This window comes from Achromobacter sp. GW823-FHT04E03 (assembly GCF_058796095.1).
On record NZ_JBXAIJ010000001.1, the window covers coordinates 1622665 to 2382875 of the forward strand.

Sequence of the window (760211 nt, forward strand, 5' to 3'; positions counted from 1 at the left end):
CGACCCGTTGCTGAAGGCGCGCTTGCAGGCCTACCGGCTGGCGGCAGAGCGACGACTGCGCGGCACTTCCTGATCCAGGCCAGACGCCAGGCGGCTCCGGGCCGCCTGCGCCGCCTCGCGCAACGACGCCATCAATGCATCCACCAGCGGATTGCCCGGCCGGTGCTCTGGAAACACCACGCTGACCCGGAACGGAAACGAGCGCGCCAAGGGGCGGATATGCAGGCCCCGGCCGGCAAAATCCAGCGCAGTCAGCGGGTTCACGATGGCCAGGCCCAGGCCCTGGCGCACGAAGGTACACACAGACACGGCAGTCGTCGTCTCGACGATGGACCGCCGCAGCACGCCGGCTTCGGCAAAGGCTTCGTCGATCTGGATACGATAGGGATCGCTGGAGGACAGGCTGACGAACGCATGGCCTTCGAAATCGGCCAGCTCGATGCGCTGCCTGCCCAGGAGTTCGTGGGCGTCGGGCAGCACGCAGACTTCGTCCACTTCCAGCAGCAGCTCCACGCGCGTGCCGGCCGGCGCCGCGTCGTGCTCGGTCAGGCCCAGGTCGTAACGCTGGGCGCTCAGCCATTCCTCCAGGAAGGGCGATTCCTGGGTTTCCAGCGCCAGGCTCACCCCGGGATGGCGCTCATGGAAACGCCGGAACGCGTCCGGCAGGATCGAATGGGAAAAGACCGGCAGCGCGATCACCGACAGTTGCCCGCCCTTGTAGGCCCGCAGGCGGGCCGCGGCCGAAGCGACCCGTTCCAGGCCGGCGTAGGACTGGCGGACCTCGTCGAACAGCGCCAGGCCCGGCATGGTGGGCCGCAGCCGCCCTGCCACCCGGTCGAACAGCGTGAAGCCTATGCCCTGCTCCATGCGCGCCAGCTCGCGGCTGACGGTCGGCTGGGAAGAGCCCAGCAGCTCGGCCGCCTTGGTCACGCTGCCGGCGATCATGACCGCACGGAAGACTTCGATTTGCCGGTGCGTCAGCATCGCCTACCCATATCAAAAATGAATCGATCAAGGAATTTTAAGCATTTTACTGGATGACCGAAGCCGGGCATCATGCCGCCTTGTTTTCACTTCCACCAACAAGGTTTCGCCCGCCATGGCCTTCGATCCGCGCCAACTCACCCAACTCGCCGCCGAGCACGGCACGCCGCTCTGGGTGTACGACGCCGCCGTCATCCGTGAACGCATTGCGCAACTGCGCCGCTTCGACACCATCCGCTATGCGCAGAAGGCCTGCTCCAACCTGCACATCCTGCGCCTGATGCGCGCCGAAGGCGCCGTGGTGGACGCCGTCTCGCTGGGCGAGATCGAGCGCAGCCTGGCTGCCGGCTTCCAGCCCCAGGGCGAGCCGGAAGGCATCGTCTTCACCGCGGACCTGATCGACCACGCCACGCTGGCCGCGGTGCTCAAGCACGGCATCACCGTCAACGCCGGTTCCCTGGACATGCTGGCCCGCGTGGGCCAGGCCTCGCCCGGCCATCGCGTCTGGCTGCGCATCAACCCGGGTTTCGGCCACGGCCACAGCAACAAGACCAATACCGGCGGCCCGCAAAGCAAGCACGGCATCTGGATCGGCGATGTGGCCGAAGCCATGGCCATCGTGCGCCGCCACGGCCTGAAGCTGGTCGGCATCCACATGCATATCGGCTCGGGCGTGGACTACACCCACCTGTCCAGCGTGTGCGACGCCATGGTCGACGTGGTCGCCTCGCTGGACCATGACATCGAAGCCATTTCGGCGGGCGGCGGCCTGTCCATCCCGTACCGCGAAGGCGATGCCCGTATCGACTGCGACCACTACTTCGAGCAATGGGACGCGGCGCGCCGCCGCATCGCCGAACGCCTGGGCCACGAGATCCGCCTGGAGATCGAGCCGGGCCGCTTCCTGGTCGCCGAGGCCGGCGCGCTGGTGTCGGAAGTGCATTCGATCAACCGCCGCCCGGAGCGCGACTTCGCGCTGGTCGATGCCGGCTTCAACGACCTGATGCGCCCGGCCATGTACGGCAGCTATCACCGCATTTCGGTGCATGCGCCCGATGGCGGCAAGCCGCAGGGCGCGGCGGAGACCCGCATCGCCGTGGCCGGCCCGCTGTGCGAATCGGGCGACGTGTTCACCCAGGACGCCGGCGGCGTCGTGTCGGATCAGTTGCTGCCGCAGCCGCGCATCGGCGACTTCCTGGTGTTCCACGACGCGGGCGCCTACGGCTCGTCCATGTCCTCGAACTACAACAGCCGCCCGCTGGCGCCCGAAGTGCTGCTGGACAACGGCGCGGCGCGGCTGATCCGCCGGCGCCAGACGATAGGCGAACTGCTGGCGCTGGAAGACGCCTGAGCGCCATCAGGTCGGGAACGCCTCGCGCAAGGCGAAGGTTGCCTGCTTGAACACGCCCAGGTCGGTGCCCACCGCCACGAAGTGCATGCCCATGTCCAGGTAGCGCCGCGCATCCGCATGCACCGGCGCAAGAATGCCCACGGCCTTGCCTTGGGCGGACACCCGCTGGTACAGATGGCGGATGGCCTCCTGGACTTCGGGATGGCCGGGATTGCCGATATGTCCCAGCGCCGCGGCCAGGTCGGACGGCCCGATGAACACGCCGTCCACGCCTTCCACCGAAGCGATCTCGTCCACCGCGGCGATGCCCGGGCGGCTTTCTATCTGCAGCAGCACGCAGATGTTGTCGTTGATGGTGTGCAGGTAGTCCGGCACCGTGCCATAGCGGTTGCTGCGCTGGGCGCCCGCCACGCCGCGCATGCCCTGCGGCGGGTAGCGCGTGGCGGCCACGGCCCGGCGCGCGTCCTCTTCGGATTCGATGAACGGAATCAGCAGGTTGTAGAAGCCGATATCCAGCAGCCGCTTGATCTCCACCGGATCGTTCCACGACGGCCGCCCGACAGCGGCGCTGGCGCTGCCCTGCAAGGCCTGCAGCTGCTGCAGGAACATCGGCACCTCGTTGGGCGAGTGCTCGCCGTCCAGCAACAGCCAGTCGAAATCGGCCAGGCCCACGAGCTCGGCCGTGATGTGGCTGGACATGCACATCCAGAATCCGATGAGCCGTTCGCGCGCCAGGATGCGTTGGCGGAAACGGTTGGGTAGGGGTGAGTTCATTGCACTTTTCACTTCATCAAGAAAAACAGGTCAGGCCGGGCCAGCAAGCCCGGCCGCGCATTCAATCCACGCATTCAATCCATTTTCGCGCCCGAGGCCTTGGCGGCCTTGCCCCATTTCGTGATCTCGTTATCCACGAACGCCGAGAACGATTTCGGGTCGTCGGCCACCACCACGAACCCCACGCTCTCCAGCTTCTGCCGGATCTCGGGCGAGGATAGCGCCTTCACCGTCGCCTGGTTCAGGCGCTGGATCACGGCGGGCGGCGTCTTCGCTGGCGCCGACAAGCCAAACCAGGACTCGGCCGAAAAACCCGGATAGCCTGATTCCGCCACCGTCGGCGTATCGGGATAGGCGGGATTGCGCTTGGCGCTGGCCACGGCCAGTGCGCGCAGCTTGCCCGACGTGACCTGCGGCAGCAAGGCGTCCTGGTTCAGGAACAATACCGAGACACGGCCTCCGATGGTGTCGGTGATGGCGGCGGCGCCGCCCTTGTAAGGCACGTGCACCAGGTCGATCTTGGCGTCCTGTTTCAGCATCTCCATGGCCAGGTGGCCAGAGGAGCCGCTGCCCGAGCTCGCATGCGTGTACTTGCCCGGATTCTCCCGCGCCAGCTTGATGAAGTCCGCGAAAGTCTTGCCCGGGAAATCATTGTTGGCCACCAGCACATTGGGGCCGGTGGCCAGCAGCGAGATATGCGCGAAGTCGCTGTTGCGGTATGGCATGTTCTGGTAGATCGCGTAGCTGATGGCGTTGGACCCCACGCCGGACAGCAGCAGGGTATAGCCGTCGGGCTCGGCCTTGGCCACCATGTCGGAGCCGATATTGCCATTGGCGCCGCCCTTGTTCTCCACCACCACGGTCTGGCCCAGTTCCTTGGACAGTTCGGCCGCCAGCAGGCGCCCCACCGAATCGGTGCTGCCGCCCGCGGGGAACGGCACCACCAGCTTGAGTTGCTTGGCGGGCCAGGCCGCGCCCTGCGCCATCAGCATGCCGGGCAGCATGGCCAGTGTCCCCGCCGCCGCCAGGATGGCCAGGCGCGCGCGCGCCGCCGGTTTCTTCTGTTGCATGGTTGTCTCCTCTATGGTTTTTTTAGTATGTGCGCCCGGTGTCCGGGTCAGTGGATTTCAGGCTCGCCCGCGGCCGGAGCGCGCGTTTCGGTCTGAAGAAAATCAAAATCGCAGCCCGTGTCGGCCTGGCCGATATGCTTGAGGTACAGCACGCCATAGCCGCGCTCGAAACGCGGCGGCGGCGCCTGCCAGGCGGCGCGGCGCGCGGCAAGCTCCTCGTCGGACACCAGCAGTTCCAGGCGCCGCGCCGGCACGTCCAGCGTGATGCGGTCGCCGTCCTGCACCAGCGCCAACGGGCCGCCCACATAGGCCTCGGGCGCCACGTGCAGCACACAGGCGCCATAGCTGGTGCCGCTCATGCGCGCATCCGAAATGCGCACCATGTCGCGCACGCCCTGCTTCAGGAGCTTCTGCGGAATCGGCAACTGCCCCCATTCGGGCATGCCGGGCGCGCCCTGCGGCCCCGCGTTCTGCAGCACGATGACGCTGTCGGCATCCACGTCCAGGTCGGGGTCGTCGATGCGCGCCGCCATGTCGTTGTAGTCCTTGAAGACCACCGCGCGGCCCGTGTGCACCTGCAGATGCGCCTCCATCGCGGGCGGCTTGATCACCGCGCCGTCGGGCGCCAGGTTGCCGCGCAGCACCGCCAGCCCGTCGCGCTCGATCAGCGCCTGCGCGCGCGGCCGGATCACGTCTTCATTGAAGATCCGCGCGCCCGCGATGTTCTCGCCCAGCGTGCGGCCATCCACGGTGCGCTGCGTCGTGTCCAGCAGGTCGCCCAGTTGCACCAGCATGGCGCGCAGGCCGCCGGCGTAATAGAAGTCTTCCATCAGGTACTTGCCGGCCGGCCGCAGATTGGCCAGCACCGGCGTGGTGCGCGCCAGATGGTCGAAGCGGTCCAGGTCCAGCCCGAAGCCGCTGCGCCGCGCCATGGCGATCAGGTGCACCACGGAATTGGTTGAGCCGGACAGCGCCAGCACCGTGCGCACGGCATTGTCGAACGACGCGGCGGTCAGCAGGTCCGACGGCTTCAGGTCTTCCCACACCATTTCCACGATGCGCTTGCCGGTCAGGCTGGCCATCTGCGCGTGGCGCGAATCCGGCGCGGGGATCGACGAAGCGCCCGACAGGCACAGGCCCAGCGCCTCGACCGCGCCCGTCATGGTGGACGCGGTGCCCATCGTCATGCAGTGGCCGGGCGAACGGGCGATACCGTCCTCCACGCCCTGCCAGTCTTCCTCGGTAATGTTGCCGGCGCGCAGCTCGGCCCAGTATTTCCAGGTGTCCGAGCCCGAGCCCAGCGTGTTGCCGTTCCAGTTGCCGCGCAGCATGGGGCCGGCCGGCATGAAGATGGTGGGCAAGTCCATGGACACCGCGCCCATCAGCAGCGCGGGCGTGGTCTTGTCGCAGCCGCCCATCAGCACACAGCCGTCCGCGGGATAGGAGCGCAGAAGCTCTTCGGTCTCCATCGCCAGCAGGTTGCGGTAGAGCATGGTGGTCGGCTTCTGGAAGGGTTCCGACAGGCTCATGGCGGGCATTTCCACCGGGAAGCCGCCCGCCTGCCAGATGCCGCGCTTGACCTCTTCGACGCGCTGCTTGAAGTGGCTGTGGCAGGGGTTGATGTCGCTCCAGGTGTTGATGATGGCGATCACCGGCTTGCCGGCGTAGTCCGAGCGGTGATAGCCCATCTGCGCGGTGCGCGAACGGTGGCCGAACGAGCGCAGGTCGCGCACGCCATACCAGCGGTGGCTGCGCAGTTCTTCGGGTTTCTTGCGCTTGTCTGAATTGCTCATGTCTCTGTTCCTGTGCTCTTGGGCAAGGGTTTATAGGGAAAACGGAATCACGCCGGGTCCAGCAGATAAGGCGTGCCGGCGCGCTCGCAGATGGCGCGCAGGCGTTCGGCCAGCGCGGCGGAAATGGGTATGCCGGCGCGCAGCCGGCGCGCGCGCTCGGCGGCTTCGGGCTCGCCCGCCACCAGCACCGGCTCGTCCGGGTTGGCGGGCGGCGTATCGTGCATGGCGTCGATCATGTCGTCCATGTCGGACTCGAACGAGCCCGCCGCGCGGAAGGCGTCGGGGTTCAAGGCCAGGAAGAAATGGCCCACATCGTCGGGTTCGCCCGGCCGGCGGGTCGGGGCGCGGCGCGCGGCGAAGGCGCTGCCGCTGAGCGTGCCGCCCAGGATCTGCGCCATCATCGCCAGGCCGTAGCCCTTGTGGCTGCTCATGGCGGCAGTGCCGCCCAGCGGGGTCAGGCCGCCCTCGGGATGCGTGAAGATGAATTGCATGGCGGCCGCCGCATCGGTAACCGCGCCGCCCTGCCCGTCCACCGCCCAGCCTGGCGGCAAGGGCTGATCCAGGAAGTCGTAGACCTTGACCTTGTTGGCGGCGACGGTGGTGGTCGCCATGTCCAGCACAAAGGGTTCGTTGTAGGCGGCCGGCGCGCCGAAGGCGATGGGATTGGTGCCCAGCATGGGCATGGCGCCGCGCGTGGGCACCATGATGACGCCGTTGGCGCTGCTGGTCACCAGCCCGACCACGCCGCGCTCGACCGCGATGCGCGCATAGACGCCGGCCGCGCCGAAGTGATGCGAATTACAGACCGACACGGCGCCCACGCCGTGCTCCAAAGCCTTGTCCACCGCCAGGTTCATGGCCTGCGCCGCCACCGGATAGCCCAGGCCGCCCATGCCGTCGATCAGCGCGCTGGCGCCGCCGTCGCGCAGGATCCGCGGCCTGGCGTCCAGCCGCAGGGCGCCAGCGCGCAGCTTGTCCTCGTATGCCGGCAGCATGGAGATGCCGTGCGAGTCGATGCCCAGCAGGTCGGTGCGCGCCATCAGGCCCGCGGTGATGTGCGCCAGGTCCTGCGCCATGCCCCAGGCCATCAGCACCTGCAGGATCTGCTCGCGGACCTGCTCCACCGGCACTTCCGCCGCGATATTCCCTTGCACTCTGGTCTCCTGTAGTTTTGGTTTGATCGCAGCGGGCGGACGGAAGGGATCAATCGCGCTCGCGGTCCACCAGCCGGTGACGGGCCTGGCCCAGATGGAACTGCATGGCCACGCGGGCGCGCTCGCTGTCCTGTTCGCGGATGGCGTCCAGGATCGCGGCATGCTCGTCCACCACGCGCTGCGCACGCTGGCGCGAACCGGTGCGGGTCAGGTTCAAGGTCAGCCGCATGAAGCCGCTGATGGATTCGTGGATGCTTTCCAGCACGCCCAGATAGAAGTCGTTGCCGCTGGCTTCGGCGATGCTGGCATGGAAGGCCAGGTCGGCCTCGGCCGACACCTGGCCGCGCGCCAGGCTGTCGGCGAAGGCCGCATGCGCATCGGCGATCTTCCTGAGCTGCTCGTCGGTGCGGCGCAGCGCCGCCAGGCGCGCGGCGTCGCCCTCCAGCGCCACCCGGACCTCCTGGGCCCGCAGGTAGGCGCTGACGTTCTGCACGTCGTTGAAGGTCTTCAGGCGCGGTGCGGGCGCATGGCTGACAAAGGTGCCTAGCCCCTGGTGCGCGGTGATCAGGCCGTCGGCGCGCAGCCGCAGCAGCGCTTCGCGCACCACCGGACGCGAGACGCCGAAGCGTTCGGATATTTCGTTCTCGGAAGGCAGCTTGTCGCCCACGTTCAACCCGCCAGAGACGATCTGCTCGAAGATCTGGCCGTACAGCTGATCCGCCAGCCGCACCCGGTGCCCGCGTTCGAGCACCAGCGCGCCCGCGGCATCGTGTTCGGCGGGCGCCTGCGGCGCTGGCGCGGGTGTTGCTTTGGGTCGGGCCACGAAACCTCCTCGATGCTATGGCGCTGTCCGCGATGGCGGGACAGCGCTCATCGTACCGTCAATGCGCGGCGCCAGTGCGCTCACGCAGCAGCCGCCTCCCGGTCCCAGGCCGCCAGGGCGCGCGCCACCGGCGCCACCCGCTCGCGCTCGGCGGCGGAGATGCCGGTCAGCAGGGGCAGCATCGGCCCCATGTCCGCCACGCCCGACAGCGTCACGGCATCGTGCAGCACGCGGATGGGACTGATGCTGTCGCGGCAGTCTTCCAGGCCCAGGTACTGCTGGCGCACAGCCTCGGCTTCGTCATAGCGGCCGTCGCGCAGCAGATGCAACAGGCGCATCGAACCGCGCGGCGCCACGCAGACCGAGCCGGAGGTGAAGCTCTTCAGGCCGAAATCGCGGTAGTGCACGATGGCCGGACGTTCGCCGATGCCGCTGACGATCCAGCGCGCGTCCACCGCCTGCAGCAGCGATGACAGGTAGGCGTCCTGCGACGGATCATCGCGCACGACGGCGTACTTGAAGGCCACGATGCGACCCTCTTCGATCAGGCGCGCGGCGCTTTCCGGCGCCAGGTAGCCGGACGACTTGATGTAGATCACCGCGGGCTTGCCCAGCGCGTCCGTGAAGCGGCGCACGCCTTCGGCCAGGCCCGCGTCCGTGTAGGGAAAGGACATGGGCAGCAACATGGCCGTGGGAAACGCACGCGTACGCAGGATCGCCGCCTGGTCCATCATCTTGCCGTAGTCGGGCCCCACGGAAGGCAGGATCCACGTGTCCGCGCCCGCCAGTCCGGCCAGCATGTCGACGATGCGCGCGTACTCGCCCACGCCCACGTTGTAGAAGTTAGCGTTGCCGCCATACATCACGTTGCGCACGCCGCCCGCTTCCAGATGGCCGAGCAAGGCCTTGTTGGCCGCCTCGTTCAGGGAAAGATCGTCGTGGCGCGCCAGCGGCGGCACGGCGATGACCGAACGCTGCAAATCCTGCGCGGTGACCGGGGAGGTTTTCATGGACGGGGCTCCTGGCTGATCCTGCTATCGGGTGTGGGGGTTCGAAAAAGTATACTTGGTTGACAAGCACAAGCTCAATACATATATTTGTTTTACAAGTAGTCCGGCAGCAAAACGCAGGGCGCCGCGGGGTGCCATGCGGCGTCAAAGCCTCGGGCCATGCCAGGGGCGGAATACCCCCAGAAACGATGCGCGGCCACGCGCACACCGAGGAGACGAATTCCATGCATGCAGCCCCTGCGCGAGGCCGGTCCGCCTTGGCCGTTCTTTGCAGCGCCGCCCTGGCGGCGGCCGCCTTCCTGTCGCCGGCCGCGCCGGCGCGGGCAGACTACCCGGAACGGGACGTCAAGATCATCGTGCCCTTCCCGGCCGGCGGCACCACCGACATCGCGGCCCGCATCGTCGCCGCCGAACTCGGCAAGACCTGGAACAAGGCCGTGGTGGTGGACAACAAGGCAGGCGCAGGCGGCAACGTCGGCACGGCCGAAGCCGCCCGGGCCGCGCCGGACGGCTACACGCTGCTGATGGGCACCGTCAGCACCCATGCGATCAACCAGTCGGTCTATGCCAAGCTGCCTTACGACCCGGTCAAGGACTTCGTGCCGGTGACGCTGGTGATCCCCGTACCCAACATCCTGGAACTCAACCCCGCGTTTGCCGACAAGCACGGCATCCGCACGGTGGCCGACCTGATCAAGTACCTGAAGGCCAATCCGGGCAGCGTCAACATGGCGTCCACCGGCAACGGCACCTCCACGCATCTGTCGGGAGAGCTCTTCCAGAACATGACGGGTACGCGCATGACCCACGTGCCGTACAAGGGCAGCAGCCCCGCGCTGACCGATGTGATGGCCGGTTCCGCCGATCTGATTTTCGACAACCTGCCGTCCTCCATGGGGTTCCTCAAGAGCGGCAAGCTGCGCCCGCTGGCCGTCACCAGCGCCCAGCGTTCACCCGCCTTGCCCGACGTCCCCACCATGGCCGAGGCCGGCGTGCAGGGCTATGACGCGTCCAGCTGGTTCGGCCTGCTGGCGCCCGCCGGCACGCCGCAGGCGGTGGTCGACAAGATCCAGCGCGACGTGGCCGCGGCCCTCAAGCAGGAATCCGTGCGCACGCAGTTGCAGGCGCAAGGCGCCACGCCCTCCGGCAACACGCCGGCCCAGTTCAAACAGTTCATGGCGCAGGAATCCGCCAAATGGGCGGAGGTCGTGAAGAAATCCGGCGCCAAGGTCGACTGACCCCAAGCCGATCCGGGTCCGTCCGCAACGCGTGGGCGGCGGGCTCTTCATCAGCACGCGAACCAGGAGACACCATGAACAAACTGATGAGCGCCGCGGCCGTCGCAGCCGCCGTCGCCGCAGGCGCCGTGCTGCCCGGGATGCCCGCGGCGCAGGCCGCCGGCTATCCCGACAAACCCGTGACGATGATCGTGCCTTTCGTGCCGGGCGGTTCTTCCGACATTACCGCGCGCTCGGTCACGCCGGGGCTGACGAAAATCCTGGGGCAGACCTTCGTGGTCGAAAACAAGCCCGGCGCCAACAGCGCCATCGGCGCGCAGGCGCTGGCCCGCTCCACGCCTGACGGGTACACCATGATGGTCGGCTCCATCGGCACCTTCGCCATCAACGAGGCGCTCTACAAGAACCTGTCGTACAACCCCAGCAAGGACTTCGAATACCTGACGCAGGCGGTGCGCAATCCCAACGTGCTGGTGGCAGCGCCGACGTTTCCGGCCAGCACCGTCGCCGAGCTGGTCGAATACGCGAAGAAGAATCCGGGCAAGGTGTCCTATGCCTCGTCGGGCACGGGTTCGTCGGACCACCTGTCCGCCGTGCTGTTCCGCCAGCGCACCCAGAGCACGGGCGTGGACGTCCCCTACCGCGGCGGCGGCGCGGCCATCGCCGACCTGATCGGCGGGCAGGTCAACGTGTCATTCCAGAACCTGGGCGCGGTCCAGACCCACATCAAGGCCGGCAAGCTCAAGGCGCTGGCCATCACGGGCGACGCCCGCGCCGCCGACCTGCCGGACGTGCCCACGCTGGCCGAGGCCGGCATCAAGGACATGGTGGTGTACTCCTGGCAAGGCTTTGCCGTGCCCAAGGGCACGCCCGCGCCCATCGTCCAGCAACTGTCCAAGGCCTTGCAGACCGCGCTGCGCGATCCCCAGACCGAGAAGACCCTGCAAGGCCTGGGCTTCGAGGTCGTGGCCAACACGCCGCAGCAGTTCACGGCATTCCAGCAGGCCGAGGTCAAGCGCTGGAAGGACGTCATCCAGAAAGCCAACATCCAGCTCGAGTAAGGTCGCGATCTGGACCCGGGATGCCCCTGGCGGGCATCCTGTCAGCCTGCATCAAGGCCGGATCAAGTAGCATCAACGTTTTGCCACCCACCTGTACGACAACATGACCACCAAGCATCGCATCATCCAGGTCGGCTCGCTGGCCGGTTCCCCCTACGCCAACAAGACGCTCGCGGACCGCTACGACGTCGTCGAACTATGGAAGTACCCGGACCGCAAGGCGGCGCTGGCCGAGCATGGCAAGGGCGTCACCGCCGTCGTCACGTCCGCCACCTACGGCGCCAACGCCGAACTCATTAACGCCCTGCCCGACCTGAAGGCCATCTGCAGCTGGGGCGTGGGCTACGAGACCATCGACGTCCAGGCCGCCAAGCAGCGCGGCGTGCAGGTCAGCAATACCCCCGACGTGCTGACCGACTGCGTCGCCGATCTGGCCTGGGGCCTCCTGATCGCGGGCGCGCGCCACATGGGCCAGGGCGAACGCTTCGTGCGCGCGGGCCAGTGGGGCCAGGTGCATGGCGGCATCCCGCTGGGCCAGCGCGTCAGCGGCAAGAAGCTGGGCATCGTCGGCCTGGGCCGCATCGGCGAGGCCATCGCCCGCCGCGGCATGGGCTTCGACACGGACGTGCGCTACCACAACCGCCGCAAGCGCGATGACGTGGAATACGGCTACGAAGCCTCGCTCACCGACCTGGCCAAGTGGGCCGACTTCCTCGTCGTGGCCACCGTCGGCGGTCCCAGCACGCGCCATCTGGTCAACCGCGAAGTGCTGGAAGCGCTGGGCCCCACGGGCATCATCGTCAACATCGCGCGCGGCCCCGTCATCGACGAGACCGCGCTGGTCGCCGCGCTGGAAGCCGGCAAGCTGGGCTGCGCCGCGCTCGACGTGTTCGAGCACGAGCCCAAGGTGCCCGAAGCGTTGCTCAAGACCGATCGCGCAGTGCTGCTGCCGCACATCGGCAGCGCCACGCTGGAAACCCGCGTGGCCATGGAGAACCTGATGCTGGAAAACCTGCAGGCGTTCTTCGAGACCGGCCGCGTGATCACTCCTGCGGAGTAAGGCCCGCCCTGCGCCGCAGCCGCGGCGCGCCAAATGAAAAAGCCTCTCGGCGCCCATACCGAGAGGCTTTCGACTTTCCGGCCCCCGCGGGAATCGGAAGTCGTTTGCGCAAAGGAACTACCGGGCGCTCAGGCCCTCAGTGCTTACTTCGCTGGAGCCGCTGCGCCGGAATGATCCGTCTTCGCGGCCCCGCCCGATTTGGCCGCCGCCGGTTTGGCGGAGGTCTTGTCGGACTTGTGATGCTTGTGCTGCGCCTGGGTCTTGGTTTCACCCGTCTTGGACGTGGCATCGGCGCCCGCCGCAAACGCCGAAGGCGCGGCAGCCAGACCGAGGCACAAGGCCGAGGTGGATAGGAACGCAGCAATACGGGAGTGAGTCGTCATTTCATGAACTCCTGAATGTAAAAGGACCGAAGTCCTTTTTTCGACACGGGGCGGCAACATCGCCGCTTTACCCGTTCCCGTTTGAACCGGCCCCATCCAGAAGGTTCAGCGCGGAACCAGAAAATTTCGGTCGCTAACGCTTCGAAATATGGCGCGGACGGTTCAGCTCTCGAACGCCAGCAGCGCCACGGTGGCGAACAGCATCAGTGCGAAGCAGGCTCTCAGCTTGCGTTCAGGCAGACGGTACGCAAGCTTCACGCCCACCGGCACGAACAGCAGGCTGCCTATCGCCAGCGGCGCGCCGACCAGCCAATCGGCCTGCCCCGCCCAGGAGTAGGTGATCAACGCGATGAAAGATCCCGGAATCACCATGCTCAGCGCCAGCGCCTGCGCCGTGGTCTGCGGCAACCTGAACACGGACGTGATGATGGGCACGGCCAGCACCGCGCCGCCCACGCCGAAGAAGCCACCCAGCGTGCCGCACAAAATGCCCAGCACGCTGGCGCGGCGCGGCGTGAAGACCGGCGCATCGCCCTTGGCCGCCGGCTTGCGCGCCGCAACGGGACGCGAGGCGCGCCAGGTCTGCCACACATAGAACAGCGCAATGAAGAACAGGAACACGGCGAAGCTGCGGCGCAGGATGCCGGAATCTATGCCCAGCGCCAGTTGCGCGCCGACCCAGGTGAACACCACGGCCCCGGCCGCTCCCGCCAACGCCACGCGCTTGTCGATGCGGGTCTGCTGGTTGTACTTGCGCACCGCCATCATGATGGTGGGCAGGACCATGATGAGCGCCGTGCCCTGCGCCAACTGCTGCGACATGCCCATCAACAGCACCAGCGCGGGAATCGCGATCAGGCCGCCCCCGATGCCCAGCACGCCGCCCATGAAACCGATCAGGCCGCCCGCAGCCAGGCACGCGGCGATAACTAACAGACTCACTTCTTGCTCCAGCAGGCCCGGCCAGTGCAGGCCGGGCAATCAGAATGTCGATATGAAACCGCCGCAGGCCGCCGCTCTCGGCGTCAGCGCAGCTTGTCCAGCGCGGCGTCCAGCCGGTCCACCGCCCAGATCTCCAGTCCTTCGATGGGCTGGCGCGGCGCGTTGGCCTTGGGGATCAGCGCAATCGAAAAGCCCAGCTTGGCCGCTTCGCGCAAGCGTTCCTGTCCGCGCGGCGCGGGCCGGATCTCGCCCGCCAGGCCGACCTCGCCGAAAGCGATCAGGCCGCGCGGCAGCGGCTTGTCGCGCAGCGAGGACATGATGGCCAGCAGCACCGGCAGGTCGGCCGCAGGTTCCGTGATGCGCACGCCGCCCACCGCGTTGACGAACACGTCCTGGTCAAAGGTGGACACGCCGGCGTGCCGGTGCAGCACCGCCAGCAGCATCGCCAGGCGGTTGCCCTCCAGGCCGACCGTGAGCCGGCGCGGGTTGGGCGCGTGCGAACTATCCACCAGCGCCTGGATCTCCACCAGCAGCGGGCGCGTGCCTTCCTGCGTGGCCATCACGCAGGATCCCGCGACCTGCTGTTCATGCTGCGACAGGAACAGCGCGGAAGGGTTGGCCACGCCGCGCAGCCCGCGGTCCGTCATGGCGAAGACACCCAGTTCATTGACCGCGCCGAAGCGGTTCTTGAAGGCGCGCACCAGGCGGAACGAGGAATGCGTGTCGCCCTCGAAATACAGCACGGTGTCCACGATGTGCTCCAGCACCCGCGGCCCGGCCAGCGCGCCGTCCTTGGTGACGTGGCCGATCATGACGATGGCGATGCCCGTCTGCTTGGCCAGGCGCGTGAGCTGCGCCGCGCATTCGCGCACCTGCGACACCGACCCCGGCGCCGCGGTCAGTTCGCCGCTGTACAGGGTCTGGATCGAGTCGATCACCGCCACAGTGGGCTTCTGCTCCGACACCGCCGCCTGGATCGACTCCAGCCGGATCTCGGCCAGCAGGTTGACGTTGCCCGTCTGCAGGCCCAGGCGGCGCGCACGCAGCGCCACCTGTTCGGCGGATTCCTCGCCCGTCACGTACAACACGTTGGTGACTTCGGACAGCGAGGCCAGCGCCTGCAGCAGCAAGGTGGACTTGCCTATGCCCGGGTCGCCGCCGATCAGCACCACGGCGCCGGCCACCAGGCCGCCGCCCAGCACACGGTCGAATTCTTCCAGCCCGGTAGGCTGGCGCGGCGTTTCGCGGGCCTCGATTTCAGACAGGCTGCGCACGGGGCTGGCGGCCGCCAGCGGCGCATAACGGTGGGAGGCGGCGGCCGGCGCCGACGATTCCACGGTTTCTTCCAGCGTGTTCCAGGCGTTGCAATGTGGGCATTTGCCCTGCCACTTGGGGGTGGTGCCGCCGCAATCGGAGCACACATATACGGTTCGGGATTTGGCCATGCGCGAAAGTGTACCGGCAAGCCAGGGCGGCATGCGCGCGCACACGCGCGCTTTCGTCCTCGCACGCCCCTTGATGGGGCGGTATCTGTCATTCTGCTTTCAAAAACAGGGACGTGCTGAAGTTACATGATGCAAACTCAAGAAATTCTCTGGCGGATTTCTCCAAATCGCGCATAATCATCAGGTGCAGCGCATTGACGAACCGCCCGGCCCAGGGCGGCATACCTGCAGCCAGACGCCCTCGGGGCGCGGCGGCGGGAATCGCGGCGCAATCACCCGCGGCTTTCCAGGAAGCCGCCTAAACCGGAACAGGACCCGAGCTACGACGAGACCGCCGGACCACCGGCGCGGCGTGCGCAGAGGTCAGACGCGGATGCGCCTTGCCACCAGGCGCATGTGCGAGGAGTACGCGCATGAGCATTACCTACCGCCCCCCTTTCGACGAAGACGATGAACGGGATCTGCGCGCCTTGTATCGCAGGCACGGTCCCGGCGCCAATCCCGAATTGGACGCGGCAGTGCGCCGCCGTTGGCATCCCGGCCATAGCTGGCACCCCGCCTGGGGCGCTGCCGCTTGCGCGGCCATGGTCTTCGGCCTGTTCGCCTGGACCGAGATGCGCGAAGCCCAGGACTTTCCCGAGCAGAACACGCCTGTCATCACCCCCCACGAAATAGGGACAAGCTCGGAACGCGCGCCCGCGCTGCTGTCCACGCCTGCGCAAGCGCCCGCCGAACAGTCCGCGCCCGTCACCGAACGCGTGGCCGCGCCGCCGCAAGAAACGGCGCCGCAAGCCGCTCCTGCCCAGGAAGCCGCCCCCGTCGCTCAGGAAACCTCGCCCGCGGAACAACCAGCCGCCGAGCCCGCCACGCCGGAAACGCCCGCCCTCAGCGATCAAGACATCGAAGCCCGCGTGACCCACATCCGGGCGCTGGTGCGCGAGGAACAGCAGGAAGAGGCAGTACAGGCGCTGCGCGAATTGCAGCAGGCCGCCCCCGACCTGACCCTGCCCGACGACCTGCAGGAACTTGCCCAGCAGAACCCCGCCTGATCACCGCCACCCATCGGCGCCGCGCCCGGCGCGGACCGATGCGCGCGCGCGTCCGATTTCGCTGCGGCGCGGCCCGGCTTCTTGCTAACATAGCCGCCATGAGTCCGAGCTTCCACCACCGCAATCTCCCCCATCTGCTGCTCTACGCGCGTGAAACGCTGATGGCGCACTTCCGCCCCATCCTGCACGCCGCGGGCGTCACCGAACAACAATGGCGGGTGCTGCGCACGCTGAGCGAAGTGGGCTCCATGGAACCCAACCAGATCGCCCGCACCTGCCAGATTCTCAGCCCCAGCCTCACGCGCATGCTGGCGGGCATGCAGGAACAGGGCCTGATCAAGCGCACGCGCTCCAGCGCCGATCAGCGGCGCCAGGAAATTTCGCTGACGCCCAAGAGCAACAAGCTGATCGACCGCATGCGTCCGCAAGTGGACGCGAAGTACCAGGAAATCGAGGCCCGGATCGGCAAGGAATTGCTGGACCGCCTGTATCGCGACGTCGACGCCATGGTCGAGCTGATCAAGCGCGAGCCCGCCGACGCGCGCGCCTCCGAAGAAGAATGATCAGGCCGGCACCGGGAAGATCGCGTTGATCTGCCCCGTGCCGGAACTGGCGAAGTAATCCGTCACGATCTCCACCGGCTGGTCGTAGCCGTCCCAGCCCAACAGGCCCAGCAGCATCGCGGTATCGTGCATGCCGCCCTCGCCCACGCACAGGTCCGCGTATTCGGGCAGCATGGCGCAGAAGGCCTTCCAGTCGCCCTGGCGCCACAACTCCACCACCCGCAAGTCCACCTGCCGGAAGAACTCGCGGCTGATCTGGTGCATGGCGGCCTCGGGGCTGCCGTTGTCGTTGAAGCGATGCGACAGCGAACCGCTGGCCAGCACCGCCACGCGGCTGTCGCTGGCCTCGATGGCCTGGCGCAACGCCGCGCCGAAGCGGCGGCTTTCGTCCAGCGAGTGCCAGGCGCACCAGGCGGCTACCGACACCACGTTGAAGCGCCCGTCGCCATTCATGTAGCGCATCGGCACCAGTGTGCCGTACTCCAGTTCCAGGCTGTCGATTTCATGCGAACGCGTGCCCACGCCCGCGGCGTTGGCGCATTCAGCGATGCGGCGCCCCAGTTGCGGATTGCCGCGGTAGGCGTAATCCATGTCCTTGATGAAATGCGGCAGCTCGTTGCTGGTGTAGCGGCCCTTGAAGCCGCTGTTGCAGTTCACGTGATAGCCGCCGTTGACCAGCCAGTGCACGTCCAGCACCACGATGCTGTCCACATCCAGGTCGCGGCAACGCTGGCCGATGATGCGATGTCCCTGGATCGCCGCCTCCCTGCAACCCTGGTGCTTGCCAGGCAGTTCCGAAAGATACATGGACGGCACATGCGTTACCTTGGCCGCCAGCGCGAGCTTGCCCATGATGCTAGTCTCCTCATTCTTGTGGTCGGGGCCGGATTCAGACGCCCCATCTGGGGATGTGGTGGCTGCCCATGGACACGCACACGTTCTTGATCTCGGCAAAGACCTCGTAACTGTATTCGCCGCCTTCGCGTCCCGTGCCCGATTCCTTGGTGCCGCCGAAGGGCTGGCGCAGGTCGCGCACATTCTGGCTGTTGATGAATACCATGCCCGCCTCGATGCCGCGGGCCAGTCGGTGCGCCCGCCCAATGTCGCGGGTCCAGATGTAGGACGCGAGACCGTACTTCACGTCATTGGCCAGCGCCAGGCCCTCGGCCTCGTCCTTGAACGGCAGCAGGCAGGCGACCGGTCCGAAGATCTCTTCCTGCGCGCAACGCATGCGGTTGTCGACATCCGCCAGCACCGTCGGGCTGACAAAATTGCCGCCCGCCAGATGGGCCGGCAAGCCTGCGGGCCGGTCCGCGCCGCCCGCGAGTATGCGCGCGCCTTCCTGCTCGGCCAGGCGGATGTAGCCCGTGACCTTTTCCCAGTGCTGGCGCGTGATCATCGCGCCCACGTGGGTATTGTCATCGGTGGGGTCGCCCACGGCCAGGCGCTGCGCGCGTTCGGCAAACCTGCGCACGAAATCGTCGTAGATGGATTGCTGGATGAAGATGCGCGAACCCGCGGTGCAGCGTTCGCCGTTGAGCGAAAAGATGGTGAAGAGCGCCGCGTCCAGCGCGCGCTCCACGTCCGCGTCGTCGAAGATCAGCACGGGCGACTTGCCGCCCAGTTCCATCGAATACTTCTTGACGCCGCCAGCGCTGGCCAGGATCTTCTTGCCGGTCACGGTGCCGCCGGTGAACGAGATTGCGCGCACGCCGGGATGCCGCACCAGCGCATCGCCAGCGGTGGCGCCGTAGCCCTGCACCACGTTCAGCACGCCGGCCGGAATGCCGGCCTCCAGCGCCAGCATCCCGAGCTGGTCCGCCGTCAGCGGCGAAAGCTCGGACATCTTCAGCACCGCCGTATTGCCCAGCGCCAGGCAAGGCGCCGTCTTCCAGGTGGCGGTCATGAACGGCACGTTCCAGGGCGACACCAGCGCGCACACGCCCACGGGCTGGTACAGCGTGTAGTTCAGCATCTGGTCGTCCACCGGATAGGTGTGGCCGTTCATGCGCGTGCAGACCTCGGCGAAGAAATTGAAATTCTCCGAGGCGCGCGGGATCAGCTGCTTGCGGGTCTGCGAGATCGGCAGCCCGGTGTCGCGGGTTTCCAGTTCGGCCAGCTGCGGCACGTTCTGGTCTATCAGTTCGCCCAGCCTGCGCATCAGGCGGGCGCGTTCCTTGGCAGGCGTGTTGGCCCATTTGGGGAAGGCCTCGGCGGCTGCCGCGACGGCCGCGTCGATCTCGGCCTGCCCGCCCGCGGCCACCTCGGCGATGGGTTCGCCCGTGGCCGGGTTGCTGGTGATGAAGCGGTCGCGGCTGTCGACCTGCTTGCCGTTGATCCAGTGCTTGATGCTCACGCGCGGCTCCTCGTCCTGTCCGCGCCGGACCGTCCGGCGCAAATTTAATTAACCAGTTAACATTATGCTTGCCGGAACGCGCTGTCAACGTCGGGAAACCCCCAGGCGGAACAGGCCCTGGCAACCCTATGGCCGATTGTTGCCATCGCAGTTTTTCATTAAACTAGTTAACATGATAATTACATCATGCGGAGCAAGGCCATGCCCCATATCTGGATCGAATACTCCGGCAATCTGGCCCTGGATACGCAGGCGCTGATGCGGACCGTGCAGGACGCCGCCGTGGGCGACGGCAGCCTGTTCCCGCTGGCCGGCGCGCGCACCCGCGCGCTGCGCGTGGATGACTGCCTGATCGTCGACGGCCATCCCGACAACGCCTTCGTCCACGTGGTGCTGCGCATCGGCCACGGCCGCAATGCCGAACAGAAAGCCGCCCTGGGCGAGCGGGTGTTCCAGGCGCTGACCGCCGCGCTCGCGCCGCAGATGGCGGCGCGCCCGCTCGGCATCTCGATGCAGATCGAGGAAGCCGACCCGGTGCTGAACTACAAGCTCAACAACTACCGCGAACACCTGGCCGCGCGCGCAGCCGCGGCCGCGGCGCCGTGGCCGCGGACCGTGGTGGGCGCGGCGCTGAACACGCGCCAGGCGCTGGCCGCGCTGGGCGAGGCCGTGGACGCGCCCCCCTACAAGGCCGCGCCCAAGGCGCCCGTGCTCTACATCAAGCCGGCCAATACCTATGCCCGCAATGGCGACGTGATCGCCCTGCCCGCCGGCGTGGACGAGGTCGAAGTGGGCGCCTGCCTGGGCGTGGTGTTCGCCCGCCGTGCGACCCGCGTGAGCGAAGCCGAGGCGCTGGACTATGTGGCGGGGTACCGCGTGGTGGCGGACCTGTCCGTGCCGCACGCCAGCTACTTCCGCCCCGCGCTCAAGCAGAAATGCCGCGACGGCTTCTGCCCCATCGGCCAGGATCTCGCCCCCGTGGCCGCGGTCGGCGACGTGGATGCCCTGGACATCGAAGTGCGCATCGACGGCCAGGTGGCGCAGCGCGCCAGCACCGCCGACCTGATCCGTCCCGTAGCGCGGCTGATCGCCGACGTGACCCAGTTCATGACGCTGGAAGCGGGCGACATCCTGCTGGCCGGCACGCCTCACGGCGCGCCGCGCGCGCGCGCCGGACAGCGCTACGAGATCAGCATTTCCCGGGTTGGCACGCTGGGCAATGCGCTGGCCGCCGCCCGATAGCCCAGGAGCCCGCCATGAAACATGCCCGTATTTCCCTGGACGGCGTCATCCATGCCGCCACCGAAGCCGGCCCCGGCCAGGTCCGCCTGGCCGACGGACGCGTGTATGCCGAAGACGCGGTGCAATGGCTGCCGCCCTTCGAGCCGCGCACCACCTTCACGCTGGCCATCAACTATGCCGACCACGCCAAGGAACTGGCGTTCAAGGCCCCGGACGAGCCGCTGGGCTTCCTCAAGGCCGCCAACACCTTCGTCGGGCACCGCGCCCAGACCTTGCGCCCCGCCGACGTCGCCTTCATGCACTACGAATGCGAACTGGCGGTGGTGATAGGCAAGACCGCCAGCAAGGTCAGCCGCGCCCAGGCCTATGACTGCGTGGCCGGCTACACCGTGGCCAACGACTACGCGCTGCGCGACTACCTGGAAAACTGGTACCGCCCCAATCTGCGCGTGAAAAGCCGCGACACCTGCACACCGCTAGGCCCCTGGCTGGTGGACCGCGACGACGTGCCCGACCCCATGAACCTCAACCTGCGCACCACCGTCAACGGCGTGGAGACGCAGCGCGGCAATACCCGCGACATGGTGTTCGACGTGCCCGCGCTGATCGAGTACTTCAGCAGCTTCATGACGCTCTCGCCCGGCGACCTGATCCTGACCGGCACGCCCGACGGCATCGTCAACGTGCAGCCCGGCGACGAAGTCGTGACCGAGATCGAAGGCGTGGGACGGCTGGTCAACACGCTCGTCCCCTTCCCCAATTGATTCCACTCCAACTCCATGACACCTGGAACTCCGATGCTAGATAAAGATACCGTGCGCGCCATCGCCGCGCGCCTGCACGAAGCCGAACGCAACCGCCAGCAGATCCGCCAGATTTCGCTCGAGTACCCCGACATCACCATTGCCGACGCCTATGCCATCCAGCGCGCCTGGATGGACATCAAGCTGGCCGAAGGCCGCATCAAGCGCGGCCACAAGATCGGCCTGACCTCGCGCGCCATGCAACAGGCCTCGCAGATCGACGAACCCGACTTCGGCATGCTGCTGGACGACATGTTCTTCAATGACGGCGCGGACATACCCGCGGGCCGCTTCATCCTGCCGCGGCTGGAAGTCGAACTCGCCTTCGTGCTGGGCAAGCGCCTGCAAGGCCCCGACGTCACGCTGTTCCAGGTCTATGACGCGGTCGACTACGTGGTCCCGGCGCTGGAGATCATCGACGCGCGCTCGCACAGCATCGACCCCGACAGCAAGCGCCCGCGCAAGGTGTTCGACACCATCGCCGACAACGCCGCCAACGCCGGCGTGGTGATGGGCGGACGGCCGGTGAAGATCGGCGAGCTGGACCTGCGCTGGGTCGGCGCCATCCTGTCGCGCAACGCCGTGATCGAGGAAACCGGCGTGGCCGCGGGCGTCTTGAACCATCCCGCCAATGGCGTAGTATGGCTGGCGAACAAGCTGGCCGCCCACGACGTGGCGCTGGAAGCGGGAGAGATCATCCTGTCGGGCTCCTTTACCCGGCCGGTGCTGGCCCGCCCTGGCGATACCTTCAACGTCGATTACGGCGTGCTGGGTTCCGTCAACTGCCATTTCATCTGACCACGCCACCATCCATGGACATATTGACCAACACCTTCAAGCAGGCCCTGCGCAGCGGCAAGCCCCAGATCGGCCTGTGGGCGGGCCTGGCCAGCGCCTACTCCACCGAAATCATCGCCGGCGCGGGCTTCGACTGGCTGCTGATCGACGGCGAGCACGCGCCCAACACCTTGCAGACCACGCTGCAACAGCTGCAATCCATGGCCGCCTATCCGGTCGCTCCGGTGGTGCGGCCGGCCTGGAACGACGCGGTGCAGATCAAGCAGATCCTGGACACCGGCGCGCAGACGCTGCTGGTGCCCATGGTGCAATCCGCGGAAGAAGCCGCGGCCGCCGTGGCCGCGGTGCGCTATCCGCCGCAAGGCGTGCGCGGCGTGGGCAGCGCGCTGGCCCGTTCGTCGCGCTGGAACCGCATCCCCGACTACCTGCGCCGCGCCAATGACGAAATGTGCGTGCTGGTGCAGATCGAAACGCCGCGCGGCGTGGACGCGCTGGAGGAGATCCTCGCGGTGGACGGCGTGGACGGCGCCTTCATCGGCCCGGCCGACCTCTCGGCCAGCATGGGCTACCTGGGCCAGCCGGAGCATCCGGAAGTGGTCAAGGCGATCGACGACGCCATCCTGCGCATCGTGCGCAACGGCAAGGCCGCCGGCATCCTGCATAGCGGCGTGGACCGCGCCAAGCACTATCTGTCGCTGGGCGCGACCTTCGTCGCCGTGGGCGTGGACGCAACCCTGCTGGCGCGCGCGGCCGAACAGCTGGCGGGCCAATTCAAGAACGCGGCCGCCCCCGTGGCGGCCAAGGGTCCCTACTGACCCGCAGGCCGGGGCGCACCGTCCCGGCCCGCCAGGAACTCGCGCACGGCGGTATTGAACAATAGCGGGCGCTCCAGGTGCGCGGCATGCCCGCAGTCCGGCAGCACGCACAGGCTGCCGTGGGTCAAGGCGGCGCGCAAGGCCAGCGCCGAGGGCAGCGGATGGCTGCGTTCAAGTTCGCCCGATATGACCAGCACCGGCGCGCGCACCGCCGCCAGCGCCTGCGTGTAGTCCACGCCCGCAACTGCCGCGATCATCGAGGCCGCGCCGGCCGCGCTCATGGTCATGCCGTCTTCCAGGCAGCCCGCGTAGGCCGGCGCCTGCTCCCCCTGCCGGAACCAGGCGCCCAGCACGCGCCTGGCGGTGGCCCGCGGGCCGTCCGCGCGCAGGCGCGCCAAGGTCTGGTCCATGGGCTCAAAGCGCGCGGCGCCATCTACCCTCAAGCCCGCGCCGTACAGCACGGCACGGCCGACGCGCCCCGGAACCGCGCACAGCAGCTGCTGCGCAACGAAGCCGCTGAACGAATGCCCCAATACGTCGAAGCTGGCGATGCCCAGTTCATCCGCCAGCGCGACGAGCGCGTCCGCGTAGGCCGGCAAACCCTGCAAGGGAGCCGCTTGCGCGCCGCGCCCGAAGCCCGGCCAATCCACGGCGATCACGTCATGCTCATCGGCCAGCGCGCCCAACAGGCCGCTCCAGATCTCGGACGATGAACAGAAACCATGCAGCAGGAACAGCGGGCGGCCTGAACCGCGGCGCGTGTACTTCATGTCCCGCTCCTCAGTTGTCCAGCACCACGCCGGATTCGCGCACCACCGCCTGCCATTGCGGCGCTTCGCTGCGCCAGGCCGAGGCGAACGACGCGGGCGTGTCCTGTCCCGGTACGAAGCCGCCCGCCAGGAACGCCTGGCGCACCTCCGGCAAGGCCAGCACCTCGTGCAGGACGTCGGCAAAGCGCGCCACGCGCTCGGGCGGCGTGCCCTTGGGCGCGGCAAAGCCCCACCAGTTGCCCTGCACCACGTCCGGCATGCCAGCCTCGGCCGCGGTAGGCACGTCGGGCAGGCCGGCAAAGCGCTCGGGAGCCGCCACCGCCAAGGCCCGCACCTTGCCCTGCGGCATGTAGGCCGCGGCGATGCTGTAGCCGCCGATGTACATCTGGATCTCGTTGGCCAGCAAGGCCTGCACCCCCGGCGAGGAACCGCGGTAGGCGATGTGCGTCATGCCCGCACCCATGGCATGCGACAGGCGGTAGCCGGAAAGATGCGGCGTAGTGCCCATGCCCGGCGATCCGTAGTTCAGCTTGCCGGCCTGCGCGCGCGCATACTGCGCGAACTGCGCGTAGTCCTGCGCCGGCACTTGCGCGCTGACGTAGACGAAGGCCGGCACGTCCGCCAGCTTGCCCACCGGCTCCAGGTCGGCCAGCGGATCGAAGCCCAGCTTGCGGTACAGGAACTGGTTGATGACGAAGTTGTTGGTCGCGCCCAGCACCAGCGTGTAGCCGTCGGGCTTGGCGCGCGCCACCTCCAGCGCGCCGATGTTGCCGCCGGCGCCCGTCTTGTAATCGACGACGAGAGGCTGGCCCAGACGCTTTTCCAGCAGGGGCTGGATCTGGCGCATGGCCACGTCGCCCGCCGCGCCCGGCGCGTACGGCAGGACGACGCGGATGGGATGATCGGGATACTGCGCCCGGGCGGCCAGCGGCGATGCCGCCAGGCCCCAGGCAAGCAAAACGGATACGGCGCAAGTCCGGTACGTCATGGTGTTCTCCCTGGCCGGCGGGCCGTGCCCGCGCGCGCCGGCCCGGCGGCCGGCAGGTTTTCCTCGCGGATGCTACAGGTCGATGCGCATCAGGTCATGGGCCAGCCGCAGCGGGCCCGAATAGTTCTTGCGGATGTCGGCCACGATCTCGTCCATCAAGTGCGGTCCCATCAGTTCCACCGGCAGATGCTTGGCCGCGGCGCGCTTGATCACCGGACTGGTCGAATCGAAATGGCCGAAGTGCGTCGCCACCAGGCTCTTGACGCCGGCGCGGCTGGCGATGATGCCAAGGTCCGTGGGGCTGGTGTGCGCATAGGTGCCCACGCCGGTCTTGGCGCGGTGCGCGATGAATGATTCGGGAAAGGTGCATTCATGGATCAACAGGTCTGCGTCCTGCGCCAGGCGCACCATGGCTTCACAGGGCGCGGTGTCGCCGCTGAACGCGATGACCTTGCCTTCGGCCTCCACCCGCACGCCGAAGCATTCGCAGACGTCGCGCGGAATGTGCTCCACCCAATCGACCGAAATGCGCACCCTGCCGTCGTCGAACACCGGCCCGGGGCTGACTTCCCGCACCTCGGGCCGCATGGCTTCCAGATTGGCCTGGCGTACCGGATAGGCGCTGCGCGCCTGGTAGTCGGTGTGGTAGGCGCCGTTCTCGAACAGGTGGTCGACGAAATGGCGGGTGCCCTTCGGCCCCAGCACCAGCGGCGCGCCGGTCTTGTTCAACATCCAGCTGGAGATGACGAAGTAGGGATAGTCGCAGATGTGGTCGTGGTGCAGGTGCGTCAGGAACACGAAGCCGACCTTGGCCGGATCGACGTTGGCGCGCACCATCTGGCGCGTGGCGCCCTCGCCGCAGTCAAACAGGTAGTGGGTATCGTCATCCAGGGTCAGCAGGATGGCGGACTGGCCCCGGTCGGGATCGGGCAGCGCGGCTCCGGTTCCCAGCATCGTGATCTTCATGTTTTCCCCTTTTGCACAGGTCGGTTGAACTGCGATCCAGTATAGGGATGGGGTGCATACAATCTAATCAATTATTAGAATGCTGTGATAACCAACAGGAATTGCAAAAAATGCCTGCCACGTCCCGCATTCCCGAACTGCACCACATTGGCGGACGCCTGCGCATGCGCCACCTGGACCTGCTGCGCGCCCTCTATGCCCTGGGCAGCGTGCACAAGGCCGCGGCCGAGCTCGGCATGACGCAGCCCGCGGCCAGCAAGCAGCTGCTGGAACTGGAAGACATGTTCGGCGTGCCGCTGTTCCAGCGCACGCGCCGCGGCATCGTGCCCACGGGCTTCGGCCATGCGCTGGCGCGCAAGGCGGATGTGCTCTGGTCCGACCTGTCCGGCGCGCGCAACGAGATCGCCGCGCTGGCCGCCGGCGCCAGCGGCCGCATCCGCGTCGGCGTGCAGCAGGTGGCCCTGCCCGTGCTGGTGCCGCGCGCCCTGCAGCGCCTGCGCGCCGACCATGCCGGCGTCACCGTCATGCTGCAGGAAGGCGCGCACGACGCGCTGCTGGCCGGCCTGGCGCGCGGCGAACTCGATTGCGTACTGGGCCGCCTGATGCTGGACGCGACACAGCCCGTGTTCCGTACCGAGGTCCTGTACGAAGAGCCCATCTGCGTGGTGGCGCGCGTCGGCCATCCGCTGGCCAAGTCCACCCGCATCACCGCCGCTGCGCTGGCGCGGCAGGACTGGATCCTGCCGCCGCCCCAGGCGCCACTGCGCCAGCGCATCGACTCCTACTTCGCCGAACAGGGACTGACGCTGCGCGCGCCCATGGCCGAATCGGTATCGCTGCTGGCCAACGAGGTGCTGTTGCGCAGCAGCGACCTGCTTTCGGCCATGCCGCGCGCGGTGGCGCAGCACTATGCCGCGCTGGGCGTGCTGGCCATCCTGAGATTCCGCCCCGACTGGAACCTGCCGCCGGTAGGCGTGGTGCAGCGCGCGCAGGTTGAAGCGGCGCCGGCGCTGCAGCGCTTTCTGGACGCGCTGCGGGTGGAAGCTGGCGCGCTGGGCGCGTAGCGCCGCAGCCGCCTCCCGGTCTCAAGCGTATTGCGCGAGACCGTAACCGAAAGACCAGTTCTCTTTCGCCACCTCCACCAGGTTCACGAACACGTCCTCGGGCCTCAGGCCGGGATCTTCGCCCAGGCGCTGCGCGATCCGCTGGAACAGCGCCTTCTTCTGTTCCAGGCTGCGCGTGTTGTTCGCCGTGATCTGGATGTAGACGAGGTCGTCGCTGCGCGCCACGTCCATGTAGGTCGGGCTATAGCGGATGTTCGACGCCTCATGCTCGGTCATGGTCATGAATTGGTCGTCTTCGGGAACATTGAACGTTTCGCGCATGGCCAGATAGATATTGTCGAAGATGGCCTGGCGATAGGCTTGCGGCTTGCCAGCGCGCAATGAGACATGGACTAGCGGCATGGTGGTTCTCCGTTGTTGTGCCATTTCATGTTAGCCATTCTGATAAGCTATGGCTCTATATTTCAATGATAAGCATCTGAAATGACTGAACGCCCACTGGATATCGCCGCGGTCAGGGCCTTTGTCCGCATTGCCGAACTGGGCAGCTTCACGCGCGCCGCCGAAGTCCTGCAGACGACGCAGGCCGCCATCAGCCTGAAACTCAAGCGGCTCGAGGACCGGCTCGGTTTCCGCCTGATCGAACGCACGCCGCGGTATGTGGAGCTTTCGGCCAGGGGCGCCGCCTTTCTTGGACAGGCGCGCGAACTGCTGGCGGCGCATGACCGTGCGCTGTCCGCGGCTGCCGAGGACAGGCAGCGCCTTGCCGTCGGTATCAGCGAACACGTGGCGGGACCGGAACTGCCGGCGCTGATCGCGCGCATGAACGCGGCGGATCCCCAGTTGCTGATCGAAATCCGGATTGCCTCATCCGGCGATTTGCTCCAGAGCTACGACCGGCGCGAACTCGATACGGTGATCGTGCGCCTGCATGCGGGACGCGACGACGGCCAGGTCCTGACCAAGGAAAAATTCGGTTGGTACGCGGCGCCCGACTGGCAGCACCGGGCAGGCGAACCGCTGCCCCTGGCCACCATGGCGCAACCTTGCGGCGTGCGCGCCATCGCCGAACAACTGCTCGACGAATCGGGCATACCGTGGACGGAAGTTTTTGTGGGCGGCGGCGTAATGGCGGTCGCGTCCGCCGTGATGGCGGGACTCGGCGTTGCGGCGCTGTCTCCGCGCATGCTGCCCTTCGGCGCGGTCGACGCGGGCCCGAGGATGGGACTGCCTGCCCTGCCGCAACTGCCGGTCTTACTGCACACCAGGGTCAGGGATGGCCGCGCGCGCGATGCGCTGACGGCCCTGGGCGCGGCGTTCCGCAGCGCAGTGAAAGGCTGAAAACAAGCCTGAAAACGTCAGGAACGGCCGCCCAGGCTGCCGCCGCCATCCACGCCCAGCACCTGGCCGGTGATGAAGCCGGCGTCGTCCGACAGCAGGAATGCAATCGCGGCCGCCACTTCGGCGGGCGTGCCCAAACGCTTCATGGGCACGGAGGCCAGCGCGCGCTTTTCGGCGTCGCTGCCGGCAGGCCGCGTGGCGCGGAACATCTCGGTTTCGATCGGGCCGGGGGCCACCGCGTTGGCGGTGACGCCGTATTCGGCCAGTTCCAGCGCCCAGGTGCGCGTGCAGCCGACCAACGCGCTCTTGGCGGCCGAATAGGCGGTGCGCTCCAGGCCGCCGTGGATGGCGCGGCTGACCACGTTGACGATGCGCCCTGCGCGGCGCACCTTCATGGATTCGATGAAGGCCTGGGTGACTTGCACCGCCACCCGCACGTTCAGGTCGAGCACGTTGTACAGCGTGGCCAGATCGATCTCGCCCAGCGGCTGGGGCGAGACGATGCCGACGTTGTTGACCACGGCGTCGACCGGGAATTTCTCGCGGATCTCGCGCAGCACCTCTTCGGTGCGGCCGGCGTCCGCCAGGTCACAGGCATAGAGGTAGCCCGGGAAGTCCACGTCGGTGGTGTTGCGCGCGATGCCCACCACATGACAGCCCATGTCGGACAGCCGCTGAGTAAGCGCCCAGCCTATGCCTTTGGTGGCGCCCGTGACGAGCACGCATTTGTCCTTCATGGGTTGAAACCTCGCTTCTGTTTTCTTGGTAAAAAACGGGCGCTTGGGCGCCCGGTCTTCCAAGTAGACACCATCCGGCGCCACCTGTCTTGTAAATTGCGTAGCAATTCTTGCCTGCCGGACAGCCTGCCCGGCCGCAAGGGACCGGCCCTTTTCAGACGTCCCGGGTGACCGGAACGCGCGGCGCCAGGGCGCACAGCAGCTCGTAGCCGATGGTCCCGGCGGCCAGGGCCACCTCGTCCACGGAGGGGCCTTCCTCGCCCCAGAGCGACACGGGGGAGCCGACGCCGGCGGCGGGGACGGGCCCCAGATCGACGATCAGCATGTCCATGGAAACACGGCCCACCAATTGGGTGCGGATGCCGGCCACCACCACCGGCGTGCCGGTGGTGGCGTGACGCGGATAGCCGTCGGCATAGCCGCAGGCCACGATGCCGATGCGCATGGAGCGGTCGGCGCGGAAGATGGCGCCATAGCCCACCGAATCGCCGGCTTTCAAATCCTGCACGGCAATGATTTCCGATCGCAGCGACATGGCCGGTTTCAGACCGAAGGAAGATGCTTCGGCGTCCGCGAACGGCGACGCGCCGTACAGGCAGATGCCCGGGCGCACCCAGTGCGCCTGGGTTTCCGAGGCAACCGCGATCTCCGCGAAGCGCAGCGTGGCAGCCGAATTGCAGACGCTGATGGCGCCCGGCATCTTATGCGTCACCGAATTGAATACCGCCAGTTGCTCGTTCACGCCCTGGGGGCCGTCGGCGCAGGCGAAATGGGTCATCTTGCCCACCGAGCCCAGCACGCCCTGCTGTTGCAGCAGCATGGCGCGCTCATGCGCCGCGGCGTAGGCGGCGGGGCTGAAGCCCAGGCGGTTCATGCCGCTGTTCAGTTTGAGCATGATGTCGACGCGGCGCGAGAAGCGCGCGCGGGCCAGCATGTCCAGTTGCTCGCGGTTGTGCACCGTGGTGCTCAGGTGGTAGCGGTCGACGATGTCCAGGTCGGAGGGTTCGAAAAAGCCTTCCAGCAGCAGGATGGGGCCGCCCCAGCCCGCCTCGCGGCAGCGCACCGCTTCGTCCAGGTCCAGCATCGCCAGGCCTTGGGCCTTGGAGAAGCCGGCCACGGCCTGCTCGATGCCGTGTCCATAGGCATTGGCCTTGATCACTGCCCAGATCGAGGGCGGCAGGCCGGAAGCCGCGGCGGCCGTCTGGTCCAGGTGGCGGCGCACGGCCGCAAGATTGTGCGCAAGCGCGGAAACGGAGACGGTGGCGGATATGGGACGCGGCATGGTGTGGGATCCTGTGGCGCTTAAGTCTAACTGATCCGCGTCCCGCACGGCATGGCGCCGTGCCGCCGGAATGCGACTACTCTAAAATGGATCGGTCCAGGCCCCCAGGGCCAGATCCGCAATTCCAAATATGCCCATCGATCACTACGAGAACTTTCCCGTCGCCTCGCTGCTGCTGCCGCGCAGGCTGCGCGGCGCCGTGACCGATATCTACCGTTTCGCCCGCGCAGCGGACGATATCGCCGACGAAGGCAGCGCCACCGACGCGGAACGGCTGAGCCAGCTGGCCGCGTTCCGCGCCGAGCTGCACCGCATCGGCGCCGAACCAGGCGCCACGCCCGAACCCGGCTCGCCCGAACTGGCCGGCATCTTCGTGCCGCTCGCGGCCACCATCGCGCGCCACCAGTTGCCCATCACGCCGTTCTACGACCTTTTGTCCGCCTTCGAACAGGACATCAGCGTCAAGCGCTACGAAGACTACGCCACGCTGGCGGACTACTGCACCCGCTCCGCCAACCCTGTGGGCAGGCTGATGCTGCACCTGTTCGAAGCCACCAATCCGCATAACGTGACCGAGGCCGACGCCATCTGCACCGGCCTGCAGCTGGTGAATTTCTGGCAGGATGTACGGGTGGACTGGCACAAGCAGCGCGTCTACCTGCCGCAGGAAGACCTGCGCCGCCACGGCGTGACGGACGAGGACCTGGCCGCCTGCCGGTTGACACCCGCCTGGCGCGACCTGATGGCCTTCGAAGTCGAACGCGCCCGCGCACTGCTACACTTCGGCGCTCCGCTGGCGCGCCGCCTGCCGGGCCGCATGGGCCTGGAGCTGCGTCTGGTGGTGCAAGGCGGGCTGCGCGTGCTGGAGCGTATCGAGGCGGGCGGCTACGATGTATTCATGAATCGCCCCGAATTGGGCGCCAAAGATTGGGCCATCATGTTGTGGCGCGCAATTACCTGATATGACCCCTGACGAATATTGCCAGGAGAAAGCCGCCAAGAGCGGTTCCAGCTTCTACTACTCGTTCCTCTTCCTGCCGCCCGAGCGGCGGCGCGCCATCACGGCGCTGTATGCGTATTGCCGCGAAGTGGACGACGTGGTCGACGAATGCACCGACCCGTCGCTGGCCCGCGTCAAGCTGGCCTGGTGGCGCACGCAGGTCGACCAGATGTACAACGGCAATCCGGACCACCCGGTGACGCGCGCGCTGCAGCCGCACCTGCAAAGCTGTTCGATCACGCGCGAACGCCTGCTGGCCGTCATCGACGGCATGGAAATGGACCTGGACCAGACCCGTTACCTGGACTGGCCGGGCCTGCGCAAATACTGCTGGCACGCCGCCGGCGTGGTGGGCGAACTGTCGGCCGGCGTCTTCGGCTACTCCGACCCCAAGACCCTGGTCTACGCGGAAAAGCTGGGCCTGGCGTTCCAGATGACCAACATCATCCGCGACGTGGGCGACGACGCCCGGCGCGGCCGCATCTACCTGCCGGTCAACGACATGCAGCAATTCGAGGTCAAGGCCTCGGACATCCTGAACGGCGAGTACTCCGACCGCTTCAGCGCGCTGATGAAGTTCCAGGCCGAGCGCGCCCGCGGACTGTACCGCGAGGCCATGAGCAACCTGCCCGAGGCGGACCGCCGCGCGCAGCGCCCGGGCCTGATGATGGCGGCCATCTACCACGCGCTACTCGACGAGATCGAGCGCGACAACTGGCAGGTGCTGCATCAGCGCATCTCGCTCACCCCTTTGCGCAAGCTGTGGCTCGCCTGGAAGACCTGGGTGGGCGGCGGACGCGGACTGGTCCGCCGGTTGGCGCGGTGAAGGCCGCGGTCATCGGCGCTGGCTGGGCTGGCCTGGCAGCCAGCGTCGCCCTGCGCGAAGCCGGCGCCAAAGTCACCGTCTTCGAAGCCGGCCATACGCCGGGCGGCCGCGCCCGGCGCGTCTTCCACACCGATTTCGACGCGCCGCTGGACAACGGCCAGCACCTGCTGTCGGGCGCCTACAAGCACACGCTGGCGCTAATGCGCCGCGTCGGCCGCAACCCGGACGCCTTGCTGATGCGCCGGCCGCTGCAGCTGGCCAGCCTGGACGGCCGCTTCCGCCTGGCCGCGCCGCGGCTGCCGGCCCCATTGCACATGGCGGCGGCGATCCTGCGCGCGCGCGGCCTGGCCTGGAAGGACCGCCTGGCGACGCTGCGCCTGATGCGCGGCCTGAAGACCATGGCCTGGACGCCGCCGCGCGAATGGACCGTCCTGCACCTGCTGCACTACCACGCGCAATCGGATGCACTGATCCGCCAGGTCTGGGAACCGCTATGCCTGGCCGCGCTGAACACGCCAACCGCCACGGCCAGCGCCGCGCTGTTCGCGCGCGTGCTGCGCGACAGCCTGACCGGCAGCCGCGAAAACAGCGACATGCTGCTGCCCTGCACCGACCTGTCCGCGCTCTGGCCCGACGCCGCCGCGCGCCAGGTGACCATGCGCTACGGCAGCACCGTGCGCCAGCTCCGCCCGTCCGCTGAAGGCATCGACATCAACCAGGAACGGTTCGACGCGGCCGTGCTGGCGGTGCCGCCCGCCTTTGCCGCGCGGCTGCTCGACGCCCCGCTGCGGGAAGCGGGCGCCACCGGGCTGCTGGATGCGCTCAAGGCATTCGAGTACATGCCCATCGCCACGCTGAACCTGCGGCTGCAGGATCCCTGGCGCCTGCCCGAACCCATGATGATGCTGCGCGAGGAATCCGCCCGCGACCACTACGGCCAATGGCTGTTCGACCGCGCGCAGCTGGCCGGCGACACCAAGGCCGGCGAACTGGCCGTGGTGACCAGCGCGGCCACCGGCATCGCGGAACGCAACCGCCGGCAGGTCATCGAAGCGCTGATCGACCAGGTGGCCGAACAGGCGGCGCGCCATCCCGCGCGCCTGCCGGCCATGCCGGAAGTGACGGCCGCGGAACTGTTCATCGAGAAACGCGCCACCTTCGCGGCGGTGCCGGGCCTGACCCGGCCATTGAATTCCACGCCCTGGCCCACGCTGGCGCTGGCCGGCGACTGGACCGACACGGGCTACCCTGGCGTGCTCGAAGGCGCGGTGCGCAGCGGCCTGCAGGCCGCCCGCGTGCTGAATCCGGCAGCAGCCTGAACGCCGCCCGCAGGCCTTAGCGCAGCAGGCTGGCAGTGGCCAGCCCGGCCGCCGTCAGCAGCAGCGACCCGATCAGGCTGAACCCGGCATAGCCCAGCGCGCTGGCGTAGGCGCCGCGCTCCAGCATCGCCACCGTCTCGGCCGAAAAGGTCGAGAACGTGGTCAAGCCTCCCATGAAACCCGTGATCGCGCCCAACCGCACCCAGGCCGGCCATTCGGGATGCCCGGCCACCAGCGCCAGGACCAATCCGACCAGGTACCCGCCGGCCAGGTTCACCGCGAAGGTGCCCCAGGGCCAGGACTCCACGTTGAGCCACATGCTGACCAGCCAGCGGGTCCAGGCGCCGAACATGGCGCCCAGGCCCACGGCCAGGAAATTCAGGGGAATCAGGGTTTGGTATGCGGACATCGGATTTCAGGACGCCTTGTGCTGTTTGAGGCGGAAGGAAAAGACCAGCAGCAGTATGCCGAAAAACACGGCGTAGGCGCCGATGACCCAGACCAGCGCCAGCGCGCCCGCGCCCGGCTGCATGATCAGCATGCCGCCGAACAGGATGGACACCAGGCCCGAGAGGCCGAGCAACCACTCGTTGCGGATGTCCTTGCGGAAACGGATGGCGGCGACAACCTGGAATATGCCGGACACCAGCGCCCAGATCGCAATGATGTAGAGCAGGACGAGCGCGGTCAGGCCTGGATAGAGGAAGGTGACGATGCCGGCCGCGATCCCCAGCAGGCCCACGATGATGAGCGCCCACAAAGGTTTGCCGTTGTCGCGGATGCGCACGCCGGCGACCAGGGCCAGCACGCCGTCCACCAGCGCGAAAGCGCCCCACACCAGCACCAGCGCGGACAAGGTGATGGCAGGCATGAGCAAGGCCATGAGCCCGAACAGGATGGCGACGACGCCGCGCAACGCCACCCAACCCCAATGACGACCGATCTGATCCACGACTTGCTGTTCAAGCATGACGACCTCCGGTGTTTGTAACGGGTGGCCTATCTTATCGCCGCTGGCAGGCAGGCGCCACGACGCGCCCTTTTCTGCCGACGCTTGCCCCGAAACCAATTGAAATTTCCTTGGGCGGACCACGGAGGCATTTATAAGAGTCATTCTCATTAAATGTTAGAATCCGCGGGCTTTCACCCTATACCCCATGGACAGTCAACCCACTCCCCGCCGCCGGGCCTATTGGCTCAAGACGCTGCACCAATGGCATTGGATCAGCTCGGCGCTGTGCCTGCTGGGCATGCTGTTGTTCGCGGTGACGGGCCTGACCCTGAACAATGCCTCGCATATCGAGTCCCGGGCGGTCGTGACCAGCCGCGAGGCCCGCATGCCGGACGCCGTGCTGCAGCAACTGTCCCCCGCGCCAGCCCAAAAAAAGGCGCCGCTGCCCGCGCCCGTCGCGCAATGGCTGGACCAGACGCTGGATGCCTCCGCCGCCGGCAAACCGGCCGAGTGGTCGGCCGACGAGGTCTACCTGTCGCTGCCGCGCGCCGGCGGCGACGCCTGGCTGTCCATCGACCTGGCCAGCGGCGACGTGGAATACGAACGCACCGACCGCGGCTGGATCTCGTACCTGAACGACCTGCACAAGGGGCGCAACACCGGCCTGGCCTGGAGCTGGTTCCTGGACATCTTCGCCGTCGCCTGTCTGGTCTTTTCGCTGACCGGACTGGTGCTGCTCAAGATGCACGCTGGCAACCGCAGCGCGACCTGGCCCATGGTCGGTCTGGGCGTGGTGATCCCGGTGGTGCTGGCCCTGCTTTTCATACATTGATTCCAACGATCCGCCCCTGGAGATTTCCATGCGCAAGCTGTTGCTGTCGGCCCTGCTGGCCGGCCTGATCGCCCGAACGGCCCAAGCGGCCGACATCGGCCTGTCCATCGAGATCCCGCGCCTGGACGTGGCGGAGTACCACCGCCCCTACGTCGCGATCTGGATCGAAAACCCGGATCAGAGCGTCGCGAGCGACCTGGCCGTCTGGTACGACGTGGCCAAGAAGAACAACGAAGGCACGGAATGGCTCAAGGACATGCGCCAATGGTGGCGCCGCAGCGGCCGCAACCAGCAGTTCCCGGTGGACGGCGTCAGCGGCGCGACCAAGCCCGTGGGCAAGCATGCGCTGAGCTTTGACGCGGCCAGCAAGCCGCTGTCGGGCCTGAAGCCCGGCCAGTACGCCGTGGTGGTCGAAGCCGCACGCGAAGTCGGCGGCCGCGAGCTGCTGCGCATTCCCTTCCAATGGCCGCCGCAAAAAGCCGAGCAATTGACCGCGCGCGGCGAACACGAACTGGGCGCCATCGCGCTCGACCTGAAACCTTGAGATCCCCTAGGAGCGCAACGATGAAATCCGCCGCCAAACTGGCCGCCGCCCTGGCGCTGTGCCTGCCCTTCGCCTCCCAGGCGCATGACGTCTGGATGGTGCCGTCCTCGACGGTGCTGTCGGGCACCGACAGCTGGGTCACCGTCGACGCCGCCGTCGGCAACGACAAGTTCTATTTCAACCACGCCCCGCTGCGCCTGGACGGCCTGGCCGTGACGGCCCCGGACGGCAGCGCCGCCGAAGCCGAGAACATCAACAAGGGCAAGCTGCGCAGCACCTTCGACCTGCAACTGAAGCAGGCCGGCACCTACCGCGTGGCCGTGGTCAACGACGGCGTGTTCGCGCGCTGGAAGGAAGACGGCAAGAACAAGCGCTACTTCGGCAAGCCCGAAGGCCTGGCGCAGGCCGTTCCGGCCAAGGCCGATGAACTGGAAGTCTCGCAAAGCCTGGGCCGCGTCGAAACCTTCGTGACCGCCGGCAAGCCTTCGGCCGTCAAGCCGGTCGGCCGCGGCCTGGAACTGGCGCCCGTGACCCACCCGAACGACCTGTTCACCGACGAGCCCGCCACCTTCCAGATGCTGCTGGACGGCAAGCCCGCCGCCGAACTGGAAGTCAACGTGGTGCCCGGCGGCAGCCGCTATCGCGACAAGGTCGGCGAAATCCAGCTGAAGACGGACAAGGACGGCAAGTTCTCCGTGAAGTGGCCGCAGCCCGGCCTGTACTGGATCGAGGCCGGCATGGAAGACGCCAAGGTCAGCGTGCCGCAAGCCAAGAAGCGCCGCCTGTCCTACGCGGGCACGGTCGAAGTGCTGCAGCCCTAAGCCGCCGCAGGCGCATGGCCAACTCTCCTTCCTACGCCCAGCGCGGCGCGCCGGCCGCGGCCGTGCGCGTCGCCTATGGCGCCATGCCGGCAATGCCGGCGGCGCCCGCGGCGTTGGCCGGCGCCACCATGGGCACCACCTGGTCGGCGCGCATGGCGCTGCCGGCCGGACGCACGGAAGCCGCGGCGCGCCATGCCATCCAGGCGGCACTGGACGAAGTGGTCGCCCAGATGAGCACCTGGGAAGCGGATTCCGACATCACGCGCTACAACCAGGCCGCGGCCGGCTGGCAGGAATTGCCCGCGGAATTCTTCCATGTGCTGAGCCATGCGCTGGCGCTGGCCGGGGACACTGGCGGCGCGTATGACCCCACGGTAGGACCGCTGGTGAACGCCTGGGGATTCGGACCGCACCAGCGCGCCTTCGAGCCGCCCGCGCCTGCCGCCATCGAGGCGGCGCGCGCGCGCTGCGGCTGGCGCCGCGTGCGGCTCGACACCGAACGCCACGCCGCGCTGCAGCCGGGCGGCGCCTATCTGGATCTTTCCTCCATCGCCAAGGGTTACGGCGTGGACCGCGCCGCGATGGCGCTCGATGCCCTGGGCATCACCCAATACCTGGTCGAAGTGGGCGGCGAATTGCGCGCGCGCGGCAAACGGCCCGACGGCCAGCCCTGGCGCGTCGCGATCGAAGTGCCGGACGCGAGCGACGACCATGCGCTGGCCCTGCCGCTATCCGACCGCAGCATCGCCACCTCGGGCGATTACCGCCGCCACGCGGGCAACGGCGACGAGCGCTACGCCCACACCATCGATCCGCGCACCGGACTGCCGGTGCGCAACAATCTGGCCTCGGTCACCGTGCTGCATTCCGGATGCATGCAGGCCGACGCGCTCGCCACCGCCCTGACCGTGCTGGGCGAAGACGAGGGCCTGGCCTATGCGCGCCGCCACGATCTGGCGGCCTTGTTCATCCTGCGCGAGCGCGACGCCTGGCGCGTCGTCGCCACGCCCGCATTCCAGGCGCTTGCCGCCATAGCCTGACGACATGCCAGCAACCCGGTTGATCGCGGCAGCATGCGTGGTGGGCGCCTGGCTGCTTCTGTGCGTCTGGGCCCGCCGCCGCGCCAAGCGCCATCAGGCGCAGCAGGAGCAGGCCTTGCAGGCCCTGCAGGCGCCCGTCCCTGAAGACACCTTGCTGGTCGCCTATGCCACGCAGACCGGCTATGCCGAATCGCTGGCGGCGCAGACCGCCGAATCCCTGCGCGCGGGCGGCCTCGCCGTGCGCGTGGCCTCGCTGGAACAGTTGGATGCCAAGCGTCTTGCGGCGTATCGCCGCATGCTGTTCGTGGTCAGCACCTATGGCGAAGGCGATCCGCCCGATGCCGCCGCGGCCTTCGCCGAACAGATGCAGCAGACGGCCCCGGCGCTGGCCGGCGCGCATTACGCGGTGCTGGCGCTGGGCGACAGCGAATACGCCCAGTTCTGCGGCTTCGGCCATCGCCTGGACGACTGGCTGCACGCGCAGGGCGCGACGCCGCTGTTCGACCTGGTGGAAGTCGACAACGGCGACCCCGCCGCCCTGCGCCATTGGCAACACCACCTGGGCCTGCTGGCCGGACGCAGCGACCTGCCCGACTGGCAGGCGCCGGTGTACGAATCCTGGCGCCTGGCCGCGCGCGAGCAGCTCAATCCACATAGCCAGGGCGGCCCCTGCTACCTGCTGACGCTGACGCCGCCAGCCGATGGCGTGCGCGGCTGGCAGGCCGGCGACATCGCCGAGATCGGCCCGCGGCGCGAAGCCGGCGGCCCCTTGCTCGCGCATCGCGAATACTCGATCGCATCGCTGCCGGAAGACGGTTCGATCCAGTTGCTGGTGCGCCAGATGCGCGGCGCCGATGGCGCGCTGGGCCTGGGCAGCGGCTGGCTCACCCACATCGCCCAGCCCGGCGACGCGATCGACCTGCGCGTGCGCGTCAACCGCAATTTCCACGCCCCTGCCGACGACCGTCCGCTGCTGCTGGTGGGCAACGGCACCGGCCTGGCCGGCCTGCGCGCGCTGATCAAGGCGCGCCGCGCCGCGGGCCGCCGTCGCAACTGGCTGGTGTTCGGCGAACGCAATGCGGCGCATGACTGGTTCTGCCAGGAAGAGATCGACGCCTGGCGCGCCGACGGCACGCTGGAGCGCGTGGACGCGGTGTTCTCGCGCGACCAGGCCGACCGCCGCTACGTGCAGCACCATCTGCGCGATGAGGCCCAGGCCGTGCGCGCCTGGGCCGATGCCGGCGCCGCGATCTACGTCTGCGGCAGCCTGCAAGGCATGGCCGGCGGCGTGGACGCCGCCCTGCAGGACATACTGGGCGCCGCGCGCCTGCAGGCCATGCAGCGCGACGGCCGCTACCGCCGCGACGTGTACTGAGCTGCGTTTACTGCAGCTTGATATCGGCCTTCTCGATCACTGTCTTCCAGCGGTCGCGCTCGGCGCGGATCTGCTGGCCGAACTCGGCCGGAGTATTGCCCAGCGGGAACGCGCCCGTCTCTTCCATCTTGGCCGCGGTCGCCGGATCGCGCACGGCGCGGGCGAAGGCGTCGGCCAGCTTGTCGCGCACGTCGTCAGGCATGCCGGCAGGTCCCACCACGCCGTACCAGGCCGTCACGTCGTAATCCTTGTAACCCTGCTCCGCGAACGTCGGCACGTCCGGCAGACGCGGGTTGCGCTGGGCGCCGGTGATGGCCAGGGCGCGCAGGTGATTGCTCTTCAGATAGGGCAGCGACGACGGGAAATTGTCGAAGATCACCGGCACCACGCCGCCCACCGTATCGGTCAGCGCGGGCGCCGAACCGCGATAGGAAATGCTGTTCATCTTGCCGCCGATGATCTGCAGGAACCAGATCATGCCCAGGTCGTTCACGCCGCCCGCGCCGGCATTGGCATAGCCGTCCTTGTTGGGATTGGCGCGCACGTGCTCGACGAACTCGGCCAGCGTCTTGGCTGGAAACTGCGGATTCACGCTGAGGATGTTGGGGCTGGTGACCAGGTTGCTGACGGGCGTGAAATCCTTCACCGGATCGTACGCCAGCTTGGGGAACAGGTGCGGCGCGGTGCCGTGCGTGCTGACGGTGGCCAGGCCCACGGTGTAGCCGTCCGGCTTGGCCCGTGCAGTGGCGGTCATGCCTATGGTGCCGGACGCGCCCGTGCGGTTCTCCACGACGATCTGCTGGCCCAGGATCTCGCCCGCCTTGGCGGCCGCAAGCCGGCCCACGATATCGGTCGGGCCGCCCGCAGGGAACGGCACGATCAGCGTGATGGGATGGTCGGGAAAAGCCGCGTGGGCGGCGGGCAGCATGGCGGCCAGCGCCAGGGCTACGCAAGTCTTGCGCATCATGGGTATGTCTCCTGTACGGATGGTTGGAATTCTTATGTGGCCGCGCCGGCGGCGGCTTGCGCCATTGCTTCACGGCGCAGGATCTTGCCGGGGCGGGCCATCCCGGGGCGGGCCATGCCGGCTTCGGCCGGGAAGACCTGCTGGCCGTTGACCAGCACGTGCTCCACGCCCGCGGAAGCCAGCGTCGGCGCCTCCCAGGTGGCGCGGTCCTCGACCGTGTCGGCGTCGAACACGACGATGTCGGCCCAGGCGCCCTCGCTCAGCTGGCCGCGCCCGGCCAGGCCGAACACGCGGGCCGGCAGGGAAGTCATCTTGGCGACCGCGGTCTCCAGCGTCATCAGCTCGGCCTCGCGCACGTAGCGGCCCAGCACGCGCGTAAAGCTGCCCCACAGCCGGGGATGCGGATGGGCGTCGTTGGGCAGGCCGTCCGAGCCCACCATGCAGCATTCGTGCTGGAAGATGCGCTGGACCTCGGCCTCGTCCATGGCGAAGTAGATCGCGCCCGCGGGACACAGCCGCTGCGCCGCGGTGGTCTTGTCGCAGCCCCAGCGCGCCGCAATGTCGCTGAGAAACTGGCCGCCGCATTCGGGATGGGGCGTGGACCAGGTGATGCGTATGTCCTCGATGGTCTCGGCGCGCTCTGGAATCAGGATGGTGGAGCTGCCGGGGTACGGGTAGATGTCCAGCGCCACCTCGACGCCCTCGCCACGCGCGCGGTCGATGTTGGCCAGCGTGGCGCGGCTCTTGCCCCAGTTCTGCGGCATCATGCATTTGTGGTGCGACAGCACGGTGGCGCAACCCGTGTTACGACCAACCGAGAGCACCTCGTCGACGGCCGCCTCGACCTCGTCGCCTTCGTTGCGGATATGGCTGGTATGCATGGCGCCGCGCGCCGCCGCCACCCGCGCAAGCCCCTCCAGTTCAGCGGGACGCGCCGCGCCGCCAGGCTGGTAGGCCAGGCCCGTGCTGAAGCCCACCGCGCCCGCGGCCAGGGCTTCGTCCAGCATGCGCTGCATGCTGTCCTGTTCTTCGGCCGTAGGCTGGGCCGCCGGGTCGCGCATGGCGGCCAGTCGCAGGTTGGCGTGCCCCACCAGGGCCGCCACATTGATCATGGGCTGCTGCGCGCGCAACTCGCCGAAATAGGCCTGCATGTCGGCGAACAGCGGCGTCTCCCCCAGCAGGGCCAGCGCCGCGGCCGTATTGCCCGGCAAGGGCGCCGGGGCGCCGCTCACGCCGCAATTGCCCACCACCACCGAGGTGATGCCCTGGGTGGTCTTCCATTCCAGGCCGGGCCGCTCCACGAACATCAGGTCGTCGTGGCCATGCACATCGATGAAGCCGGGGGCCACGATCTTGCCGCGCGCGTCCACCCGGCGCGTGGCAGTCCTGCCCGACAGGTCGCCGATGGCGGCGATGCGCTCGCCCGCCACGCCCACGTCGGCGCGCCGACGTGGGCCGCCCAGGCCGTCGATGACCCAGCCGCCTTCAATGATCAGATCCAGAGGTTCCTGCCGCATGGTGCTCCCGCCTTGAGGGTGTCGCCGGCGGATACGCCAGGCCAGCGGACGCCGAAAGGGTCTAGTATCGTCGGCCGGATCAATCTGGGAAAATTGTTTTTATTGATCCATCTATCGCTATTTGAAATGAATCGTCTGCCAAAGCACGTCACCCTGAAGCACCTGACCGCCTTCGTCGCGGTGGCCCAGGAATCCAGCTTCACGCACGCGGCCAAGCGCCTCTTCCAGACGCAGTCGTCGGTGACCAGCCTGGTGCGGCAGCTGGAAGACGCGCTCGCCACGCAACTGTTCGCGCGCACCAGCCGGCGCGTGCTGCTGACGGCGGCCGGCGAGGAATTCCTGCCGCGCGTCATGCGGCTGCTGGCGGATTTCGATGGGGTGATAGACGACGTGCAGCGCTATGGCGCGCTGGAGCGCGGTCGGGTCGGGGTGGCGGCAGCGCCCTCTGCCATCACGCAGATCATCGCGCCCGCCGCCGCGGCGTTTTCCGCCCGCTACCCGGCGGTGCGCCTGTATCTCAGCGATGACAACTCCGGCCGCATCCAGCGCAAGGTCGCCGCGCGCGAGGTCGACTTCGGCCTGACCAGCCGCTGGGCCGACGCGCCCGGCCTGCAGTTCGACGCCCTGCTGGAAGATCGTTTCGGCGTGTTGTACCGGGAAGACGACGCCAGCCTGCGCCCCGCGCGCGACGGCACGATGCGCTGGTCGGACCTGGCCGGCCGCAAACTGGTGGGGGTGGTGGACGAGACCGGCATCATGGCGCTGTTGCGCGCCCGCGCCGACCTGCCGATAGAAGCCGGCGCGCCATTCTACGAAGCGTCCAGCACCACCTCGCAGGCGGCGCTGGTCCAGGCCGGCCTGGGCGTGGCGCTACTGCCTGCGCTGGCCGCGCAGCGGGTAATGGAGCCGGGACTGGCCTACGCATTGCTGGCGCGGCCCACTGTCGTGCGCACGGTCTGCATCATCCGGCACAAGGAATACCCCTTGAGCCCCGCCGCGCAGGCGCTGATTCGCGCCATCCACGACTACCTGCGCAGCGCGCCGCTGCCGGCCGGCTGCAAGCGCATGCCGGCCAAGGGTTTGAAAGCCTGAAAGACAGGCTCGGCGCGATCAGGCTCCGCGCAGCTTCTCATCCAGCGCCGCCAGCCCCGCCGCGAACACGTTGCGGCCCACGGCGTTGGCCACGTCGCTCAGCTCCGCGCCCTCGACGCGGAAATCCGCCCACCACTCCACCAGCGTGTGGCCGCCCTCGGTGACGGCATGCAGGGACACGCCGGCGATGTAGTCGCGCATGGGCAGGTCGGTCTCGATGATGGAGTAGCGCAGCGCCGTGCCCGGATCGTCCAGCATCAGCAACTGCTCGCGGACGAAACCGGAAGGCTTGAGCGACAGGTGCCGCACGCTGCCTACGGCGTCATGGCGGCCGCCCTCTTCCAGGCGGCTTTCGGCGATGCCGGGATGCCAGGCGGCCAGGCCGTTGAAGTCGCGGAAACTGGCCCAGACTTTCTGAAGCGGCGCGTGGATGATGGCGCTGACGTGTACGGTATGCGGCATGCGGACTCCTGCGGGCGCGCGGCCCAGGGATGGAGAAAACGTCGGAAGCGACGGAATCAGAACGTCAGGCTCTTGAACTCGCGCGTTGCCGCGGTCAGTGCCTGTTCAGTGGGCAGCCGCTCCATCGAGCTGGCGCCATAGAAGCCATGGCAATGCTTGCACGCGCGCAGCACGTAGGCCGCGTCTTCGGGCGTGGCGATGGGACCGCCGTGGCACAGCACGATGATATCCGGGCGCACCGCCAACGCGGCCGCGGCGATGCGGTCGATGGCCGCCACGCAACCGTCCAGCGTCTGCGCGGTCTCGGCGCCGATCGAGCCGCCGGTCGTCAGGCCCATATGGGCCACGATGATGTCGGCGCCGGCCTTCGTCATGGCGACGGCGTCGTCCTCATTGAACACGTAGGGCGTGGTCAGCATGCCCTTCTTGTGGGCCAGGCGGATCATGTCCACTTCCAGCGCGTAGCCCATGCCGGTCTCTTCCAGGTTGGCGCGGAAGGTGCCGTCGATGAGGCCCACGGTGGGAAAGTTCTGCACGCCGGCAAAGCCCTGGCGCTTGAGGTCGTCCAGGAACACGTCGAAATCGCAGAACGGATCGGTGCCATTGACGCCGGCCAGCACCGGCGTCTTCTTTACCACCGGCAGGACTTCGCGCCCCATGTCCACCACGATCTCGTTGGCGTTGCCATAAGCCAGAAGCCCCGCCAGCGACCCGCGCCCCGCCATGCGGTAGCGGCCCGAGTTATAGATCACGATCAGGTCGATGCCGCCCGCTTCCTCGCACTTGGCCGACAAGCCGGTGCCCGCGCCGCCGCCGACGATGGGCGTGCGCGAGCGCACCATGGCGCGATACTTGTCCAGGAGTTCGTTGCGGTCAAAGCGCGGCATGGCGGCGGTCCTCAGTGTGTAGCGATTTCAAGAAATTGGTCGACCGCGGTCTGGGCGAAGAGCGGGTCGTTGATATGGCACGGCACGCGCACCAGGCGGCGGTCGGCGGTCTGCACCAGATTCGCCTCCAGCGCCGCGTACAGCGCGGCGTCGGCTTCCGGATCCCAGAACGCCTGTCCCGGCGCGTCCAGCGCAGAGACGCCGCCCTCCGGGATCAGGAAGCGCACCGGACCCTGGCATTGATTCAGCCTGGCGGCGATCCACTCGCCCTGGCGGGTGTTTTCTTCCACGGTGGTGCGCATCAGCGTCACCTGCGGATTGTGCGGATAGAACTTGCGGCCGCGGTAGCGTTCCGGAACGGTGTCCATGGCGCCGAAATTCACCATGTCCAGCGCGCCGCAGGAGCCCACGTAAGGCAGTCCGGTGCGGGCCACTGCGCCGAAGCGGTCCTCGGTGCAGGCCAGCACGCCGCCAAACAGGAAGTCGCAGACTTCGGTGGTGGTCAGGTCCAGCACGCCGCCCAGCAGATGGCTGTCCAGCAGCTTTTCCATCGACTGCCCGCCCGTGCCGGTGGCATGGAACACCAGGCAGTCGTAGCGGGACTCCAGCAGCGGCGTCACCTGCTGCACGCAGGCGGTGGTGACGCCGAACATGGTGATGCCCACGGCGGGCCGGCCGTCATCGGCCGTGGCGCTCGCCGCCTGTTTGAAGGCGCCGCCGATCGCGCCGGCGGCATTGGCCAGCACCCGGCGGGAAATGCGGTTCAGGCCCGCGACGTCGGTCACGGAATACATCATGGCGATGTCCGAGGGCCCGACATAGGGCGCGACATTGCCCGAGGCCATCGTCGACACCATCAGCTTGGGCGTGCCGATCGGCAGCGCGCGCATGGCGGGCGTGATCAGCGCGGTGCCGCCCGAGCCGCCCAGGCCCAGCAGCGCGCCTATCCCGGCGTTGCCGGCCGCGTAGCGTTCGAACGCCAGCGCCATGGCCGCGATGGCCGTGCCACGGTCGCCGGTGAAGACCGCGCCGGCGCCGCCCGGATGGCTGGCGGCCACCTCGCTGGCCTGCACCTGTGCCGCGCTGGCGGCGCCGGAAGTGGACACGTCCACCGACACCGGATCCAGTCCGTCCCGGCGCAGCAGGTCCATCACGTACTCAGCCTCTTGGCCCTTGGTGTCATAGGTGGCGGCCACGTAGACCCGCCGATTCGTATGCGTCATGACTCCTCCGCGGGCGGCTACACTCGGTGCGCGCCTCGATATGTGAGGCCGCGAGGCCTGTAGAATCTAGAAATGAGACGAAAGAATCATACTGAGACACCTGTCTCACGTCAAACTCCCGCCCCCTCCGCGGCCGGCACGGCGCGCCTGATCGCGCCGGCCAGTCCGCAAGCCGCCGCCAGCGGCGAACCGCCGCACGGGCCGCGCGCGCGCATGCGCAAGATCCTGCTGGATGCGGCGCAGCGGCTGATGGCCCAGGGCATCACGCCGTCGGTGGCCGAACTGGCCGAACACGCGCAGGTATCGCGCGCCACCGCCTATCGCTACTTTCCCAGCCAGAGCGCGCTGATCGCAGCCGTGGTGGACGAGAGCCTCGGGCCCATCCTGGCCTGGGACTCTGCCGCGCCCGACGCCGCCGACCGCATCGACGAACTGCTGCGCTTCGCCTACCCCCGGCTGGCAGCGCACGAAGCGCCGCTGCGCGCCGCCATCATGGTGTCGCTGCAGCAGCACGCCGAAGCCAGCGCCGGACGCGCCGCAACCGAACCGCGGCTGGTGCGCGGCCATCGCGTCGACATCCTCAGGCGCGCCATCGCGCCGCTGGCGCCCGAGCTGACCCCGGCCCAGCTGGACCGCGTGGCCCAGGCCTTGTCGCTGGTCTATGGGACGGAGGTGTTCCTGGTGTTGAAGGACATCTGGAAACTGGAGCTGGCCGAACTCACGGACGTAGCGCGCTGGACCGCCCGCGCCATCATCGCGCAGGCGCGCGCAGAGGCGAAGGCCGCCAAAGCCTGAACGGCTTCAATCGCGCCGGTTCATCCCGGAGGAGATGGCCCGCGCCGTGCGGCACAGCGGCTCCAGGCACTGCTCCACCATCTGCTCGGCCGTGCGTACGCCCTGGATCCACACGATGTTGACGCAGCCGTAGAGCCGCCCCGGCGCGGCCAGGATAGGCAGGGCGATGGCCTCCAGCCTGTCGTTCTGGTCCTTGCGGGTCTTGTCGTAGTCGCCGCCAAAGCGCTGCTCGCGCAGGCCGTAGCCTTGGCGGCGTGTCTGCTCCAGCATTTTCTCCACGGCGGCGCAATCGTGGGCCAGCGCGTCGCCCTCGCGGCGGCTGCGGCGCAGCGCGGCCAGGATCGAATCGCGCTCTTTGTCGGCGCAGAACGCCAGATACGCGCGCCCCACTGCGGAGCGCAGCATGTTGATCTGGAAGCCGATGTTGTCGCGGCGGATGGTGAAGTACGACTGGCTGCGGTTGGTTTCGCGCACGATCATGGCGGTGCCGCGGCGCACCGTCAGGTCCGACGGCCACAGCACCTGCGCCTGCAGCCGGTCCAGCTCCGGCGCCGCGCACTGGCCCAGCAGATCCAGCACGCGCGCGCGCCGGCTGGGCTCGTTGAGCGAGCTGGCGGGGCAAAAATAGTCGTCCGCGATCCTCCGCCAGATCAGTCCGCGCAGTTGCAGCGTCGCCAGGATGCGCAGCAGCGTGGCCTTGGCGTAGCCGGTGCGCACATGCAGCTCCTGCAGGCTTGCGCCCTGCGTGGCGCGCACCTCGTCCAGCACGATCAGGCCGCGCTCCAGCGCGTCTATGGTCTTTACCTTCGGCGTCCAACGGCTCATTGCGCCCCCTCTTTCAGCACAACCGGAAATTTCACTCAGTGAAACTCTAGCAAAACCTGCTTGAGCCGCCCACCCCCCGCGAAATATCGTGGCGTCTAACGCAAGCCGCGGTGGCTGGCGGAACGGGAAGAGAGGCGGGAATGAGCGGACAGGCTGTACGCAATGTGCTCTGGATCATGTGCGACCAACTGCGCTGGGACTACCTGTCCTGCTATGGGCACCCGCGCCTGCGCACCCCCAATATCGATCGTCTGGCCGCCGAAGGCATGCGTTTCGACAATGCCTTCGTGCAGGGCCCGGTCTGCGGGCCGTCGCGCATGTCCTATTACACCGGCCGCTATGTCACCAGCCACGGTGCGGTGTGGAACTTCGTCCCCATGCCTGTCAGCGAAATGACGCTGGGCGACTACCTGCGCCCCCTGGGCGTGCGCGTGGCGGTGGCGGGCAAGACCCACGTGGAGGCCGACAGGTCCGGCATGCGGCGCCTGGGCATAGATCCGGCAAGCGCCAGCGGCCTGCTGGCCGCGCAAGGCGGCTTCGAGCCCTACGACCGCGACGACGGCATCTGGCCGCCGGGCTTCAGCGACGAATCGCACCACTACACGCAATACCTGCGCAAGCAAGGCTACGACGGCGCCAATCCCTGGCACGACCACGCCAACTCGGCGCTGGGCGCCAACGGCGAGATCCTGTCCGGCTGGAACATGCGCTATGCCGGCCTGCCGGCGCGCGTCGCGCAAGCCGACTCCGAAACGCCCTACATGACGCGGCGCGCGATCGAATTCATGGAGCAAAGCGGCGAGCAACCCTGGGTGCTGCATCTGTCCTACATCAAGCCGCACTGGCCCTATGTCGCACCCGCGCCATACCACGCCATGTACTCGGCCGACGACATGCAACCCGCCAAACGCGCGGCGCGCGAACTCGAAAACGCGCATCCCGTGCTGCAGGGCTTTCGCCAGGCCGAGGTCAGCAGGAACTTTTCCTGCGACCAGGTGCGCGAGACCGTGATACCCACCTACATGGGCCTCATCAAGCAGGTCGACGACCAATTGGGCGTGCTATTCGACTACCTGCGGCGCAGCGGCCGCGACCAGGACACCATGGTCATCTTCTGCAGCGACCATGGCGACTACCTGGGCGACCACTACCTGGGCGAGAAGGAATTGTTTCACGATTGCGTGGCCAAGGTGCCGCTGATCGTGCGCCTGCCCGGCGACGGCGCGCGCCGCGGCGTGGTGGAATCGCGGCTGGTGGAAGCGATCGACCTGGTGCCCACCATCCTGGACGCGCTGGGCGCCGAGATCCCCGACCACATCCTCGAAGGCCGTTCCCTGCTGCCGCTGCTGCGCGGCGAGGAACCCTCCGACTGGCGCCGCGCCGTGTTCTCGGAAAACAACTACGCGTTCCGCGACTTCGTACGCGAACCGCTGGGCCGTCCCGCCGACGGCTGCCACACCATCATGGTGCGCGACCACGATTGGAAGTACGTCCATTTCGAAGGCCTGCGTCCGCAGCTGTTCGATTTGCGCGCCGACCCGGACGAGTACGACGACCTGGGCGCGGATCCCGCGCACGCGTCCGTGCGGGAACGCTACCAGGCCATGCTGTTCGACTGGCTGCGCAACCGCAGGATCCACCCCACCGTCAGCCACGCCGCCATGACGGGATGGACACGCAAGGAGGACTCGGTCGGCATCCATATCGGCAGGTGGTAGCGCAGCGCGCCCGGACCAGGGCGCCTGAAAAAATAAACTCAGGAGACAGCATGAAATCGCAATTACTTGCGCTGGCAGCCTGTATGGCCGCCAGCACGGCGTCGCACGTCCAGGCGCAGGAGGAGTGGCCCACGCGCGCCATCCGCATCGTGGTCGCCTTCCCCGCGGGATCGCCGGGCGACACCGCCGCGCGCATCGTGGCCGACGCCGTGGGGCAGTCGCTCAAGCAGCCGGTCATCGTCGAGAACCGCCCCGGCGCGGGCGGCAACATCGGCGCCGAAGCGGTGGTCCGTGCGCCTGCCGACGGCTACACCTTCCTCGAAGCGCCCGACACCGTCGTCACCATCAACCCCGCCATCTACCGCAAGCTGAATTTCAAGGCCGACGACCTGACGCCGGTGGTCGCGCTGGCGAACTTCAACCAGATGCTGGTGTGCTCGGCCGCCTCGGGCCTGCGCACGCTGGCGCAGCTGGACGCGCAAGCCAAGAAGACGCCCGGCGCCCTCAGCTATGCCTCCGGCGGCCAGGGCGTGCCTGGCCATCTGGCGATGGAGCTCTATCTGTCGGGCGCCGGCCTGGACATCCTGCACGTCCCCTACAAGGGGCCGTCGCCCGCCACGCAGGACGTGCTGGCCGGCCAGGTGCCCTGCGGTTATCTGGCCTCGCCGGTGGTCGCGCCCTACGTTGCGGCCGGCAAGCTCTACGGGCTGGCGGTGTCGGGCAGCGCGCGCTCGGTCCAGGCGCCGGACGTGCCGACCATGCAGCAGGCCGGCGTGGCCGGCTACGACGCCACCTTCCGCGAAATGCTGTTCGCGCCCAAAGGCACGCCGGCCGCCATCGTGCAACGCATGAATGCGGAGGTGGCGCGCGCCCTGGCGCTTCCGGAGGTGAAGCAGAAGCTGCAAGGCAACGACCTCGATCCGCAGCCCGAATCGCCCGACGCCACTGCGCTGCGCTTGCGCGAGGACGCCGCCAAATGGACCGGCGTCATCCGCAAGATCAATCTCAAGGTGGACTGAGACGCCCGCCCCTTTCCCCCGTCCGCGCCCTTTCCGCCGCGCGGGCAGCAGTACCCGACACAGGAGGCACCATGAACACCGCAACACCGACCACCGTCTTCGGCTCGCTCAAGGATTACCGCAAGGGCTCGATCGAGATCACGCAAGGCTCGCCGCGCCATTACGTCTTTTCCAACATTTTCGAGGTGGCCGCGAACTCGGCGCCCTACGAAAAGGTCGTCGTCGGCAAGAACCTGGAATACGTCATCGAAACGCTGCGCGCCGAAGGCGTATCGCCTTGGTACGCCTGCAGCCACGACGAGTTCGCGATCCTGATGGACGGCCAGGCCCAGGTCGAATTCCTGGCGCTGGACCAGCCGCCCCCCGCCGCTGACGGCACGGTGCTGGCGGGGACGGCCCCCGCCGGCAAGCCCATGGGCCGCGTGCTGCTGGGCCGCGGACACCAATGCCTATTGCCCGCCGGCTGCGCCTACCGCTTCACCGCACCGTATCCGGGCGTGCTGCTGATCCAGACCCGCGCCGGCGAATTGTCCGTCGAAAAGTGGGCGGACATCTGCCTGCAGTAAGCCGCCCCCCTTTTTCCTTTTCTGGAGTACCGATATGGCCATGCTGGACACCCCCGCTCCCGCCTCTTCCTTCGCCGCCGGCAAAGTCGCGGCTGGGCCCGCCGACGCCGTCACCGGCTACAAGCGCTTCGATCTCGGCGCGTTCACCTTCACCCGTGACGAATACTTCGTCAAGGTGCACTGGCCTTCCAAGGGCCAGACGCGCACCCACGCCATCGCGGCCGACGCTTTCCTGCGTGCGCTGATGCGCGACGTGGCCTGGGGCTTCTTCTACGGCTGGGTCAACTTCGACCACGTGTTCGGCACGCGCAACCACTACGGCAAGGTGGACGTCTACGCCGGCTCGTTCAACGGCGTCATGAAGGCCGCGGGCGTGGACTACACGGAAACCTTCGACACGCCGCTCATCATGGCCACCTTCAAGGCCATGCTGCACGACTGGACCAACGAAGGCTTCGATCCGTTCGCCGCGCCCGAGGAAACCGGCTCCGCCTTCGGCCGCAAGCACGGCGACAACATCGCCGCCATCGAGCGTTCGCGCATCGCCACGCGCCGCATGCCCGGCCTGCCGGAAGACTCGCCGCTGCGCGACGACCTGCCGGTCAACCGCGCCTTCGCCGACGTGACCCAGGATGAGCCGCAGATCCACGCCGAACCGGGCTACGAAGGCGCGCTGCACGCGTTCAGCCTGTTCAAGTACCTGTCGCGCTCGGACGTGACCTGGAACCCCTCTGTCACCTCCGTCTGCGGCGCCAGCCTGTTCTGCCCCACCACCGAGGAGTTCATCCTGCCGGTGTTCCATGGCAATGACCGCGTCGAATGGTTCCTGCAACTGTCCGACGAAATCGTCTGGGACATCGGCGACAAGGACACCGGCGCGCCGCGCGCCCGCGTCACCATGCGCGCAGGAGACATCTGCGCCATGCCCGCCGACATCCGCCATCAGGGTTATTCGACCAAGCGCTCGATGCTGTTGGTCTGGGAGAACGCCACCCCCGATCTGCCCCAGCGCTACGAAAGCGGCGAACTCGCGCCCTACCCCGTCGAGTTCTGAATCCGCCTCCTTCCACCCATCACGTATCCAGAGCCATGCAGAACAAACTCTTTATCGACGGCCGTTTCGTGGACGCAGCCGCCGGCGGCACGATAGACGTGCTCAACCCGCACGACGGAACCCTCATCACTGCCATCGCCGCGGCCGAAGCCGAAGACGTGGACCGCGCGGTCGCGGCCGCGCAACGCGCCTTTCCCGCCTGGTCGCGCATGGCGGCGGCCGAACGCGGGCGCCTGCTGCTCAAGCTGGCCGACCTGATCGAAGCCAACGCGGAAGAACTGGCGCAGCTGGAAACGCTGGACACCGGCCATCCGATACGCGACACGCGCGGCCTGGACGTGCCGCGCACCGCAGGCTGCTTCCGTTACTTCGGCGGCATGGCCGACAAACTGCAAGGCAGCGTCATTCCGGTGGAAGCGGGCTTCCTCAACTACGTGCAGCGCGCGCCCATCGGCGTGGTCGGCCAGATCGTGCCGTGGAACTTCCCGCTGATGTTCACCAGCTGGAAGCTGGGGCCGGCGCTGGCGGCCGGCAACACGGTGGTGCTAAAGCCTTCCGAACTCACCCCCCTGTCGACCCTGCGTATCGCCGAACTGATGGCCCAGGCGGGCTTTCCCGAAGGCGTGGTCAACATGGTCCCCGGCTACGGCCACACCGCAGGCCAACGCCTGGCCGAGCATCCCGGCGTGGGCAAGATCGCCTTCACGGGGTCGACTGCCACCGGCCGCCGCATCGTGCAGGCGTCCCAGGGCAACCTCAAGCGGGTACAGCTGGAACTTGGCGGCAAGGGCGCCAATATCGTGTTCGACGACGCCAACCTCGACGCCGCCATCAACGGCGCGGCCTGGGCCATCTTCCACAACCAGGGCCAGGCCTGCATCGCAGGTTCGCGCCTGATGCTGCACGACAAGATCGCCGATGCCTTTCTGGAGCGCTTCACGGCGCTGGCGAACTCCATCCGCCTGGGCGACCCGCGTTCGCCCGATACCGAAATGGGTCCGCTGACCTCGGCGCAGCATCGCGACAAGGTCCTGTCCTACGTGGGCATTGCCGCCGAACAGGGCGCGCGCCTGCTGGCCGGCGGCCAGGCGCCCGGCGGCGAACTGGCCCGCGGCTACTACGTCGCGCCCACCATCGTCGAAGCCCGGCCCCAGGACCGCGTCGCGCAGGAAGAAGTCTTCGGCCCTTTCGTCACCGTGCTGCGCTTTGGCAGCGACGAGGAAGCGCTGGCCATCGCCAACGCCACCGATTACGGCCTGGGCAGCGGCCTGTGGACGCGCGACCTGGCCCGCGCCCACAAAATGGCAGGCGCCATCCACGCCGGCATGTGCTGGATCAACTGCTACAAGCGGGTCAATCCCGGCAGTCCGTTCGGCGGCGTGGGCCAGTCCGGCTACGGACGCGAAATGGGCTTCGAGGCCATGCATGACTACACTGAGGCAAGGTCCGTGTGGGTCAATGTGGACGCCGCCGTGCCGCCGCATTTCAAGCGCTGAGGAGCCGCCATGAACCCTGCCATGCCGAACGCCGAAACCGCCCTGACCGACACGGTCGCCGCCGCCTTCGCCCAGACGCCGGATCCCAGGCTGCGTCAGCTGATGCAGTCCCTGGTGCGGCATCTGCACGCCTTCGTTGCCGACGTCGAGCCCACCGAGGCCGAATGGATGGCCGCGATCCGGTTCCTGACCGAGACCGGCCAGATCTGTGACGGCGCGGTGCGGCAGGAATTCATCCTGCTGTCCGACACGCTGGGCGTGTCGATGCTGGTGGACGCCATCAACCACCGCAAGCCGGGCCAGGCCACCGAGAGCACGGTGTTCGGCCCCTTCTACATGGCCGGCATGCCCGAGCGCGCGGCGGGCGAGGACATGGCGCAGACGCCAGGCGAGCCCGCGCTGGTGCATGGTCATGTGCGCGACACCGAAGGCCGGCCGCTGGCCGGCGCCGTGCTCGACGTGTGGCAGACGGCCGCCAACGGCATGTATTCGGGCCAGGACCTGGACCAGCCGCAGGGCAATCTGCGCGGCCGCTACCGCAGCGGCGAAGACGGCAGTTTCGCGATCCGCACCATCCTGCCGGTGTCCTATCCGATCCCGGGCGACGGTCCCGTCGGCCGCATGATGGCGGCGACCGGCCGGCACATCTTCCGGCCGGCGCATCTGCACTTCATGATCGATGCGCCTGGGCACCAGCGGCTGGTAACCCATCTGTTCAACGCCGGCGATCCGTATCTCGCGTCGGACGCGGTGTTCGGCGTGAAGCCCTCGCTGGTGCTGCAATACCGCCCGCAAGCTGCGGATTCCGCGCTGGGCAAGCGCTACGGCTTCGGGTCGGACTTCCACGAGGGGCGCTATGACTTCGTGCTGCCCCGCGCTTGAGCACGCCGCCGGGGCGGCGCTGTGCCGGGTCGAAGACATTCCGGATGGCGGCTCGCTGACGGCGGAGATGGGCGCGCAGCAGGTGGTCCTGCTGCGGCGGGGCCAGACGGTCTGGGGCTACGTCAACCGCTGCCCCCACTTCTCGGTGACGCTCAACGCGGCCGACGGCGCGGTCCTGACCTACGAAGCCCAGGTATTGATGTGCGCGCATCATTCGGCCCTGTTCCGCTTCGAGGACGGGCTGTGCATCGAAGGCCCCTGCCAGGGCGCGGCGCTCGATCCGCAACCGCTGCGCGTGGACGCGGGACGCGTCTACGCGGCCGATTCGAATCTGAAAATCGATTGAAAGGTTGACGCCGCCGACAACAGTTATTACACACACAGACGCATTGCACTTGCCCTCAGAATCTCTCCATAAGAGGTGGTTTATGAACAAGCGTATTGTTGTCGTAGGCGGCGGCGTAGGCGGCACCATGCTCGCCAATCAGCTCGCCGGAAAGCTGTACCCCGAAATCAGCCGCGGTGAAGTCTCCATCACGCTGCTGTCGGACACGCCGGATCACTACTACAAACCGGCGTTCATGTACGTGGCCTTCAACCTCTTCTTCCAAGAGGAACTGAAACGGCCGGAACGTTCCCTGCTTCGCCCCGAGATCGAATTCCGCGTCGACAAGGTCACGCGGTTCCACTTCGACCGCCAAGAGGTCGCCACGCAGGGCGGCAAGCGCTACGGCTATGACTATCTGGTCATCGCCACCGGCTGCGTACCCTCGCCCGAACGCATCGAAGGCCTGAAGGAGGCCGGAGACCACTTCTACCAATACGCGCCCGCCAGGCAGTTGGCGGACCGCCTGTCGCGCATCGAGCGCGGGCGGGTATTCATCAGCGTCACCTTCCCCAAGACGCCCAACGTCCCGCACCAGTGCGGCATCGCGCCGATCGAAACCACGCTGATGCTGGACGACTACCTGCGGCGGCGCGGCGTGCGCGACAAGGTGGAGATCATCTACACCTACCCCACCACCTCGCAGCTGCTTCGCAATTGCCTGTTCCTGCAGCGGCCAACCTGCGAAGTGCTACCCGCCATCTTCGAGCAGAAGGGCATACAGTTTCAACGCGGCTTCACCTTGTCGCGGGTCGATCCCGACCGGCGCATCGCCTACTCGGAGGAAGGCGGCGAACAGCCCTTCGACATCCTCATGGCCACGCCGCCGATACGCGCGGTGGATGTCGTGCTGGAGTCCGGCGTGTCGCAAGCCGAAAACAACGAAGGCTGGCTGCCGACCGACCATGAGACGCTGCAGGTCTACGGGCTGCAGAATGTCTACGTCATCGGCGACACCGTCGACCTGCCGGTCAGCAAGGCGGGCGGCTCCTGCCATAACCAGGCGCCGGTCATCGCCAACAACATCGCCGGCGAGATCCGGCTGGGCCAACCGTGCAGCGCCTATGACGGCCGGGTGCAGGCGGTGGCCCAGATGGGGCTGAACGCCGGCATGCCGCTCTGGTACGACTACACCCATGACGTGCTGCCCACGCCGCCCACCAAACTCGGCGGCCTGCTGCGCCACGGGTTCAACCGCGGCCTGTACTGGGCCGTCGCAAGGGGAATGCTATGAACGCGCCGCACGAAGCAAGCGCCACGCAGGCCGCCGACGCGGCCGCTCCGTTCCTGGGCGGCGGGCCGGGCGCACGCGCGCTGGCCGACAGGCTGGGCCTGCTGGCCGAAGCGGGACGGCTGGACAACATCGCCGACCTGCTGTCGCTGGCGTCCGATCTGGTGGATCTGCTGGATCAGTCCATGGTGGAAAAGCTGGCGCTGCTGTCGGAACAGGCCAGCAGCGCCGCCTGGACCGCCGCCAATACGCTGCGCGATGCCCACACGCGCACATTGCAGGAAGCGCGCCCTCCGAGCCTGACCGGCCTCATCGGCCTGATGCGCGATGAGGACACCCGCCGCGGCATGGCCGTGGTGCTGCGGGCGCTGCAGACGCTGGGCAGGCAGATGGCGGCGCAACGCAAGGACTACGCCGACGCAAGCTGAAGACGCATGTAAAAAACCCCCGGAAACTGGACGTCAGTCCAGCTTCCGGGGGGTGTTTTCATGCGCGGCCGGGATCTCGCCGCGCCGGACCCGTTTACTGCAAGGTCCGCGTAAAGACGAACTGCCCGTCCTGCCAGTCCACCGGCACCACGTCGCGCGGGCCGAAGCGGCCTTCCAGGATCAGGCGCGCCACCGGGTTTTCGATCTGCTGCTGGATCGCGCGCTTCAAGGGGCGCGCGCCGAACACCGGATCGAAGCCGGAGCGGGCCAGTTCCGCCAACGCGGGTTCGCTCACTTCGAGGCGCATCTCCTGCTTTTCCAGGCGCTCGCCCAGGCGGCGCAGCTGGATGCGGGCGATCGACTCGATGTGCTGCGCTTCCAGGCCATGGAACACGACCACTTCGTCGATACGGTTCAGGAATTCGGGGCGCAGGGTCTGCTTGAGCTCGTCCCACACCACTTCCTTGACCACTTCGTAAGGCTTGCCGGCCAGGCTCTGGATATGGTGCGAACCCAGGTTGGACGTCATCACGATCACCGTGTTGCGGAAGTCCACCGTGCGGCCCTGGCCGTCGGTCAGGCGGCCGTCGTCCAGCACCTGCAGCAACACGTTGAAGACGTCCGGATGGGCCTTTTCGACTTCATCCAGCAGCACCACGCTGTACGGCTTGCGGCGCACGGCTTCGGTCAGGTAGCCGCCTTCTTCGTAGCCCACGTATCCCGGCGGCGCGCCGATCAGGCGGGCCACCGAGTGCTTCTCCATGAATTCGCTCATGTCGATGCGGATCATGTGCTCTTCGGAATCGAACAGGAACTCGGCCAGCGCACGCGTCAGCTCGGTCTTGCCCACGCCCGTGGGGCCCAGGAACAGGAAGGAGCCGTAGGGGCGCGACGGGTCCGCCAGGCCGGCGCGCGAACGCCGGATGGCGTCGGACACCAGGCGCACAGCCTCGTCCTGGCCCACCACGCGCTTATGCAGGTATTCCTCCATGTGCAGCAGCTTCTCGCGTTCGCCCTGCATCATCTTGGACACCGGAATGCCGGTGGCGCGCGACACGACCTCGGCGATTTCCTCGGCGCCGACACGGGTGCGCAACAGGCGCGGACGCCCTTCGCCGCCCTCGGCTTCCTCGGCCGCTTCCGCGGCGCCCACTTCGGCCGCCTTCAGGCGCGCTTCCAGGTCCGGCAGCTTGCCGTACTGCAGCTCGGCCAGCTTGTCGAACTGGCCCTTGCGCTGCAGTTCCGCCATTTCGGCGCGCACGCTGTCGATTTCTTCCTTGATGGCCTGCGTGCCCTGCACCGCCGCTTTCTCGGCCTTCCAGATTTCCTCGAAGTCGTTGTACTCGCGTTGCAGCTTTTCGAGTTCGTCCTCGATCACGCCCAGGCGGCGCTTGGAAGCGTCGTCGGATTCCTTCTTGACGGCTTCGCGCTCGATCTTGAGCTGGATGATGCGGCGGTCCAGCTTGTCCATCACTTCCGGCTTGGAATCGATTTCCATGCGGATGCGCGCGCCGGCCTCGTCGATCAGGTCGATGGCCTTGTCAGGCAGGAAGCGGTCGGTGATGTAGCGGTGCGAGAGCTCGGCCGCGGCCACGATGGCCGGGTCGGTGATCTCGACGCCGTGGTGGATTTCATAGCGCTCCTGCAGACCGCGCAGGATGGCGATGGTGGATTCCACGTCGGGCTCGTCGACCAGCACCTTCTGGAAGCGACGCTCCAGCGCCGCGTCCTTCTCGATGTACTTGCGGTATTCGTCCAGCGTGGTCGCGCCGATGCAGTGCAGCTCGCCGCGCGCCAGCGCGGGCTTGAGCATGTTGCCCGCGTCCATCGCGCCTTCGGCCTTGCCCGCGCCCACCATGGTGTGGAGTTCGTCGATGAAGACGATGTTGCTGCCGTCGTCCAGCGACAGCTCTTTCAGCACGGCCTTCAGGCGTTCTTCGAATTCGCCGCGGAACTTCGCGCCGGCCAGCAGCGCGGCCAGATCCAGCGACAGCACACGCTTGCCGCGCAGCGTTTCGGGAACTTCGTCATTGACGATGCGCTGCGCCAGGCCTTCGACGATGGCGGTCTTGCCCACGCCGGGTTCGCCGATCAGCACGGGGTTGTTCTTGGTGCGGCGCTGCAGGATCTGGATGGTGCGGCGGATTTCGTCGTCGCGGCCGATCACCGGGTCGAGCTTGCCTTGGCGGGCGCGCTCGGTCAGGTCCATGGTGTACTTGGACAGGGCTTCGCGGTTGGATTCGCCTTCCGCGCCGGAGACGTTCTCGCCGCCGCGCACGGCGTCGATCGCGGCCTCCAGGGCCTTTTTCTGCAGGCCCGCGTCGCGCAGGATGCGGCCGGCGTCGCCCTTGTCGTCCGCCAGCGCCAGCAGGAACAGTTCGCTGGCAATATAGGTGTCGCCACGGCGCGCGGCTTCCTTGTCGGTGCGGGTCAGCACCGCCTGCAGGTCGCGGCCGACCTGGACGTTGTCGTCGCCCTGCACCTGCGGCAGGGACTTCAGGGCGCTGTCGATGGCCGACTGCACCCGGTTGACGGCCACGCCGGCGCGCGCCAGCAGGCTGCCCGCGCCGCTGTCGGACTCCGACAGCAAGGCGGAGAGCACGTGGATGGGCTCGATGTAGGGATGGTCGTTGCGGGCGGCCAGACTCTGAGCGTCGGCCAGGGCTTGCTGGAACTTGGTAGTCAGTTTGTCGAATCGCATAATGGTCGTTTGGCTTGTTGGGGAGCCTGACCGATACGTGCCGGCTGGCTCGATATCCTGAATATGCGGCCAGATGCGAGAATTTCAACACCCTGCCCGCGCCATGGTTTTTTCGACGTGCAGCAACAACCTGACCTATGAGCATATACGTTTTTGTCTACGGCACCCTACGCGCGGGCGAAATCAATGACCTGGCTCAAGCCGCCGCCCGGCGCGGCCTGCCGGCGGCCCGCCATGTCGGTCCGGCCAGCGTGCCGGGCCGCCTGGTGGACTTCGGCGACTGGCCCGGCCTGATCCCGGTGGACGACGGCCGGCGCGTGCGCGGCGACGTTTTCCAGGTGGAGCCCGCCCTGGTGGCGCTGATGGACGAGATCGAGGAGTACGAATCCGGCAAGCCCTGCTGCTTCGTGCGGCGCGAGGTCGTGGCGCGCCTGGAACCGCCCGCGCAAGCCCCGGAACTGCGCTGCCAGTACTACCCGATAGACCCAGCCCTGCGCGGCGCGGCGGTCGATATAGCCGCCGACGACTGGGTCGCTTACCGCCTTGCGCGCCCCCTATCGGACGCCCCGTAAGACGCCCGTAGTAACAACGGACTACAATACAGCTTGTCTTAAGCTTTATACCCATGCCGGCATCCGTCCGCGCAATGGGCACTATAGAGGTCATCGTATGCAAAAACGGGTCCCCGTTGCCCCTGATGCCGCCCATTGCTCCACATGCATGCTGGGGCATGTATGCGTGCCCGTGGGCATGGCAGCCGCGGAAGTGGAAAAGCTGGACGAACTGGTCAGGGAACGCGTGCGCCTTGAAAAAGGCAAGCCGCTCTATTCGCTGAATCACCCGCTGGACGCGGTCTACAGCGTGCGCTTCGGCAGCCTCAAGACGCAGCTGGAAGACGCGACCGGCCAGATCCAGGTCACCGGCTTTCATCTGCCCGGCGAAATCGTCGGCATGGACGGCATGCTGGACGGCAAGCACGTCTCGACCGCCGTGGCGCTGGAAGATTCCGAGGTCTGCGTCATCCGCCTGGCCGACATCGACCGGGTCGCGGCCCACCTGCCCTCGCTGCAGCAGCAATTCCGCCGCCTGATGAGCCGCGAAATCAACCGCTCGCACCAGATGCTGGCATCGCTGGGCTCCATGCGCTCCGAGCAGCGCCTGGCCGCGTTCCTGCTGAACTTGTCGCAGCGCTACGCTTCGCTGGGCTATTCCTCCACCGAATTCGTGCTGCGCATGAGCCGCGAGGAAATCGGCAACTACCTCGGCCTGACCCTGGAAACGGTCAGCCGGCTGTTCTCGCGCTTTGCGCGCGACGGCCTCATCAAGATCAACCAGCGCGAGGTCCGCATCCTGGACCTGCCCGCGCTCAAGCAGTTGCTGGGCCAAGAGAGCTGCTGAATTTCCGCCGCGCCATGCGCCGCGCACCCATCCTCCCCTTGCTTGTAGCGCGGCCGGACCGCATGCGCGGCCTGGCCGCGCTGTTCGCCCTGGCGGCGCTCGCGCCGCTGGCCGCGCGCGCGCAGACTCCCCTGCCCGACCCTTACGACTACAGCGAAACCGCGCCCGCGCCCAAGCGCACGGCGCCCTTGCGCTGGCAGTCCGTGGAACTGGGCAAGCCCGGCCACCGCTACAAGATGCCGGTCTACGCCAACCGCGACCTGGCCAAGGACGACCTGCGCAACATCAAGCAGGTCGTGGTCGTGATCCACGGCGTCAAGCGCGACGCCGACCGCTATTACGAATCTGTCGCCGCGCTGCTGGCGCACAACCCCGAGCGGGCCCGCGACACCCTGATCCTGGCGCCGCGCTTCTCGGGCTCCATCGATTCGGGTTTCGGCGGCATGGCGGCCTGGCGCAAGGCCAGCTGGGAAGACGGGGAAGACAGCGTGCAGGCCGCGGGACGCCCCGCGCCCGTCAGCTCGTTCCAGGTGCTGGACGACCTGCTGCGCAGCCTGGACGACCGCAAGCGCCTGGCCTCGCTGGCCGGCATCGTGCTGGCCGGCCACTCGGCCGGCGGGCAGTTGGTACAACGCTACGCGGTGCTGAACAACATCGACGGCCCGCTGCGGCGCGACGGGCTGGCGCTGCGCTACGTCGTCGCCAATCCTTCGTCCTACCTGTACCTGAGCAACGAGCGCCCCCGCGCCGACGGCAAGGGCTATGCGCCCTACGAGCGCGGCATCTGCCCCACCTACAACCAGTACAAGTACGGCCCGGACAAGCTGCCCGCGTACTCGCGCGAGACCGACGAATCCAAGCTCTTCGTGCGCTACGCCGCGCGCGACGTCACCTATCTGCTGGGCGGCGCCGACAACAATCCCGAAGACCGCCTGCTGGACAAGACCTGCGGCGCGGAAGCCCAGGGCGCGACCCGGCTGGCCCGCGGCACAGGCTACGCACAATACGAACACGTGCTGGCCGCCCGCGGCGCCAAACCCGTGACGCTGCACCGGCGCGCCTTCGAAGTGGCCGGCATCGGCCACAACAGCAAAGGCATGTTCGGCTCGGTCTGCGGCACGCAGGCGCTGCTGGGCGACGAGGCCCAGGCGGCGGACGGCGCCGCGCCTTGCGAAGTCATCAAGCCACGCGGCAAGTGAGCCGGCGCGGCCAGGCCTGACAAAAAGCTGAACAAGAAGCGATATTGATACGCGTGCATTTCCGCGCGCGCAGGCGCAACATAACGCAATGCATGTTCCATTCGCGGCCCACCCGCGATCGCGTGTCCGGCGTCCCCCGACAAACGCACCCGAAGGATGGATATGACACAAGCGTATCTCGACATCCCCGACGCGAAGCGCCGCATCAAGGCGATCTTCATCGGCTCCATGGGCAATCTGGTGGAATGGTATGACTTCTACGCCTATACCGCTTTCGCCCTGTACTTCGCCCCCGCTTTCTTTCCCTCGCACGACCCCGTCGTCCAGCAATTGAACGCGGCCACGCTGTTCGCGGCCGGCTTCATCGTGCGCCCGCTCGGCGGCTGGCTGTTCGGCCATCTGGCCGACCGCCATGGGCGGCGCCTGTCGCTGATGGTGTCGGTGGGGATGATGTGCGTGGGCTCGCTGATCATCGCGGTCACGCCCACCTATGCCACCATCGGCCTGGCCGCGCCCGCGCTGCTGGCCCTGGCGCGCGTGATCGAGGGGCTGAGCCTGGGCGGCGAGTATGGCGCCAGCGCCACCTACCTGACCGAGATCGCGGACCCCGAGCATCGCGGCTTCTATTCCAGCTTCCAGTACGTCACGCTGATCGGCGGCCAGCTCTGCGCCATCCTGGTGCTGCTGCTGTTGCAGAACGTGTTCCTGACCCACGAGCAGTTGGTGGAATGGGGCTGGCGCATCCCCTTCGTGATCGGCGCCATGCTGGCCATCATCACGGCCCTGATGCGGCGCGACATGCCCGAGACGGATTCCTACAAGGAGGCGCAGAAAGCACCCAAGCCGCAGACCAGTTCGCTGCGCGGCCTGCTGAAATATCCGCGCGAGGTCGCGATCGTGGTGGGCCTGACCGCGGGCGGCACCGCGGCGTTCTATACCTTCACCACCTACATGCAGACCTTCGTGCGGCAGACCTCGGGCTTCTCCGACATCGTCACGACCTACATCATCGCCGGGTCGCTGATCTTCGCGCTGATCCTGCAGCCGGTGTATGGCGCGCTGTCCGACAAGATCGGGCGCAAGCCGCTGCTGGTGTTCTTCGGCGTGGCAGGCGCGGCGCTCACGGTGCCCATCCTGATGACGCTGTCGCATACGCATTCGCCCTTGATGGCCTTCCTGCTGATCTGCGGCGCCTGGGTGTTCACGGCCGGCTACACCTCCATCAACGCGGTGGTGAAGGCGGAACTCTTCCCCACCAACATCCGCGCCACCGGCGTGGCCGTGCCCTACGCCGTGACGGTGTCGATCTTCGGCGGCACGGCGCCGGCCATTGCCCTGTTCTTCAAACAGCAGGGACACGAGGAGTGGTTCTACTACTACCTCGCCGGCATCATCTTCCTGTCGCTGCTGGTGTACGCCACCATGCGCGACACCAAGCACCGGTCGGCCATGCACCAGCACGCCTGATTCCTTTCGCGCCAACTTTGTTGCTTGACAGTCCCGCGGCTTCGGCTTAATACTTAACCCTATGGTTAAGTTTAAAGACGACACACTGGACAGCATCTTTTCGGCCCTGGCAGACGGCACGCGGCGCCGGGTGCTGGCCGACCTGGAACAAGGCGCGGCCTCGGTCAGCGAGCTGGCCCGGCCGCACGCCATGTCCCTGCCCGCTTTCATGAAGCATCTGCGCGTGCTGGAAGACGCCGGCCTGATCGCCCGCGCCAAAGACGGCCGCGTCGTGAACTGCACGCTATCGCCCGAACCCATGCGGGCGGCATCCGACTGGCTGGCCCGCTACGAGAAGTTCTGGAACGGGCAGCTGGATTCGCTGGCGCGCTACCTGTACCACGAGGAAGAGGTCCACCCATGGAAAAACGAAGCACCCGAGGCGAAACAGCCCCCATCGAACTCCGCCTCAAACGCCGCTTCGACGCCCCCGTCGAACGCGTCTGGCGCGCCTGGACGGACCCGCAAGCGCTGATGCGCTGGTTCGGTCCCGCCGAAACCCGCAAGGTGCTGCGAGCGGAAACGGACGTGCGCGTGGGCGGCGCCTATCAGGTGGGATTCGCCACCGAGGACGGGCTGGAGCACCACGCCAGCGGCCACTACCGCGAAGTCGAACCGCAGCGCCGCCTGGTGTTTACCTGGGCCTGGCGCGATACGCCCGCGGAAGTCTCGCTGATCACCCTGGAATTCAGCCCTGCCGGCGGCGGCACCGAGCTTGCCTTCCTGCAAACCCCGTTCGTCGACCAGGCCACCCGCGACAGCCACCAGCATGGCTGGCTGGGCGCGCTGGAACGGCTGGCGGCCCATCTGGCGAAGCCGGCCTGAATCCCCGCCGTTCGCCCTACCCGGGCCTGCCGGCCCGTTCCAAGGAGACACACGATGCAGACCGATCACCCCGTCGTATCCCGAGCGCAATGGGACATCGCGCGCGAGGCGCTGCTGCGCCGCGAAAAAGAACTGACTCGTGCCCAGGACGCGCTGGCCCGCGAGCGCATGGCCCTGCCCTGGGTCAAAGTGGACAAGCCCTATCGCTTCCAGGGCGCGGCCGGCTCCGTGGACCTGGCCGCGCTGTTCCAGGGCAGGAGCCAGCTCATCGTCTACCACTTCATGTTCGGCCCGGACTGGGAGGAAGGCTGCGTGGGCTGCTCGTTCCTGGCCGACCACATGGACAGCGCGCTCATGCACCTGCGCCAGCATGACGTGACGGTGGTCGCCGTGTCGCGAGCCCCCTACGCCAAGCTGGAGGCCTTCAAGCGCCGCATGGGCTGGCAGTTCCCCTGGTACTCGTCCGAAGGCTGCGACTTCAATTTCGACCTGCCGGCCTCCGTGCCCAAGGCCGACGGCAGCATGGAGGAAAACTCCGGCGCCAGCGCGTTCTTCCGCGACCCGGACGGCGAGATCTTTCATACCTATTCAAGCTTCTCGCGCGGCGTGGAAAGGCTGGCCGGGGCCTACAACTACCTGGAATTGGCGCCCCTGGGCCGCAACGAGAACGGCCCGCACTTCAACCTGGGCGACTGGGTACGCCATCATGACCGCTACGACGACGCGCGGCCGCACGCCTGCCACGCCTGCGGCTAGGCGCAAGCCCGGCGATGCAGTCCGCGTGGCCTCCGACTCCGCCGTCCTGTGGCTGGCCTGCACCGCAGCCATGGCCGCGGGGCTGTGGGCAGACACGCTGCGCACGCCGGCGGCGCTGCTGGCCAGCCTGTGCGGGGCGTCCGGCGGGCTGCTGGACCAAGCCTGGCGCCATGCGGCCCTGATGCCCGCCAGCAGCGCAGCCATGCTGATTGCCGCGCTATTGCCGCTGCCGGGCGCGCCGCGCATGGCAGCGCGGCTGGCCTGCGCGCTGGCGATGGGGCTGGGCATGCTGGCAGGGGCTCAATGGGGCATGGCGGCGGCGCTGGCCGCGAGCGTCGCGCCATTCGGCGGAATGGCGGCCGGCATGGCGCTGGGAATGGGCGTCGCCATGGCCGCCGCGGCGCTGATTGCAGGCGCTAGCGCCGCGCCCCGGTAAGCGGGCGCGGTGGCGCAACGGGCGCGGCCTCGATCGGCGCGGCCAGGGGCGCCTGGATTTCCAGGGCGGACTCGGCCTGCGCCACGCAGGGCAGGATCCAGCCTTCTTCCTTCTCGTCGCGCGACAGCCCCGGCCACTCGATGCGGTACGAGATCTCGCCTTCCAGCAGCAGGCACATGCAGGCGCGGCATGTGCCGTTACGGCACGAGCTGGGCAGCTTGATGCCGGCCGCCTGCGCCGCCAGCAGCACGGAGGTATCGGCCGGCGCGTCAAAGCGCAGGCCGGCGGGCTGCACCAGAACGGGAAATGCGGACATGTCTGGACAGATTCCGGACCGGGCTTCAGCCCGCGTTGTCCTGCCAGTCCAGCTGCCAGGCGCCGGACAGCACGTTCTGCATCCACAGCACGCAGGTCAGCGTCTTGGCGTCGGTGACCTCGCCCTTGGCGCAAGCCTCGATCAGCTCGGCGGGATCCGCGCTGATCACATCCAGGAATTCGTCCTGGTCCAATTGGCGAGGCCCGGCGCGCAGGCCGCGGGCGAAGTAGATATGGATGATCTCGGTGGAATACGCGATGGCCAGGTGCAGCGCTCCCGCATGCGCCCACTGATCCGCGGTATAGCCGGTTTCCTCCAGCAGCTCGCGCTTGCCGCAGGCCAGCGGATCCTCGCCCGGATCCAGCTTGCCGGCCGGGAACTCGGTCATCACGCGTCCGATGGGATAACGGAACTGACGCTCCAGCAGGACCCGGCCATCGTCCAGCAGCGGGATCACCACCACCGCGCCCGGATGCACCACGTACTCGCGCGTGGCCGTGTTGCCGTTGGGCAGGCTGACCGTGTCGCGGCGGATCTTCAGGAAGGCGCCGTTGTATGGCGCCTCGCTGGCGACGAGTTTTTCTTCGAGATGGGAATCGGGCTTGCGGGTCATGGCGGGTCGGATACCTCAAGGGACGCGCGGATGATGGCCAGTCCGCGCGGGCAGCACGAGCTTACCATCGCCGCCCGCCTTCCCCGATGACGCCTACTCCGCGACGCGGATGACGAGCTTGCCGAAGTGCCGGCCCGACGCCAGGTGCTCGAACGCCTCGCGCGCTTCGGCAAACGAGTAGACGCGGTCGATGACCGGCGCGATGCGCGCCACGTCGACGAAACGCGCCACGTCCTCGAGCATCTTGCGGCTGCCGACGAAGATGCCTTCCAGCCGCTTGACGCCCGCGATCAACGCCAAGGGCGCGACCGGCACGGCCGCGAAGCCGCTGACGCCGCCGATGACCGCAATGGTGCCTCCCATGCGCGCGGCCGCGACGGAACGTTCGAGCGTGCCTTCGCCGCCGACTTCCACCACCACGTGGGCGCCCTCGCCGCCGGTCAGGCGCAGCACTTCGTCCTGCCATTGCGGCGTTTCACGGTAGTTGATCGTAAGGTCCGCGCCCAGCTCGCGCGCGCGGGCCAGCTTGTCCGCGCTGGACGAGGTGATGATGGCGCGCATGCCGGCTGCCTTGGCCAGTTGCAGGCCCCAGATGGAAACCCCGCCCGTGCCCAGGAACAAAGCCGTCTGGCCCGCCTTGGCGCGTCCGGCGACGAACAGCGCGTTCCATGCGGTGACGGCGGCGCAAGGCAGGGTCGAGGCCTGCTCGTCGCTCAAGGATGCCGGCGTTGCGACCAGGGCGTGCTCGGCAAATACGCTCTCGGTGGACAGCAGGCCGTCGGTGGCGGCGCCCGGCGCCAGCGCCACCGTGGCAGGCGTGGGCTCGCCATCGATCCAGTCCGGCATGAATGCGCCCATGACGCGGTCGCCGACCTTGAACCGGCTCACGCCCGCACCCACCTCGATCACCTCGCCCGCGGCGTCGGAGGCGGGTATGACCGGATCGCCCGAACCCTTCAGATACTCGCCGCGCGCCACCATCAGGTCGCGGTAGTTCAGCGACACGGCCTTGATGCGCACGCGCAGCTCCAACGGCCCCAGGCTGCGAGGCTGGCGCGTGACGCGCTCCAGCGAAGCGATGTCCTTGCCGCTGGTGACGGTGTATGCCTGCATGTTGTTTCTCCTATCGATTCAAAAAAGGCCCCCACGCTGCGCCTTCGGCTTGCTGCCCCCAAAGGGGGCTTTTTTTTTGCCTTGGGGCGGCCCGGCGGCAAAAAAGACCGCCGCCCGCCATTGGCGGCTATCCGTGACGGTCAAGTACCGATAAGATATATGGGAACCAATTTCCCTAGTGGCGAATGTTTTTCATTTCATCGAATCCTGCTAGGAACCAATAAATGCAGGGAGTCCATGATGGCTACAGCGATCACCTATGACCGGCTGAGCGGCATCGAAGTCTTCGTTCAGGCCGTGGAAGCAGGCAGCTTCGCGCTCGCGGCGCAACGCCTGAACCTCACGCGCTCCGCGGTGGGCAAGTCCATCGCGCGGCTGGAGGCGCGGCTGGGCGCCAGGCTGTTCCACCGCACCACCCGCCAGCAAAGCCTGACCGACGACGGCCAGGCCTATTACGACCGTTGCGTGCGCGCGCTGGCCGAACTGCAGACCGCCGAGGCCGAGCTGGACAGCGGCCGGCGCGAGCCCCAGGGTCGCTTGCGCGTCAGCGCGCCGTTGGTGTTCGGCCGCCATTGCGTCGCGCCCGTGCTGCGCGAACTGGCACAGCAGCATCCGCAACTGCAGGTGGAGGTTTCATTCAACGACCGGGTGGTCGATCTGATCGAGGAAGGCTACGACCTGGGCATCCGCGTGGGCGAGCTGCCCGACAGCGCCAGCCTGGCCGCGCGGCGGCTGGGCATGCAGACCATGGGCATCGGGGCTTCTCCCGCATACATCCAGGCACATGGCCGCCCGGTCACCGTGGATGAGATGCAGCGGCATGCCGCCATCGTCTACACGCGCAACGGCGTGGACAAGGCCTGGGCGCTGCATGGGCCCGACGGCCAGGTACTGCAGCTGCGCCCGCGTCCGTGCCTGCGCCTGGACGACCTGCAAGCCATCGCGGACGCCGCCATCGCCGGCGCGGGGCTCGCCTGGCTGCCCTGCTGGATGCTGACGCACTATGTGCGCACCGGCGAGCTGGACGTGCTGATGCACGGCGATCGCCTGGCCGCGCAAGAGGTGCACGCCGTCTGGCCGCAAGCGCGCTACCTGCCGTCCAAGACGCGCGCCGCCATCGACGCGCTGGCGGCCCGCGTACCCTCGATGCTGGCCGCCTGAGCGGCTCAGCCGAACTTGCGGCGGGCGTCCAGCGCCAGGCCGGCGCCGATGCTGCCGAACAGGTCGCCTTCGACGCTGCGCGCGCCCGGCACCAGGGCTGACACCGATTCGCGCAAACGCGGCACGCGGCTGGAACCGCCGGTGAAGAACACCGTATCCACGTCCGCGGTCGATACGCCGGCGTCGCGCAGCAACGCGCCCACCGTGGTCTCGACCTTTTCGATCAGGCGGCCCACGCAGGCGTCAAACGAGGGGCGCGTCACGTCCACGCCCAGCTCCGGCGCGATGCGCGACAGGTCGATGCGCGCGGCGGGCGTCTCCGACAGTGCGATCTTGGCCTCTTCGACCTGCACCGCCACCCAGTGGCCGGCGCGCTGCTTGACCAGGTTCAGCAGCAGGTCGATCTTCTCGCGGTCGCCGGCCTCGGCGCGGATGTAGGCGAAGTGCTCGGCGGCCTTGCGGGTATAGGCCTGGTTGATGGTGTGCCAGCAGGCCAGGTTGCCGTATTGCGTGGACGGCACGTCCTTGCCGCTGCGCAGCTGGCTGCCCAGCCCCAGCATGGGCATCACGTGCGCCAGGCTTAGCTGCTTGTCGAAGTCCACGCCGCCGATGTGCACGCCGCCGTAGGCCAGGATGTCTTCGCGGCGGTCGGCCTTGGTGGCGCGGCCGGGTCCCAGGCGGATCAGCGAAAAATCGGAAGTACCGCCGCCGATGTCGATAACCAGCACCAGCTCTTCGCGGTCGATCTGCGATTCATAGTCGAATGCGGCGGCCAGCGGCTCGAACTGGAACTCGATATCGGTGAAGCCGACGCTGCGTGCGATCTCGCCCAGCGTGTCCTGGGCGGTCTGGTCGGCGGCCGGATTGTCATCCACGAAGAACACCGGCCGGCCCAGCACGGCGCGCGTGAAGCCGCGCCCCGCCGCCGTTTCAGCGCGGCGCTTGAGTTCCGCGATGAAGCGCGTCAGCAGGACGCGGAATGGAATCGAACGGCCCTGCACTTCCGTCGAACCGTCGATCAGCGAGCTGCCCAGCAGGCTCTTCATCGAGCGCATCAGGCGCCCGTCGTAGCCCGCGAGATAGTCGGAGATGGCGGCGCGGCCATAGCTGACTTCGGCGTCTTCGTCATGGAAGAAAATGGCCGAGGGCAAGGTGGTCTTGCCGTCTTCCAGGGCGAGGAGCGCGCGCTGATCGGGGCGGCTCCAGCCCACGGTGGAATTGGACGTGCCGAAGTCGACGCCGCATGCGGTGGAAATCATGGGGAATTCTGGGGCTGAAAGCAAAACGGCGCATAAGTGTAGCCGCAACCGCCAGAATCGCCATATCAGCCCGCGCGCGCCAGCGCCCTGGCCGTGAACGCCAGCGTCGCGGCCGCCACCAGCAGGCCGCTGGCAAAGCCCCCCGCGTAGCCGACCTGGGCCGCCAGCCCGGTCATGAGGGACGAGGTCAGGATCTCGCCCTGGTCGCGCGCGCTCTGCACCGCCGTCATGTCGGTGCCGGCCTGCTCGCCGCGGCTGGCAAAGCGCATGGCCAGCGTCATCAGGGCCACGGACGCGGCGCCCGCGCCGAACGCGCCCAGCGCCTGCGCGCCCAGGGCGCTGCCCGCCTGCGACGGCATCCAGCCCTGGGCCTGCGCCAGCCAGGCCAGTGCGGCCGCGCCCGAGGCAGCCAGGCCCAGCGCCAGCACCGCGCGCGCACCCAGCCGGCCGATCAGCCATGCACCACCGCCGCAACCCAGCAGCACCGTCACCACGCCTCCCGCCATGCCGACGCGCCCCACGGCCTCGACCGCCCAGCCCGCATCCACCAGGAACAGCTTGGACAAGCCATAGCCCGCCACCGCCGTCATGGCCGACAGGAAGGCGGCCGCGGCCAGGGCCCAGGCGCCGGGGCGGCGCACGAAGGCGCCCAGCGTGGCGCGGCGCCTGGCCGCGGGCATGGCCAGTTCGGTTTCACGCCAGGCGGCCGCCAGCAGCAGGCTGAACGCCACCACGGCCGCCAGGGTCAGCAACGCGCCGGTCTGTCCGATATGGCCGGCCAGTACCAGGCAACCCGGTCCGCCGAAGAAGAAGCCCACCATGGTGCCGCCCACCTGCACGGCATTGGCGCGCGCCAGATCCTGCCCCTGGAAGCGCTCCGCCGTCAGGCCGTCGGTGGCGATATCCTGCGTCGCACTGGCCAACGAAGCCAGCGCCATCAAAGCGACCACCCACGCCGCCCCCGCGGCATCGATGCCGAGCAAGGACAGCGCCAGCAGGCAGGCCAGCACCACGGCCTGCATCGGCAGGATCCAGCTGCGCCGCCGGCCCATGGCGCGGGTCCAGCGGTTGTCGACCACGGGCGCCCACAGGAACTTCAGCACCCAAGGCAGGCCGACCAGCGGCAGCCAGGCCAGCGCGTGCAGGTCCGCGCCGTCGCGGCGCAGCAGCGTGGGCAAAGCCTCCATGGCCACGCCCAGCGGTATGCCTTGGGAAAAATACAAGGCGCCTATCATCACGAACATGCGTGCGTCTGCAATACGGTTCACTTCAGATTTCCTTCAACAAGGGGCTGCGGGATTGCGGCGCATCCGCGCGACGGTGTTCGCTGCCCTGCCCCGGCGTCACGAACAGGATCTTGCCGGGACAGGCCACGTGCAGCCTGTGCCACACGCCGCGCGGCACGATGGCGCTGCGCCGGGTATCCAGCAGCATGTCGGTCTGGACGCCGTCCTCCGCCATCAGCGTGACCACCACGCGCCCTTCCAGCACGCAGAGCATTTCATCGCCGGCCGGGTGGCGCTCCCACACATCGCCATGCACGTCGGCGTCGCTGGCCACGGCCTTGATGCCGACCAACCATTCGTCCTGCGGCGCGAGGCGGCGCAGACGGCCCACGTCGCGCATGGCGCCGTCGCGCCCCAGCGCCACGAAGTGGTCCAGCCAGTCGAACACCGGCCCGGTATCGGGTGCACTCATCGATCTCTCCTTCTGGTTGCCGGCGGACGCGCGCGGTGGGCGTCCGCCGCGGGTCATCAGTATTCGGCGCGCAGGGTCAGCATGACGTTGCGGGGCTCGCCGTAGCGGTTGTTCCAGGCCGTGCCCGACAGGCTCTGGTAATAGCCGCGGTCGAACAGGTTGTTGACGTTGAGCGCCGCGGTCACGTGCTTGTCCACGCGATAGGCCATGCGCAGGTCCACCAGCGCATAGCCGCCCTGGCGCAGCGTGACGGGACCGGACACCGTGGAATAGCCCGACTGCACCTGCAGCCCGCCGCCCACGCTCAGCCGCCGCTCCATGCCGGGCAAGGCATAGTTGGTCCACAGGCGGAAGATGTGCTTGGGCGTGAAGCGCGCGAACGGCTGTCCGCCGGATTCCGAATCCGTCAGGTACTTGCTGGTGTTGAAGGTGTAGCCCGCGGCCACCGTCCAGTAGGGCGTGATGCTGCCGGAGGCTTCAGCCTCGATCCCACGGCTGCGCACTTCCCCACCCGAGATGTAGTAGCAGTTGCGGCCCACGCATGGCCATGCCGGGTCCTCCTGCGCGCGGTTCTTCTGCTGTATCTGGAACACGGCCAGCGACAGGTTCAAGGCGCCGTCCGCCAGTTCGCCTTTGACGCCGGCCTCGTAGTTGGTGCCGGTAATGGGATCCAGCGGCTGGCCGTCGCGCGTCAGCTCGCCCTGCGGCTGGAAGACCTGTGCATAGCTGCCATACAGCGACCATTGGCGGTCGAGGTCGACGATCAGCCCGCCATAGGGCGTGAACTCCGGATCGATGCGCTGGCGCGCGCGGGGCGCGCTCTGGTTCCACCAGCTCATGCGTCCGCCCAGCACCAGCGTCACCGGATCGGCCAGCGAAAAGCGGCCCATGCCGTAGACGCCCTGCTGCTTGAGCCGGGTCTCCCCGGGCGAGGTGTACGGCCCCACGCCAGGCTCGGGCACGCTGTGCGGATCCCAGTCGAAGACATTGACCGGCACGTTCGGATAGGGCGTCAGGTCCGCGCTGTACTGCTCGGACGTGGTGCGTTGGGCATTGCCGCCCAGCAGCAGTTCATGGCGCCGGCCGAACAGTTGCACCGGGCCGCCGACATAGGCGTCCACGCTGGCCTGGGTGTTGTCGAACTTGTAGGCCGCGCCCATCAAGGAGGAACCCAACCCGGTCTGGCGGTCTATCGCGCCATAGGCGCCGGCGTACTTCAGGTTGCTGTCCGCGGTCAGGTAATTGGCGCTGATCTTGGCGCTCCAGCCTTGGCCGAAGCGATGCTCCAGGTCCGCGAACACACGCGTCGTATCCCAGTTGAAGCGGTCCCAGGCCACGTCCAGGTAGGTCGAGCGCTTCAGGCCGATATCGCCGCCGTCCTTGTAGCGCGGCACGCCGGCCATGTTGGTGGTGGAGCGGATGCGTTGGGTCTGCAGGCCGGCGGACAGCACCGTGTCCGGCCCCAGGTCCACCTCGCCTATCGCGTAGAGCAGCGCCGATTGCTGATCCGCGACGTCATAGAAATAACCACGGTCTTCCACGGCGCCGACGATGCGGCCGCGCACGCTGCCGCTGTCGTTCAAGGGGCCGCCCAGGTCGGCCTCCGCACGGTAGCGATCCCAGCTGCCGGCGCTGAGGGAGCCGTTGAACGAGAACTCGCGTTGCGGCCGCTTGCGCACCAGGTTCACCGTGGCGGCGGGATTGCCCGCGCCATGCATCAGGCCGTTGGCGCCGCGCAGGATCTCCACGCGTTCGTACACCGCCATGTCCTGCGGCGATGCCGCCATGTTGCCCATCAGCACGGGCACGCCGTCCTGCTCGAACGAATCTACTTTGAAGCCGCGCGCGTAGTACGCGGTGGTCAGCAGCTGATAGGGCTGCACCGTGATGCCGGTGGCGTGCTGCATCACCTCATCCAGGCTTTGCAGGTTCTGCTCGCGCATCCGCTCCTGCCCGATCACCGTCACCGACTGCGGAATCTCGCGCAGCGTCAGCGGCAGTTTGCCGAGGGTCGCCATGTCCTGCGCCACGCCCTCGCCGCTGACCGTCACCGCCGGCAGCGACGCGGCCTCCTGCGCCAGCGCCGGCCCCGCCGCCACCGCCAGCCACAGCGGCCAATGCCGCGCCCGCGCCGCGTTCCTGCGCGGCGCCCCCGTATTCACCTGTTTTCGCACTGCCTGTCCTCTTAGAATTTTATTGAGAATAATTCTCAAGTAATTCTAGGAACGACAGCGGCCGCGCGTTGGCGATTGCGGAAGTCTTGCTGGCGATTGCGGAAGTTTCGACGCCTTAGCGGCCCGGCGCGACACTGCTGGGCAGCACGCCGTAGCGGCGCAGGAACGCCTTGGTGAAGTGCGAATCGGTATAGCCGCAGGCGTAGGCCGCCTCGGACACGGTATAGGCGCCTTCGGCCAGCAGCGCCTGGGCCTGCTCCATGCGCCGCTCGCGCACGTAGGCGTAGACGCTCTGGCCGAACAGCTTGCGAAAGCCGGTGGTGAGCTTGTTGACGTTCACGCCCACGCGTCGCGCCAGTTCGGGCAGCGAGGGCGGGTCCTGCAGGTTCGCCGCAACCAGGTCGCGCGCGTGATGCAGGCGTTCCACGTCGGCGCGCGTCAGGCCGCGCACGGGAGCGCCCTGCTCCGCCGGCTGCAGCGCGCCCAAGGCAAGCGCGGTCAGTTCCAGCGCCTTGGCCGAGAGGTACATGCGCCTGAGCGCGCCCTGCACCGGGCAGGCCAGCATCTGGTGGCCCAAGGCCTCCAGCTTGCGGTCCGCCCGCATATTGGCCTCGGCGTATGCGCCAACGGCCCGCGGCGCGCGCAGCAGGCCCGCCAATTGGGCCGGATCCATGGCAAAGGCATCGCGCAGATGGTCCAGTCCCGTGCGCAGGGACACGAAGCGCAAGGACTGATGGGCGCCAAACTCGTGCTCCATGCCCATGGCGTCCTGGCACACGCTCAGGTGCAGCGCGGGCCCGCTCACGCGGGTGGACGCGGCGCCGCGCACGCTATAGCGCAGGTCCCCGTCCAGCACGAGCACCAGCTTCAGGCCCGGCTCCAGGCGCTCCTGCACGCGCTCGTCGCGGCCAAAGCGCAGCGTGCCGCCCGCCAGCGAAATAGCGGGCGTGGCGGCCGATACGGTCCAATCAGGTTCGGGATGGGCGGCGGTCAAGATGGCGGCTCCGTCGCGGCGGGCAGCGCTGTTGATGGGATTGAATATTATTACCGTTTGACCAGAACGGAAAGCCGCCCGTTGGGCGGCGGCGCGCGCCTTATTGCTGGCGACGCTGCTCCAGCTCTTTCAGGCACTGCGCCACGCCGGCCTGCATCTGCGCGTTCGACACGGCGGCGCGGTCCGACACTTCGCGGCAGCGCACGTACTGGGCCTGGCTTTCCGGCGTGTCGCGGATGACCGCGGGCGCGGAGCCGGCTTCGGGCGTGACCGTCATGCGCAACGTGGAAGGCGGCGACAGGCTGCCGTCCTTGGAGCGCACGCTGGGGTACTGGTATTCCTGCGTGACGGGCGCCGCATTCTGCGCCTGTACGGCGCCGGCCGCGCACAAGGCGGCAAGCAGGAAGGCGGAAATGTGGAGTTTCTTCATGACGACCTCTCTTCAATGGACTGACGTCCAGGGCGCGCTCCGGGGCCCCTGGACATGCCGCACTATGGTATCCCCGGCCGCTGGCGCGCGGCGTGCCAAGACGCTACACAATCCGCCACAGTTGTTTCCCGGGGTTTCTCTGGCGGGCCGCCCTACGCGGGCCGCGCCCTACTTCTTCGGCGCGGACTGGCGCAGCGGCGCCAGCAAGGAAGACAAGCCGTTGTGGTCCAGCTCGTGCATCAGGGCCAGCAGACGCCCCAATTCACCCGGCGGAAAGCCCTTGCGCGCGAACCAGGCCAGGTAGGGCCCGGGCAAATCCGCGATCAGGCGTCCCTGGTACTTGCCGAAGGGCATGGTGCGCGTGACCAGCAAGGACAGCAGTTCAGGATCCATGGCGGTCACCGGGCAGCCGCGGCGGCGAAGACGATGTCCGCCGCAGGCACGGCGGCGATCTTCACGCCAAAACTGGAGATCGATGACAAGGTCGCGTTGTGATGCGCGCGGATCTGCGCGCCCGGCGCATGCGGCTTGTCCTGGGTGGTGTGGGCGTCGGCAGCCAGCGTGACGGGATATCCAAGCGCGGCCGCGCGGCGCACGGTCGTGTCCACACAGAACTCGCTGGCGTAGCCGCACACGACCAGTTGCGTGGCGCCGGCTTGCGCCAGCGCATCGGCCAGACCGGTGCGCAAAAAGGAATCGGGCGTGGTCTTGCGCACGCGGACGTCGCCGTCCTCCGGTTGCAGCCGCGAGTCCAACTGCCAGCCCGGCTGGCCGTGATCCATGGCGCTGCCGGGGCTCTCGTGCTGCACGTAGATGACGGGCGCGCCAGCCGCGCGCGCACGCCCGGCCAGCGCATTGATACGGGCCAGCACCGCCTCGGCATCGGCTGGCGCGGGATTCGTCTCGAACAGCGCGCGCTGCACGTCTATCACGATCAAAGCGGAGGTCATGGTTTTCTCAAATTGGTTGGGCTTCAGTCCTGCGCGGCAGCGACCCGCGCGTACATCCAGAAGTCGCGAGGTTCGCCGCGCACCAGGCGGTAGCGGCGCATCAGTCCTTCGCACTGAAATCCGCAGCGTTCCAGCACGCCGGCCGACGCCACGTTGGTATCCAGCACGGTAGCCTGGATGCGTGCGAAGCCCAGCTCGCGCAAGGCCCACTCGGTCACGGACACACAGGCGCGCGTGGCGATGCCACGCCGCCAGTACGGCGGCGCGACGTCATAGGCGATCTCCGCGCGCCGCGCGGACGCAGCGATCTCGTTCAAGCCTATGGTGCCCGCCAAGACGCCGTCCAGCGTGACGATGGCCAGGCGCAGGCTGTGCGATACCGCTGGCTGACCATAACCGCGGATCAGGCGCACCAGCGTATCCGGTCCGTCCAACTGCCAGCTGGTATGGCGCGTGACCGCCTCGTCGCGCAGATATGCGTGCCAATCGGCCGCGTCTGCTTCCCGCAATGGGCGCAGACGCAAGCCTTCCAGCCCCAGTACGGGCAGGTCCTGCGGATAGTCAGTGAGGTGCGGAATCATCCTGGGGCGCGGTCGGCTGCGGCGGCGGCGCCGCGACATGGCGCAGCTTATCAGGGTTGCGCACGATGTAGATGGCGGCGATCCTGCCGTCGCGCACCTCCAGCGTGGTGGACCGGGGCAAACCGTCCAGTTCGGTCGCCAGCACCCCCGGCATGCCGTTCAATTGCGTCACCACGGCGTCCAGGAACTGGCCGCTGGGCTTTTTCGCCAGACCGGCAAAAAAACGCGCGATCTTGTCGCTGCCCAGAATGGGCCTGAACACGGCCAGCTTTTTGCCGCCGCCGTCCGCATGCAGCACGGCGTCATGCGCCAACAGGCTGCGCAGGGCATCCACATCGCCCGCGCGCGATGCCTGCCAGAAGGCATCGGCGATGCGCGCGCCTTCCTGCTCCGTCACTGCGAACCGCGGACGCGCGTCGCGCACGCGGCTGCGCGCCCGCGCGGCCAACTGGCGGCAGGCTGCCTCGTTGCGGCCCAGCGTCGCCGCGATCTCCGCGAACGGCATGTCGAACACGTCGTGCAGCAGGAAAGCGGCCCGTTCCAATGCGGACAGGCGCTCCAGCGCCAGCATCAGCGCCACCGACAGATCGTGCGCAATCTCCCCCGCACCCGCCGCCTCATAGCTGCCCGCGTCGGGCAAGGGTTCGGGCAGCCATGGCCCCACGTACTCCTCGCGCCGCGCGCGCGCCGATTTCAACTGGTCCAGGCACAGCCGCGTGACCGTCCGCGACAGGAAGGCGCGCGGCGTCTCGACCCGGCCGCGGTCCGCGTCGCGCCAGCGCAGCCACGCGTCCTGCACGATGTCCTCGGCCTCCGCCCATGACCCCAACATGCGGTAGGCCAGGCCCTGCAAATGCCTGCGATGGGGCTCGAAGTCGGCAACGGCATCGGGAATGGCGGACGCGCTCATACGGCCTGGCCTCAGTGCTTGGGATGCTGCGAGCGGAACCCGACTGCGATGCGGTTCCAGCTATTGATCATGTTGATGGCGACGGTCAGGTTGACCTGCTCTTCCTCGTTGAAATGCCTTGCCATTTCGGCGTAGTCCGCGTCCGGCGCGCGAGTATCGGCAAGTCTGGTCAACGACTCCGTCCACGCCAGCGCGGCGCGCTCACGCTCGCTGTACAGCGAAGATTCGCGCCAGGCATCCAGCAGGTACAGGCGCATTTCGGTTTCGCCCTGTTTACGGGCATCGGTGGAATGCATGTGCAGGCAGTAGGCGCAACCATTGATCTGCGAAGCGCGCATTTTCACCAGTTCGAGCAGGCTGTGTTCCAGGCCGCAGCTTTCGACGAAGTCGTTCAGGGCGATCATGGCTTTCATGGCCTTGGGCGAGGCGGTGTAGGCGTTCAGGCGGGCGGTGCTCATGGCGGGTCTCCGGCAAGGTAGGCATGCGCCGCAGGATGCGGCGCCATTACCCGTAGGACGAGACAGCCTGCCACGACGTGACATCGCCCGTCGGAAAATTTGTAAATCCGGCTAGAAAGCCAGCCGCCCGCGCAGCTCCCCGAACGGCACCATCACATGTTCGCGATAGGCTGGACGGGCCTGCAGGCGCTCGTACCAGGCCTGCAGATGGGGCATGGACGGATGCGGGATGTCCAGTTCGAAGTAGCGGTAGAGCGTGGTGCCCGCCGGAATGTCGGCCAGGCCCAGGGTTTCGCCGCCCAGATACGGACGGTCCGCCAGCGCGCGGTCCAGTTGCCGCAGGCAGGCATGCGTGGCGGCGATGGAGCGCTCGATGGCCGCCGTGTCGCGCTGCGCCTCGGGGGTGCGGTAATAGCCCCAGAACACGCCCATCAGAAAGGCTGGCTGCAAGGCGGTCTGGGCCCAGTCCATCCAGCCGTCGGCGCCGGCCCGCTGCGCGGGGTCGTCCGCCCAGAAGCGGCCGGCGCCGTCGCGCGCGGCCAGATAGCGCAGGATGGCATGGGACTCCCAGACCGTCGTCGCGCCATCGCGCAGCAGCGGCACCTTGCCGTGCGGATTCATGGCGCGGAACTCGGCCGTGTCCAGCAGCCCGTGCTCGCCGCCAGCCAGCACATGTTCGTATTCCAGGCCCAGCTCTCCCGCCAGCCACAGCACCTTCTGCACATTGAATGAACTGCGGCGTCCCCAAATGGTCAGCATGGCGATGGTCCTCAGGCAGCTTGCACGATGCGCGGCTCGCAACGCACCGGGAAGTTGACCGAATTGGCGATGAAGCAGAAATGATGCGCGCGCTCGTGCAGTTCGGCCGCCAGCGCAGCGTCGTCGCCAGCGCGGATGGTCACTTCGGGGCGCAAGGTGACGGCGCTGAAGAAGCCGCCACGCTCGCGGTCCTCGACCATGACGCCTTCGGCCTCGTCGCGGTAGGCCTCCACCGTCACCCCTTCGACCGCGCAGAAGTGCAGATACCAGAGCTTGTGGCACGCGGACAGCGACGCCACCAGCATGTCTTCGGGATTCCAGCGCGCGGGATCGCCGCGAAAAGCCGGGTCGGACGAACCCGGCACGTCGGGCTTGCCCGCCGCACGGATCACGTGGTCGCGGGAATAGGCCGCGTAGCTGGACGTGCCGGAGCCGGTGTTGCCGGTCCAGTCGACGGTGACGTTGTAACGGTGTTCGCCTTTCATCGGAATCGTCCTGTTCAAGAGGGAAGGCCCGGGCCGGTGCGCCTGGAAAATAAGGTAGCGTAGCGCATGCACGGCCGCTGCCGGCCCCCGCGCTTTACATCCCGTTTCAGCACCGCCCCGTTACTGTCCGTATCGTGACCGGTTTGCCAAACAGGAGCTCGCCATGATGAAAACCACCCTGACCTGCGCCCTGACGCTAGCCCTGCTCGCCGGCTGCGCGCCCTCCCGGCCCGGCGCCGGCGGTTCCGCCCCCGTCGACAGCCACACCGCCCGCGATTCGCTGGACTGGGCCGGCAGCTACGAAGGCACCCTGCCCTGCGCCGACTGCCCGGGCATCCGAACCCGCCTGACCTTGGAACAGGATGGCCGCTACGAAAGACAGACCCAGTACCTGGACCGCCAGCCGCAGCCCGAGGTGGTAACCGGCACATTCAGCTGGGAGTCCGACGGCAGCACCATCCGCCTGGACGCGTCCGGCGACAGCCAGCGCTACTTCGTGGGCGAAAACCAGGTGACCATGCTGTACCGCGACGGCACCCGACCTACAGGTCCGCTGGCCCCGCACTACGTACTGCGCCGCGCACAATAAGGCATCGCGCAACGCGCGCGCTTGCGGCTATGCTTGCCGCATCGTGCGCGCCAGCGCGCGCCCCTACGCCCAAGGAAACCATGAAGACCGACCACGAGCTGCTTTCCGCCTTCGCCCCCACCGGCGCGTTGCGCGCGTCCATCAACCTGGGCAATCCCATCCTCGCCCACGCCGATCCCGTCACCGGCCAGGCCGGCGGCGTCTCGGTCGACCTGGCAACTGAACTGGCGCGGCGCCTGGACGTGCAGCTGGAACTGGTGGTCTTCAAGTCGGCCGGCGAATCCGTCAATGCCGTGGCCGCAGAAGAGGCCGACGTGGGCTTCTTCGCCATCGATCCGCTGCGCGGCGCGCAGATCGCATTCACCGCGCCCTACGTGGTCATCGAAGGCGCGTACCTGGTGCGCCAGGACTCGCCCATCGCCAGCATGGACGAAGTGGACCGCAAGGGCCAGCGCGTGGTGGTCGGCAAGGGCAGCGCCTACGACCTGTATCTGACGCGCGAACTCAAGCAGGCGGAGATCTTCCGCGCACCGACCTCGCCCGCCGTCGTCGACACCTTCATGCAGGAAAACATGGAAGTCGCCGCAGGCGTGAAGCAGCAGCTTGAAGCCGATGCGCAGCGCCTGGGCGGCCTGCGCCTGCTGGACGGTCACTTCATGCTGATCCGCCAGGCCATGGGCGTACCCAAGAGCCGCGGCGACAAGGCCTGCGCCTACCTGGCCGCCTTCGTCGAGGCCATGAAGAAATCGGGCTTCGTCGCCGAAGCCCTGGCCCGCCACAAGATCCAGGGCGCCGCGGTGGCGCCACTGGAGGCCTGAACCCGTTGCTCGCGCCTCGCAAGAACAAGGCCCCGCTCGAGCGGGGCCTTGTTTTATGCGCCATCGTCGCATCCTCAGTGGCTGATCATCCAGGGCCTTGCGCCCGCGAACGACTTCGCCCCATCGGGCGTGGTGCGCGTCTTGCCCGCCGTCTTGCCGCCGGAGCAGCATCCGCAATTCATGCCGTGGCCGGAACGCGAACTGCGCGGCTCGTGGGCGCTGCGTTCATTGACCGCGCGCGCCCGGTTCACCGCGGACGATAGCGCCGAGATCGCCGGCGCTCCGCCCAGGATGCGGCCGCACATCGCGCCGCATTGCGGGCAGGCCGCGGGATCGCGCCACTGGGCCAGGGGCACCAGCGCCGCGAACTCGCCGCAATCGCCGCAGGCATAGTCATACATGGGCATGGGATGGCTCCTAGCGGTCGCGCGACAGCGGCATGTCCACGCCGCCCTGGATGTGCTTGACGGGGCCGGACGCCGACGGTTGGATGTCGAAGTCGAAAATCTCCGTCGGCAGCCACAGCGTGGCGCAGGAGTTAGGGATGTCCACCACCCCGCTGATATGCCCCTGCACCGGCGCGCAGCCCAGCAACGAATACGCCTGGGCGCCCGAATAGCCGAACTTCTTCAGGTACTCGATGGCGTTCAGGCAGGCCTGCCGGTACGCGACGTTCACGTCCAGGTAGTGCTGCTTGCCGGATTCGTCCACCGAAATGCCTTCGAAGATCAGGAAGTCCTTGTAGGCCGGCGTGATCGGGCTGGGCTTGAAGATCGGATTCTTGATCGCGTACTTGTCCATGCCGCCCTTGATCAGCGACACGCGCATGTGCACCCAGCCCGCCATTTCAATGGCGCCGCAGAACGTGATCTCGCCGTCGCCCTGCGAAAAATGCAGGTCGCCCACCGACAGGCCGCCGCCCTTCACATAGACCGGAAAGAACACGCGCGCGCCGCGCGAAAGGTCCTTGATGTCGCAGTTGCCGCCGTGCTCGCGCGGCGGCACCGTGCGCGCGCCTTCGCCCGCCGCCTTGTCGCGCTCCGCTCCCTGCATGGCGCCCATGTGCGCCGTCTTCGGCGCGGGCGGATTGGCCAGCGGCGGCACGCGGTTGGGATTGGTGTCGATCAGCGCCTGCTCGCGCCGGTTCCAGGTATCCAGAAGCTTCTTGTCCGGCAGGCAGCCGATCAGCCCGGGATGGATCAACCCGGCGAAGTTCACGCCCGGGATATGGCGGGACGACGTGAACATGCCATGGAAATCCCAGATGGATTTCTGCGCGTGCGGAAAATGCTCGGTCAGGAAGCCGCCGCCGTTATTGCGGCTGAAGAAGCCGTTGAACCCCCACAGGCTGTCCGGCTTGGCGCCGATGTCCAGCAGGTCCACCACCAGCAGGTCGCCAGGCTCGGCCCCTTCCACGCCCACCGGCCCCGAGAGAAAGTGCACCGTGGACAGGTCCACGTCGCGGACGTCGTCGGCGCTGTCGTCGTTCTTGATTGCGCCGCCGGTCCAGTCATAGGTTTCCAGCACGAAGTCATCCCCGGGCTTGACCCACACGGCCATCGGAATGTCCGGATGCCAGCGATTGTGGATCTGTGCGTTCTCGTAGGGGGATTGGGCCAGGTCGACCTTGATGAGGGTATCGGTCATTCTCTTTCATCTCCAACGTAACTTGTTGATAAAACAGAAATTTCTATCTCCGACTGTCTCGCGAGCGCGCCAGGCGGCGTTGCAAGTCGTTGATATGTAAAGAACAGTAGGCGAGTTTCAGGCAACCGTAAACTGGGTTTTCGACCAGTAACCAGGGGATAAATTGGAGTAGAACTTAAGAGGCATGGGATGCGTCATGCGCCCGCCGCATCCCCACCTGCCATCACCTGATCCTGGGGCCATCGCACAACACTCTTTCCATATATTCAATACAAAAAACTACACACGCAGGAAACATACCTCCGCCAGACTAATGGATCCGAAATTCAGTTCCTTTTCAAAGGGCAGTGAGCGTATCTATTGGATGCCATGTCGACCGCCCCCTCCGTCTCGTGCAGCACTGCGCGAAATTGTGCGATTTATATTTCCGGCGGCATCGGCGACGGAGTGCTCAGCATGGTTTTTGCCCGGGCATTGGCCGAACAAGCCGGAGGGACGGTCTCATTGCTCATGACTCAAAATGAGTCCGCGCAAGAACTGTTCCGCGCTCAGCCCTATGTAGGGGAAGTCATCTCGCTGCGATCGGAAAACCGGCTGCAAGGCTGGGAACGAATCACACGGGTGAAGCAGGTCCTGGCGGATCGCGCCTACGACAGCCTGTTTCTCTTTACCTTCCGTACTCACATTGCGCTGGCGGCCCGCTTGGCAGGAATTCCACGGCGCATCGGTTTCGTACGCATGCATCATCCGCATCTCGCGGCACTGCTCACGCATCGTCTCTGGGTACGCCGCAAAGGAACCCCGCACCCCGACATCTATACATGGCTGCCGTTGCTGTATGCCAAGGCTGGCTATCAGTATGAGCCACGTTATCCGTCGCTATTCTGTACGGATTCGGCGAGCAGCAAGGCCATCCAGTTCTGCCAAGCGCAATCGCGGACGGTTGGCTTCGGCTTGAATGGATCGATACCCTGCAAACGCTATAGCGGCAGAGCATTTGCGGAGGTCGCGCGCATCTTGCATGCGCAAGATAGCGGACTGCGTTTTGCATTGGTGGGCGGCAGCGATGTCCAGGAGATCGCCCAAGAAATTCGCAGCTTGCTGCCCGAGTCCATTGTTTTGTTGGACGCAACGCAACAGGCCACGGACATATGCGATAGCCAGGCGCTGATCGCGCGCTGTTCGGTATTTGTTTCCAACGACAGCATGGGCATGCACATTGCGGCGGCCCACGGAATACCGACCATAGGTCTGTTCGGCGCCACTCCTGCGTTGCGGTATGTGCCCTGGCTGCATCCGATTGAAGCCGCCGTAAAGGGCGACATGGCCAGCATTGCGCCGCAGACAGTGGCCGAGGCGATCTGGAAGCATCTGGCGGCAGCGGGTTCGGACGGATCTGCCCATCCGGCGCACTGATGCTCGTGGCAGTTATGATGCTGCCCATTCAGTCGCATTCCCAAGGTATCCCCGCATGGCCGCTCTTGACCGACGCTCCCTCGCCGTCCTGCTCCTCTGCGCCGCCAGCGCCCCCGCCGTCGCGCAAGACTGCGTTGCGCAGGTCCAGGCAGAGCAGGCGCGCATCGACCGCGCGCAGGACGTGCAGCGCACGCGCGAAGCATCCAACGATCTGCAATTGAATCGCGAACTGTGCCAGGGCCGGCTGGACCTGCTGGATGCGCGCTACGCCCTGGTCGACGACTTCGAGGCCTGCCGCCGCAAGGGGGTCGAGTTTCCGGCGAAGATGGCGCGCGCGCTGAGCGACGCGTCCGAGGAACTGGCCGACAAAAAGGCCGCATGGATCAGAACCTGCGGCCTGCAGATGAAGGATTGAGCGGCCCGCCAGCCAGCGGGCGCGCGGCTCAGGCGGCCTGCTTCTCAGCGCTGTGCGGGAAGAAGATGGCCCGGCTTGGATCGAAGCCGTAGCGGTGCTCGAACTCGGTCGCATCCGCGGCCAGCGCCAGCACCGAATCCAGGATGAAATCGGCCTTCTCGTCTGGCAGCAGCACGCTGAAGTTCAGCCGGATGAAGCCCGGCTTTTCCATCTCGCGGCCGTCCAGGATGGCCTGGCGCATCTGCTGCGATTCTTCAGCGTCGATATCCAGCAGGCGATGCACGTAGGGTCCCGCGCAGGCGCAACCGCCGCGCGCCTGGATGCCGAAGCGGTCGCTCAGCATGCGCGTCACCAGTTGCTGGTGCACGAAGCCGCCGCGTCCATTGCGCACCCGGAACGAGAAAATCGGCAGGCGCGCCGCCGTCAGCGAACCCAGCAGCTCCAGCTGCGCGATGCCTTGCCATCTGGCCAGCGCACGCTCCACGAAGTGTTGATTGCGCTGGCGCATGAAGTCGGCGCCCAGGGCTTCCTTCACCAGCAGCACCAGCGCGGCGCGGATATCGCCCACCACATTGGGCGTGCCCGCTTCCTCGCGCGCTTCCAGGCTGCCGCTGTAGTCGTGGCCCGCGGGCGAAACGAAGCGCACCGTACCGCCGCCGGGCCAGGTGGGCTTGGTGTCCAGCACCGCGTCGCGGCGCACGATCAGCACCCCAGACGCGCCCGGACCGCCGATGAATTTGTGCGGCGAAAAAACAATCGCGTCGATCGCCGCGTCGGCGGCGGGCGTCATCCGGATCGGCAGATAGGGCGCGCCGCCTGCGTAGTCCCACAGCATCTTGGCGCCCGCGGCCTTGACGCGCCGGGTCACTGCCGCCACGTCCGCCACGATGCCCGTCACGTTCGAAGCCGCCGACAGCGCGCAGACGACCAGCGCGCCCTTCCCGGCTTGCAGCGCCGCGTCCAGCTGGGCCAGCTCGGGGCCGCCTTCCGGGCTTTCCGCCAGCTCGACGACTTCAGCGCCGCATTCGCGCCACGGCAGGATGTTGGAATGGTGTTCGTAGGGGCCGATGATGATGCGCACCTTGCGGCCCGCGGCGATGGCCTCGCGCACGCCGAACAGATGCACCAGCCGGTTGATCCCCGCCGTCGCGCCAGACCCCGCAAAAATCACGGCATGCTCATCGCTCGCGCCGCAGCACCGCGCAATCGCCGCGCGCGCCTCGCGGCGCAGGCGGGTAATGAAACCGCCGCAGTATGACGCCTCGGTATGTGAGTTGGCGTAGTACGGCAGCACCTGCTCAAGAATGAAACGCTCGACCTGCATCAGCGCCCGGCCGGACGCAACGTAGTCGGCGTACACCAGCGGCTTGATGCCATAGGGCCCCTCGACCACCGCATCCTTGCCGATCAGCCCCTCGGCCAGCGCCGCGGCCACGTCGTCCGTCTTCAGGCTTTCCTGGAATTGCTGCAACGGAGTGATCTTGGCGGGGGTCGTTTTGGTAGGCGTATTCATGTCGGGGATGTTCCTGGGCACACCGAAATATCATACGATGGAAAGAAATTTGAAACCTCACCTAAATTTTGCCAAAAACCTAATAAATTGGGTCATTTGATCTTTTAAATGGAAAAAATAGATAAATTTGATCTGAATATCATCTCCTGCCTGCAAAAGGACGGCGCGCTGTCGCAACGCGAGCTGGCCGATCGCGTCGGCCTGTCGCAAAACGCCTGCTGGCGCAGGCTGCAGCGCTTGAACGCCTGCGGCATCATTCGCGGCACCCGGGCCGAGGTCAATCTGGTCGAACTGGGACTGGACCTGACGGTCTTCGTGATGATCCGCACCAGCCATCACGCCAAGGCCTGGGCTGACGGCTTTCGCCAACATGTGGAACGCCTGCCCGAAGTCACGGAGTTCTATCGCATCGGCGGGGACTGGGATTACCTGATCAAGGTGGTCTGCCGCGGCATGGCCGGGTACGACCGCTTCTACCAGAAGCTGATCACGGATTTCGAGCTTTCCACGGTGACCGGGTTCTTCAGCATGGAGGCCATCATCGAGAACCGGCCTCCGGATCTGGGGGGATTGGAGGGATAAGGCAGGCGGGGTACGACCCATGCGGACATGACAGAACCGTGACGCCGGGACGATCGGATTTGTAATTCCAATGACTGCGGATTGTCGGGCGACGGCCTGCACACTGGCCCTGCCAATCCGCCAGAAGACATGGTTTCCGTGGCTTCCGGTCGGTATGACGCATATCGATCTTCCCCGCTCACGGAGTCCCCATGAAAAAGCTATACGCCGCGGCGGCCGCCACGGCACTGTCTGGCGCCGCCTATGCGCAGCCCTCTTCCGTCACGCTCTATGGCCTTATCGACACCGGCATCGGCTACGCCAACGTCGACGGCGCCTACACCGATCCCGCCACCGGCAGCCGCACCCGCGTCGACAGCAGCCGCATCGGATCCACCACCGGCACCACCGCGGGTTCGCGCTGGGGCCTGCGCGGCAAGGAAGACCTGGGCGACGGCCTGTATGCGCTCTTCCAGCTGGAGTCCGGCTACGACAGCCGCAACGGCAACTCGCTGCAAGGCGGCCGCCTGTTCGGCCGCGAAGCCACCGTAGGCCTGGGCAGCGCCGACTGGGGCGAAGTCCGCCTGGGCCGGCAATACAACGTCGCCGCGCGCTACTTCACCGGCATGTTCGGCTCGTCGTTCGGCGGCGGCTTCAATCAGTTGAACACCGGCGCGGGCCTGGGCTTCAGCTCGGCCTACTTCGTGCGCTACGACAACCTGGTCGTCTATGAAACCCCGTCGATGGGCGGCTTCAAGGGCGCCGTCGGCTACGCCTTCAATGCCGACGACCGCCGCCTCGCCCAGACCGGCTTCGCCACCGCCGACAACACCCGCGCCATCACCGCCGGCCTGCGCTACGACAGCGGCCCCATCATGGGCTTTGCCACCTACGACCAGCTCAATGCCTCGAACAAGCTGAGCCCAAGCCAGACCGACGCCACGCCGCGCTCCTACATCGTCGGCGGCTCCTACGACTTCGAGGTCGTCAAGCTGGCCCTGGCCTATAACCGCACGACCGACGGCTGGTTCGCCGGCAAAGGCTTCCCCAATGGCGGCAGCATCGGCGGCTTCACCGGCACGCCGTCCTACGCCTTCGTCAAGGGCTTCCGCTCCAACGCCTACATGCTGGCGCTGGCCGCCCCGGTCGGCAAATCCGGCGGCGCGTTCGCATCGTGGCAGCGCGCCGACGCCAACAACAAGCTGCTCACGGGCGGCGATGCCACCAGCAACACCTACAGCCTGGGCTACAACTACAACCTGTCCAAGCGGACCGACCTGTACGCAGTGGCGTCCTACACCACCAACTGGGCGTTCCTGGACAACGTCAAGGCGACCGAAGTGAACATGGGCATCCGCCACCGGTTCTAGCGCACGCTTTCACAAGACGCTGTATGCAGGGAGTCCCTTGATCGCGCCCTCCTCCGCGAAGGGAAGGCCAGATGATCGCCGCGCGCCTTTCCGGCGCGCGTTTTTTTGACACCGCGCAGTTGCCGGCCGCGCATGAAGGCTTGTGCCGATCACAAAGGACCCGCCGCCAGCATATAGCTGCCGCCCCGTATCGTATGCAGCAGCTTGGGCCCCGGGCCTGCGTCCACTTTCTTGCGCAGCCTGCGCATGGCGACCGCAACCGCATGCGACTTGAAATTGCGCTTGTCGTGGATATGCAGCTTCATTTTCCAGACCTGCTCGGCCAGCTCCCATCCCAAGCACACGACCCCGGGCCGCTGCATCAGAAAGGCCAGCAAGCCGAATTCCTTGGGCGTGAGCGGCAGGAACTGCCGGTCGCGGTAGGCGCGGCAACGCAACAAGTCCAGCTCCAGGTCGGCAAGCTGCAACCTGGGGCTGGACTGGGGGGGATTGATCACGGAGGATTCGGCCACGCCGGGCGCTCCTGCCCCGCGGACGGCTATCGCCGCGACGCGTTCTGGCGTTGCACTTCAGCCTGGTACTCCGGCCCCGAACGCAGGCGGAAGTATTCGGTGAATGCCGCCTTGTACTCCCGGCTATAGATGTCCGGCGTCTCTTCGCCGCGCCAGAACCGGTCCACCCCCGCGCGCTTCCAGAGCGCCAGGTCGGCCAGCACTTCGGCGCGCGTCAACGAGGGGCCATAAGGATTGGCCAAACCAGCGGGCGGCGGCGCGGACTGCGCCAGCGCCGCGCCGGTAGCGGCGGCCGACAGTGCCAGGATGAATGCGGCTTTGCGGATGATCTGCATGCTTGTTTCCTATGTATCGTGGAGGGGACTGCACGATCAAATTCTAGGAAAGCGATGCGGACAGAAAGCGGATAGCGGGATTACGTTTTTGACATGGCGGGCCGCTTTGCGCTTTGCGATGCCCCTACCAAGCCACGCCCTGCTGCGCCAGTCCAAGGCGCCGCGGCCTCAAGAACACATAACAATGCTGAAACCCGTCCGCCACGACGTGGCGCGCGCCCGTCATTCCCACTATTCCGGGCTCGAATGTCTTGAAGACCTGAAATCCCTTCGCCTGCTCGACCTTGAATTTCAGCCGATCGGGCTTGTCGTTATAGCCAAGCACCAGCATCCCGTCGTCGGCCAGCACGTGATGGCATTCAAACATCAACTGATTGAATGCGTCTTCCGTATCCAGGCCGAAGCCGATCAGTCCGTTGGCGAACACCACGTCAAAGCCATGCGGCGGATAGTACGAAGACAGTTCAGTCGCCGAACCCACCACGTGCCTGTTGGGTGGGCCGTAGGCGGCGTTGCGCGGATTCAGGTCGATCGAATAGAAGTCCAGATCCAGCAGCCGGTCGTAATGCCAGTTGTGCTTGTCCAGGCCAATGAAAAGGCACCTGGCCGCCGGCGCCGCCGCGCCGCGGCGGAAATGTTCATTGACGTAGTCGAAGACCTCTTGCTCCATGAACGTCCGGCTGGGCACCCGCAGCCGGAAATCGGCGCCTGACATTCTCAAAAGAGCTGGAGAAACCCGGAAAACAGCGCGCTTCAGGACGTAAGTTATTTTTTTAGCGAACCTCATGATCCCCCAAATCTCAAAAACCCGAAAAGCGCCAGGCCCGCTAGCGGCATCCTGCCGGCCAGTCGTCGCGCTTTCAGATTTTATTTTTGGGAGAGGTTCTCTAACCGGAGTTTTTATGAACTGGTGTTTGCTTTTTCTTGATTTGAAACAGCGGGATGGAACGGTGCGCTACCACATCAATCTCGCCATCCATGCTTACGTTTTTGCGATGGATGACGTAGCGACGCTGCCCCGCCTTGCCATGCCGCAAGGCGCTAGCATTGATCGCAAGTCCCGCCGCCCGTACGTTCAAGAATGGCTTTGCCGGTGGGGTCGGGCAGCCACCACCCTTGCACGCGCAGCGATCGATTGACGATTTCCACCGATTCCAGGCTGGGGTGCCTGGTTTTCAAGTAAGGAAGGTCTTCCGCGTAGTTGTCGTGTATGGACGCAACTTCCAGAAAACGGCTGGCGTCCAACCGTCCCAAATACGCGATCTGCCCTGGAATGACCTCGAATTCAATCGCCTGCGCGAAGCCCTCCGATACCTTGATCCGACGGCCGTAATCCAGCGCCCAACGGGTAATCTGATACTTCCCTGGCGCAAGCTGCAATGCGAAGGTGCTTCCCACCCCTTTAGGCACTTTGGGCGGATTGTTGACGATGGCGGGCTTTCCGCCGCCCCCTCCGCTCTCAAGCATGATGCGCTTGCCGTCGGAGGATTGCAGATAGAAATAGGCGCCATATGGTACGAACACCGCGCGTTCGAATACCGTCCCGACGACGACGCCTTTTGCCGGATCCAGCGCGGCGACCGAGTATCGCGCCGAACTCTGCCCGGCCGTCGTACATCCAACCAACATGGCCAAGGTCAGGATCGCTGCACCCACGCCGCAGTATCTGCTGCGCACGAAAAAAAACTTCTGCATGGATAGGCCCTCCAGCCTGTGCCCGGTGCGCCAGCGACTGTGATCGCCGGCGCACCGGGAAGTTGAACCGTCGAGCGTTACTTATTTCGCGGCGACTTGATCTGGAAAACGGAAGATCTCCGTGTAGACCGGCTCGCTCCAATAGCTCAGCCTCGCGCCCAGCTCACCATGCGCGCCCTTGTAGTCTTCAATCAAGCTTGCAAAGGTAAGGAAGGTCTTGTCGGAGTCGCCATAAAAGCGGTTAAAGGATCGTGCCATGAGCGGCTTGCCATGCTCGTCTTTCAGCGCGTATTCAATGACGGTCATGGGCTTGTAGCTATCCGTCGCGGAGGCAGCGGCGTATCCCGTGGTCAATCGCAAGAGCAGTTGCATATGCCCTTCGGTGGGCACCAGGTCCTCGGACACACTCGCCGCCAGGTCGTCACTGCCCGAGGGACGCGTCACCTTCGTGACCTTTACTTCCCGGCCGTCCTTGGCTAGCAAGTCGCCAATCTGGCGTGCGAACGCCTGGTTGATGCTCTGATCGGAAATGTTCTCGCCGACCAGTTTGGAAAACTCCTCGGAGCGCCGTTCGGTGCGCGCCCTGAAATCCAGTTTGTGTGCCGCGTGTGCCGAAAGGCCGACCAAGAGACCTACCGGGCCGAGAATGCCGAGCAAACCGGCCGCTTGGGATCCGCCTAGATCCATGACCACGAAGTTGTCATCGTGATAGAAAATTTCCACCGATTTACCGGACTGGATGAAGGCTTGATTGGCCTGTTTATCCAATTGGTACTTGGGCGGCGGCTGCTTGACTGCGCAACCGCTCAGGAAAATAAGAACGATACAAAGCAACTTCTTCATATATCAACTCGTAAAAGGCGGCCAAAGTCCTGGCGCAGGCCCCCCCGCAACCATGCGCCAGGGCAGAAAACCCGTCGCCCGGTGCCTTACGGAGGAGCTTCGCCATGTCGCGATTTGCGTTTCACATTGAAACTATTTGTTTGGCTATTTTGCCTTAAACAACAATAAATCACAATAAACTTCATTTTGTAAATTCGCAACAAAGGACTATTGTTGAACGGAATTGACGAAAAATTCGCAGACGATGGCGCAGGAAGCGCAAAAATCACGACTACGGGGCCGTTGAAAGGGAAACACTGACTATCCATCCGCCTAAGCAAGAAATCGTCAGCAGGCGCCTGTGCGCAAAGACTTGTGAAACGCAAACATCCCAGGCTTTGGGGGCAAGCCCGGCAGCCGGCCCAAAGAGCCGAGTGAACGTTCAATGTGGGAGATGCAACCGGCGTCTTGATTCGTCCGCATCTCAATGCCGATCGGGGCCAGACCGGCTTTCCTCTGCCAGCTACTAACGGCGAAGAATGGCCTTCCTCAATGTTCCATTCTTTGAAGTCGGGCAGACTCCGGGTCTTGGCTATTCCCCTTAACTTCCATTGGCAGCGCAAGCCTTCGTGGGGGTGAGTTCAACGACTCGACCAACCTTGCCTGTGCCAGTTGCGCCCAGATCTTCGACGACCACTTTGCGATCCCGCACATATATCTCGTAGTCGGCGCCGGCTCTCGGGGTGAAATAGCCTGCATCACGCGTTTCGCGCATATAAATGGAGACTGCCGGCGAATGATACGTACCGCCGACCTGGCCATATATGGTTAAGGGGATGCCGGCCTTTATGATGAATTCATCGAAGACAGCGTCGCCATGCTTTGAAGTGGGAGGCATGCCAATACTGCGACTACCCTGGTAATGGCCCCGCTGAATGGTCTCCAACCCTTGCCCATGCCCAAACAGGCCAGGACTGGTGTAGCAGGTACGATCAAAGTCCAGACGAATTCGATCGGCGGTGTAGACAAAAACACGGACACGTGAAGCTTGGGTCACGTCGTAGCTCTTGAGAATATTAGGATTGGTTGCTGAGCAACCTGAGAGTCCGCCAGATAGCACTAACACGGGAACCAATATTCGAAACACCAAATTCGACACTTCAAAAACCTCGGCACAAGATAAATTTCGACATATGCATCAAGCGGAGACCACCGTTTCAGCTGAGGAAAATGTAGTCTCACGCCTTACCAGGTGGCCTGGCATGGCACTATTGCCGACCGATCACGATACGAGCGGGGAGTCTGCGCGCTCTTCCGTTGACGTCAACGCCAGCGTCCGATAGCTGACAGACATCGACGTCACGGAAACCAAAGTGAAAGCAAAGGTCGATATGGCCGTATACAGATAAAACGAGATGCCCGGCGCCCGCGGCACCTGCAGCAGAAAGATCCGAACAGCCTCCAACAGCAGCAACAGCGGCACGGGCAACATGGCCACCGCGAACAGGCGTAACCGGTTGCCCTTCACCAGCCCCGCAATCCGCGACATGTCCATCCTGCCGGTCAAGGCTGCGTGCGGCAACGCCAGAAAGAAATACCCCAGGAAAAAGCATGGCGACAATATCAACAACAGCACCAACACCATGCCAAGCCAATGCGGGCCGGCTGATCCCTCGGAAAACAGCATCACGATGTAGCCCAGAAGCGCAACCGCGAACGCTAACGCGGCACTCACCAACAGTACGATGAAATACATGCGTTCGGGCTTGCCTGCCACAAGACGAGGCGCAGGAGTTTCGCCCAGAAGGATGCACCGATGCCAAGCCACCGCCGCCAGGACTGGCGCGGCGGTACTCACCACCCAGCCGGCAAGCTCCAGCAGCTTGCTTTGCTCGACATATGCCATGTGGTTCAGGTGCATGCCCAAAACCACACCCCCCAGCAGAATCAGGATCAATAGCGGCGATGCTCCGATCAATGGCCCGCCGTGGTCGCCCAGATAGTCCAGCGTCTGGCGGATGATCCGCAGTATTGGGAGTTTTTTCCGCATTTATTGCTCCATGAAGTGCGTTGGCCGTCACTGCTTCGCATGGGTTGCGTCGTGGCAGACCAGGCCTGTCCAGGGTCTTTGCATCCCAATCGGCCAAGAACCTGGCTATGGTTCTTCTAGTTGATAACGGCCGAGCATGGAGTTTCTTAATTTTCGTTTTGATAAAGGTGTCAGACTGACACCTTATTTTGGGGAGGTCTCAGAGGCTAGCACCGTTTTTATTATGGATATATCCCCTTCTCCTCCAGCTCTGAGAAAATGTACATTACCCCCTCTTCAATGCATTCCACATCCTTTCTCAAAATGACCCCCACCGCAGAAACATTCAACACCACCGTATAGATATTTCCGCTCCGCCCCCCGTCGACTTTCAGCAAAAAGAACCCTTTATTTTTTTTTGATATCAACATCAAGATTTGAAAAGGATCTTCCAAAGAAATAGCTTCGACACTAGAAAATCCAAATCGTTCCGCATATTTTCCAGCCAGGATAAAAGTGGACATTAATCCAATCCTCTCAATGCTCTTGCAATATTTTTGACATCAATCAGCTCACCAGTAGCCACTTTGTCCACCACATTCCATATGACTTGTTTTGCCGGACCACCAACGCCGTTTCTAACAATCAATTGCTCAACAATCTCTACTGCCGTCCTCTTGTTTCCATTATCGAACAAGTGCCCACCAGCAATATCTCTTATTATTGACCCAGCCTTGCTATAGAAGCCATCATAGTTGGCAGCATTGGCCAAAACCACGCAAAAAAGTGTCAGACTACATTTTCAGCTTTGGAAAATGTAGTCTGACACCTTTTCTTATCACGCTCACCTGTGCTTCGGCGTGCTCAAAACGCGTTCACCCTATCGCCCGGATTACGCCTAATCTCTTGACGGGCAAGACGGTATCTTTTTTGGACACCTTTTTTTGAGCACCCGTACCAGCAACGTCTCCAGCAGCACCTATCGCATTTGAACCAACTAGTTAAGTCAGAATAACTCTATAATTTTTTTCGCTAACCATGCCTCACTTTTATCTATAGATATGTAGCATCCTTCGAATGAGCCGCTTGTCAAAACAAGCCTATGCCCTGCATATTCAATAGCAACTAGAATTGAGTAAGGACCTTGCTCACGCATTATTTCCTCTGCGTTTAGTTTTTTCAAAACAACACCAACAAATTCCTCAAATCTTTCTTCTTCATACTCATTAAAATAGACAAAATGACCAAGCTCGGAACTAGACTCAGAAAAACAATTCATGCGCACACCCCCAACCCATTATTCGCGTTTTTTCTAGATGACTGGGATTTTTCGATAATTTTGCGCCACAAATAAAAAAGGTGTCAGACTATATTTTTTGTTTGAAAAATGCAGTCTGACACCTTTTTTATTTGCTGTATTAATTTACGAAGAAGCCTTCCGCGAATAGACTTTTGAGCTCAGTTCGTCGCTGTGCGAACAGCGGAAAATCACGAACAATTTCTTGAATTTCTTCTGTGACTCTCACCAAATATCCGTCACCGATCTTTTCGATTAGGAAACCGGCCCTGGCGATTCGATCGGCATCGACTTTCTCAGCGAATTCATTGCCATAGAACATTGCCCAGCCGGCATTAGGTATATTCGGGTTCAGTGCCGCATTGAACGAGCCAATCTGGAAACTATCGTTCACTTGATGCGGAGCAAGCTCAGGCTCGGTGAAGTAATGCAGCATGCCCAACTGAGGCGGAAAGATTTCGCACCAGACTTTGAAGAGCTGATACCAGTCAACCTTTTCGCTAAAGGCTGAGGTCAGGTACGGACCACCGGGCACAATCTGATTTCGGATATTTCTCTTCGTATGCTGTACGTATCCAGAACTTTTAACTGCTCTCTTCCTTTTCCAAACAAAATCAAGGAAGAATTCTGAGTAACCTCCATTGGAGCGCATTTCCGCCTTTTCCGCCCAAAGCGTTCCCGCTTGAGGCTTACCCTCAAAAGGCGTTGTTGTCCTTCCCCAGGATTTCGAAACAAATTCTGGCGAAAGAACTCCATTATTCAAACTTAATGACTCGAAAAACCGACTACCGACATCCCACCCAATAGTCTCGGCCCTTGTCTTTATTGACACCTGAACATATGGCTTTTTCATATTAGAACTTCGTTAATTCACCAGTTGCAGGATTATATCTATAAACATCACCACCAGTCTCTCGTATCTGGGTTGCAAGTTTATTGGCCACACTCTTAGTAGCAGGGCTCACAACCAGATTCAGTAAGAAAAGGTGTCAGACTGAGCTAACCCGGGTTTTCCGGACACCCGAAGAAGTAGACAATACTTGAAGGAGGTGTCCCATGGATAAATCCAAACCCGAAGGCAAGCCGCTTGAAGCCAAACGCCAGTATCACAGTCGAGAGTTCAAGATCGAGGCGGTCAGACAACTGGAGGAAGGCAAGGTCAGCGGCACGCAACTATCGCTGATGCTGGGCGTGAAGCGGTCGATTATTTACCGATGGAAGAAAGAGCTGGCGACACACTGCCCAGACGTCTCATTTCCCGGTAAAGGCAAGGCTCGCACCGACGAGCAGACCGAGATTCAGCGCCTCAAGCGTCAGTTGGCCGAGGTCACCGAAGAGCGCGATATCCTAAAAAAAGCGGCAGCGTACTTTGCGCGGGAACTGCCGTGAGGTACGCCTTTGTGCAGGCTCATCAGCAGCAGTTCCGGGTCGCTCGGTTATGCCGGGCCTTGCACGTCAGCCGCAGCGGATATTACGACTGGCAACGTCGTGAACCCTCGGCAAGGCAGCAAGAGGACGTCAAGCTGCTCGCGGCCATCGAGCAGACCCATCAGACCTGCCGGCAAGCGTATGGCACGGAAAAGACCTGGCGCGCGCTTAACGCCAACGGCGTGGCGTGCGGCAAGCATCGCGTCGCAAGACTGCGACGCCAGGCCGGCATCGAGGCGCTGCGCAAGCAGCGCTTTCGTCGGCTGGAGAAGCATTCGCTGCTGGGGCCGGCCCCGAACCGCCTGCAACGTCAGTTCACCGTGCAATGTCCCAATAAAGTCTGGGTGGGCGACATAACGGTTGTACCAACACGGACAGGCTGGCTATATCTGGCCGTACTGCTGGATCTCTACTCTCGGTCGGTGATCGGCTGGAGCATGGCCGAGAAGGCCGACCGCAGGTTGTTGGTCCATGCACTTCAAATGGCCCTAGCCCGGCGCCGTCCCGATCCTGGACTGTTGCACCACAGCGATCGCGGTGCGCAGTACAGTTCGGCAGAGTACCGAGGCATGCTTAAGGACCACGGCATCATCATCAGCATGAGCGCCAAGGGGGATCCCTACGATAATGCCGTGGCAGAGAGCTTCTTCAGCAACTTAAAGAACGAATTAACGCATCATAAGGTCTTCCACAGCAGGGAGCATGCGCGGCTGGCGATCTTTAACTACATCGAGGTCTTCTATAACCGCCAGCGAATCCACCAGGGGCTAGGTTATCGAACCCCTGCCCAGGTCGAGGCCTCCGTGCCTTAACCAAAATGTCCGAGAAATCCGGGTCAGCTCAGTCTGACACCTTATTTCTCTCGGATTACGCCTAATCTCTTGACGAGTAAGACGGTATCTTTTTCGTGACACCTTTTTCGTAGCCCGACTTCTTTTTTTTCTGAGCAACGTTTCATTTCGTTCCCTTAACCTGAAGTTCCCTTCTAAGCACGTCCAACATGTCGGACCAGTTTTTAAAAAGCCACTCATCCCCTTCGAGAGAAGCATTTGCCGTCGGCATATATCTGACAAAAGAAGAGACAGACACAGGATAACCAAAATCTGCGTACAACTCCTCAACGACCCCCAAGGGATCTCGATATGAATTCCTATTTCTAAATACCCAAAGAAAAATCAAGAAAATCCATACCTTTTCCTCCCGCTCGGTATCTCTCGGGAATTCTGAAGCAAGATTACTAACGTGCTGCATCACCTCATTTACGTCATCACCGGCCAAGCAGGCCAACTCATAATGTTCAGCAGAAGAATCTACAGTAAGATTTTTAACAGCATACTGAACGGCGCCACGAGGACTCAAGAAACCGCGCTCCAACCCATATTTTATATCGCCCCATTGCATCCAGGGCGCTTCTTCAAGACAAAAATTACTATCCAACTTAATATCCACAACTCGCCCCATTATTTTGGCAGCCTCAATAAAAAAAGGTGTCAGACTACATTTTCAGCTTTGGAAAATGTAGTCTGACACCATATCCCCGCCTGGGGAAACCTCAGAGTCTGACACCTTATTTTCCGGCGACCAGGTTGATGTCGCGTCCCGCGACCAGCGTAAGGTTGCCGCCCGCCGCGATGGTCGAGCCGACGCATGAGCGGCGGCGATTTGGGCGGTAGGGAATTACAGCGGCAGAAATAAATAGTCCCGGCTGTGCCGGGGCTATTTATATACATCTAGAAGACTTCGTGTCTGAGTCGTTTAAAGCAATCACTCTTCTTGATAGCTTCCTCTATATCAGAGGATCGATCAGTAGCATTTATGTACAGCAAAACCGGGTAATCCGGAAAACCCTGTTCAACTGGCTCCTCATCAAACGGATCAAGATTCATCTTCAGAACAAAATTTTCCGAATCATTACTACCGAACATGTAGTAATCACCGCCATGATAGGTGCTATTTCTTTCCTCAAAAGAAATCCCAAAAACTTCTTCAATACGACTTCTTGCCAGCAGAAGGCTTATATCTTTGGCACCATATAGATCATATGCATTGTTCATTTCGGAAGAACCACACTTGGAGAACGACTTGCAGCTGTTGCAACAGAGTCATAAATCATAAAGTTAACTTCACGGCCCGCCTGAGTACTCAGCTTACTTGCTAAATCCTTTAGCCCAAGAGCATGCAAGTCTCTAGCACTTAGAGGACCTGTACGAGAACCACCGCTACGCAAGCCTATTCCTAACGACTGAGCACGCTGTAATAGTTCAGGGCTCGCCAAGGCGATATCGAAATCACTCACCCTCCCAACATCAAACGGTTGCCCAGTCTTGAAGCTCTGCCCCGTTACAGCGCTTCCTTGAAGAATGGGCTCTACGTTTCCATAGCCAGCTTTCGCTAAACCATCCCGCGCATCAGCACTAAAGCGTGCAAATTCTTCCGCACCTGAGAAGCCCTTAGGAACAGCAGCCCCTTTTGCACCAACAACAATTTCGGCCACGCCAGGCTTAATTAAGCCACGAATTGCGGATCCCACCCCGCTCAGCGCCCCGCCTCCACTGTCGATCGCCAGCCCTTCAGCAACGCCGGCAGCGATGGTGTAATGCCACGAACCGTCCCGAGGATCGGGCGTGGCTTGAATCATAGGGGAATCAGCCGGCACAGCAAACGGTACGCCGCGCTGATCGAAGAACACGACATTGCCGCTCGCAGTTGCTAGTTGGATTGCAGCACGGCACAGGGAATATTCACCATTTGCGCAAGCGCTTGCTAACTCTTTGTCGCGTTGTGCTGACATGCCGCTCAGTTCTCGCGCCCGATTGCAGCTGTCTGGATTTTCCGAACTGCAAGAAGCGATCGCTGCGTCGAATTGGCGTTGTTCGGACGCCCTGAACCCCTCAGTTTTTTGTCCAAGATAGTTGTTCTCGGTCTCGATCTGGGCGGCTAAAGTTGCAACCGCACTGTCTCCACCCAAGGCTGCTGCAAGGCCCCCGACGAGGCTGGCGACCAAGTTAACTCGTGCTTCCTTTTGCTCAGCCGTCAACTCCTTAGCCCCGGGGCCAGAGAGACCCTGGATAATGTTGTTGAGTACGACACTCGCAGCAGCCCCAGCCGCGGCAGCACCACAACTGCTTCCTTGACCAACGGCCCCAGCGCACCCCACCAACCCTTGTAATGCCGTCCGGGCCGTCTCGCTGTCCAACGCATCCGCAATCTGCTTCACTTTGCCTGCGCCCAATGCTTGCAGATAGTTCGCCGCAACAGACTGCACCACCTCGCCAGCAGCCCCAGTCACATTGCCACTCACGGCACCCATGATCGCGGTCAGCCAACGACGGCTCTCACCGCCAGGCAGCCACTCCTTGGCGTCCGCATAGGCTTGCTCAAGCTGTTTCCGGCGCGGACCTTCGGGCTCGTTATCCAGCGCATCTTTCAGCGCCTTCGCCTCCTTCGCCCGATTCGTCAAAAACTGCCCCACCTGCTGCTGGGCTTCCGACGCAATCTCAAACCCCGCCTCGATCTTCTCCTTGTCAAAAATCGGCTTCAGCGCATTCAAGGTATCCGAGGTATCCCGGTTCAACGCCGCGATCGTTTCCGCCGCCGTCATCCCGCTCAGATCCTGCTGCGCAGCCTCATCGCGAATCACGACCGTGCCGCCGCTGATGGCGCTTTGCGTGGTCGAGTTGCCGCTGCCCTTGGCGGCCACGACGATGGGCGTGCCCATGCCGAAGCCGCTGCTGCCGGTGGTGATGGACGTGGCATGGTCCTTGCTGGCGCCGCCTGCCACCTGGCCGTCCTTGGTGGTCCCCAATCCGGAATCCGCGCCCTTGGACGCGCCGAAGCCGAAGCCCCCGCCTATCGAGACCTGGCCGCCGCTGTACTTGGCGCTGTTCTTGATGCTCTCCGTGATCAGCGTGCCGGTGTCGAGCTTGTTCAGCCCCTCCGCCACGGCCTGGTCGCTGCTGGCGATAACGCTGCCGATCAGGGTGGTGTTGTTCTTGACGTCGATCTGGAAGCCGCCGTCGCCCGCCCGCAAGCCCGTCTGCTCCATGACGGACTTGAAGTTGCTGTTCATCTTGCCGGTGCTGGCGTTGGCCGAGAAACTACTGGCCCCGGCGCAGAACGGCGGGATGCACAAGCTCAGCCCAAAGCCGGCGCTCTTGTTCTTGGAGTCATATTTGCTGCTGTCCTGCAGGCTTTCCAGCAGCAGGTTGCCGCCGACGGACGCGATGATGCGATCAGCCTCCCCTGTCGCGCCCTTGAGCGTGGTGTCCCCGCCCGACTGGATCGCCAGCACGTTGCCTGCCGTGACATGGCTGTTGGTCCAGCTTTCGTCCTTGCCGTTGGCCGAACCCCGGCCAACCGAGGCACCCAGTTCCAACGTGAAGCCGTTGCGCTCGCCGCCAGTCGAGAAGCCGATGCCGATGCTGCCGCTGCTGCTCTTGCTTTCGGTCTTCTGCTCGAAGGCGTTGCGCGCGGCCTGCAGCACTACGTCGCCTTCGGCCTTGAGCACCACGTTGTTGCCTGCCGACACGTTCGAGCCCGTAACTGTGATGTCGGAGTCCTTGCCCGCGCCTTGCGCAACGATGGTCAAGTCCTTGCCCGCAGTGACGGTCGAGCCATAGGCGTTGGACGAGCTGCGATCAGTGGTGCTGGTGCTCTTGCTTGTACCCAGGCTGAGCTTGATGCTGATACCGCCCACCTGGTCGATCTTGTTGCTAGAACCAGGCTCGACCAACTCCGCCGCTTGGGCGGCCAGGGCGGACTTGCGGACGGCGTCGTAGGCGTTGACGCCCGCGATGCCGGTGGTTACCCCGGCGAGCCCCTTCATGACGGTGTTGTCCGTCTTGCCTGCCGCGTCGGCCATGCGCGCGCCGGTCTGCACGGCACTGACCAAGGGGTTGCTGGCGGTGAGCGTCAACCCGGTCTGCTTGATCTCATGGAACTCCTTCTCGCGCGCGGTATCGAGCGCCGCGGCGATGTTGACCTCCTTGCCGATCAGCGTCATGTCGCCCTGGCGCGCCAGGAGGTTGCTGCCCGTGATGTTCAGCGCTTCACCGGCCTTGATCAGCACATCGCCTTCGACGCTGCCCACCGTGCTGGCGGTGTTGAAGACTTTCTTGCCGTCGATCCAGTCGGTCTGCTTGCTGCTGCCGTAGCTGATGCCTCCCATCGCGCCGAAGCCGGACTTCTTGACCATCTTGTAGTTGTAGCTGTCCTCGGCGTTCTGGCCCGGCAGGATGTTCACGTCGCGTTCAGCGGACATGACCAGGTCCTTCTGCGCGCCGACATTCGACCCCACCACATTCAAATCCCGCCCCGCCATCAACACCGCCGTATCGCCGGTAAAGGTCGATCCCTTGGCCTGTTCCCAGTCGCTGGAGGTGATGGTGTGCGTGGTCTTGGACGACAGGAAACTCTTGGTCTTGTAGCGGACCTCGTCGTAGGCCGAGCCGGTTTCCACGCCAGCGACCAGGTTGATATCGCGTCCGGCGCCCACCGCCAGCTGCTTGCCGGCGGTGACTTCGGCCGCACGTGCGTTGACGTCCTGTCCCGCGACCAGCGTAAGGTTGCCGCCCGCCGCGATGGTCGAGCCGACTTCGGAGCTGGTGCTCAGGTCGTGGCGGTTGTTCTTGTTCAAGACCAGCGTTTCGCCATGGCTCTCTGTAAGCGTCTCCAGCGCGATATCGCGCCCGGCCTGCAGGCGTGCGTCGTCCTTGACCGAGACTTGCGCCGCGGTCAGCGTGATGTCGCGGCCGGCCTGCATATTGAGATTGCCGGCGTCGACGCGGGCCACGCCGCTGACGTGCGTGCCCCAGGTGCTGCCGAAGTTCTCGGACGCCGCAGTGGACGTCAGGGCGATGTCGTTCCCCGCCTTCAGGGCGACGTTGTCGCCCTTGATCAGGGACACCAGGTTGGTCAGGTCCTCGCGTGCGGCGAGGTCGACGGTGGAGCCCTGGATCAGCCCGCCGCCCTGGTTGACGATGTTGCCGGCGGTCATGACGGTGGCTTCGCGCGCGCCGATGGTGCCGCTGTTGACGATGTCGCCTTCGGCCTCCAGCTTGACGTTGCGGCCGGCCATGAGAGTGCCGTCGCCCTTCAGGTCGCCTTCGCGCACCAGCAGGTAGACCTGCGGGACCAGCACGGTCTCGGTGGTGCCGTCGGGCAGCGTGACGGTCTGTTCGACCAGCCAGACCAGGTCGGTGGTGAGCTGGCGCTGTTGCGCCTCGGTCAGCGCGACGCCGAGCTGGATGCCGTTGTCGCGGGCGAATTGCGCGCCGGCGGCGAGCAGGGCCTTGTACTGGCTGTCGTTGTCGCTGTACTTGTCGAGGAAGCGCTGACCGGTGGTGGCCAGGATCTGGTCGGACACGAGCTTCTGTTCATAGAAGCCGTCGCCCAGGCGCTTGGGCTGGCCCGAGGGCGTCAGGAACTTGGCGCCTGCGGGTACCAGGGAATCCCAGCTGCCCAGACGCGCGCCGGACAGGTTCTGGCCGTCGGCCGCGGCGGTGGCGCCGCTGGCGGAAAGCGAGCCGCCCGTGCCGAGCGTGGCGCCGGCGGGTCCGGAGGCGCCTTGCGCGTCCAGGCGCTGGCCGTCCAGGCCGCCGCTGGCGCCGACGGTGGCGCCGGCTTGGCCCGCATTCGAAACTGAACCCGCGCCGACGCCGGCGTTGACGGGGCCGGAGCCGCCTTGGCCGTCCATACGCTGGCCTTCAAGGCCGCTGCTGGCGCCAACGGACGCGCCGCCTTGGCCCGGGGTCGAGATCGAACCGGTGCCCACGCCGGCATTTACCGTACCGGCCGTGCCGGGCTGGTCGTTGCGTTGGCCTGCCAGGCCGCCGCCCGAGCCGGCGCCGTTGCCGATGGTGGTGCCGGGCAGCGCGCCCGGCTGGCTCAGCAGGTCCAGCAGGTAGTCACTGGAGACGGTCGGCCGCTGGCCGACGAAACGCGGATCGGTGGCGACGACGTAGGGCGCATCCGGCCTGCCGTTGACGGTGTAGAGCTGGCTGTCCGGAATGCCGGCGGGATTGGAGACGGTGCGCACCACCGTGCCGCCGGGCAGGCCGACGCTGGCGACCAGTACCGGCCCGGGCGCGGTGCCGCCATTGCTGGCGCCGGGCTTGGAGCCGTTGAGCTGGACGGCGACGTTGCCGCCGGACGTGCCGACCGGCAGTTCGATGGGCTGGCCGGCCAGGGTTGCGTTGTAAGCGCTGGAATACTCCTTGCGGTCGCGCGAACGCGCCTGGGTTTCCGTCATGGTCCCGGTCCGCGTGATAGTACGCACGCCGCCCGCGCCGATGTTGTTGATGGCAGGCCCCGCCACCGTGAGCGCGCCGCCCGCGGCGATCTGGCTCTTGTCGTTGGTGACGTCGCCGGTGAGCGTCATGGACCCGCCCGACAGGATCTTGCCGGGATCGGAGGACAGGGTGCGGGTCTCGGTGACGGTCTCCTGCACCCGGTAGTACACGAACGTGCCGACCAGGCGATTATTGAAGTCGGCGTTGAATTCCCGGATGCGCGCATCCAGCACCATGTGCGGCGCCTTGTACGCAGCATAGGCTTCTTCGTAGGCCTGGCGACGCGCTTTCTCGGCGTCGCAGGTGGCGCGGTTGTAGCAGGCCCGCTCAGGCTCCGTCCAGACCGGCATGGGGCCGGACGGCGGCGTCACGCCAAAGACGGACCAGATGCGCTCCTGGGCGCCGTACCGGAATTTTTCCGGAACGTCCGAGCAGGTCGCACCCGCATCGCCGCCGGGACCGTCACACACCATGGTGACCGGCGTATAGGTAGGAGTGATGGGCGAAGTCGTGCCGCCCTTGCCTTTCAGACTAGGCGCGTAATCAAACGGCGGCCCATAACGCGACGCCGGATACTTGGTCGACGGCAGCAGGAACATGCGTTCCGGATCATCGTCCAGCCACGCCGGATCCTTGCTGCACATAGGCGTCACTTCGTCGCACAGCCAATTGGTCTCGGCGTCGTACATGTCGGTGGTGCCGGCCGGGGTGAAGTACACCTTGGACGTGCTGGACACCTGCACTGTTTCGTTGGTGTAGCGGTCGTTCTGGTTGCGGATGGACGCGGCCGAGATGTTGGCATTGCCGGCCGCTTCAATGGTCGCGGAGGCGTTCAGGAGCGAGCCGGCCTGGCCGATGGCACGGCCGGCGGCATCCAGCGCGCCGCCGATGCGCAGGTCGGCGCCCGCGTAGATCAGCGCGTGGTCGCGGTTGATGAGCGATCCCACGCCCAGGTCCATGTTCCCGCGCGACGCAATGACGGCGCCGCCGCCTGCGCCCGCGCCGTTGACCAGCGTGCCAGCCTGGATCGACACGGCATCGCCGTAGATGCGGCCGGTGTTGTCGACGCGGCCCGCGGTGATGCGAGTCGAACCGCCGTCGATGAGGCCGGCGTTGGTCAGGCCCTGCGTCACCGTGATGCGGTTCTGGCCGGCGGCCAGCAATTGGCCGGAGGCCTGGTTGTTCAGCGAATCCGCCGTGATGCTCAGGTCGCGGCCGGCGCTGATCTTGGCGCGGTTGTCCATCGCGCCGCCGACCGACAGATTGAGATCGCGGCCGCTGGAGATGTCGCCCTCCTGGTTCAGCGGACCGGCATAGGCGAACGACAGGTCACCCGCGGATTGCAGCACCCCCAGCCCTTGCAGCGCCTGCGCGATGACGGTCAGGCTCTTGCCCGCCTGCAGCGTGCCTTGGGTGTTCCTAAGCGTGTCCGCGACGATGCGCGCGTTGCCTTGGGAAGCGACGGCGCCGCCTGTGTTGTCCAGTTCCTTGGTGGTAAGGGTCAGGTCCTCGATTGCCTCGATGGAACCGCCCTGGTTGTTGACGCGGTCGGCCACGATGGAGACGACCTTGCCCAGCACGCCCTTGGGCGGCGTGCCGGCCGCGGTCACCGTGCCGCTGTTGTCCAGGCTGTCGGCCTTCAGGGTCAGCACGTTGTCGGCCTGGATCAGGCCGCCGCGGTTGTCCACCGCGCCCGTGGCGGTGATGGTCAGGTCACGAGCGGCCAGCGTGCCGTCGCGGTTGACGACGCCTGCAGCTTCGATGCTCGCATCGCCTGCGGCTGCGATCACCCCGCCGGTGTTGTTCAGGCCGCCGCCCAGCTTGATCGCGGCATCGCCCGTCGACGTCAGTTTGCCGCCCTGGTTGTAGAGATTGGCGGCGCTGATGTCCAGGGCGCCGCCCTGCACGACCGCGTTGCGGCTGTCGACGTCGCCCGCCGTGGCCAGCGTGACCTTGCCGATGGCAGACAGTTTGCCGCCCGCCAGGTTCAGGCTGCCCGCCGACAGACTCAGATCGCGGCCGGCGAGGCTGGTGCCGCCATGAACGATGGAACCCCCGGTCAATCTGATGCTGCCCGGTTGGCTGAGCGCGCCGTCGGCGCCCACGCCCGCCACGAAGCGGCCGGCATTGGAAAGTTGTCCCAAGGCGGTGGCGATGAGATCGCCGCCGGCCAGCACTGAGCCGGTGTTGTCCAGCGTGGATCCCGCCCACAGCTTGGCATTCGTACCCGCGGACGCGATGCCCGCGTTGAGCAGCGCGCCGCCCGCGCTCAGGTCCAGCGCCGCGCCGGACTGCAAGCGGCCGTCCGCCGTGATGGTGAGTTTGCCGCCGGCGCTGGCGACCAGGTTGCCAGCCTGCGTGGCGGCGATGCCGCCCAGTGTTGCGTCCGTGCCGGCCCGCAAGGTCATGCCTTGTTCCGCCGCAGCCGAGCCGAGCGCGGTCAACGCGCCGTTCGCCTGCGCGGTCAGCGAGCCCCCAGCCTGCAAGCGCGACGCCGCGCCTAATGCGATATCGCCGCGCTGCGCGGTGAGCGACAGGTCGCCTTGCAAGGCGGCGACCGTGCCGTCGACCGTGATCTTGTCGCCCGCTGTCAAGGCCTGCGAGCCACCGGCCAGCATGCGCCCGGCCGCCTGCAGCGCGCCTTGCGCGGTGGCGTTCAACGTACGGCCGGCCTGCGTCAGCCCGGCCGCACCGACGGTCACGTCGCGGCCCGTCAGCGTCAGATTGGCATCGGTGGCGGCAGTGCCGTCCACTCGCGCGTCGCGAGCGGCAGCCAGCAGCATGTCGCCCACCGAACTCAGGGCGCCCGTTGCGTACAGGTCACGATCCGCGCGGGCAGTCAGCGTGCCAGCGGCTTGCAGTTGGCCGTTCTGTTTGACGACGAGATCGCGTCCCGCCGTGATCGAGGCATTGCCCGCCGCGCGTTCGCCCAGGGCGGCAGCAAGGCCGCCCAACAGGACGTCTCCAGTTGCGGCGAGCGTCAGGCCGCCGCCCGCGGCAATGACGCCGTCTGACTCCAGGTTGCCGCCCGCGCGCGCGCTCAGGCCGTCGAAGGCCTGCATCCTGCCGCCCGCGCCGACGAGCAGGTTCGCGCCTGCGTCAGCGGTCAGGCCGCCTTCCAGCGCGGTGGCGATGCCGTCGATGCGGATGTCGCGCTGCGCGCCCAGGACGATGGGGGAACCGGCGGTCGCCGTGCCCGTGATGAAGAGGTCGCGGCCCGCCTGCGCCTGCAAGACGCCGCCCGCGGCGCCCGCGCCCGTGGCGGTGCCCGCCGTGCCTGCGATGCGCAAGTCCTGGCCCGCGCCCAGCAGCAGCTTGCTGCTGCCCTGGGCCAGGCCGGCCTGGCCGATGCTCAGGTTCCCGGCCGCGTCCGCGCGCAGCGTGCCGTTGGCGACGGTCTTGCCGTTCAGCTCGGCGTCCGCGCCTGCCTTCAGCGTGATGTCCTGCGCGCCCGAAATCGTGCCGTTTGCCAGCAGCTTGCCGCCGGCCTGTGCTTGCAGCAGTCCGCCTGCTTGCAGCGCGCTTGCGGCGCCCAGCGTCATGGCGCCGCCGCTGTCCACCTTGAGCGCGCCCGCATCGGCCAGGACCGTGCCGTCCACCGCCAGATCCTTGTCGATCCGCAGCGTCGCCGCTTGCCCGGCCACCAGCGTGCCCGCCAAGGCGGCGCTGTCGGCCTGCACATCGACCGAGCCATCGGCCTGCAGGCGCGCGTTCGCGCCGGTGGCCAGCGCGCCGCCGGCCTGTAGCGCCAGATTGCCGGCCGCCAGGTTCTGGCCGTCGAGGCTGATGTTGCCAACCGACTCCAGGATCAGATCGGCCAGCGAGGAAATCGTACCTGCCGCCGTCAGCGAACCGCCCGCCCGCGCTTGCAGCGCGCCGCCGGACAGCGCCCGGCTGCCGGCCGTCAAGACCAGGTCTTCACCCGCTTTCAGATTCAGGGCGCCGTTGGCGGATGCCGCCGTGCCGGACATATCCAGTCGCCCCCCGGCGTCCAGGCTTGCCCCCTTGTCGCCACGCACGACGCCGGCCATCTCCAGATTGCCCGCAGCCGCGATCCGCGCCTGGTCCGCGGCGTCCAGTTGCGCCGCCGCGCCGATGCGCAGATTGCCCCCTGCGCCGAGATCCAGCGCGCCGTCGGCGCCCAGCTTGCCGTCCACGCGCGCATCGCGCACCGCCTGGAGTTCCGCGTCCGCGGTGGACACCAGAACGCCGCCCAGCGCCAGGTCGCGCCCGGCGTCAGCCTGCACGCCCTTGCCTTGCAGCTGGCTACCCGCGCCCAGCAGCAGGTCATTGCCGCTCTTGAGCTGCAGCGCCCCGCCATAGGCGAGCGCATTGCCGTCCACGCGCAGGTCGCGCGACGCGTCCAGCGACATGCCGCCTTCGGCCAGCGCCGTGCCGGCGAGGTTCAGATCCTGCCCGGCCGCAAGCGTCATCGATGCGTCGGATTGCAGGTGCGAGCCGCCCGCCGCCGTCAGCGTCTGGCCCGCCTTCAGGTCCAGGCCGCGTGCCGCGTAGACCTGTCCCGCCACTGCCGCGTTGCGCGCGGCCTGTAGCGTCAGGGCGTCCAGCGAACTGAGCGCGCCCGCCACGCGGAGATCGCCCAGCGTCGTGACGTTGACCGCGCCCTTGGCCGCGACCCGCGCCAGCTCGCCCATCGACAGGTCGCCGCCGGCGTTCAAGCTCAGGCCGCCGGCGCTGGCGGCAAGCGTCCCGTCCACGGACAGCTTGCCCGCGGCATCGATGTTCATGTCGCCGTTGCCGCGCCAGACGCCGGCCAGCGTCATGTCCTGGCCGGCCTGGGCGCGCGACGCGCCTTCGGCGTCCCATTGCGCCGTCTTGCCCATGGCAAGGTCACGCACTGCAATCAGCGACGTGTTGCCGGTGGCTGCAGCCTTGCTATCGATGCGCGCATCGCGTCCCGCGTTCAAGAGGATGTCGCCACGCGCGGCCATCACGCCGCCCGCCAGCAGATCGCCCATGGCGCGCGCCTCCACGCCCACGCCCTGCGTGCGGCTGGCGTCGCCCAAGCGGAGGTCCTTGCCCGCGTTCATGGCCAGTTGGCCGCCGTAGGCCAGCGCCGCGCCGTCCACCTTTACGTCGCGCCCGGCATCCAGCGTCAGGCCCTTGTTGGTCTCCGCCTCTCCGGCCAGCACCAGATCCTGGCCGGCGCGCAAGGCCATGGCGCCTTCCGATTGCAGGCGCGCATCCGCGCCGGCCTGCAACTGACCTATCGCCTCCAGCAGCAGCGGGCCGCCAGCCAGCAGCTTGCCCGTCACCGACGCATCGGTTCCCGCTTGCGCCGTCAAGCCGGCCAGCGAAGACACCGTGCCCACCACGTTCAGCGCGCCCTTCGCGACCATGGACAAGGGACCGCCGGATTGGGCGCTGCCGCCCACCGTCATGTCGCCGTCCGAGGCCAGGGTCAATGCGCCCGAGGCTGCGCCGGCCGTGCCGCTGACGTCCAGCGCGCCTCCCGCGCGCAACTCCGTGCCCTGGTTGCTGAGCAGGCTGCCCGACAACGCCACGTCGCCGCCGGCTTGCAGGCTTGCAGCGCCCGTCGTTTGCAGTTCGCCCGTAATCTTCGCCGACTCCTGCGCGCGCAGCGTCAGGTCGCCGTCGGCGCCGAGCTTGGCGCCGAACACCGCGTCGCGGCCCGCCGTGAGGGCGGCCGATCCCGCGGCCACCATTTCGCCGGCCGTGACGAGATCGCGCGCCGCCTGGGCCGTGACGCCCTTGCCCTGCGTCTTGCTGGCAGCGCCCAGCAGCAGATCGCTGCCGGCAGTCATGGACAATTCGCCGCCGTAGGCCAGCGCGCTGCCGTCCACGCGCAACTCGCGTGTTGCGTCGATTGCGATGCCGCCATCGCTCAGGGCAGCGCCCGCGAGACTGGCGTCCTGGCCCGCGCTCAGCGTCATGTTCTTGGACGATTGCAGTTGCGCGGCCTGTCCCGTGCGCAGGTCCTTGCCTGCCCGCAGCGACAAGGCGTCGCCGGACAGCAGCTTGCCGTCCACCGTAGCGCCGTCCACCGATACGAAAGTCAACGCGCCCTGGCCGGCCAGTTCGCCCGCGACCGACAACGCGCCGCCGCTCTCACCACGCAGCGCGCCGCCTGCCAGCGCCTTGCCTGCGCTGCCCACCGTCAGATCGCCACCGGCGAGCAGCTCGATTGCGCCCGATGCCGCGGAAGTCGTACCGTCCAAGCGCAGCGCACCGGCGGCCTCGATGCGGTTGCCCAGGTTGCTGCGCACAGCACCCGCCAGCATCGCATCCTGCCCCGCCTTGAGTTGCGCCTTGCCTTCCGCGTCCAGTTGCGCGGCTTGGGCGATGGCCAGATTACGCCCGCCATCCAGCTTCAGGTCGCCTGCGGCCACGGTCTTGCCGCCGAGGCTGGCATCGCGGCCCGCGACCAATGCGATATCGCCGCGCGAAGCCATGGTTCCATCTGCCAGCAGATCGCCGCTGGCGCGCGCGCCTACGCCTTCGCCCTGCGTGCGGCTGGCATCGCCCAAGCGCAGATCATTGCCTGCGTCCATCGACAGTTGGCCGCCGTAGGCCAATGCCGCACCACCCACGCGCAGATCGCGCGCGGCGTCCAACGTCAGACTCTTGTTGGCTTCCGCCTCGCCTGCCAGGACCAGATCCTGGCCCGCGCGCAACTGCATGGCGTCTTCCGATTGCAAGCGCGCATCCGCGCCTGCGGCCAACCGGCCCAGCGTTTCCAGCAGCAGCGGACCGCCGGCCAGCAGCTTGCCATTGACCGTCGCGTCGCCGGCGGCCTGAGCCGTCAAGCCGGACAGCGAGGACACCGTGCCCGCCACGTTCAGCGCGCCCTTCGCGACCATGGACAAGGGACCGCCGGATTGGGCGCTGCCGCCCACCGTCATGTCGCCGTCGGAGGCCAGGGTCAATGCGCCCTGCGCTGCACCCGCCGTGCCGCTGACGCCCAGCGCGCCCCCAGCACGCAGTTCCGTGCCCTGGTTGCTGAGCACGCCGCCCGACAACGTCATGTCGCCGCCGGCTTGCAGGCTGGCCACGCCGGTCGCTTCCAGCTGGCCCGTGACTTGCGCCGTGTCTTGCGCACGCAGTGTTATGCCGCCGTCGGCGCTGAGCCTGGAACCGATGACCGCGTCCCGGCCCGCGGTGAGCGTCACGGAGCCCGGCGCCACCATCTCGCCGCCAGCGCCCAAGTCGCGCCCAGCCAGAACGCTGATGCCTTTGCCCTGGGTCTTACTGATATCGCCCAGCCACAGATCGCGACCGGCACTCATCGACAGGCCGCCGCCGTAGGCCAGCGCGCTGCCGTCCACGCGCAGCTCCCGTGTTGCGTTGATCGCGATGCCGCCATCGCTCAAGGCAGCGCCCGCAAGGCTGGCGTCCTGGCCCGCGCTCAGCGTCATGTTCTTGGACGATTGCAGTTGCGCCGCCTGGCTCGTGCGCAGGTCCGTGCCCGCGCGCAGCGACACGGCGTCGCCGGATAGCAGCTTGCCGTTCACCGTAGCGCCGCCCACCGATACGAAAGTCAACGCGCCCTGGCCGGCCAGTTCGCCGTCCACGCGCAACGCGCCGCCGCTTGCGCCGCTGAGCGCGCCGCCCGCGTATGCCTTGCCCTGCGCGCCCACGGACAGATCGCCGCCCGCGAGCAAATCGATGGCGCCCGCGACCGAGGAGGTTTCTCCGTCCAGCCGCAGCTTGCCAGCGGCGTCGATGCGTATGCCCTGATTGGTGCGCACAGCGCCAGCCAGCATGGCGTCCTGCCCAGCCTGGATTTGCGCCGAGCGTTCCGCCTCCAGCTGCGCGCCTTGCGCAATGGCCAGGTTGCGTCCTCCCGCCAGCGTCACATCGTTGGTGGCGACCGTCTTGCCGCCGAGCTGCGCATCGCGCCCCGCGGTCAACGCGATATCGCCGCGCGCGGCCATCGCGCCGTCCGACTGCAGGTCACCGCCCGCGCGCGCCGACACGCCCTCGCCCTGCGTGCGGCTGGCATTGGTCAAACGCAGATCCTGGCCCGCATCCATCGACAAGACGCCGCCATAAGCCAGCGCCGCGCCGTCCACGCGCAGGTCGCGGCCCGCGCCCAGTGTCAGGCCAGCATTGGTTTCCGCCACGCCGGCCAGAAGCATGCTCTGGCCAGCACGCAGCTGCATGGCGCCGTCCGATTGCAGACGCGAGTCCGCGCCCGCCGCCATCTGGCCTATCGCTTCCAGCAGCAGCGGACCGCCGGCCAGCAGCTTGCCGTCGATCGCGGCATCGCGCGCGGCCTGGGCCGTCAATCCGGACAGCGAGGAGACCGTACCCGCCACGTTCAGCGCGCCCTGCGTGCTCAACCTGACCGGGCCGCCTGCCTGCGCGCTGCCGCTGACCGACAGGTCGCCGCCGGAAGCCAGCGTCAGTTCACCCGCTGCCGCGCCCACCGCGCCGCTGATGGCGAGCGGGCCCGCCGCGCGCATGTCCACGCCCTGATTGCCGCTCAGGCTACCCGCAAGCGAAATGCCTGCTCCGGACTGCAGCCGCGCGCGGCCCAGCGCTTCCACCTGTCCGGTGACGGCCGTGGCGCCTTGCGCGCTCAGGTCCAGATCGCCGCGCGCCAACACCCGGGCGTCCACCGCGGCTTCGCGTCCGGCCTTCAGTTCAGCTGCCGTCTCCGACACCAGTTCGCCATCTGCTCGCAGATCGCGCGCCGCATCGATTCCCACACGCTTGCCCTGCGCCTTGCTGGCCGCGCCCATGCGCAGATCGCCGCCGCTCTTCAGATCCAGCGCACCTCCATAAGCCAGCGCGCTGCCGTCCAGGCGCAGGTCGCGCGTGGATTCGACCAGCATCGCGCCATCGGTCAGGGCCGCGCCGGCCAGCGTGACGCCTGAACCCGCGCGTATGGTCATGCCTCCTGCCGACTGCAGCTGCGCGCCGGCCTCCGACACCGCGTCCGCGCCCGCCTGCGCCTGCAACACGCCGGACGCATAAACCTGGCGCGACAACAGCATGTCGCGTCCCGCCTGCAGCGTGACGCCTTCCTTCGCGGAAACCACGCCACCCGCCGTGGAAACGCCGCCGCTCGGCTCGCCCGGCGCGGCCGGGTCGGGAGTCTTGCCGGGCTCGCCGCCGGTGGCCGATCCAGATCCAGTTCCCGATCCGGCGCCGGAGCCCGAACCATTGTCGGTTCCCGCCCCCCCGCCGGTCCCGCCACCCGTGTTCCCGCCTTGCCCCGGCTGCGGCGCGACCGCCTGGCCCGCTACCTTCAGATTGCGTCCGGCTTGCGCACGCAAGTCCTGATCCGAAGTCAGCAAGCCTCCCGACAAGGAGAGATCCTTGCCCGCCGCCACGCGCAAGACGCCTTGCGTGCGCAGGCTGCCCTGCGCGCCGACAGCCACATCGCCGCCAGCATCGAGCGTCAAGGCGCCACCGGCGCCGACCGCGCCCTGCACGGAAACGTCGCGCGTAGCCGCAAGCGCGGCAGTCCCGCCGGCCTGTGCCGCGCCTTGGACAGACAGATCGCCGCCGCTGTCCACGCGCAGATTGCCGGCCGCCTGCGCGGTGCCGCGCGGCGCAATGCGGACGTCGCCCGCCGCCGTGACCTGCAGGTCGCCGGTCAGCGCCACCAGGTTGCCGCCGATGTTCACGCCCACGCCGGCCTCGGTGCCGATCAGGCGCACGCTATTGGCATACATGCCGCCCAGCGCCGCGGTATCCAGCGCCACCTCCGGCGCCGCGCCTTCGCCCGCCTGGGCGGACACTGCTCCCGTGGCATAGTCGACGCGCGCCGCGCCTGCGGTCACGTTGAGCTTGTCGGCCCACACGTCCGCGTTGATCTCCAGCGTGCGCGCCAGCAGGTCCACCTGGCTGAGGTTGGAGCCGTTCAAGCCGGCGCCTTCGACGCGGATCTTGCCCGAAGCAATATCGAAGCCGATGCTGCCGTCCGGTCCGACCTGGGGCTTGCCCGTGGTCAAGGTGGCGCGGTCCGCATTCAGAAAGCCGCAGCCGTTGCAGGTAATGCCCGCCGGGTTGGCGACGATCACATTGGCGCGGTTGCCGGCCACTTCCAAGGTGCCCAGCAGTTGCGACGGGTTGGGCGCGGTGACCTGGTTGAGAATGGTGCTGGCGCGCTGATTGCCCAGCATGGGGTTGCCGCCGACCTGCCCCGCCAGTTGGGTCTGGCTGGCGCCGCCGCTGTTGTTGAGCACCGCGCCGGACGGGCCGACGTTGAACTGCGTGTAGCGGTTGTTGGACACGCCGCCCGCCGACGGCGGCGCGATGTTGATGACCGGCACGCCGTTGCTGACGCCGACGGAGGGCTTCGCTCCCGCCACGCTCTTGTCCACCGAAATCGGCAAGGTCTGCGCCAATACTGGCGACCAGACCTGGGTGAAGACGACGGACCAGACTATCAGGGAGCGAAGCTTGGACATCATGCGTATCCGGTTGGACTAAGGATGGACTGCGGTTTCGCGGCGCAAGGCCGCCGGATCAGAACTCGAACATCAGCACCGCCGCGAACATGGTCGAAGCGGTTTTCAGGGACTCGGGCTTTTTCAGCGGCCAGCCGGCAGACAGGTCATAGCTGGCATTGACATAGGGCATGGCGAGCCGTCCACGCAGCCCGGCCACGGCGCCGACCAGCGTGCGGCCGGATAGCGACGCCGCCGACGGACCGCCCACCCGGCCCACGTCCAGGCCCGTGTACAACTGGTGGCCGGGCACGCGCAGCAGCTTGTCCAGGCCCAGCGACAAGTCGTTGCGCAAGGTCCAGCCGTCCTCGGCGGCCAGCGTCATCTGCCCGTCGAAACCCCGCACCGCATAGCGGTTGCCGATGGTGAAGTAGTCGGACGGCACGATGGGCGTCTTGGCGTGCTGGATCTGCCAATTCAGCTGGTAGGCCCAGGGCTGCTCCGCCAGTTCGAACGGCAGATACAGGCCCGCATTGGCCGAAAGTATGGTGCTGCGGCCGTTCCAATCCGGATCGCCATAGACGTAGCCCGGCTGGTCGGACAGCCCGGTCAGCGTGCCGCGCACGCCCCCGCCGACGTCCAGCGCGGCGCGGCCCAGATAGTGGCGATGCCCCAGGTTGAACTCGTAGCCGGTGACGTCGCGCCGCTGCACCTCGATGTCCACGTCGTTGAGCGTGCTGGTGGTGCGCTTGCGCAGCAGCGTCAGCGATGCCGTGCCCTTGTAGGTGGCGCTGCGATACGGCACCACCGAGACGCCTGCCTGCACCTGCTTGGTCGTGCCGCCGTAGATGATGGGTTCATCGAAGCCGGCCACGGTCTGGCGGTAGGTGGATTTGCTGGCGCCGGCAAAGAAGGTCCAGTAGCCGAAGGGAATGCTGTAGTTCAGCGAGGCGGCGCGCGTGTTCGACTCGGCGTCACGCCAGCGCGCATTGCTGTTCCACGACACCGACAGCTGGTCGTACAGGAACAGGGGCGAATCCAGGGTCAGGCCGGCGTTGACCTGGTACTTGCCGATGGCGTCCATGCCGGCGTTGTCGCCGCCGATGTATCCATGCCAGCGCTTGCCGGTGCCGGGACGGATGAGGATGTCGGAATCGCCCAGCTCCGGCCCGGGCGCGACGTCGATGGACGCATCGGCCTGGCTGCCCAGCCTGCGAATGTTTTCCAGCGCCTGGTCCAGGTCGCGCTGGTTCACTTCGCCGCCCGGCCCCGTGGGCAAGGCCGTGCGCCACCAGCCGATGGCGCCCTCGCCCTTGACGGCGGATATGCGGCCCGGCAGGTAGCGCAGCGTCAGCGTGCCCGCGGCCAGGGATTGTTCCGGCACGACCACCCGCGCCGTGACGAGTCCGCGATCGATCAGCAGGCCGATCAGATGTTCCTGCAAGGCCCGCAACCCCAGGCCGCCCACGCAATGGCCAACGACGGCATCGGCTGCGCGCGCCAGCGATTCAGCGGGCTGCGCTCCGTCCCAGACGACTTCCTTCAGGGCGAAGCAAGGCGTTTCGACCGGCAGGACCAGGCCGCCGGCGGTGGGCGCGGCGGGCGACAGCACGTCCGGCCGTTCGGCCGCTCGGGCGCGCTGCGCTCCAAGTTCCTGTTCTTGGCGACGTTCGATTTCGGTGGCGCGCACCGCTGCTTCGGGCAGCTGCTGCGCACCGGATCCAGCCGGGAAAAAGCCAGCCGCCAACATGCCCGCGGCCATGCGCAGGCGCCAATAGTGATTCATGCCGGTATGGCGCCTGCGGACGTGCGCGGCGCTCCTTGTTATCGCTTTATGAAACTAAATGTGTTTCGAGTTTGCCTTAAAACACAATTAATAACAATAAATATCTGAATGTAGAAGCTCATAAATTAACGGAATTGGTGGAATTTAGAGCATAAAGAAGCGCAAATTCATGCGTGAATGCCATAGTTCCGTAGCCCGGAACTATCACGATCGCAGTAGAAGCGATTTGATGTGAAACAAATCGCAAGCAGTTCGAAGTTCGCGAGCCGGCAGCTTTTTTTTACGCGGACACGCGTCGCGGGCAAATAGGAGAAGTTCGAGATCTGGCGGCAAAACCTAGGACCGGCCGCTTGCACACGGGTTATCCCCGATACGGGCATATCAACAAATCGTCAATAATTCGCCAACGTTTTATCGCCGATCCGTCCCCTTCCCCTCCCAGCCCATGCCTGTATCCGTCCGGGACGCCATTGTTTCCTCCTCCCATCTGGCCTCTTCAGCCCCCGAGCTTTCCGAAGTCGAATTCGGCCTGATCATCGCCTCGCACGCGTTCAACCGCTGGATGGTGCGCTGCATGGCCTGTGCGGGACTGCCAGAGCTGACCTCGCTGGACATCCTGGTGCTCAACCACGTGTTCCACCGCGGCCGGGGCAAGAAGCTGGCGGACATCTGCTTCACGCTCAACGTCGAGGACACCCATCTGGTGAACTACTCGTTGAAGAAACTCGAGCGCCTGGGCGTGGTGCAAAGCGCCAAGACGGGCAAGGAAGTGATCTACACGGCGACCGACGCCGGCGCGGCCGCCATCCAGCGCTACGCCGAAGTGCGCGAGCAATGCCTCGTCAAACCCTTCATCGACTCCCCCGCGGCGGACGACGCCAGCCATCAACTGGCCAACACTCTGCGCGCCCTCTCGGGCCTGTACGACCAGGCCGCCCGCGCCGCCACCTCCCTGTGAGAATCCAAGTTGTCTAGCACCACCGCATCTACTTCCGCCCCGCTGCTGTCCGTGCGCGGCGTGTCGGTCGACTTCAATACCGAAAACGGCGTGTTCCGCGCCGTCGACAACCTGGATTTCGAGGTGCGCCCCGGCAGGACGCTGGCCATCGTCGGCGAATCGGGCTCGGGCAAGTCGGTCACGTCCATGGCCATCATGCGCCTGACGGACTACACCAACGGCCGCATCGCCACGGGACAGATCCTGTTCCGCGACAGCGCCGACCGCGAGATCGACCTGACCGCGGCTTCCGACGAAGACATGCGCGCCATCCGCGGCAACGACATCGCGATGATCTTCCAGGAGCCGATGACTTCGCTGAACCCGGTGTTCACCGTCGGCGACCAGATCGTCGAGGCCATCATGCTGCACCAGCAGCTGTCGCGCTCGGCCGCGCGCCAGGCGGCGCGCAAACTGCTGGAGAAGGTGCGCCTGCCGGACGCCGAACAGATGCTGGACCGCTACCCGCACCAGCTGTCGGGCGGCATGCGCCAGCGCGTGATGATCGCGATGGCGCTGTCGTGCCAGCCGCGCCTGCTGATCGCCGACGAGCCGACCACGGCCCTGGACGTCACCATCCAGGCGCAGATCCTGAACACCGTCCGCGAACTGCAGCGCGACCTGGGCACCGCAGTGATCTTCATCACCCATGACATGGGCGTGGTCGCGGAAATGGCCGACGACGTGGTGGTGATGCTGCGCGGCAAGAAGGTCGAGCAAGGCACCGTGGACGAGATCTTCAACGCGCCCAAGCATCCCTACACCCGCGCGCTGCTGGCGGCGGTGCCGCGCCTGGGCAGCCTGACGGGCCGCGACCTGCCGCTGCGCACGCCGCAGACCGTGCTGGAAGGCGACACGCTGCGCGAAGTGGGCGAGACGCGCGAGCAGGACACCGCGCGCTACGACGAGCCCGTGCTGCGCGTGGAAAAACTGACCACCCGCTTCGACGTGGGCCACAACTTCTTCGGCCGGGTCACGCACCGCGTGCACGCCGTCGAGGAAGTGAGCTTCGACGTCTACCCTGGCGAAACGCTGGCGCTGGTGGGCGAGTCCGGCAGCGGCAAGTCCACCATCGGCAAGACCTTGCAGCAGCTGGTGGCGCCGACCTCGGGCGCCGTGCGCTACAACGGCCAGGACATTTTCTCGATGGACAGCGCCGGCCGCCAACGCCTGCGCCAGGAGATCCAGTACATCTTCCAGGATCCCTACGCCTCGCTGGATCCGCGCAAGACGGTGGCGTTCAGCATCGCGGAACCGATCCGCACGCACGGCCTGTTGACCAGCGAAGACGCCATTGCCCGCCGCATCGGCGAACTACTGGAGCAGGTCGGCCTGAAGCCCGAACACGCCAAGCGCTACCCGCATGAATTCTCGGGCGGGCAGCGCCAGCGCGTTTGCATTGCGCGCGCACTGGCCAGCAATCCCAAACTGATCATCGCGGACGAATCCGTGTCGGCGCTGGACGTGTCGATCCAGGCGCAGATCCTGAACCTGCTGATGGACCTGCAAAAGGACCGCGGCCTGTCCTATCTGTTCATCACGCACGACATGGCGGTGGTGGAGAAAGTCAGCCACCGCGTCGCGGTCCTGTACCTGGGCCAGATCGTCGAACTCGGCACCCGCCGCCAGATTTTCGAATCGCCGCAACACGCGTACACGAAGAAGCTGCTGGCCGCCGTGCCGGTGGCCGAGCCCGGCCGCCACATCGACACCTCGCTGATCGAAGGCGAGATTCCCAGCCCGGTGCGGCGCGTCGGCGACGAACCCGCCATCATTCCCCTGGTTGAATTCGCGCCCGGCCACCAGGTGGCCCGCGCGGCTTGAGCCGCATATCCTTTTTCACGTCGGCCCGTCCGGCTTCCCGTTCCTGGAGTTGAACATGCTCTCCCTACGCAAAACCTACACCGCCACCGCCCTGGCTCTGGCGCTGGGCGGCGCGCTGCCCGCAGTCTTCACGACCGCTCACGCCGCCGGCACGCTCAATGTCGCCATCAACCAGGACCCGGGCAGCTGGGACCCGATCGACACCTTCGTGACCTTCTGGGGTTCGGTGGGCAGCAACCTGTATGACGGCCTGACCATGCGCGGCGCCGACCTGAAGCTGCAGCCGGGGCTGGCCACCAGCTGGGAATACCTGGACGACAACAAGCGCCTGCGCTTCAAGCTGCGCGAAGGCGTCAAGTTCCACAACGGCGAACCCTTCAACGCCGAAGCCGTGAAGTTCACCTTCGAGCGCCTCTTGGGCGCGGAAGGCGCCAAGGGTCCGCAGAAGTCCAACTACGACTCGATCGGCGAGATCAAGGTGGTGGACGAATACACCGTGGACTTCATCCTGAAGCAGCCCGATCCGGTCCTGCTGACCAAGCTGGCCGGCTATGGCGCCATGATCGTGCCGCCCAAGTACATCAAGGAAAAGGGCGAAGAGAACTTCAACACCAATCCGGTCGGCACCGGTCCGTTCAAGTTCGAAAGCTACCAGCCCAAGGTCAACGTGACGCTGGCGCGCAATGACGACTACTGGGGCGGCAAGCCCAAGCTGGACAAGGTGGTCTACCGCTTCATCGGCGAGCCGGGCACGCAAGTCGCCGAGCTGCAGGCTGGCCGCATCGACGTCGCCACCCTGATCCCGCTGGGCCTGATCGAAACCGTGAAAAAGTCCGGCAACGCCGATGTCATCTCCACCGGCGGCCCGGTCGCTTTCGCGCTGCGCTACAACACCAAGAGCGGCATCACGCAGAACCGCGACGTGCGCCGCGCGCTGATCATGGCCGTGGACCGCGACGCCATCGTCAAGCAGCTGCTGCTGGGCCAGGCCAAGACCATCGCCAGCTTCCAGGGTCCGCAGTCCTTCGGCTACAACCCCGAGCAGAAGCCCCTGCCCTTCAACCCCGCCGAAGCCAAGAAGCTGCTGGCCGCCGCCGGCGTGAAGCCGGGCGCCACCGTGCAGATCGACGTGCGCGGCAGCGATTCGAACTTCCGCGAAGTGGCCCAGGCCGTGTCGGGCTATCTGCAAGGCGTGGGCGTGCGCGCCACGATCAAGCCGTATGAAACCGGCGTGCTGCTCAACGACATCATCCCCGGCGGCAAGACCGGCGAAATGTGGCAGAACCAGTGGGGCGGCTGGACCTACGACTACGACAACACGGCCTACCTGATGTACCACACGGGCCAGAAGTGGAACCCGTACGACAACGACGCCAAGCTCAACGGCATGCTGGAAGCGCAGCGCACGGTCTATGACGTGAAGAAGCGCGAAGCCATGCTGCAGGAGATCGCCGGCTACGTGGCCGATCAGGCGCTGGAAATGCCGCTGTACAGCCTGAACACGATCGTCGGGGTGAACAAGCGCGTGAAGGATCTGGAGGTTCCGGGCGACATCCGCTTCCGGTTCCTCAACGCCTCTGTGGAGTAGAGTAGGTCCCCCCCGAAGCGCTACGCGCTTCCCCCCCAAGGGGGGCATGCCTACGGACCGGCAGAGCCGGCTCCGTGGCATCCCGCTGGGGGAGGACCGGTTGCTATTGGCGTGATGACGCTATGAACAACCGGCACTTTTTTGGAATGCTTTTGGCGCTGCCTTGAGGCATTAACCTTACCGACCCGTTCCGGCGCAAGCCGGGGCGGCGACTTATGACCGGATTTCTCATCAAACGCGTGTTGCAGGCCGTCTTCGTGATCGTGGCCGTGACGCTGCTCGTCTCCTATGCCGTGCGCCTGACCGGCGACCCTGCGCTGATGCTCAGCCAGGGCTCGGGCAGCGTCACCGAGCAGGACCTGGCCAATATCCGCCAGGCGCTGGGGCTGAACCGTCCCTTCTACGAGCAGTACCTGTCCTATATGCAGGGGCTGCTGCATGGCGATTTCGGCCGCAGCTTCATGGGCGGCACGTCGGTCGCCAAGCTGATCGGCGATGCGTTGCCCGCCACGCTGATGCTGGCGTTCACCTCGCTGCTGGCGTCGATCCTGATCTCGCTGCCGCTGGGCATCCAGGCCGCGATCAAGCGCGGCAAGACCACGGACCAGGCGATTCGCATCCTGTCGCTGGTGGGGCTGTCCTTTCCCAATTTCTGGCTGGCGCTGATGCTGGTGCTGCTGCTGTCGATCACCTTCCCGCTATTGCCGCCGTCCGGCTGGAGCGGGCCGGCCAGCCTGGTGCTGCCGTCGCTGACGATGGCCATCATCCTCAGCGCCACCAACATCCGCCTGGTGCGCACCACCATGCTGGAAACGCTATCGGCGCAATACATCATGGTGGCGCGCAGCAAGGGCCTGAAGGAACGCGTGGTGCTGTACAAGCACGCGCTGCGCAACTGCGCGATTCCGCTCATCACCTACCTGGGCCTGCAGTTCGGCGGCCTGATCGGCGGCATCGTGGTCATTGAAATGGTCTTCAACTGGCCCGGCCTGGGCACGCTGGCGTTCGACGCCATCTCCGGCCGCGACTACCCGGTGTTGCAGGGCACGGTCACCGTGCTGGCCTCCGTCATCGTCCTGGTCAACCTGATCGTCGACATCGCCTATGGCATCGTCGACCCCCGCATCCGCACGCGCTGAGCCTTATGCAGACTACTACCCCCACCGCCGCCGCTGCCAAGGCGGCCAAGCCCCGCAGCCGCTACCGCTCGCTGGAATTCGTGCTGGGCGCGCTGCTGACCGGCACCATGATCGTGCTGGTGCTGACCTCCGGCTGGCTGTTTCCCGACGGCGGCGAAGCCATGGACCTGGCCGCCCGCCTGATGGCTCCCTTTACCTCTGCGGCCCACCCCTTCGGCACCGACCCGCTGGGCCGCGACGTGCTGGCCCGCGTCATCGTCGGCGGCAAGATCTCGCTGACGGTGGGCTTCGTCTCGGTCGTCGGCGGCGCGCTGCTGGGCATCGTCATGGGCCTGATCGCCGGCTACTACCGCGGCTTCTGGGACATGATCGTCATGCGCTTTGCCGACGTGCAGCTGGCGCTGCCGTTCATCCTGGTGGCCATCACCTTCATCGCCATCCTGGGCGGCGGGCTGTTCAACGTCATCTTCTTCATGATCGTGTCGCAGTGGGTGCAATACGCGCGCCTGGTGCGCGCCCAGGTCCTGGCCCTGCGCGAGCGTGAGTTCGTGCTGGCCGCCCGCGCCTTCGGCGTGCGCGACCTGGCCATGATCCGCCACCACATCGTGCCCAATCTGCTCGGTCCGCTGGTCATCCTGATGACGCTGAACGTCGCCAACAACATCCTGCTGGAAAGCAGCCTGACCTTCCTGGGCCTGGGCGTGGACCCCATGATCCCGAGCTGGGGCGGTATGCTTGCCGACGGCCGCACGTATATGCAGACGGCTTGGTGGGTCAGCGTCTTCCCGGGCCTGGCCATCATGCTGACGGTGCTGGGCCTGAACCTGCTGGGCGACTGGCTGCGCGACCGCCTGGATCCGACCGGCAAGGTCTGAAGCCGCCCCGGTCCGCCTGAAAGGAATATCGAGTATGTCTTTGCTGGAAAAAACATTCGACCGCACGCTGGACGCCTGGACCCACGCCTACATGGCGCCGGCCTGGCGCGGCGCGGTCGTGGAAGGCTGGCTGTTCGAAGGCGTGGAAGCGCGCCGCGCGGCCCAGGAACGCCTGGCGCAAGCCGGCGTCACGGCGCGCTTTCGCAGCGCCTACAAGCCGCTGCTGCACTACTTCCTGGAAGAGGTCGAGCGCGAAGGGCTGGCGTCCGTCGTGGTGCGCTATCCGCTGCACAAACATGCGCAGGCCAAGCGCTTCACGCTGGAAGCCTATCCGCTCATCGCGCTGCTGCAAGGCGTGGACGTCGCCATGCAGCCCGGCGCCGATGACCTGCACTATGACGTCAGCCTGCGCTACGCCGATGGCCGAGAGCTCGATACCCGCGTCTATGCGCCCAACCAGGTCGGGTACGCCCAGGACGGCACGCCCGAACTGTCGCCCACCGGCTGGCTGCGCGTGCGCGACGCCGAAGGCGCGCTTCAGACCGATGCCGCCCAGGCCACCGAATACCAGCAGGCGTTCCGCGCCATCTTGGACACGGTGCGCAACCATGCCTGGGGCGCGCACGAGCCCTATTTCGAACGCCTGGAAATCCGCGTGGACCTGCCAGGCATCGACTTCGCCCTGCCGGTGGACGAGGAAATCGTCAGCACCTTCGAGGCGCTGCACGAAGACATCTATTTTTCGCTGCTGGAACATTTCCAGAAACACTCGGGCCGCCCGTCCGGCGACCGCGGCCTGCAACCCGGCCAGATCATTCCCGACATCCGCCGCCACGACGGCGCGGCGCGCGTGCAGATCTCGCTGGAGCATTTCGGCGCCCTGGCGCCCGTTGCGCCCGCGCCGCTGGCTGCACCGCTGGCCCAGGCCCGCGAACCGCTGTCGGCAGGCCAGATCGCCAGCTGCATGGCGGCGTTCGGCGGAGACTCCTTTCAGGCCGTATCGCGCCAGGGCCGTCCGGTGCTGGGCACCTACCTGCGCGGCCCCGGCCCCGCGGTCTTCATTTCGGGCGCGCAGCACGCCAACGAAACCTCTGGCGTGGTCGGCGCCCTGCGCGCGGCGCAGACGCTGGCCGAGCGCGGCGACGCGCACTTCGCTCTGATCGCCGCCGAAAATCCCGATGGCTACGCGCTGTTCAACCGCCTGCGCGCGCACCATCCGCGCCACATGCTGCACGCCTCGCGCTACAGCGCGCTGGGCGACGACATCGCCTACCGCGAGCGCGCCCCGTTCTTCGAACGCGAAGGCCGCCACCAGGCGCATGCGATCAGCGGCGCGCAGCTGCACATCAACCTGCACGGCTATCCCGCCCATGAATGGACCCGGCCGCTATCCGGCTACCTGCCGCGCCATTTCGAGCTGTGGACCATCCCCAAGGGCTTCTTCCTGGTGCTGCGCCATCATCCGGGCTGGGGCGACCGCGCCCGCCGCCTGATCGAAGGCGTTACCGCCCGGCTGGCCCGCAATGTTCCCGGCCTGGTCGAGTTCAATGCGCGGCAACTTGAACTATTCCAGGCGCACGCGCTCGAAACCGGATTCGACGTGCTGAACGGCATCCCGGTGCAGATCAGCGAAAGCGACCGCGAGGACCTGCCCATGGCGTTGATTTCCGAGTTTCCGGATGAAACCGTCTACGGCGACCGCTTCGTTTTCGCGCATACTGTGCAGATGGAAACCGTCCTGGCGGCGACCGAGCTCTACCGCGCAGGGCTCTAGCGGCAAAAAGACCGGCGTAGCCAAGGACCGCGCCGGCACCCGACCTGTAAAACCATTAGAAAAATGAATATCCGAGAACGCAACCACGGCGATGACCTGGCCCTGGTGGACATCTGGCTCCGTTCGGTACGCGCCACCCACACGTTCCTGACGGAAAAGGAAATCCAGGCCATGTACCCGCAGGTGCTCAATACCGACCTGCCTTCGGTGCGGGTCTGGGTCTGTGAGGACGATGCCGGCGAAGTCGCTGGCTTCATGGGCCTGAACGGCAACAAGGTCCAGATGCTGTTCGTGGATGCCAACAAGCGCGGCAAGGGAGCTGGCCGGCGCCTGCTGAACTTCGCGCGCTCGCTGCACGGCACCCTGGTGGTGGACGTCAACGAACAAAATCCCCAGGCCCACGGCTTCTACAAGCACTACGGGTTCGAGGACGTGGGCCGCTCGGAGCACGACGACGCGGGTCGCCCTCGTCCCATCATCCACATGAAGCTGGCGGGCTGACGCCTGCCCGCCCCGCCAGGCGCCTAGCCTTTGGATTGCTCCGGATGCCTGGCCCGCCAGGCTTTCAGCGCTTCCCGGTAATCGTCCATGGCTTCGTTGTAGGTGTCATAGACACAGGGGATGCAGCCGCTGTTGCAACACTCTTCGGGTTCGGGCGCGACGGGCGGAACGGGTTGCGGGTCGTCGTCGGGGATCTGCTTGGTGCTCATACCCGAATCTTAGCGCCGATGCCCTGCGCCAGCCGCCGCGTCCGCCTCTGGCAGCGGCCATTCGGCGCGGCGGATTTCGTAGCGACGCTTGCCAGCGCCGCCCGCTCCCGCGCCGCCGATCTGGCGCATGCCGCATTTTTCCAGCACCCGGCAGGACGCGGCATTCTCTTCCAGCGCCACGGCCGACAGCGCCTCGACCGGCAAGCGCCCGAATCCCAACGACAGCAGCGCCTGGGCGATTTCGGTGGCATATCCCATGCCCCAGCTCGCGGGGAGGAAGGCATAGGCGACCTCGACCTCGTCGCAGCCCCGCGACTGGGTGCGCTTCAAGCCCGCGCGGCCCGCCAGCGCGCCGCTGGCGCGGTCGGCCAGCACATACATGCCGTAGCCCAGCTCGGCCCAATGCTCGACGTTCTGCAACAGATAGCGGCGGCTGGCCGAGTCCGTCCGGGTGCCGCCCATGGTGGCCATGAGGCGCTCGTCCGCATGCATCGCGGCAATGAAGGAAAAATCAGTTTCGTCCATGCGCCGGGCTTGCAGCCGGGCGGTCTGGAAAGTGTCGGGGAGCAGTGCGGCGGACATGGCGGGCGGAAGGAATGGCGTGACGGAAATGATACCGGCGGACGGCCCGCCGGCCCATCGTCCAACGGACGAATCCCCCGGGCCGAGGCCGGCCCCGGGGCGTGGTTTTCAGTTGCGGCGCAGGCCCAGGAAACTCCAGCGCACGTCGGCGCGGTCCAGCATGTCTTCGCGCGAACTGAGATGGTGCGAGGACAGGCCGTAAGCGGCCGCCAGCGTGATCGTTTCCTGCGCGGACACGTCGAACATGCGGCGGCCTGGCGGCACCGGACCGTGCCGCAGCGACATCAGGATCTGGCCCTGCGGCGCCAAGAGCGCAGCCAGCGCCTGCATGCCCTGGCGGCGTTCGTCGGCGTCCAGGTGCATCCACACGGCCGTCAGCATGATCACGTCGAACGCCCGGCCCTGACCACGCAGCACGGTCAATTCGGGCAAGGCGTCGTCGACCCATTCCAGGTTGGGCAGCGCGTGGCGGCGTTGGCCCTCCTGGCGCAGCTCGGGCGTGGGCTCGGCCGCCACCACCGAGTGCCCCATCCGCGCCAGCGCGGCCGCGTCGCGCCCCGACCCCGCGCCTATGTCGGCGATGCGCGACGGCGCTGCGGGGATCAGGTGGGCCACGTCGCGGTGCACGTCCGCGAACGCGATGCTCTCGTACTGGTCCGCCAGGGCCGCGGCGTTTTCACCGTAGCCCTGCGTGCCGGAAGCCCCTGTCATTGCTGGGCTGCCGGCCGAGCCTGGATCGCCGCGGGCGGCCAGGTGGCCTTGATGGCGTCGTAGATGCGCTTGCCCACGCGGCCGTCTTCCGGCAGCTTGCGCTTGACCTGTTCTTCGCGCACGGCATCGCGGGTCTTGCTGCCCGGAATGCCGTCGGCCACGCCTACGTCATAGCCCAGGCCGTAGAGCATCTCCTGGAGCTCCTTGATCTGCGCGCGCGACAGGCCGGGGTCGTCCGTGGGCCAGGCCGCGACGAGATCCGGACCGCCTTGCAGGCGATTGAGCAGCATCGACACCGCCAAGCCATAGCGGCGCGACTGGTTGTAATGCAGGATGGCGTCGAAATTCACGGTCGCCAGGAACACCGGGCCAGCGGAACCCGTGGGCGCGAACAGATAGGCCTGCTCCTCGTTGCCCGACGCCAACTTCAAGGCCGAGCCGTTGCCCTGCTTCACGCCGGCCTGGGCCCACTGGGCTATCGTGCGGCGGTCCTGCGAGCCCACGTATTCGGCTTCGGGCGAGGCCGGAATGGCAGAGGCCAGCTCGGCCGGCACACGCACTTCGATCACGGCGGGCAGGCTGTGCGTCCACTTGGCGCGGCGCTTGCGCAGGTGATTGGCGGTCGACGCCAACGCGTCGGGCAGCGAGTTGTAGAGATCGATCTTGCCGTTGCCGTCGCCATCGGCGGCCAGTTCATAGAACGAGGTCGGGATGAACTGCGTCATGCCGAAGGCGCCGCTCCAGGAACCGACGAAGCTGTCCGCCGGCACCACGCCGTCGCGCAGCAGGCGCACCGAGGCGTAGGCGTTCTTTTCCCACAGCGACTTGTTCTCGGTGCAGGCGCGCGTCAGCCAGGCGTCCAGCACATTGGTCCTGCCGACCTGGCGGCCGTAGTTGGTCTCGATGCCGAAGATCGCGACCAGCGTGGCCGGATCCACCTGGTATTGCTGGCTGATGGCCGACAGTTGCGGACCATACTTGGCGAGCACCCCCAGGCCGTCGCGCACGCGCTCTTCGTCCACGGTCTTGGCGATGTAGTCCCACCAGGCCTCGCGCCCCTCGGGCTGGCCCTTGGCCGATGCGACCGTGGTGGGCAGCAGCTTGGCGTTGGCGGTGTATTTGTCCCAATCGGCCACGGTCAGGCCGTTGGCCGTGGCGCCCTTGCGCAGCTTGGCGATGCAGGCCTTGGTGTCGAGTTCGGTCGGGATGATGACCGTGGGCGCGGGGGTGGCGGTGGCGGCGGGCGCCGCGGTGGCAGCCGGCGCAGCCGTTGCGGCAGGCGCAGCGGTCGCCGCCGGGACGGCAGCGGCCGGAGCCGCCGCGGGCGCAGGCAAGGTCGCGGGCGCGGGCAAGCTTGCCGGCGCGGGCGCAGCCGACCTGGGAGGCAACACCTGGCCGGCCCGGTCATCGGCCGGAGCCGCCGGCGCGGTGGCGGCTGGCGCGGGAGCGTCGTCGAAGCTGCGTTTGGGCGTCAGGGCCGGCAGGGTCTGCACCGGCACCGACGGCTGGGCGCGCGATCCAGTGGCTGAAGCAGGCCCCTGCGCCTGAGCGGCGCCGGCTGCGGCGGCGGCAAAAGCCGCGGCCAGCAGCACACGGGAGAAGGTGTCGATTCGAAGGCGTACGGAACGCTGACGCATGGCAATCCTGAAAAATCGAAGTCAGCCGGGATCGTACCGCGACCGGCCGTCAAAATCGAACGGCCTCCTGGGCAGGCCCGCCCGCATTGCCGCCCAAACGCCTTGCAGGCTGGAAGCGACTTCGCGGCGCCCTAGACGACTCTCAGCCGAGGCTGCCCGGAGCCATCCGAAGCGCAGCCCCACCGGGGCGAGCATCGGAATGGCGCAGGGTGGCCTCGGCGGCTAAAGGACTCTGACATCCGCAAGCTCGAATCCCTGCCACCCGCACTTCGGTTTTGGGAAGCACGGTTCTTGAGCCGCCGGCGTCCGGACTGCGGGATTCCGATGCTCGCCCCGGTGGGGCTGCGCTTCGGATCCCTCCGCCCGGTCACCGGCTCACGGCATCTACCCATGAAGGGGATCCGAAAACAGTGCATTAGGCAGCCTGCCGCGCTTGCGCCGCCGCGCTCGCGGGCGGCGCGCGCAGCACGCGCCGGCACAGCAGCATGGCGATCAGGCTGAACAGGGCAAAGCCCACGGTCTGCCCCGCCAACACGCCTTCCGGGCCGCCGTAATGCGCGCCCAGCCAGACGAAGGGCAAGGTGCCCACGGTAGCGCGCAGCCAGCCGATGGCGGTGGAGTACGTGGCATAGCCCAGGTTGTTGAACACCGCGACGGCGACGAAGTACAGGCTGTTGAGCGCCCAGGCGAAACTGCCGTAGCGGCAGAAAAAAACGATCAGGTCGCGCCCAGGTCCGGTCACCTGGAACAGATCCGGCATCCAGGGCGCCAGCAAGGCCAGCAGGACCGCTACGCCGAAGCCATACGTCAAGGACCAGCGCGCGGTCACGCGCGCCGTCTCCTGTACGCGGTCCCATTGCCCTGCGCCCAGGTTCTGCCCCAGGATGGGTCCGATGGCGCCGGGCAGTACGAAGAACAGCGCGTAGGCCAGTTGCAGCACCCGGTCCACCACGGTGGCGCCCGCCATCACGCTGGAGCCGAAGCCGGCGTATGTGGACAGGGTGAAGATGACTGCCGCGGGCGTGGCCAGCGTGGTCAGCGCGGCAGGCAAGGCGATCCGCCCAATTGCGGCCAGGTGCGCGCGCAGCGCGGCGCCGGCGGGCCAAGTCACCAGGCGATGCTTGCCGAACACCAGCCAGGCGCCCAGCGCCACCGTGACCAGGCGGCCCATGCCGCCGGCCCAGGCCACGCCCTCCATGCCGCCGTCCAGCACGAAGATGACCAGCGGGTCCAGCGCCGCGACCGCCGCCGTCCCCGCCAGCAGCACCCACATGGACTGGCGGCCATGGCCGGCGGCGCGCAACAGGTTGGACAGCATCATGCCCACGCCCATCACGACCGCGAACGGGGTCGTGATGAGCACGTAGGACAGCAGATGCGCGCGCACGTCCTCCGCCAGGTCGATGGCTGCCGTGTAGGGGCCGATCACGGCCAGGAACAACGCGCCGGACACGAGCGCGGCGGCAACCATCAGCACCAGCGAGGCGCCCGCCAGCGCGCGGGCGCGCGGCGCATCGCCCGCCCCCAGCGCGCGCGACACCAGGGCCGTGCCGCCCACGCTCACGCCGATGCAGACCGAGATGATGGTGAACTGCGTCATCGATCCGAAGCCCACCGCGCCCAGCACCGCCTCGTCCTTGAGCGTGCCCAGGTACAGCAGCGACAGGAACTCCACCGCGAACACGGCCAGCATGCTGGCCCAGCCGGTCAGGACCATTTCCAGCACATGCGGGCCCATCGGCCCGGAGACGAAGCGGGCGCGCGGGTCGGATGCGGCGGTGGACAGGTTTTCAGAGGTCATGAGGCTCGTGGATGGAGCGCGGTCAGACCGCGCGGTGAATTGCCAGGCCCGCGTTCAGCGGCCCGCGGGCGCGAACCAATACTGGTACACGCTGCCCTCATTCGAATACCAGGGCAACAGGCCGATGGTGTCGGATTCCCGCCCCACCGTCACCAGCAGGCCTCCCGCCTCGGGCCGCAGCAGCGCCACGTGGCGCCGCACACCCATGGACTCGTACTGGCGCCAGTCGTGCCGCACGCTGATCCACAGCCGGCCCTGCGTGCAACCGCCAAGGCGCCGGATGCCATCCGGCCTGGAAGGCTGGGCCGCGCCAGGCAGGGCGGCAGGATCCTGCTCGCCGTTCAACTGCGGCAGGCGGCCCAAGGCGCGCGCGCCCTGCCCGTCCAGCGCCAATATCTCCCATCCGTCCGCGGCGGCCGTGAAAGCCACAGTGGCCTCGGGTCCGGAACGCCATTCCGGCAACGGGTTGTCGGACATGCCCGGAAGGTCCAGGGGATACTGCAGGAACTTGCGCAGGTCCATCGATACGCCGGCCTCGCGGTCGCCAGACACGAACTCGCCTTGCGCCCGATAGACGCCGGCCAGATCCGGGCATTGGGCCGGATCCGATGGCAGCGCCGCAAGCGTCCCGTCCCGGAACGGAGGCCAGGCAACCGACACCCCGTCGACCCGGGATGCGCCGCAGCCGCTCAAGGCCAGCGCAGCCAGCGCAGCCGCTGCAAGCCTGCTCACTCTCCACGCGCCGCACACCGCTGCCTTCATGCCTGCCCTCTGCTCTTGCCGGCCGCCGCGCTGGCCCAGGCCGCGCGTCCGACTATCGGTCTGGCGCGAACTATATCCGAATCCCGGCCGGCCGAATCCCGCACCGCGTTGCCAAGCGCGCGCCGGGAGAGAATAATCGGCTACTCCCCTCCGACCCGCGCCATGACACCGTTCCGAGGTAAGCTCCGCATCCGGCATCTGGAAATCGTGCTGACCGTCGCCGAATTGGGCAACCTGTCCAAGGCCGCCACGCAATTGCACAGCACACAGTCGGGGCTGTCGCGCGCCATCGCCGAGATCGAAGAGCTGGTCGGCGCGCGGCTGTTCGAACGCACCGCCCGCGGCACCACCTGCACGCCGCTGGGCGAAACCATGTGCCGCCATGCCCGCCTGCTGCTCACCGACTTCCGCAAGGCCGAGATCGATCTCGCCGCGGTCTCGCGCGGCGACGAGGGCAGCCTGACGGTAGGCTGTTTTTCGATGTTCGCGGGCTGGCCGGTGGCCGAGGCCGCGCGCGCCTACCGCCAGGCTTATCCGCGCATCACGCTCACCATCGAAATCGGCACGCATGAACGGCTGATCGAAGACCTGGACGCCGGCGCGCTGGACGTGCTGATCAGCCGCTTCTCGTCCACCGTCAATCCGCAGGTCTACCGCTCCACCACGCTGCTGGAAGATCCGGTAGTGCTGGCCTGCGCCACGCATCATCCGCTGGCCGGCCAGCCCGGCGCCACGCTGGCCGACTACGTGGCCTATCCCTGGATCACCGCCCTGCCCGGCAGCCGCATCCGCGGCGAACTGGAAATGTCGCTGCGCCAGGCGGGGCTGGCGATTCCGGATATGATCGGCGCCCTGTCGCTGGAATTCGGCCGCGAAATGCTGCTGGACGGCCTGTATCTGTGGATGCTGCCCGGCAGCGTGGCCGCTATCCGGCAGGCGCGCGGCGAGCTGGTGGTCCTGGCCGACCGGCCGGTCCTGCGCAAGTCGCCGCTGGCGGCCATCTGGCGCCGCGACCGCCCCAGCACGCGGCAGGCGCGCGCCTTCGCCGCCCAGCTCCAGCTCGCCATCCAGGCCGACGCCGTCGCATTGACCGCCTGAGCCTGCCGGCGCGTTGCGCGTTATTCTGGACAGGCAACACTTTTTGATCGGAGCACCCATGTACGACTGGCTCAACGCACTGCCCAAGGCGGAATTGCACCTGCACCTGGAAGGTTCGCTCGAACCCGAGCTGCTGTTCCGGCTGGCGCAGCGCAACGGCGTGGCGCTGCCGTGGCCGGACATCGAGTCCCTGCGCGCGGCCTACGACTACGGCAATCTCCAGGAATTCCTGGACCTCTATTACCGCGGCGCGGACGTGCTGCGCACCGAGCAGGATTTCTACGACCTGACCTGGGCCTATCTGCTCAAGTGCCGCGAGCAGAACGTCGTTCATACCGAACCGTTCTTCGACCCGCAGACCCATACCGATCGCGGCGTGCCGTTCGACGTAGTGCTGACCGGCATCAACCAGGCCCTCGAAGACGGCCGCAAGCGGCTGGGCGTAAGCAGCGGACTGATCCTGAGCTTTCTGCGCCATCTGCCCGAAGAGCAGGCCATGCGCACGCTGGAAGCCGCCCTGCCCCACCGCGACGCGTTCATCGCCGTCGGCCTGGACAGCAGCGAAATGGGCTTTCCGCCGCGTCTGTTCCAGCGCGTGTTCGACCGCGCCCGCGCCGAGGGACTGCCGGGCGTTGCGCACGCCGGCGAGGAAGGCCCGCCGGAATACATCTGGGAAGCGCTGGACCTGCTGAAGGTGCTGCGCATCGACCACGGCGTGCGCGCCGCCGAAGACCCGAAATTGATTGCGCGCCTGATCGACGAGCAGATCCCGCTGACGGTCTGTCCGCTGTCCAACACCCGGCTGCGCGTGTTCCAGCACATGCGCGGCCACAACATCCTGTCGCTGCTGGACGCGGGCGTGAAGGTCACCGTCAACTCCGACGATCCCGCGTATTTCGGCGGCTACGTCAACGAGAACTTCCACGCGCTGTACGAGCATCTGGGCATGTCGCGGGCGCAGGCCCAGGCCCTGGCGGACAACAGCCTGGACGCGCGCATCCTCAAGTAGCCGGCGCTCCGGCCCCAGCCATGCGGATTGCGCATGGCAATGTTCAAAACCTGCATGCCTGGCGCGGCCCATTCCTCCCTACCATAGTCCGACCGCCGCGGCGCCTGCCGCGGCCGGGCTACAGACCAGAAACAAGGGGCAGGATATGAGTCAGTTCGTGGAAGCGTCGCTGCAGGCAGGCACGCTGACCGGCGTGCAGGAGAGCGGCGTGTGCCGCTACAGCGCCATTCCCTACGCGCAGGCGCCCGTTGGCCGCCTGCGCTTCGCACCGCCGCAGCCCGCAGCATGGCGCGGCAAGCTTGACGCCACCCGGCCGGGACCGGTCGCGCCGCAACAGCCCTCGCGCCTGCGCGGCGCCATGGGCGACTTCGACGCCGAACAATCCGAGGACTGCCTGCACCTGACCGTATGGACGCCCGCCGCCGACGGCAGGCGGCGGCCGGTGGTCGTGTGGCTGCATGGCGGCGCCTGGCAAAGCGGCGGCGGCGCGCTGGACTGGTATGACGGCGCGAACCTCGCGCAGCGCGGCGACATGGTGGTGGTCGCGGTCAACTACCGGCTGGCCGCGCTGGGCTGGCTGTACGTGCCTGGCCAGACGGCCAACGCAGGCCTGCTGGACCAGGAAGCCGCCATCGATTGGGTGCTGGACAACATCCAGGACCTGGGCGGCGATCCCGAGCAAGTCACCGTCATGGGCCAGTCGGCGGGCGCATCCTCGATCTGCGCCATGCTGGCGCGCCAGCCGCGCTTCTCCCGCGCCATCCTGCAAAGCGCGGCGCTGGGCCGGGGGTTTCGCAGCGCAAAGCAGGCCGATGCGCTGGGACAGGCCTTCCTCGCGGCCGCGGGCGCCGATTCCCTGGATGCCGCGCGCGAACTGCCCGTGGCGGCATTGCTGGCGGCGCAGCAGGCGCCCGCCGTCGCCGAAACGCTGCGCGCCGAAGGCAGCAGCCGCAGCCAGTTCGCGCCGGTGCTCGACGGCGCAATACTGCCGCACGATATCGCCCCCGCGCTCAAGCGGGCCTCGTCCCGCGCGGACGTGCTGGTCTGCTACACGCGCGACGAAATGGCCGCCTTTCCCGGCAATGGCCGCACTGCCGCCGACCAGGACCTGGGCGACGCGGTATTCGGTGCGCCCTCGCGCCAGTGGGCCGCCGACGCCGCGGCCCAAGGCCGCCAAGCCTGGCTGGCGCGCTTCGACGTGGCGCCCACGGCGGCCTTCGGCGCCTGCCATTGCATCGAGCTGCCCTTCGTCTTCGACACATTGGCGGCATTCGCCGGCGCGCCCATGCTTGCCGGCCTGCCGGCGGAACAGGCGCGGCAGCTTGCTCACGCCACGCAGCAGGCGTGGATCGCGTTCATCCGCGGCGACGCGCCAGGCTGGCCGCCGGCCCCCCACATGCAGATCCTGGCCTGAACCGGGACGGCATGTGCGGGGCCGCGGGCGGACGCTGCCCGCGCATCAAACACACCAAAACAAGGGGAATTCCATGTTCAAGCAAACCGCGCTCGCGCTGGCGCTGCTGGCGCCGCTGGCGGCTGCCGCCGCCTATCCCGACAAACCCGTCAAGATCATCGTCTCCAACCCGCCCGGCGGTCCCGTGGACGTCATGCTGCGCGTGCTGGCCAGCAAACTGGGCGCTGCCTGGGGCCAGCCCGTGGTGGTGGAGAACAAGCCGGGCGCGTCCGGCATCATCAGCACCGGCGCATTGGTCAAGTCCGCGCCCGACGGCTACACCTTGGGCATGGTCGTGGCCTCGTCCGTCACCATCGTGCCCTTCGCGGTGGACAGCCTGCCATTCGATACGCAGAAGGACCTCAAGCCGATCTCGCTGGTGGCGCGCACGCCCTTCATCTTCATCGTGCCCAAGGACAGTCCGCTCAAAAGCTGGGAAGACTTCGTGCGCGAAAGCAAGACGCGCAACCTCAGCGTGGGTTCGTTCTCCATCGGCACGGCGTTCCACCTGGTCTGGGAACAGACGGCGCGGCGCGCCGGCATCAAGGCCTTGTACGTGCCCTCGTCTTCGTCGGGCAAGACGCAGAACGACCTGATCGGCGGCCAGCTCGACGTGGGCCTGGACGCGCCTTCGAGTTCCAAGGGCCTGATCGACAGCGGCCGCCTGCGCGCGCTGGCGATCACCAGCCCGGAGCGCTTCGGCGGCCTGCCCGACACGCCCACGCTGAAGGAATCCGGATTGAAGGACTACGCGCCGCAGCCCTGGATCGGACTGATGGCGCCCGCCGGCATTCCGGACGACCGCGTGGCGCTGATCCAGAAATCAGTGGCGGACATACTGAAGGAACCCGCGATGCGCGCGCAGATGGAAACCCTGGGCATGATTCCCATCGGCAGCACGCCAGAGGAACTGGCCGCGACCATCGAAGCCGACCGCGCCGACATGGGACCGCTGATCAAGGAGCTGGGCATCAAGCTGCAATAGCGGCGCTTGCAGCGGCGCGGGTTTGAAGACGCGCCCTTCAGGCCGCGCCCAGCGTGCGCAGGAACATCGCCGACAAGGGGCCGGACAGCGCTTGCGCGTCCCGCCGGCCCTGAGCGATGGAAGCGTCCACCGCGCCATGCATGCCGTGGTACAGGACGATGGCGGCCAGCGCCGCGTCGTCCAGCTTCCAGCAGCCGGCGCGCGCGCCGGCCTCGAGTATGGCTTCCAGCTGTTCCAGCACGGCGCTCTTTTCGGCCACGCCGCGGTCGGGATGCTGGGCGTCGTGGAACACCACATCATGCAGTTCGTAGCCGTCGAAGTAAGCCTCGACGCCGGCGCGAGTCCAGGCGCGCAGCCGCGCCACGCCGTCCTCCGGCGCACAGGCCTGCACTTCGCGGTCGATATGGTCCAGGAACCCTTGCGAGAACTTGGCCCGCAGCGCCGCCAGCATGTCGTTCTTGGACGTGAAGTAGTGATAGAAGGTGCCCTTGGCCACGCCGGCGCGTTCCACGATCTCGTTGATGGTCGTGGCCTCGACGCCCTTCTGGATGAAGAGCGCTTGCGCGGCCGCCATCAATTCGTCCAGCCGCACGGCGGCCGGCTTGGTGCGGGGCTTGGGAGCGGCGTCCGGGCCAGGCAGGGAAAGCGGGTCGTCGGGAGCAGCGGGCATATCGTCCAGGGGTCAGGTCAGCAGCAAGGCGCCAGTGTAGAGGAGGCACTGGGCCGGAATCAAAAGCTGAGAATCGTTCTTCTTTTCATTGACCGACGGTCGGTCGATGCATAGAATACCCCTTCCCCCACTCTGCGTCCCGCCATGCATCCCGCACGCCGCCGCGCCCTGGTCCTTGCCGTCAACCTGGGCAGCTTCATCACCATCCTGGACATCAGCATCGTCAACGTGGCGCTGCCCACCATGCAGGCGGCCCTGCGCATCGACATGGCGGGGCTGCAATGGGTGGTGGACGCCTACGCCCTGTTCCTGTCGGCCTTCATGCTGTCGGCGGGACCTCTGGGCGACCGCTATGGCCGCAAGCGTTCCTGGCTGGCGGGCGTGCTGCTGTTCACGGCGGGCTCCGCGCTTTGCGGGCTGGCGGACAACCTTACAGCGCTGCTGATCGGCCGCGCCGTGCAGGGCGTGGCCGGCGCCCTGCTGGTTCCAGGCGCGCTGTCGCTCCTGACCCAGGCTTTTCCCGATCCCAAGGAACGCGCCCAGGCCATCGGCATCTGGGCCTCGTGCAACGCAATTTCGCTCATCGTGGGGCCCATGCTGGGCGGCGTGCTGGTCGCCCACTTCAACTGGCAGAGCATCTTCCTCATCAACCTGCCGGTGGGCGCGCTGGCCATCGCGCTGGGCGCCTGGAGCATCACGGAAAGCGCCCATCCCGAACACGCAGCCTTCGATCCCGCGGGCCAGGCGCTTAGCGTGCTGTGGCTGGGCGCGCTGACCTATGGGCTGATCGCCGCCGGCGAACACGGCTGGGCTGCACCGCAAGCCACGGTCGCGCTCGCCATCGCCGCCGCCGGGCTGCTCGCCTTCCTGTGGGTCGAGCACCGCGCCGCGCGGCCCATCCTGCCGCTGGGGCTGTTCCGCGACGCAGGCTTCGCCATCACCAACTTCGCCTCCTTCGTGCTGGGCTTTTCCGCCTACAGCAGCCTGTTCTTCTTTTCGCTCTATCTGCAACACGTTCAGGGGTTGTCGCCGCTGGCCACTGGCTGGCAGTTGGCGCCGCAGTTCGCCGCGGCCGGGCTGGTGTCGCTGGTGTTCGGCCGGCTCAACCTGCGCTTTGGCCTGCCGCGCCTGATGATCGCGGGCTTCGCCTTCATCGGCCTGGCCATGCTGGGCATGACGCGCTTCGAAGCGCACACGCCTTACCTCGTGTCCGGCTCCCTGCTGGTCCTGTTGGGCCTGGGCACCGGCCTGGCCGTGCCATCGACCAGCATGGCCGTGATGGCCACGGTGCCGCGCGAGCGTTCCGGCATGGCCTCCGCCACCATGAACGCGCTGCGCCAGACCGGCATGACGATAGGCATCGCGCTCCTGGGCGCGCTGATGAGCGGACGCGCCATCGAAGCGCTGACGGCCTCGCTCGCGCAACGGGGCGCGCCCGACGCGCGGGCGCTGGCGCGGGCCGCCATCACCTTGCATGAACTGCCGGCGCAACCCGCCAATGCGGCCGAACTGGCCGCCGCCGCGCTGGCCGGCGGCTTCCATGCCGCCATGCTTTTCGCGGGCGCCGCATCGTTGCTGGCGGCACTGTTGCTGCTGTTCCTCGCGCGCGGCGCAAAGAACGTCCTGCACGCCGCATGACTCGCGGATTCCGGCGCGCGGAATTCCATCGGCCGGAATCAAAACAGCCTGTTTTTAAGCGTTGGTAACAAACGCTCGCGCCGTCTTGCGCTTCGGTAAGATCCTCGTCCAATAACAGGTTAACAACCACGAGGAGAGCAAAGCATGCCTTACCGCAAACCCCTGTTCCGCCTGGCCCCGCTGGCGCTCGCCGCCCACCTGCTGATGGCGGGTCCGGCCGCCGCGCAAAGCGCGCCCGGCACGCAAGGCCCGCTGGTCCCCGCGCCCAATCCGGCATTGGCCGCGCAGATCGATCAACGCGCCAAGGCCATCGAAGACAAGCTCATCGCCTGGCGCCGAGATATCCACGAACACCCCGAACTGGGCAACCAGGAAAACCGCACCGCCAAGCTGGTCGCCGATCACCTGCGCGCGCTTGGCATGGAAGTGAAAACCGGCGTTGCCGGCACTGGCGTGGTCGCCGTGCTCAAGGGCGGCAAGCCCGGGCCGGTGGTGGCGCTGCGCGCCGACATGGACGCGCTGCCCGTCAAGGAGCAAGTGGACCTGCCCTTCGCGTCCAAGGCCAAGGGCACCTACCTGGGCAAGGAAGTGGACGTGATGCATGCCTGCGGCCACGACACCCACACCGCCATCCTGATGGCCACGGCCGAAGTCCTGGCCGGCATGAAGGACCAGCTCCCCGGCAGCGTGAAGTTCATCTTCCAGCCCGCCGAGGAAAGCCCCGCCGACTTCGAGCCCGACGGCAAGAAGATCTGGGGCGCCAAGATGATGGTGCAGGAAGGCGTGCTGGAGAATCCCAAGGTGGACGCCATCTTCGGCCTGCACGTGTCCAGCGCCTATCCGGCGGGCAAGCTCAGCTGGCGCAGCGGCCCAGCCATGGCCGCCGCCGACCAGTTCTGGATCGACGTCACCGGCAAGCAGACGCACGGCGCGCGGCCCTGGTCCGGCATCGACCCCATCGTGGTCAGCTCGCAGATCATCCTGGGCCTGCAGACCATCCCCAGCCGCCAGATCAACAGCATGCTGGAGCCGGCGGTCATCACCGTGGGCGCCATCCACGGCGGCAACCGCATGAACATCGTGCCGGACAACGTGGCCATGACCGGCACCATCCGCACGTATGACGAAGGCATGAAGAAGGACATCCACCAACGCATCGCGCGCACCGCGGACATGATCGCGCAGAGCGCGGGCGCCAAGGCGGACGTGCGCGTGGTGGAGCTGTACAACGCCACCGTCAACAATCCCGCGCTGACCGAGCAGATGGGCCCGACGCTGCGGCGGGTGGCGGGCGAAGGCAACTACGGCCTGCAGCCCAAGTCCACCGCGTCGGAGGACTTCTCGTTCTATCAAGAGAAGGTGCCGGGCATGTTCTTCTACCTGGGCGTGACGCCCAAGGGCACCGACGTCGAGAAGGCTGCGCCGAACCATTCGCCGCGCTTCTACGTCGATGAGTCCGGCCTCATCAACGGCGTGCGCGCGCTGTCGAACCTGACCGTGGACTACATGGCGCAGGCGCAGAAAGGCAGCTGATCCGCGCGCCCCGCGCGCGTTTGAAAAATGCCCGCCGCGCGATGCGGCGGGCATAAGCAAACGGCTACAAATTCTTTGTCAGGCCCGGCCCGGCTTTCTACAGTACGCCCCTTTGCCGCCCCCGCGGCAGTCACGTAGAAGCCACGCCATGCCGATCTCCCGTCGAACCTTCATGCTTGCCGGCGCACTGGCGCTGCCGCTGGCGCGGCCGCGCATCGCGCGCGCATCCGCCTGGCCCGAGCGTCCGATCCGGCTCATCGTCACCTTCCCGCCCGGCGGCGCGAGCGACATCGCCGCGCGCCTCATCGCGCCCACGCTGGCCGAACGGCTGGGCCAGCCCATCGTCATCGAAAACAAGCCCGGCGCGGGCTCGACCATAGGCGCGATCCTGGTCGCGCAGGCGCCCAACGACGGCTACACGCTGCTGATGTCGAACTCGGCGCCGCTGTCCATTTCTCCCGCCCTGATGCCCCAAGGCGGATACGACGCGCTCGCCAGCTTCGACCATATCGCGTACCTGGGCGCGGTGCCCACCGTGTTCGTCGTCCATCCTTCCGTGCCGGTATCCAGCTTTGCGGAGCTGACCGCCTGGATCCGCGCGCAGGACCAGCCGGTGCAGTACGGCAGCGGCGGACTGGCGTCGGTGGGCCAGATCGTGGGCGAGCTGTATGCCCGGCAAACCGGCGCGCGCCTGCAGCACATTCCGTACAAGGGATCTGGCGCCATGCGCAACGATCTGCTGGGCGGCCAGATTCGCTTCGCGGTGGACGCGTTGCCGCAGAACCTGCCCTTCCTGCGATCCGGCCAACTGCGCCTGTTGGCGGTCACCACAAGCAAGCCGGTGCCGCAGGCGCCCGACATCCCCGCAGTGGGCGAGCTGGGGTATCCGGGCCTGATCGCCGAGAACTTCGTCGGCCTGTCCGGTCCCGCCGGCTTGCCGGCCGCGGTCTCGCAGCGCTTGAACGACGCCATTGCGCAGACGCTGGCCAGCGCGGACATCCGCGCCAGGCTGGAGGGACAGGGCTTCGTGCTGGCGCAAAAATCCCCCGCCGAGTTCACCGACTTCGTCCGCCGCCAGGCCGCAGCCTGGGGACCGGTGGTGCGCGCCACGGGAGCCAGCCTGTGAGCGCCCGCCGCATGCTTGTGCTGTTCGGCCATCCGGGCCGCGGCGGCTTCAACGAAGCGGCCGTGCGTGGCGCGGAACGCGCCGCGCAGGCGGGCCAGCCCTTGCAGCTGGAATGGATCGCCGACCACGACGCCGCCGCGCGCGCCGAACGCCTCGCACAGCTTTGCGCCACCGCTCCCGACCTGGTCATCGTGCATGGCGGCCAGGGCGATGCGCCCGTGGCCGAGGTGGCGCCACGCTATCCGCGCACGCAGTTCGCCATCACGCAGGGGCACCACACCGCCGCCAACGTCGCGTCATACGAGATCCTGCAAGAGCACTCGGCATTTCTTGCCGGGGTGTTGGCGGGCCTGCGCGCGGCCAACGGGCGGGCCGCCCATCTGTCCGGCGAAAAAGTGCGACCCGGCCTGAAGGGCCGCGCCGCCTATGCCGATGGCGTGCGGCGCGTCACGGGCCAGGATCCGCTGACCGCCTTCTGCGGCAACCAGCACGATCCGGCGCTGGGCGCGGCCTGGGCCCGCGCGCTGTCCGCACGCGACGCCCGCGTACTGTTTGCCATGATGGACGGCGGCCGCGATGGCGTGACGCGCGTGTGCCGCGAAACGGGCGTGTGGCAGATCGGCAATGTGCTGGACTGGGTGGCGCGCGACCCGCAGGTCTATCTGGCATCGGCGCTGGCCGATTCGGGACTGTGCGTGCAGCGCGCCGCCGCCGACCATGCCGCGGGCGCGCTGGCGGTGAGCCGCGTGACCCGTTACGGCCTGGAGGAAGCCGCGTCGCTGCGGCTGGTGCTGGGCACGAAAGTCGGCGCGGAAGAACGCCGTATTTTGGATGAGTGGGCGGGCCGGCTCGCAGCGGGAACCCTGGACATTGCATCCGACTACGCGGGGCCGGAATTCACGCTGCCGCCCCCTGCCCGCGCCGGCTACGCGGTCGCTTCGAACGCCTGGTGATAGGAAACGTCCCCATGCGCCGCACCCGTGTAGGCCTGCGCCATGAAGTACTCCGGCGGCACGCCGGGATACGTCAGCGCGGGCGTCTGCGCAAAACCGAATCGCGTGTAGTACGCCGGATCGCCCATCACCACGCAGCCCGCCGCACCCAATGCCTTCAAGCGCGCCAGACCGTCCCGGATCAAGGCCGCGCCTATGCCCCGGCCTTGCAGTTCCGGCAGCACCGCGACCGGCCCCAGGCCGTACCAGTCCGCCGAACCGTCGCTGATCGTCACCGGAGAAAACGCGACATGGCCCGCGACACGCCCGTCCACCCGCGCCACCAGCGACAGCGTCAGCGCGCCGGCCTCGCGCAGCGCGTTGGTGATGTGGCCCTCGGTCTGCTGGCTGTGGGGATTGTCTTTGAAGGCGGCCTGCGTCAGCGTGAAGATCGCCTCGCGGTCGTCCGGTGTTTCGGGAAGGATGTGCATGCCTCGACTCCTGTAGGCTCAAGCGCAAAGTGTAGCCGGGCATAGTCGCCATTCCGCATTGACGCCTGCCGGCACGGTGGCTACAGTGGCCGGCAGCCCGGCGCCGCGTCATCGCATCGGCGCCCAGCCCCTTTCCGAACCGCCCGCGGCGCGCCGCGGCCCTACTCTGGACCCCTATGAACAGCTACCGTGTCGGCATCGCCGGCTTCGGCGCCATCGGCCAGGCCGTGGCGCAATCCCTGGATGCCGGCGTGCCCGGCCTGACGCTCACCGCCGTCGCGGTGCGCGATCCCAAGGCTCCGCCGGCCTTTGCCTGGACTCAGGCCGCGCCCGCCTACACCACCATCGATGCGCTGCACGAACACTGTGACGTGGTCGTGGAATGCGCCCCCGCCGCGGTGTTCCGCGACATCGCCGAACCCGTGCTGCGCGCCGGCAAGAAGATGGTGGTGCTGAGCTCGGGCGCGCTGCTGCGCCATGACGACCTGATCGAACTGGCCCGCCAGCACCACGGCCAGATCCTGGTGCCCTCGGGCGCCATCCTGGGCCTGGACGCCATCACGGCTGCCGCCGAGGGCGTCATCCATTCCGTCACCATGATCACGCGCAAGCCGGTGCGCGGCCTGCTGGGCGCGCCCTACCTGACGGACAACAACATCGATATCGCGGACATCACCGAGCCACGCCTGATCTTCCGCGGCTCGCCACGGGAAGCGGCGGTGGGCTTTCCGGCCAACCTGAACGTGGCGGTCAGCGTGTCGCTGGCCGGCATCGGCCCGGACAAGACCACGCTGGAAATCTGGGCCGATCCCTCGCTGGAACGCAATCTGCACCGCGTCGAGGTCGTGTCCGACTCGGCCTCGTTTTCGATGGAAATCCAGAACATTCCCTCGGCCAATCCCAAGACCGGCCGCATCACCGCGCAAAGCGTGGTCGCCGCGCTGCGCAAGCTGACCGGTCCGCTGCGCGTGGGTACCTGAATCGCGGCGGGCGCCGCGCTAGGCCGCCGCCCGCCGCGGCCCGTCCACCGGGCGCAAGCGCTCTACCGGAGCGCCCGCCCGCGCCATCGGTCCCGCCCGCCAGTTCCCGGCGCCATCCAGGTCCAGTCTGTGCGTATGGAACACGTCCAACGTGCTGCGATGTCCCACGCTGACCAGCATGCATGACGGCAGCGCCTCGCGCAGCAGACTGTACAGCGCATGCTCCAACCCTTCGTCGGTAGCGGACGTGGCCTCGTCCAGGAACACGATGGCGGGCCGGTTGTAGAGCACGCGCGCGAACGCCACGCGCTGCTGTTCGCCGATGGAAAGCATGCGCGACCAATCCGCGACTTCATCCAGGCGCCCGGCCAGATGTCCAAGGTTGACCAGCCGCAGCGCGTCGGCCAGGCGCGCATCGTCCTCGGGCTGCGCCAATCCCGGATACGCGACCGCGCCGCGCAAGTCGCCCAGGGGCAGATAGGGCCGCTGCGACAGGAACAAGGCAGAGGCGCCCTGCGGCCGGCGCACCGCACCCTGCGCATAGGGCCACAGGCCCGCCAGCGCGCGCAGCAAGGTGGTCTTGCCGCTGCCCGACGATCCCTTGATCAGCAGGGCCTGGCCCGGCCGCAAGTTCAGGTTCAGGTCGCGCAACAGCACCGTGCCGTCGGGGCGCGACACTTGCACGGATTCGATATCCAGGCCGTCCGGCAGGCTCTCCGTCCGCACCGAAGGCAACACGCGCGCAGCTTCGTTGGCGTCCAGAAAGCCGTTCAACCGGTCCAGCGTCGCGCGGTACTGCGCGAAGGTGTCGTAGGAGGTGCGGAAGAACGACAAGGAATCCTGCACCTGCCCGAAGGCCTGCGAAGTCTGGATCACGTCGCCCAGCTTGATCGCGCCGCTGAAAAAGCGCGGCGCCTGCAGGATGAATGGGAACACCACGGCCACCTGGCTCACCGACAGGTTGAAGCCGTCGAACTTCAGCCCCCGGTACACGCGCGCCCACAAGTTGGCGATGTAGGCCGAGAAACGCGTCCACAAGGTGGCACGCTCCACGTTCTCGCCCTGATAGAACGCCACGTTCTCGGCGTTCTCTCGCAGGCGCACCAGCGCGTAGCGGAAGTTCGCCGTCAGGCGTTCGGACAGGAAATTCAGCTTGATCAGCGGACGCCCGATCTTGAACGCGAACAGCGTCGCCACGATCACATACAGGTACACCATGAACACCATGGCGCGCGGGATCTCCACGCCCGCCACCGTCAAGGCGCCGGACAGGCCCCACAGGATGGACGTGAACGCCACCAGCGAGACGACCGCGCTCAGCGCGCCGATCGCCAGCGTGCGCGACCCCGTCACGAACATGGCGATGTCCTGTTCGATGCGCTGATCGGGGTTGTCGACCGGAGAGTCGACGAAATGGCCGCGGTAGTAGGCGCCCGCGCCCAGCCAGTCGCGGGTCAGCCTGTCGTTGAGCCACACGCGCCAGCGGATGTCGAAAGCCTGCCCGGCATAACTGTCGGCCAGGGTGCGCATCACGTGCACACAGGCCAGCACCGAGAAGATGCCCAAAAAGCGCCAGAAGGCGCTCTGATCCAATGCCTGCAACGCGCTGTAGAAGCCGTTGTACCAAAACGAAAACAGCACCGTCATGCGCACGGCGAACATCGCCAGGAACAACAGCAGCGCCAGCGTCAACAAGGGCCGCCAGCTGCGCCTGGGATCGAGATACGGACGCGCCAACCGCCAGAACTTGCGTCCCCAGTCCGTGTAGCGCGCAAGCAAGCCCCCGACCAGCACCAGCGCGACGGCCGAAATGCCGAACGCGCGCGCCAACCAGAGCCCGCTTTCCGCCAGTTGCTGCTGCCAGTTCAGGTCCATGAGTCGATTGCCCTCCGATACGCGTTTCTGGTTAGACGAGACGCACGCATCGAGTTCCGGCGCAGGAGCCGTTTTAAGCCTGGCTTAAGCGTTCCGGCGGGGCGATCGAAAGCCGTCTGACAGCAAGACGGGCCACGGCGGCTATCATGAGCGCCTGAGCAGCAATACCGGCAGGTAAGGAACCATGGACAAGATCCGGCTAGACAAGTGGCTATGGGCCGCGCGCTTCTACAAGACGCGCAGCCTGGCCGTGCAGGAAATCGGCAAGGGCCGGGTGTTGGTGAACGACCAGCCCGCCAAGCCCGCGCGCGAAGTCGCGCCAGGCGATCTGGTCACAGTGCGCAAGGAGGACCCGGCGCTGCATGTACGGGTGATGGCCGTCAGCGGCGTGCGCGGCCCCGCCCCCGTCGCGCGCCAGCTCTACGAGGAAACGCCCGAAAGCGTGTCGGCGCGTGAGCGCGCAGCGGAAATGCGCCGCCTGGCGCCCGAGCCCGCGCTGGGCATAGAAGCCGGACGCCCGACCAAGCGCGACCGGCGGCTGATAGACCAGATGCGGGGCAAGTAAGTCCCCGGGCGCCGCCGGAACGCGTACGCATGTCCCGGCCGCCTTCCACGGCGCTCAAGCAGCCTCGTCCGCCAACACCGCCACTGTCTGCACGCTGGTGTACTCCAGCAGCCCTTCCAGCCCATTCTCCACGCCCAGGCCGGACTGCTTGCGCCCGCCGAACGGCACGTCCGGCGACATGGCGTGGATATGGTTGATCCATACCGTGCCGGTTTCCAGGCGCCGCGCGATGGACCGCGCCAGCGCCAGGTCCTTGGACCATACCGACCCGCCCAGTCCATAGTCTGTGTCATTGGCGCGTTGGACGACCTCGTCGATGTCCCGGTATTTCAGCAAGGGCAGCACCGGTCCGAACGCCTCTTCCACCACGCTGCGCGCATCGTCCGGCGGATTGTCCAGGATGGCGACCGGCACGAAATAACCCTTGCCTTGCGGAATGTCGCCACCGGCCAGAAAGCGCACGCCGTTGCGATGCGCATCCGCGATGAGATCCTTGACCCGCTCGTACTGCGGGCGGTTCTGGATCGGCCCCAGGCCAGTGCCCGGCTGCGCGCCATCTCCCATGACCACGCCCCGGGCGTGTTCCACCAACGCCGCGGCGAACTCGTCATAGATGGATTCATGCACATACAGCCGTTTGGTGGCAAGGCAAAACTGCGAGGAATTTCGGAACGCTCCCCAGAACAGCTTGGCGGCCGTCTCGCGCACGTCCACGTCCGGCAGCACGATGGCGGCATCGTTGCCGCCCAGTTCCAGCGTGATGCGTTTGAGCCTGCCGGATGCGCTCTGCATGACGCGCCTGCCCGTCGCGGTCGAGCCGGTAAAGGCGATCTTGTCGATGCCCGGATGCTCGGTCAGCCAGGGCCCCAGCCGGTCTCCGCCGCACACCACGTTCAGCACGCCTGGCGGCAGCAGGTCGCGAAACAGTTCGCCCATCTTGAGCGAAGTCAGCGGCGTGAATGGCGACGGCTTCAACACGACGGTGTTGCCCGCCAGCAAGGCCGGGGCGATCTTCCAGATGGCCAGCGTCATCGGAAAATTCCAAGGCGCGATCGCAGCCACCACGCCGATAGGCACATGGCGAGTCTCGAACACGCGGCCGGCGCCGTCGTCCAGCCGCGTGGCGGGCAGATCGCGCGCCGCGGTCGCGCGCAGCCAGGCGACGCAACGGCCGACCTCGGCGCGCGCGTCGGCGTGAGGCTTGCCCTGCTCGCGCGTGAGCAGGCGCATGAAGCCTTCGGTGTATTCCTCCAGTCTGTCAGCCATGGCAAGAAGCGCTGCCTGGCGCCGTTCCAAGGGCGTCTCGCTCCATTGCGCAAATGCGCGCGTCGCGGCCGCGACTGCTTCGTTCAACTGCGCCAGCGACGCGTCCGGCACGGTGGCAATGCGTTCCTCCGTGGCGGGATTGAGCACATCGAAGGTTTGCACCGACGTTTCCGCGCGGCCATCCACCGTCATGGTGTAACCGGAATCCAGATTCAGCTGCATGGTCCTATGCCTGTTTCGCGTTGGGTTGTTCGGGACAAAGGACCTGGCGCCCCACCACGCGGCCAGCCGCCAGATCGAGTAGCGCTGCCTGGGCGTCCTGCAGGCAGCGGCAGGAAATCGGAATGGCGCGCGGCCCGCGTTCCCGCACCAAGGCCATGAGTTCCTGCAGTTCGGCCAGCGTGCCGATGTAGGATCCTTCGATGCTGATGGCGCGCATGGGCACCAAGGCCGGCGACAGCGGCAATTCCCCGCCGAACAGCCCGATCAAAATCAATTGCCCGCCCTTGGCCAGCAGATCCATGCCCTGCTTCACCGTGCCCGCCGCGCCCACGCAATCGATCACCGCCCAGATCTCGCCAGCGGCGCGTCGAACCTCGTCCAGCGCGTTTGCGGCATGCGCGTCCACGGCAAGGCTGGCGCCGGCGGCCAGCGCGGCGCCCCGGCGCGCGCCATCGGGTTCCAGCACGATCACCTGCGGACACCCCAAGGCGCGCAGCAAGCTCACGCACATGAGGCCCAGGCCGCCTGCGCCGACCACTACGACCGTTTCCGCCTGCAGCACCTCCGGCGCAATCTTGCGGATGGCGCTGTAGGACGTCAGGCCCGAGCATGCGTAGGGCGCGGCCTGCTCTGGTCGCAGGTCGCCGATATCGATCAGGTAGCGGGCGTCCGGCACCAGGATATGGTCGCTATAGCCGCCCGGCCGAAAGATCCCCAGGAAGCGCGGTGAGGCGCACAGGTTTTCGCGACCGCGCCGGCAGACCTTGCAGTCGCCGCAACCGATCCATGGATACACCAGAAAGCGCTGTCCCGCGACAACCCCATTTGCGTCTGGCCCGGCGGCGACCACCACGCCCGCTGTCTCATGGCCCAGAGTCAACGGCAGCGTGACGCCGCGCTGCTCCACGCGCAGGCGCTTGTCGCCGCCCAGATCGTAGTAGCCCTCCCACGTATGCACGTCGGTATGGCATACGCCCGCGGCAAGCACCCGCAGCAACACCTGCGCGCCCTGCGGTTCGGGCGCCGGGCGCTCGATGGGAACCAGCGGCTGACCAAATTCGGTTACGTCATAGCTGATCATCGCATCGCCTGCTTGATCAATGGGCAGCCGCCGCGGTCTTCAGGCCGGAATGCGACGTCGCCCGGGATGACCGCCACCTGTTTGTACAGATCCCACTCGCCGCGGGATTCCTCCGGCTTCTTCACTTCGAACAGATACATGTCGCGCACCACCCGCCCGTCCGCGCGCAGCCGTCCGTTGCGCGTCATGAAATCGTTGATGGGCGTCTCCCGCATCTTGGCCATCACGGCGTCGGCGTCCTTGGTGCCGGCCGCCTTGACCGCGTTCAAATAATGCAGCACCGCGCCGTAGGTACCGGCCTGGGTCATGGTCGGCTTGCGCCCGACCTTGTCCTGGAAGCGTTGCGACCAGGCCCGCGTGGCGTCGTTCTGGTCCCAATAGAACGCCTCGGTCAACAGCAGCCCCTGGCCCAGGGGCAGTCCGATGGACTTCACGTCCGAGAGGAACGCCAGCAGCGCCACCAGCTTCTGCTGGCCGCCCGGCCGGCCGATACCGAAGTCCGCCGCCTGCTTGATCGCGCTGATCACGTCGTTGCCGCCCAGCGCCAGGCCGATGATGCCCGCTTTGGAAGTCTGCGCCTGCAGCAGATAGGAACTGAAGTCCGGCGTATTCAGGGGCGAACGCACAGCCCCCAGCACCTTGCCGCCGTTCTTCTCGATGACCGCGGAGGCGTCGGCCTGCAGCGCGTAGCCGAACGAGTAATCCGCGGTCATGAAATACCATTCCTTGCCGCCCTGTGCGGACACCGCCGCGCCCGTACCGTTGGCCAGCGCGTAGGTATCGTAGGTCCAATGGACGGTGTAGGGCGAACACGCCTTGGCGGTCAATTCCGAGGTCGACGCGCTCGTCACCATGACGATCTTTTTCTTTTCGCGGCCGAGTTCGCTGATGGCCAGCGCCAGCGCCGACGTGGGCAAGTCGGTGACCATGTCCACGCCATCCTGGTCGAACCAGCGCCGCGTCGCCGCGCTGGCGACGTCGACCTTGTTCTGGCCATCGGTGTACACCAGCTCGACCGGCTGGCCCAACACGCTGCCGCCGAAATCCTGCACCGCCATGCGCGCGGCCTCTACCAGGCCCTTGCCGCCGATGTCGGAATACGCCGAGCTCATGTCCGCCATTACGCCGATCTTCACTGGGCCGCCGGCTGGCTGCGCTTGTGCGCCTGCCGCAACGATAGCGGCGCCCGCCAACGCGTACACCGTTTTCACGATTGCCATCGATATGTCTCCGTTATGAGTAAACGCCATTTGCGCAGCAACTGGCCTATTGCCCCGGCCCGAGTCCTTTTGTATCGTAGGCACGCATTTTTCAGCTTCGTCCAAAGCGACGATTTTCGTGTTGCTTGCGGGTTTCCCCCGAGCCGGCGCGCAGTCGTTCCTCACCCAACAGGCAGATCATGCGCCCTCTGTTTTCGCCCGGACATGCGCTGGCCAGCGGCAAGCTCGGCATCCCCGCTGCCCACGCCGACCACATCCCGCGTGAATCGCTGTGTGCACTGGCCTGTGCGCCCGGCAGTCCCAAGAGCGTCCTCGCGCGCGGCCCCGCCGGCTATGGCAAGACCACGCTGCTAGCCCAGTGCCTGGCCCGCTTGAGCGCGCAATCCGTGCGCGGTGCGTGGCTGACGCTGGACCGCGGCGATAACGATCTGCCGCGCTTTCTGCGATGCCTGACCGCCGCGCTGGAACCCTTGGCCGCACCGCCCGGGGCGCTGGCGAACATGGAGGCCGACGACGCGCTGGCGCTCGCCCTCATCGAAGCCATCGCTACGCAAACCGCCCCCTTTGCGCTGGTGCTGGACGAGTTCGAGTCCATCGTCGCGCCAGGCGTGCTGGACTTCGTGCAGAACCTGATCAACCGCCTGCCGCCACAGGGCCGGCTGCTGATCGGGTCGCGTCACGCCACCGGCCTGGAACTGGGACGCTTGCGGGCCGACGGCCGGCTGCTGGAAATCGACGCCGCCCAGCTTTGCTTTTCGCTGGACGAGACCACCCTGTTCTTCGCCCGGCGCAACCCTGCGATCACGCGCGCCGAAATCGGCCAGCTTCATCACAAGACCGAAGGCTGGATCGCCGCGCTCTGGCTGGCCTGCGCCTCGCTGGCGCGACAGGACTCCGCCTCGGCGTTCATCGAACGCTTTTCGGGCAGCGACCAGTCCGTCTCCGACTATCTGGCCCAGGATGTGCTCGCCGGACAGACGCCCGAGTTGCGGCGCTTTCTGTTGCGCACCAGCATCCTGAAGCAACTGAACGCGGCGCTATGCCAGGCTTTGCTGCCGGACCTGGACTGCGGCAGCATCCTGCGCGAACTCGAAGACGGGCAGATCCTGCTGTCGCGCTCCTCCGCGGATGCGGCTCAATACCGTTACCACGGCCTGTTCGCGAGCTATCTGCAATCCAGACTGCGGCAGCAGGATCCAGCGGACATTCCCGCGCTGCATCTGGCGGCCTCCCGCTGGTACGCCGAGCAGGGCCGTCCCGTTCCTGCCATCGATCATGCCATCGAAGGCGGCGACTTCGATCAGGCCCTCGCCTTGCTGGCGACACACGCGGAAGCGCTGCTGGCCGAGGGGCGCATGCGGCTGCTCTCCCGCTGGTTCACGCAATTGCCCGCGGCCGTCCTGGCCCGCCGCCCGGCGCTGCAGGCGGTGCAGGTGTGGGCAACCTGTTTTACGCGGGGCGCCAGCGAGGCTTCGCTGCAAATGGACGAGCTGAGGCTGGCTTGCAGCCCCGATCCCGACGTCCGCGCGCATGTGCAGGCCCTGCGGCCCTTGCTGCTCTCCATGACCGATCGCCACGAAGAGGCCTACGCGCTCGGCATGCCCGGCATCGCCGCCGCGGCAAACGCATCCACCTTCGCCGCGACTGCCTTGGCCAACGCCATGGCCAACGTCGCAGCCGTGCTTGGCCGCTACCAGGAAGCGCAACAACTGCTGGATGCCGCCCGCCGCGCGCAGAGCCTGGCCGCCAGCGCCTTCAATCAGATGTACTCCGAAGCGGTGGAGGGCATCATCGACTTGCAGGAGGGCCGCATGCGTCAGGCTGGCGCGCATTTCCGCATGGCGGTCCACTCCACCCGCAAAGGCGCGTACGGCCAGGCCAACGGCAACGCCTGGGCCGGCGTGCTGTACGCGGCCGGGGTCTACGAAGCCGGCGATCTGGAGCAGGCTGCCCGGCTGTTGCGCGTCTACGTGCCGCTGGGGCGGGACACGGGACACCCGGACCATCTGATACTCGGTTATGTGATGCTGGCGCGCATCGCCTTTCTGTCGGGCGACATCGTGCAGACCTTTTATCTGCTGGGCGAACTGGAGTACCTCGGCCATCAACGCCGCCTGCCCCGGATTGCCGGCAGCGCCCGCGTGGAGCGCGCGCGCGTGCTGCTGCTGCAAGGACACCCGCAGGCCGCGCACGACGAGCTCAGGCGCGCGGAAGACGACGATCTGTGGGCTCGCATCGAAACGCTGCGCCTGCCTTCCAACGACTTGCTGTACCCGCGGCTGGGGATGCTGCGCGTGCAGTCCTACACGGGCAAGCCCGGGGATGCGTTGCGCCAGCTGGATGCGGACATTGCGCGCGCCGTATCGGCCCGCCGCGTCCGGCGCGCCTACAAGTTGGGGATATTCCGCGCCGTCGCCCTGGCGCGCGCGGGCGATGAAGCGCAAGCCCACCAGCAGCTGACAACCTTGCTGGACACGGCGCAGCGCGAGGGACTATGCCGCGTGCTGGCTGACGAAGGCAGCGCCTTCCTCTCGCTATTGCCGCGCTTTTTCTCCTCGCCAGTCGGGTGCGCATGGTTGAATGGCTGCGCGTCAGCCCAGGCCTGGTTCAACCGTTTCCAACGCCATGCCGGGATGCCCGTGGACTCCAGCCCGGCCGCGCCAGCCGCCGAGCGCGCGCCGGCCGACGCCTTGACGGCCAAGGAACTGAACGTGCTGCGCCTGGTCGCGGACGGCCATTCCAACAACGCCATCGCCCAGCGCCTGTTCGTATCCGAAAGCACCGTGCGCACCCATCTGCGCAACCTGAACGTAAAACTGTGCGCCGACAGCCGCACCCGCGCCGTGGCCCTGGCGCGCGAAGCCGGTCTGCTGTAAGGCCGGGACTGGCTGGCCTGCCGGCGATTAAGATAGGGACTTTTGCGCGTGTCCATCATGAAAAGCAGTTCTACAGGCGGCCTGGTCTATTCCACAGACGGCGGCCGCATGTGCCCCGAATGCCGCAAGCCGCTGGCGCAGTGCCTGTGCAAACAGGCACAGACGATTCCCGCCGGCGATGGCGTGGCCCGCGTGTCGCGCGAAACCAAGGGGCGCGGCGGCAAGAGCGTCACCGTGATCAAGGGCCTGGCGCTGGACGGCGCGGCGCTGAATGCGCTGGGCAAACAGCTGCGCAACGCCTGCGGCTCCGGCGGAACGGTAAAGGACGGCGTGATCGAAATCCAGGGCGACCACTGCGAGCGCGTCATGGAATCCCTGCAAAAACAAGGCATCCGCGCCAAGCGCGCGGGCGGCTGACACCGACGGAGCACCAGCAATGACCGAACCCCAAACCAGCGCCGTCGCCAGTTGGCACGCCCATGTCTATTTCGACGCCGCCAGCCGCGACGCCGCCCACGCCCTGCGCGAACGGATCGCCGCGCGCTTTGCCGGCCAGATGGAACTGGGGCGCTTCCATGAGCGCCCCGTCGGCCCGCATCCCCAGTGGAGCTACCAGATTGCCTTCACGCCCGAGCGCTTCGCGGAGATCGCCACCTGGCTGACGCTGCACCACGGGGCGCTGGATGTCTTCATGCATCCCAACACAGGCGACTCCCTGCGCGACCACCGCGACTGCGCGGTGTGGATCGGACGCAGCTACACGCTGAACCTGCAGGCGCTGGGCGCCTGAGCAGCTACAGCGCGCGGCCCACGATCAGCGAATCCAGCGCCATCATGGGATCGCTGCTCTTGCCTTCGTACGGCAGGCGGCTGAGCACGTAGCGCATCGCGTTGATACGCGCGCGCTTCTTGCAGTCGGACTTGACCACCACCCAGGGCGCATCGGCCGTGTCGGTGTGCGCGAACATCGCCTCCTTGGCCCGGGTGTAGTCGTCCCATTTGTCCAGCGAGGCCAGGTCCACCGGGCTGAGCTTCCACTGCTTGAGCGGATGCACCTTGCGCTGCAGGAAACGGCGGCGCTGCTCTTCCTGGCTGACCGAGAACCAGAACTTGATCAGGTGAATGCCGCTGCTGACCAGATGGCGCTCGAAATCCGGCACCTGGCGCAGGAAGTCCAGGTATTCGTTCTGGGTGCAGAAGCCCATTACGCGCTCCACGCCGGCGCGGTTGTACCAGGAGCGGTCGAACATGACGATCTCGCCCGCGGTGGGCAGATGCTGCACGTAGCGCTGGAAGTACCACTGGCCCTTTTCCGTATCGGAGGGCTTCTCCAATGCGACCACGCGCGCGCCGCGCGGGTTCAGGTGTTCCATCATGCGCTTGATGGTGCCGCCCTTGCCGGCGGCGTCGCGGCCTTCGAACAGGATCACGACGCGCTGGCCGGTGGCCTTGACCCAGGCCTGCAGCTTCAGCAGTTCGACCTGCAGGTTGTACTTCTGCTTTTCGTAGTTACGGCGCAGCATGCGGTGGCGATAGGGATAGATGCCTTCGCGCCAGTCCGCGGCCAGTTCATCGTCAGGATTGCGGCGCGTGCGCGGCGCTGCCGAATTGGCTTCCAGCAGCGCGCGATGCACGGCCTGCGCGTCGTCCGGCGACAGTTCCTCGATGACCGAGCGCAGCGCCTCGCGCGCCTGGGCCGGTGCGCTGACGTTGTAGCGACGGGCGATATCGGCCAGCACGGCCACCGTCTCCTGACGCGCAGCGTCCTGGCGCGCGACGACGCGCTTGCGCACATCGAGAGCCGGCTCGGCGGCGGCCGCGGCCGACACGGCGTCGCCAGCCGCGGGCGTCCTGGCCGCGCGCGGCTTGCGGCTGGTGGTCACTGGCGTGACGACGGTCTTGACTACCGTCTTGACGGCCGGCTTGGTGACCGCCCTGGTGGCAGCGCCTGCGGTCCGCTTGGCCGCGCGCTTGCGCGGCGTCTCGGCTACGGCTTGTTCGGTGGCTGGCGTCGTCTTGTCTGTCATCGATCCTGTCCTCGCTACGCTGATCGTCCTGTCCGCGCCTGTCAGGCTTGCGCCTGGGGCCGCTGTCGGGAAAAGCGCAAACGCTACTCCGAGCCCTGCCCTGCGGATTTGACTTCGATCAAACGTTGTAACATTTTTGCAGAGCGCAAGGCCGCTACACTGGCCTCCCGTCACCCGCCCCTGCGCCATGTGGTCATTCATCAAACGGCTATTAGCCGGCCCGACGCCGCCCGAAGATCCCCTGCGCGAAACCCTGAGCTTCGATGAAGCCGGCTTCACGCGCAGCAGCGAACTGGCGCGCGCGCTGGGCCAGCGGGAATTCTGGCCCTGGAGCGAGATCCATGAATTCGGCTTCCGCTATACGCAGGCCGTCTTTCCCGACCCCTGGTCGGGCGACTACATGGAAGGCCTGTGGTTCCTGCGCGTGCCCAGCGACGGCGGCGGGCTGATGGCCATGGAGTTCGACGAGGCCACGCTGGACGCCGAACGGCTGCCTCCCGCCCTGCAACGGAACATGCCCGGGCTGGACATGGGCGCGCTGCGCGCGGGGCTGGCCGCCGCCGCGCGCGGGCCACGCAACTTCGAGGACAGTGGGGAATGGGTGGCGTGGCGGCGCGCAGCCGCTACACCCGGTCCAGGCCCTGCTTGAGATCGGCCAGGATGTCCTCGGACGTCTCCAGGCCCACCGACAGCCGCAGCAAGCCCTCCGACAGCCCGTAGCGTTCGCGATCCTCGGCCGAGTAGCTGGCATGCGTCATGGACGCGGGATGCTGGATCAGGGTTTCGGGATCGCCCAGGCTGACCGCGATGCGCGCGAGCTTCAGGCTGTTGAGCAGCGCGCGCCCCGCCGCCAGTCCGCCCTTGAGTTCGAACGCGACCAGGCCGCCGCCGGCCGATTGCTGGCGACGCGCGATCTCCGCGCCCGCCGTATCCGCCAGGCCGGGATAGAACACGTCGGCCACCGCGGAATGCTCGCGCAACAGCCTGGCCACCTTCAAGGCGGATTCGCTGTGGCGCGCCACGCGCAGCTCCAGCGTCTTGATGCCGCGCAGCACCAGGAAGGCGGTGAACGGCGACAAGGTGGCGCCCGTGAAGTAGCGCAGCCCTTGCAGCCGGATGGCGTCGATGTGTTCCTTGCGCCCCAGCACGGCGCCGGCCAGCAGGTCGCCGTGGCCGCCCAGGTACTTGGTGGCCGAATGCAGCACAATGTCGGCGCCATGCTCCAGCGGACGCTGCAGCACCGGCGTCGCGAAGGTGTTGTCGACGATGGTCAGCAGCCCCTTGCCGCGGGCAATGGCGGACACCGCCGCGATATCCACCAGGCGCAGGTTGGGATTGGCCGGCGTCTCGAAATAGACCGCGCGTGTCTTGGGACCGATGGCCGCGGCTACGGTCTCGGGTCGGGTGAAGTCGGCGAATACCGCGCGCACGCCAAAGCGCGCCAGTCCCTGCGTGAACAGGGTGAAGGCGGTGCCGTACACGATCTGGTCCACGACGATTTCATCGCCGCTTTGCAATAGCGAGAACAGGGTCGCCGAAATCGCCGCCATGCCGGACGCGGTCACCACGCCGGCTTCGGCGCCTTCCAGCGAAGCCAGGCGCTCTTCCAGCAGCGCCTGCGTCGGATTGCGGGTGCGGCCGTAGACGTAGCCCTGCTTTTCGCCCAGGCGGATCTGGTCGAAGGATTCGATGCTGTCCTGGGTGTATGTGGAAGTCAGGTAGAGGGGCGGAGACAAGGCGCCCTGCTCGTCCAGCGGGTCATAGCCCAGGTGGATCGCGCGCGTGGCAAAACCGTGTTGCGGGGACTCGGACATTTCAGCGTTCCTGTATGTTCGGGTAAGGCCGGGGCGCACAGCCCCGGCGCGGAATCAGCGTTTGTGGTCGGCGCGGCGCGACAGCCATTCACCGGTGAATTGCACGATGGAGACCAGCGCGATCAGGATCACGATCACCTCGAACATCACGCGCGTCTCGTAGCGTTCGTAGCCATAGCGGATCGCCAGATCGCCCAGGCCGCCGGCGCCTACGGCGCCTGCCATGGCCGAGGCGTTGATCATTGCGATGACGCTGACGGTCATGCCGCCGATGATGCCCGGCAAGGCTTCCGGCAATAGCACGTGGCGCACGATGTGCCAGCGACGGCACCCCATGGCCCTGGCGGCCTCCACCAACCCGTGGTCCACGTCGTTCAGGCTGACCTGGGCGATGCGCGCGAAGAACGGCACCAGATTGGCCGACAGCGGCACGATGGCGGCCCACGTGCCCAGCGTGGTACCCACCAGGAAGCGCGTGAACGGCAGCATCGCCACCAGCAGGATGATGAAGGGGATGGCGCGGAAGGTATTGACCGTCACCGACAGGACCTTGTTGAAGCGCGGCCTGGGATAGAGATTGCCCGGCGCGGTGACGGTCAGCACCACAGCCAGCGTCAGGCCCAAAACGATGGCGATGACGGCAGAGACGCTCACCATCGCCAGGGTCTGCAGGAATGCCTGCAGGTATTTATCAAGCATCGGCAGCGACATAACCCAGCACCTTGATCTGATCGGCCACCAGCGCGGCGCGCGCGGCCTCTTCCTGTAATGCGTCCGCAGGCACGGACACCAGCAGGCTGCCCTGCGCATGGCCGCGCAAACGGTCCAGTCCGCCATGCAGCAACGTCGCACCGGCGCCGAGCGCGGCCAACGCCTGCAGGGACACGCCATCCGGACGCCCCTGCCCCGTAAAGCGCAGCCGCAGCACCGCTATGCCCGCGCGGCCCTGCAGGTCGGGCACCAGCCTGCCGGCAAGATCGGCGGGCAAGTCGTGCTGCAAGGGCCGCAGCAAGGCCCGCGTGGCATCGGCCTGGGGATTGCCGAACACGCGCCAGACCTCGCCTTCCTCGACCTTGCGGCCACCGTCCAGCACCAGCACCCTGTGGCAGACCTCGCGGATCACCGCCATGTCGTGCGTGATCAGCACCACCGTCAGGCCCAGCTTGCGGTTGATGTCCAGCAACAAGGCCAGGATCGACTGCGTGGTTTCCGGGTCCAGCGCCGACGTGGCTTCGTCGCACAGCAGGATCTCCGGTTCATGCACCAGCGCGCGGGCGATGCCCACCCGCTGCTTCTGGCCGCCGGACAGCTTGGCCGGATAGACATCGGCCTTGTCGCGCAGCCCCACCAGTTCCAGCAGTTCCTCCACCCGAGCCCGCGCCGCGGCGGGCCTGACGCCCGCCACGCGCAAAGGCAGGGCCACGTTCTCGGCCACGGTCTTGGCCGACAGCAGGTTGAAGTGCTGGAAGATCATGCCGATGCGGCGGCGCAGCCCCACCAGCGCGTTCTCGTCCAGGCCGCCCACATCCACGCCGTCCACCCGCACCCGGCCGGCGCTGGGCCGCTCCAGCATGTTGATGGAACGCAGCAGCGTGGACTTGCCTGCGCCGCTGCGTCCGATGATGCCGAAGACCTCGCCGCGGGCGATGGAAAACGACACGTCGGACAGCGCGGCCACCGGCCCCTGCGCGCCCTCGTAGCGCTTCTGCAGCCCTTCGAACACGACGTGCGCATCAACGGCCTGCGGTCGCGGTGCGGCGTCGGCCAGCTCGGCCATGGAGAATTCGTGTTGCATCATTGCCCGATTCCGATCTCAGAAAACCGGAATCACCGAGCCTTCGTACTTGCTCAGGATGAACTGGCGCACTTCCTCGGAGTGATAGGCCTTGACCAGTTCAGGCACCCAGGGCGCGTTCTTGTCCTGTTCGCGAACCGCGATGATGTTCACGTAGGGGTTGTTTTCCTTCTTCTCCACCGCGATGCCGTCGCGCGTGGCGATCAGCCCGGCCTGATAGGCGAAGCTGTTGACGATGGCCGCGGTGTCCACGTCCGGCAGCGAGCGCGCCAGCACCACGGAGGCGCTTTCCACGAAATTGAGCTTCTTGGGGTTGGAGGTCACGTCCGCCAAGGTCGCCGTGCCGGTGGCCGGATCGAAACCGTCCTTCAACGTGATCAGGCCCTGGTCGCGCAGGATGACCAGCGCGCGCGTCTGGTTGCTGGGGTCGTTGGGAATGCCGACGCGGGCGCCTTCGGGCAGCTCATTGAGCGACTTGTACTTCCTGGAGTAGAACGCGATGGGCGAGATCAGCGTGTTGGCCACGGATACGAGCTTGTAGCCGCGCTGCTTGATCTGGTCGTTCAGGAAGGGGATGTGCTGGAAGGCGTTGGCGTTCAGGTCGCCATTGTTGAGCGCCTCGTTCGGACTGGCGGTGCCTGTGATCACCACGGGCTCCACGGCCAGGCCGTTCTTCTTGGCGACCTGGGCCACCACCTCCCAGATCTGCTCGTCGACGCCACCGCGCACGCCCACCTTCAGGGGTTTGGGATCGGCCGAGAAAGCCGGGCCATGGAACATTGCCGCCGAAGCCAGCACCGCGCCCAGCAGGCGCTTGAAGAAACGGGAAGTCATGTTGGAATCGCCTCTCAGGCTATGCGGTTATGAGAGAAACGATTCTAGGGAGGGGGACGGACCCCGCGAACGAATAGTTCGTTGAGTCCTTATTACAGGGGCGTTTGGTTATGGCGGCTGGGCATATGGTCCCGGCACATGCGCCGCCGCGCAGATCAGAAGGGTTTGACGACCACCAGCGTCACGATGGCCGCGGAAGCGATGACGGTGAAAGGCGCGTACAGATCCACCAGCGGCGGACGCTTGGCGCTGCCATTGGCCATGCGCCGCAATGCCGCGCTCTGGATGCCGAGCAGCGCCGACAGCGCCAGCGCGAAGCCAACCTTGACCCAGATCCAGGTCATCGCGAACCAGCCGAAAGTCATGGCCAGGTGCAGGCCGACCAGCCAGGTCAGCACCATGGCCGGCGTGGTCACGTAGAGCGTCCAACGGCGCAAGGCGCCCAGCGTCTTGCGTTCTTTGGGCGCTTCTTCGCTGTCCTGCGGCTGCGAGGACAGCAGGAACAAGGACACGAACAGCGATCCGCCCAGCCAGGCGACCACGGCCGCCACGTGGAGCATTTTCAGGAGTTGATAGGTCATGATGCCCGCGATTATCGCCGGATGCGGACCGCGCCGCGAGTCGGCGCGGCGCATCCGTTTGCGCTACGGCAAGCGGTGCCCCGCAAGGCTGCCTTACTTGGCCGCCTCGGGGCTGGCCGGGGCGGCCGCGCCGGATGCAGGGGCCGACGCCGGAGCGGGAGCGGTCGAAGCGGGCGCGGCGGATGTCGGCGCGGCGCTTGCCGGCGCGGCGCTTGCCGGAGCGGCGGACGCGGGCCCACCAGGTGCAGGCGCTTTTGGAGATTCGCTACCGCCGTTGGCCGCGGCCGGATTCAGGGTATCGGCTGGCTTGTCCGGAGATTCCGCGGGCTCGGCCGGCGCGGCCTTGGGCTGCGCCTTGGCACGGCTCGCGGGCGGATGAGGCGCGGCGGCCGCCTGCGCGTCCGGCAGGAAACGCTGCAGCAACTGGAAGAAACCTTCGTAGAACTTGGGTCGCGCAACCGTCTGGCTGCCCGTCTTCACCAGCGAATCGTCGCTGGAGCCGAACGGCATGGACACCTGCCCCAGCACGCTCACCCCCACACTGGCCGAGCTGTTGGTTCGCTTGATCGAATAGCGGTCCTGCACCGCGTTGGCGAACACCGTGGCGCGCTCGTTCGCGCTGCCGTCGGAGGCGCATTCGATGTTGAAGGCGATCTGCGTATGCTGGCCGTTCTCGTCCTGGAAATTCTTGTGCCCCGTGACCCGCGAACCCTCGAACTTGTCGATGTTGTAGCCCTGGCTCAGCAAGGCGCGGCGGCCCGCGTCGCAGGCGGCGACGTTACTTGCTTCGACGGTGCGCGAGTAGGTGTTGTTCTGGGTGAAGTCTTCTTTTTCGAACTCTGGCTTGGGGGATGAGCATCCCGCCAGGACGCCCACCAGGGCAACGGACAGGGCCAGCGACGAACTGCGGGAAAAACGGGGCATGAATTGGAGGAACAGTAATGCGTCAAGCGTCCGTTATAGCGCATCCCCGGCACCATTTCTTTTACGAGGAATGTGCAGTTCAACGGAGAGGTAACAGAGTTCAAAAAAGGGCCGCATCGCGACCCGGGCAGCCGCGTTCAGGGCGACACGCGCGCCGGCGCAAGCGGCGGCGCCTCCTGCGCCTCCAGGTTCAGGCTGCGCCGGTAGTGCTTGCAGCCAGCGGCGAGCAGGCCGATGCACAACACCGCGGCCACGCCAATCAGGACCGAGATGGATTGCCCGACTGCCGCCGGGTTCTTGAACAACCGATCAGTCAGCATGGCCACGGCGGTGGTGCCCAGGCCCAGCCCGATCAGGTTCGAGATCAGCAGGAATAGCGCCGACACCTGGGCGCGCAGCTGATTGGGGGGCAGGATCTGCATCGCAGCCGTCGAGGTCGGCATGGGGAACGAGGCGAAGAACATGGCCGGCAGCAGCAAGCCCACCGACCACCACAGGGAATCGACCTGGGTGAAGATCACCGCCGGCAAGGCCATGCCGGCCGCGCCGATCACGCCGGCGCGCAGCGGCGCATCGCTGTAGCCGCGCTTGGCCAGCCAGTCCATCAGCCAGCCGCCGCAGAACACCCCGGCGGTGTTGGCGACGAGCACCACCACGCCCAGCATGTAGCCGGCTTCGGAAGGCGACATGCCGAACTTGCGCATGTAGAACGCCGGCGTCCAGCCCAGCAGCGCGAACAGCACCATCGCATAGAACGAGAAGCCCAGGTAGTGGCAGAAAAAGGTGCTGCGGTGGCGGCCCAGGAAGCGGAAAGTATCTTTCATGGCGGGCTTCTGCACCTGCCCCGAGGCATTGCGCCGCAAGCCCAGCCGCTGCGGATCTCGCACCGTCAGCAGGATCAGCAGCGCGATCAGCAGGCCTGGCAATCCCACAATGAAGAAGGTCACCTGCCAGGGCCGCATCGCGCCTATCCAGGGCAAGGCAACGGTATCCACGCTCTTGAGCAGGTTGATGACGTAGCCGCCGATCAGGAATGCCATGCCGCCGCCGATGAACGAGCCGATCGAATATATCCCGACTGCGCGCCCCAGTTTTTCACGCGGAAACATGTCGCTGAGCATGGAGTACGTGGCAGGCGACAGCGCCGCCTCGCCCACGCCCACGCCGATCCGCGCAAGAAACATCTGCGCGAAATTGCGCGACAGGCCACAGGCCGCCGTGGCCAGGCTCCAGAATGCGACGCCGATCGCGATGATCTTGGGCCGCGAATAGCGATCCGCCAGCAAGGCGATCGGTATGCCCATGAAGGCGTAGAACAAGGAAAACGCCAGGCCGTGCAGCAAGCTGAATTGCGTGTCGGACAGCTGCAGGTCATGCTTGATGGGCTCGATCATCAGCGCCAGGATCTGCCTGTCGACGAAGGAAAATATGTACGCTAGCATGCATATCACCACGACATACCACTCGTAGGCGTAGCTAGGTTTTGATCCGTGCCGCGGGCTGCCGTCAGTCATGGTTTGTTTCCCTTGTATGGTGGTGAGATCTGCCCATGCCCAAGGACCGGGTCGCGTCTCACTTGCTTGCAGGCCCATCTTTTGTAGGTCTTTGCGCAGCCAGCCTCTATACGCCTGACGCAATGACTGTTCCCGCTGCGCAGGAAAGCATGTTCAACGACACCAATCCGCTGGACCGCCATTGCTTGCTGGACTCGGGCAACATCGCCGAGATCAAGGACCAGGTCAGCCAGCACCTCTGGTCGCACCGCATGTGCGTCCCCCCGGGAAAACCCCTGCAATCCCGCCTGTACGGCGTCTTCTTCGGCAATGCGGCCTTGTTCGATCTGCACTATGGCGCGGAAGTCGAGATCGACGCCGGCGATATCGCCAGCTACTACCTGATCCGAATCACGCTGCAAGGCTCCGGGCTGATCACGCTGGGCAAGCGCAGCGCGTCGATGAGCGCGGGCAGCCTGACCATTTCCTCGCCGTCCGAGCGCAGCGTGATCCGCATCGGCCGCGACTGCCGCAACCTGATCCTGCGCATCGAGCGCGAGGCGCTGGAGCGCCAGCTGCAGCGGCTGCTTGAACGCCCTATCAAGCAGGCGCTGGTGTTCGACCTGCAAATGGATGCCGACGCTTCCGGACCGGTGGCGGTGCGCGAAACGCTGGACTATCTGTGCCGGCTGTACCGCCATCCCGCCATTGAAGGCGTCACGCAAACGCTGGCCGCCGGCTTTTCAGACTACCTGCTGACGCTGCTGCTGACCCAGCTGCCGCACAACTACTCCGAGGCTTTGCAGGCAGACCGCCGCCAGCCGTTGCCGCTGCACGTGCGGCGCGCGCGCGATTACATAGAAAGCCATCTGGACCAGCCGCTATCGCTGATGGACCTGGCGGCCTACTGCGGCGTCTCCGTGCGCACGCTGCAAAACGGCTTTTCGCAGTTCCTGAAGCAGAGTCCCAGCGACTACGTGCGCAACCAGCGGCTGGCCCAGGTGCACGCGGCGCTTGCGCAAGCCGGCGAAGGCGATAGCGTCACCGACATCCTGCTGCGGCACGGCATTTCCAGCTTCGGGCATTTCGCCACCCACTACCGCAAGCGCTACGGCTGCCTGCCGTCGGACACCCTGCGCCAAAGCAGGCATTAGGCGTCGCACGGCAGCGCCGGATTCGCTTGCCGGATCGGAACGCCGCTTGCGCGTTCGGCGCAGCCACGCCTGCACGCCGCCGCTAGGATCAAGGCTCCATCTGACGGAGCTTGACCATGAGAATCAGCGTCATAGGCGGCGGCCACGGCTGCTACGCGGCAGCGGCCGAGCTGTTTGAGAAAGGCCATCACGTGCATTGGTGGCGCAGGGACTGGTCGGCCTTCCAGGGCTTGCGGGATGCGGGCGCGCTGACGGTCACCGACTATCGCGGCAGCCGCCAGGTTCCGCTGGGCGACGGACCGCGGCAGTTGCAGCTGGTGCGCGACCTGGCCACAGCCGTGGAGCATGCGGAGCTGCTGGTCATTCCCCTGCCTTCCACCACCCACGAAGCGCTGGCGCGGGAATTGGCGCCGCTGCTGCGCGACGGCCAGGTCGTGTTCCTGCCGCCTGGCACCTTCGGCTGCTACGTCTTCGCCCGCGCCATGAAAGACGCGGGAAACGTCGCGGATACGGCCTTCGCCGAAACCGGCACCCTGCCCTATCTGGCCCGCAAGCATGGCGAAAAGGTCGTGATCAGCGGCTACGCCACCCGTCTGCCCACCGGCGTCTTTCCGCGGCGGCTGTCGAAGCAGGCGCTGGCCGTGGTCCAGCGCGCCTACCCCAGCATCGAACCGATAGAGGACGGACTTTCGGGCGCACTGATGAACGCCGGCCCCATCATCCATCCGCCGCTCATCATGATGAATGCAGGGCCGCTGGAACACTTCGACAAATGGGACATCCACAACGAAGGCACCCAGGCCTCCATACGGCGCGTGACCGACGCGCTGGACGCGGAGCGCATCGCCATCCGTGTGGCCCTGGGCTATGCCGCGCCCCACTTCCCGTTGGCCGACCACTATGCCGCCGAAGGCGATGAATGGATGTACGGCCGCGGCGCCCATGGCAAGCTCACCGACAGCGGCGACTGGCGCGAGGACATAGACCTGCACACGCACCGCTACATGCTCGAAGACACGCGGCTCGGCCTGTCATTCCTGGTGTCCGCCGGCCGCTGGGCGGGCGTGCCGACGCCGGTCGCGCAAGGCCTGCTGAGCCTGGCCAGCGCGGTCACCGGCCGCGACCTCTACGCGGAAGGACGCACATTCGAACGCCTGGGCCTGGACCGCCTGTCGCACGCGGACATGCGCCAGCTTCTGGCCGAAGGCTGCTGACACGGAGATACAAGCCATGAATGAAAAAATGTGCGTAGTCGGCGCCGGCCGCATGGGCGTGGGCATCACGCTGTCATACATCCATGCGGGACTGGACGTCACGCTGATAGACATCAAATCGCGCACGTCCGCCGAGCAGGCCGGGTACTTCGCCCGTGTGCGGGACGATCTGCGCCGCGAGCTCGGCATCCTGTGCAGGCTGGGCTTGCTCGACGCCGCGCAGGCGGAGGTTGCGCTGGCGCGCGTGCGCCTATGCACGCGCGAGGATGCGGAGGCAGACCTGCGGCAGGCGCGCGTGGTGTTCGAAGCCGTGCCTGAACGCCTGGACGCCAAGCGCGATGCCTTTGTATGGCTGGGAGCGGCCTGCGCGCCGGACAGCATCATCGCGTCCACCACGTCCACCTTTCTGGTCACCGAGCTGGCGGAACTGGTGCAAAACCGGCAGCGCTTCCTGAACGCGCACTGGCTCAACCCCGCCTACCTGATACCGCTGGTGGAAGTGAGCCGCGGCCCGCAGACCAGCGAGGCCGCGACGCAAGGGCTGCTGGCAGCGCTGCGCCTGGCGGGCAAGAAGCCCGTGCAGTGCGCCCCCGCCGCGGGCTACATCGTGCCCCGCATCCAGGCCCTGGCCATGAACGAAGCGGCCCGCATGGTGGAGGAAGGCGTGGCCAGCGCCGAAGACATCGACACGGCCGTGCGCCTGGGCTTCGGCCTGCGTTTTTCGGTTCTGGGGCTGCTGGAGTTCATCGACTGGGGCGGCGGCGACATCCTCTACTACGCCTCGCGCTACCTCGCCGATGCCATCGATCCGCGCTTCGCCTCGCCTGCGGTCATCGCCCGCAATATGGAACAAGGGCGCAACGGGCTGCGCGACGGCCAGGGCTTCTATGACTACGCCGGCATGGACGTGAATGCCTACAAGATGGAGCGGCTGGCGCAATTGTGCAAGCGCCTGGAAGTGATGGACCTGCTGCCCCGCTACGGCGCGGCGAGGCAGCCGCCCGCGCGATAGCGGGCCTATTGCTCCAGTTCGCCCAGGATCCGGTACGCCAGCCGGACCCTGGCCTCGTTGGGATAATTCCGGTTGGCCAGTATCACGATGCCCAGCTTCTTCGACGGCACGAACGCCACATAGCCGCCGAAGCCATTGGTCGAACCCGTCTTGTTGATCCACACGGTCTCCTGCGGCGGCAGCGGCGGGTTCAACGCCGCCACGGGCTGGCTCTGGCTGTTGTAGTTGCCGGCATTGGCCGTCAACAGCGCGTCCAGCGTTGCCGGATAGCGCAATTGCTCCCAGGCCAGGTCCTGGGTCATGTCGCCCAGCTGGTAATAACCGACGTGCGTCTGCGCGATTGCGCCGCGCAGTCCGGCATCCGCAAGGTTCAAGCCCATGTTCGCGTCGACGAAACGGATCAGGTCGCGTGCGCTGGTCTTCACGCCGTAGGCTTCGTCGGCCAGCACGCCCGGATTCACGCGCACGGGCGCATTCTGCTTGTTGTAGCCCTGCGCGTAGTCCGCCATCCTGGCGGCGGGCACGTCGATGTAGGTGCTGGTCAGGCCCAGCTTGGGAAACAGGTCCCGCTCCATGGCCGCCTTGAACGGCCGGTTCAGGCTCTTGGCCGCCACCATGCCCAGCATGCCGATACTGGGGTTGGCGTAGGTGCGATACGTGCCAGCGGCATGCTCGGGCTTCCAGGCCTTGAGATAGGCCATCAGCTGCGCCTGGTTCTTGATCGCGTCGGGCACCTGCAAGGGGAAGCCGCCGGTCGTGTGCGTCCCCAGGTTGATCAGGCTCAGCTTGGCGAAGTCGCTGCCGGCGAGCTCCGGCAGGTACTTGGCCGGACTGTCGCTCAAGGCCAGGCGGCCGCGCACCTGTGCATAGGCTGCCAGGGTTGCCGTGTAGGTCTTGCTGATGGAGCCGATCTCGTACAGCGTATCGCTGCCGGCAGGCCTGCCGGTCTGCCTGGACGCCACGCCATAGTTGTAGAAATGCTGTGTCCCGTTGCGGGTCACGGCGATCGACATGCCCGCAATGCCGTGTTCGCGCATGACGGCCTGGACCGCCTCGTCGACCTTGCGGTCCGTCTCTGCCTGGCCGGCCTGCGCCAGCGCGCAGCCTGCGGCCATCAGCGCAAACAATCCCGTGCGCAGCATGCTGTTCAAGCGCATTCTCGTCATTCCCTGTCGTGTCGGATCCGTGGCGCCGCGACGGCGGCGCGCATGCATCGTAGCGCGATGCGACGCCTTATTGGTACTAACCCTTGGTCTCATCCCAGGGGAATTTGGCTATTCTCGCCTCGTCGATCCAAAACCCCGCAGAAGAGACCTGCCCCCGCGGCAGGCGCCGACGGAGCAACCGCCCCGGAAACTCTCAGGCAAACAGGACTGCGCGGTCTAGACAATCTGGAGAGAGGCGCCAAGCGCGCCCACCGAAGGGGAACCCGCCGCCGTCTGCGCCGCGGGTGAAGCTCTCAGGTACAGAGACAGATGGGGTGCTGCGGCCGGGTGGCCGCGGCCACTCAATCTGGAGCCATCATGCCCCGCATCGCCATCATTGGCGCCGGTATCACCGGCGTCACGTCCGCCTATGCCTTGAGCAAACTGGGATATCACGTCACTGTCTATGACCGCCAGCGCTATCCGGCCATGGAGACCTCCTACGCCAACGGCGGCCAGTTGTCGGCCAGCAACGCCGAGGTCTGGAACAGCACCGCCACCATCATGAAAGGCCTGCGCTGGCTCGGCCGCCACAACGCCCCGCTGCTGCTCAATCCCCGCTTCAGCTGGCACAAGTACTCCTGGCTGGCGCAGTTCATCGGACAGATCCGCAACTACCGCCGCAACACGATCGAGACCACCCGGCTGGCCATCGCCGCGCGCCAGCATCTGTACGCCATGGCGGAAGAAGAAGGCATAGATTTCGACCTGGAGCGCCGCGGCATCCTGCACATCTACCACGACGCCGCCAGCTTCGAGACCGCGCGCCGCGCCAATGCCCTGCTGCAGGAAGGCGGGCTGGAGCGCTACGCGGTGTCGCCCGAGGAAGCGCGCAGCATCGAGCCCACGCTGCAAACCGCCTGCCATGGCGGCTTCTACACGCCTTCGGACGCCACCGGCGACATCCACAAGTTCACCAGCGGCCTGGCCCGCGCCTGCGCACGCCGCGGCGTGCGCTTCGCGCAGGACGCGGACATCCGCAACATCAGCCTGGACGGCGCGCCCTACGTGCTCGACGTCGTACGCGAAGGCGGCACGCGCCGCGAACAGCACGAGGCCGACGCCATCGTCGTCTGCGCCGGCGCCGTCAGCCGGCAGTTCGCCAGGCAGCTGGGCGACACGCTCAACATCTACCCGGTCAAGGGCTACTCCATCAGCGTGCATCTGGACGACGCCGCCAGCCAGGCGGCCGCGCCGCGCGTCAGCCTGCTGGACGAAGCCGCCAAGATCGTCACCAGCCGCCTGGGCGACCGCTTCCGCGTGGCCGGCACGGCGGAGTTCAATGGCTTCAACATGGACATCCGCGCGGAGCGCGTGCAGCCCCTGGTGGACTGGACCCGCAAGCACTTCCCCGGCATCCGCACCTCTCGCGTGGTGCCGTGGTGCGGGCTGCGCCCCATGACTCCAAGCATGATGCCCCGCGTGGGCCCAGGCAGGCGGCCCGGCGTGTTTTACAACACGGGGCATGGGCACCTGGGCTGGACCTTGTCGGCAGCGACGGCGCAGATGCTGGCGGCGAGCGTGAGGGAGGGGGTGGGCGAGGCATGAGTCGAGGGCCGCGCGACGCATCGCGCGGCCCGCAAAAAAAACCAGTCGGTTGGTATCTGTCGCCCTCGCCTCATACCAAAGGCCAATGGATTTCCGGCCAAAACCCGCCTACTGTTTCGCAACATGAAAATCCAGAAAACATCTGGATTGAAAACAAGCCGCCACAACCAGTACAGCCTTCCGCCTACGGCCGTGAAAATCTTGCGCAGATAATTATTCCACTTGGGGGAGTGCAATGAAACCAACCACGGCGAAGGCCAAAGCCACCCTCGCGGCACTTGTTCTTACTTTTCTTTCCAGCTGCTCCATAAACATAGTATCCAACTACGACGAAGCATTGGATAAAGGAGCAATGGATCTCGTCTCTATGACCGCAAGTATTTTCGGAAAACTGCGGCAGTGCGCAATCAAGGGGAAAGGGGTCTGCGCAGATCCGAGTACGACATACGCCCCTGAAAATTACTCCGAGATAAGAAACAAGCTTGATGTCATGATCGTACGGTCTACCGCCGACGCACGAAACAAGGGAACAACCACCCAATTATATCGGGCCGGCCAAGCACTCTTACTCGACCCTCCTTTGCCGCTCGAAGACTCCGCAACAGCAGAGGCTCAAGGCGAAAGGGAATTCACGCAGCCCTTTTCACCGCTCAATTCGCTTGAAGGCAGAAACTCCCGCAACACTCCCCTAGACCTTCAAACCATACAACTGGCCCAACAATTAATAAATATTCATTTCCGAGCAATAATGACTACACAGAGCGCGAGAAAGGCAGGTGAGAAAGCCGAATTAAAATAACAGGGAGACAATAAATGAACTGGACAAAAGTACTTGAGGATATGCTGACCGCCGCCGAAAAATCTGCTGGCGGCGCCTGGGCAAAGCTGGAGAGCTACGCTGAACAGGAGTTTCAGACGCTAGTTGGCGTTGCCTCCAAGATTCAAAAGCGCCAGGCCGAAAAAACCATAACGGAGGTAAACGCCCATTTCTTAATGGATCAATACCGGCTGGCCGCAAAAGCAGTTCTTTTTGCCATTGTGGATCTCTCGAATATCGTCATCCAAAACTCATGGAACGCGGCAATGGCTGTATTGAGGAAGGCCATTTCCAGTGCCATTGGCTGGCCATTGCTCGCCTGAGGCCGACGCGTCAAGCGAATGGTACGGCTGGGGATTACATTCGGAAAGCTCCGGTACCGCGACCGAATTCCACGTTTCTCTTGAGAGACCCCCAATGGAAACCGTTACTGGCGAACCAAAAACAGCCCTCGACGAGTCCGTCAATGCAGGCCGGAAGCCGGCCAGGCGTAAAACGCGCTACCAGATGGTGCAGACGATCGTAGTGATCATGTTTGGCGCTGCTATTCCAGCCTTGCTGCTGGGACTCGCAGCGGTTGGACTGACCGATCTTCAGAGAACGCTCAATCCAACCGCAGGTGAATTTGTCACAACATTTGAGGCAACACAAAATGCGGTATCCCGGGCTTCGGATCCCAATTCGTATGTTCTGGCAGCATTTGTGTTCTCAGAGCATTCAAATAAGACCGTAATCACTACAAAAACCCGACTCAAAATCGGAGTGATGCAAATTGGATTTGCCGTAATGAGCGTTGGCGTCATGTTTCTTCTGCTTGGCATCAAAGACGGCGGTTTCGATGCCGCCTTGGCGGCAACCGATTTGAAATTCGATTTCAAGACAGGCTCAACAGGACTAGCCACATTCGTCATCGGTGCCTTGATGGCAGCAGCCGGCGGGTTGCTCAAAAATGATTACTCCACCGTTGGCGTGCCGTCTTTTTCAGCGGAGAGCGGAGCCTATTCGACCGTGGATTTCCGCTCAATCCTGAATGACTGCAAAGTGCTACCGGAAGATCAGATAGCCACGTGTTTTGTGAAGAGCCTCGAATAATCACTGGACGCCTGCAATGAAAATCCCTCCTCTATTTCTTGCGCTGAATTTGCTCATACCTTCTTGGGCCAATGCGGAGCTTGTGTGCCCGCCAGACGACACCCCCGCCATCAACAATGCATGCCGCGACGGTTCGATCCCGAGGTCGAAAAGGCCGAGCCCTGACGTAGAAGGGCAGCCGAGTAAAAAGAAGCCTATCTCAACCAATCCAGGTTTACCAACGAGCCCCGGCACGATTGGCGGCAGCGGCGGCTCCGGCACCAGCAGTCACCAACGACCGGATATTCCGACCACGAAAATGCAACCATCGGGAAAGGTCAAGTAATACTCCGCATGGAAAATTCGACACCATCGTATGGCACTGATTTAAAAGTCCGCGGAGCCCCATTGGGCGAATTACCATGCCGCCGCATCGTCCCGTTTCACGCCGGCGCGACCTCCTTCTGTTTTTGATCGTTCGCCGAGCCATCCGCAAAAACTCCCGCTCCCGACGCCCCCAACTGTCCGCACATAGCGTTACCCTTACACACTTCCCCATCCTTCACCACCAGCAAGATCCGCTCCGGATCCACCAGCAACGACAGATCCTTCAGCGGATCCCCATCGACCATGACCACGTCCGCCAGATAGCCAGGACGCAGCATGCCCAATTCGTGCGGACGTTGCATGATCTCGCCGCCCAACCGGGTGGCGGACACGAGCGCTTCGGTCGGGGTCATGCCGATGTAGTCCACGAAGTACTGGAGGTCGCGGGCGTTGGTGCCGTGGGGCATCCAGGCAAAACCGTAGTCGCCGCCGGGCAGGATGCGGATGCCGCGCTTGTGCATCTTGCGCAGCGACTCCGAGGCGATTTCCAACTCGCGCTTGTAGCCCATCTGTTCGGCGATGGCGGGCGTGATGCCGTACTCGGACGCGTTGAAGGCGGTGCGGATCAGCCAGCCTATGCCGGGCGCAACGAAATGGCGGTCCTTGTTGGCTTCCAGCATGTCGAGCGCCTCTTCGTCGGCGAAGCTGGCGTGGTAGATCATCTCGATGCCATGGCGCACGCATTGCTTGACTGACTCGCTGGAGCGCGCGTGCGCCGCGACCCGCTTGCCATAGCGCTTGGCCTCGTTCGCCAGCATGGCGATCTCGTCTTCGGCGAAGGGCGACATCTCGGCCGGCAGGCCGGCGATGTACTCGCCCGACAGGTTGATCTTCAGGTGGTCGACGCCGTACTTGATGAAGGTGCGCGCCGAGCGCCGGATCTCTTCGGGGCCACAGCACACGCTGCCGAAGCTCAGTTCGTCGAACGGCATGTGCGGCAGCGAGTTGTCGCCCAGCGCGCCTATGGTGGTGATCTCCTGGCTGCCCGCCAGGTAGCGCGGCCCCGGGCATTCGCCGGCATTGATGGCATTGCGCAGCACCACGTCCAGGCGCGGCTTGGCCGCGGCCGCGCCGATGGCCGAGGTCCAGCCCATTTCCAGATAGCGTTTGGCCACGTGCACGCACCAGAGTATGTGCTCTTCCGGCGGCATGAACTGGATCGCGGCCAGCGTGGGCTGGTCGTTCCAGGAAAAATGCGTATGCGCTTCCGTCATGCCCGGCATCAGGAAGCGGCCGCGCCCATCGATGATGCGCGCGCCCTCCCGGCTCACCTGCTCGGGCGTGCGCGCGACCTGCGAAATGCGCGCGCCGTCGATCAGCACCTCGCCTTGAAAAGGCAGCTTGCCGCTGCCATCGAAGATGACGACGTTGGTAATGGCAATTCTGGACATGACAGGTCTCCTCCGGCCCGCGTTTGGGGCCGATTTCTTATGTTGAAACGCCAGGAAAACGTGGCTTAGCGCAGCGCCGCGTGGAACTCCCGCAGGGCCTCGGTGCAGGCCTGGGGCTTTTCGTAGGTGGTCCAGTGGCCGCATCCGTCCAGCACGATGCGGCGGCTGCCTGGCATGCGCGCGGCCAGGGCCTCGACATTGCCGGGCGGCGCCACGCCGTCCTGATCGCCGGTGACCAGCAGGGCCGGCGCGCCGATAGTCTCGACGGCGGCCGGCTGCGCATCCGCCAGCGCCTCGCAGCTCTGCGCATAGCCTTGCGGCGGTTGGCGCATCACGCTCTCGCGCACGAGCGCCAGCACGGCGGGTTGATCCTGCTTGGTCTGGGCGCTGGTCGCGCCTTTGACGATGGCGTCGGCGATCTCCTGCATGGCCGCGTCGCCGCCGCGCGCCAGCTCCGCACGCGCGCGGATGCCGGGCCGGCCCGCGTCGGGCGGAGCGGCCAGCGGGCCGAACAGGGCCAGCGACTTGACCCTGCCCGGATGCGCCACGGCAAGATGCTGGGCCACGACGGTTCCGAGCGAATGGGCGGCGACATGCGCCACATCGATATCCAATGCGTCCAGCAGTCCGACCAACGCGTCCACGTAGGTAGCGATGGACAGGCGCTTTTCGCCCAGCGGCGAACGAGCGCTGCCCGGTAGATCAGGACGGATCACGCGGAAACCGTCGAAGGCGCCCATGACGGGCGTCCAGGTATTCGAGGAACCGCCCAGGCCGTGTATGCACAACAGTGCCGGCCCCTCGCCGTCGATTTCCACGGCCATGCCGTTGACGTGTTGCGTGCTCATGCTGCCGCCTCCCTTTATCTGAACAGTCGCTGTTTGCATCGGCACCGCGCCGGCAATTTTTCAGGACTGTATCGGCGCAGGCGGTGGCGCGCTTATCGCTGCGTGCGCGGACTTATCGCAGAGTCAGATTTTGTGCCTAGTGAATACACCTAGCGCGGACAAACGCGTAAACGCCCATAAAATTCCCTGAGCGCCGCACCCGCCCGCACGCAGGCCCAGGCTTGCGCGACGAGGCGATAAGAAAAACGGGAGACAGACATGCAGGAGACCTACGCCTTGCACGAAGGCGCGTTCGGCCGCGCCGTTGTGCTGGAACTGCGCGACGACCTGATCGCGCACGCGCATGCGGAAGTGCAGCTGGCCCTGTGGCTGGGCGGCGCGCGCGTGCTGGGGCATGTCGGCCAGACTCCGGTCCCCTACAGCGAACACCTGGCGCTAGGCACCAATACGTACGAATCGCACGACGCCAGGCTGCTCGAACGGTCGGGCCCGGCCATCTTCCTGGTGCTCTACATCGCCAAGCCCTGGCTGGACGAACGGCGGGCCGCCACGGGGCGGCCATTCCACTTCGCCGCGCCGGGCGTGCCCATCGACGCGGCGGTGCGCCAGGGCTGTTGGCGCTTGCTGGACAAGATCGTGGCGCCGCAGGACCACCCCGGCGCGGACCTGGATGCCGAAGTCGAGGCCTTGCTGCAAGCGGCAATCGAATCGTCGATCGAACCGGAGCGCCCACGCAACCAGATGCCCGCGACGCCGGCGCTGGACCGCCGGCTGCGCGCGGCGATCGCCTACATGCGCGAGCACGCCCATGAACCCATCACGGCCGAAGAAGTCGCCAGCCGCGTGGGCCTGTCGCGCGGCCATTTCTTCGCGCTGTTCCGCGATCAGCTCAACACCACGCCGCAAGTTTTCTGGAGCGCCGTGCGCGTCGAAGAAGCCGTGCGCCTGCTGGTACACCAGGAGCAGCCCCTGACCTCCGTAGCGCTGGACCTGGGCTTCTCCACGCCCGGCAATTTCTCCCGCTTCTTCCGCGAGCACATGGGCGTTTCGCCGTCGCGTTTCAGGCGCGCGGCGACGGGCGCCGCGCAGCATCTGCTGACCGGGGTTTCCTGAGCCGCTGGCCGGCCGGACACTGCCCTGCCCGCGCCTAGGCGGTTGCGGCAGGCGCGCGCAGCCGCAAATCCACGGCGTCCTGGCCCGGACGATCGCGGTTGAAATGCGCCCCGCGGCTTTCACCCCGCGCACTCGCCGCCCGCACGATGAGATCAGCCGCCAGAGCCAGGTTGCGCAGCTCCAGCAGTTCCAGGCTCAAGCCCTCGCGCAACAGCCGCGCTTCCGTCTGTGCTCGCAGCGGACCAATGAAGGCCGCCGCACGCGCCAGCGATGCATCGCTGCGCAGCACGCCCACGTCCCGGCTCATCAGTTGTCGCAGGTCGCGCCGCAGCCGCGCCAGATCGGGCGACGCCGGCACGGCGATTGCGTCGGGTGCCGGAGTTCTGCGGGAAACATCGGCCCGCTTCTGCCCGAGTATGTCTTGCGCCGCAGCCCGCCCCGTCACCACGCATTCCAGCAACGAATTGCTGGCCAGGCGGTTGGCGCCATGCAGCCCGGTGCAGGCGGCCTCGCCCACCGCGTACAGGCCGGGCAGGTTGCTGCGCCCGGCCATGTCGGCGGCGATGCCGCCGCAGGTGTAATGCGCGGCGGGCGCAACCGGGATGGAAGCCGTCGTGATGTCGATGCCCAGCGCCAGGCAGCGCGCCTGGATGGTGGGAAAGTGTTCCCGCAGGAATTGCGGCGATTGGTGGCTGATGTCCAGCTGCACGCATTCCAACCCATGGCGTTCCATTTCGCCCTGGATCGCGCGGGCCACGATGTCGCGCGGCGCCAGTTCGGCGCGCGCATCGTGCGCCGGCATGAAGCGCGCGCCGTTGGGCAGGCGTAGCACACCGCCCTCGCCGCGCACGGCCTCGGAGATGAGGAATCCGCCCGCCTGCGCGTGGTGCAGGCCGGTAGGATGGAATTGCGTGAACTCCATGTTGGCGATCTGGCAGCCCGCGCGCGAGGCCATGGCGATGCCGTCGCCGGTCGCGGCCGGCGGCGCGGTCGTCGTCTGGTATGCCTGCCCCGCGCCGCCCGTGGCCAGCACGACATGGCCGGCCGTTGCGTCGAAGATCCGCCCGCTGCGCAGGTCCAGCAGGCGCACGCCGCGGCAGCGCGCCGCGGCCGTACCCGCGGCGCCGTCCAGAATCAGGTCCACGGCGCAATGCGCCTGCAGCAGCGTGATGCCGGATTGCCGCCGCACTCGGTCCTCCAGCGCCGCGACGATGGCGCTGCCGGTCGCGTCCGCCGCGTGCGCGATGCGGCGCAGGCCGTGCCCGCCTTCGCGCGTCAGATGCAAGCCGCCTTGCTCCAGCGTGAACGCGACGCCCTGCTCCTGCAGCCAGACGATCGCGCCGCAGGCCCGGGAGATGATGTGCCGCGTGGCCGGCAAGTCGCACAGGCCTGCGCCCGCGACCAGGGTGTCGCTGACATGCGCCTCGATGCTGTCGTCCGCGCCCAGCGGCGCGGCGATGCCGCCCTGGGCGCGGTTGCTGGCGCTGTCGCGCAACTCGCCCTTCGACACGAGGGCGACCCGCCTGCGCGGGGCCAGCTCCAGCGCCGCAGCCATGCCGGCCAGGCCACTGCCGATGATGATGACGTCGAATTCCATGAGCGGACCTCCGGTAGTCCTTAGGCCGGCCCGACGCTGGCGTACAGCGCTGTGTCGCGTGCGAAGTCGCCGCTGGCCTGCACGCGGCGCTTGCGTTGTTCCGCGAAGTCCAGCATGCGGTCGATCGGCGCCTTGGCGCGCAGGCCCAGCGCGGGGTCCAGCGTGATCTCGTTGCGGCCGTGCTCCAGTGTCTCGGCAAGGTTGCCCAAGGCGTTCATCGCCATCCAGGGGCAATGCGCGCAGCTCTTGCAGCTGGCGCTGTTGCCCGCGGTGGGCGCGGCCAGGAAGGTCTTGCCGGGCGCCTGCGCGCGCATCTTGTGCAGGATGCCCTGGTCGGTCGCGACGATCAGCAGCCCGGCGTCGAACTTGCGCGCGGCCTCGATCAGCTGGGTGGTCGAGCCCACCACGTCCGCCTGCGCCAGCACCGCCGCGGGAGATTCCGGATGCGCCAGCACCTTGGCCTGGGGATGCTCGGCGCGCAGCAGCTCCAGTTCGGTGCCCTTGAACTCGTCATGCACCAGGCAGGACCCCTGCCACAGCAGCATGTCGGCGCCGGTCTGGCGTTGCACGTAGTCGCCCAGATGGCGGTCCGGCGCCCAAAGGATTTTCTCGCCGCGCGCATGCAGGTCGGCGATCACGTCGAGCGCGATCGACGAGGTGACGACCCAGTCCGCGCGCGCCTTCACCTCCGCGCTGGTATTGGCGTAGACCACCACCGTCCGGTCCGGATGGGCATCGCACCAGGCGGCGAAATCGGCGGCCGGACAGCCCAGGTCCAACGAGCAGGTGGCGTCCAGGTCCGGCATCAGGATGCGCTTGTCCGGGCTCAAGATCTTGGCGGTCTCGCCCATGAAGCGCACGCCGGCCACCACCAGCATGCGGGCCTCGTGGTCGCGGCCGAAGCGAGCCATTTCCAGCGAGTCGCCGACGCAGCCGCCGGTCTGTTCGGCCAGCTCCTGCAACTCCGCATCGACGTAATAGTGGGCGACCAGCACGGCGCGTTCACGCGCCAGCAGTTCGCGTATGCGCGCCACGCAGGCGGCGCGTTCATTGGCTGGCAAGGGTTCGGGCACGCGGGCCCAGGCCTGGCCGACGGCGCTGGGGCAGCTAGTCGTGGCAGGCAGATCGAATTCGACGTACCGGCGGTTGGGGGTGTCCATGGACGCGTCTCCTCGCGAAATATTATGCTCATATTGAGCATTTAATGGTCAAAAAAAGAGCACGGTTTATGCTAGTGTTGAGCATAAACCGTGTCAACGTCTCTTTTGTTACGCCGCCGCGCGCCTGCGCCGCGGCCCGTTAGGCCTCAGATGAAGATCGAGCCGCGCAGGTACAACGCCGCCTGGCCGCTGATGATCACCCGGCCGTTATCCAGCACCTCGCATTGCAACTGGCCCTTGCGCGCCCCGCCCTGCTGCGCGCTCAGGCTGCGCTTGCCCAGGCGCTGGGCCCAGTACGGCGCCAGCGAGGTGTGCGCCGATCCGGTCACCGGATCCTCGTTCACGCCCACCCGCGGCCCGAACCAGCGCGTCACGAAATCGAATTGCGCCGACGGCGCCGTCACCGCCACGCCGCGCGTCTCGAAAGCCGCCAGCGCGGCGAAGTCCGGCTTCAAGGCATCGATCCGCGTTTCATCGTCGATCACAACGAGATAGTCGTCCGTCTTGTAGAACGCCTGCGCGCCCGGCAGGCCCAGCGCCTGCAGCAGACCCGGCGGGATCTCCTGCGCTTCGGGCCGCTTGGCCGGAAAATCCATCGCCAGCCGGTCGCTTGCACGGCGCACCTGCAGTTCGCCGCTGCGCGTGGCAAAGCGCAGCACGTCTTCCGTTGCGCCCAGCTGTTCGAACAGCACCCAGGCCGACGCCAGCGTGGCATGGCCGCACAGGTCCACCTCCACCGCGGGCGTGAACCAGCGCAGCTCGTAGACATCGCCCTTGCGCACGAAGTAGGCGGTTTCGGACAGGTTGTTTTCTTCCGCGATGCGTTGCAGCGTTTCGTCCGGCAGCCATGCCTGCAGCGGCACGACCGCCGCCGGATTGCCGCCAAAGGGCGCGGCGGTGAAAGCGTCTACCTGATAGATGTCGAGTTGCGGCATGGCGGATCCTGGTTGATGGCTGAGGTTACGCGTCGGAACGCAAGCCGGCATTTTCCTATGAAAACGCCGGCTCCGGCCGTGGCGGCCCGCCCGCTACACCGTCCGCACGAACAGGCCGCGCAGCTTGCTCCAGAAATCCCCGCCCAGCACGAAGAAGCTGGCGATCAGCATGATGTCTCCGACCAGCTGGGCCTGCCACAGATTGGGCCGCAGGCCCGGCCACATTTCGTCGATGTAGGGTTCCAGCACCGAGGTCAGGATGGGCAGGAAGAACATGACCAGGCCGATGGCATGGCGCACGGGGCCGACCTTCTGCACGGGCGCCAGCTTCTTGGCATGGCCGAACACGATGGACTTCAGCCGCTGAAAGCCTTCCTTGCCCATGACGGCGATGCAGCTCAGCAGCAGCACCTTGTTGGCGATGAAGATGGTGCCGGTCAGCGCGGCGATGCGCGGGCCTGGCACGTCCAGGTAGCCCGCCACCGGGATGAGGAACCACAGGGCGAAGGCGATGATGAACAAACCTATCCCGCATTTGAAGCGCCAGCCCGCTGCGGGCGCGGGTTGGACCGGTTCGTCTGGCAATGGCATGGCTGCCTCCTGGTCAAGCGTTTGAGGGGACTGCGGTTGAGGGATTCGCTCCAGGCTTCGGGCTGCCCGACGCCCGCGATTCGAGCAGGCGCAGCATCAGGCAGGCGTAGAGCGTGACGCCGATGAACAAGCCCATGCGCACCGCGAACGCGGTATAGACGTCCTTGCCGGCGGCGCTGTCCTGCACCGACTGGCCCAGCAGGATGATGAGCGTCACCAGCGTGTTCAGCCAGAAGCTGGGCGGATGGCGGGTCGGACTCAGCGGGTAGAGCTTGCGCGCGGCGATGAGGCCGAACAGCAGCATCCAGAGAAAGAACATCCAGAGGTTCACGAACAGGCTGAGGGCGCACCAGAAAGCCACTGCCAGCGCGCCGCCCAGCAGGGTCGAGCCCAGCAGTTCGCGGGCCGCGCCCTGCGCGGCGGTGACGCAGCTCTGCCGCCCCAGGCTGACCGATTTCAGGATGATGGGCATGTAGCCCAGCGGGTCGGTCAGCGCCAGCAGGAACGCCGGCATCACAACGAGCGAGGCGCGCAAGGCCAGGCGGCTGGCCTGGTCGGGCGGCAGCACGGGCGCCGCCGGCGGCGCGGGCGCGGCCGCAGGCTCGGGAAACAGCAGGTGGCAGCCGCCCAACACCAGGACCGCGACCAGCAACCCTTTGCCCAGCGCCTCGATCACCAGGGAAGCCAAGGCGAAGTCGACGGTGCCGGCGGCGGAGATCATGGTCAGCCCGATGATGAGGAAGGTCGACAACAGTCCATTGCCGCCGCGCAGCCCGTGGCGGAAAGCGAAAAAAAGGCAAAGCGCGATGAGCAGCACGCCGCTAAAGGGGTAGTAGCGCAGCAAGGGACTCAGCAGCAATCCGATCGCGGTGGTAAGAAGCGCCATCAGCATCAGGCCCAGCCCGCTCTTGAACGAGAGGGGCCGGTTCATCGACGCCAGCAACATGACGCCCAGCACCGGCGCGACCATGGCGATGGGCAGGTCCAGGCCATAGCTGATGGCCGTGCAGAAAGCCGCGCCCGCGCCCACACGCAGCGCGCGGCGTCCGCGAGGATCGGGATCAGTACGCATAGGAAAGCCAGCTCATCAGCCGCATGTACGCGCGGCCCAGCAGGTTGAGCGGATTGCCGGAACTGGGAAACGCCATGACCTCGGCCTGGCCGCCCACGCGCACGCCGCTCAAGGCCGGCAGGTCGTCGCGATCGAATTCCACGATCACGGGAAAGCGCTGCGCGGGCCGCAGCCAGTCGCGGCTGTTCTGCACCGTGGGCAAGGCGCCGGGCGGCGTGCCCGGTCCCACATTGACGCCATACCCAACGCTGCGCACGCGGCCCTTGAAGATTTGCCCGGGCAGCGCGTCCAGGATGATGGACACCGGCGTGCCGGGCTCTACGTGGCCCAGGTTGTTCTCGGTCATTTCAGCGCTGATCCAGACGTCGTGGATCGCGATCAGCGTCATGACGGGGTTGCCGGCGGCCGCGAACTGCCCGGTGTCGGTGCGCAGGTCGGTGATCAGGCCCGCCGAACGCGCCCGCACCTGCGTGTTGGCCAGGTCCAGCTCGGCCTTTTCCAGGGCAGCGGCGGCGCTGCGCAGCTTGGCGTTGTCTTCCTCGCTGCCGCCTTCCTGTTCGCGCGCGCGCTGCACCTCGGCGCGCGCGGCCGCGACCTGGCTGATGGCCTGCGTCAGATTCGCCCGCGCGATTTCCAGCCGCCGCAGCGATACGGTGCCCTGGTCCTCGCGGTACAGCCGTTCGAGCCGCGTGCTGTCCTGGCGGGCCTTCAGCTCATTGGCCTGCGCCGCGCGCAAGGAAGCCTGTGCCGAATCGATGCCCGCCGTGCCGGCGCCGATCTGCCGGCGCGTGGACTCCAGGTCGGCGCGGGCGCGATCCACGGCGATGCGGTAGTGCTCCGGGTCGACGTCGAACAGCGTCGCGCCGGCCTCGACATCCTGGTTGTTGCGCACGTACACCCGCGTCACGCGCCCCGATACCTCGGAAGCCACCGGCACGACAAAGGCCTGCACCCGCGCCTGCTGCGTGTAAGGCGTATAGCGGTCGGCCAGCAGATACCAGGCCAGGCTCAGCACGATGAACAGAACCGTCCATCGGACGCCCTTTTTCGCGGGATCGGGCGCGGGGGCTGCGGCGGGCTGGGACGGCGAGTCACTCATCGGGTCGCACCTTTTGCGCGGACAGGGCAGTTGGGGAAGCAGGCGCCGGCTCGGATAGCAGATCGCCCCAATCGGTGCGCTGCCGCATCTGTTCGCGGGTCGCCGGGTCGAGCACCGGTTCCGCGCTATACCAGCCGCCACCCATCGCCTTGTACAGGGCGATGAGGTCGCTTACGGCGCCGCCCCGGTTCACGACGTAGGCGTCCTGCTGGACGGCCAGCGCCTGCTGCGCGTCCAGCACCCGCTGGAAATCGGTATAGCCTTCGCGGTAGAGCGCGTTGGCCAGCGTGAGCGAACGCCCCGCGGCCTGCGCCGACTGTTGCAGGATGCCATCGCGCTCCAGCGCCTTGATCAGGCCGCTGGCCGCGTCGTCGGCTTCGCGCGCCGCCTGCCGGACGTCGTCCTGGTAGGCCACGATCAGTTGCTGCAGCCGGGCGTCCTGCACCCGCACATTGTTCTGCAGGCGGCCGTGGTCGAATACGTTCCAGCTGAGGACCGGGCCGGCCAGCAGCGCCGCGCCGCCCGCCGTGCCCGCCAGCGAGGTGGCGGACCAGGCGATGCTGCCCAGCAGGGTCAGCGAAGGATAGAGGTCCGCCGCGGCCACCCCCACCTGCGCCGACTGCGCGGCGATACGCAGTTCGGCTGCGCGGATGTCGGGACGGCGCAGCAGCAGGTTGGCGGGCACGTCCTGCAGCACGGCGCGGTCGATCAGCGGCACCTCCGCCGTCTTGTTGTCCAGTTCCGGCATGGGTCCGGGCGGCCGGCCGACCAGGACCGCCAGGGCGTTGCGGGTCCGCATGATCTGGCTTTCGAATTCGGGAATGGTGCCCAGCGTGCTCAGGTACTGCGTGCGGGCCTGCTGCAGGTCCAGTTCGTCGGTCTCGCCGCTGCGGAACAGCTTTTGCGTGATCTCGTAGCTGCGCTTCTGGATGGCGGCATTGTCGCGGGCGATCCGCAGCCGCGCCTCGGCGGTGCGCAGCGCGTAGTAGCTTTCGGCCACCTGGGCGTGCAGCAGCACCAGCACGTCGTCGCGATTGGCCTGGGCCTCGAAGTACAGGGCGTCGGCCGACTCGATGGCGCGGCTGAACCGGCCCCAGAAGTCCAGCTCCCAGCCTATGTCGAAGCCGGCGCTGTATTGCCAGAAGCTGCTGGGGCGCGGATTGCCTTCGGCCGAGCGCGAGGACCGGTGCTGATACAGGGCATTGGCCCCGATCACTTGGGATTGCGGGTAGCGTCCGCTTTGGGCGATGCCCAGCTGCGCGCGCGCTTCCATGATGCGCAGGCCGGCGATGCGCAGGCCCGCGTTGTTGGCATCGGCCTGGGCGATCAGGGCTTCCAGGACGGGGTCGCCGAAAATCTGCCACCACTGCCGGGCGTCCGGCTGCTGTTGCTGGAGGCTGGCCTGCTGCAGCGCGGGAGTGCTCCAGTCCGCGACCCAGCTGGTGCGCTGGGGCTCGAAGTCCGGCCCCACACGCATGCAGCCGCCCAGGCAGAGCATGCCGATCAGCAACAGCCGATTCAAACAGATCAGCGGCGACATCGGTTATCGGGTCCGTGTAGAGCCTGACCGCCATGGTCCACGACGCAGCTCCGACCTTGCCGGAGCGCTGTGCGCGAATTGATTCTATTGGCCTTTTCCGCTTCTCGCCAGAGGATAGTATCGATGCAAGCACTAAATAAAACGAACTGCTCCTACCTGCCTGTGTACAAGGGGCAACGATCGGCGCTAAAGTGAAAAATTCCAACGTTCCGACCGTTTCCCCGCAGCATATTCTGGAGTGCCATCATGAACGCTCAGAAGAAGGCAGCAGCAGAGGACAAGCAGCCGGCGCAAGCCAAGCTTTCGGGAAAGCAATACGCCGAGGAACTGGCCCGGCTGCACGTGGAGCTGGTCAAGCTCCAGGAATGGGTCAGCCAGACGGGCGCCAAGGTCTGCATCATTTTCGAAGGACGCGACGGCGCCGGCAAAGGCGGAACGATCAAGGCGATCACGGAGCGGGTCAGCCCGCGCGTCTTCCGCGTGATCGCCCTGCCCGCCCCTTCGGACCGCGAGAAAACCCAGATGTACATGCAGCGCTACCTGCCTTACCTCCCGGCGGCGGGCGAGGTCGTGATCTTCGACCGCAGTTGGTACAACCGGGCCGGCGTCGAACGGGTAATGGGGTTCTGCTCCAAGGACGACGTCAAGATCTTCCTGAAAGGCGTGCCGCTGGTCGAACGGGCCATCGTGGGCTCGGGCATCATCCTGCTCAAGTATTGGCTGGAGGTCAGCGAAGAAGAACAGACCCGCCGGCTCCAGGCCCGCATCAACGACGAGCGCAAGATCTGGAAGCTGACCAAAATGGACCTGGATTCGTACAGCCGCTGGTACGACTACTCGCGCGCCCGCGACGACATGTTCGCGGCCACCGATACCGGCGTGGCGCCCTGGTATGTTGCGCAATCCGACGACAAGAAAAAGGTGCGCCTGAACATCATCAGCCACCTGCTCGCCCGCATCCCGTACAAGCGCATGCCGCGGGCCAAGGTGAAGCTGCCCAAGCGGCAGAAAGCCGGCGGCTACCGCGACCCGGGACATCCCTTGCGCATGGTCCCCGCCAAATTCTGAGCGGTGCGCCTCTGACGCCCGCAGGCTTCCAAGGAGAACGCTCATGGCCGCCCTGCTGATCAACCATGTGGAAGAAAGCACCTCCGACGAGGACATCCGCGGTTTTCTCATGAAATACGGCTTTCCATCCTGCGACCGCATCCAGCGGGTGCCTAGCGAGGGCGAACGGCCCGCGGTCCTGGTGACGTTCGATGGCGCCGGGCCCGAGGAGCTGCGCGCGCTGGCGCCCCGCATACACCAGGTGTTCTGGAAGAACCATACGATCGCCGTGCTGGTGATGCGCGAGCCCATCGAATAAAGGTCCGCATCGGCCCGGCCAATCGTGACCAGATGTGCCGTTTAAGGGTTTCCCCCAGGATTTCGGTTGTCGATTTCCGGTCAACTCGTACGTCGTGTCAGTACGCACAACTTTCCTGAAAGGCGGACTTACCATGACTACCGGAACCGTAACCCTGCATCGCGTCATGCGCGCGCCGGCCGAACGCATCTATCGGGCCTTCCTGGAACCCGACGCGATCGCGCGCTGGCTCCCCCCTTACGGCTACACCTGCCAGGTCCATCAACTGGATGCAAAGGTCGGCGGCATGCACAAGATGTCGTTCCGCAACTTCGGCACGGGCCACAGCCATGACTTCGGCGGCGAGTACCTGGAATTGTCGCCGGGCCAGAAGATCCGGTACTCGGACCAGTTCGACGATCCGAACCTGCCCGGCCGCATGCAGACTACCGTTACGCTGCGGCAGGTCGCCTGCGGCACGGAGGTAAGCATCGTGCAGGAAGGCATTCCGGCGGCGATACCGCCGGAGATGTGCTACCTGGGCTGGCAGGAGTCGCTGGCGCAGCTGATGCGGCTGGTCGAACCGGAGATTCCCGATTGAGGAGTGGGCCTGGCCGCCCTCACGTCTTTCTGGCGATGAACTGCACCACGCATGCCGGACCCGTGTGGAATATGCCTTCGACCACGTCGCGTTCGATTTCCTGCGAAAGCAGCACCTGGCAATTCGGGAAGTCCTGCTCCAGGTCCTCGCGCGCCATGAGCATGTCCGCATCTGGAGGCCCGCCCGTGCCGCGACCCAACTGCGCTTTCCGGTATGCCTCCAGCAGGATGATGCCGCCTGGCCGCAGGGAGCGTTCCGCCAGGCGGTGCAGCCTCCTGCGCACGTGGCTGGGCATGTGGGCGAAGATCGACACCACCGCGCCGAAGGATGCCGGCGGCGGCTCGTACCCGGCGAAGTCCGCCGTTTCGGTGCGGATCGATACGCCCTTCGCCCCCGCCAGCCTGCGCGCCTTGGCGAGTCCAACGGCGGAACCGTCCACGCCAAGCACGTCCAGGCCCAGCGAGGCCAGGAAGACGGCGTTGCGCCCCTCTCCCTCGGCCAGGCTGAGCACCGGCCCGGACAGCAGGCCGGCGTTTTCCGCCAGGAAAGCGTTCGGCTCGGTTCCATACACGTATTCGTCGACGGCGTAGCGTTCATCCCACATATGCTTGAACTCCCAGGTTGTTGGTCACGGCTCAGAGCAAGGGAACACTCCCGTCCGTCTCGTGCCGGAATGCAGATAGTCTTTCACTTCAAGTCGACTTGAGGTCAAGCGAAAGGAGCCCACGCATGGCAGAAAAATCCACGGCGAAATCCGTGAAGGCCACCAAGAAAGCAGATTCGCAACCCGTCCTGCTGTCCGGCGGCAATCCGCAGATCGCCAAGGGCGCGGGCGACGCGCCGGTGCAGGCCTATATCGCGGCCATGCCTGGCTGGAAGAGCGATCTCGGACGCCGCCTGGACGCCTTGATCGAGCGCGCAGCGCCCGGCGTGCAGAAGGCGGTCAAGTGGAATTCGCCGCTGTATGGCATGGACGGCCAGGCCTGGTTCCTGAGCATCCATTGCTTTACCAAGTACGTGAAGGTGGCGTTCTTTCGCGGCGCGCAGCTGCGGCCCGTGCCGCCGGGACCGTCCAAGAGCCAGGACACGCGCTATCTGGATATCCGTGAGGACGATGAGCTGGACGAAGCGCAGTTCATGGACTGGGTGCAGCAGGCCAGCGCGCTGCCCGGCGAGCGGATGTAGGCGCGGCCCCAGGCATTCAGCCCCCTTGGGCCGCGACGCTAGCGCCGCGCCCGGCGCGTTTTCCCGGAGACGGCCTGCGGCGCGGCCGCGCCCGACAGCAGGTCCTGCACCAGCTCGATGACCCGCTCGGCGGTCGGGGACAGGGTACGGCGCGCGCGGTGGATGACGCTGTAGGTCAGCGGGCCGGCGGCGGGATAGGACAGCGGCAAGGGCTCCAGCACGCCCTGCGCCAGCTCGGCCGCGATGGCCTCGCGCGTGCAGAACAGCACCACGTCGCTGCCCAGCGCCACCTCGCGCAACGTGGCGACGCTATCGCATTCGAAGGCGATGGGCAGGTCTTCCGGCCGTGCCACCTGATACAGCCGGGCCAGGTACTCGCGCGCCCGCAGCGGCAGGTCGGTGGCGGCCAGCCGGTACTGCGCCAGCGCGGCGCGCAGGCGCGGCTTGCCCAGGCCCTGCAGCGGATGGCCGGCGCGCGTGAACAGGCCGCCATGCTGCGGAGGCAAGGGCCGCACCGAAAAGTCGTCGGGCGGCGGCAGGCTGTGCGTCACGGCCACCGCGAAATCCAGCTTGTCCTGCAGCAGCTTGTCCAGCAGGCGCTGCCAGCTTTCGATCTCGACGTGCACGCTCAGGCCCGGATGCTCGCGCGCGATGCGCACCAGCAGCGGCGACAGGAATCCGGCCGCCGGAAACGCCCCCACGCCCAGGTTCACCCGGCCGGTGTCGTGGCCGCGGATCAACTCGGCTTCGCGCCGCAGGTCGCGGGTTTCTGCCAGGATGCGCTGCGCGCGCTCCAGCACCATGCGCCCGGCCTGCGTGGGCGTGACGCCCGTGGACGCCCGGTCCACCAGCACCAGGCCCAGTGAGTCCTCCAGCGACTGGATGCTGCGCGTCAGCGCGGACTGCGTCAGATGCAGCCGCTGCGCCGCGCGGGAGTAGTGCTTTTCCTCGACGAGCACGGCGTAGTGCTGGAGCGACCGTATTGTGAGGCTCATGTATTTTTCTCATCAATATTGCGCCAAATATGCATTTGATTGAGCACAAAGGCAAGACTACAAAAGACTTGCAGCGACGGAAGATTGCAGCGCCGGCGCCCTGTGGTGAACCTCATTCCAGAGCAATGCCAGACATTGCCTACCCCCAGGAGGAGACAAGATGAACCGCAAGTCGTTCTTGAAGCTGTTGGGTAGCGGCGGGGCTGCCATGCTGGGCGCCCTGGCCTGTCTTTCGGCGGCCGCCGCCCCCGTCACCCAGGCGCCGCCCTGGCCTGGCGGCGGCAAGCCCATCCGCCTGGTAGTGCCGTTTCCGGCCGGTTCCGGGTCCGACGCGCTGGCGCGCATGCTGGCGATGAAGGTCACCCAACGCACCGGGGCGCCGGTGATCGTCGACAACAAGCCCGGCGCGGGCACGATGATAGGCGCGCAGGAAGTGGCCCGCGCCAACCCCGATGGCTACACCCTGCTCTACACCATCGTCGTCACGCACACGCAGAATCCGCATCTGTACAAGAAGCTGCCCTACGACCCTGTCAAGGACTTCACTCCGGTCATCCAGGTGGTGCGCTCGGCCACCGTGCTGGTCGCCAACAAGGACGCGCCCTTTTCGACCACGGCGCAGATGATCGACTACGCGCGGGCCAATCCTGGCAAGCTGAACTTCGCTTCCTACAGCCCGGGGTCCACCTCGCATCTGAACGGCGAAATACTCAAGCAGCAGACCGGCATCGACATCGTGCACGTCCCCTACAAGGGCACGGCCGACGCCAGCCGCGCGCTGCTGGCGGGCGAGGTCCAGGTCTACTTCGACGGCACGGCCACCGCCGTGGAAAACGCGCGCGCCGGCAAGGTCAAGCTGCTGGGCCCGGCCACCGACCGCCGCCTGAGCGTGCTGCCGGACCTGCCCACCCTGAAGGAGCAAGGCATACCCGGGCTGGACATCGTCGGCTGGCAAGGCATCTTCGGCCCCGGCGACATGCCGCCCGCGCTGGCCGAGCGCGTGGCCCAGGTGTTCCGCGAGGCGCTGGACTCGCCCGACGTAACCCAGAGCATCGTGTCCCAGGGCAATGAAGTCAGCGGCGCGGGTCCCAAGGAGTTCGCGCAGATCGTCCAGCAGGACAGCGAACGCTGGGGCGCGGTGATCAAGCGCATCGGCCTGGTCCTCCAGTAACCGCGGCACGTATCGAAAGGAGAGCGCAATGCATGATCTGGTCATACGCGGCGGCACCATCGTCGATGGATCGGGACGGCCCCGCTACCAGGCGGACCTGGCGATCGAGGACGGACGCGTGGTCCAGGCCGAAGGCCGGGCCGGCGCGGCGCGCCGCGAGATCCGCGCCGACGGCTGCCTGGTGGCCCCGGGCTGGGTGGACATCCACACCCACTACGACGGCCAGGCCACCTGGGACCCGTATCTCAGCCCTTCCACCTGGCACGGCGTCACCACGGCCATCATGGGCAACTGCGGCGTGGGCTTCGCCCCCGTCAAACCCGAACGGCGCGAATGGCTGATCAAGGTCATGGAGGGCGTCGAGGACATACCCGGCTCGGTGCTTTCCGAAGGCATCCAGTGGGATTGGGAGACCTTTCCCGAATACCTGGACGCGCTGGACCGCCGCCCCAAGGCCCTGGACGTGGGCGCACAGATCCCGCACAGCGCGGTGCGCGCCTACGTGATGGGCGAACGCGCCATCCACCACGACGAGGCCTCGCCCAGCGACCTGATCGCCATGCGCGAAGTGGTGCGCGAAGCGCTGACCGCCGGCGCGGTGGGCTTCTCCACCTCGCGCACCTTCCTGCACAAGTACGACGAACGCAAGTATCCGCCCGGCACCTTCGCCACCGGCGAGGAGATCACCGCCCTGGGCTCGGTCATGGGCGAAGTCGGGCATGGCGTGTTCCAGATGACCGCCAACCATCCCGCCATGGAAGGCGAAATGCCGTGGCTGGAGCAGCTGGCGCGCCACAACCGCCTGCCCGTGCTGTTCAACCTGCAGCAGACCGACGCCGCGCCCGACGTCTGGAAGCAGATCGCCGGCAGCCTGGACCGCGCGCACCGCGCAGGCGTGCCGCTGCTGGCAGGCATCAGCGGACGTCCGCTGGGCATCCTGTTTTCGTGGCAGAGCACGCTGCACCCGTTCATCGCGCATCCCAGCTATCAGGCGCTGCATGCCCTGCCGCTGGCGGAAAAGCTGGCCCGCCTGCGCGACCCCGCCACGCGCAGCCGCATCATGAACGAACAGCGCGGCCTTCTGGACCGCCGCGCTGAAACGCTGTTCAGCAGCTTCCACAAGATCTTCCGCCTGGGCAGCGATCCCGACTACGAACCGCTGCCCGGGGAAAGCGTGGCCGCAATGGCGCAACGCAGCGGCCGCGCGCCGCTGGAGATCGTCTATGACCTGATGCTGGAAAACGAGGGCCAGGCGATCCTCTACTACCCGTCCTTCAACTATTCGTACGAGAACCTGGACCACCTGCACCAGCTGATGCAGCAGCCCTACACGGTCAACAGCCTGTCCGACGGCGGCGCGCATTGCGGCTACATCTGCGACGTGAGCATGCCCACCTTCATGCTCAGCCACTGGACCCGCGACCGCCGCCGCGGCCCGCTGCTGGAACTGGAGCATGTGGTCAAGCGCCAGACGCGCGACACCGCCAGCGTGTACGGGCTGCTGGATCGCGGCCTGCTGCAGCCCGGCTACAAGGCCGACGTCAACATCATCGATCCCGATGCGGTGCGCGTGCACTGCCCGGAGATGGTGTTCGACCTGCCGGGCGGCGGCCGCCGTTTGATCCAGCGCGCCGACGGCTACGTGGCCACGCTGGTCAATGGCCTGCCGATCTTCGAAGGCGGCGCGGCCACCGGCGAACTGCCGGGCAAGCTGCTGCGCGGAGCGCGCAGCCAGCAGGCTTGAAAGACGCGAAGCCGGCCCGCGCCGCGCGCCAGTCTCAGGCGCGCGGTCGGTCCGGCGTGTACTGCCCCAACAGCCCGGCGACCCAATCGATGAACACGCGCAGCTTGGCGCTCACGTGCCGGTTGGGCGGAAACGCCACGTACATCGGCATGGAATCCAGGCGCCAGTCCTGGAACAGCGGCACCAGCTCGCCGCTGTCGACGTGGGCGCGTGACATGTAGTCCGGCAACCACAGCACGCCCAGCCCGGCCAGGCCGGCCGCCAGATAGGCGTTGCCGTCGTCGACCGCCAGCACATAGCGCCCGTGCACCTTGAGGCTTTCGCCGCCGCGGCGCATGGCGTAGGGCAAAGCCTTGCCGTTGCGCGCCCACAGAAAGCCCACGATACGGTGATGCGTGTCCTCCAGCTCGCGCGGATGCGCGGGCGTGCCTGCGCGCTTCAGGTACTCCGGCGCCGCGTACACGCCAAGCAGCAAGTCGCCCACGCGCCGTGCCATCAGCGACTGGTCGGTGAGTTCGCCGCCGCGCACCACGCAGTCGACGTTCTCGCCGATCAGATCGACGATCCGGTCGCTCACGCCCATGTCCAGCTGGATGTCGGGATATTGCGCATGGAACGCCGGCAAGGCCGGCACCAGGATCATGCGCGCCAGCGGGCTGGGCACGTCCACGCGCAAACGCCCCCGCGGCACCGCCGACGCCCCGGACAGGCTGGTCTCGGCATCGTCCATGTCGGCCAGCAGCCTCAGCACGCGCTCATAGTAGGCGGCGCCGTCGGCGGTCACGTTGACCTTGCGGGTGGTGCGGTTCAGCAGCTTGACGCGCAAGCGCGCCTCCAACTGCTGCACCAGTTGCGTCACGCTGGTCTTGCTCATGTGCAAGGTCTCGGCCGCCTTGGTGAAGCTGCCGGTTTCCACCACGCGGACGAAGGCCTGCATCGCGTCGAAACGGTCCATCTCTGCTCCCGCTCTTCCTGATTATTTGGATTCTACAAACAGTGATGGACGGACTTGCCCGTTTATCGCGGCAACGGGGGCACCTAAAGTGCCTACATCGTCAATCCCGGGCCGGATGCGGCCCATAGATGGAGATAGCCATGACCCAACGCGACGTTGTTTTTCCCCCGGGGCGTCACGCCTTGTATGAGCGCGACCGCTATTCACCCGCAATTCGTTCCAATGGATTCCTGTTCGTCTCGGGACAGGTGGGCAGCCGCGAGGACGGCACGCCCGAGCCCGACCTGCAGGAGCATGTGCGGCTTGCGTTCCGCAATCTGCAAGCCATCCTGGCGGCGGCCGGCAGCAGCTTCGATGACGTGGTCGACGTGACGGTGTTCATGGTCGACCCGGCATCCCGGTTCGAGACGATCTGGCAGGTGGTGCCGGAATTCTGGGGCGTGGCGCCGTACCCGGCCCTGACCGCGGTGGGCGTGACCTGGCTCAATGGTTTCGACTTCGAGATCAAGGTGATCGCGAAACTGCCGCAGACGGCCCAGGACTGATCCGGGCCGTCGCGCTCACACCACGCCGACCCGGATCACACCAGCGATGGTCTGCGCCGCCTGTTGCAAGGCGGGCACCATGTCCCCTTCCAGCCGGTTCCCTGCCACTTCCGGGGCGGCCACCGAAATCCCCACCGACAACAGGCGCGAGCCGGCCTGCGGCACGGGCACGGCCACCGACACCTGGTTGCTGTCCGGGTAGTCGAACCGGGTCCACTCCCCCGGCCCCAGGCGCAAGCCGCCGGCCAACGCGCTCGCCGGCGGCAGCACGCTGCCCACGCGCAGGTTCATCACCACCAGGCGGCGGCGCTCGGCCGGCGCCATGGCGCGGCCGATGATGATCACGCCTTCGGGGTTGGCCTCGCCCAGGTTGGACGTGCCTGAATAGGCGTCGGCCAGGTTCTGCAGGATCTCCTGCACGGCGTCCGTCACTCCCAGGCTCTCCATGGCCGCGAACCCCAGCTCGAAAACCAGCGGCGTAAGCCGCCAGCGGCTGTCTTCGCGCGCCGCGTAGCCCTCTTCTTCCAGCGTCTGCAGAAACCGCAGCACGGTCGCGTGCGGCAGGTCGACCGCGCGCGCAAGTTCGGCCAGCGTGGGTCGGCCGTTGCCGCGGAAGGCCCGCATGATGGATAGACACCGCTGAATCGATCTATTATTCTTCAATCGTTCACCTAATAAACATATTGATCACTAGGTGAACAATACACATAAACGATGCTCCCGGCAAGACCGGCGAGCCCGGGAAGGAGACATAGCTATGAAACGCATCGCACTCGCCTTGGCGGCGGGTCTCGTGTTCTGTACGGGATCCGCCGCAGCGCAAGCAAGCTGGCCCGCGCAGCCGGTCAAATGGATCGTGCCCTACCCGCCGGGCGGATCGACCGACATGCTGGCCCGCTTGGTCAGCCACAAGCTCGGCGAACGGTTGGGCCAGCCAGTCATCGTCGAGAACAAGGCGGGGGCCGGCGGCAACATAGGCACCGATTTCGCGGTCAAGCAGCCGGCCGACGGCTACACCATCGTGATGGGCAATATCGGCCCCATTTCCATCAACCCCGCCCTCTACCCGGACCTGCCCTACAAGCCGCAGCGGGACCTGGCGCCCGTCACGATGCTGATGAGCGTGCCCAACCTGCTGGTGGTCAATCCCGCGTTGCCGGTGCGTTCGGTGCAGGAACTGATCGCCTACGCGAAGAAATCGAAAGCGCCGCTGGACTACGCCACCCCCGGCGCGGGCACCTCGCTGCACCTGGCGGGCGAATTGTTCGCCGCGTCGGCGGGCGTGCGCCTGACCCACGTGCCCTACCGCGGCAGCGCGCCGGGCCTGAACGACACCGTGGCGGGCCACGTGCCGATGATGTTCGACAACATGCCCTCGGCGCTGCAACTGGTGAAGGCCGGCAAGCTGCGCGCACTGGCGATCACCAGCACGGCGCGCTCGCCGCAGCTGCCCGACGTGCCGACGATGGCCGAGGCAGGCCTGCCGGGCTACGAGATCGCCGGATGGTTCGGCGTGCTGGCGCCTGCCGCCACGCCCAAGCCCATCATCGAACGCCTGAACAAGGAACTGCTGGCCGTGCTGGCCATGCCCGACGTGCGCGAACAGATAGGCGCCATGGGCGGCATCATTTCGGCCGAAGGGCCGGCGGACTTCGGCCGCTACATCGCGGCGGAAACCGACAAGTGGGGCGCGCTGGTGAGCAAGGCGCAGATCAAGCTTCAATAGGCAAGGAGACAAGCATGACCACGTATCGCCATCTGGAAACCCAACCGATAGCCGGCGCGCTGGGCGCCGAGATCCGCGGCATCGACCTGTCGCGGCCGCTATCGGACGATCAGTTCGACGAAGTGCGCAACGCACTGCACGAGCACCTGGTGGTGTTCTTCCGCGACCAGCAGTTGACGCCGCAGCAGCACATCGATTTCAGCTCGCGCTTCGGCGAGCTGCTGGAAGTGCCCTTCGTGCGGGCGCTGGAAGGACACCCGACCATCCTGCCCGTGATGAAAGGCCGCGCGGAAACCACCCGGCGCCTGTTCGGCGGCCTGTGGCACACGGACATGAGCTATGCCGAAGAGCCGCCGCTGGGCTCGGCGCTATACGGCCGCGTCATTCCGCCCTACGGCGGCGACACCATGTGGGCGAACATGTACCGCGCCTACGACGCGCTGTCGGACCGGCTGAAGCAGATACTGGACGGGCTGGGCGCTGTGCACAGCGCGGTGCGCTCCTATGGCGCGGGTGGCGCGGTGGTGAACAACGGCGACCCGGCCCACAAGATGGACGTGCGCACCGACGACCGCGCCGCCAGCGAAGTGGTCCACCCCGTGGTGCGCGTGCACCCGGCCACCGGCAAAAAGGCGCTGTATGTGAACAGCACCTATACATTGCGCTTTGACGGCATGACCCAGGAAGAAAGCGAACCCCTGCTGCAGTTCCTGTACCGCCACGCGGCGCGGCCGGAGTTCACCTGCCGCTTCCGCTGGGCGCCGGGCTCGCTGGCGCTTTGGGACAACCGCTGCACCCAGCACCTGGCCATGAACGACTATGACGGCTTCGACCGCGAGATGCACCGCACCACGATCTCGGGCGACCGGCCGATCGCGGTCGCGCGCTGAACGGTCGGGCCGGTCAGGCGGGATGACTCAACGCGGCGGCTTCAGCGGCAAGAGCCGCCGGTAGCCCGCCGGCAGCGGCTGTGCGGCGTGCTCCGTGACGGTGCGCGCCAGCCGCTGCGCCAACTCCGGCGGAAACGGCTTGGCGCGCCGCGTTTCCAGATCCACATGCAGCGACAGCTGCTCCATGGTGGCCGCGACGTAACCGTCGCGGGTCTGCATCAGCTCCATCAGGCACAGCAGGCGCTTGTCGTCCGCTTCCAGCAGCCGGATGCGCAACGCGAGCGGATCGCCCGCCAGCACTTCACGCAGATAAGCCACGTGCACGTTCATCGTGTAGATGCCGCAGCGCGTGGCCTCGGTGTAGTCCAGCCCCACCCCGACCTCGCGCAGCAACTGGAAGCCGACGCGGTCGAAGATGCCCACGTAATGGGCGGCATTCATGTGGCCGTACTCGTCGATCCAGGCGGGATCCACGCTCAGGGTCGTGGACGGAAGGGCTGATGTCATGGTTTCCTCGGCGGCGGGGTTGTAATCAGCCCATGACCTTAGCCGACGTCCGCTGGCGGATCAACGTCTGCGTCGTCGCGGCGGAAGGTCCGCCGAAGGTGGTCCGTCCTGTGCGCCGCGCGCCAGCCGGCCATCGCCCATCGAACTACTTCTTTGCGCCAGCCGGCGCCGGCCAGACGGCCGATGCATCGCTGCGCCGCCGGAACAATCGTCCATACGTGCACGGTCACCTTGCCGATAGGCGAACGGCGTCATATCCCGCACCCTGGCGGACAGGCGTAAATAGACAAGTTCGCGTCTTGATTCTCAAGGCGACGCTGACAACGCGCGGGGGCGCGCGCTCGAGGTCGGGGAACCAAGATGAATATCCTGTTGGCGTTCGCGCCGTTCATCGTGTTTGTCATCATTGAAAGAACCGTCGGTGTGCTGGAAGGGCTTGCTGCCGGCACCTTCGTATCCGCCGGGCTGGTGCTTCGCGACTGGCTCAGCCCCGAACGGCGCATCAAGATCCTGGAAACCGGCACGCTGCTGCTGTTCACAGGACTGACCCTGTATGCCCCGATGGCGGACGGGGATTCCTGGACGATCGCCCAGGCGCGCCTGCGGGTCGACGCCGGAATACTGGTCCTGGTGTTGCTGACCCTGGCGCTGCGCCGGCCGTTCACACTGGAATATGCGCGGGAAAAAGAGCCGGAATACGTCTGGAAGAACCGCCGCTATGCCCGCATGAACTATGCCGTGGCCACGGCCTGGGCGCTGGCGTTTGCGAGCATGGTGGCGGCCGACGCGCTGCTGCTGTACAAGCCCCAATTGCCGCAGGCGGTCGCCATCGCAGTGACGGTGGCGGCGCTGGCCGGCGCAATGAAATTCACCGCTTGGTATCCGGACAGGGTGTCGGCGACCACGCTAAGGTAGCGCGCCCGAACCCGCGGATGTCGCGGCGCGCGATACCCGGTCGCACCGCATTGCGCTAAAGCCGCTACTGGAAGTGGTAGCGCTCGCGATAGCCCACCGGCGACATGCCGCAGTACTTGTTGAAAATATCCCGGAAGGCCTTGGTGTCGTTGTAGCCGACTTCGTACATGACTTCGGCCACGCTCTTGCGCGAGGTCTCCAGGCGCTTCTTGGCCGCTTCCACCCGCACCCGCTGCACGTACTCGACGATGCTGTTGCCGGTTGCCTGGCGAAAGCGGCGCTCCAGCGTGCGGCGTCCCATGGCGTGGCGGTCCGCCAGTTCCTCGACGGTGATTTTTTCCGTGTAGCGGCCTTCGATGTAATCCTGCACCGCGCGCACGACCTCGTCGGCGTGGGCCTTCTGCCCCACGAACACCGCGAATGGCAACTGGCTCTGGCGGCTCCAGTCCAGCTGGAAGTACTTGGCGCACCAGATGGCAGTGTCGCGGTCGGTGTATTTTTCGATCAGATGCAGCACCAGGTGCGCGGCTGAGAACGCGCCGCCGCTGGTGTAGATACCGTTGTCCGCCATGACGACGCGGTCGCTGACCCATTGCACGTTGGGAAACATGCTGGCGTAGAGGTTCTGCGCCACCCAGTGGACCACCGCCTGCTGGCCGTCCAGGACGCCGCCCGCCGCCAGCAACGCGGCGCCCATGCACAGGCTGGCGACTTCGCCGCCATCGCGGTGATGGCGTGACAGCCATTCGATCAGTTCGCGGTTGGACAACACCGCGTCGGACACCGAGCCCAGCAGCGGCGGCGCGATGCAGATGTCGATGTCGTGGGCATCGGCCAGGACCATGTCGGCCTGCACCGTGATGCGGCCTTGGTCCAGGCGGACTTCGCGGTTCACGGCCAGGGTGCGCACCGTGAACCGGGGTTCGCGCCCGTGCGCAGCCAGGTATTCGTTGGCGACCAGGAAGCCATGCCTGGCGGTTTCCAGCGAGGCGATGTTCGCCCCCAGGGGCAGTAGGAAGGCGACGTTTTTCATCCTGCAAAGCATACGCCTGCCAGCTGTCGCAATCCACCCTCAAGATTGTCGCAATCGCCTATCTGAGATCGCCGCCGATCCCGATACAGTGACACTTACCGGAATGAGATCCGGGCAGCGCCAGGGGCGGCTTGCGGGGCGTCCTGGCGCGGAACAGAACAACGTGGATCAAGGAGTTACTGATGGAAAAGTATGTAGACGGCTTCCTGCTGCCCGTGCCCAAGGCCAACCTCGAAACCTACCGGAAGATGGCGCAGCAGGCGCAGACAGTGTGGCTGGAGCACGGCGCCCTCGACTACCGGGAATGCGTGGCCGAAGAGATCGACAAGGAAGGTTTCGCCGCATTCAGCGCCGCTGCCGGCGCGCGCGAGGACGAGACGGTGGTGTTCGCCTGGATCACCTACGCCAACAAGGCGGAGCGCGACCGGATCAACGCCAAGGTCATGTCGGACCCGCGCCTGGCCGAGAACTGCTGCGAAGGCGTGTTCGATTTCAAGCGCATGTGCTGGGGCGGCTTCGCCACACTGGTAGGCAACTGAGGCGGCAGGATCTTTCCCGCCCGTTCAAACGCAACAATCTGGAGATACCTCATGGCTAACCCTGCAAGCAAACCCATACCCGAAGGCATGCATACGCTCACCCCGCACATCGTGTGCGAAGGCGCGGCGCAGGCCATCGACTTCTACAAGAAAGCCTTCAACGCCGAGGAGCTGGCCCGGCTGCCCGGCCCCAACGGCAAGATCATGCATGCCGCCATACGCATCGGCGATTCCGTCATGATGCTGATGGACGACTTCCCCGAATGGGGCAGCCTGGGCCCGAAGGCGCTCAAAGGTACGCCCGTCACCCTGCACCTGTACGTGGCCGACGTGGACGCGGCGATGAAACAGGCGGTGGCGGCCGGCGCCCAGGTGACCATGCCCGTGGCGGACATGTTCTGGGGCGACCGCTACGGCCAGGTGGTGGACCCTTGCGGACACCGCTGGTCCATCGCCACGCACAAGTTCGACCTGACGCCGCAAGAAGTGCAGGAGAACATGGCGAAGATGGGGCCGATGGAAGGCTGCGGCGACGCGTCCAAGAAACAGAGTTAAGCGGCCGGCTGCGGATACGGCCCCAGGAAATCCAGCTTGCCGATCTTCACGCCCGCGTGGCGCAGGATGGCGTAGGCCGTCGTGACATGGAAGTAGAAGTTCGGCAGCGCGAACGTCAGCAGGTAGTCGTCGCCGCGGAATTCCTGCTTGAAGTCGCCGAACGCCAGCGAAACCTTGCGGCCTTCGGCGCCATCCAGCCGGTCCGCCGGCACGTCCTGCAGATACGCGAGCGTGGCGGCGATGCGCTGCTGCAATTGCTCGAACGTGGTTTCCTCATCCGGAAACTTGGGCGCTTCCACCCGCGACAGGCGCTGCACCGCGAACTTGGACGCGTCGCTGGCGCGCTGGATCTGGCCGCTCAACGGATACATGTCCGGCGCCAGCCGGGCATTGATCAGTTCGGCCGGATCCATGCCGGCGGCGGCCGCGTGGTCGGCGGCCTTTTGCAGTAGCGCGGCCAGCACCTTCAGGCCGCGGACGAAGGCAGGCACGCTGGCCTGATACATGGATAGTGACATGTCGGAGCTCCCTACAGGGACGAGGCGGTTGGCGCGGAATACGCCGGGAACACGCTGATCTTACTGCCGAGGCGGTTACGGAACCGCCACCTGCTGCGCGGGCTGCCCCAGGCCTATTCCGCCTGCCCGCGCGCCACGCGACGGTGCGTCTGGAAGAAGCGCCAGATCAGCGCCGAGGCATCCGGCCCGCTGCGCGCGTGATAGCGCACCGAGGCGTCGCCGCCGCTCCAGGCGTGCTCCACGAGCGTGATTTCGCATAGCCGCAGCAGCGTGCGGCTGCCGCGCAGCATGTCGACGCGGCGGTAGGACTTATCCGTGCCCAACCCCAGCACGCGCTCGACCGGTACGCTTTCGGGCGGCAGATCGTTCACGGCGCGAAACTGTTCGAACAACTGCCGCGCGTTGCGCGGCGCCACCGTAGGATCCAGCTGCCCCTGCAGAATCATGGCGGGCATGCCCAGGCGGAACACCGCCGGGTCCGCGACCTTTTCCAGCAAGGGCAATAACGGCTTGAGCGCGCCGCGCCGCATGGTGCCTATGCCCCCGGTGGCGCTGTGGGCGTCCCCCGCGACCGGCCCGGAATGCATGGCCACGGCGGCAATCAGGCGCGGATGCCGCAATGCCACCAGCGCGGCCATGCCGGCCCCGGCCGAAAGCCCCGCGATGTAGACGCGTTCGGGGTCCAGCGCATGCCTGGCGCACTCCGCGCGGATCAGGGCGGCAATCAGGTCGGCTTCCGCCCCGCCGTGCGCGTCGTCGGGCTGGAACCAGCGCCAGCAACGCTGCACCTGACGGGTCATGGATTGCTGCGGATACAGCACCATGAAGCCGCCCGCGTCGGCCCATTGATTCATGCGCGAACCGCGGGCGAACGACAGCGCCGTCTGCCTGCAGCCGTGCAGCATCACCACCAGCGGCATGCCGGCGCGCGGCGCCGCGGCGGGCGTGTAGCGCGCAAAGGTGAGACGGCGGCCCTGGGCGTCGGAGAATTGCCGGGAGGCTTCCCAGCGGCCCGTCCCCAGCGAAGGCGCGGCGGCGCTGCGGGAAGCGGAGGCCGCAGCGGGCTTGGCGGCCCGGCGCTTGGGCGCGCTGCGCTTCTTGGCGGCCTTGGGCGTGGCCATGCGCATGGCGGCGCGCTGCAGCTTGCCGATTTTCTTCGCGGCCTTGAAAAACAAGTTGGTGAAACTGCGCGCCATTGCTGGGCCTCGGCCAGTAAACCTGCGTTTGCTTGCGCGCTGAATGTATCACAGAGTAACTTCCAGGCAGCGCTTTCGGGACGCCGACGCGCAGGTCGATTTGCAGTAGATCAAACGGATACCGCCTCGACCGCGGCCAACCGGCACGCCGCCTTGAGCCGCCGCCCCAAAGCGCCTAAGGTGTAGGCTAAACCAACCTAGACGCATTCATGTTTCCCAACGACAGACCCCAGACCCTGGGCGAGGAAATCGCCAACGCCATCAGCCACGGCGTCGGCGCCGCCGGCGCCGTGGCCTCTGCCCCCATCCTGATCCTGGCCGCCGTGCGCCAGGGCGATGCCGCCTTCATCGCGGGCGCCGCGGTCTTCGCCGCGACGATGTGCCTGCTGTACCTGGCGTCCACCATCTATCACGCGCTGCCCAGAAGCCGCGCCAAGCAGCTTTTCAACGTGCTGGACCATTCCGCCATCTATCTGCTGATCGCGGGCACCTACACGCCCTTCGCCCTGGGCGCCCTGCGCGGCCCCTGGGGCTGGACCCTGTTCGGCCTGGTCTGGGGCATGGCCCTGCTGGGAGTCGGGCTGAAAGCCAGCAAGCGGCTCAACCGCCCGGCCATCTCCACGGGCCTGTATCTGGCGATGGGCTGGCTGGTGATCATCGCAGTCAATCCGCTGATCGAGCGCGTGCCCACGGGCGGCCTGTGGTGGCTGGTGGCGGGGGGACTGGCCTACACCGGCGGCGTGGCCTTCTTCGTGCTCGACAACCGTTGGCGCTACAGCCATTTCATCTGGCATCTGTTCGTGCTCGCCGGCACCGTGTGCCACTTCTTCGCCGTGCTCTGGTACGCGGCCTGAGGGCCGCCGCGCGGCCGCTCAGCCGCGGCCCGATTCCCCCGGCTGCGGCATGGCGAGCAGGCCGCGCTTCATCAATGACTTCATCCCCGGCACGAGCAGCCCGCCGCCGAACAGCAGGTCGCGCCACAACCCCGGCCCTGAAGCCTGGAAGCACGGTGTCAGCGCCCGGCTGAGGCTCTGGTACAGGCGCGAAGGCAATAAGCGGCTGCGGGCGTAGCGCGCGGGTCCCGCGGCGGCGCCATGCTGCCCCAGGGCCCGCGCCAGCGCCATCGCATCCAGCACCGCCAGCGTCGTTCCCAATCCCAGCTGAGGACTCATCGCGTGGCCCGCATCGCCCACGGCGCAATACGGGCCCGCCGCCAATCCGCGCGGCCAGGTGTGCCGGTAGGTGGCCACCGCCAGGTCGTCGTGCCGCGAAATCTGATCGACCACGGGCGCGGCCTCCGGCCACAGGGACAGCATGCGGTCCTTCCAGGCGCCGATGGGCGCGGCGCGCCAGGCCGGCAAGGCGTCGTGCCGGATGCTCCAGAACAGCGACAGCCGCACGCCCTGCGGGCCGATCTCGGTGGGCAGCAAGCCCATCATTTCGCGGGTGCCGCGAAAGCGCTGCAACAGCTGCGTCGCGCCGTGCCATCCGGGCGTCCAGAACTGGCCCCACAACGCGCCCCAGGCGTAGGCGCGCGAACTTGCCGCCAATCCGACCTGCTCGCGCAGCGCGGACGCGGCGCCGTCGGCCACCACGAACACATCGAAACTGGACTCGGCCCGGGCTGCGCCCGCGCCATGCGTCACGTGCGCCCTGCCCTCGCGGGTCGCAAGCGTCTCGACCGGACAGCCGAACGAGAACTCGGCGCCCGCGCGCCGCGCGGCCTCGAACAGCACCCCGCCCAGCGCCGCCCGCGTCACGGCCCGCGCGCCGTCGCCCACGTAATCGATGTCCACGACCCGCCAGCCGCGATGCGACAGGCCCAGCAGGCGATCGATCGGCGCGCCTACGTTCAGCGCCGCGACGTCGACGCCCAGCGATTTGAGCGCGCGCACGCCGGGCGGCTGCAGCAGCAGCCCCGCGCCCAGGGTGGTGAACCCCTGGTGCTTTTCAAAGACGCGCACCTGATGGCCAGCTTGCGCCAGCGCCAGCGCGGCGGCCAGTCCGGCGCTGCCCGCGCCGGCGATGCCGATGGATAGCGGCGTATGTGTAATGGTCATGGAATGGCGTGGCCCGGCGGCCCGAAGGGGCCGCCACGGGAGCCGGCATAGTACCAACTGCCCTCAGCCCTCGCGCAGATACTCCGTGGGCGGACGGCCCAGCACCCGCCGGAACATCGTCGAAAACGACGCCGGGCTCTGGTAGCCGAAATCCAGCGCAATGGCGGTTACCGACTCGCCCGAGGCCAGGCGGGCCAGGGCCAGCACCACGCAGGCGCGCTGCCGCCATTCCGAAAACGCCATGCCCGTCTGCTGTCGGAAATGGCGGCTGAAGGTGCGCGGACTCATGTGCAGGCGCTCGGCCCAGGCCTGCGGCGCCGCGCGCGCGTCAGGCGCGGCGATGAAGGCCTTGCACAAGGGCGCCAGGCGCCTGTCGCGCGGCAGCGGGATATGCAGCGGCAGCACCGGCGCGCGCTCGACCTCGTGCAGCAGCAGCGCTGCAAGCGCGCCGTCACGCCCCGCCAGATCGTAGGCGGGTGGCATGTCGACCGCGTCCAGCAGCAGCTGCCGCAGCAGCGGCGACACCTCGATCACTTCGCAGGCCTCGCGGTCCGCGCGCGCCGCTCCCGGCTCGATGTAGGCGCTGCGCGTGCTGACGTCCAGCATGCGGACCTGGTGCGTCACGCCCGCCGGGATCCATACCGCGCGCTGCGGCGGCACCACCCAATTGCCGTCGCGCGTGACCACGTGCATGACGCCGGTGGCGCCATACAGCAGTTGCGCGCGGCGGTGGGCGTGGGCCGGCAGCAGCCGGCCAGGCGGATAGTCGTTGCCGATGGCGACGACGGCGCGGTTCAGATGGTCGTAGCGGTCGATGTGGGTATTGCGCATAGCCTGGGGCGCATAGCCTGGGGCGCATAGCCTGGGAATCATGGCCCGTTCAAGCGCCTTCACGGCAGGTCGATTGGCCGAAACTCGAACATTATTGTCTCATCCTCGAAAGCGGGCCAAGGCCGGCCGCCGTATCGTGGCGTTTTCCCCTGGAAGGACGCAGCAATGCTTTATCTGGTTCTGGCCCTGTTCGGCTGCTTGAGCGGCGTGACGACCGTGCTGTTCGGCTTTGGCGGCGGCTTTGTCGTGGTGCCGGTGCTGTACGCGGTGTTGACGGCCGCGCACGGCGCGCACGACGCCATCGGCCTGGCGGCCATGCACATCGCGGTGGCCACTTCCACCTGCGTCATGATCGTGAATTCGGTGGCGGCCACGCGCAAGCACCAGCGCGCCGGCAACATCCTGCGGGCCTATGTCTGGCCCCTGGCCGGCTTCATCGCCGCAGGCGCGGCGCTGGGCGCGCTCGCCGCCACGCGCGCCAGCGGCGACTTCGTGCGCTACGCCTTCATCGCCTACCTGGGCGTGACCATCCTGGATTGCCTGCTGCGCCAGGGTTTCATGGCGCAGCAGGACGCGTCTCCCCAGCCCCTGGACCGTGGCGTCCTGGTCGGCGGCGGCGTGATCATCGGTGCGGTGGCGGCCTTCCTGGGCGTGGGCGGCAGCGTCATGACGGTGCCGTTGCTGCGCCGTCGCGGCCTGCCCATGGCCAAGGCGGCGGCAATGGCCAACCCGCTGACGCTGCCGGTGGCGGTGGTGGGAACGCTGGCCTACATGGCTGCGGCCGGCGGCCTGGCCGAACCGCTGGCGCCCTGGATCGTGGGCTATGTGGACCTGCTGGCCTTCGCCGCGCTGGCGCTGGGCTCGCTGGTCGGCATCCGGTTGGCCGCGCCGCTGATCCCGTGCATCCCCGACCGCCTGCACGCCCGCGTCTACGTGCTGCTGCTGGCGCTGGTAATGCTGAGCATGCTGATCGTGTAGACCCGTCCCGCATAAATTTAAGGAAACATCGCGGCCAGCAGCGACTACGAAACCGCGCAAAACGTTTCCGCCGCGCCCCGGGGGACTCCCTCCCGGGGCGCGCGCCGATCCCGTGGCCTGCCGAAACAGGAAAACACATCGCGAAACTTGCCCCCGCACCGCCCCGGTCGTCATCATGGCCCGACATTCAACCGGAACAAGGAGGTTTCATGCAGCGTTCCACTTATGCATTCCTGTCCGCCGCCGTGCTGGCGACGGCGCTGTCCGGTGCTCCCGCCCTTGCGCAGCAAGCCAGCCAGGCGCAAGGCCAGGCCCAGGCTCAACCGCGCATGGCGCCCCCACCCGCGATCCAGCCGACCGACCAGCAATTGCAGCGTTTCGCTTCGGCTTCGCAGAAGATTTCCGGCGTCGTCGACGAATACCGTCCCAAGGTCGACGCCGCCAAGACAGATGCCGCCAAGCAGAAGGTCGTCGAGGAAGCCGACGCCAAGATGGTGAAGCTGGTGCAGGCCGACGGCCTGAGCGTCGAGGAATTCAACGGCATCGGCCAGGCCATCCAGCAGGACCCCCAGCTCAAGCAACGTTTGATGAGCATGGGCAAGGGCGCCCCCGCCGCGAAGTAGGGTAAGGCTCTCCGAGAGCTAGTGTTGGCGCCATCCGTCCTCAGGAACGGATGGCGTTTTTTTTCTTTGCGACGGCCGGAGCCGTTCTGCTTTGCTTCACCCTGCCGGAAGCCGCCTTCAGCAAGCGCTGGAAAGTCGGGCATTGCGCATGGTTGGCGGCAGGACATACCGCCGCATGGCGCAGGCCCTGACTCATCGCCCGCAGGCGCTTGATGGTCGCATCTATGCTGTCGGCCTTGTCCAGCAACAACTGCCTGTCCACCCGCAACGCGCCGTCGGGCGCAAGCATGGCCTGGATCTCGTCCAGCGACAGGCCGCCGGCCTGCCCCAGCGCAATCAGCGCCAGTTGATCCAGCACGCCGGGCGCAAAGCGCCGGCGCTCGCCGGCGGCGCTGACCGCTGCGATCAAGCCCCTGTTTTCATAGAAGCGCAGCGTGGAGGCCGGCAGGCCCGTGCGCCGGGCGACTTCCGAGATATCCATGGCGTCCTCCTTGACTTGAAGTTGACTTCAACTTCTATCATGCCTGCAAACGATGCGGTCATCAACGGAAGGAACAGGACATGGAATCGATGGAATTGGCGGCGAAAGTGGTTTTGATCGGGATCGGCGCGACGGTCGTGATGGACCTGTGGGGCATGCTCCAGAAAGCGCTGGGCATGCCCACGATGGGCTACGCGCTGGTCGGCCGGTGGGCCGGCCACCTGTGCCGGGGCAAGCTCGCCCACGCCAATATCGGCCGGGCCGAGCCCATCGCGGGCGAATCGGCGCTGGGGTGGACGATCCACTACGCCGTGGGCGTAGCCTTCGCCGCGCTGCTCGTCGGCGTCCAGGGCGCGGCATGGTTGCGTGATCCCACATGGCTGCCCGCGCTGGCCGTGGGCGTGGCAACCGTCGTCATGCCGTTTTTCGTCATGCAGCCCGCCATGGGCGCGGGGATTGCAGCGTCCCGCACGCCCACGCCCTGGAGGAACCGCCTGCGCAGCCTGGCGACGCATGCGGTGTTCGGCTGCGGCCTCTATCTGTCGGCGGCGGCGCTCAGGCTGCTGTGGAACTGAGCGCGAATCGCCCAGGCTCCTGGCGGCGCAACTATGATGACGCCAGTTCGGGATACCCGAGCGAAAGGAACCAGGAGGCGTTGTGACCTTGACGGCAAACGAGACAAACCAGCTGACGATCCGCCGCGCACGCATGGAAGATGCCCCCGCAGTATTGCGGGTCTTCGACGAAGTGATCGCCTGGTTCGTGGACATGGGCAATGAGGGGCAATGGGGCAGCGAGCCCTGGTCGGCCTTGCCCAAGCGCATCGCCAACGTGACCGAAGCCTGCGCGCTGCCCGGGGCGTGGGTCGCCGAGGAAACGGGCGGGGGCATCCATGGCGCGCTGGTGCTGGGCGCATCCATGCCCTATGTGCCTGCGGCGACCGCACCAGAAATCTACGTAAGGTTGCTGGTGGCCTCGCGCGACGACCGGGCGCGCGGCCTGGGCCGGCGCCTGTTGGCATTTGCCGATGAGCAGGCGCGCGCCGCCGGCGTGGAACGCATGCGGGTGGACTGCTACGGCGGCGGCAGCGGCGCTCTGGTGCGCTTCTACGAATCCTGCGGCTACGAACGGATTTCGACCTTCGACGTGAATGGCTGGCCCGGCCAATTGCTAGGCCGCACGCTGGCCCGGCCCGACGCCGGCAAATAGCGGGTCCGGCAAGCCTGAGCCACCCGCCCTGCGCAACCGGTTATCCTGTTCCGGATTCCCTCACCGACACGTAGAAGGAGCGCAGTATCTTGACCCCGGATCTCACTCTCTATGACCTGGCGGGCGCCGACGCCTCGCTGCGCTTCAGCCCGCATTGCTGGAAGACCCACATGGCCCTGGCCCACAAGGGCCTGACCGCGGCGACCGTGCCCTGGCGCTTCACCGAAAAGGAAGCCATAGACTTTTCCGGCCAGAAGCTGGTGCCGGTGCTGGTGCACGGCGACCATGTCGTCAGCGATTCCTGGCAGATCGCGTGCTACCTGGAAGACACCTTCCCCGAGCGGCCCTCGTTGTTCGGCGGCGCCAGCGGCCGTGCGCTGAGCCTTTTCGTGAATTCATGGTCGGACACAACCCTGGTGCCGACGCTGGCGCGGCTGCTGCTGCCCAGCATCCACGGCCTGATCCATGAAAAGGACCGGGACTATTTCCGCGCCACGCGGGAGAAGCGCTTCGGCCGGCTGGAAGACCTGCCGGCGGGCTATGAAGACCAGATCGCCGCGCTGCGCGCGGCGCTGCTGCCCTTGCGGCAGATGCTGGGCAAGCAGCCCTATCTGGCGGGCGCGCAGCCGGCCTATGCCGACTACGCGGTGTTTGGCATGTTCATGTGGGCGCGCTGCACCAGCACGCTGGAACTGCTGGCCCAGGACGATCCGGTCCACGCCTGGCGCGAGCGCCTGCTCGATGCCCATGACGGCCTGGCCCGCCGCGCGCCGGCGGCCCAAGCCTGAGCCACCGTCCCCCTGTCCGTCTGCGCTAGGTCTTCAGCCGGTAGCCGGTCTTGAAGATCCAGCGCACGCCGATCAGGCAGGCCAGCAGGAACACCAGCGTCATGCCCACGCTGACGCCGACGCTGACGTCCGCCACGCCATAGAAGGCCCAGCGAAAGCCGCTGACCAGATACACCACCGGATTGAACAGCGTGGCGGTCTGCCAGAACGGCGGCAGCATCTTGATGGAATAGAAGGTGCCGCCCAGGAAGGTCAGCGGCGTGATGATCATCAGCGGGATGATCTGCAGCTTTTCGAAGCCATCCGCCCAGATGCCGATGATGAAGCCGAACAGGCTGAAGGTCACGGCCGTCAGCACCAGGAAACCCAGCATCCAGAACGGATGCGCGACCTCGAACGACACGAACAGGCGCGCCGTGGCCAGCATGATGAGCCCCAGGATGATGGACTTGCTGGCGGCAGCGCCCACATAGCCCATGACGATCTCCACGTAGGAGATGGGCGCCGAGTGGATTTCGTAGATGGTGCCCGAGAAGCGCGGCATGTAGATGCCGAAGGACGCGTTGGCGATGCTTTGCGTCAGCAGCGACAGCATGATCATGCCGGGCACGATGAAGGCGCCGTAGCTCACGCCGTCGATCTCGACCATGTGCGAACCGATGGCGGAACCGAACACCACGAAATACAGCGAGGTGGAGATCACGGGCGACAGCACGCTCTGCATCAGCGTGCGCCACGCGCGGGCCATTTCAAACAGGTAGATAGCGCGGATGGCGTAGAAGTTCATGATTGACCGTGCACCAGGCTGACAAAGATATCCTCGAGCGAGCTTTCCGACGAATTCAGGTCGGTGAATTCGATCTCCAGGCGCGAGAGCTCATGCAGCAGCCGGGAGATTTCCCCGCCGCCCTGGTTGTCGTAGGTGTAGACCAGCTTGTGGCCGTTGTCGGACAGGTCCAGCTGGAAGGCGTCCAGCGCCGTGGGGATGCCCGGCAGCGGCGCCTTCAGCGTCAGCGCCAGCTGGCGCTTGCCCAGCTTGGCCATCAGCGCGTGCTTCTCTTCGACCAGGATGATCTCGCCCTTGCGGATCACGCCGATGCGGTCGGCCATTTCCTGGGCTTCCTCGATGTAGTGCGTGGTGAGGATGATGGTGACGCCGCTTTCGCGCAGGCGCCGCACCATTTCCCACATGCCGCGCCGCAACTCGACGTCCACGCCGGCGGTGGGCTCGTCCAGGAACAGGATCGCGGGTTCGTGCGACAGCGCCTTGGCGATCATGACGCGGCGCTTCATGCCGCCCGACAGCGCCATGATGCGGCTGTCCTTCTTGTCCCACAGGGACAGGTCGCGCAGCACCTTTTCGATGTAGGCGTGGTCGGTCGGCTTGCCGAACAGGCCGCGGCTGAAGTTGACGGTGTTCCAGACGCTTTCGAACGCGTCGGTGGAAATTTCCTGGGGCACCAGGCCGATCTTGGCGCGGGCCGCGCGGAACTCCGTGAGTATGTCGTGGCCGTCTGCCAGCACGCGGCCGGCGGTGGGATTGACGATGCCGCAGATGATGCTGATCAGCGTGGTCTTGCCCGCGCCGTTGGGCCCGAGCAGGGCGAAGATCTCGCCGCGCCGGATATCCAGGTTCACGCTCTTGAGCGCCTGGAATCCGGATGCGTACCGTTTGGATAGATCCTGAACTGAAATGACCGGCTGCACACGCGCCCCCGACTGGATGGATAGCCAGGGATTTTAACCGTCACGCGTGACAGGCTTGTTCGCCGTGACGGAACAGTGTGTTTGGCAGGCTGATCAATCCCTGCTCAGCGTGCCCAGCGCAGGACCAGCGGATCAAGGCGGCTCGCGGTCTCCAGCAGGCCCTGCCGGACCTCCGCGCGCATGGCCGGCCAAGGGTGGCGCGGCGCATCGCACGCGATCACGCCGCCGGCCTTCATCAAGGCCTTGGCCGTGAGGATGCCGCCCTGCCGGTTCTCGTAATTGATCAGGGGCAACCAGCGCTCGTACAGGCGGTAGGCCTCGTCGCGCCTGCCTGCGCGATGGGCCTCGATGATGGGCCGCAGGCCATCGGCGAAGCCGCCGCCGGTCATGGAGCCGGTGGCGCCGGCATCCAGGTCGGGCAGCAGGGTGATGGCTTCCTCGCCGTCCCAGGGCCCTTCCACGGCCTCGCCGCCTAGCGCGATCAGGTCGCGCAGCTTGCTGGCCGCGCCCGCGGTTTCGATCTTGAAGTAGGCGACGTGCTCGATCTCGCGCGCCATCCGCGCCAGCGCTGCCGCCGACAACGGCGTGCCTGCGACCGGCGCATCCTGGATCATGATGGGGATATCCACCGCGTCCGACACGCGCTGGAAGAATCCCGCCACCTGTTCCTCGGACACCCGGATCGTCGCGCCGTGGTAAGGCGGCATGATCATCAGCATGGCGGCGCCCTGCTCCTGCGCGCGCCGGCTGCGCGCGGCGCAGACCTGGGTGCTGAAGTGCGTGGTGGTCACGATCACCGGCACGCGGCCGGCGACGTGCTCCAGGATGGTCCGCGTCAGGATTTCGCGCTCGTCGTCCGACAGCACGAACTGCTCGGAGAAATTGGCCAGGATGCAAAGGCCGTCCACGCCCGAGTCGATCATGAAATCCACCGCGCGCTTCTGGCTGGGCAGATCCAGCTCGCCGGATTCGGTGAAGGTGGTGGGCACGACCGGGAATATGCCGCGATAACGCGGGTTCTGGTAGGTAGCCATGTTCATTCGATGATGTTGAAGTCTTTGAGGTATTCCGTCTTCAACGTCAGGCCCAGGCCGGGCTTGTCGTCGTCCAGGTCGATGAAACCTTCCTTGGCCACCGGCTCGCCGTCGAAGATGTAATAGAACAGCTCGTTGCCGACTTCCACGTCGAACATGGGGAAGTACTCGCTCATGGGCGAGGCCAGCGTGCTCATGGTCAGGTGGTAATTGTGCATCTGGCCGGCATGCGGCACCACCGGCACGCTGTAGGCCTCGCACAGCGCGTTGATCTTGTGCGCCGCCGTGATGCCGCCCACGCGATTGGTGTCGTACTGCACCACCGACACCGCCTTGCGGTCCAGCAACTGTTTGAAGCCATAGAGCGAGAATTCGTGTTCGCCGCCGGAGATCGGGATCGAGGTCAGCTGGTTCAGTTCCGCATAGCCGTCGATGTCGTCGGCGATGACGGGCTCTTCCAGCCAGCGCGGCTCGAACTTTTCCAGCTTGGGCAGGATGCGCTTGGCGTACTCCAGGTTCCAGCCCATATAGCACTCCAGCATCAGGTCGGTGTCGTAGCCGATCACCTCGCGCACCGCCTCCACCGACTTCAGGTTCTCCGACACGCCCTTCTGCAGGTGCGCCGGACCGTAGCCGAAGCGCATCTTGAAGGCGGTGAAGCCCTGGTCCAGATAGGTCTGGGCCTCTTCCTGCATGGCCTTCAGGTCGGTGCGGTAGAGCTTGGAGTAGTAGACCGGGATCTTTTCCTTGGTTCGGCCGCCCAGCAGCTTGAAGACGGGCTTGTTCACCGACTTGCCCAGGATGTCCCAGATGGCCAGGTCCACCGCCGAAATCGCGGCCATGGTCACGCCCTTGCGGCCCCAGGCGTGGGTGGAGCGGTACATGCGCTGCCACAGGTATTCGTAATCCCAGGGATCCTGCCCGATCACCAGCGGGGCCAGGTACTGGTCGATGATGGCCTTGGCCACGCGCGGCGCCAGCGCCACGTTGCCCAGGCCCACGATGCCGTCGTCCGTCTCCACCTCGACCACGGTCCAGCCGTGGAAGCGGAAGGTGCTCATGGTTTCCTGCTTGGAATACAGCAGGTCCATGGCGTTGGAGCAGAAATTGCCCTGCGGCGGCACGGTCTTGCCGGTCCACTCGTAGACGCGGGCGCGGACGGATTTGATCTTCATGAGGATTTCCTGCTTGGAATAAGGGTATGGAATGAAAGCGGCGGATCAGCCCGCCCGCGTGCGCGATGCGCGGTGCGACAGGCCCATGCGGCAGGCGATGAGAAAGGCCTGCCAGGTGGCGTCCAGATTGGCGCGGCCCTGGCCGGCGATGTCGTAGGCGGTACCGTGGGCCGGCGTGGTGATGGGAATGGGCAGGCCGCCCTGCACCGTCACTCCACGCGAAAAGCCCAGCAGTTTGATCGCGATCTGGCCCTGGTCGTGGTACATGGTGACGATGGCCTGGAACTCGCCGGCCTGGGCCTTCAGGAAGATAGTGTCGGCGGGGAACGGGCCCTGCACCGGCAGCCCCTCATCGTTCAGTTGCCGCACGGCGGGCGCGATGATGTCCACCTCTTCGCGGCCGCAGGTGCCGCCGTCGCCGCCATGCGGATTGAAGGCCGCCACCGCCACGCGCGGCTCGGCAATGCCGTTGGCCTGCAACGAACGGTAGATCAGCCGGGTAGCGTCCTTGATGCCGTCGATGCTGAGCGCCGCCGCCGCGTCCTTCAACGGAATATGCGAGGACACGCGCGAAGTCCACAGGTCGCCCAGGGTATTGAACTCGCAGAAGTAGCCGGTCACGCCCAGGTACTGCGCAAAGTGGTGCAGTTCGTCGTCGTGCCCCAGGCCGCCCAGCTTCATGGCGTACTTGTTCAGGGGCGCGAAACAGATGGCGTCGACGTGGCCGTCGCGCGCGGCATCCATGCAGGCGTTGAGCACCCGCAGCACCGACGCGCCGCCCGCGGCCTCGGCCTGGCCGACATGCACCTGGCCGGGGTCGATGGTATCCATCCCCAGCCAGGCGGGCGCGCCGGTGTCCGGCCGGCCGCGCACCGCCTCGATGCTGTCCACGGGCTGGGTGGCGACCTGCACGCCTGCCACCCGCTGGCCTTCGCGCCACAGCCACTCGTCGCCCACCAGCACGATGTTCGCCTGTTGCATGGCTTCGGGTCTGGCCAGCAGGCGGGCGATCAGTTCGGCGCCGATGCCTGCGGGGTCGCCCAGGGTCAGGGCGATGACGGGTTTCTGCTGCTTGCTCATGTCTGGGTCATTCCACGGAAATGTTGTTCTTCTTGATGACGCCGGCGTAGCGCTGGTTTTCGCTCTTGTGGAACTGCGCGAACTGCTCCTGGCTCATCGGGTTGATGTCGGCGCCGATCGCCTGCAGGCGGGCCTGCGTGTCGGGCAGGGCCAGGATGCCGTTGACGGCGTCATGGATGCGCTTCTGGTTGGCAGCGGGCGTGGCGCTGGGCATGTAGATGCCGTACCAGGCGCTCATTTCCACGCCTGGGACGCCGGCCTCGGCCATCGTCGGCACGTCGGGCAACTGGGCGTTGCGCTTGGCGCTCAGCACGGCCAGCGCGCGCACCTTGCCGCTCTTGATGTGGGGGATCACGGAAGACGCGGTCTCGAACGCGATCTGCACTTGCCCGCCCATCAGGTCCACCAGCGCCGGGCCGCTGCCGCGGTACGGGATGTGGATCATCTGCACTCCGGTAGCGTCCTTGAACAGCTCGGCGGCGATGTGCTGGGTGCTGCCCGAGCCGCTGCTGGCAAAGTTGTAGGTGCCAGGCTTGCTCTTGAGCAGAGCGATCAGTTCCTGCACCGACTTGGCCGGCACGTCGTTGTTGACCACCAGGATGTTGGGAACGGCGCCCACGAACACCACCGGCGTCAGGTCGCGGTCGTTGTCATAGCCCAGCTTCAGCAGGTGCGGCGCGATGGCATGGGCGGTAGAGACCCCCATCACCATGGTGTGGCCGTCCGTGGACTTGGCCGCCAGGTCGGCCGCCAGCGTATTGGACGCGCCCGGCTTGTTCTCGACCACCACGGTCTGCTTGAGCAAGGGCCCCAGCTTGTCGGCCACGGCGCGCGCCATGGCGTCGGTGCCGCCGCCCGGCGCGGATCCCACCAGCAGGCGCAGGGGCTTGTTGGGCCAGTCGGCGGTCTGCGCCTGGACGGGCGCCAGGGCCGACAGGCACAGGGCGCCGGCCGCCATCGCGGCCAATAGCCTAGTCTTCATGGTTGTCTCCTTGGTTGGTTTTTTGCCCGTTGAAGAGGCAATCTTTTGTGAGTCCATCTTAGAAAGAAGCGCTGTTTCCGTAAAATGAAACTTTTGCACTAATCGTTCACCTGAGGCGATCAATCATGGAACGCGCGATCCACGTCCCTTCCCTGCTGGCCCGGCTGCGCATGCGGCAGATCGTCCTGTTGCTGGCGATCGAGGAACGCGGCACGCTGCGCGCCGCCGCCAGCCAGCTCAACATGACCCAGTCCGCGGCCAGCAAGATGCTGCACGAGCTGGAACTGGCCATCGGCCAGCCTCTATACGGACGGGTCGGCCGCGGGCTGGCGCTGACCGCGGCGGGCGAATGCGTGATGGGGTACTTCCGGGGCATGCGCGGCACGGTCTCGTCGCTGGCGCGCGAACTGGAGGAGCTGCGCCTGGGCAGCGCGGGCAAGCTGTTCATCGGCAGCATCATGGCCGCATCGCCCGGCCATCTGACCGACGCCCTGCTGCGCCTGAAACAGACCTATCCGCTGCTGGCGGTAGAAATCTCCACCGGCACCAGCGACCTGCTGATCGGCCGCATGAACGAAGGCAAGCTGGACGTGGTGATCGGCCGCATGCTGACCCTGTCGGACAGCCAGTACGTCTTTCGCCCGATCGGCGACGAGGCGCTGTCGGTGATCGCGTCGGTGGACCATCCGCTGGCCGGCCGCAAGCGCGTGAGCTTTGACGCCATGCTGGACTATCCCTGGGTGCTGCAGCCGCATGGCAGTCCGATGCGCGACGTCATCGAACAGGAGTTCCGTTCGCACAACGCCTCCACGCCCAGGGGCCTGATCGAATCAGCGTCCATCCTGACCACGACGAACCTGGCGATGAAATCGACGATGCTGGGCGTGATTCCGGAATCGGTGGCCAGCCGTTACGCGGCGCATGGCCTGCTGGCGATACTGCCCTACCAGATCCGGCAAAGCCTGACGGCCTTCGGCAGCATCGTGCCGCGCGACCGTCCGCTGAGCGCCGCCGCGCGGCATTTCGTGGGCTTGCTGCATGGCGACGCAACAGCTTGAGAGCGCGCAATGCAAAGGGGGAAAACTCTCGCGGCGCAGGGGAAAACAGCATGCCGCGCAGTACAATCGCGTGTTGCGCATCGCGCGTTTTTTACACTGAGGTCCACACGTGAGCGCACTGCCCGCCTGTCCCAAATGCCAGTCCGAATACACCTATGAAGACGGCGCCCTCTACGTCTGCCCGGAATGCGCGCATGAATGGCCGGCGCAGGCCGCGGAATCTGCCGATGAAGCCGCGCGCGTCTACCGCGACTCGGCCGGCAATGTGCTGCAGGACGGCGACACCGTCACTGTCATCAAGGACCTGAAACTCAAGGGTTCCGGCGGCGTGGTCAAGATGGGCACCAAGGTCAAGGGCATCCGCCTGGTCGATAGCGACCACGACATCGATTGCAAGATCGACGGCTTCGGGGCGATGAGCCTGAAGTCGGAGTTCGTGAAGAAGGTATAGGCCGCCGCTTGCGACGGCCCCGGGCCGCGGCCACGCCGCGCCCCGGCTACAGGTCCTCGGGTTCCTCGGCCTTGGGCATCAGGTAAGCGGTCAGCGTGCTGGACAACCCCGCCATCACCCACAGCACGAAGAAAGACACGGTGTAGAAGCCGGTGCGTCCGGTAGGCACATGCCCGAAGATCGCCACATCCAGGGGGTCGATCAGGGCGAAGATCAGCGCGCTCCCCGCCGCGGCCGCCATGAAGGACGGCCACAGGATCCACATCAATGATCGCAAGCCCATCTGTGTTCTCCCCGATTACGGATTGGCGCTGGACGCCGCCTGCTCGATGACCAGGCCGCGCTTGACCACGCCCTCCTGGATCGGCTGATTGCTGAAGTTGGTGAAAGCGAAATAGATCGTGACGAAGCAGCCTATCATGGCCACGAACGGGCCGGCCATCAGGATCCAGGGCCAGGGCTCGCGGTACCAGGGCTTGGCGGTCTTGGCGGGTTGGGCGGCGGTCATGGGCTTGTCCTTTTCAGTATTCAATCGGGTACGTAGAAGCTGGCGGGCTCGTCGGTCTCGACCGGACGGCTCTCGCCGTCCTGGCCGCGCGCGCGCAGCGTGATGGCATGGGCGCCCGGCTCGGCGCCAGCCGGCGCGCGGATCACCATGGGCACCAGCTTGTTGGCAGCCGCCTCGACGTCGACCGTGTCCGAGCCCTGCTGTCCCATCATCACCTTCAGGCCGGGCATGCCCTCGACCGAGAGCTGCAGGCGCATCGGCTGGTCGGAAGTATTGATGATCTGCAGGCGGTACACGTTTTCGATCATGCCGCCGGCCACTTCGCGCCCCAGCGCGCCGCGGTCGCGGATCACGTCCACCCGCAAGGGGTTGCGCATGGCCAGCGACGCCACGAAAGCGATGGCCAGCGCCAGGATCAGCGTGCCGTAGATCAGCACGCGCGGACGCAGCAGATGGGAGCGGGCGCTCTTGGCGGACAGCCCGTCCAACATGGCGCGTTCCGAGGTATAGCGGATCAGGCCGGGCTCGTACTGCATCTTGTCCATGACCTGTTCGCAGGCGTCGATACAGGCGCCGCAGCCTATGCACATGTATTGCAGGCCGTCGCGTATGTCGATGCCGGTCGGACAGACCTGCACGCACAGGCTGCAATCGACGCAGTCGCCCAGCCCGGCGGCCTTGTGGTCCACCTTGCGCGAGCGGCCGCCGCGCGGATCGCCGCGGCGCTTGTCGTAGGTGACCACGAAGGTGTCGGGGTCCACCATCACGCTCTGGAAGCGCGCGTACGGGCACATGTACTTGCACACGGATTCGCGCATGAAGCCGGCGTTGCCCCAGGTGGCGAAGCCGTAGAACAGCATCCAGAACCACTGCCAGGGGCCGAGTTGCAGCGCGAACAGCTCATGGCCCAGTTCGCGGATGGGTGCGAAATAGCCGATGAAGGTGGAGCCCGTCCACCAGGCCAGCGCGATCCACAGGAAATGCTTGGTGAGTTTCAGGCGCACCTTGCGCCAGGTCCAGGGCGATTCGTCCAGGCGGATGCGCGCGACGCGGTCGCCTTCGACCTTGCGCTCGATCCACATGAAGATCTCGGTGTACACGGTCTGCGGACAGGCGTAGCCGCAGAACAGCCGCCCCGCTACCGCCGTGAACAGGAACAGCGCCAGCGCCGAAATCACCAGCAGCACCGCCAGGTAGACCACGTCCTGCGGCCACAGCACCAGGCCGAAGAGATAGAACTTGCGCGCGCCCAGGTCGAACAGCACGGCCTGGCGGCCGTTCCATTGCAGCCATGGCAGGCCGTAGAAAATCAGCTGGGTCAGAAAGACGAACGCGATGCGCCAGCGCGCGAAGATGCCGCTGACGGACCGCGGGTAGATCTTGCTGCGCACGCCCGCCAGCGTCTGCTCCAGGGTTTCCGTCCCCGGACGCGGCGGCCTCACATGCGGCCGCCAGGGCGGCGGGTCGCCGTCAGGCGTAGTGCCGACCCTTGCGGCTGACCCATCTTCCATTTCCTGCTCCCTGCTGTATGTCCAGTGATATGGGGGCCACGCCAGGCGCGGCCCCCAAAAACGCGCTGTAAAGCCTTTACTTCGTTGCCGTGCCCGGCGCGGCGCTGGCCGTCGCTTCGGGCTTGTTCGACAAGCCCCAGACCCAGGCCGTCAGGATCTTGATCTGCTCCGGCGTCAGGATGTCGCCATGCGCCGGCATGCGATTGTCGCGCCCATCCAGGATGGTCTTGACGATGGTCGCTTCAGAGCTGCCGTAGAGCCAGACGTCGTCCGTCAGGTTGGGCGCGCCCAGCGCCTGGTTGCCCTTGCCGTCGACGCCGTGACAGGCCACGCAGTAATTGGCGAACTCGCGCTTGCCGCGGAACACGCGGACCGGATCCGCGGTCAGGCCCGACAGCGAGCGCACGTACTGGGCGATATCGGCAGCCGTCTTGGCGTCGATCGCGGCCTTCCAGGGCGGCATCACGCCCACGCGGCCCTGCGTGATGGTCTGCATGATGGCTTCAGGCGAGCCGCCGTGCAGCCAGTCGCCGTCGGCCAGGTTGGGAAAGCTGGGGCCGCCCTTGGCGTCCGAGCCATGGCATTGCGCGCAGGTGTTCAGGAACAGGCGCTGGCCGATTTCGCGAGCGCCTGGATCCTGGGCGATCTGCGGAATGTCCATGGTCTCGAAGCGCGCGTAGATCGGACGCACGGCTTCGGCCATCTTGGCCTGCTGCCTGGCCACTTCCTCGGTGCTGCTGTAGCCCAGCTGGCCCTTGTACTCACCCAGGCCCGGCATGAAGAACAGATAGCCCAGCGCGAAGGCGCAGGCCAGCAGGTACATCCAGGTCCACCAGCCCGGCACCGGGTTGTTCAGCTCGGTCAGGTCGCCGTCCCAGACGTGGCCCGTGTCCTCGACCTTGCCGTTGGCCGGCTTGGTGCTGAGCCAGCGGCGCTGCGTGTACAGCAGCCACACGCACCAGACCACGCCGCCCACGGCGACGATCGAGATGAAATACCCCCAGAAGCCGCTAACGAAATCGCTCATGACCGATTCGCTCCATCTTGTTGTCCCTGCCCGAACTCATCGGGCAGTGCGAACGGCAGCATGGCCGATTCGCGGTTGGCGCTCTGGCGGCCGCGCGAGCAGGCCCACCAGACGATGCCGAAGAAAGTTGCCATCGAAATGGCGGTGACGACAGCGCTCAGATAGCCCAGCATGGTCAGCCTCCCGCGGCCGCGGGCGCGGCGGCTTGGGTGGCGGGTTGCGCCGCAGGTTGTGCGGCGGCCTTCTTGGCCTCTTCCGCCTTCTTGGCCTGCTCGGCCTGCTTCGCCTTGCGCACGCCCACGCCCAGCCCTTGCAGGTAGGCGACCAGCGCGTCTTCCTCGGTCTTGCCTTCGATGGCCTTGGGCGCCTCGGCGATCTCCTCGTCCGTGTAGGGCACGCCCAGCTTGCGCAGGGCGCGCATGCGGTCGCTCACGTTCTCGCCGGTGATGACGGTCTTTTCCAGCCAGGGATAGGCGGGCATGTTGGACTCCGGCACCACCTTGCGCGGGTCGCGCAGGTGGATGCGGTGCCAATCGTCGGAATAGCGTTCGCCCACGCGCGCCAGGTCGGGACCGGTGCGCTTGGAGCCCCACAGGAAGGGATGGTCAAAGACCGATTCCGAGGCCAGCGAGTACGAACCGTAGCGCTGCACTTCGGCCGCCAGCACCCGCACCTGCTGCGAATGGCAGCCGACGCAGCCTTCGCGGATGTAGACGTCGCGGCCCATCAGGCGCAGCGGGCTGTAGGGTTCCACGCCCGCGATGGGCTGGGTCGTGCTGTGCTGGAAGAACAGCGGCACGATCTGGACCAGGCCCGCGAAGGACACCACCAGGATGCTGGCGATGATCATCCAGCCGATGTTCTTCTCGAGCGTCTGGTGCGAAAAGAAACCAGATTTATTGTTGGCCATGATGTCCTCGTCAAACAGTGGCCGGCACGGCGGTCGCGGGAACCGGCTGGCGTGCGGCATGGGGATCGTCTTGCGGAATGGCGGGGTTGACCGGCTGCGCGCCGCGCACCGTCATCCACACGTTCCAGGCCATGACGAACACACCCGACAGGAACAAGGTGCCGCCCAGCAAACGGATCAGGTAGTACGGGACGCGCGTCTTCAGCTCTTCCACGAAGCTGTAGACCAGCGTGCCGTCGCTGGCGGTGTCGCGCCACATCAGGCCCTGCTGCACGCCGGCGATCCACATGGCGGCGATGTACAGCACCACGCCGATGGTCGCGATCCAGAAATGCAGTTCGATGGCCTTGACGCTGTACATCTTCTCGCGGCCGTACAGGCGCGGGATCAGGTAGTAGAGCGAACCGAAGGAGATCATGGCGACCCAGCCCAGCGCGCCGGAGTGCACGTGGCCGATGGTCCAGTCCGTGTAGTGCGACAGCGCGTTGACCGTGCGGATCGACATCATCGAGCCTTCGAAGGTCGACATGCCGTAGAACGACAGCGCCGTCACCATGAACTTCAGGATCGGATCGGTGCGCAGCTTGTACCAGGCGCCCTGCAGGGTCATGATGCCGTTGATCATGCCGCCCCAGGACGGCGCCAGCAGGATCAGCGAGAAGGTCATGCCCAGCGACTGGGTCCAGTCGGGCAGCGAGGTGTACAGCAGGTGGTGCGGGCCCGCCCACATGTAGGTGAAGGCCAGCGCCCAGAAGTGGACGATGGACAGGCGGTAGGAATAGATGGGACGGCCGGCCTGCTTGGGCACGAAGTAATACATCATGCCCAGGAAGCTGGTGGTCAGGAAGAAGCCCACGGCGTTATGGCCGTACCACCACTGCACCATGGCGTCCTGCACGCCCGAGTAGGCGGAATAGGACTTCCACATCGACACCGGCATTTCAATGTTGTTGAAGATGTGCAGGATGGCGATGGTCAGGATGTACGAGCCGAAGAACCAGTTGGCCACGTAGATGTGCTTGGAACGGCGCTTGATGATGGTGCCGAAGAACACGATGGCGTAGGCCACCCAGACCAGGGTGATCAGGATGTCGATGGGCCATTCGAGTTCGGCGTATTCCTTGCTGCTGGTGAAGCCCATGGGCAAGGTGATGGCGGCGGCGACGATGACGATCTGCCAGCCCCAGAACGTGAAGGCGGCCAACGGGCCGCAGAACAGGCGCGCCTGACAGGTGCGCTGGACCACGTAGTACGACGTCGTAAACAACGCGCTGCCGCCGAAGGCGAAGATCACCGCGTTGGTGTGCAGCGGGCGCAGGCGGCCGTAGCTCAGCCATGCGGTGTCAAAGTTCAGCTGCGGCCAGATAAGCTGCGCAGCGAGAAAAACGCCCACAGCCATGCCGACGATGCCCCACACTACCGTCATGAGCGCGAATTGCCTCACGATCTTGTAGTTGAAGGTATCGGCCTTGCTTGCGATTGCGGCGCAATCGTTCATCGCCCTTCCCCTAAAGTTACAGATAGCTCCAGGCTGCAATGATGGGACTAGTCAAACAAGGCAGCGTTGATCTGGATCAAGCATCTGGTTACACGGCGGGGAACGCGGCGCCGGCGCAACGGGTCCAGGCGCGAAATCAAGCGCGCCGCTCAGCCGCGGCTGGCGGGGCCGCTGTCGTCATCGAGCAGGATGGCGCGGCCGGCGTCATCGGTGTCGTCATACTGGCCGTTGAACACGGCCCACCACAGCGACACCCCGATGGCCAGCACGAACAGCAGGGACAGGGGCAGGAGCAGATAGAGGATGGTCATTGCGCCGCTTCCAGCGCGGCGGCGGGCGCGGGCGCGCCAGCCCAGTCGCGGCGGCACAGGCGCCACGAGTTGTAGGCGACCGCCAGCGAGGACACCAGCATGGTGATCGCGGCCAGCCATGGCGTGACCCAGCCGACCAACGCCAGCGGGGTCATCAGCAGGTGCCAGACCACCGATCCGTTCAGGTTCTGGCGAGCGCGGCGGCGCGCCTCGCCCAGCAGTTCGTCCAGCGCCGCATCGGACATGTTGGGATGGGCCGCCAGCGCCGAATGGGCGGAGGCCATGGCGGTGGGCACCGCCATCGACATGGCGCAGGGACAGCTCATCACCAGGAGCGCCACCATCACCGGGATACTGTGCGCCGGATCGATGTAGGCCCAGGCGGCCGCGGCGGCCAGCGCCAGCGCGACCTGGACCATGACGAAGCGCGAGGCCAGCCGGTCGGCGCGCGCGCCCAGTTCCAGGCGCTGCGCCTCCACGCGCTCGTGGCGCAAGCCGCCTGCCGCGCCGCCGAAGGACTGGCGGGCGCACAGCTCCAGGTAGCGCGCGGTCAACAGGAAGGCCACGAACATCGTGACCGAATCGAAGTAGACCTCGCCGCGCCCCGTGTAGGTGGCGTGGACGCTGGGAATGAAGGCGGCGACGATGCCCAGGGCCACCGGCACGTCCATGCCGGCGCGGCCATGGCGCAGGTTGTCGCCGGCGTGGCGCCAGATCGGCCAGGCCGAATACACCACGACCGGCACGGTCAGCGCAAAGCTGGCCCAGTTCATCAGCACGATGGCCCAGTCCAGCGTTTCCAGCGCATCGGCGGGCATGCTTTCATGCCGCAGGTAGCCGGGCCAGGCGAACATCATCACCTGCATCATCGCCAGCCACGCCAGCGACAGGCGCACGAGCGCATGGCGGCGCTGCTGGCGGTCGGCGTCGGACAGGCCGGCCGGGACGGCGAAGATCGATTTTGCTCGCATGCGCCGATGTTACTCAGCGCGTTACAAAGCCGCCTTGATCTGGATCAAGGCGGATCTGGCGGGTTTGCCCCGGCAACGCCGACCGGGCGCGATCCGGCTCAGGGACGCTGGCGGCGCAGCACGTCCACTACCGCCCGCATCAGGCTGGCGAGTTCGCCGTCGGCGATCGTCAACGCCGGCGTCAGGTAGACCACATTGCCGAACGGCCGCACCCACACGCCGGCTTCGACCAGGCGCCGCTTCAGGCCCTCGCGGTCGGCGATGCCGTCCAGTTCCACCACGCCGATCGCGCCCAGCACGCGCACGTCGCGCACCCAGGGCAGCTCGCGGCACGGTTCCAGGCCGGCCGTCAGGCTCGCGGAGATCGCTTGCGCCTGGGCCAGCCGCGGTTCGGTCTCAAAGAGATCCAGCGAGGCGTTGGCTGCGGCGCAGGCCAGCGCATTGCCCATGAAGGTGGGGCCGTGCATCAGCGCGTGCGAAGGATCGTCGGACCAGAACGCCTCGAATACCCGGCTGCTGGCCACCGTGGCGGCCAGCGGCAGGGTGCCTCCGGTCAGCGCCTTGGACAAGGTCACGATGTCCGGCCGGATGCCGGCCTGCTCGAAGGCGAACATGGTGCCAGTGCGGCCAAAGCCGGTGAAGATCTCGTCGAAGATCAGCAGCAGGCCGTGCCGGTCGGCCAAACGGCGCAGACGGCGCAGTACTTCCGGGTCGTGCAGCAGCATGCCGCCCGCGCCCTGAACCAGCGGCTCGACCAGGATGCCGGCCAGCCGCGATCCATGGGATTCCAGGTGGGCCTCCAGCGCAACCAGCTCCGCTTCGCCGCGCGGCAGGTCGACGATGTCGTGTTCGGCCAGCATGCCGCGGTACAGGCTGTGCATGCCCTCGTCCGGATCGCACACCGCCATGGTGCCGAAGGTGTCGCCGTGATAGCCGCCGCGGAACGCCAGGAAACGGCTGCGGCCGCGTTCGCCCTGGTTGAGCCAGAACTGCAACGCCATCTTCATGGCGACTTCCACCGCCACCGAGCCGGAATCGGTATAGAAGACGCGGTCCAGTCCCGGCCCCAGCATGCCGGCCAGGCGGCGGGCCAGGGTCAATGCGGGTTCATGGGTCAGTCCGCCGAACATGACGTGCGGCATGGCGTCCAGCTGCGCGCGCACCGCCTGGGCGATGTGCGGGTGGTTGTAGCCGTGGCAGGCCGTCCACCAGGACGCGACGCCGTCGATCAGGCTGCGGCCGTCGGCCAGCTCAAGCCGGCTGCCATGGCTGCGCACCACGGGCAGCGGCGGCGTGGCCGTCTTCATTTGGGCATAGGGTAGCCAGATATGGGGCTGGCCCTGGGCCAACCAGTCGGGCGTGTGCATGATTCACCTCTCGATACCGGCGGCGCGAGCCGGGTCCGCCCGGCGCATCCGGCCGGAACGGGGGCAGCGTCCGCCTCCACTACAATGGCCCGCATTCTACGGCCTGGCGCGGCCTCCCCCTGCCCGGCCGCTGCCGGAAATATAGATGTCCAAGCTGGATCCGCTTTTCTCCTCCGAGCTGGCGCGCGCGGAAGCGCGCCGCGTGCGCCGCCGCCTGCGCACGGCCTCCGCCGCCGCCCCGGGACGCCTCGTCCTCGAGGGCGAGCCGGTCCTGAACTTCTCCAGCAATGATTACCTCGGCCTGTCGCGGCATCCGCTGCTGGTCGAGCGGTCGCGCGAATGGGCAGCCCGCCACGGCGCGGGCGCCCAGGCGTCGCGCCTGGTGACCGGCAACCTGGACTTGCACGAACAGGTGGAAGCCAAGCTGGCCCGGCTGAAAGGCACCGAAGCCGCGCTGCTGCTGGCCTCGGGCTGGCAAGCCAACGCCGCCGTGCTGCCCGCCCTGCTGCGCGCGGCCGCCAGCCAGGGCGAGGTCGAGCTGTATGCCGACAAGCTCAACCACGCCAGCCTGCACCATGGCTGCCAGGCGGCGGGCGTGAAGCAGATCCGCTTCCGGCACAACGACCTGGACCATCTGGAAAGCCTGCTGGCCGCCAGGGCGGACAGCGCGGCCGGCCAGCCTGTATCGCGATTCATCGTCACCGAAAGCGTGTTCAGCATGGACGGCGACCGGACCGACGTGGAACGGCTGGCAACCCTGGCCGACCGCTACCGCGCCTTCGTCTACCTGGACGAAGCGCACGCCACCGGCGTGCTGGGCCCCCGCGGCATGGGGCTGGCAGGGCTGGCGCCCGGCCGCATCGACCTGGCCATGGGCACGTTCAGCAAGGCGCTGGGCGGATTCGGCGCCTACGTCGCCGGTTCGCGCGCGCTGTGCGACTACCTGGTCAACGCCTGCTCGGGCTTCATCTACACGACGGCGCTGCCGCCCGCGGTGCTGGGCGCCATGGACGCGGCGCTGGACCTGGTGCCCACGCTGGACGCCGAACGCGCCCGCCTGGCGGCCGCGGGCGACAACCTGCGCGCCGCGCTGCGCGGCATGGGGCTGGACACGGGGGCATCCTCCACCCAGATCGTGCCGGCCATCGTGGGTGACGAAGCCCGCGCCCTGGCGCTGGCCTCGGGACTGGAACAGCGCGGCTTGCTGGCCGTGGCGATCCGCCCGCCCACCGTCCCCGCCGGCACCAGCCGCCTGCGCGTCACGCTGAGCGCCGCGCACCGCGACGTGGACGTGGCGCGGCTGATCGACGGTTTCGCCGCCGCGCTGGCGTGATGGCCGCCGTTCCCATGCAAGCCGGCATGCCCCGCCCCACCCTGCTGTTCGTACACGGCTGGGCCTTCGACGCCTCCGTCTGGACGCCGCTGCGCGCCGAACTCGCAGACTGGCCGCAAGCCGTCTTCGACGCGGGCTACTTCGGGCTGGCGCAGGGGCCTGCCATGGCCGGCCCGGTGATCGCCATCGGCCATTCGCTGGGCGTGTTGCGCCTGTTGCGCGAACTGCCGCAAGACTGCCTCGGCCTGGTGTCGATCAACGGCTTCGCCCGCTTTTCCGCCGGCCCCGGCTTCGAGGCCGGCGTGGCGCCACGCGTGCTGGATCGCATGTCCAGGCGCCTGTCCTCCGACCCCGCGGCGGTGCTGGGCGACTTCCGCCAGCGCTGCGGCGACGCCACCGATTTCAGCGAGCCGCAGCTGGCGCCGCTGGCGCGCGACCTGCAAGCCCTGCGCGACGAGGACCGGCGCGAGGCCCTGGCGGCGCTGCCCGTGCCGCTGTTGGTCCTGGCTGGCGCCGACGATCCCATCGTGCCCCCGGCCATGACGCAGGCAGTTTTTGCCGGCAAGGCCGACACGGAGATCCATGAGCGGGCTGGCGGCGGCCACCTGCTGCCGGTGTCGGATGCGCCCTGGTGCGCGGAGCGGATCCGCGCCTTCGTTGCCGGACTGGCGCACGCCGCATGACGCAAGCCCCCCGCAACGCTGGCATCGGCGCGCGCTTTGGCGCCGCCGCCCCGGCCTATGAAAACCACGCGTCCGTCCAGCGGCTGGCAGCCGAGCGGCTGGCCGGCGATATCGCGCTGCTGCCCCTGCCATCCCGCCCGCGCATCCTGGAGATCGGCTGCGGCACCGGCCTGCTGACCCAGGCGCTGGCGCGCCGCATCGGTCCCGCCGACTGGACCGTCACCGACATCGCTGCCGGCATGCTCGCGGCCGCGCAGCGCGGCCCCGCATTGCCAGGCCAGGCCCGCTATCAATTGCTGGACGGCGAGCACCCCGCGGGGCTCGAAGGCGGCTACGACCTGATCTGCTCCAGCCTGGCGGTGCAATGGTTTTCCGACCTGAATGCCGGGCTGGGCCGGCTGGCCGCGCTGCTCGCCCCGGGCGGCTGCCTGGCCGTGGCGACGCTGGCGGACGGCACATTCCAGGAATGGCAGGCCGCCCATGCTGCGGCAGGGCTTGCCGCCGCCACGCCGCGTTACCCGGCCGCCGCCTCCATCCATCCGGACAGGGGCAATCTGGCGGGTGGCGTGCGCAGCGAACGGCTGATACAAAATCATCCTGACGGGCTGCATTTCCTGCGCGCCCTGAAAGGCATAGGCGCCACCACGCCCGCTCCAGGACGCGCGCCGCTGGGCGCGGCGCAACTGCGGCGGGTGCTGGCGGCGTTTGACGAACAAGGAGCCGGGGTGACCTATCACCTGGCCTACGGTATGTGGAAAAAATCGAACCAATCCCCCGCCGGCGTTTTCGTGACCGGCACTGATACCGGCATCGGCAAGACCCTGGTGTCCGCGATCCTGGCGCGCGCCTGGAACGCCGACTACTGGAAGCCCGTGCAGACGGGCGTGGCGGAAGAACCCGGCGACACCGAGACCGTGGCGCAACTGGCCGGGCTGCCGCCCGAACGCCTGCACCTGCCCGCCTACGTGCTGCAGGCGCCGCTGTCGCCCTGGGCCGCGGCCACGCTGGAAGACACCATCGTCGACGCCACCAGCATCGTCCCGCCGGCCACGCAGGCGCCGCTGATCGTGGAAGGCGCGGGCGGCCTCTACGTGCCGATCGACGACACCCACATGATGATCGACCTGATCGCCAGGCTGGATATGCCGGTGGTGCTGGCCGCCCGCAGCGGACTGGGCACCATCAACCACACCCTGCTCAGCCTGGAGGCCCTCAAGCGCCGCGGCATTCCGGTTCTGGGCGTGATCATGAGCGGACCGCTTTCGGCGGGCAACAAGGAAGCCATCGAGCGCTTTGGCGACGTCCGCGTGCTGGCCGAGATTCCGCCCTTGGCCAAGGTCGACGCGCAAACCGTCCAGGCCCTGGCCAGCGCCATTCCTCCGCTGGCGGAATGCCTGCAGGCGCTGGGCGGTGCGCCCGCGGTCGCCAGTTGAGATCCTGGCGCGGCCGCGGATGGCGTGATTTCCGGGGCCGTAGCCGTTACGCATTCGTACAAAATAAATTCCGCTGACGGCCACCCGTCCCCCACGCGGACAGGTTCCGCCGCAGCACTTCGCGTGGCTGAGGATGGCGGCAAAAGTCTCATGCAAAGCATGAACTTCCCCCGCGTAAGCACGCCTCTCCTACATCTTTCAGCCACATCCGGATTCTCAAGCCGGCGCTGCCGCGGCGACAGCGGCCGCATGCTCGTGCGTTGTTGACTACTAACGCAACACAACGATAATTTTCGCCACATTGGCAGTTCGATTCGCAGGTAGCTGGACGTGCAGGATTTCGTTCCTGGGTTTCCTTATTTGCAGGAGAACTGGCATGGTCACCAGAAGGCTGAACATTCCTGTTTTGGCCCCCAATCCCAACCGTAATTTCTTCGACGGCACCCGCCCCGGCCATGCCGTGCTGCGCCCGGCCGATCTGCTGGCCTTGCGGCTGGAGCTGCGCAACCTGACGGTCACGCCGGGCCAACCTCCTCGCCTGAAAAAGGCTGGCGACGGGGCCGCCACGCTCATCGTTCACTTCCCGCCGCAGTCGATCAGCGAAGAGACGTTCTTCGAACGTCCGCCTCCCGGCACCGCCAACCAGCCGCCGCCCCGTCCTACGCCGGGCAAGCCGGAACCAGGCGGCGTGGAAGATCCCACCGGTCCGCCGGTGCGCGCGCGCATCGCCGGCGAATCGCGGCTGGCCTTTGACGTTCCCGACGGCTTCGACGTGCCCTACACGCTGGAAGGCGTGCTGGCCGCGATCGAGTCGCTGCCGTTGACCGTGGCCGCCAATGCGCGCCCGCCCGGGCCCAGCGCGCCGCGCCTGAACCTGCGCGATCTGTTCGACACCCGCATCGACAAGCTCTCGCCGGTGCAACGCGCGGCGCTATCGAGCTTCGCGCTGCGCAGCGCACGCATCGCCACGCAGCAGAATGCGCCCGGTGCGCTGTTGCTGCGGCAGGCCGGCGGCGCGCCAGGCCTGCGCGCATTGCGCCTGGGCGGCGGCGCGCCGGTCCGTGAGGTTCAGCGCACCAGCGCCCTGATCGAAATCCTCAGGCGCGGCCCCAAGCCCGCGCTGCCCGCCGCGCAGCAGACGGCGATAGAACTGCCGTGGCGGCTGATCCTCAGCCCGCATGCGGACGAACGCTGGCGCCACGCCAAGGCGCCAGCGACTTCCGCCGCCACGCAGCACACCGAGCTCTGGCATACCCAGCTGCTGGCCGCGCAGCCGCAGAACAGCGCAACGGCGCCGCAGGCGGACGATCCCAAGCCGACCCTGCGCGCCATCTGGGCGCTGGGCGGCGAAGGCACGACCAAGCCCATGCAGGCAGCGTTTCCCGTGCCGGCGACGACCTATCTGCCGCAACCGAACACCTCGCCCTTCCGCATGCCGATGGACGATTTCGACCGGTTCCAGATCGCGCACCTGTCGTCGAATTTTTCCGTCGCCAACTACACGCCGCAGCCGGTGGACGCCAAGCTGCTGATGCTGTCCGCGCTGGGCGCCTGGCTGGACTCGCGCGGCAACTGGGACGCGCCCGGGCTGTCGCTGGAAGAATGGACGCATCGCGGCGCCATGGGCCGCGACCACTACGTCCGCGTGGTCTACAAGGGCCTGCTGTTCCCCTTCGGCCACCGCGCTTCGCTGGTGAAGGTCAGCGAACGCAAGTTCCATACGGCCAGGGCGGGTAACCCGGCCTACCTGCGCCAACGCCTGTTCATCATCGTGCGCCAGCGCGAACGCGTGTATGCCGATCCGCAACTGCAGGCGCGGGACGACTCGGGGAACATGATCTTCCTGCATCGGCAGATGCCATTCTCCAGCGTGCGCATCCTGACCACCGTCACGCCAAGTTTGGATGCCCCTACCTCCCAGGCCAGCAACATCGATGGCCTGGGACAATTGCTGTTCTGGCCGTGCATAGGCGGAACCCCCTTCCGCTTCGCCTGTTCGGCCACCGACATCGATGGCCGCATCGTGCAGTTCGACCTGCCCATGATCTTCATGGACGGCGGCCATGCCTGCCCGCGCAAGCTCAGCGGCCAATGGCTGACGCCGGACTACGTGAACGCGGAGATTTTCGCGAAGCAGACGCGCAAGGCCTGGCGCGATGCCGAATCCGGCCGCCGCACCGCGCAGTTCAAGCAGCAGCGCGTCACGTTCGCCTCCCCGCTCAAGCCCGGCGATACCGCCGCGCAAGCGGAGACGATCGAGTTCGACGGTTTGGTCGATCCGGGCAATACCCAGCTGCGCGCCTACAGCGACTCCTTGAACGGCCCGCTGTTCTATCCCGGCATCAAGCGCGCCGAGATACGCATCGCCGCGCTGGCTGAACTGACCGGCAGCGACAGCAACAGCGTGCTGAGCTGGAACGACCATTACCTGCGGTTCGGATTCGATTCCGGCAACGTCGGCCAGGTCTTCGGCAACATAGACGCCGAGCCCGGCTATCGCGGCGACGCGGTGCTGAACTTCTCCGCGCAGGGCGACCGCGCGGGCGGCTTCGTCCAGCCGAATCTGCGCCCCACGGCGCTGTCGCGCATGGCGGGTCCGGTCAGCGGCAAGGTCTCGGACTTCGTCGCCGGCAAGATGAGCGGCCCGGATATCTTCCCCAAGGTCATGTCCTCGGACCTGCCCTTTCCGCTGCTGTTCGGCTGCATACCGCTGGGCGACGTGATTGAAGCGGTGTCCAACGCCGCCGGCACGCCGGAGCGGGTGCCGCGCTTCGTATCGGAAGCCTGCTCCCAGCTGGAAAGCCTGGTCAACGAAATGGGCCGGCTCTACGCCCTGGTGGCGGACCTGGCGCAGCAACCAGGCCGCATCGCCGAGGCCGCGTTGCAGGTGTTGAAAGACACCTTGCAGGATCTGCTCGGCCAGGCGCAGGCCTACGCGCAGAACCTGGTGCAGGACGCAAAGGCCCGCGTCAACGATCTGATCGCCGCGCTGGACGCCGTGCGCGCGCAGGTCGCGCTGCTGGCCGGACTGTCCTTCGACGCCGCGCCCGCGCTGCCGGGATTGCCCGCCGTGCTCACCGCCGCGCGCGATGCCGCGCGGGCGTTGAGCACCGCGGCGGACGCGCAGGTGAACGGCGCGCACTTGCCTGATGGCCTGCGGCAATCGCTGCGCCAGGCCGCCAACACCGCCCAGACGCTCCTGGACAGCGTCGGCGTCGTGCCGGCGCTGCTGGTGCAGGGCAAGGCGCTGTACGACGCGCTCGACGCGGTTGTGGGCCACCCCGACCAGCTGGACGACCTGTTCGCCGACGCCGCGACGCTCAGGCCGCGTCTGCAGGCCATCACGGCCGCGGTCGATCCGCTGTCCGGCACCATAGGCGGCGCACGCCTGCTGGAAGGCGCGCCGCGCCAGATCGCGCAGACAGCGCTGCAGGCGGTCAAGCTGGCGGTCGATGCGGTGCTGGCCAGCGCGGAGCTGCTGGAACTGCTGACCGGCGATGAGCTCACCCTCCGCTTCGACTGGAATCCGGTGATCAAGAGCTGGTCGATCAAGCCTGGCGACCCGCCGCTGTTCCGCGTCAACGATACGCATGGCTTTCGCGTGGCGGTGGAAGCGCGTGTGCGCAAGAACGGGCAGAGCGCGCCCAAGATGTCGGTGGTCTGCTCGCTGAAGGACTTCGACCTGGTCCTGATCGCGCCTGCCAGCTTCATGGAGCTGAACTTCGAGAAGATCGAGTTCCGCATCGACACGGCCGCGAAGATGGACGTGGACGTGCTGCTGACAGACATCAAGTTCGTGGGCCCGCTATCCTTCGTCGAAACGCTGCGCGACCTGATCCCGCTGGACGGATTCTCCGATCCGCCTTATCTGGATATCTCGGCCAAGGGCGTGGACGCCGGCTTCGACCTGGCGCTGCCGGCCGTCGCCATCGGCGTCTTCAATCTGTCCAACCTCAGTCTGGGCGCGGGCTTCACCGTGCCCTTCATCGGCCAGCCCCTGTCCGTGCGCTTCAATTTCTGCACGCGCGAACAGCCTTTCAACCTGTCGGTATGCATGTTCGGCGGCGGCGGGTTTTTCGGCATCACCCTGGATCCCAGCGGCATCCAGCTGATGGAAGCGGCCTTCGAGTTCGGCGCCAGCGTGTCGGTGAATCTGGGGGTGGCCTCCGGCGGCGTGCACGTCATGGCCGGCATCTACTTCCGCATGGAAAAGAACGCCTGCTCGCTGGCCGGCTACTTCCGCATGGGCGGCTGCGTCAGCGTGCTCGGCATCGTCAGCATTTCCATAGAGATCTACCTGGAACTGCGCTACGAGTTCGAAAGCGGCAAATGCGCGGGGCGCGCCACCATCACCGTCGAGATCGAAGTCTTCATGTTCTCGATGAGCGTGTCGCTGTCATGCGAACGCAAGTTCGCCGGGTCCAATGGCGACCCCGGCTTCCGCGACCTGATGGGGCCGCATCCCGACCTGCCGCTGGCGCAGGAACTGGCGCAGATCGACGACAGCAGCGAGTACGCCTGGCGCGAATACGCCGAAGCCTTTGCCTGAGGAACGTCCATGGCCAAGCAAACGATAGTCTGGACCGCGATCCCCAACGGCCGCGTGCCCGCCGGCCCCGACGCCGGCCGGCTGCGCATCTCCATCGTGGCCTCGCCGCGCCTGACGCCGCAGGCCGTCAACGAGCAGCAGTTGCACGCGTTCGCCGACTGGGTCAACTGGCCGCGCACGCTGGAGCGCGTGCGCTTTGCGCTGAACACCGGCGCGGCGGAGATCGAACTGGAGCCGCAGGCGCAGGCCGACGCGGCGCTCTGGGAACGGCTGCTGCCCAAGACCACGCCGGTCGCCGGCTTCGTGTTCCGCGACATGAGCAAGGTCAACCTGTTCTCGTATTCGGTGTCGGGTGTGCTGGGCCTGGCGCGCAAGCACTACGGCAGGCTGGCGGTGCAGGCCACCGGCACGCCGCCCACCCTGCTGCCCTGGCGCGACGCGCATCCGGGCCTAAAGGACATGCTGGGCGACTGCGGCACGCGCACGACCTTCATCTCGCTGGGCGACCGGCGCGTCGAAATGCCGCTGCCTGGCTTCGACCGCTTCTTCGACGACGGCGGCGACGGCGCCGAGCGCGTGCTGCGCTCGCAGGTCTACGGCCCGCACAGCGTCTACGAAGGCCACGCCGCCGCGCCGGGCGTGAACGCCGAAGGCAATCCCCAGCCCGGGGTGAGCTTTCCGCTGCGCGCCCTACCCACCCGCTGGAACGACGGCGGGCTCGCCGGCCCCGACCAGAACCTGATGAAGCTATGGAACTCACAGGCCGAGTACACCCTGTTCCAGGCCAACCGCTTCTATCGCCGCGATCCGCCCACGGCGCAACAACGCAGCATCCGGCGGCCGGACGGCGAGAACGTACCCGCGCCGCCCGTCCAGCCGGAAATGGATTTCCACGCCATCGTGGCGTCCTACGGCGATTACCCGGCGCTGCTGCGCCAGCTCGGACTGGTCATTGATTGCCTGGTCCCGGCGGGCTCGGCCTTGGAGCAGCAGTTGGCGGCGGCGCCCGCCGCGCAGGGCTATTTCTTCCTGACCCTGCGGTGGGAGGACGGACACGACGCCGGCGATGACGCCTGCCCTGCCACCGCTTGGACGGGCGACGCGGAACGCTTCACCACGCGTCCGCGAAACCCCGCCGACCATGAGCGCGGCATGCTGAAGCTGCGCCGCGCCGACGACAGCTGGAACCTGTACGAACCCCGCACGCCGTTCGACGTCTACCAGGTCGACGCCGACGGCGCGGCGCTCAAGACCGTGGACTTCGTGCTCAGCGCACAAAATCTGATCGCCAGGAGCCTGGCGCTGGGCGCCGACGGCGCGGTGACCTACACCACCGGCGACAAACAGGGCGTGGCCGCGCTGCGCTCGGGCGGCCTGGGCGTGGCGCGGCGCGGCCGCGCCTGGGAAGTGGCGCAGAACGCGGCGGCCGCGGCCCTGAAGAATGCCGCCCTGTCGGGCGCGCCGGGCAGCATCGTGCTCTATGCCGAGGATCTGCTGCGCGGCTATCGCGTGGATGCGCAAGCGCAGGCTCCAGGCGATTCCCCGAAATGGCGCTCGTTGTGCCAGCGCGCCGGCACCTACCGCTGCACGGACGGCGGCGCGCCGCTGCAATTTCCTGATGACGAGGGCTATGTGAAAGGCGCCTCCACCAGCGGCGGTGAGAATCCGGACGACCAATACCTGCATGAATCCCTGTTCCGCTGGACTGGCTGGAGCCTGGTGGCGCCGCGTCCGGGACGCACCCTGCGCGACCGCGTGGATCCGGACAGCGGCGTGCAGGGCGAAACGCCGGAAGACGTGCAGGACACGGCCACGGAAAAAGGCAACGGCCTGGCGGTCAGCTTCGCGGCGGCCAAGGGCAGCCTGCCGCGCCTGCGCTTCGGCATGCCCTACCGCTTCCGCGCGCGCCTGGTGGACCTGGCCGGCAACAGCCTGGCGCATGACGATCCATCGCTTGAGCGCGACGACAACGCCACCCAGCCGGTCGTCTACTGGCGCTTCGAACCGGTGGATCCGCCCGCGCTGGTGCAGCGCGCCCGCCTGAGCGAAGGCGAGTCGCTGGAACGCATGGTGATCCGCAGCAATACCGGCATGGACCCGGCGGCCTACCTCGACAGCCCCGATTTCAAGGCTGCACGCCAGGAGGACGCATCCAAGGACTACGCGTATACCGCCATCAATGAACGCCACGTGGTGCCGCCCAAGGCCTCGCAGCTGCAATGCGAAACACATGGCCTGTTCGACGGCATGATGGGCAACCCCGCCAACATCAAGCAGGCCTATGAAATCGCAGCCCGCGACGCGGGCACGCTCTACGACCAGGGGCCAGGCACGGACATAGAACTCGTGACGCCGCAGGCGTTGGACCAGGTCGCCACCACCGCACAGGTGCCGCCGAAAGAGCCCTCGCCCGAGCACCCCACCGGCGAGCGCCTGGCCGCCGGGCAATATGTCATCCACCGCGAAGCCCAGGTGCTCACGCCCTATTTGCCGGACCCCGCTGCGGGCGGCATCGCGCTGCGCGCCCAGCCCGGCCATGCCTTGCCTGGCGTCACGGGACCGAAGGTGCTGGGACCCAGCGCGGTGATCGCGCTAACGCCCGCGCAAGAACTTGTGCTGCTGGTGGCGCATGCGTCCAAATGGCCGGACACGCTGGGCTTGCGCATCGTGCTGGAAGAGCGCCGCGCCACCCTGGCCGACCCGCCCTGCTCGGAGGATTTCCTCGACGACGGACTCCCAAGCTGGGACGAGGCCAAGCGGGTCCTGACCTTCTACCTGCCCAAAGGGCGCATTGCCCGCTTGCGCTATTCCAGTTTTGTGAATCCCGGCCTGGCCAACACCTTCGGCATCCCCGCCTGGGCGAGCAACGAAGGCGAGCGCGCGACGCTGCGCCTGTCGTCCGTGCTGGGCGGCTGCTGGATGGTCACGCCGTACCGCTCGCTGGTGCTGGTCCATGCGACCCAGCAGCCGATCTGCGAGCCCCTGCTGCTGATGGCCGAGGAACCGCAGCGCGGACCTGGCGATGCCCATGCAAACCTGTATGCCCGCGTGCGGTTGCACGGCCCCACCACCGGCAAGGTCGAGATCGAGGCCGACTGGCACGAATGGGTGGATGACCTGCAGAAGCCGCGTCCGGAACGCCAGGCCGGCCATGGCGTGCTGGCGGAGGTTCCCTTGTCCGAGAACTACGCAAACCTCTTCACCCTGAGCAATGCGGTGAAGGAACAACTGAACGCGGACGGCAAGCTGCGCGCGCGCGGCGACCGCCATGAATTCGGCGACACCCGCTTTCGCCTCATCCGCTACCGCCTGCGCGCGGCCACGCGGTTCCGCGAATACCTGCCGCCCTCGCTGTACGCGCAGACGGACAAGGTCACGCGGCTGGGGCCCGTTGCCGACGGCCCGCTGGTGGAAACAGGCGCGAACGATGACCCGGGCGCTCCGGTGCTCAGGCGCGACGGCACGGCGCAGAACACCATCGTGCGCGCCAGCGCGCCGCCGGACGCCCCCGTCCTGACCTACGTCGTGCCGACCTTCCGCTGGGAGGAAACGGCGAGCAACGGCAAGCTGGACGTGACGCGACTCGGCAACGGCCTGCGGGTCTGGCTGGAGCGGCCCTGGTTCTCCTCCGGCGACGGCGAGCTGCTGGGCGTGGTGATCGCGGGCGACGGCCAGAACTTCACCGACATCACCAACCCGCTGACGCCGTTGGTGACGCAATGGGGCATGGATCCGCTCTGGGAGACGCCCCCGCCCAAGCACAAGGCGCGCGTGTCGGACTTCTCGGCGCGCGTCACCGACGAGCAGGTCTATCTGCAGGAAATCCCGGCCCAGCTGGTCCACGTGGTCGGACACCGCGTGCGCTGGAGCGAGGAACGCGCGCGCTGGTATTGCGACATCGAGCTCGATCCCGGCCGGACCTACATGCCCTTCGTGCGCCTGGCGCTGGCGCGCTATCAGCCCAACGCCATCGGTTCGGCCAAGCTGTCGCGGGTGGTGCAGGCCGAGTTCTCCCAGGTGCTGCCGCGCCGCCGCGCGGTGTTCGAGGTCAAACGCGGCCGGCTGGCGTTCAGCCTGCGCGGCGTGGTGCCCAAGCATGGACCCATGAAGTTCCCGCTGGACTCCGAGTACCTGAACATCTCCTTCATCCCTGGCATAGGCCAGACCGCCGAAAGCGGCCGCAACCGCGTAGAGCTGGTGCTGCAGACGCGCGACCCGGCGCTGGACAGCGACCTGGCCTGGAGCGACGCCGCCGTGCTGGCGTCGGGCCTGCTGGACCCGTCCGGGCCGGCGCCCCAGCCGCCCGGCCCGATACCTGGCCCCATACTCATAGACCGCATGCGCGAACTGCCCATCCTGGAAACCGCCACGCCCGCGACGCTGGCCGATCTATCGCGCCTGGGCAACGTGGCGGTCGGCCCGGTGGTGCGTTTTCCGCCGGTGCTGGAGGGGCCTCTGCTGGGCGAACTGCTGGACCCGGTCATCTGGTCCGCCAGCGTCACGCTGCCCGACCGCGGCGGCAAGCCCGCGCGCATCGCGGTGCGCGAGTATGAACGCTATTACACCGACAACGCCGTGCCCGAACGGCGCGCCGGCGCCATCCAGCAGCGTCGCGTGGTGGAGGAAAGGCTGGTGTATTCGGCGTTCTTCGGGCTCTAAAAAAAAAGGGTGCCCGAAGGCACCCGAATCCACCCTACAACAGCAACTACAACTGCATAACTCTCCTGCGATGCTTACGCGGCCTTCTGTTCCTTGCCGTGTTCGAACTGCGCTTCCTCCGTCGAACCGGTCAGCGCGGTGGTCGAGGACTGGCCGCCTTCGATGGTCTGCGTCACGGCGTCGAAGTAGCCGGTGCCGACCTCGCGCTGGTGCTTCACGGCGGTGAAGCCCATTTCAGCGGCGGCGAACTCCTTCTGCTGCAGTTCGACGAAGGCGCTCATCTGGCGGCGGGCGTAGCCGTGGGCCAGTTCGAACATGCCGTAGTTCAGCGCGTGGAAGCCGGCCAGCGTGATGAACTGGAACTTGTAGCCCATGGCGCCCAGCTCGCGCTGGAACTTGGCGATGGTGCCGTCGTCCAGGTTCTTCTTCCAGTTGAACGAGGGCGAGCAGTTGTAGGCCAGCAGCTTGCCCGGGAACTGGCGATGGATGGCCTCGGCGAACTTGCGGGCGTATTCCAGGTTGGGCGTGGACGTTTCGCACCAGATCAGGTCGGCGTACGGCGCATAGGCCAGGCCGCGCGAGATGGCCTGGTCGATGCCGGCCTTGGTGCGGAAGAAGCCTTCGACGGTGCGCTCGCCGGTGATGAAGGGACGGTCGTTCTCGTCGACGTCGCTGGTCACCAGGTCGGCCGCGTCAGCGTCGGTGCGGGCCAGCAGCACGGTGGGCGTGCCCATCGTGTCGGCCGCCAGGCGCGCCGACACCAGCTTGGCGACGGCCTCGCGGGTCGGGACCAGCACCTTGCCGCCCATGTGGCCGCACTTCTTGACCGAAGCCAGCTGGTCTTCGAAGTGCACGCCCGAAGCACCGGCCTCGATCATCGCCTTCATCAGTTCGAACGCATTCAGCACGCCGCCGAAGCCGGCTTCGGCGTCCGCCACGATCGGGGCGAAGAAATCGATGTAGCCTTCGTCGCCCGGATTCTTGCCTTCCATCCACTGGATCTGGTCGCAGCGGGTCAGCGAATTGTTGATGCGGCGGACCACTTGCGGCACCGAATTGGCGGGGTACAGCGACTGGTCGGGATACATCTCGCCGGCCAGGTTGGCGTCGCCGGCAACTTGCCAGCCGGACAGGTAGATCGCCTTCAAGCCGGCCTTGACCTGCTGCATGGCCTGGTTGCCGGTCAGGGCGCCCAGCGAATTCACGAAAGGCTCGCTATGCAGCAATTCCCACAGACGGGTGGCGCCGCGGCGCGCCAGCGTGTGTTCCACGCCGATGGAGCCGCGCAGGCGGATGACGTCCTCGGCGCTGTAGTCGCGCTTGATGCCTTGCCAACGGGCGTTTTCAGCCCAGTCCTTCTGCAGATTGCGGATTTCGGTTTCGCGGTTGCTCATGTTGATGCTCCTGGTCAGTGATGGGAAGACTTCAAAAGATTCGCGTCCTGCGTTGCGTGAATCGTTGAACAAAGTCTATGCCTCTGCTGCGGAGCAATGTGGACTGATGTCTTATAGAAGACGAAAAATATTATTCTTATAAATCAATAAATTACAAACTTGATTTCGTATTGCGGAACGCAATTATCATCTGTGAAATGGGCTCCCGCTGCTGCGCAGCAGTGGCTTTCACATGACGAAGGTTGCATTTCACAATGTGGAAAATCGGCCTTTTTTTCGACCGCCTACAATGCGTTCATTCTTCAAGTTTCCGATGACTCCGCTATGACGCTGTCCCACGGCCCGCTGGGCCAGAGCGTGGCCTACGCCTCGCAATACGACCCCTCCCTGCTCTTCCCCATCGCGCGTTCGCACAATCGCGCGGCGCTGAACCTGGAAGCCGGCAAGCTGCCCTTTACCGGCGTGGACCTGTGGAATGCCTATGAGCTGTCCTGGCTGGATGCCAAGGGCAAGCCGCGCGTGGCCATGGCCACCTTCTCGGTGCCGGCCGACAGCCCCAACATCATCGAGTCCAAGTCCTTCAAGCTCTATCTGAACTCGTTCAACCAGACCCGCCTGGTCAATTCGGCCGCCCTGCGCGGTCGCCTGGAGCGCGACCTGAGCGCCGCCGCCGGCGCGCCGGTGGGGCTGGATTTCTTCCTGCCGCAGCGCTTCTCCGAATTGCAGATGGGCGAAATGGATGGCGTCTATATAGACAAGCTGGATATCGAAATCGATACCTACGAGCCCGCCCCCGAAGTGCTGCGCACCCGCGCGGGCGACGTGGTCGAGGAAACGCTGGCGTCGCGCCTGTTGAAATCGAACTGCCCCGTCACGGGCCAGCCCGACTGGGCCAGCGTGCAGATCCGCTACCGTGGCGCGCCCATAGACCGCGAGTCGCTGCTGCGCTACGTGATCTCGTTCCGCCAGCATGCGGAATTCCACGAGCATTGCGTGGAACGCATCTTCAGCGACATCATGCAGGCCTGCCGGCCGGAGCAACTGACGGTCTACGCGCGCTATACGCGCCGCGGCGGGCTGGACATCAACCCCTGGCGCAGCAATTTCGAAGCCGGGCCGCCGGCGGACGTGCGTACCGTCCGCCAGTAGGCGCCGGAAACCGCGTTACTTCACAAAAGGCTCAGGCCGCGGCGTATCGTCCGCCGACGGCGGCAACACCGGGTACTGGATCGCCGGCTGATCGCCCGTCAGGGTCTTCAGGAACGCCACTATCTGCGCGTTCTCATCGGGCGTGAAGGTCCGGCCCAGCTGCAACCGGCCCATCACGTCCACGGCCTGCGTCAAGGTAGCTGCCTCGCCATCATGGAAGTACGGATAGGTCAGCGCCACGTTGCGCAGCGTCGGCACCTTGAAGTTGAAGCGGTCGGCGTCCTTGCCCGTCACCGCCGCGCGGCCCTCGGCCTTGTTCTCGGTGACGTAAGGCGTGACCAGGCCCATCTTCTGGAACGAATTGCCGCCCACCGCCACGCCGTTGTGGCAGGCCACGCAGCCGCTGTTCTTGAATAGTTCGTAGCCGGCCAGCTCGCGCACCGTCAGCGCCTTCTGGTCGCCGCGCAGCCACTGGTCGAAGCGCGAATTGGGCGTCACCAGCGTTTCCTCGAACGCGGCCAGGGCGCCGGTGACCTCGTCGATGGTGATGTCGTCTTTGCCGAAGACCTGCTTGAATTCCGCCCGGTAGCCGGGAATGGAATTCAGCACCTGCACCGCTAGTTCGTGAGTGGACGCCATCTCCATGGGATTGGCGATAGGGCCGCCCGCCTGCTCGCGCAAGTCCTTGGCCCGGCCGTCCCAGAACTGGGCGATGTTCAGGCTGGAGTTGAGCACCGTCGGCGAATTGATCGAGCCCTGCTGCCACTTGTGCCCGATCGAGGCCTTGAGATTGTCCGAACCGCCCATGCCCAGGTTGTGGCAGGAATTACAGGAAATCGCGCCGGACCGGGACAGGCGCGGATCGAAGAAGAGCTTTTTGCCCAGTTCGACCTTGGCCGGCTCCTTGATGACCGCCGGCTCCACCGGCTGTATCGGTTCCTGCGAAGCCGCCTGGGCCAGACCCATCCAACTGCCCAAGGCGACCCCGGCCGCCAGCAACGCGCTTGCCCTTCTCATTTCGCTTCTCCTGTGAATAACCTTTATCCCATAAAGGTCATTACATCAGAGGGAAACGGGTCGAACCTTGCGCCGGGTCAAACCGCCGGGCCCGTGCAGGGCCCGCCATGATCAGGAACGCACAGCCGCCGAAGCCGCAGCGGCGGGTTCCGCACGCCGCGCCTGCACCGCGATCCATTGCGCCAGGAAGGCGGCGGCAGCGAATGCGACGCCCGCGCCCACCCAGGGACCCTGCCGCAGCCCGGCGTCCAGCAGCAGGCCGAAGGCCAGCGGCCCCAGGGCCGAGCCCACGTCCATGCCGGAGTACACCAGTCCGTAGACCGAGCCGGTGGAACCCTTGGGCGTGACGCGGCGGATCAGCATGTCGCGCGACGGCGCCGCGACGCCGGAGCAGAAGCCCGCCAGGGCCACCACCGGTGCGGCCATCACGGCCGGCACCAAACCCAGCGCCAGCACCACCAGCGTCAGGCCCGCCAGGATCAGGGCCACCATCACGGTGCGTTCGGTACGCGGATTGGCCGACACCAGGAAGCCGCCCGCGGCCATGCCGACGGCCGAAGCCACCATGTAGCCGGACAGCGCCGAACTGGCCGCGACCTTGGACAGGTCGTACAGCTGGCCCAGCAAGGGGATGGTGTAGTTCTGCACCGAGGACAGCGCAATGGAGGTGCAGGCGAAGAACAGGAACGCGCCCCACAGCGCCGGCTTGGACAAGAGCGTGGTCAGCGTCGTCAGCACGCTTTCCTGCGGCTTTGCCGCGGGCTTGGGAGCGGCCTTGCCGGCTTCCACGTCCGCGTGGCCTTCCAGCGGCGACGGGCCGCCGATCAGATCGCGACCCAGAATCGTCAACAACAGCACCAAGGCCACCAGCCCGGCGGCGCTATAGGCCGCTACGCGCCAGTCTGCGAGCAAGGTGATGCTGGTCATGAAAACCGGGGTAAGCGCCCAGCCCAGATTACCCGTCAGCCCGTGCGTGGAGAAGGCATGTCCCAGGCGCGGCGCGGAAATGCGATGGTTGATGATGGAATAGTCGGCCGGGTGGAAAACCGAATTGCCGATGCCGCCCACCACAGCCGCCGCCACCAGCATGGCGTAGCCGTTGGCCGATCCGATCAGCACGCCGGACAACACGAAGCACGCCAGCCCGAACCACAGCACCGGCCGCGCGCCGATGCGGTCCACCACGAAGCCCGAGGACGCCTGGCCGATGCCGGAAACCACATAGAACGTGGACACCAGCAGCCCAAGGCGGGCAAAGTCCAGGCCGAACTCGTTGCCCAGCGAGACATAGAGCGAGGGCAGGACCAGTTGGAAGAAGTGGGAGGAAGCGTGGGCGACCCCGATCAGCAGAATGATCTTCCAGTCGCGCCGGCGGGCGGCGGCGTCCAGGGCCAGGGTATTCGCAGCGGTGTTCATTGCAGGCGGCCGCGGTCAGCGGCAGGTGGCGCGGCGCCGATGCGGCGGTGCGCGGGTTGTCTCCGGCAACGTCCGGATGTTCCGGGCGTTGGACTCTAGGCGCCGTCCCGGACACGCCGGCGGATCGCTCTTGGTATGTAACGGCGGCCGCCTTGCGCGAGCCGTGCCGCCGCTCTGTCAAACAAAAATACGGACTCTGGACTACATGGCCTTTTCGCGGATGGCGGGCCACGCGCGCTGCAGGTAATACAGCATCGACCACACCGTCAGCACCGCCGCCACGATGATCAGCACATCGCCCAGCAGGCGCGAGCTGACGCCGTAGATCGGCTGGTTGTACAGCAGGCACGGAATCGCCACCATTTGCGCGGCCGTCTTGAACTTGCCCAGCCGGTGCACCGCCACGCTGGCGCTGGCGCCGATCTTGGCCATCCATTCGCGCAGCGCGGAAATCGTGATTTCACGGCCGATGATGATCAGGGAAATAAAGGCGTCGACGCGGCTGAGGTCCAGCAGGACGATCAGGGCCGCGCAGACCATCAGCTTGTCGGCGACCGGATCCAGGAAGGCCCCGAACGCCGAGGTCTGGTTCCAGCGGCGGGCCAGCCAGCCATCGAACCAGTCGGTCAGCGCCGCAATAATGAAAGCCCAGGCGGCGAAAGTGTCGCGCACAGGGACCGACATCCAGCTTTCGGGCAGGTAGAACAGCCCGACCACCAGCGGAATCATGGCGATGCGCAGCCATGTCAGGATAATGGGTACATTAATTGGCATAGTGTCCGTATGCTAACAGTAAGACGCCCCCCCGAAGCGCCGGAGGCGCTTCCCCCCCAGGGGGGCGCCGCTGCGGACCGGCGGAGCCGGATCCGCGCAGCCTGGCTGGCGCTACGCCGGTTGCTGCGTCTGTAACCGAGCAGAGGGTGAGTAACCGCCGGCATTTATGCATGGCGGCTACCGCAGGGCTTCATAGATGCGAATCGCCAGGTCTTGGGAGATGCCGTCGACCGAGGCCAGGTCTTCGATGCTGGCCGAAGCCACGCCCGAGAAGCCGCCGAAACGGGCCAGCAGGCGCTGGCGGCGGCGGGCGCCGATGCCTTCGATTTCTTCCAGGCGAGAAACGTTGCGGGCCTTGGCGCGGCGGGCGCGCATGCCGGTGATGGCGAAGCGGTGCGCCTCGTCGCGCACTTGGGCGATCAGCATCAGCGCGGCGGATTCGCCGCCCAGCGCCACCGGCGGGCGGGCGTCGGCGAACACCAGGGTCTCCAGGCCGACCTTGCGCCCTTCCCCCTTGGCCACGCCTACCAACGTCTGGATATCCAGGCCCAGTTCCACGAACACCTGGCGGGCGACTTCCACCTGGCCCTTGCCGCCGTCGATCAGCACCAGGCCGGGCATGGGCGCCTCGCCGTCCGCCACCTTGGCGAAGCGGCGGCTCAGTACCTGGCGCATCGCGGCGTAATCGTCGCCCGGCGTGATGCCGGCGATGTTGTAGCGGCGGTACAGCGACGGCTGCATGTCGTGGTGTTCGAACACCACGCAGGACGCCTGGGTTGCTTCGCCCGCCGTGTGGCTGATGTCGAAGCATTCGATGCGCAACGCGTCGAGCGCGGCTTCGTCCGTGTCCAGGTCCAGCGCCTCGGCCAGCGCCAGTGTCCGGGCGGCGCGGGCGCCGGACTCGGTCAAGGCGCGGGCCAAGGCCATTTCGGCGTTCTTGGCCGCCTGCTCCAGCCAGGCGCGGCGCGCGCCTTGCGGACGCGTCAGCACCCGCGACGGGCGTCCGCCCGCCTGTTCCACCAACAGGCCGATCAGGTCAGGATCCGGCAAGGCGTGCGAACAGACCAGCACCGGCGGCATGGCATTGTCGGTGTAGTGCTGGGCCACGAAGGCTTCCAGCACCTGCGGCGCGGCCTCGCCTTCGGCATGCGTGGGAAAGAACGGCTTGTCGCCCAGATGGCGGCCGCCCCGCACCATGGCCAGATTGACGCAGACCTTGCCGCCCGCGATCGCCACCGCAATGATGTCGGTGTCCTCGCCGCTGACGTTTTCCATGGTCTGCTGGTGCAATACGCGCGCCAGCGACCCCATCTGGTCGCGCAGCGCCGCCGCTTCCTCGAAGCGCAGTTCGCTGGCCGCCTGCTGCATCCGGCTTTCGATTTCGCCCATCACCTCCTTGGCTTCCCCGTTGAGGAAGCGCACGGCGCGCTGCACGTCGCGTTCGTAGTCGGCGGCTTCGATCGCGCCGACGCAGGGCGCCGAGCAGCGCCCGATCTGATGCAGCAGACAGGGTCGCGAACGGTTGGCGAAGACCGAGTCCTCACAGGTCCGCAGGCGGAATACCTTCTGCAGGATCTGGATGGTCTCGCGCACGGCCCAGGCATTGGGGAACGGCCCGAAGTACTGCCCGCGCTTGTTGGTGGCGCCGCGGTAATAGGCAATGCGCGGCCATTCGTGGCCGGTGATCAGCAGGTAGGGATAAGACTTGTCGTCGCGGAACAGGATGTTGTAGCGCGGCTTCAGGGTCTTGATGAGGTTGTTTTCGAGGATCAGCGCTTCCGCTTCGGAGCGCGTCACCGTCACCTCCAGCCGCGCCACCTTCGCCACCATCTGGGCGATGCGGGGGCTGGCCAGGTTCTTCTGGAAATACGACGAGACGCGCTTCTTCAGGTCGCGCGCCTTGCCGACATACATGACCTCTCCGGCCGCATCCAGATGCCGGTACACGCCCGGCAGATGCGGCAGGTCAGCCAGGAACGATTTGAGATTGAAGTCGTCGGGCATTCTGATAACGGCTTTCAGCCTGCAAGGTATCCCAGTCCGGCGCGTCAAAGCGCGGCATCAGGCGGCGGATGCGCGCCACGGACTCGGGCGCGTGCTCGAACTTCAGGCGTTCGAGCAATTCGTCCGCCAGGTCCGGCCGGTTGCACACCAGCACCATATCGCAGCCGGCGCCCAGCGCCGCGTTGGCGCGGTCCAGGATGTCGCCCGCGACCGAGGCCCCTTCCATGGTCAGGTCGTCCGAGAACACCACTCCATCGTAGCCCAGGCGGGTGCGCAGGATGTCCTGCACCCAGCGCTTGGAGAAGCCGGCCGGGTGCTTGTCGACCTTGGGATAGATCACGTGCGCAGGCATCATCGACGGCAGCACTGCATCGCCCAGCCAGGCGTACGGCGCGGCATCGTCCTGCAGGATCTTGTCCAGCGGACGCGGGTCCACCGGGATCTCGTGGTGCGAATCCGCCTCCACGAAACCATGGCCGGGGAAATGCTTGCCGCAGGCCGACATGCCCGCCAGCTGCAAGCCCTGGATCAGCGCGCGCGACAGCATCGTGACCACGCGCGGGTCCTGGTGGAAGGCGCGGGTGCCGATCACCTTGCTGACGCCGTAGTCCAGGTCCAGCACCGGCGTGAAGCTCATGTCCACGCCGCAGGCGCGCAGCTCGGCGGCCAGCACGTAGCCGGCTTCGGTCGCAAGGCGCATGGCCTGCAGCGGATCGCGGTCCCACAACGCGCCCAGGTCGCGCATGGCGGGAAGCGCCGTGAAGCCGTCGTCGCGGAAGCGCTGCACACGGCCGCCTTCGTGGTCCACCAGGATCAAGAGCGGCTCCTTGCGGGCCTTGTGGATCTGGCGCGTCAGCTCGGTCAGTTGCTTGCGGCTTTCGAAGTTGCGCGCAAACAGGATCACGCCGCCCACCAGCGGATGGCGCAGGCGCTTCTTCTCCGCCTTCGTCAGCGAGTGTCCCGCCACATCGACCATCACGGGGCCGGGCGGCAGGACCGCCCTGGATTTCTTCTTGGCCATGTCAGGCTGTCCTTCTGTCTAAGTCTGGCAAGCCGGCGGCAGACACGAGTCCGCCGATCAGGGCTTGCGTTCGACCACCACGTAAGCGGCGGCCATGTCGGATTCGTCGGTAATGGAAACGTGGGCCGCACCAAAGCGCTGCTCGTACCATTGCAGCAGTTCGGGCGCGATCACCAGCACGGGACGCCCGCCGGGCGCATTCAGCGTCTGCACGCGCCGCCATGTCATGGGCATGCGCATGCCCAGGCCTATGGCCTTGGAAAACGCCTCCTTGGCCGCGAAGCGCGTAGCCAGGAAACGCAGGCCGCGCACCGGGTCGCGGGCGCGGCGCGCGTGGAACTTCTGCAGTTCTTCGACGCCCAGGATCTTTTCGGCAAAACGGTCGCCGTGGCGCGCCAGCGCGCGCTCGATGCGGTCGATGCGCAGCAGGTCCATGCCGATGCCGGCAATGGCGCCTGCGGGCGCAGCGGGGCGGGAAGCGTCAGACATGGGAATCAGCGCGCGGCCGCAGGAAAAAACGGGATACCGGGCTCGCGGTCACAGCCCGCGCAGCGCTTGCAGGCGGGCCTGCACCATCAGCGCCTTCATGTCACGCACCGCTTTTTCCCAGCCGTCGAACACCGCCTGCGCCACGATGGCGTGGCCGATGTTGAGTTCGGAAATGCCTTCCAGCGCGGCCACCGGCTTGACGTTGCCGTAATGCAGGCCGTGGCCTGCGTTCACGCGCAAGCCGTGGCGCAGCCCTTCGGTCACGGCCAGGCGCAAGCGCTGCAGTTCGGCCTCGGCGGCCTCGCCTTCAGCTTCGGCGTAGGCGCCGGTGTGCAATTCGATCACCGGCGCGCCGGCCTTGGCCGCGGCCGCGATCTGCACGGGATCCGGATCGATGAAGAGCGACACGCGGATGCCGGCCTCGGCCAGCAGGCCCACCGCATCCGACACCGGCCCCATGGCGCCCGCGACTTCAAGGCCGCCTTCGGTCGTCAGTTCGGTGCGCTTTTCGGGCACCAGGCAAACGTCGCTGGGCTTGACCGCGCAGGCGATCTCCAGCATTTCCGCCGTCACCGCGCATTCCAGGTTCATGCGCGTACGCAATTGCGGACGCATGGCGTAGACGTCCTTGTCCTGGATATGGCGCCGGTCTTCACGCAGATGCAGCGTGATCAGATCGGCGCCGGCGTCCTCCGCGCGCAGCGCGGCGAGCACCGGGTCCGGATAGGTCGTGTGGCGCTGTTGCCGCAGCGTGGCAACGTGATCGATGTTTACACCAAGTTCTATCATTGCACTTTCGTTGTTTCTTCCCAGCCGCCGCCCAGGGCCTTGTACAGCTCCACGCGGTTGATCAGCGCGGCCAGGCCAGTCTGGACCAGGGCGAGCTGGGCATTGAAAAAGTCCACCTGCGCGGTCTGCACCTGCAGGTAGCTGTCGATACCATTGGTATAACGCAGATTCGACAGTTCCAGCGTGCGGCCGGACGCGTCCTGCAGGGCGCGCTGGGCATCCAGTTGCGCCCCGTAGGTGGCTTCGCCGGCCAGCGCGTCCGACACTTCGCGGAACGCCTGCTGGATGGACTGTTCGTACTGCGCCACGGCGATATTGTCGCGCGCCTTGGCCAGGTTCAGCCCTTCGCGGATGCTGCCGCCGGCAAACAGCGGCGTGGTGATCGACGGCGAGAAGCTCCAATAGCCCTGGCCGCCCTTGAACAGGTCGCCCAACGAGGGGCTGGCCACCCCTAGCAGGCCGGTCAGCGAGATGGTCGGGAAGAACGCCGCGCGCGCCGCGCCGATATTGGCGTTGGCGGACAGCAGCTGGTTTTCCGCGGCCATGATGTCCGGACGGCGCTCGAGCAGATCGGACGGCAGGCCGGCTGGCACCGTCGCCAGAAGCTGGTCGCGGCCGAACACGGCCGGCGCCGGCAGGTCCGGCGGCAAGGGCGTGCCGACCAGCAGCACCAGCGCGTTCATGGCCTGGGCCTGGGCGCGGGCCAGTTGAGCCAGATCGGACGAGGCCGTATCCAGCAGCGACTTGGCCTGGTTCAGGTCCAGCTCCGAAGCCACGCCGCCGTCGAAACGCCGCTTGACCAGGTCATAGGATTCCTGGCGCGACGCCAGGGTGCGCTGCGTCAGGTCCAGCTGGACCTCGGCGGCGCGCAGGTTGAAGTACGACTGCGCGACCGCGCCGACCAGCGTGATCTGCGCACTCTTCTGCGCCTGCTCGGTCGACAGGTACTGCTGATACGCCGCCTCGGAGAGGTTGCGCAGGCGGCCGAACAGGTCGATCTCGAAGGTGGTCAGGCCGATGCCTGCCTGGTACGAGCTGCTGATCGAACCCGCGCCGGGCTGCCGCATGTTCTGGGGCAGATGCTGACGCTGGCCCTGGATGCCGGCGCCGATGCTGGGCCATTGCGCGCCGCGCTGGATGCCGTATTGGGCGCGAGCCTCTTCCACGCGCTCCACCGCCACGCGCAGGTCGCGGTTGTTGACCAGCGCCAGCTCGATCAGGCTTTGCAGGCGCGGATCGCGGAAGAACTCGCGCCAGCCCAGATTGGCCGCCGGCGTGCCGTCCTGCGGCATGACCGCGGTGGACGGCTGGGTGCCCAGCGAGGTGGGCTTGGCGTAGCCGCCATACTGCACCTTGGGCTGATCGGGCCACGTACCGGAAACCGGCGCATCGGGGCGCTTGTAATCGGGCGCCAGCGAGCAGCCGGCCAACGCCACCGCCACGAAAGCGGACAAGGCGGTCTGTTTGAACTTCAGGGCTTTCATTCCTTGCCCTCCTGGCCACCGTTGGGTTGTGCGGGGTGTTGCGCGGGCGCGTCCGGCGCAGCCTGTCCGGCTGCGGCCTTCTTGGCCGCCTGCTCTTCTTCGAAGGCGCGCAGTTCAGCGCCCAACAGGCGCGGACGGGTCTTGAACAGGCCCAGCACCACCACGAAGAAGGTCGGCACGAAAATCACCGCGAACGGCGTGGCGGCCAACATGCCGCCCAGCACGCCCAGACCCACGGCGCGCTGGCTGGCGGCGCCTGCGCCAGTCGCCATGGCCAGGGGCACCACGCCCAGGATGAAGGCCAGCGACGTCATCAAGATGGGACGGAACCGCAGCCTCGCGGCTTCCACCGCGGATTCATACAGCCCCATGCCGCGAGCGTACTGGTCCTTGGCGAATTCCACGATAAGAATGGCGTTCTTGGCCGCCAAGCCGATCACGGTCACCATGCCCACCTGGAAGTACACGTCGTTGGACATGCCCAGCGCGCTGATCAACGCCACCGCGCCCAGCATGCCCAGCGGCACCACCAGCATCACCGAAATCGGGATGGCCCAGCTTTCATACAGGGCGGCCAGCACCAGGAACACCACCAGCAGCGACAGGCCCATCAGGATCGGAGCCTGGTTGCCGGCCTGGCGTTCCTGGTAGGAAAGGCCGTTCCACTCGTAGCCGAAGCCCTGCGGCAACTGGCCCACCAGACGCTCCATCTCGGCCATCGCCTCGCCCGTGGTGTAACCAGGGGCGGCGTCGCCGCCGATACGCATGGACTCGTAGCTGTTGTAGCGCACCACCTGCACCGGACCCTGCTTCCACTCGGCCTTGACGAAGGTGGACAGCGGCACCATGCCGCCCTGGCTGTTGCGGGCGTTCAGCTGCAGCACGTCATTGAGCTGCATGCGGTACGGCGCGTCGGCCTGCACCCAGATGTTCTGCATCCGGCCCAGGTTGGGGAACTTGCTCAGGTAGGCGGAACCGACCGCGGTGGAAATCAGCGAGGCAGCCTCGTTGAAGTCCACGCCCAGCGCAGCCGCTTTCTCGCGGTCGATGGTCAGGCTGAGCTGCGCGCCCGGCCCCAGGCCGGTGATGCGCACCTGCGACAGCACGGGGCTCTTCATGACCAGGCCCATGAGTTCGCCGGTGGCCGCGGCCAGGGCGGCGGAACCCGCCGCGCCGCGATCCTGCAGGCGGAAGTCGAAGCCGGTCGCGTTGCCCAGGGACGAAATGGCGGGTGGCACCAAGGTGAACACCTGCGCGTCATGGATGCCCATCAGCTGCTTTTCGAAGGCATGGAAGGCAATGGCGCCCGCCGAGTCCTGGCGCGACTTGCGCTCGCTGAAGTCCTTCAGCGTGACGAAGGCGATAGCGGCGTTCAGGCCGTTGCCGTTGAAGCTGTAGCCCTGCACGGCGATGATGTTCTCGACCGCGGGCACGTCCGAGAAGTACTTCTCGACCTGCTCGATGACCTCGACCGTGCGGTTGGCGGTAGCGCCGGTGGGCAGCTCGATGTTGCTGACCACGTAGCCCTGGTCTTCCTCGGGCAGGAAGGACGAAGGCAGGCGCAGGTACAGCCAGCCCAGCAGCACGACCAGCAGCAGGAACGCCAGCATCATGCGGCCGCCCTTGTGCAGGATGCGCGACACCCAGTTCTGGTAGTTGTGGGTGGTGGCGTCGAACTTGCGGTTGAACCAGCCGAAGAAGCCCTTCTTGTCCTCGTGGTGGCCCTTGGGCACCGGCTTGAGGATGGTGGCGCACAGCGCCGGGGTGAAGGTCAGGGCCAGCAGTGCCGAGAAGAAGATCGACACGGCCATCGCGATCGAGAACTGGCGGTAGATCACACCCACCGAACCGCTCATGAAGGCCAGCGGCAGGAACACCGTCACCAGCACCAGCGTAATGCCGATGATGGCGCCGCTGATCTGCGGCATCGCTTTCTTGGTGGCTTCCTTGGGTGGCAAGCCCTCTGTGGACATGATCCGCTCGACGTTTTCCACCACCACGATGGCGTCGTCCACCAGAATCCCGATGGCCAGCACCATGGCGAACATGGTCAGCACGTTGATGGAGAACCCGAGCGCCAGCATCACCGCGAACGCCCCCAGCATGGCCACCGGCACCACCAGGGCCGGGATCAGGGTGTAGCGGACGTTCTGCAGGAACAGGTACATCACCAGGAACACCAGCACCATGGCTTCCGCCAGGGTGTGGACCACCTGCTCGATGGACACCTTGACGTAGGGCGCCGTGTCGTACGGAATGGAGTACGTGATGTTGCCCGGGAAGTACTTGGACAGCTCTTCCATCTGCTGGCGCACGCCCTGGGCGGTGGCCAGCGCGTTGGCGTTGGGCGACAGCACGATGGCGAATGCGGCCGTCGGCTTGCCGTTCAGGCGGGCGCCGAACTGGTAGTTGTCCGCGCCGACTTCGATGCGGGCGACGTCGCGCAGCAGCACCTTGGAGCCGTCGGTGTTGGCGCGCAGGACGATCTTGCCGAAGCCCTCCACCGTGCTCAGCTGGCCGTTGGCCGTGACCGTGGCGGTGATGCGCTGCGAATCCGGGTTGGGCGGCGCGCCGATGCTGCCGCCGGAAATCACCACGTTCTGCTGGGCGATGGCCTGGTTGACCTGCGACATGCTCAGGTTGAACCCGACCAGCTTGGCGGGATCGACCCACACGCGCATGGCGCGCGGCGCCGCGAACAGCTGGAACTGGCCCACGCCGGGCACGCGGGAAACGGGGTTCTTGATGTTGCGGGTGATGTAGTCGGCCAGCGCCGTCTGGTCCAGCGAACCGTCGGTGGACGACACCGCCGCCACCATCAGGAAGCCGGTACTGGTCTGCTCATATTGCAGGCCCTGCTGCTGCACGGCGGTGGGCAACTGCGCGACCACGTTGGACACGCGGTTCTGCACGTCCACCTGCGCCAAGTCTGGATTGGTGCCCGGAGCGAAGGTCGCGGTGATGGTCGAGGTGCCGTAGGAATCGCTGACCGACTCGTAGTAGATCAGGCCCTTGGCGCCGTTGAGCTGGTCTTCGATGATACTGGTGACCTGCTCGGCCACTTCGTTGGCCGACGCGCCGGGGTACGTGGCCGTGATCGTGATCGCGGGCGGCGCTACGTCCGGGTACTGCGAAATCGGCATGTTCGGGATCGCCAGCACCCCGGCCAGCAGGATGAACAGGGCGACTACCCAGGCGAAAATCGGTCTATCAATAAAAAATTGCGGCATGTGGGCTGACTCTGAAAGCGATGCTCACCAAAGAGGAACGCGGCGCTTGCGCCGCGTGCCGCTTAAGATTTCTGGCCTGCGGCCTTGTCCTGCTGCGCAGGTTCGGCCGGCTTGGCGCCAGGCTGCGGGGCGGATTCCGCTGGCTTGGCACCCGGTTGCGCGGGCGCCTGGCCGCCCGGGGCGGGCGTGCCGTTCTTCCATTCGCTGGCCTGAACCGGAGCGCCCGGGCGAACCTTCTGGAATCCTTCCACCACGACCACGTCGCCGGCCTTCAGGCCGCTGGTGACGATCCAGTTGCTCTTGAGGGCGCCGCCGGTGGTGACCGGAATCTGCTCGATCTTGTTGTCCTTGACCAGCATCAGGCTTTGCAGGCCGTCCGCGGTACGCTGCAGCGCTTGCTGCGGCACCATCAGGGCCTTGTCGTCCACGCCCTGCTCGAGGCGCACGCGCACGTACATGCCGGGCAGCAGGATGCCATCGGGGTTGGGGACTTCGGCGCGCAGGTTCACCTGGCCCGTGGTCGGATCCACGGTGATGCCGGTGAACAGCAGCTTGCCCGGCTGGCCGTATTCGGAGCCGTCTTCCAGCACGATGGTGGCGCGCGCCGTATCCTTGCCGACCTGTTGCAGTTGGCCGCTGGCGAAGGCGCGGCGCAAGGATGCGAGTTCCGCGGTGGACTGGGTGAAGTCGACGTAGATCGGATCCAGCTGCTGCACCGTGGCCATCTGCGTGGCCGAAGTGGCCTCGACCAGCGCGCCTTCGGTGACCAGCGGCTTGCCGATGCGGCCGGTAATGGGCGAGGTGACGTCGGTGTAGCCGAGGTTGATGGCGGCATTGTCCTGCGCCGCCTTGGCGGCGGCGACGGAGGCGTCGGCCTGGCGGTACGAAGCCACGGCGTTGTCGTATTCCTGCTTGCTGACGGCGTTGGCCTTGACCAGCGGGGCGTAACGGTCGGCCAGCAGCTTGGCGCTGAACAGGTTGGCCTGCGCCTGCTTGAGCTGCGCCGTCGCCTGATCGTAGGCAGCCTTGTAGGGCGCCGGATCGATCTTGAAGAGCAGTTGGTTTTCCTTGACGTCGCCGCCTTGCTCGAAGGCGATCTTCTGGACGATGCCGGTGACCCGCGAACGGATCTGCGCATCCCGGACGGCGTCGACGCGGCCGGGCAATTCGGACACGATGGGCGCGCGCTGCGGCTGGATCGTAATGACGCTGACCTGGGGCATGCCTGGATTCATGTGCGGCTTTTCGCCGCAACCAGCCAATATCAGTGCGAGGACCCCGCCGGAAAAAGCCAGCCCTGAAACACGTTTAGGCGAAAACCGCATTGAAACCCCCGCGTAGCGTAATTAACCGTAATCGCGTCATGTAATCGCAGTATTTAAGCGCGGCATTGGCCACGTTAAATAAGAAGCATGCGTCATCAAGGCACGTAATCAGCCCAGTAATGTAACTCAGTTATTGGGGAAATCACTGATTTTTAGTGCTTCAAATGCCACGCGCGCGGGGATTTCATACAACAGATCAGCTCTCGGAAAGCTCCCGCAACTTGCCCAGGAACACATAGCCCATGCCGTGCACGGTATGCAGCGGCAGCCTGGCGCCGGCCAGCAGGACCTTGCCGCGCAGGCGGCAGATCGCCACATTCAGTGTGCGCATGGTGGTGCGTTTGCGCACCGCCATGAATTCATCGCGCCGCAATTCCCTGGCGGGATTGCCCGCCAGGCAAAGCAGGCAGGTACGCTCCAGGGCTGTCAGGCCGATGCGGGCTCCATGGGGCGTAAGCAGTGTCCAGCCCTGGTAGACCAGGGACCACCAGCCGTCCATGGCGTAAGAAGTGTCGGCCGCGCGGGCGGGCGCGACCTGTGCAAGGCGAGCGGGGGCATTCACGACGGATCTCCACCAGGAAGGCCCGCGCCGCACGGGGTGGCGGCCGGTTCCCGGAACAAGGTTGCAATTGGCCCCGAAAGCCTACCGCTGGAACCCGTGGGCGTTGAAATTGCAAGGCATCTATAAGACCAATCCGGCAGGAAATCCGTCCGGACTTTGTCCAGATGTGCCGCACTCGCCCCCCCTGCCCGCCAGCTCAGGTGCGCTTGCCGTTGCGATGGATATCGTGAGTGACGAAACAACTGTCCTGGGTCGGACGGGCCAGGATCCCGGGCTTGGCGAGCGTCGCGCGGATGTCGGCCAGGCCCGACTCCCAGTGCTCGCGCATGGCCTCGGTGCCGAATTCGTAGTCCTTGGAAAAGCGCTCGCGGTGCTTGGACTCGTAGATGAGGTTGATGATGTTGGTGGCCGGCGTATGGGACAGCTTGCGGATCTCGGCGAACTCCGCCGCGTTGCGCTCGGCCGCCGGCAGCTTCGCCAGCAGGCGTTGCAGGCCGTGGCGCAGCTTGAGCACGCGCCGCAGCTGGTCCGTGACCAGGCGGGTGCGGCTGGAGTACTGGATATCCTTCTGGCGCTCGGCCACTTCCTCCAGGTTGCTCGGCAGGCCGCCGCGCGCGGGCCACAGATCGACCTGGAACGCCAGCGTGTCCCGCATGCTGTCGGTGGTCAGCACTTGTGCCAGCGGCGTGTTGGACACGACGCCGCCGTCCCAATAGTGTTCGCCGTCGATCTCGACGGAAGGGAAGCCTGGCGGCAAGGCGCCCGAGGCCATGATGTGCTCGGGCCGCAGCGTGTCCTTCAGGCTGTCGAAGTAGGCGAAGTTGCCGGTCCGCACGTTGACCACGCCAAAGCTGGCGCGCACGGCCCCGCTATTGAGCAGGTCGAAGTCCACGAACTCCCGCAAGGTCGCAGCCAGCGGCGTGGTGTCGTAGAAGCTGGTGGACGCCGCGCCCCTGCCATGCACCAGGTAGGGCGGCGGAAAACGCGGTTTGAAGAAGCCTGGCTGGCCCGAGAACAAGGCCTGGAAGGCTGACACATGCCCGTTCATGACCGGCGAACCAAAGCCGAACGGCAAGCCTTCGAACATGGGGCCGAGCGTCTCGCCCCAGGGTACCGAAGCGAAACCCGCCGGCCGGCAGATGGCTTCCCAGAAGCCGCGCAGGCGCTCCACGCGCTCGTCCTCGGGCGACCCCGCGATGATGGCCGCGTTGATCGACCCGATGGAAATGCCGGAAATCCAGTTGGGCCGGATACCCGCTTCGTGCAACCCCTGGTACACCCCGGCCTGGTAGGCCCCCAGCGCCCCGCCGCCTTGCAGCACCAGGGCGACGACTTCATAGGGCGGCGTATCGCCGGTGTCTTGCTTCGGAGCCTTGCGGCGAGTACTCATGCGGCTTCCTCTAGGCAGGGCCGGCGGACCGCCCTACTTGCTTTTGTCCGGCAACTGCGGCGCAGCCACGCCCGCGCGGAACGGATACTTGGAGAAGATCTGCGCTACCACCTTGTCCGTGTTCTCGGGCGAGGCGCTGGCATCGGGCTGGACCTCGCCCACCGCCACGCCTTCCCACACCAGCTGTCTGCGGCGCGCGTCGACGAGGTCGATGTTCAAGGTGCCCTCAGTATATTGGTAGACGTCATCGCCCCAGCCGTAGCCGGGCCAGCCGCCATAGAAGCCGGCGCGATAGCCGTAGTACGGACCCATGGGCGGCGCGGCCGGAGTGACCTGCACCTTCTGCTGCAGCTTGGCGCTGAAGTTGACCAGCAGGTCGGGATTTGCTGCGCTATAGGTATAGCCGCGCATTTCCATCTGGCCGCGCGTGGCGTTCTTCAGGCGCTCGGTCAGCAAGGTGCTGTAGCCGGCCTTGTCGGTGCCCAACGGCGTCATGTACCCGAAGGTTCGGTACTGCGCGAAATTTGCCTGATGATCGTAGTCGCTCTTGACGTCAGGGCCAGTGGCGCAGGCCGCCAACAACGCCGTCATGGAACCCGCAGCCAGCAATTTGAACGCTTTCATGTCGTTTTCTCCGTGAGCCCGATGCCTGAACATAGTGCCGCGAAGCCTGCAAAATTTCAACAGAATCTCATTCGCATCGCGTCCGCTGTGAACCACGGGCACAGCCCCCGTCCATTACACTTTCAGCTATCCCATACCCTGACCACGGCACGACAAAGATGTTGGAACTCGACGGCTCGATTTGGTTTCGCTCCGGCGCCCAGACCTGGGGCGGAAAAAACCGCATAGACCTGCTGGCGCAGATCGACGCCACGGGATCCATCACGGCCGCCGCGCGCGCCGTGGGCATGAGCTACAAGGGCGCATGGGACGCCATCGACGCCATGAACAATCTGGCGGGCGAGCCTTTGGTGATCAGGGCCGCCGGCGGCAAGGGCGGCGGCGGCACGCGCCTGACGGACCGCGCGCGCGGCCTGATCGGCACCTTCCGCGCCCTGGAAGCCGAACACCGCAAGTTCATGGAAAACCTGACCCGCGCTGGCGTGAACGCCAGTGGCGACATCGATCTCATGAGGCGTTTCATGCTCAAGACCAGCGCACGCAACAAACTGCTAGGCACCGTCATCCAGATCCGCGCCGGCGCCGTCAATGACGAAATCGTGCTGCGCATCGCGGGGGGCCTGACCATCACGGCCACCATCACCCGTGAAAGCACGCAGGAATTGGGGCTGGCGACCGGCAAGGAAGCCATCGCGCTGATCAAGGCGTCGTCCGTCATCGTGGGCGCGCCCGGCCCCGGCCTGCGCCTGTCGGCGCGCAATCAGCTGCCGGGCAAGATCACGGCATTGCGCCCGGGCGCCGTCAATAGCGAGATCCTGATCGGACTGGACGGCGGCATGACGCTGGCGGCCATCGTCACCAATGAAAGCGCGCAGGACCTGGGATTGGACGTAGGCGCCGACGCGGTGGCGATCTTCAAGGCCTCCAGCGTGATTCTGGGCGTGCTGGACTGAGCCGATCAGACGCCCACGTCTTCGTCGTGGCGTCGCACCCTGCCCTCGCGCACTTCGAACACCTCGTCGGCCAGCGCATCCACATCCGCCGGGTCGTGCGTGATCAGCAGCATCGGCACGTCCAGCTGGCGCTGCAAGGCATTCAGTTCCAGCCGCATCTTGCCGCGCAATTGCGAGTCCAGCGCTGAAAAGGGCTCGTCCAGCAGCAGGATGTCGGGCCGCAGCATGAGGGCTCGCGCCAACGCCACCCGCTGCTTCTGGCCGCCGGATATCTCGCTGGGATAGCTGCCCACGATGGAGCCCAGCTCGAACGCGTCCACCCAGCGCTGCGCCTCGGGCCCCACCTCGCGCCGGGGCGGGTTGCGCCAGCCGCGGCGCAGCCCGAAAGCGATGTTCTGCGCCACTGTCAGGTGGGGAAACAGGGCGTAGTCCTGGAACAGGTAGGCCACCCGGCGCGATTGCGCCGGCAGGTTGACGCCGGCGTCCGTGTCGAACAGCACGCGGCCGTTGATCTCGATGCGGCCCGCGTCAGGGCGCAGCAGGCCCGCCACCGCACGCAGGGTCAGGCTCTTGCCCGCGCCCGAGGGGCCGAACAGCGCTATACGCTTGGCTGACGAATCGAATGCGACGTCCAGCGCGAAGCGCCGGTCGCCGGACACCATCTGCTTGCGCACCTGGATGCTGACGCTCATAGCGCGCTCCCGTTGCGCCGGCCGCTGCTGACGGGCACCAGCTTGCCGGCCAGCAGCAGGACCACCACGCAGGTCACCGAGGTGACCAGCACCAGCATGTTGGCCGTGGCGTCGTCGCCCGCCTGCACCGCCTCGTAGATGGCGACCGACAGAGTCTGTGTCCGTCCCGGCAGGTTGCCGGCGATCATCAGCGTGGCGCCGAATTCGCCCAGCGCCCGCGCGAAGGCCAGCAGCACCCCGGCGGCGATGCCGCGCGCGGCCAGCGGCAAGGTGACGCGGAAGAAGACCCCCGCTTCGCACACGCCCAACACGCGCGCCGCGCTTTCCAGTTGGCTATCAACGTTCTCGAAGGCGGCCCGGGCGGATTTGAACACCAGCGGAAAAGCCACCACCGAAGCCGCGATCACCGCGCCCTGCCAGGTGAAGACCAGTTCGATGCCCCAGCCCGCCAGCGTCTCGCCGATGATGCCGCGGCGCCCCAGCAGCACCAGCAGGTAGTAGCCGAGCACCGTGGGCGGCAACACCAGCGGCAAGGTCAACAGCGCGTCCAGCAGGTCGCGCCCCGGCCAGCGCCAGCGCGACAGGCCATAGGCCGCGGCGGTGCCCGCCACGGTCGCCAACAGCGTTGCCCAGCCCGCCACTTTCAGGGAAAGCAGCAGGGGCACCCAAACCGGATCACTCATCAATGCCTACGATTCAACGGATATCAGGGCTTCTGGAAGCCGTAGCGCGACAGTATCGCCTGACCTGCGGGAGACAGCACATAGGCAACGAAGCTTTCGGCTTCCTTGGCAGCGGCTTCACGGGTGGTGACGGCGATGGGATAAGTGACCGGCGTCTGCGAAGGCACGCGAACCGCGACCTTGACCTTGTCCGCCATGATGGCCGCGTCGGTCGCGAACACGAAGCCCGCATCGACCTCGCCGCGCGCCACGTAGTCCAGGCTCTGGCGCACGTTCTGGGCCAGCACGCTCTTGGCCTGCACCGCGCTCCAGAGGCCGGCCGTCTCCAGCGCGCCCTGCGTGTAGCGGCCCACCGGCACCGATGCCGGGTTGCCATAGGCGATGCGCTTGATGTCGTCGCGGGTCAGGTCCTTGAGCGCGGTGATGTTGGCCTTGCTGTCCGTCGGGACGATCAGCACTACCTGATTGGCGGCAAAGTCCACGCGGGAGGCTGGCTTGACGGCCTTTTCCTCGACCGCCTTGTCCATGGCCTTCTGGTCCGCCGAGGCGAACACATCGGCCGGCGCGCCCTTGACGATCTGCTGCAGCAGCACGTCGGACGCGCCGAAGTTCAGGATGACCTTGGTGCCGGCATGCTCTTTTTCGTAGCCTTGCGCGACTTCCTTGAAGGCGTTGGTCAGGCTGGCGGCGGCCGACACCACCAGGTCGCCGGCAGTGGCGTTGGCGCTCCATGCGGCGGCCAGCGCCAAGGACAGCGCCACGATCGGACGTTTGCGGAACATGTTCTTCTCCCGGGGAAATCGCTAAGTCGGTAACGAAATATATATAGGTATATAACGCTCGTCAATTTGGCTACCCAGGGAGCATTGAGCAATATCAAGGAGTGGCGGGCGCGGGCTTCAGCCGCGCGCCACCGTGGTCGCGTGCACCGCCTCGGGCGCCAGCCGCGCCTGCAGGTGCTCCAGCGCCAGCTCGGGCCGCGCCGCGCCGCACATGAAGATGTCCAGCGCCGCGAACGCATGCTCGGGCCAGGTGTGGATGCTGATGTGGGATTCGCTCAGCAGGACCACGCCGGTCACGCCCGCGCCCACGCCGAAATGATGGAAATGCGCGCTCAGCACGTGCGCGCCCGCCGCCTGCGCCGCGGCGATCAGGTCGCGTTCCAGCGCTTGCGCGTCGGTCAGGCGATCCGCCGGCACGCCGCGGAAATCCGCCAGCACGTGGCGGCCGGGTGTGGCATGCGGGGTCACTTGTGGGACCCGCCCGAGGACCAGCCCGATCCGCCCGAAGAACTGCTGCCCCAGCTGCTGCCGGAGCCGCCGCTGGACATGCGCGCACCGGGGGTGTTGAAGCCGGTGGCGAAAATCACCACCACGATGGCGTAGACGGTGTAAAAGAGCTTGCCCATCCTGTTATTCGTCCTTGCCAGATAATTTGTCCGCCACCGCCGCCGGAATCCACAGGAACGCCGCGCCGATCAGGATCGGAACGATGCCGCCACTGAAAATGGTGTCGATATTCAGGAAGGCCAGCACGATCATGGCCGTCCAGGCGAACTTGCGATAGCCCCCGGGCTTGCCGCTGAGCGACATGGCCTTCTGCTTGGCAAGTTCAGGATCGCCGAACCATTCAGCCAACTGCGCCGGCGCCACCGGCCCCGAGGCGGACCAGCCCAATTCGGACTCGCTCAGTTCGCGGGTCAGCTTGAGGTTGCCGGCCTTGTAATCCGTGATCTTGGTGCTGTCGCCGACCTTGACGCGCCAGTTGAAGGCGCCCAGGGCCAGTTCCACGCGCGAGGTGTAGTCGTACAGCTTCTGATAAAGCTTGGAGCGCCAGCGCACGCTGCTGGCGTTGTTGTGGCTGGGCCAGGTGTCGCATACCTGCGCCCGCTCCCAGCCCTCGTCGGTTTCCACCAGCCAGATGAAACCCTTTGCGGGATTGAACAGCAGGTATTCGATCCAGTCGGACGGTTCCTCGGGATCCGGATCGGCGCACTTCATCAGGCCGATGAGCGTATAGGACGCGCCATCGATCTTGGCCACCGCGCCCAGCGACAAGGTGGTCTTGATGGCTTTGACCTTACGGGCCTTTTCGATGACTTCGGCCGTGGGCCCCGAGCAGTCGACCGCGGCGGCGCACGAGGGGCAGACCACTTGCGTGGCCATGGCGGCCACGAAGCTTATCGGGCCGCCGCAGTTGGGGCAGTCCAGCGCCTTGATCTGGCCGCGGAAACGGCCGGCGGTCTCCTCGACCTGCTCGTTGGTCCGCAGCGATGCCGCCTGCATGGCGGACAGGTCGAATGCCTTGCCGATATACAGCTCGGGCTCGGGCCCGTCGGAAAAGTCCAGCGTCAGGAACGCGTCCAGGCAGCGGTAGTCGGCCACCTTGGCCAACCAACCTTCGCCCGGCACGAAGGGCAACTCGCCTTGCGTGCCGCCCGCCTGGCAGGCGCGCACGTCGGCGGCCGTGAAGCGCTGGCCGTCCAGCTTCAGTTCATCGCCGGGCGCGATGTCGTCGAACGCCGGCATGCCCTGCGTAGACTTGACCTTGCGCCGCCGGGTCACGGCGTACTGGCCCGACGCGTCCGACAGCCAGCCGTCGGAACCGTCCTCGAACCACAGGTACCACTCGTTCCAGAAGCCGTCGTCGTAGCGCAGCTGGACGCGGCCGATCAGGTCGAAGCGCTTGCCTTCATAAGTGCCGGCCGCGCCCAGGCACAAGGGCGAGTAGTCCTCCAGGACCTCGGCCGCCTCGCCGATGCGCTTGACCGACTCGGCGTCCTTCAGCAAGGTGCTGCGGCAGGCGCCGCAGACCGCCATGACCGATGCCGCGGACGTGAACTTGACTGGGGCGCCGCACTGCGGACACAGAACCTGCTGCATGGAGCCTTAGCTGGTGAGTTTCTTCAGCACTTCGGCCTTGGCCGAATCGTAGTCCGCGGCCGTGATCAGGCCCTTGTCCAGCAGATCCTTGAGCTGCTGCAGCCGTTGCGCCGGATCCGCGCCCGCGGCGGCGGGCGCCTGCTGGGCGGGCTGCGGCGCGGCCTGCGGCTGCCCCTGGGCGCCTGCCAAGCCCGCGGCCATGGTCTGGCCCAGCGCCGCGCCGGCCGCCAGGCCCGCGCCGATGCCGGCGATGCCGCCTTCGTTCTGCGCGGCCATCGGTATGGCCGTGGCGGTCTGGTACTGGGTGAACTTGCCCAGGTCGCCGGCCATGCCCATGGAGATCCGCGTGTCCAGCGCCTTCTGCAGCTCTTCCGGCAGCGACACGTTCTCGACCGTGAAGTTGTCCAGCTTGACGCCGTAGCGGTCGAACACCGGCGCCAGCTGTTCAGCGATGCTTTGCGACATCAGCCCCTGGTTGCCGGCCATGTCCAGGAACGGCACCTTGGAGCCGCCCAGCGCCGTCGTCATCGCCGCGACCACCATGTTGCGCAGTTGCGCTTCCAGGTCGTCGACGGTGTATTCGTCGCGCGTGCCGCTGATCTCGCGGTAGAACTTGGCGGGATCGGAGATCTGATAGGAATACACGCCGAAAGCGCGCAGCCGCACCATGCCGAATTCGCTGTCGCGCAGCGTCACCGGCTGCGCCGTGCCCCAGCGCCGGCCCAGTTGCAGGCGCGTGCTGAAGAAGATCACATCCGACTTGAAGGGAGACTCGAACAGCTTGTCCCAGTTCTTCAGGTAGGTCAGGATCGGCAGCGTCTGCGTGGTCAGCTTGTACATGCCGGGGCCGAACACGTCGGCCACCTTGCCTTCGTTGACGAACACCGCCATCTGCGATTCGCGCACGGTCAGGCTGGCGCCGTACTGGATTTCGAAATCCTGCATGGGATGACGCCAGGCGAGCACGCCGTCGCGGTCCTCGTTCCATTGCAGGATGTCGATGAACTGCTTGCGGATGAATGAACCGAGACTCATGAGTCGTTCTCCTGTCAGATCGAGTGCGGCGCGCGGCCGCGTCAGGTCAGGCTGGCGGCGTTGACGATGCCCGCGGCGATGGAAATCGAGCCGATCAGCCCGCCCATGGCGATGTTGTTTTCTTCGATGGCCTCGTTCATGCCGCGCACGGTCTGGGACACGCCCACGTACACGACCAGCTGCACCAGCATGGCCACCAGGCCCCACAGCAGGAACATGGCATAGCTGGCATGGATCGCGATGCTGGAGCACAAGGTGAAGCTGAAGCCGACCAGCGCGCCGCCATACGACAGCGCGGCGGCGATATTGCCTTCGCGGATCAGCTCGAATTCCTTGTAGCGCGTGACGGCCGTGTAGACCAAGGTGAAGACACCCAGCATGGCAAGCGCAGATGCCATGTAGATAAGATAGGTCACCACCGGATGCATTGCTTCTCCCATTGCCGCCCTCCTAATTGCGCGCAGTATATACGGCGCGTTCGATATACTGCGAACGCATTTTTCGTGTCGGACACCTCATGCGCGACCGCGTTCTCATCCTTTCGGTATTGATCGTCGCCTCCTGCGGTTTGGGCTATGAGCTCATCAGCAGCGCGCTGGCCAGCTATTTGCTGGGGGATTCGATACTGCAGTTCTCTTCCGTCATCGGCTGCTATCTCTTCGCCATGGGCATAGGTTCGTGGTTGTCAAAATATGTAAGAGACGAAGACGTTTTGAATCGCTTCATCGACGTGGAGCTGCTGGTCGCCCTGTTGGGCGGCGTCTCCGCCGCGGTGCTGTTCCTGGTCTTCGCCTGGCTTTCCGCGCCCTTCCGCGCCGCCCTGTATGTCGGCGTCTTCGTCATCGGCCTGATGGTCGGGATGGAGATTCCGCTGGTGATGCGAGTGTTCAATCAGCGCAAGGCCGAGTTCCGCGAAATCGTCAGCCGCGTGCTGACCTTCGACTACCTGGGCGCGCTGGCCGTGTCGCTGGTGTTTCCCCTGCTGCTCGCGCCCAAGCTCGGATTGCTGCGCACCAGTTTCCTGTTCGGCATCATGAACGCCAGCGTGGCGCTGTGGACCACCTGGCTGTTCCGCGCGGAACTGCGCAGGCCCGGCGAAAAAGCCATCCGTGCTGGGGTGGTGATCGGGTTCCTGGGGATGGGCTTCATCTATTCCGGCAGCATGACGGCCTGGGCCGAGAAAGGCCTGTACGGCGACGACGTGGTGCACGCGGAAACCACGCAGTACCAGCGCCTGGTGGTCACGCGCTGGCACGACGACCTGCGCCTGTACATCAACGGCAACCTGCAGTTCTCGTCGCGCGACGAGCACCGCTATCACGAAGCGCTGGTGCACCCCGGCCTGCAAGCCCTGCCCTGGGCGCGCAATGTGCTGGTGCTGGGCGGCGGCGACGGCCTGGCGGTGCGCGAAATCCTCAAGTACAAGAATATCGAACATGTGACGCTGGTGGATCTGGATCCGGCCATGACCGGCCTGTTCTCCCGCTCCGAACCGCTGGTCAAGCTGAACCAGGGGTCGCTGAAGGATCCCCGGGTCACGGTGATCAATGACGACGCCGGCCGCTGGCTGGAAACCCACGCCGAGGTCTATGACTACATCGTGGTGGATTTTCCGGACCCGTCCAACTTCGGCCTGGGCCGCCTCTACTCGGTCCCGGTCTATCACCTGATGGCGCGCCACCTGGCCGAGAACGGCTATATGGTGGTGCAGTCCACCTCGCCCTACTTCGCGCCGCGCTCATTCTGGAGCGTGGACGCCACCTTGAAGGAAGCCGGCCTGAACACCTGGCCGTACCATACCTACGTGCCGTCCTTTGGCGACTGGGGCTTCATTCTGGCCAGCAAGCGCCGCGACTACGAGCCGCCCACCACGATTACCGTGCCCACGCGCTACCTGGACCCGGTCACGACGCGCGAACTGTTCCACTTCCCTGCCGACATGCCCGCGCTGGCGATGCCTCCGAACCGTCTGAACGAGCAATCGCTCGTGCGCTACTTCGACGAGGACTGGCGCAAGGTCATCCGCTGATGCGGCGGCGCAGCTTCCTCTTGGGCGCGGCCACGGCCGCCGTCGCCGGCACCGCCGGGTACTACCGTTCGCGCATCGTCGAGACCACGCCGGAAATCCATTACCCGGGCATGCAGGCAGGCCATGCCTTGCGCGACGCAGCGGCCTGGCCGCAGCCCTCCGCCAGCCGCCAGCGCGACGTCGTGATCCTGGGCTCGGGCGTGGCAGGCCTGTCCTGCGCCTGGAAGCTGGCGCGCGAAGGGCACACGGATTTCCTGGTGGTGCAGGGCCCCGAACTCGAAGGCAACGCGGCCGCCGGCCAGCGCGACGGCCTGGACTACCCCTTGGGCGCGCACTACCTGCCGCTGCCCTCGTTGGCCTCCACGCACATACGCGAAATGCTGGCCGATTTCGGCATCATCGAGCGCGGCGCAAGTACCCCCCGCCCCTACTACGACGAGACCGCGCTGGTGCACTCGCCCCAGGAGCGCCTGCTGCGCGGCGGCCATTGGGAAGAGAACCTGCTGCCCATGAGCGGGCTGCCGGAAGCGGACCTGGCGCAGCACCGCAAATTTCTTGCGCTGATCGATCGTCTGCACACGCAGACCGGCAACGACGGCCGCAAGGTCTTCAGCATTCCGCTCACGCTGTCGTCGCAGGACCCGGCCTGGCGCGCGCTGGACGCGATTACGTTCAAGCAATGGCTGGACCGCGAGGGCTATACCTCGCCCGCGCTGCACTGGTACCTGAACTATTGCTGCCGCGACGACTACGGCGCACAGTACGACGCGATTTCGGCCTGGGCGGGCCTGCACTACTTCGCCAGCCGCGACGGCCATGCCGAAAATGCCGGCGAAGGCGCGGTGCTGACCTGGCCTGGAGGCCTGTCGACGTTGATGCAGCGCATGCGCGACGCCATCACGAACAAGCTCGGCCATGCCGACTGGCTGGCCGCCGGCACGGCGGTCCGGGTACAGGAGACGCCTGCTGGCGCGCTGGTCACCTGCCTCGCCTCGTCTTCCAGCGCCTACACGGTGCAGGCGCGCCGCGCCGTGTGCGCGATGCCCTTGTTCGTGGCCCAGCGCATCCTGCCCGACATCCGCTCCTATGGCTACGATCCAGCGGTGCACGCGCCGCCGCACGCGCCCTGGATGGTGTCGAACTTCGTCATGGAAGGCTACCCGGCCGAAGCCCCGGGCGAACCGCTGTCCTGGGACAACGTCGTCTACCAGGGCAAGGCGCTGGGCTATGTCGTCTCCACGCACCAGCTGCTGCGCGTGGCCCGCACGCCGCGCTGCGTCTTCACGGCGTATCACGCGCTCAGCGGGCGGACGCCCCAGGCCGCGCGCGAGTGGCTGACCCGCGCCAGTCCGGAAGAACTGCGGGCCGAGGCCGCGTCCGACCTGGTCGCGGCCTACGGCAAGGAGTTCTGGCGCCATGCGCGCCAGCTGGAAATCACGGTGCGCGGCCACGCCATGGCCTCGCCGCTATGCGGCTACCTGTCCAATCGGGGATTGGCCGCGCTGCGCGACGTGGACGGTCCGGTGCTGTTCGCGCACTCAGACCTTTCAGGCTATTCCGTCTTCGAGGAGGCCTCGTGGTGGGGCGTGGCCGCGGCAGGACGCATCATGGGCCAGAAGCCGCCGCAGGCCTGAAGTTCGCGCGCCGCATTTTCTCCGGCCGCCTGCAATACAATTCCGCGAGCTTGCCGGGCATCACGGCACCTCCTGACCGGACTCAGATAAAAAGACATGGGAAAGCACGTCGTTGTCCTAGGCGCGGGTATCGTGGGCGTCTGCTGCGCCCTGGAACTGCAGCGCCGCGGCCTGTCCGTCACGCTGGTGGACCGGCAGGAGCCGGGCCTGGAAACCTCGCTGGGCAACGCCGGCGTGATCGCGCGCAGTTCGCTGATGCCGTTCAACCACCCCGGCTTGTGGCCGCAGTTGCCGCGGCTGCTGAAGAACGACACCGTGCAGTTCCGCTACAAGCTGAGCTATCTGGCGCGGAACCTGGGCTGGGCCGCCCGCTTCCTGCTCAACGCCCGGCCGGCGGTGTTCAGGCAGACCGTGGAGGCGCTGGATGGCCTGATCCGGCTTTCGGCGCCCGAGCATCTGCGGCTGCTGAACGAATCGGGCGCGGCGCACCGGCTGCGCGATACGGGTTGGGTTTTCCTGTACCGCTCGGAACAGGGCTGGAACAGCGGCGAACTGTCGCGCAAGACCTTTGCCCAGTACCAGGTGCCGACCCAGGTCTTGCAGCCCGCGGAACTCGCGGAGATCGAACCCGCGCTTGCGCCCATCTTCCACCGCGCCCTGTGGATTCAGGGCTCCTACTCTGTCGATGACCCGCACGAAGTGGTCGCGGCCTATGCCGCCCTGTTCCGGCGCTCGGGCGGCGCGTTCCAACGCCTGACCGCCAGCGCCATCCGCCGCGAGGGCCAGGGCTGGATCGTGCAAGGCGCGCAGGGGTCCGGGTCAGTAGCGGCGGATCGATTGGTGGTGGCGATGGGTCCCTGGTCGAAGGGCCTTTTGAAAACGGCGGGCATAGACCTGCCCATGGCGTTCGAGCGCGGCTACCACATGCATTACAGCGGCGCAGACGGCGCCAGCCTGACACGCCCGGTCTACGACACCGGCGGCGGCTACGTGCTGTCGCCCATGGCACGCGGGCTGCGCCTGACCACGGGAGTGGAACTGGACGCCTGCGAAGCGCCCGCCCGGCCGCTGCAGCTGGACCTGGCGGAGGCGCGGGCCCGCGAGGCGTTTCCGCTGGACCGGCGGCTGGACGCCGAGGCGTGGCTGGGGCGGCGTCCGACGCTGCCCGACAGCCGGCCGATGATAGGCGAAGCGCCGCGCCATCCCGGCCTGTGGCTGGCGCTGGGCCACCAGCACATCGGCTTCAGCACCGCGCCCGGCACGGCCAGGATACTGGGAGAACTGATGTGTGATGGCGGCGCTGCCTCGCGCCACGAGGCCTTCCGGCCCGGTCGGTTCATCTAGGGCGGCAGGAAGCCGCCGGCTGTGGTTCACACAACCGGCGCCTGGCGCTTACCCCAGCAACAGGGCGTCGTCCGAGATCTTCTCGCCGCGCACGCGCTCGAACATGGCCAGCAGATCCGGCACGTCCATGCCGCGGCGCTCGTCGCCCGACACATCCAGCACCACCTGCCCTTGATGCAGCATGACGGTGCGGTCGCCCACGTCCAGCGCCTGGCGCATGCTGTGGGTCACCATCATCGTGGTGAGCTGGCTTTCGGCCACGATGCGCGCGGTCAGCTGCAGCACGAAGTCCGCCGTGCGCGGGTCCAGCGCCGCGGTGTGCTCGTCCAGCAGCAGGATGCGCGAGGGCTGCAAGGCCGCCATCAACAGGCTGACCGCCTGGCGCTGACCGCCAGACAGCAGGCCGATGCGGTCGGTCAGGCGGTTTTCCAGGCCCAGGCCCAGCGTGGCCAGGCGCTCGCGAAAGCCCTCCTTCATGGAGGCCTTGACCGCGCGGCTGTAGCCGCGGCGCGCGCCGCGCATCTGCGCCAGCGCCATGTTCTCTTCGATGGTCAGGTCTTCGCAGGTGCCGGCCATGGGGTCCTGGAACACGCGGGCCACACGGCCCGCCCGCGCCCACACCGGCTGGCGTGTGACGTCGACGCCATTGATGTCGATGCGGCCGGAGTCGACCGGCAGGTCGCCCGACACTGCATTCAGGAAGGTGGACTTGCCGGCGCCATTGGAGCCGATGACGGTCACGAACTGGCCCGAGGGGATCTCCAGCGACAGGCCGCGCAAGGCGCGGGTTTCGATGGGCGTACCCGCGTTGAACGTGATCTTGAGGTCTTTTGCGGACAACATATTTCAGTACTCCATTGTGCAATCGCAGCACACAGGCCACATCAATTCCATACAGCCCGATCGGGGCCGCCGCGGAGCCGGCTTTGCCGGTCCGCGCGCGGCGCCCCCTTGAGGGGGAAGCGCCGCAGGCGCTTCGGGGGTGGGCCTCATCCTTTCTTGCCGACCAGGCGGCGCTTTAGCATGGGAATGACCAGGGCAAACGTGACCAGCACCGCAGTGACGAGGTTCAGGTCTTGCGCCTTCAGGCCGATGAAATCGCTGTTCAGCGCCAGGGCGATGAAGAAGCGGTAGACAATGGCGCCGATGATGACGGCCAGCGTGGCCAGCACCAGCTTGCGCGACGGCAGGATGCTTTCGCCCACGATCACCGCGGCCAGGCCGATCACGATGGTGCCGATGCCCATCGAAATGTCCGAACCGCCCTGGGTCTGCGCGAACAGCGCGCCCGCCAGCGCGACCAGCGCGTTGGACAGCGCCATTCCGCCCAGAATCATGCGGCCGGTGTTGACGCCCTGGGCGCGGGCCATGCGGCCGTTGGAACCGGTGGCGCGCACCGCCAGGCCGGTCTGCGTGGCGAAGAACCAGTCCAGCGCCAGTTTGGCCAGGATCACGATCACGATCAGGATCAACGGGCGGGCGACGTAGTCCGACAACCACTCAGGCTGCAGGATGGTGAATACGGTGGGTTCGGTGATCAGCGGGACATTGGGCTTGCCCATGATGCGCAGGTTGACCGAGTACAACGCGATCATCATCAGGATGCTGGCCAGCAGATCCATGATCTTGAGCTTGACGTTCAACCAGCCGGTGACCAGCCCGGCTGCGGCGCCAGCGATGGTGGCGATGACGGTGGCCATGAACGGGTCGGTGCCCGAGGCGATCAGCGTGGCACAGACCGCGCCGCCCAACGGGAAGCTGCCGTCAACGGTCAGGTCCGGGAAGCGCAACAGGCGGAACGAGATATACACGCCCAGAGCCACCAGGCTGAAGATCAGGCCGATCTCCAACGCACCTAACAACGAGAACAATGACATGGGTCAAATCCAATCAGTAAGAAGCGGGCATATTAAAAACTTGCACGAAGGCAAGAAACGAGCATATTAAAGAGTTGCCGCGTCGGATATCTTGCGTTTCGGGGTCAGTTTTACCCCAGCTTTCGCAAGAAACGTTTCCCTGCGAGGGATTTTCTCCGGTTTCCTGCCAAAGCCTTCCCGTGCCGGACGGCCGGGCCGCCAGCATGAGTCTGCAGGACCATTCAGGGAGCAAAAACGCCGGGCGGGCACAACGCCGTAAGGCGGGCCGCCGGCCATTCAAGACCAGCACATTGCGCCGGGCCGCGAGCATCTTGTGAATGCTGCCGCCCTGAAGACCATGGGGTAAGGCAAGACACCAGAACATAAAACAAGCCCCGCTCACGCCGGGTAGGCATGGCGGGGCGGGTACGGCTGATTATTACTTCACAACCACCGCGGCCGACTTGATGATCGCATCGGACAGGGTCACGCCCTGCTTGGCGGCAGCGCCCGGGTTCACGTAGAGCTCGAGCTTGGAGATGGTTTCCGAGGGAATGGCGCCGGGCTTCTCGCCCTTCAGGATGCGCACCACCACCTTGCCCGTCTGCACGCCCAGGTCGCGGTAGTTGATGCCCAGGGCGGCGATGCCGCCGCGCTTGACGCTGTCGGTGTCGGAAGCGATCAGGGGGATCTTGGCGTCGTTGCCGACCTTGACCAGCGACTCATAGGCCGACACGACGTTGTTGTCGGTGTTGGTGTAGATGACGTCGACCTTGCCGATCAGGCTGCGGGCGGCGGAAGCCACGTCCACCGAGCGCGGCGCTGCCGCTTCGACCAGGCTCATGCCAGACTTCGGCAGGATTTCCTGCAGCTTCTTCACGACCACGACCGAGTTGGCCTCGCCCGGGTTGTAGACGATGCCCACGCGCTTGGCGTTAGGGACGATTTTCTTGATCAGTTCGACCTGCTTGTCCAGGGCCAGCAGATCCGACACGCCGGTCACGTTCGTGCCCGAGGCGTCCATGCTGGCGACCAGTTGGGCAGCGACCGGATCGGTCACGGCGGAATACACCACCGGCACGTCCTTGGTAGCGGCGACGACGGCCTGTGCCGACGGCGTGGCGATCGCGACGATGGCGTCGGGCTTGTCGCCGACGAACTTGCGCGCGATCTGGGCGGCGGTGCCGTTGTTGCCCTGGGCGCTCTGGTATTGCCACTTCAGGTTCTTGCCCGGCTCGTAGCCGGCCTGCTTGAGGGCATCCTGCACCCCGTCACGCACGGCGTCCAGCGCCGGATGCTCGACGATGGCGGTGACCGCCACGGATTTCTGCTGCGCGGACACAGGCGCGGCGATAGCCATCGCCAGCGCCATGGCGCCAACCGTCAGAAAATGTTTTTTTCCGATCAGCATAGATAAGCTCCTTGAACCCTTGTTTTTGCTCATTATTACGGCGCCGCTGGCGGCTCCCCGCCGGCCGGACTAGCCATAAAGCCGTATAGTCTAACTTGCCGCCCACCCAAAGCGTTTCGGGGGAATCCCTGAAATGGTGCATGCCGCAACAGCATGCCCCGCAGCGGGGCGCAGCGGCGTCAATATACTGAAAAGCCCGGAATCGCAGCGGCCGGATCCGCAGAAACCGGACTTCTTTCGCGCCGCCAACCGCAGCATCCAGAGGCCTCACCATGATCAAACGCGCATTGGGCCGTTCCGGCCTGCAGATTCCTCCCCTCACCTTCGGCGGCAACGTCTTCGGCTGGACCGTGGACGAAGCCGGCACGTACTCGCTGCTGGACGCGCTGGTGGACGCCGGCCTGAACTTCATCGACACGGCGGACGTGTATTCGCGCTGGGTTCCGGGCAATCAGGGCGGCGAATCCGAGACCCTGATCGGCAAATGGCTGAAGCGCTCCGGCAAGCGCGACCGCGTGCTGATCGCCACCAAGGTCGGCATGGAAATGGGACCCGACGCCAAGGGCCTGGCGCCCGCCTACATCCGCCGTTCGCTGGAAGCCTCTCTGGCCCGGCTGCAGACGGACCACATCGACCTCTACCAGTCGCACCAGGACGACCCCGACACGCCGCTGACCGACACCCTGGCCGAATACGCCAAGCACATCGAGTCCGGCAAGGTGCGCGCCATCGGCGCCTCCAACTACACCGCGGTGCGGCTGTCCGAAGCGCTGATCGCGAGCGAACGGCACAGCCTGCCGCGCTACGAGAGCATCCAACCGGAATACAACCTGTACCGCCGCGAACCCTTCGAGTCCGGGTTGCAAAGCCTGGTGAAGACGCAGCAGATGGGCACGATCAACTATTACGCCCTGGCCAGCGGATTCCTCAGCGGCAAGTACCGCAGCCCCTCGGACGCGGGCAAGAGCCCGCGCGGACGCAAGATCGTCGACACCTATCTCAACGACCGCGGCTACCGGATCCTGAAAGCGCTGGACGAAGTGTCCGAGGACGCCAACTGCACGCCCGCCCAGGCCGCGCTGGCCTGGCAGATCGCGCAACCCGGCATCACCTCGCCCATCGTCAGCGCGACCTCGCTCGAGCAACTGGACGAACTGGTCAAGGCGGCCAGCCTGGCGCTGACGCATGATCAGTTGGCCAAGCTGAGCCAGGCGAGTGAATGGCGGTGAGGGAGGGCGCGCGCCACGTGGCGCACGCCTGACTCGCGGCCATCAATCCAGCTTCACCCCCGAGTCCTTCACCACCTTGGCCCAACGCCCAACCTCGCTATCGACGAACTTGCCGAACTCGGCGCCGGTCAGGGTGGGCACGGCCGAGCCGTTGCCGGCCCAGGTTTCCTTGATCTTCGGCGCATTCAGGGCCTTGGTGATCTCGGCGCTCATCCGATCCACCGCTTCCTTGGGCGTGCCAGCGGGCGCCCAGATCGCGTACCAGGTCGACACCACGTAGTTCGGTACGCCGGCCTCGGCGGCGGTGGGCACGTCGGGCAGCGATTGCGAGCGTTCGGTGGCAGCCACGGCCAGGGGCTTGATCGTGCCGGAGCGTATATGGCCGGCGGACGAACCCAGGCCGTCGAACGCCAGGTCCACCTGTCCGCCGATCAGGGCCGACAGCATGGGCCCGGCGCCCTGGTAGGGCACGTCCACCAGTTTGATGCCGGTCTGCATGGCGAACAGCTCGCCGGCCAGGTGATGCGTGCTGCCCTTGCCGGCAGTGCCGAAGTTGATTTCTCCGGGACGCTTCTTGGCGTAGTCGATCAATTCCTGCACCGTCTTCACCGGCAGCTTGGACGGATTGATGACGATGACCTGCGGCGGCTGGGCGACCAGCGCGACCGGCACGAAGTCCTTCTGGATGTCGTAGTTCAGGTTCTTGTACAGCGAGGGGGCCAGCGCATGGTGCGCGCCGCCCATGAAGAAGGTGTAGCCGTCAGGCCTGGCCTTGGCCGCGACGCCCGCGCCCACGGTTCCGCCCGCCCCGCCCTTGTTGTCGATGACCACGGGCTGGCCCAGCTGCGTGGTCAGTTGCTGGGCCAGCGGACGGGCAAAGGTGTCCGTGCCGCCGCCTGCGGGGAACGGGACGATCAGCGTGATCGGGCGTTCGGGCCATTGTGCGGCGGCGACGCCGCCAAAGCCCAGGGCGGCCACGGCGAATACGGCCGCGGCGGTGGTGCGATATTTCATATTGTCTCCTCTTGCTGCAGCATGGGGACGGCGCGGTTATGTGCGTCTCGTCTCTTGAAGTTTTTGTATGGAATGGGCTGCTGGGACTTGCGGTTTTTTTGGGGGCGAGCGCTCCTGAAAGATGGCCTGCGCATCACACGCTGGGCCTGAAGAAAACCCGCTCCCCAGATCGGGGAGCGGTCGGCGCGTACGTCAGAGCGCCTTGTAGGTTTCGCGCAGCACGTTCTTCTGCACCTTGCCCATGGTGTTGCGCGGCAGTTCGCCGATGATGTGCACGCGCTTGGGTACCTTGAAATTGGCGATGCGCGATTTCAGCTCGGCCTGCATCGCATCCGCGTCCAGCGCCGCGCCTTCCTTGGGCACCACCACGGCCACCACGGCCTCGCCGAAGTCGGCGTGCGGCACGCCGATGACCGCCGATTCGGCCACCCCGGGCATGTCGTCGATCAGCGTTTCGATTTCCTTGGGGTACACGTTGAAGCCGCCGGAAATGATCAGGTCCTTGCTGCGGCCCACGATGGACAGGTAGTCGGCGGGCACGTCGCGTCCCGCGGACTCGCCGCCCCAGCGGCCCACGTCGCCCGTCTTGAACCAGCCGTCGGCGGTGAATTCCTCGGCGGTCTTTTCCGGCATGCGCCAGTAGCCCGAGAACACGTTCGGCCCGCGCACCTGCACGTTGCCGATCTCGCCCGGCGCCAGCGCGATGCCGGCATCGTCGACCACGCGCACCTGCACTTGCGGCAGAGCGCGGCCCACGGTACCCGCCAGGCGTTCGCCCAGCTTGGCGTCATAGGGATTGGAGGTAAGCATGACCGTCTCGCTCATGCCATAGCGTTCCAGGATGGCGTGGCCGCTGCGTTTCTGGAAGTCCGAGAAGGTCTCTGCCAGCAAGGGCGCCGAGCCCGAGATGAAGAGGCGCATGTTGGCGCAGACGCTGCGGTCAAAGCGCGGGTCGGCCAGCAGACGCACGTAGTACGTTGGCACGCCCATCATCACGGTGCTCTGCGGCAGGTAGTGCAAGGCCTGGTCGACGTCGAGCTTGGGCAGCCAGATCATCCTGGCCCCTGCCAACAAGGCGCCATGCGAGGCCACGAACAGGCCGTGCACATGGAAGATCGGCAGCATGTGCAGCAGCACGTCGTCCGGGCGCCAACCCCAATAGTCCTGCAGCACGCGGGCGTTGGCGGCGAGGTTGCCGTGCGACAGCATCGCGCCCTTGCTGCGCCCGGTGGTGCCGGAGGTGTACAGGATGGCAGCCAGATCGTCGGGCTTGCGCGCGACGGTCTTGAAAGTCTGCGGCAGGCCGCCCGCGGCATCCAGCAGCGTGCCGCTGCGGTCTTCATCCAGCGTGTACACGTGCGCGGTGCCCGCCTTGTCTGCCGCGCGCTGCACCCAGTCCAGGTTCTTACTGGCGCAGACCACCACGGCCGGCTCGGCATTACCCAGGAAGTACTCGATTTCCGATTCGCGGTAGGCGGTATTCAGCGGAAGGTAGACCAGGCCGGCACGCAAGGTGGCCAGGTACAGCAGCAGCGCTTCAGGCGACTTTTCGACCTGCACCGCCACGCGCGAACCGGCCGGCAGATCCAGCGAGGTCAGCAGATTGGCCAGGCACGCGGTGGCGCGATCGATGTCGTCCCAGGTGTATTGCAAGTCGGGCGTTTCCAGCGCGACTTTGCTGCGGTCTTTGGGAAAGCCGCCTTGCAGGACAGCATATAGATTAGCGTTGGTCACCTTGTCTAGTCTCCGGAAAAGGAAGGGTCCACGCCGGCCAGGAAGGCGCGCACGCCCTCCTTGTGGTCCCGGCTGTCGGCGTACGAGAAATAATCCTGGTATTCGTCTTCGGTCAAGGCGCCGCCGGCGGCGAGCCTGCGCGACAGGCGCTTGTTGATGCGGGCGGCCAGCGGCGCGCCAGCCGCGATGCGCTCGGCGCTGCGTTTGGCCGCGTCAACCACCTGGTCGTCCGGAACGACGCGCGTCAGCAGGCCCAGCTCGCGGGCCTCGGCCGCGCCGAACACGCGGCCTTCGAGCAGGATGGCCAGGGTGGCGGCGCGTCCGACCAAGGCCAGCAGGCCGCTCATTTCGTCCGGCGCCATGGGAAATCCCAGGCGGTTGATCGGCACGCCGAAACGCGCGGATTCGCCCGCGATCCGCAGATCGCACTGGCTGGCGATCTCAAGCCCCCCGCCCACGCATACGCCTTCGATCTGCGCGACGACCGGATGCGGACACCGGGCGACCGCCTGCAAGGCAGGCGCCAGCACCTCGCGGTGGTAGCGCTGCACGCCGGCCATGTCGCCGCGCTGCGCGGGGAACTCGCGAATGTCGGCGCCGGCGGCGAAGTTGCCGCCCTCGCCGCGCACGATCACGCAGCGCACGGTATCGTCCTGCGCAATGCGCGTGAATACGTCCCGCAGTTCATGCCACATGCCCACGGTGATCGCGTTCAGGCGCCCCGGGTGCGATAGCGTCACCCGCGCCAGATCGCCCTCGCGTTCCAGCAGCACGCGGCCGGCCACGTTGTCCGTCATGTCTCCTGCCCTCTTTCTTATGTAGTTGCGCCGCGGGCGCGACGCCTATGCCACCCGCCCCACGCCGCGGCTGACCTGGGGCTTGCCCTCGCCCAGCCGGGCCAGGTTGTCGTCCAGCTCGTCGAGGTCGTAGAGGTAGTTCACCATCAAGCCGCAGGACTGCTTGAGTCCCTTGGGCGAGGTATCCGCGGCCCAATTGAGCCGTTCGATGCGCGCGCCATTGCCCAGGTGGAAACGCGCCACCGCGTCCACCGGCATGCCGTTCTTCATGGACTGCAGATAATTGGCTGTCAGGCGGAAACCCGCGCGCTTGACCACGTCGGCGGCCTTGCCCTGGGCCGCCTTGGCCAGGCGCGCAACCCAGCGCCGCCCGTCGGGCACGCCCTCGCGCTTGCGCGCCTTGGCGCGCACCTTGTCCTCGCGCACGATGGCCTCCACCGCCTCGGCGTCCAGCTTGCCCAGCCAGTCGGCGAAGCCCGGGATGGGCGACAGCGTGGCGAAGGACTTCAGCTTGGGCAGTTCATGCAGCAGCTGCTCCACCACGCGCTTGAGCAGGAAGTTGCCGAAGCTGATGCCCTTCAGGCCGGGTTGCGTGTTGGAGATGGAATAGAAGATGGCCCAGCGCGCCTTGTCCAGGTCCTGCGGCGGCAGCGTGCTGTCCAAAAGCACCTGCACGTTGTCGGCCATCTGGCTGGCGAAGGCGACTTCCACGAAGATGAGCGGCACGCCCGGCATCTGCGGATGGAAATAGGCGTAGCAGCGACGGTCCGGCGAAACGCGGCGGCGCAGGTCGTCCCAGGAGGTGATCTCGTGCACGGCTTCGTAAAGGATCAACTTTTCCAGTAGCGACGCAGGCGAATCCCAGGTCAGCGGCCGCAGTTCCAGCAGGCCCACGTCGAACCAGGCGGACAGCAGACCCTCGAGGTCCTTGTCCAGCATCTGAATGCCCGCCACCTGCTTGCGCCAGCGCAGCATGTCCGCGCGCAGCTCCACCAGGAAGCGCAGGCCCTGGGGCTGCGCATTGAAGCGCTTGAAGAGGCGCGCGCCCTCGCCGCCTTCGCCAGCGTAGCTGCCGCGCGCCTGCGCCAGCGCGGTCAGCATCAGCCGGCGGTCCTTGCCGTCCGCGGCGCTGTACTGTTCGCACCAGCGGCGGGCCAGCTTGTTGGCGGCCACGTCGGTCAGGCGCGCTTCGAACAAACGCCGGACTTCGGATTCACTGGGCAGCCGGCCGCGTTCCCACAGCTTGCCCAGGCGGGACATCAGGCCCGCGCTTTCGGCGGCGGCCGCTTCATCGATGGCATCGGCCTCGGGCTCAGGCGTGCGTGCGCCGCGCGCGGGTGCGAGATTGGCGGGTGCGGACATGGGCGGGCTCCTCGATGACGATGGGATCGGACGGCGCCGCATCGGCGGCGTCCGCATGGCTCAATGCGCGCAGCGCTTCCAGCTGGCGCATCAGGTGGTTGTGCGCGAGCGCCTGCGCGGCCTCGCTGTCGTGCGCCTTGAGCGCTTCGAATATGGCCAGGTGCTCGGCGCAGGACTGCTGGATGCGGCCGGGCTGGGACAGGCTGCGGTGGCGCGACAGGCTCAGCACCTTGCGCAGATTGCCCACCATGTCCGACAGCCATTGGTTGCCGGCCAGGGCCTGCACCGCTTCGTGGATCAGGTAGTTGGTCTTGTAGTAGGCATCGATGCGGCCAGCCTGGGCATGGCCCGCCAGCGCCGCGTGCAGGGGTTCCAGCTCGGCCAGTTGGGCATCGCTGGCCTTGCGCGCGGCCTCGAAGGCGCAGCGCCCTTCCAGCATGGCCATCAGCGGGAAGATGTCTTCCAGGTCTTGCGCCGAGAGTTCATTGACGAAGCAGCCGCGGCGCGGCTCCAGCCGCACCAGCCCTTCGGTGGCCAGCACCTTGAGCGCCTCGCGCAAGGGGGTGCGGGAGATGCCCAGCTCGCCCGCCAGGCGCAGTTCGTCTATCCATTCGCCGTTGCGCAGGGAACGCGCGTGGATCATGCCGCGCAGGCGATCCGCGACTTCCAGGTAGAGGGCTTGCCGGACGATGGGAAGGGTCATGGGTCAGCGGCCTGGACTGCACCGTAATTCATAATTATGAATAAGGCCATGATAGTGCTGGATGCGGGAAAAAGAAAACCCCTTGCTCCTCGGTAGCTACCCTAGGAATAAAAAGGGCCTCCGGCATCCGGAGGCCCGTCGATTCATCCCGAAAAATGGGGGCAAAATCAGAAGTGCAGCACCCCATCGACCGCGTGGCGGGTCAGGGAGCGGGCCCAGCGGCGCGCCGGCAGGCCGTATTTGGCCTCCACCACCTCGGCGCGGGCCAACAGCTCGGCGGGGGTGACTTCCAGGCGCGGGCCGGAGAACGCCAGCACGATCTGGTTGCCCGCCTCGACCTCGGGCAGCAGCACGATGCGGTCGTCGAAGGCCTTGGACAGATTGTCGATGTTCTTGCCGAAGCTCTCGTGGCGGCCGAACAGGTTCACGGCCAGCACGCCGACCTCGCCCAGCACGCGGCGGCAGTCGCGATAGAACTTGACGCTGTCGCGCACCGGTCCCTCGGCCATGGCGTCGTACAAGTCCACCATCAGCACCGGGCAACGCCCCGCGTTGAGCGGATCGGCCACCCAGGCGCCGGCGTCGGCGTGTTCGACTTCGAGGCGGTTCGCGCCCGGCAGGCGGAAGAACATATGGCAGGCCGCCGTCACCCGCGGATTCCACTCCACCGCCAGCAAGGGGCTGCGCGTGTGCTTCACGCAGTAGCGCGCCAGCGAGCCGGCGCCCAGGCCCAGCATGCCGATGGCTTCGTCCTTGGGCGGCTCCAGGAACAGCAGCCAGGCCATCATCTGGGCGGTGTACTCGAGCACCAGCTCCGACGGGTTCTTGATGCGCATGGCGCCCTGGACCCAGACGGTGTTGAAGTGCAGATAGCGGACGCCGTCCACCTCGGACAGGGTCGGCTGGTCCAGCTCGGAAGGAAAGTTCGATTTATGCATGGCGGCGATTGTAGGTCGGACGCCGCCTCTGCGTCAGGCGGCCAGCCGGCCGTCCCCGCTCTCCCAGATGCGTTCCAGCAGTTCCGCGCGGGACGTTTCGGCTTGCAGGCCGGCCGCCAGCCGCAGCACCCGCTTCAGGTAAAGGTGCGCATCGCACTCCCAGGTGACGCCCAACGCGCCGTGGACCTGGATGGCGTTCTGCGCCGCGCGCCGGCCCGCCTCCACCGCAAGCAATGGCGCGAACAGGCTGTCGCGTTCCGCCGAAGCCGCGTCCGCGTCATGCGCCGCAACCGCTGCCACGCCCGCCAGCCTGGCGTCGTCCAGGGCCATCCAGTCTTCCGCCAGCCGATGCTTGATCGCCTGATTGGCGCCGATGGCGCGGTCGAATTGCCGGCGTTCGCGTGCATGGGCCGCCGCCATGTCCAGCGCGGCCGAGGCAGCGCCCAGCAGCTCAGCCGAACGCAACAGGCGCAGGCGCGTCCGCAGGCGCTCCCAGGTTCCCGCCTCGACCTCCAGATCGACGCTGTCCAGCAATTGCGGGCGGGTCACGCGCGCCACCGGCATGGTGGGATCGAGCCGCGCCTCGCCGGATACGGGCGCCAGCGCCTCCAGGCGCAGGGCGGTGGCGCTCAAGCGCCGCACGGCCAGTGCACGCACGCCCTCGCCCGCGCCTTCGATGAAGACCGATCCGTCGGGACGCACGGCAGCGTCAGCAAAGTAGGTGTCGCCCGCCATCACGGCGGCAGCCCATCCCGCGGCCGGCCCCGCCGCGCACAGGGTCGGCAGTATCGCCATGTTGGCCGCCAGCGGCAGGCTCAACAGGTGCCGCCCGGCGGCTTCGGCCACGATCCAGGCTTCGCGCATGCCCAGCCCCAGTCCGTCCTGCGCGGCCGGCGCCAGCAACGCCGGCCAGCCCTGGGCGGCGATCTCGCGCCATTGCGCCAGGCGCGCTTCATAGGGTTTGCCGGCCGCGGCGCGTGCCGTGGCGGGCGGATGGCGGTCGGCCAGAAAGCGCCGGGCCGCGTCGTCCAGCATGCGCTGGTCTTCGGTCGGATGCAGATCCATGAGGTTCAAGCCTTGGGCAGGCCGAGCATCTGCTCGGCGATGATATTGCGCTGGATTTCGGAGGTGCCGGCCAATATGGTTTCGGCGCGCGACCACAGATAGGCATGCGTCAGTTCGGCGGCATGCGCGTCGCTCGCGTCGTCCGCCAGGCAGGCATCCTCGCCCAGCAGTTGCAGCGACAGTTCCAGCAGCCGCTGATGCGCTTCGCTCCAATGGATCTTGGTGGAAGACCCCTCGGGCCCCGGCGGATCGCCGCGCATCGCGCCGGCCAGCGCGCGCTGCGACTTCAACGCCAGCACATGGCTGTCGGCCGCGAGCCGCGCCCACTGATGGCGCACCGCGGCCGAGGACGCCGGCACGTGGCCGTAGGCATCGGCGCGCAACGCCAGCTCACGCACCTGGCGCAGCTCCTGCGCGAAGCGCACCAGCCGCGGGATGAAGTAGGTGCCGCGCTCGAAGCTGGCGGCGGCCATGGCGATCTTCCAGCCCTGGTTCGGCGCGCCCAGCAGGCAGTCTTCGGGCACGAACACATCCTCGAAGAACACCTCGCAGAATTCGGCCTCGCCCGTGATCTGCCGGATGGGTTCGACCCGCACGCCGGGGCTGCGCATGTCGACCAGCAGGAAGCTCAGCCCCTTGTGCTTGGGCGCCTGCGCATCGGTGCGCGCAAGCACGAAGCACCATTGCGCGCGGTCGGCGAACGAGGTCCAGATCTTGTGGCCGTTCAAGCGATAGCCGCCCGCCGCTGCCTCCGCCCGCGTGCGCACCGACGCCAGGTCGGAGCCGGCGCCAGGCTCCGAATAGCCCTGGCACCAGACCTCGCGGTTCGACAGGATTCCGGGCAAAAAGCGGCGCTTCTGCGCCTCGGTGCCGAAATGCAGCAGCGTCGGCGCCAGGATGCCGTGTCCGATCAGGTTCACGCCCAGCGGCGCGCCGCAGCGCGCGTGCTCTTCGTGGAACACCGCCTGCCGCGACAGCGGCAGGGCGCGGCCCCCATGCTCCTTGGGCCAGCCCAAACCGGACCAGCCGTTGGCGCACAGGGTGTCTTCCCATGCCCGCCGGAAATCAAGGTTGCGCGGCTCGGCCCCGCCCGGCCAATCCTTGACGAAACCGGCGTAGGCCGATGCCAGCCAGCCGCGCAAGTCCAGGCGGAACGCCTCGTCTTCCCGCGCGGCGCTTTCCAACTGCGTCATGCCATTACTCCAGGCGGATGTTCGAATCGCGCGCGACCTTGGCCCACGTGGTCACGTCCTGGCGGATGAAAGCGGCGAAGGTCTTGGGATCGCTGCCGATGATGTCCAGGCCCAGGCCCGTGAATTGCGCCTTGACGTCGGGCTGCTGCAGGATCTGCGCGAGATTGCTGTAGATCTTGTCCACCACCGGCTGCGGCGTACGCGCCGGCGCCACCAGGCCCAGCCAGGGCATGGCGGAATAGCCCGGCAGGCCCGAGGCCGCGACGGTCGGCAGGTCCGGCACCGAGGCCGAGGGCTGGGCGGTAGTCACCGCCAGCACGCGCAGCTTGCCGTCCTTCACGAAGGGGCCGGACGAGGCCCAGGCGTCGAACATGACCTGCAGGCGGCCCGCCACCAGATCGTTGAGCGCTGGCGCGCTGCCCTTGTACGGGATGTGCGTCATCTGCACGCCCGCCATGCTGTTGAAGAGTTCAGCTTCCAGATGGGTCGAGCTGCCGGTGCCGACCGAACCGTAGCTGACCTTGCCCGGATTCGCCTTCAGGTAGGCGATCAGCTCGCCCACGTTCTTGGCCGGCACCGAGGGATGCACTTCCAGCACGTGCACCACCGAGGCCACCTGGCTGATGGGCGCGAAGTCCTTGATCGGGTCGTAGTTCACCTTGGCGTAGATGCTGGGCGCGATGCCCAGCGACGAAGCCGCCATCAGCAAGGTATAGCCGTCGGGTTCGGCGCGCGACACGTAGTCGGACGCGATCATGGTGCCGCCGCCCGGCTTGTTTTCCACGATTACCGGCTGGCCCAGCTTGCCGCTGAGCTTTTCCGCCAGCAGGCGGCTCATGATGTCGGTCGCGCCTCCTGGCGAGAACGGCACCACGATGCGTATCGGACGGTTGGGATAGCTGTCCTGGGCCATGGCCGGACCCGTGACGCCGATGCAAGCCAGCGCGACGCCAACCAATAGTTTCTTCATCATGCTTGTCTCCTCCTGGGATGGATTGCGCGCTAGGCGCTACGGGTTGCGGGCAGGATCAGCGCGTCCAGTACCGCAACGCCCTGTCCAGCCTCTTTGATCAGCAATGGATTGACTTCGATTTCCGCCACATGCGCGGGCGCGGCAAGCAAGGCATTGCCCACGGCCACGATGCTGCGGCACGCGGCCGCCACGTCGGCCTGGGGCTTGCCGCGATAACCGTCAAGCAGCGCGTAGGCCTTGAGCTCCTGCAGCATTTGCAGCGCAATGTCCTCGTCCACCGGCAGCAGGCGATGGCTGGTGTCCTGGTACAGCTCGGTCAACACGCCGCCCAGCCCCACGGTCAGCACCGGACCGAAGACGGGATCGCGCGTGGCGCCGACGATGATCTCGGCCACGCCGCGCTCCATCTTCTGCACCATCACGCCGTCGATCCGCGCCCCTGGCTGCGCCGCGGCCGCCGCCCGCGTCACCTCGCCGTACGCGCGGCGCACGGCGTCGTCGTCGGCCAGGTTCAGCGCCACGCCACCCGCCTCGGTCTTGTGGGCGATGTCGGCGCTCAGTATCTTCAGGGCAACCGGATATCCGGCCTCCCGCGCCTGCGCGACGGCTTCATCCGCGTTCGCGGCCACCTTGGTCCGCGCTTGCGGCAGGCCGAAAGCAGCCACGTACCCGCGCGCATCCGCTTCATTGCAGGGCACAGCCGGCACCGCTGGCGCGTCCAGTTGCGGCGCCGCCGCGATGCGCTTGGCGCCGCGCGCCTCGCACCACAGCAGGTAAGGCGCCAGGGCCGCGACCGCGAGACCCAAGTCCTCGAACACGGCCACCTCGGCGTCGCGCAAGGCCGCGCGGCTCTGGGCCACGCCGGTATCGATGGCGACGAACAGGCGCTTGTGCCGGCGCGACACGTCCGTCAGCGCGTCGGCCATGCGGTCCAGCATGTAGCCGGGCGCATACACGACGACCGCGTCGATCGCATCGGTGGTGGCCAGCGCTTCCAGCACGGTATGCACAAAGGCGGGATCGTTGACCACGTTGCCGGTCACGTCCACCGGATTGCCGACCATGCCGTAGTCGGGAATCCCGCCGCGCAGTACCGCCTGCAGGTCCGGCGGCAGATCGGGCAACTCCAGTCCTGCGCCGATGAACTTGTCCGCCAGGATGGCGCCCAGCGCGCCCGACATGGTCAGCACCGCGACGCGCTTGCCCGCCGAGCGGTGACGCAGCGTGGCCAGGCTGGCCAGATGCGCCATCTGCGCGAAATCGGTGGCCTCGATCACATTCAATTGGCGGAAGGCCGCCCCGTACACGCGCCGGTCCCCGGCCAGCGCCGAGGTATGCGACTGCACCGCCTGCGCGCCCTTGTCCGTGGTGCCGGCCTTCAGCGCGATCAGCAGCTTGCCCTGGCGCTCCAGTTCGCGGCAGGCGCGCTTGAAGCGCTCGCCATCGCGCAACTGTTCTATGTAGCCCAGGACGATTTCCGTCTGCGGGTCGGCCGCCAGGTACTCCAGGTATTGCGAGAAATCCAGGCAGGCTTCGTTGCCGGTGTTGATGAAATGCGAGAACGGCAGGTCCAGCCGGCGCGCGATCGCGTACACCGCCGCGCACACGTTGCCGCTTTGCGTCAGCAGGCTGACCTTGCCCGGCCCCGTCTGCGCCGGCGCGGTCTTGAAGACCGAGGCGAACGCCGTGTAGGCCTGCGTGTTCAGGTTGGCGAAGCCCATGCAATTCGGGCCCGCCACGGCCATGCCGCTTTCGGCCACAAAGGCCTCCAGCTCGTCCTGCAGGCGCGCGCCCTCGCCGCCCGCTTCGGCGAAGCCCGCGGCGTAGACGATGGCGGCGCGCACGCCCTTTGCGTGGCAGCGGCGCAGCATGGGCGTGACGTCCGCGGCCGCGATGGCCAGCACCGCCAGGTCCACCGCCTCGGGCACGGACTCGATGTCCGGCCAGCAGCGGCGGCCGAAGACTTCCTGGTACTTCGGATTCACGGGATAGATGCCGCCCGCATAGCCGAAGCGCGTCAGCAGATCCAGCGGCATGCCGCCGATGCGCCCTGCGTCGGCGCTGGCGCCGATCATCGCGATGGAGCGCGGGTTGAGCAAGGGGTCCAGAGTCATGCTGCCTCGCCCGTTTTGCCGCCGGGCCGCCCCAAGGCAAAAGGCGCCCCCTCGGGGGGCAGCGCGCTTGCGTCGCGTGGGGGCATTTGCTTGTTGCGCTGGATGGCTTGCGCCAGGCCGCGTGCACGGACGGCCTGGAACTCCTCGCTCAGATGCGACAGCTGGTGCGTATCGAAATGCGCCGACAGAGCGGTGCGGAAACCCTGTGCGTCCGCGGTGCGGTTCAGCGAACGCTTGATGAGGCGCAGGCCGAAAGGCGGCGCCTGCGCGATGCGCTGCGCCAGCGCCAGGGTCGCAGCGTCCAGCTCGGCCTCGGGCACCACGCGGTTCACCATGCCGATGCGCAGCGCTTCCTGCGCGTCCACCTTTTCGCCGGTGTAGAGCATTTCCTTGGCCTTGCGCAGCCCCATGACCCAGGGATGGATCAGCACCTCGGTGGCGGCGGCCGCCAGCGTGTGGCCGACGGGATCCGAAAAATAGGCGGTGTCGGAGCACACCACCAGATCGCACATATTGGCGATCATGAAACCGCCCGCCACGCAGGCGCCCTGCACCTGCGCCACCGTCGGTTTGGGAAAGTCCCAGATGCGCATGCAATAGCCGTAGTAGCGGCGCGACTCGTAATCCCAGCGCTCCTCCACCGTGAAGTCGGCGCGTTTGGCCTGGGCTTCCTTCAGGTCATGGCCCGCGGAAAAGTGCGCGCCGCGCCCGGCCAACACCGCGACCCGCACCGAGTCGTCCTGTTCTGCGCGCGTCAACGCGTCATCCAGTTCGTCCAGCATCTGCTGGCTTTGGGCATTGCGCGCGGATTCGCGCGCGAGGCTGATGCGGCATACCGAGTCGTGCCGCTCGACGGCCAGGGTGGCGTATTCCATGGTCTCCTCGTCCTTGTTCTGCCGCGCCTTGAGAGGCGGCGCGGTCGACTGGATTGAATTAACGCACCTGGAATCCTAAAATACAAAATATTCAATCAATATTTCCCACATTATGAACAACAGTGGATCCACTGGCGGTACCCAGAGCATGCGGCGCGCCCTCGGCCTGCTACGCGTACTGGCGCAGCACCAGGAAGACGGCATAGACCTGCAAGGCGTCATGGCCGAGGCCGGACTGGAACGCTCCACCGCGCACCGGCTGCTCAGTTGCCTGCTGGAAGAGCAATTCGCCGAGCGCGACGCCACAACCCGGCGCTACCGCCTGGGCGTGGATTCCATGCAACTGGGATTCGCGGCGCTGCGGCGCACGCCGCTCCTGGACGCGCTGCGTCCGTTTGCGCAGAAGCTCGCGCGCCTGTCGGGCGACACGGTGTTCCTGGTGATACGCCAGGGCGACTACGCCCTGTGCCTGCTGCGCGAGGCTGGCTCGTTCCCCGTCAAGGTATTCACCATCGACCAGGGGGAGCGGCGTCTTCTGGGCGTGGGCGCGGGCGGCCTGGCGCTGATGGCCACCCTGCCCGACGAGGAAATCGCCGCGCTGTACGCGCGGCACTCCGCCACTTACGCGCAGATCGGCGCATCCAGCGCTGCCCTGATGAAATCGGTCAGGCAGGCGCGCGCAGCGGGCTATTCGGAAATCGTAGACACCATCACGCCCGGCGTGTCGGGCGTGGGCGTGGCGTTCCGGGTGTCGGAACTGACCTGGGTGGCATTCAGCTTCGGCGCGATCAGCAGCCGGCTGGACGCGCCGCGGCGGGCGCAGATGGGCGCGCTGCTGCGCGCCGAGTGCCAGGCGTGGGCCCAGGACTACCTGGAAAAATAAAGCCCCCTCGCGCAGCGAGGGGGCAGTCTTGCGGCCGGGCGCCCAGAGGCGCCCCTAGGCGCTTCAGATCCGCTCGAAGATGGCGGCAATGCCCTGGCCGCCGCCGATGCACATGGTCACCAGCGCGTAGCGCCCGCCCACGCGCTGCAGTTCGTGCAGCGCCTTGACGGTGATGATCGCGCCGGTGGCGCCGATGGGGTGGCCCAGGCCGATGCCGCTGCCGTTGGGGTTCACCTTGGCCGGATCCAGCTTCAGTTCGCGCGACACCGCGCAGGCTTGCGCCGCGAACGCTTCGTTGGCTTCGATCACGTCCAGCTGATCCACCGTCAGGCCGGCGCGCTTGAGCGCGGCCTGCGTGGCCGGCACCGGACCGATGCCCATGATGTTGGGGTCCACGCCCGCGTGGGCATAGGCCACCAGGCGCGCCAGCGGCTTGACGCCGCGCTTGGCCGCGACCGAGGCGTTCATCAGCACCACCGCGCCCGCGCCATCGTTCAGGCCCGAGGCGTTGCCCGCCGTCACCGTGCCGTTTTCCTTCTGGAACACCGGCTTCAGGCCCGCAAGGTTTTCGGCCGTGACGTCGCGGCGCACATGCTCATCGGTGTCGAACACCACTTCGCCCTTGCGCGACTTCATGACCACCGGCACGATCTGGTCGCGGAAGTAGCCCGCGTCGATGGCAGCCGCGGCGCGGCGATGCGATTCCGCGGCCACGGCGTCCTGGTCCTGGCGGCTGATGCCGAACTTGGCCGCCACGTTCTCGGCGGTCACGCCCATGTGCATGCGGCCGAACGGATCCGACAGCGCGCCGGTCATCATGTCCAGCATCACGCTATCGCCCATGCGCGCGCCCCAGCGCTGCGCCGGCGCGATGTACGGCGCGCGGCTCATGCTTTCGGCGCCCGCGCCGATGGCGATTTCGGCATCGCCCAGCATGATGGTCTGCGCAGCCGACACGATGGCCTGCAAGCCCGAACCGCAAAGGCGGTTGACGTTGAAGGCGGGGGTTTCCTTGGCGATGCCGGCGTTCATGGCCGCCACGCGCGACAGGTACATGTCGCGGGGTTCAGTGTTGATGACGTGGCCCACGGCGACGTGCCCGACCTCATCGCCCTTGACGGCGGCGCGTTCCAGCGCGGCCTTGATGACGGTTGCGCCCAGGTCGCACGGCGGCACGTCTTTCAGCGCGCCCCCGAAATCGCCGATGGCGGTGCGGACGGCGGACGCGACGATGACTTCATTCATGGTGTTTCCTCCTTGTAATGCGTTCCATCATACCGCCGCCGTCTTGTGCCCGGGGCTGGCGCGGCGTGAATGCCCGATACCGAAGGGATAGCACCAATACCCCTATCGATACGAACTTCATATCATCCATGCCCAATGCCATCTGGAGCGCCCGCATGGATTTCCGTCATCTGCAGCAGTTCCTGGTCCTGGCCGAAACGCTGAATTTCCACCGCGCTGCCGAAAAACTGCACATGTCGCAGCCGCCCCTGTCCGTCTCGATACGCAAGCTCGAAGAGATGGTGGGAGTGCCGCTGTTCCTGCGCGGACGCCAGGGGGTGAAACTCACCGAAGCCGGCCTGGCCGCGCTGGACGAGGCGCGCCGCGCCCTGTTCCATGCCGAACAGTTCCGGCAGGCGGCGCGCGCCGGCGCCGCGGGCGAAGGCGGCACCGTGCGCATCGGTTTCGTGGGCTCGGCCACGCACGGCGTGCTGCCGCGCATCCTGCCGCAGTTCCGGCAACGCTATCCCGGCGTCACCGTGGTGCTGCGCGAAGCCACCTCCATACGCATCATGCAGGAACTCGAGGAAGACACGCTGGAGATCGGCATCGTGCGCGTGCCGGTGGCGATGGGATCGAACGTGCGGCTCGCGCCGCTGACGACCGAGAACTTCGCGCTGGCCGTGCCCAAGACGCATCCGCTGGCGCGGCGCGGCCGCATCCGCCTGGCGGACCTGGCCGACGAGGCCTTCATCATGTACACCGCCACCGAGGCTGCCGGCCTGCGCATGGCCGCCATCAACGCCTGCCAGCTGCGCGGCTTCACGCCCCGCATCACGCAGGAGGCGGTGCAGGTGCAGACGCTGCTCAGCCTGGTGGAAAGCGGCCTGGGCGTGGCCCTGGTACCGGCCGGCGGCCGGCGCCTGCCCGGCACCAACGTCGTCTACAAGACGCTGGCCGATTTTCCCGCGGATGCAACGATCGGCATTTCGCTGGCATGGAACCCTGCGACCGAACGCAGCGCCACGCGCAACCTGCGCGAAATGGCCAGCCAGGCGTTCCGGGACAAGAACGCGAAATAAGCGCGCCGCTTGCGGCAACACGGCCGCCAGGCTTAGGATGGAGCATGGGTTTTATCCTCACCAGCGATCCGGGAGCGCATCGTGAAGACAGTTGCTGAGATACTCAGGGAAAAAGCCAATCATTCCGTCGTGACGGTTTCACCCGACGCGTCGGTTTTCGAAGCCGTCAGAATCATGGCGGAACGCAGCATCGGCGCCGTGGTGGTGGTCCAGGGCGACGCGGTGCTGGGCATGCTGACCGAGCGCGACTACGCCCGCAAGATCGTGCTGCAGGACCGCTCCTCGCGTACCACGAAGGTGCGCGACATCATGACCGATTCCGTCTACTACGTCAGCCGCGCGGACACGCGCGAACACTGTATGGCGATGATGACGGAACGCCACTTCCGTCATCTGCCTGTCATCGAGGACGGCAAGCTGGTCGGCCTGCTTTCCATCGGCGACCTGGTCAAGGACGTCATGAGCGAACAGAAGTTCATCATCCACGAACTCGAACGCTACATCACCGGCGAACGCGGCTGACGCCGCGCGGTCCATGCGACGGACTCGCGGCTAGCCCGCCGCGAGCGCCTTGAATGCCGGCACGATCAAACCCATGCCGGCCGCCAGCAACAGCACGAACACCATGCGCTTGACGGTCTTCATCGAGCCCGCCGTGCTGTAGCGGCGAGCCACCCAGGTGACGCCGATCACAACCGGCAACGCCAGCAGACTCAACCAGAACGACGAGGCCATGAAGGCCCCCTGCCCGGTCACGAGCGCCAGGCGCACGACCGCGTTAAGCGAAAACAGAATCAGCAGGCTGTTGCGGATGGCGGCCAGCGGCAGGGGCTGGCGGTACAGGTGATAGACCATGGGCGGACCCGCGCTGGAAAACAATCCGCCCAGCACGCCGGAAATCGCGCCGAAGAACACGAACGAACCGCGCGAGGACACATGCGCCAGCGGCTGCGCACGCGCGATCAACAGCACCGCGCAGCCCAGGATGGTGCAGCCCAAAAGCAGTTGCAGCAGCACGCCCATGGAGCCGCTGATCCAGGCCAGCGCCGCCACGCCCGCCCCCACGCCGACCAGGCTGCTGGCCATCGCGGGCCGCATCAACGACCAGTTCACCTGCGGCTTGGCGCGCGCCAGCGTCACGGCCGCGTTCACCAGCGACAGCACGCTGACCACGTTGGCCACTTCGGACACGGAAGCCAGCTGGAACACGCCCGACAGGCCCAACAACACCAGCCCGAAGGCGAAGCCCGTCATGGTCTGCGCATAGGTGGCGAGCGCCACGCAGGCGAGGAACAGCAAATATTGGGAAATGCTCATGCTAATGGGAGAGCCTGACCTGCCTCGGCTCTGCCCGGAGCGGCGCGTTGCGCGGCGCGGGAGCGGATCGACGGGGAACAGCGTTAGGGGTTTGGGATCGGGTTTTTTCCGCCGGCGATCATAGCACCGGGATGCGCCGACTCACACTTTGTCACAACTGGATGCGCTCGTGCACCATGACCGGCGCGCCCTGCCGCTATCCTTGCCGCCCTGTAAATCCCTTGCGCCTTGCTCCCGCCGCGCCATCCGCCGCGCCGTCTGGATACGGCGCGCACGGCTGCGAGAATGACGCCCAAACAGACCACGATCAACACGGTGACGCTGACCTGCTCGACCTGCGGCAGCGCCCAATTCACCAAGCTGGACACCAACGAATACCGCTGCAGCCATTGCCACGCGGTCACGCTGGTCGAAGACAACGTCGCCCAACGGCTGGAGAAGATCCTGCGCGGGATGCAGCAGCCGGCTCCCAAGCCGCAGCTCGGTCCGCGCGCCATCGCGGCGGTGGCAGTCGCCGTCGCCGCCGTAATCGCCGTGCCTTTGGTCGCCTCCATGATCGGGTCCAAACCGACCGTCACGCGGCAGCCGCCTGCGCCGCCTCCCATCGACGCCTCGCTGGTCAAGCTGACGGACGTGCAGGAGATCCGGGTCCGCGACCGCACGCAGCTGGTCATGATCATGCGCAACGAGACGGGCAAGAAGATCGACGTGCCGCGCGTCACGGCTTCGTTCTTCCAGGGCGACCTGTCGCTGCCGTCGAACTCCGGCTCGGCGCCGGCGCGTTCGCTGCAGCCGGGCGAGTACACACCTGTCATCATCTCCACGCCCAGCCAGGCCTACAGCCGCTATACGCTGCAGGTCTCGCAGCCGACGCTGGCGCGGGACAGGAACAACGACGTGGCCGCCAGCAAGGTGCAGCTAGTGCGCAACGACGGCGCCTACCGCCTGGTCGGCCTCTTGAAGAACAACGGCGCCAACGAAGCCAACAGCAGCCAGATCACGGTGATGCTGTACGGCGAGGACGGCAAGCTGATCGGCACCGGCAACGGCTACGGCGCCGCCAGCCCGCTGGCGCCGAACGCGCTGACCTCCTTTGACGTGCGCTGCGAGATGCTGACCGAGGGCCGGGTCGCCACCTACGACTACATGGTGCAAAGCGAGACCCACACCGCAGCGTCTGCCGCGTCCAAGGCGGAAACGCCCGCCAGCCGCATCGTGCGCGTCAGCCCGGCCGACCCGCGAATCATCGAGCACGTGCGCCTGACGACCGCGGAACTGCTGGATCCGGACTTCGCGCTGTTCGACGCCAGCGCGCTCAAGCTGTCCGCGCCGCGCCGCCTGCTCGACGAGATCGAGCGCCCGGTCCTGTACGCCGAACTGGTCAACACCAGCGACCAGTACGTCGTCCTGTCGCCGAAAGCCAACATTACGGTGTTCGACGGTTCCAACCGGCTGGACCTGCGCCAGAGCTGGAGCCTGCCGGCGCGCCTGTACCCCGGCGAGCGGGTGCCGGTGGCGTTGACCGGCCGCGTCGACCGCTATACCGAGGTCAAGACCGACTGGCTGCCCGCCAAGCGCGCCGCCCTGCCCGGCCCGCGCCCCAAGCTGGCGGTCACGGTCGAGAACACCGAGGCCCAGGTCGGCACCGGCACCCTGAACTTCACCCACCGCTTCCGCTACAAGTACGTGACCGTGCACGGCCGCGTGCGCAATGACAGCCAGGCCGAGGTCGAGAACGTCAAGGTCTGGATCAGCCTTTACGACGCCCAGGACAAGCTGACCGGCGCGGTTTTCCAGGAATTGCGGCTGCCCAAGCTCAAGCCGGAGGAAAGCGCGCCGTTCCAGGTCGACGTCAAGCAATACGGCGGCAACTTCGCCCGGGTGGGCGTGGTGTACGACGCCGGACCGCGCTAGGGTGCCGTCCTGCGTCGCCCTTAAGCAACAGCTATGGGCTCAAGTCTTATATAAGATATAAGACATTTGCTTGCGTCCCCCTGTTCCCTCTACAATTCGGCGAACAACCCTTCTTCCAACCCGACTTTGAGCAGGCCTCACATGCTGGATAATTACCGCCAACACGTTGCCGAACGCGCGGCTCTGGGGATCCCCCCGCTGCCCCTTACGGCCAAACAAACCGCTGAACTGATCGAACTGCTCAAGAACCCGCCCGCTGGCGAGGAGCAGAACCTGGTCGACCTGCTGACCCACCGCGTGCCCGCCGGCGTGGACGACGCCGCCAAGGTCAAGGCTTCGTACCTGGCTGCCGTGGCGCTGGGCAAGGAAGCTTGTGCGCTGATCAGCCGCGCCAAGGCGACTGAACTGCTCGGCACCATGCTGGGCGGCTACAACATTGGCCCGCTGGTCGACCTGCTGGACGACGCTGAAATCGGCACCATCGCCGCCGATGCGCTGAAGAAGACCCTGCTGATGTTCGACGCCTTCCACGACGTGAAGGAAAAGGCGGACAAGGGCAACGCCAACGCCAAGTCCGTGATGCAAAGCTGGGCCGACGCCGAATGGTTCACCAGCCGTCCGGAACTGCCGCAGAGCCTGACCATCACCGTCTTCAAGGTGCCTGGCGAAACCAACACCGACGACCTGTCGCCGGCTCCCGACGCCACCACCCGCCCCGACATCCCGATGCACGCCCTGGCGATGCTGAAGAACAAGCGCGACGGCGCCGCGTTCGAACCGGAAGAAGACGGCAAGCGCGGTCCGGTCAAGTTCATCGAATCCCTGAAGGAAAAGGGCCACCTGGTCGCCTACGTCGGCGACGTGGTGGGTACGGGGTCGTCGCGCAAGTCGGCCACCAACTCGGTGCTGTGGTTCACCGGCGAAGACATCCCCTTCGTGCCGAACAAGCGTTTCGGCGGCGTGTGCCTGGGCAACAAGATCGCCCCGATCTTCTACAACACCATGGAAGACGCCGGCGCCCTGCCGATCGAACTCGACGTTTCCAAGATGGAAATGGGCGACGTGGTCGAACTGCGCCCCTATGAAGGCCGCGCCCTGAAGAACGGCGAAGTCATCGCCGAATTCGAAGTGAAGTCCGACGTGCTGTTCGACGAAGTGCGCGCCGGCGGCCGCATTCCGCTGATCATCGGCCGCGGCCTGACCGCCAAGGCGCGCGAAGCGCTGGGCCTGCCGGCCTCGACGCTGTTCCGCCTGCCCAAGGACCCCGCCGACACCGGCCGCGGTTACACGCTGGCCCAGAAGATGGTCGGCCGCGCCTGCGGCCTGGCCGAAGGCAAGGGCATCCGCCCGGGCACCTACTGCGAACCGAAGATGACCTCGGTCGGCAGCCAGGACACCACCGGCCCCATGACCCGCGACGAACTGAAGGATCTGGCCTGCCTGGGCTTCTCGGCCGACCTGGTGATGCAGTCGTTCTGCCACACCGCCGCCTATCCGAAGCCCGTGGACGTCAAGACGCACCACACGCTGCCGGAATTCATCAGCACCCGCGGCGGCGTCTCGCTGCGCCCAGGCGACGGCGTGATCCACTCGTGGCTCAACCGCATGCTGTTGCCCGACACCGTCGGCACCGGCGGCGACTCGCACACCCGCTTCCCCATCGGCATCTCGTTCCCGGCCGGCTCGGGCCTGGTCGCCTTTGCCGCCGCCACCGGCGTGATGCCGCTGGACATGCCGGAATCGGTGCTGGTCCGCTTCAAGGGCAAGCTGCAGCCCGGCGTGACCCTGCGCGACCTGGTCAACGCGATTCCGCTGTACGCCATCAAGCAAGGCCTGCTGACGGTTGCCAAGCAAGGCAAGAAGAACATCTTCTCCGGCCGCATCCTGGAAATCGAAGGCCTGCCCGACCTGAAGGTCGAACAAGCCTTTGAACTGTCGGACGCTTCCGCCGAACGTTCGGCCGCCGGCTGCTCGGTGCGCCTGAACAAGGAACCGATCATCGAGTACATCAACAGCAACATCGTGATGCTGAAGTGGATGATCGCCAACGGTTACGAAGACGAGCGCACGCTGGGCCGCCGCATCAAGGCCATGGAAGCCTGGCTGGCCGACCCCAAGCTGCTGGAGCCGGACGCCGACGCCGAGTACGCCGCCGTGATCGAGATCGACCTGGCCGACGTGCACGAGCCCATCGTGGCCTGCCCGAACGACCCTGACGACGTGAAGACGCTGTCGGAAGTCGCTGGCGCCAAGATCGACGAAGTGTTCATCGGCAGCTGCATGACCAACATCGGCCACTTCCGCGCAGCCTCCAAGCTGCTGGAAGGCAAGCGCGACATCCCGGTCAAGCTGTGGGTCGCCCCCCCGACCAAGATGGACGCCACCCAGCTGACCGAGGAAGGCCACTACGGCGTGTTCGGCACCGCCGGCGCCCGCACGGAAATGCCGGGCTGCTCGCTGTGCATGGGCAACCAGGCACAGGTGCGCGAAGGCGCGACCGTCATGTCGACCAGCACCCGCAACTTCCCGAACCGCCTGGGCAAGAACACCAACGTGTACCTGGGTTCGGCCGAACTGGCCGCCATCTGCTCGAAGCTGGGCCGCATCCCGACCAAGGACGAGTACATGGCCGACATGGGCGTCATCAACAAGAGCGGCGACCAGATCTACCAGTACCTGAACTTCGACAAGATCGCGGACTACAAGGACGTGGCTGACGTCATCGAAGTCTAAGCATCGGGCAGCGCAGCCTGGCTGCATCGCCTGCAGGACGGCCCCGGAGCAATCCGGGGCCGTTTTTCTTTGCCTGGCGCATGCGGCACAGGTCGGAGAATTTCAGGGACGGAACTTTTTCCGCGATACGTTTTCATACAATCGCGGTAACTTGTGACATCCGCCCCCAACCCTGCCCCGATCTCCGGAGGAAGACCGCCAATGACCCGGCTTTTGCTGCCGCCGCTGCTATTGCTGGCGCTTGCCGGCTGCGCCACCGCGCCGCCCTCGAATCCCGAGAACATCTGCGCCATCTTTCGCGAAAAGCCGGACTGGCACGATGCCGCCCTGAAGGTGCAGAAGAAATGGGGTGCGCCCGTGCCGGTGCCCATGGCCATGATGTACCAGGAGTCCTCCTTCAAGCATGACGCCGTGCCGCCGCGCTATTACTTCCTGGGCTTCATCCCCTGGGGACGCGTCAGTTCCGCCTACGGTTACGCCCAGGTCAAGGACGAGACCTGGGACGACTACAAGAAAGATGCCGGCGGCTGGGGCTCCAGCCGCGACGACTTCGCCGACGCGCTGGATTTCATGGGCTGGTACATGAACAAGACCCAGCGCATCAACGGCGTGTCCAAGTCCGACGCCTATGGCCAATACCTGAACTACCACGAAGGCTGGACCGGCTACCGCAACCGCAGCTACGACCGCAAGGCCTGGCTCAAGACCGTGTCGCAGAAAGTGCAGGCACGGGCCCAGAAGTTCGCCGCGCAGTACAAGAGCTGCGAGAGCGACCTCACGCGCGGCGGCTGGTTCTGGTGAACGCCGCCGCCTGAACTCAGAAGTCCATGCTCGCGCTGAGCGAGAAGGTGCGCGGTCCACCCAGCACCAGATAGCCGTTACCCGGATAACCGCCCACCGACGACCAGTAGTTGCGGTTGGCGATGTTGTCCACGCGGGCGCGCAGGGTCACGACGTGGCCGTCCACGTCCATCATGTAGCGCAGGCCCGCATCGAAGCGGGTCCAGCCCGGCACCTTGAGCGTGTTGGCGTCGTCCGCGTAGGACGAACCGGTATAGACCACGCGGCCATCCACCGCCAGGCCCGGCACGCCGGGGATGTCCCATTCCACGCCCATGTTCGCCTGGAAGCGCGGCACGCCGATCACGCGGTTGCCGTCGATGGACGGGTTACCGGTGGAGCGCTGCGTGGCGTCCAGCCAAGTCAGGCCGCCCAACAGGCGCACGCTCTTGACGGGCTCGCCGTACATGGTGAGCTCGACGCCCTGATGGCGGTCCTTGCCGGACGTGGTCAGTTCGTTGCTGGCGTTGTACATGGCGCGCGGCTTGTCGGTCGAGAACAGCGCGAGTCCCGCGCCCAGTCCGTCGCCTTCATACTTCGCGCCGATTTCCTTCTGCTTGGAGACGAAGGGCGGCAGGCTCTGGCCGGCGTTGGGCACCGGCTTGCCGCCGGCATTGGCCGGGGCGGTCGGTCCCGCGACCAGCGCCTCGATGTAGTTCGCGTACAGCGAAACGCTGGGCGCGACCTTGACGACCAGACCCGCGGCGGGCGAATTATGGCTGGCGTCGTAGGCGCCGTTTTCCTTGCCGGTGTTGTACGCGTAGTCGCGTTGCGACAAGCGCTGATGGCGGATGCCCGCCGTGAGCAGCACCTTGTCGTCCAGGAACGACAGCGTGTCGCCGATGGCGTAGCTGCTCAGGCGGGTGCGGCCTTGCAGCGCCGGATCGTCCAGGTCGTTGCCACGCAGCGCGGTGGCGCTGAATGGCGGCTTGTCATAGGAAATCGGGTTGTAGATATTGGTGGGATACGTGTTCTGCCAGTCCATCACATAGGCATTTTTCTTCTTCAGGTCGAAGAAGGATGCCGACACGACGAACTCGTGGCCTACCGGCCCCGTGCGCAGTTTGCCGCGCAGGCCCAGTTCGCCCGTGTTCACGCTGTCTTCGCGGGTATTGTCGAAGCGGTAGAAGGTGCCCGCCCCCGTGCTGCCGTTGGTCAGCGTGACGTTGCCCAGCGAATTCGCTTCATCGCTGCGGCGCATGCCAAAGGCCACGTAGGCGGTCAGCTTGTCGCTGAAATCATGTTCGCCGCGCACGGTGCCGAAGACGTCCCGCTCGTTCGAATACGACCAGGGCTGCGCATAGTTGGAGCTGGCGTCGGGCGCGTCGGGCACCTTGGTGACGCCGGCGCCCAGCGTCACGTTGGGACGCGCGCGCTTGAGCTTGTTCTCCTGCCAGCCGATGTCGGCAGACAAACGGGTGTCGGCCGAACGCCAATCCAGGCCCAGCGATACCAGGCTGGTACGGGAATGTTCATCGTCGATACCTGTATCGCCGCTGCGCTGTGCGGCGTTGAGCCGGATGCCGGTGCTGTCGCCCGGGCCAAAGCGGCGAGCAATGTCGGTGGACAACTGGAACTGCCCGCCGCTGGACACGCCGGTGGTAACACGGGTCAGAGGTTCGTTCGGCGCGCGCTTGGGCACCAGGTTGATCACCCCGCCGATGCCGCCGCCGCCGGGCGCTGCGCCCGTCAGGAAGGTGGACGCGCCGCGCAGGACCTCCACGCGTTCGAACAATTCGGTGGCGATGTATTGGCGCGGCAGCAGGCTGTAGAGGCCGTTGTAGGCCACGTCGTCCGAACCCAGGATGAAGCCGCGGATGAAGTACGACTCCTGGAAGTTGCCGAAGCCGCGCGCCACGCGCACGCCCGGGTCGTTCTGCAGCACGTCGCCCACGCTGCGGGCCTGCCGGTCCTGGATCAGTTCATTGGTGTAGCTGGTGATGCTGAATGGCGTGTCCATCAGGTCCTGCGTACCCAGCAAACCGACGCGGCCGCCCCGGGCGACCTGCCCGCCGGCAAAGGGTTCGGCCAGGCCGCCGGCCGAGGCATCGGCGCTGGCTTCGACCTTGATGGCGTCCATGGAAACGACGGAGCCGGCCTGATCGGACGCGGATTGGGCGTGGACAACGGGGAGATAGCACGGCAGCGCGGCGGCCATGCAGGCAAGAGTTCGGATTTTCATGTCGGGAAGTTCGCAGGCAGAGATCAAAATCCCGATGGGGTCACGCGCGCACTAAGAATTACGGATGCGTCTGGAATGTGCCGGAAGGCCAGGGCCTTGCCGGGCCGGCTGCACCAAAGGGGACTGGAATTGCTGAGCGCCCCATTCTACGGCAAACGGAATCATTCTCATTTATGTTACTTTTTGTTTGAGAATGTTCGTTGCCCGGGCGCCACAGCTGCCGCTTGTGGCGCCCTGCTCTTTCCGGCGGGTCTATCGGCCGCCCGCGCGAGGATCGTAGTCCGCCGCCGCCATGGGTTCCAGCGGGTACAGCGGCCGCGCGCGTCTGCGGAATTCGAACAGCGACCAGTCGGAGCTGGTCACGCCGGGGCTGTCACATTCGACCAGCGCCTGGGAGATCGGCACGAACACCGGGCGGCAGTACATGCGCGACTTCACCAGCACGTAACGGGCGCGGGACGGATCCAGTCCAAGACTCTGGAACACGCCCAGATCCCAGGGTTCGTGGGTCTGCTCGGTCAGCACCAGCTGCGCGGCGCCTATGTCCAGCACCGCGCTGCGGCCCATGCAGGCCAGTTGCCCGGTATAGGTCGGCCCGGTGATCAGGTACTCGCCATTGCTCAGCGCGCGCACGGTGCCGCGCAGCGTGACGGGCTGCGCCTCCCGGCCGATTTCGCCGATGGCGCGCTTGTTGCCTACCGGCAGCTCGACCGTGGCGCCGACGCCGGCGCGGGTCAATTCGGCTACCGCCTCGGGATCGCAGTACAGCCCCGCCTGTATGCCTTCCAGGCCCGCATCCAGCGCGGCCATCAGCACGTCCAGGGTGTCGCAAGTGCCGCCGCTCATGCAATTGTCGCCATGGTCCAGCAGCAGCACCGGCTTGCTTGCGCCTTCGGCCAGGACCTTGGCGCGCGCCAGCGACTCGGCCAGCGGCTCGCTGTCATAGAAGAATCCGTCGCGCTGCTCCCAGATCAGGGAGGCGATCTCGCCCGCCACGCGCTCCGCCTCGGCGCGGTCGCCGTCGGCCACCACGACCACGCTGACGCAGGGATGCGGGATGTCGGCCAGGCCGAAGCCCGCCAGCACCGACACGCCCAGCGCCCCCGCGGCCTCTGCCATGCGCGCCGCTACGACGGCGGCGCGCATGGCGCCTTCGGCCGTGTTGCTGCGCAGGGAATGCGACACCAGCGGCAACCGGCGCCACGCCATGACCGGCTTGCATCGGCCGTCGATGCCCGCAAACAGCAGCCTGCCGGCGTGTTCGCCGGTTTCGTACATGTCGATGTGGGGATAGGTCTTGAAGCTGACGATGACGTCGGCGTTGTCCATCATCTTCTGCGTGACGTTGCCGTGCAGATCCAGCGCCACGGCAACCGGCACGCCAGGCGCGGCGGCGCGCAGCCGTTCAAGCAGGTCGCCCTCGCCGTCATCGGTGGTCTCCACCGCCATGGCGCCATGCAGGTCCAGCAGGATGACGTCGCAGCCCGGTGCTGCGGCCACGATGCGGTCGCATAGCTCGGCATAGGCCTGGCCATCGACGCGGCCGCTGGGATAGGCGGTGGCCGACACGGGGGTGACCAGTTCGGCGCCGCGCGCTTCGGCCAGGTCGATGAACGCCGACATCGCGGTGCGCTTGCCCTTGTTCTCTTCATAGGCCGCCGCATCGTAGGCGGGGCCGCCGTTGCCGAAGGCGGACAGCGGCGTGGGAACCGGCGAGAAGGTGTTGGTCTCGTGGTTCAACCTCGCGATCAGCGCCTTCATTGCGCGCCCCCATCGGAAAACTGGATGCGCCCGCAGCAGCGCAGCATGGCGTGCAGCAGCACATTGCAGCCCGCCTCCAGGTGCTCGGGCTGCGCGTCCTCGATCTCGTTGTGGCTGATGCCGTCCTTGCACGGCACGAAGATCATGGCGGTGGGCGCCACCCGCGCCATGTAGACGGCGTCATGGCCCGCGCCGCTGATCACGTCCAGCGAATCCAGGCCCAGCGTGGCCGCGCCGTCGCGGATCGCCTGCACCAGGCGCGGCTCGAAGGGCTGCGGCGGGAAGTACACGACCTCCTTGCTGTCGACCTGGAAGCGGCCCGGCTCGGCCAGTTCCTCGCAGACGCGCGCAAACGCCGCGGCCATGCTGTCCAACGTGGCGTCGTCGGCGGCGCGCAGGTCTACGGTAAGCGCCACGCGGCCGGGAATCACGTTGCGCGAGTTCGGGAAGCTGTCGATGCAGCCAACCGTGCCGCGGCCATGCGGCGCATGCTCCAGCGCGATCCGGTTGACCTCAAGCACCAGCCTGGACGCGGCCAGCAAGGCGTCGCGGCGCAGTTCCATGGGCGTGGGCCCCGCATGCGCCTCCTGGCCGGTGATGGCGACGTCGTACCAGCGCTGCCCCAGGGCGCCCTGCACCGAACCGATGGTGATGCCGCGGTCCTCCAGGATGGGGCCTTGCTCGATGTGTGCCTCGAAGTAGGCGCCGACATCCCCGGGCCGCGCGGGTTCCGGACCGGCGTAGCCGATGGTGCGCAGCGCTTCATCCACGCTGACGCCGTCGCGGTCGCGCGCAGCCAGCGCGTGCTCCAGCGTGAAAGCGCCGGCGTACACGCCGGAACCCATCATCACGGGTACGAAGCGCGAGCCTTCCTCGTTGGTCCACACCACCACTTCCAGCGGCGCCTCGGTGGCAATGCCGCGTTCGTGCAGCGTGCGCAGGACCTCGATGCCTGCAAGCACCCCATAGTTGCCGTCGAATTTTCCGCCGGTGGGCTGGGTGTCGATATGGCTGCCGGTCATCACGGCGGGCAAGTCATCGCGCAGGCCGGGGCGACGCATGAAGATGTTGCCGATGGCGTCCACGCGCACACTGCAGCCCAGCTCGCGGGCCCAGGCGCAGACCAGGTCGCGACCCTGCCGGTCCAGGTCGCTCAGCGCCAGCCGGCACACGCCGCCCTTGTCGGTGGCGCCGATGCGGGCCAATTCCATCAGCGAATTCCAGAGGCGGCTGCCATCGATGCGGATGCCGCTGACGGCCTCCAATGTGTTCATTTCCATGGTGTTTCCCTTGCTTCGGTTGCGCGGCGCAGGCGGTCCCTAGACGCCCACGCCCAGGTATCGGTCCTTCACGTTTTCGTCCGCCATGAAGGCCGCGTTGCTGCCTTGGTAGACGATGGATCCCTGCTCGATGATGAAATGACGGTCGGCCAGCTGCGTGCAGACTTCCAGGTTCTGCTCCACCAGCAGGATGGTGACGCCGGCCTGCTTGATGGACTTGATCTGCGCCACGATCTCCTCGACGATCACCGGCGCCAGGCCTTCGACCGGCTCGTCCAGCATCAGCACGCGCGGATGGTTCATGAGCGCGCGCCCGATGGCCAGCATCTGCTGTTCGCCGCCGGACAACTGGCCGCCGCCGTTCCTGCGCCGCTCCTTCAGGCGGGGAAAGATGCGGTAGACGTCTTCCAGCTGCCAGGGCGAATCGCGGCGCATGCCCAGCTTGAGGTTTTCCTCGACCGTCAGCAGCTTGAAGATGCCGCGGTGCTCGGGCACCAGGCAGATCCCCATGGACGCGATCTTGTGCGCCGGCAGCCCGGCGATGTCGCGTCCGCCGTAGCGCACCGCGCCGCCCTTGGGCGCGATCACGCCGGCGATGGTCTTGAGCGTGGTCGACTTGCCCGCGCCGTTGCGCCCGAGCAGCGTGATCACCTCGCCCTGCGGCAGCTCGAGCGACACGCCTTGCAGAATATGGCTCTTGCCGTAATAGCTGTGTACGGCGTCGACATGCAGCATCATGCCCGGCCTCCCGTGATCATGTTGCCCAGGTACGCGGCGCGCACCCGCTCGTCGCTGCGGATCGCGGCAGGCGTGCCTTCGACCAGCACGCGGCCCTGCTGCATCACCGTGATCGTGTCGGAGATATCCATCACGATGTTCATGTTGTGCTCGATCAGCACCACCGTGTGATCGTCGCGCAGGCTGCGGATCAAGCGCTTCATCTCATCCAGGTCGTCCACCCCCATGCCCGAGGTGGGCTCGTCCAGGAAAATCGCGCGCGGCCGGGCGGCCAGCGCCATGCCCACTTCCAGGCGCCGCTGCTGGCCGTGCGACAGCGCGCCCGCCGCCACCTTGGCCAGCCGCGACAGGCCCAGCCGTTCCAGCGCCGCGTCGACGATCTCGCGCTGCGCCCGCGGGCCGGTGGGCGGATGCCAGCAGTCGAAGGCGCCGGCGCGATGCGCGCCCTGCGCCGCCAGCCGCAGGTTCTCCTGCACCGACAGGTTGGCGAACAGGCTGGTGACCTGGAAAGAGCGCGCGATGCCGCGCTGCACCCGTTGATAATCGGCCTCCTGCGTCACGTCATGGCCGTCGAACACGATGCTGCCCTCGCTGGTGCGCAAGGTGCCCGTCAGCGTATGGAACAGTGTGGTCTTGCCCGCGCCGTTCGGGCCGATGACGGAGTGCACCGTGCGCGGCTGCACTTGCAGATCGACCCCATGCAGGGCCACGAACTTGCCGAAGCGCTTGACGATGCCCCTGGCCTGCAGCAGCGGCGCGGAATGTTGCGGATTCATGCGCGTCCCTCCTTGGCGGCCGGCTCGCCGCCGGCAGGCTTGCGCCGCAGCGCCAGCCAGATGCGTTCTCCCAGCCCCCACAGCCCCTTCTGCATGAACAGGCTGACCGCGATCAGCAGGAAGCCCAGCAGCATCAGCCAGCGCGGCCACAAGGTGGAAAGCCAGTCCGCGAACAGCACGTAGAAAGCTGCCCCCAGCACTGAAGCGAACAGGTTGCCGGTGCCGCCGATGACCGTCATGACCAGGATCATCTCGCTGCTGTGGTATTCAATGCTGGACAGCGGCGCGATGCCGGTCATCATCGCCAGGAAGGCGCCCGCCAGCGCGGTGACGGCGCCCGAGATGGCGAAAGCCGCCAACTTGAAGAGGCGCACGTTGTAGCCCACCGCCATGGCGCGCGCCTCGTTGTCGCGGATCGCCAGCAGCGTGCGGCCGAACACCGAGTTGGTCACGCGCAGCAGCAGCCAGAATATCGCCAGGAAGCACACCGCCACGAAGGCGTAGAACTGCCAGGGCGTGGCCAGCGGCATGAGCTGCAGGCCCGCCACCGACAGCGCCGGACGCGGCACGTCCAGCAGGCCATTGTCGCCGCCGGTCAGGTCAGGCAGGCTGTACGCCAGGAAGTAGAACATTTGCGCGAAGGCCAGCGTCAGCATCACGAAGTAGGTGCCGCGCTGGCGGATGGCGAACCAGCCCACCAGCGTCGCGCCCAGCGCGCCCACCGCCATCGCCGCCAGCAACGCCAGCGGCATCGGCAGGCCGGTACGCGTCAACAGGATGCCGACGGCATAGCTGCCCAGGCCGAAGAAGATGCCCTGGCCGAACGACAACAGCCCGGTGAAACCCAGCAGCAGATTGCAGCCCAGCACCGCCAGCGCGTAGATCAGCACTTCCGTGGCCAGCGAGCCCGACTGCATGCACAGCGGCAACAGCAGCACCACGGCCAGCGCCAGCAGCAATTGGGCATGAGATTTCAAGCGCGTCATCATCCTCTCCCCATCAGGCCGTGGGGACGCAGCAGCAGCACCGCCGCCATCGCCACATAGATCATCAGCCGCGCGCCTTCCGGCCAGAGCGTGCTCATCACGCTCTGCACCACGCCGATCAGGAGGCCGCCGACCAGCGCGCCGAAGAAGCTGCCCATGCCGCCCACCACCACGATGACGAAGGCGATGCCCAGGGCCTCGATGCCCATGAAGGGTTCGACGCCGCGTATGGGCGCGGCCAACACCCCGGCCAGGGCGGCGGTCGCCGCGCCCAGCGCGAAGACCAGGCTGAACATGCGGAACACATTGATGCCCAGCATGGACACCATTTCGGTCGATTCGCTGCCCGCGCGCACCGCGCTGCCCAGCCGCGTGCCTTCCAGCACATACCAGAGCAGCAACGAGAAGACAGCGGTGAAGCCGATCACGAACAGACGGTACTTGGGATAGATGAAGCTGCCCCACATGACCACGCCCTGCAGGGCCGAGGGTGCGGCGACGTTGTCGCCTATCGGCCCCCAGATCACGATGACCAGTTCCTGCAGGACCAGCGCCAGGCCGACGGTGATCAGGATGTGGAATTCATGCGCCTGCGCGTAGACGTGGCGCAGCAGCACTTTCTCCACGACCCAGGCGCCGGCGCCCACCAGCAGCGGCACGATGGCCAGCGCGAGCCAGAAATTCAGGCCCCATTGGATGGCCTGGAAACAGAAGTAGGCGCCCAGCAGATAGAACGCCCCGTGGGCGAAGTTCACGAAGCGCAACAGACCGAAGACGATGGACAGGCCGACTGCCAGAAGGAAGTACAGCATGCCTACCCCGATCCCATTGATGATCTGGAGGAGATAGACGTTCATGGGTATGCCCGATGGAGGTAACGGAAGGCCGCGGGGCGCGCGGCGGCCGCGGACGCGGCGCGCCCACGGCCGCCCGCCTCAGGGGCGGGCTACAGCTTGCAGCCGGTTTCCGCGGGCGGCAGGAAGGAACGGCCGCTATGCACGATCTCGGCGTAATCGTCCTTGTCCTTCATGTCCTTCTTGGCGCGGCCCTTGAGCAGGTAGTAGTTCTTCAGGACCTGGTGGTCTTCCTTGCGGATTTCCTCCTTGCCCGTCAGGCCCTCGTAGGCCATGCCCTCCATGACGGCGATCACCTTGGCCGGGTCGGCGCTGCCGGCCCGGGCGATGGCGTCCAGCATGATGCGGGTGCAGATGTAGGAGCCCGCCAGGCTGTAATTGGGATTGGCGCGCGTCTTGTCGCGGGACAGCTGTACCAGTTCCTTGTTGAGCGGCGAGTCGATGCCGTGCCAGTACTGCGCCCCGAAGTACACGCCTTCGCACAGGTCCGCGCCCAGGCCTTCGAACTGTTCCAGGCCCGAAGCCCAGGCCACCAGGATGGTGCAGTTCTGCTTCATGCCGAAGCTGACGGCCTGGCGCAGCGTGTCGGAGGACTGCGAGCCGAAGTTCAGGATCAGCAGCACGTCCGGCTTGGCGGCCATGGCGTTGGTGAGGTAGCCGCTGAATTCCTTCTCGGTCAGCGAGTGATAGCTGTTGCCCACATGCTCGATGCCCTTTTCCTTGAAGATCGCCTTGGCCGCGCTGAGCAGGCCGTCGCCGAACACGTATTGCGGCGTGATGGTGTACCAGCGCTTGGCGTTGGGCAGCTTTTCGAGCAAGGGACGCACGGTCTGCTCGATGGCGCCAAAGGTGGGCACGGACCAGCGGAAGGTGGCCCGGTTGCAGTCCTTGCCGGTGATTTCGTCCGCGCCCGCGGTGGTGATGAAGACGCCGCCGGCGCGCTCGACTTCCTTGCCCATGGCCAGCGCTTCGGACGACAGGATGCCGCCGGCGAAGAACTTGACGCCCTTCTGTTGCGAGACTTCCTGGACCTTGCGCACCGCCGTGGCCGGCTTGCCCTCGGTATCCAGCACGGTATAGGCCAGCGGCCGGTCCAGCGCGCGGCCATACTGCTCCAGCGCCAGTTTCATGCCCAGGTCGGCGTATTTGCCGTTGGCGGCAAAGGCGCCCGACATGGGCACCGGACACCCGAACTGGATGGCGTCGGCTTGCGCCAGCGCGGACCGGGCGGTCCAGAGTGATCCGGGCACGGCGCCAAGCGCGGCCAATTTCAGCAGGTTGCGGCGATTCAAGATGGTTCTCCCTGGCTGCCGCTGGCGGTGCCGCGGCATATTGACGATGTCGAGCGCGCACCATGCGCGTCCCCATTCCGACTCTGTCTGCTCCAAGCTCCCGTGCCAGGGCTGCCGCCGCGTGGGCGTATTCGCAAGTCCCGGCGCTCATGCCTATACTGCGACTACCATCCTATTTATCATGATAAATAGGATTATTATCATGATCAGTTTGGCGAGCCGGCTCTGTCAATAGCGGGCGCATCAGGTATAACCCGGGGTCCGCGCAGAACCCGCCCGGGGCATGCCCCGCGCACACCACGCAGCAACGGAGGAACGCAATGGCGTTCAACAGTCACGACCTACAAGCCGCGGGCGCGTCGAGTCCGCCCAAGCGCAGCGACCTGGTCGCCGAAGAGATCAAGCGGCTGATCACGGCCAAGAACCTGTTGCCGGGCGACAAGCTGCCGCGCGAAAGCGAGCTGCAAAGCATGTTCTCGGTCAGCAAAAGCACCATGCGCGAAGCGCTCAAGTCGCTGGAGGTGCAGGGGCTGGTCAAGGTCAGCACCGGACCGGGCGGCGGCGGCACCGTGGTCGAGGTGCCGCTGGACCGCACCTTCCAGCTGATGCAGAACTACCTGTTCTTCAAGGAAGTGCGGATCGAGGACATCTACCAGGTGCGCAAGCTGCTGGAGCCCGAGCTCGCGGCCAGCGCGGTGCCGTTCCTGACGGACGCGCATTTCGCTGCGCTGGAGGAGAACATCGCCTGCTGCGATCCGTCGGCCGAGCACGTCGATGACCCGCTGGCGCAGCGCCAGGAAGAAATCAATTTCCACGACATCTTCGCGGCGGCCTGCCCCAACCCGTTCCTGCGCTTCAGCTGCGAGATGACCAACGAAATGATCCGGCAGCTGACCGTGTTCGACAACGAGATGCCGCTATCCGAGCAGCAGCGTTTCGGCAGCGCCAATACGGGCTTTCACCGCAAGATCCTGGCTGCGGCGCGCGAGCGCGACGTGGAGAAGGTGCGCGACTTGATGAGCGAACACATGCAGGACGCGATGCGTTCGGTCAAGCGCATGCACGGCAAGCTCGAAGGCCGGTTGATCCTGGATTCAGAGATGTCGCGGCGCAATGTCACGCGCAAGGCGCGCCGCGGCGGCAAGAAGGCCTGACGGCGCCGGCGGCCAGGCGGCGTGGGCCAGGCGGCCGTTGCCGCCTCAGTCCAGCTTGATGTGATTGGCTTCGATCACCGCCCCCCAGCGCTGGCGGTCTTCCTGCACGTAGGCATCGATTTCTGCCTGGCTGCGGGGCGCCTGGATCACCAGGCCCAGGGGTTCAAAACGGCCGCGGAATGCCGGATCCTTCAGCACCTTGTCCAGCGCCGCCTGCAAGCGCTGCGCTTCGGCCTGCGGCACGGCGCGCGGCACGGCCAGACCGAACCAGGTGGCGGCGCGGAATCCCGGAAAGCCGCTTTCCGCCACGGTCGGCACCTCCGGCAGCACGGCCAGCCGCTCGCTGGTCGTGACGGCCAGCGCCTTGATCTTGCGTTCCCGCACCAGCGGCAGCGAGGTGCTGATCACGTCCACCATGAGCTGCGTGTCATTGCCCATCAGCGAGGTCAGGGCCGGCGCGCTGCCGTTATACGGGATATGCGCCACGTCCATGCCCGTGCGCGATTTCAGCAGTTCGGTCGCCAACTGCAGCGGATTGCCTATGCCCACGGAGGCGTAGTTCAGTTTGCCGGGCCGGGCCTTGGCATAAGTGACGAACTCGGCCAGCGTGCCCGCTGGGACCTCGTTGTTCGCCACGACCACCAGCGGCAGCTCGGCAGCGATGCCGAACACGCGGAAGTCGCGCGCGGCGTCATAGGCGATGCGTTGATAAAGCATGGGATTGAGCACCATGCTGGCGTTGCTGGCGAGGAAAACCGTGTATCCGTCCGGCGCCGACCTGGCCACCTGGGTCGCCGCGACCATGGTATTGGCGCCGGGTTTGTTCTCCACCACCACGGGTTGCCCAAGGTCGCGCGACATGCCTTCGGCCAGCACCCGCGACAACTGGTCCGCGGAGCCGCCCGGCGTATAGGGCACGACCAGTTTGACCGGTTTGTCCGGAAATGCCGCCAGCGCGGCGGCCGGAGCCGCGAGCGCGACGATCGCCGCGGTCGCGATGCGACGCAGCCTGAGGTTCAGCCTGATTGCCATGCCTGTCTCCCTTGTGGGTTTTGTTGTTGCGGCGATGCGCCGCCCTGCTATACCTGGCGCTGCCTGCCCGCCCAGAATTCGGCGCGCAGCCGGCGCTTGGCGATCTTCCCGTTGTCGTCGCGCGGCAGTTCCGCGCGCAGTTGCAGTTCACGCGGCACCTTGTAGCGCGCGATCCGTTCACCCAGCCATAGCCTCAGCGCCTCGGGGTCGGGCGCGGCGCCCGCCGAGGGCTGCACCAGCGCCATCAGCCGCTCGCCGTATTCGTCGTCGGGCACCCCGAACACCGCGCAATCCGCCACGCCCGGATACTGCATCAGCTGGTGCTCGACCTCGGCGGGATAGATGTTCACGCCGCCCGAGATCACCAGGTCCGATTCGCGGTCGCACACATAGAGATAGCCGTCCGCGTCCAGATAGCCCAGGTCGCCCAGACCGATGAGTCCGTCCTTCTCCACGTCGGCTCGGGCCTGCGGGTTGTTGCGATAGGTGAAGTCCGCGTAGGCCGGCTGGCGCACGTGGATCCGCCCGACCTGGCCCGCCGCGCAGGGCGATCCGTCTTCGCCATAGATCCTGACCTGCGCGCCGCCGATAGGCCGGCCGGCGCTACCGGGACGGGCGAGCGCTTCGTGCGAATCGATGACGGTGACCATGCCCGCCTCGCTCGACGCATAGGTTTCATGGATGACCGGTCCCAGCCATTCGATCATGGCGCGCTTGATTTCCGGCGCGCAGGGCGCGCCGGTCGAAGCCACGAAGCGCAGCGACGACAGGTCGTGCGCGGCGCGGGTGGCGGCGTCCAGCTTCAAGAGGCGCACGTACATGATGGGCACCAGATACACCGTATCGATGCGGTGGGCCTCGATCAGGCGCAGGACTTCCACGGGATCGAACCTGTCCGTCAGCACGAAGGTCTCGCAGACCCGCAGGGCGACCTGCGCGAATACGCTGGGCGCACTGTGGTAGATCGGCGCGGGCAGCAGCGCGCGCGATCCCGAGCGCAGGCCGTAGGCCGCCTCCACCACCGCTTCGACCTGTTGCAGGTGGCGCCCCAGGTGTTCCAGCGGGAACGGCGCGCGCACCACGCCCTTGGGCCGACCGGTGGTGCCCGAGGTATAGGCCATATGACCGCGCGGCGCCACGCGCGGGCCGTCGTAGGGCTGTTGGCGGTCGCGCCAGGCGTCGTAGTCGGCATGCCCTGATTGCGCCGCGCCGGGACCGGCCAGCAGCACCGGCAGGCCGGCGGGCAGCGCATCGCGCAGCGGAAGCCACAGGTCGTCGTGCGCGACCAGCAGGCGGGCGCCGCTGTCTTCGATGAGGAATGCCACTTCCGCCGCGGTGAAATGCCAATTGATCGGGCAGTAGTAGCAGCCCAGCCGCTTGCAGGCCTGGATGATCTCCAGATAAGGCAGGCCGTTGCGCAATAGCACGGCGATCACGTCGCCTTCTCGCACGCCCATTGCCGCCAGCCCGGCGGCAACCTGTTCGCCGCGTGCGGCCAGCGCCGCGCCCGACAGGCGGTCGCCGCCCGCGTGGATGGTGCTGCCTGTCATGCGCCCCCCGTGCTGCGCTGCGCCTTGTCCTGCGCGGTGCGCGCTTCGATGGCCTGGCGCGCGGCGGCCCAGTCCGCGTCGCTCCATTCCGCGTACTGCTTGAAGTAAGCGCCGTTGGCCAGATAGTCGCCGCCGTCCAGCGCAATGGTCTGGCCGTTGATCCAGTCATAGCCCGGACTCAGCAGGAAGGCCGCCAGCTCGCCGATGTCATGTCCGGTGCCCAGGCGCCGCATCGGATTCTGCTGCGTCTGCGCGTCCGCGCCCGAGTCCTTGGGCCGCAGCCGCGCGCTGGCCCCTTCGGTCGGAATCACGCCCGGCGCGATGGCGTTCAGCCGGATGCCGTGGCGGCCCCATTCGATGGCCAGCGACTTGGTCATGGCGTCTATGCCGGCCTTGGACATGGCCGAGGGCACCACGAACGGCGAACCGGTCCAGACCCAGGTCACCACGATGGACAGCACCGCCCCGCCCGTGCCTTGCGCGATCCAGCGCTTGCCCACGGCCTGGGTCGTGTAGAAGGTGCCGCGGAACACGGTGTCGGCAATGGCGTTGAAGCCGCGCGGCGACAGTTTTTCAGTGGGGCTGATGAAATTGCCCGCGGCGTTGTTGATGAGGCCCGTCAGCGGACCGTGCCCGGTCCAGATGGCGTCGACGGCGGCGTCCACGGCCTCGGCATCCCGGATATCCACCGCCTGAACGTGGACCTCGGCGCCGTAACGTGCGCGCAGCCCGGCGGCGGCTTCTTCCAGCACGGCGGCGCGGCGTCCCCACAGGTGCAGCGCAGCGCCCAACGACGCCAGGCGCTCGGCCATGGCGTAGCCCAGGCCGGTGCCGCCCCCGGTGACGAGGATGCGCTCGCCGCGAAATAGATCGGCGCGGAACATGGTTTGCGGGGACATCCCGCCGGATGGGTTATGGGGCATGGTCTGGTCTCCTTTGCGATGGTGGCCAGAATATCAACCGCCGCCACGCCGCGACAATCCCGCAGCTTGCGTAAACTATGTTTCCTCACAGTCAACAATAGGACTGCGCATGCCCGCCCTGCCCGCGCTGGACCTCAACCTGATACAGCTGTTCGTCACCATCGTCGACGCCGGCACCTTGAGCGAGGCGGCGGTGCGCCACGGCGTGACCCGTTCGCACGTAAGCCGCAATCTGCAGAAGCTGGAACGCGCCTTCGGCGCCCAGCTCATCCGCCGCAGCACCCGGCGGCTGGAACTGACGCAACAAGGCTCTGTGCTGTACGAGCACGGCGCGCGCATGGCGCACGAAGTCGAATCCGCCCGCCATGCGTTGCAGAAGCTCGGATCCGAGCCCGCGGGCCACGTCCGGCTGAGCATCCCCACCGGATTGGGGGAACTGGACCAATTGCGTCCGCTGCTGGTGAGCTTCGCCCTGCGCCATCCGTCGCTGACCTTGCGCGTGCTGTTCTCAAACCGGGTGAGCGACCTGATTTCGTCGGAAATCGACGTGGCATTGCGGGTCATGACGACCCCGCCGCAGGATTACGTGGCGCGCGCGCTGGGCGACGTCAAATGGGTACTGTGCGCGGCGCCCTCCTATCTGCAGCAGTTCGGCCCGCCGGCTCATCCGCGCGATCTCGGCCGCCTGCACTTCCTGGGCCCGCCCGACCCCAGGCCCCAGGTCACGCTGCGGCTGCGCCGCAAGGACCAGCTGCATGAGGCCAAGCTCGCGCCGCGGCTGCAATCAGAGTACTTCCCGTTCCTGGCGCAAGCCGCGCGCGCCGGCGCGGGCGTCGCGCTGCTGCCGGCCTACGTGGTGCATGAGGACCTTGCCGCGGGCCGGCTGACGCCGGTGCTGCCCGCATACCAAGCCCTGGGGCCAGGCGACAAGTTGTTCATCCTGACCACGCCCAACCCTTATCCGTCGACCGCCCAGCGCGCGGTCGTCGATTTCCTGCGCAGCGAGCTGACCGTGCTGCTGCGCGAATTCCTTGCGTAGACCCGCCTTCCCTCGCAGGGCCGCAACATCCGCGTAGGACTTTCTTGATAAAAGAGGCTTGCGACCCGCGCACGCCTCGGCCAGAGTATCGGTTTGGGCCAACGGCCGCCCGCCCCTGATCGCAGTAGGGGAACTTTGGCGGTTCGCTCAAGTCTTATATAAGATATAAGACATACGGCCGCGCAGGCGCCAGTCTCACATAGAATGACAAATGCGCAAAAACGCCAGAAAATGCCGGCTTCAACCGGGCAAAACCACGGAGTCCATCATGCCGCACAACACCCTAGACACCCTCAAGAATTTCAAGATCGGCAATAAATCCTGTCAGTACTATTCGCTGCCGGCGCTGGGCAAGTCCCTCGGCATCGACGTGCAGCGGCTCCCGGTTTCGATCCGCATCGTGCTGGAATCCGTGCTGCGCAACTGCGACGGCAAGAAGGTCACCGAAGAGCACGTCAAGCAGTTGGCGAACTGGCAGGCCAATGCCAAGCGCGAAGACGAAATTCCTTTCGTGGTGGCCCGCGTGGTGCTGCAGGACTTCACCGGCGTGCCGCTGCTCGCCGACATCGCCGCCATGCGTTCCGTGGCCGACAAGATGGGCAAGAGCCCCAAGAGCATCGAGCCGCTGGTGCCGGTGGACCTGGTGGTGGACCACTCGGTCATGATCGACTACTTCGGCACCAAGAATGCGCTGGACCTGAACATGAAGCTGGAATTCAAGCGCAACCAAGAGCGCTACCAGTTCATGAAGTGGGGCATGCAGGCGTTCGACACCTTCGGCGTCGTGCCTCCGGGCTTCGGCATCGTCCACCAGGTCAACCTGGAATACCTGGCGCGCGGCGTGCACCTGGACAAGAAGAACAACGTCTACTACCCGGATTCCCTGGTGGGCACCGACAGCCACACCACCATGATCAACGGCATCGGCGTGGTGGGCTGGGGCGTGGGCGGCATCGAAGCCGAGGCCGGCATGCTGGGCCAGCCCGTGTACTTCCTGACCCCCGACGTGGTCGGCGTGGAACTCAAGGGCAAGCTGCGCGGCGGCGTCACCGCCACCGACCTGGTGCTGACCATCACCGAAATGCTGCGCCGCGAGAAGGTGGTGGGCAAGTTCGTCGAATTCTGCGGCGAAGGCACCGCCAGCCTGTCGGTGGCCGAACGCGCCACCATCGGCAACATGGCGCCGGAGTACGGCGCCACCATGGGCTTCTTCCCGGTCGACGAGCGCACCATCGACTACTTCCGCGGCACCGGCCGCACCGAAGACGAAATCGCCGCCTTCGAGGCCTATTTCAAGGCCCAGAAGATGTTCGGCGTGCCCAAGGCAAAGGACATCAATTTCACCAAGCTGCTGACGCTGGACCTGTCCACCGTCGCGCCGTCGCTGGCGGGCCCGAAGCGTCCGCAGGACCGCATCGAGATCGGCAACGTCAAGAACACCTTCATCGACCTGTACTCCAAGCCGGTAGCTGAAAACGGCTTCAATCAGCCCGCCGAAAAGCTGGGCCAGACCTTCACCACCAGCGCTGGCACCCAGGTCAAGAACGGCGACGTCCTGATCGCCGCCATCACGTCCTGCACCAACACCTCCAACCCCAGCGTGCTGCTGGCGGCCGGCCTGCTGGCCAAGAAGGCCGTGGAAGCCGGCATGACGGTGCCCAAGCACATCAAGACCTCGCTGGCCCCCGGATCGCGCGTGGTCACCGAATACCTGACCAAGACGGGCCTCCTGCCCTACCTGGAAAAGCTGGGCTTCGACGTGGCCGCCTACGGCTGCACGACCTGCATCGGCAACGCCGGCGACCTGACCCCGGACCTGAACGAAGCCATCACCGGCAACGACCTGATCTGCTCGGCCGTGCTCTCGGGCAACCGCAACTTCGAGGCCCGCATCCACCCGAACATCAAGGCCAACTTCCTGGCCTCGCCCCCGCTGGTCGTGGCCTACGCCCTGGCCGGCACCGTCACGCGCGACCTGATGACCGAGCCCGTGGGCCGCGGCAAGAACGGCGACGTGTGGCTGGGCGATATCTGGCCGACCACCGAGGAAATCGAATCGCTGCTGAAGTACGCCCTGGATCCCAAGGCCTTCGAGGCCAACTACGGCCAGGTCAAGAGCAATCCCGGCCAACTCTGGGAGAACATCAAGGGCGTGACCGGCGACACGTACAACTGGCCTGATTCCACCTACATCGCCGAGCCGCCCTTCTTTGACGGCTTCGGCATGACGCCGGGCGCGATGCCGACGGTCAAGAACGCCCGTGCGCTGGGCGTGTTCGGCGACTCGGTCACCACCGACCACATCTCGCCGGCCGGCTCCATCAAGGAGACCTCGCCCGCGGGCAAGTGGCTGAAGGAAAACGGCGTCATGAAGGCCGACTTCAACAGCTACGGCTCACGCCGCGGCAACCACGAAATCATGATGCGCGGCACCTTCGCCAACGTGCGCATCAAGAACCTCATGATTCCGGCGCTGCCGGACGGCAGCCGCTTCGAGGGCGGCGACACCCTGTTCCAGCCCACCGGCGAACAGATGTCCATCTATGACGCAGCCATGAAGTACGTCGGCGCGGGCACCCCCACCGTGGTGTTCGGCGGCGAAGAGTACGGCACCGGCTCGTCGCGCGACTGGGCGGCCAAGGGCACCCAGCTGCTGGGCGTGAAGGCCGTGATCACCCGCAGCTTCGAACGCATCCACCGCAGCAACCTGGTCGGCATGGGCGTGCTGCCCCTGCAGTTCAAGGGCGCGGACAGCGTGCAGTCGCTGGGCATCACCGGCGAGGAAACCTACGACATTTCCGGCCTGGAAAACGGCATCAAGCCGATGCAGGACGTGACGCTGACGATCACCCGCAAGGACGGATCGAAGCAGGACGTCACGGTGCTGCTGCGCATCGACACCCCGATCGAGGTGGACTACTACCAGCACGGCGGCATCCTGCCCTTCGTGCTGCGCCAGCTGCTGGCTGCCTGATCTCCTGACAGGCAAGGCAATGGCCCGGGAACCGCGAGGTTCCCGGGCCATTTTCATTGCGGCCTGCGCGGCGCCGCGGCCGCGCTTGGGATCAGTCCGCGAACTCGTAGGCATCCATCGCCAGCGCGCCGTAGGAGATTTCGTCGGTCAGGCGCCGGAAACCGGCTCCGCCCGCACCCAGCGCCACATACAAGGGCATCAGGTGGTCGTCGTGCGGATGGGCCTGCGCCGCGCCCGGCGCCTGGGCCTCCCAATCCAAGAGCGCCGGCAGGTCATGGCCGCCCAGCTTGTCCGCGTACCACTGCTGGAAAGCCGGCACGTAAGGCAGCGCGGGCGCGTCTTGCGGCATGCGCACGTGGCGCAGGTTATGCGTCAGCGAACCGGAGCCGATGACCAGGATGTCTTCGTCCCGCAGCCGGGCCAGCGCGCGGCCCAGTTCCAGTTGGCCAGCCGCGTCGCGCCCCATGTCCAGGGACAGTTGCACCACCGGCACGTCCGCTTCCGGATAGAGGTAGCGCAGTGGCACCCAGGCGCCATGGTCCAGCGGCCGTCGGGGGTCCAGGTCTGCAGCGATACCCGAGTCGGCCAGCAGGGCCTGCACCCGCGCCGCCAACTCCGGCGAACCGGGGGCTGTGTACTGCAATTCATAGAGTTCCGGCGGAAAGCCGCCGAAATCGTGCCAGGCCACCTGGCGGTCGCGGGTGGACAGCGCCAGGCCCTCGCCCATCCAGTGCGGCGAGACCACCAGGATGCCCTTGGGCTTGCGGCCCTGCTCGGCGCTCCAGGCGGCGAGCGCCGGGCCGGTCAGTCCGGGTTCCACGGCGAGCATGGGGGATCCATGGGATACGAAAAGCGTAGGCCAACGCATGGCGGTGCCTCCTGATATTGAATAGATGGCTAGATTTTCCGCCGATTCTTCTCAGCAATAAACCCCTTGACTCGGCATTATCTGTTGCTTATTTAGCATCAATCACTCCGTGGCGCCGTTGTTGCGCCCCGCCGCCGGAGGTGCGCGCCGCCGTCCGCGCCGGGCGTTAAACTACACAGTTGCACACTTACTGGACGCTCCCCGAAGTTATGGCCCGATCCCGCAGCCAATCCGCTCCCCGCCTCACCCGTGACGCCGCCAAACTGGTCGCGCTTGCCCAGGCGCTCAACCGCTCGGGCAGCCGCCTCGAAGACGTGTTCTGGGAGAACCAGCTTGGCGTAGCGATTCCGAAGCTGCTGAAGGCGGGGCAGGATGCCCCCCTGGAAGCGGCCCTGGACCACCTCGCCCAGAGCGACGTGGGCGCATACGAGATCCTGATCGAACAGGCCGAAACCCTGTCCGAATCGATGAAGATCGAGAAAAATGGCGTCCACTACGACATTTTGCTGGTCGTGGCCCCCATCGTCGCCTGGACCCGCTACGCCATTCCGACCGGCCCGATCGCCGCCGGCGCGCAACAGGCCCTGATGGCGCAATTGCATGGGCATGTCCTGTCCAGCAAGGCCCGCAGCTCGCTGATGCCGATGCTGGTCAGCGTGGACCAGATGCCGCGCACCTTCTCCGAAACCTGGCAATGGCTGCAGCGCCTGGGCACCCAGGCGCTGGGCGCAGAAACCGCCAAGCCCGCCTTGAACACCGAGACCGAAACGGCCAACATGCTGGCCGATACGCGCTACATCGTGGCGGCCGTCGCGGTGCCCGAAGGCGAGCCGATCTTCCGCTGGCAGGAACAGCTGGGCGAAGCCGACGCCAGCCGCGATGCCTGCCAGGAACAATGGGCGGCGCAGGCCCAGCCGACCCTCGCCAATCTGCTGCCGGGCTGCGGTTTCGAAGCCCTGCTGCCCGACGCCTACTATGTCAGCAACCGTGAAGCCGACCGGCGCGTGCGCCCGCTGTCGCTGCGTGCAGCGGTCAGCTGGCTCGAGGGCGCGGTCAGCCTGGAAGCCTCCCAGTTGCGCGCGGTGGTGGCCGGCTGCGGCGAAAGCCGCATCGACGAGTACCGCATCGGCTTCACCGCGCGCAGCAGCAACGACGTGTACTACGGCTGCGTCTGGCCGCTGTATGGGCGCGAGGAAGACCTGCCGGCTGACGAAGGCCAGCCCGACGTGGTGGACGAGATCGCCGCGCTGCTCAAGGAATACGGCGTCACTGAAGTGCGCCGCATCCCCGGCGTGCTGCCTCCCGAGTACTGTGAAGACTGCGGCGCGCCCTACTTCCCGAATCCGCTGGGCGAACTGGTGCACGCCGAACTGCCCGAGGACGCGGAAGCCTCGCCGGCCAAGTTCCACTAGGCGGCAATGCAAGCGGACATCTTCTGCCTGGTCGTCGACAACTATGGCGACATCGGCGTCTGCTGGCGGCTGGCGCGCCGGTTGGCGCACGGCCGCGGCTGGGATGTGCGCCTGTGGGTCGACGACCTGGCCAGCTTCGCCCGCATCCAGCCCGGGATCGCCACGGATAGCCCGCGCCAGCAACTGGCGGGCATCGACATCGTGCACTGGACCGAATCCCCGGATCCGGGGCTCGCCGCGCGCGATGTGGTGATCGAGGCATTCGCCTGCGATCCCCCCGAGGCATTCCTGGAGAGCATGCGGCGTGAGCATCCGGCCTGGGTCAACCTGGAATACCTGAGCGCCGAGTCCTGGGTGGAAAGCTGCCACGGCCTGCCCTCGCAGCGGCCGGACGGGCTGGTCAAGCACTTTTTCTTTCCCGGCTTCACCAGCGCCACCGGCGGACTGCTGCGCGAGCCGGGCCTGTCGGCGGAGCGCGACGCCCTGCAGACATCGCCGCAAGACCAGGAAGCCTTCCTGCGGTCGCTGGGCGTGCCACAGGACCTGCTGTTGCGCCGCCGCGACGGCGCGCGCACCGTGTCCCTGTTTTGCTATCCGACGGCGCCGGTAACGGCGCTGGCCGAGGCTCTGGCGGCGGATCCGCGGCCCACCCTGCTGCTTGCCCCCGAAGGCGTGGCCCCCGGGCTGGAAGCTGCCTGCGCGGTGCCGGGCGCGCCGGCGGTGGCCCGGCTGCCCTTCGTGGCGCAGCCGGATTTCGACCGTCTGCTGTGGTGCTGCGACCTGAATTTCGTGCGGGGCGAGGATTCCTTCGTCCGCGCCGCCTGGGCCGCGCGCCCGCTCGTCTGGCAGATCTATCCCCAGGACGAAAACGTGCATCTGGAGAAACTGGAAGCGTGGCTGGCGCGCTATCCGGCCCCGGAAACCGCCCAGACGCTGATCCGGGCCTGGAACGAGCCGGAAACGGGCGCAACCGCTGCGGCGCTGTCTGCCGCCCTGGCGCCAGCCGCCTGGGGGGACTGGGCCGCCGCCGCGCGGGCCTGGGACGCAAGCCAGGCGGCGCTACCGGATCTTGCCGAAAATCTGGCTGATTTTTGCGCAGACTTGGCCAAGAAACGTTAGAATAGAGAGTTTTCCGAGCGCCCTGTATTTGTCGGGCCTCAACTATGACGCCTCCCGGGGTGTGCACGAAGCCGCTAGAAGCTATAGCTGCGGCGGCTTTTTGCAAGCACGGCGAGTGCACCCATCACCCCCGGAGTTTTATCGATGAAAACCGCTCAGGAATTGCGAGTCGGCAACGTGGTCATGGTCGGCAAGGATCCCCTCGTGGTCCAGAAAGCCGAATACAACAAGTCGGGCCGTAACGCCGCTGTTGTGAAGCTGAAGTTCAAGAACCTGTTGACCGCCTCGGCCAGCGAATCGGTCTACAAGGCCGACGAAAAGTTCGAAGTCGTCCAGCTCGACCGCAAGGAGTGCACCTACTCCTACTTCGGCGACCCGATGTACGTCTTCATGGACGAAGAGTACAACCAGTACGAAATCGAAGCCGAAAGCATGGGCGACGCCCTGAACTACCTGGAAGAAGCGATGCCCGTGGAAGTGGTCTTCTACGACGGCCGCGCCATTTCGGTTGAACTGCCCACGACGCTCGTGCGCGAAATCACCTACACCGAACCCGCCGTGCGTGGCGATACCTCGGGCAAGGTGACCAAGCCCGCCAAGATCAACACCGGCTACGAACTGAACGTGCCGCTGTTCTGCGCCATCGGCGACAAGATCGAAATCGACACCCGCACGAACGAATACCGCAGCCGCGTCAACAACTGATCCGGCAAGCAGGCAAGAAAAAGCCAGACCTTCGGGTCTGGCTTTTTTATTGCCGTCTGCCTGACCAATCTTGCGGCCCTTGCTTGAAGGCATATAGCCGGACCACATGGGACTTGCCCCCAGTCCCAAATTGGGACTAACATTGCGCTATGCGACTCATAGCCTTAAGCACCCTCCGCCAGTTCTGGGAAAGGTACCCAGCGGCAGAACAACCCCTCAAGGCGTGGGTGGACGAGGCCAGCAAGGCGCAATGGAAGCAGCCTGCGGATATCAAGGCTCAGTATCGCCACGCCAGCATCCTGAAGAATCGGCGTGTGGTGTTCAACATCAAAGGCAATGATTTCCGCCTGATTGTGGCAATCGCATTCAACTTGAGCATCGTCTACGTGAAGTTCATCGGCACTCACGCGGAGTACGACAAGATTGACGCCGAAACCGTGGAAATGGAATGAACATGGAAATCCGCCCCGTACATACCGAGGCCGATTACAAGTCGGCGCTCAAGGAAATCTCCCGGTTGATGGAGTCTGATCCTGAACTGGGCACACCTGACGGTGACCGCCTGGACGTGCTGGCCACCTTGGTGCAAGCGTATGAAATGAAGCACTATCCGGTCGATCTGCCAGACCCTGTCGAGGCCATTAAATTCCGGATGGAGCAAGGCGGCCTGACCCCTAAGGATCTGGAGCCTATGATCGGCAAGCGCAACCGTGTATACGAAGTGCTGAACCGCAAGCGCGGTTTGACATTGCCAATGATCTGGCGTTTGCACACCGAGCTCGGCATTCCCGCAGAAAGCCTTATTCGGCCACCGGCTCACGCCTAATAACTGAAACGCGCTCATTCATCGACGACTTCCTGACGAAGCGGAATGCTTGCGCTGACCGCGGCAACACTCTGCCTAAGCTGGAGAACTGCGACTGTGGAAATTCGCCGTGCAAAGCTGGTGCCCGAGTTGCTTGTCGCAGATATCGCGGCAAGTCTGCAATTCTGGGTTGGTCTCTGTGGATTCTCGATCATGTACAGCCGCGAGGAAGACGGCTTCGTATATTTGGACCTCGACGGAGCACAAGTCATGCTCGTCGAACGGCGCGGCGACAACGGTTGGATCACAGGTCCGTTGAGCGTGCCGCTGGGCAGGGGAATCAATTTCGAAATCGATGTGCCCTCTGTGGAGCCCTTTCTTGCCGCGCTTGCTAACGCCAAATGGCCCCTGTTCCGGAATCCGGTAGAGCAGTGGTATCGGGGCAATGACGTTGAAATCGGCGTGCGCGAGTTCCTGGTTCAGGACCCTGATGGTTATCTGCTGCGCTTCTCGGCCAAGATCGGTGAACGCAGGCATACCACCTGACATTCCGTACGCCCGTTCCCCTGTCCGAATCGGCTAGGGGCGGCGCAGCGGGTCACTGCAGGCGCTCGTCGTCCAGGAAATCCGGCACCGCCATGACGTCGATGCCGTCCTCGGCCAGCGATTCGCGTTCTTCGGGCGTTGCCGTGCCGCGGATGGGACGGTCGTCGGCATCGCCTTCGTGGATGCGGCGCGCCTCTTCGGCGAAGCGCGGCCCGACGTTTTCGGTGTTGCGCAGCAAGGCGCGCACCTGGCGCATGACGACTGCCTGCAATGCGGCCATTTTTTCCGCGTCGGACGCGTTGGCCGGCAACGCCGGCGGCTGGGCGGCTGGCGCGTGCAGGTGGGCGACGTTCAGGCGCGGCGCGGACAGCCGCTTGGTGATGCTGGCCGAACCGCAAACCGGGCACGTGACCAGGCCACGCGCCTGCTGCGCGTCATAGTCTTCGTGCGAACCGAACCAGCCCTCGAAAATGTGGCTGTGTTCGCACTGGAGGTCGAAAACTTTAAGTGCCATGGCGTCTATATGGGGTGCAACTCCCAGAATACAAGAAAGCGCCCCAGGGCAGGCGCTTAGCCCCTGCGTGCGCAATGCCTATTCACGGCCGGCCAAGACAAAGCGGGCCCGCAGGCCCGCTACTCAGCCTGCCCTGCGGGTTACTTGCCGCGGTTCTGGGCCGCCGGGTTCCCCACTTGCGCCTGCTGCGCCTGCAAGGCGTCGATCTGGCGTTGCAGATCGCGCAATTGCTGGCGCACGTCCTTCTGCTGGTCAGCCAGCGCCGTGGCTTCCTGGCGCGACTGCTCCTGGCGGGCCGCGACCTGCTCTTCCTGCTGCAGGCGCACCGCGCGGTCGGCCTGCAGGGTGCTCAGTTCGGCGCTGCGGCTGGCCAGCAGCTTCTCGGCGTGCGCGTATTCAGCCTGCATCTTGATGCGCTTGATGTCCACCTCGGCCAGCTCGGCGGATTGGGCGACGAAGGCGCGGTAGGTGGCTTCGGCCTGCTTGTCCGACTTGCTCTTCACCACGCGCCAGAAATCCTTCTGCTGGAACAAGGCAACGTAATAGGTCAGGTCGTCCGGCTTGAACAGCAGGCTGGCGCCGTAGGTGCCGTTATAGGCAGTACGCAGCTCCGACACCTGGCGGCTTTGGATCAGGCCTTGCAGCTCCGACAGCGTGGATGCCGGACGCGCGGCGGGCGGCGGCGCGGGGGGAGTCACGGGCGTGGAGGCCGCCTGCGTGTCCTCGACCTGTTTAACCGTGGCCCGGGGCGCTTCGGATTGTGCGCTGGCGCAAGCGGCCAGGCCGGACAGGGCCGTGCCCAACAGCGCCATGCGGGCGGCGCCACGGATAAATTGGACGTTCATGCCTTCCCCAAAAAAATCGTTGCGGAACTATAGCAATTTATTTCGGCCGGGACAGACCCGCTTACATGCGCCGGCTCCGCAACTGTCGCCCACTACGGGGCATTACCTATTGCGTGTTCACATCGTCGTCTCGGCGAGACCATCGGCGGGTTCTCCCTGGCCCGTCCCGAGTTGCAGCTTGCGCATTTTTTCCCACAACACCTTGCGGCTGATGCCCAAGGTGTGGGCGGTATCCTGACGGCGCCAGCCGTTGGCGTCCAGCGCCGCCAGCACGCGCTCGCGTTCTGCGCGCTCGGCATCGGTGAAGGCGGCGGGCTCGACCCTCGCGGCGGCCGAGGCTGGAGCAGAGTGCAGCGGCTCGGCCAATTGGTCGAAGATGCGTTCGATGCGCGGCGGGTCCCAGGCCTGGAGCTGCCGCCGCACGATCGCGACGCGCTCGGCCACGTTGGACAGTTCACGCACATTGCCCTCGTAGCGCGTGCGCGAGACGCGCTCCAGCAACCACTGCGGCGGTTCGTCCTCCACGCCCAGGCGTTGCAGCAAGGCGCGGAAGATCGCCGCCTTCTCCTGCGGGCCGCGCTGCTCCAGGTTGGGTATGCGCAGTTCGATCACCGCCAGCCGGTAATACAGGTCCGCGCGGAACTCGTCCTGCCCCACCAGCACGCGCAAATCCTTGTTGGTCGCGGCGACCAGGCGGAAGTCCACCGGCACTTCCACGGTCGAGCCCAGTCGCGTCACCGTGTTCTGCTCCAGGACGCGCAAAAGCTTGACCTGCTGGTACAGCGGCAGGTCGCCGATTTCGTCCAGGAACAGCGTGCCGCCGCTGGCCTGCTCGAAATACCCCTTGTGCGCGCCGATCGCGCCGGTGAACGCGCCCTTGGCATGGCCGAAGAAATGCGCCTCGAACAGGCCCTCCGGAATGGCGCCGCAGTTGACCGCCACGAAGGGGCCGTCGAACCAGGCGGCCTGCTCATGCAGCAGGCGCGCAATGCGTTCCTTGCCCACGCCGGTTTCACCATGGATCAGCACGTTGCTGCGGCAGTCTGCATACATGTCCACTTCCGCCAGCAGGTCCCGCATGGTCGCGGAGACGGCAATCAGCGGCTGTTCGCGCCGGGGCGCGGCGCGATTGAGTTGATTCAGCGTGCCCAGCAGCTCATACAACAGCTTGCGCAGGTCCGCGGTGGTGAAGGTCAGCGGCAGCGTGTAGGAGTATTCCGGCGGGTAGTAGCGCGGGTCGCGACCGCGCGCTTCCGCGGCGACCCAGATGACCGGCAGGCCTTGGGCCGCCAGCCAGTCGTAGCCGCTGAAGCGCTTGTCGCCCATCACCGACACCGACACCAGGGCCACCGCAGGCCGCGCCAGGTCGCGGGGCGGCGGAAACGCGGTGCCGGCATCCGCCCGCAGCAGCGACACGTCCATGCCCGCCAGGCAACGCTCGGCGCGGCTGGCAATGTCGGAGGTGCCTTCCCAGACGTACACGTCGAATTCTTCGCGCGCGAAATTCTGGCTCATCGCTTGGACCATGCGGGGATGGAAAGGACAGGGGTCAGAGGCTTCATCATCAATACACCAGGCGGGGTTTGCCGCAATCCACGGAAATCAGCGCTACGTCGGTCTGGCCCACGCTCAGGCCCAGCACATTAAGCAGTTGCTGCAACGCCACGGACAACGAACTCAGCAAGGGATCCAGCAGCACCATGACGACCGACAGCACGCCGCCCACCTGCCCGCTGCCGTTCAAGGCCAGCGCGCCGACGGCGTTGACGCGGCACTGCCGGATCGCGTCCGGCACCAGCGCCAGCGCGCAGGTCACGTCGCTGAGGGGGGCCAACAAGAGCGAGTTCAGGATGCCGCCAACCAGTTGCAGCGTGCCGCCCAACACCCCCGTCAAGCCACCCGTGGTCAGACGCGCCCCGAGCTGGTCCATCGCCGTCTTGGACCACTGCATGTCGTTGACGACCTTGGAGATGGTCTTGCCGGCGTTGTTCTTGTCTCCGCCCACCAACTGCGTCGCCAGCTCTGTGCGTTGCGTTTCGGTCAGCGGGGTGCCGGTGTTGAACAAATCCCCCAGGATGCCCCCGATCAGCGCGTCCGTCAGGTTGGAGGCCAGCTTGGACAGGTCCACGTTGGTGGCATTGACGGTGGCGGTGGCGTTGGGCGATGGCGGCGCAGTGAGCGTCACCGACACGGGCGCCGAGGAACTGAACACCGGCAGCGTGAACCGGGCGGTAAGCGGCAATATGCCCAGTACGTTCAAGACCTGATGCCGTCCTATGGCGCCGAATGCGCTGGGCTCGCAGCGGTTCGTGAGCGACTGGAAATTCGCGGCGCTCGGGTCGGTGGCTGACGCCATGCCGGGGAAGCGGCCCAGACAGACGCTGGCCGCAGCCGACGTCACATCGATCATCGCCTGGTTCTCGGCCAGCGGCGCTTCGCACAGCTTGCGCAGCGTACCTGTGGATTGCGCCACGTCGATGATGATGGGCAGATCCACCTTGGTATTCAGGGTGTTGGCCAGCAAGGGCCCGACCAGCGGGATGTTGCCGGTGTTGACGCGCAGATACACGCGTATGCCGGCGCTGATGGCTTGCGCGCCGACACCGCCCACGCCCACGGCAGGCGGCTCGACGATGCGCACCCGGGCGTCCAGGCCCAGCAGCGGCACGCTCAGCCCCAGATTGATCAGGTTGCTGCCGTTGGCGATGGCCAGTCCGGTTTCCAGGATGTTCAGCGCGTTGACCTGGGCCTGCAAGGCAGCGGTGGGGTCGCCGCCCACCACGTTCAGATTCAGCACGCCGCCATCGCCGAACAGCTTCACAGGCAGGTTTAGCGGCATCAAGTCCAACACCGTGTTGATGGCTTCGCTCAACAATCCGACATCGGCGTTGGCGGTTCTCTGCTTGTCGATGACGCTCAGCGTGGCGCGCAAGAGCTGACCCAGGGTCAGGTTGCTCAGCGCCGTCAATTGCTCGGGCGTGCCCACGCCCGCAGCCACCGACAGCGGCAGGCCCAGCGCCTCCAGCAGGCCGGCCGGCGTAATGCCGACATTGGCCAGGCCGGCGGCGTCCAGCACGTCCAGTTGCGTGGGCGACGCCCCCACCGTGGCCAGCAGCTGCGACAGCAGGCCGCCGCGTTCCAGGCGCAATAGCCGCGACCCCACTGTGAAGGTCGCCACGGGTTGGGTGTTGGTCGCCACCGCCGCCACCGACGCCGTGACGCCGCCCACGCCAGGGATAAGATTGGCCAGTTGCTTGCGCGCGGCTACCCGCACTGCGTTATAGGCCTGCCCGCCCGCCGCGTCGAAGACGTGCATGCCGGAGGGATCGGACCGCGTCGGATCCCACACCTTGCATTCCACCGTGAAATCGGCGGCCGTGAACGCATCCAGGATGTTCGGCACATTGGCCAGGGCGGAAGCGCGGCCAGCGGCGGCGGCCCGGGCGCAATCCGCGCTGGAGCCCAGGCTCAGCACCTGGACGGCCGACAGCGCCGCCAGGTCCGCCGCCTTCTGCATTTCGCGCTTCATGTAGAAGCCGTAGCCAAGCTGCAGCACGCCGAGCAACACCACCCCCACCAGCACCGCGAAGACGACGGCGACGGTCATGCTGCCGCGTTGCCGCGACGGCGAGGAAGGATGTGGACGGCCGGCTGACATGCTCTTGCGACTCCATACCCGCATGCGGCGGGGAATACCAACGCCCGGAACCTATTGGACGTTGGGAATTTCCACATTCCGGTCGAACCACACGGGAATGGGATGCTTGAAGCTCTCCAGATAGCGGTTCCAGGCGGCGGTAGACACCGGCCCCAGCACGGGCAAGGCATTGCCAGCGCGCCGCCCGTCGGCCTGCGCCGCCAGCAGCCCGCGCGTCACGTCGCCAAAGCCTTCTTGCGCCGCAGGCGCGGCGGCGGGCGCCTGCGGCAGCGGAGTCTGCACCTGCTGCACCACGGCCCGCTCCGGCATGGCGGACACAGGTTCCGGCGCCGATACGGCGGCAGGCGCCTGAGCGGACGGCGCGCTGCCCGCGGCGCCCGACATGCTGCCCGTCAACGGCGCATTGGATTGCGCCAGGACGGCCGCGGGCGCCTGCGCCGCAAGCGCGCAGGCCACGATGAACAAGGCGTGCTGGGTCGAATGGGACATGGCAGTCTTCCTCAAAACGGGGTTAGCGCACGATGGGTCCGTTACCCAAGCCGTCCATCAAGGGGCTCATCAACGGCATGACGGCCTGTTCGCCGCTGGACACCCGGGTGGCAGGCGCATAGGAAGCGCCCGCCGCCGGGGCCAGCTGGCCGCGGATCTCGGCGGCCAGGCGCAGCACCTGTCCGCGCGCCTCTTCATTCAGTTGCGCCCGCTCCATCAGGCGCTGCGCCTTGAGCGGATCGCCCTCGACCAGCAGCAACACCGCGAGGTTCGCCAGCACCTTGCCGCTTTCCGGCGTCAGTTCGGCCGCCTGCCCCAGCGGCACGCGCGCGCCCGCCGGATCGCCCGCGCGCAGGCGCGCATAGCCCAGGTCGCCCAGGATGCGCGCGTCCATGGGAGCCAGCTTGGCCGCCCGCGAAAAATAATCGGCCGCCTGGTCGAACTGCCCGCGCGAACCGGCGATCAGACCCAGGCCGTGCCAGCCCTCGGCCGCCTGGTCGGTGGCGGTAAGCGCGCGATAGGCCTGTTCGCTCAGCGCCGCCTGCCCGGTCTGGCGCAGCGCCTCGGCGCGCAGCACGGCCACGCGCGCGTCGTTGCCGTACTTCTGCTGATAGCCGTCGATGTACGCGAGCGACGCGAAATAGCGTTCCTGGCGTTGCGCCTCGACGATCATGGACAGCATCATCTCGGGTTCCTTGGGCCGGCTCTTGCTCTGGGCCTCGTCCTCCTTCTGCCGCAACAGCGCCTGCTCCTGCTGCTGTTGCTGGATCAGTTGCCAGGCGGATTCCGCGTTGTTGGTCTTGCATCCGCTCAACCCCGCGCCCGCCGCCAACACCGTGACGACAAGCACGCAGCGCCATGCGCGCGAGCTGCTTTCCGTTGCGCCGTTCATTACATCCCCCCCATGCGCGACAAACCGCGCAACACCGCGATGAACCCAGCCCCGCCCGTCACGATCAACAGCGCGGGCAATAGCGTCACGATCATGACCCCGGTCATCTTGACCGTGGTCTTGCCCACCTTCTCCTTCAGTTCCAGGCGCCGCTTGTCGCGCAGGCGTTCGCCGAAGCGGTTCAAGGGCTCCTGCACCGCGCCGCCGTGCTGGTCCACCTGCGCGATCAGGCGGCAGATGGCGGACAGGTCGTCGTTGTCGAAGCCCGTGGCCATCCTGGCCAGCGATTGTTCGCGCGTGCGGCCACGCACATAGAGCTCGGACGCCAGCCGCAATTCGAATGACAGCACCGGCAGCACCTGGCCGAACTCCTTGACCAGCACCTGCAGGCTCTGGTCGATCGACAGGCCCACGCCCTGCAACAGGCGCAGCAGGTCAATCAGCAAGGGCAACTCATCGGCCGCTTGCCTGCGACGGCGCGCCAGGCGCCGCTGCACGATCCATTTGGGCAGCATGTAGCCGACAGCGAAAGCCACGAAGGCCACGACAAAAGCGCCCAGCGGCATATCCGGAAGATGCTTGTGCCAGTCCAGCATGACCGCCGCCACGGGCAGCAGAATCGCCAGACCAAGCCGGATCAGGACAAAGCGCGAACGCGCGGTGCCGGGGTTGGCATAGCCGGCCATGTCCACCAGCTTGCGGTCCTCGGCGGCCAGCAGCGCATCGGCCAGCCGGCCTTCGCTCAGGCGCTTGCCGAATGTGTCGGCCGCCCGCGCGGCCGCCGCCAGCCTGCCCTGCCCGCCTTCGCTGCGCGCGGCCGCCGACGCCCTCGCGCCGTCGCGCGCGGCCAGCGCCTGATCCACCACCTGGCGACTGCGGCCTTGGCTGCGCAGGCGCCGCGCCATGCCCAGGCCCAGCACCACCAGGCCAGCCGCCACCAGCATCAGCGCCATCGCCAGCACGGTGGAAGCGTTCCAGGATTGCAGGATTTGCATGGCGCCCCTCCGGTCAAATGGCCTTGGCCATGCGATAGAGCCAATAGCAGCCGCCGATCTGCAGGCAAACCGCGGTCAGCAGCATCCTGAAGCCTTGCGGGTCCTGCCACAGGCCCATGAACAAGTTGTTGTTGGCGACGATGATGAAGCCCGCAATGCCCACCGGCAGCAAGGCCAGAATCCAGGCTGACAAGCGGACCTCGGCCGAACTGGCGGTCAGTTCATTTCGCGCCTGCGCCACGTCGCGCATGAAGGCCGCCATGCGTTCCAGCACCTGGTCGCTGCGGCCGCCGAAGCGCAGGGCCAGCGACACCACCGCCGCCACCATGTACAGCTCCTTCAGCCCATACAGGCGCGACACGTGCGCCAGGGCCGCGTCGAGCTCCTTGGAGCGGCTAAGGCCGGCCGCCGTCTCCACCACTTCGCGCAAAGGTTCGTCGGCAGCGGCGGCGGCCGTCTGGAACGCGGCGCCCATGCTGTTGCCGATGGTGAGCAGGCGCACGATGTTGTCCAGGAACGCGGGCAGCTGCGAGATCATGCGCCGCTGGCGCTTGTCGGCCTTCAGCCACAGCAGGAAGTAGGCGAACACCGCCAGCAGTAGCAGGGTCACCGCGCCGGAAAGCGCCCCCAGGAATGTCCATGCCAGCGCCGCGCCGACCACGACGGGAAGCGCGATGCGCACATACAAGCCGGCGCTTTGCCGCAGGCCGGCCAGGCGCAGCAAGCGGTCCCAACCGGAAAACCCGCTGCGGAACTCACGTGTGTTCTCAGCGAAAGGCGCGTCGGCGGCGGCCTCGTCGCGGCCCCGCTGCAGCTGGCTCTCCAGAAAGGCGGAACTGGCCGCCCGGCGGGCGCGGCGGTCGGCATGGCGCCACAGCAGCACCGCTCCTATGGCCAGCACCACGGCCAGGCTCGCAAGCGCCAGGGCTTCCTGCATCAGCGCCTCCTGCTCCAGAATCCGCCACCCCCGCCATCGCGGTCGTCCGGCGGGTTGTCGCTGGCGCGCGCCTCGTTGCGCAGCTTGGCCAGCTTGGGCGTGTGAGGATGAATGCCCAGCCAGTTCCAGCGATCTTTCTCCTCGCCATCCTGCGTTGCGTAGGATTCGTGGCGATAGAGTTCCTGGGTGGAGATCACGTTGTCGCCCATGCCCGTGATCTCGGTCACCGACAGCACGCGGCGCTTGCCGTTGGACAGGCGGCCGATCTGCACGATGAAGTCCAGCGCGCTGGCGATCTGCCTGCGCAGGCTGTCCTCGCTGCCCTGGAATCCGGCGAAGCCGGCCAGCATCTCGATCCGGTACAGGCATTCGCGCGGAGAGTTCGCATGGATGGTCGCCATGGATCCCTCGTGTCCGGTGTTCATGGCCTGCAGCATGTCCATGACCTCGGCGCCGCGCACTTCGCCCACCACCACGCGGTCCGGCCGCATGCGCAGGCTGTTGCGGATCAGCTCGCGGATGCTGACGGCGCCGCTGCCGTCAAAGCCGCCCTGACGCGACTCCAGCCGCACCACGTGGGGATGGTTGAGCGACAGTTCGGCGGTGTCCTCCACCGTCACCACGCGTTCCGTTTCCGGAATGAAGAACGCCAGCGCGTTCAGCAGCGAAGTCTTGCCCGAACTGGTGCCGCCGGACACCAGGATGTTGCAGCGGTTCTTCACGGCCTCGTTCAGCAGCCGGTAGATCTCTTCATCGAAGCTGCCCAAGGTCAGCAGGTCCGCCGGCTTGAGCGGGTCCTGGCGGAACTTGCGGATCGACACCATGGGGCCGTCGACCGCCAATGGTTCGATCACCACGTTCAGGCGGCCGCCGTCGGGCAGGCGCGCGTCCACCATGGGGCTGGATTCGTCGAGCCGCCGGCCGATCGGCGCCAGGATGCGGCGCACGATGCGCAGCACATGCTGATTGTCGGTGAAGCGCAGCGTCTCGCGGGCCAGCACGCCGCGGCGCGAGACGAAGACATTGTCATAGCCGTTGATCAGGATGTCCTCCACGGCCGGGTCCGCCAGCAGATCCTCCAGGGGGCCCAGGCCGGCCAGTTCCTTGGTCAGCGCTTCGGCAATGGCGCGCATTTCCCCTTCATTGATCGGCACCCGGCGCAGGCGTACGAAGCTCGCGACCTCGATGTCCACGAATTCCTGGATCGCCGACCTGGCCCAGCGGCCGAACTCCGCACCCAGCTCCTCGATGCGGGACAGCAGGTGCTCGTACGCCGCCGTCTTCACTTCCTGGTAGCGGTCCGACGCCGAAAAGCCTTTGTCGCCATCGCCGCCGAACTCTATCGTCGCTGTCATGATCATGTCGGATCCCGTAGCCGTCCGTCTGTCTGTCCGTCAACCGACCACCATGCGGCGGTGCACGCCGGGCAGCCAGGTGGCCAGCCAGCCTGCCCGCCCGCCAGGCGAGTTCTCTTCGGCGCACAGGCGTTCCGCCAGCGCCTGCACCGCGCGCACGTAGACATCGCGTTCGGCCTCTTCGTGCAGCAGATGGCCCCGGTTCGTGCACACCATCAAGGGCAGTGTGCGGTCCGGCAGCGTGCCCACCAGTTCCAGCTGGAAGCGTTCGGCGATCTGCTGCGCCGTCATGCCGTAGCGTTCGTCATAGCGGTTGACGATCAGGCCCAGGCTGCGCCGGTCCACGTGCTGCTGCTCCAGCTCCTGCAGTACGCCGGCCAGCGACACCAGCGCGCCGACGCTCTGGTCGGTCACGATCCAGTTCAGCTGCGAGGCGCGCGCCAACCCCGACACGAATTCGGGATTGCTGAAACCGCCCGCATCGGCCACCACGACCGAGAAGTGCTGGCGCATGCGCTCGAACACCAGCAGCGAATCCGACTGCGACACGTCACGCATCTGGCCCAGGTCTCGCGGCAGCGACAGCACGCTCAAGCCATTGGCCGTATGCGCCATGGCCGATCCCAGCAGCGTCGAGTCGAGGCGGCGCAGGTTGCGGGCCGCCTCGGCGAAATCGAAGTCACCGCCGATATTCAGATAGAGCTGGCAATCGCCCACGGGCCAGCCCAGGTCCATCAGCGCCACGCGGCTGGACAAGGGCAGCGGTTCGCCGGAAGGCTTGGCCGCCTTGGCTCCCAAGGCAGCGGCGCGCTGGCCGTGCGCAAGCTTCAGGCGGTCCTGCACCATGCCCGCCAGATGCACGGCCAGGGTGCTGGCGCCCACGCCCGGACGCGCGCCCAGCAGCACGACGCTGCGGCGCGTGCCGTCCATGCGGCCATCGGACGGCCGGTCGAGCAGGCGCAGCACCACTTCCTTGATTTCCTGCGGCGCAACCGAGGGATCGACAAAATCGCTGACGCCTGCCCGCAAGGCGGCGATCGCCCCTTCCGGCTGGCTCAGGAAGCCCACCGCCACGCGCGGCAACGTCGGCGCAATGCGGGCCAGCAAGCGCGCCAGTTCGGCGGACTTGAACAGTTTGCCGGGCTCGTCGTCGCTCAGGGTGAAGTCCAGGAACACCACCTGCGGCGCGATCTCCGTCAGGCGCCGCGCCAGTTCCTCTATGCGCGGCGATTCCTGGGTCAGCATCCCCAGGTCGCCCAAAGCCTGTCCCAACTGCGCCGCAACCGCGTTGCCCTGGGAGCAGAACAGGAACCGCGTGCCGTTTTGCAGGCCCACCCATTCGCTGGCATGTGTCTTCATATTGCTCACCGTGAAAAGCCCGGCATCTGCTGGCCGCCCACCGGGCCGGTCAGGTAATAGCCCCAAGCGTTGAATGCCGTGTCCGTCTGTTCCTGCTTGGCTCCCGGCAGCGGCAGGGCCACGCCGCGCGCGATGGGGCGCACCAGGCGCGGCGTCACGACGATGACCAGCTCGGTGTCCTCCTGGGAGTAATCAACGCTGCGAAAGAACGCGCCGATGATGGGCAGGTCGCCCAGCATGGGCACCTTGTTGACCATGGCCTTGGTCTGGCGCGATACCAGGCCGCTGATCACGAAGCTTTCGCCATCGCCCAGTTCCACCGTGGTATCAGCGCGGCGCGTACGCAACGCGGGAATGATGGTGCTGGTGTCCGCGCTGGTATTGATGGCGATGCCGTTGGTGTAGTCGAGTTCGCTGGCCTCGGGCGCGACTTTCAGCGAGATGCGGTCGCGCGAGAGCACGGTCGGCGTGACGGTCAGGCCGATGCCGAAGGGCTTGAAGGTCACATTGACCGTGCCCAGGCCGCCGGCCTGCGGAATCGGCAGCTCGCCGCCGGCCAGGAAACTGGCGCTCTGCCCGGTCAGGGCCACCAGGGTCGGCTCGGCCAGGACGCGCGCCATGCCATTGGTCTGCAGCAGGCGCAGCCGCGCCGCAAAGTTGTTGGAGTCGTAGAACAGCGAGAAACCCGAAGCCAGCGCGCCGCCCAGACTGGCGGGCATCGTGGAGCTGCCGCCGCTCCAGGGGCCGTTGCTGGCCGTGAAGCTGATGCCGGCCGCCTTCATCACCGAGCGCGACACTTCCACGACCTTCACTTCCACCTGCACCACGCCGCCGGCGCCTGCGGTGGACATGTCCACCACATTCTTTTCCCCGCCCACGGCGGATGCTGCCATGGTGGCTGACGCGATCTGCCCCAGCTGCGATTCGGCGTGGCCCGACACCACGGCATGGCCGTCGGCGATGTCCACGTTGGCGCCGCCGCCCAGGCCGCGGCTCGCCAACGCGCCCTGCACGCTGCCGCCGACGCGGACGTTCCATATCTGCGGCGCCGCGTTGTTGCCGGTCCAGACCTGCAATTGCGTGGTGCCGGGCTTCTTGCCATAGAGCAGTACTGAGCCCGCGCGCTTGCCGGAAGCGGGCAATACCTTCACGTCCGCCACATCCGGGTCGCCGATGGCGATGCGCGTGGGTGCGCCGCCATCCAGCATGAGGGTCTGCTGTCCCTTCACCGCCATCGAGATGTCGCGGGCCGGCGCATTCGCGCCTGCCGCGGGCGCTGCGGTCTGTGCCAGGCCTAGGGCGCCATGCATCATCGCTGCCGCGCCCGACAGCAGGCAAATCATGGTGGTGCGCTGATGTTTCTTCATAGTGCTGGACCCGATGATGGAATAAGTCCGGCTGCGGCCAGCGCCTGGTCCGCCCGCAGCCCCGTTCAATAGCGCACGCGCTCGGATTTCTCTCCTCGGATGATTTCCACAGTCCTGCCGCCGCCGGAACCCTGGGGCCGGCCGGCGGCGCGGGCGGCGGGCGCCAGCGCCGCGGCCGTCGTGCCGTCCAGTTGCACCAGGCTCTCGCCGGCATAGGCGCGGTTCGGTCCCGTCAGCAGCGATTCGCGCTGCGCAGGGGTCAAGTCGGCCCGCACCGGCAGCACCGTGCCGCGCTGGGCGAACAACTGCGCGTCGGGCATGCTGTCATCGCCCACCGGGCGCAAAGCCAACTGCAGGCGCCCGGCGCGGCTGGCCAGCATCAGCTCGTTGACGCGATCGACCGGCACGGCCAGCACCGCGGTGCGCGCCGGCTGGCCGGGACCGCCCTGTTGCAGCGCCGACTTTTCGTCCGGCCCTTCCACCGTCGCCTTGCCATATGCCAGCACGCGCACCTGCGACTGCAGCAGGCGGGCCTGGCCGACGGCCACTTCGGCGCTTTTCTCGATCATGAAGAACACGTCCACCATGTCGCCGGGAACGATGCGATTGCCGCCGCCGATCACTTCGTCCACCGCGATGGCGACGGCGCGTTCGCCCGGTTTGAGCTGGCGCGCCAGGCCCTGCGTCAACAGGCTGGGCACTATCGGATCGCCTGCGGCGATGTCGACCTTCGTCACCGCGCCCTCCAGCGGCGCGACGTCGGCAAACCCGCCGGACAGTGCAACCTGCCACTGCGCCACCGTCAGCATTCTTGCGCTGTCGATGCGCGAACCGGCCGGAATCGGCTCTCGCGCCACCACCACCGGATGGAGTTTGAGCGGTTCCGCCGGCGTCGCCGCGACAGGCGCAGGCGCCACGCTGGCCGGGGGACTCGCGGGCGCCGAGGCCAGCCGCCAGGCCACGAAGGCCAGCACCAGGCCCGCCACCAGCAACATGCCCGCGATGATCTTGCTCAGACTGCTCATGGTGTCCCCTGCGATATCTGCACGACGGCCTGCGAATGCAATCTGTTGGGTATCCAGTTCCGGTTCGTGCCCGGCAACGCCGTGATCAGCCCTCGCACGGTCTCCAATAGCGGCCAGGACTGCGTGTTGTAGGTCATGGCGACGGTAGCGCAATCGGCTGGCCTGCCGCCCGCCCCAGTCCATGCACACGGCGCGCGCGTGGTGCTGCACAGCACCGCCGAGCCGGCGGAAAAGGTGCCCATCGCCGCCAGGCAGGCCGCCGCAGGCACATCGGCCTGACCAGTGAAGCGGGCGTAGACCGCGGCGCGCGCGCCGTCGGCCGCGGCGGCGGCCAACTGCTGCTGCATCCAGAACAGCGCGCCGAATCCGACCACGCCGCAGATGAAGAGCAGCAGCAAGGTGAGCGTCAGCGAAAACTCCAACGCCGCGATGCCGCGCTGGCGCTTGCGTGAAGTCTGGCCGGCAGGGAGTTGCACGCAGGCTCGCATCTCAGCCTCCCCCGCCCAGGGCATTGCCCAGATGCACCGTGGCGCGCGCACTCAGCACGCTGGAGGCCGGCATCAACGCCGCCTGCAGCAGCGGCACCGAGGGGATGAGCGGATGGGCGCCATAGGCGTAGGACACGGTGACTTCGATCTGGTCCTGCGCCAACGGCATGCCGCTGCAGGCGCCGCCGGCCGCGCTGCTGAGCGCGCCCGCGCTGCCGCAGACCGCCACCTGGACCGGCGCGGCGGACATCGTGCTGATCCACTCCGCCTGGTACAGCGCGGAATCGCGGCCGGCGTCGGCTCGCGCCGTCAGCGACGCGGAACCCGCCTGCCACTGCAAGACCTTGCGCGCGCCATCCTGCGCGGCCAAGGTCACGGAATGCTGCGCGGCGACCACCAGGGAATACGTCAGGATCCCGTAAAACACCAGGAAGAACACCACGAATACCAAGGCGAACTCCACGGAATAAGAACCGCGATGCCGGCGGCGAGGCCCAGATACGCGGCATAGGGGATCTGCCGCGCCCGGTTGCTCAGCGCCCAGACCCGGGACACCGCCAGATACAGCAGGCCATGCAGGCCGGCCAGCACGCTGGCCAGCGCCAGCGTCACCATCAGCGGCGCGAAGCCCAGCAGCAGTCCGAGCACGGCGATGGCCTTGATATCCCCTGCTCCCATGAGACGCCTGCGCCACAAGGGCAGGAATGGCGCCGCGACCAAAAAGCCGGCCAGCGCCATCCACCATCCCGACCATCGCGGCGGATAGGCCCAGCCAGGCGCCAGCAAGGCCGCCAGCAGCCATAGCAATTGGCCCGCAAGTCCCGCGATGATCAGCCGGTTGGGGACGCGGCGATAGCGCAGATCGGCGTGGATCAGCGCCAGAATCCAGCATGTGAACAACAGCCACCACAGCACTACCCCTGGATACAAGGCTAAGACCTTCTGAAAAAACGAATGCGACAACGGGCGCGCCGGATCGGCGCGGACTCCTTCAATCAAGTGATGCGATGTTGCGGGCACGCGCCGCGGCGGCTATGGATACGCTGCCGCCGCGGCGCGGATCGGCTTGCGGCTCACTCCGCGGGAGGCGTGGTCCGGGCAGTGTCGAGCTTGGTCCCGAGGTCCGAGAACATCGATTGCAAAGCGCCGGTAAACGCCCCCACCGCGACAATGAGGGCTACCGCCACCATGCCCGCGATCAGCCCGTACTCCAGGGCAGTGATGCCCTCTTCGTCATTCCAGAACTGCGAGAGTGTTGCTTTCATGTCGAGCTCCATGGGTCTCGATTGATGACCGGGGCCGTTCTTCAACATTCTTCAAGAAGCAGAGCCAGCCCCCTAAAGCCTGGAACCGCCCACGCGCCGCCCTTGTTTGCACGGCGCGCGTCCAGGGTCCAGCTAACCCGGCCCTGGCGTGGCTCCGGGCAATCTGTCCGGAGCCGCGCCAGGTGCCGATTCAATGATCGAGTCGATGCGCTGCGCCGTGCGCGCGCGAAAGCGTTCGGAAGCGCGCTGCAAATGCCAACGCATGAGGAACAAGGTGACGATCGAGAGCGCGAAAGCGATGTATGGCAGCTTGGCGCCGCCGATATGCAGGCCGACGGCGTCATTCTGGGTCGTGCAGATGACGGCGCCGGCGGCCGCGCCGGTGTAGTGCATGCCGCAAACCGCGATGGCCATCAAAACGGCCGCGCCGATGCGCTGGCGTTCATTCTGGGTATTGAAGGCAAGCCACAAGGCCGCGGTAGCCGCGATGACGGCGATCAGCACCGACAAAACCACCAGCGGCAGGTTCCAGAGCAATACCGCCGGCATGCGCGCCGCGCTCATGCCGACATAATGCATGGAGGCCACGCCAAACCCTGCGGCACAGCCACCGACCAGGCATCGGATAAAGCTGAAACGTTCGCGGCCGACATACCAGAACGCCCAGCCGGAAAATCCTGCGGCAACCACGAAACTGAGTATCGTCAGGCCGACCTGGTAACCCACTTCAAACGGCAGGTTCTGCGCCAGCATGCCGATGAAATGCATGCTCCAGATACCCACGCCGCCCATCGCCACCGCGCCGATGACGATATAGCCGATGCGGATTTCGCCGTCCTGGGTTTCTGCCCGAATACCGGCTGCGGCCAGCAGGGCCACATACGAACCCAAGGCGGCGATCAGGAACGAAAGCGCCACCAGACCGCCATTGAATGAAAGCGGAACGATATCGCCCGGGCTCATGAATGCCCCGCTTGTGGCGAGCCATGACGGCAATACGCGGCCGTCAGGCAGTTGCAGCAATTCTTGCGGTAATCCCCAGCCATCTTGACCTCCGGGCGGGCCACACATTTTGCGTATTTTTGATACGTATCTTTAGTTTATATATTGCCAAATCATACACATCAGGGTTTTCACTGAATTTCGCTATATTGCGACATAAGATGTGTAACGAACGCTCCTAAGTTTTCGAAAACATTATTAAATCCGGCTGAACGGCGGTTATCTTGACCCGAAAATAGTTTCCGCAGCGGAAGAATATTCCGAAATAATGTCGACGCGATGAGCCGAGGGAGGCGGAATTTGAAATTAATTGTCATTCTGCCGGGATTGCTGGCACCATATGCGCACCGGCAAATGCAACTTTTTCCTAACACTGTTGCAGCCCTTTTCCATCCGATACTCGATCGGGATCAGCTATCCGTTCAGAAGCGCCAGCGGAAATGAGAGACGAAAAAGGCAAGAGATGCATGTTTCCGGCGAGTCCGATTTGCCTCGCCCTCTTGTGCATATTGGCGGCCAGCTCTCAGGCCAGGGCGGAAGGCCCGCTACGCGGCAACCCGGTGGACGCCATGCCGCGGCTGGAGCGTCCGCCCTCGGCAACGCAACCCCCGCCCTACGTCCAGACCGCAACGCCGGAACAACTGGCCTTGCAGGCCCGGCTGGCTCAACGCATCGTGCCGCGCAATTTCGACGTCAGCGGCGTGCGCGCCATTCCATTCGAGGAAGTGTCCGGATTGCTCAGCCCTCTGGCTGGCAAGGAAATCAGCCTGGGCGAGCTGGTCCAGGAAGTCGACAAGATCACGCAGCTCTACCGCGACAAGGGCTTTCCGCTTTCCTTCGCACTGCTGCAGAACCAGACCTTCGCCAACGGGCTGGTGGTAGTGACAGTGGTCGAGGGCTACATCGCCAACGTGCGGATCGAAGGCGACATCGGCAATGCGCAGGACCGGCTTGAAGCGCTGGCCGCGCCGATGCAGGAAGAAAGGCCGCTCAAGCAGGCCACGCTGGAACGTCAGTTGAACCTGATGCGCACCGTGCCCGGCGTCAAGTTCACGCCCAGCCTGGATTTGCCGCGCCGCGCGGACGGCGCGACCGAACTGGTGCTGGCGGCCAGCCGCCAGCCCGTCAGCCTGACCGGCGGCATCGCAGACCTGGGCACCGGCATGCAGCCCATCGTGAACCTGGCGACCAACAGCCTGACGCCCCTGGGCGAGCAAGTGAAGCTGACAGCCTCGGTGCCCTTCAATACCGATGACGTGAAGTACGTGTCGGGTGAAATCCGCGTGCCGATTGGTGCGGACGGCCTGGCGATCAAGATCGACGGCTACCACTACGACGCCCGGCCCCAGGACGACGCGATCGAAATGCTGGGCTTCGAACGCCGCGTGAAGAACGACCGCATCGGGGTTGGCGTGAGCTATCCATTCCTGTTGAACAACACCCGATCGCTGACGGGAACGCTGGGCGTATACGCGGCCAATTCGAAGGACCGGTACGAGGCACACAGCACCGACCGGTGGCTGCAGCAGGATGCGCAGGTGCGTGCGGCGACCGCCGAAATGCGCTACATCCAGGTGTCCGAGACCAAGGCCACCGACGTCACGTTGAGCGTGGCCAAGGGGTTCGACGCGGCGGGGGCAAAGAAGGACATCGCGACCAACTACGGTTATTCCGCCACCCCGCTGCTGGACCTGGACTTCACCCGCTACAACCTCAACGCCAGGCAGACCTTCGTGCTGCCCGCCCAGATCGGCCTGGTTTTCTCGGGTGCGGCGCAGTACTCCAGCAATATCCTGCCGTCGTCCGAACAGATCTCGTACGGTAGCTGGCGTTACGCCATGGGCTATCCGCAGGGCGACCAAAGCGGTGACAAGGGCGTCGGCGTATCGGCGGAAATCAATCGCCGCTTCGGCGTGGGCTGGGAATACCTTTCCAGCGTGCAGCCCTACGCCCTGGTCGACTACGCACGCACTTGGTACAACAACAAGGACCTGCAGACTTTGAACCAGCGGCACCTGTCTTCCGTGGCTCTCGGCTTGCGCTTTACCGACGACAAATACTATCTGTTCGATTTCAACGTGGCCAAGCCGGTGGGATCGGCCACCGTGAACGACAACCGCGACGTGCGCTTCAACGCCAACTATTCGCTGTTTTACGACGCGTTCTAGCCGTCCTGAACAGCGCGCCCGACAAGCCGATGAACGCCCGCCATGACGGGCGTTTTTTCTTGGGCGACGCCACCGGCGTTACGTAACGCCCGCCGTAACGTTACGTCGGATGGGCGGCTTTCCGTAACATTCGCAGGCTCCTGGCGATCGCAAAAGTGAGGATTTTCCAGATTTAAGGAAAACCCTTAATCACCGCCATATCCCATTGATAATGAAGCGATTTATTTCCTCAGAATTTACCGAAGCAGGCGTCTTGAAGCGGGCCTGAAAAATCTTGGCATGGTTTGTGCATGAGGAAGCGTATCGGGTTGTTTCGACGCCTGACTCTTCCAACCAAAGGAGCTCGCCATGCATACCCATTCCGACACGCGCCGCCTGCAACGCGTCCTGACCGCCACCGTCCTTGCCACCGCGCTGGTAAGCGCCCTGGCCGCCTGCGGCGGTGGCGGCGGCGGAAAGAAAACCGCGGGCCTGCCCGGGACGGACATTCCGACCAATCCTGGCGGTGGCGGCCTGGATCCCGGCGGCGGTCTGAACCCCGGCGGCGGTACCAACCCTGGCGGCGGCACCGACCCGGGCGGTGGTACCAATCCCGGTGGCGGGACCAACCCCGGCGGCGGGACCAACCCCGGCGGCACTGACCCCGGAGGCGGCACCGATCCTGGCGGCGGCACCAACCCGCCGCGCGTGAGCGGCCTGCTGGAAACCACGTTGGGCAATACCGGCGCGGCGCTCGACAACACCCTGCCCCTCAATCTGGACACGACCTTGAGCGGCGTGGGCAAGGCGCTGGATCCCACGATCAAGCCGGTCGCCGACACCGTCGTCGGCCTGACCCAGCAGATCGGCGCGACTACCGGTCTGGGGCAGCCGGCCGACGGCATCGTCCGGCAGGTAGGCGGCCTGGTCAGCGACCTGGGAACCAACGTCAAAGGCTCAGGACTGCCCGGAGGCCTGGGTGCCGGCGTGGGCGGCCTCGTGGACGGCCTGGGCAAGACCGTGGCCAGCACAGGCGGCCTGCTGAACGCGAATCCCAACAATCCGAATCCCCTGACGACCGTGCTGGGCAACGCCACCGGCGCGGTAGGCGCCTTGACCGGAGCGCTGTCGGGCCAGGGGGGCCTGTTGCAGCCCATCACCCAGGTGGTGGGCGGAGTGACCGGCGGGGTGCTTGGCGGCCCCACCACCCCGCTGCTCGAGCCCGCGCTGGGCAATGTCGGCAAGACGGTCGACAACGTGCTGCCGCTGGGCCTGCAGCCCGTGCTGGCCGGGGTGGGCGGCGCGCTCGATCCCACCGCCAGTCCGCTGGCCGGCAAGGTCACGGGCCTGACGCAGCAAGTGGGCGATGCAACCAAACTGGGCGCGCCAGTGGCCGGCCTGCTGACCAGTCTGGGTGGCACGGTCACGAATCTGGGCGGCGCGTTGCCGGGCGGCACGCCGGGCTTGAACGGCGTGCTGCAAGGACTTGGCGGCGCTGTCGCCAGCGCGGGCGGTTTGCTGCATGCCACGCCGGGCAACGCCAATCCGCTGGGTTCGACGCTGGCCAACGCCACGGGCGCGGTCGCCTCGCTCACCGGCGGTCTGGGCCTGGGCGGAGTAACGGGCGGCTTGACCGGCGGCGCCAACGGCACGGGTGGCCTGCTGGCGCCCGTGACGGGTCTGCTGGGTGGCGTAACCGGAGCCGTGGGCGGCGCGACTGGCGGCGCCAATGGTGGTCTGCTGGCTCCGGTGACAGGCCTGCTCGGCGGCGTGACCGGCGCCGTCGGCGGTACGGCCGGCGGTGCGGCGGGAGGCGCTGCTGGCGGCGGATTACTGGGTGGACTGGTCGGCGGATTGACCGGAGCCGGCGGCGCCGCGGCGGGCGCAGGCGCGGGCGCCGCGGCCGGCACGAACGGCGGCGGCCTGCTGGGCGGATTGGTGGGCGGCGTGAACGTGGCGGCCGGCGCGGGCGCCGGTGCGGGCGCGGGCGCCTCCGCCGGCGCGCCTCCCGCCACGGGAGGATCGGGCGGCACGAGCGGCGGCGCGGCCAACGGCGGACTGCTCGGTGGTTTGCTGGGCGGGGTGACGGGCAGCCTGACGGGCGGCACGGCGGCGGGCGGATCTTCCGGCGGGACCGCCAACGGCGGCCTGCTGGGCGGACTGCTCGGTGGCCTGGCCGGCAAGAAGTAATCCATCGCAACCGCCAGGAACCCACATCATGCTGCAACAACAGACCTACTTTCACCACGAGCATGTGACCGGCATGGCTGAATCAGCAGTAAGCAACCGGCGGTCCGGCATGCTGGACGAAATCGTCCTGCTGCTGGGCCGGCAGTTCGCCGCCTACAACGCGGCATGCCAGTCGGCCCTGGCGGAGAAGCTGGGCATTCCCCTGGCGGATCTGAAGGCGCTGGAGCTGGTCATGGAGTTCGATGCGCTTCCAACCGGCCATCTGGCTCAGTTGATGGGCATCAGCTCCGGCGGCGCGACCGCCTTGATCAACCGGCTGGAGGCGGCCGGTTATGTCCAGCGCGGCCGCCACCCGCTGGACCGCCGGATGATCGTGATCCGGCCGGTCGAGGAATCGTGCCAGGCGCTGGCGCAGGAACGGCAGTGGATCGCCGAGGCCATCGCCACGACGGCGCGCGGGTATGACACCGCGGAACTGGAGGCAGTGCATGCGTTCCTGACGCGTTGCGGCCGCAACCTGAAGCGCGACACCCTGGCCTGGCTGGAGACAGGCAGCGCGCATCAGGCCGGGTAGCAAGACGGCGGGGGCCTCCGCCCCCGCTGCTTCGAACGCCCGATCAGGCCGCTTCGCGCGGCCCGAAGTGCAGGCGCGGCACCGCGGCCAGCAACCTGCGCGTCATGTCCTGGCGCGGTTCGTGCAGAACCGCATCGGCCTGTCCCAATTCGATGATGCGCCCGCCGTCCATGACGGCGATGCGGTCCGCCAGATATTCGACCACGCCGAAGTTGTGCGTGATGAACAGGTAGGCGATGCCCAACTCTGCCTGCAGCTCGCGCAGCAGGTCCAGGATCTGGGCCTGCACGGAAACGTCCAGCGCCGATGTGGGCTCATCGCAGATCAACACTTTGGGCTCGACCGCCAGCGCCCGCGCAATGGCGATCCGTTGACGCTGGCCGCCCGAGAATTCATGCGGATAGCGCGCCAGGGTATTGGACGGCAGGCCCACACGCTCTATCAGCCTCGCGGCGTGCGTGCGGCGCGATTCCTTGTCCATGCCGCTGCGCAGGGACGCCAGCCCCTCATCCAGGATGTCGCCCACCCGCATGCGCGGGTCGAGCGAGGCATAGGGATCCTGGAACACGATCTGGATGTCCTGCCTCAGGCGCTGCAGCGTGCGCCGGTCCGCGGACAGCACGTCCTGCCCTTGCAGCATGGCCCGGCCTGAAACGCGCGCGCCGTCGATCAGGCGCAGCAGCGCCTTGCCCGTGGTGGTCTTGCCGCAGCCGGACTCGCCCAGCAAGGCCAGCGTCTCGCCCGCCTTCAGGGTGAAGGTCACGCCATCCACGGCCTTGACCCAGCTTGCGATGCGCCGCAGCGGCCCCTTGCGCACGGGGTAATGGACCTTCAGGTCCTGCACGTCCAGCACCACTGCCGCTTCGCCCGCCTGGGCGCTGGCGGCCAGCCGGGCCTCGTCGCGCGCCATGGCCTCGCGGCCGCTTGCCGTGAGCGGCGTGCCGCGCTTTTCAAACGTGGGGATCGCTTCGAACAACTGCCGCGCATAGGGATGTTTGGGTGCGCGGAAGAATTCCTCGGCGTCGGCGCTTTCAACGATCTCGCCGCCGCGCATCAGCGCCACATGATGGGCGACGTTCTTCACCACCGCGAGGTCGTGGGTGATCAGCAGCACCGCCATGCCCATTTCCCGCTGGATGTCGGCCAGCAGGTCCAGCACCTGCGCCTGCACCGTCACGTCCAGCGCGGTGGTGGGCTCGTCGGCGATGAGCAGCACAGGCTCGGCCGCCAGCGCGATGGCGATCATGACGCGCTGCTTCTGGCCGCCCGAGAACTGGAAGGGATAGTCGTCGATGCGCCGCTCGGGCTCCGGGATGCCTACCCGCCGCAGCCAGTCCACGGCTCGGGCGCGCGCCGCCGCGCCACGCAAGGGAGTATGGGCGATCAGCGTTTCGATGATCTGGTCGCCCACCCGCATGACCGGGTTCAGGCTGGTGGACGGCTCCTGGAAGATGATGCCGATGCGCCCGCCGCGCACGCCGCGCATGGCGCTTTCCGGCAGGCGGTTGAGGTCTTCTCCGTCCAGGTCGATCTGTCCGCCCACGATGCGGCCGGCGTCGGGCAGCAGGCGCAGGAGCGCCAGCGCCGTCATGCTCTTGCCGCACCCCGATTCGCCGACCAGCGCAAAGGTCTGGCGCCTGGAGATCGCCAGCTGCAGGCGCTTGACCGCATGCGTCATGCCGCTTTCGCCGGCGATATCGACGTCCAGGCCGTGCACTTCAAGCAAGGGAGCCTGGCTCATGGCGCATCTCCCGGACGGGACTGGCGCGTATCGGTCGCCAGGGCCGTACGCGGTGCGCGGCCGAACAGGCCGAACCGCGCCATGCGGCCAGGCTTGTAGCGGCGCGTACGCGGATCGAAGGCATCGCGCACCGCGTCGGCGAACAGGTTGGCGGCCAGCACCAGCGCCAGCATGAACAGGAATGCGGTCAAGAGGTTCCACCAGATCATCGGGTCTCGGGACATTTCCAGACGGGCGCCATCGATCATGGAGCCGAAGGAGTTCATGCTGGGATCCACGCCTATGCCCAGATAGGACAGCACCGCCTCGTACAGGACCAGGCCGGAAAATTCCAGCACCACGGTAATCAGGACCAGATGCGCCACATTGGGCAGCAGATGGCGGGTCATGATGCGCCAGTGCGAGACACCGAAGGCCCGCGCCGCCTGCACGTATTCCAGCTCGCGCAGCTTGAGGGTTTCGGCGCGCAGCAGGCGGCACAGCCCGGCCCAGCCCGTGAAACCCAGGATCATGCAGAGCAGGAACAGCCGCAGGTCGGCGCGCGCGGCCGAGGTGTCGAACAGGTCGGCGTGATTGTCGATGTACACCTGCATCATCAACGCGCAGGCGGCCACGAGCAGCACGCCTGGAATCGAGGTGATGGTGGTGTAGAGATACTGGATGCCGTCGTCGACCTTGCCCTTGAAATAACCGGCGGCGATGCCGAAGACGATGGCCGGCGGCAGCATGGCTATGGTGGTGAGGCTGCCGATGACCAGCGCGGTGCGGATGCTCTTGAGCGCCTGCCACAACACGTCGTTGCCGATGCGGTCGGTGCCCAGCGCGTGATAGCCGCTGGACAGGCCGGCCAGGGCGCCTGCCGTCAGGCACAGCAGCGTGAAGGTGACGGCCATGGCGCGCCAGGGCACGTCCGAAGCCGCCTCGTCGGCGGGCCTTGCGGCGCGCCGCCTGGCCAAGCCCGCATACATCAGCCCGATCACGACGGCGGACACCGCAAGCCCTGCGGCCAGGCCCAGCCCTAGCCGCTTGGCGACATCGCCCAGGTGGTCGCGATCGGCGTCCTCCAGATGCACGCCCGCCCCTCGCAGCCGGGGAAAGTCGCGCACCGGCTTGTCGTTGACGAGCATGGTTTCCTTGGTGAACTGCCGTATCGCCAAGGGCTCGGAATAGGTCTTTTCCGGCGTCGTCAGCACCGAGCCGGTGAGCAGCCCGTCCAGCGCCGAGCGCACCGCGGGCGCATAGGCCGGCGGTGCGTCGGCGGCCGCGCCGGGGGCCGGCGGCAGCAGCGGCCGGTAATGCACCGAGTCCAGCAGACCCACCACCACGAACGCGGCCAGAATCACCGCCGAGCACATGGCGGGCGTGTCGCGCGCCACGCGCGCCCAGGTCGCGCGCAGGTTCGGGCTGCGCCGCACGTGCCAGACATAGGCAAGCGCGCCCAGCACCATGAGCCACAGCGCGATATCGGTCCAGAGGAAGACGAACTTGGGCATGGCGGCTACTCGAATCGGACGCGGGGGTCGGCCAGCGTGTAGGAAATGTCGGCCAGGATCAGCCCCACGATATAGAGGGCGGCGCCCAGGAACACCATGGCGCGCACGATGGAGAAGTCCTGCGCGTTGATGGCGTCGATGGTGTAGCTGCCCAGGCCGGGAATGCCGAAGAAGGACTCCGCGATCAGGCTGCCCATGAAGAGCAGCGGCAGCGCGGCCACCGTGCTGGTCAGGATGGGCAGCATGGCGTTGCGCAGCACGTGCCGGAACAGCACGATGCGTTCAGCCAGGCCCTTGGAGCGCGCGGTGCGCACATAGTCCTTGCCGATCTCCTCCAGGAACAGGGTGCGGTAGAAGCGCGCCTCCGGACCCAGCCGCGACACGATCGCGACCAGCACCGGCAACGCCAGGAACTTGACCACGTCCAGCCCGCCCGAAAAGCCCGAGAACGGCACCAGCCGCAGCAGCTTCGCAAAGACCCATTGGCCGGCGATGATGTAGAACAGGCTGGAGATGGACAGCAGCAGCACGCAGACCACCACGCCCCAGAAATCGAGCCGCGTGGCGCGGAAATACACCAGCGTCAGGGAAAAGACGATGCTGACGAAGAGCCCCAGGAAAAACGTAGGCACCGCCAGCGCCAGGCTAGGCCCCATGCGCGTCTTGATCTCGCGGCCGATGTCGCGTCCACCGTCCGACGCGCCGAAGTCCATGACCAGCAGAGGCACCGAACGCTGGTAGAACACCGTGTCGGTCAGCTGCGCCGCGCCTTGCGCCTTGGCGTTGAAGAACAGCGGTTTGTCGTAGCCGCGCTCGACCTTCCATTTCTCCACGGCTTCCTGGTTGGCGCGCTGCCCGCCGATGGCCAGCCGCGCCATGTCGTCGGGCGTATTCACGGCGAAGAACAGGATGAAGGTGAAAAGATTCACGCCGATCAGGATCAGCACGCCGTACAGCAACCGGCGGATCACGTAGCCGATCATGATTGATGCTCCTTGCCCAGGGCCGGCGCGAATGCCGTCTGCCGTTCACGCCGCTTCAGCGCCACATACGACGGCCATATCGCCAGCGCCAGCAACAGCGCGAACAGGCCTATGGGCCACCACCTCGGATAGTTCCACTCGTCGATCTTCTGCTGCCGCAGGACCGGGTCTATCTTCATGTACTGCAGCGTATTGCGCACCATCTGGGTCGGCTTGGCGTTGCCAACCCATTGCTGGTAGGCGCCGCCCGACATCGGAAAATAGCCGAACATCCAGGGCGCGTCGCGCTGCACGATGGCGGTCATCTTGGCGATGAGCTGTTCCTTTTCAGGGCCATCGTCCAGGAACTTCATCTGCTCGAAGAGGCGGTCGTATTCGGGGCTGGCGTAGTTGGCCGCGTTCTCGCCGCCGCCCTTGGCCTTGGCGTTGGGACCGTACAGCAGGAACAGGAAGTTCTCGGCGTCGGGATAGTCGGCGTTCCAGCCCCACAGGAAGATCTGCGCGGACCCGCGCATCATCTTGTCCTGGAACCGGTTGTAGTCGGTGGCGCGCACGTCCAGCTGCACGCCGATCTTGGCCATCTGGCGCCGCATCCAGTCGAACTGCGGATTGGAGCCGCCGCCCTGCATCGAGTCGTAATAGAGCACCAGCGGCGCACCGGTCTTGGCGTTGCGGCCGTCTGGGTAGCCGGCTTCGGCCAGCAGGCGGCGGGCCACGTCCACGGACTTGCGCACGGGCTTGCCGTCGACCAGGTTGTAGACCACGGGGTTCACGCCCTCGGGCGGTTCGCGGTAGCCGAGCACGCCCGGCGGCACCGGGCCGTAGGCCACTGAAGCCTGGCTGTTTTCGAACACCGCGACGTACTCTTCCCAGTCGAAGGCGATGCTGATGGCCTGGCGCAGCTTGCGGTTCCGTTCTTCCTGCTCCGGCGTGTCGCCCTTGCCCACCACCGGGTCCAGCCAGTTGAAGCCCATGTACCAGTTGGCGGTCTCGACGGTCGTGGGCAGCTTGATGCCGTGTTCGTTGTACAGGCGCGCCTTGTCCTGGCTGTCGCCCGCCGCGACCAGCATGGCCACGCCGTACTCGCCGCGCTCGATCTGCGGCACGTCGTAATAGCCCTGCAGGAACTTGCCGGTCAGCGGGATGGCTTCCTTTTCGACGCTGAATTCCGCGCGGTCGATGAAGGGCGTGGGCTTGCCGCAGTCGGCCAGCAGCCCCGCGGCCGCGTCGCCGGGCTCGCCTTCGCAGGGATAGGGTTCGCCGTGGAAGTTGGGGTTGCGGCCCAGCACGTGGCGGCGGTTCTGCAGCGACTCCACCAGCATGTAGGGGCCGGTGCCGACTGGCCAGGTATTGAACGACAGGTCGTGCGCCGCCATGCCGGGCTGGCTGTAGAAGCGGTCCGCTTCCCAGGGGATGGGCGCGGTGAAGGTCATGGCCAGCCAGTACTTGAACTGCGGATACTTGCCGTTCACGCGGATGCGCAGCGTGTGCGGATCCAGCGCCTGCACGCCCGTAAAGCCGTCGGCCTCGCGCAGGTCCAGCCAGGGCGCACCGGCACCGCCCGGCATGTCTTGCCGCAGCGCCTGGTCGCGCTGGCGCAGCCGGTCCGCATACTCCTTCAGGCCCGTCACGTGCTCGGTCATGAGGCTGGAGATCGGCGACACCACGCGCGGGCTGACCAGGCGCCGGAACGCGTAGACGTAATCGTCGGCCGTCAGTTCGCGCGTGCCGGTGCGCGGGAAATCGGGAATGTAGAACTTGTCGTCCAGTTCGCCCGGCGCAAGCGGAAAGTAGTCGTAGCTGCCATCGGTCTTGCGGGCGAATGCCGGGTGCGGCGCGTAGCGCGCCCCCGGCCGGATCTTGATGTCGTAGATGCTTTGCGCGATCTGCTCGCCGGGCGCGTCGGCGGGCAACGTATTGCCCTGCGCATCCAGGTAGACGGGCGGGTCGATCGACGCCGCCGCGCGCGGCACCAGTTCGTAGGGCCGCTTCAGGTAGTGGTAGCCGTACAGCGTCTCATAGATGTTGTACGTATAAGGGGTCTCGTCGCCGGAATAAGAGCTGGCCGGATCCAGGTACTTCGGAGATCGCTTGACGAAGGCGGAAAACAGCGTGTTCTGGCTTTCGGCGCCGGACGGATAGGGGCTGTTGATGGGGCTTTCTTGCGAGCAGCCCGCCAACGCCAGCGACAGCAGCATGGCCGCCGCCCAGAGCCGCTTCAATGCACGCATGGAAACCTTCCCTTCGAATCGTTGCGACAGAGGATAGCAAACACGGGCCGGGGACCATACCCAGGCATCCCCCAGGGCTGGCGGCGCTCGGGCGCGGCGTTCCGGGCCGGCCCGCGCGGGTTCAGCCGCACTGGCGCTGCCGCCAGCAGTCGTAGCGCCACTTCCAGGGTTGCATGGCGCCGGGCTGCGCCCACAGGCCGCGCCCGGCCGCCTTGGCCTGGCGTTGCAGGTCCGGCATGGCCTTGTCGCGCAGGTAGTCGCCCTGGCGCGCCGTATAGGCCCAGGCGTAGCCGGCCTCCACCTGCAGGCGGTTGGCCGAACGGCCGTCATCCAGGATCAGGGCGCAGACTTCCCGGCCGTACTGGTCCTTCTCGTAGCATTGCGCGCTTAGCGTCTTGCCCGCGACCAGGCCGGCCAGGTTCTTGCGCGCGGCCTCGGCATAGGGTTGCCCGGGCTGGTCGGACCCGTGGCCCTCTTCGGGCGCATCGATACTGTCCATGCGGATGCGGTGCTGACCGTCGGACGCGCGCAGCGTCACGGTGTCGCCGTCGGCCACGTTGACGATCATGCCGGTAAGCGTATAGCTGCCCTGCGGAATGCCGCCAGCCAGCGTCGCGCCGGGCCGGCCCTGGGCTGAAGGCGCCTGCCGTTCAGCCCGGTCCTGCCCCTCTCTTCCCGAAGGCTGCAGCCAGTTGACGATGGCGCCTGCCGCCGCAAGGATCACGGCGACGATCAGGGCGGTCAGCTTGCTGCCGCCGCGTAAAGGGGATTTGCCACGCACCAGCCAGGCTCCAGGAAGGAAAACGCAGGCAGTTTGCCATAAAGGCGAGGCGTGAAGTCGCCCGCTACAGCCACCCCGACTTGCGGAAGCGCCAATACAGGACCGAACAGATCGACACGATGACGCCCAGCGTGATCGGATAGCCCCAGGGCGATTTCAGTTCGGGCATGAATTCAAAGTTCATGCCGTAGATGCCGGCAATGGCCGTGGGCACCGCCAGGATGGCGGCCCAGGACGCCAGCTTGCGGGTGGTGTCGTTCTGCGCGGCCTGACCTATCATCAGGCTGGCTTCAAAGGCGAAGGCCAGGGATTCGCGCAGCGAGTTGAAAAGTTCATCCACGCGCAGCACGCGGTCGGCGACCTCGCCGAAATACGGACGGGCATGCTCGTCCACCGCGGACATCTCGACCCGCGCCAGGCGTCGGCAGATTTCGGCCAGCGGCGACACCACGGTATGGATGCGCAGCAGGTCGCGGCGCTGCCGGTACAGCCTGCGGATGTCCGAGTCCTTGGCGCCTCGGATCAGCAGCTTCTGTTCGGCGCCTTCGACCACGGATTCGATCTTGCCGGCGGCCGCGACATAGCGATCCACCAGCCAGTCCAGCAGTTCGGAAGCCACATAATCGCTGCCGCGCTTGAGCAGGTCGGGCGAGGCTTCCAGCCGTTCGCGCAAGGGGCTATGGCCGGCGGTGGCGCCGCGCCGCACCGTGACCAAAAAGCCATCGCCGATCAGGAACTGGGTCTCGCCGAAGATGGGGCGCTCGGCCTCGACCTCGACCGTGATGGCGACGATGAGGATCATGTTGCCGTAGTCGATGATCTTCGGCCGCCGGTGGGATTCCAGCATTTCTTCCTGGTTCTTGTCGCAGGCGCCGAGTTCGCTGGCGACCTTCGCCAGCACTTCCGGGCGCGGATTGCGCAGGCCGATCCACAGCATGCCGTGGTCCTGGCTGACGTACTGGGCGACTTCGTCGATGGGAACCTCGCGTTCCCGCCGTCCGTTCACATAGGCGATCGATGCGACGACCTCTCGTTTCGAGTCGTCGGCGGTATGTTCTTCAGTAGACATAAACACCCTTTTGCAATGCGATCCCTGCCGGACAGCTTATGCGTATCGGCCGATGATAGCCCAGCCTACGAGAACAGGTTCCGCACCCGCTTGGCCACGTCCACGCTGGGCGCTTGAGGCTCTTTCGGCGCGGCGCGCCCGGCCGGCAGGTCCGGCAGCTTGGGCAGGTGGTCGAACAGCGGCAGCATCGCATTGGTGATGTAGCGCGTGCGCGATCCGTAGACGTGCCGGTCGCCCATGCCGGTCTGCTGGTGCACGTAGAAGCGCTGCGGCACGATGAGCTGCAGGCGTTCCTTGGCGCGTGTCATCGCCACATACAGCAGGCGGCGCTCTTCCTCGATTTCCTCGGCCGTGCCGGTGCTCATGTCCGACGGGATGCAGCCGTCCACCACGTTCAGGACATAGACCGCCTTCCATTCCTGTCCCTTGGCGGAATGGATGGTGGACAGGATCATGTAGTCCTCGTCGCGATGCGGCGCGCCGGACTCGTCGCTGGTGGCGTCCGGCGGATCCAGCGTCAGTTCGGTCAGGAAGCGTTCGCGCGAGCCGTAGCCCGCGGCGATGCGCACCAGCTGGTCCAGGTCGGCGCGGCGCACGCGCGCATCGTCATACAGGCGTTCCAGCTGCGCGCCATACCAGCGCAGGGCCAGGTCCACGTCGGCGGGCCATTTCAGCGCGGGGTCGCACAAGGCCGCATACGTATCGGCGAAAGCGCCCCACTCTTCCTGCGCCGCCGCGCCCGGCTTGAATTCGCGCAGCGCGCGCAGCGGTTCGGCGGAGGCGGACATGGCGTCCATCAGCTTGCCCGCCGTGGCCGGGCCGATGCCGGGCAGCAACTGCGCCACGCGAAAGCCCGCCATGCGGCCGCGCGGATTCTCCGCCCAGCGCAATAGCGACAACAGGTCCTTCACGTGCGCGGCCTCCAGGAAGCGCAGCCCGCCGAACTTCACGAAGGGAATGTTGCGGCGGGTCAGTTCAAGTTCCAGCGCGGCGCTGTGGCTGGCGGTGCGGAACAGCGCCGCCTGCGACTTGAGCGTGGCCCCGCCTTCGCGCTGCGCCAGCACCTGGTCGGCCACCCAGCGCGCCTGGCCGGCTTCGTCGCTGACCGTCACCAGTTCGGGCAGCTGGGACGACTGGCGATCGGTCCACAGGTCCTTGGCGTAACGTTCCGTGGCCAGGCCGATCACGGCATTGGACGCGTTCAGGATGGGCTGGGTGGAACGGTAGTTGCGGTCCAGCGTGATGACCCTGGCCGGGTTGGGAAACTGGTTCGGAAAGTCCAGGATGTTGCGCACCGTGGCCGCGCGGAACGAATAGATGGATTGAGCATCGTCGCCCACCACCGTCAGGCCGCGGCCGTCGGGCTTCATCGCCAGCAGGATGGCGGATTGCAAGCGGTTGGTGTCCTGGTATTCGTCCACCAGTACGTGGTCGAAGCGCGCGCCCACGTCGGCCGCGATGCCGGGGTCGCCCATCATCTCGGCCCAGTACAGCAGCAGGTCGTCGTAGTCCAGCACCTGCTGGTCCTGCTTGGCCGCGACGTAGGCGCGGAACAGGTTCTTGAGTTCCTCTTCCCATTGGGCGCACCAGGGGAAGGAGGTCTTCAGCACGTCGGCCACCGGGGTCTGGCTGTTGACCACGCGCGAATAGATGGCGAGGCAGGTGCCCTTGAGCGGAAAGCGCGACTTGGTGGACGACAGGCCCAGTTCGTGGCGCACCATGCCCATCAGGTCCTCGGCATCGCCGCGGTCGTGGATGGTGAAGGCCTCGGACAGGCCGATGCGTTGCGCGCAATCGCGCAGCAGGCGCGCGCCGATGGCGTGGAAGGTGCCGGCCCAGGGCAGCGACGGCGCCTGCTGCGTGGCGCGCAGCCTCATCACCCGCTGCAGCACCGAGCCCACGCGCCGCTCCATTTCCAGCGCCGCGCGGCGCGAGAAGGTCAACAGCAGCATGCGCTGGGGATCGGCGCCGTTCAGGATCAGGTGCGCGACCCGGTGGGCCAGCGTATTGGTCTTGCCCGAGCCTGCCCCGGCGATCACCAGCAGGGGGCCGTCGTCTCCCGGCGCGCCGGCCACGCCGAATTCGGCGGCCTCGCGTTGGGCGGGGTTGAGATCGGCCAGGGGATCAGGGCGTTCGGCGGACGGGTTGGACGTATCGGTTTGGTCGGACATGGGGCGGGGCCGCAGCAAGGCAGCCGCTGAAAACGGCGAGCCCGGACATTGCCGGGCTTCGGATGAACACTGTATATTTATACAGAATTTTTTCAATAAAGTCTGATTCGCCTGTGGCCATGCGCCTCTTGACCGGCACCGCCTCCTGGACCGATCCCACCCTGCTGGCCTGCGGCCGCTTCTACCCGCCGGAGGTCCGCAGCGCCGAAGCGCGGCTGCGCTTCTATGCCTCGCGCTTTCCCATGGCCGAGGTCGATTCCAGCTATTACGCCATGCCCACGGCCGAAAACGCCTACTTGTGGGCGCAGCGCACGCCGGACGATTTCGTCTTCAACATCAAGGCCTTCCGGCTGTTCACCGGCCATCAGACGCCGCTATCCGCGCTGCCCGCGGACATCCGGCGCGAACTGCCCGATTGGCCGGAACCCGTCATTTACCACGACCGCATGCCCGCCGACCTGCGCGATGAACTCTGGCGCCGCTACCAGCTTGCGCTGGAACCCTTGCGCATGACGGGCAAGCTGGGCGCGGTGCATTTCCAGTTTCCGCCCTGGATCCGGCGCGACGCGCGCGGCCGGGCGCGGGTGGCCGACTGCGCGCGTCGCATGGAAGAACACCTGGTGTCGGTGGAATTCCGCCACCGCAGCTGGTTCGAGTCGCCCTCCGCCACCACGGACACCCTGGCCTTCGAACGCGATCTCGGCGTGGTCCATACGGTGGTCGATAGCCCCCAAGGCTTCGACAACACCGTGCCCGCGGTCTGGGAGTGCACCCATCCGGAGCTGACGCTGCTGCGCCTGCACGGACGCAATACGGCCGCCTGGAACGTGTCCGGCGCCGCGTCCTCGGGCCGCTTCCAATACGAATACTCGGAACAGGAGCTGGCCGAACTGGCCGAGCGCTTCGCGCGGCTGGCGGCGCAAAGCGCCCAGGCGCACGCGGTGTTCAACACCAACTTCGAAGACCAGGGCATGCGCAACGCCGCGGCCTTCGCGGCGGCGCTAGCGCCCGCCTGACGCCGCCAGCGCGACGGACGCGCGCGCCACTTCGTTCAGGCTGTCCAGCAGCACCTCGAATTTGCGCGCAATGTCGTGCTCCGGCACGCAGGCATAGCCCAGCAGCAGGCCCGGCCGGCGGCCCTCGTCGTTGACGTAGTAGCGCGACAGCGCGCGCGTAAGCACGCCCTTGCTGCGCGCCACATCCACCACGCGCAGATCGTCCATGTCCTCGGGCAGCGTCAGCACCAGATGCAGCCCCGCCATGCTGGCGTCGCGATGCAGCCAATCCGGCCCCAGCCTGCGTTCAATCAGATTGACCAGCATGGCGCGGCGGCGTCCGTATAGCATGCGCATGCGGCGGATGTGGGCGGCGTAGTGGCCTTCCGAGATGAACGTGGCCAGGGCCGCGTGCGTCATCAGGTGGCCCTCGCGGTAGAGCTCGGCGTGCGCTGCCTGGAACGCGGCGGTCAGGGTCTTGGGCAGCACCAGGTAGCCCACGCGCAGGCCCGGATACAAGGTCTTGCTGAAGGTTCCCATGTAGATCACGGGCGCGTCGGGTTCCAAGCCCAACAGCGAAGCGATGGGCCGGCCGGAGAAGCGGAATTCGCTGTCGTAGTCGTCTTCGATGATCCAGCTGCCGCTTTGCCGCGCCACCGCCAGCAACTGGCGCCGGCGCGTCAGCGACATGACCGGCCCCAGCGGATACTGGTGCGAGGGCGTGACGAAGATGAAGCGCGGCGGCGTGCCCACGGTCTCCGGCAGGCGCATGCCCTCCTCGTCCACCGGCAGGTGTACGGTGTGCAGGCCGTTGGCCTGCAGCACGGTGCGCGCGCCCCAGTAGCCAGGATCCTCGACCCAGGCGGTCTCGCCGGCTTCGCCCAGGATGCGGGTGGTCAGGTCGATGGCCTGGTGCGAACCTTCGGTGATGATGATCTGCTCGGGATCGCAATCGATCGAGCGCGTCAGCGCCAGGTGCTGCGCCAGCGCCTCGCGCAGGGCCGGCAGCCCGCCGCCGTAGGCGTAGGTCAGCAGGTCGGGCGAGGGATTGCGCCACAGGGCGCTGAAAATGCGGCCGAACTTCTTGTGCGGGAATTCGGTCAGGTCGGGCACGCCGGGCATGAAGGCGCCCCATTGGTAGGGCGAGGCCGAGACGCCGTCGACGATGGCGGCGCCGCGCGGCGACAGCGCCGGGCGCGGCTGCGCGGGCGGCGGCTGGCGCTTGCGCCGGCCGCTGGCCAGGTAGGAATCCGGCACCGAGGCGTTGACGAAGGTGCCGTTGCCCTGGCGACTGCGGGTGTAGCCTTCAGCCAGCAGTTGACTATAGACGTGGACCACGGTGTTGCGGGCGATGCCGAGCTCTGCCGCCAGGTCCCGCGAGGCGGGCAGGCGCGAGTCCGCGGCAATGGCTCCATCCAGGATGGCTTCGCGGATGCCGCGGTACAGCCGCTTGTTCATGGGCTCGCTGGAGCCGTCCGCCAGCCGCAGCTGCAGCAAGTCACCGACTATGGACCGCAATTGGTTCTACCCGATTTATAAAAGTGGTTCCCACAAATGGGGCCATCGTAGCATTAAATAAGGTTTTCCCGCCCCATCATGCTCGCAGAGGCTGAGATGAAGAATCAGGACCTGAATACCCGCCGTTCCCTGGCCACGCCCCGCGGCGTCGGCGTCATGTGCGACTTCTACGCGGTGCGCGCCGAAAACGCCACCCTGTGGGACGCCAATGGCAAGGAATATATCGATTTCGCAGGCGGCATCGCCGTCCTGAACACGGGCCACCTGCACCCGAAGATCAAGGCCGCGGTCTCCGCGCAGCTGGACAACTTCACGCACACGGCCTACCAGATCGTGCCGTACGAAGGCTATGTCTCGCTGGCCGAGCGCATCAACCGCCTCGCCCCCATCGACGGCCTGAAGAAGAGCGCCTTCTTCACCACCGGCGTCGAAGCCGTCGAAAACGCCATCAAGATCGCGCGCTCGGCCACCGGCCGCTCGGGCGTCATCGCCTTCTCGGGTTCGTTCCACGGCCGCACCATGCTGGGCATGGCGCTGACCGGCAAGGTCGCCCCGTACAAGCTGTCGTTCGGTCCGATGCCGGGCGACATCTATCACGTGCCCTTCCCCAACGCCACCCAGTCCATCACCGTGGCGGACTCGCTCAAGGGGCTGGACCTGCTGTTCAAGTGCGACATCGATCCCAAGCGCGTCGCGGCCATCATTCTGGAACCTGTCCAGGGCGAAGGCGGCTTCAACATCACCCCGCCGGAACTGATGACGGCGCTGCGCAAGATCTGCGACGAACACGGCATCCTGCTGATCGCCGACGAAGTCCAGACCGGCTTCGGCCGCACCGGCAAGCTGTTCGCCATGGAACACCACTCGGTCCAGGCCGACCTGATCACCATGGCCAAGAGCCTGGGCGGCGGCTTCCCGATCTCGGGCGTGGTCGGCCGCGCCGACGTCATGGACGCGCCTGCGGCCGGCGGCCTGGGCGGCACCTACGCCGGCAACCCGCTGGCGGTCGCCGCGGCGCATGCCGTGCTGGACGTGATCGCCGAGGAAAAGCTGTGCGAACGCGCCGTCACCCTGGGCGACAAGCTGCGCGCGCACCTGGAAGGCCTGCGCGCCAAGGTGCCGGGCATCGCCGACGTGCGCGGCCTGGGCTCCATGGTCGCCCTGGAACTGAACGATCCCGCCACCGGCAAGCCGGACGCGGAAGCGGTCAAGCGTGTGCAAGCCCGCGCCATCGAAAAGGGCCTGATTTTGCTAAGCTGCGGTGTGTACGGCAACGTCCTGCGCTTCCTGTACCCCTTGACCATCCCCGACGCCCAGTTCGATCGCGCGCTGGCCATCCTGTCCGAGGCGCTCGCCGCCTGACGCACAGGACCTGAACTACCGGTATTCCGGCGGGCAGGCACAAGTTTTGCGGGCGTAGCGGATCTGCCGCCACGCCCGCAAGCGTTTCCTGGCCCACCGCTTCCCTTCAAGGAGACTCCAACAATGACCGCACTGACCCATCCCCTGGCGCGCCCCGATCTGCTGCGCGACGCCTGCTACATCGACGGCAAGTGGGTAGCCGCCGGCAATGGCCCGTCCATCCCCGTGGACAATCCCTCCACCGGCAAGACCATCGTGTCCGTGCCCAAGCTGGGCCGCAAGGAAGCCGAACAAGCCATCGCCAGCGCCGAGGCCGCCCTGCCCGCCTGGAGCGCCAAGACCGGCAAGGAACGCGCCGCGATCCTGCTGAAGTGGGCCCAGCTCATGATGCAGAACCAGCAGGACCTGGCCGCCATCATGACGTCCGAACAGGGCAAGCCCGTGACCGAAGCCGCCGGCGAAATCGCCTATGCCGCCTCGTTCCTGGAGTGGTTCGGCGAAGAAGCCAAGCGCATCGACGGCGACATCCTGCAAAGCCCCAAGGCCGGCCAGCGCCTGATGGCGCTCAAGCAGCCCATCGGCGTCACCGCCGCCATCACGCCGTGGAACTTCCCGGCCGCCATGATCACCCGCAAGGTCGGCCCGGCCCTGGCCGCCGGCTGCACCATGGTGGTCAAGCCCGCGCAACAGACCCCGCTGACCGCGCTGGCGCTGGCCGTGCTGGCTGAAGAAGCCGGCGTGCCCGCTGGCGTGTTCCATGTCATCACCGGCAGCTCGCGCGAAATCGGCGCGGCCCTGTGCGAAAGCGACGTGGTGCGCAAGCTGAGCTTCACCGGCTCCACCGAAGTCGGCCGCACGCTGATGGAGCAGTGCGCGCCCACCATCAAGAAGCTGTCGCTGGAGCTGGGCGGCAACGCGCCCTTCATCGTGTTCGACGACGCCGACCTGGACCGCGCGGTCGACGGCATCCTGGCTTCCAAGTACCGCAATGCCGGCCAGACCTGCGTCTGCGCCAACCGCATCTACGTGCAGGCCGGCGTGTACGAAGAAATCGCCAAGCGCCTGGTCGCCAAGGTCGAAGCCATGAAGGTCGGCGACGGCTTCGCCGACGGCGTGACCCAGGGTCCGCTGATCGACAGCAGCGCCGTGGAAAAGGTACAGGAGCACATCGCCGACGCGACCGCGCACGGCGCCAAGGTCATCGCTGGCGGCAAGCCCCACGCGCTGGGCGGCACCTTCTTCGAACCGACCGTGGTGCGCGACGTGACCCAGTCGATGCGCTTCGCGACCGAGGAAACCTTCGGCCCGGTGGCCCCGCTGTTCCGCTTCGAAACCGAAGCGGAAGTCATCGGCATGGCCAACGACACCATCTTCGGCCTGGCCGCCTACTTCTTCACCCGCGACTACGCCCGCATCTGGCGCGTGTCCGAAGCGCTGGAGTACGGCATCGTCGGCATCAACACCGGCATCATCTCCAATGAAGTCGGCCCGTTCGGCGGCGTCAAGCAATCCGGCCTGGGCCGCGAAGGCTCGAAGTACGGCATCGAAGAGTACCTGGAGATCAAGTACCTCTGCGTGGACCTGGGCGCCTGACGGCCCCTTGCGCGCCGCGGCCCCCGCCGGCTTCTGCCGGCGGGGGCCGCGCGCATTTGACGCGCGGGTTTCCGGGAGTCCGATATGTGGCATCCCGCCCCGCGTCCGGCATGGTAGATTTGCGCGTTCCCTGACCGAACGAGTCCGTATGAGCAGAACCTTCACCCGCGAGGACACTCGCCGGCTTGCCGCCATCCTGGCCGAAACCGCGCAGACGGAAGTCATGCCGCGCTTTCGCAATCTGCCGGAAGGCGCTGTGCGCGGCAAAAGCTCCGCCCGCGACCTCGTGACCGACGCGGACGAAGCCGCCGAACGCCTGATCGCCGCGCGCCTGGCCAAGCTGCATCCGGGCGCCGTGCTGATCGGCGAAGAGGCCTCGGCCCGCAATCCCGCGCTGCTGAACATGCTGGTCGACGCCGACCTGGCCTTCCTGATCGACCCCATCGACGGCACCCGCAACTACGTCGCGGGCCTGCCTCTCTTCGGCATGATGATCGCCGCCTGCCATCGCGGCGACGTGATCGCGGGCGTCATCTACGACCCGGTCAGCCGCGACAGCGCGCTCGCCGTGCGCGGCGAAGGCGCCTGGATGGAATATGAAAACGGCAAGCAGGCCCAGCTCGCGGTGGCCAGCCCCGCGCCGCCCGAAGACATGGACGGCCTGATCTCGACCGGCGCCCTGCCCGAGCCGATGCGTACCACCGTCAACAGCAACCTGTCGCGCCTGGGCAGCACCGCCTCGCTGCGTTGCGCCGCGCATGAGTACCGCATGCTGGCCGCCGGGCACTGCCACATCGCGTTCTACAACCAATTGACGGCCTGGGACCACGCAGCCGGCTGGCTGCTGCACCGCGAAGCCGGCGGCTACGCGGCCCACTTCGACGGTTCGCCCTACAAGCCCACGCATCGCACCGGCGGCCTGCTATATGCGCCGGACGCCGGCAGCTGGCACGCGGCCCGCAAGGCGCTAATGGGGGACATGGCGGACGCCCCCGAGACTTGACAAACGCTGCTCTAAAAAGGTCGAAAACTCGGGGTTATCCCTAGGAGTTATCCCCAGTTCCTGTGGACAACCCTATGGAAAGGTCTGTAACAGCCGAAAAAAACCTTTGCAGGGCAAGTACTTGCTTAGACCGGTCAAAAACCGGCCGGCCCCGGGGTGTGTTACAGAGCGTCCAGCGCCACGGCGCAAGGCAGTTCCACTTTCAGCGTCAGCATGCTGTCGGCGCGGGTGCGCCCCAGGTTGATGGCAGCTACCGGCATGCCGTTGCGCGACGCGGCGCTGACGAAGCGGTAGCCGGAATACACCATCAACGATGACCCCACCACCAGCACCGCGTCGGCGTTCATGAGGCCGGCGTTGGCGCGGTCCACGCGTTCGCGCGGCACGGTTTCACCAAAAAAGACCACGTCCGGCTTGACGATGCCGCGGCAGCGCGGACAGGGCGGCACCTGAAATTGCGCAAAGTCCTCGCCTTCCAGGTCGGCGTCGCCGTCAGGCGCATCCGTGGCATCCAGCAGCGTCCATTCCGGGTTGCCGTCCTGCAACGCCTCTTGCCAGGCCTGGCGGCCGCCGCGCCAGTCGCAGGCCATGCAACGCACCTCGTCCAGCCGGCCGTGCAGGTCGACGACGTCGCGGCTGCCGGCGGCCTCGTGCAGGCCGTCGACGTTCTGCGTCACCAGCACCGAGACGCGGCCGCGCGATTCCAGCCGCGCCAGCGCCCGGTGCGAGGCATTGGGCTGCACATGGCCGAAACGGCGCCAGCCCACCATGCTGCGCGCCCAATAGCGCGCCCGCGCCAGTTCGCCGCCCATGAAGGTCTGCAGCGTCATGGGCGGCTTGCGCTTCCATTCGCCTTCGGTGTCGCGGTAGTCGGGGATGCCGGAATCGGTGCTGACGCCCGCCCCCGTCAGCACAAACAGCCGCGGGTGGCGGTCGACAAAGCCGCGCAGCGCGGCCAGATCAGAGACTCGTGTGTCCATCCAGGCTCCTCAGGGCCGGCCGTTACGCGGGCGCGCATCGGCGCCCGCGCTAAAAGGCGGCCGCTGCGCGAAAGGCTGCGGCCTCAAGCTGCTCAGCCGCCCAGGCCGCAGTCGGGCATGTCGCTGACCAGGCTGGCCTGGGTCACGTTGCTGCCCGGCGGCACGCTGCGGGTCAGCCAGACGTTGCCGCCGATGGTCGAACCCTTGCCGATGGTGACGCGGCCGAGAATCGTCGCGCCAGCGTAGATCACCACGTCGTCCTCGATCAAGGGGTGACGCGCCAGGCCTTTCTTGAGTTCGCCGTTTTCACCCGGCGGGAAGCGCTTGGCGCCCAGCGTGACCATCTGATAGAGGCGCACGCGGTCGCCGATGATGGCGGTCTCGCCGATCACGACGCCGGTGCCGTGGTCGATGAAGAAGCTGCGGCCAATGGTCGCGCCCGGGTGGATGTCTATGCCCGTATCCGCATGCGCGATTTCCGCCACGATGCGCGCCAGCATCGGCGCGCCCAGGCGGTACAGCACATTGGCCAGACGGTGGTGGATCATCGCCGCCACGCCCGGATAGCACAGCAGGACCTCGTCCACATTGTGCGCGGCCGGGTCGCCCTGATAGGCGGCGGTCACGTCCAGGTCCAGCGCGGCGCGCACGCGCGGCAGCTCCGCGCCGAACTGGCGCACGATCTCGATGGCGCGCTGGCGCGCATCCGCGGGCTCGGTCTGTTCGGGCCGGCCCACGTACTGCAATTCAAGACAGACCTGGTGCAGCAGCGCGTCCAGCGCCGCGCCGATGGTATGGCCGACGTAGAAGTCCTCGACCTCTTCGCGCAGGTCGATGGGACCCAGGCGCATCGGGAACAGCGCGCCACAGAGATCCTTGACGATCTGGCGCAGGCTTTCCTGCGACGGGAATTCGCGCAGGCCGGCGTCTTCGCGCAGGCGGCCGCGGGGACCGCGCCAGGCCACGCGCGCTTCGCGCAGGCCGGACACGATGCTGTCCAGGTTCCAGTGGGCCGGCGCGCTGTAGGTCGGCCCGCTCATGACTGCAGCTCCTGCAGGAGGCCGGTAGAGGGATTGAATTCAAACATGGGTGCGCCTCGTTGACGGTGCACGGCCGCGGCGGCCAGGCCGCCGGGCAATGCTGCTTCGCAATATTTCCGTCAACTGTAACCGCTCGCGCCGGTTTCGAGGAATCCATCCGATACGGCGCAGGGGTTATGTCCCTGTGCCGAGGTCGTAGCCCTGAGGGTTGCCCTGCTGCCAGCGCCAGCCGTCCGCGCACATCGCATCCACGTCATGCGTGCTATGCCAGCCGAACAAGGAAGCCGCCAGCGTGGGATCGGTCCACATCTTTTCGACGTCGCCGGGACGCCTGGCCTGCGCCTGCACGGGAATGCGGCAGCCGTTGACCCGTTCGAACGCATGCACCAGCTCCAGCACGCTGGTGCCCTGCCCGGTACCCAGGTTGACCGCCACGAATCCGGGGTGGCGCTCCGAATAGGCCAGCGCCTGCACATGCCCCTGCGCCAGGTCCATCACGTGCAGATAGTCGCGCACGCCGGTGCCGTCGGCCGTCTCGTAGTCGTCGCCGAACACCCGCAGGAAAGGCTGGCGACCTACCGCCACCTGGGTGATGTACGGGAACAGGTTGTTCGGAATGTCGCGCGGACTTTCCCCGATCTGGCCGCTCGGATGCGCGCCGATGGGATTGAAGTAGCGCAACGTCACCGCGCTGAACGCGGGATCGGCCGTGCAGACATCGCGCAGCGCTTCCTCCACCATCAGCTTGGTGCGGCCGTAGGGGTTGGTTGGCGCCAGCGGATGCGCCTCGGTCAGCGGCAGGTAGCGGGGCTCGCCGTAGACTGTGGCCGAAGAACTGAACACCATGCGCGTCACGCCCGCCTCGCGCATGGCGCGCAGTAGCGTCACCGAGCCGCCGACGTTGTTGTCGTAGTACTTGAGCGGATCGGCAACCGACTCGCCCACCGCTTTGCTGCCGGCCAGATGCAGCACCGCCTGCACCGGCGCGCCGCGCGCTGCCGTCTCGGCCAGCACCGATTCGACCAGTCCAGGGCTGCGGATGTCCCCTTCCACCAGAGGAATCTCCACGCCGCAGAGGCGCTCGACGCGGCGCACGGCCTCGCGGCTGCCGTTGCTGAAGTTATCCAGCACCAGCGGCCGCTGGCCCGCCGCCAACATCGCGACCAGCGTGTGCGTGCCGATGTAGCCGGCGCCGCCCGTCACCAACACATGCAGATCCGGCATGGTCTCCCTCACAGATGCGCCGCCACGCCCGGCACCCAGGCATGGCGCGGCCGCGGCGCCTGCGCATGGCTGCGGTAGCGGTCGATCCAGTACGAGGTGGACGCGTCGTGGCCCCAGTCCACCACGCCGGCCGACACCGGCACCGCCAGCTCGCGCTCGATGCCGGTGGCCAGGCGCTTGCCCAGTTCCACGCCCCACTGGTCGAAGGGATTGATGCCCCAGACCACGCTCTGCACGAACACCTTGTGCTCGTACAACGCCAGCAGCGCGCCCAGGCCGCGAGGATCCAGCTGGCGCAACACGATCAGGGTCGAAGGGCGCCCGCCCGGATGGACCATGTGCTGCGCCAGGCTCAGCGCACGCTCCTGGTCGTCGATGTGCGCCACGTCCATCAGCGCCTGCTCCAGGCATTTGCCGCGCAGCAACGCCTGGCGCTGCGCCAGGCAGTTGGCCAGCAGCATGCGGTGCGCATCGGGACTATCCGCATGGCCTTGCAGACTGGCGATGAAGTCCACCGGCGCGCCCTCTTCGCTTTGATGCAGCCACTGGAAGAAGGTGTGCTGGCCATCGGTGCCCGGCATGCCCCAGATAATGGGAGCCGTCGGCACGCCGACCGCCGCGCCGTCGCCCGCGACCCGTTTGCCCAGCGATTCCATTTCCAGCTGCTGCAGATAGGTGACCAGGTGCAGCAGCCGCGCGCTGTAGGCCGCGATGTTCAGCGAGTTGTGGCCCAGCACGCTGCAGTTGACCAGGCCCGCCAGCGCCAGCTGGATCGGCGCATTCGAGGCGAACGGCGCTTGCTGGAAATGCTGGTCCATGGCCTCGGCGCCCGCCCGCATGCCGATCAGCACGTCGGCGCCGACCGTCAGCGCGATCGACAGGCCGGCGACCGACCAGACCGAATAGCGCCCGCCCACCCAGTCGCACATCTTGAAGATCTGGCTGGACGGCACGCCCAGCGCGCGCGCCGCCGACACGTTGGCGGTGACCGCGGCCAGATGTTCCGACACGTCGGCCACGCCGCCCTGCTTAAGCCAGGCGATGGCCGCGCGCGCGTTGTGCAGCGTCTCGGCGGTGGTAAAGGACTTGGAAGACACCACCACCAGGCAGCGGCGCGGGTCCAGCCCGGCCACCGCATCATGGAACGCGTGTCCGTCGATGTTGGACACGAAGCGGATCTGACGGCGCTGCTGCGCCCCGCCAAACGCCTGGACCGCCAGGCGCGGTCCCCAATCGCTGCCGCCGATGCCGATATGCAGCACCGTGTTGAAATCGGCCGTCTGGTCCACCCGCCGCACGAAGTCCGTCATGCGCGAATGCTCGCAGACGGAGTCAGCGTCCTGGCCGTCAGGCTGTTCCCGCGTGCGCCCGGCGCGCAGCGCCGTATGCCATGCCGGTTTGCCTTCGGTCCAGTTGACCGGCTCGCCCGCGAACAATGCCTGGCGCGCATCCGCCACGCCGCGCGCCTGCAGCAGCGACATGGCCGCCGCTTCCAGCGCCGGCGACTGCCGTTGCATGCTCAGGTCCACGCAAAGACCCGCCGCCTCGATGACCTTCAGCGCCGCGCCGTCCAATTCCGCGCCGTGCGCGGCCTGCGCGAACGCCTGCCACTCCGGGCTGTCCGCCAGGCCCGAATTCGCCCTTAGCGCCTCAATCGCATACTTGGCCTTTCCCATCGCGTGATGCTCCTTAAAACGGTAAACGAACATGAGGGGCAATGCGTCGGAACGCGTTGCGGAAATCCTCCTCGATACGGGCCAATGCGGCCACGGTGTCCCCTTCAAAACGCAATACCACCGTCGGCGTGGTGTTGGACGGACGCGCCAGGCCGAAGCCGTCGGCGTAATCCACCCTGATGCCGTCCAGGTCGTTGATGGACTGCGCGCCGGGAAACTGTCCCTGCGCACGCAGCGCTTCCACCAGGTCGAACTGCTCGCCTTCGGCGGTTTCCAGCTTGATTTCGGGCGTAGCGCAGGACTGCGGCAGGCTTTCCAGCAGGGCCGAGGGATCCGGCGCGCCGGACAGGATCTCCAGCAGCCGGGCGGCGGCGTAGATGCCGTCGTCAAAGCCGTACCAGCGCTCCTTGAAAAAGATGTGGCCGCTCATCTCGCCGGCCAGCAGCGCGCCGGTCTCGCGCATCTTGGCCTTGATCAGCGAGTGCCCCGTCTTCCACATGGTGGCCTTGCCGCCCGCCTCGGTGATGGCGCGCGCCACGTGGCGGCTGCACTTGACGTCATAGAGGATCTCGGCGCCCGGATTGCGCGACAGCACGTCGCGCGCGAACAGGATCAGCTGGCGATCGGGCCAGATGATCTGCCCCGTCTTGGTCACCACGCCGAGCCGGTCGCCGTCGCCGTCGAACGCCAGGCCGACCTCGCAGTCGGAATAGCGCAGGCAATAGATCAGGTCCTGCAGGTTCTGCGGATCGGCTGGATCCGGGTGATGGCCCGGGAACGAGCCGTCGACCTCGCAGAACAACTCGACCACTTCGCAGCCCAGGGCGCGGAACAGCGCCGGCGCCGCGGCGCCCGCCACGCCGTTGCCGCAATCGATGGCGATCTTCATCGGACGCGCCATGCGGATATCGCCCATCAGGCGCGCCGTGTAGCACGGCATGATCTGCATCTGCGTGCGTCCGCCCGAGGCGCTGGCCGACTCGATTGGCAGGCGCATCGCATCGCGCAGCGCGGTGATGCCTTCGCCATACAGCGAGGCGCCGTCCAGCACGATCTTGAAGCCGTTGTGCGCGGGCGGGTTGTGGCTACCCGTGACCGCGATGCCAGCGCCCGTGTCCATCAGGCGCGTCGCGAAGTACACCATCGGCGTGGTCGCCATGCCGATGTCGATGACGTGCATGCCCGCCGAGCGCAGGCCCGCCTGCAAGGCGGCCGCCAGCTCGACGCTGCTCAGCCTGCCGTCCCTCCCCACCACGATGGACCGCGCTCCCTGTTCGCGGGCCTGGGTTCCCGCCGCCATCCCCAGGCTGTGCGCGAACCTCGCATCGATTTCTTCCGGCACCGTGCCGCGTATGTCATAAGCCTTGAAAACCGCATCCAGAATTTGCGGCGTGTCCCAGCCAAAAGTTCCGTGCATGCCAGTTTCTCCGGGTGGCGTTATTTAGGGCCGTTCTGTTTGAAATCGCCGTAATACGCCGCACGGGAGTAGCGGTAACTGCCGTACTTGGACCGGAAGCCGAAGCGTTCCGGCAGGAGCTTGAGGCCGTTGAAGAGCACGCCGTCCACCGGCGCGCCCGCCTGGATCAGGCGCTTGGCCGTCTCGCGGATCTCGCCCACGGTGTTCATGCCCGAACGCACCACCACCATCACCGCCGCCGCATGCGTGCCGACCACGGCCGCGTCCGGAGACGACAGCACGGGCGCCGTGTCCAGGATCACCATGTCGTACTGCGAGGCCAGTTCGCGCAGGGTTTCGCCGAACACCGGCGAGGCCAGCAACTCGGACGGGTCGAAGGTGACCGCGCCGGTGGCGATGAAGTCCACGCCCTCGGACACGCTGTGCTTGCGGACCTGGGTCAGCGGTATCGTGCCCGACAGCACTTCGAACAGGCCGTCTTCCTTGGGCACGCCAAAGTAGCGGTTGAGCTGGCCCTTGCGGAAGTCAGCGTCGATCAGCAGCACGCGCTTGCCCACGCCGCCCTGGATGAAGGCGAAGTTGGCCGACAGGAAGGACTTCCCCACGCCTGCCACGGGCCCGGTGAACATGACCATGTTGTTGGCCGACTGGCGCAGCGACGCCTGCAGCACGTTGCGGAACGACCTCAGGCTTTCGATGGGCGGCGCGTTGCCCTGGCTCTGCGCCAGCAGCGCAGGCACGCTGGCGTTCTTGCGCCGGCTGCGCCGCCACAGCTTGTCCTGCATGTCGCTATAGGGAATGGCGGCCAACACCGGCAGGCCGGTATGGCGTTCGACGTCGTCGGGTTCCGACAGTCCGCCGAACAGCGCATTGCGCACGAACGCGCACAGCATGCCGAAGATCAGGCCGAAGGCGGTCGCCACGCCGATGATGATGGCGGCCTTGGGACGCACCGGCTTGTCCGGCTGCACCGCCGAGTCCAGGATGCGCACGTTGCCCACCTTGCCGGCGCGGATCAGGCGCAGCTGCTGGGCGTTGTTGAGCAATGCCGTGTAGAGCTCGGTGTTGACGCGCACGTCGCGCACCAGGCGCACCACGTCCTGCTCCAGGTCAGGCAACTGGCGGATGTTGTTGCCGATGCGGTTGACGTCCCCGGTCAGCCCGGCGATCTGGCGGTCCAGCGCCACGATGCTGGGGTGGGTTGGCGCGAAGCGGGTGATCATCTCCTGGCGCTTGGAGCGCAGTTCCATCACCTTGGTCTGCGCATCCACCGATTGCGCAAGGATCAGCTTGGCTTCTTCGCTCAGGTCGATGGTGCCGCGCTTGTTGCGCAGGGAGTTGTACTTGGTCTCGGCCGCGTCCAGCTCGCCCTTGAGCACCGGCAGCTGCTGTTCAAGGAATACCAGCGACTTCTCGGCCTGCGCCGACTTGCGGTTCACGTTCTGCTGCACGTACTCCTGGCCGATCTGGTTGAGCACGGCAGTCGTCAGCGCGGGATCATTGCCTTCCAGCGTGACGCCGATCACCCCCGACGTGCGGCCGCGCTCGAAGATCCCCAGACGCGCCTGCACATCCTCGATGGCTGCAAGGCGCGAGCTGCGCGACACCGTGAACTCGGTTCCGGGGCGTCCCGTCAGCGCGTCGATATGCACGTCCATCGCGCCGCCGCCAGGCAGCCGGAAATGCTCGGGCTTGCCCACGGTGCCGTTGAAGGTCGCGCCCGTGAACTTGTCGCTCAGCGTGTAGCGCCCTTCGCCCAGCGTGGTCACGCGAAAGGGCTTGCCCAGCCATTCGTTGGGCACGTCCAGCTGCGAGATCGCGATGGCTTCGCCGCCCCATGCATAACCGCCGCGCGGCAGGCTCGACGGATACGGCAGGCTTTCGTAGCGCTGCGCCAGCCATTCGCCGATCACGGGGAAATAGCGCGGCTTGGCCTGGATGTACAGCAGGAACTTGTCGACTGCGGGTCCAACCACCATGCGCGAACGCAGCACTTCCATTTCGCCCGAGGTCTCCGCCTTGGTATCGAACATGGAGGACACATCGCCGAGCAGGCTGCGGCTCTGCCCCTGCGGCATTTCCTCTTCCACCTGCACGATGATGTCGGCCGAGTACACCTTGGGCGTGATCATCACATAGGTAAGCGCCCCCAGTAATGCAAGCAGAGTGATCGCGATGATCATCCACCGGTTGGAGAAGATGGCGTCCACATGGGACGACAACGGAGTTTCCTGCTGGCGAGCCGGCACGGACGGCTCGAACGATTCGATGGGCAACGACATGCAGCTCTCCAAGAGAAGACGCCGCCGCGGTCGCGGCGTCCCCAGGCGTGGTTTAAGGCGGACTAATCTATGGCTTTCACGGTCTGTACGGTCTGGGCGCTCGGGAACAGATTGCTGATGAAGCGGTTCCACCGCACCAGGGCCGCCGTATCCACGAACACCACGTCTTTGGGTTGCAACTCGAACTTCTCCGCCACCGCAAGAGTCTGCGGCGATCCGGCGTTCAGGTGGAACACCAGCGGCGTCGCTTGCTCAGTGCTGCGCACAACGAATATTTGAGACGGATTCGAGGTCAGCTGGTTCGGTCCTCCGGCCAAGCCCAGCGCCTCGGTCAACGACATGCGTCCGTCACGCATCACTGCCGCGGTGGGCAAGGTCACCTCGCCCATCACGAACACCTTGCTGTCATCGCGCGGCGTGACCCTGACGATGTCGCCGGACTTCAGCAGCACCTGGTTCAGGTCTTGGCCACGCTCGATCAGCGCAGGCACGTTCACGCGAGTACGGCGTCCGTCACGGATCACGTAGACTGCGCTGCGATCGCCCGTGGGCAGAATGCCTCCGGCCCTGTTGATCGCTTCCAACAGGGTCATCGGGATATCGTTGATCGCGATTGCGCCCGGCGTCTTCACTTCGCCATCGACGTAAACACGCTTGCTGCGATATCCCAGAACGCGTACGGTGATCTGCGGATCCTGGATGTACTTGCTCGAACTATTCACTATGAGATTGCGCGCCTGAAGTTCCGTCAACCCGGCCACTTTCAGCAATCCCGCATAGGGAAATTGGATATATCCAGTGGATGAAACCGTATAGCCCGGAATGCCCGAGGCGGTGTCTCCAATGGCTAGTTCCGTTACCCCAGTCCCGATGGCGTAGGTTTGCGTCGGAAGGACGAGTTCAGGGTGATCCCACACTACGATCGAGAGGATGTCTCCGGGCCCGATCAGGTACGGCCCGGACTTGCCGTAGAGCTTGTCGACGCCTTCGTTGTCGAGCAATGCCTGGCGCGCGCGCTGGTCTTCAAGCACCAGCGACGGCGTGATTTCCTTGATTACAGCCTTGGAGTTCGGATCCAGCGGATCCGCAAGTTGATTGGCGTCAAAGGTCATACCGGGAGACAAGGCGCAAGCGCCCAGCGAGGACACGAGCGCGATAGCTGCTATGCCTCGGCTCAACGTTCCGAAAAATGTCGTCATGGCAAATCCACTTGTGAATGACTTCGTTGCTTGGAGTGAGCCCGATGCGTAACGGGTTGCGACATTCCACTCTCTTTTCCTAGCCCCGCACATTCGACGGATGTCCTAAGCCTTCTCCTACATCGTTTGGAGGTTTCGGGTGCCTTGCGCACTCAATAAGATTTTGTCGGTAGCCACAAGCTTTGCGGCGGTGCACTGTCTTTGCCTTTCGCACGGCGGCTCCCCACGAACAGGAGTGCGCGATGGACCCGTCCCAAACGGACACGTCGTCTAGATTCAGCGGAGCAAGCTATCTCTATCGCTTGCTCGATGCCGCGATCGTGATCGCCTGCGGCCTGACTGCCACCGGCTTGAAATTCTCGGACGATGCCTTGGCGGATCCTCCGCAGATCCATCTGTTCCTTGTGTATCTGTGCGGCCTGGGCGTGGTCGCCATATTCCCGGCCTTCCGCCTCTATGTATCCTGGCGCGGCCGCCTGCTGACCGACCTGGTCGTGCGCAGCCTGGCGGCCTGGGCGCTGGTGTTCGCGTTGGGCATCTGCATCAGTTTTCTCATGCACCAGACCGCGGCGATATCGCGCATATGGGCGGCTACGTGGTTCGGCATGTCGGCGCTGACGCTGGCCGGCTTACGCATTGCGGTCTACGCGATCCTGGGCGCGGCGCGCGACCGCGGGCTGGACCGCAAGCGCGTACTGCTGGTGGGCTTTGGCGCGCTGGGCCATGACCTGTGGCGCCGCGTCGAGCAATACCGCGGCGCGGGCTACGAAGTGGCGGGCATCTATGCCGAGCCCCATGAGAACCTGCCGCCGCAAGTCCGCCGCCTGCATGACCTGGACGAGCTGCATGGCTTCGTGCATGAGCACAACGTCCGCGAGATCTGGATCGTGCTGCCGATGGAAGCGGGCCAGGAACTGCGCGAAGTCCTCTATCACCTGCGCAACGACCTGGTGGATATCCGCTGGATTCCCGATGTCATGTCGATCCAGCTGCTGGGGCACCGCATCGGCGAATTCCTGGGTCTGCCGGCCATACAGCTCAACAGCCTGCCGGCCGCCGGCGTGCGAGGCTGGGCCAAGGAACTCTTCGACCGCGGCTTCGCCTTCTGCGCGCTGGTCGGGCTGTCGCCCGTGATGCTGACGGTGGCGATCCTGGTGAAGGCGACTTCGCGCGGCCCGGTGTTCTTCACCCAGCCTCGGCTGGGCGTGGACGGCAAGGTCTTCCATGTCTACAAGTTCCGCACCATGACAGTGCATCAGGAGCATGGCGTGGTCACCCAGGCCACGCGCAACGATGCCCGCGTCACGCGCATCGGCGGCTTCCTCAGGCGTACCAGCCTGGACGAACTGCCGCAGTTCCTGAATGTGCTGATGGGCGACATGTCGGTGGTGGGTCCGCGTCCGCACGCGCTGGAACACAACGAAATGTACAAGGACCTGGTGCAGCGCTACATGATGCGCCACCGCGTCAAGCCGGGCATCACGGGCTGGGCGCAGGTCAACGGCCTGCGCGGGCAGACGGACACGCTGCGCAAGATGAGCGACCGGGTCGAGTACGACATCTACTACATCCAGCACTGGACGTTCAGGATGGACCTGCAGATCATCGCCCGCACGGCGTTGTCGGGATGGACGGGCCGCAATGTCTACTAAACCCTTGGGATGGCCCGAGCAACGCAAGGCCGCGGCCCGCGACGGCTTGCTGGCGCAGGCGGAGTTCCGCCAGGCGGTAGAGATGTTGCCGCTGGTTTCCATCGACCTGCTGCTGCGCGATGCCGCGGGCCGCTACCTGACTGGCCTGCGGGCCAATCCCCCGGCCCAGGGCGCCTGGTTCGTGCCGGGCGGACGGATCCGCAAGAACGAGACCCTGCACGCCGCGCTGCGCCGCATCGCCCGCGACGAACTGGGCATCCCGGTCAGCGAGCTGGCCTGGACCCCGCGCGGCGTGTACGAACACTTCTATGGCACCAATTTTGCGGGTGAAGCCGGACGCTCCACCCACTACGTCGTCCTCGCCTATGAGGCCGAGCTTTCTTTGGACATTTCCAGCCTGCCCCAGGCCCAGCACCGCAGCTACCGCTGGCTGCCCGCGAAGGCCCTCGCCGCCGATCCCGGCGTGCACCCCTACACCCAGGCCTACTTCAAGGAGTGAGCGCCATGACCAATCCCCCTCCCCCGTACCGGGCAGTCATACTCTGCGGCGGTTCAGGCTCGCGCCTGTGGCCGCTGTCGCGCGAGCTGCTGCCCAAGCAGTTCATCCGTTTGACCGATGACCGCAGCCTGCTGCAGAACACCCTGCTGCGGCTGGGTTCGGCGGATGCGCAGGCCCGGCCCACCCTGGTCTGCAACGACGCGCACCGCTATATCGCGGCGGAGCAGGCGCTGGAGCTGGGCATCAAGGACGTGGAAGTGATCCTGGAGCCTTTCGCGCGCAACACGGCGCCGGCAATCGCCGCGGCCACCCTGCGCGCCATGCGCGACGGCGAGGACCCGGTCATGCTGATCATGCCGTCGGACCACGTGCTGGAAGACGGCGAGGTACTGCGCGCCGCCTTCGCCGAAGCCTACAAGGCCGCCTTGCAAGGCGCCCTGGTGACCTTCGGCATCACGCCCACCGCGCCGCTCAGCGGCTACGGCTACATCCAGGCGGACGAGCCCGGCGTCATGGCCCCCGCCCGCCGCGTGCGCCGCTTCGTTGAAAAGCCCTCGCCCGAGGTGGCGCAGCGCTTCATCGACGATGGCGGCTATTACTGGAACAGCGGCATGTTCGCCTTCCAGGCCTCGGTATTCCTGTCGGAAATGGCGCGCCTGGCGCCCAAGATGCTGGAACAGGTGCAGGCGGCGGTGGCCATCGGACATGGCGAGAATTCGCTTTTCCACCTGGACGGCCCGTCCTTCGAGGCCTGCCCCAGCGATTCCATGGACTACGCCATCATGGAGCGCACCGACAGCGCCGTGGTCATCCCGCTAGCCGCCTCGTGGAGCGATGTGGGCGCCTGGGACGCGGTCTGGGGTATCGCCCAGAAGACGGTGGAAGGCAACTCCACCACCGGCGACGTCATGGTGGAGGATTCGCGCAACTGCCTGATCCACTCCACCAGCCGGCTGGTGGCCTCGGTGGGCCTGGACGACATCGTCGTGATCGAAACCGCTGACGCCGTGCTGGTGGCGCACAAATCGCGCTCGCAGGACGTCAAGCGGCTGGTCGAGATCTTCAAGACGCAGCACCGCTCGGAACTGAACCATCACCGCGAAGTGCAGCGGCCCTGGGGATCCTACGACTCGGTCGGCCAGGGTCCGCGCTACCAGGTCAAGCGCATCACGGTGAAGCCCGGCGCGCGCCTCTCCTCGCAGATGCACCATCACCGGGCCGAGCATTGGATCGTGGTTTCCGGCACGGCGCGCATCTACAACGGCGACAAGCAATACCTGCTGACCGAGAACCAGTCGACCTACATCCCGCTGGGCGAGATCCACAGCCTGGAGAACCCGGGAAAGATCCCGCTGGAAATCATCGAGGTGCAATCGGGCGCCTACCTGGGTGAAGACGACATCGTCAGATTCCAGGACATGTATGGCCGGGTTTGAAAAAGAGGTGCCCCCGCCCTTCTTCAGACCGGGCATGGCCCGGATCTGCCTGCCGCTTGCCGGGCTGTTCTTCGCCGTACTGGTAACGATAGGCAACCTGCCGGGCCTGGCCGCCGAGATGTCGGACGCCTTTGGGGACAAGCGTCTGCATCTTGCGGCTTACGCCTTCCTGACCACGTTGATCTATTTCTCGGTCAACCGGCGCCCGGCGCTGACGGCCTTGGTGGCGATTGCCATGCTGGGTGCGCTGGATGAAGCAATCCAGTCCCTTTTTCCCTATCGACAGGCTGAATTATTAGACCTTTTGGCCGATATCTCAGCGGCTGGTGCAACAGTAATCTCATTGCACATTGGTACCGCAGCCTTCGGCTCCTTTCGTGCAGTCACTAAGTCTTAAGGATACAACCATGCCAAAACGGGCACTGATTACCGGCGTTACTGGCCAAGACGGGGCCTATCTGGCGGAGTTTCTGCTGGCCAAGGGCTATGAGGTCCACGGCATCAAGCGGCGTGCTTCGCTGTTCAATACCGCCCGGATCGACCATCTGTACCAGGATCCGCATGACCAGCCCCGCAATTTCGTGCTGCATCACGGCGACATGACCGACTCTTGCAGCCTGATCCGCATCGTGCAGTCGGTGCAGCCCGACGAGATCTACAACCTGGCCGCCCAAAGCCATGTCGGCGTCTCGTTCGAGGAACCCGAATACACGGCCAACGCCGACGGCCTGGGCACCCTGCGTCTCCTGGAAGCCATCCGCATCCTGAAACTGGAGAACAAGGCCCGCTTCTACCAGGCCTCCACCTCCGAGCTGTATGGCCTGGTGCAAGAGACGCCGCAAAAGGAAACCACGCCGTTCTATCCGCGCAGCCCGTATGCGGCGGCCAAGCTGTACGCCTACTGGATCAGCGTGAATTACCGCGAAGCCTATGGCATGTATGCCTGCAACGGCATCCTGTTCAACCACGAATCGCCCAAGCGCGGCGAGACCTTCGTCACGCGCAAGATCACCCGCGGCCTGGCCCGCATCGTGCTCGGCCTGCAGGAATGCCTGTACCTGGGCAACCTGTCCGCCCTGCGCGACTGGGGCCACGCCCGCGACTACGTCGAAATGCAATGGCTGATGCTGCAGCAGGACACGCCCGAGGACTACGTCATCGCGACCGGCATGCAATACAGCGTGCGCGAGTTCATCAATACCGCCGCGCGCGAGCTGGGCATCCTGCTGGCGTGGGAGGGCGAAGGACTGGAAGAGACCGCCACCGTGCTGTTCTCGCCGGTCCATGACGTCAAGCCCGGCCAGGTCATCGTCCGGGTGGATCCGCGCTACTTCCGCCCGACGGAAGTGGAGACCCTGCTGGGCGATCCGACCAAGGCGCGCGAAAAGCTGGGGTGGTCGCCCCGCACCTCCTTCGCGCAACTGGTCAAGGAAATGGTCGAGAGCGATCTGCGCGACGCCCGGCGCGATGCGCTGGTCGAGCAGAACGGCTACGAAATCTACGCCTACAAGGAGTAGCACGACATGACGAACCTGGAGCAACGCGTCTTCGTCGCCGGCCACCGCGGCATGGTGGGCGCCGCGATCACCCGCGAGCTGCAACGCCGCGGGTACCGCAACGTGCTGACCCGCGGCCGGGAAGAGCTGGATCTGGAAAACCAGAATCAGGTCAACCGCTTCTTCTCGACCACGCCGGTCGACGTGGTGTACCTGGCCGCGGCCAAGGTGGGCGGGATCCTCGCCAACCAGACGCATCCGGTGGAGTTCCTGTACAAGAACCTGATGATCCAGTGCAACGTGATCCGCGCCGCGTATGCGGCCGGCGTGCGCAAGCTGCTGTTTCTGGGTTCGTCATGCATCTATCCGCGCGAAGCTCCTCAGCCGATCCGCGAGGACGCCTTGCTGACGGGGCCGCTGGAGGCGACCAACGAGCCCTACGCCATCGCCAAGATCGCGGGCCTGAAGCTGTGCGAGGCCTATCAGCGCGAATTCGGCGCGCGCTTCATCTGCGCCATGCCGACCAATCTGTATGGCCAGCATGACAACTACGACCTGCAAAGCAGCCACGTGCTGCCCGCGCTGATCCGCAAATTCCACGAAGGGCGGGAATCTGGCCAGGAAAGCGTGAGCATCTGGGGCACCGGCGCGCCGCTGCGGGAGTTCCTGTACGTGGACGACCTGGCGCAGGCCTGCGTCATGCTGATGGAGCATCCGCAGGCGGAAGGCATCTACAACATCGGCGCCGGGCAGGACATCTCGATCGCCGACCTGGCCAGGCTGGTGGCCCGCGTGGTCGGCTACGAGGGCAACATCGTCTACGACAGCAGCAAGCCCGACGGCACGCCGCGCAAGCTGATGGACTCGGCCCGCATGCAGGCGCTGGGCTGGAAACCGGAGATCTCACTGACGCATGGCATCACGCTGGCCTACGGGCACTTCCTGCGTGAACGCACCCAGCATGCGCTGCCCGTGGCCTGACGGCCTCGCCAGAACCCCTATGCCCACAGGCCCCAGCCATGTTCGGATTCCTGAGGAAACACATCGCCGGCAATGCCTCCTTCTGGGGGCTGGTGGAGTATGGCATCGGCCCCGTCGCGGCGCTGGTGGCCTTGCCCATCCTGTTCCGGCAGCTGGGAACGGTGGGCTTCGGCCAGTACTCGATGATCATCGCCCTGGCCGGCTTCGGCAATGCCGCCAACCTGGGCGCGGCGGTGACGGCGACCAAGCTGGTTTCCGAGCGCATGCACGAACCGGGCGGCGCCTATCGCGCAGCCGGCGTAAGCATGTCGCTGATCGGCTGCGCGCTGGGGGTCGTGACCCTGGCCGCAGTGCTGCTGTGGGGAGTGGTGGGCCTGGGCTGGCCGGCGGCCACCTTCGGCGGCGTGGCGGTGACGATGCTTGCCATGCCCGCGCTGGCCATCTACCTGACGCAGCAATATGACCAACTGTTTTCCGGATGCCTGAAAGGGCGTGAAGACTTCCGCGCCACGGCGCTGTGCGAGGTCTTCAGCCGCACCGGCACGATGGGGCTGGCTTGCGCCACGGCCTGGCTGACGGCCTCCCCCACCTGGACCGGCCTGGCGCAGGCGCTGGGACTCCTGATCGCGGGCAGCGTGAAGATGCGCGTATTCGCGCGCACCTATGGACGCGTCCTGGTGCGCCCGGTGCGCGACCGCGCCGCCATGATGGACGCCTTCCGTTTCTCCCGCTGGTCCTGGCTGAACAGCCTGAGCGCCCTGGCCTTCGGTTCGGTGGACAGGGTGCTGGTCGGCAGTCTCATGGGCCCGGCAGCGCTGGCCATCTACACGGTCGGCGTGCAGGTCGGCCAGATCATCCATACCGCGTCGGTCGCGATCTTCCAGAAGGCCATGCCGCGCGTCACCCGCCTGTCGGTTTCGCCGCCCTATCCGGGCGCCGTCGAACGCGAGATCCGCCGCATGATGCTGTGGAACCTGGCTCTGTCGGCCAGCGCCACGCTGGCGGTGCTGGCGGTCAGTCATCCGCTTCTGAACCTGCTGCTGGGGGACAACGTCGCCAGCGGCCATCTGGGCACCTTCCAGTTGCTGATCGTGGCCTCCGGGCTGCTGTCCTTGAACGCCGCTGCGCACTTTTCCCTGCTGGGCCTGGGCAATTCACGCGCCGTCGCCATCCTGAACGGCCTGGGCGGCCTGGCGATGCTGTGCGTCATGGCGGGACTGGTACACGCGGCGGGGGAACACGCCGCGGCATGGGGCCGCATGGCCTACGCGGCGATCACGCTGGCCGGCGTGGCCCTCGCCATCCGTCAATCCCGCCCAGAATTTCCGGGCGCCTTGCCTGCGGCCACCCGTTAACTCATATGCTGAGGTCCTACATGCGCAAGCGTCATAACGAGTATTCACGTCAGCTCATCGACTTCGTCCGCGAGTTGCGGCCGCCGGCGCCGATTGCCGGCAGCCTGTTGCCGAAAGTGACCATCGTTACCCCCTCGTTCAACCAGGCCCGCTTCCTGGAGCGCACCATCCTGTCCGTGCTGAACCAGGGCTATCCGCGGCTGGAGTACATCATCATCGACGGCGGCTCCACCGACGGCAGCGTGGACATCATCCGCAAGTATGAGCGCTACCTGACGTACTGGGAGAGCACGCCCGACCGCGGCCAGTCGCATGCCATCAACAAGGGCTTCGAACGCGCCACCGGCGACTATGTGGGCTGGCAAAACTCCGACGACCTGTACTTCCCCGGCGCCTTGCGCAAGCTGGGCGCGGCCGCCTCCAAGGGACGCGCGCCCATCGTCAGCGGCAACCTGTTCGTGGCGGACGCCGACAACAAGATCTTCCGCAAGATCCATTACACGCCGGTCAACCGCGGCACGCTGACGGTGGTGAAGGCGTCCATCCCGAACCAGTCCGCGATCTTCCGCCGCGACCTGCTGCAGAAGTACGGGCTCCTGCAGGAGAGCATGCGCTACTGCATGGACCTGGAGCTGTGGAGCCGGCTGCTGCGCGAAGGCAAGAACCTGATCGTCCCGGACGCAATGGGCGTGTACACCGCCCATGACGAAACCAAGACGGCGCTGATGCAGGACGTGCTGCTCGAAGAGCGCGAGCAGATCGTCTCGCGCATCCGCCGCACGGAGCCGGGCCTGGGAAAGCTGTTCGAACTGTCGTGCCGGGCGTCCAAGGTGGCCGCCCACGCACGGCAGGGCGACCTGTCCTATCTGTTCGAAAAGCTGACCACCAGGATTTTCGGACGAGACGACTGGGCTTCGCACTAGCGCCTGTCCATACCGGGAAGAGCCACAATGACCACGCACCGCCGCTTATCGACCCTGCATCTGCTGGGCATGTTCGCCTTCACGGCGCTGGCCCTGAACGACGATCACTTCGTCCTGGGCGTCGGCAGCTTCAAGCTGTCGCCCTTCGATTTCCTGTTCGTCGCCATGCTGGTGGTCAAGATGCTGCGGCTCGCGGATCCCGCGGCCTATGCGCTGCCCCGCGGCATGCTGGGCATGCTGCTGGGTATCCAGTGCGTGTCGGTGATCTATCTGCTTCTGGTGTCGCTGCATCATCCCGGCATCGAGACCGGCGATGTCGCGCGGGACCTGCGCATCGTGTTCTATTTTCTGTGCACGCCCTTTCTTTGCTACAAGGACATCGACAGCCCGGCCGCCTACGCGGTGCTGCAGAAATACATCGTGGCGGCCTGCCTGGCCGTGGCCACGCTGATGTTGGCCGAACAGCTGCAAGGCTTCAGCGTGGCGAATCCGCTGCGCAACGTGCGGCTGGGCGTATGGGCCATTCCGTTCGGCGTGGTGTCTCTGCTGTACTTCCGGCGCACGCTCAACGTTTCCGGACCCAAGGCTTACGCGCTGACGGTCTATATGCTGCTGGCCCTGGTGTTCTCGCTGAACCGCAGCCAATACCTGCAGCTGGCGATCTCGGTCTTCATCGCCGTGCTGTTGGGCGCGGGTCCCGAGATCCGGCGCCGCGCCGTGCTGGTCTTTGCGCCGGCGGCAGTCGCCGGGGTGCTGGTCTTCGCCGCGATCGGCTACCTGGACGTGCTCACCAATCGCATCTTCAGCGTCGAGCGCCTGGACGAGGACTCCAGCTACGGCGCGCGCGTCCAGGAAATGCAGGGGCAAATGGACTTCTTCGCGGAGAGTCCGGTGTTCGGCAAGGGCGCGGGCTTTCGCAGCTGGGTCATGGGCGAGAACGGCTTCGAGCTGAGCACCTTCGCCCACAACTCCTGGGCCTTCTACCTGATGAAATTCGGGGTGGTCGGCACCATCATGATCATGCTTCCGCCCGTGCTCATTCTGCTGCTCACGCTGTTGCGACGATATGCGCATCCGGGCCTGGAGCTGCACCGGCGATACCTGCTTGCCACCGCGCCGATCTATATCTTCATCGACTCGCTTTCCGGCGGCCTGGCCTATGCGCCCAAGACCGCCTTCACCGGGTTCCTGCTGTGCTATTGCCTGTCGCTCATGCGCAATGCCCAGATCATGCCCGTGCCAGAACAAAGAACGACATCCGCCCCCAGCCACCGCCCGGACGTTGCGCGCCGGACGCCAACTAGAGTGATCCCACATGCCTGATGTCTTGTTTGTCGCGCCAGACCTGCACGGCGGCGTAGGAAGATGTGTCGCCTTCATCGTGGATGCCTTGCCGGAACAAGGGGTGGATTCCGCCTTGTTCCTGCTGCGTTCGCGCATCCGCGAGTATCCCGTATCCAATCCGAAGGTGACCCGGGCGCTCCCTGTCAACGAATCCCCGACCGCGCTGCGGCTGATGCTGCCCGTGGCCTTTTTCAAGCTGCTCATGCAGATCCGGCGCGACCAGCCCGCCATCGTCTGCTCGCACGGCCTCTTGTGCAACATGCTGGTCGTGGCGGCCAAGAAGCTGCTGCGCGGCAAGTTCGCCACCGTCGCCTTCGAACACAGCAGCCCGGCCATCCACTACGGAGCCTCGCGCATGCGGCGCCTGAAATGCTGGCTGGTCAGCCAGACCTACCGGCGCCACGATGCGGTGGTGGGCGTGTCGCGCGGCGTCAAGGAAGACCTGGTCAGCATGTTTCCGCCGCTGCGCGGCAAGGTCCACACCATCTACAACGGCGTGCCGCTGGAAAATGTGCGCGCACAGGGCGGCCGCGGCGGCGACGACCCCGCGCAGCCCGCCCCCTACCATGTGGTGGCCGTGGGCCGGCTCGAAGCAGTGAAGGATTACGCGACGCTGATCGACGCGGCCGCATTGCTGGATGACCCCGGCATCCGCTTCACCATCCTGGGCGAAGGATCCGAGCATGCCGCCCTGCAAAAACGCATCGATGAGCGCGGCTCGCGCAGCCCGGTCACCCTGGCGGGCCATATCGACAACCCGTTCCCGGTGATTGCGGGCGCCGGCGCATTCGCCCTGACCTCCCTGCGCGAGAGCTTCGGCAATGTGCTGGTGGAAGCGCTGTGCCTGGGCGTGCCGGTCATTTCCACCGACTGTCCCCATGGCCCGGCTGAAATCCTGGATTCCGGCCGCTACGGCCTGCTGGTTCCGGTGGGCGACGCCGCAGCCCTGGCCGAGGCGGTGCGCCGCCTGGCCTATGACGCGGAGATGCGTGAACGGTTTGCCGAGCAAGGCCCGGAACGCGCCGACGCCTTTTCGCTGGAACGGCACTGCCGCAACGTCATCGCCCTCTTCCGCCCGCTGATGCAGCGCGGCACGCCCTGAACAGGACAGCATCATGCAGAAGATACCGGTATCGGTCGTCGTCATGACGAAGAACGAGGAACGCAACATCAACAAGTGCCTGAAGGCGCTGGTCGAATTCGACGAAGTATTCGTGGTGGACTCCAACAGCACCGACGCGACCTGCGCGATGGCGACGGCGCTGGGCGCCAAGGTCTCGAACTTCCAGTGGAACGGCAAGTATCCCAAGAAGAAGCAGTGGTGCCTGGAACAGCTGCCGTTTTCGCACCCCGTGGTGCTGTACGTGGACGCGGACGAAGAGATGACGCCCGGCCTGGCCGCGGAAATACGCGAAGCCCTGCCGCGCTTCGCGGCGGGCGCGGGCGGCGCCTTCGTGCCGTTCGATTACGTCTTCTGCGGCAAGAAGCTGGAACACGGCCACCGCGTGTACAAGCTGGCCCTGTTGGCGCGCGACCGCTCGCGCTTCCTGGACTACGACGATCTCGACGTGGCGCATATGTGGGAGGTCGAAGGCCATTACCAGCCGCAGGTCGAAGGCGAAACCTTCGCCCTGCGCCAGCGCATGGTGCACAACGACCATGATTCGCTGTTCCACTACTTCGACAAGCACAACCGCTATTCCGATTGGGAAGCGAACCTGCGCACCAAGGGCCTGATGAACGATCCGCGCGAGGCCAACGTGGGCGCGCGCGCCCTGCTCAAGCGCATCTTCCAGGCCATGCCGTTCAAGGCGCCCATCTCGTTCCTGCATTCCTACGTGTTCCGCCTGGGCTTCCTGGACGGCAAGGCGGGCTACGACTACGCGGTGGCGCGCGCCATGTACTACTGGCAGATCCGCATCAAGACCGAAGAGATCCAGAAGGCGCGGCAGGCCAGCGCCGCCGCGGCGCGTGACGACGCCGTGGCGGGAGCCGCCAAATGAGCGCCCTGCAACAGCTCGACCGTTTTGCGCTGGCGCCCGGCCAGCGCGGCCGCTCCGCCCTGACGGTGCAGCTCTGGTGGACGGTGCAGGCGACGCTGTTCCGCTGGTCGCCGCAAGTTGCCTATGGCTTTCGCCGCTGGCTGCTGCGGTGCTTTGGCGCACGGGTCGGCCGCAAGGTGCTGATCCGGCCCACCGCCACCGTGACCTATCCATGGAAGGTCGAAATCGGCGACTACGCCTGGATTGGGGACGACGCGGTCATCTACAGCCTGGGTCCCATCCACATCGGCGCCCACGCCGTGGTGTCGCAGCGCAGCTACCTCTGCGCTGCAGACCACGATGCGGCGCAACCCGACTTTCCCTTGCGCGAACGCGCCGTGCGCATCGAGGACGGCGCGTGGGTGGCGACCGACGTGTTCATCGGCCCCGGCGTGACCGTCGGGCGTGAAGCCGTGATCGGCGCACGCAGCTCGGTGTTCCGCAACATGCCGCCCGCCATGGTGTGCCACGGCAACCCATGCCGTCCGATCCGCCCGCGCCAGGCTGGCCCGGCATGAAGATCCTCATCTACGGCATCAACTACGCGCCCGAACTCACCGGCATCGGCAAATACAGCGCCGAACTGGCCGAATGGCTGGCCGCGCGCGGCCACGAAGTCAGCGTGGTGACGGCCCCGCCCTACTATCCGCAGTGGCAGGTGCACGAAGGCTATCGCGCCAGCCGTTACCGCAAGGAAACCCTGCGCGGCGTCACCGTACGCCGCGCGCCGCTCTGGGTTCCCGGACGGCCGGGCGGCCTCAAGCGCCTGATCCACCTGGCCAGCTTCGCCCTGTCCAGCCTGCCCTCGCTGTTGCGCGCGGCCGCCGGGCGGCCGGACATCATCCTGGTGGTGGAGCCCGCGCTCTTCTGCGCGCCCGCCGCCTGGCTGGCGGCGCGGCTTTGCGGCGCCCGCGCCTGGCTGCACATCCAGGACTATGAAGTGGACGCCGCGTTCGAGCTGGGGCTGCTCAAGGGCGCCGGCCTGCGCGCCATGGTGCTCAGGGCCGAACGCTGGCTGATGCGCCGCTTCGACCGCGTGTCGACCATATCCAGCCGCATGCTGGACCTGGCGCGGGCCAAGGGCGTGGACCCGGGCCGCGCGGTGCTGCTGCCCAACTGGATCGATGTCGATGCGATTGCGCCGCGCGCCGGCGGCGGCAACTACCGCGCCGAACTGGGCATTCCGCACGACGCGATCGTTGCGCTTTATTCAGGCAACATGGGCGGCAAGCAGGGCCTGCAGACCCTGGCCGACGTGGCCCGCAGGCTCAGCCGCGAGACGCGCCTGTGGTTCGTCTTCTGCGGCCAGGGTCCTGAACGCGCGCCGCTGCAGCAGCAATGCGAGGGCCTGGCCCGCGTCGTCTTCCTGGACCTGCAGCCTGCCGAACGCCTGGGCGAATTGCTCAATACCGCCGACATCCATCTGCTGCCCCAACGCGCCGGCGCCGCCGACCTGGTGATGCCGTCCAAGCTGACTGGCATGCTGGCCAGCGGCCGGCCCGTGGTGTGCGGTGCCTCGCCCGGCACCGAGCTGGCCGGCGTGGTCGCGCGCTGCGGCCTGCTGACGCCGCCGGAAGACGGAGCGGCCATGGCCGAGGCGGTGCGCAAGCTCAGCTACAACGCGCAGATCCGCGAAACCCTGGGCGCCGCGGCGCGCCAGTATGCGCAGACGCATCTGCATGTGGACAGCGTACTGGCTGCCGCGGAACAGGAATTCGAAGCGCTGATAGCGGCCAAGGGCAAACATGCGGCCCGCGGCGCGGGCGTTTGAACGTCCGTACGGCGCCGCACAAGCCTGCCGCATCTGCTGCGCGCAGGCCGTCAACGTTGCGATGAGTTCAATTTTCTCTTGGCGGTTGGCGACGGGTTACGCGCACTCGAGACCGATGCTCTTGCATCAAGTCTCTCGCGCTTGACCCATCCTACGCGTCTGGGTCGTGCTTGGCGGGCGCTGCGCCGTTGCCGCTTCTGACCAGTCCCATCTGCACCGCGATGTAGGCTGCCTCGGCCTGGTTACGCGCGTTCAGCTTCCAGTACAGCGTGCGCGCGTGGCTCTTCACGGTGGCCACCGAGATGCCGACCTGCTGGCCGATCTCCCGCATGGTCTTGCCCTGCACCAGCAATTGCAGGATCTCTTCCTGCCGTTGGGTCAGCTCCCTCAGCTCCTGGGTTGGCGGATGCGAGGCGCCCTGAGGTCGGGCCGCGGGCTGCGGATAGCATTCGCCGCCCGCCATGACGAGGCTGACCGCCGCCGCCAGCGCATCGGGGCTGGAGGCCTTGGGCATGTAGCCCGCGACGCCTGCCCGCGCACACGCCGCCATGACGCCCGGGTCCAGCACCGAATAAAGCACCAGCACCAGCCGCGGCATGAAGAACGCCATCGATTGGGACAGGAGTCCGACGTCCTGCTCGGCCAGACCGCTGCAACCCATCACCAGCAACTCCACTGGGCGGTTGATCGAACTGGACATGGTGAGCAATTGGGCTGGCGAGATGGCCAGAATGTCGTCGGTGTTCCGCGCACGCTCCAGCACATGCTGGATCGCGACACGGAGCAGAGCGTAGTCTTCGATCAGTACGGTTGTCATCCCGGGGGGAACCTTGTGACGCATGGCCCATACACGGTTCCCATGACGCTGGCGCATCATTGCTGCAACGGCAGGCTGCTGGCGTCACCGACCTCACGGGAATCTCGTCCGCGGCACGGAATCGCGATGGCGAGGCGGAGTTGTTCGCCTTCTCGATCCAGTCTTGCGGACACAACCCATGCTATCAGCGGCTACGTTCGCTGAATCTCGTTCAGGAGGATGATTGGTGGAGGAATGCAGCAGCACTGCGACCGCGGATACTGCTGTGTATGAATTAGCCATGATGGCTATGCGCGCTCCCGGCAGCAACGGAACGCCTTTGTTCCAGGCTGCCGGGCAGGCCGCGCAAACCAATCCCGGCTACCCGAGCTTGCGCCCATAAAGCTGCCCGGCATCCACATCCCTGCCGTTCGGTTCATGCCATTCCAAGGTCGCGCCACGCTGCAGCGCCGCGTATACGGCTTCGCCCTTGTTCTTCACATGCAAGCGCTGGTAAAGCGTGCACGCATGCGTTTTGGCCGTGGCCACCGAAATGTTCAACATCCTGCTGACCGTCTTGATCGGATAGCCGCGCGCCAGCAACACCAGCACTTCGTATTGCCGCGGCGTGATCTGCAGCAGCTGCGCGCCGGCGCTGACGGGCATGGAACCCTTGCTGGCAGCGGCATCGTCGGCATCCCTGGCCGGCAAGGCGCAGACCGTTTGCGCGGGAGCCTGCAATGCCTGTTCGCTGGGGAAGCATTGCCCTCCCGCCATGACCAGGCGGATGGCCGCTTCAAGGATTTCCACCGATGCCGTCTTCATGAGGCAACCGTAGACGCTTGCCCCGGGCAACCCTTGTACCGGCATGGGCAGGGGCATGACGTCCGTCAGCAGCAGGATCCGCTTGGGCGTGAGCACGCGCTGGATTTCATGCAGCGCGCTCCACGCTTCGTCGGTATCCACCGGCAATCCATAGATCAACAGGTCGGCGCCCGCGTGCACGCCGTCCGCCTTGGAGATGTCAGCCAAACCCATCCCCTCGATTTCCCACACATCATCCAACTTGCTCAGAATCTGCCACAACCCCAACCGCAGGAGCGGATGGGCTTCAATCAGGACCATCTTGGCCATGGTGTCCTCCCGGTTTTTCGACGGGCCTAGAAGGGATCTTCGCTGTGCTGAAGACTATTTTTTTTCCAACCCTGCGATGCGAGTCCGCAATATTCCGGAATATCTAATGAAGCTGAACCGGAGCATTTGGGCTGGGAGACTTTGGTAGCCAACATAACGGATGGCATGGACCCATCTTATGGTTCGAAATTGTCAAAATCAAGACGTTTCGGCTCGATATAATCCGACAAAAACAGAAATCATTCGTTAGCCTTAATCATCATCGTAAATCTGGACGAGACGCGCATCTCATCCATTCCGGCGCTAGGGTTTTCACCAGGAATTCCCCATGAGGAGCTTGCGCTTTCCCTATGGAAGATGCAGGTCGGGCGCGGGTCGCAGGCTAAGGCAGGCCGCTGTTACAGGCGTAAAAAAGCCGCGCCGCGGCATCCGCCGGGCGCGGCCTGGAAGTTCCGGAATCAGGACAATAACTGTCTATATGTTTCCGCGGACACATCAAGCCCGTGCGTCTTTCTCGTAATCGAAATATAGGTAACATTTTTATTTTTGCGTTTCCGGCACGATTTACTCCATATAGGCGAAGTCAAATACCGTATGCCCGCCCTGATGATGCCAATGGTGCATCGAAGCATGACGTTTTCTCAGGAAGCTCGCGTAGTGGATTTCGCCGTCCGTTTCCACATAGGTGGACGGCGTTAGTTCCTCTATCCGGTTCAACGACACGCCCTTGCCGTAGTGGCAGAAGCCCTGGTACTGGGCGCAGCGGATCACCTCTCCGCCAGGCGACACAACGATTCCGGCGTTGCGGGCCCGCATCGGGTTGCGCACGATGGGGTTGCAGGCATGCGGCGTCCACTCGGTCGAGCGCGGCGAATCCGAAAAGAAAGCGAATAATTCGTCGCAATGGCTTTGACCGTCGGTCCGATCGATATTGGTTAATAACCACCAATATTCGCCGTGTTTGAAAATAATGGTATCGACGGCGGATATATTAGTCATCAAATTTACATCAAGCTCCCATTTGAGCGGAAAATCGGTGCATTTCCAGAGCTCTATACTGCGATTGCCGCAGGTCTCCGGCACCATGTAGGTGACGCCTTCGTGCTCGAATATATATGGGAATGACAGATGGTAGGGCAGGTTCAGGGCCGTGCCCAGCAGGCGGAAAGCCCCGTCGGAGTAGGTCGCAACCGAGATCGTGCCCTTGCGGGAGGTAAAATCGTAATCCTCGAAAAATATATACGGCTTTTTATCCTGGGTATATACAAACGGATCCGCGAAGAATCTGCCCTTGGGCGGCTGCAATACCATGGCCTCGGATACCACCGCCTGCTGCCGGGCAGAAGGAAACATGCCTATCCGCCAGCGCACATTGCGTTTCATGACGCGCCGCACAATCAAATCCGACATTAACCAGGCCTGACGCGCAATATATGCGGCGCTATCCCACTCCACCGGATCCTCGCGCCGCAAGCCGCTCATGATCTGCATGCCCGGCGGCGCAACGCCTTGCTTGACGCGGGCCAGCGCCTGCAGCGCGTCGTACACCATGAAATTGCCCAGGCTGAACGCGCGCGCCTGATTCTTCAACCAGAACACTTCGGTGTTGAAACTGCGCTGGTCCAGCAATTCGTCCTGGTCCTCCCGCGGCCCCACGCGCCAGAGCTTCACCGTGGTGTGATCTTCACGCTGATAGACCTCCCAGAAGCCGGCATAGCGGCTGGTCGCCACCGCAATATCCGAATAACTCAGTTGCCATACGCCCAGCCGCGCCCAGCCCGCCATTTGTTCGCGGGTGGCCGGCGATGCGCCCAGCGTGATGACCAGGTCCAGGCCCAGCGCCGCAACCTGGCTTTGCACCTCGGCCGCGGGCATGCCAGGCGTCAACGACAGGACGGCAGCCGTATCCGATGACACGCTTTCCCGCATGTCGCGGCACGCAAGCGCCTGCCGCTGCTTTGCCGGCAGCAGCCGCGCTTCCAGGCGCGACAAGGCGCCAAACAACGCGCGCGCACCCAACCGGGGCGCTTTCTCGCCGCCCTCCTCACTCATCACCAGCAAAGCAGCGACTTCAAAATCCTGGCTATGCGTGAGCCAATCCACCATCTCATGCATCCAGCCGGGTTGCTCGTACCCGTCGACCAGCAGTCCCACTCTGTAGGTTTTCATTTCTCCTGCTCCTGTGCCAGGGCTTGTCGGCCTTCCGTCCGTTACGGCGAACGGACTAGGGCCTGTCATTGCGTATTCAGGGGCGCGACAGATTCAACTCCTCGCGCTGATACTGCGGGGTTTTGCGCCTCCCTTCCAGACCACATTCATCCTAGGTCGGCAGTCCGAGGACGAAAGGCTCAAGGTCATGCGCAAACACTAGGAAATCGTTACTCCCTCCGCATGAGTTTCGTCATCCCTCTGGTGGAGATTGGCGAGAATCCGGCCGGTCCTGAACGCGGGACTTGCGGCCCGCTAGTGGTAAACCCTATTGGGGATAGCCGAGGCTCGCGTCTCAGCCATCTCTCACGCATAATTGTTTTTAAACGAACGTTTGAATTCAACCTTATGCAAGAAATCAGACCGTCCCTCACCCGTGAATCCATCCTGGACACCGCCGAGGCCTTGTTTGCCCAACAAGGACACGATGGCACCTCGATGCGCCAGATCACCGCGGCCGCCGGCGTCAATCTGGCGTCGGTGAACTATCACTTCGGCTCCAAGGAGTCACTCGTGCAGGCGGTGCTCAAACGTCGCCTTGAAGTGCTGAACCGCGAGCGCTTGCGACTTTTGGATGAGCTGGAGGCGCAAGCCGAAGGCAGGCCCCTGAAGCCGTCGCAGATCGTGGACGCCTTTTTCGGCACGCTGCTGCGCCTGGCGGCCGATCCCGCGCAGGCCGGCAGCACCTTCCTGCCGCTGCTCGAACGCACCATGACGGATCCCTCCGACTTCATCCGCGCGCTGTTCGCGGAGGAGTACGCGGATGTGCTGGAGCGCTACCGCAACGCGCTGTTCGCAGCCCTGCCCGACGTGCCCCGCGCGGAAATCATGTGGCGCTTCCAGTTCATGCTGGGCGCCACCTCGTACGCCATCATCGGCACCGACCTGTTGCGCTCGGTCACGGGCTGGACCATCGACGACGCCGAACAACCGGATAACCCCAACCTGCTGCTGCCGCGCCTGATGAGCTTTCTGCTCGGCGGCCTGCGCTCGCCCCTGCCGCACGTGCCCTGAACGCCAAGCGCCCGCAGACGGAACAGAACCTCCACGGAGACAAGAAAATGAACGCAGTCATCTACGCTCTGGTCATCGTCGCGCTCCTGGCGGCGGTCTTGCTGGGCGTACGTCCGATCCGCCGCGCCCTTTTGTCGGCGCCGATCTTCAACCTGTACCGCAAGGTGCTGCCGCAGATGTCGGACACCGAGCGCGATGCGCTGGAGGCCGGTACGGTGTGGTGGGAAGGCGAACTGTTCCGCGGCCGGCCCGACTGGAGCCGCCTGCTGGCCTATCCCCGCCCGCGCCTGAACGATGACGAGCAGCGTTTCCTCGACGTCCAGGCCGAAGAGGCCTGCCGCATGGTCAACGACTGGCATGTCACGCAGGAAAGCCACGACCTGCCGGCCGAGGTCTGGAGCTACCTGAAGACCCAGGGCTTCCTGGGCATGATCATTCCCAAGGAATACGGCGGCCTGGGGTTCTCGGCCTATGCCCATTCCGAAATCGTGACCAAGCTGTCCACGCGCTCGTCGGCGCTGGCGGTTTCAGTCATGGTGCCCAACTCGCTCGGCCCCGCCGAACTGCTGCTGCACTACGGCACCGACGACCAGAAGAACCACTACCTGCCGCGCCTAGCGCGCGGCGAGGAAGTGCCCGCCTTCGCGTTGACCAGCCCCTGGGCCGGCTCCGACGCCGCCGCCATCCCCGACAGCGGCATCGTCTGCAAGGGCGAATGGCAGGGCCGCGAAGTGATAGGCATGAGGGTCACCTGGGACAAGCGCTACATCACGCTGGCGCCTGTGTGCACCCTGTTGGGCCTGGCGTTCCGCCTGTACGATCCCGACGGCCTGCTGGGCGGCGCGAAAGACCTCGGCATCACTTGCGCGCTGGTGCCGCACGACCATCCGGGCGTGGACACCGGCCGCCGCCATTTCCCGCTGAACGCCATGTTCATGAACGGCCCCACGCGCGGCGCGGACGTCTTCATGCCGCTGGATTTCATCATCGGCGGTCCTGCCATGGCCGGCCAGGGCTGGCGCATGCTGATGGAATGCCTGGCGGCGGGACGCTCGATCTCGCTGCCCTCCTCCAACACCGGCATGTCCAAGCTGACGACCCGGGCGGTGGGCGGCTATGCGCGCGTGCGCAGCCAGTTCCGCACGCCCGTCGGCAAGTTCGAAGGCGTGGAGGAAGCGCTGGCGCGCATCGGCGGCAACACCTACATGATGGACGCCGCGCGCAGCATGACGGCAGGCGCGGTGGACCTGGGCGAAAAGCCATCGGTGGTGTCCGCCATCGTCAAGTACCACGTGACCGAACGCGCGCGCCAGGTCGTCAACGACGGCATGGACGTCATCGGCGGCAAGGGCATCTGCCTGGGCCCGTCCAACTTCCTGGGCCGCGCCTACCAGCAGATTCCGATCGGCATCACGGTGGAAGGGGCCAACATCCTCACGCGCAGCCTGATCATCTTCGGCCAGGGCGCGATCCGCTGCCATCCCTACGTGCTGGCTGAAATGCAGGCCGCGCAATCGTCCGACCGCAAGCAGGGCCTGGACGATTTCGACCGCGCCTTCTGGGGCCACGTGGGCTTCGTCGCGAAGAACAAGCTGCGCGCGCTGGGCACGGCGCTCACGGGCGCGCGCTGGGTCGGCGTCAACGCCGATGTCGCTCCCGAGATGAAGCGCTACTACCAGCTGCTCAGCCGCTACAGTGCCGCCTTCGCGCTGCTGGCGGACACCTCGATGCTGGTACTGGGCGGCAGCCTCAAGCGCCGCGAGCGCCTGTCGGCGCGCCTGGGCGATGTGCTGTCGCAGATGTACCTGATCAGCGCCACGCTCAAGCGCTTCGAAGACGAAGGCCGCCAGGCGGCCGACGCGCCGCTGGCGCACTGGTCCATCCAGGACGCGCTGTACAAGCTGCAGGAAGCCGTCGAAGGCGTGCTGGACAACTACCCCAACCGTTTCGTGGCCTGGAGCCTGCGCCGCCTGGTCTTCCCCTGGGGCCGCACGCAAGCCCTGCCCTCGGACCAGTTGGGCCAGGACGTGGCGCGATTGCTGATCAATCCCAGCGCGACGCGCGACCGCCTGACCGCCGGCTGCCACCTGCCCGCGACCGAGGCCGATCCGGTGGGCGCGATCGAGCTGGCGCTGGCCGCCACACTGGATGCCGAGCCCATCGAAGCCAAGATCCGCGAACTCGAAAAGCGCGGCGCGCTTGACGGCAATCCACAGGCCAACGTGCGCGATATCGCCGATGCCGCCTTCGCCATCGGCGGCATCACCGCCGAAGAATATGCAGTGGTGAAACGCCGCAACCGCTTGCGCGACACGGTGGTGAAAGTGGATGATTTCCCCTTTGATTTGCGCGCCGCGGACCAGGGCAGCCCCGCCGCCGAACGCAGGGCCGCCTGAACAGGAGGAATCGGATGGCATTCAAACCGGTTTACGTCGTCGACGGCGCCCGCACGCCTTTCCTGAAGGCGCGCACCGGCCCGGGCCCCTTCTCCGCCGGCGATCTCGCCGTGCAGGCGGGACGCGCCCTGCTGCTGCGCCAGCCCTATGCGCCCACCGACCTGGACGAGGTCATCGTGGGTTGCGCCGCGCCTTCGCCCGACGAAGTGAACATCGGCCGCGTGATCGCGCTGCGCCTGGGCTGCGGCAACAAGGTGCCAGGCTGGACCGTCATGCGTAATTGCGCCTCGGGCATGCAAGCGCTGGATTCGGCGGTGGCCAACATCCAGTCCGGCCGTTCGGAGCTGGTGCTGGCCGGCGGCACGGATGCGCTGTCGCGCGCGCCGGTGCTGTATTCGGACGAGATGGTACGTTGGCTGGCCAGCTGGTATGCCGCGCGCGGCGCGGGTGCCAAGCTCGCGGCGCTGGGCCGTTTCCGTCTGCGCAATCTTGCGCCCGTCATCGGTCTGCTCAAGGGTCTGACCGACCCGGTGGTCGGCCTGTCCATGGGGCAGACTGCCGAGAACGTCGCGACCCGCTTCGGCATCGACCGCGCCGCGATGGACGCCTACGCGGCGCAGAGCCATGCGCGCGCGCTGGCGGCCCGCGCGGCCGGCGCCCTTGGCGAGATCTCGCCGCTGATCGACACGCAGGGCAAGCTGTATCCCGATGACGACGGCGTGCGCGACGACTCCACTCCCGAGAAGCTCGCCAAGCTCAAACCCGTCTTCGACAAGCCCTGGGGCAACATCACCGCGGGCAACAGCTCGCAAGTCACCGACGGCGCCGCCATGCTGGTCCTCGCTTCAGAGGAAGCGGTGCGCAAATGGAACCTGCGGCCGCTGGGCCGCATCCTCGACAGCCAATGGGCCGGCCTCGATCCCGCGCAGATGGGCCTGGGGCCGGTGCATGCGGCCACGCCCATCCTGCAGCGCCACGGGCTGGGCCTCAATGACCTGGACTTGTGGGAAATCAACGAGGCCTTCGCCGCCCAGGTGTTAGGCTGCCTGGCGGCCTGGCGCGACGATGCCTATTGCCAGGAACACTTCGGCACGCCGGCCTGGGGCGACCTCGACCCGGCCCGGCTCAACGTCGATGGCGGCGCGATCGCCATCGGGCATCCCGTGGGCGCTTCCGGCGCCCGCATCGTGCTGCACCTGCTGGCGGCCCTCAAGCGCCGCGGCGCCAGGCGCGGCATGGCGGCCATCTGCATCGGCGGCGGCCAAGGCGGCGCGATGCTGGTCGAAACCCTGGACGAGGACCGCTCATGACGACTATCGACACGCTTGCGCACTGGCGCCTGGAGCGCGATGCCGACGGCCTGGCGTGGCTGACCTTCGACCGCGCCGGCAGCGCGGTCAATGCCTTGTCCGCCGACACCATGAACGAACTTGCGGTGGTGCTGGACGCGCTGGACGCGGCCCCGCCCGCGGGCCTGGTGATCCGGTCTGGCAAATCCACGGGCTTTGTCGTGGGCGCTGACGTCAATGAATTCGCCAGCCTGGACACGCCCGAGCAGGCACGCGCGCTGGTGGCGCGCGGATGGGACCTGTTCAACCGACTGGCCGCGGTGCGCTATCCCACGCTGGCCCTGATCCAGGGCCACTGCCTGGGCGGCGGCCTCGAACTCGCGCTGGCCTGCCGCTACCGCCTGGTGGCGGACCAGCCGGGCACGTCGCTCGCCTTGCCCGAAGTCATGCTCGGCATCTTTCCCGGCTGGGGCGGCATGCTGCGCCTGCCGCGGCTGATCGGCGCACCGGCCGCGCTGGACATGATGCTGACCGGCCGAGGCGCCGACGCGCGCCGCGCTGCGGCGCTGGGCCTGGCGGACGCGCGCGTGCCGCCCCGCCTGCTGCTGGCCGCCGCGCGCCAGACCGTGCTGTCGCGCAAGGCGCCACGCCGCGCGCGTGGCTTCGGCGCCTGGGCCAACCGCTGGCCGCTCAAGGCCATCGTCGCCAACCGCGCCCGCAAGCAGATCGCGGCCAAGGATCCCCTGGGCCACTATCCGGCCGCGCCCGCCATCGTCGAGATCTGGGAAAAGCACGGCGGCAACGCCTTGCAGGCGCCTGCGCTGATCGAGCGCATCATTTCCTCCGACACCGCCCGCAACCTGCTGCGGGTGTTCCGCCTGCAGGAACGGCTGAAGGCCAACGGCAAGCAGGCCGGCATTGCCCCCGCGCGCCACGTGCACGTGGTCGGCGCCGGCGTGATGGGCGGCGACATCGCGGCCTGGTGCGCGCTCAAGGGCATGACGGTCACCTTGCAGGACCAGGACGTGGCGCGCATCGCGCCCGCCATCAAGCGCGCCGCCCAGCTGTTCTCGCGCCGCCTGAAGGATCCGCGACTCGCGCGCGCGGCGTTCGACCGCCTGGTGCCGGATCCCGCAGGCGGCGGCGTGCCGCTGGCCGACATCGTCATCGAAGCCATCAGCGAACAGCCCGAAGCCAAGCGCGTGCTCTACCGCGCCCTGGAGCCGCGCATGAAGGCCGATGCGCTGCTCGCCACCAACACCTCCAGCCTGTCGCTGGAGACCTTGCGCGCGGATCTGGCGCAGCCCCAACGGCTGGTTGGCATCCACTTCTTCAATCCCGTGGCCAAGATGCCGCTGGTGGAGGTCGTGCACGCCGACGGCGACTCGGACGAGGCGCAAGCCCGCGCCTGCGCCTTCGTCGGTCAGATCGACAAGCTGGCGCTGCCGGTCAAGAGCGCGCCGGGCTTCCTGGTCAACGCCGTGCTGGCGCCCTACATGCTGCAGGCCATGCGCAGCGTGGACGAGGGCCTGGCGCCCGAAGCCGTGGACGCGGCCATGGTCGCATTCGGCATGCCGATGGGGCCGCTGGAGCTGGCCGATACCGTGGGGTTGGATATTGCCCGTGCGGCGGGCGCGGAACTTGCTGGCGGCGCCGAGCCGCCGCGCTGCCTGGCCGAGCGCCTGGCGCGCGGCGACCTGGGCAAGAAAAGCGGCCGCGGCTTCTACGCCTGGCGCGACGGCAAACCGGTCAAGGGCGCCAGCCAGTCCGGCGCGCCCGCCGGATTGGCGCAGCGCCTGATACAACCGCTGATCGACGCCACGCGCCAGCGCGTGGATGCGGGCATCGTCGCCGACGCCGACCTGGCCGACGCGGGCGTGATTTTCGGAACGGGGTTCGCGCCATTCACGGGCGGTCCCTTGCATTACCAAAGCAGCAACGCGGTGCGGAGTATAAGACCGGCTGAGGCCGATTAGGACCTGTACAACCTAAACCGGAACGACAAGACCGGCAGTGCCATAGAGACATCATCCATCACGAGGAGGCAGTACCATGAGCAGACGTTCATTGTCCCTGAGCACCTTGTCGGCCCTCGTGGTCGGCCTGGGCGCATCCACGGCAACGCACTCGGCCGGCTTTCAGCTCCTGGAGCAGAACGCCAGCGGCCTGGGCAACGCCTATGCAGGCTCTGCGGCGAATCCGGAGAACGCCAGCATCATCTATTACAACCCGGCCGGCATGACCTACCTGCCCGGCTTCAATGTGTCCGGCGGCGTCAACCTGATCAAGCCGTCATTCAAGTTTTCAGACAACGGCGACAGCCGCAACCCCAGCATTCCCGGCCTGCCGGGCACCGGCCTGGGCGGATCGCGCCCGACCGGCGGCAACGGCGGCGACGCGGGCAACCTCGGCGTGGTGCCCAATATGTACGCCTCCTGGCAGTTGAACGAGCAATGGTTCATCGGCCTGGGCGTGGGCGCCCCGTTCGGGCTCATGACCGAGTACGACGACGGCTGGGTGGGCCAGTACCACTCCAACAAGTTCGAGATCAAGACGATCAACGTCAACCCCTCGATCGCCTACAAGGTCAACGAAAAGTTCTCCATGGGTTTTGGCGTGAACTGGCAGCACATCGACGCCAATTACAAGAAGAAGACCGTGCTGCCGGTTCCCGGCATGCCGCTGGGCACGACCGGCGACGCCGACCTGAATCTCAAGGGCGATGCCTGGGGCTGGAACGTGGGCTTCATGCTGCAACCCACCGAAGACACCCGCATCGGCCTGTCCTACCGCTCGAAGATCAAGCACACCGCGAAGGGCGACACCGACATCACCAGCATCTATCCGCGCGGCAACTCGGTGTCGTTCGACGCCAAGGCCACCGTGTCCCTGCCCGACACCCTGATCCTGAGCGCGGCGCACCAGCTGAACGAACGCTGGGAACTGCTGGGCGACGTCTCGTGGACCGGCTGGAGCAGCATTCCCAATCTGAAGATCCGCAACTCGGGGCCGGGTGCGCGCGACGACGACCTGCCGCTGAACTTCCGCGACAGCTGGCGCGTCGCGCTGGGCGCCAACTACAAGTTCGCGCCCAACTGGAAGTGGAAGGTCGGCGTCGCCTTCGACCAATCGCCCGTGTACAAGGAAGCCGACCGTCCGACCTCGCTGCCGGACAACGACCGCTACTGGCTTTCGACCGGTATTCAGTGGCAGGCCACCAAGGACACCACGCTGGACGTGGGCTATACCTATCTCTACCTGCGCAAGACGGACATCGACACCACGTCCGGCAACCAGCTGACCAAGGGCCGCGTGGCGGGCACCTATGACAGCAATGCCCACATCCTGGGCATACAGCTGTCGTCCCGCTTCTAACCCGCCCCGGATGGCGGTCCGGCCCGGTCCGGCCCGCCATTCGTTTTTTTCAGGAGACTGCCTTGAGCAAGTTCGTCGTCAAACACGTCGCCGTCCTGGGGGCCGGCGTCATGGGTGCGCAGATCGCCGCCCATCTGGCCAATGCCGGCGTGCCCGTCACGCTGTTCGACCTGGCCGCCCCCGAAGGCGACCGCAACGGCACGGTCAAGAAAGCGATCGCCGGCTTGAAGAAGCTGGAGCCCGCGCCCCTGGCCGGCGCGGCGCGCCTGGCGTACATCACGCCCGCCAACTACGACGACGACCTCGAACGCCTGCGCGGCTGCGACCTGGTCATCGAGGCCATCGCCGAGCGCATGGACTGGAAGACCGCGCTGTACGAGCGCATCGCGCCGCACGTGGCCCCGGGCGCCATCATCGCCTCCAATACATCGGGCCTGTCGATCGACGCGCTGGCCAACGCCCTGCCCGCGGGCCTGCGCGACCGCTTCTGCGGCATCCACTTCTTCAATCCGCCCCGCTACATGCGGCTGGTGGAAATCATCGCCACTTCGCACACCCAGCCCGCCGTGCTGGATCAGCTCGAAACCTGGCTGACCTCGACCCTGGGCAAGGGCGTGATCCGCGCGCTGGACACACCCAACTTCGTTGCCAACCGCATCGGCGTGTTCTCGATCCTGGCAGCCATGCACCACACGGCCCGCCTGGGCCTGGCGTTCGATGAGGTCGACGCCCTGACCGGCCCGAAGATCGGCCGCCCCAAGAGCGCCACCTACCGCACGGCCGACGTGGTCGGCCTGGACACGCTGGCCCACGTGGTCGGCACCATGGAAAAGAATCTGCCGGACGACCCCTGGCACCGCTATTTCAAGCTGCCCGAGTGGCTCTCCGCGCTGATCGCCAAGGGCGCATTGGGGCAAAAGACCGGCGCCGGCGTCTACCGCAAGCAGGGCCGCGAAATCCAGGTGCTGGACCTGAAGGCGCAGGACTATGTGCCCAGCGCCGGCAAGTTGGCCGACGAAGTCGCCGCCCTGCTCAAGGAACGCGACCCGGGCAAGCGCTTCGCCGCGCTGCGCGCGAGCAGCCATCCCCAGGCCCAGTTCCTCTGGAGCCTGTTCCGCGACATCTTCCACTACAGCGCCGTGCAGCTCGAACACGTGGCCGACAATGCGCGCGACCTGGACCTGGCCATGCGCTGGGGCTTCGGCTGGGCCCAAGGTCCGTTCGAAACCTGGCAGGCCGCCGGCTGGCAGGCCATCGCCGCCGCGGTGGCCGAGGACATCGCCGCCGGCCAGGCCATGAGCGACGCGCCGCTGCCGGCCTGGGCGCTGGAACCCGGCCGCAACGGCGTGCATGCGCCCGAAGGCTCCTACTCCGCGCGTACCGGCCAGCTGAGCCCGCGCTCGACGCTGCCGGTGTACCGCCGCCAGTTGTTCCCCGAGCGTGTGTACGGCGAAGGCGCCAGCGAGCGCGGCGTCACGATCTGGGAAAACGAAGGCGTGCGCCTGTGGAACCTGCCGCAGGTCGACGCCGGCGTGGCCATCCTCTCGGTCACCTCCAAGAACCACACCCTGGGCGCGGAAGTGCTCGACGGCATCCTGCAGGCGGTGGCGCGCGCCGAACGCGAATACGACGGGCTGGTCATCTGGCATGACGCGCCCTTCGCCGTGGGCGCCAACCTGCAGCAGGTCTCCGAGGCCTGCGCCGCCGGGCTATGGGACATGCTGGAGGCCACGGTTGAAAAGTTCCAGCGCGCCTCGCAGTCGTTCAAGTACGCGCAGATTCCCACCGTGGCGGCCGTGCAGGGCATGGCGTTGGGCGGCGGCTGCGAATTCCTGATGCACGCCTCGCACCGGGTGCTGGCGCTGGAAAGCTATATCGGGCTGGTCGAGGCCGGCGTCGGGCTGATTCCGGCCGGCGGCGGCAGCAAGGAATTCGCCGGCCGCGCCGCGGCGCTGGCCGCCAAGACAGCCACGCCGGGCGAGGTCTTCCCCTATCTGCAACCGGTATTCCAGACCATCGCCACGGCGCAGGTCGCCAAGAGCGCGCTGGAAGCCATCGCCACGGGCTTCGCCCGCGAGCATGACATCGTCGTGTTCCATCCGGACGAGCTGCTGTACGTCGCCATCGGCCAGGCCCGCGCCGCGGCCGAGGCCGGCTACACGCCGCCGCCCCGCTTGCGCGACATTCCGGTCGCGGGCCGCAATGGCATCGCCAACTTTGAAATGGTGCTGGTCAACATGCGCGAAGGCGGCATGATCAGCGCACACGACTACCGCGTGGCGCGCAGCGCCGCCGTGGCCCTGTGCGGCGGCGAGGTCGACACCGGCGCCAAGGTGGACGAGGAATGGCTGCTGGCCGTGGAGCGCAAGGAATTCGTGGCGCTGCTGCGCACGCCTGAAACCCAGGCCCGCATCCGCCACACTCTCGACACCGGCAAGCCCCTGAGGAACTGACATGAGCAAGCAGATTCAAGACGCCTACATCGTCGCCGCCACGCGCCTGCCGGTGGGCAAGCGCAACGGCGCCTACATCGCCACCCGTCCCGACGACATGCTGGCCGCCGCGCTCAATGGCGCGCTGGCGCAGGTCCCGGGCCTGGATGCCGCGCGCATCGATGACGTCATTGCCGGCTGCGCCATGCCGGAAGCCGAACAAGGCATGAACGTGGCCCGCATCGGCCTGTTGCTCGCCGGCCTGCCGCAAAGCGTGGCCGGCGTCACCGTGAACCGCTTCTGCGCATCAGGCCTGCAGGCGGTGGCCGATGCCGCGGCGCGCATCCGCACCGGCGAGGCCGACATCATGATCGGCGCAGGCACCGAATCCATGAGCGCCATGCCGCAGATCATGGGCAACAAGGTGTCGATGAACCCCGCCATCTTCGAACACCAGGAAAACATCGGCATGGCCTTCGGCATGGGCCTGACCGGCGAGAAGGTCGCCGAACGCTGGAAGGTCTCGCGCGAGGACCAGGACGCCTTCGCCCTGGCCTCGCACCAGAAAGCCTGCGCGGCCATCGCCGCCGGCCACTTCCGCGCCGAGATCACGCCTTATGAAACGGTGTCGCGCCAGCCCGGCGACGCCAGCGGCACGGTGCGCGTCGCGCGCCGCCTGGTCGAGACGGACGAAGGTCCCCGCCCGGACAGCAGCGCCGAGGCGCTGGCCCGCTTGAAGCCGGTGTTCGCCGCGCGCGGCAGCGTCACCGCCGGCAACAGCTCGCAGATGTCCGACGGCGCCGCCGCCGTGATCCTGGTGTCCGACCGCATCCTGCGCGAATTCAATCTGAGCCCGCTGGCGCGCTTTGCCGGCTTCGCCGTGGCCGGCGTACCGCCCGAAGTCATGGGCATCGGCCCGGTCGCCGCGATCCCCAAGGTGCTGCAACGCGCCGACATCGGCCAGGACGCGCTGGACTGGATCGAACTGAACGAGGCCTTCGCCGCCCAATCGCTGGCGGTGATCCGCGAGCTGAAGCTGGATCCGGCCAAGGTGAATCCGCTGGGCGGGGCAATCGCGCTAGGCCACCCGTTGGGCGCCACGGGCGCGATCCGCACGGCCACCCTGACCCACGGCCTGCGCCGCACCGGCGGCAAGTACGGCCTGGTGACCATGTGCATCGGCACCGGCATGGGCGCGGCCGGCCTGTTCGAGGCGATGTAGGCGGAGCGGCGCGGAACATGAAGCCCTATTGGTTCAAGAACCTGTCGCCGACCTGGCGGGCGCGCCTGATGCGGGTGGGCTTCAACCTGCATCCCGCGTTCCGCGCCACCGGCGGCAAAGTGGTGCATGTATCCGCGGATTTCCATCACATCCGCATCAAGCTGCCGCTGCTGCGGCGTACCCGCAATATCGTCGGCTCGATGTACGGCGGTTCGCTGTTCGCGGTGACCGACGGCGCCCACCCCACGATGCTGATGTCCGCGCTGGGCGCGGACCACATCGTGTGGGACAAGGCGGCCACCATACGCTTCCGCAAGCCGGCGTACGCCACGCTGTATGTGGACTTCCGGCTCCCGCCCGACGAAATCGCGGAAATCCGCGCAATCCTCGCGCGCGACCATGAAACCACCCGGACCTATACGGTGGAACTCAAGGACCGAGACGGCGTGGTCTACGCCGTCGTGGAACGCACGATCTATATCGCAGACAAGAAGTTCTACAAGCAGAAGAACACTGGAGGAGAATCATGCGTCGCATCCCCGGAGGGCGAATCGCCGCCCTGAGCCTCATGCTTGCCGCCTGCCTGGCCGGCGCCCCCGCACAGGCCGCCGACGTCGAAGTCGCCGGCCTGCGCGTTCCGGACAGCCTGTCGGAAGGCGGCCGCGCGCTGGTGCTGAACGGCGCCGGCGTACGCACCAAGTTCGTCGTCAAGGTCTACGTGGCGGCGCTGTACGCCACCGCGAAAAGCGGCGATGCGGCTGCGCTGGTCAACAGCGACGAGCCGCGCCGCATGCGCCTCTTGCTACTGCGCGACGTCGACAGCAAAAGCCTGGACGAAGCCCTGCAGGACGGATTGCGCGACAATACATCAGCGCAAGAGCTGGCCGAGCTGAAGGCGCCGGCCGCCCGCCTGTCCGCCCTGATGGCGGAAATCGGCGCGGTGCGCGAAGGCGACGTGGTCGACCTGGATTTCGACGCCCGCGGCGTCGCGGTCACCGATAACGGCAAGCCGCAAGGCCGCATCGACAGCCCCGCGTTCGCGCGCGCCCTGCTGAGGGTCTGGCTGGGCGACAAACCCGCGCAAGCCTCCCTGAAAAAAGCCCTGCTGGGCGGCTAGGGCCCAAAGGCTCTCTTGCTGTACAGGCCACACACGGAAATCCGGCATATGGAACGAATCTGGCAGAAAAGCTACCCCGCGGGCGTGCCTGCGGACATCGAAATGGACGGCGTGACGACGCTGGTGTCGGTCGTGCGCGAAAGTTGCCGGCGCTACGCCGACAAGACCTCGTACATCAGCATGGGCAAGTCCCTCAGCTACGCCGAGCTCGACCGGCTGACGCGCGACTTCGCGGCCTGGCTGCACGCCAACGGCCTGGGCCGCGGCGACCGCGTCGCGCTCATGATGCCCAACCTGCTGCAATACCCCGTATGCCTGTTCGGCGCCTTGCGCGCCGGCTGCGTGGTGGTCAACTGCAACCCGCTCTATACCCCGCATGAGCTGCAGCACCAATTGGCCGATTCGGGCGCCCGCGTCATCGTGGTCGCCGACAACTTTGCCGCTACCGTGCAGAAGGCCCTGGACGGCACCGCGATAGAACGCGTGGTGGTGACGTCCATCGGCGAGCTGCTGGGACCGCTCAAGGGACGCCTGGTGGACTTCGTGGTCCGCCGCGTCAAGCGCATGGTGCCCGCGTGGTCGCTGCCCGGCGCCATCCGGCTGGGCGATGCGCTGCGCGCCGGCGCCGCCGCGCCCTTCACGGAAGTGGAACTGGACCAGCGCGACCTGGCCTGCCTGCAATACACCGGCGGCACCACCGGCGTGGCCAAGGCGGCCATGCTCACCCACGGCAATCTGGTGGCCAATCTGAGCCAGGCCTATGCCTGGGTCCGGCCGCTGGTGACCGAAGGCGAGGAGTGCATCGTGACCGCCTTGCCGCTGTATCACATCTTCGCGCTGACCGCGAACTGCCTGACCTTCATGAAGATGGGCGCCAGCAATTTGCTCATCATCAACCCGCGCGACATTCCCGGGCTGGTCAAGGAAATGCGCAAGGTGCCGTTCTCGGCCTTCACGGGCGTGAACACGCTGTTCAACGCCCTGCTCAACAACCCGGATTTCGCGCGCCTGGATTTCTCGCGGCTGCGCCTGACGATGGGCGGCGGCATGGCGGTGCAGCGCTCGGTGGCCGACCGCTGGCGCGCCGTCACCGGCCGCTCACTGGCGCAGGCCTATGGCCTGACCGAGACCTCGCCCGCGGTCACGATCAATCCGCTGGACGTGCAGGAGTTCACCGGTTCCATCGGCCTGCCCGTGCCATCCACCGACATTTCCATCCGCGACGATGCGGGCCAAGAACTGGGCGTGGGCGAGACCGGCGAAATCTGCGTGCGCGGTCCCCAGGTCACACAGGGCTACTGGCAACGGCCCGACGAAACCGCGCTGGTCCTGTATGCCGACGGGTTCCTGCGTACCGGCGACGTGGGTTACGTGGACGAAAAGGGCTATGTGTTCCTGGTGGACCGCAAGAAGGACATGATCCTGGTGTCCGGCTTCAACGTCTATCCCAACGAGGTCGAGGACGTGGCCGCGCTGCATCCCGGCGTGCGCGAAGTGGCGGCGGTGGGCGTGCCCGACGAGCGCTCAGGCGAAGCCGTGAAGCTGTATGTGATCCGCAAGGATCCGGCGTTGGACGCCGAGACCCTGATCGCGCATTGCCGCAAGCAGCTGACGGGCTACAAGGTGCCCCGCTACATCGAGTTCCGCGATGACCTGCCCCGCACCAACGTCGGCAAGATCCTGCGCCGCGAACTGAAACCGGCGGCGCAGGAAGCCGTACAGGCGCAAGTCCGGCAGCCGGGTTAGGCCTGGACAGCCACCGGCTCGCGCCGAACGCGGGCCGGCGGCTGGGGCCAGCCCGGCCTACCACTGCCCGAAAAACACTCCGGCCCGCTTGTGGGCGTTGGTCGCCTTTTCCACGGCCTCGTCGCTGATGGTGGTACGGCGCTTGCCGCGCAGCATCCATTCCAGCAGCCGCTGGCGCAGCTCCAGGCGCGTTTGCGCATGCGCGCTGCTCGCGCCCAGGTCCTGGAACTCGTCCGGATCGGCATGCAGGTCGAAAAGTTGTTCACGCTCGTCCAGCCAGTACACGTAGCGCCAGCGGTCCGTGCGCACCGACCAGGCGCGGGCGTTCTGCGGCGTCTTGCCGCACAACAGGCGGGCCTGGCGGAAGCTGTAGTCCAGCTCCGAATACACGCAATCGCGCCAAGGAGTCGCGCCATCGCGGCCGTGCAGCAGGGTCTGCAATTCGCGGCCTTCCAGCCGATGGCCGGGTCCAGGCTTGCCCAGCGCGCGCAGCACCGTGGGCACCAGGTCCACGCTTTCCACCATGTCGTCCAACGCGCGGCCGCGCGTGGCGTCGGCCGCAGCCGAGGGGTCCATGACAATGAAGGGCACGCGCTGCACGGTGTCGTAGAACAACTCCTTTTCGCCCAGCCAATGGTCGCCGAGAAAATCGCCATGATCCGCGGTGAACACGATGAGCGTGTTCTTCATCAGGCCCGCGCCTTCCATGTAGTCGAACAGCCGGCCCAGATGGTCGTCCAGCTGCCGGATCAGGCCCTGGTAGGCGGGACGCACCACGCGCACGCATTCGTCGGTCGAAAAGCTGACGCTCTCTTCCTGCTGCCGGTAGGCCGCGACCACCGGATGCGCGTTCTCCAGTTCTTCATGGTTGCGCCGCACTGGCAGGCATTGGTCCGGGGTGTAGCGCTTGTGGTAGGGATCCGGCGCCATGTAGGGCCAATGCGGTTTCACGTAGCTCAGGTGCAGCACCCAGGGCTGGCTGCCGCGCCGTTTCATGAAGTCCAGCGCCTGGTCCGTCATGTAGGCGGTCTCGGAATGCGGCTCGGCCACGCGCGCCGGCAGGTGCGCATTGCGCATGTTCCACCCGCTGACCACCTGCCCCGCGGCGTCGACCGCGGCGATCACGTAATCGGTCCAGGGGTCCGCGCTGTCGTAGCCGTGGCGCCGCAGAAAGGCGGGATAGCCGCTTTCGTCGCCCGGCGTGTGGTGGCCGTCGTAGCGGTCCAGTTCGGTGAAACCGCCGCGGCCAAGCAGCGCGCCCAGCTCCGAGGAACCATCGATCGACAGCCGCTCCATGCCGGCCTTGTCGGGGATGATGTGAGTCTTGCCGGCCAGAGCCAGTTCGCGGCCCTGCCCCGCCAGGTATTCGCCCAGCGTGATCTCGTTGACCGACAACGGCACGCGGTTCCAGGTGGCGCCGTGGCGCGAGGGATAGCGGCCGGTGTAGTAGCTCATGCGCGAAGGCCCGCACACGCCCGAGTTCACGAAGGCGCGGTCAAAGCGCACCCCGCGCGCGGCCAGCGCATCCAGGCTGGGCGTCTGCAGATAAGGATGGCCATAACAGCTCAGGTGGTCGGCCCGCAGCTGGTCGGCCATGATGAACAGCACGTTCTGCACATCGCTCATCGTCGTCCTCCTATTGCGTGGCCGTGAAGCCGGATGCACGCACCACGGGCTCCCACTGCTCGCGGTACGCAGTCAAGGCGTCGGCTGTGCCGCGCGCATCCAGCGATACCGGCTCCAGGTAGGCTGCGCGCACGGCCTCCTGCATGGCGGGCTCGCGCAACACCGCCGCGATGTCCGCGCCCAGCCTGTCGGCCTTGGCCTGCGGCATCGCTGCCGGTGCGAAGAAGGCGTTCCAGCCGTTTGCCGCAAGGTTCACCCCGCTTTCCTTGAAGGTGGGCACGTCCTTGAGTTCGGCATCGCGCGCCTCGCCGGACACGGCGAGGATGCGGATCTTGCCGGCGCGGTGCTGCGGCAGCAAGGTGTCCAGCGTGTCTATGCCCTGCGGCAGGATGCCGCCTATCAATTCGGAAATCAGCGGCGCCGATCCGCGGTATCCGACCACTTCCGGCTCCTGGCCCAGTTCGCGTCCCAGCATCAGCGCAAAGAAGTGCGGCAGGCTGCCGGTGGCCGGCACGCCGACGGCGAACTGCTTGGGGTTCGCCTTCAGCCACTGCCGCAGGCCAGCCAGGTCCTGGATCGGTGAATTCGCCGCCACCGCCATCGCAAATTTGTAGCTGCTGACCAGCGACACGGGCTTGAAGTCGCGCTGCGCGTCGTAGCCCGGTTGGGCATAGACCAGCGGCGCCACCACCATCACGGCCGGGTTCGCGAGCATCAGCACGTTCTGGCCGGCCGGCGCCGTGTGTAGCGCCTGCGCCGCGATGCGGCCGCCCGCCCCTGTCTTGTTCTCGACCACCACGGGCACGCCTACCCGATCCTTGAGCCGGTCCGCGACCAGCCGCGCAATGCGGTCCGAACTGCCGCCTGGCGGATAACCCACCACCACCGTCAACGTCCCGTCCAGCGGGGCCTGCTGCGCGCCGGCCAACGGTGCGGCCCCCGCAAGTATTGCCGCCGCGGCAGCGCCCGATATCCATTTACGCATGGTCAACTCCTGGAGACAGCGGCCCGCTGTCGATTATGGTTGTCACTGCCTGGCCGATACTCAAATAGGAAAATTGACTTTAGCAACGCCCGTATTTGTTGATCTAATCCAGGACTTCCCATAACGATATGCAGCGCGAACTGCAACACCACCAGGAGGAGACGCCATGCCGACCGATTCCGCGTCCGGGCAGCGCCAGCTTTCGGACATGCTGATGTACCGGCTATACCAGGCATGGTCGCAATCGAATCCCGTATTCCTGCGCCTGTGCGAAGGACGCTTCGGCATCACGCGGCGCGAATGGCGGGTGCTGGCCTGTGCCGTCGAGGGCGGCATCATGAGTTCGGCTGAACTGGCGGCCGCTGCAAAACTGGATCTGGCGCGCACCTCGCGCACCCTGGGCGCGCTATGCGAAAAAGGCTGGCTGCGCCGCCTGCACGACAGCGCCGACCGCCGCGTGGTGCGTGTGGAAGCCACGGCCGAAGGCAGCACCCTGTACGACGCCTTGCTGCCCGAAGTCTCGCACCTGAACGACCTGCTGGTGCAGGACCTGAGCGCCGACGAGGTCGCCTTGCTGCGCGACCTCCTGGGCCGCATCGAACAGCGCGGCCGCCGCATGGCCGAGGGCAATATCGTCTCGGAAAAAGCCAGCCGGCGCGACGGCGGCACCCGCCGGCCGCGCCACGCCTGAGCCGTTCTGTCGCGCCTCGCCAACAGGCGAGCGGCTCCCGCGCGCCTTTCCCTGACCTCGCCAAGCCACTGATAGGACGGCGTTTTTCGTCGTCCACCTTACCGCCCGGCAAGCTTTGCACGGCTTTTTTACATCTGCGGACCGCGGATTTTCTGACATCCTTGATCTATTAAATTAATAATAGTTATCGTTGTCATTTACATCCAAAATCGGCCGAACTCAGGCCGAAGGGGAAATCCGTTGAAACGCCACCCTGATCCCGCCGCCCGGCGCGCGCGGCCGCTGGTCCTGTTGCCTGCTGCCGCCGCGCTTGCCGCCTGCATGGGCGCCGCAGCGCAGGCCCAGCCCGCCGCATCCGGCGAACCCGCCACCATCCTGCCCGCCGTGCAGGTCACCGGCACCGGCGAAACCGCGACCAGTCCGGTAGAAGGCTACGTCGCCACGCGCAGCGCCACCGCGACCAAGACCGACACGCCCTTGTCCGAAACGCCCCAGGCCATCACCGTGATCCCGCGTGAACAGATCGTGGACCAGGGCGCGCAGAACATCCAGGACACCATGAACTACGCGGCCGGCGTGCGCCCCAACGCGTATGGCGTGGACAACCGCGCCGACTACGTGCGCGTCCGCGGCGTGGAGCCGGTGCAGTACCTGGACGGCCTGCGCCAGTACTTCAGTTTCAACAACCCGCGCACCGAGGTCTATGCGATGGAGCGCGTGGAAGTGCTGCGCGGGCCCGCCTCCATGCTGTACGGACAGGGCAGCACGGGCGGCATCGTCAACCTGGTCAGCAAGCGCCCGCAGGAGGAAACGCAGCGCGAGATCGGCGTCGTGCTGGGCAATCACAACCGCCGCGAAATCCAGGCCGACCTCACGGGCTCGGCCAGCGAGGACGGCCAGTGGCTATACCGCGTGATCGCCGTGGGACGCGACAGCGATACCCAGGTCCAGTACGCGCCGGACGACCGCCTGATGCTGGCGCCGTCCCTGACCTGGCGCCCCAGCGCAGCCACCTCGCTGACATTGCAGGCCACCTGGCAGAAGGATCGCGCCGGCACCACGCAATCCTTCCTGCCGTGGAGCGGCTCGGTGCAGGAAAATCCCAACGGCCGCATCCCGACCCGTCGCTTCGCCAGCGAACCGGGCTTCGACGCCTACGACACGGAGCAGTTCAGCGTCGGCTGGCTGTTCGAGCATCAGTTCAACGACACCTGGAAGGTGCGCCAGAACTTCCGCAATACGGTCAGCAGCGTCGACTACAAGACGCTCTATCCCAACGTCTACGGCGCGCGCCGCGGCGATTCCTACATCGATCCGGAACAGACCACCGTCGACCGCATTTTCTATGTCAACAAGCCGCGCATGCGCACGTTGCTGGCGGACCAGAACGTGGAAGGCAAGCTGAACTGGGGCCGCACGGAGCACACGGTGATCTTCGGCATGGATTATTCGCGCTACCGCGAGACCAGCCAGACGGCCAGCGGCGCGGGCTCGCCGCTGAACCTGTACCACCCCGTGTACGGCAACGTGCCCGAGTACGAACTGTCGGACAACCCCAAGATCAATCAGCAGCAGATCGGCTTCTACGCGCAGGACCAGATCAAATTCGACAAGAACTGGATCTTCCTGGCCGGCATCCGCCGCGACCGCGCCGACAGCACCACCGAAGGCCAGGACCGGGAAACCGACATGGCCACCACCAAGCGTTTCGGCCTCATGTATGCCGCTGACAACGGCTGGTCGCCCTACCTCAGCTACAGCGAATCGTTCACGCCCATCGCCGGCGCCGACTTCTACAACCAGCGCTGGAAGCCCATGCGCGGCAAACAGGTGGAGGCTGGCATCAAGTACATGCCGAAGGACGCCGACATCGAATTCACCGCGGCCGCCTATGACCTGCGCGAGAAGAATCGCCAGACCAACGACCCGGACAATCCCAACAACCAGATCCAGGCCGGCAAGACCCGTACCCGCGGCGTGGAGCTGGAACTGCGCGGCCGCGTCACCAAGGAACTGGACGTGATCGCCAACTATATCTACACCGACCTGGACCCGCAGCTTGAGGCCCAGCCCAAGCACATCGCCTCCATGTGGGGCAAGTACCGCTTCGCGCTGGCCGGCCAGCCCGGGTTCGCGGTGGGCGCGGGCGTGCGCTACCTGTCGGCGTTCCGCGACGGTGGCGCCCCGGAAACCCCGGCGGTCACGCTGTTCGACGCCATGCTCAGCTACGACAATGGCCCCTGGCGCTATGCGCTGAACGTGAACAACATCGCGGACCGCACTTATGAGGTGGTCTGCCTGGATCGCGGCGACTGCTTCTACGGCGCGCGCCGCACCGTCATGCTGAGCGGCGCCTACCGCTTCTAAAATCGGAACTGCCTCCGGGCCTGGGAACCTGTACGTACATGCTGTACGTACAGGTGTACACTACGGTTTTTCATCCCTGTTCAACCGTCTGACAGACGCGCGCTCGAACGTCTGCAACCCAGAAAAACCGTCCTGGAGACTCCGATAGTGTCGACCGAAACTTCCCGCTCGCCCTTTTTTGGCACGATGCAGAAAATCCCCGGTGGATTGATGCTGGTGCCGCTGATCCTGGGTTCCCTGATCGGCACCTTCGCTCCCGACGCCCTGGCGATCGGCGGGTTCACCACGGCACTGTTCAAGAACAGCGCCCTGCCCCTGATCGCGCTGCTGATCTTCGCCACCGGCACCCAGGTCAATGCGCGCACCGGCGGCCCCATCCTGGCCACCGCCGGCACCATCCTGCTGATGAAGACGCTGGTGCCCGCCACCCTCATCATCATCCTGGGCAGCTACGTCGGCCTGGACGGCGTGCTGGGCGTCTCCATCCTGGCGCTGCTGGCCGCCTTCGACAACAGCAACGGCGGCTTGTGGCTGGCCTATACCGGCCAGTACGGAGATGCCCGCGACCGCGGCGCCTATGTGGCCAGCGCGGTCAACGACGGCCCCTTCTTCAGCCTGCTGTTCCTGGGCGCCTCGGGCCTGGCCGACATCCCCATGATCGCCCTGGTGGCGGCGCTGGTGCCGTTCCTGCTGGGCGTGGTGGTCGGCAACCTGGACCCCAAGTGGCGCGACGTGCTCAAGCCCGTGCCCAACATCGTCATCCCGTTCTTCGCCTTCGCGCTGGGCACCGGCATCAACCTGGGCGCCGTGGTTTCCGGCGGCGTCAGCGGCCTGATCCTGGGCCTGATCATCAGCCCCATCACCGGCGGCCTGGTCTACCTGGGCTATCGCTACATCCTGCGCCGCGGCGGCAAGAGCGGCCTGGGCTTCGCAGCCGGCACCACCGCCGGCAACGCCATCGCGACCCCGGCCGTGGTGGCGGCCGCAGACCCCAACTTCCAGCAGTACGTGTCGACCGCCACCGCGCAGGTCGCCGCCTGCGTGCTGATCAGTTCGATCCTGGCGCCGATGCTGGCCTCGTACTTCCTCAAGCGCGCCGGCGAACTCAAATCCGAGGACGCCGACCCCACGGTCGCGCCCGCCCTGCGTGAAGCGCGCGGAGAGGCGCTTTGAATCCCGCCATCGCCATCGTCGCCGATGACCTGACCGGGTCCGGCGACACGGCGGTGCAGTTCGTGCGCGCCGGCTGGAACACCCATCTGTCCATCGGCGGCGCCGACGAGGCGCTGTCCGGTCCTGGCGCCGCCGGCGTGGAAGTGCTGGCGGTCACGACCAACAGCCGCCCCCTGTCGACCGCCGACGCGGCCGAAGTCGTCGGGCACAACGTGCGCCGCCTGCGCGCGGCCGGCGTCACACGCCTGTACAAGAAGGTGGATTCCACCTTGCGTGGCGCCTTCAAGGCCGAGATCGATGCGGCGCGCAAGGCCTGGGGCCCGGACACCATTGCGGTGATCTGCCCGGCTTTCCCGGCCACCGGCCGCACCGTCGAACAAGGCGTGCTCTACGTCAATGGCAAGCCGGTCACCGAGACCTCGGCGGCCACCGATCCGGTCACCCCCGTGACCGAAAGCCATATCCCCACCCTGCTGGGCTGCGCCCATGTAGCGGCGCAGGCAGGCGACACGCCGCAAACGCTGGCGGCGCGCATCCGCGCGGCCGGCAACACCGTGGTGGTTGACGCCGCCACCGAAGCCGACCTGGAACGCCTGGCGCGCGCCATCGGCTTGCTGGGTGTGCACGCCCTGCCCGTGGGCGCGGGCGGCCTTGCCGTACCGCTGGCCCGCGTTTGGGCCGGCGCCGACCAGACCGCGCCGGTCGTGGTGGTGGTGACCTCGCAGCACAGCGCGGCACGCGCGCAAGCCGCGGCTCTGCAAGCCTCGGGCGCCGACACCTGGACGCCCTCGCTGGCCCAATTGGCCGACGACGCAGCATGGCAGGCCTGGAGCCAGCCGCTGCTGCAGGCGCATGCCCAGTCGCCCGCGCAAGCCGGCACGGTGCTGCTGCTGGCGCCCGAAGGCCAGTTGGACGGCCTGGATTCCGAGACCGTCGCCGAACGCCTGGGCGGCCTGGCCGCGCAATTGATCGCCAGCGCGAACGCGGCCGGCGTGGTCGCCACCGGCGGCGACGGCGCACGCAGCGTGCTGGTGGCGCTGGGCGCCCGCGGCATCGCGCTGGTGGATGAAGTGATGGGCGGCGTGCCTTTGGGCACGCTGACCGGAGGCACGGCCGCCGGCCTGCCCGTGGTGACCAAGGCCGGCGGCTTTGGCACCGAAGATGTACTGGTTCGCGCGGTGCGCGCGATCCGCGACAGGAGATTCAAGCGATGACACAACCCCAACCGGGCAAACTGCCCCTGCTGGCCGTAACCCTGGGCGACGTGGCGGGCATCGGGCCGGAAATCACGGCCAAGATGCTGATGGGCCATGACGAACTGCGCCAGAAGGCCCGCCTGCTCGTGGTCGGCGACGTTGACGTGATGGCCAACGCCGTACGCGGCCTGGGCGGCGACCCCGCCATCGTGCGCAAGCTGGACCGCGCGGCCGACTGCGCCAACACGCCCGGCACGATCGAAGTGCTGCAGGCCGGCCCGTCGCTGGCCCATGTAAAGCTGGGCGAGATCAGCGCGGACGCGGGCGACGGCTCGGTGCGCTTTGTCACCACGGCCTGCGCCCTGGCGCGCGCCGGCGAGGTCGACGGCATCGTCACCGCCCCGCTGAACAAGGCCGCCATGCACGCCGCCGGCCACAAGTGGCCCGGCCACACCGAACTGCTGGCGCACGAGTTCGGCGTCAAGACCTTCTCGCTGGTGCTGTCGGCCGGCGACCTCTACATTTTCCACGCCACCACTCACGTGTCGCTGCGCCAGGCCATCGAAGACCTGACCCCTGCGCGCATGCGCGCAGTGCTGCGCCTGGCCGGCTCGTTCGCCAAGGCGCTGGGCCGCGGCGACCAGCCGGTGGCAGTCTCGGGCCTGAATCCGCATGCCGGCGAAAACGGCATCTTCGGCACCGAAGACGCCGACATCCTGGCGCCCGCGGTGGCCGAAGCCAATGCCGCCGGCATCCTGGCCGCAGGCCCGATTCCGGCCGATGCGCTGTTCCCGCAAGCCGTGCGCGGCAAGTGGAAGTTCGTGATCGCCTGTTACCACGACCAGGGCCACGCGCCCTTCAAGGCGGTCTACGGCGACGACGGCGTCAACATCACGGTGGGCCTGCCCGTCGTGCGCGTGTCCGTCGACCACGGCACCGCCTTCGACATTGCCGGCCGCGGCATCGCCCGCGAGGACAGCCTGATCCTGGCCGCCGAGCGCGCCGCGCATCTGGCCCCAGGCTGGACGCATGTGTGGGAAACTGCGCGGGCACAAACCGGAGGTTGATTCCCATGGCGCCCGCCACGCACGACGCATTGCCCGTACTTGATCGCTCCGGCGATATCCCGCTGCACGCCCAGGTGGCGACCCTGCTGCGCGGATACATCCGCACGAACAAGCTCGCGGCCGGCGCCGTGCTGCCCAGCGAGGCGGCGCTGTGCGAACGCTTCGGCGTGGCGCGCAGCGTGGTGCGCCAGGCGCTGGCGGCCCTGGCCACCGAAGGCCTGATCCAGCGCGAAACCGGGCGTCCCGCCAGCGTGGCCGCGCCCCAGGAACACCGCCGGCTGGTACAGCGCTCCACCGGCCTGTACGAGCAGTTCGCGCAGTCCGGCGTGGCCCTGCAGACCCGCGTGCTCGCGTTCGCGCGCGCCGAGCCGCCCGCCGACGTAGCCGCCTTCTTCGGCACCACGCAATTGCTGATGCTGGAGCGTCTGCGCCATGTGGCCGACGCGCCGCTGGCCTACGTGCGCACCTGGCTGCCCGCCGACGCGGTACCGGGCCTGCGCGCCGAAGATCTCGCCGACGCGTCCCTGCATGGCGTGCTGACGCGCCGCTTCGGCCTGCGTCCAGGCGCCGGGCGCAATCAGATCCGGGCGGTTGCCGCCGACCACACGCTGGCCGCACTGCTGGGCACGCAAGCCGGCACGCCGTTGCTGATGCTGCAAGGCCAGGGCATGGACCAGCATGGCCGCCCCCTGGAATGGTTCACCACCTGGCACCGCGCCGAACAACTGGTGTTCGACGTGGACGTCAGCATGGGTCATGAAAGCGTGCAGCCCCGGCTGCAGACGCCCGACACGCCCGCGGAGCCCTCGCCCGAGGGCCACGATCCGCTGGCGCGCGCCCAGGCCCTGGTGGCCGAGCTTTCCGCCGAACTGGCCAGGCTGCGCGCGCAGCCCTGAGGCGCGCATCCCGCGCCGGCCGCTCTTGCTGCGGCCAAGACCCGGCCGCGCCGCAGTCCCCTGCGGCCTGCGGACGCTGCGACCCCTAGCCCAGCAGGTTGTCCCTTACGTGCAGCAGATGCCGCCGCACGGCCTCCATGGCCCGTTCGGCGTCCCGGTCATGCAGCGCATCGACGATCTCGCGATGCTCGACCTGATAGGCCTGGCGCCGCTCGGACGTCAGGCTCCTGCGCTTCAAGGCGCCCCAGGTCGCCTGCGAGCGCGCCGCCGTCATCAAGGCGAACACTTTTTCGATGAAGAGATTGTGCGTGGCCGTGGCCATCAATTCGTGCAATTTGGCGTCCCAGATCTCGAACGCTTCGAAGCTGTCGGCGGCCTCGGCCCGCGCGCAGGCGTCCTGCATGGCGGCGAAATCGGCCGGGCTGCCGTGCTGCACCACCAAGGCCGCAATCGCCGGTTCCAGCACCAAGCGCGCCGCCATCAGTTCGGCCGGGCTGGTGGACAGCACTTCGGTGCGCAGCAGCCCTTCGGCCTGCGCCAGGACCGAGGGCGGATTGGCGTAGGTGCCGCTACCCACGCGCTGCGAAATCAAGCCTTCGACCTTCAAGTCGGCCAGGGTGCGGCGCACCGTTGAACGGCTGATGCCGAATTGTTCGCTCAGGGCGCGTTCCGTGGGCAGGCGATGGCCGGCGGGCCAGGCGCCGGATTGCAGATTTTCAATGATGACCGCGCGCAAGGCGGAAGCTTTGTCCATGGACCGTCCCAGAATGGCTAGCGGCCAGATGATACCAAAACAGACCAATACTCGCCTAAAAAACTATTAATCCTGTTAGGAAAATTGGTTTATTTGGTATATCCTTCTCCGCAATTGGGCCTGACTATTCACTCAATTGGTACTTTTTGGTATTAAGCACGGGCGGCCGGACCGCCCAGGGAGCAAGCATGAAGATTGCAGTATTCCGGATCAACGGTGAACGCCGCATCGGCGTGGTTTCCGACGACGGCGGCAGCGTGACCGCCCTGGACTTCCCGCGCGAACTCGCAGCGGCCGGCGCGCTGACCGCCGTGGAGTGGCTGGCCGAAGGCCGCGCCCTGCCGGGCAAGATCGGCTCGTCCTACGGTTGGGACCAGGTGGAACATGAAGCGCCGCTGCCGGCGCAGCGGCGCAACCTGTTCTGCGTAGGCCGCAACTACCACGCCCACGCCAAGGAACTGCGCGACTCGGTCTTCAAGGACAACGACGCCAATCCCGAATCCTGGCCCATCGTGTTCACCAAGGTGCCGCAGACCGTGGTCGGCCCCTGGGCCGACGTGCAACTGCCCGTGGGCGTGTCCGACAAGATCGACTACGAAGCCGAACTGGCGGTGGTCATCGGCAAGGGCGGTCGCAACATTTCCCGCGCCGAGGCCATGAGCCACGTGATCGGCTACACGGTGGTCAACGACGTCACCGCGCGCGACGTGCAGATGCGCCACCAGCAATGGGATCTGGGCAAGTCCTTCGACACCTTCTGCCCCATGGGCCCCTGGCTGGTGACGGCCGATGAGCTGGACGGCCAGAAGACCCGCGTGCGCTGCTGGGTCAACGGCGAACTGCGCCAGGACGGCAATACCGAGGACCTGATCTTCGACATCCCCACGCTGATCGAAACCTGCTCGCGCGGCATCACGCTGTATCCGGGCGACGTCATCGCCACCGGCACGCCGGCCGGCGTGGGCCAGGGCCTGAACCCGCCTCGGTTCCTCAAGCACGGCGACGTGGTGCGCGTGGAAATCGACGGCATCGGACATATCGAAAACCGCTTCGTCTGAGTACAAGCCCCGGAATGAACAAGGGGCGGCTCGGCAGCAGGAAGCACAAGGAGTGAGACATGAATCTGCGTTGCTACCGGGCGGCCGCGGCCGCCTTGCTATGGCTGGGAGCCGCGAATGCGCTGGCTGCCGGCTACCCTGAACGCCCCGTGACCATGGTGGTGCCCTTCCCGCCCGGCGGCGTCGCCGACACGATCGCGCGGCCGCTGGCCCAGGCCATGGGCGACAAGCTGGGCCAGGCCGTGGTCATCGAAAACAAGGGCGGCGCGGGCGGAGCCATCGGCATCGGCCAGGCCGGGCGCGCCAAGCCCGACGGCTATACGCTGCTGATGAGCCTGTCGTCGATTTCCATCCTGCCCGCAGCCGACCGCCTGCTGGAACGCAAGCCGGCCTATCAGCTGGACCAGTTCGTGCCGATTGCGCGCATCACCGCCGATCCCACCGTGCTGGTGGTGCGCGCGGACGCGCCGTACAAGACGCTGCAGGAATTCGTCGACGCGGCGAAGAAGCAGTCCGGCAAGTTCAGCTACGGCTCTTCCGGCATCTACGGCACCATGCACGTGCCGATGGAAATGCTGCAGAGCGCGGCCGGCATCAAGATGATGCATGTGCCCTTCACCGGCGCCGGCCCCGCAGTGCAGGCGCTGGTAGGCGGCCAGGTCGATGCCCTGGCCACCGGGCCGTCCAGCGTCATGCAGCTGATCCAGGCGGGGCGCGTCAAGGCGCTGGCGCATTGGGGCGACGGCAAGCTCGACAGCCTGCCGGACGTACCGTCCTTCAAATCGCAGGGCTACGACATCAGCTTCGTGCAGTGGTCAGGCGTATTCGCCCTGGCCGGCACGCCGCCGGCCGTCATCGACAAGCTGCGCCAAGCCGTCAAGGACGTCGCCAGCAATCCCGAAGTCCAGGCGCGCATCGCCGGCACTGGGAGCCCCGTGCAGTACCTGGACGCGCCCGCGTTCGACGCATACTGGAAGCAGGACACGACCTCGCTGGAGACAGCGGTCAACCGGATCGGCAAGGTCGAATAGCGTAACGGGACGCCCGAGGCGTCCCTACGCTTCATGAACGCAGGCTGGCGGGCGCGAGCTGCCGCGCCAGCGCCTTGCGGTCGACCTTGCCCACCGCGTTCTCGGGCAGGCGCTCGATCCACAACACCTCGCGCGGCACGTAGATGCGGCCCAGGCGCGCCAGCACCTCGGCCTGTATGCCGGGCGCATCCGGCGCGGCCTCGCCCGCGCGCTGCACGAAGATCACGGGCACTTCGCCCAGGTCCTCGTCGGGCGCGCCCACCACGCAGCAGGCGGCCACGCCCGGCAGACCCGTCACTACCCCCTCGATCAGCGCCGGCGATATGTTCTCGCCGCCGCGGATGATCACGTCCTTGATGCGGCCGGTGATGCTCAGGTAGCCCTGCTCGTCGAAACGCCCCAAGTCTCCAGTGCGCAACAGCTGCGACGCGCCCGCGTCGGCGCTGTCCACGCCCACATAGCCCAGCATCAGGCTGTCGCCCGCGATGCAGATCTCGCCTTCGCCGCCCGGCGCGGCCTCGCTGCCATCCGGCAGGCGCAAGGTCACGCTCTGGCCGGCCAGCACCGTGCCCACCGACCCCACGCGGCGCGCGGCGGGCGGGTTCATGGTCGAGGTGCAGGTGGCCTCCGAGAGGCCGTAGGACACCACCAGCGGGCAGCCCAGGAAGGCTTCGATGCGCCGGTGCAGCGCTTCGGTGATGGGCGCCGAACCGCAGCGCGCGAAGCGCAACGCGGCCAGGCTTGCGGGGTCGAACTCCAGTTCCAGCATGCGCGCATACATGGTGGGCACGCCGGTGATGAGGGTGGGCCGGAACGCGCGCAGCAAGCCCGGCATGTCTTCGGCCCGGAAGCGCCCCGCCAGCGCCACGCTGGCGCCCGCCAGCAACGGCGCGAAGATCTGGTTGTTGAGCGCGTTGGTGTGATGCAGCGGCATCACGTGCAGGAGCCGGTCTGCCGGCGTCAAGCCGGTGTGCGCCAGCACCCCGCGCGCGTTGTTCGCCAGCCCGCGGTGGCTCAACAGCACGCCCTTGGGATTGCCGGTGCTGCCGGAAGTGAAAAGCAGCAGGCCCGCGTCGCCGGGCTCGGCCTCGCCGCTGCCCGTCCAATCCAGCGGGCCTTGCGCCACGGCGGCGGCGTCCAGCAGGTGTTGCGGCGCCAGGCCGCTGGCCCGGGCCGTGGCCGCGTTGGCCGCGTCGTGCAGCATCCAGCCCAGACCCACCGCCGCCACGCGCCTGGCGGTCTCGGCGTCCGACAGGCGCGGCTCCAGGGGACACGGGCAGGCGCCCGCCGCCATCACGCCCAGGATCGCCAGCACCTGCGCCTGCGACCGCTCCATCGCGATCGCCACCTGGCTGCCGCGCGCCACGCCGGCGGCGCGCAAGCCGCCCGCGATGCGCCCGACCTCGCGCTGCAAGCCCGCATACGTCAAGGCGCCGTCCGCGGTCACGATGGCTGGCCGCCCGGCCCATTGCGGCTGGCTCCACAGGCGCGCGAACGCGGCCACCAGCGTGGCATCGGCGATCGTCATGGCAGTCTCCTAGCGCAGCGCGACGGCCGCGTCGCGTTCGAACTGCCCGTCGGGATCCAGCTCGCGCAAGGCGCGCGCCTCGGCTGCGCTGGGCAGCGCGGACGGCTCGGCGCCCGTCGCATCGAATTCGAACCCCGTGCGCTCGCGCACTTCAGACAGGCTGGATTCCGGGTGCCAGGACTGCAAGGCCAGCCGGCCGTCGCGCTTGACAAACACGGCGATCGGCGTGACCACGCCGTGGAAGCCGCCCCAGGAAGTCATGAAGTCCAGCTTCGGCACGAAGGTGCGCCGCGAGTGCTCGGTGCGCCAGGTGCAGGCGCGCCTGGCCGTGGGCAGCATCACCGCGCCGCCACCGCCGCCCGGCAGGCGCACCTTGGGCTCATGCCAGTCGCCGATGCAGGAGTTGTTGGCGCAGCCCGCGCCGTCGATCTGCGCCGCGCCCAGAAAGGTCAGATCCATACGGCCGCGCGTGCACAGGTCGTAGAAGTCTTCGTTGGAGAAGATCGACGCGGTGTGCTCGGCCAGTACCGGGTCGGAACTGGAGATCGGCACATGCGAGGGCCGCGGGTTCACGCCGCCGGCCACGTTGATGTAGACGAAGTCCCAATCGTAGGCGCGCTTGGCCAGCAGGCAGGCCAGCATGGGCATGGTGGAATTCACGCCGCTGAAGGTGATCTCGTCCGGCCGGATGAAACGCGCCAGATTGGTGACGATGTAGGAAAAACCCGACCATTGCTCAGCCATGCTGCACCTCCCGCGCTTCGGGCGCCGCAGCCATGTGCGCCTGCAGATCGCTGTGTTTGTCCATGTATGCCTCCACTGCCGGATAGTCGATGGCGTAGTCAGGCCAGCAGGATCCCGGCCATGCGCCCTGCGGCGCCACGGCATAGGCCTGCACCATGAAGAACGGCACCAGCGTGGATTCCGGATTGGCCTCGAACACCGCGCTGCCGACCACCTTCTCGGCCACCACCAGCACGCTGCCCGCGGCGCGCGACATGATGCGATCCCAATGCGCCGTGCCATGCACCCGCACATTGCCCAGCGCGTCCACCTCGGACGCATGGATCACGGCGAAGTCCGGCCGGATCGCCGGCACCACCCAGGTCTTCTGACCGCTGCCGTAGGGATCGTCCAGGCATTTCCAGCCATTGAGTTCGGGCAGGCCGCTGCCATGCAGGCCGCCGCAAGGCTGGAACGGCACGCCGAAGGCCGCCGCACGCAGGCCGGCCGTTAGGCTGGCGCACGCGTGTTCCTCAAGTTCGATTTCGCGCCGCTCCACCGCCTTGCGGTACCAGGGCGCCAGGCCAAAGTTCCCTTCCATGGCGACGATGCCGGCGCGCACGCGGCGCAGCGCGCCCGCGCGGCACAGGATGTCCACGTCGTAGCCTGGCGACTGCTTGACCAGTTCCAGGTCGCGCCGGCCCTGCCGGATCAGTTCGCGCACGAAGGCGAACGGTCCGCGGTGCAGGAAGCTGCCGCCCAAGGCGATCGACGCGCCGTTGGGCACCAACGCCGCCAGCTCCGCCAGCGTGCACTGCTTGTTCTTCTGATTGAAACCCGATGCCATGATGTCTCCTTCCCTGCGTGTTCTTCTTAGGTCAACGCGCCTGCAGATAAGCCGCCACCCGCTCCTTCAATCCCGGCAGGGCGGCTGAGCGCACCAGGCGGGCGAGATCGGTATCCGGCGTTTCAGAGGACAGCGCCGCATACAGCTGGACACGGCTGGCGCAGCTCAGCGCTGACGCCGCGTCCAGCGCCTCGCGTTCGACGGCATGCCAATCCTGAGCGTCGGAAAGTCGGCTGGCGAAGCCGTCGCGCAAGGCTTCTTCCGCGCTGAACGTGGCCGCCTGCTCCAGCACCGCGCGCGCCCGCTCGGCGCCGACCAGGGCCGCGTAACGGCGCGTGCCCAGCACCAGGCCGAACTTCAGCCCAGGCATGCGGAACGTGGCGTCGGGCGCGCTGACGCGCCACTTGCAAGCGCCGAACAAGTCCACGCCCGCGCCGAAGTTGCGGCCATGCGCCAACCCCAGCGTCAGGCACGGCGAAGCCGCCAGCCGCTGCAGCAGCATCTCGATGCGCACGAAGCGCAGCAGCAGGTCGCCTTCGCTCTGTTCCTGCCAACCTCCGAAGTCGAAGCCCGCGCTGAAATTCCTGCCCTCGCCCTTCAAGACGATGAGCTGGGCGCCGCCTGCCTCGGCCTCGTCCAATGCGGCGATCAGCGCCTCCACCAGCGGCGCCGAGAGCGCATTCATCTTGTCGGGCCGCGCCAGCGTCAACACATGCGCCGCGCCCTGTTTGTCGATGCGCAGGACCTCGCTCATGCCGCCGTCTCCTTTCTGGCGGCGCGCAGCGCGCCCAGCACTTCATCATTGTGTTCGCCCAAGGCCGGCGGCCGGCGGCGCAAGGCCGTGGTCTGGCCGTCAAAGCGCACCGGCAGGCCGAAGGTGCGCGTGCGCACGCCGTTGGGCAGGTCCACGGGCTGCACCCAACCCATGTGCTCGACCTGCGGATCCGCCAGCACCTCGGAATAGGTGTTGATGGGCGCACAAGGCACGCCCGCCGCACGGAAACGCGCCAGCCAGGTCTGCGCGTCCTCGGCTTCGAAGATCGCCTCGAGGATCTCGCGCAACGCCGTCTGGTTGCGCGCACGGGCGCTGGTGTCCGTAAAGCGCGGATCGGCCAGCAGGTCCTCGCGGCCTACCGTTGCGCAGACGCCCTTCCACAAGGCCTGGTTGCCCGCCGCCATGCCGAAGTAGCCGCCCTTGCAGCGGAATGCCTGATACGGCGCGTTGCGCGGATGGGCCGACCCCAGCTTGACCGGATCCTTGCCGCTGCCGAAGAACTCCGAGGTCTGCAAGGCCGCGATGCCCAAGGTGGCGCCCAGCATGGGCACGTCGATATGCGTGCCCTGCCCGCTGGCCTGGGCCGCGCGCAAGGCAGACGCGATGGCGAAGGCGCCGTACAGGCCGGCCGAAAAGTCCGCCACGGGCACGCCGCACTTCACGGGTTCGCCGCCCGCTTCGCCGGTCACGCTCATGATGCCGCTCATGGCCTGGATGGTCAGGTCGAAGCCGCCTTCCTGCGAACGGGGCCCCGACTGGCCGTAGGCCGAGATCGAGCAATAGACCAGTTTGGGATTGGCCTCGCGCAGCTGCGCATAGCCCAGGCCCAGGCGGTCCATCACGCCCGGCCGGTTGTTCTCGATCAGCACGTCGGCGGCCAGCGCCAGATCGCGCGCCAAGGCCAGGTCGCCGGGATCCTTCAGGTTCAAGGTCACCGAACGCTTGTTGCGATTGAGGGACGCGAAGTTTTCGCTGTAGCCGTCGGAAATGGGCGGCCAGCTGCGCAGCGTGTCGCCGCCTTCGGGGTTTTCGATCTTGATCACGTCGGCGCCCATGTCCGCCAACAACATGCCGCAAAAAGGCCCCGCCGCGACATTGCAAATCTCCAGCACCGTGATGCCGGCCAGCGCCGAACTGGGTGTCATGTCTGACCTCTCGTTATGAAAATTCAATATTTGGGACAAAGAAAACATTATAAGAGCTGACCTTCAAGACTGGCATCATCCAGCCCATCTCTGGCGCATGCTTGTGTATTTTGGCGTCAATCCTAGTGCATTCCCTAGGTGATGTGCTTAATTGTTGACCAGCATAGCACCGTGTGGAATTCTAAGTAAATCATTTATTGATACTTGAATCCTATATTTTAGGATTTTAAAAAAAGGGCCGAGACGCTGCATAGGACGGCCCGCACCGACACCAAGGAGACTTCCATGAAAAAAATGTGGCGCATTGCCCTGACGGGCATGGTGCTGGCTTTGGCAGGCGGCGCGGCCGCGGCCGACAACTGGCCGACGAAACCCGTGCGCATGGTGGTCCCTTTCCCGCCCGGCGGCGCGACGGACGCGGCCGCGCGCATCTATGCGCAGCACCTGGGCGACTACCTGGGACAGAGCGTGGTGGTGGAAAACAAGGCGGGCGCGGGCGGAGAGATCGGCGCCGAGTACGTGGCCAAATCGCCCGCCGACGGCTACACCCTGCTGATGGGCGCCGTGGGCAGCCACGCAATCCATGCCGCCATGCCCGACAAGCCCGGCTACGACTTCGGCACCGCCTTCGTCGGCGTGTCGATGGCCACCAGCATGCCCATGGCCGTGGCGGTGAACAGCAGCAAGATTTCCGCGAAGAACGTGCAGGAGCTGATCGCCCTGGCCAAGAGCAAGCCCGGCACCATCACCTTTGGTTCGGCCGGCCCCGGCACGTCACAGCACATGGCAGGCGAACTCTTCCAGGTCGTCACCGGCACCCGGCTCATGCACGTGCCGTATCGCGGCAGCGGCCCCGCCATCACCGACCTGCTGGGCGGGCAGATCGACATGGTGATCGAAACGCTGCCGGCGCTGCTGCCCCAGGTCGCGACCGGCAAGATCCGCCTGCTGGGCGTCACCACCGCCACGCGCGCCACGGCGCTGCCGGACCTGCCCACGCTCGCCGAGCAGGGCGTAAAGGACTACTCGGTCGCGACCACCTACGCGCTGCTTGCTCCCGCGGGCACGCCGCCCGCCGTAGTGGAGAAGCTCTCGGCCGGCATGCAGAAGGCGGCGGCCATGGCTTCCGTGCAGCAGGCCGCACAGAAGCTGGGCGCCGACGCCGTGGCCACCACGCCCGCCGATACCAGCCGCGTGCTCAAGCAGGAAGTCGCCCGCTGGGCCGACGTGGTCCGCTTGTCGGCGGCCAAATGACGGCGCCCGACACGACACCGCAAGCGGCGGACCTGGCCATCGTCGGCGGCGGCTCGGTGGCCGTCAGCTTCCTCTATCAATTCCTGCTCTCGCTGGAACCTGCCGCTGGACGAGCGCTGACGATCGCGCTGTTCGAGCCGCAGGCCGAACCGGGCGCGGGCGAGGCCTACCAGGAGGATCTGCCCAGCAACCTGCTCAACATCCCCGCCGGCAACATGTCGGCGCGGGCCGATCACAGGATGGATTTCGTGGACTGGCTGCGCGCCCAGGATCCCGCCTGGCTGCGCGCGCAGGGCGCGGACTCGATAGCGCCGGCGGACTTCCTGCCGCGCCCGCTGTTCGGCGCCTACATGCGCGCAGTCTACGGACGGGCTTGCGGGCTAGCCCGCGCGCTGGGCATCACGCTCACGCACGTGCGCGGCCGGGTCCGCCGCGTGGCGCCGCTGCCTGGCGGAGGCGTGGGGGTCGAAGCGGAACCGGGTTCGCCCTTCCTGGCGCGTTACGCCGTGCTGTGCAACGGCAACCTGCCTTCGCAGGCGTTTCCGGAATTACGCGATGCGCCCGGCTACTTCAACAGCCCCTACCCGGTCCAGGCGCTGACCCGCGGCATCGCCGCCGACGCGCCGGTCTGCATCATCGGCACCAGCCTGAGCGCCGTGGACGCCATCGCCGCCTTGCAACAGACGGCCCATCGCGGCCCCATCCTGTGCGTATCGCGCAATGGCCGCCTGCCTTCCGTGCGCAGCCCCAACAACCGCGCGCCAGACACGCTGCAACAACTGAGCCCGAAGGGCGTTCCGCGCCTGGCCGCCAGGCATGGAGGCGCACTGTCGCTGGACATCATCGTCACCGCGCTCCAGGAAGAAGTCCTGGCGCTGGGCGGCAGCCTGGAAACCGCGGACGTGTTCGGCATGGAGGGCGAGGCCCACGTCGCACTGGACGAGGAGATACGTCGGTCCGGCCAGGCCCCGCGCCCGTGGCAGGCGGTGGCGGCCGCCACCAATGCCGCCGTCGACCTGATCTGGCATCTCCTGCCGCAAGCCGAGCGCAGCCGCTTCCAGTCGCAATGGCGTTCGCTGTGGATGGCGCGGCGCGCCACCTTTCCGATGCGCAACGCATTGAAGCTGCAAGCCTTGTTCCAGAACGGCCAGCTGCAGGTCTGTGGCGGTTATCTGGACAGCCGCCACGATAGCGTCAGCGGCCTGTTCCACACGCGCTTGCGCGACGCGACGGGCGCCGTCTGCACTCATGCCAGCCGCTATCTGATCAATGCCACCAGCTTCTCGGTGGACACGCCGCGCACGCAGGACCCGCTGGTGTCCGCGCTATTGCGCGAGGGCCATGCGCAGCCCGATCCCCATGGCGGCCTGGCGCTGGACTATGCCACGGGATGCCTCAAGAACGCCGCAGGCGGGATCGAGCCGGATATCTCGGTGCTGGGTAGCCTCGCGGGCGGCACGTACTTCTGGACTACGTCCATGGATGTCAATGCGCGGCTGGCCCGCGATCAGGCGCAGCGCATCAGCGCGGCGCTGGCGCGGCCCGCTACTGGTCCAGATAGCCCCGGCGATAGCCCATCCCCTGCGAGATGGACTGGGCACAGGCAGCCACGTCCGGCGCCAGCTGCTTCATCCTAGCGGCGCTCAGGCGGTCCAGCGGACCGGAGATGCCGATGGCGGCCACGGGCTGGTCCAGGCTGTTGAACAAGGTCACGGCCAGCCCGCCCACGCCTTCGCGCCATTCGCCGCGATTGACCGCATAGCCGGTGCGGGCGATCTTGCGCAGTTCGTCCTTCAAGAGCGGCATGGACACGATGGTCGACGGCGTATGACGCACGAGCTTGTCGGCGTAGCGCTCGACATAGCCTTCCGGCTGGTAGGCCAACAACGCCTTGCCCGTGGCGACGGCATAGGCGGGCGCGCGTCCGCCCACCATCGAATAGGCGCGTATCGGCTGGGGGCTGTCGATCTTGTCGACGTAGACCACGTCGAAACCGTCGAGCACGGAAAGGTGCACGGTTTCGCCGGTCTGGTCGGCCAGCGTACGCATGTAGGGCGCGGCCAGCTTGCGCACGTCCAGTTGGGCAAGCTGACGCGCCGCCAGCTCGAACAGCCGGACCGCGCCGCGATAGCCGCCGCCGTCATCGTCCTTGGTCACATAGCCCGCATGTATCAGCGTCTGCAAGGTGCGGTGCGTGTTGCTGCGAGTCAGTCCGACCCGGGCGGCCAGCGCATCGATGGTGCGCGGCGGATTGTCCACGTCGGTCACCGCCTCCAGCACCATCAGACCTTTGAGCAGCGTCTTGTCCATTTTTTGTTTTCCTAATATTTAGGACAAGAAAATAGCATGGGACGCCGCGCGCGAACAGACCCTAGCGTGCGCCCCCGGCAATGGCGGCCCGCACGGCTTCCGAGCGGTCCCACAGGTTCGGCAAGCTGGCCGACGAATACCCCGACACGAAAGGCTTGGTCTGCCCGGTCGCGGGGTCATACACATGGCGCGACACGGCGCCGATGTTGCCGCCGTAGAGATGCACGCTGATCGATACGCGGTCCGCGTGGGCATTGGAGACCCGGTGGATGTCGCCTTCGGCGGGCGACAGGCGTTCTATGTCGCCCGGCTGCAAAGTGGTCGCGGCGCCCGCGGGCGCGACGCTGCCGTCCTTGCCGCGGACATAGCGTTGATTGACCTCGGCCCCGCGCAGCATGCCCACATAGCCCCAGACCTCGTGATCATGCACCGGCGTGAACTGGCCCGGCCCCCACACGAAACTCACCAGCGAAAAGCGCTCCAGGGGATCGCAGTGCAGCAGATACTGCTGGTAGTACTGCGGATGGGGCGCGGTACAGGCCTCGGGCAGCCAATCGTCATGGCGCACCAGGTCGGCGAATGCGGCCTGCAACTCCGGCGTCTGCGCCAGGCCTGTGGGCGTGGCCAGCCGGGTCGCCGCGGCGATGAAGCGGCGCAGCCTGTCCAGGCCGCCTTGAGATTCGGGCATTGCGTCTCTCCATGAATTCTGGAAATCCCAGATTGAAAAAATAGTATCCACGATTCAGGACAGACGCGCATGCTTGCCCCTGCCGCTACCCAGGTAATCGCGCTTGGCTCTTCTTGACAGGCCACGGGCCGCGCGAGCAGCGTATCGGACTGGCGGCAAGATTGAAAATGAAAAGCACGCATCTCGATATTCCTCCAGCGCCGCCACGGCGCGCGTGCAGGCAGCGAGGGCTTCGGCGTCACCACTTGCAGCCCCGATCCGTAACGGTATCCGCCAACAGAAGCGGCAAGGCCAGCAAGCCCATGTCCGCATGGGCGTTCTTGCATGGCGGCCGCGCGCTCTTGGCGATGCCGCGCGCGATCTCGGATTGTTCGACCGGCGCTTTGGGTCCGAGTCGCACGACGGGCTCGCCACGTGCGCGCGGCATGCCCGCCGCTTGCGCATCTTCGGGGCGCCAACCGAAATCGCGCGAAAGATCCGCAGCGCCCGACGGTGGCACGGGTGTCCTGTCCAGCCTCGGCGCGGATGGCGCGGGTGTCCTGCGCGCGCCGGATCGTTGCCCTGCAGCCACGGCCGGCGACGGCGTGTCGACGCGGGCAGGCTGAGCAGGCGCCGATCCGGACGCAGGCTCGTCCTTCGCCGGCTGTTCCTGTGGCAGGGGCGGCGACCGGGCGGGCAACAGATCCACGTAGAACGGCAATTCCGGCGCGCGCGCTGCGGGCTCTATCCGGTCGCGCCACCACAGCCCCGCCACCATCGCATGCAGCGCGCACGACGCCAGCACGGCCCACCACGCCGCCCTGCTCGCGCGCGGTCGCGCATCCACGATTCCAGCCGCGGCCAGAGACATCGGCAACACTCGGACAGTACGCCCAAAACCCCGGGCAACGCGGCGATGATAGCCTCGCGCGGCGTGAAGATTTGTGAAGATGTTGAGGGCTGATGTGGCGCACAATCATCCGCTCAAGTCAGGCGAGGGGAAACCCCAAATCCCACCACCCGCACCCCGGGATACAGTGGCGGGATAGGTTTGGCCGTGGAGATTATCATTCCGTTTTCCTGGAGACTTCCCGACGTATTCGTGCGCTCGCCAGACGGTGTCTTGCACCGCGTGGTGCGCCACGCCACGACCGCGGAAACCATCGCCCAACTCGAGAGCATGCCCAGCAACTATCACCTGGACTGCGAGTGCATGCTCGACAACGGTGAAGCCCTGCATTGGATCGGCGACAACCAGTATCGCCAATTGAACGGCGGCGCCATTTTCACCGCCGAAATCGCTACCACCACGCCTCGCGGCGATTCCCGCAAGAGCGCTGCCGCCAAGAGCAGCCTGCGCGACGCCCGCAGAAAATCCGCCCCGCGCAAAACACCCGCGCAGGGGCAGAGTCATTTACCATTAGCTGTCGTCAATCTAAAAACCGGCAACGACTGGAGCCTGATACGCGCCTGGCGTGAGCATCTCAAAATCAGCACCGCTGATATGGCTGCACGACTGGGGGTGGACCACTCCATCTATATCGAACTGGAACGGCCGCGCCCGCGGCCCAGGCAGGTTATCCTGGACCGCGTATCCGAAGCCCTGGGCGTCACTCCCGACCAGCTCGACGATTCATTGTTTGGAGGGCACCTTCATTAGCGCCTGATGCGGGAACATCAAGCTTCCCGCCCTGGCATACTGAAGTGCCTGAACGACTTTGGCGCCGTATATCCAATGGCCCGCGCATGGAGGTATCGCATATGCTCGGCACCGCAAGACGATTGACCGACGTCCTCGCCACCGCGCCGGACGGCACGCTCTACCGCATTGAACGATTCGTCTCAGACCCCGACGCGTATTCCGCGCTGGGCACCTCGCGCTTCGATCCGAAGACGCATTGCGTATGCCGCACCAGCACGGGCGAAAAAGTCGCGTGGCTGGGCGGACAGACCTACCAGCTGCTCAAGAGCGGCACATCCTTGACGGCGGTGGACCGACGACGCCATTAGGCGCATGAGACCGGCGCCGCGCCTCACCGGGCGGCGCTTTCTCCACCCCAATTCCCCAGAACCGCGGCCCGACGCGCAATACTGCGCGCATCGGGCTGCAGGCTCTGCGCTTGAGCCAGATCAAGGAATTTCGGGCGCGCCCGGCAGTACGCTGGACATATATCCGGAAAGATCGGCGCCGCCATCGCGGCGCCCTCCGTCAACAGGCATTTCGCATGGCCAAGAAGTTTCCCTTGCACCCGAAGCACCCCGAACGCATATGCTGGGGCTGCGACCGCTATTGCGCCACCGACTCGATGGCCTGCGGCAACGGGTCCGGCCGCACCATGCATCCCGCAGAGACCCTGGGAGACGATTGGTACACGGTTGGAGACTGGGGATTCGACGACGAAGATGACAAGGCCCGAGACCAGGTCCGGGCCGCGGAACCAGCCTCCACGCACTGAAGCGCAATCCGCGCCGCAAAACAAAAAGGCCTTCGATCGAAGATCAAAGGCCTTTCCGTTTTCTTTCCATTTCATCCAAGCAAGAAGCTTGGCGCGCCCGGCAGGATTCGAACCTACGACCCCCTGGTTCGTAGCCAGGTACTCTATCCAGCTGAGCTACGGGCGCTCCGAAAGAGGCGTGTTTATACCATGAAAAATTAAGGGTGCGCAAATCGGACAGGCCGAAGCCTGTGTCCGCGCCGCGTCCGAATCACGTGCCCGCGATTCGTGGCCCGCCTCGGCCGCGCGATTCCTTCCACAAAACGCGCACAAAGGGAATAGTTCAGAAAGCCCGGTTCACTCGTCCGCGTTGCGAAATTTCACGCTTGGAAAAATAATTGGTTTCCTGTGCATGTAGGACAAAAAATGCGCCCACGAGCGGAGAAGCAGCTTTTGCACAGGACCTCTCGCCGACGCCTGCAGTCGGGGCTCTCCTGCCCCCCATCTGTCAGAAGGAACTTGCATGGACACCAAGAATTCCTCGGGCGCGTTCGTTCTGGGCCTCGCTGCCGCGATCCTGGCCACAGGCTGTTCCACCGCTCCAAAAACAACGGAGTCCGGCTTCCTGTCGGATTACTCGCTTCTGCACCAGATGCCCGCCCCCGACGGCGGAACCCGCCTGGTCTACCTGAATCCTGATTTCAACGCGTCTCGCTATACCGCGGTGTGGCTTGATCCGATCGAGTACTACCCGGAGCCTCAGCCATCCGCGGACGTTTCCATGGAAACCCTCACGGAGATACGCGTGGCGGTCAACGAGACGCTGCGGCGCAAGGTCGGCGAACAGGTGAGGCTGGTCGATCGCGCCGGGCCCGGCGTCGCCCGTATCCGCATCGCCATCACCGCGGTGGGAACCTCGGAGCAGGCGCTGCGAGCCTATCAATACATTCCCGTCGCGTTGGTAATGACCGAGGCCCGCGCCGCCATGGAAGGAGGCATGGCGCGCAACGCCAGCGTCGCCATCGAGTCGCGGGTCACGGACAGCATGTCGGATGAATTGCTGTATGCATCCGTGCGGGGTGGCACGGGCGAAAAGGTCGCCAACGCCACCCAGGGCGCGGGCGGCGTCCGCCTGTCCAAACTGCAGCCGCTGATCGATGAATGGACCTCGGGCGCAGCCCGGGAAATCGGCAAGTACGTACGACAACGCTAGAGCAAGGCATCTCGCGGCACAGCTTGGTCTGTGCCGCGGCACTTCGTGATTTTCAACCCATGAGTCCGTTGGAGTGATCCTATGAAGCTAACGCGCCGCACATTGAATGCAGGTGGTCTTGCTCTGCTCGCAACCAGCGCCCTGGGCGCCGCCGCCCGGGCCGCCGATGGCCTGATCGCGGATCTGCCCGAAGGCGACGAGCAGTTCGGACTGGCGACCGATGTCTACATCTACGCCTATCCCCTGGTGACCATGGAGATGACCAGAAGAGTCATCACCAACGTTGCGGAGCCCAAGGGCACGCGAGCGCCGATGGGGAATCTCATCAAGCTGCGCCAGTATCCCGACGCCAAGTTCCGCGACGTGACCGCGCCGAACGCCGACACGCTGTACACCACTTCCTTCTTTGACGTCGGCGACGAACCCTGGGTCGTCAGCCTGCCCGACATGAATGGACGCTATGCCCTGTTTCCGATGCTGGACGGTTGGACGACGGTGTTCGATGTGCCTGGCAAGCGCACCACGGGCACGGGTGCGCAAACCTTCGTGGTCAGCGGCCCCGGATGGGAGGGCTCGATTCCGCAAGGCATGGTCCAGTACAAATCTCCCACCAGCATCGTGTGGCTGCTGGGCCGCATCTACTGCACCGGCACGCCGGAAGACTATGCGCAAGTGCACAAGCTGCAGGACGAAGTGAAGCTCTGTCCCTTGAGCGCATGGGGCAAGGACTGGACTCCGCCCGCGGGCAAGGTCGACCCTGCGATAGACATGAAGACCTCGGTGCGCGAACAGGTCAACAACATGGACGCGGTCGAGTACTTCAGCTTGTTTGCGCAGCTGCTCAAGCGCAATCCGCCCAGCGCCGCCGACGCGCCCATCGTCGCGAAGATGGCTTCGATAGGCATCGTGCCAGGACAGGACTTCGACAAGAGCAAGCTCGACCCCGACATTGCGAAGCGCGTTCCGCAGGTGGGCTTCGGACGCATCATGACGCACTTCAAGTCCAGCGGCGGCGACATCCAGGACGTGGATGGCTGGGGCTTCACGACCAAGACGGGCATATACGGCACCAACTACCTCCAACGGGCGCTGGTCACCGCGATCGGCCTGGGCGCCAACCGCCCCCAGGACGCCGTTTATCCCACGTCCCTGAAGTCAGACACCGGCGCCATCAAGCGCACCTACAACGGCTCGGAGAAGTACGTGCTGACCTTCAAGAAGGGGCTTACGCCGCCAGTGTCGGGCTTCTGGTCGCTGACGATGTATGACGCGCGCTACTTTTTCGTCGACAACCCGCTGAACCGCTACTCGATCAGCGCGCGCCAGCCCCTGAAGGCCAAGCCCGACGGCTCGATCGACCTGTTCATACAACATGAATCGCCCGGACCGGACATGGAGTCGAACTGGCTGCCTGCGCCCAAGGGGCCATTCATCCTGATGATGCGTCTTTACTGGCCCAATGAAAGCAACCCGTCGATCATCGACGGCTCCTGGACCATCCCTCCCGTAAGACGGGTCACCTGATACCTGGGTTACGCCGCACCGGCCCCTGGCCGGTTTTGCGCTCACCGCAGGCGTGATGGATGCGATTCATCACGCCTGCCGTTTGGGGAGGGTTTGCAATGAAAAAGAAAATCATGGGCTGCCTGATCTGCGGGCTGCTGCAAGCCGGGACTGCGCTGGGCGCCGAAGCGGAGCCCGCTTCCGCAGCGGGTACCGTGCCTTCGAACGAATGGCAATTCTCGGTCACGCCCTACTTCTGGGCTGCCGGCCTCTCCGGCAAGGTATCCCATTCGCGCTCGCCCGTCATCGACATCCACTCGGACTTCGACGAGCTGTTCGACAACCTCGACTTCGGCGCGATGCTCATCGGCGAGGCGCGCAAAGGACGCTACAGCGTATTCGGCGACCTGATCTACACCAAGATCGGCACACAGGGAGATACGCCGCGCGGCATCCTGGCCTCCAGTGCGGACGTAAAGGCATCCACGTTCGCGGGACTGCTCGGCGTCGGTTATTCCTTGCTGGAAAATTCACCGCATCAGCTGGACGTCGTCGCAGGCCTGCGCGTCTGGTCGGTCGACACCGACATCACGCTCAAGGGCTCGCACCTGAACGGCAGAACGCGCAGCGACGGCGCCACCTGGGTCGACGGCCTGGTGGGCGTGCGCGGAAACTACATGCTGAGCTCGAAGTACTACATCACCGGCTGGGGCCTGATCGGCGCGGGCGGCGCAGAAGCGGATTGGGATGTCGGCCTGGGTCTCGGCTACAACTTCAGCAAGAATGTCTCGGCGGCGATAGGCTATCGCGCAGTGGGCGTGGACTACAGCAGCGGCGGCTTCAAGTTCGACGCCGTGCTGCAAGGGCCGATGGCGGGCCTGACGATCCGCTTCTAGATGGCGGCGCAAAACAAAAAGGCCTTCGATACGAGATCAAAGGCCTTTCCATTTTCTTTGCTGTATTGGCCAAGTGAACTTGGCGCGCCCGGCAGGATTCGAACCTACGACCCCCTGGTTCGTAGCCAGGTACTCTATCCAGCTGAGCTACGGGCGCTCCGGCAAAGAGGCAAAATTATATCAGAAAATCTTGCCGTTTTTACTGCGTTTTCTACTGCACTTACTTCAAACTTGGCGCGCCCGGCAGGATTCGAACCTACGACCCCCTGGTTCGTAGCCAGGTACTCTATCCAGCTGAGCTACGGGCGCATTCGCGTTTAAAAGCAAGCCTTGAATAATAGCGTTATTTCGTGAAGCGCGCAAGTTGGGCACCGATTTATCCGACCACGGCGCCCACGACGAACCGCAGTCAGGCGGCGTCCGCCCTTGCATCCATTCTTGCCAGCAACGCCCTCGCCTGCTCCACCACGTCGCCGTCATTGGGCCTGAATTCCAAGCGCAGCGCCTGCGGCAATTGCGTGAAGTGCGCATGGCAACTGCGCGCATAGGCCGGATCGTAGTGCCGGTCTATGAGTTCCTGCGCCAGCTCGGCGCGCGCGCCGCTGTCGACCAAGGCCAGCCAGCCGTTCACGCGCTCGCGGCTGTGCAGGCCGATCATGCGCTGAAGCTGCGCCTTGAACGTTGCAGGGTCGTCGAACAGATGGGCGTAGTCCTGCTGCAGAAAGGCCGCGCGATCCTCGCGGCTGGAACGGACCTCGATGCAGGGGCTCGCATGCACCGCCTTCAATAGCGCGGCGGGCAGCGCGACCGCGCCGATCTTGCGGCTCTCCGCTTCGACGAACACCGGCCGCGACGCATCGAACGCCCGCAAGCTCTGAGCAAGCCGCGTGTCGAAACCCTTTTGCGAGGGCTGCGCAACACCGGCCCAGGCGCCCAGCAGCGACCCGCGATGCGCGGCCAGGCGCTCCAGGTCCAGCGTCTGCGCGCCGGCCTCTCCCAATGCATTCAACAAGCGCGTCTTGCCGCTGCCAGTGGGCCCGGCCAGCACGATGTAGCGCAAGCCCGCGGGCAGGCTTTCCAGCGCGTCCAGCGTGGCCTGCCGATAGGTCTTGTAGCCGCCGTCCAGCTGCCGCGCGCGCCACCCTATCATGTTGAACATCGTCGTCATGGAGCCGGAACGCGTGCCCCCGCGCCAGCAATAGATCAACGGCCGCCAACCCTGGCGCCGGTCGGCGAAGGTCGTGTCCAGATGCGCGGCGATATTGCGCGCCACCAGCGCCGCGCCGACGCGCGAGGCCTCGAAGGGCGAGACCTGCTTGTACAGCGTACCCACCACCACGCGCTCTTCATTGCTCAGCACCGGCGCGTTGATCGCACCGGGAATATGGTCATCGGCGAATTCGAGCGGCGTGCGTACATCGATGACTTCATCGAAATCGTTCAGCCGGTCTAGCGTGGCAAGCAGGTGTTTCAAGGAATCTGCGCCTGGAAGGGAATCAGCGATTTTCTCATGCGGCGCAGACCCGCCGCGAGCCCATGAAAAAACCCGCAATCACTTGCGCGATTGCGGGCTTTTTATCTCCGGTGCTGACCGAAGCCAGATCGGAGAGAATCTGGCGGAGATGGTGGGATTCGAACCCACGATGCAGTTTTTAGCCACATACTCCCTTAGCAGGGGAGCCCCTTCAGCCTCTCGGGCACATCTCCGAAGAGAACGAGATTCTAGCACGACTTTTTTCACTCTTGCCCGCTATCGGGCACTCATTGCAAAAAAAATCGTGCCGGAGTCTTGAATCAGGCCTTTTCGGCAGGCGCCTGGTCCAGGCCGAAGGCCTTGTGCAGCGCGCGCACGCCCAATTCCATGTACTTGTCGTCGATGATCACCGAGGTCTTGATCTCGCTGGTGCTGATCATCTGGATGTTGATGCCTTCTTGCGAGAGCGTCTGGAACATCAGGCTGGCCACGCCCACGTGCGAGCGCATGCCGATGCCGACGATGGAGACCTTGGCGACCTTCTCGTCGGTGGACAGTTCACGCGCGCCCACGGCGGGGATGACTTCGCGCTTGAGCAGATCAACGGCGCGGGCGAATTCGTTGCGGTTGACCGTGAACGAGAAGTCGGTCGTGCCAGCCACGGACTGGTTCTGCACGATCATGTCGACGTCGATGTTGGCGGCGGCGACCGGGCCCAGGATGGAGAAGGCGATGCCGGGCTTGTCCGGAACGGCCAGCAAGGTGATTTTGGCTTCGTCGCGGCTGAAGGCGATGCCGGAGACAACGGCGGCTTCCATTTTTTCGTCTTCCTCAAAAGTAATCAGCGTGCCCGAGACCATTTCTTCTGCGAGCGGGATAAGCGGGTCGGTCAGCGAGGACAGGACCCGGACCGGCACACGGTATTTGCCGGCGAATTCAACCGAACGGATTTGCAGGACCTTGGAGCCCAGCGATGCCATTTCCAGCATTTCCTCGAAGGAAACGACGGCCATGCGGCGCGCTTCGGGCACCACGCGCGGATCGGTCGTGTAGACGCCGTCCACGTCGGTGTAGATCAGGCATTCGTCGGCCTTGATGGCGGCCGCCACGGCCACGGCCGAGGTGTCGGAACCGCCGCGGCCCAGCGTGGTGATGTGGCCTTCCGGGTCAACGCCCTGGAAGCCCGTAACGATGACCACGCGGCCGGCGTCCAGATCGGCGCGGATGCGCTCGTCGTCGATCGACGAGATGCGCGCCTTGGTGAACGACGAATCGGTGCGCACAGGCACTTGCCAACCGGCATAGCTGCGCGCCGGCACGCCTTCGGCCTGCAGCGCGATGGCCAGCAGGCCGCTGCTGGCCTGTTCGCCGGTGGCGGCGATCATGTCGAGCTCGCGGCTGTCGGGCTGCGGCGTAATCTCGCGCGCCAAGCCGAGCAGGCGATTGGTCTCGCCCGCCATCGCCGACGGAACAACGACAACCTGGTGGCCGGCAGCGTGCCACTTCGCGACGCGACGCGCCACGTTCTTGATGCGCTCGACCGAGCCCATCGAAGTACCGCCATATTTGTGAACGATCAGGGACATCTCGTACTCTGGCTGGGAACCCGCCGCAAAAGGTTGACGGGCAAAGCCGTATATTCTAGCGCGGCGGTAAAAATTTGCGCAGCTTGTGCAAAATTCTGTCCACAGCGCGATTATTTGGGGACATTGGCGCCGCTGATCCGCTTATTCCCGGGGTTCGACCCAGACCCTGCCCCGGTGGCAGCGGATGACGTGGCCAGCCTGTTCCACCCGCAACTGGCGGTCATGGCCCAGGCTGTGCAACCCGCGCAGCTGACGCAGCAGATCGCGCATCCTGGCGTCGGTCGGCATGCGGGCGCCATTGCGTTCCAGCCAATGGCGCAGCACGTGCGCCTGCCGCGCCTCGGACAGCCCGCGCCACGCCTGCAGCGAAAAGCTGGCGCCGTCCTCAGAAGGATCGAGCGCGGCGAAATCCTCCCGCGCCACCTCATCCAGAATCTCGGCCGCCTCGCCCATGTGGCGCGCGTGGCGCGCGACGATGGCGCGCCACCCGGGCCAGCGGGCATCGAGCGCCGGCGCCAGCAGTTCGCGCAGGGCAGCCCGGGTGTAGTGCGGATCGGTATTGGTGGGGTCCTGCACCGGACTCCAGCCGCTGGCTTGCGCCACCTCGTCCGCCGCATGCAGGATCGCTTCGCGGCCGATTTCCAGCCAGGGGCGCAGGTAGACCAGCCCATCGCGCCGGGACAGCGGCGCCATGGCTGCCATGCCGACCAGCCCGGTGCCGCGCAGCAGACGCAGCAGGACGGTTTCGGCCTGGTCGTTGCGATGATGGGCCAACAGGATATGCGTCACGCCCTGCTCTCGCGCCAATTGCGCCAGTGCGGCGTAGCGGGCGTCGCGCGCGGCCGCCTCGATGCCCTTGCCCGCGGCCTGCGCCACCTCCACGCGCGCCACCGACAGCGGCAGCGCGAGCATGTCCGCCAGCGTGCGCGCATGCTGCGTCCATGCGTCGGCGGCGTCCTGCAAGCCGTGGTGCACATGGAACAACGCCAGATCCATGCCGAGTTCTCGTGCCACGGGAGCCGCGTGCACGGCCAGCATGGCCGAATCGGCGCCGCCGCTCAACGCCACGGCGATGCGCGCCGGACGCTCGGGCAAGGCCAGCAAGGCGCGGCGCAAGGCCGCGGCAAGCTCGGCCGACACGGGAAGGGAATGAACTACGCCCGCCGAGGCCCGATGCGGAGGATCGGACGCTGGGCGGGCGTTCATGGCGGGATGGCGCGTGGCGCTAGGCCGCGGCGCCGGCGGGGATGCCGGCGCGCTGCCTGCTTCAGGCGCGCACTTCCTGGTAGGCGCCGTAGGACAGCAGGCGCTGGACGCGCTGCTCCACGAGCTGCTCGGGCGTCATGCCCTGGAGCTGGCGCAGGGCATCGCCCAGCGCGCGGCGCAACAGGCGGGCCATGACGCGCGGGTCGCGATGGGCGCCGCCCACCGGTTCGTTGACCACGCGGTCCACCAGGCCCAGGTCCTTCAGGCGCGGCGCGATGATGGCCAGGGCCTCGGCGGCTTCGGGCGCCTTGTCGGCGCTGCGCCACAGGATCGAGGCGCAGCCTTCCGGAGAAATCACGGCGTAGGTCGCGTACTGCAGCATCAGCACGGCATTGCCCACGGCGATGGCCAGGGCGCCGCCCGAGCCGCCTTCGCCGATGATGGTGCAGATCACGGGGACCTTGAGCTCGGCCATGGCATAGAGGTTGTGGCCGATGGCTTCGGACTGGCCGCGCTCTTCGGCGCCGATGCCGGGATAGGCGCCCGGGGTGTCCACGAACGTGAACACGGGGATGCCGAATTTCTCGGCCAGGCGCATTAGCCGCAGGGCCTTGCGATAGCCTTCCGGACGCGGCATGCCGAAATTGCGCGCGGCGCGTTCCTTGGTGTCGCGTCCCTTCTGGTGGCCGATGACCATGCAGGGCGTGCCGTTGAAGCGCGCCAGGCCGCCCACGATGGACTGGTCGTCGGCGTACATGCGGTCGCCGTGCAGCTCATGGAAGTCGGTGAACATTTCGCGCACGTAGTCCAGCGTGTAGGGACGCTGGGGATGGCGGGCGACCAGGGCCGTCTGCCAGGGCGTGAGCTTGGCGTAGATTTCCTTGGCCAAGGTCTGGCTCTTCTGCTGCAGACGTCCGATCTCGTCGGAGATGTCTACGGCCGAATCGGCCTGCACGTAGCGCAGCTGCTCGATCTTGTTTTCAAGCTCGGCGAGCGGTTGTTCGAATTCCAGAAATGTATTGCGCATGTAGTGTGGTTCCGTAGATGGGCTGCCTGGCTTGCGTCAGTATTGGACCGGAGTCGGATCCAGACTGCGCCACAGATACCAGGTCGCCACGGTACGCCAGGGTTGCCACGCCAACGAGACTTCGCGAGCCTCGAAGCGAGAGACAGGCTCGCCGCTGAAATAGTGTAGCGAGATTGCCTTGAGCAACCCGGGATCATCCAGCGGCAGGACATCAGGCCGCTGCAGATTGAAAATCAAAAACATCTCCGCCGTCCAGCGGCCTATGCCGCGGATGGCGGTCAATTCGGAAATGACGGCTTCGTCGTCCATTGCCGCCCATTTCTCGGGATGGACCCGGCGTTCGCCGAAATGCACGGCCAGGTCCAGCACGTACTCGGCCTTGCGCTGCGACAGCCCCGCCGCGCGCAGGCCCTCCAGGCCGACGCGCAGCACGGCGACGGGCGTCGGGCGCTTGCCCACGGCCTCGATGAACTGGGTCCAGACGGTGTCGGCCGCCTTGCTGGACACCTGCTGCCCGATGATCGCCCGCGCCAGCGTCACGAAAGGCGTGCCGCGCGAAGTCAGCCAGACTTCGGGATGCTGGGGAATGATCTTTTTCAGGATGCGGTCGCGCCGCATCAGGTGGGCTACGGCGGCTTCCCAGTACTCGGGCTTGGGAATCTCGAGGTCGACGGTGGACATGGCGGGCGGGTCCTGCGGGTTCAAGCGCGACGCCATTGCGTCACGCCGCCCGGCTTGTCGTCGAGTTCGATACCGGCTTCGCGCAGTTCCGCACGGATGCGGTCGGCTTCGGCGAAGTTGCGGGCGGCCTTGGCGGCCGCGCGCGCGTCGATCAGGGACTGGATGGCCTCGGCGTCCAGCGCACGGCGCTCGCCCTGCTCCATGGCGGCCGCCGAATAGCGCGTGGGCGACTGGAAATAGGCCGCGGGATCCTGCTGCAGCAGGCCCAGCAGGGACGCCAGCGCCTTCAACTGGCCGGCGCTGCGCGCGCTCTTGTTGCGGTTGGCGTCGGAGGCCAGTTCGAACAAGGCTGCGACCGCGCCCGAGCTGTTGAAGTCGTCGTCCATGGCCGCCTTGAAGGCCTGGGCCTGCGGCTCGTTCCAGTCGATGCCCTGCGTATCGGCGGGCACATTCTGAAGCGCCTGGTACAGGCGGTCGAGCGCGTTCTGCGCGTCGATCAGGTTGTCCGGCGTGTAGTTCTGCGAGCTGCGGTAATGGTTGCGCACGATGAAGAAACGCACCATCTCCGCTTCGCGCGGGTTGACGCGGTAGACGGCCTGATCGGCCGCCGGTTCTTCCTGGGCGATGGTCTGGCGGATGGTGCGGAAATTGCCCAGGGACTTGGACATCTTGTCCGAGTCGACCATGAGCGGGCCGCAGTGCATCCAGATGTTGGCCAGCGCGCCACCGAAAGCGCCCTCGGTCTGGGCGATCTCGTTTTCATGGTGCGGAAATTTCAGGTCCGGACCGCCGCCGTGAATGTCCAGCGGCAGGCCCAGCAGCGACTTGCTCATGGCCGAGCACTCGATGTGCCAGCCCGGACGGCCCAGGCCATACGGCGATTCCCACTTGGTGTCGGCAGGCTCGTCGGCCTTGGCGGACTTCCACAGCACGAAATCCAGCGGATCGCGCTTGGCCGAACCCACGGCCACGCGCTCGCCGGCGCGCAGGTCATCCAGCGTCTTGCCGGACAGCTTGCCGTAGCCGGGAAAGCCGCGCACGGCGTAGTTCACGTCGCCGTCGTCGGCCTGGTAGGCCAGGCCGTTCTGCTCGAGCTTGCCGATGATGTCCAGCATCTCGCCGACGTACTCGGTCGCGCGCGGTTCGCGGTCCGGCGTCTGGACGCCCAGCGCACGCTCGTCGGCGTGCATGGCGTCGATGTAGAAGTCGGTGACTTCGCCGATGCGGCGGCCGGTCTCGACGGCGCGGCGGATGATCTTGTCGTCGATGTCCGTGATATTGCGCACATAGTCGACCGCCAGTCCGCTGGCGCGCAGCCAGCGCTGCACGACGTCGAACGACACCAGCATGCGGGCGTGGCCCAGATGGCAGAAGTCATAGACGGTCATGCCACACACGTACATGCGCACCTGACCAGCCTGGGCCGGCTTGAACGGTTCTTTGGTACGCGACAACGTGTTGTAGATTTGCAGCATGGCGCTTATAGGCTTTATCTAAGTTTTCCGTGGCGGTTGCGGAAAGTTGCTGCCGAAGGAAAATACCTTCGGCGCGTGCCGCCGGGTCGGATTCCAATCCCGCCGATTTCGGTCCTGCGATTTCGGTCCCGCGGTTTCGATCCCGATCTCTGCCTCGGGCCATAATCCCACTGGCGCCGACCGCCCCGAACCCGCATTCCGAGCCCGCATTCCATCAACGATATCCCGGGGCTTCGTCCCCGATGTCGAGCCAAAACTCAACCGGGGCTAAAATGGCGGTCGTCAAGTATAGCAAGCGGCCCGGTCGCGCGCGTAAGCGTCGGCCTGCCAAGACTTTTAACGGATGCCCAAGTGACTATCAAGCCGCGCTTTCGCGTCGCCCTGCTCGCCCTGGCCCTTGCGGGCGCGCCGGTTGGAGCCTCTCTGGCCCAGTCGATGGCCGGCGGCGGGGGAACCAACCCCAACGCCAGCCGCACCACCCTGGACCCCATCCCGCCCGAGGGTGGCTGGGACAGTCTGGCCAAGCTGCTGGAAGCCGCCAAGCCCAGCGTCGACACCCGCCTGACGCCCTCGGCCTCGCAGATCACGACTTACATCGAGCGCCTGCTGAACCACGGCGACAACGAAGAAGCGCTTGCCATGATCGAAAAGCGCCAGGAACAGATCAAGGACCAGCGCGGCACCGACGTGCAACTGATGTTCCAGCACGCCCGCGCGCTGGCGGCCCTGAACCGCACCAACGAAGCCATCGACGTCTACACCGAGATGACCAACCGCTTTCCGGAGCTGCCGGAACCTTGGAACAACCTGGGGGCTCTATATGCAGGGCGCGGCGAACTCGACCGCGCACAGGACGCCCTGTCGATGGCCCTGCGCGCCGATCCCAACTATGCCGCCGCCCGCGCCAATATGGGCGATCTGCAGCTTCTGCAGGCCTTGAACACCTACAAGAAGGCCGCCCGCGATGGCGTGCCCGGCATGCAGGAAAAGGTCCGCGAAGTCGAAACCATGCTGAAGGATAAACACGGCAAATGATGTCCCGCTACTCCCCCCTACACCTGCTGCGCCTGACGGCGTGCTCGTTCGCGCTGGCTGCATTCGCCCCAGCGCTCGTCAGCGCCGCCCCCGCGGCCAATTCCTCCACCTCCACCTCTGAAGGCACAAAAGCCATGAGCACCAACCCCCGCGTCAAGCTCCAAACGAACCAAGGCGACATGGTCATCACCCTGGATGCCGCCAAGGCGCCCAAGACCGTCGAAAACTTCCTGACCTACGTCAAGGAAGGTTTCTACAACGGCACGGTGTTCCATCGCGTGATCGATGGCTTCATGATCCAGGGCGGCGGCTTTGAGCCCGGCATGAAGCAGAAGCAGACCCATGCCCCCATCGAAAACGAGGCCAACAACGGCCTGAAGAACGACAAGTACACCCTGGCCATGGCCCGCACCAGCGATCCGCACTCGGCCACGGCGCAGTTCTTCATCAACGTGTCCAACAACGACTTCCTGAACTTCACCGCGCCCACGCCCAACGGCTGGGGCTATGCCGTGTTCGGCACCGTGACCGAAGGCACGGACGTGGTCGACAAGATCAAGGGCGTGAAGACCGGCAACAAGGGCTTCCACCAGAACGTCCCGAACGAAGACGTGATCATCGAGAAGGCCGAAGTTCTTGAATAAGATCGCGCTGTCCGGCCCCATCTGGCTGGCATCCGACCTGCATCTGGGACCGGCCACGCCGGCCACCTCGGAGGCCTTTCTGGCCTTCCTGGAGGCCGCGCGGGAGGAAGCCGGCGCCCTGCTGCTGCCGGGCGACATCTTCGACGCCTGGATCGGCGACGACGTGATCCGCGCCGCGCCGCCGTGGCTCGCCACGGCGCTGACGGCGCTGCGCGACACCGCCAGCCGGATTCCGGTCTGGCTGGGCCGCGGCAACCGCGACTTCCTCATCGGGGAAGAACTGGCCCAGGCCCTGGGCGCCAAGCTGCTGCCCGAACCGGCGCTGCTGGAAACGGATTACGGGCAAATCCTGCTGACCCATGGCGACGAGTTCTGTACGGACGATGCCGCCTACCAGCAGTTCCGCAAGATGGTCCGCGATCCGCGCTGGCAGGCCGAATTCCTGGCCAGGACGATCCCCGAACGCCTGGCGATGGCGCAGCAGGCCCGCGGCGAAAGCCAGGCCGCCAACCAGATGAAGTCCATGGAGATCATGGACGTCAACGCCGCCGCCATTGAATCCGTCTTCCGCGAGACGGGCGTACGCGTGCTGGTGCATGGCCATACCCATCGCCCCGCCCGCCACGTGCTGGAAGTGGACGGCAAGAAGCGCGAGCGCTGGGTCCTGCCCGACTGGGACTGCGACCACGTGTCGCCCGCCCGCGGCGGCTGGCTGGTCATCGACCAGGACGGCCTGCAGTTCTACGACCTGGAAACGGAAGCGTAGCCCTCGGGCGCACCGTGACGGAAAACAGCAAGGGCCGCGCAAGCGGCCCTTGTCATTGCTGCTGCCGGCGAACCGCCGGCCACGCCATCAGCGCGTGAAGATCCAGGCCGCGACGACGCCGCCGAAGATGATCCGGTACCAGGCGAATACGCGGTAGGTATGGTTGGCGACAAAGCGCAGCACCGCGCGCACCACCACCATCGCGCTCAGGAACGCGGCGATGAAGCCCACCGCGATGCCCGACAGGTCGTGCTGGGTGAGCACGCCGAAGTTCTTGTACATGTCGTACACGGCCGCCCCCAGCATCGTGGGCATGGCCAGGAAGAACGAGAACTCGGTGGCCGTCTTGCGCTGGATGCCGGCGATCATGCCACCGATGATGGTGGCGCCCGAGCGCGAGGTGCCCGGGATCATGGCCAGGCATTGCGCCACGCCCACGCCGAGGGCCTGCTTCCAGGAGATCTGCTCCAGCGTGCGGGCCGTGGCGCGCTCATCCGAGGCGGTATCGTCGGCCGCGCCCGGCATGTCGCCCGGCGTATGGTGCGTCTTGCGCTCCACGTACAGCATGATCAGGCCGCCCAGCACCAGGGTCACGACCACCACGGCCGGGTGATAGAAGATGCTCTTGATGGACTTGATGAAGATGGCGCCGACGACGGCGGCCGGCAGGAAGGCGATGATCAGGTTGCGGGTGAAAGCGACCTCGGTGGGCACCCCGGTCAGCGTGCCGCGGATCAGCGTCAGCAGGCGCGCGCGGAACACCCACATCACCGCCAGGATGGAGCCCAGCTGGATCACCACCTCGAATACCTTGCCCTGGCTGGATTCGAAATTGATCCAGTCGCCCACCAGGATAAGGTGGCCGGTGCTGGACACGGGAATGAATTCCGTCAGGCCCTCGATGATGCCCAGGACGAAAGCTTTGATCAGATATAGGGTGTTTTCGGTCACGATGGCAGGTCGGTCCAGTTAGTCGTTGGCTAGGGATTCGTCGTCCGCAAGCATTTCCTGCGGCCGCTTCTCGACGCGCACCAGCGCGATGCGGCGGCCGTCCATTTCCAGGACTTCAAAGCGGAAATGCTCATGGTGGATCTCGTACTCGCAGACGTCGCCCGGCTTGGGCAGGTGCCCGAAGCGCGACAGCAGGTACCCCGCCAGGGTTGAAAAATCCTGGGCATCATCGACCAGGCCCTCGGTTTCCAGCACCTGCTCGACATGGTGCAGATCAGCCGCGCCGTCGATTTTCCAGGTGTTCTCGCCGTCGGCGACGATGTCGGGAAGCTCATCTTCGTCGGGGAATTCGCCGGCGATCGCCTCGAACACGTCGATCGGCGTCACCAGGCCCTCGATGGCGCCGAACTCGTCGGCCACCAGCACCAGCTGGCCGCGCGAACGCTTGAGCGTGTCCATCAGGCGCAGGATGCCGATGGACTCGTGCACGATGATGGGGTCGCGCAGACGGTTGCGGCGCACCCTGCCCTCGGTGATCAGGTCGGCCACCAGATCCTTGGCGCGGCCGATGCCCAGCACCTCGTCCAGGGAACCCCGGCAAACGGGGAAAAAGCTGTGCGGCGCCTCGGTCAGCTGGCGGCGGATGGTTTCCGGGTCGTCGTCGATGTTGATCCACGACACGTCCGTGCGCGGCGTCATGATCGAACGGATCGACCGCTCGGCCAGGGTCAACACGCCGCTGACCATATTGCGCTCCTCGACCCCGAAAGCCGGGATGGCCGGGCCGTTCGCGCTGGGCAGGTCGGGTTCGTCGGCAGGCGGACGCTTGCCCAGCATGCGCAGCACTGCGGAAGCGGTACGTTCGCGCATCGGCCGGCGCGCATCCAGCTTGAGCAGGTTGCGGCGCGCCACCTGGTTGAGCGCCTCGATGGCGACCGAGAAGCCGATAGCCGCGTACAGGTAGCCCTTGGGCACCTTGAAGCCGAAGGCTTCAGCCAGCAGCGAAAAGCCGATCATGAGCAGGAAGCCCAGGCACAGCACCACCACCGTGGGGTGGGCGTTGACGAAGCGCGTCAGCGGCTTGGACGCCAGCAGCATGATGCCGATGGCGATGATCACGGCAATCATCATGATGGCCAGGTGGTCCACCATGCCGACCGCCGTGATGACCGAGTCCAGCGAGAACACCGCGTCCAGCACCACGATCTGCGTGACGATCACCCAGAAGCTCGCGTACACGCGCGGCCCCGATGAGCCGCCGTGCTGGGAGCCCTCCAGGCGCTCATGCAGTTCCATCGTGCCCTTGAACAGCAGGAACAGGCCGCCGATCATCAGGATCAGGTCGCGGCCCGAGAACGACAGCGGGCCGATGGAAAACAGGGGGGTGGTCAGCGTGACCAGCCATGACATGACCGACAAGAGGCCTAGACGCATGATGAGCGCCAGGCTCAGGCCCATGATGCGCGCGCGGTCGCGTTGCGCAGGGGGCAGCTTGTCCGCCAGGATGGCGATGAAAATCAGGTTATCGATCCCCAGGACGATCTCAAGGACGACCAGGGTAAGCAAGCCGACCCACGCAGTAGGGTCCAGCAGCCACTCCATCAGGAGCTCCAGAAGTTACACGACCGGTAATCGTACATGGAAAATCCGTGACACGCCGGTGACGAACCCCGTCCTTATGCCTGAGGCGCACGCGGTTTAGGCCTGTAGAACCAGGACATCCGGGGTCTGGCGCCATTGCCGGAGCGGACAAAAAAAAACCGGCTTGCAGCCGGCTTTCAGGTCCAGGACAGCCAATCAGTCGCTGAGCTTGAGCGTGCCCTTCATCATGGCCCAGTGGCCCGGGAACGAGCAGAAGTAGGCATAGGCCTCGCCCGGGGTGAGCTTGGAAACGTCGAACGTAACCGAATCCGACTCGCCGCCGCCGATGACCTTGGTGTGGGCGATGACGCGGGTGTCTCCCGCCTTGACGTAATCCTGCGGCAGGCCGGCGTTCATGCCGTCGGTGGCCACGGCCGTCTTGTCGGCTTCCTTGGTCAGCACCCAGTTGTGGCCCATGGCGACCTTGGCCATTTTGCCGACGTGCTTGAGATGCACGGTGAATTGCTTGCAGCTTTTGTCGACAACCATTTCCTTCAGGTTGTACTGCATGGCGTCGTTGCTTTCTATGGTTGCTTCGCACTGAGCGGCCAACGCGGGCAGGCTGGCTGCGGACAGAGCGATGGCGAGGGTGGCTTTTGCCAGCATGGAGATTCTCCGTAAACGTTGGCGGCTCTTCCGACACGCGCGAGGCACATGCCTAGCGTCGCTGCCGCCACGCACAAGTCTATGGCGCAGCGCAAAGCGCGCTATTGACCGGCATCAATAGCGCCTCGTTCAACCTCTCCAAAACGGGGATATCCCCTACAAAACGCAGGGGCATTGCCTCCGCACGGTCCGCGCGCGTACGCCGATTGACAAACCGCAATACGACCGATGCCAAGCATTCTTAGGATGCCTGCAAACAAACACAATCAGCAGAGTACGAAAATGCAAGGCAGCACAGCGGCGGGGCGCGGGTTCAGTCGGTACAAGTGGTTCGTGCATGCAGTCTTTCTTTTCTTGCTGCTGCTGTGCTCGCAGGTCTTCAGCGCCGCTCAGGCCCAACGCCTGCCGGATTTCCTGGGCAGCATCCCCATCGGACAGATCTTCCCCGGCGCGGACCGCGCCGACCCGCCCGCCGGCAAGCCCATGGTTGCCAAGGTGTATGCGGGCACGCGCCAATTGGGCGTGGTCTATCTGACGTCCGACGTCGTCAACACCCGCGGCTACTCCAGCAAGCCCATCGACGTGCTGGTCGGCCTGGCCAACGACGGACGCATCGTCGGCGCGCGCCTCGTGGAGCACCACGAGCCCATCGTGCTCATCGGCATTCCGCAGTCCAAGGTCGACCATTTCATCAGCGGCTACGTCGGGCTGAACTTCGTGGACTCCCCTCCCCGCCATGGCGCCCCGCCGCCCGTGGACATCATCAGCGGCGCGACCGTCACGCTGATGGTGATCGGCGACAGCATCACGCGCTCGGCCATCGCCGTGGCGCGCGCCCATGGCATCGACAAGACCGCCACGGTGGCGCCGTCGGCCGCGCCCGTTGCCGCCCGCGTCGTGGACGATGCGCGCGATGCCGTCCAGTCCTGGCAGGACCTGCTGGATGCCGGAGCGGTGCGCAATCTGCGGCTGAACCCCGAGGACGTGAACCAGGCCTTCCGCGCATCGGGCAGGAACGACGCCGCAGCCAATACAGAAGGCAGCACGGACGCGGACGGCTTCATCGACCTGTACGCCGCGCTGGTCAGCGTACCCGAGATCGGCCGCAGCCTGCTGGGCGACACGGAATGGCAGCGCCTGAAGGAAAGGCTCAAGCCCGGCCAGCAGGCCGTGCTGGTGGCCGGCAACGGCGCCTACTCGTTCAAGGGCTCGGGCTACGTGCGCGGCGGCATCTTCGACCGCATCGAGATCATCCAGGACGAAAGCAGCTTCCGCTTCCGCGACCGCAATCACCAGCGCCTGGCCGACGTGGCCGCGCAGGGCGCGCCCGCGTTCCGCGAAGTAGCCCTGTTCGTCGTGCCCGAGGACGCCGCGCTGGATCCGGTCGCGCCCTGGCGCCTGCAGCTGATGGTGCAACGCGTGCTCAGCGTCAGCGACAAGGCCTTCGTCACCTTCGACCTGAGCTATGAACTGCCGGCGGCCTATACCCGGCCGGTGGCGGGCGCGCAGGCATCCGCCGCGCCCCCGCCGACTGCCGATCAAGCCGCCCCGGCCCAGACTGCGCAGGAAGAAGACGCCGCGCCCGCGCTATGGAAACAGATCTGGCGCGGCAAGGCCGGCCAGGTCGCCGTGCTGACGGTGGCGCTGCTGGTGCTGGTGGGCGTCTTCTTCTTCCAGGACCAGCTCGCCAGCCGTCCGCTGCTGCACGACCGCCTGCGGCTGGCGTTCCTGGCGTTCGCTTTGTTCTGGATCGGCTGGTACGGCCAGGCCCAGCTTTCCGTGGTCAACGTGCTGACTTTCTTTTCGGCCATGCGCAGCGACTTCCGCTGGGAATACTTCCTGATGGACCCGCTGGTGTTCATCCTGTGGTGCGCCACGGCCATCTCCATGGTCTTCTGGAACCGCGGCGCCTTCTGCGGCTGGTTATGCCCCTTCGGCGCGCTGCAGGAACTCAGCAACCGCATCGCCCGCCGCCTGGGTGTGCGCCAGCTCAAGATCAGCCACGGCGTGAACCAGCGCCTGTCGACCTTGAAGTACGTGATCTTCCTGCTGCTGTTCGGCTTCTCCTTGTACGACCTGGCGCTGGCCGAACAGTTGTCCGAGGTCGAACCCTTCAAGACCGCGATCATCCTGCGCTTCATGCGCTACTGGCCGTTCGTCGCATTCGCCGTGGCGCTGCTGGCCGCCGGCCTGTTCGTGGAGCGCTTCTTCTGCCGCTATCTCTGTCCGCTGGGGGCCGCGCTGGCAATCCCTGCGCGGCTGCGCATCTTCAACTGGCTGCGCCGCTACCGCGACTGCGGCAATCCCTGTCAACGCTGCAATCTCGAATGTCCGGTACAGGCGATCGACCCCACCGGCGAGATCAATCCGAACGAGTGCATCCAATGCCTGCACTGCCAGATGCTCTACCACCACGAACAGAAGTGCCCACACCTGATCCAGAAGAAGGCCAAGCGGGAGCGCCGCCGCGCGCCCGCCGCCGAACCCGCCGAGCAGGTCATCGTCATGCACCGCGCGCCGAATCCGAATAGCGAACCTGGCGCCTGATCCCGCTTTCCGCACCGCGGCGCCCGGGGCGCCGTCCCTACCAAGGAGTTATCCATGTCAGACAAGAATCCCGACAAGGCCGGCCTCACCCGCCGCAGCTTCCTCGGCACCGCAGCCATCACGGGCGCCGCCGGCCTGGTGGCCGGGGCGCAGATCTCCACCGCCCACGGCAAGGATGCAAAGGGCGGCGCGAACGGCGTGCTGGGCCACGTCGCGCCCGGCGAGCTGGACGAATACTATGCCTTCAATTCCAGCGGCCAGTCGGGCGAGGTGCGCGTGCTGGGGCTGCCCTCCATGCGCGAACTGGTGCGCATCCCGGTCTTCAACCATTGCAGCGCCACCGGCTGGGGCCGCACCAATGAAAGCCGCAAGATCCTGACCGAAGGCCTCACGCCCGAAACCCGCGAGTACCTGAAGGACAAGGGCGGCGTCTTCATCAACGGCGACGCGCACCACCCGCACCTGTCCTTCACCGACCGCACCTACGACGGCCGCTATCTGTTCATCAACGACAAGGCCAACAACCGCGTCGCGCGCATCCGCCTGGATGTAATGAAGACAGACAAGATCACCGAGCTACCCAACGTCTCCGGCGTGCATGGCCTGCGGCCGCAGCGCTACCCGCGCACGGGCTACGTTTTCGCCAACGGCGAGCACATCATCCCGCTGCCCAACGACGGCAAGGTGACGGACGATCCCAAGAAGAACTTCTTCGCCATCTACACCGCCCTGGACGGCGACACCATGAAGGTCGCCTGGCAGGTGCTGGTCGACGGCAACCTGGACAACGGCGACGCCGACTACCAGGGCAAGTACTCGTTCTCCACCTGCTACAACTCGGAGAAGGGCGTCACGGTGGAAGAAGCCTCGGCCAACGAGCAGGACTGGGTCGTGGTGTTCAACATCAAGCGCATCGAGGAAGCCGTCAAGAATGGCGACTTCAAGATGATGGGCGGCGTGCCGGTCGTCGACGGACGCCACGGTTCCAAGTACACCCGCTACATCCCCGTGCCGAACTCGCCGCACGGCTGCAACGCTGCGCCCGACGGCATCCACCTGGTGCTCAACGGCAAGCTCTCGCCCACCGTCACGGTGCTGGACGTGCGCACGCTGGACGATCTGTTCGACGACAAGATCAAGCCGCGCGACTGCGTGGTGGCGGAGCCGCAGTTGGGCCTGGGGCCGCTGCACACGGCGTTCGACGGCCGCGGCAACGCCTACACCACGCTGTTCATCGACAGCCAGATGGTCAAGTGGAACATCGACAAGGCAAAGCGCGCCTACAAGGGCGAAAAGGTCGACCCGATCATCCAGAAGCTGGACGTGCACTATCAGCCCGGTCACAACCATTCGACCATGGGCGAGACCCGCGAGGCCGACGGCAAATGGCTGGTGTCGCTGAACAAGTTCTCGAAGGACCGTTTCCTTAACGTCGGCCCGCTCAAGCCCGAGAACGACCAGCTCATCGACATTTCCGGCGACGAGATGAAACTGGTGCATGACGGCCCCAGCTTCGCCGAGCCGCACGACATGTGCCTGGTGCACCGCTCCAAGGTCCATCCGGTAAGCGTCTGGAAGCGCGACGACCCGATGTGGGAAGACGCCCGCCAGATGGCCAAGAAGGACGGCGTTTCGCTGGACGATGCGGCCAAGGTCGTGCGCGACGGCAACAAGGTGCGCGTGTACATGATGGCGGTCGCGCCCATGTTCAGCATCAAGAAGTTCGAGGTCAACCAGGGCGACGAGGTCACCGTGGTGGTCACGAACATGGAAGTGATCGAGGACCTGACGCACGGCTTCACGCTCGAAGGCCATGGCATCGCCATGGAGATCGGGCCGCAGGCCACATCCTCGGTCACCTTCACGGCGGACCGGCCGGGCGTGTATTGGTACTACTGCCAGTGGTTTTGCCACGCCCTGCACATGGAGATGTCCGGCCAGATGGTCGTCCATCCCAAGAAGACCGCGTAGCGCATATGAAGCTCGCCGCAATCCTTGGGATGAGCGCAAGCAGGACCGCCGGCGCCGCGCTGCTGGCGGCCGCCGGGCTGGCGCTGTCGGGCGCGGCGGCCGCGGCGACCGTGGAGATCGCCGCGGGCGCCGACCTGACGGCGGCGATCGCCTCTGCCGCGGCCGGCGACGTGCTGCGGCTGGCGCCCGGCTCCTACGCCGGCGGCATCGTCATCGACAAGCCCCTGACGCTGGAAGGCCCCCAGGACCGTTCGGCCGTCATCGCCGGCACGCGCCAGGGGCGCACCGTCTGGGTCACGGCCGCCGACGTGTCGCTGCGCAACCTGACCGTCACGCGTTCCGGCCTGAGCCTGTCCGACATGGACGCCGGCATCTTCCTGGACCGCGAGGCGCACCGCGCGCTGGTGGAGCGCAACGACGTCCTGGACAACCTGGTCGGCGTGCACGTCTGGGGGCCAGCCGACGCTACCGTCCGCGGCAACCGCATCGTGGGCAACAAGGAGCTGCGCGTGGCCGAGAGAGGCAACGGCGTGACGCTGTGGAACACGCCAGGCACGCGCGTGCTGGACAACGACATATCCGCCGGCCGCGATGGCATCTTCGTCAACACCAGCAAGCTCAACACGTTCAGCGGCAACCGCTTCCACGACCTGCGCTACGCGGTGCACTACATGTACACCAACGATAGCGAGATCAGCGGCAATGTATCCACTGGCACCGACATCGCCTACGCCATCATGTATTCGCACCGGCTGGTGGTGCGCGACAACGTCGCGCTGGACAGCCAGGAGCAGGGCCTGATGCTGAACTACGCCAACCATTCCACGATCGCCAACAACACGGTGGACCGCGCCGGGAAATGCGTGTTCATCTACAACGCCAACCGCAACACCTTCCTGGACAACCATTTCTCCAACTGCGACATCGGCGTGCATTTCACGGCCGGGTCCGAAGGCAACCGGATCTCGGGCAACGCCTTCATCAACAACCGCAACCAGGTGAAGTACGTGGGCACGCGCACACTGGACTGGTCGGTGGACGGGCGCGGCAATTACTGGAGCGACAACACCGCGTTCGACCTGGACGGCGACGGCATCGCCGACACCGCCTACCGGCCGAACGACGTGGTCGACCAGTTGCTGTGGCGCGCGCCGGCGGCCCGCATCCTGCTGAACAGCCCGTCGATTTCCATCGTGCGCTGGGCCCAGTCGCAGTTTCCCGCCATCCTGCCAGGCGGCGTGATCGACAGCGCCCCGCTGATGCAGCCTCCGCCCACCGCAAGCACCAAGGAATCCCCATGAGCACCGACCTGGTGGCGCTTACCGGCGTCAGCAAGCACTATGGCGCGCATCAGGCCATCGACGGCCTGGACCTGCAGCTGCGCGAAGGCGAATGCGTTGCGCTCGCCGGACACAATGGCGCCGGCAAGAGCACGATGATCAAGCTCATCCTGGGCCTGATACGTCCCACCCGCGGCCGCGTCGCGATCTTCGGCCAGGACGCGCACAGCCCCGCCGCGGCGCGCCTGCGCGGCCGGATCGGCTACCTGCCCGAGACCGTGGCGCTGCATCCCTCGATGACCGGCGAGGAAACCCTGGCGTTCTACGCCAGGCTCAAGCGCCAGCCGCTGTCGGGCAACGCCGCGCTGCTGGAGAAGGTCGGCATCGCCGGCGCCGCGCGCCGCCGCGTGGGCGGCTACTCCAAGGGCATGCGGCAGCGCCTGGCGCTGGCGCAGGCGCTGCTGGGCCAGCCCCGCGTGCTGCTGTTCGACGAGCCCACCACCGGCCTGGACCCCGCCTCGCGCCTGATGTTCTACGACATCGTCCACGAACTGCGCGCGGCCGGCGCCACGATACTGCTGAGCACGCACGCCCTGTCCGAACTGGCCGGCCATGCGGACCGCATCGTCGTGATGAAGGCGGGAAAAAAGATCGCCGACGGCGCGATGTCGGCGCTGCGGCGCTCCACCGGGCTGCCCATCCGCATCCGCCTGACCTTTGCCGATGCCAGCGCGCCGCCGCCCGGCGGCAATTGGCGCCGCATCGATGCCGGGCGCTTTGAACTGGCCTGCCCCGAGAGCGGCAAGGTCGAAGCGATCCGTGGCATCGGCGCGCTGTCGTCGGCCATCGCCGACCTCGACATCCAGGTCCCGGGCCTGGACGACATCTACGCACATCTGCTTGAACGGGAAGACGTATGAACGCGGTATGCACCATCATCGGCAAGGAAATCCGCGACGGCCTGCGCAATCGCTGGGTGCTGGCGACCGCCCTGCTGCTAGCCGCGCTGGCGCTGGCGCTGGGCCTTTTGGGCAGCTCGCCCACGGGCACCGTCAAGGCCGAGCCGCTGACCGTCACGGTGGTCAGCCTGTCCAGCCTGTCGATCTTCCTGGTGCCGCTCATTGCCATGCTGCTGGCCTATGACGCCGTGGTCGGCGAGGTCGACCGGGGCACAATGGCGCTGCTGCTCAGCTACCCGGTTTCGCGCGGCCAGGTATTGATCGGCAAATTCATCGGCCACCTGGCCATCCTGGCGCTGGCCACGGGCGCGGGCTACGGTTCCGCCGGGCTGGCGCTGCAATGGGCCTACGGCGGCCTGGACCCCAGCGCCTGGCAGCCGTTTGCCCTATTGATCGGCGCCAGCGTGCTGCTGGGCGCGAGCTTTCTCGCCATGGGCTACCTGATCAGTTCGCTGGTGCGCGAGCGCGCCACGGCCGCCGGCATCGCCGTCGGCGTCTGGCTGTTCTTCGTGGTGATCTACGACATGGCGCTGCTGGGCGTGCTGGCGGCCGACCAGGGCCGCCACGTCAGCCCCGGCCTGCTCAACGCGCTGCTGCTGCTCAACCCGTCCGACGTATACCGCCTGCTCAACCTGACGGGCTTCGAGAACATTTCGCTGTATGCCGGCATGGCGGGCGTGAGCGACCAGGCCAGCCTGCCGCTCGCCGCGCTGGTCGCGGCGCTGCTGCTGTGGATCGCCGTGCCGTTCCTGCTGGCGACCGCCGCTTTCAGGAACAAACCGCTATGAAATCCCTGCGACTCATGCTGGCCGCCTCCATCGTGCTGCTGGCCGCGGGCTGCGGCAGCGGCGCCGCGCCCGAAACCGCGCCTCCGCCGCAGGCCGTGACGACGGAGTCCGTCGGCCATTACTGCGGCATGGCGCTGAGCGAACACAACGGTCCCAAGGGACAGATATTCGTCAAGGGGCAGGCCGCGCCCGTGTGGTTCTCCTCGATCAAGCAGGTCTTCGCCTACACCCTGCTGCCCGAAGAACCCAAGGGCATCAGCGCCATCTACGTCAACGACATGTCCACCGCGGGCGCGGGCGGCGCGCCGGACCCGGCGGCCTGGATCGACGCGCGGCAGGCGTACTACGTCATCGAAGGCCGCTACATCGGCGGCATGGGCGCCGAAGATGCCATCCCCTTCTCCCGCCGCGACCATGCGCAGGCTTTCGCCGATACCCACGGCGGCCGCGTCGTCACCTTTGCCGACGTGCCGGAAAGCTATGTCTTCGCCCAATAGCCCGCGCCTCTACAGGCCTATCGCCATGAACCCTACCCGCCGCCGTTTCATCGGCATCGCCGCCGCAGCCAGCGCGCTGGCACTGGCCCCCGTCGCCGCGCGCCGCGCCGCCGCCTCGATTGCACCCATCACCTGGCAAGGCACGGCGCTGGGGGCCGATGCCGAGCTGCGTCTCTACCATCCCGACGCCGCAGCGGCCCAGCGCCTGATCGCGCAGTCCTTGCAGGAACTGCGGCGGCTGGAAGCCATCTTCAGCCTCTATCGCGACGACAGCGCGCTTTCGCGTTTGAACCGCCAGGGCTTCCTGGACAATCCGCCGGCCGACTTGCTGCGGCTCTTGAGCGAAAGCCGGCGCTACAGCGAGCTGACCTCAGGCATGTTCGATCCTACCGTACAGCCTTTGTGGCAGCTGTATGCCGAACACTTCTCGCAGCCCGGCGCTGCCGCCGACGGTCCGCCGGCCCAGGCCATCGCGCAGGCGCTATCGCGCGTGTCGCATGCCGACGTGATGCTGGACGACAGCCGCATCGAACTGCTGCGGCCCGGCATGGGCATCACGCTCAACGGCATCGCCCAGGGCTACATCACCGACCGCATCACCGATCTGCTCAGGCGCGGCGGGCTGGAACGGGCGCTGGTGGACATGGGCGAAATACAGGGGCTGGACGGCAGCGCTACGCCGCAGCCCTGGAAGGTCGGCATCGCCGACCCGCGCGACCCGGCGCGCCTGCTCGCCAGCGCCAGCATGACGAACCAGGCCCTGGCGACTTCCGGCGGCTATGGCACCGCCATCGACCCCGCGGGCCGGTACACGCATCTGTTCGATCCCCGCACCGGCCGCGCGCGGCCGCGATACCTGAGCGTGTCCGTCATGGCGCCGTCCGCGACCATGGCCGATGCCCTATCGACGGCTTTCTCGAACATGCCGCTGGAAACGACGCAGGCGGTGGTGCGGGAGCTGGGGCTGCGCGCGTGGTTTGTGGCGGAGGATGGGCAGTTGGTATTGCAGGGTCAGGCCGGCTGAGCCTGCGCCCGCGCATGAAAAAACCGGCCATGGCCGGTTTATTTCATTCTGGCGGAAGCGTTCCGCTTCAAGCCGCCGAAGGCGGATTCAGCGAGGACAGCATCTGCGTGAAGATCTTGGGGCTGGCGGCCAGCACGTTGCCGCTGTCCATCCAGCCTTGCTCGCCGTCGAAGTCGGCCACCAGGCCGCCGGCTTCCAGCACCATCAGGCTACCTGCAGCCAGGTCCCAGGCCTTCAGGCCCACGCCGCAGAAGCCGTCCAGGCGGCCGCAGGCCACGTAGGCCAGGTCCAGCACGGTGGAGCCCAGGCGGCGCACGCCGGTGCTGCCTTCGGCCATCTGGCGGAAACGCGCGGAGCCTTGTTCCGGATCGCCGGAGTTGGGCCAGTGCGCGCCCAGCAGGGCCTCGTGGTAGCGGGTACGGCCCGAGACGCGCACGCGGCGGTCGTTCAGGAAGGTGCCGCTGCCACGGCTGGCCGTGAATAGTTCATTGCGGGTCGGGTCGTAGATGACCGCCTGCGTGACCTGGCCGCGCTGCGTCAGCGCGATCGACACGGCGTAGTTGGGCAGGCCGTGGATGAAGTTGGTGGTGCCATCCAGGGGATCGATGATCCACTGGAATTCCGCCTGGTCGGGGCCTTGCAGGCCGAATTCCTCGCCCAGCACGGCGTGGTCCGGGTAAGCCGCGCGCAGCGTCTCGACGATCGACTCCTCGGCGGCGCGATCGACTTCCGTGACATAATCCCGCGGCCCCTTGCGAGCCACGCTGAGTCGTTCCAAATCCATGCTGGCACGGTTGATAATGGTGCCGGCACGCCGGGCCGCCTTGATGGCGATGTTGAGCATCGGGTGCATAAAATTCCGTACGAATGCGATGAGTTGGCTTGATGATAGGCCGCTTGCCGCCCCCCCGGTCCGCCGTTCCCCGACAGGGGGAAATCGACCCAAAAAACCAGGAAGGCACTAAGCCAAACGTGCCATTTTAAATGACTCAAGCATTTTCACGTGTTCGCTTCGTTATGGTGAACCCCAGCCACCCCGGAAACGTGGGTTCGGCGGCCCGCGCCATCAAGACGATGGGCTTCTCCGAACTGGTTCTGGTCGAGCCTAAATTTCCAGATGTAACAAGCCAGCCGGAGGCCGTGGCGCTCGCCAGCGGCGCGCTGGACGTGCTGGAAAATGCCCGCATTTACGGGTCCCTGGAAGAAGCGCTGGCCCCGGTCACCATGGCATTCGCGCTGACCGCGCGGGTACGCGACCTGGGCCCCCCGCCCTGCGACATCCGCCAGGCGGCCGAACTGGCCCGCGCCCACCTGGGCGAAACGGCCGAAGGCGTGGCCGCCGTGGTGCTGGGCACCGAACGCGCCGGGCTCACCAACGCCCAGATCGCGCTGTGCCATCGCATCTGCCATATCCCTGCCAATCCTGAGTACAGCTCGTTGAACGTGGCCCAGGCCCTGCAGCTGGCCGCCTGGGAGCTGCGCTACGCGCTGCTGGTGGACCAGGGCGCGGCGCTGCTGCCGGCCTCCACCGCGCAAGAGGCGCCGCGCGGCGCGGCGCCGGCTTCGGGCGAGGCGATACAGGCCTTCCTGGCGCACTGGGAAGAAGCGCTGGTCGGCGTGCAGTTCCTGGATCCTGCCCACCCCAAGAAGCTGATGCCGCGCATGCGGCACCTGTACTCCCGCCTTGCGCTGAGCCGCGACGAGGTGGACATGATGCGCGGGGTCTGCACGGCCATGCTGGCCACGGCGCGCCGCAACGGCGGGGCAAAAAAATAGGGGCGCAGGCTTACGCCTGTCCCCCAGCAAGGTTTGCCGGGCGGCTTGCCGCCCGGAAATCGAACATCAGTCCACCTTGGCGCCCGAGGCCTTGACCACGGGGGCCCAGCCTTCCACTTCCGACTTGATGAACTGGCCGAATTCGGCCGGCGTCGTCTTCACGCCCACGGCGCCCAGCTTCTCGAAGCTGAGCTGCACTTCGGGCTTGTCCAGGGCCTTGACCATGGCGGCGTTGAGCTTGTTCACGACTTCCGGCGGCGTGCCGGCGGGCGCGATCAGGCCGAACCACGAAGACACGTCGAAGTTGGCGAAACCGGATTCCTTCATGGTCGGCACGTCAGGCGCGCTCTTGGAGCGTTCGGTCGTGGTCACGGCCAGGGCGCGCAGCTTGCCCGACTGCACGTGGGGCCAGGCCGACGGCATGTTGTCGAACATGAACTGCACCTGGCCGCCGATCAGGTCGGTCACGGCCGGCGCGCTGCCCTTGTAGGGCACGTGCAGCACGTCGATGCCGGTCTGCATCTTGAAGAGCTCGCCCGCCATGTGGATGGACGTGCCGCTGCCGGACGAGGCGAACGCCAGCTTGCCGGGATTCTTCTTGGCGTAGTCCACCAGTTCCTGCACCGATTTCACGGGCACTGTCGGGTTCACCACCAGGATGTTCGGCACCTTGGCGCCCAGCGCCACCGGCGTGAAATCCTTGGTCAGGTCGAAATTGACGTTCTTGTACAGCGTCTGGTTGATGGCGCTGGTCACGGCCACGAACAGCAGCGTGTAGCCGTCGGGGTCTGCGCGCTTTACCTGGTCGGTGGCGATATTGCTGCCGGCGCCCGGCTTGTTCTCGACCACGAAGGACTGGCCGAGGCTTTCGGTCAGCTCCTTGGCCATGATGCGGGCGATCACGTCAGTGGTGCCGCCGGCGGAAAAACCGACCACGATGCGGACGGGCTTGTCGGGATAGGCGGCATGGGCCGAACCCATTGCGAATGCGCTTGCGGCGGTAGCCAGAAGGGTGGCGGCAATACGCCGCAGTCCAGGCTTTTGACCTGTAGTCATAGAGTCTCCGTGCAGGTACTGTCCATTGAATGGACGATTTGAATTGTTCGATGCAGCATTCTGAGCTATACACATGCACTGCATCAAGGTAGAGTCCACAGCACGGACAGTGGTTTTCCCTTGAATATTCCGTAATAACCCGAGTTTTCAGAGATTTTCATGCAAGATAGCGACGCCGCGGCCGCGGGCCCACGCACATTGCGGCGCGGATTGGCCGTCCTGGCCGCCCTGCGGGACCAGGGCCCTGACGGCCTGAGCGTGACCGATATCGCCCGCCTCACGGGCATACAGCGTCCCACCATCTACCGCCTGCTGGCCGCCCTGCTGGATGCCGGGCTGGTGCTGGCCGTGACCGGCACCAAGAAGTACCGCGCCCAGTTGGCGGTGGACCCGGACACGCGCTCGCGCGACCCGCGCGTGCGCCAGCTGCTGCCCGTGCTGCGGCGCCTGGCCGATCGCACCGGCGACGCGGTATTCCTGGTAGTGCGCGAAGAGGACGACTCCATCAGCCTGCATCGCGAGATCGGCAGCTATCCGGTGCAGATCCTGGCCACCTACGCCGGCAAGCGCCAGCCGCTGGGCGTGGGATCGGGCGGCATGGCGTTGCTGGCCGCCCTGCCCGACGACGTTGCGCGCGGCATCGTCGAGCGCAACTCGGGACGGCTGGACGAATACGGCGGCATGACGCCGCAGGAAATGTTCCGCCTGATCGAAAACACCCGCGCCCGCGGCTATTCCGTGGTGGGCAACCACGCGGTGCGCGGCGCGCTGGGCGTGGGCTGCGCGCTGCTGGACGCGCAGGGCGCGCCTATCCTGGCGGTCAGCGTCACGGCCATCATCGACCGCATGCCGGCCCAGCGCCAGCGCGAAATCGCCGGTTGGATCAAGAACGAACTGGCGCGCCTGTCGATGCAGGCCTGAGGCCTGCTTGCCGCCGGCAAAAAATAGGGGCGCCCAGCGGGGCGCCCATTGTCATTCCAGGGAAGGCCACCTGCTTCAGGCCGCCGCTCCCGGCTTGGCGTTCTGGATCTCGCGCATGGGGATCGGCGGCTGGAAGCCCGCGTCTTCCAGCGACTTGCGGATGTCCTGGTACAGGCCCCAGCGCAGGTCCCAGTACTTGGCCGACTCGGTCCATACCCGCACGTTCACGACCACGCCGTTCTCCTTGTAGTCGACCACCTTCACCAGCGGCTCGGGATCCTTCAGCGTTTCCGGGCGTGCGTCGACGATGGCGCGCAGCTTGGCCACCACCACTTCCAGGTTGTCGCCATAGCGCACCGGCACCGGGATATCCAGGCGGCGCGTCTTGTTGCGGCTGTAGTTGGTGATCGTGGCGTTCCACACCGTGCTGTTGGGCAAGGTCAGATGGATGCCGTCGACCTGGATCAGGCGCGTCAGGAAGAGGCCGACCTCTTCCACCGTGCCGTCCACGCCGGTGCTGAGCGCCACGTATTCGCCCGCGCGTATCGGGCGCAGGATCAACAGCATGATGCCGGCGGCGATGTTCTGCAGCGTGCCTTGCAAGGCCAGGCCCACGGCCAGGCCGGCTGCGCCCAGCACGGCGATCAGGCTGGCCGTCTGCACCCCGAAACGCGCCAGCACCGCAATCACGGTGAAGATGCGCACCGTCCAGACCACCGTGCTGTAGAACATGGGCACGATGGTCGGATCGATCTTCTTGGAGCGCGTCGCGGCGCGGCGGACCCAGCTGCCCAGCAGCGACGACACCCACCAGCCGATGATGAGGATCAGCAGCGCAACCGCCAGATTGAGGCCCAGGTCAACCAGCTTGGGAGCCCAGGCGTTAAATTCTTTCAAGGCTTCTTCCATGGATACTCCTGCGGAAAAGTTGAGGCCGCGCAGCGTCCCGGCAACGGACGCCTGGCGGCCTGAAAAAAGCAGCCGAAAACTTTATCAGATGGCGCTTGCGATAAGGGCCGCATCGCGGCCCCGTTGTGTCAAGCTTTGTAAGCACGCGGGTTCAGGCCCGCGCCGGAACTTTGCGGAAATGGTTGTCCCAGGAGACCTCGCGCGACGGCGCCAGCACGGGCTGCTCCTTGCCGGACGCGTCGGTGCGCAGCATCGCTCCCAGGCCGCTGCTCAGCAGGAAGCCGTCTCCGGCGGCCGGCGCCACGCCGCAGCCATCGGCCAGTTCGGTCGTGCCCAGGCAACGGCCGCTGGCCGCGTCCCAGTAGATCACCTGCCCGCCCACCGGGCTGGATGTCGCGACCACGGCGCCCGCGGCATCCACCGCCACCGAACCGACATAATTGCGCATCTGGCGCAGCGCCTGCGTGGGTCCTTCGAACAGTTCCAGCTGCGCGCCGCGCCTGTGCCGTCCCACCAGCGCCGGCCGGTCGGAGGCCGGACCCATGTACTGGCAGCCAAACCAGACGCAGCCGTCGGCGGCCAGCGCCAGGTGGCGGATGGACAGGCGGTGCAAGGCGGGCTCCAGCTCCACTTTTTCCAGCAGCTCGCCGCTGGCCGCGTCGATGTAGGCCAGCGAGGGCCGCATCGTGTCCAGGTTGAGTTCCAGCTTGCCGTAGTCTGGATGCGTCAGGATGCCGCCGTTGGCGACGCACAGCGTCTTGCCGTCGGGCATCAACACGACTTCATGCGGACCGATGCCGCCGCTGTCGAATTCGCCGATACGGCGGTATGCGCCCCCGGGCGAGGCGTCGTACAGCCCCAGCACGCCCCGGCCCGCTTCAAAATCGTTTTCGGTGGCGGCCAGCAGCCGGCCGCCGTCCACGTAGGCGCCATGGCCGAAGAAGTGGCGTTCCTCGTGCATGGGCAAGGCCTGGGGCTCGCCGCCGCGCAGCGAGAAGGCCAGCGCGAAGAAGCCCGGCTGGCGGCCGAAGACGACCGCGCGTTCCCCCGCGGCATCGATGGCGAAGCTGTGTCCGCGCGCGGGCATCGGCACCACCAGCCGGTCATGCCCGGCCGCGTCCAGCAGCGCGGTTTCGTCGCGCCCGCCGCGTTTGCGCGCGCTCAGGTACAGGACTTCGCCGTCTTTGGGCGCAGCCGCCAACGCCGCCGCCGGAGCCAGGCCCAGCGCGGCCGCAAGCGACAAGAAGCGGCGCCGGTCAATCGCCATCGAGCGCATTGAATCCGATCGTGACGCCCAGGGCCGGCGCCAGATTCTCGTCGACGATGGCCTTGGCGTTCTTCAGGGTCAGCGCCGCCAGCGTCAGTTGCCTGCGCCCGTCCTCCTGAGCCAGGGCCTGCTCCAACGGCGTTGGCACATCCAGCAGCGTGCGCGCCGCGCTGGCCAGTTCACCGCGCACGGACTCGGCCATCCAGGCATCGCCCTTGGGCAGCGCATAGGCGCCCGCCTGGTAGAAGGCCTGCAGCCCTTCCAGGTTGGCCGCCAGCAGGCGCGTGGACAGCTGGCTGCGCCAGAATGCGGCGCGCTTGGGCCGCGCCGCTTCCGGCGTGTCGCCCAGCACCGGCAGGATCTTCACGTCGCGTGCGAACTGCAATCCCGTGGAAAGCGACTTCATGGCCTCGGCCGCGATTTCCTGCTGGTCGCGGTACAGGTCGTTGCCGGCCTTGGGTTGCGCAAACTGCCGGCCGAAATCGCCTTCGGCGCTCCAGGCCTGGGCTACATCGCGCGAGATCTGCCTGACGTTGGCGACCACCGCCCGGGCGTAATCGCAGGCGTAGGTGCCGACCTGCCCGCCATCCTGCCGCAGCAAGGCCGGCTCGCCGTACAACACATATTCCAACGCGGGCAGGCCCTGCACGGCCACGCTGCGTCCCGCTAGTGCACCGGGCACGAGCAAGGCGCCGTCCTGGGCGGTGATCAGCGCCTGCACCTGCTTGGGCATGACGCCGCGCGTATCGGGCCAGAACGCCAGGCGCTCGTAGCGGTTGGCCTGCACCAGCGGGCCGAAGCGCAGGAACTCGATGCCGGACCACGCCAGGGCCAGATTTTCGAAAGCCTCTTTGACGCGCTTCGCGTCGGCTGCGCCGGGCTGCGCGCACCAGCCGCCCAGCGCGCCGTCCAGCGCCGACGCCGCGTCAACCATCCTGGCCACGGCGGGACGGGCGTAATCGCGCGCGAGGCGCTCGCCCAGGTCGGAGGGCGGCGCGGCCAGCGCGGCCGAGGGTGCGGCCAGGACCAGCGTCGCGGCCGCGGCGCGCTTGAACATCAGCTTTGCAAATCCGGCCATCACAGCGACTCCAGGAAACGAATGAGATCGGCGCGTTCTTCCGGCGTCATCGCCACCACGCGATCGCGCGCCGGCTTGGCCTGGCCGCCATGCCACAGCACGGCTTCCAGCAAGGTGCGCGCGCGTCCGTCATGCAGCCAGGTGGCATTGGGGTTCACGGTCTTGGTCAGGCCGATGCCCCACAGCGGCGGCGTGCGCCATTCGCGGCCATTGGCCAGGCCGTCCGATACGCCGTCGGCCAGATCCTCGCCCATGTCGTGCACCAGCATGTCGGTGTAGGGCCAGATCAGCTGGAAGCGATGCTCGGGCTGCTTGGCGTTGCGGCTGGTGACGTACTTGGGCACGTGGCAGGCGACGCAATTGGCTTCGTAAAACAGCTTCTTGCCGGCCAGCACCCGCGCATCGTCGGCGTCACGGCGCTGCGGCACGGCAAGGTTGGTGGAATAGATGGTGACGAAGTCCATCAGCTTGGCCGGCACTTCCTCGGGGCCGAAGCGTGGCTGCGCGCCGTGCGGCATGTCCAGGCACTGCTTCTGCGAAGGCGTGCAGTCGCCGGAATGCTGAGGGAACAGAGGCGTGGACAGCCCCATGTCGTTGGAGAAGGCGGCTGCGCTCTGCTGCTCGACCGTGGGTTGGCCGGCCTTCAGGTTGAAGCGGCCCAGCACGCGCGCGCCAGTGCGCGCGTCGGTGACCCAGTTGGCCTTGCCGACAATGCCGTCGCGCTTGTCCGCGCCCACGTTGGCCAGGATGTCGGCTTCGTGGATGGATTCCAGCAGGCCCAGGCCTATCATGGGCGGCGCCAGGCGCGGCGAGATCTGCGTGTCCGCGCGCATCGGGCCATAGCCCAGGTTCTCGATGCGGTAGGCCGGCTTCATCAGCGTGACGGTTTCACCGCCGTTGAGCGCGACCGGGACCGGCTGGTATTCGATCTCCATGCGGCCTTCGGCGGGCAGGCCCGCGACCGCGAAGTTCTGCAGTTGCACGCCGTAAACGGGTTCGGGCAAGGCCGCGATCTCGCCCGGCGCGAGCTTGGGGTGGCCGCGGTCGGCGCCCTGCGGCACCGCCAGGCGCAGCAACAGCGCTACCGCATCGGTACGTTCCAAAGGATCGAAGCCCGGCACCGTGCCGCGTCCGTCCTTGGTGTGACAGGCCTGGCAGGAACGCGCATTGAAGAGCGGGCCCAGGCCATCGGACGCCTGCGTGGAAGCCGGCGCCGAGACCCAGTCCTTGCGGAACAGGCCGTTGCCGACCTGGAATTCCTGGCGCCCTTCGAAGCTCATGTTGGCCGACGGCTGCGAAAAGATGTCGGCGTTGATGAGTTTGTTGGTGGTGGCGGCCCCAGCCTGCATGGTCTCGAAGGTCTCGACCTTGGAGAAATCGCGCGTGGGCGCCGTGATGGCGGTCACGCGTTTCAGATCTTCGGGCGTGAGGTCGTCACGCCCGGTTGGAGCGGCGGCGGCGCCGGCATGGGCCGACGCCGCCAGTACGGCGGCTAAAACGAGTTTCACTTGAATACGGCGTCAGGTTTGTCCAGGCTGTCGGAACCTTCGATGGCAACCTTACCCAGGTCCAGCAGGGCGATCACGCGCTCCAGACTACGGGTCTGGTCGACCAGGCGGTCGATGGCGGCCTGGACCACGGCATTGCCTTCCTTGTTGCCGTCCGAAATCATCTGGTCGTAGGTTTCGACCGTTTCGGCGCGCGTCTTCATCGCCTGCATGGCGGCCACGGTGGCGTCCAGCTTGGCGCGAACCTCGGCATCCAGCTTGGGATCGCGGGCCTTCACCAGTTCCGACAGGCTGGCGCCCGAGACGGTCTTGCCGTCGATGCGGGTGTAGCTGCCCAGGTAGACGTTGCGGATGCCGATCTGGTCGTAATAGTGCGAGTTGTGCGTATTGTCCGAGAAGCAGTCATGCTCTTCTTCGGGGTCATGCAGCATCAGGCCCAGCTTCATGCGTTCGCCGGCCAGCTCGCCGTAGGACAGGCTGCCCAGCCCGGTCAGCATGGCGATCAGGCCGGCCTTCGGATCTTCTTCGACGGCCTTGCGCGCGGCGCCGTCCTTCTTCCAGTTGCCGACCATCTCTTCCAGGTCCGTCACCAACAGATCGGTCACGGCCTTCAGGAACTGCACGCGGCGTTCGCAGTGGCCGCCCGTGCACTGCTTCGGATCGAAATCGGTGTGCGGACGGTTGCCGGCATGGCGTTCCTGCGGCGTGCCCTTGCGGTCTGCCGGCGCGGGGCCGGTGCCGTTCAGGTCCTGGCCCCACAGCAGGAATTCGATGGCGTGGTAGCCCGTGGCCACGTTGGCTTCGTTGCCGTCGGCTTCATGCAGCACCTCGGACAGCAGCTGGGGCGTGATCTTGCTGACGTCGACGGTCTTGCCGCCCACCGAGATCTTGGAATTGGCGATGACGTTGACGGCGTAGTAGGCGTTCTCGTCGTTTTCCGTGCCGTAGGAGGCGTCGACGTAGTCGATCAGGCCTTCGTCCAGCGGCCATGCGTTCACACGGCCTTCCCAATCGTCGACGATGGGGTTGCCGAAGCGGTACGCCTCGGTCTGCTGGTACGGCACGCGCGCCGCAAGCCAGGCCTCGCGCGCGGCCTTCAGCGTTTCGGCGCTGGGCTTGGCGATCAGGGCGTCGATGGCTGTGCGCAGGGCTTTGGCGGAAGTCAGCGAGTCTTCGTAGCCGGCCAGCGCCAGATCCGAATACGTGGCGACCACGGCCTTGGGCTCGGCCGCAGCCTGGGCCGTCCCCCCGAACACCGCAGCGGCCAACACCGCTCCCAACAACAACTTGCGCATCGACTCTCTCCCGTAACAGGAACGGATCCCGCCCCCACGGCGGCCCGCTCAACCTCGAATTTTGAGGATGAGAGTGTAAACAATTTTCGTTTGGTGTTCAGAATAAAGTCAGATACCTGACATTTCTTTGAACCGCGACTCCAGTCCGGGCGGCGCCTGGCCTGTCTAGATGCGCCTCAGCGTTGCAACGGAGATTTCGCCGTTTCCCTGGCAGCCAGCACCGCCACCGCCGTCACGATCAGCGCCGCCGCCACGTACAGCGATATGGCAAAGGTCGAGTTCCAGGACTTGAACAGGCTGGCGATGATCAGCGGCGCGAACCCGCCGCCGACGATGCCGGCCAGGGTGTAGGCCAGGGACGAACCCGCATAGCGCACACGGCCCGGAAACTGCTCGGTGATGAAGGCGGCCTGCGGGCCGTACATCAGCGCGTGGATCAGCAGGCCCACCACGACGGCAGCGCAGATGGCGATGGGATGCGCGGTGTCCATCAGCACGAAGAAGACGAAGGCCCAGATCATGCCCAGTACCGCGCCCGCCAGATACACCGGACGGCGGCCGATCTTGTCTGATAGATGCCCGCACAGCGGCACCGCTATCGCGTTGAGCGCGGCGCCCAGCATGGTCGCGGTAAGCGCCATGGGCCGCGACAGGTGCAGCACCGTGGTGACGTAGGTCAGCGTGAACACCACCACCAACGCATAAAGCACGTCGGAGCCGATGCGCGAGCCACCCGCTATCAGCAGCTGCCGCCAGTACTGGCCCAGCACTTCCTTGATGGGCGTGGCGGCGGTTTCGCGCTTCTGCTCCATTTCCAGGAACACGGGAGTTTCCTCCACCCCGCGGCGCAGCCACAGGCCGAACAGCACCAGCGCCACGCTGGAGACGAAGGGCACGCGCCAACCCCAGGCCTGGAAATCTTCGGGACTCAGGAAGGCCGAGACCGCGGCGATGAAGCCCGTGCCTATCAGCGTGCCGCAGGACGGACCGATCTGCGTGAAGGAAGCGTTGCGCCCGCGCTGGTCCGGCTTGCCATGCTCCATCGACAGCAGCACCGCGCCAGCCCATTCGCCGCCCAGCGCCACGCCCTGTACAAAGCGCAAGGCCACCAGCGCCACCGGCGCCCACACGCCCCAGGACGCGTAGGTCGGCAACAACCCCATCAGGCCGGTGGACACGCCCATGATGACCAGGGTGGCGACCAGGACGAACTTGCGTCCCAGCCGATCACCCAGGTGGCCAAAGACGAAGCCGCCCAGGGGCCGCGACACGTAGCCCACGGCATAGGTGGAAAACGCCAGGATCGTGCCCGTCAGCGGGTCGAAGGACGGAAAGAAGATGGCGTTGAATACCAGCGCAGCCATCAGGTTGTAGATGGTGAAGTCGTACCACTCCAGCGTGGTGCCGACCGAGCTGGCCAGGGCCAGCCTGCGCATCTTGTTGGGCGCTGCCGCGGTCTTGACCGCCGCGGCGCCGTATAGCGTTTGTTCAGCCATGGGATTCCCCTTGAATCGGATGTTTGGTGACTGGCCGCAATGGGCTCAGCGCAGGTCGGCGGCCGTCAGCTTCCAGCCCAGTTCCAGCAGCCAGGCGCCCGCCGGATCGGTATCGAACGCGCTGCAAGCCCGGTCGCGCAGGACGCGAGCGGCGGCCGCGGAACTCGCTTCCGCCACGAACAGCGGCGCCAGCACGCGGTTTTCGGCGGACTCGCGCGGCAGCGGCGTGCTGAGCGCCGCGTCCGGCACCAGCAGGTAGGACTGCACGAAGCCGTCCGCCTGCGCCAGTTCGGCGCCCAGCGCCTGCGCCCGCGCCACCAGCGCTTCGCTGTCATTCGTCGCCGGCAGAGGCAGGACCGCGATCTCGCTGCCGGAGCCAAAGCCCGTCACGGCCCGCACGGCGCACACGCGGCGCATCGGGTCGCGCATGCGGTCCAGGTTGGTCACCGACCACTCGGTCTGGCGCTCGAACGCCTTGCGATAGTCCGCCGTGGTGAAGGCGGCCAGCGATTCGGTGCGATACAGGCCCAGATACTTGCGGCCGCCTGCGCGCGACAGGTAGCGCGCGCCCGACAGAAAGCCGGGGATGCGCACACGTTCTTCCACGTGTTCGCGGTCGTACCAGCGGTTGAAATCGGCTTCGTGGGCGGGGTCGGCGTCAGTGGCGACGAACAGCAGGCCGTGCGGCGGGAGAGTGGATTCGGTGCGCGTGCTCATGGGCGGAAGACAGGAAATTCCTTCGATTACGGAAGGCTCCATCTTCAGCCGGCCGGCTGCCCCGGGACAAACGAGTAATTCTTCTGCGCGGCAATAAAATTACTGAAAGACGCCCTAGGGATAACACTATTGCGCCGAACCCAATCGCGGCGCAGTGACCGAGGACGTGAACTGGTCGGAAGCGCGGCTGGCGAGTTCGGCAACCAGCCGGATTGCGTCCGACCCGGCGCTTTCCAGATAGCTCACCACCAGCAGCTGGGGCGGCACGGGGATGTCGCAGCGGATGATCTGCACCTCGCCTCGCGCCACGTATTCGTAGATGGGCGGCAGCGGCACCAGCGCCCGGCCGAAGCCGCTGCGCACCAGCCGCGCCAGCGCGGAGATCGAGCTGACGCAGTGCACTTTGCCCTGCGGCATGCCGACTTCGCGGTACAGGGCCTTGAGCGCCTCGTGCGGCTGCGATCCCGGGCTCATGGTCAGCACCGGCTCGCTCAGCAGCTGTTGCGCGCTCAGAGCGTCCTCGTCGCCGGCCGGTCCGACCCAGCCCATCTCCATTGGCAGGCAGGCGGTGCTGATGATGCCGCTGTCGTTCAGCAGGTCCGTCTGCAGCGCGATATCGAGCGTGCCCTCGCGCAAGCCCCGGTGCAGCGCGCGCGTGGTTTCGGAGGTGAGCTGGACCTCGATGCCCGGGTAGGTGGAGCGCAGATTGGTCAGGAAGCCGATCAGCCAGGTGTGCACCACGGTCTCGATGGCGCCGATACGCACCAGGCCGAAGACCTCGTCGCCGCCCTTGCCCAGCGACAGGATCTGCTGGCGGATCTCCAGCAGTCGTTCGCCATAGTCCAGCAGCCGGGTGCCGGTGGCCGTCAGCCTGAGCTCCTTGGCGTCGCGCTCGAACAGGCGCGCGCCTATGTCCTCTTCGAGCGACGCGATGCGATTGGCCACGGCGGCCTGGGTAATGTGCAGACGGTCGCTCGCCGCCCGGAAACTGCCCAGGCGCGCCGACCACAGAAAGGCTTCGACAAAACGCGTATTCATCTCGGTATGACGCAGCCAGGGCGTCGCGCAAGGGTTCACGAACCCGGAGCAGCACGCTCCGATCCGCCCACATGCTACGCCATCGCGCGCAGCGCGACACAGGGCCGGTTATGTCCCCTTCAATGGTGCGCCGTGCACCAATGTGGTTCAGACGAGGCACCAGCGCGAGGCCGGCCCGCCACGCTCCCTGGGCGCCTGCCGCCCCGGACGAAGTTGGCACGGCTCTTGCTTGATGCCTGGTATGCCAGCTTGTCTACAAGCGCCACTTTCCTTGCACACCAGGAGCTCCCTCATGATCTACCGCAACGCGCCCCATGCCTTCAACGCCACCCGCCGCCGGCTGATCCAGGGCGCCGCGCTGGGCGCCGCGACGTTGGCCGCGCCGGCGCTGACGCGCGCGCAGTCGGGACCCGTCATCCGCATCGGCTTCTGGCCCGTGGCGGCCGGCCTGCCGTTCTACGCGGCGCTGGAAAAGGGCTATTTCAAGGAGGCCGGGTTGAACGTCGAGCCGCTGAAATTCGCGGGCGCGCAGCAGGTCATGGAAGCGATGCTGGCCGGCCGCGCGGACGGCAGCGCCAACGGCACCGGCTCGGCCAACCTGGCCATCGGCGAGATCGCCTCGCCCGGCCTGTTCAAGATCTTTGCGTCCAATCCCAGCAACGCCAAGCACGTGCTGGACGAGTTCATCGTCGCGAAAGACAGTCCCATCAAATCCATCGCAGACCTCAAGGGGAAAAAGGTCGGATCTGGACCCGGCATCCAGAACGCCACGCTGGCCAAAGCAGTGCTGGAGCGCGCCGGCGCAACCGGGGCGACCGTGGTCGAGCTGGCGATAAGCCAGCACGTCGCCGCGGTCGCCGCCGGCCAGTTGGACGCCTGCTACACGCTGGAGCCCACGGGCACGGTGGGCAGGCTGAACGGCACCACCCGCGTGCTGGAATCGGGCGTCATCGCCAAGTACGTGCTGGGCGATCCGATGGCGCCGTGGTTCGGCGGGTCGGCATCGCTGACCACCGCCTTCCTGAAGAAGCATCCCGAGGAAAGCAGGAAATTCATCGCCGCCTATGCACGCGGCATCGAACTGATCCGCAGCAAGCCCGAAGAGGCCCGCCCCTACCTCAAGGGCTACACCGCCATCGAAGGTCCGATGACCGAGGAAGTGCCGCTGGCCGCCTACACCCTCTACAACGAGTTCACGCCCGGCGACATCCAGCACTTCCAGAAATTCTTCGACCTGTTCGCAGACAAGGGCGTCTTCGCCCAGAAGGTCGACGTCTCGACCATGCTCTACAAGGGCTAAGCCATGACCGCAACCACTGCAACAACCGCGGCCGGCCCGGCCGCGACAGCGCGGCCCCTGCGCAAATTCGACACGAGCCGCCTGCTGCCGCTGATCGGTCCGCTGGCGCTCTTCGTGGTGTGGGACCTGGTGGTGCGCCTGCAACTGGTCAGCCCTGTGCTGCTGCCCACGCCCAGCGCGGCGCTTGCGGCGCTGGTCAAGGGCATGGCGGGCGGCCCGCTGCTGGCGGACTTCCTGGCGTCGCTGAACCGCACACTGCAGGCCTTCCTCATCGCGGGCGTGATCGGCGTGCCGCTGGGCGTGCTGCTGGGCAGCAACGAAAAGGCTTATCGCAGCGTGGAGTTTCTGATTGATTTCTTCCGCTCCACGCCCTCTTCCGCGCTGATTCCGCTGTTCCTGATGATCTTCGGCGTCACCGACATGAACAAGATTGCCATCGCGGCCTTCGCGGCGGTGCTGGTGATCCTGTTCAACAGCGCTTACGGCGTCATCAACGCCCGCAAGCAGCGTGTCATGGCGGCGCGCGTGATGGGCGCGTCGCGCTGGCGCATCTTCAAGGACGTGCTGATCTGGGAAAGCCTGCAGCCCACCTTCGTGGGCCTGCGCAGCGGCGTGTCGATGGCGCTGGTCATCGTGATCGTGGCCGAAATGTTCATCGGCTCCGACAGCGGCCTGGGCAATCGCATCATCAATGCGCAGCAGGTGCTGAACGTGCGCGACATGTATGCGGCCATCCTCGCCGCCGGCGCGCTCGGCTATGTGCTGAACATTCTTTTTCTCGTGCTGGAAAAGCGCGTGGTCCACTGGAGCGGCCGCTGATGTCCACCGTCCTCAATCCCGTCATCGCCCCCGGCCCTGCCGCCGCGCCGTTCGAGCCCGGCCCGCTGGGCACCCACATCACCATACGCGGGCTGACCAAGTACTTCGCCGGCTGGCCGCTGTACGAGGACTTCAACCTCGACATCCCCAAGGGCAAGATCGTCTCGGTGTTCGGCCCCAACGGCTGCGGCAAGTCGACGTTGATCAACATGATCGCCGGCCTGATTCCGATCGACTCGGGCGAGATCCTGTTCGACGGCAAGTCGCTGGCTCAGACCAAGATCGGCTACGTCTTCCAGAACTACCGCGAGGCCATGTTCCCGTGGCTGCGCACCATCGACAACATCGCCTACCCGCTGCGCCTGGAAGGCCGCAGCAAGGCCGAGGTGGATGCGCGGGTCGCCGAGCTGGTGGCCTCGTTCGACGTCAAGTTCGACCTGAACCGCTACCCCTATGAACTGTCCGGCGGACAGCAGCAGACCGCCTCGATCATGCGCGCGCTGGCGCCCGGACCGGAGGTGCTGTTCCTGGACGAGCCCTTCTCCGCGCTGGACTTCGAGATGACGCTGTTCATCCGCGAAAAGCTGCAGGAGGTCTTCATGCAGACCGGCACCACCATGCTGCTGGTGTCGCACGACCTGGAGGAAGCCGTGTACCTGGCTGACCAGGTGCTGCTGCTGACCAAGCGGCCCACCCGGGTCGCGGAGATCCTGGATTACCGCGACGCGCGCCCCCGCACGGTGGCGACGCTGTCAGAACCCAGCTTCATCGAAATGAAGAAACTCAGCCTGGAAATCTTCCAGCGCGAAGTGCGCAAGTAAATCACCCGTACCGGAGAGTCCGCCATGACCCAGGAAACCATCGACCAATACGTGCGCAGCGCCCTGGCGCTGGCCGGCTATGCCTTGCGCGAGCAGGCCGTGGCCGACGTGGCGCAGCAGTTCGCGCGCATCCAGGACATCGCGGCCGGCTTCGTCGATGAGCCGCTGGCCGTGGAGCTGGAATCTGCCGCGGTGTTCCGCCCGTGAGCGGCCCCGCGCAGGATATCGCGCGCCAGGTCCGCGCCGGCGAACGCAGCGCAATGGCGGTGCTGGACGCCACGCTGGCGCGCGTGCGCGAGCGCGATCCGCGCTACAACTGCTTCACCGCCATCACCGAAAGCCGGGCGCGGCAGGAAGCGGCGGCCATCGACGCGCGCCGCGCCCGCGGCGAGCCGCTGCCGCCGCTGGCCGGCGTGCCCTATGCGGTCAAGAACCTGTTCGACATCGCCGACCAGGTCACCCTGGCCGGCGCGCGGGTCAACGCCTCCAACCCGCCCGCGCGGCGCGACGCCAGACTGGTCGAACGCATGCGCGAGGCCGGCGCGGTGCTGGTCGGCGCGCTGAACATGGACGAGCACGCTTATGGCTTCACCACGGAAAACAGCCACTACGGCCCCTGCCGCAACCCTCACGACACCACCCGCATCGCCGGCGGCTCGTCCGGCGGCAGCGCCGCCGCGGTCGCGGGCGGCCTGGTGCCGCTGACGCTGGGCTCGGACACCAACGGCTCGATCCGCGTGCCCGCCTCGCTGTGCGGCGTGTTCGGCCTGAAGCCCACCTTCGGCCGCTTGTCGCGCGCAGGCTCGTTTCCGTTCGTCGGCAGCCTCGACCACCTGGGGCCGTTCGCGGCCAGCGCCAGCGACCTTGCCGCCGCCTACGACGCGCTGCAGGGCATGGACGCCGACGACGTGGCCTGCGCCCAACGCCCGGCCGAACCCACGCTGGCGGCGCTGGCCGGCGGCATGCGCGGACTGCGGGTGGCGGTGCTTGGCGGCTACTTCGCCGAATGGGCCGGACCGCAGGCACGCCGTGCCGTCGAGATCGCGGCGCACGCGCTGGACGCCACGGCCGTCGTCGAACTCCAGGGCGCGGCCCAAGCCCGCGCCGCGGCCTTCGTCATCAGCGCGGCGGAAGGCGGCGCCTTGCACCGCCGCAAGCTCGTCACACACTACGACTACTACGAACCGCTGTCGCGCGACCGGCTGGTCGCAGGCAGCCTTGTGCCCGCAACCTGGGCGCAGCAGGCGCAGCGCATCCGCCATCGCGTCTATCGCGAAGCGCTGACGCTGTTCGAGCACTACGACGTACTGATCGCCCCCGCCACGCCGGTGCCGGCCACGCCCATCGGCGCAGACTGGCTGACACTGGCCGGCCAGCGGCTGCCGGCGCGCGCCAGCATGGGCATCCTGACGCAGCCGGTGTCGTGCATCGGGCTGCCGGTCTGCGCCGCGCCGGTCTGGCCCGAACCCGGACAGGACGATCACCTGCCGTTGGGCGTGCAACTGATCGGCGCGCCGTGGCGCGAAGCCGATTGCCTGCGCGCCGCACATGCGCTGCAGCAGGCCGGCATTGCCCGCCTACGCTCTCTTTAACCACCGCTCCGAGGCCACCACATGGGAACCGCCTTCGCCGTCATCGACATACCGCGCACGCTGGCCGACACCGCCTACGGCACGCTGAAGCGGGACATCCTGGACTTCCGGCTGGCGCCGGGCGACCGCTTCACTGAAACCGAGATCGCCGACCGCCTGCAGGTCAGCCGCACGCCGGTGCGCGAGGCCCTGTTCCGGCTGGAGCGGGAAGGCTATCTGGAGGTGCGCCAGCGCAATGGCTGGCTGGTAAAGCCATTGGACTTCAACACGCTGGACCATTTCTACGAGCTGCGCAGCGTGCTGGAGGCGGCCGCGGTGCAGTCGCTGTGCGCGACGGCCAACGCTGCCGAACGCCAGCGCGCGCTGCGCCCGCTGGCCGACATCTGGCTGGTGGACCCAAGCGAACGATCCGCCGACAGCGAGCGGCTGGCAGACCTGGACGAGCGCTTTCACATCGATCTGGTGGCCGCCGCAGGCAACCCCGAGATCGCGCGCGTGCACCGCGCAGCCACCGAGCGCATCCGCATCGTGCGGCGCCTGGACTTCACGCTACCCGAACGCATCGGCAAGACCTACGAAGAGCACGCGGCCATACTCGACGCGGCGCTGGCCGGCGACGCCGCACGCTCGGTTGCGCTGCTGAACGCGCATATCCAGGGCAGCCAGGCGGCGGTGCGCAAGATCACGCTGCACCGGTTGTATTCCTCCCGCAGCGCGCGCGCGGCCTGAACCGGCCGCGCATGCCTGCTTCAGCTCGCCCGCAGCCAGCGCTGCAGCATGCGCGCCACCAGGGGCATGCAGATGAACACCATGACGGGCGTCAACGCTACGCTGGTGATCAGCACCCGCCAGAACACCGGCAAGAGGCTCAACGGTTCGCTGGCCAGCACGGAAAACGCCAGCAACACCGGAAAGTAAGCCAGCCAGATGCTGACGGCCTGCTTCCAGCGCGGCGGCGCGCTGGTCCTGGGCGCGAACCAGTCATCCGTGCCGCTGACGCGGCGCTCGTGGCTGGCGCGCACCAGCGACGCGCCGCGTTCGAGCCACATGCGGCGCGGCAAGGAGTTTTCCCAGCGGGCGAGGCTGGCCGCGTCGGCAAAACGCAGGACTATCTGGTACTGGTCGCCGCCTTCGGCGGGCTGCAGCACACCGGACCCGAGAAAGCCCGGGAAACCTGCCGCGAGGATCTCCCCCTGGCGCATCCAGGACAGGAAATCGCCATAGCGTTCGGGTGCGATGTGCCGGGTGACCAGCATGGTGACCGGGGCGGGAACGGTGGAACGGGACATGGCGGAACTCCTGGATCGGCGCGTAGCTTGTTATGCAGTATTAACCCTAGCAAGCGGCATGCCAGGATCGTCGCGCCGCGCTCCCCCGACGAGGCCGAAAGACCGCGGCCGCGGAGATGGGTGCGCCGCACCGCAAGACACACCACATTGGTGATTACCCCTATATTTCGCACCAGAACGGTGCCAACTGGAGCCGCAAGCATGGATATCAATCTGCCCGACGTCGTGGCGGAGGTCACAGCCGCCCTGGACCGCTACGAAACCGCCCTGGTGAACAACCAGGTGGAAGTGCTGGATGCGCTCTTCTGGAACAGCCCTCACACGCTGCGCTATGGCGCCGGCGAAAACCTCTACGGCTACGATGCCATCCGCGCCTTTCGCGCGGCGCGTTCGCCGCAAGGCCTGGCCCGCCGCGTGTTGCGCACGGTCGTCACCACCTACGGGCAGGATTTCGCGACGGCCAATCTGGAGTTCCAGCGCGACGGCAGCGACCGCATCGGCCGGCAAAGCCAGACCTGGATGCGCACGCCTGAAGGATGGCGCGTGGTCGCTGCCCATGTCAGCCTGATGAGCTGATGCGCCAGCCCGCGCGCAGCCGACATCAGCGCGTCATGATCATGAATAAACATATCCGCGATCGAGATTGAGCGGGCTTGCTTACAGGTCTACACTGACATTCCCGTCCACCCCTTGGAGCCTGCGCCCCATGAGCACCTACAAGATTGCCGTTTTCGTCGGAAGCCTGCGCGCTGCCTCGTTCAACCTGCGGCTGGCCCGCGCGCTGGAAAAGCTGGTGCCCGCGGACTTCAAGTTCGAATACGTGAGCCTGGGCGACGTGCCGCTCTACAACCAGGACAACGAAAACAACCTGCCCGGCCCCGCCGCCAAGCTCAAGCAGCAGATCGCCGACGCCCAGGGCATCCTGTTCGTGTCGCCCGAGCACAACCGCTCCGTGCCCGCCGCCATCAAGAACGCCATCGACTGGGGTTCGCGTCCCTGGGGCCAGAACTCCTGGACCGGCAAGCCCGTCGGCATCGTCGGCACTTCGCCCAGCGCTGCCGGCACCGCGTTGATGCAGCAACACCTGCGCAATATCCTGGCCGCCGAGGGCGCCAACGCCCTGACCACGCCCGAGGTCTTCCTGCAATACACGGAAGGCCTGGTCGATGACCAGTACAACATCACCAACGAAGGCACCCGCAAATTCCTGCAAGGCTGGGTGGACCGCTACGTGGACTGGATCAAGAAGTTCAACCCCTGATCGCCGCCGCTGCCGGCGCGGGCTCCTCCCGGCCGGCAGAGATCGCCCGTCTACCTCCGGGCGATCCAGCCCCCCGATACGTCGGGGGGCTTTTTTTTGCAGCGACGACGGTCGCCGCTGGCGCATCCAATGCCGCCAGGGCACCGGCCCGCCGCCGGGCCACCCCAAGGCGGGCCAGCCCCCTCGGGGGGCAGCAAGCGAGCGCAGCGAGTGCGGCGTGGGGGGCTCACACTTATCCCCGCCAACTGTGGAGAAGGTTGAGGACAGCCTTGGGGCAGAATGAAAAATCCGTGCCCCGCCAAGCACTTGCAAGGGCCGGTCAAAAATTGCGCAATCATCCTTTTGGATGATTTTTGACGCACTTATCCACTGAAATCAGGATGCCCGGGCAGACTTCCGCGGCGGTCTCGCCTGAATGTGGATTTGTCCCCGCGTTCTGTGGAGAAGCATGAGGACAGTATGAGGGCAGGTCGGAAATTCCCTTGCATATCAAGCGCCTGCAAGGGGTGGTCAAAAATGGCCCAAATGCTGTATCGAGGCGCCGAGGTTGTCCCCGCCAAATGTGGATAAGCCTGAGGACAGTATGAGGGCAGGACGCAAAAAGCCTTGTGGGCCAAGCACTTGGAGGGGCCGCTCAAGAAACGCCCACAGCCGGCGGGTTCACGATGCCACGTCGGACCTTGAGCGCCGCAGCCACAAGCGAGACAGGCTTGTCCCCACCGAATGTGGACAAGCCTCTGAACAGTCGGATAACAAGCTGAAAAACTCCTTATCCGACAATCACTTGGAAGGTGTGCTCAAGAAAGAAGCAGCAAGCGGACTCACTCGTTCCCTTCCAGCCGCATGCCTATCTTCAAGCCGACCTGCCAGTACGCCACCTTGCCATCCTTGATATGGCCGCGCACTTCGGTGACTTCGAACCAATCCAGGTTGCGCAGCGTCTCGGAAGCGCGCGCGATGGCCTGCGTGATGGCGTCGTCGGTGGACTTGGTGGAAGAGCCCACCAGTTCGATTTGCTTGTAGACATGATTCGACATAGCTCGTCTCCGCTTAGGGGGTGAGTCGTGCATCGTCGGTCTGGCGGCGGTGTTCCGGCGCTTACGACCGGCAATCCATTCGAACACACAGCATACGCCCACGGCGTTAGAGTGGTGTTACGAGTTCCGTCGCACCGGCCTCGGCGCGGCGGAGCCCGTTCCCGCAACGCAAGCAAGGAGGTGTCGTCATGCCTGAACGAAAAACCCTGGAACGAGCGGCGCGCGACAAACGGCAAGGAAAATCCGCTTCCACGCAGGCCGGAGAATTCGTGCGCGAGGAAATCGACCACGTGCGCGAAGGCAAACATGGCGTGCGGTCCACCAAGCAGGCCATCGCGATCGGACTGTCCAAGGCGCGCCGCGCCGGCGTGGCCCTGCCTACGCCGAAGAAGGCCAGCGCGGCGACCAAGCGCAAGGCGAAGCAGGACAGCGACGCGTCTCATGATGGGCATGCCAAGTCCACCAAACGCGCCAAGGCCACCACCACCGCCCTGAAGAAGGAAAGCGCCAAGCCCGCTTCGCGCACCGCATTGTCGCGGCAGGCCAGCGCATCGGCCTCCAAGCGCAGCGCCGCCGCCCGCTCGGCCGCCGCCAAGAAGGCTGCCGCCACCAAGGGCGCTGCAGGCCGGTCCGCTGCCGCGAAGAAAGCCGCCCGCACGCGCGCGGCAAACCAACGGGCCAGCCACGCGCATTGAAGCCCCAGAAGACCGGCTAGCCCGCCTCGAAGGCCTTGAAGCGTTCGTGCAGGAATTCGCGCAGCCGCTTTACCGCCGGCGAGAGCAGCATGCGGTGCACGCACAGCAGGTATAACGGCGAGGGCTCGCTGGTGTAGTCGGCCAGGACTTCGATGAGCCTGCCCGCCCGCAGGTCGGCCAGCACGTCAAATCGCGACTTGTAGGCCAGGCCATGGCCAGCCAGGGCCCAGCGGCGCACCAGTTCGCCGTCGTCGCCGACGCGGTCGCCCTTGACCGGTATGGTGAGCGCGGCGCCCTCGCGCCGGAAGGCCCAGCGGTCGTGCAGGGTTTCGCCCAGCACGAAGGACAGGCAATTGTGGCGGCGCAGGTCATCGGGCACCTGCGGCACGCCATGGCGCGCTAGGTATGCGGGCGAGGCGCACACCACGCGGCGGTTGTGCTCGGACAGCGGCAGGGCCACCAGTCCCGAGTCGTTCGGCGTGCCATAGCGCACCGCCAGATCCACCGGCTGGCGGTACAGGTCGGCCAGGCGGTCGCTGATGCGCACCTGGAAATTGACGCGCGGATGCTGTTCCTGGAATTCGTCCAGCCACGGCAGCAGCACGTGGCGGCCCAGGTCGGACGGGATCGACAAGGACAGCGTGCCGGAGATCTCCGTCTTGTTGCGCGCTACGGCGTTCCTGCCCGCGTCCAGCGCCGACAGCGCCGCGCGGGCATGCTCCAGATAGCGTGCGCCGTCGCTGGTCAGCCTGAGGCTGCGCGTCGTGCGCACGAACAGGCGCGCATCCAGGGCCTGCTCCAGCCGCTTGAGCGCGGCGCTTGCGACTGCGGGCGTCAGGTCCAGTTCGCGCGCGGCGGCGGAAAAACTGCCTTGGTCCGCCGCCGCCATGAATATCTTCAGATCTTCGAACCGCACCATGCCGGCCTCATTTTCAAAAAATTATTGAAACTGACTGCGATGCTAGCCGCTTTTTCGCTGGTTTGGGCTGGGTAATCATGGCTCCATTCCCCGACACGCAAGGAGTCCCCTTCATGAAAATCGAATTGAACGGCAAGAAAGCCCTGGTTACTGGATCGTCCGGCGGCATTGGCCTGGCCATCGCCGCGGGCCTGGCCGAGGCCGGCGCCGAAGTCGTGCTGCACGGCCGCAACGCCGACAAGCTGGCCCAGGCCGCCGCGTCACTTGCCAAGCAGTTTCCCGCTGCGCGCGTGAGCACCGTGCAGGCTGATCTCGCCACTGCCGACGGCGCGGCCTCGATCTCGGCCGCCCATCCCGACGTCGACATCCTGATCAACAACGCCGGCTATTTCGCGCCCAAGTCCTTCACTGAAATCACGGATGACGACTGGCAGTACATGCTGGACACCAACGTCATGAGCGGCGTGCGCCTGTCGCGCTACTACCTGCCGCGCATGCTGGCCGCCGGCTGGGGCCGCATCGTGTTCATCTCCAGCGAGTCCGCGGTGCAGATCCCCGCGGAAATGATCCACTACGGCGTCAGCAAGACTGCCTTGCTGGGCGTGTCGCGCGGCCTGGCCGAACTGACCGCCGGCACCGGCGTCACGGTCAACGCGGTGCTGCCCGGCCCCACCCGCTCGGAAGGCGTGTCGGACTTCTTTGCCGAAATGGCCAAGGAACAAGGCGTCACGCAGGACCAGATGGAGCGCGACTTCATCGCCCAACACCGCCCCACTTCGCTGCTGCGCCGCCTGGCCACCGTGGAAGAAGTGGCCAACATGGTCGTCTACACCTGCTCCACGCAAGCCGCCGCCACCAACGGCGCGGCGCTGCGCGTGGACGGCGGCGTGGTGCGTTCCATCATCTGATCCGGACAAGCCGCCATGAAAGCCATCGCCTATTTCAAGAACCTGCCCGCCGATCACCCGGAGGCGCTGCAAGACATCACCGTCGCCGACCCGGTGCCCGGCGACCACGACCTGCTGGTCGAAGTCCGCGCCATTTCGGTGAATCCGGTGGACGTGAAGATCCGCGCCAACCGCAAGCCCAAGGACGGGCAGCCCGAAGTCATAGGCTGGGACGCCGCCGGCGTGGTGCGCGCCGTGGGCGCAAAGACCAGCCTGTTCAAGCCGGGCGACCGCGTCTGGTATGCGGGCGCGCTGAACCGCCCCGGCGCCAACAGCGAGCTGCACGTGGTAGACGAACGCATCGTCGGCCGCATGCCCGACAGCCTGGACTACGCCCAGGCCGCGGCGCTGCCGCTGACCACGATCACCGCGTGGGAGCTGCTGTTCGACCGGCTGCGCGTGCTGGACAACGCCGCGCCCAGCCAGGGCAGCCTGCTGGTCATCGGCGCCGCGGGCGGCGTGGGATCCATCCTGGTGCAGCTGGCTCGCCAGCTGACCGGACTCACGGTGATCGGCACCGCCTCGCGTCCGGAAACCCAGGCTTGGGTGCGCGAGCTGGGCGCGCATCACGTGATCGATCACAGCCAGCCGCTGGCCGCCGAACTCAAGCGCATCGGCTTCGAACACGTCAGTCATATCGCCGGCCTGACCCAGACCGACCAGCATTTCGCGCAGATGGCCGAAGCGATTGCGCCGCAAGGCAAGATCGCCCTGATCGACGACCCCGCAGCCATCGACGTGCGCCTGCTCAAGTCCAAGTCGGCCTCGCTGCATTGGGAGTTCATGTTCGCGCGTCCGCTGCACGGCACGCCCGACATGATCGCGCAGCATGAACTGCTGAACCAGGCCGCCCGCCTGATCGACGAAGGCACGCTGCGCACCACCCTGGGCGCGCACTACGGCAAGATCAATGCCGCAAACCTGCGCCGGGCGCACGCCTTCATCGAAAGCGGCAAGGCGCAGGGCAAGATCGTGCTGGAAGGGTTCTAGAACCCGTGGGCCATGCCTCGCCGCTCGCGGCGGCGGGGCATCTCGCAATTGCAAGCAGAAAGCAGTACAAACTCGACTGCGCGCAAACGCATGCGCGACCCAATCGGGAGTCTCTTCTGCTCGACCACATTCTCAATCAGGCGCTTGAACCCGTGCTCTGGGGGATGGTGGCCTTCACCCTGCTGATGCTGCGGCTGGCTCCCTTGCAAGGATGGAAGGCGGCCATCGTCGCCGGCATCACGGCCGGACTGGTCTTCGACACGGTGCAGTTCCGCGTAGGGCCGCCGCGCCTATGGGACTCGCAAGTGCTGGGTTCGGTGCTGGCCGCCCTGCTGGCGGCCGCCGTGTTGGAGACGCTATTCCTTCTGTTGCGCCGCTCGCGAGCCGAGCGGGCCTGAAGCGCCCGGCCGGCATCCGGTCCGGACTGGACGCTGGACGCTGGACGCGCGGGCAATGCACCGGTCTAGGCGCGCCCTTCCCGCTTGGCGCGGGCGTGGGGATCATTGATCTCGGCTTCCAGCTCGGCGATCAGCCATTCCAACCAGCCATTTTCGCTGCGCGCGTAGACCACCGCGGCGGGCGTCTTGCCCGTGCGCCAGCCTGGCTGGTGTGCGTCCATCCACGCCCCCAGGCTTTTGTGCGGCGCCAGCAGGCCTGACAGCCACGACCACAGATAGTCGGGCACGTTGCGGCGGAATCCTTGCGCGCAGGCATAGAGGGTGGGCTCAAGCGGCAGATTGCCGGCGCGCGCCAGCCTTGCCTGCACACGGCGCAGCGTTTCGGCCGCGGCCTGCAATTGTTCGGTGCTGAGCTTTTTCATCGAAGGACTCCTGGACTTGGTTTGCCCGGATTATCGCCGCAGGCGGCGCCGCTTTCAAAGCGCCGCTTGCGGGCGTCAGGAACGCGCGGCCCGGGGCGGCTCCAGGCCAAACAACGCGGTCGCGGTAAAGCGCGCGCCGGGCTCGAGCGTCCGCATGCCGGTGCGGGTCTCGCCGCCCGCCGCCAGGTTGAACGCGTCCGCCACGTTGGTGACCGGCTCGACGCACAGGAACTCCGACCCGCCCGCCGTATAGACCACCAGGTGCGCAAACGCCGGGTCGGCGTGCAGCGATAGCTGATGTCCATCGGGCCAATGCAGGGTGGCTCGCCCCTCCCACTGCGACAGATAGGTATCGCAGCCGCTGGCCGAACGCCGCAGCTCGCGCACATGGACGGACTTGCTGCCATTGGGCAGGCCGTCGGCGTCCGCCGTCCACTCGCGGCGCGCATGCAGCGTGACGCGCTCGGCCGTGAAGTAGGGGTGCAGGCCCAGGCCACAAGGCATGGGCGTGTCGCCGAGATTGACGATGGCAAGCGCCACGCTCAGGCCGCGCGCGTCCAGCTGGTAGCGCTGCACGCATTCGAAAGGCCAAGGCCAGCCCAGCACGCCGGCGGGCTGCTCCAGCACCAGGTCGACGTTGTCCGGGCCGTGGCTGCGCACGCTCCATGGCTGGTACAGGCCCGCGCCATGGATCGCATGGGGCCGGCCGGCTACCGACTGCAGCGCGTGCCTGGCGCCGTTGAAGGTGAACACGCCATCGCGGATGCGGTTGGAGTAAGGCGCCAGCGGATAGGAGCCTGCCCGCGGCCAGCGTCCCGCGGGCCACTGCGTGTCGGTCAGGGGCACGATCCAGTCATGGCCGCCGGTGGACAACCGCGTCAGGCGGCCGCCGCCGCCCGGCGCGAATTCGGCCTGGTGCGGACCGCTGGAGATGGTGATGCGCTCGCTGGCGTCCAGCGTGGCCGGGACGGATAGAACCTGCATGGATAAGAACTCCGGCGGCGGAAACAGGGCCGCGCGCTGCGATTGTGCCGTTTGCGGACGGGCGCGGGCAAGCAGGCCGGCCTGCTCATCCTGCCGCAGCGGCAACGCCGCACAATGCCAGCAGCCGCCCCAACGCCGGATTCCGGTTGGTCTGCAGCCACGCAATGCCGTGCTGCAGCTTAGGGGCGTCCGCGGGCAACGGCCGGAACACCACGCCCTCCATGTTGAAGGACTCGATGTCGCGCGGAATGATGGCCACGCCGGTGCCGGCCGCGACCAGGCACAGCAAAGTCTGGGAAGCCTCCGTTTCCCGCACCACGCGCGGCAGGAAGCCCGCCTCCAGGCAGATCGCATCCATGGCGCCGCGCAAGTGGAAGCCCTTGCCCGAGGGATAGGCAATGAACGGCTCCTGCGCCAGATCCGCGACACGCAATTTGGCCTTGGCGGCCAATGGATGCGCGTCGGCCAGCGCAATGGAAAACTCGCTGAGCATGAACTCGTGCGACACGATGTGCTTGCCCTCCAGCGGCAGAAAACACAAGGCCGCGTCCAGCGTGCCGTCCAGCAGCTTCAGGCGCAGTTCACCCGTGGGCAGCGGCCCCTGGATATCCAGCGCGATATCGCTGTAATGGCGCCGGCAATCGCGCACCAGCCCCGGCAGGCGCACATGGCTGGCGCGTCCGGTATAGCCCAGCCGCAGGCTGCCGGTCTCGCCCCGGCCAGCCTTGCGGCAGGCCTCCACCGCGCCATCGAGCTGCCGGAACATGGGCTGGATGCTATCCAGGAACACGCGGCCCGCCACCGTCAGCGTCACCTTCCGCGTACTGCGGTCGAACAGCTTCACGCCCAGCTCGTCTTCAAGTTCGCGGATGCGCTGGCTCAAGGGCGGTTGGGCGATGTGCAGGCGCAAGGCGGCCCGTGTGAAATTCAGTTCCGTGGCAAGGACCACGAAGCTCTGCAGGTGGCGCAATTCCATAAGTGGTTCCAAGGCTGCTGGCTATTTATATCCACTAAATATAAATCATGCATCGATAATAAATTGGACGACTCAATCTCCACGTCCTAACCTGCCACGCATTCCATAACGACACAGCGTGGAGACAAGCATGGCTGATCTTTCGGGGCGCGTGGCCCTGGTAACCGGTTCGACCAGCGGCATCGGCCTGGCGGTAGCGCGGCGCCTGGCGCGCTCCGGCGCGACCTTGGTGCTCAACGGCCTGGCCGACGCCTCGGCGGCCGACGCCCTCTGCGCCGAATTCCGCGATACCTATGGCGTTCCGGTCCGTTTCCAGCCCTGCGACCTGCGCAAGCCAGCCCAGATCGAGGCCATGATGGCCGAGCTGAACCAGGCCTACGGCGCGCTGGACATCCTGGTCAACAACGCCGGCATCCAGCACGTCAGTCAGATCGAAGCCTTTCCGGTCGACAGGTGGGACGACATGATCGCGGTCAACCTGTCCGCCAGCTTCCACACCATACGCACCGCGTTGCCTGCCATGCGCGCACGCAACTGGGGCCGCATCGTCAACATGGCGTCCATCAGCGGCTTGCGCGGCCGCGCCGGCAAGACCGGCTACAACGCCACCAAGCATGGCCTGATCGGCCTGACCAAATCGGTAGCGCTGGAAACCGCGCAGACCGCCATCACCTGCAATGCCATCTGCCCCGGCTGGGTGCATACGCCGCTGGTGCAGAAGCAGATCGACGCGCTGGCCGAGCGCGAAGGCCTGGACAATGCCGCAGCCACCAACAAGCTGCTGGGCCTGCGCCAGCCTTCGGGCAAGTTCGTCACCCTGGAGCAGATCGCCGGGCTGTGCGAATTCTTCTGCTCGCCCGACGCCGACGAAGTCCGGGGCGTGGCCTGGGCCATGGACGGCGGCACCACCGCGGCCTGAAGCCGCAACGACGGCCTTAATTGAATATGCGCGCAGGCCGGGCCACAGCGCGCAGCGATACCGATAACGCCCGCGAGGAGTACAAGATGCTGGACCACACCCACGCGCCCACCGCCCAGAGCTGGGTCGACAGCGCAGACGGCCATCCGGATTTTCCGGTGCAGAACCTGCCGATGGGCGTGTTCCGCCGCGATGGCGGCGCGCCACGAATCGGCGTCGCCATCGGCGAGCAGGTGCTGGATGTCCGGGCCGCCGTGGAGCTGGGCCTGCTGGAAAGGCTGGACCCGGCCACGCGCCAGGCGCTGTCGGCGCGCAGGCTCAACGATTGGATGGCTTTGCCCGCCGCCACCCGCAAGGCCGTGCGGCACGCGCTGTTCGCCCTGCTGGACGCTGCAAACCCCGGCCGCGCGCGGCACGAGGCCCAGGGCGCGCGCCTGCTGCATCCCCAGGCGCAGTGCGAACTGCTGCTGCCCGCGGACGTGGGCGACTACACCGATTTCTATGCCGGCATCCATCACGCGAGCCATGTGGGCAAACTGTTCCGCCCCAACAACCCGCTGATGCCGAACTACAGGCATGTGCCCATCGCCTATCATGGCCGCGCATCCTCCATCTGCCCGTCCGACACGCCCGTGCGGCGGCCGCGCGGCCAGGTCAGGACCGCCGCCGGCGTCGATACCCCGGCCTTCCGGCCCTCGGCGCAACTGGACTTCGAACTGGAGCTGGCGATCTGGATCGGTCCCGGCAACGCGCTCGGAGAACCGGTGCCGCTGGAACTCGCCGCTGGCCACGTGGCCGGCTACGGCTTGCTGAATGACTGGTCCGCGCGCGATATCCAGGCCTGGGAATACCAGCCGCTGGGCCCCTTCCAGGGCAAGAATTTCGCGTCGACGGTTTCGCCCTGGATCGTGACCAGCGAAGCGCTGGCCCCGTTCCGCCGCGCCGCAATGGCGCGCGGCGACGCCGATCCCGAACTGCTGCCCTACCTGCGCAACGCCGAGGACGCTGCCACGGGCGGGCTGGAGATCGCACTGCAAGCATGGCTGTCCACGCCGCTCATGCGCGAACGCGCGCAGGCGCCGCGGCAGCTGTCCGCATCCAACGCACGCCACCTGTACTGGACGCCCGCGCAGATGGTCGCGCAGCACACGCTGGGCGGCTGCAACCTGCGCCCGGGCGACCTGCTGGGCTCGGGCACCATCTCCACGCCCGACGATAGCGGCCACGGCAGCCTGCTCGAACTGACGCACGGCGGCACGCAACCCATTACCCTGCCCTCGGGCGAAACCCGGCTGTTCCTGGAGGCCGGAGACGAAATCACCCTGACGGCCCATTGCAGCCGCGAGGGTTTCCAGCGCATCGGCTTCGGCGCAAGCCGCGCGCGCATCACCGATTGACGTTCAATACCAGGCATCCCGCTAGACCTGGAGACGGCCGGCAAGCCGGCGGCACACAAAGGAGGAATGACATGAAGAAGATCCTGGCAGCAGGCATGATGGTCCTGGCAAGCGCAGGCAGCGCCCCCGCGCTGGCGCAGGACTTTCCCAACCATCCGATCCGCCTGATCATCCCGTACTCCGCCGGCGGCGTCACCGACGTGGTCGGCCGCGCCCTGGCCGAGCAGTCCGGCAAGCGCCTGGGCCAGACCGTGGTGGTCGAGAACAAGACCGGCGCCAACGGCACGCTGGGCGCGACCCAGATGCTCAACACCGCACCCGACGGCTATACCGTCACCATGGTGCCCATCGGCATCTTCCGCATGCCGCACATCACCGGCACGCGCTACGACCCGGTCAAGGACCTGACCTACATCTCGATGATCGCCGGCTACAACTATTACGTAGCGGTCGCCGCGGACTCGCCCTGGAAGACGCTGGACGACCTGGTCGCCTACGCCAAGTCCAAGCCCGACACGATCTCCTACGGCACGCCGGGCGCCTACAGCAGCCAGCACATCGCCATGGTGCAACTGGGCGAAGCCGCCCAGGCCAAATGGACCCACGTGCCGTACAAGGGCGACGCCGACGCGCTGACCGCCATGCTGGGCGGCCACATCCAGGTGCTGGTCGGCGCCAGCACCATCCTGCCTTACGTAGCCTCGGGCAAGGTCCGCATCCTCGCGTCGCTGGGCGACAAGCGCTCCCCCGACCTGCCGGAGGTCCCCACCCTGAAGGAAGCCGGCTATCCCGTGGTGCACACCTCGCCCTTCGGCATCGCCGGTCCCAAGGACATGGACCCGGCGGTAATCGCCAAGCTCGACGGCGCCTTCCGCGACACGCTCAAGGATGAAGCCTTCCTGGCCCTGTTGCGCCAGTCTGGTGTGTCGCCGCAGTACATGGATACGGCTGCCTACACCAAGGCCGCCCACGCCAGCGCGGAGACGGAGCGCGAGGTAATCAAGAAGTTGGGGAACATCATGAACAAGTGAGGTCCGGACAAAACCAGCATCCGTCCCTCCCCGCAGCGGTTCACGCGCCCGACGGGCATGAATTCCGCGCCGCAAGCCACCCACGCCCACGCGGGATGATGCAGCAATACCTTCGCCTCAAGGCAGAGGCGGATCCCTTATTGCTGTTCTCCCGCTTTGGCGGGACTTCTATGAACTGGTTCTACGACGACACGGAGCGCGGCGCGCATCTGCTGGCGCAATCAGGATCCACACGCTGACGAGCTTAAACATCGAAGACATGCCCGCCGGTATCAGCGCCGCAGGCGCCCTGCCACGCTACGGCGCCCGTCCCCAGTCGCTAACCCGATGAGTCTTCCCTGCGCAGGAGGCGCCGCGAGAACAAAACTGTCACCAGCTAGGTTGTCTGCGTATCCAGATAGTAGAGCGAAGAAATCGTATTGTTATCGCCCGCGACTACAGGCGCCCCGTTAACGGACGAATCGGCAAATACAAACCCGCGAAAGGTTCCCACCTGGTCAATCACCTGCAATCCGGAATATGTATGTCCGACGTCGTCTGCTATATGCCCATTATTGTTGTAGTCGTGGCTGATTTGGTAGCAGACGCGTCCTGTTGTGAGCCCCGCATTTCCGAGAGGCTGCCCCAAATAGCTGAACACCTGGTGTTGTGCTCCAGGGGTATCGTCCCAAAGCACATAGCGCAATACTCCGGTCGTCGTCACCAAAAACACGCTACCCAGGCTCATCGAGTCGATACCCACAGGTTCGTCCACTCCCAGCCACGAGTTATGCCGAATGACGCGCCCGTAAGGCAGATCCTTTTTCATGCCGTTGATGTCAGCACCAGAGGTAAAGCCGACATTTATCCCCCCAAAACCCCAACCAGCGTTTACTGCCGAAACGTCATACGCTCCACTTGGAAGTGAGTAAATCGAGCCTGCCACATAGTTAGCCTGCTGAAGTTCTATCTTCACCAATGTCGCATCTGCCCAGGTCACTCTCCATACTTCCACGCTGCTGCCGAAATCAATACGCACCTCATCGCTTCCCTGGAGCTGCCAGGTACCGAAAATGGTCGTTGCGATAGCGCCTGCATCACTAAACTTCCTCGAACCTTGCAGATATTGGTCTTGATCAAAGTTGTACGGATAGGATGGCTGATTGGCATAGCCAACTTTTCGGCCAACAGAGCCATAGTCCCCGGGAGAGTTTGGGCTCCACACCGGAGCGTCGCCTTGCCAGTACCAGAAATCGGAGCGCATCGTGCCCCCGGGTTGAAAGCTGTACATGCAAAGACGCGTGAAATGTACGCCACTCGGCAGCACCCCTTTCAACGTCACGGCATACCCACCCGGAAACGGATCGTTCTTTTTCATCATCACGCCAGACATAACTTTAGCCTCTCTAGTTGAATCGTTTAAACACTCATCCATTGAGAAATACTCATCGAGGCCGTAGATGAGCAGACGGCCTCAACTCTCGGCAACCACGCCGATTTCGTACATGAGACGCGGACATGCCATTCGCCATGAACCAGCGCCATAAGCTCTACGCTCAGATCGAACCGCAAAGGTCATTTATTCGCCACGCCCGTCTACCGCTCCAGCAATGGTTAGCAACCACAGCCGGCCGCTTGGCAGGGGGGCTTTGCAACAACCAGGGGCAGATGTGACGAGGCCGGGCGCAAGACAAATTGCGCCCCCCTCGCGCCTCGCCCGTTCCGGCCCGATACAATCACGGGCATGAATTCCGCAACGCAAAACACCGCCGCCGACGCCCACCCGGGCCATACCCCCATGATGCAGCAGTACCTCCGCCTGAAAGCGGAGGCCGGTCCCTTGCTGCTCTTCTACCGCATGGGGGACTTCTATGAAATGTTCTACGAAGACGCGGAGCGCGGCGCGCGTCTGCTGAACCTGACGCTGACCAAGCGCGGCTCTTCCAACGGCACGCCGATCCCGATGGCCGGGCTGCCGGTGCATGCCATGGAGCAGTACCTGGCGCGGCTGGTCGCCATGGGCGAGTCCATCGCCATCTGCGAGCAGATCGGCGATCCGGCGACCTCCAAGGGTCCGGTCGAGCGCCGCATCGTGCGCATCGTCACGCCCGGCACGCTGACCGACGACGCGCTGCTGCCGGCCAAGGCGGACCGCGCGCTGGCCGCCGTGTTCGTGGGCGGCACCGCGCGCGCGCCGCGCGCCGGGCTGGCCTGGCTGAACCTGGCCAGCGGCGAATTCCGCGTGACCGAATGCGCGCCGGCGCAGCTGGAATCCGAGCTGCACCGCATTGCGCCGGCCGAGATCGTCTGCGCCGACAGCGCAGAGTTCGACTTCCCCTTCGAAGGCGCGCGGGCCCGCGTGCCCGACTGGCACTTCGAAGCCGACAGCGCCCGCGCCCACCTGCTGGCGCACTTCAAGACCGATACGCTGGCGGGCTTCGACATCGAAGACATGCCGGCCGGCATTTGCGCCGCGGGCGCGCTGCTGCGCTACGCGGCACGCACCCAGTCGCAGGCCCTGGCCCACGTGCAGAGCCTGTCAGCGGAACGCCCCGGGCAGTACGTGCTGCTGGATCCGGTCACGCGCCGCAACCTGGAGCTGACGCAGACGCTGTCCGGCGAAGATTCGCCGACGCTGTTCTCGCTGCTGGACGGCTGCCGCACGCCCATGGGCAGCCGGCTGCTGCGCCGCTGGCTGCACCATCCGCTACGCGAGAACGAACAGGCGCTGGCGCGCCAGCAAGCCATCTCGGCGCTGCTGGCGGGCCGCATGGACATGGAACAGACCTTCGGCGCGGCCGGCTTCGGTTCGGCCGGGCTGCTGGAGTCCTTGCGCAGCGCATTGAACGCCTTCCCGGACATCGAACGCATCGCCGCCCGCCTGGCATTGCGTTCGGTGCGCCCGCGCGAACTGGCCAGCCTGCGGGACGCGCTGCAGGCCCTGCCGGCGCTGCGCGACCAGGTCGAGCCGATGGCGGATTCGCCGCGGCTGGGCGAACTGGTCTCGCACCTGTCGGTGGACCCGGCCCTGGCCGCCCTGCTGGTGCGCGCCATTGCCGCCGAACCGGCTGTCGCCATCCGCGACGGCGGCGTGCTGGCGGCGGGCTTCGACGCTGAACTGGACGAACTGCGCGGCCTCGCGGCCGACGGCGGCGACTTCCTGGTGCAGCTGGAAGCCCGCGAACGCGAACGCACCGGCATCAGCAACCTGCGCGTGGAGTTCAACCGCGTGCATGGCTTCTACATCGAAGTCACCAAGGGCCAGACCGCCAAGGTGCCGGAGGATTACCGCCGCCGCCAGACGCTGAAGAACGCCGAACGCTACATCACGCCTGAACTCAAGACCTGGGAAGACAAGGTGCTGTCCGCCCAGGACCGTTCGCTGGCTCGGGAAAAATGGTTGTTCGAGCAATTGCTCGATGTGCTGGCCGAACACGTGCGGCCGCTGTCGGACTGCGCCGCCGCGTTGGCCGAACTGGACGCGCTGGCCGCGCTGGCCGATCACGCGCGCCGCCACGACTGGATCGCGCCCGAACTGTCTGAGCAGGCCGACATCGACATCGATGCCGGCCGCCACCCGGTGGTGGAACACGCCATCGAGCGCTTCACGCCCAACGGCTGCCGGTTGGAGCCGGCGCGTCGGATGCTGCTGATCACCGGTCCGAACATGGGCGGTAAATCGACCTATATGCGGCAGGTGGCGCTGATCGTGCTGCTGGCGCGCATCGGCAGTTTCGTGCCCGCTTCGCGCGCCCGCATCGGCAAGATCGACCGCATCTTCACCCGTATCGGAGCGGCCGACGATCTGGCGGGCGGCCGCTCGACCTTCATGATGGAAATGACCGAGGCGGCCGCCATCCTGTCGGCCAGCACGCCCAACAGCCTGGTGCTGATGGACGAAATCGGCCGCGGTACGTCCACCTATGACGGCCTGGCGCTGGCCTGGGCCATCGCCTGCCGCCTGCTTGCCCACAACCGCGCGCTGACGCTGTTCGCCACCCACTATTTCGAGCTGACCCGCCTCCCCGCAGAACAGCCGGCCTCGGCCAACGTGCACCTGGCCGCGGCGGAATCGGCCGGCGGCATCGTGTTCCTGCACGAAGTGCGCGAAGGCCCCGCCAGCCGCAGCTACGGGATCCAGGTGGCGCAACGCGCGGGCGTGCCCGCCGCCGTGATCCGCCAGGCCTCGCGCGAACTGGAACGCCTGGAGGCGCAAGGCGCCCCCACGCCGCAGCTCGGCCTGTTCGCGGCCGCCGCTGACGCCGACGCCCAGGCCTATGCGGAAACCGACCGTTCCGACGACCTCGAGGCCCTGGACGCCCTGCGCGAGGAACTCGCCGCCATCGACCCCGACAGCCTGACCCCGCGCGAAGCGCTGGACGCCCTCTACCGCCTGAAGAAGCACCTGCAATGAACCTCGACCATTCCTTGGCCCTGCTGGGCAACCAGAGCCCCAACGACTTCATGCGCCGCTACTGGCAGCGCAAGCCTCTCTTGATCCGCCAGGCCATCCCCGGCTTCAAGCCGCCGGTCACGATCGCCGCCATCAAGAAGCTGGCGCGCCGCGACGATGTGGAATCGCGCCTGATCTGGCGCGAGAACGGCGAATGGCAGATGGAGAACGGTCCCTTCGCGCGCCTGCCCAAGGACAATGAAGGCGACTGGACCTTGCTGGTGCAAAGCGTGGACCTGCACAGCGATGCCGCGTCCGAACTGATGCAGCTGTTCCGCTTCATCCCCGATGCGCGCCTGGACGACGTGATGATCAGCATCGCCAGCCATGGCGGCGGCGTGGGTCCGCATTTCGACAGCTACGACGTGTTCCTGCTGCAAGCGGCGGGCGAGCGTGAATGGCGCTATGGCCGCCAGAAGGACCTGTCGCTGGAACCGGGCCTGCCGCTGAAGATCCTGAGCCGTTTCGAGCCCGAAGAGACGGCCGTGCTGACGCCTGGCGACATGCTCTACCTGCCGCCGCAGGCGGCCCACGACGGCGTCGCCGTGGGCGACGGCTGCATGACGATTTCCATCGGTTTTCGCGCCCCCACGCAGGCGACGCTGGCGCGCGGGCTGCTCGAAGCAGCCGCGGATCAGGTCATGGCGCGCGTCGGCCTCTTGGGCGGCCCCTATGGCGAGCCCGCCCTGCCCGGCCCGAAGCTGTCGGCCGTCTATCGCGATCCCGGCCAGCCCGCGGTCGACACCCCCGCCGCGCTGCCGGACGCGCTGGTGGCTGCCACGCTGGAAACCGTGGAAAAGCTGCGCTTCGACGATGCGCTGGCCTCGCGCTTCCTGGGCTGCTGGCTGACCGAGCCCAGCAATCTCAGCGTGTTCGACGCGCCCGAAGGCATGGACGTGGATCTGGAAGAAGACTGGCCCACCGCAGGCCGGCTGGTGCTGGACCGCCGCAGCCGCATGCTCTATCGCGGCAAGCAGCTCTTCATTAATGGCGAAACCGCCATGGTGCCCGCCGACGCCGCCCTGCGCACGCTGGCGGATGCGCGCAGCCTGGATTGCTCAGACCCATCCTGCGCTCGGTTGAGCGACGAAGCCCGCTCCTGCCTGGCGGATTGGCTGGATTCCGGCTGGATCCGCTACGTCGCGGCGTAGCATCCCGACACGGCCCCGTATCAGTCCTGTACAGAAGGAAATCAGGTCTGATACGCGGGACACATCAAGAAAGAGATAACACGAAGCTGAAAGGTTTGTTGCCGTTAGGATGCGACCTTTTTAACTTTCATACGCGTTGCGCCCGCGTGTTCCTGTAGCCTGACCTCTGGTTTCCCCTAATGGGGTTTCAAGAGTCGTCATCTACAGGAGTCTAAAAATGATGAGCAAAACCTTGATTATTGCCTCGGTGCTGGCCGTCGCGCTGAGCGCCTGCAACAAGAAGGAAGATGCCCCGGCGCCCGCGACCAACCCCGCTCCGGGCGCAAGCACGCCTGCCCCCACCACGACGCCCCCGGCCACTTCGCCGGCTCCGGCGCCCACGCCCAACACCACGCCGGGTGGCGGTTCGACCACCCCGGGCGGCTCGACCACGCCCGCGTCCTAATAAAAACTCAGCGACGAACCCCCGCTCTGAGGACGCAAGAAAAAGCCCTGGCTGCTACAGCCGGGGCTTTTTTGCGTCCAGAGGGCATATGCGCAAGGCGCAGCAACCACAAGCCTTCGCGGCGGGAAGCTCGCCCTCCCTGCCGGCTCGCAAGATCTTCAAAGCGCCCAACAAAAAAAGAGGCCCCCGCAGGGGCCTCTCTTGCGCGGTGCTGCGCGTGAGCGCAGAACCGTCTGGTCTTACATCTTGTCCTTCAGCACGCTCAGCAGGCGCTGGGCGGTGGCGCTGTTGTCGCGCGCGCCATTGGCATCCAGCACGGTCACCACGGTCTGGTCGCCGTTGGCAGCCAGGTGGATACGGTACTGCGGCGCCTCGGCCTTCTTGTCGCCCGAGAACATGCGGCTGAAGAAGCCCGGCTGGTCGATCTTCTCGCCCGTGTCGGTATCGACATAGCGGACGAAGTAGTCGCCAGCGGAGCGATCGCGGTCGTCCACGGCGAAGCCGCCGCCGTCCAGCGCCACGCCAACACGGCGCCATGCGCGGTCGAACGATTCGCTGACGAGCAGCGAGGCGCCCTGTGCGCGGACGTCCTGCTGCACGGCAGGCTTCTGCGGCGCGGCCTCGGCCTGCTGCACCAGCTTGCGGGCGTTGTCGACGTCGGAACCCAGGTAGACCATCATGCGGGCCAGCATGGCGGCGTTCAGGCCCGGATCTTCCTTGCCGTTCTGCCACTGCACCTGCATGCCGTCGCTGCCCACGCGCTTTTCAAGCATCTGGCGGTGGCTGACATAGACCTCGGTATGGCCATTGACGCGTTCGACACGGGTACGGAATTTCTCGCGTTCGCCGCTGTCCCAGGCCGATTCGAGAATCATGCCCAGCGCCTGACGCAGCCAGCTTTCGGGAATCTTGGCCCGGTTTTCAGCCCAGTCGGTTTCGATCAAGCCAGCGCCAGGATTGTTGCTGGCGACGGTAAAGCCGTTTTCGGTCCAGAAGTCCACCAGTCGCGGGAACACGTCTTCCGGCGGACGGTCCACCACCAGCCAACGCAGGTCGCCGTCGCGCTCGACGCGCATGTCCTGGCGGCCGGGCAACACGTTGCTCGTCTTGGGCTGGGTGGCTTGCGCCTGGCCCTGCTGCTGGAACTGCGAATAGGTGGTCGAGCCCGAAGCCGGCGCGCGATAGCGCGGATCGCTGTTGGCCTGGGTCAGGTCGGGCGGGATGCTGAGGGGCTCTCCACGCTGGGTGACTGCGCTCTTGTAATTGACGGACTCTTCATTGCCCAGGAATTGATTGACCTCGCTGCAGCCGGCCAACAACACCAGAGACATCAATGCCGACAAACCGGCATGACGTTTGTTCATACGTATCCTCACGATATTTAGAGCAGGCCCGTTTCCTGGAGCGCGGCACGCACGGTTGCGTGGTGCTGCGATCCCAGTTCAACCAGCGGCAGCCGGTAACCCAGTGCGCTGCGGCCCATTTCGGCCAACGCCCACTTCACGGGGATGGGGTTGGCTTCAACGAACAAAGCCTTGTTCAGACGCGCCAGGTGCGCGTTAAGTTCACGCACCTTGGGCACATTGCCGGCCAGGGCGGCGGCACAGAGCTCGCGCATGAGCTTGGGCGCCACGTTGGCCGTAACGGAAATATTGCCGCGCGCACCCAGCAGGATCAGGGCGGCGGCGGTGGGGTCATCGCCGCTGAAGACCTGGAAGCTGGCCGGCGCTTCGCGCAGCAGCAGGCCGCCGCGGGCGATGTCGCCCGTGGCGTCCTTGATGCCGATAATGCCCGGCACCTGCGCCAGGCGCAGGACCGTTTCGTTGCTCATGTCGGCAACGGTACGGCCCGGCACGTTGTACAGGATGGTGGGCAGATCGACGGCTTCCGCGATGGTGCGGAAGTGACGGTACAAACCCTCTTGCGAGGGCTTGTTGTAATAGGGAACGACCGACAGGCCGGCCTGCGCGCCCACGGCCTTGGCGTGGCGCGTCAGGTGGATGGCTTCGTCGGTGGAGTTGGCGCCCACGCCGGCGATGACCGGAATGCGGCCCGCAGCGTGTTCGACCGCGACGCGGATCAGCTCCGCATGTTCTTCCATGGAGACCGTGGGCGACTCCCCGGTGGTGCCGACCACCACCAGTGCGTCGGTTCCTTCCTGGATATGCCAGTCGATCAGCGACCGGTAGGCCGCGTAGTCCAGACTGCCGTCGGGCTGCATGGGAGTGACCAGAGCCACCATGCTGCCTTGGAAATTAACGCCTGCGGCGGTTGCAGGGGATGCCATAAATGTAGGGCTCCAAAACCCCGCGGCGGGATGCCCCGGGGCCAGAATCAATGAAACCGATGAGTTTAACGGATATTGGCTGAAATCCTACAGAAACCACTGGACGATGGTCGTCCCCAGAGAGAGTACCGGCCGCATCAATAGCCAGAGCACATCCGTCACCAGCAGGATGACGACGATCACCAGGCCATAAGGCTCGATTTTCGAGTATTGCCAGGCCAGGCGATTGGGCAGCAGGCTGAAAAGGATGCGTCCCCCGTCCAGCGGCAGGATGGGCAGCAGATTCAGGGCCATGAGCACGAGGTTGACGTTCACGCCGGCCACGGCCATCTCGAACCAGAACGATTCCTGCAGGCCGGACTCCAGGAAGATGCGCAGCGAAAACGCCCACAGGACCGCCATGAACAGGTTGGCGGCAGGCCCCGCCAGCGCCACCCACAGCATGTCCTGCTTGGGCCGGCGCAAGCGGCCGAAATCCACCGGCACAGGCTTGGCCCAGCCGAACAGCATGCCCGGACTACCCAAAAGCTTGGAGGCCAGCAGGATCGCCACCGGCACCAGCAGCGTGCCGACGGGATCGATATGCCGCGCAGGGTTCAGGCTGATGCGTCCGGCCTGATAGGCCGTGGGATCGCCGAACATCCGCGCGACGTAGCCGTGCGCGGCTTCGTGCAAGGTGATGGCGAAGATGACCGGTATCGCGTAGACCGCAATGGTTTGGATGATGTCATTCATGGCGAACCGGATTGTAGATGAGCCGCGCGCCGGCGCATGCCGGCGTGCAGGTCGGCGCGGCGGACGCGCTAGGCAAGACCGAGGGTGGCAGGATCGCCGCGTCCGACACGCACGACCACAGGCTCGTCGCCGGTGAGGTCTATCACGGTGGTGGGCGATTGCGGGCAAGCGCCCGCGTCGATGATGGCCGCCAGGGAGTGTTCGTAGCGTTCGCGGATTTCTTCCGCGTCGTTCAACGCTTCGGTCTCGTCCTTGGGGATGAGCGTGGTGGACAGCAAGGGCGCCCCCACCTGCTCCAGCAGGCCCAGCATGACGGGATGGTCCGGCACACGGATGCCGATGGTCTTGCGCGACGGATGCGACACGCGCCGCGGCACTTCCTTGGTCGCTTCGAGGATGAAGGTCCAGGGTCCCGGCGTCGCGGCCTTCAGCAACCGGTACTGGCGGTTGTCGACGCGCGCGAAGTGGCCGATTTCAGCCAGGTCGCGGCACAGCAGCGTGAGATGATGGCGTTCATCCAGGCCACGCAGGCGGCGCAGTCCGTCAGCGGCGTTCTTGTCGTCCAGCCGCGCGACCACGGCATAGCTCGAATCGGTAGGCACTGCGACCAGCCCGCCATCGGCCAGCCATTGGGCCGCCTGCTTCAGCAGGCGCGGTTGCGGATTCGCGGGATGAATATCGAAATACAAGGCCATGGGTTTATCCTAACACTCTTGAAGGCCGCTCAGTACAGAGCGGCGATGCAAAATGGCGGGAACGCCGACCCGTCCGGAGAAACAGTATGCGCCTTGATGACTCGCGCGAAAGCAACAATGTGGAAGACCGCCGTTCCAGCGGCCCACGCATCGGCGGCCGCGGCACCATCGGCATAGGCACGATCGTGCTGGCCCTGGTCGCCATGTATTTCGGCGTGGACCCCAGCGTGGTCCTGCAGATGGCCGAAGGCCCGCCCGTGCAGCAACAGCAGGGGCCCGCCACGCGTCCGCCCGCCAACGACAAGCAGGCAGTGTTCGTCTCCAAGGTCCTGGGCGAAACCGAAGATACCTGGAGCGCCATTTTCCAGAAGGACCTGAACCGCCAATACGTGGCGCCCAAGCTGGTGCTGTTCCGCGGCGCCACGCCCACGGCCTGCGGCACCGGACAGTCGGCCATGGGGCCGTTCTACTGCCCGGGCGACAGCAAGGTGTACATAGACCTGGCGTTCTTCGACGAATTGCAGAACCGCTTCAAGGCGCCGGGCGATTTCGCCCAGGCCTATGTCATCGCGCATGAAGTCGGCCATCACGTCCAGCATCTGCTGGGCATCTCGGACCAGGTGGACAACCTGCGCCGCCGCAATCCCGCGCAGGCCAATGCATTGTCGGTGCGCATGGAACTGCAGGCCGACTGCTTCGCCGGCTTGTGGGCGCAGCGCGCCAACGCCGCCCGCAACATCCTGGAAAGCGGCGACGTGGAAGAGGCCCTGACCGCCGCCACCGCGATCGGCGACGACCGCCTGCAGAAGCAGAGCCAGGGCTATGTGGTGCCCGATTCCTTCACCCACGGCTCCTCGGCCCAGCGCGTGCGCTGGTTCAAGCGCGGCCTGGAGAGCGGCAGCATCAAGCAGTGCGACACGTTCGGCGCCAGCTCGCTATAGCCGCGACGCGCCGCCCTTGGGCTGTACATCCATACAGCAAAAAGGGCGGCGCAGTCTTCATCTTGTAAGATTACGCCCCCTCGCAGTGTTGCGCGTGCGCCCGCCGCCGCGCGGCGCTTGCCAGGCGCGCTGCCCGGCGCGCGCATTTCCAAGACCCTAGATCAGTTCCATGGCCAACAAGTTCGAACCGCTAATCACCGTTGATGAGGTGCAAGAGATTCTTGCCGAACCCAAGGAAACCGTAAAACCGATCGCCTGGGTGCCCAAGCCCGCCGCCAGCAATCTCCAATGGATGGAATTCGCCTGTGCCTGCCGGGTCAAGGGCGAAGTGCGCGAAGACGTGATCTTCCGCGCCACCTATCGCGGCGCGCGCACGGCCGTGCACGGCCAGGCCACGATTTTCCTGGCCGAAGCGTTCTGCGCCAGCCTCTTCGTAGGCCCGCACCGCGTGTTCGGCGTGGACACCGACGACTCCTTCCACACCAGCCTGGTGGGCGAAGGCCGGCCTCAGTACCGCAAGCCGCTTGCGGACCGCAGCCATGAACACATCTGGGTGGACGATGGCGAAGGTTATGCCGAGCCCATCGTGCCCGCCCTGCAGAATATCGGCGCGCTGATGCAGTACTTCCTGCCGCGGGCGAACCTGACGCTCACCGGCGGATTCGCGCATCCCCTCAAAGGCCGCCAAATCGAACTGATCCTATGAGCACTTTCCTGGAAGCCTCCGGCTGGACCGTCCTGCCGGCGGGCGAGCACGCCATCCGCGCCATATCGCCCATGACACTGGGCCTGGACGGGCAGCACGCGGCCTTCTTCATCGCGCATCCCGACGAGTCCACGTTCTACCTGACCGACGCCTGTGAGACCGCGATGCACGCGTCCAGCTACGGCATCGACCTGGCGGCCAAGCGCATCGACATCCTGAATGAAACCCCGGGCGTCAGCCTGGCGCACTTCGACCGCGACGGCGCCATCGTCGCCAGCGGTCCCAACGAGCAGCTGCAGGAAGCGCTGTGGGACGCGGTCAAGCTGGCGATGGCGCTGTCGTTCCAGTGCGCCAAATGGATGCCGAAGTTCAGCCAGTTGCGCTTTCGCGCCCAGGTCGGGCGGGCGCTGGCGGCGGGCGTGGGCGTGAACCGCATGGTCAAGGGCGCGCGCGCCAAGGGCAGCAGCGGCCACACGGCCGATTTCGCCTTCGCGGTACGCGCCGCCAGCAGCACCGCGTTGACGTACATCGAACCGATCGCCCTGAAGGCCGGCAAGAAAATGGACTGGACGCAGGTCTACCAGACCCACGGCAAGATGTCGGACGTGAAGATGGCGGACGCGCGCAACTCGCGCATGGTCATCCTGGAGGACGGCGCCTCGGCCGAGGAATTCAAGAAGGCCGTGACCATCCTGGAACAGTCCGCGACCGTGCAGACGCTGGCCAAGACGCGCGATTGGCGGGAAGTCTTTTCCGGCTAGGACGGCGTCAGGCTGGCAGGTTGGTCAGGCCGTCGACGATTTCGCGGCCGTGCAGGATCGCTGCATGCACCGCTTCACGCGGACTGTAGACAAAACCGCCCTCGGCAAAACGCGGAACCGGATATTCGTCGCCGCCTTCGAGCACGGCGCCTGCCTGGACCACCATCACCGACGCTATGAATACGGGGCCGCTGGATTGCGCCTGAACCTCGGCGTCTGCGCCCCGGGACACTTTGGCCGTCAGCCGGTATCCCTTGTAGATCAAGTTGTTCTGATGCACTTCGGATGCCCTCTTTGTGCGATCCAGCATACCCCGCTTGACTATGACAGTTCGGATATGTTTTGTAACGATGGCAGAAAATAGAAACACTGTTGCATCGCGATAGGTGCGTCCCCGTTTCCCAGGAACGCTACGCGCGGCCCATCCGCGCGCCGCATGTCCAGGGTTGACGCGGCTTGCGGCGCAACGCGGGGCGCTGCCGCAACCCGTCCCCACCCGGGTTCACGGGGATTTCCCTAGATCTGTTGCATATGCACACCTTATTGCAGGCTCATGCGGCGACATTCCGGTCCCGGCGCGCAGCGCTCGCGGCGGACTGCTCATCCGCTGGCCCGAAGAAGGTGGGAAACTGCTTTTCGCCCTTCTTCGTCACGCTCAACGCGCGCGAATCCAAGTCCTTGCTGATCCAGTCGCGGCGCGTCAGCGCCTCCAGCAGCGCCGCGCCCAAGGCGCCGCCCAGATGCGAGCGACGCTCGCTCCAGTCCAGGCAGGAACAGGCGAAACGCCGCCGGCGTTGGCGCGCCTGCATCACGTCCACGCCTATCTGCGCCAGGGCCGCCTCGCCCAAAGGCGTCAGCAGGTAATCGCGCCCGTCCGCCGTCAGCCATTGGCGCGACAGCATCGCGTCATGGATGCGTACGGCCAGGGTGCCCGCCATGTGGTCATAACAGGTACGCGCCTCGCGCAGCGCCGAGGGCGTGCTGGGTTTGAACGGCACGCGCTCCGCGCCGGCCACCACCAGCAAGGCCTCCAGCGCATGTCCAACCTCGCCATTGGCCAGGCGGTAGTAGCGGTGCTTGCCCTGCACGGCCATTTCCACCAGCCCTTGTTCCCGCAGTCGCAGGAAATGGCTGCTGGCGGTGGAGGCGCCGATGTCGGCGGCGGCCGCCAGTTCGGTCGCGGTGCGGGCGCGGCCGTCCAGCAGCACGCACAGCATGCGCGCCCGGGCCGGATCGGCGATGGCGCCAGCCACGGCGGAAAGATTGATGTCGGCGAACTCGGATTCCATGATTCGTCACAGACCAAAGTGTTGTGTGCAGAGTCAAGCATACTGCGACTCAACGCAACAAGACAGCGGCCGGCCTGCCCGGACACCCATGCGCGCATCCCGGAAATTCTTTGGCTGGACAGTGCTTTACGCCACCTTCGTGCTGGCGATCTTCGGCTGGGGCGTCGGCTTCTACGGCCCGCCCGTGTTCCTGCATGCCGTGACGCAGCGTACCGGGTGGGGCGTGGCCCTGGTATCCGGCGCCGTCACGCTGCACTTTCTTTGCGGCACCCTGGTGGTCGCCAACCTGCCGCGGCTGTACCGGCGTTGCGGGGTGCCGGCGGTCACGCTGGGCGGCGCCGTGCTGCTCGCGTTCGGCGTGAGCGGCTGGGCCGCGGCCTCACAGCCCTGGCAGCTCTATGCGGCGGCGCTGCTCTCGGGCATGGGCTGGGTGACGCTGGGTGCCGCCGCCGTCAATGCGCTGATCTCACCCTGGTTCGTCCGCCGCCGCCCCGCCGCGCTGGGCATGGCCTACAACGGCGCCAGCGTCGGCGGCATCGTCTTTTCGCCCTTATGGGTTTACCTGATCGGCCAGGCAGGATTTGCCCAGGCGGCCTTGTGGGTAGGCGCGGCGATGGTGGCCGTGATCGCCGTGCTGTCGCGCAAGGTGTTTGCCCTGACGCCGCAACAGCTGGGCCAGGAGCCTGATGGCGCTTGCGCTGCAGCTCAGGCGCCGGCGGCCACGGCAGGCATCGCCTCGCCCGCGCCGGTGGCGGGCCTGTGGCGCAACCGCGCCTTTCTCACCCTGGCCGCCGGCATGGCGCTGGGCCTGTTCGCCCAGATCGGCCTGATCGCGCATCTGCTGTCCCTGCTGGCGCCGCTGCTGGGCGCACAGACCGCAGGCCTGGCAATGGGCCTGGCTACGGCCGCGGCCATCGGCGGGCGCACGCTCGTCGGTTGGCTGATGCCTGCCGGCACCGACCGGCGCAAAGTGGCCTGCCTGGCCTACGCCATCCAGATCGCCGGTTCATTGGTTCTGATGCTGGCCGCAGAGCACGCCTGGGCCATCTGGCTGGGCGTACTGCTGTTCGGATCAGGCATAGGGAACGCGACCTCGCTGCCGCCATTGATCGCGCAGACTGAGTTCGCCCGCGAAGACACGCAACGCGTGGTCCCGCTGATTGTCGCCATGTCGCAAGGCGCATACGCCTTCGCGCCCGCGTTGTTCGGCATGCTGCGGGCATGGTCCGAACAGGCCGGGCAGCCACTGCTCTGGTTCCTGGCGGCGGCGGCCAGCCTGCAGGCCGCCGCCATCGCCTGTTTCGCGTTGGGGCGCGTTACTCCAGCCCGCCGCGGCGGGCAACCAGCCCAGCCATGACGGCATCGCCGTTTTCGCCGGCCAGGCCTTCGGCCACGCCGCGCCTATCGGCAACCGTTCGGTTCTGGCTGACCTTCCATTTGCCTTCGATGCGCGCAATGGGAATCTCCACGCCGACGATGGCGCGCATCTGGACCGCGATGAAATCCGCCGGCGCGTCGGCCACGCGCCAGGGCTGCGCGCGCGCTTTCTCCTGGCTGTCGGTCAGCGCATCCAACTGGGCGCGCAGCCAGGCCGGATCATCCTGAATCACCGGCGCGCCCCAGACGTGCACGGCAACGAAGTTCCAGGTGGGCACGACCTTGTGCGTCTCGGCCTTGGTCGGGTACCACGACGGCGTGACGTAAGCCTGCGGCCCGTGGAATACGACCAGGCATTCGCGGCCCGAAGCAAGGTCGGCAAGCTGCGGGTTGGCGCGGGCCACATGCAGGCGCAATAAGCCATGCGGTCCTTCCGGATACAGCAGACAGGGAATGTGGTTCGCCATCAGCCCGCCCTCCCCGCTGGTCGTGAGCACGCCCAGCGGATGGGCGCGGATGAAATCGTGCTGGACTTCGAGCGAGTCTTCGCGAAAGGCGGACGGCAGGTACATGGCGGGTTCGGCGGTAGCGGCTGAAAACCACAACATACCGCCATCGTGGCTCCATTTCCAGGACCAGCTCAGGTTCTTTTCATGGAGCCAGCGGCATCAGGCTGGCAAGCGCTTTTCCAGCAGGATGGTGGTGAAGCCGCTGTCCCATTCCTCGTCAGGATAGGTATCGATCTCGGCATAGCCGTGCTTGCCGTAGAACTGGCGGCTGCGCATATTGAAGGAATCCGTCTCCAGCCGCGCCTGAGCAAATCCCGCAGCGCGGATGGCCGTTTCCATCCAGGCCAGCAATGCGCCGCCGACACCCTGCCCTTGCCTTGCGGGATGCACATGCAAGGCCCAGATGAAGTCGTTCTCCCAATCCGCCATGCCCGCCAGCACGCCGTCGATTTCGCACACCATGAAAAGACTGCCCCTGGCGCTCACATACTGGCCCGTCTTGCCGCTTGCGCGAAACTGGGCGTCCCTTTCCGCCGTCATTTCCGGCATCCACGTGCTTTCGTAGGTGCGCATCAGCAGGTCTTCAAGCAAGACTGCGTCCTCAGGCCGGCTCGGCCTGATCATGAATTTCTGTTGTTGGTCCGTCATGCGCGGCAGTGTAGCAATGCCGCTCCCAAGGAGATGCGCGCGCTTATCGTCGCACGCGTTCGTATGCCTGGTTCATGCGATCCCGCGCCCCGGTTTCGTTGGCGTAGGCGCGGTCATAGTTGTCCAGGCAATCCTGGGTGGGATTCGGCCACTTGATCGCGGCGATCGCGGCGGTGAGCTCGTCGCGGGCCCGCTGCCAGTCCTTGACGGCGGCATACCATTGCTTGGCGGTGTCCATAGTTGTCTCCCTATGTTCACTCGTCCATCGTAGTCCCGCGGCGGCTTTCCGCGGCAGCTATTACGGCTTACCCGCAATGGAGTCTTCCACGCCCCGCCGATCTTTCGTTTCAGTTTTCCCAAAATGGAATTCTGCTTTGCAGCGAAACGGGGCTTCCACCCCTGCCAAAGCGGAAAATCCGGCGCGAAACGGGGCAATAATTGGGCCGCCCGCGACACGCGCACGGCCTTTCCATCTGCCGCGCCGGGCGCCATTTTCAGGAAGAGAAGAATATGAAGATCCGTCTCGCTCTGGCCGCCTGCTGTGCAGTGATCGGCCTTGCCGGCTGCACCAACCTGCCCAAGCCGCAGAACTATTCCACGTCCCTGGGTGAAAACCAGAGCCGGCTCAAGCAGGATCCCGACTGGAGCGCTGGCATGGTCTGGGTGCGCCCCGGTCCGCCCATCGGCAGCCAGTACCAGAAAAAACTCATTCTGGAACCGGTGCAATACATCCAGGGCGACCGACCGGACGAGCTGGACATGAAAGCCGATAGCGCCATGCGCGAGCGCGCGCTGGCCTACCTGAACGAAGCGATCCGGCGCGAGTTCGAACAAGCCGGCTACCAACTGCTGACACGGCCCGCGCCACACGCAATGCGCCTGAGCGCCGCCATCACCGGCACCTTCCGCAACGAGCGCGACCCCAGGATGATGGAATACATCCCCATCGGCTTCGTGATCGGCCAGACCGTCAAGGCGGCCGGCTACCGCGACCAGTCGGCGCGCCTGCTGCTCGAGGCCGCCCTGCGCGACGCCAATACCAACGAGCTGCTGATCACTTCGCTGGGCACGGTCACGGGCGGCAACCTCCCCGCTGACCGCAAGCCCACCGCGGACGACGTGCGCAGCGCCATCGACGACTGGGCGCGCAACGCGCGCGAACAGTTCGACCGCATCTGGCAGGAAGACCAGCCGGAAGCCGGTTAGAGGCTGCGCTCGCACCGACGGGAACTTCCTGTCAGAGTTGACAGGTCTTGATCCATCAAGGCGGAACAGAACGGGCCAAAGCGGGTCGAATTCATCGCGTTTTTCAACCGAAAATCACGATGTGATGAATATTGACGTCAACCCTCACTTACCCAGTGCCACGGCTAATGCTACTGTTCCGCCTGTGCAAGGAGTACATGCAATGGATCAGAAAACCAAGCCCTGGGCTTTTCCCAAGCCGCATCCGGAAAATACCCCGCGGGGCGAACGCAACAAACAGGAGTTCGACGCTCCTGCCCAAGACCCGAAACCCGCGCCCAAGCCACGCGCGAAGAAGGAGACGCCGGCCGCCAGCCGGGCTCGCACATGAGCCCGGCCGGGCGCCCCGGCCTGCTCCTCGAATAAGCTTATCCCGCCTGCCCATGGCCCAGCGCCCGCATTCGCGATCAATGGCGCGCGTCTCGCGGAAACCAGCATGGCCATGATCGCCGATCCGCCGCTGCGAGGCAGCGGCAAGATTACCGGAGTGTTCTTCGACCCTGCAGGGGAAATCGCGGCCGTGGCCTCCGAGTTTCCCCTGCTCGCGAACCCTCGCGCCCGCGCGGCGTATGGCGGCCAGACGTTGCGCTATCGCGTGGCGCTGTACCGCCACGGCAGTCCCATCCCGTTCGCGGCTTTCGACCAACTGCGCCATCCCGTCAACCACATCGCTTTCCGTCCCGCCCAATCCGTGGTCGCGATCGGCGCAGGCAGTTATGACGGCGGCTATCTGTTCGAAGGCGACCTGCTGGTCTGGGATTGGCGCAGCGGGCTCTCGCGCCGGTTCTTCCGCAACATCCCTGAAGTTGCGCATTGCGCCTTCACCCCCTCGGGCGACGGGATCGAGGCGTGGGTGCGGCCCTGGGACGAAGAATGGGAAGGGCTGCCCGACGATCCGCCCGACGCCGCATTCAACACCTTGTTCGTCGTGCGCACGCCCTACGACGCCGCGACCTGGTCCGATGCCGGTCCCGGCGAACTGGAACTGTCAGGCGACGACATCGCGCCGGCAGCAGATCCCGCCGCGCCGGCGCCAGAGTCCCGCCTCGCGCAATGGCTAGGGCTGCCGCAACTGGGAAGCCGCAAGGCCATCCATGATCTTGCGTGGTTGGACGCCAAGCGCATCGCGGTAGCGCATGGCGGCTGCCTGCTGGAAATCCAAGACGTCGAAGACGGCCTGGTCGCCGCATACGCCGGCGCCGGCCATGGCGCCGAGATCATCCGGGCGGCGGGCATCCATGTGCACGTCGTGGAAGCCTCGAAGCGGCCCGACATGAAGTGGCACCAGGATTCCCGGCTGTATACGCTGACGGATGACCGGCTGGACCTCGTCGGCGAGTACGACGGCGAATACACGTTCTCGGCCTCCTCGCAAGGCGTATTGCTGGGCCGCAGGAACCGCAACCCCGCAACCCGCAACGCGTGCGACCTGCTGCGCGACCTGGGCTCGGGCGCCGAACGGCGCGTGGACCTGGGCCATTACGACTGCTTCAATCACTACATCCGCATCAGCGGCGCGCCGTCGCCGTTCTGCGTGCAAGGCACGCCTGCAAGCTCCCACGAGGCCAAACGCCTGTGCATGGTCATGCCCGACGGCCGGACCAAGCCGCTGTGGCCGGTGCTCAAGGCCAACGGCAAGCCCGACAGCCACGCCATGGAGCTTGCCGGCTGCTACGTCGACGACGCGCAAGGCGCTGGCCTGGTCATCAGCGGGCGGCACTACGCTCCCGCCGTCAACGTCGCCTGCGCCGGCTTCATTTACCGCAAACCGCTGGACCGTGACCGCGAACTCTGGCGACATTCCACCACTGCCTCCGCCAGCGCGGTCGTCTTCATGCCCTGCCCCGGGCTGATCGCCGCCGCGTTCCTGGACGGCGGGCTGCTGTTGCTGGATGCCGCGTCGGGCGAGATCCGGTTGCGCGCCAGGATGCGGCTGGAAGGCCTGCCTGCATTGGTCTTCGCGCTGGACGCCCATGAGGAAAAACTGGCTCTGGGAACGGCGGATGGCCGGATCTCCATCATCGCGGTCGACGAACTGCTGGCGCGCGGCGCGGCGCAGGACTGGGTGGAAATCGGCTAAGCGTAATCCCCTAGGCCCGCGGCCCGCGACTGCCGCTATCCTCGCGGACGTATCTATCCGCGACTTCCCATGACCCCTCGTCTGGATCTGTATACCCTGCAGGTGTTCCTGGCCGTGCTGGAAGAAGGCAGCATCGCCGCGGCCGCCGCGCGCGAACATATCGCGCCATCAGCGCTATCGAAGCGCCTGTCCGAACTCGAACGCGTCCTGGACGTCCCACTGTTTCAGCGCCATGCGCGCGGCGTCGAACCGACCAGCGCCGCACACGCGTTGGCGCGGCGCGCACGCACGCTGCTGCATCAAACCCAGGACCTGGCCGCCGAAATCCGCGACTACTCCGCCGGCCTGCGCGGCCGCGTGCGCGTCGCGGCCAACCTGTCTTCCATTGCGCAGTTCCTGCCGATGGAACTGCGCCGCTTCCTGACCCAGCACCCCAACGTGCAGATCGACCTGGAAGAGTCCGTCAGCGCCGGCGTCACCCGCGCGGTGATCGACAACGCCGCCGACATCGGCGTCTACACCCAATCCGACGACGAAAACGGGCTGGACATATATCCCTACCACCGCGACGTCATGGCGCTGGTGACGCTCTCGGGACACCCCTTGTCGCGACACCGGCAGGTATCGTTCGCCGATACGCTGGACTATGACCACGTCGGCATGCACCGGGGCAGCGCCGCGAACTATCTGTTCACGCGCGAGGCCGCGTCCATGAACCGTTCTCTGCGGCTGCGCTTCCAGGTCACCTCCTACGACGCGCTGGTGTCCATGGTGCGCGCGGACCTGGGAGTCGGCATCGTGCCCACCAAGGCCCTATCCGCCTATGTGTGCGACGCGCTCTGCATCATTCCGCTGACTGACGCCTGGGCGCACCGCCAGCTCAAGTTGTGCGTGCGCAGCAATGAATCGCTATCGGGCGCCGCCCGGCTACTGCTGGATCATCTGATCGCTGAAGCCGCAACGCAGCAATAGGACCCGCGAGCCTGCCCATGCGCGACGCCTGGCCCCCGAGCCATCGCGTTTCGCGATCCCCCGCCGAAGATTGACGATTTGTCCTGCCAGGGTCCATCGCAGAAGATGGTGGCCGACCACCCATGTCCCGGACATCGCCGCGCAAAGCCCTCGCGGGCGCAGGATCCGGGCGCCAGGAGACGACAAGCCATGAGCCTTCCAGACCGAGTCGAAATCGTGGAAGTCGGCATGCGCGACGGACTGCAGATCGAATCCGAGTTCGTGCCCACCGACACCAAGATCCAGATCCTGAACGCGCTGATCGACGCAGGCGTGCGGCACTTCGAAGCCACCTCCTTCGTTTCACCCCGCGCCGTGCCGCAGATGCGCGACGCGCAGGAAGTGCTGCAGGGCGTGCGCAAACGTCCGGGCGTGGTGCTGGGCGCGCTGGCGCCCAACCGCAAGGGCGTCGAACGCGCGCTGCAGTCGCAGGCCGACGAGATCGTCGTGTTCCTGTCGGCCACCGAGAGCCACAACACCAAGAACCTGAACCGCCCGGTCGAACAGTCGCTGCGCGACATCGAGGACATCGCGCAGCTGCTGAAAGACCACCCCATCAAGCGCAAGGGCGCCATTGCCGTCGCCTTCGGCTGCCCCTTCGAGGGCGACGTGGGCCTGGGCCGCATCCGGACCATCTTCGACCACTTCGCGCGCCAGGGCTTCGACGCCGTGACGTTGGGAGACACCACCGGCATGGCCACGCCCCGGCTGGTGCGCGACACGGTCGAGACGCTGCGGGCCGACCATCCCGGCGTCAAGATATCGCTGCACTTCCACAACACGCGCGGCATCGGCCTGGTGAACGTGGTGGAAGGCCTGCGCGCCGGCGTCACCTCCTACGAATCCTCGCTGGCTGGGTTGGGCGGCTGCCCGTTCGCGCCGGGCGCCACCGGCAACATCTGCACCGAAGACCTGGTCTACCTGCTGGACGAGATGGGCGTGGACAGCGGCATCGACCTGGGCGCGCTGATCAAGGTAGCCCAGCGGCTGGAAGGCATCGTCGGCCGTGGCCTGCCCGGCCAGCTGATGAAGGCAGGGCCGCGCCTGCGCCTGCATGACTATGCCGTAGCCGCCGGCGCGATCGGCTGAGGAGCCCCCATGGACAGCAAATCGAATGGCGGCGCGGCCCTGGACCTGTCGGCGGTGCGCGAGACCGGCGTCAACTTGAACCGCCCCGAATGCGTGCTGAGCACGGCCGCGGGCGATCTCTACGTGTCGGACAAGGCCGGCGGCATACGCCACATCCTGCCCAACGGCGACGCGCGCCTGATCGGCGCCCAGTCCGGACTGATACCCAACGGCTTCGCCCTGTTGCGCGACGGCTCGTTTGCTGTCGCCAACCTGGCCGACGACGGCGGCGTCTGGCGCGTGCAGCGCGACGGCACGGCGGAGCCCTACATCATGGAGATCGACGGCGTGGCCCTGCCCGGCGTCAACTTCGTCTGGCTGGACGAGCGCGAACGCCTGTGGATCTGCGTCAGCACCGTGCGTCGCGGCGACCATCAGTTCCGCCGCGACATCGCCGACGGCTTCATCGCCGTGCGCGACGAGCGCGGCACCCGCGTCGTGGCCCAGGACGTGCATTGGACCAACGAATGCCGCACCGATCCGGACGGCACGCACCTGTACGTCAACGAAACCTTCGGCCGGCGCCTGCTGCGCTTTCGCATCGGCGCCAACGGCGACCTGAGCGAACGCGCCGTCATCACCGAATTCGGCAAGGGTACCTATCCCGACGGCATGGCGGTCGATGAAGAGGGCCACATCTGGGTGGTCAGCGTGGTCTCCAACCGGGTCATACGCGTCAGCCCGCAAGGGCAGCAGCAGCTCATGCTGGAGGACGGCGACGCCGCGCACATCGACAGGCTGGAAGCCGAATACCTGGCCAATCGCCTGAGCCGCCCCATGGTTTACGACAACCATAGCAAACGGCTGCAGAACATCACCAGCCTGGCGTTCGGGGGCCCAGAGCGCAAGACCGCCTACATGGGCTGCATCAATGGGTCCCGCCTGGCGGTGTTCGATTCGCCGGTCGCCGGGCTCAAGCCCGTGCACTGGAACTGGTAGGCCGGATCCGCATCCCGGAGGAGACATCATGCACAAGAAAATATCGCAGCAACTGGTCCGCGCCTCGGCAGCCCTGCTGGCGCTTTCGATCACCGCCGCCGGCGCGTTCGCGCCCGCAGGCCAGGCGCAGGCGCGGGAAATGAAGATCGCGACCATCGCCGCCTCCAACAGTCCCTGGGACCATGCCATGCGCGCCTTTGCCGAAGAGGCCGCCAGGCAATCCCAGAACGAACTGCAGGTGCACGTCTACACGGACGGGCAATTGGGCGACATCAGCAAGATCCTCTCATCCATGCAGCTGGGCACGCTGGACATGGGCTACTTCGGCCTCGGGTCCGTGGTGTTCCTGCGCGGCGCCCAACCGCTGAACATCCTGTATGCGCCCTATCTGTTCAAGAGCGGCGAACAGGCCGAGCGCATCATCAACAGCGACGAGTTCGCGCAGATCTTCGACGACGTGGCCAAGAAATCCGGCGTGCGGGTGTTTGCGGCCTTCGGCATACGCTCGCCGCGTGCGCTGCAGACCGTATCGCGGCCCATCAACAAGCCCGAAGACGTCAAGGGCCTGAAGCTGCGCATTCCCGCCATTCCCATCCTGAAGTCCACCTTCGAAAAGCTGGGTGCGCAGGTCGTGCCGCTGGGCATGACCGAAATCTACACCGCGCTGGGCCGCGGCATGATAGACGGCCAGGATAACGGCTTTGATCTTTCGATCCCGTTGCGCTTCCACGAGGAAGCCAAGTACTGGGCGGCGACCGACCACGCCTACGAGCTGACGGGCTGGTTCATTTCCGAACGCGTCTGGCAAGGCCTGGACGCCAGGCAACGCCAGGCGCTGACCGAGGCGGCCAAGGCGGGCGGCAAGGTCGCCACCCGCCTGGACCAGGAGCTGGACGACAACGCAGTCAAGCTCCTGAAGGAAGCCGGCGTTACCTACACGCAGCCCGACAAGGCCGCGTTCAAGGCGGCGCTGGCCACCGTCTACCAGCAGTACGAAGGCAAGGATTGGCCGGCCGGCATGGTCGAACGCATCCAGAAGATGCAGGAGTAAGCCATGGCCGCGCCCATGCCCGCGCCGACCGTGCGCGCCTCGTCCCACGCGGCCTCCGGCTGGCGCGGCCTGGCGCTGAGCGCCGACCGCGCCGTGTGCTGGATCGGCCGGCTGGCGGTCGCCCTGACCCTGGCCATGGTGCTGGTGTTCTGCTTCGCCCAGGTCCTGGACCGCTATCTGCTGAAGACGCAGTTCGACGCCTGGGACCAGGTCGCGCGCATCGGCATGCTGTGGTGCGCGTTCGTCGGCGCGGCCATGGCGTTGCGCGAGCGCCGCAACGTGGTCATAGACATCATCGACCGCCATCTGCCGGAACGCGTGCGGCGCGCGCGCGACCGCCTGTTCGACACCTGCCTGCTGGCGCTGGCCGCCACCCTGTTCTACAAGGGCCTGGACGTGGTCGCCGTGGGCAACTTCCAGGACATCGTCGGAACGCCTTTCACCTACGCCGTCAGCTACGCCTCGCTGACCGTGGGCATGGTGTTCTTCATGCTGTTCCTGGCCCTGCGCCTGCTCATCCCCGACGCCCCCGCGCCGCAGGACGCCTTCGCGCGCGGCGAGCCCGACACTCCGGGAACGCATCCATGATCCTCTTCTCCGTCGTGCTTTTCGTCGTGCTCATCCTGGCCGGTCTGGACATAGGCTTCGCGATGATCACCGCCGCCCTGATAGGCATGCTGTTCAAGGGCGGCGGCGGGGTCGATATCGCCCAGGCGCCGCTATCGATGCTGGGCGGCATAGACGAGACCGCCCTGGTCGCGATCCCCCTCTTCATCCTGGCCGGCGAACTGATGAACCGCGGCGGCGTCACGCTGCGGCTCATCAACTGGTCCATGGCCATGGTCGGGCATATGCGCGGCAGCCTGTCGCAAGTCTCGCTGACCACCAACCTGGTCATGGCAGGCATCAGCGGCTCCGCCGTGGCCGACGCCAGCGCCATCGGCACCGCCATGATCCCTTCGATGAAGCGCGAGGGCTACCGGCGCGGCTACCCCGAGGCGGTCATCGCCTGCGGGGCGATGCTGGGTCCCATCCTGCCCCCGTCGATCCCGATGATCGTCTATGCGGTGCTGGCCAACCTGTCCATCATCCGCCTGTTCCTGGCGGGCATCATTCCCGGCTTCATGCTGCTGGCGGGCTACATGGCCATATGCGCCTGGCAGGCGCGGCGCCACGGCTACCAATCGCGTCCGCGGGCCAGTTGGCCTGAGCGCGCCAGGGTGACGCGCGCGTCCATCTGGGCCTTGATGATGCCCGTCCTGATCATCGCCGGCATACGCTTCGGCCTGCTGACGGATACGGAGGCCGCGGCGTTCGTGGCCGTGTACGCCCTGCTCGTGGGCCTGGCCGTGTACCGGGAACTGAAGCCGGGCGAGCTGGGATCGGCCTTCTACTCGGCCGGGCGCACCATGGCCGTGGTGCTGTTCCTGCTGGCCGCCGCCGGTCCCTTCAGCTGGCTGATCAGCGAATCGCGCGTCGCGGCCACCATCGCCAAGGGCATCCTGGGCATCTCCGACCAGCCCTGGGTGGTGCTGCTGACGGTGAACGTGTTCCTGATCCTGGTGGGCAAGATCCTGGAGCCCCTGCCGGCCATGATCATCACGCTGCCGGCGCTGCTGCCTATCGGCGCCCAGCTCGGCATGGACCCCATCCAGTACGCCATGATCCTGATCCTGAACCTGATGACGGGCATGCTGACGCCGCCGGTCGGCATCCTGCTGTTCGTCACGTCCGCCGTGGGCCGCACGCCGATAGGCCCCATCGTGCGCGAAATCGTGCCCTTCTTCATCTGGTCGCTGATCGTGCTCGCGCTGATCTGCGCCTTTCCTCCCCTGACCTTGTGGCTGCCGCGACTGGGCGGCTGACCAAAATCCAAGCAGATGCAAACCATGCCACTTACCGGAATCCGCGTCCTGGACCTGACCCGCATCATCTCCGGGCCTTACTGCACATCCATACTGGCCGACATGGGCGCCGAAGTGATCAAGATCGAAGCGCCCGGCGAAGGCGATCCCATTCGCCGCCAGGGCGTGCTCAAGGACGGCCTGAGCTGGTACTTCGCCAACTACAACCGCAACAAGCGGTCAGTGACACTGGACCTGTACAGCGCCGAAGGCAAGGACATCCTGCGCCAGCTGATACCCCACTGCGACGTCGTGATCGAGAACTACCGGCCCGGCATCATGGACAAGATGGGCTTCGGCGATGAAGCGCTGAAGGCGTTGCGGCCGGACATCATCCATTGCAGCATCAACGGCTTCGGCGCGTCCGGTCCCTATCGCGACCGGCCCGCCTTCGACTTCATCGCCCAGGCCATGAGCGGCTTCATGAGCCTGAACGGCGGCGAAGACGATCCGCCCATGCGCGCGGGACCGCCCATCAGCGACCTGGCCGCCGGCCTGAACGGCGCGCTGGGCGTGGTGGCCGCGCTCTTGCGCCGCGAGCGCACCGGCCGCGGCGACTCCATCAGCGTCAGCCTGCTGTCCAGCATGATAGGGTTGCTCAGCTTCCAGGCATCGAACTACTTCGCCAGCGGCGAGCTGCCTCCGCGCACCGGCAACGACCACGGCATCGTCGCGCCCTACGGGCTGTTCGAGACGGCCGACGGCCAGGTCGCGATCGCTCCGTCCAACGATGCCATGTACGAGAAGCTGCTGGACGCGCTGGAACTGCCCGAACTGCGCGTGCATCCGGAATTCCAGGCCAACGCCGACCGCATGCTGAACCGCGCATCCATCAAGGCCGCCATCGAGGCCCGCACCCGCCAGAAGGACAGCCACTACTGGATCGAACGCCTAAACCAGTACGGCGTGCCCTGCGGGCAGGTGCTGAACCTGCAGGAAGTATTCGACGACCCGCAGGTAGCGGACCAGCAGATGGCCATGGACGTCGCCCATCCCGATGGCCAGCAGGTGCGCATGCTGGGCTTTCCGATCAAGTTCGCCGAAGCGCCCTGCCAGGTCCGCAGCGCCGCGCCCGCATTGGGCGCGGACACCGATGCGGTGCTGGAGGAATTGGGCCTGTCGCGCGACCGAATCAGGGAACTACGCGAACAAGGAACCGTCTAGCCAAACAGGGAGCTTGAAACCGCCCGCCGCAACCGAATCCGCAGTACGCGTCAGCAGCATCCGCAGCAACCGACGTCTGGCGATCACGACCGGACGCGCCCACCAAGGAATGGAGACCACAACCATGCTACGTGCCCTAATGTTCTCGGCCTGCGCGCTCGCCGCCTGCGCCCCCGCCGCCGCGCAGCAGTACCCGAACCAGCCCATCCGCGTCATCGTGCCGTTCACGCCTGGCGGCGGCACCGACTTCCTGTCGCGCACCGTCGCCGCCAAGCTGTCCGACTCGGTCAAATGGAACGTCGTCGCCGAGAACCGGCCCGGCGCCGGCGGCACCATAGGCATCACCACCGCCGCACGCGCCAAGCCCGACGGCTACGAAATCGTCATGGGCCAGGTCGACAACCTGGCCGTGGCGCCTTCGCTCTACGCCAAGCTGGCCTATGACCCGGTCAAGGACTTCGAACCCATAGGCATCGTCGGCGAAGCCCCCCTGGTGGTCGTCGCAAGCAAGAACGGCCCGTACAAATCCCTCAAGGACCTGATCGCCGCCGCCAAGAAGGCGCCCGGGACCATCAATTACGGCTCGCCCGGCGCAGGCACCATCACGCACCTGGCCGCCGAACTGCTGCAGCTCCAGGCGGGCATCAAGCTCGTGCATGTGCCTTACAAGGGATCGGGTCCGGCCATGGCCGACCTGCTGGGCGGGCAGGTCCCCGTCATTTTCACGTCCATCCCCTCGGCCGCGCCGCAGATCAAGGCCGGCAGCGCCGTCCCGTTGGCCGTGACCTCCCTCAAGCGCAGCCCCGCCATGCCGGATGTGCCCACCGTCGCAGAATCCGGCTATCCGGACTTCGACGTGCGCGTATGGTACGGACTGCTTGCACCCGCCAACACGCCCAAGCCCATCATCCAGACGCTGAACACGGAGCTCAACAAGATCCTCGCAATGAAAGACGTCCAGGATGCGCTGGCCGCGCAAGGCGCAACCGCCATGCCGACCACCCCCGCGCAGTTCTCCCAGACCATCGCCGCGGATTACAAGAAGTGGCGCGGCGTCATCCAGTCCGCCAACGTGAAGCTTGAATAGCCTTTGATCCAGGTCTTGCTGCGGCCATCGATCAATACCTCAAACCGCCGCAGCATTTCAACGCGCACGCGGCCTCGAAAATAGCCTAGACCATACGCATGCATCGCCTCATGCTTTTGCACGACGCTTCCCTGGGACGCGCCGCGCATGCGCTTGGATGATGGGCCGCAGCAGCATTGACAGGAATTTTGCCAGTCGAGACGATGACCTCAGCGCCACAGGTTTCAACGTGGCGCAAGCGAAGGAGGCTCATCATGTCAATCTCATGCAGACGACTGGAGGATGTGATTGCGGTCTCGGCAGCAGGAGACCAGTACCGGATCGAGCGACATATCATTCAAGAACCCGCGACGGACGAAAGTCCCGATCCACACATAGTGCTGCAATGCCGCCTCTCCACCGGCGGCGCCGTGATCTGGGAAGGGAAAGATGTGTACCGGCTGAAGTCAGGCGAAATCCTCAGGCCAGTGAATCGGCGGAAGAAAAAGAGTCCTTTTGAAGGGTAGCGAAGAAAAGCCCGCGGCTTGCGCCTGCGGGCTTTTGTTTGGGAGGCGGGCAACTGCCCGCCACAACGTGGCACTCAGGCCATGCTCAAGCCCGCGTGGTGATGACGAAAGTATTCCCAGCGGCCGGCGTACCGTAGTACGTGGCTCGCCACTGCCCCGACGCGGTGCTCTGTTCGCCCCACATCTGTCCCAGCGTTCCGGTGGTGGTCGTAATGTCGGCCATGGCCATTGCGGGTTGCTCCGCGCTGTCGCAGATAGATTCGGCCAGTGAGGTTACGAAAGGATAATCGACTTGGGCGGCCGACAACGTCGGCGTAACGCTCCGCGGGCGTATGGAGCGTGCCATCCACGATCGGGCCATGGTCCTGGACTTGAACAGAATACCCAGTCATGTTGCCCGGAGAACTGGAAGTGCGAGGCTCCGGAAGAACGGTTGCATCATCATCGACATGATGCTTCATTGCTGCCGAATTCTCGGCCGAGCGCTTCAGTTGCTGTAGGGAAAGAGTTCTGATCGTCATGTGATATCTCCGGGAAATTTGCCGCTGCTGGGCTAGGGGGCATTCTCTGTTCGCGATCCGGTCTACATGGCTTTCTCCTGGATGGACGAAAAAAAGCCCGCGGAGTGCGGGCTATCTGTTGCAGCATGACCTAGCGGATCGCAGCCTCACGACGGGCCGAACCGGGATTTCTCCCAGCTCTGCACCGCCGCACGTTGCCGTGCCGCACACTCTCCGTACAACGCAACCAGCGCGATATAGCTGCGCGCCAGATCGTCCCAGCTATCGCTCGTCACCTCGGGCACTGGCGGGCACGGCTGCGCCAGGTTGGCCGGCAGAATTGGCCAGGCGGCCGGCCTCGTTGATGTGGCGCAGCCGCTCAGCGTCAATGTGGCAGCCAGCAGGTAAGGGACTCTGGACTTCGACACGGGTGTACCTTTCGATGATCTTGGGCCTGGCGTCGCGCAACGCGGCAAGCGCGACTTCCAGGGATTCGGAGATTCCGCCCAGGCGCGCGGTCTGGCGCTGGAACTCGGTGAGCTCGGCCAGCGTATAGTCGGCGTTTGCCCGATCGACTCCGGCGCGGTACTGAACGGCACCATACCAGCGCACACACAGGAAGGCGGCGGCCACCAGGACGGTGCCGATCAGATACGGCGCCAACGCGCGCAGCGATGCGTTCATGCGCGACCCTTCCAGTTGCGTGGAATCTGGAAATGCGGGCCGTCTTTGAGCGTCTTCCAGTCGCCGCCCCACTCCACCGGAACGCCGAGTTCGGCCGCGCAGGCTTTGACCACCTGCGCCAAGCCCGCGAAGACCTGCCAGTCGCTCCAGGGAATCATCCCGTCAACCAGCGGCGCCAAGTCGACGGCATGGCTCAGGCCGTCCGCCTGCGGCAAGTGGTAGCTGGCCATCGTCTGACTGGAGCCACGGGCGACGTACCCGTGTTGCCGCTCAAGGGTTCGAACGCCTTCTATCACGGTGAAATCGACCGTCGTGCGTTGAATAGCCAGTTTGACGATCGCGGTCAGGTCGGGATGCACCCCGACCAGGCGGTCCAGGCTGCGTTGGGATAGCTGGAATGTACTCACGGATGAAGTCTCCGCATAAATGAAACGATGCGCCTCATGCCCCTCTGCCGCGCACTCGGTCGATCACGGCCTGCCACAACGCGCCGATGGGAACTGTCTGCACGACCTCCCATCCGCGGGAGACGATGGCCATGCCGAACATGCCGGTCAGAAAGCCGGCCAGGCCTTCTGGAATCTCCAGCAGCAGCGACAAATAGGGAGCCGCGTAGTACGCCACCAACGAGCCGCTGGCGGCCATGCTTAGCCGGGCTGGCCATGATCCTTGCAGATAGCGCATGGAAACCGCTGCGCCCAGAACGCCGGCGAGCTTTGCGGCAAGGGCGTCGAAATCTTGGATGTTCAATTTCGCCCCTCGCAAAAAAGAAAGGACCCACCGAAGTGAACTGCCCCCTAAAAGTTGAACGAGGTCCAACCTTCCGGGGGCAGTTCACGAGGCGGGGAAAATCTTGAGATTTCCCTAAATATCAGACTTTAGGAGTCTCCCCCCGTTGCCGCCAAACCAGGAGACTCTGGCCAAACAAAGTTGTGCGGAAACCCCGGCAATTGTTCGACGCGATTTAGGGCAATACGGTATCGCTTCCAGGAGTTCAGCAACAGCTCGTCGCCAGGGGTGCCCGCTTCCACATCTACGGCATCTTGCAGCGGCGCGATGCGAATCGCCGACTGTGCCAGGCGCGCATCGCGCTCGGCCAGCACGCGAAGGCGTGCATGTTCGTCCGACTCGGGCGGCCCTTCCACCAACTGAGGCATACCGCCCTCCCCTGGCACGATGAACTTGCCCTGCGCTTGTCCTTCCATCAGGTTCTTGTATTGCTCGTCGGTAATCGCCACTTTGTCGTCAGGAAGGACGTCATAGTGGGAATCGCCGAGATAGAATCCCCGGGTGTTGGGGCTGTAGTAGAAACTCATTCGAACCTCCTCAGTAACCAATCGCGAGAACGTTTGCCAACGCCCCGTTTGCCACAGTGAACGACGAACCATTCCAACGATAAGCAGTTATGCCTACCCCGGTCTTTGTCCGGCCGTAGGAGCCGTATACGACAATATTGTCTGTAAACCACTCAACGGAATTGGACTCGCTCACAAAAACCTTGAAGCACGCGTTTGGAAAGGCCACGGGAAACGTGGCCGTGACAGAGGAATTTACGGTCGCGGGCGCTACCATTTGTTGAATAACGAGACCGCTCGGCAGCCTTTGATAGCCGTTCGCTGCAATGGATGAGTTTCCTCCGCCCAAAAAGGCCGACACAAGCGTGGCGGGCGACAGACTTACGCCGTTGTGCAACAGTTCCGCCGCTTCAGCGATAGTCGCCATTCGCACGATCCCGGCCTTGTCAAACGTCGCGATATCGCTCTCAAAAATCACTCGCTTCCATCTCGACCATACTCCTGCTTCGTTGCGCGTCCGCACAAACTGGTCAGTTGTATAAAACGTCGTGAAAACCTGCGTGTTTATTTGACCTGAGCTTTGCACGAGCAATGTCCCCGCGGCCGATTCGGCGGGGTAGTGGAGTCCAATTTTTGCGTAAGCCGCAACGTTCTGCCCATAGAACCCGGACCTCAGTACATAATCAAGGTCTTGATCCTTATCCAGAAAGGCATCGAAGCCCAGGCCGAAAGACCCTACCGTCAACAAACGACCTGCAGTCGTATCGGTCTGGCTCGATTGAATTTTGGATTGAAGGGCTGCAGGCGTTACTACCTTGACGGCACTGATGCCTGCCTGGACCTCCTCATTCGTAGCCAGCCCCGCCCCTAGGGCAACCCAGCCCCCACCTCCGGCATCTGGATCAGCAGTGTTGTCTTCCATCAGGTTCAGCCACCTGCTGCCCGTACCTGACGAGGCCGCCAAAATCGCGCCCTTTGGATATCCACCTACGGCGGCCGAAAACGCAGCATCAAACCGGTAGTTCGCACCTGCCTGACTCCAGCGGATGGCCGTACTCAGGAAATTCAGAATGCCATTGAAGTCCGCACCATATGGCGGCACACCCCCTGCGGCCAGAGGAGTCATCGTCAACGGAGGAAATCCATCCGCGAAGGACGCCGCCCCCGGCGTCACGCCAATCTGCGACTCAACCGGAATAGTGTTCTTCGTCCCGCTTTCCGCAAACGGGACGGCCGATTTGATAGGTGCATTGCTAGCTTGCATTGATAAGCCCCGAAGAAGTGAAAAGTACGCCCGAGCCGAACGGCTGCATCAGCGCCTCGTTGAATCCGAACGTAGTAGAAAGATCGACCTGCAGGATGTTCGCCAGCACCGCGGCCGGCTTGGGAATCGCGCCTGATTGAGTCAGGATGGCGATTTCGTGCGGCGCCAGCGCGAACTCGAACACGTAGCGGAATTCCATCCTCCCGGTGTCCGACACGTAGCAACGCCCCCGCCCCGCAAAGAGGTTCGACAGCAGCCGGTTCAAACTGGGCGATGTGCAATCCGAGATATTGGCCAGCGCCTTGACCAGGATCAGCGTGCGATACGCGTCATCGGCAAGCCGATACGTCTGCGTGGCCTGCTCGCCTGTGTAGAACGGCGCCTGATTGAAGGCCTGCCAATTCAGCGCCTCGTCAAACCCCAGATATGTGACGTCTCCCGGTATCGTCAACATCCGGCCGACGTCCACGATCCTGCCCCAGATGTCCAGCCCGAAGCCCTGCGCGGTCTCGACGTTCCAGACGAAGTCATGGAACGCGTCGAAATCGGCGTCGGGATTGATGTAGTCGTCCATGTTGTTGATCAACTGGACGAGCGTGGGGCTGTTGGCGTATTGACTGATAAGGGTCCGGGCCGCCAGCCCCGGCTTAGGCACGACGCTCATATCAATGTCACCGCAATATCGTTGGCCGTGATCGTGGGCCGGCGGTTGATCGGAACGGCCAGGCTGGCGGCCGATGGCGTGTCGGAGCCCAGCAGCAGGGACAGGATGGAGACCACCGGGCTCAGCGCCGAAATGGGCGCGTAGTAGCGGCTGGCATAAATGGTCGATCCGATGCGTGCGCGCTGCCCGCCATCTCCGCCGTTGAAGGCGTCCATGATCGCCTGCTTGGTCAAGGCCACAATGTCCGACGGCAGGGCTGGGTTGTCCGCCAGCTGCACCGCGAAACGCACGGGCAACGCGGCAGGGGTTTCCCATGTCACGACATACGACGGGTAGGGATAGGCATATCCCTCCTTGTCCTCCACGGTGTACGAGGTGTTGCCGTTGTAGTCGGAGCCATTGCTCTTCTTGCGCCAGATGGCGTCCGCGATGTCCGCCGCCTCGCCGCCCGTCACCGCGACCCAGATGGAGTGTGGACGCAGGACGACGCCGCCTACCGTCTTCGGCACGGAGAGATCGTTCTCCGTCACGTAGGCGTCGATGACGCCCTCCACGTTCGCCACGTTGGCGTAGATTGCGGGGATCGAGCCGCGGGCGTTCAGCGCCACCGACTGCCGCCGGCGCTCCTCGAACTCGGCCCGGCTTTCCACATGGCTGCCCACCGTCCCGGCATCCGCGTTCGACACCGAGTCCCAACCGGGAATGGCCTGATAGATCTGGTTCAGTGCGCCAGGCGCGCAATCCACCGGCCCGTCGACCGAGCAGGCGAATGGCAGGTCGACGCGTCCGCTGGCCGGTATCGTTCCCGCCTGGGTGCACAGGTACAGATTGCCATCCACCGCCCGCGCGCGCGCGCCCACCGGTATCGTCACACCCGCCAGGCCCGTGCAGGTGGCGATGACGGCGGTGGGCGTACCGGGCTTGCGGTCCAGGAAGTAGATCCGCCCGATGGCGTCCTGCATCCGCCCTTGCGCATAAGCCGGGTCGACCTGGTTCACGTAGGACGCGAACTCGTTGTTCTTGTCGCCGATGATGGCGGTGGTGCTGGAGGCCAGCTGGCCCTGGGGCGTTTCCAGCGCGGGATTCAGCCCACCACCGAAGGCCGAGTCCATGTCGGACAGGACGCCGGCAAGGATGGCGGATTCGTTGGGCAGCACCAGCCCTTCCGGCGTGAACTGCACGCGCGGCACTTTCGAGATGTTCGGCATGGTTTCCTCAGAAGCTGACGGCTTGCGTCGTTCCGTCTTGCAGGGTGATCTCGACGTAGCCCGCCAGGGCTCGGTCGGTAAAGGAGGTCAGCGTGCAGTTGGCGCTGGCCACCTCGGGGACAGTCATCGCGGCACGCTTTAGGTGTTCTCGCACCAGGGCCAGCGGCGGCTGGTGACCCAGGAATTCCTCCCAGTACGGGACGCCAGGGAGGATGTTGTAGAACAGCTCGCCCTTGAACAGCTTGATGGCGCTGGCGACGTCTTGCGCGACGGCATAGGGCTTGGACGCCAGCGCGATGTTGCCCGCGGCGTCGAGCACCAGATCCCAGGCCGTCCGGTCTAGCAGCATGGTGTTCAATTGGGCGCTCCTGTATTTGCCGGCCCACTCTGCACGCCGGAATGCGTGTGGGTACTGCCCACGTCCTTGCCGTTGTTGCGCAGCGCACCCAGCGTGTCCATGTCGCCCTGCCAGGTAGACGTGCCGCCAAAGGATCCACCGCCTTGTTGCACCGTCCCGTTCAGCACGATCCGTGGAGAATTCAATGCGCACTGCGCGCTGGCGTTCAGTTCGATATTGGGCGCGGCCACCGTCACCTTGGAGGGCGACACGATGTGTATGCCGTCCGCCGTGAACTGCACATACTGCACCGGGGTTCCATTCAACAGACCGCCGAAATACAGCCCGTCCGCCATGTCGTGGGAACGCCAGGAACCGGGGTTGTTCTGCGCCTTCGAGGTCTTCACCAGCGAGATGTCCCGATTCGCGAAAGCCGCCATCCCGATATCCCCGACCTTCGGGTCCAGGATGACAGCGTCCGCTCCGCCCTGAAGGCGAAAGTAGGGAAGACGATGCAGGACCCCATGCGGCACGGCATTGCCGGCGCCATCGAGCTGGTTGACAAGCGGCTGCACATCGACGAAGCCCACGGGCGATAGCCCGCCTGCATTCGTCACCGACACCACCTTGACCAGCGTCGCCGTGCTGACTCGGATCAGCGCCTGGCTGATCAGGAACTGCAAGGCGCCGAACTCGCTGTCACCCTGGCCGGCTTGCGCCAGCCCTGCGTATCCGTATTGCTCAGGCATTGAGGTTCCTTTTGCACACCGCCACCGACTGCCAGACGCCGCCGGGGACCTCCGCATCCAGCTTGTGGGACAAGCTCACAATGATCCACTCGCCATGCGCGGGTTCGACGGTGCTGATGACCTGCACTCTTTTTCCCAATCCGAGATGCGGGTTGTAGAGCGTCGTCAGTTGGAGCCCCTTGCTCGTAAAAGCCGGATATCCGCTCAACCCCGTTTCCGGGGCCACGAGAATCGGATCGCCCTTTCTGTATCCGCCCTCCGGCCAGACTGACAGGACGCCGCGGTCTATCGTGAAGTTGACCCGGGCCGCCTTCGCGCAGCTGCGCAATTGGTCCATGTCGGTTCCGGAAAAATAGGGATCGGCCAACACATAGTCCTCCCCGCTTTTTTCGCCCTTGTATCCCATCGATTCAGCGATATCGCACATGATTTCTTGCGCTTTTTTCGCACCGGGAAACGACCTGGCGGATGCGGGCTTCACCTGCTTGGCCCCGGCCACCTCGGCCTTGACCGTGAATATGCCCCCTGCGGCCGCCTTGCCCTCTGCACCCATTCCGTAGCCAGCCCAGGCCTCAACGATGTCCCCCTCGTAGACCAGGCAGGGAGCACCGGATTCCCCCCCTGCGTCGATCCGGACAAGATTCTTTCCCCGGCGTTCCGTCATGACGGGCCCTATCGTCGTCAGCTTGTTCATCAGGTCTTGATTCAGTCCGTGGATCAGCAGGGTCATCGGACTGTTTTCGAAGGTCGTATAGGCAGGAATGGTCACCGACATCCGGTAGCCGCTGAGCGTTACGTCCGGCCCCTGCTCGTCGCCGAACTTTCCTTTACCCAGGCTGATGGTCACGTCCAACCGGCGCTTGATGAAGCTCATAGTTCCAGCGGCTCCAGGTAGGCCAGGACGAAGCGCGATCCGAGATCCTGATACTGCGGGTCGGCGTGGCCCTGGGTGTCCACAAAGGCCAGATCCCCAACGAAGCCCAGGTAGGCAGACCGCACCAGCCGTACTCGATCATGGCAAAGCACCGTGGTCACGATGGGCGCATTGTCGAGTTCAATATCCAGATAGAGTCCCGTCGACTTCTGGTAGACGGCGATCTGGCAGTTCTGCCCGGACAGCACGACGCTGAGCATTTGTGCAGGAACGGGCCTCAAGGGAATTCTCTTCATTGGATCGGCTCCAGATCGGCCACCTTGTTCTGATCGCGCCGGGGATAGGCGTCAATCTCGAACGCCTGTACCTGGCCATTGCTAACTTCATTCGCGCCGCTGGGGTCCTGCGTGGCCGGCGATAGCTGGACGGCCGTCTGCCGGACTTCCTGCAGAGTCAGTTCAACGATCAGGAGGCTGGAGCCGTTCTTGTCGGCGCGGGTGTATGAGTACTTCACCAGGTTGGCCGACGGATAGACGATCTCTGGCGTCGCCACTGAATACAGCTCCGTGCTGCCGACGATGCGCTCCAGCACGGACAACATGACTTTGCGCGACACTGGATCGCCGCCATGCGCCAGCTTGATGGTCGCTTCGAACGGCGCATCGACCTTGTTGAAGGACGAGAATCCGCCCTGCTCAACCGGATGGCTGGATATCTGACCGCTCTGATTGAAGGTAATTCCAAGGAACGTCTCGAAGACCAGCATCTGCTGCCCATCGACGCCATACAGCCCCCAGCGAGGAGGACCGAAGATCCTGTCGGTCAGCGCCGCAAGTTCGAAGCTTGCCGGTTCGGAGACCGAAGAAAGGAACGCGGCGCGAAAGACTGCGGGGACGCCCGGACTGCTCGGAACATCGGGAAAAGGAATAAGCGGCATCAGAACATCCCCGTATTGCCTTGTTGGACGAGATTCTGGGAGCGCCCCACACGCCCCAAATCGCGAGCGACTCCCTCGCCGTCCGTCGCCTGCGTCATAACCGTAATGGGGCCGTGGATATGGGTTTCGGACGTATTGCTGGTGGTTGCGGTGCTGCTCGGGATGGCGGCAGCGCTGGCTTGGGCTGCCGCGGCCGTCGTAGCTGCAGCTGCGGCGCCTCGTTCCTGATCTTCGAGGAAAAGCGTCCCATAAATTGCCCCGGCAGCGGCGGCGAGCTTGCGCTCTTCGCTTGAGCTAGCCCCTTCGGACTTGTTCAATCCGAAGTGGCGGTACACGGCCACGCTGGCCTGGGCCGGGGTGGTGGCAGCGGCCAGATGTACTCCCGCCCTGCGCCTGGTGCTCTCCAACTCACTGGCGACGAAATCCAGTTGCTGTTCAACCGTGGACTCGCGCAGGTCCATGCCATACATGCGCTTGAAGTCGGCCTGGCGTCGCGGATTCCATAGTCCGATGCCGGCGGAAACGCCATCAGCGCCCACGGCCCTGGGGTCCAGGTTGCTTTGGGCCTGCAAGTTGGCCACGAGCCCCACGGCCGCCTCCCGGGTGTAGCCCTTCTTGGACTCGAAGTACCTGACCGCATCGAGAACCTCCTTGCGTTTCAGCGCGGGGTTTCTCATCGCGACTAGGTCTTCTTGCTCGCCCCCATTCAGATCGTTGCTAAACAAGAACAGCGCAGCGCCAGCCGCCGCGCGGCCAGCCAACTTCAACGCCGCAGGTCCCAAGCCTCTCAACGCACCCAGTCCACGCGCCGCGCCTGCGCCACCAAGGGTTCCGAGAGCCGTAGCCACGGCCCCCAAGGCAGATGCCAGGCTCAGCAGCGAATTTGCCCAGGAAAGAATCTTGAGCGCCCCCAGCGCTAGCAGGACGTTTTGCCATCCTCCCACCGCCTGCGCCGCCGAATCGACTGCATCAATGAACTTCACGATGGCCTGCGCCGCGCCGTCGACCCACTCGACGATTTCGTCTCGGTTCTCAAGCAGATAATCGCCCCAGCCCTGTGCGAGCGAGATAAGCCGCTCGAACGCCGGCATGAGCGCCAGCAGCACCCTGACGCTCACCGATTCAAAGGTATCGCGCAGATCCAGGTAACGGTCGCGCAGCTGCGAGGCAGCTTGCGCATCGCTACCGGAGATGGCGGCGCGCTTCTCCTGGACCTGAAGCAACCGCTCGAGCTCATCGGGCCCGCGCTTGAACAGATTGAACAGGCCCTCGTTGATACCCATGTCCTGGGCGGCCAGCGCGGCCTGGGCCCTGTCCTTCTGGTAAAGATCGGCAATGATCCTCGACCTGGCCAGAAGGTAGGTGTTCCCGTCCTTGAGGTCGCCGACATTGCCGCCGTTGCGGAAGAACCCGGGTAGCGAGTCCGCGGCGGATCCGCGGTTGAATCTGGCTACCTCGACCGCGGATTCCCTCAATTGGGCGGAAATGGCTTCCGCAGTTCCGCCTGCCCGCTCGGCCGCCTTCTGCCACGCGGACAGCCGCTCGGTGCTCATATCCAGATTCTGGGCCGTTTGGCTCAGACCGGCCGCACCGGAGTAGCTGTCCGCCGCAAAACGCTTCGGATCGAAACCCGCGGTGACGAGCAAGGCGTCGATGATGGTGGCCATGCAATTACCTCGGTTCAGCTAGGACGCGCCTGTTGTGTGCGTCCACCGCAATCACCTCAAGCAGGTTGTACAGGTCTTCGGCACCGTAGACCGTCTGCAGGTCGTGCAGCAGGCCCGGGTGCCGGGAAATCACCACGCCAATGATCCGGGGGATATTGGCGTAGCGAATCAGGCGCGCGCCGCCGTCGTGGACTTGGAGCCCGAAGTCGATGGGACGGCGGCCGTAAAAAAATCCAGGTGCAAGCCCAGGACTTTCTTGCGCAACGCGAACAGCGTCGCCACCTCCTCGACATCGCCTGACATGAGCTCGCGCGTCACGTTCGGGCTGGGCTGGATCTGGACGCAATCCATCATCTTTTCCAGCAGCGGCTTGGCGCTCTCGAAAGGCAGCTTGGCGATGGCCTTCATGCCCATGGCGGCCACGCCGGCCAGCCCTGCCTCTGCGATGTTGTCCGGGATTTCCACCCCGGCGTTCATCAGCGAGAACAGCGCCCGACCGGCCCATTCCTCGGCGTCGTAGGCAGAAAGCTCCGTCAGGATGAACACCTTGCCCTTGTCGCGCCCCTCGGCGCCGATGGTCAGGGTTATTTGCTTTCTGGCCATGTCACACCAGCGCCGGAGAGACGTTCTGCCAGGTGATCTGGAACGCCATGGGTTGGAGCATCGCCTTGGCATCCGGCGCCGGCGGAATCTGCGTCAGCACGCCGCGGGTCAGCGTGTACTTGCGGTCGATCGACGGGATGTTGAGGGTGCCGTTTGCATAAAACACTTCGCGGGCCGTTTCACTGGCTGCCATCCAGATCTCGAAGACGCGCATGGACGGGGAATCGGGCTGGATGGTGATGGTCTGCACGCGGGGAACCGGCACGTAGCCGGCCGACATGCGGCCGTCCACGCCCATGGTTACCTGCGCGGGCTTGGCAGCCTCGAAGGTGAAGGCGCTGTCGGAAGCGTAGCCCTCGATCTTCTGCGGCACCGGAAAAACGCCGCCCACCGCAAGCATCAGAACCGAGTTGGCACTGGTCAAAGTCGCCATATTGAATCCTTAAAGAATGGCCAGCGAGGCCAGGGTGATCTGCTGGACGGAACCGCCGTCCAGGTACCAGAACGTCATGGGCGGGGTGCCGCGGGCCTCTCTCACCTGCGGCGTCGCGTCCTTGATCTGCAGATACCAGCCGCGGGTCTGGAGCGTGTCGGAGATATCCACACCGGCCTGGCTGTTGATCTGCGCCTTCTGCTGGCTCGACAGCGTCACGCCGGCGCGGATGGCGCCGAAGTTGACCGCGGCGTTGATCGGGTCCAGGCAGGCAGCGTCGATCAGCGTGTAGCCGTCGATGTTGTAGGGAATGGCGTTCACCTGGGTCAGCAGCGCCATCAGCGCCTGCTGAAACGCCGCGTTCAACCAGATCTGGTTGACGTAGGTGTCGACCCATTTCCAGTTGCCGCTGATCTGGCCCGGGTACAGGAAGCGGAAGCGGTCGTTGCTGGTGGCGTAGTCGCCGTAGAAGTTGTAGCCGTTGTCGATCAGCGTCTGAGCGGTGGTCGCGTCAGTCACGGAGAACGCGAGGCCCGACTGGCCCTTGAACGCCAGGGTGGCGCGGCCGTTGGTACGTTCGAAGTCGAGCGATGCAACGGCGCCCAGGACGAAGGCTGCATGCAGCACGTCCTTGTAGACCGGCACGGAGCCCGAGTATTCATTGGCGCTTACGACAGCCGCCCAGTTGGACGTGTTGCCCTGCTGGGTAGCGGTGATGTCGGTGTCCCAGCCGACGTAGGCGTAGCGGTCGCCCTGGGCATTCGTCCACGCCGAAAACGCCACTTTGCCGGCCGTATCGGGCTCGAAGGTCGTCATGAACGCCGCCCAGTTCTGGGTCAGGTCGGTAATCCGGCCCATGTCCACCGCTGGAATGCCGGCCGCGGCACCCAGCGACACCTTGGCGCCAGCGGCCTGCGTCAGCTTCAAGCCCGACGCGAGGGTGCCGCTGCCATAGGAGATCGTGCTGGCGACGCCATCGGTGGCCGAGACGATCACGAAAGCGGCACGCTGCGCATCGTAGGTGCAGGTGGCGCCCATGGCGGTGAACCCGGCTTCGATGATCGTGGCGGCGTTCGAGAAGCTCGTTGCCGTCGACAGGTCGATGCTGGCGGAGGTCTTCGCCACGCCGTCCACGGTCACCGTCAGGATGCCGGACAGCGCCTGCAGCTGGGTCAGCGTCACCGCGGCCATCGAGCCGCCGCGCAGATAGGCGGAAACCGCTGCCGCCGGATACTGGGCATACAACAGATTGCCCGGCTTGCGGGTCGAGTTGTCGAAGCCGTTGAAGTAGACGTCGGCCAGGGCGGCCTCGGTCGAGGTCGGACCGAAGAAGCGCTGTACGTCGCGCGGGGTCGCGAAACTCTGGACGGTGCCGATGGGGACGGCGGTATCGTGGGTCAGGATCAGGCCGTTCAAATCGAGCGCCGATCCGCCGGCGGAGATCACGCCAGGCACTACCTGGACGATTTCACTGGCGGGAATGGACATAGGATTAAGCTCCCGTAGGGTAGGTGGTGTCGGCCTCGATGAGGCCCACGTGAAGGTGATCCGCAAACTGCTGCGGCACGCTGATGGAAGGGTTGAACTGCAGGACGGCGTCGAACCACCACCGCTCGAAGGTCTGGCTTTCCCCGCTCTCGAAGGGCACTTGCTTGAGCTCGCCCGCGTACAACGGCTGGGTTCGTCCCAGATTCCCGAGGAACTCGCACCCGTACTGGCTGCGCAGGGCGATCGAGAGCGTAAGCGCCAGGTCCAGGGCCCGCGCCCCGTAGCCATCCACGCGGGCAGACCATTGCGTGGCCTGGGTCATGATCCGCTTCCCCGCCGCGGGCGACGGATCGGCATAGGCCATGACCGGCACGGAAAGTCCCTGCGCCGCCAGCGGAGTGATGACGACGCACTCGCGCGGTGGCGCGGGAACCCAACCGGGTAGACCGCGGACAACGTCGCAGTCGACCAGGGTCTTGAAGAATGCGGCGAGGTCCTCTACCAGCTGGTTTTCAGTGATGCTGATCTGAACGCTCATGGAGTTGGATTCCTGCTGAAGAAGACTGGCGCCGAAACATCGCGCCCAAATGCAAAAGCCCCGGCACGTGGCCGGGGCTGCATTTCGGGGTTGCATTTGTCAGGGGCGCAATGCCCCGGACAAATTGTGACCGATTGCGTGACCGTTGGGGCGGGGTCTTGTGACGGTTCCGTCACATGCAGTGCAAAGAAGTTCGACCCCTGCCCCAGCAGTGAAAAAGCCGGGGCCACGCGCCCAAAACAAAAAGCCCGGCGCGTGGCCAGGGCTGCATTTGCTTGGGGCGCAATGCCCCGGACCCATTGTGACCGATTGTGTGACCTATGGGGCGCGGTCTTGTGACGGAACCGTCACACGCCACACGTAGGTTCGCCCGTGCCCGCCTTTCTCGGGCTCTTGAATCAGCACGCTGCCGGTATCCTGCAGCGCATCCATGGCCCGCTGGATACCTCTTTGCAGGCGCGTCTTTTCAGGAACAGACAAAGGCCGGCCGCGCGACACATGACGGACCAGCTCCATCAAACGGAATGAGCGGCCGGGATAGCAGGCCATCAGATCCATCACCTCGTGTGCGTACTTCACGCCAGCCTCCTTTCCACCAGGCTGCGGAAAAGACCCAGGTACAGTTTGTATTCGGTTTCGGTCAGGGCCACGCCGGTCGTATCGGCAATCCAGTCCAGCGCCTTGGCGCGGCGCGCGCGGCCATCCAGCTGGCCGAACATCACATTCTTCTGCGGGTATTCGGCAATGATGATCATGCGCTCGTGCCAGGGCAGCGCGGCATGCATCGCCTCGACCTCCATGGCGTGGTGATGGTTGATGGGCCGGTAGTCCTCCTCTTCGGAAAGGTACACCTCCATGTTTCCCACCGTAGCGCCGGACCAGGTCCAGCGGGCCCAGTTCCAGATCAGATCGTCACCCGTCAATTTACTCATCAGCCACCTCGCATTGTTTACCTGTCTTGCCGCTGGAACCGTTCTGCAGACGGCCCTCCGTATCCTGGCTTTCGCCCTTGGCGCGCTTGAGCATGTCGGCGATGCCCTTGCTCGGGTGGTGGCCGCGCGCAATGCGCGCATCCCACTTTTCGATCCAGCTCCGAGGCGGGCACCCACGGTCCCGCAGCACCTTTTGCGCGCCCATCTTCTTGAGTGCCGCCTCGGCCTCGGCGCGCGTGGCCAGCGTCTGGCCGGGCGCGGGCAGCGCTGGACGAGGCAGCGGGATATCCGCCCACACGCCCTTCGCCAACTCCTCGTTCAGCGTCTTCTCCCAGCGCGCCTTGATGGCGCCGTAGGTGCAGCCCAGCAGATCCACCGTGCTGACGCCCACCGCGGCCCAGTACACCGCCGGATGCGACCAGACACCGGGCTCGCCGCGCCTGCGCGCGGACAGGCCACGCACGGCCTCGTGATAGGCCACTTCGGGAACCATCCACGGGCAACATAATTTGATGAACTGCGGCAGCGTCGGCGGCCATTCCTGGGTCAGGCAGGCGACCAGGCCGCGACGCACCTGCACCTCGTCCAGGCCCGCCAATTTCTGGTTCCATGAATCCTTCAGTTCACGGGCAGTCAGGCCCTGCCATTGCTGCGCGAACTTGGCGCCGTACATCAGCAGCATTTCATTGACCACCAGCGCGCCCATGGCGGCAGAAGGCATGTCAGCGGGTTGCATCGATCGTCCCCATGAACCGCTCGCGCGGCCGGCCGTCGTCGGCCAGTACTTCTCGCAGCTCCTCGGTCCAGTCGGCCAGGCGTTGCGCCCTGCCTGCCGGATGGCCCGCTGTAGCAGGCGTGCGCGGAGGGAAGAGGCCCTGGTACCCGCCCGCGATGCTGTTCGCGATCACGGCCCCTGGCGGATGCCCTGCGGCCAGATAGGCGGCAAGCTGTTGCAGCTGACGCCTGGCGCCCTCCTGCGTCACCGGCTTTTTGCGCGCCTTGCGGTCGGCAATCCAACTGACCCAGTCCTCGCGGTCCAGCCAATCCGGCAGTTCGATCACGGACGCGTCGAATCCGGTCCCCCGCTTGCGGGAGGTGTGTTCTTTTGATTCCTGGTTCTTGGTTCCTGGTTCTTGGTTAGCTTCCGATCCGGCTACTGCCGGGCCATGGCCGGGTTGCTCGTCGAAACCCATGGGAAACCCGCTGGGTTGTTCCAGATTGCGCTCTGCCAGCCTGGGCCGGCCGCCTCGCCGGCCGTTGGCCTTGGCAGTCTCGGCCTTGACGTGATACGCGGCAATCTCCACGTCCGCCCGTTTGTTGTGCCAATGGCCATCGCGCAACACGAAGAACTCGGCCAGCACCTGCGCGGCCGCCTCTCTTTCTTCTTCGCTACGGGCCCCCACCCACCGGAATACCTGCTGCAGGTTGTCCACGATGGGCTGCTCTTCGGCGTAGTACCGGCGCAGCAGGCGGCTGTAGATGGCATCTTCAAGCAAGCTCAGATGCGCCGTGGCCTGCGCATAGTCACCGATGTTGTGGCTGTAGTAGTTCATGCGTGTTTTTGCATCCCCGCTAGTTCTTACCTCGCTATCATGTTTAAATCTTAGAATGCTAAGATTCTAAATGCAAGCCAACTAAGATTGTTTTTGTTTAGCATCCTAAGATGACCTTTCAGAAGCGAATCACACAGGCGTTCAACGAGGAAGCGGCCCGCCGGGCGGACGCGGCCGAACCACGCCTTACCAAGACAGACCTATGGAAGGCAGCCGGCGCCTCTTCCGGCGCGGCGACGCATTGGTTCAATGGGTCCAACGGCATGGATATGGCGACCTGCATCAAGGTCGCCCCGCTGCTGCGCGTGAACGCGCAATGGCTATATGACGGCACCGCCCCGAAACTGCCGGCACGCGATGGATCCCTGGCCGCAGCGGTGCTGGCGCCCCCTCCGTGGCCCTTCCCCGGCATCCCGGAAGAACAGGTGCGGGCATTGCCCCCGGATCAGCTGAACAAATTGCAGGGCGCGCTTGCATTGGCGATCGCGCAGTTGAAGTTGGGGATTGACGTCTCCCCTGCCACCGCCGCGCCACAAATGCCGACGGTCCTGCGCAGCGACTCGCTGGTGGACACCTATTTGTCCCGGGACGAGTTCCCCATGCGCATCGATGGCCTGCCTGCGGCGCCCTGGGAAGGCGGCAAGACCACGCGCCAGACCGAACGCGAAGGCAGGGTCCGGATCAGCACCCAGAAAGGCGTGGTCGCCAATGTGGGCGTGGGTGAACCGCCCGCGGCCAACGACAGGTTCGAGAAGGTCCCGGAACTGGCCGACGTGCGCCTAGCTGCGGGCGACCCCATCGAAAACCATGCCGAAGAACAGACCGGCATGATCCAGTTCCGCAAGTCTTTCCTCAGGTCGGTAGGCGCGGACAACGGCCGGGGCCGCGTGGTGTATGCGAAGGGCGACAGCATGGAGCCCGTCATCCGCGACGGCACTGCGTTGCTGGTGGTCCCCAACGAAAGCCTGACGCTGCAGGACATCGCCGCCGGCGGGGTTTATGCCATCAACTACGACGGCAAGATGATTGTGAAGACGATGGCCAGGGAACGGCTAACCGGGCAATGGGTGGCGCGGTCGTTCAATCCCTTGCACGATGACATCCCGCTGGAGAACGGGGCATCGGTGCGGGTGTTGGGGCGGGTTGTGTGGGCGGGGGCAAGGTTGCGGGATGATGAGGCGGGGCAGTGGAGGGCTGAGTGAGGGGAGTCTCCAGGACCTTACGTTTCGGGTAGTAGCGGGAGTCAGTTCACTCCGGTGGCTTTTACTCGACCGGAATTTGACGCGCTCTTGCGCTGTGCGTTGCGGTGCAGGCCTGGCGCAATAGATCTCCGAAAGCGTAAGAATGGCGACCAATGAAAAAACACTTCGCTTTCGCGCAAGCAAAATCTTTCTGTCTCCTTCGGACGTGAAAATCCCGCTAAAGCGGGCAACAAATTCAGGCTTGTAATCCGATCCAAAGCTCATACAATCGGCAAGGCAGCACCCCTCGATTATTCCTTTATACGCCTTTGGAGACAAAATGTTCCGGAGACTTGCGAAGAAGCTGCTGCTTTCCGTTCCCGACATTCGCCGGTTGATAAAGGAGCGAGACACAGCTCAATCTGAGCGTGACGTAGCACGACGCGAGATTGAGGAACTTCGCCTCCGAATGGCATCCACCGAAAGCGAGCGCCGTGGCCTTACAGAACGATTGGCTCATGCACTCCCAGAACACTCCAAGACAGTCTTTTCCCACTGGGGTGAAGACTGTATCGAACAGTTTATCTTCCAGAATTTGAATACCGGTCGATATCTTGATATAGGCTGCTACCACCCCGCTCTGTACTCCAATACCATGGCCCTGTATCAGCGTGGATGGACAGGAGTCAACGTTGACCCGAATCCTTTCATGATCGAACAGTGCGGAAAATTCAGGCCCAAAGACACAAGTATCAACAAGGCGGTAGGTGCTAAGAAAGGCCACATGGAGTACTACAACTTCCACGATTGGGCCTCGAGTAATACCGCGAACAAGAACTTCGCTAAGGCTGTCGCCGCTGTCAGCGAGGTAGAGGTTCCCGCACCGACGCTGGTGGAGGTGCTGACCCTGGCGGACCTCATCAATGAGTACTTGCATGGGAAGGCGCCAGATTTTCTCAATATTGACGTTGAAGAATTGGATATCGAGGTGCTTGATTCTGGCGATTGGGAATCCCACAGGCCCTCAGTGGTAGCCGTCGAAGACATGAGCTTTGTTGCAGATCGACCGGCTGATTCCACTATCCACCGATTTATGCGAGAACGCGATTACATTCTCTTCTCGCGGTGCGTTTTCACCAGTCTTTACATCGAACGAACGTTCAACAACTCTGGCCCAAAGTTCCCCTGCTGATCCACCTATGTCGGATGTCCCATGGCTTCCGTGTTTTGGATCATGACTTTGCTCCATCTTCACGCCCGAAAAAAGATACCGTCTTACCCGTCAAGAGATTAGGCGTATCCCGAGAGATAGCATGGACACGCTTGAGCATACCGCAGCACAGATGGCCAGCTTTCTCATTGCAGCGCCGAGCACGGACATCTTGCCTGTACCGGCGTCCAGCAGTCGGACGTAGAGGGCTTGGACATGCGAGTGGGTGTCATGATCTATGCCGAGCGGCCTCTGGCTGTGAATGAAACGTCGGACCTGGACTTTTGCAAGCACCACACGCCTCCTCCGAGTCCATGGCAGGATGCCGATGAATTCGTGGGGAAACCTCAGAAGTCTGAAGCCTTTTTTTCAGAGCACCGGTAGTTCCCGCTGTCGGTAGGTACGTCGGAACAAAGAAATACCTCGCTTACGTTGTCCTTCCTGGCCCGATATAGAGTGCGTTTACACCGTGACCAAGGCTAAGGGGGATTCCAGCCATGTCCAGGGGCTGATGGCGAAGTTTGCCCTCCACCGGCCGCCGTCGTGCAGAATTCAGAGCGATGTGCCAGGACGACTTAAGCGCAGATGGGATCAGCGTGGGGTTTGCCAAAGCAAAGAAAGGAGAGACAGAGACGTGGCGTGGTCGAATGGACTTCTGCCCTGCAGGATCGGTTCAATGAACTGGGGAGCATTGAACGCCAGACTTCATGTTCGTTTGGCCGACTCGCCAGGGACACCCGTACACCGAGCAAGGCTTCAAAGCCATGTGGAATCGGATCATGGAAGACTGGCGCAAGCTCCCTGGAACCGAGCGGTTCACGCTCCACGATCTGCGTGGCCTACTACGTGACGGTGATGGTCGGCAGAGGCGAAAAGATCCCGAGACACACGCCAACCCTGCCACCACATGAAGGGCGTACGACCGGCGTCGAGCCGAGAAAATCAAGAATGCCTGATGTCACCAATAGGCGTTCTTGCCACCATCACATCAAATAAAAAAGGCACTTCGCCTTCGCGAAAGTGCCTTATCTTCATTGAATTCTTTGGGGTGGCTGATGGGGCTCGAACCCACGACAACCGGAATCACAATCCGGGACTCTACCAACTGAGCTACAGCCACCTCTGATACTGCTTTTCTTCCTTGCTGCGCTGCTTTTGAAAGCTGCTCAACAACGAAGAGGCCGAATTCTAGCACGTTTTTTTATCCGTGTGAAACCGGCCCCGCCGGCCCACTTGCCAGCGCGGGCCACCTTGCTATCCTTCGCCATTGATCAGCTACGGAGGCCGCGCTTACGCCATCGCCATGGACCGCATACACGCAATCTTGATCGATTACTGGCCCCATCTGGTGTTTGCCATCAGCATCGTGGCCGGAACGGGCGCGGCGGTGCATGCCGCGATGACCAAACAGGACGTGCGGGCGGCCATAGGCTGGGTGGGGGTGGCGCTGTTTTCGCCGCTGTTCGGCGCGTTGTTCTATTTCGTGGCGGGCATCAACCGGATCCGCAAGACTCGGCTGTCGCAGCAGCGCGATGAGGCGATGGTGGTGGATGCGGAGCAGGTCGAGACTGCGCCGGTGGACGTGGCGCCGATCTCGGGCCAGCAGTTCGCGTCGCTGAAGGTGCTGGGCGACCGCGTCAGCCGCTTCCGCCTGCTGGGCGGCAACGCGGTGCGGCCGCTGGCCGGCGGTGACGAGGCCTATCCGGCGATGCTGCAGGCGATCCGCGAAGCGCGCCACGCGGTGGCGATGCAGAGCTATATCTTCGACAACGACGCGATCGGGCGGGAGATGGCGCAGGCGCTGATCGAGGCGCGCGAGCGCGGGGTCGAGGTGCGGGTGCTGATCGACGCCATCGGTTCCAAGTATTCGCGGCCGCCCATCGTGCGCATGCTGTCGCGCGGCGGGGTGCCGGTAGCGCGCTTCATGACCAATCCGCTGGGGGTGCTGCGCATGCCCTATGCCAACCTGCGCAGCCACCGCAAGGTGCTGGTGGTGGACGGACGCCTGGGCTTTACCGGCGGAATGAACGTGCGCGCGGCCTTCGTCAGCGCGCTGGCGGGCGATGGCACCAACCGCGATACGCACTTCCGGGTGGAAGGACCGATCGTGACGCAGCTGATGTCGGTGTTTGCGCACGACTGGAACTTCACGACGCACGAGTCGCTGCCGGCCAGGCCCTGGTTCGATCCCGAGGCCTTGCCCCCCACAGGCGACGTGCCGATGCGCTGCGTGCCGTCCGGTCCGGACCGCGCGCTGGGCAGCACGCACAATATGCTGTTGGGCGCGCTGGCGGTGGCGCAGCGCCACGTGCGCATCCAGTCGCCCTACTTCCTGCCGGACCAGACGCTGATCGGCGCGCTGGCCACGGCCGCGCGGCGCGGCGTGGTGGTGGACATCGTGATTCCCGGGAAGAACAACCTGCGGCTGGTGGACTACGCGATGACGGCCCAGCTGGACCAGGTGGTGCGCACGGGCTGCCGGGTCTGGCGTTCGCATGGCGCGTTCGACCACTCCAAGCTGATGACGGTGGACGACGCGTGGGCCTATGTGGGTTCGTCCAACCTGGATCCGCGCAGCCTGCGGCTGAACTTCGAGCTGGATACTGAAATCTACGACCCCGGCGTGGCGCGCTGGATCGGCGCACGGGTCGACGGCTTGATCGCGCAGGGCCAGCGCGAGACGCTGGAGAACCTGCTGCGCGCGCCGTTCGCCAAGCGCCTGCGCAACAAGGTGATCTGGCTGGCTACGCCTTACTTGTAGACCCGCAAGAAGCTCAACCGTCGGAAGCCGGCGCGGGCGCGGCGCGCACCGCGAAGACCGCGTTGGCCTTGAGCATGACGCGGCCTTCGACCTGCAGCAGGCAGGTGGCGTAGATCAGACGGCGGCCCTGCTTGTCGATGCGGACATGGGCTTCGAGCCAGTCCCCGGGCTTGACCGGGTTCAGGTATTCCACCGACATCTGCACCGTGACCACCGAGGCCTGCGCCTGCTCGGCGATGGTATGGCCCAGCGCGCTGTCGGCCAGCGTGGCGAGCAGGCCGCCGTGTGCGATGGCGTGCATATTGGTGTGCGCCATCCCCACGCGCAGGGCCAGGACGCAATCGGCATCGCGCTTGTAGAGCGCGCCGAGGTCGGCCAGATGTTCCATGAAGGGGCTGCTGGGGCGCCAAGGCGCGAAACCGGAAGGAATGGAGTCTGTCATGCTCAAGCCTGGTTTTTTCACGCGGAATACCTCGAGTATCGCAAAGAAGTCTGCTGCCGGCACCGCTATCCGCAGACCTGTGATCGCGGCGCGGACGATCCGCAAGTCAGAGTAAGATTTACGCCATAACAAACCCCTACATGGCAGGAGCAGTGGAAGATGGCGAAAGTCGGCATGGTTGGTATCGGCCTCATGGGCCATGGCATTGCAAGCAATCTGGTCAAGCACGGGCACGCGCTGACCGTGCTTGAGCACCCGGGCAATCAGCCCCTGGACGCGCTGAAGGCCGCGGGCGCAACCAGCGTGACCGATGGCGCCACGCTGGCGGCCCAGTCTGACGTGATCATCCTCTGCGTTACCGGCAGCCCGCAGGTCGAGGCCGTGCTGCTGTCCGAGGGCGGCGTGCTGGCGGGCTTGCGTCCCGGTACGGTGATCATCGATTGCTCGACGGCGATCCCCTCTTCCACCGTCAAGGTGGCGCAGGCCGTAACGGAATCCGGCGGCCGCTTCCTCGATGCGCCGATGACGCGCACCCCCAAGGAAGCCGCCGAGGGCCGGCTCAATCTGCTGGTGGGCGGCGACGCCGCGCTGTTCGAGGAATGCAAGCCGCTGCTGGCCTGCTTCGCCGAGAACATCACGCACGCCGGCCCGATCGGCGCCGGCCATCGCATGAAGCTGCTGCACAACTACGTGTCGCTGGGCGTGGTCGCGCTGCTGTCGGAAGCCGCAGCTTGCGCGCTGCGCGCGGAGATCGATCCGGCGGTGTTCGCCGACGTGCTGGCCAAGGGCGGCGGCGGCGGCGTGGCGCTGGAACGCATCAAGCCTTACCTGCTGGAACAGGATCCGTCCTCGCTGCGGTTCTTCATGTCGAATGCGCAGAAGGATTTGTCCTACTACAACACCATGGCCGCGGAAACGGGCGCGGTACGGGAAATCGGCGCGGCCGTGCAGCACACGTTCGACCAGGCCGTCACTCAGGGCGGCGGCGACCGCTACGTGCCGGAACTGGTATCGCTGCTGAAGGACCGCTAGGACGGTCCTGGAGACCATCGCATCCGGCGTCACGGATGCGATGGCAAACGCTGCGGACGGCATCGCCCACAGTCCGCGGGGATCAACGGCCGGCCACCGCTACCGCGCGCGGCAGGCCCCGCGCCGGCAGGCGCAAGGAAATCAGGGCCGCCGCCAACAGCAGCGCGCCCGCTGCCCCGAAGGCCACCCAATGCGTGCCGAAGGTCTCATAGGCCCAGCCGCCCAGCCATGAGCTGATCATGCCGCCAACCTGGTGGCCCAGGTAGACCAGTCCATAAAGCACGCCCACCAGCCGCACGCCGTAGACGTCCGCAAGAATGGCCGACGACAGGGCGATGCTGCCAGCCCACGCGATGCCGCCCAGGGTGGCCGCGGCGTACAGTTCCCAATGCGCGCCCACCATGACCAGCGCGAAGAAACCCAGCCCGCGCACCAGATAGATCGCGGCCAGGATGGCGCGCCGTTCGACCTGGTCGGACATGCGCCCCAGCACCAGGGTGCTGAAGATGGCGACCAGGCCGATCAGGCCGATGCCCAGCGAACTGGTGGTGGCGTCAAAGCCATGGTCCATCAGCATGGGCACGCCGTGCGTGCCCAGCAGGTTCATGCTGAAACCACAGGCGAACAGGCCCAGCGCCACCTGCCAGAACGGCAGCGAGTTCAGCGCCGCGCGCACATTGGGCGCCGGCTGCTTCGCCGCAGCTTTGGCCGGTCCCGCCTTGTCGATGATCTGGTGCGGCAGCAGGTCGGTGTGCTCGGGCGCTTCATCGCGCATGACGAAGAGCGCCATCGGCACGGTCAGCAGCGCGAACAGCGCGGCGAAGCCCAGCAGTGTTTCCTGCCAGCCCACGGCCGAGATCGCGAAGGTCAGGGTTGGCGTCATCAGCGCGATGCCGGCCATGGAACCGGTGGACAGGAAGAACAGCGCCATGCCGCGCTGGCGCGTGAACCAGCGGCTGATCACCGGCGTCAACGCTACCGGGCTGGTGAAGCCCAGGCCGATGGACAGCGCCACGCCGAAGGACAGCAGGAATTCGATGGGGCCGCGCGCGTAGACCGTCCAGATGATCGACAACACGACGATGGCGGTGCCGGTCAGCAGCACGAAGCGGGTGCCGCGCGTGCCGACCAGATAACCTGCTACCGGCATGGCCAGCCCGTAGCAGAGCATGCCGATCGCGACGATGCCGGACAGCGTACTGCGCGTGAAGCCCAGGGCGTCGGCGATGGGCAGGAAGAACGGCCCGACCCCCATGCGCAGGCCGACCGTCAACAGGGTGAGTACCGTAGCGGCGCCTACGATGTTCCAGCCGAAATACCAGCCGCCCGACTCTTGCTTCTCCACTTGCGCTTCTCCTCGATATCTTCTTGTGGCCGCTTGGCGCGCCCAGGTTCGCCAGCGCCGCCCAAAAAGGCGCGGCGGGAGCGGGAAGAACGAGGCGTGCACCGGCTTGTCGTCTCCGGCGGCCTGACGACGCCGGACGCGTCATATTACTCCTGGCTATATGCCTGCTCCGCCCGGAATCCGGGAATCTGTTCGGTGAGCGGTCACCGAAGCGCTGTATAGTGCTCGCCATTTCGTTGCGCCCGAAGCAGACCGTGAAGTCCAAGACCTCGATGTTCGCCCTGTCCCGCCAGGAAATCGCGCTGGTGCTGGTCACCATGCTGTGGGGCAGCACCTTCCTCATCATCCACATCGCCATGCAGCACAGCGGACCGCTGTTCTTCGTGGGCGTGCGTTTCACCATCGCCGGCCTGATGGCGCTGCTGATGTTCAGCAAGCACATGGCTGCGATCACCCGCCAGGAGGTCGGCGCCGGCATCGCCATCGGCTGCGCCCTGTTCCTGGGCTACTTCCTGCAGACCTACGGCTTGCAGACCATCACCAGCAGCCAGTCCGCCTTCATCACGGCGATGTACGTACCCATCGTGCCGCTGCTGCAATGGGCCGTGCTGAAGAAGCCGCCAGGCCTGATGAGCTGGGTGGGCGTGGCGCTGGCCTTCGCGGGCCTGATCCTGCTGGCGGGTCCGCAGGCGGGCGCGCTGAATTTCAGCGTGGGCGAAGCGGCGACGCTTGCCGGGGCCGCGGCGATCGCCGCGGAGATCATCCTGATCGGCCACTATGCCAAGAAGGTCGACAGCCGCCGCGTCACCTTCGTGCAGTTGTTGACGGCCGGCCTGGTGTCGTTCGCGCTGATGCCCGTGCTGGGCGAGGCGGTGCCCGAATTCTCATGGCTGTGGGCGGGCGCGGCCATCGGCCTGGGACTGGCCAGTGCCATCATCCAGCTGACCATGAACTGGGCGCAGAAGTCGGTGTCTCCAACCCGGGCCACCGTCATCTATGCCGGCGAGCCTGTGTGGGGCGGCATCGTGGGACGCCTGGCCGGCGACCGGCTCCCGGCGCTGGCGTTGGTAGGCGCCGGCCTGATCGTGGCGGGCGTACTGGCAAGCGAGGCCAAGTTCACCCGCAGGAAAAAACCGCAAGCACAGGGCGCCGACTAGCGGGCCAGGCGCGCGATCAGCCCGGCCTGCGCGGGGTACAGCCGTTGCAGGTCGGCGGCGTCGGCCAACTCGAACTCGCTGAACTCGAAGCCAGGCGCCACCGTGCAGCCGGCCAGCGCATAGCCGGCGGGGTCGGCCAATTCTGCCGCGAACCAGCTGCCGGCCGGCACGACCGCCTGGAACGCGGCCTCAGGGTCCTTCAGCGCGTCGCCCAGCCGCAGGCAGCGGTAAGCGCCGTCCGGCGCCAGCACATGGACAAGCAGCGCCCCGCCCGCATGGAAATGCCAGAGTTCGTCGGACCGGATGCGGTGCCAGGTCGACCAGGCGCCGTCGCATAGCAGGTAGTAGATGGCGGTGCTGGCCGAGCGGCGCGCGCCGTCGCCGCGCGTCACGGCATCGGCGGCGCGATAGGTTTCGCGGTAGTAGCCGCCTTCGGGGTGCGGCAGCAGGTCCAGGCGGCGGATGAGATCGGCGGATGCGGTCATGGCGGGACGGGCGCGTAGAGGATGACGCCAGTCTAGAGCAAAGCCGCGCGTCCTAGGCCGCCTGCTCCAGAAACGCCTGCAGGGCGGGCACCGTGTTCAGCACATGCTGGCGCATGGCCGCTTCGCAACGCGCCGGGTCGCGCGTCTGCAACGCGGCGATCAATTCCTGGTGCGATTCGCGCACGCGCAGGACGCGGCCGGGCTGGGCCACCCACAGGCGCATATAGGGTTCGACGACGGAATGCAGCTCCGAGATCTGGCGCAGCAGGCGCGGCTGCTGGCAGAAGCTGCACAGGTATTCGTGGAATTCGCGATGCGCGGTGATCCAGTCCAGGTGTTCGCCCGGCCCCTGCTCCAGCTGTTCCAGCAGCAGCGACAGGCGGCGGATGTGCTCGGCGCCCATGTGCAGCACCGCGTTACGCATGGCCAGGCCTTCCAGCACGGACCGCATTTCGAACACTTCCAGCATTTCCTGCTGATTCAGGCCGCGCACCACCGCGCCGCGGTTGGCGCGGATCTCGACCAATCCTTCCGAGGCCAGCCGGCGCAGCGCGCCGCGTACCGGCATGCGGCTGGTACCGATTTCGGCCGCGACCACCTCGGGCACCAGGCGCTGGCCGGGCGCGTAGCGGCCCAGGCGGATTTCGCGCTGCAGATGCAGGTAGGCCTCGTCTTCGGCGCTGATGGCTGTCTTTTGGAATTGCAGCATTGGAGTCCCGGGGCTAGGGCCGACGGATAGGCCCACGAAAGCCGCCATGATAGATAACCGCAAAAATAACACAAATTGGATCCAGTGATCCATGGATGCAAATCCTAATGGTCTTGCAGCGCCCGCTTGCGTCTAATCCCTGCACGCACTCCATAACGCGATCAAGGGGAATTCATGAAGTTTCGTTTCATCCGGGCGCTGGCAGGCGCCGCCGCCGTGGCCTTTGCCGCCCAAGCGGGCGCCCAGGCGACCGACTGGCCGCAGCATCCGGTGCGCATCGTCGTGCCCTTCCAGGCCGGTTCCGCCACCGACCTGATTTCGCGCCAGCTGGGCGCCGCGCTGTCGACGGAACTGGGCCAGCCCTTCGTCGTCGAAGCCCGTCCGGGCGCCGCGGCTGCTATCGGCAGCGCTTCGGTGGCACGCGCAACGCCCGACGGCTACACGCTGTTGATGGGCGGCCCCGCCGCCATCGTGACCAACCGCTTCCTGCAAAAGCGCCTGTCCTACGACCCCGACGCCTTCGCGCTGGTATCCATGGTGGCGTACACCCCCAACATCCTGCTGGCCAATCCGTCGCAGCCGTTCAAGACCTTGCCGGAAATGGTGGCCTACGCCCGCGCCAACCCGGGCAAACTGACCTACGCCTCGTTCGGCACCGGCACGACTTCGCACATGGCGGGCGAAATGCTCAAGTCCGTGGCCGGCATCGACATCCTGCACGTGCCGTACAAGGGCGCCGGCGAAGCCATCCCCGCGCTGCTCAGCGGCCAGGTCTCGATGTACTTCGACACCATCATGACCGGCCTGCCCCAGGCCAAGAGCGGCGCGCTGCTGGCGCTGGGCATGTCCAACGCCAAGCGCTCGGCGCTGGCGCCCGAGATTCCCACGATCGCGGAACAGGGCTACGCCGGCTACGACATCGCGCCGTGGTACGGTCTGGTCGCGCCCGAAGGCACGCCCGCTCCGGTGCTCGACAAGCTCAACCGCGCCGTCAACAAAGTGCTTGCCGATCCGGCGCTGCGCAGTAAGCTCGCGGAAGCTGGCGCGGAGCCCCGCGGCGGCAGCCGCGAGGAATTCGCCGCCTTCATCAAGGCCGAAATCCCGCGCACCAAGCAGCTGATCGATCAGGCCGGCATCACGCCGCAGTAATTTTCACTACGAGTTCCCCGTTTCCATGTCCTTACCCTTCGATTGGTCTTTCCCCTACGCATCCCGGAAGATGCCGGTCCTGGCCGCCAACGCGGTCGCCACCAGCCAGCCGCTGGCGGCCCAAGCCGGGCTGCGCATGCTGCTGGCCGGCGGCAACGCCGTGGACAGCGCCATCGCCACCGCCATCGCGCTGACAGTGGTCGAACCCGTCATGAACGGCATCGGCGGCGACATGTTCGCGCTGGTCTGGCATGACGGCCAGCTGCATGGCCTGAACTCCAGCGGCTGCGCGCCCGCCGCGTGGACGCCGGAGTACTTCGCCGGCCGCGACGCCATGCCCGGCACCGGCTGGGGCACGGTGACCGTGCCGGGCCAGGTCGCGGGGTGGAAGGCGCTGTCGGAGCGCTTCGGCAAGCTGCCTTTCGCGCAGTTGTTCGAACCCGCCATCGCCTATGCCGAGGAAGGGTTCGCGGTATCGCCCACCATCGCCCGCCAGTGGGCCACGCAAGCGCCCAAGCTGGCGCAGGAGCCAGGCTTTGCCGCCGCCTTCCTGCCCGAGGGCCGTGCGCCGCAGGCCGGCGAATGGTGGCGCTTTCCCGCGCAGGGCAAGACGCTGCGCGCCATCGCCGAAAGCGGCGGCGAGAGCTTCTACCGCGGCGAGCTCGCCCGCAAGATCGCCGACTTCGCGCGCCAGACCGGCGGCGCGCTCAGTGCCGAGGACCTGGCGGAGCACCGTCCCGAATGGGTCACGCCAATCTCGCAATCGTTCCGCGGCTACGAACTGCACGAGATCCCGCCCAGCGGCCAGGGCATCTCGGCGCTGATGGCGCTGGGCATGCTGGAACAGTTCGACCTGGAAAGCATGGGCCGCGACAGCGCGGACTACTACCACGTCAGCATCGAAGCGATGAAGCTGGCGTTCGCGGACCTGCACCACCACGTCGCCGATCCGCGCCACATGCGCACCAGCGCCGCCGCCCTGCTGGACCGCAGCTACCTGGCCGAGCGCGCGCGCCAGATTTCCATGGACCGCGCCAGCGTGCCGGTCGCGGGCACGCCCGCCACCGGCGGCACCGTGTACCTGACGGCGGCCGACGCCAGCGGCACCATGGTGTCCTTCATCCAGTCCAACTACCACGGCTTCGGTTCCGGCGTGGTGGTGCCCGACACCGGCATCAGCCTGCACAACCGCGGCCTGAACTTCGTGTTGACGCCCGGCCACGCCAATCAGGTCGCGCCGCGCAAGAAGCCGATGCACACCATCATCCCCGCCTTCGTCACGCGCGGCGGCCAGCCGCTGATGTCGTTCGGCGTGATGGGCGGATCGATGCAGGCCCAGGGTCATCTGCAAATGGTCACGCGCCTGGCGGCGTTCGGCCAGAACCCGCAGGCCATGAGCGACGCGCCGCGCTTCCGCGTGGAAAAAGGCCCGGTGGTCAATGTGGAATCGCACTTGCCGGCGGACGTGGTCGACGCGCTGCGCGCACGCGGCCACAACGTCGCCGTGGCGCCCGCCGACAGCCTGGAATTCGGTTCGGCGCAGCTGATCTGCCGCCTGCCGCAAGGCGGCTACGTGGCGGCGTCCGACTCGCGCCGCGACGGTCAGGCCGTGGGCTTCTGAGTCTGGCCGGGCCCGGATCCAGGCCCGGCCCTTGACGATAAAGCCATCGCCGCCGGCCTCCGGCGGCGATCTGCCGGCGTACCGGCGATCACCAAGACGTAGCGCCGGCTGGTGTAGACCGGCTCAAGCTCCACTCCCGTCTGCTCGCGCACCCGCCGCAGATCCGCTTTTTCCACTGCCAGGAATACCCTGCCGTCCTTGGGCAATACGGCCTCCAAGCCTTCCAGCGGCACCCGTGCGGCCGCGCCCCGCGAGTAGTAGCGCGCCGAGAACGGCAGGCTGTCGACGAAGTAGAGCTTTTCGCCGGGCGCCATCAGCGCATCGGCCCGGGCGACAAGGTGTTTTTCCGTTTTGAGCCGCTCCGGCTTGGCCAGCAGCAAGCCGCAGAAAACAATCACCGCAATCGGCCCCAACGCCATGCAGGCCGTCGCCACGCGGGCTGGCGCCAGGGCGCGGGCGCGGCTCAGGCATGCGCCTATCGCCAAGGCCAGCGGCGGCAAGGCCGGCAGCGCGTAGGTCCACAGGATGTTGCCCGACAGGGTGAAGAAGAGCGGCGTGGCCGCGCCCCAGGCCAACAGATAGGTCCAGCGTGGCCGGCGCAGCCATCTGCCGGCCCGCCGCACCGGCCCGCGCCAGCGTCGGGCAAGCAGCCAGACGCCAAACACTCCCCATGGCAACGACGCCACAATCCCGTCCAGCCAGATGGCGCCGTAGGGCCGGCTGTGCGCCGAGCCGTAGAGATCCCCGGTCCAGCCCGGATCCACGAAGCGCAGGACGTGCTCGCCCACGATGAAGTACTGGATGAAGCCCGGCGTCTTGATCTCCGCCGCCACGTACCAGGGCAACACCAGGACCGCCGTCATCACGCTTCCCGCCGCCCATGGCAGGCGCCGCAGGCTGGCCCGGACGTTCCCATGCCACAGCATCCAGGGCACGATGGCGCCCGCCACCAACACCACGGCCAGTGGTCCCTTGGACAACAGGCCGATCGCCAGTCCCAGGAAAAATCCGTAGCGCCAGAACCCCGCCGCCGGCCCGCGCGCCAGGATGAATGACGCCATGCTCAGCGTGACGCCCAGGGCAAGGAACGGATCCGTCAACACTGCCCCGGCCGCGACCAGGGGCAGGAACATGGATGCGTACACCAGCACGGTCCATCTGGCGGCCTGTAGCGTAAACAGGCGGCGCCCCAGCGCATGAAGAATGGCAAGCGTCGCCGCCGTGGCCAGCAGCGACGGCAGCCTGATGCTGAATTCGCTCAGCCCCAGCAACCGGATCGACAGCGCCTCGGCCCAGAACCCCAATGGGGGCTTGCCCCAGAACGGCACGCCCGGTGCGAACCAGGGCGTGATCCAGTCGCCCGTTTCCGCCATCAGCCTGGCGATCTCCGCATAGCGTGGCTCGGACGTGTCGGCGAATGGCACCAGGACCATCGCCAAGAGGCGCACGCCCAGTATCGCCGCCAGCCCGGCGGCCATGGTCCGCGCGCTCAGCTGCAAGCCGCATCCCTCCCATGGCCCGATGCCGCCATGCCCGCCGCTCCGCTGTGCTGCACGTCGCGTACCAGATAGACCGGCCGCTGCTTGCTTTCCATATAGGTCTTGCCCACGTACTCGCCCAACAGACCGATGGTGATGAGTTGCACGCCGCCCATGAAGGTCATCATCGCCATCAGCGAGGGATAGCCGGCGACGTCATCGCCGAACATCAGGGTCTTGAAGATGATGGCGGCGCCGAAGACCGCGCCGCCCAGGGCCGCGGCCGCCCCCAGCCCCGTCGCCCAGCGCAGGGGCGCGGTGGAGAACGAGGTGATGCCTTCCATGGCCAGGCGGAACAGCGCCAGGTAGCTCCATTTGGTGACGCCAGCGGCGCGGGGCTCGCGGTCGTAATCGATGATCCGGGTCGGCATGCCCACCCAGGCGTACAGGCCCTTCATGTAGCGGCACCGTTCGGGCAGCTGCAGCAGCGCCGTCACGGCGCGCCGGCTCATCAGCCGGAAATCGCCGGTGTCGGGCGGGATCGCGGCCTTGCTCAAGCGGCTCAGCAGCCTGTAGTAGGCATAGGCGGAAAGCCGCTTCAGGACGCTTTCCCCCGCGCGGCTGCGCCGCCGCATGCTGACGACGTCGGCGCCCTCTTTCCAGGCCCGCACCATGGCGGGGATGGCCTCGGGCGGATCCTGCAGATCGGCATCCAGCATGATGACCGCGGCTCCGGCCGCATGTTCTATCCCTGCTGTCATCGCGGCCTCCTTGCCGAAATTCCGGCTCAGCCTGACCAGCTTGATGCCGCGTTCCTCGCGCAGCAGGGCCTGCAGGTATTCGGCGCTGCCGTCGCTGCTGCCGTCGTCGACGAACACGATCTCGTAGGACAGCCCCAACGTCTTCAAGACCCGCCGCAGGCGTTCGTGGCAGGCCGGCAGCACCTCCATTTCGTTGAGGAATGGAATGATGACGGATAGCTGTATCGGGCTGATTGCGCCCAGCACAGCGATATCGAGATCGGGTCTGGCATTCATCGGATCGCCTCCGTAACGGACCTATTCCCGGGCCAAGGCCGGTTTCGACAGTTCAAGTTCGTCGGCGTCGTCGTTCCTGTGCGCCAGGCGGTAAAGGGCCGGCAGTACCAGCAACGTGAGGATGGTGGAAGAGATGATGCCGCCGATCACCACGGTGGCCAGCGGACGCTGGACCTCGGCGCCCGTGCCGGTGGCGATCGCCATCGGCACGAAGCCCAGCGAGGCCACCAGCGCCGTCATCAGCACCGGACGCAGGCGCGTCAGCGCCCCGATACGCACGGCCTCGGCCACGGACTTGCCCTCCACGCGCAGGCCGCTGATGAACGACAGCATCACCAGGCCGTTCAGCACCGCCACGCCGCACAGCGCGATGAAGCCCACCGCGGCGGTTATGGACAACGGTATGCCGCGCATCCACAAGGCGATCACGCCGCCGGTCAGCGCGAAGGGGATACCGGTGAACACCAGCAGCCCGTCCTTGACGTTGCCGAACATCGCGAACAGCAGCGCGAACACCAGCACCAGCGCCGCCGGCACCACGATCTGCAGGCGCTTGGCCGCGGATTGCAACTGCTCGAAGGTGCCGCCCCAGGAGGTCCAGTAGCCCGCCGGCACCTGCACCTTTTGCCCGATGGCCGCGGTGGCCTCGGACACGAACGTGCCCAGGTCGCGGCCGCGCACGTTGGCGCTGACCACGATGCGGCGCTTGCCGTCCTCGCGCGAGATCTGGTTGGGGCCCGGCGCCAGATCGAAGGTGGCGACCTCGCTCAGCGGGATGTAGGCGGCCTGCGCCTGCCCGTCCTGCCTGGGCAGGGCAATGGGCAGCTTCTTCAACGCGGACAGGTTCTCGCGCACGGTTTCGGGCAGACGCACCACGATGTCGAAGCGCCGGTCTCCCTGAAAAAAGGTCCCCGCCTCTCGGCCGCCCACGGCGATGGCCAGCGTGTCCTGCACGTCCGCCATGCTCAGCCCGTAACGCGCGGCGCGGGCGCGGTCGATGTAGACCGTCAGCATCGGCAGCCCGGTGGTCTGCTCGACTTTCACTTCCGAAGCGCCCGGTATCGTCTGCAAGACCTCGGCGATCTCTGCTGCCGTACGATTCAGCACGTCGTTGTCATCGCCGAACACCTTCACCGCCACGTCGCTGCGCACGCCCGAGATCAGCTCGTTGAAGCGCAGCTGGATCGGCTGGGAGAACTCATAGTTGCTGCCGGGAACCTGGCTGGCTTCCTCCTGGATCGCCGCCAGCAGTTCGGCGCGGGTCTTCCTGGGGCTGGGCCACTGGTCCATCGGCTTGAGCATGATGTAGCCGTCGGAAATGCTGGGCGGCATGGCATCGGAGGCGATCTCCGCCGTGCCGGTGCGGGCGAACACGCGCTCGATTTCCGGGAACTTCTGCTTCAGCCTGGTCTCCAGTTGCTTCTGCATCTCGACTGACTGCGTGAGGCTGGTGCCCGGGATCCGCAGCGCCTGGATCGCCATGTCGCCTTCGTTCAGGTTGGGGATGAACTCGCTGCCCATGCGCGCCGCCAGCACCCCGCTCAACACCACCAAGACGGTTGCTCCCGCCAGGATCAGCGGCGTGCGGCGCAGCGCGACGTCGAGCAGGGGCTCGTAGCGGCGCTTTGCCCAGGCCATCAGGCGATTCTCCTTTTCGGAGACGTTGTTCCCCATGAACAGCGCCACGGCGGCCGGCACGAAGGTCACGGACAGGATCATCGCCCCCAGCAGCGCCAGCACCACGGTCAGCGCCATGGGATGGAACATGCGTCCTTCCACCCCGCTCAGGGCGAAGATCGGCAGGTACACGACCATGATGATCAACTGGCCGAACAGCAGCGGCCTGCGGGCCTCGCGCGCGGCCGCGAACACCTCGTGGAAGCGTTCGCTGCGCGTGAGCGGCCTGCCATGGTGCGCCCGCGCGTGGCTCAGGCGCCGCACGCAGTTCTCCACGATGACGACCGCGCCGTCGACGATGATGCCGAAGTCCAGCGCGCCCAGGCTCATCAGGTTGGCGCTGACCTTGTAGGTCACCATGCCGGTGAAGGTAAACAGCATGGACAGCGGGATGATCATCGCCGTGATCAGCGCCGCGCGGATGTTCCCCAGGAACACGAACAGGATGACGATGACCAGCGCCGCGCCTTCCAGCAGGTTCTTCTTGACGGTGGCGATGGCCTTGTCGATCAGGGTGGTGCGGTCGTAGACCGTCACCGCCTGCACGCCCGCCGGCAGCGATTTATTGATGGCTTCCAGCTTGACGGACACGGCTTGGGACACCGCGCGGCTGTTCTCGCCTATCAGCATGAACACCGTGCCCAGCACCACTTCCTCGCCGTTGCTGGTCGCCGCCCCCGTGCGCAGCTCGCGCCCGATGGACACCTCGGCCACGTCGCGTATCCGGATCGCCTGGCCCTCCACGGTTGCCAGCACCACGTCGCGGATGTCGTCCATGGACCGGACCTGCCCGGGCGCCCGGATCAGGTACTGCTCCCCCTTGCGTTCGATGTAGCCCGCACCGGTGTTGGCGTTGTTCCTGTCCAGCGCGGCCATGATGTCGGTCAGCGCCAGGCCGTAGGAGGCCAGCTTCTCGGTGCTGGGCGCTACCTGGTACTCCTTGGCATAGCCGCCGATGGCGTTGATCTCGGTGACCCCGGGAATATTGCGCAGCTGCGGCTTGATGATCCAGTCCTGGATCTCGCGCAGGTCCATGGGGGTGTAGGGCGTGCCGTCGGATTTCCTGGCATCGTCCTGCGCCTCCACCGTCCACAAGTAGATCTCGCCCAGGCCCGAGGATATCGGCCCCATCATGGGCGTCACGCCTTCGGGCAGGTTTTCCTTCGCTTCCTGCAGGCGCTGGTTCACCAGCTGGCGGGCGAAATAGATGTCGGTGCCGTCCTTGAAGATGACGGTCACCTGCGACAGGCCGTAGCGCGATAGCGAACGCGTCTGCTGCAACCCCGGTAGGCCGGCCATCACCGTCTCTATCGGATAGGTGATGCGCTGCTCGGTCTCCAGCGGCGAGTACCCAGGCGCCCCGGCATTGATCTGGACCTGGACGTTGGTGATGTCCGGCACCGCGTCGATGGCGAGCCGGGAATAGTTGTAGACGCCGATGGCGGCCATGCCCAGGGTGACGAACAGCACCAGCCAGCGCTGCTCAATGGCGAAACGGATCAAGCGTTCAAACATGTTCCGCCCCGGCTCAGTGTGCGTGCTCGGCGCCGGCCTTGCCCAGCTCCGACTTGAGGACGAAGGTGTTCTCGACGGCATAGCGCGTACCGGGGGCAAGCCCAGACAGCACCTCTACCCGGTCATTCGAAGCCTTGCCCAGCTTCACCGGCTGCACCACAAAGCCGCCGGGCGCCTCCACGAACACGGCAGGCTGGTTGTCGATGGTCTGGACCGCGTCGGCCGCCACCGTCACCGCGGCGTCCGACATCCGCGTGACCACGTCGACGGAAACGAAAAGCCCTGGACGCCAGGCCATGTCCGGATTCTCCAGCGTGACGCGCGCAGTGGCCGTGCGCGTCTGCTGCCCCAGCAACGAGCCGATGTACGAGACCGTGCCCTCGGCCCTGCCGGCGAACGCGGCGGAGCTCACGCTGGCCGCTTCGCCTACGCGTACATCCTGCAAATCCTTGGGCGCGATCACGAATTCGGCCCAGACGGTGCGCAGGTCCGACAAGGTGAAGATGCTGGCGTTGTCGGGCAAGGCTTCGCCCAGCGCGATGTGCTTTTCCACCACCACGCCGTCAAAGGGCGCGCGGATCTCCAGGCTGCCCAGGTCCTTGGAGCGCGGCTCGGCGCCCACGGTGCGCAATTTCTGCTCCGCGTTCTGCACGGCGATTTCCGCCTCCTGCAGCGCGGTGCGGGCCGCCTGGTAGTCCTGTTCCGCTGATACCTTTTCCTGCCACAGGCGCAGTTCGCGCCTGTGGGTCTGGGCGGCCAGGTCGCGCCGCTTGGCCGCCGCCAGCCATTCGCTGCGCAACTCGGACAGCGCCGAGCTGGACAAGACGGCCAGCAGTTCGCCCTTCTTGACCTGCTGGCCCAGGTCGGCCGACACGCTTTGCACCACGCCGGCCATGCGCGGCACCACGTGCGCGGTCCGGTCCGCATTGAACTTGATCTCGCCGGGGAACTGCGCCGATGTCGCCAGCGCGGCGGGCGCAGCGACCTCGGACTTGATGCCGGCCACCGCGATCTGCTCGGGCGTGAGCGCGATTTTTTCCTGTTCCTTCTCGGCCTGCTCGCCCTGCCCGGTCTCGGCATGTCCGTGTTCCGCCTCGCCTGCCGCCTGCGCCGGATACACGGACGCCAACAGCAGCGCCGCGCACAGGCCGGCCGCGGTCCACATCTTGGGGGGTTGCTTGCTCTTGTGCTTTGCCATTTTCTTATGCTCGTTTCAACGTCCGAGAATGCGGTCTATATCCGCGGAAGCCTGGTACACGGATGCCAGCACCGTCAGGTAGGCGATGTTTCCGTCGGAGAGGGTGCGCTGCGCGTCCAGCACTTCCAGGAAGCCGAACTTCCCCGCCTCGAAGCCTTTGCGCGCAGCCTCATAGGCCTGGGTGGCCCCCGGCAGCACGGCGCTCCGATACTCGCGCGCGGAACCCGCTGCCAGATCGAATCGGGTCACGGCCTGCAACAGTTCTCCCATCAGGCCGGATTCCAGCTCGCGGTATTGGTCCTGCGCCTTGTAGGCCTGCATGGTGGCGGCGTAGACATTGCCCTGGTTGCGGTCGAAGATCGGCAGCGGAATGGACACGCCAAGCTGGGCCTTGTCGCGGCCCGCTTCGTTGTCGCGGGCCACGCCGGCGCTCAGCGTGATGTCGGGATAGCGCTTGCTCTTCTCGACTTCCAGCTGTGCCTGCCCCAGGTCGACGGCAAGCTTGCCGCCCTGCATCCTGGGCGATGCGGCCAGGCCTGCCCGCAACTCGTCTATCGACGCCCGTTCCGGCAATGCGTTCAGATCCGCGCCCACGCTGGCAAAACCCGGCTCTGCTTCGCCCCACAGCAGGCCGAGCTTGCGGCGTGCGCCCAGCAGCGCAGCCTCGGCCGCGCGCGCCTCGATGCGCGCGTTGGCCAACGCGACCTGGGCCTTGCTGCCCTCCAGTGGCGGCGCCTTGCCCGCGGCCACGCGCCTCTCCGCCAGCCGCAAGGCGCCGCTGGCGATATCCACGGTGCCGCGCGTCACGCGCACGGACTCCTGCGCCACCGCCACATCGAAATAGGCCGCGATGACTGCCGCGCGCAGGCCGGCCCGCGTGTCCGCGACGCCCTGGCGCGCCATGTCCCTGGACAGCTCAGCCGCCTTGACCCGCGCGGCGCGCTTGCCGCCGGTTTCCAGCGGGACGTTCAACATGGCGGTGGTGGTGCGCGTGGCCGATTGCGTGTCGTCCACGCTCACGTCGATGGAAGGGTTAGGCAGCACGCCCGCCTGCGTGAGCAGGCCCTCGCTCGCCGCGGCCTCGTTCTTCGCCGCGGCAAACCCGGGATTGCGTTCGAGCGCCGCGGCCAGGGCGCGCTCCAGCGTCAGCACGGCGCCGTTCTCGCTCTGCGCCGTGGGTACGGAAGTTCGGGCTGCGCCCGCGTTCTGCGCGGATGCGGCAGCAGACGCGGCGATCATCGAGGCCGCCAGGATCAGCGGCATAGCGGATACATGCATGGTTCAACCAGGAAAGGGGCGAGCCGGCAATGTATCCAGACGGGTTCGTCAATCGAGCGACAGAAAAATGACATTTCCGTAAGGTTCGCGGCCTTACGAAAACGTAATCAGGGCGTCGGCGAATTGACGGGCATAGGTCCGTAGAGTGTCACCGTCGCTACACAAACAGCGTGTATGCGCCTGACGCAACACCGCGACCGGCGCCGCGCTCAACCTGGGAGATATCCATGAAGACCAAAACCGTTACCGCTGCCCTCGCCCTGGGTTCCGCCCTGGCCCTTCCTTTTGCCGCCAGCGCATCGAGCACCTGGCACCAGACCAACACGGAGATCGGCTACGCCATCGCGCCGGACCACGCCGTCAGCGGCAAGACGCGCGACGAGGTGAAGACCGAATTGGCCGTGGCCAAGTCCGACCCGAAGCAGTGGTTTCTGACCAATCTGAACGCCGCCAAGCCGGGCTGGGCCAAGCAGGGCACCTCCCGTACCCGCGCCGACGCGATGGCGGAGCTGGAAGCCATGACGCCGGCCGAACGCGCCCGCCTGGACGAGATCTACACCCCGGGCTGAGCGCCGGGCCCGTGGCGCACGCGCTCCGCGTGCCCGCCGGCGCTGCGCAGGGCGGCTGGGCCGCCCTGTTTGCGTTTATTCCCCAGAACGATTCCGCCTAGAATAGACGCAGCATCCGAGGACTTCCGCGCACTCTTTTTATTTCCGCTGACATGAAAGTACTCGTAATCGAAGACGAAAAAAAACTCGCCGAGTACTTGCGGCGAGCGCTGACCGAACACAACTACGTGGTCGACGTGGCCCAGGACGGCGTCACCGGACTGCATCTGGTGCGTGAAAGCCAGTACGACCTGGTCCTGCTGGACGTGATGCTGCCCGCCATGGACGGCTTTTCGGTGCTGGCCGAGATCCGCAAGACCAGCCGCGTCCCCGTCCTGATGCTGACCGCGCGCGACAAGCTCGAAGATCGCGTCAAGGGCCTGCGCGACGGGGCCGACGACTACCTGGCCAAGCCTTTCGCCTTGTCGGAACTGCTGGCCCGCGTGCTGGCGCTGGGCCGGCGCAGCGGCCACGGCCAGACCGAGACCATCGCCCAGAACGTGCTGCGCATCGACGGGCTGGAACTGGACCTGCTGCGCCGGCGCGCCAGCCGCGACGGCGTGCGGCTGGACCTGACCGCCAAGGAATTCACTCTCCTGGCCCTGCTGATGCGCAAGCAAGGCGAAGTCCTGTCGCGGCTGGAGCTGGCCGAACAGGTGTGGGACATCAACTTCAACAGCAACACCAACGTGGTCGAAGTCGCGATCCGCCGCCTGCGCGGCAAGGTCGACGAACCCTTCGACAAGAAACTGCTGCACACCGTGCGCGGCATGGGCTACGTGCTGGAACCGCGGAGCGACTGATGCCCGGGCAGCGCCCCAAATCGCTGCACCGCTGGCTGTCGCGCTGGCTGGCGATCCAGACTTTCATCGCGCTCGGCCTGGTATGCGCGGTGGTCTATTACGCGACCAACCTCAACCTGGCCAGCCGCCAGGAAGCCTTGCTGCAGCAGAAGGTCGAGGTCGTACGGCACTTGGTCGAGGAAAACGCCGCCAGCCAGGACTCCACCCGCTTGCGCCACAAGCTCAGCGACTTCTTCTATGGCCGCCCCGATTTTTCGCTGGTGCTGGAGATCGACGGCGAAAAGGTCTATTACGGCAGCCCCATCGCCGGCGACAACGACTTCAAGCATGAGCGGCGCATCGCTTTCACGCTGCCCTTTCCCGGCGCGCCCGGCGACGCCATGAACGCCGAACTGGTGCTGGACATCTCCAGCGACATCCGGCTGCGCAAGGCGCTGGCCTGGACCCTGTTCGCCTGCGCGCTCGCGGGCGCCATCGTCGTGGCGGCGGTAGGAACCCTGCTGGTGCGCCGCGGACTGGCGCCGCTGGATGCGCTGGGCAAGCAGGCCGCGCAGCTGTCTCCGGACCGCATCGGCGAACGGCTGGACGAAAGCGGCCAGCCCTGCGAGATCCGGCCCCTGGTGCGCCAGTTCAACGCCGTGTTGCAGCGGCTGGAGCGCGCCTACGTGCAGATGGAGGGATTCAATGCCGACGTGGCCCACGAGATGCGCACGCCACTCGCAACGCTGATCGGCGAGACCGAGCTGGCGCTGAGCACGCGCCCGTCGCCGCAGGCCTTGCGCGAAACGCTGGGTTCCAACCTGGAAGAACTGCAGCGCCTCTCCAGCATCGTCAACGACATGCTGTTCCTGTCGCAGGCCGACCGCGGCGCGCAGGCCCGGGGCAGCTGGCAGGCCAGCCTGGCCGCCATCGTCCAGGAGGTGACGCAATACCACGAGGCCGAGGCGCTGGACGCGGGGGTCGATATCGCGGTGGTGGGCGATGCGTCGGCCCAGGTCGATCGCGCACTGTTCCAGCGCGCCGTGTCGAACCTGGTCTCGAACGCGGTGCGCTATGCCGCTTCCGGCAGCGTGATCGAGGTCGATATCTCCCGCGGCGACGCTGGCGAAATCCTGATCGCCGTGCGCAACACCGGCGAACCCATACCGGAAGAACATCTGCCACGGCTTTTCTACCGCTTCTACCGCAGCGACACCTCCCGCGAATTCGATGCCAACCATCATGGACTGGGATTGGCCATCGTCGCCGCCATCGCCCGCATGCACGGCGGCCGCAGCTACGCCAGATCGGCCAACCGGACCACCACCATAGGCTTCAGCATCGCGGCGGCCGACAGTACAAAAACCTGATTGGCGCTGTGGAAGCGCCCGGGCATGGACAATCTGTACCGCGGATCGCAGGAGCCGGACGTCTTCAGCCTAAAGTACGGCCGGTCCCCCGAAAGGCGGAAGCGGCCCGGCCTCAGTCCTCTTCGACGAACGCTTCTTCGCGCTTCTTGCGGATGTTCGGCAGCGCGACCAGCACGACCAGCACCACTGCCGCGCCCAGCAGGGAAGCAGATAGCGGCCGCTCAATGAATGTCGTGAAATCGCCGCGCGACAACAACAGCGCGCGGCGGAAGTTCTCTTCCATCATCGGGCCGAGCACCAAGCCAAGCAGAAGCGGCGCGCCCTCGCAGCGCAGCTTGCTCCAGATGTAGCCGACGACCCCGAAGAAGGCCGTCATGTACAGATCGAAGGTGTTGTAGTTAAGCGAATACACCCCAATCGTGCAGAACACCAGAATCGCCGGAAACAGGACGCGGTAGGGAACCTTGAGCAGCTTGACCCAAAGCCCGACCAGCGGCAGGTTGAGGATGACCAGCATCAGGTTGCCGATCCACATCGATGCGATCAGGCCCCAGAACAGGTCGGGATGGCTGGTCATGACCTGGGGGCCGGGCTGGATATTGTGGATGGTCATCGCGCCCACCATCAGCGCCATCACCGCGTTGCCCGGGATGCCCAACGTCAGCAAGGGGATGAACGACGTCTGCGCCCCCGCATTGTTGGCCGACTCCGGGCCGGCCAGGCCGGCCGGGTGGCCTTTGCCGAAACGCCCGGGTTCCTTGGACAGCTTCTTTTCCAGAGTGTAGGAAGCGAAGGCCGACAGCACCGAGCCGCCTCCGGGGAGGATGCCCAGCATCGACCCGACCGCGGTGCCGCGCACGATCGCGGGCGCCGCCTCGCGGACCTCCTGCCGGTTGGGATACAGCGAACCCACCTTGTCCGTGATCTCGACCCGTTTGTCCTTCAGTTCCAGGTTGTTCATGATCTCGGCAAAGCCGAACACCCCCATCGCCACGATCGCGAAATTGATGCCGTCCTGCAGCTCCGGGATGCCGAAGTCATATCGGGCGACGCCCGAATTGACGTCCGTGCCAACCAGGCCGAGCAGCAGCCCCAGCAGGATCATGCAGATCGCCTTGACCAGCGAGCCCGAGGCCAGCACCACCGCCCCGACCAGGCCCAGCGTCATCAGCGAGAAGTACTCGGCCGGCCCGAACTTGAACGCGACCTCGGCCAGCGGCGGCGCGAATGCCGCGATCAGCATGGTGGCCACAGAGCCCGCGAAGAAGGAGCCGATGGCGGCCAGCGACAGCGCGGCGCCGCCTCGGCCGTTGCGGGCCATCTGGTGGCCGTCGAGCACGGTGACGACCGCCGATGTCTCGCCTGGCAGGTTGACGAGTATGGCGGTGGTCGAGCCGCCGTACTGTGTCCCGTAGTAGATGCCCGCCAGCATGATCAGCCCCGCAACGGGCGGCAGCACATAGGTGATCGGCAGCAGCATCGCGATGGTGGGCACAGGGCCCAAGCCAGGCAACACGCCCACCAGCGTGCCCAGGACGCATCCCAACAGCGCATACAGCAGGTTCTCCGGCGTGAACGCCACGGAGAACCCCAGCATGAGGTTATCGATAAGTTCCATCCCCGCTCCTTGGTGTTTTTATCGTCATACGAAAATAGATCGTAATGCGATATAAAAAGCCAAGGAACCCGGGTTTTTACGGACTGGAGATCGGTGAGATCAGGGCGGATCGGCGCGCTTGAACGCTGCGCGCGCCATCCGCCGTGGCGCGCAAGAAGGCCATGCCGCCGACGCGGCAAAGCCGTCCCGTCACATCGGCTTCAGGTCGACCTCTTTGGCGATCTTGCCAAAGGTTTCCAGGTCGCTCTTCACACGGGCCGTGGTCTCGGCCGGCGTGGACACGCGCGGAATCATCGCCAGGTCCAGCAGGCGCTGCTTCATTTCCGGCTTGGCGAACTCGCGCGCCAGGGCCTGCTGGATCTTGTCGACGATCTCGTCCGGCGTGCCCTTGGGCGCGGCCAGGCCGAACCAGGCGACCGCGGAGAACCCGGGCAGGCCGGCTTCTGGCGCGGTGGGCACATCGGGCAAGGCCGCCACGCGTTCCGGGTTCGTGACGAACAAGGGCCGCACCTTGCCTGCCTTGATGAAGGGCGTCTGCACGCCGGTATTGTCCAGCACCGCGTCGATATGGCCGCCCAGCAGGTCGTTCATGGCCGGGCTGCTGCCCTTGTAGGGCACGATGTTGACCTGCATGCCGGCGGCGCGCGCAAACATGAGTTGGGTCAGGTGTTGCTGGGTGCCCAGGCCGGCATTGCCGAAGGTGATCTTGTTCGGGTTCTTGCGGCCGTAGTCGATGAATTCCTTGAGATTCTTGGCGGGGAATTCATTGTTCGTGACCACCACGAAAGGCAGGTCGACCAGTACCGTGATCTGCTTGAAGTCTTCCAGCGGCTTGTAGCGCAGCTTGTAGACGTAGGGATTGACGGCCATGGTGCCGCTGGCGGTCAACGCCAGCGTGTAGCCGTCCGGCTCGGCGCGCGAGACGAACTCGGTGCCCAGCACGCCGCCCGCGCCCGGCTTGGCCTCGACGATGGCCGGCTTGCCCAGTTCAGTCTGTAAAGCCTGCGCGGCGAAGCGCGCCAGCATGTCGGCGGACCCGCCCGTCGCGTAGGGCAGGACGATCGTGATCGGCTTGCTGGGATAGGTGTCCGCGGCCATCGCGGGCGCGGCGATCCCGGCCGCCAGACAGGCAGCGGCCAGAGTTTTCAGATGCTTGACCATCAATGATTTCCCCTCGTGGTGTATCGACTGCGCTTGCACCCGGGGAAGATTAAGCGGTCCCGCGTTATATGGCTAATCAACAATTAAAATAGATCTCTATCACCAAATTTGATAATCACCCAGGACTGCGATGCTGACCTCGATGGACTTGAACCTGCTGCGCATCTTCGATGCGGTCATGACCGAACGCAACGTCACGCGCGCGGCCTCCGCGCTGCACATGACGCAGCCCGCGGTCAGCAACGCCATCAACCGGCTGCGCCTGACCTTGAAGGATCCGCTGTTCGTGAAGATCCAGGGCGGCGTGCTGCCCACGCAGCGCGCCGAACTGCTGTGGCCCCCGATCCGCGACGCGCTGGCCCGCATCGCCGACACGCTGGAGCGCAACGATTTCGACCCGGCGCGTTCCGAGGCCGTGTTCCGCATGGCCATGTCCGACTACGTGGCGGACCAGGTCATCCGGCCGCTGTTCGTGGAGCAGCAGACAGTGGCGCCCAATGTCCGCATCCATCTGCATCCCTACTCGCTGGACAACGCCGGCGTGCTGCTGGAAAAAGGCGAAGTCGACATGGCGGCGGGCGTGTATTCGAACTTCGGCTCGTCCCTGCGCACCCTGCCGCTGGAAACGCTGACCTACGTCTGCGCCATGCGCAAGGGCCACCCGCTGCTGGCGCAGCCACGCTTCACGCTGGACAGCTTCCTGCGCGCGCGCCATCTGATGGTCAGCCTGCTGGGCACGCCGACCCTGATCGACCATGAGCTCGCGCCCCACGGCTACAAGCGCAACGTGGTGCTCACCATCAACCAGTTCGCCCTGGCGCCGCGCCTGCTGGCCGAAACCGACCTGATCTGCGTGGTGCCGCTGAACACCGTGCGCAACAGCCCCTACAGCCATCTGCTGGAAGCCGTCGAGGCGCCCTTCCCGTTCGCGCCGCGCACGGTCAACCTGATCTGGCATGAACGCTCGGACAACATCCCCGCGCATCGCTGGCTGCGCGAAGAGATACTCAAGGTCTGCCAGGCGCAAGGAATGGTGTTCGACCAGGCGCAGCCGGCAGAGTCCCATCCGTACTGATCCGTACCGACAAATCATTCACAACAGTGATAATCACTGATACCAATCTTTGATTGGACCGAATGATGGTGCGTCAATAGCATTCTGGTCATCCCACTCCCGGCGCCTTGCGCGCCAGCATCCTGGAGACCAGCGTGACCCAGACCGCATCCGCCCCGGGCGCCCGCCGTTTTCGCGTCGGCTTCGACGTAGGCGGCACGTTCACCGATTTCACCCTGCTCGCCGAGCACACCGGTGAACTGCATTATTTCAAGGTGCCTTCGACACCGCACGATCCGTCCGAGGCCATCCAGACGGGCCTGGCCCATCTGATCCGCGAACACGAGATCGCCGGCTCCGAGCTGGCGCACGTGGGCCACGGCACCACGGTGGCCACCAACATGGTCATCGAGCGCAGGGGTTCGCGCTGCGCGCTGGTCACCACCCGCGGCTTTCGCGACGTGCTGGAGATCGGCCGGCAGACACGCCCCCATCTGTACGACTACAACGTCACCAAGCCGCAACCCCTGGCGCCGCGCGAGTGGCGCTTCGAAGTGACCGAGCGCGTCGGCGCCGACGGTTCCGTGCTGCAGGCGCTGGACGAAGACGAGGTGGTGGCGGTGGCGCGCGAGCTGGCCGCAGCCCGCGTCGAATCGGTCGCCATCTGCTTCATGCACAGCTACCGCAACGATGCCCACGAACGCCGCACCCGCGACATCCTGGCCGAACACCTGCCGGGCGTCTATCTGAGCGTGTCCAGCGAGATCCTGCCGGAGTTCCGCGAATATGAACGCATGTCCACCACCGCGCTCAATGCCTATGTCGGCCCGCGCATGGCTGGCTACATGCGCAACCTGGTAAGTTCGGTGCGCGCCATGGGCGTGGCGGCCGAGCCGACCACGGTACATTCCAATGGCGGTCTGATGTCGGTGGAATCGGTGCTGACGGCTCCGGTGCGCACCTGTGTTTCGGGCCCCGCCGCCGGCGTGATCGGCGCGACCGAACTGGGCCGCGTGGCTGCGCTGCCCAACCTGATCACCTTTGACGTGGGCGGGACCAGCACCGACGTGTCGCTGGTGGCCGAACTGCGGCCGTTGTTCACCTCCAGCCGCCTGGTGGCCGACTATCCGGTCAAGACCCAGATGGTGGACGTGCACGTCATCGGCGCGGGCGGCGGCAGCATCGCGCGCATCGACGACGCGGGCGCGCTCAAGGTCGGCCCGCAGAGCGCGGGTGCGGTGCCCGGCCCCATCGCCTACAACCGGGGCGGCCAGGTCGTGACCATCACCGACGCCCACGTCGTGCTGGGCCGGCTGAATCCAGTCGCGCTGCTGGAAGGCCGCATGGCCGTGCATGCGCGCCAGGCGCGCGAGGCGCTGGAGGCGCAGATCGCCCGCCCGCTGGGACTGAGCGTGGAAGAAGCCGCCTACGGCATTCTGCGCATCGCCAACTCCAACATGGCGCGCGCGGTACGCGCGGTCTCCACCGAACGGGGCCATGACATCCGCAAGTTCGCCCTCTGCGCCTTTGGCGGCGCGGGCGGCCTGCATGCCGCCGAACTGGCGCGCGATTGCGGCATCGGCACCCTGCTGATTCCGCAGGAGCCGGGCACCATGTGCGCGCGCGGCATCCTGCTGTCCGACATTTCCATGGACTTCGTGCAGACGCTGATGGCGCACGCCACCGCGGACGGCTGGACCGCCGTGCGGCAGGCGCTGGAAGCCCTGGCCGGCAAGGCGCGCGCCTGGTTGTCCAGCGAAGGCGTGAACGACTCGGAGCAGCGCCTGTCCGCCGTGATCGACGCGCGCTACCAGGGCCAGAACTTCGAAATCGCCGTGCCGCTGGATGGCATGCAGCTGATGCCGCTGGATGAGTTCGTCGCGGCATTCAGCGCGGCGCACGTGCGCGAGTATGGCTATGACGCCGCCGGCCGTCCGGTGGAGATCGTCAATTGCCGGGTGCGCGCCATCGGCCTGGTGCCACGCGCGCCCCTGGCCCGCGTGCAAGGCGGCGAAAGCGTGGCCGGCGCCTTGAAGGAACGCCGCAACGTGTACTTCGAAGGGGCGGGCTGGGTGGACACGCCCATTCTGCGCCGCGCCCTGCTGCCGGTGGGCGTGCCCGTGGACGGTCCGGCCGTGATCGAGGAAATGAGCTCGACCACCGTCGTGCTGCCGGGCCAGCAGGCGCGCGCCGACGAATACGGCAACCTCGTCGTCAACCTCAACAGCTAAGGCGTACGCCATGACCAATCGATCGACTTCCGCTGCCGGCACGGACACCTTCGACCCCATCGAAATGGAGGTCTTCAGCAACCGCCTGCTGTCCATTACCGAGGAAATGGGCAACACGCTGATCCGTTCGTCCTTTTCCACCAACATCAAGGAGCGCAAGGATTGCTCCGTGGCGCTGTTCGACGCCGCCGGCCGCCTGGTAGCGCAGGCGGCCCACGTGCCGGTGCACCTGGGATCGTTGTCCGGCGGCATAGACGCCGTGCTGCGGCGCTACGGCGCGGCCGGCGTGCGTCCGGGCGACGCGTTCCTGTGCAACGACGCCTATCTGGCCGGCGGTACGCACGCGCCCGACATCACCGTCATCACTCCCATCTTTCACGAAGGCGTGCTGCGTTTCTTCGCGGCAAACATCGGCCACCATACCGACGTCGGCGGCGCCGTTCCCGGCTCCACGTCGCACCATCTGAAGACGGTTTGGGAGGAAGGCATCCGCCTGCCGGCCATGCGCATCGTGCGCGAGGGCGAGCTGGACATGGACCTGCTGGAGATGATTGCACACAACACGCGCGAACCGGACAACCGGATGCACGATATCCGCGCCCAGATCGCCACCAACGACAAGGGCGCCAGGCTGATGCTGGAACTGGTGCAGCAGTCGGGCCTGGAGACCGTGCTGTCCGCCATCGACAGCATCATGGTGTACACCGAAAGACGCCTGCGCAACCGCATCGCACAACTGCCGACCGGGACCTATACCTTCACCGAGCGCATGGACGACGACGGCATGGGCGGCGATCCCGTCACCATCCAGGCCAACGTAGAGGCGCGCGACGGCCAGCTCCATGTCGATTTCACCGGCACCAGCAAGCAGGCGCGCGGCGCATTCAACCTGCCCGCCAGCGCCCTGAACGCCAGCGTCTACTTCGCGGTGAAGGCCATGCTCGACCCCGAGCTCATGCCCAACAACGGCCTGTTCCAGCCCATCACCATCACCGCCCCCGAGGGCACCATTACCAACCCGCGCTTTCCGGCGGCGGTGGGCGCGCGCGTCACCACCGCGCAGCGCGTCGCCGGCACGGTGATCGGCGCGCTGGGCCAGCTGTTGCCGCCAGACCGCGCCATGGCTTCGTGCAACGACGTCATGCCTTCCATGCTGTTCTCCGTGCCCATGCAGGACGGCAAGGGCACCTTCGTCTACCTGGAAACGCTGGGCGGCGGCGCGGGCGGACGCGCGCAGGGCGACGGCATGGACGGCATCCAGGTGCACGTGACCAATACCTCCAACCTGCCCGCCGAAGCGCTGGAGATCGAGTACCCGCTGCTGGTCGAGGAGTACGCGCTGGTCAACGACAGCGGCGGCGCGGGCCGCCACCGCGGCGGCATGGGCATCGCGCGCCAGATCCGTTCGCTGCATGACCAGCTGATCTGCACCATCCGCTGCGACGCCGCGCTGTTTGGCGCGGCCGGCCTGAACGGCGGCCTGGAGGGAGGCACCTCGCGCGTGATCCAGAACCCCGGCCGCGCCGACGAGCAGCGCCTGCCCAACAAGATCGCCAGCCACGGCCTGGCCAGCGGCCAGTCCGTGCGCCTGGAAACGCCCGGCGGCGGCGGCTACGGCGCGCCCGCTGACCGTAGCGCGACCGCCATCCGCAACGACGTGCTGGGCGGCAAGGTCAGCCGTGCCGCGGCCGAACGCGACTATGGCGCGGAACGCGTGGCGCTGGCGCTGCAAGGAGACGCGGCATGAACGCGCCTGCCCCCGGCGCCCGCAGCGGCGGCGAACTGCTGGTCGCGCAGCTGCAGGCCTATGGCGTGGAGCGCGTGTTCATGGTGCCGGGCGAAAGCTTCCTGCCATGCATCGATGCGCTCTACGCCCGGCGCGACGCGATCGAAGCGGTGGTCTGCCGCCAGGAAGGAGGCGCCGCCTACATGGCCGAGGCGCATGGCAAGCTGACCGGCCAGCCGGGCATCTGCTTTGTCTCGCGCGGCCCGGGCGCCACCAATGCGGCGATCGGCGTGCACACCGCAAGGGAAGACTCCACGCCCATGATCCTGTTCATCGGCCAGGTCGGCGGCGACACCGCCGACCGCCAGTGCTTTCAGGAAGTGGACTACCGCGCCATGTACGCGCCGCTGGCGAAATGGGTCGCGCAGATCGAGCGGGCCGACCGCATTCCCGAATACCTGGCGCGCGCCTGGGCGATCGCCACTAGCGGACGCCCCGGGCCAGTAGTCCTCTCCCTGCCCGAAGACATGCTGTCCAGCGTCGCCGACGTGGCTCTGGCCGCTACGCCACAGCCGCCCTGCGCCCGTCCGGCCGACGCCGACATGCTACGCCTGCGTGACCTGCTGGAAGCGGCGGAGCGACCCTTGCTGCTGCTGGGCGGCTCGCGCTGGCCGCAAGCCGCGCGCGAGGCCGTGCGCGACTTCGCGCTGCGCTTCGACCTGCCCGTGGCCACCGCCTGGCGACGCCTGGAGCTGTTCGACAACGACCATCCCAATTTCGTGGGCCAGGTCAGCGCCAGCATGCCCCCACACCAGAAGCGCGCCGTCATGGACAGCGACCTCGTCATCGCGCTGGGCACCCGCCTGTGCGAACCGACGACCATCAACTATGAATGGCTGGCCTCGCCCACGCCGCGCCAGACGCTGATCCACATCCACCCGGACGCCAACGAGATCGGGCGGCTGTGCACGCCGGCGCTGGGCATGGTCGCCAGTGTGGACGGCTTCGCCCAGGCCGCATCGGGACTGGCGCCGACGCCGGGCTGGCAGCCGCGCCGCCGGGGCGCTGTAGCGGCCGCCCCAGCGCCTGCGCTGCCGCCCACGCCCGGCCCGCTGGACCTGAACGCGGCGGCGCGCCACGTCGCGGCCACGCTGCCGCCGCATTCCTGCGTCACGGTGGGCGCGGGAAATTACGCGCTCTATGCGCACCGGCACATTGCCTTCAAGGGACCGGGCAGCCAGCTTGCGCCCGCCGTCGGCGCCATGGGCTACGGCCTGCCCGCAGCCATCGCGGCCAAGCTGCGCGACCGCGATGTGGCCGTGGTCTGCTTCGCCGGCGACGGCTGTTTCCAGATGACCATGCAGGAGCTGGCCACCGCGGCGCAGTACCGGCTGGGCATTGTGGTGCTGGTCTTCAACAATGGCCTGTTCGGCACCATCCGCCTGCATCAGGAGCGCGCCTATCCCGGACGCGCCCTGGCGACGGAACTGGTCAACCCCGATTTCGCGCGTCTCGCGCACAGCTATGGCGGCTACGGCGCTGCGGTCGAGCGCACGGAGGATTTTGCGCCGGCCTATGATGCCGCGCTGGCCTATGCCCGGGAGCATCGCATGCCGGCCATCGTGGAACTGCGCTACGACGCCGACATCATCCTGCCCGACCGCACCCTGTCGCAACTGCGCCGCGCGGAGACCGCCGCATGAAACCGCTGCTGCGCCGCGTGTCGGCGCCCGCCTCGACGCCGCTGCGCCTGACCTGGAACGGCTTGCCGCTGCAAGCCCATGAGGGCGACACCGTGCTGACGGCGTTGCTGCTGGCCGCGCAGCACCTGCGCGTCACCTTGGGCGAAGGCGCGCCGCGTGCCGGCTTCTGCCTGATGGGCGCCTGCCAGGATTGCTGGGTGCAGACGGCGGACGGCGCACGCCTGCGCGCCTGTTCCACCGCAGTCGAAGACGGCATGGAACTGGTCAGCGCCCAGCCCGGAGAACTCGCATGCAAATGAACCCGCCCGGCGCCGATGACTCGCCGCGCATGGTGGTGGTGGGCGCCGGGCCCGCGGGCGTGCGCGCCGCGCAGACGCTGCTGCGCCACGGCGTGCGTCCGGTGATCGTGGACGAAGCCGCCTTGCCTGGCGGCCAGATCTATCGCCAGGGCGCGGCCCCTCGCGGCACCGCGCGCCAGCGCTATGGCTTCGAATGGAAGCGCGCGCAAACCATCCACGCGGCGGGCGCGGACCTGGCCGCCCGCGCCGACTACCGCGCCGCCACCGCGGTGTGGAATGCCGCCCCGGGCTGCCTGGACCTGGTCCGCGATGGCGAACTGGAAACCCTGCCCTACTCACGGCTGCTGCTCGCCACCGGCGCCACCGACCGCGTCCTGCCCTTCCCGGGCTGGACCCTGCCCGGCGTCTACTCGCTGGGCGGCGCGCAGATCGCGCTGAAGAGCCAGGGCTGTACGTTTGGGCCGCGCATCGTGTTCGCCGGCACTGGCCCCCTGCTCTATCTGGTCGCCTACCAATATGCGCGCGCCGGCGCCCAGGTGCAGGCCGTGCTGGACTGCGCGCCGCCAGGCAGCCAGGTCCGCGCCGCGCCGGCGCTGCTGAGCCAGCCCGGCATGCTGGCCAAAGGCATGTACTACCTGGGCTGGCTGCGCGCCCACGGCGTGCCGGTGCACCATGGCGCACGGCTGGATGCGGCCGAAGGCGCAGGCCGCGTCGAGCGCGCGCTTGCGACCCTGGGCGGCAAGCAGCGCGCCATTGCTTGCGACGCGCTTGCGGTCGGCCACGGGCTGCGCGCGGAAACGCAGCTTGCCGACCTGCTGGACTGCGCCTTCGACTTCGATGCCGCGCAGCGCGCCTGGCTGCCGCGCCGCGACCCGGACGGCCGCAGCACGGCGACCGGCGTCTATCTGGCCGGCGACGGCGCCGGCATCGGCGGCGCGGTCCTGGCCGAGCTTGCGGGCGAACGCGCCGCGCTGGCCATGCTGGCAGACAGCGGCATCGACGTCAGCGCCGCCAGGGTGCAGTGGCTGGCCCGCCGCCAGGCGCGCTGGGCGCAATTCCGCCGCGGCCTGGACCGGGCCTTTCCCCTGCCGGGCGCGGGCGCCGACTGCGACGACTCCGTCATGGTCTGCCGCTGCGAGGAAGTGCGCGCCGGCACGTTGCGCGCCGCGGCCGCGCAATACGCCATCCACGATCTCAACCGCTTGAAGGCGCTGACGCGCATCGGCATGGGCCTGTGCCAGGGACGCATGTGCCAGGCGGGCGCGGCCGAGCTGCTGGCCGACTGCCGCGGACTGGCCTTGGCGGACATAGGCCGGCTACGCGGGCAGGCGCCCGTGAAGCCCCTGAACCTGTCCATGCTCGGCAAGGTGGAACCATGAACCCGCTGCACACGGAAGTCGCCATCATCGGCGCCGGCCTGGTGGGCGCCAGCGCCGCCCTGGCGCTGCGCCGCATGGGGGTCGCCACGGCGCTGATCGACGGCGGCGCAAGCGGCGCACGCGCCAGCGGCGTCAACTTCGGTGGCGTACGCCGCCAGGGACGCTCGATCGAGCAGCTGTATCTGGCGCAGCGCGCACACGGCATCTGGTCGCGCCTGCCGGACCTCATCGGCACCGATGCGGAATACGTGCGCAGCGGCCACCTGAAGCTGGCGCGCTCCGAGTCCGACCTGGAGAAGCTTTGTGCCTACCGCGACAAGGTCAGCGACTTCGACCTGGGCCTGGAGATCATCGACACCGCCGAGCTGCGTCGCCGCTTTCCCGCGCTGGGTCCGGGCATTGCCGGCGGCTCGCTATGTCCGGAGGATGGCCAGGCCAATCCGCGACTGGTCGCGCCCGCCTTCGCCCATGCCGCCGCGCGCGCCGGGGCAAGCCTGCTCGAACACTGCGCGATCGCGCAGGCGGACACCCAGGGTAGCGGCTTCCTGCTGACCGCCGCCGACGGCCGGCGCATACGCGCCGACACCGTCATCAATGCGGCGGGCGCCTGGGGCGCGGCGGTGGCCCGTTGGTTCGGCGACGACCTGCCCCTGCAGGTCAAGTATCCGACCATGCTGGTCACCGAGCCTCTCACGCCGCAGATCGGCGTGTCGTTGGGCGTGGAAGGCGGCGGCTTCTATGCCCGCCAGGTCGCGCGCGGCAATGTGGTCATGGGCGGCGGCTACGGCAGCGCGCTGCCGGGAGACCGCAGCCGGCCGGGCCGCGCCGCGCTCGCCGAACTCGGCCGCATCGCTCCGAGCGTGCTCCCGGCGCTGGCCTGCGCCAGCGTGATCCGCTGCTGGTCAGGCATCGAAGGCTATTTCAGCGACAAGAACCCGGTCATCGACTTCAGCCCCAGAGTGCCGCGGCTGCTGCATGCTTTCGGCTTCTCGGGCGGGGGCTTTCAGATCGCGCCGGCGGTGGGCGAGGTCGTCGCCGAAATGGCGACGGGGCGCGGCGGCTTGATGATGGCGGAGAAGTTCTCGGCCAGCCGCTGGGAGGCCGCCCAGGCCTGATCGGTGCGAGAGCCTGGGCGCGGCCCTCACAGGCATGCGAGTTGCTCGCTTCCCGCGGGGCGGCATTTCCTGCCGCCATCCACGGCAAAGGAGCACTATCCATGGTCGGAAAATCCATAGTTCACGGCCTGGGCGCAGCAATGCTCGCCTTGGCGCTGGCAGGCTGCGCGGCGCAGGACGGCCATCGCAGCACGGGCCAGTACACCGATGACGTCACTACCACGGCGCGCGTGCGGGAGGCGTTGCTGAAGACGCCCAATTTACGGTCCAACACCATACAGGTTGAAACCTACCAGGGCGTGGTCCAGCTCAGCGGCTTTGCCGACAACGAAGACAGCGCGGCCTCCGCCGTCGGTGCGGCCCGGGGCGTGGCGGGCGTGAAGGAGATCCGCAACAACATCCAGGTGCGAAATCCGCAGTAATGCGCGGCGGCGCTCGGGAGGATGGGCCAGCCGGGCACGCGGCTTGCTGCGCAACGTCTCATAGAGCCCATTGCAGCCCTACGGAGAATCATCATGCCTGGCACGCCCGTCAACTCCCTGCCCGATCCCGAGACCGATCCCTCCCCCCGCCCCGACCTGGGTCCCAGCGATTCGTCGGACTCGGCCAGCGACCTGCCTCAGGACCTGGTCCATACCGATAGCGATGCTCAAGGCACAGGCGACCACGAAGGCGCCGACATAGGCGCGGACCGGGTCACCGATGCAGACCATGCCGGCGTATCGCGCAAGCCGCCCGACCCGGTGCGCAACGGCGGCTAGGCCAGGCGATCGTCAACCGGAAAGGGCCATCCGCCATGGACGCGATCGAACGCATCGCCGCGTACATGCATGAACACGCCTTGACGCTGGTCACGGCGGAATCATGCACGGCCGGCCTCATCGCCGCCACGCTGGCGGATGTGGCGGGTGCAGGTTCGCTGCTGGACTGCGCATTCGTGGTCTATTCCCCGCAGGCAAAGATGCGTTGCCTTGGGGTGACGCCCGCGACCCTGGCGCGGCACAACCTCACGAGCGAGCCGGTAGCGCGGGAGATGGCGCTGGGCGCATCGCGGCAAAGCCCGGCGCTGATCGCCATTTCCAATACAGGCGTCACCGACTCGGTCGACGACGACATTCCCGCTGGCACGCAGTGCTATGCCTGGGTCTTCAAGGCGGGCCAAGCCGATGCCGCGCCGGCAATCTACGCCGAAACCCGGCGCTTCTCCGGCAACCGCAACGGCATACGCCTGGCCAGCGCCCGCTATGCCCTGCAGCGTCTGGTGGAGTACCACGCCGAACTGACGGGCAAGCCCAAGCCCCGCTGAAGTCGCTGACGGGCGGGAACAGCGATTGCTGGTGGCTGCAGGCTCCCACCCATAACGGCGCACCGCGCCCAAATCTGGAGGTTTCCATGAAAACCCGCTATCTGACCGCCACGATCCTCGCCTCGCTGACGTTGGCTGCCGCCCATGCTGCGCAGGCGCAAACCGCGCCCGCCGCGCCTCCCACGGCCGCGGCAGCGAAACTGGACAGCGCCGACCGGGACTTCCTGGAGAACGCAGCCCAGGCCGGCCACCTGGAAGTCGCTGGCAGCAAGCTCGCTCTTGAAAAAGCCCGCGATCCGGACGTGAAGGCGTTTGCCCAGAAAATGATCGACGACCACGGCAAGGCCGGCCAGCAATTGGCCACGCTCGCGCAAGGCAAGGGTTATCAGGCGCCGACCGAACCCTCGCTGGTGCAGCAGGCAAAACTGAAGGCGCTGGGCTTGCGCGACGACAGCTTCGACAAGGCCTATGTGGACGAGATTGGCGTATCCGCGCACCAGGACGCGGTGAAGCTCTTCGAGAAAGCCTCGAACGACGTGAAGGATCCCGACGTCAAGCAATTCGCGATCGAGACCCTGCCGGTGCTGCAACAACACCTGGAAATGGCGACAGCCATGCAGCAACGCCTGGATGCCGCCAAGAAATAGGAGTCTTCCCCGAGATTTGGATACCAGCGAAGGAACAGATGCGCATACCTGCGGGCGCATCTGCAACCAGTGCGCTTGCTGCGGAACATGCATATGGATCGCGAGGAACTATTGGCACAAATGATCGCCACGCCAGCGGTCGACCGGGACTTCCATGACTGGCCCGAGGTGCTGGCCAACTATGCGGAATGCCTGATGGCGCTGCAGCCCAGGCTGCAGCCCGAAGAGCTGGAAAGGCTGATACGGGTTGGCGCGGATTTCTATCGCACGCTGGCGCGCGCCGAACAATATCGGCACGCGTCAGTCTGGGACGAACCGCAGCCGTAACGCTCAACCATAGGAGCCGTATGAGCGCCTGTGGTACGCCTCCCTGACGTAGCGCTTGAGTTCTGCCTCAACTGAAGAGACGGCGGCAGCTGGTTCCGCCTGCGGATCGAGCAAGCGCCGCGCTGCTTCGAGCGTGCGCCGCGCCCTCAGTTCACCTTCGCTCAAGATCTCGGCGGGCGCCGCCGTCGTATCGCGCTCTTTGTCCATGACGCTGCTCCTGAAGGCGGGCGGAATGCCGCCGCCTCGCTATCAGCAAACCACGTGCCCGCGCGGACGGCACGGCAATTGCTGCGTTGCGGCTTTCCTCCAGGAGACGGCATGCTCGCAAACTGGTTGCCTGAGGTCCGGGGCCTTTCGGACCATCCGCTGATGCTGTGGGCATTGGCGCTGACGGCGGGCGCCGCGTTGTTCTTCGCGCTGAGCGCCGCCTTGCGGATCACGCGGTCGCGGCTGCGGCAGCGCGCCGACACGCCAGGCCATCCTCTTGCGCGTTCGGTCTCCGAGGTCCTGCGGCGCACCAACAGTGTCATCTTGCTGTTGCTGTCCATCCTGATCGGCGCCGAATTCATCGGCGCCCCACTGCCCTGGAGCGCGGGCAAAGCCCAGCATCTTTGGTTCGTGCTGTTGACGCTTCAGCTCGCCCTGTGGCTCGACCGGGCAGTCGAGGTGGGACTGGATCATGCACTGGCCGCGCGCGGCCAGGTCAATGCCGTCACCGCCACCTTGTTCCGGTTCCTGCTGCGCACACTGGTTGCCGTCATCGCCCTGCTGGCCATGCTGGACAATCTGGGCGTGAACATCACCGCGCTGGTGGCCAGCCTGGGCATCGGCGGCGTCGCCGTCGCGCTGGCGGTCCAGACCATACTGAGCGATCTGTTCGCCTCGATCTCGATCGGGCTCGACAAGCCCTTCGAGGCTGGGGATTTCATCGTCTTCGGACAGGTGGCCGGCAGCATCGAGCACGTGGGCCTGAAGACGACGCGCATCCGCAGCCTGGGCGGCGAACAGATCGTGTGTTCCAACACGGAGCTGCTCAAGCAGACCATCCAGAACTACAAGCGGATGCAGCAACGGCGCATCATCTTCACCGTCCGCATCACCTACATGACGCCGGTGGACCGCGCCGCCACCGTGCCGGAGCTGATCCGACAGCAGATCGAACGCCAATCCGGCACCCGCTACGACCGGGCGCACCTGGCCCGTTTCGGCGATAACGCGCTGGAGTACGAAGCCGTCTACTACGTCATGACAGCGGACTACAACCGCTACATGGACATACAACAGGAGATCAACCTGGGCATCATGCGCGAGCTGGACACGGCCGGCATCGCGCTGGCGCTCCCCGAACGCATCGTGCACCTGCCGGCGCCCGCCCGGCAGGACGCCGATGAGCAAGCCGGCTAGCGGAGCGCCGGTGGGACCAACGCGCGGTCCAGCAGCGCGGCCAGGCGGGCGAGCCCCGCCTCCACCGGCCCCGAGATGTGCACGCGCAAGCACGGCCGGCCCCGCGAGGCCAACTCTTCCATGTCGCCCAAGGCCTGCGCACGCTGCATGGCGGCGAAACCCAGGGCGTGGCCGGGCGCTTCCAGCTCCTCCCCGGCGTCCGCGGTAATGAACAGGAATCGTCCGCCCGCGGGGCCGCCCTTGTGCAGCTGGCCTATGGAATGCAGGTAATGGTTGCAGCGCCGGTCGCCTGGCGCAGCCGGCAGCGCATCCCGGCGAGGCGCGCGTCATGGACCGGATTCCGGGCGACATAGGCCAGCAGCGACACGTAGTCGCCCTGATCCATTCCCGCAAAGTACGACGCCAGCAGCTCGATCGCGGTCGCCCCCTCGGCCTCGCCATGGAAGGCCAGCGCGCCTTCGACCAGCCGGGGCATAAGGTCGGCTACGCCGATGCCGGCTTCGTGGCGCGCCGCCAGGGCCTGCGTGCGCGCCTTGCTGGCTTCCACGTCCGGCTGATCGAACGGATTGACGCGCAGCACGGCGGCGGCCACGGCGGTGGCCATTTCCCAACGAAAGAACTCCTGGCTGAGCGACTGGGCAGACGGCAGTTCGCAACGCGCCACCGGGAATCCCGCAGCGGCCAGCCGCCGCATGCGCGTGTCCAGCTCGGCGCCGGGCGTATCGCTGCGCGCAAGATGGACGAACATGCGGTCGCGGCCATAATCGCACGCATCCCCGGCCGGCTCGTGGGCCACGGGAATGATGCCCCGCCCATTCTTGCCGGTTGATTCGGCCAGCAATTGCTCGAGCCAACACCCCACGTACTCCAGCCCGGGCGCGGCCAGGATGGTGAGCTTGTTGCGGCCGTCCAATGCTGCCTCGCCCAGCAGCGCTCCCAGAAGCAACCCCGGATTGGTGCGCGCCTGGGCCTGCGCCGCACATGCCCGCACCATGGGGCGGGCGCTGCGCAGGAATTCCGCTGGATCGTGCCCCAGCAGCGCCAGCGCGACCAGTCCGAAGGGCGACAGCACGGAGTTGCGCCCGCCCACGGACGGCTCGCCCTCGAAGACGGCGGCATAACCGTCCGCCCGCGCGCGGTCCAGCATCGGAGACCCCGGATCGGTAATGGCGACAAAGCGCTGCCCCGCTTCCTGCCGTCCAAGCCGCCGCGCCACCTGTTCATGGAAGTACGCAGCGAGCATGCGCGATTCCAGGGTCGATCCGGACTTGCTGCAGACGACAAACAGGCAACGCGTGAGATCCACCGCGGACTGCACCGCGCGCACCTGGGCCGCGTCGGTGGAGTCCAGCACGTGCAGGCGCAAGCCTCCGCTGGCCACGCCCAGCGTACGGGCCAGCGCCTCCGCGCCGAGGCTGGCGCCCCCCATGCCCAGCAACACCGCATCCGAGAACCCGGCCACGCACAACCTACGGCAGATTGCCGTCATGCGGCCGAGCGCCCGGGGCGCCATGCCCGGTTGCAGCCAGCCCAGCCAGCGATCCTCATCGGTCCCGGTCCACAGCGTGGCGTCGCGTTGCCACAGACGCGCCATCCAGGCTTCGTTTTCGGCTTGCTCGATACGCTGGCGGATACGCGCGGCCAGACCGGCCGGCGCCTGGAAGCCGAAGCCGTTGAGCGCCGCCTGACGGCCCAGGGAGACAGGGGCTCGTTCGCCGTGGCGTCTTCCCAAAAACCGGGCCGGGCGTTTTGCCTGAACAGCATCGTGGGTAAGAGGAGTATGCATGGGAAGGGCCGGCCGACCGGCATGGGAAGAAGAAAGGGGAAAAAATGGAGGGAAAAAGGGCGGCTCGCGGCCGCCCTCCCGAGCTGCGCCTTACCAGTAGGGATCCTGGTTGTAGTACTTGTGCACGCTCAACGCCCAGCTTTCGTCCGCCATCCTGGGCCAGTCGTCCTTGTCGAAGCCCGGCGCGTTCTTCAAGACCTCCTTGTCGACATTCAGGATGAAGCACTTGCGGTCGGTGTCCAGCGTCAAGGCCGCCCACGGAATCGCGAAGAGCTTGTCGCCCATGCCCAGGATACCGCCGCGCGACAGCACGGCGTAGGCCACGCGTCCCCGCGGCACGTCGATCATGATGTCCTTGATCGACCCCAGGCTTTCCCCCGAGGCATTGACGACGTCGTTGCCGTCAAGGGTGTCCGCCGCCATGATCTCGGGGCCAGGCCCGGTAGCGGAATCCTTGGGGCCGCCAACGATATTGGTTTGATGCTCCATACGTCTCTCCTATGCGGGGACCATCCCCACGTTGAACCACGGTCATGGCTGTATCGCTACGCCATTTCTTGCGCTCGATCCGAGTGGACCTATTCAGCAAGCGCCATGCCCATCCGGCCACTCGAAGACGTCCCGCCTGGCGTACGCGCTGGCGGGACGGTACGCAGCGGCCGCTCAGCCCTTGCTGCGCGCCCCAGCGCCTCGATTGCGCCTGCTTTGCTGATCCTGTCCGGTGCCTATTTGGCTGACATGGCCCTCCTTCTTGGTCCGGTTCTGCCCATCGCGGTGGCTGGCCTGGAGTTCCCGGTCGGTGTCATCGGCCGAAGGATTGGGTTTGCGGTCTTTGGGTTTCATGGCGGTCGTCCTCGTGACGGATCACGACCTCTCAGCAAATGCCATGCCCCAACTGCGTCTGTGCCTGCGCTGCCCGCACGCGGCACGGCGCTTGCTATCGAAACGCCATGGAAAAATTCGCCCAAATCTTCGAGTTGCAGGCGGGCTTTGCCGAAATGATCATCCGCGGCACGACCATGTATTGGGTGCTGTACGCGTTGCTGCGTATTTCCGGCAGACGTGACATGGGCTCCCTGGGAATGGCGGACATGCTGGTGCTGGTCTTGGTGGCGGATGCCGCGGGCAATGCCATGTCGGGCGATTCGTACTCCATGGGGGACGGCATCATCGTTGTCGCCACCATAGTCGGCTGGAGCTACCTGCTGGATCGGGTGGGCTATTACGTTCCTCCCTTGCGTCGCCTGCTTGAGCCACAGCGCGTCTGCCTGATCCGGTCCGGCAAAGTGCTGGTCCATGGACTCAGGAAAGAGCACATCACCCGCAGCGAACTGATGGAGCAACTAAGGTTGAAAGGCGTCGCCAACCTGGCTGAGGTCGAAAGAGCCTATCTGGAGGCAACAGGAGAGTTCAGTGTGGTCCGCGTGCAAGAGCGCTCCAAGGCGGGCGCCTCCACGCTGGAAGACGACGATGCCTGCGGTTAGCGTCCACCCGCAGCAGGAATGCGCACGACCGGCGAGGAAGCGGCGCGAATCGGTATATTTTTCCGGTGCGTTCGAGCTTGGGATGGAACGCCCGCTAGCGACGCGAGGCGTTCACAGGGCAAAGCACCTTTCCTTTCAGGATCACCGAGAGCCGTGCGCAGCCGGGCATGACGCTTGCGGATAGGTTCCAGCATTTCCCACATAGGAGCGTACTCATGAAAATCCGAGCCTTCACCTACGCGCTGGCCCTGTCCGCCGGACTGGCTTCGGCCGGTGCGCTGGCGCAGTCAGCCATGCCCACCTCGCCGTCCAACACGCCCAACGACAGCACCGCCGTCCCCCCCAACCAGCCCGTGCCGCCCGGACAGAAGCCGCCCGCGCCAAATGCGACGCCGAACACGCCGACCAACCCGCCCAACCTGAACAAGAGCGACCACACCCGGTCGGACATGCACAAGACCGACAAGCAGGGCCGCCACCGCGAAGCCAACGACAACGTGCCCAGCACCAAGGGCGGTGGCGCGGCGCCGCCTCCGGGCTACCCGAACTCGGGCGGTTCCAAGTAAGCGCGCAACGACGACGTGAACGCGAACCGCATACGGGCGTAGTTGTTTAGTTGTGTAAAGCACGTCCGGCAGGTTCTTCACACTCCTTAAAAGACCTCGGAAAGATTCATTCGACTGGATCGATACATTGCGCGGCAGCGGTCTGCGGACCTCCAAAAAACTGCCGTGCAAGCGAGGTTGCCCATGTCGGAAGTCGTCGTCTATGTCAGAAGCCAGCCCCGGCTGGGCGACCAGATCGTCGCCCTGCCGGCGCTCTATCAACTGAAAACCTGGTGGGCTTCCAGGCGGATCCGGGTGGTGGCCCGCGACGACCTGGCCGGCTTCTACCGCGGCGTGCCCTGGGTCGACGAGTTCGTCCGGGCCGCCACGTTCGGTGACTATCTGCGCACGCTCAAAAAGCACACCCCGGTTTGCGTCAGCCTGCATCACAGCAGCGAACGCTTCGGCCTGATCAACCTGCTGCGCCGGCCAACCATGCGCTTCGGCTTTCACAACGCGCGGATGAGCGACCTGGCCTGGACGCACTCCCATCGCAAGAGCGTTGCCGAATACATCGGCTTGGCCAATCTCCGGCTGTTGGCGTCGTACCGGCAGTTCGACGCCGAGGCCGTGGCGCGCCGCTGCTTCCAGACGCTGGCCCAGCCGCACCAGCATGCCGAGCAGGGGGCCGACGTGGTCCTGATCCCGGGCGGCGGGTCTGGCGCGTTCAAGCGCTGGAGCCTGCTGAACTACCTGCGCTTGGCTGAGAGGCTAAAGCTGCTGCTGGGCCCGGACACCCGCTACCTGTTCGTGCTGGGAGAACAAGAGGTCATCGAACGCGACAAGCTGGAAGCCATGCGGCGTCCTGAATTTTCCATCGCCTACTGCCGCTCGGTGCCGGAGCTCAGCGCTCTCATGCTGCGTGCGCGCCTGATCGTGGCCAACGATTGCGGCCCGTCGCATATCGCCCAAGGCGCTTGCGTGCCCTACGTGGGCGTGTTCAACGAGTCCAACCCGGAGTGGTTCTGGGATCGCCCCTACTCCGCCGCGGTCGTTCCCCGCCATCCCCGCGACGGCATCAATTCCATCACGCCCGACGATGTGCTGGGCGCCTGCCGCAAAGTCCTGGAGCATCATGCGCATCCTGCATACGCTGGCTGAGCGCAGCCTGGGCGGGCTGGAATTCCGCGTCCTCGAGCAATCCTCCTGGCTGCAGCGCCATGGCTACGAAGTGGCGATCGCGGCTCCGGCGGACAGCGAAATCGGGCGCGAAGCCCGGCAGCGCGGCCTGCGCGCCGTGGACATAGACTTCGACGCCGCCTACTCGCCGGCCACGGTCCTGAAGCTGCGGCGCGCGGTCAAGACGCTGCGCATCGACCTGATCGACAGCCACAGTCGCGCCGACGGCAAGACCGCCGCGCTGTGCCGCGACCTGTGCTCGGTCGTCAGGACGCGCCACTTCGCCAAGCCCATGCCTTCCTCGCCGCGTCGCCGGCTGGAATGGAAAATCGGCTGCGACCACGTCATCGCGACCAGCCTGCTGGGCAAGCAGGAACTCGTCGCGGCGCGCCTGGCGGCCGCGCAGCGGATCAGCGTGGTCGGAGAATGGGCCGCGGACGAATTCTTCCAATCCGGCGACACGCCGCAGTCACGCCTGCGCACCCGGCAAGCACTGGGCATCCGTGCCCCCGACAGCGCCTGCGTCATTGCCACCATAGGCATGCTGCGTCCCGAGAAGGGCCAGGCCGATCTGTTGCGCGTGGTGCACCGGCTGCGCCGCCAGGGCCTGCCCGCCATCGCGCTGGTGGTCGGCATGCCCACCGCCAGCACCAAGCCCTATGCCTATGCGCTGCACCAGCTGACCGTGGATCTGGGCATTTCCGAACATGTGGTGTTCGCCGGTCATCGCAACAATATTGCGGAGATGATCCGCGCCGCCGACGTGGTGCTGGTGCCTTCGGCCACCGAAGCCTGGTCGCGCGTGGTACCCGAGTCGTTCGCCGCGCGCCGCCCCGTGGTCGCCAGCGACGTGGGCGGATTGCCGGAAATCGTCACGCCGGGCCAGACCGGTTGGCTGGCTGCGCCAGGCGACGTCGCCGGCTACGCGGACCGCATCATGCAAATCCGCGGCGATCCGGGACAAACCGAAGCCATGATCGGTAACGCCCGGGCCTACGCCGAAGCCAATTTCCGGCTTGCGGGCAAGATGTTCAGCACCTTGGAAGCGTACAAGCGGGCATTGCGCCCCGCCTGAAGGGCGGGCGCCACGGCGGAAGGGGTATCATGGTGCCCCCGATTTGTTTACCCGATTCAGTACCGTGACCAAGCCCGCCCTACTGCTCGTTCTGGCAATCGCCTTGACGGGTTGCTCCAAGCAGGAAGAGACCCCCTGGGAACGGCTTCAAGCCGCCACGCCGCAACTGCAGCTGGCCGCCAACACGCCGGAAGCGGCGGTGAAATCCTGGTGGCAGGTGCGCGACGCGCACGACCGCTATACCGCCACCGCCTGCAAGGAACTGGCCGAACTCTACCGTCCCTTCAGCGCCGCCGAAGACGCGCTGAGCACCGCACAGCTGCAGGCCCGGCAGAACGGCGACCAAAAATGCAGCGTCGAGATCTACGAGCGCAGTGTCGTCAACGTCGATGTCCAATCCGACACGCGCGCCTTCGTCGTCGCCCAGATCCGCAACACCACGCCCTCCACGCCCGGCTTTCCGGTGGACAACGACGAACGCGACCGCAAGGAGCGCGGCGTGCGCATGCAGTACCTGCTGGAACGCGCCGACAAGACCCAGGACTGGAAGATCGCCCAGGTGTATGGCCGCAACCGGTATTGCGAAGTGGCCCCGGTCAACGGCTGGTGCCCGCTGTACAACCAAGCGGCAGGGTCGGCGAATAGTTATGTTTATGAGTTCGGGCAGTAGGTGAGCCTCGGGCAGAAGCGCGTTCTGCCCGCATCCTCTTCAGGCCTCCAGGAACACAGCTGGCCGCACCCGCACCGTCTTGCCCAACGTGCGCGCAACCGGCGATGCCTGCGCCGCGTCGCGAACCAGATCCTGCTGCGCCGCCGTCAGCGCCGCAGCGAAGCGCAAACTCACCTCGAATCCGGTTTCGTCATCCAGCCTATCGATGTCCACCTGCACCGTCGCCTCGGGCAACGCAACGCCGGCGCGGTCCGCGGCCATGCCGATGGACATGCAGACACAGGCCGCTAGCGCGCTTTCAAGAAGTTCGTGCGGCCGCATGCCCGCGGTTCCTCCCTTGCCGTCTTTTTGCGTGTCGGAGAGCAGGACGTTTTGGCCGTTCGTTACTTCCACGCCATAGGGCACGCCCACCCGTTTCGCCTTCACCATGCGGGTCTCCTGTCGAAGATGAAAGAGCCGACAGGCTAGGCCTGGATCGGGGACCGGGGAAGGCCAGCGGAGATGCTGGTATGGGATGTGACAGGGTGGACGTCATTGCAGCGCAACCGAAAAAATGGGGCTGCACGCGACCTGGCAGCACGGATACACCGTGCTCACCGACGGGCCGGCCGAAGGCGTAACATCCTCGGGGCTGACCCTCGACGATCCGAAGGAGCCGTTCGCGTGGGCTCCAGGCGCCAGCTCTGGCTCGTCGCCCTTAAGTTCTGTCTGGAACAATTAGGCAGATTTTTTGAATTTTTAGGCAGAATTCCGATTTGAAAAAGTGATTCACTCACGGTTCAGGCAAGCTTTCGCCTGCCATGCCCGCCCACCAAGGATTCCTCCATGACCCAACTTCAAATCAATGGCCAGGCCAAGGATATCGACGTCCCGGGCGAAACGCCCTTGCTCTGGACTTTACGGGATGAACTCGGCATGACCGGCACCAAATTCGGGTGCGGCATGGCGTTGTGCGGCGCCTGTACCGTGCACATGGACGGCGCGCCCATCCGGTCCTGTGTCACCCCGCTCTCCGCCGTGGCAGGCCACAGCATCACGACCATCGAAGGGATAGAGGCGGATGCGGTCGGCCGGGCGGTGCAGCAGGCCTGGATAGAACAGAACGTTGCCCAATGCGGCTACTGCCAGGCGGGCCAGATCATGACGGCGGTAAGCCTGCTCAAGGTCTCGGCGCAGCCGACCGACCAAGACATCGAGGACGCCATGAGCGGCAATATCTGCCGTTGCGGCACCTATCCTCGCATCCGCGCAGCCATCCAGCAGGCGGCCAGGCTCCTCGCCCAGGGAGGCAAGCAATGACGCACATCGCTCAACTTTCCCGGCGCGGCTTTCTGCAGGGCGCCTTGGGCGCGCTCACCCTGACGGTCACGGCCAGGGGTTTGATCACGGCAGCCTGGGCCGCCGAGTCCCCCGCCCAGAAGTACGGCGCTGACAGCATGCCCGGCGGCACCGTCGACGACCCGCTGGCTTTCGTCAGCATCGCCGCGGACGGCACCGTCACCATCGTCGCGCACCGCGCCGAAATGGGCACGGGCGTGCGCACCAGCCTGCCCATGGTGGTGGCCGACGAAATGGAAGCGCGCTGGGACCGCGTCAAGGTCATGCAGGCGCAGGCCGATGAAGCGCGCTATGGCAACCAGAACGTGGATGGCTCGCGCAGCGTGCGGCACTTCCTGATGCCCATGCGACGCGTCGGTGCGGCCGCCCGCCAGATGCTCGAAGCAGCGGCGGCAGCGCGCTGGTCGGTTCCTGTGGCCGAGGTCAAAGCGGTGCAACACGAGGTGCTGCACCAGCCCTCCGGGCGCCGGTTGACTTATGGCGAGTTGGCGGCGGACGCGGCCAAACAGCCGGTTCCCGCGGGCGATGCCCTCAAGCTCAAGGATCGGGCCGAGTTCCGCTATATCGGGAAGGAGCACGTGCGCCTGGTGGACCTGGAGGCCATCGGCAAGGGCCAGGCCAGCTACGGCATGGATATGCGCCTGCCCGGCATGGTCTATGCCGTCGTCGCACGTCCTCCTGTCGTCGGCGGCAAGCTGCGCCGTCTCGACAGCGCCAAGGCGCTGGCCGTGCCCGGCGTGCTGAAGGTCGTGGAGATTCCGCCAATGCAAGGGGCGCCCGCATTCCAGCCCCTGGGCGGCGTCGCAATCGTCGCGCGCAACACCTGGGCGGCCCGCCAAGGCCGCGACGCGCTGCAAATCGAATGGGACGACGGCCCCAACGGCAGCTACGACTCAAGTGCCTACCGCCAGACGCTGGAATCGGCAGCGCGCAAGCCCGGCAAGACCATGCGCAGCCAGGGCGATGCCGCGCAAGCCTGGGCCAAGGCGCCCGAAGCCGAGCGCGTCGCCGCGGAGTACTACGTTCCCCATCTGGCCCATGCCTCGATGGAACCGCCAGCGGCCACCGTCCGGATCAAGGATGGCCGCGCCGAGGTCTGGACGTCGATCCAGAACCCCATCGCCGCGCGCGATGCCGTCGCCGCCCGGCTGAAACTGGAGCCCGCCGACGTCACGGTCAATGTCTTGCTGCTGGGCGGCGGGTTCGGCCGCAAGTCCAAGCCCGATTTCGTGGACGAGGCAGCCATCGTCGCCCGCGCCATGCCCGAAGGCACGCCAGTCAAGCTGGTGTGGACTCGCGAGGACGACATTCATCATGACTATCTGCATACCGTGTCGGTCGAACGCCTGGAGGCCGTTCTGGACAAGAACGGCCAGGTCCAGTCCTGGCTGCACCGCAGCGCCGCCCCCACCATCGCCTCCCTCTTTTCGGAAGGCGCCAAGGGCCAGCAGCTCTTCGAATCGGCCATGTCGGCCATCAACATGCCGTACCGCATTCCCAACGTCCGGGTGGAAACGGCCGAAGTGGAGGCCCATGCCCGTATTGGCTGGTTCCGCTCGGTAGCCAACATTCCGCACGCCTACGCTGCCCAGTGCTTCATCGCCGAGTTGGCCCACCGCGCGGGCAAGGACCCCAAGGATTTCGCGCTCGACCTCATCGGCCCGGCGCGCAGGATCGACCCGGGCACAATGGCCGACACCTGGAACTACTCAGAATCCCCCGAGCTCTATCCCTACGACACGGGCCGCCTGCGCGGCGTGATCGAAGCGGCCTGCAAAGGCGCGGAATGGGGCAGAACACTGCCCCAGGGCCACGGCCTTGGGCTGGCATTCTGCTACAGCTTCATGAGCTACACCGCCACCGTGGTCGAGGTGGCCGTGGATGCAAAGGGCGAGGTGCGCGTGGTGGCCGTGGACATGGCGATGGACTGCGGTCCGCAAATCAACCCCGAACGCATCCGCGCGCAGATGGAAGGCGGCGCCATCATGGGCCTGGGCCTTGCCCTTGCCAGCGAGATCACGTTCGAACGCGGCCGCGTGAAGCAGAGCAACTTCCACGACTATGAAGTGCTGCGCCACAATGCCTCGCCGCGCGTGATCCGCACGCATCTGGTCAACGACGATCACACCCTGCCTCCTGGCGGCGTGGGCGAGCCCCCGGTGCCGCCCGTGGCGCCCGCCCTGTGCAATGCCATCTTTGCCGCCACCGGCAAGCGGATCCGCAGCCTGCCGGTGCGCAGGGTAGCCTAGGCATGGAGACGGTCGACGTCCGCGTGTTGCGCGAAGCCCGCGCCTGGCTGGCGGACGGGCACAGGCTGCTGCTGGCCACGGTGGTCAAGACCTGGGGCTCCTCCCCGCGCCCCGTCGGCTCCATGATGGCGCTGCGCGAAGACGGGCGCTGCGTCGGGTCTGTTTCGGGCGGGTGCATCGAAGACGACCTGATTCATCGATACACCCGCGCCCATGGCACAGGCGCCATCGCGCAAGGCGCGCCTGAACTGGTGCGCTACGGGATCGAAGCCGACGAAGCGCGCCGGTTCGGACTGCCTTGCGGCGGCACGCTGGAGCTGCTGCTGGAGTTCCAGCCGGACTACGAAACGCTGGACGCCCTGGTCCGGCGGCTCGAGTCCGGCCAGTTGGTCCAGCGCACCGTTGACGTAGCCACCGGAGCGGTGACATTGGCGCCGGCCTCGACGCCCGCCACAGTGCAATTCGACGGCGCGACGCTTTGTTCCACGCTGGGACCGCAGTACCGGATGCTGCTCATCGGCGCAGGCGCATTGGCGGAATACCTGGCCACCATGGCCTTGTTCAACGACTTTGCGGTGACCGTCTGCGATCCGCGCGGAGAACAAGTGGGCAGCTGGTCCGTGCCCGGCGTGCGCATCACGCGGGAAATGCCCGATGACGCCGTCCTGGCCCTCGCCTCCGACACGCGCACCTGCATCGTCGCCTTGAGCCACGATCCCAAGCTGGACGATCTCGCGCTCCTGGAAGCGCTGCACAGCCCGGCGTTTTACGTGGGCGCCATCGGTTCACGCCGCAATACGGGCATCCGCAGGCAACGCTTCATGGAGCATTTCGGCGAAACCGCCGCATCCCTGGAACGGCTGCATGCGCCAGTCGGCATCAATATCGGCAGCAGGACGCCCGCGGAAATCGCGGTGAGCATCATGGCGGAGATACTTGCCGTGAAGAACGGGGTTGTATTGCCTGCCATCGTCGATGGTTCTTGCCGGGGGCTACCTGCAGCACACTGTCCCGTGGCGATGACCCAACCCCTGACGCCATGAGCATCGCGCCGTGGGTAGTGAAAGGGTAAATAAAAAGCCCCGTGCAAGACATGGCTCGGAGCACTCAGGTGTGTGCCATACACACCTGGACAGCAAGGAACTGATCAAATAGCTAGAGCGGTCCGAGTGGAAACTGGGAGGAGGTCAGCACCAGCAGTCCCCGTAAGTGCCCCTGTATATCTTGCGGAATTATGTAGGTCATCGAGTCAGCACCTATCACTCATAGCCGGCGGACGGCCAGCTTCCGCCTGTCGACAGTTGCAGTAAAGCAAAGGACAAATTCGGACAGGTCGGCTCCACGCGCCTACTGCACTGGCGACAGGTTCGCCTCCTTGGCGGCCGCGGCATACATCGGAATCTCCCGGGCCATGGTATCGGCCAGGACCTGCGGTGCGCTACCTACAGGATCGATGCCCAGTTCCAGCAGGCGATCGGCCACGGCGCGCTCTCGCACGGCTGCGGATACGGCGTTCTGCAGCTTCTCGATGACGGCTTGCGGCGTGCCCGCAGGGGCGTACAGGGACGACCAGAATGACATTGCGAAATCCGGCACGCCAGACTCCGCGACGGTAGGCACGTCGGGCAACAAGGTAAAGCGCTTCGCCCCCGTGACGGCCAGCGCTTTCAGCCGGCCGCTGCGAATCTGGGGCAATACGGCCGCAGTGTCGATCAGCGCAAAGTCGATCTCGTTGGCCAACAAGGCCGCGACCACGGCAGAGTTCCCTTTGTAGTTGACCACCTCCGCTTCCAGGCCGACGCGCTTGGCGAAGAGTCCGGTCGCGAGCTGGAAGGAGTTGGCGCCCGAGCCTGCAAACAGAGGCTTGCCGCTCTTCTTGCCCTGGCCGACCAGATCGGCCACCGAGCGCGCCGAGCTTTCAGCCTTGACGGTCAGGATCATCGGAATATCCCCCACAAGGGAGATCGGCGCGAAATCGGCGACCGGATCGTAGTCCAGGTTGTTGTAGATGGCCGGATTGACGGTCATGCCGCTGCTCGGCCCCACCAGCAAGGTATAGCCGTCGGCCTCGGCCCGCTTGACGGCGCCGATCGCAATGGCGCCGCTGGCGCCCGGCCGGTTCTCCACGATGAAGGGCTGGCCCAGGCGGCGCTGCAACTGCTCGGCCATCAGGCGGGCCAGGATATCGTTGCCGCCGCCCGGCGCGAAGCCCACGATCATGCGCACGGGCCGTGCCGGATACTCTTGCGCCGCGACACAGAAAGCCGACAACGCGAGCACTGCACCTGCCCACAAAGATAGAAACCGTTTCATGCCACGCTCCATTCGTTGAACACAGTACGCCGTTACTGGGGAATGCACGGATGGCCCATTCTCCACTGCCTCGCTACATTGGGCACGACCCAACGTGCCAGCCGATGCCGCTGGCAGCGACAGCACGCAACGGACCCCGGAGCCGAAATGGCGCCTGAATGGCACAACTGGAGCACCCACGATCACGGCCAGCACGCCTTGGCGTTCTGGCAGGATGCGGTCTGCGCCGGTGTGCTGGATTCTGAATTCCGCGCCGAACCCGACGCCGGATTCGCCGGCACCATGTCCAGCCAGAACCGCGCGGGAGTCCGGCTCGTGAACTTCGCGAGCTCCCCGCACATGATCCGCCGCTCCCAGCGGCAAGTCAGCCGTCTCAATGGCGATCACATCATGCTCAGCCTGCAATTGCAGGGCAGCGCCTTGATGTCCCAGGGTGACGAGCAGTTGTGCCTGCGGCCCGGAGAATTCGGGCTGCTCGACACCGGATCCGCGTTCGACATCACGTTCCCGGAAACAACCTCGCGCCGGCTGGTGCTGTTGCCACGCCACGCCTTGAGCGCGCGCGCCCCGGGCATGCGGCGGCTACGCGCGCCGGCCAGCCTGCCGGCCGATATGCCGTTCGCGCCCGTGCTTACCGAAGCCATGCGCCTGCTGACCGATACGACGGTGAAACTGCAGGACCGCACCGTCGACACGCTGCTGGATGCCGTCATCGAAATCGTGGCGCTGCATTGCGCATCCCTGGCGGACGCCGCGGCGCCCCCTTCCACCGAACTGAGCTTCGTCGGCGTGAAGCGCCATATCGATACGGCGATCGCCAACCCGGACCTGTCGCCCGCAACGGTGGCCGCAGCCTGCCGCATATCGGTCCGCACCCTACACCGCCTGTTTGCGCGGCATGCCGCCTTGTCGTTCGAAGCCTACGTGGTGCAGGCCCGCCTGACGCTCGCGCATGAGCTGCTGGCGGCCGGCAAGACCCGCACGGTCAGCGAGGCCGCCTTCGCCTGCGGCTTCAACAATCTCTCCCACTTCACGCGGCGCTTCTCCGAGCGATACGGCGAATTGCCTGTAAATCTGCTCAAGCAAGGGCAGACCCGCGGCTGACTGACGCCCTGGGCGGCGTCCACTGACGCGCTGGGCACAGCCCCGCGCACGGCCCGACGGCAGAATGAGCTTCATCCCGGCCCTGGCCGGCAAGCTTCCGTCGCACCATGCCCAAGACCATCACCATTCACCGCCCCGACGCGGTCCGCGCTGCCGCCGAGAGTTGCGTGCATTTCGGCTTCTGCACCGCAGTCTGTCCCACCTACGTGCTCGATGGCGAAGAGCTGGATTCACCGCGCGGCCGGATCTCCCTGGCGCGCGAGATGCTGGACAGCGGCGCAGCGCCCAGCCCGGCCGCCGTGCGCCACCTGGACCGCTGCCTGTCGTGCCTGTCGTGCGAAACCACCTGCGCGGCCGGCGTTTCGTATCACGCCATCATCGACGGCGCGCGTGAGCACATCGAAAAAAGCAAGGCCCGCCCGCTGACGCAGCGCTTGCTGCGCTCAGCGCTGGCCCGGGTACTGACGACCCCCGCGCTGCTGCGTCCGGCCGCGGCCGCGGGCCGGTTGCTGCGCGGCGCCGCCGGCCGCCTCGGCGGCCCGTTGGGCGCGTTGGCCTCCCTATCCAGCGCCCCCGCACTCGCGGCTTTTGCGCCACGCACCGAAGCCGCTCCGCAGCCGCCCGCCAACCCGACGCGCCGCGTCGCGCTGCTGGACGGCTGCGCCCAATCGGTGCTCGGCGCCGAGATCAACGCCTCGGCCAAACGGCTGCTCACACGCGCCGGCATCGCCGTCGTCAACGTGCCCGGCGTGCAATGCTGCGGCGCGCTCGAACTGCACATGGGACGACGCGAGGCCGCCACTCGGCACATGGAACAGGCCGTCCGCAGCTGGTCGACCGCGCTGCTGGCGGGGCAGATCGACGCCATCATCAGCACCACATCGGGCTGCGGCTCCGTCATCAAACGCTATGAAGAGCTACTCTCTGACCGCCCCGAACTGTCGACGCAGGTGCGCCTGGTGGTCGAGGCCACTCAGGACATCTCGCAAATCGCCGCCAGTCTGTCGCTGACCGCCAGCGGCTCGGCGCTAGGCCTGGCCGTTTCGTATCACGACTCCTGTTCACTCAAGCACGGCCTGAAAATCGAACGGCCGCCGCGCCGCGCGCTGGGCAAGCTGGACATGGAGGTGCGCGATATCGCCGAATCGCATCTGTGCTGTGGCTCGGCGGGGACCTACAACATCCTCGAGCCGGCCATCTCGGACCGGCTGGGACAACGCAAGGCGGCCCACGCCTCGGCCGGCCAACCGGACGTGATCGCCGCTGGCAACATGGGATGCCTGGTGCAGATCTCGCGCTTCACGCCGGTGCCCGTGGCGCACACGGTCCAGCTGCTGGACTGGGCCACCGGCGGGCCGCCCCCACGCGGTCTTGAAGACTTCCGGCCCAAGCCGCCGCAGGCGGCGGCCGACACTCCAACGCCGGCGGCCACGCCGGTTCCGACAACCGCCGGCAGCGGCGATCTTCTGTGGTGAAAGACGTATGCCTTCCAATGACCCTATCGTAGATTTCGCCCATGCGGCGGCGGCCGAGCTTGGCGCGGACGCGATCTCACTGAGTGACGACGTCCTCGGACGCTATGGCGAACATACCCTGCCCTGCGCCGACGTGCGCCCCGGCGCGGTCGCCTACCCCGACTCGACCGAGGCGGTGCAAACGCTGGTGCGCCTGGCCAATCGCTTCCGCGTTCAGCTCTATCCCATCAGCAATGGTCAGAACATCGGTCTGGGCACCCGCTCGCCCATCCGTCCCGGCCAGGTAGTGGTGGACCTGGGCCGGCGCATGAATCGCATCCTGGAAGTCAACGAGACGCTGGGCTATTGCGTGCTCGAACCCGGCGTGAGCTTCCGCGCCATGCACGACGAGCTGCAGCGCCGGGAAAGCAAGCTGATGATCTCGCCGACCGCAGGTCCATCGCAGGGCAGCATCCTCGCCAACGCCCTGGACAAGGGCGGCGGCAGCGGCGCCTACGCCGATCACTTCGGCATGAGTTGCGGCATGGAAGTTGTGCTCGGCAATGGCGACGTGATCCGCACCGGCGACGGCAGCCTGGCGGGTTCCTCGCATCCCAACTGGCACGTCTCCAAATACAGCTTCGGCCCCACGCTGGACGGCCTGTTTTCCCAATCCAACTTTGGCATCGTCACCCGCGTAGGCATGTGGCTCATGCCCCGGCCGCCGCATATCGAACCCTTCTTTTTCACCTTCCCCGACGACGAAGATCTGGGGGAGATCGTCGAACGCATCCGTCCGCTGAAGCTCAGCAATTTCGTGCCGACGCTGATCCGCGCCACCAACGACCTGTATCTGCTGTCCTCGGCGGCCACCAACCCCGAATACGCGGCCAGCGGCGGCAAACGCGCGCTGTCCGACGAGGGCCGCGCCGCGCTGCGCAGGCAGTATGACCTGGGATCCTGGACCGTATCAGGCGCCGTGTACGGCGCGAGTCGCGCCGCCGTACAGCCCCAGATCGACCGCATCGCCCAGCATTTCCTGGCCTCGGGCAAGGGACGCCAGATTCCCCTGGAGGAAGCCGAGGACATCGGCCCCCTGCACATCGCCATCAACTCCAACACCGGCGTGCCGACCGACAGCGAATTGAAGATGCTGGGCTGGCGCCCGGGCGGCGGCGCGATCTGGCTGTCGGCGGGTTCCCCGGTCGCGGGTGACATCGTCAATAGCCTGCAGGCAGATGCACGCCGCATCTGCCGCGACCACGGGCTGGAATACCTGCTGTCAAACGTTTGCGGCGCCCGATTCGCCCGCGCCATCCACGCGATCATCTACAACCGCGAGGACGCCGACGAAACCGCCCGCGCCGATGCCTGCTACCGGACACTGGCCAAGCTGTTCGCCGATCGAGGCATTTTCGTGGGGCGTGCGCCGACGATGTATCACGAGTTCCACCAGGCGCAGCGCATGCCGGAGCTGGTGCGAGCTTGCGCATCGATCAAGGCGGCCCTGGATCCGAATGGGGTGATTGCGCCGGGGAAGTACGGTATCGAATGAAGATATTGGCGCGGCAGGAGGGGCTCGAACCCCCGACCTCAGGCTTAGAAGGCCCGTATGAAATTGCCATAAAGCATTGATATAAAGGGGTTCTTCTATTTTTGCGTTAGAACAATTGTGAAATTGACACTACGGCGTTATGCGGCTCTCAAGCCGTCTGTTCTAACGCAGAATGTCCTACTTCAAACGACGCCAGACCGAACACGGCGGATGCTGGACCTGTACCCACCGGCACGGAGAAACGACCAGCCATGGGCGCAGGCGATTCTGCCCCGGGGCTCATCGTTCACGATAGCCCCATTCTTCCCAGATGAAGGATGCGGATAGCCTAAGTTTTCGATGCCGCATCCGTTCATTGAACGTACCCCACCCTCCTAGCATCCGAATGAACGAGCAACCGTCGCGCCGGCCACGAGGGGGAAGCGATCCCGCTGCGTTTATTGTTGCCTCCGGCCGGCACATCCGAGGTCGCAAAGGCGAGTGACTCTATACTGGCCCTCCACCCTTCCAGCAGGAGGCGCGCATGTGTTGTGCCGCATTTCCCTGAATGCGAGCGATGGCGCCGAGCTCAATTTAACGAGCCTTGCCTCCCTCGCAAGAACATCGCGACCTTCCCCTTCAACAGCGCAGCATCATACGTAGCCGTGCTGAGCGCGCCCTGCAACACCATTCTTCGAATGTCGGTCGGCACTTCGTGCCAGATGCTCAAAATTGCTGCCCCAAGGCACGCGATGACTCGCCGCTCGCCTTCGTCAAGCACCCCTGGATCCAGCAACTCAACGAATGTGGGAAATTGCACCCCTCCTTCATTGAGCCAGCGCTCAATATCAGAGTCATCATGATCGTGGCTCATGTCTATCCCCTGAAAAAAAATCTCCCGCAGCAAGACGCGCAATCTTTACTTTTAGTACCGACTTGTCGAACGCTGCCTGAGCAATCTCACGATTTAGCATCCGCTGGCGCGCATCAACTGGAAGGTCGTCCCACAGGCTCAAAACGGACGCCCCCAGGAAGGCCAAAATCCGACACTCAGACGCCTCGAACTCCTCGATAGCAAACGAGTTGGCAAGAGAGGCAAGCTGCGATCCCCCCTCATCGTCCCACCGCTCCAGTGCTTTCACACCCATTGACTGTGACATGGCAGCCTCCAAGACGGTTGCATGAAGTCAGTGTAGAGCAGGTACCTCCACAGGTCTTACGCTTGTTTCAATTCAGTCGTAGGTCCTACGTGCCATTGAGCGTACTTTGAATACGTGGCACTCGCCACGACAACTAAAGAGGCACACATCATGACATTCCCCACTCGCTTCAGCGCAGCTGGCCCCCCCACTCAACCTGGTCAAGGCGACCAGCCCAACAAGCAGCAAGAGCAACAAAGTCAGGAGCAAAAAGAAGAAGCCGCGCGTAAACAAGCGCAAAATGATCCGCTAAAGCAGCGCCCCCCTCAGTAGGCGTATCGCACGCGTTCGGCCTAAATCCACGGAGTACGCAGCTGCCTAGCTGCGGATGGATGGCTGAAAGCTTGTGAGCAGGCGCTGACTCGTCGCACGATTGCGAGAGCCAGCGTTGTCGTGATTCGATCTCGACCCACGATAATTCTGCGCTATTCATAGGCCACGATACAGGCCGACCGGTCCCCAAATTAGAACTTCGATTTGATCGACTGCTTCGCCATATCGCGGCCGTATCGCGCTTCGATTCATTTAGGCCGATCCGATCATGAAGCTCTTCACTAAGTCATTTTTACGCGTCATTACTGCTTGCCGGAAATTCGTCTCACCCGGGACGTCGTTGAAGCATCTCGATCCCCCCCGCGCACAGCCCTCAACCCCGGACGCTGCAATTCTCTCGCCTTGGCGCGTATACAGGATCTACGCTCGCCCAGGACACCTGTTGCTTAGGAATGAGCAAGGCAGGATTTTTGACCTCGGCGTCATGAAAGGGGCCGAGCCCAATTTGGCCTACCGCCTGTTCGCACGAGGCCTCACGGGCCGAGGGTTCGCTTCGCGCACGCTCCTGCTCGATGACATCACTCGTCGAATTGAAGCTGGAGAGGTTGCGGGGGAACTGCTTGACCTACCCGAGTGTACGGCAGCGCCAGGAACCGACCTGGATCGCGGTACGCACGCCGACGTGTCGATGAAGTTGACGCGAGATAGGCTAGCACTTGATCCAATTCGCAGCTAATTGGTCTCGGGCTTCGGGGGGAATCCGAGACGTCAACCCTCATCACCGGTATCGGACGATACATTTAAGTTGCGAGCGACACGTAGCCCCCTGAGCCATCTACTGCGGGCGGCAAGGATAATTGTATCGCGACACGACATGTGATAAATAGATAGCCGTACGCACTGACGACACTTCTGATTCGCCCATCTACGTTGGCCGAATTGGCCTCACAGGATTGGCTTCTGGAGGAATGCATTATGGCGCCGGGACCCCGACTATCGGATGTCATTGTCAAAATGCCGGATCGTTCTACCTGCCGTGTTGAGCGAAGGCTCGTAAGCAACCGCAGCGCAGATGGCAAACCTGTTACACACTATGTCTGTACCTTGCCAACCGGAGACCTCGTTACGTGGCTATCCGGCGGCAAATACCGCATGCCCGATGGAACTGTAGGTATCGCCGTCGCACATAAGCGGCCTGAAAGTGAAAGTTAACGCCGTTTCCTACTTTGCGCCACACATTGTCTTGCTGCTGAAACGTGCTTTGGCGCAGCGTCCGCTGCCTTCCTCCTTGTGAAATCGTACTGCAGGATGAGTCGCGAATATGAAGGGCTCGCAAGGGCTTGAAATCGCTCTCGATAGCGCAGTAGGATTTTCTTTGCGGGACCTTTCTTGGCGTTCGCTTTCACCAATCACTTAGGAAATGACTATGGGTAAGTACGACCCGCACTCCCCCTTTCTGCGAGGTGAAGAATCGGCAGAATGGAAGGACAAACTGCAAGATCCACATGCCACGCTTCTTAGGCCGGCCGGAAGGGTGCAAGTCCAGTCGGCCGAAGCGGAGCTACATCAGCACATGAGACAGGTGAGCCGCCGTCCGGGCTATGGCCACCTAGCCAACCTGCTGCACCATACACACCGAAAACACTGATCTACATCTCTCGCCTCCCGCCATCGAGCTGCGAATCCTCATTTCGTCCGGCCTGATACCGTGGCGAGGCCACTCGATGACCCAGAAAAAAATGCCTACATCTCCATACGACTGCAGCATTGCGCATGGCGTAGGCTGAATTGCATACTGAAAGCTCACAACTTTTGGGGGGTACTACCATGCAAATGGACATCCAGAAGCTTGGGGCGCTTTCGGCGCGAGTTGGTCTGACGCTGCTCGATTGCCCCTTCCTCCGCGCGCGGGCCATGCCCGGCCATACAGGGGAACGCCCGAGAGAGTGGCGAGCCAAGGTGGACGCTTGGGAGGACGGATGGAAGTCGGAAGTTGAAAAGCGACGCATGATGGGCCTGCACCGACGCTCAACAGGCTCAAAGAGGGCATAACTCCCAGCAACCAAAAAAAGCGCCCCTCCTTAGGGGCGCCCTTCTTTCATCTGAGGGGAACTGCATTCCGCCTATAGTCTTCACACCGCGCCAGCGTGCGATAGAAGTCCGCCCCTATGCCCATCAATTCCGCAGTTTCATTGGCGCTTAGCCTACCTTCAATACGGACGAGAATCTCCGCATACGAGTCCAAGACATCTGCCCAATCACCAAATCCTAATTTTTCCAGGCGTGGCAACAGGATCATCATAGAAACAAATTCGTCGCGTGTCATGGCAGCCCCCAAGTAAAGTGTATTTTCTGCAGCAAGCGCCATGCCAAAACCTACGGATGACTTAACCTATCTTAAACGAATTTGACAAGCCTTCAGCTGTGCCGTCAGTCGCCGGATTCCTGCCCGTAGGGCGAAATAATCCGATCGAGCAGCTGGATCAAGTTCGGGGCGGGTTCCATTACCCATGCCGGCGCCGGCTCCGGTTTTGGGCACTCCACCGCTGGCGGCGGGGCAGGCAGCAGCGACGCGCAGCCGCTGGCGCCCAGCGTCAACATCAGCACGCAGACGGTCATCCTCAACTTGGGCATTTCGCATTCCTCCATACGCAGCCCACTCGGCCTTCGCGTTTCGTTCGTTGATTTCCCCCACGACGGCGTAGCGCCGCAGCAGGATCTCGCGCGCCTGACGCTGCGACTCGGCCACGCGGTCGGACTCGTCAGCACGCATCGAGGCGACCACCGCGCCATAGCGCCACCCTTGCGCGGTCCAGGCCGCACCGCCGACGATCAGCGCGCCGGCCAGCGCCGCCGCGGTGTAGCCTTTCCAGCCCATCAACGCGCCGACAACACGCGCTAGGCCGTTCACCGCGCCACCTCGGCGACTGCCTGCGCATAGTTGCGGCCCCACTTGGCGCGAAGCTCTGCGCGTTGGGCGGGCGAGCCCCGGTCGTAAGCACCGGGCCGCCAGGTGCGCAGGTACAACCGCCAGGCGCCCTCTTCGTCACCCACAAGCGGCAGCCGGCCCGGGTCGCTCCACAGCAGGAGACGGGCCAGGCCGGCCGCCAGCACGTCGTCATGCTCGATGGCGTCCCAGATCGCGGCATCGCGCGCGGGCACGCCCCGGGCCTGGTAGAGGTGGGCAGCCGCGGCGCTCGTTGCCGCGTGCAGCCGGACGCCGTGCACCATGCCGCCACCCTGCTCCGCTTGCCAGAAGCTCTTGGCGGGGCCAATCGGCCGCGGCGGGCGGCCGACCAGTTGACGGCGGTCCACAAAGCGACTTTCTTGCAGACCGGTAGCCAGCAACTGGACACGCGCCGCGGGCGTGTCCATATTGGCCGGCAGCAGCGCCAACGCCGGGTTGATCGCCCCAGCGACAATTTCTTTCAACGTCATGAATTGACCCTCACAATGCACGCCACATTCCCCTGGGCGCGATACACCAACACGGCGATCAGTACCGCCACCACCGCCTGCCATACCGTTACAGGCTCATGCCGCACAAGCACATCCAGGGCCTGGCCGCCAGTGCCCACGATGAGGAGGTAGGCCAGCCACGACATTCCGCGGCGGAACCGTGCGCCGTTGCGCCGGTACAACAGCAGCCGCACCGCCGAAGCGAAATTCGCCACCACAAACAAAAGGGCCACCAGATGCTGGTGGCCCATACTGATCATTTCGGCAGGTTGCATCTCAGCTCCCCTTCTTGAAGACCGTGGTGAAGTCGAACGTCTTGATGCGCTCGATTGCCGCCAGAGCGATAGTCACGATCAGCGCAGCAGCACCGAACGCCGCTATGGCTGTTTCCTTGACAGGCGTCAGCGCCACTACATCCGGTGCTGCCAGGTAGCCGATCACAAATGAAATCGCCCAGTAGATGCCGCGCGACAGCAATCCGCCTTCCTTGCGCGACACGACGAAGAGCGAAGCCCCGGCAAATGCTCCGATGAGAGCGTTGCCATCAATCCCCGGCAGCAGGCCCGCGAGCGTCACGCCCGCGGCGGCCACCGCCACAACACCTGTGCTTGCAGGTTCTGCCATCACTTCTCCCTTTTGAAATTTCCAGCAATAGAAATGGCCCGCCGAAACGGGCCCATGCAATAGCCAAAGGCTTAGCGAACGAACGAGAGCAGCGCCAGATTTCCCGAGACAGACACAGTGCCGGTGCCTGGTCGAGGGAATACCAAACTAATGGTGTGCAACCCAGCAGGGATGTTGGTCCGGATAGAACTCCCGGACTTCGTGTTTTCCTGCTCGCTTGAGGTGTAGTTCACTACAGGCACCCTGCTCACTTCGGCACCATCAAAATAGAGCCGCACGTATTCGGCCACGACGACCTGGGCCGAGCTCGATTTCGCCGCAAACTCATAGCTGATCAACGCGGAGCCCGCTGAAGGCAGATTGAACGTGATGGAAGCCGAATTAGCACCGCTGCCCGCCCCGAAATTCAGGTTCAAGGGGACGGCGTTCCCGGCCGACACCGCCCCATTTTGCAGCTGAAGAGTACCGACCTGGGCGAAGCCAATGTTCGCCGTCTTGACGTAGGCTGTCTCTATGTTCGCCACCTTCGCGGCGAACGAGTTGGCATCGATGCGGTCAGCGCTCATGACGCCTGTTGTCACCTTGGCAGTGTCCAGGCTTTCCACATTTGCACTCTTTATCCACGCAGTGCCAATCAGGGCCTGGCTCATGAAGACCTGCCCGCCCTGGATGACGAAAGGAGACGTGACGTTGCTCCCGTTCGGGTGCAGAACCGCGAATCGATCGGCCATCACCAGTACCTGGGGTTCGATGACGCCGCCCGTGTTTTCGACGCCGACGCCTATTCCAGCCATGTAGCTGCGACCGCCAACGGAGGTCTCAGCCTTGATGGTCCACATCGCCGCCAAGTCGCCGTTTGTCTTGGCTATTGCCTGACTCGTCTGCTGAACTCCCGCAAATGCCTGATCCGCCCTTCCGGAGGCTGCGTCTGCCTTACCTGAAGCAGTGTCGGCAGTCGCCTGCACACTGGTGACGCGCCGGCCCAGCGTCTCCGTCTCGTTCGCCCGCGTAGTCGATTCCTCCTGAATCAGCGAGGTGTTTTCGTCCACCTTGGAGCTCACGGTGCTGAGCGTCCTCGCCATCGCCTCATTCTGGGTTTGACGGATCTCCTCCTCATCGGCAATCCGCGTTTCCAGAACCGGGATTTTCTGAATCGGGGCGAGTAAATCCTGAGCCAGTTGCGTCTGGGTGATCTTGCCGGTGAGGTATTCGAGAATTTCCCCCGCGTCCGAGCTTGCCTGACCGAGCACACCGTTCCCCGCCGGATAGCGCGGACCTGGTACGCCATTCCGATCACGCAAGATGGCCCAAAAGTACAGTCGCGCGCCGGCAGACAAGCCCATGAGCGTCGTGCTGTCTTGTGGGAACGCATAGTCCCCCAACTTCTGCGCCGACTCGAACTCTGGCGAGGCGCTGTACCAGATCTCCGTTCGCTCAATGATTGACGGTCCAGCAGGGAAGCCCCAGCGCAGCCGAATAGCAAACACCAACGACGTCGGAATAAGGCTCGTTACCGCTGGCGGTGGGGCCAAGATCCCGTCCAGCTGCGTTAGCAATGACGTGGCCCAGATGGACGATATATCCATTGGATTGAACGCCCTCACTCGGCACATAAAGCCGCCAGCAAAGATGTTCTGAACCTCTATGCTGGTAGACCCAGTCGGCGGCAGGCTAATCCATTCGGAATTGTCCCGCCGCCACTGCACCTCGTACTTCACGGCGCCCTCGGCAGCAGCCCACGAAAAAACCGCCGTATGGCTTGCAATACCCTGACTGATCAACGGGTAGGAACTGATGGTGACGTTGGTCGGTGGCGGCTGAACACCGGGGGGAACTACTGTGATCGGTACGGGATCCAGGCGAGTGCCAAAGTCCACGTTGTCAAACTTTCCAGGCTCGTGTTGAATGGCCGCGATTTCCGCGATGAGCCCTTCCTTACGCTTCACACTGATGATGCGAAAGCGCTGCGCAGACAGCACCTCAGATTCTAGTGTCCACACGCATTCGGCTTCCGGCACCTCGGAGAATGGCGCTGTTACCGTGATGATGAGGACCATTCCCGGCACGCCGAGCATATCTGCGGTCAACTCCGTGGAGTCAACCGTGAAGGTCGTCAAATCTGCAGTCAGACCTTGCCCCACTGCTGCGCTGACAATCCGGGTTTCCGAAACTCCGCTGGGCAAATTGACGGCCAGGCGATCCCCCGGTCTAACCCCCAGCGCAGCATCGACTGTAATAACGGTAGAAGTCGCCGAGTGGATGCGCCCCCCCACTCGGCGCCCTGCCAGGTGTTGATCCGCGATCCGAACAATGCTGCCGGGACGTACACGACACGCATCAAGCCCGACGGAGAATGATACGGACCTGGTTTCCATCCGCGAGGTGAGCAGAAGCCACTTACCGACCCGGTTAGCTTGACCGCGAGAGGTGCAGCCAAACGCGCTTACCTCGATCTGCTTAAGCCCAAACCGCGCCAGGCCTTTACGATCTTCGACATACTCAACTTTCTGCCGCCCCATGTCTGAAAGATCATTCCAGGACACAAGGGCTGCGGTATAGCGAGCATTCAACGAAGAGCCGACGTAATTAAATCGGCCGTCGATCACGTTGGCCGACGTGAAGGTATAGACGGGATCGCCGGGCATATCTGCGACGGCAAAGACTGACGAATTCGCCCAGTACGTCATTCCCCGGAACACCGACGCCAGGTCCTGCAAAACCCGATACGCGTCCGCGGCTGTCTGCAAATAGCAGTTGCAGGTGAAGCGTGGCTCTTGCCCGCCAAATCCATCGGGCACCAGTTCATCGCAGTACCGGGCTATCTGATACAACCCCCACTTATCCAACCAGCCGGAGGGTATGCGCTCACCCAGGCCATACCGATCATTGGTCACGAGGTCATAGAAAATCCACGCAGGGTTGTCAGTCCACGCAAGCTTGAATGTTCCGTCCCAGGTGCCCGCGTATGCGCGCCGATCCTCGTCATAGTTCAACGGGACGCGGATGATTCGTCCCTTCCAGTCATAGGATCGCGCGGGTATTGATTGGAACTGGGAGGCATCAAGCTTGATGCCGACCAGAGCAGACATCGGGTACCTAAGCTTCGCGTCTATTACCTCCGTAATCCCATCTACATAGGTTCGATCAGAAATGACACTGCTATTAGCGTTCGCCGTAATTCGCCGAACTCGCACCGACCAGCCAGATCGCGCGGCCGGGAGGTCAATTCGATGCGATCGCGAATAGCGTTGCGTTGTCTTCCCGTCAAATGCACTCGCAAGCGCGAGCTGGTAGACACCACCGTCCGCACTTACTTCGATCTGGTACTCAACGCGGTAGCCGCCGATATCTCCATTCGAGGTGTTTGCCTTGCTCAGCCCCGTCACAGCCAACGTGATGCGCACAGCCGATAGCTGCAGGTCTGTGATAGTTCGTACCCACGGGCTTCCCTGGGTAAGCTCCACATTCACCGCACTGGTGACTTCGGATGCAGGGAAGCCCGGCAAAGGCTCTTGCGTCTGCGTTCCTGTGCGATAGTCAATCGCCATGTTCGGAAAATTCACCGAACCATCCTGGTTCGCTCCCGGCGTACCATCCAGATACACGTCACGCAACGCGCCATCAGGTCCATGCGCCGGACCGAACACCTCGCCCTCAGAGATCAGATCGACGACGCGCGCAAATGCGGTGCTGTGCAGGCTGTCTGGGGCCTCGCGGGGACTCCGGCCGCCTCCTCCGCCTTTCCCGCCACCGAAACCCGTTATGGGCTGCAAATTGCTTGCCGAGACGCCAGAAACGACAAGGGCGCCGTTGGGCGCCCTTGTCATTGCAAGATTATTTGCTCTCATACTTGGTCCTCGGCGTAAATACCGGCCGATATAACGGAACTTCCAACGATCATTCGCCCGTACAAGAGAGGCACCGGATTGCCTTGGGCCATCGTGTTCACTGGACCGTTAAAGTTGTAGGAAGCGCCGTTCTCAGGGCCGTCAGCACTGCTTAGCCCCTGCTGCTGAGGCGAAAGCATCTGCACCACCCCCCCCAGCGCCATCGCCGCGCCAATTTTCATCATCGGCGTACCAATCGGGGCGCCGACCCCGGTGTATGTCAGCACCGCTCCGACAACGATCAGCACCGCGCCCAGAATCGTCTGAAATAGACCCGCGCGCTTTGCTCCCGCAAGGACAGGAGCTATCCGAATCGGCTCTCCTCCAACCGGATACTGCATTTCCTCCACGCCGATGTTTCGGTTGCCTACGAAGCACGCAAACTTCACACCATGTGCGTCGCTATTCGCCAGATCGCGCTCAAATCCGGGAAGCAGTATGCATAGGGCCCTGATCGCTTCCGCCGGGCAGTTCACGGCAAGCCAGTGGGTTCGTCCGTACTTCCCCCCGAGCCGCCCATAGATCCGCACCTCTCTCAGCGTCTCGGTCATTCCACGCCCTCATGACGAAGGATCAATCGGGTTGCCTCGCGCCAATAGCCGCCGTAAACCACACGTTCGGAGTCTCGCCCATACAAGTGATGCAGCATTGCATTTGGAATAGGAAAGAGATCAGGCGCTTCCTGCAGCGGCCGGTCACCGATGAACATGCCGGAGTGGTTGACTCGATCCGAGCGGATCTGCATCAGCACCACATCGCCGAACTGCGCCCTTTCGCCTGCCGCAAGAGGTCGAAAGCCAGCCTCGGCATAGTGGTCCATGTAAAGATCGCCCTCCCTGCCCGGCTCCCACCAGCCATCATCCCGACGAAAATTCGGCAGAATGATGTTCAGTTCCCGAGCGTACCCATCGCGGATCAAGCTGTAGCAATCCAGAACCCCGTGAGCAAAAGGCCGCCCCAAAAGTGGCGCCTCGTATCCCTCAGGAGCAAAGCTGACCAGTTGGCGCGTCTCTACATGACCGGCCTCGGAACGGCCAACGGCAACAATGAACCAAGGCACCTCGCTCTCTTCGCACGCAACACGATCCGCTTCATGGATCAAGAGGGGCTGTTGGTCCGGATGGGAATGAATCACTGCCTTGAGAGTCCCGGCATCGGCCGCAGCGGTGTAATCCCGAGGATCCATAACGAAATGTTCAGCGCCTGTCGCGAGATTCCTGCACGGCCAATAGATCTCCCGACGAGCCACCTGCACCACTAGGCCACAACACTCGCGCGGGTACTCCGCCATCGCATGAGCACGGATGGCGTCAATCGTCTTCTTCCGCATGGTTATCCTCGAATGCGGTCCGCAGAAGGGAAGCCGCCGAAATTAATCACTTCGTACTCGCCGAAGCGCTTCTTGCAGTCGCTCAGCAACCCAGAACATCGATCGCGCGCTGGGTCGGAAACGGGATTCCCTTCCACATCGAACATGCGAGAGCCCGTATATCCGCAATAGGGCCCGCGATAGCCGCCCCTGGTGAGCCAGCCGCAAACACCGGCGATGATCTGGCGACCAGGGAGTTTTTGGCCGTTGAAATCTAGAGCGCTCGACAGCTCAAACTCCACAACCTCGGCAGTTTCAGCCGTCTTCTGCTGGACAATCCACACCTCAGGCGGCAACTCTTCCTCGGACGAGGCGGTCGGATTTCCATCTGGAAAATTTCGCGCATCCAGATATTTCCCAAGTGTTCGGCGAACGACCACGCGGGCACCGACAAGATCGTCCAGCGCGATGCAGAGGGCCGAAATCACACCAGGAATGGGGTTGCCTGCGGCGTCCAGCCCAATATTGCCTACAGACAGAGTGGGGGTCGGCTGTTGCCCCTCACCCACCTGCTCAAACCCCTCAGCCTGGATAGCCCAGGGGTCGTATTGATTCCCTTGCCACCAGATTGGGCCTACCTGGGCGTATCCGTGAAAGCGCTGAAGCGTGCCCCCAATGCCGGTGGCGTCCAGCTCGAACAAGTCGACCAACTGGCCGACCTCCAGCTTTTGAACATCCGCATAGATCCCCATTGCACTACTCCGGGGTAGCGGGCGAGCCCGCGGCTTCCAGTTGCGCGATCCTGGTGTTGGCCGTCACCAACGATCTGTTGGTTTCCTCCAGCATCTGGGTCAGGCACTGCACCGCAGCCACCATGTCGGGCATGATGCGTGACATGTCCACGCCCTGGTATCTGGGCACCTCCGGCGCATCGGGACCGCCAGGCCCAGCCATCATCTCGTCCTTCTTGCCCACCACCGCGTTGGGGACTTTCTCTTGTAGTTCGTGCGCGATGAAGCCCCGCTGGATCTCGGAGCCTTCCGGCGCCTCATTCATACGGAACAGAATGGGACGCAGCGCGTTGATGGTGGCCAGCGAGTTCTCGGGGTCCAGGTTCCCCAAATCGGTCTTGGCCCGATAGTCCGAGGTCGTGGCGTAGGTCGTGGTCAGCGCCTGCGTCGAATAGATGTAGCCTGCCACGCCACCTGTGGAGGACTGGAACTGGATGGCTGTGGAATCCAATGCGTTGACTGGACGGGTCACAATGCCGTACTCCAGGCCGCCGCCGTTGAAGGAGACGTGGAGCTTCGTTTGCACGTTGGGCATGATGAAGCGGCCAAACTGCCAGCGGCCGTCCTCGACCACGCGGCCGCATTCCCCAGTCGCCGACGAGATGATCAGATTGGGGGGAACCGCAGCAGTTCCGTGTCGGCTGAAAAGCAGGTAGCACGCGGACGAGCTGATCGACAGGCCCACGAATTGCGAATTAGCCGAGTCGGCACCCCGCGCAATAAGCCCCGCGACAGTCCCGCCTGAACCGGGTACAGCTGCCAGATAGGTATCCCCCGAGTAGGACATGAAACGGTTGCCCGTAGACGACGCCTGGCCAGGAAATTCGCCCATTACCACCGCGCTTGGCTTCATCAGCAACACGCCAGTAAGCGGGGTCTGGGGCGTGTAAGTCGAACCATTCCACTGGTATACGCCAACGCCATCCACGTACACCTCGCCGCAGTCGGCCACGGGCAGGAACGCAGACGAGCTGAGACTTGCGGTGATCTTCCAGCTTTCCCAGGAGCTACCTGCGCCGAACCGCTGGAACACACGAGGCTTCTGGGCGTTACCCAGCAGCGTACAACGCTGCACGATCGCGCCAGAAGAGATATAGAACACCTCCAGGAAGCCTGCACCGACCGTACCGTTATTCACGGGGGGCCAGTTGGCGCCGCCGTTGCCCGTGATGGTGGAGCCAGACTCCCAGGTGTAGAACGTGTTGTCCGCGACGAGCGCGTTGGCATTCACGCCGGCGGCACCCAAGGCCACCCGGTGCATCGCGTCTCGAAGGCGAGCCTGCTCAAGCCACGGCCCCCACAGCTTGGAGGCGCCAAAGCGGACGCGCTTGTAGGTCACCGGGCTGGTTTCGGGGAAAGCAGTGTAGGTCTGAGTGACCTGCAGGTTGCTCGCCTGAGAGGCGACGACCTCCAAAATGCCGGCCAGCTGCACCGGGTAGTTCAGGGCTGGTGTGGCCTCCAGGCTGACGTTGCAGGCGTAGGATCCCGGGGCATCTACCGTATTCAAGTCGACGCCGACCAACGTCTTGGCCAAGCTGCGGCGCGCGTAAGCCGACCCGTTCCAGGTGTACCAACCGTCGCCGTCCACATAAACATCGCCGAGATTCGCTGTGGGCAGGTCCACCACCGCGCTAATCGGTGCGACCACGTACCAAGAGTCCCAAGCCCCGTTGATGCGCGCCCGCTGAAGGCAGAGAGGGCGGCGGCCAACACCCGATAGCAGTTCCAAGCTTTGGATGACGGTCGTCGCGGCCATCACGGCTACGGTCAACACACCTGATCCCGGGATGACCGCAGGCCAGTTAACACCCTGGGACACCACAGCGCCAGCGCCCCAGGTGTAGAAAGTGTTGGCGGCCGTCAGCGTGTTGGCGTCGGTACCGGCAGAGAGGGCGACGTTTTTCATCGCCTCGTCCAGCCTGGCCTGCTCTTGCCAGGCGTCCCAGACAGGCGTCGCGCCGAAGCGCACGCGCTTATAGGTGCGCGATATGCCACCAGAACCGCCGCGAGTCGTGTAGGTCTGGGTGACCTGTAGGTTGCCCGCGGCAGCGCGCTCCACCACCAAGGTTCCTGCCCGCGGCTCCGGCCAATTAAGGGCCGCCGTCGCGTCCGCGTCGCTGTTGATGTAGTAGGAGCCGGGGTCGGTGACCGTGTTCGCGTCGGTGCCGGCCACGACAGGCACCGCGGTCAGGACTGGCAGCTGCTCGCGCGGGATCGTTCTGTCGGCGCCCAGCGATGCGGCACCGTTGGCAGCGCCCAGCATCGAGGCATCGAGCATTCTCACCCATTCAGCCCAGTCGCCTCCAGCGCGAGTCCGCCAATAGCTACGGCGCCCCGTGGTCACGTACCGCTGATACACAAACGACGTACCCGCTGCCACGATTTGCAGCAAGCCTGCGGTACCCTCGGGATAGTTCGTACCACCCACGGCCCCCGCGTTCGCGGACTGGTGGAACGTGCCGGTGGTCGTGTAGGCGTTCAGATTCGCGGACGCCGGAATCTCCACAGTCTTGAACGCGTCTTCCAGCGCCGCTTTCAGCGCCGCCATATTCCGGTTCGTTTTTTGAAATGAATCCCGGTGCGTATCGCCGGTGCCATCATTGGGCGCTTGCCCAACGTTGACGATTTCGAGGTTCACCATGGTCATCAGGGAATGAATTTCTGTTTGAAGGTGACGGCCAACGTGAACCAGCCGCCACCCAGAGGCACAGGGCTGTAACCCCGCTCCATCAGGAAGACCGCCTGCTGCCCCAGGGGCGGCGTCCAAAGGAACCCCGTCCAGGTCCCGTGGCGGTCAAGGAACTTTTTGATTGGCTGGATCTCAGCCTCGGTCCCGAAGAACTCAAGCGGCCAAGACTCAGAGCGGGAATTGATGCCGTCTTCGGCGACCTGCGCGAATCCATCGCCGAATTGCGCGCTCAACCCGCGAAAGGCGACCTCCCCCTTCGGATTCCTCCGGGGGCACCAGGTAAAAATTTCCACGAAGCTCACCTACCGTTCTGACGGTTCCAAGAAGTCCCCCCGGGCCGGTAGGACCGGGCCAGGAGGCGCTCAAACCGCTGGTCAACGAATTCGCCGATTTCCTTGCCGAATTGCTCCAGGCTGGCCGGCGCGTTCGTGCGAGCTCCCTCCCCTTCTTGCAGATAGATCTGCACCTGGACTGGGCGATTGCCTGCCCGCAGGTCATCGCCCGCGGCAGCCTGGGGGAAGTTCGGGATCTGCGCGCGGACACCAAGACTCCCGTCCGGCGCGCGCTTCAGCGGCATGATTGCTTCAGGGCCAGCCTCGGCAAAGACACCTGCGCCCTTCGCGAAGGCGAAGACCTGCGGTGTGTCATAGACCCCGTTCGAATAGGCGGACAAGCTGGGCGACGAGTAGACGTTGCCCTTTGCGTTTGCCACCCAGCCGTTAGAGGCGATCAGCGATCCAATGCCGTCCCCTCCAGCGGCCTGAACACTACTGGCCATAGCCTCCGTACCGGCGGCAGCACCCGATCCAACGCCAAATAGGCTTCCAGCAACACTGGTTACGAACCCGACCATGGCCTGGCGCGCCGCAATCTTTGCGATATCCGCCAGAACGCTGCGGGTGAAGTCCGAGAATTTCGCCTTCCCGGTGGTCACGAAGCTCGCAACGACGTTCTCCATCCCGGTGAACAGGGATGAAAAGACCTGCTGCGACTGCGCCATCAGATTCGCAGTGCCGTCGAGCCAGTCGTTGACAGCAAGCAGCGCGCCGTTTTTCCAGTCAGACTGGATTGCGACACGCTCCTGCATGTACGCGCGCTCACGCTCGACCTGGGCCAGCATGGCCGCATCGATCTGAGCAATTCCCTGCAGGTACTGTGCGGAATCGAGCGCGTCTGCCCCTCCCTCGCGCAGCATCTTGTCCGTGAAGCCATCCCGGATGCGCCGGAATCGGTCCTGGGCCTGATTCACGGAGTCCACCAGGGCGCGATCGTTCGCACCCAGCGTCATGGCGTTGACTTGGCGGTTAGCCTGCAGGTCACGCGTCTCGCGATAGTTCTCGATGTCCAGCTGAGTAGCCCGCAACGCTCCGCGGATCTTCTCCTGGTACTTCTCGATATCGGTGGCCTCTTGCTCCTGGGAGCGAACGATCTGGGCCTCAAGCTCCTTTACGCGGCCAAGGTAACGCTCCCGCTCCGAAAGCTGCTTCTTTCCTCCGGCTATCTCCGCCTGCTTGCGAGCTACCTCCAGCTCATCCTGCAGGGCGGCGCGCTGCGCCTCGGCGCGCCGATGGATGAATTGCTCTTCCGACAGCAGACCGCGGGCACGCTCGCCCTCCAAGCGCGTGGTTTCCCGTCGAAGCTCTTCCTCGCGCAAGCGCGCCTGCGCCTGCATTGCGGCCAGCTGAGCCGAAATTCCGCTTTGAATTCCGGCGCTACCGCCTTTGTCCTCAAACTGCTTTCGCGCTGCGGCCTCCATCGCCGTGACCGTCTGTGACTCGACGAGCGGACCCTTGTAGCCCTGCCCCTTTAACGTCTCCGCGCTGTCTCGGATCTTGGCAAGTGCCTTATCAAGGGAGGCAGCCTTTCCCCCGGGGGTATTTTGGTACAAACCTTCGAGATACTTCTGCGACTCTATCGCCGCAGCGTTCCTCTGCGCATCCATAGCTCGCGCTTTGGCGATGGCTTGCTCGGTCTGCAGCTGATCCCGCGCCATCTGGACGCGCATACGCGCCGACGAAAGCGAAGCCTCCTCCTGCTCGGAAACGCTCGCACCATGCTGTTTTGCTGTGCGAACCACGTCCTCCCGCCGACGCAGCTCCCTTTCCGCCACCGCCAAGACTTCGGCCGCCCCATCGTCTCGATCGATAGACTTTAGGGCTTCCCACGTCCCTTCAACAGCAGCCTTTACGCCCTTCCACGCCCGCTCCAATACGCCTAACTTCTGTGGAGCCTCATTACCTAGGTAGTCATGTAGCGCCTTTGAAGTGGCCTGCATGGCCGCCTCGCGATTGCCAGTCTCCTCCAGCGTGCGGATATAGTCCCATTGCGCCAGATTCATGAAGTTCATGGAGCGGTTGTGCTCTTCCGCCCATTTCGTCACGCCGTCCGGCATCCGCGCAAAATCCTTGGAGATCTCGTCCATGGACTGGCCGGAAGCGCGCTGCAGCTCCACCATCGTGGCGCTCAGGCTAGAAATCGTGTCCTTGGATACCTGACCGGTGGCAACCAGAGCCTCCACCGCTTGACGCGCCTTACCTAGGCCACCGCCTGAAACGCCCGCCACTGCCGCAGACATCTCGCGGACATTCCCGGCCGTAACGCCCGCGTAGTTGCCGGTAAGCCGTATGGTCCGGTTTAGCCGCTCAGTCTCCTGACTTCCCTGATACGCCGCGACGCCAAAGGCCACGGCGGCACCTGCAAGCAACGTCCACGGGTTGACCATGCCCATCAGAGTGGAGCCAAGCGCACGCGCAGCGGGAGCGATCCCCCCGAACATATCTTTCAGCTGGCCGCCCTGCTGCAGCATCACTGTCATGGGCTGCTGACCGCTTTGCAGCGAAACAACGATGTCCGTGATCTGTGCGGGCACACCGCGCAGCGCCGCTGCCGTCTGGGCGGCCGACATTCCATGCTTGTTCAGGGCCGCCGAGCCCGCATTGAGCGCAGTTTCCTGCGCTTTCAGTTGGCCGATCATCGGTGCGGCCTGTGCCGCGACCCCGAGTTCCGCAGCACGCAACTCCAGCAGCTGGGACCGGGTCTTGCCTGCAGCCTGCGCCTGCCGCTCCAGGCTTTGCAGGAATCTTTCGCCAGCGGTCGCGTATGCCTGGGCGCCAGCCGACGCCGCGTTAACAGACAACGACATCTGGCTGGATGCCGCACCCACTCGATCAGCCGCTGCCGCAGCCCGCGCCAGAGAAGCCTCCGCCGTGGCAGCAAACTGAGCCGACGCTGCACTGCCCGCGCCGAACGCGCGCAACAAGTCCGCCTCGTCGCCGGTCATCCGAACGGCAAGGATCTTATCGGTCATATTGATTTCCGGCGTTGCGCCTATTCGTTGCTTTCAAAGACCTCAAGGGCGGCCCGTTCCATCGCTCGCAGTTCGATGAACATCTCGCGACGCACTCGCCGCTTCGCCCGAAGCAGGCGCAGCGTCGATTCGATTTCTGCGGACGGGATTCCCACCCTCACGGGCCGTCCCATTGCCGGCGCCACCCAGGTCCAGCAGTGGCTCAATGCGATGAACGCCTCAAATGTCGGCCAGTTTTCCGGCCACACTTCAAACGCCTTGTCGTCAGACGCCGATGCTGGCCTGGCCGCATCTAGAACTTCCGCTGGCGCGCCTGCTGCCCGAAGCGCCGCCAGCACCTGGTCGTCAGGATCAAAGCCGCCGGCCTGTGATGTGCCAGCTCCTGCCCAGCGCCTGGCGGCCTCGATTAGTTTTTTTTCTGTGCTCCCTGGTGCGCGGAATAGAAGCCGCTGAACAGCGGAGCGATCAGCTCCGGCCAATCCGTAATCACCGCCTGCAGCGATTCCCGGCTGAAGGTGACGGAGTCACCCGCCGCATCCCTCACGCCCAGCCAGTTGGCCAGCTTTGCTCGCACGAACTCGAGGTCGCTCGAGTAGGGATACTCGGGAGCCTGGGAGCCATCGGGCCGCAGGAGGGGGGGCAAGTCCTGGGTGGCGCGCGCCTTGTTGACCATGCCGTCGGTCAGATCAGCCAACTGCTCCGGCGTGTGCCGGTGATACTGAGCGACGAAGCTGATTTCCAGCGGGTCGCCATTCGTGCCGTTGACGACGAGGGAGATAGGGAAGGCAGCGACCGGGCGCTTGGTGACGACGAAGGACATATAGGGCTCCAAATGCAAAATGCCCGGGAGATTCCGGGCATGTCGTGGTAAGAATGGTGGAAGGGCGATAACTGCGGCGCTACCTGACGATGATCTCCAGCTCGTCGTTGCCGACGGCGCCGGGGTTGATGTTCGTGTCCAGGTTCAACATCGTCACCCCTTCCTGGTCCGAGTACGTCGGGTTGGTCATCTGGGCTGTGCTGGCCTTGATTTCGATGATGTGGCCGGCAGTCACCCCATGGGTGATCGACAGTGCTGTGCCGGCGCCGGACAACACCATGGTCGGCCAGTCCAAATCCGCGATCCGCGGCAGTTCCAGAACGAGTTTCCCCGTCGGCTTGCGGTCCGTGATCTCCGCTCCCTCGCAGCCGATGAGCGAGCGCCAGACCAACTGGTTCGCCACGTCGAAGGTCATGGACTGCAAGCAGCCCGAAAAGGCGCCGAGCGACCAGGCCGGCGTGTTCGCCTTGTTTACCGCCTTCGGGATCTGGAACGCGCTGAAATCCACGCCTGCGGGCATGGCGCCGTCCGTGATCGGCACATAGGCGCCCATGAATCGATAACGCAGAACCGGGATGCTCTTGGCCGTCAGATCGAAGGCGACCGTCCCCCGGGCATCCACGATCTTGTGGAACAGGCCGTCCAGGAAGTAATGCAGGGTGATCAGTTCAAAATCGGTCGACACCGGCAAATACCGTGCGTCGGTTCCTACCGTGACCGTCTCAGCGAAGCCGCTGGCGCGCAGCAGAGGCCCCCATGCAGGCGCCTTGCCCGCGGTGCCTGCTCCTGCGAGTTCCACTTCGAATTCGAGCTGAGCATACTGCGTGGTCGCAATTTGCCCGGAATTCCCCATGTAGGGCCGCAGGAGTTCGCGTTCCACGAACTCTGCCGACAGAGGCGTCGCCGTCAGGCTTCTGACCAGCACCGCGTCCGTGGCCCCGGCAGGCTGAGCGGCAGTGCCGGCCGTGGTCTGCAGTTTCGCCAACACGACGGAATTGCGAGTTTTCTTTGCCATCATGGGCTCCAAGAATGAAGGCCCAATAAGGGCCAGATTGATAGCGAGACGGCCCTATCGGGCCTGGCAGCCTGAGCAGGGTTCGGTCCGCTCGATCAGAATTCGCTCGCCGGTAGCCGAATCACGGAGATAGCTCCCGCCGCGGCCATGGTGTTCATCGATCTGGGGCCCGGTCACCGCCTGCGCAGGCTGGGCGATATCGGTACTCACCGGATCGTCGGCGACTGATTTCCTTTCTTTGTTCATGCTTTCTCCGAGAGTTCAGGCGCTTAGGGAGTGCTCATCGGTTTGGTAGGTGATGCGGTAGCGCTTGTTCACAATCTGCCGCCGCAGGTCGCCATTGACGTACTTGGGCTCATCGGTCCCGAACTCGGCAACCTCGACCACGTTGGGGCCGGCGTATGCCATAACGACGGGGTGGGCCTGCTCGAACACCGCCTCTGCGAAGGCCTGATGGTCATCGCCTGCTGTGTGAACGAGGACATGGATTTCACGTACGCGGGTGGCGCGCGGCGGGTGAATGCTCTCCACCGACTCCCCGCCCAACTGCACGGAGATCACCATCGGATCCTCTCTGGCGATTGCCCGTACAGGCGATGCCTCGACTTCGGCGGGGAATCCGGGCGCCGCCTTGAGGGCGGCACGGAGGTCCACCACGTATTGCATTGCCAGCGTGGTCATGGAAGCTGCTCCAGCATCGCGCGCGACCAGAAGCCGTCGCCTACCGCGGTCGGCTCCTGGCGGACTCGGTAGCGGACGCCCCCGATTTCCACCTGACTCTGGTATGCAAGGTCGGGGACGTCGGCGGTGGTGTACTCGATCTCGTAGTCGGTCGAGTGCACCAGGTCTCCTTCGTCGATGACCTGCGGGCGGTCGAACCGAACCTTGAATGGAACGGGAGGCTCCGTATCCAGCAGCAACGCCAGCTCGCGCAGACCCACCGCATCGAAGGCTTCGTCGAACACGGAGTTATCCCATTCCATGACTTCAGGTGCCCATCTTCAGTTTGATGATGGCCTTGGGCCGCGTCGGCAGATGCAGCGGATTGGACTGGCTTTCGATCTCAAGCCCCTTCCCGAACGGCAACGGCTCGACCCGCGTGTAATACGGCAGGCCATCGGTGTTGACCGTTTCCATATAGTCGGCCGGCGCGAAGCGCGTGATGAAGAAATCGGACACGCCATCGGGAAAGGCGTAAGCCTCCTCGTCGCCGATGAAGGGAGCGCCCCCCAGCTTGCCGCGGTAGCGTTCGTAGGTAATGCCGCCGATCTCGAAGGAGTCGGCCGGCTTGCCCCGCAGCTCGGCTGCTTGCGCGGTATTCAGGTACGTCTCGCGTACGCTCTTGTGGTTGATCAGCGTCTTCCAGAAGTCCTTGCCGCACAGCGCGCGAACGCCGCTGGCCGGGGTGGCGCCCAGGGCATCCTCGACCAGATCCACAACGTCGTCCGATTTCTGGCGAACGAGGGTGGTTGCGCTCGTGAGTTCCATCGGGAATTCCTGCTGGACGATGCCGAAGGAATGGTAAACGTCGAGCAACACCGAAGTGCCGTCGGCATCCAGGATCTGCCCCTTGATGCCGCCCACGCGCTGATATTCGTGCGTCAGATCGAGTTGCTGGCGATGCTTCCTCTGGTACTTGGCAACCCGCGCCTCGGCCGATTCCAGCTCCGATTGGCTCCCGAACGCGCGGATGCCCTGGATTTCGTCGGCCAGCATCGTGGAACGTTGCGGCAAGTGCACGGTGTTGAACGGAATCAGCTTGCGGCCGGTCAGGGCGACCGATTGACCGACACCACCACGGGGCTTGGCGGACACCAGTCCCAGTGTCTGGCCGTCGTATTCGATTTGCACCACGGTGGAGGAAACGCCCTCTTCCGAGTAAAGGCCGAGCTTGCCGATTCGGCCCGGGATGCTCTCCAGCTCGTTGATGGCGGCGGTCAAGGCGGAAACCGTGAATTTCTCGTCTTGGAAGATATTGATATCGGCCATGTCAGGCTCCAGAAATAGAAACGGCCGCCCGTAGGCGACCGCGAATGTTGGATAGATGGAGTTGTGTTGGTGGGATCAGCGGACGATGATGCCAGCCGACTGCAGGGCAACGCGCGCCGGCGCATCCAAGCCGACAAGCAGCACGCCCGCCAGTTCCGCGTCACGCGCGATGACGACGATCTGCTGATCTTCGTCGGACACTGGGGCATTGCCGTACAGCACGGCGTCGGCGGTGATCGGCGCGCCGGGGTCCGCCCCCGGGCCGGTGTAGGCGGCATATTTGCCGTCGTCGCCCAGTGTGAGCAATTGCCCTGCAGCCAGGGCGACGAGGGTGGCAGCCAAGATTGCGTTTTCGCGCGAACGCTGGCCGTTGGCTTCGGAGAGGATGAAATCGGCCGTTCTGGCCTGTTGATGGATGAAAGGCATGGTGCTGACTCCTAGTGGGCAGAGAGGGCTTTTCGTTTGGCGTAGATCGCCTGGGGATTCGGCCCGCTCTGCTTCTGGGCCGATGAATTGGTGGGAGGTCGGTTATTGATAGAGTCGCCCGCATCGGCCACGACATGCTCGAACAGGCGCGCACGCGCCTGGTCTACCGTGAGGCCCGCAGACACGAAAGCGGCAGCCTTCTCAGGCAGCTTTGCTGCCAAGCAGATGCCGGCGATCTCTTTGGCTTGCGTGACCCGTTGATCCGCCAGTCCAAGACTATCGAGCGCACCGCTGAGCAGCACACCTTCCGCCAGATCCGCAATCCCCTCTTGTCGGCAGGACGCATAGACACGGGCGGCCAGCGCAGATGCCGTCGGCGCATCCGCCGGAGGAGCCGGGGACGGCTCGGGCTCGGGCTCGGGCCCGGGCTTCGGATTCGGCGCGGGCTCGGGGTCGCTCTCTTCCAGGGACTTGAGCATAGCTTTCACGTCGTCAGGCAGATTCTTGTGCTTTTGCAGCACGGCAGCCGCACTATCCGACATCTGCAGACGCACGGGCTCCTCGATCAGGTCGCAAAATCCCAACGCCTGCGCCTCGAGCGCAGACATCCACGTGGTCGCGTCCATCATTTCGATGATCTTGTCACTGTCCAGTCCACTCTTACGGGAGTAGGCTGCCACCACGCCGTCTCGAATCCGATCCATCATTTCTGCAGTGGTGCGCAGATCCTCGGCCGTACCACCAGTGATGATCCAAGCGTTGTGGATCATCATCTGCGTATTCTCGGGCATGATCGTTGGCTTGCCGGCCATCGCGATCAATGAGGCCGCGGAGGCGGCGACGCCGTCCACTCGCGTGGTTACCCGACCGGCGTACCGATGAAGCGCGTTGTAGATTGCAAACGCGTCGAAAACGTCGCCCCCTGGGCTGTTCAGCGACACCAAGATGTCGGCACCACCTGCCGCTGCTGCGTCCAGTTCTGCGACGAACGCTTCGGCCGTAGTTCCCCAGAACCCAATTTCGCCATAAATGCGAATCTCGACCACGGGCTTATCCGCCTGCGCATTGACGCTGATCGAATACCAAGCCTTCTTTGCCATATTGGCTCCATTCATTGATTGAGAGGGTCGGGGCTGCCGCCCCCTTCGGATCCCGTCGCCTTGCCGGCGCTGGTCGTATGCCGAGGATCGCTATCGAACACAAAACCCTCGGCGTCGGCCGTTTCGTTGTCGGCCCGGAACTCCGCGGCAACATGGTCCGGGTCGTCGCCCTTCTTGAGGATGATTGACGACCGGCTGGTAAAGCCGCTTCGCACCGATTCTTTGTCGGCCTGCACGTCCTGCACAGGGTTGAAGTACGGCCATCCCTGCGGCACCCACAGTACGCGCAACCATTCACGGCGGCGGCGGTGGAAATCTGGCATTGGAAACGTGCCGGACAGCGCCAGCGCATCGATCCAGGCATTCCAGACGGGGCGGCAGAGCTGATGGATCACGCAGTGCCATTGGTATTGCTCGATGAGCCGGTGAAACTCGTTGACCACCACCCGCAGCGTCCGATCGCTGATACCGCGCAAGTCGCCTGTTGCGATTTCATAAGGCACGCCGACAGAGGCAAACGCCCCCATCAACTGCTGCCGCATAAATCCCTCGTAGTTGTTGCCGGCATCTGGCGGACTGGAGAATGTCACCTCTTCACCTGGTGCCAGCTCCTGCATCGTGCCCGGCTCCATGGAGACGAGCGGCGTGCCGTCGTCATCGATCTCATAACCGTCCGCCTCGCCCGTAAGAGGGTTATTCGGATCGGCATCGGGATCCGGTTTGGTGATGAAGCCCGCGAAGAGGTTTGCCACCTCCTGCCGGTACATGACAGCGTCGTCCAAGTTGTCGATGGACTTCAGGCGGAGCAGGACGGTAGCCAGAGAAGTCACCCCCCGTACCTGCCCGGGCCGCAACATTGGATAGGCGTGGATGACCTGCTCGGCTGGCACCCTGACCGTATCCTGCCCAGCCGCGTTTCGACCGAATTCGCCAGGATGACGACGCCACATGTGATAGGCAGTGCGCCGCCCGATAGCATCGAACTCCACGCCATTCACGATCTCGCCGCCGTTCGGCAGGGTAAGCGACCGCTCGACCGGCAGTTGGTCTCCCTCCATCTGCTGCAATTGCAGAGGTACGGACAATCCGTCCTGAGGCCGCCGAGCGCGCAAACGGAACAAGGTCTCACCATCCTGGAAGATGCTGCGCACAGCCAGGGCCTGCATTCCGTAGAAGTCCAGCCTGCCGTCGGCATCGGCCTCCTGCACCCAGTCGGCCCACAGTTCCTTCAGCGCCCGTCGGACATTGGGGTCCGGGTGCTTGGGGTACGGCTGGATCCCCGTGCCGACTACGTTGGATACCCAGCGTGTGGTCGCAGTCAATGCCCATGGATCATTGCGCACGGCGTCGCGCGCGCGGCGACGCTGCAGCCCCAGGTTCTGCGTCGCCGCGGCGTTCGGCCCCGACCCCGAGGGATTCCAATTTCGGGCCCGGCTGCCGGTGGCGCTTCCGCTTTCGTAGCTGCTGCTCATCTGCGCGCTAAGGCGACGAGGCACAAGCAGACTGGAACCACGATGTTTCAGATAGCTCATCGGATCCCCTTGCCGGCGTTGCGCAGCCTGAACTGCCGCGAGCGCCCCTTTCCTTTGCTGAGTTCCCGCTCCACATGGGCGCGGGCGCGCATCAATTCGTCCGTGCTGCGGAAACGCACGCGCTTGCCGTCGTACTGGACCTCCAATTGGCTGTTCGCTATCGCGCGATCCAGCCGTTCCAGGTCCGCCTGGGTGTATGCCATGACCTTGCCTTATTGGTTTCTGTTCTGCGGCCTACCTGCGCCCCCGGAGGTAGCTGGAAGCCGCCACTCGCCGGCGCGCCGGCTTGACGGCCGGCCCGGCACGCGCCGCTGGCGCCGCTGGCGCGGCCTTCGCCGGGGCGGCCGGCCGCGTGGTTGATGGCGGCGGCGCGTCAGCCTCCTCGTCCCGCGGTGGCGGCACCGCATCAAGCTTTTCCGCCATGGCATCCCACCAAGCGTCCGACTTGCGAGAAAGGCCCAGATGCTCCGCCACCCATAGCGCATACACCGCGCAGTCCAGTGCTTCGACGCGCTTGCGCAGCGCCGTCCACAGCGTACGAACTCCGGTCGCCGTCTTGCGCGACACCCGCGCCTCGCCTGAGAACTGCCGGAACCATTCGTCCGACAAGTCCTCCGAAAGGTGGACATAGCCCGGGCCCGGCGTCTCGATAGCCAGGCGACTGTGCAGCAGATCCTTGGCCAGGTTCGTGCCGACGTGCCACAGGATCACGCCCTTCTTGATCCGCTTCCCTCGCCAGTCGATATCTACCTGGCCGGCGCCATCCTTGATGGCCTTCTCACCGAAGGGGCGACCGCGGACGGCAAAGACCCGGCGCGCCTTGTTGCGGCGCGCGAAATCGTAGACCGCATTCGAATGGTGGCCGCCGCTGTCAATGGCCGTGGCGTAGATACTCATCTGCTGGCCGCCTTCATGCTGGAAGCGCCGCTCGAACAGGTAAGCCGCCACGTTGGACCAGACCTCGTCCTCCGCCGGGTTCCCGTGGAATATCTGATGATCGACGGTCCACATTTCTCCGCCGCGACCGAATCCCCAGACGCCAACCTCCACCCGATTGCCCTGGGTGTCGCAACCTGCGAGCAACAACGAACAGCCCATAGGAACGAGGTTCTCGGCCAAGCCTGGAAGGCGATAGGCCTCGATCTCAGCGCGCCGCTTCAGCTCGTCCGCCTCGATCTTCTCGACCTCGCCCTCCCAGGCCTGGCCCAGGGTGGTGTTCCAGAAGGTCTTCAGCGGCTCGTCATCGCCCAGCTTTGCCTTGGCGTAGGCCTCCAGGAACTCACGGACCAGCTTGGCCCAGCTAACCATTGGGCTGTACGCAGTCCACACGTGGAAAGCGACGCGCCGATGAGCCGGTATTACCTCGCCAGCCGCGCTACGGAAAACTCCGTCGCGGTCGATGGTGGTGCCGTCCGAACCGCACCAGAATCCAGATTCCGATGCCTCCAGGTACTCGCTCTGGGTGATAAGGCAACCACAGTGCGGGCATAAGTGCTTCACCGATTCTGGATCGCCGTCGATCCACTTGAACCCGTGCGGTTCGTCCTTACCTCCCCAGGTCAGCGCATGATGCCCGTCGCAGTGGGGGCACGTGATGTGATAGTCATATCGCGCATCGGCGCCGGCTGCGCGCTTATCCATCAGGCAGGTCTCTTTCAGCTTGGGCGTGGACCCAACCACCATCTTCGGGAACGTGGCGCCCTCAAGACGCTTGGCCGCCAGCTGGCCGGGGTCGCCCTCACCGTCAATGTTCGAATCGAACGAACTGAACTCGTCCAAGAATGCGACACCGATAGACAGCCGTCGGTAGTTGTCGCCCGAACGACCGCCGCGAAGGTGCAGCACGCTGCCACGGAATTTCTTAACCAGGAGCGTGTTGTCCTTGTGACGCGCCAGGCGAGTCGGAAAGATCGGATGCATCGCCGTCACGTCGCGCAGCATCGGTTCCAGTTCGGTCTTGACGAACTCGTCGCGGGCGCTGTCCGTGGGCTGCCAAAGCGCCTGATTGCGCCGCTTATGCTCCGCGAAGTACCCAATGGCCGCCAGCAGGATCTTCGTGTAACCAACGCGGGCCGACTTGATTACGTCAACCTCGTGCACATCGTCGCTACCAACACAGGCAAGGATGGCACGCTGAAACGGCCAAGCCTCCCAACGCTGTTCGACATACGACGATTCAGCCGAAAGATAAAAGTTGCGCTCGGCCCACTCCCGCAACGTCATTGGCTCGGGAGTGGCGAAGGTTGCAAGCCCACGTCGCAGCGCGCGCGCGACCGCGGCGCGATTGGACTCTATGAGCATTACTCACCCTCGTTCTCTTCGTCAGCCTCCAGATCCTCCAGCGACAGGGATGCAATTGCGTTGCGAGCCCTTGCAAGCTCGCGGCGCACAATCGTCAGATCCGCATCAGTCAGATTCGGCAGCCGGCGCTTCAGTGCCGTGGGAATAGCATCCATAGCCGCGCTTACCTTCGTGCCCGCCCGAGTCAAGACCTCCTCCAGCACGCTGACGGGCGCAAGCTCGCCGCGGGCAACCGAGTTCTCCATCTCGATCTTGTCGGCCTGTGCCGCATATAGCCGCGCCTTTTCCTCCGCAGGATCGAGCGTTCTTGTTTCCTCGCCGGCCTGGCGCCCTGCCGCTATGTCTCGAATGTGCCCACAGTAGGACAGCAGCCAGTTTCCCAGCGTATCGCCCGCGACCATGACGCCACGCATGAGCAAGCCGCTGACGGCAGGCTGCGTGATCCCGACCAGTTGCCCGAACCGGGCCTGGGTCGTCTTCTTGTCAAGGTCGATCATCTTGCAGTGGACAGGGCCAGATCTAAGGCGGTGGAAAATTCGGCGTCGTAGCGTTCGCCATAGACCGCCTCTGCCGTTTCGTAGAAGGGGAATCGCTGCGTATAGGTCGGCTGGGCCACCGCAAGCAGGACCGGCTTTACGTCCGCTCCGTGCGTTCCGGTCTTCCGCCATACCCCAGCAGGCAGATGCTGCTCACGATTTCCGGACATGGACCCCTTGCCGCGGGAAACGAAGTACTGCACGCCGTTGATGCGCCTGTAGCCTTCAGGCGACCGCCCCACCTTCGCAGTGCGTGCGCGGCTGCGCGGCGTGGAGTTCGCCCTGTAGCCTTGCTCGCCGAACGCCTGCAGGTACGACAACAGGCGCACGACCTGGCCGCGCGACATGTTGCCGTAGGCATCCATTTCCGCCGCTGCGGCCGGCACCGTAAACGCCCCCGTCGGAAGCCCTACTCTGGCAAGTGCGCGCTCGGACCGCTTCAGCCTGCGCCCACCGCCTAGAACCTGGGGCGGCAGATACTTGTCGGCGGAAATTCCCTTGCCGGCAGCGTCGCGGTAATCGACCGTGGCCACCAGATTGTCTTTGGTGGCCCGGACAAGTCGCAACGCCCGCATCGTGTACGGGGTCGGGCGATCAAAGACCTCTCCGGTGACCTGCGCCAGCGCATCGAGGACGTGTTGCCCGACCCGATTCAAGGCCAAGGCTGTCGCATATGGCAGCTGCCTCTGAACCTGGCCGTAGAAATCCACGCCCTCACGAATCGTAGAGTGGTGGCGCAGCTTCATGACGGTCTCAGATTTGTGCCCCTCACCGCCGAATCCGCGCGATGGATAGGTGGGCGAAATTATTATTACCCCCCTTAGCGCGCCCGTGACTAGCGAGCGTTCGGGGTTCGAATTACCCTTACCGCACCGATTTCCCTAGGGGCCCCCGGGGTTTCCCTGGAGCGCAGGTCCGTACGGCCATGAACTCCAGCGCCGAGCGCTCCTACGTCCCGCGCGTTATGCCATGCGTGCTGCCCTCGGTAGCGGGAGGGAACAGGGATAAACGTATGCACAAAAAGTCCTTGTGCATCAGACTTAACGTACATACAATAACTACATGGACATCACATTCGACCCCGCCAAAGACCTGAGCAACCAGCGCAAGCATGGCGTTTCATTGGCCGAAGCCGAAGAGTTCGAATGGGACGACGCCCTGGTGCGCGAAGACATGCGCCGTGAGTACGGTGAACGCCGCATGATCGCCCTGGGCTATATCGATGTGCGCCTGTACTGCGTGGTGTACGTGGATCGCAACAACGAACGACGCATCGTCAGTCTGCGCAAGGCAAATTCGAGAGAGGTGAATCTTTATGCCGAAGCTTAAGCCGGGGACGGTTGTCCCCACCCGTGAAGAAGATGAGGCCATTAACCGCGGAATCGCCGCTGACCCGGATACCTACGAACTCGGTGCCGCCGACCTGAAGCAGATGAAGAAAATCGGGCGCCCGAAGGCCGAGATAACGAAGGAGCGCATCACGATCCGGTTGTCGCCCGACGTGCTGGAGCGCTTCCGCTCAACAGGCACCGGCTGGCAAACGCGAGTTGACGCTGCGCTTCGGGACTGGCTGAAGACGCACGCGCCCCGTTGATGGTTGGCAGGATTCGATCCTGCGCCATCCGAGGGGTATGAACCCGACGCGCTACGACCACGCTACGCCGCGAAAAAGAAAAAACCCCGACCCGGGGGGGTATCCGTATCGGAGTTTTCGTTTGTGCGGGTGGAATGTGCTATTCGCCCACAAAATCATCGGTCGCTAATCGCTTAGACCCTAACCGGACCGCGTAGCCTGGGCCTTTTTCTTTCAAGTACGCGCTGGCCTGCTCTAAAGTCGGGAAAAACCCTGCGAGGTCCCACGGATCGTTCCGCAGCACTGCCCAGCCCTTGACCCATCCGGGGTTGTCTTCGTCCAGCTCGTAGTCCATTCTGGCCTCCTGTGTTCGGAGCCAGAATGATAGCTGGTGCGTGCTAACCATTCACCAGAGCGACTTCGACATTTGCGCCAGACTCGGGCCGACAAATCAGTTCAAAGTCCGACACCGGCCCGAATACAGTGTCAATCCAAACCGAAACCGTCCGTACATAGCCGGAAGTACGAACCTTGCCAATAAAGCGTTCCGTGTGGACCTTCACCCGCCGGTCGCCTGGCGCCAAAGCATACACATCAACATCCACAGACGCAGCTGCGCCGCTCATGCCGAGCAACTTGTCCACGCGCAATACGACTTGGTGTTTCACCTGGCAGATATCACTCATCGCGCTTCCAATGAAATAGCCCCGACCGGATCATCCGTATCGGGGCCTGTTTTTAATCAAGGTGCAATTCCTTGATGCCTATAATGTCGCCGATCTGTTTCAGGCATCAGTCATGATCGTTATAGAAACCAAAGACCCTGGCAGGCTGTGGCATAGCATCTGCTGTGCGGCCAGCGAACGCCGCTTCGAATCCTGGGAAAAACTCCCGGATGGGCGGCTCGCCCTCTTCGACTGGCCAACCCGGCATACGAAAATCTTTCTTTTGGCAAGTGCCAACGAACCGCGACAACGACTAACTCTGATCGAGTTTGACGGCAACGCTGCGCCCTCCGCCCACGAGCAAGTCCAAGCGCAACACGAGTTGGCAAGTCAGATCCAGGACTTGTTTTCTGTCGAAATCGACACTTGTGTAGTCACTGTGGCGACGACAGACAGTGTCGGCTAAACGTCAGTTGGGTCTGACTCTATAGAAACTGGAGCGAGCTGCGGGGATCGAACCCGCGTAAGAGGCTTGGAAGGCCGCAGCCTGACCACTCGCCAAGCCCGCAGAAATACAAAAACCCGCCGGCTTGCGCACGGCGGGTTTCATACACACCCTCGCTGTGCAAGCCCCCCCAGATCAGGGGAACTTCGACACGATGAATGCCACTTCATTGCGATGATTCGGATACCGCCCATTGACCAACTCAGCGAATTCTTGCTTGGTCATGCGATGGCGATACGTGTCGTGCAGCCAAATCAAAAACTGCTCTTCGTCGGCCTTGGTATCGATCGGTATGCGCTTGTAGTTGGGGTCAGCCTTGACCTGGTCCACCAACCTGTTGAACCACGCGTAGAACGGTTCGTCTTCCACAGCTGCCGTAGCGCGGGGATTCGTACTCGTCGCGCACCCCTGTATCGCCGGCACTGCCAGCACACACGCCAGCATGAACGCCCGGCCAAAGCCTCTAGCAGTCATTTTCATACTCGGATCTCCGTACTCATTCAGACAAGCAGAGACCATACCGTATATGTCCACAATGTTGAAAGCATGGGAATGTCAAAAAACAAAAACCCGCCTGCTTTCGCGTGGCGGGTTTGCATCAATCTCGATAGTGAAGGCAGGCAGACAATCAGCTGTCGCGTGTCAACCTGATCGTAATAACCTGTTCGACCAATCTCTCTGAGGCTGTTGGGCATTGCCTTTTCACTTCCGTCCCGGGGCATGCGCCAGACGCAAATTCCCCGGCGGACATCGCACTCATTTCAAGTGTTGCCCACTGGATAAGTTCATTTTTCTCTATCGCCTCTGCCATCTCGCGCAGCCGATTTGCCAGATCGTACCTGCTCATTTGCTGAATCGACATCGCGCCGCCTATCGATACACATGAAAAAACTACCGTCAGGCACACTGGCGAACGCGGCTCAGGAAGGCCGTACGTGAGCGTCGACCAAATAACGCCCATGATTTATGGCGGCATCTACCGCCATTACTGGGCTTGAAACAAACCCTCCTGAGGCAAAAAGCGGTACTACTTGTGGTTCGTTCAGCTCATGTTGGTCCGAAACGGCACCCAACGCCACAGTTGCGGTAAAAGCGGGCCGACGACTGCCTCCAACCGATATGCGAGAGACACTAGCTGTCAGTCGATAACCTTTATAGACCATGTTGTTATGGAACATTAGTCCTCCCTGTCCGTTCATCAGTCCAGGACTGTTGTTCACAACGCGCGAATTTGCGTTGCATGCGGGCCCTTAGCCCCTTGCGCTGTGACGTAACTCACGCGTTGATTCTCGACCAAAACTTTGTGGCCATCACCGCTGACGATTTCAGAGAAATGGGCAAATAGGTCCTTGCCACCATCCTCAGGCATGATGAACCCAAAGCCCTTTGCGTCATTGAACCACTTAACAATTCCGGTTTCCATTCTTCGACTCCTTACATAGCGGGCACCGCCCGAAAAGGGAGCTAGTCAAGGAAAGGACTACGAACAATGAAGCACCCTGAAGGGCGCAAAACCGACCGGAAATCGCGATGCTCGAAAAGCCGCTAACTCACTATGGGTGCGCAATCTTCGAAAGTCAACCTACGTTTCCAAATAGCACCAAACAACGGTGGGGGCCCTTGGAGAGGCAGGCCAATCTTGCATCGTGCAACACCTAGCCGAGTTTTGTGTAACGACCTTCCATTGATTCAATCTGCGAGTGACAAGTGGCGTACCCTGCCCATTTGGCGATTGGATGTGCGTCACCACGCCGTCTTGCCATTTAGGAGTGCAAGCATGCATCGAGTACAACGCCCGCCGAATCCACCTGCCCTGCTCAACCGGCAAAAGGCAATGTTCGCAAAATTAGCGACGACCAGGTGAGAGCGATCAGAAGGTCCATTGCTAAATTCGCGCATGCTTTTGTCAGGCGCCTCCCGCCGACCTCGCCGCAAAGTGCGAAAAGAGACCGGAATATTGGAACGAAGCCAACTCACGCAGCCATTTCTTCACCATGGCGCATCTATCGCATCTACGCTCGCCCAGGCCATCTGCTGATTCGCAACGAGCAAGGCCAAATACTCGACCTGGGGGTCATGAAGGGCCAAATGCCCAACCTCACCTATCGACTTTTCATCGGTGGATTGAGCGGCAGGAACTTCGCGAATCGCACCCAATTGCTCGATGATGTAGCTCGCCGCATCCAAGCTGGCGAAGTTGGCAGAGAATTGCTTTCTCTTCCTCAGTGGGAAAAAGCACCTGGAGCTGATTTAGATCGTGGCACGCATGTGGACGTGTCCATGAGGGTTAAGCGTTGAAGCACTATCTCGTCACACCCGGGGGTCCGGTGAAAAAGAAGCAAGAAAAAACCCGCCTGCTTTCGCATGGCGGGCTATCAGGCGCGTTTCGTGCGGGCGCACCTGTGGACGGACGAATTGTCCCAAATTACGTCCCACTTCGCGAGGACTTCATGTCCCACTTTTCCAGCGATAGCACAACGAGTTTCGCACTCCACTCCTGGTTGGCCGGCGCAGGATTTGACCCGCATCAGCCAATTGGGCCAAGACTCGGATAACGGCCTTGCGATCACGCTCGCGCTCGCGCGGAGCCAATTCTCGCGCCCCCGTAGCATGGCGCACAAGTTCGATCATCTTGAAATCTCGCCCCGGGTAGGCCGCCATCAAGCCGATAATTTCCTTAGCAAACTTCACGTTTCACCTTGTCTTTGAAAAGCCCCAGATACAGCCTGTATTCGGTGGCCGAAATTGCCTTGCCCGTCACCTGGGCAATCCAGCGCAGGGCCGCCGTGCGCCGCTGGTGCGCATCTAGCCCTGCGAACCGTTCATGACGCTGCGGATACTCCGCGATGATGATCATGCGTTCGACAAGAGGCAGCGCCTGATGCAGACGCTCAACCGCCATCGCATGACCCATCTCGATCGGGTGGTAGTCCTCAGTCGCCGGCTCGTACCACGCCATGTTTCCGACCGATGCGCCGGACCAGCACCAGCGCGCCCAGTTCCACAAAACGGCGTTAGCGTCGAATCGCTCAACCATTGCGCCTCCGAGCCTTAGCCCAGCTCCTTGAGGAGCGTCGCAATCTGCTTGACCTTGGCCAACTCTTTCGCATCCGCTGCCGCGCGCTCCTCGATCATGATTGCGGCCTGGTCGATTTCTTCGGCCAACGCCCCCAGCCCAGCCATAACCGTCCGAACCTTTTCGGCGATCATCGCCAGCACGTCCATGGGCGCCGCTTGCTTTGCGCCCCCGGGCATTTCGATGGGTGCCTTGCCGTGGGAGTTGTTGCTTATCATCTGCTGCCCCTGATTCGTCATTGTCAATTTTTCCTTCACCTCAATGCGCCGGAACGACCCCGGCACAACCTCTTTGATCAAACCCGCCTCCTTCAGCCTCCCCAGGCATCCGCGCATGGTGTGTATGTCCGGGGATGCGCCCGTGGTCTCCTTCATGGCCTGGGCAATCCGCAACGCGGTAAAGGCGGTGGTGCGCTCAGCCGGCAAGACTGCATAGATCTTCTGAGCCAGCGCCGTCTGTCCTGTCAGCAAGGCCGCATTTCGTCCCGGGGTCATCAAATCACCCCCGAGGAGAAAGGCACTTTCGGATTCAGGTAGTCCAACAGCACAATCCGCGCTTGATCGAAGCTCCGGCACACCTCGACGCGATAGCCGGCGCTCTCCAGGAACTCCCCCCAATCCTTTTGCGCCTTGCTGAGGGTGCCCGTGGCCGTCTTCATCTCGATCCAGAGCCCAGGCCGACCGTAGCGCGGCACGGGCAGGAACAGATCGGGCACGCCCGCTTTCACGCCCTGCCCCTTCAGCTTGGCCGCTACAGCCGCGTGCCGCTGGCCGCCGTTGGGGACATGGAAGAGGCGCGCAAGCTCCGGGTATACGCCGGCCTGAAGGGTCGCCCACCTGATCACCTGGGCCTGGATGGTGTCTTCGCTCGGGCCAGCGAGCTTTGCCGCACCGATGGACGCGCGCGGCGAGCGCTTGGCGCCAGTAGTCGGCCAGGGCTTCATGCGTGCGCCCCCCGGTGGCTGTCCCAGTCAAAGATGACCATGCGCCCGCCGCCTTCGCGCATCCGGTCAATGACGCGCTCGCCCAGCTCCGCCCCCAGCTTGTCCTTTGCCAAGTTGCTCAGCATGATGGTGGGCTTCATCGCGTTGTAGCGGTTGTTGATGACGTTCGTCAGGATCATCCGCTCGGTGTCGGATCCGTACTGGTTTCCGATCTCGTCCAGCACCAGCAGGTCGGGCGCCGTCAGCTTCTCCAACACCGCGGCCTCGGTGCTGGCCGCGTCCCGGCGATACGTGCTTTTCACTGCCTGCATGGCGTCCAGCACCACGGCAAAGCGCGCCGAATAACCGGCCTCCAGCACCTGATGCATGATCCCCACGGCCAAATGGGTCTTTCCCGTTCCCGGAGTGCCGCAGAAGATCAGCCCGCGGCCTGCGGCCCGCGCAGTGGCGAAGCTATCGGCGTACTCGGTCGCCACACGCAGTGCGCGCCCCTGGCCTTCGTTCAAGGCGTCGTAGTTATCCAGCGTCTTGCCGTGATAGCGCAAGGGCACCTCAGCCTGGCGCATGATGGTCAGGCGGCTGGCTTCGGCCTCCAGGCGGAAGCGCTCGGCCTGCTGGCGCTTGGCATTGCACATCGTGCAGTCCGACCAGCCTACCGGCGTCTTCATCGCGGTATACGCCCCATGCTCGGAGCAATGCCGCTCCTCCGTGGCGAAGTTAAAACCGGCCATCGTCGTCAACACCATGCCGGTAGTCCTGGCTGCTGAAGTTTCCATGGATCTTTGCTCCTTTCGCGGGGCGGCGCTGGTCCGCCCCTGGGGTTGTTGCCTTTGTCTGGTCACCGGCCAGCCAGTTGACGATGAATGCGGAGATGCCCCGGCGCGTCTTGCGGTTCGCAGGTTTGGCTGTGCACCACACCCGCATCCGCTTCAACGCCCCCGGCACATCGACCTGAGGAAAAGCCGCGCTCCACTCCGCGAGCTGGACATCGGAGGGCAAAAACTCGGAGCCGTCTTGCAGCGGAAGCTGAACGACGGGAGGCGGAGCATTGCCGTCTTCGGCGCCAAGCAGCGCAAGCTGGTCGGCGCAAGAATCTGCGTCAGCAGATTCCTTTTGTTGGTTGTCTTTTGGAAGGTTGTCTTTTGTGTGTCCGAATTTCGGACTAGCGACCTGTCCGAGATTCGGACTAGTAGTTCCACTAGTCCGAGATTCGTTCACCTGTCCGGATTTCGGACTATCAAGCCACTGCGAATAGTCCTTGTTGATGCCCACGATGGAGCCGTACTTGCCCGGCCGCTTGTGGATGACCCGCATCCCCGCAAGCTCATTCAGCGCCGTGGTGATGTGCTGGCGCTTCATGTCGCCCAGCAAGGCGCCCAGCTGCGAGGCGGAAAGGTCGTCTTCCTTCTTGTTGAATCCATAGGTCTTGCGGATAAGCGCCAGCAACACGCGCAGCGTGGTCTGCTTGAACGGATGCGCAGTGATCGCCTCCAGCAGCTCGTTGGAAATCTGCGTGTGGCCCTCCTCAAGCTGGGGAGATTTCGGCGTCATCTTCAAGACTACGGCGCTCATGCCGCCTCCCCATATAGCTGCTGATACCCGCGCTCGGCTTCCTCGGGCCATTTGCCCATGGCAACGATCCGCAGCCGCGTAAGCCGCAAGCCCGGGATGAAATAGGACAGCTTCATTTCCAGCGGCGCCATGGACTGGTCAATGAACCAGTGGCATGCGCTACAACCGAAGGCAATAGCCCAGTCGTGGGCCTTGATTCCCTTCCCTTTGCCGTCCCGCAGGCGGTTGGAATGGCAGGCGACTGTGGCGTCCGTGCCGCCCTGGCAGTACTTGGGAACGCGCAGCAAGCATTCCTCGCCCTTGGCAAGCGCCAGCAGCTCCGGGTTGCGATACACGGTCTTGGGCGGCTTCTTGCCCTTCTTGCGCGCCTTCATGGCGGCCCGCGGCGGCGCCATCGGCTTGGCCCGCATCATCGGGGTCTTGGCCTTCAACGGCGCGCCGCGCTTCATTGGGCTTTTCTGACGCAGGGGCGTCTTGCGATTCAAGGTCATGCCGCACCCCGCTGCTTTCGGACACGCGACCAGTGCGAGAACTTCCAGCCGTTCATGTGGCGTCTGACCAGGCCGGCGCGCACGGCGTCGAACAAGAACGACTCCACCGCGGCAGCTGCAGCGTCATCCCGGGTGGTCCGCAGCCAGGGGCTAACCGCCACCATGGCAGGCGACACCATGGCTCTCAGCGCGCTCACCTGAATCTGTCGCGGCGTGTCGATGATGGCCTGGCGGACCTCCTGCACCGTCTCCGGCGGCACGCGGTAGCCTCTGAACATGTGCAGACAGTCAGCCATAGATGCCGCTCCATTCGATGAACGGCTTGCGGACGGCCAGATAAAACAAGTTGGCCGCCTTGGCGTCGTGATCCAGGTCGGCACGGCTGGTGATGCCGCAAACGTCACGGACAAACTGCGCCGCGTGCTGTTTAGCTGTCACGCCCTGGGGGGCAGCGCCAACGCGGGCAACAACCCAGTCCTGGAACCGAGTGCTCCTGCAGAGTTGCTCGGCCGCACGCGCCCGCGCCCCCCCCTTGCGCTCCGTGGACGGGACTCGCGCCCGCACCGGAACACCCGAAGTGCCGCGCTGGATCATTTCTCGGCCATCCCGCTCAGACGGTTCGCAACGCTCGCCACCGCTTCCATGACGGTGCGGCCAGCCGCGGTGACGCGCGCCATCTCCTGCTGGTCCACACCGCCGTCGGCCAGGGCGTCGTACACCTCATGACCAAACTTGCCATGGGCGACCATCAGGCCGGCAACCTGCTCCAGCACCGAAATGTCGCTTTCGCCGCAGGACTCCGGGGCCTTGACCAGCAGATAGCCATTGCTATGCGCGAAGGCGGCCAAGATCCGAACATCACCCGTCATGCGGACAATACGATCCGCCTCGGCCAACGTCAGATGATGCGTGGTGTTGTTGGGGTTGACCTTGTTGCGCAGCACGGCCGCCGAAATGCCGACCAGCGGCCCCAGGGACTCGCTGCCGCCCTTGTACTCATGCACCGTCAGATCGGCCGCAGTGGTGATGTTCATTTCCTGATTTCCTGAACGTATCTATTGCTCAGCAGCGGCCTTACGATGCGCTGCATGGAAAAACGAATTGCGACCTACACGTCCAACGGCCCAATCTGCACCTTGTCGCTAGGCTTTGCCGGTGCCGCCGGCTGCGGTGCCGGCTGGGCCGGCGTCGTCGCGCTATCCATGCGCTCTCTCCTTAAAAACGGGTGGTCAGCCCCTTAGAATGGTTGCTCTCACACAAGACACTCGCCCCAATATGGAGAGGGCTGACCATGGAAAACAATTCAGATCCGAACTGGCTTTGGACCCAAGGCATGATTCACGCACTCAAGGTGGCAGTTACTGCGATTGCTGCAACTCACCCGGAGCGCGATCAATTGAAGGCGGCTCTTTCCGATCTGTATTCGTCATTGGCTGCCCAGAACAATCCAGTGTCTCGATCGCCGGAAGCCACGGACGGCTGGAACTCTGTTGTTCGGTCGCTTCAGTCGGTTCTCGGGGGATTCCCTGTCCTGACGGAATCGGGACAGTCGCGCCAAACGCCCTGATCTTTTCGTCGCAAAATGCGGCCAACTCATGCGCGAAAGTGAGCACGGATGCGCGATCTATCCGCTCTGCTGACGGCAGCCGTTCCGAACGGATCACGGCGCGGGCAGCCAGACGCACGCCGCCCTGTCGCGCCCCCGCCGCGATTCGCTCAACGGCTGGACGAATCAGCCACAGAACGAATCGGGCGTAGAGGCTATACATGGGAGGGCTCCTGGATATAAGCGGGCGGCTCCCGTTCGCTAAGATTTGCGACGCCAATCAACAAATCTTCTGAAAAGGGACTGCCATGGTGACTCTCAATCGAGAGACTCAACTGACTTGCCTTCAACGCCTGGCCGCGGAGTATCCGAACGAGGTAGACGTAGATTCCTGGGAAAACGAGTTGCCGGACTACTCGGTGAACCTTGCGTACTTGCACGAGCACGGCTTGATCAACGCAACCATCGTGCGCTCCATGTCCGGGCCTGCGCAGGTCGTTGCTGCCTGCATCACCGCGCACGGGATGGATTTCCTTGCCGACGATGGAGGCCTCGGTGCGATCCTCGGTGTGGTGACCGTGCGGCTCCATGACGACACCATCAAGGCCATGATTGAATCTACGATCCTTCAATCGGACCTCCCGCAGCCAGAAAAGAAGAAATGGATCGATCAGCTTCGATCGCTGCCCGCCGAGACCACAAAACACCTCGTACTGAAGCTCGTTGATAAGGGCCTGGAGTCAGGGCCGGCTGCACTCGCTGCAATCGGAACGCTGCTGGGGATACCCTCATAAAGAACGCGAACCCCGCCTCTGGACCCAGCTCGATCCAGAAACCGTCAACATCGGTCGCCACCTCCACCACGCACTGACCGTTGTGGAACACCAGGGACGTCGGATGAAGCTCAAGCGGCCGCGGTGGCTTAGTCATGGGAGGGCTCCTGATGGACGCAAAAACCAAAACACGGACTGCTAGGTATTGATGTCATGCCGCCCTCGCCTCACTAGCCATCTCAGGCCAAATTCGCTGCCAGTCCTCAGGACGCAGTTCGCGACGCGTAACAGCGCTGGCCGTGGCGAGTTCGATCGCGACCGCCCGCTCTGGGGAGATTGGAGCCTGCCCCGAAGCCATTTGCGACAGGTAGGAAGGCGAGATGGACAGCGCCTTGGCCAGGCCAGAGGCCGTGCCGCGGGGGCTGTTGGCGATGTAAGTTTTCAGGTCCATGCGCGGAGTTTAGTTTCCACTAAACCGCACGGTCAAGTGTTTACTAATTTAGTGACCTATAAACTTCGGCCATGAGCATTCAAGACATTCGGAGAGCGAACCTCCGCGCCTGGGTCCAGCAACATGGGGCCCCTGCCAAGGAGAAGAGCTACTTTTCACAAATCCTGTCCGGGACGTCACCCATCGGCGAGCGAGCCGCGCGCCGGCTTGAACGCGACTATCGGATGGGGGAAGGCTTCCTAGATGTTGAGAATGCGGCGAGTGTTGAAGTCGTGCTACAGCAGCCAGAAGTGTCTGCCGAGTCTGTATGGCCCTTTCGGTCGGTCCTCGAAGCTGATGTCCGAGCGTTGCCGGCCAATCAATTGAGCGAACTTGAAGGCGCCATAGCGCTTGCGATTGCCCAGTTGAAGCTTGGCCTCAAGGTTTCTACTGCCGCGTCTGCAGCGCAGTCTCCGGCCGCGACACCCATAAATCCTCCCAAGGCTGGCGGGCTCGTGGATATGGATACCGCGCACGATCCCTTCCCAATGGGTAGCCGCACCCCTATTCCGCAGGAAGGCGAACAGCGCGCCAGAATCAGAACCGAGACCGGCATCATGGCAAATGTAGGGGTGGGCGAACCACCCGCGGCCAACGATAAGTTCGAGAAGATTCCCGAGCTGGCGGACGTGCGCCTGGCGGCCGGCGACCCTATCGAGAACCATGCCGAAGAACAGACCGGCATGATCCAGTTCCGCAAGTCGTTCCTGAAGTCGGTGGGCGCGGACAACGGCAAGGCGCTGGTCGTGTATGCGAAAGGCGACAGTATGGAACCCGTCATCCGCGACGGAGCCGCCCTACTCGTCGTGCCGAACGAAAGCCTGACCCTGCGGGATCTAGCTGCGGGCGGCGTCTACGCCATCAACTATGACGGCAAGATGATCGTGAAAACGGTGACGAAGGAACGCCTATCAGGACGCTGGGTGGCTCGATCGTTCAACCCAACCTACGCCGATATCCCGCTGGAGAACGGCCATCCCGTCCGCGTGCTCGGCCAGGTCGTCTGGGCTGGCGCCAGGCTGCGGGATGATGAGGCGGGACAGTGGGTGCGGTCTTAAAGCCTGACGATACGAGGCGTATCAATGGCGACGTATAAGGACGTGCAAAACTGCTCCCGGATTCATTACGGTTGGGTTGCTCAAAGTTGCTGGATCGCACTTGCGAAGGAACTGATAGATGCCCCGCTTGGCCACTCGAAACGAGGCGAAAGCGATAGGGTGAAGCCGTGCCCGGAAGAAAAGCGCAAACAGGTCGTAGCGGCCATGCGTGCCGTCGGCCTCGTTTGACGAGCTGGCAGATCACGAAGGCTAGGAGGCTGCAAAACAGCTTGCAGCACTCCTTCCAGGGAGAGGATGGGGCGAGGCAGTTGTGTTGCCTCAAATTGACTGTGAGGGCCCGAGCCTGCCCTAGCTCGCCGCTATCAAAGCGTCCTCTATCGGCTGGCAAATTAACTTGGCTTCATCGGCATCCAGAAAGTCAATCGCCCAAACTGAACACATCGCCTGCCACACGTGGCCACTAGGAACTAGAAGCGTATTACCCACAGCACCAAGCCATTTGTGGTGATCTTCAATCAACATTGCGGCTTCGCACGCTTCGGCTACTGCCGAAAATTCACGGCCCAGTCTCTGGTACAACGTACCCCAATTGTTCGTTCGCAACGATTCAAAGACAACCCGTTCTGGCGCATCGTCCCCTGGTAGCAACGTGCATCCCCTCGATGGAGCGCTATCCCCATCCAAGAAGACACACGTCGGCCGACGGAACACTCTATTGACCGACATCTCGCCAAGCGATCGCCCGAGATTGGCCGCTCCAAACGGGGTGACATGGCAACGGCTCACCAGATGTGGCGCGCGCGCCGCGAGTATTTCCGTAAGCATTGCACGCGCCACCTCGTCCTCAACATACAACTCGCAATCTGGATGCCTCTCATCATCCATTGAGGTCATAGCAAAATTGGAACTGACTCCCGAAACCATCTGGCGCCCCACTCCGCGCCCCATAATGTACATCCTCGCCTCCATAGGAAGTTCTTCCAAGATAAAGGGAGAATGGGTGGTCACAATCACTTGAATTTGCCGTTCTCGGCACATTTCGGCCAGCGCGCGAATCAAGCGCCGCTGGGCTCTTGGGTGCAGTGATGTCTCAATTTCATCAATGATCAGCAATCCGTAATCGTTCACGTCCGCCTGCAAGAATTCGATCATCGTCGTTTCACCAGTGCCCTGGTGAAAGCCCGAATACGATCCGCGCTCATCCTCCAGAACCGGAACTTTGCGTTTCGCGTCAATGCTACTGAGCGCCATTTTGGCCGCTCGATACTGCCGCCCCATGATGCTAGATAAGCGCTCTACACGCTTCACATCGAATGCAGTCGCCGATGATTCTGTATGGGCCGATTTCGCAATCTTCGAATAGCCCGTGCGTGCTGACACGGGCTGAATGCGAGTCAAGTCCACATATTGCACATCGCGAATGGGACGTTCGTCGTTACCAAGCCATCGTGTAGTTGGCTTTCTAACCACGCCGGATCTCGACGGATTTCCCTCTCCTTCTCGGAAGGCGTACTTGATTTGGGCATTTCGATGGTCATCCCACGCAGTCTTCGGGAAGAAGTCCGAGGCGAATCGGGTGCTCTTCTTGTCACATCCACGATAGATGCTGGCAGCGGCCTGAATCACTGTGCTCTTTCCCGAGCCGTTCTCCCCAACTAGCGCGACTATTGGAAACTTGAAATCGACTCGCTGTCCTGCCCAACCTCGAATGTTATTGATTTCCAACGATTCCAACCGTTTCGGCCATCCTCCGCCGCTGTTCCACTTCGCCTGCAAGCGCCGCATTTCATTGCTCAAAGCCATTCTGCCCTCCTCGGTTAACTAGCGCCGCACCCGTTCTGGAGCGGGTGAACTCATTGATTAATTTTCCTACAGAAAAATTAATTGGCACTTTACGACGCTCTCGTTGCGATTGCAAGGCATCTTCAGGTCGTAGGCAGGCATCAACACGGTAGGGCGAACCTCGACCGGCTCCACCGACTTCGCAAAAATCTATTGCTGGTCATCACTACCTCTCGACGACTATCGTTCTGTCTCCATATTCCATGCCCGCCTTGAGCGGGCTTTTTTGCGCCGCCTGTTTAGTAAATACTTGACAATAAGTTTAGTGAACACTAATATTCACTTAACAACTGCAGCGCCAAACCCGCAGAACGCCTAGGCGGAAGCCAGCTAGTAGAGGGTCGGGAGCAGCACCAGCAATACCGCTCTTTAACAACCTGTCGCCGATGTTGCTCGCCCGCCAATGTGGGGCGTTCGTCCGGCTCAATCGCACCTGCGGGCATGGCCGCAGCTCTGCGCGGTGTCCCTGCCGTATCCAGTCCGCCAAAGCGCGGTCCACGGGTCAATAGGGTGAGGCGTAGACAGCCAAGAACAGAAACGGTCACGCCGGTTGGAATCCCGGCTCGCTTTACCGAACCGCTGAAAAGCGGGTTTCGGCCGGCGCTGCGAGTCAGCGCTTACCGAAGCCAACCAGCCCACCGGGCAAAGGAGAAATCATGGACACCAAGAATCAACGACTGACTTTCGCGCTGGCCGGTGAGTTGGTGAGCGATCACCGCCGGGCTCGGCGGATTTGGCGAGAAGCAATGCGGACCGGCAAGACGTGGCTTGTGCCGCAGGCTCGCAATGTCGCCATTCTGCTCAAGCGCGCCGCCCAGGCGCCTCAGCACCCCCAGCACTGAGGAAATGACCATGAAACAGAAGCAGTGGGCCGTGCATGTCGAGGCAATCGGCTACATCGGCAAAGTGACCGAAGCCAACGAAGAACTGGCGCGTGCCGCAGCGTTGAGCGCCTACGGTGAATGCGGCAATCGCGGCGGAAACTTCGCCACCTGGGCCATCTTCGAAGATGACGAATTCAGCGTGTCGCCCGTCTGACAGCCCCGGCTCATGCCCCGCGTGCGGGGTATCGGCAGGCGCTGTGCCTGGAAACCATGGAGAACGCCCATGTTTGGCGGTGACGATCCCGAAAACACCATCTTCAACCCGACGCGCAAACGGGGCCTCGGCCCCAGCTAAGCCGCGACGGTTCAATCCCTGAGTATGCGGGCGCAGAAAGCCGGGCGATATCGGCATGGGTCAAAAGTTGCCCGATGGCTGGAGGAGCACCCACCCTCTGTACGCCAGGAGACGGCGCCACACGCTAAGAAGGCAGTACCTAACCTGCGCCGGGTAAGCGCGCAGGGCCATCGTCGGGTCGGTAGCTCAGTGGACAGAGCGCACGGCGCACGGGAGGTTCGGCAATGCCAAGGGGTCGCGCCCCGAAGTATCCGAAGGCAGGCATGCCTCGCTGGTTCGAATCCAGCCCGACCCGATGATGGTGAGGCGCCTTCGGGCGCTCGTTCTTAGGAGCGCGGCGACGGCCGGCCCATCAACCAATTCGCCCGAAGCTTCGGCATGAGGGGTAGACCGCCGAGACATCCAGGCGGGCAGTCCGGTGGAAACCCGGCACCCTCCGGCTGCTCAGGCCGGCGCACCTCCAGCGGCACTCTGCCGTGCCGGGGTTCAACCTATGCGAAAGGCGCGCCCGGATGTTGGGGTGCGCCGACCTGATCAGCTGTACCCCTCCCTCCTCCTTCAAGGACTTCCCAATGTTCGCAATGCTCACGCACTCGATGCGCCAGTTCGGCGCGGCCTTGTTCAACGTCCTGCACGTGATCGCCAAGGCGAACCACTGGTGAGCCCCCTTTCCGGCAAGCGCTGTAGCCGGTTCTGTTTGGTCGCGTGCTTGAACTGATCACGCTCATTTCATTTGTTTCCCAACGACCCAACCCAAAAAAATGTGGCTGCGAATCTGTCGCCGGAATTAGAGCCTTCTTGGAAGTGGTTTAGTAACTCAGACAACTCGTGTTCGGACGCTGCTCCAAGTCTCAGCAGAAATTCATTCACGTCTATGCACTGCGCCGCCGCGGCTAGACGAGCAAATCGCCAGCATTCCAGAACCCATGCATCCTGAGCCTGAATTGCCGCCGCAGCATTGGCTGCAAGTCCGATCCGGGATAATGCGACGCGACAGCATTCATGCTCCGCGCCCACTCGCTCTAAACCGCGGCGAATGGCTGCTCCAAAACGACGATTCCAATCTTCCATATTGGCCCCCCCGGAGTCGTCGGATATCGTAGCTAACCTTTCAAGTATCTGCACCTAGAGGTCCGCCTGCATCTTCTAAAGCCACGATCCACAGAGCCCCGGTTAGGCGGATCGACGCAATGAAGATTCGCTATGAGAAGACTTCGCATTCCTAGAGTTCTGACAGCTCCCGTCCATACCCAGCCTGCGGGATATTGGCAGGCGCTGTTGCCTGCCCCCCCCTTTCCCTACTTGGAAGCCCCATGATCAAGTTTCTTGAAGCCCTGCTCGACATTCTCGCGCCCATTCTCAGCGTGCTGGACCGCGACGGAAAGCTGTAATCGCCACCCCGCCCCGTCTACCTGGGCGGCTACGGAGAGCGGGCCGGCGCCGCAACGTCATGGGTGCAATAGTGACTTTCCAACGTGAAGCGATGATCGGGCCATCCGGCCTGCTCGCCGCAGCCCACGACCGCGCAATCCGCGCAGATCCCCATGCTAACGACTGGATGTCGAGGCCCATTCACCAGCCAGAGGCGGACTACCGCTGCGTTACTTTGTTAGGTTAAATACTCAACTCGGGCGACTTGCCTCAAAAGTGATCATCCGAGCACCGTTGCGGGGAAGGCGTCCATGCTGGTAGTCACCCGACACCACTACATTCACAAATCCAGCTTCGCGCAATGCGCGAGCCAACTCGTCGACGCCCCACCAGCGCAAATGGAATAGGTCAAGTTCTGCCGATAGCAACGCTCCATCCCGCCAGTGTTCGTAGCGCAGATGATCAAGGGTTGTTTGTTTGATGTAATCAATCTCGGCCCGATGACTGGTCAGAGTCAGCAAATCGCCGCCGTCCACCGCCCAGCTGCGCACGGAGTTCGCCTCTCCAATGAGGCTCTCGATGGGATCAATATCTACGATCAGCCTGCCACCGGGCAGTAGATGATCCCAAAATCGCTTGAGCACGGCCATTGCCGAAACGGTCTCTGTAATCAACTGCAGCGACCCCGCCGGCATGACAATGCACGCGAAGCGTCGATCGTAGCTAAATTGTTCGAATGTTTGACAGGTCAGCGCGGGAGCAAGACCTCTACTGAGGCACTCCTGCCTACAGTAGTCGAGCATGTCTTGCGACGCGTCGAAACCTTCCATCGCTAGCCCCATCTCAAGCATCGGTATGAAGATCCGGCCATTGCCGACCGCAGGTTCCAAGATCGGGCCATCACATCCAGTCAGGCGCTGCCGATAAAATTCCAGATCGCCGAATGAGTGGCCAATGGGCTTATCTAGGTGATAGATCCAGGAAGCAAGTTTTCCGTACCTGTTGGGCATTTCTTCTCCATGTCAAGATGAGTAGGCTACCTTACGTGACTTGGACATGAATACAAACTTGGCGGCAGAAGACAAGGTCTTACTTGGAAGCAGAACGGTGGATCAAGCTTCGCTGAACCACGATCGAATCTCCAGACGGATGCCGATGAGGCGGGGAGGCGGCGCCATCCGTGTCTTTTCAACATCGGCAGTAGCATCAACAAATAACCGATCTGTCCGCCACAAACCAAAGGGCCGGATCCACTGTTTCAATGGACCCGGCCCCGTACCCGCAAGCAGCTTGCCTTAGGGCAAGCTGCCGAATTAAATCGCTTTGATCATCGTCGCCGTGGGGCCTTTTTGCCCTTGACCGGCCACGAAGGAGACGCGCTGGTTCTCTTCCAGAGATTTGTGGCCATCACCCTGAATTTCAGAGAAATGGGCGAAGAGGTCTTTGCCACCCAGCTCCGGCATGATAAAGCCGAAGCCCTTGTCGTTGTTAAACCACTTCACGATACCAGTTTCAATCTTCAATGTAAGTCCTAGATTTGCAGGGAAAATGTTCCCGCGGCCACTATCAATGATTAGCCGCTACAAAGATATAGCTGTTACGAATTAACACATTCCCTGAATCCCATTCCTCGTGGCTTCAGAGAGCGGGCCGGCGCCGCAACTTCACCGGCGCGAAAGTAACTTTCGTTCGATACCACTCACCGCTTTACCCGGCCTGCTCTCCGAAGCCCACCACCGCGCACACCGCGCAAATCCCCATGCCCTCAACTATCCCCGCCATCTGGTGGGGCCTGGCGCTACTCGCCCTGATGGCGGTGGCACTGGTCCCCATCGGCAACTACTTCATCCGCCGCTATGTCGCGGCCGATCCTTGGAGCCCCACATGAACACCATCAGCGCAAGCGCGCCCCCGGTGCGCATCCGCCCCCTGCAAGCCGTCGCGAAGGCCGGCCGCAAGCTGGGCAACTTGATCGCGCCTCGCGACCACGCCGGCCGCGGCAATTGGAGCAAAGACGCAGATATTCCGTGGCAGGCATGGCCTGGCGCCCTCGCCTTCGCAGCGTTCGTCCTCTTCGGCCCGCAGGCCCTGGGCTGGCTGCTGCGCCTCGTCCTATGAACGGCATCGAGTTCATCGTAAGGGACCGCAGCGGCTGGCGCCCGCGCATCCCTTTACCCCGACGCCGTATCAGCGCCGTAGAAGTTAGCCAAGTCCGCGCTCTGAAGAAATTCAGCCCCGCCCCTACATCGCCCAAGGTGCCAGCATGACCAAAGCAACCATCCAGATTGACCATACCGCCCTGAAAGCCGCTTGCCGGATCATGGCGAAGAACGATATCCGCTACTACCTCAACGGCGTCTACGTGGAGGCAACCAGGGATCAAACCCTTGTGGTCGCCACCGATGGGCATCGTTTGATCCTGATCCGCACGCAGACTGAAAACGAGGTCGAGGATGCGGAAAGCCTGATCATCGCGGGCGATGTAGCCAAGCGAATTGTGGACGGCTCCATTCGCTCAATTCGTCAAATTTCGATGACGAGAACAGACGCGGGAAAGTGGCATATCCCTCTGTTCAAATGGGGTGTGGAACTGTCATTCGGTTCCGTGGAAGGCGTGTTTCCGAATTGGCGAAAGGTCGTGCCAGAGCGGACCACCGGAGAGCCCGCGAACTTCAACCCCCAATACCTCGCCGACTTCCAGGCGGCTGCACACGATTACTTCGGCGGCAGCAAAGGAAGACTCGGACTCATTGAGGTCAGCCAGAACGGCCGGGGCGGCGCGCTCGTTACCCCCACGCGAAAAGATGGCGACTTCATTGGCGTCGTAATGCCATTCGAAGCCGCAACCAACCATAAGGCGGAGCCGCCCGCCTGGGCGCTCACGCCTGCTCCTAAGGCAATTGCGGCCCGATACAGACGCGCCATTCCCAATACCGACAGTCAAACCGAGGCTCGCGCGTAAGCCGCTCTCTTTCGCAACGAATGGAGTAATCCCAATGTGGTTCAAGAACCTGAAGCTTTACCGCCTGTCCGCCGCCTGGCCGTTGCACGGCGATGACCTGGAAGACGCACTGGCCCGCCAGGCATTCCATCCGGGCAACAACCTGGAAATGCAGTCCATCGGCTGGGTTCCGCCCCGCGAGAACGGCGGGCTCGCCCACATCGTCGGCGGTCAGATCCTGCTGACTCTGCGCGCGGAAACGAAGCTGCTCCCCGGAACCGTCATCAACCAGGCGGCCAAGTTCCGCGCCCAGGAAATCGAAGAGCAGCAAGGCTACAAGCCGGGCCACAAGCAGATGAAGGAAATCAAGGAGCGCGTCACCGACGAGCTTCTGCCCCGCGCCTTCAGCATCTACCGCGATACCCGCGTCTGGATTGACCCGATCAACCTCTGGCTGGTGATCGACGCGGCAACCTCCAGCAAGGCCGATGAGGTGATCGGCATCCTGGCGAAGTGCATCGATCCCTTCCCCCTGGAAAACCTGTACGTCGCGCAGTCGCCTGCGGCGGCCATGACCGGGTGGCTGGCAGAGGACGAGGCCCCGGCCAACTTCACCATCGACCAGGACACCGAACTGCGGTCCTCCGGCCATAGCGGCGCGGCCATCCGCTACGTCAAGCACTCCATCGACGCCGACGACGCCCGCCGACACATCCAGTCCGGCAAGCAGTGCACCCGCCTCGCCATGACCTGGGCAGATCGCATTTCCTTCGTCCTGACAGAGGGCCTGGACATCAAGCGTGTTGCCCCCCTGGACGTGCTGAAGGAAGGCCGCGACGGCATGGCCGCCAGCGACGACGAGAAATTCGATTCGGACATGCTGCTCATGACGGGAGAGCTGGCAAAGCTCCTCGCCGAACTGGTGCACGCGCTGGGCGGCGAAAAGCAACTTTAGGTCCACTGCCCAAAGTTTCCACCGCCCCCAAGGAGAACCTTCATGAGTGCATTTTGCGTTTTCGGCATGACCGAGCCGCTGGCGCGCAAGGCCGCCACGCAGGCCTGGGAGAAGCATTTTTCCATGATGACGAAGGAGGTCCGCGCCTGCATCACGGAGGCCGACAAGGCCGAATGGATCGCGGTCAAGACGGAATACAACCTGGCGAAATCGAAACCGGTCCAAGTCTCGGGAGGTTTCGACGCCCCTCAGTTCGCCCACGAGTACATCACGCTCGCCCAGCGAATGCATCGGACCTCCCGCCTCCAGGTGATGGTGCGAGGCGAAAAGAGGGATGCCACAGGCGCCCCCCGTCATCAGCAAGGCTACCAAGAAGCCCGTCATCGGCTGGGTTCTCCTCCCGCAGTGAGCGCGCTGACCTTCAACCCTTTCCCCCGGACACTACATGGCAAAGAAATCCAAAGACGTTTACGGCGCGGACGGCCAGAGCAATCTGCTCACCTTCGACCCCGAAAAGCTAACGCTCGTCACCGATGAATCCAGCCCTCTCTATGATCCCCGGGTGCATCTGCCGGTGGACGAGGCGATGGCCCGCAATATCGACTACCAGGGCGTGCTGGAACCTATCGGCGTATCCAAGAACCCCGAGACCGGAGAGACGGAAGTCGTCTTCGGACGCCAGCGCGTCAAGGCAGCCATGCTCGCAAACGAGTGGCGCCGGGCGCGTGGTGTTGTCGAACGGCTCGTTCCAGGCGTCGTATACCACGGCAAGCGCGAGAGCGCCTTAGACGCCATCGCTAGCGAGAACGAGGCCCGCACTGCCGATAGCCCGCTGGGCCGCGCCGAGAAGATGCGCCGACATCTAGCCCTTGGCAAGGGCGAGGATCAAATCGCAGTCATCTACAACTGCACGCTCACCACCGTCCGCGACACCTTGGCCTTGCTGGATAGTCCCAAAGCGGTACAGGTTGCCATCGAGGCGGGGCAGATCACCCTAACCCACGCCAAAGCGTTATCGAAGCTGACTCCGGAAGAGCAGCGCGCCAAAGTGGCCGAATTGATCGAGGCCGGCAAGGATGCCACGCCGCACCAACGCAGCCGCAAACAGGCCGCCGTCATGGGCGAGCGTCCTCGCGTGAAGTCCCGTAAACAGATCCTGGCCGCGCTGGAGCAGGCCCAGGGCGAATACGCCGCAGCCCTTCGCTGGGTGCTGGGTGAAGAACAAGGAGCCGTTACATGCTGACCCCGCAACTGGTGCTTGGCATAACGGCCAAGCTGGTCGTCGATATATTCGCCGGCGGCGGCGGATGGTCCACCGCGTATGAACAGGCCACCGGCCAGCATGTCCATATCGCGATCAACCACAACCCTGACGCCCTGAGCATGCATGAGGTGAACCACCCGCAGGCCAAGCACTACATCGCCGACGTGTGGGAGGTTTGCCCGCGCCAAGCCACCGGCGGCATGCCGGTCAGCTGGCTGCATCTGTCCCCGGACTGCACCGACCACAGCCAGGCCAAGGGCGGCCAGCCGCGCCGCAAAAACATCCGGGCGCTGGCCTGGGTCACGGTGCGCTGGGCCGGCACAGTCAAGCCCGACATTGTCAGCCTGGAAAACGTGGTCCAGATCCTGAAATGGGGCCGCCTGATCGCCAAGCGCGATCCGGCCACCGGCCGCGTGGTCAAGCTCGACGGCTCTGTGGCAGAAACGGGCGAGCGCGTGCCCGTGCAGCAGCAGTACCTGGTCCCGGACCCGAAGCAGCAGGGCAAGCACTGGCTCCGGCTAGTGGCGATCCTACGCGGCATGGGCTACATCGTGGACTGGCGCGAGCTGAATGCGGCCGACTACGGGGCCGGCACCACCCGAACACGCCTCTTCATGATGGCTCGTCGCGACGGCCTGCCCATCACCTGGCCCGAAGCCACCCACTTCAAGAACCCGGCCAAGGGACAGCAGCGCTGGCGCGCGGCCGCAGACGGCATCGACTGGAGCGTTGAGGGGCGCAGCATTTTCAATCGCCCACGCCCCCTGGCTGACGCCACCATGCGACGAATCGCCCGCGGCATGAAACGCTACGTACTAGACAGCGCGGATCCGTTCATCGTGCCTATCGCCAACTGGAGCCGCGACGCTTCGCACTCGGCCCACCAGCCTATCAGCACCGTGACCGCAAAGCCGCGCGGTGGCTCGCACTCTGTGGTCGCCCCGGTCCTTGCCGGCGTTGGGGGCCGCGCCGGGCAGAGCCAACCCCGCCCCGCCGACGAGCCTCACTACACCATCACTCGCAAGGGTGACAGCGCCATCATGGCGCCGGTATTGGTGCAAGCCGGATACGGCGAGCGCGAGGGCCAGGCCCCTCGATGCCTCGACCATCAGCAGCCGCTTGGCACCGTAACGGCAGGCGGGATCAAGCACGCCGTTGCTTCTGGCTATCTGGTGCAGGCGGGGCACGGCGAGGGTAAGCCCGGAGCGCGCCGCTGGAGCTATGGGTGCAATGACCCGGAGGCACCTGTGGGCACGCTGACCGCCAGCAATGGCGGATTCTCAGCCGCCACCGCATTCATGGTCCAGGCGAATGGCGGTTACAACGCCACACCGGCCCACGATCTGCGCCGGGCTGCGTCGACCATCACCAACACCGGGAGCCAGCAGCAGCTGATCACGGCCCACCTGACGACGTTGCGGCAGCACAGCACCGGTACCCCTGCCCACGAGCCCATGACGACCATGGCAGCCGCCGGCCAGCACCACGGTCTTGTCGCCGCCCATCTGACGGCCATGAGCCAGAACGTGGTCGGTTCCGACCTGCGCGAACCGGCGCAGACCGTCCTCGCCGGGGCCGCCCGCTACGGACTCATGGAGTACGACCTGTCGCCCGACGATGAGGCCGGCGCCCTACGCGTAGCAGCATTCCTCATGCGCTACTACGGTGAGGGCGGCCAGTGGGGTGACTTGCGCGCCCCCGCCAGCACCCTCACCACACGCGACCGCCTGGCGCTGGTCACAGTGCACATCCAGGGCACGCCGTATGTCGTGGTGGATATCCGTCTCCGAATGCTGACGCCCGCCGAACTGTACGACCTCCAGGGCTTCCCCCCGGAATACATCATCACCCGCGGCCACGATGGCCGTGCGTTCACCAAATCGCAGCAGGTGCACATGGTCGGCAACAGCGTCAGTCCGCCCCCGGCGGTCGCGCTGATTGCTGCGAATGCACCGCGCGAACTTCTTATGAGGATGGCCGCATGAGCCCCCCCAGCACACAAACCAAGCCCCAGATCATCGGCTGGCACTGCGAGGACACCTTCCCCGCCCTCTTCACGGACTCCGTCTCCATCGCCAAACGCTGGATGGAATCGGGACAAAAGGTGTCAGCTATGGTTCGGGCCTCCAGCGCCTTTCGAACCATCACCGCGGAAGATGCTGAACTCGTCGACCACCGCCCCCTTGTTGTCGGCTGGGCTTCCCCGTCCGCCACGGTGGCGCGTAGGGATGAGGCAGCCGGCCGCGATGCAGCCTTCGAAGCCGTACGCAAACGCCTGTGCGCACTGCCCCGATACAGCTTCTGGATCGGCCACGGAGGGGTGAAGCGGGTTGAAGATCGGTCAGGAAACTGGATCGACTTCGATGCCGCGCATGAACTGTTCGACCCGGTTGCGGTTGACGCCGCCATTGCCGCCCAGCAGGGCAAAGGAGGCAACTGATGCGCCGCTTCCTCATCACCTACTGGACGCTCCCCCTCTCAATCATCGTTTGGGCCTCCTGCGTCATCGCAGCAGCAATCCTGCGCCAGCCGGTCAACGCCGCAGTGGCATTGGCCGCCCTCATCTGCTTGAGCGGCCTTACCTGGCACGCCTGGAGACACCATATGTTCAACGCTCGATTGGGCTCAATCGCGGCTGCCCACCTGATCCAAGCCGCGCCCGTCCAACGCAACAGCGACGGCTACTGGACGCATCCGGCGCACCCTGAGTTCGAAGAAAGCCAGGACGCCGAGGCCGCGGCGTGGTTCAAAGCCCAGCAACTGCAAACCCACATCGCCTATCTCGAAAGCGAGGCCGAGGACCACCCGGCCGTAGTCGCGTACTGGGGCGATGCCGGCGATTCCAACATCAGTGCCTGGGAACCTCCGCGCCCCGAAGGCGCCGGCTGGTTCGTCCTGTCCATCCATGACACCGAAAATTGGGGACCTGTCTGCGTATGGGTACGGCGGCCGGCCAAGCAGGGCAAGGGAGGTGAGGCATGAAGCGCATGACCCTCGAAGAGTTTCACGCCGCGTGCAAGGTCCAAGCCAGCAGCAGCGAACTGACGACGGTGAAGTGTCCGATGTGTGGCTGCTTCCAGAACGGGCTCGACTTCATCGCCGCCGGCGCCGGTAAAGATTGGGGCGACGTGGCGCGCCATGTCGGCGTTAACTGCGTCGGGCGCTTCACTGGCGCCGGTTCGCCCCGAAAGGAGCCGGACGGCCAGCCGTGCAACTGGAGCCTGTCCGGCCTGTTCCAAACCCACCGCATGGTGGTGGTCACGCCCGATGGCATCGAGCATCCGCATTTCGAACTGGCGAGCCCGGAAGAAGCGGCAGCACATCACGATGCTCAGCAGGGCAAACGGGGTGAGGCATGACAAACGGCCTCGATGTCCTCAACGAGTTCACGAAGGAAGAAATCATCGCCTACGTGCGTGAAAAGGGGTTCTTCCTGCGCATCAGTCGCCGAGACCTGCTTTACATCCGCTGGAAGACTGCTAGCGAGAGGCTGATGGCCGACTTCGATGCAGAGGCTGCCCGCTGGGATGCGGAAAAGCCCGATTTCAAAAAGCGAGATGCCTTGGCTATCCAATGCAATGCCAGCAAAGACATCCACGAAAGGCTTCGTCTACTGCGCGAGATCGAACCATACGACAAGGCTCTGCATGATCACATTTCGCGCACGCGGAAGCTGGACGCCCGGCAGAAGACCGTTGACCGCATGTATCGCGACATCGAAAGGGAGGGAGCATGACCGACCACACCACCGCCGCCCAGGCGGCAGACATCAATCCGCTGAGCGATGAATACGTGAATGCGGTCATCCAGCGGCACGGCTACCAGAGCCCCGAAGCCGTCTGCGCCCGCCTCTATCAATGGATCGGCCTGCACGGCGGGGAGAACGGCGTCACCCTGCTCATCTACGAAGCGCGCAAGGTGCTGTCCAAGCTGTGCACCCCGGTAGCCGATGACGGACTGCCCTATGTGCTGCCGGAATACACCAACGAAAACGGCGCGCAATTCGTCAGCATGGCAACCGTGCAAACGGTCCTGCGTGCTGCCCGCGCCGCCCTGTCCGCGCAACCGGGAGCGCAGAAGGAGCAGAGCGATGCGTGATCGCATGCAGGCCGAACTGTTTTCGGCCGCCAACCTGGCGGCCACAGTCAAAATCCCGCCGGCGCCGAGGTTGGTCCCGCACTACGACTGGCCGTTCCCAGGAATGTCACCCTCGGACTCGGCCAGAGCGGGCATTGCCATGAGTAGCGCGTTCATCGAGACCATCATCGCCACCATCAAGGCATACCCAGACCGAGCAGGCACCGATGCCCAAGTGCTGGCACTGATTCCGGAGGACTGGAAAGCACTGCTCGGCCCCTGGGCGCACGGCAGCATCGAGGATAGACATGGCCGCCCCCACGGCATCAAGGTCACGCATGTGACGCACGAGGGCACCGGTGGCGGCTTCCATCGAGAGTATCGAATCGAGGAGGCTGGCAATGCCTGACGACATAAAGTTGCCGGTACTGCCGCCCATCCACCACAAATGGGCGCCGCTAATTTCTGATCACCTAGCCGAGGCTTTGCAGGCTTGGTGCCGCACGTACGCCCGCGCCGCCATCCTGGCCGACCGTCAGCAGCGCGCCGCCAACGCCCACACCATGCAGCACAACGACGGAAGCTGGGTGTATGGCTGAAATGCATCATACACATAGCATTAATGAAAATAATGACTCATTAATAGAGCAAATATGACTCCGCTCTATACGCTCGCGGTCCCGCTCGGGATCGTCATCAGCGTCGTCGCCGGGCTGCTAATGCCGAGCCAGGCCAAGCGCCCCCGGTGCCGCTGATGCCAGCGACTGACCGGACAAGTCAAGTTCTCAGCAGGCCCACCTAGCGGGGGCTTCGTTTTGGAGGTTCTGATGAACGAATACCTCTCGGCCTCCGACCTGGCCGAACTGGTCGGGTGCAAGCCGAACCAGAGGGCAATGATGGCGCGCTGGCTCAACCGCCACGGCTGGCGTTACGTCGTTGATAAGAACGGCATCCCGCGCGTCCTGCGGGCATATCGAGATAAGAAACTGGGAGTAGTAGATGGCCAGCAAAAAGCCGGTCTCACGTCGGCCCCGAACCGCGACGCCTTCGCCCGCATGGGAGAAGACCGGGATCGCAAGGCTGTACAAGCGCGTCGGCAAGCGGCGCATTAGCTGGATATACAAGCACCTGGACGGACGTAGCCAAACGCTGGCCTCAGCCGTCCTCGGTGACCGCGCCGCACGCTACGACGCCGAGCGCCTTGCATCGAAGCTGGCAGTTGAGATACAGCAAGGCGTTGTGGTGGCAGGCGCCGTATCCGAAATGATCGAGCGTTTTGAGCTCAAGGAAGATCCGACCTATTACCAAGACCAGTCCAAGGACGGCAAGAAGATCAGGAAAGGGATGTACACGAACCTAACGAAGTTCTTCGGCCGAATGGTGCCGGCGGAGATGACCGCCCAACATGGCTATCAGTACCTAGAGGACCGCGCAGCCGCGGGCGCACCGATCAAGGCAAATAAGGAGTTGAGTCAATTTTCCGTAATCTGCCACTTCGGTGTGAAGTGGGGGCTGTTGGCAGCGAATCCATTCGTCAACATGATGAAAAACCGGTCGACCTCGGACACGAAGATCATCGACAGGCGCCAAGTCTTACGTTTCTACCTGTGGTCCATCAAGCAACGTGAGAACTACCGGACGATGGGATGCGCCGCGATGTTCACCTATCTCACTGGCTTTCGATCATCCGAGGCGCGCCCCTATCTGAAGGCCGGGCTGAAGGAGGAAGGGGTGACGGTCCTTTCCACCAAGCGTAAGAAAGGCCAGATTGAAGTGTTGAAGGTTCGGGAGTGGTCAAAGCGCCTGCGCGTGGTTGTGGCTCGCGCCCTCGACCGCAAGAACACCAGCAGTCCGTACCTGTTCGCCCCCAGCAAGAGATCCGAAGCCTATACCCGGCACGGCTGGGCTTCAAGTTGGAAGGATGCCCAATTAGCATGGATTCGGACGGTGGACAAAACGGTGAAAGAAAAGACTCTCACCGCCCACCCGCTGTACTTCAATTTGCAGCATATTCGACCCGCCGCGATCACTATGAAGATAGTGAACAGGGATGAGGACGCATACGATTTCGCGGCTCACGCCAACCCCGCCACAACCCATAAACACTATGACAGGCGAGTCGTAAAGCGGGCTACTGCGACCGAGTGAAGTTCTAATGCAGGCATTTTTATTCTAATGATTAGCCCGTTAGCGAATCCCCACCTGCCGTAAGCCGTTGTATTTGCTGGCGATTCTGGCGCGGCAGGAGGGGCTCGAACCCCCGACCTCAGGCTTAGAAGGCCCGTGCTCTATCCAGCTGAGCTACTGCCGCGCGGTGTGGTGATGGCCCGGAAAGGATCCGGGCGCCGCATTTTACCTTGTTGCGGGCGGCTTGGGCGGCCGGCCCGCAATACCGGGGTTTGAACCCTACTCTTCGCCTATATCCGCATGGGTCGACACCCACAGCACCAGGGCGTCTTCGGGGCTCAGGCTGATCACCCGGTGGCCCATGCGGCTGTCTATATAGAAGCTTTCCCCGGTCTTCAGCCGGGCGGGTTCGTAGAACTCGGTGTAAAGCTCGACCTCGCCTTCCAGGACGTAGACGAATTCCTCGCCGCGGTGGCGGCTCCAGTCGTGGAATTCGTCGAAGGAGCGGGCCTTGACGCGGGTGTGGAAGGGCATCATGCGCTTGTGCGACAGCGCGGTGCAGAGCAGGCGGTGGTCGTAGTACGGGGTTTCGTACTGGCGCCCTTCCCCTTGGCGGCTGAGGCTGCGGCGGCCGGTGCCCATGTGGGCGTCGGACGCGGTGAAGAGTTCGGCCACGTCCAGCTCCAGGCCTGCCGCGATCTTGATCAGGTTGTCATAGGTGGGCGACAGCAGGCTGTTTTCGATCTTGGACAACGTGGACGCGGACACGCCGGTGGCCGCGGCCGCCTGCTTCAAGGTCCACGCCCGCGCCTGGCGCAAGGCTCGCAGCCGCTGTGCCAACACGCTTTGTTTGTTGCCTTCCATCTATGCACCCTGTCATGCCCGCGACCGCCGCTCCCGCCACCAGTCGCGCGCCTGGTAAGACCAATAAGTAAGTTGCACCGCTGCCGTGCCCAGACCGCCGCCGTTCCAGGCCAGCCCGAACGGCGCGTACAGCTTGTAGCGCTGGGTGTCGCCCGCGATCCCTTCGGCGACGACCCGGCCGCCGATCGACGCGGTGTTCATGCCGTGTCCGCCGAACGCCGTGCAGTACCAGACGTCCGGCGTCAGCTGGCCGATCTGCGGCATCAGATGCCGCGTGTAGGCCATGCGTCCCGACCACGCCGTCTCCACGCGCAGCCCCTGCAATTGGGGGTAGACGGAAAGGAGCTCGCGGCGCAGCGACTCCGCCAGATCGGGCGGGTCGTCGACACGGGTGGTGATTCTACTGCCCCAGCCGATACGCCCGCCATCGAGCACGCGGTAATAGTTGCCGGCGCGCCGGTCGTCGCCGATGGCGGCGGTGGTGCGTATGGCTTCCAGCACCCGGTCGCCCAGCGGCTCGGTCAGCATGATGTAGGTGGCGATGGGCAGCATCGCGCGGCGCAGCGCGGGCACCACGTCCTCGGTGTAGCCGCCGGTGGCCAGCACCACGGTGCGGGCATCGATCTGGCCTCGCTCTGTTTTCAGGCGCTTTACGGCGCCGTCCAGCGATGCCTGCACGACAGGCGAGTCCTCGTAGATGCGTACGCCCAGGCGCGCGCATTCCCGGGCCAGCGCGCGGGCGTAGTTCAGCGGGTGGAAGTGGAAGGACGTGGGGTCCTCGACGCCCTGGAAGTAGACGTCGGACAGCAGCCGTTCGCGGACCTGGCTGCGGCTCAAAAGGCGCACGTCGCGGCCGAAGTCGCGTTGCTGGCTGTCGCACCACTGCCGCAGGGCGTCGGTCGCCTCGTAGCGCACCACGCGCAGCCGGCCGTCAACCTTGCGGGCGTCGGTGATGTCCAGGTCGCGGATGTTGTTGCGGATGATCTCCACGCCTTCCATCGACAGGCGGTAGAGCTTGCGGTAGTGGTCTTCGTCGACGTGCTTTCTGATGGCGTCGGCGCCGGCCGAGTATGCCGGCGAGACGGAACCGCCGTTACGCCCGGATGCGCCCCAGGCGATGCGCCGCCCTTCCAGCAAAGTGACGTCGCGGCCGCGCCGGGCCAGTTCCAGCGCGGCGGACAAGCCCGCCATCCCTGCCCCGACCACGCAGACGTCGGTGCTGGCCGCGCCGGACAGCGGCGCATAACGGGTGTCGCCGTCGGCCAGCGTGCGCTTGTAATAGGTGTCGATGTACTCGGAAGCCATGGTGGTCGGCATCAGTTCAGGCCCGCGCCCTGCAAGCCGCCCGTCAGGCGCTTTTCCAGCCAGTTGGCTAGTCGCAGCAGCGGGTAGCAGTAAATGAAGTAGATGGCGGCGATCATGCCGTAGATGAACAGCGACTTGGCCGGGAAGGTGATGATGAAGACCTCGCCCTGCCGCGTCAGCTCGGTAATGCCCACCACCGACAGAATGGCCGTGCTTTTGATCAGCATGACGTAGACGCCGCTCATGGGCTGCACGATCAGGCGCATGGCCTGCGGCAGGATGACCAGGCGCAGGATCTGGAACGGCCGCAGGCCCAACGTCATCGCGCCTTCGGTCTGGCCGCGCGGCACGGCCTGGATCGCGCCCATGACGATTTCCGCGACATAGCAGGACGTGTAGACCGACAACGATACGAAGGCGGCCGTGCCGGAATCCCAATGCAGCATCTCGATGCCCGAGCTGGGCAGCACGAAATAGAAGATGTAGAGCTGCACCAGGAACGGCGTGCCGCGCAGGATGTGGATGTATAAGCCCAGCAGCTGGTGCACGCCGCGGATGCGGTAGCTGCGGATCACGCCGATCACGAAGCCCAGCAGGGATCCCGCGATGATGGCCACGAAGGAGATCTTCAGGGTCTCCCAGAAGCCTTTCAGCAGGAAGGGCAGCACGACGCCCGCGGTGGAGAGATAGGAATCCAGCATGCTTACCTCGCGTTCCAGGCGGGCCCCGCCAGCCAGATGCTCACGCCGCGCGACAGCAGCAGCATGCAGGCATAGATCAGCAGATAGCCGGCCGCGATGGTCAGGAAGCTTTCGTTGGGCACGATGCGGTCGCTGTTCATCTGCACGCCGGCCGCGACCAGTTCGAACACCGTGATCAGTGACAGCAGCGAGGTGTCCTTGATCAGCACGGCGGTCTGGCCCAGGAGCGGCGGCAGCGTATTGGCGAAAGCCTGCGGCAGCACCACGTAGCGCAGGCGCTGGTGGTAATTCATGCCGCAGGCCTTGGCGCCTTCGATCTGGCCGCGCGGCACGGATTCGATGCCCACGCGGATGATTTCGCTCATGTAGGCCGCATGATGCAGCGTCATGGCGAGGATGCCCAGCAGCATCTCGCTCCAGCCCTTGGCGCCCGGCACCAGCATGGGCACCGCGTAATAGACCAGGTAGATCTGCACCAGCAAGGGGGTTGAACGGATGAATTGCACATACGCCGCCACCGGCCGCCAGATGGCGGCGCGGGGCGACATATGGGCAAGCGCCAGCGGGATGCCGGCCAGCACCGACAGCACCAGGCTTGCGCCCGCCGCGATCAGGGTGTTGGCCAGGCCGGTGGCGAACTGGCCCGTGTACTGGCTGACGATGCGCCAGTTATAGAAGTCGAGCAGCCAGTCCATGGGCTCAGTGGTCTTTCTTCCAGTCCGTGGAGTACCAGTACTTCACCTGTTCTGGCAGCGTGTTGTCGGCCGTCTTCAGCGTCTGCCAGTTGTCCAGCCAGAACTTCAGGCGGAAGGCGTTGGGACCGACGGCGAAGGCCAGCGGCTCGCGCACCATGATGCCGTCCAGCACGCGCAGGTTGCCGAAGTCGACCAGGAACTGGTTGGCGGTGGACAACGACATGATGCCGGCGTCCAGGCGGCCGCTGGACAGGGCTTGCCCCACGGGTGCGCTACCGCCCGAAAACTCCTTCATGGTGGCCTTGGGCAGCATCTTCTTGCCCACTTCCGCATAGGTGCTGGCGCCCAGCACGCCCACGGTCACGCCGTCCTTGTTGAGTTCCTCGTACGATTTGTAGGGCGAATCCTTGGGCACCACGGCCACGGTATCGGCGTAGAACATGGGCGTGGAGAACAGTACCTGGGCCGCGCGCTGCGGGGTCGGCGTCATGTCGGCGGCCACCATGTCGGCCTTGCCGGACAAGAGCGCGGGAATCAGGCCCTTCCACTCGTAGTCCTGCAGCACCAGCTTCACGCCCAGGTCGTCGGCCATGCGCTTGGCCACTTCCACGGCCAGGCCGGTGCGCTTGCCGCTCTTGTCCATGAAGCTCATCAGCGGCCCGGAGGTCTGCACCGCGACGCGCAACTCGCCGCGCTTGAGGATGTCGGCCAGTTCGTCCGCTTGCGCGGGCAAGGCGACAGTGGCGGCCGCCAGGGCGATGCCGGCCATGCCCAGCCATTGTTTGATTTTCAGCATTTCCTACCCCTTGTGGTGAATGGACTCACATCATTCCGGGCAAAGCACAGAGCGCCGGCAGCGCCCGGATCAGCCGGACCGGCCCTGGTTACCGCCGGGCGCCGCGCATGCGGACGACCCGTTGCTTCCTTGCTGCTAGGAACTACAGAATCTTTTCCAGGAAAGCGCGGGTGCGCGCTTCCCTGGGCTGGCCGAACACCTCGTCCGGCGTGCCCATTTCCACGATGCGGCCCGCGTCCATGAAGAGCGCGCGGTCGCCCACGTCGCGAGCGAAGCCCATCTCATGGGTCACCACGGCCATGGTCATGCCGTCGCGCGCCAGCGCGCGCATCAGTTCAAGAATGCCGCCCACGGTTTCGGGGTCGAGCGCCGACGTGGCCTCGTCGAACAACATCAGCTTGGGGTCCATGGCCAGCGCGCGCGCGATCGCCACGCGCTGCTGCTGGCCGCCGGAGAGCTGGCTGGGATAGCGCGCACCGTAGTCGCCCATGCCCACGCGGCCCAGCAGTTCGCGGGCGTAGCGCTCGGCGTCGGCGCGGGCGCGCCCGCGCACCACGCGTTGGGGTAGCGCGACGTTGTCCAGCGCAGTACGGTGTTGGAACAGGTTGAAGTGCTGGAACACCATGCCGACTTCGGTGCGCCAGCGGTTGACGTCGGTGGCCGGATCGGTGAGCGACACGCCGTCCACGCGGATGGCGCCGCTGTCGATGCTCTCCAGTCCGTTGAGCGTGCGCAGCAAGGTGCTCTTGCCGGATCCGGAGGGGCCGACCACCACCATGACCTCGCCGCGGCCGAGCTGGCAGTCGATGCCGTCCAACGCCAGATGCGGGGCCTGCCCGTCGCGTTGATAGGTCTTGCTGACTGCCTGGACTACCAGCAGAGGTTCCGCCACGGATCCACCTTCGTATGAGTGCTGCCCTGGTTAAAAAGGTTTCGCAATTCACGCTGGAGTTTCGTATAGTAAATTTTTTTCCAGAATCGCCACTTAGGCATAACCCTTAAGCGAAGACAGGCTCTTCGCAGGCAACCCAAGGAACCGGCATGGACACTCCCCAAGACATCCTGCGCGCGCTCGGGCTGAACCCGGAATCGCTCACTGGCGGCACGCTGCGCGCGCGCAGCCCGATAGACGGCGCCGAGCTGGCTCAGGTGCATGAGCACACGGTGGCCCAGGCCCATTCCGCCATCACCCGCGCGCGCCAGGCCAGCCTGGCGTGGCGCGACGTGCCGGCGCCGCGCCGCGGCGAGCTGCTGCGCCTGTTCGGCGAAACGCTGCGCCAGCACAAGCGCGAGCTGGGCCGCCTGGTGAGCCTGGAAGCCGGCAAGATCGTGGCCGAAGGCGAAGGCGAAGTGCAGGAGATGATCGACATCTGCGACTTCGCCGTGGGCCTGTCACGCCAGCTGTACGGTCTGACCATCGCTTCCGAGCGCCCCGGCCACCGCATGATGGAAACCTGGCATCCGCTGGGCGTGGTCGGCGTGATCAGCGCGTTCAACTTCCCCGTCGCCGTGTGGTCCTGGAACGCCGCGCTGGCGCTGGTCTGCGGCAACGCCGTGGTCTGGAAGCCGTCGGAAAAAACCCCGCTGACCGCGCTGGCCTGCCAGGCGCTCTTCGCACAGGCCGCGCAACGCTTCGGCGACGCGCCCCCCGGCCTGTCCGAAGTGCTGATCGGCGGACGCGACATCGGCGAAGCGCTGGTGGATTCGCACGCCGTGGCCCTGGTCTCGGCCACCGGTTCGACCCGCATGGGCCGCCAGGTGGGCCCGCGCGTGGCGCAGCGCTTTGGCCGCGTGCTGCTGGAGCTGGGCGGCAACAACGCCATCATCGTCGGCCCCACGGCCGACCTGGACATGGCCGCGCGCGGCATCGTGTTCGGCGCCATCGGCACGGCCGGCCAGCGCTGCACCACCACGCGCCGTCTGATCGTGCACGAGAGCGTGGCCGAAGATCTGGTGCAACGCCTGCACAAGGCCTATGCCAGCGCCACCATCGGCAACCCGCTGGAAAGCGGCACGCTGGTCGGTCCGCTGATCGACCGCGTGTCCTATGACGCCATGCAGGCGGCGCTGACGGCGGCGCGCGAACAAGGCGGCAAGGTCACGGGAGGCGAGCGCGTGCTGGCCGAGCAATATCCCGACGCCTGGTACGTGCGTCCCGCCATCGCTGAAATGCCCGGCCAGACCGACGTGGTCTGCCACGAGACCTTCGCGCCTATCCTCTACGTGATGCGCTACGCCGACTTCAACCAGGCGCTGGCCTTGCAGAATGGCGTGCCGCAGGGCCTGTCGTCGGCCATCTTCACCAATGACCTGCGCGAAGCCGAGACCTTCCTGTCGGCGGCGGGCTCGGACTGCGGCATCGCCAACGTCAATATCGGCACCTCGGGCGCCGAGATCGGCGGCGCGTTCGGCGGCGAAAAGGAAACCGGCGGCGGCCGCGAATCGGGTTCGGACGCCTGGCGCAACTACATGCGCCGCGCCACCAATACGATCAACTATTCGCGCCAGCTGCCGTTGGCCCAGGGCATCAAGTTCGGCGAATAAGCCCGCGCGCAACGCTGTCCCCACAAGCCCCCGCCATGCGCGGGGGCTTACGCTTTCTACATACGATTAGCCTGCCTTACAAACTGTAGCGGGGGTCGATGCTACATTTCCTGGTCACAAAACTACGTTATGACCAGATGACCATCAGCCGTCCTGCACGATCCGCCCTCCCCCTGCGCACCCTGGCCGCCGCCCTGGCCATGGGCCTGGCGGGCGCAGCCACCGCGGGCGTGTCGTACCGGCTGGATCGCCCCTCGGCCGCCCCCGGAGAGACCGTCACCATCGAGGCGGTGTACTTCAACGAAGGCACTTCCCGCTCCACCTGGGAAGCGCCACCGGAACTGGTGCTGCAATGGCGCGGCCAGGACGGCCAGATCGTGCGCAGCCTGGCCAAGCTGCGCGGCGGCACGGCCAGCTTCAGCGTGCCCGTCAACAACTTCGCGCGCATGGCCTGGACCGCCGTCGTGCCCGCCACGGCCCAGGGCCTGCAGGCCGTATCCATCGAAGGCCAGCCCGCGATGATGGCGCTGGACGCCACCGGCCGCGACAGCGGCACCCTGGCCAGCACGCCCGCGCGGGGCCCGGTGGTGGACGCCAGCAGCGGAGAACCCGTGCCCGCCGCCGCCGTGGCCGCGGTCGGCGCATCGCCCGAAGGCGGCCCCTCGCCCGACGCGTCCGCCGTGCCGACGGTACAGCAGCAGACCGCGTTCGACCGCTTCCGCAGTTCCATTTCCGAATACAAGCCGGTGTACTTCGACGTCGGCACCCGCGGGCAGACCACCGCGCGCTTTCAGATCAGCGCCAAGTACCGACTCTTCAGCCCCGCGGGCGACCGTCCCGCGACCTGGGACGAGAATTTCTACCTGGCGTACACGCAGACCTCGCTGTGGGACCTGGAAGGCGATTCCATGCCCTTCATCGACACCACCTTCAATCCCAGCGCCTTCTGGCTGTCCGACAACATCTGGCAGTCCGCCAGCCAGAACTGGCGCTTCGGCATGAATACCGGCGTCGAGCACAACTCCAACGGCAAGGACGGCGAGGATTCGCGCTCGCTCAACGACGGCTATATCGAGCCGCGCTTCCACTACCGCTTCGACGGCGGCAGCACGCTCACCTTTGCGCCGCGAGTCAAGGCCTACTTCGGCATCGCCAGCGAGAACAGCGACTATGCCGACTACGCCGGCCACGTCGACTGGCAATTGCGCTGGGCCCAGGACAATGGCGCGGTCATCTCCGCCATGTACCGCCAGGGCGACCAGAAGCGCCGAACCACCCAGCTCGATTTCGCCTGGCCGCTGCAGCGCACCTGGCTGAACATGAACGGCTACCTGCATCTGCAGTACTTCAACGGCTACGGCGAAACGCTGCTGGGCTACAACCAGCGCAACGAATCGCAGTTCCGCATCGGCCTGTCGCTGGTGCCGTAAGGCGCACCGCCAGGCTCGCGTAGGCGTCCTAGCCTTCCACCGCCAGCTCTTCCCAGCCCAGTTCGCGGGTGCGCTCCAGCGCCACCGTGACCTGGGCGGCGGCCGAGCGCACCGCCTCGACCAGCACCTGCCCGTTCAGCAGTTGCGCCGTAACGCCGGCCATGAACACGTCGCCAGTGCCGTGCACCGAAGGCGGTATCGCAATCTCCGGATGCGTCACGACCGTGGCCTGATCCCGCGTCACCACCGCCAGCTGCAAGGTGCCGGCCGCGGCGGCCATGGGCGCGGCGCTGGTCACGACTATCCAGTCCGGACCGCGCGCGATCAGTTCGCGCGCCGCCGCCACGACCTCGTCGATCGACGACAGGGCGCGCCCCACCAGCAACTCCAGCTCGAAGTGGTTCGGCGTCATGCCGTCGGCCAGCGGCACCAGCAGGTCCCGGTATTGTTCGACCAGGCCTTCGTTCACGTACAGCCCGTCGTTACGGTCGCCCATGACGGGGTCGATGTGCACCTTCAGATCAGGCCGGGATGCGCGCAGCGCAGGCAGCCAGCCGGCCAGAAGCCCCGCCTGCCCGGGTTGGCCCAGGTATCCGCAGACCACCGCGCGCGCAGTCCGGGTGACGCCGCGCTCGTCCAGGCCCTGCAACAGGCCCTCGAACCAGTCCAGCGGCACCGCGCCGCCATGCAGGGTCGGATAGTGCGGCGTGTTGCTCAGGATCACGGTAGGCACCGCGATCGCGTGCAGGCCGGCCTTGCGGAAGACGGGCATGGCGGCGTTGTTGCCGACGCAGCCGTACACGACCTGGGATTGGACGGAAACGATATCCACCTGCGCGGTAACGGCGGGGATTGCGCTCATGGGGCTGGCTCCTGGGCTGCCGCGGTCTACGCGGCGCTACATGCGGGTGATGAAATAGATCTTCTTGACGAACTGGTCCACTTCCCAGCGGCCGGTATAGCCTTCGGGCATGACGAAAGCCTCGCCCACGGTCAGTTCATGCACGGTGCCGTCCGGATCGACCAGGCGCGCCGCGCCTTCGACGATGTAGCCGAACTCGATATAGCCCGTGGTGTTGGACTGGAACACGCCCGCGGTGCTTTCCCAGACGCCGGCTTCAGCCTTGCCGCCGTTGCCTTCGAAGGCAGTCACGGTGCGGAACGCCGCGTCGCCCGAGATCGGGCGGCGGGGCTTTCCAGGCACCGGATTCTTCATGGGGCCGGCATCGATGCGGACGAGCCGCGATTGATCGTTCTTCATGGCACTCCTGTATGCGGATAGATGATGAGTCCGAAGGCCTGCTCAGTGCGAGGCCACCACCAGCACCTCGGCCATGGCCCGGCTGACGGTGCGCATGCGGTGCGGCAGTTCGGAGTCGAAATAGACGGAATCCCCGGTCTCCAGGCGGAACTGGCGTTCGCCCACATGGACCTCGATGGCGCCCTTGAGCACCAGCAGGAATTCCTCGCCGGGGTGCGGAAACACCGCGGTCGCATCGGGAAAATCGCGGGGCGGATGCACCACGAAAGGCTCCATCGCCTTGACCTTGCGGCGGCCGGCCAGCGACTCGTAGTGATACTCGCTGCCCAGCCCCCGGCGCTGCAAGGCTTCGCGGTCCGCCACCCGCACCACGCTGACCACTTCTTCCTGCGCAGCATCGTCCGTGCCCACCAGCTCCGACACGCCCAGGCCATAGGCTTCCGCCAGCCGCAACACGGTGGAAATGGAGGGTTCGCTCAGGCCCCGCTCCAGTTTGGAGAGGTAGCTCTTGGTCAATCCGGTGCGCTGCGCCAGCTGTTCCAGGGACAGGGTTTGCTGGCGACGCAGGGCGCGCAGGCGGTGCGGCAGGTCTATCATGGACGGGGTTGCAAAAATACGGTCGCGGAATACGACCGGTAAGCATGCCCTAATCCGGCCCTGCCGTCGAGCCGGCCCCGCCCGCCGCCGCCATCAGGCCAGCACGTCGGGATGCGCCCGCAGCGCGCGCCGCGCATAGTACGAAAAGCCGACCTGCGAACGCTTGGGCGTCAGGATCCAGTCATGGGCCTCGCGGCCCAGCGCCGGCGGAATGGGCTGGATCTTGCCGGCGGCCATGGCCAGCAACTGCATGCGGGCGGCGCGCTCGAACTGCAGCGCCAGCACGCAGGCCTCTTCCACCGAACCCGCCGCGATCAGCATGCCGTGGTGCGACAGCAGGATGGCGCGCTTGGAACCCAGCGCGGCCGAGATGATCTCCCCTTCCTCGTTGCCCACCGGCACGCCGGGCCAATCCTTCAGGAAGGCCACGTCGTCGTACAGCGGGCAGTTGTCCATATGCGAGATTTCCAGCGGCACCTCCAGCATCGACAACGAAGCCGCGTGCAGCGGATGCGTGTGGATGATGCAGTTCACGTCCGGACGCGCGCGGTAGATCCAGGAGTGAAAACGGTTGGCCGGATTGGGCATGCCGCCGCCTTCCTGCACGCGCAGGTCTTCGTCCACCAGCAGCAGATTGCTGGCGGTGATCTCGTCAAAGCCCAGGCCCAGGCGTTGCGTGAAATAGCGGTTCGGCTCCGGCGCGCGCGCCGTGATCTGTCCGGCCAGGCCGGAGTCATGTCCGCCGTCGAACAGGATGCGGCAGGTCAGCGCCAGGCGCTCGCGCAGGCTCCAGTCGGGCGTCTCGAACTGGCGCTGCATTTCGGCTTTCGCCCGCGCGATCAGTTCGTCCTTGCCCAGGTGCATCGTATCGGCCATCGTCGTCACTCCAAAGATAGTGTCTCTGTCATGCCGCTTCGATCAGCGGCGTAAACCCTGGCAAGGCGCGCATGCGCGCCAGCCAGGCATCGATATGGGTAAAGCCGGACAGGTCGTAACCGCCCTCGGCCGCCATGCTCGTATAGGGATACAGCGCAACGTCGGCAATGGTCGGCGCGGTACCCACCAGATAATCGCGGCCGGCCAGATGCGCGTCCATCAACGCGGCCGCCTTCATGCCGATCTCGCGCCACGCCCGCATCGCCGGGTCATCCACCTGCGCGGTGTTGCGCAGATGGATCAGCAGGCGCGGCTGCGCAAAGGCGTGCATGTGCTGGGTCTGCTCGAAACTGAGCCAGCTGCTGACCTGCGACTGCTCCAGGCGGCCGGCGGGCAGCCACGGCGTGCCCATCGCCAGATACCAGAGTATCGCCTGCGACTCGGCCAGCCACTCGCCCTCCGGCGTCAGCAGGGCCGGCACCTGGCGCCACGGATTGATGCGCGCGAACCCCTCGGTCTCCAGGTCGCCCTGCACGATATCGAAGGTGCGCCGCTTGATCGGCAGGCCCATGTAGCCGCAGGCCAGCCGTATCTTCCAGGCATTGCCCGAACGCAGCGTATCGGCCAGTTCCAGCGGCTTGCCCGCCAGCGGATGCGGAGTCTGGTTCATTGTCAGTCCATCTTGATGTTGGCGCGCTTCACGATCTCGGTCCACTTGGCCTTCTCCCCGGCGATGAAGCGTTGGTACTCGTCCGGCTTGCCCGTGTACAGCTGCGTCCCCTGCGACGCCAGCCGGTCCTTCAATTCCGGCGACGCCAGCGTCTTCTGCAGCGCCGCGTTCAGCTTTTCCATCACGTCGGGCGGCGTGCCTGCGGGCGCGAAGAACGCGTTCCACGAGCTGATCTGCAGGGCCGCGTCGCCCACCTCGCTGCTGGCGGGCACGTCCGGTGCGGACGGCAGGCGCTTGTCGGCGGCCACCGCCAGCGCGCGCAGCTTGCCAGACGCCGCATGTGGCATGATCACCGGGCTGGCGTCCATCACCACGTCGACCTGCTCGCCGATGGCGGCATTGACGGCTTCGCTACCGCTCTTGAACGGCACGTGCACGATGTCCAGCCCGGCCGTCAGCTTCAGCAGCTCCAGGCCCAGGTGCGGCGAACTCGCATTGCCCGCCGAACCGAAGTTCAGCTTGGCCGGATTGGCCTTGGCATAGGCCACGAACTCGCCGAAAGTCTTGGCCGGCACGCCCGCACGCACGGCCAGCAAATACGGCGATCCCGACACCATGCCCACCGGCGCGAACTTGTCCGCGTCATAGCTGAGCTTGCTGTAGATCAGCGGGTTGACCACCTGCGTGCCCACCGTACCCATGAAGATCGTATAGCCATCGGCCGGCGCGGTGGCGGCCACCTGCGCCGCGATCACTCCGCCCGCGCCCGGCCGGTTCTCGATCACGATGCTCTGCCCCAGCGCGTCGCCCATGCCCTTGCCGACCTGACGCGCCACGATGTCCGTGATCCCGCCCGCGCCGAAAGGCACCACCAGCCGGATCGGCCGGTCCGGATAGGCCGCCTGGGCCCCATTGCCCGCCATTGCCGCAACCAACGCCAGCGCGCCGGCGATTCCCGAAATCTTCATGTCATCCCCCTACGGGCGCCGCCTATCGGCACCATCATGACACGAAGTGTCCTATAGGAGATTGATTTTCCGCAAGGAAAATGGGTTTAGGGAAAACCCTGGGGAGCAGGAATAAAGTTCGCCTTTTTTGTTGAAGTTCGCCTTTTGGCTTCGGCGGGCAACACCAGCCATTGTGCGGAGATCTTCTTCTATTCTGCGCAGATGGAGCCCGTCCAGATTGAAGAAAGGCGAACTTCGCGATAAGCGCGATTAAATGAGCGCCCCCAGCCTAACCCTGCAGATTTGAAACATGCCGGAGCGGCAGTGTGAAGGGGACACGGACGTCTCGAGGCACTCGGCTATGAGTTGGAATTGTCAGAGCAGGAAGCGCCGTGCCTTGTATCGATGACACCGACCCGCTCGTTGCCAGTGGCGACTTTGGGATAGAAGCTGCTGTTGGACTGCAAGAGGATGGTTGTGCGCCAAAATCACGCCCGCCACGTCGTGCGCCAGCGCAGCTTTGAAGTTCCGCAGCAGGATTGCGCCCCGGGTAAAAGCACCCTTTCGCCCGTGCAGAAACACTATTGATTCGAACGGTGTTTAACGGGCATACTGAACTCTCACGACTTTTGGAGGATACGTCATGCTCTATGACATCCAAAAGATGGGCGCGGAGGCGGCCCGCGAGGGATTGGGCCTTATAAACTGCCCATATCTGAAGGCCGCCGCGATGCCAGCTCACACTTGAGAATCTCCCAGCGATTGGCTCAAGCGTGTGACGGCCTGGGAAAAAGGCTGGAAGCGAGAAGTGGCATAGCGTGGCGCCAAACGCTCCAAACGTCCGAATGCCCTCTGCGCCACGACCGGCTTCCCTCGCGTCCGGCCTCCGGCAAATTAAGAGGTCCGCCGAGAACAGGCGTCCCCAATAGGGCGCTTGTTTTCGAGCATCCCTGTTTAGCCGCTAAACGGGCGCTCGTGCCCCGCCGGGATCACATTCATTGAACTGGTTGCGCATCTGGAGTAACTGCAGCGGATGCCTAGACCACCCCATGCACTGACTCAACACGCCGCAGCACTCGTCACTCACCCGCGCTTCGGCAAAAATGGCTAGTCAATAGTAGGTTTCGGCGATGGACCTTCGAGGAGGAACTCCAATGGCTGAAATGAAATCTATCGCGCTCCCGGCGTATGTGGAGCTTTTAAATAAGCTTGTCGCCCAAGGCCATCCAGATATTCCGACCCCGTGTATCAAGGGGGAAGTGATTGGTATTGGTCTGCAGGCCCGATCCCATCTGCACATTCGTCAACAAGCTATCCATCCTGCCGCACTCGCGGTACGGGAGCTCAGAAAGCAGGGAATATTTTGCTTTCCGATTCTAGCCCCGCTCGATGATCATTTTTTGACCTAATCATCAGGGTGCAAAGCACAAGGCGGCCATGATGGCCGCCTTGTGCTTTAGCAAATCAACTGGGCAAGGAATGGTTTGAACGGCGAATGAATCAATAAGCCTACAGCGATCGAAGACTACTGGCGCTGGATCGAGCCCCGGCATTGCCTCAATGGCCCCGTCTCTTTTATCGTCCTGAACAGCAACCTTGAGCTATGTCGCGTCTCCGCGGAGCGGAGCATCATCTTCTTCCGTCAGGGTTCGTACTTCGAGATTTTAGTACCCTCGAGCGATACGCCAGCCATGAGGCCGCCATTATTCATTACGAATCCAACGATCGGCTGCTTCGCCGTGTTGGTATCGATGCGTCCGTTGGCACCGACATTCACGATAGCCACCGTGGCATCTGCCCCCACGGTCCACCCGCTACTGCTGCGAAATTTATTCAGGGCATCATCCGTCATGAACAGCAGCACCATAGCCTTTGATTGCGCGCCGGCTTGAAAGCCGATCGAGCCGGACGTGGTTCGGTAATAGGCCACCGCCGACTCGCCCACGCGGAGCACTCCCTTCCCGTGCTCCGCGCCGATGATGAAACTACCGCTGAGTACGTCGGGGAAAACCAGTACACCTCGGGCGCGCGCCACGAGTTCCCTGGACGACGGCGCGGCTTCATAAAGTTTGTCCAAGGTTGCGCTGGCCGCCTTGTCCAATGCTTGCCGAGTATCGGTCTGCGCCGGAGCAGACGGTTTAGACGGCGGAGTCGTGGTACAGCCTGCAACTAGCAGGCCAGCTGCGCTGATAGTGAAGACAGCGAAGCCAGTACGCCAATGGGAGGAAAAATCATGGATCATGGGGCTCTCCTTCGGTGCTTTTCGCGATAAACCTGCACATAGATAGGAATTTAGATGTGTGCAATGAAGACGCCGTAAAGGCCGGGCGGGCCACTGGTTACGCAACGAACGGCGTGCCCGCATTTGGACGGCTCATCAGCCCGAGGCTCGTAGAGCTTCCGCAATTGAATCCAAGGCGTACCCTATGTTCTGCAGGACCTTTGCCGTCGCGGTGCGCGTGAACTCATCGGACGCGGTCTTCATAAAAGCTGCCACTAACTCTGGATTCTCTTTGGCGTAACCGCTGCCGAAGACAGCATCGATTTTCGTCTCCGCTGCCCGCAGATAGCTTTCTGCGCGAACCTGTGCCAAGGTGTACAGCGTATCAAGGTTAGCTTCAATGAACTCTGCCATGAGGGGCCTCCACTGACGATTGTTGAATGCCAGAAGCCTGGCTATGGCGACGCCTACCCGGTGACAATTTCCGCCAATATCGGTTAGAAACGGTGCCTTAAGCCGAAAGCGACGGCGGTGTCTGTCGCATCGCGCTGGAACGCATAGTTGTCGCCGTACGAGGCGTACGCATAAAGGTTAGTGCGCTTGGTGAAGTCATAGGTGTAGCCCAAGCTGTAGACGTTAAACGTCGCGTCGTCGCCCGTCAGTTTGTCATTGCTGGCAGTAGCGCGCTGCCAAGAGCCGAACACGGCGTGGCGGCCGAGCGGCACGGTCGCGCCAATCATGTACGAATTCGCGCGGAAGCCATCGGCCAGCTTGAATGTGCCGAGGTTGTTCATGCCTTCGGGCGTAGTGCCCATGTTCTGGCCGACAAACCAGCCGTCGCGGGTCTGGCCGAACGCGGCGGCCAACTTCACAACTTCAAAATCGTACGAACCGCCGATGATGTATTCCTGGATGCGCGCGGCGTTCTTGCCACCCACGCTATTGTTGGAGGGATTGAAGCGGTCATACGAAGCGGCCAGATTCAGCGGTCCGTTGACGTACTGCACGCCAGCGGTGATAACGCGGTTGTTGTTGCCCGTGGCAAAGCCAGTCTGCGTCGTGTCGCTGACAGTGTCGTCGGCGCTGAACGAGTAGCCGATGCCGGCTTTGAAGCCGCTCATACTCGGGGTCTGGTACATGACCATGTTGTCCAGCCGCATCGTGTTCGCACTACCGAACGTGGTGCCCATATTGGCGGTGTTGTAGCTAAGCCCGAACGGATCGATAGAGCCAAAGTACTTGGACGCCAGGTTTGTCTGGCGGCCTAATTCCAGGCGCCCCCATGAATCGCTGTCCAGGCCCACGGTGGCCTGGCGACCAAAGAGGCGGCCGCCTTGCTGTGAGTTGCCGTTTAGAGGACCGAACCCGCCTTCCAACGTGAACACGGCGCGCAGGCCATCGCCCAGGTCTTCTATGCCGCGCAGGCCAAAGCGCGACCCGCTGCTTACGCCCTGCACCGCGCCAAATCGGCTTTGCGAATTGTCGTTGAACTTCACCTTTTCGTAACCGAGTCCAGCATCGATCAAGCCGTACAGCGTCACAGAATCTGCGGCTTGGCCGGCACCGCAAAATCCTATTAAGACCGCTGCTGCCAATAGTGTTCTCTTCATGGAAAGCCCCTTCGTCTTACGCGCACGCTCCGGTTCTTCACATGGCTGATCAACGGTACAGCGAAGTCGAAGCCCTTTGGGATCCATCCAGCCCAGCGATACTCTCGAAGGATGATCAAACGCCAATGGCAGAAGGCTTTATGAGCTTGAGCCCTCGCGCGGCGTTGTAACCGTGGATCTCCTTCACGTCGAGCTTGCGCATGAACTCGATGGTATGTGAGTCGATGACTTGCCCCGGAACCATGATGGGAAAGCCGGGCGGATAGGGAATTACGAAATTGGCGGACACCAGGGCCGGCCCCGCTTCCAGACGATTGTCCAGATCCGGGCTCGCTAGCGGAAGATATTCGCAGTCCGCTTCGTTGTACGCGGCGAAGAACGCGGCGCGCACATTACCTTCCGGTGTGATGCTGCCAGGATCGTCGCGATACCCATCGTGAAAATGGCTGAAATTGGGCAGATCTGGCACATCTTCCATCAAACTCCGTACCTTTTCCGCAAAGGCAGCCCGGCCGGCTTCACCGGACTCCTTCAGCCGCGTTTCAATCTCTTCTGAGATTTCAAGCAGCACCTTGATGAGCGACGCGACGTCGCTGCGCGTGTTGTTGATATTGCTTTGCAGCAGCACGCTGTTGCGCGACGTCTTGTTAAGCTGGATGTTATAGCGTGAGGCCAGCAAGTTCTTAAACGCAGTTCCGTCATACCCCGCCGTGCCGCACACCAACGTCAGGCGTGTGGGATCCAGGCAAAACTCATCGTCCTTGAGGGCCTTGGCCGCGGTCAGCCAGTTCATGCCCGGCGCTAGGAAGTCGGTAAAGCCGGAAGCCCGGAACTCCTCGGGGATCATCCTGTCGGCTCCCAGGACACTGAAGTACCTGGAAATCACCGGATGCTTGGCGACCTCGCGCCGGATGGCCAAAGCGACCTCGATGGCGCGCATGACCAGTTCGTAGCCTTCCAGCTCCATCTGCCGGCGCGCAACGTCCAGGGACGCAATGATCTGCGCATTGGGTGACGTCGACGCATGAATGAACACCGCCTCGCGGAATGCCGACACGTGATGCTCGTAGTCTTCGTCGCGCACCGCCACGATCGACCCCTGTCGCAGGCTGGACATGGACTTGTGCACGGAGTCCGTCTCGTAGACGCGTATCCGCATCGTCCGCGGATTCGGCGTCAACTCCCGGTCCAGCAGGCGCGGATCCTTGGGGTCGAGGTCTTCGCCGAGTTCGCGGCACTGGGCATCCCAAGCTTCCTGCGCCTTGGGATCGTCTCGCCACTCGTGCAACGCCGCCGCAGCCCCCATGGCGGTGCGCATGCGCAGGAACGGCGACCAGCGCGCAAATCCGAACCACGCTTCATCCCATAGGAAGATCAGGTCCGGCTTGATAGCCAGGCATTCGGCCATGACGCGGCGGGTGTTGTAGATGTGGCCATCGAAGGTGCAATTGGTCAGCGTGACCATGGCCGCCTTGTCAAGGCGACCCGCAGCCTTCAGGTCCAACAGCGCCTGCTTGACGGTGCGCAGCGGGACCGCCCCGTACATCGAGTACTCCGTCATCGGGAATGCTTCCACATAGAGCGGCTGCGCGCCAGACAGCACCATTCCGTAGTGGTGCGACTTGTGGCAGTTGCGATCCACGATGACGATGTCGCCCGGCTTGGTCACCGCCTGGTAAACCATCTTGTTGGACGTCGACGTGCCGTTCGTGACGAAAAATACGTGGTCCGCGCCGACCGCGCGCGCGAACTTTTCTTGTGCGACCTTGATGTTGCCCGTAGGCTCCAGCATGCTGTCCAGCCCACCGGTCGTGGCGGATGTTTCCGCCAGGAACAGGTTCAACCCGTAAAACTCACCAAAGTCGCGGATCCAGTTGGACTTAATGATCGACTTGCCACGGGCGATCGGCAGGGCATGGAAGGTGCTGATCGGCCTGGCGGCATATTGCTTGAGGTTGTCGAAGTGCGGCGTGGATTGACGTTCCCGCACGCCCTCCAGAATATTCAGGTGCACCTCCATGGGTTCCTCGACCTCATAGAACACGCGCCGTATTGCCGATGCACTGGGGTCGCCAGCGAGCTGCTCGACCTTGCGGTCCGTCAGCAGATAGATGTCCAACTCGGGCCGGATGTTGGCAATCAGCCGAGCCAGTTTCACGCCGATCTCGCGCGGCGAGTCGACCGTGGTGTCCAGGTGCTGATAGACGGACAGGTAATCCCGCAGCAGCGAGGCATCATGTTTGGACGGAACGGGAATGCCGTCATAGATGACCACGGCCTCGAGCTTGCCATTCAGGATGGTCGCCAGCAGCGCGTCCTCGACGCTGCCTACCATGACGGGCTCGTAGATCATCGTGTCGTCGTGACGCCGCAGTTCACGAATCTCACGGCAGATCGCCGCCGCGCGCGCCGGTGGCGCCGGGCTTACGAACAGCGCCTCGAAGTACGGCCGCCGTGCCAGGCTGCCGGCCATCCCGGGCGGCGTGCGGTCGGGCCCATCGGCGCCCGATTCCTCGGCTGCGTCCCACTCGCCCTCGTCGTAGCGATAGCTGCCCGACAGCAGCGCGTTGCTCATGCGCAGCACCAATCGCGCGGCGCCCATCGCGTCACCGTCGGCGATCCGGTCGTCGAGCGTGCTCAGCAACTGCGCACCGGGATACGCAAAATAGCTCTCCATCGGGCGCAGGTCGCGCAACGCATCCAGTACCGGGCCGGCCCCGCCCGAGCCCTTGCCGCTGCGCATCTCGGCGGCCCAGGTCTGCGCCTTGGCGTTCAGGTCGCGCCATCGGTCCAATCGGGCGGCCGAGATGGAAAACAGATGGTCGAGCTGTTGGCTCTCGTGAGTCTCGGTAGTCATGGCTATCCCCTGAATGTCGGCGCAAGCCCACTGGCCACGCGGTCCGGGCTCGCAATGTCCTTATGCAAGAATCATGATCACTACCATTCCCCAAATCGTCAGCAGGGTATTGCCGACGGCGTAGGTCACCGTATATCCCAGCCCCGGAACCTGACTCTTGGCGACTTCACACACCATGCCGAGCGCTGCGGTGGTGGTGCGCGATCCCGCACAGATACCTAGGATCAGGGCCGGATCGAAGCGGAAAATGTATTTGGCGATGAACATGCCCAGAAGCAGCGGCACCGTCGTCGCGAAGATGCCCCATAAAAAGAGACTGATGCCCAGCTTCTGCAAACCGGCGACGAAGCCCGGCCCAGCGGAAATCCCCACAACGGCTATGAACACGTTCAGGCCAACGGAGTTCATGAACCACAGCGTCGGCTCGGGAATGCGTCCAAAGGTCGGGTGAATCGCGCGAAACCAACCAAACACGATGCCGGCAATAAGCGCGCCGCCAGCCGTCGAAATGGTCAGCGGAATGCCGCTGACGTTGATCACGATCGCGCCGATAAGCGCGCCGACGGTGATCGCCAGCGACACAAAGGCGACGTCCGTCACCGTCGTAGGCCGGTCGACATAGCCCAGGTTCTTGGCCGCGGCATTGATGTCCTGTGTCCGCCCAACCACTGTAATGACGTCGCCCCGGAACAGTTCCGTCTTGGGCAGGATGGGGATCACCGTCTCAGTCGGCCCGCGCCGGATCTTCTTCAAGAACACGCCGCGCGCCCCAGGCCAGTGCGCCAGTTCCTCCAGCGGTTTGCCATCGACCTTCTTGTTAGAGACGTAAATATCGACACCCTCGGTCTTGATGTCCAGCAGTTCGGTGTCTTCCACTTCCCGTCCGCTGGGGCCAAGCCGCGCGATCATCTGATCGCGCTTGCCGCCCACCGCGACGATGTCTCCAGGTTCGATGACGGTTGCCTGGTCGATTTCGATGATTTTTCCACCTCGCCGGATCCTTTCGACGAAGGCCCGGAATCCGGCCTGCGTGCCTGCTTCAATTTCGCCTACCGACTTGCCGATGAAAGGACTGTTGTCAGCGATCGCGTACGCGCGGACCTCGAACTCGTACCACTGGGTCGCGTCCGCCGAGCCCTGGCCCGCACCGAGTTTTTGTTCATATGCCTTGCATGCCGCCACCAGATCAATGCCAAGCAGTTTGGGGCCGATCTGCGCCAGAATGATCGCCGAGCCCACCGTGCCGAAGATATACGTCACGGCATAGGCTATCGGCATGGCATCCAGCAACGCCTGCGTTTCTTCTGGCGGGCGGCCCAGTCGATTGATTGCATCGGTTGCCAGGCCCATCGACGCTGAAATGGTTTGCGACCCTGCGAAGAGCCCGGCTGCGGAACCAAGGTCGTATCCGGCAATCATCGCGGCAACGATTGAAGCTCCCAGTGAGAGCAGCGCCATGACCACGGCAAAGATCGCCTGCGGCAGGCCATCCTTGGCAATGCCACGCACAAACTGCGGCCCGACCCCATAGCCGACGGCAAAGAGGAACATCAGGAAAAACACCGACTTCACGTTGGGGGAAATCTTGACCCCGAGGATGCCGATGACGATTGCGACCAGCAGAGTCGACGTCACAGCGCCGAGGCTAAAGCCTTTAAAGCTCTTGCCGCCGATCCAGTATCCGAAGCCCAGTGCCAGAAAGATGGCAATCTCTGGGTAGGCTTTCAATGTCGCAACAAACCAGTCCATGACTTTCTCCTTAACGATTCCTTGATGGAACGCTTCTTGTCATGCGGGCGGCCCGTTGCTAGCTTGATTCTCCTGCTCCGCCCTTTTGCTGCCGGTATCGCTCCAGGTATTCGTCGCGCAGCTTGCGAACGCACTGGCCAATCTTCACGTAGTCCTGCTCATTCAGATTGGCGAGCGACACGCGACCCGAGGGGTGCTGCGTCCCGAAACCCTTGCCCGGGAGCAGCACGACGCCCGTTTCCTCTGCCAGTCTGAATAGCATTTCGTGGGGTTTGATCGATGCCAGCAGCCATTTCACGAAATCGGGGCCAACTTCCCGGCTCATATGCTCCACGTCCAGCAGCGTGTAGTAATCGACCACGTTCTCATCGACCTCGCCCGGCGCTGCACCCATGCCCCGGTATAGCGCTGCCTTGCGTCCGCGGATCAACCGCTTCATGGCGTGCTTGTAGCTTTCGGCGGTGTCCATGAGCGAGAAAAGCGAAAAGAGCACCATCTGCACTTGCTGGGGCGTGGACAGACCGGCCGTGTGGTTGAGTGCGACGGTGCGGCTATCTGCCACGATGCGGTCAATGAAGGGCAGCTTTTCGGGCTCGGTCGTAATCGACGCGTAGCGCTTGTTCAATGAGTCGCGCTCTTCCTGCGGCAGTTGCGCAATTTTTTCGTCAAAGACGTTCGACTTGTCAGCCGCAATCACGCCAAGACGCCAGCCGGTCGCGCCGAAATATTTCGAGTATGAATAAACCAGCAGCGTGTTGCGAGGACACAGTGCAAATAGCGAGACAAAGTTGTCCGCGAATGTCCCGTACACGTCGTCCGTCAGGAGGATCAGATCGGGCCGCTCTTTCACGATGCTCGCCAGGTATTGAAGACTCTTGTCGCTAACCTTGACCGACGGCGGATTACTGGGATTAACCAGGAAGAACGCCTTCACCTTCGGGTCGCGCAACTTGTCCAGTTCCTTTTCCGGGTACTGCCAGCCATGCGCGCCGTCGGCATCGATGGCCAGTTCAGTCAGGCCGAACTCCGACAATTCGGGGATTTCGATGTAGGGCGTGAAAATCGGCTTGCCCAGCGCAATGACATCGCCCGCCCTCAGCAGGCGATTGATCTTCATCGAGTTGAACAGATATGTCATGGCAGCCGTGCCACCCTCGACGGCATACAGGTCGAAATCGCCCGCGAACGGATGGCCGCCGATCATTTCCTTCCTGATGTACTGCTTCACGATTTCTTCCGACAACTTCAGCATCCGATCCGGCACGGGATAGCTGCAGGCCAGGATGCCGGCGCACATTTCGTAGAGAAAATCGCCTCCGTCCAATCCCAGCTGATCCCGCACGAATGACACGGCGCTGGCGAGGAATTTCACACCGGGCACGTCAGCATGGCTGCGGGCGAAGAGATCGAAGCGTTCTTCGATGCCCGCGCGCCGCGGAAATCCTCCGACGCCCTCGGCAAGATACGAAAACGACCGTTCGGACTCGACCATGGCAAAAAGTCCGAGCTGCCAGAAACCGTGCCGGGGAATGGTCGCAAGAAAGTTCGGGTTTCCCCTGCCTGCATTGAGCATCAGCCTGTTGGTGACGCTTCCTGCCAATTTGATCAACTCGTCTTTCAGTTCGAACGGAGAAAGACTAGCTAAGTGAGACGTATCGCGGGTATTCATTGGAGCCTCCGATGCACGATTACAACGGTCAATGAAAACGGATACTCGCGGAAAGGGGTTGCTCCGCGGGTGCCAAACCAAGACGTGGCGATTCGCGCTGGTGGTGACTGGCATTCCAGCGATTACGGTCACATCAAGCGTGGTTCGAAAATTACTCTCAGCTTGACACCACATCAAGAGGTACTAGCAAACTAGGATTTAAATACTGTCCGTCCCCCGTAAGTTCCGCAAACTGCTGCGACCCCTGTTAGCCGGAAGCGGTGCAAAGAAATAGCGCGCCATAAAAACGTCCGGGTTGCATTATTAGCGCCGCTGTTTTGAATTTTCCACGTAATGGCTGGAGTGGAGGAAAAGGCCTGCTCGCGGTCGGGCCCCTGCGCATGCATTGCAAGTGGGGTCGTCAAAGGCTTCTCGGCCTCCCGGTGCGGCACTCGTTTCCACCACGCAACAGCAACAGATAACAGTCGAAGGTAGATGTGACTAAAGGATGGATTTACATCGCTGAGCGCAGGGCGCGAAACTTATCGGCTCATCCCAAGTAAAAAAAATAGGAGATGCAAAATGCCGGCAAACCAAGTAAAGCGTCCCATTGCAGTGGTGGCGATTGCGGACGATGGTACGAGATATCGAATCGAGCGACGGGCCCGCGCCCTACCCGGGGACAAAGGCGACGGAGCATTTTTCTATTGCTGCCTTCCCGATGGTCAGGCCGTAGGTTGGCTGGGCTACGGGCAGTACCAACTACCGGACGGCACAGTCGTCCGGACTGGTACATCGCCTAAACCGTAGAGATCTGCGGTTCAACTCGACTCTCGAGCGAGGTGCGGCAGGCCCTGGGAAACAGTTAGGTCAGAAAAGCCGAGGGGCCCCCTATAGGCTCGGTAGGCATGCTACTTGCCTGAGCTGTGACATCGCCTCCATGCGGACGAAACCAGGGAGCCAGGGCATGAAGGAACCGACACAGGGCAAAATCTGCCGCGTAGTTCTTACCGAGGTGGGCAAGCTTACCGGCGCGACGGGTGCCGTCGTAATGCGGGTCGAACACTTACCCTTGGCCGAGTTGCCGCCGGATGAACAGGCAAACGTAACGGTCTTCATCTTGGATCAGCGCCAAGCGGCGGAGCTTGATGCACAGTTGCTGTCCGCCTGTGCGCCAGACCTGAACGTGTTCGACTCCGACTGCTAATGGAAAAACAAAAACCTTGGTACGGGCGCCCGCCGCACCTATTCTTTTCCAAGCACGGCCCCACGAACCGCGTCGGCAAGATCTTCACGGACTACCTCCGCAACGGCCTCGGCGCAACCACCGCTGCGGCTTGGTCGGCTCGTGCGAGACCAGGGTTGGGCATATCAGTGCCCTTGTACTCGGACGAGCTGGAAAAGGTAGTCAGCGGCGCGCAGTGGGCGATCTCGAACATTCACGACCGATAGGACGTGGTGAAAGCCGTTGGCGTATCTGCGGCCGCAGTTCGGAAGCATGTGACCGCGCAGCCCTAGCAACCGGCGCACGACCCTTTAAGAGGCATTACGGCGGCGAGCAACGGCGGCAGATTTGTCATCTACCGTCGGGCCAGAGGTCGCGCGCGAGCTTTATCGACGGTGAGCGATTTGCCGACTTGCTGAAGAATGACGGCTAAATGGATCTCTCATGTATCGCTCCTGCGTTCGGCGGAAATGCCGATGCGACGCTGCGCCTGACCGTCTCCAAGTAGAAGGCCGAGGGCACGACGGGAGTCTGTATGCGTGGTTCGCCTGTAAGAGGCGAACTTTCACATAAACAAATCCACCTCTTCTGCGCCAGCTTTGCGAAAGGCGAACTTTGAGCAACGCATAGATTTCCCTCATGCCCTATACAAAAAAAAGGCGAACTTAATTTGCAGTACTCAAACCCTGGGCCGCAGGAATATAGTTCGCTTTTGAAGTTCGCCTTTTGGCTTCGGCGCGCGAGTCCCGGCATTGCGCACGCATCTTGCGCTCGTCTCTGCGCATGGAGACGCAGCGTCATGCTGACGCTGCGGTGCCAATACTGGGACGTACGCGGATCAGACCGGGCGGTGACACACCGCTTCTATGTTGTAGCCATCCGGGTCCAGGATGAACGCGCCGTAATAGTGCGGGTGGTATTGCGGACGCAAGCCAGGCCCGCCGTTATCGCGCCCTCCAGCCGCCAGCGCCGCCTGGTGAAAGGAATCGACCTCGGCACGGCTGCGAGCGCGAAAAGCCAGATGCACGCGCGGGGTGCTGGGCGTGCCCTGATGGATCCAGAATTCGCCGCCCGGGTCTTCCGACTCGTGAGGCTGGCCTACTCCGAAGCCCATCCCGGTCGCGAGCACTTTGCGCGGTATGTAGCCTAGCGCCGCGAGCGCGCTGCGGTAGAACATCCGGCTGCGCTCGAAGTCGCTCACGTGAATTTCGACATGATCCAGCATGCGCTGACCCTTCGGAAAGCGGCCCCAGCGGGCCAGAAAGATCAGGATAGGTCAGTTGGCAAGCCAGGGACGCTTCGATTTGCAACGCGGGCCTCGCGATCCTTCCGCAATTCGCGCACCGCAAGCGCAACTCCGGCTCGCCGCGATCAACGCTCAAACGCGGCCTGCGACACTCGTTTGGGAGAACGGAATGATCTTGCGCTCCATCAGCACCCTCAGCCAGTGCTTCACGCATGCCTCGGTGTCGTAAGTTTGCGTGAAGCCCGCCTGCTTGATCTTGACCGTGCTGACAAATGCGGGCGCGGGCGGGGTCTTCAGGCCATAGCCGAAACGGGCGTCGGCGGAGTAATGGGATTCGCCAAGAATCTGCGCCATGCTCAGCGGCCGCAGGCCATGCTGCTTGACGATCTCGTTCCACAGGTCCGCCCGGCCGGGCAGGTACTCGGCCAGGCGCAGGGGCTGGTCCGGACCCGCTTCGACGTCCAGGAACTCCGCCAGGGACGGCCATAGGTCATGCCAGCTGAACACTTCGCCGTTGGTAAGGTTGTAGTGCTCGTTCCAGGACGCCGGATTCTCCGCCGCCCAGACGCCTGCATCGCCGATCAGGCGCGCGTCCACGGCTTCACGCGGATAGGAAATGTGGCCGGGATAGCAGAACGGCTTGCCTTCGGCGCGGCACACTGCCGCGTAGACGCCTATGACCGGCACCGTGTTCATGGCCACGCCCACATTGGGGCCCAGCACGATGGTGGGACGGAATATCGTCCAGCCAAAGCCGGACTGCGCGGCCTTTTCCCGGATGTAGTCTTCCTGGAACCAGTACGAGTTCGGATGATCGTCCCGCGGCTGGCATTCGCGCGCCGGCGTGCGGATGGGATGCAGGTGTACGCCATAGGCCTTGGTACCCTGCAGCACGCTGACATGCTGCAGCCTGCCGCTGGCGGCCAACGGCTCGATGACGTTCCTGATCATGCCCAGGTTGGTGGCCATCTGCTCAGGGTCCTGCCAGCCGGCGATGAGCCCTGGCTTCTCATAGACGGCCGCATAGAAAACGTGCGTGGCTTCAGGCATATCCCCGAAGGCGCGGCGGCAAGCCTCCGCGTCCTGCAGATCGACCGGCAGATGGGTGTACGGCCGTTGGCTGATGATCTCCGGACGCCGGCGGGACACCGCGATGACTTCCCAGCCCGCGTTGAGGAATGAATCGACGGCAGCGGAGCCGACCAGCCCGCTGGCGCCAGTAACGATTACGGTGCGTGACATGATTCCGTCAATCCATGACCAGGTTGATCTGCTTGAACAATTCCTTGAAACGGACGTACTCGTCCGCCATGCGCTTGCCGAAGTCCGCCCGGCTGTCCGCTGAAGGAACGATACCGAGGCCGGCGAATTTCTCCTGGGTTTCCGGGTTGTTCACGGCCTTGACGATTTCGTCGTGGAGACGGTCCAGGATCGCCTGCGGCGTGCCGGCAGGCGCGACGATGCCATACCAGGCGACGCTCTCCGCACCGGGCAGTCCGGCTTCGGCAACAGTGGGGACGTCCGGCAGCAAGGGCGAACGCTTGGTATCGGCCACGGCCAGGGCGCGCAGCTGGCCGGACTTCACGAACGACAGGATGGGCGGGACGCCGCTGATGACCATCTGGGTGCGCCCGCCCAGGGTGTCCGTAATCGCATCGCTGTTGCCCTTGTAGGGCACGTGCAGGATTTCGGTCTTGGACAAGTGCTGGAACAGCTCGCCGGCGATATGACCGCTGGTGCCGACGCCAGCCGAGGCGTAGTTGACCTTGTTCGGATTGGCCTTGATGTAGGCAATCAGCTCCTTCAGGTTGGTCACCGGAATCGACGGGTTGACCAGGATGACGTTCGGTCCCGTCGCCACCAGGGCAACCGGCGCCAGATCCTTGAGCGGGTCATAGGGCATCTTGCTGCGGGCATTGGGATTGACCGTGATCGGCCCGGCCGAGGCGAAGCCGATGGTGTACCCGTCCTTGCCGGACTTGGCGACGATGTCGGTGGCCAGGTCGCCGCCGGCGCCGGGCTTGTTCTCTACGATCACCGGCTGGCCCAGTTGCTCGGCCAGGGGTTTGGCCACCAGGCGCGCAATGATGTCGATGGAACTGCCGGGGCCGAAGGTGGCGATCAGGCGTATGGGGCGTGCAGGGTACGCATCGGCGGCCTGCGCGCCCGTGACGGCGGCCAGGCTCAGGGCCAGTCCGGCGATCAATCGAAAAGCAATCATGATGTTGTCTCCCATGGATAGTGGTTTTTTTGCGGATCGTGTTCGCGGCGCGCGGCTCAGTCCCGGTGCGAGTACATCCGCTTGCCGGGATGCGGCAGCCGGGCGCGCAGGATGACGCCCTGCTCCGCTTCGGTGATGAACAAGGAGCGCCCGTCCTCGCCGCCGAAAGCGACGTTGGTGGTGCGCAGGCCCGCGCAGGAACGGATGCGGTAGAGGGGTTCTCCCAGCGGGCTGAACAGCCATACGGTGCCCGCCTGCGCGTGGACGATGGCCAGGTTGCCGGCCTCATCCAGGGCCATGCCGTCCGGCCCGGCCGTGCTGCCCGATAGCTGGATGAAACGGCTGGCCTTCTTCATCTGGCCATCCGGCTCCAGCCGCAGGGCGTAGATGGCGTTGTCGTGCGTGATGGCCACGTAGAGCACGTTCTCGGCCTTGTTCATGACCAGGCCGTTGGGGCCCGCCAGGCCATCCATGATGAGATCCACCGTCTTGCCGTCGGCGCGCAGGCGGAACACGCGGCCGGTGGGGTTTTCCAAGGCGCTTTCACCCTGATCGGTGAAGTACAGGTCGCCGTTGGAAGCGAAGAACAGATCGTTCAGTCCCTTCAAGCCTTCCCGCCGCACGTGCTGCAGGTAGGGCCGGATGCTGCGGGTCTCGGGATCCAGAAGCATCAGGCCATGCAGATGGTCGGCAACGAAGATGCGGCCGTCGCGATGGATCTTCAGGCCGTTGGGTTCGCCTTCGTAGCTGACGATGACCTCGAAATTGCCTGCCGGATCCACGCGCAGGATGCGTCCATGCGCCAGGTCGACGCACCAGAGATTGCCCAAGCGATCGAAGGCGGGCCCCTCCAGAAAGGAGTGCATCTTCACATGACGCGCGGCGAGCCAGGTCGAGGCCTGATCGGTCAGGTGCAGGGATTCGGGCAGCCGGGCGTAGACCTCGGTGCCCATGGGTTCAGCGGGAGGGTACATTGCTGTTCCTTTCAGGATTGCGATGGGCTGGCCGGAAGCTCGATTCCCAGCATCAACGAACTGAGCGACTTGCCATGGGGATCCAGGCGCAGCGAGCGCGTGACGCCGCCGGACAGTACGTCCGGGATGACAAAGTTCAGCGCCCTCAGGCTTTCGACCTCGTAGCGCCTCACCTTTCCTGCTCCCAGATGGGCAAAAGCCTGCTCGACCCGCTCGGCGGTAAGCGCCTGGCGCAGCAGGCGCCAGGCGTCCTCGTCGTAGGCAATGACGGCGATGCTCGAGGTATTGCCCTTGTCGCCAGCGCGCGCATGCGCAAGGTCATGAACCAGAATGCTCATGGTCAGGCTCCCACCGTAATGACTTCGGGCGTGACCCAGTCGCGCGGAATCAACAGGGCGTCCACGGCTATGACTTCCTTGGCGCCCAGGTTGACGGGACCGCCTGCGCCATAAGGTCCCTGCATGTTCAGTTGCCGCACGTGATCCCCCAACAAGTGCGCGCTCTTTTTGTCGGGACAGCGGGCCGACACGCGCAAACGGACTTCGTAGGGGTGGCCGGCGACGGCCTGCGGATGATCGCCATGCAGGCTGCTCACGCCGATCAGATCGACCTGGATCTCGCTGGCCGCGCCGCCGTCGAGCCGGAACCGCTCTTTCACCGTGTCGGCCGCCAGCCGCGCCCGCGCGATCGCGTTCACGCCTGCATAGGCGACCTCGCCAGTGCCTATCCAGCCATCGAAGTAGCCGACCACGACCTTGTAGCTATCGGTGCGCGGCGCGGCGCGTATGCCGCGCACGGCCACGCGGTCCGCGTGCTGCTCTTCAAAATGCAGGCCTTCCAGGCTCAACACGCAATCTGGCGTGATGTAGGCCGAGGGATCATGGATTTCGTATAGCGCCTGCTCGGTACAGGTCATGCGGTCGAGGCGGCCGCCCGAGCCGGCGGGCTTGCCTATGTACAGTTCGCCGTCGCTGTAAAGATCGGCATAGGGATAAGCCAGTTCGGCCAGGCGGGGCACGTCTTTCTTTCCCGGGTCGGCGAAATAGCCGCCGGTGATCTGCGCGGAACACTCCAGCAGGTGGCCCATGATGGTGCCCGCCGCCAGCTTGGGCAGGTCCTCGTAGCTCCAGCCGTGATGATGCAGGGCAACGCCCAGAAACAGCGAGGGATCGGCGACCCGGCCCGTCAACACCACGTGCGCGCCGGTGGCCAGCGCATCGCGGACCACATCGGCGCCCAGGTAGGCATTTGCCGAGGCCAGCTGGGGCAGGATCGCCTCCAGCGGCAGATCGCGATCCAGCAGGCGCAGTTCAGGATGCAGGCGCACGCGCTCGGCCACGTCGTCGCCGACTACGGCGGCGCACTTGAGCTCCTGCCATCCCAAGGCGTGTCCTATGTCCAGCGCGGCCTGCGCGGCGCCGGCCGGATTGGCCGCGCCCATGTTGGACACCAGCCGTACACCTTTCTCCCGGCACGCCGGCAGGAAGGCACGCATGCGCTCCTCCAGCATCGGGTTGTAGCCGTGAGCGCCGTCATGCTTGCGTGACAGCGTTTCGCGCGCAATGGTCCGTTCGGCCAGGCATTCGCACACCAGGTAATCGATATCGCAGTCTTCCAGCAGCGGCATGGCCGGACCGATGCGGTCGTCCGCCATGCCGGCCCCTACGCCGATGCGCAGCCGCTTGCGCGGTTCATTCATGTCTGTCTCCGTCCGTATTGCTACTTTGCGGCCTAGTATGCTGCGGCCAGCCTGATCTGAAAATTGATATATTTATATCTTCGTAATAACCCAAACGCATCACGCAGGCCATGACCCTGACCATTTCCGAATTGGAGGCGGTGCTGTTGGTGGCGGAAACGCTCAACTTCCGCATGGCCGCCGAACGCGTGCCGATTTCGCAGCCGGCGCTCAGCCGGCGCGTACAGGCGGCGGAACAGAAGCTCGGCGCCAGGCTGTTCGACCGTGACAAGCATGGCGTGGCGCTGACCTCCGCTGGCGCGGAACTGGTGCCGATTGCGATGCGGATGCTGTCGGAGTTCCGCGACTCGCTTAGCGATCTGTCCGAATTCATCGCGGGCCGTCGCGGCAGCATCAACATCTGGGCCCTTCCCTCCGTCGCCTCCGCACTGCTGCCCGCGGCGACGCGCACTTTCCAGAAGTCGCACCCGCAGGTACGCCTGAACATCCACGCGGTTTCCGCGCGCCAGATCACGCAGGCCGTATCGGAAGGCAATGCCGACATCGGCATCTCCATCGAGGTCCCCGACCAGCCGGCCAGCGTGCAATTCACGCAACTGCTGAAAGAGAACTTCGTGCTGATCTGCCCTATCGGCGACCCGCTGGCGCAACGCAAGCGCGTGGATTGGAGCGTTTTTGCCGACCGGCCTTACGTTGCGAGCGGGCCCGCCAGCAGCATCCGCCAGGTCACCGACCAGATCCTGGCAGCCTCCGGCCGGCTGCCGGAAATGAACTACGTGTCCGACAATATTTCGGTAGTAGGCGCAATGGTGGCTGCCGGCGTGGGCATAGCGGCAGTGCCGCAACTGGCCCTGCGCCTGATGGATACCACGCGCCTGTGCAGCGTGGCGCTGCACTCGCCCGCCGCGTCACGGAACATCGGCATCTTGCTCAAGCGCCAACGATCCCTGTCGGCGGCGGCGCAACGCTTCCTGGACACCTTGCGGCAGACGGATCCGGGTTAGGAGCGCGACGCCAGCGGGCTCTGCCCCCCGGTTCCGACCGGGTTCAAACGATCCGCGATCTCGCGCTGCACACGCCACAGATGGACGCGCATGCTTTGCTCGGCCGCATCCGGCGATCGACTCGCAATGGCTTCCGCGATTGCGCGGTGTTCCTGGTCACGCATCTGTATGCGCTCTCGCGTGGTTTGCGTCGTGGCGGGAATATGCAGGCGCTGGTCCGCGCCGACGTGGCGCAAGAACGCATAGAGACTTGCAGCCAGTTGGTTCCCGGAGCTGTCCGCCAGCAATTTGTGGAATGCGATATCCCCGGTCGAGCGCGCTACCCCTGACGGCGTTGTGGCGGCTTCCAGGATTTTGGCGATCTGCACCGGCGAGGCCCGGATTGCGGCCAATCGCGCGATTGCCGGCTCCAGCACCATACGCAGTTCGATCACCTCGAGCGCATTCGTCTCCTGGACCACGACATCGCCTTTGAGAATGGGCGGATCGTTGCGGCGGATGACGGGCCGCGGCAACTCCGATGCCTCACGCATCTTGTCCAGGGCAAGGCGCAAACGATGACGGTTGACATCCAGTTGCCCGGCGAGAACCCGCTCGGAAGGTAGTTCTTCTCCTTTGCCCAACAGCGCTCGGATCTGCGTAATCAGCCTGCGTATGTCATTGGAAACCTCGGGTTGGCGGGTGCGTGCCATTGTTCCCTCGCGTCATGTTTTCGCAACCATCTTAGATTTGAAAATGGTTGATTCGCAATAAAAATAAACAACCGGTTGAGAATTTTGATAAACGGATTATTTTCCATAACCCATTGTTTTATATGTGATTTTTATTATTCAAAAGCCCAACAATCCGAGCGCTTAGGGGTTTTCCATATCGAACCACAAATACCGTTTACACAACCATTGGTTGTTATTAGATTTGTTCCGCCATGTGGTTAATCAATAACTTTCAAGGGGAACATGTATGCACGGAACCCGTCCCGTCAGCGGCACTCGCGAAGCGGATTTGTTGGCCATGTATGAGCAGATCGAGCGGAGATCCATGTTTCCGTTCTGGGCCCGCGAGAACGAGGCGCACGACGACATCAAACAACTCGTCAGCGGCCCCAAGGCCGTGCCCTTCCGCTGGTCGTACAAAGAGGACATCCAGCCCCTGCTTGCCGAATCGGCGCGGCTGATCTCGACCGAAAACACCGACCGGCGCTCGTTGATCCTGGTCAATCCGGGCCTGGCCCCTCGCCGCGCGACGGTGTCGACCCTGTACACCGCGTACCGTCAGAACGATCCGAACGAGATCATGCCTCCGCACTCGCACACCGCGAGCGCCATCCGCTTTGGCCTGACGGGCCAGCAGAACTTTACCGGCGTGGAGGGTGAAGACATCACTTTCCTGCCTGGCGACATGGTGCTCACGCCGCGCGACACCTGGCACAACCATGGCAATCTCGGCAACGAGTCCGCCATCAACCTATCAGTGCTTGACTACCCGCTGGTCGAAAACCTCAACGCGCTGAGCTTCAAACACGACTACCAGGAGAACGGCGAAATCGTGCGCAAGCAGAGCGCCCGCTTCCAGACCGAGTATTCGCGCACAGTCTATGGCGTGGGAGGCCTGACACCCCGATTTGTCGACCATCGGCGCGGCGGCGGCGACTCATCGCCCATGTTCGTGTATCGCTACGACGCCATGCGAGAGCTGCTCTACCGCTTTCGGGATTGGGACGAATCTCCGCACGAAGGCTTGCTCGTTGAATATACGCATCCGTTGCGGGGCGGCCCGGTGTACCGCACGATGACCTTTTTCATGCAGATGGTCCGCCCCGGAGAGCGGACTCTGCCGCTGAAGCAGACGGCCAATCTCCTGGTCGCTCCGTTTTCCGGACAAGGCGCGATGACGATCGGCGAAGAGAGCTTCCCGCTTGAGCCCTTCGATACCGTGGCCGTGCCCAGCGACACCTGGGTCCAATACCGCAATGACCACGCCGAACCATTGATCCTCTTCATCGCCAGCGACGAGCCGGCACTGCGCGCAATGGGGCTTTTCCATCAGTGGGGCCGCACCGCGCAGGGCGATCTCATTGAGTTGGTCTGAGGAGACCGGTCTTGGCTAAAGCTTGGAATACCTCGTTGGTGGCTCATGTGGACTGCGAGGGCGGCGGGCAGGTCTGGGTGGAAGGGAACACGATGTTCGTGTCCCATATGCGGCCGCCCTATGGCACCTCCATCTATGACGTGGCGGATCCCCGGCGGCCTCGGCTGCTGGCCTCGCTCGAGGTGCCGATGGGATGGCATTCGCACAAGGTGCGCGCGAAGGACGGCCTGATGATCGTCAACTACGAGAAGTTCCGTGTTGGCGCGGACGACTTCGGCGGCGGACTGGGCATCTACGATGTGAGCCGTCCGGACCGGCCCCGCCTCATAAAGCACTGGAAGACGGGGACGGAGGGCGGAGGCGTGCATCGCTACGACTTCGATGGCCGCTATGCCTACATTTCGCCCACGGCCCCCGGCTTCGTCGGCAACATCGTGAAGATCCTGGACCTGCAGGAACCGTCGCGTCCCGAAGAAGTGGGAAGCTGGTGGATTCCAGGCCAGAACATGCAGGCCGGCGAACACTATCCGTGGGACAACTATGTTCCGCCTCGCTGCCATCACCCGCTACGCATGGGAAATCGGCTGTACGTGTCCTACTGGCACCACGGCATGTTCATCCTGGACATCGAGGACCTGTCTCGCCCCAAGCTGGTATCGCAATTCAACACGGGGCCGGCGCATCCCCATCCGACACACACGGCCCTGCCGATACCCATGCTGCTGAAAGGCCGGCAGATCCTGGTCGTCGCCGATGAAGACGTCGCCAAGCTGCGTCCTTCCCCACCGGCCTTTACCTGGCTGTTCGACATCACCGATGAACGCCAGCCCATTCCCGTCTCGACGTTCCAGGTCGATGGCGTCGACCCGGACGGCACTCCCAGAGAGCCTATGTCGGGCTGTCACCAGCCCGCAGAGCGCTTCACGGGCAGCGTCCTGCCCTTTGCCTGGTTCGCGCGCGGCTTGCGCCTGGTCGACATCAGCGACCCTTTCAGGCCCAGAGAAGTCGGCTACTACGAGCCCGACACGCCGGCCGGGTTCGAGCGGGTCTCATCGAACGACGTCACGACCGACTCGCGCGGCCTGCTCTATCTGCTGGACAGGCAGCGCGGGCTGGACATCATCGAAAGCTCTGTCTACGGAAACTGAAATGGCATATCTACAACAAGCCTTCGGCAAGAAGAATCCCAACCTTCCCTTCCATCCGGCCGTGCGTGCGGGCGACTTCGTCTTCGTGTCCGGGCAGGTCGCCAAGGACGAGAACGGCGTCATGCAGGAAGGGACCATCGAACAGCTGACACGCAGCACTATCGAAGCCATGCGCCGCGTCTTGCAAAGCGCGGGCTGCGACCTGGCGGACGTCGTCAAGGTCACGACTTACCTGGAAGATGCGCGCGACTTCGGCCGCTACAACGGCGTCTTCAAGGAGTACTTCCCGGACGGCATGCTGGCACGCACCACGGTGGAGGCGCGCGCCGTCATCGACACCAAGATCGAGATCGAATGCATGGCCTACAAGCCGCTTTGACCACAAACACACGACAAACACACTCAAGGGAGTTGCATCATGTTGGAAGTTCTTGGCCGCGCCACGTCCGGCAATGTTCAGAAAGTGCTGTTCCTGCTCGAGGAGCTGAAGGTCCCTTACCTGCGCAAGGACTACGGCAAGACGTTCGAAGGGACGACGCTCACCGGGGAATACAAGGCCATCAACCCCACCCAGAAGGTGCCGACGCTGCGCGACGGCGACCTCCATATCTGGGAATCGCACACGATCCTGCGTTACATCGCCAACACGCACGAAGCCGAAACCCTGTATCCCGCCAATCCGGCGGCCCGCAGCCAGGTCGAGCGCTGGATGGACTGGACTTTGGCATCGCTGAACGTCGCATACCTGGCGGGTTTCAAGGAAGCCAAGCTGCCTCCCGAAGAGCTGACCGAGACTGCGACGAAACTGCTGGGCGCGGAGCTATCACTGCTCGATGGACACCTCGCAGGCAAGACCTGGGTGGCGGGCGACAAGATTTCCCTGGCCGATATCTGCCTGGCTCCGCTGGTCCGGCGCTGCCTGAAGTTCCCGCACGCCAAACCCGAATTGCCCAACCTGAAGGCATGGATGAAACGGGTCGAGGACAGGCCGGCCTTTGCCACGGCCGTCGCGGCCGGTTGAGGTCGGCCATGGAGACCGGCATGCACAAACCGCCAGACGACTCCCAGATCCGCGCGCGCGGACTGACTGTCGACTTCGACACCCGCGCCGGACGCGTGCGGGTGCTCAACGACATTGACGTGGACATCGCGAAGGGATCCTTCACCTCCATCATCGGCCCGTCCGGCTGCGGCAAGAGCACCCTGTTGAAAGTCTTTGCCGGATTGGTGCCGCCCACCGGCGGCGACGTCCGCGTGGCCGGCGTGCCCCCCACGGAAGCTGTGCGCCAGCGCCGCGTGGGCATGGTCTTCCAGGAAGCCGCGCTCATGCCCTGGCGCACGGCGCTCGAGAATGTCTGCTCGCTGATGCACCTGGTGCATGCCCGGCCCAGGCAGGAAATTCTCCAGCGCGGCCGCGAAATGCTGCGGCTGGTCGGGCTGGAGTATGCGGCCGACCGCTATCCCAAGCAGCTGTCCGGCGGCATGCGCCAACGGGTTTCCATCGCGCGTGCCTTGGCCCTGGATCCCGAGGTACTGATGATGGACGAGCCGTTCGGCGCGCTGGACGCCATCACTCGCGAAACCATGAGCGACTTCCTGCTGGACATCTGGGAGCGCACCGGCAAGACCATTGTCTTCGTCACCCATTCCATCGACGAAGCCGTTTACCTCTCGGACCGGGTCTATGTCATGGCCACCAACCCCGCTCGCATCGTCGACTGCCTGCCGGTCGCGCTGCCGGGCCCGCGCAGCGAGGCCACGTTCGCCAAGCCCGAGTTTCACGAGAAGTCGTATCAGCTTCGCCAACTGCTCAAGACCGGCCACGCCCAGGGGAGCACATCATGACGGCGGGTAGCACCATGAAAGCCAAAGCGCAGTCGCAAGTCCCTGTCGTTCCCCGGTTGCCGGGAAAGATCCGTCACGCGCTCGGTTCGGCCACGCCCAGCATCGTGCTCGTGCTGATCATCCTGGCCGCCTGGGAGGCCTGTGTCCGCATTCTGCAAGTGCCCGCGTTTGTCGTACCCGCGCCGACGGACATCGCGGCCGTTCTGGCGGAACGGCAGGCGGAACTCTTCCAGGCCTCGCTCGTCACGGGCGCAGAGATCCTGTACGGCTTCCTGTATTCGTGCGTCGTGGGCATCGCGATTGCGCTCCTGGTCGACCGCTATGCCTGGTTCGGCCGCGCGAGCTATCCGCTGATCGTGCTGTTCCAGAACGTGCCGAAGATCGCCCTGGCGCCGCTGCTGATTCTCTGGTTCGGGTACGACCTGCTCCCGAAGATCGCCCTGATCGTGATCATGGCCTTCTTCCCGGTCACGCTCAACATGTTGGTCGGCCTGCGGTCGGCGGATGCCAACCTGGTCGCGCTGCTCAGGTCCATCGGCGCGACGCCCAACCAGATACTGCGCCAGGTGAAGATCCCCGCTTCGCTACCCGCTCTGATGGCGGGGATGAAGGTGGCCATCACGCTGAGCGTCATCGGGGCGATCGTAGGGGAATTCGTGGGCGCTTCGGCCGGTCTGGGCTACATGATCCAGTTCGCATCCAGCCAGATGGAAACAGCGTTGGTATTCGCCGCCCTGGTCCAGATTTCGGTGCTCGGCGTCTTTTTCTACTATGTCATCGAATTGATCGAATACAGGTTTTTGGGTTGGGCCACTCACTAAATCGAATCAACAAGGGGAAAAACATGAGATCGAGTTGGAGATTCAGCGCGCTCTTCGGAGTGCTGGCACTGTTCAGCGGCGCCGTCCACGCCAAGGACGCAGTCACCGTGCAACTGGACTGGGTCGTGCGCGGCAATCATGCGCCCTTCTTCGTCGCCAAGGAGAAAGGCTATTTCGCAGACCAGGGCATCGATGTGACGGCGATCCGCAAGGGAACCGGCTCCACCGACGCGCTGCGGCTGGTGGCCAACGGGAACGCCGACTTCGGCTTCTCCGACCTGCCTACCCTGATGGTCGGGAGATCGCAGGGCGTGGCCAACTCGGCGCTGCTGGCGGTCAACCAGAAGACGCCGCTGGCAATCATATCGCTGAAGAAAAACTTCGACCTGCAGAACGCCAAGCAACTGAAGGACGCCAACATTGGCGTGCATCCCAGCGGTTCGACCTACATCTTCCTGAAGGCCGCGCTGGCCAAGAACGGCCTGGCGCTCGCCGACATCAAGCAGTCGACGGTGTCGCCGCCCTACGAAAACCTGTTGCTGCTGAACCGCGTGAACGTGGTACCGGGCTATATCGACGCCGAGGTTCCCGAACTGGAACACAAGGCAGGAGGGCCGGGCTCCCTGTCCATCCTGCACGGCGAGGATCTGGGCATCCAGAGCTACGGCTCGGGCGTCTTCACGTCGGACAAGAATATTGCTCAGCGCCCGGATCTCGTGCAGAGGTTCGTGACGGCCTACGCCAAGGCCTTTGCCGACGTGATCCAGAACCCGGAAGCGGCCGCCGACACGCTGATCAAGAACAACCCCGAGTACAAGGGCAAGAAAGACATGCTGGTGGCACAGTTGCGCGCAGATCTGGACTTTACGTTCTTCAGCGACCACACCCGGACGCACGGCATCGGCTGGATCGATCCGGCCCTGTGGCGCTCATCCGCGACGCTCTTCAAGGAGCAAGGCGCGCTGTCGCCTTCCTTCGACGACACCCAGGGCTTCGACACGCGCTTCCTTGAAAAAGCGCAAGCTCTGAAGCAGTGAGGCGACAACATGGCAGGAAAAACTCATAAGACCGCCTCGGGCGATGTCCAGCTGCCCGCCAACAACGGCGTCTACTATGGCGGCGGCTGGCACGCCCCCCTCAGCGAACGCTGGATCGACATCGCGGCGCCCGGAACGGGCGAACGGCTGATGGCCGTGGCTGATGCTGGCGCCGAAGACGTGGCGCGCGCGGCCGGCGCGGCGCGCGCCGGAGCCGTTGCATGGCGCCGTACGGCCCCGCTGGCCCGGGCCGCCATCTTGCGCAAGATGGCCCAGCGCCTGCGGGACAACGCAAGGGAGCTGGCGCTCCTGGATTCGCTGGACTGCGGCAATCCGGTATCCGAGATGGGTTCCGATGTCATGGTTGCCGCGGCGCTGCTGGATTTCTTCGCAGGCCTCGTGACGGAACTCAAGGGCGACACCATCCCGATGGGACACGACGCGCTGGACTACACCGAGCGGGAGCCCGTCGGCGTCGTGGCGCGCATCGTTGCGTACAACCATCCGCTGCTGTTCGCCATGGGCAAGCTGGCCGCCCCGCTGGCTGCGGGAAATGCAGTGATCATCAAGCCGCCGGTGCAGGCGCCCTTGTCTGCCTTGCGTTGTGCGGAGCTGATCGGAGATCTCTTGCCTCCGGGCGTCTTTTCGCTGATCCCGGGCGGCGCCGACGCCGGGGCCGCGCTGGCCGCCAGCCCCGACGTCGACATGATCGGCCTGGTGGGCAGCATTCCCACCGGGCGCAGGGTGATGCAGGCCGCGGCGTCGCGGCTCAAGCCCGTGGCGCTGGAACTGGGCGGCAAGAACCCGTTTATCGCCTGCCCGGACGTCGACCCCGCGCTGGCGGCGCGCGCGATCGTCGATGGCATGAACTTCACGTGGTGCGGGCAATCTTGCGGGTCCACCAGCCGGGCCTTCGTGCACCGTTCCATCTATGACGAAGTCTGCGCCAAAGTGGCGCTGGCTTGCGCCGCGTTCGTGCCGGGAGACCCGACCGACCCCGCCACCACCATGGGCGCAATGATCAGCCGCGAACACCGCGACCGCGTGAAGCAGGCGATCGACGCCGCCGTGGCGCAAGGCGCCCGCCTGATCGCGGGCGGCGGCATTCCCCGCGCCGGCGTCCCCGCAGGCGGCTTCTATCTGGAACCGACCGTCTTTGCGGACGTGGCCGCCACCTCGCCATTGGCCACCGAGGAGTTCTTCGGTCCCGTGCTGGCGCTCATTCCGTGGGACGACGAGCAAGAGATGCTGGCAGCGGTGCACAGCCTGGACGTCGGCCTGACCGCCGCTATCTGGACGGCGGACCTTGCGCGCGCCCACAGGCTCGCCCGCGAAATCGATGCGGGATTCATCTGGATCAACGAAGTCGGCAAGCACTTTCTTGGCGCACCGTATGGCGGGGTCAAGCAATCAGGCATCGGCCGCGATGAGTGCATCGGCGAGATGATCTCGTTTACCCGGGAAAAGAATGTCCACATCAACTTCAGGCCAGTGAGCCCGACATGAAGGCGGAATACGACTACATCATCGTTGGCGCAGGCTCCGCAGGCTGCGTGCTGGCCAATCGTTTGAGCAAGGACCCGGCAGTCTCGGTGCTGGTCATCGAAGCGGGCCCCTGGGACCGAGACCCGCTCATCCACATCCCGCTGGGATGGGGCAAGATCCTGCAGCAACGCCTGCATGACTGGGGTTACGACGCCGAGCCTGCCCCGCACGCCGATGGCCGGGCTATCGAATGCGCGCGCGGCAAGGTTGTAGGCGGAAGTTCGTCGACCAATGCGATGGCGTTCGTGCGCGGCCATCCCAAGGATTACGCGCGCTGGGCGCGGCATTACGATCTGCCCGAGTGGCGCTTCGAGGAAGTCCTGCCCTACTTCCGCCGCCTGGAGGACTGGGAGGACGGACACTCCGGCGACCGTGGCGCGGGCGGCCCCTTGCGGGTGCAGCGCTGCCGCTACCAGGACCCGCTGCTCGACGCCTTCTCCACGGCCGCCCGCCAGGCCGGGCACCCCTGGCTCGACGACTACAACGCCTCGCCGGCAGGCGGCTTCTCGCGCCTGCAGATGTCGATCCGGCGCGGACGCCGATGCAGCGCCGCGACGGCCTACTTGCGCCCCGCGCTGCGGCGTCCCAACCTGACCGTGGTCACGTTGGCGCATGTTCTTGGCCTGGACTTCGACGGCAGCCGCACAGTCGGCTTGCGTTTTACCAGACAGGGCCGCACCACGGCCGTCAGGGCGCGCCATGAGGTGATTCTTGCCGCAGGCGCCATCAACACGCCCGCGATCCTGATGCATTCAGGGATCGGCCCCGCTCAGACATTGCGCGATGCCGGCATACGCATCAGGCAGGAACGCGCCGGGGTAGGTGAAAACCTGCAGGACCATATCTCCGTCATCGTTACTGCACGCCGCCGCGAGCCGGGTCCATTTGTGCACGGCATGCGCCTGGACCGCATCGGCATCTCCATGGCGCGCGCCTATCTGGGCGGCGAGGGCTTTGCCGGCGACGTTCCAGGCGGCATAGTGGGATTTGTGCAGCCAGACGGCGGGGATACGCCGGACCTGCAGTTTCTCCTGACTGCCGCGCCGTTCAACGCTCATCCCTGGTTCAATCCGGTGCGCAAGCCTTTCGCCGACGGCTTTGCCGTCCGGACGGTGTTGCTGCACCCCCATAGCCGCGGCAAGATCACCGTCGCCAGTGCGGACCCGTTGGCGCCACCCCGGATCAACCAGAACTTTCTGGCGAGCGACGCAGACCGGGTCAGGGTACGCGAGTCGGTGCGTATCGCGCGGACCTTGCTGGACCAGCCCGCGCTTGGCGATTACGTCGCCACCGAGCTTGCGCCGGGCGGCGGCGTAATCGATGACGCCGCTATCGACGCATTCGTCCGCAAGACTGCCATCACGGTTCACCACCCCGGCGGCACGTGCAGAATGGGAGCCGAAAGCGACCCGATGGCAGTCGTCGACAGCCGTATGCGCTGCATCGGCGTTCCAGGCCTGCGCATCGTCGATGCCTCGGTCATGCCGGACCTGACCTCGGGCAACATCAACGCGCCCGTACTCATGCTGGCGGAGCGCGCCTCGGACTGGATACTGGAGGAGGCGCGCTGATGCGGCTTTCATTGCAACGTCATCGCTGTGTCAGCCTGCTGCCGCTGGCGCACACCGCCCACAAGCGGCTGGACGATTTCTTTTCCGTCGAGTACTGCAGCCGCGCCGATGAGCTTCCCGCCGACACGGCCGCGCTGATCGTCGGCGGTGCAAGCCTCTCATCGCTGCAAACAGGGCTGCCGGAGCGGATTCAGTCCGTGACCGTGGTGGGCAGCGATGCAGTGCCACCGCAGTTCGTGGAACAGATGAAGGCCAAGCGCGTACTGGTAACCTGGCCACGGGTCGCCGGCGCCGAAGACGAGCAAGAAGCGATGGAGATCTGTCACGACGTGATGGCGGCCTTTGGATTCGGCCGCATGGGGTCGCGGCCGCGCAACGTAGTCAACGATGTTTTGCTTTGCGATTGCTGTTGACTGCGTATTCCCGTGAAAGACCTGGCGCCGGCAGAAGGAGGTTCTGCCGGCGCCATCATCCACCTTAGAAAGTCATCCTGAAACCCGCGGTCGCGGTGACGACATGGCTGCCGGAGAAATCCGAGTCCGCGTCGATCTGGCCGTAGATCGCATAGCGTTCCCCCCAGCCGTAATTCACGCCCGCCCCCACGCTGCCCCAGGTTCGAGCCATGCGACTGGCGACCTGCGTGTCGGCCACGCGTACACGCGTTCCGTCCAGGAATTCATGTTTCACGTTGACGACGCCATAGACGCTGGACTCGCGCTTTACACCGGCCGTTTGCCAATTGCTCTTGTAATCCAGCGCAATGCCAAGGCGGCCCAGCAGGCTGTCGCCCTTGTCGCTTTCGACGCGCGCGCCGAATCTGTCGTTGAAGCGGTCGAAGCGGGTCGATACGTATGTCAGCTGCGCCTGCGGAATCAGGGCGAACCCCTCGCTCAGACCGAACGCCTTGCCTGCCTCGATACCCAGCCCATAGCTCTGGGCCTTCTGGCCGCCTTTCAGTTTTCCTGCCAGCCGTGAATTGAGGTCGCTGTCGAACCAGGTCGCCTGAGCCTGGGCATCGATATAGACGCCATTCTTGCCATACCAGGTCAAAGTTGGCGTCAGGCCATAGGCAGTGGTGTCGATGGTGCCGTCGCCATACACCGACGACACACGCGTGTCGGCCTTGCCGTAGTAAAAGGCCAGGCCGCCCACCAGACGGGAGCCCTCTTCCTGGCCCGCCAGGATACGGTCAACGCCGAATTGCGCTTTCCAGCTATCGATGTCCTGGCGCGCGCCCGTAGTCGACGCCGCGGGATCGAGCCGGCCCGTCGAGCCCTCCACACGGCTCCATACGCCGTTGCGGCCGGCGTCCGCCGAATCATAGAGGCGATTGCCGACCCGCTGGCGCAGGGTAGGCAGCTGGCTCAGGTGTAGCAGCGTATTGGCATAGGCCTCATAGACCGGCACGCCGGGCTGATAGAGCAAGGGCGGCTCGGCGCCCGGCGTACCGCCGCCGGGCGAGGGTGTGCCAGGATCGGTCGGCGTAGTGCCCGGGTCCGTCGGGGTAGTGCCGGGATCCGTGGGAGTGGTGCCGGGATTGGTCAGGGACGACCGCAAGTACCAGCCGCCGTCGGCCGAATCCTGTTGCAGCACATAGCCATAGGCGCCGGCCACCAAGGCCGGACGCCCCCCGATGACGTAATCGCCATTGGCCAGATCGAATCTTCCCGCCGACAGGCCATGGACCTGTACCACCTGGATGCCCCGTTGGGTCTGCGCGCCGGCGCCTCCCATGTTCTTCACCGTGACCGGTGTCGTGCCAGCGCTGTCGCCCGTGATCACCAGCTTGTCCGTCGGCGAATCATCGGCGCCAAGCTGCGTGCGAATTTCCAGATTGCCGCCCTGCGCCGCATAGTCGCCCGCGATCGTGAGGGTGCCGAAGCCACTGCGCGGACCCGGTGCGATCGTGCCGCGGTTGACTGTCGCGCCCACGCGTCCCGTGCCGGTCAATCGCGCGCCCGAAAGCACATCCACCGGGCCGCCGAAGGTGCCATCCATCTGCAGCGTTCCGGCCTGAATCTCGGTGTTTCCCGTGAACGCCGCGCTGTTGCCGGACAAGGTCAGCGTGCCCGCGCCCTGCTTGTTGAAGCTTGACGTCCCCGAGAACGCGGTAGACACGCCCACATCATGACCGTTCGTGTCGAACCAGGCGCCACCGCTACCCACGGCCTGCGTGGCGAAACCGTTCAGGAAATTATCCTCGTCACGATTGGCCCGCAGGATGCCGCCGTCCAGGTTGAAGGTGCCGTCGCCCGCGCCCTTGATGACGGAGCCGGTCTCCAACACGCCGCGGCCGCTGGCATCGCCGGTCAGGTTGAGCGTGCCGGTGGAAGTGCCGGCAGGGGCAAGCCACGTGTTGCGGGCGGCGACCGCAACCCCGCCCTTGGCGATGGTCAGCGTGCCCGTGCCTTCCGAACCGATTTCGATGCGGTCGCTGGCGGTGAGCGTGGAGATATCGGCCGTCGCGCTCGATACGGTCACCGTGCCGACGCTGCCCGCACTCTTGCCGATGTAAACCGCTGCCGCGGCGCCTGGCCCGCCCGAGCCGACGGTGCTGACGCTGGCGCCATCCAGGACGCGCAAGTCGCCAGTGCCTTCGAAACCCACGTATATATTGTTCAGCGGGTCCCAGACCGCCTTCGGGCCCGATACCGTAACGCTCCCTTCGCCGCCGACGTTCCAGCCGATGATCGCCTGACCGCTGTGCACGACGCCGTTGTCGATCTGCAGCGTGCCCTTGCCGCCCGTGCCGATCTCGAACGCGCCGATGGTGTTGAGATTCCAGGTGGACCCCGCCCCGGAAACAAGAACGTTCCCGACGCTGCCATTGTCGACGCCGATTCTGGCCGAGTCGCTATGCGCCACGCCGCCGTCCAGGATACTCAGCGTGCCGATGCTGCCGGCCTCGCCCCCGATCAGCACCGGGCTGGCGCTGGTCCAGGAGGACGCCGTGCCATTGCCGTCGCGGCCCTTCACCGTCACGGCGCCTGGAGCGCCATTAAAAATTCCAACGTTGGCCCAGTCATTTTCTACGGAACCGCCCGCATCGATGACCAACTCCCCGGCCAGGGTATCTCCGACCGTCAGATCGCCCCCGACATTCCAATGCGGCGTCTGGACGGGCCCCGGCAAGACCTGGCCAGTGGCGGAGACCGATTGGGCATTTGCGGGACTGGCGAAGTTCGCCGCGTAGACAACGAGGGCAGCCGACTTCAGCCATCCCGTGCGCGAGCAATTCCTGGCGACCATGAACAATCCTTTCTGAGTAGACGAGATCTCCTGTCGGTACGGCATGCAACCTGGCTTTCTTAATAGGTATTTTCACCAAAAGCGCGGGATTGCATACGCGGGTTGGAGCTCGCCCTCAGAACGCCCAGCGCACACGCACCTGCGCCGATTGGTCGCGGTTGCCTCCTCCGAATTCGCCGTTGTAGCCCAGCGCCAGGGCGGCGCGATTGCTCAGGTCCACCTCGGCCTCCAGGCCGACTACCGCCGCGTTGCGCGCCAGCGGCACGCCAGCCACAGTGAAGTCCTGCCCGCCTTCGAAAGCCATGGTGGACTGGGTGGCCAAGTCGCCAAACGCATGACGCCAGCCCAGCGTGGCGCGCAGACGCCCGTCCCTGCCGCCTGCCGCGAAGTCGCTATGGGCGCGCACGCCCAGCGTCGTGCTGGCCAGGTCGTCGCTGCTATTGTTGCCGCGCAGGGCCGCAAAGCCGCCGCTTTCCTGGAAACCGCGCGTACGTTGCTGGCCCAGGCTGACGCCGGCGAAGGGCTCGATGCCTGCCTTGTCGTCCTGGCCCATGGCGTAGCCCACTTCGGCAAACACCTGCGTGGTGCTGGCGTGATAGTCGGCCTTGAGGGTCTGGCTCAAGGACGTCACCTGGCGTTGCGACGCGATGTCGTGCCAGGTGTAAGCCAGGCCGCCCATGACGTTCAGGCGGCCCGCCCCCAGGCCGAAGGATTTGCCGCCATAGATGGCGGCGCTGTAGCTGTCCACCGTGGCCTTGGAGCTGCGGTCGGACACCTGGCCATCGGCGCGCGTGTAGCCCAACGATCCGCCCAACCGCCAGCCGCTGGCAGCCACTTCGGCGTCGCCCCCCAAGAACAGGCCGCCGGTGTTTTGTTTCCAGCTGGCGGCATTGCCGTCGCCCGCGTAGTTTTGCCAGTGGCCCACGACCTCGGCCCACATGGGCAAGGCGCTGGACGCGGGCCAGGCGGAGGCCGCAATCGGGGCGCCGGACTGCGCGGTCGGCGCGCCAGGACGCAGCGTGGCGGTGAGATTGCCGTGCAGGTGATTGAGCGCACTGGCGCCGAACATGGCGGCGCCGGCGCGCATGCTGCCTTTGGCCGTGGCGTGGCTTTCACCGGACAGGCTGTCGAACACGGCCTGGGGCGTTCCCGCAGGCAACGTTTCAACGTAACGGTACAGGGCGCTTCCAGGAGCCAGACTCTCCGCCCCGTTGGCCACGGCGGCCTGATTGCGGGTCTCGGCCAGATCGGCAAAGGTCATGCTGCCAGAGCTGCCGTTGGATTTGCGCCGCAACTGCAGCGTCACGTCGGTGCTGGTGTAGTTCAGCGTCGGGGCCAGGTAGGCGTAGTCCGAAGCCACGGTATCGAATCGGCCGATCAGGCTGTTCGCCGACAGGATGGAGTAGGTTTTGGCGACCTCGAAACTGCCCGGCGCACCCATATGAACCACGCCTCCGGCCAGCGTAGCCGTGCCTGCCACCTGGGTCAGCGTGCTGGCGCTGCTGTCGGGGTCGGCCCGCACCTCGTAGGTAGAGCCCGCCTGCAGTTCCAGATCGCCCTGTACGCGCAACGTCCCATAGGGCGTTGCCGCATCGGGGCTCAGGCCCGCTGCCAAGGCTCCGCCGCTCTGGATGATGGTCTTCGCGCCAGAGGATCCTACCGAGCCCGTGCCCGCCAGCTTGCCGCCGCCGGCTACGGTGAGCGCGCCGCCCAGGTTGCCGTCCACGACCAGATAGCTCTGCTGCACAGTCGTGCTGCCGGCAAAGCCGCTGCTGTCGCCTGTCAACGTCAGCGTGCCCGCGCCGGTCTTGGTCAAGCTGCCGTTGCCAAGCAGGGTTTGGCCCATGCTGGCATCCAGCGTCTGGCGCAGCTCCAGGGCGGCATTGTTGGTGATGACGCCGCTGCCCAGGTTGGCCGCCGATGCCACCAGGCGGCCGGCGCTGATGAACGTGGCGCCCGTGGAGGTGTTGGCGCCCGTCAGGGTCAGAGCGCCTGCGCCGGTCTTGCTCAGGCTGCCGCTGCCGCTGAAGGCTTGCGCCATGCTGGCATCCACGGCCTGGTTCAGTTCCAGCGCCGCGTTGTTGATGATGGCGCCGCTGCCCAGGCTGGCCGCCGATGCCACCAGGCGGCCGGCGTTGATGAGCGTGGCGCCGGTGTAGGTGTTGGTTCCCGTCAAGGTCAGCGTGCCGGCGCCGGTCTTGCTCAGACTGCCGCCGCCGCTGATGGCCTGGGCCAGCGCGCCGTCCACGGCCTGGTTCAGCTCCAGCGCCGCATTGTTGATGATGGCGCCGCTGCCCAGGTTGTTCGAAGACGCAATGAGGCGTCCTGCATTGATGAGGGTGCCGCCGGTGGAGGTGTTGGCGCCGGTCAGGGTCAGTGTGCCCGCTCCGGTTTTGGTCAGGCTGCCGCCGCCGCTGATGGCTTGGTTCAGGGTGGCGTCCACGGCCTGGTTCAACTCCAGCGCCGCATGGTTGGCGATGGCGCCGCTGCCCAGGCTGGCGGCGGAGGCCACCAGCCTGCCTGCGTTGATGGCGGTGCCGCCGGTTGACGTGTTCGCGCCCGTAAGAACCAACGTGGCGTCGCCCGTCTTGATCAGGCTGCCGCTACCGCTGATGGTTTGGGCCAGGATGGCATCGCTGGCCTGGTTCAGTTCCAGCGCCGCATTGTTGATGATGGCGCCGCTGCCGATGCTGGTCGCCGACGCCACCAGACGCCCGGCGTTGATGATGGTGTCGCCGGTGGCGCTGTTCGGCCCCGTCAAGGTCAGCGTCGCGTTGCCTTGCTTGATGAGGTCGCCATTGCCGCCGATTGCGCCGCTCAGGAGCAGATCGTGGCTGCCGTCCACCGTCAACGCCTGATCGAGCTGCATGCGGTTGCCCACCGCCATGCTGCTGGCGGTATCCAGATGGGCAGCGCCGGTGACGTGCAACCTACCGCTTCCGAGGGCCGCTTGCTGCCCCAGTATCAAGGTACCGGCATTGAGCTGCGTGTTCCCTGAGTATTGGTTATTACCGTTGAGTTCGAGCGTACCGCTGCCCAGCTTGACCAGCCCCCCTGCGCCGGCAATGTCGCCGTTCAGCGCAAGGTTGTTGCTTCCCGCCAAGGTCAGATCCGCGTCCAGGGCAATGGCGTTGGACAGCGCGATTGCAGCGCTGCTGTCCAACGCAGCCGCCCCCGTGACGCGCAGGCTGCCACTGCCCAGCGCGCTGCCAGTGCCCAGCAACAGTTTGCCTCCCGCCAGGCGGGTGCCGCCGGTGTAGCTGTTGTTGCCATTGAGCGCCAAGGTGCCAGCGTCCAGCTTGGCCAGCGTGGCGTTGCCGCCCAGGTCGACATTCAGCGTGGCCGTCTTGCCGGCGTCTACGCGGATGGCGGCATAACCGGCGGATCCGTCCACCAGTTCCAGCTTCCCGGCCGCTCCCGCCGTCAGCAGATAGCCGTCACTGGTGAACTGCATCCCGGTGGTGCGCTGGGTTCCTTCCACGGTAACCGTGCCGGGGCTGCCCGCGAACACCGCAAAGCTGTCATTCCATCCCGCGTTGAACCCGCCGCTGGCGATGGTCCAGTTGGTGTTGCTGCTATTCCATACACCGCTGCCGCCCTCGACGTTACCGTTTCCGGCAGGCTCGCTGCCGTCCCAGAAGCGGACGTTGGACGTTCCCCCCACCACCAGATTGACCTGACTGGCAACGCTGGTCTGTACTTCCAGGTCGTTGGCGCGTACGCCTGAGGGCAGTGTCCCGAACGCCAGTCCGCGATCGGTCAGCGTGCCGACGTAGTCGAACAGGCGATACACGCCGATCCCGAAGCCACCGGTGTCGATGATGTTGAGCTTGCCATCCAAACTCAGGTTGCCAGCGACCTTGGCCAAGGCTGGCGCATTGGGCGAGGCGACGCCCAAGGCCGCGTCGATCTGGGAGTCGCCATTGAGCGCCAGCGCCCCCAGACTCAATGTGGCGCCGCTGGCCAGCCCCAGGCGGCCGCCATCGGCAATGCTGACGGCTCCGGTCAGCGTGCCCGAGCCCGTCAGCGTGGCGCCGCTGGCCACGGCAACGCTGCCAGATCCCAGCGTGCCGTCCACGCGCAGCGTACCCGCATCCACCGTCGTGGCGCCGGCCAGGATGCTATTGCCGCTGAGAACCAAGGAGCCGTTTCCGGTCTTGTTCAGGCCGCCGTTGCCGTTCAGCGCGCCGCTGAAGCTGCCAGCCTGCACATTGAAGGATCCGGCCCGGAGGTCCACGCTGCCCGCGCCATTGAGTTGCCCCGCGCTGCCGCCCTGGTTCAACTGCAGGGTGGCGCCGGACGCGACGTTGACCTGGCTTGGGCTGCCCAGGCCACTGGCGGCGCTGCCGATCAAGCGGCCGGCATCGATGTTGTAGACGCCGCCAAAGGTATTCACGCCGCTCAGGGTCAGCGTGCTGGCCCCGGACTTGGTCAGGCCGCCGTTGCCGCTGAGCGTGCCCGTCAGCGCCAGGCCTTGGGTGCCGGCGAAGGTCAGCGAACCGCTGATGTCTACCGCGTTGGCCAGCGTCACGAAAGCGGTGCTGTCCAGCCTCGCAGTGCCAGCCACGTCCAGACGGCCGCTGCCCAGCGCCTTGTCATGGCCCAGAGCCAGGGTGCCGGCGTTGAGCGTGGTGACGCCGCTGCGGCTCAGGTTGCTGCCGCCAAGGATCAGCGTGCCGTTGCCGTTCTTGATCAGATCGCCGCCGCTCCTCATCTCGCCCGTCAGGGCCAGGCTATTGGCGCCATCCACGGTCAATGCCGCGCCCAGGTGCACCTCGTTGGCCACGGTGATGCTGTTGGCAGCCTGCAAGGTAGAGGCCGAATTCACGTTCAGAAGCGTGTTTCCCAGCGATGTGTCCTGCCCCAGGCGCAGGCCGCCGCCGTTCAGGGTAGTCTGGCCGTCCAGCGCATTGGCGCCTGTCAGGCTTAGCGTACTGTTGCCCTGCTTGACCAGGTCGCCGGTGCCAGACAACGTGCCAGAGAGGGTCAAGTCTCGATCGCCGACGAGGGCCACGGTCCCGCTGACCCACACATTGGTGCCGACATTCATGCCCGCCACGCCCGCCTCGATCGACGTGCCATTGATGGCGTTGAGGATCCCCGTACCGAGCGCCAACGGATTGCCGATGACCAGCCTCCCGCCGGTCAGATTGAGGTTGCCGAGCATGTTGTTGACGCCGTTGAGCGTCAGGGTGCCGCTGCCCGCTTTGATCAGGCCGCCGACACCACTGACGTTTCCGTTCAGGGTCAGATTGGTTCCCACACCCGTCTGCACCGTGGACACGCCATTGAGCACCTGGCTGTTGGCCAGTGCGACATCGATGATGTCGGTCGCCAAGGTCGTGCCGCTCCCCAGCGCCACGCTGCCTGTGCCCAATGCCCGGTCGTGGCGCACGACCACGGTGCCGGCGCTGAGCGCAGTGCCTCCGGTCCAGCTGTTGTTTCCGCTCAAGATCAAGGAACCGGCGCCTGTCTTGGTGAGCTTGCCGGCGCCCTGGATTGGCGCGCCGATCAGCGCGCTGACGTCGGTATCTGTGATTACCTGCGCGATGCCGTTTGAGCCGTTTATAAGGTTCAGCGCACCGGACGCGTCAAGCTGGCCGACGATGTAGCCGTCGGTTTTGAACTGCATGGCGCGGACATCCTGGGCGCCGTTCACCATTACCAGGCCGTTCTGCCCCAGGAACACCGCGTTGGTGCCTTTCCAGACGCCGTTGTCATTGCCGGAAGACTTGGTCCAGTTGCTGTTGACGCTATTCCATATCCCGCTGCCGCCCTCCACGACGCCGTTGGCGACAGTATTGCCGCCATCCCAATACTGCGTGCCGAGGGTAGGCGAATTGATGACGAGGGTCAGCGTCTTGCCTGCGATGTCGAAGACCCGCCCCACATCGACGGTGCTCAGATCGCTGGGCGTACTGGCGGCAACGAGGTTGGTGCCGGTCAGGCTACCGGTGTAATTGAACAGACGGTAGTTGCCATTGGCCAGGTTGCCCGCGTCGATGATGTTGAAGGTGCTGCTGGTGATCGACAAGTTGCCCTGGATGTTGACCATCGGCGTAAGGCTCGGCGCGCCCAAGGCGAGATCGAGTGTGGCGCCGTTGCTCAGAGTCAAGGAACCCGTGGTCAGGGTATTGCCGCTGCTCAGGGCGAGGCGGCCGCCGCCGGCGACGGTCACGGCGCCGCTCAGGGCGCCGCTGCCGCCAAGCGTGCCGCCGCTGCGGACGTTGACCATGCCGCTGGCCAGGCTTGCGCCGGCAGCGAGGTCCAGGCGTCCGCCGTCTATCGTGGTGAAACCGCTGAAGGTGTTGATGCCGCCCAGGGTCAGCTTGCCGCTGCCCGTCTTGGTGAGGGTGGCGCCCGCCGAGCCGGAGATCGCGCCATTGAGGGTGATGGCGTTGGAACCCGTCACGGTCAGGCCATTGGTCCCCGCAGGCACGTTCAATGCCAGGGAGATGGGATTGTTCACGGTCAGCTGGCTGGCCGAGCTGCGCAGGGTCCCCCCCGCGGCCGTAATTACGCCGCTGCCAGCGAAACCGCCGTTGTCCACCACCAACTCGCCGCCCGTCAGGCTGGTGCTGGTGGCCGCGCCGCTCAACAGCGCGCCGTTGACGGCCCAGGTCCCGCCTTCGACTTGCAGGTTGCTGAAGTTGGTGTACACCGACGAGAAAATCGCACCGCTCCCGGCGGCGCTCGAATCAAACCCGTTGCGCAGGGTCAGCGTGTTGTTGCCATTGGCGCCGCCATCGACGATGCCGACCGGCGCGAATGCCAGGTTGACGCCCAGATTGTTGCCCAGGACGCCGCTGGAGCCGCTGCCCGAGACGCTGCTGCCGGTGACCGCGATGAACTGGTTGGTACTGCCCGCCCCCAGCGACACGCTGCCATATATCGTGCCGCTATTGGTGAAGACATTGCCCTGGCCTGACGTTTCGAACGCGACCCGGCCATGGATGGTGGCGCGATTATTCAGGTGGACCCGGCCGCCGCCATAGACGGCGATCACCGGCCTGGCATCGGCAGCCTCGATGGCGCCGCTTAGCGCCCTGGAGCCGATGGTGCCATTGTTGTCGATGGCGGTCAGCCCGCCGCCGGCATTTTTCACCTCGATCGCCATGCCGTCGAACGTGGACAGGCTCGGCGGCAAATTGCCTGACGCGCCGTATATGGCGGCGCCGCTGCTGTTGGTGATGGTCAGGTTGGATGCGACGCCTCCCTCCATTTTCAGCGCCGTGGTGGACTGGTTGAAAGTGCCCCCGCCCGTCGGGTCGAAGACGCCGCTGTTGTTCACCGTAATCCCGCGGCCGAGCAGGTGCATCGAGGGCAGGCCGATGACGCTGGAACTGACCGTAGCACCGTTCTGAATATCAAAGAGGAGGTCGTTGCCGGTGACGAAGTAGTCCTGGACCGTGCCGCTACAGGTGAGCGTAGTGCCGTCCGCAGGCGCCACAGGCGTACAGGCGGCGTAGGCCGCGCTGTTGCCAAGCGCGGCGGCCAGCAGCGTGGTCGCGGCGGTCAGCGTGGGCAAGCCGGCCCGGCGCGCGCGCCGCGGGCGTTGGCGGCCTTTGCCCGGGCCTCCAGCGATTTCGCTGACAGCCTGCCACACGCCTACGGCTGCGTTGAACACCACGCGGTAAATTCGGTTCATGGCACCTCCCAGGGGTGCATGGCCCTGGTCTACGAGTGAGATTGCAAGGATTGGAAGGGCCGTTCCGCCCGTCGTGACGCCGCATTGGACGCGGCTGGAGCCAACGTCGCTTTTGTATGCAAATTTTTACAGATCCGCACAATAAGCGATAAGCGGTAACACTGCAACGCTGGATTCTTGCGTGGCCAACACCGCGCGCCGTACCCGATCGGAAAAGATGCCAGCTAGAACAGCACGCCGTCCTGCGGCGCCAACGGCGGGGGCAGGTTCTTGTCGCCCAGCAACTCTCCGACGTTGATCTCGATGCCGCGGCACAGGGCATCCAGGGGCAGGTTGTTGGGCAGGCGGTCGAAGGGTTCCTCGATCTGTTCGCCCAAGGCGTCCAGCCCGAAGAACGTGTAGGACAGCACGCCCACCATGAACGGCGTCACCCAGCCTATGCTGCCAACCAGACAGAACGGCAGCAGCAGGCAATAGATGTAGACGGTCCGGTGCAGCAGCAGGATGTAGGCAAAGGGAATCGGCGTGCTGCGTATCCGCTCGCAGCCGCCGCCTATGTATGACAGCCGCGTGATCTGGGCATCGATGTCCGCGAGCAGGATGCTGTCCAGCCGCCCTTCCCGCCGCAACTGGGCATAGGCTTGGCTCAAGTCGCCCAGAAGCACACTGGGCGGATTCTCCGCCTGCATGATGCGGGTCGCAGTAGCGGCGGGCAGCCAGGGCTGCAGGTCTTCCTTGGGATCGCTCTGCCTCAGCATGTGCCGCAAGACATGGGCATAGGCGATGAGGCCGTGCGCCAGTTCACGCTGGCGCACGGCGGGCAGGCCGTCGGGAAGGCTCAGCGTCTGCCGCGTCAGGTTGCGGATGACGATGAGCAGCTCGCCCCAGAGCTTGCGCGCCTCCCACCAGCGTTCGTAGGCCACGCTGTTGCGGAACCCCAGGAAGATGGCCAGGGTCAGTCCGACCAGCGTCAACGGCACCGCGCCCAGCCCCACCCCGCTCAAGGGCAGCCGATGCTCCGCCAGCACCACGGCGGTGGCCAGCAGCATCATGGCGACGACGCGCTTCCAGATGATGGAAACAATCGATCCCTTCAACGTGAACAGCAGCAGCCAGGGAGAGCGGGATGCGGGGCGGACGATCATGACGGCTTACGCTTGGGCGCCTCCCTGCGCGGCTTTGCGGATGCGCACCGGTATCGACTTGTAGGAAGGCGTGCCGCATTCCTTATCGATATAGTCCAGCGGAACCAGGACATTGGCCTCGGGATAGTAGGCCGCGACCGAGCCCCGCGCGATGCTGTATTCAATCGCGGTGATGCCTGCCAGCCGCAGCGTCCGATTCCGCGACACGGTTTCTATGTCCACCAGATCACCGTGTTCCAGGCCCTGCGCGGCCAGGTCTTCCGGATTCATGAAAAGCACGTCGCGGCGGCCGAAGACGCCGCGGTAGCGGTCGTCCAATCCGTAGATCGTGGTGTTGTACTGGTCGTGGCTGCGTATGGTCACCAGCCGCAGCACCTCGTCCGGCCAGGGTTCATAACGCTCGCGCACGCCGGGGAATACCGAGAACATGGCCTTGCCGGTGGGCGTGTTCCACTTGCGCTCGGTCGGCGGCAAGGGCATGCGAAAGCCGCCGGGCACGCGGATGCGCGCGTTGTAGTCGTCGAAACCCGGAACCGTGCGCTCGATCAGGTCGCGGATGCGATCGTAGTTTTGCACCAGCCCCAGCCAGTCGACCTTGCTGTAGGGCAAGGTCGACCGGGCCATGGCGGCGACGATGGCCGGTTCCGAGCGCAGCTCGGCGGACGCCGGCTTGAGCTTGCCCGCCGAGGCGTGGACCATGGACATCGAGTCCTCCACCGTCACCGATTGTGGGCCGTCGGCCTGGACGTCGAGTTCGGTGCGTCCCAGCACCGGCAGCAGGAAGGTCTCGCGCCCCACCAGCAGATGCGAGCGGTTGAGCTTGGTACCCAGATGCACGCTGAGCGTCAGTTCCTTCATGGCCGCGAAACAGAGTTCGGGATCGGGCAGGGCCACGGCGAAGTTCCCGCCCAGGCAGATGAGCGCTCGGGCGGTGCCGTCGACCATCGCTTCCATGGCCTGCACCGCGTCATGGCCATGGCCCTGCGGCGGCGTGAAGCCGAACTCCGCTTCCAGCTTTGCCAGGAACTCCGGGCTGGGCTTTTCCGTGATGCCGACCGTGCGGTTGCCCTGCACGTTGGAATGGCCGCGCAGGGGGCAGATGCCGGCGCCGGGCTTGCCGAAGTTGCCGCGCATGAGCAGCAGGTCGGCGATCAGCTTGACATTGGCCGTGCCCGTGTTGTGCTGGGTGATCCCCATGCCGTAGGTGACGATGGTGGCGTTGGACTTGGCGTAGGCCTCGGCCACATGCTCCAGGTCGGCGCGCTGCAGGCCGCTTTCGGTTTCGATGTCGGCCCAGGAGGTTGCGTGCAGGTCCGCGGCCAGCGCGTCAAAGCCCAGCGTGTGTTCCGCGATGAACGGGCGATCCAGGACGTTGCCGCGCTGCGCTTCGAGCGCCAGCAGCGCCTTCATGATGCCCTTGAGCGCGGCTGCGTCGCCACCCGCCCGGACCTGATAGTAGGTCGAGGCGATATTGGTCGAGCTGAAGGTCGCCATTTCCACGATGCTCTGCGGATCGGCGAAGCGTTCCAAAGCGCGTTCGCGCAAGGGGTTGAAGACGATGATGGGAACCTTGCGGCGCGCCAATTCGTGCAGCGTGCCCATCATGCGCGGATGATTGGTGCCAGGGTTATGGCCAATGGAAAGGATGAGCTCCGCATGGTCGAAGTCCTCCAGCGAGACCGTGCCCTTGCCTATGCCGATGGACTGCGGCAAGCCCACGCTGGTCGCCTCATGGCACATGTTCGAACAGTCGGGGAAATTATTGGTGCCGAATTCCCGCGCGAACAGCTGAAACAGATAGGCCGCCTCGTTGGAGGCCCGCCCCGAGGTATAGAACTCGGCCTGGTCAGGCGCGTCCAGGCTGCGCAGCGCCTCGCCGATGCGTTCGAACGCGGCATCCCACGATACGGGAACGAATTTGTCCGTGGCCACGTCGTAGGCCATCGGGTGAGTCAGGCGGCCGAAGTCCTCCAGCTCGTAGTCCGACAGCGCCAGCAATGAAGACACCGTGTGCTGGGCGAAGAAATCCGGCGTCACGCGCTTGCTCGTCGCTTCCCAGGTAACCGCCTTGGCGCCGTTCTCGCAAAACTGGAACGTGGAGCGGTGCTCCTTGTCCGGCCACGCACAGCCTGGACAATCGAAACCCGCCGGCTGGTTGGTACGCAGCAGGACGACGGGGGCCTCCACCACTTCCATCTGTTGCCGCACGGCCTGGGCCGTGGCCTTCAATGCCCCCCAGCCGCCCGCCGGACCGTCATAGGGGCGGATGCCGGGTACTTCACGTCGTTGTTTCATGGCTGGTCTCCTTCAAGCGCCCAATTCCCGGCAGCATGCGGCAACGACAAGAAATGATCTAATTTTTCCTGTGAACCTTTTGATAATCCATGGTTATCAAGGTTTGGCCGCCAGCGAGTGGTTGAGGACGGCCTCCAGGTCCATTTGGCCGGCGATCTGCCAGGCGGCGTCCGATAAGGCAGGCGGCTTGTCGCGCCGCAGCCTGACCAGGCAGACGTCCTCGGCGTGTTCGGGAATGATGGGATGCGCCAGCAGCCCGGCCCCTTCATACTGGGCGGGCAAGGCGCTCAGGGGCATGATGGAGAAAGCCCGCCCGCTCTGGCATTCCGTCAGCAGCACACGGATGTCGTTGCTTTGCAGCACCACTCGCGGCTTGGCTTCCACGCTCTCGAAACATTTGTTCAAGGTCTGGCGGTTTTGCATGTCCGGGCTGAGCAGGCAGAGCGGAAGTTCGCCCACTTCCGACCAATCCAATTGGCGCGGCAAGGAGGCCTGCTCGTTCGCCACCAGCACGTAGCGCTCGGCGTACAGCGGCATCACGTCAAAGTCGGCGCTGTCGAGCACGGACCGCTCATAGAGGATGCCCAACTGGATTTCCTGGGCCTTCAGCCGGCGCAGGATTTCCGGAGTGCTGAGCGAGGTGACTTCCAGCGTCAGCTGGGGAAGGATCTCCCGATACTGGGCGCTGAGCAGCGTCGCCGCATGGTTGGCAGTGGGAATGGCGCCTATCGCCAGGTGGCCTTGCGGCACGCTGCGCACGAGATCGGCCTCCTGCCGCAGTCCCTCCAGCGAAGCCATCACCTGCCGCACCCATTGGATCACCCGCTCGCCTTCGGGCGTAATGCCTTCGAAGGTCCGGTTGCGCTTGACGATCGTGATTCCGAGTTCGCGCTCCAGTTCGCGGATGCCGTTGGACAGCGCGGGTTGCGAGACATGACAGCTTTCCGCCGCCCGTCCGAAATGCCGGTATTTGTCCAGGGCCAGGAGATAGGAGAGCTGACGGATAAACATGGACATCCCCGGATTTCATCGTCGACTTCACGGCTTATAGCGCAAGCGGTTCAGGTCCGCTTGCAAGCCATGCGGCCGATCTTACTCCCGGCGCTTGCTGGCGCGATGCGCCATGTAGCCGAAGACGCAGGCGGCGGCGATGCTTGCCACCCAGACCGCAAGATGCAGCGGCCGTGCCCAAGCCGACCTCAGGCTCTCGTCGAACGCCATCGCCAGCATATCGGCAGAAGCCACGGCCAGCCATAGCAGCGCCGCCGCCCGCCATTGCTCCGTCCACAAGCGGCGCTCGCCTCGCACCAAGGCATGCACGCCGCAAACCATCCATGCCAGAAAGAAAGCCGTCACCTCGCGTTCATGCAACCCCGCCGCATGTGGCCAGGCCAGGCGATTGGCCAGCAGGTACGCGGCGCAGGCGCACGTCGGGCCGCAGATCATCGCCACATTCAACCGGTGCGCAGCGCGGCCGAAGCGGGAGGCGGCCGCCGCCGGCCGCGCCGTGTACAGGACCAGTCCCGTCGCGATCATGGCGGCGCCTGACAGGGCCAGCAGGAAGTACAGCGCGCGCAGCAGCGGCGCGGCGTAGTAGCCATAGTGCAGCCCTCCGAGCGTCCGGATCAGTTGCAAGGATCCAGGATAGGCGGTTTGCGCATCGACGACCCGGCCCGTCGCCGCATCCAGGCTGACGCGGTCGGGAAAGGCCAGCAGGCGGTCATCGTACCGGCGCCAGACATCCGCAAGCGCGCCTTGAGTGCCAGGCTGCCTGACCGTGATCGCGGCGATCTTGCCCGCGCCCAGTTCCGCCTCGGCGCGCTGCGCCAGGGCGGCCAGCGGCAGCATTGCGCTCGCACCGCTGCGCGGCGAACTGGCCGGCGGCTGCGGAAACACGTCCGCCACCATCGCCGCCACGTCGCCGCCATAGCGGCTTTGCACGCCTGCGGGCAGATAGCCCAGCAACAGCGTGCTCAAGGCGGTGAGCAGGATCATGCAATGAAACGGCAGCGGCAGCACCGACAGGACGTTGTGCGCATCGAGCCACGCGCGGCCGGGCGAAGCACGCGGCCTGAACAGGAAGAAATCCGCGAAGAAGCGCCGGTGCACAATGACGCCGGAAACCAGCGCCGCCAGCAGCGCCAGGGTACAGGCGCCGACCACCCAGATGCCGGCCTGGCCAGCATGCAGGCTGTAGTGGAACTCGACCAGGAAGTCGCCGCCCTCGGTGTCACGCGGCACGATCTCGCGCCCGCTGGCCGGATCGAGCAGCACGGCGCCGCCGCCCTTTTCATCCTCCCATGACAGCCCCAGCAGGGAACGGCGCGCATCCGGCAGCTCGATGCGCCAGGAAGCCGCCGCCGCGGCATTGCGCGCCAGCCAGTCTTGCGCGCGCTCCAGGGTTGGCGGCTGGTCCGCTCGACCAGCCGCGGAACTCTCCGGCTTCATCCAGAGGCTGATTTCAGGCGCGTAGACACTGAGCGCGCCCGTCAGGAACACTGCAAACGCCAGCCAGCCGAACAACAGGCCGACCCAGGTATGCAGCCAGGCCATGCGCTGGCGCAGGCTTCCTTCCGGATAGGCGTTCATGCCGCCGCTCCCCACGCCATGGCCCAGCAGCCCGCGCAGCCTGCGGCAATGATCAGCCACACGCGGCCCACGCTGCGGGCCGCGAAAGCCCATATCGCGAGGCCCACGTGCGCGGGAATGGCGGCCAAGGCCGGATAGAGGATGGCGTCGGCAGGCGGCAGCGGCAGTCGCGCCGCCGCTGCCACAGCGGCCCAAACCAGCGCATACGCGCCCAGCGTGGCCGCGCCCGCGCGCGCCGTCACGCCGCGCCAATTGCCGTGCGGCCTCACCATGCGTACCGCAGCGTGGCCAACACCAGCCGCCCGGCGCCGTAGGTGCACGACGTGGTGGTCACGCAAGTGCCCACATACGTGCGGTCGAACAGGTTGCTGGCGTTCAGCGACAGCGTCATGCCCCGCATCGCGGGCTGCATCCGGCCCAGGTCGTAGGACAGGGCGGCATCGACCAGCGTCACCGCCGGAATGCGCAAGGTGTTGGCCGCATCGCCCCAGTCGGCGCCGATGTAGCGCACGCCCGCTCCCAGTCCCAGACCCTGCAGCGGCCCCTCCTGCACCTTGTATGCCAGCCATGCCGCGGCCTGGTGCGCCGGCGCGTAGTACTGCTTCTTGCCCTGCCGCGACTGCGGCGCGCCATCGACGATGTCGACGTTGGAACTCTTGGTCACCACGGCGTCGACGTAGGAGTACGAGGCGATCACGTCCCAGCCGCGCGCGAGGCTGGCCTTGCCTTCCAGTTCGATCCCGCGCGAGCGGACCTCGCCCGCCTGCAGCTGGAAGCCCGGCGGACGGCCCTGCGTGGTATCGCTGGTCAGCACGTTGGTTTGCGTCAATTGATAGGCCGACAGCGTCACCATGCTGTCGCTGCCCGGCGGCTGGTACTTCAATCCCGCCTCGATCTGCCGGCCCTTGGTCGGCTGGAAGGGGTTGCTCTCGTAGTCGGTGCCGCCCGTGGGCGCGAAGGACGTCGAGTACGCCACATAAGGCGCCAGGCCGCTTTCCAGCATGTAGGTCAGGCCCGCCCTGCCGGTAAAGGCCGAATCGTTCTGCGCGACCTTGCCGGACGTCAGCAGATTGCGGGTCGTGCCGCGCGCCATGTCGTAGCGGCCGCCCAGCGTCAGCAGCCAGTTGCCGTACGAGATCTGGTCCTGCGCGTAGACGCCGGACTGTTCGGTGCGCTGGCGCGAATCGATGCGGGGAATCAGGTCCGAGACGCCCGGCCGGGGCCGCCCATACACCGGATCGTAGAGGTCCAGCGGCGGCACGCCGGCGATGACGTTGGCGAACTGGTAGGTGTCGCGCATGTCCAGATAGTCGAAGCCAGCCAGGAACTCGTGCCCGACCTGGCCGGTGTTGAAGCGCGCGACGGCCTGGGTATCCACGTTCAGCGTCGCCCCGGTGCCCTTGCCCTGCGACATCGAACGCGACCAGGTGCGCATGTCCACCGGATTGAGCATATAGCCCACGGTGGTGCGCGCCTCGCCCCGCATGTGGCTGTAGCGCAGTTGCTGCCTGACGGTCCAGGTGTCGTTGAACTGGTGCGAAAACAGATAGCCCGCCGAGTACTGCTCCCGGTCATAGGTATCCCAGCCGGGTTCGCCGGTATAGCGGTCGCGGGGAATGCGGCCGTTGGGATTGGAGTAAAGCGTGCCTGCCGCCGGCAGATTGCCGTACATGGGCACCTGGTGGTCCTTTTGATAGAAGCCCAGCAAGGTCAGCGAGGTGGCCGCCGACGGGCGCCACGTCAATGCCGGAGCGACGAAGGTCCGGTCCTCTTCCGAGTAATGGGCGGACTGGGCCGCATCGCGCTGCAATGCGACCAGGCGATAGCTCCACTGTCCGTCCTGGTCCATCGGGCCGCTCAAATCGGCGGCAGCCTGGATCCGGCCATAGCTCCCGGTCTGCAACTCGATCTCGCGCTGGGGCGCCGGCGTCGGCAGCTTGCTGACCATATTGATGAGGCCGCCGGGCGTATTCTGGCCGTACAGCACCGAGGACGGCCCTTTCAGCACTTCCACCCGCTCCAGCCCGTAGGGCTCGATCTGCAGCATGCCGAAGCTGTATGCGCCAAATGGCAGCCGGGCGCCGTCCAGGTTGTTGCGCGCGGCGTGGCCGCCGCGCAGGTAGATGTTGTCGTAGCGCAGATCGGCGCTGCCGCCCGGCGAATAGGCGCCCGGCGTGTAGGCCAGCGCCTCGACGATGCTGCGCGCGCCTCGCATCGTTATCTCGTCGCGCGTGACCACGTTCACCGTCTGCGGGATTTCCAGGATGGGCGTGTCGGTCTTGGTGCCGCTGGCGCTGCGCTGCGCCACGATGCCGGCTACGGGTCCGTAGGCCGACTCGTCCGTGCCCTCCACCCGCACCGCCGGCAGCACTGCTGCCGGCTCGTTGGGCACGCGCCTCAGCGTGTAGACATTGGCGCCATCGCGCCGCGCCGCCAACAGCGTGCCCGCCAGCAATTTGGCCAGCCCCGCCTCGACCGTCCATGCGCCTTGCAGCCCGGCCGTGCGCAAGCCTTCGGCCAGCGCCGGGTCGAACGAAAGATTGATGCGAGCCACCCCGGCGAAGGCCGACAGCGCCGGTCCCAGCGGGCCCGCCGGAATGTCGAACCGTGCCTGGACGGCTGCGCCGGACGTATTCGCAGCCGGCTGCGCGTGGATGGCCGGCGCCACTGCCACCAGTGCCGCGCAGAGCGCGCCAGCGGCGGCGCGGCGGTTCGTGCGGCAAGCTGACGTGGCCGCGTTGTTCTTGCTTGAAAGCATGCTGATCCCGACGAAGTACGAGCGAAGGTGCTATATGGACTTGTCGGACGAAGCGAAAAAAGGGGCCAAAAATCCGCGCGCCACGGTCAGGCCGGCGCCACGCTGACCCAGTAGCGGCTGCGCGAAACCACCCGCACCGGCAGGCTGCGCGACACCGCCAGCAGCACCGCATCGGTGTCATCCACCTGGAACCCGCCCGAGATGCGCAGATCGGCCACCGCCGGATCGCAGCGCAACAGGCCCGGGCGATAGCGCGCCAGCTCCTTCAGGAAGTCGGCCAGCCTCATGTCTTCCGCATAAAGCACGCCATCCAGCCAGGCTTGCGGCGGATGGACATAGGCGCGAGGCGCCAGGACTTCACGGTCCGAAAACTCGGCGCATTGCCCTGCCGCCAGCACGACGCCCGCCGCCGCCGCACGCGGCTGCAGCCGAACCTGCCCTTCGATCACCGCGACCCGGCTGCGCGCATCCAGTTGCCGCACGCCGAAGTACGTGCCCAAGGCCTGCACGCTGCCTTCGGCGGTGCGCACCCGCAGCGGCCGAGGGTCCGGCCGCGCCGCATGGGCCGAACGCAGCAGGATTTCGCCCTCCCGCAGCAGCACCAGACGTTGTTCCGCCGAATAGTCCAGGTCCACCGCCGAGGCGGTATTGAGCGCCAGCACGCTGCCGTCCGGCAGCTGGAACTGCCGGCGTTCGCCACTGCTGGTGGCGTAGTCCGCCGTCCAGCTCTGCCAGGGCGCCGTGCGCCATGCCAGCCAGCCCGCGGGCCCCCCCACGATCAGCCCCGCCAGCACCCGCAGACCCGCGCGCCGCGTCGCGTCCGCGTTCATGGCGGCCCGCCCCAGCCCCGGCGGCAAGCCGCCGAACTTGGCCAGGACAGCCTGCGCCCGGGTCCAGGCGCGGTCGTGCTCGGGGCTGCGTTGGCGCCAACGCTCACAGGCCAGCTTGTCCGCATCGGAGAAGCGACCCGAATGCAACCGCACCAGCCAATCCGCGGCTTCGCCCGCGATCTTCGGATCGATGGCGTCCGTCGCTGCCGTCATGACGCCGCCAGGATGCAATGCTTGAAGGCCTCGGCCATGTAGCGCTTGACCGTGCGCACGCTCACCCCCATCTCGACGCCGATCTGCTCGTACGTCAGGCCGTCGAGTTGCGACAGCAGGAATGCGATCCGGGCCTTGTCCGGCAGGGCCGCCAGCAAGGCGTCCACCTCGCGCAGCGTCTGCAGCACCATCAGGCGCTGCTCTTCCGACGGCGCATGCCGCGCCGGCATGGCCGCGAGGGCGTCGAGGTAGGCCTGCTCCAGCGCATGGCGCCGGTACAGGTCCACCATCAAGCGCTTGGCGATGGTGGTCAGGTAGGCGCGCGGCTCCTGCAACTCCGGCATGGCGCGCCGGCGATAGCTGCTCAGCAACCCGACAAACGTGTCCTGGGCCAGGTCGGCGGCGTCGGCGCTGTTGCCCAGCCGCCGGCGCAGCCAGCCGAACAGCCAGCCGTGATGCGCGTCGTAGATGCGCTGCACGGCGACGGCGCAAGTCGGGTCGGGGGGAGGCATGGCGAGGACGTGGTCGGATTACTTCGATAATGGGAATTAATCGCAATTATCGCCACAAATCCGCCCTCCGGCAATCCACGGTTTCCGATCGCACGGCCCCGGCCGGCGCGGCCGATCGAGCGAACGAAACCGGATTGGACTGGGAGCCTGCGCCAGCTCGCGGCCAGCGGCGGCCGCTTTCAAAGCGCTTTGCCGTATGCCTCGAAGTCCTCCGGATCCAGCCAATCTTTCAAAGCCTCGGCATCCGGCGGCTGCGGCGCCGTCGGCCTGGCGCTGGGCGTCCTGCTGAAGCGCGGAGCCGGCGCGGGCTGCGTGATGCCGTCCACCTCCAGCAGCGTGCCGCGCGCCCTGACCTGCGGATGCATGGCGGCGTCCCTCAGCGTCTGCACGGGCGCCACGCATACATCCAGATGTGCCAGCCTTTCGCACCAGTCGTCGCGACTGCGCTGGGCGAAGGCCGCAGCCAGCACCGTCCGCAAACGGGGCCACGTGTTCCTGTCCTGGTGGTCCCCCAGTTCGCGGATGGCATTGTCGTCCAGGCCCAACTGCCGCAGCAGCAGCTCGTGGAAGCGGCGTTCTATCGGGCCGACCGAAAGCCATAGGCCGTCGGCGCATGGGTACACGTCATAGAACGGCGCGCCCGAATCGAGGATGTTGCTGCCCCGTTGGGACTGCCATGCGCCCGACGCGGCCAGGCCGTAGAACGCCGTTGCCATCGAGGCCACGCCGTCCATCACGGCGGCATCCACCACCTGGCCCTGCCCGGACTGGCGCGCTTCGATGATGGCGGCCAGCATGCCCAATGCGAGATAGGGGCCGCCGCCGCCGAAATCGCCCACCAGCGCGAGCGGCGGCGTGGGCGGCTGGCCTGCGCGGCCGATGGCGTCCAGCACGCCGGTGACGGCGATGTAGTTGATGTCATGTCCGGCCACTTGCGCCAGCGGGCCGTCCTGCCCCCAGCCGGTGATGCGGCCGTAGACCAGCCGGGGGTTCTCCGCCAGGCAGGCTTGCGGCCCCAGGCCCAGCCGCTCGGTCACGCCGGGACGGAATCCTTCGATCAGCCCGTCGGCCTTGCGCAGCAACCGCAGCACCAGGGCGACGGCGCGCGGGTCCTTCAGGTCCAGCGCGATGGAACGCCGGCTGCGCAGCAGCAGGTTGTACTTCAGCTCGCGCTTGACCCCCAGGTCGGCGGGCTCCTTGCGTTCGATCCGCAGGACGGTCGCGCCCATGTCGGCCAGCAGCATGGCCGCCATCGGTCCCGGACCGATGCCGGCCAGCTCGATGATCCTGATTCCAGCCAAAGGTCCCATGTGTTCGTCTCCCCATGCATGGCGGCGCATGTGCCGCCGGATCAACACAATTCAATGGCGATGGCCGTGGCTTCGCCTCCGCCCAGGCACAGGCTGGCCACGCCGCGGCGCAGGCCGCGCCGCTCGAGCGAGTGCAGCAGCGTGACGATGATGCGCGCGCCGGTCGCGCCCACGGGATGCCCCAACGCGCAGGCGCCCCCTTCGACGTTGACCCGCTCGGCGGGCAGGCCCAGGTCGCGCAGCGCGATCAGGGCAACCACCGCGAAGGCTTCGTTGATCTCGTACAGGTCCACCGAGTCGCGACTCCAGCCCACCCGGTCGAGCAGACGCGCGATAGCGTGCACCGGGGCGACCGGGAACTGTCCCGGCGCCAGCGCTGCGGCGGCATGTCCGACGATACGCGCGCGCGGCGTCAGTCCCAGCGCCGCCACATGGCTTTGGCGCGTCAGCGCCAGCGCGGCCGCACCATCCGAGATCGAGGACGCGTTGCCGGCCGTGACCGTGCCGTCCGTGGAGAATACCGGCTTCAGACCGGCCAGCCGCGTCGCGTCGCAAAGGCCCGGCGTCTCGTCGTCGACAACGAGCGCGCCTGGCGCCACGCCGCGGCGATTCCGCGCCGCGATGGGCGCAATCTCCGCCGCGAAAGCCCCGGAGGCGATGCTGCCCTGAGCCCGCAATACGCTCTGTTCCGCATAGATATCCTGTTGGGCGCGGCTGAAACCGTGCTCGCGCGCCGCCAGATCGGCGTAGTGCCCCATCAGATGGCCTTCGTAGGCGTCCTGCAGGCCATCGCGGTACATATGGTCCAGCAATTGCCCAGCGCCCAGCCGGTATCCCTGCCGCGCCCTGGGTATCAGGTGCGGCGCGTTGCTCATCGACTCCATCCCGCCGGCCAGCACCAGGTCCGCCGATCCGGCGCTCAAGATGTCGTGCGCCAGGGTTACGGCCTTCATGCCCGAGCCGCACATCTTGCTTAGCGTGGTCGCCTGCACCGTGATTGGCAGCCCCGCGCCCAGCACGGCCTGGCGCGCGGGCGCCTGCCCCAGTCCGGCGAACAGGCAGCAGCCCATCAATGCCTCCTGGGCGGCATCGGGTGCCAGACCCGCCTGACGGATTGCGGCGGCCAGCGCATGAGCGCCCAGCTCGGGCGCGGTGTAGTGCGACAAGGCTCCCTGAAAAGCGCCAATGGGCGTGCGCTGCGCGCCGACGATGACGACGGGATCTGAATGGTTGGACATGAGTCGATACCTCGATTGCAAGGGAGTTCGAAGAATGCGCGGCTGTCGGTCCGCCTTGCGCTACGCGGCAACGCGCGCCGGCACAGCCGACATGACGCCGCGCACGAAGTCCAGCAAGGTCGGGCTGTCGCCGGCCAGCAGTTGCCTGCCGATCAGGCTGGCGCACTCGTCTTCGCTCGTGCCGGTGGCGCGCCACTCATGCAGCCGCGTGGTGTATATGCCCAGGGCCAGCTCTTCGGTGATCCCGATTGCACCGTGTATTGCGTGCGCCAGGGCGCACACCAGTGGAATGGCTTCGCCTGCCCGCAGCCGCGCGCAGGCCGCAAGCGTGGCGTCGGGAAACAGGGCCCCGCTGGCGCATGCCAGCCGTGCTGCCATGGCGGTGGATGCCACCTGCTCCGCGAGCATGCTGATCTCTTGCTGGATCGCCTGGAAGCGCCCCAGCGCTTTGCCGAACTGCTGGCGCTCGCCTACAAAGGCGACGCAGCGATCGAGCACCGCCTGCATCGCGCCGGCTATTCCGGCGGCGTCGGCGGCGTCACGCCAGGCCCGCACGGCGTCGTCCGGCAAGGCGATGCGGCCAAGGACCGCCGGTGAGTCCGCCCATTCGGGCGCGGCGCTCGCGCGCGGCCGGAACAAGCCGGGGTCCGACGCGGCGGGCGCGGCCACCAGCAACAGGCCGTCATCGCGCTGGACCAACAGGGTGCGCGCCAGTCCGGCTCCTGGCGTCTGGACGCAACGCAGGCCGCGCGGCCCCGGCAGCGCTCGGGCCAGGGCGATGGGCCCTTCGGGCACGGTCTGGCCGCTGGTGCGCAACAAGGCGCGCGCGAGCATGGTGTCGGCCAGCGGGTAAGGCAGCGCCAGGGCGCCCGCCGCACGCAGCAAACCCTCGGCGTCCTCCAGCGACAGTCCTGCGCCGCCCAGTTCCGCGGGCGTCAACGCGTCCACGTAACCGAGCGCATCGATGTCCCGCCACGTATCGGCGACGAGATTGTCCGCCCCAGCGCCCTCGCCGGCCGCCTCGATCTCGCGGACCCGCTCCAGCGGACACAAGCCAGCCAGGGCGCGCGCAAATTCGTCGTACAGGTCTTGCTGCATGGATGCCGGCATGGGCCCTCCTTCAGTGTTCGATGGGCCTTAGCGCAGGCCTAGCTCGCGCGCGATGATGCCGCGCAGGATATGGCGGGTACCGCCGCGCAGTGAAAAGGTCGGATTGATCAGGGTCAGGTAGGCCAGCGTGCGGGCAAGCGTCTCGTCAGGCGCCGCACCGGCGTCCGCGCGCAAGGCCTGGCCTATCCATTCGGGCACGGCCTGTTCGAACTCCGTACCCAGGTCCTTCACCAGCACGGCCGCAAGACTGGCGTCGGCCCCTTCGTTCAGGCGCTGCGTCACCGCCAGCGACATGGCCCGCAGCACCGTCAGCCGCCCGGCCAGGCGCCCCGCCAGGCGGATCTGCGCCTCGTCCGGCGAGGAAGCCCGGCGCAGATGCGCGAGCCAGCCGTCCATCAGCACCATGCTGGAATAGATCCGCTCCGGACCGCTGCGTTCCAGCGCCAGTTCAGCCGTGACCTGCCGCCAGCCGCTGCCCTCTTCGCCTACCAGCGCATCGCGCGGCAGGCGGACGTTGTCGAACAGGACTTCACAGAAATGCGCATCTCCCGCGATGTCGCGGATCGGACGAATTTCAATGCCGGGCAAGGACAGGTCGAAGATCATCTGCGACAGCCCTTTGTGCCGGTCTTCCGGCACGCCCGAGGTGCGTACCAGCGCGCACATGTAATGCGAGCGGTGGGCGTTGGTGGTCCAGATCTTGCGGCCGTTGAGCAGCCAGCCGTCGCCATCAGGGGTAGCGCGCGTGCGCACGCTGGCGAGGTCGGATCCGGTATCGGGCTCGCTCATGCCAATGGCAAAGAAGGCTTCGCCCCGGATGATGCGCGGCAGGTAGAAGTCGCGCTGCGCCTGCGAGCCGTAACGCAGAATCAATGGCGCGGTCTGGCGATCGGCGATCCAATGCGCCGACACCGGCGCACCCGCCGCGAGCAGCTCCTCGCTCAACACGAAGCGGGCGAAATTGCTGCGTTGCGCGCCGCCATAGGCGGCGGGCAAGGTCAGGCCCAGCCATCCCTGCCTCGCCAGCGCGCGGCTGAACTCCGCGTCATAGCCCATCCAGGAGCGCGCCCGTAGGTCCGCCGGCATGTCCTTCAGCGCCTCGCGCAGAAAGGCGCGCACTGACGGACGCAACGCCTCATCCTGCGCAGGAATCGCGGCAAGCTGCAGTGCCTCGTTGATAGCGCCCAATGTGATCCCCGGAACGCGCGGCGTCACGGCGCCGCCGCGCGCATTCCAATTTGCGAAAGTGCCGTGCAAACCCGGCCCGCGGCGGAGCGCGCGGGCTTCATGGCAATCTACACGGGGGGCACATCACGGTCTAATATTAGATGTGGACCGGGCAATACATCACAAATATCGCGAGCCCGGCGCATCAAGGGAGGCGCCCGTGGAGCTACGCCAGCTCAAGCAGCTGTTGGTCCTGTCCGAAACACTCAACTTCCATCGGGCCGCCGAGCGGCTGCACATGGCACAGCCGCCACTGTCGACCGCGATCAAGAAGCTGGAACAAGAGCTCGGCGTACAGCTTTTCGATAGGCTGCCGGCCGGCCTGCAGCCCACGCCAGCAGGCCAGGTTGTGCTGCGGTATGCACGTACCACTCTGTTCTATGCCGAGGAGATCCGCCGCGCGGCGAGGGAAGGTGCCAGCGGCGAACAAGGTGTCCTGAAGGTGGGCTTTGTCGGCTCGTCCACCTACTCGCTGATGCCGCGGCTGCTGTCGGAATTCCGCAAGGACTACCCGCGCGTCGACCTGATCATCGAGGAGTCCACCACCGTCGATCTGCTGCGCCGGCTGGACGCGCACACGCTGGACGTGGCGCTAGTTCGATTCCCTGTGCTCGAACCCACGGCCGCTCGCATCACCTTGCTGCAACCCGATCATCTGATGCTGGCAGTGCCAGCGGGCAGCCGCCACGCGCAGCGCGAGGACGTCGCGTTGAGCGAACTGGCGGATGAGCCGTTCATCGGCTATTCGCGCACGCATGTTCCGGGCATGCACGCGCTGGTCATGTATGCCTTCCAGCAGGCAGGCGTGGTGCCGCGCATTGCGCAAGAAGCGATCCAGGTGCAGACCATCCTGAGCCTGGTCGAAAGCGGGCTGGGCGTGGCCATCGTGCCGGCGGTGGCCCGCCGGCAAGCGGGCAGCAATGTGCGCCTGGTCAATGTTTCGCAGCTGGCCGAAACCATCAAGGTGGGCATCGCCCTGGCAGTGCACCCGGACAATGCCACCCCTACCACCGCCAATTTCGTCGAGATGGCCTGCCGCCTGATGCGGCCGGCGCCCACGGTCGCGGCCCCCGAATGACGGGGCCTGGACGCGTCTACTCCTGCTGGATATTGGCCAGCTTGGCGATGCGCCGCATGGACTCGAGCTCGTCCTTCTGGAAGGCCGCGAGCGTCTCGGGGCCGCCGACAAACGACTCGCCGCCCAGATTGGCCATGAACGCGCGGCCCTCGTCGCTGCACACCAGCGCCTGCACTGCATCCGACACGCGCGCCACGATGGCGGGATCGACCTTCGCGGGAAAGAACGCAGCCGTCCAGGCATAGGCCTCGTAGCCCTTGGTGCCGCTCTCCTGCATCGTAGGCACGTCCGGCAGGTCCTTGATGCGCTTCGCGCTGGTCACTGCCAGCGGCCTCAGCTTGCCGCCGCGTATCAGCGGCAGCGCGGCGCTGACGTCGGCCAGGCTGTACTGCACCACGCCGCCCGCCAGATCCGCCAGGGCGGCCGACGTGCCCTTGTACGGCACGTGCGTGGCCTTGATCCCGTTCTGCTCATGGAACAGCTCCAGCACCACCTGATAGGTCGCGGTTCCGCTCGCGAAGTTCAGCTTGCCGGGCGCTTCCCTGGCGGCCGATACCAGGTCCGCCACGTTGCGGTATGGCGAGTTGGCCGGCACCACCAGCACCATGGGAAAACGCGCGATGGGCGCGACCGGCGAAAAATCCTTGATCGCGTCATAGGGCAGGTGCTTGAAGACGGCGGCATTGGTCGTCATGGGCGAATTGCTGGCCACGAACATCGTGTAGCCATCCGGCGCGGCGGTCGCCACCGCCTGGGCGGCGATGAAGCTGTTGGCGCCCGGCCGGTTCTCGACGATGAACGGCTGTCCGAACTGCTCGGCCAGATGTTTGGACAGGAATCGCGCCGTGGTGTCGGCGCCGCTGCCGGGCGGCAGCGAGACGATGATCTTCACCGGATGCGAGGGATACTTTTCCGCGGCGCGGGCGTTGCCGCCCAGCGCCAGCGCCGCGCCCAGCATCGCCGTCATGGCCAGGGTCCTGATATTCATACTTGTCTCCGCAAGGCTGTTCCATTCATAGTCATGGCCTCGCGGCCATGGCGTTTGCCATATTCATTCAGGCTGTATGCCTGCCATCCTGACCGCGTCGCCCCAGCGCCGGACCTCCTGCCCCAGATAAGCCTGGAACTCGGCGGGCGAGGAACTGCGCAGGTCTACCCCCTGCGCCGTAAACGGTCCGGCGATGGCCGGATCGCGCACCGCCGCGGCCACCGCCTGGTTCAGGCGCTGGATCACCGGCTGCGGCGTGGCAGCCGGCGCCAGCACGCCTTGCCAAGTACTCATCGTAAGGTCCTGCAAGCCGGCTTCGCGCAGCGTCGGCACCTGCGGCAACGCGGGCGACCGTTCGGCGCCGGTCACGGCCAGCGCCTTGACCCTGCCGTCACGGATATAAGGCAGCGCCGAGCTGATCGCGTCCACCATGAACTGCACCTGGCCGCCCAGCATCGCCACCATGGCCGGATTGGTGCCCTTGAAGGGAATGCCCACGGCGCGCGTGCCGGTGGCATGCAGGAACAGCGCCACGCTCAAATGCGTGATGTTGCCGACGCCGCCGGTGCCATAGCTGAGCGCATCGGGACGCGCCTTGAGGTAGGCGATGAATTCGCTGGTGTCCCTGGGCGGCAAGGCATTGGTCGTCATCAGCACCAACGGGATCGAGGCCGTCAGCCCCACCGGCGCGAAATCGCGCAATGGGTCATAGGGCAGCTGCCGGTACAGCGCGGGGCTGATAGCCAGGCCCGACGAGTGATATAGCAGGGTGTATCCGTCGGGCCGCGCGCGCGCCACGGTTTCGCCAGCGATGTTGCCGCTGGCGCCGGTCTTGTTCTCGACGACCACGGGCTGGTCCAGTTGCCGCGCCACGTGCTGCGCCACGGCCCGGGCCAGCACATCGGTCGGACCGCCCGCCGCGTAAGGCAGGATCAGCCGCAAGGGCTGCGCCGGCCACGCCGCGGGATTGGCGACGGCGCGCGCCAGCGGCAGGCCAGCCAGCGCGCCTAAAGCGGCCACCAGCGTTCTTCTTTTTGTCTCCATGGATCTCCTCCTTATGTCGCCTCGTTGTCGGTTGCGCGTCGGCGAGGCTGCCGTGGCCAGGGCGCAAGCCTCAGCCGCGCGTCTTGTCCAGGTATGCGTCCAATGCGCTGGCGTGCTCTTGCGTGTGGTGCGCCAACGCCTGGAAGCCGGCCGATAATTCCAATAGGGTATCCAGCCGGGTGTGCTGGCCTTCGCGCAGCAAGCGCTTGGTCAGACGCAGCGCATGGCCGGAATGCTGGGCAATCTCCTGTGCCAGGGCCATGGCGGCCGGCAGCAGCGCCTCCTGGCTGAGCACCTGCGAAACCAAGCCCATGTCGAGCGCCTGGGCGGCGTCGACGCTACGGCCGGTAAACGCCAGCTCGCACGCGCGCGACATGCCGACCACCCGCGGCAGCAGCCAGGCGCCGCCGTCTCCCGGCGTCAGGCCCAGCTTGACGAAGCTCTCGGCGAAGCGCGCCTCCTCGGCGGCCAGACGCATGTCGCACATGCAGGCCAGGTCGCAGCCCGCGCCGATGGCCGGCCCGTTGACCGCCGCTATCGTCGGCACTTCCAGATTGCACAGGGCCAGCGGCACACGCTGGATGCCATCGCGGTAGGCCTGCCGGCTGCGCACCGGCTCGCCCAGGCCGGCGCCGACGGCTGCGGACAAGGTCTTGAGATTGCCGCCGGAAGAGAACACGCCGTGCGCGCCGGTCAGCACCACGGCGCGCACCGACATGTCCGCGTTGACCTCGGCGCAGACGTCCACAAGCGCGTCGATCGCGTCGGGATCGGATAGCGCGTTACGTGTAGCCGCGCGGTCCATGGTCAGGAGCAGCACGGCCCCATGGCGCTCGCGTTTCAGGAAATCAGTCATGGGCAGCTCCGGTCACTGCGGCATCGTTGGTCGCCGTCAAGGTCACGCCATCCCTTAGCAGCGTGGCAATGGCTTCATCCGGGTAGCCGGCCTCCTTCAGCACCTCGACGCTGTGTTCGCCCAGCCGCGGCGCATGCCGCGAGGGGTCGGGCGGCGTGCCGGACCAGCGCGACGGCACCGCCATCGTGCGCAGCTTGCCCTCGCTGGGATGCTCGACCGTGTTGAAGAACCCGACAGCTTCCAATTGTGGATCGCGCAGCAGCGAATCCACCGTGTGCATGGGCATGGCCGGAATATCCGCCGCCTCAAACGCCTCGAGCCATTGCGCGGTCGTGCGCTTGGCGATCTCGTCCGACACCAGGCGATAGATCGCATGGATGTGCTGGGTGCGAGTGCCTATGTCGCGGAACCACGGGTCGGTGGACTCGCGCCCAGGCTGGCCGATCAATTCGAAGAACGCCGCCCATTGCTTGTCCGCGTAGATCAACACGCAGATATGCCCGTCCAGCGTGGCATAAGGGCGCCGGTCCGCGTTCAGGATGCGCGGATAGCCGGGAGGGCCCAAGGGCGGCTCGAAGGACTGGCCTGCCATGTGATCGCCCAGAATCAATTGCGCCATGGTCTCGAACATGGGCACATCGATGGCCTGCCCCTGTCCTGTCCGGGCCCGGTGGTACAGGCCGGCGCTGACCGCGTTGGCCGCGCTGATGCCCACGATGCGGTCGGCAATGGCGCTGGGCGCGTACCGAGGTGTTTCACTGCCAGCCTGGACCGACAACGCCGGGATGGCCACCGCGCCCTGGATCAGGTCGTCGTAGGCGGCGCGCGCCGCATAGGGCCCCCGCTGATCGTAGCCGTAGACGCCCACATACAGGATCGCCGGGTTGACCTGCGCCAGCTCCTGATAAGACAGCCCCAGCCGCGCCATGGCCTGCGGCCGCACGTTGTAGATCAGGACGTCGCAGGTCGCCGCCAGCTTCAGCAGCGCGTCGCGGCCGGCGGGCCGCTTCAAGTCCAGCACGACGCTGCGCTTGCTGCGGTTGGCGTGCAGAAAGATTCCGCCCATGCCAGGATGCCGCGCCGGGCCGATGCCGCGCACGTTGTCGCCGGCCGGAGGTTCGACCTTGATCACGTCCGCGCCCAGGTCTCCCAGTATCTGCGTGGCGTAGGGGCCCATCAGCACCGTGGTGACATCCAGGATGCGCACGCCTTCCAACGGGCCACTCATGCCCTGCACCCCGAACGCCCCGCCCGCACGCGCATCCCGCGCGGCCCGGATATCCTGCAAACACCACCTTCGAACATGACAGCTCCCATTCCAGAATGTCTTGCTGGACATCCTAGGTAAGAACTGCAAGCGCCGGAAATACTATATTTGGGTCAGCCGATACATCCAGGATATTGGCGGGAGATCGCGGCCGAGCCGGCCCTAGTTCAGGGCAGCGCGCCGCCGACCGTGCGCGCCAATTCCCCGTACCGCAACTTTTCGGCCTGAATTTCCCGGGAGAATTCCTTGCTCCCAATCCCCACCACTTCGCCACCGCTCTGCTGGGCCAGTTGCGCCCGCAGCGCCGGATCGTCCATGACCTGTCGCATCATGTCTTCAAGCTTGCCGGCTATCGCCGGAGGCGTCTTGGCGTGTATGGCGAAGCCTATGAAAATGTACAGGGAGTAGCCGGGATAGCCCGATTCCTGCACGGTCGCCACGTCGGGCAGCAGCGGATGACGCTGGTCTCCGGCTACGGCCAGCGCCCGGATTTTCCCCGAGGCGACCAGGGGCGCGGCGCCGGCGATGTCTATCAACGCCAGATCCACCGAGCCCCCCACCACGTCCGCCACTGCCTGCGCGGCGCCCTTGTATGGGACATGGTTGAAATCCACGCCCGCGCGGCTGGCCAGGTCGAGCGCGCCCAGGCGATAGCTGTTCCCGTAGGTGGCCAGGCTGACGCCGCCCTTGTCGCGGCGGGCTGCCGCGACGACGTCGCCCAGGTTCTTGTATGGCGAACTCACCGATGCGACCAGCACGGCCACGTGCCGGGTCACGTTGAGCATCGGCAGCAGATCCTCGGGGCGATACGGCAAGTCTTTTACAAACAATGGGTTGATCACTGTCGCGCTGGGGCTGATCAACACCACGGTGTAGCCGTCGGCTGGCGCGCTCAGCGCCACCTGGGTGCCTAGCGAGAGTTCAGCGCCGGGCCGGTTCTCCACCAGTGTGGACTGGCCCGCCACTTTGCGAAGGTGCTCGGCGAAGGTGCGCGTCATCGTATCGCCGCTGCTGCCGGGTCCGATGGGCACGATGAAGCGTATGGGACGTGAAGGATAGGCATCGGCTCCGGCTCCTGCGGCCGGCATCGAAGCAAGCAGTGCGGCGCAGGCGAGCACTGCAGCGCGCCACGCGGTTCTGGCAACGGACATGGTTTCGTCTCCTCGGGTTCTTGTGGCCTGTCACGATAGCGACAAGAACTCCGGCGTGCCATGCGGGAACCGACGATCAGCTATGCACGGTCTGAACAGCTGTCTGCCAGGCCTTGGCCCAGCGCGCCTCGCGCATCTGCGCGGCCTGCTGCAATCGGACGAAGTGCTCTCCCAGCACCGCGACCAGGCAGCGCTCTACCGCAAGGCTGGCGCGGTTGATGCGGTGCTTGGCGCCGGTGGCGCAGAAGGTGTGCAAGGTGAGCGCCGGTTCGACGATGCGGGAAATCGCCAGGTCGCCTTCGTCCAGGTAGTCCTCGATGCGATGCACCTGGGTAATGGCATGGCGGCCGCAGCGGCGCACCACCTCGCGGATCATCGCGCCGGAGTTGATCTCCAGTTCCGCGCGCAACTCCAGCTGCATGTCGCGGGTGCGTTCACGCACCACGGCCTCCACGGGGTTGGGCGAAGGCGGCATCACGATGGACAAGCCGTTCAATGCGGCCAGCGGCACGGTGGGGTCGCGCAACAGCGGCGAATCGCGCCGGCCCAGCAGCACCAGGTCGGACGAAAACAGGCGCTGTGCCTGGGCGGGCGGCTCGGGCTGGCAGCTGTTGAAGACGCCGATATCGAGCTTGCCCGCCGCCAGCCTGTCCATCACGTCGCGGCTGTAGCTTTCGTGTATGACCAGATGGATCCTGGGAAACTGGGACGTTATGCGATTCACCAGCATCGACACCGGGCCTTCGGCGGCCCAGCGCGGCAAGGCGATCTCCACCGTGCCGGACGGCTGCTCATTGGTGGAGGAAGCCAGCTCCAGGAAGCCGGTGGCGCCATCCAGCAGGCCCTGCGCCACGGGCAGCAGCGCCACGCCCAACTCGGTCAGCAGCACGCCGCGGCCAGTGCGGTTGAACAGGCGGCCGCCCAACTGTTCTTCCAGTTCCAATACCCGCCGGCTCAGCATGGACTGCGAGCATCCCCGCAGCACCGCCGCCTGCGAAAAACTGCCTGACTCCGCAGTCGCGACGAAAGCGGACACGTTCTCGATCTTCAGCTCATCGGCTGCGCGGGCCACCAGTTTCACTTTCTGTCTCCTGCCGGGATGGGACAGCCTGCATTGGTTTTTTTTGATCATATCAGGGCGTATCGCGCCCATGCGGCCTGGCGCGGCGCCGCGTCAAAGGTGCTGCGTTGCGGCAAGCGCGCGCCGACCGGCTGCTTCATCCATGCCGGATCGGGATCAACCCGCAGCAGCTCCGGGAGCGTTCTTGCTGCCACGCAGCACGGACCGAATCACCACGAATCGACCTGAGCGTTGCCGATCCTGCATACCTGCCATCCGCTGCGCGTGCTTACCCCGCTCGCCCTCCATGCCTACAGTTGGCCCATCCCGATTCCGGGTGTACGGATCAACCTGCCAAGGAGATGAAATGGCTGGAGTACTTGAAGGGAAAGTCGTTCTGGTCACCGGCGCCGGCCGCGGCGTCGGCCGCGAAATCGCCCTGCTGGCGGCGCGCGAGGGCGCAGCCGTGGTGGTCAACGATCTGGGCGGCAGTCCGAACGGCGAAGGCGCAGGCACGCTGGACCCGGCATCCGAGGTGGTCGCGGAAATCCGCCAGGCAGGCGGGCGCGCCGTCGCCAACGGCGACAGCGTCTCCGACCCGGATGCGGCGGCGCGCATGGTACAGACCGCCGTCGATAACTTCGGACGGCTGGACGGCGTGGTCAATAACGCCGGCATCCTGCGCGACCGGATGTTCCACAAGATGAGCAACGTGGACTGGCAGCAGGTCATCGACGTGCATCTGCAAGGCGCCTACAACGTCAGCCGCGCCGCCGCCGCGATGTTCCGCGAGCAGCAGTCCGGCGCCTACGTGCACATGACCTCGGCAGCCGGCCTGGTGGGCAACATCGGCCAGGCCAATTATTCGGCGGCCAAGCTGGGCATCGTCGGGATATCGCGCTCCATCGCGCTGGAAATGGAACGTTGCAACGTACGCTCGAACTGCGTGTCGCCTTGGGCCTGGAGCCGCCTCATCGGCACCCTGCCCGACGAAACCGAGGAGCAGAAGCGCCGGTTGGAACGCTTCAAGCAGATGACCGCCGACAAGATCGCCCCCATGGTCGTGTACCTGCTGTCAGACCTGGCCGCCGGCGTGAGCGGGCAGATCTTCGGCGTGCGCAAGAACGAAATCATGCTGTTCAGCCAGCCGCGGCCGGTACGCAGCGTGCATCGCTCGGAAGGCTGGACCGTCGAAGCCATCGCCGAGCATGCAATCCCTGCGATGCAGCCCAGTCTGGTGCCGCTGGAAAGCGCGCGCGAGGCTTTCGCCTGGACTCCGGTATGAGGCCCGCCATGAGACTCGACCCCGACAAACTGATGCGGCGCCACTTCGAACCGGTGGAGCAGACCTACACCGCCAAGGACTCCATCCTGTACGCGCTGGGACTGGGCTTGGGCCGCGACCCGCTGGATGCGCGCGAACTGCCCTTCGTCTACGAAGAGCGGCAATTGGCGGTGCCAACCCAGGCCGCGGTGCTAGGCTACCCCGGCTTCTGGATGAAGGAACCCGACACCGGCATAGACTGGCGCCGAGTGCTGCACGCCAGCCAGTCGGTGCAGCTGCATCGTCCGCTGGCGCCGGCCGGCACCGTCATCGGACGTACGCGGATCAAGGACATCCTCGACAAGGGGCCGGACGTCGGTGCGCTTTTCTTCGTGGAACGCACGCTGGAAACGCGCGACGGCGCCCTGCTTGCCACCGTGGAACAGGCAGTGATGGCGCGCGGCAACGGCGGCTTCGGCGGCGCCAGCGGCCCGTCACCGGCGCCCGCCAAGCTGCCGGAAAGCACGCCCGAACACGTCTGCGACCTGCCCACGCTGACATCCCAGGCCCTACTCTACCGCCTGTCCGGCGACCTGAATCCGCTGCATGCGGACCCCGAGGTCGCGCGCGCGGGCGGTTTCGAGCGGCCCATCCTGCATGGCCTCTGCTCCTACGGCATCGCCTGCCACGGGCTGCTGCGCATGCTGTGCGACTACGAGCCGGCCAGACTCAAGCGCATCGACGTGCGCTTCAGCGCGCCGGTCTATCCCGGCGAGACCATCCGCGTCGAGGCCTGGGGCGCCAGCGGCGAAGTCCGCTTCCGCGCCACGGCGCTGGAACGCCAGAAAGTGGTGCTGAACAACGGTCTGGCCATCATCGACGCGGCGCACGGAGCAGGCGCATGAGAGGCATACTTTCCTTCGGCGCCTACATTCCGCGCCTGCGCCTGCAGCGTGAGGCGATCGTGCGCAGCCATTCCTGGTACGACGCCTCGCTGGCGGCACATCGCGCCGGCGAGCGTTCCATGTGCGGTTACGACGAGGATGCCATCACCATGGCAGTGGAAGCCGCGCGCGACTGCCTGCAGGGGTTCGATAGCCCCGCCGTGAACGACCTGCTGCTGGCCTCGACCTCGTTGCCCTACGCCAGCCGGTTGAACGCCAGCATCGTGGCGCAGGCCTTGAATCTGGCCGAGGACATCGGCGCCATCGACGTCGCGTCCTCGCAGCGCGGTGCAACCTCCGCCTTGATGCAGGCGCTGCGCGGGGGCCCTGGACGCAGCGCGCTGGTCGTGGCGAGCGACCGCCGCAAGGCCAAAGTGGCCAGCGCGCAGGAGCTGCTGTACGGCGATGCCGCGGGCGCGGTGCTGGTGGGCGATGGCGAGGCCATCGCCGAACCCCTGGCGCTGGAAAGCCGCAGCATCGACATGGCCGACCACTATCGCGGCGTCGGCGCGGCCACCGACACCTATTGGGAAGAGCGCTGGATACGCGAGGAAGGACACAGCGCGCAGATTCCGCAGGCCATCTCGGCGGCGCTGCGCCAGGCCCGGCTGGACCCTGGCCAGGTGGATACCCTGTGCGTGGCGCTGCCGCAAAAGGGCGCGGCGCAGCGGATCGCCAAGCTCGCCGGCATCCCCCCCGACCGCGCGCATGACACGCTGGCGGCCACGGTAGGCAACGCTGGCTGCGCCCATCCGCTGCTGATGCTGGCACATGCTCTGGGTGCGGCCGCCCCGGGGCAAGTGCTGGTGTTGGTCGCATTCGGCCAGGGAGTGGACGTGCTGGTCTTGCGCACCACCCCGGCCCTGGCCGCCCTGCCTGGCCGGCTGGGCGCGCAAGGCTGGCTGGCGCGCGGCAAGGCCGAGGACAACTACATGAAGTTCCTGGTTTTCAACGACCAGCTTGCGCTGGAACGCGGCATGCGCGCCGACAACGACAAGCTTACGCCGCTCTCCGTCGAATACCGCAACCGCAAGGCGGTGCACGGCTTCGTCGGCGGGCGTTGCCGCGCTTGCGGCACGGCCCAGTGGCCGCGCGCCGACATCTGCGTCAATCCCGCCTGCGGCGCCAGCGGCACGCAAGAGGACCTGCCGTTCGCCGACACCCCGGCCAGGATCATGAGCTACACGGCGGACCGCCTGGCCTATACCCCCGATCCGCCTGCCTGCTACGGCATGGTTCAGTTCGAAGGCGGAGGCCGCCTGATGATGGACTACGCCGACATGGACGAAGACGAGCTCGCTGTCGGCGTTGCGCTGCGCATGAGCTTTCGGATCAAGGCGTACGACGCCGCGCGCGGCTACACCCGCTATTTCTGGAAGGCGACCGTCGCCAACCCTAAGGAGAACAGGCATGGCAACGGGAATTCGTGACAAGGTGGTGATCCTGGGGATGGGCTGCTCGCACTTTGGCGAGCGCTGGGATCGCAGCGCTGAGAATCTCGCGGTGGAGGCCTTCGGCGAATGCCTGCTGGATGCCGGGATCGGCAAGGAACAGATCCAGGCGGCATGGCTGGGCACCGGCATCGAAACGCAGCACCTGGGCAGCGGCGGCGTACCGCTGGGCGTTGCCCTGAGATTGCCCAACATCCCCGTCTCGCGCGTGGAGAATTTCTGCGCGTCCGGCTCGGAAGCGCTGCGCGGCGCCGCCTATGCGGTGGCCTCCGGCGCCTGCGACTTTGCGCTGGCCTTCGGTGTGGAGAAGCTTAAGGACACCGGCTACGGCGGCCTGCCCCAACGTCCGCGCGGTCCGCTCAACGACATCGTGTGGCCCAACATCAGCGCGCCCGGCTCGTTCGCGCAGTTGGCCAGCGCCTACCGCGCCAAGCATGGCGTCGATGCGCGCGACCTGAAGCGCGCCATCGCCCATATCTCGGTGAAAAGCCACGCCAACGCCGGCCGCAATCCCAAGGCCCATCTCCGCAATCCGATCAGCATGGAGGACGCGATCAACGCGCCGATGATCGCCGAGCCGCTGGGCCTGTACGACTGCTGCGGCGTTTCGGACGGCGCTGCTTGCGCGATATTGACCACGCCTGACATCGCGCGCGGCCTGGGCAAGCGCGACCTGGTGGCAATCAAGGCGCTCCAGCTGGCGGTATCCAGCGGCAGCGAAGCCGGGCACGACAGCTGGGACGGCAGCTACTTCCAGACCACCCGGGTCGCGTCGGCCCGCGCCTATGAAGAGGCCGGCATAGGACGGCCGCGCCAGCAGATCGACCTGCTGGAAGTGCACGACTGCTTTTCCATCACTGAACTGGTGACGATGGAGGACATGCACATCTCGGCTGAAGGGCGCGGCGCCCATGACGTGCTGGACGGATTCTATGACGCGGACGGCACGATTCCCTGCCAGATCGACGGCGGCCTCAAGTGCTTTGGCCATCCCATCGGCGCGACCGGACTGCGCATGGCCTACGAGATGTATCTGCAGATGCTGGGCCGCGCCGGCGCCCGCCAGCGCGCCGACGATCCCGCCCTGGGTGTGATCCACAACCTGGGCGGCTTTCCCTGGCAGAACGTGTGCAGCGTCTCCGTGCTGGGCAAGTACGGCGCCTGACCGGCGCACATCGGACAAGAAAGGAGAAACAACGTGTTGATGGACGAATACCAATCCCCCTGGCGCACGCCAGAGATCGAACAGTTCCAGCAAACTGCCCGCCGCTACTGGAGCGCCGAACTGCTACCGCGCCTGCCGGCCTGGGAGGCGCAGGGCTACGTCGATCGCGAGGTCTGGAATCAGCTCGGCGCGATGGGCTTCCTGCTGGCTGATCTTCCTTCGGAGCATGGCGGTGGCGACGGCGATTACGCCCATCTGGCGGCGCTGGTCGAAGTCAGCGCGGAATGCGGCTTCGGCCCTGGTTTCGGCCCGCACTACATCGTCGGCCACTACCTGCACCACTACGGCAACGAGGAGCAGAAGCGGCGCTGGCTGCCGGGCATGGCCAGCGGCGACATCGTCGCGTCCATCGGCATGACCGAACCCGGCGCCGGCTCCGACCTGCAAGGCATCAAGACCCGCGCGCGGCGCGATGGCGACAGCTATGTGGTCAATGGCTCCAAGACCTTCAACACCAACGGCCATCATGCGGACCTGGTGATGCTGGCCGTAAAGACCGACGCCACCCTGGGCGCCAAGGGCGTGTCGCTGCTGATGGTGGAAACCGGCGGGCTGGCGGGGTTTCGCCGCGGTGAGCCGTTGGACAAGATCGGACTCAAGGCGCAGGATACCGTGGAACTCTTCTTCGATGAGGCCAGGGTTCCCGCCGCCAACCTGCTGGGCGCCGGGGAAGGCCAGGGATTCGCCCAGATGATGGCGCAGCTGCCCTATGAGCGCCTGCTGATCGGCATACGCGCCGTCGCCAGCATCGAACGGGCCTTGCGCCTGACGCTGGAACACGTGCATCAGCGCCAGGCCTTCGGCCAGCCCCTGTTCAAGCTGCAAAACACCCGTTTCGAGTTCGCCGAGATGAAGACGGAGGCCGCGCTGGCGCGGGTATTCATCGATCAGTGCATCGCCTGGCAGCAACAAGGGAGACTGGACGCCGCTACCGCCGCCATGGCGAAATGGTGGGGCACGCAGAAGGAGTGCGAGACGGTCGACCGCTGCCTGCAGCTCTTCGGCGGCTATGGATTCATGCGTGAATACCCCATCGCGCGCATGTACGTGGATTCTCGCGGCCAGAAAATCTATGGCGGGGCCAATGAGGTGATGAAGGAGATCATCGCCCGCCAACTGGCGCCGCGATGATGACAGGACGCGACGCCAAGACAGGCCCCCTGGCCGGGCTGAAGGTGCTGGACATCGCCACCGTCCTCGCTGGCCCCTTCGCCGCCACGCTGCTCGCCGACTACGGCGCCGACGTGCTCAAGCTGGAACTGCCGCGCAAGGGCGACGGCATGCGCGCCTTTCCGCCGTTCAAGGATGGCAGAAGCATATGGTGGAAGACCGCCCAGCGCGGCAAGCGGTTTGCCACGCTGGACTTGCGCACGCCGGAAGGCGCCGACATTTTCAAGCAGCTTGTGCCGCAGTTCGACGTGCTGATCGAGAACTTCCGGCCCGGCACGCTCGACCGCTGGGGCCTGACCAAGGAAGTGCTGTGGTCGCTGAAGCCCAACCTGGTGATCCTGCGGGTCACGGGCTTCGGCCAGTCCGGCCCTTACTCGGAGCGGCCCGGTTTCGCACGGATCTTCGAGGCCATGGGCGGGCTGACCACCGTCACCGGGCATGCCGAGGACGAGCCCATGCACGCCGGCGTGCCGCTCGGCGACTCGATCGGTGGACTGTTCGGCGCCATCGGCATCCTCACGGCTCTATGGCCGCGCGCCCGCGACCCTGCCCGGCCCGGCGAAGAGATCGACCTTGCGCTGACGGAGTGCATCACCCGGCTGCTGGACTTCATGCCCGGGGTCTACCAGCAGCTTGGTACCGTGCCCGCCCGGAACGGCAACCGCAGCCCCTACTCCGCACCTTCCGCGGTTTACCGGACGCGAGACAACCATTGGGTATCCATGGCCGGCTCGATCGACTCCATGTTCGCCAACAACTGCCAGGCCATCGGCCGGCCGGACCTGGCGCTGGATCCCCGCTACGCCAACAACGCCAGCCGGGTCCTGCATGAACAGGAGTTGAACCGCGTCTTCATCGATTGGTGCGCCGGACACGATCTGGACCAGGTGCTCGCGGCCTTCGAACAGGCCAACGGCACGCTGGCGCCGATCTACACCATCGAACAGGTGGTCAAGGATCCCCACGTGGTGGCGCGGCGTTCCATCGTTGACGTCCCGGACCGCGACTTCGGCATGCTGCAGATGCCCAACGTCGTGCCGCGCTTCGCCCGCGATCCGACGGAGCCCAGCCATGCTGGCGCCGAACTGGGGCAAGACAATGAAACGGTCTATGGCGAGCTGCTGGGATTGCCGCCAGACAGCATCGCCCGGCTGCGCGCGGCCGGCGTGATCTGAGCGCTCGATATGCACAAGGGAGACCAGCAATGCACCATGCCATCCGCTTGATCGCGTTCACGGCCGTCGCGATCGCGGCGCTCAACCCCGAGCCCGCCTGCGCCGCCGCCCCCTACCCAGACCAGCCGGTGCGGTTGATCGTGCCCTACCCCGCGGGCGGCGCCGTCGATGGCGCCGCCCGCATCCTGGCCGAGCGCTTGAGCGTCCTGTGGAATCAGGCCGTGATCGTCGAGAACCGCCCCGGCGCCTCCGGCCGCATCGGCCTGGCCCTGGCGGCCAAGAGTCCGCCCGGCAACACCCTGGTCGCGGCGACCAATTCGACCCTTAACGAACAGCTAAGCCGCGGCCAGGATGGCGCTGCGCCGGCGGCAGCGGACCTGGTGCCCGTGTCCACCCTTTTCACCACACCGGTCGCGCTACTGGTCAACCGGCAAGCGGTTCCGGCGGATAGCCTCGCACAGTATGTCGAGCTGGCTCGCACCAAGCCCGGTGCCGTGAGCTTCGGCTCCAGCGGCGAAGGCACGAGCACGCATTTCTTCGGCGAACTGCTCAAGCGCGAAATGGACATCGACATCACCCACATACCCTTTGCGGGAGAAGGCCCCAATCTGAGCGGCCTGCTAGGGGGACACGTAGGCAGCGCCTTCCTGAGCGCATCCGGCGCCACCAAGGCGGCCCAGACGGGCAAGACCCGCGTGCTGGCCGTCACCACGCCGGCGGGTTCGCCCCTGCTGCCCGGCGTGCCCAGCTTCGACCAGTTGGGCATCGCCGGCCTGAACCGGGATACCTGGGTTGGGCTCTACGCGCCGCCCGGCACCCCTCAGGCCGTGGCCGACCGCATCACGACAGATGTGGCAACCGTGCTTTCAACGAGCGACGTGCGCGAGCGCTATGCGCAACTGGGACTGATCGCTGAAGGCGGCACGTCAAGGGATCTCGCCGCAAGGATGGAGGACGATCGCCAATATTGGACGCGGGTCGTGCAACAGACGGGGATCACCCTGAGATAGGCTAGCCAGCCGCCCCTTCTTGCATCAGCCGCTTGCGCCAGGGGTGCGGGCCGAGAATGGCCAGGAGCGGCCCGCCGGCCCCTGAGCTGCCGGACACGCCGAGCTAGGCCGCCGTCTTGCCCTCCTCCTGCAGCTGCCGCCACAGGATCTTGCCCGTGCTGGACTTAGGTAAAACCTCCACGAACTCCACGATGCGCGGCGCCTTGTAGGCAGCCATGCGCGTCCGCGCCCAGGCAATCACATCTTCTTCGCGCACGCTGCCGCGCGCCTCGTCGCGCAACACCAGCAGAGCCTTCACCGTTTCGCCGCGGCAGGCATCCGGCACTCCGATCACGCAGGCCTCGTGGACTGCCGGATGCTCGTACAGCGCGTTCTCGACCTCCGCCGGCCAGACCTTGTAGCCGGATGCGTTGATCATGCGCTTCAGGCGATCGGTCACGTAGAAATAGCCGTCTTCGTCCACGCGGCCCAAATCGCCAGTGCGGAAATAGCGCTGCCCGTCCAGCATGAAAAAGGCTTCCTCATCGGCCTGCGGATTGTTCCAGTACCCCAGCATGACCTGCGCGCCGCGCGTGACGAGTTCGCCGGTGTCGCCCTGGGGCAGTTCAACCAGCGTGGCCGGATCCACGATCCGCGTGTCCACGCCGAAGGTGGGGACGCCTATGCATTGGCGCTTGTTGCGGTCCAGCGGATTGCAGTGCAGGAACGAGGCGGTTTCCGTCAGCCCATAGGCCTCGTTGTAGGTGATGCCGTAGCGGCTGGCCAACATGGCAGCGACCGCCTCGGGCATGGGGGCTCCGCCGCCGCATAGCTGCGCCAGGCTGGACAGGTCCAGCTTTTCGATGCCGGGTTGCGCGAAGAAATCCACGACCATCGCGGGCGGCGCGGCCCAGACGCTGACGCGATGACGCGCCATCAGCCTCCCGGCCACTTCGCGGTCCCAGCGCGGCAATACCACCACCGTGGCGCCCAGCAGGATTGGCGTATTCATGCAGCTCTGCATGCCCAACAGATGGAACATCGGCGCCACGCCCATGATGACCGCTTCGGAGGTGAGGCCGCGCCATAGCTGCGAACCGGCCAGGGATGCATTCATGGTGCCGTGGGTATGGCGGCAGCCCTTGGGCCGCCCGGTGGTGCCCGAGGTATAAGGCAGCAGGCAGAGGTCCTTCGACCCGGCCCGGTGCGGCAACGGCTGTACGTTGACCGCCAGCGCGCCGTACCAGGGCACGCCGCCGCGCACATCGGGTGCGCGCCTGGGCGCGGCGACCCATTCGGGCGCATCAGGAGCCGGTCCCTGCAAATAATCCGAATAGGTGTGGACGATGACACGCTCCAGGCGTCCGTCAGCGGCGAAGCCGTCCAGCCGCGCGCACAGTTCCTGGGCCGCGAAGGCCACGCGGGCACCGCTGTCCGCCAGGTAATGCGCCAATTCGTCCGGCGTGCTCATGGCATTGACCGGCACCACCACCGCCTCGGCGCGCAGGATCGCGTAGTACGCGATGACAAACTGCGGACAGTTCTGGCTCAGCAACAGGACGCGGTCGCCTGCCTTCACGCCCGCGCTGTGCTGCAGGTAGCCGGCCATGGCGTCGACCTCGCGCTTGAGCCGCGCGTAGTCCAGCACGGTGTCGTAGAACACGATGGCGGCCTTGCCCGGATAGCGCGTGGCGGACGCCTCCAGGTTGAAGTACAGGCTGGACTGCGGCGGGCTGATCTCCTTCGGCAGCCCCTTGGGCCAGTACCGATAATGCGCTTGGTGCATCTTGTCTCCTCATCGTTGTTCTGACTGTCCGCCATGCGCCTCAGGCGGTCATGGCGCGCGCGATGATTTCCTTCATGATCTCGTTGGAGCCTCCGTAGATCTTGCCGACCCGCGCATCCGCGTACAGCCTGGCTATCGGGTATTCAAGCATGTAGCCGTAGCCGCCGTGCAATTGCAGGCATTCGTCGATCACCTGGCAGTTCATCTGCGTGGTCCACCACTTGGCCATGGCCGCCGTGGACAGGTCCAGCGTGCCCGCCAGCTGGCGCTCGATGCAATCGTCGACGAAACGCGCCGCAATGGTGGCGACTGTCTCGCACTCGGCCAGCTTGAAGCGCGTGTTCTGGAGTTCGATGAGCGCCTGGCCGAAGACCTGCCGGGAGCTCGCGTAGGCCAGGGTTTCCTCGATGGCGCGACGCATGGTGGCCACGGCGCCCACCGCGATCAGCAGCCGTTCGCGCGGCAGCTGCTGCATGAGCTGGGCGAAGCCACGGCCCTCGACGCCACCCAGCAGGCAGTCCTCGCCCACGCGCGCGCCATCGAAGAACAGCTCCGCCGTGTCCAGGCTTTTCTGACCCAGCTTCTCCAGCAACCGCCCGCGCCTGAAGCCCGGCAGGTCCTGCGTTTCCACCATGATCAGCGACACGCCCCTGGCCCCCGCCTGGGGATCGGTCTTGGCGACCACGCAGACCAGGTCCGCGTGCAAGCCGTTGGTGATGAAGGTCTTGGAGCCATTGAGGACATACTGCTCGCCCTGCTTGACGGCGGTGGTGCGCACGCTCTTCAGGTCGGACCCGGCTCCCGGCTCACTCATGGCGATGGCGCCCACCAGTTCGCCCGTGGCCATGCGTGGCAGCCACCGCCGCTTCTGCTCTTCCGTGCCGTAGTTCAGTATGTAATGCGCCAGGATGGCGCTGTGCACGTTGTTGCTGAAGCCGTGCACCATGGCGCGCGCCTGCTCCGCCGCCACGATGGCTTCGTGCGCGAAGTTGCCTCCGCCCCCGCCATAGGCCTCGGGCATGCTCACGCACAGCAGGCCCAACCGGCCCGCCTTGTTCCAGACCTCGCGGTCCGCGTGCTGCTGCTTGCGCCAGCGCTCTTCGTCGGGCACGAACTCCTTTTCGAAGAGGCGGCGCGTCGAATCCTGGAACAGCGTCAGGTCCGCATCCATCCAGCCTTGCCGTGGCGTGTCCATAGCGCTTTCCCCTTTCAAGGACGGCCGCCGCCGACGACCAGGACCTGGCCGCTGACGTAGTTGGACTCGGGCAGGCAGAAAAGGTACACCGCACCTGCGGCTTCCGCCGGCGTGCCGGCGCGGCCGATGGGGATCAGGCTTTCGGCGTTCTTCAGCACTTGCGGATTGACGCCCACCTTGATCTGCCGGCCTTCGATATCCAGCGTGGCATCACCGTCGGCCGGCGCTTCGGTCAGGCGCGTCTTGATCAGCCCGAAGGCCACGCTATTGACGTTTACCTTGTAGCGACCCCATTCCTTGGCCAATGCGCGCGTCAGCCCGTTGATGCCGGCCTTGGCGGCCGAGTAGTTGGCCTGGCCGGCATTGCCCATGACTCCGGAAGTCGACGAGATGTTCACGACCTTGCGGAACACTTCCCTGCCCTGTTCCGCTTCGGCCTTGGCCGCGACCCGGATGAAGCTGGAGGCCGCCCGCAGGATGCGGAACGGCGCGGACAGGTGCACCGCCAGGATCGCGTCCCATTGTTCGTCCGTCATCTTCTGGATCACGTTGTCCCAGGTGTAGCCGGCATTGTTGACGATGATGTCCAGGCCGCCATAGGTGTCCACGGCGGTGCCGACGAAACGTTCGGCAAAGCCCGCTTCGATCACGCTGCCCGCGCAGGCCTGCGCCTGGCCGCCCGCCTTGCGGATCAGCGCCACGGTTTCTTCCGCAGGCCCCGCGTCCAGATCGTTCACCACCACGTTGGCGCCTTCGCGCGCCAGCTTCAGCGCAATCTCCTGCCCGATGCCGCGTCCCGCGCCCGAAACCAGCGCGACCTTGCCTTCCAATGTACCCATCGTTCTCTCCTTTCCTGGGCTACTGAATTGCCAGCACTGCCACACCGCTCAGGCGCAGTTCGCCGGTCTGGCTGCGCGCATGCAGCTCCACCCGCAAGCGGGTTTCTCCCTGCGCTTCAAAGCGTTCCACCACGCTGCCGGAACAGCGGACCTCGTCACCCACGTGCGTGATCGCCACGAAGCGCACGGCGTACTCGCGCAACGCCGATTGCGGCGCCCAGTTCGTCAGCAGCCGGGCCAGATAGGCAGCCGACAACATGCCGTGGGCGAAGACGTCGTCCATGCCGGCGGCTCGCGCGAAATCCAGATCCACGTGTATGGGGTTGTGGTCGCCCGAGGCACCGCAATACAGCGCCAGCCCCAATCGGCTGATCGGCCCCGCGGTAAAACCGGGCAGCTCGTCGCCGGCCCTGGCGTCATGATTCATGGCCGCAGTCATTCCTGTCTCCTAGGCGTTACGCACGACGGTCGTCGCGCGCAGTTCGGCGACCAGGCGCCCCGCGGCGTCGGTCACCCGGGTTTCGCGCACGACGAACTCCAGCGCGCCGCCCTTCTTGGCGTAGATGTCGGCGATGCGCGGTTCAAAGCGCAATTCGTCGCCGGCATGCGCCATGGCGTGGTAGACGAACCCCTGTTCGCCGTGCAGCACCCGCGCTATGTCTATGCCCAGCAGTTCACGCATGGCCGCGGGCCGGGGGCTGTCCATTTCCAGGCAGAAGAAGAAGGTCGGCGGCACCGGCAGTCCCGGGTAGCCGGCCGCTCGCGCGGCGGCTTCGTCGGTGTAGACCGGGTCGTCCTGGCCGGTGGCCTTCGCGAAGAAGCGCAGGCGGCCTGCCTCCACGGTCGCGTTGAACGCCGGCAAGGCGGCGCCGATATGGCTGGTATCGAGCATTGCGTTCTCCTCAGGCCGCCTGGTACAGCGTCACCACGCAGGCGCCGCCCAATCCCAGGTTGTGCTGCAGCGCCAGCCTGGCGCCTTCGACCTGGCGCAAGTCCGCCTGGCCTCGCAGTTGCCACACCAGCTCGGTGCACTGCGCCAAGCCGGTTGCGCCCAGCGGATGGCCCTTGGACAGCAAGCCGCCTGATGGATTGGTCACGACCTTGCCGCCGTAGGTGTTGTCGCCTTCCAGGATGAACTTCTCGGCGCTGCCCTCGGGCGTCAGGCGCAGGCCTTCGTAGGTGATCAGCTCGTTGGCGGTGAAGCAGTCGTGCAGCTCGACCACGTCCACGTCGTCAGGGCCGATACCGGCGGCCTCATAGACTTGGTCGGCTGCGGCCCGCGTCATGTCAAAGCCCACCACTTTGCGCATGTCGCCGGCGCCGAAGGTGGACGGCGTGTCCGTCGTCATGGCCTGCGCGGCAATGCTGACGGCGGGCGCCAGGCCGTGGCGGCGCGCGAACTCGTCCGAACACAGGATGGCGGCCGCCGCGCCGCAGGTCGGCGGGCAGCATTGCAGGCGCGTCAGCGGATCGAAGATCATGGGCGCGGACAGCACCTCGTCCAGCGTGACCGGCTGGCGGAACACGGCGTAAGGATTGCGCGCGGCATGCTGGCGCGCCTTGACCGCGATGCGGGCGAAGACGTCGGCGCCGATGCCGTGCTCCTTCATGTAGTCGCGGCCCGCGCCGCCGAAGAACTGGGCGGCGCGCGGCTTGGCCGTGTCATAGCCCTGCATTTCGCTCATCGCCAGGACGAAGTCCTGCAGTGGCGACGGGCGGTCCTCGTACACGCCTTTCAGCGCGCCAGGCACCATCTGTTCGAAGCCCACCGCCAGGGCGCACTCCACCGCCCCGCTTTCCACCGCCTGCCGCGCCAGGAACAGGGCCGACGAACCGCTTGCGCAATTGTTGTTGACGTTGAACACCGGAATACCGCTCAGCCCCACGCCGTAGACCACCGCCTGGCCGGCGGTCGAATCGCCGTAGACATAGCCGGCGTAGGCCTGCTGGACCGCGTCGTATTGCAGCCCCGCGTCCCGCAGGGCCTGGCGCACGGCGCTCGCGCCCATCACGGTATATGCCTCGCTGGCGCCGGGCTTGCTGAAAGGAATCATGCCGACCCCTGCCACCCATACTTTCCGATTCATGTCTGACTCTCCTGATGAGCGGGCGCGGCGACGGCCGCGCGCCTGGATTCATGGTCTTGTCTCAGCACGGACTTCAGCACCTTGCCGGCGGCCGACATGGGCAATTCGCTGAGGAACTCGTAGGTCTTGGGACATTTGTAGGCGGCAAGCTGCAGGCGGCAATGCCTGTCCAGGGCGTCGGCGTCGGCGGCCATGCCTGGATGCGGCACGATTACCGCGTGCACAGCCTCGCCCCAGCGCGCGTGCGCCACGCCGATGACCGCGCAGCGCGCCACCAGCGCGTGGCGGGCCAGCACGCCTTCCACTTCAGCGCCGTAAACGTTTTCGCCGCCACTGACGATCATGTCCTTGAGGCGGTCGACGATGTACAGGTATCCATCCTCGTCCTGGCGGGCTGCGTCGCCCGTCAGCAACCAGTCCCCGTCGAACGCGCAACGCGTTTCTTCAGGCCGGTTCCAGTAACCCTGCATCACCATGGGCCCGCGCACCGACAGCTCGCCAACGGCGCCGGGCGCCGCCTCGCTGCCGTCGGGCGCGAGAATGCGCGTCTCCACGCCTACCGCAGGCCGTCCCGCCGATTCGGTGCGCGCGCCGCCCTGGCGCACGTCCGCATTGATAGCGACGGTGGCGGCGGTTTCGGTCATGCCGTAGGCATGCACGAACTCTGCTTGCGGAAAGGCCGCCAGCGCCCGGTCAAGCAACGCCCGGGAAATCGGCGAGGCGCCCCAGATCACGCGCCGCACGCCGTCCAGCCGGTACTGCGCGAATCCGGGTTCGTCCAGCAGCATCTGGATCATGCTGGGCACCAGCAGCACTTCGGTTACGCCGTCGTCCTGCAGGGCCTGCAACACCGCGCGGGGCTGGAAGCCGCGCTGGACCGCCACCGATGCGCCCGCGACAAACTGTCCGATCAATCGACCCAATCCGGCAACATGGAATAGCGGCGCGACCAGCAGGGTGCGGCTGTCGGGCGGCGTGGGGACCGTAGCCATCCTGGCCACCGCAGCGCTCCAGAGGTTCGCGTGCGTCAGCATGGCGCCCTTGGGCGCGCCGGTCGTGCCGCCGGTAAAGAGGATCGCGGCCAGCGCGTCGCCGCCCGCACGGACATCGTCCAGCGGCGCGGCCGCGGCGGCGTGCGCTTCCAGCACGTCGGCGGACAGCGGCTGCGTGCTGGCAGGAACGTCCACATCGGCCATGCGCGGGGCCATGGTCTCGTCCACCAACAGCAGGCGCGGACTGCAGTCGGCCAGTGCCTGCGCAAGCTCCGGGCAGCTCCAGCGCGTGTTCAAAGGCAGCACGGCCGCCCCCAGCCACCAGCACGCCAGGATCCACGACACATAGTCCGCGCCGTTGGCGCCCCAGAACGCTACGCGATCGCCCGGCAGCACGCCATGGCCGCGCAGCACGGCGGCCTTGCGCGCGGTCCAATCGATCAGCGCCGCGTAGGTCCAGCGCCGTGCGTCTTCGCACAGCGCGATCTTGCCGGGGTGCAGCCCGCCTGCACGATGCAGGCCTTGTGTCAGATACATGGTGCTCGTCTCCTGCGGCGCCGTGCTCCTTGCGCGGAACAGCGTGCGTTCGTCCTCGAGCCCCTAGCTTCCTCCTTGGGGCCGGATCGCGGCAATGGCCGCAGGCGTCAAACCGATAGGCGAAAAGTGTCAGCGGCTTGCCGGCCTTCGGGGCCGCAGACCAGGCGGTTGCGGCGGTATTCTCCCGGCGACACGCCGGTCCATTTCTTGAAGGCGCGGTGGAAGGTGCTGGGTTCGGAAAAGCCCAGACGCTCGGCGATGTCCATCAGGGATAGATCGTGGCGGCCCAGGTATTCGACTGCGGCATCGCGCCGCAAGTCATCCTTCAGGGCCTGGAAGCCCTGCCCCTCTTCACGCAAGTGCCGCCGCAGCGTCTGCGGCGTCATCGCCAGTTGCGCGCTGACCTGGATCAGCGACGGCAACTCCCTGGACAGATCGTTGCGCAACAGGCGGCGGATGCGATCGGTCAGGGTGGTGCGGTCCTGGTACTTCACCAACAGGTCGAACGGCGCATTGGCCAGAAACGGCTTGAGCGTCTGTTCGTTCTGCACCACCGGCAAGGCCAGCCAGCGCGACTCCAGCCACAGGCCCGTCACCGGCTGGCCATAGCGCACCGGCGCGTAGAACAGCCTGTGCGCATCGGCGCTGCGTGCGCCGCTGCTGTAGTCCACGCCCAGGATGGGAATGCGCCGCGCCGCCAGCCAGTTGGCCACGCCCAGCGTGAAGAATAGAAAGGAGCGTTCGCCATACCAGCGCGCACAGCTGCTGGGCGCGCGCGAGTCGAGCACGATGCGCGCCCGCTCGCCACTCACGCACAAGCGGGCGGTGAAATCCCGCAGCACGCCGTGGTAGTAGCGGAACGCCACGCGCAGCGCCTGCCCCACCGTGTCTTCCCGCAGCGCGAGCCGGCAGGCATGGTCGAACGCCCCCATGGGAACCGGATGCTGGCCCATGCCCAGGAAGTCGTCCCGGGTGGCGCGGCGCAGCGTCCGCATGATCTGTGCGAGCTGCGCCTGCGATACCCGCGCCATCGGCGCCTGCAGCAGGGACGGCGGCACGCCGGCGCGCGTCAGGACCCGGTCCACGTCCACGCCCCGGCTGCGCGCGCCTTGCAGGATCTGGGCGATATGTCCCACGGCGATGGTGTGATGGGTCATGAGGATATCCAGCGGCCGGCGTACGCCGATGGATCGATGGTAGCCAAAGCCTGCGCGCACAGGAATGGCCGGCGTGAGCATTCTCGCCAAGCGCAATCAGCGAATCCGCCATTGGTCAGCCGGAAAGCCGCGCCTAGACTGGCCCGAGCCCCGAATGGGCATGCCACTTCGTATTTACGGGAGTCCCTCTTTGGATACACCGAACACCGCCCCGCTCGCGGGCGTCAGGATCCTGGATCTGTCGCGGCTGCTGCCCGGCCCGTTGGGCGCGCAATACCTGGCTGACCTGGGTGCCGACGTCATCAAGATCGAGGATACGCAGGCGGGCGATTATGCGCCGCCGCCCCTGCGCGCCATCTGCAACCGCAACAAGCGCGGGTTGCGGCTGGATCTCAAGCATCCAGAGGGGCAGGCGGCGCTGGCCGCGCTGGCGCGCGGCGCGGACGTGGTGATCGAGAGTTTCCGTCCAGGCGTGGCCGCGCGGCTGCAGGCCGACTACGCCACCCTGGCGCGCCACAATCCCCGGCTGGTCTACTGCAGCATCACGGGCTACGGACAGGACGGTCCGCAGCGCGACGCCGCCGGCCACGACCTGAACTATGCGGCCTGCGCCGGTGTCGCCGACCAGATGGGCTGCGGGCCCGATCTGCCGGCGCTGTCGAACCTGCCCGTGGCCGACATACTTGGAGGTTCGCTTACGGCGGTAATGGGCATCCTGGCCGCGCTGTACGACGCCCAGCGCAGCGGGCGCGGACGGTACATCGATATCGCCATTGCCGACGGCCTGCTGGCCGGCGCCGTCGTGCCGCTGGCCACGCTCAATGCCCGCGGCGACACGCGGCCGGCGGGCGCGGATACCCTGTCCGGCGGGCTGGCCTGCTATGGCCAGTACCGCGCCGCGGACGGGCGCTATCTGGCGGTCGCCGCGCTGGAGCTGAAATTCTGGCAAACGCTGTGCCGGCGGCTGGATCGCCCCGATCTGGCGCCGCTGCACCGCGACGGCGACGCGGCGCAGCAGGCGCGCGTGCGCCGCGAATTGCAGCAGATCTTCGGATCCCGGCCGCTGGCGCATTGGCTGGAACTGTTTGAAGGCGCCGACTGCTGCGTGTCGCCCGTGCTCAAGCTGGCGGAGGGCCTGACGCATCCGCAGTTCGTCGCCCGCGGCATGCCGCTGCAGACCGAGCATCCGGTCTATGGCCGTAACACCCATGTGGCCAGCCCGGTGAAGATGTCGGGCTTCCAGTTCGCCATACATCGCCAGGCTCCGCTGCCGGGCGAACACACCGATCAGATCCTGCGCGAGGCCGGCTACAGCGAGCCGGACGTCGCCAGCCTGATCGGGCGCGGCATTGCGCTGTAGGCACATACGGCCAGCCCCGCCCGCCACCCAAGCGACCATAACCAGGACGGAGACAATCATGAAAGATCCACATCGCAGCCTTCCCTCGCCCCTGCGCCGCAGCCTGCTCAAGCTGGGTGCGGCCTTGCCCGCCACGCTGGCCTTGCCGCGTCAGGCCAGCGCCTCGGGCTTTCCGGCCCGCCCCGTCACGCTCATCGTGCCGTTTCCGGCGGGCGGCGCGACGGACACCCAGATGCGCGCGCTGGCGATCGCTGCCTCGCGCGAACTGGGCCAGACGGTCGTGATTGCCAACCGGCCGGGCGCAGGCGGCACGCTGGGCCCGGCGGCCATGGCGCAGACCGCCGCACCCGACGGCTATACCGTGTCGGTGGTGGTAGGCACGCTGTTCCGCTACCCCTTTCTGCAGCAGGTCAACTACGACCCGCTCAGGGACTTCACCTACGTCGCCTGCATGACCGCCTACTCGTACGCCATCGTGGTGCGCGAGGACGCGCCCTGGCGCACGCTGGACGAGATGATCGCCGACGCGCGCGCCCATCCCGACAAGATCAGCTACGGCGGCACCGGCACCGGCGGCTCGGGGCGCATCGCGATCGAGCGCCTGTCGCGGCTGACGAACACGCGCTTCAATTTCATCCCCTACAAGGGCGCGGCCGAAGAGACCACCGCGCTGCTGGGCGGCCATATCCAGATGATCTCGGATGCGGGCTGGGGGCCGATGATAGACACCGGCAAGGCGCGCTTGCTCGCGGTGTTGGGTGAAACCCGCGCCAAGCGCGTGCCCGACGTGCCCACGCTGACGGAACTGGGCTATCCCATCGTCGCGGCCAATCCAGTCGGCATCGCCGGACCGAAGGGCATGGATCCCCAGGTCACGCGCATTTTGCAGCAGGCATTCCACCGCGCGTCCCGCGATCCGGAATACAACCGCGCGCTGGAAACCGCCGACCAGCCGCACATGCTGATGGACAGCGCCGCCTACACCGACTTCGCGGTCCGGCAGGTCGCGGAAGAAAAGAGATTCGTGGCCGAACTGGGCCTGAAGACGTAGCCGCGACCTCAGCCCGCAGGGTTCAGCATGCAGTCGCGCAGGCGCAGCACCGATGCGCAGGACGTGTCGCGATGTGTCACCAGCGACAGGGACAGCGCATCGTGCGCGTCGGCGTCGTTAAGCGGCACGAAGGCCACGTGCGGGGTGGAATACGCGCGCGTCACGCCCGGCACCAGCGCCAGGCCCATGCCGCTGGCGACCAGACTGATCAGCGTCTGCACCTGTATCGCCTCCTGGCTGATGCGCGGCGAGAATCCCGCCTTCAGGCATAGCGCCTGCGCCACGCCGTGCAAACCCGGCACCTTCAGGGGCGAATACAGCACGAAGTTCTCGGCGCGGGCACGCTCCAGGCTGACCGGCCCGCCCGCGGCCAACGGATGCCCTGCCGGCACGGCCAGGATGAGATCGTCGCGCTCCACCACCCAGGAATCCAGCGCTGCGTCTTCCGCCAGCGGACCGCGCACCAGGCCCGCATCGATATCGTTGGCGCGCAGCATTGCGACCAGCCCGACCGTGCTGTCCTCGCGCAGGTCCAGCTGGACGTCCGGATACCGCGCCCGGAAGGCCGGCAGGCAGCGCGGCAGCAGCATGTAGGTGGCAGAACCCACAAACCCCAGCCGCAGCGTGCCCCACTCGCCCAACGCAACGCGGCGGGCCGCCTGGCGCGCCTGGTCGGCGTGGAACAGCGCACGGCGCGCGTCCGCCATCAATGCCTGTCCCGCCGGCGTCGGCGTCACGCCCTTGGGGCCGCGCACCAGCAGCGGCGCGCCCACCGCGTGTTCCAGTTTCTGGATCGAGACCGACAGCGCCGGTTGCGCAATGTGCAGCGTGTCTGCGGCCCGCCGATAGCTGCCCAACTCCGCGATGGTGACGAACTGCCGGAGCTGCCGCAAATCGATAGCCATAACAAATTCCATATCGCCCAATACCTACGCCATATTAGACGCGTATGCCGACGGCCGATAGGATTTCCGCCATGACAGACACTCCCCTATCCCAAGCCAGCGCATTGGGCGGCGTGCGCATCCTGGACCTGACGTCCGTGGTGTTCGGCCCCTACGCCTCGCAGATACTCGCCGACTACGGCGCCGACGTGATCAAGGTGGAATCGCCTGCGGGCGATTCGACGCGGCATACCGGCCCCGCCCAGGAATCCGGGCTGGCCGCCATCTTCCTGGGCCTGAACCGCAACAAGCGCAGCATCGTGCTGGACCTGAAGCAGGCCGCGGCGCGCCAGGCGCTGTTGACGATGGCGGACCAGGCCGACGTGCTGATGCACAGCATGCGCCCCGCCAAGATGGCCGCGCTGGGACTGGATCCGGACACGCTATGCGCGCGCAACCCGCGCCTGGTCTACGCCGGCCTGTACGGCTTCGGCGCGGGCGGCGCCTACGACGGCCAGCCCGCCTATGACGACATCATCCAGGGGCTGTCGGGCCTGGCCGACCTGGTGGACCGCCAGACCGGCGCACCGCGCTACCTGCCCACCGTGGCCGCCGACAAGACTTGCGGACTGATCGCGGCGCACGCCATCCTGGCCGCGCTGTTCCAGCGCGAGCGCACCGGCGCGGGCCAGCAGCTGGAAGTGCCCATGTTCGAAAGCATGGCGTCCTACGCGCTGGTCGAGCACTACTACGGCAGGCACCTGGTCGACGAGCCCGGCGAGGCCGGTTATCCGCGCGTGCTCACGCCCTGGCGCAAGCCCTGCAAGACCGCCGACGGCCATGTCTGCCTGATGCCCTACACCGACGCCCATTGGCACGACTTCTTCATCGCCGCGGACCGCCACGATCTGGCGCAGGACGCGCGCTTTACCGACATCGCGTCGCGCACGCGGCACATCGAAACGCTCTATGAACTGCAGGCCGGCATCGTGGCCGGGCGCGATACCGCCTACTGGCTGGCGCTGTGCGTGCGCCTGGAAATCCCCGCCGCGCCCATCAACCGCCTGCAGGACCTGGAGGCCGACCCGCACCTGCAAAGCGTGGACTTCTTCGCGCCGCTCGACAGCGCCTCCGGCAGCCGCTACCGCTTTCCCCGCAACCCGGTGCGTCTGCAGCATTCCCATGTGCCGCCCGCGATGCCGCCGCGCCTGGGCGAACACACGCTGGACGTGCTGCGCCAGGCCGGCCTGGATGAAGCCCAGATCGCCGGGCTTCTGGAATCGGGCGCAGCCCGCGACGCGCATCCCTCAACCCCGAACAACCGCAAGGACTCCGCATGACCGCAGACCGCAACGCCGACGATATCAAGCAGCTTGGCCAGGGCTATTACTGGCAGGACCTGGCCGTGGGCCAGCGCTTTCAGACCTTCCGCCGCACGGTGACCGAGACCGACATCGTCAACTTCATCAGCGTGACCGGCATGCTGGAGACGATCTTCATCGACGCCACGTATGCCCACGGCGCGATCCAGGGACGCCCCGCCCCCGGCGGCCTGACCTACGGCCTGATCGAGGGGCTGATCATGCAGGGCATGGTGCAAGGCACCGGGCTGGCGCTATTGGAAGTCCACAAGAAAATGCTGGCGCCCGTGGTCGCGGGCGACACCATCTGGGCGGAGATCGAAGTCACGAGCATACGTCCCACCTCGCAGCACAACCGGGCGGTGGTCGCCTCGGTCATCGAAGTACGCAACCAGCACGGCAAGCCGGTAATGGCATACACGGCCACCCGCATGCTGGCCGGCAGGCCCTGAACCATCATCAGGCGATCAAGCGCCCCCCGTAGAGGGCGCTGGCGCCGGGACGCGATCCGCGTCACAAGAACAGCACAAGGAGACAAGCAATGAAGAAAGCACTGCTGGCAGGCAGCCTCGCCATTCTCGCGCTGGGCGCCGCTGCCAGCGCCCACGCAGCCTGGCCCGAACGCCCCATCACCATGGTGGTGCCCTTCCCGCCTGGCGGGCCGACCGACCTGGTCGCCCGGGTGCTGGCCAAGCAGCTGACTGACCAGCTGGGCCAGACCGTCGTGGTCGAGAACAAGGGCGGCGCCAACGGCAACATCGGCATGCAGTACGCGGCTGCCGCCAAGCCCGATGGCTACACCGTGCTGTACAACACCTCCTCCATCGCGCTCAGCCCCAATCTGTACCGGTCGCTGGCCTTCGATCCGGTCAAGGACTTCGCGCCGGTGTCGTCCACGGCGGTGATCCCGCTGGTGCTGCTGGTGCATCCGTCCGTGCCGGCGCCGGACACCCGGACCTTCGTGCAGTATGCGCGCGAGCATCCCGGCAAGCTGTCGTATGGGTCGGCCGGCGCCGGCAACGTCACGCACCTGGGCGCCTTGTTGCTGTTGCGCTCGCTCGAAATCGATGCGGTGCACGTCCCCTATCGCGGCAGCGCCCCGGCCATGACGGATCTGGTCGGCGGGCAGGTGCAGCTCATGACCAATACGCTGAACGATTCGCTGGGCTTCATCCGCGAAGGCAAGCTGCGCGCGCTGGCCGTGACCAGCGGCGCGCGCAGCGAGCAATTGCCCGACGTGCCGACGGTGGCGGAAACGGTGGCGCCCGGATTCGAGATGGGCGCCTGGCAAGGCGTGGTGGTGCCGGCGGGCACGCCCGCGCCGGTCATCGACAAGCTGAACGCTGAAATCCGGCGCGCGCTGCAATCGCCTGAAATGACCAGGCAGCTCAAGGCGCAAGGTGCGCAGGCGCTGGGATCCACGCCGCAGGAATATGCCGCCTACATCAAGAGCGAAATCGCGCGGTGGGGAGAGGTGGTGAAGGCCGCCAACGTGAAGCTGGACTGACGGTTACCGAAGGCAGATGCAAAAACGCCCGCGAATCGCGGGCGCTTCTGTCTGAGCTGCCAGGCGGACGGCAAAGCTCAGCGGCCGTTGGCCTTGGCCGTGATGCCGTTGGCCGCGCCCATGTCGGTATTTGGCACGTCGCGCAGCAGCACGCGCACGTCCTGGCCCGAGATGCCGATGCTGGCGCACACCGCCTGGTTCAGCGCCGCGATCAGCGCGGCCTTCTTGGCTTCGTCGCGGCCGGAGATCAGCGCGACGTCGACGCGCGCCATGGCCTTGCCGATTTCGCCGCCCACGATCACATGCGCCGCCGGCACTTCCTGAAGCACGATGCGCACGCTGGGCAGCGGCGCCGCGATGCTCTCGACAACGGCGTTGGATGCGGCCTGCAGCAACGCGGCCTTCTGGGCGGCCGTGTGGCCTTCCATGATCTGGACATTCAAAATAGGCATGACTGATTCCGATGTTCCGAAAAAGGAGAAACCGGCCCAGGCGGCCGGCAAACCATCATATCCGGATCAGGACCGCGCTGACGGCCGCGCGGCCTCGATCCGGATTAGGGTTTCTCCCTGTCAGGCCGCCTGGTCGCGGCGCTCGGGTTCGGACTGCTCCTGCGCGTCGACGGCAGCGGCGGCTTCCGCCGCAGGCGCGGTTTCGGCCAGGGCCGGCGTCACCAGCTCCACCACCTTTTTGCGCGACAGCATGCCGATGAACTCATCGTCTTCGCCGGTCACCGCGACCGGCTGGTCGCTGTGCACCAGCTGGGCCAGCACCTCGCCCAGGCCAGCGGTGGCGGGCACGGAAGCCAGATCCTCGACGTAGCGGGAAATGTCGCGCGCGCCTTCCTCGATGGCGCGCGTGGCGGCCTCGGCGGTCAGCACGCCGGCCAGCCGCTTGCCGTCCAGCACCGGCGCGTACTCGTAGCTCAGGGCGCGCATGCGGTCCATGGCATGGGCGGGACGCGAACGCATGGTCAGGGTCAGGCGCGCCGGATTCACGGCGTGCGTGGCGTTGAGCACCTTGGTGCGGTTCACGTCCTGCAGGAAGGACTGCACGTAGTCATTGGCCGGATTCAGCAGAATGTCTTCCGGCGTGCCTTCCTGCACCAGTTCGCCGTCCTTGAGGATGGCGATGCGGTTGCCCAGGCGCAGGGCTTCGTCCAGGTCATGGGTGATGAAGACGATGGTCTTGTTCAGCTTGGCCTGCAACTGCAACAACTGGTCCTGCATCTCGCGCCGGATTAGCGGATCCAGCGCCGAGAAGGCTTCGTCCATCAACAGGATTTCGGCGTCGGTGGCCAACGCCCGGGCCAGGCCGACACGCTGCTGCATGCCGCCCGACAATTGGTGCGGGTACTGGTTCTCGAAGCCCGACAGGCCCACCTGGTCCAGCCACTCGCGGGCGCGCTTTTCGCGTTCGGCGCGGCCGACGCCCTGCACGGTCAGGCCGTAGGCGGCGTTGTCCAGCACGGTGCGGTGCGGGAACAGGCCAAAGCGCTGGAACACCATGCTCATCTTCTTTTGACGGAAGACTTCCAGGTCGCGCTTGTTCAGGCTGACCACGTCCACGCCGTCGACCAGGATGTGGCCGGCGCTGGGTTCGATCAGGCGGTTGAAGTGGCGGATCAGCGTGGACTTGCCGGAACCCGACAGGCCCATGATGACGTAGATGCTGCCTTCTTCGATCGACAGGCTGATGTCGCGCAGGCCCAGCGTGTGGCCGCTTTCGGCCAGCAGCTGTTCCTTGCTCATGCCGCCCTGGGCGGCTTCCAGCCATTTCTTCGGGTGCGGCCCGAAGACCTTGTAGATGTTCTTGACCTCGATCTTGCTCATCGCTGGCCTCCCATGCGCATGCGCTGTCCATACGATTGCGTGATCCGGTCGAACAGCACGGCCAGCACCACGATACCCAAGCCCGCCAGCAGGCCGCGGCCCACTTCCAGGCGGTTGATGCCCAGCAGCACTTCATAGCCCAGGCCGCGCGCGCCGATCATCGAGGCGATCACCACCATCGACAGCGCCATCATCGTGGTCTGGTTGATGCCGGCCATGATATTGGGCAAGGCCAGCGGCAACTGCACGCCGAACAGCTGCTGGCGCGGATTGGCACCGAAGGCGCGCGAGGCTTCCAGCACTTCGCGATCGACCAGGCGGATGCCCAGGTCGGTCAGGCGGATCAGCGGCGGCACGGCGTAGATCACGGTGGCGATGATGGCCGGGATCTTGCCCAGGCCGAACAGCATGACCACGGGAATCAGGTACACGAAGCTGGGCATGGTCTGCATCACATCCAGCACCGGCAGCATGATGGAGCGCAGCCAGTTGACCCGCGCCATCAGCACGCCCAGCGGGATGCCGATGATCACCGACAGGCCGGCCGCCATGATCATGAGCGCCAGCGTCTGCATGCCGGCGTCCCACAGGCCCAGCACGCCGATCACGCACAGCAGCGCGCCCATCGCCAGGCTCAGGCCGATGCGGCGGCTGACGCCCCAGGCGATCGCGATCGTCACCGCGACCACCGCCCACCAGGGCGAATTGCGCAGCAGCTGCTCCAGCCACACCAGGGCATGCAGCACGGGCTGGGACAGAGTCTCCAGCGTGTCGGCATAGTTGGTGACCAGGTGATCGACAAAGCCGTCGATCGCCCCCCGGACCTGCCGGGCGGGAATAATTTCAGGAAACATTCGTTCTACTCCATTCTGGCGCACTCACCGCCCGGACCGCGCCCGCATGCCCAGGAATCGGGCAATGCGGCGCAAGCTTGCGGCTTCCAGCTAGAAAACGGCCGGCCATCCCGGCAGCGCCAGCGCATCTCGGTCCGGGCGCGAGCGCCCGGCCGGCGGCCATCCTGGCCAAGAAATCCGGCCCCATGAAGGGCCGGAGCGCACCGCGACGGCGCGCAGCCAGGAACATGGCGGGTTACAGCGCGCTTTGGACGCGCCCGGCGACGTCGGCGGGGACCCACTTGGTCCAGACGTCGGGTTTGTTCTTCAGGAACCACTTGGCCACGGCGTTGGCTTCGTCGCCGGACTCTTCCATGTGGGCCAGGGTTTCGTTGATCACCGGCAGCGGCACCGAGACCTTGGACAGGAATTCGGTGAGCTTGGGCGCTTCCTCGGAGAACTTGGTGTTCACCGCCGTGAAGACGGGATTGTCGGGATAGGCGCTGGGTTCGGGCTTGGCGCACTTGGGCGACGTCAGGCACTTGTGCTTTTCGGCGTCGTAGGGCGGCATGTCCAGCTTGACCAGGTCCATGGAACCCACCAGCGGCGTGGGCGACCAGTAGTAGAAGACCACGTTCTGCTTGCGCTTGTAGGCCGACATCAGGGCCGCCTTCTGCGCCGCGCCCGTGCCGGGCGAATACAGGGTGTAGCTGTCGTCCAGTTTCAGGGCGTGGAACAGGTTGTTGCTGGTGATCTCGCAGCCCCAGCCTGCCGGGCAGCCGTAGAAACGGCCCTTGCCGGGCTCTTCCGGATCCTTGAACTTGTCCTTGAACTTCGGCAGGTCGGCGGCGGACTTCAATTCGGGCAGGCGCTCCGCCGTGTAACGCGGGATGTACCAGCCCTCGGCGCCCATGTAGAGATCGCCGATGCGCTTGACCTTGCCGGTCTTCTCGGCGCGGTCCCAGGGGTCGGCGACGCTGTTCAGCCAGATCTCGGTATTGATATCCAGGTCGCCGCGCTCCAGCGCAGCCAGGGCGGGCAGGGTTTCGGTCGGCAAGGTCTCGGTCTTGCAACCGTAGCCCTTTTCCATGATGAAACGTTCGACGTCGACCAGGACCAGATTGGATTCCCAGTTCATCGCGCCGAAATTGACCGGGCGCTTGATTTCGCACTGGACGGCGTCGGCGGCTTGGGCCGCACCGGCAAAGGCGAAGAACACAGCCGCGGCGGCCAGGGTCTTGACAGGGGTAAAACGCATTGGCTTTTGCCTCCATAGGTTCAGGGACACACGCCAGGCTTGGGCCCGGAGGTGCCATGGAGCTAAGGGGGTTGTGCGGAAGACGGGCAGAACCGCCAATACAAACCGACACTAGCAACAAGACGGTCCGCGAGGGTGCGGCATCTTGCAAGACAGGAGCTTCAAAAACGCAGTTTTTGAAAACCCACAGAAAGTGAACAAACTGAACGAAGAAGCCAGCATCTTAAACGAAATTGATGCTCAGCCCAACCCCACCCTGGAATGAATCAGATACATTTCCGGAAAAAACGGTCCGGGATTACCCGCAATCGCAAGGAGTGAAACAGCAGCTTTCCCTAGGGGATTTTGATTCAGACGCAAAGATACATTCAGTAAATAATAAATTCATATCCATACGCTTTAGCGGTTTCGAATCGGCCGGAAATCGCGCTTCCGGCCAGTGGGCGGACGCGTTTCGGCCCACTTCCCGGTGTCAAACCCATTGAAACCGGCCATCCTGCGGACACCCGCTGACCGCTACTCGTTCTTGGCGTACATGTAGTCCCGGCGCCAGGGGTAGGCGAGGTCCGGCGGATTGTCCAGCTCATCGGCGCGTCCAGTCGCCGGATGCTGGCCCAGGATCTGGTGCAGCGCGATCCAGCCGTGCTCGAACGCCATGGCGCAGCCGGCCAGGTACAGCCGGTAGGCGCGCAGCGAACGCTCGCCCTGCTCGCCGCCCAGGATGCGCGCCGCTTCAGGCAGGCGCGCCTCCAGCGCATCGCTCCAGGCCCACAGGGTGCGCGCGTAATGCGGCCGCAGGTTTTCCACGTCCACCTCTTCCAGCCCGCCGTTGGTCAGGGTTTCCATCACCACGCTGACGTGGGTCAATTCGCCGCCCGGGAAGATGTACTTCTCGATGAATTCGCCCATGCCGTTGCCCAGCTCGGCGTTGTAGACGCCGGCCGCGGTAATGCCATGGTTCATGATCAGTCCGCCCGGCTTGAGCAGGCGGCGCAGCTTGGCGAAGTAGCCCTCGAGCTGGGCGCGGCCCACGTGCTCGAACATGCCGACCGACGCGATCTTGTCGTAGGGCGCGGATTCGTCCAGTTTGCGGTAGTCCAGCAGTTCCATGCGGACCCGGCCTGCGAGCCCCTTCTCCTGGATCAGCTTGCTGACATGGGCATGCTGGTTGCGCGACAGCGTGATGCCGGTGGCGTCCACGCCGTAATTCTCGGCAGCCCACAGCAGCAGGCCGCCCCACCCCGCCCCCACATCCAGGAACCGCTCGCCTGCGCGCAGGCGCAGCTTGCGGCAGATGTGGTCCAGCTTGGCCTCCTGGGCCTGGGCCAGCGTCATGCCCGGTTCACGGTAGTAGGCGCAGGAATAGACCCGTCGCGGATCCAGCCAGAGCGCGTAGAAATCATCCGACAGGTCGTAGTGGAATTCGATCTGCTTGGCGTCGCGTTCGACCGAATGGCGCCAGACCGACACCACCTTGCGCACCAGCTCGGTCAGCCAGCCGCCGCGCGCCGCGTCCACCGGCGATCCCGGCAGCAGCGCCGACGCCGCGGCCATCACATCGCGCATATTGCCTTCGATGTCGATGCGGCCTTCCACGTAATCCTGCCCCAGCACGCCCACTGCGCCTTCGGCCAGGTGCGCCAGCGCAGTCTTGTCGTGCGTGACGAAACGAACGCGGGGTTCGGGCGGCCCCAGCACGGCGCCGTCGGGCAGAACCAGCTGGACCGGGACCGGCAGGGCCTGGAGTTTGCGTTCCACAACAGACAACAAAGGATTCACGACTTCTCCTCTGGAATACGTACGGACCGCAATGACTTTATCGGAAAAAACTTGCAATTTGCTTGTAAGGTTGCCCGTGATACAGTCGTTTACTTGGCCCAAACCGTGCAACAAACCGCATCCGGGCCCTGTCACTGCGCTACCCCGCAATCCACATGCCCCCATCACAGTCTTTTCGCAGCGGCCTGCCTGGCTGGCTGATACTCATGGGCGCGCTGACCGCAATCGGTCCGTTCGCCATCGATATGTACCTGCCCGCGTTCCCCACGATCGCGGCGAACCTGGGCGTGTCGCGCGGCGACGTCGAACGCACTTTGGCCGCCTACCTGATCGGCCTGGCGATGGCGCAGGTGTTCTATGGCCCGATGGCCGACCGCTACGGGCGCAAGCCGCCGCTGCTGGTGGGGCTGACGCTGTTCATGATCGCTTCGCTGGGCTGTGCGCTGTCGGGGTCGGTGGAAGCGCTGACTGGCTGGCGCGTGGTGCAGGCCATGGGCGGGGCCGCCGGCATTGTGATCCCGCGCGCGGTCATCCGCGACCACTACGAAACCCATGAAGCCGCGCGCGCCATGTCGCTGCTGATGCTCATCATGGGCCTGGCCCCCATTCTCGCGCCCCTGGCGGGCGGCCAACTGCTTGCCATCACCTCGTGGCGCAGCCTGTTCTGGGTCATGCTGGCCGGCGGCGCGATGTTGATGGCTGCCGTGATCCTGATCATGAAGGAATCGCTGGCGCCTGAACGCGTGGTGCCCCTGCGCTGGGAAACCATCCTGCGCAACTACCGCGACCTGTTCGCGCATCGCGGCTTCATGGCGCACAGCCTGGCCGGCGGTTTCGGCCAGGCCGGCATGTTCGCCTACATCATCGGCTCGCCGCGCGTCTTCATCGAACTCTACGGCGTGCCGCCCCAGTACTACGGCCTGCTGTTCGGCACCAACGCGCTGTCGCTCATCGTCTGCTCGCAGATCAGCGCGCGCCTGCTGCGCACCTACACGCCGCGCCAGTTGCAGCGCCGCGCCCTGACCTCGCTGGCCTGCGCCAGCCTGGCGGCGGTCGCGCTGACGCTGGGCGGCTGGATGACCCTGCCCCTGCTGATGCTGTGCCTGATCTGCTACATGGGCAGCCAGGGCTTCGTGAATCCCAACTCGGCGGCGCTGGCGCTGGCGGACCAGGGCAAGCGGCTGGGCGCGGCTTCCGCGCTGTTGGGGACGCTGCAATTGTCCTGCGGCGCGCTGGCCGGTTTCGCCGTCAGCGCCTGGCAGACCGACAGCGCCCTGCCCCTGACGACCACGCTGGCGGCCTGCGCCTGCCTGTCCTGGATCTCGGGCCGCGTGGCGCAATCGCACACCAAGTAGCCTGGCCGCTTGATTTATTTAGGCTTTTCGTATTAGAATCTAAGTCTTCACATGAAGTTTCCCGTGCCGGACTACTATGCTTTGTAGTTCAGCACTCTGACCCCAACCGCGCAACGTCTGGCGATTTTCTTAGGAAATCCCAGAGATTCTTCCAAGAATTCCGCGGGTGGCAGGCAGCGGGTATAAGCACTGGGGCGGACCAGACGGGCTTTAACAGCCACTCCGATCCCCCCTCATCCACTAAGACTGGGTGGCCGGCAAAGGCAGCGCAAGCGCCTCTACAGCCCGGCGGCTGAAACCCTGTCTACCCCCCAAGCGATGCGCGACAAAAGAACGACCTAAAGAGGTGCATCCATGGCACGCGTATGCCAAGTGACCGGCAAAGGCCCGATGGTGGGCAACAATGTTTCGCACGCGAACAACAAGACCAAGCGTCGCTTCCTGCCCAACCTGCAATCGCGCCGGTTCTGGGTTGAAAGCGAAAACCGCTGGGTCCGCCTGCGTGTTTCGGCCAAGGCCATCCGCACGATCGACAAGAACGGCATCGACGCCGTGCTGGCCGAAATGCGTGCCCGCGGCGAACTGGCTTAATCAGCCTCCCCGCCAATCTACATACTAGGAGCACGACATGGCCAAAGGTATCCGCGAAAAGATCAAGCTCGAGTCGACTGCCGGCACGGGTCATTTCTACACGACCACCAAGAACAAGCGCAACATGCCCGAGAAGATGCTGATCAAGAAATTTGATCCGGTCGCTCGCAAGCACGTTGACTACAAGGAAACCAAGCTGAAGTAATTCAGCCGGTTTTCCCGCAAGTCGAAAGGCCCTGCACCGCAGGGCCTTTTTTCATTTCTGGCGAGCGCCGCATGGGGCGCCTTGTCTATTGCCCCGGGGCGAAGGCCCATGTTCCAATTGGGCCGCTGTCATCCGCCGCGCCTGCTGGCGCAAGATTCCCTCTCCACGCGATACCTGACATGTTCCGTCCCTGCCTTACCCTGCTGCGCCGCGCCGTGGCGCCGGCACTCCTGGCCCTGGCGCTGGCTCCCGCCGCCTCGGCCAAGGACAAGGAGCCGCCCATCCGCATCGGCGAGATCAACAGCTACAAGGCGATACCCGCCTTTCTTGGCCCCTATAAAAAGGGCTGGCAGCTGGCGCTGGAAGAGGTCAACGCCGGCGGAGGCGTGCTGGGCAGGAAGCTGGAAGTGATCTCGCGCGACGACAACGGCAACCCCGGCGATTCGGTGCGCGCGGCCCAGGAATTGCTGGCCCGCGAAAAGGTCGAGCTGCTGTTCGGCGGATTCCTTTCCAATACCGGCCTGGCGCTGACGGATTTCGCCAAACAGCAGCAGGTGTTCTTCCTGGCGGCCGAGCCTCTCACCGACAAGATCACCTGGCAGGACGGCAACCGCTACACCTACCGTCTGCGCCCCTCAACCTGGATGCACGTGGCGGCGCTGGCCCCCAAGGCGCTGGCCTTGCGCAAGAAGCGCTGGGCCATCGTCTACCCCAACTACGAGTATGGGCAGTCCGCGGTGGCTACCTTCAAGGCCATGATGACCTCGTTCCAGTCCGACGTGGAGTTCGTCGCCGAGCAGGCCGTGCCGCTGGGCAAGGTCGATGCCGGCGCCGTGGTGCAGGCCCTGGCCGACGCCAAGCCCGACGCGATCTTCAACGTGCTGTTCGCCGCCGACCTGACGCGCTTCGTGCGCGAGGGCAATACCCGCGGCCTGTTCGAGAACCGCGCCGTGGTGTCGGTGCTGTCTGGCGAACCCGAATACCTGGAACCGCTGGGCGCCGACACGCCCACCGGCTGGATCGTCACTGGCTACCCCTGGTACGCCATCGACACCCCGGCCAACACCACGTTCGTCGAAGCCTACAAGAAGCGCTACAACGAAACGCCCAAGGTCGGCTCGGTCGTGGGCTACGCGTCCCTCATGTCCATCGCCCAGGGCCTGAAGGCAGCGGGCGAAGTGGACACCGAAAAACTGGTCGACGCGTTTGCCGGCCTGAAGGTGGACACGCCCTATGGCCCCATCCAATACCGCAAGATCGACCACCAGTCGACCATGGGCGTGTACGTGGGCGTGACCGCGGTGGAAGACGGCAAGGGCATCATGAAGGACTTCGCCTATATCGACGGCGCACGCCTGCAGCCGCCTGACGAGCAAGTGCGCAAGATGCGTCCGGCGCACTGATGAGCCTGTCCGGGCTGCTGCTGCAGCTGCTCAATGGGCTGGCGGACGCCAGCGCGCTGTTCCTGGTCGCCGCCGGCCTGTCGCTGATCTTCGGCGTCACGCGCGTGGTGAACTTCGCCCACGGCTCGTTCTACATGCTGGGCGTCTACCTGGCCTGGACCTTCACCAACTACTTCGGCGACGGCGCCGGCTATTGGGCCGGGCTGCTTCTGGCGGCGCTGGCCACGGGCCTTATCGGCGCGGCCGCCGAATGGCTGGTGCTGCGGCGCCTGTACCAGGCGCCTGAACTGTTCCAGCTGCTGGCGACCTTTGCACTGGTGCTCATCATCGGCGACGCCGCGCTGGCCATCTGGGGCCCCGAAGACCTGTTCGCAGCGCGCGCCCCCGGCCTGTCTGGCGCCGTGCAGATCCTGGGCCGGCGCTATCCCGAATACGACCTGCTGCTGATCGCCGCCGGCCCCGTGGTACTGGGCCTGCTTTGGCTGCTGCTGATGCGTACGCGCTGGGGCCGGCTGCTGCGGGCCGCGGCGGAAAATCGCAAGATGCTGGCCGCGCTGGGCGTGAATCAAGCCTGGCTGTTCACCTCGGCATTCACCCTGGGCGCGTTCCTGGCCGGCCTGGGCGGCGCGCTGGCCGCGCCGCGGGTACCCGCCACCCTGGGCCTGGACCTGGAGATCATCGCCAGCGCGTTCGTGGTGGTGGTGGTGGGCGGCCTGGGTTCGATTCCCGGCGCCTTCCTCGCCGCCTTGTTGATCTGCTCGGTCAAGGCATTGTTCGTGTCCCTGGGACAGGTGCAGATCGGCCCCTGGCTCTTCAATCTGTCCAAGCTCACGCTGCTGGCGGAATTCGCCGTGATGGCCGTGGTGCTGGTCGTGCGGCCCTGGGGTCTGCTGGGCAAACCGCCCGAGCCGGCATCCCACACCGCCGCCCCGGAGCGCCCCATCGCGCCGGCCGGCCGCGGCCTGCGGCTGGCCTATGGCGCGCTGTTGGCGCTCCTGGTACTGGCGCCGGTGGCGGCCGCTCACAGCCCCTATCTGGGCATCCTGCTGACCGAAATCCTGATCGCCGCGCTGTTTGCCGCCAGCCTGCATTTCCTCACCGGGCTGGCCGGCATGACCTCGTTTGGCCATGCCGCCTGGTTCGGCCTGGGCGCCTACGGCGCCGCGCTGCTCCTGAAGCTGGCGGCCGTGCCGATGGAAGCGGCGCTGCTGCTCGGCCCCTTCGCCGCGGCGCTCGGCGCCCTGCTGTTCGGCTGGTTCTGCGTGCGCCTGTCGGGCGTGTACCTGGCGATGCTGACCCTGGCGGTGGCGCAGATCCTCTGGGCGCTGGCCTATCAATGGGATGACGTGACGGGCGGCAGCAACGGCCTGATCGGGCTGTGGCCATCGGCCTGGCTCGCCCAGGGCCCCTGGTTCTATTACCTGACGCTGGCGCTGTGCGTGGCCGGCATCGCCTGGCTGCGCCGCCTGGCGTTCTCGCCGCTGGGCTATGCGCTGCGCGGCGTGCGCGATTCGGCCCTGCGCGCCGAGGCGCTGGGCATGGACACGCGGCGCGTGCAATGGGCGGGCTTCGTGGCCGCGTCTTTCGCCGCCGGCCTGGCGGGCTCGCTCTACACATTTTCCAAGGGCAGCATCGCGCCCGACACGCTGGCCGTGAGCCGCTCCGTGGACGGACTGGTCATGGTGCTGCTGGGCGGGTTGCAGACGCTGGCCGGCCCGCTCGTTGGCGCTGCGTCCTACACCTGGCTGCAGGATGCCGCCGCGCGCAGCACCGAGTACTGGCACGCGGTGCTGGGGCTGGCCATCCTGGCCCTGGTCATGGCGTTTCCCGAGGGGCTGGCAGGCGCTGCCGCGCGCCTGGCCGCAAGCTGGAACAGGAGGCGCGCATGAACACCGCCCCCCTGCTGCGAGTCCGGGACCTGCGCAAATCATTCGGCGGCATCGACGCGCTGGCCGGCGTGTCCTTCACGCTGGAAGCGGGCCGGATGCTGGCGCTGATCGGCCCCAACGGCGCCGGCAAGTCCACCTGTTTCAACGCGCTGGGTGGCCAGCTGCGGCCCGACTCGGGCTCCGTCCTGCTGGACGGCCGCGAACTGGTAGGCCTGTCGGCAGGCAGGATCTGCCGGTTGGGCGTGGGACGCACCTTCCAGACCGCGGCCACCTTCCGCTCCATGACGGTGCGCGAGAACGTGCAGACTGCGCTGCTGTCGCGCGACCGGCTGCTGCTGAATCCGTGGCGCCGGGCCACCCGGCACGCGGCCGAGGAGGCCATGTCGCTGCTGTCGCAGGTGCAGATGGCGGACAAGGCGCAGGAGCATTGCGGCACGCTGGCCTACGGCGACGTCAAGCGGGTGGAGCTGGCGATGGCGCTGGCGCACCAGCCGCGCCTCTTGCTGATGGACGAACCCACGGCGGGCATGGCCACCAATGAACGCCATGCGCTGATGCGGCTGACGCGCACGCTGGCGGACACCCAGCGCATTGCGGTCCTGTTCACCGAGCACAGCCTGGATGTTGTGTTCAAGCACGCCGATCGCATCGCGGTGCTGGTGCGCGGCAGCCTGCTGGCCGAGGGCGAACCCGCAACGATCGCGGCCGACGAGCGGGTCCGCGCGGCCTATCTGGGCACGGAAGCGCCGCAGCCGGCCTGAGCCGGCCGCGCACGCGGCCTCAGTCGTTCCTCAGCCCGTTGGGCTGGCATTCCCAGAAGATCTTGGCCTGGCATCCCTCGCAAATGCCGCGGTCCAGTTTGGCGTAGATCGTATGCAGCGCCGTCGCCTTGTCGGGAAAGATATGGTCCTCGCCCAGCCGCTGCAGGAAACCCGTGCGACGCCACATGTCCAGCACTTCCGGCCGCGGGCGGTGGAAGTACAGATCGCCGCCCATGGCCCGCCTGGCGGCCAGTTCGTCTTCCCAGACCTGCGCGCCCGCCATGTCGATGAAATTCATGCTCTTGGCCATCACCAGCAGATGGCGCGGCGCGCCGGGCGCCGCGCGCAGCTCATGCAGGCGCTGCGCCACGTGCGTGGCGGCGCCGAAATAGACCGAGCCTTCCATGCGCAGCAGCTTCAGTTGCGGGCACTCCGGCAAGGCATCCGGCGCGTGCTCCAACACCACGAAGCGCCGCTCCAAGCCGCGCGAGTCGAAGCCCATGGTGCGCATCGCCGGCCGCGAGGTGCGGTGCAGGTAGACCATCAGCGACAACACCGTGCCCAGCAGGATCGCCACTTCCATGCGTATGGTGATGGTGGCAGCCAGCGTGGCGGCGGCGATGATCGCTTCGCCGCGCTGGGTGCGGATCAGTTGCCGCCAGCGCGGAATGTCGAACAGGGTCCAGGCCACCAGCAGCAGCAGCCCGGAAATCGCCGCGTGCGGAATCATGGCCAAAAGCGGCGCGGACAGGGCCACCAGCGCCACCAGCAGCAAGGCCGAGAACACGGACGCCAGCGGCGTCTTGGCGCCAGCCTCGTAGTTGGGAATGGACCTGTTGAGCGACCCGCAAGACAGGTAACAGGAGAAAAAGCCGCCCACAATATTGGACAGCCCCTGCCCCACGAATTCGCGGTTGGCGTCGATGCGCTGGCCCGAACGCGTGGCCACGGCCTTGGCGATGGAGATGGACTGCGCCAGCGCCACGATGGTCAGCGCGAAGGCCACGCTCAGCAGTTCGGGCAAGGCGCGCCAATCGACGCTGGGAATATGGAAAGGCGGCCAAGGTTGGGCCAGCGCACCCAGCACTGACACCGGCGCGCCTTTGGTCAGCGCGTTGAAGCCCGCGGCTGCCAGCGCGCCCGCCGCCAGGCCCGCCAACATGTAGGGCTTGCGCTTGTCCAGGCGCCGCACCAGCAGCGCCACGGCCAGGGTGGTCAGGGTCACCAGCAAGGCGCCCCAGTGCACCTGCGCCAGATTCGCGGCCAGGCTGGCCAGCAAGGCGCCCGCGCCGTGCGCGTCCGGCGACGGCATGCCCAGCGCGTCCTTCAGCGCATGCACGGCGATCAGCAGCGCCGCGCCGCTGGTGAAACCGAACAGCGCCGACGGCGAGATGAAGTGCGCCAGCGAGCCCAGCCTGAGCGTGCCCACCAGCCATTGCATCAGCCCGACCAGCACGGTCACGGCCAGCGCCAGCTGGATGTAGCCCTGGCTGCCGGCCACCGCCAGCGGCGTCAACACCGCATAGAGCGCCAACGAGTTGGCATTGGTCGGGCCCGACATGACATGGCGGCTGGACCCGAAGAGCGCCGCGACGATACAGGGAACGATGGCGGAATACAGGCCGTACTCGGGCGGCAGGCCCGCCAGCATGGCGAACGCCACGCCCTGCGGCAACACCAGCAAGGCGCCCAGCAAGCCCGCCGTCGCATCCGCGCGCAAGGTCCGCGCATTGACCTCGTCCACCCACGAGCCGAACAACCGGCGCGCGACGCTCATCCCCCCCTGCATCATTCTTTCTTGTCCCTCGGCATCTGCTTTCTGATTGGTTCCGCCTGCGGCGCACAGGGCGGGCGGCGGGTCGTCTAGCGTAATCGCTAGCGCCCCTCGCGCGCAACGCGTCCCGCTTACTTGAGGTAACGGCGCTCCAGCTCCCGCATATGGGCATCGCCCTGCAGCGCGATGATTTCCTTGACCGCCGGCAGCGCCGCATCCACCTGATGGATGCCGCCATCGCTGCGGATGCGGGCGAACACGTCCCGCATCGCCCCCACCGCGGCGCGGATGGCGTGATTGCCATAGATGACCAGGCCGACCTTGCCCAGCGCCTGGATATCGGCTTCGCGCAGTTGCGGATAGGCGGTGGGCACCAGCACCAGCGGCGCGCGGCCTTGCCATGCCGCGATGAACGACAGGATCTCGTCGGGCGTGTTCTGCTTGGAATGGATCAGGATGGCGTCCGCGCCCGCAGCTTCATACGCGCGCGCCCGGACCAAGGCTTCCTGCTCGCCGGCGCCCGCGATCAGCGCCTCGGTCCGGGCGATCACGCAGAAATCCGCATCGCGGCGGGCGCTGCAGGCGGCTTCGATCTTGCCCTGGAACTCCTCGATCCGCACCAGCTCCTGCCTGCCGGACGCGCGCAGACTCGTGTCCTTGGGAAAGGTCTTGTCTTCCATCACCACCGCCGACACGCCCGCGGCTTCGTACTGCGGCACCATGTAGGAGACATTGATGGCATTGCCGAATCCGGTGTCGATGTCGGCAATCACGGGCACGTCCACCGCGGCGGCGATCGCCCGCATCATGTCCAGGTGCTGCGAGGGCGAGAGTATGTTGGCATCGGGCACGGCGTAGCTGGCCGACAGCTCGAAGCCGCTGCCCCAGATGGCGTCGAACCCGGCATCGGCCGCCAGCCTGGCGGACAGCGGGTTGTGCGCCGACATGGCGTGCATCAAGACGGGATCCTGCAATTTCTGGCGGAAACGGGCGTTTCTGGTCATGGCGGACACGTAGGCAAAAACCCGGCGCGCCGCGCGCCGGCTGCGGCCATCGTAGCGCCAATCCCCGCCTTGCCCGAAACGTCAGCCGGCCTCGCCGCCGCGTCGCGCCTTCATGGCCTGCCCGATCCCGGCCAGCGTATCGTCCGGGATCAGCCGCGCCGCCATCGGCAGCAGTTCGCTTTCCTCACGCTGGATATGCGCGGCGTAGGCATCGGTGAAATCCTGCACCTGGCTGGCAGGCAGCTCGGCCTGGCGGCCCGCCGCGATCTCGGCGAGCGCCTGGCGCAAGGGCTCCCAGCGCCGCGCCAACTGCCGGTGCTCGGCCATCAGGCCGTCCACCAGCGCATGCAGACAGACGGCGTCAGAGCCGGCCATGGATTCGATCAAGGCCGGAAACAGGTCCTCTTCCTCGTCCTCGTGATGGTGTGCGGCCGCGGTATCGAAGTAGCGCATGACGCTGGCCGCCGCGGTTTGAGCCGCGGCGTCGCTGCCATGCACCGGCAGGTGCGCGGCAAGACGCCCCAAGGTCGCGCACTGGCGGGAAATGCGGCCATGGCAGGCCGACAGCAAAGCCAAGGGATCATCCGCGCCCGGCGCCGGGGCTGGGCCTCCAGGAAAGCTCACCGCCATCGCACACCTCCGTTATCCGGCGTGGCCACGCCACCACAAGCGGATGGAATCCCACGCGCGTCCCGCGAATCCGGCCTCGGCCACCGGTTCCAGTGCCACCACCGAAAACTGCATGGCGGGCTTGCCGTCCACCAGCACACGCACCTCGCCCACTGCGGACTGGGCCGCGATCGGCGCAATCAGCGGATCCTGCGGCGTCCAGACCGGTTCGACCTTGGCGCCCGCGGGCACCGTCACGTAGGCATCGCGCGCGAATCCGGCCTTCAGGCTGTCCTGCTCGCCCTTCCATACCTCGGGCGTGGCGACCGCCTGGCCGCGCGCGTACAGCTTGATGGTATTGAACCCCTGAAAGCCCCACTCCAGCAACTCGCGGCTTTCCTGCGTGCGCAGCTTGTCCGACGCCGTGCCCACCACCACCGTGATCAGGCGGCGCTGGTCAGCGCCATTCGGACGCTGCGCGGTGGCGACGATGCAATAGCCGGCCGATTCGGTATGCCCGGTCTTCAGCCCGTCCACGCTGGGATCCAGCCACAGCAGGCGGTTGCGGTTCGGCTGCGTGATCTTGTTGTAGGTGAACTGCTTGGCCGAATCGTAGGTCCTGTAGAGCTGCGGATAATCGCGAATGAAACGCGTGGCCAGCATGGACAGGTCGCTGGCGGTGGAGTAGGTCCCCGGATCGGGCAAGCCGTGCGGGCTGGCGAAATGCGTGGCGTGCAGGCCGAGCCTGGCGGCGGTGTCGTTCATCCGCGCCACGAAGGCCTCGACGCTGCCCGACACGGCTTCGGCGAGCGCGATGGCCGCGTCGTTGCCCGACTGGATCATCAGGCCGCGCAGCAGATCGTCCACCGACACCTTCGAGCCCGGCTCCAGGAACATCTTCGAGCTGCCCGCCGGCACCTTCCAGGCGCGGGTCGACACCGTGACCATTTGCGCCGCGGACAGCTCTTTCTTGCTGAGCGCCTCGAACACGACGTAGGCCGTCATGATCTTGGTCAGGGACGCGGGCTCGATCCGGGTCGTCGCCGCATGCGACGCGATCACCTGTCCGCTGGTCTCGTCCAGCAAGAGCCAGGCCTTGGCCGACAGGGCCGGCGCGGGCACCGTCTGCGCCACGGCGCCCGACATGCACGCGGCCGCGACGATCAGGCTCGCCGCCAACTTCTTCATCAACATATGACTGCTTCGCTTCCATGCTTGGTTTTTCCCGCGCGGGTCTCGCGCAGGGCACGCAATTGGAACATGCCCGGCGCAGTTGGTTCAGTGCCGCAGGCATCTGAAAAGATGCGCGATGAATGTCACGACATCTTGCTGGAGCCCTTCTACAAAGCACTTTCTGTGTCGAAAACAACAAACAAGGGCCAAAAACCCGCTAGAAAACCGCATTAATCGCCACTCTTCCGCTATCATCGGCCGCGTAGCGTCAAACGCCGATACCCGGCGCGCGCTGCTCCATGACCTCAACATACGGATTTTGACCATGGCCACGAAAGCAAAAGCTCCTGCCAAGAAAGTCACCAAGCCCGCCGCCAAGGCGCCCGCAAAGAAGGCAACTGCTGCCAAACCCGCTGTGAAGCCCGCTGCAAAGCCGGCCGTCAAGAAGGTCGTCGCCGCCAAGAAGGTCGCTGCTGCCCCCAAGGCCATCAAGGCCGCCCTGAACAAGACCCAGCTGATCGCCTACATCGTTGAGCAATCGGGCGTTGAAGCCAAGTCGGTCAAGGCCGTCCTGGCCAGCCTGGAAACCTCGGTGCTGGGCTCCGTGGACAAGAAGGGCGCTGGCGAATTCACGCTGCCCGGCCTGTTCAAGGTTGCCGTGCAGAAGGTTCCGGCCAAGGCCAAGCGCTTCGGCAAGGATCCGTTCACCGGTGAAGAGCGCTGGTTCCCCGCCAAGCCGGCTTCGGTCAAGGTGAAGGTTCGCCCGCTCAAGAAGCTGAAGGACGCCGCGCAGTAATTCGCGCGTAGTTCCGGTCAAGCCGGAAGGGCCCGCCTCGCAAGAGGCGGGCCCTTCTTTTTTGCCGCGGCCGGCCTGCACGACGCATAGGTCGACTTTTTCCAATTTATCTTCATGTTAAGATACTTCACGTAAAAATAAATCCCATGCACCCATGAATGACCTCGTCGATCTGGTGATCTCCCAATGGACCGCCGAATGTCCCGCCCAGGACTTCGCCGCCATGTCCGTCGTCACCCGTGTGTTCCGTCTGAACGCGCTGGCCGCGCGCAACGTAAACCGCAGCTTCCGCAACTACGACCTGCACCAGGGCGAATTCGACGTGCTGGCCACGCTGTACCGCAGCGGCTCGCCCTACGCGCTGAATCCGCAGAAGCTGGTGGAGGCCCTGCTGTTGACCTCCGGCGCCATGACCAACCGGCTCGACCGCCTGGAGCAGGCCGGCCTGCTCACGCGCAGCCCCAATCCGGAAGACCGGCGCGGCGTCATCGTGTCGCTCACGGCCGAAGGCTTGCGCACCATCAAGCTGGTGCTGAAGGACTACCTGAAGGACCTCAATGAACTGCTTGAACCGCTGTCCGCAGCCGAGCGCAAGCAACTGGCCGGCCTCCTCAGGAAGCTGCTGATCAAGCAGGACCAGGAAACGCCTGGCGGCATCGGCGCCTGAGCCGAGCCCTCTTCCGCAGCCATCATCCCCGATCCCGATCCATGACTTCCGCTACCCAGTCCTCCCAGACGCCGGTCCTGACCGCACCCATCCTCCTGCTGATGTCGGTCGCGACCGGCCTCGCCGTCGCCAGCAACTATTACGCGCAGCCGCTGCTGCATACGATCAGCGAGCAATTCTCGCTGTCCAGCGCCACGGCGGGCAGCATCGTCACCACCGCGCAGCTGAGCTATGCGGTGGGCCTGATGCTGCTCGTGCCCCTGGGCGACATGTTCGAGCGCCGCAGCCTGATCGTGCTGATGAACCTGCTGTCCTCGGGCGGTCTGCTGATTTCCGCCTTCGCCCCCAATATCGGCGTGCTGATCCTGGGCACGGCGCTGACGGGCATGCTGTCCGTGGTGGCCCAGATCCTGGTGCCTTTCGCCGCGACGCTGGCCGCCCCGCATGAGCGGGGCAAGGCCGTGGGCACCGTCATGAGCGGACTGCTGCTGGGCATCCTGCTGGCCCGCACCGTCGCCGGCGCGCTCGCCGACGTGGGCAGCTGGCGCACCGTGTACTGGGTGGCGGCCATCCTGATGCTGATCATGTCAGCGGCCCTGTGGCGCCTGCTGCCGCGCCACCAGAGTCCGGCCGGGCTGAGCTACCCGCGCCTGCTGGGCTCCATCCTGCGCATGTTCGTCGAGGAACCACTGTTCCGCGCCCGCTCGCTGCTGGGCGGCCTGCTGTTCGCGGCCTTCAGCATGCTGTGGACGCCGCTGACCTTCCTGCTGGCCAGCCCGCCCTATCAATACAGCAACACCACCATCGGCCTGTTCGGCCTGGCGGGCGCCGCAGGGGCCTACGCCGCCAACCGCTTCGGCCGCCTTGCCGACCGCGGCCTGGGCAACCTCGCCACCCGCGTCGGACTGCTGTTGCTGCTGGGTTCCTGGGGACTGATCGCCTTCGGCCAGGTGTCGGTGCTGGCCCTGCTGGTCGGCATCCTGGTGCAGGATCTCGCGATCCAGGGCGTGCACGTCACCAACAGCAGCGCCCTCTACCGCCTGCGCCCCGAAGCGCGCAGCCGGCTGACGGCCGGCTACATGACCAGCTACTTCATCGGCGGCGCATCCGGTTCGCTGGTATCGTCCTGGCTGTACGCCCATTTTGGCTGGCCCGGCGTGGTCACGGCGGGCGCCGTCCTCGGGGTGATTACGCTGGCTTATGGTGCCCTGGCGCCCAGCGCGCGCATCCCCGAAACGGCTCCGTCCCCTGCCCGCGCCTAGCACCTCCTATAATCAGGGGTTTTGGCCGCCTCCGCGCCCGCGCGGCGAGGCGGCTCACCCTTTTTTTGCCATCGTGCACGAGCCCATGCAGGAACGTTACCTCCCCAATACCGTCGAAGCAGCCGCCCACCAAGACTGGCAGGCGCGCGACGTCTACCTGGTCCACGAACACGCCAAGAACGCCGACGGCTCCGAAAAGCCGAAGTTCTACGCCTGCTCCATGCTGCCCTACCCCAGCGGCAAGCTGCACATGGGCCACGTGCGCAACTACACCATCAACGACATGATGGCCCGTCAGTTGCGCATGCGCGGCTACAACGTTCTGATGCCCATGGGCTGGGACGCCTTCGGCATGCCGGCGGAAAACGCCGCCATCAAGTCCAAGGTGCCGCCGGCGAAGTGGACGTACGACAACATCGCCTACATGAAGAAGCAGATGAAGGCGATGGGCCTGGCGATCGACTGGTCGCGCGAAATGTGCGCCTGCGATCCCCAGTACTACAAGTGGAACCAGTGGCTGTTCCTCAAGATGCTGGAAAAGGGCGTCGCCTACCGCAAGACCCAGGTCGTCAACTGGGACCCGGTGGACCAGACCGTGCTGGCCAATGAACAGGTCATCGACGGCCGCGGCTGGCGCTCGGGCGCGCTGGTCGAAAAGCGCGAGATCCCCGGCTACTACCTGCGCATCACCGATTACGCCGACGAACTGCTGGGCGCCGTCCAGAACGACCTGCCCGGCTGGCCCGAGCGCGTGCGCCTGATGCAGGAAAACTGGATCGGCAAGTCCGAGGGCCTGCGCTTCGCTTTCCCGCACAAGATCGCCGGCCAGGACGGCCAGCTGATCCAGGACGGCAAGCTGTACGTCTTCACCACCCGCGCCGACACCATCATGGGCGTGACCTTCTGCGCCGTGGCGCCGGAACACCCCCTGGCCACGCAGGCCGCGCTCTCCAATCCGCAACTGGCCGCCTTCATCGAACAATGCAAGCTGGGCGGCACGACCGAGGCCGAAATGGCCACGCGCGAAAAGGAAGGCATGCCCACGGGCCTGTACGTCACGCACCCGGTCACGGGCGCCGAAGTTCAGGTCTGGGTCGGCAACTACGTGCTCATGACCTACGGCGACGGCGCCGTGATGGGCGTGCCGGCGCATGACGAGCGCGATTTCGCCTTCGCCAAGAAATATGACCTGCCCATCGTGCAGGTCGTGGACGTGGCCGGCAAGGAATACTCCACCAATGCCTGGCAGGAGTGGTACGGCGACAAGCAAGCCGGACGCACCATCAATTCGGGCAAGTACGACGGCCTCTCCCACAAGGAAGCGGTCGACGCCATCGCCGTCGACCTGGGCGCGCAAGGCCTGGGCGAAAAGCAGACCACCTGGCGCCTGCGCGACTGGGGCATCTCGCGCCAGCGCTATTGGGGCACCCCCATCCCCATCATCCACTGCGCGGATTGCGGCCCGGTCCCGGTTCCGGAAAAAGACCTGCCGGTGGTCCTGCCCGACGACCTCATCCCGGACGGCAGCGGCAATCCGCTGGCCAAGAACGAGGCGTTCCTGTCCTGCTCCTGCCCCAAGTGCGGCAAGCCGGCGCGCCGTGAAACGGACACGATGGACACCTTCGTGGACTCGTCCTGGTATTTCATGCGCTACACCTCGCCGGGCAACGATAACGCCATGGTCGACGCGCGCAACGACTACTGGATGCCGATGGACCAGTACATCGGCGGCATCGAACACGCGGTGCTCCACCTGCTGTACGCCCGCTTCTGGACCAAGGTCATGCGCGACATGGGCTTGCTCAACTTCGACGAGCCCTTCACCAAGCTGCTGTGCCAGGGCATGGTGCTGAACCATATCTACTCGCGCAAGACGCCGCAGGGCGGCATCGAGTACTTCTGGCCGGAAGACGTCGAAAACGTCTACGACGACCGCGGCGCCATCGTCGGCGCCAAGCTGAAGTCGGACGGCTCCGCCATCAACTACGGCGGCGTGGGCACGATGTCCAAGTCCAAGAACAACGGCGTCGACCCGCAATCGCTGATCGACACGCTGGGCGCGGACACGGCCCGCCTGTTCGTCATGTTCGCCAGCCCGCCGGAACAGACCCTCGAATGGTCGGACTCTGGCGTCGAAGGCTCCAACCGCTTCCTGCGCCGCCTCTGGTCCATCAGCTACGGCCAGCGCGAGGCCATCGCGCGCGGCCTCGCCCATGGCGCCGACTGGGCGCAGGCGCCGGCCCCGGTCAAGGATCTGCGCCGCGAGGTCTACGGCCTGCTCAAGCAAGCCGACTACGACTACCAGCGCATCCAGTACAACACCGTCGTGTCGGCATGCATGAAGATGCTCAACGCCATCGACGACGCCAAGCTGCCCGAAGGCGCGGCCGCGGACGCCGCCTACGCCGAAACGCTGGGCGTGCTGCTGCGCGTGCTGTATCCCGTGGTGCCGCACATCACCTGGCACCTGTGGCGCGACCTGGGCTACGCCCACGAGCTGGGCGACCTGCTCGACGCGCCTTGGCCGCACGTGGACGAGGCGGCGCTGGTCGCCGACGAGATCGAGCTGATGCTCCAGGTCAACGGCAAGCTGCGCGGCTCCATCCGCGTGGCCGCCAAGGCCGCCAAGGAAGACATCGAAAAGCTCGCGGCATCCCAGGAAGAGGTCGCCCGCTTCCTGGAAGGCCGTCCGCCCAAGCGCGTCATCGTGGTTCCGGGCAAACTGGTCAACGTCGTAGGCTGATGAGGTCAAGCATGCACTTCGCCGGGCAACAAACGCACTCCCCCCGCCAGTCCTGGCTGCTGCGCGGCGCCTGCCTGGCGCTGTTCATGCTGCTCTCCGCTTGCGGCTTCGCCTTGCGTGGCGTCACGCCGATGCCGTTCGATACGCTGTATGTCGGCATTTCCGACACCACGCAGTTCGGCGCCGACGTGCGCCGCGCGCTGCGCGCGGCCTCGCCGAACACCAAGCTCGTGTCGACCCCCAAGGAGGCGCAAGCCATCCTGCAGCAGGTCGCCGACACTCGCACCCTGCGAGAGGTGTCGCTGAACGCCCAGGGCCGTGTCGAGGAATACGAACTCGGCATCAACTACACGTTCCGCCTCATCGATGCCAAGGGCCGCGCCCTGATCCCGGACACCACGCTGTCGATCTACCGCGAAATGCCCTATGACGACCAGGTGGTGCAAGCCAAGCAAGGCCAGATCGAAACGCTGTACCGGGCCATGCAGCGCGACCTGGTGTCCCGCCTGCTGCGCCGCATGACCGCGCCGGAAGTGCGCCATGCATTCGAGAATGCCGAAGAGCGCGCGGAAGACGGCGAGACCCCGCTGTACGACCCGACCACGCCGGAACAAAAGCGCACGCCCGCGCCGTGGCAGACGCCGTCCACCACCGATCCGGCCATCCTGCGTTAAATGGCACAGCCCCTGGACGCGGATCGCCTGGCCGAGCACCTGCAGCGGCCAGGCAACCGCCTGGCCCCGCTCTACACGGTGTCCGGCGACGAACCCCTGCTCGTGACCGAGGCCGTGGACGCGCTGCGCGCCGCGGCCCGTAACGCGGGCTACACCGACCGCCTGTCCATGGTCATGGACGCGCGCAGCGACTGGAGCTCGGTCACCGCCGCCACGCAAAGCGTGTCGCTGTTCGGCGACCGCCGCATCCTCGAAATCAAGATCCCGACGGGCAAGCCTGGCAAGTCCGGCGCCGACACCCTGGCCAAGCTGGCCGAACAGGCCGAGAAGCAGGCGGATCCGGACACGCTCGTGCTGATCGCCCTGCCGCGCCTGGACAAGGCCACCCGCGAAAGCCGCTGGGTGCAGGCCTTGAGCCGCGGCGGCATGATGGTCGACATCGCCAACATCGAACGGGGCCGCCTGCCCGCCTGGGTCGGCATGCGGCTGGCGCGCCAGAACCAGCGCGCCGACGGCGCCACCCTGCAATGGATGGCCGACAAGGTGGAAGGCAATCTGCTGGCCGCCCACCAGGAAATCCAGAAGCTGGGCCTGCTCTACCCCGAAGGCCAGCTGGCCGCGGAGGACGTGGAGCGAGCGGTGCTGAACGTTGCGCGCTATGACGTCTTCGGCCTGCGCGACGCCATGCTCGCCGGCGACACCGGCCGCACCATCCGCATGATCGACGGCCTGCGCGCCGAAGGCGAAGCGCTGCCGCTGGTGCTATGGGCGGTCGGCGAGGAAATCCGCCTGCTGGCCCGCATCGCCGAAGCGCGCGCCCTTGGCCAGGACGTCAACGGCCTGATGCGCCGCCTGCGCATTTTCGGCGCGCACGAGCGGCTGGCGTTGCAGGCGCTGAACCGGGTGCAGCCGAACGTGTGGCCGGCCGCCGTGCAGCATGCACATGAGGTCGATCGCCTGATCAAGGGCCTGTCGGTGCCAGGACGCCTGTCCGATCCCTGGGAAGAAATGACGCGGCTCGCGCTGCGTGTCGCCGCCGCTGGCGGACGACCGTGAAGGCGGCATAGCCGCCGCCTTCGCCTCCCGCGCCAGCCCATGCGCTGGCATTCGCCCGGCCTCGCGGCCGGATATACACTGAATCTCCAGGTGGCGTCCGCGCCGCCCCATCCTCATGATCGACGCTGCCATGTCCACGTCCTCCATCGAACAAGCCATGCTCACCCTGGGCGAAAACGCCCGCCGCGCCTCGCGCGCCATGATGCGCGCCACCGGCGCCGCCAAGAACCAGGCGCTGCTCGCCATGGCCGACGCCCTGGCCGCCAGCCACGACGAACTCAAGGCCGCCAACGAAAAAGACCTGGCCGCAGCGCGCAGCAACGGCCTGGAGCCGGCGCTGCTGGACCGCCTGACCCTGTCGGACAAGACACTGGCGCACATGGCCGAGGGCCTGCGCCAGATCGCCGCCCTGCCTGATCCCATCGGCAGCATCACCGCCACCAGCGTACGCCCCAACGGCATGCGCGTGGCGCAGATGCGCGTGCCGCTGGGCGTGATCGGCATCATCTACGAATCCCGCCCCAACGTGACCATCGACGCGGCCGCGCTGTGCCTGAAGTCCGGCAACGCCGCCATCCTGCGCGGCGGTAGCGAAGCCCTGCATTCCAACATCGCGCTGGGTCGCATCGTGCAGACCGGCCTGGCCGCCGCAGGGCTGCCGCAGGACGCGGTGCAGGTCGTCGCCACGGCCGACCGCGCCGCCGTCGGCAAGCTCATCACCATGACCGAGCACATCGACGTCATCGTGCCGCGCGGCGGCAAGGGGCTGATCGCCCGCCTGTCGCAAGAGGCGCGCGTGCCGCTCATCAAGCACCTGGACGGCAACTGCCACGTCTATATCGACGCGGCGGCCGATCCGGACAAGGCGCACGCCATCGCCTTCAATGCCAAGACCTACCGCTACGGCATCTGCGGCGCCATGGAAACGCTGCTGGTCGACGCGGTCGCCGCCGTTTCCATCCTGCCCAGCCTGGCCGCGGCCCTCACCGAGCACGGCGTCGAATTGCGCGGCTGCCCCCGCACGCTGGCCTTGCTGCCCCACGCCAAACCGGCCACGGAAGAAGACTGGGCCACGGAGTACCTGGGTCCCATCCTGGCGGTGCGCATCGTCGACACGCTGGACGACGCCATCGAGCACATCGCGCGCTGGGGCTCGGGCCATACCGACGCCATCGTCACCGAGGACCTGTCCGCCGCACAGCGCTTCCAGCGCGAGGTCGACTCCAGCTCCGTGTACGTCAACCTGCCGACCTGCTTTGCGGACGGTTTCGAATACGGCCTGGGCGCCGAGATCGGCATCTCGACGAACCGCCTGCACGCGCGCGGCCCGGTCGGCCTGGAAGGCCTGACCACGCTGAAGTGGGTGCTCAGCGGCGAAGGCCAGGTGCGCGGCTGATCCCGAGCCTCCGACTGCACGCAGACTGACGCGGCCCTGAACACGGGGCCGCGGCAAGCCTTCTACAATACGGCCAGCAGTTTTCCGCAGGCATTCTTTTCATCCGAACGCGGCGCGCCGCGTCTTCCTGAGATCCCCATGTACTCACCCGCGATGGCCATGGCCTTCAGCCTCTTCCTGCTGTGCTTCATCACATGCACGCTCAGCGGCGTCGTGCTGTTCTTCAAGAGCAAGCAGATCAACGCCAAATTGAAGCACCCGTACCTGCAGCACCGTCAATTCAATCAGTATCCGCTTGCGATCCAGGCATCCATCATGCTGGATTACTTTTTCCGCCTGATGTTTCCCGGCACGCGCTTCTGGCTGATCGGCAACGCCAACGACCTGCTCTCCCACGTCGATCCGAAGAAGACGCCGCTATCGCTGAAATGGCCGATCGTCGGCTTCTGGGGTTCGTGCTGGCTCGGCCTGATCGCCATGGTCGTGCTCTGGATCATGCTGTTCCTGGGAGCTTGAACCCATGCAGATCAGAATCGAAGACTATCCCGGCAGCCTCGAAGCGGCCCGCTATCTGGTCGCCGCGCGCGAGTCCGGCATCGCCGGCCCGCGCCTGCCCGCCGACTGCCGTCCCCAATCGCTGAACCAGGCCTTCGCCGTGCAGCAACGCACCGCGCAGCTGCTGCTCGAGAAGCATCAGGACGACATCGGCGCCTGGAAGAGCGCCTTGCCCACGCCCGAGAAAAGCGTGGTCGCGCCGATCTATGCCTCGACCATCGCGTACGCCGAAGCCGGCCCTGTTGCGGCCCGGACCCAGACCGTGCGCATCGAACCCGAGATCGCGTTCGAAATTGCCCGGGATCTGCCCGCGCGCCCCGAGCCCTACACCGAGTCCGAAGTGGACGCGGCCATCGGCGGCGCGCGCCTGGCCTTGGAAGTACTGGGCTGCCGTTATGCGGCTCCGGAACATGCCAGCCTGCCGGAACTCCTGGCCGACCATATGTTCAACCAGGGGCTGGTACTGGGTCCGCGCATCGCATCCCCGCACGATGCCCCCGGCGCCTTGAGCATCACGCTGTCCGTGGACGGAGTTGAAACCGAGCAGCACGCGGGCATCCACCCGAACGATCGTCCCAAGGCCGGGCTCTACTGGCTGGCCAACTTCCTGCGCGAACAAGGTCTGGGACTACGCGCCCGCCAGCACGTCATCACCGGCTCCTATGCCGGCTTCCTGGACGTGCCCGCCAACCGCGATCTCGAACTCGCCTACGGCGACCTCGGCGTCCTGCGCCTGCACTTCAGCAAGCCCTAGCCCGGCCGCACACCGAACTTCCGTCCCCTGCCCGCCTGGTCCGCTCTTGCGGACTAGCGGGCCGCGGGCTGCGCGATCTCGATGGGCGCTGCGCCCGCCTCGATGATTTCCCCCACATCCAGACACAGGTCCTCGCGGTAGCGTCCCGCCAGCACCTGCACGCCCACCGGGCTCGCGCCTGCCTCGCTCATCGCGCTGCCCATCGCCACCGACAGGCCTGGCAAACCCATGAACGGCACGCCGATCTGCGTCATCTGCGCGCGCCAGACGCGCGCGTAGGCGGCATCGCCTTGCAGATCGAGCTTGTCAGGGAACGGCAGCTCGGCCGACACGGGCAGCAACAGCACGGGATACTCGGCGAAGAACAACTCCCACAGGCGCGTCAGCGTAGCCCGCCGCGTCAGCGTGGCGGAAAAACTCGCAAGGTCGGCCCCCGCCGCCTTGTCGCGCTGGCCAGCCAGCGCCACCAGAGCTCCGCGGTCGCCTTCTTTTTCCGCGGCTGCCACCATGGCGTCGTAGCCATCGGCCAGCCACATGCGGATCTGCAGGTCCGCCGCCTCCTGCATCGGCGGCACGGCATCCAGCGTATCCACCGTCCAGCCTGCCTCGCTGAGCCGGCGGGCGGCTTCCTGCAAGGCCTTGACCACGGCGGGCTGGGTGTCCATGCCGTCCGGATTCAGGCACAGCGCGGCCCGGCGCGGCGTCTCGGCCCCGACCAGGGGAGCGGGCACCCACCAAGGATCGCGCACATCCCGCGCCGCCAGCGCGGCCAGGCCCAGTCTTAGATCTGCGATGCTGCGCCCCAGCGGGCCGGACACCGCGGTCAACTGTCCCCCGATCGAGCGTTCCGGCAGCGCCGCGTTGTACGCCGCCACGCGCCCCAGCGACGGCCGCAGGCCATGCACGCCGCAGGCATAGGCTGGATAGCGGATGGAGCCGGCGATATCCGTGCCATGCGCCAGATGGCCGATGCCAGCCGCCACCGCGGCAGCCGCGCCGCCCGACGAGCCGCCGGGCGTCAGCGCCGGATTGCGCGGGTTCAAGGTATCGCCATGCAGCGCATTGCCGGTGAACCAGCGCAAGGAAAACGCGGGCGTGTTGGTGCGGCCCAGGATCACGGCGCCCGCGCGCAACAGATTGTCCACGACCGGGCTGTTCTCCGCCGCGATCACATCCTTCTGCAGGTTCACGCCATTGGTCGTGGCGTAACCCGCCTGGTCCACGTTGATTTTCACGGTAACGGGCACGCCGGCCAAGGGCCCCGGGTCTTCGCCGCGCGCAAGCATCGCATCCACTTGCGCCGCTTGGGCCAGCACATCGTCCGGGCGGTGGTCCACCACGGCATTGATCGCGGGATTGACGGCATCCAGCCGGTCCAGCGCACTTTGCGCGGCCTCGCGGGCGGACACCTCGCGCTTGCGGATGCGGGCGGCAAGCTCAACTGCGGACAAACGCCAAAGATCGGACACGCGCGACTCCTGAATCATGGTTGCATGGAAGATCAGGCAAACCTTAGCGCCTGCCGCGCCTGCCCACAAGCCGCCGCCGGCCCGGAACGCTACTCGTCCTCCTCGAAGACCTCGACTATCGCGTCGGCCACGGCGCGCACGCGCGCCGTGCGGTTCAGGTCGCCGTGCATCACCAACCACAAATCGTAGGGTTCGCTGCGCGTCGGCCAGATACGGACCAGCTCGGGATATCCCGGCGCCATGTGCGTGGGCACCTCGCCGATGCCCAACCCGGCCGCGACCGCCTCGAGAATCATCAGGCCGGAGTTCAGCTCCACGCCGATGCGGCCGTTGCCCGTGGGCTCGCCGCAAAACGTGTCGGACCAGCCCGGCAGCACCGCTTGCTGGTACGTCACCAGCGTGTGCCCCGCGAACGCAGTGCCCGGCCGCGGCTCGCCATGCGCAGCCAGGTAGGCGCGCGAAGCGTACAGCCCGACCTCCTTGCGCGTCAGGTGCCGGTGTATCAAATCGGGGTTGTCCGGCTTGATGTTCCGTATTGCCAGGTCAGCCTCGCGGCGCGTCAGGTTGCTGATCTGGATGGCCGTGGACAGCACCACGCGGATGTCGGGGTGCTGGGCATGCACGCGCCGCACCGCTTCCATGATGTAGTAGCTGGCCACGGTTTCCGAGGTCGCCACGCGCACCACGCCGGACAGGCGATGATCCAGCCCCTGCATCTGGCGCTGCAATTGGTCCGCCGCCTGCTCCATGCGCTCCGCGGCCGCGAACGCCAGTTCGCCGGCCGCCGTGGGCACATATCCACCCGGCGTGCGCAGGAACAGCCGCGCGTCCAGCGAGGACTCCAGCGCCGCCAGCCTGCGCCCGGCGGTTGCCTGGTCGATCTGCAGCAGCGCGGCGGCGCCCCGCAGGGTTCCCACCCGGTAGATGGCCAGGAAGATCCTGGCGTTGTCCCAGTCCATCGCGTTCGCCCTAATGATGCATTTTTGCATCACTATAAAGCAATTATTCGGCTTTTTTGCATCAAAGCACAGGTCTAAGCTTCAGTCCTCGACAGCCTCGCCACACCACCAGCCATGAGTTCCGCCTGCCCCAACCTCACCGCGCCCTCGCTGGCCGCCAAACCCGCCGCGGCCGGCCTGCTGCCGCTAGTCACGCTGGCCATCGGCTTCGTCATGGCGATGCTGGACGTCACCGTCGTCAACGTCGCCCTGCCCAGCATCGCAGTGCAGTTCACCGTTCCCCTGACGGATCTGGTCTGGATCGTGGACGGCTACACCCTCACTTTCGCGGCGCTGCTGCTGGTGGCAGGAGCGCTGGCCGACCGGTATGGCGCCAAGACGATCTACCTGGCCGGTTTGGGCGTCTTTACCCTGGCGTCCCTGCTCTGCGGCCTGGCGCCCAACGCGGACATGCTGATCCTGGCCCGCATGCTGCAGGGGCTGGGCGCGGCCCTGTTCATGCCGAGTTCCCTCAGCCTGCTGACCCATGCCTACGACGACGATCAGGTGCGCAACCGCATGCTGGCCGCCTGGTCCGCGATCGTGGCGGTGGCAGGCGCTGCCGGCCCGCTCCTGGGCGGCGTGCTGATCCACCAATTTGGCTGGCGCGGGATCTTCCTCATCAATATCCCGCTGGGATTGGCCGGATTGTGGCTGGCGCGACGCCGCATCCAGGCGGTTGCGCGCCGCCCGCGCGCCCTCAATCCGCTGAGCCACCTGCTGGGCGTGATCGCCTTGTCCTCGCTGTGCTTCGTGCTGATCCAGGGCAACGCCTACGGCTGGTCCTCCAACCTCATACTGGGCACGGTGGTCCTCTGCGCGGCCGCCGCCCTGCTGCTGGTGCGGCGCGAGCGCCGCCATGCCGACCCCATCATCCCGCGCGCCCTGTTCGCCACCGCGCACTTCGCGGCAGCCAACGGCGTCGGCTTTCTGATCAATCTGGCAGCCTACGGCCAGCTCTTCCTGCTCAGCCTGTTCCTGCAGCATGCACGCGGCGCGGACGCATTGGAGACCGGCCTGCAACTGGTGCCCATGCTGGCCGTGTTCTCCTTGGGCAATCTGTTGTCCAGCCGGGTATCGGCGCGCTGGAACGTGCCAGCGGCGCTGCTGGGCGGGGTATCGTTGGCCGCTGCCATGAGCGCCGCGGGAATCGTCATGTTCTCGCCGGACATGGCCTACTGGCCGTTCGCCGTCATCGTCGCAGTGGCCAATCTGGGCGTGGGCGTCGCCGTTCCCGCCATGACCAGCGTGGTCATGCAGGTCTCGGGCAAGAGCCACGCCAACAGCGCCGCCGCCGCCCTGAATGCCAACCGCCAATCCGGCGCGCTGGTAGGCGTCGCGCTGATGGGCACCATCCTGCATTTGCTGCCGCAATGGAGCGCCAGCCTGCCCGCGGCCTACATCGTCATCACCTCAGGCTATCTGCTCGCTGCCGTGCTTGCATGGCGCTATCTGCAACGCGCGCGCAATGCCTGAACGCGGGCAAGGCTGCAGTCTTCACAGGCCATGAAGGCCGCAGCGCTCAAACGTTCGCGGCGGGGAGTATCGCCACGCCGCGCCCCGCGAAAAATTCGTCGAAGATAGCCAGCGGCAATTCGACATCGGCCTGCGTGCCGGGCTCTCCCGAAGGATTATGGAAGGTCACCGAGTCCGGCGTTGCGCGAGTCACCAGCACCAGGTGCCCGCCCTTCCTGGGCGGTTGCCGCTCGGGCCAGCGTATCCAGGGATGCACCGACGCCATGAAATAGGCGGCTTGGGACATCAATCCAGGCAGTTCGTCCGCGCGCAGATCGACATGCACGCGCGCCGCCAGGCCGAATGCCTCGTCCACGTAGCGCACGAACGGCGCGTAGATCATGCCCTTGATCTGTTCGCCTTCCACCGTATAGGCGCCGTAAGCCAAGCTGCCCCGCGCCAGCTCCAACGTCGGATACTGGCGCCCGTCGCGGGCCGCCAGCACCATCTTCAGGCAGGCCATGCCGCAGACGTGGCTGGCCCAGCGCGCGTACTCATCCACGTCGCGCGCGCCCGAGCCGCGCCAGGCCGGGTCATCGGCCAGGGCCAGCGTGCCCTGGATGATTTCGCTGGCCCGATGCGCCGACTCCCACTGGCAAAAATACGGCACGGCGGATCGGGAGGCTGGCGTCGCGTTCATGCAGGACTCCTGGATTCTGGAGGTCAAAGGGAGCCGCTATCTTGCCCGCGCGGCATGCGCGTGGCAACGGGCCGGCGTTTGCTTCACAATGCTCCTATCCGTGCTCACAGGAGACCCGCATGTCCAGCCCTGCCACGTCCAACCCGCCCGCCATCCGCCGCGTCGCCATCGTCGGCGCCGGCACCATAGGCGCCAGTTGGGCTGCGTTGTTCCTCGCCCGCGGCCTTGAGGTCGTCGTCAGCGATCCCGCCGCCGACGCCGAAACGCTGACGCGCGCCCGCGTACAGGCAGCATGGCCCGTGCTGGCGGAACTTGGACACGTGCTGCCCGGCGCCTCCGCTGATGCGCTGCGCTTCGAGCCTGACCTGGAGGCCGCGCTGGCCGGCGCGGACTTCGTGCAGGAAAACGCGCCCGAGCGCGAAGACTTCAAGACTGCCCTCTTTGCGCGCATGGACGCCGTGCTGCCGCCGCAGGTCATCGTCGCGTCCAGCTCCTCCGGCCTCATCATGAGCCGCCTGCAATCGCAGTGCCGCCATGCCTCGCGCTTTGTCATCGGGCATCCGTTCAATCCGCCGCACCTGATTCCGCTGGTCGAAGTGGTCGGCGGCGAACAAACCTCGGCCGACACCATCGATCGTTGCATCGCCTTCTACCGCAGCCTGGGCAAGTACCCCATCCGCTTGAACAAGGAAGTCCCCGGCCACATCGCCAACCGGCTGCAGGCTGCGCTATGGCGCGAAGCCATACACCTGGCGGCCGAAAACGTCGCCAGCGTGGCCGACATCGACGCCGCCGTGTCGCAAGGCCCGGGCCTGCGCTGGGCGCTGTTCGGCCCGCACATGACCTTCAACCTGGGCGGCGGCGCGGGCGGGCTGGCCAATTTCATGGACCACTTGCTGGGCCCAGTCCAGACCTGGTGGGACGATCTCGGCGCGCCGGAAGTCACCCCCGAACTGCAACAGCGCCTGATCGCGGGCGTCAACGCCGAAGCAGGCGAGCGCAGCATCGCCGACCTGGTCCAGGAGCGCGATGCGCAACTCACCGCACTGCTGAAAGCACTGCAGCGCTGAAACGGCGGCGGCCCGCAGCGGGCTGGAATGCGCCATATCCCTCAATACCGGCCGGCCACTGCGCCTGCCCTCTGCCATAGCAGGATTGCTCCATATGATTTCCGTAACACATGACAGCGCCCTTTCCCGCTACACCGCCACCGTCGATGGCGTCCTGTGCGTGCTCGACTACCAGTTGCAAGGCAGCACCATGGCAATCACGCACACCGGCGTGCCCAGCCAGGTGGGCGGACGCGGCATCGCCGCTGCGCTGACCAAATATGCGCTGGACGACGCCCGCGCCCGGGGTTGGAAAGTGCGGCCCTTGTGCTCCTACGCCGACGCCTACATTCGCCGCCACCCTGAGTACAGCGATCTGCTGGCCTGAACCCTGTCCGCATTTCGCACCGTGACCAAGCAATCCAAGCTCCCTTCCACAGCCTGTCCCTGCGGCGGTCCCAAGCCCTATTCCGAATGCTGCGGGCGCTGGCACGAAGGCCCGCAAGCCATGCAAGCGCCCACCGCCGAGGCGCTGATGCGCTCGCGCTACAGCGCCTTCGTGCTGGACAAGCTGCCCTATCTGTTGGCGACCTGGCACCCCAGCACCCGTCCCAGCGCGCTCGAGCCCAATCCGCCCGGCCTGAAATGGCTGGGTCTGGCGATCAAGCAGACACGCAGCCAAGACCCCGAGCACGCCACGGTGGAATTCGTCGCCCGCAGCCGCCAGGCCGGCCGCGCCCACCGCCTGCACGAACTCAGCCGCTTCGTGCGCGAAGACGGCCAGTGGTTCTATGTGGATGGCGACCTGTACTGATCCTGGTCCGGCAGTTCCGCACCAGGCCTAACAAACCCAGACATCAGAAAAGGCAGACATGAACCAGGATCCTCGCCACGCCGAAGCGCTATTTCACGCAGAACCTGTCGCGGCACTGCGCGCCGACCTTGCGCTCGCATTACGGGCCGCAGCCGCGCATGGTCTGGGCGAAGGCGTCTGCAATCACTTCAGCGTGGCCCTGCCCGGCGACTCGGAGCATTTCCTCCTCAATCCCCGCGGGTTGATGTGGCATGAGGTGCAAGCGGACGACATCGTGCTGATCGATGCCCAAGGCAACAAGCTCGCCGGCCGGCATGCAGTCGAGCCCACGGCCATGTTCATCCATGCCGCCATCCACCGCATCGCCGGCAAGGCCTGTGTGCTGCACACGCACATGCCCTACGCCACGGCCTTGACCCTTACCTCGGATCGCGCGCTCGACACCACGCTGTCGCAAAACGCCATGCGCTTTCACGGCCGCCTGGCAATCGACCAACACTACAACGGCCTGGCGCTGGACGTCAGCGAAGGCGAACGCATCGCCCATGCGATGCAGGGCGCAGACGTGGTCTTCCTCGGCAACCATGGCGTCGTAGTCTGCGGGGAAAGACTGGACTATGCCTATGACGACCTGTTCTTCCTGGAGCGCGCCTGTACCGCCCAGGTGCTTGCGCAATCAACGGGACGCCCGCTGCTGCCGGTCAACCCTGACCTGGCGGCCAAGGTGGCCGCACAGGTCCAAGGCGAACGCCTGCAATCCGAACTGTTCTTCGCCGCTTTGCGACGCCAACTGCCCTAGCCGCTCTTGAGCGGCTTTACCGCTTTGGCTCAAAAGCTTTTACCTGAGCGCCGCAAAAACAAAACCCCTCGCAGGATATTCCTGCGAGGGGTTTTTCATTGGACTGCGGCTGGTGGTATCGCA

The 760211-nt window shown here is 65.9% G+C and carries 726 protein-coding genes, 9 tRNA genes, 1 pseudogene and 2 riboswitches (1 of these 738 running past the window's edge); of the genes and pseudogenes, 328 read left to right on the forward strand and 408 right to left on the reverse strand.

Annotation, left to right across the window (positions count from 1 at the left end):
- Window positions 1-73 carry the 3' end of a catalase gene (locus AC1RHV_RS07605; RefSeq protein WP_492300316.1) on the forward strand. 827 nt of this gene lie to the left of the window's left edge, so the window shows 73 of its 900 coding nt (coding positions 828-900); the start codon falls outside the window, past its left edge; its stop codon occupies window positions 71-73.
- Here AC1RHV_RS07605 and AC1RHV_RS07610 read toward each other — a convergent pair.
- Entirely contained in the window at window positions 31-984 is a 954-nt protein-coding gene (locus AC1RHV_RS07610; RefSeq protein ID WP_054452397.1) for a LysR family transcriptional regulator, read from the reverse strand. The genes AC1RHV_RS07605 and AC1RHV_RS07610 overlap by 43 nt on opposite strands.
- 115 nt (window positions 985-1099) lie before the next feature.
- Here AC1RHV_RS07610 and lysA point away from each other — a divergent pair, with 115 nt between their 5' ends.
- Window positions 1100-2335, forward strand: coding sequence for a diaminopimelate decarboxylase (lysA, locus tag AC1RHV_RS07615; protein WP_492300317.1), 1236 nt, complete (start codon window positions 1100-1102; stop codon window positions 2333-2335).
- Between the two features lie 6 nt (window positions 2336-2341).
- Here the strand turns inward: lysA and garL are convergent, their stop codons facing one another.
- From garL to AC1RHV_RS07645, 6 genes are all read right to left on the reverse strand, one after another.
- Complete coding sequence (gene garL, locus AC1RHV_RS07620; RefSeq protein WP_054452400.1) at window positions 2342-3109, reverse strand: 2-dehydro-3-deoxyglucarate aldolase; 768 nt, start codon at window positions 3107-3109, stop codon at window positions 2342-2344.
- Window positions 3110-3183: 74 nt separating this feature from the next.
- Window positions 3184-4179 carry a Bug family tripartite tricarboxylate transporter substrate binding protein gene (locus AC1RHV_RS07625; protein WP_175181439.1) on the reverse strand — a complete coding sequence of 332 codons (996 nt, stop codon included), beginning with the start codon at window positions 4177-4179 and terminating at the stop codon, window positions 3184-3186.
- A 47-nt stretch (window positions 4180-4226) separates the two neighbouring features.
- Entirely contained in the window at window positions 4227-5972 is a 1746-nt protein-coding gene (gene araD / locus AC1RHV_RS07630) for an L-arabinonate dehydratase (protein ID WP_054452402.1), read from the reverse strand.
- 47 nt (window positions 5973-6019) lie between these two features.
- A complete protein-coding gene (locus tag AC1RHV_RS07635) occupies window positions 6020-7126 on the reverse strand; it encodes an Ldh family oxidoreductase (RefSeq protein WP_054452404.1) in 1107 nt (368 codons plus the stop codon).
- 49 nt (window positions 7127-7175) lie between these two features.
- A complete protein-coding gene (locus AC1RHV_RS07640) occupies window positions 7176-7949 on the reverse strand; it encodes a FadR/GntR family transcriptional regulator (protein WP_118932816.1) in 774 nt (257 codons plus the stop codon).
- 80 nt (window positions 7950-8029) lie between these two features.
- A complete protein-coding gene (locus AC1RHV_RS07645) occupies window positions 8030-8959 on the reverse strand; it encodes a dihydrodipicolinate synthase family protein (protein WP_059379899.1) in 930 nt (309 codons plus the stop codon).
- A gap of 224 nt (window positions 8960-9183) precedes the next feature.
- Here AC1RHV_RS07645 and AC1RHV_RS07650 point away from each other — a divergent pair, with 224 nt between their 5' ends.
- The 3 genes from AC1RHV_RS07650 (at window position 9184) to AC1RHV_RS07660 (ending at window position 12318) form a co-directional block, all read left to right on the forward strand.
- Window positions 9184-10197, forward strand: coding sequence for a Bug family tripartite tricarboxylate transporter substrate binding protein (locus tag AC1RHV_RS07650; protein ID WP_054453632.1), 1014 nt, complete (start codon window positions 9184-9186; stop codon window positions 10195-10197).
- 74 nt (window positions 10198-10271) lie between these two features.
- Window positions 10272-11258, forward strand: a complete 987-nt coding sequence (locus AC1RHV_RS07655; protein ID WP_054452407.1) for a Bug family tripartite tricarboxylate transporter substrate binding protein — start codon at window positions 10272-10274, stop codon at window positions 11256-11258.
- Between the two features lie 103 nt (window positions 11259-11361).
- A complete protein-coding gene (locus tag AC1RHV_RS07660) occupies window positions 11362-12318 on the forward strand; it encodes a 2-hydroxyacid dehydrogenase (RefSeq protein ID WP_492300322.1) in 957 nt (318 codons plus the stop codon).
- Between the two features lie 143 nt (window positions 12319-12461).
- On the opposite strand, the gene AC1RHV_RS07665 is transcribed toward AC1RHV_RS07660, so the two are convergent.
- From AC1RHV_RS07665 to radA, 3 genes are all read right to left on the reverse strand, one after another.
- Window positions 12462-12701, reverse strand: a complete 240-nt coding sequence (locus tag AC1RHV_RS07665; protein ID WP_054452411.1) for a hypothetical protein — start codon at window positions 12699-12701, stop codon at window positions 12462-12464.
- Between the two features lie 162 nt (window positions 12702-12863).
- Entirely contained in the window at window positions 12864-13643 is a 780-nt protein-coding gene (locus AC1RHV_RS07670) for a sulfite exporter TauE/SafE family protein (protein ID WP_054453641.1), read from the reverse strand.
- 83 nt (window positions 13644-13726) lie between these two features.
- Window positions 13727-15088 (reverse strand): DNA repair protein RadA, encoded by a 1362-nt coding sequence (gene radA, locus AC1RHV_RS07675; protein WP_059379903.1) that lies wholly within the window; start codon window positions 15086-15088, stop codon window positions 13727-13729.
- Window positions 15089-15501: 413 nt separating this feature from the next.
- Here radA and AC1RHV_RS07680 point away from each other — a divergent pair, with 413 nt between their 5' ends.
- Window positions 15502-16137: a hypothetical protein gene (locus tag AC1RHV_RS07680; protein ID WP_119449298.1), complete on the forward strand. Its 636-nt coding sequence runs from the start codon at window positions 15502-15504 to the stop codon at window positions 16135-16137.
- 98 nt (window positions 16138-16235) lie between these two features.
- Window positions 16236-16700, forward strand: coding sequence for a homoprotocatechuate degradation operon regulator HpaR (gene hpaR / locus AC1RHV_RS07685; RefSeq protein WP_175181443.1), 465 nt, complete (start codon window positions 16236-16238; stop codon window positions 16698-16700).
- Here hpaR and hpaD read toward each other — a convergent pair whose 3' ends face one another.
- Together hpaD and hpaE are read right to left on the reverse strand one after the other, a co-directional pair.
- A complete protein-coding gene (gene hpaD, locus AC1RHV_RS07690; protein ID WP_054452420.1) occupies window positions 16701-17552 on the reverse strand; it encodes a 3,4-dihydroxyphenylacetate 2,3-dioxygenase in 852 nt (283 codons plus the stop codon).
- 37 nt (window positions 17553-17589) lie between these two features.
- Window positions 17590-19056, reverse strand: a complete 1467-nt coding sequence (gene hpaE / locus AC1RHV_RS07695; protein WP_175163550.1) for a 5-carboxymethyl-2-hydroxymuconate semialdehyde dehydrogenase — start codon at window positions 19054-19056, stop codon at window positions 17590-17592.
- A gap of 201 nt (window positions 19057-19257) precedes the next feature.
- Between hpaE and AC1RHV_RS07700 the strand changes: the two genes are divergently transcribed.
- From AC1RHV_RS07700 to hpaI, 4 genes are read left to right on the forward strand one after another with little or no spacing between them, the layout of a single operon-like run.
- A complete protein-coding gene (locus tag AC1RHV_RS07700; RefSeq protein ID WP_175181445.1) occupies window positions 19258-20298 on the forward strand; it encodes a fumarylacetoacetate hydrolase family protein in 1041 nt (346 codons plus the stop codon).
- A 14-nt stretch (window positions 20299-20312) separates the two neighbouring features.
- Window positions 20313-21062: a fumarylacetoacetate hydrolase family protein gene (locus AC1RHV_RS07705; RefSeq protein ID WP_054452424.1), complete on the forward strand. Its 750-nt coding sequence runs from the start codon at window positions 20313-20315 to the stop codon at window positions 21060-21062.
- Between the two features lie 33 nt (window positions 21063-21095).
- The gene (hpaH, locus tag AC1RHV_RS07710; RefSeq protein WP_492300326.1) at window positions 21096-21899 is read left to right on the forward strand and encodes a 2-oxo-hept-4-ene-1,7-dioate hydratase; all 804 of its coding nucleotides are present in this window, start codon (window positions 21096-21098) and stop codon (window positions 21897-21899) included.
- A 14-nt stretch (window positions 21900-21913) separates the two neighbouring features.
- Entirely contained in the window at window positions 21914-22714 is an 801-nt protein-coding gene (gene hpaI / locus AC1RHV_RS07715) for a 4-hydroxy-2-oxoheptanedioate aldolase (RefSeq protein ID WP_346545765.1), read from the forward strand.
- Here the strand turns inward: hpaI and AC1RHV_RS07720 are convergent.
- From AC1RHV_RS07720 to AC1RHV_RS07730, 3 genes are all read right to left on the reverse strand, one after another.
- Window positions 22708-23484 (reverse strand): alpha/beta fold hydrolase, encoded by a 777-nt coding sequence (locus AC1RHV_RS07720; protein ID WP_492300328.1) that lies wholly within the window; start codon window positions 23482-23484, stop codon window positions 22708-22710. The genes hpaI and AC1RHV_RS07720 overlap by 7 nt on opposite strands.
- Before the next feature lie 10 nt (window positions 23485-23494).
- Window positions 23495-24472: a Bug family tripartite tricarboxylate transporter substrate binding protein gene (locus AC1RHV_RS07725; protein ID WP_192352304.1), complete on the reverse strand. Its 978-nt coding sequence runs from the start codon at window positions 24470-24472 to the stop codon at window positions 23495-23497.
- A 72-nt stretch (window positions 24473-24544) separates the two neighbouring features.
- The gene (locus AC1RHV_RS07730; RefSeq protein ID WP_013394808.1) at window positions 24545-25438 is read right to left on the reverse strand and encodes an MBL fold metallo-hydrolase; all 894 of its coding nucleotides are present in this window, start codon (window positions 25436-25438) and stop codon (window positions 24545-24547) included.
- 110 nt (window positions 25439-25548) lie between these two features.
- Between AC1RHV_RS07730 and AC1RHV_RS07735 the strand changes: the two genes are divergently transcribed.
- Entirely contained in the window at window positions 25549-26502 is a 954-nt protein-coding gene (locus AC1RHV_RS07735; RefSeq protein WP_492300329.1) for a LysR substrate-binding domain-containing protein, read from the forward strand.
- A 21-nt stretch (window positions 26503-26523) separates the two neighbouring features.
- Here the strand turns inward: AC1RHV_RS07735 and AC1RHV_RS07740 are convergent, their stop codons facing one another.
- Window positions 26524-26904, reverse strand: a complete 381-nt coding sequence (locus AC1RHV_RS07740; protein WP_492300331.1) for a tautomerase family protein — start codon at window positions 26902-26904, stop codon at window positions 26524-26526.
- A gap of 81 nt (window positions 26905-26985) precedes the next feature.
- Between AC1RHV_RS07740 and AC1RHV_RS07745 the strand changes: the two genes are divergently transcribed.
- A complete protein-coding gene (locus AC1RHV_RS07745; RefSeq protein WP_054452438.1) occupies window positions 26986-27843 on the forward strand; it encodes a LysR substrate-binding domain-containing protein in 858 nt (285 codons plus the stop codon).
- A 17-nt stretch (window positions 27844-27860) separates the two neighbouring features.
- Here AC1RHV_RS07745 and AC1RHV_RS07750 read toward each other — a convergent pair whose 3' ends face one another.
- Window positions 27861-28580, reverse strand: coding sequence for an SDR family oxidoreductase (locus tag AC1RHV_RS07750; RefSeq protein WP_042794220.1), 720 nt, complete (start codon window positions 28578-28580; stop codon window positions 27861-27863).
- 154 nt (window positions 28581-28734) lie between these two features.
- Complete coding sequence (gene alr / locus AC1RHV_RS07755) at window positions 28735-29862, reverse strand: alanine racemase (RefSeq protein ID WP_054452440.1); 1128 nt, start codon at window positions 29860-29862, stop codon at window positions 28735-28737.
- 130 nt (window positions 29863-29992) lie between these two features.
- On the opposite strand from alr, the gene hpnC reads away from it, so the two are divergent.
- The 3 genes from hpnC to hpnE are packed head-to-tail and all read left to right on the forward strand — an operon-like array spanning window position 29993 to window position 33007.
- Window positions 29993-30823 carry a squalene synthase HpnC gene (gene hpnC, locus AC1RHV_RS07760; protein ID WP_054452442.1) on the forward strand — a complete coding sequence of 277 codons (831 nt, stop codon included), beginning with the start codon at window positions 29993-29995 and terminating at the stop codon, window positions 30821-30823.
- A 1-nt stretch (window position 30824) separates the two neighbouring features.
- A complete protein-coding gene (gene hpnD / locus AC1RHV_RS07765) occupies window positions 30825-31688 on the forward strand; it encodes a presqualene diphosphate synthase HpnD (RefSeq protein ID WP_054452444.1) in 864 nt (287 codons plus the stop codon).
- Complete coding sequence (gene hpnE / locus AC1RHV_RS07770) at window positions 31685-33007, forward strand: hydroxysqualene dehydroxylase HpnE (RefSeq protein ID WP_192328601.1); 1323 nt, start codon at window positions 31685-31687, stop codon at window positions 33005-33007. The genes hpnD and hpnE overlap by 4 nt, the downstream gene beginning before the upstream one ends.
- Window positions 33008-33023: 16 nt before the next feature.
- Here hpnE and crcB read toward each other — a convergent pair whose 3' ends face one another.
- Together crcB and AC1RHV_RS07780 are read right to left on the reverse strand one after the other, a co-directional pair.
- A complete protein-coding gene (gene crcB, locus AC1RHV_RS07775; RefSeq protein ID WP_054452448.1) occupies window positions 33024-33416 on the reverse strand; it encodes a fluoride efflux transporter CrcB in 393 nt (130 codons plus the stop codon).
- Between the two features lie 6 nt (window positions 33417-33422).
- Window positions 33423-33977 (reverse strand): HdeD family acid-resistance protein, encoded by a 555-nt coding sequence (locus tag AC1RHV_RS07780; RefSeq protein ID WP_054452451.1) that lies wholly within the window; start codon window positions 33975-33977, stop codon window positions 33423-33425.
- A gap of 187 nt (window positions 33978-34164) precedes the next feature.
- Here AC1RHV_RS07780 and AC1RHV_RS07785 point away from each other — a divergent pair, with 187 nt between their 5' ends.
- The 5 genes from AC1RHV_RS07785 to AC1RHV_RS07805 are packed head-to-tail and all read left to right on the forward strand — an operon-like array spanning window position 34165 to window position 38571.
- Window positions 34165-34791 (forward strand): PepSY-associated TM helix domain-containing protein, encoded by a 627-nt coding sequence (locus AC1RHV_RS07785; protein ID WP_492300334.1) that lies wholly within the window; start codon window positions 34165-34167, stop codon window positions 34789-34791.
- Between the two features lie 28 nt (window positions 34792-34819).
- On the forward strand, window positions 34820-35335 hold the full coding sequence (locus AC1RHV_RS07790) for a DUF2271 domain-containing protein (protein WP_054452457.1): 516 nt from the start codon (window positions 34820-34822) through the stop codon (window positions 35333-35335).
- A gap of 20 nt (window positions 35336-35355) precedes the next feature.
- Window positions 35356-36156, forward strand: a complete 801-nt coding sequence (locus tag AC1RHV_RS07795; protein ID WP_054452460.1) for a DUF4198 domain-containing protein — start codon at window positions 35356-35358, stop codon at window positions 36154-36156.
- A 14-nt stretch (window positions 36157-36170) separates the two neighbouring features.
- A complete protein-coding gene (locus AC1RHV_RS07800) occupies window positions 36171-37196 on the forward strand; it encodes an FAD:protein FMN transferase (RefSeq protein ID WP_082400854.1) in 1026 nt (341 codons plus the stop codon).
- Window positions 37197-37200: 4 nt separating this feature from the next.
- On the forward strand, window positions 37201-38571 hold the full coding sequence (locus AC1RHV_RS07805; RefSeq protein ID WP_192328604.1) for a sulfite reductase subunit alpha: 1371 nt from the start codon (window positions 37201-37203) through the stop codon (window positions 38569-38571).
- A gap of 7 nt (window positions 38572-38578) precedes the next feature.
- Here AC1RHV_RS07805 and AC1RHV_RS07810 read toward each other — a convergent pair whose 3' ends face one another.
- Together AC1RHV_RS07810 and AC1RHV_RS07815 are read right to left on the reverse strand one after the other, a co-directional pair.
- Window positions 38579-39538 carry a tripartite tricarboxylate transporter substrate binding protein BugE gene (locus AC1RHV_RS07810; RefSeq protein ID WP_054452466.1) on the reverse strand — a complete coding sequence of 320 codons (960 nt, stop codon included), beginning with the start codon at window positions 39536-39538 and terminating at the stop codon, window positions 38579-38581.
- 32 nt (window positions 39539-39570) lie between these two features.
- Entirely contained in the window at window positions 39571-41055 is a 1485-nt protein-coding gene (locus tag AC1RHV_RS07815) for an N-acyl-D-amino-acid deacylase family protein (protein ID WP_175164169.1), read from the reverse strand.
- Between the two features lie 126 nt (window positions 41056-41181).
- Between AC1RHV_RS07815 and AC1RHV_RS07820 the strand changes: the two genes are divergently transcribed.
- Window positions 41182-42147 carry a LysR family transcriptional regulator gene (locus AC1RHV_RS07820; protein ID WP_054452471.1) on the forward strand — a complete coding sequence of 322 codons (966 nt, stop codon included), beginning with the start codon at window positions 41182-41184 and terminating at the stop codon, window positions 42145-42147.
- 18 nt (window positions 42148-42165) lie between these two features.
- Here the strand turns inward: AC1RHV_RS07820 and AC1RHV_RS07825 are convergent, their stop codons facing one another.
- The 3 genes from AC1RHV_RS07825 to AC1RHV_RS07835 are packed head-to-tail and all read right to left on the reverse strand — an operon-like array spanning window position 42166 to window position 44719.
- Window positions 42166-42609 (reverse strand): SRPBCC family protein, encoded by a 444-nt coding sequence (locus AC1RHV_RS07825; protein ID WP_054452474.1) that lies wholly within the window; start codon window positions 42607-42609, stop codon window positions 42166-42168.
- Between the two features lie 56 nt (window positions 42610-42665).
- A complete protein-coding gene (locus tag AC1RHV_RS07830; protein ID WP_175164168.1) occupies window positions 42666-43496 on the reverse strand; it encodes a phosphoenolpyruvate hydrolase family protein in 831 nt (276 codons plus the stop codon).
- Between the two features lie 11 nt (window positions 43497-43507).
- Window positions 43508-44719: a Tm-1-like ATP-binding domain-containing protein gene (locus AC1RHV_RS07835; protein ID WP_054452480.1), complete on the reverse strand. Its 1212-nt coding sequence runs from the start codon at window positions 44717-44719 to the stop codon at window positions 43508-43510.
- 147 nt (window positions 44720-44866) lie between these two features.
- Between AC1RHV_RS07835 and AC1RHV_RS07840 the strand changes: the two genes are divergently transcribed.
- Window positions 44867-45514 carry a TetR/AcrR family transcriptional regulator gene (locus AC1RHV_RS07840; protein WP_054453648.1) on the forward strand — a complete coding sequence of 216 codons (648 nt, stop codon included), beginning with the start codon at window positions 44867-44869 and terminating at the stop codon, window positions 45512-45514.
- 6 nt (window positions 45515-45520) lie between these two features.
- Here the strand turns inward: AC1RHV_RS07840 and AC1RHV_RS07845 are convergent, their stop codons facing one another.
- Complete coding sequence (locus AC1RHV_RS07845; RefSeq protein WP_492300339.1) at window positions 45521-46339, reverse strand: IclR family transcriptional regulator domain-containing protein; 819 nt, start codon at window positions 46337-46339, stop codon at window positions 45521-45523.
- Between the two features lie 140 nt (window positions 46340-46479).
- Between AC1RHV_RS07845 and AC1RHV_RS07850 the strand changes: the two genes are divergently transcribed.
- The 9 genes from AC1RHV_RS07850 (at window position 46480) to AC1RHV_RS07890 (ending at window position 55118) form a co-directional block, all read left to right on the forward strand.
- On the forward strand, window positions 46480-48057 hold the full coding sequence (locus AC1RHV_RS07850; protein WP_054452483.1) for an alkaline phosphatase family protein: 1578 nt from the start codon (window positions 46480-46482) through the stop codon (window positions 48055-48057).
- Window positions 48058-48107: 50 nt separating this feature from the next.
- Window positions 48108-49076 (forward strand): Bug family tripartite tricarboxylate transporter substrate binding protein, encoded by a 969-nt coding sequence (locus AC1RHV_RS07855; protein WP_175164165.1) that lies wholly within the window; start codon window positions 48108-48110, stop codon window positions 49074-49076.
- 71 nt (window positions 49077-49147) lie between these two features.
- Window positions 49148-49642 (forward strand): cupin domain-containing protein, encoded by a 495-nt coding sequence (locus tag AC1RHV_RS07860; protein WP_119449283.1) that lies wholly within the window; start codon window positions 49148-49150, stop codon window positions 49640-49642.
- Window positions 49643-49676: 34 nt separating this feature from the next.
- Window positions 49677-50696 carry a hydroxyquinol 1,2-dioxygenase gene (locus tag AC1RHV_RS07865; protein ID WP_492300342.1) on the forward strand — a complete coding sequence of 340 codons (1020 nt, stop codon included), beginning with the start codon at window positions 49677-49679 and terminating at the stop codon, window positions 50694-50696.
- 35 nt (window positions 50697-50731) lie between these two features.
- Window positions 50732-52192: an aldehyde dehydrogenase family protein gene (locus AC1RHV_RS07870; RefSeq protein WP_119449282.1), complete on the forward strand. Its 1461-nt coding sequence runs from the start codon at window positions 50732-50734 to the stop codon at window positions 52190-52192.
- 9 nt (window positions 52193-52201) lie between these two features.
- Window positions 52202-53074, forward strand: coding sequence for an intradiol ring-cleavage dioxygenase (locus AC1RHV_RS07875; RefSeq protein ID WP_175164162.1), 873 nt, complete (start codon window positions 52202-52204; stop codon window positions 53072-53074).
- The gene (locus AC1RHV_RS07880) at window positions 53049-53420 is read left to right on the forward strand and encodes a Rieske (2Fe-2S) protein (RefSeq protein WP_492300344.1); all 372 of its coding nucleotides are present in this window, start codon (window positions 53049-53051) and stop codon (window positions 53418-53420) included. Before AC1RHV_RS07875 ends, AC1RHV_RS07880 begins: the two co-directional genes overlap by 26 nt.
- Window positions 53421-53502: 82 nt before the next feature.
- Window positions 53503-54693 carry an NAD(P)/FAD-dependent oxidoreductase gene (locus AC1RHV_RS07885; RefSeq protein WP_119449280.1) on the forward strand — a complete coding sequence of 397 codons (1191 nt, stop codon included), beginning with the start codon at window positions 53503-53505 and terminating at the stop codon, window positions 54691-54693.
- A complete protein-coding gene (locus AC1RHV_RS07890; RefSeq protein ID WP_175164159.1) occupies window positions 54690-55118 on the forward strand; it encodes a DUF1641 domain-containing protein in 429 nt (142 codons plus the stop codon). The genes AC1RHV_RS07885 and AC1RHV_RS07890 overlap by 4 nt, the downstream gene beginning before the upstream one ends.
- A 94-nt stretch (window positions 55119-55212) precedes the next feature.
- On the opposite strand, the gene clpB is transcribed toward AC1RHV_RS07890, so the two are convergent.
- Window positions 55213-57819, reverse strand: coding sequence for an ATP-dependent chaperone ClpB (clpB, locus tag AC1RHV_RS07895; RefSeq protein WP_492300347.1), 2607 nt, complete (start codon window positions 57817-57819; stop codon window positions 55213-55215).
- 137 nt (window positions 57820-57956) lie between these two features.
- Here clpB and AC1RHV_RS07900 point away from each other — a divergent pair, with 137 nt between their 5' ends.
- The 8 genes from AC1RHV_RS07900 to AC1RHV_RS07935 all read left to right on the forward strand — a co-directional run bounded on the left by AC1RHV_RS07900 (window position 57957) and on the right by AC1RHV_RS07935 (window position 63939).
- Entirely contained in the window at window positions 57957-58391 is a 435-nt protein-coding gene (locus AC1RHV_RS07900; protein WP_054452511.1) for a gamma-glutamylcyclotransferase family protein, read from the forward strand.
- Window positions 58392-58488: 97 nt separating this feature from the next.
- Window positions 58489-59217 carry a helix-turn-helix domain-containing protein gene (locus AC1RHV_RS07905; protein ID WP_013394848.1) on the forward strand — a complete coding sequence of 243 codons (729 nt, stop codon included), beginning with the start codon at window positions 58489-58491 and terminating at the stop codon, window positions 59215-59217.
- Between the two features lie 14 nt (window positions 59218-59231).
- Window positions 59232-60416: a hypothetical protein gene (locus AC1RHV_RS07910; RefSeq protein ID WP_310531951.1), complete on the forward strand. Its 1185-nt coding sequence runs from the start codon at window positions 59232-59234 to the stop codon at window positions 60414-60416.
- Between the two features lie 162 nt (window positions 60417-60578).
- Window positions 60579-61883, forward strand: a complete 1305-nt coding sequence (locus AC1RHV_RS07915; protein ID WP_492300349.1) for an MFS transporter — start codon at window positions 60579-60581, stop codon at window positions 61881-61883.
- Between the two features lie 61 nt (window positions 61884-61944).
- Window positions 61945-62397 (forward strand): ArsR/SmtB family transcription factor, encoded by a 453-nt coding sequence (locus AC1RHV_RS07920; RefSeq protein WP_119449275.1) that lies wholly within the window; start codon window positions 61945-61947, stop codon window positions 62395-62397.
- The gene (locus AC1RHV_RS07925) at window positions 62283-62747 is read left to right on the forward strand and encodes an SRPBCC family protein (protein ID WP_313388788.1); all 465 of its coding nucleotides are present in this window, start codon (window positions 62283-62285) and stop codon (window positions 62745-62747) included. The genes AC1RHV_RS07920 and AC1RHV_RS07925 overlap by 115 nt, the downstream gene beginning before the upstream one ends.
- 54 nt (window positions 62748-62801) lie before the next feature.
- Complete coding sequence (locus tag AC1RHV_RS07930) at window positions 62802-63503, forward strand: DUF899 domain-containing protein (protein WP_492300352.1); 702 nt, start codon at window positions 62802-62804, stop codon at window positions 63501-63503.
- Window positions 63504-63528: 25 nt separating this feature from the next.
- Window positions 63529-63939 carry a hypothetical protein gene (locus AC1RHV_RS07935; protein WP_492300354.1) on the forward strand — a complete coding sequence of 137 codons (411 nt, stop codon included), beginning with the start codon at window positions 63529-63531 and terminating at the stop codon, window positions 63937-63939.
- Here the strand turns inward: AC1RHV_RS07935 and AC1RHV_RS07940 are convergent.
- The 3 genes from AC1RHV_RS07940 to AC1RHV_RS07950 all read right to left on the reverse strand — a co-directional run bounded on the left by AC1RHV_RS07940 (window position 63920) and on the right by AC1RHV_RS07950 (window position 65981).
- Window positions 63920-64255: a 2Fe-2S iron-sulfur cluster-binding protein gene (locus tag AC1RHV_RS07940; protein ID WP_054452532.1), complete on the reverse strand. Its 336-nt coding sequence runs from the start codon at window positions 64253-64255 to the stop codon at window positions 63920-63922. The two genes, AC1RHV_RS07935 and AC1RHV_RS07940, sit on opposite strands and share 20 nt — an antisense overlap.
- Before the next feature lie 25 nt (window positions 64256-64280).
- Entirely contained in the window at window positions 64281-64868 is a 588-nt protein-coding gene (locus AC1RHV_RS07945; protein ID WP_054452535.1) for an NUDIX domain-containing protein, read from the reverse strand.
- Between the two features lie 93 nt (window positions 64869-64961).
- The gene (locus AC1RHV_RS07950; protein ID WP_492300357.1) at window positions 64962-65981 is read right to left on the reverse strand and encodes a zinc-dependent alcohol dehydrogenase family protein; all 1020 of its coding nucleotides are present in this window, start codon (window positions 65979-65981) and stop codon (window positions 64962-64964) included.
- 240 nt (window positions 65982-66221) lie between these two features.
- Here AC1RHV_RS07950 and AC1RHV_RS07955 point away from each other — a divergent pair, with 240 nt between their 5' ends.
- The gene (locus tag AC1RHV_RS07955; protein ID WP_119449362.1) at window positions 66222-67142 is read left to right on the forward strand and encodes a LysR family transcriptional regulator; all 921 of its coding nucleotides are present in this window, start codon (window positions 66222-66224) and stop codon (window positions 67140-67142) included.
- Window positions 67143-67147: 5 nt separating this feature from the next.
- Here AC1RHV_RS07955 and AC1RHV_RS07960 read toward each other — a convergent pair whose 3' ends face one another.
- The 13 genes from AC1RHV_RS07960 to AC1RHV_RS08020 all read right to left on the reverse strand — a co-directional run bounded on the left by AC1RHV_RS07960 (window position 67148) and on the right by AC1RHV_RS08020 (window position 77840).
- Complete coding sequence (locus AC1RHV_RS07960; RefSeq protein WP_054452538.1) at window positions 67148-68401, reverse strand: Hsp70 family protein; 1254 nt, start codon at window positions 68399-68401, stop codon at window positions 67148-67150.
- A 65-nt stretch (window positions 68402-68466) separates the two neighbouring features.
- On the reverse strand, window positions 68467-69645 hold the full coding sequence (locus tag AC1RHV_RS07965) for a RhtX/FptX family siderophore transporter (protein WP_492300806.1): 1179 nt from the start codon (window positions 69643-69645) through the stop codon (window positions 68467-68469).
- Between the two features lie 25 nt (window positions 69646-69670).
- On the reverse strand, window positions 69671-70099 hold the full coding sequence (locus AC1RHV_RS07970) for a cupin domain-containing protein (protein ID WP_119449271.1): 429 nt from the start codon (window positions 70097-70099) through the stop codon (window positions 69671-69673).
- Between the two features lie 56 nt (window positions 70100-70155).
- A complete protein-coding gene (locus tag AC1RHV_RS07975; RefSeq protein ID WP_370126301.1) occupies window positions 70156-72273 on the reverse strand; it encodes a TonB-dependent siderophore receptor in 2118 nt (705 codons plus the stop codon).
- 115 nt (window positions 72274-72388) lie between these two features.
- Complete coding sequence (locus AC1RHV_RS07980) at window positions 72389-73267, reverse strand: helix-turn-helix transcriptional regulator (protein WP_175164269.1); 879 nt, start codon at window positions 73265-73267, stop codon at window positions 72389-72391.
- Between the two features lie 100 nt (window positions 73268-73367).
- Window positions 73368-73697 (reverse strand): hypothetical protein, encoded by a 330-nt coding sequence (locus tag AC1RHV_RS07985; protein ID WP_054452546.1) that lies wholly within the window; start codon window positions 73695-73697, stop codon window positions 73368-73370.
- 168 nt (window positions 73698-73865) lie between these two features.
- Window positions 73866-74090 (reverse strand): DUF3820 family protein, encoded by a 225-nt coding sequence (locus tag AC1RHV_RS07990; protein WP_041655832.1) that lies wholly within the window; start codon window positions 74088-74090, stop codon window positions 73866-73868.
- A 5-nt stretch (window positions 74091-74095) separates the two neighbouring features.
- Complete coding sequence (locus AC1RHV_RS07995; RefSeq protein ID WP_192328630.1) at window positions 74096-74647, reverse strand: cysteine hydrolase family protein; 552 nt, start codon at window positions 74645-74647, stop codon at window positions 74096-74098.
- A 23-nt stretch (window positions 74648-74670) separates the two neighbouring features.
- Window positions 74671-75228, reverse strand: a complete 558-nt coding sequence (locus AC1RHV_RS08000; RefSeq protein WP_192354931.1) for a GNAT family N-acetyltransferase — start codon at window positions 75226-75228, stop codon at window positions 74671-74673.
- Window positions 75209-76138, reverse strand: coding sequence for a sigma-70 family RNA polymerase sigma factor (locus AC1RHV_RS08005; protein WP_119449268.1), 930 nt, complete (start codon window positions 76136-76138; stop codon window positions 75209-75211). Before AC1RHV_RS08005 ends, AC1RHV_RS08000 begins: the two co-directional genes overlap by 20 nt.
- An 11-nt stretch (window positions 76139-76149) precedes the next feature.
- Window positions 76150-76596: a carboxymuconolactone decarboxylase family protein gene (locus AC1RHV_RS08010; protein WP_054452557.1), complete on the reverse strand. Its 447-nt coding sequence runs from the start codon at window positions 76594-76596 to the stop codon at window positions 76150-76152.
- A 111-nt stretch (window positions 76597-76707) separates the two neighbouring features.
- A complete protein-coding gene (locus tag AC1RHV_RS08015; protein ID WP_492300362.1) occupies window positions 76708-77355 on the reverse strand; it encodes a glutathione S-transferase family protein in 648 nt (215 codons plus the stop codon).
- 11 nt (window positions 77356-77366) lie between these two features.
- Window positions 77367-77840, reverse strand: coding sequence for an OsmC family protein (locus AC1RHV_RS08020; protein ID WP_054452562.1), 474 nt, complete (start codon window positions 77838-77840; stop codon window positions 77367-77369).
- 163 nt (window positions 77841-78003) lie between these two features.
- Here AC1RHV_RS08020 and AC1RHV_RS08025 point away from each other — a divergent pair, with 163 nt between their 5' ends.
- Complete coding sequence (locus tag AC1RHV_RS08025) at window positions 78004-78429, forward strand: copper resistance protein NlpE (protein WP_054452565.1); 426 nt, start codon at window positions 78004-78006, stop codon at window positions 78427-78429.
- 80 nt (window positions 78430-78509) lie between these two features.
- The gene (locus AC1RHV_RS08030) at window positions 78510-79247 is read left to right on the forward strand and encodes an ABC transporter substrate-binding protein (RefSeq protein ID WP_492300364.1); all 738 of its coding nucleotides are present in this window, start codon (window positions 78510-78512) and stop codon (window positions 79245-79247) included.
- A gap of 74 nt (window positions 79248-79321) precedes the next feature.
- On the opposite strand, the gene AC1RHV_RS08035 is transcribed toward AC1RHV_RS08030, so the two are convergent.
- Both AC1RHV_RS08035 and fmdA read right to left on the reverse strand, forming a co-directional pair.
- On the reverse strand, window positions 79322-79654 hold the full coding sequence (locus AC1RHV_RS08035; RefSeq protein ID WP_125472600.1) for an FmdB family zinc ribbon protein: 333 nt from the start codon (window positions 79652-79654) through the stop codon (window positions 79322-79324).
- Between the two features lie 10 nt (window positions 79655-79664).
- On the reverse strand, window positions 79665-80894 hold the full coding sequence (gene fmdA / locus AC1RHV_RS08040) for a formamidase (RefSeq protein ID WP_175213736.1): 1230 nt from the start codon (window positions 80892-80894) through the stop codon (window positions 79665-79667).
- A gap of 369 nt (window positions 80895-81263) precedes the next feature.
- Between fmdA and AC1RHV_RS08045 the strand changes: the two genes are divergently transcribed.
- Together AC1RHV_RS08045 and AC1RHV_RS08050 are read left to right on the forward strand one after the other, a co-directional pair.
- The gene (locus AC1RHV_RS08045; protein ID WP_175164267.1) at window positions 81264-82310 is read left to right on the forward strand and encodes a glycosyltransferase family 9 protein; all 1047 of its coding nucleotides are present in this window, start codon (window positions 81264-81266) and stop codon (window positions 82308-82310) included.
- A gap of 55 nt (window positions 82311-82365) precedes the next feature.
- Window positions 82366-82725, forward strand: coding sequence for a hypothetical protein (locus tag AC1RHV_RS08050; RefSeq protein ID WP_054452577.1), 360 nt, complete (start codon window positions 82366-82368; stop codon window positions 82723-82725).
- 28 nt (window positions 82726-82753) lie between these two features.
- On the opposite strand, the gene AC1RHV_RS08055 is transcribed toward AC1RHV_RS08050, so the two are convergent.
- On the reverse strand, window positions 82754-84238 hold the full coding sequence (locus tag AC1RHV_RS08055) for an aminotransferase class V-fold PLP-dependent enzyme (protein ID WP_192328639.1): 1485 nt from the start codon (window positions 84236-84238) through the stop codon (window positions 82754-82756).
- A 108-nt stretch (window positions 84239-84346) separates the two neighbouring features.
- On the opposite strand from AC1RHV_RS08055, the gene AC1RHV_RS08060 reads away from it, so the two are divergent.
- Together AC1RHV_RS08060 and AC1RHV_RS08065 are read left to right on the forward strand one after the other, a co-directional pair.
- Complete coding sequence (locus AC1RHV_RS08060; protein WP_054452588.1) at window positions 84347-84820, forward strand: Lrp/AsnC family transcriptional regulator; 474 nt, start codon at window positions 84347-84349, stop codon at window positions 84818-84820.
- Window positions 84821-85011: 191 nt separating this feature from the next.
- On the forward strand, window positions 85012-86169 hold the full coding sequence (locus tag AC1RHV_RS08065; RefSeq protein WP_492300367.1) for a porin: 1158 nt from the start codon (window positions 85012-85014) through the stop codon (window positions 86167-86169).
- A 149-nt stretch (window positions 86170-86318) separates the two neighbouring features.
- On the opposite strand, the gene AC1RHV_RS08070 is transcribed toward AC1RHV_RS08065, so the two are convergent.
- The 11 genes from AC1RHV_RS08070 to AC1RHV_RS08120 all read right to left on the reverse strand — a co-directional run bounded on the left by AC1RHV_RS08070 (window position 86319) and on the right by AC1RHV_RS08120 (window position 93712).
- Complete coding sequence (locus AC1RHV_RS08070) at window positions 86319-86681, reverse strand: winged helix-turn-helix domain-containing protein (protein WP_192352296.1); 363 nt, start codon at window positions 86679-86681, stop codon at window positions 86319-86321.
- A 26-nt stretch (window positions 86682-86707) separates the two neighbouring features.
- Window positions 86708-87016 carry a DUF4148 domain-containing protein gene (locus AC1RHV_RS08075; RefSeq protein ID WP_192352295.1) on the reverse strand — a complete coding sequence of 103 codons (309 nt, stop codon included), beginning with the start codon at window positions 87014-87016 and terminating at the stop codon, window positions 86708-86710.
- Between the two features lie 124 nt (window positions 87017-87140).
- The gene (locus AC1RHV_RS08080; protein ID WP_492300369.1) at window positions 87141-87803 is read right to left on the reverse strand and encodes a class I SAM-dependent methyltransferase; all 663 of its coding nucleotides are present in this window, start codon (window positions 87801-87803) and stop codon (window positions 87141-87143) included.
- 254 nt (window positions 87804-88057) lie between these two features.
- The gene (locus AC1RHV_RS08085; protein ID WP_175164263.1) at window positions 88058-88711 is read right to left on the reverse strand and encodes a hypothetical protein; all 654 of its coding nucleotides are present in this window, start codon (window positions 88709-88711) and stop codon (window positions 88058-88060) included.
- 81 nt (window positions 88712-88792) lie between these two features.
- A complete protein-coding gene (locus tag AC1RHV_RS08090) occupies window positions 88793-89554 on the reverse strand; it encodes a hypothetical protein (protein WP_175164262.1) in 762 nt (253 codons plus the stop codon).
- Between the two features lie 580 nt (window positions 89555-90134).
- Window positions 90135-90590, reverse strand: a complete 456-nt coding sequence (locus tag AC1RHV_RS08095) for a hypothetical protein (protein WP_492300372.1) — start codon at window positions 90588-90590, stop codon at window positions 90135-90137.
- 225 nt (window positions 90591-90815) lie between these two features.
- Window positions 90816-91583 carry a hypothetical protein gene (locus AC1RHV_RS08100; RefSeq protein WP_175164260.1) on the reverse strand — a complete coding sequence of 256 codons (768 nt, stop codon included), beginning with the start codon at window positions 91581-91583 and terminating at the stop codon, window positions 90816-90818.
- 221 nt (window positions 91584-91804) lie between these two features.
- Entirely contained in the window at window positions 91805-92086 is a 282-nt protein-coding gene (locus AC1RHV_RS08105; protein ID WP_492300374.1) for a hypothetical protein, read from the reverse strand.
- On the reverse strand, window positions 92086-92340 hold the full coding sequence (locus AC1RHV_RS08110; RefSeq protein WP_492300376.1) for a hypothetical protein: 255 nt from the start codon (window positions 92338-92340) through the stop codon (window positions 92086-92088). The genes AC1RHV_RS08105 and AC1RHV_RS08110 overlap by 1 nt, the downstream gene beginning before the upstream one ends.
- Before the next feature lie 228 nt (window positions 92341-92568).
- Complete coding sequence (locus AC1RHV_RS08115; RefSeq protein WP_175164256.1) at window positions 92569-92841, reverse strand: hypothetical protein; 273 nt, start codon at window positions 92839-92841, stop codon at window positions 92569-92571.
- 139 nt (window positions 92842-92980) lie between these two features.
- Window positions 92981-93712: a hypothetical protein gene (locus AC1RHV_RS08120; RefSeq protein WP_175164254.1), complete on the reverse strand. Its 732-nt coding sequence runs from the start codon at window positions 93710-93712 to the stop codon at window positions 92981-92983.
- Window positions 93713-93915: 203 nt separating this feature from the next.
- Here AC1RHV_RS08120 and AC1RHV_RS08125 point away from each other — a divergent pair, with 203 nt between their 5' ends.
- Complete coding sequence (locus tag AC1RHV_RS08125; RefSeq protein ID WP_310531908.1) at window positions 93916-94248, forward strand: transposase; 333 nt, start codon at window positions 93916-93918, stop codon at window positions 94246-94248.
- A complete protein-coding gene (locus AC1RHV_RS08130) occupies window positions 94245-95099 on the forward strand; it encodes an IS3 family transposase (protein WP_492300379.1) in 855 nt (284 codons plus the stop codon). The genes AC1RHV_RS08125 and AC1RHV_RS08130 overlap by 4 nt, the downstream gene beginning before the upstream one ends.
- Before the next feature lie 142 nt (window positions 95100-95241).
- Here the strand turns inward: AC1RHV_RS08130 and AC1RHV_RS08135 are convergent, their stop codons facing one another.
- The 4 genes from AC1RHV_RS08135 to AC1RHV_RS08150 all read right to left on the reverse strand — a co-directional run bounded on the left by AC1RHV_RS08135 (window position 95242) and on the right by AC1RHV_RS08150 (window position 113744).
- On the reverse strand, window positions 95242-95736 hold the full coding sequence (locus AC1RHV_RS08135) for a DUF2247 family protein (RefSeq protein WP_175163968.1): 495 nt from the start codon (window positions 95734-95736) through the stop codon (window positions 95242-95244).
- Between the two features lie 281 nt (window positions 95737-96017).
- A complete protein-coding gene (locus AC1RHV_RS08140) occupies window positions 96018-96341 on the reverse strand; it encodes a hypothetical protein (protein WP_175181465.1) in 324 nt (107 codons plus the stop codon).
- The gene (locus tag AC1RHV_RS08145) at window positions 96338-111982 is read right to left on the reverse strand and encodes a hemagglutinin repeat-containing protein (RefSeq protein ID WP_492300382.1); all 15645 of its coding nucleotides are present in this window, start codon (window positions 111980-111982) and stop codon (window positions 96338-96340) included. The genes AC1RHV_RS08140 and AC1RHV_RS08145 overlap by 4 nt, the downstream gene beginning before the upstream one ends.
- A 55-nt stretch (window positions 111983-112037) precedes the next feature.
- Complete coding sequence (locus AC1RHV_RS08150) at window positions 112038-113744, reverse strand: ShlB/FhaC/HecB family hemolysin secretion/activation protein (protein ID WP_492300384.1); 1707 nt, start codon at window positions 113742-113744, stop codon at window positions 112038-112040.
- A 445-nt stretch (window positions 113745-114189) separates the two neighbouring features.
- Between AC1RHV_RS08150 and AC1RHV_RS08155 the strand changes: the two genes are divergently transcribed.
- From AC1RHV_RS08155 to AC1RHV_RS08185, 7 genes are all read left to right on the forward strand, one after another.
- Entirely contained in the window at window positions 114190-114702 is a 513-nt protein-coding gene (locus AC1RHV_RS08155) for a winged helix DNA-binding protein (protein ID WP_035360603.1), read from the forward strand.
- Window positions 114703-114711: 9 nt separating this feature from the next.
- A complete protein-coding gene (locus AC1RHV_RS08160; RefSeq protein ID WP_119449933.1) occupies window positions 114712-116565 on the forward strand; it encodes an ABC transporter ATP-binding protein in 1854 nt (617 codons plus the stop codon).
- 55 nt (window positions 116566-116620) lie between these two features.
- Window positions 116621-118153, forward strand: coding sequence for an ABC transporter substrate-binding protein (locus AC1RHV_RS08165; protein ID WP_313389210.1), 1533 nt, complete (start codon window positions 116621-116623; stop codon window positions 118151-118153).
- Window positions 118154-118368: 215 nt separating this feature from the next.
- Complete coding sequence (locus AC1RHV_RS08170) at window positions 118369-119292, forward strand: ABC transporter permease (RefSeq protein WP_054452620.1); 924 nt, start codon at window positions 118369-118371, stop codon at window positions 119290-119292.
- A 5-nt stretch (window positions 119293-119297) separates the two neighbouring features.
- On the forward strand, window positions 119298-120167 hold the full coding sequence (locus AC1RHV_RS08175; protein WP_492300388.1) for an ABC transporter permease: 870 nt from the start codon (window positions 119298-119300) through the stop codon (window positions 120165-120167).
- A gap of 34 nt (window positions 120168-120201) precedes the next feature.
- Window positions 120202-121941: a M14 family metallopeptidase gene (locus AC1RHV_RS08180; protein WP_492300390.1), complete on the forward strand. Its 1740-nt coding sequence runs from the start codon at window positions 120202-120204 to the stop codon at window positions 121939-121941.
- Between the two features lie 63 nt (window positions 121942-122004).
- Window positions 122005-122442 (forward strand): acetyltransferase, encoded by a 438-nt coding sequence (locus AC1RHV_RS08185; protein WP_054452633.1) that lies wholly within the window; start codon window positions 122005-122007, stop codon window positions 122440-122442.
- Window positions 122443-122465: 23 nt separating this feature from the next.
- On the opposite strand, the gene AC1RHV_RS08190 is transcribed toward AC1RHV_RS08185, so the two are convergent.
- The 6 genes from AC1RHV_RS08190 to AC1RHV_RS08215 form a co-directional block, all read right to left on the reverse strand.
- Window positions 122466-122651, reverse strand: a complete 186-nt coding sequence (locus tag AC1RHV_RS08190; protein ID WP_054452636.1) for an oxidoreductase-like domain-containing protein — start codon at window positions 122649-122651, stop codon at window positions 122466-122468.
- 9 nt (window positions 122652-122660) lie between these two features.
- On the reverse strand, window positions 122661-123233 hold the full coding sequence (locus tag AC1RHV_RS08195) for a GNAT family N-acetyltransferase (RefSeq protein WP_054452642.1): 573 nt from the start codon (window positions 123231-123233) through the stop codon (window positions 122661-122663).
- A gap of 108 nt (window positions 123234-123341) precedes the next feature.
- Window positions 123342-123944 carry a class I SAM-dependent methyltransferase gene (locus AC1RHV_RS08200; protein ID WP_492300393.1) on the reverse strand — a complete coding sequence of 201 codons (603 nt, stop codon included), beginning with the start codon at window positions 123942-123944 and terminating at the stop codon, window positions 123342-123344.
- A complete protein-coding gene (locus tag AC1RHV_RS08205; protein ID WP_119449936.1) occupies window positions 123941-125581 on the reverse strand; it encodes a lytic murein transglycosylase in 1641 nt (546 codons plus the stop codon). The genes AC1RHV_RS08200 and AC1RHV_RS08205 overlap by 4 nt, the downstream gene beginning before the upstream one ends.
- 415 nt (window positions 125582-125996) lie before the next feature.
- Window positions 125997-127382: an MATE family efflux transporter gene (locus AC1RHV_RS08210; RefSeq protein WP_119449937.1), complete on the reverse strand. Its 1386-nt coding sequence runs from the start codon at window positions 127380-127382 to the stop codon at window positions 125997-125999.
- 54 nt (window positions 127383-127436) lie between these two features.
- Window positions 127437-128114: a hypothetical protein gene (locus tag AC1RHV_RS08215; RefSeq protein ID WP_244958695.1), complete on the reverse strand. Its 678-nt coding sequence runs from the start codon at window positions 128112-128114 to the stop codon at window positions 127437-127439.
- 192 nt (window positions 128115-128306) lie between these two features.
- Here AC1RHV_RS08215 and AC1RHV_RS08220 point away from each other — a divergent pair, with 192 nt between their 5' ends.
- The 4 genes from AC1RHV_RS08220 to AC1RHV_RS08235 all read left to right on the forward strand — a co-directional run bounded on the left by AC1RHV_RS08220 (window position 128307) and on the right by AC1RHV_RS08235 (window position 132689).
- The gene (locus tag AC1RHV_RS08220; RefSeq protein WP_054452654.1) at window positions 128307-129242 is read left to right on the forward strand and encodes a LysR family transcriptional regulator; all 936 of its coding nucleotides are present in this window, start codon (window positions 128307-128309) and stop codon (window positions 129240-129242) included.
- A 58-nt stretch (window positions 129243-129300) separates the two neighbouring features.
- A complete protein-coding gene (locus AC1RHV_RS08225) occupies window positions 129301-130251 on the forward strand; it encodes an adenosine deaminase (protein WP_492300396.1) in 951 nt (316 codons plus the stop codon).
- A 145-nt stretch (window positions 130252-130396) separates the two neighbouring features.
- Window positions 130397-131665, forward strand: coding sequence for a carboxylesterase family protein (locus tag AC1RHV_RS08230; RefSeq protein ID WP_492300398.1), 1269 nt, complete (start codon window positions 130397-130399; stop codon window positions 131663-131665).
- Window positions 131666-131738: 73 nt separating this feature from the next.
- Window positions 131739-132689, forward strand: a complete 951-nt coding sequence (locus AC1RHV_RS08235) for a Bug family tripartite tricarboxylate transporter substrate binding protein (protein WP_054452661.1) — start codon at window positions 131739-131741, stop codon at window positions 132687-132689.
- A gap of 37 nt (window positions 132690-132726) precedes the next feature.
- Here AC1RHV_RS08235 and AC1RHV_RS08240 read toward each other — a convergent pair whose 3' ends face one another.
- Entirely contained in the window at window positions 132727-133359 is a 633-nt protein-coding gene (locus AC1RHV_RS08240) for a TetR/AcrR family transcriptional regulator (protein WP_492300400.1), read from the reverse strand.
- Between the two features lie 144 nt (window positions 133360-133503).
- On the opposite strand from AC1RHV_RS08240, the gene AC1RHV_RS08245 reads away from it, so the two are divergent.
- From AC1RHV_RS08245 to AC1RHV_RS08260, 4 genes are all read left to right on the forward strand, one after another.
- Window positions 133504-134997, forward strand: a complete 1494-nt coding sequence (locus AC1RHV_RS08245; RefSeq protein ID WP_119449942.1) for an MFS transporter — start codon at window positions 133504-133506, stop codon at window positions 134995-134997.
- Window positions 134998-135141: 144 nt separating this feature from the next.
- Window positions 135142-136530, forward strand: coding sequence for an amidohydrolase (locus tag AC1RHV_RS08250; RefSeq protein WP_088156934.1), 1389 nt, complete (start codon window positions 135142-135144; stop codon window positions 136528-136530).
- Window positions 136531-136678: 148 nt separating this feature from the next.
- Window positions 136679-137656: a Bug family tripartite tricarboxylate transporter substrate binding protein gene (locus AC1RHV_RS08255; RefSeq protein ID WP_492300402.1), complete on the forward strand. Its 978-nt coding sequence runs from the start codon at window positions 136679-136681 to the stop codon at window positions 137654-137656.
- Entirely contained in the window at window positions 137653-138609 is a 957-nt protein-coding gene (locus AC1RHV_RS08260) for a BMP family ABC transporter substrate-binding protein (protein WP_492300404.1), read from the forward strand. The genes AC1RHV_RS08255 and AC1RHV_RS08260 overlap by 4 nt, the downstream gene beginning before the upstream one ends.
- Here the strand turns inward: AC1RHV_RS08260 and AC1RHV_RS08265 are convergent.
- A complete protein-coding gene (locus tag AC1RHV_RS08265) occupies window positions 138582-139079 on the reverse strand; it encodes a GNAT family N-acetyltransferase (RefSeq protein WP_054452677.1) in 498 nt (165 codons plus the stop codon). The two genes, AC1RHV_RS08260 and AC1RHV_RS08265, sit on opposite strands and share 28 nt — an antisense overlap.
- A 176-nt stretch (window positions 139080-139255) precedes the next feature.
- Here AC1RHV_RS08265 and AC1RHV_RS08270 point away from each other — a divergent pair, with 176 nt between their 5' ends.
- Complete coding sequence (locus AC1RHV_RS08270; RefSeq protein WP_054452684.1) at window positions 139256-140059, forward strand: aspartate dehydrogenase; 804 nt, start codon at window positions 139256-139258, stop codon at window positions 140057-140059.
- Between the two features lie 18 nt (window positions 140060-140077).
- Here AC1RHV_RS08270 and AC1RHV_RS08275 read toward each other — a convergent pair whose 3' ends face one another.
- Window positions 140078-141934 carry an ABC transporter ATP-binding protein/permease gene (locus AC1RHV_RS08275; RefSeq protein WP_192355171.1) on the reverse strand — a complete coding sequence of 619 codons (1857 nt, stop codon included), beginning with the start codon at window positions 141932-141934 and terminating at the stop codon, window positions 140078-140080.
- Window positions 141935-142118: 184 nt separating this feature from the next.
- Here AC1RHV_RS08275 and AC1RHV_RS08280 point away from each other — a divergent pair, with 184 nt between their 5' ends.
- Window positions 142119-142499, forward strand: a complete 381-nt coding sequence (locus AC1RHV_RS08280; RefSeq protein WP_175164246.1) for an RNA-binding S4 domain-containing protein — start codon at window positions 142119-142121, stop codon at window positions 142497-142499.
- A 54-nt stretch (window positions 142500-142553) separates the two neighbouring features.
- Here the strand turns inward: AC1RHV_RS08280 and AC1RHV_RS08285 are convergent, their stop codons facing one another.
- The 3 genes from AC1RHV_RS08285 to AC1RHV_RS08295 are packed head-to-tail and all read right to left on the reverse strand — an operon-like array spanning window position 142554 to window position 146288.
- On the reverse strand, window positions 142554-143987 hold the full coding sequence (locus AC1RHV_RS08285) for an aldehyde dehydrogenase family protein (RefSeq protein WP_175181824.1): 1434 nt from the start codon (window positions 143985-143987) through the stop codon (window positions 142554-142556).
- Between the two features lie 4 nt (window positions 143988-143991).
- The gene (locus AC1RHV_RS08290) at window positions 143992-145068 is read right to left on the reverse strand and encodes an alcohol dehydrogenase catalytic domain-containing protein (protein ID WP_492300407.1); all 1077 of its coding nucleotides are present in this window, start codon (window positions 145066-145068) and stop codon (window positions 143992-143994) included.
- On the reverse strand, window positions 145065-146288 hold the full coding sequence (locus tag AC1RHV_RS08295) for an ABC transporter substrate-binding protein (RefSeq protein ID WP_054452695.1): 1224 nt from the start codon (window positions 146286-146288) through the stop codon (window positions 145065-145067). The genes AC1RHV_RS08290 and AC1RHV_RS08295 overlap by 4 nt, the downstream gene beginning before the upstream one ends.
- A gap of 179 nt (window positions 146289-146467) precedes the next feature.
- Here AC1RHV_RS08295 and AC1RHV_RS08300 point away from each other — a divergent pair, with 179 nt between their 5' ends.
- Genes AC1RHV_RS08300 through AC1RHV_RS08310 form a run of 3 tightly spaced genes read left to right on the forward strand, consistent with a single transcriptional unit; the run spans window position 146468 to window position 149954 of the window.
- Window positions 146468-149164, forward strand: a complete 2697-nt coding sequence (locus tag AC1RHV_RS08300) for a winged helix-turn-helix domain-containing protein (protein ID WP_492300409.1) — start codon at window positions 146468-146470, stop codon at window positions 149162-149164.
- Between the two features lie 57 nt (window positions 149165-149221).
- Window positions 149222-149581 (forward strand): translation initiation factor Sui1, encoded by a 360-nt coding sequence (locus AC1RHV_RS08305; protein WP_054453658.1) that lies wholly within the window; start codon window positions 149222-149224, stop codon window positions 149579-149581.
- A 19-nt stretch (window positions 149582-149600) separates the two neighbouring features.
- Window positions 149601-149954: a DOPA 4,5-dioxygenase family protein gene (locus AC1RHV_RS08310; protein WP_119449945.1), complete on the forward strand. Its 354-nt coding sequence runs from the start codon at window positions 149601-149603 to the stop codon at window positions 149952-149954.
- A 4-nt stretch (window positions 149955-149958) separates the two neighbouring features.
- Here AC1RHV_RS08310 and ppk2 (AC1RHV_RS08315) read toward each other — a convergent pair whose 3' ends face one another.
- Entirely contained in the window at window positions 149959-151191 is a 1233-nt protein-coding gene (ppk2, locus tag AC1RHV_RS08315; protein ID WP_119449946.1) for a polyphosphate kinase 2, read from the reverse strand.
- Window positions 151192-151378: 187 nt separating this feature from the next.
- On the opposite strand from ppk2 (AC1RHV_RS08315), the gene AC1RHV_RS08320 reads away from it, so the two are divergent.
- The gene (locus AC1RHV_RS08320) at window positions 151379-151840 is read left to right on the forward strand and encodes a hypothetical protein (RefSeq protein ID WP_054452708.1); all 462 of its coding nucleotides are present in this window, start codon (window positions 151379-151381) and stop codon (window positions 151838-151840) included.
- On the opposite strand, the gene AC1RHV_RS08325 is transcribed toward AC1RHV_RS08320, so the two are convergent.
- The 7 genes from AC1RHV_RS08325 to AC1RHV_RS08355 form a co-directional block, all read right to left on the reverse strand.
- Window positions 151815-153005, reverse strand: a complete 1191-nt coding sequence (locus AC1RHV_RS08325) for a trans-sulfuration enzyme family protein (protein WP_492300411.1) — start codon at window positions 153003-153005, stop codon at window positions 151815-151817. The two genes, AC1RHV_RS08320 and AC1RHV_RS08325, sit on opposite strands and share 26 nt — an antisense overlap.
- Before the next feature lie 54 nt (window positions 153006-153059).
- The gene (locus tag AC1RHV_RS08330) at window positions 153060-153716 is read right to left on the reverse strand and encodes a methionine ABC transporter permease (protein WP_054452712.1); all 657 of its coding nucleotides are present in this window, start codon (window positions 153714-153716) and stop codon (window positions 153060-153062) included.
- Window positions 153697-154803 (reverse strand): methionine ABC transporter ATP-binding protein, encoded by a 1107-nt coding sequence (locus AC1RHV_RS08335; protein ID WP_054452714.1) that lies wholly within the window; start codon window positions 154801-154803, stop codon window positions 153697-153699. The genes AC1RHV_RS08330 and AC1RHV_RS08335 overlap by 20 nt, the downstream gene beginning before the upstream one ends.
- Window positions 154804-154818: 15 nt before the next feature.
- Window positions 154819-155634 (reverse strand): MetQ/NlpA family ABC transporter substrate-binding protein, encoded by an 816-nt coding sequence (locus tag AC1RHV_RS08340; RefSeq protein ID WP_054452716.1) that lies wholly within the window; start codon window positions 155632-155634, stop codon window positions 154819-154821.
- Window positions 155635-155789: 155 nt separating this feature from the next.
- A complete protein-coding gene (locus tag AC1RHV_RS08345) occupies window positions 155790-156215 on the reverse strand; it encodes a CopD family protein (RefSeq protein ID WP_492300414.1) in 426 nt (141 codons plus the stop codon).
- Window positions 156216-156308: 93 nt separating this feature from the next.
- Complete coding sequence (locus tag AC1RHV_RS08350) at window positions 156309-157139, reverse strand: DUF2242 domain-containing protein (protein ID WP_119449949.1); 831 nt, start codon at window positions 157137-157139, stop codon at window positions 156309-156311.
- A 137-nt stretch (window positions 157140-157276) separates the two neighbouring features.
- Window positions 157277-158653 carry a spinster family MFS transporter gene (locus tag AC1RHV_RS08355; protein ID WP_082400869.1) on the reverse strand — a complete coding sequence of 459 codons (1377 nt, stop codon included), beginning with the start codon at window positions 158651-158653 and terminating at the stop codon, window positions 157277-157279.
- 122 nt (window positions 158654-158775) lie between these two features.
- Here AC1RHV_RS08355 and AC1RHV_RS08360 point away from each other — a divergent pair, with 122 nt between their 5' ends.
- The 3 genes from AC1RHV_RS08360 to AC1RHV_RS08370 all read left to right on the forward strand — a co-directional run bounded on the left by AC1RHV_RS08360 (window position 158776) and on the right by AC1RHV_RS08370 (window position 162012).
- Window positions 158776-159786, forward strand: coding sequence for an AraC family transcriptional regulator (locus tag AC1RHV_RS08360; protein ID WP_225590295.1), 1011 nt, complete (start codon window positions 158776-158778; stop codon window positions 159784-159786).
- A 116-nt stretch (window positions 159787-159902) separates the two neighbouring features.
- A complete protein-coding gene (locus AC1RHV_RS08365; protein WP_119449951.1) occupies window positions 159903-161000 on the forward strand; it encodes an NAD/NADP-dependent octopine/nopaline dehydrogenase family protein in 1098 nt (365 codons plus the stop codon).
- A 16-nt stretch (window positions 161001-161016) separates the two neighbouring features.
- Entirely contained in the window at window positions 161017-162012 is a 996-nt protein-coding gene (locus AC1RHV_RS08370) for a 3-hydroxybutyryl-CoA dehydrogenase (RefSeq protein ID WP_492300418.1), read from the forward strand.
- 5 nt (window positions 162013-162017) lie between these two features.
- Here AC1RHV_RS08370 and ampC read toward each other — a convergent pair whose 3' ends face one another.
- On the reverse strand, window positions 162018-163178 hold the full coding sequence (ampC, locus tag AC1RHV_RS08375; protein WP_374701622.1) for a class C beta-lactamase: 1161 nt from the start codon (window positions 163176-163178) through the stop codon (window positions 162018-162020).
- A gap of 128 nt (window positions 163179-163306) precedes the next feature.
- A riboswitch (glycine riboswitch) is annotated at window positions 163307-163398 on the forward strand.
- A 1-nt stretch (window position 163399) separates the two neighbouring features.
- A riboswitch (glycine riboswitch) is annotated at window positions 163400-163491 on the forward strand.
- A 44-nt stretch (window positions 163492-163535) separates the two neighbouring features.
- Here ampC and AC1RHV_RS08380 point away from each other — a divergent pair.
- The 4 genes from AC1RHV_RS08380 (at window position 163536) to AC1RHV_RS08395 (ending at window position 166674) form a co-directional block, all read left to right on the forward strand.
- Window positions 163536-164765, forward strand: coding sequence for a D-amino acid dehydrogenase (locus tag AC1RHV_RS08380; protein WP_492300421.1), 1230 nt, complete (start codon window positions 163536-163538; stop codon window positions 164763-164765).
- Between the two features lie 235 nt (window positions 164766-165000).
- Window positions 165001-165564, forward strand: coding sequence for a hypothetical protein (locus AC1RHV_RS08385; RefSeq protein ID WP_156337351.1), 564 nt, complete (start codon window positions 165001-165003; stop codon window positions 165562-165564).
- Window positions 165565-165578: 14 nt separating this feature from the next.
- Window positions 165579-165905, forward strand: a complete 327-nt coding sequence (locus tag AC1RHV_RS08390; protein ID WP_156337352.1) for a hypothetical protein — start codon at window positions 165579-165581, stop codon at window positions 165903-165905.
- A 94-nt stretch (window positions 165906-165999) separates the two neighbouring features.
- A complete protein-coding gene (locus AC1RHV_RS08395) occupies window positions 166000-166674 on the forward strand; it encodes a hypothetical protein (protein ID WP_156337353.1) in 675 nt (224 codons plus the stop codon).
- 422 nt (window positions 166675-167096) lie between these two features.
- On the opposite strand, the gene AC1RHV_RS08400 is transcribed toward AC1RHV_RS08395, so the two are convergent.
- Window positions 167097-168431: a metal-dependent hydrolase family protein gene (locus AC1RHV_RS08400; protein WP_492300423.1), complete on the reverse strand. Its 1335-nt coding sequence runs from the start codon at window positions 168429-168431 to the stop codon at window positions 167097-167099.
- Between the two features lie 65 nt (window positions 168432-168496).
- Window positions 168497-169279: an alpha/beta fold hydrolase gene (locus AC1RHV_RS08405; RefSeq protein WP_175214093.1), complete on the reverse strand. Its 783-nt coding sequence runs from the start codon at window positions 169277-169279 to the stop codon at window positions 168497-168499.
- A gap of 258 nt (window positions 169280-169537) precedes the next feature.
- On the opposite strand from AC1RHV_RS08405, the gene AC1RHV_RS08410 reads away from it, so the two are divergent.
- Window positions 169538-170392 carry a helix-turn-helix domain-containing protein gene (locus AC1RHV_RS08410; protein WP_054452761.1) on the forward strand — a complete coding sequence of 285 codons (855 nt, stop codon included), beginning with the start codon at window positions 169538-169540 and terminating at the stop codon, window positions 170390-170392.
- A 34-nt stretch (window positions 170393-170426) separates the two neighbouring features.
- On the opposite strand, the gene nadB is transcribed toward AC1RHV_RS08410, so the two are convergent.
- The 7 genes from nadB to AC1RHV_RS08445 form a co-directional block, all read right to left on the reverse strand.
- The gene (gene nadB, locus AC1RHV_RS08415) at window positions 170427-171989 is read right to left on the reverse strand and encodes an L-aspartate oxidase (RefSeq protein ID WP_492300425.1); all 1563 of its coding nucleotides are present in this window, start codon (window positions 171987-171989) and stop codon (window positions 170427-170429) included.
- Between the two features lie 20 nt (window positions 171990-172009).
- Window positions 172010-173149: a quinolinate synthase NadA gene (gene nadA / locus AC1RHV_RS08420; protein ID WP_492300426.1), complete on the reverse strand. Its 1140-nt coding sequence runs from the start codon at window positions 173147-173149 to the stop codon at window positions 172010-172012.
- A 146-nt stretch (window positions 173150-173295) separates the two neighbouring features.
- Entirely contained in the window at window positions 173296-174084 is a 789-nt protein-coding gene (locus AC1RHV_RS08425; protein WP_119449959.1) for a PhzF family phenazine biosynthesis protein, read from the reverse strand.
- Window positions 174085-174177: 93 nt separating this feature from the next.
- On the reverse strand, window positions 174178-174675 hold the full coding sequence (locus AC1RHV_RS08430) for a transporter suffix domain-containing protein (protein WP_119449960.1): 498 nt from the start codon (window positions 174673-174675) through the stop codon (window positions 174178-174180).
- A gap of 13 nt (window positions 174676-174688) precedes the next feature.
- The gene (locus AC1RHV_RS08435) at window positions 174689-175747 is read right to left on the reverse strand and encodes a DUF2955 domain-containing protein (RefSeq protein WP_492300428.1); all 1059 of its coding nucleotides are present in this window, start codon (window positions 175745-175747) and stop codon (window positions 174689-174691) included.
- Window positions 175737-176846, reverse strand: coding sequence for an HlyD family secretion protein (locus AC1RHV_RS08440; RefSeq protein WP_175181812.1), 1110 nt, complete (start codon window positions 176844-176846; stop codon window positions 175737-175739). Before AC1RHV_RS08440 ends, AC1RHV_RS08435 begins: the two co-directional genes overlap by 11 nt.
- Window positions 176839-178386, reverse strand: a complete 1548-nt coding sequence (locus AC1RHV_RS08445) for an efflux transporter outer membrane subunit (protein WP_054452776.1) — start codon at window positions 178384-178386, stop codon at window positions 176839-176841. Before AC1RHV_RS08445 ends, AC1RHV_RS08440 begins: the two co-directional genes overlap by 8 nt.
- A 246-nt stretch (window positions 178387-178632) precedes the next feature.
- Here AC1RHV_RS08445 and ppk2 (AC1RHV_RS08450) point away from each other — a divergent pair, with 246 nt between their 5' ends.
- The 3 genes from ppk2 (AC1RHV_RS08450) to AC1RHV_RS08460 all read left to right on the forward strand — a co-directional run bounded on the left by ppk2 (AC1RHV_RS08450) (window position 178633) and on the right by AC1RHV_RS08460 (window position 180332).
- Window positions 178633-179454: a polyphosphate kinase 2 gene (gene ppk2, locus AC1RHV_RS08450; protein ID WP_119449962.1), complete on the forward strand. Its 822-nt coding sequence runs from the start codon at window positions 178633-178635 to the stop codon at window positions 179452-179454.
- Window positions 179455-179497: 43 nt separating this feature from the next.
- On the forward strand, window positions 179498-179752 hold the full coding sequence (locus AC1RHV_RS08455) for a hypothetical protein (RefSeq protein WP_054452780.1): 255 nt from the start codon (window positions 179498-179500) through the stop codon (window positions 179750-179752).
- A gap of 133 nt (window positions 179753-179885) precedes the next feature.
- The gene (locus AC1RHV_RS08460; protein WP_054452782.1) at window positions 179886-180332 is read left to right on the forward strand and encodes an SRPBCC family protein; all 447 of its coding nucleotides are present in this window, start codon (window positions 179886-179888) and stop codon (window positions 180330-180332) included.
- A gap of 19 nt (window positions 180333-180351) precedes the next feature.
- On the opposite strand, the gene AC1RHV_RS08465 is transcribed toward AC1RHV_RS08460, so the two are convergent.
- Complete coding sequence (locus tag AC1RHV_RS08465) at window positions 180352-180936, reverse strand: SAM-dependent methyltransferase (protein ID WP_119449963.1); 585 nt, start codon at window positions 180934-180936, stop codon at window positions 180352-180354.
- A gap of 125 nt (window positions 180937-181061) precedes the next feature.
- On the opposite strand from AC1RHV_RS08465, the gene AC1RHV_RS08470 reads away from it, so the two are divergent.
- A complete protein-coding gene (locus tag AC1RHV_RS08470; protein ID WP_054452786.1) occupies window positions 181062-181517 on the forward strand; it encodes a DUF1801 domain-containing protein in 456 nt (151 codons plus the stop codon).
- A gap of 38 nt (window positions 181518-181555) precedes the next feature.
- Here the strand turns inward: AC1RHV_RS08470 and AC1RHV_RS08475 are convergent, their stop codons facing one another.
- A complete protein-coding gene (locus AC1RHV_RS08475; protein ID WP_492300431.1) occupies window positions 181556-182512 on the reverse strand; it encodes a LysR family transcriptional regulator in 957 nt (318 codons plus the stop codon).
- Window positions 182513-182672: 160 nt separating this feature from the next.
- On the opposite strand from AC1RHV_RS08475, the gene AC1RHV_RS08480 reads away from it, so the two are divergent.
- The gene (locus AC1RHV_RS08480; protein WP_119449964.1) at window positions 182673-183683 is read left to right on the forward strand and encodes a Bug family tripartite tricarboxylate transporter substrate binding protein; all 1011 of its coding nucleotides are present in this window, start codon (window positions 182673-182675) and stop codon (window positions 183681-183683) included.
- A gap of 28 nt (window positions 183684-183711) precedes the next feature.
- On the forward strand, window positions 183712-185427 hold the full coding sequence (locus AC1RHV_RS08485) for an N-acyl-D-amino-acid deacylase family protein (RefSeq protein WP_175214099.1): 1716 nt from the start codon (window positions 183712-183714) through the stop codon (window positions 185425-185427).
- 34 nt (window positions 185428-185461) lie between these two features.
- On the opposite strand, the gene AC1RHV_RS08490 is transcribed toward AC1RHV_RS08485, so the two are convergent.
- Window positions 185462-186382: a LysR family transcriptional regulator gene (locus tag AC1RHV_RS08490; protein WP_125470557.1), complete on the reverse strand. Its 921-nt coding sequence runs from the start codon at window positions 186380-186382 to the stop codon at window positions 185462-185464.
- 140 nt (window positions 186383-186522) lie between these two features.
- On the opposite strand from AC1RHV_RS08490, the gene AC1RHV_RS08495 reads away from it, so the two are divergent.
- Window positions 186523-186927, forward strand: a complete 405-nt coding sequence (locus tag AC1RHV_RS08495) for a RidA family protein (protein ID WP_054452797.1) — start codon at window positions 186523-186525, stop codon at window positions 186925-186927.
- 15 nt (window positions 186928-186942) lie between these two features.
- Here the strand turns inward: AC1RHV_RS08495 and AC1RHV_RS08500 are convergent, their stop codons facing one another.
- A complete protein-coding gene (locus tag AC1RHV_RS08500; protein ID WP_225591514.1) occupies window positions 186943-187590 on the reverse strand; it encodes an IclR family transcriptional regulator in 648 nt (215 codons plus the stop codon).
- A 94-nt stretch (window positions 187591-187684) separates the two neighbouring features.
- Here AC1RHV_RS08500 and AC1RHV_RS08505 point away from each other — a divergent pair, with 94 nt between their 5' ends.
- Window positions 187685-188653, forward strand: coding sequence for a Bug family tripartite tricarboxylate transporter substrate binding protein (locus tag AC1RHV_RS08505; protein WP_119449967.1), 969 nt, complete (start codon window positions 187685-187687; stop codon window positions 188651-188653).
- Between the two features lie 14 nt (window positions 188654-188667).
- Window positions 188668-189543, forward strand: coding sequence for a TauD/TfdA dioxygenase family protein (locus tag AC1RHV_RS08510; protein ID WP_054452803.1), 876 nt, complete (start codon window positions 188668-188670; stop codon window positions 189541-189543).
- Window positions 189544-189570: 27 nt separating this feature from the next.
- Here the strand turns inward: AC1RHV_RS08510 and AC1RHV_RS08515 are convergent, their stop codons facing one another.
- The gene (locus tag AC1RHV_RS08515) at window positions 189571-190050 is read right to left on the reverse strand and encodes a thioesterase family protein (protein ID WP_119449968.1); all 480 of its coding nucleotides are present in this window, start codon (window positions 190048-190050) and stop codon (window positions 189571-189573) included.
- 360 nt (window positions 190051-190410) lie between these two features.
- On the opposite strand from AC1RHV_RS08515, the gene AC1RHV_RS08520 reads away from it, so the two are divergent.
- Window positions 190411-190965, forward strand: a complete 555-nt coding sequence (locus AC1RHV_RS08520) for a hypothetical protein (RefSeq protein ID WP_054452807.1) — start codon at window positions 190411-190413, stop codon at window positions 190963-190965.
- Between the two features lie 64 nt (window positions 190966-191029).
- On the opposite strand, the gene AC1RHV_RS08525 is transcribed toward AC1RHV_RS08520, so the two are convergent.
- Window positions 191030-192010: a GlxA family transcriptional regulator gene (locus AC1RHV_RS08525; RefSeq protein ID WP_125470559.1), complete on the reverse strand. Its 981-nt coding sequence runs from the start codon at window positions 192008-192010 to the stop codon at window positions 191030-191032.
- Window positions 192011-192180: 170 nt separating this feature from the next.
- Between AC1RHV_RS08525 and AC1RHV_RS08530 the strand changes: the two genes are divergently transcribed.
- Together AC1RHV_RS08530 and AC1RHV_RS08535 are read left to right on the forward strand one after the other, a co-directional pair.
- Window positions 192181-192537 carry a DUF1428 domain-containing protein gene (locus tag AC1RHV_RS08530; protein ID WP_054452811.1) on the forward strand — a complete coding sequence of 119 codons (357 nt, stop codon included), beginning with the start codon at window positions 192181-192183 and terminating at the stop codon, window positions 192535-192537.
- A 51-nt stretch (window positions 192538-192588) separates the two neighbouring features.
- A complete protein-coding gene (locus AC1RHV_RS08535; RefSeq protein WP_054452813.1) occupies window positions 192589-193092 on the forward strand; it encodes a VOC family protein in 504 nt (167 codons plus the stop codon).
- Here AC1RHV_RS08535 and AC1RHV_RS08540 read toward each other — a convergent pair.
- Both AC1RHV_RS08540 and AC1RHV_RS08545 read right to left on the reverse strand, forming a co-directional pair.
- Window positions 193089-193610 carry a DUF1993 domain-containing protein gene (locus AC1RHV_RS08540; RefSeq protein WP_119449970.1) on the reverse strand — a complete coding sequence of 174 codons (522 nt, stop codon included), beginning with the start codon at window positions 193608-193610 and terminating at the stop codon, window positions 193089-193091. The genes AC1RHV_RS08535 and AC1RHV_RS08540 overlap by 4 nt on opposite strands.
- Before the next feature lie 113 nt (window positions 193611-193723).
- A complete protein-coding gene (locus AC1RHV_RS08545; protein WP_054452817.1) occupies window positions 193724-194806 on the reverse strand; it encodes an extracellular catalytic domain type 1 short-chain-length polyhydroxyalkanoate depolymerase in 1083 nt (360 codons plus the stop codon).
- Window positions 194807-195015: 209 nt separating this feature from the next.
- Between AC1RHV_RS08545 and trhA the strand changes: the two genes are divergently transcribed.
- Complete coding sequence (trhA, locus tag AC1RHV_RS08550; protein ID WP_119449971.1) at window positions 195016-195660, forward strand: PAQR family membrane homeostasis protein TrhA; 645 nt, start codon at window positions 195016-195018, stop codon at window positions 195658-195660.
- Between the two features lie 18 nt (window positions 195661-195678).
- Here trhA and AC1RHV_RS08555 read toward each other — a convergent pair whose 3' ends face one another.
- Entirely contained in the window at window positions 195679-196866 is a 1188-nt protein-coding gene (locus AC1RHV_RS08555; RefSeq protein ID WP_054452821.1) for an FAD-dependent oxidoreductase, read from the reverse strand.
- A gap of 63 nt (window positions 196867-196929) precedes the next feature.
- Window positions 196930-197697 (reverse strand): AraC family transcriptional regulator, encoded by a 768-nt coding sequence (locus AC1RHV_RS08560; protein ID WP_119449973.1) that lies wholly within the window; start codon window positions 197695-197697, stop codon window positions 196930-196932.
- A 165-nt stretch (window positions 197698-197862) separates the two neighbouring features.
- Here AC1RHV_RS08560 and AC1RHV_RS08565 point away from each other — a divergent pair, with 165 nt between their 5' ends.
- A complete protein-coding gene (locus AC1RHV_RS08565; protein WP_492300437.1) occupies window positions 197863-198675 on the forward strand; it encodes a sulfite exporter TauE/SafE family protein in 813 nt (270 codons plus the stop codon).
- A 209-nt stretch (window positions 198676-198884) separates the two neighbouring features.
- On the forward strand, window positions 198885-199298 hold the full coding sequence (locus tag AC1RHV_RS08570; protein ID WP_119449975.1) for a DUF4168 domain-containing protein: 414 nt from the start codon (window positions 198885-198887) through the stop codon (window positions 199296-199298).
- A 40-nt stretch (window positions 199299-199338) separates the two neighbouring features.
- Here AC1RHV_RS08570 and AC1RHV_RS08575 read toward each other — a convergent pair whose 3' ends face one another.
- Window positions 199339-199779: a helix-turn-helix domain-containing protein gene (locus AC1RHV_RS08575; protein WP_054452829.1), complete on the reverse strand. Its 441-nt coding sequence runs from the start codon at window positions 199777-199779 to the stop codon at window positions 199339-199341.
- A gap of 80 nt (window positions 199780-199859) precedes the next feature.
- Between AC1RHV_RS08575 and AC1RHV_RS08580 the strand changes: the two genes are divergently transcribed.
- The 3 genes from AC1RHV_RS08580 (at window position 199860) to AC1RHV_RS08590 (ending at window position 201776) form a co-directional block, all read left to right on the forward strand.
- Entirely contained in the window at window positions 199860-200354 is a 495-nt protein-coding gene (locus AC1RHV_RS08580; protein ID WP_492300439.1) for a DUF2938 domain-containing protein, read from the forward strand.
- Between the two features lie 82 nt (window positions 200355-200436).
- Window positions 200437-200988 (forward strand): GNAT family N-acetyltransferase, encoded by a 552-nt coding sequence (locus AC1RHV_RS08585; RefSeq protein ID WP_492300441.1) that lies wholly within the window; start codon window positions 200437-200439, stop codon window positions 200986-200988.
- A gap of 89 nt (window positions 200989-201077) precedes the next feature.
- A complete protein-coding gene (locus tag AC1RHV_RS08590) occupies window positions 201078-201776 on the forward strand; it encodes a glutathione S-transferase family protein (RefSeq protein WP_054452837.1) in 699 nt (232 codons plus the stop codon).
- Between the two features lie 25 nt (window positions 201777-201801).
- Here AC1RHV_RS08590 and AC1RHV_RS08595 read toward each other — a convergent pair whose 3' ends face one another.
- From AC1RHV_RS08595 to AC1RHV_RS08620, 6 genes are all read right to left on the reverse strand, one after another.
- Window positions 201802-202563: an ABC transporter permease gene (locus AC1RHV_RS08595; RefSeq protein WP_042794334.1), complete on the reverse strand. Its 762-nt coding sequence runs from the start codon at window positions 202561-202563 to the stop codon at window positions 201802-201804.
- Window positions 202560-203483 (reverse strand): ABC transporter ATP-binding protein, encoded by a 924-nt coding sequence (locus AC1RHV_RS08600; protein WP_054452839.1) that lies wholly within the window; start codon window positions 203481-203483, stop codon window positions 202560-202562. The genes AC1RHV_RS08595 and AC1RHV_RS08600 overlap by 4 nt, the downstream gene beginning before the upstream one ends.
- Before the next feature lie 104 nt (window positions 203484-203587).
- On the reverse strand, window positions 203588-204517 hold the full coding sequence (locus tag AC1RHV_RS08605) for a dihydrodipicolinate synthase family protein (RefSeq protein ID WP_054453666.1): 930 nt from the start codon (window positions 204515-204517) through the stop codon (window positions 203588-203590).
- Between the two features lie 2 nt (window positions 204518-204519).
- Window positions 204520-205692 (reverse strand): L-rhamnonate dehydratase, encoded by a 1173-nt coding sequence (locus AC1RHV_RS08610; protein ID WP_118932506.1) that lies wholly within the window; start codon window positions 205690-205692, stop codon window positions 204520-204522.
- 45 nt (window positions 205693-205737) lie between these two features.
- Complete coding sequence (locus tag AC1RHV_RS08615; protein ID WP_054452843.1) at window positions 205738-206772, reverse strand: 4-hydroxythreonine-4-phosphate dehydrogenase PdxA; 1035 nt, start codon at window positions 206770-206772, stop codon at window positions 205738-205740.
- A gap of 7 nt (window positions 206773-206779) precedes the next feature.
- Window positions 206780-207754 (reverse strand): Bug family tripartite tricarboxylate transporter substrate binding protein, encoded by a 975-nt coding sequence (locus AC1RHV_RS08620; RefSeq protein WP_119449980.1) that lies wholly within the window; start codon window positions 207752-207754, stop codon window positions 206780-206782.
- Between the two features lie 125 nt (window positions 207755-207879).
- Between AC1RHV_RS08620 and AC1RHV_RS08625 the strand changes: the two genes are divergently transcribed.
- Both AC1RHV_RS08625 and AC1RHV_RS08630 read left to right on the forward strand, forming a co-directional pair.
- Window positions 207880-208812, forward strand: coding sequence for a LysR family transcriptional regulator (locus tag AC1RHV_RS08625; RefSeq protein WP_054452847.1), 933 nt, complete (start codon window positions 207880-207882; stop codon window positions 208810-208812).
- Between the two features lie 109 nt (window positions 208813-208921).
- Window positions 208922-209263: a zinc ribbon domain-containing protein YjdM gene (locus AC1RHV_RS08630; RefSeq protein WP_119449981.1), complete on the forward strand. Its 342-nt coding sequence runs from the start codon at window positions 208922-208924 to the stop codon at window positions 209261-209263.
- 46 nt (window positions 209264-209309) lie between these two features.
- On the opposite strand, the gene AC1RHV_RS08635 is transcribed toward AC1RHV_RS08630, so the two are convergent.
- From AC1RHV_RS08635 to AC1RHV_RS08680, 10 genes are all read right to left on the reverse strand, one after another.
- On the reverse strand, window positions 209310-209546 hold the full coding sequence (locus AC1RHV_RS08635) for a hypothetical protein (RefSeq protein ID WP_054452851.1): 237 nt from the start codon (window positions 209544-209546) through the stop codon (window positions 209310-209312).
- A gap of 15 nt (window positions 209547-209561) precedes the next feature.
- Window positions 209562-209771 (reverse strand): FixH family protein, encoded by a 210-nt coding sequence (locus AC1RHV_RS08640; protein WP_054452853.1) that lies wholly within the window; start codon window positions 209769-209771, stop codon window positions 209562-209564.
- Between the two features lie 20 nt (window positions 209772-209791).
- Window positions 209792-211282 (reverse strand): cytochrome c oxidase accessory protein CcoG, encoded by a 1491-nt coding sequence (gene ccoG, locus AC1RHV_RS08645; protein ID WP_054452855.1) that lies wholly within the window; start codon window positions 211280-211282, stop codon window positions 209792-209794.
- Between the two features lie 76 nt (window positions 211283-211358).
- On the reverse strand, window positions 211359-212309 hold the full coding sequence (gene ccoP, locus AC1RHV_RS08650) for a cytochrome-c oxidase, cbb3-type subunit III (protein ID WP_054452857.1): 951 nt from the start codon (window positions 212307-212309) through the stop codon (window positions 211359-211361).
- The gene (locus AC1RHV_RS08655; protein WP_054452859.1) at window positions 212306-212482 is read right to left on the reverse strand and encodes a cbb3-type cytochrome oxidase subunit 3; all 177 of its coding nucleotides are present in this window, start codon (window positions 212480-212482) and stop codon (window positions 212306-212308) included. The genes ccoP and AC1RHV_RS08655 overlap by 4 nt, the downstream gene beginning before the upstream one ends.
- A 2-nt stretch (window positions 212483-212484) precedes the next feature.
- Window positions 212485-213219, reverse strand: a complete 735-nt coding sequence (ccoO, locus tag AC1RHV_RS08660; protein WP_054453668.1) for a cytochrome-c oxidase, cbb3-type subunit II — start codon at window positions 213217-213219, stop codon at window positions 212485-212487.
- A 10-nt stretch (window positions 213220-213229) separates the two neighbouring features.
- A complete protein-coding gene (gene ccoN, locus AC1RHV_RS08665; RefSeq protein ID WP_054452861.1) occupies window positions 213230-214717 on the reverse strand; it encodes a cytochrome-c oxidase, cbb3-type subunit I in 1488 nt (495 codons plus the stop codon).
- A 149-nt stretch (window positions 214718-214866) separates the two neighbouring features.
- Window positions 214867-215028 (reverse strand): cbb3-type cytochrome oxidase assembly protein CcoS, encoded by a 162-nt coding sequence (ccoS, locus tag AC1RHV_RS08670; protein ID WP_042794347.1) that lies wholly within the window; start codon window positions 215026-215028, stop codon window positions 214867-214869.
- Window positions 215025-215999 carry a P-type ATPase actuator domain-containing protein gene (locus AC1RHV_RS08675; protein WP_119449982.1) on the reverse strand — a complete coding sequence of 325 codons (975 nt, stop codon included), beginning with the start codon at window positions 215997-215999 and terminating at the stop codon, window positions 215025-215027. The genes ccoS and AC1RHV_RS08675 overlap by 4 nt, the downstream gene beginning before the upstream one ends.
- A gap of 98 nt (window positions 216000-216097) precedes the next feature.
- The gene (locus AC1RHV_RS08680; protein ID WP_492300449.1) at window positions 216098-217366 is read right to left on the reverse strand and encodes an adenosylmethionine--8-amino-7-oxononanoate transaminase; all 1269 of its coding nucleotides are present in this window, start codon (window positions 217364-217366) and stop codon (window positions 216098-216100) included.
- A gap of 145 nt (window positions 217367-217511) precedes the next feature.
- On the opposite strand from AC1RHV_RS08680, the gene AC1RHV_RS08685 reads away from it, so the two are divergent.
- The 5 genes from AC1RHV_RS08685 (at window position 217512) to AC1RHV_RS08705 (ending at window position 230023) form a co-directional block, all read left to right on the forward strand.
- Entirely contained in the window at window positions 217512-218699 is a 1188-nt protein-coding gene (locus AC1RHV_RS08685) for an aminotransferase class I/II-fold pyridoxal phosphate-dependent enzyme (RefSeq protein ID WP_054452865.1), read from the forward strand.
- A 26-nt stretch (window positions 218700-218725) separates the two neighbouring features.
- Complete coding sequence (locus AC1RHV_RS08690; protein ID WP_492300451.1) at window positions 218726-219382, forward strand: alpha/beta fold hydrolase; 657 nt, start codon at window positions 218726-218728, stop codon at window positions 219380-219382.
- Complete coding sequence (gene bioD / locus AC1RHV_RS08695) at window positions 219379-220815, forward strand: dethiobiotin synthase (protein WP_119449985.1); 1437 nt, start codon at window positions 219379-219381, stop codon at window positions 220813-220815. The genes AC1RHV_RS08690 and bioD overlap by 4 nt, the downstream gene beginning before the upstream one ends.
- A 376-nt stretch (window positions 220816-221191) precedes the next feature.
- A complete protein-coding gene (locus tag AC1RHV_RS08700) occupies window positions 221192-225364 on the forward strand; it encodes a hypothetical protein (protein WP_492300454.1) in 4173 nt (1390 codons plus the stop codon).
- A gap of 9 nt (window positions 225365-225373) precedes the next feature.
- Window positions 225374-230023 carry a hypothetical protein gene (locus AC1RHV_RS08705; protein WP_492300456.1) on the forward strand — a complete coding sequence of 1550 codons (4650 nt, stop codon included), beginning with the start codon at window positions 225374-225376 and terminating at the stop codon, window positions 230021-230023.
- Between the two features lie 74 nt (window positions 230024-230097).
- On the opposite strand, the gene aceA is transcribed toward AC1RHV_RS08705, so the two are convergent.
- Window positions 230098-231417, reverse strand: coding sequence for an isocitrate lyase (gene aceA / locus AC1RHV_RS08710; protein WP_042794353.1), 1320 nt, complete (start codon window positions 231415-231417; stop codon window positions 230098-230100).
- 324 nt (window positions 231418-231741) lie between these two features.
- On the opposite strand from aceA, the gene queF reads away from it, so the two are divergent.
- Window positions 231742-232566, forward strand: coding sequence for an NADPH-dependent 7-cyano-7-deazaguanine reductase QueF (queF, locus tag AC1RHV_RS08715; RefSeq protein ID WP_054452874.1), 825 nt, complete (start codon window positions 231742-231744; stop codon window positions 232564-232566).
- 15 nt (window positions 232567-232581) lie between these two features.
- Here queF and AC1RHV_RS08720 read toward each other — a convergent pair whose 3' ends face one another.
- The 13 genes from AC1RHV_RS08720 to AC1RHV_RS08780 all read right to left on the reverse strand — a co-directional run bounded on the left by AC1RHV_RS08720 (window position 232582) and on the right by AC1RHV_RS08780 (window position 248691).
- Window positions 232582-233583 carry a cytochrome-c peroxidase gene (locus tag AC1RHV_RS08720; RefSeq protein WP_054452876.1) on the reverse strand — a complete coding sequence of 334 codons (1002 nt, stop codon included), beginning with the start codon at window positions 233581-233583 and terminating at the stop codon, window positions 232582-232584.
- A gap of 111 nt (window positions 233584-233694) precedes the next feature.
- The gene (locus AC1RHV_RS08725) at window positions 233695-234999 is read right to left on the reverse strand and encodes an MFS transporter (RefSeq protein WP_175181793.1); all 1305 of its coding nucleotides are present in this window, start codon (window positions 234997-234999) and stop codon (window positions 233695-233697) included.
- Window positions 235000-235200: 201 nt separating this feature from the next.
- A complete protein-coding gene (gene pgsA, locus AC1RHV_RS08730; protein WP_119449989.1) occupies window positions 235201-235773 on the reverse strand; it encodes a CDP-diacylglycerol--glycerol-3-phosphate 3-phosphatidyltransferase in 573 nt (190 codons plus the stop codon).
- A gap of 177 nt (window positions 235774-235950) precedes the next feature.
- The gene (gene uvrC / locus AC1RHV_RS08735; protein ID WP_054452880.1) at window positions 235951-237777 is read right to left on the reverse strand and encodes an excinuclease ABC subunit UvrC; all 1827 of its coding nucleotides are present in this window, start codon (window positions 237775-237777) and stop codon (window positions 235951-235953) included.
- Complete coding sequence (gene nagZ / locus AC1RHV_RS08740; protein ID WP_492300460.1) at window positions 237740-238798, reverse strand: beta-N-acetylhexosaminidase; 1059 nt, start codon at window positions 238796-238798, stop codon at window positions 237740-237742. Before nagZ ends, uvrC begins: the two co-directional genes overlap by 38 nt.
- A gap of 57 nt (window positions 238799-238855) precedes the next feature.
- Window positions 238856-239287, reverse strand: coding sequence for a holo-ACP synthase (gene acpS, locus AC1RHV_RS08745; protein ID WP_054452884.1), 432 nt, complete (start codon window positions 239285-239287; stop codon window positions 238856-238858).
- 48 nt (window positions 239288-239335) lie between these two features.
- Window positions 239336-240076: a pyridoxine 5'-phosphate synthase gene (gene pdxJ / locus AC1RHV_RS08750; RefSeq protein WP_054452886.1), complete on the reverse strand. Its 741-nt coding sequence runs from the start codon at window positions 240074-240076 to the stop codon at window positions 239336-239338.
- The gene (locus AC1RHV_RS08755) at window positions 240073-241560 is read right to left on the reverse strand and encodes an efflux transporter outer membrane subunit (protein ID WP_054452888.1); all 1488 of its coding nucleotides are present in this window, start codon (window positions 241558-241560) and stop codon (window positions 240073-240075) included. The genes pdxJ and AC1RHV_RS08755 overlap by 4 nt, the downstream gene beginning before the upstream one ends.
- Window positions 241557-244790 (reverse strand): multidrug efflux RND transporter permease subunit, encoded by a 3234-nt coding sequence (locus tag AC1RHV_RS08760; protein ID WP_054452890.1) that lies wholly within the window; start codon window positions 244788-244790, stop codon window positions 241557-241559. The genes AC1RHV_RS08755 and AC1RHV_RS08760 overlap by 4 nt, the downstream gene beginning before the upstream one ends.
- A 62-nt stretch (window positions 244791-244852) precedes the next feature.
- A complete protein-coding gene (locus AC1RHV_RS08765) occupies window positions 244853-246115 on the reverse strand; it encodes an efflux RND transporter periplasmic adaptor subunit (protein ID WP_054452892.1) in 1263 nt (420 codons plus the stop codon).
- Window positions 246116-246311: 196 nt separating this feature from the next.
- The gene (locus tag AC1RHV_RS08770; RefSeq protein ID WP_054452894.1) at window positions 246312-246677 is read right to left on the reverse strand and encodes a winged helix-turn-helix domain-containing protein; all 366 of its coding nucleotides are present in this window, start codon (window positions 246675-246677) and stop codon (window positions 246312-246314) included.
- A gap of 196 nt (window positions 246678-246873) precedes the next feature.
- A complete protein-coding gene (locus AC1RHV_RS08775) occupies window positions 246874-248067 on the reverse strand; it encodes a DUF3734 domain-containing protein (protein WP_054452896.1) in 1194 nt (397 codons plus the stop codon).
- Window positions 248068-248100: 33 nt separating this feature from the next.
- Window positions 248101-248691: a DUF4136 domain-containing protein gene (locus AC1RHV_RS08780; protein ID WP_054452898.1), complete on the reverse strand. Its 591-nt coding sequence runs from the start codon at window positions 248689-248691 to the stop codon at window positions 248101-248103.
- 158 nt (window positions 248692-248849) lie between these two features.
- On the opposite strand from AC1RHV_RS08780, the gene AC1RHV_RS08785 reads away from it, so the two are divergent.
- Window positions 248850-249644: a TOBE domain-containing protein gene (locus tag AC1RHV_RS08785; protein ID WP_492300463.1), complete on the forward strand. Its 795-nt coding sequence runs from the start codon at window positions 248850-248852 to the stop codon at window positions 249642-249644.
- 5 nt (window positions 249645-249649) lie between these two features.
- On the opposite strand, the gene AC1RHV_RS08790 is transcribed toward AC1RHV_RS08785, so the two are convergent.
- The 8 genes from AC1RHV_RS08790 to AC1RHV_RS08825 form a co-directional block, all read right to left on the reverse strand.
- Window positions 249650-250336, reverse strand: coding sequence for an ATP-binding cassette domain-containing protein (locus AC1RHV_RS08790; RefSeq protein WP_088153547.1), 687 nt, complete (start codon window positions 250334-250336; stop codon window positions 249650-249652).
- Complete coding sequence (gene modB / locus AC1RHV_RS08795) at window positions 250333-251019, reverse strand: molybdate ABC transporter permease subunit (RefSeq protein ID WP_054452904.1); 687 nt, start codon at window positions 251017-251019, stop codon at window positions 250333-250335. The genes AC1RHV_RS08790 and modB overlap by 4 nt, the downstream gene beginning before the upstream one ends.
- A gap of 23 nt (window positions 251020-251042) precedes the next feature.
- Window positions 251043-251801, reverse strand: coding sequence for a molybdate ABC transporter substrate-binding protein (modA, locus tag AC1RHV_RS08800; protein ID WP_054452906.1), 759 nt, complete (start codon window positions 251799-251801; stop codon window positions 251043-251045).
- 117 nt (window positions 251802-251918) lie between these two features.
- Complete coding sequence (gene speD / locus AC1RHV_RS08805) at window positions 251919-252269, reverse strand: adenosylmethionine decarboxylase (protein ID WP_492300465.1); 351 nt, start codon at window positions 252267-252269, stop codon at window positions 251919-251921.
- Window positions 252266-252427 carry a hypothetical protein gene (locus tag AC1RHV_RS08810; protein WP_166738458.1) on the reverse strand — a complete coding sequence of 54 codons (162 nt, stop codon included), beginning with the start codon at window positions 252425-252427 and terminating at the stop codon, window positions 252266-252268. Before AC1RHV_RS08810 ends, speD begins: the two co-directional genes overlap by 4 nt.
- 4 nt (window positions 252428-252431) lie before the next feature.
- Window positions 252432-253901, reverse strand: a complete 1470-nt coding sequence (locus tag AC1RHV_RS08815) for a DUF4178 domain-containing protein (protein ID WP_492300467.1) — start codon at window positions 253899-253901, stop codon at window positions 252432-252434.
- A gap of 6 nt (window positions 253902-253907) precedes the next feature.
- On the reverse strand, window positions 253908-254936 hold the full coding sequence (locus tag AC1RHV_RS08820; RefSeq protein ID WP_054452912.1) for an SPFH domain-containing protein: 1029 nt from the start codon (window positions 254934-254936) through the stop codon (window positions 253908-253910).
- 41 nt (window positions 254937-254977) lie between these two features.
- Complete coding sequence (locus AC1RHV_RS08825) at window positions 254978-255364, reverse strand: DUF350 domain-containing protein (protein WP_054452914.1); 387 nt, start codon at window positions 255362-255364, stop codon at window positions 254978-254980.
- Window positions 255365-255453: 89 nt separating this feature from the next.
- Here AC1RHV_RS08825 and AC1RHV_RS08830 point away from each other — a divergent pair, with 89 nt between their 5' ends.
- The 3 genes from AC1RHV_RS08830 to AC1RHV_RS08840 all read left to right on the forward strand — a co-directional run bounded on the left by AC1RHV_RS08830 (window position 255454) and on the right by AC1RHV_RS08840 (window position 259943).
- Window positions 255454-256965, forward strand: a complete 1512-nt coding sequence (locus AC1RHV_RS08830; protein ID WP_054452916.1) for a polyamine aminopropyltransferase — start codon at window positions 255454-255456, stop codon at window positions 256963-256965.
- Complete coding sequence (locus AC1RHV_RS08835; protein WP_492300469.1) at window positions 256965-258599, forward strand: NAD(P)-binding protein; 1635 nt, start codon at window positions 256965-256967, stop codon at window positions 258597-258599. Before AC1RHV_RS08830 ends, AC1RHV_RS08835 begins: the two co-directional genes overlap by 1 nt.
- Before the next feature lie 96 nt (window positions 258600-258695).
- Window positions 258696-259943 (forward strand): NAD(P)/FAD-dependent oxidoreductase, encoded by a 1248-nt coding sequence (locus AC1RHV_RS08840; protein ID WP_192328755.1) that lies wholly within the window; start codon window positions 258696-258698, stop codon window positions 259941-259943.
- A 48-nt stretch (window positions 259944-259991) separates the two neighbouring features.
- On the opposite strand, the gene AC1RHV_RS08845 is transcribed toward AC1RHV_RS08840, so the two are convergent.
- The 3 genes from AC1RHV_RS08845 to AC1RHV_RS08855 form a co-directional block, all read right to left on the reverse strand.
- Window positions 259992-260786, reverse strand: a complete 795-nt coding sequence (locus AC1RHV_RS08845; protein ID WP_013395026.1) for an ABC transporter ATP-binding protein — start codon at window positions 260784-260786, stop codon at window positions 259992-259994.
- 146 nt (window positions 260787-260932) lie between these two features.
- Entirely contained in the window at window positions 260933-261820 is an 888-nt protein-coding gene (locus tag AC1RHV_RS08850; protein WP_054452922.1) for an ABC transporter permease, read from the reverse strand.
- A gap of 418 nt (window positions 261821-262238) precedes the next feature.
- Complete coding sequence (locus AC1RHV_RS08855; protein WP_054452924.1) at window positions 262239-263210, reverse strand: ABC transporter substrate-binding protein; 972 nt, start codon at window positions 263208-263210, stop codon at window positions 262239-262241.
- Between the two features lie 272 nt (window positions 263211-263482).
- On the opposite strand from AC1RHV_RS08855, the gene AC1RHV_RS08860 reads away from it, so the two are divergent.
- Window positions 263483-264439, forward strand: coding sequence for an aldo/keto reductase (locus AC1RHV_RS08860; RefSeq protein ID WP_492300471.1), 957 nt, complete (start codon window positions 263483-263485; stop codon window positions 264437-264439).
- 42 nt (window positions 264440-264481) lie between these two features.
- Here AC1RHV_RS08860 and AC1RHV_RS08865 read toward each other — a convergent pair whose 3' ends face one another.
- The 11 genes from AC1RHV_RS08865 to AC1RHV_RS08915 all read right to left on the reverse strand — a co-directional run bounded on the left by AC1RHV_RS08865 (window position 264482) and on the right by AC1RHV_RS08915 (window position 277207).
- Window positions 264482-265453, reverse strand: a complete 972-nt coding sequence (locus tag AC1RHV_RS08865) for a Bug family tripartite tricarboxylate transporter substrate binding protein (protein WP_119449996.1) — start codon at window positions 265451-265453, stop codon at window positions 264482-264484.
- 192 nt (window positions 265454-265645) lie between these two features.
- A complete protein-coding gene (locus tag AC1RHV_RS08870; protein ID WP_492300473.1) occupies window positions 265646-267187 on the reverse strand; it encodes a malonate--CoA ligase in 1542 nt (513 codons plus the stop codon).
- Between the two features lie 5 nt (window positions 267188-267192).
- Complete coding sequence (locus tag AC1RHV_RS08875; RefSeq protein WP_460361077.1) at window positions 267193-267984, reverse strand: enoyl-CoA hydratase/isomerase family protein; 792 nt, start codon at window positions 267982-267984, stop codon at window positions 267193-267195.
- A gap of 45 nt (window positions 267985-268029) precedes the next feature.
- Complete coding sequence (locus AC1RHV_RS08880; protein WP_054452935.1) at window positions 268030-269346, reverse strand: malonyl-CoA decarboxylase domain-containing protein; 1317 nt, start codon at window positions 269344-269346, stop codon at window positions 268030-268032.
- The gene (locus tag AC1RHV_RS08885) at window positions 269297-270049 is read right to left on the reverse strand and encodes a GntR family transcriptional regulator (RefSeq protein ID WP_088141612.1); all 753 of its coding nucleotides are present in this window, start codon (window positions 270047-270049) and stop codon (window positions 269297-269299) included. Before AC1RHV_RS08885 ends, AC1RHV_RS08880 begins: the two co-directional genes overlap by 50 nt.
- 167 nt (window positions 270050-270216) lie before the next feature.
- Complete coding sequence (locus AC1RHV_RS08890; RefSeq protein WP_059372341.1) at window positions 270217-270987, reverse strand: class I SAM-dependent methyltransferase; 771 nt, start codon at window positions 270985-270987, stop codon at window positions 270217-270219.
- Window positions 270988-271020: 33 nt separating this feature from the next.
- Complete coding sequence (locus AC1RHV_RS08895) at window positions 271021-272052, reverse strand: acyl-CoA dehydrogenase family protein (RefSeq protein ID WP_492300476.1); 1032 nt, start codon at window positions 272050-272052, stop codon at window positions 271021-271023.
- Between the two features lie 5 nt (window positions 272053-272057).
- Window positions 272058-273245 carry an acyl-CoA dehydrogenase family protein gene (locus AC1RHV_RS08900; RefSeq protein WP_492300478.1) on the reverse strand — a complete coding sequence of 396 codons (1188 nt, stop codon included), beginning with the start codon at window positions 273243-273245 and terminating at the stop codon, window positions 272058-272060.
- A 4-nt stretch (window positions 273246-273249) separates the two neighbouring features.
- Complete coding sequence (locus AC1RHV_RS08905; RefSeq protein WP_119450002.1) at window positions 273250-274218, reverse strand: Bug family tripartite tricarboxylate transporter substrate binding protein; 969 nt, start codon at window positions 274216-274218, stop codon at window positions 273250-273252.
- 29 nt (window positions 274219-274247) lie between these two features.
- Window positions 274248-276332 (reverse strand): acetate--CoA ligase family protein, encoded by a 2085-nt coding sequence (locus tag AC1RHV_RS08910; protein ID WP_492300480.1) that lies wholly within the window; start codon window positions 276330-276332, stop codon window positions 274248-274250.
- Entirely contained in the window at window positions 276329-277207 is an 879-nt protein-coding gene (locus AC1RHV_RS08915) for an enoyl-CoA hydratase (RefSeq protein WP_492300482.1), read from the reverse strand. The genes AC1RHV_RS08910 and AC1RHV_RS08915 overlap by 4 nt, the downstream gene beginning before the upstream one ends.
- Before the next feature lie 112 nt (window positions 277208-277319).
- On the opposite strand from AC1RHV_RS08915, the gene AC1RHV_RS08920 reads away from it, so the two are divergent.
- Window positions 277320-278090 carry an IclR family transcriptional regulator gene (locus AC1RHV_RS08920; protein ID WP_119450004.1) on the forward strand — a complete coding sequence of 257 codons (771 nt, stop codon included), beginning with the start codon at window positions 277320-277322 and terminating at the stop codon, window positions 278088-278090.
- Between the two features lie 63 nt (window positions 278091-278153).
- On the opposite strand, the gene bktB is transcribed toward AC1RHV_RS08920, so the two are convergent.
- Complete coding sequence (gene bktB, locus AC1RHV_RS08925; RefSeq protein ID WP_054452951.1) at window positions 278154-279335, reverse strand: beta-ketothiolase BktB; 1182 nt, start codon at window positions 279333-279335, stop codon at window positions 278154-278156.
- Window positions 279336-279490: 155 nt separating this feature from the next.
- On the opposite strand from bktB, the gene AC1RHV_RS08930 reads away from it, so the two are divergent.
- Together AC1RHV_RS08930 and AC1RHV_RS08935 are read left to right on the forward strand one after the other, a co-directional pair.
- Window positions 279491-280396 carry a LysR family transcriptional regulator gene (locus AC1RHV_RS08930; protein ID WP_054452953.1) on the forward strand — a complete coding sequence of 302 codons (906 nt, stop codon included), beginning with the start codon at window positions 279491-279493 and terminating at the stop codon, window positions 280394-280396.
- Between the two features lie 81 nt (window positions 280397-280477).
- The gene (locus AC1RHV_RS08935) at window positions 280478-280918 is read left to right on the forward strand and encodes a CBS domain-containing protein (protein WP_054452955.1); all 441 of its coding nucleotides are present in this window, start codon (window positions 280478-280480) and stop codon (window positions 280916-280918) included.
- Window positions 280919-280948: 30 nt separating this feature from the next.
- Here the strand turns inward: AC1RHV_RS08935 and AC1RHV_RS08940 are convergent, their stop codons facing one another.
- Window positions 280949-281713 (reverse strand): sulfite exporter TauE/SafE family protein, encoded by a 765-nt coding sequence (locus AC1RHV_RS08940; RefSeq protein ID WP_054452957.1) that lies wholly within the window; start codon window positions 281711-281713, stop codon window positions 280949-280951.
- Between the two features lie 285 nt (window positions 281714-281998).
- On the opposite strand from AC1RHV_RS08940, the gene AC1RHV_RS08945 reads away from it, so the two are divergent.
- From AC1RHV_RS08945 to AC1RHV_RS08955, 3 genes are all read left to right on the forward strand, one after another.
- The gene (locus tag AC1RHV_RS08945) at window positions 281999-283627 is read left to right on the forward strand and encodes an FxLYD domain-containing protein (RefSeq protein WP_225596793.1); all 1629 of its coding nucleotides are present in this window, start codon (window positions 281999-282001) and stop codon (window positions 283625-283627) included.
- A gap of 141 nt (window positions 283628-283768) precedes the next feature.
- Window positions 283769-286360: a bifunctional aconitate hydratase 2/2-methylisocitrate dehydratase gene (gene acnB / locus AC1RHV_RS08950; RefSeq protein ID WP_054452959.1), complete on the forward strand. Its 2592-nt coding sequence runs from the start codon at window positions 283769-283771 to the stop codon at window positions 286358-286360.
- Between the two features lie 201 nt (window positions 286361-286561).
- Entirely contained in the window at window positions 286562-287161 is a 600-nt protein-coding gene (locus AC1RHV_RS08955; RefSeq protein WP_054452962.1) for a transglycosylase SLT domain-containing protein, read from the forward strand.
- A gap of 16 nt (window positions 287162-287177) precedes the next feature.
- Here AC1RHV_RS08955 and AC1RHV_RS08960 read toward each other — a convergent pair whose 3' ends face one another.
- From AC1RHV_RS08960 to AC1RHV_RS08995, 8 genes are all read right to left on the reverse strand, one after another.
- Entirely contained in the window at window positions 287178-289382 is a 2205-nt protein-coding gene (locus AC1RHV_RS08960; protein ID WP_492300487.1) for a TonB-dependent receptor, read from the reverse strand.
- Between the two features lie 252 nt (window positions 289383-289634).
- Entirely contained in the window at window positions 289635-291143 is a 1509-nt protein-coding gene (locus tag AC1RHV_RS08965) for a M81 family metallopeptidase (protein ID WP_492300489.1), read from the reverse strand.
- Window positions 291140-292423, reverse strand: coding sequence for a Zn-dependent hydrolase (locus tag AC1RHV_RS08970; protein WP_492300491.1), 1284 nt, complete (start codon window positions 292421-292423; stop codon window positions 291140-291142). Before AC1RHV_RS08970 ends, AC1RHV_RS08965 begins: the two co-directional genes overlap by 4 nt.
- Window positions 292424-292462: 39 nt before the next feature.
- Window positions 292463-293161 (reverse strand): ABC transporter ATP-binding protein, encoded by a 699-nt coding sequence (locus AC1RHV_RS08975; protein ID WP_054452969.1) that lies wholly within the window; start codon window positions 293159-293161, stop codon window positions 292463-292465.
- Window positions 293158-293937, reverse strand: coding sequence for an ABC transporter ATP-binding protein (locus AC1RHV_RS08980; protein WP_054452971.1), 780 nt, complete (start codon window positions 293935-293937; stop codon window positions 293158-293160). Before AC1RHV_RS08980 ends, AC1RHV_RS08975 begins: the two co-directional genes overlap by 4 nt.
- Window positions 293934-294923 (reverse strand): branched-chain amino acid ABC transporter permease, encoded by a 990-nt coding sequence (locus tag AC1RHV_RS08985; protein WP_054452973.1) that lies wholly within the window; start codon window positions 294921-294923, stop codon window positions 293934-293936. The genes AC1RHV_RS08980 and AC1RHV_RS08985 overlap by 4 nt, the downstream gene beginning before the upstream one ends.
- On the reverse strand, window positions 294923-295780 hold the full coding sequence (locus AC1RHV_RS08990) for a branched-chain amino acid ABC transporter permease (RefSeq protein WP_054452975.1): 858 nt from the start codon (window positions 295778-295780) through the stop codon (window positions 294923-294925). Before AC1RHV_RS08990 ends, AC1RHV_RS08985 begins: the two co-directional genes overlap by 1 nt.
- An 89-nt stretch (window positions 295781-295869) precedes the next feature.
- Window positions 295870-297069: an ABC transporter substrate-binding protein gene (locus tag AC1RHV_RS08995; protein WP_054452977.1), complete on the reverse strand. Its 1200-nt coding sequence runs from the start codon at window positions 297067-297069 to the stop codon at window positions 295870-295872.
- Between the two features lie 320 nt (window positions 297070-297389).
- On the opposite strand from AC1RHV_RS08995, the gene AC1RHV_RS09000 reads away from it, so the two are divergent.
- The gene (locus tag AC1RHV_RS09000) at window positions 297390-298223 is read left to right on the forward strand and encodes a FadR/GntR family transcriptional regulator (protein ID WP_054452979.1); all 834 of its coding nucleotides are present in this window, start codon (window positions 297390-297392) and stop codon (window positions 298221-298223) included.
- Window positions 298224-298268: 45 nt separating this feature from the next.
- Here the strand turns inward: AC1RHV_RS09000 and AC1RHV_RS09005 are convergent, their stop codons facing one another.
- Genes AC1RHV_RS09005 through AC1RHV_RS09015 form a run of 3 tightly spaced genes read right to left on the reverse strand, consistent with a single transcriptional unit; the run spans window position 298269 to window position 301689 of the window.
- Window positions 298269-299255 (reverse strand): Bug family tripartite tricarboxylate transporter substrate binding protein, encoded by a 987-nt coding sequence (locus AC1RHV_RS09005; protein ID WP_054452981.1) that lies wholly within the window; start codon window positions 299253-299255, stop codon window positions 298269-298271.
- A gap of 47 nt (window positions 299256-299302) precedes the next feature.
- Window positions 299303-300805, reverse strand: a complete 1503-nt coding sequence (locus AC1RHV_RS09010; protein WP_492300495.1) for an AMP-binding protein — start codon at window positions 300803-300805, stop codon at window positions 299303-299305.
- Entirely contained in the window at window positions 300802-301689 is an 888-nt protein-coding gene (locus AC1RHV_RS09015) for an SDR family oxidoreductase (RefSeq protein ID WP_054453670.1), read from the reverse strand. The genes AC1RHV_RS09010 and AC1RHV_RS09015 overlap by 4 nt, the downstream gene beginning before the upstream one ends.
- A gap of 148 nt (window positions 301690-301837) precedes the next feature.
- Between AC1RHV_RS09015 and AC1RHV_RS09020 the strand changes: the two genes are divergently transcribed.
- Together AC1RHV_RS09020 and acnA are read left to right on the forward strand one after the other, a co-directional pair.
- The gene (locus AC1RHV_RS09020; RefSeq protein ID WP_082400873.1) at window positions 301838-302767 is read left to right on the forward strand and encodes a LysR family transcriptional regulator; all 930 of its coding nucleotides are present in this window, start codon (window positions 301838-301840) and stop codon (window positions 302765-302767) included.
- A 268-nt stretch (window positions 302768-303035) separates the two neighbouring features.
- Window positions 303036-305741: an aconitate hydratase AcnA gene (gene acnA, locus AC1RHV_RS09025; protein ID WP_054452985.1), complete on the forward strand. Its 2706-nt coding sequence runs from the start codon at window positions 303036-303038 to the stop codon at window positions 305739-305741.
- A 91-nt stretch (window positions 305742-305832) separates the two neighbouring features.
- On the opposite strand, the gene AC1RHV_RS09030 is transcribed toward acnA, so the two are convergent.
- Window positions 305833-306609 carry a DODA-type extradiol aromatic ring-opening family dioxygenase gene (locus tag AC1RHV_RS09030; RefSeq protein WP_119450010.1) on the reverse strand — a complete coding sequence of 259 codons (777 nt, stop codon included), beginning with the start codon at window positions 306607-306609 and terminating at the stop codon, window positions 305833-305835.
- A gap of 209 nt (window positions 306610-306818) precedes the next feature.
- Between AC1RHV_RS09030 and AC1RHV_RS09035 the strand changes: the two genes are divergently transcribed.
- The 6 genes from AC1RHV_RS09035 to AC1RHV_RS09060 all read left to right on the forward strand — a co-directional run bounded on the left by AC1RHV_RS09035 (window position 306819) and on the right by AC1RHV_RS09060 (window position 311196).
- Complete coding sequence (locus tag AC1RHV_RS09035) at window positions 306819-308021, forward strand: DUF2863 family protein (protein ID WP_313388953.1); 1203 nt, start codon at window positions 306819-306821, stop codon at window positions 308019-308021.
- Window positions 308022-308027: 6 nt separating this feature from the next.
- Window positions 308028-309140, forward strand: coding sequence for an elongation factor P maturation arginine rhamnosyltransferase EarP (earP, locus tag AC1RHV_RS09040; RefSeq protein WP_492300499.1), 1113 nt, complete (start codon window positions 308028-308030; stop codon window positions 309138-309140).
- A 144-nt stretch (window positions 309141-309284) separates the two neighbouring features.
- Entirely contained in the window at window positions 309285-309845 is a 561-nt protein-coding gene (gene efp / locus AC1RHV_RS09045; protein ID WP_006225610.1) for an elongation factor P, read from the forward strand.
- Between the two features lie 149 nt (window positions 309846-309994).
- Window positions 309995-310297: a type II toxin-antitoxin system HigB family toxin gene (locus AC1RHV_RS09050; protein WP_125471860.1), complete on the forward strand. Its 303-nt coding sequence runs from the start codon at window positions 309995-309997 to the stop codon at window positions 310295-310297.
- Window positions 310294-310671 (forward strand): helix-turn-helix domain-containing protein, encoded by a 378-nt coding sequence (locus AC1RHV_RS09055; protein WP_054452996.1) that lies wholly within the window; start codon window positions 310294-310296, stop codon window positions 310669-310671. The genes AC1RHV_RS09050 and AC1RHV_RS09055 overlap by 4 nt, the downstream gene beginning before the upstream one ends.
- A 45-nt stretch (window positions 310672-310716) precedes the next feature.
- Entirely contained in the window at window positions 310717-311196 is a 480-nt protein-coding gene (locus AC1RHV_RS09060; RefSeq protein WP_244300547.1) for a bleomycin resistance protein, read from the forward strand.
- Between the two features lie 52 nt (window positions 311197-311248).
- Here the strand turns inward: AC1RHV_RS09060 and AC1RHV_RS09065 are convergent, their stop codons facing one another.
- The 17 genes from AC1RHV_RS09065 to AC1RHV_RS09145 form a co-directional block, all read right to left on the reverse strand.
- Complete coding sequence (locus AC1RHV_RS09065) at window positions 311249-311710, reverse strand: DUF1178 family protein (protein WP_054452999.1); 462 nt, start codon at window positions 311708-311710, stop codon at window positions 311249-311251.
- 140 nt (window positions 311711-311850) lie between these two features.
- A complete protein-coding gene (locus tag AC1RHV_RS09070) occupies window positions 311851-312555 on the reverse strand; it encodes a DUF2968 domain-containing protein (RefSeq protein WP_054453001.1) in 705 nt (234 codons plus the stop codon).
- A gap of 117 nt (window positions 312556-312672) precedes the next feature.
- Window positions 312673-314070, reverse strand: coding sequence for a sigma 54-interacting transcriptional regulator (locus AC1RHV_RS09075; protein ID WP_054453672.1), 1398 nt, complete (start codon window positions 314068-314070; stop codon window positions 312673-312675).
- A gap of 49 nt (window positions 314071-314119) precedes the next feature.
- Complete coding sequence (locus tag AC1RHV_RS09080; RefSeq protein WP_492300503.1) at window positions 314120-316162, reverse strand: pilus assembly protein TadG-related protein; 2043 nt, start codon at window positions 316160-316162, stop codon at window positions 314120-314122.
- Between the two features lie 102 nt (window positions 316163-316264).
- Complete coding sequence (locus AC1RHV_RS09085) at window positions 316265-316702, reverse strand: DUF3613 domain-containing protein (RefSeq protein WP_054453004.1); 438 nt, start codon at window positions 316700-316702, stop codon at window positions 316265-316267.
- Between the two features lie 22 nt (window positions 316703-316724).
- Entirely contained in the window at window positions 316725-317594 is an 870-nt protein-coding gene (locus tag AC1RHV_RS09090) for a tetratricopeptide repeat protein (protein ID WP_054453006.1), read from the reverse strand.
- Window positions 317594-318589: a type II secretion system F family protein gene (locus AC1RHV_RS09095; RefSeq protein ID WP_175181773.1), complete on the reverse strand. Its 996-nt coding sequence runs from the start codon at window positions 318587-318589 to the stop codon at window positions 317594-317596. Before AC1RHV_RS09095 ends, AC1RHV_RS09090 begins: the two co-directional genes overlap by 1 nt.
- 13 nt (window positions 318590-318602) lie before the next feature.
- A complete protein-coding gene (locus AC1RHV_RS09100) occupies window positions 318603-319526 on the reverse strand; it encodes a type II secretion system F family protein (RefSeq protein ID WP_054453011.1) in 924 nt (307 codons plus the stop codon).
- Window positions 319526-320887: a TadA family conjugal transfer-associated ATPase gene (locus AC1RHV_RS09105; RefSeq protein ID WP_054453013.1), complete on the reverse strand. Its 1362-nt coding sequence runs from the start codon at window positions 320885-320887 to the stop codon at window positions 319526-319528. The genes AC1RHV_RS09100 and AC1RHV_RS09105 overlap by 1 nt, the downstream gene beginning before the upstream one ends.
- A 33-nt stretch (window positions 320888-320920) precedes the next feature.
- Complete coding sequence (locus AC1RHV_RS09110) at window positions 320921-322249, reverse strand: pilus assembly protein CpaE (RefSeq protein WP_175164483.1); 1329 nt, start codon at window positions 322247-322249, stop codon at window positions 320921-320923.
- Window positions 322246-323607, reverse strand: coding sequence for a type II and III secretion system protein family protein (locus AC1RHV_RS09115; RefSeq protein WP_125471893.1), 1362 nt, complete (start codon window positions 323605-323607; stop codon window positions 322246-322248). The genes AC1RHV_RS09110 and AC1RHV_RS09115 overlap by 4 nt, the downstream gene beginning before the upstream one ends.
- Before the next feature lie 65 nt (window positions 323608-323672).
- On the reverse strand, window positions 323673-324632 hold the full coding sequence (cpaB, locus tag AC1RHV_RS09120; RefSeq protein ID WP_054453017.1) for a Flp pilus assembly protein CpaB: 960 nt from the start codon (window positions 324630-324632) through the stop codon (window positions 323673-323675).
- Window positions 324629-325108, reverse strand: a complete 480-nt coding sequence (locus tag AC1RHV_RS09125) for a TadE/TadG family type IV pilus assembly protein (protein WP_258956160.1) — start codon at window positions 325106-325108, stop codon at window positions 324629-324631. The genes cpaB and AC1RHV_RS09125 overlap by 4 nt, the downstream gene beginning before the upstream one ends.
- A 13-nt stretch (window positions 325109-325121) precedes the next feature.
- Window positions 325122-325583 (reverse strand): TadE/TadG family type IV pilus assembly protein, encoded by a 462-nt coding sequence (locus AC1RHV_RS09130; protein WP_082400878.1) that lies wholly within the window; start codon window positions 325581-325583, stop codon window positions 325122-325124.
- Window positions 325529-326050: an A24 family peptidase gene (locus AC1RHV_RS09135; protein WP_082400946.1), complete on the reverse strand. Its 522-nt coding sequence runs from the start codon at window positions 326048-326050 to the stop codon at window positions 325529-325531. The genes AC1RHV_RS09130 and AC1RHV_RS09135 overlap by 55 nt, the downstream gene beginning before the upstream one ends.
- Window positions 326051-326193: 143 nt before the next feature.
- Window positions 326194-326385 (reverse strand): Flp family type IVb pilin, encoded by a 192-nt coding sequence (locus tag AC1RHV_RS09140; RefSeq protein WP_192355131.1) that lies wholly within the window; start codon window positions 326383-326385, stop codon window positions 326194-326196.
- A gap of 132 nt (window positions 326386-326517) precedes the next feature.
- Complete coding sequence (locus AC1RHV_RS09145) at window positions 326518-327348, reverse strand: MHYT domain-containing protein (protein WP_492300509.1); 831 nt, start codon at window positions 327346-327348, stop codon at window positions 326518-326520.
- 608 nt (window positions 327349-327956) lie between these two features.
- Here AC1RHV_RS09145 and AC1RHV_RS09150 point away from each other — a divergent pair.
- The 3 genes from AC1RHV_RS09150 to AC1RHV_RS09160 all read left to right on the forward strand — a co-directional run bounded on the left by AC1RHV_RS09150 (window position 327957) and on the right by AC1RHV_RS09160 (window position 332298).
- Entirely contained in the window at window positions 327957-329555 is a 1599-nt protein-coding gene (locus AC1RHV_RS09150; RefSeq protein WP_370126546.1) for a ShlB/FhaC/HecB family hemolysin secretion/activation protein, read from the forward strand.
- A 348-nt stretch (window positions 329556-329903) separates the two neighbouring features.
- Window positions 329904-331724: a collagen-like triple helix repeat-containing protein gene (locus AC1RHV_RS09155; protein WP_306652157.1), complete on the forward strand. Its 1821-nt coding sequence runs from the start codon at window positions 329904-329906 to the stop codon at window positions 331722-331724.
- Window positions 331725-331752: 28 nt separating this feature from the next.
- Window positions 331753-332298, forward strand: a complete 546-nt coding sequence (locus tag AC1RHV_RS09160; RefSeq protein ID WP_119450020.1) for a MarR family winged helix-turn-helix transcriptional regulator — start codon at window positions 331753-331755, stop codon at window positions 332296-332298.
- Window positions 332299-332341: 43 nt separating this feature from the next.
- Here AC1RHV_RS09160 and AC1RHV_RS09165 read toward each other — a convergent pair whose 3' ends face one another.
- The 7 genes from AC1RHV_RS09165 to AC1RHV_RS09195 all read right to left on the reverse strand — a co-directional run bounded on the left by AC1RHV_RS09165 (window position 332342) and on the right by AC1RHV_RS09195 (window position 342767).
- Window positions 332342-334039 carry an ABC transporter ATP-binding protein gene (locus AC1RHV_RS09165; RefSeq protein ID WP_054453030.1) on the reverse strand — a complete coding sequence of 566 codons (1698 nt, stop codon included), beginning with the start codon at window positions 334037-334039 and terminating at the stop codon, window positions 332342-332344.
- The gene (locus tag AC1RHV_RS09170; protein ID WP_492300511.1) at window positions 334036-335532 is read right to left on the reverse strand and encodes an ABC transporter permease; all 1497 of its coding nucleotides are present in this window, start codon (window positions 335530-335532) and stop codon (window positions 334036-334038) included. The genes AC1RHV_RS09165 and AC1RHV_RS09170 overlap by 4 nt, the downstream gene beginning before the upstream one ends.
- A 5-nt stretch (window positions 335533-335537) precedes the next feature.
- A complete protein-coding gene (locus AC1RHV_RS09175; RefSeq protein ID WP_054453034.1) occupies window positions 335538-336515 on the reverse strand; it encodes an ABC transporter permease in 978 nt (325 codons plus the stop codon).
- The gene (locus AC1RHV_RS09180) at window positions 336512-338746 is read right to left on the reverse strand and encodes an ABC transporter substrate-binding protein (RefSeq protein WP_119450021.1); all 2235 of its coding nucleotides are present in this window, start codon (window positions 338744-338746) and stop codon (window positions 336512-336514) included. Before AC1RHV_RS09180 ends, AC1RHV_RS09175 begins: the two co-directional genes overlap by 4 nt.
- A gap of 121 nt (window positions 338747-338867) precedes the next feature.
- Window positions 338868-339527: a thermonuclease family protein gene (locus AC1RHV_RS09185; RefSeq protein ID WP_119450022.1), complete on the reverse strand. Its 660-nt coding sequence runs from the start codon at window positions 339525-339527 to the stop codon at window positions 338868-338870.
- 64 nt (window positions 339528-339591) lie between these two features.
- The gene (locus AC1RHV_RS09190; protein WP_054453040.1) at window positions 339592-340596 is read right to left on the reverse strand and encodes a magnesium and cobalt transport protein CorA; all 1005 of its coding nucleotides are present in this window, start codon (window positions 340594-340596) and stop codon (window positions 339592-339594) included.
- Window positions 340597-340661: 65 nt separating this feature from the next.
- Window positions 340662-342767 carry an ATP-dependent helicase gene (locus AC1RHV_RS09195; protein ID WP_175182349.1) on the reverse strand — a complete coding sequence of 702 codons (2106 nt, stop codon included), beginning with the start codon at window positions 342765-342767 and terminating at the stop codon, window positions 340662-340664.
- A 119-nt stretch (window positions 342768-342886) separates the two neighbouring features.
- Here AC1RHV_RS09195 and AC1RHV_RS09200 point away from each other — a divergent pair, with 119 nt between their 5' ends.
- Window positions 342887-343783: a DUF72 domain-containing protein gene (locus AC1RHV_RS09200; protein ID WP_054453679.1), complete on the forward strand. Its 897-nt coding sequence runs from the start codon at window positions 342887-342889 to the stop codon at window positions 343781-343783.
- Here the strand turns inward: AC1RHV_RS09200 and pdxR are convergent.
- Complete coding sequence (gene pdxR, locus AC1RHV_RS09205) at window positions 343769-345280, reverse strand: MocR-like pyridoxine biosynthesis transcription factor PdxR (RefSeq protein WP_367648240.1); 1512 nt, start codon at window positions 345278-345280, stop codon at window positions 343769-343771. The two genes, AC1RHV_RS09200 and pdxR, sit on opposite strands and share 15 nt — an antisense overlap.
- A gap of 96 nt (window positions 345281-345376) precedes the next feature.
- Between pdxR and AC1RHV_RS09210 the strand changes: the two genes are divergently transcribed.
- From AC1RHV_RS09210 to AC1RHV_RS09220, 3 genes are all read left to right on the forward strand, one after another.
- Window positions 345377-346642, forward strand: a complete 1266-nt coding sequence (locus AC1RHV_RS09210; RefSeq protein WP_054453043.1) for a 4-aminobutyrate--2-oxoglutarate transaminase — start codon at window positions 345377-345379, stop codon at window positions 346640-346642.
- Between the two features lie 123 nt (window positions 346643-346765).
- The gene (locus AC1RHV_RS09215) at window positions 346766-348235 is read left to right on the forward strand and encodes an NAD-dependent succinate-semialdehyde dehydrogenase (RefSeq protein WP_054453045.1); all 1470 of its coding nucleotides are present in this window, start codon (window positions 346766-346768) and stop codon (window positions 348233-348235) included.
- Between the two features lie 148 nt (window positions 348236-348383).
- Entirely contained in the window at window positions 348384-349238 is an 855-nt protein-coding gene (locus tag AC1RHV_RS09220; RefSeq protein WP_054453047.1) for an inositol monophosphatase family protein, read from the forward strand.
- Window positions 349239-349399: 161 nt separating this feature from the next.
- Here AC1RHV_RS09220 and AC1RHV_RS09225 read toward each other — a convergent pair whose 3' ends face one another.
- The 7 genes from AC1RHV_RS09225 to AC1RHV_RS09255 form a co-directional block, all read right to left on the reverse strand.
- Window positions 349400-350218, reverse strand: a complete 819-nt coding sequence (locus AC1RHV_RS09225) for an NAD-dependent protein deacetylase (RefSeq protein ID WP_119450025.1) — start codon at window positions 350216-350218, stop codon at window positions 349400-349402.
- 92 nt (window positions 350219-350310) lie between these two features.
- On the reverse strand, window positions 350311-351258 hold the full coding sequence (gene epsC / locus AC1RHV_RS09230) for a serine O-acetyltransferase EpsC (protein WP_054453050.1): 948 nt from the start codon (window positions 351256-351258) through the stop codon (window positions 350311-350313).
- Window positions 351259-351432: 174 nt separating this feature from the next.
- Window positions 351433-352482 carry a UDP-glucose 4-epimerase GalE gene (gene galE / locus AC1RHV_RS09235; protein ID WP_119450026.1) on the reverse strand — a complete coding sequence of 350 codons (1050 nt, stop codon included), beginning with the start codon at window positions 352480-352482 and terminating at the stop codon, window positions 351433-351435.
- An 8-nt stretch (window positions 352483-352490) separates the two neighbouring features.
- Complete coding sequence (pgi, locus tag AC1RHV_RS09240; protein ID WP_054453056.1) at window positions 352491-354158, reverse strand: glucose-6-phosphate isomerase; 1668 nt, start codon at window positions 354156-354158, stop codon at window positions 352491-352493.
- A gap of 13 nt (window positions 354159-354171) precedes the next feature.
- A complete protein-coding gene (locus AC1RHV_RS09245; RefSeq protein ID WP_054453058.1) occupies window positions 354172-355575 on the reverse strand; it encodes a phosphomannomutase/phosphoglucomutase in 1404 nt (467 codons plus the stop codon).
- A gap of 20 nt (window positions 355576-355595) precedes the next feature.
- Window positions 355596-357857, reverse strand: coding sequence for a GNVR domain-containing protein (locus AC1RHV_RS09250; RefSeq protein ID WP_054453060.1), 2262 nt, complete (start codon window positions 357855-357857; stop codon window positions 355596-355598).
- Between the two features lie 62 nt (window positions 357858-357919).
- Window positions 357920-359056, reverse strand: a complete 1137-nt coding sequence (locus AC1RHV_RS09255) for a polysaccharide biosynthesis/export family protein (protein WP_313387935.1) — start codon at window positions 359054-359056, stop codon at window positions 357920-357922.
- A 242-nt stretch (window positions 359057-359298) separates the two neighbouring features.
- On the opposite strand from AC1RHV_RS09255, the gene AC1RHV_RS09260 reads away from it, so the two are divergent.
- The 13 genes from AC1RHV_RS09260 to AC1RHV_RS09320 are packed head-to-tail and all read left to right on the forward strand — an operon-like array spanning window position 359299 to window position 372555.
- Window positions 359299-360708 (forward strand): undecaprenyl-phosphate glucose phosphotransferase, encoded by a 1410-nt coding sequence (locus tag AC1RHV_RS09260; RefSeq protein WP_125471884.1) that lies wholly within the window; start codon window positions 359299-359301, stop codon window positions 360706-360708.
- Window positions 360709-360754: 46 nt separating this feature from the next.
- On the forward strand, window positions 360755-361207 hold the full coding sequence (locus AC1RHV_RS09265; RefSeq protein ID WP_054453683.1) for a GDP-mannose mannosyl hydrolase: 453 nt from the start codon (window positions 360755-360757) through the stop codon (window positions 361205-361207).
- Window positions 361208-361212: 5 nt separating this feature from the next.
- Window positions 361213-362643: a mannose-1-phosphate guanylyltransferase/mannose-6-phosphate isomerase gene (locus AC1RHV_RS09270; RefSeq protein ID WP_054453067.1), complete on the forward strand. Its 1431-nt coding sequence runs from the start codon at window positions 361213-361215 to the stop codon at window positions 362641-362643.
- A 34-nt stretch (window positions 362644-362677) separates the two neighbouring features.
- The gene (locus AC1RHV_RS09275) at window positions 362678-363040 is read left to right on the forward strand and encodes a VanZ family protein (protein WP_054453684.1); all 363 of its coding nucleotides are present in this window, start codon (window positions 362678-362680) and stop codon (window positions 363038-363040) included.
- A 10-nt stretch (window positions 363041-363050) separates the two neighbouring features.
- Complete coding sequence (gene gmd / locus AC1RHV_RS09280) at window positions 363051-364160, forward strand: GDP-mannose 4,6-dehydratase (protein ID WP_054453069.1); 1110 nt, start codon at window positions 363051-363053, stop codon at window positions 364158-364160.
- A 6-nt stretch (window positions 364161-364166) separates the two neighbouring features.
- A complete protein-coding gene (locus AC1RHV_RS09285; protein WP_054453071.1) occupies window positions 364167-365120 on the forward strand; it encodes a GDP-L-fucose synthase family protein in 954 nt (317 codons plus the stop codon).
- Window positions 365121-365158: 38 nt separating this feature from the next.
- Window positions 365159-366475: an oligosaccharide flippase family protein gene (locus AC1RHV_RS09290; RefSeq protein ID WP_119450029.1), complete on the forward strand. Its 1317-nt coding sequence runs from the start codon at window positions 365159-365161 to the stop codon at window positions 366473-366475.
- A 20-nt stretch (window positions 366476-366495) separates the two neighbouring features.
- Window positions 366496-367398, forward strand: coding sequence for a glycosyltransferase family 2 protein (locus tag AC1RHV_RS09295; protein WP_054453076.1), 903 nt, complete (start codon window positions 366496-366498; stop codon window positions 367396-367398).
- Between the two features lie 27 nt (window positions 367399-367425).
- On the forward strand, window positions 367426-368721 hold the full coding sequence (locus AC1RHV_RS09300) for an O-antigen ligase family protein (RefSeq protein WP_054453079.1): 1296 nt from the start codon (window positions 367426-367428) through the stop codon (window positions 368719-368721).
- Complete coding sequence (locus AC1RHV_RS09305) at window positions 368714-369844, forward strand: glycosyltransferase (protein ID WP_175163884.1); 1131 nt, start codon at window positions 368714-368716, stop codon at window positions 369842-369844. The genes AC1RHV_RS09300 and AC1RHV_RS09305 overlap by 8 nt, the downstream gene beginning before the upstream one ends.
- Window positions 369845-369857: 13 nt before the next feature.
- Entirely contained in the window at window positions 369858-370745 is an 888-nt protein-coding gene (locus AC1RHV_RS09310) for a glycosyltransferase family 2 protein (protein ID WP_054453084.1), read from the forward strand.
- On the forward strand, window positions 370742-371302 hold the full coding sequence (locus AC1RHV_RS09315) for a putative colanic acid biosynthesis acetyltransferase (protein ID WP_054453087.1): 561 nt from the start codon (window positions 370742-370744) through the stop codon (window positions 371300-371302). The genes AC1RHV_RS09310 and AC1RHV_RS09315 overlap by 4 nt, the downstream gene beginning before the upstream one ends.
- Window positions 371299-372555 carry a glycosyltransferase WbuB gene (locus AC1RHV_RS09320; RefSeq protein ID WP_054453686.1) on the forward strand — a complete coding sequence of 419 codons (1257 nt, stop codon included), beginning with the start codon at window positions 371299-371301 and terminating at the stop codon, window positions 372553-372555. Before AC1RHV_RS09315 ends, AC1RHV_RS09320 begins: the two co-directional genes overlap by 4 nt.
- Before the next feature lie 151 nt (window positions 372556-372706).
- Here AC1RHV_RS09320 and AC1RHV_RS09325 read toward each other — a convergent pair whose 3' ends face one another.
- The 3 genes from AC1RHV_RS09325 to AC1RHV_RS09335 form a co-directional block, all read right to left on the reverse strand.
- Complete coding sequence (locus tag AC1RHV_RS09325) at window positions 372707-373372, reverse strand: response regulator transcription factor (RefSeq protein ID WP_054453089.1); 666 nt, start codon at window positions 373370-373372, stop codon at window positions 372707-372709.
- 360 nt (window positions 373373-373732) lie between these two features.
- Window positions 373733-374485 (reverse strand): response regulator transcription factor, encoded by a 753-nt coding sequence (locus AC1RHV_RS09330; protein WP_054453091.1) that lies wholly within the window; start codon window positions 374483-374485, stop codon window positions 373733-373735.
- Window positions 374486-375049: 564 nt separating this feature from the next.
- On the reverse strand, window positions 375050-376654 hold the full coding sequence (locus tag AC1RHV_RS09335; protein WP_054453093.1) for a glucosamine inositolphosphorylceramide transferase family protein: 1605 nt from the start codon (window positions 376652-376654) through the stop codon (window positions 375050-375052).
- Window positions 376655-377041: 387 nt separating this feature from the next.
- Here AC1RHV_RS09335 and AC1RHV_RS09340 point away from each other — a divergent pair, with 387 nt between their 5' ends.
- The 10 genes from AC1RHV_RS09340 to AC1RHV_RS09385 all read left to right on the forward strand — a co-directional run bounded on the left by AC1RHV_RS09340 (window position 377042) and on the right by AC1RHV_RS09385 (window position 391284).
- Window positions 377042-377707 (forward strand): TetR/AcrR family transcriptional regulator, encoded by a 666-nt coding sequence (locus tag AC1RHV_RS09340; RefSeq protein ID WP_119450031.1) that lies wholly within the window; start codon window positions 377042-377044, stop codon window positions 377705-377707.
- A gap of 47 nt (window positions 377708-377754) precedes the next feature.
- Window positions 377755-380103 (forward strand): acyl-CoA dehydrogenase, encoded by a 2349-nt coding sequence (locus tag AC1RHV_RS09345; RefSeq protein ID WP_492300521.1) that lies wholly within the window; start codon window positions 377755-377757, stop codon window positions 380101-380103.
- A 14-nt stretch (window positions 380104-380117) separates the two neighbouring features.
- On the forward strand, window positions 380118-381413 hold the full coding sequence (locus AC1RHV_RS09350) for an acetyl-CoA C-acetyltransferase (RefSeq protein ID WP_492300523.1): 1296 nt from the start codon (window positions 380118-380120) through the stop codon (window positions 381411-381413).
- On the forward strand, window positions 381410-383368 hold the full coding sequence (locus tag AC1RHV_RS09355; protein WP_492300525.1) for a 3-hydroxyacyl-CoA dehydrogenase NAD-binding domain-containing protein: 1959 nt from the start codon (window positions 381410-381412) through the stop codon (window positions 383366-383368). Before AC1RHV_RS09350 ends, AC1RHV_RS09355 begins: the two co-directional genes overlap by 4 nt.
- Window positions 383369-383444: 76 nt before the next feature.
- Window positions 383445-384767: an OmpP1/FadL family transporter gene (locus AC1RHV_RS09360; protein WP_054453102.1), complete on the forward strand. Its 1323-nt coding sequence runs from the start codon at window positions 383445-383447 to the stop codon at window positions 384765-384767.
- 62 nt (window positions 384768-384829) lie between these two features.
- Window positions 384830-387220, forward strand: a complete 2391-nt coding sequence (locus tag AC1RHV_RS09365) for a 3-hydroxyacyl-CoA dehydrogenase/enoyl-CoA hydratase family protein (protein ID WP_119450034.1) — start codon at window positions 384830-384832, stop codon at window positions 387218-387220.
- A 1-nt stretch (window position 387221) separates the two neighbouring features.
- On the forward strand, window positions 387222-388421 hold the full coding sequence (locus AC1RHV_RS09370) for an acetyl-CoA C-acyltransferase (RefSeq protein WP_492300528.1): 1200 nt from the start codon (window positions 387222-387224) through the stop codon (window positions 388419-388421).
- Between the two features lie 17 nt (window positions 388422-388438).
- Window positions 388439-388984, forward strand: a complete 546-nt coding sequence (locus tag AC1RHV_RS09375) for a PaaI family thioesterase (RefSeq protein ID WP_054453108.1) — start codon at window positions 388439-388441, stop codon at window positions 388982-388984.
- On the forward strand, window positions 388948-389538 hold the full coding sequence (locus tag AC1RHV_RS09380; RefSeq protein WP_175181881.1) for a chalcone isomerase family protein: 591 nt from the start codon (window positions 388948-388950) through the stop codon (window positions 389536-389538). The genes AC1RHV_RS09375 and AC1RHV_RS09380 overlap by 37 nt, the downstream gene beginning before the upstream one ends.
- Before the next feature lie 48 nt (window positions 389539-389586).
- Complete coding sequence (locus AC1RHV_RS09385; RefSeq protein WP_119450037.1) at window positions 389587-391284, forward strand: AMP-binding protein; 1698 nt, start codon at window positions 389587-389589, stop codon at window positions 391282-391284.
- A gap of 57 nt (window positions 391285-391341) precedes the next feature.
- Here the strand turns inward: AC1RHV_RS09385 and AC1RHV_RS09390 are convergent, their stop codons facing one another.
- Together AC1RHV_RS09390 and AC1RHV_RS09395 are read right to left on the reverse strand one after the other, a co-directional pair.
- On the reverse strand, window positions 391342-392910 hold the full coding sequence (locus tag AC1RHV_RS09390; RefSeq protein WP_192330943.1) for a sulfatase-like hydrolase/transferase: 1569 nt from the start codon (window positions 392908-392910) through the stop codon (window positions 391342-391344).
- Between the two features lie 10 nt (window positions 392911-392920).
- Entirely contained in the window at window positions 392921-393895 is a 975-nt protein-coding gene (locus AC1RHV_RS09395) for a Bug family tripartite tricarboxylate transporter substrate binding protein (protein ID WP_054453116.1), read from the reverse strand.
- Between the two features lie 166 nt (window positions 393896-394061).
- Between AC1RHV_RS09395 and AC1RHV_RS09400 the strand changes: the two genes are divergently transcribed.
- The 6 genes from AC1RHV_RS09400 (at window position 394062) to AC1RHV_RS09425 (ending at window position 401285) form a co-directional block, all read left to right on the forward strand.
- Window positions 394062-394586: a MarR family winged helix-turn-helix transcriptional regulator gene (locus tag AC1RHV_RS09400; protein WP_054453118.1), complete on the forward strand. Its 525-nt coding sequence runs from the start codon at window positions 394062-394064 to the stop codon at window positions 394584-394586.
- 321 nt (window positions 394587-394907) lie between these two features.
- Window positions 394908-396953 (forward strand): TonB-dependent siderophore receptor, encoded by a 2046-nt coding sequence (locus AC1RHV_RS09405; RefSeq protein WP_225590530.1) that lies wholly within the window; start codon window positions 394908-394910, stop codon window positions 396951-396953.
- Window positions 396954-397100: 147 nt separating this feature from the next.
- A complete protein-coding gene (locus AC1RHV_RS09410; RefSeq protein WP_082400881.1) occupies window positions 397101-398126 on the forward strand; it encodes a 2-keto-3-deoxygluconate permease in 1026 nt (341 codons plus the stop codon).
- Window positions 398123-399340 carry a D-threonate kinase gene (gene dtnK, locus AC1RHV_RS09415; RefSeq protein WP_306652181.1) on the forward strand — a complete coding sequence of 406 codons (1218 nt, stop codon included), beginning with the start codon at window positions 398123-398125 and terminating at the stop codon, window positions 399338-399340. The genes AC1RHV_RS09410 and dtnK overlap by 4 nt, the downstream gene beginning before the upstream one ends.
- On the forward strand, window positions 399337-400389 hold the full coding sequence (gene pdxA / locus AC1RHV_RS09420) for a 4-hydroxythreonine-4-phosphate dehydrogenase PdxA (protein ID WP_054453127.1): 1053 nt from the start codon (window positions 399337-399339) through the stop codon (window positions 400387-400389). The genes dtnK and pdxA overlap by 4 nt, the downstream gene beginning before the upstream one ends.
- Window positions 400390-400394: 5 nt before the next feature.
- Window positions 400395-401285, forward strand: a complete 891-nt coding sequence (locus tag AC1RHV_RS09425) for a GntR family transcriptional regulator (protein ID WP_492300533.1) — start codon at window positions 400395-400397, stop codon at window positions 401283-401285.
- Between the two features lie 85 nt (window positions 401286-401370).
- On the opposite strand, the gene AC1RHV_RS09430 is transcribed toward AC1RHV_RS09425, so the two are convergent.
- On the reverse strand, window positions 401371-402039 hold the full coding sequence (locus AC1RHV_RS09430) for a FadR/GntR family transcriptional regulator (protein ID WP_492300535.1): 669 nt from the start codon (window positions 402037-402039) through the stop codon (window positions 401371-401373).
- A gap of 188 nt (window positions 402040-402227) precedes the next feature.
- On the opposite strand from AC1RHV_RS09430, the gene AC1RHV_RS09435 reads away from it, so the two are divergent.
- Both AC1RHV_RS09435 and AC1RHV_RS09440 read left to right on the forward strand, forming a co-directional pair.
- Window positions 402228-403097, forward strand: a complete 870-nt coding sequence (locus AC1RHV_RS09435) for a fumarylacetoacetate hydrolase family protein (protein WP_054453133.1) — start codon at window positions 402228-402230, stop codon at window positions 403095-403097.
- 59 nt (window positions 403098-403156) lie between these two features.
- Window positions 403157-404128 carry a tripartite tricarboxylate transporter substrate binding protein gene (locus tag AC1RHV_RS09440; protein WP_492300537.1) on the forward strand — a complete coding sequence of 324 codons (972 nt, stop codon included), beginning with the start codon at window positions 403157-403159 and terminating at the stop codon, window positions 404126-404128.
- A gap of 31 nt (window positions 404129-404159) precedes the next feature.
- On the opposite strand, the gene AC1RHV_RS09445 is transcribed toward AC1RHV_RS09440, so the two are convergent.
- Genes AC1RHV_RS09445 through AC1RHV_RS09465 form a run of 5 tightly spaced genes read right to left on the reverse strand, consistent with a single transcriptional unit; the run spans window position 404160 to window position 409146 of the window.
- Window positions 404160-405656 (reverse strand): class I adenylate-forming enzyme family protein, encoded by a 1497-nt coding sequence (locus tag AC1RHV_RS09445; protein WP_492300539.1) that lies wholly within the window; start codon window positions 405654-405656, stop codon window positions 404160-404162.
- Between the two features lie 9 nt (window positions 405657-405665).
- Window positions 405666-406400, reverse strand: coding sequence for a CoA-transferase subunit beta (locus AC1RHV_RS09450; protein ID WP_054453138.1), 735 nt, complete (start codon window positions 406398-406400; stop codon window positions 405666-405668).
- Window positions 406393-407226 (reverse strand): CoA transferase subunit A, encoded by an 834-nt coding sequence (locus tag AC1RHV_RS09455; protein ID WP_306652187.1) that lies wholly within the window; start codon window positions 407224-407226, stop codon window positions 406393-406395. The genes AC1RHV_RS09450 and AC1RHV_RS09455 overlap by 8 nt, the downstream gene beginning before the upstream one ends.
- Before the next feature lie 31 nt (window positions 407227-407257).
- The gene (locus AC1RHV_RS09460) at window positions 407258-407980 is read right to left on the reverse strand and encodes an enoyl-CoA hydratase/isomerase family protein (protein ID WP_054453143.1); all 723 of its coding nucleotides are present in this window, start codon (window positions 407978-407980) and stop codon (window positions 407258-407260) included.
- Entirely contained in the window at window positions 407977-409146 is a 1170-nt protein-coding gene (locus AC1RHV_RS09465) for a CaiB/BaiF CoA transferase family protein (RefSeq protein WP_175164074.1), read from the reverse strand. Before AC1RHV_RS09465 ends, AC1RHV_RS09460 begins: the two co-directional genes overlap by 4 nt.
- Window positions 409147-409431: 285 nt before the next feature.
- Between AC1RHV_RS09465 and AC1RHV_RS09470 the strand changes: the two genes are divergently transcribed.
- Window positions 409432-410400 (forward strand): tripartite tricarboxylate transporter substrate binding protein, encoded by a 969-nt coding sequence (locus AC1RHV_RS09470; protein WP_054453146.1) that lies wholly within the window; start codon window positions 409432-409434, stop codon window positions 410398-410400.
- Window positions 410397-412037, forward strand: coding sequence for an FAD/NAD(P)-binding protein (locus AC1RHV_RS09475; RefSeq protein WP_492300542.1), 1641 nt, complete (start codon window positions 410397-410399; stop codon window positions 412035-412037). The genes AC1RHV_RS09470 and AC1RHV_RS09475 overlap by 4 nt, the downstream gene beginning before the upstream one ends.
- Here AC1RHV_RS09475 and AC1RHV_RS09480 read toward each other — a convergent pair.
- From AC1RHV_RS09480 to AC1RHV_RS09490, 3 genes are all read right to left on the reverse strand, one after another.
- A complete protein-coding gene (locus AC1RHV_RS09480) occupies window positions 411946-412710 on the reverse strand; it encodes an IclR family transcriptional regulator (RefSeq protein WP_082400883.1) in 765 nt (254 codons plus the stop codon). The two genes, AC1RHV_RS09475 and AC1RHV_RS09480, sit on opposite strands and share 92 nt — an antisense overlap.
- A 61-nt stretch (window positions 412711-412771) precedes the next feature.
- The gene (locus tag AC1RHV_RS09485) at window positions 412772-413398 is read right to left on the reverse strand and encodes a cysteine dioxygenase family protein (protein WP_192353394.1); all 627 of its coding nucleotides are present in this window, start codon (window positions 413396-413398) and stop codon (window positions 412772-412774) included.
- 238 nt (window positions 413399-413636) lie between these two features.
- Entirely contained in the window at window positions 413637-414248 is a 612-nt protein-coding gene (locus AC1RHV_RS09490; RefSeq protein WP_147400231.1) for a hypothetical protein, read from the reverse strand.
- 186 nt (window positions 414249-414434) lie between these two features.
- Between AC1RHV_RS09490 and AC1RHV_RS09495 the strand changes: the two genes are divergently transcribed.
- The 3 genes from AC1RHV_RS09495 to AC1RHV_RS09505 all read left to right on the forward strand — a co-directional run bounded on the left by AC1RHV_RS09495 (window position 414435) and on the right by AC1RHV_RS09505 (window position 415833).
- Window positions 414435-415037 carry a helix-turn-helix domain-containing protein gene (locus AC1RHV_RS09495; protein ID WP_054453692.1) on the forward strand — a complete coding sequence of 201 codons (603 nt, stop codon included), beginning with the start codon at window positions 414435-414437 and terminating at the stop codon, window positions 415035-415037.
- 122 nt (window positions 415038-415159) lie between these two features.
- Window positions 415160-415387, forward strand: coding sequence for a hypothetical protein (locus AC1RHV_RS09500; protein WP_054453154.1), 228 nt, complete (start codon window positions 415160-415162; stop codon window positions 415385-415387).
- 215 nt (window positions 415388-415602) lie between these two features.
- Window positions 415603-415833, forward strand: coding sequence for a DUF3079 domain-containing protein (locus AC1RHV_RS09505; RefSeq protein ID WP_054453156.1), 231 nt, complete (start codon window positions 415603-415605; stop codon window positions 415831-415833).
- An 89-nt stretch (window positions 415834-415922) separates the two neighbouring features.
- Here AC1RHV_RS09505 and AC1RHV_RS09510 read toward each other — a convergent pair.
- Window positions 415923-415999: transfer RNA gene (locus AC1RHV_RS09510), tRNA-Arg, on the reverse strand.
- A gap of 336 nt (window positions 416000-416335) precedes the next feature.
- Here AC1RHV_RS09510 and AC1RHV_RS09515 point away from each other — a divergent pair.
- From AC1RHV_RS09515 to AC1RHV_RS09525, 3 genes are all read left to right on the forward strand, one after another.
- Window positions 416336-417025, forward strand: coding sequence for a DUF3313 domain-containing protein (locus AC1RHV_RS09515; protein WP_125473825.1), 690 nt, complete (start codon window positions 416336-416338; stop codon window positions 417023-417025).
- An 81-nt stretch (window positions 417026-417106) separates the two neighbouring features.
- On the forward strand, window positions 417107-418549 hold the full coding sequence (locus AC1RHV_RS09520; RefSeq protein ID WP_054453160.1) for a DUF1254 domain-containing protein: 1443 nt from the start codon (window positions 417107-417109) through the stop codon (window positions 418547-418549).
- Window positions 418550-418647: 98 nt separating this feature from the next.
- On the forward strand, window positions 418648-419424 hold the full coding sequence (locus AC1RHV_RS09525; protein ID WP_054453162.1) for a hypothetical protein: 777 nt from the start codon (window positions 418648-418650) through the stop codon (window positions 419422-419424).
- A gap of 80 nt (window positions 419425-419504) precedes the next feature.
- On the opposite strand, the gene AC1RHV_RS09530 is transcribed toward AC1RHV_RS09525, so the two are convergent.
- From AC1RHV_RS09530 to cysS, 9 genes are all read right to left on the reverse strand, one after another.
- Window positions 419505-419581: transfer RNA gene (locus AC1RHV_RS09530), tRNA-Arg, on the reverse strand.
- 75 nt (window positions 419582-419656) lie between these two features.
- Window positions 419657-419733: transfer RNA gene (locus tag AC1RHV_RS09535), tRNA-Arg, on the reverse strand.
- A gap of 100 nt (window positions 419734-419833) precedes the next feature.
- Window positions 419834-420898 carry a tRNA 2-selenouridine(34) synthase MnmH gene (mnmH, locus tag AC1RHV_RS09540; protein WP_054453163.1) on the reverse strand — a complete coding sequence of 355 codons (1065 nt, stop codon included), beginning with the start codon at window positions 420896-420898 and terminating at the stop codon, window positions 419834-419836.
- Between the two features lie 140 nt (window positions 420899-421038).
- Window positions 421039-421131 (reverse strand) — tRNA-Ser (locus AC1RHV_RS09545).
- Window positions 421132-421218: 87 nt separating this feature from the next.
- Window positions 421219-422484: an aspartate kinase gene (locus AC1RHV_RS09550; protein WP_054453165.1), complete on the reverse strand. Its 1266-nt coding sequence runs from the start codon at window positions 422482-422484 to the stop codon at window positions 421219-421221.
- A gap of 141 nt (window positions 422485-422625) precedes the next feature.
- Window positions 422626-423600, reverse strand: a complete 975-nt coding sequence (tilS, locus tag AC1RHV_RS09555; RefSeq protein ID WP_492300808.1) for a tRNA lysidine(34) synthetase TilS — start codon at window positions 423598-423600, stop codon at window positions 422626-422628.
- A gap of 151 nt (window positions 423601-423751) precedes the next feature.
- A complete protein-coding gene (locus AC1RHV_RS09560) occupies window positions 423752-424717 on the reverse strand; it encodes an acetyl-CoA carboxylase carboxyltransferase subunit alpha (protein WP_042794478.1) in 966 nt (321 codons plus the stop codon).
- Between the two features lie 36 nt (window positions 424718-424753).
- A complete protein-coding gene (locus AC1RHV_RS09565) occupies window positions 424754-425398 on the reverse strand; it encodes a DNA-3-methyladenine glycosylase family protein (RefSeq protein WP_054453697.1) in 645 nt (214 codons plus the stop codon).
- 20 nt (window positions 425399-425418) lie between these two features.
- Window positions 425419-426873, reverse strand: coding sequence for a cysteine--tRNA ligase (cysS, locus tag AC1RHV_RS09570; protein ID WP_175164063.1), 1455 nt, complete (start codon window positions 426871-426873; stop codon window positions 425419-425421).
- Between the two features lie 351 nt (window positions 426874-427224).
- On the opposite strand from cysS, the gene AC1RHV_RS09575 reads away from it, so the two are divergent.
- The 3 genes from AC1RHV_RS09575 (at window position 427225) to AC1RHV_RS09585 (ending at window position 429318) form a co-directional block, all read left to right on the forward strand.
- The gene (locus AC1RHV_RS09575) at window positions 427225-427908 is read left to right on the forward strand and encodes a tetratricopeptide repeat protein (RefSeq protein WP_054453172.1); all 684 of its coding nucleotides are present in this window, start codon (window positions 427225-427227) and stop codon (window positions 427906-427908) included.
- 134 nt (window positions 427909-428042) lie between these two features.
- Window positions 428043-428552: a peptidylprolyl isomerase gene (locus AC1RHV_RS09580; protein WP_042794482.1), complete on the forward strand. Its 510-nt coding sequence runs from the start codon at window positions 428043-428045 to the stop codon at window positions 428550-428552.
- The gene (locus tag AC1RHV_RS09585) at window positions 428545-429318 is read left to right on the forward strand and encodes a UDP-2,3-diacylglucosamine diphosphatase (RefSeq protein ID WP_175214153.1); all 774 of its coding nucleotides are present in this window, start codon (window positions 428545-428547) and stop codon (window positions 429316-429318) included. Before AC1RHV_RS09580 ends, AC1RHV_RS09585 begins: the two co-directional genes overlap by 8 nt.
- 87 nt (window positions 429319-429405) lie before the next feature.
- Here AC1RHV_RS09585 and AC1RHV_RS09590 read toward each other — a convergent pair whose 3' ends face one another.
- From AC1RHV_RS09590 to azu, 3 genes are all read right to left on the reverse strand, one after another.
- Entirely contained in the window at window positions 429406-430269 is an 864-nt protein-coding gene (locus AC1RHV_RS09590) for an undecaprenyl-diphosphate phosphatase (protein WP_054453176.1), read from the reverse strand.
- 18 nt (window positions 430270-430287) lie between these two features.
- A complete protein-coding gene (locus tag AC1RHV_RS09595; RefSeq protein WP_054453178.1) occupies window positions 430288-431871 on the reverse strand; it encodes a TerC family protein in 1584 nt (527 codons plus the stop codon).
- Window positions 431872-432066: 195 nt separating this feature from the next.
- On the reverse strand, window positions 432067-432516 hold the full coding sequence (azu, locus tag AC1RHV_RS09600) for an azurin (protein ID WP_054453180.1): 450 nt from the start codon (window positions 432514-432516) through the stop codon (window positions 432067-432069).
- A 282-nt stretch (window positions 432517-432798) separates the two neighbouring features.
- Between azu and AC1RHV_RS09605 the strand changes: the two genes are divergently transcribed.
- From AC1RHV_RS09605 to AC1RHV_RS09635, 7 genes are read left to right on the forward strand one after another with little or no spacing between them, the layout of a single operon-like run.
- Entirely contained in the window at window positions 432799-435063 is a 2265-nt protein-coding gene (locus AC1RHV_RS09605; RefSeq protein WP_492300549.1) for a 4Fe-4S binding protein, read from the forward strand.
- 54 nt (window positions 435064-435117) lie between these two features.
- Entirely contained in the window at window positions 435118-437034 is a 1917-nt protein-coding gene (gene nosZ, locus AC1RHV_RS09610; RefSeq protein ID WP_054453182.1) for a TAT-dependent nitrous-oxide reductase, read from the forward strand.
- A 29-nt stretch (window positions 437035-437063) separates the two neighbouring features.
- Window positions 437064-438335, forward strand: coding sequence for a nitrous oxide reductase family maturation protein NosD (locus AC1RHV_RS09615; RefSeq protein ID WP_225589090.1), 1272 nt, complete (start codon window positions 437064-437066; stop codon window positions 438333-438335).
- Complete coding sequence (locus AC1RHV_RS09620) at window positions 438332-439234, forward strand: ABC transporter ATP-binding protein (protein ID WP_492300551.1); 903 nt, start codon at window positions 438332-438334, stop codon at window positions 439232-439234. Before AC1RHV_RS09615 ends, AC1RHV_RS09620 begins: the two co-directional genes overlap by 4 nt.
- A complete protein-coding gene (locus AC1RHV_RS09625) occupies window positions 439231-440061 on the forward strand; it encodes an ABC transporter permease (RefSeq protein WP_054453191.1) in 831 nt (276 codons plus the stop codon). The genes AC1RHV_RS09620 and AC1RHV_RS09625 overlap by 4 nt, the downstream gene beginning before the upstream one ends.
- The gene (locus tag AC1RHV_RS09630) at window positions 440058-440558 is read left to right on the forward strand and encodes a nitrous oxide reductase accessory protein NosL (protein WP_054453193.1); all 501 of its coding nucleotides are present in this window, start codon (window positions 440058-440060) and stop codon (window positions 440556-440558) included. The genes AC1RHV_RS09625 and AC1RHV_RS09630 overlap by 4 nt, the downstream gene beginning before the upstream one ends.
- A 25-nt stretch (window positions 440559-440583) precedes the next feature.
- Window positions 440584-441582, forward strand: coding sequence for an FAD:protein FMN transferase (locus AC1RHV_RS09635; RefSeq protein WP_492300554.1), 999 nt, complete (start codon window positions 440584-440586; stop codon window positions 441580-441582).
- 67 nt (window positions 441583-441649) lie between these two features.
- Here the strand turns inward: AC1RHV_RS09635 and AC1RHV_RS09640 are convergent, their stop codons facing one another.
- A complete protein-coding gene (locus tag AC1RHV_RS09640; RefSeq protein ID WP_054453195.1) occupies window positions 441650-442435 on the reverse strand; it encodes an inositol monophosphatase family protein in 786 nt (261 codons plus the stop codon).
- A 131-nt stretch (window positions 442436-442566) separates the two neighbouring features.
- Between AC1RHV_RS09640 and AC1RHV_RS09645 the strand changes: the two genes are divergently transcribed.
- Window positions 442567-443358, forward strand: coding sequence for an RNA methyltransferase (locus AC1RHV_RS09645; RefSeq protein ID WP_492300556.1), 792 nt, complete (start codon window positions 442567-442569; stop codon window positions 443356-443358).
- 66 nt (window positions 443359-443424) lie between these two features.
- Here the strand turns inward: AC1RHV_RS09645 and AC1RHV_RS09650 are convergent, their stop codons facing one another.
- A complete protein-coding gene (locus AC1RHV_RS09650; protein WP_054453198.1) occupies window positions 443425-444414 on the reverse strand; it encodes a Bug family tripartite tricarboxylate transporter substrate binding protein in 990 nt (329 codons plus the stop codon).
- Window positions 444415-444573: 159 nt separating this feature from the next.
- On the opposite strand from AC1RHV_RS09650, the gene AC1RHV_RS09655 reads away from it, so the two are divergent.
- On the forward strand, window positions 444574-445335 hold the full coding sequence (locus tag AC1RHV_RS09655) for an IclR family transcriptional regulator (RefSeq protein WP_054453200.1): 762 nt from the start codon (window positions 444574-444576) through the stop codon (window positions 445333-445335).
- Window positions 445336-445410: 75 nt separating this feature from the next.
- On the opposite strand, the gene AC1RHV_RS09660 is transcribed toward AC1RHV_RS09655, so the two are convergent.
- The 8 genes from AC1RHV_RS09660 to AC1RHV_RS09695 form a co-directional block, all read right to left on the reverse strand.
- On the reverse strand, window positions 445411-446244 hold the full coding sequence (locus AC1RHV_RS09660) for a mechanosensitive ion channel family protein (protein WP_054453202.1): 834 nt from the start codon (window positions 446242-446244) through the stop codon (window positions 445411-445413).
- A 151-nt stretch (window positions 446245-446395) separates the two neighbouring features.
- Entirely contained in the window at window positions 446396-447511 is a 1116-nt protein-coding gene (locus AC1RHV_RS09665) for a DUF1513 domain-containing protein (protein WP_054453204.1), read from the reverse strand.
- The gene (locus AC1RHV_RS09670) at window positions 447501-448589 is read right to left on the reverse strand and encodes an imelysin family protein (RefSeq protein ID WP_175181866.1); all 1089 of its coding nucleotides are present in this window, start codon (window positions 448587-448589) and stop codon (window positions 447501-447503) included. The genes AC1RHV_RS09665 and AC1RHV_RS09670 overlap by 11 nt, the downstream gene beginning before the upstream one ends.
- A complete protein-coding gene (locus AC1RHV_RS09675) occupies window positions 448589-450097 on the reverse strand; it encodes a di-heme oxidoreductase family protein (RefSeq protein ID WP_492300558.1) in 1509 nt (502 codons plus the stop codon). The genes AC1RHV_RS09670 and AC1RHV_RS09675 overlap by 1 nt, the downstream gene beginning before the upstream one ends.
- Entirely contained in the window at window positions 450094-451392 is a 1299-nt protein-coding gene (locus AC1RHV_RS09680) for an imelysin family protein (RefSeq protein ID WP_054453210.1), read from the reverse strand. Before AC1RHV_RS09680 ends, AC1RHV_RS09675 begins: the two co-directional genes overlap by 4 nt.
- A gap of 176 nt (window positions 451393-451568) precedes the next feature.
- Entirely contained in the window at window positions 451569-452888 is a 1320-nt protein-coding gene (locus AC1RHV_RS09685) for an MFS transporter (RefSeq protein WP_054453211.1), read from the reverse strand.
- A 45-nt stretch (window positions 452889-452933) separates the two neighbouring features.
- Complete coding sequence (locus AC1RHV_RS09690) at window positions 452934-453605, reverse strand: DUF4286 family protein (protein WP_192354997.1); 672 nt, start codon at window positions 453603-453605, stop codon at window positions 452934-452936.
- Window positions 453606-453731: 126 nt separating this feature from the next.
- Complete coding sequence (locus AC1RHV_RS09695) at window positions 453732-454643, reverse strand: LysR family transcriptional regulator (RefSeq protein ID WP_054453214.1); 912 nt, start codon at window positions 454641-454643, stop codon at window positions 453732-453734.
- 292 nt (window positions 454644-454935) lie between these two features.
- On the opposite strand from AC1RHV_RS09695, the gene AC1RHV_RS09700 reads away from it, so the two are divergent.
- The 6 genes from AC1RHV_RS09700 to AC1RHV_RS09725 are packed head-to-tail and all read left to right on the forward strand — an operon-like array spanning window position 454936 to window position 459904.
- The gene (locus AC1RHV_RS09700; RefSeq protein WP_054453217.1) at window positions 454936-455943 is read left to right on the forward strand and encodes an ABC transporter substrate-binding protein; all 1008 of its coding nucleotides are present in this window, start codon (window positions 454936-454938) and stop codon (window positions 455941-455943) included.
- 3 nt (window positions 455944-455946) lie between these two features.
- Window positions 455947-456762 carry an ABC transporter permease gene (locus tag AC1RHV_RS09705; RefSeq protein WP_054453219.1) on the forward strand — a complete coding sequence of 272 codons (816 nt, stop codon included), beginning with the start codon at window positions 455947-455949 and terminating at the stop codon, window positions 456760-456762.
- Window positions 456762-457583, forward strand: coding sequence for an ABC transporter ATP-binding protein (locus AC1RHV_RS09710; protein WP_054453221.1), 822 nt, complete (start codon window positions 456762-456764; stop codon window positions 457581-457583). Before AC1RHV_RS09705 ends, AC1RHV_RS09710 begins: the two co-directional genes overlap by 1 nt.
- 24 nt (window positions 457584-457607) lie before the next feature.
- Window positions 457608-457790, forward strand: coding sequence for a DUF4089 domain-containing protein (locus AC1RHV_RS09715; protein WP_054453222.1), 183 nt, complete (start codon window positions 457608-457610; stop codon window positions 457788-457790).
- Window positions 457787-459175 carry an AtzE family amidohydrolase gene (locus AC1RHV_RS09720; RefSeq protein ID WP_175161746.1) on the forward strand — a complete coding sequence of 463 codons (1389 nt, stop codon included), beginning with the start codon at window positions 457787-457789 and terminating at the stop codon, window positions 459173-459175. Before AC1RHV_RS09715 ends, AC1RHV_RS09720 begins: the two co-directional genes overlap by 4 nt.
- Before the next feature lie 21 nt (window positions 459176-459196).
- The gene (locus AC1RHV_RS09725; protein ID WP_054453224.1) at window positions 459197-459904 is read left to right on the forward strand and encodes a GntR family transcriptional regulator; all 708 of its coding nucleotides are present in this window, start codon (window positions 459197-459199) and stop codon (window positions 459902-459904) included.
- Between the two features lie 20 nt (window positions 459905-459924).
- On the opposite strand, the gene AC1RHV_RS09730 is transcribed toward AC1RHV_RS09725, so the two are convergent.
- Complete coding sequence (locus tag AC1RHV_RS09730; protein WP_054453226.1) at window positions 459925-460464, reverse strand: antibiotic biosynthesis monooxygenase; 540 nt, start codon at window positions 460462-460464, stop codon at window positions 459925-459927.
- A gap of 201 nt (window positions 460465-460665) precedes the next feature.
- Between AC1RHV_RS09730 and hpxZ the strand changes: the two genes are divergently transcribed.
- Window positions 460666-461040, forward strand: a complete 375-nt coding sequence (hpxZ, locus tag AC1RHV_RS09735) for an oxalurate catabolism protein HpxZ (protein ID WP_054453228.1) — start codon at window positions 460666-460668, stop codon at window positions 461038-461040.
- Between the two features lie 130 nt (window positions 461041-461170).
- Window positions 461171-461725 carry an NADPH-dependent FMN reductase gene (locus AC1RHV_RS09740; protein WP_492300563.1) on the forward strand — a complete coding sequence of 185 codons (555 nt, stop codon included), beginning with the start codon at window positions 461171-461173 and terminating at the stop codon, window positions 461723-461725.
- Window positions 461726-462546: 821 nt separating this feature from the next.
- On the opposite strand, the gene AC1RHV_RS09745 is transcribed toward AC1RHV_RS09740, so the two are convergent.
- The gene (locus AC1RHV_RS09745) at window positions 462547-462762 is read right to left on the reverse strand and encodes a dodecin (protein WP_054453233.1); all 216 of its coding nucleotides are present in this window, start codon (window positions 462760-462762) and stop codon (window positions 462547-462549) included.
- 188 nt (window positions 462763-462950) lie between these two features.
- On the opposite strand from AC1RHV_RS09745, the gene AC1RHV_RS09750 reads away from it, so the two are divergent.
- Window positions 462951-463457, forward strand: a complete 507-nt coding sequence (locus tag AC1RHV_RS09750) for a DUF6496 domain-containing protein (protein WP_054453235.1) — start codon at window positions 462951-462953, stop codon at window positions 463455-463457.
- Between the two features lie 16 nt (window positions 463458-463473).
- Here the strand turns inward: AC1RHV_RS09750 and AC1RHV_RS09755 are convergent, their stop codons facing one another.
- Window positions 463474-464376 (reverse strand): LysR family transcriptional regulator, encoded by a 903-nt coding sequence (locus AC1RHV_RS09755; protein ID WP_119450068.1) that lies wholly within the window; start codon window positions 464374-464376, stop codon window positions 463474-463476.
- 113 nt (window positions 464377-464489) lie between these two features.
- Here AC1RHV_RS09755 and AC1RHV_RS09760 point away from each other — a divergent pair, with 113 nt between their 5' ends.
- From AC1RHV_RS09760 to AC1RHV_RS09770, 3 genes are all read left to right on the forward strand, one after another.
- Window positions 464490-465284, forward strand: a complete 795-nt coding sequence (locus tag AC1RHV_RS09760; protein ID WP_119450069.1) for an SDR family NAD(P)-dependent oxidoreductase — start codon at window positions 464490-464492, stop codon at window positions 465282-465284.
- Window positions 465285-465299: 15 nt separating this feature from the next.
- Window positions 465300-466313: a zinc-binding alcohol dehydrogenase family protein gene (locus AC1RHV_RS09765; protein ID WP_492300567.1), complete on the forward strand. Its 1014-nt coding sequence runs from the start codon at window positions 465300-465302 to the stop codon at window positions 466311-466313.
- A gap of 164 nt (window positions 466314-466477) precedes the next feature.
- A complete protein-coding gene (locus tag AC1RHV_RS09770) occupies window positions 466478-466711 on the forward strand; it encodes a hypothetical protein (RefSeq protein ID WP_054453243.1) in 234 nt (77 codons plus the stop codon).
- 65 nt (window positions 466712-466776) lie between these two features.
- On the opposite strand, the gene AC1RHV_RS09775 is transcribed toward AC1RHV_RS09770, so the two are convergent.
- From AC1RHV_RS09775 to AC1RHV_RS09785, 3 genes are all read right to left on the reverse strand, one after another.
- Window positions 466777-467133, reverse strand: a complete 357-nt coding sequence (locus tag AC1RHV_RS09775; RefSeq protein ID WP_054453246.1) for a hypothetical protein — start codon at window positions 467131-467133, stop codon at window positions 466777-466779.
- 75 nt (window positions 467134-467208) lie between these two features.
- Window positions 467209-468117 (reverse strand): aldose epimerase family protein, encoded by a 909-nt coding sequence (locus AC1RHV_RS09780; RefSeq protein ID WP_119450103.1) that lies wholly within the window; start codon window positions 468115-468117, stop codon window positions 467209-467211.
- An 85-nt stretch (window positions 468118-468202) separates the two neighbouring features.
- Complete coding sequence (locus AC1RHV_RS09785; RefSeq protein WP_125471998.1) at window positions 468203-469093, reverse strand: LysR substrate-binding domain-containing protein; 891 nt, start codon at window positions 469091-469093, stop codon at window positions 468203-468205.
- A 130-nt stretch (window positions 469094-469223) separates the two neighbouring features.
- Here AC1RHV_RS09785 and AC1RHV_RS09790 point away from each other — a divergent pair, with 130 nt between their 5' ends.
- The 3 genes from AC1RHV_RS09790 to AC1RHV_RS09800 all read left to right on the forward strand — a co-directional run bounded on the left by AC1RHV_RS09790 (window position 469224) and on the right by AC1RHV_RS09800 (window position 472440).
- A complete protein-coding gene (locus AC1RHV_RS09790; RefSeq protein ID WP_492300570.1) occupies window positions 469224-470012 on the forward strand; it encodes a 3-hydroxybutyrate dehydrogenase in 789 nt (262 codons plus the stop codon).
- An 86-nt stretch (window positions 470013-470098) separates the two neighbouring features.
- Window positions 470099-471409, forward strand: coding sequence for a fumarylacetoacetase (fahA, locus tag AC1RHV_RS09795; RefSeq protein WP_492300571.1), 1311 nt, complete (start codon window positions 470099-470101; stop codon window positions 471407-471409).
- 71 nt (window positions 471410-471480) lie between these two features.
- Complete coding sequence (locus AC1RHV_RS09800) at window positions 471481-472440, forward strand: Bug family tripartite tricarboxylate transporter substrate binding protein (RefSeq protein WP_054453252.1); 960 nt, start codon at window positions 471481-471483, stop codon at window positions 472438-472440.
- Window positions 472441-472816: 376 nt separating this feature from the next.
- Here the strand turns inward: AC1RHV_RS09800 and AC1RHV_RS09805 are convergent, their stop codons facing one another.
- Window positions 472817-473812 (reverse strand): hypothetical protein, encoded by a 996-nt coding sequence (locus AC1RHV_RS09805; protein ID WP_119450073.1) that lies wholly within the window; start codon window positions 473810-473812, stop codon window positions 472817-472819.
- Between the two features lie 351 nt (window positions 473813-474163).
- On the opposite strand from AC1RHV_RS09805, the gene mutS reads away from it, so the two are divergent.
- The 3 genes from mutS to AC1RHV_RS09820 all read left to right on the forward strand — a co-directional run bounded on the left by mutS (window position 474164) and on the right by AC1RHV_RS09820 (window position 478468).
- The gene (mutS, locus tag AC1RHV_RS09810) at window positions 474164-476833 is read left to right on the forward strand and encodes a DNA mismatch repair protein MutS (protein ID WP_492300574.1); all 2670 of its coding nucleotides are present in this window, start codon (window positions 474164-474166) and stop codon (window positions 476831-476833) included.
- Window positions 476830-478023, forward strand: a complete 1194-nt coding sequence (locus tag AC1RHV_RS09815; RefSeq protein WP_119450074.1) for a ribosomal protein uL16 3-hydroxylase — start codon at window positions 476830-476832, stop codon at window positions 478021-478023. Before mutS ends, AC1RHV_RS09815 begins: the two co-directional genes overlap by 4 nt.
- A gap of 217 nt (window positions 478024-478240) precedes the next feature.
- Entirely contained in the window at window positions 478241-478468 is a 228-nt protein-coding gene (locus AC1RHV_RS09820) for a hypothetical protein (RefSeq protein ID WP_013395215.1), read from the forward strand.
- A gap of 239 nt (window positions 478469-478707) precedes the next feature.
- On the opposite strand, the gene bamC is transcribed toward AC1RHV_RS09820, so the two are convergent.
- The 4 genes from bamC to AC1RHV_RS09840 form a co-directional block, all read right to left on the reverse strand.
- A complete protein-coding gene (gene bamC / locus AC1RHV_RS09825) occupies window positions 478708-479832 on the reverse strand; it encodes an NlpB/DapX family lipoprotein (RefSeq protein WP_054453258.1) in 1125 nt (374 codons plus the stop codon).
- 17 nt (window positions 479833-479849) lie between these two features.
- Window positions 479850-480755 (reverse strand): 4-hydroxy-tetrahydrodipicolinate synthase, encoded by a 906-nt coding sequence (gene dapA / locus AC1RHV_RS09830; protein ID WP_054453260.1) that lies wholly within the window; start codon window positions 480753-480755, stop codon window positions 479850-479852.
- Window positions 480756-480842: 87 nt separating this feature from the next.
- Entirely contained in the window at window positions 480843-481490 is a 648-nt protein-coding gene (locus tag AC1RHV_RS09835) for a site-2 protease family protein (RefSeq protein ID WP_054453262.1), read from the reverse strand.
- Between the two features lie 68 nt (window positions 481491-481558).
- Window positions 481559-482185, reverse strand: coding sequence for an L-threonylcarbamoyladenylate synthase (locus tag AC1RHV_RS09840; protein ID WP_054453264.1), 627 nt, complete (start codon window positions 482183-482185; stop codon window positions 481559-481561).
- Between the two features lie 86 nt (window positions 482186-482271).
- Here AC1RHV_RS09840 and ypfJ point away from each other — a divergent pair, with 86 nt between their 5' ends.
- From ypfJ to AC1RHV_RS09855, 3 genes are all read left to right on the forward strand, one after another.
- Window positions 482272-483126, forward strand: a complete 855-nt coding sequence (gene ypfJ / locus AC1RHV_RS09845) for a KPN_02809 family neutral zinc metallopeptidase (protein WP_492300576.1) — start codon at window positions 482272-482274, stop codon at window positions 483124-483126.
- A gap of 169 nt (window positions 483127-483295) precedes the next feature.
- Window positions 483296-483832 (forward strand): hypothetical protein, encoded by a 537-nt coding sequence (locus AC1RHV_RS09850; protein ID WP_054453268.1) that lies wholly within the window; start codon window positions 483296-483298, stop codon window positions 483830-483832.
- Window positions 483829-484593, forward strand: a complete 765-nt coding sequence (locus tag AC1RHV_RS09855; RefSeq protein WP_054453270.1) for a DUF1828 domain-containing protein — start codon at window positions 483829-483831, stop codon at window positions 484591-484593. The genes AC1RHV_RS09850 and AC1RHV_RS09855 overlap by 4 nt, the downstream gene beginning before the upstream one ends.
- Window positions 484594-484600: 7 nt before the next feature.
- Here AC1RHV_RS09855 and AC1RHV_RS09860 read toward each other — a convergent pair whose 3' ends face one another.
- Both AC1RHV_RS09860 and AC1RHV_RS09865 read right to left on the reverse strand, forming a co-directional pair.
- Window positions 484601-484873 (reverse strand): hypothetical protein, encoded by a 273-nt coding sequence (locus tag AC1RHV_RS09860; RefSeq protein WP_054453716.1) that lies wholly within the window; start codon window positions 484871-484873, stop codon window positions 484601-484603.
- A gap of 271 nt (window positions 484874-485144) precedes the next feature.
- Window positions 485145-485882: an ArsR/SmtB family transcription factor gene (locus tag AC1RHV_RS09865; protein WP_492300579.1), complete on the reverse strand. Its 738-nt coding sequence runs from the start codon at window positions 485880-485882 to the stop codon at window positions 485145-485147.
- An 88-nt stretch (window positions 485883-485970) separates the two neighbouring features.
- Here AC1RHV_RS09865 and AC1RHV_RS09870 point away from each other — a divergent pair, with 88 nt between their 5' ends.
- A complete protein-coding gene (locus AC1RHV_RS09870; RefSeq protein ID WP_054453274.1) occupies window positions 485971-487239 on the forward strand; it encodes an MFS transporter in 1269 nt (422 codons plus the stop codon).
- Here AC1RHV_RS09870 and AC1RHV_RS09875 read toward each other — a convergent pair.
- The 3 genes from AC1RHV_RS09875 to AC1RHV_RS09885 form a co-directional block, all read right to left on the reverse strand.
- Window positions 487199-487831 (reverse strand): FMN-binding negative transcriptional regulator, encoded by a 633-nt coding sequence (locus AC1RHV_RS09875; RefSeq protein ID WP_492300810.1) that lies wholly within the window; start codon window positions 487829-487831, stop codon window positions 487199-487201. The genes AC1RHV_RS09870 and AC1RHV_RS09875 overlap by 41 nt on opposite strands.
- Window positions 487832-487927: 96 nt before the next feature.
- Complete coding sequence (locus tag AC1RHV_RS09880; protein WP_054453276.1) at window positions 487928-488416, reverse strand: GNAT family N-acetyltransferase; 489 nt, start codon at window positions 488414-488416, stop codon at window positions 487928-487930.
- Window positions 488417-488459: 43 nt separating this feature from the next.
- Window positions 488460-488654, reverse strand: coding sequence for a hypothetical protein (locus AC1RHV_RS09885; protein ID WP_054453278.1), 195 nt, complete (start codon window positions 488652-488654; stop codon window positions 488460-488462).
- A gap of 272 nt (window positions 488655-488926) precedes the next feature.
- Between AC1RHV_RS09885 and AC1RHV_RS09890 the strand changes: the two genes are divergently transcribed.
- From AC1RHV_RS09890 to AC1RHV_RS09945, 12 genes are all read left to right on the forward strand, one after another.
- Complete coding sequence (locus AC1RHV_RS09890; RefSeq protein WP_054453280.1) at window positions 488927-489622, forward strand: DUF3313 domain-containing protein; 696 nt, start codon at window positions 488927-488929, stop codon at window positions 489620-489622.
- 202 nt (window positions 489623-489824) lie between these two features.
- Complete coding sequence (locus AC1RHV_RS09895; RefSeq protein ID WP_165867876.1) at window positions 489825-489992, forward strand: hypothetical protein; 168 nt, start codon at window positions 489825-489827, stop codon at window positions 489990-489992.
- Between the two features lie 105 nt (window positions 489993-490097).
- On the forward strand, window positions 490098-491741 hold the full coding sequence (locus AC1RHV_RS09900) for a hypothetical protein (protein WP_492300582.1): 1644 nt from the start codon (window positions 490098-490100) through the stop codon (window positions 491739-491741).
- Between the two features lie 69 nt (window positions 491742-491810).
- On the forward strand, window positions 491811-492713 hold the full coding sequence (locus AC1RHV_RS09905; protein ID WP_125472821.1) for a LysR family transcriptional regulator: 903 nt from the start codon (window positions 491811-491813) through the stop codon (window positions 492711-492713).
- 189 nt (window positions 492714-492902) lie between these two features.
- On the forward strand, window positions 492903-493841 hold the full coding sequence (locus tag AC1RHV_RS09910) for a hydroxymethylglutaryl-CoA lyase (RefSeq protein WP_460361037.1): 939 nt from the start codon (window positions 492903-492905) through the stop codon (window positions 493839-493841).
- Window positions 493842-493850: 9 nt separating this feature from the next.
- Entirely contained in the window at window positions 493851-494819 is a 969-nt protein-coding gene (locus tag AC1RHV_RS09915; protein ID WP_192330885.1) for an SMP-30/gluconolactonase/LRE family protein, read from the forward strand.
- Between the two features lie 28 nt (window positions 494820-494847).
- Window positions 494848-495870 (forward strand): TRAP transporter substrate-binding protein, encoded by a 1023-nt coding sequence (locus AC1RHV_RS09920; protein WP_054453290.1) that lies wholly within the window; start codon window positions 494848-494850, stop codon window positions 495868-495870.
- Window positions 495871-495873: 3 nt separating this feature from the next.
- Window positions 495874-496458, forward strand: a complete 585-nt coding sequence (locus AC1RHV_RS09925; RefSeq protein WP_119450078.1) for a TRAP transporter small permease — start codon at window positions 495874-495876, stop codon at window positions 496456-496458.
- Entirely contained in the window at window positions 496455-497735 is a 1281-nt protein-coding gene (locus AC1RHV_RS09930; protein ID WP_054453293.1) for a TRAP transporter large permease, read from the forward strand. The genes AC1RHV_RS09925 and AC1RHV_RS09930 overlap by 4 nt, the downstream gene beginning before the upstream one ends.
- A 24-nt stretch (window positions 497736-497759) precedes the next feature.
- Complete coding sequence (locus AC1RHV_RS09935) at window positions 497760-498938, forward strand: CaiB/BaiF CoA transferase family protein (protein WP_225589088.1); 1179 nt, start codon at window positions 497760-497762, stop codon at window positions 498936-498938.
- 124 nt (window positions 498939-499062) lie between these two features.
- On the forward strand, window positions 499063-500025 hold the full coding sequence (locus AC1RHV_RS09940; protein WP_175161723.1) for a Bug family tripartite tricarboxylate transporter substrate binding protein: 963 nt from the start codon (window positions 499063-499065) through the stop codon (window positions 500023-500025).
- Between the two features lie 254 nt (window positions 500026-500279).
- Entirely contained in the window at window positions 500280-500531 is a 252-nt protein-coding gene (locus tag AC1RHV_RS09945; RefSeq protein ID WP_125472828.1) for a hypothetical protein, read from the forward strand.
- An 85-nt stretch (window positions 500532-500616) separates the two neighbouring features.
- Here the strand turns inward: AC1RHV_RS09945 and AC1RHV_RS09950 are convergent, their stop codons facing one another.
- The 23 genes from AC1RHV_RS09950 to AC1RHV_RS10060 all read right to left on the reverse strand — a co-directional run bounded on the left by AC1RHV_RS09950 (window position 500617) and on the right by AC1RHV_RS10060 (window position 516257).
- Complete coding sequence (locus AC1RHV_RS09950) at window positions 500617-500754, reverse strand: hypothetical protein (protein ID WP_166738422.1); 138 nt, start codon at window positions 500752-500754, stop codon at window positions 500617-500619.
- Between the two features lie 444 nt (window positions 500755-501198).
- Window positions 501199-501420: an Rz1-like lysis system protein LysC gene (lysC, locus tag AC1RHV_RS09955; protein WP_425265257.1), complete on the reverse strand. Its 222-nt coding sequence runs from the start codon at window positions 501418-501420 to the stop codon at window positions 501199-501201.
- Entirely contained in the window at window positions 501314-501715 is a 402-nt protein-coding gene (locus AC1RHV_RS09960; RefSeq protein ID WP_175161719.1) for a hypothetical protein, read from the reverse strand. Before AC1RHV_RS09960 ends, lysC begins: the two co-directional genes overlap by 107 nt.
- Window positions 501712-502122, reverse strand: a complete 411-nt coding sequence (locus AC1RHV_RS09965) for a M15 family metallopeptidase (RefSeq protein WP_346546104.1) — start codon at window positions 502120-502122, stop codon at window positions 501712-501714. Before AC1RHV_RS09965 ends, AC1RHV_RS09960 begins: the two co-directional genes overlap by 4 nt.
- 34 nt (window positions 502123-502156) lie before the next feature.
- The gene (locus AC1RHV_RS09970; protein ID WP_059371904.1) at window positions 502157-502465 is read right to left on the reverse strand and encodes a hypothetical protein; all 309 of its coding nucleotides are present in this window, start codon (window positions 502463-502465) and stop codon (window positions 502157-502159) included.
- 128 nt (window positions 502466-502593) lie between these two features.
- Complete coding sequence (locus AC1RHV_RS09975) at window positions 502594-503031, reverse strand: tail fiber assembly protein (RefSeq protein WP_460361032.1); 438 nt, start codon at window positions 503029-503031, stop codon at window positions 502594-502596.
- Between the two features lie 10 nt (window positions 503032-503041).
- A complete protein-coding gene (locus AC1RHV_RS09980) occupies window positions 503042-504274 on the reverse strand; it encodes a pyocin knob domain-containing protein (RefSeq protein ID WP_492300589.1) in 1233 nt (410 codons plus the stop codon).
- Complete coding sequence (locus AC1RHV_RS09985; protein ID WP_492300590.1) at window positions 504264-504938, reverse strand: DUF2612 domain-containing protein; 675 nt, start codon at window positions 504936-504938, stop codon at window positions 504264-504266. Before AC1RHV_RS09985 ends, AC1RHV_RS09980 begins: the two co-directional genes overlap by 11 nt.
- Window positions 504935-506146 (reverse strand): baseplate J/gp47 family protein, encoded by a 1212-nt coding sequence (locus tag AC1RHV_RS09990; protein ID WP_492300592.1) that lies wholly within the window; start codon window positions 506144-506146, stop codon window positions 504935-504937. The genes AC1RHV_RS09985 and AC1RHV_RS09990 overlap by 4 nt, the downstream gene beginning before the upstream one ends.
- Window positions 506147-506153: 7 nt before the next feature.
- Window positions 506154-506495 carry a contractile injection system sheath initiator gene (locus AC1RHV_RS09995; protein WP_492300812.1) on the reverse strand — a complete coding sequence of 114 codons (342 nt, stop codon included), beginning with the start codon at window positions 506493-506495 and terminating at the stop codon, window positions 506154-506156.
- A 5-nt stretch (window positions 506496-506500) separates the two neighbouring features.
- Window positions 506501-507232, reverse strand: coding sequence for an oxidoreductase (locus tag AC1RHV_RS10000; protein WP_460361030.1), 732 nt, complete (start codon window positions 507230-507232; stop codon window positions 506501-506503).
- Window positions 507225-508106 carry a baseplate hub protein gene (locus AC1RHV_RS10005; RefSeq protein WP_492300594.1) on the reverse strand — a complete coding sequence of 294 codons (882 nt, stop codon included), beginning with the start codon at window positions 508104-508106 and terminating at the stop codon, window positions 507225-507227. Before AC1RHV_RS10005 ends, AC1RHV_RS10000 begins: the two co-directional genes overlap by 8 nt.
- The gene (locus AC1RHV_RS10010) at window positions 508103-508387 is read right to left on the reverse strand and encodes a phage baseplate plug family protein (RefSeq protein ID WP_225589086.1); all 285 of its coding nucleotides are present in this window, start codon (window positions 508385-508387) and stop codon (window positions 508103-508105) included. Before AC1RHV_RS10010 ends, AC1RHV_RS10005 begins: the two co-directional genes overlap by 4 nt.
- Window positions 508388-508398: 11 nt before the next feature.
- Complete coding sequence (locus AC1RHV_RS10015) at window positions 508399-509043, reverse strand: phage baseplate protein (protein ID WP_492300596.1); 645 nt, start codon at window positions 509041-509043, stop codon at window positions 508399-508401.
- Window positions 509043-510710, reverse strand: coding sequence for a phage tail tip lysozyme (locus tag AC1RHV_RS10020; protein ID WP_492300597.1), 1668 nt, complete (start codon window positions 510708-510710; stop codon window positions 509043-509045). Before AC1RHV_RS10020 ends, AC1RHV_RS10015 begins: the two co-directional genes overlap by 1 nt.
- A 168-nt stretch (window positions 510711-510878) precedes the next feature.
- Entirely contained in the window at window positions 510879-511313 is a 435-nt protein-coding gene (locus AC1RHV_RS10025; protein WP_054453326.1) for a hypothetical protein, read from the reverse strand.
- A gap of 1 nt (window position 511314) precedes the next feature.
- Window positions 511315-511746, reverse strand: a complete 432-nt coding sequence (locus tag AC1RHV_RS10030) for a phage tail fiber protein (RefSeq protein ID WP_054453328.1) — start codon at window positions 511744-511746, stop codon at window positions 511315-511317.
- A gap of 9 nt (window positions 511747-511755) precedes the next feature.
- On the reverse strand, window positions 511756-513234 hold the full coding sequence (locus tag AC1RHV_RS10035; protein ID WP_492300599.1) for a DUF3383 domain-containing protein: 1479 nt from the start codon (window positions 513232-513234) through the stop codon (window positions 511756-511758).
- Window positions 513235-513238: 4 nt separating this feature from the next.
- Complete coding sequence (locus tag AC1RHV_RS10040; RefSeq protein WP_054453332.1) at window positions 513239-513772, reverse strand: phage neck terminator protein; 534 nt, start codon at window positions 513770-513772, stop codon at window positions 513239-513241.
- A 318-nt stretch (window positions 513773-514090) separates the two neighbouring features.
- Window positions 514091-514351, reverse strand: coding sequence for a hypothetical protein (locus tag AC1RHV_RS10045; protein ID WP_175214175.1), 261 nt, complete (start codon window positions 514349-514351; stop codon window positions 514091-514093).
- A complete protein-coding gene (locus tag AC1RHV_RS10050) occupies window positions 514348-514704 on the reverse strand; it encodes a hypothetical protein (RefSeq protein WP_054453336.1) in 357 nt (118 codons plus the stop codon). Before AC1RHV_RS10050 ends, AC1RHV_RS10045 begins: the two co-directional genes overlap by 4 nt.
- A complete protein-coding gene (locus AC1RHV_RS10055; RefSeq protein WP_492300602.1) occupies window positions 514697-515440 on the reverse strand; it encodes a hypothetical protein in 744 nt (247 codons plus the stop codon). The genes AC1RHV_RS10050 and AC1RHV_RS10055 overlap by 8 nt, the downstream gene beginning before the upstream one ends.
- Entirely contained in the window at window positions 515427-516257 is an 831-nt protein-coding gene (locus AC1RHV_RS10060) for a YdaU family protein (RefSeq protein ID WP_492300604.1), read from the reverse strand. Before AC1RHV_RS10060 ends, AC1RHV_RS10055 begins: the two co-directional genes overlap by 14 nt.
- A gap of 110 nt (window positions 516258-516367) precedes the next feature.
- Between AC1RHV_RS10060 and AC1RHV_RS10065 the strand changes: the two genes are divergently transcribed.
- Window positions 516368-517459, forward strand: coding sequence for a S24 family peptidase (locus AC1RHV_RS10065; RefSeq protein ID WP_492300606.1), 1092 nt, complete (start codon window positions 516368-516370; stop codon window positions 517457-517459).
- Window positions 517460-517907: 448 nt separating this feature from the next.
- Entirely contained in the window at window positions 517908-518630 is a 723-nt protein-coding gene (locus tag AC1RHV_RS10070; protein WP_181953321.1) for an FkbM family methyltransferase, read from the forward strand.
- A 1062-nt stretch (window positions 518631-519692) separates the two neighbouring features.
- On the opposite strand, the gene AC1RHV_RS10075 is transcribed toward AC1RHV_RS10070, so the two are convergent.
- Window positions 519693-519768 (reverse strand) — tRNA-His (locus tag AC1RHV_RS10075).
- 183 nt (window positions 519769-519951) lie between these two features.
- Here AC1RHV_RS10075 and cls point away from each other — a divergent pair.
- Window positions 519952-521409 carry a cardiolipin synthase gene (gene cls / locus AC1RHV_RS10080; protein WP_175161679.1) on the forward strand — a complete coding sequence of 486 codons (1458 nt, stop codon included), beginning with the start codon at window positions 519952-519954 and terminating at the stop codon, window positions 521407-521409.
- Window positions 521410-521422: 13 nt separating this feature from the next.
- Here the strand turns inward: cls and AC1RHV_RS10085 are convergent, their stop codons facing one another.
- Complete coding sequence (locus AC1RHV_RS10085; protein WP_054453468.1) at window positions 521423-521851, reverse strand: PaaI family thioesterase; 429 nt, start codon at window positions 521849-521851, stop codon at window positions 521423-521425.
- 159 nt (window positions 521852-522010) lie between these two features.
- Here AC1RHV_RS10085 and AC1RHV_RS10090 point away from each other — a divergent pair, with 159 nt between their 5' ends.
- Window positions 522011-522883, forward strand: coding sequence for an NAD(P)-dependent oxidoreductase (locus AC1RHV_RS10090; RefSeq protein ID WP_119449596.1), 873 nt, complete (start codon window positions 522011-522013; stop codon window positions 522881-522883).
- Window positions 522884-522965: 82 nt separating this feature from the next.
- Here the strand turns inward: AC1RHV_RS10090 and AC1RHV_RS10095 are convergent, their stop codons facing one another.
- A complete protein-coding gene (locus AC1RHV_RS10095; protein ID WP_054453472.1) occupies window positions 522966-524228 on the reverse strand; it encodes an MFS transporter in 1263 nt (420 codons plus the stop codon).
- A gap of 272 nt (window positions 524229-524500) precedes the next feature.
- Between AC1RHV_RS10095 and AC1RHV_RS10100 the strand changes: the two genes are divergently transcribed.
- Window positions 524501-525385, forward strand: a complete 885-nt coding sequence (locus tag AC1RHV_RS10100) for a DMT family transporter (protein ID WP_492300814.1) — start codon at window positions 524501-524503, stop codon at window positions 525383-525385.
- Here the strand turns inward: AC1RHV_RS10100 and AC1RHV_RS10105 are convergent.
- Both AC1RHV_RS10105 and AC1RHV_RS10110 read right to left on the reverse strand, forming a co-directional pair.
- Entirely contained in the window at window positions 525382-525870 is a 489-nt protein-coding gene (locus tag AC1RHV_RS10105; RefSeq protein ID WP_054453474.1) for a cupin domain-containing protein, read from the reverse strand. The two genes, AC1RHV_RS10100 and AC1RHV_RS10105, sit on opposite strands and share 4 nt — an antisense overlap.
- A 52-nt stretch (window positions 525871-525922) precedes the next feature.
- The gene (locus AC1RHV_RS10110) at window positions 525923-526579 is read right to left on the reverse strand and encodes a GntR family transcriptional regulator (RefSeq protein WP_013395291.1); all 657 of its coding nucleotides are present in this window, start codon (window positions 526577-526579) and stop codon (window positions 525923-525925) included.
- Window positions 526580-526753: 174 nt separating this feature from the next.
- Between AC1RHV_RS10110 and AC1RHV_RS10115 the strand changes: the two genes are divergently transcribed.
- Both AC1RHV_RS10115 and ggt read left to right on the forward strand, forming a co-directional pair.
- Window positions 526754-527728, forward strand: a complete 975-nt coding sequence (locus AC1RHV_RS10115) for a Bug family tripartite tricarboxylate transporter substrate binding protein (RefSeq protein WP_054453478.1) — start codon at window positions 526754-526756, stop codon at window positions 527726-527728.
- Between the two features lie 25 nt (window positions 527729-527753).
- Window positions 527754-529349 carry a gamma-glutamyltransferase gene (gene ggt, locus AC1RHV_RS10120; RefSeq protein ID WP_054453480.1) on the forward strand — a complete coding sequence of 532 codons (1596 nt, stop codon included), beginning with the start codon at window positions 527754-527756 and terminating at the stop codon, window positions 529347-529349.
- Here ggt and AC1RHV_RS10125 read toward each other — a convergent pair.
- The 5 genes from AC1RHV_RS10125 to AC1RHV_RS10145 are packed head-to-tail and all read right to left on the reverse strand — an operon-like array spanning window position 529331 to window position 537532.
- Entirely contained in the window at window positions 529331-530848 is a 1518-nt protein-coding gene (locus tag AC1RHV_RS10125; RefSeq protein ID WP_492300609.1) for an ArnT family glycosyltransferase, read from the reverse strand. The two genes, ggt and AC1RHV_RS10125, sit on opposite strands and share 19 nt — an antisense overlap.
- Window positions 530839-531864 carry a glycosyltransferase family 2 protein gene (locus AC1RHV_RS10130; RefSeq protein ID WP_175161651.1) on the reverse strand — a complete coding sequence of 342 codons (1026 nt, stop codon included), beginning with the start codon at window positions 531862-531864 and terminating at the stop codon, window positions 530839-530841. Before AC1RHV_RS10130 ends, AC1RHV_RS10125 begins: the two co-directional genes overlap by 10 nt.
- 21 nt (window positions 531865-531885) lie before the next feature.
- Window positions 531886-535056: a CusA/CzcA family heavy metal efflux RND transporter gene (locus AC1RHV_RS10135; protein ID WP_492300611.1), complete on the reverse strand. Its 3171-nt coding sequence runs from the start codon at window positions 535054-535056 to the stop codon at window positions 531886-531888.
- A gap of 13 nt (window positions 535057-535069) precedes the next feature.
- The gene (locus AC1RHV_RS10140; protein ID WP_119449590.1) at window positions 535070-536254 is read right to left on the reverse strand and encodes an efflux RND transporter periplasmic adaptor subunit; all 1185 of its coding nucleotides are present in this window, start codon (window positions 536252-536254) and stop codon (window positions 535070-535072) included.
- A gap of 15 nt (window positions 536255-536269) precedes the next feature.
- Window positions 536270-537532 (reverse strand): TolC family protein, encoded by a 1263-nt coding sequence (locus tag AC1RHV_RS10145; protein WP_119449589.1) that lies wholly within the window; start codon window positions 537530-537532, stop codon window positions 536270-536272.
- A gap of 227 nt (window positions 537533-537759) precedes the next feature.
- On the opposite strand from AC1RHV_RS10145, the gene AC1RHV_RS10150 reads away from it, so the two are divergent.
- The 3 genes from AC1RHV_RS10150 to AC1RHV_RS10160 all read left to right on the forward strand — a co-directional run bounded on the left by AC1RHV_RS10150 (window position 537760) and on the right by AC1RHV_RS10160 (window position 540292).
- The gene (locus AC1RHV_RS10150; protein ID WP_119449588.1) at window positions 537760-538101 is read left to right on the forward strand and encodes a DUF4148 domain-containing protein; all 342 of its coding nucleotides are present in this window, start codon (window positions 537760-537762) and stop codon (window positions 538099-538101) included.
- Window positions 538102-538253: 152 nt separating this feature from the next.
- Window positions 538254-538943 carry a heavy metal response regulator transcription factor gene (locus tag AC1RHV_RS10155; protein ID WP_054453490.1) on the forward strand — a complete coding sequence of 230 codons (690 nt, stop codon included), beginning with the start codon at window positions 538254-538256 and terminating at the stop codon, window positions 538941-538943.
- A complete protein-coding gene (locus tag AC1RHV_RS10160) occupies window positions 538943-540292 on the forward strand; it encodes a heavy metal sensor histidine kinase (RefSeq protein WP_492300613.1) in 1350 nt (449 codons plus the stop codon). The genes AC1RHV_RS10155 and AC1RHV_RS10160 overlap by 1 nt, the downstream gene beginning before the upstream one ends.
- A gap of 112 nt (window positions 540293-540404) precedes the next feature.
- Here AC1RHV_RS10160 and AC1RHV_RS10165 read toward each other — a convergent pair whose 3' ends face one another.
- Together AC1RHV_RS10165 and AC1RHV_RS10170 are read right to left on the reverse strand one after the other, a co-directional pair.
- Entirely contained in the window at window positions 540405-541910 is a 1506-nt protein-coding gene (locus tag AC1RHV_RS10165; RefSeq protein WP_054453493.1) for a tripartite tricarboxylate transporter permease, read from the reverse strand.
- A gap of 189 nt (window positions 541911-542099) precedes the next feature.
- The gene (locus AC1RHV_RS10170; RefSeq protein ID WP_175161621.1) at window positions 542100-543071 is read right to left on the reverse strand and encodes a Bug family tripartite tricarboxylate transporter substrate binding protein; all 972 of its coding nucleotides are present in this window, start codon (window positions 543069-543071) and stop codon (window positions 542100-542102) included.
- Between the two features lie 130 nt (window positions 543072-543201).
- Between AC1RHV_RS10170 and AC1RHV_RS10175 the strand changes: the two genes are divergently transcribed.
- The 12 genes from AC1RHV_RS10175 to AC1RHV_RS10230 all read left to right on the forward strand — a co-directional run bounded on the left by AC1RHV_RS10175 (window position 543202) and on the right by AC1RHV_RS10230 (window position 554858).
- Window positions 543202-544146 (forward strand): LysR family transcriptional regulator, encoded by a 945-nt coding sequence (locus AC1RHV_RS10175; RefSeq protein ID WP_054453496.1) that lies wholly within the window; start codon window positions 543202-543204, stop codon window positions 544144-544146.
- A gap of 134 nt (window positions 544147-544280) precedes the next feature.
- Window positions 544281-546356: a hydantoinase/oxoprolinase family protein gene (locus tag AC1RHV_RS10180; protein ID WP_054453738.1), complete on the forward strand. Its 2076-nt coding sequence runs from the start codon at window positions 544281-544283 to the stop codon at window positions 546354-546356.
- Between the two features lie 10 nt (window positions 546357-546366).
- A complete protein-coding gene (locus tag AC1RHV_RS10185) occupies window positions 546367-548103 on the forward strand; it encodes a hydantoinase B/oxoprolinase family protein (RefSeq protein ID WP_192353429.1) in 1737 nt (578 codons plus the stop codon).
- Window positions 548100-549785 (forward strand): thiamine pyrophosphate-dependent enzyme, encoded by a 1686-nt coding sequence (locus AC1RHV_RS10190; protein WP_492300616.1) that lies wholly within the window; start codon window positions 548100-548102, stop codon window positions 549783-549785. The genes AC1RHV_RS10185 and AC1RHV_RS10190 overlap by 4 nt, the downstream gene beginning before the upstream one ends.
- Window positions 549782-550084: a (2Fe-2S)-binding protein gene (locus AC1RHV_RS10195; protein ID WP_054453500.1), complete on the forward strand. Its 303-nt coding sequence runs from the start codon at window positions 549782-549784 to the stop codon at window positions 550082-550084. Before AC1RHV_RS10190 ends, AC1RHV_RS10195 begins: the two co-directional genes overlap by 4 nt.
- Complete coding sequence (locus AC1RHV_RS10200; protein ID WP_492300618.1) at window positions 550075-551463, forward strand: FAD/NAD(P)-dependent oxidoreductase; 1389 nt, start codon at window positions 550075-550077, stop codon at window positions 551461-551463. Before AC1RHV_RS10195 ends, AC1RHV_RS10200 begins: the two co-directional genes overlap by 10 nt.
- Entirely contained in the window at window positions 551460-552578 is a 1119-nt protein-coding gene (locus AC1RHV_RS10205) for an NAD(P)/FAD-dependent oxidoreductase (RefSeq protein WP_492300620.1), read from the forward strand. Before AC1RHV_RS10200 ends, AC1RHV_RS10205 begins: the two co-directional genes overlap by 4 nt.
- Before the next feature lie 101 nt (window positions 552579-552679).
- A complete protein-coding gene (locus AC1RHV_RS10210; RefSeq protein ID WP_492300621.1) occupies window positions 552680-553000 on the forward strand; it encodes a BON domain-containing protein in 321 nt (106 codons plus the stop codon).
- A gap of 93 nt (window positions 553001-553093) precedes the next feature.
- Complete coding sequence (locus AC1RHV_RS10215) at window positions 553094-553339, forward strand: hypothetical protein (protein WP_492300623.1); 246 nt, start codon at window positions 553094-553096, stop codon at window positions 553337-553339.
- A gap of 35 nt (window positions 553340-553374) precedes the next feature.
- Complete coding sequence (locus AC1RHV_RS10220; RefSeq protein ID WP_054453507.1) at window positions 553375-553884, forward strand: CinA family protein; 510 nt, start codon at window positions 553375-553377, stop codon at window positions 553882-553884.
- An 86-nt stretch (window positions 553885-553970) separates the two neighbouring features.
- Window positions 553971-554531: a DUF4142 domain-containing protein gene (locus AC1RHV_RS10225; RefSeq protein ID WP_119449578.1), complete on the forward strand. Its 561-nt coding sequence runs from the start codon at window positions 553971-553973 to the stop codon at window positions 554529-554531.
- Window positions 554532-554624: 93 nt separating this feature from the next.
- The gene (locus AC1RHV_RS10230; RefSeq protein ID WP_054453510.1) at window positions 554625-554858 is read left to right on the forward strand and encodes a hypothetical protein; all 234 of its coding nucleotides are present in this window, start codon (window positions 554625-554627) and stop codon (window positions 554856-554858) included.
- Between the two features lie 3 nt (window positions 554859-554861).
- Here AC1RHV_RS10230 and AC1RHV_RS10235 read toward each other — a convergent pair whose 3' ends face one another.
- Entirely contained in the window at window positions 554862-555065 is a 204-nt protein-coding gene (locus AC1RHV_RS10235) for a hypothetical protein (RefSeq protein WP_054453512.1), read from the reverse strand.
- A gap of 111 nt (window positions 555066-555176) precedes the next feature.
- On the opposite strand from AC1RHV_RS10235, the gene AC1RHV_RS10240 reads away from it, so the two are divergent.
- Window positions 555177-556262 carry a mechanosensitive ion channel family protein gene (locus AC1RHV_RS10240; protein ID WP_119449577.1) on the forward strand — a complete coding sequence of 362 codons (1086 nt, stop codon included), beginning with the start codon at window positions 555177-555179 and terminating at the stop codon, window positions 556260-556262.
- Between the two features lie 253 nt (window positions 556263-556515).
- Here the strand turns inward: AC1RHV_RS10240 and AC1RHV_RS10245 are convergent, their stop codons facing one another.
- The 3 genes from AC1RHV_RS10245 to AC1RHV_RS10255 form a co-directional block, all read right to left on the reverse strand.
- Complete coding sequence (locus AC1RHV_RS10245) at window positions 556516-557994, reverse strand: phosphoglucose isomerase-related protein (RefSeq protein ID WP_492300625.1); 1479 nt, start codon at window positions 557992-557994, stop codon at window positions 556516-556518.
- Window positions 557995-558138: 144 nt separating this feature from the next.
- Window positions 558139-558537: a PRC-barrel domain-containing protein gene (locus AC1RHV_RS10250; RefSeq protein WP_054453518.1), complete on the reverse strand. Its 399-nt coding sequence runs from the start codon at window positions 558535-558537 to the stop codon at window positions 558139-558141.
- A gap of 174 nt (window positions 558538-558711) precedes the next feature.
- A complete protein-coding gene (locus tag AC1RHV_RS10255) occupies window positions 558712-558891 on the reverse strand; it encodes a hypothetical protein (RefSeq protein ID WP_125472928.1) in 180 nt (59 codons plus the stop codon).
- Window positions 558892-558998: 107 nt separating this feature from the next.
- On the opposite strand from AC1RHV_RS10255, the gene AC1RHV_RS10260 reads away from it, so the two are divergent.
- The 5 genes from AC1RHV_RS10260 (at window position 558999) to AC1RHV_RS10280 (ending at window position 563001) form a co-directional block, all read left to right on the forward strand.
- Window positions 558999-559532: a DUF421 domain-containing protein gene (locus tag AC1RHV_RS10260; protein ID WP_125472929.1), complete on the forward strand. Its 534-nt coding sequence runs from the start codon at window positions 558999-559001 to the stop codon at window positions 559530-559532.
- Window positions 559533-559747: 215 nt separating this feature from the next.
- A complete protein-coding gene (locus AC1RHV_RS10265; protein WP_054453523.1) occupies window positions 559748-560098 on the forward strand; it encodes a hypothetical protein in 351 nt (116 codons plus the stop codon).
- Between the two features lie 183 nt (window positions 560099-560281).
- Window positions 560282-561238, forward strand: a complete 957-nt coding sequence (locus AC1RHV_RS10270; RefSeq protein WP_054453525.1) for a glycosyltransferase family 9 protein — start codon at window positions 560282-560284, stop codon at window positions 561236-561238.
- Window positions 561213-562331 (forward strand): glycosyltransferase family 4 protein, encoded by a 1119-nt coding sequence (locus AC1RHV_RS10275; protein ID WP_192492841.1) that lies wholly within the window; start codon window positions 561213-561215, stop codon window positions 562329-562331. Before AC1RHV_RS10270 ends, AC1RHV_RS10275 begins: the two co-directional genes overlap by 26 nt.
- 64 nt (window positions 562332-562395) lie before the next feature.
- On the forward strand, window positions 562396-563001 hold the full coding sequence (locus tag AC1RHV_RS10280) for a hypothetical protein (protein WP_192353434.1): 606 nt from the start codon (window positions 562396-562398) through the stop codon (window positions 562999-563001).
- Between the two features lie 39 nt (window positions 563002-563040).
- Here AC1RHV_RS10280 and AC1RHV_RS10285 read toward each other — a convergent pair whose 3' ends face one another.
- The gene (locus tag AC1RHV_RS10285) at window positions 563041-563430 is read right to left on the reverse strand and encodes an OsmC family protein (RefSeq protein ID WP_492300629.1); all 390 of its coding nucleotides are present in this window, start codon (window positions 563428-563430) and stop codon (window positions 563041-563043) included.
- Window positions 563431-563826: 396 nt separating this feature from the next.
- On the opposite strand from AC1RHV_RS10285, the gene AC1RHV_RS10290 reads away from it, so the two are divergent.
- From AC1RHV_RS10290 to AC1RHV_RS10300, 3 genes are read left to right on the forward strand one after another with little or no spacing between them, the layout of a single operon-like run.
- Window positions 563827-564300, forward strand: a complete 474-nt coding sequence (locus tag AC1RHV_RS10290; RefSeq protein ID WP_054453532.1) for a (2Fe-2S)-binding protein — start codon at window positions 563827-563829, stop codon at window positions 564298-564300.
- The gene (locus AC1RHV_RS10295; RefSeq protein WP_492300632.1) at window positions 564297-566588 is read left to right on the forward strand and encodes a xanthine dehydrogenase family protein molybdopterin-binding subunit; all 2292 of its coding nucleotides are present in this window, start codon (window positions 564297-564299) and stop codon (window positions 566586-566588) included. The genes AC1RHV_RS10290 and AC1RHV_RS10295 overlap by 4 nt, the downstream gene beginning before the upstream one ends.
- Before the next feature lie 2 nt (window positions 566589-566590).
- A complete protein-coding gene (locus tag AC1RHV_RS10300; RefSeq protein WP_492300633.1) occupies window positions 566591-567631 on the forward strand; it encodes an XdhC family protein in 1041 nt (346 codons plus the stop codon).
- 304 nt (window positions 567632-567935) lie between these two features.
- On the opposite strand, the gene AC1RHV_RS10305 is transcribed toward AC1RHV_RS10300, so the two are convergent.
- Complete coding sequence (locus AC1RHV_RS10305) at window positions 567936-568901, reverse strand: Bug family tripartite tricarboxylate transporter substrate binding protein (protein ID WP_346546156.1); 966 nt, start codon at window positions 568899-568901, stop codon at window positions 567936-567938.
- 147 nt (window positions 568902-569048) lie between these two features.
- Here AC1RHV_RS10305 and AC1RHV_RS10310 point away from each other — a divergent pair, with 147 nt between their 5' ends.
- From AC1RHV_RS10310 to AC1RHV_RS10320, 3 genes are all read left to right on the forward strand, one after another.
- Entirely contained in the window at window positions 569049-570005 is a 957-nt protein-coding gene (locus AC1RHV_RS10310) for a helix-turn-helix domain-containing protein (RefSeq protein WP_054453540.1), read from the forward strand.
- A gap of 107 nt (window positions 570006-570112) precedes the next feature.
- The gene (gene glcF, locus AC1RHV_RS10315; protein WP_492300636.1) at window positions 570113-571480 is read left to right on the forward strand and encodes a glycolate oxidase subunit GlcF; all 1368 of its coding nucleotides are present in this window, start codon (window positions 570113-570115) and stop codon (window positions 571478-571480) included.
- Window positions 571481-571487: 7 nt separating this feature from the next.
- Window positions 571488-573014 carry an FAD-binding oxidoreductase gene (locus AC1RHV_RS10320; protein ID WP_175161895.1) on the forward strand — a complete coding sequence of 509 codons (1527 nt, stop codon included), beginning with the start codon at window positions 571488-571490 and terminating at the stop codon, window positions 573012-573014.
- A 568-nt stretch (window positions 573015-573582) separates the two neighbouring features.
- Here the strand turns inward: AC1RHV_RS10320 and AC1RHV_RS10325 are convergent.
- Together AC1RHV_RS10325 and AC1RHV_RS10330 are read right to left on the reverse strand one after the other, a co-directional pair.
- Window positions 573583-573867 (reverse strand): hypothetical protein, encoded by a 285-nt coding sequence (locus AC1RHV_RS10325; protein WP_173146369.1) that lies wholly within the window; start codon window positions 573865-573867, stop codon window positions 573583-573585.
- Window positions 573851-574153, reverse strand: coding sequence for a hypothetical protein (locus AC1RHV_RS10330; RefSeq protein ID WP_080551133.1), 303 nt, complete (start codon window positions 574151-574153; stop codon window positions 573851-573853). The genes AC1RHV_RS10325 and AC1RHV_RS10330 overlap by 17 nt, the downstream gene beginning before the upstream one ends.
- Before the next feature lie 580 nt (window positions 574154-574733).
- Here AC1RHV_RS10330 and AC1RHV_RS10335 point away from each other — a divergent pair.
- Together AC1RHV_RS10335 and AC1RHV_RS10340 are read left to right on the forward strand one after the other, a co-directional pair.
- Window positions 574734-575201: a hypothetical protein gene (locus AC1RHV_RS10335; protein ID WP_254241742.1), complete on the forward strand. Its 468-nt coding sequence runs from the start codon at window positions 574734-574736 to the stop codon at window positions 575199-575201.
- A gap of 1097 nt (window positions 575202-576298) precedes the next feature.
- Complete coding sequence (locus tag AC1RHV_RS10340; RefSeq protein WP_302053203.1) at window positions 576299-576517, forward strand: CrpP-related protein; 219 nt, start codon at window positions 576299-576301, stop codon at window positions 576515-576517.
- 46 nt (window positions 576518-576563) lie between these two features.
- Here the strand turns inward: AC1RHV_RS10340 and AC1RHV_RS10345 are convergent, their stop codons facing one another.
- The 26 genes from AC1RHV_RS10345 to AC1RHV_RS10470 form a co-directional block, all read right to left on the reverse strand.
- Window positions 576564-576791 (reverse strand): DNA-3-methyladenine glycosylase, encoded by a 228-nt coding sequence (locus tag AC1RHV_RS10345; protein ID WP_173146368.1) that lies wholly within the window; start codon window positions 576789-576791, stop codon window positions 576564-576566.
- Between the two features lie 66 nt (window positions 576792-576857).
- The gene (locus AC1RHV_RS10350) at window positions 576858-577376 is read right to left on the reverse strand and encodes a lysis system i-spanin subunit Rz (protein WP_217278777.1); all 519 of its coding nucleotides are present in this window, start codon (window positions 577374-577376) and stop codon (window positions 576858-576860) included.
- Window positions 577373-577903 (reverse strand): hypothetical protein, encoded by a 531-nt coding sequence (locus AC1RHV_RS10355; protein ID WP_492300639.1) that lies wholly within the window; start codon window positions 577901-577903, stop codon window positions 577373-577375. Before AC1RHV_RS10355 ends, AC1RHV_RS10350 begins: the two co-directional genes overlap by 4 nt.
- Window positions 577900-578199, reverse strand: coding sequence for a phage holin family protein (locus AC1RHV_RS10360; RefSeq protein WP_217278776.1), 300 nt, complete (start codon window positions 578197-578199; stop codon window positions 577900-577902). Before AC1RHV_RS10360 ends, AC1RHV_RS10355 begins: the two co-directional genes overlap by 4 nt.
- A 1-nt stretch (window position 578200) precedes the next feature.
- On the reverse strand, window positions 578201-578548 hold the full coding sequence (locus AC1RHV_RS10365) for a putative holin (protein ID WP_173146365.1): 348 nt from the start codon (window positions 578546-578548) through the stop codon (window positions 578201-578203).
- A gap of 71 nt (window positions 578549-578619) precedes the next feature.
- A complete protein-coding gene (gpJ, locus tag AC1RHV_RS10370) occupies window positions 578620-582396 on the reverse strand; it encodes a TipJ family phage tail tip protein (RefSeq protein WP_492300642.1) in 3777 nt (1258 codons plus the stop codon).
- On the reverse strand, window positions 582393-582986 hold the full coding sequence (locus AC1RHV_RS10375; protein WP_460360983.1) for a tail assembly protein: 594 nt from the start codon (window positions 582984-582986) through the stop codon (window positions 582393-582395). The genes gpJ and AC1RHV_RS10375 overlap by 4 nt, the downstream gene beginning before the upstream one ends.
- A complete protein-coding gene (locus tag AC1RHV_RS10380; protein WP_492300644.1) occupies window positions 582983-583765 on the reverse strand; it encodes a C40 family peptidase in 783 nt (260 codons plus the stop codon). The genes AC1RHV_RS10375 and AC1RHV_RS10380 overlap by 4 nt, the downstream gene beginning before the upstream one ends.
- Window positions 583766-583767: 2 nt before the next feature.
- Window positions 583768-584496, reverse strand: coding sequence for a phage minor tail protein L (locus AC1RHV_RS10385; protein WP_492300646.1), 729 nt, complete (start codon window positions 584494-584496; stop codon window positions 583768-583770).
- A 4-nt stretch (window positions 584497-584500) separates the two neighbouring features.
- A complete protein-coding gene (locus AC1RHV_RS10390; protein WP_492300648.1) occupies window positions 584501-587182 on the reverse strand; it encodes a pyocin knob domain-containing S74 family peptidase in 2682 nt (893 codons plus the stop codon).
- Window positions 587182-587517, reverse strand: a complete 336-nt coding sequence (locus AC1RHV_RS10395) for a phage tail protein (protein WP_165867964.1) — start codon at window positions 587515-587517, stop codon at window positions 587182-587184. The genes AC1RHV_RS10390 and AC1RHV_RS10395 overlap by 1 nt, the downstream gene beginning before the upstream one ends.
- Window positions 587518-587522: 5 nt before the next feature.
- Window positions 587523-590531 (reverse strand): phage tail tape measure protein, encoded by a 3009-nt coding sequence (locus AC1RHV_RS10400; RefSeq protein ID WP_492300650.1) that lies wholly within the window; start codon window positions 590529-590531, stop codon window positions 587523-587525.
- A gap of 20 nt (window positions 590532-590551) precedes the next feature.
- Complete coding sequence (locus AC1RHV_RS10405) at window positions 590552-590869, reverse strand: DUF1799 domain-containing protein (RefSeq protein ID WP_492300815.1); 318 nt, start codon at window positions 590867-590869, stop codon at window positions 590552-590554.
- A 68-nt stretch (window positions 590870-590937) separates the two neighbouring features.
- Window positions 590938-591351, reverse strand: coding sequence for a hypothetical protein (locus tag AC1RHV_RS10410; protein ID WP_492300651.1), 414 nt, complete (start codon window positions 591349-591351; stop codon window positions 590938-590940).
- Between the two features lie 79 nt (window positions 591352-591430).
- Window positions 591431-592369, reverse strand: a complete 939-nt coding sequence (locus AC1RHV_RS10415) for a phage tail tube protein (protein ID WP_447060009.1) — start codon at window positions 592367-592369, stop codon at window positions 591431-591433.
- Window positions 592370-592420: 51 nt separating this feature from the next.
- Entirely contained in the window at window positions 592421-592612 is a 192-nt protein-coding gene (locus AC1RHV_RS10420; RefSeq protein WP_124260410.1) for a hypothetical protein, read from the reverse strand.
- Window positions 592613-592627: 15 nt separating this feature from the next.
- Window positions 592628-593047: a hypothetical protein gene (locus AC1RHV_RS10425; RefSeq protein WP_054453576.1), complete on the reverse strand. Its 420-nt coding sequence runs from the start codon at window positions 593045-593047 to the stop codon at window positions 592628-592630.
- Window positions 593044-593331 carry a head-tail joining protein gene (locus AC1RHV_RS10430; protein ID WP_492300653.1) on the reverse strand — a complete coding sequence of 96 codons (288 nt, stop codon included), beginning with the start codon at window positions 593329-593331 and terminating at the stop codon, window positions 593044-593046. Before AC1RHV_RS10430 ends, AC1RHV_RS10425 begins: the two co-directional genes overlap by 4 nt.
- Before the next feature lie 22 nt (window positions 593332-593353).
- Window positions 593354-594355 carry a major capsid protein gene (locus AC1RHV_RS10435; RefSeq protein ID WP_310531382.1) on the reverse strand — a complete coding sequence of 334 codons (1002 nt, stop codon included), beginning with the start codon at window positions 594353-594355 and terminating at the stop codon, window positions 593354-593356.
- A 75-nt stretch (window positions 594356-594430) separates the two neighbouring features.
- A complete protein-coding gene (locus tag AC1RHV_RS10440) occupies window positions 594431-594781 on the reverse strand; it encodes a head decoration protein (RefSeq protein WP_492300655.1) in 351 nt (116 codons plus the stop codon).
- Window positions 594782-594792: 11 nt separating this feature from the next.
- Window positions 594793-595881, reverse strand: coding sequence for a head maturation protease, ClpP-related (locus AC1RHV_RS10445; protein WP_492300657.1), 1089 nt, complete (start codon window positions 595879-595881; stop codon window positions 594793-594795).
- A gap of 11 nt (window positions 595882-595892) precedes the next feature.
- Window positions 595893-597413, reverse strand: a complete 1521-nt coding sequence (locus tag AC1RHV_RS10450) for a phage portal protein (RefSeq protein WP_310531377.1) — start codon at window positions 597411-597413, stop codon at window positions 595893-595895.
- Window positions 597410-597616, reverse strand: coding sequence for a phage head-tail joining protein (locus tag AC1RHV_RS10455; RefSeq protein WP_043544039.1), 207 nt, complete (start codon window positions 597614-597616; stop codon window positions 597410-597412). Before AC1RHV_RS10455 ends, AC1RHV_RS10450 begins: the two co-directional genes overlap by 4 nt.
- Window positions 597617-597647: 31 nt before the next feature.
- Window positions 597648-599714 (reverse strand): phage terminase large subunit family protein, encoded by a 2067-nt coding sequence (locus AC1RHV_RS10460; protein ID WP_310531372.1) that lies wholly within the window; start codon window positions 599712-599714, stop codon window positions 597648-597650.
- The gene (locus AC1RHV_RS10465) at window positions 599714-600211 is read right to left on the reverse strand and encodes a terminase small subunit (RefSeq protein WP_059374248.1); all 498 of its coding nucleotides are present in this window, start codon (window positions 600209-600211) and stop codon (window positions 599714-599716) included. The genes AC1RHV_RS10460 and AC1RHV_RS10465 overlap by 1 nt, the downstream gene beginning before the upstream one ends.
- Window positions 600208-600996 carry a hypothetical protein gene (locus AC1RHV_RS10470; protein ID WP_310531369.1) on the reverse strand — a complete coding sequence of 263 codons (789 nt, stop codon included), beginning with the start codon at window positions 600994-600996 and terminating at the stop codon, window positions 600208-600210. Before AC1RHV_RS10470 ends, AC1RHV_RS10465 begins: the two co-directional genes overlap by 4 nt.
- A 316-nt stretch (window positions 600997-601312) precedes the next feature.
- Here AC1RHV_RS10470 and AC1RHV_RS10475 point away from each other — a divergent pair, with 316 nt between their 5' ends.
- Both AC1RHV_RS10475 and AC1RHV_RS10480 read left to right on the forward strand, forming a co-directional pair.
- Entirely contained in the window at window positions 601313-601579 is a 267-nt protein-coding gene (locus AC1RHV_RS10475) for a BrnT family toxin (protein WP_175161013.1), read from the forward strand.
- Entirely contained in the window at window positions 601566-601844 is a 279-nt protein-coding gene (locus AC1RHV_RS10480; protein ID WP_175161015.1) for a BrnA antitoxin family protein, read from the forward strand. The genes AC1RHV_RS10475 and AC1RHV_RS10480 overlap by 14 nt, the downstream gene beginning before the upstream one ends.
- A 4-nt stretch (window positions 601845-601848) precedes the next feature.
- Here the strand turns inward: AC1RHV_RS10480 and AC1RHV_RS10485 are convergent.
- From AC1RHV_RS10485 to AC1RHV_RS10495, 3 genes are all read right to left on the reverse strand, one after another.
- Window positions 601849-601913, reverse strand: a tRNA-Met gene (locus AC1RHV_RS10485).
- 70 nt (window positions 601914-601983) lie between these two features.
- Window positions 601984-602178 carry a hypothetical protein gene (locus tag AC1RHV_RS10490; RefSeq protein WP_175161018.1) on the reverse strand — a complete coding sequence of 65 codons (195 nt, stop codon included), beginning with the start codon at window positions 602176-602178 and terminating at the stop codon, window positions 601984-601986.
- 43 nt (window positions 602179-602221) lie between these two features.
- Window positions 602222-602509, reverse strand: coding sequence for a hypothetical protein (locus AC1RHV_RS10495; RefSeq protein WP_175161020.1), 288 nt, complete (start codon window positions 602507-602509; stop codon window positions 602222-602224).
- 112 nt (window positions 602510-602621) lie between these two features.
- Here AC1RHV_RS10495 and AC1RHV_RS10500 point away from each other — a divergent pair, with 112 nt between their 5' ends.
- Complete coding sequence (locus AC1RHV_RS10500; protein WP_175161022.1) at window positions 602622-602954, forward strand: hypothetical protein; 333 nt, start codon at window positions 602622-602624, stop codon at window positions 602952-602954.
- Between the two features lie 29 nt (window positions 602955-602983).
- On the opposite strand, the gene AC1RHV_RS10505 is transcribed toward AC1RHV_RS10500, so the two are convergent.
- The 3 genes from AC1RHV_RS10505 to AC1RHV_RS10515 all read right to left on the reverse strand — a co-directional run bounded on the left by AC1RHV_RS10505 (window position 602984) and on the right by AC1RHV_RS10515 (window position 604416).
- Window positions 602984-603056, reverse strand: a tRNA-Gly gene (locus AC1RHV_RS10505).
- A 72-nt stretch (window positions 603057-603128) separates the two neighbouring features.
- Window positions 603129-603473 (reverse strand): hypothetical protein, encoded by a 345-nt coding sequence (locus tag AC1RHV_RS10510; protein WP_175161024.1) that lies wholly within the window; start codon window positions 603471-603473, stop codon window positions 603129-603131.
- A gap of 736 nt (window positions 603474-604209) precedes the next feature.
- On the reverse strand, window positions 604210-604416 hold the full coding sequence (locus AC1RHV_RS10515) for a cold-shock protein (protein WP_054453614.1): 207 nt from the start codon (window positions 604414-604416) through the stop codon (window positions 604210-604212).
- 437 nt (window positions 604417-604853) lie between these two features.
- Here AC1RHV_RS10515 and AC1RHV_RS10520 point away from each other — a divergent pair, with 437 nt between their 5' ends.
- Window positions 604854-605291, forward strand: coding sequence for a hypothetical protein (locus tag AC1RHV_RS10520; RefSeq protein ID WP_175161026.1), 438 nt, complete (start codon window positions 604854-604856; stop codon window positions 605289-605291).
- Between the two features lie 379 nt (window positions 605292-605670).
- Here AC1RHV_RS10520 and AC1RHV_RS10525 read toward each other — a convergent pair whose 3' ends face one another.
- The 9 genes from AC1RHV_RS10525 to AC1RHV_RS10565 all read right to left on the reverse strand — a co-directional run bounded on the left by AC1RHV_RS10525 (window position 605671) and on the right by AC1RHV_RS10565 (window position 610109).
- Entirely contained in the window at window positions 605671-606030 is a 360-nt protein-coding gene (locus AC1RHV_RS10525; RefSeq protein WP_175161028.1) for a hypothetical protein, read from the reverse strand.
- A gap of 14 nt (window positions 606031-606044) precedes the next feature.
- The gene (locus AC1RHV_RS10530; RefSeq protein WP_492300664.1) at window positions 606045-606539 is read right to left on the reverse strand and encodes a hypothetical protein; all 495 of its coding nucleotides are present in this window, start codon (window positions 606537-606539) and stop codon (window positions 606045-606047) included.
- A gap of 23 nt (window positions 606540-606562) precedes the next feature.
- Window positions 606563-607012 carry a VRR-NUC domain-containing protein gene (locus tag AC1RHV_RS10535; RefSeq protein WP_492300666.1) on the reverse strand — a complete coding sequence of 150 codons (450 nt, stop codon included), beginning with the start codon at window positions 607010-607012 and terminating at the stop codon, window positions 606563-606565.
- Window positions 607009-607788 carry an ATP-binding protein gene (locus tag AC1RHV_RS10540; RefSeq protein WP_492300668.1) on the reverse strand — a complete coding sequence of 260 codons (780 nt, stop codon included), beginning with the start codon at window positions 607786-607788 and terminating at the stop codon, window positions 607009-607011. Before AC1RHV_RS10540 ends, AC1RHV_RS10535 begins: the two co-directional genes overlap by 4 nt.
- Complete coding sequence (locus AC1RHV_RS10545; protein ID WP_492300669.1) at window positions 607730-608584, reverse strand: replication protein; 855 nt, start codon at window positions 608582-608584, stop codon at window positions 607730-607732. The genes AC1RHV_RS10540 and AC1RHV_RS10545 overlap by 59 nt, the downstream gene beginning before the upstream one ends.
- Window positions 608581-609075: a nuclease domain-containing protein gene (locus AC1RHV_RS10550; protein ID WP_492300671.1), complete on the reverse strand. Its 495-nt coding sequence runs from the start codon at window positions 609073-609075 to the stop codon at window positions 608581-608583. Before AC1RHV_RS10550 ends, AC1RHV_RS10545 begins: the two co-directional genes overlap by 4 nt.
- Window positions 609072-609371: a hypothetical protein gene (locus tag AC1RHV_RS10555; RefSeq protein WP_492300672.1), complete on the reverse strand. Its 300-nt coding sequence runs from the start codon at window positions 609369-609371 to the stop codon at window positions 609072-609074. The genes AC1RHV_RS10550 and AC1RHV_RS10555 overlap by 4 nt, the downstream gene beginning before the upstream one ends.
- Complete coding sequence (locus AC1RHV_RS10560) at window positions 609364-609513, reverse strand: hypothetical protein (protein ID WP_492300674.1); 150 nt, start codon at window positions 609511-609513, stop codon at window positions 609364-609366. The genes AC1RHV_RS10555 and AC1RHV_RS10560 overlap by 8 nt, the downstream gene beginning before the upstream one ends.
- Before the next feature lie 152 nt (window positions 609514-609665).
- Window positions 609666-610109 carry a phage regulatory CII family protein gene (locus tag AC1RHV_RS10565; protein ID WP_492300676.1) on the reverse strand — a complete coding sequence of 148 codons (444 nt, stop codon included), beginning with the start codon at window positions 610107-610109 and terminating at the stop codon, window positions 609666-609668.
- A 257-nt stretch (window positions 610110-610366) separates the two neighbouring features.
- Here AC1RHV_RS10565 and AC1RHV_RS10570 point away from each other — a divergent pair, with 257 nt between their 5' ends.
- Window positions 610367-610642 (forward strand): hypothetical protein, encoded by a 276-nt coding sequence (locus AC1RHV_RS10570; RefSeq protein ID WP_492300677.1) that lies wholly within the window; start codon window positions 610367-610369, stop codon window positions 610640-610642.
- A 287-nt stretch (window positions 610643-610929) separates the two neighbouring features.
- The gene (locus tag AC1RHV_RS10575; RefSeq protein WP_175161048.1) at window positions 610930-611415 is read left to right on the forward strand and encodes a hypothetical protein; all 486 of its coding nucleotides are present in this window, start codon (window positions 610930-610932) and stop codon (window positions 611413-611415) included.
- A 190-nt stretch (window positions 611416-611605) separates the two neighbouring features.
- On the opposite strand, the gene AC1RHV_RS10580 is transcribed toward AC1RHV_RS10575, so the two are convergent.
- Window positions 611606-611845 carry a transcriptional regulator gene (locus AC1RHV_RS10580; RefSeq protein ID WP_492300678.1) on the reverse strand — a complete coding sequence of 80 codons (240 nt, stop codon included), beginning with the start codon at window positions 611843-611845 and terminating at the stop codon, window positions 611606-611608.
- Window positions 611846-611916: 71 nt separating this feature from the next.
- Here AC1RHV_RS10580 and AC1RHV_RS10585 point away from each other — a divergent pair, with 71 nt between their 5' ends.
- The gene (locus AC1RHV_RS10585) at window positions 611917-612942 is read left to right on the forward strand and encodes a S24 family peptidase (RefSeq protein WP_492300680.1); all 1026 of its coding nucleotides are present in this window, start codon (window positions 611917-611919) and stop codon (window positions 612940-612942) included.
- A gap of 348 nt (window positions 612943-613290) precedes the next feature.
- Here the strand turns inward: AC1RHV_RS10585 and AC1RHV_RS10590 are convergent, their stop codons facing one another.
- Window positions 613291-614745, reverse strand: coding sequence for an ATP-dependent nuclease (locus tag AC1RHV_RS10590; RefSeq protein ID WP_492300681.1), 1455 nt, complete (start codon window positions 614743-614745; stop codon window positions 613291-613293).
- 695 nt (window positions 614746-615440) lie between these two features.
- On the opposite strand from AC1RHV_RS10590, the gene AC1RHV_RS10595 reads away from it, so the two are divergent.
- The 3 genes from AC1RHV_RS10595 to AC1RHV_RS10605 all read left to right on the forward strand — a co-directional run bounded on the left by AC1RHV_RS10595 (window position 615441) and on the right by AC1RHV_RS10605 (window position 616258).
- A complete protein-coding gene (locus AC1RHV_RS10595; RefSeq protein ID WP_486688643.1) occupies window positions 615441-615626 on the forward strand; it encodes a hypothetical protein in 186 nt (61 codons plus the stop codon).
- Window positions 615627-615636: 10 nt separating this feature from the next.
- Entirely contained in the window at window positions 615637-615822 is a 186-nt protein-coding gene (locus AC1RHV_RS10600; RefSeq protein ID WP_492300683.1) for a hypothetical protein, read from the forward strand.
- A 316-nt stretch (window positions 615823-616138) separates the two neighbouring features.
- A tRNA-OTHER gene (locus tag AC1RHV_RS10605) sits at window positions 616139-616258 on the forward strand.
- 1327 nt (window positions 616259-617585) lie between these two features.
- Here the strand turns inward: AC1RHV_RS10605 and AC1RHV_RS10610 are convergent.
- A complete protein-coding gene (locus AC1RHV_RS10610) occupies window positions 617586-618344 on the reverse strand; it encodes a methyltransferase domain-containing protein (protein ID WP_492300685.1) in 759 nt (252 codons plus the stop codon).
- Between the two features lie 303 nt (window positions 618345-618647).
- Complete coding sequence (locus AC1RHV_RS10615; protein ID WP_054451283.1) at window positions 618648-618857, reverse strand: cold-shock protein; 210 nt, start codon at window positions 618855-618857, stop codon at window positions 618648-618650.
- Between the two features lie 236 nt (window positions 618858-619093).
- Here AC1RHV_RS10615 and AC1RHV_RS10620 point away from each other — a divergent pair, with 236 nt between their 5' ends.
- The 16 genes from AC1RHV_RS10620 to AC1RHV_RS10695 all read left to right on the forward strand — a co-directional run bounded on the left by AC1RHV_RS10620 (window position 619094) and on the right by AC1RHV_RS10695 (window position 628719).
- Window positions 619094-619222, forward strand: a complete 129-nt coding sequence (locus tag AC1RHV_RS10620; RefSeq protein WP_279636129.1) for a hypothetical protein — start codon at window positions 619094-619096, stop codon at window positions 619220-619222.
- Window positions 619219-619452: a hypothetical protein gene (locus AC1RHV_RS10625; RefSeq protein ID WP_125470243.1), complete on the forward strand. Its 234-nt coding sequence runs from the start codon at window positions 619219-619221 to the stop codon at window positions 619450-619452. The genes AC1RHV_RS10620 and AC1RHV_RS10625 overlap by 4 nt, the downstream gene beginning before the upstream one ends.
- A 145-nt stretch (window positions 619453-619597) precedes the next feature.
- Window positions 619598-620296, forward strand: a complete 699-nt coding sequence (locus AC1RHV_RS10630) for a DNA polymerase III subunit beta family protein (protein WP_125470244.1) — start codon at window positions 619598-619600, stop codon at window positions 620294-620296.
- A 34-nt stretch (window positions 620297-620330) separates the two neighbouring features.
- Window positions 620331-621230 (forward strand): recombination-associated protein RdgC, encoded by a 900-nt coding sequence (locus tag AC1RHV_RS10635; RefSeq protein ID WP_492300688.1) that lies wholly within the window; start codon window positions 620331-620333, stop codon window positions 621228-621230.
- 42 nt (window positions 621231-621272) lie between these two features.
- Window positions 621273-621767, forward strand: a complete 495-nt coding sequence (locus tag AC1RHV_RS10640) for a hypothetical protein (protein ID WP_492300690.1) — start codon at window positions 621273-621275, stop codon at window positions 621765-621767.
- Entirely contained in the window at window positions 621676-622473 is a 798-nt protein-coding gene (locus AC1RHV_RS10645) for a ParB/RepB/Spo0J family partition protein (RefSeq protein WP_492300692.1), read from the forward strand. Before AC1RHV_RS10640 ends, AC1RHV_RS10645 begins: the two co-directional genes overlap by 92 nt.
- Window positions 622467-624479 (forward strand): DNA cytosine methyltransferase, encoded by a 2013-nt coding sequence (locus AC1RHV_RS10650; RefSeq protein ID WP_492300694.1) that lies wholly within the window; start codon window positions 622467-622469, stop codon window positions 624477-624479. The genes AC1RHV_RS10645 and AC1RHV_RS10650 overlap by 7 nt, the downstream gene beginning before the upstream one ends.
- Window positions 624476-624934, forward strand: a complete 459-nt coding sequence (locus AC1RHV_RS10655; protein WP_492300696.1) for a hypothetical protein — start codon at window positions 624476-624478, stop codon at window positions 624932-624934. The genes AC1RHV_RS10650 and AC1RHV_RS10655 overlap by 4 nt, the downstream gene beginning before the upstream one ends.
- The gene (locus AC1RHV_RS10660; protein WP_492300698.1) at window positions 624934-625476 is read left to right on the forward strand and encodes a hypothetical protein; all 543 of its coding nucleotides are present in this window, start codon (window positions 624934-624936) and stop codon (window positions 625474-625476) included. The genes AC1RHV_RS10655 and AC1RHV_RS10660 overlap by 1 nt, the downstream gene beginning before the upstream one ends.
- A complete protein-coding gene (locus AC1RHV_RS10665) occupies window positions 625473-625853 on the forward strand; it encodes a VVA0879 family protein (protein ID WP_492300699.1) in 381 nt (126 codons plus the stop codon). The genes AC1RHV_RS10660 and AC1RHV_RS10665 overlap by 4 nt, the downstream gene beginning before the upstream one ends.
- Window positions 625850-626230 (forward strand): hypothetical protein, encoded by a 381-nt coding sequence (locus AC1RHV_RS10670; RefSeq protein WP_492300700.1) that lies wholly within the window; start codon window positions 625850-625852, stop codon window positions 626228-626230. The genes AC1RHV_RS10665 and AC1RHV_RS10670 overlap by 4 nt, the downstream gene beginning before the upstream one ends.
- Window positions 626227-626592, forward strand: a complete 366-nt coding sequence (locus tag AC1RHV_RS10675) for a hypothetical protein (RefSeq protein ID WP_492300702.1) — start codon at window positions 626227-626229, stop codon at window positions 626590-626592. The genes AC1RHV_RS10670 and AC1RHV_RS10675 overlap by 4 nt, the downstream gene beginning before the upstream one ends.
- Complete coding sequence (locus AC1RHV_RS10680; RefSeq protein ID WP_492300703.1) at window positions 626585-626980, forward strand: hypothetical protein; 396 nt, start codon at window positions 626585-626587, stop codon at window positions 626978-626980. The genes AC1RHV_RS10675 and AC1RHV_RS10680 overlap by 8 nt, the downstream gene beginning before the upstream one ends.
- Window positions 626973-627170, forward strand: a complete 198-nt coding sequence (locus AC1RHV_RS10685; RefSeq protein WP_173146363.1) for a hypothetical protein — start codon at window positions 626973-626975, stop codon at window positions 627168-627170. The genes AC1RHV_RS10680 and AC1RHV_RS10685 overlap by 8 nt, the downstream gene beginning before the upstream one ends.
- Window positions 627171-627398: 228 nt before the next feature.
- Window positions 627399-627683: a DUF4224 domain-containing protein gene (locus tag AC1RHV_RS10690; RefSeq protein WP_173146362.1), complete on the forward strand. Its 285-nt coding sequence runs from the start codon at window positions 627399-627401 to the stop codon at window positions 627681-627683.
- Window positions 627571-628719 carry a site-specific integrase gene (locus AC1RHV_RS10695; RefSeq protein ID WP_173146361.1) on the forward strand — a complete coding sequence of 383 codons (1149 nt, stop codon included), beginning with the start codon at window positions 627571-627573 and terminating at the stop codon, window positions 628717-628719. Before AC1RHV_RS10690 ends, AC1RHV_RS10695 begins: the two co-directional genes overlap by 113 nt.
- 86 nt (window positions 628720-628805) lie before the next feature.
- On the opposite strand, the gene AC1RHV_RS10700 is transcribed toward AC1RHV_RS10695, so the two are convergent.
- The 7 genes from AC1RHV_RS10700 to AC1RHV_RS10730 all read right to left on the reverse strand — a co-directional run bounded on the left by AC1RHV_RS10700 (window position 628806) and on the right by AC1RHV_RS10730 (window position 633951).
- Window positions 628806-628882 (reverse strand) — tRNA-Arg (locus AC1RHV_RS10700).
- A 95-nt stretch (window positions 628883-628977) separates the two neighbouring features.
- Window positions 628978-629562: a helix-turn-helix domain-containing protein gene (locus AC1RHV_RS10705; protein ID WP_054451277.1), complete on the reverse strand. Its 585-nt coding sequence runs from the start codon at window positions 629560-629562 to the stop codon at window positions 628978-628980.
- Window positions 629563-629574: 12 nt separating this feature from the next.
- On the reverse strand, window positions 629575-630867 hold the full coding sequence (locus tag AC1RHV_RS10710) for an NAD(P)/FAD-dependent oxidoreductase (RefSeq protein ID WP_492300706.1): 1293 nt from the start codon (window positions 630865-630867) through the stop codon (window positions 629575-629577).
- A gap of 11 nt (window positions 630868-630878) precedes the next feature.
- Window positions 630879-631568, reverse strand: coding sequence for an amino acid ABC transporter permease (locus tag AC1RHV_RS10715; RefSeq protein ID WP_054451276.1), 690 nt, complete (start codon window positions 631566-631568; stop codon window positions 630879-630881).
- Window positions 631569-631570: 2 nt separating this feature from the next.
- Entirely contained in the window at window positions 631571-632263 is a 693-nt protein-coding gene (locus tag AC1RHV_RS10720) for an amino acid ABC transporter permease (protein ID WP_054451275.1), read from the reverse strand.
- A 4-nt stretch (window positions 632264-632267) separates the two neighbouring features.
- The gene (locus AC1RHV_RS10725; protein WP_054451274.1) at window positions 632268-633059 is read right to left on the reverse strand and encodes an ABC transporter substrate-binding protein; all 792 of its coding nucleotides are present in this window, start codon (window positions 633057-633059) and stop codon (window positions 632268-632270) included.
- 142 nt (window positions 633060-633201) lie between these two features.
- Window positions 633202-633951 (reverse strand): amino acid ABC transporter ATP-binding protein, encoded by a 750-nt coding sequence (locus AC1RHV_RS10730; protein WP_460360937.1) that lies wholly within the window; start codon window positions 633949-633951, stop codon window positions 633202-633204.
- Between the two features lie 149 nt (window positions 633952-634100).
- Here AC1RHV_RS10730 and amaB point away from each other — a divergent pair, with 149 nt between their 5' ends.
- The gene (amaB, locus tag AC1RHV_RS10735) at window positions 634101-635603 is read left to right on the forward strand and encodes an L-piperidine-6-carboxylate dehydrogenase (RefSeq protein WP_460360936.1); all 1503 of its coding nucleotides are present in this window, start codon (window positions 634101-634103) and stop codon (window positions 635601-635603) included.
- A gap of 137 nt (window positions 635604-635740) precedes the next feature.
- Entirely contained in the window at window positions 635741-637033 is a 1293-nt protein-coding gene (locus tag AC1RHV_RS10740) for a phospholipase A (RefSeq protein ID WP_492300708.1), read from the forward strand.
- Window positions 637034-637061: 28 nt separating this feature from the next.
- On the opposite strand, the gene pdxK is transcribed toward AC1RHV_RS10740, so the two are convergent.
- The 6 genes from pdxK to AC1RHV_RS10770 all read right to left on the reverse strand — a co-directional run bounded on the left by pdxK (window position 637062) and on the right by AC1RHV_RS10770 (window position 641405).
- Entirely contained in the window at window positions 637062-637895 is an 834-nt protein-coding gene (gene pdxK / locus AC1RHV_RS10745; protein WP_192355241.1) for a pyridoxine/pyridoxal/pyridoxamine kinase, read from the reverse strand.
- A gap of 36 nt (window positions 637896-637931) precedes the next feature.
- Complete coding sequence (locus tag AC1RHV_RS10750) at window positions 637932-638294, reverse strand: cupin domain-containing protein (protein ID WP_054451269.1); 363 nt, start codon at window positions 638292-638294, stop codon at window positions 637932-637934.
- A 42-nt stretch (window positions 638295-638336) separates the two neighbouring features.
- Window positions 638337-638891 (reverse strand): helix-turn-helix domain-containing protein, encoded by a 555-nt coding sequence (locus AC1RHV_RS10755; protein ID WP_054451268.1) that lies wholly within the window; start codon window positions 638889-638891, stop codon window positions 638337-638339.
- A gap of 93 nt (window positions 638892-638984) precedes the next feature.
- The gene (locus AC1RHV_RS10760; RefSeq protein ID WP_054451267.1) at window positions 638985-639767 is read right to left on the reverse strand and encodes an aldolase; all 783 of its coding nucleotides are present in this window, start codon (window positions 639765-639767) and stop codon (window positions 638985-638987) included.
- A 28-nt stretch (window positions 639768-639795) separates the two neighbouring features.
- Window positions 639796-640437, reverse strand: a complete 642-nt coding sequence (locus tag AC1RHV_RS10765) for a glutathione S-transferase family protein (protein ID WP_310535805.1) — start codon at window positions 640435-640437, stop codon at window positions 639796-639798.
- Window positions 640438-640439: 2 nt separating this feature from the next.
- Window positions 640440-641405, reverse strand: a complete 966-nt coding sequence (locus tag AC1RHV_RS10770) for a Bug family tripartite tricarboxylate transporter substrate binding protein (protein WP_054451265.1) — start codon at window positions 641403-641405, stop codon at window positions 640440-640442.
- 643 nt (window positions 641406-642048) lie between these two features.
- On the opposite strand from AC1RHV_RS10770, the gene AC1RHV_RS10775 reads away from it, so the two are divergent.
- Both AC1RHV_RS10775 and AC1RHV_RS10780 read left to right on the forward strand, forming a co-directional pair.
- Window positions 642049-642132, forward strand: a complete 84-nt coding sequence (locus AC1RHV_RS10775; protein WP_492300817.1) for a CrpP-related protein — start codon at window positions 642049-642051, stop codon at window positions 642130-642132.
- Window positions 642133-642538: 406 nt separating this feature from the next.
- The gene (locus AC1RHV_RS10780) at window positions 642539-642793 is read left to right on the forward strand and encodes a hypothetical protein (protein ID WP_143219498.1); all 255 of its coding nucleotides are present in this window, start codon (window positions 642539-642541) and stop codon (window positions 642791-642793) included.
- Window positions 642794-643026: 233 nt separating this feature from the next.
- On the opposite strand, the gene AC1RHV_RS10785 is transcribed toward AC1RHV_RS10780, so the two are convergent.
- From AC1RHV_RS10785 to AC1RHV_RS10810, 6 genes are all read right to left on the reverse strand, one after another.
- Window positions 643027-643626, reverse strand: a complete 600-nt coding sequence (locus AC1RHV_RS10785; RefSeq protein WP_313387517.1) for a BPSL1445 family SYLF domain-containing lipoprotein — start codon at window positions 643624-643626, stop codon at window positions 643027-643029.
- Window positions 643627-643761: 135 nt separating this feature from the next.
- Window positions 643762-644019, reverse strand: coding sequence for a hypothetical protein (locus AC1RHV_RS10790; protein WP_088141851.1), 258 nt, complete (start codon window positions 644017-644019; stop codon window positions 643762-643764).
- An 83-nt stretch (window positions 644020-644102) separates the two neighbouring features.
- Complete coding sequence (locus AC1RHV_RS10795) at window positions 644103-645215, reverse strand: porin (protein ID WP_460360932.1); 1113 nt, start codon at window positions 645213-645215, stop codon at window positions 644103-644105.
- 115 nt (window positions 645216-645330) lie between these two features.
- Entirely contained in the window at window positions 645331-648072 is a 2742-nt protein-coding gene (locus tag AC1RHV_RS10800) for an aminotransferase class I/II-fold pyridoxal phosphate-dependent enzyme (RefSeq protein WP_088141849.1), read from the reverse strand.
- A 60-nt stretch (window positions 648073-648132) separates the two neighbouring features.
- The gene (aspT, locus tag AC1RHV_RS10805) at window positions 648133-649821 is read right to left on the reverse strand and encodes an aspartate-alanine antiporter (protein WP_492300712.1); all 1689 of its coding nucleotides are present in this window, start codon (window positions 649819-649821) and stop codon (window positions 648133-648135) included.
- A 58-nt stretch (window positions 649822-649879) separates the two neighbouring features.
- A complete protein-coding gene (locus AC1RHV_RS10810) occupies window positions 649880-651490 on the reverse strand; it encodes a bifunctional aspartate transaminase/aspartate 4-decarboxylase (RefSeq protein WP_492300714.1) in 1611 nt (536 codons plus the stop codon).
- Window positions 651491-652436: 946 nt separating this feature from the next.
- On the opposite strand from AC1RHV_RS10810, the gene AC1RHV_RS10815 reads away from it, so the two are divergent.
- Complete coding sequence (locus AC1RHV_RS10815; protein WP_313387523.1) at window positions 652437-652676, forward strand: hypothetical protein; 240 nt, start codon at window positions 652437-652439, stop codon at window positions 652674-652676.
- Window positions 652677-652708: 32 nt separating this feature from the next.
- Window positions 652709-652918 (forward strand): annotated as a pseudogene (gene ligD, locus AC1RHV_RS10820) (non-homologous end-joining DNA ligase LigD); the annotation flags it as partial.
- Between the two features lie 614 nt (window positions 652919-653532).
- Here the strand turns inward: ligD and AC1RHV_RS10825 are convergent.
- The 6 genes from AC1RHV_RS10825 to AC1RHV_RS10850 form a co-directional block, all read right to left on the reverse strand.
- Window positions 653533-653919: a VOC family protein gene (locus tag AC1RHV_RS10825; RefSeq protein ID WP_054451254.1), complete on the reverse strand. Its 387-nt coding sequence runs from the start codon at window positions 653917-653919 to the stop codon at window positions 653533-653535.
- A gap of 153 nt (window positions 653920-654072) precedes the next feature.
- Complete coding sequence (locus tag AC1RHV_RS10830) at window positions 654073-655182, reverse strand: SDR family oxidoreductase (RefSeq protein ID WP_119449543.1); 1110 nt, start codon at window positions 655180-655182, stop codon at window positions 654073-654075.
- Window positions 655183-655189: 7 nt separating this feature from the next.
- On the reverse strand, window positions 655190-656161 hold the full coding sequence (locus AC1RHV_RS10835) for a Bug family tripartite tricarboxylate transporter substrate binding protein (protein ID WP_119449600.1): 972 nt from the start codon (window positions 656159-656161) through the stop codon (window positions 655190-655192).
- Between the two features lie 56 nt (window positions 656162-656217).
- Window positions 656218-657135, reverse strand: coding sequence for an SMP-30/gluconolactonase/LRE family protein (locus AC1RHV_RS10840; protein WP_310535808.1), 918 nt, complete (start codon window positions 657133-657135; stop codon window positions 656218-656220).
- Window positions 657136-657146: 11 nt separating this feature from the next.
- Window positions 657147-657473, reverse strand: a complete 327-nt coding sequence (locus AC1RHV_RS10845) for an AtuA-related protein (protein WP_054451251.1) — start codon at window positions 657471-657473, stop codon at window positions 657147-657149.
- Between the two features lie 2 nt (window positions 657474-657475).
- Entirely contained in the window at window positions 657476-658834 is a 1359-nt protein-coding gene (locus AC1RHV_RS10850; protein ID WP_119449541.1) for an acyclic terpene utilization AtuA family protein, read from the reverse strand.
- A gap of 110 nt (window positions 658835-658944) precedes the next feature.
- Here AC1RHV_RS10850 and AC1RHV_RS10855 point away from each other — a divergent pair, with 110 nt between their 5' ends.
- Window positions 658945-659838 carry a LysR family transcriptional regulator gene (locus tag AC1RHV_RS10855; protein ID WP_192353500.1) on the forward strand — a complete coding sequence of 298 codons (894 nt, stop codon included), beginning with the start codon at window positions 658945-658947 and terminating at the stop codon, window positions 659836-659838.
- Here AC1RHV_RS10855 and AC1RHV_RS10860 read toward each other — a convergent pair.
- The gene (locus AC1RHV_RS10860) at window positions 659835-660530 is read right to left on the reverse strand and encodes a FadR/GntR family transcriptional regulator (protein WP_119449540.1); all 696 of its coding nucleotides are present in this window, start codon (window positions 660528-660530) and stop codon (window positions 659835-659837) included. The two genes, AC1RHV_RS10855 and AC1RHV_RS10860, sit on opposite strands and share 4 nt — an antisense overlap.
- Window positions 660531-660798: 268 nt before the next feature.
- Between AC1RHV_RS10860 and AC1RHV_RS10865 the strand changes: the two genes are divergently transcribed.
- Genes AC1RHV_RS10865 through AC1RHV_RS10910 form a run of 10 tightly spaced genes read left to right on the forward strand, consistent with a single transcriptional unit; the run spans window position 660799 to window position 670306 of the window.
- Complete coding sequence (locus tag AC1RHV_RS10865) at window positions 660799-661926, forward strand: cupin domain-containing protein (protein ID WP_460360925.1); 1128 nt, start codon at window positions 660799-660801, stop codon at window positions 661924-661926.
- 11 nt (window positions 661927-661937) lie between these two features.
- On the forward strand, window positions 661938-663074 hold the full coding sequence (locus AC1RHV_RS10870; RefSeq protein WP_460360924.1) for an LVIVD repeat-containing protein: 1137 nt from the start codon (window positions 661938-661940) through the stop codon (window positions 663072-663074).
- 1 nt (window position 663075) lies between these two features.
- Entirely contained in the window at window positions 663076-663453 is a 378-nt protein-coding gene (locus AC1RHV_RS10875; RefSeq protein ID WP_175161879.1) for a RidA family protein, read from the forward strand.
- Window positions 663454-663492: 39 nt separating this feature from the next.
- The gene (locus AC1RHV_RS10880; protein ID WP_175161876.1) at window positions 663493-664095 is read left to right on the forward strand and encodes a glutathione S-transferase family protein; all 603 of its coding nucleotides are present in this window, start codon (window positions 663493-663495) and stop codon (window positions 664093-664095) included.
- Between the two features lie 20 nt (window positions 664096-664115).
- Window positions 664116-664919: an ABC transporter ATP-binding protein gene (locus tag AC1RHV_RS10885; protein ID WP_225590541.1), complete on the forward strand. Its 804-nt coding sequence runs from the start codon at window positions 664116-664118 to the stop codon at window positions 664917-664919.
- 14 nt (window positions 664920-664933) lie between these two features.
- Window positions 664934-665740 carry an ABC transporter permease gene (locus AC1RHV_RS10890; RefSeq protein ID WP_192355233.1) on the forward strand — a complete coding sequence of 269 codons (807 nt, stop codon included), beginning with the start codon at window positions 664934-664936 and terminating at the stop codon, window positions 665738-665740.
- A gap of 23 nt (window positions 665741-665763) precedes the next feature.
- Window positions 665764-666777 carry an ABC transporter substrate-binding protein gene (locus tag AC1RHV_RS10895; protein WP_054451241.1) on the forward strand — a complete coding sequence of 338 codons (1014 nt, stop codon included), beginning with the start codon at window positions 665764-665766 and terminating at the stop codon, window positions 666775-666777.
- A gap of 9 nt (window positions 666778-666786) precedes the next feature.
- Window positions 666787-668283 (forward strand): aldehyde dehydrogenase family protein, encoded by a 1497-nt coding sequence (locus AC1RHV_RS10900; RefSeq protein ID WP_460360922.1) that lies wholly within the window; start codon window positions 666787-666789, stop codon window positions 668281-668283.
- The gene (locus AC1RHV_RS10905) at window positions 668280-669893 is read left to right on the forward strand and encodes a GMC family oxidoreductase (protein WP_460360921.1); all 1614 of its coding nucleotides are present in this window, start codon (window positions 668280-668282) and stop codon (window positions 669891-669893) included. The genes AC1RHV_RS10900 and AC1RHV_RS10905 overlap by 4 nt, the downstream gene beginning before the upstream one ends.
- Window positions 669893-670306 (forward strand): hypothetical protein, encoded by a 414-nt coding sequence (locus AC1RHV_RS10910; RefSeq protein WP_054451238.1) that lies wholly within the window; start codon window positions 669893-669895, stop codon window positions 670304-670306. The genes AC1RHV_RS10905 and AC1RHV_RS10910 overlap by 1 nt, the downstream gene beginning before the upstream one ends.
- Window positions 670307-670370: 64 nt before the next feature.
- Here the strand turns inward: AC1RHV_RS10910 and AC1RHV_RS10915 are convergent, their stop codons facing one another.
- The 14 genes from AC1RHV_RS10915 to AC1RHV_RS10980 form a co-directional block, all read right to left on the reverse strand.
- Window positions 670371-673142: an autotransporter family protein gene (locus AC1RHV_RS10915; protein WP_492300726.1), complete on the reverse strand. Its 2772-nt coding sequence runs from the start codon at window positions 673140-673142 to the stop codon at window positions 670371-670373.
- 115 nt (window positions 673143-673257) lie between these two features.
- Window positions 673258-680790 carry an autotransporter-associated beta strand repeat-containing protein gene (locus AC1RHV_RS10920; protein ID WP_492300728.1) on the reverse strand — a complete coding sequence of 2511 codons (7533 nt, stop codon included), beginning with the start codon at window positions 680788-680790 and terminating at the stop codon, window positions 673258-673260.
- Between the two features lie 224 nt (window positions 680791-681014).
- Window positions 681015-681935 carry a bestrophin family protein gene (locus AC1RHV_RS10925; protein ID WP_492300730.1) on the reverse strand — a complete coding sequence of 307 codons (921 nt, stop codon included), beginning with the start codon at window positions 681933-681935 and terminating at the stop codon, window positions 681015-681017.
- A gap of 6 nt (window positions 681936-681941) precedes the next feature.
- The gene (locus AC1RHV_RS10930; protein WP_492300732.1) at window positions 681942-684230 is read right to left on the reverse strand and encodes an FdhF/YdeP family oxidoreductase; all 2289 of its coding nucleotides are present in this window, start codon (window positions 684228-684230) and stop codon (window positions 681942-681944) included.
- 96 nt (window positions 684231-684326) lie between these two features.
- A complete protein-coding gene (locus tag AC1RHV_RS10935; protein WP_125471094.1) occupies window positions 684327-685247 on the reverse strand; it encodes a LysR family transcriptional regulator in 921 nt (306 codons plus the stop codon).
- A gap of 75 nt (window positions 685248-685322) precedes the next feature.
- On the reverse strand, window positions 685323-686819 hold the full coding sequence (locus AC1RHV_RS10940; RefSeq protein ID WP_492300735.1) for a PepSY-associated TM helix domain-containing protein: 1497 nt from the start codon (window positions 686817-686819) through the stop codon (window positions 685323-685325).
- Window positions 686816-687091, reverse strand: a complete 276-nt coding sequence (locus AC1RHV_RS10945) for a hypothetical protein (protein ID WP_054451232.1) — start codon at window positions 687089-687091, stop codon at window positions 686816-686818. Before AC1RHV_RS10945 ends, AC1RHV_RS10940 begins: the two co-directional genes overlap by 4 nt.
- A complete protein-coding gene (locus AC1RHV_RS10950; protein WP_492300736.1) occupies window positions 687085-689577 on the reverse strand; it encodes a TonB-dependent siderophore receptor in 2493 nt (830 codons plus the stop codon). The genes AC1RHV_RS10945 and AC1RHV_RS10950 overlap by 7 nt, the downstream gene beginning before the upstream one ends.
- A gap of 86 nt (window positions 689578-689663) precedes the next feature.
- Window positions 689664-690620, reverse strand: coding sequence for a FecR domain-containing protein (locus AC1RHV_RS10955; protein WP_492300738.1), 957 nt, complete (start codon window positions 690618-690620; stop codon window positions 689664-689666).
- The gene (locus tag AC1RHV_RS10960) at window positions 690617-691132 is read right to left on the reverse strand and encodes a sigma-70 family RNA polymerase sigma factor (protein ID WP_175161855.1); all 516 of its coding nucleotides are present in this window, start codon (window positions 691130-691132) and stop codon (window positions 690617-690619) included. Before AC1RHV_RS10960 ends, AC1RHV_RS10955 begins: the two co-directional genes overlap by 4 nt.
- Before the next feature lie 179 nt (window positions 691133-691311).
- Window positions 691312-692442, reverse strand: coding sequence for a CaiB/BaiF CoA transferase family protein (locus AC1RHV_RS10965; RefSeq protein WP_175161853.1), 1131 nt, complete (start codon window positions 692440-692442; stop codon window positions 691312-691314).
- 41 nt (window positions 692443-692483) lie between these two features.
- A complete protein-coding gene (locus tag AC1RHV_RS10970) occupies window positions 692484-693680 on the reverse strand; it encodes a thiolase family protein (protein WP_492300740.1) in 1197 nt (398 codons plus the stop codon).
- A 60-nt stretch (window positions 693681-693740) separates the two neighbouring features.
- Window positions 693741-694790 (reverse strand): acyl-CoA dehydrogenase family protein, encoded by a 1050-nt coding sequence (locus AC1RHV_RS10975; protein WP_175161849.1) that lies wholly within the window; start codon window positions 694788-694790, stop codon window positions 693741-693743.
- A gap of 27 nt (window positions 694791-694817) precedes the next feature.
- Complete coding sequence (locus tag AC1RHV_RS10980) at window positions 694818-695978, reverse strand: acyl-CoA dehydrogenase family protein (protein ID WP_175161847.1); 1161 nt, start codon at window positions 695976-695978, stop codon at window positions 694818-694820.
- Between the two features lie 199 nt (window positions 695979-696177).
- Between AC1RHV_RS10980 and AC1RHV_RS10985 the strand changes: the two genes are divergently transcribed.
- Window positions 696178-697095, forward strand: a complete 918-nt coding sequence (locus tag AC1RHV_RS10985; RefSeq protein ID WP_175161845.1) for a LysR family transcriptional regulator — start codon at window positions 696178-696180, stop codon at window positions 697093-697095.
- A 16-nt stretch (window positions 697096-697111) separates the two neighbouring features.
- Here the strand turns inward: AC1RHV_RS10985 and AC1RHV_RS10990 are convergent, their stop codons facing one another.
- The 6 genes from AC1RHV_RS10990 to AC1RHV_RS11015 all read right to left on the reverse strand — a co-directional run bounded on the left by AC1RHV_RS10990 (window position 697112) and on the right by AC1RHV_RS11015 (window position 703482).
- On the reverse strand, window positions 697112-698083 hold the full coding sequence (locus tag AC1RHV_RS10990; protein WP_175161843.1) for a Bug family tripartite tricarboxylate transporter substrate binding protein: 972 nt from the start codon (window positions 698081-698083) through the stop codon (window positions 697112-697114).
- A 63-nt stretch (window positions 698084-698146) separates the two neighbouring features.
- Window positions 698147-699127 carry a Bug family tripartite tricarboxylate transporter substrate binding protein gene (locus AC1RHV_RS10995; RefSeq protein WP_175161841.1) on the reverse strand — a complete coding sequence of 327 codons (981 nt, stop codon included), beginning with the start codon at window positions 699125-699127 and terminating at the stop codon, window positions 698147-698149.
- A gap of 70 nt (window positions 699128-699197) precedes the next feature.
- On the reverse strand, window positions 699198-699983 hold the full coding sequence (locus AC1RHV_RS11000; protein WP_192355222.1) for a crotonase/enoyl-CoA hydratase family protein: 786 nt from the start codon (window positions 699981-699983) through the stop codon (window positions 699198-699200).
- Window positions 699976-701211 carry a CaiB/BaiF CoA transferase family protein gene (locus AC1RHV_RS11005; protein ID WP_492300742.1) on the reverse strand — a complete coding sequence of 412 codons (1236 nt, stop codon included), beginning with the start codon at window positions 701209-701211 and terminating at the stop codon, window positions 699976-699978. Before AC1RHV_RS11005 ends, AC1RHV_RS11000 begins: the two co-directional genes overlap by 8 nt.
- A 206-nt stretch (window positions 701212-701417) precedes the next feature.
- Window positions 701418-702401 (reverse strand): tripartite tricarboxylate transporter substrate binding protein, encoded by a 984-nt coding sequence (locus tag AC1RHV_RS11010; RefSeq protein WP_492300744.1) that lies wholly within the window; start codon window positions 702399-702401, stop codon window positions 701418-701420.
- Window positions 702402-702477: 76 nt separating this feature from the next.
- Window positions 702478-703482, reverse strand: coding sequence for a LysR family transcriptional regulator (locus tag AC1RHV_RS11015; RefSeq protein WP_175161834.1), 1005 nt, complete (start codon window positions 703480-703482; stop codon window positions 702478-702480).
- A gap of 346 nt (window positions 703483-703828) precedes the next feature.
- On the opposite strand from AC1RHV_RS11015, the gene AC1RHV_RS11020 reads away from it, so the two are divergent.
- Genes AC1RHV_RS11020 through AC1RHV_RS11050 form a run of 7 tightly spaced genes read left to right on the forward strand, consistent with a single transcriptional unit; the run spans window position 703829 to window position 711700 of the window.
- Window positions 703829-704746 carry an SDR family NAD(P)-dependent oxidoreductase gene (locus AC1RHV_RS11020; protein WP_175161832.1) on the forward strand — a complete coding sequence of 306 codons (918 nt, stop codon included), beginning with the start codon at window positions 703829-703831 and terminating at the stop codon, window positions 704744-704746.
- Between the two features lie 8 nt (window positions 704747-704754).
- On the forward strand, window positions 704755-705630 hold the full coding sequence (locus AC1RHV_RS11025; RefSeq protein ID WP_192330787.1) for a MaoC family dehydratase: 876 nt from the start codon (window positions 704755-704757) through the stop codon (window positions 705628-705630).
- Window positions 705627-707099: a 3-oxoacyl-[acyl-carrier-protein] synthase III C-terminal domain-containing protein gene (locus AC1RHV_RS11030; RefSeq protein WP_492300745.1), complete on the forward strand. Its 1473-nt coding sequence runs from the start codon at window positions 705627-705629 to the stop codon at window positions 707097-707099. Before AC1RHV_RS11025 ends, AC1RHV_RS11030 begins: the two co-directional genes overlap by 4 nt.
- Window positions 707080-708285: an acetyl-CoA acetyltransferase gene (locus tag AC1RHV_RS11035; RefSeq protein WP_175161826.1), complete on the forward strand. Its 1206-nt coding sequence runs from the start codon at window positions 707080-707082 to the stop codon at window positions 708283-708285. The genes AC1RHV_RS11030 and AC1RHV_RS11035 overlap by 20 nt, the downstream gene beginning before the upstream one ends.
- Window positions 708286-708324: 39 nt before the next feature.
- On the forward strand, window positions 708325-709476 hold the full coding sequence (locus AC1RHV_RS11040; protein ID WP_175161898.1) for an acyl-CoA dehydrogenase family protein: 1152 nt from the start codon (window positions 708325-708327) through the stop codon (window positions 709474-709476).
- Window positions 709473-710690: a CaiB/BaiF CoA transferase family protein gene (locus AC1RHV_RS11045; protein ID WP_225589080.1), complete on the forward strand. Its 1218-nt coding sequence runs from the start codon at window positions 709473-709475 to the stop codon at window positions 710688-710690. The genes AC1RHV_RS11040 and AC1RHV_RS11045 overlap by 4 nt, the downstream gene beginning before the upstream one ends.
- 29 nt (window positions 710691-710719) lie before the next feature.
- Window positions 710720-711700: a Bug family tripartite tricarboxylate transporter substrate binding protein gene (locus AC1RHV_RS11050; RefSeq protein WP_492300746.1), complete on the forward strand. Its 981-nt coding sequence runs from the start codon at window positions 710720-710722 to the stop codon at window positions 711698-711700.
- A gap of 103 nt (window positions 711701-711803) precedes the next feature.
- Here the strand turns inward: AC1RHV_RS11050 and AC1RHV_RS11055 are convergent, their stop codons facing one another.
- The 8 genes from AC1RHV_RS11055 to AC1RHV_RS11090 form a co-directional block, all read right to left on the reverse strand.
- Entirely contained in the window at window positions 711804-713465 is a 1662-nt protein-coding gene (locus AC1RHV_RS11055; RefSeq protein WP_306652338.1) for a long-chain fatty acid--CoA ligase, read from the reverse strand.
- 40 nt (window positions 713466-713505) lie between these two features.
- Complete coding sequence (locus AC1RHV_RS11060) at window positions 713506-714660, reverse strand: acyl-CoA dehydrogenase family protein (protein WP_119451001.1); 1155 nt, start codon at window positions 714658-714660, stop codon at window positions 713506-713508.
- A 14-nt stretch (window positions 714661-714674) separates the two neighbouring features.
- Complete coding sequence (locus AC1RHV_RS11065) at window positions 714675-715499, reverse strand: SDR family NAD(P)-dependent oxidoreductase (RefSeq protein ID WP_054451226.1); 825 nt, start codon at window positions 715497-715499, stop codon at window positions 714675-714677.
- 19 nt (window positions 715500-715518) lie between these two features.
- A complete protein-coding gene (locus AC1RHV_RS11070) occupies window positions 715519-715938 on the reverse strand; it encodes a MaoC family dehydratase (protein WP_054451225.1) in 420 nt (139 codons plus the stop codon).
- Window positions 715939-715947: 9 nt separating this feature from the next.
- Entirely contained in the window at window positions 715948-716391 is a 444-nt protein-coding gene (locus AC1RHV_RS11075) for a MaoC family dehydratase N-terminal domain-containing protein (protein ID WP_125471084.1), read from the reverse strand.
- Between the two features lie 10 nt (window positions 716392-716401).
- The gene (locus tag AC1RHV_RS11080; protein ID WP_054451223.1) at window positions 716402-717586 is read right to left on the reverse strand and encodes a lipid-transfer protein; all 1185 of its coding nucleotides are present in this window, start codon (window positions 717584-717586) and stop codon (window positions 716402-716404) included.
- Window positions 717583-719115: a class I adenylate-forming enzyme family protein gene (locus AC1RHV_RS11085; protein WP_492300749.1), complete on the reverse strand. Its 1533-nt coding sequence runs from the start codon at window positions 719113-719115 to the stop codon at window positions 717583-717585. The genes AC1RHV_RS11080 and AC1RHV_RS11085 overlap by 4 nt, the downstream gene beginning before the upstream one ends.
- Window positions 719116-719222: 107 nt before the next feature.
- Entirely contained in the window at window positions 719223-720272 is a 1050-nt protein-coding gene (locus tag AC1RHV_RS11090) for an AraC family transcriptional regulator (RefSeq protein WP_119451015.1), read from the reverse strand.
- Between the two features lie 160 nt (window positions 720273-720432).
- Between AC1RHV_RS11090 and AC1RHV_RS11095 the strand changes: the two genes are divergently transcribed.
- Together AC1RHV_RS11095 and AC1RHV_RS11100 are read left to right on the forward strand one after the other, a co-directional pair.
- The gene (locus AC1RHV_RS11095; RefSeq protein ID WP_370540118.1) at window positions 720433-721632 is read left to right on the forward strand and encodes a CaiB/BaiF CoA transferase family protein; all 1200 of its coding nucleotides are present in this window, start codon (window positions 720433-720435) and stop codon (window positions 721630-721632) included.
- 58 nt (window positions 721633-721690) lie between these two features.
- Window positions 721691-722683, forward strand: a complete 993-nt coding sequence (locus tag AC1RHV_RS11100; RefSeq protein ID WP_492300753.1) for a tripartite tricarboxylate transporter substrate binding protein — start codon at window positions 721691-721693, stop codon at window positions 722681-722683.
- 8 nt (window positions 722684-722691) lie between these two features.
- Here the strand turns inward: AC1RHV_RS11100 and AC1RHV_RS11105 are convergent, their stop codons facing one another.
- On the reverse strand, window positions 722692-723588 hold the full coding sequence (locus AC1RHV_RS11105; RefSeq protein WP_225596971.1) for a LysR family transcriptional regulator: 897 nt from the start codon (window positions 723586-723588) through the stop codon (window positions 722692-722694).
- Window positions 723589-723659: 71 nt separating this feature from the next.
- Here AC1RHV_RS11105 and AC1RHV_RS11110 point away from each other — a divergent pair, with 71 nt between their 5' ends.
- From AC1RHV_RS11110 to AC1RHV_RS11120, 3 genes are all read left to right on the forward strand, one after another.
- Window positions 723660-724907, forward strand: a complete 1248-nt coding sequence (locus AC1RHV_RS11110; protein ID WP_492300755.1) for a CaiB/BaiF CoA transferase family protein — start codon at window positions 723660-723662, stop codon at window positions 724905-724907.
- Entirely contained in the window at window positions 724904-725380 is a 477-nt protein-coding gene (locus AC1RHV_RS11115; RefSeq protein ID WP_054451219.1) for a MaoC family dehydratase, read from the forward strand. The genes AC1RHV_RS11110 and AC1RHV_RS11115 overlap by 4 nt, the downstream gene beginning before the upstream one ends.
- An 89-nt stretch (window positions 725381-725469) precedes the next feature.
- Window positions 725470-726435, forward strand: a complete 966-nt coding sequence (locus AC1RHV_RS11120) for a Bug family tripartite tricarboxylate transporter substrate binding protein (RefSeq protein WP_125471078.1) — start codon at window positions 725470-725472, stop codon at window positions 726433-726435.
- 77 nt (window positions 726436-726512) lie between these two features.
- Here the strand turns inward: AC1RHV_RS11120 and AC1RHV_RS11125 are convergent, their stop codons facing one another.
- The 5 genes from AC1RHV_RS11125 to AC1RHV_RS11145 all read right to left on the reverse strand — a co-directional run bounded on the left by AC1RHV_RS11125 (window position 726513) and on the right by AC1RHV_RS11145 (window position 732137).
- Entirely contained in the window at window positions 726513-726887 is a 375-nt protein-coding gene (locus tag AC1RHV_RS11125) for a tautomerase family protein (RefSeq protein WP_054451217.1), read from the reverse strand.
- A gap of 120 nt (window positions 726888-727007) precedes the next feature.
- On the reverse strand, window positions 727008-728267 hold the full coding sequence (locus tag AC1RHV_RS11130) for a quaternary amine ABC transporter ATP-binding protein (RefSeq protein ID WP_054451216.1): 1260 nt from the start codon (window positions 728265-728267) through the stop codon (window positions 727008-727010).
- Window positions 728264-729121, reverse strand: a complete 858-nt coding sequence (locus AC1RHV_RS11135; protein WP_054451215.1) for an ABC transporter permease — start codon at window positions 729119-729121, stop codon at window positions 728264-728266. Before AC1RHV_RS11135 ends, AC1RHV_RS11130 begins: the two co-directional genes overlap by 4 nt.
- Window positions 729122-729356: 235 nt before the next feature.
- Entirely contained in the window at window positions 729357-730358 is a 1002-nt protein-coding gene (locus AC1RHV_RS11140) for an ABC transporter substrate-binding protein (protein ID WP_054451214.1), read from the reverse strand.
- A gap of 516 nt (window positions 730359-730874) precedes the next feature.
- Window positions 730875-732137 (reverse strand): class I SAM-dependent methyltransferase, encoded by a 1263-nt coding sequence (locus AC1RHV_RS11145; RefSeq protein WP_156337314.1) that lies wholly within the window; start codon window positions 732135-732137, stop codon window positions 730875-730877.
- Between the two features lie 206 nt (window positions 732138-732343).
- Here AC1RHV_RS11145 and AC1RHV_RS11150 point away from each other — a divergent pair, with 206 nt between their 5' ends.
- The 6 genes from AC1RHV_RS11150 to AC1RHV_RS11175 all read left to right on the forward strand — a co-directional run bounded on the left by AC1RHV_RS11150 (window position 732344) and on the right by AC1RHV_RS11175 (window position 738341).
- Window positions 732344-733492 carry a Bcr/CflA family multidrug efflux MFS transporter gene (locus tag AC1RHV_RS11150; RefSeq protein WP_054451213.1) on the forward strand — a complete coding sequence of 383 codons (1149 nt, stop codon included), beginning with the start codon at window positions 732344-732346 and terminating at the stop codon, window positions 733490-733492.
- Between the two features lie 354 nt (window positions 733493-733846).
- Complete coding sequence (rpmB, locus tag AC1RHV_RS11155) at window positions 733847-734083, forward strand: 50S ribosomal protein L28 (RefSeq protein ID WP_006385639.1); 237 nt, start codon at window positions 733847-733849, stop codon at window positions 734081-734083.
- Between the two features lie 37 nt (window positions 734084-734120).
- Window positions 734121-734288, forward strand: coding sequence for a 50S ribosomal protein L33 (rpmG, locus tag AC1RHV_RS11160; RefSeq protein ID WP_003810296.1), 168 nt, complete (start codon window positions 734121-734123; stop codon window positions 734286-734288).
- A gap of 179 nt (window positions 734289-734467) precedes the next feature.
- Complete coding sequence (locus AC1RHV_RS11165; RefSeq protein WP_054451212.1) at window positions 734468-735691, forward strand: ABC transporter substrate-binding protein; 1224 nt, start codon at window positions 734468-734470, stop codon at window positions 735689-735691.
- Complete coding sequence (locus tag AC1RHV_RS11170) at window positions 735691-737580, forward strand: ABC transporter permease (protein WP_492300758.1); 1890 nt, start codon at window positions 735691-735693, stop codon at window positions 737578-737580. The genes AC1RHV_RS11165 and AC1RHV_RS11170 overlap by 1 nt, the downstream gene beginning before the upstream one ends.
- Entirely contained in the window at window positions 737577-738341 is a 765-nt protein-coding gene (locus AC1RHV_RS11175; RefSeq protein ID WP_125471073.1) for an ABC transporter ATP-binding protein, read from the forward strand. The genes AC1RHV_RS11170 and AC1RHV_RS11175 overlap by 4 nt, the downstream gene beginning before the upstream one ends.
- A gap of 19 nt (window positions 738342-738360) precedes the next feature.
- On the opposite strand, the gene AC1RHV_RS11180 is transcribed toward AC1RHV_RS11175, so the two are convergent.
- The 4 genes from AC1RHV_RS11180 to AC1RHV_RS11195 form a co-directional block, all read right to left on the reverse strand.
- On the reverse strand, window positions 738361-740118 hold the full coding sequence (locus AC1RHV_RS11180) for a SulP family inorganic anion transporter (protein WP_492300760.1): 1758 nt from the start codon (window positions 740116-740118) through the stop codon (window positions 738361-738363).
- Window positions 740119-740246: 128 nt separating this feature from the next.
- Window positions 740247-741119 (reverse strand): phosphonopyruvate hydrolase, encoded by an 873-nt coding sequence (locus AC1RHV_RS11185; protein WP_492300761.1) that lies wholly within the window; start codon window positions 741117-741119, stop codon window positions 740247-740249.
- 81 nt (window positions 741120-741200) lie between these two features.
- Window positions 741201-741749, reverse strand: coding sequence for a hemerythrin domain-containing protein (locus AC1RHV_RS11190; RefSeq protein WP_054451207.1), 549 nt, complete (start codon window positions 741747-741749; stop codon window positions 741201-741203).
- A 12-nt stretch (window positions 741750-741761) separates the two neighbouring features.
- Window positions 741762-742922: a D-alanyl-D-alanine carboxypeptidase family protein gene (locus AC1RHV_RS11195; protein ID WP_492300763.1), complete on the reverse strand. Its 1161-nt coding sequence runs from the start codon at window positions 742920-742922 to the stop codon at window positions 741762-741764.
- 304 nt (window positions 742923-743226) lie between these two features.
- Here AC1RHV_RS11195 and AC1RHV_RS11200 point away from each other — a divergent pair, with 304 nt between their 5' ends.
- From AC1RHV_RS11200 to AC1RHV_RS11240, 9 genes are all read left to right on the forward strand, one after another.
- Entirely contained in the window at window positions 743227-743697 is a 471-nt protein-coding gene (locus AC1RHV_RS11200; RefSeq protein WP_054451206.1) for an HU family DNA-binding protein, read from the forward strand.
- Between the two features lie 154 nt (window positions 743698-743851).
- A complete protein-coding gene (locus AC1RHV_RS11205; protein ID WP_054451205.1) occupies window positions 743852-744364 on the forward strand; it encodes a MarR family winged helix-turn-helix transcriptional regulator in 513 nt (170 codons plus the stop codon).
- A 41-nt stretch (window positions 744365-744405) separates the two neighbouring features.
- Complete coding sequence (locus tag AC1RHV_RS11210) at window positions 744406-745626, forward strand: MFS transporter (protein WP_054451204.1); 1221 nt, start codon at window positions 744406-744408, stop codon at window positions 745624-745626.
- A gap of 85 nt (window positions 745627-745711) precedes the next feature.
- Window positions 745712-748369, forward strand: coding sequence for a leucine--tRNA ligase (leuS, locus tag AC1RHV_RS11215; RefSeq protein WP_192330764.1), 2658 nt, complete (start codon window positions 745712-745714; stop codon window positions 748367-748369).
- Window positions 748370-748380: 11 nt separating this feature from the next.
- Window positions 748381-749043, forward strand: coding sequence for an LPS-assembly lipoprotein LptE (locus AC1RHV_RS11220; protein ID WP_054451202.1), 663 nt, complete (start codon window positions 748381-748383; stop codon window positions 749041-749043).
- The gene (gene holA / locus AC1RHV_RS11225; protein ID WP_054451201.1) at window positions 749044-750099 is read left to right on the forward strand and encodes a DNA polymerase III subunit delta; all 1056 of its coding nucleotides are present in this window, start codon (window positions 749044-749046) and stop codon (window positions 750097-750099) included. It abuts the gene before it with no gap.
- A gap of 115 nt (window positions 750100-750214) precedes the next feature.
- Window positions 750215-751495: a glutamate-5-semialdehyde dehydrogenase gene (locus AC1RHV_RS11230; protein ID WP_059371744.1), complete on the forward strand. Its 1281-nt coding sequence runs from the start codon at window positions 750215-750217 to the stop codon at window positions 751493-751495.
- Between the two features lie 138 nt (window positions 751496-751633).
- Entirely contained in the window at window positions 751634-752011 is a 378-nt protein-coding gene (locus tag AC1RHV_RS11235) for a hypothetical protein (RefSeq protein WP_492300767.1), read from the forward strand.
- Window positions 752012-752015: 4 nt separating this feature from the next.
- Window positions 752016-752804 (forward strand): 2-keto-4-pentenoate hydratase, encoded by a 789-nt coding sequence (locus tag AC1RHV_RS11240; RefSeq protein WP_119451012.1) that lies wholly within the window; start codon window positions 752016-752018, stop codon window positions 752802-752804.
- A 53-nt stretch (window positions 752805-752857) separates the two neighbouring features.
- On the opposite strand, the gene AC1RHV_RS11245 is transcribed toward AC1RHV_RS11240, so the two are convergent.
- Window positions 752858-754273 (reverse strand): amidase family protein, encoded by a 1416-nt coding sequence (locus AC1RHV_RS11245; RefSeq protein ID WP_175161785.1) that lies wholly within the window; start codon window positions 754271-754273, stop codon window positions 752858-752860.
- A gap of 89 nt (window positions 754274-754362) precedes the next feature.
- Complete coding sequence (locus AC1RHV_RS11250) at window positions 754363-755232, reverse strand: LysR family transcriptional regulator (RefSeq protein WP_175161783.1); 870 nt, start codon at window positions 755230-755232, stop codon at window positions 754363-754365.
- 114 nt (window positions 755233-755346) lie between these two features.
- On the opposite strand from AC1RHV_RS11250, the gene AC1RHV_RS11255 reads away from it, so the two are divergent.
- Window positions 755347-756747, forward strand: coding sequence for an MFS transporter (locus AC1RHV_RS11255; RefSeq protein ID WP_054451196.1), 1401 nt, complete (start codon window positions 755347-755349; stop codon window positions 756745-756747).
- 46 nt (window positions 756748-756793) lie between these two features.
- Here the strand turns inward: AC1RHV_RS11255 and AC1RHV_RS11260 are convergent, their stop codons facing one another.
- Entirely contained in the window at window positions 756794-757426 is a 633-nt protein-coding gene (locus tag AC1RHV_RS11260; protein WP_346546220.1) for a hypothetical protein, read from the reverse strand.
- A gap of 119 nt (window positions 757427-757545) precedes the next feature.
- On the opposite strand from AC1RHV_RS11260, the gene AC1RHV_RS11265 reads away from it, so the two are divergent.
- From AC1RHV_RS11265 to AC1RHV_RS11280, 4 genes are all read left to right on the forward strand, one after another.
- Window positions 757546-758496 (forward strand): 3-hydroxyacyl-CoA dehydrogenase NAD-binding domain-containing protein, encoded by a 951-nt coding sequence (locus AC1RHV_RS11265; RefSeq protein WP_054451194.1) that lies wholly within the window; start codon window positions 757546-757548, stop codon window positions 758494-758496.
- 94 nt (window positions 758497-758590) lie between these two features.
- Window positions 758591-758863: a GNAT family N-acetyltransferase gene (locus tag AC1RHV_RS11270; protein ID WP_054451193.1), complete on the forward strand. Its 273-nt coding sequence runs from the start codon at window positions 758591-758593 to the stop codon at window positions 758861-758863.
- A gap of 21 nt (window positions 758864-758884) precedes the next feature.
- Window positions 758885-759289, forward strand: coding sequence for a YchJ family protein (locus AC1RHV_RS11275; RefSeq protein ID WP_175161775.1), 405 nt, complete (start codon window positions 758885-758887; stop codon window positions 759287-759289).
- A gap of 58 nt (window positions 759290-759347) precedes the next feature.
- Window positions 759348-760088: an aldolase gene (locus AC1RHV_RS11280; RefSeq protein WP_054451191.1), complete on the forward strand. Its 741-nt coding sequence runs from the start codon at window positions 759348-759350 to the stop codon at window positions 760086-760088.
- Window positions 760089-760211: the final 123 nt, after the last annotated feature.

Coding starts and splice junctions, on each gene's coding strand:
- AC1RHV_RS10965 (WP_175161853.1), bottom strand. CDS start 692,442: ATGGGACCTTTGGCTGGAATCAGGATCATCGAGCTGGCCGGCATCGGT.
- AC1RHV_RS08785 (WP_492300463.1), top strand. CDS start 248,850: ATGTTGGAACTCGACGGCTCGATTTGGTTTCGCTCCGGCGCCCAGACC.
- AC1RHV_RS08250 (WP_088156934.1), top strand. CDS start 135,142: ATGCCTTACCGCAAACCCCTGTTCCGCCTGGCCCCGCTGGCGCTCGCC.
- AC1RHV_RS10170 (WP_175161621.1), bottom strand. CDS start 543,071: ATGGTCAAGCATCTGAAAACTCTGGCCGCTGCCTGTCTGGCGGCCGGG.
- AC1RHV_RS08920 (WP_119450004.1), top strand. CDS start 277,320: ATGAACAACAGTGGATCCACTGGCGGTACCCAGAGCATGCGGCGCGCC.
- AC1RHV_RS10580 (WP_492300678.1), bottom strand. CDS start 611,845: ATGGACCTGAAAACTTACATCGCCAACAGCCCCCGCGGCACGGCCTCT.
- AC1RHV_RS10210 (WP_492300621.1), top strand. CDS start 552,680: ATGGTCGGAAAATCCATAGTTCACGGCCTGGGCGCAGCAATGCTCGCC.
- AC1RHV_RS10780 (WP_143219498.1), top strand. CDS start 642,539: ATGGCTGAAATGAAATCTATCGCGCTCCCGGCGTATGTGGAGCTTTTA.
- AC1RHV_RS08080 (WP_492300369.1), bottom strand. CDS start 87,803: ATGAGGTTCGCTAAAAAAATAACTTACGTCCTGAAGCGCGCTGTTTTC.
- AC1RHV_RS08595 (WP_042794334.1), bottom strand. CDS start 202,563: ATGAACTTCTACGCCATCCGCGCTATCTACCTGTTTGAAATGGCCCGC.
- AC1RHV_RS09750 (WP_054453235.1), top strand. CDS start 462,951: ATGCCTGAACGAAAAACCCTGGAACGAGCGGCGCGCGACAAACGGCAA.
- AC1RHV_RS10660 (WP_492300698.1), top strand. CDS start 624,934: ATGCGCCGCTTCCTCATCACCTACTGGACGCTCCCCCTCTCAATCATC.
- AC1RHV_RS08275 (WP_192355171.1), bottom strand. CDS start 141,934: ATGGACCTGAACTGGCAGCAGCAACTGGCGGAAAGCGGGCTCTGGTTG.
- AC1RHV_RS10030 (WP_054453328.1), bottom strand. CDS start 511,746: ATGGCGACTTTGACCAGTGCCAACTCGGTTCTGATGCTTGCGGTGGGC.
- AC1RHV_RS10535 (WP_492300666.1), bottom strand. CDS start 607,012: ATGAAGCCCTGGCCGACTACTGGCGCCAAGCGCTCGCCGCGCGCGTCC.
- AC1RHV_RS08865 (WP_119449996.1), bottom strand. CDS start 265,453: ATGAAATATCGCACCACCGCCGCGGCCGTATTCGCCGTGGCCGCCCTG.
- AC1RHV_RS08395 (WP_156337353.1), top strand. CDS start 166,000: ATGGAAACCGTTACTGGCGAACCAAAAACAGCCCTCGACGAGTCCGTC.
- AC1RHV_RS11265 (WP_054451194.1), top strand. CDS start 757,546: ATGTCCAGCCCTGCCACGTCCAACCCGCCCGCCATCCGCCGCGTCGCC.
- AC1RHV_RS11005 (WP_492300742.1), bottom strand. CDS start 701,211: ATGAGTGGCCCGTTGGAAGGCGTGCGCATCCTGGATGTCACCACGGTG.
- AC1RHV_RS10915 (WP_492300726.1), bottom strand. CDS start 673,142: ATGGTCGCCAGGAATTGCTCGCGCACGGGATGGCTGAAGTCGGCTGCC.
- AC1RHV_RS09065 (WP_054452999.1), bottom strand. CDS start 311,710: ATGGCACTTAAAGTTTTCGACCTCCAGTGCGAACACAGCCACATTTTC.
- AC1RHV_RS08960 (WP_492300487.1), bottom strand. CDS start 289,382: ATGAAAATCCGAACTCTTGCCTGCATGGCCGCCGCGCTGCCGTGCTAT.
- AC1RHV_RS08380 (WP_492300421.1), top strand. CDS start 163,536: ATGCCCCGCATCGCCATCATTGGCGCCGGTATCACCGGCGTCACGTCC.
- AC1RHV_RS09995 (WP_492300812.1), bottom strand. CDS start 506,495: ATGCTGCTAGACCGGACGGCCTGGGATCTGGTGCTCGACGCCGCGGGC.
- AC1RHV_RS11060 (WP_119451001.1), bottom strand. CDS start 714,660: ATGGACACGCCACGGCAAGGCTGGATGGATGCGGACCTGACGCTGTTC.
- AC1RHV_RS09550 (WP_054453165.1), bottom strand. CDS start 422,484: ATGTCCCTGATCGTTCACAAATATGGCGGTACTTCGATGGGCTCGGTC.
- AC1RHV_RS10330 (WP_080551133.1), bottom strand. CDS start 574,153: ATGTCACAGTCAATGGGTGTGAAAGCACTGGAGCGGTGGGACGATGAG.
- ppk2 (WP_119449962.1), top strand. CDS start 178,633: ATGAACGCTCAGAAGAAGGCAGCAGCAGAGGACAAGCAGCCGGCGCAA.
- AC1RHV_RS08720 (WP_054452876.1), bottom strand. CDS start 233,583: ATGAGAAGGGCAAGCGCGTTGCTGGCGGCCGGGGTCGCCTTGGGCAGT.
- AC1RHV_RS09345 (WP_492300521.1), top strand. CDS start 377,755: ATGAACGCAGTCATCTACGCTCTGGTCATCGTCGCGCTCCTGGCGGCG.
- alr (WP_054452440.1), bottom strand. CDS start 29,862: ATGCCGCGTCCCATATCCGCCACCGTCTCCGTTTCCGCGCTTGCGCAC.
- AC1RHV_RS08840 (WP_192328755.1), top strand. CDS start 258,696: ATGGGAAAGCACGTCGTTGTCCTAGGCGCGGGTATCGTGGGCGTCTGC.
- AC1RHV_RS08170 (WP_054452620.1), top strand. CDS start 118,369: ATGACCGGATTTCTCATCAAACGCGTGTTGCAGGCCGTCTTCGTGATC.
- AC1RHV_RS09490 (WP_147400231.1), bottom strand. CDS start 414,248: ATGTCTCTGGCCGCGGCTGGAATCGTGGATGCGCGACCGCGCGCGAGC.
- AC1RHV_RS09890 (WP_054453280.1), top strand. CDS start 488,927: ATGAAGATCCGTCTCGCTCTGGCCGCCTGCTGTGCAGTGATCGGCCTT.
- AC1RHV_RS08540 (WP_119449970.1), bottom strand. CDS start 193,610: ATGTCACTATCCATGTATCAGGCCAGCGTGCCTGCCTTCGTCCGCGGC.
- AC1RHV_RS08675 (WP_119449982.1), bottom strand. CDS start 215,999: ATGCGAGCAAAATCGATCTTCGCCGTCCCGGCCGGCCTGTCCGACGCC.
- AC1RHV_RS10035 (WP_492300599.1), bottom strand. CDS start 513,234: ATGTCCATTCCCGCCAGTGAAATCGTCCAGGTAGTGCCTGGCGTGATC.
- AC1RHV_RS10930 (WP_492300732.1), bottom strand. CDS start 684,230: ATGAAACAACGACGTGAAGTACCCGGCATCCGCCCCTATGACGGTCCG.
- AC1RHV_RS10470 (WP_310531369.1), bottom strand. CDS start 600,996: ATGAAGCTGCGCCACCACTCTACGATTCGTGAGGGCGTGGATTTCTAC.
- AC1RHV_RS09340 (WP_119450031.1), top strand. CDS start 377,042: ATGCAAGAAATCAGACCGTCCCTCACCCGTGAATCCATCCTGGACACC.
- AC1RHV_RS07610 (WP_054452397.1), bottom strand. CDS start 984: ATGCTGACGCACCGGCAAATCGAAGTCTTCCGTGCGGTCATGATCGCC.
- AC1RHV_RS10355 (WP_492300639.1), bottom strand. CDS start 577,903: ATGACGTTGAAAGAAATTGTCGCTGGGGCGATCAACCCGGCGTTGGCG.
- AC1RHV_RS08180 (WP_492300390.1), top strand. CDS start 120,202: ATGTCTTTGCTGGAAAAAACATTCGACCGCACGCTGGACGCCTGGACC.
- AC1RHV_RS10925 (WP_492300730.1), bottom strand. CDS start 681,935: ATGATCGTCCGCCCCGCATCCCGCTCTCCCTGGCTGCTGCTGTTCACG.
- AC1RHV_RS10335 (WP_254241742.1), top strand. CDS start 574,734: ATGAAGCTCTTCACTAAGTCATTTTTACGCGTCATTACTGCTTGCCGG.
- garL (WP_054452400.1), bottom strand. CDS start 3,109: ATGAACTCACCCCTACCCAACCGTTTCCGCCAACGCATCCTGGCGCGC.
- AC1RHV_RS11255 (WP_054451196.1), top strand. CDS start 755,347: ATGAGTTCCGCCTGCCCCAACCTCACCGCGCCCTCGCTGGCCGCCAAA.
- AC1RHV_RS08455 (WP_054452780.1), top strand. CDS start 179,498: ATGGCCGCCCTGCTGATCAACCATGTGGAAGAAAGCACCTCCGACGAG.
- AC1RHV_RS09815 (WP_119450074.1), top strand. CDS start 476,830: ATGAACCTCGACCATTCCTTGGCCCTGCTGGGCAACCAGAGCCCCAAC.
- AC1RHV_RS08570 (WP_119449975.1), top strand. CDS start 198,885: ATGCAGCGTTCCACTTATGCATTCCTGTCCGCCGCCGTGCTGGCGACG.
- AC1RHV_RS09910 (WP_460361037.1), top strand. CDS start 492,903: ATGAGCCTTCCAGACCGAGTCGAAATCGTGGAAGTCGGCATGCGCGAC.
- AC1RHV_RS10165 (WP_054453493.1), bottom strand. CDS start 541,910: ATGGAACTTATCGATAACCTCATGCTGGGGTTCTCCGTGGCGTTCACG.
- gmd (WP_054453069.1), top strand. CDS start 363,051: ATGCCAAAACGGGCACTGATTACCGGCGTTACTGGCCAAGACGGGGCC.
- AC1RHV_RS07705 (WP_054452424.1), top strand. CDS start 20,313: ATGAAACATGCCCGTATTTCCCTGGACGGCGTCATCCATGCCGCCACC.
- AC1RHV_RS10320 (WP_175161895.1), top strand. CDS start 571,488: ATGCCTTCCAATGACCCTATCGTAGATTTCGCCCATGCGGCGGCGGCC.
- AC1RHV_RS07915 (WP_492300349.1), top strand. CDS start 60,579: ATGACACAAGCGTATCTCGACATCCCCGACGCGAAGCGCCGCATCAAG.
- AC1RHV_RS08480 (WP_119449964.1), top strand. CDS start 182,673: ATGAACCGCAAGTCGTTCTTGAAGCTGTTGGGTAGCGGCGGGGCTGCC.
- AC1RHV_RS11260 (WP_346546220.1), bottom strand. CDS start 757,426: ATGAACGCGACGCCAGCCTCCCGATCCGCCGTGCCGTATTTTTGCCAG.
- AC1RHV_RS10250 (WP_054453518.1), bottom strand. CDS start 558,537: ATGGAGCATCAAACCAATATCGTTGGCGGCCCCAAGGATTCCGCTACC.
- AC1RHV_RS08535 (WP_054452813.1), top strand. CDS start 192,589: ATGGCTAACCCTGCAAGCAAACCCATACCCGAAGGCATGCATACGCTC.
- dapA (WP_054453260.1), bottom strand. CDS start 480,755: ATGGCATCCCCTGCAACCGCCGCAGGCGTTAATTTCCAAGGCAGCATG.
- bktB (WP_054452951.1), bottom strand. CDS start 279,335: ATGAATGAAGTCATCGTCGCGTCCGCCGTCCGCACCGCCATCGGCGAT.
- AC1RHV_RS08915 (WP_492300482.1), bottom strand. CDS start 277,207: ATGGAATACGCCACCCTGGCCGTCGAGCGGCACGACTCGGTATGCCGC.
- AC1RHV_RS08165 (WP_313389210.1), top strand. CDS start 116,621: ATGCTCTCCCTACGCAAAACCTACACCGCCACCGCCCTGGCTCTGGCG.
- AC1RHV_RS10515 (WP_054453614.1), bottom strand. CDS start 604,416: ATGGAAACCGGAATTGTTAAGTGGTTCAATGACGCAAAGGGCTTTGGG.
- pgsA (WP_119449989.1), bottom strand. CDS start 235,773: ATGCCAATTAATGTACCCATTATCCTGACATGGCTGCGCATCGCCATG.
- AC1RHV_RS08655 (WP_054452859.1), bottom strand. CDS start 212,482: ATGCTGGGCTATCTGAGCGCTGTCGTCACCGCCATTTCGATGGCAACT.
- AC1RHV_RS08725 (WP_175181793.1), bottom strand. CDS start 234,999: ATGAACACCGCTGCGAATACCCTGGCCCTGGACGCCGCCGCCCGCCGG.
- AC1RHV_RS08635 (WP_054452851.1), bottom strand. CDS start 209,546: ATGGGCTTGCGATCATTGATGTGGATCCTGTGGCCGTCCTTCATGGCG.
- AC1RHV_RS09930 (WP_054453293.1), top strand. CDS start 496,455: ATGATCCTCTTCTCCGTCGTGCTTTTCGTCGTGCTCATCCTGGCCGGT.
- AC1RHV_RS09650 (WP_054453198.1), bottom strand. CDS start 444,414: ATGACTACAGGTCAAAAGCCTGGACTGCGGCGTATTGCCGCCACCCTT.
- AC1RHV_RS08225 (WP_492300396.1), top strand. CDS start 129,301: ATGTACGACTGGCTCAACGCACTGCCCAAGGCGGAATTGCACCTGCAC.
- AC1RHV_RS11050 (WP_492300746.1), top strand. CDS start 710,720: ATGCACCATGCCATCCGCTTGATCGCGTTCACGGCCGTCGCGATCGCG.
- AC1RHV_RS09485 (WP_192353394.1), bottom strand. CDS start 413,398: ATGCCCGAATCTCAAGGCGGCCTGGACAGGCTGCGCCGCTTCATCGCC.
- pdxA (WP_054453127.1), top strand. CDS start 399,337: ATGACACAACCCCAACCGGGCAAACTGCCCCTGCTGGCCGTAACCCTG.
- AC1RHV_RS08560 (WP_119449973.1), bottom strand. CDS start 197,697: ATGCGCAATACCCACATCGACCGCTACGACCATCTGAACCGCGCCGTC.
- AC1RHV_RS08985 (WP_054452973.1), bottom strand. CDS start 294,923: ATGACGCGCTTGAAATCTCATGCCCAATTGCTGCTGGCGCTGGCCGTG.
- AC1RHV_RS09245 (WP_054453058.1), bottom strand. CDS start 355,575: ATGCACGGAACTTTTGGCTGGGACACGCCGCAAATTCTGGATGCGGTT.
- AC1RHV_RS10500 (WP_175161022.1), top strand. CDS start 602,622: ATGATCGTTATAGAAACCAAAGACCCTGGCAGGCTGTGGCATAGCATC.
- AC1RHV_RS08830 (WP_054452916.1), top strand. CDS start 255,454: ATGCGCGACCGCGTTCTCATCCTTTCGGTATTGATCGTCGCCTCCTGC.
- AC1RHV_RS11230 (WP_059371744.1), top strand. CDS start 750,215: ATGATCGACGCTGCCATGTCCACGTCCTCCATCGAACAAGCCATGCTC.
- azu (WP_054453180.1), bottom strand. CDS start 432,516: ATGCTGGCAAAAGCCACCCTCGCCATCGCTCTGTCCGCAGCCAGCCTG.
- AC1RHV_RS10475 (WP_175161013.1), top strand. CDS start 601,313: ATGGACATCACATTCGACCCCGCCAAAGACCTGAGCAACCAGCGCAAG.
- AC1RHV_RS09360 (WP_054453102.1), top strand. CDS start 383,445: ATGAGCAGACGTTCATTGTCCCTGAGCACCTTGTCGGCCCTCGTGGTC.
- hpaI (WP_346545765.1), top strand. CDS start 21,914: ATGGACATATTGACCAACACCTTCAAGCAGGCCCTGCGCAGCGGCAAG.
- AC1RHV_RS09700 (WP_054453217.1), top strand. CDS start 454,936: ATGATCTACCGCAACGCGCCCCATGCCTTCAACGCCACCCGCCGCCGG.
- AC1RHV_RS10865 (WP_460360925.1), top strand. CDS start 660,799: ATGCACGGAACCCGTCCCGTCAGCGGCACTCGCGAAGCGGATTTGTTG.
- AC1RHV_RS09020 (WP_082400873.1), top strand. CDS start 301,838: ATGCCCGCCCTGCCCGCGCTGGACCTCAACCTGATACAGCTGTTCGTC.
- AC1RHV_RS09770 (WP_054453243.1), top strand. CDS start 466,478: ATGGTGGCCTTCACCCTGCTGATGCTGCGGCTGGCTCCCTTGCAAGGA.
- AC1RHV_RS07625 (WP_175181439.1), bottom strand. CDS start 4,179: ATGCAACAGAAGAAACCGGCGGCGCGCGCGCGCCTGGCCATCCTGGCG.
- AC1RHV_RS08425 (WP_119449959.1), bottom strand. CDS start 174,084: ATGCCGCAACTCGACATCTATCAGGTAGACGCTTTCACCGCCGCGCCC.
- AC1RHV_RS08365 (WP_119449951.1), top strand. CDS start 159,903: ATGAGAATCAGCGTCATAGGCGGCGGCCACGGCTGCTACGCGGCAGCG.
- AC1RHV_RS08780 (WP_054452898.1), bottom strand. CDS start 248,691: ATGAAAGCGTTCAAATTGCTGGCTGCGGGTTCCATGACGGCGTTGTTG.
- AC1RHV_RS10750 (WP_054451269.1), bottom strand. CDS start 638,294: ATGAAGAACGATCAATCGCGGCTCGTCCGCATCGATGCCGGCCCCATG.
- AC1RHV_RS08325 (WP_492300411.1), bottom strand. CDS start 153,005: ATGTCCGAGTCCCCGCAACACGGTTTTGCCACGCGCGCGATCCACCTG.
- AC1RHV_RS07720 (WP_492300328.1), bottom strand. CDS start 23,484: ATGAAGTACACGCGCCGCGGTTCAGGCCGCCCGCTGTTCCTGCTGCAT.
- AC1RHV_RS11200 (WP_054451206.1), top strand. CDS start 743,227: ATGGCCACGAAAGCAAAAGCTCCTGCCAAGAAAGTCACCAAGCCCGCC.
- AC1RHV_RS09190 (WP_054453040.1), bottom strand. CDS start 340,596: ATGTCTACTGAAGAACATACCGCCGACGACTCGAAACGAGAGGTCGTC.
- AC1RHV_RS08885 (WP_088141612.1), bottom strand. CDS start 270,049: ATGACCCTTCCCATCGTCCGGCAAGCCCTCTACCTGGAAGTCGCGGAT.
- AC1RHV_RS08035 (WP_125472600.1), bottom strand. CDS start 79,654: ATGCCCATGTATGACTATGCCTGCGGCGATTGCGGCGAGTTCGCGGCG.
- AC1RHV_RS10800 (WP_088141849.1), bottom strand. CDS start 648,072: ATGACTACCGAGACTCACGAGAGCCAACAGCTCGACCATCTGTTTTCC.
- AC1RHV_RS08900 (WP_492300478.1), bottom strand. CDS start 273,245: ATGACGCAGTTGGAAAGCGCCGCGCGGGAAGACGAGGCGTTCCGCCTG.
- AC1RHV_RS09640 (WP_054453195.1), bottom strand. CDS start 442,435: ATGCACCCGATGCTCAACATCGCCATCAAGGCGGCCCGGCGTGCCGGC.
- AC1RHV_RS11125 (WP_054451217.1), bottom strand. CDS start 726,887: ATGCCTATTTTGAATGTCCAGATCATGGAAGGCCACACGGCCGCCCAG.
- AC1RHV_RS07905 (WP_013394848.1), top strand. CDS start 58,489: ATGCAAAAACGGGTCCCCGTTGCCCCTGATGCCGCCCATTGCTCCACA.
- AC1RHV_RS10150 (WP_119449588.1), top strand. CDS start 537,760: ATGAAGACCAAAACCGTTACCGCTGCCCTCGCCCTGGGTTCCGCCCTG.
- AC1RHV_RS11090 (WP_119451015.1), bottom strand. CDS start 720,272: ATGACCCATCACACCATCGCCGTGGGACATATCGCCCAGATCCTGCAA.
- AC1RHV_RS08460 (WP_054452782.1), top strand. CDS start 179,886: ATGACTACCGGAACCGTAACCCTGCATCGCGTCATGCGCGCGCCGGCC.
- acpS (WP_054452884.1), bottom strand. CDS start 239,287: ATGTCTGACGCTTCCCGCCCCGCTGCGCCCGCAGGCGCCATTGCCGGC.
- AC1RHV_RS10950 (WP_492300736.1), bottom strand. CDS start 689,577: ATGCTTTCAAGCAAGAACAACGCGGCCACGTCAGCTTGCCGCACGAAC.
- AC1RHV_RS08565 (WP_492300437.1), top strand. CDS start 197,863: ATGCTTTATCTGGTTCTGGCCCTGTTCGGCTGCTTGAGCGGCGTGACG.
- AC1RHV_RS11075 (WP_125471084.1), bottom strand. CDS start 716,391: ATGCTCGATACCAGCCATATCGGCGCCGCCTTGCCGGCGTTCAACGCG.
- AC1RHV_RS09225 (WP_119450025.1), bottom strand. CDS start 350,218: ATGGACACACGAGTCTCTGATCTGGCCGCGCTGCGCGGCTTTGTCGAC.
- AC1RHV_RS11210 (WP_054451204.1), top strand. CDS start 744,406: ATGACTTCCGCTACCCAGTCCTCCCAGACGCCGGTCCTGACCGCACCC.
- AC1RHV_RS09370 (WP_492300528.1), top strand. CDS start 387,222: ATGAGCAAGCAGATTCAAGACGCCTACATCGTCGCCGCCACGCGCCTG.
- AC1RHV_RS11120 (WP_125471078.1), top strand. CDS start 725,470: ATGAAGAAAGCACTGCTGGCAGGCAGCCTCGCCATTCTCGCGCTGGGC.
- AC1RHV_RS08855 (WP_054452924.1), bottom strand. CDS start 263,210: ATGCTGATCGGAAAAAAACATTTTCTGACGGTTGGCGCCATGGCGCTG.
- AC1RHV_RS08195 (WP_054452642.1), bottom strand. CDS start 123,233: ATGTCCGCCGCACTGCTCCCCGACACTTTCCAGACCGCCCGGCTGCAA.
- AC1RHV_RS09645 (WP_492300556.1), top strand. CDS start 442,567: ATGACTCAAGCATTTTCACGTGTTCGCTTCGTTATGGTGAACCCCAGC.
- AC1RHV_RS11135 (WP_054451215.1), bottom strand. CDS start 729,121: ATGTTTCCTGAAATTATTCCCGCCCGGCAGGTCCGGGGGGCGATCGAC.
- AC1RHV_RS09405 (WP_225590530.1), top strand. CDS start 394,908: ATGGGCGCCGCAGCGCAGGCCCAGCCCGCCGCATCCGGCGAACCCGCC.
- AC1RHV_RS09745 (WP_054453233.1), bottom strand. CDS start 462,762: ATGTCGAATCATGTCTACAAGCAAATCGAACTGGTGGGCTCTTCCACC.
- AC1RHV_RS09350 (WP_492300523.1), top strand. CDS start 380,118: ATGGCATTCAAACCGGTTTACGTCGTCGACGGCGCCCGCACGCCTTTC.
- AC1RHV_RS10940 (WP_492300735.1), bottom strand. CDS start 686,819: ATGAACGCCTATCCGGAAGGAAGCCTGCGCCAGCGCATGGCCTGGCTG.
- AC1RHV_RS09000 (WP_054452979.1), top strand. CDS start 297,390: ATGGCGTTCAACAGTCACGACCTACAAGCCGCGGGCGCGTCGAGTCCG.
- AC1RHV_RS07745 (WP_054452438.1), top strand. CDS start 26,986: ATGACTGAACGCCCACTGGATATCGCCGCGGTCAGGGCCTTTGTCCGC.
- AC1RHV_RS08370 (WP_492300418.1), top strand. CDS start 161,017: ATGAATGAAAAAATGTGCGTAGTCGGCGCCGGCCGCATGGGCGTGGGC.
- AC1RHV_RS10885 (WP_225590541.1), top strand. CDS start 664,116: ATGCACAAACCGCCAGACGACTCCCAGATCCGCGCGCGCGGACTGACT.
- pdxJ (WP_054452886.1), bottom strand. CDS start 240,076: ATGATAGAACTTGGTGTAAACATCGATCACGTTGCCACGCTGCGGCAA.
- AC1RHV_RS07985 (WP_054452546.1), bottom strand. CDS start 73,697: ATGAAGAAACTCCACATTTCCGCCTTCCTGCTTGCCGCCTTGTGCGCG.
- AC1RHV_RS08220 (WP_054452654.1), top strand. CDS start 128,307: ATGACACCGTTCCGAGGTAAGCTCCGCATCCGGCATCTGGAAATCGTG.
- hpnD (WP_054452444.1), top strand. CDS start 30,825: ATGACCCCTGACGAATATTGCCAGGAGAAAGCCGCCAAGAGCGGTTCC.
- AC1RHV_RS07865 (WP_492300342.1), top strand. CDS start 49,677: ATGGCCATGCTGGACACCCCCGCTCCCGCCTCTTCCTTCGCCGCCGGC.
- AC1RHV_RS09480 (WP_082400883.1), bottom strand. CDS start 412,710: ATGGACAAGACGCTGCTCAAAGGTCTGATGGTGCTGGAGGCGGTGACC.
- AC1RHV_RS08895 (WP_492300476.1), bottom strand. CDS start 272,052: ATGGATCTGCATCCGACCGAAGACCAGCGCATGCTGGACGACGCGGCC.
- AC1RHV_RS09615 (WP_225589090.1), top strand. CDS start 437,064: ATGAGCGCAAGCAGGACCGCCGGCGCCGCGCTGCTGGCGGCCGCCGGG.
- AC1RHV_RS08090 (WP_175164262.1), bottom strand. CDS start 89,554: ATGAAGAAGTTGCTTTGTATCGTTCTTATTTTCCTGAGCGGTTGCGCA.
- AC1RHV_RS11080 (WP_054451223.1), bottom strand. CDS start 717,586: ATGAATCGGAAAGTATGGGTGGCAGGGGTCGGCATGATTCCTTTCAGC.
- AC1RHV_RS11045 (WP_225589080.1), top strand. CDS start 709,473: ATGATGACAGGACGCGACGCCAAGACAGGCCCCCTGGCCGGGCTGAAG.
- AC1RHV_RS08350 (WP_119449949.1), bottom strand. CDS start 157,139: ATGCCCCGTTTTTCCCGCAGTTCGTCGCTGGCCCTGTCCGTTGCCCTG.
- AC1RHV_RS10910 (WP_054451238.1), top strand. CDS start 669,893: ATGCGGCTTTCATTGCAACGTCATCGCTGTGTCAGCCTGCTGCCGCTG.
- AC1RHV_RS10770 (WP_054451265.1), bottom strand. CDS start 641,405: ATGAAGATTTCGGGAATCGCCGGCGCGCTGGCGTTGGTTGCGGCAATG.
- AC1RHV_RS08115 (WP_175164256.1), bottom strand. CDS start 92,841: ATGAATTGTTTTTCTGAGTCTAGTTCCGAGCTTGGTCATTTTGTCTAT.
- AC1RHV_RS08075 (WP_192352295.1), bottom strand. CDS start 87,016: ATGCAGATCATCCGCAAAGCCGCATTCATCCTGGCACTGTCGGCCGCC.
- rpmG (WP_003810296.1), top strand. CDS start 734,121: ATGGCCAAAGGTATCCGCGAAAAGATCAAGCTCGAGTCGACTGCCGGC.
- AC1RHV_RS08470 (WP_054452786.1), top strand. CDS start 181,062: ATGGCAGAAAAATCCACGGCGAAATCCGTGAAGGCCACCAAGAAAGCA.
- AC1RHV_RS09160 (WP_119450020.1), top strand. CDS start 331,753: ATGCTGCAACAACAGACCTACTTTCACCACGAGCATGTGACCGGCATG.
- AC1RHV_RS09705 (WP_054453219.1), top strand. CDS start 455,947: ATGACCGCAACCACTGCAACAACCGCGGCCGGCCCGGCCGCGACAGCG.
- AC1RHV_RS08055 (WP_192328639.1), bottom strand. CDS start 84,238: ATGAATACGCCTACCAAAACGACCCCCGCCAAGATCACTCCGTTGCAG.
- modA (WP_054452906.1), bottom strand. CDS start 251,801: ATGTTCCGCAAACGTCCGATCGTGGCGCTGTCCTTGGCGCTGGCCGCC.
- AC1RHV_RS09250 (WP_054453060.1), bottom strand. CDS start 357,857: ATGTCGTTGCCCATCGAATCGTTCGAGCCGTCCGTGCCGGCTCGCCAG.
- AC1RHV_RS08640 (WP_054452853.1), bottom strand. CDS start 209,771: ATGACCGCCGCCCAACCCGCCAAGACCGCCAAGCCCTGGTACCGCGAG.
- AC1RHV_RS09070 (WP_054453001.1), bottom strand. CDS start 312,555: ATGAACGTCCAATTTATCCGTGGCGCCGCCCGCATGGCGCTGTTGGGC.
- AC1RHV_RS10715 (WP_054451276.1), bottom strand. CDS start 631,568: ATGCTGGATTCCTATCTCTCCACCGCGGGCGTCGTGCTGCCCTTCCTG.
- AC1RHV_RS09620 (WP_492300551.1), top strand. CDS start 438,332: ATGAGCACCGACCTGGTGGCGCTTACCGGCGTCAGCAAGCACTATGGC.
- AC1RHV_RS08760 (WP_054452890.1), bottom strand. CDS start 244,790: ATGCCGCAATTTTTTATTGATAGACCGATTTTCGCCTGGGTAGTCGCC.
- AC1RHV_RS09755 (WP_119450068.1), bottom strand. CDS start 464,376: ATGGTGCGGTTCGAAGATCTGAAGATATTCATGGCGGCGGCGGACCAA.
- AC1RHV_RS08505 (WP_119449967.1), top strand. CDS start 187,685: ATGAAACGCATCGCACTCGCCTTGGCGGCGGGTCTCGTGTTCTGTACG.
- AC1RHV_RS08145 (WP_492300382.1), bottom strand. CDS start 111,982: ATGATGTCCAAGCTTCGCTCCCTGATAGTCTGGTCCGTCGTCTTCACC.
- AC1RHV_RS08000 (WP_192354931.1), bottom strand. CDS start 75,228: ATGATTCCGCACCTCACTGACTATCCGCAGGACCTGCCCGTACTGGGG.
- uvrC (WP_054452880.1), bottom strand. CDS start 237,777: ATGCCCGACGACTTCAATCTCAAATCGTTCCTGGCTGACCTGCCGCAT.
- AC1RHV_RS10465 (WP_059374248.1), bottom strand. CDS start 600,211: ATGATCGACCTTGACAAGAAGACGACCCAGGCCCGGTTCGGGCAACTG.
- AC1RHV_RS08465 (WP_119449963.1), bottom strand. CDS start 180,936: ATGTGGGATGAACGCTACGCCGTCGACGAATACGTGTATGGAACCGAG.
- AC1RHV_RS09805 (WP_119450073.1), bottom strand. CDS start 473,812: ATGTCTGGCGTGATGATGAAAAAGAACGATCCGTTTCCGGGTGGGTAT.
- AC1RHV_RS10145 (WP_119449589.1), bottom strand. CDS start 537,532: ATGCATGTATCCGCTATGCCGCTGATCCTGGCGGCCTCGATGATCGCC.
- AC1RHV_RS08400 (WP_492300423.1), bottom strand. CDS start 168,431: ATGTCCAGAATTGCCATTACCAACGTCGTCATCTTCGATGGCAGCGGC.
- AC1RHV_RS10990 (WP_175161843.1), bottom strand. CDS start 698,083: ATGAATATCAGGACCCTGGCCATGACGGCGATGCTGGGCGCGGCGCTG.
- AC1RHV_RS07880 (WP_492300344.1), top strand. CDS start 53,049: ATGACTTCGTGCTGCCCCGCGCTTGAGCACGCCGCCGGGGCGGCGCTG.
- AC1RHV_RS09150 (WP_370126546.1), top strand. CDS start 327,957: ATGCCGCGGCTGGAGCGTCCGCCCTCGGCAACGCAACCCCCGCCCTAC.
- AC1RHV_RS10790 (WP_088141851.1), bottom strand. CDS start 644,019: ATGGCAGAGTTCATTGAAGCTAACCTTGATACGCTGTACACCTTGGCA.
- AC1RHV_RS08690 (WP_492300451.1), top strand. CDS start 218,726: ATGCCCCGCCCCACCCTGCTGTTCGTACACGGCTGGGCCTTCGACGCC.
- AC1RHV_RS07930 (WP_492300352.1), top strand. CDS start 62,802: ATGCAGACCGATCACCCCGTCGTATCCCGAGCGCAATGGGACATCGCG.
- AC1RHV_RS10675 (WP_492300702.1), top strand. CDS start 626,227: ATGACCGACCACACCACCGCCGCCCAGGCGGCAGACATCAATCCGCTG.
- AC1RHV_RS10400 (WP_492300650.1), bottom strand. CDS start 590,531: ATGACCGATAAGATCCTTGCCGTTCGGATGACCGGCGACGAGGCGGAC.
- AC1RHV_RS10480 (WP_175161015.1), top strand. CDS start 601,566: ATGCCGAAGCTTAAGCCGGGGACGGTTGTCCCCACCCGTGAAGAAGAT.
- AC1RHV_RS10090 (WP_119449596.1), top strand. CDS start 522,011: ATGGCGAAAGTCGGCATGGTTGGTATCGGCCTCATGGGCCATGGCATT.
- AC1RHV_RS07700 (WP_175181445.1), top strand. CDS start 19,258: ATGCCCCATATCTGGATCGAATACTCCGGCAATCTGGCCCTGGATACG.
- AC1RHV_RS07965 (WP_492300806.1), bottom strand. CDS start 69,645: ATGTTCGTGATGATAGGCGCCTTGTATTTTTCCCAAGGCATACCGCTG.
- AC1RHV_RS08390 (WP_156337352.1), top strand. CDS start 165,579: ATGAACTGGACAAAAGTACTTGAGGATATGCTGACCGCCGCCGAAAAA.
- AC1RHV_RS08190 (WP_054452636.1), bottom strand. CDS start 122,651: ATGAGCACCAAGCAGATCCCCGACGACGACCCGCAACCCGTTCCGCCC.
- AC1RHV_RS09260 (WP_125471884.1), top strand. CDS start 359,299: ATGGACCCGTCCCAAACGGACACGTCGTCTAGATTCAGCGGAGCAAGC.
- AC1RHV_RS07725 (WP_192352304.1), bottom strand. CDS start 24,472: ATGACGTACCGGACTTGCGCCGTATCCGTTTTGCTTGCCTGGGGCCTG.
- AC1RHV_RS10565 (WP_492300676.1), bottom strand. CDS start 610,109: ATGAACATCACCACTGCGGCCGATCTGACGGTGCATGAGTACAAGGGC.
- AC1RHV_RS11055 (WP_306652338.1), bottom strand. CDS start 713,465: ATGCACCAAGCGCATTATCGGTACTGGCCCAAGGGGCTGCCGAAGGAG.
- AC1RHV_RS08030 (WP_492300364.1), top strand. CDS start 78,510: ATGAAGACCGACCACGAGCTGCTTTCCGCCTTCGCCCCCACCGGCGCG.
- AC1RHV_RS10835 (WP_119449600.1), bottom strand. CDS start 656,161: ATGATTGCTTTTCGATTGATCGCCGGACTGGCCCTGAGCCTGGCCGCC.
- AC1RHV_RS09465 (WP_175164074.1), bottom strand. CDS start 409,146: ATGACACCCAGTTCGGCGCTGGCCGGCATCACGGTGCTGGAGATTTGC.
- AC1RHV_RS10960 (WP_175161855.1), bottom strand. CDS start 691,132: ATGCCTCCCCCCGACCCGACTTGCGCCGTCGCCGTGCAGCGCATCTAC.
- AC1RHV_RS08210 (WP_119449937.1), bottom strand. CDS start 127,382: ATGACCTCTGAAAACCTGTCCACCGCCGCATCCGACCCGCGCGCCCGC.
- AC1RHV_RS10495 (WP_175161020.1), bottom strand. CDS start 602,509: ATGAGTGATATCTGCCAGGTGAAACACCAAGTCGTATTGCGCGTGGAC.
- AC1RHV_RS10705 (WP_054451277.1), bottom strand. CDS start 629,562: ATGGAAGGCAACAAACAAAGCGTGTTGGCACAGCGGCTGCGAGCCTTG.
- AC1RHV_RS08125 (WP_310531908.1), top strand. CDS start 93,916: ATGGATAAATCCAAACCCGAAGGCAAGCCGCTTGAAGCCAAACGCCAG.
- AC1RHV_RS10935 (WP_125471094.1), bottom strand. CDS start 685,247: ATGTCCATGTTTATCCGTCAGCTCTCCTATCTCCTGGCCCTGGACAAA.
- AC1RHV_RS08245 (WP_119449942.1), top strand. CDS start 133,504: ATGCATCCCGCACGCCGCCGCGCCCTGGTCCTTGCCGTCAACCTGGGC.
- AC1RHV_RS09525 (WP_054453162.1), top strand. CDS start 418,648: ATGAAAAAGAAAATCATGGGCTGCCTGATCTGCGGGCTGCTGCAAGCC.
- AC1RHV_RS07665 (WP_054452411.1), bottom strand. CDS start 12,701: ATGACGACTCACTCCCGTATTGCTGCGTTCCTATCCACCTCGGCCTTG.
- AC1RHV_RS10655 (WP_492300696.1), top strand. CDS start 624,476: ATGAGCCCCCCCAGCACACAAACCAAGCCCCAGATCATCGGCTGGCAC.
- AC1RHV_RS11250 (WP_175161783.1), bottom strand. CDS start 755,232: ATGGACTGGGACAACGCCAGGATCTTCCTGGCCATCTACCGGGTGGGA.
- AC1RHV_RS09085 (WP_054453004.1), bottom strand. CDS start 316,702: ATGTCCCATTCGACCCAGCACGCCTTGTTCATCGTGGCCTGCGCGCTT.
- AC1RHV_RS09270 (WP_054453067.1), top strand. CDS start 361,213: ATGACCAATCCCCCTCCCCCGTACCGGGCAGTCATACTCTGCGGCGGT.
- AC1RHV_RS09835 (WP_054453262.1), bottom strand. CDS start 481,490: ATGAATGACATCATCCAAACCATTGCGGTCTACGCGATACCGGTCATC.
- AC1RHV_RS09445 (WP_492300539.1), bottom strand. CDS start 405,656: ATGACGATCGCCGATGCCACGCTGGTGGCCGCGTTCGCGCGCCTGTGG.
- AC1RHV_RS09005 (WP_054452981.1), bottom strand. CDS start 299,255: ATGGCAATCAGGCTGAACCTCAGGCTGCGTCGCATCGCGACCGCGGCG.
- AC1RHV_RS08610 (WP_118932506.1), bottom strand. CDS start 205,692: ATGAAGATCAAATCCGTCCGCGCCCGCGTCTACGAGTGGACCGGCAAG.
- AC1RHV_RS09960 (WP_175161719.1), bottom strand. CDS start 501,715: ATGAACGCATCGCTGCGCGCGTTGGCGCCGTATCTGATCGGCACCGTC.
- AC1RHV_RS10050 (WP_054453336.1), bottom strand. CDS start 514,704: ATGAGTAAATTGACGGGTGACGATCTGATCTGGAACTGGGCCCGCTGG.
- AC1RHV_RS07645 (WP_059379899.1), bottom strand. CDS start 8,959: ATGAAAACCTCCCCGGTCACCGCGCAGGATTTGCAGCGTTCGGTCATC.
- AC1RHV_RS09055 (WP_054452996.1), top strand. CDS start 310,294: ATGAACATGGAAATCCGCCCCGTACATACCGAGGCCGATTACAAGTCG.
- AC1RHV_RS10345 (WP_173146368.1), bottom strand. CDS start 576,791: ATGACACGCGACGAATTTGTTTCTATGATGATCCTGTTGCCACGCCTG.
- AC1RHV_RS11030 (WP_492300745.1), top strand. CDS start 705,627: ATGAGAGGCATACTTTCCTTCGGCGCCTACATTCCGCGCCTGCGCCTG.
- AC1RHV_RS10000 (WP_460361030.1), bottom strand. CDS start 507,232: ATGCCTGAGCAATACGGATACGCAGGGCTGGCGCAAGCCGGCCAGGGT.
- holA (WP_054451201.1), top strand. CDS start 749,044: ATGGCACAGCCCCTGGACGCGGATCGCCTGGCCGAGCACCTGCAGCGG.
- AC1RHV_RS08360 (WP_225590295.1), top strand. CDS start 158,776: ATGACTGTTCCCGCTGCGCAGGAAAGCATGTTCAACGACACCAATCCG.
- AC1RHV_RS10230 (WP_054453510.1), top strand. CDS start 554,625: ATGGATCGCGAGGAACTATTGGCACAAATGATCGCCACGCCAGCGGTC.
- AC1RHV_RS10290 (WP_054453532.1), top strand. CDS start 563,827: ATGACCCAACTTCAAATCAATGGCCAGGCCAAGGATATCGACGTCCCG.
- AC1RHV_RS09015 (WP_054453670.1), bottom strand. CDS start 301,689: ATGTTCCGCGCCGATCTATTTCGCGGCGAGCGCATCCTCGTCACCGGG.
- AC1RHV_RS10760 (WP_054451267.1), bottom strand. CDS start 639,767: ATGGCCGATACGATGCACCTGGGCAAGGACGAACTGATCGCGCGGGCG.
- AC1RHV_RS10140 (WP_119449590.1), bottom strand. CDS start 536,254: ATGGCAAAGCACAAGAGCAAGCAACCCCCCAAGATGTGGACCGCGGCC.
- AC1RHV_RS09900 (WP_492300582.1), top strand. CDS start 490,098: ATGGCCATGATCGCCGATCCGCCGCTGCGAGGCAGCGGCAAGATTACC.
- AC1RHV_RS10020 (WP_492300597.1), bottom strand. CDS start 510,710: ATGGCCACCATCATCGACGCCTTGCTCGTCACCGCGGGTTTCGATCCG.
- AC1RHV_RS07910 (WP_310531951.1), top strand. CDS start 59,232: ATGCGCCGCGCACCCATCCTCCCCTTGCTTGTAGCGCGGCCGGACCGC.
- AC1RHV_RS08475 (WP_492300431.1), bottom strand. CDS start 182,512: ATGAGCCTCACAATACGGTCGCTCCAGCACTACGCCGTGCTCGTCGAG.
- AC1RHV_RS10830 (WP_119449543.1), bottom strand. CDS start 655,182: ATGTCACGCACCGTAATCGTTACTGGCGCCAGCGGGCTGGTCGGCTCC.
- AC1RHV_RS10635 (WP_492300688.1), top strand. CDS start 620,331: ATGTGGTTCAAGAACCTGAAGCTTTACCGCCTGTCCGCCGCCTGGCCG.
- AC1RHV_RS08155 (WP_035360603.1), top strand. CDS start 114,190: ATGCCTGTATCCGTCCGGGACGCCATTGTTTCCTCCTCCCATCTGGCC.
- AC1RHV_RS10995 (WP_175161841.1), bottom strand. CDS start 699,127: ATGGAGACAAAAAGAAGAACGCTGGTGGCCGCTTTAGGCGCGCTGGCT.
- AC1RHV_RS10460 (WP_310531372.1), bottom strand. CDS start 599,714: ATGCTCATAGAGTCCAATCGCGCCGCGGTCGCGCGCGCGCTGCGACGT.
- AC1RHV_RS08175 (WP_492300388.1), top strand. CDS start 119,298: ATGCAGACTACTACCCCCACCGCCGCCGCTGCCAAGGCGGCCAAGCCC.
- AC1RHV_RS10975 (WP_175161849.1), bottom strand. CDS start 694,790: ATGCCGGCATCCATGCAGCAAGACCTGTACGACGAATTTGCGCGCGCC.
- AC1RHV_RS08910 (WP_492300480.1), bottom strand. CDS start 276,332: ATGACTCTGGACCCCTTGCTCAACCCGCGCTCCATCGCGATGATCGGC.
- AC1RHV_RS09985 (WP_492300590.1), bottom strand. CDS start 504,938: ATGAGCGTCGTGCCTAAGCCGGGGCTGGCGGCCCGGACCCTTATCAGT.
- efp (WP_006225610.1), top strand. CDS start 309,285: ATGAAAACCGCTCAGGAATTGCGAGTCGGCAACGTGGTCATGGTCGGC.
- AC1RHV_RS08510 (WP_054452803.1), top strand. CDS start 188,668: ATGACCACGTATCGCCATCTGGAAACCCAACCGATAGCCGGCGCGCTG.
- AC1RHV_RS10665 (WP_492300699.1), top strand. CDS start 625,473: ATGAAGCGCATGACCCTCGAAGAGTTTCACGCCGCGTGCAAGGTCCAA.
- AC1RHV_RS08310 (WP_119449945.1), top strand. CDS start 149,601: ATGACCGAACCCCAAACCAGCGCCGTCGCCAGTTGGCACGCCCATGTC.
- AC1RHV_RS08120 (WP_175164254.1), bottom strand. CDS start 93,712: ATGAAAAAGCCATATGTTCAGGTGTCAATAAAGACAAGGGCCGAGACT.
- AC1RHV_RS10420 (WP_124260410.1), bottom strand. CDS start 592,612: ATGAACAAAGAAAGGAAATCAGTCGCCGACGATCCGGTGAGTACCGAT.
- AC1RHV_RS09870 (WP_054453274.1), top strand. CDS start 485,971: ATGCGCGCATCCCGGAAATTCTTTGGCTGGACAGTGCTTTACGCCACC.
- AC1RHV_RS09275 (WP_054453684.1), top strand. CDS start 362,678: ATGGCCCGGATCTGCCTGCCGCTTGCCGGGCTGTTCTTCGCCGTACTG.
- AC1RHV_RS07845 (WP_492300339.1), bottom strand. CDS start 46,339: ATGAGCCGTTGGACGCCGAAGGTAAAGACCATAGACGCGCTGGAGCGC.
- AC1RHV_RS09775 (WP_054453246.1), bottom strand. CDS start 467,133: ATGAAAAAGCTCAGCACCGAACAATTGCAGGCCGCGGCCGAAACGCTG.
- AC1RHV_RS08485 (WP_175214099.1), top strand. CDS start 183,712: ATGCATGATCTGGTCATACGCGGCGGCACCATCGTCGATGGATCGGGA.
- AC1RHV_RS09885 (WP_054453278.1), bottom strand. CDS start 488,654: ATGGACACCGCCAAGCAATGGTATGCCGCCGTCAAGGACTGGCAGCGG.
- AC1RHV_RS10595 (WP_486688643.1), top strand. CDS start 615,441: ATGGACACCAAGAATCAACGACTGACTTTCGCGCTGGCCGGTGAGTTG.
- AC1RHV_RS10720 (WP_054451275.1), bottom strand. CDS start 632,263: ATGGACTGGCTGCTCGACTTCTATAACTGGCGCATCGTCAGCCAGTAC.
- AC1RHV_RS11165 (WP_054451212.1), top strand. CDS start 734,468: ATGTTCCGTCCCTGCCTTACCCTGCTGCGCCGCGCCGTGGCGCCGGCA.
- AC1RHV_RS07680 (WP_119449298.1), top strand. CDS start 15,502: ATGAGCATTACCTACCGCCCCCCTTTCGACGAAGACGATGAACGGGAT.
- AC1RHV_RS10425 (WP_054453576.1), bottom strand. CDS start 593,047: ATGACCACGCTGGCAATGCAATACGTGGTGGACCTCCGTGCCGCCCTC.
- AC1RHV_RS08765 (WP_054452892.1), bottom strand. CDS start 246,115: ATGCGGTTTTCGCCTAAACGTGTTTCAGGGCTGGCTTTTTCCGGCGGG.
- AC1RHV_RS09820 (WP_013395215.1), top strand. CDS start 478,241: ATGATGAGCAAAACCTTGATTATTGCCTCGGTGCTGGCCGTCGCGCTG.
- AC1RHV_RS10815 (WP_313387523.1), top strand. CDS start 652,437: ATGAAGGAACCGACACAGGGCAAAATCTGCCGCGTAGTTCTTACCGAG.
- AC1RHV_RS10590 (WP_492300681.1), bottom strand. CDS start 614,745: ATGGCTTTGAGCAATGAAATGCGGCGCTTGCAGGCGAAGTGGAACAGC.
- AC1RHV_RS07655 (WP_054452407.1), top strand. CDS start 10,272: ATGAACAAACTGATGAGCGCCGCGGCCGTCGCAGCCGCCGTCGCCGCA.
- AC1RHV_RS10435 (WP_310531382.1), bottom strand. CDS start 594,355: ATGGCCGATATCAATATCTTCCAAGACGAGAAATTCACGGTTTCCGCC.
- AC1RHV_RS10775 (WP_492300817.1), top strand. CDS start 642,049: ATGGGCGCGGAGGCGGCCCGCGAGGGATTGGGCCTTATAAACTGCCCA.
- AC1RHV_RS10510 (WP_175161024.1), bottom strand. CDS start 603,473: ATGAAAATGACTGCTAGAGGCTTTGGCCGGGCGTTCATGCTGGCGTGT.
- AC1RHV_RS11140 (WP_054451214.1), bottom strand. CDS start 730,358: ATGCGTTTTACCCCTGTCAAGACCCTGGCCGCCGCGGCTGTGTTCTTC.
- AC1RHV_RS10385 (WP_492300646.1), bottom strand. CDS start 584,496: ATGGGGATCTATGCGGATGTTCAAAAGCTGGAGGTCGGCCAGTTGGTC.
- AC1RHV_RS11180 (WP_492300760.1), bottom strand. CDS start 740,118: ATGAGCGTCGCGCGCCGGTTGTTCGGCTCGTGGGTGGACGAGGTCAAT.
- AC1RHV_RS09200 (WP_054453679.1), top strand. CDS start 342,887: ATGCGCCTCTTGACCGGCACCGCCTCCTGGACCGATCCCACCCTGCTG.
- AC1RHV_RS08815 (WP_492300467.1), bottom strand. CDS start 253,901: ATGCAGCAGGTTCTGTGTCCGCAGTGCGGCGCCCCAGTCAAGTTCACG.
- AC1RHV_RS11185 (WP_492300761.1), bottom strand. CDS start 741,119: ATGACCAGAAACGCCCGTTTCCGCCAGAAATTGCAGGATCCCGTCTTG.
- AC1RHV_RS10570 (WP_492300677.1), top strand. CDS start 610,367: ATGGAAAACAATTCAGATCCGAACTGGCTTTGGACCCAAGGCATGATT.
- AC1RHV_RS09725 (WP_054453224.1), top strand. CDS start 459,197: ATGGGAACCGCCTTCGCCGTCATCGACATACCGCGCACGCTGGCCGAC.
- AC1RHV_RS08680 (WP_492300449.1), bottom strand. CDS start 217,366: ATGCACACGCCCGACTGGTTGGCCCAGGGCCAGCCCCATATCTGGCTA.
- cpaB (WP_054453017.1), bottom strand. CDS start 324,632: ATGAGCAGTCTGAGCAAGATCATCGCGGGCATGTTGCTGGTGGCGGGC.
- glcF (WP_492300636.1), top strand. CDS start 570,113: ATGCCCAAGACCATCACCATTCACCGCCCCGACGCGGTCCGCGCTGCC.
- AC1RHV_RS09565 (WP_054453697.1), bottom strand. CDS start 425,398: ATGTCCACCGTCGACCTCGAGATTCCCAAGCCCGAGTACTGGGAAGCC.
- AC1RHV_RS10260 (WP_125472929.1), top strand. CDS start 558,999: ATGGAAAAATTCGCCCAAATCTTCGAGTTGCAGGCGGGCTTTGCCGAA.
- AC1RHV_RS08905 (WP_119450002.1), bottom strand. CDS start 274,218: ATGATGAAGAAACTATTGGTTGGCGTCGCGCTGGCTTGCATCGGCGTC.
- AC1RHV_RS08980 (WP_054452971.1), bottom strand. CDS start 293,937: ATGAATCCGCAACATTCCGCGCCGCTGCTGCAGGCCAGGGGCATCGTC.
- AC1RHV_RS09625 (WP_054453191.1), top strand. CDS start 439,231: ATGAACGCGGTATGCACCATCATCGGCAAGGAAATCCGCGACGGCCTG.
- AC1RHV_RS09195 (WP_175182349.1), bottom strand. CDS start 342,767: ATGTCCGACCAAACCGATACGTCCAACCCGTCCGCCGAACGCCCTGAT.
- AC1RHV_RS09170 (WP_492300511.1), bottom strand. CDS start 335,532: ATGCCCAAGTTCGTCTTCCTCTGGACCGATATCGCGCTGTGGCTCATG.
- AC1RHV_RS08200 (WP_492300393.1), bottom strand. CDS start 123,944: ATGACAGGGGCTTCCGGCACGCAGGGCTACGGTGAAAACGCCGCGGCC.
- AC1RHV_RS07825 (WP_054452474.1), bottom strand. CDS start 42,609: ATGCCGCATACCGTACACGTCAGCGCCATCATCCACGCGCCGCTTCAG.
- AC1RHV_RS10545 (WP_492300669.1), bottom strand. CDS start 608,584: ATGAGCGCCGTAGTCTTGAAGATGACGCCGAAATCTCCCCAGCTTGAG.
- AC1RHV_RS09460 (WP_054453143.1), bottom strand. CDS start 407,980: ATGAGCGAGGTCCTGCGCATCGACAAACAGGGCGCGGCGCATGTGTTG.
- AC1RHV_RS10630 (WP_125470244.1), top strand. CDS start 619,598: ATGACCAAAGCAACCATCCAGATTGACCATACCGCCCTGAAAGCCGCT.
- AC1RHV_RS08085 (WP_175164263.1), bottom strand. CDS start 88,711: ATGCAGAAGTTTTTTTTCGTGCGCAGCAGATACTGCGGCGTGGGTGCA.
- AC1RHV_RS10445 (WP_492300657.1), bottom strand. CDS start 595,881: ATGGCAAAGAAGGCTTGGTATTCGATCAGCGTCAATGCGCAGGCGGAT.
- AC1RHV_RS09285 (WP_054453071.1), top strand. CDS start 364,167: ATGACGAACCTGGAGCAACGCGTCTTCGTCGCCGGCCACCGCGGCATG.
- AC1RHV_RS10695 (WP_173146361.1), top strand. CDS start 627,571: ATGGCCAGCAAAAAGCCGGTCTCACGTCGGCCCCGAACCGCGACGCCT.
- AC1RHV_RS08385 (WP_156337351.1), top strand. CDS start 165,001: ATGAAACCAACCACGGCGAAGGCCAAAGCCACCCTCGCGGCACTTGTT.
- AC1RHV_RS10255 (WP_125472928.1), bottom strand. CDS start 558,891: ATGAAACCCAAAGACCGCAAACCCAATCCTTCGGCCGATGACACCGAC.
- AC1RHV_RS07780 (WP_054452451.1), bottom strand. CDS start 33,977: ATGCTTGAACAGCAAGTCGTGGATCAGATCGGTCGTCATTGGGGTTGG.
- AC1RHV_RS10795 (WP_460360932.1), bottom strand. CDS start 645,215: ATGAAGAGAACACTATTGGCAGCAGCGGTCTTAATAGGATTTTGCGGT.
- AC1RHV_RS09390 (WP_192330943.1), bottom strand. CDS start 392,910: ATGAGCGATGTGCAGAACGTGCTGTTCATCATGGCCGACCAGCTGCGG.
- AC1RHV_RS10525 (WP_175161028.1), bottom strand. CDS start 606,030: ATGGTTGAGCGATTCGACGCTAACGCCGTTTTGTGGAACTGGGCGCGC.
- AC1RHV_RS10740 (WP_492300708.1), top strand. CDS start 635,741: ATGACCATCAGCCGTCCTGCACGATCCGCCCTCCCCCTGCGCACCCTG.
- AC1RHV_RS11065 (WP_054451226.1), bottom strand. CDS start 715,499: ATGGGTACATTGGAAGGCAAGGTCGCGCTGGTTTCGGGCGCGGGACGC.
- AC1RHV_RS08335 (WP_054452714.1), bottom strand. CDS start 154,803: ATGATGCAACACGAATTCTCCATGGCCGAGCTGGCCGACGCCGCACCG.
- AC1RHV_RS10285 (WP_492300629.1), bottom strand. CDS start 563,430: ATGGTGAAGGCGAAACGGGTGGGCGTGCCCTATGGCGTGGAAGTAACG.
- AC1RHV_RS10175 (WP_054453496.1), top strand. CDS start 543,202: ATGCTGACCTCGATGGACTTGAACCTGCTGCGCATCTTCGATGCGGTC.
- AC1RHV_RS09760 (WP_119450069.1), top strand. CDS start 464,490: ATGAAAATCGAATTGAACGGCAAGAAAGCCCTGGTTACTGGATCGTCC.
- AC1RHV_RS10085 (WP_054453468.1), bottom strand. CDS start 521,851: ATGACAGACTCCATTCCTTCCGGTTTCGCGCCTTGGCGCCCCAGCAGC.
- AC1RHV_RS11205 (WP_054451205.1), top strand. CDS start 743,852: ATGAATGACCTCGTCGATCTGGTGATCTCCCAATGGACCGCCGAATGT.
- AC1RHV_RS11010 (WP_492300744.1), bottom strand. CDS start 702,401: ATGTCCGTTGCCAGAACCGCGTGGCGCGCTGCAGTGCTCGCCTGCGCC.
- hpaR (WP_175181443.1), top strand. CDS start 16,236: ATGAGTCCGAGCTTCCACCACCGCAATCTCCCCCATCTGCTGCTCTAC.
- AC1RHV_RS09765 (WP_492300567.1), top strand. CDS start 465,300: ATGAAAGCCATCGCCTATTTCAAGAACCTGCCCGCCGATCACCCGGAG.
- modB (WP_054452904.1), bottom strand. CDS start 251,019: ATGAGTGATCCGGTTTGGGTGCCCCTGCTGCTTTCCCTGAAAGTGGCG.
- AC1RHV_RS08235 (WP_054452661.1), top strand. CDS start 131,739: ATGTTCAAGCAAACCGCGCTCGCGCTGGCGCTGCTGGCGCCGCTGGCG.
- AC1RHV_RS10360 (WP_217278776.1), bottom strand. CDS start 578,199: ATGCAACCTGCCGAAATGATCAGTATGGGCCACCAGCATCTGGTGGCC.
- AC1RHV_RS08940 (WP_054452957.1), bottom strand. CDS start 281,713: ATGAGCATTTCCCAATATTTGCTGTTCCTCGCCTGCGTGGCGCTCGCC.
- AC1RHV_RS07955 (WP_119449362.1), top strand. CDS start 66,222: ATGGCTACAGCGATCACCTATGACCGGCTGAGCGGCATCGAAGTCTTC.
- AC1RHV_RS10380 (WP_492300644.1), bottom strand. CDS start 583,765: ATGCGGAAGAAGACGATTGACGCCATCCGTGCTCATGCGATGGCGGAG.
- AC1RHV_RS10040 (WP_054453332.1), bottom strand. CDS start 513,772: ATGAGCGTTCAGATCAGCATCACTGAAAACCAGCTGGTAGAGGACCTC.
- araD (WP_054452402.1), bottom strand. CDS start 5,972: ATGAGCAATTCAGACAAGCGCAAGAAACCCGAAGAACTGCGCAGCCAC.
- nosZ (WP_054453182.1), top strand. CDS start 435,118: ATGTCAGACAAGAATCCCGACAAGGCCGGCCTCACCCGCCGCAGCTTC.
- AC1RHV_RS10860 (WP_119449540.1), bottom strand. CDS start 660,530: ATGGCACGCACCCGCCAACCCGAGGTTTCCAATGACATACGCAGGCTG.
- AC1RHV_RS09605 (WP_492300549.1), top strand. CDS start 432,799: ATGCAAGGCAGCACAGCGGCGGGGCGCGGGTTCAGTCGGTACAAGTGG.
- AC1RHV_RS10765 (WP_310535805.1), bottom strand. CDS start 640,437: ATGAACCAGACTCCGCATCCGCTGGCGGGCAAGCCGCTGGAACTGGCC.
- AC1RHV_RS09945 (WP_125472828.1), top strand. CDS start 500,280: ATGTCAATCTCATGCAGACGACTGGAGGATGTGATTGCGGTCTCGGCA.
- AC1RHV_RS09115 (WP_125471893.1), bottom strand. CDS start 323,607: ATGAAGAAACATCAGCGCACCACCATGATTTGCCTGCTGTCGGGCGCG.
- nagZ (WP_492300460.1), bottom strand. CDS start 238,798: ATGGCCAAGAAGAAATCCAGGGCGGTCCTGCCGCCCGGCCCCGTGATG.
- AC1RHV_RS10005 (WP_492300594.1), bottom strand. CDS start 508,106: ATGAGCTTCATCAAGCGCCGGTTGGACGTGACCATCAGCCTGGGTAAA.
- AC1RHV_RS08290 (WP_492300407.1), bottom strand. CDS start 145,068: ATGATCAGCTATGACGTAACCGAATTTGGTCAGCCGCTGGTTCCCATC.
- AC1RHV_RS08605 (WP_054453666.1), bottom strand. CDS start 204,517: ATGGCTACCTACCAGAACCCGCGTTATCGCGGCATATTCCCGGTCGTG.
- AC1RHV_RS09560 (WP_042794478.1), bottom strand. CDS start 424,717: ATGCGCAATACATTTCTGGAATTCGAACAACCGCTCGCCGAGCTTGAA.
- AC1RHV_RS08955 (WP_054452962.1), top strand. CDS start 286,562: ATGACCCGGCTTTTGCTGCCGCCGCTGCTATTGCTGGCGCTTGCCGGC.
- AC1RHV_RS09710 (WP_054453221.1), top strand. CDS start 456,762: ATGTCCACCGTCCTCAATCCCGTCATCGCCCCCGGCCCTGCCGCCGCG.
- AC1RHV_RS09030 (WP_119450010.1), bottom strand. CDS start 306,609: ATGCGTTGGCCTACGCTTTTCGTATCCCATGGATCCCCCATGCTCGCC.
- AC1RHV_RS09515 (WP_125473825.1), top strand. CDS start 416,336: ATGGACACCAAGAATTCCTCGGGCGCGTTCGTTCTGGGCCTCGCTGCC.
- AC1RHV_RS08270 (WP_054452684.1), top strand. CDS start 139,256: ATGAACAGCTACCGTGTCGGCATCGCCGGCTTCGGCGCCATCGGCCAG.
- AC1RHV_RS07815 (WP_175164169.1), bottom strand. CDS start 41,055: ATGCGGCAGGAACCTCTGGATCTGATCATTGAAGGCGGCTGGGTCATC.
- AC1RHV_RS08355 (WP_082400869.1), bottom strand. CDS start 158,653: ATGACTGACGGCAGCCCGCGGCACGGATCAAAACCTAGCTACGCCTAC.
- AC1RHV_RS09780 (WP_119450103.1), bottom strand. CDS start 468,117: ATGCAGGTTCTATCCGTCCCGGCCACGCTGGACGCCAGCGAGCGCATC.
- AC1RHV_RS08205 (WP_119449936.1), bottom strand. CDS start 125,581: ATGCGTCAGCGTTCCGTACGCCTTCGAATCGACACCTTCTCCCGTGTG.
- AC1RHV_RS10340 (WP_302053203.1), top strand. CDS start 576,299: ATGGACATCCAGAAGCTTGGGGCGCTTTCGGCGCGAGTTGGTCTGACG.
- AC1RHV_RS08345 (WP_492300414.1), bottom strand. CDS start 156,215: ATGACCTATCAACTCCTGAAAATGCTCCACGTGGCGGCCGTGGTCGCC.
- AC1RHV_RS08330 (WP_054452712.1), bottom strand. CDS start 153,716: ATGTCGCTGCCGATGCTTGATAAATACCTGCAGGCATTCCTGCAGACC.
- AC1RHV_RS10440 (WP_492300655.1), bottom strand. CDS start 594,781: ATGCCTTTCATCCATCAACAGGCCAGAACGGCCGATTTCATCCTCTCC.
- AC1RHV_RS11095 (WP_370540118.1), top strand. CDS start 720,433: ATGCCACTTCGTATTTACGGGAGTCCCTCTTTGGATACACCGAACACC.
- AC1RHV_RS08820 (WP_054452912.1), bottom strand. CDS start 254,936: ATGAGTCTCGGTTCATTCATCCGCAAGCAGTTCATCGACATCCTGCAA.
- AC1RHV_RS07795 (WP_054452460.1), top strand. CDS start 35,356: ATGAAATCCGCCGCCAAACTGGCCGCCGCCCTGGCGCTGTGCCTGCCC.
- AC1RHV_RS08880 (WP_054452935.1), bottom strand. CDS start 269,346: ATGTCCGCACCCGCCAATCTCGCACCCGCGCGCGGCGCACGCACGCCT.
- AC1RHV_RS09355 (WP_492300525.1), top strand. CDS start 381,410: ATGACGACTATCGACACGCTTGCGCACTGGCGCCTGGAGCGCGATGCC.
- trhA (WP_119449971.1), top strand. CDS start 195,016: ATGTTTCCCAACGACAGACCCCAGACCCTGGGCGAGGAAATCGCCAAC.
- AC1RHV_RS10810 (WP_492300714.1), bottom strand. CDS start 651,490: ATGAATACCCGCGATACGTCTCACTTAGCTAGTCTTTCTCCGTTCGAA.
- AC1RHV_RS10070 (WP_181953321.1), top strand. CDS start 517,908: ATGGCATCCACCGAAAGCGAGCGCCGTGGCCTTACAGAACGATTGGCT.
- AC1RHV_RS10390 (WP_492300648.1), bottom strand. CDS start 587,182: ATGACCATGGTGAACCTCGAAATCGTCAACGTTGGGCAAGCGCCCAAT.
- AC1RHV_RS10685 (WP_173146363.1), top strand. CDS start 626,973: ATGCCTGACGACATAAAGTTGCCGGTACTGCCGCCCATCCACCACAAA.
- AC1RHV_RS08015 (WP_492300362.1), bottom strand. CDS start 77,355: ATGCTGACCATTTGGGGACGCCGCAGTTCATTCAATGTGCAGAAGGTG.
- AC1RHV_RS07870 (WP_119449282.1), top strand. CDS start 50,732: ATGCAGAACAAACTCTTTATCGACGGCCGTTTCGTGGACGCAGCCGCC.
- AC1RHV_RS10130 (WP_175161651.1), bottom strand. CDS start 531,864: ATGAATGCCAGACCCGATCTCGATATCGCTGTGCTGGGCGCAATCAGC.
- AC1RHV_RS08440 (WP_175181812.1), bottom strand. CDS start 176,846: ATGAGTGACTCGCCGTCCCAGCCCGCCGCAGCCCCCGCGCCCGATCCC.
- AC1RHV_RS08825 (WP_054452914.1), bottom strand. CDS start 255,364: ATGCATCCGGTGGTGACCTATCTTATCTACATGGCATCTGCGCTTGCC.
- AC1RHV_RS08105 (WP_492300374.1), bottom strand. CDS start 92,086: ATGTCCACTTTTATCCTGGCTGGAAAATATGCGGAACGATTTGGATTT.
- AC1RHV_RS07820 (WP_054452471.1), top strand. CDS start 41,182: ATGAATCGTCTGCCAAAGCACGTCACCCTGAAGCACCTGACCGCCTTC.
- AC1RHV_RS10785 (WP_313387517.1), bottom strand. CDS start 643,626: ATGATCCATGATTTTTCCTCCCATTGGCGTACTGGCTTCGCTGTCTTC.
- AC1RHV_RS08285 (WP_175181824.1), bottom strand. CDS start 143,987: ATGCAGCTGAATCTGGATTCCGGTTACACCATGACGGTGGATGGCCGC.
- nadA (WP_492300426.1), bottom strand. CDS start 173,149: ATGGACACCCCCAACCGCCGGTACGTCGAATTCGATCTGCCTGCCACG.
- AC1RHV_RS10610 (WP_492300685.1), bottom strand. CDS start 618,344: ATGCCCAACAGGTACGGAAAACTTGCTTCCTGGATCTATCACCTAGAT.
- AC1RHV_RS10620 (WP_279636129.1), top strand. CDS start 619,094: ATGCCCTCAACTATCCCCGCCATCTGGTGGGGCCTGGCGCTACTCGCC.
- AC1RHV_RS09690 (WP_192354997.1), bottom strand. CDS start 453,605: ATGAGCACGCGCACCGAATCCACTCTCCCGCCGCACGGCCTGCTGTTC.
- AC1RHV_RS07750 (WP_042794220.1), bottom strand. CDS start 28,580: ATGAAGGACAAATGCGTGCTCGTCACGGGCGCCACCAAAGGCATAGGC.
- AC1RHV_RS09315 (WP_054453087.1), top strand. CDS start 370,742: ATGAGCGCCCTGCAACAGCTCGACCGTTTTGCGCTGGCGCCCGGCCAG.
- AC1RHV_RS07740 (WP_492300331.1), bottom strand. CDS start 26,904: ATGCCGCTAGTCCATGTCTCATTGCGCGCTGGCAAGCCGCAAGCCTAT.
- AC1RHV_RS08100 (WP_175164260.1), bottom strand. CDS start 91,583: ATGCGGAAAAAACTCCCAATACTGCGGATCATCCGCCAGACGCTGGAC.
- AC1RHV_RS10060 (WP_492300604.1), bottom strand. CDS start 516,257: ATGAACTACTACAGCCACAACATCGGTGACTATGCGCAGGCCACGGCG.
- AC1RHV_RS09375 (WP_054453108.1), top strand. CDS start 388,439: ATGAAGCCCTATTGGTTCAAGAACCTGTCGCCGACCTGGCGGGCGCGC.
- AC1RHV_RS10550 (WP_492300671.1), bottom strand. CDS start 609,075: ATGACCTTGAATCGCAAGACGCCCCTGCGTCAGAAAAGCCCAATGAAG.
- AC1RHV_RS08930 (WP_054452953.1), top strand. CDS start 279,491: ATGGATTTCCGTCATCTGCAGCAGTTCCTGGTCCTGGCCGAAACGCTG.
- AC1RHV_RS09010 (WP_492300495.1), bottom strand. CDS start 300,805: ATGACAGGCAGCACCATCCACGCGGGCGGCGACCGCCTGTCGGGCGCG.
- AC1RHV_RS09850 (WP_054453268.1), top strand. CDS start 483,296: ATGGCCAACAAGTTCGAACCGCTAATCACCGTTGATGAGGTGCAAGAG.
- AC1RHV_RS10110 (WP_013395291.1), bottom strand. CDS start 526,579: ATGCTGCAATTCCAAAAGACAGCCATCAGCGCCGAAGACGAGGCCTAC.
- AC1RHV_RS09520 (WP_054453160.1), top strand. CDS start 417,107: ATGAAGCTAACGCGCCGCACATTGAATGCAGGTGGTCTTGCTCTGCTC.
- AC1RHV_RS09290 (WP_119450029.1), top strand. CDS start 365,159: ATGTTCGGATTCCTGAGGAAACACATCGCCGGCAATGCCTCCTTCTGG.
- AC1RHV_RS09385 (WP_119450037.1), top strand. CDS start 389,587: ATGGAACGAATCTGGCAGAAAAGCTACCCCGCGGGCGTGCCTGCGGAC.
- AC1RHV_RS11150 (WP_054451213.1), top strand. CDS start 732,344: ATGGGCGCGCTGACCGCAATCGGTCCGTTCGCCATCGATATGTACCTG.
- AC1RHV_RS11130 (WP_054451216.1), bottom strand. CDS start 728,267: ATGAGCAAGATCGAGGTCAAGAACATCTACAAGGTCTTCGGGCCGCAC.
- AC1RHV_RS09905 (WP_125472821.1), top strand. CDS start 491,811: ATGACCCCTCGTCTGGATCTGTATACCCTGCAGGTGTTCCTGGCCGTG.
- lysA (WP_492300317.1), top strand. CDS start 1,100: ATGGCCTTCGATCCGCGCCAACTCACCCAACTCGCCGCCGAGCACGGC.
- AC1RHV_RS09220 (WP_054453047.1), top strand. CDS start 348,384: ATGAGCAGAACCTTCACCCGCGAGGACACTCGCCGGCTTGCCGCCATC.
- AC1RHV_RS08405 (WP_175214093.1), bottom strand. CDS start 169,279: ATGAGCACGCAACACGTCAACGGCATGGCCGTGGAAATCGACGGCGAG.
- acnA (WP_054452985.1), top strand. CDS start 303,036: ATGCCGCACAACACCCTAGACACCCTCAAGAATTTCAAGATCGGCAAT.
- AC1RHV_RS08850 (WP_054452922.1), bottom strand. CDS start 261,820: ATGTCATTGTTCTCGTTGTTAGGTGCGTTGGAGATCGGCCTGATCTTC.
- AC1RHV_RS10680 (WP_492300703.1), top strand. CDS start 626,585: ATGCGTGATCGCATGCAGGCCGAACTGTTTTCGGCCGCCAACCTGGCG.
- AC1RHV_RS11025 (WP_192330787.1), top strand. CDS start 704,755: ATGAGACTCGACCCCGACAAACTGATGCGGCGCCACTTCGAACCGGTG.
- ccoS (WP_042794347.1), bottom strand. CDS start 215,028: ATGACCATCCTCTATCTGCTCCTGCCCCTGTCCCTGCTGTTCGTGCTG.
- AC1RHV_RS09915 (WP_192330885.1), top strand. CDS start 493,851: ATGGACAGCAAATCGAATGGCGGCGCGGCCCTGGACCTGTCGGCGGTG.
- AC1RHV_RS09730 (WP_054453226.1), bottom strand. CDS start 460,464: ATGTCCCGTTCCACCGTTCCCGCCCCGGTCACCATGCTGGTCACCCGG.
- AC1RHV_RS08545 (WP_054452817.1), bottom strand. CDS start 194,806: ATGGCGCGCAGTTTCACCAACTTGTTTTTCAAGGCCGCGAAGAAAATC.
- AC1RHV_RS11040 (WP_175161898.1), top strand. CDS start 708,325: ATGGACGAATACCAATCCCCCTGGCGCACGCCAGAGATCGAACAGTTC.
- AC1RHV_RS11070 (WP_054451225.1), bottom strand. CDS start 715,938: ATGACTGCGGCCATGAATCATGACGCCAGGGCCGGCGACGAGCTGCCC.
- AC1RHV_RS10240 (WP_119449577.1), top strand. CDS start 555,177: ATGCTCGCAAACTGGTTGCCTGAGGTCCGGGGCCTTTCGGACCATCCG.
- AC1RHV_RS08705 (WP_492300456.1), top strand. CDS start 225,374: ATGGCCAAGCAAACGATAGTCTGGACCGCGATCCCCAACGGCCGCGTG.
- AC1RHV_RS08620 (WP_119449980.1), bottom strand. CDS start 207,754: ATGAAGACTAGGCTATTGGCCGCGATGGCGGCCGGCGCCCTGTGCCTG.
- AC1RHV_RS09430 (WP_492300535.1), bottom strand. CDS start 402,039: ATGGACAAAGCTTCCGCCTTGCGCGCGGTCATCATTGAAAATCTGCAA.
- AC1RHV_RS10105 (WP_054453474.1), bottom strand. CDS start 525,870: ATGACCGCATCCGCCGATCTCATCCGCCGCCTGGACCTGCTGCCGCAC.
- AC1RHV_RS09475 (WP_492300542.1), top strand. CDS start 410,397: ATGACGGCGCCCGACACGACACCGCAAGCGGCGGACCTGGCCATCGTC.
- AC1RHV_RS10190 (WP_492300616.1), top strand. CDS start 548,100: ATGAACGCGCCTGCCCCCGGCGCCCGCAGCGGCGGCGAACTGCTGGTC.
- AC1RHV_RS07940 (WP_054452532.1), bottom strand. CDS start 64,255: ATGTCCGCATTTCCCGTTCTGGTGCAGCCCGCCGGCCTGCGCTTTGAC.
- hpnC (WP_054452442.1), top strand. CDS start 29,993: ATGCCCATCGATCACTACGAGAACTTTCCCGTCGCCTCGCTGCTGCTG.
- AC1RHV_RS08430 (WP_119449960.1), bottom strand. CDS start 174,675: ATGCCATTGCCAGACGAACCGGTCCAACCCGCGCCCGCAGCGGGCTGG.
- AC1RHV_RS10845 (WP_054451251.1), bottom strand. CDS start 657,473: ATGAGCATTCTGGTTCATGACCTTGCGCATGCGCGCGCTGGCGACAAG.
- AC1RHV_RS09305 (WP_175163884.1), top strand. CDS start 368,714: ATGCCTGATGTCTTGTTTGTCGCGCCAGACCTGCACGGCGGCGTAGGA.
- AC1RHV_RS07875 (WP_175164162.1), top strand. CDS start 52,202: ATGAACCCTGCCATGCCGAACGCCGAAACCGCCCTGACCGACACGGTC.
- fahA (WP_492300571.1), top strand. CDS start 470,099: ATGCTGGACCACACCCACGCGCCCACCGCCCAGAGCTGGGTCGACAGC.
- AC1RHV_RS09325 (WP_054453089.1), bottom strand. CDS start 373,372: ATGACAACCGTACTGATCGAAGACTACGCTCTGCTCCGTGTCGCGATC.
- clpB (WP_492300347.1), bottom strand. CDS start 57,819: ATGCGATTCGACAAACTGACTACCAAGTTCCAGCAAGCCCTGGCCGAC.
- AC1RHV_RS10905 (WP_460360921.1), top strand. CDS start 668,280: ATGAAGGCGGAATACGACTACATCATCGTTGGCGCAGGCTCCGCAGGC.
- AC1RHV_RS08240 (WP_492300400.1), bottom strand. CDS start 133,359: ATGCCCGCTGCTCCCGACGACCCGCTTTCCCTGCCTGGCCCGGACGCC.
- AC1RHV_RS10195 (WP_054453500.1), top strand. CDS start 549,782: ATGAAACCGCTGCTGCGCCGCGTGTCGGCGCCCGCCTCGACGCCGCTG.
- AC1RHV_RS09950 (WP_166738422.1), bottom strand. CDS start 500,754: ATGGCCGACATTACGACCACCACCGGAACGCTGGGACAGATGTGGGGC.
- AC1RHV_RS09210 (WP_054453043.1), top strand. CDS start 345,377: ATGAAGAATCAGGACCTGAATACCCGCCGTTCCCTGGCCACGCCCCGC.
- AC1RHV_RS10295 (WP_492300632.1), top strand. CDS start 564,297: ATGACGCACATCGCTCAACTTTCCCGGCGCGGCTTTCTGCAGGGCGCC.
- AC1RHV_RS08410 (WP_054452761.1), top strand. CDS start 169,538: ATGCAGGAGACCTACGCCTTGCACGAAGGCGCGTTCGGCCGCGCCGTT.
- AC1RHV_RS09595 (WP_054453178.1), bottom strand. CDS start 431,871: ATGGAGTGGCTGCTGGACCCTACTGCGTGGGTCGGCTTGCTTACCCTG.
- AC1RHV_RS08340 (WP_054452716.1), bottom strand. CDS start 155,634: ATGACTTCCCGTTTCTTCAAGCGCCTGCTGGGCGCGGTGCTGGCTTCG.
- AC1RHV_RS10220 (WP_054453507.1), top strand. CDS start 553,375: ATGGACGCGATCGAACGCATCGCCGCGTACATGCATGAACACGCCTTG.
- AC1RHV_RS08140 (WP_175181465.1), bottom strand. CDS start 96,341: ATGAACAATGCATATGATCTATATGGTGCCAAAGATATAAGCCTTCTG.
- AC1RHV_RS07830 (WP_175164168.1), bottom strand. CDS start 43,496: ATGCCGCGCTTTGACCGCAACGAACTCCTGGACAAGTATCGCGCCATG.
- AC1RHV_RS08555 (WP_054452821.1), bottom strand. CDS start 196,866: ATGACCATTACACATACGCCGCTATCCATCGGCATCGCCGGCGCGGGC.
- AC1RHV_RS11115 (WP_054451219.1), top strand. CDS start 724,904: ATGACCGCAGACCGCAACGCCGACGATATCAAGCAGCTTGGCCAGGGC.
- AC1RHV_RS07850 (WP_054452483.1), top strand. CDS start 46,480: ATGAGCGGACAGGCTGTACGCAATGTGCTCTGGATCATGTGCGACCAA.
- bioD (WP_119449985.1), top strand. CDS start 219,379: ATGACGCAAGCCCCCCGCAACGCTGGCATCGGCGCGCGCTTTGGCGCC.
- AC1RHV_RS08305 (WP_054453658.1), top strand. CDS start 149,222: ATGAAAAGCAGTTCTACAGGCGGCCTGGTCTATTCCACAGACGGCGGC.
- AC1RHV_RS10755 (WP_054451268.1), bottom strand. CDS start 638,891: ATGATAGACCTGCCGCACCGCCTGCGCGCCCTGCGTCGCCAGCAAACC.
- AC1RHV_RS09925 (WP_119450078.1), top strand. CDS start 495,874: ATGGCCGCGCCCATGCCCGCGCCGACCGTGCGCGCCTCGTCCCACGCG.
- AC1RHV_RS09660 (WP_054453202.1), bottom strand. CDS start 446,244: ATGGAAGAAGCCTTGAAAGAATTTAACGCCTGGGCTCCCAAGCTGGTT.
- epsC (WP_054453050.1), bottom strand. CDS start 351,258: ATGAGCGGGCCGACCTACAGCGCGCCGGCCCACTGGAACCTGGACAGC.
- AC1RHV_RS09790 (WP_492300570.1), top strand. CDS start 469,224: ATGGCTGATCTTTCGGGGCGCGTGGCCCTGGTAACCGGTTCGACCAGC.
- AC1RHV_RS09105 (WP_054453013.1), bottom strand. CDS start 320,887: ATGATCATGACAGCGACGATAGAGTTCGGCGGCGATGGCGACAAAGGC.
- AC1RHV_RS07890 (WP_175164159.1), top strand. CDS start 54,690: ATGAACGCGCCGCACGAAGCAAGCGCCACGCAGGCCGCCGACGCGGCC.
- AC1RHV_RS10640 (WP_492300690.1), top strand. CDS start 621,273: ATGAGTGCATTTTGCGTTTTCGGCATGACCGAGCCGCTGGCGCGCAAG.
- crcB (WP_054452448.1), bottom strand. CDS start 33,416: ATGTCCGCATACCAAACCCTGATTCCCCTGAATTTCCTGGCCGTGGGC.
- AC1RHV_RS09470 (WP_054453146.1), top strand. CDS start 409,432: ATGAAAAAAATGTGGCGCATTGCCCTGACGGGCATGGTGCTGGCTTTG.
- AC1RHV_RS09740 (WP_492300563.1), top strand. CDS start 461,171: ATGAGCACCTACAAGATTGCCGTTTTCGTCGGAAGCCTGCGCGCTGCC.
- AC1RHV_RS09840 (WP_054453264.1), bottom strand. CDS start 482,185: ATGGCCTTGTATTTCGATATTCATCCCGCGAATCCGCAACCGCGCCTG.
- AC1RHV_RS09050 (WP_125471860.1), top strand. CDS start 309,995: ATGCGACTCATAGCCTTAAGCACCCTCCGCCAGTTCTGGGAAAGGTAC.
- AC1RHV_RS09940 (WP_175161723.1), top strand. CDS start 499,063: ATGCTACGTGCCCTAATGTTCTCGGCCTGCGCGCTCGCCGCCTGCGCC.
- AC1RHV_RS09330 (WP_054453091.1), bottom strand. CDS start 374,485: ATGGCCAAGATGGTCCTGATTGAAGCCCATCCGCTCCTGCGGTTGGGG.
- ggt (WP_054453480.1), top strand. CDS start 527,754: ATGTCCTTACCCTTCGATTGGTCTTTCCCCTACGCATCCCGGAAGATG.
- AC1RHV_RS08005 (WP_119449268.1), bottom strand. CDS start 76,138: ATGAGCGCGTCCGCCATTCCCGATGCCGTTGCCGACTTCGAGCCCCAT.
- AC1RHV_RS09580 (WP_042794482.1), top strand. CDS start 428,043: ATGAGCACCAACCCCCGCGTCAAGCTCCAAACGAACCAAGGCGACATG.
- AC1RHV_RS10160 (WP_492300613.1), top strand. CDS start 538,943: ATGCCCGGGCAGCGCCCCAAATCGCTGCACCGCTGGCTGTCGCGCTGG.
- AC1RHV_RS10690 (WP_173146362.1), top strand. CDS start 627,399: ATGAACGAATACCTCTCGGCCTCCGACCTGGCCGAACTGGTCGGGTGC.
- AC1RHV_RS09635 (WP_492300554.1), top strand. CDS start 440,584: ATGAACCCTACCCGCCGCCGTTTCATCGGCATCGCCGCCGCAGCCAGC.
- aspT (WP_492300712.1), bottom strand. CDS start 649,821: ATGGACTGGTTTGTTGCGACATTGAAAGCCTACCCAGAGATTGCCATC.
- AC1RHV_RS07790 (WP_054452457.1), top strand. CDS start 34,820: ATGCGCAAGCTGTTGCTGTCGGCCCTGCTGGCCGGCCTGATCGCCCGA.
- fmdA (WP_175213736.1), bottom strand. CDS start 80,894: ATGACCGATACCCTCATCAAGGTCGACCTGGCCCAATCCCCCTACGAG.
- hpaH (WP_492300326.1), top strand. CDS start 21,096: ATGCTAGATAAAGATACCGTGCGCGCCATCGCCGCGCGCCTGCACGAA.
- AC1RHV_RS10945 (WP_054451232.1), bottom strand. CDS start 687,091: ATGGTGAGGCCGCACGGCAATTGGCGCGGCGTGACGGCGCGCGCGGGC.
- aceA (WP_042794353.1), bottom strand. CDS start 231,417: ATGAGCAACCGCGAAACCGAAATCCGCAATCTGCAGAAGGACTGGGCT.
- AC1RHV_RS08835 (WP_492300469.1), top strand. CDS start 256,965: ATGCGGCGGCGCAGCTTCCTCTTGGGCGCGGCCACGGCCGCCGTCGCC.
- AC1RHV_RS10115 (WP_054453478.1), top strand. CDS start 526,754: ATGAAGTTTCGTTTCATCCGGGCGCTGGCAGGCGCCGCCGCCGTGGCC.
- AC1RHV_RS08790 (WP_088153547.1), bottom strand. CDS start 250,336: ATGAGCGTCAGCATCCAGGTGCGCAAGCAGATGGTGTCCGGCGACCGG.
- ppk2 (WP_119449946.1), bottom strand. CDS start 151,191: ATGACAGACAAGACGACGCCAGCCACCGAACAAGCCGTAGCCGAGACG.
- AC1RHV_RS08810 (WP_166738458.1), bottom strand. CDS start 252,427: ATGGGCAAGCTCTTTTACACCGTCTACGCCATCGTGGTGGTGATTTTC.
- AC1RHV_RS08755 (WP_054452888.1), bottom strand. CDS start 241,560: ATGAAAGCCCTGAAGTTCAAACAGACCGCCTTGTCCGCTTTCGTGGCG.
- AC1RHV_RS07960 (WP_054452538.1), bottom strand. CDS start 68,401: ATGATTTCCACCGCATGCGGCGTCGACTTCGGCACGTCCAATTCCACC.
- AC1RHV_RS10300 (WP_492300633.1), top strand. CDS start 566,591: ATGGAGACGGTCGACGTCCGCGTGTTGCGCGAAGCCCGCGCCTGGCTG.
- AC1RHV_RS11110 (WP_492300755.1), top strand. CDS start 723,660: ATGACAGACACTCCCCTATCCCAAGCCAGCGCATTGGGCGGCGTGCGC.
- AC1RHV_RS09670 (WP_175181866.1), bottom strand. CDS start 448,589: ATGGCCGGATTTGCAAAGCTGATGTTCAAGCGCGCCGCGGCCGCGACG.
- AC1RHV_RS08515 (WP_119449968.1), bottom strand. CDS start 190,050: ATGACATCAGCCCTTCCGTCCACGACCCTGAGCGTGGATCCCGCCTGG.
- AC1RHV_RS09665 (WP_054453204.1), bottom strand. CDS start 447,511: ATGGCGATTGACCGGCGCCGCTTCTTGTCGCTTGCGGCCGCGCTGGGC.
- AC1RHV_RS09395 (WP_054453116.1), bottom strand. CDS start 393,895: ATGCGTAAATGGATATCGGGCGCTGCCGCGGCGGCAATACTTGCGGGG.
- AC1RHV_RS08295 (WP_054452695.1), bottom strand. CDS start 146,288: ATGGCAATCGTGAAAACGGTGTACGCGTTGGCGGGCGCCGCTATCGTT.
- AC1RHV_RS10185 (WP_192353429.1), top strand. CDS start 546,367: ATGACCAATCGATCGACTTCCGCTGCCGGCACGGACACCTTCGACCCC.
- AC1RHV_RS07945 (WP_054452535.1), bottom strand. CDS start 64,868: ATGACCCGCAAGCCCGATTCCCATCTCGAAGAAAAACTCGTCGCCAGC.
- AC1RHV_RS09100 (WP_054453011.1), bottom strand. CDS start 319,526: ATGCAGGAAGCCCTGGCGCTTGCGAGCCTGGCCGTGGTGCTGGCCATA.
- AC1RHV_RS10100 (WP_492300814.1), top strand. CDS start 524,501: ATGTTCGCCCTGTCCCGCCAGGAAATCGCGCTGGTGCTGGTCACCATG.
- pgi (WP_054453056.1), bottom strand. CDS start 354,158: ATGGGAAAGGCCAAGTATGCGATTGAGGCGCTAAGGGCGAATTCGGGC.
- AC1RHV_RS10710 (WP_492300706.1), bottom strand. CDS start 630,867: ATGGCTTCCGAGTACATCGACACCTATTACAAGCGCACGCTGGCCGAC.
- ccoP (WP_054452857.1), bottom strand. CDS start 212,309: ATGAGCGATTTCGTTAGCGGCTTCTGGGGGTATTTCATCTCGATCGTC.
- AC1RHV_RS10555 (WP_492300672.1), bottom strand. CDS start 609,371: ATGGCTGACTGTCTGCACATGTTCAGAGGCTACCGCGTGCCGCCGGAG.
- AC1RHV_RS08580 (WP_492300439.1), top strand. CDS start 199,860: ATGGAATCGATGGAATTGGCGGCGAAAGTGGTTTTGATCGGGATCGGC.
- AC1RHV_RS11175 (WP_125471073.1), top strand. CDS start 737,577: ATGAACACCGCCCCCCTGCTGCGAGTCCGGGACCTGCGCAAATCATTC.
- AC1RHV_RS08775 (WP_054452896.1), bottom strand. CDS start 248,067: ATGAGTACTCGCCGCAAGGCTCCGAAGCAAGACACCGGCGATACGCCG.
- queF (WP_054452874.1), top strand. CDS start 231,742: ATGACGCTGTCCCACGGCCCGCTGGGCCAGAGCGTGGCCTACGCCTCG.
- AC1RHV_RS08845 (WP_013395026.1), bottom strand. CDS start 260,786: ATGTTGTCCGCAAAAGACCTCAAGATCACGTTCAACGCGGGTACGCCC.
- AC1RHV_RS10215 (WP_492300623.1), top strand. CDS start 553,094: ATGCCTGGCACGCCCGTCAACTCCCTGCCCGATCCCGAGACCGATCCC.
- AC1RHV_RS09060 (WP_244300547.1), top strand. CDS start 310,717: ATGCTTGCGCTGACCGCGGCAACACTCTGCCTAAGCTGGAGAACTGCG.
- AC1RHV_RS08625 (WP_054452847.1), top strand. CDS start 207,880: ATGGAACGCGCGATCCACGTCCCTTCCCTGCTGGCCCGGCTGCGCATG.
- AC1RHV_RS07835 (WP_054452480.1), bottom strand. CDS start 44,719: ATGACGCATACGAATCGGCGGGTCTACGTGGCCGCCACCTATGACACC.
- AC1RHV_RS07920 (WP_119449275.1), top strand. CDS start 61,945: ATGGTTAAGTTTAAAGACGACACACTGGACAGCATCTTTTCGGCCCTG.
- AC1RHV_RS09090 (WP_054453006.1), bottom strand. CDS start 317,594: ATGAACGGCGCAACGGAAAGCAGCTCGCGCGCATGGCGCTGCGTGCTT.
- AC1RHV_RS08575 (WP_054452829.1), bottom strand. CDS start 199,779: ATGGATATCTCGGAAGTCGCCCGGCGCACGGGCCTGCCGGCCTCCACG.
- AC1RHV_RS08065 (WP_492300367.1), top strand. CDS start 85,012: ATGAAAAAGCTATACGCCGCGGCGGCCGCCACGGCACTGTCTGGCGCC.
- gpJ (WP_492300642.1), bottom strand. CDS start 582,396: ATGAGAGCAAATAATCTTGCAATGACAAGGGCGCCCAACGGCGCCCTT.
- bamC (WP_054453258.1), bottom strand. CDS start 479,832: ATGAACAAACGTCATGCCGGTTTGTCGGCATTGATGTCTCTGGTGTTG.
- AC1RHV_RS08435 (WP_492300428.1), bottom strand. CDS start 175,747: ATGCGTACTGATCCCGATCCTCGCGGACGCCGCGCGCTGCGTGTGGGC.
- AC1RHV_RS10645 (WP_492300692.1), top strand. CDS start 621,676: ATGGCAAAGAAATCCAAAGACGTTTACGGCGCGGACGGCCAGAGCAAT.
- AC1RHV_RS10325 (WP_173146369.1), bottom strand. CDS start 573,867: ATGAGCCACGATCATGATGACTCTGATATTGAGCGCTGGCTCAATGAA.
- AC1RHV_RS09165 (WP_054453030.1), bottom strand. CDS start 334,039: ATGAGCCAGGCTCCCTTGCTTGAAGTGCACGGCCTGGACGTCGATATC.
- AC1RHV_RS10540 (WP_492300668.1), bottom strand. CDS start 607,788: ATGGAAACTTCAGCAGCCAGGACTACCGGCATGGTGTTGACGACGATG.
- AC1RHV_RS10205 (WP_492300620.1), top strand. CDS start 551,460: ATGAACCCGCTGCACACGGAAGTCGCCATCATCGGCGCCGGCCTGGTG.
- AC1RHV_RS11085 (WP_492300749.1), bottom strand. CDS start 719,115: ATGTATCTGACACAAGGCCTGCATCGTGCAGGCGGGCTGCACCCCGGC.
- AC1RHV_RS10725 (WP_054451274.1), bottom strand. CDS start 633,059: ATGCTGAAAATCAAACAATGGCTGGGCATGGCCGGCATCGCCCTGGCG.
- AC1RHV_RS08965 (WP_492300489.1), bottom strand. CDS start 291,143: ATGAAGGCGCTGATCGCGAGGTTGAACCACGAGACCAACACCTTCTCG.
- AC1RHV_RS10410 (WP_492300651.1), bottom strand. CDS start 591,351: ATGTCCTTCGTCGTCACCAAGCGCCCGGTCGCTGCCTTCCCTATCTCC.
- AC1RHV_RS10450 (WP_310531377.1), bottom strand. CDS start 597,413: ATGAGCTATCTGAAACATCGTGGTTCCAGTCTGCTTGTGCCTCGTCGC.
- AC1RHV_RS11000 (WP_192355222.1), bottom strand. CDS start 699,983: ATGACTGATTTCCTGAAACGCGAGCGCCATGGGGCCGTGCTGCTCCTG.
- AC1RHV_RS07990 (WP_041655832.1), bottom strand. CDS start 74,090: ATGGATCCTGAACTGCTGTCCTTGCTGGTCACGCGCACCATGCCCTTC.
- AC1RHV_RS10415 (WP_447060009.1), bottom strand. CDS start 592,369: ATGATGGCAAAGAAAACTCGCAATTCCGTCGTGTTGGCGAAACTGCAG.
- AC1RHV_RS08875 (WP_460361077.1), bottom strand. CDS start 267,984: ATGACGGACAACGTGGCCGGCCGCGTGCTGCTGGAACGCGAGGGCGAT.
- AC1RHV_RS09300 (WP_054453079.1), top strand. CDS start 367,426: ATGACCACGCACCGCCGCTTATCGACCCTGCATCTGCTGGGCATGTTC.
- AC1RHV_RS07810 (WP_054452466.1), bottom strand. CDS start 39,538: ATGATGCGCAAGACTTGCGTAGCCCTGGCGCTGGCCGCCATGCTGCCC.
- AC1RHV_RS11195 (WP_492300763.1), bottom strand. CDS start 742,922: ATGTTGATGAAGAAGTTGGCGGCGAGCCTGATCGTCGCGGCCGCGTGC.
- AC1RHV_RS10235 (WP_054453512.1), bottom strand. CDS start 555,065: ATGGACAAAGAGCGCGATACGACGGCGGCGCCCGCCGAGATCTTGAGC.
- AC1RHV_RS10890 (WP_192355233.1), top strand. CDS start 664,934: ATGAAAGCCAAAGCGCAGTCGCAAGTCCCTGTCGTTCCCCGGTTGCCG.
- AC1RHV_RS08025 (WP_054452565.1), top strand. CDS start 78,004: ATGATGAAAACCACCCTGACCTGCGCCCTGACGCTAGCCCTGCTCGCC.
- AC1RHV_RS09935 (WP_225589088.1), top strand. CDS start 497,760: ATGCCACTTACCGGAATCCGCGTCCTGGACCTGACCCGCATCATCTCC.
- AC1RHV_RS09255 (WP_313387935.1), bottom strand. CDS start 359,056: ATGACGACATTTTTCGGAACGTTGAGCCGAGGCATAGCAGCTATCGCG.
- AC1RHV_RS11235 (WP_492300767.1), top strand. CDS start 751,634: ATGTACTCACCCGCGATGGCCATGGCCTTCAGCCTCTTCCTGCTGTGC.
- AC1RHV_RS10055 (WP_492300602.1), bottom strand. CDS start 515,440: ATGCAACCCGCTGACATGCCTTCTGCCGCCATGGGCGCGCTGGTGGTC.
- AC1RHV_RS08615 (WP_054452843.1), bottom strand. CDS start 206,772: ATGAGCAAGCAGCAGAAACCCGTCATCGCCCTGACCCTGGGCGACCCC.
- AC1RHV_RS08490 (WP_125470557.1), bottom strand. CDS start 186,382: ATGGACCGTTTCGACGCGATGCAGGCCTTCGTCCGCGTGGTGGAAACC.
- amaB (WP_460360936.1), top strand. CDS start 634,101: ATGGACACTCCCCAAGACATCCTGCGCGCGCTCGGGCTGAACCCGGAA.
- ccoG (WP_054452855.1), bottom strand. CDS start 211,282: ATGGAAGATGGGTCAGCCGCAAGGGTCGGCACTACGCCTGACGGCGAC.
- AC1RHV_RS09215 (WP_054453045.1), top strand. CDS start 346,766: ATGACCGCACTGACCCATCCCCTGGCGCGCCCCGATCTGCTGCGCGAC.
- AC1RHV_RS09335 (WP_054453093.1), bottom strand. CDS start 376,654: ATGAAAACCTACAGAGTGGGACTGCTGGTCGACGGGTACGAGCAACCC.
- AC1RHV_RS07660 (WP_492300322.1), top strand. CDS start 11,362: ATGACCACCAAGCATCGCATCATCCAGGTCGGCTCGCTGGCCGGTTCC.
- AC1RHV_RS08265 (WP_054452677.1), bottom strand. CDS start 139,079: ATGCACATCCTTCCCGAAACACCGGACGACCGCGAGGCGATCTTCACG.
- AC1RHV_RS10305 (WP_346546156.1), bottom strand. CDS start 568,901: ATGAAACGGTTTCTATCTTTGTGGGCAGGTGCAGTGCTCGCGTTGTCG.
- cysS (WP_175164063.1), bottom strand. CDS start 426,873: ATGCTGCAAATCTACAACACGTTGTCGCGTACCAAAGAACCGTTCAAG.
- AC1RHV_RS09400 (WP_054453118.1), top strand. CDS start 394,062: ATGCCGACCGATTCCGCGTCCGGGCAGCGCCAGCTTTCGGACATGCTG.
- AC1RHV_RS10135 (WP_492300611.1), bottom strand. CDS start 535,056: ATGTTTGAACGCTTGATCCGTTTCGCCATTGAGCAGCGCTGGCTGGTG.
- AC1RHV_RS10225 (WP_119449578.1), top strand. CDS start 553,971: ATGAAAACCCGCTATCTGACCGCCACGATCCTCGCCTCGCTGACGTTG.
- AC1RHV_RS09155 (WP_306652157.1), top strand. CDS start 329,904: ATGCATACCCATTCCGACACGCGCCGCCTGCAACGCGTCCTGACCGCC.
- AC1RHV_RS09080 (WP_492300503.1), bottom strand. CDS start 316,162: ATGACCGTCGCCGTCGTCTTCGCGGTGCTGGTGGGGGTGGTGTTGCTC.
- AC1RHV_RS08320 (WP_054452708.1), top strand. CDS start 151,379: ATGTGGTCATTCATCAAACGGCTATTAGCCGGCCCGACGCCGCCCGAA.
- AC1RHV_RS07995 (WP_192328630.1), bottom strand. CDS start 74,647: ATGACCTCCGCTTTGATCGTGATAGACGTGCAGCGCGCGCTGTTCGAG.
- galE (WP_119450026.1), bottom strand. CDS start 352,482: ATGCCGGATCTGCATGTGTTGGTGACGGGCGGCGCCGGCTACATCGGC.
- AC1RHV_RS08945 (WP_225596793.1), top strand. CDS start 281,999: ATGACGCCCAAACAGACCACGATCAACACGGTGACGCTGACCTGCTCG.
- AC1RHV_RS09715 (WP_054453222.1), top strand. CDS start 457,608: ATGACCCAGGAAACCATCGACCAATACGTGCGCAGCGCCCTGGCGCTG.
- AC1RHV_RS09295 (WP_054453076.1), top strand. CDS start 366,496: ATGCGCAAGCGTCATAACGAGTATTCACGTCAGCTCATCGACTTCGTC.
- AC1RHV_RS08185 (WP_054452633.1), top strand. CDS start 122,005: ATGAATATCCGAGAACGCAACCACGGCGATGACCTGGCCCTGGTGGAC.
- AC1RHV_RS09310 (WP_054453084.1), top strand. CDS start 369,858: ATGCAGAAGATACCGGTATCGGTCGTCGTCATGACGAAGAACGAGGAA.
- AC1RHV_RS10625 (WP_125470243.1), top strand. CDS start 619,219: ATGAACACCATCAGCGCAAGCGCGCCCCCGGTGCGCATCCGCCCCCTG.
- AC1RHV_RS10970 (WP_492300740.1), bottom strand. CDS start 693,680: ATGTCCAACCATTCAGATCCCGTCGTCATCGTCGGCGCGCAGCGCACG.
- AC1RHV_RS10015 (WP_492300596.1), bottom strand. CDS start 509,043: ATGCCGCTTATTCCTTTTCCCGATGTTCCGAGCAGTCCGGGCGTCCCC.
- AC1RHV_RS10025 (WP_054453326.1), bottom strand. CDS start 511,313: ATGGCCAGAAAGCAAATAACCCTGACCATCGGCGCCGAGGGGCGCGAC.
- AC1RHV_RS07785 (WP_492300334.1), top strand. CDS start 34,165: ATGGACAGTCAACCCACTCCCCGCCGCCGGGCCTATTGGCTCAAGACG.
- AC1RHV_RS10310 (WP_054453540.1), top strand. CDS start 569,049: ATGGCGCCTGAATGGCACAACTGGAGCACCCACGATCACGGCCAGCAC.
- AC1RHV_RS10650 (WP_492300694.1), top strand. CDS start 622,467: ATGCTGACCCCGCAACTGGTGCTTGGCATAACGGCCAAGCTGGTCGTC.
- AC1RHV_RS09855 (WP_054453270.1), top strand. CDS start 483,829: ATGAGCACTTTCCTGGAAGCCTCCGGCTGGACCGTCCTGCCGGCGGGC.
- AC1RHV_RS08445 (WP_054452776.1), bottom strand. CDS start 178,386: ATGTCGCCGCTGATCTGTTTGAATCGGCTGTTGCTGATCGGCATGCTC.
- AC1RHV_RS07970 (WP_119449271.1), bottom strand. CDS start 70,099: ATGAGTGCACCCGATACCGGGCCGGTGTTCGACTGGCTGGACCACTTC.
- AC1RHV_RS08685 (WP_054452865.1), top strand. CDS start 217,512: ATGTCCAAGCTGGATCCGCTTTTCTCCTCCGAGCTGGCGCGCGCGGAA.
- AC1RHV_RS09980 (WP_492300589.1), bottom strand. CDS start 504,274: ATGCAAGCTAGCAATGCACCTATCAAATCGGCCGTCCCGTTTGCGGAA.
- AC1RHV_RS10600 (WP_492300683.1), top strand. CDS start 615,637: ATGAAACAGAAGCAGTGGGCCGTGCATGTCGAGGCAATCGGCTACATC.
- AC1RHV_RS10850 (WP_119449541.1), bottom strand. CDS start 658,834: ATGAATGAACCGCGCAAGCGGCTGCGCATCGGCGTAGGGGCCGGCATG.
- AC1RHV_RS08975 (WP_054452969.1), bottom strand. CDS start 293,161: ATGATGCTGCATGTCGACGCCGTACACAGCTATTACGGCAAGAGCCAT.
- AC1RHV_RS08300 (WP_492300409.1), top strand. CDS start 146,468: ATGCGCCCTCTGTTTTCGCCCGGACATGCGCTGGCCAGCGGCAAGCTC.
- AC1RHV_RS11100 (WP_492300753.1), top strand. CDS start 721,691: ATGAAAGATCCACATCGCAGCCTTCCCTCGCCCCTGCGCCGCAGCCTG.
- AC1RHV_RS10575 (WP_175161048.1), top strand. CDS start 610,930: ATGGTGACTCTCAATCGAGAGACTCAACTGACTTGCCTTCAACGCCTG.
- AC1RHV_RS08050 (WP_054452577.1), top strand. CDS start 82,366: ATGGCCGCTCTTGACCGACGCTCCCTCGCCGTCCTGCTCCTCTGCGCC.
- AC1RHV_RS09895 (WP_165867876.1), top strand. CDS start 489,825: ATGGATCAGAAAACCAAGCCCTGGGCTTTTCCCAAGCCGCATCCGGAA.
- AC1RHV_RS11220 (WP_054451202.1), top strand. CDS start 748,381: ATGCACTTCGCCGGGCAACAAACGCACTCCCCCCGCCAGTCCTGGCTG.
- AC1RHV_RS11270 (WP_054451193.1), top strand. CDS start 758,591: ATGATTTCCGTAACACATGACAGCGCCCTTTCCCGCTACACCGCCACC.
- AC1RHV_RS09440 (WP_492300537.1), top strand. CDS start 403,157: ATGAATCTGCGTTGCTACCGGGCGGCCGCGGCCGCCTTGCTATGGCTG.
- AC1RHV_RS10200 (WP_492300618.1), top strand. CDS start 550,075: ATGCAAATGAACCCGCCCGGCGCCGATGACTCGCCGCGCATGGTGGTG.
- AC1RHV_RS09140 (WP_192355131.1), bottom strand. CDS start 326,385: ATGAAAGCAACACTCTCGCAGTTCTGGAATGACGAAGAGGGCATCACT.
- AC1RHV_RS07650 (WP_054453632.1), top strand. CDS start 9,184: ATGCATGCAGCCCCTGCGCGAGGCCGGTCCGCCTTGGCCGTTCTTTGC.
- AC1RHV_RS09505 (WP_054453156.1), top strand. CDS start 415,603: ATGGCCAAGAAGTTTCCCTTGCACCCGAAGCACCCCGAACGCATATGC.
- AC1RHV_RS08150 (WP_492300384.1), bottom strand. CDS start 113,744: ATGAATCACTATTGGCGCCTGCGCATGGCCGCGGGCATGTTGGCGGCT.
- AC1RHV_RS10490 (WP_175161018.1), bottom strand. CDS start 602,178: ATGGACTACGAGCTGGACGAAGACAACCCCGGATGGGTCAAGGGCTGG.
- AC1RHV_RS09655 (WP_054453200.1), top strand. CDS start 444,574: ATGCAAGATAGCGACGCCGCGGCCGCGGGCCCACGCACATTGCGGCGC.
- AC1RHV_RS09075 (WP_054453672.1), bottom strand. CDS start 314,070: ATGAGCCAGAATTTCGCGCGCGAAGAATTCGACGTGTACGTCTGGGAA.
- AC1RHV_RS09180 (WP_119450021.1), bottom strand. CDS start 338,746: ATGCGTGCATTGAAGCGGCTCTGGGCGGCGGCCATGCTGCTGTCGCTG.
- AC1RHV_RS10585 (WP_492300680.1), top strand. CDS start 611,917: ATGAGCATTCAAGACATTCGGAGAGCGAACCTCCGCGCCTGGGTCCAG.
- earP (WP_492300499.1), top strand. CDS start 308,028: ATGCAAGCGGACATCTTCTGCCTGGTCGTCGACAACTATGGCGACATC.
- AC1RHV_RS08890 (WP_059372341.1), bottom strand. CDS start 270,987: ATGCATAAATCGAACTTTCCTTCCGAGCTGGACCAGCCGACCCTGTCC.
- leuS (WP_192330764.1), top strand. CDS start 745,712: ATGCAGGAACGTTACCTCCCCAATACCGTCGAAGCAGCCGCCCACCAA.
- AC1RHV_RS09920 (WP_054453290.1), top strand. CDS start 494,848: ATGCACAAGAAAATATCGCAGCAACTGGTCCGCGCCTCGGCAGCCCTG.
- rpmB (WP_006385639.1), top strand. CDS start 733,847: ATGGCACGCGTATGCCAAGTGACCGGCAAAGGCCCGATGGTGGGCAAC.
- AC1RHV_RS10880 (WP_175161876.1), top strand. CDS start 663,493: ATGTTGGAAGTTCTTGGCCGCGCCACGTCCGGCAATGTTCAGAAAGTG.
- AC1RHV_RS10955 (WP_492300738.1), bottom strand. CDS start 690,620: ATGACGGCAGCGACGGACGCCATCGATCCGAAGATCGCGGGCGAAGCC.
- AC1RHV_RS11020 (WP_175161832.1), top strand. CDS start 703,829: ATGGCTGGAGTACTTGAAGGGAAAGTCGTTCTGGTCACCGGCGCCGGC.
- AC1RHV_RS08280 (WP_175164246.1), top strand. CDS start 142,119: ATGGACAAGATCCGGCTAGACAAGTGGCTATGGGCCGCGCGCTTCTAC.
- AC1RHV_RS08060 (WP_054452588.1), top strand. CDS start 84,347: ATGGAAAAAATAGATAAATTTGATCTGAATATCATCTCCTGCCTGCAA.
- pdxK (WP_192355241.1), bottom strand. CDS start 637,895: ATGAGCGCAATCCCCGCCGTTACCGCGCAGGTGGATATCGTTTCCGTC.
- AC1RHV_RS09450 (WP_054453138.1), bottom strand. CDS start 406,400: ATGGCTGAGCAATGGTCGGGTTTTTCCTACATCGTCACCAATCTGGCG.
- AC1RHV_RS07730 (WP_013394808.1), bottom strand. CDS start 25,438: ATGAAGATCACGATGCTGGGAACCGGAGCCGCGCTGCCCGATCCCGAC.
- AC1RHV_RS08990 (WP_054452975.1), bottom strand. CDS start 295,780: ATGAACGTCTATCTCCTCCAGATCATCAATGGGATCGGGGTAGGCATG.
- AC1RHV_RS09695 (WP_054453214.1), bottom strand. CDS start 454,643: ATGAATACGCGTTTTGTCGAAGCCTTTCTGTGGTCGGCGCGCCTGGGC.
- nadB (WP_492300425.1), bottom strand. CDS start 171,989: ATGGAATTCGACGTCATCATCATCGGCAGTGGCCTGGCCGGCATGGCT.
- AC1RHV_RS11240 (WP_119451012.1), top strand. CDS start 752,016: ATGCAGATCAGAATCGAAGACTATCCCGGCAGCCTCGAAGCGGCCCGC.
- AC1RHV_RS09800 (WP_054453252.1), top strand. CDS start 471,481: ATGAAGAAGATCCTGGCAGCAGGCATGATGGTCCTGGCAAGCGCAGGC.
- hpxZ (WP_054453228.1), top strand. CDS start 460,666: ATGGATATCAATCTGCCCGACGTCGTGGCGGAGGTCACAGCCGCCCTG.
- AC1RHV_RS08700 (WP_492300454.1), top strand. CDS start 221,192: ATGGTCACCAGAAGGCTGAACATTCCTGTTTTGGCCCCCAATCCCAAC.
- AC1RHV_RS10455 (WP_043544039.1), bottom strand. CDS start 597,616: ATGGCATACACCCAGGCGGACCTGGAACGGCTGGATCGCGCGATAGCG.
- mutS (WP_492300574.1), top strand. CDS start 474,164: ATGAATTCCGCAACGCAAAACACCGCCGCCGACGCCCACCCGGGCCAT.
- AC1RHV_RS10840 (WP_310535808.1), bottom strand. CDS start 657,135: ATGTACCCTCCCGCTGAACCCATGGGCACCGAGGTCTACGCCCGGCTG.
- AC1RHV_RS09380 (WP_175181881.1), top strand. CDS start 388,948: ATGCGTCGCATCCCCGGAGGGCGAATCGCCGCCCTGAGCCTCATGCTT.
- AC1RHV_RS07800 (WP_082400854.1), top strand. CDS start 36,171: ATGGCCAACTCTCCTTCCTACGCCCAGCGCGGCGCGCCGGCCGCGGCC.
- AC1RHV_RS08525 (WP_125470559.1), bottom strand. CDS start 192,010: ATGCTTTGCAGGATGAAAAACGTCGCCTTCCTACTGCCCCTGGGGGCG.
- AC1RHV_RS08520 (WP_054452807.1), top strand. CDS start 190,411: ATGAATATCCTGTTGGCGTTCGCGCCGTTCATCGTGTTTGTCATCATT.
- AC1RHV_RS09425 (WP_492300533.1), top strand. CDS start 400,395: ATGGCGCCCGCCACGCACGACGCATTGCCCGTACTTGATCGCTCCGGC.
- acnB (WP_054452959.1), top strand. CDS start 283,769: ATGCTGGATAATTACCGCCAACACGTTGCCGAACGCGCGGCTCTGGGG.
- AC1RHV_RS10855 (WP_192353500.1), top strand. CDS start 658,945: ATGACCCTGACCATTTCCGAATTGGAGGCGGTGCTGTTGGTGGCGGAA.
- AC1RHV_RS10155 (WP_054453490.1), top strand. CDS start 538,254: ATGAAAGTACTCGTAATCGAAGACGAAAAAAAACTCGCCGAGTACTTG.
- AC1RHV_RS09680 (WP_054453210.1), bottom strand. CDS start 451,392: ATGCGCAAGTTGTTGTTGGGAGCGGTGTTGGCCGCTGCGGTGTTCGGG.
- AC1RHV_RS07900 (WP_054452511.1), top strand. CDS start 57,957: ATGAGCATATACGTTTTTGTCTACGGCACCCTACGCGCGGGCGAAATC.
- ampC (WP_374701622.1), bottom strand. CDS start 163,178: ATGACGAGAATGCGCTTGAACAGCATGCTGCGCACGGGATTGTTTGCG.
- AC1RHV_RS09865 (WP_492300579.1), bottom strand. CDS start 485,882: ATGGAATCCGAGTTCGCCGACATCAATCTTTCCGCCGTGGCTGGCGCC.
- AC1RHV_RS08255 (WP_492300402.1), top strand. CDS start 136,679: ATGCCGATCTCCCGTCGAACCTTCATGCTTGCCGGCGCACTGGCGCTG.
- AC1RHV_RS08970 (WP_492300491.1), bottom strand. CDS start 292,423: ATGGAAATGAACACATTGGAGGCCGTCAGCGGCATCCGCATCGATGGC.
- AC1RHV_RS08020 (WP_054452562.1), bottom strand. CDS start 77,840: ATGAAAGGCGAACACCGTTACAACGTCACCGTCGACTGGACCGGCAAC.
- AC1RHV_RS10825 (WP_054451254.1), bottom strand. CDS start 653,919: ATGCTGGATCATGTCGAAATTCACGTGAGCGACTTCGAGCGCAGCCGG.
- AC1RHV_RS07950 (WP_492300357.1), bottom strand. CDS start 65,981: ATGCAGGCATACACCGTCACCAGCGGCAAGGACATCGCTTCGCTGGAG.
- AC1RHV_RS07925 (WP_313388788.1), top strand. CDS start 62,283: ATGGAAAAACGAAGCACCCGAGGCGAAACAGCCCCCATCGAACTCCGC.
- AC1RHV_RS10065 (WP_492300606.1), top strand. CDS start 516,368: ATGACCTTTCAGAAGCGAATCACACAGGCGTTCAACGAGGAAGCGGCC.
- AC1RHV_RS09990 (WP_492300592.1), bottom strand. CDS start 506,146: ATGCCGAACATCTCGAAAGTGCCGCGCGTGCAGTTCACGCCGGAAGGG.
- AC1RHV_RS09320 (WP_054453686.1), top strand. CDS start 371,299: ATGAAGATCCTCATCTACGGCATCAACTACGCGCCCGAACTCACCGGC.
- AC1RHV_RS08045 (WP_175164267.1), top strand. CDS start 81,264: ATGTCGACCGCCCCCTCCGTCTCGTGCAGCACTGCGCGAAATTGTGCG.
- AC1RHV_RS07735 (WP_492300329.1), top strand. CDS start 25,549: ATGCCTGCCACGTCCCGCATTCCCGAACTGCACCACATTGGCGGACGC.
- AC1RHV_RS07885 (WP_119449280.1), top strand. CDS start 53,503: ATGAACAAGCGTATTGTTGTCGTAGGCGGCGGCGTAGGCGGCACCATG.
- AC1RHV_RS11105 (WP_225596971.1), bottom strand. CDS start 723,588: ATGGCTATCGATTTGCGGCAGCTCCGGCAGTTCGTCACCATCGCGGAG.
- AC1RHV_RS08860 (WP_492300471.1), top strand. CDS start 263,483: ATGATCAAACGCGCATTGGGCCGTTCCGGCCTGCAGATTCCTCCCCTC.
- AC1RHV_RS08230 (WP_492300398.1), top strand. CDS start 130,397: ATGAGTCAGTTCGTGGAAGCGTCGCTGCAGGCAGGCACGCTGACCGGC.
- AC1RHV_RS10875 (WP_175161879.1), top strand. CDS start 663,076: ATGGCATATCTACAACAAGCCTTCGGCAAGAAGAATCCCAACCTTCCC.
- AC1RHV_RS09685 (WP_054453211.1), bottom strand. CDS start 452,888: ATGGCTGAACAAACGCTATACGGCGCCGCGGCGGTCAAGACCGCGGCA.
- AC1RHV_RS07855 (WP_175164165.1), top strand. CDS start 48,108: ATGAAATCGCAATTACTTGCGCTGGCAGCCTGTATGGCCGCCAGCACG.
- AC1RHV_RS10895 (WP_054451241.1), top strand. CDS start 665,764: ATGAGATCGAGTTGGAGATTCAGCGCGCTCTTCGGAGTGCTGGCACTG.
- AC1RHV_RS09630 (WP_054453193.1), top strand. CDS start 440,058: ATGAAATCCCTGCGACTCATGCTGGCCGCCTCCATCGTGCTGCTGGCC.
- AC1RHV_RS08530 (WP_054452811.1), top strand. CDS start 192,181: ATGGAAAAGTATGTAGACGGCTTCCTGCTGCCCGTGCCCAAGGCCAAC.
- AC1RHV_RS11170 (WP_492300758.1), top strand. CDS start 735,691: ATGAGCCTGTCCGGGCTGCTGCTGCAGCTGCTCAATGGGCTGGCGGAC.
- AC1RHV_RS08010 (WP_054452557.1), bottom strand. CDS start 76,596: ATGAGCACCGCCCGCCTGAACGCCTACACCGCCTCGCCCAAGGCCATG.
- AC1RHV_RS09095 (WP_175181773.1), bottom strand. CDS start 318,589: ATGCAAATCCTGCAATCCTGGAACGCTTCCACCGTGCTGGCGATGGCG.
- AC1RHV_RS09435 (WP_054453133.1), top strand. CDS start 402,228: ATGAAGATTGCAGTATTCCGGATCAACGGTGAACGCCGCATCGGCGTG.
- ccoO (WP_054453668.1), bottom strand. CDS start 213,219: ATGGCCAACAATAAATCTGGTTTCTTTTCGCACCAGACGCTCGAGAAG.
- AC1RHV_RS10365 (WP_173146365.1), bottom strand. CDS start 578,548: ATGGCAGAACCTGCAAGCACAGGTGTTGTGGCGGTGGCCGCCGCGGGC.
- AC1RHV_RS10670 (WP_492300700.1), top strand. CDS start 625,850: ATGACAAACGGCCTCGATGTCCTCAACGAGTTCACGAAGGAAGAAATC.
- AC1RHV_RS11035 (WP_175161826.1), top strand. CDS start 707,080: ATGGCAACGGGAATTCGTGACAAGGTGGTGATCCTGGGGATGGGCTGC.
- AC1RHV_RS10270 (WP_054453525.1), top strand. CDS start 560,282: ATGTCGGAAGTCGTCGTCTATGTCAGAAGCCAGCCCCGGCTGGGCGAC.
- ypfJ (WP_492300576.1), top strand. CDS start 482,272: ATGCGCCTTGATGACTCGCGCGAAAGCAACAATGTGGAAGACCGCCGT.
- AC1RHV_RS09035 (WP_313388953.1), top strand. CDS start 306,819: ATGGCCCGATCCCGCAGCCAATCCGCTCCCCGCCTCACCCGTGACGCC.
- ccoN (WP_054452861.1), bottom strand. CDS start 214,717: ATGAACGATTGCGCCGCAATCGCAAGCAAGGCCGATACCTTCAACTAC.
- AC1RHV_RS09880 (WP_054453276.1), bottom strand. CDS start 488,416: ATGACGGACCAACAACAGAAATTCATGATCAGGCCGAGCCGGCCTGAG.
- AC1RHV_RS09145 (WP_492300509.1), bottom strand. CDS start 327,348: ATGAGCCCGGGCGATATCGTTCCGCTTTCATTCAATGGCGGTCTGGTG.
- AC1RHV_RS10275 (WP_192492841.1), top strand. CDS start 561,213: ATGCGCATCCTGCATACGCTGGCTGAGCGCAGCCTGGGCGGGCTGGAA.
- radA (WP_059379903.1), bottom strand. CDS start 15,088: ATGGCCAAATCCCGAACCGTATATGTGTGCTCCGATTGCGGCGGCACC.
- AC1RHV_RS08495 (WP_054452797.1), top strand. CDS start 186,523: ATGACCCAACGCGACGTTGTTTTTCCCCCGGGGCGTCACGCCTTGTAT.
- AC1RHV_RS09455 (WP_306652187.1), bottom strand. CDS start 407,226: ATGGCATCGGGTTTCAATCAGAAGAACAAGCAGTGCACGCTGGCGGAG.
- AC1RHV_RS10920 (WP_492300728.1), bottom strand. CDS start 680,790: ATGAACCGAATTTACCGCGTGGTGTTCAACGCAGCCGTAGGCGTGTGG.
- hpaD (WP_054452420.1), bottom strand. CDS start 17,552: ATGGGCAAGCTCGCGCTGGCGGCCAAGGTAACGCATGTGCCGTCCATG.
- AC1RHV_RS07805 (WP_192328604.1), top strand. CDS start 37,201: ATGCCAGCAACCCGGTTGATCGCGGCAGCATGCGTGGTGGGCGCCTGG.
- AC1RHV_RS07860 (WP_119449283.1), top strand. CDS start 49,148: ATGAACACCGCAACACCGACCACCGTCTTCGGCTCGCTCAAGGATTAC.
- cls (WP_175161679.1), top strand. CDS start 519,952: ATGGACCGCATACACGCAATCTTGATCGATTACTGGCCCCATCTGGTG.
- AC1RHV_RS09785 (WP_125471998.1), bottom strand. CDS start 469,093: ATGGAATTGCGCCACCTGCAGAGCTTCGTGGTCCTTGCCACGGAACTG.
- AC1RHV_RS09875 (WP_492300810.1), bottom strand. CDS start 487,831: ATGTACCTGCCGTCCGCCTTTCGCGAAGACTCGCTCGAAGTCCAGCAC.
- AC1RHV_RS11280 (WP_054451191.1), top strand. CDS start 759,348: ATGAACCAGGATCCTCGCCACGCCGAAGCGCTATTTCACGCAGAACCT.
- AC1RHV_RS09975 (WP_460361032.1), bottom strand. CDS start 503,031: ATGAGTTTCTACTACAGCCCCAACACCCGGGGATTCTATCTCGGCGAT.
- AC1RHV_RS10900 (WP_460360922.1), top strand. CDS start 666,787: ATGGCAGGAAAAACTCATAAGACCGCCTCGGGCGATGTCCAGCTGCCC.
- AC1RHV_RS09175 (WP_054453034.1), bottom strand. CDS start 336,515: ATGATCGGCTACGTGATCCGCCGGTTGCTGTACGGCGTGCTGATCCTG.
- AC1RHV_RS10375 (WP_460360983.1), bottom strand. CDS start 582,986: ATGACCGAGACGCTGAGAGAGGTGCGGATCTATGGGCGGCTCGGGGGG.
- AC1RHV_RS10265 (WP_054453523.1), top strand. CDS start 559,748: ATGAAAATCCGAGCCTTCACCTACGCGCTGGCCCTGTCCGCCGGACTG.
- AC1RHV_RS11190 (WP_054451207.1), bottom strand. CDS start 741,749: ATGGCGGTGAGCTTTCCTGGAGGCCCAGCCCCGGCGCCGGGCGCGGAT.